General features: G+C 40.6%; 816 protein-coding genes, 39 tRNA genes, 7 rRNA genes, 1 other RNA gene, 1 pseudogene and 1 riboswitch (2 of these 865 only partly in view). Of the genes and pseudogenes, 547 read left to right on the top strand and 317 right to left on the bottom strand.

What is annotated here, in order from left to right:
• The 3 genes from QUE46_RS03045 to QUE46_RS03055 form a co-directional block, all read left to right on the top strand.
• On the top strand, positions 1–211 hold the final stretch of the coding sequence (locus QUE46_RS03045; protein ID WP_286246169.1) for a mechanosensitive ion channel family protein. 746 nt of this gene lie to the left of the window's left edge; only the last 211 of its 957 coding nucleotides appear in the window; its start codon lies off the left edge, out of view; it ends in the stop codon at positions 209–211.
• A gap of 162 nt (positions 212–373) precedes the next feature.
• A complete protein-coding gene (locus QUE46_RS03050) occupies positions 374–1,123 on the top strand; it encodes a hypothetical protein (RefSeq protein WP_286246170.1) in 750 nt (249 codons plus the stop codon).
• The gene (locus QUE46_RS03055) at positions 1,116–1,823 is read left to right on the top strand and encodes a hypothetical protein (protein ID WP_286246171.1); all 708 of its coding nucleotides are present in this window, start codon (positions 1,116–1,118) and stop codon (positions 1,821–1,823) included. Before QUE46_RS03050 ends, QUE46_RS03055 begins: the two co-directional genes overlap by 8 nt.
• A gap of 61 nt (positions 1,824–1,884) precedes the next feature.
• Here QUE46_RS03055 and QUE46_RS03060 read toward each other — a convergent pair whose 3' ends face one another.
• Both QUE46_RS03060 and srmB read right to left on the bottom strand, forming a co-directional pair.
• A complete protein-coding gene (locus tag QUE46_RS03060; RefSeq protein WP_054983750.1) occupies positions 1,885–2,205 on the bottom strand; it encodes a BON domain-containing protein in 321 nt (106 codons plus the stop codon).
• 230 nt (positions 2,206–2,435) lie between these two features.
• A complete protein-coding gene (gene srmB / locus QUE46_RS03065) occupies positions 2,436–3,665 on the bottom strand; it encodes an ATP-dependent RNA helicase SrmB (RefSeq protein WP_055016341.1) in 1,230 nt (409 codons plus the stop codon).
• 76 nt (positions 3,666–3,741) lie between these two features.
• Between srmB and QUE46_RS03070 the strand changes: the two genes are divergently transcribed.
• Positions 3,742–4,440, top strand: coding sequence for a tRNA1(Val) (adenine(37)-N6)-methyltransferase (locus tag QUE46_RS03070; RefSeq protein WP_286246172.1), 699 nt, complete (start codon positions 3,742–3,744; stop codon positions 4,438–4,440).
• 51 nt (positions 4,441–4,491) lie between these two features.
• Entirely contained in the window at positions 4,492–4,938 is a 447-nt protein-coding gene (locus QUE46_RS03075; protein WP_286246173.1) for a DUF2147 domain-containing protein, read from the top strand.
• A gap of 2 nt (positions 4,939–4,940) precedes the next feature.
• Here QUE46_RS03075 and QUE46_RS03080 read toward each other — a convergent pair whose 3' ends face one another.
• A complete protein-coding gene (locus QUE46_RS03080) occupies positions 4,941–5,855 on the bottom strand; it encodes a LysR substrate-binding domain-containing protein (RefSeq protein ID WP_286246174.1) in 915 nt (304 codons plus the stop codon).
• A gap of 188 nt (positions 5,856–6,043) precedes the next feature.
• On the opposite strand from QUE46_RS03080, the gene QUE46_RS03085 reads away from it, so the two are divergent.
• A complete protein-coding gene (locus QUE46_RS03085; protein WP_286246175.1) occupies positions 6,044–6,991 on the top strand; it encodes a DMT family transporter in 948 nt (315 codons plus the stop codon).
• A gap of 34 nt (positions 6,992–7,025) precedes the next feature.
• Here the strand turns inward: QUE46_RS03085 and fldB are convergent, their stop codons facing one another.
• Positions 7,026–7,547 carry a flavodoxin FldB gene (gene fldB, locus QUE46_RS03090; protein ID WP_004588002.1) on the bottom strand — a complete coding sequence of 174 codons (522 nt, stop codon included), beginning with the start codon at positions 7,545–7,547 and terminating at the stop codon, positions 7,026–7,028.
• A gap of 106 nt (positions 7,548–7,653) precedes the next feature.
• Here fldB and xerD point away from each other — a divergent pair, with 106 nt between their 5' ends.
• The 19 genes from xerD to drt4 all read left to right on the top strand — a co-directional run bounded on the left by xerD (position 7,654) and on the right by drt4 (position 27,344).
• Positions 7,654–8,580 (top strand): site-specific tyrosine recombinase XerD, encoded by a 927-nt coding sequence (gene xerD / locus QUE46_RS03095; RefSeq protein WP_286246176.1) that lies wholly within the window; start codon positions 7,654–7,656, stop codon positions 8,578–8,580.
• A gap of 60 nt (positions 8,581–8,640) precedes the next feature.
• A complete protein-coding gene (gene dsbC, locus QUE46_RS03100; protein WP_286246177.1) occupies positions 8,641–9,369 on the top strand; it encodes a bifunctional protein-disulfide isomerase/oxidoreductase DsbC in 729 nt (242 codons plus the stop codon).
• A gap of 77 nt (positions 9,370–9,446) precedes the next feature.
• The gene (gene recJ, locus QUE46_RS03105; protein ID WP_286246178.1) at positions 9,447–11,168 is read left to right on the top strand and encodes a single-stranded-DNA-specific exonuclease RecJ; all 1,722 of its coding nucleotides are present in this window, start codon (positions 9,447–9,449) and stop codon (positions 11,166–11,168) included.
• A gap of 144 nt (positions 11,169–11,312) precedes the next feature.
• Positions 11,313–12,411 (top strand): peptide chain release factor 2 gene (gene prfB / locus QUE46_RS03110; RefSeq protein WP_096041210.1). Its coding sequence is split into 2 segments (ribosomal slippage): positions 11,313–11,387 and positions 11,389–12,411, totalling 1,098 coding nucleotides; the frame shifts between segments, so codons are not numbered across the junction.
• 26 nt (positions 12,412–12,437) lie between these two features.
• Positions 12,438–13,973 carry a lysine--tRNA ligase gene (gene lysS / locus QUE46_RS03115; RefSeq protein ID WP_286246179.1) on the top strand — a complete coding sequence of 512 codons (1,536 nt, stop codon included), beginning with the start codon at positions 12,438–12,440 and terminating at the stop codon, positions 13,971–13,973.
• Between the two features lie 399 nt (positions 13,974–14,372).
• On the top strand, positions 14,373–14,555 hold the full coding sequence (locus QUE46_RS03120) for a hypothetical protein (RefSeq protein WP_286247666.1): 183 nt from the start codon (positions 14,373–14,375) through the stop codon (positions 14,553–14,555).
• Positions 14,556–14,683: 128 nt separating this feature from the next.
• Positions 14,684–14,776, top strand: a tRNA-Ser gene (locus tag QUE46_RS03125).
• Between the two features lie 35 nt (positions 14,777–14,811).
• A tRNA-Arg gene (locus tag QUE46_RS03130) sits at positions 14,812–14,888 on the top strand.
• A 148-nt stretch (positions 14,889–15,036) separates the two neighbouring features.
• Positions 15,037–15,113, top strand: a tRNA-Arg gene (locus QUE46_RS03135).
• Between the two features lie 147 nt (positions 15,114–15,260).
• Positions 15,261–15,337: transfer RNA gene (locus tag QUE46_RS03140), tRNA-Arg, on the top strand.
• Between the two features lie 141 nt (positions 15,338–15,478).
• A tRNA-Arg gene (locus tag QUE46_RS03145) sits at positions 15,479–15,555 on the top strand.
• 519 nt (positions 15,556–16,074) lie between these two features.
• The gene (locus QUE46_RS03150) at positions 16,075–17,250 is read left to right on the top strand and encodes a DUF1343 domain-containing protein (protein ID WP_286246180.1); all 1,176 of its coding nucleotides are present in this window, start codon (positions 16,075–16,077) and stop codon (positions 17,248–17,250) included.
• A gap of 9 nt (positions 17,251–17,259) precedes the next feature.
• Positions 17,260–18,921, top strand: coding sequence for a penicillin binding protein PBP4B (gene pbp4b / locus QUE46_RS03155; protein WP_286246181.1), 1,662 nt, complete (start codon positions 17,260–17,262; stop codon positions 18,919–18,921).
• Between the two features lie 186 nt (positions 18,922–19,107).
• Positions 19,108–20,484 carry a Na+/H+ antiporter NhaC family protein gene (locus tag QUE46_RS03160; RefSeq protein WP_286246182.1) on the top strand — a complete coding sequence of 459 codons (1,377 nt, stop codon included), beginning with the start codon at positions 19,108–19,110 and terminating at the stop codon, positions 20,482–20,484.
• Positions 20,485–20,820: 336 nt separating this feature from the next.
• The gene (locus QUE46_RS03170; protein WP_286246184.1) at positions 20,821–21,726 is read left to right on the top strand and encodes a hypothetical protein; all 906 of its coding nucleotides are present in this window, start codon (positions 20,821–20,823) and stop codon (positions 21,724–21,726) included.
• 14 nt (positions 21,727–21,740) lie between these two features.
• On the top strand, positions 21,741–22,598 hold the full coding sequence (locus tag QUE46_RS03175) for a hypothetical protein (RefSeq protein ID WP_286246185.1): 858 nt from the start codon (positions 21,741–21,743) through the stop codon (positions 22,596–22,598).
• Positions 22,599–22,799: 201 nt separating this feature from the next.
• A complete protein-coding gene (locus tag QUE46_RS03180; RefSeq protein WP_104643284.1) occupies positions 22,800–23,510 on the top strand; it encodes a hypothetical protein in 711 nt (236 codons plus the stop codon).
• 210 nt (positions 23,511–23,720) lie between these two features.
• Positions 23,721–25,463 (top strand): potassium/proton antiporter, encoded by a 1,743-nt coding sequence (locus tag QUE46_RS03185; protein WP_024031590.1) that lies wholly within the window; start codon positions 23,721–23,723, stop codon positions 25,461–25,463.
• A gap of 225 nt (positions 25,464–25,688) precedes the next feature.
• Entirely contained in the window at positions 25,689–27,344 is a 1,656-nt protein-coding gene (gene drt4 / locus QUE46_RS03190; protein ID WP_286246186.1) for an antiviral reverse transcriptase Drt4, read from the top strand.
• A 151-nt stretch (positions 27,345–27,495) separates the two neighbouring features.
• Here the strand turns inward: drt4 and QUE46_RS03195 are convergent, their stop codons facing one another.
• From QUE46_RS03195 to QUE46_RS03205, 3 genes are all read right to left on the bottom strand, one after another.
• Positions 27,496–28,119, bottom strand: coding sequence for a hypothetical protein (locus QUE46_RS03195; RefSeq protein WP_286246187.1), 624 nt, complete (start codon positions 28,117–28,119; stop codon positions 27,496–27,498).
• Positions 28,106–28,609 carry a sigma-70 family RNA polymerase sigma factor gene (locus tag QUE46_RS03200; RefSeq protein ID WP_286246188.1) on the bottom strand — a complete coding sequence of 168 codons (504 nt, stop codon included), beginning with the start codon at positions 28,607–28,609 and terminating at the stop codon, positions 28,106–28,108. The genes QUE46_RS03195 and QUE46_RS03200 overlap by 14 nt, the downstream gene beginning before the upstream one ends.
• Positions 28,610–28,674: 65 nt before the next feature.
• Positions 28,675–29,310 carry an energy transducer TonB gene (locus tag QUE46_RS03205; RefSeq protein WP_286246189.1) on the bottom strand — a complete coding sequence of 212 codons (636 nt, stop codon included), beginning with the start codon at positions 29,308–29,310 and terminating at the stop codon, positions 28,675–28,677.
• A 145-nt stretch (positions 29,311–29,455) separates the two neighbouring features.
• Here QUE46_RS03205 and QUE46_RS03210 point away from each other — a divergent pair, with 145 nt between their 5' ends.
• Positions 29,456–29,962: a DUF3087 domain-containing protein gene (locus QUE46_RS03210; protein ID WP_286246190.1), complete on the top strand. Its 507-nt coding sequence runs from the start codon at positions 29,456–29,458 to the stop codon at positions 29,960–29,962.
• A gap of 24 nt (positions 29,963–29,986) precedes the next feature.
• Positions 29,987–30,436: a low molecular weight protein-tyrosine-phosphatase gene (locus tag QUE46_RS03215; protein WP_055016557.1), complete on the top strand. Its 450-nt coding sequence runs from the start codon at positions 29,987–29,989 to the stop codon at positions 30,434–30,436.
• A 45-nt stretch (positions 30,437–30,481) separates the two neighbouring features.
• Here the strand turns inward: QUE46_RS03215 and QUE46_RS03220 are convergent, their stop codons facing one another.
• Positions 30,482–31,594, bottom strand: coding sequence for an energy transducer TonB (locus tag QUE46_RS03220; protein WP_286246191.1), 1,113 nt, complete (start codon positions 31,592–31,594; stop codon positions 30,482–30,484).
• Positions 31,595–31,923: 329 nt separating this feature from the next.
• Between QUE46_RS03220 and ribA the strand changes: the two genes are divergently transcribed.
• The 6 genes from ribA to csrA all read left to right on the top strand — a co-directional run bounded on the left by ribA (position 31,924) and on the right by csrA (position 37,993).
• Positions 31,924–32,547, top strand: a complete 624-nt coding sequence (ribA, locus tag QUE46_RS03225; RefSeq protein ID WP_286246192.1) for a GTP cyclohydrolase II — start codon at positions 31,924–31,926, stop codon at positions 32,545–32,547.
• 80 nt (positions 32,548–32,627) lie between these two features.
• Positions 32,628–33,416 (top strand): BPSS1780 family membrane protein, encoded by a 789-nt coding sequence (locus QUE46_RS03230; protein ID WP_286246193.1) that lies wholly within the window; start codon positions 32,628–32,630, stop codon positions 33,414–33,416.
• On the top strand, positions 33,416–33,868 hold the full coding sequence (locus QUE46_RS03235; RefSeq protein ID WP_055016553.1) for a regulatory protein RecX: 453 nt from the start codon (positions 33,416–33,418) through the stop codon (positions 33,866–33,868). Before QUE46_RS03230 ends, QUE46_RS03235 begins: the two co-directional genes overlap by 1 nt.
• Positions 33,869–33,887: 19 nt before the next feature.
• Positions 33,888–36,488 (top strand): alanine--tRNA ligase, encoded by a 2,601-nt coding sequence (gene alaS / locus QUE46_RS03240; RefSeq protein ID WP_286246194.1) that lies wholly within the window; start codon positions 33,888–33,890, stop codon positions 36,486–36,488.
• 6 nt (positions 36,489–36,494) lie between these two features.
• Entirely contained in the window at positions 36,495–37,712 is a 1,218-nt protein-coding gene (locus QUE46_RS03245) for an aspartate kinase (protein WP_286246195.1), read from the top strand.
• An 89-nt stretch (positions 37,713–37,801) separates the two neighbouring features.
• Positions 37,802–37,993, top strand: a complete 192-nt coding sequence (csrA, locus tag QUE46_RS03250) for a carbon storage regulator CsrA (RefSeq protein WP_004587515.1) — start codon at positions 37,802–37,804, stop codon at positions 37,991–37,993.
• 50 nt (positions 37,994–38,043) lie between these two features.
• Here csrA and QUE46_RS03255 read toward each other — a convergent pair whose 3' ends face one another.
• The 3 genes from QUE46_RS03255 to QUE46_RS03265 form a co-directional block, all read right to left on the bottom strand.
• Positions 38,044–38,511 (bottom strand): YcxB family protein, encoded by a 468-nt coding sequence (locus QUE46_RS03255; protein ID WP_286246196.1) that lies wholly within the window; start codon positions 38,509–38,511, stop codon positions 38,044–38,046.
• 156 nt (positions 38,512–38,667) lie between these two features.
• Positions 38,668–38,859: a hypothetical protein gene (locus tag QUE46_RS03260; RefSeq protein WP_286246197.1), complete on the bottom strand. Its 192-nt coding sequence runs from the start codon at positions 38,857–38,859 to the stop codon at positions 38,668–38,670.
• 52 nt (positions 38,860–38,911) lie between these two features.
• Complete coding sequence (locus QUE46_RS03265; protein WP_002961939.1) at positions 38,912–39,085, bottom strand: DUF1328 domain-containing protein; 174 nt, start codon at positions 39,083–39,085, stop codon at positions 38,912–38,914.
• 527 nt (positions 39,086–39,612) lie between these two features.
• Between QUE46_RS03265 and QUE46_RS03270 the strand changes: the two genes are divergently transcribed.
• From QUE46_RS03270 to QUE46_RS03290, 5 genes are all read left to right on the top strand, one after another.
• Complete coding sequence (locus QUE46_RS03270) at positions 39,613–39,858, top strand: OadG family protein (protein ID WP_024031602.1); 246 nt, start codon at positions 39,613–39,615, stop codon at positions 39,856–39,858.
• 9 nt (positions 39,859–39,867) lie between these two features.
• Positions 39,868–41,646 carry a sodium-extruding oxaloacetate decarboxylase subunit alpha gene (oadA, locus tag QUE46_RS03275; RefSeq protein WP_286246198.1) on the top strand — a complete coding sequence of 593 codons (1,779 nt, stop codon included), beginning with the start codon at positions 39,868–39,870 and terminating at the stop codon, positions 41,644–41,646.
• An 11-nt stretch (positions 41,647–41,657) separates the two neighbouring features.
• Positions 41,658–42,788 carry a sodium ion-translocating decarboxylase subunit beta gene (locus QUE46_RS03280; protein WP_286246199.1) on the top strand — a complete coding sequence of 377 codons (1,131 nt, stop codon included), beginning with the start codon at positions 41,658–41,660 and terminating at the stop codon, positions 42,786–42,788.
• Positions 42,789–42,926: 138 nt separating this feature from the next.
• Positions 42,927–43,898, top strand: coding sequence for an aldo/keto reductase family oxidoreductase (locus tag QUE46_RS03285; protein ID WP_286246200.1), 972 nt, complete (start codon positions 42,927–42,929; stop codon positions 43,896–43,898).
• A gap of 13 nt (positions 43,899–43,911) precedes the next feature.
• Positions 43,912–44,088: a hypothetical protein gene (locus QUE46_RS03290; RefSeq protein ID WP_286246201.1), complete on the top strand. Its 177-nt coding sequence runs from the start codon at positions 43,912–43,914 to the stop codon at positions 44,086–44,088.
• Positions 44,089–44,163: 75 nt separating this feature from the next.
• On the opposite strand, the gene QUE46_RS03295 is transcribed toward QUE46_RS03290, so the two are convergent.
• The gene (locus QUE46_RS03295) at positions 44,164–45,477 is read right to left on the bottom strand and encodes a peptidoglycan DD-metalloendopeptidase family protein (RefSeq protein WP_286246202.1); all 1,314 of its coding nucleotides are present in this window, start codon (positions 45,475–45,477) and stop codon (positions 44,164–44,166) included.
• 379 nt (positions 45,478–45,856) lie between these two features.
• On the opposite strand from QUE46_RS03295, the gene tyrS (QUE46_RS03300) reads away from it, so the two are divergent.
• Complete coding sequence (tyrS, locus tag QUE46_RS03300; RefSeq protein WP_286246203.1) at positions 45,857–47,056, top strand: tyrosine--tRNA ligase; 1,200 nt, start codon at positions 45,857–45,859, stop codon at positions 47,054–47,056.
• Between the two features lie 60 nt (positions 47,057–47,116).
• Here the strand turns inward: tyrS (QUE46_RS03300) and QUE46_RS03305 are convergent, their stop codons facing one another.
• The 4 genes from QUE46_RS03305 to folE2 all read right to left on the bottom strand — a co-directional run bounded on the left by QUE46_RS03305 (position 47,117) and on the right by folE2 (position 50,518).
• A complete protein-coding gene (locus QUE46_RS03305) occupies positions 47,117–48,061 on the bottom strand; it encodes a regulatory signaling modulator protein AmpE (protein WP_286246204.1) in 945 nt (314 codons plus the stop codon).
• Positions 48,062–48,769 carry a 5'-methylthioadenosine/S-adenosylhomocysteine nucleosidase gene (mtnN, locus tag QUE46_RS03310; RefSeq protein WP_286246205.1) on the bottom strand — a complete coding sequence of 236 codons (708 nt, stop codon included), beginning with the start codon at positions 48,767–48,769 and terminating at the stop codon, positions 48,062–48,064.
• Between the two features lie 119 nt (positions 48,770–48,888).
• Complete coding sequence (locus QUE46_RS03315) at positions 48,889–49,482, bottom strand: DUF2726 domain-containing protein (protein WP_286246206.1); 594 nt, start codon at positions 49,480–49,482, stop codon at positions 48,889–48,891.
• Positions 49,483–49,597: 115 nt separating this feature from the next.
• Positions 49,598–50,518 (bottom strand): GTP cyclohydrolase FolE2, encoded by a 921-nt coding sequence (folE2, locus tag QUE46_RS03320; protein ID WP_286246207.1) that lies wholly within the window; start codon positions 50,516–50,518, stop codon positions 49,598–49,600.
• A 226-nt stretch (positions 50,519–50,744) separates the two neighbouring features.
• Here folE2 and arcB point away from each other — a divergent pair, with 226 nt between their 5' ends.
• The gene (arcB, locus tag QUE46_RS03325) at positions 50,745–53,063 is read left to right on the top strand and encodes an aerobic respiration two-component sensor histidine kinase ArcB (RefSeq protein WP_286246208.1); all 2,319 of its coding nucleotides are present in this window, start codon (positions 50,745–50,747) and stop codon (positions 53,061–53,063) included.
• A 14-nt stretch (positions 53,064–53,077) separates the two neighbouring features.
• Here the strand turns inward: arcB and arcA are convergent, their stop codons facing one another.
• The 4 genes from arcA to trmB all read right to left on the bottom strand — a co-directional run bounded on the left by arcA (position 53,078) and on the right by trmB (position 57,838).
• Positions 53,078–53,794, bottom strand: a complete 717-nt coding sequence (arcA, locus tag QUE46_RS03330; RefSeq protein ID WP_004587530.1) for a two-component system response regulator ArcA — start codon at positions 53,792–53,794, stop codon at positions 53,078–53,080.
• Positions 53,795–54,284: 490 nt separating this feature from the next.
• Positions 54,285–55,889 (bottom strand): ATP-binding protein, encoded by a 1,605-nt coding sequence (locus tag QUE46_RS03335; RefSeq protein ID WP_286246209.1) that lies wholly within the window; start codon positions 55,887–55,889, stop codon positions 54,285–54,287.
• 153 nt (positions 55,890–56,042) lie between these two features.
• On the bottom strand, positions 56,043–57,068 hold the full coding sequence (locus tag QUE46_RS03340) for a methyltransferase (RefSeq protein WP_286246210.1): 1,026 nt from the start codon (positions 57,066–57,068) through the stop codon (positions 56,043–56,045).
• Positions 57,069–57,112: 44 nt separating this feature from the next.
• Positions 57,113–57,838, bottom strand: coding sequence for a tRNA (guanosine(46)-N7)-methyltransferase TrmB (gene trmB / locus QUE46_RS03345; protein ID WP_286246211.1), 726 nt, complete (start codon positions 57,836–57,838; stop codon positions 57,113–57,115).
• Positions 57,839–57,999: 161 nt separating this feature from the next.
• Here trmB and mutY point away from each other — a divergent pair, with 161 nt between their 5' ends.
• Both mutY and QUE46_RS03355 read left to right on the top strand, forming a co-directional pair.
• A complete protein-coding gene (gene mutY / locus QUE46_RS03350; RefSeq protein WP_286246212.1) occupies positions 58,000–59,061 on the top strand; it encodes an A/G-specific adenine glycosylase in 1,062 nt (353 codons plus the stop codon).
• Between the two features lie 33 nt (positions 59,062–59,094).
• Positions 59,095–59,367 (top strand): oxidative damage protection protein, encoded by a 273-nt coding sequence (locus tag QUE46_RS03355; RefSeq protein ID WP_004587535.1) that lies wholly within the window; start codon positions 59,095–59,097, stop codon positions 59,365–59,367.
• Positions 59,368–59,418: 51 nt separating this feature from the next.
• On the opposite strand, the gene QUE46_RS03360 is transcribed toward QUE46_RS03355, so the two are convergent.
• A complete protein-coding gene (locus QUE46_RS03360; RefSeq protein WP_286246213.1) occupies positions 59,419–62,193 on the bottom strand; it encodes a hybrid sensor histidine kinase/response regulator in 2,775 nt (924 codons plus the stop codon).
• A 338-nt stretch (positions 62,194–62,531) separates the two neighbouring features.
• Between QUE46_RS03360 and QUE46_RS03365 the strand changes: the two genes are divergently transcribed.
• The 9 genes from QUE46_RS03365 to QUE46_RS03405 all read left to right on the top strand — a co-directional run bounded on the left by QUE46_RS03365 (position 62,532) and on the right by QUE46_RS03405 (position 70,187).
• Positions 62,532–62,607 (top strand) — tRNA-Phe (locus tag QUE46_RS03365).
• Positions 62,608–62,678: 71 nt separating this feature from the next.
• Positions 62,679–62,754: transfer RNA gene (locus QUE46_RS03370), tRNA-Thr, on the top strand.
• Between the two features lie 124 nt (positions 62,755–62,878).
• A tRNA-Phe gene (locus tag QUE46_RS03375) sits at positions 62,879–62,954 on the top strand.
• Between the two features lie 57 nt (positions 62,955–63,011).
• A tRNA-Thr gene (locus tag QUE46_RS03380) sits at positions 63,012–63,087 on the top strand.
• A 53-nt stretch (positions 63,088–63,140) separates the two neighbouring features.
• A tRNA-Phe gene (locus tag QUE46_RS03385) sits at positions 63,141–63,216 on the top strand.
• 296 nt (positions 63,217–63,512) lie between these two features.
• Positions 63,513–64,145 (top strand): putative quinol monooxygenase, encoded by a 633-nt coding sequence (locus tag QUE46_RS03390; RefSeq protein ID WP_286246214.1) that lies wholly within the window; start codon positions 63,513–63,515, stop codon positions 64,143–64,145.
• Positions 64,146–64,367: 222 nt separating this feature from the next.
• On the top strand, positions 64,368–65,783 hold the full coding sequence (locus QUE46_RS03395) for a TolC family protein (RefSeq protein ID WP_286246215.1): 1,416 nt from the start codon (positions 64,368–64,370) through the stop codon (positions 65,781–65,783).
• Positions 65,773–67,089 (top strand): efflux RND transporter periplasmic adaptor subunit, encoded by a 1,317-nt coding sequence (locus QUE46_RS03400; protein WP_286246216.1) that lies wholly within the window; start codon positions 65,773–65,775, stop codon positions 67,087–67,089. The genes QUE46_RS03395 and QUE46_RS03400 overlap by 11 nt, the downstream gene beginning before the upstream one ends.
• Positions 67,086–70,187, top strand: coding sequence for an efflux RND transporter permease subunit (locus QUE46_RS03405; protein WP_286246217.1), 3,102 nt, complete (start codon positions 67,086–67,088; stop codon positions 70,185–70,187). Before QUE46_RS03400 ends, QUE46_RS03405 begins: the two co-directional genes overlap by 4 nt.
• 283 nt (positions 70,188–70,470) lie before the next feature.
• Here QUE46_RS03405 and ssrS read toward each other — a convergent pair.
• Positions 70,471–70,654: non-coding RNA, 6S RNA (gene ssrS, locus QUE46_RS03410), on the bottom strand.
• A gap of 193 nt (positions 70,655–70,847) precedes the next feature.
• Here ssrS and QUE46_RS03415 point away from each other — a divergent pair.
• The 4 genes from QUE46_RS03415 to QUE46_RS03430 are packed head-to-tail and all read left to right on the top strand — an operon-like array spanning position 70,848 to position 75,116.
• On the top strand, positions 70,848–71,402 hold the full coding sequence (locus tag QUE46_RS03415; RefSeq protein ID WP_004589599.1) for a UPF0149 family protein: 555 nt from the start codon (positions 70,848–70,850) through the stop codon (positions 71,400–71,402).
• 26 nt (positions 71,403–71,428) lie between these two features.
• Positions 71,429–72,751: a Xaa-Pro aminopeptidase gene (pepP, locus tag QUE46_RS03420; RefSeq protein ID WP_286246218.1), complete on the top strand. Its 1,323-nt coding sequence runs from the start codon at positions 71,429–71,431 to the stop codon at positions 72,749–72,751.
• Between the two features lie 14 nt (positions 72,752–72,765).
• Positions 72,766–73,953 carry a 2-octaprenyl-6-methoxyphenyl hydroxylase gene (gene ubiH, locus QUE46_RS03425; RefSeq protein ID WP_286246219.1) on the top strand — a complete coding sequence of 396 codons (1,188 nt, stop codon included), beginning with the start codon at positions 72,766–72,768 and terminating at the stop codon, positions 73,951–73,953.
• Positions 73,950–75,116 carry an FAD-dependent monooxygenase gene (locus tag QUE46_RS03430; protein WP_286246220.1) on the top strand — a complete coding sequence of 389 codons (1,167 nt, stop codon included), beginning with the start codon at positions 73,950–73,952 and terminating at the stop codon, positions 75,114–75,116. Before ubiH ends, QUE46_RS03430 begins: the two co-directional genes overlap by 4 nt.
• Before the next feature lie 285 nt (positions 75,117–75,401).
• Here the strand turns inward: QUE46_RS03430 and QUE46_RS03435 are convergent, their stop codons facing one another.
• Positions 75,402–76,601: an alpha/beta hydrolase-fold protein gene (locus tag QUE46_RS03435; RefSeq protein WP_286246221.1), complete on the bottom strand. Its 1,200-nt coding sequence runs from the start codon at positions 76,599–76,601 to the stop codon at positions 75,402–75,404.
• 481 nt (positions 76,602–77,082) lie between these two features.
• Between QUE46_RS03435 and rpsF the strand changes: the two genes are divergently transcribed.
• The 9 genes from rpsF (at position 77,083) to alr (ending at position 83,237) form a co-directional block, all read left to right on the top strand.
• On the top strand, positions 77,083–77,424 hold the full coding sequence (rpsF, locus tag QUE46_RS03440; protein ID WP_004588455.1) for a 30S ribosomal protein S6: 342 nt from the start codon (positions 77,083–77,085) through the stop codon (positions 77,422–77,424).
• Between the two features lie 43 nt (positions 77,425–77,467).
• Entirely contained in the window at positions 77,468–77,785 is a 318-nt protein-coding gene (priB, locus tag QUE46_RS03445; protein ID WP_004588456.1) for a primosomal replication protein N, read from the top strand.
• Positions 77,786–77,797: 12 nt separating this feature from the next.
• Positions 77,798–78,025 (top strand): 30S ribosomal protein S18, encoded by a 228-nt coding sequence (gene rpsR / locus QUE46_RS03450; protein WP_002962753.1) that lies wholly within the window; start codon positions 77,798–77,800, stop codon positions 78,023–78,025.
• A gap of 35 nt (positions 78,026–78,060) precedes the next feature.
• A complete protein-coding gene (rplI, locus tag QUE46_RS03455) occupies positions 78,061–78,513 on the top strand; it encodes a 50S ribosomal protein L9 (protein ID WP_089346781.1) in 453 nt (150 codons plus the stop codon).
• A 186-nt stretch (positions 78,514–78,699) separates the two neighbouring features.
• On the top strand, positions 78,700–79,248 hold the full coding sequence (locus QUE46_RS03460; RefSeq protein WP_286246222.1) for an RNA polymerase sigma factor: 549 nt from the start codon (positions 78,700–78,702) through the stop codon (positions 79,246–79,248).
• The gene (locus QUE46_RS03465; protein ID WP_286246223.1) at positions 79,241–79,717 is read left to right on the top strand and encodes a hypothetical protein; all 477 of its coding nucleotides are present in this window, start codon (positions 79,241–79,243) and stop codon (positions 79,715–79,717) included. Before QUE46_RS03460 ends, QUE46_RS03465 begins: the two co-directional genes overlap by 8 nt.
• Before the next feature lie 9 nt (positions 79,718–79,726).
• Positions 79,727–80,665 (top strand): DUF4097 family beta strand repeat-containing protein, encoded by a 939-nt coding sequence (locus tag QUE46_RS03470; RefSeq protein WP_286246224.1) that lies wholly within the window; start codon positions 79,727–79,729, stop codon positions 80,663–80,665.
• 113 nt (positions 80,666–80,778) lie between these two features.
• On the top strand, positions 80,779–82,158 hold the full coding sequence (dnaB, locus tag QUE46_RS03475) for a replicative DNA helicase (protein WP_004588461.1): 1,380 nt from the start codon (positions 80,779–80,781) through the stop codon (positions 82,156–82,158).
• Positions 82,158–83,237: an alanine racemase gene (alr, locus tag QUE46_RS03480; RefSeq protein ID WP_286246225.1), complete on the top strand. Its 1,080-nt coding sequence runs from the start codon at positions 82,158–82,160 to the stop codon at positions 83,235–83,237. Before dnaB ends, alr begins: the two co-directional genes overlap by 1 nt.
• Before the next feature lie 14 nt (positions 83,238–83,251).
• Here the strand turns inward: alr and QUE46_RS03485 are convergent, their stop codons facing one another.
• Positions 83,252–83,491 carry a DUF2960 domain-containing protein gene (locus tag QUE46_RS03485; protein WP_004588463.1) on the bottom strand — a complete coding sequence of 80 codons (240 nt, stop codon included), beginning with the start codon at positions 83,489–83,491 and terminating at the stop codon, positions 83,252–83,254.
• 98 nt (positions 83,492–83,589) lie between these two features.
• On the opposite strand from QUE46_RS03485, the gene QUE46_RS03490 reads away from it, so the two are divergent.
• The 3 genes from QUE46_RS03490 to QUE46_RS03500 are packed head-to-tail and all read left to right on the top strand — an operon-like array spanning position 83,590 to position 85,310.
• Positions 83,590–83,841: a hypothetical protein gene (locus QUE46_RS03490; RefSeq protein WP_055015263.1), complete on the top strand. Its 252-nt coding sequence runs from the start codon at positions 83,590–83,592 to the stop codon at positions 83,839–83,841.
• A 41-nt stretch (positions 83,842–83,882) separates the two neighbouring features.
• The gene (pnuC, locus tag QUE46_RS03495) at positions 83,883–84,500 is read left to right on the top strand and encodes a nicotinamide riboside transporter PnuC (RefSeq protein ID WP_286246226.1); all 618 of its coding nucleotides are present in this window, start codon (positions 83,883–83,885) and stop codon (positions 84,498–84,500) included.
• A 3-nt stretch (positions 84,501–84,503) separates the two neighbouring features.
• A complete protein-coding gene (locus tag QUE46_RS03500) occupies positions 84,504–85,310 on the top strand; it encodes a phosphotransferase (RefSeq protein WP_286246227.1) in 807 nt (268 codons plus the stop codon).
• On the opposite strand, the gene QUE46_RS03505 is transcribed toward QUE46_RS03500, so the two are convergent.
• Positions 85,307–85,489 (bottom strand): hypothetical protein, encoded by a 183-nt coding sequence (locus QUE46_RS03505; RefSeq protein WP_024031630.1) that lies wholly within the window; start codon positions 85,487–85,489, stop codon positions 85,307–85,309. The two genes, QUE46_RS03500 and QUE46_RS03505, sit on opposite strands and share 4 nt — an antisense overlap.
• Positions 85,490–85,723: 234 nt before the next feature.
• On the opposite strand from QUE46_RS03505, the gene QUE46_RS03510 reads away from it, so the two are divergent.
• Positions 85,724–85,798 (top strand) — tRNA-Arg (locus QUE46_RS03510).
• A 149-nt stretch (positions 85,799–85,947) separates the two neighbouring features.
• Positions 85,948–87,177 carry an HD-GYP domain-containing protein gene (locus QUE46_RS03515; RefSeq protein ID WP_286246228.1) on the top strand — a complete coding sequence of 410 codons (1,230 nt, stop codon included), beginning with the start codon at positions 85,948–85,950 and terminating at the stop codon, positions 87,175–87,177.
• Here the strand turns inward: QUE46_RS03515 and QUE46_RS03520 are convergent.
• Positions 87,137–87,460: a hypothetical protein gene (locus QUE46_RS03520; RefSeq protein ID WP_286246229.1), complete on the bottom strand. Its 324-nt coding sequence runs from the start codon at positions 87,458–87,460 to the stop codon at positions 87,137–87,139. The two genes, QUE46_RS03515 and QUE46_RS03520, sit on opposite strands and share 41 nt — an antisense overlap.
• 283 nt (positions 87,461–87,743) lie before the next feature.
• On the opposite strand from QUE46_RS03520, the gene QUE46_RS03525 reads away from it, so the two are divergent.
• Positions 87,744–89,012: an outer membrane protein transport protein gene (locus QUE46_RS03525; protein WP_286246230.1), complete on the top strand. Its 1,269-nt coding sequence runs from the start codon at positions 87,744–87,746 to the stop codon at positions 89,010–89,012.
• A 111-nt stretch (positions 89,013–89,123) separates the two neighbouring features.
• On the opposite strand, the gene QUE46_RS03530 is transcribed toward QUE46_RS03525, so the two are convergent.
• From QUE46_RS03530 to pepA, 3 genes are all read right to left on the bottom strand, one after another.
• Positions 89,124–91,976, bottom strand: coding sequence for a valine--tRNA ligase (locus QUE46_RS03530; protein ID WP_286246231.1), 2,853 nt, complete (start codon positions 91,974–91,976; stop codon positions 89,124–89,126).
• A 54-nt stretch (positions 91,977–92,030) separates the two neighbouring features.
• Positions 92,031–92,477, bottom strand: coding sequence for a DNA polymerase III subunit chi (locus QUE46_RS03535; protein WP_286246232.1), 447 nt, complete (start codon positions 92,475–92,477; stop codon positions 92,031–92,033).
• Between the two features lie 161 nt (positions 92,478–92,638).
• A complete protein-coding gene (gene pepA / locus QUE46_RS03540; protein ID WP_286246233.1) occupies positions 92,639–94,150 on the bottom strand; it encodes a leucyl aminopeptidase in 1,512 nt (503 codons plus the stop codon).
• 308 nt (positions 94,151–94,458) lie between these two features.
• Here pepA and lptF point away from each other — a divergent pair, with 308 nt between their 5' ends.
• Both lptF and lptG read left to right on the top strand, forming a co-directional pair.
• A complete protein-coding gene (gene lptF / locus QUE46_RS03545) occupies positions 94,459–95,571 on the top strand; it encodes an LPS export ABC transporter permease LptF (RefSeq protein ID WP_286246234.1) in 1,113 nt (370 codons plus the stop codon).
• Positions 95,568–96,635: an LPS export ABC transporter permease LptG gene (lptG, locus tag QUE46_RS03550; RefSeq protein ID WP_286246235.1), complete on the top strand. Its 1,068-nt coding sequence runs from the start codon at positions 95,568–95,570 to the stop codon at positions 96,633–96,635. The genes lptF and lptG overlap by 4 nt, the downstream gene beginning before the upstream one ends.
• Positions 96,636–96,713: 78 nt before the next feature.
• Here lptG and QUE46_RS03555 read toward each other — a convergent pair whose 3' ends face one another.
• A complete protein-coding gene (locus QUE46_RS03555) occupies positions 96,714–97,214 on the bottom strand; it encodes an RDD family protein (protein WP_286246236.1) in 501 nt (166 codons plus the stop codon).
• 291 nt (positions 97,215–97,505) lie between these two features.
• Between QUE46_RS03555 and QUE46_RS03560 the strand changes: the two genes are divergently transcribed.
• Positions 97,506–97,590: transfer RNA gene (locus QUE46_RS03560), tRNA-Leu, on the top strand.
• A gap of 209 nt (positions 97,591–97,799) precedes the next feature.
• Here the strand turns inward: QUE46_RS03560 and QUE46_RS03565 are convergent.
• The 7 genes from QUE46_RS03565 to QUE46_RS03595 form a co-directional block, all read right to left on the bottom strand.
• A complete protein-coding gene (locus tag QUE46_RS03565) occupies positions 97,800–98,573 on the bottom strand; it encodes a polysaccharide deacetylase family protein (protein ID WP_286246237.1) in 774 nt (257 codons plus the stop codon).
• Positions 98,570–99,289 (bottom strand): GDSL-type esterase/lipase family protein, encoded by a 720-nt coding sequence (locus QUE46_RS03570; RefSeq protein WP_286246238.1) that lies wholly within the window; start codon positions 99,287–99,289, stop codon positions 98,570–98,572. The genes QUE46_RS03565 and QUE46_RS03570 overlap by 4 nt, the downstream gene beginning before the upstream one ends.
• Before the next feature lie 78 nt (positions 99,290–99,367).
• Complete coding sequence (locus tag QUE46_RS03575; RefSeq protein ID WP_286246239.1) at positions 99,368–99,661, bottom strand: hypothetical protein; 294 nt, start codon at positions 99,659–99,661, stop codon at positions 99,368–99,370.
• Entirely contained in the window at positions 99,661–100,128 is a 468-nt protein-coding gene (locus QUE46_RS03580) for a DUF4405 domain-containing protein (protein ID WP_286246240.1), read from the bottom strand. The genes QUE46_RS03575 and QUE46_RS03580 overlap by 1 nt, the downstream gene beginning before the upstream one ends.
• A 118-nt stretch (positions 100,129–100,246) precedes the next feature.
• Positions 100,247–102,202: a TonB-dependent receptor domain-containing protein gene (locus QUE46_RS03585; RefSeq protein ID WP_286246241.1), complete on the bottom strand. Its 1,956-nt coding sequence runs from the start codon at positions 102,200–102,202 to the stop codon at positions 100,247–100,249.
• 108 nt (positions 102,203–102,310) lie between these two features.
• A complete protein-coding gene (locus QUE46_RS03590) occupies positions 102,311–103,225 on the bottom strand; it encodes a LysR family transcriptional regulator (RefSeq protein WP_286246242.1) in 915 nt (304 codons plus the stop codon).
• 162 nt (positions 103,226–103,387) lie between these two features.
• Complete coding sequence (locus QUE46_RS03595; protein WP_286246243.1) at positions 103,388–105,457, bottom strand: bifunctional 2',3'-cyclic-nucleotide 2'-phosphodiesterase/3'-nucleotidase; 2,070 nt, start codon at positions 105,455–105,457, stop codon at positions 103,388–103,390.
• A gap of 137 nt (positions 105,458–105,594) precedes the next feature.
• Here QUE46_RS03595 and QUE46_RS03600 point away from each other — a divergent pair, with 137 nt between their 5' ends.
• The 6 genes from QUE46_RS03600 to QUE46_RS03625 all read left to right on the top strand — a co-directional run bounded on the left by QUE46_RS03600 (position 105,595) and on the right by QUE46_RS03625 (position 110,258).
• On the top strand, positions 105,595–107,028 hold the full coding sequence (locus QUE46_RS03600) for an amidohydrolase family protein (protein ID WP_286246244.1): 1,434 nt from the start codon (positions 105,595–105,597) through the stop codon (positions 107,026–107,028).
• A gap of 19 nt (positions 107,029–107,047) precedes the next feature.
• Positions 107,048–108,337 carry a M20 family metallopeptidase gene (locus QUE46_RS03605; RefSeq protein ID WP_286246245.1) on the top strand — a complete coding sequence of 430 codons (1,290 nt, stop codon included), beginning with the start codon at positions 107,048–107,050 and terminating at the stop codon, positions 108,335–108,337.
• Positions 108,338–108,439: 102 nt separating this feature from the next.
• On the top strand, positions 108,440–109,051 hold the full coding sequence (locus tag QUE46_RS03610; RefSeq protein ID WP_286246246.1) for a TetR/AcrR family transcriptional regulator: 612 nt from the start codon (positions 108,440–108,442) through the stop codon (positions 109,049–109,051).
• Positions 109,052–109,081: 30 nt separating this feature from the next.
• Positions 109,082–109,495, top strand: a complete 414-nt coding sequence (locus tag QUE46_RS03615; protein WP_286246247.1) for a GFA family protein — start codon at positions 109,082–109,084, stop codon at positions 109,493–109,495.
• Positions 109,496–109,508: 13 nt separating this feature from the next.
• Positions 109,509–109,955 (top strand): RidA family protein, encoded by a 447-nt coding sequence (locus tag QUE46_RS03620; RefSeq protein WP_286246248.1) that lies wholly within the window; start codon positions 109,509–109,511, stop codon positions 109,953–109,955.
• Between the two features lie 78 nt (positions 109,956–110,033).
• The gene (locus QUE46_RS03625; RefSeq protein ID WP_286246249.1) at positions 110,034–110,258 is read left to right on the top strand and encodes a hypothetical protein; all 225 of its coding nucleotides are present in this window, start codon (positions 110,034–110,036) and stop codon (positions 110,256–110,258) included.
• Positions 110,259–110,275: 17 nt separating this feature from the next.
• Here the strand turns inward: QUE46_RS03625 and QUE46_RS03630 are convergent, their stop codons facing one another.
• On the bottom strand, positions 110,276–111,478 hold the full coding sequence (locus tag QUE46_RS03630) for an MFS transporter (RefSeq protein ID WP_286246250.1): 1,203 nt from the start codon (positions 111,476–111,478) through the stop codon (positions 110,276–110,278).
• 102 nt (positions 111,479–111,580) lie between these two features.
• Between QUE46_RS03630 and QUE46_RS03635 the strand changes: the two genes are divergently transcribed.
• On the top strand, positions 111,581–112,363 hold the full coding sequence (locus QUE46_RS03635) for a helix-turn-helix domain-containing protein (protein ID WP_286246251.1): 783 nt from the start codon (positions 111,581–111,583) through the stop codon (positions 112,361–112,363).
• A 21-nt stretch (positions 112,364–112,384) separates the two neighbouring features.
• Here QUE46_RS03635 and QUE46_RS03640 read toward each other — a convergent pair whose 3' ends face one another.
• From QUE46_RS03640 to QUE46_RS03650, 3 genes are all read right to left on the bottom strand, one after another.
• A complete protein-coding gene (locus QUE46_RS03640; protein ID WP_286246252.1) occupies positions 112,385–114,445 on the bottom strand; it encodes a TonB-dependent receptor in 2,061 nt (686 codons plus the stop codon).
• Positions 114,446–114,519: 74 nt separating this feature from the next.
• Positions 114,520–115,176 (bottom strand): YoaK family protein, encoded by a 657-nt coding sequence (locus QUE46_RS03645; protein ID WP_286246253.1) that lies wholly within the window; start codon positions 115,174–115,176, stop codon positions 114,520–114,522.
• An 11-nt stretch (positions 115,177–115,187) separates the two neighbouring features.
• Positions 115,188–115,883 (bottom strand): ABC transporter substrate-binding protein, encoded by a 696-nt coding sequence (locus tag QUE46_RS03650; protein ID WP_286246254.1) that lies wholly within the window; start codon positions 115,881–115,883, stop codon positions 115,188–115,190.
• A gap of 124 nt (positions 115,884–116,007) precedes the next feature.
• Between QUE46_RS03650 and QUE46_RS03655 the strand changes: the two genes are divergently transcribed.
• From QUE46_RS03655 to QUE46_RS03665, 3 genes are all read left to right on the top strand, one after another.
• Positions 116,008–116,256, top strand: coding sequence for a TIGR03643 family protein (locus QUE46_RS03655; RefSeq protein WP_286246255.1), 249 nt, complete (start codon positions 116,008–116,010; stop codon positions 116,254–116,256).
• Positions 116,257–116,332: 76 nt separating this feature from the next.
• The gene (locus tag QUE46_RS03660) at positions 116,333–116,695 is read left to right on the top strand and encodes a hypothetical protein (protein ID WP_286246256.1); all 363 of its coding nucleotides are present in this window, start codon (positions 116,333–116,335) and stop codon (positions 116,693–116,695) included.
• A 23-nt stretch (positions 116,696–116,718) separates the two neighbouring features.
• The gene (locus tag QUE46_RS03665; RefSeq protein WP_286246257.1) at positions 116,719–117,801 is read left to right on the top strand and encodes an endonuclease/exonuclease/phosphatase family protein; all 1,083 of its coding nucleotides are present in this window, start codon (positions 116,719–116,721) and stop codon (positions 117,799–117,801) included.
• 337 nt (positions 117,802–118,138) lie between these two features.
• On the opposite strand, the gene QUE46_RS03670 is transcribed toward QUE46_RS03665, so the two are convergent.
• The 8 genes from QUE46_RS03670 to QUE46_RS03705 form a co-directional block, all read right to left on the bottom strand.
• Positions 118,139–118,870: a glutaredoxin gene (locus QUE46_RS03670; RefSeq protein WP_286246258.1), complete on the bottom strand. Its 732-nt coding sequence runs from the start codon at positions 118,868–118,870 to the stop codon at positions 118,139–118,141.
• Between the two features lie 24 nt (positions 118,871–118,894).
• A complete protein-coding gene (locus tag QUE46_RS03675) occupies positions 118,895–119,407 on the bottom strand; it encodes a DUF305 domain-containing protein (protein ID WP_286246259.1) in 513 nt (170 codons plus the stop codon).
• 132 nt (positions 119,408–119,539) lie between these two features.
• Complete coding sequence (locus QUE46_RS03680; RefSeq protein WP_286246260.1) at positions 119,540–120,058, bottom strand: DUF411 domain-containing protein; 519 nt, start codon at positions 120,056–120,058, stop codon at positions 119,540–119,542.
• A 10-nt stretch (positions 120,059–120,068) separates the two neighbouring features.
• Positions 120,069–120,557 (bottom strand): nuclear transport factor 2 family protein, encoded by a 489-nt coding sequence (locus QUE46_RS03685; protein ID WP_286246261.1) that lies wholly within the window; start codon positions 120,555–120,557, stop codon positions 120,069–120,071.
• A gap of 23 nt (positions 120,558–120,580) precedes the next feature.
• Positions 120,581–121,489, bottom strand: a complete 909-nt coding sequence (locus QUE46_RS03690) for a copper resistance D family protein (protein WP_286246262.1) — start codon at positions 121,487–121,489, stop codon at positions 120,581–120,583.
• Between the two features lie 11 nt (positions 121,490–121,500).
• On the bottom strand, positions 121,501–121,908 hold the full coding sequence (locus tag QUE46_RS03695) for a copper resistance CopC family protein (protein ID WP_286246263.1): 408 nt from the start codon (positions 121,906–121,908) through the stop codon (positions 121,501–121,503).
• A gap of 22 nt (positions 121,909–121,930) precedes the next feature.
• Complete coding sequence (locus tag QUE46_RS03700) at positions 121,931–122,794, bottom strand: copper resistance protein B (protein WP_286246264.1); 864 nt, start codon at positions 122,792–122,794, stop codon at positions 121,931–121,933.
• Positions 122,791–124,614, bottom strand: coding sequence for a copper resistance system multicopper oxidase (locus tag QUE46_RS03705; protein WP_286246265.1), 1,824 nt, complete (start codon positions 124,612–124,614; stop codon positions 122,791–122,793). Before QUE46_RS03705 ends, QUE46_RS03700 begins: the two co-directional genes overlap by 4 nt.
• Positions 124,615–124,780: 166 nt before the next feature.
• On the opposite strand from QUE46_RS03705, the gene QUE46_RS03710 reads away from it, so the two are divergent.
• Positions 124,781–125,467 carry a heavy metal response regulator transcription factor gene (locus tag QUE46_RS03710; protein WP_286246266.1) on the top strand — a complete coding sequence of 229 codons (687 nt, stop codon included), beginning with the start codon at positions 124,781–124,783 and terminating at the stop codon, positions 125,465–125,467.
• Positions 125,457–126,854, top strand: a complete 1,398-nt coding sequence (locus tag QUE46_RS03715) for a heavy metal sensor histidine kinase (RefSeq protein WP_286246267.1) — start codon at positions 125,457–125,459, stop codon at positions 126,852–126,854. The genes QUE46_RS03710 and QUE46_RS03715 overlap by 11 nt, the downstream gene beginning before the upstream one ends.
• A 219-nt stretch (positions 126,855–127,073) precedes the next feature.
• Here QUE46_RS03715 and QUE46_RS03720 read toward each other — a convergent pair whose 3' ends face one another.
• Entirely contained in the window at positions 127,074–127,991 is a 918-nt protein-coding gene (locus QUE46_RS03720; RefSeq protein ID WP_286246268.1) for an AraC family transcriptional regulator, read from the bottom strand.
• A 291-nt stretch (positions 127,992–128,282) separates the two neighbouring features.
• Between QUE46_RS03720 and QUE46_RS03725 the strand changes: the two genes are divergently transcribed.
• Both QUE46_RS03725 and QUE46_RS03730 read left to right on the top strand, forming a co-directional pair.
• Positions 128,283–129,173 carry an oxidoreductase gene (locus QUE46_RS03725; RefSeq protein WP_286246269.1) on the top strand — a complete coding sequence of 297 codons (891 nt, stop codon included), beginning with the start codon at positions 128,283–128,285 and terminating at the stop codon, positions 129,171–129,173.
• A 44-nt stretch (positions 129,174–129,217) separates the two neighbouring features.
• The gene (locus QUE46_RS03730) at positions 129,218–129,583 is read left to right on the top strand and encodes a hypothetical protein (RefSeq protein WP_286246270.1); all 366 of its coding nucleotides are present in this window, start codon (positions 129,218–129,220) and stop codon (positions 129,581–129,583) included.
• Positions 129,584–129,703: 120 nt separating this feature from the next.
• Here QUE46_RS03730 and tyrS (QUE46_RS03735) read toward each other — a convergent pair whose 3' ends face one another.
• The 4 genes from tyrS (QUE46_RS03735) to QUE46_RS03750 form a co-directional block, all read right to left on the bottom strand.
• Positions 129,704–130,954 (bottom strand): tyrosine--tRNA ligase, encoded by a 1,251-nt coding sequence (gene tyrS / locus QUE46_RS03735; RefSeq protein ID WP_286246271.1) that lies wholly within the window; start codon positions 130,952–130,954, stop codon positions 129,704–129,706.
• A gap of 90 nt (positions 130,955–131,044) precedes the next feature.
• Positions 131,045–131,845 (bottom strand): LuxR C-terminal-related transcriptional regulator, encoded by an 801-nt coding sequence (locus tag QUE46_RS03740; protein WP_286246272.1) that lies wholly within the window; start codon positions 131,843–131,845, stop codon positions 131,045–131,047.
• 606 nt (positions 131,846–132,451) lie between these two features.
• Positions 132,452–133,828 carry an NAD-dependent succinate-semialdehyde dehydrogenase gene (locus tag QUE46_RS03745; RefSeq protein WP_286246273.1) on the bottom strand — a complete coding sequence of 459 codons (1,377 nt, stop codon included), beginning with the start codon at positions 133,826–133,828 and terminating at the stop codon, positions 132,452–132,454.
• Between the two features lie 182 nt (positions 133,829–134,010).
• Positions 134,011–134,529, bottom strand: coding sequence for an NUDIX hydrolase (locus QUE46_RS03750; RefSeq protein ID WP_286246274.1), 519 nt, complete (start codon positions 134,527–134,529; stop codon positions 134,011–134,013).
• A 238-nt stretch (positions 134,530–134,767) separates the two neighbouring features.
• On the opposite strand from QUE46_RS03750, the gene QUE46_RS03755 reads away from it, so the two are divergent.
• From QUE46_RS03755 to QUE46_RS03780, 6 genes are all read left to right on the top strand, one after another.
• The gene (locus QUE46_RS03755; RefSeq protein ID WP_286246275.1) at positions 134,768–136,108 is read left to right on the top strand and encodes a sigma-54 dependent transcriptional regulator; all 1,341 of its coding nucleotides are present in this window, start codon (positions 134,768–134,770) and stop codon (positions 136,106–136,108) included.
• Positions 136,109–136,122: 14 nt separating this feature from the next.
• On the top strand, positions 136,123–136,338 hold the full coding sequence (locus QUE46_RS03760) for a histidine kinase (RefSeq protein WP_286246276.1): 216 nt from the start codon (positions 136,123–136,125) through the stop codon (positions 136,336–136,338).
• 27 nt (positions 136,339–136,365) lie between these two features.
• Positions 136,366–137,850, top strand: a complete 1,485-nt coding sequence (locus tag QUE46_RS03765) for an ATP-binding protein (protein ID WP_286246277.1) — start codon at positions 136,366–136,368, stop codon at positions 137,848–137,850.
• A complete protein-coding gene (locus QUE46_RS03770) occupies positions 137,851–138,312 on the top strand; it encodes a response regulator (protein ID WP_055015307.1) in 462 nt (153 codons plus the stop codon).
• 105 nt (positions 138,313–138,417) lie between these two features.
• Positions 138,418–140,388 carry a hybrid sensor histidine kinase/response regulator gene (locus tag QUE46_RS03775; protein ID WP_286247669.1) on the top strand — a complete coding sequence of 657 codons (1,971 nt, stop codon included), beginning with the start codon at positions 138,418–138,420 and terminating at the stop codon, positions 140,386–140,388.
• Between the two features lie 15 nt (positions 140,389–140,403).
• Complete coding sequence (locus QUE46_RS03780) at positions 140,404–141,018, top strand: fumarylacetoacetate hydrolase family protein (RefSeq protein ID WP_286246278.1); 615 nt, start codon at positions 140,404–140,406, stop codon at positions 141,016–141,018.
• Here the strand turns inward: QUE46_RS03780 and QUE46_RS03785 are convergent.
• The 3 genes from QUE46_RS03785 to QUE46_RS03795 form a co-directional block, all read right to left on the bottom strand.
• On the bottom strand, positions 140,975–141,898 hold the full coding sequence (locus tag QUE46_RS03785) for an ABC transporter substrate-binding protein (protein ID WP_374761391.1): 924 nt from the start codon (positions 141,896–141,898) through the stop codon (positions 140,975–140,977). The genes QUE46_RS03780 and QUE46_RS03785 overlap by 44 nt on opposite strands.
• Before the next feature lie 107 nt (positions 141,899–142,005).
• Positions 142,006–143,058 carry an aldo/keto reductase gene (locus tag QUE46_RS03790; RefSeq protein ID WP_286246279.1) on the bottom strand — a complete coding sequence of 351 codons (1,053 nt, stop codon included), beginning with the start codon at positions 143,056–143,058 and terminating at the stop codon, positions 142,006–142,008.
• Positions 143,059–143,119: 61 nt separating this feature from the next.
• Complete coding sequence (locus QUE46_RS03795) at positions 143,120–143,542, bottom strand: thioesterase family protein (protein WP_004588512.1); 423 nt, start codon at positions 143,540–143,542, stop codon at positions 143,120–143,122.
• A 457-nt stretch (positions 143,543–143,999) separates the two neighbouring features.
• On the opposite strand from QUE46_RS03795, the gene dinB reads away from it, so the two are divergent.
• Together dinB and QUE46_RS03805 are read left to right on the top strand one after the other, a co-directional pair.
• On the top strand, positions 144,000–145,052 hold the full coding sequence (dinB, locus tag QUE46_RS03800; RefSeq protein WP_286246280.1) for a DNA polymerase IV: 1,053 nt from the start codon (positions 144,000–144,002) through the stop codon (positions 145,050–145,052).
• Positions 145,053–145,172: 120 nt separating this feature from the next.
• Positions 145,173–146,708, top strand: a complete 1,536-nt coding sequence (locus QUE46_RS03805; RefSeq protein ID WP_286246281.1) for a leucyl aminopeptidase family protein — start codon at positions 145,173–145,175, stop codon at positions 146,706–146,708.
• A gap of 187 nt (positions 146,709–146,895) precedes the next feature.
• Here the strand turns inward: QUE46_RS03805 and QUE46_RS03810 are convergent, their stop codons facing one another.
• Together QUE46_RS03810 and QUE46_RS03815 are read right to left on the bottom strand one after the other, a co-directional pair.
• Positions 146,896–148,533: a methyl-accepting chemotaxis protein gene (locus QUE46_RS03810; protein ID WP_286246282.1), complete on the bottom strand. Its 1,638-nt coding sequence runs from the start codon at positions 148,531–148,533 to the stop codon at positions 146,896–146,898.
• Between the two features lie 142 nt (positions 148,534–148,675).
• The gene (locus QUE46_RS03815; protein ID WP_286246283.1) at positions 148,676–150,901 is read right to left on the bottom strand and encodes a S9 family peptidase; all 2,226 of its coding nucleotides are present in this window, start codon (positions 150,899–150,901) and stop codon (positions 148,676–148,678) included.
• A gap of 112 nt (positions 150,902–151,013) precedes the next feature.
• On the opposite strand from QUE46_RS03815, the gene QUE46_RS03820 reads away from it, so the two are divergent.
• Positions 151,014–151,418, top strand: coding sequence for an HIT domain-containing protein (locus QUE46_RS03820; RefSeq protein WP_286246284.1), 405 nt, complete (start codon positions 151,014–151,016; stop codon positions 151,416–151,418).
• A gap of 34 nt (positions 151,419–151,452) precedes the next feature.
• Here QUE46_RS03820 and QUE46_RS03825 read toward each other — a convergent pair whose 3' ends face one another.
• On the bottom strand, positions 151,453–153,153 hold the full coding sequence (locus QUE46_RS03825) for a Zn-dependent hydrolase (RefSeq protein ID WP_286246285.1): 1,701 nt from the start codon (positions 153,151–153,153) through the stop codon (positions 151,453–151,455).
• A gap of 275 nt (positions 153,154–153,428) precedes the next feature.
• Between QUE46_RS03825 and QUE46_RS03830 the strand changes: the two genes are divergently transcribed.
• Entirely contained in the window at positions 153,429–154,268 is an 840-nt protein-coding gene (locus QUE46_RS03830) for an HDOD domain-containing protein (protein WP_286246286.1), read from the top strand.
• Positions 154,269–154,359: 91 nt separating this feature from the next.
• Here QUE46_RS03830 and rdgC read toward each other — a convergent pair whose 3' ends face one another.
• Positions 154,360–155,268, bottom strand: a complete 909-nt coding sequence (rdgC, locus tag QUE46_RS03835; RefSeq protein ID WP_004586854.1) for a recombination-associated protein RdgC — start codon at positions 155,266–155,268, stop codon at positions 154,360–154,362.
• 83 nt (positions 155,269–155,351) lie between these two features.
• Positions 155,352–157,109, bottom strand: a complete 1,758-nt coding sequence (locus QUE46_RS03840) for a sensor histidine kinase (protein WP_286246287.1) — start codon at positions 157,107–157,109, stop codon at positions 155,352–155,354.
• Positions 157,110–157,470: 361 nt separating this feature from the next.
• On the opposite strand from QUE46_RS03840, the gene QUE46_RS03845 reads away from it, so the two are divergent.
• The 14 genes from QUE46_RS03845 to QUE46_RS03910 all read left to right on the top strand — a co-directional run bounded on the left by QUE46_RS03845 (position 157,471) and on the right by QUE46_RS03910 (position 173,724).
• Positions 157,471–157,839 carry a response regulator gene (locus QUE46_RS03845; protein ID WP_286246288.1) on the top strand — a complete coding sequence of 123 codons (369 nt, stop codon included), beginning with the start codon at positions 157,471–157,473 and terminating at the stop codon, positions 157,837–157,839.
• Between the two features lie 229 nt (positions 157,840–158,068).
• Entirely contained in the window at positions 158,069–160,486 is a 2,418-nt protein-coding gene (gene thrA, locus QUE46_RS03850; protein WP_286246289.1) for a bifunctional aspartate kinase/homoserine dehydrogenase I, read from the top strand.
• A gap of 9 nt (positions 160,487–160,495) precedes the next feature.
• Positions 160,496–161,431 carry a homoserine kinase gene (gene thrB / locus QUE46_RS03855; RefSeq protein WP_286246290.1) on the top strand — a complete coding sequence of 312 codons (936 nt, stop codon included), beginning with the start codon at positions 160,496–160,498 and terminating at the stop codon, positions 161,429–161,431.
• 11 nt (positions 161,432–161,442) lie between these two features.
• A complete protein-coding gene (gene thrC, locus QUE46_RS03860) occupies positions 161,443–162,726 on the top strand; it encodes a threonine synthase (protein ID WP_286246291.1) in 1,284 nt (427 codons plus the stop codon).
• Positions 162,727–162,991: 265 nt separating this feature from the next.
• The gene (gene glyA, locus QUE46_RS03865) at positions 162,992–164,248 is read left to right on the top strand and encodes a serine hydroxymethyltransferase (protein WP_055018152.1); all 1,257 of its coding nucleotides are present in this window, start codon (positions 162,992–162,994) and stop codon (positions 164,246–164,248) included.
• Between the two features lie 411 nt (positions 164,249–164,659).
• Positions 164,660–165,109, top strand: a complete 450-nt coding sequence (nrdR, locus tag QUE46_RS03870; protein WP_004586861.1) for a transcriptional regulator NrdR — start codon at positions 164,660–164,662, stop codon at positions 165,107–165,109.
• A gap of 2 nt (positions 165,110–165,111) precedes the next feature.
• On the top strand, positions 165,112–166,245 hold the full coding sequence (gene ribD / locus QUE46_RS03875; protein WP_286246292.1) for a bifunctional diaminohydroxyphosphoribosylaminopyrimidine deaminase/5-amino-6-(5-phosphoribosylamino)uracil reductase RibD: 1,134 nt from the start codon (positions 165,112–165,114) through the stop codon (positions 166,243–166,245).
• Positions 166,246–166,261: 16 nt separating this feature from the next.
• Positions 166,262–166,915, top strand: coding sequence for a riboflavin synthase (locus QUE46_RS03880; protein ID WP_286246293.1), 654 nt, complete (start codon positions 166,262–166,264; stop codon positions 166,913–166,915).
• A gap of 29 nt (positions 166,916–166,944) precedes the next feature.
• Positions 166,945–168,057 carry a bifunctional 3,4-dihydroxy-2-butanone-4-phosphate synthase/GTP cyclohydrolase II gene (gene ribBA, locus QUE46_RS03885; RefSeq protein WP_286246294.1) on the top strand — a complete coding sequence of 371 codons (1,113 nt, stop codon included), beginning with the start codon at positions 166,945–166,947 and terminating at the stop codon, positions 168,055–168,057.
• Between the two features lie 101 nt (positions 168,058–168,158).
• Positions 168,159–168,623 carry a 6,7-dimethyl-8-ribityllumazine synthase gene (ribE, locus tag QUE46_RS03890; RefSeq protein WP_004586865.1) on the top strand — a complete coding sequence of 155 codons (465 nt, stop codon included), beginning with the start codon at positions 168,159–168,161 and terminating at the stop codon, positions 168,621–168,623.
• A gap of 15 nt (positions 168,624–168,638) precedes the next feature.
• Positions 168,639–169,049 carry a transcription antitermination factor NusB gene (gene nusB / locus QUE46_RS03895; RefSeq protein ID WP_004586866.1) on the top strand — a complete coding sequence of 137 codons (411 nt, stop codon included), beginning with the start codon at positions 168,639–168,641 and terminating at the stop codon, positions 169,047–169,049.
• A 94-nt stretch (positions 169,050–169,143) separates the two neighbouring features.
• Entirely contained in the window at positions 169,144–170,118 is a 975-nt protein-coding gene (gene thiL / locus QUE46_RS03900) for a thiamine-phosphate kinase (RefSeq protein ID WP_286246295.1), read from the top strand.
• Positions 170,115–170,600: a phosphatidylglycerophosphatase A gene (locus QUE46_RS03905; RefSeq protein ID WP_286246296.1), complete on the top strand. Its 486-nt coding sequence runs from the start codon at positions 170,115–170,117 to the stop codon at positions 170,598–170,600. Before thiL ends, QUE46_RS03905 begins: the two co-directional genes overlap by 4 nt.
• Before the next feature lie 37 nt (positions 170,601–170,637).
• A complete protein-coding gene (locus QUE46_RS03910; protein WP_286246297.1) occupies positions 170,638–173,724 on the top strand; it encodes a ligand-binding sensor domain-containing diguanylate cyclase in 3,087 nt (1,028 codons plus the stop codon).
• Between the two features lie 50 nt (positions 173,725–173,774).
• On the opposite strand, the gene QUE46_RS03915 is transcribed toward QUE46_RS03910, so the two are convergent.
• The 4 genes from QUE46_RS03915 to QUE46_RS03930 all read right to left on the bottom strand — a co-directional run bounded on the left by QUE46_RS03915 (position 173,775) and on the right by QUE46_RS03930 (position 179,176).
• A complete protein-coding gene (locus tag QUE46_RS03915) occupies positions 173,775–175,886 on the bottom strand; it encodes a hypothetical protein (protein ID WP_286247673.1) in 2,112 nt (703 codons plus the stop codon).
• Between the two features lie 192 nt (positions 175,887–176,078).
• On the bottom strand, positions 176,079–177,941 hold the full coding sequence (dxs, locus tag QUE46_RS03920) for a 1-deoxy-D-xylulose-5-phosphate synthase (protein ID WP_286246298.1): 1,863 nt from the start codon (positions 177,939–177,941) through the stop codon (positions 176,079–176,081).
• Between the two features lie 102 nt (positions 177,942–178,043).
• Positions 178,044–178,931 carry a (2E,6E)-farnesyl diphosphate synthase gene (gene ispA, locus QUE46_RS03925; protein WP_286246299.1) on the bottom strand — a complete coding sequence of 296 codons (888 nt, stop codon included), beginning with the start codon at positions 178,929–178,931 and terminating at the stop codon, positions 178,044–178,046.
• A gap of 2 nt (positions 178,932–178,933) precedes the next feature.
• A complete protein-coding gene (locus QUE46_RS03930; RefSeq protein ID WP_286246300.1) occupies positions 178,934–179,176 on the bottom strand; it encodes an exodeoxyribonuclease VII small subunit in 243 nt (80 codons plus the stop codon).
• A 315-nt stretch (positions 179,177–179,491) separates the two neighbouring features.
• On the opposite strand from QUE46_RS03930, the gene pomA reads away from it, so the two are divergent.
• The 4 genes from pomA (at position 179,492) to QUE46_RS03950 (ending at position 184,051) form a co-directional block, all read left to right on the top strand.
• Positions 179,492–180,259 carry a flagellar motor protein PomA gene (gene pomA / locus QUE46_RS03935; protein ID WP_004586874.1) on the top strand — a complete coding sequence of 256 codons (768 nt, stop codon included), beginning with the start codon at positions 179,492–179,494 and terminating at the stop codon, positions 180,257–180,259.
• A gap of 2 nt (positions 180,260–180,261) precedes the next feature.
• Positions 180,262–181,182 (top strand): flagellar motor protein MotB, encoded by a 921-nt coding sequence (locus QUE46_RS03940; protein ID WP_286246301.1) that lies wholly within the window; start codon positions 180,262–180,264, stop codon positions 181,180–181,182.
• 213 nt (positions 181,183–181,395) lie between these two features.
• The gene (locus QUE46_RS03945) at positions 181,396–181,881 is read left to right on the top strand and encodes a hypothetical protein (RefSeq protein ID WP_286246302.1); all 486 of its coding nucleotides are present in this window, start codon (positions 181,396–181,398) and stop codon (positions 181,879–181,881) included.
• Between the two features lie 229 nt (positions 181,882–182,110).
• Positions 182,111–184,051: a DNA topoisomerase III gene (locus QUE46_RS03950; RefSeq protein ID WP_286246303.1), complete on the top strand. Its 1,941-nt coding sequence runs from the start codon at positions 182,111–182,113 to the stop codon at positions 184,049–184,051.
• A gap of 22 nt (positions 184,052–184,073) precedes the next feature.
• Here QUE46_RS03950 and QUE46_RS03955 read toward each other — a convergent pair whose 3' ends face one another.
• On the bottom strand, positions 184,074–185,387 hold the full coding sequence (locus QUE46_RS03955) for a M20 family metallopeptidase (protein WP_286246304.1): 1,314 nt from the start codon (positions 185,385–185,387) through the stop codon (positions 184,074–184,076).
• Between the two features lie 94 nt (positions 185,388–185,481).
• Between QUE46_RS03955 and QUE46_RS03960 the strand changes: the two genes are divergently transcribed.
• The 6 genes from QUE46_RS03960 to glsB all read left to right on the top strand — a co-directional run bounded on the left by QUE46_RS03960 (position 185,482) and on the right by glsB (position 193,862).
• Positions 185,482–186,339 (top strand): tetratricopeptide repeat protein, encoded by an 858-nt coding sequence (locus QUE46_RS03960; RefSeq protein WP_024031324.1) that lies wholly within the window; start codon positions 185,482–185,484, stop codon positions 186,337–186,339.
• A gap of 619 nt (positions 186,340–186,958) precedes the next feature.
• A 16S ribosomal RNA gene (locus QUE46_RS03965) occupies positions 186,959–188,492 on the top strand.
• 269 nt (positions 188,493–188,761) lie between these two features.
• A 23S ribosomal RNA gene (locus QUE46_RS03970) occupies positions 188,762–191,648 on the top strand.
• Between the two features lie 145 nt (positions 191,649–191,793).
• Positions 191,794–191,908: ribosomal RNA gene (gene rrf / locus QUE46_RS03975) — 5S ribosomal RNA — on the top strand.
• A 64-nt stretch (positions 191,909–191,972) separates the two neighbouring features.
• Positions 191,973–192,087 (top strand): 5S ribosomal RNA (gene rrf / locus QUE46_RS03980).
• The 16S, 23S and 5S rRNA genes sit together here, the layout of an rRNA operon.
• An 851-nt stretch (positions 192,088–192,938) precedes the next feature.
• A complete protein-coding gene (glsB, locus tag QUE46_RS03985; RefSeq protein ID WP_286246305.1) occupies positions 192,939–193,862 on the top strand; it encodes a glutaminase B in 924 nt (307 codons plus the stop codon).
• A gap of 34 nt (positions 193,863–193,896) precedes the next feature.
• Here glsB and QUE46_RS03990 read toward each other — a convergent pair whose 3' ends face one another.
• Entirely contained in the window at positions 193,897–195,201 is a 1,305-nt protein-coding gene (locus QUE46_RS03990; protein WP_004588578.1) for an inosine/guanosine kinase, read from the bottom strand.
• Between the two features lie 178 nt (positions 195,202–195,379).
• Between QUE46_RS03990 and tadA the strand changes: the two genes are divergently transcribed.
• The gene (gene tadA, locus QUE46_RS03995) at positions 195,380–195,883 is read left to right on the top strand and encodes a tRNA adenosine(34) deaminase TadA (RefSeq protein ID WP_286246306.1); all 504 of its coding nucleotides are present in this window, start codon (positions 195,380–195,382) and stop codon (positions 195,881–195,883) included.
• Here the strand turns inward: tadA and QUE46_RS04000 are convergent.
• Both QUE46_RS04000 and mltF read right to left on the bottom strand, forming a co-directional pair.
• On the bottom strand, positions 195,880–196,044 hold the full coding sequence (locus tag QUE46_RS04000) for a hypothetical protein (protein ID WP_286246307.1): 165 nt from the start codon (positions 196,042–196,044) through the stop codon (positions 195,880–195,882). The genes tadA and QUE46_RS04000 overlap by 4 nt on opposite strands.
• Before the next feature lie 247 nt (positions 196,045–196,291).
• Entirely contained in the window at positions 196,292–197,782 is a 1,491-nt protein-coding gene (mltF, locus tag QUE46_RS04005; protein WP_286246308.1) for a membrane-bound lytic murein transglycosylase MltF, read from the bottom strand.
• A 211-nt stretch (positions 197,783–197,993) separates the two neighbouring features.
• On the opposite strand from mltF, the gene purL reads away from it, so the two are divergent.
• From purL to QUE46_RS04025, 4 genes are all read left to right on the top strand, one after another.
• On the top strand, positions 197,994–201,884 hold the full coding sequence (gene purL, locus QUE46_RS04010) for a phosphoribosylformylglycinamidine synthase (RefSeq protein ID WP_286246309.1): 3,891 nt from the start codon (positions 197,994–197,996) through the stop codon (positions 201,882–201,884).
• A 136-nt stretch (positions 201,885–202,020) separates the two neighbouring features.
• On the top strand, positions 202,021–204,477 hold the full coding sequence (locus tag QUE46_RS04015) for a YdbH domain-containing protein (RefSeq protein ID WP_286246310.1): 2,457 nt from the start codon (positions 202,021–202,023) through the stop codon (positions 204,475–204,477).
• Positions 204,478–204,479: 2 nt separating this feature from the next.
• Positions 204,480–204,677 carry a YnbE family lipoprotein gene (locus QUE46_RS04020; protein WP_286247675.1) on the top strand — a complete coding sequence of 66 codons (198 nt, stop codon included), beginning with the start codon at positions 204,480–204,482 and terminating at the stop codon, positions 204,675–204,677.
• 10 nt (positions 204,678–204,687) lie between these two features.
• Entirely contained in the window at positions 204,688–205,017 is a 330-nt protein-coding gene (locus QUE46_RS04025; RefSeq protein ID WP_286247676.1) for a YdbL family protein, read from the top strand.
• Positions 205,018–205,054: 37 nt separating this feature from the next.
• Here the strand turns inward: QUE46_RS04025 and QUE46_RS04030 are convergent, their stop codons facing one another.
• Entirely contained in the window at positions 205,055–205,603 is a 549-nt protein-coding gene (locus QUE46_RS04030) for a DUF1415 domain-containing protein (protein WP_286246311.1), read from the bottom strand.
• The gene (gene waaA / locus QUE46_RS04035; protein WP_286246312.1) at positions 205,600–206,883 is read right to left on the bottom strand and encodes a lipid IV(A) 3-deoxy-D-manno-octulosonic acid transferase; all 1,284 of its coding nucleotides are present in this window, start codon (positions 206,881–206,883) and stop codon (positions 205,600–205,602) included. Before waaA ends, QUE46_RS04030 begins: the two co-directional genes overlap by 4 nt.
• A 182-nt stretch (positions 206,884–207,065) precedes the next feature.
• On the opposite strand from waaA, the gene QUE46_RS04040 reads away from it, so the two are divergent.
• Together QUE46_RS04040 and hldE are read left to right on the top strand one after the other, a co-directional pair.
• Positions 207,066–207,656, top strand: a complete 591-nt coding sequence (locus tag QUE46_RS04040; RefSeq protein ID WP_004588568.1) for an SIS domain-containing protein — start codon at positions 207,066–207,068, stop codon at positions 207,654–207,656.
• Positions 207,656–209,095 carry a bifunctional D-glycero-beta-D-manno-heptose-7-phosphate kinase/D-glycero-beta-D-manno-heptose 1-phosphate adenylyltransferase HldE gene (gene hldE, locus QUE46_RS04045; RefSeq protein ID WP_286246314.1) on the top strand — a complete coding sequence of 480 codons (1,440 nt, stop codon included), beginning with the start codon at positions 207,656–207,658 and terminating at the stop codon, positions 209,093–209,095. Before QUE46_RS04040 ends, hldE begins: the two co-directional genes overlap by 1 nt.
• Before the next feature lie 73 nt (positions 209,096–209,168).
• Here the strand turns inward: hldE and QUE46_RS04050 are convergent, their stop codons facing one another.
• Complete coding sequence (locus QUE46_RS04050; protein ID WP_286247677.1) at positions 209,169–210,674, bottom strand: capsule assembly Wzi family protein; 1,506 nt, start codon at positions 210,672–210,674, stop codon at positions 209,169–209,171.
• A gap of 211 nt (positions 210,675–210,885) precedes the next feature.
• Between QUE46_RS04050 and QUE46_RS04055 the strand changes: the two genes are divergently transcribed.
• Positions 210,886–211,959 (top strand): glycosyltransferase family 1 protein, encoded by a 1,074-nt coding sequence (locus QUE46_RS04055; RefSeq protein WP_286246315.1) that lies wholly within the window; start codon positions 210,886–210,888, stop codon positions 211,957–211,959.
• On the top strand, positions 211,956–213,038 hold the full coding sequence (locus tag QUE46_RS04060) for a glycosyltransferase (protein WP_286246316.1): 1,083 nt from the start codon (positions 211,956–211,958) through the stop codon (positions 213,036–213,038). Before QUE46_RS04055 ends, QUE46_RS04060 begins: the two co-directional genes overlap by 4 nt.
• Here QUE46_RS04060 and QUE46_RS04065 read toward each other — a convergent pair.
• Positions 213,021–213,749: a 3-deoxy-D-manno-octulosonic acid kinase gene (locus QUE46_RS04065; protein ID WP_286246317.1), complete on the bottom strand. Its 729-nt coding sequence runs from the start codon at positions 213,747–213,749 to the stop codon at positions 213,021–213,023. The genes QUE46_RS04060 and QUE46_RS04065 overlap by 18 nt on opposite strands.
• 124 nt (positions 213,750–213,873) lie before the next feature.
• Between QUE46_RS04065 and QUE46_RS04070 the strand changes: the two genes are divergently transcribed.
• From QUE46_RS04070 to glpG, 6 genes are all read left to right on the top strand, one after another.
• Positions 213,874–214,935 (top strand): glycosyltransferase family 9 protein, encoded by a 1,062-nt coding sequence (locus QUE46_RS04070; protein WP_286246318.1) that lies wholly within the window; start codon positions 213,874–213,876, stop codon positions 214,933–214,935.
• The gene (gene gmhB / locus QUE46_RS04075) at positions 214,932–215,495 is read left to right on the top strand and encodes a D-glycero-beta-D-manno-heptose 1,7-bisphosphate 7-phosphatase (RefSeq protein WP_286246319.1); all 564 of its coding nucleotides are present in this window, start codon (positions 214,932–214,934) and stop codon (positions 215,493–215,495) included. Before QUE46_RS04070 ends, gmhB begins: the two co-directional genes overlap by 4 nt.
• Before the next feature lie 168 nt (positions 215,496–215,663).
• Entirely contained in the window at positions 215,664–216,860 is a 1,197-nt protein-coding gene (locus QUE46_RS04080; protein ID WP_286246320.1) for a glycine C-acetyltransferase, read from the top strand.
• A gap of 49 nt (positions 216,861–216,909) precedes the next feature.
• Positions 216,910–217,935, top strand: coding sequence for an L-threonine 3-dehydrogenase (gene tdh / locus QUE46_RS04085; protein WP_004588559.1), 1,026 nt, complete (start codon positions 216,910–216,912; stop codon positions 217,933–217,935).
• A 63-nt stretch (positions 217,936–217,998) separates the two neighbouring features.
• Positions 217,999–218,316: a thiosulfate sulfurtransferase GlpE gene (gene glpE, locus QUE46_RS04090; protein ID WP_286246321.1), complete on the top strand. Its 318-nt coding sequence runs from the start codon at positions 217,999–218,001 to the stop codon at positions 218,314–218,316.
• Positions 218,313–219,134: a rhomboid family intramembrane serine protease GlpG gene (gene glpG / locus QUE46_RS04095; protein ID WP_286246322.1), complete on the top strand. Its 822-nt coding sequence runs from the start codon at positions 218,313–218,315 to the stop codon at positions 219,132–219,134. The genes glpE and glpG overlap by 4 nt, the downstream gene beginning before the upstream one ends.
• Positions 219,135–219,136: 2 nt before the next feature.
• On the opposite strand, the gene QUE46_RS04100 is transcribed toward glpG, so the two are convergent.
• Positions 219,137–219,535, bottom strand: a complete 399-nt coding sequence (locus QUE46_RS04100) for a flagellar basal body-associated protein FliL (protein ID WP_286246323.1) — start codon at positions 219,533–219,535, stop codon at positions 219,137–219,139.
• 154 nt (positions 219,536–219,689) lie between these two features.
• Between QUE46_RS04100 and QUE46_RS04105 the strand changes: the two genes are divergently transcribed.
• Both QUE46_RS04105 and ubiA read left to right on the top strand, forming a co-directional pair.
• A complete protein-coding gene (locus QUE46_RS04105; RefSeq protein WP_286246324.1) occupies positions 219,690–220,229 on the top strand; it encodes a chorismate lyase in 540 nt (179 codons plus the stop codon).
• Complete coding sequence (ubiA, locus tag QUE46_RS04110) at positions 220,226–221,104, top strand: 4-hydroxybenzoate octaprenyltransferase (RefSeq protein WP_286246325.1); 879 nt, start codon at positions 220,226–220,228, stop codon at positions 221,102–221,104. The genes QUE46_RS04105 and ubiA overlap by 4 nt, the downstream gene beginning before the upstream one ends.
• 63 nt (positions 221,105–221,167) lie before the next feature.
• On the opposite strand, the gene QUE46_RS04115 is transcribed toward ubiA, so the two are convergent.
• The 3 genes from QUE46_RS04115 to QUE46_RS04125 form a co-directional block, all read right to left on the bottom strand.
• Positions 221,168–221,788, bottom strand: coding sequence for a 2OG-Fe(II) oxygenase (locus QUE46_RS04115; RefSeq protein WP_286246326.1), 621 nt, complete (start codon positions 221,786–221,788; stop codon positions 221,168–221,170).
• 245 nt (positions 221,789–222,033) lie between these two features.
• On the bottom strand, positions 222,034–222,918 hold the full coding sequence (locus QUE46_RS04120; protein ID WP_286246327.1) for a LysR family transcriptional regulator: 885 nt from the start codon (positions 222,916–222,918) through the stop codon (positions 222,034–222,036).
• 444 nt (positions 222,919–223,362) lie between these two features.
• Entirely contained in the window at positions 223,363–223,800 is a 438-nt protein-coding gene (locus QUE46_RS04125; RefSeq protein ID WP_286246328.1) for a DUF2721 domain-containing protein, read from the bottom strand.
• Positions 223,801–223,883: 83 nt separating this feature from the next.
• Here QUE46_RS04125 and QUE46_RS04130 point away from each other — a divergent pair, with 83 nt between their 5' ends.
• Genes QUE46_RS04130 through tsaD form a run of 3 tightly spaced genes read left to right on the top strand, consistent with a single transcriptional unit; the run spans position 223,884 to position 225,860 of the window.
• On the top strand, positions 223,884–224,234 hold the full coding sequence (locus QUE46_RS04130; RefSeq protein WP_286246329.1) for a DUF2007 domain-containing protein: 351 nt from the start codon (positions 223,884–223,886) through the stop codon (positions 224,232–224,234).
• Positions 224,218–224,808, top strand: coding sequence for a YjaG family protein (locus QUE46_RS04135; RefSeq protein ID WP_004588549.1), 591 nt, complete (start codon positions 224,218–224,220; stop codon positions 224,806–224,808). The genes QUE46_RS04130 and QUE46_RS04135 overlap by 17 nt, the downstream gene beginning before the upstream one ends.
• A gap of 38 nt (positions 224,809–224,846) precedes the next feature.
• Positions 224,847–225,860 carry a tRNA (adenosine(37)-N6)-threonylcarbamoyltransferase complex transferase subunit TsaD gene (gene tsaD, locus QUE46_RS04140; RefSeq protein ID WP_054983164.1) on the top strand — a complete coding sequence of 338 codons (1,014 nt, stop codon included), beginning with the start codon at positions 224,847–224,849 and terminating at the stop codon, positions 225,858–225,860.
• Between the two features lie 2 nt (positions 225,861–225,862).
• On the opposite strand, the gene plsY is transcribed toward tsaD, so the two are convergent.
• On the bottom strand, positions 225,863–226,477 hold the full coding sequence (plsY, locus tag QUE46_RS04145; protein ID WP_286246330.1) for a glycerol-3-phosphate 1-O-acyltransferase PlsY: 615 nt from the start codon (positions 226,475–226,477) through the stop codon (positions 225,863–225,865).
• A gap of 230 nt (positions 226,478–226,707) precedes the next feature.
• Here plsY and folB point away from each other — a divergent pair, with 230 nt between their 5' ends.
• From folB to QUE46_RS04185, 8 genes are all read left to right on the top strand, one after another.
• Entirely contained in the window at positions 226,708–227,067 is a 360-nt protein-coding gene (folB, locus tag QUE46_RS04150; RefSeq protein ID WP_286246331.1) for a dihydroneopterin aldolase, read from the top strand.
• Positions 227,068–227,556 carry a 2-amino-4-hydroxy-6-hydroxymethyldihydropteridine diphosphokinase gene (folK, locus tag QUE46_RS04155; RefSeq protein WP_286246332.1) on the top strand — a complete coding sequence of 163 codons (489 nt, stop codon included), beginning with the start codon at positions 227,068–227,070 and terminating at the stop codon, positions 227,554–227,556.
• Positions 227,553–228,353 carry an undecaprenyl-diphosphate phosphatase gene (locus QUE46_RS04160; RefSeq protein ID WP_286246333.1) on the top strand — a complete coding sequence of 267 codons (801 nt, stop codon included), beginning with the start codon at positions 227,553–227,555 and terminating at the stop codon, positions 228,351–228,353. Before folK ends, QUE46_RS04160 begins: the two co-directional genes overlap by 4 nt.
• 174 nt (positions 228,354–228,527) lie before the next feature.
• Positions 228,528–229,883, top strand: coding sequence for a UDP-N-acetylmuramate:L-alanyl-gamma-D-glutamyl-meso-diaminopimelate ligase (mpl, locus tag QUE46_RS04165; RefSeq protein WP_286246334.1), 1,356 nt, complete (start codon positions 228,528–228,530; stop codon positions 229,881–229,883).
• Position 229,884: 1 nt separating this feature from the next.
• Positions 229,885–230,505 (top strand): flavin prenyltransferase UbiX, encoded by a 621-nt coding sequence (locus QUE46_RS04170; RefSeq protein WP_286246335.1) that lies wholly within the window; start codon positions 229,885–229,887, stop codon positions 230,503–230,505.
• Entirely contained in the window at positions 230,505–231,434 is a 930-nt protein-coding gene (locus QUE46_RS04175; protein ID WP_286246336.1) for an ABC transporter ATP-binding protein, read from the top strand. The genes QUE46_RS04170 and QUE46_RS04175 overlap by 1 nt, the downstream gene beginning before the upstream one ends.
• Positions 231,435–232,202: an ABC transporter permease gene (locus QUE46_RS04180; protein ID WP_004588540.1), complete on the top strand. Its 768-nt coding sequence runs from the start codon at positions 231,435–231,437 to the stop codon at positions 232,200–232,202.
• A complete protein-coding gene (locus tag QUE46_RS04185; protein ID WP_286246337.1) occupies positions 232,202–232,867 on the top strand; it encodes a tRNA (guanosine(46)-N(7))-methyltransferase TrmB in 666 nt (221 codons plus the stop codon). Before QUE46_RS04180 ends, QUE46_RS04185 begins: the two co-directional genes overlap by 1 nt.
• Here the strand turns inward: QUE46_RS04185 and QUE46_RS04190 are convergent.
• Positions 232,864–234,744, bottom strand: coding sequence for an EAL domain-containing protein (locus QUE46_RS04190; protein WP_374761392.1), 1,881 nt, complete (start codon positions 234,742–234,744; stop codon positions 232,864–232,866). The two genes, QUE46_RS04185 and QUE46_RS04190, sit on opposite strands and share 4 nt — an antisense overlap.
• Positions 234,745–235,020: 276 nt before the next feature.
• On the opposite strand from QUE46_RS04190, the gene panP reads away from it, so the two are divergent.
• Positions 235,021–236,649, top strand: a complete 1,629-nt coding sequence (gene panP / locus QUE46_RS04195; RefSeq protein WP_286246338.1) for a pyridoxal-dependent aspartate 1-decarboxylase PanP — start codon at positions 235,021–235,023, stop codon at positions 236,647–236,649.
• 77 nt (positions 236,650–236,726) lie between these two features.
• Here the strand turns inward: panP and argE are convergent, their stop codons facing one another.
• Entirely contained in the window at positions 236,727–237,878 is a 1,152-nt protein-coding gene (gene argE / locus QUE46_RS04200) for an acetylornithine deacetylase (protein ID WP_286246339.1), read from the bottom strand.
• 218 nt (positions 237,879–238,096) lie between these two features.
• Here argE and argC point away from each other — a divergent pair, with 218 nt between their 5' ends.
• The 9 genes from argC to QUE46_RS04245 all read left to right on the top strand — a co-directional run bounded on the left by argC (position 238,097) and on the right by QUE46_RS04245 (position 247,076).
• Entirely contained in the window at positions 238,097–239,107 is a 1,011-nt protein-coding gene (gene argC, locus QUE46_RS04205; protein ID WP_286246340.1) for an N-acetyl-gamma-glutamyl-phosphate reductase, read from the top strand.
• Positions 239,107–239,874 (top strand): acetylglutamate kinase, encoded by a 768-nt coding sequence (argB, locus tag QUE46_RS04210; protein ID WP_286246341.1) that lies wholly within the window; start codon positions 239,107–239,109, stop codon positions 239,872–239,874. The genes argC and argB overlap by 1 nt, the downstream gene beginning before the upstream one ends.
• Positions 239,875–239,881: 7 nt before the next feature.
• The gene (locus QUE46_RS04215) at positions 239,882–240,814 is read left to right on the top strand and encodes an ornithine carbamoyltransferase (RefSeq protein ID WP_055020104.1); all 933 of its coding nucleotides are present in this window, start codon (positions 239,882–239,884) and stop codon (positions 240,812–240,814) included.
• Positions 240,811–242,013, top strand: coding sequence for an argininosuccinate synthase (locus tag QUE46_RS04220; RefSeq protein ID WP_286246342.1), 1,203 nt, complete (start codon positions 240,811–240,813; stop codon positions 242,011–242,013). Before QUE46_RS04215 ends, QUE46_RS04220 begins: the two co-directional genes overlap by 4 nt.
• Before the next feature lie 51 nt (positions 242,014–242,064).
• On the top strand, positions 242,065–243,930 hold the full coding sequence (gene argH / locus QUE46_RS04225) for an argininosuccinate lyase (protein ID WP_286246343.1): 1,866 nt from the start codon (positions 242,065–242,067) through the stop codon (positions 243,928–243,930).
• Between the two features lie 288 nt (positions 243,931–244,218).
• Positions 244,219–244,413 (top strand): hypothetical protein, encoded by a 195-nt coding sequence (locus QUE46_RS04230; RefSeq protein ID WP_286246344.1) that lies wholly within the window; start codon positions 244,219–244,221, stop codon positions 244,411–244,413.
• A gap of 16 nt (positions 244,414–244,429) precedes the next feature.
• Positions 244,430–244,963 (top strand): hypothetical protein, encoded by a 534-nt coding sequence (locus tag QUE46_RS04235; protein ID WP_286246345.1) that lies wholly within the window; start codon positions 244,430–244,432, stop codon positions 244,961–244,963.
• Between the two features lie 1,157 nt (positions 244,964–246,120).
• On the top strand, positions 246,121–246,564 hold the full coding sequence (locus QUE46_RS04240) for a hypothetical protein (protein ID WP_286246346.1): 444 nt from the start codon (positions 246,121–246,123) through the stop codon (positions 246,562–246,564).
• Entirely contained in the window at positions 246,561–247,076 is a 516-nt protein-coding gene (locus QUE46_RS04245) for a hypothetical protein (protein WP_374761396.1), read from the top strand. Before QUE46_RS04240 ends, QUE46_RS04245 begins: the two co-directional genes overlap by 4 nt.
• A 562-nt stretch (positions 247,077–247,638) precedes the next feature.
• Here QUE46_RS04245 and coaD read toward each other — a convergent pair.
• The gene (coaD, locus tag QUE46_RS04255; protein ID WP_286246349.1) at positions 247,639–248,130 is read right to left on the bottom strand and encodes a pantetheine-phosphate adenylyltransferase; all 492 of its coding nucleotides are present in this window, start codon (positions 248,128–248,130) and stop codon (positions 247,639–247,641) included.
• Between the two features lie 174 nt (positions 248,131–248,304).
• Between coaD and QUE46_RS04260 the strand changes: the two genes are divergently transcribed.
• Both QUE46_RS04260 and thiI read left to right on the top strand, forming a co-directional pair.
• Positions 248,305–248,958 carry a TetR/AcrR family transcriptional regulator gene (locus QUE46_RS04260; RefSeq protein WP_055020094.1) on the top strand — a complete coding sequence of 218 codons (654 nt, stop codon included), beginning with the start codon at positions 248,305–248,307 and terminating at the stop codon, positions 248,956–248,958.
• Positions 248,959–249,055: 97 nt separating this feature from the next.
• A complete protein-coding gene (gene thiI, locus QUE46_RS04265) occupies positions 249,056–250,513 on the top strand; it encodes a tRNA uracil 4-sulfurtransferase ThiI (protein ID WP_286246350.1) in 1,458 nt (485 codons plus the stop codon).
• 24 nt (positions 250,514–250,537) lie between these two features.
• On the opposite strand, the gene QUE46_RS04270 is transcribed toward thiI, so the two are convergent.
• Both QUE46_RS04270 and QUE46_RS04275 read right to left on the bottom strand, forming a co-directional pair.
• Positions 250,538–251,440 (bottom strand): ketopantoate reductase family protein, encoded by a 903-nt coding sequence (locus QUE46_RS04270; RefSeq protein WP_286246351.1) that lies wholly within the window; start codon positions 251,438–251,440, stop codon positions 250,538–250,540.
• Positions 251,433–251,786 (bottom strand): VanZ family protein, encoded by a 354-nt coding sequence (locus tag QUE46_RS04275; RefSeq protein ID WP_286246352.1) that lies wholly within the window; start codon positions 251,784–251,786, stop codon positions 251,433–251,435. The genes QUE46_RS04270 and QUE46_RS04275 overlap by 8 nt, the downstream gene beginning before the upstream one ends.
• A 150-nt stretch (positions 251,787–251,936) precedes the next feature.
• On the opposite strand from QUE46_RS04275, the gene QUE46_RS04280 reads away from it, so the two are divergent.
• The 3 genes from QUE46_RS04280 to QUE46_RS04290 all read left to right on the top strand — a co-directional run bounded on the left by QUE46_RS04280 (position 251,937) and on the right by QUE46_RS04290 (position 255,504).
• A complete protein-coding gene (locus QUE46_RS04280; protein WP_286246353.1) occupies positions 251,937–252,419 on the top strand; it encodes a YajQ family cyclic di-GMP-binding protein in 483 nt (160 codons plus the stop codon).
• Between the two features lie 174 nt (positions 252,420–252,593).
• Positions 252,594–253,385 carry an ABC transporter substrate-binding protein gene (locus QUE46_RS04285; protein WP_286246354.1) on the top strand — a complete coding sequence of 264 codons (792 nt, stop codon included), beginning with the start codon at positions 252,594–252,596 and terminating at the stop codon, positions 253,383–253,385.
• An 85-nt stretch (positions 253,386–253,470) separates the two neighbouring features.
• A riboswitch (cobalamin riboswitch) is annotated at positions 253,471–253,638 on the top strand.
• Positions 253,639–253,674: 36 nt separating this feature from the next.
• Positions 253,675–255,504: a TonB-dependent receptor domain-containing protein gene (locus tag QUE46_RS04290; RefSeq protein WP_286246355.1), complete on the top strand. Its 1,830-nt coding sequence runs from the start codon at positions 253,675–253,677 to the stop codon at positions 255,502–255,504.
• A gap of 82 nt (positions 255,505–255,586) precedes the next feature.
• Here QUE46_RS04290 and msrA read toward each other — a convergent pair whose 3' ends face one another.
• The 3 genes from msrA to QUE46_RS04305 all read right to left on the bottom strand — a co-directional run bounded on the left by msrA (position 255,587) and on the right by QUE46_RS04305 (position 260,374).
• Positions 255,587–256,123 (bottom strand): peptide-methionine (S)-S-oxide reductase MsrA, encoded by a 537-nt coding sequence (msrA, locus tag QUE46_RS04295; RefSeq protein WP_286246356.1) that lies wholly within the window; start codon positions 256,121–256,123, stop codon positions 255,587–255,589.
• 87 nt (positions 256,124–256,210) lie between these two features.
• Complete coding sequence (locus QUE46_RS04300) at positions 256,211–259,318, bottom strand: efflux RND transporter permease subunit (protein ID WP_286246357.1); 3,108 nt, start codon at positions 259,316–259,318, stop codon at positions 256,211–256,213.
• 3 nt (positions 259,319–259,321) lie between these two features.
• Entirely contained in the window at positions 259,322–260,374 is a 1,053-nt protein-coding gene (locus tag QUE46_RS04305) for an efflux RND transporter periplasmic adaptor subunit (protein WP_286246358.1), read from the bottom strand.
• Between the two features lie 246 nt (positions 260,375–260,620).
• Between QUE46_RS04305 and QUE46_RS04310 the strand changes: the two genes are divergently transcribed.
• From QUE46_RS04310 to QUE46_RS04335, 6 genes are all read left to right on the top strand, one after another.
• Entirely contained in the window at positions 260,621–261,325 is a 705-nt protein-coding gene (locus QUE46_RS04310) for a DUF2982 domain-containing protein (RefSeq protein ID WP_286246359.1), read from the top strand.
• Positions 261,326–261,345: 20 nt separating this feature from the next.
• Positions 261,346–261,678 (top strand): hypothetical protein, encoded by a 333-nt coding sequence (locus QUE46_RS04315; protein WP_286246360.1) that lies wholly within the window; start codon positions 261,346–261,348, stop codon positions 261,676–261,678.
• Between the two features lie 277 nt (positions 261,679–261,955).
• Complete coding sequence (locus QUE46_RS04320; protein ID WP_286246361.1) at positions 261,956–263,611, top strand: DUF1566 domain-containing protein; 1,656 nt, start codon at positions 261,956–261,958, stop codon at positions 263,609–263,611.
• A 9-nt stretch (positions 263,612–263,620) separates the two neighbouring features.
• Positions 263,621–264,139 carry a DUF1566 domain-containing protein gene (locus tag QUE46_RS04325; RefSeq protein WP_286246362.1) on the top strand — a complete coding sequence of 173 codons (519 nt, stop codon included), beginning with the start codon at positions 263,621–263,623 and terminating at the stop codon, positions 264,137–264,139.
• Positions 264,140–264,674: 535 nt separating this feature from the next.
• The gene (locus tag QUE46_RS04330; protein ID WP_286246363.1) at positions 264,675–265,592 is read left to right on the top strand and encodes an ExeA family protein; all 918 of its coding nucleotides are present in this window, start codon (positions 264,675–264,677) and stop codon (positions 265,590–265,592) included.
• Positions 265,593–265,603: 11 nt separating this feature from the next.
• Positions 265,604–266,683 carry a general secretion pathway protein GspB gene (locus QUE46_RS04335; protein ID WP_286246364.1) on the top strand — a complete coding sequence of 360 codons (1,080 nt, stop codon included), beginning with the start codon at positions 265,604–265,606 and terminating at the stop codon, positions 266,681–266,683.
• 38 nt (positions 266,684–266,721) lie between these two features.
• On the opposite strand, the gene QUE46_RS04340 is transcribed toward QUE46_RS04335, so the two are convergent.
• Together QUE46_RS04340 and putA are read right to left on the bottom strand one after the other, a co-directional pair.
• Positions 266,722–267,915: an HD-GYP domain-containing protein gene (locus QUE46_RS04340; protein WP_286246365.1), complete on the bottom strand. Its 1,194-nt coding sequence runs from the start codon at positions 267,913–267,915 to the stop codon at positions 266,722–266,724.
• A gap of 115 nt (positions 267,916–268,030) precedes the next feature.
• Positions 268,031–271,834: a bifunctional proline dehydrogenase/L-glutamate gamma-semialdehyde dehydrogenase PutA gene (gene putA, locus QUE46_RS04345; protein WP_286246366.1), complete on the bottom strand. Its 3,804-nt coding sequence runs from the start codon at positions 271,832–271,834 to the stop codon at positions 268,031–268,033.
• 206 nt (positions 271,835–272,040) lie between these two features.
• Between putA and QUE46_RS04350 the strand changes: the two genes are divergently transcribed.
• A complete protein-coding gene (locus QUE46_RS04350; RefSeq protein WP_286246367.1) occupies positions 272,041–272,523 on the top strand; it encodes a winged helix-turn-helix transcriptional regulator in 483 nt (160 codons plus the stop codon).
• Between the two features lie 113 nt (positions 272,524–272,636).
• Here QUE46_RS04350 and QUE46_RS04355 read toward each other — a convergent pair whose 3' ends face one another.
• Positions 272,637–273,242 carry a TIGR04211 family SH3 domain-containing protein gene (locus tag QUE46_RS04355; RefSeq protein WP_286246368.1) on the bottom strand — a complete coding sequence of 202 codons (606 nt, stop codon included), beginning with the start codon at positions 273,240–273,242 and terminating at the stop codon, positions 272,637–272,639.
• A gap of 215 nt (positions 273,243–273,457) precedes the next feature.
• Between QUE46_RS04355 and QUE46_RS04360 the strand changes: the two genes are divergently transcribed.
• From QUE46_RS04360 to QUE46_RS04370, 3 genes are all read left to right on the top strand, one after another.
• Complete coding sequence (locus QUE46_RS04360) at positions 273,458–274,978, top strand: CYTH and CHAD domain-containing protein (protein ID WP_286246369.1); 1,521 nt, start codon at positions 273,458–273,460, stop codon at positions 274,976–274,978.
• Positions 274,979–275,131: 153 nt separating this feature from the next.
• Complete coding sequence (locus tag QUE46_RS04365; RefSeq protein ID WP_286246370.1) at positions 275,132–275,941, top strand: phosphate/phosphite/phosphonate ABC transporter substrate-binding protein; 810 nt, start codon at positions 275,132–275,134, stop codon at positions 275,939–275,941.
• Entirely contained in the window at positions 275,928–278,174 is a 2,247-nt protein-coding gene (locus QUE46_RS04370; protein WP_286246371.1) for an ATP-binding protein, read from the top strand. Before QUE46_RS04365 ends, QUE46_RS04370 begins: the two co-directional genes overlap by 14 nt.
• 24 nt (positions 278,175–278,198) lie before the next feature.
• Here the strand turns inward: QUE46_RS04370 and QUE46_RS04375 are convergent, their stop codons facing one another.
• Positions 278,199–279,716 (bottom strand): S10 family peptidase, encoded by a 1,518-nt coding sequence (locus QUE46_RS04375; RefSeq protein ID WP_286246372.1) that lies wholly within the window; start codon positions 279,714–279,716, stop codon positions 278,199–278,201.
• 336 nt (positions 279,717–280,052) lie between these two features.
• On the opposite strand from QUE46_RS04375, the gene QUE46_RS04380 reads away from it, so the two are divergent.
• From QUE46_RS04380 to mrcB, 4 genes are all read left to right on the top strand, one after another.
• Positions 280,053–281,273: a response regulator gene (locus QUE46_RS04380; RefSeq protein ID WP_286246373.1), complete on the top strand. Its 1,221-nt coding sequence runs from the start codon at positions 280,053–280,055 to the stop codon at positions 281,271–281,273.
• Between the two features lie 221 nt (positions 281,274–281,494).
• The gene (locus QUE46_RS04385; RefSeq protein ID WP_004587162.1) at positions 281,495–281,833 is read left to right on the top strand and encodes a P-II family nitrogen regulator; all 339 of its coding nucleotides are present in this window, start codon (positions 281,495–281,497) and stop codon (positions 281,831–281,833) included.
• 12 nt (positions 281,834–281,845) lie between these two features.
• Entirely contained in the window at positions 281,846–283,075 is a 1,230-nt protein-coding gene (locus tag QUE46_RS04390; protein ID WP_286246375.1) for an ammonium transporter, read from the top strand.
• 148 nt (positions 283,076–283,223) lie between these two features.
• Positions 283,224–285,566: a penicillin-binding protein 1B gene (mrcB, locus tag QUE46_RS04395; protein WP_286246376.1), complete on the top strand. Its 2,343-nt coding sequence runs from the start codon at positions 283,224–283,226 to the stop codon at positions 285,564–285,566.
• A gap of 62 nt (positions 285,567–285,628) precedes the next feature.
• Here mrcB and QUE46_RS04400 read toward each other — a convergent pair whose 3' ends face one another.
• The 5 genes from QUE46_RS04400 to QUE46_RS04420 all read right to left on the bottom strand — a co-directional run bounded on the left by QUE46_RS04400 (position 285,629) and on the right by QUE46_RS04420 (position 292,216).
• Positions 285,629–287,470, bottom strand: coding sequence for a methyl-accepting chemotaxis protein (locus QUE46_RS04400; RefSeq protein WP_286246377.1), 1,842 nt, complete (start codon positions 287,468–287,470; stop codon positions 285,629–285,631).
• Positions 287,471–287,643: 173 nt separating this feature from the next.
• Positions 287,644–288,924 carry a glutamate-1-semialdehyde 2,1-aminomutase gene (gene hemL / locus QUE46_RS04405; RefSeq protein WP_286246378.1) on the bottom strand — a complete coding sequence of 427 codons (1,281 nt, stop codon included), beginning with the start codon at positions 288,922–288,924 and terminating at the stop codon, positions 287,644–287,646.
• 35 nt (positions 288,925–288,959) lie between these two features.
• Positions 288,960–289,976 carry an aspartate carbamoyltransferase gene (locus QUE46_RS04410; RefSeq protein ID WP_286246379.1) on the bottom strand — a complete coding sequence of 339 codons (1,017 nt, stop codon included), beginning with the start codon at positions 289,974–289,976 and terminating at the stop codon, positions 288,960–288,962.
• 115 nt (positions 289,977–290,091) lie between these two features.
• Positions 290,092–290,526 carry a CopD family protein gene (locus QUE46_RS04415; protein WP_055019818.1) on the bottom strand — a complete coding sequence of 145 codons (435 nt, stop codon included), beginning with the start codon at positions 290,524–290,526 and terminating at the stop codon, positions 290,092–290,094.
• A 7-nt stretch (positions 290,527–290,533) separates the two neighbouring features.
• On the bottom strand, positions 290,534–292,216 hold the full coding sequence (locus tag QUE46_RS04420; protein ID WP_286246380.1) for a chloride channel protein: 1,683 nt from the start codon (positions 292,214–292,216) through the stop codon (positions 290,534–290,536).
• Between the two features lie 247 nt (positions 292,217–292,463).
• Here QUE46_RS04420 and erpA point away from each other — a divergent pair, with 247 nt between their 5' ends.
• Positions 292,464–292,802: an iron-sulfur cluster insertion protein ErpA gene (gene erpA, locus QUE46_RS04425; protein WP_002958911.1), complete on the top strand. Its 339-nt coding sequence runs from the start codon at positions 292,464–292,466 to the stop codon at positions 292,800–292,802.
• A gap of 48 nt (positions 292,803–292,850) precedes the next feature.
• Here erpA and QUE46_RS04430 read toward each other — a convergent pair whose 3' ends face one another.
• Positions 292,851–293,039, bottom strand: coding sequence for a hypothetical protein (locus QUE46_RS04430; protein ID WP_286246381.1), 189 nt, complete (start codon positions 293,037–293,039; stop codon positions 292,851–292,853).
• A 499-nt stretch (positions 293,040–293,538) separates the two neighbouring features.
• On the opposite strand from QUE46_RS04430, the gene QUE46_RS04435 reads away from it, so the two are divergent.
• Positions 293,539–293,778 (top strand): helix-turn-helix domain-containing protein, encoded by a 240-nt coding sequence (locus tag QUE46_RS04435; RefSeq protein ID WP_004587151.1) that lies wholly within the window; start codon positions 293,539–293,541, stop codon positions 293,776–293,778.
• A 71-nt stretch (positions 293,779–293,849) separates the two neighbouring features.
• Here QUE46_RS04435 and QUE46_RS04440 read toward each other — a convergent pair whose 3' ends face one another.
• Genes QUE46_RS04440 through QUE46_RS04455 form a run of 4 tightly spaced genes read right to left on the bottom strand, consistent with a single transcriptional unit; the run spans position 293,850 to position 297,600 of the window.
• The gene (locus QUE46_RS04440; RefSeq protein WP_004587150.1) at positions 293,850–295,229 is read right to left on the bottom strand and encodes an MFS transporter; all 1,380 of its coding nucleotides are present in this window, start codon (positions 295,227–295,229) and stop codon (positions 293,850–293,852) included.
• A gap of 46 nt (positions 295,230–295,275) precedes the next feature.
• A complete protein-coding gene (locus QUE46_RS04445) occupies positions 295,276–295,893 on the bottom strand; it encodes a peptidylprolyl isomerase (protein WP_055014962.1) in 618 nt (205 codons plus the stop codon).
• A 2-nt stretch (positions 295,894–295,895) separates the two neighbouring features.
• The gene (locus tag QUE46_RS04450) at positions 295,896–296,456 is read right to left on the bottom strand and encodes a YajG family lipoprotein (protein WP_286246382.1); all 561 of its coding nucleotides are present in this window, start codon (positions 296,454–296,456) and stop codon (positions 295,896–295,898) included.
• A 1-nt stretch (position 296,457) separates the two neighbouring features.
• A complete protein-coding gene (locus tag QUE46_RS04455; protein WP_286246383.1) occupies positions 296,458–297,600 on the bottom strand; it encodes a methyltransferase in 1,143 nt (380 codons plus the stop codon).
• Between the two features lie 42 nt (positions 297,601–297,642).
• Here QUE46_RS04455 and QUE46_RS04460 point away from each other — a divergent pair, with 42 nt between their 5' ends.
• The 17 genes from QUE46_RS04460 to cyoE all read left to right on the top strand — a co-directional run bounded on the left by QUE46_RS04460 (position 297,643) and on the right by cyoE (position 314,228).
• Positions 297,643–298,254, top strand: a complete 612-nt coding sequence (locus QUE46_RS04460; RefSeq protein WP_286246384.1) for an alpha-ketoglutarate-dependent dioxygenase AlkB — start codon at positions 297,643–297,645, stop codon at positions 298,252–298,254.
• Between the two features lie 55 nt (positions 298,255–298,309).
• Entirely contained in the window at positions 298,310–298,621 is a 312-nt protein-coding gene (locus tag QUE46_RS04465; RefSeq protein ID WP_286246385.1) for a BolA family transcriptional regulator, read from the top strand.
• Positions 298,622–298,746: 125 nt separating this feature from the next.
• The gene (gene fabV, locus QUE46_RS04470; RefSeq protein WP_286246386.1) at positions 298,747–299,940 is read left to right on the top strand and encodes an enoyl-ACP reductase FabV; all 1,194 of its coding nucleotides are present in this window, start codon (positions 298,747–298,749) and stop codon (positions 299,938–299,940) included.
• Between the two features lie 354 nt (positions 299,941–300,294).
• Complete coding sequence (locus QUE46_RS04475) at positions 300,295–301,638, top strand: Na(+)-translocating NADH-quinone reductase subunit A (protein WP_286246387.1); 1,344 nt, start codon at positions 300,295–300,297, stop codon at positions 301,636–301,638.
• Between the two features lie 3 nt (positions 301,639–301,641).
• The gene (locus QUE46_RS04480) at positions 301,642–302,844 is read left to right on the top strand and encodes an NADH:ubiquinone reductase (Na(+)-transporting) subunit B (protein ID WP_286246388.1); all 1,203 of its coding nucleotides are present in this window, start codon (positions 301,642–301,644) and stop codon (positions 302,842–302,844) included.
• The gene (locus QUE46_RS04485) at positions 302,837–303,586 is read left to right on the top strand and encodes a Na(+)-translocating NADH-quinone reductase subunit C (RefSeq protein ID WP_286246389.1); all 750 of its coding nucleotides are present in this window, start codon (positions 302,837–302,839) and stop codon (positions 303,584–303,586) included. Before QUE46_RS04480 ends, QUE46_RS04485 begins: the two co-directional genes overlap by 8 nt.
• The gene (locus QUE46_RS04490; protein ID WP_004587140.1) at positions 303,586–304,218 is read left to right on the top strand and encodes an NADH:ubiquinone reductase (Na(+)-transporting) subunit D; all 633 of its coding nucleotides are present in this window, start codon (positions 303,586–303,588) and stop codon (positions 304,216–304,218) included. Before QUE46_RS04485 ends, QUE46_RS04490 begins: the two co-directional genes overlap by 1 nt.
• Before the next feature lie 10 nt (positions 304,219–304,228).
• Complete coding sequence (nqrE, locus tag QUE46_RS04495) at positions 304,229–304,837, top strand: NADH:ubiquinone reductase (Na(+)-transporting) subunit E (protein ID WP_004587139.1); 609 nt, start codon at positions 304,229–304,231, stop codon at positions 304,835–304,837.
• Positions 304,838–304,855: 18 nt separating this feature from the next.
• Positions 304,856–306,085: an NADH:ubiquinone reductase (Na(+)-transporting) subunit F gene (nqrF, locus tag QUE46_RS04500; protein ID WP_286246390.1), complete on the top strand. Its 1,230-nt coding sequence runs from the start codon at positions 304,856–304,858 to the stop codon at positions 306,083–306,085.
• Positions 306,086–306,183: 98 nt separating this feature from the next.
• Positions 306,184–307,215: an FAD:protein FMN transferase gene (locus tag QUE46_RS04505; RefSeq protein WP_286246391.1), complete on the top strand. Its 1,032-nt coding sequence runs from the start codon at positions 306,184–306,186 to the stop codon at positions 307,213–307,215.
• A gap of 162 nt (positions 307,216–307,377) precedes the next feature.
• Positions 307,378–307,590, top strand: a complete 213-nt coding sequence (nqrM, locus tag QUE46_RS04510) for a (Na+)-NQR maturation NqrM (protein WP_004587136.1) — start codon at positions 307,378–307,380, stop codon at positions 307,588–307,590.
• A 1,076-nt stretch (positions 307,591–308,666) separates the two neighbouring features.
• Positions 308,667–309,086: a hypothetical protein gene (locus QUE46_RS04515; protein WP_055016845.1), complete on the top strand. Its 420-nt coding sequence runs from the start codon at positions 308,667–308,669 to the stop codon at positions 309,084–309,086.
• 309 nt (positions 309,087–309,395) lie between these two features.
• A complete protein-coding gene (gene cyoA / locus QUE46_RS04520) occupies positions 309,396–310,349 on the top strand; it encodes a ubiquinol oxidase subunit II (RefSeq protein ID WP_286246392.1) in 954 nt (317 codons plus the stop codon).
• A 2-nt stretch (positions 310,350–310,351) separates the two neighbouring features.
• Entirely contained in the window at positions 310,352–312,340 is a 1,989-nt protein-coding gene (gene cyoB / locus QUE46_RS04525; RefSeq protein WP_286246393.1) for a cytochrome o ubiquinol oxidase subunit I, read from the top strand.
• Entirely contained in the window at positions 312,337–312,978 is a 642-nt protein-coding gene (gene cyoC / locus QUE46_RS04530) for a cytochrome o ubiquinol oxidase subunit III (RefSeq protein ID WP_286246394.1), read from the top strand. Before cyoB ends, cyoC begins: the two co-directional genes overlap by 4 nt.
• Complete coding sequence (gene cyoD / locus QUE46_RS04535) at positions 312,978–313,334, top strand: cytochrome o ubiquinol oxidase subunit IV (protein WP_004587444.1); 357 nt, start codon at positions 312,978–312,980, stop codon at positions 313,332–313,334. Before cyoC ends, cyoD begins: the two co-directional genes overlap by 1 nt.
• A gap of 9 nt (positions 313,335–313,343) precedes the next feature.
• The gene (gene cyoE / locus QUE46_RS04540) at positions 313,344–314,228 is read left to right on the top strand and encodes a heme o synthase (protein ID WP_273609322.1); all 885 of its coding nucleotides are present in this window, start codon (positions 313,344–313,346) and stop codon (positions 314,226–314,228) included.
• A 59-nt stretch (positions 314,229–314,287) separates the two neighbouring features.
• Here the strand turns inward: cyoE and QUE46_RS04545 are convergent, their stop codons facing one another.
• Positions 314,288–314,875 carry an FMN-binding negative transcriptional regulator gene (locus tag QUE46_RS04545; RefSeq protein ID WP_286246395.1) on the bottom strand — a complete coding sequence of 196 codons (588 nt, stop codon included), beginning with the start codon at positions 314,873–314,875 and terminating at the stop codon, positions 314,288–314,290.
• Positions 314,875–315,450 carry a GNAT family N-acetyltransferase gene (locus QUE46_RS04550; protein WP_286246396.1) on the bottom strand — a complete coding sequence of 192 codons (576 nt, stop codon included), beginning with the start codon at positions 315,448–315,450 and terminating at the stop codon, positions 314,875–314,877. The genes QUE46_RS04545 and QUE46_RS04550 overlap by 1 nt, the downstream gene beginning before the upstream one ends.
• A gap of 104 nt (positions 315,451–315,554) precedes the next feature.
• Between QUE46_RS04550 and QUE46_RS04555 the strand changes: the two genes are divergently transcribed.
• The gene (locus tag QUE46_RS04555) at positions 315,555–317,015 is read left to right on the top strand and encodes a PLP-dependent aminotransferase family protein (protein WP_286246397.1); all 1,461 of its coding nucleotides are present in this window, start codon (positions 315,555–315,557) and stop codon (positions 317,013–317,015) included.
• A 1-nt stretch (position 317,016) separates the two neighbouring features.
• Here the strand turns inward: QUE46_RS04555 and QUE46_RS04560 are convergent, their stop codons facing one another.
• The 5 genes from QUE46_RS04560 to ettA form a co-directional block, all read right to left on the bottom strand.
• On the bottom strand, positions 317,017–317,682 hold the full coding sequence (locus QUE46_RS04560) for a hypothetical protein (protein ID WP_286246398.1): 666 nt from the start codon (positions 317,680–317,682) through the stop codon (positions 317,017–317,019).
• Between the two features lie 102 nt (positions 317,683–317,784).
• Positions 317,785–318,279 carry a TlpA disulfide reductase family protein gene (locus QUE46_RS04565; RefSeq protein ID WP_273609317.1) on the bottom strand — a complete coding sequence of 165 codons (495 nt, stop codon included), beginning with the start codon at positions 318,277–318,279 and terminating at the stop codon, positions 317,785–317,787.
• 60 nt (positions 318,280–318,339) lie between these two features.
• The gene (locus QUE46_RS04570) at positions 318,340–319,248 is read right to left on the bottom strand and encodes a histone deacetylase (RefSeq protein ID WP_286246399.1); all 909 of its coding nucleotides are present in this window, start codon (positions 319,246–319,248) and stop codon (positions 318,340–318,342) included.
• A gap of 62 nt (positions 319,249–319,310) precedes the next feature.
• A complete protein-coding gene (locus QUE46_RS04575) occupies positions 319,311–319,667 on the bottom strand; it encodes a PilZ domain-containing protein (protein ID WP_286246400.1) in 357 nt (118 codons plus the stop codon).
• Between the two features lie 119 nt (positions 319,668–319,786).
• Positions 319,787–321,460 carry an energy-dependent translational throttle protein EttA gene (gene ettA, locus QUE46_RS04580; RefSeq protein WP_029773845.1) on the bottom strand — a complete coding sequence of 558 codons (1,674 nt, stop codon included), beginning with the start codon at positions 321,458–321,460 and terminating at the stop codon, positions 319,787–319,789.
• Positions 321,461–321,693: 233 nt separating this feature from the next.
• On the opposite strand from ettA, the gene metA reads away from it, so the two are divergent.
• The 8 genes from metA to QUE46_RS04620 all read left to right on the top strand — a co-directional run bounded on the left by metA (position 321,694) and on the right by QUE46_RS04620 (position 331,743).
• Positions 321,694–322,641, top strand: a complete 948-nt coding sequence (gene metA / locus QUE46_RS04585; RefSeq protein ID WP_286246401.1) for a homoserine O-succinyltransferase — start codon at positions 321,694–321,696, stop codon at positions 322,639–322,641.
• Positions 322,631–323,704 carry a homocysteine S-methyltransferase family protein gene (locus QUE46_RS04590; protein ID WP_286246402.1) on the top strand — a complete coding sequence of 358 codons (1,074 nt, stop codon included), beginning with the start codon at positions 322,631–322,633 and terminating at the stop codon, positions 323,702–323,704. Before metA ends, QUE46_RS04590 begins: the two co-directional genes overlap by 11 nt.
• 8 nt (positions 323,705–323,712) lie before the next feature.
• Positions 323,713–326,343: a methionine synthase gene (metH, locus tag QUE46_RS04595; protein ID WP_286246403.1), complete on the top strand. Its 2,631-nt coding sequence runs from the start codon at positions 323,713–323,715 to the stop codon at positions 326,341–326,343.
• A 734-nt stretch (positions 326,344–327,077) separates the two neighbouring features.
• A complete protein-coding gene (locus QUE46_RS04600; RefSeq protein ID WP_286246404.1) occupies positions 327,078–327,443 on the top strand; it encodes a hypothetical protein in 366 nt (121 codons plus the stop codon).
• Positions 327,444–327,510: 67 nt separating this feature from the next.
• On the top strand, positions 327,511–327,891 hold the full coding sequence (locus QUE46_RS04605) for a hypothetical protein (RefSeq protein ID WP_286246405.1): 381 nt from the start codon (positions 327,511–327,513) through the stop codon (positions 327,889–327,891).
• 155 nt (positions 327,892–328,046) lie between these two features.
• Positions 328,047–328,802, top strand: coding sequence for a hypothetical protein (locus QUE46_RS04610; RefSeq protein ID WP_286246406.1), 756 nt, complete (start codon positions 328,047–328,049; stop codon positions 328,800–328,802).
• A gap of 185 nt (positions 328,803–328,987) precedes the next feature.
• Positions 328,988–329,485 carry a (2Fe-2S)-binding protein gene (locus tag QUE46_RS04615; protein WP_286246407.1) on the top strand — a complete coding sequence of 166 codons (498 nt, stop codon included), beginning with the start codon at positions 328,988–328,990 and terminating at the stop codon, positions 329,483–329,485.
• Positions 329,482–331,743: a xanthine dehydrogenase family protein molybdopterin-binding subunit gene (locus QUE46_RS04620; RefSeq protein WP_286246408.1), complete on the top strand. Its 2,262-nt coding sequence runs from the start codon at positions 329,482–329,484 to the stop codon at positions 331,741–331,743. Before QUE46_RS04615 ends, QUE46_RS04620 begins: the two co-directional genes overlap by 4 nt.
• A gap of 66 nt (positions 331,744–331,809) precedes the next feature.
• On the opposite strand, the gene QUE46_RS04625 is transcribed toward QUE46_RS04620, so the two are convergent.
• Complete coding sequence (locus QUE46_RS04625) at positions 331,810–332,007, bottom strand: CsbD family protein (RefSeq protein WP_002958133.1); 198 nt, start codon at positions 332,005–332,007, stop codon at positions 331,810–331,812.
• 272 nt (positions 332,008–332,279) lie between these two features.
• On the opposite strand from QUE46_RS04625, the gene hrpB reads away from it, so the two are divergent.
• Together hrpB and QUE46_RS04635 are read left to right on the top strand one after the other, a co-directional pair.
• Complete coding sequence (hrpB, locus tag QUE46_RS04630) at positions 332,280–334,706, top strand: ATP-dependent helicase HrpB (RefSeq protein WP_286246409.1); 2,427 nt, start codon at positions 332,280–332,282, stop codon at positions 334,704–334,706.
• A gap of 87 nt (positions 334,707–334,793) precedes the next feature.
• A complete protein-coding gene (locus tag QUE46_RS04635; protein ID WP_286246410.1) occupies positions 334,794–335,258 on the top strand; it encodes a nuclear transport factor 2 family protein in 465 nt (154 codons plus the stop codon).
• 9 nt (positions 335,259–335,267) lie between these two features.
• On the opposite strand, the gene QUE46_RS04640 is transcribed toward QUE46_RS04635, so the two are convergent.
• Positions 335,268–335,483: a hypothetical protein gene (locus QUE46_RS04640; protein WP_138540644.1), complete on the bottom strand. Its 216-nt coding sequence runs from the start codon at positions 335,481–335,483 to the stop codon at positions 335,268–335,270.
• A 562-nt stretch (positions 335,484–336,045) separates the two neighbouring features.
• On the opposite strand from QUE46_RS04640, the gene QUE46_RS04645 reads away from it, so the two are divergent.
• The 8 genes from QUE46_RS04645 (at position 336,046) to QUE46_RS04680 (ending at position 347,864) form a co-directional block, all read left to right on the top strand.
• Positions 336,046–337,776, top strand: coding sequence for a DUF4856 domain-containing protein (locus QUE46_RS04645; RefSeq protein WP_286246411.1), 1,731 nt, complete (start codon positions 336,046–336,048; stop codon positions 337,774–337,776).
• A gap of 85 nt (positions 337,777–337,861) precedes the next feature.
• On the top strand, positions 337,862–339,136 hold the full coding sequence (locus tag QUE46_RS04650) for an imelysin family protein (RefSeq protein WP_286246412.1): 1,275 nt from the start codon (positions 337,862–337,864) through the stop codon (positions 339,134–339,136).
• Between the two features lie 8 nt (positions 339,137–339,144).
• Positions 339,145–341,379, top strand: coding sequence for a TonB-dependent receptor domain-containing protein (locus tag QUE46_RS04655; protein WP_286246413.1), 2,235 nt, complete (start codon positions 339,145–339,147; stop codon positions 341,377–341,379).
• Positions 341,380–341,389: 10 nt separating this feature from the next.
• Positions 341,390–342,430 (top strand): sterol desaturase family protein, encoded by a 1,041-nt coding sequence (locus tag QUE46_RS04660; RefSeq protein WP_286246414.1) that lies wholly within the window; start codon positions 341,390–341,392, stop codon positions 342,428–342,430.
• Positions 342,431–342,540: 110 nt separating this feature from the next.
• The gene (locus QUE46_RS04665) at positions 342,541–344,448 is read left to right on the top strand and encodes a DUF1800 family protein (protein WP_286246415.1); all 1,908 of its coding nucleotides are present in this window, start codon (positions 342,541–342,543) and stop codon (positions 344,446–344,448) included.
• 9 nt (positions 344,449–344,457) lie between these two features.
• The gene (locus tag QUE46_RS04670; RefSeq protein ID WP_286246416.1) at positions 344,458–345,798 is read left to right on the top strand and encodes a DUF1501 domain-containing protein; all 1,341 of its coding nucleotides are present in this window, start codon (positions 344,458–344,460) and stop codon (positions 345,796–345,798) included.
• A gap of 100 nt (positions 345,799–345,898) precedes the next feature.
• Complete coding sequence (locus QUE46_RS04675; protein ID WP_286246417.1) at positions 345,899–346,612, top strand: DUF1499 domain-containing protein; 714 nt, start codon at positions 345,899–345,901, stop codon at positions 346,610–346,612.
• A 202-nt stretch (positions 346,613–346,814) separates the two neighbouring features.
• On the top strand, positions 346,815–347,864 hold the full coding sequence (locus QUE46_RS04680) for an NAD(P)-dependent alcohol dehydrogenase (RefSeq protein ID WP_286246418.1): 1,050 nt from the start codon (positions 346,815–346,817) through the stop codon (positions 347,862–347,864).
• Positions 347,865–347,934: 70 nt separating this feature from the next.
• On the opposite strand, the gene QUE46_RS04685 is transcribed toward QUE46_RS04680, so the two are convergent.
• Positions 347,935–349,137: an MFS transporter gene (locus QUE46_RS04685; RefSeq protein ID WP_286246419.1), complete on the bottom strand. Its 1,203-nt coding sequence runs from the start codon at positions 349,135–349,137 to the stop codon at positions 347,935–347,937.
• 367 nt (positions 349,138–349,504) lie between these two features.
• On the opposite strand from QUE46_RS04685, the gene QUE46_RS04690 reads away from it, so the two are divergent.
• Both QUE46_RS04690 and QUE46_RS04695 read left to right on the top strand, forming a co-directional pair.
• Complete coding sequence (locus QUE46_RS04690; RefSeq protein WP_286246420.1) at positions 349,505–350,806, top strand: PAS domain-containing methyl-accepting chemotaxis protein; 1,302 nt, start codon at positions 349,505–349,507, stop codon at positions 350,804–350,806.
• A gap of 98 nt (positions 350,807–350,904) precedes the next feature.
• On the top strand, positions 350,905–353,040 hold the full coding sequence (locus QUE46_RS04695) for a TonB-dependent receptor (protein ID WP_286246421.1): 2,136 nt from the start codon (positions 350,905–350,907) through the stop codon (positions 353,038–353,040).
• Between the two features lie 49 nt (positions 353,041–353,089).
• Here the strand turns inward: QUE46_RS04695 and QUE46_RS04700 are convergent, their stop codons facing one another.
• On the bottom strand, positions 353,090–353,266 hold the full coding sequence (locus QUE46_RS04700) for a DUF2986 domain-containing protein (protein WP_286246422.1): 177 nt from the start codon (positions 353,264–353,266) through the stop codon (positions 353,090–353,092).
• Positions 353,267–353,435: 169 nt separating this feature from the next.
• Between QUE46_RS04700 and QUE46_RS04705 the strand changes: the two genes are divergently transcribed.
• Positions 353,436–354,923, top strand: a complete 1,488-nt coding sequence (locus QUE46_RS04705; RefSeq protein ID WP_286246423.1) for a dipeptidase — start codon at positions 353,436–353,438, stop codon at positions 354,921–354,923.
• 75 nt (positions 354,924–354,998) lie between these two features.
• Here the strand turns inward: QUE46_RS04705 and QUE46_RS04710 are convergent, their stop codons facing one another.
• Both QUE46_RS04710 and QUE46_RS04715 read right to left on the bottom strand, forming a co-directional pair.
• Positions 354,999–355,514 (bottom strand): putative porin, encoded by a 516-nt coding sequence (locus tag QUE46_RS04710; protein ID WP_374761397.1) that lies wholly within the window; start codon positions 355,512–355,514, stop codon positions 354,999–355,001.
• A 36-nt stretch (positions 355,515–355,550) separates the two neighbouring features.
• On the bottom strand, positions 355,551–355,784 hold the full coding sequence (locus QUE46_RS04715) for a hypothetical protein (protein WP_286246424.1): 234 nt from the start codon (positions 355,782–355,784) through the stop codon (positions 355,551–355,553).
• Positions 355,785–356,047: 263 nt separating this feature from the next.
• On the opposite strand from QUE46_RS04715, the gene QUE46_RS04720 reads away from it, so the two are divergent.
• Positions 356,048–356,227 carry a 2TM domain-containing protein gene (locus QUE46_RS04720; protein ID WP_286246425.1) on the top strand — a complete coding sequence of 60 codons (180 nt, stop codon included), beginning with the start codon at positions 356,048–356,050 and terminating at the stop codon, positions 356,225–356,227.
• A gap of 73 nt (positions 356,228–356,300) precedes the next feature.
• Here QUE46_RS04720 and QUE46_RS04725 read toward each other — a convergent pair whose 3' ends face one another.
• From QUE46_RS04725 to QUE46_RS04735, 3 genes are all read right to left on the bottom strand, one after another.
• Complete coding sequence (locus QUE46_RS04725) at positions 356,301–356,738, bottom strand: OsmC family protein (protein WP_286246426.1); 438 nt, start codon at positions 356,736–356,738, stop codon at positions 356,301–356,303.
• Positions 356,739–356,879: 141 nt separating this feature from the next.
• Positions 356,880–357,020 carry a DUF2256 domain-containing protein gene (locus QUE46_RS04730; protein WP_286246427.1) on the bottom strand — a complete coding sequence of 47 codons (141 nt, stop codon included), beginning with the start codon at positions 357,018–357,020 and terminating at the stop codon, positions 356,880–356,882.
• Position 357,021: 1 nt separating this feature from the next.
• Positions 357,022–358,524, bottom strand: coding sequence for a cryptochrome/deoxyribodipyrimidine photo-lyase family protein (locus tag QUE46_RS04735; protein WP_286246428.1), 1,503 nt, complete (start codon positions 358,522–358,524; stop codon positions 357,022–357,024).
• A gap of 84 nt (positions 358,525–358,608) precedes the next feature.
• Here QUE46_RS04735 and QUE46_RS04740 point away from each other — a divergent pair, with 84 nt between their 5' ends.
• From QUE46_RS04740 to QUE46_RS04750, 3 genes are all read left to right on the top strand, one after another.
• Positions 358,609–359,217: a flavin reductase family protein gene (locus QUE46_RS04740; RefSeq protein ID WP_286246429.1), complete on the top strand. Its 609-nt coding sequence runs from the start codon at positions 358,609–358,611 to the stop codon at positions 359,215–359,217.
• A gap of 182 nt (positions 359,218–359,399) precedes the next feature.
• Entirely contained in the window at positions 359,400–360,854 is a 1,455-nt protein-coding gene (locus QUE46_RS04745) for an ATP-binding protein (protein ID WP_286246430.1), read from the top strand.
• Positions 360,855–360,862: 8 nt separating this feature from the next.
• Entirely contained in the window at positions 360,863–361,537 is a 675-nt protein-coding gene (locus QUE46_RS04750; protein ID WP_286246431.1) for a response regulator, read from the top strand.
• An 18-nt stretch (positions 361,538–361,555) separates the two neighbouring features.
• Here the strand turns inward: QUE46_RS04750 and QUE46_RS04755 are convergent, their stop codons facing one another.
• Entirely contained in the window at positions 361,556–362,410 is an 855-nt protein-coding gene (locus QUE46_RS04755) for a PA4780 family RIO1-like protein kinase (RefSeq protein WP_286246432.1), read from the bottom strand.
• Positions 362,411–362,664: 254 nt separating this feature from the next.
• Between QUE46_RS04755 and QUE46_RS04760 the strand changes: the two genes are divergently transcribed.
• Both QUE46_RS04760 and QUE46_RS04765 read left to right on the top strand, forming a co-directional pair.
• Positions 362,665–362,940 carry an EF-hand domain-containing protein gene (locus tag QUE46_RS04760; RefSeq protein ID WP_004587403.1) on the top strand — a complete coding sequence of 92 codons (276 nt, stop codon included), beginning with the start codon at positions 362,665–362,667 and terminating at the stop codon, positions 362,938–362,940.
• 11 nt (positions 362,941–362,951) lie between these two features.
• Positions 362,952–363,404, top strand: coding sequence for a hypothetical protein (locus QUE46_RS04765; RefSeq protein ID WP_286246434.1), 453 nt, complete (start codon positions 362,952–362,954; stop codon positions 363,402–363,404).
• Positions 363,405–363,603: 199 nt separating this feature from the next.
• On the opposite strand, the gene QUE46_RS04770 is transcribed toward QUE46_RS04765, so the two are convergent.
• The 4 genes from QUE46_RS04770 to QUE46_RS04785 form a co-directional block, all read right to left on the bottom strand.
• Positions 363,604–365,544: a bifunctional diguanylate cyclase/phosphodiesterase gene (locus QUE46_RS04770; RefSeq protein ID WP_286246435.1), complete on the bottom strand. Its 1,941-nt coding sequence runs from the start codon at positions 365,542–365,544 to the stop codon at positions 363,604–363,606.
• A 146-nt stretch (positions 365,545–365,690) separates the two neighbouring features.
• Positions 365,691–366,530: a glutathione-dependent disulfide-bond oxidoreductase gene (gene yghU, locus QUE46_RS04775; protein WP_286246436.1), complete on the bottom strand. Its 840-nt coding sequence runs from the start codon at positions 366,528–366,530 to the stop codon at positions 365,691–365,693.
• Between the two features lie 82 nt (positions 366,531–366,612).
• Positions 366,613–367,191 carry a rhomboid family intramembrane serine protease gene (locus tag QUE46_RS04780; protein ID WP_286246437.1) on the bottom strand — a complete coding sequence of 193 codons (579 nt, stop codon included), beginning with the start codon at positions 367,189–367,191 and terminating at the stop codon, positions 366,613–366,615.
• A 103-nt stretch (positions 367,192–367,294) separates the two neighbouring features.
• Positions 367,295–367,978 carry a type 1 glutamine amidotransferase domain-containing protein gene (locus QUE46_RS04785; RefSeq protein ID WP_286246438.1) on the bottom strand — a complete coding sequence of 228 codons (684 nt, stop codon included), beginning with the start codon at positions 367,976–367,978 and terminating at the stop codon, positions 367,295–367,297.
• Between the two features lie 164 nt (positions 367,979–368,142).
• Between QUE46_RS04785 and QUE46_RS04790 the strand changes: the two genes are divergently transcribed.
• Positions 368,143–369,066: a LysR family transcriptional regulator gene (locus QUE46_RS04790; protein WP_286247679.1), complete on the top strand. Its 924-nt coding sequence runs from the start codon at positions 368,143–368,145 to the stop codon at positions 369,064–369,066.
• 12 nt (positions 369,067–369,078) lie between these two features.
• Here the strand turns inward: QUE46_RS04790 and QUE46_RS04795 are convergent, their stop codons facing one another.
• The 5 genes from QUE46_RS04795 to QUE46_RS04815 all read right to left on the bottom strand — a co-directional run bounded on the left by QUE46_RS04795 (position 369,079) and on the right by QUE46_RS04815 (position 374,800).
• Entirely contained in the window at positions 369,079–369,813 is a 735-nt protein-coding gene (locus tag QUE46_RS04795; protein ID WP_286246439.1) for a dienelactone hydrolase family protein, read from the bottom strand.
• A gap of 78 nt (positions 369,814–369,891) precedes the next feature.
• Complete coding sequence (locus tag QUE46_RS04800) at positions 369,892–371,223, bottom strand: glycerophosphodiester phosphodiesterase family protein (RefSeq protein WP_286246440.1); 1,332 nt, start codon at positions 371,221–371,223, stop codon at positions 369,892–369,894.
• A 55-nt stretch (positions 371,224–371,278) separates the two neighbouring features.
• Positions 371,279–372,142: a carboxylate/amino acid/amine transporter gene (locus QUE46_RS04805; RefSeq protein WP_286246441.1), complete on the bottom strand. Its 864-nt coding sequence runs from the start codon at positions 372,140–372,142 to the stop codon at positions 371,279–371,281.
• Between the two features lie 103 nt (positions 372,143–372,245).
• Complete coding sequence (locus QUE46_RS04810) at positions 372,246–374,381, bottom strand: M3 family metallopeptidase (protein ID WP_286246442.1); 2,136 nt, start codon at positions 374,379–374,381, stop codon at positions 372,246–372,248.
• 212 nt (positions 374,382–374,593) lie between these two features.
• Entirely contained in the window at positions 374,594–374,800 is a 207-nt protein-coding gene (locus QUE46_RS04815; protein WP_286246443.1) for a hypothetical protein, read from the bottom strand.
• 197 nt (positions 374,801–374,997) lie between these two features.
• Here QUE46_RS04815 and QUE46_RS04820 point away from each other — a divergent pair, with 197 nt between their 5' ends.
• From QUE46_RS04820 to yegD, 6 genes are all read left to right on the top strand, one after another.
• Positions 374,998–375,861: a mechanosensitive ion channel family protein gene (locus QUE46_RS04820; protein WP_286246444.1), complete on the top strand. Its 864-nt coding sequence runs from the start codon at positions 374,998–375,000 to the stop codon at positions 375,859–375,861.
• Between the two features lie 405 nt (positions 375,862–376,266).
• Complete coding sequence (locus QUE46_RS04825) at positions 376,267–378,531, top strand: TonB-dependent receptor (protein WP_286246445.1); 2,265 nt, start codon at positions 376,267–376,269, stop codon at positions 378,529–378,531.
• A gap of 104 nt (positions 378,532–378,635) precedes the next feature.
• On the top strand, positions 378,636–378,935 hold the full coding sequence (locus QUE46_RS04830; protein WP_004587389.1) for a hypothetical protein: 300 nt from the start codon (positions 378,636–378,638) through the stop codon (positions 378,933–378,935).
• Between the two features lie 53 nt (positions 378,936–378,988).
• Positions 378,989–379,645, top strand: coding sequence for an HAD family phosphatase (locus tag QUE46_RS04835; protein WP_286246446.1), 657 nt, complete (start codon positions 378,989–378,991; stop codon positions 379,643–379,645).
• 33 nt (positions 379,646–379,678) lie between these two features.
• Positions 379,679–380,521: a DNA ligase gene (locus QUE46_RS04840; protein ID WP_286246447.1), complete on the top strand. Its 843-nt coding sequence runs from the start codon at positions 379,679–379,681 to the stop codon at positions 380,519–380,521.
• Positions 380,522–380,582: 61 nt separating this feature from the next.
• Complete coding sequence (yegD, locus tag QUE46_RS04845; protein WP_286246448.1) at positions 380,583–381,947, top strand: molecular chaperone; 1,365 nt, start codon at positions 380,583–380,585, stop codon at positions 381,945–381,947.
• Positions 381,948–381,958: 11 nt separating this feature from the next.
• Here the strand turns inward: yegD and QUE46_RS04850 are convergent, their stop codons facing one another.
• From QUE46_RS04850 to QUE46_RS04860, 3 genes are read right to left on the bottom strand one after another with little or no spacing between them, the layout of a single operon-like run.
• Positions 381,959–382,423 carry a methylglyoxal synthase gene (locus QUE46_RS04850; RefSeq protein ID WP_286246449.1) on the bottom strand — a complete coding sequence of 155 codons (465 nt, stop codon included), beginning with the start codon at positions 382,421–382,423 and terminating at the stop codon, positions 381,959–381,961.
• 42 nt (positions 382,424–382,465) lie between these two features.
• A complete protein-coding gene (locus QUE46_RS04855; protein ID WP_286246450.1) occupies positions 382,466–383,110 on the bottom strand; it encodes a LysE family translocator in 645 nt (214 codons plus the stop codon).
• The gene (locus QUE46_RS04860; protein ID WP_286246451.1) at positions 383,107–384,300 is read right to left on the bottom strand and encodes a multidrug effflux MFS transporter; all 1,194 of its coding nucleotides are present in this window, start codon (positions 384,298–384,300) and stop codon (positions 383,107–383,109) included. Before QUE46_RS04860 ends, QUE46_RS04855 begins: the two co-directional genes overlap by 4 nt.
• A 183-nt stretch (positions 384,301–384,483) precedes the next feature.
• On the opposite strand from QUE46_RS04860, the gene QUE46_RS04865 reads away from it, so the two are divergent.
• A complete protein-coding gene (locus tag QUE46_RS04865; protein WP_286246452.1) occupies positions 384,484–384,957 on the top strand; it encodes a hotdog fold domain-containing protein in 474 nt (157 codons plus the stop codon).
• A gap of 7 nt (positions 384,958–384,964) precedes the next feature.
• Here QUE46_RS04865 and QUE46_RS04870 read toward each other — a convergent pair whose 3' ends face one another.
• The 3 genes from QUE46_RS04870 to QUE46_RS04880 all read right to left on the bottom strand — a co-directional run bounded on the left by QUE46_RS04870 (position 384,965) and on the right by QUE46_RS04880 (position 387,067).
• The gene (locus tag QUE46_RS04870; protein WP_286246453.1) at positions 384,965–385,456 is read right to left on the bottom strand and encodes a polymer-forming cytoskeletal protein; all 492 of its coding nucleotides are present in this window, start codon (positions 385,454–385,456) and stop codon (positions 384,965–384,967) included.
• Positions 385,446–386,609 carry a M23 family metallopeptidase gene (locus QUE46_RS04875; protein ID WP_286246454.1) on the bottom strand — a complete coding sequence of 388 codons (1,164 nt, stop codon included), beginning with the start codon at positions 386,607–386,609 and terminating at the stop codon, positions 385,446–385,448. Before QUE46_RS04875 ends, QUE46_RS04870 begins: the two co-directional genes overlap by 11 nt.
• A gap of 137 nt (positions 386,610–386,746) precedes the next feature.
• The gene (locus QUE46_RS04880) at positions 386,747–387,067 is read right to left on the bottom strand and encodes a YebG family protein (RefSeq protein WP_286246455.1); all 321 of its coding nucleotides are present in this window, start codon (positions 387,065–387,067) and stop codon (positions 386,747–386,749) included.
• Between the two features lie 345 nt (positions 387,068–387,412).
• Between QUE46_RS04880 and QUE46_RS04885 the strand changes: the two genes are divergently transcribed.
• Positions 387,413–387,709 carry a ComEA family DNA-binding protein gene (locus QUE46_RS04885; protein WP_286246456.1) on the top strand — a complete coding sequence of 99 codons (297 nt, stop codon included), beginning with the start codon at positions 387,413–387,415 and terminating at the stop codon, positions 387,707–387,709.
• Positions 387,710–387,720: 11 nt separating this feature from the next.
• On the opposite strand, the gene QUE46_RS04890 is transcribed toward QUE46_RS04885, so the two are convergent.
• The gene (locus QUE46_RS04890; protein WP_286246457.1) at positions 387,721–388,023 is read right to left on the bottom strand and encodes a DUF6170 family protein; all 303 of its coding nucleotides are present in this window, start codon (positions 388,021–388,023) and stop codon (positions 387,721–387,723) included.
• Position 388,024: 1 nt separating this feature from the next.
• Positions 388,025–388,543 (bottom strand): disulfide bond formation protein DsbB, encoded by a 519-nt coding sequence (gene dsbB / locus QUE46_RS04895; protein WP_286246458.1) that lies wholly within the window; start codon positions 388,541–388,543, stop codon positions 388,025–388,027.
• 517 nt (positions 388,544–389,060) lie between these two features.
• On the opposite strand from dsbB, the gene fadR reads away from it, so the two are divergent.
• Both fadR and QUE46_RS04905 read left to right on the top strand, forming a co-directional pair.
• Positions 389,061–389,774 (top strand): fatty acid metabolism transcriptional regulator FadR, encoded by a 714-nt coding sequence (gene fadR, locus QUE46_RS04900; protein WP_286246459.1) that lies wholly within the window; start codon positions 389,061–389,063, stop codon positions 389,772–389,774.
• 235 nt (positions 389,775–390,009) lie between these two features.
• Entirely contained in the window at positions 390,010–390,615 is a 606-nt protein-coding gene (locus QUE46_RS04905) for a peroxiredoxin (RefSeq protein WP_138540691.1), read from the top strand.
• Positions 390,616–390,686: 71 nt separating this feature from the next.
• Here QUE46_RS04905 and QUE46_RS04910 read toward each other — a convergent pair whose 3' ends face one another.
• Positions 390,687–393,278 carry a TonB-dependent receptor gene (locus QUE46_RS04910; RefSeq protein WP_286246460.1) on the bottom strand — a complete coding sequence of 864 codons (2,592 nt, stop codon included), beginning with the start codon at positions 393,276–393,278 and terminating at the stop codon, positions 390,687–390,689.
• Between the two features lie 541 nt (positions 393,279–393,819).
• Entirely contained in the window at positions 393,820–394,299 is a 480-nt protein-coding gene (smpB, locus tag QUE46_RS04915; RefSeq protein WP_089347066.1) for an SsrA-binding protein SmpB, read from the bottom strand.
• A gap of 145 nt (positions 394,300–394,444) precedes the next feature.
• Here smpB and QUE46_RS04920 point away from each other — a divergent pair, with 145 nt between their 5' ends.
• Both QUE46_RS04920 and QUE46_RS04925 read left to right on the top strand, forming a co-directional pair.
• Complete coding sequence (locus QUE46_RS04920; RefSeq protein WP_286246461.1) at positions 394,445–394,882, top strand: type II toxin-antitoxin system RatA family toxin; 438 nt, start codon at positions 394,445–394,447, stop codon at positions 394,880–394,882.
• Positions 394,882–395,199 carry an RnfH family protein gene (locus QUE46_RS04925; RefSeq protein WP_286246462.1) on the top strand — a complete coding sequence of 106 codons (318 nt, stop codon included), beginning with the start codon at positions 394,882–394,884 and terminating at the stop codon, positions 395,197–395,199. Before QUE46_RS04920 ends, QUE46_RS04925 begins: the two co-directional genes overlap by 1 nt.
• Positions 395,200–395,260: 61 nt before the next feature.
• On the opposite strand, the gene QUE46_RS04930 is transcribed toward QUE46_RS04925, so the two are convergent.
• The gene (locus tag QUE46_RS04930; protein WP_286246463.1) at positions 395,261–395,620 is read right to left on the bottom strand and encodes an outer membrane protein assembly factor BamE; all 360 of its coding nucleotides are present in this window, start codon (positions 395,618–395,620) and stop codon (positions 395,261–395,263) included.
• Positions 395,621–395,727: 107 nt separating this feature from the next.
• On the opposite strand from QUE46_RS04930, the gene QUE46_RS04935 reads away from it, so the two are divergent.
• Complete coding sequence (locus QUE46_RS04935; RefSeq protein WP_286246464.1) at positions 395,728–396,042, top strand: GIY-YIG nuclease family protein; 315 nt, start codon at positions 395,728–395,730, stop codon at positions 396,040–396,042.
• On the opposite strand, the gene QUE46_RS04940 is transcribed toward QUE46_RS04935, so the two are convergent.
• From QUE46_RS04940 to ilvC, 3 genes are all read right to left on the bottom strand, one after another.
• Positions 396,028–397,206 (bottom strand): tetratricopeptide repeat protein, encoded by a 1,179-nt coding sequence (locus QUE46_RS04940; RefSeq protein ID WP_286246465.1) that lies wholly within the window; start codon positions 397,204–397,206, stop codon positions 396,028–396,030. The two genes, QUE46_RS04935 and QUE46_RS04940, sit on opposite strands and share 15 nt — an antisense overlap.
• Positions 397,207–397,285: 79 nt before the next feature.
• On the bottom strand, positions 397,286–399,205 hold the full coding sequence (locus QUE46_RS04945) for a methyl-accepting chemotaxis protein (RefSeq protein WP_286246466.1): 1,920 nt from the start codon (positions 399,203–399,205) through the stop codon (positions 397,286–397,288).
• A 164-nt stretch (positions 399,206–399,369) separates the two neighbouring features.
• Complete coding sequence (ilvC, locus tag QUE46_RS04950) at positions 399,370–400,842, bottom strand: ketol-acid reductoisomerase (protein ID WP_286246467.1); 1,473 nt, start codon at positions 400,840–400,842, stop codon at positions 399,370–399,372.
• 139 nt (positions 400,843–400,981) lie between these two features.
• Between ilvC and ilvY the strand changes: the two genes are divergently transcribed.
• From ilvY to QUE46_RS04980, 6 genes are all read left to right on the top strand, one after another.
• Entirely contained in the window at positions 400,982–401,887 is a 906-nt protein-coding gene (gene ilvY, locus QUE46_RS04955; protein WP_286246468.1) for an HTH-type transcriptional activator IlvY, read from the top strand.
• Between the two features lie 121 nt (positions 401,888–402,008).
• A complete protein-coding gene (locus QUE46_RS04960) occupies positions 402,009–403,055 on the top strand; it encodes a GGDEF domain-containing protein (RefSeq protein WP_374761393.1) in 1,047 nt (348 codons plus the stop codon).
• A 173-nt stretch (positions 403,056–403,228) separates the two neighbouring features.
• Positions 403,229–404,032: a MipA/OmpV family protein gene (locus QUE46_RS04965; protein WP_286247681.1), complete on the top strand. Its 804-nt coding sequence runs from the start codon at positions 403,229–403,231 to the stop codon at positions 404,030–404,032.
• Positions 404,033–404,045: 13 nt separating this feature from the next.
• Positions 404,046–404,414 (top strand): DUF3019 domain-containing protein, encoded by a 369-nt coding sequence (locus QUE46_RS04970; RefSeq protein ID WP_374761394.1) that lies wholly within the window; start codon positions 404,046–404,048, stop codon positions 404,412–404,414.
• 14 nt (positions 404,415–404,428) lie between these two features.
• A complete protein-coding gene (locus tag QUE46_RS04975; RefSeq protein WP_286246471.1) occupies positions 404,429–405,121 on the top strand; it encodes a response regulator transcription factor in 693 nt (230 codons plus the stop codon).
• Between the two features lie 23 nt (positions 405,122–405,144).
• Positions 405,145–406,392 (top strand): ATP-binding protein, encoded by a 1,248-nt coding sequence (locus tag QUE46_RS04980; protein WP_286246472.1) that lies wholly within the window; start codon positions 405,145–405,147, stop codon positions 406,390–406,392.
• Between the two features lie 313 nt (positions 406,393–406,705).
• On the opposite strand, the gene QUE46_RS04985 is transcribed toward QUE46_RS04980, so the two are convergent.
• Both QUE46_RS04985 and QUE46_RS04990 read right to left on the bottom strand, forming a co-directional pair.
• Positions 406,706–406,927, bottom strand: a complete 222-nt coding sequence (locus tag QUE46_RS04985) for a DUF3820 family protein (RefSeq protein ID WP_004587357.1) — start codon at positions 406,925–406,927, stop codon at positions 406,706–406,708.
• Positions 406,928–407,330: 403 nt separating this feature from the next.
• Positions 407,331–408,905, bottom strand: a complete 1,575-nt coding sequence (locus QUE46_RS04990) for a cation:proton antiporter family protein (protein ID WP_286246473.1) — start codon at positions 408,903–408,905, stop codon at positions 407,331–407,333.
• A gap of 266 nt (positions 408,906–409,171) precedes the next feature.
• On the opposite strand from QUE46_RS04990, the gene QUE46_RS04995 reads away from it, so the two are divergent.
• Together QUE46_RS04995 and QUE46_RS05000 are read left to right on the top strand one after the other, a co-directional pair.
• A complete protein-coding gene (locus QUE46_RS04995) occupies positions 409,172–409,915 on the top strand; it encodes a sporulation protein (RefSeq protein ID WP_029773443.1) in 744 nt (247 codons plus the stop codon).
• A gap of 58 nt (positions 409,916–409,973) precedes the next feature.
• Positions 409,974–410,423: a GNAT family N-acetyltransferase gene (locus tag QUE46_RS05000; protein WP_286246474.1), complete on the top strand. Its 450-nt coding sequence runs from the start codon at positions 409,974–409,976 to the stop codon at positions 410,421–410,423.
• A 145-nt stretch (positions 410,424–410,568) separates the two neighbouring features.
• Here QUE46_RS05000 and QUE46_RS05005 read toward each other — a convergent pair whose 3' ends face one another.
• The 6 genes from QUE46_RS05005 to QUE46_RS05030 all read right to left on the bottom strand — a co-directional run bounded on the left by QUE46_RS05005 (position 410,569) and on the right by QUE46_RS05030 (position 416,281).
• Positions 410,569–411,921, bottom strand: coding sequence for a sodium-dependent transporter (locus tag QUE46_RS05005; protein ID WP_286246475.1), 1,353 nt, complete (start codon positions 411,919–411,921; stop codon positions 410,569–410,571).
• A gap of 205 nt (positions 411,922–412,126) precedes the next feature.
• Positions 412,127–413,419, bottom strand: coding sequence for a HAMP domain-containing sensor histidine kinase (locus QUE46_RS05010; protein ID WP_286246476.1), 1,293 nt, complete (start codon positions 413,417–413,419; stop codon positions 412,127–412,129).
• A gap of 14 nt (positions 413,420–413,433) precedes the next feature.
• Positions 413,434–414,144, bottom strand: a complete 711-nt coding sequence (locus QUE46_RS05015) for a response regulator transcription factor (protein ID WP_286246477.1) — start codon at positions 414,142–414,144, stop codon at positions 413,434–413,436.
• Between the two features lie 16 nt (positions 414,145–414,160).
• Entirely contained in the window at positions 414,161–414,544 is a 384-nt protein-coding gene (locus QUE46_RS05020) for a DUF3019 domain-containing protein (RefSeq protein ID WP_286246478.1), read from the bottom strand.
• Complete coding sequence (locus tag QUE46_RS05025; RefSeq protein WP_286246479.1) at positions 414,534–415,391, bottom strand: MipA/OmpV family protein; 858 nt, start codon at positions 415,389–415,391, stop codon at positions 414,534–414,536. Before QUE46_RS05025 ends, QUE46_RS05020 begins: the two co-directional genes overlap by 11 nt.
• A gap of 86 nt (positions 415,392–415,477) precedes the next feature.
• Positions 415,478–416,281, bottom strand: coding sequence for a hypothetical protein (locus QUE46_RS05030; protein ID WP_029773447.1), 804 nt, complete (start codon positions 416,279–416,281; stop codon positions 415,478–415,480).
• 115 nt (positions 416,282–416,396) lie between these two features.
• Between QUE46_RS05030 and QUE46_RS05035 the strand changes: the two genes are divergently transcribed.
• Positions 416,397–417,542, top strand: a complete 1,146-nt coding sequence (locus QUE46_RS05035) for a serine hydrolase (RefSeq protein WP_286246480.1) — start codon at positions 416,397–416,399, stop codon at positions 417,540–417,542.
• A 134-nt stretch (positions 417,543–417,676) separates the two neighbouring features.
• Here the strand turns inward: QUE46_RS05035 and yhbY are convergent, their stop codons facing one another.
• Positions 417,677–417,973 (bottom strand): ribosome assembly RNA-binding protein YhbY, encoded by a 297-nt coding sequence (gene yhbY / locus QUE46_RS05040; RefSeq protein WP_004587346.1) that lies wholly within the window; start codon positions 417,971–417,973, stop codon positions 417,677–417,679.
• Positions 417,974–418,061: 88 nt separating this feature from the next.
• On the opposite strand from yhbY, the gene rlmE reads away from it, so the two are divergent.
• The 8 genes from rlmE to QUE46_RS05080 all read left to right on the top strand — a co-directional run bounded on the left by rlmE (position 418,062) and on the right by QUE46_RS05080 (position 426,129).
• Positions 418,062–418,691 (top strand): 23S rRNA (uridine(2552)-2'-O)-methyltransferase RlmE, encoded by a 630-nt coding sequence (rlmE, locus tag QUE46_RS05045; protein WP_004587345.1) that lies wholly within the window; start codon positions 418,062–418,064, stop codon positions 418,689–418,691.
• Between the two features lie 66 nt (positions 418,692–418,757).
• Entirely contained in the window at positions 418,758–420,701 is a 1,944-nt protein-coding gene (gene ftsH, locus QUE46_RS05050; protein WP_286246481.1) for an ATP-dependent zinc metalloprotease FtsH, read from the top strand.
• Between the two features lie 70 nt (positions 420,702–420,771).
• Positions 420,772–421,617, top strand: coding sequence for a dihydropteroate synthase (gene folP / locus QUE46_RS05055; protein WP_286246482.1), 846 nt, complete (start codon positions 420,772–420,774; stop codon positions 421,615–421,617).
• Entirely contained in the window at positions 421,617–422,957 is a 1,341-nt protein-coding gene (glmM, locus tag QUE46_RS05060; RefSeq protein ID WP_286246483.1) for a phosphoglucosamine mutase, read from the top strand. Before folP ends, glmM begins: the two co-directional genes overlap by 1 nt.
• 80 nt (positions 422,958–423,037) lie before the next feature.
• Positions 423,038–423,787: a triose-phosphate isomerase gene (gene tpiA / locus QUE46_RS05065; protein WP_286246484.1), complete on the top strand. Its 750-nt coding sequence runs from the start codon at positions 423,038–423,040 to the stop codon at positions 423,785–423,787.
• Between the two features lie 2 nt (positions 423,788–423,789).
• Positions 423,790–424,137, top strand: a complete 348-nt coding sequence (gene secG, locus QUE46_RS05070) for a preprotein translocase subunit SecG (protein ID WP_004587340.1) — start codon at positions 423,790–423,792, stop codon at positions 424,135–424,137.
• Between the two features lie 82 nt (positions 424,138–424,219).
• Positions 424,220–424,304 (top strand) — tRNA-Leu (locus tag QUE46_RS05075).
• A 199-nt stretch (positions 424,305–424,503) separates the two neighbouring features.
• Positions 424,504–426,129, top strand: a complete 1,626-nt coding sequence (locus QUE46_RS05080; RefSeq protein WP_286246485.1) for a methyl-accepting chemotaxis protein — start codon at positions 424,504–424,506, stop codon at positions 426,127–426,129.
• Positions 426,130–426,344: 215 nt separating this feature from the next.
• Here QUE46_RS05080 and QUE46_RS05085 read toward each other — a convergent pair whose 3' ends face one another.
• Both QUE46_RS05085 and QUE46_RS05090 read right to left on the bottom strand, forming a co-directional pair.
• Entirely contained in the window at positions 426,345–426,752 is a 408-nt protein-coding gene (locus tag QUE46_RS05085) for a phosphate ABC transporter substrate-binding protein (protein WP_286246486.1), read from the bottom strand.
• Positions 426,753–426,764: 12 nt separating this feature from the next.
• Positions 426,765–427,913 (bottom strand): porin, encoded by a 1,149-nt coding sequence (locus tag QUE46_RS05090; RefSeq protein ID WP_286246487.1) that lies wholly within the window; start codon positions 427,911–427,913, stop codon positions 426,765–426,767.
• A gap of 514 nt (positions 427,914–428,427) precedes the next feature.
• Here QUE46_RS05090 and QUE46_RS05095 point away from each other — a divergent pair.
• From QUE46_RS05095 to QUE46_RS05120, 6 genes are all read left to right on the top strand, one after another.
• Positions 428,428–428,898, top strand: coding sequence for a hypothetical protein (locus QUE46_RS05095; protein ID WP_286246488.1), 471 nt, complete (start codon positions 428,428–428,430; stop codon positions 428,896–428,898).
• 55 nt (positions 428,899–428,953) lie between these two features.
• Positions 428,954–429,430, top strand: coding sequence for a hypothetical protein (locus QUE46_RS05100; RefSeq protein WP_286246489.1), 477 nt, complete (start codon positions 428,954–428,956; stop codon positions 429,428–429,430).
• Positions 429,431–429,493: 63 nt separating this feature from the next.
• Positions 429,494–430,192, top strand: a complete 699-nt coding sequence (locus QUE46_RS05105) for a molecular chaperone (RefSeq protein ID WP_286246490.1) — start codon at positions 429,494–429,496, stop codon at positions 430,190–430,192.
• 86 nt (positions 430,193–430,278) lie between these two features.
• Positions 430,279–430,920, top strand: coding sequence for a hypothetical protein (locus QUE46_RS05110; RefSeq protein ID WP_286246491.1), 642 nt, complete (start codon positions 430,279–430,281; stop codon positions 430,918–430,920).
• Positions 430,917–433,328: a fimbria/pilus outer membrane usher protein gene (locus QUE46_RS05115; RefSeq protein ID WP_286246492.1), complete on the top strand. Its 2,412-nt coding sequence runs from the start codon at positions 430,917–430,919 to the stop codon at positions 433,326–433,328. The genes QUE46_RS05110 and QUE46_RS05115 overlap by 4 nt, the downstream gene beginning before the upstream one ends.
• A complete protein-coding gene (locus QUE46_RS05120; protein WP_286246493.1) occupies positions 433,318–434,163 on the top strand; it encodes a hypothetical protein in 846 nt (281 codons plus the stop codon). Before QUE46_RS05115 ends, QUE46_RS05120 begins: the two co-directional genes overlap by 11 nt.
• Here QUE46_RS05120 and QUE46_RS05125 read toward each other — a convergent pair.
• Positions 434,153–434,743 carry a LuxR C-terminal-related transcriptional regulator gene (locus QUE46_RS05125; protein ID WP_286246494.1) on the bottom strand — a complete coding sequence of 197 codons (591 nt, stop codon included), beginning with the start codon at positions 434,741–434,743 and terminating at the stop codon, positions 434,153–434,155. The two genes, QUE46_RS05120 and QUE46_RS05125, sit on opposite strands and share 11 nt — an antisense overlap.
• Positions 434,744–435,156: 413 nt before the next feature.
• On the opposite strand from QUE46_RS05125, the gene QUE46_RS05130 reads away from it, so the two are divergent.
• Positions 435,157–437,379 (top strand): TonB-dependent receptor, encoded by a 2,223-nt coding sequence (locus QUE46_RS05130; protein WP_286246495.1) that lies wholly within the window; start codon positions 435,157–435,159, stop codon positions 437,377–437,379.
• Positions 437,380–437,652: 273 nt separating this feature from the next.
• On the opposite strand, the gene QUE46_RS05135 is transcribed toward QUE46_RS05130, so the two are convergent.
• Positions 437,653–438,417, bottom strand: a complete 765-nt coding sequence (locus tag QUE46_RS05135; protein ID WP_286246496.1) for an outer membrane protein assembly factor BamD — start codon at positions 438,415–438,417, stop codon at positions 437,653–437,655.
• A 141-nt stretch (positions 438,418–438,558) separates the two neighbouring features.
• Here QUE46_RS05135 and rluD point away from each other — a divergent pair, with 141 nt between their 5' ends.
• The 3 genes from rluD (at position 438,559) to clpB (ending at position 442,941) form a co-directional block, all read left to right on the top strand.
• The gene (rluD, locus tag QUE46_RS05140) at positions 438,559–439,536 is read left to right on the top strand and encodes a 23S rRNA pseudouridine(1911/1915/1917) synthase RluD (protein WP_004587336.1); all 978 of its coding nucleotides are present in this window, start codon (positions 438,559–438,561) and stop codon (positions 439,534–439,536) included.
• Positions 439,536–440,267, top strand: coding sequence for a peptidoglycan editing factor PgeF (gene pgeF, locus QUE46_RS05145; RefSeq protein WP_286246497.1), 732 nt, complete (start codon positions 439,536–439,538; stop codon positions 440,265–440,267). The genes rluD and pgeF overlap by 1 nt, the downstream gene beginning before the upstream one ends.
• Positions 440,268–440,364: 97 nt before the next feature.
• Positions 440,365–442,941, top strand: coding sequence for an ATP-dependent chaperone ClpB (gene clpB / locus QUE46_RS05150; protein ID WP_286246498.1), 2,577 nt, complete (start codon positions 440,365–440,367; stop codon positions 442,939–442,941).
• 46 nt (positions 442,942–442,987) lie between these two features.
• Here the strand turns inward: clpB and QUE46_RS05155 are convergent, their stop codons facing one another.
• Entirely contained in the window at positions 442,988–444,535 is a 1,548-nt protein-coding gene (locus QUE46_RS05155) for a methyl-accepting chemotaxis protein (RefSeq protein ID WP_286246499.1), read from the bottom strand.
• A gap of 387 nt (positions 444,536–444,922) precedes the next feature.
• Between QUE46_RS05155 and gshA the strand changes: the two genes are divergently transcribed.
• Positions 444,923–446,509: a glutamate--cysteine ligase gene (gshA, locus tag QUE46_RS05160; RefSeq protein WP_286246500.1), complete on the top strand. Its 1,587-nt coding sequence runs from the start codon at positions 444,923–444,925 to the stop codon at positions 446,507–446,509.
• Positions 446,510–446,643: 134 nt separating this feature from the next.
• Complete coding sequence (locus QUE46_RS05165; RefSeq protein WP_029773467.1) at positions 446,644–447,255, top strand: transglycosylase SLT domain-containing protein; 612 nt, start codon at positions 446,644–446,646, stop codon at positions 447,253–447,255.
• A gap of 59 nt (positions 447,256–447,314) precedes the next feature.
• Here the strand turns inward: QUE46_RS05165 and QUE46_RS05170 are convergent, their stop codons facing one another.
• Complete coding sequence (locus QUE46_RS05170; protein ID WP_286246501.1) at positions 447,315–448,583, bottom strand: HlyC/CorC family transporter; 1,269 nt, start codon at positions 448,581–448,583, stop codon at positions 447,315–447,317.
• A 61-nt stretch (positions 448,584–448,644) separates the two neighbouring features.
• Entirely contained in the window at positions 448,645–449,451 is an 807-nt protein-coding gene (locus tag QUE46_RS05175) for an inner membrane protein YpjD (protein WP_286246502.1), read from the bottom strand.
• Positions 449,452–449,703: 252 nt separating this feature from the next.
• Between QUE46_RS05175 and ffh the strand changes: the two genes are divergently transcribed.
• The 6 genes from ffh (at position 449,704) to tyrA (ending at position 454,891) form a co-directional block, all read left to right on the top strand.
• Entirely contained in the window at positions 449,704–451,083 is a 1,380-nt protein-coding gene (ffh, locus tag QUE46_RS05180) for a signal recognition particle protein (RefSeq protein WP_286246503.1), read from the top strand.
• Between the two features lie 250 nt (positions 451,084–451,333).
• The gene (gene rpsP / locus QUE46_RS05185; protein WP_055014036.1) at positions 451,334–451,582 is read left to right on the top strand and encodes a 30S ribosomal protein S16; all 249 of its coding nucleotides are present in this window, start codon (positions 451,334–451,336) and stop codon (positions 451,580–451,582) included.
• Between the two features lie 17 nt (positions 451,583–451,599).
• The gene (rimM, locus tag QUE46_RS05190; protein WP_004587326.1) at positions 451,600–452,136 is read left to right on the top strand and encodes a ribosome maturation factor RimM; all 537 of its coding nucleotides are present in this window, start codon (positions 451,600–451,602) and stop codon (positions 452,134–452,136) included.
• On the top strand, positions 452,136–452,903 hold the full coding sequence (gene trmD / locus QUE46_RS05195) for a tRNA (guanosine(37)-N1)-methyltransferase TrmD (RefSeq protein WP_004587325.1): 768 nt from the start codon (positions 452,136–452,138) through the stop codon (positions 452,901–452,903). The genes rimM and trmD overlap by 1 nt, the downstream gene beginning before the upstream one ends.
• Before the next feature lie 33 nt (positions 452,904–452,936).
• Entirely contained in the window at positions 452,937–453,296 is a 360-nt protein-coding gene (gene rplS / locus QUE46_RS05200; RefSeq protein WP_004587324.1) for a 50S ribosomal protein L19, read from the top strand.
• A 461-nt stretch (positions 453,297–453,757) separates the two neighbouring features.
• Complete coding sequence (gene tyrA, locus QUE46_RS05205; protein WP_286246504.1) at positions 453,758–454,891, top strand: bifunctional chorismate mutase/prephenate dehydrogenase; 1,134 nt, start codon at positions 453,758–453,760, stop codon at positions 454,889–454,891.
• 104 nt (positions 454,892–454,995) lie between these two features.
• On the opposite strand, the gene QUE46_RS05210 is transcribed toward tyrA, so the two are convergent.
• Positions 454,996–456,153, bottom strand: a complete 1,158-nt coding sequence (locus QUE46_RS05210) for a chorismate mutase (protein ID WP_286246505.1) — start codon at positions 456,151–456,153, stop codon at positions 454,996–454,998.
• 358 nt (positions 456,154–456,511) lie between these two features.
• Between QUE46_RS05210 and QUE46_RS05215 the strand changes: the two genes are divergently transcribed.
• A complete protein-coding gene (locus tag QUE46_RS05215) occupies positions 456,512–459,526 on the top strand; it encodes an EAL domain-containing protein (RefSeq protein ID WP_286246506.1) in 3,015 nt (1,004 codons plus the stop codon).
• 12 nt (positions 459,527–459,538) lie between these two features.
• Here the strand turns inward: QUE46_RS05215 and QUE46_RS05220 are convergent, their stop codons facing one another.
• Positions 459,539–459,868: a stress response translation initiation inhibitor YciH gene (locus tag QUE46_RS05220; protein WP_286246507.1), complete on the bottom strand. Its 330-nt coding sequence runs from the start codon at positions 459,866–459,868 to the stop codon at positions 459,539–459,541.
• A 129-nt stretch (positions 459,869–459,997) separates the two neighbouring features.
• Here QUE46_RS05220 and QUE46_RS05225 point away from each other — a divergent pair, with 129 nt between their 5' ends.
• The 4 genes from QUE46_RS05225 (at position 459,998) to QUE46_RS05240 (ending at position 463,939) form a co-directional block, all read left to right on the top strand.
• On the top strand, positions 459,998–460,303 hold the full coding sequence (locus tag QUE46_RS05225) for an STAS domain-containing protein (protein ID WP_004587319.1): 306 nt from the start codon (positions 459,998–460,000) through the stop codon (positions 460,301–460,303).
• Positions 460,303–461,952 (top strand): SpoIIE family protein phosphatase, encoded by a 1,650-nt coding sequence (locus QUE46_RS05230; RefSeq protein WP_286246508.1) that lies wholly within the window; start codon positions 460,303–460,305, stop codon positions 461,950–461,952. The genes QUE46_RS05225 and QUE46_RS05230 overlap by 1 nt, the downstream gene beginning before the upstream one ends.
• 56 nt (positions 461,953–462,008) lie before the next feature.
• Positions 462,009–462,668: a GAF domain-containing protein gene (locus QUE46_RS05235; RefSeq protein WP_286246509.1), complete on the top strand. Its 660-nt coding sequence runs from the start codon at positions 462,009–462,011 to the stop codon at positions 462,666–462,668.
• 80 nt (positions 462,669–462,748) lie between these two features.
• The gene (locus QUE46_RS05240; protein ID WP_286246510.1) at positions 462,749–463,939 is read left to right on the top strand and encodes an amino acid aminotransferase; all 1,191 of its coding nucleotides are present in this window, start codon (positions 462,749–462,751) and stop codon (positions 463,937–463,939) included.
• Positions 463,940–464,220: 281 nt separating this feature from the next.
• Here QUE46_RS05240 and QUE46_RS05245 read toward each other — a convergent pair whose 3' ends face one another.
• The 9 genes from QUE46_RS05245 to QUE46_RS05285 all read right to left on the bottom strand — a co-directional run bounded on the left by QUE46_RS05245 (position 464,221) and on the right by QUE46_RS05285 (position 473,483).
• The gene (locus tag QUE46_RS05245) at positions 464,221–465,066 is read right to left on the bottom strand and encodes a Tim44 domain-containing protein (protein WP_286246511.1); all 846 of its coding nucleotides are present in this window, start codon (positions 465,064–465,066) and stop codon (positions 464,221–464,223) included.
• 163 nt (positions 465,067–465,229) lie between these two features.
• Positions 465,230–465,982: a DUF3379 family protein gene (locus QUE46_RS05250; RefSeq protein ID WP_286246512.1), complete on the bottom strand. Its 753-nt coding sequence runs from the start codon at positions 465,980–465,982 to the stop codon at positions 465,230–465,232.
• A complete protein-coding gene (locus QUE46_RS05255; RefSeq protein ID WP_104643071.1) occupies positions 465,982–466,539 on the bottom strand; it encodes a sigma-70 family RNA polymerase sigma factor in 558 nt (185 codons plus the stop codon). Before QUE46_RS05255 ends, QUE46_RS05250 begins: the two co-directional genes overlap by 1 nt.
• 64 nt (positions 466,540–466,603) lie before the next feature.
• Positions 466,604–468,268, bottom strand: a complete 1,665-nt coding sequence (locus QUE46_RS05260) for a BatD family protein (protein ID WP_286246514.1) — start codon at positions 468,266–468,268, stop codon at positions 466,604–466,606.
• Positions 468,262–470,163 carry a VWA domain-containing protein gene (locus QUE46_RS05265; protein ID WP_286246515.1) on the bottom strand — a complete coding sequence of 634 codons (1,902 nt, stop codon included), beginning with the start codon at positions 470,161–470,163 and terminating at the stop codon, positions 468,262–468,264. The genes QUE46_RS05260 and QUE46_RS05265 overlap by 7 nt, the downstream gene beginning before the upstream one ends.
• Positions 470,163–471,149, bottom strand: a complete 987-nt coding sequence (locus QUE46_RS05270) for a VWA domain-containing protein (RefSeq protein ID WP_286246516.1) — start codon at positions 471,147–471,149, stop codon at positions 470,163–470,165. The genes QUE46_RS05265 and QUE46_RS05270 overlap by 1 nt, the downstream gene beginning before the upstream one ends.
• Positions 471,142–471,576 (bottom strand): DUF4381 domain-containing protein, encoded by a 435-nt coding sequence (locus QUE46_RS05275; protein ID WP_286246517.1) that lies wholly within the window; start codon positions 471,574–471,576, stop codon positions 471,142–471,144. Before QUE46_RS05275 ends, QUE46_RS05270 begins: the two co-directional genes overlap by 8 nt.
• A gap of 2 nt (positions 471,577–471,578) precedes the next feature.
• Positions 471,579–472,523 carry a DUF58 domain-containing protein gene (locus QUE46_RS05280; protein WP_286246518.1) on the bottom strand — a complete coding sequence of 315 codons (945 nt, stop codon included), beginning with the start codon at positions 472,521–472,523 and terminating at the stop codon, positions 471,579–471,581.
• Positions 472,524–472,526: 3 nt separating this feature from the next.
• On the bottom strand, positions 472,527–473,483 hold the full coding sequence (locus tag QUE46_RS05285; protein ID WP_286246519.1) for a MoxR family ATPase: 957 nt from the start codon (positions 473,481–473,483) through the stop codon (positions 472,527–472,529).
• A 329-nt stretch (positions 473,484–473,812) separates the two neighbouring features.
• On the opposite strand from QUE46_RS05285, the gene fadI reads away from it, so the two are divergent.
• The 3 genes from fadI (at position 473,813) to QUE46_RS05300 (ending at position 477,963) form a co-directional block, all read left to right on the top strand.
• Complete coding sequence (fadI, locus tag QUE46_RS05290) at positions 473,813–475,123, top strand: acetyl-CoA C-acyltransferase FadI (protein ID WP_286246520.1); 1,311 nt, start codon at positions 473,813–473,815, stop codon at positions 475,121–475,123.
• On the top strand, positions 475,123–477,345 hold the full coding sequence (gene fadJ / locus QUE46_RS05295; RefSeq protein ID WP_286246521.1) for a fatty acid oxidation complex subunit alpha FadJ: 2,223 nt from the start codon (positions 475,123–475,125) through the stop codon (positions 477,343–477,345). The genes fadI and fadJ overlap by 1 nt, the downstream gene beginning before the upstream one ends.
• Positions 477,346–477,453: 108 nt before the next feature.
• Positions 477,454–477,963 carry a GNAT family N-acetyltransferase gene (locus QUE46_RS05300; RefSeq protein WP_286246522.1) on the top strand — a complete coding sequence of 170 codons (510 nt, stop codon included), beginning with the start codon at positions 477,454–477,456 and terminating at the stop codon, positions 477,961–477,963.
• A gap of 37 nt (positions 477,964–478,000) precedes the next feature.
• Here the strand turns inward: QUE46_RS05300 and QUE46_RS05305 are convergent, their stop codons facing one another.
• The gene (locus tag QUE46_RS05305) at positions 478,001–478,387 is read right to left on the bottom strand and encodes an MmcQ/YjbR family DNA-binding protein (RefSeq protein WP_286246523.1); all 387 of its coding nucleotides are present in this window, start codon (positions 478,385–478,387) and stop codon (positions 478,001–478,003) included.
• A gap of 194 nt (positions 478,388–478,581) precedes the next feature.
• Between QUE46_RS05305 and yeiP the strand changes: the two genes are divergently transcribed.
• Positions 478,582–479,154: an elongation factor P-like protein YeiP gene (yeiP, locus tag QUE46_RS05310; RefSeq protein WP_286246524.1), complete on the top strand. Its 573-nt coding sequence runs from the start codon at positions 478,582–478,584 to the stop codon at positions 479,152–479,154.
• Between the two features lie 124 nt (positions 479,155–479,278).
• Here yeiP and QUE46_RS05315 read toward each other — a convergent pair whose 3' ends face one another.
• Both QUE46_RS05315 and QUE46_RS05320 read right to left on the bottom strand, forming a co-directional pair.
• Positions 479,279–481,537, bottom strand: a complete 2,259-nt coding sequence (locus QUE46_RS05315) for an EAL domain-containing protein (RefSeq protein WP_286246525.1) — start codon at positions 481,535–481,537, stop codon at positions 479,279–479,281.
• 55 nt (positions 481,538–481,592) lie between these two features.
• On the bottom strand, positions 481,593–484,316 hold the full coding sequence (locus tag QUE46_RS05320; RefSeq protein ID WP_286246526.1) for an insulinase family protein: 2,724 nt from the start codon (positions 484,314–484,316) through the stop codon (positions 481,593–481,595).
• A gap of 183 nt (positions 484,317–484,499) precedes the next feature.
• Between QUE46_RS05320 and sixA the strand changes: the two genes are divergently transcribed.
• Complete coding sequence (sixA, locus tag QUE46_RS05325; RefSeq protein ID WP_004587298.1) at positions 484,500–484,970, top strand: phosphohistidine phosphatase SixA; 471 nt, start codon at positions 484,500–484,502, stop codon at positions 484,968–484,970.
• Positions 484,971–484,985: 15 nt separating this feature from the next.
• A complete protein-coding gene (locus QUE46_RS05330; protein WP_286246527.1) occupies positions 484,986–485,336 on the top strand; it encodes a RidA family protein in 351 nt (116 codons plus the stop codon).
• Between the two features lie 6 nt (positions 485,337–485,342).
• Here QUE46_RS05330 and QUE46_RS05335 read toward each other — a convergent pair whose 3' ends face one another.
• Both QUE46_RS05335 and smrB read right to left on the bottom strand, forming a co-directional pair.
• Entirely contained in the window at positions 485,343–486,275 is a 933-nt protein-coding gene (locus QUE46_RS05335) for an AEC family transporter (protein ID WP_286246528.1), read from the bottom strand.
• Positions 486,276–486,290: 15 nt separating this feature from the next.
• A complete protein-coding gene (gene smrB, locus QUE46_RS05340; protein ID WP_286246529.1) occupies positions 486,291–486,848 on the bottom strand; it encodes an endonuclease SmrB in 558 nt (185 codons plus the stop codon).
• 151 nt (positions 486,849–486,999) lie between these two features.
• Between smrB and prmB the strand changes: the two genes are divergently transcribed.
• From prmB to QUE46_RS05380, 8 genes are all read left to right on the top strand, one after another.
• Positions 487,000–487,935: a 50S ribosomal protein L3 N(5)-glutamine methyltransferase gene (gene prmB / locus QUE46_RS05345; RefSeq protein WP_286246530.1), complete on the top strand. Its 936-nt coding sequence runs from the start codon at positions 487,000–487,002 to the stop codon at positions 487,933–487,935.
• Between the two features lie 58 nt (positions 487,936–487,993).
• On the top strand, positions 487,994–489,091 hold the full coding sequence (aroC, locus tag QUE46_RS05350; RefSeq protein WP_286246531.1) for a chorismate synthase: 1,098 nt from the start codon (positions 487,994–487,996) through the stop codon (positions 489,089–489,091).
• A 118-nt stretch (positions 489,092–489,209) separates the two neighbouring features.
• The gene (locus QUE46_RS05355) at positions 489,210–489,587 is read left to right on the top strand and encodes a DUF4112 domain-containing protein (RefSeq protein ID WP_286246532.1); all 378 of its coding nucleotides are present in this window, start codon (positions 489,210–489,212) and stop codon (positions 489,585–489,587) included.
• A 280-nt stretch (positions 489,588–489,867) separates the two neighbouring features.
• The gene (locus tag QUE46_RS05360; protein ID WP_286246533.1) at positions 489,868–490,515 is read left to right on the top strand and encodes a glutathione S-transferase family protein; all 648 of its coding nucleotides are present in this window, start codon (positions 489,868–489,870) and stop codon (positions 490,513–490,515) included.
• A gap of 100 nt (positions 490,516–490,615) precedes the next feature.
• Positions 490,616–491,170, top strand: a complete 555-nt coding sequence (locus tag QUE46_RS05365) for an elongation factor P hydroxylase (protein WP_286246534.1) — start codon at positions 490,616–490,618, stop codon at positions 491,168–491,170.
• Positions 491,160–492,290 carry an ATP-NAD kinase family protein gene (locus QUE46_RS05370; protein ID WP_286246535.1) on the top strand — a complete coding sequence of 377 codons (1,131 nt, stop codon included), beginning with the start codon at positions 491,160–491,162 and terminating at the stop codon, positions 492,288–492,290. Before QUE46_RS05365 ends, QUE46_RS05370 begins: the two co-directional genes overlap by 11 nt.
• Before the next feature lie 4 nt (positions 492,291–492,294).
• Positions 492,295–492,570: a YfcL family protein gene (locus tag QUE46_RS05375; RefSeq protein WP_004587288.1), complete on the top strand. Its 276-nt coding sequence runs from the start codon at positions 492,295–492,297 to the stop codon at positions 492,568–492,570.
• Between the two features lie 151 nt (positions 492,571–492,721).
• Positions 492,722–494,278, top strand: a complete 1,557-nt coding sequence (locus QUE46_RS05380; RefSeq protein ID WP_286246536.1) for an AbgT family transporter — start codon at positions 492,722–492,724, stop codon at positions 494,276–494,278.
• A gap of 81 nt (positions 494,279–494,359) precedes the next feature.
• Here the strand turns inward: QUE46_RS05380 and QUE46_RS05385 are convergent, their stop codons facing one another.
• The 3 genes from QUE46_RS05385 to QUE46_RS05395 all read right to left on the bottom strand — a co-directional run bounded on the left by QUE46_RS05385 (position 494,360) and on the right by QUE46_RS05395 (position 497,320).
• Complete coding sequence (locus QUE46_RS05385; protein ID WP_286246537.1) at positions 494,360–494,695, bottom strand: hypothetical protein; 336 nt, start codon at positions 494,693–494,695, stop codon at positions 494,360–494,362.
• Between the two features lie 387 nt (positions 494,696–495,082).
• Positions 495,083–496,894: a DEAD/DEAH box helicase gene (locus QUE46_RS05390; protein ID WP_286246538.1), complete on the bottom strand. Its 1,812-nt coding sequence runs from the start codon at positions 496,892–496,894 to the stop codon at positions 495,083–495,085.
• A gap of 162 nt (positions 496,895–497,056) precedes the next feature.
• Positions 497,057–497,320 (bottom strand): GrxA family glutaredoxin, encoded by a 264-nt coding sequence (locus tag QUE46_RS05395; protein ID WP_004587283.1) that lies wholly within the window; start codon positions 497,318–497,320, stop codon positions 497,057–497,059.
• A gap of 259 nt (positions 497,321–497,579) precedes the next feature.
• On the opposite strand from QUE46_RS05395, the gene QUE46_RS05400 reads away from it, so the two are divergent.
• The 9 genes from QUE46_RS05400 to QUE46_RS05440 all read left to right on the top strand — a co-directional run bounded on the left by QUE46_RS05400 (position 497,580) and on the right by QUE46_RS05440 (position 507,347).
• Positions 497,580–498,611: a response regulator gene (locus tag QUE46_RS05400; RefSeq protein WP_286246539.1), complete on the top strand. Its 1,032-nt coding sequence runs from the start codon at positions 497,580–497,582 to the stop codon at positions 498,609–498,611.
• Positions 498,612–498,632: 21 nt separating this feature from the next.
• Positions 498,633–499,229, top strand: a complete 597-nt coding sequence (locus QUE46_RS05405; RefSeq protein WP_286246540.1) for a cysteine hydrolase family protein — start codon at positions 498,633–498,635, stop codon at positions 499,227–499,229.
• On the top strand, positions 499,222–502,041 hold the full coding sequence (locus QUE46_RS05410) for a PAS domain-containing protein (protein ID WP_286246541.1): 2,820 nt from the start codon (positions 499,222–499,224) through the stop codon (positions 502,039–502,041). Before QUE46_RS05405 ends, QUE46_RS05410 begins: the two co-directional genes overlap by 8 nt.
• A 538-nt stretch (positions 502,042–502,579) precedes the next feature.
• The gene (locus QUE46_RS05415; RefSeq protein WP_286246542.1) at positions 502,580–502,870 is read left to right on the top strand and encodes a hypothetical protein; all 291 of its coding nucleotides are present in this window, start codon (positions 502,580–502,582) and stop codon (positions 502,868–502,870) included.
• Between the two features lie 299 nt (positions 502,871–503,169).
• Complete coding sequence (locus QUE46_RS05420) at positions 503,170–503,991, top strand: bifunctional diguanylate cyclase/phosphodiesterase (protein WP_286246543.1); 822 nt, start codon at positions 503,170–503,172, stop codon at positions 503,989–503,991.
• Between the two features lie 96 nt (positions 503,992–504,087).
• Positions 504,088–504,459, top strand: coding sequence for an Hpt domain-containing protein (locus QUE46_RS05425; protein ID WP_286246544.1), 372 nt, complete (start codon positions 504,088–504,090; stop codon positions 504,457–504,459).
• Positions 504,460–504,470: 11 nt separating this feature from the next.
• Positions 504,471–505,865: a sigma-54 dependent transcriptional regulator gene (locus QUE46_RS05430; protein ID WP_286246545.1), complete on the top strand. Its 1,395-nt coding sequence runs from the start codon at positions 504,471–504,473 to the stop codon at positions 505,863–505,865.
• Between the two features lie 257 nt (positions 505,866–506,122).
• Positions 506,123–506,653 (top strand): peroxiredoxin-like family protein, encoded by a 531-nt coding sequence (locus QUE46_RS05435; RefSeq protein ID WP_286246546.1) that lies wholly within the window; start codon positions 506,123–506,125, stop codon positions 506,651–506,653.
• Positions 506,654–506,900: 247 nt separating this feature from the next.
• Positions 506,901–507,347 (top strand): Hsp20 family protein, encoded by a 447-nt coding sequence (locus QUE46_RS05440; RefSeq protein ID WP_004585880.1) that lies wholly within the window; start codon positions 506,901–506,903, stop codon positions 507,345–507,347.
• 58 nt (positions 507,348–507,405) lie between these two features.
• On the opposite strand, the pseudogene QUE46_RS05445 reads toward QUE46_RS05440, so the two are convergent.
• Positions 507,406–508,962, bottom strand: a pseudogene (locus tag QUE46_RS05445) (cryptochrome/photolyase family protein).
• A gap of 90 nt (positions 508,963–509,052) precedes the next feature.
• Positions 509,053–509,514, bottom strand: coding sequence for a globin (locus tag QUE46_RS05450; RefSeq protein WP_286246547.1), 462 nt, complete (start codon positions 509,512–509,514; stop codon positions 509,053–509,055).
• A gap of 377 nt (positions 509,515–509,891) precedes the next feature.
• Here QUE46_RS05450 and QUE46_RS05455 point away from each other — a divergent pair.
• The 25 genes from QUE46_RS05455 (at position 509,892) to QUE46_RS05575 (ending at position 535,094) form a co-directional block, all read left to right on the top strand.
• A tRNA-Met gene (locus QUE46_RS05455) sits at positions 509,892–509,968 on the top strand.
• Positions 509,969–510,249: 281 nt separating this feature from the next.
• Complete coding sequence (gene rimP / locus QUE46_RS05460; RefSeq protein ID WP_004585883.1) at positions 510,250–510,705, top strand: ribosome maturation factor RimP; 456 nt, start codon at positions 510,250–510,252, stop codon at positions 510,703–510,705.
• 38 nt (positions 510,706–510,743) lie between these two features.
• Entirely contained in the window at positions 510,744–512,243 is a 1,500-nt protein-coding gene (gene nusA / locus QUE46_RS05465) for a transcription termination factor NusA (RefSeq protein ID WP_286246548.1), read from the top strand.
• Positions 512,244–512,268: 25 nt separating this feature from the next.
• Positions 512,269–514,926, top strand: a complete 2,658-nt coding sequence (infB, locus tag QUE46_RS05470; protein WP_286246549.1) for a translation initiation factor IF-2 — start codon at positions 512,269–512,271, stop codon at positions 514,924–514,926.
• Positions 514,927–515,035: 109 nt separating this feature from the next.
• Positions 515,036–515,443, top strand: coding sequence for a 30S ribosome-binding factor RbfA (rbfA, locus tag QUE46_RS05475; RefSeq protein WP_089347169.1), 408 nt, complete (start codon positions 515,036–515,038; stop codon positions 515,441–515,443).
• Positions 515,443–516,387, top strand: coding sequence for a tRNA pseudouridine(55) synthase TruB (gene truB, locus QUE46_RS05480; protein ID WP_286246550.1), 945 nt, complete (start codon positions 515,443–515,445; stop codon positions 516,385–516,387). Before rbfA ends, truB begins: the two co-directional genes overlap by 1 nt.
• A 109-nt stretch (positions 516,388–516,496) precedes the next feature.
• Positions 516,497–516,766: a 30S ribosomal protein S15 gene (gene rpsO, locus QUE46_RS05485; protein ID WP_004585888.1), complete on the top strand. Its 270-nt coding sequence runs from the start codon at positions 516,497–516,499 to the stop codon at positions 516,764–516,766.
• A gap of 664 nt (positions 516,767–517,430) precedes the next feature.
• A complete protein-coding gene (gene pnp / locus QUE46_RS05490) occupies positions 517,431–519,557 on the top strand; it encodes a polyribonucleotide nucleotidyltransferase (protein ID WP_286246551.1) in 2,127 nt (708 codons plus the stop codon).
• Between the two features lie 140 nt (positions 519,558–519,697).
• Positions 519,698–520,576, top strand: coding sequence for a lipoprotein NlpI (gene nlpI / locus QUE46_RS05495; RefSeq protein WP_286246552.1), 879 nt, complete (start codon positions 519,698–519,700; stop codon positions 520,574–520,576).
• Entirely contained in the window at positions 520,560–521,738 is a 1,179-nt protein-coding gene (locus QUE46_RS05500; RefSeq protein ID WP_286246553.1) for a hypothetical protein, read from the top strand. The genes nlpI and QUE46_RS05500 overlap by 17 nt, the downstream gene beginning before the upstream one ends.
• A 206-nt stretch (positions 521,739–521,944) precedes the next feature.
• Positions 521,945–524,737 carry a monovalent cation/H+ antiporter subunit A gene (locus tag QUE46_RS05505; protein ID WP_286246554.1) on the top strand — a complete coding sequence of 931 codons (2,793 nt, stop codon included), beginning with the start codon at positions 521,945–521,947 and terminating at the stop codon, positions 524,735–524,737.
• Positions 524,737–525,090: a Na+/H+ antiporter subunit C gene (locus QUE46_RS05510; RefSeq protein ID WP_286246555.1), complete on the top strand. Its 354-nt coding sequence runs from the start codon at positions 524,737–524,739 to the stop codon at positions 525,088–525,090. The genes QUE46_RS05505 and QUE46_RS05510 overlap by 1 nt, the downstream gene beginning before the upstream one ends.
• Entirely contained in the window at positions 525,087–526,604 is a 1,518-nt protein-coding gene (locus QUE46_RS05515) for a monovalent cation/H+ antiporter subunit D (RefSeq protein ID WP_286246556.1), read from the top strand. The genes QUE46_RS05510 and QUE46_RS05515 overlap by 4 nt, the downstream gene beginning before the upstream one ends.
• Positions 526,604–527,140 (top strand): Na+/H+ antiporter subunit E, encoded by a 537-nt coding sequence (locus QUE46_RS05520; RefSeq protein ID WP_286246557.1) that lies wholly within the window; start codon positions 526,604–526,606, stop codon positions 527,138–527,140. The genes QUE46_RS05515 and QUE46_RS05520 overlap by 1 nt, the downstream gene beginning before the upstream one ends.
• Positions 527,134–527,403, top strand: coding sequence for a K+/H+ antiporter subunit F (locus tag QUE46_RS05525; protein WP_013464545.1), 270 nt, complete (start codon positions 527,134–527,136; stop codon positions 527,401–527,403). The genes QUE46_RS05520 and QUE46_RS05525 overlap by 7 nt, the downstream gene beginning before the upstream one ends.
• 9 nt (positions 527,404–527,412) lie before the next feature.
• Positions 527,413–527,745 (top strand): Na+/H+ antiporter subunit G, encoded by a 333-nt coding sequence (locus QUE46_RS05530; protein ID WP_286246559.1) that lies wholly within the window; start codon positions 527,413–527,415, stop codon positions 527,743–527,745.
• A 99-nt stretch (positions 527,746–527,844) separates the two neighbouring features.
• Positions 527,845–528,342, top strand: coding sequence for a DUF2059 domain-containing protein (locus tag QUE46_RS05535; RefSeq protein WP_286246561.1), 498 nt, complete (start codon positions 527,845–527,847; stop codon positions 528,340–528,342).
• A 155-nt stretch (positions 528,343–528,497) separates the two neighbouring features.
• Positions 528,498–528,935, top strand: coding sequence for a MerR family transcriptional regulator (locus QUE46_RS05540; protein ID WP_286246563.1), 438 nt, complete (start codon positions 528,498–528,500; stop codon positions 528,933–528,935).
• Positions 528,932–531,175, top strand: a complete 2,244-nt coding sequence (locus QUE46_RS05545) for a heavy metal translocating P-type ATPase (RefSeq protein ID WP_286246565.1) — start codon at positions 528,932–528,934, stop codon at positions 531,173–531,175. Before QUE46_RS05540 ends, QUE46_RS05545 begins: the two co-directional genes overlap by 4 nt.
• A 10-nt stretch (positions 531,176–531,185) precedes the next feature.
• Positions 531,186–531,536: a cupredoxin domain-containing protein gene (locus QUE46_RS05550; protein ID WP_286246567.1), complete on the top strand. Its 351-nt coding sequence runs from the start codon at positions 531,186–531,188 to the stop codon at positions 531,534–531,536.
• A 97-nt stretch (positions 531,537–531,633) separates the two neighbouring features.
• On the top strand, positions 531,634–531,849 hold the full coding sequence (locus QUE46_RS05555) for a TIGR02450 family Trp-rich protein (RefSeq protein WP_286246568.1): 216 nt from the start codon (positions 531,634–531,636) through the stop codon (positions 531,847–531,849).
• Positions 531,850–532,826: 977 nt separating this feature from the next.
• The gene (locus QUE46_RS05560; protein ID WP_286246569.1) at positions 532,827–533,039 is read left to right on the top strand and encodes a calmodulin; all 213 of its coding nucleotides are present in this window, start codon (positions 532,827–532,829) and stop codon (positions 533,037–533,039) included.
• A 152-nt stretch (positions 533,040–533,191) separates the two neighbouring features.
• Positions 533,192–533,404, top strand: a complete 213-nt coding sequence (locus QUE46_RS05565; protein WP_286246570.1) for a calmodulin — start codon at positions 533,192–533,194, stop codon at positions 533,402–533,404.
• A 167-nt stretch (positions 533,405–533,571) separates the two neighbouring features.
• Positions 533,572–533,769 carry a hypothetical protein gene (locus QUE46_RS05570; protein WP_286246571.1) on the top strand — a complete coding sequence of 66 codons (198 nt, stop codon included), beginning with the start codon at positions 533,572–533,574 and terminating at the stop codon, positions 533,767–533,769.
• A 380-nt stretch (positions 533,770–534,149) separates the two neighbouring features.
• Complete coding sequence (locus tag QUE46_RS05575; RefSeq protein WP_286246573.1) at positions 534,150–535,094, top strand: EAL-associated domain-containing protein; 945 nt, start codon at positions 534,150–534,152, stop codon at positions 535,092–535,094.
• Positions 535,095–535,146: 52 nt separating this feature from the next.
• Here QUE46_RS05575 and QUE46_RS05580 read toward each other — a convergent pair whose 3' ends face one another.
• A complete protein-coding gene (locus QUE46_RS05580; RefSeq protein WP_286246576.1) occupies positions 535,147–536,769 on the bottom strand; it encodes a M28 family metallopeptidase in 1,623 nt (540 codons plus the stop codon).
• Between the two features lie 155 nt (positions 536,770–536,924).
• Here QUE46_RS05580 and QUE46_RS05585 point away from each other — a divergent pair, with 155 nt between their 5' ends.
• Complete coding sequence (locus tag QUE46_RS05585; RefSeq protein WP_286246577.1) at positions 536,925–537,074, top strand: hypothetical protein; 150 nt, start codon at positions 536,925–536,927, stop codon at positions 537,072–537,074.
• A 12-nt stretch (positions 537,075–537,086) separates the two neighbouring features.
• Here the strand turns inward: QUE46_RS05585 and QUE46_RS05590 are convergent, their stop codons facing one another.
• The gene (locus tag QUE46_RS05590; protein ID WP_286246579.1) at positions 537,087–538,121 is read right to left on the bottom strand and encodes an MBL fold metallo-hydrolase; all 1,035 of its coding nucleotides are present in this window, start codon (positions 538,119–538,121) and stop codon (positions 537,087–537,089) included.
• Between the two features lie 182 nt (positions 538,122–538,303).
• Between QUE46_RS05590 and QUE46_RS05595 the strand changes: the two genes are divergently transcribed.
• Entirely contained in the window at positions 538,304–538,897 is a 594-nt protein-coding gene (locus QUE46_RS05595; protein ID WP_286246581.1) for a TetR/AcrR family transcriptional regulator, read from the top strand.
• A 58-nt stretch (positions 538,898–538,955) separates the two neighbouring features.
• Here QUE46_RS05595 and QUE46_RS05600 read toward each other — a convergent pair whose 3' ends face one another.
• The gene (locus QUE46_RS05600) at positions 538,956–539,195 is read right to left on the bottom strand and encodes an RNA-binding protein (RefSeq protein ID WP_286246583.1); all 240 of its coding nucleotides are present in this window, start codon (positions 539,193–539,195) and stop codon (positions 538,956–538,958) included.
• 201 nt (positions 539,196–539,396) lie between these two features.
• Here QUE46_RS05600 and QUE46_RS05605 point away from each other — a divergent pair, with 201 nt between their 5' ends.
• Positions 539,397–540,674, top strand: coding sequence for a VCBS domain-containing protein (locus tag QUE46_RS05605; RefSeq protein ID WP_286246585.1), 1,278 nt, complete (start codon positions 539,397–539,399; stop codon positions 540,672–540,674).
• A 75-nt stretch (positions 540,675–540,749) separates the two neighbouring features.
• On the opposite strand, the gene lipA is transcribed toward QUE46_RS05605, so the two are convergent.
• From lipA to leuS, 13 genes are all read right to left on the bottom strand, one after another.
• Positions 540,750–541,715, bottom strand: a complete 966-nt coding sequence (lipA, locus tag QUE46_RS05610) for a lipoyl synthase (protein ID WP_286246586.1) — start codon at positions 541,713–541,715, stop codon at positions 540,750–540,752.
• Entirely contained in the window at positions 541,712–542,365 is a 654-nt protein-coding gene (lipB, locus tag QUE46_RS05615; protein ID WP_286246588.1) for a lipoyl(octanoyl) transferase LipB, read from the bottom strand. Before lipB ends, lipA begins: the two co-directional genes overlap by 4 nt.
• A gap of 17 nt (positions 542,366–542,382) precedes the next feature.
• Positions 542,383–542,661 (bottom strand): DUF493 family protein YbeD, encoded by a 279-nt coding sequence (ybeD, locus tag QUE46_RS05620; RefSeq protein WP_286246590.1) that lies wholly within the window; start codon positions 542,659–542,661, stop codon positions 542,383–542,385.
• A 178-nt stretch (positions 542,662–542,839) separates the two neighbouring features.
• Entirely contained in the window at positions 542,840–544,000 is a 1,161-nt protein-coding gene (locus QUE46_RS05625) for a serine hydrolase (protein ID WP_004585914.1), read from the bottom strand.
• A 308-nt stretch (positions 544,001–544,308) separates the two neighbouring features.
• Entirely contained in the window at positions 544,309–545,073 is a 765-nt protein-coding gene (locus tag QUE46_RS05630) for a septal ring lytic transglycosylase RlpA family protein (protein WP_054982217.1), read from the bottom strand.
• Entirely contained in the window at positions 545,073–546,179 is a 1,107-nt protein-coding gene (rodA, locus tag QUE46_RS05635; RefSeq protein WP_286246596.1) for a rod shape-determining protein RodA, read from the bottom strand. The genes QUE46_RS05630 and rodA overlap by 1 nt, the downstream gene beginning before the upstream one ends.
• On the bottom strand, positions 546,176–548,056 hold the full coding sequence (gene mrdA, locus QUE46_RS05640; RefSeq protein ID WP_286246598.1) for a penicillin-binding protein 2: 1,881 nt from the start codon (positions 548,054–548,056) through the stop codon (positions 546,176–546,178). The genes rodA and mrdA overlap by 4 nt, the downstream gene beginning before the upstream one ends.
• A 9-nt stretch (positions 548,057–548,065) precedes the next feature.
• Positions 548,066–548,536 (bottom strand): 23S rRNA (pseudouridine(1915)-N(3))-methyltransferase RlmH, encoded by a 471-nt coding sequence (gene rlmH / locus QUE46_RS05645; protein WP_004585918.1) that lies wholly within the window; start codon positions 548,534–548,536, stop codon positions 548,066–548,068.
• Between the two features lie 36 nt (positions 548,537–548,572).
• On the bottom strand, positions 548,573–548,890 hold the full coding sequence (rsfS, locus tag QUE46_RS05650; RefSeq protein ID WP_024033760.1) for a ribosome silencing factor: 318 nt from the start codon (positions 548,888–548,890) through the stop codon (positions 548,573–548,575).
• A 54-nt stretch (positions 548,891–548,944) separates the two neighbouring features.
• Positions 548,945–549,580: a nicotinate-nucleotide adenylyltransferase gene (gene nadD / locus QUE46_RS05655; protein ID WP_286246603.1), complete on the bottom strand. Its 636-nt coding sequence runs from the start codon at positions 549,578–549,580 to the stop codon at positions 548,945–548,947.
• Between the two features lie 11 nt (positions 549,581–549,591).
• A complete protein-coding gene (holA, locus tag QUE46_RS05660; RefSeq protein ID WP_286246605.1) occupies positions 549,592–550,629 on the bottom strand; it encodes a DNA polymerase III subunit delta in 1,038 nt (345 codons plus the stop codon).
• On the bottom strand, positions 550,629–551,120 hold the full coding sequence (gene lptE, locus QUE46_RS05665; RefSeq protein ID WP_286246607.1) for an LPS assembly lipoprotein LptE: 492 nt from the start codon (positions 551,118–551,120) through the stop codon (positions 550,629–550,631). Before lptE ends, holA begins: the two co-directional genes overlap by 1 nt.
• Positions 551,121–553,709: a leucine--tRNA ligase gene (leuS, locus tag QUE46_RS05670; RefSeq protein WP_286246608.1), complete on the bottom strand. Its 2,589-nt coding sequence runs from the start codon at positions 553,707–553,709 to the stop codon at positions 551,121–551,123. It abuts the gene before it with no gap.
• 174 nt (positions 553,710–553,883) lie between these two features.
• Between leuS and QUE46_RS05675 the strand changes: the two genes are divergently transcribed.
• The 3 genes from QUE46_RS05675 to QUE46_RS05685 all read left to right on the top strand — a co-directional run bounded on the left by QUE46_RS05675 (position 553,884) and on the right by QUE46_RS05685 (position 557,320).
• Positions 553,884–554,342, top strand: a complete 459-nt coding sequence (locus QUE46_RS05675; RefSeq protein WP_286246611.1) for a hypothetical protein — start codon at positions 553,884–553,886, stop codon at positions 554,340–554,342.
• Positions 554,343–554,419: 77 nt separating this feature from the next.
• The gene (locus QUE46_RS05680) at positions 554,420–556,843 is read left to right on the top strand and encodes a Lon protease family protein (RefSeq protein WP_286246613.1); all 2,424 of its coding nucleotides are present in this window, start codon (positions 554,420–554,422) and stop codon (positions 556,841–556,843) included.
• Positions 556,844–557,320, top strand: coding sequence for an FKBP-type peptidyl-prolyl cis-trans isomerase (locus QUE46_RS05685; protein ID WP_286246615.1), 477 nt, complete (start codon positions 556,844–556,846; stop codon positions 557,318–557,320). It abuts the gene before it with no gap.
• Between the two features lie 73 nt (positions 557,321–557,393).
• Here the strand turns inward: QUE46_RS05685 and QUE46_RS05690 are convergent, their stop codons facing one another.
• The gene (locus QUE46_RS05690; RefSeq protein WP_286246617.1) at positions 557,394–557,846 is read right to left on the bottom strand and encodes a DUF302 domain-containing protein; all 453 of its coding nucleotides are present in this window, start codon (positions 557,844–557,846) and stop codon (positions 557,394–557,396) included.
• 244 nt (positions 557,847–558,090) lie between these two features.
• Here QUE46_RS05690 and QUE46_RS05695 point away from each other — a divergent pair, with 244 nt between their 5' ends.
• Positions 558,091–560,226, top strand: a complete 2,136-nt coding sequence (locus tag QUE46_RS05695; protein ID WP_286246618.1) for a TonB-dependent siderophore receptor — start codon at positions 558,091–558,093, stop codon at positions 560,224–560,226.
• A gap of 252 nt (positions 560,227–560,478) precedes the next feature.
• Here the strand turns inward: QUE46_RS05695 and QUE46_RS05700 are convergent, their stop codons facing one another.
• A complete protein-coding gene (locus tag QUE46_RS05700) occupies positions 560,479–561,903 on the bottom strand; it encodes a sugar porter family MFS transporter (RefSeq protein WP_286246621.1) in 1,425 nt (474 codons plus the stop codon).
• A gap of 226 nt (positions 561,904–562,129) precedes the next feature.
• Here QUE46_RS05700 and QUE46_RS05705 point away from each other — a divergent pair, with 226 nt between their 5' ends.
• Positions 562,130–562,549 (top strand): N-acetyltransferase, encoded by a 420-nt coding sequence (locus QUE46_RS05705; protein ID WP_286246624.1) that lies wholly within the window; start codon positions 562,130–562,132, stop codon positions 562,547–562,549.
• A 551-nt stretch (positions 562,550–563,100) separates the two neighbouring features.
• Here QUE46_RS05705 and QUE46_RS05710 read toward each other — a convergent pair.
• Entirely contained in the window at positions 563,101–563,595 is a 495-nt protein-coding gene (locus QUE46_RS05710; RefSeq protein ID WP_286246626.1) for a dual specificity protein phosphatase family protein, read from the bottom strand.
• An 89-nt stretch (positions 563,596–563,684) separates the two neighbouring features.
• On the opposite strand from QUE46_RS05710, the gene QUE46_RS05715 reads away from it, so the two are divergent.
• From QUE46_RS05715 to QUE46_RS05725, 3 genes are all read left to right on the top strand, one after another.
• Positions 563,685–565,922 carry an exonuclease domain-containing protein gene (locus QUE46_RS05715; protein WP_286246628.1) on the top strand — a complete coding sequence of 746 codons (2,238 nt, stop codon included), beginning with the start codon at positions 563,685–563,687 and terminating at the stop codon, positions 565,920–565,922.
• Positions 565,923–566,057: 135 nt separating this feature from the next.
• Positions 566,058–566,939, top strand: coding sequence for a hypothetical protein (locus tag QUE46_RS05720; protein WP_286246630.1), 882 nt, complete (start codon positions 566,058–566,060; stop codon positions 566,937–566,939).
• Between the two features lie 62 nt (positions 566,940–567,001).
• Positions 567,002–567,955, top strand: coding sequence for a hypothetical protein (locus QUE46_RS05725; protein WP_286246632.1), 954 nt, complete (start codon positions 567,002–567,004; stop codon positions 567,953–567,955).
• On the opposite strand, the gene QUE46_RS05730 is transcribed toward QUE46_RS05725, so the two are convergent.
• Positions 567,939–569,285, bottom strand: coding sequence for a S8 family serine peptidase (locus QUE46_RS05730; protein WP_286246634.1), 1,347 nt, complete (start codon positions 569,283–569,285; stop codon positions 567,939–567,941). The genes QUE46_RS05725 and QUE46_RS05730 overlap by 17 nt on opposite strands.
• Positions 569,286–569,420: 135 nt before the next feature.
• Here QUE46_RS05730 and QUE46_RS05735 point away from each other — a divergent pair, with 135 nt between their 5' ends.
• The 5 genes from QUE46_RS05735 (at position 569,421) to QUE46_RS05755 (ending at position 576,798) form a co-directional block, all read left to right on the top strand.
• On the top strand, positions 569,421–569,912 hold the full coding sequence (locus QUE46_RS05735; RefSeq protein ID WP_054982238.1) for an RNA polymerase sigma factor: 492 nt from the start codon (positions 569,421–569,423) through the stop codon (positions 569,910–569,912).
• A complete protein-coding gene (locus QUE46_RS05740) occupies positions 569,909–570,649 on the top strand; it encodes an anti-sigma factor (RefSeq protein WP_286246637.1) in 741 nt (246 codons plus the stop codon). The genes QUE46_RS05735 and QUE46_RS05740 overlap by 4 nt, the downstream gene beginning before the upstream one ends.
• A 25-nt stretch (positions 570,650–570,674) precedes the next feature.
• On the top strand, positions 570,675–571,187 hold the full coding sequence (locus QUE46_RS05745; protein WP_286246639.1) for a hypothetical protein: 513 nt from the start codon (positions 570,675–570,677) through the stop codon (positions 571,185–571,187).
• A gap of 500 nt (positions 571,188–571,687) precedes the next feature.
• Positions 571,688–574,042 (top strand): TonB-dependent receptor, encoded by a 2,355-nt coding sequence (locus QUE46_RS05750; protein ID WP_286246641.1) that lies wholly within the window; start codon positions 571,688–571,690, stop codon positions 574,040–574,042.
• 353 nt (positions 574,043–574,395) lie between these two features.
• Positions 574,396–576,798, top strand: coding sequence for a TonB-dependent receptor (locus tag QUE46_RS05755; RefSeq protein WP_286246643.1), 2,403 nt, complete (start codon positions 574,396–574,398; stop codon positions 576,796–576,798).
• Between the two features lie 340 nt (positions 576,799–577,138).
• Here QUE46_RS05755 and QUE46_RS05760 read toward each other — a convergent pair whose 3' ends face one another.
• The 4 genes from QUE46_RS05760 to QUE46_RS05775 are packed head-to-tail and all read right to left on the bottom strand — an operon-like array spanning position 577,139 to position 581,689.
• Positions 577,139–577,993, bottom strand: coding sequence for a nuclear transport factor 2 family protein (locus tag QUE46_RS05760; protein ID WP_286246645.1), 855 nt, complete (start codon positions 577,991–577,993; stop codon positions 577,139–577,141).
• Positions 577,990–579,093, bottom strand: a complete 1,104-nt coding sequence (locus QUE46_RS05765; RefSeq protein WP_055013939.1) for an ester cyclase — start codon at positions 579,091–579,093, stop codon at positions 577,990–577,992. The genes QUE46_RS05760 and QUE46_RS05765 overlap by 4 nt, the downstream gene beginning before the upstream one ends.
• A gap of 9 nt (positions 579,094–579,102) precedes the next feature.
• On the bottom strand, positions 579,103–580,068 hold the full coding sequence (locus QUE46_RS05770; RefSeq protein ID WP_286246652.1) for an ester cyclase: 966 nt from the start codon (positions 580,066–580,068) through the stop codon (positions 579,103–579,105).
• Positions 580,069–580,078: 10 nt separating this feature from the next.
• Positions 580,079–581,689: a sodium/solute symporter gene (locus QUE46_RS05775; RefSeq protein WP_286246654.1), complete on the bottom strand. Its 1,611-nt coding sequence runs from the start codon at positions 581,687–581,689 to the stop codon at positions 580,079–580,081.
• A 237-nt stretch (positions 581,690–581,926) separates the two neighbouring features.
• Between QUE46_RS05775 and QUE46_RS05780 the strand changes: the two genes are divergently transcribed.
• Complete coding sequence (locus QUE46_RS05780; RefSeq protein ID WP_286246656.1) at positions 581,927–582,940, top strand: ester cyclase; 1,014 nt, start codon at positions 581,927–581,929, stop codon at positions 582,938–582,940.
• A 64-nt stretch (positions 582,941–583,004) separates the two neighbouring features.
• Here the strand turns inward: QUE46_RS05780 and QUE46_RS05785 are convergent, their stop codons facing one another.
• The 5 genes from QUE46_RS05785 to hisD are packed head-to-tail and all read right to left on the bottom strand — an operon-like array spanning position 583,005 to position 587,789.
• Positions 583,005–584,027: an ester cyclase gene (locus tag QUE46_RS05785; protein ID WP_286246658.1), complete on the bottom strand. Its 1,023-nt coding sequence runs from the start codon at positions 584,025–584,027 to the stop codon at positions 583,005–583,007.
• Positions 584,027–584,794: an HpcH/HpaI aldolase/citrate lyase family protein gene (locus QUE46_RS05790; RefSeq protein ID WP_286246659.1), complete on the bottom strand. Its 768-nt coding sequence runs from the start codon at positions 584,792–584,794 to the stop codon at positions 584,027–584,029. The genes QUE46_RS05785 and QUE46_RS05790 overlap by 1 nt, the downstream gene beginning before the upstream one ends.
• Positions 584,791–585,492, bottom strand: a complete 702-nt coding sequence (locus QUE46_RS05795) for an alpha/beta fold hydrolase (RefSeq protein WP_286246662.1) — start codon at positions 585,490–585,492, stop codon at positions 584,791–584,793. Before QUE46_RS05795 ends, QUE46_RS05790 begins: the two co-directional genes overlap by 4 nt.
• A 14-nt stretch (positions 585,493–585,506) precedes the next feature.
• Positions 585,507–586,511, bottom strand: coding sequence for a LacI family DNA-binding transcriptional regulator (locus QUE46_RS05800; protein WP_055013932.1), 1,005 nt, complete (start codon positions 586,509–586,511; stop codon positions 585,507–585,509).
• A gap of 3 nt (positions 586,512–586,514) precedes the next feature.
• Positions 586,515–587,789, bottom strand: coding sequence for a histidinol dehydrogenase (gene hisD / locus QUE46_RS05805; protein WP_055013931.1), 1,275 nt, complete (start codon positions 587,787–587,789; stop codon positions 586,515–586,517).
• A 129-nt stretch (positions 587,790–587,918) separates the two neighbouring features.
• Between hisD and QUE46_RS05810 the strand changes: the two genes are divergently transcribed.
• Together QUE46_RS05810 and QUE46_RS05815 are read left to right on the top strand one after the other, a co-directional pair.
• A complete protein-coding gene (locus QUE46_RS05810) occupies positions 587,919–588,659 on the top strand; it encodes an SDR family NAD(P)-dependent oxidoreductase (protein WP_286246667.1) in 741 nt (246 codons plus the stop codon).
• An 18-nt stretch (positions 588,660–588,677) separates the two neighbouring features.
• Positions 588,678–589,676 (top strand): cupin domain-containing protein, encoded by a 999-nt coding sequence (locus QUE46_RS05815; protein ID WP_286246668.1) that lies wholly within the window; start codon positions 588,678–588,680, stop codon positions 589,674–589,676.
• Between the two features lie 29 nt (positions 589,677–589,705).
• Here QUE46_RS05815 and QUE46_RS05820 read toward each other — a convergent pair whose 3' ends face one another.
• Positions 589,706–590,590: a DMT family transporter gene (locus QUE46_RS05820; protein WP_286246669.1), complete on the bottom strand. Its 885-nt coding sequence runs from the start codon at positions 590,588–590,590 to the stop codon at positions 589,706–589,708.
• Positions 590,591–590,695: 105 nt separating this feature from the next.
• Between QUE46_RS05820 and QUE46_RS05825 the strand changes: the two genes are divergently transcribed.
• Positions 590,696–591,220: a sel1 repeat family protein gene (locus tag QUE46_RS05825; RefSeq protein ID WP_286246670.1), complete on the top strand. Its 525-nt coding sequence runs from the start codon at positions 590,696–590,698 to the stop codon at positions 591,218–591,220.
• Positions 591,221–591,222: 2 nt separating this feature from the next.
• On the opposite strand, the gene rsmS is transcribed toward QUE46_RS05825, so the two are convergent.
• The 6 genes from rsmS to dinG are packed head-to-tail and all read right to left on the bottom strand — an operon-like array spanning position 591,223 to position 596,046.
• Positions 591,223–591,375, bottom strand: coding sequence for a pleiotropic regulatory protein RsmS (gene rsmS, locus QUE46_RS05830; protein ID WP_286246671.1), 153 nt, complete (start codon positions 591,373–591,375; stop codon positions 591,223–591,225).
• Positions 591,359–591,640: a late competence development ComFB family protein gene (locus QUE46_RS05835; RefSeq protein ID WP_286246673.1), complete on the bottom strand. Its 282-nt coding sequence runs from the start codon at positions 591,638–591,640 to the stop codon at positions 591,359–591,361. Before QUE46_RS05835 ends, rsmS begins: the two co-directional genes overlap by 17 nt.
• Before the next feature lie 49 nt (positions 591,641–591,689).
• Complete coding sequence (locus QUE46_RS05840) at positions 591,690–592,586, bottom strand: histone deacetylase (protein ID WP_286246675.1); 897 nt, start codon at positions 592,584–592,586, stop codon at positions 591,690–591,692.
• Positions 592,586–593,194, bottom strand: coding sequence for a primosomal replication protein (locus QUE46_RS05845; RefSeq protein WP_286246677.1), 609 nt, complete (start codon positions 593,192–593,194; stop codon positions 592,586–592,588). Before QUE46_RS05845 ends, QUE46_RS05840 begins: the two co-directional genes overlap by 1 nt.
• Positions 593,195–593,971 carry a TSUP family transporter gene (locus QUE46_RS05850; RefSeq protein ID WP_055019232.1) on the bottom strand — a complete coding sequence of 259 codons (777 nt, stop codon included), beginning with the start codon at positions 593,969–593,971 and terminating at the stop codon, positions 593,195–593,197.
• Positions 593,971–596,046 carry an ATP-dependent DNA helicase DinG gene (gene dinG, locus QUE46_RS05855; protein WP_286246683.1) on the bottom strand — a complete coding sequence of 692 codons (2,076 nt, stop codon included), beginning with the start codon at positions 596,044–596,046 and terminating at the stop codon, positions 593,971–593,973. Before dinG ends, QUE46_RS05850 begins: the two co-directional genes overlap by 1 nt.
• A 233-nt stretch (positions 596,047–596,279) precedes the next feature.
• Here dinG and QUE46_RS05860 point away from each other — a divergent pair, with 233 nt between their 5' ends.
• From QUE46_RS05860 to QUE46_RS05895, 8 genes are all read left to right on the top strand, one after another.
• Positions 596,280–598,622, top strand: coding sequence for a DNA polymerase II (locus tag QUE46_RS05860; RefSeq protein ID WP_286246685.1), 2,343 nt, complete (start codon positions 596,280–596,282; stop codon positions 598,620–598,622).
• Between the two features lie 245 nt (positions 598,623–598,867).
• Positions 598,868–601,489: a TonB-dependent receptor domain-containing protein gene (locus QUE46_RS05865; RefSeq protein ID WP_286246687.1), complete on the top strand. Its 2,622-nt coding sequence runs from the start codon at positions 598,868–598,870 to the stop codon at positions 601,487–601,489.
• Positions 601,490–601,556: 67 nt separating this feature from the next.
• On the top strand, positions 601,557–602,426 hold the full coding sequence (locus QUE46_RS05870) for a class I SAM-dependent methyltransferase (protein WP_286246689.1): 870 nt from the start codon (positions 601,557–601,559) through the stop codon (positions 602,424–602,426).
• A gap of 457 nt (positions 602,427–602,883) precedes the next feature.
• Positions 602,884–605,721 carry a TonB-dependent receptor gene (locus tag QUE46_RS05875; protein ID WP_286246691.1) on the top strand — a complete coding sequence of 946 codons (2,838 nt, stop codon included), beginning with the start codon at positions 602,884–602,886 and terminating at the stop codon, positions 605,719–605,721.
• A 60-nt stretch (positions 605,722–605,781) separates the two neighbouring features.
• Positions 605,782–607,605, top strand: coding sequence for a putative 2OG-Fe(II) oxygenase (locus QUE46_RS05880; protein ID WP_286246692.1), 1,824 nt, complete (start codon positions 605,782–605,784; stop codon positions 607,603–607,605).
• Between the two features lie 14 nt (positions 607,606–607,619).
• On the top strand, positions 607,620–607,850 hold the full coding sequence (locus tag QUE46_RS05885) for a hypothetical protein (RefSeq protein WP_029774020.1): 231 nt from the start codon (positions 607,620–607,622) through the stop codon (positions 607,848–607,850).
• 233 nt (positions 607,851–608,083) lie between these two features.
• Positions 608,084–608,386: an H-NS histone family protein gene (locus tag QUE46_RS05890; RefSeq protein ID WP_004585960.1), complete on the top strand. Its 303-nt coding sequence runs from the start codon at positions 608,084–608,086 to the stop codon at positions 608,384–608,386.
• Between the two features lie 178 nt (positions 608,387–608,564).
• Positions 608,565–610,316, top strand: a complete 1,752-nt coding sequence (locus QUE46_RS05895; RefSeq protein ID WP_286246700.1) for a DEAD/DEAH box helicase — start codon at positions 608,565–608,567, stop codon at positions 610,314–610,316.
• A gap of 16 nt (positions 610,317–610,332) precedes the next feature.
• Here QUE46_RS05895 and QUE46_RS05900 read toward each other — a convergent pair whose 3' ends face one another.
• A complete protein-coding gene (locus QUE46_RS05900) occupies positions 610,333–610,668 on the bottom strand; it encodes a ribonuclease E inhibitor RraB (RefSeq protein WP_286247683.1) in 336 nt (111 codons plus the stop codon).
• A 228-nt stretch (positions 610,669–610,896) separates the two neighbouring features.
• On the opposite strand from QUE46_RS05900, the gene QUE46_RS05905 reads away from it, so the two are divergent.
• The 3 genes from QUE46_RS05905 to QUE46_RS05915 are packed head-to-tail and all read left to right on the top strand — an operon-like array spanning position 610,897 to position 617,185.
• Positions 610,897–612,600 (top strand): autotransporter assembly complex family protein, encoded by a 1,704-nt coding sequence (locus tag QUE46_RS05905; protein WP_374761398.1) that lies wholly within the window; start codon positions 610,897–610,899, stop codon positions 612,598–612,600.
• Positions 612,600–616,283: a translocation/assembly module TamB domain-containing protein gene (locus QUE46_RS05910; RefSeq protein WP_286246708.1), complete on the top strand. Its 3,684-nt coding sequence runs from the start codon at positions 612,600–612,602 to the stop codon at positions 616,281–616,283. The genes QUE46_RS05905 and QUE46_RS05910 overlap by 1 nt, the downstream gene beginning before the upstream one ends.
• Before the next feature lie 20 nt (positions 616,284–616,303).
• On the top strand, positions 616,304–617,185 hold the full coding sequence (locus QUE46_RS05915; RefSeq protein ID WP_286246709.1) for a peptidylprolyl isomerase: 882 nt from the start codon (positions 616,304–616,306) through the stop codon (positions 617,183–617,185).
• Positions 617,186–617,250: 65 nt separating this feature from the next.
• Here the strand turns inward: QUE46_RS05915 and queF are convergent, their stop codons facing one another.
• On the bottom strand, positions 617,251–618,096 hold the full coding sequence (gene queF / locus QUE46_RS05920; RefSeq protein ID WP_286246711.1) for an NADPH-dependent 7-cyano-7-deazaguanine reductase QueF: 846 nt from the start codon (positions 618,094–618,096) through the stop codon (positions 617,251–617,253).
• Positions 618,097–618,155: 59 nt separating this feature from the next.
• Between queF and syd the strand changes: the two genes are divergently transcribed.
• On the top strand, positions 618,156–618,695 hold the full coding sequence (syd, locus tag QUE46_RS05925; RefSeq protein ID WP_286246713.1) for a SecY-interacting protein: 540 nt from the start codon (positions 618,156–618,158) through the stop codon (positions 618,693–618,695).
• Positions 618,696–618,739: 44 nt separating this feature from the next.
• Here syd and QUE46_RS05930 read toward each other — a convergent pair whose 3' ends face one another.
• The 3 genes from QUE46_RS05930 to QUE46_RS05940 all read right to left on the bottom strand — a co-directional run bounded on the left by QUE46_RS05930 (position 618,740) and on the right by QUE46_RS05940 (position 620,139).
• Positions 618,740–619,513: a Zn-ribbon-containing protein gene (locus QUE46_RS05930; protein WP_286246716.1), complete on the bottom strand. Its 774-nt coding sequence runs from the start codon at positions 619,511–619,513 to the stop codon at positions 618,740–618,742.
• 13 nt (positions 619,514–619,526) lie between these two features.
• Positions 619,527–619,790, bottom strand: coding sequence for a hypothetical protein (locus QUE46_RS05935; RefSeq protein ID WP_004585969.1), 264 nt, complete (start codon positions 619,788–619,790; stop codon positions 619,527–619,529).
• Between the two features lie 109 nt (positions 619,791–619,899).
• A complete protein-coding gene (locus tag QUE46_RS05940) occupies positions 619,900–620,139 on the bottom strand; it encodes a DUF2789 domain-containing protein (RefSeq protein WP_004585970.1) in 240 nt (79 codons plus the stop codon).
• 211 nt (positions 620,140–620,350) lie between these two features.
• Here QUE46_RS05940 and QUE46_RS05945 point away from each other — a divergent pair, with 211 nt between their 5' ends.
• Positions 620,351–620,995 carry a GNAT family N-acetyltransferase gene (locus QUE46_RS05945; protein WP_286246722.1) on the top strand — a complete coding sequence of 215 codons (645 nt, stop codon included), beginning with the start codon at positions 620,351–620,353 and terminating at the stop codon, positions 620,993–620,995.
• A gap of 739 nt (positions 620,996–621,734) precedes the next feature.
• On the opposite strand, the gene QUE46_RS05950 is transcribed toward QUE46_RS05945, so the two are convergent.
• Positions 621,735–622,034: a DUF3301 domain-containing protein gene (locus tag QUE46_RS05950; RefSeq protein ID WP_004585972.1), complete on the bottom strand. Its 300-nt coding sequence runs from the start codon at positions 622,032–622,034 to the stop codon at positions 621,735–621,737.
• Positions 622,034–623,062 carry a DUF3549 family protein gene (locus QUE46_RS05955; protein ID WP_286246726.1) on the bottom strand — a complete coding sequence of 343 codons (1,029 nt, stop codon included), beginning with the start codon at positions 623,060–623,062 and terminating at the stop codon, positions 622,034–622,036. The genes QUE46_RS05950 and QUE46_RS05955 overlap by 1 nt, the downstream gene beginning before the upstream one ends.
• A 105-nt stretch (positions 623,063–623,167) precedes the next feature.
• On the opposite strand from QUE46_RS05955, the gene QUE46_RS05960 reads away from it, so the two are divergent.
• Genes QUE46_RS05960 through QUE46_RS05970 form a run of 3 tightly spaced genes read left to right on the top strand, consistent with a single transcriptional unit; the run spans position 623,168 to position 624,694 of the window.
• Positions 623,168–623,488, top strand: coding sequence for a YqcC family protein (locus QUE46_RS05960; protein WP_286246728.1), 321 nt, complete (start codon positions 623,168–623,170; stop codon positions 623,486–623,488).
• Positions 623,481–624,245, top strand: a complete 765-nt coding sequence (gene truC / locus QUE46_RS05965; RefSeq protein WP_286246729.1) for a tRNA pseudouridine(65) synthase TruC — start codon at positions 623,481–623,483, stop codon at positions 624,243–624,245. Before QUE46_RS05960 ends, truC begins: the two co-directional genes overlap by 8 nt.
• The gene (locus QUE46_RS05970) at positions 624,245–624,694 is read left to right on the top strand and encodes a flavodoxin (protein ID WP_286246731.1); all 450 of its coding nucleotides are present in this window, start codon (positions 624,245–624,247) and stop codon (positions 624,692–624,694) included. Before truC ends, QUE46_RS05970 begins: the two co-directional genes overlap by 1 nt.
• Before the next feature lie 281 nt (positions 624,695–624,975).
• On the opposite strand, the gene QUE46_RS05975 is transcribed toward QUE46_RS05970, so the two are convergent.
• Together QUE46_RS05975 and gloB are read right to left on the bottom strand one after the other, a co-directional pair.
• Complete coding sequence (locus QUE46_RS05975) at positions 624,976–626,553, bottom strand: LysM peptidoglycan-binding domain-containing protein (RefSeq protein WP_286246733.1); 1,578 nt, start codon at positions 626,551–626,553, stop codon at positions 624,976–624,978.
• Positions 626,554–626,736: 183 nt separating this feature from the next.
• Positions 626,737–627,510, bottom strand: coding sequence for a hydroxyacylglutathione hydrolase (gloB, locus tag QUE46_RS05980; protein ID WP_286246735.1), 774 nt, complete (start codon positions 627,508–627,510; stop codon positions 626,737–626,739).
• 53 nt (positions 627,511–627,563) lie between these two features.
• Here gloB and QUE46_RS05985 point away from each other — a divergent pair, with 53 nt between their 5' ends.
• Complete coding sequence (locus tag QUE46_RS05985; RefSeq protein ID WP_286246738.1) at positions 627,564–628,340, top strand: class I SAM-dependent methyltransferase; 777 nt, start codon at positions 627,564–627,566, stop codon at positions 628,338–628,340.
• Between the two features lie 76 nt (positions 628,341–628,416).
• Here QUE46_RS05985 and rnhA read toward each other — a convergent pair whose 3' ends face one another.
• Positions 628,417–628,881 carry a ribonuclease HI gene (gene rnhA / locus QUE46_RS05990; RefSeq protein WP_286246741.1) on the bottom strand — a complete coding sequence of 155 codons (465 nt, stop codon included), beginning with the start codon at positions 628,879–628,881 and terminating at the stop codon, positions 628,417–628,419.
• Positions 628,882–628,949: 68 nt separating this feature from the next.
• Here rnhA and dnaQ point away from each other — a divergent pair, with 68 nt between their 5' ends.
• The 10 genes from dnaQ to QUE46_RS06040 all read left to right on the top strand — a co-directional run bounded on the left by dnaQ (position 628,950) and on the right by QUE46_RS06040 (position 632,839).
• A complete protein-coding gene (gene dnaQ, locus QUE46_RS05995; protein WP_286246743.1) occupies positions 628,950–629,663 on the top strand; it encodes a DNA polymerase III subunit epsilon in 714 nt (237 codons plus the stop codon).
• A gap of 8 nt (positions 629,664–629,671) precedes the next feature.
• Positions 629,672–631,042: a TIGR03503 family protein gene (locus QUE46_RS06000; RefSeq protein WP_286246745.1), complete on the top strand. Its 1,371-nt coding sequence runs from the start codon at positions 629,672–629,674 to the stop codon at positions 631,040–631,042.
• 98 nt (positions 631,043–631,140) lie between these two features.
• Positions 631,141–631,217: transfer RNA gene (locus tag QUE46_RS06005), tRNA-Asp, on the top strand.
• A 27-nt stretch (positions 631,218–631,244) separates the two neighbouring features.
• Positions 631,245–631,321, top strand: a tRNA-Asp gene (locus tag QUE46_RS06010).
• A gap of 41 nt (positions 631,322–631,362) precedes the next feature.
• Positions 631,363–631,439: transfer RNA gene (locus tag QUE46_RS06015), tRNA-Asp, on the top strand.
• A gap of 31 nt (positions 631,440–631,470) precedes the next feature.
• Positions 631,471–631,547: transfer RNA gene (locus QUE46_RS06020), tRNA-Asp, on the top strand.
• A gap of 37 nt (positions 631,548–631,584) precedes the next feature.
• Positions 631,585–631,661: transfer RNA gene (locus QUE46_RS06025), tRNA-Asp, on the top strand.
• Between the two features lie 37 nt (positions 631,662–631,698).
• A tRNA-Asp gene (locus tag QUE46_RS06030) sits at positions 631,699–631,775 on the top strand.
• 53 nt (positions 631,776–631,828) lie between these two features.
• Positions 631,829–631,905 (top strand) — tRNA-Asp (locus QUE46_RS06035).
• A 214-nt stretch (positions 631,906–632,119) separates the two neighbouring features.
• Complete coding sequence (locus QUE46_RS06040) at positions 632,120–632,839, top strand: helix-turn-helix domain-containing protein (protein WP_286246747.1); 720 nt, start codon at positions 632,120–632,122, stop codon at positions 632,837–632,839.
• Positions 632,840–632,907: 68 nt separating this feature from the next.
• Here the strand turns inward: QUE46_RS06040 and QUE46_RS06045 are convergent, their stop codons facing one another.
• Entirely contained in the window at positions 632,908–634,830 is a 1,923-nt protein-coding gene (locus tag QUE46_RS06045) for a S9 family peptidase (protein WP_286246749.1), read from the bottom strand.
• 167 nt (positions 634,831–634,997) lie between these two features.
• On the opposite strand from QUE46_RS06045, the gene QUE46_RS06050 reads away from it, so the two are divergent.
• Entirely contained in the window at positions 634,998–635,588 is a 591-nt protein-coding gene (locus tag QUE46_RS06050; protein WP_286246750.1) for an ATP-binding cassette domain-containing protein, read from the top strand.
• On the top strand, positions 635,585–636,697 hold the full coding sequence (locus tag QUE46_RS06055; protein ID WP_286246752.1) for a DUF6136 family protein: 1,113 nt from the start codon (positions 635,585–635,587) through the stop codon (positions 636,695–636,697). Before QUE46_RS06050 ends, QUE46_RS06055 begins: the two co-directional genes overlap by 4 nt.
• 4 nt (positions 636,698–636,701) lie before the next feature.
• Here QUE46_RS06055 and fadE read toward each other — a convergent pair whose 3' ends face one another.
• Positions 636,702–639,158: an acyl-CoA dehydrogenase FadE gene (gene fadE, locus QUE46_RS06060; protein ID WP_286246754.1), complete on the bottom strand. Its 2,457-nt coding sequence runs from the start codon at positions 639,156–639,158 to the stop codon at positions 636,702–636,704.
• A 297-nt stretch (positions 639,159–639,455) separates the two neighbouring features.
• On the opposite strand from fadE, the gene QUE46_RS06065 reads away from it, so the two are divergent.
• Positions 639,456–640,220, top strand: a complete 765-nt coding sequence (locus tag QUE46_RS06065; RefSeq protein WP_286246756.1) for a class II glutamine amidotransferase — start codon at positions 639,456–639,458, stop codon at positions 640,218–640,220.
• 73 nt (positions 640,221–640,293) lie between these two features.
• Here the strand turns inward: QUE46_RS06065 and QUE46_RS06070 are convergent, their stop codons facing one another.
• From QUE46_RS06070 to cmoA, 5 genes are all read right to left on the bottom strand, one after another.
• The gene (locus QUE46_RS06070) at positions 640,294–641,031 is read right to left on the bottom strand and encodes a DUF3108 domain-containing protein (protein WP_286247684.1); all 738 of its coding nucleotides are present in this window, start codon (positions 641,029–641,031) and stop codon (positions 640,294–640,296) included.
• Between the two features lie 16 nt (positions 641,032–641,047).
• Positions 641,048–641,695: a phosphoribosylglycinamide formyltransferase gene (purN, locus tag QUE46_RS06075; RefSeq protein WP_089347262.1), complete on the bottom strand. Its 648-nt coding sequence runs from the start codon at positions 641,693–641,695 to the stop codon at positions 641,048–641,050.
• A complete protein-coding gene (purM, locus tag QUE46_RS06080; protein ID WP_286246760.1) occupies positions 641,695–642,747 on the bottom strand; it encodes a phosphoribosylformylglycinamidine cyclo-ligase in 1,053 nt (350 codons plus the stop codon). The genes purN and purM overlap by 1 nt, the downstream gene beginning before the upstream one ends.
• 181 nt (positions 642,748–642,928) lie before the next feature.
• The gene (gene cmoB, locus QUE46_RS06085; RefSeq protein WP_286246762.1) at positions 642,929–643,897 is read right to left on the bottom strand and encodes a tRNA 5-methoxyuridine(34)/uridine 5-oxyacetic acid(34) synthase CmoB; all 969 of its coding nucleotides are present in this window, start codon (positions 643,895–643,897) and stop codon (positions 642,929–642,931) included.
• A gap of 12 nt (positions 643,898–643,909) precedes the next feature.
• Positions 643,910–644,635, bottom strand: coding sequence for a carboxy-S-adenosyl-L-methionine synthase CmoA (gene cmoA / locus QUE46_RS06090; RefSeq protein ID WP_004588942.1), 726 nt, complete (start codon positions 644,633–644,635; stop codon positions 643,910–643,912).
• Positions 644,636–644,751: 116 nt separating this feature from the next.
• Here cmoA and QUE46_RS06095 point away from each other — a divergent pair, with 116 nt between their 5' ends.
• Positions 644,752–645,435: a DUF3334 family protein gene (locus QUE46_RS06095; RefSeq protein WP_089347266.1), complete on the top strand. Its 684-nt coding sequence runs from the start codon at positions 644,752–644,754 to the stop codon at positions 645,433–645,435.
• A 110-nt stretch (positions 645,436–645,545) separates the two neighbouring features.
• Here the strand turns inward: QUE46_RS06095 and QUE46_RS06100 are convergent, their stop codons facing one another.
• From QUE46_RS06100 to QUE46_RS06110, 3 genes are read right to left on the bottom strand one after another with little or no spacing between them, the layout of a single operon-like run.
• The gene (locus QUE46_RS06100; RefSeq protein ID WP_055019255.1) at positions 645,546–646,133 is read right to left on the bottom strand and encodes a hypothetical protein; all 588 of its coding nucleotides are present in this window, start codon (positions 646,131–646,133) and stop codon (positions 645,546–645,548) included.
• Between the two features lie 60 nt (positions 646,134–646,193).
• Positions 646,194–646,691 (bottom strand): M48 family metallopeptidase, encoded by a 498-nt coding sequence (locus QUE46_RS06105; RefSeq protein ID WP_286246768.1) that lies wholly within the window; start codon positions 646,689–646,691, stop codon positions 646,194–646,196.
• Between the two features lie 13 nt (positions 646,692–646,704).
• The gene (locus QUE46_RS06110; protein WP_286246771.1) at positions 646,705–647,553 is read right to left on the bottom strand and encodes a DUF72 domain-containing protein; all 849 of its coding nucleotides are present in this window, start codon (positions 647,551–647,553) and stop codon (positions 646,705–646,707) included.
• 247 nt (positions 647,554–647,800) lie between these two features.
• Here QUE46_RS06110 and aspS point away from each other — a divergent pair, with 247 nt between their 5' ends.
• Both aspS and QUE46_RS06120 read left to right on the top strand, forming a co-directional pair.
• On the top strand, positions 647,801–649,579 hold the full coding sequence (gene aspS, locus QUE46_RS06115) for an aspartate--tRNA ligase (RefSeq protein WP_286246773.1): 1,779 nt from the start codon (positions 647,801–647,803) through the stop codon (positions 649,577–649,579).
• A gap of 957 nt (positions 649,580–650,536) precedes the next feature.
• A complete protein-coding gene (locus QUE46_RS06120) occupies positions 650,537–651,271 on the top strand; it encodes an alpha/beta hydrolase (protein WP_286246775.1) in 735 nt (244 codons plus the stop codon).
• A 50-nt stretch (positions 651,272–651,321) separates the two neighbouring features.
• Here QUE46_RS06120 and QUE46_RS06125 read toward each other — a convergent pair whose 3' ends face one another.
• Positions 651,322–651,645 carry a hypothetical protein gene (locus QUE46_RS06125; RefSeq protein WP_286246777.1) on the bottom strand — a complete coding sequence of 108 codons (324 nt, stop codon included), beginning with the start codon at positions 651,643–651,645 and terminating at the stop codon, positions 651,322–651,324.
• 124 nt (positions 651,646–651,769) lie between these two features.
• Between QUE46_RS06125 and QUE46_RS06130 the strand changes: the two genes are divergently transcribed.
• Complete coding sequence (locus QUE46_RS06130) at positions 651,770–652,513, top strand: alpha/beta hydrolase (protein ID WP_286246778.1); 744 nt, start codon at positions 651,770–651,772, stop codon at positions 652,511–652,513.
• A gap of 64 nt (positions 652,514–652,577) precedes the next feature.
• On the opposite strand, the gene QUE46_RS06135 is transcribed toward QUE46_RS06130, so the two are convergent.
• Positions 652,578–653,780, bottom strand: coding sequence for an alpha/beta fold hydrolase (locus QUE46_RS06135; protein ID WP_286246780.1), 1,203 nt, complete (start codon positions 653,778–653,780; stop codon positions 652,578–652,580).
• Positions 653,781–654,046: 266 nt separating this feature from the next.
• Between QUE46_RS06135 and QUE46_RS06140 the strand changes: the two genes are divergently transcribed.
• Positions 654,047–654,886, top strand: a complete 840-nt coding sequence (locus QUE46_RS06140) for an isopenicillin N synthase family oxygenase (RefSeq protein WP_286246781.1) — start codon at positions 654,047–654,049, stop codon at positions 654,884–654,886.
• A 181-nt stretch (positions 654,887–655,067) separates the two neighbouring features.
• On the opposite strand, the gene QUE46_RS06145 is transcribed toward QUE46_RS06140, so the two are convergent.
• Positions 655,068–655,532 (bottom strand): DUF1801 domain-containing protein, encoded by a 465-nt coding sequence (locus QUE46_RS06145; protein ID WP_286246783.1) that lies wholly within the window; start codon positions 655,530–655,532, stop codon positions 655,068–655,070.
• Positions 655,533–655,626: 94 nt separating this feature from the next.
• On the opposite strand from QUE46_RS06145, the gene QUE46_RS06150 reads away from it, so the two are divergent.
• Positions 655,627–657,021: a DEAD/DEAH box helicase gene (locus QUE46_RS06150; RefSeq protein WP_286246785.1), complete on the top strand. Its 1,395-nt coding sequence runs from the start codon at positions 655,627–655,629 to the stop codon at positions 657,019–657,021.
• A gap of 112 nt (positions 657,022–657,133) precedes the next feature.
• Here QUE46_RS06150 and QUE46_RS06155 read toward each other — a convergent pair whose 3' ends face one another.
• Positions 657,134–657,877, bottom strand: coding sequence for a DUF3307 domain-containing protein (locus QUE46_RS06155; RefSeq protein WP_286246786.1), 744 nt, complete (start codon positions 657,875–657,877; stop codon positions 657,134–657,136).
• Complete coding sequence (locus tag QUE46_RS06160) at positions 657,877–658,500, bottom strand: hypothetical protein (RefSeq protein WP_286246788.1); 624 nt, start codon at positions 658,498–658,500, stop codon at positions 657,877–657,879. The genes QUE46_RS06155 and QUE46_RS06160 overlap by 1 nt, the downstream gene beginning before the upstream one ends.
• A gap of 168 nt (positions 658,501–658,668) precedes the next feature.
• Here QUE46_RS06160 and QUE46_RS06165 point away from each other — a divergent pair, with 168 nt between their 5' ends.
• From QUE46_RS06165 to QUE46_RS06200, 8 genes are all read left to right on the top strand, one after another.
• The gene (locus QUE46_RS06165) at positions 658,669–659,172 is read left to right on the top strand and encodes an NYN domain-containing protein (RefSeq protein WP_089347278.1); all 504 of its coding nucleotides are present in this window, start codon (positions 658,669–658,671) and stop codon (positions 659,170–659,172) included.
• Positions 659,173–659,325: 153 nt separating this feature from the next.
• Complete coding sequence (gene nudC / locus QUE46_RS06170; protein WP_286246793.1) at positions 659,326–660,249, top strand: NAD(+) diphosphatase; 924 nt, start codon at positions 659,326–659,328, stop codon at positions 660,247–660,249.
• A gap of 9 nt (positions 660,250–660,258) precedes the next feature.
• Positions 660,259–661,437: a cystathionine beta-lyase gene (locus QUE46_RS06175; RefSeq protein ID WP_286246795.1), complete on the top strand. Its 1,179-nt coding sequence runs from the start codon at positions 660,259–660,261 to the stop codon at positions 661,435–661,437.
• A 160-nt stretch (positions 661,438–661,597) separates the two neighbouring features.
• Positions 661,598–662,425 (top strand): ABC transporter permease subunit, encoded by an 828-nt coding sequence (locus QUE46_RS06180; protein WP_286246797.1) that lies wholly within the window; start codon positions 661,598–661,600, stop codon positions 662,423–662,425.
• Positions 662,422–663,330, top strand: a complete 909-nt coding sequence (locus QUE46_RS06185) for an ABC transporter ATP-binding protein (RefSeq protein ID WP_286246799.1) — start codon at positions 662,422–662,424, stop codon at positions 663,328–663,330. The genes QUE46_RS06180 and QUE46_RS06185 overlap by 4 nt, the downstream gene beginning before the upstream one ends.
• On the top strand, positions 663,330–663,704 hold the full coding sequence (locus tag QUE46_RS06190) for a PH domain-containing protein (RefSeq protein ID WP_004589518.1): 375 nt from the start codon (positions 663,330–663,332) through the stop codon (positions 663,702–663,704). Before QUE46_RS06185 ends, QUE46_RS06190 begins: the two co-directional genes overlap by 1 nt.
• A gap of 198 nt (positions 663,705–663,902) precedes the next feature.
• A complete protein-coding gene (locus tag QUE46_RS06195) occupies positions 663,903–664,697 on the top strand; it encodes a putative porin (RefSeq protein WP_286246805.1) in 795 nt (264 codons plus the stop codon).
• Positions 664,698–665,174: 477 nt separating this feature from the next.
• Complete coding sequence (locus QUE46_RS06200; protein ID WP_286246806.1) at positions 665,175–665,978, top strand: putative porin; 804 nt, start codon at positions 665,175–665,177, stop codon at positions 665,976–665,978.
• A gap of 82 nt (positions 665,979–666,060) precedes the next feature.
• On the opposite strand, the gene QUE46_RS06205 is transcribed toward QUE46_RS06200, so the two are convergent.
• Positions 666,061–667,908, bottom strand: a complete 1,848-nt coding sequence (locus QUE46_RS06205; RefSeq protein ID WP_286246808.1) for a M2 family metallopeptidase — start codon at positions 667,906–667,908, stop codon at positions 666,061–666,063.
• 167 nt (positions 667,909–668,075) lie between these two features.
• Between QUE46_RS06205 and QUE46_RS06210 the strand changes: the two genes are divergently transcribed.
• Positions 668,076–670,352 (top strand): acyl-CoA dehydrogenase, encoded by a 2,277-nt coding sequence (locus QUE46_RS06210; RefSeq protein WP_286246810.1) that lies wholly within the window; start codon positions 668,076–668,078, stop codon positions 670,350–670,352.
• A gap of 63 nt (positions 670,353–670,415) precedes the next feature.
• Here QUE46_RS06210 and QUE46_RS06215 read toward each other — a convergent pair whose 3' ends face one another.
• Positions 670,416–670,850 (bottom strand): hypothetical protein, encoded by a 435-nt coding sequence (locus tag QUE46_RS06215; RefSeq protein WP_286246813.1) that lies wholly within the window; start codon positions 670,848–670,850, stop codon positions 670,416–670,418.
• A 146-nt stretch (positions 670,851–670,996) separates the two neighbouring features.
• Positions 670,997–671,965, bottom strand: a complete 969-nt coding sequence (gene cysK, locus QUE46_RS06220) for a cysteine synthase A (RefSeq protein ID WP_286246815.1) — start codon at positions 671,963–671,965, stop codon at positions 670,997–670,999.
• A gap of 366 nt (positions 671,966–672,331) precedes the next feature.
• Here cysK and QUE46_RS06225 point away from each other — a divergent pair, with 366 nt between their 5' ends.
• From QUE46_RS06225 to QUE46_RS06280, 12 genes are all read left to right on the top strand, one after another.
• Complete coding sequence (locus QUE46_RS06225) at positions 672,332–673,480, top strand: dicarboxylate/amino acid:cation symporter (RefSeq protein WP_286246817.1); 1,149 nt, start codon at positions 672,332–672,334, stop codon at positions 673,478–673,480.
• Positions 673,481–673,642: 162 nt separating this feature from the next.
• Positions 673,643–674,293, top strand: coding sequence for a UvrY/SirA/GacA family response regulator transcription factor (uvrY, locus tag QUE46_RS06230; RefSeq protein WP_004589511.1), 651 nt, complete (start codon positions 673,643–673,645; stop codon positions 674,291–674,293).
• An 11-nt stretch (positions 674,294–674,304) separates the two neighbouring features.
• Positions 674,305–676,128 carry an excinuclease ABC subunit UvrC gene (uvrC, locus tag QUE46_RS06235; RefSeq protein WP_286246823.1) on the top strand — a complete coding sequence of 608 codons (1,824 nt, stop codon included), beginning with the start codon at positions 674,305–674,307 and terminating at the stop codon, positions 676,126–676,128.
• Between the two features lie 42 nt (positions 676,129–676,170).
• A complete protein-coding gene (pgsA, locus tag QUE46_RS06240) occupies positions 676,171–676,716 on the top strand; it encodes a CDP-diacylglycerol--glycerol-3-phosphate 3-phosphatidyltransferase (RefSeq protein WP_024033647.1) in 546 nt (181 codons plus the stop codon).
• Positions 676,717–676,924: 208 nt separating this feature from the next.
• Positions 676,925–677,000, top strand: a tRNA-Gly gene (locus tag QUE46_RS06245).
• A gap of 27 nt (positions 677,001–677,027) precedes the next feature.
• Positions 677,028–677,101, top strand: a tRNA-Cys gene (locus QUE46_RS06250).
• 36 nt (positions 677,102–677,137) lie between these two features.
• Positions 677,138–677,224, top strand: a tRNA-Leu gene (locus QUE46_RS06255).
• A gap of 90 nt (positions 677,225–677,314) precedes the next feature.
• A tRNA-Gly gene (locus QUE46_RS06260) sits at positions 677,315–677,390 on the top strand.
• Positions 677,391–677,429: 39 nt separating this feature from the next.
• Positions 677,430–677,516 (top strand) — tRNA-Leu (locus tag QUE46_RS06265).
• A gap of 196 nt (positions 677,517–677,712) precedes the next feature.
• Positions 677,713–677,788 (top strand) — tRNA-Gly (locus tag QUE46_RS06270).
• A gap of 19 nt (positions 677,789–677,807) precedes the next feature.
• A tRNA-Cys gene (locus QUE46_RS06275) sits at positions 677,808–677,881 on the top strand.
• 37 nt (positions 677,882–677,918) lie between these two features.
• Positions 677,919–678,005: transfer RNA gene (locus QUE46_RS06280), tRNA-Leu, on the top strand.
• A 551-nt stretch (positions 678,006–678,556) separates the two neighbouring features.
• Here the strand turns inward: QUE46_RS06280 and QUE46_RS06285 are convergent.
• Positions 678,557–680,152 carry a BCCT family transporter gene (locus QUE46_RS06285; RefSeq protein ID WP_286246827.1) on the bottom strand — a complete coding sequence of 532 codons (1,596 nt, stop codon included), beginning with the start codon at positions 680,150–680,152 and terminating at the stop codon, positions 678,557–678,559.
• Between the two features lie 182 nt (positions 680,153–680,334).
• Positions 680,335–681,750 carry a sodium:alanine symporter family protein gene (locus QUE46_RS06290; RefSeq protein WP_286246829.1) on the bottom strand — a complete coding sequence of 472 codons (1,416 nt, stop codon included), beginning with the start codon at positions 681,748–681,750 and terminating at the stop codon, positions 680,335–680,337.
• Positions 681,751–682,364: 614 nt separating this feature from the next.
• Between QUE46_RS06290 and QUE46_RS06295 the strand changes: the two genes are divergently transcribed.
• The 8 genes from QUE46_RS06295 (at position 682,365) to ihfA (ending at position 693,883) form a co-directional block, all read left to right on the top strand.
• Positions 682,365–683,898: ribosomal RNA gene (locus tag QUE46_RS06295) — 16S ribosomal RNA — on the top strand.
• Between the two features lie 270 nt (positions 683,899–684,168).
• Positions 684,169–687,055, top strand: a 23S ribosomal RNA gene (locus QUE46_RS06300).
• Between the two features lie 145 nt (positions 687,056–687,200).
• Positions 687,201–687,315 (top strand): 5S ribosomal RNA (gene rrf, locus QUE46_RS06305).
• A gap of 1,034 nt (positions 687,316–688,349) precedes the next feature.
• Complete coding sequence (locus tag QUE46_RS06310) at positions 688,350–689,405, top strand: DUF2066 domain-containing protein (RefSeq protein ID WP_286246830.1); 1,056 nt, start codon at positions 688,350–688,352, stop codon at positions 689,403–689,405.
• The gene (gene hda, locus QUE46_RS06315) at positions 689,405–690,115 is read left to right on the top strand and encodes a DnaA regulatory inactivator Hda (RefSeq protein ID WP_198401346.1); all 711 of its coding nucleotides are present in this window, start codon (positions 689,405–689,407) and stop codon (positions 690,113–690,115) included. Before QUE46_RS06310 ends, hda begins: the two co-directional genes overlap by 1 nt.
• 82 nt (positions 690,116–690,197) lie before the next feature.
• Positions 690,198–691,178: a phenylalanine--tRNA ligase subunit alpha gene (gene pheS / locus QUE46_RS06320; protein ID WP_286246835.1), complete on the top strand. Its 981-nt coding sequence runs from the start codon at positions 690,198–690,200 to the stop codon at positions 691,176–691,178.
• A gap of 15 nt (positions 691,179–691,193) precedes the next feature.
• Complete coding sequence (gene pheT, locus QUE46_RS06325) at positions 691,194–693,581, top strand: phenylalanine--tRNA ligase subunit beta (protein WP_286246837.1); 2,388 nt, start codon at positions 691,194–691,196, stop codon at positions 693,579–693,581.
• Between the two features lie 2 nt (positions 693,582–693,583).
• Positions 693,584–693,883, top strand: coding sequence for an integration host factor subunit alpha (ihfA, locus tag QUE46_RS06330; protein ID WP_002960690.1), 300 nt, complete (start codon positions 693,584–693,586; stop codon positions 693,881–693,883).
• A gap of 113 nt (positions 693,884–693,996) precedes the next feature.
• Here ihfA and QUE46_RS06335 read toward each other — a convergent pair whose 3' ends face one another.
• Positions 693,997–694,797, bottom strand: coding sequence for a DUF2989 domain-containing protein (locus tag QUE46_RS06335; RefSeq protein ID WP_286246884.1), 801 nt, complete (start codon positions 694,795–694,797; stop codon positions 693,997–693,999).
• Between the two features lie 174 nt (positions 694,798–694,971).
• Between QUE46_RS06335 and QUE46_RS06340 the strand changes: the two genes are divergently transcribed.
• The 10 genes from QUE46_RS06340 to ccoG all read left to right on the top strand — a co-directional run bounded on the left by QUE46_RS06340 (position 694,972) and on the right by ccoG (position 707,997).
• Entirely contained in the window at positions 694,972–696,414 is a 1,443-nt protein-coding gene (locus QUE46_RS06340) for a glyceraldehyde-3-phosphate dehydrogenase (protein ID WP_286246886.1), read from the top strand.
• Positions 696,415–696,614: 200 nt separating this feature from the next.
• Positions 696,615–697,742 carry a M14-type cytosolic carboxypeptidase gene (locus QUE46_RS06345; RefSeq protein ID WP_286246888.1) on the top strand — a complete coding sequence of 376 codons (1,128 nt, stop codon included), beginning with the start codon at positions 696,615–696,617 and terminating at the stop codon, positions 697,740–697,742.
• Between the two features lie 158 nt (positions 697,743–697,900).
• Positions 697,901–699,568: a sodium:alanine symporter family protein gene (locus QUE46_RS06350; protein ID WP_286246891.1), complete on the top strand. Its 1,668-nt coding sequence runs from the start codon at positions 697,901–697,903 to the stop codon at positions 699,566–699,568.
• 59 nt (positions 699,569–699,627) lie between these two features.
• Positions 699,628–699,954, top strand: a complete 327-nt coding sequence (locus QUE46_RS06355; RefSeq protein WP_286247686.1) for a hypothetical protein — start codon at positions 699,628–699,630, stop codon at positions 699,952–699,954.
• Position 699,955: 1 nt separating this feature from the next.
• Entirely contained in the window at positions 699,956–700,237 is a 282-nt protein-coding gene (locus QUE46_RS06360; protein WP_004587239.1) for a YeaC family protein, read from the top strand.
• The gene (locus QUE46_RS06365) at positions 700,227–702,908 is read left to right on the top strand and encodes a DUF349 domain-containing protein (protein ID WP_286246894.1); all 2,682 of its coding nucleotides are present in this window, start codon (positions 700,227–700,229) and stop codon (positions 702,906–702,908) included. Before QUE46_RS06360 ends, QUE46_RS06365 begins: the two co-directional genes overlap by 11 nt.
• 93 nt (positions 702,909–703,001) lie before the next feature.
• A complete protein-coding gene (locus tag QUE46_RS06370) occupies positions 703,002–703,559 on the top strand; it encodes a DUF1439 domain-containing protein (RefSeq protein WP_286246896.1) in 558 nt (185 codons plus the stop codon).
• A 115-nt stretch (positions 703,560–703,674) separates the two neighbouring features.
• Positions 703,675–704,994, top strand: a complete 1,320-nt coding sequence (locus QUE46_RS06375; RefSeq protein ID WP_286246897.1) for an AarF/ABC1/UbiB kinase family protein — start codon at positions 703,675–703,677, stop codon at positions 704,992–704,994.
• A gap of 57 nt (positions 704,995–705,051) precedes the next feature.
• The gene (locus QUE46_RS06380) at positions 705,052–706,470 is read left to right on the top strand and encodes a sigma-54-dependent Fis family transcriptional regulator (protein WP_286246899.1); all 1,419 of its coding nucleotides are present in this window, start codon (positions 705,052–705,054) and stop codon (positions 706,468–706,470) included.
• A 144-nt stretch (positions 706,471–706,614) separates the two neighbouring features.
• Positions 706,615–707,997, top strand: coding sequence for a cytochrome c oxidase accessory protein CcoG (gene ccoG, locus QUE46_RS06385; protein WP_286246901.1), 1,383 nt, complete (start codon positions 706,615–706,617; stop codon positions 707,995–707,997).
• Between the two features lie 179 nt (positions 707,998–708,176).
• Here the strand turns inward: ccoG and QUE46_RS06390 are convergent, their stop codons facing one another.
• The 3 genes from QUE46_RS06390 to QUE46_RS06400 form a co-directional block, all read right to left on the bottom strand.
• A complete protein-coding gene (locus QUE46_RS06390) occupies positions 708,177–708,587 on the bottom strand; it encodes a hypothetical protein (protein WP_286246903.1) in 411 nt (136 codons plus the stop codon).
• A 182-nt stretch (positions 708,588–708,769) separates the two neighbouring features.
• Positions 708,770–709,684, bottom strand: a complete 915-nt coding sequence (locus QUE46_RS06395) for a M14 family metallocarboxypeptidase (protein ID WP_286246904.1) — start codon at positions 709,682–709,684, stop codon at positions 708,770–708,772.
• Positions 709,685–709,747: 63 nt separating this feature from the next.
• Positions 709,748–710,332, bottom strand: a complete 585-nt coding sequence (locus tag QUE46_RS06400) for a hypothetical protein (protein ID WP_286246906.1) — start codon at positions 710,330–710,332, stop codon at positions 709,748–709,750.
• Between the two features lie 297 nt (positions 710,333–710,629).
• Between QUE46_RS06400 and QUE46_RS06405 the strand changes: the two genes are divergently transcribed.
• From QUE46_RS06405 to QUE46_RS06415, 3 genes are all read left to right on the top strand, one after another.
• Positions 710,630–713,131: a UvrD-helicase domain-containing protein gene (locus QUE46_RS06405; RefSeq protein ID WP_286246908.1), complete on the top strand. Its 2,502-nt coding sequence runs from the start codon at positions 710,630–710,632 to the stop codon at positions 713,129–713,131.
• Between the two features lie 192 nt (positions 713,132–713,323).
• Positions 713,324–714,877 (top strand): cyanophycinase, encoded by a 1,554-nt coding sequence (locus QUE46_RS06410; RefSeq protein ID WP_374761399.1) that lies wholly within the window; start codon positions 713,324–713,326, stop codon positions 714,875–714,877.
• 153 nt (positions 714,878–715,030) lie between these two features.
• Complete coding sequence (locus QUE46_RS06415) at positions 715,031–715,279, top strand: hypothetical protein (RefSeq protein WP_286246911.1); 249 nt, start codon at positions 715,031–715,033, stop codon at positions 715,277–715,279.
• Positions 715,280–715,336: 57 nt separating this feature from the next.
• Here the strand turns inward: QUE46_RS06415 and QUE46_RS06420 are convergent, their stop codons facing one another.
• Positions 715,337–715,660, bottom strand: coding sequence for a hypothetical protein (locus QUE46_RS06420; protein ID WP_286246912.1), 324 nt, complete (start codon positions 715,658–715,660; stop codon positions 715,337–715,339).
• A gap of 340 nt (positions 715,661–716,000) precedes the next feature.
• Here QUE46_RS06420 and QUE46_RS06425 point away from each other — a divergent pair, with 340 nt between their 5' ends.
• The 4 genes from QUE46_RS06425 to QUE46_RS06440 all read left to right on the top strand — a co-directional run bounded on the left by QUE46_RS06425 (position 716,001) and on the right by QUE46_RS06440 (position 718,427).
• Positions 716,001–716,309 (top strand): Arm DNA-binding domain-containing protein, encoded by a 309-nt coding sequence (locus QUE46_RS06425; protein WP_286246914.1) that lies wholly within the window; start codon positions 716,001–716,003, stop codon positions 716,307–716,309.
• A 98-nt stretch (positions 716,310–716,407) separates the two neighbouring features.
• Positions 716,408–717,256 carry a tyrosine-type recombinase/integrase gene (locus QUE46_RS06430; RefSeq protein WP_374761400.1) on the top strand — a complete coding sequence of 283 codons (849 nt, stop codon included), beginning with the start codon at positions 716,408–716,410 and terminating at the stop codon, positions 717,254–717,256.
• A 152-nt stretch (positions 717,257–717,408) separates the two neighbouring features.
• The gene (locus tag QUE46_RS06435) at positions 717,409–717,762 is read left to right on the top strand and encodes a hypothetical protein (protein ID WP_286246919.1); all 354 of its coding nucleotides are present in this window, start codon (positions 717,409–717,411) and stop codon (positions 717,760–717,762) included.
• Positions 717,763–717,785: 23 nt separating this feature from the next.
• Positions 717,786–718,427, top strand: a complete 642-nt coding sequence (locus QUE46_RS06440; RefSeq protein WP_286246922.1) for a hypothetical protein — start codon at positions 717,786–717,788, stop codon at positions 718,425–718,427.
• Between the two features lie 343 nt (positions 718,428–718,770).
• Here the strand turns inward: QUE46_RS06440 and QUE46_RS06445 are convergent, their stop codons facing one another.
• The 4 genes from QUE46_RS06445 to QUE46_RS06460 all read right to left on the bottom strand — a co-directional run bounded on the left by QUE46_RS06445 (position 718,771) and on the right by QUE46_RS06460 (position 722,172).
• A complete protein-coding gene (locus tag QUE46_RS06445; protein WP_286246924.1) occupies positions 718,771–719,559 on the bottom strand; it encodes a site-specific integrase in 789 nt (262 codons plus the stop codon).
• Positions 719,552–719,773 (bottom strand): hypothetical protein, encoded by a 222-nt coding sequence (locus QUE46_RS06450; RefSeq protein WP_286246925.1) that lies wholly within the window; start codon positions 719,771–719,773, stop codon positions 719,552–719,554. The genes QUE46_RS06445 and QUE46_RS06450 overlap by 8 nt, the downstream gene beginning before the upstream one ends.
• A 606-nt stretch (positions 719,774–720,379) precedes the next feature.
• Positions 720,380–721,873: a hypothetical protein gene (locus tag QUE46_RS06455; protein ID WP_286246927.1), complete on the bottom strand. Its 1,494-nt coding sequence runs from the start codon at positions 721,871–721,873 to the stop codon at positions 720,380–720,382.
• Positions 721,870–722,172, bottom strand: a complete 303-nt coding sequence (locus QUE46_RS06460) for a helix-turn-helix domain-containing protein (RefSeq protein WP_286246929.1) — start codon at positions 722,170–722,172, stop codon at positions 721,870–721,872. Before QUE46_RS06460 ends, QUE46_RS06455 begins: the two co-directional genes overlap by 4 nt.
• 93 nt (positions 722,173–722,265) lie before the next feature.
• Here QUE46_RS06460 and QUE46_RS06465 point away from each other — a divergent pair, with 93 nt between their 5' ends.
• Positions 722,266–722,463: a hypothetical protein gene (locus QUE46_RS06465; protein WP_286246931.1), complete on the top strand. Its 198-nt coding sequence runs from the start codon at positions 722,266–722,268 to the stop codon at positions 722,461–722,463.
• Positions 722,464–722,582: 119 nt separating this feature from the next.
• Here QUE46_RS06465 and QUE46_RS06470 read toward each other — a convergent pair whose 3' ends face one another.
• On the bottom strand, positions 722,583–723,428 hold the full coding sequence (locus tag QUE46_RS06470) for a TIGR02391 family protein (RefSeq protein WP_286246933.1): 846 nt from the start codon (positions 723,426–723,428) through the stop codon (positions 722,583–722,585).
• A 209-nt stretch (positions 723,429–723,637) separates the two neighbouring features.
• On the opposite strand from QUE46_RS06470, the gene QUE46_RS06475 reads away from it, so the two are divergent.
• Positions 723,638–723,856, top strand: coding sequence for a helix-turn-helix domain-containing protein (locus QUE46_RS06475; RefSeq protein WP_286246934.1), 219 nt, complete (start codon positions 723,638–723,640; stop codon positions 723,854–723,856).
• A 74-nt stretch (positions 723,857–723,930) separates the two neighbouring features.
• Positions 723,931–724,995 carry a replication initiation protein gene (locus QUE46_RS06480; RefSeq protein WP_286246936.1) on the top strand — a complete coding sequence of 355 codons (1,065 nt, stop codon included), beginning with the start codon at positions 723,931–723,933 and terminating at the stop codon, positions 724,993–724,995.
• Between the two features lie 213 nt (positions 724,996–725,208).
• Here QUE46_RS06480 and QUE46_RS06485 read toward each other — a convergent pair.
• Together QUE46_RS06485 and QUE46_RS06490 are read right to left on the bottom strand one after the other, a co-directional pair.
• Positions 725,209–725,285: transfer RNA gene (locus QUE46_RS06485), tRNA-Pro, on the bottom strand.
• A 136-nt stretch (positions 725,286–725,421) separates the two neighbouring features.
• Entirely contained in the window at positions 725,422–726,045 is a 624-nt protein-coding gene (locus QUE46_RS06490) for an arylesterase (protein WP_286246938.1), read from the bottom strand.
• Here QUE46_RS06490 and QUE46_RS06495 point away from each other — a divergent pair, their 5' ends adjacent.
• From QUE46_RS06495 to QUE46_RS06595, 21 genes are all read left to right on the top strand, one after another.
• Positions 726,046–726,759, top strand: coding sequence for an ABC transporter ATP-binding protein (locus QUE46_RS06495; protein ID WP_286247688.1), 714 nt, complete (start codon positions 726,046–726,048; stop codon positions 726,757–726,759). It abuts the gene before it with no gap.
• Positions 726,749–729,250 carry an ABC transporter permease gene (locus QUE46_RS06500; RefSeq protein WP_286246940.1) on the top strand — a complete coding sequence of 834 codons (2,502 nt, stop codon included), beginning with the start codon at positions 726,749–726,751 and terminating at the stop codon, positions 729,248–729,250. The genes QUE46_RS06495 and QUE46_RS06500 overlap by 11 nt, the downstream gene beginning before the upstream one ends.
• A 128-nt stretch (positions 729,251–729,378) precedes the next feature.
• Positions 729,379–729,903 carry a crossover junction endodeoxyribonuclease RuvC gene (gene ruvC, locus QUE46_RS06505; protein ID WP_055018724.1) on the top strand — a complete coding sequence of 175 codons (525 nt, stop codon included), beginning with the start codon at positions 729,379–729,381 and terminating at the stop codon, positions 729,901–729,903.
• Between the two features lie 2 nt (positions 729,904–729,905).
• On the top strand, positions 729,906–730,523 hold the full coding sequence (gene ruvA / locus QUE46_RS06510; protein ID WP_286246942.1) for a Holliday junction branch migration protein RuvA: 618 nt from the start codon (positions 729,906–729,908) through the stop codon (positions 730,521–730,523).
• 7 nt (positions 730,524–730,530) lie between these two features.
• Entirely contained in the window at positions 730,531–731,538 is a 1,008-nt protein-coding gene (ruvB, locus tag QUE46_RS06515) for a Holliday junction branch migration DNA helicase RuvB (RefSeq protein ID WP_286246945.1), read from the top strand.
• A gap of 1,315 nt (positions 731,539–732,853) precedes the next feature.
• Complete coding sequence (gene tolQ, locus QUE46_RS06520; protein ID WP_004587273.1) at positions 732,854–733,558, top strand: protein TolQ; 705 nt, start codon at positions 732,854–732,856, stop codon at positions 733,556–733,558.
• Complete coding sequence (gene tolR, locus QUE46_RS06525; RefSeq protein WP_004587274.1) at positions 733,545–733,976, top strand: protein TolR; 432 nt, start codon at positions 733,545–733,547, stop codon at positions 733,974–733,976. Before tolQ ends, tolR begins: the two co-directional genes overlap by 14 nt.
• 4 nt (positions 733,977–733,980) lie before the next feature.
• Entirely contained in the window at positions 733,981–734,907 is a 927-nt protein-coding gene (tolA, locus tag QUE46_RS06530; protein ID WP_286246948.1) for a cell envelope integrity protein TolA, read from the top strand.
• Between the two features lie 9 nt (positions 734,908–734,916).
• A complete protein-coding gene (tolB, locus tag QUE46_RS06535) occupies positions 734,917–736,275 on the top strand; it encodes a Tol-Pal system beta propeller repeat protein TolB (RefSeq protein WP_286246951.1) in 1,359 nt (452 codons plus the stop codon).
• 36 nt (positions 736,276–736,311) lie between these two features.
• A complete protein-coding gene (gene pal / locus QUE46_RS06540; protein WP_004587277.1) occupies positions 736,312–736,854 on the top strand; it encodes a peptidoglycan-associated lipoprotein Pal in 543 nt (180 codons plus the stop codon).
• Between the two features lie 13 nt (positions 736,855–736,867).
• Positions 736,868–737,617, top strand: coding sequence for a tol-pal system protein YbgF (gene ybgF / locus QUE46_RS06545; RefSeq protein WP_004587278.1), 750 nt, complete (start codon positions 736,868–736,870; stop codon positions 737,615–737,617).
• Positions 737,618–737,836: 219 nt separating this feature from the next.
• A tRNA-Lys gene (locus QUE46_RS06550) sits at positions 737,837–737,912 on the top strand.
• A gap of 72 nt (positions 737,913–737,984) precedes the next feature.
• Positions 737,985–738,060 (top strand) — tRNA-Lys (locus QUE46_RS06555).
• A gap of 72 nt (positions 738,061–738,132) precedes the next feature.
• Positions 738,133–738,208, top strand: a tRNA-Lys gene (locus tag QUE46_RS06560).
• A 72-nt stretch (positions 738,209–738,280) separates the two neighbouring features.
• Positions 738,281–738,356: transfer RNA gene (locus QUE46_RS06565), tRNA-Lys, on the top strand.
• A gap of 71 nt (positions 738,357–738,427) precedes the next feature.
• Positions 738,428–738,503 (top strand) — tRNA-Lys (locus tag QUE46_RS06570).
• Between the two features lie 72 nt (positions 738,504–738,575).
• Positions 738,576–738,651: transfer RNA gene (locus QUE46_RS06575), tRNA-Lys, on the top strand.
• 73 nt (positions 738,652–738,724) lie between these two features.
• Positions 738,725–738,800, top strand: a tRNA-Lys gene (locus tag QUE46_RS06580).
• 73 nt (positions 738,801–738,873) lie between these two features.
• Positions 738,874–738,949 (top strand) — tRNA-Lys (locus QUE46_RS06585).
• 150 nt (positions 738,950–739,099) lie between these two features.
• Entirely contained in the window at positions 739,100–740,140 is a 1,041-nt protein-coding gene (nadA, locus tag QUE46_RS06590; RefSeq protein WP_286246954.1) for a quinolinate synthase NadA, read from the top strand.
• Between the two features lie 166 nt (positions 740,141–740,306).
• Positions 740,307–740,396: transfer RNA gene (locus QUE46_RS06595), tRNA-Ser, on the top strand.
• A gap of 158 nt (positions 740,397–740,554) precedes the next feature.
• Here QUE46_RS06595 and QUE46_RS06600 read toward each other — a convergent pair.
• The 3 genes from QUE46_RS06600 to QUE46_RS06610 are packed head-to-tail and all read right to left on the bottom strand — an operon-like array spanning position 740,555 to position 743,728.
• Positions 740,555–741,622 (bottom strand): ABC transporter substrate-binding protein, encoded by a 1,068-nt coding sequence (locus QUE46_RS06600; protein WP_055015690.1) that lies wholly within the window; start codon positions 741,620–741,622, stop codon positions 740,555–740,557.
• A complete protein-coding gene (locus tag QUE46_RS06605) occupies positions 741,619–743,064 on the bottom strand; it encodes a sensor histidine kinase (RefSeq protein WP_055015689.1) in 1,446 nt (481 codons plus the stop codon). The genes QUE46_RS06600 and QUE46_RS06605 overlap by 4 nt, the downstream gene beginning before the upstream one ends.
• Entirely contained in the window at positions 743,057–743,728 is a 672-nt protein-coding gene (locus QUE46_RS06610) for a response regulator transcription factor (protein WP_286246959.1), read from the bottom strand. The genes QUE46_RS06605 and QUE46_RS06610 overlap by 8 nt, the downstream gene beginning before the upstream one ends.
• Before the next feature lie 273 nt (positions 743,729–744,001).
• On the opposite strand from QUE46_RS06610, the gene QUE46_RS06615 reads away from it, so the two are divergent.
• The 7 genes from QUE46_RS06615 to QUE46_RS06645 all read left to right on the top strand — a co-directional run bounded on the left by QUE46_RS06615 (position 744,002) and on the right by QUE46_RS06645 (position 752,320).
• A complete protein-coding gene (locus tag QUE46_RS06615; protein WP_286246961.1) occupies positions 744,002–745,327 on the top strand; it encodes an OprD family outer membrane porin in 1,326 nt (441 codons plus the stop codon).
• Positions 745,328–745,518: 191 nt separating this feature from the next.
• A complete protein-coding gene (locus QUE46_RS06620; protein ID WP_286246963.1) occupies positions 745,519–745,701 on the top strand; it encodes a hypothetical protein in 183 nt (60 codons plus the stop codon).
• Between the two features lie 42 nt (positions 745,702–745,743).
• Positions 745,744–746,847 carry a 4-oxalomesaconate tautomerase gene (locus tag QUE46_RS06625; protein WP_286246965.1) on the top strand — a complete coding sequence of 368 codons (1,104 nt, stop codon included), beginning with the start codon at positions 745,744–745,746 and terminating at the stop codon, positions 746,845–746,847.
• Between the two features lie 332 nt (positions 746,848–747,179).
• A complete protein-coding gene (locus QUE46_RS06630; RefSeq protein WP_286246967.1) occupies positions 747,180–748,292 on the top strand; it encodes a tripartite tricarboxylate transporter substrate binding protein in 1,113 nt (370 codons plus the stop codon).
• Between the two features lie 73 nt (positions 748,293–748,365).
• A complete protein-coding gene (locus tag QUE46_RS06635; RefSeq protein ID WP_286246969.1) occupies positions 748,366–750,354 on the top strand; it encodes a tripartite tricarboxylate transporter permease in 1,989 nt (662 codons plus the stop codon).
• 78 nt (positions 750,355–750,432) lie between these two features.
• The gene (locus tag QUE46_RS06640; RefSeq protein WP_286246971.1) at positions 750,433–751,314 is read left to right on the top strand and encodes a universal stress protein; all 882 of its coding nucleotides are present in this window, start codon (positions 750,433–750,435) and stop codon (positions 751,312–751,314) included.
• A 136-nt stretch (positions 751,315–751,450) separates the two neighbouring features.
• Positions 751,451–752,320, top strand: a complete 870-nt coding sequence (locus tag QUE46_RS06645; RefSeq protein WP_286246973.1) for an alpha/beta fold hydrolase — start codon at positions 751,451–751,453, stop codon at positions 752,318–752,320.
• A 19-nt stretch (positions 752,321–752,339) separates the two neighbouring features.
• Here QUE46_RS06645 and QUE46_RS06650 read toward each other — a convergent pair whose 3' ends face one another.
• Positions 752,340–752,732: a DUF2750 domain-containing protein gene (locus tag QUE46_RS06650; RefSeq protein ID WP_286246975.1), complete on the bottom strand. Its 393-nt coding sequence runs from the start codon at positions 752,730–752,732 to the stop codon at positions 752,340–752,342.
• A gap of 220 nt (positions 752,733–752,952) precedes the next feature.
• Here QUE46_RS06650 and QUE46_RS06655 point away from each other — a divergent pair, with 220 nt between their 5' ends.
• From QUE46_RS06655 to QUE46_RS06690, 8 genes are all read left to right on the top strand, one after another.
• Positions 752,953–753,996 carry an alkene reductase gene (locus tag QUE46_RS06655; protein WP_286246977.1) on the top strand — a complete coding sequence of 348 codons (1,044 nt, stop codon included), beginning with the start codon at positions 752,953–752,955 and terminating at the stop codon, positions 753,994–753,996.
• 196 nt (positions 753,997–754,192) lie between these two features.
• Complete coding sequence (locus QUE46_RS06660; RefSeq protein WP_286246979.1) at positions 754,193–756,466, top strand: TonB-dependent receptor domain-containing protein; 2,274 nt, start codon at positions 754,193–754,195, stop codon at positions 756,464–756,466.
• A gap of 92 nt (positions 756,467–756,558) precedes the next feature.
• Positions 756,559–757,620, top strand: a complete 1,062-nt coding sequence (locus tag QUE46_RS06665; protein WP_286246982.1) for an alkaline phosphatase D family protein — start codon at positions 756,559–756,561, stop codon at positions 757,618–757,620.
• Positions 757,621–757,780: 160 nt separating this feature from the next.
• On the top strand, positions 757,781–761,083 hold the full coding sequence (gene recC / locus QUE46_RS06670; RefSeq protein WP_286246984.1) for an exodeoxyribonuclease V subunit gamma: 3,303 nt from the start codon (positions 757,781–757,783) through the stop codon (positions 761,081–761,083).
• The gene (gene recB, locus QUE46_RS06675) at positions 761,070–764,633 is read left to right on the top strand and encodes an exodeoxyribonuclease V subunit beta (protein ID WP_286246986.1); all 3,564 of its coding nucleotides are present in this window, start codon (positions 761,070–761,072) and stop codon (positions 764,631–764,633) included. The genes recC and recB overlap by 14 nt, the downstream gene beginning before the upstream one ends.
• Positions 764,630–766,591 (top strand): exodeoxyribonuclease V subunit alpha, encoded by a 1,962-nt coding sequence (gene recD / locus QUE46_RS06680; RefSeq protein WP_374761395.1) that lies wholly within the window; start codon positions 764,630–764,632, stop codon positions 766,589–766,591. Before recB ends, recD begins: the two co-directional genes overlap by 4 nt.
• Positions 766,592–766,903: 312 nt before the next feature.
• Positions 766,904–767,965, top strand: a complete 1,062-nt coding sequence (locus tag QUE46_RS06685) for a hypothetical protein (RefSeq protein ID WP_286246989.1) — start codon at positions 766,904–766,906, stop codon at positions 767,963–767,965.
• Between the two features lie 86 nt (positions 767,966–768,051).
• A complete protein-coding gene (locus QUE46_RS06690) occupies positions 768,052–769,116 on the top strand; it encodes a hypothetical protein (protein ID WP_286246991.1) in 1,065 nt (354 codons plus the stop codon).
• 48 nt (positions 769,117–769,164) lie between these two features.
• On the opposite strand, the gene ttcA is transcribed toward QUE46_RS06690, so the two are convergent.
• From ttcA to ccoN, 11 genes are all read right to left on the bottom strand, one after another.
• Positions 769,165–770,082, bottom strand: a complete 918-nt coding sequence (ttcA, locus tag QUE46_RS06695; protein ID WP_286246993.1) for a tRNA 2-thiocytidine(32) synthetase TtcA — start codon at positions 770,080–770,082, stop codon at positions 769,165–769,167.
• Positions 770,083–770,185: 103 nt separating this feature from the next.
• Complete coding sequence (gene uspE / locus QUE46_RS06700; RefSeq protein WP_286246995.1) at positions 770,186–771,112, bottom strand: universal stress protein UspE; 927 nt, start codon at positions 771,110–771,112, stop codon at positions 770,186–770,188.
• Positions 771,113–771,219: 107 nt separating this feature from the next.
• Positions 771,220–771,957, bottom strand: coding sequence for an FNR family transcription factor (locus QUE46_RS06705; protein WP_286246997.1), 738 nt, complete (start codon positions 771,955–771,957; stop codon positions 771,220–771,222).
• Between the two features lie 67 nt (positions 771,958–772,024).
• Positions 772,025–772,696, bottom strand: a complete 672-nt coding sequence (locus QUE46_RS06710; RefSeq protein WP_286246999.1) for a sulfite exporter TauE/SafE family protein — start codon at positions 772,694–772,696, stop codon at positions 772,025–772,027.
• Positions 772,689–772,856, bottom strand: coding sequence for a cbb3-type cytochrome oxidase assembly protein CcoS (ccoS, locus tag QUE46_RS06715; RefSeq protein ID WP_002963071.1), 168 nt, complete (start codon positions 772,854–772,856; stop codon positions 772,689–772,691). The genes QUE46_RS06710 and ccoS overlap by 8 nt, the downstream gene beginning before the upstream one ends.
• Positions 772,853–775,228, bottom strand: coding sequence for a heavy metal translocating P-type ATPase (locus tag QUE46_RS06720; protein ID WP_286247020.1), 2,376 nt, complete (start codon positions 775,226–775,228; stop codon positions 772,853–772,855). The genes ccoS and QUE46_RS06720 overlap by 4 nt, the downstream gene beginning before the upstream one ends.
• Before the next feature lie 8 nt (positions 775,229–775,236).
• A complete protein-coding gene (locus QUE46_RS06725) occupies positions 775,237–775,728 on the bottom strand; it encodes a FixH family protein (protein ID WP_286247021.1) in 492 nt (163 codons plus the stop codon).
• Positions 775,729–775,869: 141 nt separating this feature from the next.
• The gene (gene ccoP, locus QUE46_RS06730) at positions 775,870–776,904 is read right to left on the bottom strand and encodes a cytochrome-c oxidase, cbb3-type subunit III (RefSeq protein WP_286247023.1); all 1,035 of its coding nucleotides are present in this window, start codon (positions 776,902–776,904) and stop codon (positions 775,870–775,872) included.
• On the bottom strand, positions 776,901–777,086 hold the full coding sequence (locus QUE46_RS06735; protein WP_004588824.1) for a CcoQ/FixQ family Cbb3-type cytochrome c oxidase assembly chaperone: 186 nt from the start codon (positions 777,084–777,086) through the stop codon (positions 776,901–776,903). The genes ccoP and QUE46_RS06735 overlap by 4 nt, the downstream gene beginning before the upstream one ends.
• Positions 777,087–777,091: 5 nt before the next feature.
• Positions 777,092–777,766 carry a cytochrome-c oxidase, cbb3-type subunit II gene (ccoO, locus tag QUE46_RS06740; RefSeq protein WP_004588825.1) on the bottom strand — a complete coding sequence of 225 codons (675 nt, stop codon included), beginning with the start codon at positions 777,764–777,766 and terminating at the stop codon, positions 777,092–777,094.
• A 12-nt stretch (positions 777,767–777,778) separates the two neighbouring features.
• Positions 777,779–779,212, bottom strand: coding sequence for a cytochrome-c oxidase, cbb3-type subunit I (gene ccoN, locus QUE46_RS06745; RefSeq protein ID WP_004588826.1), 1,434 nt, complete (start codon positions 779,210–779,212; stop codon positions 777,779–777,781).
• 339 nt (positions 779,213–779,551) lie between these two features.
• Here ccoN and QUE46_RS06750 point away from each other — a divergent pair, with 339 nt between their 5' ends.
• From QUE46_RS06750 to QUE46_RS06760, 3 genes are all read left to right on the top strand, one after another.
• Complete coding sequence (locus QUE46_RS06750) at positions 779,552–779,977, top strand: hypothetical protein (RefSeq protein ID WP_286247026.1); 426 nt, start codon at positions 779,552–779,554, stop codon at positions 779,975–779,977.
• A 790-nt stretch (positions 779,978–780,767) separates the two neighbouring features.
• Positions 780,768–783,350 (top strand): TonB-dependent receptor, encoded by a 2,583-nt coding sequence (locus QUE46_RS06755; protein WP_286247028.1) that lies wholly within the window; start codon positions 780,768–780,770, stop codon positions 783,348–783,350.
• 103 nt (positions 783,351–783,453) lie between these two features.
• Positions 783,454–784,806 (top strand): hypothetical protein, encoded by a 1,353-nt coding sequence (locus QUE46_RS06760; protein WP_286247030.1) that lies wholly within the window; start codon positions 783,454–783,456, stop codon positions 784,804–784,806.
• A gap of 53 nt (positions 784,807–784,859) precedes the next feature.
• Here the strand turns inward: QUE46_RS06760 and QUE46_RS06765 are convergent, their stop codons facing one another.
• From QUE46_RS06765 to QUE46_RS06800, 8 genes are all read right to left on the bottom strand, one after another.
• Entirely contained in the window at positions 784,860–785,111 is a 252-nt protein-coding gene (locus QUE46_RS06765) for a hypothetical protein (protein WP_004588905.1), read from the bottom strand.
• 17 nt (positions 785,112–785,128) lie between these two features.
• A complete protein-coding gene (locus tag QUE46_RS06770) occupies positions 785,129–785,965 on the bottom strand; it encodes a peptidoglycan binding protein CsiV (protein WP_286247032.1) in 837 nt (278 codons plus the stop codon).
• A complete protein-coding gene (gene mfd / locus QUE46_RS06775) occupies positions 785,965–789,438 on the bottom strand; it encodes a transcription-repair coupling factor (RefSeq protein WP_286247034.1) in 3,474 nt (1,157 codons plus the stop codon). The genes QUE46_RS06770 and mfd overlap by 1 nt, the downstream gene beginning before the upstream one ends.
• Positions 789,439–789,489: 51 nt before the next feature.
• Positions 789,490–790,383, bottom strand: a complete 894-nt coding sequence (locus tag QUE46_RS06780; RefSeq protein WP_286247037.1) for a carbon-nitrogen hydrolase — start codon at positions 790,381–790,383, stop codon at positions 789,490–789,492.
• A complete protein-coding gene (locus QUE46_RS06785) occupies positions 790,380–791,435 on the bottom strand; it encodes an agmatine/peptidylarginine deiminase (RefSeq protein WP_286247040.1) in 1,056 nt (351 codons plus the stop codon). Before QUE46_RS06785 ends, QUE46_RS06780 begins: the two co-directional genes overlap by 4 nt.
• Positions 791,436–791,492: 57 nt before the next feature.
• Positions 791,493–792,101: a PilZ domain-containing protein gene (locus QUE46_RS06790; protein WP_286247042.1), complete on the bottom strand. Its 609-nt coding sequence runs from the start codon at positions 792,099–792,101 to the stop codon at positions 791,493–791,495.
• 168 nt (positions 792,102–792,269) lie between these two features.
• Positions 792,270–793,037, bottom strand: coding sequence for a haloacid dehalogenase type II (locus QUE46_RS06795; RefSeq protein WP_286247044.1), 768 nt, complete (start codon positions 793,035–793,037; stop codon positions 792,270–792,272).
• The gene (locus tag QUE46_RS06800; RefSeq protein ID WP_286247046.1) at positions 793,037–793,687 is read right to left on the bottom strand and encodes a peroxiredoxin-like family protein; all 651 of its coding nucleotides are present in this window, start codon (positions 793,685–793,687) and stop codon (positions 793,037–793,039) included. The genes QUE46_RS06795 and QUE46_RS06800 overlap by 1 nt, the downstream gene beginning before the upstream one ends.
• Before the next feature lie 120 nt (positions 793,688–793,807).
• Between QUE46_RS06800 and QUE46_RS06805 the strand changes: the two genes are divergently transcribed.
• Positions 793,808–794,695: a LysR family transcriptional regulator gene (locus QUE46_RS06805; RefSeq protein WP_286247048.1), complete on the top strand. Its 888-nt coding sequence runs from the start codon at positions 793,808–793,810 to the stop codon at positions 794,693–794,695.
• On the opposite strand, the gene QUE46_RS06810 is transcribed toward QUE46_RS06805, so the two are convergent.
• Positions 794,675–795,190 (bottom strand): DUF2937 family protein, encoded by a 516-nt coding sequence (locus QUE46_RS06810; protein ID WP_286247049.1) that lies wholly within the window; start codon positions 795,188–795,190, stop codon positions 794,675–794,677. The two genes, QUE46_RS06805 and QUE46_RS06810, sit on opposite strands and share 21 nt — an antisense overlap.
• A gap of 119 nt (positions 795,191–795,309) precedes the next feature.
• Between QUE46_RS06810 and QUE46_RS06815 the strand changes: the two genes are divergently transcribed.
• Genes QUE46_RS06815 through QUE46_RS06825 form a run of 3 tightly spaced genes read left to right on the top strand, consistent with a single transcriptional unit; the run spans position 795,310 to position 800,002 of the window.
• Positions 795,310–795,885 carry an RNA polymerase sigma factor gene (locus tag QUE46_RS06815; protein ID WP_286247051.1) on the top strand — a complete coding sequence of 192 codons (576 nt, stop codon included), beginning with the start codon at positions 795,310–795,312 and terminating at the stop codon, positions 795,883–795,885.
• Complete coding sequence (locus tag QUE46_RS06820; protein WP_286247053.1) at positions 795,882–796,958, top strand: FecR family protein; 1,077 nt, start codon at positions 795,882–795,884, stop codon at positions 796,956–796,958. Before QUE46_RS06815 ends, QUE46_RS06820 begins: the two co-directional genes overlap by 4 nt.
• A 23-nt stretch (positions 796,959–796,981) precedes the next feature.
• Positions 796,982–800,002, top strand: coding sequence for a TonB-dependent siderophore receptor (locus QUE46_RS06825; protein ID WP_286247694.1), 3,021 nt, complete (start codon positions 796,982–796,984; stop codon positions 800,000–800,002).
• A gap of 82 nt (positions 800,003–800,084) precedes the next feature.
• On the opposite strand, the gene QUE46_RS06830 is transcribed toward QUE46_RS06825, so the two are convergent.
• The 7 genes from QUE46_RS06830 to QUE46_RS06860 all read right to left on the bottom strand — a co-directional run bounded on the left by QUE46_RS06830 (position 800,085) and on the right by QUE46_RS06860 (position 806,697).
• Complete coding sequence (locus tag QUE46_RS06830; RefSeq protein WP_138614249.1) at positions 800,085–800,474, bottom strand: biopolymer transporter ExbD; 390 nt, start codon at positions 800,472–800,474, stop codon at positions 800,085–800,087.
• Positions 800,475–800,765: 291 nt separating this feature from the next.
• Positions 800,766–801,209: a PA2169 family four-helix-bundle protein gene (locus tag QUE46_RS06835; RefSeq protein WP_055015648.1), complete on the bottom strand. Its 444-nt coding sequence runs from the start codon at positions 801,207–801,209 to the stop codon at positions 800,766–800,768.
• A gap of 173 nt (positions 801,210–801,382) precedes the next feature.
• A complete protein-coding gene (locus tag QUE46_RS06840; protein ID WP_024032602.1) occupies positions 801,383–802,321 on the bottom strand; it encodes a LysR family transcriptional regulator in 939 nt (312 codons plus the stop codon).
• Positions 802,322–802,338: 17 nt separating this feature from the next.
• Positions 802,339–804,057 carry a bifunctional isocitrate dehydrogenase kinase/phosphatase gene (aceK, locus tag QUE46_RS06845; protein WP_286247059.1) on the bottom strand — a complete coding sequence of 573 codons (1,719 nt, stop codon included), beginning with the start codon at positions 804,055–804,057 and terminating at the stop codon, positions 802,339–802,341.
• Between the two features lie 363 nt (positions 804,058–804,420).
• Complete coding sequence (locus tag QUE46_RS06850; protein ID WP_286247063.1) at positions 804,421–804,900, bottom strand: DUF4124 domain-containing protein; 480 nt, start codon at positions 804,898–804,900, stop codon at positions 804,421–804,423.
• A gap of 82 nt (positions 804,901–804,982) precedes the next feature.
• Positions 804,983–806,479 carry a DUF3413 domain-containing protein gene (locus tag QUE46_RS06855; RefSeq protein ID WP_286247065.1) on the bottom strand — a complete coding sequence of 499 codons (1,497 nt, stop codon included), beginning with the start codon at positions 806,477–806,479 and terminating at the stop codon, positions 804,983–804,985.
• A gap of 5 nt (positions 806,480–806,484) precedes the next feature.
• Positions 806,485–806,697, bottom strand: coding sequence for a DUF1414 domain-containing protein (locus QUE46_RS06860; RefSeq protein WP_004588923.1), 213 nt, complete (start codon positions 806,695–806,697; stop codon positions 806,485–806,487).
• A 62-nt stretch (positions 806,698–806,759) separates the two neighbouring features.
• Here QUE46_RS06860 and yejK point away from each other — a divergent pair, with 62 nt between their 5' ends.
• Positions 806,760–807,776 (top strand): nucleoid-associated protein YejK, encoded by a 1,017-nt coding sequence (gene yejK / locus QUE46_RS06865; protein ID WP_286247068.1) that lies wholly within the window; start codon positions 806,760–806,762, stop codon positions 807,774–807,776.
• A 635-nt stretch (positions 807,777–808,411) separates the two neighbouring features.
• On the opposite strand, the gene rne is transcribed toward yejK, so the two are convergent.
• The gene (rne, locus tag QUE46_RS06870; protein WP_286247070.1) at positions 808,412–811,816 is read right to left on the bottom strand and encodes a ribonuclease E; all 3,405 of its coding nucleotides are present in this window, start codon (positions 811,814–811,816) and stop codon (positions 808,412–808,414) included.
• Positions 811,817–812,573: 757 nt separating this feature from the next.
• Between rne and rluC the strand changes: the two genes are divergently transcribed.
• Together rluC and QUE46_RS06880 are read left to right on the top strand one after the other, a co-directional pair.
• Positions 812,574–813,533, top strand: coding sequence for a 23S rRNA pseudouridine(955/2504/2580) synthase RluC (rluC, locus tag QUE46_RS06875; RefSeq protein WP_286247072.1), 960 nt, complete (start codon positions 812,574–812,576; stop codon positions 813,531–813,533).
• Entirely contained in the window at positions 813,533–814,192 is a 660-nt protein-coding gene (locus QUE46_RS06880; RefSeq protein WP_286247074.1) for an HAD-IA family hydrolase, read from the top strand. Before rluC ends, QUE46_RS06880 begins: the two co-directional genes overlap by 1 nt.
• Here QUE46_RS06880 and QUE46_RS06885 read toward each other — a convergent pair.
• Positions 814,189–814,788 carry a nucleoside triphosphate pyrophosphatase gene (locus tag QUE46_RS06885; protein ID WP_286247075.1) on the bottom strand — a complete coding sequence of 200 codons (600 nt, stop codon included), beginning with the start codon at positions 814,786–814,788 and terminating at the stop codon, positions 814,189–814,191. The two genes, QUE46_RS06880 and QUE46_RS06885, sit on opposite strands and share 4 nt — an antisense overlap.
• 131 nt (positions 814,789–814,919) lie before the next feature.
• Between QUE46_RS06885 and yceD the strand changes: the two genes are divergently transcribed.
• From yceD to QUE46_RS06955, 14 genes are all read left to right on the top strand, one after another.
• Positions 814,920–815,444 (top strand): 23S rRNA accumulation protein YceD, encoded by a 525-nt coding sequence (yceD, locus tag QUE46_RS06890; protein WP_055015064.1) that lies wholly within the window; start codon positions 814,920–814,922, stop codon positions 815,442–815,444.
• A gap of 10 nt (positions 815,445–815,454) precedes the next feature.
• Positions 815,455–815,625: a 50S ribosomal protein L32 gene (rpmF, locus tag QUE46_RS06895; RefSeq protein WP_004587686.1), complete on the top strand. Its 171-nt coding sequence runs from the start codon at positions 815,455–815,457 to the stop codon at positions 815,623–815,625.
• An 11-nt stretch (positions 815,626–815,636) separates the two neighbouring features.
• Positions 815,637–816,674 (top strand): phosphate acyltransferase PlsX, encoded by a 1,038-nt coding sequence (plsX, locus tag QUE46_RS06900; protein WP_286247089.1) that lies wholly within the window; start codon positions 815,637–815,639, stop codon positions 816,672–816,674.
• Positions 816,675–816,727: 53 nt separating this feature from the next.
• The gene (gene fabD / locus QUE46_RS06905) at positions 816,728–817,654 is read left to right on the top strand and encodes an ACP S-malonyltransferase (protein WP_286247091.1); all 927 of its coding nucleotides are present in this window, start codon (positions 816,728–816,730) and stop codon (positions 817,652–817,654) included.
• 11 nt (positions 817,655–817,665) lie between these two features.
• Entirely contained in the window at positions 817,666–818,412 is a 747-nt protein-coding gene (fabG, locus tag QUE46_RS06910) for a 3-oxoacyl-ACP reductase FabG (RefSeq protein WP_055015061.1), read from the top strand.
• Between the two features lie 250 nt (positions 818,413–818,662).
• A complete protein-coding gene (gene acpP / locus QUE46_RS06915; RefSeq protein WP_004587690.1) occupies positions 818,663–818,899 on the top strand; it encodes an acyl carrier protein in 237 nt (78 codons plus the stop codon).
• A 271-nt stretch (positions 818,900–819,170) separates the two neighbouring features.
• On the top strand, positions 819,171–820,409 hold the full coding sequence (fabF, locus tag QUE46_RS06920) for a beta-ketoacyl-ACP synthase II (protein WP_055015060.1): 1,239 nt from the start codon (positions 819,171–819,173) through the stop codon (positions 820,407–820,409).
• A 73-nt stretch (positions 820,410–820,482) separates the two neighbouring features.
• A complete protein-coding gene (pabC, locus tag QUE46_RS06925) occupies positions 820,483–821,286 on the top strand; it encodes an aminodeoxychorismate lyase (protein WP_055020422.1) in 804 nt (267 codons plus the stop codon).
• Positions 821,280–822,266, top strand: coding sequence for an endolytic transglycosylase MltG (gene mltG, locus QUE46_RS06930; protein WP_286247098.1), 987 nt, complete (start codon positions 821,280–821,282; stop codon positions 822,264–822,266). Before pabC ends, mltG begins: the two co-directional genes overlap by 7 nt.
• A gap of 7 nt (positions 822,267–822,273) precedes the next feature.
• Positions 822,274–822,900, top strand: coding sequence for a dTMP kinase (gene tmk, locus QUE46_RS06935; RefSeq protein ID WP_055015057.1), 627 nt, complete (start codon positions 822,274–822,276; stop codon positions 822,898–822,900).
• 2 nt (positions 822,901–822,902) lie between these two features.
• A complete protein-coding gene (locus tag QUE46_RS06940; RefSeq protein ID WP_286247103.1) occupies positions 822,903–823,817 on the top strand; it encodes a DNA polymerase III subunit in 915 nt (304 codons plus the stop codon).
• An 11-nt stretch (positions 823,818–823,828) separates the two neighbouring features.
• Positions 823,829–824,155 carry a PilZ domain-containing protein gene (locus tag QUE46_RS06945; protein ID WP_004587696.1) on the top strand — a complete coding sequence of 109 codons (327 nt, stop codon included), beginning with the start codon at positions 823,829–823,831 and terminating at the stop codon, positions 824,153–824,155.
• A gap of 102 nt (positions 824,156–824,257) precedes the next feature.
• Positions 824,258–825,037, top strand: coding sequence for a TatD family hydrolase (locus QUE46_RS06950; RefSeq protein WP_286247106.1), 780 nt, complete (start codon positions 824,258–824,260; stop codon positions 825,035–825,037).
• 3 nt (positions 825,038–825,040) lie between these two features.
• Entirely contained in the window at positions 825,041–826,900 is a 1,860-nt protein-coding gene (locus tag QUE46_RS06955) for an alkaline phosphatase D family protein (RefSeq protein ID WP_286247108.1), read from the top strand.
• Positions 826,901–827,801: 901 nt separating this feature from the next.
• On the opposite strand, the gene QUE46_RS06960 is transcribed toward QUE46_RS06955, so the two are convergent.
• The 4 genes from QUE46_RS06960 to QUE46_RS06975 all read right to left on the bottom strand — a co-directional run bounded on the left by QUE46_RS06960 (position 827,802) and on the right by QUE46_RS06975 (position 832,471).
• Complete coding sequence (locus tag QUE46_RS06960; protein ID WP_286247111.1) at positions 827,802–829,109, bottom strand: O-antigen ligase; 1,308 nt, start codon at positions 829,107–829,109, stop codon at positions 827,802–827,804.
• Between the two features lie 105 nt (positions 829,110–829,214).
• The gene (locus tag QUE46_RS06965; RefSeq protein ID WP_286247113.1) at positions 829,215–829,766 is read right to left on the bottom strand and encodes a hypothetical protein; all 552 of its coding nucleotides are present in this window, start codon (positions 829,764–829,766) and stop codon (positions 829,215–829,217) included.
• Between the two features lie 22 nt (positions 829,767–829,788).
• On the bottom strand, positions 829,789–831,789 hold the full coding sequence (locus QUE46_RS06970) for an EAL domain-containing protein (RefSeq protein ID WP_286247114.1): 2,001 nt from the start codon (positions 831,787–831,789) through the stop codon (positions 829,789–829,791).
• Between the two features lie 25 nt (positions 831,790–831,814).
• A complete protein-coding gene (locus tag QUE46_RS06975) occupies positions 831,815–832,471 on the bottom strand; it encodes a transglutaminase-like cysteine peptidase (RefSeq protein ID WP_055020414.1) in 657 nt (218 codons plus the stop codon).
• 296 nt (positions 832,472–832,767) lie between these two features.
• Here QUE46_RS06975 and galU point away from each other — a divergent pair, with 296 nt between their 5' ends.
• From galU to QUE46_RS07070, 19 genes are all read left to right on the top strand, one after another.
• Complete coding sequence (galU, locus tag QUE46_RS06980; RefSeq protein ID WP_055020413.1) at positions 832,768–833,667, top strand: UTP--glucose-1-phosphate uridylyltransferase GalU; 900 nt, start codon at positions 832,768–832,770, stop codon at positions 833,665–833,667.
• A 29-nt stretch (positions 833,668–833,696) separates the two neighbouring features.
• Positions 833,697–834,830 (top strand): non-hydrolyzing UDP-N-acetylglucosamine 2-epimerase, encoded by a 1,134-nt coding sequence (gene wecB / locus QUE46_RS06985; RefSeq protein WP_286247118.1) that lies wholly within the window; start codon positions 833,697–833,699, stop codon positions 834,828–834,830.
• Between the two features lie 33 nt (positions 834,831–834,863).
• The gene (wecC, locus tag QUE46_RS06990) at positions 834,864–836,114 is read left to right on the top strand and encodes a UDP-N-acetyl-D-mannosamine dehydrogenase (RefSeq protein ID WP_286247120.1); all 1,251 of its coding nucleotides are present in this window, start codon (positions 834,864–834,866) and stop codon (positions 836,112–836,114) included.
• Positions 836,115–836,166: 52 nt separating this feature from the next.
• Positions 836,167–837,321, top strand: coding sequence for a VpsD family glycosyltransferase (locus tag QUE46_RS06995; protein ID WP_055020410.1), 1,155 nt, complete (start codon positions 836,167–836,169; stop codon positions 837,319–837,321).
• Complete coding sequence (locus QUE46_RS07000; protein WP_286247123.1) at positions 837,314–838,729, top strand: lipopolysaccharide biosynthesis protein; 1,416 nt, start codon at positions 837,314–837,316, stop codon at positions 838,727–838,729. The genes QUE46_RS06995 and QUE46_RS07000 overlap by 8 nt, the downstream gene beginning before the upstream one ends.
• A complete protein-coding gene (locus QUE46_RS07005; protein ID WP_286247125.1) occupies positions 838,719–839,924 on the top strand; it encodes a VpsF family polysaccharide biosynthesis protein in 1,206 nt (401 codons plus the stop codon). Before QUE46_RS07000 ends, QUE46_RS07005 begins: the two co-directional genes overlap by 11 nt.
• An 89-nt stretch (positions 839,925–840,013) precedes the next feature.
• Positions 840,014–841,345, top strand: a complete 1,332-nt coding sequence (locus tag QUE46_RS07010; RefSeq protein WP_286247126.1) for a phenylacetate--CoA ligase family protein — start codon at positions 840,014–840,016, stop codon at positions 841,343–841,345.
• A gap of 9 nt (positions 841,346–841,354) precedes the next feature.
• On the top strand, positions 841,355–842,467 hold the full coding sequence (locus QUE46_RS07015) for a sugar-transfer associated ATP-grasp domain-containing protein (protein ID WP_286247128.1): 1,113 nt from the start codon (positions 841,355–841,357) through the stop codon (positions 842,465–842,467).
• Between the two features lie 4 nt (positions 842,468–842,471).
• Complete coding sequence (locus QUE46_RS07020; protein WP_286247696.1) at positions 842,472–843,539, top strand: glycosyltransferase family 4 protein; 1,068 nt, start codon at positions 842,472–842,474, stop codon at positions 843,537–843,539.
• Complete coding sequence (locus QUE46_RS07025) at positions 843,536–844,732, top strand: aspartate-semialdehyde dehydrogenase (protein ID WP_286247131.1); 1,197 nt, start codon at positions 843,536–843,538, stop codon at positions 844,730–844,732. Before QUE46_RS07020 ends, QUE46_RS07025 begins: the two co-directional genes overlap by 4 nt.
• Before the next feature lie 13 nt (positions 844,733–844,745).
• A complete protein-coding gene (locus QUE46_RS07030) occupies positions 844,746–845,480 on the top strand; it encodes a WecB/TagA/CpsF family glycosyltransferase (protein ID WP_286247133.1) in 735 nt (244 codons plus the stop codon).
• 518 nt (positions 845,481–845,998) lie between these two features.
• On the top strand, positions 845,999–848,212 hold the full coding sequence (locus tag QUE46_RS07035) for a choice-of-anchor A family protein (protein ID WP_286247134.1): 2,214 nt from the start codon (positions 845,999–846,001) through the stop codon (positions 848,210–848,212).
• Between the two features lie 105 nt (positions 848,213–848,317).
• Positions 848,318–848,716 (top strand): hypothetical protein, encoded by a 399-nt coding sequence (locus QUE46_RS07040; protein WP_055019403.1) that lies wholly within the window; start codon positions 848,318–848,320, stop codon positions 848,714–848,716.
• A gap of 223 nt (positions 848,717–848,939) precedes the next feature.
• Entirely contained in the window at positions 848,940–850,343 is a 1,404-nt protein-coding gene (locus QUE46_RS07045; RefSeq protein ID WP_055019402.1) for an undecaprenyl-phosphate glucose phosphotransferase, read from the top strand.
• The gene (locus tag QUE46_RS07050) at positions 850,327–851,541 is read left to right on the top strand and encodes an outer membrane beta-barrel protein (protein WP_286247140.1); all 1,215 of its coding nucleotides are present in this window, start codon (positions 850,327–850,329) and stop codon (positions 851,539–851,541) included. The genes QUE46_RS07045 and QUE46_RS07050 overlap by 17 nt, the downstream gene beginning before the upstream one ends.
• A complete protein-coding gene (locus tag QUE46_RS07055; RefSeq protein ID WP_055019400.1) occupies positions 851,541–852,059 on the top strand; it encodes a polysaccharide biosynthesis/export family protein in 519 nt (172 codons plus the stop codon). Before QUE46_RS07050 ends, QUE46_RS07055 begins: the two co-directional genes overlap by 1 nt.
• Before the next feature lie 22 nt (positions 852,060–852,081).
• A complete protein-coding gene (locus QUE46_RS07060) occupies positions 852,082–854,289 on the top strand; it encodes a polysaccharide biosynthesis tyrosine autokinase (protein WP_286247142.1) in 2,208 nt (735 codons plus the stop codon).
• A 13-nt stretch (positions 854,290–854,302) separates the two neighbouring features.
• Positions 854,303–855,031: a tyrosine-protein phosphatase gene (locus QUE46_RS07065; protein ID WP_286247144.1), complete on the top strand. Its 729-nt coding sequence runs from the start codon at positions 854,303–854,305 to the stop codon at positions 855,029–855,031.
• Positions 855,024–855,719: a VpsP family polysaccharide biosynthesis protein gene (locus tag QUE46_RS07070; protein WP_286247146.1), complete on the top strand. Its 696-nt coding sequence runs from the start codon at positions 855,024–855,026 to the stop codon at positions 855,717–855,719. The genes QUE46_RS07065 and QUE46_RS07070 overlap by 8 nt, the downstream gene beginning before the upstream one ends.
• A gap of 877 nt (positions 855,720–856,596) precedes the next feature.
• Here the strand turns inward: QUE46_RS07070 and rsmF are convergent.
• Positions 856,597–858,048: a 16S rRNA (cytosine(1407)-C(5))-methyltransferase RsmF gene (gene rsmF, locus QUE46_RS07075; protein WP_286247148.1), complete on the bottom strand. Its 1,452-nt coding sequence runs from the start codon at positions 858,046–858,048 to the stop codon at positions 856,597–856,599.
• A 263-nt stretch (positions 858,049–858,311) separates the two neighbouring features.
• Here rsmF and QUE46_RS07080 point away from each other — a divergent pair, with 263 nt between their 5' ends.
• The 8 genes from QUE46_RS07080 to QUE46_RS07115 all read left to right on the top strand — a co-directional run bounded on the left by QUE46_RS07080 (position 858,312) and on the right by QUE46_RS07115 (position 871,722).
• Positions 858,312–859,019 carry a GntR family transcriptional regulator gene (locus QUE46_RS07080; RefSeq protein WP_286247151.1) on the top strand — a complete coding sequence of 236 codons (708 nt, stop codon included), beginning with the start codon at positions 858,312–858,314 and terminating at the stop codon, positions 859,017–859,019.
• A gap of 162 nt (positions 859,020–859,181) precedes the next feature.
• The gene (gene prpB, locus QUE46_RS07085) at positions 859,182–860,060 is read left to right on the top strand and encodes a methylisocitrate lyase (protein WP_286247153.1); all 879 of its coding nucleotides are present in this window, start codon (positions 859,182–859,184) and stop codon (positions 860,058–860,060) included.
• A 38-nt stretch (positions 860,061–860,098) separates the two neighbouring features.
• On the top strand, positions 860,099–861,226 hold the full coding sequence (gene prpC, locus QUE46_RS07090) for a 2-methylcitrate synthase (RefSeq protein WP_286247154.1): 1,128 nt from the start codon (positions 860,099–860,101) through the stop codon (positions 861,224–861,226).
• Positions 861,227–861,343: 117 nt separating this feature from the next.
• Positions 861,344–863,953 carry a Fe/S-dependent 2-methylisocitrate dehydratase AcnD gene (gene acnD / locus QUE46_RS07095; RefSeq protein ID WP_286247156.1) on the top strand — a complete coding sequence of 870 codons (2,610 nt, stop codon included), beginning with the start codon at positions 861,344–861,346 and terminating at the stop codon, positions 863,951–863,953.
• A 12-nt stretch (positions 863,954–863,965) separates the two neighbouring features.
• Positions 863,966–865,132 (top strand): 2-methylaconitate cis-trans isomerase PrpF, encoded by a 1,167-nt coding sequence (gene prpF / locus QUE46_RS07100; RefSeq protein WP_286247158.1) that lies wholly within the window; start codon positions 863,966–863,968, stop codon positions 865,130–865,132.
• A gap of 523 nt (positions 865,133–865,655) precedes the next feature.
• Positions 865,656–868,679 (top strand): hypothetical protein, encoded by a 3,024-nt coding sequence (locus tag QUE46_RS07105; RefSeq protein WP_286247159.1) that lies wholly within the window; start codon positions 865,656–865,658, stop codon positions 868,677–868,679.
• Between the two features lie 64 nt (positions 868,680–868,743).
• Positions 868,744–869,835: a hypothetical protein gene (locus QUE46_RS07110; RefSeq protein ID WP_286247161.1), complete on the top strand. Its 1,092-nt coding sequence runs from the start codon at positions 868,744–868,746 to the stop codon at positions 869,833–869,835.
• Positions 869,836–869,844: 9 nt separating this feature from the next.
• Positions 869,845–871,722, top strand: coding sequence for a hypothetical protein (locus QUE46_RS07115; protein WP_286247163.1), 1,878 nt, complete (start codon positions 869,845–869,847; stop codon positions 871,720–871,722).
• A 102-nt stretch (positions 871,723–871,824) separates the two neighbouring features.
• On the opposite strand, the gene glp is transcribed toward QUE46_RS07115, so the two are convergent.
• Positions 871,825–873,039 carry a gephyrin-like molybdotransferase Glp gene (gene glp / locus QUE46_RS07120; protein ID WP_286247165.1) on the bottom strand — a complete coding sequence of 405 codons (1,215 nt, stop codon included), beginning with the start codon at positions 873,037–873,039 and terminating at the stop codon, positions 871,825–871,827.
• 47 nt (positions 873,040–873,086) lie between these two features.
• On the opposite strand from glp, the gene modA reads away from it, so the two are divergent.
• From modA to QUE46_RS07135, 3 genes are read left to right on the top strand one after another with little or no spacing between them, the layout of a single operon-like run.
• Positions 873,087–873,839, top strand: coding sequence for a molybdate ABC transporter substrate-binding protein (gene modA, locus QUE46_RS07125; protein ID WP_286247167.1), 753 nt, complete (start codon positions 873,087–873,089; stop codon positions 873,837–873,839).
• Positions 873,826–874,512, top strand: a complete 687-nt coding sequence (modB, locus tag QUE46_RS07130; protein WP_286247169.1) for a molybdate ABC transporter permease subunit — start codon at positions 873,826–873,828, stop codon at positions 874,510–874,512. The genes modA and modB overlap by 14 nt, the downstream gene beginning before the upstream one ends.
• A complete protein-coding gene (locus QUE46_RS07135; RefSeq protein ID WP_286247171.1) occupies positions 874,505–875,542 on the top strand; it encodes an ATP-binding cassette domain-containing protein in 1,038 nt (345 codons plus the stop codon). The genes modB and QUE46_RS07135 overlap by 8 nt, the downstream gene beginning before the upstream one ends.
• A 37-nt stretch (positions 875,543–875,579) precedes the next feature.
• Here the strand turns inward: QUE46_RS07135 and QUE46_RS07140 are convergent, their stop codons facing one another.
• Entirely contained in the window at positions 875,580–876,338 is a 759-nt protein-coding gene (locus tag QUE46_RS07140; RefSeq protein WP_286247173.1) for a molybdopterin-synthase adenylyltransferase MoeB, read from the bottom strand.
• A gap of 286 nt (positions 876,339–876,624) precedes the next feature.
• On the opposite strand from QUE46_RS07140, the gene QUE46_RS07145 reads away from it, so the two are divergent.
• The 13 genes from QUE46_RS07145 to QUE46_RS07205 all read left to right on the top strand — a co-directional run bounded on the left by QUE46_RS07145 (position 876,625) and on the right by QUE46_RS07205 (position 890,727).
• Positions 876,625–878,094: a NarK family nitrate/nitrite MFS transporter gene (locus tag QUE46_RS07145; RefSeq protein ID WP_286247176.1), complete on the top strand. Its 1,470-nt coding sequence runs from the start codon at positions 876,625–876,627 to the stop codon at positions 878,092–878,094.
• Positions 878,095–878,107: 13 nt separating this feature from the next.
• The gene (locus tag QUE46_RS07150; RefSeq protein WP_286247177.1) at positions 878,108–879,847 is read left to right on the top strand and encodes a bifunctional protein-serine/threonine kinase/phosphatase; all 1,740 of its coding nucleotides are present in this window, start codon (positions 878,108–878,110) and stop codon (positions 879,845–879,847) included.
• A gap of 9 nt (positions 879,848–879,856) precedes the next feature.
• Positions 879,857–881,065, top strand: a complete 1,209-nt coding sequence (locus QUE46_RS07155) for an alginate export family protein (RefSeq protein ID WP_286247179.1) — start codon at positions 879,857–879,859, stop codon at positions 881,063–881,065.
• Between the two features lie 226 nt (positions 881,066–881,291).
• Positions 881,292–882,818 carry an FAD-dependent oxidoreductase gene (locus QUE46_RS07160; RefSeq protein WP_286247181.1) on the top strand — a complete coding sequence of 509 codons (1,527 nt, stop codon included), beginning with the start codon at positions 881,292–881,294 and terminating at the stop codon, positions 882,816–882,818.
• Positions 882,819–882,839: 21 nt separating this feature from the next.
• Positions 882,840–885,530 (top strand): nitrate reductase, encoded by a 2,691-nt coding sequence (locus tag QUE46_RS07165; protein WP_286247183.1) that lies wholly within the window; start codon positions 882,840–882,842, stop codon positions 885,528–885,530.
• Between the two features lie 16 nt (positions 885,531–885,546).
• Complete coding sequence (gene moaA / locus QUE46_RS07170; RefSeq protein ID WP_286247184.1) at positions 885,547–886,518, top strand: GTP 3',8-cyclase MoaA; 972 nt, start codon at positions 885,547–885,549, stop codon at positions 886,516–886,518.
• A gap of 1 nt (position 886,519) precedes the next feature.
• A complete protein-coding gene (locus tag QUE46_RS07175; protein WP_286247185.1) occupies positions 886,520–887,146 on the top strand; it encodes a molybdenum cofactor guanylyltransferase in 627 nt (208 codons plus the stop codon).
• The gene (gene moaB / locus QUE46_RS07180) at positions 887,143–887,682 is read left to right on the top strand and encodes a molybdenum cofactor biosynthesis protein B (protein WP_004587753.1); all 540 of its coding nucleotides are present in this window, start codon (positions 887,143–887,145) and stop codon (positions 887,680–887,682) included. Before QUE46_RS07175 ends, moaB begins: the two co-directional genes overlap by 4 nt.
• A gap of 1 nt (position 887,683) precedes the next feature.
• Complete coding sequence (moaC, locus tag QUE46_RS07185; protein ID WP_286247193.1) at positions 887,684–888,154, top strand: cyclic pyranopterin monophosphate synthase MoaC; 471 nt, start codon at positions 887,684–887,686, stop codon at positions 888,152–888,154.
• Positions 888,132–888,431 (top strand): MoaD/ThiS family protein, encoded by a 300-nt coding sequence (locus QUE46_RS07190; RefSeq protein ID WP_286247195.1) that lies wholly within the window; start codon positions 888,132–888,134, stop codon positions 888,429–888,431. The genes moaC and QUE46_RS07190 overlap by 23 nt, the downstream gene beginning before the upstream one ends.
• Positions 888,431–888,889 (top strand): molybdopterin synthase catalytic subunit MoaE, encoded by a 459-nt coding sequence (moaE, locus tag QUE46_RS07195; RefSeq protein ID WP_286247197.1) that lies wholly within the window; start codon positions 888,431–888,433, stop codon positions 888,887–888,889. The genes QUE46_RS07190 and moaE overlap by 1 nt, the downstream gene beginning before the upstream one ends.
• Before the next feature lie 671 nt (positions 888,890–889,560).
• A complete protein-coding gene (locus QUE46_RS07200) occupies positions 889,561–890,007 on the top strand; it encodes a hypothetical protein (RefSeq protein ID WP_286247198.1) in 447 nt (148 codons plus the stop codon).
• 75 nt (positions 890,008–890,082) lie between these two features.
• Positions 890,083–890,727 (top strand): MOSC domain-containing protein, encoded by a 645-nt coding sequence (locus tag QUE46_RS07205; RefSeq protein WP_286247199.1) that lies wholly within the window; start codon positions 890,083–890,085, stop codon positions 890,725–890,727.
• 57 nt (positions 890,728–890,784) lie between these two features.
• Here the strand turns inward: QUE46_RS07205 and QUE46_RS07210 are convergent, their stop codons facing one another.
• A complete protein-coding gene (locus tag QUE46_RS07210; protein WP_286247201.1) occupies positions 890,785–891,441 on the bottom strand; it encodes a bifunctional 4-hydroxy-2-oxoglutarate aldolase/2-dehydro-3-deoxy-phosphogluconate aldolase in 657 nt (218 codons plus the stop codon).
• A 261-nt stretch (positions 891,442–891,702) separates the two neighbouring features.
• Entirely contained in the window at positions 891,703–893,724 is a 2,022-nt protein-coding gene (metG, locus tag QUE46_RS07215) for a methionine--tRNA ligase (RefSeq protein WP_286247205.1), read from the bottom strand.
• Between the two features lie 187 nt (positions 893,725–893,911).
• Here metG and apbC point away from each other — a divergent pair, with 187 nt between their 5' ends.
• Complete coding sequence (gene apbC / locus QUE46_RS07220) at positions 893,912–894,988, top strand: iron-sulfur cluster carrier protein ApbC (protein ID WP_286247208.1); 1,077 nt, start codon at positions 893,912–893,914, stop codon at positions 894,986–894,988.
• Between the two features lie 5 nt (positions 894,989–894,993).
• On the top strand, positions 894,994–895,581 hold the full coding sequence (gene dcd, locus QUE46_RS07225) for a dCTP deaminase (RefSeq protein WP_286247209.1): 588 nt from the start codon (positions 894,994–894,996) through the stop codon (positions 895,579–895,581).
• A gap of 81 nt (positions 895,582–895,662) precedes the next feature.
• Here dcd and QUE46_RS07230 read toward each other — a convergent pair whose 3' ends face one another.
• From QUE46_RS07230 to QUE46_RS07240, 3 genes are all read right to left on the bottom strand, one after another.
• Entirely contained in the window at positions 895,663–896,322 is a 660-nt protein-coding gene (locus QUE46_RS07230) for a type IV pili methyl-accepting chemotaxis transducer N-terminal domain-containing protein (protein WP_286247211.1), read from the bottom strand.
• A gap of 142 nt (positions 896,323–896,464) precedes the next feature.
• The gene (locus tag QUE46_RS07235; RefSeq protein WP_286247213.1) at positions 896,465–897,247 is read right to left on the bottom strand and encodes a CLCA_X family protein; all 783 of its coding nucleotides are present in this window, start codon (positions 897,245–897,247) and stop codon (positions 896,465–896,467) included.
• A 16-nt stretch (positions 897,248–897,263) separates the two neighbouring features.
• Positions 897,264–897,860 carry a tRNA-uridine aminocarboxypropyltransferase gene (locus QUE46_RS07240; protein WP_286247215.1) on the bottom strand — a complete coding sequence of 199 codons (597 nt, stop codon included), beginning with the start codon at positions 897,858–897,860 and terminating at the stop codon, positions 897,264–897,266.
• A 137-nt stretch (positions 897,861–897,997) separates the two neighbouring features.
• On the opposite strand from QUE46_RS07240, the gene QUE46_RS07245 reads away from it, so the two are divergent.
• Together QUE46_RS07245 and QUE46_RS07250 are read left to right on the top strand one after the other, a co-directional pair.
• Complete coding sequence (locus tag QUE46_RS07245; protein ID WP_286247216.1) at positions 897,998–898,342, top strand: Hpt domain-containing protein; 345 nt, start codon at positions 897,998–898,000, stop codon at positions 898,340–898,342.
• A gap of 335 nt (positions 898,343–898,677) precedes the next feature.
• Positions 898,678–899,895 (top strand): pyridoxal phosphate-dependent aminotransferase, encoded by a 1,218-nt coding sequence (locus tag QUE46_RS07250; RefSeq protein ID WP_286247218.1) that lies wholly within the window; start codon positions 898,678–898,680, stop codon positions 899,893–899,895.
• A gap of 86 nt (positions 899,896–899,981) precedes the next feature.
• On the opposite strand, the gene QUE46_RS07255 is transcribed toward QUE46_RS07250, so the two are convergent.
• Genes QUE46_RS07255 through QUE46_RS07270 form a run of 4 tightly spaced genes read right to left on the bottom strand, consistent with a single transcriptional unit; the run spans position 899,982 to position 902,934 of the window.
• Positions 899,982–900,449 (bottom strand): glycine zipper 2TM domain-containing protein, encoded by a 468-nt coding sequence (locus tag QUE46_RS07255; protein WP_004587767.1) that lies wholly within the window; start codon positions 900,447–900,449, stop codon positions 899,982–899,984.
• A gap of 57 nt (positions 900,450–900,506) precedes the next feature.
• Entirely contained in the window at positions 900,507–901,124 is a 618-nt protein-coding gene (gene lpoB / locus QUE46_RS07260; protein ID WP_286247222.1) for a penicillin-binding protein activator LpoB, read from the bottom strand.
• An 11-nt stretch (positions 901,125–901,135) separates the two neighbouring features.
• Positions 901,136–901,561, bottom strand: a complete 426-nt coding sequence (locus tag QUE46_RS07265; RefSeq protein ID WP_286247224.1) for a YcfL family protein — start codon at positions 901,559–901,561, stop codon at positions 901,136–901,138.
• An 8-nt stretch (positions 901,562–901,569) separates the two neighbouring features.
• Entirely contained in the window at positions 901,570–902,934 is a 1,365-nt protein-coding gene (locus QUE46_RS07270) for a COG3014 family protein (protein ID WP_286247225.1), read from the bottom strand.
• 372 nt (positions 902,935–903,306) lie between these two features.
• Here QUE46_RS07270 and QUE46_RS07275 point away from each other — a divergent pair, with 372 nt between their 5' ends.
• Positions 903,307–904,170 carry a DMT family transporter gene (locus QUE46_RS07275; protein ID WP_286247227.1) on the top strand — a complete coding sequence of 288 codons (864 nt, stop codon included), beginning with the start codon at positions 903,307–903,309 and terminating at the stop codon, positions 904,168–904,170.
• A gap of 6 nt (positions 904,171–904,176) precedes the next feature.
• On the opposite strand, the gene QUE46_RS07280 is transcribed toward QUE46_RS07275, so the two are convergent.
• The 7 genes from QUE46_RS07280 to QUE46_RS07310 all read right to left on the bottom strand — a co-directional run bounded on the left by QUE46_RS07280 (position 904,177) and on the right by QUE46_RS07310 (position 910,830).
• Entirely contained in the window at positions 904,177–904,863 is a 687-nt protein-coding gene (locus QUE46_RS07280; RefSeq protein WP_286247229.1) for a M15 family metallopeptidase, read from the bottom strand.
• On the bottom strand, positions 904,863–905,993 hold the full coding sequence (gene dapE / locus QUE46_RS07285) for a succinyl-diaminopimelate desuccinylase (RefSeq protein ID WP_286247230.1): 1,131 nt from the start codon (positions 905,991–905,993) through the stop codon (positions 904,863–904,865). The genes QUE46_RS07280 and dapE overlap by 1 nt, the downstream gene beginning before the upstream one ends.
• Positions 905,993–906,337 carry an ArsC family reductase gene (locus QUE46_RS07290; protein ID WP_286247232.1) on the bottom strand — a complete coding sequence of 115 codons (345 nt, stop codon included), beginning with the start codon at positions 906,335–906,337 and terminating at the stop codon, positions 905,993–905,995. Before QUE46_RS07290 ends, dapE begins: the two co-directional genes overlap by 1 nt.
• 4 nt (positions 906,338–906,341) lie before the next feature.
• On the bottom strand, positions 906,342–906,839 hold the full coding sequence (locus QUE46_RS07295; protein WP_286247234.1) for a PTS glucose transporter subunit IIA: 498 nt from the start codon (positions 906,837–906,839) through the stop codon (positions 906,342–906,344).
• Positions 906,839–907,228 carry an ACT domain-containing protein gene (locus tag QUE46_RS07300; RefSeq protein WP_286247236.1) on the bottom strand — a complete coding sequence of 130 codons (390 nt, stop codon included), beginning with the start codon at positions 907,226–907,228 and terminating at the stop codon, positions 906,839–906,841. The genes QUE46_RS07295 and QUE46_RS07300 overlap by 1 nt, the downstream gene beginning before the upstream one ends.
• 225 nt (positions 907,229–907,453) lie before the next feature.
• The gene (gene pta, locus QUE46_RS07305; RefSeq protein ID WP_286247237.1) at positions 907,454–909,613 is read right to left on the bottom strand and encodes a phosphate acetyltransferase; all 2,160 of its coding nucleotides are present in this window, start codon (positions 909,611–909,613) and stop codon (positions 907,454–907,456) included.
• A gap of 2 nt (positions 909,614–909,615) precedes the next feature.
• Positions 909,616–910,830 carry an acetate kinase gene (locus QUE46_RS07310; protein WP_286247698.1) on the bottom strand — a complete coding sequence of 405 codons (1,215 nt, stop codon included), beginning with the start codon at positions 910,828–910,830 and terminating at the stop codon, positions 909,616–909,618.
• A gap of 300 nt (positions 910,831–911,130) precedes the next feature.
• On the opposite strand from QUE46_RS07310, the gene yfbV reads away from it, so the two are divergent.
• Positions 911,131–911,577, top strand: a complete 447-nt coding sequence (gene yfbV, locus QUE46_RS07315; protein WP_286247700.1) for a terminus macrodomain insulation protein YfbV — start codon at positions 911,131–911,133, stop codon at positions 911,575–911,577.
• A gap of 338 nt (positions 911,578–911,915) precedes the next feature.
• Here yfbV and QUE46_RS07320 read toward each other — a convergent pair whose 3' ends face one another.
• Genes QUE46_RS07320 through xthA form a run of 3 tightly spaced genes read right to left on the bottom strand, consistent with a single transcriptional unit; the run spans position 911,916 to position 914,172 of the window.
• Positions 911,916–912,716: a putative RNA methyltransferase gene (locus QUE46_RS07320; protein ID WP_286247239.1), complete on the bottom strand. Its 801-nt coding sequence runs from the start codon at positions 912,714–912,716 to the stop codon at positions 911,916–911,918.
• Positions 912,713–913,360 (bottom strand): energy-coupling factor ABC transporter permease, encoded by a 648-nt coding sequence (locus QUE46_RS07325; protein WP_286247241.1) that lies wholly within the window; start codon positions 913,358–913,360, stop codon positions 912,713–912,715. Before QUE46_RS07325 ends, QUE46_RS07320 begins: the two co-directional genes overlap by 4 nt.
• A 5-nt stretch (positions 913,361–913,365) precedes the next feature.
• The gene (gene xthA / locus QUE46_RS07330) at positions 913,366–914,172 is read right to left on the bottom strand and encodes an exodeoxyribonuclease III (RefSeq protein ID WP_286247244.1); all 807 of its coding nucleotides are present in this window, start codon (positions 914,170–914,172) and stop codon (positions 913,366–913,368) included.
• 241 nt (positions 914,173–914,413) lie between these two features.
• Between xthA and QUE46_RS07335 the strand changes: the two genes are divergently transcribed.
• The 4 genes from QUE46_RS07335 to rluB all read left to right on the top strand — a co-directional run bounded on the left by QUE46_RS07335 (position 914,414) and on the right by rluB (position 917,196).
• Positions 914,414–914,845 (top strand): exonuclease III, encoded by a 432-nt coding sequence (locus tag QUE46_RS07335; protein WP_286247246.1) that lies wholly within the window; start codon positions 914,414–914,416, stop codon positions 914,843–914,845.
• Between the two features lie 221 nt (positions 914,846–915,066).
• The gene (locus QUE46_RS07340) at positions 915,067–915,588 is read left to right on the top strand and encodes an EF-hand domain-containing protein (protein WP_286247248.1); all 522 of its coding nucleotides are present in this window, start codon (positions 915,067–915,069) and stop codon (positions 915,586–915,588) included.
• Positions 915,589–915,739: 151 nt separating this feature from the next.
• Positions 915,740–916,330 carry an SMC-Scp complex subunit ScpB gene (gene scpB / locus QUE46_RS07345; protein ID WP_286247250.1) on the top strand — a complete coding sequence of 197 codons (591 nt, stop codon included), beginning with the start codon at positions 915,740–915,742 and terminating at the stop codon, positions 916,328–916,330.
• Entirely contained in the window at positions 916,327–917,196 is an 870-nt protein-coding gene (gene rluB, locus QUE46_RS07350) for a 23S rRNA pseudouridine(2605) synthase RluB (RefSeq protein WP_055015003.1), read from the top strand. The genes scpB and rluB overlap by 4 nt, the downstream gene beginning before the upstream one ends.
• Positions 917,197–917,260: 64 nt before the next feature.
• Here rluB and QUE46_RS07355 read toward each other — a convergent pair whose 3' ends face one another.
• Entirely contained in the window at positions 917,261–918,007 is a 747-nt protein-coding gene (locus QUE46_RS07355) for a YciK family oxidoreductase (protein WP_286247253.1), read from the bottom strand.
• Positions 918,008–918,234: 227 nt separating this feature from the next.
• On the opposite strand from QUE46_RS07355, the gene QUE46_RS07360 reads away from it, so the two are divergent.
• Positions 918,235–920,664 (top strand): VolA/Pla-1 family phospholipase, encoded by a 2,430-nt coding sequence (locus QUE46_RS07360; RefSeq protein ID WP_286247256.1) that lies wholly within the window; start codon positions 918,235–918,237, stop codon positions 920,662–920,664.
• Between the two features lie 100 nt (positions 920,665–920,764).
• Positions 920,765–921,781, top strand: coding sequence for a protease SohB (gene sohB / locus QUE46_RS07365; RefSeq protein ID WP_286247258.1), 1,017 nt, complete (start codon positions 920,765–920,767; stop codon positions 921,779–921,781).
• A gap of 107 nt (positions 921,782–921,888) precedes the next feature.
• Here sohB and QUE46_RS07370 read toward each other — a convergent pair whose 3' ends face one another.
• Positions 921,889–922,746, bottom strand: the 3' portion of a protein-coding gene (locus tag QUE46_RS07370; protein WP_286247259.1) for a dicarboxylate/amino acid:cation symporter. The gene runs 474 nt beyond the window's last position; 858 of the gene's 1,332 nt are visible here — the last part of the coding sequence; its start codon lies beyond the right edge, outside the window — the gene reads right to left on this strand; its stop codon occupies positions 921,889–921,891.

Genomic DNA, 922,746 nt, shown 5'->3' on the forward strand with positions numbered 1-922,746 from the left:
GCCAGACTTTATGACAGTACGTCACAAGGGCGTAGTGGCCGTTAAACAAGCACTTGATGCTGCAGATATTAGTATTCCATTCCCAATACGTACGTTAGATTTTGGCATTAAAGGCGGTGAAAAGCTCGATGCCATGATAAGCGATAAAATAAACCAGCAGTCAGCAAATAAAGAGGGTGATAATAATACTGATGCAAGCCAAGGTGAGTAAATAATTTAAAACTCACAACGCAAAAGCATTGGGAAATAGTTACCGACTATCAGCGCGTTTTTACAAAGTAAAAGCGCGGTGATATATACCATTAATTAAGTCGTTTTAAAATGTTGATTGATATTTAACCTTTCGTACTTTAAATTTAACACTTTAAAAATAATGGATTATTTTAATGAGCTCCTTTTCTTCAAGCGCAAAAAACACCTACTTAAATATTATAATCATCATCCTAAAGAAGTTGGTTCACAACTTTATATTAGGAATAAACAATATTACGACTCAAAAGGTTTTACCTCTACAGACTGCATCACTTATGCATTGAATGTAATGTCTGCTGCGTTTTCAGAGGTAGGCAATAGTGAGGCTAAAAATACGATTTGGAAAAAGGGACACAGTGGTATTATTACAGCTCAATATTTAGTGAGTAACCTCGGTTGGGAAACCGTTTATATTAATGCTGATATTAATCACCCCGCAGATGGCGAAAATAAACACCCTTTGGCATATTTGCAGCAAGTTAAAAGGGATGGTAAATACTATAATGTCCCTGTTCATCATGCTCTGACGAATTATCGCCCAACTGATAAAGAATCGGCTCAGGAGCAAGGTTTGTGGAAGATCTATAAATCAAGAGGTTTAAAAGTAGGCCCAACAACACTTAATATAGTTGACTATAACACCATGAGAAAAGTTCCTTTTGGATTCGGCGTTTCAAATGGTGGTATGCATACATGGCTTTTTTCTGAAGGATATGTTTATGAAGTTCATTGGGATGGTATTGGTGCTAGCCTTTACGAAAAAACACCTTTGAATTTATTTAACTGGTTATCTGGTGTTATTATTGTACCAAAAGATTCATCAGGATTATTAAAATCACTACCACAAGTGGCTCGGCATTTACATGAATAAAAAAAGCATAACTCATTGCTCTATCATTTTATTTATTTTAAGTTTTATTATAGGCTGCAATCCATTAAATAATACTCAGCAAGATAATACTAAAGAGCTTAATAAACGGTATGGTTTAAGTTATCAATTAACAGTTGAAAACAATAACGCAGGAATTACTTTTTTTGATCGCGATAATAATTTTATATCCAAGCTAACTTTACCCGATGAAAGTGCATACGTGAGAAGAAAAGAGTTATTAGAATTTTGCGATGAAGACAACTCTTTATGTCCGGATATGAAGCCTGAAAGTAGTTTAGTTAGTTGGTCGCCAGGTGGTGATTTTTTAGCCGTTTTTGCAGGGGACACCCAAGGTTTTTGGTTTGTACCAACTATTGAAATAACCAAGTCTGCATTTAATGAAAGGCATATACTCAAGATTGGACTTCATCAAACAACTAACCGCTTTAATATCGGTTTGTTTCATCAAACCGGAGGGTGGTTGAATAACGAACAATATGTTTTTTCTGCAGGTATAAGTGGTGACAATTTTGTTTATAAGTTCAACACAAAAACAAAGGAACTTAAGGGTTTTCCTTTTGAGCTAAATGAAGGCTCTACAGTGAGCAATTTTGAAGAAGTGTTTGTAGATAGTTATTATTCGCAAAAAAATAGTTTTAAAATAAGTGATGTGGCTAAACAACTAGAAGAATTAAAATAAAAAGCGCCGCTTGTGTTGGAGTAACAAGCAGCGCTGAGAAATAAGTTAGGAAAAAGGTATATTAAATAACACTAATTTTATTACGGATGATTTTAACGCCATCCATGTTTTCTAAAAACTTTTGCGCAAGTGCACGTTGAAAACCTGTTTGCGCTTCACCGTATAAATCTACTTCACCGTCTTCTACCTGCACGCGAATATCGTTTAATGCTAAATTTGGGTTAGTGCGTAACGTATTGGTGATTGTTTGTTGTAAGTTAGGTTGAGTAGCCACACTGCTTACTACGGCTAAGTTAGTTGCTGCACTTACTTTTGTAGCGCAAGCTAATAAAAATAAACAACAAAATGATACTAAAGCGATAGTTAACTTAAAGCGGTTCATAACTTTATCCTTACATTACGGTTAATAGTGCAGCAATTATTAGCTGAGTTACTTTCTCAGTTACAATTTCGATGCCAATTTTAATCTATTGAAATGTAAAGGTATTTTGTTAAGTGGAATTTCAGGTGGGCAATAATTACATTTTAATGGGAATGAGTTACATGCTTGGGTTACATTTGTAACAGGTACAAATAAGCCGGCAATTGCCGGCTTATTTAGGGGGTAGGGGGTTATTTCTTTTTATTTTTAGCTTTGGCTTTTTTCTTAGCTTTCATCTTTACAGGGTCTTTACGCTTTTTAGCGGGTGGCTTAGCCTCTTTATGCTGTGGCTCAAGCCCTTTAATTATACGGCGCTTAAGCTTTTGCTCTGTGTAGCGTTCAACCTTGTATAAAATACCAATGTCGTGTGCTTCAACAAGCGATATTGCAATCCCTTTTTTACCAGCACGGCCAGTACGGCCAATACGATGTACATAAACATCGGCAGTGCGTGGCATATCAAAGTTAATTACGTGGCTAATGTCAGAAACGTCAATACCACGGGCCGCAACGTCGGTTGCTATTAATATGCGCGTTTTACCACTGTGAAAGTTTTCCATGGCTTTCATGCGCTTATCTTGCGGCATTTCTCCACGTAGCCATGCTGCTTTTACACCATTATTAGTAAGCTCACCAATAAGTGTTTCTAGGCGCTCACGGGTTTTAACAAATACAATGGCTTTACTTACGTCTGGGCCATTTAAGGTATTTACTAAAAGCTCTAGTTTGTGGTGGTAGTCATCAGCAAGGTGAACCCACTGGTGAATTTTTGCTTTTTCTTTACGCGATGATTCCGCCTCAAGTAACGCTGGGTCGTTTAAAATACGCTCTGCAAATAACTCAACGCTATCGCCTTCTAAAGTCGCAGAGAATAAAAAGCACTGACGACGGTTTTTAGCTTCGTCACATATGCGCAGCATTTCTTTTCTAAAGCCCATGTCTAACATGCGGTCAGCTTCATCAAGAATAAGCATTTCTACGTTTTCAGCATGGAAATTTTCGGTTTCAAGGTATTCCATTAAACGCCCTGGTGTGGCGATTAAAATATCGTTATTGTTTTCAAAAATTTCTTTGTGGGTGCCGTAGTTTATACCACCTGTTACTACACCAATTTTAAGGTGAGTGCCTTTAGCAAGCAGTTCACATTGCTCATGAATTTGATAAGCCAGTTCACGGGTTGGGGTCATTATTAACACACGTGCAAAACCTGGGTCGCGACGCGGAAAATCCATTAAATATTGAATAGCCGGAATTAAAAATGCCGCCGTTTTACCTGTGCCAGTAGGTGCTGATGCTAAAATATCGCGACCTTGCAGCGCTTCAGGAATAGCTTGTTGTTGAATGCTGGTTGGTGTCTCGTAGCCCATTTTATCAATGGCGTTGAGTAGTTTAGTATCAAGATCAAATTCAGAAAATTGCATAGAGTGTCTAAAATAAGGGACAATTACCTGCAATTATACGCGCTATACGCCAGTTGGTGAATGAAAAGGTGAAAAAATGTCAGGGTTTACGTTTAAACAATTTAAGGTTGAGCACGATAAGTGCGCCATGAAAGTCTCAACCGATGGCATTTTACTTGGCGCTTGGGCTAATTTAAGTGATGCAAAGTCACTACTCGATATAGGCACAGGTACCGGTTTACTCGCACTTATGTGTAAACAGCGCCAACCGGCACTTAGTATAACTGCTGTTGAAATTGATGAAGCAGCTTACAAGCAAGCACAACAAAATATAGCCTCTAGTCCGTGGCCAAATATCACAGTAAAGCACACCACTATTCAAACGTTTAAACAGGCGCTGCCATTTGATATTGTGATATCTAACCCCCCTTATTTTAACCACAGCTTAAAAGGGCTAAGCGATGCCCGTAACACCGCACGCCATACCGATGGTTTAAGTTTTGACGAGTTAATAAATGCCTATATGCGTTTAAGCCATAAGCATTCGTGTTTTAACGTAATTTTACCCACCACAGAGGCGGACATATTTATTGAATTGGCAAAACAAAACGGGCTTTATTTAAACGCGCACTGCCAAGTAAAAACCACACCAAGTAAAGCATTTAGCCGCAGTTTAATGCGCTTTAGCTTAGTAAACACTTTACCTGAGCTTACCTCCCTATGCATAAAAGATGAAAACAATCGCTACAGCGATGATTATATTGCGTTATGCAAAGCGTTTTACTTGAAGATGTAATGTTAAAACTACTCTTGCTATGATAATAAAAAATTTTGTAGGAATTTAAAAATGAAAGGAATGAACAAGCTAGGGTTTCTAACTACACTCGCTGCGGCTTTATTTTTAAGCCAAGGTGCGCTTGCAAACATGACTCCTGTTGGGCTTTGGAAAACCATAGATGAAGACACCAACGAATCTAAATCGTACGTACGTATTACTCAAAACGATAAGGTGTTAAGTGGTAAAGTTGAGACTATTTTAGACCCTGCTAAACAAACCGGTATTTGTAAAGAGTGCGATGGCGCATTAAAAGATCAGCCTATTTTAGGGATGACTATTATCACTGACGTTAAGCCAGAAGGTGATGGCGTGTGGGGCGATGGTGAAATACTTGACCCTACAAATGGTAAAACCTATACCGTGCAACTAACGCCACAAAACAACGGTAAAACGTTAGAAGTACGTGGCTATATTGGCTTTTTTTACCGTAACCAATATTGGGAGCGCATAGAGTAGCGTTACTCGCTTGCTGTTTTTAAAAATTCGCGTTTAAGCCACGCTCGTAATGCGCTTACTTGTGGGTGATTAAGCATGGCGTGGCTTGTTGCAAAATAAAACTGCTGATGCGGATTTACAATGCTTTGGCCAATTTGCGTGAGCATGCCGTGCTTAATATCGTCGCATACAAATTGTTTGTGGGTGACCAAAACGCCAAGCTGGCGCATAGCGGCTTGCGTTGCTTGCACTGAAATATTAAAGGTTAAGTTATTATGCTGCTTAGGCTGCGCTAAATTATTGGCCTCGCACCATGTTTGCCAATCGTTTTGCCTACGTGGGTTGGTAACGTAGATTGCTTTAAAACGCTGCAGCAAATTTTGCGCGGTTAATTCATCTTTATTTAATCCAACTAAAAGTTGTGGGTTACACACTAAAATTAACTGATCGTCGGCTAGCTTTTCACAGTGATATTTTTGCCACTGATCGGGCTGACCATGAATAATCGCTGCATCAATCCCTTCGCGATCTAAATCAAATTCTCCCACCAAGTTAGAAATACGGATGTCACTATTTGGCGAAATGCGCTGAAAATCAGCCACCCTAGGGATCCACCAGTGCAGAGCTAGCGAGTTAACCATATTGAGTGTTAAATAGGTTGGCTCATTCGCTGTGTTATTTGCCTCTTGGCTGGCAGCTAAAATTTCAGCCATGGCTGGGGCTATGCGTTTGTAATAGCGCTCACCTACAGGGTTGAGTTCAACGCGGCGACCAATACGATTAAAAAGTGGCGTATTCAGTTGTAACTCTAAAGCTTTAATTGACTGACTTATTGCAGAGTGACTAATACTTAGCTGCTCAGCCGCGAGCACCATGCTGCCAGTTTCGGCAACAGCTATAAACGTATAGAGAGATTTTAACGGCGCTGATTTAATCATAGGATACTTATTAACAGTTTAGTTTTACTTACAGGTTAGTTTAGTATTATTCGCTTTTATATTTATAAAGTACACGTAAAATTAGCACCATAAAAGCACATAGTAATTTTAAAAAAATAATAAATAGATTAAAAAAATTAAGCTTTTAAATCAGTTTTTATTAATTTTTTATTCAAAGGATAACCGCGGTGACGTTAAATTCTCGTGCTAGTGTGTTTATGCTGCTCTCTACATTTACCTTGGCGTTAAATAGCTTTATAGCCAAGTTACTTACCGATTACTTTAGCACCAGCGAAGTGGTTTTTTTACGGGTGTTTTTACCCGCGATTATTATGCTGGCTTTGGCGGCGGGTATTAAATGGCAACTGCCTAATAAATCAGCATGGCGAACCTTTGCTATTCGCGCAATTTTTATAGTGCTGTGCCAAAACTGCTTTTTAGTGGCGCTAAATACTTTAACGCTGGTGGAGGCGGTTATTTTATTTAGCACTGGGCCGTTATTTATACCGCTAATAGAGCGAGTACTTTTTAAAACAAAACTAAATTGGTTATTGCTGCCTACAATGGCGCTGATGTTTACAGGCGTTATTATTCAAAACATTCATAGCGATGGCATACAGTGGCGCTGGAGCTTATTAATTGGTTTAGGTGCAGGTATTTTTAATGCCTGTTCGCAAATTACCTTATTTAGAGCAAGTAAAATTAATCTCCCCATGATGGTAATAAACGGTTGGAGTTTTACGCTGGCCGCCATTTTTATGGTGCCGGTATTGATGTTTTCTTCCGGTGAGGCAAGCTTTTACCAAGGCTTTGCAATCGATATAAGCAATTACAGTTTATTACTGATGGTGGCATTAATTGGGTTTTCGACCGCTGCGACGCAGTTTTTTAGAGGTAAAGCGTATCGCTTAGCAAGCTCTAACTCGCAGCTAGCACCGCTTATTTATTCTAACTTATTATTTGCGTTGTTATTTCAGCTAATTTTTTACGATACAACGTTAAGTCTATCGCAAGTAATAGGCTCAGCGCTTATTGTTCTGGCATGTATTATCAATACCTTTGCGCCTAATTGGCTATTGCAAAGGCAAGCAAAAATACGTGAAAAAAAGTGCGCTAAAAAACTGAGTTATTTGTAATGCGCTGGCCTAAACATGGTTTAGGCCAAGCTCGTTATAGTGTTTCGCTATACTCTGTCATTATTTGTTCAACCCAGCTGGCTATGCGCTCATCGCTTAGCTCGTATTGGCTGTCTTCATCAAGCGCGAGCCCTACAAAATGTTTGCCATCGGGAGTGAGCGCTTTTGACGCTTCAAACTCGTAGTTTTCATCGTTTGGCCAAAAACCAAGTTGCGTAAACGACTGAGTATTTATTTCATCGTGAAGCATACCAAGTGCGTCTTGAAACCATTGTCCGTAACCTTGTTGGTCGCCCATGCCAAATAAAGCAATGGTTTTACCATTTAGGTTTACATCTTTAATGTCGTCCCACTTAGACTCCCAGTCTTCTTGTATTTCACCAAAATCCCATGTTGAAATACCAAAGATGATAAAGTCGTACTGCTCTGCATTTTTTAGTGGTTCGTCTTTAATATTGTGTAAGGTCACTACATCGGCGCCAATAAGGTCGCGAATTTTTTCTGCTGCCATCTCTGTGTAGCATGTAGTAGAGCCAAAAAATAAACCAATCTGCATCGTATTTATCACTGTGTAATTGCCTGTTATGATAGGGCGCAGTTTACCGTAAGGTATTTTTAATTGATACCTTCTACCGTGGGTATTACCAACATGAGATCACAACGTGACAACGCTACCTGACGATTTACCTGAGCAAAATACCGAGCTAAACAGTAATAGCGACTTTTTAGAAACTTTTTTAGATAGCTTGTATTTAGAACAAGGTGTAAGCGAAAATACTTTAAGTGCGTATCGCAGCGACCTAGATAAGTTTTGCCAATTTTTTAAAGGCGATAACTTAATGACGGTAACCAGCTTAGATATAGAAAGTTACCTAGCGCACCGCGTAGATTTAGGGCTAAAACCACGTAGCACCGCACGCAGCATAAGTGCTTTAAAGCGGTTTTATCAGTATTTTGTACGTGAAAAACGTATCGCAAGCTCACCGCTTGAAAACATTGCTCAACCAAAAGCAGGTCAATCGCTACCTAAAACGCTCTCAGAGGCTGAAGTAGAAGCATTATTGAGTGCGCCAAATATTGAAGAGCCCATGGGGCTGCGCGATAAAGCCATGCTAGAGTTACTTTATGCAACAGGCTTACGTGTAACCGAACTTGTAGGGCTGCGTATGGAGCAAATTAACTTGCGCCAGTCGGTTGTGTTTGTAAAAGGTAAAGGCAACAAAGAGCGCTTAGTGCCGCTTGGCGAAGAAGCCATGTACTGGCTTGAGCAGTTTTTAAAAGGTGGGCGTGCGCAAATGATAAAACACGCCACCGATTTTGTGTTTCCGTCAAAACGTGGTGTAGGCATGACCCGACAAACCTTTTGGCATCGTATTAAACACTATGCTATTTTGGCGTGTATTGAGTCAGATTTATCGCCGCATACATTGCGTCATGCCTTTGCAACACATTTACTTAATCATGGTGCCGACTTAAGAGTAGTGCAGATGATGTTAGGGCACAGTGACTTATCGACAACACAAATTTATACCCATGTTGCCAATGAGCGATTAAAATCGGTACACTCAGAGCATCATCCGCGCGCTTAATATGAAATTTATTATCAGCTTAGCGGTCAATTTAGTATGTATTATTAGATAGAGAAAATTATGAAAAAATTAATGTTAGCAAGTGCAATGTTGTGCACAAGTATGAGTGCATTTGCAAATGGCGTAGCCACAACGCCAGATGCTAATGATCCTATTGTTACTAAATTTGCCACGTTAGGTGTAACCGTTAAGCAAATAAACCCAAGCCCAGTAGCCGGTTTAAAAGAGTTAATTACAAACAAAGGTGTACTTTACGCCAGCCCAGATGGCCAGTTCTTAATGCAAGGCACATTGATTGATTTAAACAACCGTAGCAACTTAACCGAGCAAGCGCTAAATGGTGTACGTGTTGAAGGCATTAAAGAATATGAAGACTCAATGATTGTTTATAAAGCGCCAAACGAAAAACACCAAATTACCGTGTTTACCGATATTAGCTGTGGCTATTGTCGTAAATTACACCGCGAATTAGACGACTTGCTTGATGCAGGCATTACTGTGCGCTACTTGGCGTTTCCGCGTGGTGGGCTGCAAGGTTCAGGCTATGCCGACTTAATGAATGTATGGTGTGCACGCGACCAACAAGAAGCACTAACAGAGGCTAAGTCAGGCGAAGATACAAAAGTGGTTGCCGGTTGTAGTGCGCCAGTAGCCGAGCATTACCAGCTAGGCCAAAGCTTTGGTATTAGCGGTACGCCAGCCATTATTTTAGAAGACGGTACAATGATCCCAGGCTACCAGCCTGCCGCCGCATTAAGTGCAGCGCTTGAGGCAAACAAAGCGTCTTAATAAGGCGCTTGCGTTTATTAAAAGGCCGTAATGGCCTTTTTTTGTTTTTTATTTTGAATTTATAAGTAAACCTCAGCATGAAAAAACTGATCATTGCGCGCGAAAAAGTAGACGATTCTTACCTGCCAAACGATCTGCACCCTGTTATTAAGCAAATTTATGCCACACGTAACGTGCAAAATGCACACGAGCTAAATAATAGTGCAGCCACCCTAATCGACTTTAAACTGTTTAAAGATATCGACAAAGCCACCGAGCTATTAATTGATGCGCTGAATGCACAAAGTCGCATTTTAATTGTTGGCGACTTCGATGCCGATGGCGCAACCAGTACTGCCACCTTAATGCAAGGCTTGGCCATGTTTGGCTTTAACAACTTAGACTACCTAGTACCAGATAGATTTAGTTTAGGTTATGGCTTAAGCCCAGCGCTTGCAGAGCAAATTGTAGATATAAAGCCAGAGCTGGTTATTACGGTAGATAACGGTATTTCGTGTATTGCAGGAATAGATATATTAAAAAAAGTGGGCATTAAAGTGCTGGTTACTGATCACCACTTACAAGGCGAGCAGCTCCCTAATGCCGATGCAATTGTTAACCCAAATCGCCACGATTGTAGTTTTCCATCAAAATCTATTGCCGGTGTAGGCGTTGCTTTTTACTTGCTTATAGCCCTTAGAAGCACGTTGCGTGAGCAAGGACACTTTGAAAACCACGCTATGCCAAACTTGGCCGACCTACTTGATATAGTTGCCCTTGGCACTGTAGCCGATGTCGTTGCGCTTGATGCAAATAACCGCACTTTAGTGCACCAAGGTTTAGCACGTATTCGCAGTGGTAAAACACGCCCAGGTATAACGGCACTTATTGAAGTGGCTAACCGAAACGCAGCACGATTAAGCGCCAGTGACTTTGGTTTTTCGCTTGCGCCGCGTTTAAATGCCGCAGGGCGATTAGACGATATGAGCTTAGGCATAGCGTGTTTGCTAAGTAATGATATAAACCAAGCCAGGCGCATTGCCAGTGAGCTTGATAGCTTAAACCATGCACGGCGTGAAATAGAGCAGGGCATGCAAGCCGAGGCGCAAGCTGTACTTGATAGACTCGCCTTTAACGACGACAACATTCCCGATGCTATTTGTTTATACCAAGAGGATTGGCACCAAGGTGTTATTGGTATTTTAGCGGGCCGCTTAAAAGAAAAGTACCACCGCCCAACTGTTATTTTTGCTGGTGGCGAAAACGGTGAAATAAAAGGTTCGTGCCGCTCAATTGAGGGGCTACACATGCGCGACCTACTCGAAGGGCTAAATACCACCGACCCGCACTTAATTAATAAATTTGGCGGCCACGCCATGGCGGCAGGCTTGAGTATTAATGAGCAAAATTTTAATGACTTTAAAAATGCGTTTGATGCCGCTGTAAGCGCGCAGTTAAGCGAAGAAAGTAAACGCTGTATTGTATTTACCGACGGCGAGCTGCCAAACGAGTGCTTTACAATGGACTTTGCCCAACTATTAAAGCAATCAGGCCCGTGGGGGCAGCAATTTCCTGAGCCGGTATTTGAGCACACCTTTGAAGTTATTCAACAGCGTATAGTAGGCGAAAAACACTTAAAGCTGGTGCTTAAACATCAATCTGGGCGATTAGTTGACGCTATTGCCTTTGGCATTGATGTAAAAGCATGGCCCGACACCGAAGCTCGTTTTGTTAAAGTGGCGTATCAGCTCGACATAAACGAATTTAGAGGCAAGTTTAGCCTGCAATTAATAGTAAGAGAGCTTGAAAAAGTGCATTAAAAAATATGCACAATGCATGCATAAAAGGCTAATAAAGCGCGCGGTTTTTTGTTAAAATCGGGCGTTTTTATCATTTGACGATAATTTATTGCGTTTAGTGCTAATTTTAGCGCGCAATAATCTAGCCATTTTGGAGTAATGTACATGTTTGAAGTGAATCCTGTGATTAATCAAATCAAGGAAATTCGCGAACGTACTGAACTGCTTCGGGGGTACCTTTGACTACGCTCACAAACAAGAGCGCCTAGAAGAAGTAAACGCCGAACTTGAAGATTCAGCCGTATGGAATGAACCTGAGCGCGCACAAGCACTTGGCCGTGAAAAATCAGCCTTAGAGGCCGTTGTTGAGACAATCGACAACCTAGTAGCCGGTGCTGACGACGTAGAAGGTTTATTAGAGCTTGCAGTAGAAGCAGAAGACGAAGACACGTTTGTTGAAGCGCAAACCGAACTTGAAGGCTTAAATAAACAGCTTGAGGGTCTAGAGTTTCGTCGTATGTTTTCGGGCTCTCACGATGCAAACGACGCTTACCTTGATTTACAGTCGGGGTCGGGCGGTACTGAAGCGCAAGACTGGTGTAACATGTTATTACGCATGTATTTACGCTGGGGCGAAGCTAAAGGCTTTAAAGTTGAGCTAGTAGAAGCAACTGACGGCGATGTAGCCGGCATTAAAGGTGCAACAGTACGCTTTGTGGGCGAATACGCATACGGTTGGCTGCGCACAGAAACAGGGGTACACCGTTTAGTACGTAAAAGCCCATTTGACTCAAGTGGTCGTCGTCATACTTCGTTTGCTTCTGCGTTTGTTTACCCAGAAGTAGATGACAATATTGAAATTGATATTAATCCGGCTGACTTGCGTATAGACGTTTACCGTGCATCGGGCGCGGGTGGTCAGCACGTTAATACCACCGAGTCGGCAGTACGTATTACTCACGTACCGACCAACACGGTTGTACAGTGTCAAAATGAGCGCTCGCAACACAAAAATAAAGCCCAAGCAATGAAGCAGTTAAAAGCAAAATTATTTGAGCTTGAACTTCAGCAGCAAAATGCTGAAAAGCAATCGCAAGAAGACGCAAAATCGGATATTGGCTGGGGAAGCCAAATTCGTTCTTACGTACTTGATGATGCACGTATTAAAGATTTACGAACTGGCGTTGAAAACCGTAATACGCAATCGGTACTTGACGGCAACCTAGACAAATTTATTGAAGCCAGCCTAAAATCTGGCTTATAACCACCAAGCTAAAAAAGAGCTAAAAAATGACTGATCAAATCCAAGACGAAAATAAGTTAATCGCTGAGCGTCGCGGCAAATTAGACGCTATTCGCGAAAATTGCCCAGCCAACGGTCATCCTAATCAGTTCCGTCGTGAACATTACACGGCTGATTTACAGGCTGAGTTTGGTGATAAGAGTAAAGAAGAGCTGGTAGAGCTTGCGCACGTTGTATCAATTGCTGGCCGTATTTTAGCTAAGCGTGGTCCTTTTATGGCCATTCAAGATATGAAAGGCCGCGTTCAAGCTTACGCATCTAAAGATGTGCAAAAAGATTTAAAAGCAAAATATGGTCAACTAGATATTGGCGATATTATTGGTGTTAAAGGCGCACTTAATAAATCAGGTAAAGGCGATTTATACGTAGAAATGACTGAGTACGAACTACTTACTAAGTCACTACGCCCATTACCAGAGAAGTTTCATGGCTTATCAGATCAGGAAACTAAGTACCGCCAACGTTATGTTGATTTAATTACTAACGAAGCAACGCGTGAAACATTCCGTATTCGTTCACAAGTAGTTGAAGGCATTCGTCGCTTTTTAGCAGAGCGCGACTTTATGGAAGTAGAAACGCCAATGCTACAGGTTATTCCTGGCGGTGCATCTGCGCGTCCGTTTGTGACCCACCATAACGCACTTGATATAGACATGTACTTACGTATAGCGCCTGAGCTTTACCTTAAGCGTTTAGTGGTAGGTGGTTTTGACCGCGTATTTGAAATTAACCGTAACTTCCGTAACGAAGGGTTATCAACTCGTCACAACCCAGAATTCACTATGATTGAGTTCTACCAAGCGTACGCTGATTACATCGATTTAATGAACATCACCGAAGACATGCTACGTACAGTTGCAACTAACGTTTTAGGTAGCCCAATCGTTGTTAATACAACGAAAGACGAAAACGGCGAAGTTATCGACTCAGTAGAGTACGACTTTGGCAAACCGTTTGAGCGCCTAAGCATGGCTGATGCTATCTTAAAATATAACCCTGAGTTTGATGCTGCGGTATTTAATGACCCAGAAAACCACTTTGAAGAATTAAAAGCGTACGCTAAACAAGTGCACGTTAAAATTCCTGATAATTGTGTATGGGGCCCAGGTAAGTTTTTATGTGAAATATTTGAAGAAACGGCTGAGCACATGCTTATCCAACCTACATTTATTACAGGCTACCCGTGGGAAGTATCGCCACTTGCGCGCCGTAACGACGAAAACCCATTTGTTACCGACCGCTTTGAATTTTTTGTTGGCGGACGTGAGCTTGCAAATGGCTTCTCGGAGCTTAACGATGCACAAGATCAAGCAGAGCGCTTTACTCGCCAAGTTGAAGAAAAAGACGCCGGCGATGATGAAGCAATGCACTACGATGAAGACTACATACGCGCACTAGAGTACGGCTTACCGCCTACTGCCGGTGAAGGTATTGGTATTGACCGCTTAGTAATGTTATTTACTGATTCACCAACCATTAAAGATGTTATTTTGTTCCCGCATATGCGCCCACAAGCTGACTAAGTTTAAATTAACAAAATAAACACTAAAAACGCCGCTAAATTTTAGCGGCGTTTTTGTATGAGTATAAAAATAAGCGCCAATGCAGTAAAAGTTGGCGAGTAAACTGCTTTATAAAACAGACGAAAGAGAGGATAAGATTGTTCTCTTTTTAATTAATTAGTACTAAACTAAATTTTAAAGCTAGTTATTAGTACTTATTAATAGTTAATTCAGATTAGGTTATTTAATGTAGCTTTGTTTTAAATAATCTTAATGACAGTGCTATAACGTAATTTTATGACTGTTTTTTAAACATTATGTTGTATTTATGTAAAAAACTTAGCTAGAATACGCCAAAATTTTGAGCTGGGTCAAAATAGCACGCTAAATATGAATTCTCAAATGGACTTAGAATATAATATGAAAGACAACCGAGTTGACGAATCGTCAGAAACCGATACAACAGAGCAAAAGCGACAAGCATATTACCGAGCCTGTATTGCAGAGTTTCAGCAATTAGGTTACCAAGAGCAATATTTAGCGCAGCTAAAAGATGATTTAGTGCCTTTAATGGGCGTTAACCCGCAAGACAAAAACATTTAAATCGTATACTTTTCAAACCAATTATATAATTAATGCCTACTTATGCGCGTTCTCTAACCAGATAGTCATTTTTGACATAAAAGTGTTTGACATATTTTCTGAAATCTTTATTATACGCCCCACAAGACGGAGAGGTGTCCGAGTGGCCGAAGGAGCTCCCCTGCTAAGGGAGTATAGAGTTTGTAGCTCTATCGAGGGTTCGAATCCCTCCTTCTCCACCATTTCTTTTAATGGCAAGTCTTGTAAAGTAAAGATTGGGCGCATAGCTCAGCTGGATAGAGTACCTGGCTACGAACCAGGCGGTCGGAGGTTCGAATCCTCCTGCGCCCACCACTCTTTACACACTCTGCTTAGAGTATAAATAAGTTGAAGTGTTTGGTTTGTAACCAAATCGGTCGGAGGTTCATTCTTACAAGATACGTCCTGCTTTCAACACTTTTTACAGACTCTGCTTAGAGTATAAATAAGCAACAGTAAAAGTGGGCGCATAGCTCAGCTGGATAGAGTACCTGGCTACGAACCAGGCGGTCGGAGGTTCGAATCCTCCTGCGCCCACCACTTTTACATCACTCTGCTTAGAGTATAAATAAGTATAAAGTGTTGGCTAAAGCCAAGCGGTCGGAGGTTCATTCTTAGAAGTTACGTCCTACGCACATCACTTTTACAGCACTCTGCTTAGAGTATAAATAAGTTAAAAATGAAAGTGGGCGCATAGCTCAGCTGGATAGAGTACCTGGCTACGAACCAGGCGGTCGGAGGTTCGAATCCTCCTGCGCCCACCACTTTCATAAATAAGCCGACATAAGCGTCGGTTTTTTTGTGTTTAAAATAATACATAAGTTAAGCTCACTTTTTAAAATGTGTACTTAATATTGGTTATTTTAGAAACTCAACTTAGAGTATAAATAAGAAAAAATGAAAGTGGGCGCATAGCTCAGCTGGATAGAGTACCTGGCTACGAACCAGGCGGTCGGAGGTTCGAATCCTCCTGCGCCCACCACTTTCATATATAAGCCGACATAAGCGTCGGTTTTTTTGTGCCTGAAATAAAGTAAAGCATGTATTTAGATAAAGTACCTTACTGCGAATCAAGCAGTCTGAGGTTCACTCTTAGAAGAGACGTCCTGCGCCCATCACTTTCATAGATAAGCCGACATAAGCGTCGGTTTTTTTGTGCCTGAAATTTGAGAAAGTTTTCAGTTTTCAGTTTTCAGTTAAGCCAAAGAAACACCCCTGTTAAAAATTTCAGCGTAGACGCAGAGCTTGCTCGCGTGAGAAGCGCAGCTTCTAATTACTTATTACAAATACCCAAAACCATTTACGAGTGATGCTCGTCGCGCCAGCAAGCTGAGCGCCTACGGGTGAACCTTAAACTCTGAGTTAAATTATTGTAGACGCAGAACTTGTTCGCGTGAGAAGCGCAGTTTCTAATTACTTACGTATCTACTCAAAAACCATTCACTGCTCTTTAACTTAAGCTGTGGTATTTTAAACACCTTGTTTAAAAGGATCTTGCTGTATGTTTAAAGCCGTATTTATCACCTTTGTATTTCTATTTAGCAGCTTATTTAATGTGAGCGCAAAGCAAAGCGAAGCGCAAAATACCCCCGTGGTTGGCGCTGCGCAGTTCGCACATTATTTACCGCAGTTAAAAAACAAACGTGTTGGCCTTGTGGTAAACCAAACATCACTTGTTGCAAACACGCATTTAGTCGATGCCTTACTCACTAAAAATATAAATATAACCAAAATTTTTGCACCTGAGCATGGCTTTAGAGGCGATCACGATGCCGGTGCCCATGTTAAAAATGCAGTTGATAGCAAAACCGGTATCCCGCTTATTTCTATTTATGGCAAAAACAAAAAGCCAAGTGCAGAGGCGCTTAGTAATGTAGATGTTATTATTTTTGATATACAAGATGTGGGTGTACGCTTTTATACCTACATAAGTTCTATGCATTACATGATGGAAGCTGCAGCCGAGCAAGGTACTGAGTTTATTGTGCTTGATAGGCCAAACCCCAATATTGCTTACGTTGATGGGCCAATACTTGAGCGCGAATTTAAATCGTTTGTAGGCATGCACCCAGTACCTGTGCTGCACGGTATGACGGTAGGTGAGCTTGCTAGAATGATCAAAGGCGAAAGCTGGATCAATAAAGCGGCTGATTTAAAGCTTGCTGTGATCCCGGTTGATCATTACACGCGCTCAACATCCTACAGTTTACCTGTAAAACCCAGCCCTAATTTACCGAACGATCAATCAATTGCGCTTTACCCGTCGCTGTGCTTTTTTGAGGCAACACCTATAAGTATTGGCAGAGGCACCGACTTTGCGTTTCAGGTAATTGGCTACTCGCCCGTTGCGCTTGGAGATTTTAGTTTTACACCACGATCTATTAAAGGCGCGGCAGCAAACCCTAAATTTAAAAATACCCCTGTAAAAGGGCTCGATTTACGCACGGAAAATGCGCATGGGCTTAATTTAAGTTACTTAATAACGGCTTATAATCAATTATCTAAAAATAATATTACCTTTTTTGAACGCGCTGATTTTATGGATAAACTAGCTGGCACTAATAAGTTACGTTTAGCTATTGAAGCAGGGCAATCAGAGGCACAAATAAAACAAAGTTGGCAGCAAGGGCTTAAAGCATTTAAAAAGCAACGAGCGCCATATTTACTGTACAACTAAGGGTTATAAATGGCGTTAGTAATAAATACAAAAATAAGCACTTATTTAAAAGCCGCTTTAGTCGCACTTATAGGCCTTATACTTGCAGCGTGTAGCAGCAACAAGGCTAATGACTTTACAGCGAGTGAGCTTAAGCAAAGTAAATTAGTAACGCTTCCAAACGCACAAGTCGTGGTTACTTTTCCTGAAGCTAACCCAAGTAGTCGTGAATACGTAAATAACCGGGGTACTTTTAAAGCGTACAAAGGGCGAGGGCAGTTATTAATTCAAAATAATAACGCGATAAGCGCCGATATATTTATTAATAACCAAAAGCTTAATATTACCAGCCAACTAGCCGAGAATACTTTATACGAGTATTCGCTCGCAAGGCGCACTCATAACGGGGTAAACACATTTAAAGTTGAAAATATTAAGCCTAAAGGCGCAAGCCTTACTTTACGCTTTGAGTTTCCCACGTTAAATACCGCTGCGCAAAGTAATATAGACTTTAGCCAAGTAGATGCCCTGATTGAAGAAGACGTAAAAGCAGGTTTTCCAGGGGCAGTATTAGCCGTTGTAAAAAGTGGCGAACTCATAAAGCTTAGCGCCTATGGCGATGCCAAGCAGTACCAACAAAGTGACTTAATGCTACTACGCCCAGAGCCAATGCAAACACACACTTTGTTTGATTTAGCGTCGAACACTAAAATATTCGCCACTAACTTTGCCCTTATGAAACTAGTAAGCGAAGGGCTTTTAAATATAAACAAGCCCGTGCAAAGTTATTTGCCCGAATACAAAGGCGATGGGCGAGAGCTGCGCACAGTAAAAGATTTACTCACGCATACAGCGGGTTACCCGCCGGTGTTCGACTTTCATCGTAAAAGTGCTAAAAACGGCGATGCGTATTTTTCGCAAAACAGCCAAACCACTAAGCAGTTGTTACTTACACAAGTACCGCTAAGTAATAAATACCCCGCACAAGCGCTTTACTCAGATATTGATTACATGATTTTAGGCGTACTGGTCGAGCGCATAACCAAGCAACCACTCGATGACTACCTAGAGCAACACATTTACGCCCCACTTAAACTAACCAATACGGTATTTAACCCACTTAAAAAGGGCTTTGAACGCGCTGAATTTGCAGCTACCGAGCTTAGCGGTAATACCCGCGATGGGCGTATTGAGTTTGATAATATTCGCACCAATGTTTTGCAAGGCGAAGTGCACGACGAGCGGGCATTTTACTCGTTTGATGGCGTAGCAGGGCATGCGGGTTTATTTAGTAATGCGCCCGATTTAGCGGTGCTTTGCCAAGTGCTATTAAACCAAGGTGGTTTAGGCAATACCCAGTTGTTTAGCGCATCAACCTTAGCGCAGTTTTTAACGCCACAATTAAACAACGAAACCTACGGCCTTGGTTTCAGGCTTGCCGGTAACAATCAAGCTAGGCGTTGGCACTTTGGCCCTTACGCAAGTGCACAAGCGTATGGCCACACCGGATGGACGGGCACAGTTACTGTAATAGATCCAACCTACGATTTAGCCATTATTTTATTGACCAATGCGCGCCATACACCAATAAAAGGTACCCAAAAACATTACCAATTTTTGGGCAAACAATACGAGACCGCGCAATATGGCTCGGTAGTATCGCTTATTTACGAAGCACTACTAAATCAATAAATTATCGTTTAGGTTAAAACGGCCTAAGTGCAGTGCCTTAAGTGATTTATTTGCAGGTGACTTAACTAAGCCAATCTATTAAGCTAAGCGGTTTACAAATTCAGGCCATATTTTTAAAACGGCCTGCAAAATAAGCGTTTCAACGTGAATAAGCGAACGCACTTCGCTATTAATAAAGGTTAATTTATGTCTTGGTATTCTATATTACCGCCACTCATTGCTATCGCCATCGTGTTTTGGCGCAAAGAAGTAATAATGGCACTTTTGGTGGCCGTGGCTTCATCAGAACTTTTACTCGCAATACAAGGCGAGGGTAATACCTTATTTGCTACATTTTTAAATACCATTGAGCGCATAATATCGGTAGCCAGCTCGCCTGGTAACACCCGCATTTTAATATTTAGTATCATGATTGGTGCTTTGCTGGCCTACATACGCGAATCGGGCGGCGTAGCAGCCACCGTAAATATGCTAATGAACAAAGGCATTGCAAAAAGTAAGCGCCAAGTTGGCTTTTTAACCATGTTTACTGGCATCGCAGTATTTATAGAATCAAACCTAAGTGTACTAACCTCAGGTATTGTATCGCGCGGCCTGTTCGATAAATTTAAAATGAGCCGAGCACGCCTTGCTTACATTATTGATAGCACCAGTGCACCAGTATGTATTTTAATACTGCTTAACGGCTGGGGCGCATTTGTGCTGGGGTTACTTGGCAATTATGAGCTAAGCGAATCGGCAGTTTCTATTTTATGGGGCAGCGTAGGATATAACTTTTACGCCATTATCACCTTAGTCATTGTGTTTTACACCATCGCGTTTGATAAAGTACACGGCCCAATGAAAGAAGCCGAGCAAAAGCTAGAGCTGCAAAAAACCGACCTAAAAGAAGAAGTAAAAGGCTCTAAAGCGCGCTTTATGCTAGTGCCACTGCTTACCTTAATTGTAAGCATGGTAGGCTTTATGTTTTACACTGGTAACGGAGTATTAGCAGAAGGGAGCGGCTCTAAATCTGTTTTATACGCAACGGTGCTTGCCATTATTGTTGCCTACATTTTAATGATCAGCTCACGCCAATTTACTCACCATCAATTAGTAGACACCGGCTTTAAAGGCATGGGCGAGCTATTACCATTGGTGAGCATTGTATTACTTTCACTTACACTGGGCGCAAGCTTAAAAGAGCTAGGCACCGGCGTATTTGTCGCATCGCTAGTAGGCGACTATTTACCAATTTATTTAATTGTACCTGTGCTGTTTTTAACAGGCGCGGTTATGTCGTTTACTACGGGTACATCGTGGGGCACATTTGCCATACTCATTCCTATTGGCGTACCACTTATTCAAGAGCTTGGCCTACCGCCATCATTGGTAGTCGGCGCTATTTTGGGTGGTGGCATATTTGGCGATCACTGCTCGCCTATATCCGACACCAGCGCCGTATCGGCACTCGCCTCGGGTTGTGACTTACTCACCCACGTTAAAACGCAGCTACCGTACGCGCTATTTGGCGGCGCACTCACGTTTATAGCGTACTTAGTAACAAGTATCATTGTGTTATAAACACATTTTAAAATAAGTCACTTTCAAACATTCAAAAGCCTGCTTAATCGCAGGCTTTTTAATATTATACAATGCTTAATTAAACTGAAATTATAGATGAATATCAGTTTATTAATATTATAGATGAATATCATCCAATAGAGTTAAGCTAAATTGACATGGTGGGTTTGTCCTCGTATATTTATGCCCATAATGGAATTTAAATATATTAGGAATAAAAATGGTAAAGGAATACATTGTAAAAAAGGTGATACATTATGGGATATATCTTCTAAACACTTAGGGTCTCCAATGGAATGGCCTAGGTTATGGAAGTTTAATAACTGAAAAGAAGTTGTGGCTATTACTAATAAGCCTATAACTAATCCCGACCTAATTTATCCAGGGCAAAAAATACTCATACCTTCTTTAGATATTTCTCAAATTAAAATCAAGCAAAATGCCAGAGCATTTAATACAGTTAATGAGTCTTCACAAAAACAACTCCCTAAAGTCACTTCGCCAATTTCATTAAGCTATAAGTTAGATGATATAAGACAACCTCCAATTGTACTCCCTAATGCTATAGTGGAAATTAAAATGACAGGTAATATTGTTTTATCTAGTGTAGATAAATATCCTGTTAATTACGTAGTTAACGATAAAAAATTAGAGGCGACGGTAACATCTCAAGCTAATAAAGCTTTTGGAGCATTAATTAGTGAAACAAAATTAGCTTTCGACGAAAAAACTAAAAAGTTAACGCTTGGAACTAATATTGTCTCTAAGAGTACTACTCCAAACAGCCCAACTACATCACTGGGAATTGAAGTCACATCAAATTCACCAATACAAAAATTAAAATATGAAGTGCAGCTCCCTCAATTAAAAGGAAAAATTAATCAATTTAACTATATAGCTGAAAAAGTGTCGTTTGTTTTAGAAGTAACATTTACGGGCTCAGATGGTAAAAGTGCTAGAGAACATAACCCTGACAGTAGTGTATGGGATAAGCCTTTAGCTATAGGACTATTTGCTGGAGCTACATTAATTGTTATTGGTACTTTAGTAGAAGATTACGTCACATTAGGTGCAGGAGTCGCTGATGATCCCGCTGGTTTTGCTGCAGCTGCAGGGATGACCGCGAGGGGAGTTGTATTATGGGGTTCTGCTAGAGCAGTAGTTATTCCCGCTGTATTACCCGCAGTTGTTAGATTTAGCACTTCTATAGTCCCAGTCGCAACACTTAGACACGCCCATTAAAAGAGGTTTATTTAGTGAGAATATTTTCAATTGTTTTTTTATTTTTTCTCAGTGGATGTACTTACTTAGAAAGTGCATCAGAACAAGCTAAGCGCTTAGGTAAAACATACCAACTAGATATCCGAGCTGGCGATACTCGTTTATTTTTCCCTGAACAATTTTTAGGTGTTGGAGGCAATCCGCCTACACTTGAAATGGAAAGCACTTCTTTGGAGGATTCTTCAGAGTCACTTGATGGTATTGAAACCGCGTTGGAGGTTTATCCTGAAGGCTTTGTTTCCAAATTTATTAATGCTATTTATATTTCAGGACCTATGCTTATAGAGGGGGCTGAAGCGGGGGGAACATATTCAAGAAATTTTATAATATTATCAAATATCTCAGATAAGAACGGTACTAACTTCAATTATGAAAATTCGTTACGGGGAGTTCATCACGAGCTTAGTTCTTTAATTTATTTACGCTCCCCTTTTGTTAATCTTGCATGGCAAGGTCTGTTGCCTGAAAGTTGGAGTCCTGCTTCCTCGAATTATGAGGCTTTAACGCAAGATAGAAGTATAGGGCCTGATTATGAAAATGGATTTTTATCTACCTACGGTAAAACTAATATTGAGAACGACTTTAATATTTTCGCCGAATTTGCTTTTTCTGAGCCTGAAAAGCTACGAGACCTTGCAGCTAAGTATCCAACTATAGCTAAAAAGCTGAGTGTACTTATTACTGCATATAAGCAGGTTCTTCCTGAATATCAGCAGGGCTTCGAAGAGTATTTCACTAATACGGGTTTAAGCGATGTTGCTATAAAACCTGATAATGTAGAGATTACAATCCACAGTGATTTTAGTAATATTAAGCCTCAAATAATTCACTAAGTAAATTTAGTAAAGGGCTTATGTTTTACATATAGTCATGGTTCATACTTAAGATACTCCTCTGTTAAAGAAGCATAAATCGAATACTCTGAAGCAGCTTGTTATGTACCTTAAATCATTGTAATAGTAACTGTCTGGATTTCTCTACGTAACTTTAAATGATATGATTTCACCAATTAAATAATAAATAAGGACATTTTTATGGATATTATGATTGGTCAGCAAGCTCTTAAAAAGAAAAATCAGCTAACTCAGTTATCAGAGCGAGCAATCGGTCGAGATTTCAAAGAGCAAGCAGCATTAGCTATACAAATGACTCAATGCAGTGCAGCTGTTTATAGGAGGTTACAGCGCACTTACAAATCAACTGTAACGCCACGAGATGAAAAAAGAGTTAAAGCCGGAGGCTTGAGTACACAGTCAGTAACTTTTTCCACAAGTAATAATAGCCAAAAATCTTTTAATAGCCTACTACCTGCAATGCGTGGAGGGAGAGCCGCACCAACTAATACTTCCAAAACATCCAATGATGTTGCCGTTGCTTCTAATCAACCACAAGCAGTTAATTTGTTAGCTTTATTACACCCTGTAATAAGCAGTGATATTATGAAAACAGGTAACGCAGTAGAAAAAACAGCTACTATATTAGGACTGGTCACAACTACAGTTGGTTTTGTTGTTCCTGGAGGTGGAGCCGTATCCTCTATTGTTAGTTGGGTAGGCAGTGGCGCTACTTATTCAGGTTTCACTATGTCAAGAATACGTCCTGATGCGCCGGATAGAGCCTATCATCAATTAACTAACTACATTACGTGTTTAGCGGCTTGGAATAAAAAAGCGTGTGAGTTAATCGATATAGCTGATCCAAATGGACAATGGACTTTTCGGGATATTGAAAACGGATTCTCATAGAGTTAAGGCTGAAAAGACAGTTTTAAATATTTTATGAGGGGACTCTACTAAATATACGAAAGCCTGCTTAATTGCAGGCTTTTTTGTTTTAAATATGCAGTTAAGTACCCGTATTTATATTTTTTAGGTTATTGTATGGCATGAGCTTTAAGCTTTTTAATAGCTATAAATTCTTACTTTTTAACTTATACAAGGCTGTAAACCCACACTATGTTTGTAATAGATAATATCATTCTTGTTAGTGCCATTTTAATTTTACTAGGGGTTATCTCGAGTAAGCTATCTGCGCGCGTTGGCTTACCCGTGCTGGTGCTATTTTTACTGGTGGGCATGCTTGCAGGTGAAGACGGTATTGCCGGCATATCATTCGATAACGCAGAGGCTGCGCATGCTCTGGGCACCCTAGCACTGGCTATTATTCTATTTGATGGTGGGCTACAAACGCCAACCAGTTCAATTAAACAAGTGTGGAAACCTGCTTCGGCTTTAGCAACGGTCGGGGTGCTTTTAACGGCTGTAATTACCGGCCTTGTCGCCACTTATATTTTAGACTTACCCGTATTACAAGGCGTTTTACTGGGCGCTATTGTGGGCTCTACAGATGCCGCTGCCGTATTTGCACTTTTACGAAGCGCCGGTATTCACTTAAATAAAAAACTTAAATCAACCCTTGAAATAGAAAGCGCCTCGAACGACCCAATGGCTATTTTTTTAACGGTTGGTTTGCTCGAAATGCTAGTGAACAACATGCCAATAGGGCTGGGTTTACTGCAGTTATTTGCCCAGCAAATGGGTGTAGGCGCCGTTTGTGGGTTTTTAATTGGTAAGGTGTCGGTGTGGTTTATTAATCGAATAAAATTAAATGCATCAGGTTTGTATTTAGTAATGGTAACCGCATTTGGGCTGCTTTCTTTTGGCCTTTCTGCAACGCTTGGCGGCAGTGGCTTTTTAGCTGTATTTATAACAGGCGTTATTTTAGGTAACAGTAAATTTGTATATAAACGCGGCATTTTTCTGTTTCACGATGGTTTAGCGTGGCTTGGGCAAATAACCATGTTTGTTGTGTTAGGGCTTTTAATTAACCCCTCGTCTTTGGTTGATGTATGGCTAGAAGGGTTACTGATTGCACTGGCACTTATTTTTGTTGCTCGCCCACTAGCGGTAGCGCCAATTTTAAAATTATTTGGCTTTAATAATCGCGAAACTTTATTTGTATCTTGGGTGGGGCTAAGAGGCTCTGTGCCGATTATTTTAGCTATATTCCCACTGTTGTTTGGCCTTTCAGGGGCGGAGCTTATTTTTAATGTGGTTTTTTTCGTGGTGTTAATCTCGGCCACGTTGCAAGGCTCAACTATGCCTTGGATGGCTAAAAAGTTAAGTTTAATAGAGCCGCCACCCGATTTAGCAGCTGCAACGCTCGAAATTACCGCCTTAAATGATATTGATATAGAAATTGTAGAGTACACGTTAAGTGAGGTTTCTCGGGTTTCTGGGCGCAGTTTGTCACATGCTGCGCTACCAGAAAGTGTAGTTGTAGCCATGATCACACGAGGGCCATCAATCATACCGCCACGCGGCTCAACTAAATTAAAACCAAACGATCATTTATTTGTTGTTTTAAAACCCGCTAACAGACCTTTTGTTGATTTAGTTTTTACAGCAACCGATAAAACAAACCACCAAGACAGTCACTTAGCGCGCAACGAACTTAAAGTGAAAGGGGTTACGCTAGTAGGCGATATATTTTACTCATATCACATGAAAATAGACGCCCCTGAGGGCATAAGCTTGGAAGAGGTGATCAACCAAAAGCTTTCAGGAGAAATCAGTAAAGGCTCAATTGTGGTTATTGGTAATGTTCAACTACGCGTTATAACAATGGTACATACACGTATAGTGACCATCGGCTTAAAATACTTACACAATCCAGAACAACGACTTTTAAAGCAGTAGCCATTACCAATGATTTATAAGATATTAGCGAAGTAGATTGGGTTGAGTGACACGAAACCCAACGAAAACTAGCGGTAGCCTCTAAAAACTATATCATTGGGCGTGCTGGCACAATGATAATCATGCGATTTTTCTAAGCAGCAATTGACGACTATGAAGCTAAGAAATTTCTGTCTTAGGCGGTTTCAGGTAAACTAACTATATGAAATATACAAAGGAATGTTTATGAGCCAGATTTTTGGTGATACAGATGATAAAAGGGCTTTATATGAGGCTCTCACTAGATACAACTATTTTCCAAATCAACGAGCTAATATAGGTGAGTTACCACCGAGTCTTGATACAAGGCAATTTACGCCAGAAGTAGCTGAAGAGATTGCTAAACTTGAAGAGATAAGAGGTAGGCGTAAATCTGGCTACGACTTAGTTGAATATAAAGCGACAAGATATAATAATGTGCCTAGAGTACTGGGGCTTGTCCATCCTAAAGGATATTCATTACTAGTAAAGTGTATACATGACAACTGGGAACATCTGAAATGTGTTACTGAGAACGAAAATAGTATAATTAAGCCTGAGTTTCACCAAAGTGAAAAGCGATTGGTTGTAATGAATTATGAAGAGCCATTCGTAAAAATTAGTCGATCGCATAGCTCTTCTTTTGCAAAGCGATATAGAGTGCATGCAGATATAGCTAACTGCTTTAATAGTATTTATTCTCACTCAATTGCATGGGCTGGTGTTGGTATCCAGGAGGCTAAAACTCAGCAAGATGATAAACGCACTTGGTTTAATGCTTTAGATATGTACCAATGTAAAACTAAGCGTAATGAAACTCAGGGAATACCAATAGGTTCGGCAGCTTCTAGTATTGTGAGCGAGTTAATCTTAGGAAAAATTGATGGAGCCTTAAAAAGTAAAGGTTATGTGTTCCATAGATACATTGACGATTATACTTGCTATTGCGTGACTAGCGAGGACGCTCAAAACTTCATTCAAGATTTAGCCAACTCTCTCGCTATTTATAAGTTAACACTAAACTTAAAGAAAACATCAATAATAGAATTACCAGCAGCTTTTGAAGATGAGTGGGTGCTAGATTTAAAAAGTGCATTACCAAGCCGTTTAGGTAGCGCAGGAGAAAACGAGCCAAAAATTTCTGCTGACGAAGCACTTACGTTTTTAAATAAAGCTATTGGAATTAATAAAAGTACGCCAGATGGAAGTGTATTAAAGTATGCAATATCATTAATCATTAATTACTTAGATGAAGATGCTAATGTAAGTTTATTGGAAGCTCTTTTGAACCTTGCTTGGCATTATCCAGTTTTACTTCCATTATTTGACAAATTATTAGGCAAAGTAGAGATAAATGCAGGGATTTTCGAGCAACAATTAAATGTAATAATACAAGAAAATGCTGATAAGTTCAGGTCTGATGGCATGTCTTGGCCTCTCCATACAATGTTAACTAATAACGTCATACCAAAAAAGGAAACTGCTGAAAAGGTCATTGCGAGTGGTGATTGCGTCGCAATTACTTTGCTACTAGAGATGCATGACTTCAACGCAATGATAGTTGAATTTGCGAATACTATAATTGCTGGTGATGATAACTATGAAAAAGATAGTTATTGGCTATTACTTTATCAATTATATCTAAAAGACCTGTTAATTGATGAACCTTATACTGACAAGGTATTTCGTTGTTTAAAAAAACATAAGGTTAATTTTATACCCCGAAATACGAAAACTAAAGCTGAAATAAACTGTGATAAAATTCAAAGTGAAATGACATCAAATGCGTTAAAAACCGTATTTTCAGAAGTGACTATACCTGCTGTAAACAAAAATCCAGATGAAGATTCGGCTGTCTTCTAGTTTTTATAGAGTATTATTTAAAGCTTTTGTTAATGAAGGTGAATAAAGTTAGCTATGTAGTGATTTTTCCTCTGTGCAGTGCGAAGCGCCTCTGTGTTCTCGGTGGTAATATTTATCTAAATTACCACCAACATTAACTGAGCTAAACCACCTAAGCCCCACAACTCCTAACCCCAACTCCCGCATGTTTTAGCGCTATTATCTGCCCTTTACCGTTATGTGCCATAGCGAGCATATCACCGGTATTTATATTACTTTCTACCGCGTGCCTTCCCTTTAAATCACTTAAGAGCGACTGCTTAATTTGTACCAGTACTTCGTCATTACAGCTGGCTATGTACCAGTCGTTATCGACCTTTACGAGCGTGCCGTATTCTATGTGGCGTTGTTGGTGTAAGCGCAGGTTATTAGCATGTTGCGTGTCGAGTGCATGTTTTTGCTCGGTAATGGCACTTGTATAACTGCCCGATGGGGTTATTTCGTGGGTTTTAATAATTGGGAAGTCGTGAATGTCTATAGTCTTAAATGAGCTGTTAAGCACGGTTTTTGGCGCGTGGTTAATACCATTGCTGCTATCAAACACAATAAATGCGAACACGCTCAGTGCACAGGCGAGGCTGGCAAGTTGTAGTGTAAAGCCGAACTTTTTAGGCTTTGTGCGTGTGGCTTTATTAAGTAACGCTTTTTGCTGCGAAGCAGTGAGCGCAGTGCGTGCTTTTCGCTCTTTATAGTGTTGTGTGAGCTTTTGGTCAAACTGCTCATCAGGCTTGTTCATTGTTTGCTCCTAATAAACGTTTAAGGTTTTGTTTGGCGTAGCGCAAGCGTGTTTTTACGTTCTCATGGTTGCTTTGGGTTATAAGCGCTATGTCGGCAAGGCTAAAGCCTTCTTGTTGTAAGGTAATGGCTTCGCGCTGTACAAAGCTTAGTTGTTTAAGTGCATTATCGAATGCTTGGTAACTTATATTGCTTTGCTCATTTTGCTGCGCGGGTAGATGAGTGTTTTCGTCAAGTTCTACAAAGCGCTGCTGTTTGCGGTATTCGTCTACTAATGTGTTGCGCGCAAGTTTAAATAACCAGGCTTTTGGCGTGGTTTGCGCTTGGTAAAGGTGGCGTTTTTCGATTACCTTTAGCCACGTTTGTTGGCTTACGTCGTATGCTAAATGTGTATTAGATTGCGTTACTAGGTAGTGATATAAATCGTTACTGTATAAGGCAATAAGCTGCTCTAAGTGACGATTGTCGCCACTTTTTGCGTAACTTGCCATGCAATCCTTGCTTGGCGTTTCAAATAACCATGATTTAATACTAAGTAGCATAGGCGTTTAGTCCGTTAAATAGAGTTATCTAATTTAAAATCGAGCTGTACGGTTTGACCTGTTTGTAATTGTGCCACACCTTCAATTACTTTGGGGCGATATTTCCAGCGTTTAATGGCTCTTATTGCTTCGCGGTCAAAGGTGCGTTTTGGCTCTGCGTTAATCACTACTGGGTTTATTACTTCGCCGGTGGGCGAAATGCTAAAGCTAAGTTGTACCCAACCTTCAATGCCATCGCGAGCAGCAGACGTTGGGTATTTAGGGTTTATGCGTACTATGGGCGTTGCATCTCCCGTAGGGCGGTTAATGGTGCTATTGATATCATCACCAAAATCGTCAATAGTGACCGGCATTACTTCGTTTATAGCAATTACAGGGTCGTTTGCGGTATCTATTGGTGGTGCCTTAGGCGGTGTTTTTGGTACCGGCGGTGGCGGCTGTATTTTTGGTTTTTGATTTACTTGTGAATCCTCTGGGACTTGAAAAATCTCTACAATAATATCGCCGCCGGGTTTAATAGGTGCGCGCTGCTCGCCAGATATTAAATATTGCATAAACGCAAAAGCCGCAAAGGTCATTACTGCGCCGCCAATTACGGCGGTTGATGTTTTAATAAATGCTGAGTTATTGGGTACTTCAAGTGTGTGCATAAGCCGCTCCGAGTAAACTTATTTGGGTTATTTAAAAGCTATAACGGGGGGCAAATCAAAAAGGGGTTAAATAGTTTTATAAAAATTGCGGGGTTTAGTTACAATAGCGTTTTGTATTCTTTTACTTATAAATTTTTAGGCTGTTATGCAACTCATACAAATAGATAAAGCACGTTACCGCAAGCATTTAAATCGGGTAATTGCAGGTTGTGCGGCGGGTTTGGCTGTTGGCAGCTTGGCGATATCGCAAACATTAATTGCGCTATTTCCTGATGAAAGCGGGAGCCATTTTCATTGGAATTTAACCGGTGTTGTTATAACCAGTTTAGCCATTGGCTGGCTGTTAAATAAATACCGTACCCATAGTTTTATGACCGAAGTAGTGTACGTGTGGGAGCTAAAACAAGCGCTTAATAAAATAACCCGCAAAATGCCAAAGCTAAAAGCGGCAGGGCGCGAGGGCAATGCCGATGCACTGTTAGCGATTCATTATAGTTATGCGGGCTCGCGGCTTTTATGGCAGCTTGACGATAACACCATCACCATGGACGAGTTAGCTATAAAACAAGCAGAGCTTGATAGTGTGGCAGCCAAGTATAACCTGACTTTAAATGCCGATGACTATAATGAGTCTATATTAAAACAGTTTTAAGCCTAGGGTGCTAAAGGAGCCTTTATGAAAAAAGTACTTATAGTGTGTTTAGGTAATATTTGCCGCTCGCCAACAGCAGAGGCGGTGTTAAAAGCGCGCGCTAAAAAATTAGGTGTAGAGGTAAAAGTAGACTCGGCAGGGACTATTGGTTATCACGAAGGTAAAACACCAGATAGCCGTTCAATGGCTGCGGGGGAAAAACGCGGTTATAGCTTTAAAGGAATTTTTTCGCGCCCAGTGCGCAGCAGCGATTTTACTGAGTTTGATTTAATTTTAGCAGCCGACACACAAAATTTAGCTGACTTAAAAGCAAAGTGCCCAGCGCATTTACATTACAAGCTGGCATTGTTTTTAGAATACGGCGAGCAAAGCCAAAGCGCCATACCCGACCCATACTACGGCGGCGATGACGGCTTTGAAAATGTGCTCGATTTAATAGAAGCCGCCAGCGATAAAATACTCGCAAAGCTTTGAATAAAACTACCTGAACAAAAAAGACGCGATTTAATACCTTGCGTGTTATCTGGCTATTTTAAAGTCGAGCTGTACTTGTGTACTTGCAACTACAGGTTGGCCGTTTTCAAATTTTGGTGCATAACGCCATTTTTTAAGTGCGCTAAGTGCCGACCTTTCAAACTCTTTACCCCCTTGTGAGCTAACTACCTCTGGGTTTTTAACAAAGCCTGCGGTATCTACGTCAAATTCAACAACCACTATGCCGTCTCGCATTTGGCGCGCTTTGTTTTGTGGGTACTCAGGGTTTTCACGGTATATGGGTGTTTGCTCTTGTGTTTCTTTCCACGGCACCATTTTAGCAATTGCTAAACAATGCTTGGTGGCTTGCTCACTTTGACCCGTTTTTTCGTAAAGGTTAACAAGCTTTGAGTGCGCAGTAAGCTCAGCGCTGTGATCAAAGCTTAAGTTGTTATCAAATACCGATACAACATGGTTTAGTCGTTCAATGGCTTCATTGTATTTTTTCTTACCTTGAGCAAACGACGCCATTAAAAAGTCGGCTTTAATGCGCTCTACGGTGTTGTTGTCTAGGTTATTACGGTAGTAGTCATCGGCTTGGTTAAGCAGTGTTTTAGCTTTATGGTATTTTTTATGAGCAAATTTTTTGGCTAGCAATGAGGCTGCTTCAAACTGCATGTCGGCAACAAATTTAGGGTTGTTTTGCGCTTTAGCTATTTTAATAACACGGTCGTAATCGTTATCTGCTTGATAGGCTGAGTCAGTGTTTTCTGCTTTGCCAATTAGCGCATCGATTGTTTCTATTGCATTTTCACCGTGGTTACTTGCCAGTATTGAATAGGCTTGCGAGTACAGCTCGTAACGCATTTCGGTTACATTTTTTTTGCTGCTTATTGTGCGTGGCGCTGTAATTGCTTTGGCATAATTAATAGCAAGGCTTGCGGTGTTATCACTTTTGTCACCATAAAACAAAAGCCCCGTAGTGTAGGCTAGTTTGGCAGCTTGCTCTATATTTTCTTCTTTTTTTACAGCCGTTAAATAACTTTGGTATGCATCAGAAAAGGCAGCTTTATCATCGTTTACTTGGCTTGCTTTGGTCTGGCTTGCAAAAGCCGTAAAGGTTAATCCTATTACTAAGGCGAGGTGTTGTGCTTTCATAATAATCCCTATTAGTGTTCAATCTAGAAACAAAATACCACAAGTGAGAATAGTAGTCATTATTGTTTATGCGCTTTGCTTTTACATTAATAAGCTCAAAACACAATTGTGAAGTAAATTTAAAATAGCAAAGCAGAGTGTGGTTGTCACCTTTTTAGGTAAGTGCAGTGGCTGTTCAAAGCGGTATTTTTATTACGAGTAAATATTGAAAACAGTGGCTGCCGTCGCCATATATTTGCCATAAACTATGTTGTACTACGATCTAAATTTAAACGTTTGTGATATTATCACCTCATGGTGTCGTAGTTATTTAATTATTTGGATTTGTCGTGGCGCAAGTAAGAGCAAGAGCCCAGCTAAATGTTGGCAAAAATAGTGATATTCCCGCAGAGATAGTGTCTTTTAGTGGCTTAAAAGACGGCCAAGAACACGTTGCGTTTGTATTTAATAATGCTGATGTAAATCAAAATGTGCCGCTTATTCGCATGCACTCTGAGTGTTTAACCGGTGATGTGTTTCATTCATCGCGTTGCGATTGCGGCGAGCAGCTAAACGAATGTATTGAAATGATGCACGAACAAGGCGGCGTGTTATTGTATTTACGCCAAGAAGGCCGTGGCATTGGTTTATATAATAAAATTGACGCTTACGTGCTGCAATCACAAGGTATGAACACCTACGAGGCTAACAATCACTTAGGCTTTGCTGATGACTTACGTGATTTTTCGGATGCGGTATTAATGCTTAACGCACTTAATTTAAACCACGTTAAATTAATGACCAATAACCCTAAAAAGCTTAATGCATTAAAAGATGCGGGCATTGAAGTAGACACGGTTATTGGCACCCATGCGCACATTAAAGCAGGCCTTACAGGTAACAAAGCGTACCTAGAGACCAAAATAAAACATGGCGCGCATATGTTAGATATTAAAAAAATTAAAAAACCTTAACTATTTAATCATGTAGTGTCTGTTAATCCCCCCTCACGCCAAGTTATACTTGGCGTGTTTTGTTTAATCTAAGAGCCAGTATGTCTAACGAGTTACGAATTTTTAAAGCCGATGCCGGGCTAAAGTGGTTTAAAGCCGGTTGGCATATTTTTAAAACCCAGCCATTTACCTTTGTAGTTATGCATTTATTAATAGGCATAGTGGGCTTACTGTCGTTATTTTTACCTTTACTGCAAGTTGTTGCAGCTCTTGCTACGCCTTTTTTAACCGCTGGTTTTTATCAAGCGGTACTTAGCAAGCAGCAAGGCGGTAAAATTATGCTGGCCGACATACTTAAACCTTTTAGCGCAAAAGGTAACCGTTTAGGGCTGCTACGTTTAGCGCTTTACCAAATGGGAGCGGGTATTTTAATGGCCTTGTTAGCCAATAGCTTATTTGCTGATGCCGTGGCTATTATGAGCCAAGAGGGGCTTGATCCTAACATTGCGCTTGAGCAAACCTTAAATAGTATTTCGAGCGCAAGTGTAGTGCTATTTTTAGTGGCAATGGCGGTGTATTTAATGGCGTTTGCTTACGCGGTACCGCTGATTTATTTTAGTAAAGAAAAACGCATTTTAACGGCGCTTAAAAATTCGTTACTGGTTTTTTATCATAACCTGTTCGCATTGAGTGTTTTTGGTATTATTTGTGCGTTATTTATGGCGCTTTCTATGTTCTTATCGTTCTTACCGCTGTTGATTTTAATGCCAATTTGCTACATTAGTTTCTTTGTATCTTATCAGGCTATTTTTATGCCAGTTGTACCGCCAAGTGGCGATAGTAATGTTAAACCACTTAGCAGTGAACAAAGCGGGCGCTTTGACGCTTAATGGATGATAAGTTAAAACAAAAACTCAAAAACTATGTACTGTGGTTACTTGGGCGCCAAGAGTATTCGCGCCGCGAGTTAACCTTTAAGCTTCAACAAAAAGAAGCCAGCGATGAGTTTATAGAAACCCTGCTTAATTGGTGCGAAGAGCACAATTTTATTAACGAGCAACGCTATTGCGAAGGGTTTGTCAGAAAACACATTTTTAAAGGCCATGGCTTAAAGCGCATTCAAAGCGAAGCCATAGGCAAAGGGATTGACCGTTCACTACTTGAAAGAGTGGTTGAAGAGCTTGAAATAGACTGGTTTGAGCTTGCGCAGGAAGCGTACAACAAAAAGTATTCCACTACACCGGCAAACCTCGAGTACAAAGATAAAGCCAAGCGCGTGCGCTACTTAATGTACCGAGGATTTAGCTACGATGAAATTGATTTTGCAATGCAAGCACAGTAAATACAGGTGAGATTTTCACATGCAGCACATGACTACGGCACAACTTAGGCAACAGTTTTTAGACTTTTTTGCCAGCAAACAGCACCAAATTGTCCAATCGGCTTCACTTATTCCGGGTAACGATGCCACCTTGTTATTTAACAATGCGGGTATGGTTCCTTTTAAGGATGTGTTTTTAGGCGCAGAGACTCGCCCTTACACGCGTGCTACAAGTGCACAGCGTTGTGTGCGTGCTGGTGGTAAACATAACGATTTAGAAAACGTAGGTTACACAGCGCGTCATCATACATTTTTTGAAATGCTAGGTAACTTTAGTTTTGGCGATTACTTTAAACAAGACGCTATTAAGTTTGCGTGGGAGTTTTTAACTGAGGTTGTTAAATTACCACAAGAAAAACTACTTGTTACTATTTACCACGACGATGAAGATGCATTTGGCTTTTGGCACAACGATATTGGCCTAAGCGAAGATCGTATTATTCGTATTGCTACCTCAGATAACTTTTGGTCAATGGGTGATACTGGCCCGTGTGGCCCATGTTCTGAAATATTTTACGATCACGGTGAGCACATTTGGGGTGGTCCTCCGGGCTCGCCTGAAGAAGATGGCGACCGCTTTATCGAAATTTGGAACCTAGTATTTATGCAGTACAACCGTCAAAGCGACGGTACTATGGAGCCACTGCCTAAACAATCTGTTGATACAGGTATGGGCCTTGAGCGTATTGCTGCCATTTTACAAGGTGTGCATTCAAACTACGAAATCGACTTGTTTCAAGGCTTAATTGCAGCTGCGGCAAGCGTAACTAACGCACAAGACATGAACGATAAGTCACTTCGCGTAGTGGCTGATCATATTCGTTCGTGTGCGTTTTTAATTTCTGATGGTGTTATGCCATCAAACGAAGGCCGTGGTTATGTACTTCGTCGTATTATTCGCCGTGCTGTTCGCCATGGTAACAAGCTTGGTGCACAAGGCGCGTTTTTCTACAAATTAGTAGCTGCGCTTATTGAGCAAATGGGCCAAGCCTATCCAGAGCTTGCAAAGCAGCAAGAGATTATCGAAAAAGTACTACGCATCGAAGAAGAGCAATTTGGTAAAACACTTGAGCGTGGCTTAGCTATTTTAGAAGAAAGCCTAAGCGAGCTTAAAGGCGATGTTATTCCTGGTGACTTAGTATTTAAGCTATACGACACCTATGGTTTCCCGGCTGACTTAACAGCCGATGTAGCCCGTGAGCGCCAAATGACAATAGACCATGCAGGCTTTGAAGAGTGCATGGCTGTACAGCGTAAAACAGCGCAACAAGCTGGTAAGTTTGGTGCAGATTACAACGAGCAATTAAAATCAGAAAAACACACTGAGTTTAAAGGCTACGACAGCACACATCACAGCGCTACAGTAGTAGAAGTGTTTACAAATGGTGAGTCGGTTTCTATTTTAGAAGACGGCCAACAAGGCATTGTTGTACTTAACCATACGCCATTTTACGCTGAATCGGGCGGTCAAACAGGCGATACTGGTACCATTACTGTTGCAGGTGGCGAGTTTAGTGTAACTAACACTACTAAGTTGGGTAATGCTTTTGCACACCACGGTACTGTACAAGGGCGCATTGCAGTTAACGACAAAGTAGATGCAACTATTGATGATGCACGCCGTGAACGCATTAAAAAAAATCACACAGCTACGCATATTTTACACGAAGCACTGCGCCAATTATTAGGTGAACACGTAAGCCAAAAAGGCTCGCTGGTTGAACCTGAACGCTTACGTTTTGACTTCTCGCACTTTGAAGCCGTCACTAAAGATGAGCTACGTGAAATTGAGCGTGTAGTTAACGATGAAATTCGTCGTAACTTTGCCCTGAACACTGAGCTTATGGCGATTGATGATGCTAAGGCAAAAGGGGCTATGGCGCTGTTTGGCGAAAAGTACGACGATGAAGTACGCGTAGTAACCATTGGCGATTACTCAATTGAGCTATGTGGTGGTACGCACGTAGAGCGCGCAGGCGATATTGGTTTATTCAAAATTGTATCTGAAAGCGGTATTGCTGCAGGCGTTCGCCGTATTGAAGCGGTAACCGGGGCAGATGCAGTAGCCTATGTGAGCGAGCAAGAAAAACAACTTAACGATGTAGCGGCGTTGGTAAAAGGTGATAGCGCATCGGTACTTGAAAAAGTAACAGCGCTTCTTGAAAAGTCTAAAGGCCTGGAAAAGCAAATTGCACAGCTTAACGATAAACTAGCCAGTGCAGCGGGTGCGTCTTTACTTGATTCGATTGTTGAAATTAATGGCGTTAAGCTATTAGTGGCAAACGTTGAAGGAACTGAATCTAAAGCGCTTCGTGGCATGGTTGATGACCTTAAAAACAAGATTGGCTCAGGTGTTATTGCACTTGGCGTTGCCAGTGGAGAGAAAGTGAGCTTAATTGCCGGTGTAACGAAAGATTTAACCGGTAAAGTTAAAGCCGGTGAGCTTGTGAACCACATGGCTTCTCAAGTAGGCGGTAAAGGGGGCGGTCGTCCTGATATGGCGCAAGCGGGTGGTTCACAGCCTGAAAACTTAAACGCCGCGCTTGATAGCGTAACAGCTTGGGTAACAGAGAAAGTTTAAGCTTACGTGGCACTTATTGTCCAAAAGTTTGGCGGCACTTCGGTTGGCTCTATTGAGCGAATAGAAGCGGTCGCCGACCTTGTTGTTAAAACTAAGCAGCAAGGGCATCAAGTGGTTGTGGTTCTTTCGGCCATGTCGGGAGAAACCAACCGCTTAATTAACCTCGCGAAACAAATAGATACTCGCCCGAGTAGCCGAGAATTAGACGTACTTATTAGCACAGGAGAACAGGTTTCTGTTTCGCTCCTTGCTATGGCTATTATAAAGCGTGGCCATTCAGCTGTAAGCCTACTAGCCGATCAGGTTAATATTCAAACCGATAACATGTTTGGTAAAGCCCGTATTGAAGAGGTTGCTGCGACGCGTTTAAAGCATGAGCTTGAGCATAATCGGATTGCGATTATTGCCGGTTTTCAGGGGCGCGATGTAGAGGGCAATATTACAACCCTTGGACGCGGTGGCACCGATACCTCTGCGGTAGAAATTGCCGCGGCGATAAAAGCCGACGAATGTCAGATCTATACCGACGTTGATGGCGTATACACTACAGATCCTCGTGTGGAACCAAACGCACAACGAATGCACCATGTAACGTTTTGCGAAATGCTAGAGCTGGCAAGCTTAGGCGCAAAAGTATTGCATATTCGTGCTGTTGAGTCGGCAGGCAGGCATAAAATGCCGCTAAGGGTGCTTTCGAGTTTTAAGCCCGATGAAGGAACGCTAATAAGTTTTGAGGAGAGCGATATGCCAACTAAGGTTGTGTCGGGGATTGCGTTTAATCGTGACGAATGCTTGATAAAGGTACATGGCGTACCATACTGTGTTCATTCTCTTACAAAAATTTTGAAACTTTTTGCAGAAAATGGCATCGAAATAGATATGATTAGTCAAGTTAATCATAACTTTGAAAAAATAGACTATGCTTTTACTGTGCATTCAAATGACTATTTGCAAGCACACGATTTACTCACTCAACAACAGGTAAATCTGCAGGCTGATAGCATTTCTAGTGATACAACAGTTGCAAAAGTGTCGGCTGTTGGTATAGGAATGAAGTCTCACAGCGGTGTAGCGCATCAATTTTTTGATGCATTGGCGCAAGAAGGCATACACATAGTTTTAGTATCGACGTCTGAAATCAAGGTATCGGTTTTAATAGACGAGAAGTATTTAGAACTAGCAGTAAGAGCGTTACACTCAGAATTTTTAACAGAAAATGGATAGTTTGGGAGTTTTTACTTACTTTTCAATCAATTTTTCATTAAAATGGTCAAGCGGAATCTTATAATTTATTGGAACATGGGAGCAAGAGAATGCTAATACTAACTCGTAGAGTAGGTGAAACCCTAATGATTGGTGACGAAGTAACTGTTACTGTATTAGGTGTTAAAGGAAATCAAGTTCGAATTGGTGTTAACGCACCTAAAGACGTTTCAGTGCATCGTGAAGAGATTTACATGCGTATACAAGCTGAAAAGTCTAACCCTAATCCGGGCAATGCTTAATCAACACGTATACTTAGCTGAGTAATGCACTTAGCTATACCAAAAGCCACTCACTGAGTGGCTTTTTTGTTTATAAAGTCGCGCATCTCTTCGGTTAATACACTGCTAGAAATATATTGCATACCTTTATTATGGTGCACTAAGTAGCCACGGTTGGTTTTTATAATATGGGTTATTTCTGCCCACTTAAATGTATGGCTTTTATAGTGGTTCTCGGTGCTAATAGCGTCATCGGTAAACGAAAGAGTAACCGTTGATCCCGAAGCACGGCTAAGCATTTGGCGCGTAACCCACCAAGGCCTGCGGTAATAAAAGGCAACGCATTCTAATACACCCAGCATTATTAAAAATGTACCTAGGTAATGATCGTCCATAGCGTAAATACTAATTAAACCTAAGCACACCAGTAATGCCAGCAAAAAGTATTTTGGCTTTGCTGCTTTACTGTAAGAGTGGGACTCGTCAAAGCATTCGTAGTAGTAGGGTTTATCAAGTGTGTAAGTGGTGGTGAGTGCCATAATTGCTAATAAGTAATGGTTTTCGCTATTTTAACAAGCTAGCGTAAAAATCACACCCGTTAATGTAGGCTATGCATTATAAGCGTTAGAGGCCACTTTTTTATAAGCACACAAAAAAACGGCTTATTAAAAGCCGTTTTTACGTTACCAAACAGATTAACAGTTAGTTTCTTCTGCGTTAACCCCTTCTTTTACATTTTCACATGCATCTTCAACAGAGTTTTGCACGTCAGTTACTGCTTCATCAATACGCTCACCTGCTTCTTCTCCATGGTTGTCTTCACAACCCATCATAAAGAAACCTGCAAATACGGCGATTAGTGCTGCTTTTAAAGTTGTTGAGTTCATAATGTAATTCCTTGTATATGTTGATTGTTTAGTGTTTTAAGTATGTTAGTAGCTACCTAGGCGATTTACCGCGCAGCGCACCTGAAACTAAAGAAATCACTAAAAGTACTAAAAAGATAAAGAATATAATTTTTGCTATACCAGCTGCGGCACCTGCGATACCACCAAAACCTAACACTGCAGCGATTAAAGCAATAACTAAAAATGTAATTGTCCAGCGTAACATTGTTTTCTCCTTGGTTATTAAATTCGTTCGAGAGTAATAATGCTAGTTGCGTGCCAGAGTTTAATTTTATTAATTTTCAATACGTTATGGTTTTTTGAGCGGAAGTTGTAAATTTAGAATTGGTAAGTTTTACGTTTAACGATGTAACTTATTCACACTATTGTAAAGAGAGTAAAAAATAAATATTTTTTGTGCATTTCTTTATTAGCCTTGGTAAGACCAATTTACATTTTGACCCAAACTGATTTTTTACCTGCCGTTTAACTTACTATTTTTTATGGTTTTTAAGTTTTTTTGAGTTTAACCATATAACCTTTGCCTATAACGGTTATTTTTATCATCTATATCTAAGCCAATTTAACCCTGTATTAGCTATGTTAACTATTGTGACTGTATGTTAGTTTAATTTTAATTGGTTTTACCAATTGACAGATAGTAGACAAAGTTAAAAGTTTTGTTATTATTCGGTGAATAATTATTTAAATAAAGCGGTTTTTTATACCGCTATATAGTGCAGGGGGAGAAAAATGGATATAGGAGCTGTACTCACAACCGCAGGTAGCTTGATGCTTACGGGCATGGTGGGCGTGTTTGTATTTCTTTCAATATTGATTGGTGCTGTGTCACTCATGTCTAACTTGGTTGCTCGTTTTGACGAGGCTGAAGTTGCAATACCGGTTAAATCACCATCTTTAAAATCTCAAGGTGTGCCTAACGAGCACATCGCTGCTATTAGTGCTGCCATTGCTCAGTACAAATCAAATAATAAATAAGAGGCACACATGGCTAAATTAAAATTAACAGAACTTGTTTTACGCGATGCTCATCAGTCACTACTTGCAACCCGTATGCGCTTAGATGACATGCTACCTATTGCTAGCAAACTTGATGATGCCGGTTATTGGTCTATTGAGTCGTGGGGCGGCGCTACGTTTGACTCGTGTATTCGTTATTTAGGTGAAGACCCTTGGGAGCGTATTCGTGCCCTTAAAAAAGCAATGCCCAATACTAAACAGCAAATGCTATTACGCGGGCAAAATTTATTGGGTTACCGTCACTATGCCGATGACGTGGTAGAAAAGTTTGTAGAGCGTGCCCATAAAAATGGTGTAGATGTATTTCGTATTTTTGATGCCATGAATGATGTACGTAATTTAGAAACTGCAATTAAAGCGGCTGTAAAAGTAGGTGCCCACGCGCAAGGCACTATTTCTTATACGGTAAGCCCAGTGCACACCCTTGAGATGTGGTTAACTCTTGCTAAACAGCTTGAAGATTTAGGTTGTCACTCAATTTGTATTAAAGATATGGCAGGCTTATTAAAACCATACGATGCAGAGCAACTTATTAAAGGCCTAAAAGAAACCGTCTCTATCCCTATTGCTATGCAGTGTCATGCAACCACTGGCTTAAGTACAGCGACATATCAAAAAGCCATAGATGCAGGTATTGATATGCTTGATACCGCTATCTCTTCAATGAGTATGACTTACGGTCATTCAGCTACAGAAACCATTGTAGCGATTGTTGAAGGCACGGCTCGCGATACCGAACTTGATTTAAATCAGCTAGAAGAAATAGCCGCTTATTTTAGAGATGTACGTAAAAAGTACGCTGCCTTTGAGGGGAGCCTTAAAGGTGTTGATGGCCGTATTTTACTCGCGCAGGTGCCAGGTGGCATGTTAACCAACATGGAAAACCAACTTAAAGAGCAAGGCGCAGCAGATAAGCTAAATGAAGTATTACTTGAAATTCCGCGCGTGCGTGAAGATTTAGGTTTTATCCCGCTAGTTACTCCAACATCGCAAATTGTAGGTACTCAAGCGGTATTAAATGTGCTAACGGGTGAGCGTTATAAAACAATTACCAAAGAAACCGCCGGTGTTTTAAAAGGCGAGTATGGTTTAACACCCGCACCTATGAACAAAGAGCTGCAAGAGCGAGTGCTTGATGGTCAGGATGTAATTACATGTCGCCCTGCAGATAACATAGCCCCAGAGCTTGCGTCGCTTGAAGCTGAGCTACAAAAAGAAGCGCAAGAACAAGGTTTAACACTTGCTGATGAACAAATAGATGACGTGCTTACTTATGCGCTATTCCCACAAGTTGGCCTTAAATTTATTAAAAACCGTAACAACCCCGATGCCTTTGAAGCCGTGCCAAGCGCTGATGACTCAAACGCCAAGCCAGCTGCCAAACCTGCAAGTAACAAAGGGGTTAGCGCTGAGCAATACAGCGTTAAAGTTGACGGAAAAGTTTACGATGTTGTGGTTGCGCAAGGTGGTGAGCTTAAAGAGGTTGTGCTTAAAGATTCTGAGCATTTACCGCAATCAGCATCGGTTGCCTCAGGTGAAACACTAAATGCACCACTGGCAGGTAATATTTTTAAAGTCAAAGTAAAAGCAGGCCAAGCCGTAAATGAAGGCGATGTGGTTGTGATTATGGAAGCGATGAAAATGGAGACCGAAGTTCGTGCAATGCACTCAGGCACTGTTGCCGAAGTTTTAGTATCTGAAGGTGATGCTGTGACAACGGGCGACGCAATTATAGCGATGGCGTAGGAGTAGCTTTAATGGAAGGTCTTTTAAACCTTTGGCATGCTACCGGCATTGCTAACTTTACGTTTCCTGGCTTGATAATGATTGCTGTAGGCTGTTTATTATTGTTTTTAGCAATATCTAAAAACTTTGAGCCACTGCTTTTATTGCCAATTGGCTTTGGCGCGATATTAACTAATATTCCTGTTGCAGGGCTCTCAGAGCCTGGTGGGCTTTTGTACTCAGTTTACTATGTGGGTATTGATACCGGTATTTTTCCGCTATTAATATTTATGGGGGTTGGCGCGCTGACTGACTTTAGTGCGCTAATAGCAAATCCTCGCATGTTGTTACTAGGGGCGGCAGCTCAGTTTGGTATTTTTGCGACCTTATTTGGCGCAATTTTACTTAACTTTATTCCGGGTTTTGAGTTTACGCTTCAAGATGCATCGGCTATTGCGATTATTGGTGGTGCTGATGGTCCAACGGCGATATTTTTAGCATCAAAGCTTGCCCCTGATTTGCTAGGTGCAATAGCCGTGGCTGCATATTCATATATGGCACTTGTGCCAATTATTCAGCCGCCAATTATGCGTGCTCTCACAACGCCAGAAGAGCGCCAAATTAAAATGCCAGAGCTGCGTAAAGTGTCTAAAAAGGAAAAAATTATTTTTCCACTTATGGTGCTTACTGCAACAGCAATGTTTTTACCCGCAGCAATACCGCTAGTAGGTATGTTTTGTTTGGGTAATTTAATGCGTGAGTCGGGTGTTGTAGATAGGCTGAGTAACAGTGCTCAAAACGAAATTATTAATATAACGACTATATTTTTAGGGTTGGCGGTTGGCTCTAAGCTTGCTGCAGATGACTTTTTAACAGTAGAAACTATTGGTATTTTAGTACTGGGTGCGCTGGCTTTTGCTATTGGTACAGCATCGGGTGTGTTTATGGCAAAAGGCCTTAACAAGCTTTCTAAAACACCTATTAACCCTTTAATTGGTGCTGCGGGTGTATCGGCAGTACCGATGGCGGCGCGTGTAGTTAACAAAGTTGGGCTTGAGAATAACCCACATAACTTTTTACTTATGCATGCTATGGGGCCAAACGTAGCTGGGGTACTAGGGAGTGCCGTAGCCGCGGGTATATTACTGGCGCTTGTTGGCTAGTATTTAGGATTTAATCCAACCGATTAGCGCAGTTTACTGCGCTTTTTTTATGCCTATAAAACAGTGCATATTAAAGTTTGTTTGCAACCGTGTTTTTGTTTACAGTGAGGGCTATGCACACTAATAAGGATAGTCACCATGCTTAACACCCCTTTGGCAAAATATTTACCTCATGTTAGTAGACTCGTTTTTGGCTGTATGGGCCTAGGCGGCGGTTGGAATAAAGACGCCATAACTAAAGAGCATTTAAAACAAACTCACGAGTGTATTGATGCAGCCATAGCTGGCGGTATTAATTTTTTTGATCACGCCGATATTTATACCTTTGGCAAAGCCGAGCAGGTATTTGGCCAAGCACTTGGTGAGCGACCAGAGCTGCGTGAGCACATGTATATTCAATCTAAATGCGGTATACGCTTTGAAGATGATAAAGGCCCTAAGCGTTATGACTTTTCGGCTAAATGGATTGAAGAGTCAGTTGAAGGCTCACTTAAGCGTTTAAACACCGATTACCTCGATGTGCTTATGCTTCATCGCCCTGATCCGCTAATGGAAGTAGAAGAAATAGCACAAGTGTTTAGCTGCCTACAAGAAAGCGGCAAAGTACGTAATTTTGCGGTATCAAACATGCAGCAGCATCAAATGAACTTTTTACAACATGCCCTCGATATGCCTATTGTGGCTAACCAAATTGAAGCAAGTTTACAAAAACACCAATTTGTTGATGAAGGCGTGTATGCCGGTAATGCAGACGGAAAAGACCTTAACTTTACACCGGGTAGTATTGAGTATTGCCGCCACTTTGATATTCAAATACAAAGCTGGGGAAGTTTATGCCAAGGGCTATATACAGGTGGCAATTTAACAAATGCATCGCAAGCTGATATTAACACCAGCATACTAGTCAATAAGCTTGCTGCACTTTACGATACCACACCAGAGGCAATTGTTTTAGCTTGGTTATTACGCCACCCTGCAATGATACAGCCTATTATTGGCACAACGAACGTTGAGCGTATTACAGCCTCATGCGATGCCCTAAACGTGCAGTTGAGTCGCGAGCATTGGTATGCATTGTATGTAAGTGCCAAAGGCCATGAGTTACCATAAATAAGGTTTAGGAATGAATATATTTGTTATTTTAATTAGCTTGTTTATCGCTCTAGCGGTGCTTATACCCTTGCTTGAAAAATACCAAGGTAAAATGGGGTTGGATGGCGCAACTAAATACAGCAAATATATTTGGCCGCTGGTTATGGTTTCTTTAGTCGTACAGCTTATTTATGTACTGATGTATTAATGGTTTATAGCGTATACAAAAAAGCCTTTGCAGGGTAAACCTGCAAAGGCTTTTATATTATCTATAACTTATACATTACTTAAGTGCTAGCTGTAGTTCGCGATTGCGTTCAAGCTGTGCAATAAAGTTTTCAGCTATAGGTTTAAACTTTGCAAGTTCAGAGCGTGGTAATGGCTCAGACTTAGGTAACTTAACGGTTTTAGGATTACGGTGTACACCATTTACTAAAAACTCGTAGTGTAAGTGTGCGCCTGTTACACGACCAGTAGAGCCCACGGTACCAATTTTGTCACCTTGTTTAACTTTTTGGCCTGTTTTAACCAGCTTTTTGTTAAGGTGTAAGTACTTAGTTACATACTGCGTGCCATGGCTAATAAATACGTAGTTACCATTGTACTTACTGTAACCTGCTTTAATTACTTTACCGTTACCCGAGGCTACAACAGGTGTGCCTGTGCGTGCTGCGTAATCAATACCTCGGTGCGCTTTTACTTGCCCTGTAACTGGGTGTAAGCGACGAGGGTTAAAGCTAGAACTAATATATTTAAAGTTTACCGGCGCACGTAAAAATGCTTTTTTCATGCTGCGCCCTTCAGGCGTATAAAAATTTCCGTCGGTATGGCGAATAGCTGCATAACGCTGGCCTTGGTTTATAAATTCTGCAGCAATAATTTTACCTGTGCCAATAAATTCGCCATCAACATAATGCGACTCATAAATTAGTCCAAATTGATCGCCCTTGCGAATATCATTGGCAAAATCTACATCCCAACCAAATATATCAGCAAAGTTCATTATTTGACGCTCGCTTAAACCTGCAGCAATTGCTGAGGTCCAAAAGCTGCTAGAAATTTCACCACCGGCTGTTTTGCTCAATGTTTCTATTTCTTTGCTATCTATTGAGGTGTCGTAATTCCCTTCGTCATTTAGGGTAACAAACAAAGTATCTGTTTTTGAAATAACATAACGAAGCTGCGCTAAGTCACCGTTCTCTGCTGTTGCAAAACTGAGTATTTCACCTGGGTGAATTTTAGTTAGTTTGCGTGTTTCAGCATTGGTGTTTATTAGCTTGTGAAGTGTTTGCGCTGAAAAACCAGCACGCTTGAAGATAATTGCTAAATTATCGCCGTTTTTAACTTGATGATCGACTAAGTCGTATTCTGGCAGCTTTTCTGCTGCTTCTGGTGAATTTAATTCAGTTAATTTTTCGTTGTCTTCAACTTTAACTTGTAACTCGTAACGCTTACCAATTTCTAGTGCATTTGCACTATTGTCTTTGGATGCAGTCGCTTTTTCTGAAGGAAGAAAGGCTAAGCCAACAATAGCAGAAACCAAACCAAGAATAAGCAATTTGTGTTTTTTGGGAAGCGTGTTAACCACGTGAACCATAACGTGCCTTTTCTGCTGTCGTGAAAATAAAATGGATATTAATGCAGGATATACGTAATAAGGTACGAATACTAGTAAATAAAGCTAAAAGCCCCGCAAATGTTAGTAAAATGACAATTTATAGTTGTTTAAGTTTATCGATTTAAACTGCTACTAAAGTGCGCTAAAATCGGCTTTTAAACACCATTTCTAATTGCCTAACACAGTGAGACTAAACTTATTGAGTTTAGTTGCATTATTCGCATAAAAAATTGTTTTAATTAGGTAGAAATTTGTTATGTTAGCAACATAAGTGCTTTTGGTTTAAATCTGTTTTAAACCCTTATGTAGCAAGTCATCTAGTTGCCCCTTCGTTGGCAGAATTTTGGAGTAATACACAGTGGATTTACAAACCGCTCTAGCAGAGATAAAACGCGGTGCAGAAGAGATATTAATTGAAGATGAATTAGTTGAAAAACTAAAGTCGGGCAAAAAGCTAAAAATTAAAGCGGGTTTCGATCCTACCGCGCCAGATTTACATTTAGGCCACACTGTACTAATTAACAAAATGAAAACCTTTCAAGATTTAGGTCATGAGGTAATTTTCTTAATTGGTGACTTTACCGGCATGATTGGTGACCCAACAGGCAAAAATGTAACGCGTAAACCACTGACTCGTGAAGATGTACTTGCTAATGCTGAGACTTATAAAGAGCAAGTTTTTAAGATTTTAGACCCAGCTAAAACAACGGTTGCCTTTAACTCTCAGTGGATGGAAAACCTCGGCGCCGCAGGTATGATCAAACTTGCAGCTAATCAAACTGTAGCGCGTATGCTAGAGCGTGACGACTTTAAAAAGCGTTACGGCAGTGGTCAGCCAATTGCCATTCACGAATTTTTATACCCACTAGTACAAGGTTGGGATTCGGTAGCACTTGAGTCAGACGTAGAGCTTGGTGGAACCGATCAACGTTTTAACCTGTTAATGGGTCGCGAGCTTCAAAAAGTAGAAGGCCAAAAACCGCAAACAGTACTCATGATGCCATTACTTGAAGGCACTGACGGCGTTCAAAAAATGTCTAAGTCGCTAGGTAATTACATTGGTATTACTGATGCGCCAAACGATATGTTTGGTAAAGTAATGTCGATTAGCGATGTACTTATGTGGCGCTACTACGATTTACTAAGCAGCTTATCAATCGAAGAAATTGCAGCGCAAAAGCAACGGGTAGAGCAGGGCACTAACCCGCGTGATATTAAAATTGAACTGGCGAAAGAGTTAATTGCACGTTTTCACAGTGAAGAAGATGCACAAGCTGCACATGACGATTTTATCAAACGTTTTCAGAAAAAAGCGCTGCCAGATGAAATCCCTGAGCTGACAATCACCATTGCAGATGAGGGTATTTTAATTGCTAACTTACTTAAAGAAGCTAATTTAGTAGCCAGTACCTCTGAAGCTATGCGCATGATTAAGCAAGGTGCAGTAAAACTTAACGGTGAAGATAAAATCACTGATACAAAACTTGAAGTAGCGAAAGGCACGACGGCTATTTACCAAGTAGGTAAACGTAAGTTTGCAAACATTACTGTAGCGTAAGCGCAGTTAAAACGACAAAAACCAGCTTAGGCTGGTTTTTTTGTGCCTGTATTTTGGCTGCTAAATCAGCTTTAATATCTCAATACTGATAATAACTAATAGCCAAAGTGCACGTGCTTGATTTAATCTATTTATGATCACAGGGAGGTCTTCGGGTTTGGGCAGTCTCTCGGCCCCAATACGCATTTTATTAAAACGCTTACCAAAATAAACTGCAGGGCCGCCCAGTTGTACGCCAAGAGAGGCCGAGCACGTACTTAAAACCCACCCGGTATTTGTTTGATAAAAGTGTCTGCCATAGTGCTTTATGTAATGCATGCTTTGTTTACTGGCTTTACTTGCGGCAATGGTTAATGCAAGTAAGCGTACGGGGATAAATTCGATTACAAATAAAAGTATTTTCAGCGGTTTCAAAAAGTGGCTATTAGGTGAGATATCGGCGCGCCACGCTTGCTGCATTAAAGTGAGTAGCCGATACGCTAAGGCGGCAATTGGCCCAAGTAATAAAAATATAAATATAACGGTAAAGTAATTGCGAGCAGTTCGTAAAATTAAGCTTTCAATTAAGGCTTTAATTATACCTGGCGCTGAGAGCTTGTTTACTTCTCTGGCAAGCAATGGCTTTACGAGCTCTCGCGCGGTAGATTTTTGGTTTTGTTTTACTAACTTTGCAACACGTAGTGCTTTTTTTTCAATTGCTGTGCTTTCAAGGCACAAATATAAAATAAGACCTGCGAGCAGCTCAGGATAAAAGGCAAATTCAAGCAGTAACACAATAATAATAAGAATAACGCTTAAAACTAGCGAACTGGCAAGAGTGGCGGCTAAATAAAGGTAGCTTTTAGGTTCACTTGGTTTATAAACCCGTTTTCCTATCGCACTAAAAACAGCGGTTAATACTGTATTTGGGTGATACCAGTTTTTTAACGGAAAAAAGCGCTCAGCAATGAGCGCTACAAAAAAGGCAATAAAGTCCAAATGGTTTTGAACAATATTGCTTAGCATTTACAGCGTAACTTTTGTTAGTTTTTCCAATAATGCAACAACCATTTTAGATGAGTTGATTGATGCCGTTTCTAGGTATTCTTCAAATGATTGCGGTGACTCTTTACCGGCAATATCAGACATAGAACGAATAACCACAAATGGGGTATTTAGTGCATAACACGTTTGTGCAATAGATGCGCCTTCCATCTCTACCGCAAGCATTGTAGGGAAGTCACTGCGTGCTTTATCTATACGTACTGGGTCACACATAAATGAATCACCCGTACAAATTAAACCGACTAAGGTTTTTACTTCGCTGATTTGGGCAATAGTTTGCTCGGCAGCTTCAACAAGTTTTGGGTGTGCGGCAAAGCCTGCAGGCATTTGTGGAACTTGGCCAATTTCGTAACCAAAAGCAGTTACATCTACATCGTGATGACGTACTTCTGAAGAAATAACCACATCGCCAACACTCAATGAGGGATCAAAACCACCGGCAGAGCCTGTGTTAATAACGCAATCAGGATTAAAGTTATCAATTAATAACGTAGTTGCAATAGTTGATGCCACTTTACCAATACCCGATTGTACAAGCGTTACAGTATTACCTGCTAATTCGCCGGTGTAAAAAGTAAACCCTGCTTTAGTTAGCACTTGTGGGTTTTGCATTGCTTCACGTAAAATTTTAACTTCTGGCTCCATTGCGCCAATAATACCAACATTCATAGTGTTTGATTCCTGAGTTTGAATACGTAGATTATACGTGAAGTTAGCAATAAAAAACAAAAAAGCGAGCTGTTTTACGGCTCGCTTTAAATACTTTTAGGAGAGTATTTAATTCTATTTTAAATTTCGGCTAACGCAGTGGTTTGTGCTTTAGCTTGAGAAGGTGACAATACCGCAGGTTTGCTTACGCGATTACGAGTAGGGCGAGGAGACTGCACGGCAGGCTTGCCTATTTTAAACATAATTGCATCGCGTACCTCAGAAGGGCGGTAGCCTGATTTTACTTTCATACGAATATGTGGAATGCCAGCTGACTCTAAAGCACCGTTTACAAACCAGTCGCGCTGCGCTTTGTGACCATCTTTATTTGCGTTGTTAACTAAATCGACTGCAGCCACTATCGTCATTTTTTCTTTATCAACCAGCACAAAATCGAGTTGCTTATTTTTAGCTTTAGCTAAAGCAGCACGTTTTGATTTAGCAGAGAGCCCTTGCTTACAGTCGATTACATCGATGAGTTTGACGCGGCTCACAATTTTATATTGATCGCCTACCGCACGCTCTAAAAGATTTAAAAATGCACCCTCAACCTGTGTAAATACGGTTTGTTTGCGGGTAAAAGGATAGGGATTGCCGCCATTATCACTAAATTTTGACGCAACCACAGAGGCCCCAACCACTAATACTAAAATTGATAATAAAGCGAATTCCATACGGTAACTCCATAACAACAAATTGACACTGCTCATGTAAAGCAATTTACGTGCCTAAAAGGTTTGTGTTATGCGTTAATTACCGTATATGTTTAGTATTAATGTAATGCGGCTGTTAGGCTTTGTAGCCACCCTCAATACCTTTGACGGCAATAGCAACAGCATCGTGAGCATGCAATGACTCGTAATGATTGATTTGTAGCCAGTAATCACTAAAGTTATCGTTTTCAAGAACTGCTTTAATTTTACGTGCTGCATCTTCACAAAACATCAAATTTTGACCGTTAAGGCGGGCAAATTCTTGCTCATCTTCACGTTTTACTGCCGCTTGTACAGGTGTTTTTAGCTCAGCTTCTAATGTATCAATTAAATTGACTACATCAAATTCACTAATCGTGTTATCTAGCTTTACTTTAACGTTGGCAATTGAACGCTGTGAGTGAGGCGTTGCCACAATACCCTGCGTTGTGCCTAGCCATGCTAAAACGTCTTTTTGATTAAGTGTTTCTTGGTTAAATTTTTCGCTAAACGCATTTTGAATGAGTTGGCGAGCAAGTGCTGCAGAGCACGGGCAAGTAGATGAATAAGTTACATCAACACTTAGCTCGTAGCTAATTACGCTATTTTCAATTGTGCTGGTTAGGGTAATTGGGTAGCTTTTCCAACCTGCTTTACCACTTAATAACGACTTACGACGCAGTGGTAACTCAAATTTAAATTCTATTTGGGCTTTGTCACTTAACCCTTTATGGCTGGTAATAAAAGTATCGAGTGCTTGAGCTAAAGTGTGTGGGTTAACTTGTTGCTCTGTTGAGAGTAAATCAAGCGCCAAAAATAGACGCGACATATGAATGCCTTTAGCGTCTTCTTTATGCAAATTAACAAAGGCACGCGCTTTTGCATTAACGGTAACGGGAGCTAAATCTTTCGATTCAAAAATAAATGGCAGTTCTATTTCGCCCATACCAACCCAGTCTAACTTACCTGTTTGTAAGGCGGGAGCCGTATCAGCTATATCGGGCATATTGGTTTGCATGTGCGCTACTCGTTATTGGTCATAATAAAGCGCAGCATTTTACACTAAATAATTTATTGCTGAAATGATGAGTTTAACAAGTAGGCAAAAGTAAACATGAAAATTTTCTGTTTTTGTCGCACAAGATGAATATAGCTAATAGAAAAATGCTAAGATCTGCTGCAAAATGCGTTTGACTATTAATAGGCACTTTTTATTTATGCCTAGTAACGAGATACACTGACCTATGACCGATTCTTCTTTGAGCCCTTGGGCTCGAGTACTTTCTAGTTTAATAACTCGCTTTGGTGAGTTAAAAACCGCGGCAATGTGCTACGCGCTTTTATTAGGCGTGTCGCTTATATTGTCGAGTATGTTTTATTATGTGGCACTCGGTGAGGTTAATTTAGTTGATATTTTAGCAGTGGTATTTTTTACTGCGGTTGTATCTCCGTTTATGATCAGTATTTTACTCAACTCGATTAGACAATTAGATGCCTCATATGCTTATTTAGACAGCGCAACAAAACAAGAAAAGCTTTTAAACCAAACATTAAAAGATAATATCAACCGCCTCAACATTGAAATAGATGAGCGAAAAATGGCGTTTCATGCCAAGCATCGCGCCATTGAAGAGCTGCGCCGCGAAATAGCAGAGCGTAAAAAAACACAACAAGAACTTGCTCAGCAAGGCATGCTCCTTCGCTCTATTGTCGACTCTTCCCCCGATTTATTTTATTACCGAGATAACAACGGCGTGTTTGCCGGCTGTAATAAAATGTTTGAAGAGGTTATGGGTAAAACCAGCGCTGAACTAATTGGTAAAACAGTGGAGCAGATTTTCCCAAGCTACTTTTTAGCAGAGGTACTCAGAACCGATAAACAAGTAGAGCAAACGCATCAAGCGCTGACAATTGATGTTGAATACATGGTAAATGGTGAAAACCGTTGGTTTGAGCTGCGTAAATTACCGTTTATAAACGATCAAGGTGACTACATAGGATTGCTTGCATTTGGCCGTGATATAACCAGCCGTAAAGAAGCAGCACAAGCGCTTGAAACAGCCTATAAGGATAAAGGTAAGTTTATAGCAACGCTTAGCCATGAGCTGCGCACGCCATTAAATGGCATTGTAGGCTTAACCCGAATGCTACTTGATACAGAGCTTAATAAGCAGCAACGCAGTTGGTGTAATACGGTGTTTTCGAGCGCTGAAACCTTAGGTAATATTTTTAACGATATTATAGACTTAGACAAAATAGACCGAGAGCAGTTAGATATAGCAACCGACTCTATTAACGTTTCCGACTTTATTAATGATGTAGTTAATTTTGCCGGTTTAATTGCTGAGCAAAAAGAGCTTGAGTTTTCAATTGAGCGAAATGGCATATTAGATGTTTATGCGTTACTAGACCCAACGCGTCTACGCCAAGTGGTATGGAACTTAATTAATAATGCCGTTAAGTTTACCCAGCAAGGAGAGGTAAAGCTCACCTGTAGCCGTGAAGAGCGAAGCGATGGCCCTTGGCTTGAACTTAAAATATCAGACACAGGGCAGGGGATCCCAGAGGATCAACTCTCGCGTATTTTTGATATGTATTATAAAGCTCCAGATCTAAGCGGTAAAAATGCGATTGGCTCAGGCATTGGTTTAGCCGTTACCAAAGCGTTAGTCAATGCAATGAAAGGTACTATTTCTGTAACCAGCACAGAAGGTGAAGGCAGTTGCTTTACAGTAAATATACCGCTTAGCTTATGTGTAGCGCCTACTGAACAAAGCTATGCAGGTAGAGGTTTATATATTTTACTTGTAGAGGATGTGCCATTAAATGCCGAAATTGCGACTAATTTGTTAGAGCAGCGTGGCCATGAGGTGATTTGGGCCGAAACCGGTGAAGATGCACTTTCGTTTGTAGAAACCGAAGACGAGCTTGATTTAGTACTACTTGATATGCAACTGCCCGATATAAATGGTGATGAAGTGGCAAGACAAATACGTGCCGATAGCCACTTTGATAAATTACCTATTGTTGCGCTTACAGCGAATGTACGTAGCGCCGAAGAAGACCTAGAAGGTATTTCGGTGCAAGGGGCGCTTGCTAAACCCATTAATACAATAAAGCTTGATAAGATGCTCGCTGATTTGTTTGATATTCAACAAAGTGAATCAGACAAGCCACTGCTAACGGTAAGTAAAGAAGCGCTTGAGAGCATTAATGCAAGTGTGCTTGATGTTGAAACTATTGAAGACTTTGTAAACTCTATGGGGCTTGAAGTATTTAAGCGCAGCAGTGGTTTGTTTGAAAAACTAAACCCGCAATATCAGCAAGAGCTGCAAAGCGCGTTAAACGAAAACGATAGGGAAGAGTACAAATCGGTGGCGCATAAGCTTAAAGGTGCGGCGGGATCTGTAGGATTAAACGACGTACAGTTACATGCTAAAAAGATGGAACACGGTGCGCTTGATGAATCAGATGAGGTACTAAAAGAATGGTTAGATATATTGGCAGATAAAATAAATGAAGGACAAAGTGCCCTTCATTCTTTTTTACAATTATTAGAGTAAGCGATTTACTCTAATTAAGCGTCGATTTTACCAATAAAGCGGTAACCTTCACCATGGATGGTGCTGATTAGCTCAGAAGTAGAATTATCACTTTCAAAGTGCTTACGAATACGACGAATCGTTACATCTACTGTACGGTCATTAGCACGAAGCTCACGGCCAGTCATATGCTTAATAAGTTGCTCACGGCTAAAAATACGGCCAGGAGAATCAAGCATTAAACGCAGCGCGCGGTATTCACCTTTAGGTAGGCGCTTAGCATCACCATTTGGTGACGTTAAACAACGGCTGTTTTCATCAAGTTCCCAACCGTTAAATGTAATTACGCCGTTGGTTTCTAGCACTGACTCTTCGCCACCTAGCGCTGTACGAGTAATTAAGTTGCGAGCGCGTATAGTCAATTCACGAGGATTAAAAGGTTTAGTGATGTAATCATCAGCACCAATTTCTAAACCTAAAATACGGTCAACATCGTTATCACGGCCGGTTAAAAAGATTAAACCGACTTTACGTTTTTGGCGTAATTCACGTGCTAAAATCAGCCCGTTTTTACCCGGTAGGTTGATGTCCATAACTACAAGATTGACGTCATCATTATTTGTAAGCTTGTCATGCATATCATCGCCATCAATGGCTTCAATAACTTTGTAACCTTCAGCTTCAAATAAACTAACGAGGTTTAGTCGAGTTACGTCTTCATCCTCTACGATTAGAATGACTGGCGTTTGCATTATTAATTAACCTTTTTGGAATATTTTATTTACAAAAAATCGAATATTAACTAAATAATTCGATTACTAGAGATTATAGGATTATACCCAAATGTTAACAAGAAAAAACAAGTTGGATAAAAATAAAACAGTAGGGGTGTTCCAAACTAACCAAAAGGCATTGTGCAAAAACTACTGTTTAATGATATATAACGGATGCAGCTTTTTGAATTATGAAAACGAAGCCATTTCCTTTAATAATTGATACATCCACCAATTGCTTAAAGGTACTAAAAAATAATCGCGCAAATTCAAAACAGAATTATATCATTTTATAACCTTTCATCAATGTATGTGATACTGCAAAAGCAATAAAGTTCAGAAATTGTATCGCCTAATTATTATATCAAGTTTAATAATTAAACATGAAATATCACATGCTCTCTCTATAAGGTCATTAAATGGTAATTCAAGTAAAAAGCGTAAATAAATATTCTTTTTTAAACATTTTTTATGGGATTGTAATAACAAAGCGCACACCGGGTTTAGCATCTTGGTCATACAGTATATGCCCGCCGAGCGCTTGGGTTACCAAGTTGTAGACTAAATGCATGCCTAAACCACTGGCCCCTTGGCCTCGCTTAGAGGTTACAAATGGGTCAAATATCCTATTTTTGACATTTTTATCAACGCCTTGTCCGTTATCTGTGTAGATTATTTTTATTTGTGGGCCTGTTATTTCTATATCAAACTGAATATCGTTATTTTCGCTGTTGGTAAAACCATGTATGGCTGAGTTTAAAATGAGCTGTTGGAATATTTGTTGTAGTGGCTCTGATTTACTCTCAATTGTTAAATCACTCGGGCAGTTAATCATCACGTTAGGTTTGGAAGTTATTAACTCTGATTGAATCGACATTAACACGTCAGATATTAATTTATGGATATTTACATGGGTTTTAACCCCGTCATCTTGAATTACAGCTACCTTTTTAAAGTTAGAGATCAGGTCGGCTGCTCGATTTAGGTTTCTATAAATTAAATCAAGGTTTTCGATACCTTCATCAATAAAGCGTTTTAATTGGTTAGAAGTGAGAGACTTATTATCAAAACTAAGCTGAATATCGGCAAGTTTGTCGCGCAGCAAGGTTGAGCCTGTAATACCCAGGCCAATTGGGGTGTTAACCTCATGGGCTACGCCGGCTACCATTTGTCCTAATGATGCCATTTTTTCGTTTTCTACTATTTGCTCTTGGTATTGGTGCATTCGCTCAAGAGTAGAAAGTAGCTCTTGGTTTGCTTCTCGCAGGGCTATTGTTCTTTGGTTTACCTTTTCTTCTAAGCTTTGGTTAAGTTGTTTTATTTCAAGTTTATCTTTTTCATGACGTTCTATTTGCTTACGGGTACGAGCAAGCATGATATTTAAGCTATTTGATAAGGCTGTAACCTCTTTTACACTTGTGCTTGGAGCGCGTACGTCATAGTTATGGTTTTTTGATACGTCTTGCAGTAATACACTTAAGTGCTCAATAGGGTTAGCGATACTCTTTTGGGTTTTTATCGCTATAAAGTACACAAAAAACAAAATAAATAGGGTAAGGAAAATATCTATAATTATTTTTTGTTTTATAAATTCATCTAGGCTTTCTAAGCTGCCACGCATATAAACGTAGCCAACCACTTGTTCGTTATTAAGCACAGGTGTTATTAGTTCAATGTAGTTATTGGTAACTCTTGGCTCGCTAAGCTCTTTAATACTGTCTACGCGCAAAGGAACTGGCGGGGTTTTTTTAGCATTAAAGCTAATAAAAAATACAGGTTTGCTCGATGATTTTTCTATGGCGTAAATATGAATATTTTTAACAAGAGGGATTTTATCAAATGACTTTAGGCGCTTTTCTTCTGTTTTTCTGTCGTCTTTAACCAATGAGCCTGATGCATCAAACGCAACAATATCAGAGAGGATCACGAGTTTGTTTATGATCAGTTTCTTTTGTTCATTTACACTCATATAGGTAGAAATTGAAACCGATAAAGTTAAACAAATAGCGGTGATAATCATGATGGTGTTGATCAGCGCTTTTCGAATACTTTTTTGATGTACTTTTTTTGGCATTATTGCTGCGTCGCCTAAGTATGAATATTTATATTTAGACCTTTAGTTTAGCAAAAACCATAGAAAGTGAAGGGAAATAGTGAAATTAATTCTGATATTTATTCGAAAGTTAGGCTAAGTATTAATTACACTTAGCCTAATAAGTGTAATTAGTTAGCTACTGTAAACAGCAAATTTATTATTTTTGTACACAGTATGGAAGCTACCAAACTGCGCTTCTAAAATTGGCGGGTATTTTAAAAAGCTATTAGCCACTATGCTGAGCTTACCTAACTTAGTTAAGTGTTGCTTAGCATTTGATAAAAATGCTTCTGCAATTGTGTAGTCGGTTGCTATGCCAGTATGAAAGGGCGGGTTACTAACTATTAAATCAAACTTGCCGCTAATATTTTTTAAGCCATCACTTAAAATAGTGCTGCCTTTAATATTATTAAGCTTTAATGTTTGCTCAGTAGCATAAGTTGCAAGTGCGCTCACATCGCTGCAAGTAAAAGTCAGTGCTGGGTTTTTAAGACCTAAAAAAGTGGCTATTAAGCCTGCACCACAGCCAAAATCCAGTACATTACCTTGTTTAGTCGTAGGGGCATTTTCTAATAACATTTTTGTACCAGCATCTAAAGCACCGTGGTTAAAGACTCCCGGAACACTGATAGCATCAAACTCTATCCCAGCTACACTTACGGTAAACGTTTTATGGTAACGGCTAATATCAAAGGTTGGGTTGGACTCTAGCTGCTCAAATGAGAACAAAATACAATGCTTAGCAGAGTCAATTTTATTACTGTATTGTGCTTTGCCTGCTAGCTGTTTTTCTATCGATTTAACACCACTTTTATTTTCGCCCACGACAAGTAGCTGTGCTTTTTTGTTAATAACGACGCGAATATTATCAAGTGCCATTAATACTTCAGGCTTTGATTTTGGGTAGTATAGAATAACTAAATCGTAATCGTTGGCGGCCATTTCATGGTTAACACACACGTTTATGCCATTTATTTTTTTAGCAAACTCCCCATTAGCATGGTTATAACTAAATGCGGTGATGGCACTTTGAGGATTTAGCTGCTTTAGCTCTGCTAAAAAGCCATCTTGAACAAAGTTGACCACCAAGATAGATTTTCCCACTAGTTCTTCGCTATTACGAAGTAACAGTAAACTTGGGTTGGTTAATACGCTCATAAATGGCTTTGCCTTACAAATTATTGATTAGTAAATTGGTGTAATTATTTTGTGCGCTCAAACATTAAGTCCCACACACCGTGGCCTAAACGGTGGCCGCGCTGTTCAAACTTAGTTAGCGGGCGCGAATCAGGGCGAGGTACATAGTCGTTAGTAGATGACTGATTTTTATAGCCTGGCGCTGCTTGCATAACTTCTAGCATGTGCTCGGCGTAGTTTTCCCAATCAGTGGCCATATGAAAAACACCGCCAATTTTTAATTTACTACGTAGTTTCTCAGCAAATTCTGTTTGCACTATACGGCGTTTATGATGACGCTTTTTATGCCATGGATCAGGGAAGAACAATTGCAGCGTAGTTAAGCTTTCATCAGCAAGGCAGTCAGCGAGTACTTCTACTGCATCGTGTTCAAATACACGTAAGTTAGTCACACCAGCTTCATCTGCATCCATTAAACATGCGCCAACGCCTGGGCGATGTACTTCAATACCAATAAAGTTTAGGTGCGGTGCATTTTTTGCCATTTCAACTAATGACTTGCCCATACCAAAACCAATTTCTAATACTACATCGTTGTCGTTACCAAATACTTGGGCTAAGTCGAGCAGGCCGTTTTTGTGCTCAAGCCCCATAGTTGGCCAGCATTTTTCGATAGCGGCAGCTTGGCCTTTAGTTAAGCGGCCTTCGCGTTTTACAAAACTGCGAATTGTGCGGATATACTTACCTTCTTGCTTAGCTTGCTCAAGGTTGTTGTTACTTGATTCACTCATATTATTGGCCTGACAAAAACAATGTGTTTAAAAATGGTTGCGTATTATCCCTGACCAGGCAGCTAATCACAAGTATTAGCGTGTTATAGCGCCTTCATCGCTTGATCTTTTTATTAACTGCAATAGACTGAGCCGCTATTGAGCATGAGTAAAAGTAGTATATGTTGGATTTAAATAAACCCCAGTCAGACAAATTTGCTAACCAAGTAGTTGACTGGTATCACCTTCATGGGCGTAAAACCCTTCCTTGGCAGTTAGCTAAAACACCTTATAAAGTGTGGGTGTCGGAAGTAATGTTACAACAAACGCAAGTTGTTACGGTTATTCCATACTTTGAAAAGTTTATGGCAAGTTTCCCAGATATTATTGCTTTAGCAAATGCAGATGAAGATTTAGTACTGCACCATTGGACCGGCTTAGGTTATTACGCTCGAGCACGTAACTTACATAAAACAGCTAAAATAGTGCGAGATAAGTACCAAGGCGAATTTCCCACGACACTTGAAGAAGTCATGGATTTACCGGGAATAGGGCGCTCTACAGCAGGTGCTGTATTATCACTGTCGCTTGGTCAGCACCACCCTATTTTAGATGGTAATGTTAAGCGAGTGCTTGCTCGTTATTTTATGGTTGAAGGGTGGTATGGGGTAAAAAAAGTAGAAAACCAACTTTGGCATTTATCTACCCAGTTAACCCCTAAAAACAATGTGACGGAATTTAACCAAGCCATGATGGATTTGGGAGCCAGCGTTTGCTCGCGCAGTCGGTTTGACTGCCAAGCGTGCCCACTTAATAGCGATTGCGGTGCGTTTAATGCTGGAAAGGTAAAAGAGTTTCCACATTCTAAACCTAAAAAATCGGTGCCTAAAAAAAGTTGTCATCAGTTGATTATTCAACATGACGAGAAAGTGTTAATGGAAAAACGCCCAAGTAGCGGTATTTGGGGCGGTCTGTTTGGCTTTTTTGAGTTTAACGAATACAGCGAAATGGTGTTATTTTTAAATCAGCAAGGTCTAACAGCCGAGCTGGAAGAGTTAATGCCTTTTACTCATGTGTTTTCGCATTTTGAGCTAACAATAAATCCACATGTGCTTAATATTAACGCCATACCGGATGTAGTAAATGATAAACAACTTATCTGGTACCCACTCGATCAATCTATAGAGGTGGGTTTAGCCGCACCGACTAAAAAGTTGGTTAAACAAATGAGCCCAATAGGTTAAACTGTTAGCATTTAGCGCTTAAGAGAGTCAATTATGGCACGTACAGTATTTTGTCAAAAGTTACAAAAAGAAGCCGAAGGGCTTGGATTTCAGTTATACCCTGGTGAACTAGGCGAGAAAATTTTTAATAATATTTCTAAAGAAGCATGGGGCCAGTGGCAGCATAAGCAAACTATGCTAATTAACGAAAAGCATTTAAATATGATGGACCCAGAGCACCGTACGTTTTTAGAAGAGCAGATGGTTGGCTTTTTGTTTGAAGACAAAGACGTAGAAATTGAAGGTTATCGACCTCCAGAAAAATAAAACTGCAAATATAAAAAAAGGGCTGTATAGCCCTTTTTTTATAGCTATATTTTATAGCGTTTCTTCATCAGTGCTTGCTGATCGCACTTGCTCTTTTAAAAACTGTGCGGCTTTAGAGTATTCAATTTCAAGCGCATCTCTTTGTGCGATTAACTCATCAGTATCGAGCTCTGCGTTTTTACACTTTTCCTCAAACTCTTCTGCACATTGAGCAACGGCTTCTGCACCAATTGTTTTAGAAATTGACTTAAGCTGATGGCAGGCATCACTGATCTCATCTCTGTCATTAACCATAACGCCGGAATTGATACTTTTTATAAGGCTTTGGCTTTGCTCTAAAAACATTTTGAAAAAGCGTATTTGCTTGGCTTCATCGCCGTTTACATAAGTTGATACCGCATCCATATTAATGGGCATGGCAGGCTTTTGATGAATGACAACGGCTTGGTCTTTATTGTGCTTGTTGTACCAACGCTTTAAGGTATCTTCTAATGCATTTAGTTCTATAGGCTTAGTGATAAAGTCGTTAATACCTACAGCCAAGCAACGCTCTTTTTCACCTTTGAGCGCATTGGCTGTAACCGCAATAATATAAGGTTGTGCGTCTATAGAATCTAATAATTCGGCTTCATCACGAATTTTTTCAACCATGTCGTAGCCTGACATTTTAGGCATGTGCAAGTCGGTTAATATTAGCGAGTAATTGTTTTTACGCCACATATCTAACCCTTCCTCACCATTATTGGCTACTTCAACGCCATAACCTAATATATGCAGCTGATCAGTTAAAACTTGCTGGTTGAGTAGGTTATCTTCTACTAATAAAATCAGTTTATTCGCATCGCGAGCTTGTTCAACATTTAAATAATTGTTTAATGTTTTAGTTTTTTTAATTTGCTTAGGTTGATGCAAACCTGCAGCTACCAATATCGACATCATGAAGTTAGATTTACAAAGCGGTGAGGCATTAATATAAAACACATTTTTATGGTTTATTGCGGCTTCATCAAGCTTACTTAGTACCACTACTTGTTGATTATTATCTTCAAGTGAGTAAATTAGGCGACGTAGTAAAGAGTTAACTTTTTCCATATCATCTATGCCATCGACAACCCATATAATGTCGTGCTGCTCTTGTTGTGCTTCTATTTCTTGCTGGTTGTGCACGTAGGTAATTTTAGCGCCCATAAACGATAAATAGCGGTACATTGCTTTTTCGCGCTCTAAATGATTGCTCACTACCACTACATGTTTACCATTGAGCGCATTTTTATGTGCGTATTTAATTTTTCCTGAGGTCCCAAATGGCAGCTCAACAGTAAACTCACTTCCAATGCCTGCATGGCTAGTTACATTAATCGTACCAAGCATCAGCTCTGTTAAACTTTTACAAATAGAAAGCCCTAAACCAGTACCACCGTATTCACGGGTAATTGAGTTTTCGGCTTGTACAAACGGGTTAAATATTTCTCGCAGTTGCGCTTGGGTCATACCCTTCCCGTTATCGGTTACGCAAAAACGTAAGGTAAAATGATCCGCCGTATTATGGGCTACTTCTACCGATATTTTTACGTGTCCTTGGCGTTTGTCATCAGTACTAGTGAACTTAATTGCATTACTGCAAAGGTTATACAGTACTTGGCGAACTCGTATTGTGTCACCGGTTAGATTAGTTGGAATATCGGGTGCAATAGAAAGCTCTAAGTCTAATTGGCGCTTTTTAGCAACAGATGAAAGCACGCGAGCGACCTCTTCAATCGTATCTGTGACCGAAAAAGGTGTCGGGTCAATATTTAGCTTACCCGCTTCAATTTTTGAAAAGTCTAAAATATCATCCAAAATACTCAATAATGAAAACGCTGACTCACGGATAATGGTACTTAAGCGGTGCTGAGCCCCATCAAGCTCGGTTTGTCTTAGTAAATCTATAGTGCCAATAACGCCGTTCATAGGCGTGCGGATCTCATGGCTCATGGTGGCTAAAAAGGTCGTTTTAGTTTCGCTAGCGCGCTGCGCCTTTAACGTAGCTTGCTCTAATGCAACAGTTCTTTGCTGTACTTCGCTCTCAAGGCCTGTTTGTAATTTTTGAAGTTCTTTTTGCGCAGACTCTTTTTCAGACATTACTGAGTTAACTTTATTAAGCAGCAGATTAATGTTTTTAGCCACGCCCGATAAACCTAAGTCCAGTTTTTCACTTACTTTACTCTCGTAATTACCATTTTCGGTAATCGCTTGAAGTTCTTCATTTAATAAATGGCTACTTTTACGTAAGCGAGTATTAATATAGGTATTAAATAGTAGGGCTAATGCAAACAAGGCAAATACGCTTACAATTGCAATAATATAGGCTATTACTTGTGAGTCTTGCTGCGTTAATGGCGGTGCTGGTAATTGCTGTTTTATGATTAGTTCGCCAATAGGTTGATCGTTTAATAGCAATATATGGTGTAATACGCCTTGCTCAGTTAAATGCTCATTTATTTTTTTAGACTCAATAGCGGGTTTAGTGCTGCTATATACAAGTTGGGTTTCTGAGGTAGCATTAAAGCGATAGAGCGTATATTCAAACTCATCATCTAACACTGAGGTTAACTCAAGTAGTTGGCGAACTTTACCTTGCCCATACATAGTAAGTGCATCTACCATTGGTAAATCAAGCTGTTGAGCAAGCTGTGTAATACTTACTTTTTGTTTGGCTGCTGGTGCAGGTTGTGTATTTTGCGAATAAAACGCGAAGGCAACAATAGCAAGCGCTGTTACTGCAATATTAATAATTAAAAAAAGCGGCAGTAAGCCTTTTACCGGCGAAGAGAATTTACTCTGCATTGATTGTTCCCGTTGGTATTTGTTATTACGATAAGCCCTTACCGTATTTTCATAGTAATCGTACCATTTACGTAAAATAATTCACTACGTTTTTAGTCTGGTTTAATTGATTAAACTAAGGTTTTTCGTAAATTTTTGTTGGATAAATAAACATTAATATATAAAAGTACGCTTTGTTGTTTGAAAACCGTTCAAACAGTTATAAAGAGTAAAAAAAAAGTTGACTTGTAAGGGCAAAACTCGTTTAATACGCCGCACGCCCAGATAGCTCAGTCCAAACGGATGAGTGGGAATTGCATTAAAAGTCTTTAAAGGCTTTTAATTAGCACTGTTTAAGTGCCTCGATAGCTCAGTTGGTAGAGCAGAGGATTGAAAATCCTCGTGTCCCTGGTTCGATTCCGGGTCGAGGCACCATTTATTAAAGTAGTAGTGTTTAATTAACAGTTTAAACGTTATTACGCGTGCCTTAGCACACAGTTTAGTGTGCCGACTTAGCTCAGCTGGTAGAGCAACTGACTTGTAATCAGTAGGTCAACCGTTCGACTCGGTTAGTCGGCACCATTTATTTTAGTAATTTGAAAAGGGAACTGTAATCAGTAGTCTGTTCAAGTTACCCGTCGACTCGGTTAGTCGGCACCATTTATTTAAATTAAATGTTTTAAACATTTAATCGCACAGTTTAAGTGCCTCGATAGCTCAGTTGGTAGAGCAGAGGATTGAAAATCCTCGTGTCCCTGGTTCGATTCCGGGTCGAGGCACCATTCAATTTAAGTTCTCAATCTTTAAAATTGAACGTGCCTTAGCACACGCTTTAGTGTGCCGACTTAGCTCAGCTGGTAGAGCAACTGACTTGTAATCAGTAGGTCAACCGTTCGACTCGGTTAGTCGGCACCATTTATTTTAGTTAAAGGTTTGAATATATAGCCTTTAGCTGGCACTGCTTAAGTGCCTCGATAGCTCAGTTGGTAGAGCAGAGGATTGAAAATCCTCGTGTCCCTGGTTCGATTCCGGGTCGAGGCACCATTTATATTAAAGCCCTGCATACACATGCAGGGCTTTTTTTTTGCTTAAAATTTATTATGGACAAAAAAGTCCATATTAATTGGGTATATCCTCTCTTTTTCTCCCTTCATTGCATGCGCATAATTACCTCATCAAAAGGTTGGGTGCTGTTATTACTCACTCCATTTATTTACTCATCAATATGATTGATTTTAGTAATAAAATGCAGGGCACTTTTAGCCTAAATAATACTAATCCGCAAAATAGATCACTTAATTAAGCGTATTGGTATAAGTAATTTAAAGCTGGAGCTAATTATGATCACGCAAATTGTTAAGTTTGATATTAAAGACGAGCACATCGCACAATTTAAAGCCCTTCTAGAAGTAGATAAGCAAGGCGCTAAATCTGAGTCTGGGTTGTTAGAGATGCGTTTATATCAAGATAAAAACGAGCCAGGCGTCTTTTTTGCTTATGAGCGTTTTGAAGATCAAAATGCGGTTGATTACCATGGCGCACAAGATTACACACAAACGTTATTAAATGCGCTGCCTGAAATTAGTCAATCGGCGCCAGAGGTCATGCTGCTTGAAAATACAGTGCCAGCTCCGCTGCATGAGCGTAATACAAAAGTTATTAACCCTGAAGACGATATATGTATTGTGTTTTTTATTTTTAAGATTAAGCCAAGCTTTAAAAATAAAGTAATAGAACGTTTTGCAACGCATGTAGAGCAAACGCGCAGCCAAGAGCCGGGTAACTTAGTGTTTGATTTATATAGTATTGAAAATAACGACGATACATTAGTTGTTTATGAACATTGGCGCAGTGAATCTGCGTTGTGGGATATTCACTTTAAACAGCCGTACGCAGTCGAAACAAGCGAATTACTAGCACAAGCAGTTGTTGGCGATATGCAGCAATACATGAGCTTCGTTAAAGAAATTTAAAGGCTTGTGTTTAACAGCATTACTTACCCCATTTAGCAAATAGTGTATTACACGCTATTTGCTTTTTTGTATAAATACCCTTCAAATTCCCTGCCGGTTTTTATAATAACTGACTATTATGTTAATTCATCGCAACGTATGTAATGTTATGTAAAGTAAGTTGAGCAAAATTTGCCAAAGTGCTTGAATTACATTCATAAATGGCAGTAATTTAGGTTAACTATGATTTGGCAAACTAAGCCAACTTTATTGGCTCTTAGCTTGGTATTGTTGAGCGGCTGTGCGGGTACGCTAAACCCTCAGCAGCGCGAGCAAGCACCCAGCGACATTGCAGCGACATGGCAACATGGTTTAGCACAAAATGCACTTGCAGTAGATCAGCAATGGCTGCAAACCTTAGAAAACCCTTACATTGAAAACCTTGTTAATAAGGCACTTAATAATAATCAGGCCTTGTTGCAAAGTGCCTACGATGTACAAATACAAAAGCAGCAATTAATAATTTCAGGCTCTGCGCTTTGGCCCGATCTTGATTTATCTGCGCAAACTAGGCGCAGTAAAGACAATAGACCTGTAAGTTATGATAATGCCAGCTCTGTCACTTTAGAGCTAAGCTATGAAGTAGATGTGTGGGGTAAGTTATCTGATGCTAAACGCCAAGCCAACCTAAACTACTTGGCGGAACAAGCTAGTTTTGAGCAAGCTAAGCAGCAATTGGTGGCCGATGTTGTTACCGGCTGGTTTGACTTAGTAACCGCCCAGCAGCTACTTGATTTATATAAACGCCGAGAAGAAAACGCGCAGCAAAACTTAGACATTATTGAATCGGGCTACCGCCAAGGTATTAATGAAGCACTCGATGTATATTTAGCCCGTAATGAGCTTAATAACGAGCGTACGCGTATTGCCAATCAACAAGCTACGCTTGTAAGCGCATCGCGTTCTTTAGAGCGCTTATTAGGCGGCTACCCCAAGGGCGATATATCAGCAGAGGTTGAACTGCCTGTTTTTCTTGCGCCAATTAATACTGGTATTCCCTCAGAGCTTATAACCCGCAAGCCTCAACTGCGTGCAAGCTGGTATCAGTTATTAGCGAGCGATGCAGGCCTAGCCTATGCGCATAAACAGCGTTTCCCTAGTTTAAATTTATCAGCAAGCGTGAGTGATAGCACCGATAGAGTGAGCGATTTATTTTCGCCATCAAGCTTAGCGTGGTCCTTATTAGGCAATATTTCTGCGCCAATATTTAATGGTGGCCAGCTAAAAGCAAATGAAGAAATAGCACGCTTAAATGCACAAAAACAAGAGCAAGCATATTTAGATACCTTATACGATGCATTTAGCGATGTTGAAAACGCAATTACTCAGCAGCAATCTTTGCAAGCCAGTTATAAAAGCACATTAGAGGCGCAAGAAAACGCCCTTGCAGCGGAGCAACTGTCGTTTGAGCAATACCAAAGCGGCTTAGTAACATACACTACAGTGCTGGATGCCCAGTCGCGCTCTTTTGATGCGCAAAGCTCACTCATTGAAACAAAAAACCAGCTAATTGCTAACCGAATAAACCTATACGTTGCCCTTGGCGGCGATTTTAACGCCCCAACAAGCGAACCTAAGAGCAATAACGATGAAAACTAAATCAGCAAAACTTTTAATCCCAGCCGTAGTGGTGGTGGCCACCATTTTAATTGTTATGTTTATTAAGGGTAACCCGCCTGAAGCAAAACGTTTTGGCTCACCGCCTAAAGCCACGGTGAGCGTGTCGGTAAAAAAGATTGAGCCACAAGATTACTTAATTTTTATTGATAGCTATGGCACGGTAAAGCCGCGTACTCAAAGTTTGTTAGTTGCTCAAGCATCTGGGCAAATTAATAAAGTGAGTGATGACTTTAGAGAGGGTGGTTTTTTTGAAAAAGGCGATGTACTTCTGCAACTAGATGATAGGGATCATCAAGCAGAGGTTAAATCGGCGCAGGCAGCATTACTGACTGCAGAGCAAAGCTTATTAGAAGAAAAAGCCCGTGGCCAACAAGCTATTACTGATTGGAAGCGTTTAGGTGGCTCATCGCAAGCGAGTAGCTTAGTACTTCGCGAACCCCAATTAGCGGCTGCACAAGCACAAGTACTTTCAGCACAAGCCGCACTTGAAAAAGCACAGCTTGATTTAGAGCGCACAAAAATTACCGCACCTTACGCGGGGCGTGTACTTAGCCGTAATGTAGACCTTGGCCAAGTGGTAAGCGAAAACACGGAACTTGCAACTATTTATGCCATAGACAGCGTGGAAGTGCGCTTACCAATTAAAAATAAAGACCTTTCATATATTAATTTGCCAGAGCAATACAGAGATGGCAGTAAAAACCAAGCTGGCTCACTTGTTAAGTTTAAATCTGACTTGGTTGGCGAGCAAACATGGCAGGGGCAAATAATACGCACTGAAGGCGCCATCGATGAAGGTGCACAGCAATTATACATTGTTGCGCAAATAAATGACCCTTACAAAGCCACAGCAAATAACCAGTACCCAATTAAAATTGGCCAATACATTACTGCGCAAATTAGCGGTAAAACAGTGCCAAATGCGCTAATAATCCCTAATAGTACAATTTACCAAGGCAGTTACGTGTATGTGGTTGAAGAGGGGTTATTAAAACGCAAAAACATTACACTTGCTTGGCAAAATGCCACTCAAGCTATGATCAAAACAGGCCTTAATGCAGGCGATAAGCTAGTTATTACACCGCTTGGGCAAGTAAGCTCAGGCACAGCAGTAAGTGTTTTAGGCGAAACCGATACGCAAAATATGCGAGCAAAAGGTCCAAATGGGGCAGGCAAAGGTAAGCGCCCATCGCGTGAGCAACTTGAGAAAAAAGCACAAGAAATGGGGATTAGTGTTGAAGAGCTAATACAAAAACGCCGCGCTGCAAAAGGAGATAAGTCATGATCGCTTGGTTTACAAAAAACCACGTAGCGGCAAACTTATTACTCGTCACTTTACTGTTATCGGGTTTATTTAGTTTATCGACTCAAATACCGCTTGAGGTGTTTCCATCGTTTGAAACTGACCGCATAAGTGTAAGCGTTACTTTGCGTGGCTCAACCCCAGAGGATGTAGAGCAAGGGGTAACCATTCGAATAGAGGAAGCTGTGCAAGACCTTGAGGGGATAGAGCAAATATCTAGCCGCTCATCTGAAGGCTCTGCGTCGGTGACCATAGAAGTTGAAAGTGGTTACGACCCGCGCGAATTACTAGCCGATATAAAAAGCCGTGTAGATGCTATAAACACTTTCCCAGCCGATGCTGAAAAGCCCATAGTGGCACTTGCCGAGCGAAAACGCGAAGTAATAGCCGTTACCGTATCGAGCGATTACGGTGAAAAAGAAACGTTAGAGTATGCTGAGCAAGTACGCGATGATATTTTACGCCTACCTAATGTAACGCAGGTTGAACTAAGTGGTGTACGCGATTACGAACTTGCCATAGAAGTAAGCCAAGACACCTTACGCCAATATAATTTAACCCTAGCGCAAATATCCACTGCTATTGCTAAGTCGAGCTCTGATATATCGGCCGGTAATTTAAAAACCGAAGGTGGCGATGTTCTTATCAGCTCAAAAGGCCAAGCTTACCGCAAAGATGAATTTGCCAATATTGTGGTTAAAAACCAAAGCGACGGTACAGTAATACGCTTAGGTGATATAGCAAGCATTAATGATGATTTTGAAGAGACCCCTGTTCGCACACGTTTTAACGGTAAACAAGCCGCCTTTATTGATGTATACCGTATAGGCCCACAAAGCGCGATTGACGTAGCAGACGATGTTAAAAATTACATAGAGGAGCACCAAAGCTCGCTCCCGCAAGGTTTTGCACTAAGTTACTGGGATGACGACTCACAAGTAGTAAAAAGCCGTATAGCAACCTTAACCAGTAGTGCGTTACAAGGGGGCATTTTAGTGTTAGCACTACTTACTTTATTTTTACGCCCAGCCATCGCATTTTGGGTGTTTATTGGTATTCCGGTTTCGTTTATGGGCGCATTTATTGCGATGCCTATTTTTGGTGTAACTCTAAATATAATGAGCTTATTTGGCTTTATTTTAGTGTTAGGTATTGTAGTGGACGACGCCATAGTAACGGGGGAAAACGTTTATACTCATTTAAAAACTGCTGAATCGGGCGAACAAGCTGCCATTTTAGGCACGCAAGAAGTAGCAACGCCGGTTACCTTTGGCGTACTAACAACCGTAGCCGCCTTTTTACCTTTAGCGTTTATTGAAGGCGCACGGGGTGCCTTGTTTGCACAAATTCCGGTGGTGGTTATTCCGGTATTACTGTTCTCGTTAATTGAGTCTAAGTTTGTACTACCAGCTCATTTAAAATATATAAAGTTACGAAACCAAAAAACAAAATCATCAAAGCTTGAAGTGCTCCAACAGCGTTTTGCAGACGGATTTGAAAACGCTATTTTAAAGTACTACCAACCTATTTTATCAATTGGTTTACGTTATAAATTAGCCACAGTAAGTTTGTTTGTAGGTGTATTTTTTATAATTTTAACTTTAATCACTAGTGGTTGGACTAAGTTTGTGTTTTTTCCGCGTATTCCAAGCGAAACTGTACGGGTTACTTTAACCTTGCCAACAGGTACACCATTTGAAGTGACTAACAAGTATGTCATGGACATGTCGCAAAAAGCGCAGCTATTGCAAGACAAATACCGCGATGAAGACACCGGTGAAAGCGTAATATTAAATATACTCGCCTCCACAGGTGGGCGCGGCGGCGTGTCTAATTCTGGCAGCGTTCGGTTTGAGATTACCCCTGCAGAGAGCCGCGATTCAGACATTGGTTCGCGCGAGTTGGTGAGTGAGTGGCGTGATTTAATCGGTATTATTCCAGGGACCGAAAGCTTAACTTTTAGAGCTGAAATTGGACGCAGTTCAGATCCTATAGATGTACAATTAAGTGGTACTTCATTAAGTACCTTACAAAAAGTAGCGCAGAGCGTTAAAACACGTTTAAGTACGTACCCAACTGTATTTGATATTGCCGATAGCATGTCGGATGGTAAAGAAGAGTTGCAAATAGAGCTTACCGAACAAGGCTTTACTTTAGGTTTAAACCGTGTTGATGTAGCTAACCAAGTACGTAACTCATTTTTTGGCTCGCAAGTTCAGCGTATTCAACGCGGGCGTGACGATGTACGTGTAATGGTACGCTTACCAATTGAGGAGCGTCGCTCTGTAGCCGACTTACAAAATATACTGATTACTACACCTACAGGTGGTTCGGTGCCACTTTCGCATGTAGCTACATTAATTGCAGGGCAAAGCCCCTCGACCATAAACCGCATCGACCGTTACCGCACACTTAACGTGACCGCCGATATTGAAAAAAGCAATACCAATATGACCGCGCTGCAAGCCGACCTAACTGAGTATTTAGATGAGCTAATGCAACAATACCCAGGTGTTGATTACAAGCTAGAAGGTGAAGCTAAAGAGCAAAGAGAGTCATTTGGCTCACTGGCTTGGGCATTATTATTTGTATTTTTTATTATTTATTCACTATTAGCTATACCGCTTAAATCGTACATGCAGCCATTAATTGTAATGAGCGTAATACCGTTTGGCATGATAGGCGCCGTAGTAGGGCACTGGATCATGGGGATGGATTTAACCATTATGAGCTTGCTTGGTATGTTGGCACTTATTGGTGTAGTGGTTAACGATTCACTTGTGTTGGTCGACTTTATTAATAAAAAACGCAGCGAAGGCGGCAAGATTATTGATGCTGTAAAACTTGCAGGGGCTGCACGTTTTCGCCCAGTAATGCTCACAAGTTTAACCACCTTTATTGGTTTAATGCCGTTATTATTTGAAAAAGCCACTCAGGCACAGTTTTTAATTCCAATGGCGGTAAGCCTAGGGTTTGGTATTGTGTTTGCAACGTTTATTACACTTATATTGGTGCCAGTAAACTATATGCTGATGGAGCGCTTTCAAAGTTGGTTTATACCAATCCGCAATAATACTTAATCATTTTGCGGGGCTAAACGTGTCGCTACCTGCGTTAAAAAATTCTCATTTAGAATAACTAAATAGCGAATTTTTTGCCTGGCTATCAACACGTTCTTCCAGCCTCAAAATAGATCACTTTATTAAGCGAATTGGTATTAGATAAATACCGAAATGTGTTCTAGGACTAGCTGTGGTTGATTAATATCAATTGCAGCTTTTTTTTGCTAAAAATTTATAAGGTAATAAAGGGTATTTAAAAACAGGGAGGTAGCCAAAAATGCAAAATAGAAAAATAAGAAAAGTGTTCCCCAAGCGTGCGGTGTCCGGCGTCAGTCCTGAAACCAGAAGGTTTCAGGGCGGAAAGCTGCGGTCTACCGTAGGCTTCTCGGTACATGCCGAGCTTGCACAATAGTAGACGAACAGAAATCCTGGTATAAAATTTATCGGCTCAGGGACTTAACCAAACTCCGGCACCCCAGGGAACAAGTTCAGTATATAAGACATAACCCATTCCTTAAACCCTAAACGCAAAAAATTGAACTGTTCGAGCAGTTTTTGCCCGCTGGTAACTCACTATTTACTTATCATGCTACTTTTTGAGCAGGATCATACAATTAATTGGAGTTGCTTTTTATCGAGTGGTAGCATTGCCTTAACTAGCAAAGCGAAGATATAAACATGAGCGACTTACCTGACTACCAAAAAGCCCAGCTGCTTTTAGAAAAAAACGAAATTTTTGTATCGCCGGCAGAAGCGCACGGCGTAATTAGTGGATTACTGGCGTGTGGTTTAAGTATTGATGACAAAGAATACTTAGGCCTATTAAGCGATGTATTTAATGACGGCCAAGCGTTTAGCAATGACCTAAAGCAGTTTTTTGGCACCATTTACAAGCAAGTAGTGGCAAGCTTTAACGATGAAGCTTTTGCGTTCGACTTATTTTTACCAAGCGATGATGAAACACTCATCGATCAAGCTAATGGCCTCGTATCATGGGTTGCAGGTTTTATGCTTGGTTTTGGTTTAAAACAAAAAGATTACGGTAAGTTATCGGCAGATGTAAAAGAAGTTATTAGCGATTTTAGCGAAATTACACGCCTAGATACCATGTTTGACGAAACCGAAGAAGACAGCCAAGCCCTTCATGAAGTAATTGAATATGTACGTGTGTCGGCATTGCTTTGTTTTGCCGAACTTGGCAAAGAAAAAGCACCTAAAAAAACACTACATTAATTTAAAATATAACGGGTTGTTAAAGCATGGTTGAAATACAAAAGTCAGAATTTAAAGCTCGCCGTGAGCGCTTACTTGCACAAATGGATGCAAACAGTGTGGCCATCATTCCTGCTGCCAGTGAAGTTACTCGCAGCCGCGACACCGAATATGCCTTTAGACAAGACAGCGACTTTTTTTACTTAACCGGCTTTAACGAACCCGATGCTGTTTTAGTGTTGTGTAATAACAGTGATACACCCAGTACCTTATTTTGCCTTGATAAAGATAAGCAAGCCGAAATTTGGCATGGCCGTAGAATTGGCTTCGAAAAAGCTAAAAGTGAGTACTTATTCGACGAAACTTACGCATTAAGTGAGCTAACTGAACAATTATTAGATTTGGTTAACGGTCAGCAGATTTTATTTTATGCACAAGGCGCTTACCCAAGCTTTGATAGCAAAGTATTTACCTTGTTAAGTACACTTAGAAGTGGCTCGAGAAAAGGCCTAAAAGCACCAAGTACCATAAAAGAGATACGTGGCTTGATTCATGAAATGCGTTTGTTTAAATCGCCAAGCGAAGTAAACATTATGCGTGAAGGTTGCGAGCTAAGTGCTCGCGGGCACATGCGCGCAATGCGTTATTCCCACCCCGGTGCTACTGAGTTTCAGCTAGAGGCAGAGCTGCATCATCATTATGCAATGCATGGTGCCCGCCACCCAGCATACGGTACTATTGTTGGCAGTGGCGATAACGCTAATATTTTGCATTACACGCAAAATAGCGATGTGTTAAAAGATGGCGACCTAGTATTAATTGATTCAGGTTGTGAGTTACAAGGTTACGCTGCCGATATAACTCGCACTTTTCCGGTAAATGGCAAGTTTAACGAGGCGCAAGCCGCGCTTTATAACATTGTACTTAAAGCACAAGAAGTGGCTTTTGAAGAAATTAAACCCGGCGGGTTTATGTCGCACGCCAATAAGCGTGCAATGCAAGTGATGACCCAAGGGTTACTTGATTTAGGTATTTTAACTGGCGACTTTGATGAGCTAATGGCAAAAGGTGCTTGTAAAGAATACTACATGCATGGCCTTGGCCACTGGTTAGGCCTTGATGTTCACGATGTAGGTGATTACAAACAAAATAACGTTGAGCGTGCATTTGAGCCAGGCATGGTTTTAACCATAGAGCCAGGGCTTTACATTAGTGAAGACTCAAACGCACCACAGCAATATAAAGGCATTGGTATTCGTATCGAAGATAATTTACTTATTACTGAGTCAGGGCATGAAAATCTCACTCTTAGTGTGCCTAAAACCATAAACGATATAGAAGCACTTATGCAAAGTGCAAAAAACGCATAAGCTTGGAGAGTAAAGTGGCTAAGCAGTTTGACGTTGTAGTTATTGGAGGCGGGCTTGCAGGGGCGAGTTGCGCGCTAAGCATTGCTAAAACAAATCCATCACTGACTATTGCGGTAGTAGAAGCAAACCAAGTAACAGACGATTACCACCCAAGTTTTGACGACAGAAGTATTGCCCTTGCACAGCAATCGGTTGAGTATTTACAGCAGTTACACTTATTTGAGCAAAGTGCGCCATACACAGCAGCTATAAAAAAAGTCAGCGTGTCAGATCGGGGTCACTTTGGTAAAGCGCATATTAATTGCGACGACTTTGCTAAGCCCTCATTAGGTTACGTCGTTGAGGTAAACCCATTTGGCCGAGCGCTTTACCAGCGCTTAACGCAAGTAAGCATCACACTTTATTGCCCCGATAGCGTAAGCGCTATTAAGCAAAGCCTAAACAGTAATGAGCTTACTTTACAAAGCGGCGAGCAATTAAATACTAAGCTACTTGTTATTGCCGATGGCGCACAATCTCCAACCCGTAACTTACTTGGTTTAGGTTTTAATACTCAGCCCTACGAGCAAGGCGCTATAATTGCCAATGTTGAAGTAGCAGGCGGGCATAACAATCATGCTTATGAGCGTTTTACTGAGCACGGGCCTATGGCGCTTTTACCAATGAGCAATAGTCGTTACTCATTGGTGTGGTGCATGACACAGCAGCAAGTTGAGCAGTATACCGCCCTAAATGAAAGCGATTTTTTAAACGCACTACAAAGTGCATTTGGTTACCGAGCAGGGCAATTTACAAAAGTGGGCACACGCACAAGCTACCCGCTTGTTTATGGCCAAGCAGAATCATTAACGGCGCATCGCACGGTAGTAATTGGTAACGCTGCTCATGCTATTCACCCCATTGCAGGACAGGGCTTTAATTTAGGCCTGCGTGATGTACAAGTACTTAGTAATCTAATTGCAACAAGTAAAAACGAGTTAGGCAGTTATGCGTTTACCCGTGAGTATTCACAAAAACGCAGTAGCGATATAAAGACTGTAATGACATTAACTGATGCACTGGTTAGGCTTTTTTCAAACTCGTCACGGGTTTTAGCATTTGGGCGCAGCATTGGGCTTTTCTCAATGGATTTATTTCCTGCATTAAAAGCACCGTTGGCAAAGCAGCTAATGGGGCAAGTTAAACAAGGTACACGTTTATGAAGCAAGCACAGGTTTGTATAGTGGGTGGCGGCTGCGTAGGGTTAACCCTCGCGTTAGGACTCGCTAAAGCCAATGTAAGTGTTGTGGTGTTAGATGCTGCGCCTAAGCAATTACCGCCAAGTGATGAGTACGGATTACGCGTAAGTGCGTTGAGCATAGCAAGCCAAACTTTGTTTGAGCAATTAAACGTGTGGCCACACATAATGGCAGAGCGAGCGTGTGCCTATACGCATATGGACGTACGCGATGCCGACAGCTTTGGTAAAATAGCCTTTAATAACGAGCAACTTGAGCTTGAACACTTAGGCCATATAGTAGAGAACGATATAATTCGTTTTGCACTTATAAAAGAGCTAGCGCAACAGCCAAGTGCCACACTCATGTTTGATACGCAGTATCAACAAATACACCAAAGTGAGTCCGACGTATTTGTAACCCTTAAAAGTGGTGAGCCTATTATTGCTAAACTGCTGGTGGCGGCCGATGGCGCAAATTCGGCTATTCGTAAACAATTTAATATGGCGCTCAGCTTTAAAGATTACGATCACCATGCACTCGTTGCTACAGTAAAAACCAAAGAGCCACATACAAACACTGCGCGCCAAGTGTTTTTACCAACAGGGCCACTAGCATTTTTACCACTTAGCGATGCCAATACCCATTCTATTGTGTGGTCTACCAGCCCTAACCATTGCGATGAATTGCTAGCAATGGACGACACTACTTTTAATAAAGCCGTAATGGCAGCCATAGATGGCCAATGCGGGCTGTGTGAAGTGCAAAGTAAACGCGCAGCATTTTCACTTAAAATGCGCTACGCCCAGCAATGGGTAAGCGGCAAAGTAGTATTAATGGGCGATGCAGCACACACCATTCATCCATTGGCAGGGCTCGGTATGAATCTAGGCCTAAAAGACGCCGCGTATCTAATTGAGCTTTTAACACGGGATAGTAAAGAGTTTGCGAGTACCCGTACGCTTCGCGATTACGAGCGCACCCGCAAGCTTGACGCGCAAAAGCACATAGCCATGATGCAAGGGTTAAAAGACTTATTTGAAGGTGCAAATCCGGTTAAAAAACTTATCCGTGGAGTAGGGCTGTCACTCGTTGATAATCTAGGCCCAATAAAGCACCTGTTCGCAAAAGAAGCGATAGGCAAATAACGTAGGTTGGGAAGAGCGAAGCGAAACCCAACAGATAAAGTAAAGTGGTTAGTTTTTAGCTATCAGCTTTCAGCAAAGAAAAACCGATATTTAATTTAAACATCGGTTTTTTGTTTTTAAGTGGCTTTAAACAGATTAAAAGCAACGTTTTTTCCGCAAGTAAGCTTAGCGTCTACATGCCAAGTTTAACACTGAGCTTACTTTAACTGTAGGCGTTTAGCTTGCTGACGCGACGAGCGTAGCTCGTAGTTATAGTTAGTTAAAAAGCGCTTAGCGCTAAATCAATTATAAATTTGCTTGAGCTTCTTTCACCATATCTTGTAGTGCATCAATTAACAGTGGATCTCTGGAGTTTTGTTTAGCAAGTTCTAATGCGTGTTTCATGCTAGTAACAGCCTCTTTAAACTGTTTATCGGCCGTGTAGCCTTGCGATAACCGCATGTGGGAGTAAGCAGCATTAGGGTAATCACGCGTAAAGTGTTTAAGCGTAGTTATCGCTTTTTTAGTGTTACCAAATTTTTGCTGTCGATGAGCAAATTCTACGTACACATCTTGTGGAATTTTAAGCTCAAAACCGTACTTATCACTCAGTGCTTGGTAGTAACCGGTAATAAGCGATACATCAGCAAATTTTCCGTGCTCGTCAGTCACTTTAAATATTAGGTCGCTAAATAGGTTAATTAGGCTATCGCTGAGGGCTGGTAGTATGGTGCCCATATGAGTAAATGTAGGGTAATGCTTATATTCCCATTTTAGCTGCGTAGGCATTTGTTGTTCTAAATTTACTAACGTATTTAATACACCGGTATAAAAACGTGACCCTTCACTTGCTACACTAATAAATAACTCTTGAGCGCCTTTAGGGTTTTTAGTGTATTTAATAATATTATTTTTTAACTCTTCGTCACTCCACCAACTATTTGGGCTAATAGCTATGTAGTTGTTAAATAATTCCGGCTGATTAACTAAAGTATAAAGCGCCAATGTACCCGCATTAGAGTGACCAATTAATGTAGTGTAGCCGTTAGTTGAGTAGTTAGAGTTTATGTATGGCATGAGTTCGTCAGACACAAAATTTAAAAAATTGTCGGTTTGCCCAGCGTCAGGCCACTTATTTTTTACAAAGGTTTGAAACTCAGTTTTTGGCTCACCTTGTACTTTAGGTAAATAATCACGAACACGGTTAGTTGTATCCACACCAACAAGCATGGCATTAGGTATCTGCTCGTAATCAACAAGGGATTTTATAACGCCAGATGCTGTATGAAAGTGCTCAACACCATCAAGTAAATAAATAACATAAAGCGGTTGATCGTCTTTTACAGTGTCAGGTATGAAAATTCTGATGGGCCTATCTTCATTAAGTATTTTTGATTGTAGAATGACTTTTTTACCAACGGTTATATCGGTTGTAGCGGTGTCTGCGTGGCTTAAAAAAGAGGTACTAAAAGTAAGTGCAAATACAAGCGGTAGTAGGAGCTTCATAAATATCCTTATTAAATAATGTGTTGCTCAATAATTGCACGGCTTTAGGTTTGAGTAAATGTTTATATTTTAGGCGCAAATGGAGGGGTAAGTAATTAAAAGCTGCGCTTTTTACGCAAGCAAGCTTTGCGTATCTACACGCAAACCCAATGTATTTATCGTAATTCTGCTTGTTGATATAAAGCGGACGCATACTAATATCACCCTGATAGCTGATAGCTGATAGCTGATAGCTGATAGCTGATAGCTGATAGCTGATAGCTGATAGCTGATAGCTGATAGCTGATAGCTGATAGCTGATAGCTGATAGCTGATAGCTGATAGCTGATAGCTGATTTATTAAAGCTTAAAAAAACCTGCTTGCTTAATTATCCATCTAAGCGTAAAATGCGCGCTCATTTCGGCTTTTACACTATTAATTCCTTGCCTTAAACCGACCGGCCGAAACGGTAGAAGGCTCTATTAACCGTAAGGAATATCCATGCGTCATTACGAAATCGTATTCATGGTTCACCCTGATCAGAGTGAGCAAGTATCTGGTATGATCGAACGTTATACTGGTTCTATCACTGAAGCGGGTGGTACTATCCACCGTCTTGAAGACTGGGGCCGTCGTCAACTGGCTTACCCAATCAACAAGCTTCACAAAGCTCATTATGTTCTTATGAACGTTGAAGCACCTACTGAAGTAATCAGCGAGCTAGAAACTACTTTCCGCTACAACGATGCAGTGCTTCGTAACTTAGTTATGCGTACTAAAAATGCAGTAACTGAAGCGTCTCCTCTTGCAAGAGAAGAGAAGAAAGAAGCACCAGCTGCTTAATTGTTTTGAGTCCTAGCATGGCACGTAGTCAGCAGTTAGTGTAATGGTTAGCCCATATATGAATCAGCTGGTTATATCGGGGGTTGTTTGTAAAACACCCAAGTTTAGCCAAAGCCCTGCAGGCATACCGCATTGTATTTTTGTTGTAGAACATAAATCGATGCAAACCGAAGCAGATCTTAACCGTAATAGTTACGTTAGGCTTCAGGTTGTTGCCAGTGGTAAGCAAATGCAACAACAGACTCAACATTTGCACGTTGGGCAGGCATTGCAAGTGAGTGGTTTTTTAAATCGCCACGAAGGTCGTAACGGCCTTAGCCAATTGGTTTTGCATGCTCAGCATATAGAAAGAATTATTTGAGGAATTAATCTCATGGCACGTTATTTCAGACGTCGTAAGTTCTGCCGCTTTAAAGCGGAAGGCGTACAACAAATCGATTACAAAGATCTAGCTACTCTTAGAAACTATGTTACAGAAAGTGGCAAAATCGTACCTAGCCGTATTACAGGTACTAGCGCTAAATACCAGCGCCAGCTAGCAACTGCTATTAAGCGTGCTCGCTACTTAGCCCTTCTTCCATACACTGACTTACATAAGTAAGCAGCGGATTAACAGTTTTTAAAAGGTGTAGAAACATGCAAGTTATTCTACTAGATAAGATCGCTAACCTAGGTGGCCTAGGTGACCAGGTTGTTGTTAAATCTGGCTTCGCACGTAACTTCCTTTTCCCGCAAGGTAAGGCAGTTCCTGCAACTAAAGCAAACATTGAAACGTTTGATGCTCGTCGCGCAGACTTAGAAGCGAAAATCGCTGAACAGTTAACTGCAGCACAAGCACGCGCTGACAAACTAGAAGCATTAGCAGAAGTTACTTTAGTATCTAAAGCTGGTGACGAAGGTAAGCTATTCGGTTCAATCGGTACTCGTGACATCGCTGACGCTATCTCAGCTGTTGGTGTTGAAGTTGCTAAATCAGAAGTTCGTTTACCTCTAGGTACTATCCGTGAGACTGGCGAATTTGACGTTGCAATCGCAGTACACTCAGACGTAACAGCTACTATTAAAGTAATCGTTATTGCTGAAGCTTAATTTTTAATTAAGCCCAAAAAGCCGTGCTTTTAGCGCGGCTTTTTTGTATCTAAAATTCTTCTCTAATACTTCTTTATAAAATTATTTCACTATTTTTATTCTTTGTTTAAACCTTTTTTGCCTGTCTTTGCGTCTTACTTATCAATAAACTAAAAACATAAAAATAACTAAAAGGCGACGTCACGGATGTTACACGTTAAACCCGAAAACGCACCCATGTGCGAAGCTGCATTAATTGAGCAGGTTAAGTCGGGCGACCAAAGTGCATACAAAGCGCTCTATGAGCTGCATATAAAGCGTGTATACGGTTTATGTTTGCGCTTACTGGCCGATGAAGCGCACGCTGAAGATGCCGCCCAAGAAGTGTTTGTGCAGGTGTGGCATAAAATAGCGCAGTTTGACGGCCGCTCACAATTCTCTACTTGGTTACATAGCGTAGCAAGCAACATTGCGATTAGTTATGTACGCAAGCACAAAAGCTGGTTAAACAAAGTAGTGAGCATAGAGCAAAGCGGTATGGATGAGCAAAGCGCACAAAGCTGTAAGGGCCTCAATGGGCTCGATAAACTAATAGTTCGTTTGCCAGAGCGTGCCCGTATGGTGTTTGTTTTATATGCCATTGAAGGCTACCGCCACGAAGAAATAGCCAAGCAATTAGGTATGGCTGTGGGGTCAAGTAAGTCCCAATACCATAGAGCAAGGCAGTTATTACAAGAGTGGTACGAGTATGAGTAAACAAAATTTTGATGACTACTTAAACAAGTCTTTAAATAACTTAAATAAAGACATAACACCTAATAAATCGCTATGGGCGGGGGTAGAGCACGCCATAGTTGCAGGCAAACCAACGGCAAATAAAACGCCATTATGGCCTAAGTTAAGTGCTATTGCTGCGTGTAGTGTAGCGGCGTTATTAGCAATAAATATGTTTATAAAAAATAACGAGCCAAGCCAAGTGGTGGCTATGAGCGATTACTTTAAAGCGCAAAAGCAAAGTTTATTAGTGCAGTACAAAAACCAACATGCACTAACCAATAACTGGCAAGCACAGCTAGAAGAGCTTGAAGAAGCTGAACAAGCAATTAAACAAGCACTTGAAAACGAGCCACAAAATCAGGCGTTACTGACTATGTTGGCACAGGTTTATCAGCAACAACTCGACTTAATTAACAAGGTGCATGCACCGCGTTGGCAGCAAATATAGGGGAATAACATGAAAGCAATTTTACTTGGGCTAAGCCTATTACCACTAAGCGTTTTAGCGGGTGAAAAAATAGATAAGCAAATAGAGGTGCCAAGCGGCGGCACTATTTTTATTGAAAACCAACGTGGCGATGTAAACATAACTGGCTGGGATAAAAACGAATTTAAAGTATCAGGCGAGCTTGATGATAAAGCACAAGGGTTTGAGCTAAAAACCACGGGCGATAAAACCGAGTTTATAGTAAAAATGCCACGTAATTTGGGGTGGGGCAACAATGGAGATGGCTCTAACTTAACTGTATTTATGCCAAAAAGCAGTCATTTAGAGTTTGCCGGCGTAAATGTGTCGGTGACTGCAAAAGCACTAAAAAAAGGCGCTGAGGTTGATGTAGTTAACGGTGAAATTACGGTAGATGATATTAGCGGCACTGTTAAATTGAGCACCGTAAATGGCGATGTAAATGCACAAAACTTAAGCGGTAATATTCAATTTGAAACCGTAAACGGTGAAATAAACGATAAGCAATCAAGCGGAGAGTTACGTTTTAGCGCTGTAAATGGCGATATCAAATCAAGCACAACCGCAAACGATGTGCGATTAGAAAACGTAAATGGTGATATTGGTTTTACATTATCGAGCATTAAAAGCTTGCGAATTAACACCGTAAACGGTGAAGCTGAAATACGTATTAGTGAGCTGTTGAAAGGCGCTGATGTACGCTATGAGTCGGTAAGTGGCGATGCTGATTTTTATTTTCCGCAAAACGTATCTGCCCAGTTTGAAATTAAAGCCCATGCAAATGGTAAAATTATTAATAAAATTACCAGCGATAAAGTAACTAAAGCTAAATATGGTCCCGCAAGCGATTTAGAGTTTAGTGCCAATGGTGGCAGCGCAAGTGTTGAAATGGATACCATAAGCGGGCGCATTGAGCTGCGAACTAAATAACGCTTAATACCGTTAATGATTACAAAAAGCAGGAAAAGATTTCCTGCTTTGCTATTTGCACAGCCCCGCCAAGTCGATAGAATAGAGCCATTCAATTTTAGTACTGTGAAGTTATGGCCAAACCAGATAAGCAAGTCGATACCCTTAAAGTCCCTCCCCATTCAATAGAAGCTGAACAATCTGTTTTAGGTGGCTTAATGCTTGATAACCAAGCGTTTGACCGCGTAGCAGAGCTGGTTGTTGCGCAGGACTTTTATACCCGCACCCATAAGCTTATTTTTGAAGCCATGACCGCACTTGCTGAAGTGGGCGATCCGATAGATTTAATTACAATTTCAGAAAGCCTTGAAAAAAATAACCAACTAGCAGGTATTGGTGGTTTTGCGTATTTGGCCGAGATAGCTAAAAACACCCCAAGTGCTGCGAATATTGATGCATACGCTAATATTGTGCGTGAGCGCGCGGTAGTACGCGAAATGATTGGCGTAGCTAACGAAATAGCCGAAGCCGGTTTTAACCCAGAAGGGCGCACCAGCCACGACTTATTAGATTTTGCCGAGAGTAAAGTATTTAAAATTGCTGAGCAACGTACAAAAAGTACTGAAGGCCCGCAAAGCATTCATAACATTCTTGAAAAAACCGTCGATAAAATCGAAGAGCTATACCAGTCGCCGCAAGACGGTGTAACCGGTGTAAGTACCGGCTATGCTGATTTAGATAAAATGACAGCAGGTATGCAGCCTTCTGATTTAATTATTGTTGCAGCACGTCCTTCAATGGGTAAAACCACCTTTGCGATGAACCTTGCAGAGCACGCCGCAATGACGCAAGACAAGCCTGTGCTTATTTACTCACTAGAAATGCCCTCAGAACAAATTATGATGAGGATGCTCGCGTCACTTGGTCGTATTAACCAAACTAAGGTACGTACCGGCCAGTTAGATGATGACGATTGGGCACGCCTTTCATCAACCATGGGGTTGTTGATGGAAAAAGGCAAAATGTATGTTGATGATGCATCAGGGCTAACCCCTACCGATGTACGTTCACGTGCAAGGCGAATAGCGCGCGACCACGGTGGTATTAGTATGATCATGGTCGATTACCTGCAGTTAATGCGCGTACCTAGCCTATCTGACAACCGTACCTTAGAGATTGCCGAAATATCGCGTTCATTAAAAGCGCTCGCAAAAGAATTACAGTGCCCGGTTATAGCGCTTTCGCAGCTAAACCGTACCCTAGAGCAACGTGCTGATAAGCGCCCAATAAACTCTGATTTACGTGAGTCGGGCTCGATAGAGCAAGATGCCGATTTAATCATGTTTATATACCGCGATGAGGTATACAACGAAGACAGTACTGAAAAAGGCATCGCCGAAATTATCATAGGTAAACAGCGTAATGGTCCTATTGGTAAAGTGCGCTTAACCTTCCAAGGGCAATTTTCTCGCTTTGATAATTACGCGGGGCCAGCAGTTGATGATGAATACTAATGCGCTTAGCCACAGCCGAAATTAACTTAACCGCCCTTGCGCATAACTTATCGCAAGTAAAACATTTTGCGCCAAGTAGCAAAATAATGGCGGTATTAAAAGCCAATGCATATGGGCATGGTTTAGTGAAAATTGCCCAGCACTTAAATAGTGCTGATGCTTTTGCAGTTGCCCGAATTGATGAAGCCCTCGCACTGCGCGCCGGTGGCTTAACAAAACCAATAGTGCTGCTTGAAGGGTTTTTTAATAAAGCCGACTTGCCTATTTTATTGGCTAATAATTTTCAAACTATTGTGCACGACGAAAACCAGCTTGCAGCAATAGAAAGTGCCACCTTAGATGCGCCAATTACTTGCTGGCTAAAAATAAACACCGGTATGCACCGATTAGGTATAGCACCTGAGCAGTTTGAAGAATTTTATAGCCGCTTACAGCGCACACCCAATGCTAAAAGTACCATTAATTTAATGACTCATTTTTCGTGTGCCGATGATACACATAATGCTAAAACGGCTCAGCAAATTAGCTTATTTGATTCGCTTGTAAAGGGGATAGACCAAGCGCATTGCTTATCAAATTCGGCCGGTATTATAGCTTGGCCAGCAGGGCATGGTGATTGGATACGTCCTGGGCTTATGCTTTATGGGGTGTCGCCAATGGCAAACAGTACTGGGCAGCAGCACAATTTAAAACCCGTCATGCGTTTAACCACAAAGGTGATTGCAGTGCGTGATGTTGCCGCACATGAGCGAGTAGGGTATGGAGGCCGTTGGCAAAGTGATAAACCGACCAAATTAGCCGTAGTGGCTATGGGTTATGGCGATGGCTATCCGCGTCATGCCAAAGAAGGCACACCAGTTATGATTGCTGGGCAGCGTTACGGTATTGTAGGAAGTGTATCTATGGATATGATAAGCATTGATATAGGCGCAAACGAGCACAATGTTAAAGTAGGCGACAGCGTTACCATGTGGGGGCCGGAGCTGCCGGTTGAAGAAATAGCCCACTGCGCCGATACTATCCCTTACGAATTGCTATGTAATATTACACCGCGCGTAAGTTACGAGTACCAGCGATAGTTAATAAGTGATATTTATTCTTTAATAAAGTAAATGTCACTAAAGCCCATACGGGCAAATTCTTGGTCACGAAAGTTACGGACAGCAGAAGAGCCTTTTGAGGTCATTTCTATTTGGCGTACCATGTTTAAGTAGTTAGTTAAATCAATACCTTCGGCAGCGGCAATAGCTTGATACATGTCGTGGTATTTGTCTTTTGCGAAGTTAATTTCGCGCGGTTGGTTTTTAAATGTATAGGTTATTCTGCGTGCCATAATAAGCTCAGCTAATTGAGTGTGAGTGTAATTTTACACTGTATTGAACTGGCATTGAACGATTTGTTGAAATCAAATAATTAAAAGTAGAGTTTAAAATGAAATTATCAGTAGAGATCAGTAAATACCCACTTCATCAAGATTACATCCCGTTTATAAAAGGTTTTATTGACCGCTTAAACGAATACGACAACTTAAAAGTGATCACCAATACGCTTTCTACGCAAATTTTTGGCGATTACGATTTAGTAATGCAAGTGCTAAACACCGAGATTAAACGCTCGTACGAAGAGTTTGGTAAGGCTATTTTTGTTTGTAAGTTTTTATCTGGCGATTTATCTCCAGCGTAATCGCCTTTATTTAACGTGTATTAAAAACGGTAACCGCACACATGGATTTTTTAACACAAACCTTAAGTGGTTTTACAGCAATGTCGCATTGGGAATATATTGCGGTAGGGTTGTCTATTGTTTATTTATTACTGGCAATAAAAGAGAGCCTATGGTGCTGGCCTGCCGCTTTTTTTAGCACGCTTATTTACACCATAATGTACTGGAATGGCGCGCTACTTATGGAGTCGCTACTCAATTTTTATTACATGTATATGGCTGTATTTGGCTGGATGGTATGGCGCAAAGGCAAAGCAGACAATATTAGTATTACCTCATGGTCTACACAACGCCACGCCATTCTTATAGGTGCAACGAGCTTAGCGGCCATTATTATTGGCTATGTAATGCAAAACTACACCCATGCCGATTTTGCCTACCTAGATAGCTTTACAACCTGTTTTGCGGTGGTAACTACGTATTTGGTTGCTAAAAAGGTACTCGAAAACTGGCTATATTGGATTGTTATTGATGCAGCCTCTATGTATTTATATTACGAAAAAGGCTATTACCCAACGCTCGCGCTATTTATTTTCTACACTATTATGGCCGCGTGGGGATTTAAAACCTGGTACGAAGAGTACGAGCAAAGCCAAGCTAAGCCATTAGCGCAATTATAACGTATGCACCGTAATCCACATATTGCCGCGTTATGTAGTAAGTTTGTGGCACCTGAGCAGGTGCTACAAACCACTAAATTAGTGAATGGTTTAAGTAACGACAATTACCTCATAAAAACCGCACAGCAAGACTACTTATTGAAATGCTACAAATCGCATTGGCCTAAAATAGGGCTACAGGCCCAAACTGCACTTAGCCAGCATAACGTTTGCCCTAAACCCATTTGGCTCGATAAGAACAACAGACGAGCTGCATTTCGCTATATTTGTGGTGATATTGCTACTAATACCTACAGCATCGACTTGGTTGAAAAATTGGCACGCGTTCATAGTTATCCGCTAGCTACACAGCCTATGGATATTGCAAAAGAGCTTGTGTATTACGCTAATAGCGACATATATCAACAGCACAGCCGCGTAATTAAGGATACGCAAAACGCCATCAGTGACATGCCCTACAACAGTGGCTTTTGTCATAACGATTTAGTTAAAGATAACCTAATAGTAAATACAAGTGGCATGTATTTGATTGACTTTGAATATGCGCAAACAAACGACGTATATTTTGATTTAGCAGCACTTGCGGTCAGCTTAGAGCTAAATGCGCACGCAGAGCAGACTTTGCTTGAGCAATATAGCACCCAGCAAGCAGTACCCACTGAGTTTTATTGCTCTTATGACAAGCTACGTTACTTTAAAGTGGTGTTTTTGGTGTTGTGTATAGGGTGGTATGAGCAGCGCGACATAAATAATAAGGCAAGCACATTACGCGCGCAGCTAAATAAGTTATTAAGCGAGATAAAAGCTTAAAGCCCGCCAAAACGCGCAGCAAGCTCTTTGTACTTTGCTACTTCGTCAGCATCAAATTGGGGTTCACCGTTTTCATCTTCAGACTTGGCAATAAGCAAGCTCTCACGAGCAAGGCGTTTTACCCGCTCGGCTTTTACACCTAAAAACTCAGCCACTTGCTCAGTCGACATTAAACTCATAATTACATCCTCTATATAATCCGTAAGCATTTAGAATATGTTGCCAAACGGTTACTATTTTTTTATCGAATACCAATAAATAGCTTGTTTTTGGCAAGTTGTGAAGTGTTTTATCAAAAACAGTTTGATTTATAGGCATATAACTCAATGATGCTGGTATTTATTTAAAGATCTCTTTATTATTGCCAGTGCTAAAACATTGATATCGCGAGTTAGTGTTTTAGCAACAAATGTGCTCTTGTGGTGAAATGGATATCACGTGGCCCTCCGGAGGCTAAGTTCTAGGTTCGATTCCTAGCAAGAGCGCCATTTGCTTTTATGTGTGTACCTGTCTACCGATAACCTCATTTACTCATCCTTTATAGTTATATAGTATTGCTTGCAACTCAAAAAGTAGACTTTTAGGGTTAAATAATGCTATTTAATAGGCATATTTAATTGTAGAAAACGCTTCTGCTATGCTCATCGCGTTACCCATTTCAGAGCTCACCCCAGGTATGTTTGTTGACAGTGTTACCAAACAGCATGAAGGGCTCAACAGTATAAAAATAAAAACCAGTGGCTTAGTGCGAAACCAAGCAATTATAAAACGCTTAGTAACCGAAGGCGTTTTAGAGCTGCTTATCGACTTTACCAAGGGCGATGCCGCCATACCCGATAAGTACAAACCTAAGAAGAGTACAGCATCACAAAAGCCCATAACTTCAAGTAGTAAAACAAAGCCCCCCGCGGTAAAACCTGCAATTACCCTTGAACAAGAATTTGCTAAAGCTAGCATTAGTTTTGAGCAGCACAATCGTAAACTGCAAGCTTTGTATGGCGATGTAACCACAGGGTTGTCGGTTAATTTAAAGGTGATTGATGAAATGGCTAACGATATAGTCAGTTCGGTATTTAGAAATACCAGCGCAATGACCATTTTAACTCGCGTAAAAGACAAACATAGTTACAATTGGCGCCATATGGTTAACTGCGCTATTTTCACTGCTGTGTTTGCTAAGTATTTAGGGTACAAAGAAGAAGCCGTACAGCAGCTTGCTATGGGCGCGTTACTTCACGATTTAGGTCAAGCTAAACTCCCGCAGGGGATTATTTCTAGGCCAAGTAAACTCACAGGCAGCGAAATGGATATTATTAAGCGCCATGTGGCTCAAGGTTTAGGCTTGGTTAAAGGTGAAAAAGGCATAACCCCGCTTATACTCGACATGATAGTTAACCATCATGAACGTTTAGATGGCTCAGGCTATCCGCGTGGTATTACAGCTGAAAAGCTTAGCCGCCCAGCGCGCATTATGGCGATTGTTGATGTGTACGATGCGTTAACAGCCGACAGGCCACATCAAGAAGGGGATGAACCCATAAATGCGCTGCGTTATTTGTTAGCCCATAAAGAGCTGTTTGATGCAGAGCTGGTGCAACACTTTATTAAATGTTTAGGCGTTCACCCTGTAGGCACTATTGTTAAACTAACCAATGAGCGATTAGCGCTAGTACTTGAAGGCAACAAATTAAATCCTATCAAGCCTAAAGTTAAGCTATTTTATAATGCTAAGCATGGGCACCACGTTACCCCTAAAGACTTAGATTTAAATGAGTCTGATCAAAGTATTAAAATAGTGTCGAGTATCAAGCCACTTGACTATCAAATTAATTTGGCTCGTTTGTTAAAAGAGCATTTGTTGAACTAGCATTTTTACAACGCTTAAGTTTTTTGCGCCTAGCAGAAATATAAGCACCTAAAAAGCAGCTAGCCATTAACGTAAGCCATAGCAAAGTACCCAGCTCGACATGCAGTGCAAAACAACAAAAAGTTAAAGATACCAGCGCATTGATCATAGCCCCCAGCCAATAATGATTTACAGGGTTATCACATTGCCCAGCTTGAGTGCAGGCACAATAATTTGCTTTATAAAAACAAAACACACTGGCGCCGCAAAAAGTCAGCCCCGCCATAATAAGTAAAATGATCACACTTTTTAGCTTCCTTGGTGATTTTGCAATGAGTTTAAAATGCAGCTAATTACAAGTCAATCTAAATGATAATTAATTACAATTAGAGTATAAACTCTAATAACATATTTCTCATCCGATGAGTTTTAAATAGTTGTTAAATCATCGTTAAAAAACGTGTTTTTTGCTGTTTTTTGACGCTTTGTTACAGTTTTTTATAAAAAATTAAGGTAGTGTAGCCAAGTTTAAAATCCTAATAACAACACATAGATACCCAAACAGCAGTTTGGTTAAGGACTTAACAATGAAATTTACTAAAACTCTAATCGCAGCTTCGCTTGCGTTAGTATCTGCAGATACATTTGCTGCTGCGTTTCAGTTAGCTGAGCAAAACGCATCAGGCCTTGGCCGCGCATACGCCGGTGAAGCATCTATCGCTGACGACGCGTCAGTTGTTGCTCGTAACCCAGCTTTAATGACGCTTTTTAAAGATAAGCAATTAAGTGTTGCAGCTATCGGTGTAGTACCAGATGTAAGCATTGAAGGTGAGTCTACTAACAACGGTATAGACCCAAGTGCGTTAGATGACGATAGCATTGCGCCAAGCGCTGTGGTACCAGCAGCTTACTTTACTATGCCTTACAACGATAAAGTATCGGTAGGTTTTGGTGCGTTTTCTAATTTTGGTTTATCTACAGAATTTAACGATGACTACGTAGCGGGCCAAATTGCTGGTGAAACAGAAATTTTGACCGTTAACTTTAATGCAAGCGTTGCATACAAAGTAACAGAGCAATTTAGCTTTGGTGTTGGCTTAAACTATATTTATGCTGATGCAACGGTAATTCGTAAAGTAGGCGCTAATGCAAGTGGTATTGATTTTGGTGCAGATGCAGTAAACCTTCAAGGTGATGACACCGGCCTAGGCTTAAATGTGGGCTTAATGTACCAATTAGACGAAAACAGCCGCTTTGGTTTTAACTACCGCAGCGAAACAGATATTACATTTGAAGGTGACTTCTCTAATGATTTACCAGTAGCTGCAGGCGGCACTGGCGGTGCAAAACTACCGGGCTCTGTAGAGCTGACTTTACCTGCTATTGCTGAATTTTCTGGCTCACACCAGCTAGATGAAAAACTAGGCGTTCACTACAGTGTATTATGGACAGGCTGGAGCAGTTTTGAATCGTTAGAAGCGCAAGTAACAGCGCCTACTGGCGACAAGTTTGTTGCATTTGAAAAGCAAGAACAGTTTGATGATGCATTCCGTTACTCTATCGGTGCTGATTACCAATACAACGAAGACTTACTTCTTCGTGCAGGTGTAGCGTTTGATGAGTCGCCAGTATCACAAACGCATCTTTCTATCTCTATCCCAGATACAGATCGCTTTTGGTTCTCGGTAGGTGGTAACTACGCAATCGATACGCAATCAAATGTTGATTTAGGTGTAAGTGTTGTTCGTGGTAAAACACAGAACTTTACTGAAACTGATGATTCAGGCAGCCAATGGGGCTTTGAGTCAAAAGGCCATGCTGTTGTAATTGGTGCTCAGTACAACTACAAATTTTAATGTAGTTATGCCTTGTGGTTAATCGCAAGGCACAAAAAAGCCGCTCACTTTAACAGTGAGCGGCTTTTTTAATACCTATTAAATAGTGTTAATAGGTATTCTTATGAAAGCTTATAAGCTTTCTATTTTAGTTTTTTGCTCAAGTAGCTTGGTTTTAGCATCAGTGAATTCAGCTAATTTAGCATTTTCTTTTGCAAGTACGGCTTCAGGTGCGTTATTTACAAACTTTTCGTTTGCTAGTTTATTTTGCACTTGGGCTAGGCCTTTTTCTGCTTTTTCGAGTTGCTTGTTAATACGAGCAAGCTCGGCTTCAACATCAATTAAGCCCGCCATAGGGATCATAATTTCAAGGTTGCCAACATAAGAGGTTGCACATGCGGGTGCGTCGTCTTTGTTTTCAAGCAGGGTGAAAGATTCAAGTTTAGCAAGCGAGGCAATAAATGACTCGTTCTCGTTAATACGGCGCACGTCATCACTTGATGCATTAGCCAGCAACACGTTAAGTGGCTTACTTGGGCTAATATCCATCTCACCACGAATAACACGGATTGCTAAAATGAATTGCTTAACCCACTCTAAGTCATCCATCGCTTGTGCATCAACGTTTGCTTCATTATAAACAGGGAAGCCCTGTACCATAATACTGGTGCCTGTTGTTTCAAGCCCTGCAAGTGGTGCAACGCGCTGCCAAATAGTTTCGGTAATGTATGGCATCATTGGGTGCATTAAGCGCAGTAGGCTCTCAAGTACGGTAATTAGCGTATTACGCGTACCGCGTTGCTGTGCTTCATTGCCTTTAAATAATACCGGCTTAGTGAGCTCTAAGTACCAGTCACAGAACTGGTTCCAAGTGAATTCGTAAAGTGTATTAGCCGCTAAATCAAAGCGGTAGTTATCAAGGTGTTCGGTGTACGTTTTAACTGTTGCTTCAAATTGACCTAATATCCAGCGATCAGCTAACGAGAGCTCTTTTTCAGCATCGTTGAAGCCACAATCTTGCTCTTCTGTGTTCATCAATACGTAACGGCTCGCGTTCCATAGTTTATTACAGAAGTTACGGTAACCTTCAAGACGGTTCATATCCCAGTTTATATCACGACCGGTTGATGCCATTGCTGCAAGGGTAAAGCGAAGCGCATCGGTACCGTGTGCTTCAATACCATTTGCGAAAACCTTACGTGTGTCTTTTTCAATTTTAGCGGCAAGTTTAGGCTGCATCATGTTGCCAGTACGTTTTTGTACTAAATCTTCAAGCTCAATGCCGTCAATCATGTCCAGTGGGTCAAGTACGTTACCTTTTGACTTAGACATTTTATCGCCGTTATCGTCACGTATCAGGCCCGTTACATACACGGTTTTAAATGGTACTTGTGGTTTACCGTTTTCGTCTTTTATAAAGTGCAGCGTCATCATAATCATGCGCGCAACCCAGAAGAAAATAATATCAAAACCCGTTACCAACACGTCAGACGGGTGGAAGGTTTTTAAATCATCCGTGTTTTCTGGCCAACCTTGGGTTGAAAAAGTCCAAAGCGCTGACGAGAACCAGGTATCAAGTACGTCTTCGTCTTGGCTTAGTGCTACGCTATCTGCAATATTATTGTCGCGGCGAACTTCGGCTTCATCGCGGCCAACGTATACGTTGCCTTCGCTGTCGTACCAAGCTGGAATACGGTGACCCCACCAAAGCTGGCGTGAAATACACCAATCTTGTACGTCGTTCATCCACGAGAAGTACATGTTCTCGTACTGTTTAGGTACAAATTGAATGTCGCCGTTTTTAACTGCATCTTTTGCAGGTTCAGCAAGTGGCGCAACACGTACATACCATTGGTCGGTAAGTAGTGGCTCAATGACCACACCAGAGCGGTCGCCGTAAGGAACAGTAAGGCCATGATCTTCAATTTTTTCTAAAAGCCCAAGCTCTTCAAATTCGGCCACAATAGCTTTACGTGCGTCAAAGCGGTCAAGGCCATGTAAACGCTCAGGAATTGGCGCATCAAACGCAAGCTCTTTACCGTCAAAGGTGTATGTTTCACCTTGGCTAAGAATAGCTGCGTTTTTATCGAAAATATTGATCATTGGCATTTTATGACGCTTGCCAACTTCGTTATCGTTAAAATCATGCGCAGGGGTTATTTTTACACAACCTGTGCCTTTGTCTTTATCGGCATGTTCATCGGCAACAATTGTGATACGACGGTTTACTATAGGCAGTAAAATCTCTTTACCGATTAGGTCCTGGTAGCGCTCGTCGTCTGGGTTTACTGCAACACCTGAATCACCTAGCATGGTTTCTGGACGAGTTGTTGCTACAACAATGTAGTCTTTGCCGTCTTGTGTTTTAACGCCATCAGCTAGTGGGTAACGTAGGTTCCACATGTGGCCTTGTTTTTCTTTGTTTTCAACTTCAAGGTCAGAAATAGCCGTGTGTAGTTTTGGATCCCAGTTTACTAGGCGCTTACCACGGTAAATTAGGTTTTCTTTGTGCAGACGAACAAATACTTCTTTAACCGCTTCAGATAAGCCATCGTCCATCGTAAAGCGTTCACGGTCCCAATCAACCGATGCACCAAGGCGACGAAGCTGCTTAGTAATTGTGCCGCCCGATTCGTTTTTCCATTCCCAAATTTTATTAATAAAATCTTCGCGGCCTAAATCGTGACGTGTTTTACCTTCTTCTGCATGCAGTTTACGCTCAACCAACATTTGCGTTGCAATACCTGCATGGTCAGTACCTACTTGCCATAATGTGTTGTTACCTTGCATACGCTTAAAACGCGTTAGGGTATCCATTATTGTATCTTGGAAGGCGTGGCCCATGTGTAAGCTACCGGTGACATTTGGCGGCGGGATCATAATTGAATATGGGGTGCCTTGGCCAGATGGCTTAAAGTAGCCTTTTTGTTCCCAGTCTTGGTATAGCGACTGTTCAATATCTTGCGGATTGTAGGTTTTATCCATTACACAGAACCTTAAATAAGTACTTAAATTAGTTGGTTAGCTTTGCCTATGTGGCTAGCTATTAATCTCTTGCGTGCTGATATTGGCACCAAGTTGGCGCAGCTTTTTAAAGCGCTCACGAGCGGCTTGCTTAGCTACAGACTCTACTGGTACAAAATCAAAAACTTGGCTAAAACGCCTAATAAAATCAGGCAGGTTATTAGCTAAGTTAATTAAAACGTTACGTTTGCCAACAGGAGGCGTGGTGCCTATTTCTACTGGTGCGCCGGCTTTAGGGCCTTCGCCTTGCAGGTTATGCGGCACAAAACTGTCGGGATCAAATGCCCAAATGGTTTCGTCAATGGCATAGGCGGTGTGCTCGTTATCAACAAAAATAAACACACGATTCCCTAATCGATACTGCTCTGCGGCAATTTGAGCTGCTAAAGCAAAATGATCATCAGCCTTCGCTTTAGACTCATCTGGTTGCTTTAGAACGAAAAATTGGGCATTGATGTTCATTGTATCGGGGTTTCCCATGACATTGAATGTGTACATAGTTGATACACATAAATTAAGAGGCCGATTTTGCCATATAACGGGGTTTGCTTCAATTAATACACAGATAATTACAGCAATAAAAAAGGCGCCAAACGGCGCCTTAATACAAGCTTTGTAAGTTATTAATCGTGCGCGGCTTCGCTAACGCCAGCGCGGTTTAATAAATACTGAGTAAGCATAGGAACAGGGCGGCCCGTTGCGCCTTTTTTAGCGCCACTGCGCCACGCGGTACCGGCTACATCTAAATGAGCCCAGTTATACTTTTTAGTAAACTTAGATAAAAAACACGCTGCGGTAATAGTACCTGCAGAGCGCCCACCTAAGTTTGTAAAATCGGCAAATGGGCTATCTAGTTGATCTTGATAGTCATCCCACAGCGGTAACTGCCATGCACGGTCGCCGCTTTGCTCAGACGCTTTTAATAAGTCATGCGCAAGTGGGTTATGGTTTGATAGTAAACCTGTAGCATGTGCACCAAGAGCAACAATACATGCGCCTGTAAGTGTTGCAACGTCAATCACTGTATCTGGGTCAAAGCGCTCAACATAAGTGAGTGCATCACACAATACTAAGCGGCCTTCTGCATCAGTATTAAGTACTTCAACGGTTTGCCCCGACATGGTTGTTAAAATATCACCTGGGCGATACGCGTTAGAGCTTGGCATGTTTTCACAGCCGGCTAACACACCAATCACGTTAATAGGTAGCTGCATTTGTGCTAATGCACGCATAGCGCCAATAACACCAGCAGCGCCACCCATGTCGTATTTCATTTCATCCATGGCTTCGCCAGGTTTGAGTGAAATACCGCCTGAGTCAAACGTTAAACCTTTACCTACCAGTACAATTTGGGCTTGGTCATCGGCTGCACCTTTGTAGTTAATAATCGACATTACCGACTCGTTATCACTACCACGACCAACCGCTAAGTACGAGTTCATACCTAGTTCGGCCATTTTTTCTTCGCCAATAATGTCAACGGTGATATTGTCAAAATTGTTAGCTAGCTCTTGCGCTTGTTCGCCTAAATAAGCAGGATTACAAATGTTAGGTGGCATGTTGGCTACGTCTTTACATAGCTTACTTCCTGCGGCAATGGCTAAACCATGCTCAATAGCGCTTTCACCAATGGTTAGCTCGCGACGCGTTGGTACGTTAAACACAATTTTACGAAGTGGACGACGAGGGTCTACTTTTTTGCTTTTTAGCTGGTTAAATGTGTATAGGCAATCTTGTGTTGTTTCTACCGCTTGGCGAACCTTCCAGTAGGTATCACGACCTTTAACATGTTGCTCGGTTAAAAAGCACACCGCTTCCATTGAGCCTGTTTCGTTTAAGGTATTAATTGTTTTAGAAATTATTTGCTTATATTGCTTATCATCAAGCTCGCGCTCTTTACCACAGCCAACAAGCAATACGCGCTCGCTTAAAACGTTAGGTACATGATGCAATAATAAAACTTGCCCCGGCTTACCTTCTAAATCGCCACGGCGTAGTAAATTTGAGATATAACCATCGCTGATTTTATCGAGTTGTTCACCAATGGGGGATAACCTACGTGGTTCGTAAACGCCAACGACGATACACGCGCTACGTTGTTTTTCTGGGCTACCACTTTTTACGTTAAATTCCATTGTTACTCCTGGTTGTGAGTCATATACGTTATTAATAGGGGCTAAAAAAATAAAATCTAGTCTTAGCTACGTAACTTATGTAGGGATAATCTTAATTTTAGCTGATTTTTTCTGACTCTTACTGTGTAATTGAACTTTATATGTTTAAGGGCTACTAATGCAACAATATATCGTGCACTTAGGTAGGATAATTAATTTTGTTAGCTTATAATAACGACTTATTTACCAGATAAAACTGAGTAAAATAGCTACTTTATTATCAAATTATCACTATTGTTGTGAAATTCTATGTTTAACAGGGGCGAGCATTGCTTATTTTTCGTTATTTGACCGCTGAGGTTTTAAAATCGCAGGTCGCCGTATTTTTAACTTTAATGACCATTTTTGTGTCACAAAAGTTTGTGGTTATTTTAAGTGATGCCTCAGAAGGGAGCATTCCTGCCAAATTAGTATTATCGATGATTGCGCTGAAGTTGCCGCAATTAGCGTCGCTGATCCTGCCTTTGAGTATATTTTTGGGTATTATTTTAGCCTACAGCCGCATTTACGCCGACAGCGAAATGACCGTTCTTAAAGCCTGTGGGGTGAGTGAATGGTATGTGGTACGCGTTACTTTAATTTCGAGTGTGGGGTTGGCTATATTAGCAGCCTCTCTCACCATGTATCTTGCGCCATGGGCGAGTGAGCAAGAATACCAATTAAAAGAGCAAGCCAAAGCCGATGCAGGTTTATCAGCTTTAAGGGCTGGGCGTTTTCAACAAACCGGTAATGAAAAAGCCGTGGTGTTTATTCACAACATTGAAAACGGCGGTAAAGAGCTTAACAAAGTATTTGTAGCACAACTTCCGGATACCGAAACAGACGATTTAGCGCGTTTAGTTTATGCTGAGCAAGGCGTAGTGGTAGAGGCGGTAAATGGTGAGCAACAATTAGTGCTTACCGATGGTAAACGCTACGAAACCGATGGCAAAACACCGGCCCTTAATTTAACGCAGTTTGATGGCTATAGCGTACAAATACGCGAGCAAGAAATAGAGCATCAACGCCGTAAATTAGAGGCAATCCCCACTAATCAACTATTACCTCTTAACACCTCTGAGTCTATAGCTCAGTGGCAGTGGCGTATTGCAATACCGCTTTCTATTCCGTTACTAACCTTAATAGCGGTGCCGCTGAGTGTGGTCAATCCGCGCCAAGGTAAATTTGCTAAATTAGTGCCAGCCATTAGCCTGTACTTAGGTTATTTTATTTTACTCAATGCTGCAAAATTTGCCGTAGAAGATGGCAAAATACCGCCTTCAATTGGTTTATGGTGGATTCACTTAAGCGCTTTATTTATAGGTGGTTTATTAATTATAAAAGGGCGTCCTCTGGGTGCATGGCTTAAAGCTGTTGTAACTAAACGGGAGTTAAGCGCATGATGAAAACACTCGATTGGTACTTAGGCCGCAGCATTTTACAAACCACAGGGTTTGCTTTGCTGGTGTTAGTAGGTATTAGCACATTAATTAAGTTTATTGATCAGCTAAAGTCGGTTGGTCGGGGCAGCTACGATTTAATGACCGCAATGCTTTACACCTTTTACAGCATGCCGGGGGATTTAGTTATATTCTTCCCTATGGCCGCGCTTATTGGTGGTTTAACAGGCTTAGGTGCACTGGCTTCAAATAGTGAGCTGGTGGTAATGCAAGCTGCAGGAATGTCGCGCTTGCAAATTATAGGTTCGGTAATGAAAACCGCGGTGGTTATGGCCCTATGTATGATGGCTCTTGGCGAGTGGGGCGCACCAGAGGCGCAACAACACGCCAAAGAAATGCGTAATCAAGCCATCCATGGTGGCGATGTATTTAATGCGCAAAAAGGTGTATGGGCTAAAGATGGCAACAACTTTATTAATATTGAAGATGTAGATCAAAGTGGCCGCTTAAACGGTGTACATATGTATCACTTTGACAAGTCACTCGATTTAACTCAAATTACCAAAGCTAAAGTGGCCATTGGCCGTGATGAAGGCTGGCTATTACGCGATGTAAATAAGGTTCATATTAGTGATGAGCAAATAAGCAGTGAGCACGTTGATGAAGAGTTTTATCCCTCGCAGTTAACGGGCGAAAAGCTTGGCGTTGTATCGGTAAAACCGGAGTCACTTTCTTTTACTGGGCTTTGGTCATACTTAGGGTATTTACAGCAAAATGAGCAAGATACTAGCACCTATGAACTAGCCTTGTGGCGTAAGTTAATGCAGCCAGTGTCTGTTGCCGTTATGCTGCTGGTTGCATTGTCGTTTATATTTGGCCCTTTACGTACCGTTACTATGGGAGCACGTATTATTATGGGTGTAGTAACGGGAATTGTGTTTCATTTAACAAATGAGATATTTGGTCCTGTGGTAATGGTTTATCAAATACCCGCTATTATAGGTGCGGTGCTGCCAAGTATACTATTCATAGGCTTTGCTACGTACATGATGAATAAACGGGTATAGCCGTTATAAGCGCTTATTTAATACTAAAAAAGGTGACCTATGGTCACCTTTTTTGGTTTTTAATTACTTTAATTAGTACTAATCAAGCTCGCGGTAAATACGTTTATTTTCTTCTTTAGTAAGGGTAATAACCTCAGTTTTTGAGACATAGTCTTGTAGCGCTTTTTTGTTTTTAAAATCAATTAATACCACAAGGTTACCTAAGCCAAGCAGTGCACTTAAGCTGCGAACAATAGACTGCGGCCAACTAATTAAGCTTCCTTCATTAGTTTGTACTTTTAAACGCCATGCGCGCATGCCAATAGTTTGTCCGCTTTTTGTCCAAAAATAGCCAAAAAATACTAAGGTAACAATAACAAGTAGGGCGCTTCGAATACTCGATAGCAGCAATGAGTCTTGAATAAGTGCCGATACATCTTCAGCGCCATTTAAGCTAATAACATCAAGGATAATAAACCCTTGTACGGCAAATAAATAGAGCACTACCGTTAACATAGCAAATGCAATAATGGCTAACGTATCATAAACTAACGACGCAAAACGGCGCCAAAACCCAGCACGTGGAAACTCACCCGACATAAATATACTCTCACTATTAATATGCGCGCTAGTTTAGCAAAAAAGCTTACAAATACTAAGCGCTATAGTTTAGCGCTATTATTTTGTATATTTAAGGGCTAAGCAGTTAATTATAATTATTGGGGTTGCCTAAATGTTAAGCGGTTGATCGGGCTAATGTCATAAAAGGCTTGCTGCTAACCCTATTGTTTGTATAATGCTTGGCATAGAGACGAAGGTACATAAATAATCCTTAGCTCTAAAGTGGTTTTTCTTTATCTTCTCGTGTTTAGAAGGTTAAAGAAAAATGATGCCAGCGTGATGAAATTGGTATACATGGGGGATTCAAAATCCCCTGCCGAAAGGCGTGCCGGTTCGAGCCCGGCCGCTGGTACCACTTTTTATAACCTCTGCTAGTTTTAGCAGAGGTTTTTTTATGTCTGAAATTTGTGTTGGGGCGGACTTGAGCGCTACGCAAAGTGGCACTAGTATCAGTTACTCAAAGTGAGTTCATGGATGAACGATGGACACTGCTTCGGGGATGAATTAAATACTCTTATTACATTTAAGTGTGTTTTCACGAGCCATATTTAGCGCTTTTCAAGCTTACTTACCTTCTAAAAATGCGATGAACTCTCCAGCCGATACATACCAAATATCATCTTTATTTGAGAGTGTTTGAATAAGCTGCTCGGCGTAATCCCAGTTGTTATTTACTGCGTTTTTGTCAAACTCCCATGAATGACCCCAAATCATCATTACAGTGAGTTCATTGCTTTTAAGCGCAATATATTGCTCAATTAACGGCATTGCGTTTGAGTGGTGAACGGTTGGGTTCCACGCCATGGTGTTGGTAGGGAGTTTAAAATTAAGGGTGTTGTTTACTGTTCGGGCATTAGTAAAGCCCGCTTGCTTTACTAATTTCATAGCGGCTTTATCGTAAGAGCCTAAAGGGTATGCAAATGAGTGCACAGGGCTGCCTTTAATAGCTGATAAAATTTGCTTATCGCGGGCTAATTGTAATTTTATCTCTGTTGTATCTAAGCCCGCAAAGCCTGGGTGTGAGTAACTGTGGCTTGCTATTTCATGGCCTTTATAAAGCGCTTTTACTTCACTTTGTTTTATATATTCGCCTTCTTTACCGGTAAAGGTTTTCATCCACGGTAGTTTTTTAGCAAATAAACCTGAGTTTAAATTAAACGTACCAACAACCTGGTACTTATTAAATAGTGCCACGAGTTTTCTGTCTTGTGTAACGCCATCGTCGTAACTAAAAATAACAGCTTTAGTGGCGCCGTTAGGGTAGCTTTTTACAGGCCCTTTACTGGCTGCACAGGTAAAGGTTGCCGCCATTAATATGGCAATTAATAAACTCTTCATTTTAAGCTTTTCATTATTGGTGCAAGTTGCTTAGCCCAAAGATCATAGCCTGCCTTGTTTAAATGGGTGCCATCGGTAGTTAGCGTTTCATTAAGCGTGCCTTGTGGGCTTAAAAATACGGGGTGTAAGTCTATGTAGGTAAATTTTGCGTGCTTAATTGCTTTAATTTGCTGGTTAGCTGTTTGCGCCATTTGCGTTATAAAATCACGATGATCGGGCAAAATACTTTGTACATATATTTGTGTATTAGGAAGCGAGTTATTGAGCTGAGTCACTATTTTTTCTATATTTTCACTTACCGACGATAGGTTTTTAACTTGCTTTATATAATGGTAATTAAAAATATCGTTTACGCCAATTTTTAAAAATATAGCTTTAGGTGGGGCTGCTTTTAATTCGTTCAAACGTGCTAAAACACCGTAGGTCATATCGCCACTAATACCGCGGTTTCTTACGCGTAGGTCGTTAAATCTAATAGCCCAATTTAATCCCTGCTCAGTAATGCTATCGCCAATAAATACTATGTCGTCTTTGCGTAAAGGTTGTAGCTTAAAATGAGCTATACGCTCAGCATAGTGGTTCTTTAGCCATTGGGATTGAAAAGGAATTGCGTTTTCGGCATTAGCTTTAAAGCTTATTAATACAGCACCTATAATTAGTGTGCCAAGTAGAATAGTGATGTATTGCAGTGTGTAATTACTTGGTTTATAACTCATAAAAACCTGCGCTTATAGCTATATTAATTTAATAATGTATCTATAAACGCCGGTTTTTGATACGTGTTGCATTCGTATTCAGGCTTTGTTTTTAACCACCCTTTTTATTAATCCTAATAGTTTAGCAATTCCTAATGTCAGTAACATCGGCACGCCTATTAGTACGAGCTCTTTTACAAAGGGTAAAATGTACATCAAAATAGGGGCTATTTTCGGCTTTTCACCTTCAGGTGCACCGTGGGAGTATCCTTTTTGGTTTACTTGTGCAGCCCAGTCGGTAAGCTCTAAACTAACCAGCAAAAGGCTCACTAAAATAGATACAACTAACACGATGCTGGTGCGGGTTTTCCACTGTTGTTTTAGGTGTTTCATTATTTAGCCTTCTTGGCAAACATACGTTTAGTCAGTTTTACTATCCAAGAAAAGTTAAGCGCTAAATGTACGCCTAACATGGGCATAATAAATGTGGCTGAATCGTGATGTATTTTTGACCAAAAGTCTTGAATGTTTAAACTAATATTAAGTGCAGGTAGTAGAGCCACCGACACTAAAAAGCCGCTCACAAATACTAATAACATCATTATATAAAGCAGGTAATCCCACACTATATTAAAGCGCTCGCGTGCTGTTATGTTTGCAAATAAACGGCTAAAGCTGCGTTTTATCCAATCCCAGTGCAGCAGTAAGTGAATAACAAAAGGGATAATAAAAAATAGGCTAAACCATTCGTGCAAAGGCACACCCGTGGCCTGTGGTGCACTCACTAGCATAAAGCTAATAAGCAGTAAGGTGTCCATTACATAACGGAACTTTTGTAAGTTTTGTTTCCAACCAGACATTATTGACCCTGAAAAAGTTTATTTACTATTTATGATTGCCGCTATTTAAGGTACGCCCCCTTAAAAAGCAAAAGGCTCAATAAAATATTGAGCCTTAAATCATGAGCAAATTATTAAATTAAAAAACGTATGAGGCGCTTAATTTAACATTACGGCCTGCTTCGTAATCTTGCACTGTATCGCTTGAGTAAGAAGCGTGCGAGTAATAGGTTTTATCAAAAATGTTTTCAACACCTAAGGTCATGCTTAGTGCTTCAAGCTGACTGGGTAGCCACTGCATACTAATGTTATGAACCTGATAACCTACTTTATGAATATCAGCACCGCTTGATACCGAGTCATCAGTTCTGTTAACTAGGCTGGTCCAATTAAATTTTAAGTCGTACTGTGGTACTTCGTAGCCTAAGTTTAATGAAATACTATCGCCTACCTCATAACGCAGTTGCTCGCCTGTTTCTAGCTGTTCAGAGTCTGATTTAGAGTAACTTAAACGCGCACTAAATAGCGCTTTACGCAGAGAAAGCGTTGATTCAAAACCATCAATATCGTAATCGCCCGAGTTTTCATAAGTACCAATAGGGCGACCTTTACCAATTGCCCAGTTGTCTATGTAATCTTCAATACGGGTTTTAAACAGGTTTAATGAAAAACCAAATGAGTCTAAGCCCATCATGTTTTGATCTTTAAAGGCAAAACCAATGGCGTTATTTACACCGGTTTCTGCTTTTAAGTCTTTATCAAAGTTAGTACTGTAATCAACGTAGCTTTCGCGCAGGCCAGGGCCTTGAAACAGCTCGGTAGAGCTTGCGCTAACACTCCAGTTATCGTTAATTAGGTATTTAGCCGCTAAACCAAACGTTAACTCGTTCCACGATTTATCTAACGAATCGTTAGTACCGGCAGAGTACATATCTACTTTAAAATAGTTGTAACGCACACCAGGGGTTACAAATAGCTGATCGGTTACAGCGATTTCGTCTTCAATATAAATGGCGTGAGAGTCTGCAGTGTCTTTATTGGTTTGTACGTGGTTTGCAATACGTTTAGATACTTGCTCATACCCTTCGCCGCCATAGCGTAATGTATGGTTAAATCCAGCAAGTGCAATTTTAGATGTGGCAAGGGCAGTGTAACCCGTATGCTCAGAGTTACCCTCTGTACCCAGTGCGATATAGCTTAGCTCGTTACGGTAAACGCTTGCACGTAGGGTGATTGCATCGCCTTTATCTAGCTTGTAGGCAAGTGAAGTACTGGTACGTGTGTAGTCAATATCTTCTGTTTGCGCGTCTGAATCTTCAGCGAAGCCAGCACCAAAGTTGGTTTTTACGTAGTAATCGCCTTCATCGTTGTATCTGTCGTATGAGAACACTAAACGGTTACTCTCGTTTACATCCCAGCCGAGCTTGAAGATGCCATCTACCGTGCGTCCTTCGTTACCTGTAACTTCTTTGCCATTGCCGTTTTCAAAGTTATTTCTGTCGGTGTAGGTGTAGTAGGCAAGGGCGTCTATGTTATCGGTTAGTTGGCCATATACCGCAGCAGAGCCACCGGCGTAATCATTAGTACCTAAGTTTGTGTATAAGCGTGCGCCAAAGTCTTGGCCAGGCTCTAGTAAATCTTTAGCGTCTTTAGTTTCAAAAGCAACACCACCTGAAAGGCCGCCGGTAAGCACTGAATTAGTCCCTACTTTTATATCTACTGCTTTTAAAATATCAGCATTAATAAGTAAGTTTCCTGAGTGGTGGAACATATTATTGTTTTGGCTAATACCATCAACAGTAATGTTGAGGTCTAAATCGTCAACACCACGAATATTAATACCTTGCACAATAGAGTGCGAGCCACCTACGTCAATACCCGCTTGGTCACGGAGTAAATCACTTAAATGGTTGGCTTGTTTTCTTTCAATATCGTCTTGTAATAGCGAATTGTTAGTAATTGTTGTGCCCCATACTTCGATGGTTTCTGAGGTATCGGGAGCTTGTTCCGCTAAGCTTATGAATGATATACCAGTACACAAAGTACCAATAACAACGTTAAGCGCGTGCTTATTAAATGGGAGCGTGTTTTTCATGGTGAGTATGTTTATCTAATTTTAATATTATTAAGAATGATTCGTATTAGATAGGTTGGTGGCTTAAATGGCAATTTAAACCACATACTCTGAATGAATAACAGTTATTTAGACTTCAAATACTTTGTTTTTTACAAGCTCTCTAAACCACTGACATACAGGATCATTATGATGGCGTTGGTGCCAATATAAGGCGACTTGTGCGTACGATAAGTTGAGCTCTTGCGGTGGCGTTCTGGCTACTACGTTATGCTGTTGGCACACATCGGCGGCAAAATGGTTGGGTACATAAAATATTATATCGGTGTTCTCAGCAATGCTGCCAATGCTGTAAAAGTTTTTCAAGCGTACTGGGGTCGCAATATTATCAATACCCAGTGCAGCAAAATTTTGTGCAATGGTTAACGCTTTTTCACCTTGAATTGATATTTGCCCAAAGTTACAGTCGCGCAAAAGCTCAACACTGAGCTCGCTATTAGCAAGTTTATGATTACGAGCCATAACAAGTTTAAACTCTCGGTCAAACAATGGTTGGCAATAGAGTTTTCCCTCGGAGTTGGCGGGTTTATGACCTGTTATTACAAAGTGAGCCTCGCCTTTTAGTAAGTCAGAAAACTGTGGTTTAGGTAAGGTGTCTATTTCAAGGATGATATTAGGCGCTTGCTCGCGCACTTCTTTAATTATTGTTTTTATAAACAAATGCATTTGCGGCGGTAGGCCAAACAGTTTAATAGTGGCTGTGCTTGTTTTTGGATCAAAGGTTTGCTTGTTAACCAGCGTTTCTACCATATTTAAAATAGAATTGAGATCTTGCTGAATTGATTGCGCCTTGGGTGTTAGCTCATACCCTCCAGCCATTCTTATTAATAATTGATCGTCAAACAACGTGCGTAATTTACTTAATGAGCGGCTTATAGACGGTTGGCTCATGCCTAAGGTTAACGCGGTATTGCTAATATGTTTTTCGTTTAAAAGCTGCTTTAAAATAATAAGAAGGTTTAGATCGAGCTGATTTAAATTCATAGTTTGATTTGCAAGTTATCAGTATTTCAAGCCATTATCCTAGCACTTAAACAGAGCTTGGCGTAAATGTGTTTTTAATAAAAATAAGCGAGCACATCAAAATACACCGCCGATAAAAAACAAAAACCAGCAGTTAAGCTGGTTTTTGTAGGCTATGTACAATTAGTTTTTTAAATCAATGGTGTATAGCGCAAAACCATTTTCGCCTGTTTTAAGTGGTGAGGTAGGCGCCACCGCTGGCAGTGTTTGGGCAATGCTAGCTACTTCATCAAGCGGTGATGTTCTAAACACAACGTTTAGCTCTGTGCTGGTGGTCACGGGGCTAAAGCGCCAGTTATTATCGGCAGACGGGTCAATACTGCCCGTGCTACTTTTAGCGGCTTCGCTAATAATGTAACTTCGCAGTACACCGCGGTTTTCATCTGGGCCTTCAAACGTTTCACGGCTGGTGCCGTCAATCGCTGGGAAGTTTCCGCCACCCGATGCGCGGTAGTTATTCGTTACAATTAAAAACTCTGCCTCTAAATCTATCGCTTCACCTTGGTATTGCAAGTTAGTAATGCGCGAATTGTTTTCACTTATTAATACGCCATCGTTGTCATATCGTTTTGGCTTAGTGACATCAATTTCAAAGGTAACACCGTCAATAATATCAAAGTTAAAAGTGGGAAAAGTGGTGTCGAGTAGGTTTTGCTCAGCGCTGCTGTTTACATCAATCTGATTAAACTGACCTGCAGAGCGTTCTAGCCACTCTTTAACATCGTTACCTGTTACTTTTACCATACGAATAGTGTTTGGAAACACATACAAACTAACGGTATCTAGTAGGGTAATATCACCTGCTTTTACATTGGTGTAATCTTCAATACCATTGCGGCCAGCTCTAAAAGGGGCTGCTGCCGAAAGCACAGGTAAACCATCAAGTTCAGTGCCTTGAATAAACGCTTTACCCCACGCTATTTGTGCATCTGATACTATTTGAATTGACGGATCGTCTTGCACCAAAGCAAAAAAGCTATAAATTGGGTTTGAAATTTTAGCAAAGGGTTCGCTCACCCAGTCAATTGTTGCTTGGTGTTCAAGCTCAATTGCGGCAGCTACATCGGTATCTACGGCAGCCAAATCAATAAAGTCGCCGTTTTCATCTGTACCACTAATGGCACGAGTTTCTACTTTTGAGCTGGTTACTTCCCAGCCGCCTTCATCGTTTGGCTCAACAATTAAATCAATAACCCCTAAGTTATTGCCAAAAAAGCCAGGCATAACAGCGGGTACGCCATTAAGTTTACCGTTTACGTTATCAATACCCGCCGATTCATAGCCATCGTACGACGCATCACCGGGAAACAAGCGGTGGTTATGACCAAATAGTATGGCGTCTACGTCATCTACTTTTGACAGGTATAGGGCCGTGTTTTCGGCGAGGTCTTCTTGGGCGCTGGCTGTTAACCCAGAGTGCGGAATGGCAATAATAATATCGGCGCCTTGTGCTTTCATTTGTGGAATAAATTTTTCAGCAGTAGCAACAATATCTTTTGCAATTACCTTGCCTTGTAAATGCGCGCTATCCCACTGCATAATTTGCGGAGGGGTAAGGCCTAAGTAACCAATTTTAATTGTTTGTTCGTTGCCGTTTATATCAAATACGGTTTTATCTTGAAGGTAGTACGGTGTATAACGGTTTTCATCGTTGCTGTCGTCATCATCACCATCATCAACGTATACATTGGCATTAATATACGGGAAGTCGGCACCACTTAATGTGGCATCTAAAAACTCTAAGCCAAAATTAAATTCATGGTTTCCTAAGTTAGCTACATCGTAATCAAGCAAGTTCATAGCTTTAAAAGCAACATGGGTTGCGCCATTTAAAATATCGTCTTTACGTACAATCGCTTCGTAATCGCCAAGTGGACTGTTTTGAATTAAATCACCATTATCAACAAGTACACTGTTTTGCACTTCACTGCGCGCCTCTTTTATAAGGGTTGCGGTATTAACAAAACCTAAAGTTTCTGATGGGGCTTGTGCAAAGTAATCGTAGTTAGATAAATACATGTGTATGTCGGTTGTTTCCATTACGCGCAAAGTAACAGGCGCTGGGTCTGGAGTTACCACAACGATTGGGTCGTTATCGTCGTCATCATTTATGTCACAACCCGTTAATGAAAGAGCAATGGTTAGTGCCAGTGTTGATTTTAAAAAGTATTTTTTAGCGATTCGATTTTTCATGTTCATTCCGTGTAATTTTAAAAAGGAGTACAGTAAAAAAGGTTTGTTAAAGTATGATGAATTAAAATGTGAATCTGAATTTACATTTTTACATGGTGCCTTTATAGTAATGTCTTCTACCAAGATGAGCACACACTATGAGTATACCTATGTACGCATTTAAAAAAATTAAAAAATCTTTATTATTAAGTGCTTGCGCTTTAACTAGCTTTCCAAGTTACGCAGTTGATGAGCAATTTGTAAGTTACCAGGCGGGGCGTTATGCAATTAAAAATGTTATGTTAATCGATGGCACCGGCAAACCAGCACAAACTAATCAAACGGTTGTAATAAATAAAAATAAAATTGTGAACATAGGTGCCACAGCTGAGATAGACGTTGCTGAAGGTGTGAATATTATTGACGGTACTGGAAAAACGTTAATTCCGGGTTTGGTGATGATGCACGAGCACATGTTTTATCCAACCGGCAAAGCTCATTACACCGAAATGCTTTACAGCTTTCCGCGTTTATATTTAGCAGGCGGTGCAACCACAATTCGCACTGCTGGCACAACTGCACCTTATGCTGATTTAAAATTAAGAGATGATATAAACGCAGGTAAAAGTTTAGGCCCAGATATAGATGTAACGGCGCCGTATTTAAATGGCCCCGGCTTACCTATATTAAAAATAAAGTCGCTACGCGATGCAGACGATGCTAAAAAAATGATGGACTACTGGGGCTTAGAGGGGGTTACCTCATATAAAGCGTATATGCATATTCATCAAAATGAGCTTGATGTGGTTATTAAAAAAGCGCACGAGCAAAATAACAAAGTTACGGCTCATTTGTGTTCAGTTACATACCGCGAAGCAGCCGCTTTAGGTATTGATAACCTAGAGCATGGCTTTTTTGCCGCCACCGACTTTGTTAAAAGCAAGCAAAAAGATGTATGCCCAAGTAATAAAGACGTACAGCAATCGTTTGTAGATTTAGATATAAACTCGCCAGAAGTAACGAGCCTAATAAATTACTTAGTGGATAATAATGTAGCACTTACCTCTACACTTACTGTGTTTGAAACCTTTACTAAAGGCCGCCCTAAAGCCTACCCAAAAGCACTTGATGCATTAATACCGCAAGTACGTGACCAGTACGAGTCGCGCTTTGAAAAAATAGCAAAGCAGAGCGAATCTAGCTGGCCTTTAGTATTTAAAAAAATGATGCAGCTAGAAAAAATGTTTGTAGCCGCGGGTGGTAAATTAATGGTGGGCACAGACCCAACAGGTTATGGCGGCGTTATTGCTGGCTTTTCAAATCAGCGTGCAATTGAATTACTCGTAGAGGCTGGATTTATGCAGCCACAAGCTATAAAAATAGCCACGTTAAATGCAGCGCAGTATTTAAATAAGCAAAATACAATAGGCAGTATTGAAGTAGGTAAACAAGCTGACTTAGTCATTATAAATGGCGATTTTGCAAAAAATGCGTCGGCTATCCGTAATATGGAAACTGTATTTAAAAATGGTGTAGGCTATAACTCAACAGCACTTTTCGATAACACTAAATCGGTTGTTGGGCTTCATTAAAATAACAAAGGAAAACAGGATGAAAAAATCACTACTCTCAGTGGCATTAGGTTTTGCTGCACTTGGTGCGTTTAACGCGCAGGCAAACCTTGATCAACACGTTAAAAATGTAGAGCAGCAGGTAATTGAGTGGCGACGCGACTTTCATCAAAACCCTGAGTTGGGTAATCGCGAAACGCGTACCGCAGGCATTGTGGCTAAACACTTAAAGTCGTTAGGTATGCAGGTACAAACCGATATTGCTTACACAGGGGTTGTGGGTATTTTAAAAGGCGCAAAGCCTGGCCCTACGGTAATGTTACGTGCCGATATGGATGCACTACCGGTAACAGAAAAAACAGATGTGCCATTTAAATCAACCAAAACAACAACTTACCGTGGCGTTGATGTAGGCATAATGCACGCCTGTGGCCACGACACGCATGTAGCTATGTTAATGGGCGCTGCACAAGTACTGGCAAATATGAAAGATGAGCTGCATGGCAATATTATGTTTGTGTTTCAGCCTGCTGAAGAGGGCGCACCTTTAGGCGAAGAAGGCGGTGCAGAGTTAATGCTTAAAGAAGGCATTTTTACTAAATATAAGCCAGATGTAGCCTTTGGCTTGCATATTACTTCAAGTCTACATACAGGTAAAATTGGTTATCGAAGTGGGCCATTTATGGCCAGTGCCGATCGCTTTGAAATAACTGTGCATGGTCGCCAAGCACATGGCTCAGCACCGTGGACAGGTGTAGACCCAATTGCTGCCGCTGCGCAAATTGTAACGGGCGTTAACCACATTGTAAGCCGCCAAGTAAACATAACCAAAGAGCCGGCTATTGTGTCGTTTGGTAAAATAGCGGGTGGTGTACGTAATAATATTATTCCTGAAGAAGTTGAAATGGTTGGTACTATTCGTAATTTTGATATGGATAATCGCGCGCAAATCTTTGAAAATATTAAAACAACCGCTACGCATATTGCTAAGTCGTCGGGGGCAACGGCCGATGTGCATATTCATGAAGGCTACCCTGTAACGGTTAATAATCCTGAGCTTACTGCGCAAATGTTACCTAGCCTTGAAAAAGCAGCCGGTAAACAAAATGTGCAAGAAATGGGTAAAATAACCGGCGCAGAAGACTTTTCGTTTTATGCACTAGAAATACCCAGTGTATTTGTATTTTTAGGTGGCACGCCTGCAAGCCAAGACTTAAAAACGGTAGCAAGTAACCACTCACCTTATTTTTATGCCGATGAATCGTCGTTTAAAGTGGGTACCAAAGCGCTTAGCCAATTAGCGGTAGATTATTTAAATAGCCAAAAATAACGACATAACTACCCAGCGAGTAAAGCAATTACTGGCTGGGTATTACTATTTATACTTATAAGCTGCACAGTACGTGCACGTTAAACCAACATGGTTGAATGTATGTCTGAACACCCTTTTTTGGCGCCCAAGCAACAACGCAGCCAGCAAACCCAAGAAAAATTATTAAAAGCGCTGCATCACAGTTTAAAAAGTAAGTTTTTTGAACACATAAGTATAAAAGAGCTGGCAGACTACGCCGAGGTATCGGTAGGTACGTTTTATCGTCGCTTTAAAAATAAAGAGTCGCTGCTGCCCATGTTGTATCAAGACTTTGGCATTGAATTAAATAGCTGGGTAACAGAGCTTGAGACACAGAGCTACAAAAACCTAGATGATGTAGTTAACACTTTATGCCATAAAACATATGTGTTTTTATTATCACAACAGGGGGTATTTAGAACGCTACATTTAAATTCGCGTTTGCATAGTGAGTTATTAGGCAGTGATAAACACATAAATAGGCGAGTAATTTATCAGCGGTTAGCGCAATTACTTAGCCAAACAGATAGCAAAGTGAGCAAGGCGGCGGCAGGTACTGCGGTATTTTTAATTGTCAGTTCATTGCTTGATAAAGTACTGTATCACGATTTAACCCCTGCGATTGCGTGTGATTTATCTGCGCATCAATACGCGCAAGAACTACCTAAAATTATTTTAGCTTATTTAGGTTAAACACCTTTAAACATACTCAAGGAGAGTAAAATGAAAATTACTGGAAGCTGCTATTGTGGTGAAATTAAATACCAAGCCCAATCGCAAAATAATAACGTACTTGTATGTCATTGTAGCGATTGCCAACGCATGTCGAGCGGGCCATTTAGGGCGGTAATAATGGCTGAGCCTAACTCGGTAGTATTTACCAAGGGCGAGCCAAAAGAGTATGTTAAAACAGCACAAAGCGGTAATAAACGTGCACAAGGTTTTTGTGGTACGTGCGGCACTACACTTTACGCAACGAACGAAGCAAAAGCCGATAGAGTGTACGGCTTGCGCATAGGAGCTGTAGATCAGCGTGATGAATTTACCCCAGTGGCGCAAATTTGGTCGCAATCAACCCTTAAGTGGCTAAACGATTTACACCAAGTGCCTGCCTTTGAGACTACCCCACAAAAATAACAAGGCCAATGTAATGAAAACACTGATAAAAACTGCGTTATTAGCTAGTGCACTACTTACGAGTTTTGCGCAGGCAAACCCCAGTAATGTCGACTTTTTAAATACAAGCAAAGCTAACCCTAATTTACCATTTTCGCAAATAGTAAAAGCCGGCAATACGCTTTATATGTCGGGTCAAATAGGGATTAACCCTGCAACCGGCAAGCTAGCAGCGGGTGGTTTTGAAGAGGAAACTAAGCAAACTCTTGAAAACATTAAGCGCACTTTAGAGCAGCATAACTACAGCATGAGCAATATAGTTAAATGCACCGTTATGCTTACCGATATAAACGACTTTAAAGCGTTTAACGCTATTTATACGCAATATTTTAGTGCGCCGTACCCAGCGCGTAGTGCATTTGCTGTTAAAGCGTTAGCCCTTGATTCGTTAGTAGAAGTTGAATGTATAGGCTCACTTTAAATTTAAAAAGTAAGTTTTCTGAAATTTTATAACTTAAACGGCTGTCTATTTGAGTAGTTACACAACAGAGGAAATATTATGTGTAGTTCACCTAAAAGCAGCCGAGCAGTTAAAAAATCAGCCATTAACTTTAATGACGAGTTGACTCAAGAACAGCGCCTACGTTTTGCTGCAAAAGCTAATTTAGCACAAGAGCGCCGCGCACAACGCGAAGCCACAAATAAGCGCTATGAGAAAAAACATACCCCTGTAAAAAAGCCAAGAACAGGTTTATTTTCATGGTTACAACAGTTAGTAAGTTAGTGTCAGCGGGTAGTAAGTCAACAGTTGTTAAGCGTGGTATTTTTACCGCTAAACCATCCACATGTAGCACATAACACACCTGCACCCGCACATAACCAAAGCGGCGCACTCCAACTCCCTGTTGCTGTATGCAAAGCCCCTGCAACCATAGGGCCAATAGCCGCTAACAAATAGCCAATACTTTGTGACATACCCGAAAGCGATGCCGCTTGCGTGGAGTTATCGGTACGTAAGCTAATAAACGACAGTCCTAAAATAAAGCACGCCCCCGAGCTAAAACCAAGTAGCAGCGTCCATACCAGTGCAAAGTTTGGCATATAAAGTAGCCCTAGCGCGCAGCACGCACTCAGTGATGCAAGTATAAAGCTAAGCATGCTTTGATCTTTTAACTTTGCAAGTAGCGGTATAAGCACAAGCCCAGGTATAGCGGTCGCAATTTGAAAAGCCCCATGATAGGCGCCTGCTTGCGTTGCACTTTGGCCTGCTTCGGTCAAAATACCCGGCAGCCACGTAATGATGATGTAGTTTAAAAAAGAGTTTAAACCTAACAATAGTGTAATTTGCCATGCAAGTGCATAACGCCATACGCTTTTATTAAGTGTTGAGGCCTGTGCTGTTTGTGCCGGCTTTGTGTGTTTATTTAATTGCGCCATCCACACAATTAAAGTGGTGATTGTAATGAGTGCACTAGCGCCTAAAGCAAACTGCCAACCTAACCCTTCATATTGGCTAAGCGGATAAACTAATGCTGAAAAGCCACCCGAGGCAACGCCCATAGTGAGCACATAAGCAGAGGTCATAACGGCGACTTTTGCCGCAAAGTCGCGCTTTATTAAACTCGGTAATAAAACGTTAGCGATAGCAATACCCGCACCAATAATGGCAGTGCCAACAAATAGCATTATTGACGAATTAACCACACGCCCAGCAATACCCATTAATATTAAAAATACAGCAAAAAACAATGTACGCTCAAGCCCTTGGCGTTTAGCGAGGCCTGCAGCCATAGGCGATATAACTGCAAAGGCAATTAGCGGTAACGTAGTAATAAACCCCGCTTGCGAAGCGGTTAAACCAAAGTGCGTAATTATTTGTTCAAGCACAGGGGCAACCCCTGTAAAAGGTGCACGTAAATTGGCGGCAATAAGTAAAATACCTATTACCAGTAGCACGCTCGAAAAGCGCGACGTGCCAGTGTTACTGTGAGGTGTGTGAGTCATTATTACAAAATATGTTAGCTAATTATGGGCGCTAGTATAAACAAATCAGCAGTATTATAATTTAGCTATACTGACATTAAATAACTAAAAACAGACAAAGTTATGTTTGAACCTAAAGGGTGGGGCTATCTGCAAAATTATGAGCATATGGTACAACCTATAATTGCTAAAGTAGATACCGCACAAGGCAGTAAAGAATACCCATTACATACTCACCCTAAGGGGCAGTTAATATTAGCGCTTGATGGCTATGTAACCTGCGAAGCGGCTAATAAAATGTGGATGGTGCCAACGCACAGCGCTATTTGGGTGCCTGCTAATACGTGCCACAGTAATCGTGCATCAGATAACGCCAATTTATGCTTTGTATTTATTGATGCCAACCTAAAAGGCATGCCCACACATACCTGCACTTTGGCTATTACTCCCCTCGTTAAAAGTTTAATGCTTAAGCTGGCAGGCGAAAACCAAGCCTATATTGAAGACTCTAAAACAGCACGTTTAGCTCAGGTACTGTTTGATTTATTAATAGAAATGCCAACCCAGCCGCTTGATTTTGTGCTTTCTAAGCATGTAGTTATTCAAACCATGAGCCGGGAGTTAATTGAGCATCCCAATAACCGCAAAACTCTTGCACTATGGGCACACGATTTTGCATTAACTGAGCGGACCTTGGCGCGGCTTATAAAAAAGCAAACCGGAATGACCTTTGGTAAGTGGCGAATGCAATTACATGTAATTACCGCGCTGCAGGCATTGTCAGATGGGCAAAGCGTACAGCAAGTGTCGGCGTTATTAGGGTATGAGTCGGTGAGTGCGTTTATAACTATGTTTAAAAAGGTTATGGGAAAATCGCCCACTAAATACATGGGCGATTTAAATTAGCAAAACTATTAAATTAACGTATTACCATGTGTAAGTAGCTGAAAGCATAGCGTTACGTGGCTTACCAGGAAAGTACCTGTCGCCAGTAAAACTGGTGTAATCAGCACGCTCTGCGTAAGCTTCGTCGGTAAGGTTAATTACACGGGCAAGCACTTCTAGGTTATTGGTCACTTGCCACTTAGCACGCAAGCTTAAAATGTCATGTCCGTCGTAGCTATGCAGGTTTTCTGGGTCGGTATAGTAACTACTTACGCTATGCCATTGCAGTGCAAGCGCTAGGTTATTAAAGGCTTGCCAGCTTAAATCAAGGTTAGCCACATTGCGCGGCGCGGTGTCTACGTTGTTACCGTTTATATTTAGCCCATTAATTAATTGATTATTAGTATACGTGTGCTTTGCATGTGTACCTGCAAACTGTAAGTTAAGTGTTTTACTTAATGCGTAATCCACTTCAAGCTCAATACCTCTGTGGCGAGAGCTGCCATTATTAACGTTAAAAAAGTCGCTGTCGCGATAAATAGTGTTGTGCTTACTCATGGCATACACAGCTAATGCATACCTTACATTAGAGTAGTAACCCTTTAAACCAAGCTCGGCATTATTTGCTATTTCTGGGTTTAAATTAGCGGTGGTTTGCTCGCGTTGTAATTGATAAAGCTCTGCCGCTTGGGGCGCTCTGTAACCACGCGAAAAGTTAGCATATACAGTATTGTTGTTATTAACCTTATAGCTTACCCCTAGCTTAGGCGATGTATTGCTAAAACTATTTTTACCACTGGCAGGGCGACTATAGCGGCAACCGCCAAAGCCACATTCTGCGCCGTCGTCTTTTGTGCGGCCAGTGAGCATATTATTAGTGTAATCGTACTGCATATGCTCATACCTTAGGCCTGCGCTAATAAACCACTTATTTAATTGCCACTCAACTGATGCAAACGGCGCATACAGTGTTGCGTTTACGTCGTAATCGTAGTGCTTGCCTTGCGGTACCGTGGCTACTAAAAATGCAGAGCCTTGAGTTGGCTCGTTTTGACTTTGTGTAAAATCGCTGCGGGTATATTCGCCATCAAACCCTAGGTTTACTTTTATATTACTTGGCAAGTTATGTTGATACATCGATTGCACACCAAAGCCTGTTTGGCTATTGGTTTCAAGTGGGGTGCCGGGTAAAAAGTGCTTAAAAAAGTCCATGCTTTGGTCGCGTACATAAGGCGTGATAGAAAGCACATTGCCATTTTTTAATTGCCACTGGGCATTACTCCACGCTCTAAATGAACGGGCTTTTCTAAAGGCGTCGGGGTCAAAGTTTTGCTGTGCTATGTCTTCGTTTTTATAGCTTTCAAAGCCTGTAATAAAGCCCGCTGTTTGCTGATCTAAATTTGTGTATGTAAGACCAGAGGTCAGTAACAGGTTATCGTTTTCAAAGCGGTGGCGAATATTTACCTTTTGCTGTTGTACGCTTTCGTCGTCGCGATAACCTGTGTCGTCGGTAACACTTGCGTTGATGCCAATCCCACTGTTGCCATAGTCTTGCCCAGCGCGAAGCTTATAACGAGCATAACCATACGAGCCATAATCAAGCCCGACTAGTCCACCGCCTTGTGTTGTATCAGGGGTTATTACGTTAATAACACCATGCACAGCGTTTGAGCCATAAAGGGCAGAGCCTGGGCCTTTTAATACTTCAATGCGCTTTGCCATTTCGCTATGCGCTTCAAATAGCTCGTTAATATTACAAAAGCCTGCAGCACGTAGTGGAATGCCATCTTCAAGGGTGAGTATGCCACCACATGCAGCCGCCCCCGAAAGCACTGGCGAGCGAAGTGCAGGTAAATACTCTTGCCCGTTACCCCGTTGTACATTTGCGCCAGCAATGCGCTGTAACGACTCTTCAACATGCGTTGGCGCAATACTGTTTAATTGCGCCTCAGATAAGGTGCTAATAGTAAGAGGAAGTGGTGTGGCAAGTGCTTCTGTACGCGATGCGGTGGTTGTTATGGTTTCTATTGCATCATCGGTTTGACTGTCGGCAATTGCAACATGGCTTAGTGGCAATAACAGCGGTAAAAAATAAGGTTTCATACATTCCTTTAAGGTGAGTAACGCTTTATTAACGCCATGGTAAGATGTTTTAAACCGTTTTTAAACCGATTGCGTTAAAGTGCGCGTATTCTATATACCCTATACGTTACTGATAATACAAAGCACGCCAGTGCCGGCACCACTAAAGCGAGTATTGAGGAATACTCAAATAAAATAAATCCAGTAATACCGCCTAGCAAAAAGCCAATAATAATAAGCAAAAACATTACACCTTTTCGGGTATCAAAGGTTTCGCCTTTAAGTGCTTTACCTATCATTAGGCCAAGGTCGGTAAAAATTCCGGTTAAGTGAGTAGTTCGCACTACGGCGCCACTATAATTAGTGGCTAATGCATTTTGTAAACCACACGCGGCGCTGGCAAGTGTAATGCCATAAACATAAGACTGGTCGAGCAAATAAGCACTTAAAAGTAATAAAAGGCCTTCAATAAATAATAAAGTGTCGTAATGGCGTCCAAGCTTTAACGAACCACCAGTGAGTAAAAAGCCAGAAAGCGCCGAGCCCAGCATAAAGCTTACAATTATACTAATAAGTAGTAACGCAGCAGAGGTACTGCTCATTAGTTTTATACCAAGTAAAGTAACACTGCCTGAAAGGTGAGAAATGGCCTGATGCTCAAATCCTAACAATCCTACTGCATTAACAACGCCAGCAATAAAAGCGAGCGTAAACGCGCCGTACTCAACCCATTTTGGTAATTTAGTTAACATCGCCTACCTTATTAATGCACACCGAATTGCGCTTTGTAGCGTTTTATTTGCTCATCAACCAATTTGGTGTTTATTACGCCGTGCTTAAAAGCAATATAAACAGGTAGGGTGTAGTCTTCAAGTTGCTTTGCTCGTATGTTTTTATAACCTTTTGAGTACCATAAACCGGCTTGATAATTAGTAATTGCGTAGTCAACACGCTGTTTATCCAGCAAATCAAACGTGGCTTTCGTTGAGAGTGAACGCATTAAATTACTATCATCAATATTATAATGCGCAGCAATAATATTAGGTAAAGCAACGCCTCTTAACATAGCTATACGCGCAGTTGATAAGTCATCTGTAAATTGTTTTTCCTTATTTGTTGTAAATAAACCAAATTGGGTGGTGTGCATAGGCTCACTGGTAAAGTCTAAATATTGCGCACGCTCGGTATTATTAGCCAACGCAAAGTAACAATCGTAGTAGCCTAATTTCATTTCTTTTTTAACGCGCGCCCACGGTAAGTGCACTACATCTATGTTTAAATTTAAATTACGTTCAATAAACTCTAGATACTCTATATCAAGGCCAGTAAAGGTATTTGTTTGCTCATCGTATATTGTAAAAGGAGGATAGTGCGTGGTTACGCAGCGCAGGGTTTTATTAGGCGCTGCCAACAATAATTGAGAAAAAGTTAAGGCTAAAAGCATTAATACAGCGCGCATAAACATAAATCCAAAAGTTTTTATAAGTATAGAACCACAGTGCTTATTATACAGGTTAATTACCTTTAATTGTGTTGATCTATGTATTTTTACACCACGTATAGAATAAATTTGTGAGAGCCACATGTTTAACGCAGAGCAGCAATCGCGCATTATAGAAATGGCGTGGGAAGATAGAACCCCCTATGAGGCTATAGAGCAGCTATACGGGCTTAATTATTCACAGCTGGTGTTGTTTATGCGAGAGCATATTTCAAAGGGCAGTTTTAAAGTGTGGCGCAAACGTCACGCAGGGCGTAAAACCAAGCACTTAAAACTTCGCGACCCAGCCATAATGCGCAGTTATTGCAAAACACAGTATAAGCCGAGATAAATAGCTGCTTGCAGTTTCATATGATGTTAAGGCGTGTTTGATAATCTTTAGCTATTAACATTATTAGAGATTATTTATGAAAGCGTTTTTATATACTGTTCTTTTAACGGGTGCTTTGGTTAGCGTTAATGCACAGGCAAAGCCCGATAAAAACAATCACGGCCATAAAAACGGCCACCATAAACATCAGCAGCACAACTATAAAAGCAGCAAGAAACTATCTAAAAAGCAGCAAAAAAAGTTAGTGCGTGCTGGTTGGACGCCACCCGGTTTAAGTAAGCGTTACCACAGAGGCGATTACCTAGATCGCAATGTATATAAACAAGGGCGCGTTATTGAACGCTCAAGAGGTAATGGTACAGTAAGTATAGAAATTGACCGTACTACCATTCATATGGTGCACGACACTCGAGAAATACTTTCAATATTAACTCGTTAAGTACAATTTATAAGGATATTTAAATGCTCATTGCACTAGCTATAATCATTGGCTTTTTTTTATTAGTGACCTTGTTACCTATGTCGTACAGCCAGCACTACTTAGTGCGCAGCTGCGACTTTGTTCGACTACAGGTGTTTTATATAGCCAGCGCTGTTGCAGTCGTGTCGTTTTGTTTACTGTGGCAAAGCGACAATAGCGGGTATTTGTATACTGCTTTAACCGCATTACTAACCATGGTTTTACAAGGGAAATGGATATTTCCTTACACCTGGCTTGCTAAAAAAGAAGTTAAAACTGCCTCAGTGAGCGAAGATCACAGTGTTAGAATCATGTCGGCTAATGTGCTTATGTCAAACCACAATAGTGAACAACTAATCTCACTGGTTGATAAACACCAGCCCGATTTATTAATTACCCTTGAAAGCGACAGCTGGTGGGAAAACAAGTTAGCAGTTCTTAAAAAAAACTACCCCTATTATATTGAATGCGCTAAAGACAACCGCTACGGCATGCATTTATACAGTAAATTTAAAATTCTTGATGCGCAAATATGCGAGTTAATAGAGGACGATATTCCCTCAATTCATATCTTGTTCGAAAACAATGAAGGCCTGCAAATGCAAGGGCACTTTATTCACCCCGCACCACCAAGCCCCACTGAAGAAGACTCATCGCGCCCACGCGATAGCGAACTCATAATGGTGGCAAAAGCACTTAAAAACCCAACACGCCCGACCATTGTAGCTGGTGATTTAAACGACGTAGCATGGTCGCGCAGCACCCGTTTATTTATGCAAATAAGCGGCTTTTTAGACCCACGTAAAGGCCGTGGTTTTTATAACACCTTTCACGCAAGTTACTTTTTTATGCGCTGGCCGCTCGATCATTTATTTCACAGCCAAGGCTTTAAAGTAAAACGTATTAAGCGCCTTGCTAAATATGGCTCTGACCACTTTGCACTACTCACTGAGCTAGTGTTTGAAAACGCCAAGCAGCATTCATTAGAAGATAAATCAGATGAGCTTAAGCAAGAAGAAATACAAGAGCTGGCTATGAGTAAAGCCGATAAGCGAAAGGTGCCAAGGTTTGAGAATAGCTATTAATTTTTAGCTGTTAGTGAATAAGCCTTAACTAGTCTGTTATATCGAGTGTTTAAACTCACTATGGGAAATTTAACACAATTCATTAATTAAAGTTATATGACGCTAAACAGTGGGATGATTAAATGTTTATCCCTAAAAAATCCTAGAGTCAAATTAAGATTAGCTCCGATAAGAAGGCTGGTACTTTTCAATTTCGCAATTGATAAGAGCGTTAGTGTCATTGTAACGTCAAGATCCCTAAGAAATGCCAGAGCTAATTAATGAGGTTTTAAGTTCAGGCACTACCAGAGACAACTACAAAGTCTGGTACGTGCCATAGCAAAGTATATCCTGCCTTTTACCTAACAAACATCCAAATACCGGCAGCTATCATAAATAAGTTTTCTGTGAGGGAGATAAACCCTAGTGGTACGTTACTGTCACCGCCTACACACGCACATTTCAACTCTCGTTTATCTATGTAGACTGCTTTTATCACTGAAATAGCACCAACCCCACCTATGAATAATGAAATAGGGGCAATAATATAGGCTGGTAATCCGGCTATCATTCCAATGCCAACAAATGCTTCTAAAAATGGATAAACATAAGCGTACCTGACTACTTTCATAGCGACTAAATCATAGGTTATAAATGAATTAGTAAAGCTAAATAAGTCTTGAAGCTTTTGTATTGCTAACACTGCCATTGTTAGGGCTACAAACAGTTCAGCGGTTTGCATTGATAATAAGCTATTATCTGATGCAAAACTAAATGCCACACTAAGCAAAAAACTAACCGAAAAAATCGCAATCACGGGCGTGTAAGTTGTACCTTCTTGGGCGGCTTGTGGCTTATTAAAGTAATCACGTAAATCGTCGTAGCCACCTATACGTTTATTATCAATAAATGTTTGAGGTGTAGTTTCTACACTGTGTTGTTTTTTAAATTCATCTGTTTGCTCTCGAGAAGTTAAAAGCTGATCATCAACTGTATATCCCTCTCGCTCTAGTAAGTCTTTTGATTTTAAACCAAACGGACAAATATGCTCATCTGTTACCATTCTAAAAAGTTGGGCTGATTTACTCATGCTTTACTCCTTATGTTATATGGTTTATTTATTTGAATTGAAATCTGGAACCGCTCTTAATTGTGCTTGAGCATTGGTTTGTGCAATGCCGTTTTGCTCTATATCTTTTAGGAGCCATTGCATTTCTTTTATTTCTCGCTCTTGAGCTTCAATTATATTTGTAGCTAGCTTTTGAACGCGTTTATCTTTGATTTTTGCCTTGTCACTTGTGAGTATGGCAATTGAATGATGTGGGATCATCGCCGACATCCATGAGCTATCATCAACAGTCGCTTGTGATCGAACTAAAAATAAACTTCCCGCAAATACGGTAACACTAGCAATGAGTACTGTTATATTTTTCTTTTTATCTTTATACATATTGAGCATGAAAAGTAGCATTACCACTGCCATTGTGGCTCCCATATAAAGCGCCATATAAGTACGAGTTTCACTAAAATAAACATGGCTAAGTTGGTAGGTGTTCAAATACATCAATACAAGCATGGTAATTGTGGATGTTGCTATCATTAAAAAAAATTTTGAATAGTGTGACATTGTATTGCTCCTTCAAAGTTTGTATTTTGTTTTTACATGTGAGTAACTTTTACACTATCAAGCTCACAAATCAGTGTTTCCTGTTGTGTAAAATGGATATTTAACAATTAGTTCAAGAATTATGCCGTTAGGCTAAAACTGCTCGCTGGATTTACTTATGTATTTGTAGATTTCTTCACTTGAGTTGTCAGTGAGTAGCTCAATATTATATTTGTGAAATATACCCTCCATTTCCATTCCGGGAGTGCCAATAGGCATGGCAGGTACACTTAAGCCTGTAATGTGCGGAGCATGTTGCTCAGATAAAAACAGTTTTATATGCTTAGCTGGAACATGACCTTCAAATACAAATCCATCGGCTGACACGGCTGTATGGCATGAACGCATATTCGGTTTTATTTGATACTGAGATTTAATCAACCCCATATCATTAACGTTAATTGCTTTTGTTTGAATATTATTTTCTCCCAAATGAGCAATCCACTTATTACAACACCCACAATTTTTACTTTTATAAACGGTAAGCTCTATTTTATGTTTTTTTGAATTCTCAGAAACTATTGATGTTTTGTGCTGTTTTTCGATACTCATTGTAGAAAATGACATGGTTAATGATAAAAAAAACGCTGAGGTTATGTAGTTTACTTGCATTGTTAACCCCTTAATTAGACCAATGAATATGAGTAATTTTCCACCCTGAATCGGTGTTTTTTAATGTAATTGATTCCATTCCCGTAGATTTAATATCTTTCCCTTTATACTTTCCTTGAGTTTTACTTCTTGAAATTGAGTAAGCGGTGTCTCCATCTGTGTAAACTTGGTGCTCGAGTAGTTCACTATTAACTGCACTTAAGAATTTCATATCCGCTATCATATGATGGTTCGCGTATTCATCTGCAGAACGCTCAACACTTCCGCCTTCAAAAATGATGACATCGTCGGCTAGTAATTTACGTGCAGCTTCGCCATTGCCTTGTTTTAGGGATGCATGAAATAGGCTGACAGTTTTTGCAGCTTCGCTATCAAGATTGACAAAAACCCAGCCTTTTTTTGAATGTTCTTCATCGCCATGTGCACTAACAGCAAAAGAACCAACAGCGCTAAAAATTAGCAGCAATAAAATTTTTAAGTTAGAGGATTTAATTAACATACGTTTTCCTTTTTTATTAATCGTTAAACAGGCGGACCAACAAGTGTGGTAAATATACTTGTTGTAATAAGTACAAACAGGGCAATTACTATTTCAACAGTGATCGAGCGTTTTAATATATTTATATGGTGTTGTTGAGTGATTTGCGGGACTAAAAAAAGCTTATGCCATGCACCTAGTAACAGCATCGCACTGACGAGTAACAGTTTTAATAAAATTAGTTGCCCATAATTTGATGTAAACAATACAGAAAATGACTCTAAGTACTGCAGGAGTAAAGTTAAGCCCGAAATAAGTAGTACAAATATAATAACAATAGCGAGTTGACCAAAGTAATGCATTAACCGCTTCACTTCACTGGTAGGTAGTAAAGTGCAGCTTTTGTAAAGCGGCCACAATGACCCTAACCAGCTCGCAATGGCAATAAGGTGAAAGGTTAAAATACTTTTTACTAACCCATTTTCATTTGCACTGTGCCCAGTAAAAGTGAAGCTATAAGCGATAAACCCAAGCATGATTAGTATAACGGCACCGTTTTTATAACCTGCTACGTTATCATCTGATTTCACATTCCACATACATGCGCTAATTAGAGCAATAATAAGCGCTGGTATTCTCAACGTTGCTTGCTCACCTATGACTGATTGCCAAACAATTTCAAGCATAAAGGGGTCAAACATTCCCATAAAGCCTGATTCGGCCATTGCCCCAGCTTCTATTGGTACTTGTAAAAGTGCAGTAATACTACCGATAGTTACACACGTAATTTGCCAACGTTTTAAGAACTGATAAAAGCTAATTAAGTGATGCCCTGCAACATTGCTGTTGCCACACATAAAGCGCATTAATAAAGTGCCCGCAAGCCCTGCAATTGCTATATAGCTTGCTAGTTTTAATAATAGTAAAAGTACTGACCATTCACTTAATTGCATTCTGTTGCTACTTAATGATTATGTTTGCTGTGGGTATTAGATTGTTCTTGCATCATCTTTTGCGATTCACTTTTGTGTACCATAAATCTAAACGTGTCGGTCATTTTATGTCCATCACCACCCAGTGCAATCCATTTAACCGTGTAAGTGCCTTGGGGTAGGCTCGGTAATGACCAACTAAAGTCTGTGCTTGGGGTGGAGCTGGGTTTGAAATCAAAGTTTATTGATTTATTTTTTTCATCTTTGATGATGACTTTTGCTAGCCTTACTTCACCACCAAAAGTTAACGAAAGTTGCTCTGGACTTTTCATTAACATGGCTTCTTGCGCAGGTGTTGATTGCTTGAGTGATATATGCGCTGATGCGGAAAATGTAAGCACTAAACTTATAATGGCTACTGCAGAATTAAAAAACTTCATAATTACCTCTTATTTAAAATGACTAAAACCAAAATTTAATACCCGCAACAAATGCGGTGTTGTTGCTACTTTGTCCACTTGATGTGGCATAGTCGGCGGTATTGCCAAATTTATTACTCCATTCAACGCCAATATAGGGCGCAAACTGGCGTGTAAACTCATAACGAACCCTAAAGCCAATCGCGCTGCTTGATAGGCCACTTCCAAGTTCGTTTTGTTTATCGTTTTTGCCATAAAGTGTAATTTCGGCTCGCGGTTGTATAATTAGCTTTTGCGTGAGTAGTAGTTCGTACTCTGCTTCTAATGTAAATGCGGTATTGCCTCGCTCACCCACGTACGCTGTCATATCAATTTCAAACCAGTAAGGGGCTAAACCTTGTAAGCCAAAAGCCAACCATTGCCGATTTTCACCTTCTTTATTGTAATCAAGACGAACACCTGCTTGAGTATCCCAATATGCTGATACGGCGTGACCCCATAAAATATCGGTTTGGTTTTCTTCAATACTCCCTTCGCTGAAATCACCCTCGGTTTTAATTACCAATCGATCAAAGGTAGTGCCGTACCATGCTTGTAAGTCAAACACACCTGCGTTTGCTTGCTCGTTATATTCAAGACGATCGCCTAGTAATGCGTAAAATGGATGCTCATCGGCGAGTGTTAATCGCTCATTACCCTCAAGCGCATATGGGCCTTCTGTTAAAGTTGTTCCCGCAGAATAAGCATGAGGGTCTCTTGCGTCTTTAGGTGCATCTCCCCCTTGTGGTTGCATCTTAGCGCTACTCATTTGTGCCATTTCACTTTGCGCTAATAAAGGGAAACTAATTAATGAAGCCCCAGTTAACATTAATAAGCCTAATGATTTAGATAGTTTTAATTGTTTCATGATACGACTACCTCTCTAAACATGCCGGCATCCATATGGAATAATAAATGGCAATGCCAAGCCCAGCGCCCTACATCGTGAGGGGTGGTTAAAAAGCTGATTCTTTGTGCGGGTTGAACAGGTATCGTATGACGTCGCACTTGCACATCACCTCTCTCGTTTTCTAAATCACTCCACATACCATGCAAATGCATAGGGTGCGTCATCATGGTATCGTTTTGTAAAATAACTCTTAAACGTTGGTTATGCTTCATATGCACTGGCGTGCTTTTACCAAATTCTAAGCCATCAAATGACCAGCTATAACGCTCCATGTTGCCGGTTAAATGCAGCTCAATTTCAGCTTCAGGCTCTTGCTGGTTAGTGATCCCTTCAAGTGAATGTAAATCTGCAAGTGTTAAAACACGGCGACCATTTTTACGTAAACCAATACCGGGATCATCAAGGTTTGTTCTAGGCATATCAACGCGCATATCAACAGAAGCTCCATACTCCGTTTTTGCATGACGCACTTTAGAGCTGGCAACCGCTAATGGGTTTTCAGACATACCATGTTTGCTATGATCCATCGCCATTGCACCGTGCCCCATAGCACTATGATCCACTTTTTTAGAGTTCATACTTGACATGCCTGCCATACCAGCCATTGCAGAATGCTCACCGCCGTGAGTCATATTGCCCATCATATCGGTCATCGTTAACCACTCAACAGGGTCAAGTGCAGGTACTGGCGCATCAATATTAGGCGAGCTTGATAAAGTTCCTTTTGCGTAACCAGAGCGATCCATACTTTGAGCAAAAATCGTATAGGCATCATTTTTAGGCTCAACAATTACGTCGTAGGTTTCACCAGGGCCAAATCTAAATTCATCAACTGTCACTGGTTCAACGTTTTGTCCATCTGCTTGTACAACCGTTAGTTTTAACTCGGGGATTCGTACGTCAAAAAAAGTATTGCTAGAGCCATTAATGAACCTAAGTCTAATTTTCTCCCCAGCTTTAAACATTCCACGCCAGTTTGCCATTGGCGTACTACCGTTCATTAAAAAAGTCATTGCTGATGCAGATAAATCAGCTAAGTCTGTAGGGTTCATTCGCATCTGGTTCCACATTTTTCGGCGTTGTAGAGCATTTGAAATATTGCTGCTAGAAACGTCATCAAAAAACTCTGGAACAGTAGGTTGATTGAAGTTAAATACATCACTCTGTACTTTTAATTTACGGAACAACGCCATAGGGTCATCATCAGTCCAATCAGATAATTGAATAACATGCTCGTTATCTGCACTAATAATATCGTTTTCTCGCGGCTCAATAATTAATGCACCGTACATGCCTGTCATTTCTTGAAAACCACTATGTGAGTGATACCAATATGTGCCACTTTGTTGCAGCTTAAATTTATAAACAAAGGTTTCGCCTGGCATAATGCCTTTAAAGCTGATACCTGGTACGCCATCCATTTGATACGGTAAAATAATGCCATGCCAATGAATTGAACTCGGTACTGATAACTTATTTGTTACTCTAATAGTAACGTCATCGCCTTCTTTGAGGCGCAAGGTAGGTGCGGGTATAGATCCATTGATAGTTGTTGCCATACGTACTTCGCCAGTAAAGTTAACCGGCGATTCATCTATAACCAGATCAATTACTTTGCCGCTAAGTTCGGGTACAGTGCCTGTTATTGTTCCTGCTACTAAAGATGATGCAGCATGCAATACACTCGGAAAAGCAGCAAGTACACCTCCTGCAATTAAGCCTTGAACAAATCGTCTTCGTGGTGTGCTAACCTGTTGTGATGACTTTTTAAACCCCATTTCCTTACTCCTTCATAGCAGAATATGTATTGAGTATAGAAAGTAGACCTGTCTTTAACATGACGTGAACATTACAAGGTTGTAATGTTCACGTCATGTTGCTGTAGTCACATATAATGCATACTATTTGCAGAGGTAATTGTTAGGACTTTAATGAAGGAATTATATGCGCTTATTAGTTGTTGAAGATGAAGCAAAAACGGGCGATTATTTAAAACAGGGACTAAGTGAAGCTGGTTTTCAGGTTTCTTTGGCACGTAATGGCCTTGACGGTCATCACCTAGCAATGACCGAATTATTTGATGTAATAATACTTGATGTCATGTTGCCTGACGTATCAGGTTGGAAAATTTTACAGTCGCTGCGTGAAGCAGATAACAAAACCCCAGTACTTTTTTTATCTGCTCGCGATAGCATAGACGATAGAGTTAAGGGCCTCGAGCTTGGTGCTGATGACTACTTAATAAAGCCTTTTGCTTTTGCTGAAGTTTTAGCTAGGGTACGCACTCTTATTCGCCGTGGTGCAGCGCAAACAGTTGACGATATAATGACCGTTGCTGACTTAGAAATGGATATTCCAAAGCGAAAAATACAACGTGCAGGCAAGCGTATTTTATTGAGTAATAAAGAATTTAGCTTACTTGAGCTATTGTTACGGCGCGAAGGTGAAGTACTGCCACGTTCGTTAATTGCTTCTCAAGTATGGGATATGAATTTTGATAGCGACACCAATGTGATTGATGTTGCCATTCGTAGGCTAAGAGCAAAAGTTGATGATGACTTTACTGTTAAATTAATTCATACAGTTCGTGGTATGGGCTATAAATTAGGGGTTGAAACTGATGGCTATTAAGTCACGGCCTTTATCACTTACGATGCGTGTAGTGTTGTTTGTAGCTGTTACCGTTATTGCGTGCTTAACTTTAGTTGCTTCTTTAATAAATAGTTCGATAAAACATCATTTTTTCCAGCAAGATAGTAGTGAGCTACATGTTATTAATCAATCTATTGAATTAGTTTTAACACAACAATATCAATCAAACCTAAAGCTTAAAAATGAATTATCTAACGCTGTTGCGGGTCATCATGGTGTTTACTATCAGGTAAATACCGCAAAAGGAGAACTCATTTTTCAAAGCTCTGAACGAGATTTCAGTGATTTCGTAATGAGTGCTAAGGCTTCAACTGGCTTTAACCGTAACAATATTGTCTCATGGCAAAATGATACTCATACCTACCGAGCTCTGGTGAGTAATTTAAGTACTGAGCAACAGCAATACAAAATTACTACAGCGATAGACATGAGCTTTCATTTACACTTTCTCAATCAATTTCAGCAAAGCCTTTGGGCTATTATGTTTGGTTCAGCGGTACTCATTTTATTGGTGGTTTGGTTTGCTATACATCAAGGATTAAACCCTTTACGAGGTTTAAGCCAGAAAATGCATGATATCCAAACTAATAAAATGGATGTAAGGCTTGATGAAAATAAAGTGCCTATTGAGCTTGTTAATATGGTGCAGTCGTTTAACTCAATGCTCGACAGGCTCCAAGGTGAATTTATTCGCTTATCAAATTTTTCTAGTGATATTGCTCATGAACTACGTACCCCTCTAACAAATATAATTACTCAAACACAGGTTGGATTATCTAAAAAAAGGCAGTTGGAAGAGTATCAAGAGCTCTTGTTTTCTAATTTAGAAGAGCTCGAACGATTAACTAAAATGGTTAGTGATATGCTTTGGCTCGCAAAAACTCAGAATGGGCTAATTAAACCGGTTCAGAACACTTTAAAAAGCCATGATGAAATTGAAGCGTTATTTGAATATTTTGATGCTTTGGCTGAAGACTCATTGATTGCATTTAATAAAAAAGGTCAAAACCTTTGCTTTTATTGTGACAAATTACACTTTCGACAATTACTATCAAACTTACTATCTAATGCAATTAGGTACGCACCAAAAGGTTCAACAATCACAGTAAATAGTGAAATGTTCAGCGATGAAAAAATATGCATTTCAGTAATTAATACAGGGGAGAGAATACCTTCTGAGCATTTACCTTATTTATTTGATCGCTTTTATCGACCTGATAAGTCGCGCCAACGACATAGCGACGGAGCAGGTTTAGGGCTTGCAATAGTCAAAGCGCTAGCACAAGCAAACGATGGAGAGATAGAGGTCTGTTCAAATACTCAAACTACCAGTTTTAAAGTTTATTTAAATTTAGTTAAAAGCTAATTATTAAAATCGATAACTCAATGTTTGCTTGTAGCTCTTCGGTTAAGTATAGCGAAGTGCCATCCGGCACAGTAAAATATCTTACTTTATGATCAATATTTTTTGCAGTTGAGAGGCTCAGGGCGTGGAATTGCCTTTCAGGTTTAACTCGTTTCTGCCCCAAAATGAGTTGGTAGCCAATATATCAGCGATTAGAACAAATAATGGATTCTATATTACTTAGTGACGAATATTTTCAGTTCGATACTCTGAAGGCGTCATACCAACTTTATTTTTGAACAACCTAGAAAAGTATTGCGGGTATTCAAAACCAAGCGAGTAAGCAATGGTTGCCACCGAATCCTTGCTTGAAAGTAAGCGATCTTTTGATTTCTCAATCAGCGCATAATGAATCCAATCTTTGGTTGTTTTACCTGTTTCCGCCTTTAAGGCGTCACTTAGATAGCGACTGGTCATATTCATGCCTTGCGCTAACTCTTCCACCTCAGGGATTGACGCAGACTCTTGAATTACAGCGTCTAAGCGAGCATCTAAAAGCTTTGAAAACCGATCGTATATTGAGGTGTTGGCCTCTTTACGCATCATAAATTGGCGGTGATAGTAGCGGTTGACGTACATTAGCAAGGTACTAATTTGCGATAGGATAAGATCCTTACTGAATGCATCTAAACTGTTGTTGTTTTCAGCCTCAAGCGCATCAAACATCGCGACCATATGTTGCTCTTCTTTTGGTGAAAGGTGTAAAGCTTCGTTAACCGAATAATTGAAAAGTTGATATTGCTTAAGTTCGTCTTGCAGCTTGTGACCACGGATATAATCGGGGTGAAAGCAGATGGTTCGAGCAACGGAGTCAATGATTATACCGCTGGCAGTAAGCTCTTGGCCGGGAGCAATAAACAGCATTGTTCCACTTGAACAGTCGTATTGGGTGCGACCGTACATGACCTCGCCTGATGTGATGTTTTTGAACGATATCGCGTAGAAACTAGTGGTGAGTGAGATGCTCTCACCGCTGAGTAATTGATTGTCATCACTGTTGGGATTTAGTTTCATAACATCAACTAAAGGGTGCTCGGGTGGGCGTATACCGAGAACAGCATTGAGTTGTTTAATGGTATCAAAATGGAAGTGTTTCATTGTTTAACCTTATCGTACAACCTTTAGCGATATTTACTTAGCTCATACCCATATTGTGGCCTAGTTGAATAGAAAATTCAGTGCACAAATTAACTTTAAGTGTATACAAAAATTCGAAGCGGTTCGATTTGTTATTATGTATACAACTCTTGCAGATTTGTGCACTGCTACTTTTGGTCATGTCTCTTAATATTACTCTATCGATTATGAAGCCCTTCGAATTTAACTGCATTTTGCTCAAGGCTTTGTTTCTAAGTAGCCCAACCATCTAAAAAATGAGGAATAAAGTTCATGGCAAATAAACCTTGGAGTGCTGACGATATACCTACTCAACAAGGCAGGATTTCAGTTGTGACAGGATCAACCAGCGGGGTAGGAAAGGAAACTGCTAGGGTGCTAGCAAAAAAACAATCGACGGTAGTACTTGCGGTTAGAAATGTATCAAAAGGTGAGAAGGTAGCTGCGGAAATTCGAGCAGACTACCCAGACACTGACATTTCGGTTATGCAGCTGGACCTTTCCAGTCTTCGCTCAATTCAAGCGTTTAGTTCACAGTTTTTAGCAACTTTCGACAGCCTTGATTTACTGATCAACAACGCAGGAGTAGCGTGCCCGTATGCCAAGACTGATGACGGATTTGAAATTTTGATGGGGACGAATCACCTAGGTCACTTTGCATTGGTCGGCCATTTACTTGAGACTCTCAAGAAGACACCGAACTCCCGTGTGGTGGTAGTTTCTGCTGGCGCACATAAGGCCTCGAAGATTGATTTGGATGATTTGAACTGGGAAAAGCGAAAATACAGTAATTTTATGGCGTACGCAGATAGCAAACTGGCGAATCTCTACTTTGCCTATGAGCTGAAAAGACGGCTCGAACCAGAAGGTGACAACCCTATAGTTACAGCAGCTCATCCGGGATGGACGACGTCGGAACTTCAGCGTGGCGTGGTGAAATTTTTAAATATCTTTTTCGGCCAGAGTAAAGAAATGGGAGCACTACCAACACTACGAGCTGCAACAGACGAAAGTGCATCTTCGGGTGATTTCTTCGGCCCACAGGATTTCTTTGAACTACATGGCGCACCCATCAAGGTAGAATCAAGCAAGCAGTCACATGATATCGTAGCTGCGCGAAAGCTTTGGACGCTATCTGAAGAATTAACAGGAATAAACTATTAACCCATGATACAGGAACATTGCGCTAAGTATGTTTAAGGATTTTTATGGATAGTAAAATAGTTTTACAGGTGGTGGGTTTTATCATTGTATTACTAGGGGGGATTCTCAGCTATAACCCTGAGCTAGTTAGTAATAAATCCATCCCTGAGGATGCCTTCCAAGCTGTTGAAAGAAGAGTCCGATGGGGCTTTCTAATGGGGGCGGGGATGCTGCTCATCTTTCATCATCAAATCACCCCATATTTTTTTACTGTTGCAGCACTAGGCATGACATTAACATTAGGGGCGCTAATTTCGCGCGTAATGGGAATTTTCCTTGATGGTTCCGTACCAAGGCATTGGATGTGGGTTGCTGTTGAGCTAGTAATGGTCATTGGTTTCGGAATTTGGTATGTAAAGCAACGCATATAATCAGTTGATTGTCCATAACTAAGCTAATTGATTTCTACGCAGTCAAACATTGTGATACTTAAAGTAATGCGTTCAACCCTCATGCAAAAGATTTGAACCGCATTACCTGTATTTGCAAGTTTATTTGCGTTTGACTAAGCAAAAATGCTTCTTACCGCGCTGAATTAACCAGTATTCATCAAATAGTGGAAATCCAAGTTGGGAGTTGTCAGATGTTATTTTTTCACCGTTTACACTAATAGCATTATTTTCGACTAGATCTCTGGCGGTGCGCTTTGATTTAGCTAACCCTGATTCGACCAACAGTTCTTGAATGCCTTGCTGGGAGCTTTCGATGCTTGGAATACCATCTAACTCAAGCTGTTTGAGTTCATTATAACTCAGCTTCACGACACTACCTGTGAACAATGCTTGCGTAATACGCTCTGCGCTGAGTAGCCCTGATTCACCATGAACAAAACGCGTCATATTCTGCGCTAAAATCTTTTGAGCTTCGGGTTTGCCGTTTCGGGTTTTATCCTGCAATTCTATCTTCTCGATCTCATCACAAGACAAGAATGTGTAGTATCGCAGAAGGTTATAAACATCGGTGTCCTCAGTGGATAACCAGAACTGGTAAAACATATATGGTGATGTTTTTTCTGGTGCAAGCCAAACGGCTCCACCTTCTGTTTTACCAAATTTAGTACCGTCAGATTTAGTTATTAAAGGTAAGGTTAAACCAAATACTTGCTTCCCATTTTGACGACGAGTTAGATCAATACCACTGACAATATTTCCCCATTGGTCATTACCACCAATTTGTAAACTACAACCATAGTTTCGATTAAGCACTGCAAAATCATAGGACTGGAGTAAACTGTAACTAAATTCTGTAAATGAAATGCCTTGATCAGGCCTTTGCAACCGTTGCTTTACAGACTCTCGGCTGATCATATTGTTGACTGAAAAATGCTTACCAATATCACGAAAAAAATCGATGACATTAATATCTCTCATCCAGTCTGAGTTATTGACGATAGTCATGGGCTTGCTTAAATGAGGAGCTAACAACAGCTCAATTTGAGTAGTAAGATCTTTGACCCAACCAGATACAGTTTCTTCATTATTCAAACTGCGCTCTACGGCTTTGAAAGATGGGTCGCCAATCATTCCCGTCGCACCACCAATAAGCGCTAATGTTTGATGTCCAGCATCTTGAAAACGTTTGAGCATAATGAGCGGGACTAAATGTCCAATATGAAGGCTACCTGCGGTGGGATCGAAACCGCAGTAAACTGTTTGCGGCTGGCTAAGTTTTTGCTGTATCTGATCTAAATCACTGGCTTGAGCAATTAATCCGCGCGTCTGTAGTTCCTGAGTAAATGTCATCTATAGAGTCTTATCTTATGAAAAATGTGATGTACAGATTACGAATAGAAGCTAATGCGCGATATATCCCTAAAGGGATAATAGGTTAATTTAGTGGGTAATAATATGGTTGAGGAAAACTTGGAAAAGTTCACTGAGGGATGCCACTTGCAATTGAGCATAGATACGTTTTCGGTGATTTTTTACTGTACCCTCTGTAATGCCTAACTGTTTTGCTAACTCTTTAGTATCGAGCCCCTGTACTATTAAACAGGCGATTTGTTTCTCTCTGGTTGAAAGCAAATCATTGCCAAAAGTATACAGAGCATTCTCGATGAACTCACGCCTTTTTACTGAGTAAGACTCAGGAGAAAAAACTGGTTCTGCAAGAAGGAATTCAGTTTGTTGCCAGTGTTGTCGGCATAATGATTGAATGATTGCGAAATATGATTTTAATGCTTCAACATTTAATGACGAAAATGTATTTTCTGCCTGAGTACACCCTAAATAGATAACGACCCAGCGGGTTGCTTCAACTTTAATGAGAATACTTAACTCATCTTTCCAGCCTGTTTGTAGGTAAAATTGATTACAATATGTTTGATAATCCATACCGCATTGGACTACGTCTTTTAATGAAAAAACACCTTGCTGTTCATCAATGGTGAGCATTTTGTAGAATGGATCATCTTGAAATGCAGAAGTGAGGTAACGATCGAAGAGTAATTCTCGGTTATTTTCAATGGAATCGTAAAGATAAATAGGGTGCTTGCCTTTACGCATACCGAGGATCACAGCACAGTCATACGTCAGTATCGAATCGATTAGGGACATTAATTTAGATGTAAAACTCGTTGATTTTATAGAGGAAATAGCCTCAGCGAGTAGATTATTAAATTGTGATTCAGACATATCGTATTGGCCGAATTATAAAGACCGTTAGCATAACGTAATTACCTAACTTGCTCAAAGCTAAGCCATTTTAATTTTGCACGTCAACTATCGTGATAAAAGATGTGGCATCCGAAAAGTTGCTTCCCATAAAGCCAGTATCAATCTCCCGGTGAATTTATTAGTAAATACTTATGAAATTATGACTATGCTAATAAGCAGCAATCGAGGGTAGCATTTCACTTTAAACACGTCGTAAATATGATTTGCCTTACTAGATGTAATCTGTAACTAGCTAATTTAGAAAAGTGACTGACACGTTTTTGCCCACAAACGAGTTTACCGACCGTTTGCTCATCATTCTTACCTGCCTAGCCTAGCCTAGCCTAGCCATCTGAACTCTAACTAAGTATCAGTTTTTACATATCAATTGTCAGCTTTGTTTTAATTTTCTCACTGTGTTTATGGCTTTAAATACACTTGTAGGGTGGGTCTATTAGTGCATAAAACCATGCAGATTCACCCATAAAAAAGCCTAAAAGTGATTGCTCACCCTTAGGCTTAGTAATATTTTTAAAACACGTATAAATACTCTTTTAATACGTGTATTTCACGTGTGTAGCTATTTTAGCTATTAATCATAATACATTTGATATTAACAAATTCGGGCATACCAAAGCCGCCGTGCTCTCGGCCGTAACCACTTTCTTTAACACCACCAAACGGTAGGTTTGGTTGGGCAAGGCCGTATCCGTTAATGTTGATCATACCGGTATCAAAGTGCTTTTTAGCCAGTTCTATGGCTTTTTTCTCATCTTTGGAGAAAATACCACCGCCTAAACCATAGCGAGAGTCGTTGGCGATGCGCATGGCATCGTCGTTATCTTTTGCTTTAATTAGCGAGGCTACAGGGCCAAATAATTCGTCATCGTATGCTGGCATGCCCGGCGATAAATTATCTAGAATAGTCGGTGGGTAGTAGTAACCAGTTTGCGATGGGACTTCACCGCCTGTGACTACATTTGCACCGGCTTTAACAGATTGCATTACTTGGTCGTGAATTTTATCGCGTAAATCTTCACGCGCCATTGGGCCTAAGTCTGTATCTTCGGCCATTGGGTCGCCCATTTTTAATGCTTCAAATTGCGCTTTAATTTTTTCTTTAAAGTCATCATAGAGTGACTCTACAACCACAAAGCGTTTTGCCGATACACAGGTTTCGCCGTTGTTGATCATGCGCCCTGTAACACAGGTTTCAACGGCGAGGTCTAAATCGGCATCATCAAGTACTAAGTAGGCATCGTTACTGCCAAGCTCAAGCACTGTTTTTTTAACGTATTTACCGGCTTCTTCAGCTACTTTTTTACCGGTAGCGTCACTGCCTGTAAAGGTTACGCCGCTGATTGCTTTATGTGAAATAAGCGCACTGGCAGTTTTGCCATCAATAAGTAAGTTGCTAAAGCAATATTCAGGGAAGCCCGCTTGTTTAAATAGGGTATCTATTTTCTCTGCCATGCCAAATACATTACCGGCATGTTTAAGTACGGTGGTGTTACCGGCCATAATATTAGCCGCACTGTAGCGAATTACTTGGTAAAGCGGGAAGTTCCAAGGTTGAATACCTAGTAAAACGCCCGTAGGTTGGTAGCTAACAATAGCGCGGCCGCCATCCATATCACGCTCTTCATCGCCAAGTACTTGTGGGCCGTTTTCGGCTGTGTAACGACAAATACCGGCACACAGTTCAATTTCTTGAAAGCCTTGCTCGTACACTTTACCCATTTCTTCGGTCATAAGTTTAGCAATGGCTTCTTTTTGATCTTCAAATAAAGAAGCTAGTTTATTTAAGTGCTTAGCGCGCTCGGTAAATGAAGTTTGGCGCCATTTTAAATATGTTTCGTGAGATTTTTCGACTACCTGTTCAGCTTCCTCTTGAGAAAGCAGCGTGTAGGTATCAATGGTTTGTTCAGTTGCGGGGTTGATTGTTTTAACTGTGTTACTCATTTTTATCTCCTTACAAATTAGTTATCAGTAAGGGTGCAAACACAAAGCCAGTTTGTTTTATAAAGTAAAATAGAGTTTAAGTTATTGAATATTAGTCGCTTTAAATTTAATTGTGGGGTGTAAATTAAAAGCGAGTGATGAGCAAGCAGTAAAAAATACTGCTTTATGCAAATTTTACAGCCTTAGTTAAACAGTTGTTGTACTATTTGTTTTAGTAGGTAAGTTTCACGAATGATAGACAGCCCTTGTTTTTCGCTAAGGCTCATTGTGCGCTCGTTGTGTGCAATGGCCTCGTGAATATTAACCCATTTAGGCGTCATACCATTTTGTTGCTCGTAATGTTCAAGCTGTGCTTTGCCAAGCTCTTTGTCTGTATCGCATAAATAGCAATACGACTGAATATGTATAATATCAAAGTCGTCTTTGTACCAAGGGCGGTACTCTTCGTATAATCCAAAGGGTTTAATAACCTGTATATTTTGCGCGCCAGTTTCCTCGCTAAGCTCTCTTATTAACCCTTGCTCTAGGGTTTCATCTTCATCCACACCGCCGCCGGGTAAACTGTAGTCTTCGTAGCGATTGGTATACATTAATAAAATGTGTGCATCTTTAATCACAATGGCGCGGCCTGTGCGGCGGGTAAATTGAGTGCCTTGGTTTAAATTTATGCCAGGGTGGACCATTGTTTTTAATAACTGCATTTTATCTCCTTTTTTAAAAGAAAATTATATCAGCTGTTACAATATGACTAATAGTGAAAATAATTCTAAATATTTTCAAAAGCTATGATCGGTATGGCTTAAGCATACGTACATAGTTAGTTGTTAAAATTAAACGTTAAAAGACTCAATGGTTTAATCATTTTTAAGAGATTCTAGTCGGCCCTTTTAATTGCAAAATAGGGTGCGTAGAATAACAAGAAAAGCATAGGGATTTATCATGTTAAACATACTTTTAGTCGACGATGACGTTGAATTTAGTGACGTTGTTTGCCACATAGTCGAATTCCTCGGTCACAATATAAACACCGCAACTAGTTTAAAAGAAGCGCACCAATGGTTTGAAAATAATACCTTTGATCACGTGTTGCTCGATTTTATGCTGCCAGATGGCAGCGGCCTACATTTACTTGATCATTTAAAAATGATTGGACAGTCTCCAAAAGTAACGCTTATTTCTGGCCACCCTTCAGTAAAAGGGATTTTGGCAGACATGTGTGAGCAAGATGTTGGGCATTTACTAAAGCCACTGCAGCGCGAAGACCTTGAGCTGGTATTAAACGGCCCCCAAAAACCTGCTAAAAAAACTAAAAAACCTGCAATTACACGCCATTTTAATAGCTTAATTGGTGAATCAGAACCAATGCAAAAGCTTTATACCATGATAGAGCGCGTAGCTAAGACCAATGCTAACGTAATGCTAATGGGGGAAAGCGGTGCAGGTAAAGAAGTGGTCGCCCAAGCCATTCATAATGCAAGCCAATGCGAAGGGCCTTTGGTAGCGAGCAACTGTGGTGCGCTCTCTAAAGAGTTAATAGGTAGTGAGTTATTTGGCCATGAAAAAGGGGCTTTTACAGGTGCAATTGCCCGTAAAGAAGGTGTATTTGAGCAAGCAGATGGCGGCACATTATTTTTAGATGAAGTAACCGAAATGCCTATAGATATGCAGCCAAACTTACTGCGTGTGCTTGAAACAAAAAAAGTAACTCGTGTAGGTGGAAATCGTGAGCTGCCTATAAACTGCCGCGTTATTTCTGCTACTAACCGCTCACTGACCGATCTTGCGCAAAATAATGTTATTCGTGAAGATATTTACTTTAGGCTGGCGGTTTTCCCCATTGATATACCTGCGCTGCGAGAACGAAAAGAAGATATACCACTGCTTGCCAAAGCCTTTTTAGAGCAGCTTAACGACGAAAATGGTACGTCGTTTTATTGGCACAACGAGCAGCTTAAAGAGTTACAGCAATACGAATGGCCAGGCAATGTGCGTGAACTTCGCCACGCTATTCATCGCGCTTTTATTATGAGCGACCCACAAACAAGCGAAATTACATTACCAGATAACTTAGAGTCGCCATTTTCGCGTGTAAATACACAAGCGGCCGACAACCATGTTTCGGCAGGGCAAACTATTGAAGAAGTTGAAAAAGAATTAATTCACGCCACGTTAGATAAAGTACAGGGTAATAAAACGCTAGCTGCGCAAATGCTAGGGATCAGTACAAAAACTTTATACAACCGATTAAACGCATACGGCGGGATTGGAGAATATAAGTAGCTATAGGAAGTAATATGAGTGATGAAAAAGAGGTAAATACGCTAAATAAATTGGTACACGATGCGCGAGCGCCATTGAATAGAATTTCTATGAATGCAGAGCTAATCAAATTGGTGTTAGAAAACGACATGCCAAAAGACAAAGCGTTAGCAGCACTCGATAAAATAATTTCAAACTGTCAGCAATGTAGCGAAAGCTTGCAAAACATTACTGATTTTAATAACAGGTAGTCATTTAAAATTAGGTATTTACACATAATGAGTAAGCAAAAGCAGCAGGGTAAAGCGAATATAACGTGGGCCGCTTTTATCGCAATAGTACTGTGCATTATTGTTGGTAATGCATTTTTAGCATTAAGTACTATTCAGGGATTAACGCAAACGCAAAAAAGCTTGGATAACACCAGCTTATTAGCCGATGCTATTGAGCGTCTTCACTTATCTGTTGTGCAGGCAGAGTCTGGCCAGCGCGGCTACTTACTCACCGAAGAAGAAGATTATTTAATGCCCTATTACGATGCGATAGGGCAAATAGAATCACAAATAGAGAATGTAAAGTCTCTACACTCTGAAATTGATGGCCAAGCAGAGCGAATTGCAGAGCTGCTAGTATTAACAGAGGCAAAAATTAAAGAGCTTAAACAAACGGTTAAACTGGCCACTAATGATAAAGAACGCCGAGCTTTGTTTTTAGTCAATACTCATAGAGGACGCGAGCTTTATAAAGAAATTCGCACTAAAGTTAATGATATTCAAGACCGAGAATTACTGTTTAAGGTGAGTCATTTTTCGAAATTGGCACAAATCAAAAATGAGGCCAAAATAACCTTTGCTATTACCGCTGTTACCAGTGCGATTTTAATAATTGGTATGTTTTTACTAACACGGCTTAATTTAAGAAATGCAGCAAAATACCGTGAGGAGCTTGAAAAGCAAAACGAAACACTTGCAACTAAAGTGTCTGAGCGTACGCAAGAACTTACCTTATATTCAGATGAGCTGAGCCGTTCGAACCGTGAGCTTGAAGAATTTGCTTTTGTAGCCAGCCATGACTTACAAGAACCACTAAGAAAAATTCAAGCATTTAGTGACCGCTTAGAAACCATGTTTAAAGATGAACTAGGCGAGAAAGGTATAGATTACATAGGCCGTATGAAAAACGCCGCGCAACGTATGTCTAACCTTATTAACGATTTGCTAGAGTTTTCGCGGGTAACAACGCGAGGCAAAGACTTTGATGACACTGACTTAAAAGGCGTAGTTAACGATATTTTAAGTGATTTAGAAGTCGCCATTAAAGAAAGTAATGCGCAAGTAGAGGTGGGCGAACTACCGGTTATTCAAGCCGATAAAAGCCAAATGCAGCAGTTGTTTTTAAACTTACTGTCTAACGCGGTTAAGTTTAGAAAGCCTGGTGTAGAGCCGCATATAAGTATTACGTATGAGCACAAAATAGAGTTTAGTGCCGAGCACAATGACAATATTGACTGGCAGGTAGTGACGATAAAAGATAATGGCATTGGTTTCTCACAAGAGTATGCTGATAAAATATTTGTACCTTTTCAGCGCCTACATGGGCGTTCGGAATATAAAGGCACAGGGATTGGGCTTTCAGTTTGTAGGCGTATAGTTGAGCGGCATGGCGGGATAATTACCGCTCATAGTAAAGACGGTGAAGGGGCAACCTTCATAATAAAATTACCTGTGGAAACAACGCTTTTCACACTTCAAGGAGAGGCTTAGATGCCGTATTCAAAAGTGAAACCTATTACAATATTAATGGCTGATGATGACGAGGATGATCGCCTACTCACGCAAGATGCGCTAGCCGAAAGCCGTGTATTAAACGAGCTGCATTTTGTGGAAGATGGGGTTGAATTATTAGAGTACTTAGAGCGCAAAGGTAAGTTTGAAGATAAAAGCTCATCGCCACGACCAGGGTTGATTTTGCTTGATTTAAATATGCCACGTATGGATGGCCGTGAAGCACTTGAGGCCATTAAGGCAAACCCAAACCTAAAAGGCATACCGGTTGTTATTTTAACTACTTCTAAGCAAGAAGAAGACATGGTTAAAGGCTATAACCTAGGGGCTGCCTCTTATATTACTAAACCGGTAACATTTGATGGCTTGGTTGATTTAATGAAAACCCTAGGAAAATACTGGGTAGAATTTGTAGAGCTGCCGACAACCTTTAACGACTAAATAAGACCATTAATCCGCAATAATGCTTAATCATGCGAATTGGTATAAGTAGTAACAATAAGCCCCTAAATAGGGGCTTATTAAATGCAATTAAAAGGAGATAGTATGTTAGATAAAGTGACTCGCTTACTTTTAGTAGAAGACGATGAAGATGATTACATTCTTACTTGCGACTACTTAGAACAGCTAGATTCACATACGTTTGACATAGACTGGATAAGCTCTCCAGAGCAAGCAATAAGCATTTTAAGTAAAAACGACCACGATATTTGTTTGCTTGATTACCGATTAGGCGCCTCAAATGGCCTAAGTGTATTAAAAAAGGCCATTGCCAATGGGTTTAGCGGGCCAATTATTATGCTTACGGGTCAATCTAATGATGAATTAGACTCTGCAGCACTTGATGCCGGTGCAGTAGATTACCTTATAAAAACAGAAATGAGTTCGAGCCGCTTTGCCCGCGCTATACGCTATGCCTTAGCGCGTAAAGATGTTGAAGGCGAGCGCGTAGAGCGTTTAAAAGCCGAAGCAGAAAACCGCTCAAAAGACAGATTTTTAGCCCATTTAAGCCACGAATTACGTACCCCGCTTTCATCCATATTAGGTTACACAGAGTTACTGCTGCAAAGTGACTTTAGCAAACAGGCCGAAAACGAATTAGGGGTTATTTACCGAAACGGTAAGCACTTACTGAGCTTGTTAAACGACGTGCTCGATTTATCTAAAATTGCTGCCGATAAATTAGAGCTCACTTTAAGTGAAGTAAACTTAGATAGTATGCTGGCTGATGTTTACACCTTAATGCGTGTATCTGTGCTTGATAAAGGCTTAAACCTTCGCTTTGAGTCTCTACAGCCTTTACCTTTAATTGTTAGAGTAGATGCCACCCGCGTACGCCAAATACTCATTAACCTAATCAATAATGCGGTTAAATTTACCGAAAAGGGCGAAATAGTGGTTAGTGCCTGGACCGAGTGGGTTGATGGTAAAGAAATGCTATTTTTTAGTATTAAAGACTCAGGCATGGGTATTGCCCCTGAAAAACAAGCTCTCATTTTTAAACCGTTTGAGCAAATAGCCGATGTAGAGTCGCGCTCTGTTGGCGGAGCAGGTTTAGGCCTTGCTATTTGTGCTGAGCTATTAGCGCGTATGCACGGCAGTATTGATTTAACCTCTAGAATAGGGGAAGGTTCTACCTTTACTATTTCGGTGTACCCAGGCGATATTGGTGAAGTAGAACGCCAAGTATTAAACTTTAGCAGTGGTTCGCAATTACAGGCTAAGTCTGCGCCATGTAAAGTAACTGGGCGCGTATTAGTGGTTGATGATTTACGTGATTTACGCATGTTAGTTGGCCATATGATCAGCACCTGTGGTGCACGCGTAGACTACGCCGAGCACGGCCAGCAAGCGCTTGAAAAAGTAAGAATTGCAGAGGCGTATCGCTCGCCATACGATATTATTTTTATTGATATACATATGCCGGTGATGGGTGGTAAAGAAGCCACAATAGAGCTTAGAAAAATGGGCTATACAGGGCCAATTATTGCGCTTACTGCCGCGACTATGAAAGGTATACATGAAGAACTGGCCGCCCTTGGCTTTAACGATGTAATACCAAAACCGGTTGATAGCTCTTCTTTGTATCAATGCTTACAAGATTACTTAGTATCGCCAGAGCATGCACCTCAAGCTAAAAATATTCACAGCGACAAAGCTGTAATAGAGAAAAAGCAGCGCTTTTTATTGGTTGAAGACGACCAAGATGCAGCGCAAATTACCCAGTTACTGCTAGAAAGTTTAGGGGTAGAAACCGTTATTACCTCAACGTGTGCACAATGTTTACAAACCCTCAATCATGACCAACAATTTAATAAGGTATTGCTCGATATGCACTTACCTGACGGGCGTGGTGTAGATTTAGGTAAGCAAATTAACCAGCGTTACCCTAACTTAAGCTTAGTGATTGTTAGTGGTGCAGAGCCCGATCCTAAGCAGATCAAAGATTTAAATATTAACCATGTACTTTTGAAGCCGATTAATCTGAGCTTATTAGAAACCTTGATCAGCTCGTAATTTAGAAGTTATTTTATGCAGTCGATAAAACTAGACAGTGAGTTATTAACCCCCTCTAAAATAGTATGTGTTGGGCGTAATTACACCGCACATATTGCCGAGCTTAATAATGAGCTCCCCGATCAAATGGTATTGTTTAATAAACCTAACAGTGCGCTTTCTTCTACCTTATTTGCTACGCACAATAACGACACACTGCATTATGAAACCGAGCTGTGTTTTGTTATTAAAAATAATGAGTTGGCAGGCGTCGGTTTAGGGTTGGATTTAACTAAACGTACCGTGCAAAGTAAGCTTAAAAATAAAGGGTTACCGTGGGAGCGCGCCAAGGCATTTAACGGCTCGGTATTATTAACGCCCTTTGTAACTATAGCGGATGCTGAACAGGCGTTTACGTTTGAGCTTAAAATTAACGATAAAGTTATTCAACAAGGCGATACGCAATTTATGATACATAAGCCTAAAGATATTTTAAGTGAAATTAATGAGTTTATGCACTTAGAAAATGGCGATGTAATCATGACTGGGACGCCTGCAGGCGTAGGAGAAGTACCTGCAAATAGTGTATTTACAGTAAGCTTGTATGCTAATTCGACGTGCTTGTTATCGCAAAGTTGGCAGGCACAATAGGGCTAAGTATTTGTTGTTGGTAATGCTTAGTAAACTGAGGAAAGCTCTGCTCTAACCAAAAACGCTGGCTATTTATATAAGCAGGCGATTGCAATACCTGCTTATGTAGCGCTTTATTTATTTTATTAAGCGCTTTGCTAGCAAAATCATTCGGTGCTCTTACTGCACACCCTATAGCCCCTAAAACAAACTCTCTGGGGTCTTCTTCTATTGGCAAACTGACTATATTTTTAAACTTACTGTGATTAACAAAATAATCCCTCATAAACGGGTAGTCTATTGTGTAATCTAAAAAGCCACGGCTCAAGCGAGCAATAACCGCTTGGCTTTCATTTTCGCTGCTCCAGCTTAGCGATGCTTTATGATACACCGTGGTGTTTTCGATTATTTTATTAATTTTGGTCGTAAACTTGCGCGCCGCGGCTTGGCCATACACATACTGCTCGTCTGACAATAAATGAATTAATTTAATAGGGCTGCCATGCTTAGCTTGTATTTCAGGGGCAAGCTTTTGAGTGGTTAAAACCGAAAAAGGCGGGTACACCGTAGTGGGGGTAGAAAACTGTAATACGCCATTGGCTGTTTTTTTATGAATAACACACGGAAAGCATACATTATCTCCTTCATTTAAGTGCTTATTAATCCGCTCTTGCGGCACGATTAATCGCGTATGTTTTACATCATTAATGCTGTTAATTAGCTGCTCGGTGAGGTTGTCGCAAATGCCCCCTTGCGGCGCATGCGAATCTTTATCCATATGAAATGGGGGCGTGTAACTTTGTAACCATACAATTTCATCAATTGGGTGAGTGTTGTCAGCGTACCCGTAACGCATTAAACCACCTAGTACACCAAAGAATAAAATTACATTTCTAAGCATAACTCACTAAAAACAATCCATTTAAGTTAACTTTAGTATAGTTTTACTTTGTATATGTTCAAATATAAGAGGGAAAAAGGCAGTAAAAAACTGCCAATTATTTTACTTTAATATGGCTGCGGGTAATCTTTAAAAATAGTACCAATTTCAGTTAGTGTGTCGTCGCTTAAAGTTATGCTAAAAGCGTCAATGTCTTCTTTTAATTGTGCCATGCTGGTCGCACCTATAATTGACGAGGTAACGCCATCGACCTGATTACACCAAGCAAGTGCTAATTGAGCTGGGGTTATGCCGCTTGCATGTGCAAGATCTACATAACGCTGCGTGGCTTTTTGCGCGTTAGGGGTGTCTCTAAAAATGCCATTGCGTTGCATAAATGTCCAACGCGATCCCGCTGGGCGTGCGCCGTTTAGGTATTTACCTGTTAGCAAGCCTGCAGCAAGCGGCGACCAAGGTAAATAAGCAATGTCTTCATGAATACATTGCTCAATTAAGTAGGGCCAATCTTTGGCATGCGCTAAGCTAAACTCGTTCTGAATAGACACCATACGCGGTAGGTTATGCGCTTTTGCTAAATTTAAAAATTGGCTAATACCCCAAGGGGTGTCATCTGAAAGGCCACAATATTTTATTTTTCCGGCTTTAACACACTCATTAAGGCCCTCTAAAATATCAAGCATACCAGCTTGTTGTTGCTCAGTATTAACGTCACTAAAAGTGAGTTTACCCGGCCACTGCCTGCCAAAATGTGGGGTAGAGCGATTAGGCCAATGTAATTGGTATAAATCTATATAATCGGTTTGTAAGCGTTTAAGCGAGTTATCTACAGCCTCAATAACCGCGCTGCGTGTTATATCGCCGCCATCACGTACCCACGACAAGCCGTTGCCCGCAATTTTAGTGGCCAATACAATATCACTGCGCTTTTGCGCATTACGGCTTAGCCAGTTACCTATAATTTGCTCTGTTTTACCGTAGGTTTCTGGTGAGGGAGGCACGGCATACATTTCGGCAGTATCAATAAAATTAACGCCTTGCTCGAGTGCGTAAGCTATTTGCTCATCGGCATCGCTTTGGGTATTTTGCTTACCCCATGTCATGCTGCCTAAGCATACTCTTGAAACATCAACACCGCTGCTGCCTAACGGACTGTATTGCATTTAAAATCCTTAAATTTTGTAAGTTCTTGAGAGTGGATAATTAATTCGCAATAATTTTTAATTAAGCGAATTGATGTAATGCCGATAATAATGGCTCTGAAATCGCCGCTTTTTGTCCTGTTTTAAAGTCAAACATAACAACTTGAGAATAGCCTGTGGTAGTAATAGCTTGCTGAGCGTGACTAAACACAGAGTAATTCATCATAAAGCGGTCGCTTTTAATATCAGATATAGTTATACCTACGGTTAAGGTATCTGGGAAGGTCACCGGGCGTTTATAGCGAATATTGTTTTCACTAATGACCGGGCCTATTCCACCTGGTTTTATCGTATCAAACTGATTTATTTTATTTAAAAAATCGATACGCGCAATTTCAAAATAACGCAAGTACACCACGTTGTTAACATGTTGCAGGGCGTCCATATCGGCCCATGCTACGGTGATATCGGTATGAATAGGGTGCTGATCTTTGAACCTTTGCATGTATGTGTACTCTTAGTTTTAAATGAATGAGGTTATCAATATGGTGTTTGTAGCTCAAGACAATAAATGCCATGTTTTTTTATAAGATGATTGTACCTATTTATTTTTAGAGCTACAGTTAAATAACACAAACAACACACGAGAACACACATGCAAAATATAATTAATTGGGCCTTAGCCAGTTTAGTTTTTATAGCGTCTTTTGCTTGCTACGCAATGGGTAATGCCTCAGGCGGTATAATGCTTTTAGCTGCGGGGTTTTTATTGGAGTTTGTTTTTTGGCTACATTGCTTTAAAAAATCACAGCGCTTTAAGCAGCCGTTTTAAAAAAGCTGTTTAACGCTTGTGCGGCTTAAAGCGCTACACTTTTTAATAAGCTAAACAGGTTTTAATGTACTTGCTTATTGAAAGTGAATCCTTAATAATGACTGTATAAATAAACAGTTGTTATGTGGTAATGAAAAAGTTTATTCATATCGACATGGACTGCTTTTATGCAGCGGTTGAAATGCGCGATAATCCCAAACTCGCCAGCGTGCCTTTAGCGATTGGTGGCAATAGCCGCAGAGGCGTGCTCTCTACGGCAAATTATATAGCACGCGAATATGGTGTTCGCTCTGCTATGTCTAACTACCACGCTAAGCAACTATGCCCCGATTTAGTTATTGTGCCTGGGCGCATGGCCGTTTATAAAGAAATTTCTAACCAGATTCGCGCGGTATTTAAACGCTACACTGACCAAATAGAGCCGCTGTCGCTTGATGAAGCCTACCTAGATGTAACCAACAGCAACGCATGCAAAGGCAGTGCAACGCTTATTGCTCAGCAAATTAGAGCCGATATTTATAACGATACCGGCCTTACTGCCTCTGCCGGAGTTGCCCCCATTAAGTTTATTGCCAAAATAGCCAGTGACGAAAATAAACCCAATGGCCAATTTGTGGTTTTACCGGATGAAGTTGATGCGTTTTTAAATAATTTACCGCTGGGTAAAATACCAGGAGTAGGTAAAGTAACCCTTGAAAAGCTTAATTTAAAGGGGTTATACACAGGTAAAGATGTACGCGACAAAGGCGTTAATTGGATGCAACAGCACGTAGGTAATTTTGGTGTATCGCTTTATCAAAAATGTGCTGGCGAATATATTGGTACAGTCACCACTGAGCGAGTGCGTAAATCGCTGAGCGTTGAGCACACCTATGAATACAACAAAAATAGCTTACAAGAGTGCTTAGAACAGTTACCTAGGTTACTTGAAGAGCTCACCACGCGCCTAAATAAACAGCAATTACAAAACCGTATTAATAAGTTAAGTGTAAAAGTAAAGTTTGCAAATTTTGTTGTTACCTCAGCGGATCAAGCTCATCATCAATTAAATACCGCTATTTTTACTGAATTACTCTCTAAGGCGTATCAACGCGGGATGCAGCAACCGGTGCGCTTATTAGGCATTGGCGTAGGTGTTAAAAATGAACCTAATTTAAATCTGCAATTGAGCATTCTAGATTAGAGTTTACTTTTACTGTAACACCAAGTTGCCAGATTCAAATGAGCCCATCGCAGCTGGCTGGTTTTGTGTTTTTATATCAACGATAATAGCCCCTTATGTTTTCTAACAGGAGCTTTACTTATGGCATATCCTCAAGCGATAGCTGCACAATCACTTAGTGCAAGCTTTGACTCATTTTCTCACGATGCACTTATTATAATTAGTGATGACTTTTCTCAATTAGCCAATAACTCATTAAGTGATGCTATCGAATCACAGGCTAAAGTAGATTCTCGTATTGGTAAACAAGTTACGTTTTTAGTGGTTGATAATGTACGCGTTGTTTTAGCACCTACGGGGCCCCTTAATCGCGACTACGATGATGTAAGACGCTACTTTGATGCCGCCAAACTAGCGATTAACGAAGCAAAAGCTGCGGGCAGTGTAAACCCTGCTATTTACTTACCTAAATTACATACAGATGCGCGTTACCAGCATGCTTTAGAAGTGGCGTATTTAGGTGCGTGCCAAGCATTATGGCAACCTTTAGAGGCCCGCGAATACCACGGTGAGAGCATTGAGCCTATTACGGAAATAGGTTTAATAGATGCAAATGAGCAAACAATTAAGGCAGTAAATGCAATTGCTGCAGGCCAATATGCGGCGCGTGATTTATGTGGTACAGAGCCTGAACGTATGGCGCCACCACGTTTTGCCGATTACTGTGTTGAGCTTTTTAAAGGCTCTAAAGTTGCGGTTGATGTGATTGACGATATTAACACTATAGATAAAAACTACCCTATGCTTAGCACCGTTGCTCGCGCATCTTATGCGGTTGAACGCCATCACCCACGTGTTGTAAAGCTAGAATACGTGCCAGAAGGTGAAGTAACGCGCACGCTTATGTTTGTAGGTAAAGGTTTAGTTTATGATACCGGCGGCGCTGATTTAAAAGTAGGCGGTTACATGGCGGGTATGAGCCGCGATAAAGGCGGTGCCGCGTCAGTTGCGGGCTTTATGAAAGCGGTAGCTGATTACCAGCCTAAAGGTGTTAAAGTTATTTCTTACTTAGCTGTGGTCCGTAATTCAATCGGTTCAGATTGTTTTGTACCAGATGAAATTATCACTAGCCGTGAAGGTGTACGTGTACGCATAGGTAACACCGATGCTGAAGGGCGTTTAGCAATGGGTGACCTACTTAGTGAAATGAAAGATTTGGCTAAAACAGAAGTTAACCCTACATTATTTACGGTAGCAACATTAACGGGTCACGCGGCTCGTGCTATGGGTCCTTACGGAGCGTATGTAGAAAACGGACCTGCACGCAGCGCTAATACATCTCGTCAAATAGCGGATTGCGGTGATTTATGGGCAGATGCAGCAGAGGTTTCTCGTTCTCGCCGTGAAGATTACGACTTTATAAAACCGCGTACCTTAGCTGATGATGTTTTATCAAGTAATAATGCGGCTTCTGCGGTTACCGCTCGTGGGCATCAATTCCCTATGGCGTTTTTAGCCGTTGTTGGCGGACTTGATAAGCACGGTAACGACTCTGAGCAGCCGCTTCCTTATGTACATATGGACATTGCTGGTAGTGGTGTTGAAGGCGGAGATTGGCAGCATGGCAAGCCAACTGCTGCATCAGTCACCAGCTTATTTGCACGCTACTGTTTGTAATACCAACTTGCAATAATACCTAATCATTTTTGGGGCTAAACGTGTCGCTATCTGTGGTAAAAATTTTCATTTACAACTAAATAGAAAATTTTTTGCCTAGGTATCAACACGCCCTAAGCGAATTGGTATAAGCTAAAAACGTAGATGTAGTAAAAAGCCCTGTTAATTCAGGGCTTTTGTTTTTAAATTATTTTAATTTAAAGCGATTAACCACGCTCGAAAGCCCTTGGCTACTTTGTTTAAGATTATTGCTGGCATCAGTAAGTTGCTGGGTATTACTTAGCGACTGCTCGGTTGATTGAGATAACTCGTTGATACGTAAATTAACCTCGTCAGCGGCTTGCGTTTGCTGTTCGGTTGCACGGGCTATTTGGCTGTTCATGTCGGTAATTATGGATACCAGCCTTTCTATTTCATTGAGCGATGTATCGGCAGATGAAACCTGCTCTACAGTCGTCACCGACAGTGCTTGGCTTGATTTTACCGCCTCTACTGCTGCTTTAGCGCCTTCTTGCAATTTGGTGATCATGGTTTGAATTTCATCTGTGCTTTGCCCAGTTCTGCTTGCAAGTGTACGTACTTCATCGGCAACAACTGCAAAGCCTCTGCCGTGCTCTCCTGCACGAGCCGCTTCTATAGCAGCGTTGAGTGCGAGTAAGTTTGTTTGCTCCGATATACTTCTGATCACATCAAGCACAGAGCCTATGTTATTACTTTCGTTTGCTAAATCTTCAGTTACTTGGCTCACCGTTTCTATATTACTGGAGAGTGTTTCTATGGCGGTAATGGTATTCGCTACCACATTTTTACCGGTTGAAGCATTGTGCGCTGCATCGTTGGCGGCTTGTTCAGCGGCTTCGGCATTGCGACTCACATCATGAATTTGGTGCGTCATTTGTTCCATGGCTGCAGCTACTTGTGTAGAGCTGTCGTTTTGTAGTTCAATGAAGGAGTGGCTTGTTCTACTTGATTCATCCACCGTGTGAGCGTGTCGGCTTACATCATCTGCACTGTGCGATACATGTACTAACGACTCGCGCATTTTTAAAACAAATAAATTAAAAGAGCGTGACAGCTCTGATATTTCATCATTGCCCGACTCGTTTAGCGTACGGGTTAAGTCACCTTCACCTTGCGATATGTTTTTCATCATTTCTGCGGCAAGGCGAGTCGGCGTGAGTATACTTTTACCAATAAAGTAACTTAATACAATGACAGCAATAATCATCACTAAGGCGCTAATTATGATTAGATTACGCTGCTCACTAAACGCTTCATCTATTGAATCTAGGTATACGCCTGAGCCAATAATCCATTGCCACGGGTTAAAGCCTTTTACAAATGCGACTTTACCTACTGGCTGTTCTTTTCCTGGTTTTGGCCATTTATAAGGAATAAACCCTTCTTTTTGTTGTTTTACAATGTTCACCATTTCTACAAAAAGTGCTTTGCCATCGGGGTCTTTATTATTAGTTAAGTCTTTACCGTTAAGCGCAGGCTTTATTGGGTGCATTACCATTTTGGGTTGGTAGTTGTTTACCCAAAAATAATTTGTTTTGTCATAGCGCAGCGCTTTTATGGCCTCAAGTGCTTGCGTTTGAGCTTGTGCTTGTGTGAGTGTATTATTTTGTTCAAGCTGGTGGAAATGCTCAATAACACTGTATGCAGTTTCTACTACATTTTGGGTTTTTAGATATTGCTCGTTTTTTAGTGAGCTATATTGATGAGTTAAGCTAGAGATACTTAATACAATTAAGCCAAAAATAACTATGCCAACAAGTAATGACAGCCGCTGAAAAATACTAAAACGCCTTAAATTTAGCATAAATTGATCCTTATGTGTGTACACTCAATGTGCTTGTTTTAATGGTAGTAAAAAAGCGAGTTTAAGCTAGGTGTAAGCACCATTAAGACAAAAAAAAGGCTGATTTTTCAATCAGCCTTTAGTCTATTTAGTCGTCATATGATTATTTAACATCAAAATGTCGATTAAAGAAGTTTGTGATGGTTTGGTGTAAATGTGTTTGCACCTGTTTACCGCGTAAGCTGTGTTTTGAGCCTGGGTAGGTCATCATTTCAAACTGTTTTTCGTTATCTTGTAGTTGTTTAAATAATTTAGTGGCGTGGGTAAACAACACGTTGTCATCGGCCATGCCATGGTAAATCATTAATGGGCCTTTTAAGCCGTTAGCGTATGGAAATACGGCGCTGTCTTCGTAGCCTTTGGCATTAGTTTTTGGGTGCCCAAGGTAGCGCTCAGTGTAATGGGTGTCGTAAAGCGCCCAGTCGGTCACTGGTGCACCCGATACACCGGCTTGAAAGTAATCGCCCGCTTTAAACATGGTCATTAGGGCCATGTACCCGCCGTAGCTGTGGCCATAAATACCAATGCGTTGTGGGTCTACGTAATCAAGCGTGCGTAAAAACTCAACGCCTTTAATTTGATCTGCTACTTCTACAACACCTAAGTTTTTGTAAATAGCGTCTTCAAACTTTTTACCACGGTTGTAAGAGCCTCGGTTATCGAGCTGAAAAATAACATAACCTTGTTGCGCCATGTATTGAAAGTATAAGTTTTTGCTGCGCCAGCTATTTGTTACGCGCTGTGCATGTGGGCCGCCGTATACATTAACAATGACAGGGTGCTTTTTACCGTCTGCAATATTACTTGGTTTAAACAAGCGGTAATGCATTACTTGGCCATCTTCTGCTTTAATTGTGCCGTACTCTGGAGTTGCTAAATCACTTAAATAAGGTGTTAGTGGGTGGCTATCATCAAGCTTATTTTGTTCAAGCCATGTGATAAATTCGCCATTTACTTTACGTAGCGCCGCCGAGTTAGGCTTGTTTACCGATGAGCTGTTATCAATAAATGTTTTGCTGTCTTTTGCCATTACTACTTTGTGGTATTGGCCTTGTTCAGTGATACGCTTTATATTGCCTTTTTTAAACAGTGGTGCGCTGTATAAATGGCTTTCAAGCGGGGTGTCTTTGCGTCCTGCAAAGTACACTATGCCTTTTTTCTCATCCACGCCTTTTAAGCTATCAACAACCCAGTCTCCTGAGGTGATTTGTCGAATTAGCTGGCCATTAGTGCGGTACAAATAAAGGTGTTTAAAACCATCGCGCTCAGAAGCCCAAACAAAATGCTTTTTGTCTTTTAAGAAATGCAGATCAAAGTTTAAATTGATCCACGTATCGCTGTTTTCAGTTAATGCGACTTTTTGCGTTTTAGTATCGCTATTGTAAAAGCGGAGTTCTAACTTATGCTGTGAGCGATTTTGCCATTGATACGAAAGAGTTGTGCTGTCTTTTAGCCATTTAGCACGAGCAATGTAAATGTCTTTATCGTCGCCTAAATCAATCCAGTCAACGTTTTGATTATTTAAAGATACAACGCCAAGTTGAATTTCAACGTTGTCGGTACCTGTAAATGGGTAACGTTGGTTAAATAGCTTTACTTCGTCTGCGTATATTTCGTTACGGATAGCTTCTTTTACTGGGGTTTCATCTACGCGGGTAAATGCAATTTTAGATTCATCGCCAGCCCACCAGTAGCCGGTCATACGGCTCATTTCTTCTTGCGCTACAAATTCGGCCATGCCGTTTTTAATAACGCCGCCGCCATCTTTGCTTAGTTGTATTTCTTTGCCAGTATCAAGTGCTAATGCGTAAAGGTTTTGCTCGCGAATAAACGATACATAGTTACCTTTAGGAGAAAAGCGCGCATCGGTTTCAAACGCTTCTGTATTGGTAAGTTTTTTACTTTTACCAGACGCTAGCTCGTAATAATACAGATCGCCATTAAGTGGGAATAATAGGGCTTTGCCGTCTTTAGACCATTTGTACTCTAAAATACCTTTACCAAAAATACGTTGGCGTTCGCGGCGTGCTTTTTCCTCATCAGAGAGGTTTTCAGGGCCTGAAAACAGCTTTGCAGAATCTACCAGTATTCTGTTGGTATTATCTTTTAAGTTGTATTCCCATAAATCATAACGGTTGTAGTCATCGGTTTTACCTTGCAGGTAAGTTACGCGGCTACCGTCTGGCGAAAACTTAAGTTGTACGGGAGCTTTACCCGATAAGCTCGGATCATCAAAAATACGCTCTAGCGATAATGGTTTTGCTTGTACGCTTAGTGCGCCAACAGCTAGCGGGAGTGCGAAGGTTAAGTGTTTTATTTTTTTTAGCACAAGGTTGCCTTAGCTTATTATAAATATTGTATTAAATGGTAAAGCTAAGCGTGTGCAACTGCAAATAAATGCTATAAAGTGGCCATTATTAAAGACTAACTAGGATGTGACGATGACTAACCATACTTTTGAACTCGCCCCAGAGCTTAAGCGCGATTGTATAGAACTGGCAGACTGGCCTTTATGTAAAGTGCTATTACTTAACGATAGCCAATACCCTTGGTTTGTATTAGTACCCAGAAAACCTAATTTAAAAGAAATTATAGATTTGTCTGAAGACGACCAAGTTGTATATTTAAAAGAGTCGGCCAAACTCAGCAAGCTTATTATGCAAGTGTTTAGCCCTGATAAATTAAACGTGGCCGCTTTGGGTAATATGGTGCCGCAATTACATATTCATCACATTGCACGTTTTACGACTGATGCAGCATGGCCTGCTCCGGTGTGGGGTAAGTTGCCTGCAAAACCATACACAGATGAGCAAATAATAGCGCTAAAAAAAGCGCTGCAGTTATAATCTACAGCGCTTTATTAAAGTATTACGTGTTGGGTTAGTTAAGGCCTAGCACGTCTTTACCTTGTTTAAAGGTTACATCTACAGGGATATTAGCTTGGCTTAGTTTTTCTAGGTCTTTAGCAAGCTCTTCTTTAATATCGCCATGAGTGGCAATCAGTTGATCTACTTTTTCGTAATCGCCGTCACCTTGTAATGTTAAAATTAAGCGCGACAGCTTAGCCATAGCCACACCCATTTTTTCCATATTGACACGGTATAAGCCTTCTTCATTTTTAGAAAAAGCGCCTTCTTGTGCAAAAAAGTTAAAGCGGATCATGTTGGCTTTACCATGTGCGCTTGATGCACCAAAACGCACTGAGCGGAAAATACCCGCCATAAAGGTGGTGTAGTAATCTTCTAATGTGCCTTCTGTAATTTCGCCTTTTTTAAGTAACTGCTCAACCATGTATAAACCTAAAATATCGGCTTTACCTTCTTCAAGTGCGCTTGCGTGCTCTTGTAATGATTGGCGCACAGTGCCTTTATTTGTAATGGTGTTTTTAATACCTAGGCCATGAGCCACTTCGTGAAACATGGTATTGGCAAAAAAGGCGTTAAAAGTAATATGCTTACGTTGCTCAGGTACAATTAACTGCTCAGCAATCGGCACTAAAATTTTATCAAATTTTGCACGCATTGCATTTTTAAGCTGCAGGCGACGAGTGCCTTTTTCAAGCTGTACTTGCTCATCGTTTGGCAAGTTAATGGCAATGGTTTTACTGCCCGCATTAGAGTGACCTGCGTAGTAAACCACATCGTAAGCATTCAAGTCGGCGTCTGAGCCCGGCACTTCTTGCTTATATTTAGCATCTACCGGTAAACCTTTTTGCAGCTCGGGTAAAAAGGCCGCAAATTTAGCTAGGCGCTCGCTCCATTTTAAATCTTTAATTAGTACATACGACTCATAGGCAGAGCGGTAGCCAAAGAGTTGATCTTCGTAAGTTTCAATTGGGCCAATAACCACATCAACTGGGTTATTTTTCATATCCATCCAGGCAAAGTCAGAACCCTGAAAATCATCTTTCTGCAGTGCATCAGCACGTAAGTTTAAGTAATTGGCAAATTCTTTATCATCGGCAAGCTTACTGGCTTCACGCAATAAATCTGCTGCTTTAGCTAACTCTTGCGCGTATTCTTTTGAATAAGGCACACTGTAAAGATTACCTTGCTCATCACGTTTGATTAATGAGTAAAGGCCTTTTTTATCATTTACGTCGGCGTTATTTAGCTCTTCTTTTGTTATGTCGGCAGGGTAGAATTGTGCGCCAAGGGCTTTTTCTTTGTAGCCTGATAAAAACGGTTCGTCACCATTTAAACGATCCCATGGGCCGTAGTTAATATCAGCAAATTTACGTACCTTTTCATCACTTAGCTTCGCTAAAAAAGCGTCTTTATTATCGCCAAAAGCCTGCTTCCAAAATAGATCGTCCATAATTTTAGAAGCGTCGATAAGCTTAGCTACCATGGCTTTTTGATTCTCACTTAAATGAGATAGGTCGGCTTCGAGGCTAAAGTCGGTGTAAATATCTAAACGTTGTTTATCAATGTTAATTAAATCTGGGCCAGCTTGTGCGGCACTTTTTTGAGCAAGCTCTACACTTGTGGCTTCGGTCGAAGAGGGGGCTTGCTCTGAACATGCACTAAGAAAAACGACGCCTGAGAGTAAAATTGCTTGGCTAATTTTGTTTAAGATCATTTGATTGCCTGTTAAAAAAGTAAGTTTAATTATTTGTACGCTTAAACTTAATTACTAGCGCGTACAAACGTTTCCTTATAGTGACTGCATTAAAGCAAAACTAAATAGTAAATAGCAAGTGTTTGGCGGTGTACCGCGGCTACAGGCGATAATAACAATTAATTTATATAATTTTCTTAACTTTATCGGTAAGTTAGATAATACTGGTTATATTACTCATTTTATCCGAGGTTAGCAGTTGCATTGCGGCCCAGAAACAAAAGGATGACAGTTCTATGTCTACAGAAAATGCACTATTAACGATTTTGGTTGATAGAATCAATAACGACACTTTAGTTTTACCTACGTTACCTGAAGTTGCAATTAAAGTACGCCAAGCGGCCGACAACCCTGATGTAAACCTAATGCAAATGTCAGACGTGATTGGCCAAGACCCCGCTCTTTCAGCGCGCATGATTAAAGTGGCTAACAGTGCAATTATGGGTCGAGCGGTTAAAGTATCTAACTTACAGCAAGCGGTGACTCGTATTGGTTTGCGTCAAATTAAAAACATAGCCACAGCAATGGCAATGGAGCAGCTGTTTGTTTCTAAAAATGAGCTAATAAAAGGCTACATGAGTAAAGCGTGGCAAAAAACGCTAAATGTGGCAGGGCATTCAATTACGCTTATGGCATTTTATTTACAAAATAACAAACGTACATCATTAAATAGTGACTCCATTACGCTTGCATCGTTGGTATATAACATTGGTGTATTGCCTATTTTAACCGAGGCTGAGCGCCATCCAGAGGTATTTGCTAACCCAAGCTTTTTAGCACATGCAATTCAAAAGCTCAGTGGTAAAATTGGTGGCTCAATTATGGGCGCGTGGGAGTTTCCACCCGAATTTGTAAATGTAGCTAAGCATTGGGCTGACCCTACGTATCGCCCTGAGGAGATTAGTTATGTTGACTTTATTCGCATTGGCGCCATTTTAGAGGGCACTTTACAAGTTTCTGATAAATCAGCGGCTTTACAAACTTACATAGATAAAGGTGTTATTCCTTCTATGCAGTTATTTTCAAGTGATGAATACAACGACATGCTTGAAAATGTTAAAGACACATTTAGCTAATTAGCCGTTATCAGGTAAAAGCAAAAAGCACGACTGGGTCGTGCTTTTTATGTTTTTTACAGCGCTAAGCAATCTGTACTAATTGAGCGTTTTATAAATCTTCTGCATCACCTAAACCGGCAGTCAGTTCTTCAAGCAGTAGCTTGATTTCTTCTGAGGCTAAAATAAAGTCTGCATCTAATTTAACCGCCATATCTTCTTTCGGGATATCGGCATTTTCTTCTTTTAAGGTTTCTGAGTAGCTTAAACGCTTGATCGAGCCATCGTTTTGCAGCATAAACTTCAGGCGCTCCTGCCAATCAAGTGCAAGCTTAGTCACGCGTTTACCATTTTCTAGGTGCGATTTAACTTCATCACACGATAAATCATGGCCTTTTAATTTAACTTGTGCGCCACTGTCGTCGGCTTCTTCAAGTTCTGCGTCAAACCCTATAGCAAAGTTTTCTGGTGTACTGAAGTTAGTTAACCAATCAGTTAAAAATACATCTAGGTCGTAATTTGCAAAAGCAGGAACTACCGGTAATGTGCCCAAAGATTTTCGTAGCAGTGCAAGTAGCTCTTCTGCTTTATTAAAACTGCCACTGTTTACAACAACCCAACCGTTTTCTTGGTCAATAAAGGCAAACTGCAGGCTCGATTTTTTAAACGCTTGAGGCAATAAGGTCGTTAGAATGTTTTCTTTTAACTCGTCTTTTTCTTTCTTTTTAACCGGGCGGTTTTCTTCTGCTTCTATCTGATCTACTTTTTCGGCAACCATTTCATTAACAACAGATGCAGGTAGCACTTTCTCTTCACGCTTAGCACACACTAAAATACTTTTTTGTGAAAAATGCGCTAGCGAGTCACCATGCTTACCAAATGCTTTTGTCCAACCAAATGTAGACAGGTCTTGAGAGCCACAAGGGCGAAATACATCTTGCTCTAACGCTTTTTCAAACTCTTCTTGAGTGTACGAAACATCTTGCTTGAAGCGATAACAAATCAGGTTACTAAACCACATAAGGTAACTTTTCCATCTTTTAAATTTACTCAATCATAGCAATAAAATGGGGTTCTCGAAATGGCTGATTTTAAGCAAAGCCGTTATTGATTAAATAATGGCTTTGGCATGTTTTTAGGAAACTCAATATGATAATGAAGCCCTTTGCCAGGCTCACTGCTTGCCTCTATTGAGCCGCTAAGTGTTTGCTTAACTAAGTTAAAGGTGATGTGTGTGCCTAAACCACTGCCGCCTTGGTCGCGTTTTGTAGTAAAAAATGGGTCGAATAATTTGGCTAATTGCTCTTTTGTTACGCCATTACCGTTATCGGTGTAATCAACAATAAGTAACGTATCATTAGCACTAATATTTATATCAATATTGCCCTGCGCGATATTATCAAAACCATGAATAATCGAGTTCATAATTAAGTTGGTAAAAATTTGACTAATCGCCCCTGCAGGTAAGTTAAGAACTAAGTCATCAGGACACTGTAAGTTTATGGTGTGCTTGGTTTTTTTAAGCTTAGGGTGAAGCGATAAAATCACTTCGTTTAAATAATCTTTAAGGTTAATTGTTCTTACAGCTTCACTGGCTTGGTCTACCGCTATTTGTTTAAAGCTAGCAATAAGCTCAGAGGCTCTATCAAGGTTGGTCGTTAGTAAGCTCGTACTTTGTTTGGCTTCGTTTATAAATTCTTCTAAGGCTTTAGGCGATAACTTTTTATCTTTATAGGCGTTTTCTAAAGTGTTTAAACGCTCTTGTAAAAACGATATAGCAGTTACACCAATACCAATGGGGGTGTTTATGTCGTGTGTGATCCCGGCTACTAATCCGCCTAGTGCAGCCATTTTTTCTGTGCCTACTAAGCGCTCTTGTGCAAGGCTTAGCTCGTCAAGGTAGCGCTCAAGCTCTTTTTGTTTAGTTAGTAGTTCTTCCTCGGTGTGCCGACGTAAGTCTACTTCTTCGGTTAGTACGAGCTTTTGCTTTTCTAGTTCGTACTTTTGTTGTTGCAAATCCATCATTGCCTGGCTTAAGTTTGATGTTTTCCGCGCAACATCTTGCTCTAACTGTATATTGTGCTGATCGAGCTTTTCATTACTAACAATTAACTCACGCTGGGTGTGCTCGAGCTCTTTTCTGTATTGGACTACTTTATCTATTAAGTTATTAAAAGACTGCTCCATAACGTTTAGCTCGTTATGCTCTTCGGTCTCAATGTCTATGTGTTGACCTTCTAAGTCATCAAGCTCTAAGTTTTCTATTTGATCGGTTAACTCGGTTAAAGGGTCGGTGAGCAGTTTTCTAAATGCCATTAAAAATAGAATGATCAAAAAGGTGGTTTTGATCATGGCGTTACCAATTAAAAAGTAAATAGATACCATTATTCGGCTAAATACCACATCGCGGCTAGAGAACAAGGTTACATCGCCTACTTGCGTAGCGCGGCCTGAAAATTCAAAAATTAGCGGAAAGGTATAGCCAAAAAGCCCTGATTTGGTGTCTTCAATAATAACTTCTTCTTGCACGAGTTGCTGGTTATAAAGTTTATGTATATCGAGAGAGCGGCCCAGCTGCGAAATAATTTCACCGCTGTCATCGCGCACTATAATGCCCTCCACCATAGGTATAGCTAGCAAGCCTTCTGCGGTAGTAATGGTTTGCTTTGTGTTTAGTTCCCAAATTGCGCGAGTTAAACTTCGGCTGAAGGTTTTTTGTAGCGTACTTAGCTCATCACGTATGTAGTCTTTAGTATTTACAAATTCAGCAAGCACCTGCCCACATGTCACCACAAAGGTAAGTAAAAAATACACTGATAAAACATTAGTTAACAATTTCTTAGAGAGACTTTTTTGTAACATATGGGATTTACTCATCCGGTGTAATAATAGCTAAGTTGCAATTTCTAACTTAAAAGTTAGTCAATAAAACCTTAAAAATAAATAAAAAATTTATATTTTAAAGAGATAGCTCAGAAAGTGAGTCGTTTTGTTTTAATAATAGTGCACTAAACTAATTTAAATTAATTTTAATGCTTAATAAAATTACAAAAATGACAAGTAGGTAGAGGTATTATTAATAATATTTAACACTTTATTGTAAAGTTACAGCATTACATTATGCGAATAAGCAGCGTGTTGGAATTTTAGGAACGTGTTAGAATAGAAAAACCAATGGATGGCTCGTTTTTATAATTTTTAGAAGGCTATTTTAGTAGTTAACATGATGAAATTTTCTATATTAGTGTGTGATGACTCTACTGTTGCACGCAAACAAGTTGTGCGTTGTTTAAATGAATGTGTGACTGCCGACATACAACAAGCGGTTAATGGTGCCGATGCGCTTGAGCTTTTACGCTTGCAGCAGTTTGATCTTTTATGTTTAGACTTAACCATGCCAGAAGTTGACGGCGTACAAGTACTTGAGCGCATTAAGGCAGAAAAAATAGAGTGTTTTGTACTGGTGATCTCGGCTGATATACAACAACAAATGAAGCAAAAAGTCGCGCAGCTAGGTGCTATCGACTTTATAAATAAACCTATTAATAAATCTGCTTTAAGTGAAGTTTTGCATAAATTTGGCATTCATTAGGTTTTTTCATGTTCAAAAAGGCTGTTTTATCTTTTAATTTAGGGTTGACAGCATAGCCTTTGTTAAGGCAGTCTTAAGCTTATGAAAACAATTAATCGCGTACTGACCATAATTATTACAACCACCATTCTTTCTGGATAGTGGCATAGGTCGGTGCAACAAATTTAAAGGCCTGTGTTCACTAAGAACACAGGCCTTTTTTCGTTTTATGGGATGAGGAACATAAATAATGCGCGTTTTAAAATTTGGTGGCTCTTCGCTTGCCGACTTTGCATGTTTACAACAGGTAGCTCAGTTAGTTAAAGCACAGTTAAAAGATGAAATGCTATTGGTGCTTTCTGCGCCAGGTGGTATGACCGATTCGTTAGTTGCCTTAGCAAGTGCAGCTGAGCAAGGCTTAGATTTTTCACAGCAGTGGCAAGCATTAGTGAGCCGTTGTGAAGGGCTAAAAGCTGATGTAGAAAAAAATGGCGGTGAAGTAACTAACTGGCCTGATTTAAATGAGCTTAAAAATAAGCTTGATGGTGTGGCGCTAATTAAGTGCTGCCCAGATCAAATTCGTGCATTTGTAATTAGCTTTGGTGAGCGTGTTAGTGTATCGCTTATGCAAAGTTTATTAAGCTCTCATAATGCTCAATACCTTGAAGCAACGCGCTGTGTTGCCTCTACCGGTGGTTACATCGATGCAGAGGCTGACTTAGTTGCAAGTAAAGCGCGTTTTCAAGCGGTATTAAAAGAAAACCCAGCGACTATTTACATTATGCCAGGCTTTACGGCAAGTAATGAGCAAGGCGAACTTACTACACTTGGCCGTAATGGCTCTGATTACTCAGCAGCTATTGCAGCGGCGTGTTTAGAGGCTGAAATTTGTCAAATTTGGACAGATGTTGATGGTGTATACAGCGCTGATCCGCGTTATATCAAAAAAGCGACTAAAGTAGATTTCTTATCTTATAAAGAAGCAATGGAGCTTTCTTATTTTGGCGCTAAAGTACTTCACCCTAAAACCATTTTACCGTGCGCGAAAGCAGGTGTGCCGTGTGAAATTAAAAACACCCACAACCCAGATGCGCAAGGGTCATTAATTGGTAACGACTATTCATCGGATGAGCCAGTAAAAGCGCTTTCTAGCTTGCAAGATTTAGCTATGCTTACCGTGTCAGGCCCAGGCATGAAAGGTAAAGTGGGTATGGCGTCTAAAGTATTTAATGCCCTTGCACACGATAACGTATCGATAGTATTAATTACTCAATCATCGTGTGAATTTAGCATTAGCTTTTGTGTGCACGAAAGCGATTTAGCGCTAGCGCTAGAAGCCTTACAAAGTGCGTTTGAGCTTGAATTACAAGCAGGCTTAATTGAGCCAGTACAAGTACAACGTAATCTTGCTATTGTTACATTAGTGGGCGATAACATGCGTGCACACAAAGGTTTAGCTGCACAGTTTTTTGCATCTCTTGCACAGGCCCAAGTAAACATTGTAGCCATTGCGCAGGATTCTACAGAAAGTGCTATTTCGGCGGTTATCGATGGTGAGCTTTGTAACGATGCAGTAAAAATATGCCATGAAAACTTTTTTACGCATGTCCCTTCAATTGACGTGTTTTTACTTGGCTGCGGCTTAGTAGGTCAAGAGCTTATTTCTCAGTTAGAGCGCCAGCAAGCGTGGCTTGAAAAGCGTAATATTAAGTTAAACCTATATGGCGTTGCGAATTCTCGTCAACTGCATTTAGACAGTGAAGGTATTGCATTTGATGACTGGCAGCAAAAGCTAGCAGCATCAGAGCAAGCGTTTGACTTAAATTTAGTCGAGCAGTTTGTAAAACAAAATCACTTAGTAAACCCAGTGCTTGTAGATTGTACGTCTTCCGATGCGCTAGCGGCTCAGTATGTGGATTTTCTAAATGCGGGTTTCCATGTGGTTGCCGCTAATAAAAAAGCAACAACCAGCTCATACGCTTATTACCAAGACTTAATTGCAGCAACACAAAAAAATAACCGTAAGTTTTTATACGAAACAAACGTAGGTGCAGGCTTGCCAGTAATCGATAACCTACAGTCGTTATTTGGTGCAGGTGATGAGTTACTTGAGTTTAGCGGTATTTTATCAGGTTCTCTGTCGTACATGTTTGGTGCATTAGAAGATGGTTTATCACTTTCTGAGGCAACCATAAAAGCGAAAGAAAGCGGTTTTACCGAGCCAGATCCACGCGATGATTTATCGGGTACCGATGTAGCACGTAAATTACTTATTATTGCTCGCGAAGCCGGCATGAAGTTAGAGCTTAGCGATATAGAAGTTGAATCGGTATTGCCACAAGGTTTTGCTCAAGGCGACAGCGTAGGTGAATTTATGGCTAAACTACCAAGTTTAGACGCTGAGTTTAATGACCGTATTCAAAGTGCTGCAGCAGAGGGCAAGGTACTTCGTTATGTAGGTACAATTAAAGAAGGCCACTGTAAAGTGGGTATTGAAGCGGTAGACTCATCGCACGCATTGAATGTAATTCGTGATGGTGAAAACGCGTTAGCAATTTTAAGCCAGTATTATCAACCACGTCCGTTTGTAATTCGCGGTTACGGCGCAGGCTCTGCAGTAACTGCAGCCGGCGTATTTGCCGACGTATTAAAAACGTTATCGCGCTAGGAGTTAAAAATGATAGAAGTATATGCTCCGGCGTCTATAGGTAATTTTGCAGTTGGCTTTGACGCACTTGGTGCAGCGCTTGCGCCTATTGATGGCAGTTTATTAGGTGATGTAGCCGTAGTAAGCGCCGCTCAAAGTGATGAGTTTGTTTGCTCAGGCGAATACGCGCATAAGTTACCAAGCGATGCGAGTGAAAACCTAGCATATCAATGTTTAGTACATTTTAGAGCGCACGTGGCACCAGATATGCCAAGTGTAAAATTAGAACTTAAAAAGAACTTACCAATTGGCTCAGGGCTTGGCTCTAGTGCGTGCTCTGTGGTAGCAACTTTTGCTGCGCTTGATAAATTTGCTCAAACCAATTTAAGCCAAGTTGAGCTTATTGAATTAATGGCTGATTTTGAAGCGATAGTCAGTGGTGGGCGTCATTATGACAATATCACCCCGTGTTATTTAGGTGGGCTGCAGCTTACAGGCGATTTAATTCCTGATAAGTCAATTGCTCTACCGGTAGATCAAAACTGGTACTACGTAGCGGCATTTCCTGGTTTTTCGCTTAATACCGCAAAGGCACGCTCGGTATTACCAAAAGATCTAAGCATGCATGCTGGGGTTGAATTTGCACAGCGTTTGTCGGCATTTAGCAGCTTGTTATTAACGCAGCGTTTTGATGATGCACTGAGCATTATGCAAGATGATATAGCAGAGCCGTATCGTGCACCTTTAATTACAGGGTTTAGCGAAGCGAAAGCAAGTTTGCCAGCCCTTGGTGCAGAGATTGTCAGTATTTCAGGTGCGGGCCCTACCTTATTTACAGTGTGTAAAACATTAGAAGCTGCAAAAAAATGTGCGCAGTGGTTAGCGCAAAACTATATAAATGAGCAGGGCTTTTGCCACATTTGTAAATTAGATAACGACGGCACGCGTCAATTAACAGTTTTATAGGATAGGCAGTTATGCAATTACATAATTTAAAAGAAAATACTCAAAAAGTGTCGTTTGTTGAAGCGGTAAAAACAGGGCTTGGGCGTAATCAGGGGGTATTTTTTCCTGAAAGCTTAGCGCCGCTGGCTGATGTAGATGCGTTATTAGATATGGACTTTGTTACACGTAGTAGCAAAATTTTATCGCACCTTATTGGCGATGAATTACCCGCTGATACCGTTGCTCAAATGGTTAAAAATGCGTTTAACTTCCCAGTAAAATTGGTAGAGGTTGAAGACAATAACTATTGTTTAGAGCTTTTCCATGGCCCTACGCTTGCGTTTAAAGACTTTGGCGGGCGTTTCATGGCTGAGTGTTTAGCACAGTTCAATCAAGGCGAAAAAGTCACGATTTTAACGGCAACCTCTGGCGATACAGGCGCTGCTGTAGCGCATGCGTTTTATAACAAACCAAATATAGATGTAGTTATTCTATACCCTAAAGGCAAAATTTCGCTTGCTCAGCAAAAGTTATTTACTACGCTTGGTAATAACATTCATTGTTACGCGGTAGATGGCAGTTTTGATGATTGCCAAGAGCTGGTTAAAAAGTCGTTTTTAGATGACGAAGTTAAATCTACACTTGGCCTTAATTCAGCTAACTCAATTAACATTAGCCGCCTAGTGGCACAAGTATGTTATTACTTTGAAGCCATTGCACAGCTACCAAAAGAAAAGCGTGCTACAGCGCACATTTCAGTCCCTAGTGGTAACTTTGGTAATGTATGTGCCGCGATGATTGGCGCGGTAATTGGTATGCCAGTAGGTAAACTAAGTGCTACAACTAATCAAAACGATACAGTGCCACGTTACATGCTTGATAAAAATTGGGCGCCAAATGCTACACTTGAGTCGCTTTCAAATGCGATGGATGTAAGCAAGCCAAATAACTGGCCGCGTGTGCAAACAATGCTAGATAATAACTGGTTTAGCTACGATAATTTTTACTCAACCAGTGTGAGCGAAGAAAACACGCAAGTAGTGATGAAAAATATTCAACAAACGGGTTATGTTGCAGAGCCGCATACCGCCATTGCATACCAAGGCCTTGTAGAGAATAAAGCGCCCGGTGCGGCAGGGATCTTTTTAGCAACTGCTCACCCCGCTAAGTTTAAAGAAAGCGTAGAAGAGATTCTAAATATTGAACTTGATATGCCACAGCCACTTAGCGACGCGCTTGCTAAACCTTGTTTAGCAAGCGACATTAGCCCTGATTATGAAGCGTTGCGCACTGAAATACTTGCTAAGTTAGGCTAACTTAGCGTTAAAAAGCGGCCTTGGCCGCTTTTTTTGTATTTTGTACGCGCTAAATATAGTATTTATCATTAACTAATTAAATGTAAAAAATAAAAGTCATTTAAATTATTAATGTGTTTATAAAAAAATATCATCTTAAAAACGCTGTGAAATAGATTCAATCCCTGTTTAAATATCCTCAACTTAAGAGCGTAGGCAAAGAGTCGTTTACAGCGTACAATAAAGCCTCTAAAAAACACCATACACGTTGCCCTAGGAGACCCCAATGTTAGAACGTAGCATGAATATTTCGGATTTTGATCCAGAGTTATTTGACGCGATAAACAAAGAAACAGCTCGCCAAGAAGAGCACATTGAATTAATCGCATCAGAAAACTACTGTAGCCCACGCGTACTAGAAGCACAGGGTTCACAGCTTACAAACAAATACGCTGAAGGTTACCCGGGCAAACGTTACTATGGCGGGTGTGAGCATGTTGACGTAGTTGAACAACTTGCAATTGATCGTGCTAACGAGCTATTTGGTTCTGACTATGCAAACGTTCAGCCACATGCGGGTTCTCAAGCTAATGCAGCTGTTTTTTTAGCATTATTAGAAGCGGGTGACACTGTACTTGGTATGAGCTTAGCTCATGGTGGACACTTAACGCATGGTTCACACGTAAGCTTCTCTGGTAAGCTATATAATGCTATCCAATACGGACTAGACGAAGTAACCGGCGAAATTGATTACGCACAAGTTGAAGCGCTAGCACTAGAGCATAAACCAAAAATGATTATTGGTGGTTTTTCTGCATATTCAGGTATTGTTGATTGGGCTAAATTCCGTGAAATTGCTGATAAAGTAGGTGCTTACTTATTTGTTGATATGGCTCACGTTGCTGGTTTAATTGCGGCGGGTGTTTACCCAAGCCCAGTACCTCACGCGCATGTTGTAACCACAACAACACACAAAACGTTAGCAGGCCCTCGTGGTGGTTTAATTATTTCTGCATGTGGCGACGAAGCAATTTACAAAAAGCTTAACAGCGCTGTGTTCCCAGGTGGCCAAGGTGGTCCTTTATGTCACATTATTGCTGCAAAAGCCGTGGCATTTAAAGAAGCACTACAACCAGAATTTAAAACGTACCAAGCACAGGTAGTTAAAAATGCCCAAGCTATGGTTGCTGTTATGCAAGAGCGCGGTTACAAAATCGTATCTGATAAAACAGAAAACCACTTATTCTTACTTGATTTAATCGATAAAGATATCACAGGTAAAGATGCAGATGCAGCGCTTGGTAATGCAAATATTACCGTGAACAAAAACTCAGTACCAAACGATCCTCGTTCACCGTTTGTTACTTCAGGTTTGCGTATTGGTTCACCTGCAATTACGCGTCGTGGCTTTAAAGAAGCTGAATCGAAAGAGCTTGCAGGCTGGATTTGTGACGTATTAGACAACATCAACGATGAGTCTGTACAAGCGCAAGTTAAAGAAAAAGTTAAAGCAATTTGTGCAAAATTACCTGTATACGCTTAATTGCATAAGCAGCAGTAATTTAGAGCACAACAAGGGGCCTGTTTACCTTTTGAGATTTAATTTGCAGTAGTATGTTTGGTTTTTAGGCAAGGCAGAGTCTATGTAGTGTGGTTACTCCACACAAATAGGCGATAACGCAGCATAAATGCCAAACATGCACTGCCCTTGGGTTCGTCCTAGGGGCGATTTACTCTTTGTTGCCTACATGGATGTAGGTAAGGGGCGTGAGCAGGACGCGGAAGCTTTGCTCGGTTTTTACTTAGCCCACTAGGTTACAAACCTCGCGCCGCGATCAAATCACCCCTAGATAGAACAAATTTAATCCTGAAAGGCCAACAGGCCCTATTTTTTTGCTAAGATAAAAGGCCGCTAAACAGCGGCCTTTTTTGTTTAAAACGGAAGTACCTAGTTATGCATTGCCCATTTTGCACCGCAAAAGACACCAAAGTGATAGACTCACGCCTAGTAGGTGGAGGCCATCAAGTTCGCCGTCGCCGTGAATGTAACGAGTGTCACGAGCGATTTACTACCTTTGAAGGCGCCGAGTTAGTTATGCCACGTGTGATTAAACAAGATGGCAGCCGAGAGCCCTTTAATGAAGATAAGCTACTCAATGGCCTGAATCGCGCTCTAGAAAAACGCCCTGTAAGTACAGAGCAAGTAGATGAAGTGGTTAATATTATTAAATCGCAGTTGCGTGCTACCGGCGAGCGAGAGATATCAAGTCACCTAGTGGGTGAGTGCATAATGGAGGCGCTTAAAAAACTTGATAAAGTAGCCTATGTGCGGTTTGCCTCTGTGTATCGCTCGTTTGAAGATATACGCGAATTTGGTGAAGAAATTGCCCGTTTAGGGGAGTAATAATGCAAAACCAAGCAATTTTTACTGCACAAGACGAAATATACATGGCACGCGCCATCGAGCTTGCAAAAAAAGGGCGATTTACAACCACCCCCAATCCTAATGTAGGGTGTGTTTTAGTTAAAGATAACCACATAATTGGTGAAGGGTTTCATCAATTAGCGGGGCAGGGGCATGCTGAGGTTAATGCCCTTGCAGTGGCCGGTGATAACGCAAAAGGCGCGACAGCCTATGTAACGCTTGAACCGTGTAGCCATTACGGACGCACTCCCCCGTGTGCAGAGGGTTTAAAAGCCGCAGGTGTAGTAAAAGTTATAGCGGCTATGGTCGACACCAACCCGCAAGTAGCAGGTAAAGGGCTTAAAATACTCAGCGATGCTGGTATTGAGGTTGCCTCTGGGCTTTTAGAGCAGCAAGCGCGCGCTCTTAATTTAGGTTTTTTTAAACGTATGGAGCAGGGTCTTCCTTATGTAACGTGTAAAATGGCGGCCAGTATTGATGGTAAAACCGCACTAAAAAATGGCCAGAGTAAGTGGATCACCGGCCCCGCTGCGCGACAAGATGTACAATTACACCGAGCACAAAGCTGCGCTATTTTAACCGGCGCCGATACGGTTATTACGGATGATGCTAAGCTCAATGTGAGGTTAAGCGAATTGCCACAGGCTTTGCCTACCGAATTACCCCTACGCCAACCGGTGCGGGTTATAATTGATTCACAAAATAGGCTGACACCAGAGCTGGCAGTATTTAATATTGAAAGTGAAATAATAATTTTTACTACCAAGGTTGATAAATCAACGCAGTGGCCGCACTTTGTAAGGCATATAGAAGTGCCACAGCAAAATAACAAAGTTAATTTAACGTCTGTTTTAGCACACCTTGCTAAGCTGCAATTTAATCATGTTTATTTAGAAGCCGGTGCTACACTTGCCGGTAAAATGACAGAGCTTAATTTAATAGACGAATATATATTTTATCTTGCGCCTAAACTCATGGGGTGCGATGCAAAAAGCTTGGTTAATTTTGCACCGCTGACAGATATGCAAAACACCGTTAACTTAACGTTTAAAGAGTGTGTGAAAGTGGGCGATGATTTACGTATAACCGCTACAAAACACATTCCAACCACTTAATTAAAAGAGTAGGGCTATGTTTACTGGAATAATAGAAGCCACAGGCAAAATTGCGCTATTACAAAAAAAACAAGGCGATTTAGCCATTCGCATTCAAAGCGCTAATCTTGATATGAGCGATGTAAAGCTTGGCGATAGCATTGCCACTAATGGCGTATGTTTAACGGTAGTTGATAAGCACATTGATGGCTTTAGTGCCGACTTATCAAACGAAACTATCAGCCTAACTGGGTTTGCAAATTATAATATAGGGCAAACTGTTAACCTTGAAAAAGCCATGCAACCGGTTTCACGTTTAGGCGGGCATTTAGTTTCTGGTCATGTGGATGGCATTGCAACCATTACAGCCATTACGAGTAATGCGCGCGCCACAGAATATTGGCTAAGCACCGATGAAAACTTAATGAAGTACATTCCTTACAAAGGGTCTGTATGTATAGATGGTATAAGCCTGACAGTAAACGCTGTACAAGGTAATAAATTTAAATTAACCATAGTGCCGCACACAAGCGAGCAAACCACCATTGCTGATTTTAAAGTGGGCACACGCGTTAATTTAGAAGTTGACCAAATTGCACGTTATTTAGAGCGCCTTATCAAAGGGGCTGAGCAGCCGACAGGCGCAGACATTTCAATGAGCTTACTAGCTAAAGCTGGTTTTGTTAAATAACGACACTGATAACTTACACGAGCAAATTTATGAATTTACACAGCGCACAAGAAATCATCGACGACATTAAAGCCGGTAAAATGGTTATTTTAATGGATGACGAAGACAGAGAAAATGAAGGCGATTTAATTATTGCAGCAGAGCACATTAGCGCAGAAGCAATTAACTTTATGGCCACTCATGGCCGTGGTTTAATTTGTTTAACTATGACGCAAGAGCGTTGTGAACAGCTAGATTTACCGTTAATGGTAAAAAATAATGGCGCAGCGTTTTCTACTAACTTTACTATGTCGATCGAGGCTGCTAAAGGTGTAACAACCGGTATTTCAGCAGCCGATAGAGCACGTACAGTGCAAGCGGCAATTGCAAAAGGCGCCGTACCAAGTGATATTGTACAGCCAGGGCATATTTTTCCGATTATGGCGCAACCTGGTGGCGTTTTAACGCGTGCAGGGCATACCGAAGCTGGCTGTGATTTAGCACGCTTAGCCGGCCTTGAAGCCTCATCAGTTATTGTAGAAATTCTCAATGCCGATGGCACCATGGCGCGCCGCCCGGATTTAGAAGTATTTGCTAAAGAGCACAGTATTAAAATTGGCACAATTGCCGATTTAATTGAGTACCGAAACCTTAACGAAACCACTATTGAGCAAGTTGCTAAATGTAAACTGCCAACTGAACACGGTGAGTTTGATTTAGTCACGTACAAAGACACCATTGACGGTCAATTACATTACGTATTGTTAAAAGGCGAAATTAAAGAAAACGAGCCAACACTTGTGCGCGTGCACTTACAAAGTACTTTTAACGATATTTTACTTTCAGATAGAAGTGCGGATCGTAGTTGGGGGCTTTCTGATGCAATGGCTTACATTGCAAAAAATAACGGTGCACTGGTTATTTTAGGTAAACAAGAAAGCACCGAAGAGCTAGAGGCCACAGTAAAAGCATTTGCTGCTGCCGATGCTGGCGAGAATGTTACGCCGCGTAAATTTAAAGGTACTTCACGTACTGTGGGGGTGGGCTCACAAATACTAGCTGACTTAGGTATTACCCAAATGCGCTTAATGAGTCGACCTAAAAAGTACCATGCACTTTCGGGCTTTCACTTAGAAGTGGTTGATTACGTTGAGCCACAATAAGGGCTCAGCTTTTAACTAGTCTATTTTTTTATTTTTATGGTATGATGCGCAGCAATTTTTGCGCAATCGCAACCGCTTGAACATATTTTTAGGGTTATCAGATGAAAATTATTGAAGGTAATAAGTACGCTCCAGGCAAAAAATTCGCTATTGTTATTTCTCGTTTTAACGATTTTATTGGTAGCAGCCTATTAGAAGGTGCTGTTGATGAGCTAAAGCGTACCGGTGGCGTAGCCGATGATGACATTACCGTTGTGTATGTACCCGGTGCAGTAGAGTTACCTTTAGCAGCAAAACGCATTGCGGCAAAAAAAGAGTATGATGCAATCATCGCATTAGGCGTAGTGATCAGAGGTGGTACACCACACTTTGACCTCGTTGCAGGCGAATCTAACAAAGGCCTTGCAAATGTATCGCTTGAGTATGATATCCCGGTTGCATTTGGCGTATTAACCACAGAAAGCATTGAACAAGCAATTGAACGCGCTGGTACCAAAATGGGTAACAAAGGCGGCGAAGCGGCATTAGGCGCGCTTGAAATGGTTAATGTGTTAGATAAAATTTAAGTTTAAGGAATTTTTGTGAAACCAGCAGCAAGACGTAAAGCACGTATCTTAGCACTTCAAGCCGTTTATTCTTGGCAATTGAGTGGCAATTTAATTGCCGATATCGAACAACAAATGTTGATCGAAAACGACGTGACTAAAATTGATGTTGAATACTTTAAAGATTTAGCGCGTGGCGTTGCCGTTAATTACAAGCAACTAGATGAAGCTGTATCTCCGCATTTAACACGTCCATTTGATGATTTAGATATGGTAGAGCGTGCAATTTTACGTTTAAGCGCGTATGAGCTTAAATTCCGTGAAGATGTGCCATACAAAGTAGCAATCAATGAAGGCATTGAGCTTGCTAAAATATTTGGCGCTGAAGACAGCCATAAATTTGTAAACGGTGTACTTGATAAAGCTGTTAAGCATTTACGCAAGTAATACTAACCTTGCTAAAGCGCTCCGCTAAAGAGCCTAGCTTTAACAGTTAGTACACGTTAAAAAGGAGAGCCGGCATAGGTCGGCTTTTTTGTGTATGAAGGAATTTGAATTAATAAACCGCTACTTTAAAGGTCGCGGTATTACTCGTCGTGATGTAAGCCTAGGAATAGGGGACGACTGTGCATTAGTTACCGTTCCGCAAAACTGCCAACTGGCAGTAACCACAGATACGCTTGTATCGGGTGTTCATTTTTTTGATGATATTTCTCCCCGCGCATTAGGACACCGAGCATTGGCTGTAAATCTTAGTGATTTAGCAGCCATGGGAGCAGAGCCTACCTGGGTGTCGGTGGCATTAACCCTACCAAATATTAACCAGCAGTGGATTGAAGAATTTACTGAAGGCATGCACGAAATTGCAGAGTACTTTAATGTACAAATAATTGGTGGCGATACGACGCAGGGCCCGTTAACAGTGACTATATGTGCTAAAGGCACTGTGCCTGAGGGTAAAGCTTTACGCCGCGCAGGTGCTAAAGTGGGCGACTGGGTATGTGTAACTGGCACATTAGGTGATGCAGGCTTGGCTATTGAGTCTCGCAAACAAGGCTTAAGTATTGAACCTGAGCACTTAAAGTATATTAATAATCGCTTTGATTACCCAACTCCACAAGTTGCTGCTGGGCAAGTGTTACGTGGTCTTGCTTCATCAGCCATCGATGTGTCTGATGGCCTTATGGCGGATTTAACGCACATACTTGATATGTCACAAGTCAGCGCCAGTATAAATATTGAAAACATCCCAACCTCAGACGCTATGCGTTCAAGCCTGAATTTTGAGGCACAATTGCCGTATATTTTAGGCTATGGCGATGACTACGAATTGCTTTTTACTGTCTCTGAAGATAATAAAAGCATGTTGGAGCTTAAATTACGCCAATACGGCGTAGAAGCTACGTGCATAGGGCAAATTAAAAGTGGCGAAGGCCATATTGAGCTTTTACACCACGGTGAAAAATTTAATTTTGAGCAACAGGGCTTTGAGCACTTTGCCAAGGAGCAGGTTTGACTAGCAAAAAACAGTTTAATTTAAAGCGACCACATCAGTTATTTGGCCTAGGGTTTGGCACTGGCCTTGCGCCTGTGGCGCCAGGCACCTTTGGTACATTTGCTGCTTTGCCATTTATTTTTATGACCATGTATTTTCCGCTTTGGCTACAAATAGTGTTTGCTGTGGTTATTAGTATTTTTGGTATTTGGGCGTGTGGCAAAACTGCCGATGACTTAGGTGTACACGACCATCCAGCCATAGTGTGGGATGAAGTTGCCGGTTATTACATTACCATGATTGGCGCAGCGCTTAGTTGGCAAACCTTACTGGTAGGCTTTTTATTATTTAGGTTTTTTGATATTGCCAAACCTGGCCCTATAAAAACGCTCGATAAGCGAATGCACGGCGGTGTGGGTATAATGGCCGATGATGTTCTTGCCGGTATTTTTTCGCTTATTTGTTTGCAAGCGTTAATAAAAGCAGGTTTACTACCCTTTTAATTTTTTTGTTTTATTTGTTTAACTAGGTGGCAGCGAAATGATGCGATTTTTACTGGTATGTGTACTGATGTTGTGTGCCATGCCAAGTTGGGCTTCTATTACTGATTACGTTGTTAAGCAATGGAATATTAAAGATGGTCTGCCCTCGCAATCGCTAAAAAGTGTTGTGCAAGATCAGCAAGGCTATATGTGGGTCGGAACACAATTTGGTCTTAGCCGCTTTGACGGCACAACATTCACCAATTACAACACGCAAAATAGTCCCTTCTTACCAAGTAATGGTATTAACAAACTGCTCATAGACAGTAATGGCTACCTGTGGGTGGGCACTAAAAGTGGCTTGGTGGTAATAAACCCGCAAACGCTTGCTGCACAAGAATTTAATATTAAAGGCCCTGTTAGAGACATTTTAGAAGATGCTAAAGGCAGCATTTGGATTGCAGCTAATGGGCTTTATTATGTAGACCGCAACCAAGTTGATTTACGTGATAAAGCGAACGAACTAGTGCCTATTGTAAATGCCACCGTGATCACCCAAATAGTGGGGTCGGTGAGTCAAATGGCGCTTTCTCCAGAGGGAATTTGGCTTGTCAACGACCGCCATTTACTACGCTTAACTAAAAGCGCTTCTGATTTTTCAAAACTCAGGTTGGAGTTAACAGCTAAGGTGTCATTGCCAGAGCGCTTAGCACAAACCATTGTTCATGATCTGTCTTTTTTAAATGGCAATTTATATTTAGCTTCTGAATTGGGAGCCTACTTTTTAGACTTAGACGATGAGCTAAGACCTTTCCCTTTGCCTAATGCAAGTAACTCCGCCGTGTATAAATTTATGAGCGACACCAATGGTGGCTTATGGGTTTCTACGTATGGACGCCTGCTTTTTAGAGCTAAATCAGGTGAGTGGCAATGGGTTGAACCAAGTCAGTTAGATCAAAGTATTTGGTTTGCCGATATTTACCGTGATAGCCAAAATAATATTTGGCTTGCAAGTTTTAGCGAAGGCTTATGGCTTGCCCACGAAGGGCGTATTGAGCGTCACTCTGCTTTATCACAAATGACTGAGGCCGTCATGGCAATCAGCCAAGCGCCCGATGGAAATTTATGGGTGGCGAACAAAAGTGGTATTGGTTATTTCGATTTAAATAAAAACTTTGTCAATAAAATACCCAGTGCGCAATTTGGGCGGGCAACAGTACACGACTTACAGTTTGATGGCTCGCGTTTATATATAGCAACGGGTCGAGGGCTATTTTTTTACGAGCAAGACAAATTATATAGTTTTCCTGGTAGAGCGCTGCGCGACAATCCGGTATTTGCTATTAGCCCATCAAGTAAAGGGGGCTTTTGGATAGGGACCGGGCGTGGCTTGTATAGGCTTAGTTACGGCGGGCTAACGCCTTTTGCATACAACGCATTTTTAGGCAGCAAATTTATAACCTACGTGCTTGATAAGGCAAACTTTGGTGTAATAGGAACAAGTAAAGGGGCGTACTACTTTACCGACCGTGGCATTGAAAAAATAGGTGACCAAACTTCGCTCGAAAGTGCCTATATCACCAGCGTATTACACATAGATGGTGTAGGTATTTTAATAGGCTCGCTTAATGACGGCCTATTTTACAGAAGTTTACAAGGACATTGGCGTCAGTTAGATGCAGCCAACGGCTTACCCTATGGCTCTATTTTTAGCCTAGAGTATGACGAAACCTATAAGCGTGTATGGGTAAGTACCATGAAAGGTGTTTACCGTATGCCGGTGGCGCAATTTAAAACAGAGGTGTCGAGCTTAAAAGTGGAAGAGGTTATTTCTTCTTTTGATAGGCAGCTTGATGGTAAAGCAAGCCAGTGTTGTAATGGTTTAGGACACGATGCCGTTGCCATGACCGATTATTCAATGTGGTATCCAAGCTTACAGGGCATTGTAGAAATACCTAAAAACACAGAGTTATTTGGTCTAAATGTATTAAAGCCTAAAGTAGAAACACTGACCACACCACTGCGAGCTTTAACTACCGCAGCACTAGGTGTAAAGCCTTTACTAGATACCGATGAGCGCGACATAACGTTAAAGTACACCGCCATCGATTATTATGCGCCAAACAGTATTGAGTTTAGATATAAGTTAAGTGGCTTAGATAGTGATTGGCGCTATGCTAATGCACGCCGAGAAGCCATTTATACAAACTTACCAGCCGGTTCATTTTTATTTGAGCTTGAGGCTAAACGCCAAGGCGAAGATTGGGACAGAGCGCAAACTGCCGAGTATGCATTTGTAGTACCGCAACGCTTTGACGAAACCATTTACTTTAGACTACTCATTGTTAGTGGATTTATTTTACTGTTTTACTTTATTTTTTGGGTATTTAGAGCGCAAGAGCGCCGAAAGCAAGAAATACTAGAAGCTCTGGTTACAGAGCGTACGTTAGAGCTGCGTCAAGCTAACGATAAATTAGGCCAAGTAAATTCACAGCTTAAACTAGTTAGTCACTCAGATGAGCTTACAGGGCTGCGTAGCCGTCGTTTTTTGTTTGATCAGCTTCCTAAAGATATTGAGCACTTCCAACGTAATGCACAGTCTTTACAAGCGCAAGGTAAGTCGCTTGTACTGCTTATTATTAACTTTGATAACTTTAGCCGTATAAACGATGCGTATGGCCCAATAGCAGGGGATAGCTGCTTACAGCAAATGGCAGCGTTACTTAATTCACGTACCCAAGGCTCGGACTATGTAGCGCGCTGGAGTGGGGATGAGTTTTTATTATTGCTGCGCGATTTTAAGTGCAACATGATTGACAGTTATGCCTCTGATTTATGCCAAGCAATCGCATTAAACTCGTTTCAATTACCAAACGGTAAAACAACCAATATTACTGCTTCATTGGGGTGGTCTTTTTACCCACTACCACTTTTAGGTGGGCAAGTAATAAGCTGGGAAACATCAATAAACTTAGCCGATATAGCGCTTCACCAGGTTAAAAAGCGCGGTGGTGATGGTGTTGCAAATATTACCTTTGATAAACAGTTGGATGCGTTTGAATTTGAGCAAAATTCGAATGTAGATCAGCAGTTAGGTATTTTACAAAGTAATGGTTTAGCAGATATTAAAGTGTGGATGCGATAATGCCCAACCTACAAAGGTAGGTTAGGCATGATGAAGTTTACGCTATTTTATTATTGGTTTAGCCACGCTGGTAAAATGGCCACTGACTCAGGAGCATTAAATGCCATACTTGCATCGGCACTAATATCTCCCCCAGTCGTACTTAAAATATTATTAAAGCGCATAACCACATTGTTGGACTTTTCAGCAACGTATAAATCGGTTCCGCTATACATAATATCAACAGGGTTCCCTAATAATGTATTAGGCCCGCTAATCGTCGCGCTTATATTAACTAGGCCAGAGGCATTTGCGGTGTTATTTAATACGTAAATTTTACCGTCATCTGCAACCGCTGCACTGCCTACATCAGAAAGTATTAGCGCGCCGCTCAATGAGTCGTAATCTATCCCATGGATATTGGTAGGCCCTGCTACTGCTGTGCCTGAATTTGCTGGTGTTATAAGCCTATCCTCAACTGCAATATTAGTACTACCAGCCATTAGTTTGCTTTTAACTTCGTCAAATACAGCAACGGTTCCATTTGTTAGTGCTACAAAAGCTCGATCAGTGTTTGCATCGTAATCAACATCCCAAGGGCGAGCATCGTTTGCAAACGTAAGCGTCATTAATGGGCTTGCATCCCCTGTGGTGCAAGTTGAAAATATTGAAATACTTGGTGTATCTGCATTATTTTCTGCAACTAAAATCATACCGCTATCAGAAGCCACATCAAGGCCTTTAGGAGATATAAGGCCTGTATTCAAACCAGTAATAATGCTGTCTTGGTTCGTATTATAAGTTTGCCCATCTCTGTTTATTGCCACTTTATTTGAAATAACAATACCGCCAATTGAGGTTGTACTGTTATCGAACGTTGTATAACTATTACCCGCTTTATCAAAAGTTACACTCTCGATAGTTTGACTCGCATTATAGTTGCCAATTTCTGTGTTAAGTTGTGAACTTAATCGACTAATTTGCCCAGTTGTTTCACCTGCCGTGCCCGGATTACTACTTACAGCAACACCTAGCAGCGCCATATTAGCGGTATCACTATCTGAAATGTCAGCCATCTCATTTTGTATACCCAGTTTAGTAATCGACTCTGGTTTAATGGTTGCAGTGGTTAAATCGGGCGCTATATCGCCGCTTTCACCGGCAAATATATTACTAAACACTAAAATAGCATCGTTTGATTTTTCGGCCACACGTAAATCGCTACCTTCAAGAACAATATCTACAGGGTTGCCTAGCATAGTCGCAGGGCCTGAAATACTGCGCGCCACAGAAGTATTACCTTGCGCAGTTGAAGCATTATTAATAACAAAAATCGCGCCATCGGTGGCATCTGATGCGCTGCCAACATCAGATAAAATTAGCTTATCGGTGTTACTATCATAAATAATGCCATGAATATTTACCGATATTTGCACACCATTATCATCGCTTGGTGTAATAGTACGATTTGGCATAGCGGTAAATTCACCGCTTACAAAGTTATCATAAATCGCTACATCACCGTTGGTGAGTGCTACATAAAGGCGGTCGTTTGTGTGGTCATAATCAACATCCCATGGGGCGGCTTCGGTCAGCGTGGCAGCAAGCGGCGCAACATCTCCCGCAGCAGCACTGCCAAACGTGGTAATTTGCATGGCACCAAAATCAGCTATAAATATCAGCCCACTATTTTTTGCAATTGCTATGCCTTTAGGATTAACAAGCGTAGTGGCGGGGCCTGAAATTTCACGGTCTTGATTGTTGCTAAAGCTTGCACCATCATCGCGATTTGCAAGTTGGCAAATAGTTTTAACGCTACCATTTTCGCTGTCGCTTGCTTGTATTAAATTACCGAGACTATCAAAGGCTACGCCTTCATTTGCAGTGGTATTAAAGGTTTTTAATTTAGCGGCGTTCTGGTTTATTAAATCTATGGTGCCTGTGTTTTGTTCGCCGTTATTAGCTAAAATAAACGTAGCGGCACTAAAACCAGGGTTACCGTTTGTGCCATCGCTTCCATCTTGACCATCTGCCCCAGGTGTACCGGCTAAACCGTTTTCTCCATCATCGCCGCTACACCCTGAAATACCAAGTACGATCCCAAGTGCTAGTGCTGAAAAACAAAGTGGACGTTTAAGTGAACTGTTTTGTGTATTAAGGTGAGTTAAATTAGCTTTTTTCATCATTTTTACCTTTTAATGTTCCATCAAATGAAAGTAAATAACGTGCCTGTTTATACTCCTCAGTACGTACTATTTACTGTGTTAACCTCACAGGAATAACGCATAGAAATACGCATTGGATGCAAAAATTTAAAAATAAAAAACAAAAAAGGAGCCATCAGGCTCCCTTTAAAAAACTAGCTAGCTAAATAACTAAGCGATAAACGATTTTATTGAATTTAAAATACCTTGCTCGCCTAAGCCCATTTCATCGTGCATTTGCGCTTGCGTGCCGTGTTTAATAAATTCATCAGGAATACCTAAATTAAGCACTTTGATGCTGGCTTTTTGCGCTGCTAAATACTCATTAACCGCTGAGCCTGCGCCACCACAAATAGCGTTGTCTTCAAGCGTTACTATTACATCATGAGTTTGGCTCAGCTCATCTAATAAACGTGTATCAAGTGGCTTAATAAAACGCATATTAACAAGCGTTGCACCTAGTTCATTTGCAGCAAGCTGTGCGTTTTCAAGCAATGTACCAAAGGATAAAATAGCAACTTTAGCGCCTTGCTTAATGGTATTGGCTTTACCTAGTTCTAATAGCGTCATTTCGCTTTGAATATCGGCAGTACCGGCACTACCACGAGGGTAGCGAACTGCTACAGGGCAATTAGCCTTATAACCGGTATAAAGCATATGGCGGCACTCGTTAGTATCACTTGGGGCCATAATAACCATGTTTGGAATACAGCGCATAAAGCTCAAGTCGTACGCACCTTGGTGTGTTTCGCCGTCGGCGCCCACAATACCAGCACGGTCTATAGCAAACAGCACAGGTAGGTTTTGCAGTGCAACATCGTGGATAAGTTGATCATACGCACGTTGCAAAAAGCTCGAGTAAATAGCTACAACGGGTTTTAGCCCTTCACAGGCAAAACCGGCGGCCAATGTGACAGCGTGCTGCTCTGCTATAGCAACATCGAAATACTGCTCTGGGTGTTCTTTTGAAAAACGCACCATACCTGAGCCTTCACGCATTGCCGGCGTAATAGCCATTAATTTTTTATCTTGCTCGGCCATATCACACAACCAATCACCAAACACCTTAGAGAAAGTGGCGGCGCCAGGTTTAGATTTAGGTAAGCTTGATGTATTAGGGTCGAACTTTGGCACACCGTGATAGCCAATAGGATCAGCTTCTGCCGGTTTGTAGCCTTTACCTTTTTGGGTTTTTATATGTAAAAGCTGAGGCCCTTTTAAATTACGCATATTACGCAGTGTATCTACGAGCATATTTACATCGTGGCCATCAATTGGGCCAATATAATTAAGACCTAGTTCTTCAAAAAAGGTACCTGGAATAACCATTCCTTTAAGGTGCTCTTCTACTTTACTGGCAAGTTCTTTAACAGGAGGCACGCCAGAGAGTAACTTTTTACTGCCTTCGCGAATATTTGTGTAAAAGCTGCCAGATAAAATACGCGCAAAGTGGTTGGTTAACGCACCTACGTTTTCAGAAATCGACATTTCGTTATCATTTAAAATGATTAACATGTCAGATTTTACATCGCCTAAGTGGTTCATGGCTTCAAATGCCATACCTGCTGTAATCGCGCCATCGCCTATAACGGCAACAGTTTTACGGCCTTTACCTTCTTTTTGAGCCGCAATAGACATACCAAGTGCTGCCGAAATAGAGGTACTTGAATGGCCTACGCTAAAGGTATCGTATTGGCTTTCTTCACGAAAAGGGAACGGATGTAATCCATCTTTTTGGCGAATTGTATGCATTAAATCGCGTCGACCCGTCAAAATTTTATGTGGGTACGCTTGATGGCCTACATCCCATACTAGGCGATCTTCTGGTGTGTTATACACATAATGAAGCGCAACGGTAAGCTCAACAGTTCCTAAACCAGACGCTAAATGGCCGCTACTTTGCGAAACAGAGTTGAGTAAATAGTCTCGTAACTCGTTGCTAAACGCAGGGAGTTTGTCTTGCGCTAAATCGCGTAAGTGGGCTGGTTCGTCAACCAAGTTAAGTAATGGATACTTGCTACTATCAAGTGTCATGGTATTTATTTTATCCTTCGCTAACAGCGGTGCTAACTTATTAGTTGTTACCGCTGTTGAGTAATAATGTCAGTGCTAAATGGCAATACGTATATGTAACACTCAATGGTCACGCTTAATCAGGTAGTTTGCCAGCGCCGCTAGAACAGAGGTATCAGCATCTATTTTGTTTAATGCTTGATGCGCTTGCTCTATTAAATTTTGCGCCATTTGTTTGGCACCTTGCATACCTAATAAGGCCGGATAAGTTGCTTTATTCGCCGCTAAATCAGAACCTTGTGGCTTACCTAGAGTAAATGTGTCACCTTCAACATCTAAAATGTCGTCGTGCACTTGAAATGCCAGCCCTATAGCATACCCAAAAACACTTAAATTTTCTAAGGTTTGTTTGTCTGCTTTTTCGCTACATAATGCACCGAGTGTAATGGCACAGTTGATTAAGGCACCTGTTTTTAACCTATGAATTCGCTCAAGCTGTTGTACTGTAATCATTTTATCAGTGGCTGCAATATCTAACCCTTGTCCGCCTACCATACCTTCAAGCCCTGATGCTTTAGCCAGTGCGCTGATCATTTTTACTTGGGTTGCCGCGCTGCAGGTAAATTTGTGAGCCGAGATTAGCTCAAAGGCTAATGTTTGTAGTGCATCGCCTGCTAAAATTGCATGCGCATCGCCAAACTCTATATGGCAAGTTGGGCGTCCACGACGAAGGTCGTCATCATCCATAGCGGGTAAATCATCGTGCACCAACGAGTAGCTGTGAATACACTCAATAGCAGCAGCCAGAATATCTAAATCTTGCTTATTAGCTCCGAGCATTTCACCACTTGCGTAGACTAAAAAGGGGCGTAAACGCTTGCCACCGTTAAATAAGCCGTACTGCGTGGCTTCTTTTACTGCGTGTGCGGTATCAAGGGGTTGATCAAAGTACTGTTGCAGGGTCTTTACGACATCTTGTTGAGCACATTCTATTTTTTCTTGTATGCTCACGGTTATTCCATATCGTTGTAAAAGGAAGTAAGCGCTGCTTTTTCGTCATTACCCATCAAAATAGACACTTTTTGTTCTGCTTGTTGTAACTTACCTGTTGAGGCGTTAGCTAAGGCTATACCACGCTCAAATTGCTTTAACGACTGTTCAAGCGATAAGTCACCTTGTTCCATTTCACCAACAATGCTTGAGAGTTCTTCGAGTGCTTGTTCAAAACTTAGGTTTTCAGGTTTTTTAGTCGCCATGTTTAATTTCAGCCAGCATGATAAATTTAGGAGCCAATTTTAGGGGGAATGCTAAACTAGGTCAAAGGATGATCGTTGTTTTTTGAGTTATATCAGTTTAAATCGTATTTTTACCATGTATAAGATGCGTATTAACGCTCACTGTGTACAATAAAATTAATCAGTCGCTAGGCGAGCAGGGTATCTTGATCTAAAATTAGGCCAAACACAGTGTTTTACACTTTTTTCAAAAATGGCTTAAGTATTTCAGTATCTTGCCGATAAGCAGTTAATAATAAAAGTTTGAATAACAAAGTATAATACTTTGGAGGAAATGTGGATTTAGCAACCATAATTGGGATCCTTGGCGCAATTGGTTTAATTGTCATGTCCATGTTTATGAGTAGTAGCGGCGAAATGGGTATGTTTGCCGATGCGCCTTCTAGTGTAATTGTATTTGGTGGCTCACTATTTATTGTGTTATCAAACTTTACCTTGTCGCAGTTTTTGGGCATAGGTAAGGTTGTTGGTAAAGCATTTATGTTTAAAATCGAATCGCCAGAAGAGCTTATCGAAAAAGCAGTTGAACTTGCTGACTCTGCTCGTAAAGGCGGTTTTTTAGCCCTTGAAGAAGCCGAAATACCAAACCCTTTTATGCGAAAAGGGGTAGATATGCTCGTTGATGGCCACGATGCTGATGTAGTTCGTGCCACGCTTCAAAAAGACATTTCTTTAACTACAACTCGTCACGAACTGGGCGCCGGTTTATTTAAGTCACTTGCCGATATAGCCCCTGCAATGGGTATGATAGGAACGTTAATAGGCTTAGTTGCTATGTTATCTAACATGGATGACCCTAAAGCCATCGGCCCTGCAATGGCGGTGGCATTGTTAACGACTTTATATGGTGCATTTTTAGCAAATGTAGTGGCTATTCCTATTCAGGTAAAACTGGAGCTTCGTAAAGATGAAGAAGCCATGAATCAGCGTCTAATATTGGATGCTATTTTAGGTATTCAAGATGGCCAAAACCCGAAAGTAATTGAAGGTATATTGAAAAACTACCTTGCTGAGTCTAAGCGCAAAGTAGATACCGAGGAGTAACCATGTCTGATCAAGAGTGCAAATGCCCACCGCCAGGTTTGCCTGCTTGGATGGGAACATTTGCCGACTTAATGTCGCTTTTAATGTGCTTTTTTGTACTTTTGCTCGCGTTTTCAGAAATGGATGTACTTAAATTTAAGCAAATAGCAGGCTCGATGAAGTTTGCTTTTGGTGTTCAAAACAAAATAGAAGTAAAAGACATTCCAAAAGGGACCTCAGTTATTGCTATGGAATTTACTCCAGGCAAGCCTGAGCCTACCCCGATAGAAACCATTCAACAGCAAACCGTTGAAATGACCCAGCAAATGCTTGAGTTTCAAGCGGGTGATGAAAGCTCCGCTGGTGGTAGACAAGAACAACGTGGCGATAAGCGTGGTGGCGAGTCACGTAGTACATCGCAGCAGCAATCTTCAGAGCAAGCAACTTCAGCGGCCGATCAAGAACAAACAAATGAGCTAGTGAAAAAAATAGCGCAACAGCTCGAAAAACAAATTATAGACGGGGCAATTGAGCTTGAATCCCTCGGTCAGCAAATTATTATTCGTATCCGTGAAAATGGCTCATTTCCCTCAGGGAGTGCATTTTTACAGCCTAAGTTTAAGCCCATAATTCAAGATATTGGTAAATTATTAAAAGATGTACCTGGTGAAATTACGGTTTCGGGGCATACTGATGATTTTCAGGTTTCAAACGAGTTATATATTAATAATTGGGACTTATCGTCAAAACGCGCGGTAGCAGTAGCAAGTGAATTACAAACTGTTCAAGGGTTTGATAAAAACCGCATGATGGTAGTAGGGCGCGCTGATACACGCCCGCTGGTGCCAAACGATTCAAACGAAGATAGACGCAGAAACCGCCGAGTTGAAATATCAATTTTACAAGGTAAGGCCAAAGAGTCAGACCCTATTGATGTACGCTAGGTTATTGCCTAGCGTTAAACTTTAGTAAATTAGTTTCTTTTTAAGGTACTTTATCCCTTTAAGTATCTTGGCAATCTCATTATTTTAGCTTACAGTACATTTCCTTAACATATGTAATGGAGTGCCTGTGAAAATAATCAATAAATACTGCGATATGCCGGGAAATGGTGATGGTACCGACGACGATACAAAAGAGAAATAAGGTAAAACATTTTGCCTGATTGGTTTTTGTATTTCGTTAGTATTTTAAGTAAAAGCTGGGTCTTTATGCTAAGCCCGGCTCTTTTATTATTTTTTATATTTAAAGATTACCTAGCCTTTAGGTTTGCATTACTGACCGTCGCTTTCTTCTTCTTTGGGGGGATAACAGCCTCTAGCTTGAGAGAGTTTGACGATATTTATATTTATCGTTATTTAGTATGGGCGGCTACCGATATTATATGGATGGCGTTAATAGCTTATTGGGGAATAAAAGATAAAGTTTATTTATGGCAATGCGTTATTGGTCAGTTAGTGGTTATTGGCGCACCTATATTACAATTATTCAGATTAGTTGACCGTCACCTTTGGGATTTAGCGTACAGCACCATTATTTACAAAACGTTAATGCCCTTTATCAACATTGGCACCGTCATAGTGTGTTATTTACCTTTAATCATGCTCTTAGCTAAAAAAAGTAATACCAATCCGCATAAGTAAGTGATCTATTTTGAGGATGGATAAACGTATTGATAGCAAGGCAAAAAATTCGCTATTTAGTTGTTCTAAATGAGAATTTTTTAACACAGATAGCGACACGTTTAGCCCCGCAAAATGATTAGATATTATTACGGATTGGTATAATACCCCCTAAGAAATAGAAAGCGCTCCATCTTCTAAATAGCTGTGCTAAACTACTGTTCATATAAACAGTTAATGAGCAACTCCCATGAAACTCTATATCGCAGAAAAGCCATCACTTGGCAGAGCCATTGCTGATGCATTGCCAAAACCACATAAAAAACACGAGGGTTATATAGAAGTGGCTAATGGTGACTGCGTCTCGTGGTGTATAGGGCATTTACTTGAGCAAGCTGAACCTGATGATTATGATGCACGTTTTAAAAAGTGGCAATTTGAACACCTTCCCATAGTGCCACAGCAATGGCAGCTCAAGGCAAAAACGAAAACGCGTAAGCAATTAACTATTTTAAAAAAGCTAATTAAGCAGGCATCAGTACTCGTGCATGCTGGCGATCCCGATCGTGAGGGTCAACTTTTGGTAGATGAGGTAATAGAGCAAGCAAAAATAAGCAAAACTAAAAAGCAAAGTATCCAACGTTTACTTATTAGCGACTTAAATTTAGCTGCCGTAAAAAAAGCGCTTAATACTATGCGTTCAAATCGTGAATTTATTCCACTTAGTGTATCAGCGCTTGCACGTTCTCGTGCTGATTGGTTATTTGGTATGAACCTTACACGTGCTTATACACTGGCGGGTCAAAAAGCAGGTTTTGGCAATGTGTTGTCGGTGGGTCGTGTACAAACTCCAATTTTAGGCTTAGTGGTTAATCGAGATAACGAAATAGCTAACTTTGTATCTAAACCATTTTATGAAGTGTTAGCACATTTATTAACTTCCGAGCAGCAAAGCTTTGTGGCCAAATGGGTGCCAAGCAAAGCCTGCGAGCCTTATCAAGATGAAGAAGGGCGTGTATTAAATAAAGCACTCGCTGAAAATGTTGCCTCGCGAATAGCCAATCAGCCAGGCGAGGTTACAGCGCTTGAACAAAAACAAAAAAAACAAAGCGCGCCACTGCCTTACAATTTATCGGCACTGCAAATAGATGCAGCAAAGGCATTCGGTATGGCTGCTCAGCAAGTGCTCGATATTTGCCAAACGCTCTATGAGCGCCATAAATTAATTACTTACCCTCGCTCAGATAATCGCTATTTACCTAAAGAGCACCATTTAGATGCGCCTGCAATTTTAAAGGCAATTGCAGCTAACGGCGGTCAAAATACTGAGTTTGTGAATGGGGCAGACGCTAAAAAACGCAGCAAATGTTTTAACGATGCAAAAGTGGCTGCGCACCATGCAATTGTTCCTACCGCCAAACAATTAAAAACAGCGACTTTGGCGCCTGATGAGGCAAAAGTGTATCAACTTATTTGCAGGCATTACCTAATCCAGTTTTACCCCGATTACATTTATAACGAAACCAAAGTAGAGGTAACAATTGCGGGAGGTTTATTTAAAGCCAACGCAAAGCAAGACGTAAGCTTAGGGTTTAAGGTATTAATGGGTAAAGCCGAGCTAAAAGATGAAGCAACCTTGCCTCGTTTAACAAAAGGAATGGTGCTTAACTGCACTAAAGGTGAAGTGGTAGAAAAACACACTACGCCACCGTCTCATTTTACTGATGCAACATTGCTAAGTGCCATGACCGGCATTAGTCGTTATGTAAAAGATGCGCAAATTAAAAAGATCCTCAAAGAGACCGATGGATTAGGAACAGAGGCAACCCGCGCAGGAATTATCGAATTATTATTTAGGCGTCGTTTTTTAAAACGAGAAGGTAAAGCAATTAAAGCAACGCAAACAGGTTTGGCACTTATTAGTGTTTTACCAGAGGGCTTAGCTAGCCCCGATTTGACCGCTAAATGGGAGGCGAGTTTAGGCAATATTGCTCAACAAGCAATGAGCTACCAACAATTTTTACAGCCACTGCTGGTGGAGCTTGAAGGTTTTGTAAAGCAGGCAGCTAATTGTGATAGCCATATATTTTCAAAGCTTCCTAAAGCACCGCCTAAAAAGCGCTTTGCTAAGCGTGCTAAAAAAGCATCATTTAAAAAATCAAACCATAAAAAGAGCTCAGCAACTACTTAATCGCTGAGCTTTCAAATACGGCTTATTTTTTATTAAATAACGCGACTGCAGCGTTACTCATGGCTTTTATACCGGTAGGTAATGCTACTTTATAATCTGGCGCAAACTTACTTGAGTGTAATGAAGGGAGTGTTTGGTTACTTTTTATCGCATTTGTATATTGCTGCTGGTTTACACCACCTAACCAAAATAACGTAATAGGAATGTTTTCGTCAGTTCTACCATACAGTCCAAAATCTTCACCAGCCATAACCGCCTTTGTTTCAAGTACATTAGTTGCGCCAATTGCATCAGCAATAGCACTCCTAACAATGTTAGTTTGCTCTGGGTTGTTGTAAGTAGATGGAATAGACTCATCTTCGTGTACATGAACAACAGGGTAGTGTGGCTCACTAAGGCCTGCACTTTGAGCAATACCGGCTGTAATACGTTTTATTGCAGCTATTTGCGCCTCACGTACCTCTGGATTATAGCTTCTAAGAGTAAGCTGAAGTTTTACTTCATCGGAAATGACATTATGCTTTGAGCCACCATGAATAGAACCCACAGTTACAACTGAAGGTTCAAGTGGAGAAAGCTCGCGGCTAGTGATTGTTTGTAATGCTAATACTGTCCGCGCCGCAATAACTACTGGGTCTACGGTAGTATGCGGGTAGGCGCCGTGTCCGCCTTTACCTTTTATCGTTATATCTACCGAATCAACACTTGCCATGGTGTATTCATTTTTCATTGATACCTTACCTGCAGGTACGCTGGCGCTTACATGCAGCGCAATAACATGATCAGGCTTAGCATATTTACTAAATAAGCCTTCACTTAACATGGCTTTTGCTCCACCGCCAACTTCTTCTGCAGGTTGAGCAACCATCATTAACGTTCCTTGCCACTCGTTTTTATGGGCAATAAGTTGCTCAGCAGTACCAATAAACGAACTCATATGTATATCGTGGCCACAGCCATGCATTACACCTACTTTATTCCCCTGCTCATTGGTCACTTGTACTTTAGATGCATAAGGTTTACCGGTTTGCTCTGTGATTGGGAGGCCATCGGTATCAGTACGAATCATTATTGTAGGGCCGACGCCATTTTTATAAATTCCTACCACACCAAAGCCACCCACATTATCTGTTACATCAAACCCAAGTTTTGTTAATTGCGATGCTATTTTTTGGCCAGTTTCTTGTTCATGATATGAAAGCTCTGGAGATTGATGTAAGTCGAGGTAAAACTTTTCAATAGCTGGCATACTCTTAGTTAAATCTAAGTTTAGTGACTTAGCATAAGTAAGTGGGCTTGCTATCATAAATGCAGCAACTAGATAGGTGATTTTCATGTTTTCCCTCATTATTTGAAAGTATTTAATACTTGTATTTATTATGTTCGTCTCCATATAAAAACCTAAATAAATGAATATGGCAATTAATTCAATGAGCAACATAGTTAGTATCAACGCACAAAACCTTCAGCAAGTACTCGGTGAAACATCACAACAAAAGTTGGTGCTGCTTAACTTCCACTCGCCACAAAGTCCAGAGTGTATTAGCCAAATCGGCATATTAGAAAATTTAGCTACGCAATATAAAGACCATATTGTAGTGGCTAATCTTGATTGTGACGCAGAACAAGCACTCGCCTCGCAATTAGCGCAGCAGGTTGGCTTACAAACATTACCTACACTTGTGTTGTTAAAAGATTCAGCGCCAGTAGATTTATTAGCTGGTGCTCAAACAGACGCGCAAATTCGCGAAGCCTTGAGTAAGCATTTACCAGCGCAGCAGGACCTACTTCTTGAACAAGCAAAACAAGCATTATTAAAGTCGGACCTAAATGCTGCATTTAATTACGCAAAGCAAGCGTATGAAATAGACAGTGCAAACGCACGTATAAAGCTTGTGTTAGCCGATATATGTATTCAAATACACAAGTTAGATGATGCGCAAGCACTCATTGATACCATTGACGCCCAAGAGCAAGATGCTTATTTTCATAATATAAAAGCTAAATGCGAAGCGGCTCTAGAAGCTACCGACTCGCCAGAGATAAAAGAAAAGCAATCTCAAGTAGAAAAGTACCCAAATGACTTAGACCTGAAAATAGAGCTAAGCCAATTGCTAAATGATGCAGGACGAAAAGAAGAAGCACTCGAAACACTCTTCAGCGTACTTAAAAAGGATCTTAACTTTAATGATGCTAAAGCAAGCTTCTTAGCAATTATTGCTTCTTTACCTGATGGAGATGCACTTGCAGCGAAATACAGAAGAAAGCTTTATAGTATTTTGTATTAATACGCGCAGTTAATAAATTAACTTAAAAGCACCTTATAGGTGCTTTTTGCGTTTTATACATAGGTATATTTAAAATAATCTGGGCTTTGCATATAGAGTTAGCTTGTTTTTTGTACTTATTTTGGCTGTTTAGAGTGAAAAATGCACGAAAGAGCTTTTATTTATAGTTTTTAATAAAAAACGCTTGCGTAAAAAATCGTTCTCCCTATAATGCGACCCCACTGAGACGGCAGAGCAGGCAACGCTTAGCGAGGTAAGCCAACCACTTAGTGAGTCGAGTAAAACTTAGTTTTAAAAACTTTCAAGTTTAACAAAATTAAGTGTTGACAAAAAAATAGGAAAGCGTAAGATGCGCAGCCCTAGCGAGATAAAGTTTAACGCTTTAATCGCAACGTTCTTTAACAATATAAAGCAATCATCTGTGTGGGCACTCGTACAGATTGAGTTCTAACAGCCAAGCTACTTAGGTAGTGAGGCAAACAAATTTAGAGTCTCAATTGAAACTGAGTGACCAACAGCAATAACTACTCCGGTAGGAATTGCAGCACAGTCAATTCAATATCGAAAGATATTAAATAAATTCAGAATTCATTGAGCTGTCGAAAGACAAAAAACTTTTTAATTGAAGAGTTTGATCATGGCTCAGATTGAACGCTGGCGGCAGGCCTAACACATGCAAGTCGAGCGGTAACATTTCTAGCTTGCTAGAAGATGACGAGCGGCGGACGGGTGAGTAATGCTTGGGAACATGCCTTGAGGTGGGGGACAACAGTTGGAAACGACTGCTAATACCGCATGATGTCTACGGACCAAAGGGGGCTTCGGCTCTCGCCTTTAGATTGGCCCAAGTGGGATTAGCTAGTTGGTGAGGTAATGGCTCACCAAGGCGACGATCCCTAGCTGGTTTGAGAGGATGATCAGCCACACTGGGACTGAGACACGGCCCAGACTCCTACGGGAGGCAGCAGTGGGGAATATTGCACAATGGGCGCAAGCCTGATGCAGCCATGCCGCGTGTGTGAAGAAGGCCTTCGGGTTGTAAAGCACTTTCAGTCAGGAGGAAAGGTTAGTAGTTAATACCTGCTAGCTGTGACGTTACTGACAGAAGAAGCACCGGCTAACTCCGTGCCAGCAGCCGCGGTAATACGGAGGGTGCGAGCGTTAATCGGAATTACTGGGCGTAAAGCGTACGCAGGCGGTTTGTTAAGCGAGATGTGAAAGCCCCGGGCTCAACCTGGGAACTGCATTTCGAACTGGCAAACTAGAGTGTGATAGAGGGTGGTAGAATTTCAGGTGTAGCGGTGAAATGCGTAGAGATCTGAAGGAATACCGATGGCGAAGGCAGCCACCTGGGTCAACACTGACGCTCATGTACGAAAGCGTGGGGAGCAAACAGGATTAGATACCCTGGTAGTCCACGCCGTAAACGATGTCTACTAGAAGCTCGGAACCTCGGTTCTGTTTTTCAAAGCTAACGCATTAAGTAGACCGCCTGGGGAGTACGGCCGCAAGGTTAAAACTCAAATGAATTGACGGGGGCCCGCACAAGCGGTGGAGCATGTGGTTTAATTCGATGCAACGCGAAGAACCTTACCTACACTTGACATACAGAGAACTTACCAGAGATGGTTTGGTGCCTTCGGGAACTCTGATACAGGTGCTGCATGGCTGTCGTCAGCTCGTGTTGTGAGATGTTGGGTTAAGTCCCGCAACGAGCGCAACCCCTATCCTTAGTTGCTAGCAGGTAATGCTGAGAACTCTAAGGAGACTGCCGGTGATAAACCGGAGGAAGGTGGGGACGACGTCAAGTCATCATGGCCCTTACGTGTAGGGCTACACACGTGCTACAATGGCGCATACAGAGTGCTGCGAACTCGCGAGAGTAAGCGAATCACTTAAAGTGCGTCGTAGTCCGGATTGGAGTCTGCAACTCGACTCCATGAAGTCGGAATCGCTAGTAATCGCGTATCAGAATGACGCGGTGAATACGTTCCCGGGCCTTGTACACACCGCCCGTCACACCATGGGAGTGGGTTGCTCCAGAAGTAGATAGTCTAACCCTCGGGAGGACGTTTACCACGGAGTGATTCATGACTGGGGTGAAGTCGTAACAAGGTAGCCCTAGGGGAACCTGGGGCTGGATCACCTCCTTATACGATTTAGAACTTATTTGTTCGTAGTGTCCACACAGATGATTGTTAGTTAGCTAAGCCACTGGCTTAACTAATTAATATGCTCTTTAAAAATTTGGAAAAGCTGATAATAAAATTCTGATAAATATTTATATTTATCAAGAGTTTTCAAAAGTAAAAAATGCCATTGATTATTCAATCGAATGATTAATTGGTATCTACTTTAGTATTCAATATTAACTTCTGGCGAAGTTAAACTGTCACATAACAAAGACCCGTTTGGGTTGTATGGTTAAGTGACTAAGCGTACACGGTGGATGCCTTGGCAGTTGGAGGCGATGAAGGACGTATTAACTTGCGATAAGCCTAGTCAAGCTAGTAAAAAGCGCTTGAGACTAGGATTTCCGAATGGGGAAACCCACCTGCTTGCAGGTATCGTTAACTGAATACATAGGTTAACGAGGCGAACGCGGAGAACTGAAACATCTAAGTACCCGTAGGAAAAGAAATCAACCGAGATTCCGATAGTAGCGGCGAGCGAAATCGGAACAGCCCTTAAGCTGATTATGTGTTAATGGAAGGCTCTGGAAAGTGCCACGATACAGGGTGATAGTCCCGTACATGAAAACGCATTTTGAGTGAAATCGAGTAGGTCGGAGCACGTGAAACTTTGACTGAATATAGGTGGACCATCATCTAAGGCTAAATACTCCCAACTGACCGATAGTGAACCAGTACCGTGAGGGAAAGGCGAAAAGAACCCCTGTGAGGGGAGTGAAATAGAACCTGAAACCGTGTACGTACAAGCAGTAGGAGCCTACTTGTTAGGTGACTGCGTACCTTTTGTATAATGGGTCAGCGACTTATATTTTGTAGCGAGGTTAACCGTTTAGGGTAGCCGTAGGGAAACCGAGTCTTAACTGGGCGAATAGTTGCAAGGTATAGACCCGAAACCCGGTGATCTAGCCATGGGCAGGTTGAAGGTTGAGTAACATCAACTGGAGGACCGAACCCACTAACGTTGAAAAGTTAGGGGATGACCTGTGGCTAGGAGTGAAAGGCTAATCAAACCGGGAGATAGCTGGTTCTCCCCGAAATCTATTTAGGTAGAGCCTCGGACGAATACTTACGGGGGTAGAGCACTGTTAAGGCTAGGGGGTCATCCCGACTTACCAACCCTTTGCAAACTCCGAATACCGTAAAGTACTATCCGGGAGACACACGGCGGGTGCTAACGTCCGTCGTGAAGAGGGAAACAACCCAGACCGCCAGCTAAGGTCCCAAAGTCATAGTTAAGTGGGAAACGATGTGGAAAGGCCCAGACAGCCAGGAGGTTGGCTTAGAAGCAGCCATCCTTTAAAGAAAGCGTAATAGCTCACTGGTCGAGTCGGTCTGCGCGGAAGATGTAACGGGGCTAAACTATGCACCGAAGCTGCGGATTCATCTTAGGATGAGTGGTAGGGGAGCGTTCTGTAAGCCGTTGAAGGTGACCCGGGAGGGTTGCTGGAGGTATCAGAAGTGCGAATGCTGACATGAGTAACGATAATGCGGGTGAAAAACCCGCACGCCGGAAGACCAAGGGTTCCTATCCCATGTTAATCAGGGTAGGGTAAGTCGACCCCTAAGGCGAGGCCGAAAGGCGTAGTCGATGGGAAACGGATTAATATTTCCGTACTTGGTATAATTGCGATGGGGGGACGGAGAAGGCTAAGCAAGCATGGCGATGGTTGTCCATGTGAAAGTGAGTAGGCTAGCGACTTAGGTAAATCCGGGTTGCTGTTAGGCTGAGACACGAGACGAGTCACCAAGGTGATGAAGTTGCTGATGCCATACTTCCAGGAAAAGCCTCTAAGCTTCAGATTATACCGAATCGTACCCCAAACCGACACAGGTGGTCAGGTAGAGAATACTAAGGCGCTTGAGAGAACTCGGGTGAAGGAACTAGGCAAAATCGTACCGTAACTTCGGGAGAAGGTACGCTCCTATCTGTGATGAGACTTGCTCTCTAAGCGGACGGGAGCCGCAGTGACCAGGTGGCTGGGACTGTTTATTAAAAACACAGCACTGTGCAAAATCGCAAGATGACGTATACGGTGTGACACCTGCCCGGTGCCGGAAGGTTAATTGATGGGGTTAGTTTTCGGACGAAGCTCTTGATCGAAGCCCCGGTAAACGGCGGCCGTAACTATAACGGTCCTAAGGTAGCGAAATTCCTTGTCGGGTAAGTTCCGACCTGCACGAATGGTGTAACCATGGCCACGCTGTCTCCACCCGAGACTCAGTGAAATTGAAATCGCAGTGAAGATGCTGTGTACCCGCGGCTAGACGGAAAGACCCCGTGAACCTTTACTACAGCTTGGCACTGAACATTGAACCTACATGTGTAGGATAGGTGGGAGACTTAGAAGCAGAGACGCTAGTTTTTGTGGAGTCGTCCTTGAAATACCACCCTTGTAGTTTTGATGTTCTAACGTTGGCCCCTGAATCGGGGTTACGGACAGTGCCTGGTGGGTAGTTTGACTGGGGCGGTCTCCTCCCAAAGAGTAACGGAGGAGCACGAAGGTTGGCTAAGTACGGTCGGACATCGTACGGTTAGTGTAATGGTAGAAGCCAGCTTAACTGCGAGACAGACACGTCGAGCAGGTACGAAAGTAGGTCATAGTGATCCGGTGGTTCTGAATGGAAGGGCCATCGCTCAACGGATAAAAGGTACTCCGGGGATAACAGGCTGATACCGCCCAAGAGTTCATATCGACGGCGGTGTTTGGCACCTCGATGTCGGCTCATCACATCCTGGGGCTGAAGTCGGTCCCAAGGGTATGGCTGTTCGCCATTTAAAGTGGTACGCGAGCTGGGTTTAGAACGTCGTGAGACAGTTCGGTCCCTATCTGCCGTGGGCGTTTGAGAATTGAGAGGGGTTGCTCCTAGTACGAGAGGACCGGAGTGAACGAACCGCTGGTGTTCGGGTTGTCATGCCAATGGCATTGCCCGGTAGCTACGTTCGGAACTGATAAGCGCTGAAAGCATCTAAGCGCGAAGCAGGCCTCGAGATGATTTCTCACTAGACTTTTAAAGTCTCTGAAGGGCCGTTGAAGACTACAACGTTGATAGGCAGGATGTGGAAGTGGTGTGAGCCATTAAGCTAACCTGTACTAATTACCCGTGAGGCTTAACCATACAACGCCAAACGCGTTTTATGCGACAGTTTAGACAGAAGTTAATATAACTAAAGTAGATATTACTTAGAAAGACTTAAAAAATATTATCAGATATTTTCCAGATTTAGTTAGTACGTAGAAATACGTATTAACGCCCAAATTTGCTTGGTAACCATAGCGTTTTGGACCCACCTGACCCCATGCCGAACTCAGTAGTGAAACGAAACAGCGCCGATGATAGTGTAGCATTTGCTATGTGAAAGTAGGACATTGCCAGGCTCCAAATTCAGTCGAAGGACTTAAAACTTAATAAATAAAAAATAAGAAAATTGAACAGAATTTTCTTGGTAACCATAGCGTTTTGGACCCACCTGACCCCATGCCGAACTCAGTAGTGAAACGAAACAGCGCCGATGATAGTGTAGCATTTGCTATGTGAAAGTAGGACATTGCCAGGATTCAAATTAAAGAAACCCGTTACAGCGATGTAACGGGTTTTTTGCCGTCTGTAACAAAGTGAAAATATTAGCTATCAGCCGTCAGCCGTCAGCTATCAGCTGCACAGCGTCAACCTGTACTTCGTAGCGTGGGTTGAGTATCACGAAACCCGCAGATAAGGCTCGCCTCACCAATAATACCAATCCGCATTAATACTTAATCATTTTCAGGGGCTAAACGTGTCGCTATCTGCGTTAAAAAATTCTCATTTACGACTGCATGGTTGCAGAAGGTAGAGCAATGCAGGAGCAATTGCCGAGAACAACTTAATAGCGAATTTTTTGCCTTGCTATCAACACGTTTATCCAACCTCAAAATAGAACACTTAATTATGCGGATTGGTATAAGATGAGCACGACTAATGATAGTGTAGTATTTGCTATGTGACTCTCCACCGCTGTGGGCACTATGACATTACCAGGATTCAAATTAAAGAAATCCGTTACAGCTATGTAATGGGGTTTTTGCTGTCTGGGGTTTAATAAAAAGCCAAGATCTCATGCTAACTCAGTCTCTGTAATGCCCGCTCTTGTAAATCCTTTGAGCCATAACATTCATATCCCTATATAACGCTAAGTTCCTGAGGCAAAGCCACGGCGCACATCGTGCTGAGTGTAATCAGTTTTTTATAGCCCCGCAAAATGATTAAGACTTATTGCGGATTGGTATTACTTTGGTATAGAAAATATCACTTTGAAAATAAACATTAAGTTCATGCTTATCTGCTATTTTATTCATGTAACATAGCTAGGCGTGCAGAAGTTGTGCGTGTTAAAATTAAATTTTATAAATGCCAAAATAGAGGTGTGAATTGCCCACTGCTGACTACCAAACTGTTCTAGATGAAATAGCACACGAAGTGCGTCCTTTATTATCACAAGGTAAGGTTGCAGACTATATTCCTGCTCTTGCTGAGGTTTCTAGAGAGCAGTTTTCTATTGCTATTTATACCACAGATGGCGAAACCATTTGTGCGGGGGATTGCTCAAAACGTTTTACTATTCAGTCAGTTTCTAAAGTAATGACGCTTACAATGGCGCTACAGCGCTATGGCGACGAGCTATGGCATCGGGTAGGCAAAGAGCCCTCAGGAACCGCGTTTAATTCTCTTACACAGTTAGAGTTCGAAAAAGGCGTGCCACGTAACCCATTTATTAATGCTGGCGCGATTGTAACGTGCGATGCTTTGTACAGTCGATTATCAGCACCTCGCCACTCAATGCTTGAAACGTTTAGGTTACTTGCAGGTAATAGTGCAATAGTGATTGATAAAAAAGTGGCCAATTCTGAGTACGAGTTTAGGCACCGTAATGCTGCTATGGCGCATTTAATGAAATCATTTGGTAATTTTGAAAATGATGTAGACGATGTACTTTGGTCTTACTTTAACTTTTGTGCGATTGAGCTTAACTGTATTGAGCTAGCTAGAGCGTATAACTTTTTAGCGAATAAAGGGGTTGATTACAGCTCGGGTAAGCGTGTTTTGAGTAGCCGCCAGAATAAACAGCTAAATTCGCTTTTATTCACTAGTGGCTTGTACGATGCGGCAGGAGACTTTGGCTACAGGGTGGGAATGCCGGGTAAGTCGGGTGTGTCAGGCACTATATTAGCGGTATTACCGGGTAAGTTTACGGTGGCAGTGTATTCACCAGGGTTAAATGAATTTGGTAATTCGGTGGCGGGGATAGCAGCATTAGAGCTGCTATCTAAAAAACTGGATATTTCGATTTTCTAAAATACCGCAGTAGGGAGTACGTAAAGCTCCCTATTTATTGATCCCAGTACACTTGCTCAAGGCAGTCTTCGCGCTCTGGTAGCCCGCGTGATAAGCGTGGAGAGTGCTGTACTAATACCTCGTAACTTGCGCGGTTAGCGTACTTACTAATTTGTGCAAGAGACGAGTAGGTAATGGCCTTTTGTTCGTGTTTTGCTGAGTTTGCGACATTTAACTTATGATAAACGTTTGCTGATAAATCGTGTAACACGGCAGCCAACGCACAATCGCCAGCACCATTGGTGTTTTTGATTGAATCAGGCCCACCCATGAATGGTGCCGTGTGGCTATATGCTTTTATCGGGTTTTCGCAATCTGATTTTTTCATTGCGCGAGAAAACTCATAGCGATTAAAATCGGCAATGGCACCTGGTAATAGTGGGTATTCGGTTGCACGTTTAAAGCTTTCATCAACGTAGCCGGCCATAAATAAGCCCTTTTCGCCGGCGGTACAAATAACTAAGTCTACCCAGTCAAGTGCTTTGTCTGCGGCCAATAGTGGGTCTTCAAAGCCAGTAATTGCAAGTCCCTCTTCTTCGTTCATGGCAAGTATATCAACATGCTCGTTTACAAAGTTAGCCCACCAGGTAGGATCTTGCTCGATTAAAAACTTAGTGCCGAGTGTTAAAACTACCGGTACACCTGCATCGTTAGCATATTTAACTGCTTGCATGGTTGCTTCAGTCATTGTTTCATCGCCTTGCGTACGCATTAGGTAGGCGCTGATCACAAGTGCTGATGATTGCTCAATTAAGTGTTTATCAATAGATTCAGGCTTTAAGTGATTCATCAAACCGGCACTAATTGCAAATGTACGCTCGCCAGTTTCATCAATTAAAGTAAAACAACGACCAATAGGGCCATCTACCGGCTGTAAGTAGTCTAAATCAACGCGGCTTGATGTGTTACATAAAAAGCGATAAGCGTAGCTGCCTATTTTTATGTTTTCACTCATAACACCAAGCAATACTGAACGGTCATCTGCAAGTACTGAGTAGTTATGCATTGTGTTACCAATGGTGCCACCGGCAAACTCGTAATCAACCATGTCGTTTAGCTTTAAACGGTCGTAAAGTGCATTGGTAATATCGCTATCAATAACTTGCGACATTCCTCGGCGGAGTTGAAACTCGTCTAAAAAAGCCTGATCAACTTTGGCTTCAATATCAACAACGATCTGATCGATACCCGTAATGTAGCTACGTTGTAATCGCTCAGTGGCGTTTAGCTGATTAGTAAGTGGATCTTTAGCTTCCACTGGAAAATAATGTTTATGTCTGCGGCGTCCAGGAAATTTCATTTGCTACCTGTGTTGTGAGCTAAATAAAAAAAGCGTGAGATTATAGCGTAAATCACACTCTATGAGCCACGATAAACCACATTATTTTGTTTTATTTTTGCAATAATTTAGTCAATTACGCATTTTAAACAAGCAAGTTGATATAATAGCGAGAGAAAATTTATTTAAAGTAAGTATTATGAACGATCTTAAAAGCGATGAATATTGGATGGAGCAGGCATTAGTATATGCCAATAAAGCGCAGCAATTGGGCGAAATTCCAGTAGGAGCTGTCCTTGTTAAAGATAACACGCTTATCGCAGCGGGTTATAATCGTTCAATTACTGATAATGACCCCTCTGCGCATGCTGAAATGATTGCTGTGCGTGAAGGAGGAAAAGTTTTAAATAATTACCGTTTAATTGATTGCACTTTGTACGTTACCTTAGAGCCGTGTTCGATGTGCGCGGGGCTGTTAGTGCATAGCAGAATAAAGCGCCTTGTGTATGGTGCGCCAGATGCTAAAACAGGCTCGGCAGGTTCAATAATGAATTTATTGCAAGAGCCTAGGTTAAATCATCAGGTAGAGGTAACCGGTGGGGTGCTTGGGCACACTTGTGGCAGTACCATCTCGGCGTTTTTTAAACAACGCCGAGAGCAAATTAAAGCGGCTAAAAAAGCAGCTAAACAAATAAGTGGTTAATTAGCGGTCTCTGAGTTTACTTCTATCATTTGCTGCATAGCAAACATACGACGACGCCAAATAATTTTTTTATGTAAGTTACGCAGCATAATACGGCGTCTCGTAGCTGTTGAATGAATAATATTGCGTTTAAGTTTTTGCGTGCGTCTACGTTTTAGCATGTGTTCTCCTAATGCGTGAGAGTGAGAAAGGCACAAGGTATATATTAAAAATAATGTAAATATACTATAAACACACATTAGTGATCATTTCATGACAAGTAAACAGATTTTTAATTTAGTTATCAGAGCGGTTAAGTTAGAAGGGGAATTTAGCGTTTGCTAAAGAGAAGGTAAACGTATATTACTCATATTTTTAATGTTTCACTTTACCCTAGTAGCCCTTCTAAAAAACGTTAATATAAACGCTTTATTGTGACTGTTGCGCATTATTTTCACCCTCGTGACTCTTTTCTTCAGGCGAAGGAACGGGTTCGGTTTTATTGTTGTTTACAGACTCTTTGCTTGGTTGAACTGCTTTTTCGACTTTAGGTGGTTCTGGTTCTGGCGCTAGGGCATTATTTTCATCAAGCCATACTAGCGCATCGTAATACCTGCGAATGTTATCAACATATTTTACTGCAACGTCGCCGCGAGCATAGCCGTAACGGGTTTTACGGTAATAACGTTTTTTAATTAGAAGCGGTAAGCGCTTTTTAACGTCAGCCCACTTATCAGGGCTTGCCCCTTGTTGTTCGGTGATAATGCGCGCGTCGTTAACATGCCCCCAACCTACATTATAGGCAGCTAACGCAAGCCAGGTTCGATCGGGCTGTGGGATTCTATCGGGGATGCGTTTAACTAATTTAGCTAAGTATTTTGCTCCACCACGGATATTTTGCTCTGGCTCTAACCTATTTGTTACGCCCACTTGTTTTGCGGTGCTGCGTGTCAGCATCATAATGCCCCTTACACCTGTAGGCGATTTAGCACGCGGGTTCCACATAGATTCTTGGTAGCTAAGTGCTGCCAGTAAACGCCAATCAAGGCTACCGGCATATTGCTCAAACCAAGGTCTGTAAGTGGGGAGTGTTTCTTTTATAGCCTCAATATAAGCGAGTGTATTAACGTAGTTAAACTGGCGTACGTGTCCAAAGTATTTTTCTTCGAGCACATAGAGTTGGTTGCTTTGTTTTACCTCGCCAAAAAAAGGCACTAGTAATGCATAAAGCGAATCATCCTTTGATTTATTGAGGATCCACGCGATGGGGTCATTTCGGGTAACTGAAAAACCAATGCTTAAATTTGGGTGGTAACGTCTAAACAGCGAAAGCGTGTGTGAGTCGGCGAGGGTATAATCTATTTCGCCATCAATAACGGCTTGTAATAGCTCCTCTTCATCAAGCTCTTCAGTTTCTTGCCAGGTTAAATTTGGGTTACTCTTTTTTATTTTTTGTAACGTTAAAGAGTGGCTACTTTTGGCTATAACGGTAAAGTTGCCATCAAGGTCGTCAAATTCACGAGGGCGAACTCGGCCTTGTTTATAAACCAACTTTTGGCTAATTGTTCTGTAAGTGGGGCCATAGCGGTATTGCTGGGCACGTACTTTGTTGTAGGTAAGTCCTGAGGCTATTAAGTCTAAATCGCCGCTTTCAAGGCGCTCAAACATATCGGATAAATTAAAAAACGGCACTATTTCAAGCTCAACACCTAGGTAGTCGGCAAAAGCTTGAGATAGCTCGTATTCAAAACCTTGCTCGCCTTGCACGGCTTGGTAATAGTTGCTGGCGCTGGCAAGGGTACCTACACGTATTTTGTTTTGTGCTTTAATTTGGGCAAGTTGAGTTTGTTGCTCCTGCATATTACACGCACACAACAACATAACTAAAGTGATGATAATTATTAGCTTTTCTTTCAACATTAACCGCCCCATAAAGCTCATACCCCGTTATACCAAAACTTCACTATGGCGTCACTTAGCGTTTAGCTTTTATTAGTAATTTTGCTGCTGTTTATATAAATAAAAAGTTAATTTTCTGAAAAGCGCAATTTGGAGTTAAAACTCGGTGCTACATAGACTATAATGCCCGCCTAAAATATCGTTCAATCCCTAACCCCGGATGAAATTATCTATGTTGATCCTTCGTGGTGCACCAGCACTTTCAGAGTTCAGAGTTAATAAAATTTTAGCGCGTTGCAAACTATCGCAACTTCCAGTCACCAATGTATATGCCGAGTATGCACATTTTGCCGATTTAACCTCGCCTTTGAGTGTTGATGAGCAAACTAAGCTTGAAAAACTACTTACTTACGGTCCAACTATTGCCGAGCATACCCCAGCTGGCACACTTATTTTAGTTACCCCTCGCCCTGGCACCATTTCACCATGGGCATCTAAAGCAACCGACATAGCGCATAACTGTGGCCTTAAACAGGTTCACCGTGTTGAGCGTGGTATTGCTTATTACGTAGAAGGTGAACTAAGTGCAGAGCAGCTTGCCCAAGTAACAGCGTTATTACACGACCGTATGACAGAGGCAACGCATAGCGAACTTGCTTCTGCTGCGCAGTTATTCCGCAATGACTCGCCTCGCGAAATGTCATCGGTTGACATTTTAGGTGGTGGGCGCGAAGCATTGGCTGCGGCAAACGTTGAACAAGGTTTTGCGCTTGCTGATGACGAGATAGACTACTTAGTAGAAAACTTTAAAAAGTTAGGCCGTAATCCTAACGACATAGAGTTATTTATGTTTGCGCAAGCAAACTCAGAGCATTGTCGTCATAAAATATTTAATGCTGATTGGACAATTGATGGTATTGAGCAGCCTAAATCGCTGTTTAAAATGATCAAAAATACATTTGAGCACAACCCTGAAAATGTGTTGTCGGCTTACAAAGATAACGCAGCAGTAATGAAGGGCTCAAAAGCGGGTCGTTTCTTCCCGAATGCGCAAGGTGAATATGCGTATCATCAAGAAGACATAGAAATTTTAATGAAGGTAGAAACCCATAACCACCCAACAGCTATTGCACCATTTTCTGGTGCGGCTACAGGCTCAGGTGGTGAAATTCGCGATGAAGGCGCAACAGGCCGCGGCTCTAAGCCAAAAGCGGGTTTAGTTGGTTTTACTGTTTCTAACTTACGTATTCCGGGTTACGAGCAACCGTGGGAAAGCGACTTTGGTAAACCTAACCGTATAGTCAATGCGCTTGATATTATGATGGACGGCCCTTTAGGTGGCGCGGCATTTAATAATGAGTTTGGACGTCCTAACTTATTAGGTTACTTCCGTACCTACGAAGAAAAAGTAACAAGCCACAATGGTGAAGAGGTGCGTGGTTACCACAAGCCTATTATGCTTGCCGGTGGTTTAGGCAATATTCGTGCTGAGCATGTTCAAAAAGGGGATATTCCAGTAGGTGCAAAACTTATTGCACTAGGTGGCCCAGCAATGAACATTGGCCTTGGCGGCGGTGCAGCATCAAGCATGGCATCGGGCCAATCAAACGAAGACTTAGATTTTGCTTCTGTACAGCGTGAAAACCCAGAAATGGAACGCCGTTGCCAAGAAGTGATCGATAAGTGTTGGCAACTAGGGGATGAAAACCCAATTGCGTTTATACATGATGTAGGCGCAGGTGGTTTGTCTAATGCGTTTCCTGAGCTTGTAGATGATGGTGGCCGTGGTGGTAAATTCCAGCTACGTGATATTCCAAACGATGAGCCGGGCATGGCCCCACACGAAATTTGGTGTAACGAATCGCAAGAACGTTATGTACTGGCTGTTGCTGTTGAAGACTTTGATCGTTTTGAAGCCATTTGTAAGCGCGAACGTGCGCAGTACGCAGTGATAGGTGAAGCCACAGAAGAGCGCCACTTAACTGTTGCCGACAGCCACTTTGATAACAGCCCTGTTGATTTGCCGCTTGATGTATTATTAGGTAAAGCACCTAAAATGCATCGCGATGTAACTTCAAAACAAGTTACCGGTAAAGCAATTGATGCAGAGTCGATTGATATAGCCGAGGCTGCTCAGCGTTTATTACGCTTACCTACCATTGCAGAAAAAACATTCTTAATTACCATTGGCGACCGCTCAGTTACTGGTTTAGTTGCACGGGATCAAATGGTGGGCCCTTGGCAAGTACCTGTGGCTAACTGTGCAGTTACCGCAGCAACGTACGATACTTACCACGGTGAAGCGATGTCACTGGGTGAGCGCACGCCAGCAGCACTATTAAATTATGGTGCATCGGCGCGTTTAGCTGTGGCAGAGTCACTAACCAATATTGCCTGTGCCAACATTGGCAGCCTTGAGAACATTAAGCTATCTGCTAACTGGATGGCCGCAGCGGGTCACCCAGGTGAAGACGCGGGCCTTTATGAAGCCGTAAAAGCGGTAGGCGAAGAACTTTGCCCAGCACTTGGATTAACTATACCTGTAGGTAAGGATTCTATGTCGATGAAAACGACATGGAAAAACGAAGATGATAGTGCTGAGCAATCAGTTACGTCGCCGTTATCGCTTATTATTACAGCTTTTGGCCGTGTTGACGACGTGCGTAAAACCGTTACTCCACAGTTACGAACAGATAAAGGCGATACTTCGCTTATTTTAGTTGACTTAGGCGCGGGTAAAAACCGAATGGGCGCATCAAGCCTTGCTCAGGTTTACAAGCAGCTTGGTGATGTTACACCAGATGTTGACAGCCCTGAGTTACTCAAAGGCTTTTACAATGCTATGCAAGCACTTGTCGCTGATAGCAAGCTACTTGCTTATCATGACCGTTCAGACGGTGGTTTATTTACTACTGTAACTGAAATGGCATTTGCTGGACACACCGGTGTGACTGTTGATTTAGCTGCGCTAACTGGCTCAGACCTTGAAGCACTTTATAACGAAGAGCTTGGCGCGGTAATTCAAGTTGCTAACAGCGATTTAGAGGCCGTAAATGCTGTATTTGAACAACACGGTGTAGCTGCAATTAGCCACGTGATTGGCTCACTTAATAGCGACGATAGCATTGTATTTAACCGTGGTGAGCAAACGGTGCTTAATCATACTCGTACTGAGCTTCGTACAATTTGGGCCGAAACAACGTACCAAATGCAAGCACGTCGTGATAACCCTGATTGTGCTAAGCAAGAGTTTGATGCCAAGTTTGATGCAAAAGATCCAGGCTTAAACGTAAAACTTAACTTTGATTTAAACGAAGATATAGCCGCACCGTACATTGCAACGGGCGCTAAACCACAAATGGCTATTTTACGTGAGCAAGGCGTTAACTCGCACCTAGAAATGGCTGCTGCGTTTAACCGTGCTGGTTTTGCCGCTGTTGATGTACACATGAGCGATATCCTCGAAGGGCGTTTAACTCTTGAGCAGTTTAAAGGCTTAGTGGCATGTGGTGGTTTCTCTTACGGTGACGTATTAGGTGCTGGTGAAGGTTGGGCTAAGTCTATATTGTTTAACGATATGGCACGCGATCAGTTTAAAAACTTCTTCCACCGTGAAGACACCTTTAGCTTAGGTGTGTGTAATGGTTGTCAAATGTTATCAACGCTGAAAGAGCTAATTCCAGGTACTGAGCATTGGCCACGTTTTGTAACTAATAAGTCTGAGCGTTTTGAAGCACGCTTTAGCTTAGTAGAAATACAAGAAAATCCGTCTGTGTTCTTCAGTGGTATGGCTGGCTCGCGTATGCCAATTGCTGTATCTCATGGTGAAGGCCATGCTGAGTTTGCAAATGATGCCGCCACTAAAGCTGCGCTTGAAAGCGGCACTGTAGCGGTTAAATTTGTAGATAACTACGGTAATCCTACAACGCAATACCCAGCTAACCCAAATGGCTCACCAGAGGGTATTACCGGTATTACTTCTACGGATGGCCGTGCCACTGTCATGATGCCGCACCCTGAACGTGTATTCCGCGCGGTTGCTAACTCATGGCACCCAGACGAGTGGAAAGAGGATAGCCCGTGGATGCGTATGTTCCGCAACGCACGTAAAAATGTAGGCTAGTGATCACAATTACTACCTATACAAGCTAGATTCATAATCTTGCTGTAAAATAAAAAGGCTGCCTGTGCAGCCTTTTTTGATTGCGTAGATTTAAAATTACGATAGTTTGTTAGGTATGAAGCTTATTAAGGATAGTATGTTAAAGCGCATTGGGTTAATTGTTGGTTTTGTATTGCTAAGCATAGTATTGCTTGGTTATGTATTTCGTTTGCCATTATTACAATGGGCTGTAGCGCCTGCGCTTGAAAAAGCGGGTGTTACCTTAAGCTGCTTAGATTTTTCGCTTACGAGTAAGTTAAATGTGCACGTACAAAAAGCGTGTTTAAGTTACCAAAACCAAGAGCTTGTAGTTACAGGCATTACCGCAAATACCAAGCATATTGAAATTCAACACGCAGTACTTAATCTAAACCCATTTCCACAAAGTAATAAAGAAAGCAGCCCAGCAACAATTTTAGATTTAGCCCTTCCTGATAAAAGACCAACAATTGCAGTTGAGCAACTAAGTATAAACAGTGCGTTTTTAAAGCGTCCGCTAATGCTAAATATTACCGAGCCAACGCTTAACCAGTTTGTAATTAATGGTGATTTGATCGCAAATGCAACGCTTCACAATGATAAGGTGCGAGGGCAGCTTAAAGTTAATGATGGATTATTGAAGCAACTACTTAAAACAGATAATGCGCTATTAAGTGGGCTTAGCTTTAATACATCGCAAGCATTTACCTTTAATGGAATAGAAGGGAGCGCCACTGGTAATTTACAGGCGCGGTATGACTATAAATTTAAAAACTGCGACATTAGTAATAATACTGAAGGGGTGCTAAGCGCTGCGTATAATTTAAATACCCAAAAGCTTGGGCTAGACTCAAGTAAGCTTAAAAACAATGTCCAACTTAGCAATAATTGCCAATCTCTTATTCCTGAAAGTGCCTACAAGGCCTTTGCTGTAAAGCAACTCCCACTTAATTGGCAGTGGGCTTTACCTAAACCAATAAGCCTAGTAGGTAATAATTTAACCTTACCGTTAATAACGCTAACAAGCGATGAGCAAACAGAGCAAGACATAGACATAACTTTTACAGATACGTTTGTTAATACAGTCACGCCTTTACAAAGTGCGCGTTCGCGGCTTAAAGCACAGCTACACACTGACGACATAAAGTCTGTAGTGCTAAATACGCAGTTTAATAACGCTCAACTAAGTGGCAATTACGATATTGCGCTTACCTCTTTGCCTGAATTTTTACCGGCTGAGGCTAATAATATTAAAGCCAAAGGGGATTTTACAGTTACTCAACTTATTGACTTTAAGCCCGTAGGTAACGCACGTATTGAGTTTAGCTTTGATAGCGCAGCTGCTTATGGCAGCGCTCTTAAAGGCTACACAGGTAACCTTGAAGCAAGCATGAATGAAAAGCTCGATGCAAAAGTAACGCTTAAAAGTAAGCTTAAAAGCGTGCAATACAACGAATATAAACTCACCGATATTAATAACACCCTTAGTGCAAGGGCAAACTTAGGCGTGGGAGAGTTATTTGCTCACTTAAATGCAAACACTCAAGTAAATACACTAACAAGCCCAAGTATCGATTTAAATACTATAAACGTAACCTCCACAGGGCTGCAAAGTCGTGCACTTCAAGCGTCTCATCATGTATTTGTAAATGGTGTTGAGCTGGTGGCTAATCATCATATTTCAAAGGTAGCGCATCCGTTTGAAGTGATTATACCGCAGCAAAGTGTGCTTTCGTTAAATTCACTCGTTAGCCAATTTGAACCGTTGGCTCAGCTAACCCAAGGGAAATTGGGCGGGCGTATAAGTGGTGATGTGAATTTACAAAAAGCAGATTTTACTTTAACGATGACTGATACCAGTGCACTTTATAACGACTTCTTAGCTAATGGATTTAACATGCAGTTTGGGGGGCAGTACGATTCAGGGCAGCTTAATGTTGCTCCTACTACCTTTAATCTTAATGAATTACGTGCAGGTGCTGTAGCTAAAAGTATCACGGGTAATATTAAAGTGGTTAATAATAGCGCGCAGGCCTTTGATGTTGAAGGCGGTATTTTTGGTGGTAAATTTTCTTTAGATAAATACACGCTTTTAAAGCCACAGCAAACAGCACATGTTACGTTTGAAAATGTTGATGCCGGTAAATTAATAACGCTTGACGATAAGTCGGGTATTATCCTAACAGGTAGGCTAAGAGGGTCGTTGCCATTTTATTTTGGTGAAACAGGGGTTGAGGTAAAAAATGGCAGCCTAGCCAATCAAGGCCAAGGGAAGCTTATTATTAGCAATAATGAAGCGTTTGACGCTGTTATGCGCCAGCAACAAGAGTTACAACCTGTGCTTGGGCTACTCAAAAACCTTGATATACAAAAGCTTAATAGTACAGTAGCGCTTAAAAGTGATGGCTGGTTAAACTTAGGTGTTAACTTACAAGGCTTTAATGAGCCAGAGCAGCAGCAAGTTAACTTTAACTATAACCACGAAGAAAACGTGTTTACGTTACTAAGAGCACTTAGATTAAGTGACGAAATAACGCAAAAAGTTGAGCAGCAATACTCTAAAAAAGGAAACTAATGATGAAAAATTCGTTAAGCATTAAGGCAATCATTGCCCTTGCTGCTATTAGCGCTTTGAGCGCATGTACCCACAGAGTAGAGGTGGCAGCGAAAGAGCCAATAACTATCAATCTAAATGTAAAAGTAGATCACGAAATTCGAGTAAAAGTAGATAAAGAACTCGATAACTTATTCAGTGACGACAGTGAATTATTTTAGGAGCTAAATGATGACTATAAAAAATAAATTAAGTATTGCTACTCTAATTAGTGCGGTATGTTTGTCGTTTTCAGCGTGGGCTATTAGTTTAGATGATGCTAAAAACCAAGGCTTAGTGGGTGAAGATAGCTCAGGTTATTTAGGGCTTGTTGTACAAAATAGCGAGGCAAAAGCCGTAGTTGAGGAAATTAACGCTAAACGTAAAGCACAGTATTTAAAGCTGGCTAAAAAGAACGATTTATCGCTAGCCCAAGTAGAAGCGCTTGCAGCAGCTAAAACAATCGAAAAGACCAAAAGTGGCCACTATATTGAAGTGAATGGTAACTGGGTTAAAAAGTAATACAAGCAGCTAAACATATTACTTAAAAACCGAGCGTTTAGGCGCTCGGTTTTTTTATATTTGCTAAAAGTTGCTGCCAAAAGTCGAACCCTTTGCGCCTTGCAAGTTTTATATTGTGCTCTGGAATAGATTCTGGCTCGTTATAGTTATCAAGCGCTTCGCTCATACTCAGTTCGCGAATTAAATGTAATGTAGGGTAGGGGGCTCGGTTAGTGTAATTTGCCGCATCATCTTCATCGCTGTCGGCAAACACGTAGTCAGGGTGAAAATTAGCAATTTGGTATTTACCTTCAAAACCTTGCGCTACCAGTAAGGCATTGGCTAAATCGACTAAATCTAAAAAGTCTTCAAAATCGCTAAAGCCGTTATCAAACAGTATTAATGTGGTTTCGCGCTCGGGGTTTTGATCAAGCTGCACACACTGCTCTAGCATGTCCATTACAGCGTCATCAACTTTTGTTGCTGGGCTAAGCACATAATGAATACAGTTGTTTTCTACTTCTTTGCGGGCAAATGGGCAAAAGTTATATTTTACAATAACAGATGATACCCACTCGCGGGTTTGGGCAATTGCTTGATGAGTCATGCTTTTGGCTCTAAATACTGATTTATAATGGTTAATGTTTTTTCAATGGCGCCTTGGTTTTTTACTACACATTGCTGCGCTTTAATTCCTAAGCTTTGGCACGCTTTGGTGTTTTGGCTTAAATTAATTAATTGTTTAGCAAGCTCATCGGTATTTTCAACAACGACAGCCCCTTTAAGTTTAATTAGCTCAGGGTAGATATGATCAAAATTATACGTATGTGGGCCTGTAATAACACCAACCGAAAAAGCAGCCGCTTCAAGTGGATTGTGCCCACCTCGGCGAATTAAACTGCCGCCTATGTAACTTACATTCGCTGCGCCATATAAACACTGTAACTCGCCCAGTGTATCAGCTAATAGTACTTGCTCGTTTTGATAGTTATTGTTGCTGCGACGACTAAAGCTAAGTGGGCTTTGAGCTAACGTGTCGGCTACTTTATCAAACTGCTCAGGGTGGCGCGGTGCAATAACTAAAAGTGCATTAGGGTATTTTTTTAATAGCTGCTGATGGGCGTTTAATATCATCTCGTGTTCAAGCGGGTGAGTAGAGCCTGCCACCCATACAAAACGTTCATTGGTTTTATACTCGGCTTTAAGATTTGCCACTTTAGTTAGTTGTTCGTCGCTTGGCGTAATGTCGAACTTTATTGAGCCTGTAACATGGCTTTTTGAAGAAGGTAAACCAAGTTCAATAAACCGTTTCGCATCATTTATATTATGGCTTGCGAGCACTGAAATTGAACGCATAATTATATGCGTTAACCCTGCCACCTTTTGATACCCTTGCTGCGACTTTTCGCTTAGTCGAGCATTAAGCACTAATACTGGAATATTCTTTTTATGGCTTATTGCCATTAAGTTAGGCCACAGCTCAGTTTCTAAAATACACAGTGCTTGTGGGTTTATACGCTTTAAAAATCGAGCGCTTGAACCTGCAAAGTCTATAGGTAAATAACAAGATGCCACGGTATTTTTAAATTGTTCGCTAATTTGCGCACGTCCGGTAGGGGTATTGCAGGTAATAAGTATATTAAGCTGCGGGTGTTGTTTTTGCAGTGCTTTAATAAGAGGCGCTACAGCAAGGACCTCACCTACAGAAGCGCAGTGGAATACAACCGGTTTAGCGCTATTATTAAATAAGTGTTTGCTAATAAAACCAAAGCGCTCTTTAAAGTGCGCACGGTAGCCTTTATTTTTTTTACCTCTTAGTACATATAAGTAAAATACAATCAGTGGGCTAATTAAAATTAAAGCGAGTGAGTAAAAAATACGTGCCATACTGAACTTTTCTTAAGGTAAGTGGCGCTAGTTTAACGCGAAAGTGATAATTTCTGAACATGTGAAGCACTAAATTATAATTCAGTTCAGCTATATTCCCATAAAATACACACAACTAAATAAAACTATGGAATAATGGATTTAATTTTTTCCTGCCATTTCAGTTCCTAGAGGAATTTTTCATGTCAATTATCGATTCTGTGGCAACAAGCTACGTTGAAAGTTTAAACCGTCATCAAGCCTTATTTGAAACGATGGAGGCTTATCATCAAGAGTCTATGCAATTATTAGAAGCGTGCCACAGTGCATTGCAAGCTGGTGGTAAGGTTATTTGGTTTGGTAACGGCGGAAGTGCTGCCGATGCACAGCATTTAGCGGCCGAATTTGTTGTGCGTTATAAGTTAGAGCGTGGTCCGCTTGCCTCAATGGCGCTGACCACAGATACCTCAATCCTCACTGCGCACAGTAACGACTACCACTTTGATACGGTATTTGAACGCCAAGTGCAGGCACTGTGTAAACCAGAAGATTTAGTGATTGGTTTAACAACCTCAGGCACCAGCGCCAATATTAATTTAGCGCTTGAAGCGGCTAACAAAATTGGCGCGTTTACGGTTGCTTTAACCGGGCGCGAGGGCGGTAAAGTAAAAGACATTGCTAAGTTGCCCATTATTATTAAAAACGATGAAACAGCCCGCATTCAAGAGGCACATATGTTTATTGGCCATTGGCTATGTGAAGCTATTGATATGGTTGTTGCGGAGCAGCAGTAATGGACTTATCGCTATTAAAAAATTTATCTAAAGCGCGTATTTTAGTTGTCGGTGATGTCATGCTAGACCGTTACTGGTATGGCGATACAGGGCGTATTTCGCCAGAAGCGCCAGTCCCTGTGGTTAAGGTAAGCAAGTTTGAAGACAAAGCCGGTGGTGCTGCAAATGTTGCAAAAAACATTGCGCGACTTGACGCCAAAGTGGGTTTACTCGGTTTAATTGGTGAAGATGAAAGCGGGCAAATTTTAGAAACTATTTTAAAAGGTGAAAAAATACATTCACAACTAGTTAGTGTATGCGATTTACCCACTATTTCTAAAATGCGTGTAATTAGTCGTCATCAACAACTTGTGCGCCTAGATTTAGAAGAAACCTTTAGCGAGCAGCACAGCCAGTTGTTGTTAAACCGTTTAGAGCTGGTACTTGATGAATATGACTTCGTGGTGTTTTCTGATTACAGCAAAGGCTCATTGAGCTTAATTAAAGAGATGGTGAGCGTTGCTAAAGCGGCGGGTAAAACTGTACTTATTGACCCTAAATCGCCCGATTTACACTTATACGAAGGCGCTGACTACATTACCCCTAATTTGCATGAATTTAATTTGGCGGGCGGTAAAACAGGCTCTGAAGACATTTTAGCGCAAAGTGCGCGTGAACTAATTAGCAAAAATGGTATTAAAGCCATGCTACTAACGCGCTCTGAGCAAGGTATGTCATTAATTAATGCCGATGAAAAACACGACTTTGCAGCGCAGCAGCTAGAAGTAAGCGATGTAACTGGCGCAGGCGATACTGTTATAGCCACGCTTGCAGTGATGCTCGGGGCAGGTATGAAGCCTAAAGATGCGGTAGAAATTGCCAATTTAGCCGCCGGTATTGTAGTAAGTAAACTTGGGGCGGCAACGGTTTCACCAGAAGAGCTTAGCCAAAAGCTTGGCCAATACTTACACATCAATGGCGAGCACTACCAAACTCCGTTTGACGATGTATTGCAACATATTGAGTTTGCTAAGCAAAACGGCGAAACCATTGTGTTTACCAATGGCTGTTTTGATATTTTACACGCAGGCCACGTACGTTATTTAGCTCAAGCCAAAGCACGCGGCGACAGGCTTGTGGTTGGTTTAAATAATGATGATTCAATAACTCGCTTAAAAGGCCCAGAGCGCCCTATAAACCCACTTGATGAGCGCGCAATGGTATTAAGTGCGCTTGCCTCTGTAGATTGGGTCATTCCCTTTGGCAGCGAGGACGAAAACGACACTCCGGCTAAATTAATCGAGCAAATAAGCCCTGATATTTTAGTTAAAGGGGGTGATTACACCGTAGAGCAAATAGCTGGCGCCGATCACGTGCTGCGCCATGGCGGCAAAGTAGAAGTGCTAACATTTTTAGATGGCTGTTCAACCTCTAAGGTGATTAGCAAAATAAAGCAGTAATATTTGCTGATTGAATAAAAAAGGGTTGAAAACGCAGTTTTCAACCCTTTTTTGTTATTACGCATACAACTTTTTAAAAGTTATATTCGTACTTAGCAAACGCTGACGTGTCGTTGTCTGCACCATCATTATTTGATGCAAAAGCGCCCAATGTTAAACGCCCACCCATAGCCAGTTGCCTGTAACGTAGCTCAACTTGTTTTGAGTTATAACCGGTTTTGGTAATGGTATTCCCTAAATCTGGGTTATTAGGGTAACGGTCGCGATTATCGCTGTTGTAATCCACACTACGAAGTTTTACTTGCCAGTCATCGCCATTTGAAAGCTGACCAAGCAGTGTTAACACCACTGACTGCGCGTCGTTATCATAGGTTGAGCCAATAGTGCGACCATGGTAACGATAGCCCGAATTATAATCTGAGTGTTCGTAGTAGCAGTTTTCATTGGTTGATTCAGCCGAGCATGAAACACCCGTATCTATATACTCTACATTTACTAATACATTTTGGCTGTAAATACGTTGGGTCGTTTGCACACCGAATAAGTACGCTCTGTCGGCAGGTTTAAACTGTGAGCTGGCATCTTCGCCAATTGTACTTGCGTAGATGGCATACGGGTGACTAAATAAGGTATCAGACCAACGAACGTCAATACCGGCAAGCTGGTTGCCAATTTTAGACTCTAATGAGCTATCGCAATTTTCATTACCATCAATACAATTAGTTTGCCCAGTAATTACATCGATAAAGTCACCGGCTGAGCTTGGTTGGCCTTCACCGGCCCACTGTGCAGACCAACTTAAAGCAACCTCAAGTTGCTGAATTGGACGAAAATTTAAACGGCTACTCCAAAGTAACGCATCAGGAATAACGCGGGTTGATTCTAGCTTTGCCATTTGCGCGGTAAAGCTCCATTGGCCAAGCCAACTTAACCAAGGTGTTTCAAACGCTGTGCTTTGCTCACGGGTTACACTAAGTGCCGGCAGTGGTTTTGCATTACCAGACATAATTAAGCTGTTATCAACACCTGGGCCCCAAAATTGCTCTACGGCACCGGCCCTAAAAATCCAATTGCCTAAGCGGTAGGCTAAGTAGCTATCGTCAAATGAGGTATCGTTACAATCTTCAAGCGCTTGTTCGTTAGTGGCTATATCATCGGTTGTTTTGCCATCAACTAAGCATTGTTTACCATCGTTTCGGTAATTAATGGCTACTTTCGCCGCAAAGTTATCGCCAAGGTAGGCGTAGGCCGCAGAAAGCTCAGACTCTTGAGTATTGGTTGCCCCAAAGCTGGTGGCTATAATTGGGTCTGATGCGGCAAATGCTGAGAGTTGTACACTGTGCGAGCTACTGTTTTCTGACTTATAACGATGTTTTACACGAAGCATTGCATCTTGCAGGCTGGGAGATAAAAGCTCAAGCTTGCTTGCTTCTAGTTCGCCAATAAAGCTTTTCCACATTAGTGGGTAGGTGGTTACAGGCGCTAAAATAACACCAGCATCAGCCAGTTGTTGAATGTCGGCTCGTAAACCGTAATCGTCTGGCTTTACCCAGGGCTCTGCTGTTACTGATGCGCTCATAGCGCAAAAAAGAGAAGAAAGTAGAAAGATTCTGTTTCGCAAAGTTCAGATCCTTGTGATTAAGATTGCGGCTAAGTTTACCAATCTAGCATGGCTATTGCAGTAAATAATCTATTTTATGGCGTTAAATTTGTGTATAAAAATGTAACCTAGCTATCGTAAAAACAATGGGATTGATATACTGCTGCGCAAATAGGAAATAGAGAATGCAATGAGCAACAAACGACTTTTATTTATACCCGTATCATCGCCACAAGGAATAGGTGAATACATGCGCTCGTTGTTGCTAGCCCAAAGTCTTGAAAGTGAATGTCTAGGTTCACTTACTATCCATTTCATTTTAAATAAACACACAAGCTACGCTAAAAACTGCCCATATGACACTACCTTGCTTGAGCACTCTGCAACTAAAGAGCGCGATAAAGTGTGTGAAGTTATAGCTAATTTTAAGCCCGATATTGTTATATTCGATTGTGCAGGGCGCGCTGCTCATATGAAAGCGGCTAAAAAAGTGGGGGCCAAAGTGGTGTTTATTTCTCAGCATGCGAAAAAGCGAGCGAAAGGCTTAAAACTTAACCGTATCAACTTAATTGATAGCCATTGGGTGGTACAGCCTGATTACTGCATTGAACCTTTAAGCTGGGCTGAAAAAGCTAAAATAGATATGTTTTCTTTGGCTATGCCTAAAAATGTGGGCCCTTACATAGCATTTTCATCAGCGTGCGATACCAAGCAGGTGTTAAAAAAATATCAGCTTGATGAACAAGACTACTTTATTGTCAGCGCAGGCTCTGGCGGCCATATGCTAGATAACCAAAATTGTGCTGATGTATTTTTTGCCGCCGCAGAGCAAATTTCATTGCAAACAGGTTTAAAGGCGGTGGTGGTATTTGGCCCTAATTATAATAAAGCGTTGCCAGTATCAAATACGGTTATAAATTTGGATACGTTAGAAAATAGTGAGTTTTTGTCGCTTATGGAGCAAGCTAAATTTGCATTATTAAGTGCCGGCGATACTTTATTGCAAGCCATTGCGGTTAAAACACCTGCTGTGGCGTGCGCTATTTCAAAAGATCAAACACAGCGCTTAGTTAGTTGTGCCACGACAGGTGTGGTAATTAAGGTGAATTTTGAGGTTGAAGATATAGTAAAAAAAGCCAACGCTTTATTAATGCAGCCGCATTTTAATCAATTACTAGAAAAATACGCTTTGCTTGAAAGCGCGCATAGCTATGAAGTAATAACGCAAGGAGTTAAAAACATGCTAATGGCTGCTGATAGATGAATATAGTGATTGTAATAGACTCGTTAGCGGGTGGTGGCGCCGAAAAAGTGATGTTAACCCTTGCACAGCAACTCGTAAAAACGCATAGCGTTACTATTTTATCGCTGGCTAATAAATATGAATACACTATTCCTGCGAACATTAAAGTTGAAAGTTTATTCACGGATAAAGCCACTAAAGTGGATCGTTTTTGGAAAATAAACAAAAGCGTAGCAAAGTTAGAGGCGTGGTTTAACAACAAACAAAAACAAATTGGCCCCATAGATTTAGTGCTTAGCAATTTAGACAGAAGCAATAATTTATTGGCTAAAAGCCAGATTAAAAATGTTCACTTTGTTATGCATAACTCTGTTAATGCAGAGCTAGCTAGGCAAAAAAAGTTAGGCCCGTTTTCTTATCATTATCTTAAAAAGTCAAAACAAAACTTAAATGGAAAATCCTTGGTGTGCGTGTCTAAAGGGGTAGAGCAAGAAATTACCCAAGGGCGCATAATTAGCCCAAGCGCCATCACCACTATTTATAATCCCTTTAATTTAGCGGATATAAAGCGGCTCTCAACTGAGGTTAATACGCAAATTCCGCAATCGCCGTATATTATTCATGTAGGGCGGTTAGCTAAACAAAAGCGCCACGATATTTTATTTGCGGCATTTGCAAAGCTTGATAAAAAATACAAATTAGTCCTTTTATGCAATAAGCCTAGCAAAGCATTTAAGCTTGCAAAAGCGTATGGTATTGATGAACAGTTAGTTGTGCCAGGGTTTGAACAAAATCCGTATAACTGGATTAAGCAGGCTGAAGCATTAGTGTTAAGCTCTGACTTTGAAGGGCTACCTACAGTGTTAATTGAAGCATTAGCAGTTGGTACGCCGGTGGTAAGTACTAACTGCACCTTTGGGCCAAGCGAAATTTTAACAAATGAGTTAGCTAAATATTTAGCGCCTGTAGGGCATAGCGATGAGCTAGCGGCTAAAATTGAGCTGGTTTTAAACACTAAGCCTAATGTTGATAATGCCGATATTTTACAAAAGGTAACGGCCGAACAGGCTGCTAAGCAATACTTAGCTTTGTGTGGATAATTGCCCTTTATAAAGAGTTAATAACGTTTGCCAGTCATTGCTTTGCCAATAAAAAGCGTTGTTACGTCCTTGTTCTTTTAAAAAAGAGCGCTCTAAACGTGCCATGTTATTTTGTTGCCATTGCTTGCTTGGTGTTTTTATTTCGCCGCGATCAAAGTCGATAATATAAACCTCGCCCGTTTCACTAAATAAAATATTATTTATATTTAAATCAGCGTGGTACACACCTTTTGAGTGAAATAGCGCAACAGTATTGGCAATGCGCTTGAGCTCATCGTCTGTTAGTGGGCGTTCAATTAAAATATCGAGCAGGCTTTTAGCCCCTTTTACAGCCTCTGTAATTATATCGCCACGGTAAATTAAGCCTGTGGTTGTTACCTTAGCGGCAATGGGTTTTGGCACATTTAAGCCAAGCTCAATAAGCCTTATCATTAAGCTGAACTCTTTATACACACGGGTGTTTTTAAGCCCAGCGTAGAGGTACTGATCGCTTAATAATTTGCCAACTAAACCGCCGCGCCAATAGTGCCTAAGTACAGCGGTTAAATTATCGTGTTTAAAAAACCAGGCTGTGGCGCGGCCTTTTTTAGCACCGACTATTTTATTTTGCAGTTGCCAATAATCTGCATTAAACCAGTTTAAATCAACCTCGTTAAAATAATCAGGGTGGCTTAAAATAGTGTGCTTACCTTGCGTTAGTGTTTTAAACATAGCTCGTTAAAATAATTCAATAATGCGTGTATATTAACGTGTTTTATAGCGCAGCATAAGTGCTTGCATTAGTGTGAGTATAATTTAAGATCGCAGTCTATTATTTAAAGCCAAAGTGGAACGCGTGACTCAAGTGCCTAATTACTCCTCAATTTGTATTTTAAGACTCTCTGCCATTGGTGATGTGTGTCATGCTGTTAGTGCTGTACAAGCTATTCAAAAAGCGCATCCTAATGCAAAAATAACGTGGGTAATGGGTAAAATAGAAGCCATGTTGCTTGCCGATTTACCTGGGGTTGAGCTGGTAGTTTTTGATAAAAAACAAGGTAAGGGTGCACTTAAAAAGTTAAAACATTCTTTTAAAGGGCAGCAGTTTGATGTGCTACTTAATATGCAAGTCGCATTAAGAGCTGGCTTTGTTGCACGCTGTATTCCGGCTAAAGTAAAAATAGGCTTTGATTGGGCTCGTTCAAAAGAATTACATAGCTTGTTTATAAATAAACGAATAGCCTCACAAAAAGAAGCGCATGTGCTAGAGGGATTTAAAGGCTTTGCGGGTGCCATTGGAGTTAAAGATTATTCACCTACCTGGGATATGCCTTATACCTTAGCGGATGAGAGAAAAGCAGAGGAGCTATTAGGGCCAGCGTATTTGGCAAATAAGTTATTAGTAATATCGCCAGCGGCCAGTAAAGCCCAAAGGAACTGGTTGCCTGAGCGCTACGCTGCCCTTGCTGATTACGCGAAAGAGCAAGGCTTTAACGTGGTACTAACGGGCGGCCCAACTGAGCTTGAGATTAATTTAGCAAATCAAATTATAAAACACAGTCACTGCACAGTTTTAAACTTAGTAGGTAAAACAAAACTTAAAGAGCTGCTATGTGTGCTTAAGCGCGCTGATATAGTATTAGCCCCCGATACTGGCCCTGCGCATATGGCGGTTACAGTAGGTACGCCGGTTATTGGTTTATATGCGCATTCTAATCCTGCACGTACCGGCCCGTATTTATATCAAGACTACGTAGTTGAGGTATATCATCAAAACTTACTAAAGCAAACGGGTAAAACAGCGCAACAATTGCCTTGGGGTACGCGCGTTAAGGGCGATGATTTAATGAGCCAAATAACCGTAGACAGTGTTAAAGCTATGTTTGACCATGTGGTACAAAAAGAGTCTATTAAATGAGTGTACTAGAAAAAAATAAAGCGCTTTTTTTAGACCGAGATGGCGTGGTAAATATTGACCATGGTTATGTGTATCAAAGTGAAAAATTTGAATTTATTGACGGTGTGTTTAGAACCTGTAAAGCATTTTATGATGCAGGTTATAAAATTATCATAGTGACCAATCAATCGGGAATAGGCCGTGGTTACTACACTGAAGATGACTTTTTAGCTTTAACGCAGTGGATGAAAACACAGTTTAGTGAGCACAGTATTAAAATTACTGATGTGTACTTTTGCCCGCACCATCCCAAAAAAGCGCTAGCGCAATATTTAAAACAGTGCCAGTGCAGAAAACCAGCTCCAGGCATGCTGTTACAAGCTATGCTAGAGCATAATATTGACCCTTCTAGTAGTATTATGGTGGGTGATAAACTCAGCGATATGCAAGCTGCACAAAAGGGGGCTATTAGCACACGGGTATTAGTTCGCTCTGGCCAACAATTTGACGAATCCGCTAAACAATACGCCGATTTAGTGATTGACTCTATTAACGATTTACCAGCACATTACCTTGCCTAAAGTGCGTTTATATTTGCGCAAGTTAAGTGTTAAGAATTGCTGCCATTATGAGTATTTGCGATGAACTACAATCCGTGCATTTTCTTAGCTAAACTTTTACAATACATCCCATCATAAACAGTGGCTTTAATGTTGTTGTTTACCCGTTCATTTAATTGGAGACTACAGATGAGAGCATCTGCTTTTTTTAGCCAACTACAAGAGCAAATTGAAGACGTTAAAGCGCAAGGTTTGTATAAAAGTGAGCGTATAATTACCTCGCAACAACAAGCGCAAATAGAAGTTGCATCTGGTGATAAAGTTATTAATTTTTGCGCTAATAATTACTTAGGTTTAGCAAATAGTCCTGAGCTAATTAAAGCAGCGCAAGGTGGCTTAGATGACCATGGCTTTGGTGTTGCATCAGTGCGTTTTATTTGTGGCACGCAAGATATTCATAAAACATTAGAGCAAAAAATTAGCGCGTTTTTAGAAACCGAAGATACGATTTTATATTCGTCTTGTTTTGACGCTAACACGGGCCTATTTGAAACTATTTTAGGCGCTGAAGATGCTATTATTTCTGACTCTCTAAATCACGCATCAATTATTGATGGTGTGCGCTTATGTAAAGCTAAGCGTTTTCGTTATGCTAATAACGATATGGCAGATCTTGAAAAGCAACTTATTGCCGCAGACGAAGCGGGCGCTAAAACAAAATTAATCGCCACCGACGGTGTGTTTTCAATGGATGGCGTAATTTGTAACTTAGAAGCAGTGTGTGACCTTGCTGATAAGTACGATGCTCTTGTGATGGTTGATGACTCACATGCGGTGGGCTTTGTTGGCGAAAATGGTAAAGGCACCCCTGAGTACTGTAATGTGCTTGACCGTGTAGATATTATTACCGGTACGCTAGGTAAGGCGCTGGGCGGTGCATCAGGCGGTTATACTTCAGGTAAAAAAGAAATTGTTGAATGGCTGCGTCAGCGTTCGCGTCCATATTTATTTTCAAATTCATTAGCACCTTCAATTGTAACAGCGTCAATTAAAGTGCTCGAAATGCTTGAAAATGGTGGTCAGTTACGCGCTAAACTTTGGTCAAATGCTAAATATTTCCGAGAGCAAATGGAAGCTGCTGGCTTTACCTGTGCGGGTAAAGATCATGCCATTATTCCTGTCATGCTTGGCGATGCTAAAGTTGCTTCATTAATGGCAGACAAATTACTCGCTGAAGGCATTTATGTAACCGGCTTTTCGTTCCCTGTTGTGCCAAAAGGCCAAGCGCGTATTCGTACACAAATTTCTGCTGCGCACAGTATCGAACAACTAGACACCGCAATTGCTGCCTTTACCCGTATTGGTAAAGAAATGGGCGTTATTTAATTTTTTATAAACCGAAGTATTGCTTCGGTTTTTTAGTTGAGTATTAACTATGAAAGCGTTATCAAAATTAAAAGCCGAAACCGGCATCTGGATGACCGATGTGCCAAAGCCAGAAGTGGGGCATAACGATCTACTCATTAAAATTCGTAAAACCGCGATTTGTGGCACCGACGTTCATATTTATAAATGGGATGAGTGGTCACAAAAAACCATTCCGACCCCGATGGTTGTAGGCCATGAGTATGTGGGTGAAGTGGTTGATATGGGTCAAGAAGTACGCGGCTTTGCAGTAGGTGACCGCGTATCGGGTGAGGGACATATTACCTGTGGGCATTGTCGTAACTGTCGTGCTGGTCGTGTGCATTTATGCCGTAATACCACAGGTGTAGGCGTTAACCGCGAAGGCGCATTTGCTGAATATTTAGTTATTCCAGCCTTTAATGCATTTAAAATTCCAGATAATATTTCTGATGAGCTAGCCTCTATTTTTGACCCGTTTGGTAATGCAGTGCACACCGCTTTATCGTTTGATTTAGTCGGCGAAGATGTATTAATTACAGGCGCAGGGCCAATTGGTATTATGGCAGCCGCTGTTGCAAAGCATGTAGGTGCTCGCCATGTTGTGATTACCGATGTTAACGAATACCGCCTTGAGCTTGCGCGTAAAATGGGCGCAACACGTGCCGTAAACGTTGCAAATGATAAGCTTGAAGATGTAATGAATGAGCTAGGTATGACTGAGGGCTTTGATATTGGCCTTGAAATGTCAGGTGTACCAAGCGCCTTTAATTCTATGTTAAATAACATGAACCATGGTGGCAAAATTGCCATGCTGGGTATTCCGCCATCAGATATGGCCGTAGATTGGAATAAAGTTATATTTAAAGGCTTAGTTATTAAGGGGATATACGGACGTGAAATGTTCGAAACCTGGTACAAAATGGCAAGCTTAATTCAATCGGGCCTGAATTTAGACCCTATTATTACGCATCAATATTCGGTAGATGACTTCCAAGCTGGCTTTGATATGATGATTTCAGGGCAATCTGGTAAAGTAATTTTAAACTGGGAATAGTTTAAAGTTTGCATACAGAGGCGGCTTAAGCCGCCTTTTTATTATATTTTAAAAGAGATTTCAATGGCATTTAAACATATATCTATAGCACAAACGCACGAACTGCTTGATAAAGACGATGTAGTGATCGCAGATATACGCGATCCTAACTCGTACCAAGCAGGACATATTCCTGGCTCTGAAGCGCTTTCCAATGCCAATATAGCTCAGTTTATGATGGAAAAAGAGTTCGATCAGCCCATTATTATTGTTTGCTACCATGGTATGAGCTCACAAGGTGCAGCTAGTTATTTGGTTGAACAGGGCTTTGAAGATGTGTACAGCATGGATGGTGGCTTTACGGCTTGGGAAGCGGCTTATAGCGAGAAAGTAGAGCGATGATTGAATTAGGTAGCTTAAACAACCCACGCGCTGCGCAAGGGTTTATTGACTACTTAAAGAGCCAAGATTTAGAAGGGCAGTTGCATTCACCTGATGGCAGCAATGTTGTTATAAGTGTTAAGCCTGAGCATTTTCATCAAGTGCAACCTTTGTGGGCTGAATTTGTACAAAACCCCAATCATGAAAAATATCAGCAAGCCTCATGGGATGTTGGCAGTACGCAATCAGGGCTTACATATCAAGGGCAGTCATTAAATTTAATGGCCCGATTTAAAGCCCTTAGTTGGTTAAATCAAGCTGTAAGTATTGTAAGCGTTGCTATTTACTTTGCTTTTTTATTGGGTGGCTTTGAGCAAATATATACTGCTTTGCAGTTTAACCCGACCCAGCCACTGAACTGGTTAACGCCGGCACTTGTTCACTTTAGCGCAATGCACATTGTATTTAACCTAATTTGGTGGATGTCGTTAGGTGATAATATTGAAAAGCAATGCGGCAAGCTGAGTTTAGTTGGATTATTTGTGGTTACTGCTCTTATTAGTAACTGGGCTCAGTTTTTAATTGTGGGCCCTAACTTTGGCGGTTTAAGTGGCGTTGTGTATGGTTTATTGGGTTTTTGTTGGATTCACAGCTATTTAAATCCTAAGCAACCTGCGCTAGTAAGCACTGCCATTATTGGCTTTATGCTTGTTTGGTTAGTACTTGGTTTTGCAGATGTATTATTTGTAGGTATGGCAAATTGGGCACATTTAGGTGGGCTTTTAAGCGGCATGGCTTATGCCGTAACCGCTAATTTATTTAATGCTAAAAAAGCGTAAGCTTAGTGGTATAAATACTTAGTAAATAATACTTCTCGAATAATTTCTTGGCCTGTTTCTTCTTTAAGCAGGCTTTTTAATTTATCGGCACATTTAGCTCTAATTTCTTCACGCCCTGTAAGCGATTTTATTTTTTCTTCAGGCTCTTTTGATAGTATTTCTACTAACGCATCGCGCAAAAGCGGGGTGTGATGCTCTACAATAGCAATATCTGCATTATTGCTAAGCATTAAATCTATAGTCACGCGTACATAGCCCATTTTTTTACTAGAGGCGCCGATGTAATTGGTAATAATGTCTGGCTCAAAACCAAAATAGCCCACTGTCGACTGTGCTTTTGCCGAGAAGCTAAAACAGTTTAGGATCAGTGCTAAAAAACCTGCGTATACTATTTTTTTCATCTTTAGTGTGTTTCCATCTTCTTAATATAAATAGTTTATACTTAATAGCGCCTAATAAACAGCTCCTGCAATTATTTATCGGCAGTAAAACATCACTTTTTCAAATGCTTTGGCAATGTTATCATCGTCTCGGTTTTTATTTTATTGAGCTATTGTGATTACATTTCCGCTTTCTATATCTGCCAATTGGCAATGTGCTTCTTCGGTATATAACTTATCTGCGTTAGAGCAAGAGTGGCTGTTTGAACCGCATTCATTAACCGCTAAATTAAAAAGTAATGCACAAAGTTTTAGTGTAAAAGTGCTTAATGAACAAACTTTTACCCTAAGCGATGCGCAGCAACAACTACTTGGCTCAAATACAAATAAAGCACTTAATCGTGAGGTGCTTTTATTGTGTGACAATACGCCCATGGTGTATGCCCAAAGTTGGCTGCCTAGTACGCAAACACAAACAACATTGCATAATATGGGCGCGCGCCCTTTAGGCGATGTTATTTTTCAACACCCTGAACTTACTCGTAGTAATATTGAGGTAGGGCGTTTTGATTCAGAGCATGCACTGCAATCTCTTGTTAAAGAGTTGAACTTAACTATACACCCTTTGTTAGGTCGTCGTAGTGTGTTTTCTATTAATGATTATCACTTTTTAGTGTGCGAAGTATTCTTACCCGGAGCCTATTTGTACTCATGAAGTTAGCCCCTTTGCAATTACAGCATAGCCCTTATTATATTCAGCTTATGCGCGTTGATAAGCCTATTGGTACATTACTATTACTATGGCCGACTTATTGGGCGTTATGGCTTGCAAATAGTGGTATGCCTAGTTTGCTTAACTTTATTGTATTTACTCTTGGCGTGGTTGTTATGCGCAGCGCAGGCTGTGTAATTAATGACTTTGCAGATAGAAAAATAGATGGCTCAGTTAAGCGTACAGCAGGGCGGCCTTTAGCCACCGGGCAAGTAAGCGCGGGGGAAGCGCTGAGTTTATTTGTATTACTGATAGCCATTGCCTTTGTATTGGTATTGCTCCTTAGCATTAACACTATTTTATTGTCATTCGGGGCCCTTGCTTTAGCGTTTTGTTATCCGTTTATGAAGCGCTATACTCAATTACCGCAAGTGGTATTGGGCGCTGCTTTTGGCTGGGCAATACCTATGGCGTATATGGCTTCGATTGACTCTTTACCCATACAAGCTTGGTTGTTATTTATAGCAAATATTTGCTGGACCGTAGCTTACGACACTATGTATGCAATGGTTGATAGAGATGACGATTTAAAAATAGGTGTTAAATCTACCGCTATTTTATTTGGTAAATACGACCGCCATATAATATTTCTATTAAATGCTAATTTTGTTGCGTTGTTGGCGCTTATTGGTTTAATTAATCAGCTAGGCTTGGCGTTTATTGTAGGCTTAAGTGTTGCCGCAGGATTACTTACTTATCAACAAGTACTTATTCATAGGCGTGCTCGTGAGGCGTGCTTTAAAGCGTTTTTAAATAACCATTATGTAGGGTTAGTTATTTTTATTGGGCTATTGTTCTCTTTTCCCATAGCACTTTAAAGTATTGTTTACCCTGAACTCTATAAAGTTAACCTACTTTGAGTAGAGTTCAGGTATCTGTATTTATCTTGGCGGGTCAATAATACCGCTAATTGATGCATTTTTTCTAAACCAGCCAGCAATTGAGTATCGCTCATCTACTGCCGGTAGCACTTCATGGGCAAAACGCTCGCTTTCAAACATAACCAACGTGCCGGCAGTTGGTTTTATTACTACCTCTACCTCTTTACTTTTAGGTTTGTAAATCACCAGCTCACCACCTTGAACGGGCGTATTTAAATAAAGTACTGTTGTAAATACTCGATTAGAACGTCCTTTAAACGCATCTAAGTGCTTTTTATAAAAATCCCCATTTGTATATTTTGCATAATGGCACTCGTAGTCAAATAACCCCATAAAAAACTGACGATTAAGTGTTGTTTTTATACTTTCCATTATAGCTTGATAAGTTAGTTGGGCCTGCGAGCTGCCATCAAACCAATAGGTTTTATCTTTTCGGATAGTTTTATCTATTTGTAAATCGTTTAACCGGCCAATACCTGCAAGGCTAAAATGCGGGTTTATACGGTGGCAATCGGCCATTAAACTCTTTACTAGCTCGCAAATAAGTGCGTTAGGGATAACAACATAACCGTGGGTTTCTATTGCATCTAAATAAACATCAGGACTAAAAAGTGTGTTCATTCATGTCTGTTGATTAAAAAGGGTGCGACAGTGTAGCCTAAAAAAATTTAATAGCTAGAGGTTTGTGCTCCACTGCTTAAGCAAATAAAAAACCTAACGCGTAAGTATATAAACTAAAGGGCTTTTAAGGTTAGGCTGCTGTGCTGTAGGACTTAGTAACAAGAGGTGTAAATCAGTAAGGGCTATCTACATTAGTTGCCCCTAAAAGGTTTAAGGGCAACGCGGTATGCTATTTTTACCTTGGCTTAATTAATAGCCGTAGATGCTTTTTTGATAAGAGATAATAAATGGTCAATGTGTTCGCCAACCACGGCTTGTTGGCTTGTTTGAACAACAAGTTGTTCGTGACTTAAGTCCTTATTTGTTTTTAGTTGTACAAGCTCTGTGTGCTCTGCAAGCGTGCTCGCGTGTTCAATACTCGCAATAGCAAAGTGATCTGATTTAATAAGCCCAGCCATTACTTGCTCAATACTACCTACCTTAATGCTGGCCGATTTATTGAGCATATCGATGGCTTCATTAAGCATGCTTTGTACTTGTTTAGATTGAGAAAAACAGCCATACATAGGGTAGCTATCTAAGTCGTGTTTGCTGATATCGCTTTTATTCGCCAGCGGGTGGTGTTTAGAAACAAACAATACCAATTGGTCTGGCAGGTGGATGTCGCTGCCGATGCTGTTAATCGCCTGCGAATAAACACTAATATCTATTTCGCCTTCTTGCAGTTTACGTGCAAGTTCATGCTGCTCTTGCAATTGCATTTCTATTTTAACATGGGGATATTGTGCTAAAAATTGCCCGCATGAGATAGGCACAACACTGCTGGCTTTGTTGGTATAGCCAATGACTAACTTTTCATCGGTATTGCCGTTTACTGATTGAGAAATGCGTTTTTTTGTATGCTCAAGTTCGGCAAGGGTGTTTTTGGCGTAATCAAGAAATAGCTCGCCTTCGGGTGTTAACTTTACTGAACGTGTTGAGCGTTTCACCAGTTCGTACCCCATTTCGTCTTCTAGGGTTTGAATGCTGCGCGTAAGCGCTGATGTGCTAATTTGAGTTTGTTCGGCTGCTTGTCTGAAGTGGCGTAACACACCAAGCGCTACAAATTGTTCTAACTGTTCAAATCTCACTTTATAGTCCCTTTTTATAAGTAAGTCGCGTGTGCCGCGAACATCAATAATATTAGATTCGAGCTTTCAAAAAGCGAAGTCTAATATGTAACTGTGTTTGCAAATTTATGACATATTTGCCTCAGCATATCCCTCTTTTAGTATTATTTAAAGAGAAGATGCATTTAAAAGTATTACCAATTAGGCTTATTTATAGTGATTTATTCCTCTATTTAAAACTAAGCTATGTAAGCAAGTAAGACTAAATACAATGACTTAGCCGCCTTGATGCGTTTAAAAGTAATACTTTAGGCATAATTTAGCATTAATTAATAAAAAAGTATGCCATAAAAAAGGCTAGAGGAAAATTCTACGCGGTGAATTGGAATGAAGTGAGACATAGCTACTTATAGTTTCAGGTTATGCCTGCACTTTTATTGTTTATGACTATTAAAAAATAACTCCCTAATGCTTACTATCTTTGTTTACAAAGTTTTTAGTAATGCGGCTGCTTAGGGGTTTGTCTTCAATACTTTGTAGTTCTATTTCTATGGCATCGCACGAAATATGAATTTCAAATAACGACGTTAATAACGAAAGGCTTAAGCACGTTAAGCTCACCCCAAACAAAATAATGCCCGTGGTATTAAACTCTATAAATAAGGCAAACATTGATAGCGTACACAATAAAAAAGATGCCACACCATACACTTGCATGGTACGTATTAGCTTAATGCGCTTTCTTAAGTTTGTTATTTGCGCCACAACAACGGGGCGAATAGACTCACCTTCTCGTGAATTTAATTCTCGTATTAATTGCGCTAGTACTAAAAAGCGGTTTGTGTAAGCAAGCAGCAACAGTGAGATTGCTGGGAAAAGTAAACCTGGGGTCGTAAGTGTCATTGTTTTATCCTAAATAGTTACCTGCTATACACTGTAGTAGAGTATCGTAGGATATTGTAAACACAAAATAATTGAGGTGATAATTGCAAAATATTAATACTCACCAAGCTTTTCAGTGGGTAACACTCTACAAAGCAGATAACACATTAGAGGCAAATATAATCAAAGGGCTGTTATTAAACGCGGGGATTGAGTGCCAAATTCAAGGTGAAATGCTTCAAGGGGCCTTAGGCGAAATCCCGTTTGAACAAACCCAAGTAAGTGTGCAGGTTTATTCGATAAAAGAGCGCCACGCGCGCGAAATATTGGTAAACTACCAACAAGTAAAACAATCCGCTCCAGATTGGGTATGCCCTAATTGTAATGAGCATAATGGATCAACATTTGATTTTTGTTGGTCATGTGAGACGTTAAGAAATGACAAAAGCGAATAACTTTCAACGTATTAGAGAGCTAAACTACTTACAAAAAGCGGTGTTAGCAAGTGCTTTAATTGAGCGTATGTTACCAAATTATGGTTTATTTAGTGAAGCCACTGGTTTTGGTGATGAAGCCTTATTACGCAGTGCGTTAAATGTTTGCTGGGAAAAAATATTACTACCAAAAAGTAAAATAGATCTCGAAAAACAAGTAGAAAAAATTGAGCCAAATGTACCAGAGCTTGCCGACTTTGATATGTTTGGTACTTACCCCGCAATAGACGCTGCAACGTCGCTTTTAAGCCTAATGCACGGTTTGATGGGGCAAGATGAGCAAGAGTTTATAAGTGTTAGTAAAATATCGCAAGCTACAGTGGCACGTTTTATTGAATACCAAATGACGGTTGAAGGCGAGGTAGCCGACAATAAAGCCGTGCGAGAACACCCATTAATGCAATACGAAATTGAAGTTTTAAGTGAGTTAATCGACTTTGTAGAAAATATGGGTCGCGTCACTTCAGAAAACGTAAAGGCACTTAAAAAGCAGGCCGTTGCGGATGGACAAACCAATATTGGTTTGGCGTTATAAACACATTAAGTAAAGATTAAAAAGGCAGGAGAAGTACAGTGCGAATTTTAGGCATTGAATCATCGTGTGATGAAACCGGTATTGCAATTTACGATGATGAAAAAGGCTTATTGGCTCACCAGTTATACAGCCAAGTAAAAGTACATGCAGATTATGGTGGTGTTGTACCTGAGCTTGCATCGCGCGATCACGTTCGTAAAACACTGCCGCTTATTGATGCTGCGTTTGCGCAAGCCGGTTGCGGCCCTGAAGATTTAGATGGCATTGCATACACCGCGGGTCCTGGTTTAGTTGGGGCGTTATTGGTAGGTACTTCTATTGGCCGCTCTTTAGCGTATGGTTGGGATATTCCAGCTGTTGCTGTTCACCATATGGAAGGGCATTTACTTGCTCCTATGCTTGAAGAAAATGTGCCAGAATTTCCTTTTATTGCTTTGCTCGTATCGGGCGGCCATACCATGATGGTAAAAGTAGCCGGCATAGGCCAGTACGAAGTATTGGGTGAGTCTGTTGATGATGCTGCCGGTGAAGCATTTGATAAAACAGCTAAACTGTTAGGGCTTGATTACCCTGGCGGCCCTCGATTAGCTAAAATGGCAGAGCAAGGTGTTGCAAAACGGTTTGTTTTTCCACGCCCTATGACGGATAAGCCAGGCTTAGATTTTAGTTTTAGTGGCTTAAAAACAGCCGCTTCTATAGCGATTCGCGAAAATGATGATGACGCACAAACCAAAGCAGATATCGCCCATGCGTTTCAAACCGCAGTGATTGATACATTAGTTATTAAGTGCAAGCGTGCTCTTAAGCAAACCGGGATAAAACGTTTAGTGATTGCTGGTGGAGTAAGTGCTAATACACAGCTGCGTTTACAGCTTGAGCGTGTTATGCAAGGCATGAAAGGGCAAGTATATTATCCACGTACTGAGTTTTGTACTGATAATGGCGCAATGATTGCCTACGCCGGTATGCAGCGCTTAAAAGCAGGTCAATTTGCCACACTCGACATGAAAACCAAACCGCGTTGGCCAATAGACAGCTTAGAGGCGATTTAGCATCAATTATTATTGATTTTTTCATTAGTGGGTGCTTTTTTAGCGCCCACTTTTGGTTCTTCACCTTTAAAAAGACGAATAATATTAGTGCGGTGACGAAAAATAATTAGTACGGTTATAAACGTTACCGGTAAAGTGTAAAGCGGTTTAATTAACCACGTATACAGTGGAGCAAGTGACACGGCAACCAAAGCGCCTAATGAAGAAAAGCGAGTAACAGCAACCACTATAATCCAGGTACTTATTAAAAGCCCCGCTAACGATAAACCTATCGGCAACAAAGAGCCAAATGCAGTGGCTACCGCCTTTCCGCCTTTAAAGCTAAAAAATAGTGGGTACATATGCCCTAAACATGCGGCAACGGCAATTAAACCAAGCGCTAAAGGGGCTAAGTCTAAAAAATAAGCTCCCCACACAGGGATGGTGCCTTTTAAAATATCAAACGCTAATACTAAGCACGCAGGAAAGGCTCCACCTAAACGATACACATTGGTGGCACCAGGGTTATTTGAACCACTGCTGCGAGGGTCTGGCAGTTTGAAAAGCCGAGATACTAATATAGCCGAGGAAATCGACCCTAATAAGTAGGCTAAAACAAACAATAAAATGGCTAACACAAAGTCCCTTATTTTTTAATTGCTATACCCATAGATAGCACTTTTAAGCTATTATTGGCGGCACAATTTATCGAGAAAATTATTAACTGCTGTATTTTGCAGTTAATCTAGCTATTTGGCTATTGTAGAAGTAATTTTTACATATTTAAACACTGGTTAAAGCATATACAGTATTAATTTAATCAATGCATTGTATGTTTTGAAGGTGTTTATAGTGATTTGGAGTATCAATGGATAAGGTTTTTATATCTCAACTACACGTCGACACCATTATTGGCGTTTACGACTTTGAAAAAGAAAGTAAACAAAGCCTTTATTTTGATATTGAAATGCTCAGCGATATAAAGCCTGCCGCAGCAAATGATGACATAAATTTAGCACTGGATTATGCAAAGGTAAGCGAGCGAGTGATTGAGCACACTACGGCTAAGCCGGTTGAGTTACTTGAAACCTTAGTAGAGCAATTAGCGACTATTATATTAAGCGAATTTAATACACCACAAGTAACAATTAGAGTGAGCAAACCGGCCGCTGTGGCGCAAGCAAACACCGTAGGTGTAGAAATAACACGCACAAAGGCAATAAGCTAAATGGCGCAAATTTATATCAGCTTAGGCTCAAATATAAATAAAGCGCATTATATTCGCTGTGCGCTTGATGCACTTGAGCAACACTTCACAGATATTGTGCATTCATCTGTGTTTGAAAGCGAAGCAGTAGGGTTTAAAGGTAATAACTTTTATAACTCGGTGGTCGCTGCTACTACATCAATGCCGCTTGAACGTGTATGTAAATTATTAAAACAAATAGAGCGTGATAACGGGCGTAAAGCTGATGATAAAAAATTTAGCCCCCGTACATTAGATTTAGATCTGCTCTTTTACGATGACGTTATTTGCGACTCGCCTGCACAGTTGCCTCGCGATGAAATTACTAAAAACGCCTTTGTACTTCAGCCTCTTTGCGAAGTTGCCCCTAATTTTTATCATCCCGTTGCAAAGCAAACCATTGCTGCGCTATGGAGTGAGTATAACAACCCTCAACAAAAACTATGGAAGGTGGAGTTTTCTAACCCATGAGTATTTTAGAAATAATTATTTTAGCCCTAATACAAGGATTTACTGAGTTTTTACCTATTTCGAGCTCAGCTCACTTAATTTTACCCTCGCAAATTTTGGGATGGGAAGACCAAGGCCTTGCCTTTGATGTGGCTGTACATGTTGGTACGTTAATAGCGGTTGTTATTTATTTTCGCAAAGAAGTGGCTGATATTCTTAGCGCATGGTTTAAATCGTTCGGCGCTCAAGGCACCACCGACGACAGTAAACTTGGCTGGTGGATCATACTGGGCACTGTACCTGCAGCGTTATTAGGCTTATTGCTAAAAGACGTTGTTGAGCTGTACCTGCGCAGTGCCTGGGTTATAGCTGCCACGACTATTATTTTTGGTTTATTACTTTGGTACGCCGATGCCAAAGGTAAGCAAATGAAAACAATTTACCAGCTTAACTGGAAAACAGCGCTGCTTATTGGCTTTGCTCAAGCGGTGGCTATGATCCCAGGTACCTCTCGCTCAGGCATTACCATGACAGCGGGTTTAATGCTGGGCATGAATAAGCAAAGCGCTGCGCGCTTTTCGTTTTTACTCGCAATTCCTATTATTTCTATGATGGGCCTTTACTACACAATAGAGCTCGCTTTAGGCGATCATGTAGTTGATTGGAGTACATTAATTTTAGGTGTAGTCCTTTCATTTTTATCAGCGTACGCTTGTATATTCATGTTCTTAAAAGTGATTGAACGAATGGGTATGCTGCCGTTTGTAATTTACAGACTTTTACTTGGCGTTGGCTTAATAGTATTTTTAACGCTGTAATATAGCTTATTACCAGCAAGCCCTCTTACTTAGGTAGGAGGGCTTTTTTATTTTATTAACGCTGTTTTAGCATCAGTGAATTGACGAGACGCGCATAGTCATCAAGCCTAAAATTTGGCATTATAGCGCCATTAAACTTCACAGACGTGCGAAGTACGAAAGGATTTAAAAGTTATGCATATTCATATATTAGGCATTTGCGGTACCTTTATGGGCGGTATTGCGGCCATTGCTAAATCGCTTGGTCATAAAGTGACAGGCTCTGATCAAAATGTTTACCCACCGATGAGCACTCAACTTGAACAGTTAGGTATTGAGCTAACTCAAGGTTACGACATAAAACAGTTAGAGCCTGCGCCTGATATGGTGGTTATTGGTAATGCTATGAGCCGAGGGAATCCTTGCGTGGAGTATGTATTAGATAAAGGCTTGCCGTATACATCGGGGCCAGAGTGGCTTAAACATAACCTATTACAAAATGCTTGGGTGCTTGCGGTGGCAGGCACGCATGGCAAAACCACTACCGCAAGTATGCTGGCGTGGATATTAGAGTACGCAGGCTTAAAACCAGGGTTTTTAATTGGTGGCATAGTACAAAACTTTGGCGTGTCAGCCAAAGTGGGTGAAACGCCTTTTTTTGTAATAGAAGCAGATGAATACGATACCGCGTTTTTTGATAAGCGCAGTAAATTTGTGCATTACTTACCCCGTACGCTCATTTTAAATAACCTTGAGTTTGACCACGCCGATATTTTTGACGATTTAAATGCAATAAAAAAACAATTTCATCACTTAATGCGTACATTACCTCATACAGGCAAAGTGATTTGGCCAAAAGATGATGTTGCACTTGATGATGTTATTAAACAAGGTCTGTGGAGCGAAAGCGAAACCTTAAAGGGTGATTGGCATTATGACTTATTAAGCGTTGATGGCAGCCAATTTACTGTGCTTTTAAATAATGAACCTCAAGGTACGGTTAATTGGCAGGCAATAGGTGAGCATAATGTTAAAAATGCAATAATGGCTATAGCGGCCGCGCGCCACGTAGGCATAGCAGTTGAGCATAGCATTGCCGCGCTTGAAAAGTTTATTAGCCCTAAGCGGCGCATGGAGCTCAAAGCCGATATAAATAACATTAAAGTGTACGACGATTTTGCGCACCACCCAACAGCTATAAAAACCACGCTTGCGGGGTTACGTGCAAAAGTGGGTGCTGAAAAAATTATTGCTATTTTAGAGCCTCGCTCAAACACCATGAAGATGGGAGTGCACCAACATACGCTACTTGATTCATTAAGTGATGCCGATGATGTGCTGTTATTTGAGCCAGATAACCTAAATTGGTCTCTAAAAGAGCAAGCCGATAATGCCGGTATGCAGTGTTTTAATAGTACGCAAATGATTATTGACACTGTGCTTGAAAATATAATGCCAAATCAGCACATATTAATTATGAGCAATGGCGGCTTTAATGGCTTACATCAACACTTAGTTGATGGTTTAGCTAAAAAATACAGCGGAGAATAATGTGCAGTACAAAGATAAAATTACACTGGCGTTTAGTGGTGCTTCAGGCGCGCCTTATGGTTTAAGGCTGCTTGAAGTATTACTCGCGCAGCAATTTCAAGTGTATGTACTTATATCAAGTGCTGCGCGCGTGGTACTTGATACAGAGTCAAACATTAAACTCTCAGCAAATGAAGATAAAGCAACCGAGCAGTTAAGCGCTTTATTTAAGGCTAAGCCAGAGCAGTTAAAAGTATTTGGTAAAGATAACTGGTTTAGCCCAGTAGCTTCAGGCTCTGCGGCCCCTAAAAAAATGATAGTATGCCCATGCAGTGCTGGGTCTGTGTCTGCTATTGCTATCGGCGCATCAGATAACTTACTTGAGCGCGCAGCAGATGTGGTTATTAAAGAGCGTGGGCAATTAATTTTAGTACCGCGAGAAACCCCTTTTAGCGAAATTCACCTTGAGAACATGTTAAAGCTTGCGCGTTTAGGGGTCACTATTATGCCAGCAGCGCCGGGGTTTTATCACAAGCCACAAGGTATTGAAGACTTAGTTGATTTTATGGTGGCGCGAATTTTAGATCATTTAAACATTGAACATAACCTAACTAAACGTTGGGGTTATGGTGAGGGTAAGTAATGAATAAGCAAAATGTTGCTTTAAATATAGAAGGCCTGACCAAGGTTTATAAAAACGGTGTAGAGGCCGTCAAAGGCGTTGATTTACAAGTTTTTGAAGGCGACTTTTTTGCCTTACTTGGCCCAAATGGCGCTGGTAAGTCGACCACTATTGGTGTTATTTCGTCCTTGGTAAATAAAACACAAGGTAAGGTGGAAGTGTTTGGTCACAACATCGATACCGATCTTGAAGCTGCTAAAGCGCATTTAGGGCTTGTGCCACAAGAGTTTAACTTTAGTCAGTTTGAAACGCTTGGACAAATATTGGTAAATCAAGCTGGTTACTACGGTGTTACCCGCAGCGAGGCGCACAAGCGTGCCGATAAGTATTTAAAGCAACTAGGTTTATTAGAGAAAAAAGACAAGCAAGCACGCACACTTTCAGGCGGCATGAAACGCCGTTTAATGATTGCTCGCGCATTAATGCATGAGCCAAAGCTACTAATATTAGATGAACCCACTGCGGGGGTTGATATAGAGCTGCGCCGCTCAATGTGGGACTTTTTACGCCAAATTAACGAGCAAGGCGTAACGATTATTTTAACCACGCATTACCTTGAAGAAGCCGAGCTGTTATGTAAAAACATCGCCATTATTGATACTGGTCGCATTGTTGAAAACACCACGATAAAAGCGTTACTAGCTAAGCTTGATAAAGAAACCTTTGTGCTTGATTTAAAACAACCAGCACAGCCAGTCACCCTAGAAGGGTACTCGTTTAGTATGCCTGATGAGCACACCATAGAGGTAGAAGTGGCTAAATCTCAAGGCTTAAATGCAGTTTTCAGTGCGCTAACCGAGCAAGGTAACACTGTTTTGAGTATGCGTAATAAAGCAAACAGATTAGAAGAGTTATTTGTAGGATTACTAGAGCAAGGGCGGGGCGAATAAATGTTTAAATATGGCGTAGCCTTAAAGAGTTTATGGATTAAAGAGTGTATTCGTTTTTTACGTATTTGGGTGCAAACCTTAGTACCGCCAGCAATTACAATGAGCTTATACTTTGTTATTTTTGGTAATCTAATTGGCTCACGTATTGGTGAAATGGGTGGTTTTAGCTACATGGAATTTATTGTACCTGGGCTAATAATGATGTCGGTTATTACCAACTCATATTCTAATGTTGCTTCTAGTTTTTATTCAACCAAGTTTCAAAAAAGTATTGAAGAGCTGCTGGTTGCGCCTGTGCCTAATTACATCATTGTACTGGGCTATATGGGTGGTGGTATGACCCGCGGCATGATGGTGGGCTTTATTGTTACCTGTGTATCGCTGTTGTTTGTTGATATTCAAATACACAATATATTTGTAATTATGGCAACGGTAATTTTAACCTCAGCGGTGTTTGCACTCGGTGGTTTAATTAACGCTATTTACGCCAATAGTTTTGACGATATTAGTATTATCCCAACCTTTATTTTAACGCCACTAACATACTTAGGCGGCGTATTTTATTCAATTACGCTACTGCCAGAGTTTTGGCAAAATGTATCGCAAATAAACCCAATTATTTACATGGTTAATGCGTTCCGTTATGGCTTTTTAGGTGTGTCGGATGTTGATTTAAGCGTCGCACTTGGCGTTATATTGGTATTTATTACGGTGTTATTTACTTTAGCGCTTACGTTAATTAAAAAAGGTGTGGGGCTTAGACATTAATGAGTGATGCAAATTCACGTAGTATTGTATCTAATCAGGCGGGTATACACGAAAAGCTTGATGAAATCGTTAACAAGCATTTAAACGCCGAGTTTAAAAAGCCTATTGCTGAGCACACTCAACAAGCGTTTGATGAAGTCAATGAGCAGGTTCATGCGTTTAATGGCCCACTTATTATAGACTCGTGTTGTGGAGTAGGAGAGAGCTCGGCTAATTTAGCTAAGCGTCACCCAGATGCATTAATTATTGGTATTGATAAATCGTCACACCGCTTAGATAAGCACGATGTTGAATATAAACAAACAGACACCGGCCAGTACATCTTGGTACAAGCTGACTTAAACGACTTTTGGCGTTTGGCTGTGGCTGCTAATTGGCAGCCTACTCATCATTATTTGCTTTATCCTAACCCATGGCCTAAATCTAAGCATATTCAGCGTAGGTGGCACGGCGCGGCTATTTTTCCGTTTATTGTTAAACTTGGTGGTCGCCTAGAGGTGCGAAGTAACTGGGATATTTATGTTAAAGAGTTTGCCAGAGCACTTGAGCTAACGGGTAACCCTTGTGAGGTAACACTGTATGAGTCAAACGAAGCGATTACTCCGTTTGAGCGTAAATACTGGGCCAGCGGCCAACAGAGCCATCGTTTAGTGATTGACCTCTAAACGGCCACTTCTTCTTGGTTAGATGAGTTAACGTGTGGCGCTGGGTAAGCAAAGTAATTGCCTTGCATCAGTGCCACATCTACATTTTTAAGCGCATTTTCAATACTTACATTTTCTACCGACTCTGCCATGAGCGTTAAACCAAGTTGCTTTGCAGCATGAACTGTATGCTCAATAAATAATGCTATATTTTCATCACTTACTGCTTGTTTTACTAATGCACCGTCGAGTTTTATACCGTTGACTTCAAGCTTTAGCGCATTTGAAATATTTGAATAACCGCTACCAAAACCAGTAATAATGACATTCACCCCTTTGGTTTTTACCATAGCAATAAACGTTTTAACCTCTAAAAAATGAGCAATAGCGTGTGACTCTAAAAGGCCAAGTGTGATGTTTTCTGGGTGAGGGTAGCGCTTAAGCTCGCTAGCAATGTATTCACTCAAACTCGGGTCGAGTATATCTTTATCGCTTATGTTTAAGCTCCAGCGTATATTTGTTTTTCTAAAGCGCTCTATACATTGGCTAAATAGCGTGCGGGTTAATAGTCCGCCCATTCTTGAGCGGCTCACTACATTAAAAAATGAGTCGGGCTTTAAAATTTCACCACTTTTAGTTACCATCCTGGCTAAGCATTCGTAATGTGCTATTTCACTATTAGTGGTGTTAAACATAGCTTGAAAATAAGGCACTATGCGGTTGTTATCAAACGCTTCTTGAACCTCTTTGGCAAGGCTTACATTGTATTGGTATTGGTTTTTTACATCACTCATTACTTTTGAGTAGCTAACAACCTTACCGCGGCCATGTTTAGCCTGAAGCGTTGCAATGTGCGCGTTTTCAATCAGTAGTGATTTATTACCACTGGCGATACCTGCGCAGTAAGTTATATAAATAAATGGGTTTGTTAATACAGGGCTGTTTGCGTTATAAGACTCAACTAAATCGCTCAATTCGCTGCTTTTAAAGCTTTTAGGGGTAAGAACGGCAATTTTATTGGTAGCAAGGCGATACACCTTACAGCTCTGCGGGCTGCGGCTTTGATAATGACTAAGCAAGTTTTTCATTACGTTGTCGCCAATTTGAGTGCCATAAAAGCTATTAATATCTTCAATTTCGTTCACCCAAATAATGGCAAGTTGCATGTGGTGTGAATTACTCTTTTTTATAAAGTACTCAAGCGCAATATGATTAGCAAAGCCCGTACTGGCATCGGTTGCTAGGGTACGCTTTAGCAAATATATATAAATAGCGGCAACAAGTACCGCAATAAAAAAGAAAAAACACGCCGTTATTATGGCTTTAGTGACGCTGTATTGAAGCTTTTTATTTAAATCGTCTAAGGTTATGTCGGCACCTGTAATGTAGGTAGTACCATATTTATCTACAAAGGGAATAAAAATAGTTTTAAAATCGCCCCATTGGTCGCTTGATTGCTCAAAAACAGGCTCGGTAGAATAAAACGCGCCTCTGTTAATGTCGGTGGCCTCTGGGTATAAATCAAGAAATTGTGTAACACGTGCGTTTTCTTGATCGTCTTTGGTGTAGCTAGATGAGGTAAAGTAAACTTTGTTATCGCGCATAACCATTGAATAGACGTAAGCTATATCAAGCGCTTGTGCAAGCTCTGAGAGTTGCTTGCTTTTAGTTTGGTAAACCGAAAAGCCAATATCGTAGCCTTGGCTAATTCTATCGTGGTAACTTTGCCCTAAAATATGTTTTGCGCTGGTGGCGGCATTTAGAAGGCGCTCATCGACAGCGTGCATTATTTCGCTACGCGCTGAGCTATAGGTGTAATAAACATAGATTAATAAACTGATTAAAAACAATGTAAAGCCAGCTAAAAACCACTTCCCTTTTAATTTCCCTGTGAGCATGCTTGTCCCTTATTGTTACACATGTTAAGTATACGCATAAATGTAATTTGCCCAAAACTAAAATGTGACTTTTTAATAAAATCCTTTTATTGAAATTTTTTTACAATATTTGTCATCCGTTTTGCCGCTTTTATGGCTTAAAGGGAGACATTTTACTTATATTGCAGTAAAGTTAGCGCAATTTTTAAAAGAAGCACGCTGCTTATAATAGCGCCATAGTTTGGCATTTTTAACTGTTAAACGCGTGTTTTAGCTACACACACACTAGGTATAAAGATGGATCAAAAGCGTTGTGCCGTCGCCTCTAAAGAAAGCCTTAAGCGTATATTTACTGTACCTGAAGCGCCAGACTCAACTTTAAGCAAAATTGAGCTTGAAATTTCGAGTAATTTAGCAGGGTTTTTAAACGAAAATATAGCGGCAATTGAAAAACCATTACACGAAATTGAAAAAGATTTTCAGGCTGCGGTGATCCCAGAAAACCCAACGTTTGTATCTGCTTACGCCCAAGATATTATGGAGCAGCTAGTTGCTCATTCGGTGCACACGGCTGCGCCTAGCTTTATTGGCCATATGACATCGGCGCTTCCGCATTTTTTACTACCGCTTTCAAAATTGATGGTCGGGCTTAATCAAAACTTAGTAAAAATAGAAACCTCAAAAGCATTTACGCCCTTAGAGCGCCAAGTACTTGGCATGATGCATCATTTAGCTTACTCGCAAGATGAGTCGTTTTATTCTAAATGGATGCACAGCGCTAAAACATCACTCGGTGCTTTTTGTTCTGGTGGTACAGTTGCAAACATAACAGCACTGTGGATTGCGCGTAACCGCTTATTAAAATCCGACGGTAGCTTTAAAGGCATTGCCGCTCAAGGGCTCGTTGCCGGTATGCTGCATTATGGCTACAAAGGGCTGGCAGTTTTAGTGTCGGAGCGAGGGCATTATTCTTTAGGTAAATCAATTGATTTACTAGGCATCGGCCGTGAAAATTTAATTGGGGTAAAAACCTGCGAAAATAACAAGGTTGATGTGAATGCCATGCGCGAAAAAGCTTTAGAGCTTGAATCGCAAGGCATAAAAGTGATGGCGATTGTTGGGGTTGCAGGAACTACCGAAACTGGCAATATCGACCCTCTTGATGATATGGCCGATTTAGCGCAAGAAATAAACTGCCACTTTCATGTAGATGCCGCGTGGGGTGGGGCAACGCTTTTATCACAAACGCATCGCCCATTATTAAAAGGAATTGAGCGCGCAGATTCAATTACTATTGATGCACACAAACAAATGTATGTGCCAATGGGCGCAGGCTTGGTGTTATTTAAAGACCCAACTGCTACGGATGCAATAGAGCACCATGCAGAGTACATATTACGTAAAGGCTCAAAAGATTTAGGAAGCCATACACTCGAAGGCAGCCGCCCAGGTATGGCTATGTTAGTACATGCTTGCTTACGTGTTATTGGTCGCAAAGGTTACGAAATGCTTATTGATCGTAGTATCAAAAAAGCACATTACTTTGCTGATTTAATTAAAGCCGATGAAGACTTTGAGCTGATTTCAGAGCCTGAGCTGTGCTTGCTTACATACCGCTATGTGCCTAAACAAATTAAACAAGCCATAGCCCAAGCCGATGCCGCAACACGATTAGAAATTTTCGCGTCGCTCAATCGCTTTACTGCCAGTATGCAAAAACGCCAACGTGAATCAGGCCGCTCGTTTGTATCGCGTACTCGTTTAACACCTTCAAAGTATGACAATCAACCGACAGTGGTATTTAGAGTTGTATTGGCTAACCCGCTAACATCGGGTGTTATATTAAAAGAGATTTTAGCTGAGCAAAAAGAGCTTGCAAAAACAGACCCTGTATTTAAAAAGTACTTAAGTAAGTATATGCAGTAACGCTTCGGTATTACTAAAGTAAAGGCGCCATTGGGCGCCTTTGTTATTTATGCTGTTATTTTTAATACAGTCTTTTTTTAAGCGTTAAAGCAATTTGCTTTAATAATGTCAGTTATAATTTTTTGCGATGGGTTTATTTTCTCCATTGCTAAAAATTCATCGGGTTGGTGAGCTTGATTAATTGAGCCAGGCCCCATGACTATTGTTTCACAGCCAAGTTGCTGGATAAACGGGGCCTCTGTGCAATAGTTAACTGCAACAGCTTTCTCTCCTGCAATTTTTTCTGCCATTTTAACGAGTGCGCTGTCGGTGCTACCACTAAAAGCAGGAATGGGGTCGTGTAAATCAATCACGCTCACTGCGTTTGGGTATTGCGCGTTTATATCGCTGGTGGCATCAATAAGTAAAGCTTGTAGGTCTTTAATGCTTAACCCAGGGAGTGGGCGCATATCTATGTGCATTTCACAACACCCACAAATGCGGTTTGCGTTATCACCACCATGAATATTGCCTAAGTTTAAAGTAGGGTAAGGTATTTCAAAATGTTCAACTGAATATTTATTCTTTAACTGCTCTTTTAAGATCAGCAATTTTGTAATCACTTTATGCATTACTTCGATGGCGTTAAGACCACGTTCGGGATCGGAGCTATGACCAGAACGGCCAACCACTCTTATAGCGGTACTCATATGCCCCTTGTGAGTAAATACAGGAGTCATATCAGTAGGTTCGCCAATTATACAGCGAGCAGGTTTTAAATTAGGGTGCTTACAAATTTGCTGCGCACCCGCCATGGTGGTTTCTTCATCGGCAGTGGCAAGTATTAAAATAGGCTGTGATTGTTGCTTTTCATCAAGTTCACTAATTGCTTGCAGCACAAAAGCAAAAAAGCCTTTCATATCAATGCTGCCTAATCCATACAATTTATTATTGTGCTCTGTTAGCTTAAACGGGTTGTGGTTCCAGCGGCTATCATCAAACGGTACAGTATCGGTGTGCCCTGCAAGCATTAAACCGCCATCACCTTGGCCGCGTTTAGCTAATAAATTGTATCGGCCTTTACCGCCTTCTAACTCTATAATTTCGCAAGTAAAACCAAGGCTTTCACACCACTGTGCAAGCAACTCTATTACCCCTTTATTACTCATACAAAGCTCATCCTCTATTGCACTAATAGAAGGGGCTGCAATGAGTTGTTGGTACATTGAGATAAATGACGGCAAAGACATAAAAAAATCCAAAATAATTATTCAATTTAATTGCATAACAATATAAAAGTATTTATGATGAATATCAATTCACTTTTTAAGCATAAATATATTAAGTATAGCCATGAAGATAATGCGACGATAATCAACAATTCATTAAGAAAAGTATTAGCTAGCATCTAAGCTAGTGTAAGCGAACACCACCCCTATTTAGTAGTAAATTTATAATCGAGTAACAAATGAATGTAGTGATTATTGGCGCAAGCGGTTATAGCGGCGCAGAATTAGCAAGTTTAGTTGCTAAGCACCCTAATTTAACTTTATCAGGCTGTTATGTATCTGAGGGGAGTTTAGATAAACATAAATTGCTTAGCGATTTATACCCAGAGCATAGCGGATTACTTGACCTGCCATTATTACCTTTAAGTGATGCTGCATTTGATGATATTAGCGCTAGCGCTGATTACATCTGTTTATGTACTGATCATAAAGTAAGTGTTGATTTAGCCCCGCAATTTTTAGCCATGGGTAAAAAAGTATTTGATTTATCTGGCGGCTACCGCCTTGCTAGCAACGACGATTACGTCACTTACTATGGCTTTGAGCACCAACACCCTGCGCTATTAAGTGAAGCGGCTTACGGGCTAGCTGAGTGGAATAGTGATGCTATAGCAAGTGCACAACTCGTTGCTGTGGCAGGTTGTTATCCAACAGCCGCACTTAATGCGTTAAAGCCGCTGCAGCAGGCCGGATTGTTAAGTGATGAAAAAGTAATTATTAATGCGGTTTCTGGTGTAACTGGTGCTGGGCGCAAAGCCAGCGTAGGTACTCACTTTTGTGAAGTATCGCTTGCCCCGTATGGTTTATTTAACCATCGCCATGGTCCAGAAATTGAACAGCACTTGGGTCATAAGGTGTTATTTACACCGCACTTAGGTAATTTTCCGCGTGGGATTTTAGAAACTATCTATGTACAGCTTAAGCCAAACGTTACCAAGGAAAACGTTACTGATGCTTATAAAGTAATTGAAAACGAGCCATTGATTCGTTTGTTAGGCGATAAAATACCCTCTATTAAAGGTGTAGCTAAACAGCCGTACGTTGATATTGGTTGGCAGCAACAAGGCTCGCAGTTAATTGTTATGGCAGCCATAGATAATTTATTAAAAGGTGCGGCTGGACAGGCGTTGCAGTGTATTAATTTATCGATGAATTTAGAACACACCACTGGCTTAAAAGGAGCCTTTTAATGAGCACTAAAACGTGGGTAATTAAATTAGGTGGTGCTGTACTTAATACTGATAACGCAGCAAAAGCGTTGTTTGATGTATTAAGCACAGATCAAAATAATCAGTTTGTAATAGTGCATGGTGGTGGCTCGTTAGTGGATACATGGCTACAACAAGCTGGATTTGCTAGTGCAAAACATCAAGGGTTGCGTATTAGCCCAAGTGAGCAAATGCCTTACATAGTGGGGGCGTTGGCTGGCTGTGCAAATAAGCAGCTGGTAAGCCAAGCTATTAATGCAGGGCATAAACCTGTTGGTTTAAGCCTTTATGAAGCCGGTGTTAGTGCTTCGCAAAAACTAAAAGCACTTGGTCAGGTAGGTAAATGCACAAGTCATGATGATTCAATAGTTAATGATTTACTTAAGCTTGGTCGCTTACCTATTGTGAGTTCAATCGGCTTTGATGAGCAAGGCAATTGGTACAACGTGAATGCCGATGAGGCTGCGGCAGCGATTGCGAGCAACTTAAACGCAGAACTTGTATTTATGACAGATGTTGAAGCGGTACTTGATGCAAATAAACTACCGCTACATCAACTTGACACAAAACACATTGATACTTTAATTGATGAAGGAGTAATTTTGGGCGGGATGGAGGTCAAAGTTAAGACCAGCCTACACGCTGCCCAACATTTACGACGAGGTGTGTATATTTCCAGTTGGCAAAAGCCAGAAAACTTAACTGCTTTGCTACAAGGCGAGCATGTCGGAACAAAGATTACACCATAGGGTTACCATGTTAGAGAATTTTTTAACGGGTCTAGAATTAGACCAACAAGGCGCACTTAATTTATTAAAGCTTGCGCGTGATTTAAAAGCAAATCCAGAGAAATACAGCCAAGTACTAGCAGGCAAGTCTGTTGTTACCTTATTTGAAAAGCAAAGCTTACGTACGCGTTTATCGTTTGATATTGGTATTAATCGTTTAGGTGGTCACGCTGTATATTTAGACCAGCAAAATGGCGCTATGGGCGCACGTGAATCGGTAAAAGACTTCGCGCTTAATATTTCTACATGGGCTGATGGTATTGTAGCGCGTGTAAACCAGCACAGTACGCTAACCACCTTAGGTGAGTACTCGAGTGTACCTGTAGTTAATAGCTTGTGTGATTTATATCACCCATGCCAAGCGTTGGCAGACTTTTTAACGCTTCAAGAAGTACATGGCGATGTAAGCGAGCTTAAAGTCGCTTATTTAGGTGAAGGTAATAACGTTACCCATTCATTAATGCTATTAGCGGCAACACTAGGTACTGATTTTGTAGCTGTTACGCCAAAAGGCAGCTCGCCTGATTCGCAAATTCTTAAAAAGGCCGAGCAAATAGCGGCAATGAACGGTGCATCAGTTATGGTAAGTGATCGCGTAGAAGCGGCCGTAGGCGCAAACGTTGTATATGCAGATACGTGGGTGTCTATGGGCGATGATACGCCGCTTGAGCAAGTTAAAGAAAAATATATGCCATATCAGCTAAACCAAGCATTGCTAGAACAAACAGGTGCGACTACGGTATTACATTGCCAACCGGCACACCGTGAGTTTGAAATTACCTCAGAGGTAATGGATGGCCCAGCATCAAAAATTATTCAACAAGCAGAAAATCGCATGCATGCGCAAAATGCTCTGCTAGTTACATTACTAAATCCAAATTTTGTTAAGGAACACCTATGAGTTCAATTAAAAAAGTCGTTTTAGCCTATTCAGGTGGTCTTGATACTTCAGCTATCGTGCCATGGTTAAAAGAAAACTACGGTTGTGAGGTTATTGCCTTTGTTGCCGATGTAGGCCAAGGCGCTGAAGAGCTTGAAGGCGTTGAAGAAAAAGCCATCGCATCAGGCGCATCAGAGTGTTACGTAGTTGACTTAAAAGATGAAATGGTAAGTGACTACATTTACCCAACGCTTAAAACGGGTTCTATTTACGAAGGTACGTATTTATTAGGCACGTCAATGGCGCGTCCTATTATTGCTAAAGCGCAAGTTGAAATTGCACGTAAAGTAGGTGCTGATGCACTTTCGCATGGTTGTACTGGTAAAGGTAACGACCAAGTTCGTTTTGAGTCGTGCTTTGCAGCGCTTGCACCTGATTTAAAAGTAATTGCACCGTGGCGTGAGTGGGACTTATCAAGCCGTGAATCATTATTAGATTACTTAGCTGAGCGTGATATTCCGTGTTCTGCTTCTGCAACAAAAATTTACAGCCGTGATGCTAACGCATGGCATATTTCGCACGAAGGTGGCGAGCTTGAAGATCCATGGTGTGAGCCTAGCGACCAAGTGTGGACGTGGACTAACTCACCAGAGCAGGCACCTGATAAATCAGAGCTAGTAACTCTAAAAGTTGTTGAAGGCGAAGTGGTTGCGGTAAATGGTGAAGAGCTTAAACCTTACGACTGTTTAGTTAAATTAAACGACATTGCTGCGCCACATGGTGTTGGCCGTGTAGATATTGTAGAAAACCGTTTAGTCGGCATGAAATCGCGCGGCTGTTACGAAACACCAGGCGGTACCGTGATTATGGCGGCACTGCAAGCTATTGATGAGCTAGTACTTGATAAGTCAAGCCGTAAATGGAAAGAAGTACTGGGCGGTGAGTTTTCGCACTTAGTTTATGATGGTCGTTGGTTTACACCTCTTAAAGATTCTATTTTAGCCGGTGCAGAAGCGCTTTCTACACTAGCAACGGGTGAAGTTGTACTTAAGCTTTACAAAGGTCAAGTAACAGCCGTTCAGAAAAAATCACCTAATAGCTTATACAGCGAAGACTTTGCTACCTTTGGTGAAGACGACGTATATGACCAGTCACATGCTGAAGGCTTTATTCGTTTATTCTCGCTTTCGAGCAGAATTTCAGCAATGGCTAAAAAGTAAATTATTTATAGCCCCTTGCAAAAGGGGCATTACAGGGTTTGGAGAGATTTCATGGCATTATGGGGCGGACGTTTTTCTACGGGTCCAGATGAGGCGTTTAAACAATTTAACGACTCACTTCCGTTCGATTATCAGTTAGCAGAGCAAGACATTATTGGCTCTGTGGCATGGGCAGGTGCGCTTGAGCAAGTAAATGTACTTACAAGCGATGAGCACACAAAGTTAGTTGCAGCACTTAATGAACTGCTTGAAGAAGTAAAAGCAGATCCACAGGCTGTGGCAACCTCAGGTGCAGAAGACATTCACTCGCACGTAGAAGCTGCACTAATCGAAAAAGTAGGCGATTTAGCTAAAAAGCTACACACAGGCCGAAGCCGTAATGACCAAGTAGCCACCGACTTTAGATTATGGTGCCGCGATACTGCCGATCATCTACTGGGTGCTATTGCTGCACTAAAAGCTGAGTTTGTGGCGTTAGCTGAGCGCGAACTGGGCACTATTTTGCCGGGTTACACTCACTTGCAACGTGCTCAACCGGTGTTATTTAGTCATTGGTGTATGGCCTACGTAGAAATGCTTGAACGTGATGAGAGCCGCCTACAAGATGCCAAAGCGCGTTTTAATTTTTGCCCTCTAGGCAGTGGTGCACTCGCTGGTACTGCATACCCAATTGATCGCCAATCGTTGGCGCAAGGCCTAGGCTTTACTGGCGCAACTAAAAACAGCCTTGATGGCGTATCTGACCGTGATTTTGTAGTAGAGCTTTTAAGCTGTGCCTCTATTTCGATGATTCACTTATCACGTATGGCTGAAGATTTAATATTTTATAACTCTGGTGAAGCCGGATTTATAGAACTTGCTGATAATGTTACCTCTGGCTCATCGTTAATGCCGCAGAAAAAGAACCCTGATGCGCTAGAGCTTATTCGTGGTAAAACTGGCCGTGTATTTGGCGCATTTAGTGCCATGATGATGACCTTAAAAGCACTTCCTCTTGCGTACAATAAAGATATGCAAGAAGACAAAGAAGGCCTTTTTGACGCTATGCCAACATGGCTTGCTTGTATTCACATGGCGCAAGCGTGTATTAAAGGCGTAAAAGTAAACGGCGATAAAACGCTTGCAGCGGCAAAAGGTGGCCATGCTAATGCAACTGAGCTTGCAGACTACTTAGTAGCTAAAGGTGTACCATTTAGGGAAGGTCACCACATTGTGGGTGTACTTGTGCAGCTTGCTATAAGCGAAGGTAAAACCCTTGAAGAGCTTTCGCTTGAGCAGTACAAGTCAGTTAATGACGTATTTGAAGATGACGTATATCCAGTACTTGAAATAGATGCCTGTATTAAAGCGCGTCAAGCGCTTGGCGGTACCTCTATTGAGCAAGTGACTAAAGCAGTAAAAGAAGCCAAAAAAAAACAGCAAATAACGGTTCGTGATGCAAATTTAGATGATGTTGAAGATATTGCTCGGCTTATACAGCACTGGGCAACAGTAGGTGAAAACTTGCCGCGTGCAAAAAGTGACATGGTGCATTCAATTAACGAATTTGCAGTAACAGAAATAGACGGCAAAGTGTCGGGCTGTGCATCGCTGTACATTTACGATACGGGGCTTGCTGAAATACGCTCTTTAGGCATAGATCCACAAAGTGCAGTAACGGGGCAAGGTAGGCAGCTTGTAGAGCACTTATTAGCAAAAGCCAAAAAATTGGCACTTAATCGCGTTATTGTATTAACCCGCGTGCCAGATTTTTTTGAACAGCAACGTTTTACTTTTTGTAGCAAAGAATCGTTGCCAGAAAAAGTAATGAAAGATTGCGAGCTTTGTCTTCGTAAAGAAAACTGCGACGAAGTAGCAATGGAATATATTTTAAAGCCAAGTACACGTGCGGAGATCCCGTGTAAATACGTGGCTTAAATTCCCTGGATATAAAAAACGTACGGTTACCCCTGTACGTTTTTTTATGTGTATAATGCACTGGTCAGATGAGTTTGGCGTTAGTTAATATTAGGTTTTGTTTTAATAAATAGTAGTTGCTAGCATATATTTTTAATGTGTCAAAAAATATTGGCACACTGTTTGCTTTGTATAAGTCAGATAGCAAAATAGCTATCACTGCTTAAAACAGGTAATGCAATTACCTACATGATGGTGTGATTAAAAGTTGCGCCAAATAATATTAAAACTTTTAAAAGGAACAATCACATGCAAGTTTCAGCTAATAGCCAATTACAAATGCAAGCATACAATAAAACACAACAATTACAGCCTGCAACGGAACAAACTGCTAGCCCTAAAACCCTACAATCTGATACAGTAAGTTTCTCTCAAGAGGGTATAGCTGCAGCTGGTGCAGAATTACAGCGCGGTGGTGGTATGATACCTATAAGACCTAAGTGATTAATTAAGGTTATAAATGTTTTTAACTGAGTTTTTTGGCTTTTTTTCGCTTTCAGCATTTACAATGTGGGGGTTTTTAATGGCATTTTTTTTCAATGTCTTTGTTTACTCCCTAAACCTGAAAAGAGATACAAACCTATTGCTCAGTTCGTTTGTAATGATGGTTTCTTATACTCTATCTGATTACTTCTTTACATGGCTGTCGATAAAAACTACTGTATATTTAGATTGGGCAATATACGATGTTCTAACTATATTAATTCTTTATGTGAGCCTAGCTTGTAAGAAAAAAGCTTCCTTTTCATTCATATACTTGATCGTAGGGCTATCAATAAATTTAACTTTTTTTCTTTTGATGTATTTTGATTTATATGTACATCAAAACAAAGAAGAGTGGTTATTATGGGACATTTACGCAGTTTCAGTTAATATTATAGACGTAATAATGATCGTTGCACTTATTGTTGATAGAGATATTCTCGGTCTTAATAAGGTAAAGAACAAAATCCTCAGCTACTCCAAGTTAAATGATACCCACAAAGTAACTTAGCTTAAATGTACTTATCTGAAGCCCTAATGGATTATGTAGCGGCTTTCTCCCAATGGGGCTTTTTAATGGCCTTCCTCTATTGTTTAGTTTCTAGCATAAACAAAGAAAATAAATCTCCTGTTTATTTGTCTACGTTAATGCTTTGCTCATATATTTTCAGTAGCTATCTAAAACTGTTAGATAACCTATATCTTAATTGGGCTTTATACGATTTTATTACGATTTTGGCGCTGTTCACATTACAATTTTTTAATGCTTTTAACCGTACTAAAGTTTTTCTGTTTCTCGTTCTGGCGTTAACAAGTAACGCTGTACTTACGATGATTCTATATTATGACATATACATTTTGTATACCTATGAACCATGGTGGTATTGGAGTGTTTACTCCATCGGAGTAAACGTAATTGATGTTTTAATGATGCTTTCATTAGTGATTAACCACCGAATGGTAAATCCCTCTCAACCCGTTATTTTAAATAGGGGGGAAAATGACAGTAAGTTATAATTACGCAATTTATCTTGGAGCAATTGTACAATGGGGTTTTTTGTTTGCATTTTTGCATGCATTAGCAAACTCGATTAACAAGCCAGATAAAGAGCTTGTGTATATCTCACTTGTTATGTGCATTTGCTATTCGGGAAGCTTGTTCACTGATTATGGGCAAACTACTTATTTAGATTTTATTTTATTAGATGGATGTACATTACTTGCACTTCTCTTTTTAAAGCGCTTCAAGTTTAAATCATGCCCTGTAGCGTATTGCTATGTAACGACTGGATTATGCATTAATATTATTTTTAGTTTCTTAATGCACTTAGATATGACCTTATCAAAATATTATGAATATTGGTGGTTTTGGTCAGTATTTACGGTTGTGGTAGGGTGTGCAAATATTTGCATGATCATAGCGTGCTTTATAAATCGAGATTTTTTAGGTCTTGTTAATTTAAAAAGTCGGATCTTCAATAGAGTTTTGTAATTAATTAGAATTGTTAAAAAGTTTAATGTTAAGTCAGGTTGTGCAGTAAATGGTTGTTTTAATGAATTTCGAGAGCTTTATTCACCGAGCTTGCTTGTAAGATGGGGTTTATTTCTTTTATCTCAGATATAAGCTTTGCACATACTTTAAGTATTATCATGCAATGGGGTTTTCTCATGGCATTTTTATACTCGTTAGTTTCGTCTATTAACTCACGCTTTAAGGCATTAGTTGTTCTTTCGCTTATAATGGCTGTTTCATATTTTCCAGGAATGTTCTTCAACTTTCAAACAGTTACTTATTTTGATATTGCTTCATTAGATGCTATAACCCTTGTTATTTTGCTACTTGTGCAGAACCTATATATTAAAGAAAAAACAATTGCTTATGACTACCTTATATTTGGGCTTAGTATAAATATGTGTTTAGCTCTGGGTATGTATTTAGATCGTCATATTTTACAGAACTACACTCATTGGTGGTTTTATGATTTTTATGTGACGGTAGTATTAGTATTAGATCTAAGCATGATTTTAGTGTTGTTTATCAATAGAGATTTCTTAAAAATTATTTTTTTCAAAAACCTTATTTGCTCGCTATGTGCTAAGAAACCGCAATAGTGAATAATGTTCTAATCCCTCCAGAAGTCTCAGTTTATATCGGTGTGTTAGTACAGTGGGGCTTTTTAATGGCCTTTTTATATTCACTAACAACTAGCATTAACAATCCATCGAAAAAGGCTGTATGGCTATCTTTAGTTATGGCCATATCTTATTGCTTTAGTTTCTTTATAGATATTTATGATATTACCTACATAGAGTTATTTTGCTATGACGTAGTCACGTTATTTTTTATTTTATGCCTACGATATTACCTACCTGAAAAGCGCATATCTGCTTACTTATTATTTGGCTTGAGCATTAATTCGTTATTATTTTTAGCTATGCATATAGATGTGTTTGTACGTGGTAATTACGAACCGTGGTGGTTTTGGTCTTTTTATACGGTTGTTATTAATATGATGGATATCATTATGATTAGTATTTTTTTCGTAAAAAAGGATTTTTTAAGGTTTGTGTATGTTATGGATAAATTAACAGGCTTTATTATGAGGGCGAAGCAAGGTGGCTGATATCCTTTGGGAGCTTGTTGATTTAGGGTACAACGTAGCTGTTTTGTTTACGTGGTTTTTTCTTATTGCCTTTTTGTACAATTTATCGGCAAGTATTAATAAGGCAGATAAAAGCAGGGCACAGCTTTCATTTATTATGATGGCATCCTACACAGCTAGTTTGCTCATGGACCCACTTGTTGCAACGCCACACTTAAATTATTTTTATTATGATGCTGTAACTCTCCTCGTTTTACTTTTGTGGCGTAATTTCACCAAGCAAACCATACCTACGTCCTTTTATTATTTAATTATAGGACTAAGCTGTAATGCCTGCTTATTTTTAGGTATGCATTACGACATTGTTATACAGGGTACACTTTACTATTGGTGGTTTTGGACCGTATATACTTTTGGTATGTATTTTAGCGATTTCACAATGGCACTTGTGTTAATTATAAATAAAGATATTTTAGGCTTGATAAAGCTTAAACGCGCTTTGTTTAACCGCGGTGAATCACAAGCTATGGTTAGAAAGTAGTTTGGTAAATCAGCGCACCTAAAGTGCGCTTATTACGTTTAGCTAGCAGGCGTCACAACCTAATTTTTCTTTTAAGGCATCAACAATTATTGGGTGAACAAATTCGCTTACATCGCCATTATGGCGGGCAACTTCTTTTACCAAGGTTGATGATATAAACGAATTGCGCTCTGAAGGTGTTAAAAACACACTTTCTAAATCTGGATTAAGGCGGCGGTTCATGTTCGCAAGCTGAAATTCGTAATCAAAGTCAGACACTGCTCTAATACCGCGAATAAGTACATCGGCTTTATGCTCAAAAGCTAAATCGGCAAGTAAACCTGAAAAACCAATCACTTTTACATTACTCAAATGCCCTAAAATGCTGTTGGCTAAGCTAACTCGCTCTTCTAGGCTAAAACACGGCTTTTTAGTGGGGTTATGTGCAATAGCAACAATAACCGTGCTAAACATTTTAGCTGCACGCTGAATGAGGTCAGTATGACCATTAGTTAAGGGGTCGAATGTACCAGGGTAGATTGCCGTAACGTTCATAGATTTCACTAACTATTATTTTTTAAGTAGTCTATCAGTGTTTGTGGCACAAATCAGCTAAGCGTGTTTTTAAAATAGTAAATTATGATGGTATTTAAACCAACCTGATTTGTTTATACTGCAAGGCCGAGATTTTGTGTAATGTAGTTTATAAGTTAATTTGAGTCGTCGCATATGAATACCAAGGATAAAATAATACACACCAGTATTTCGTTATTTAATGAACATGGTGAACGTGCAATATCAACCAATCACATTGCATCACATTTAGGGATGAGCCCGGGTAACCTTTACTATCATTTTAAAAATAAAGAAGACATTATTCGGCATATTTTTGCGCTTTATAGTGAACACTTACATACTCACTTTAAACCTATTGAAGTAAACGATGATGCGTTTGATCATTTAACTGCTTATTTAGATTCTTTATTTGAGCTAATGTGGCGCTATCACTTTTTTTACGACAACTTAGGCGATATTCTCTCAAGAGACGAAAGTTTAAAAAAGGCCTATATAGATTTTCAGGCAACGTTATTAGAGCAGGTTCGCCAAGTTATTTTAGGCCTGCGTGACAACGAAATGATTGCCATAGAAGAGCAAGATGCGCTTGAACTTGCCCATACGCTTAAACTAACCGTTAGTTTTTGGACTCCATATATTAAAGCGCGTAGGCTCAGTGGTAATTTAGCCGAGCAAGATATTTATCATGGTATTTTAAAAGTATTAGCGTTATTTAGGGCTTACAGCACCGAAAAAAGCATGCTTAAAATGAATCAGTTACGCGAAAAATACACCCAACTTGCAGAGCAAGCCCCAGCGCTTGCCTAACTGCTGTTAGTTGGTTAGTTCCTAGACGCAAAAATTTTTGCTATAATCGCGCGCCCAATGCCTGGGAGCGCGAATTCCCGCAGTCTAAGAGTGAACTATGCTTAAATTTATCGTCAAACTACATCCTGAAATTGCCATTAAAAGCCGTTCGGTACGTAAACGCTTTACTAAAGTGTTAGAAAATAACATTAAAATTATGTTGCGCCGTGTTGACGAAAAAGTACAAGTAAGAAACAACTGGGATAATATTTCTGTTGTAACTAAGCTTGATGATGTACAAACACGCCTAAACTTTATTGATAGCCTGCAGCGCATTCCTGGCATTGTGCAATTTATTGAAGTGACCGAAACTGACTTCACTACGCTTGACGATATCTATAAAAAAGCCATAGACCTAGTAGGGCACACCATTGTTGGTAAAACGTTTTGTGTGCGCGCTAAGCGTATTGGTCAACATGACTTTACTTCTACCGATTTAGAGCGCTACGTTGGCGGTGGTTTAAACCAGCATGTTGAAGGCGCGCGCGTTAAATTAAGTCGCCCAGAAGTCACTATTCGCTTAGAAGTAAAAGACGATAAAGCGTACATAGTCACGAAAACTCACCTTGGAATGGCGGGCTTTCCTCTGCCTACACAAGAAGACGTGCTTTCGCTAATGTCGGGTGGTTTTGACTCGGGTGTAGCAAGTTATCAGATGATCCGTAAAGGTGCTCGCACGCACTTTTTATTCTTTAACTTAGGGGGTGCAGCACACGAGATTGGTGTTAAACAAGCTAGCTACTATTTATGGAAAAAATTTAGCTCTACCCATAAAGTTAAATTTATCACGGTTGATTTTGAACCCGTTGTTGCTGAGATTTTAGAAAACGTAGAAAACAGCCAAATGGGTGTTGTACTAAAACGTATGATGATGCGAGCTGGTAGCCAAGTTGCTGAAAAATTAAATATTCAAGCACTTGTAACCGGTGAGAGTATTGGCCAAGTTTCAAGCCAAACCTTAGCTAATTTAAGTGTGATTGACCGCGTAACAGAAACCCTTATTTTGCGCCCGCTTATTCAGCACGATAAGCAAGAAATTATTAATATTGCCCGTAAAATCGGCACCGCAGAAATGGCCGAAACCATGCCTGAATACTGCGGCGTAATATCTAAAAAGCCAACGGTAAAAGCTAAAATTGACGTTATTAAAGCCGAAGAAGAAAAATTTGACTTTGATGTGCTCAATACCGTTGTTGAAAACGCGCGTATTATGGATGTGCGAGATATAGACGTAGAAGCAAAGCAAGAACTTAAAGAAGCTGAGTCGGTTGTTGATTTACCAGCGGGTGCAGTGGTTGTAGATATTCGCTCACCAGAGGAAGAAGATGCAGCGCCGCTTGAGATTGACGGCATAGATGTAGTGCACTTACCGTTTTTCCGCTTAGCGACTAAGTTTGGTGACTTACCAAAAGATAAAGACTATTACCTGTATTGTGAAAGAGGGGTTATGAGCCAGTTACAGGCACTTATTCTTCACGAAGCAGGCTTTACGGGTGTAAAAGTTTACCGCCCGTAATAAAGATTTATGATAAAGCGTGGTTTATACCACGCTTTTTTTTGCCTGAATTTTAGCAAGTAGGGCATCGTTTAGCGGTGTATTAATATTTAATCGCTTCCCTTGTTGGCTAATATAGCCACAAATGGCGTCTATTTCGGTTTGTCGGTTATGGGCAACGTCTTGATGCATTGAAGAGTAGTTTTCAGCGGTTAGCATCATTACGTTGTAGGCGTTGTTAAGCGCATCGGCCAGTTTAATATTAAGCTTTAAAGCATGGGCTACTTGGCATGCCTCAGTCAATAAGTTAAAAATAATGCTATTAAAATAAGGGGCACGTAACTGACCATTTTTAATATCATACAGTGCGCTTAATGGGTTAATGGCAATATTTACTAATAGTTTTTCAAACCGTAACTGCTCAATATTAGTACAGTAGCTTAGCTGCGGCACGTTTTGCAATTGCTCACACATTGCTTGGCGATAACTGTGCGCGCATGGGTTGCAGGCACCTAATACGCTTTTACCTTCACCGGTGTGCTGTACTATAAAGTCGTTTGTTTTAAAGCCAGCCATGCTGGTTGTTAAAAAGTACAACGCTTGTTGTTTATCGAGTTGCTCATTGAGCGTTTCAACATTACCCATTCCGTTGTGCGATACAACAAGTACGCTACTTGGCGATAAAAAGGGTTTTACTTGAGTAAAGGCCGACTGCACCTGAAAAGCCTTTACGGCAAAAATAACAATATCAAACGCGGACTGTTCATTAATTTGCTTAAGCGTAATAAATCGCGCATTTATTTTTTGCGAAGGCTGTTTTGCTTTGCAATAAAAACGTGTATTTGCAGTGGCTTTGCGTGTTAACACATGAACAGTGTGAGCTTTAGATAAAAAATGGCTTAGCAATAAACCAATAGCGCCGTCGCCAATAATAAGAATATTAGCCATAAGGGTTCTTTTTTCGAGGAGTAAAAATGCTTCTTAGTAAAAAGTACATGGCCGCACCGGCAAAATCAGCAATAAAATCACCTAACGAGGCCTGCCTGTAGGGAAGCGCATCTTGCATTATTTCTATTGCTGCACCGTAGCCCGCAAGCAAGAGTACTTGCGTGTATAGCGGTAACTTAAAGGCCTTATCCATAATGATGGCGAGTATAAAAAAAATCCCAAAATGGGCAACTTTATCAACATGTGGAAATAAGTTCGTAACACCGCCTTTTATTTCTTTGGCAAATAAGAGGGTAAACACCACAATACTAATCAAAAAAACTGCTTGGTAAACACGCCTTGTCACGATAAATCCTAAAACCGCTTAAAAAAGAGGCTGCAGTATATCAAACTAAAATAGTATCGCACCTGAACAACGGGCAGAAAAATGTAAAGATTTATAATTTTAGCGTTATAATCGGCGCATATATTTAGATTTAATAGTTAGGAGAACCCAATGCCTTCATTTGATATCGTATCAGAAGTAGAAATGAACGAAGCTAAAAATGCAGTAGATAACGCAAACCGCGAGCTAGAAACGCGCTTTGACTTTAGAGGGGTTGACGCATCAATTGAGCTAAACGACAAAACAATTAAACTAAAAGCAGAAGCTGACTCACAAGTTATGCAATTGTTTGATATTTTAGCCGCTAAAATCTCTAAGCGTGGTATGGATGTAGCAAGCTTGGAGCTGCAAGACATTACTCGTGCTGGCAAAAATGTATTTCGTAATGTTGCACTTAAACAAGGCATTGAGAAAGATGTGGCTAAAAAAGTAGTTAAAGCCATTAAAGACTCAAAAGTAAAAGTACAAGCCGCTATTCAAGGTGAAGAAGTACGTGTAACCGGTAAAAAGCGCGATGACTTACAAGCCGCTATGCAAGTGGTTCGCAACGCAGATTTGGGTCAGCCTTTTCAGTTTAAAAACTTTCGCGATTAATTATTTATAGAACGGCTAGTTATAAATAATACCTCTTCAACCTGCGCTTAATAATTTAAGCTCAGGTTGAGTTATTTTTAAGCGCTGTTAGCACTCTTAATAAAACAAATTATGTTTAATAATTAAGCTACTATACTTATACTCTTATTAAATATTTTTGCTTTAGGTGTATTAATGAATCGCTACCAACTTTTAGTTTTTATTACTTTTGTATTTTTTAGTAGCTCAAGCACAAGTAAAGCAATAGATATAAATGTATTAGTAGAAGATGGTTACTTTCCTATAGTCATTAATGCTGAAAAACAGCAGGGCTTAGCCCCTGAATTTATTAAAATATTAAACAATACCCAAAGTGAATATAACTTTATACTCAATTCATTACCTGTAAAAAGGTTGACCAAGTCAGTAGAGCAAAGCAGATTTGATGTTTTATTTTTAATGGCGCAGCAATGGATCCCTTTATCAGCGCGAGAAAATATTACCCAAAGCAAATTTTATGTTATTACTAAAAATGAATTATATGCACTTAAAGAAAACGCCAAAGATCAAACCTACTTTGATGACTTAAAACCATTAACTAAAGCTGGTGTACTTGGTTATTCTTATCACTTTGCAGGGTTTAATACCGACGCGTATTACTTAAGCGAAGAGCATAATGTTAGCCTCACAGTTGATGAGTTTAATGTAGTAAAAATGCTGTTATTGCAGCGCTCAGATATCGGTGTTTTAAATAATATTGCTTATCAATATTTTAAAAATAAAAAAATATTCGATATGAGCCTGTTATATAAAAGCGAAAAACCAGACGCCGTGTTTGACACTCACTTTTTAGTAAGCCCTAAGCAAAGCAAAATATCTGCATCTAAAATAGATTCAATTCTAAACTCAGCAGCTACAAAGCCCTATATTATAAAGTTACTAAATAAATACTCAGCACCATCTAGCTTTGATAATACACCAGAGTAATTAGGTTTTAGCTGTATAGACGTCCATTGACATTTGTAAACAAACTGCTCACAATAACAGCCTATTTTCAAGGTGCTTGCTGGTTGCTAAATACAGGGTTTAAAGTATTAAAACTGACAGCAAGATAATCGGGAAGTTGGTGCGCATTTATGATAAAAGCAATCCCAACACTGCCCCCGCAACGGTAAAGTATTAACACTTTTTTGAAGGTGCTTACTGAGTCCGGAGACCGGCCTTGAAGTAATCTTACTTACTTAAATCTTTGCGGTGGGCAAAGGTAGGGACCATCATGCTACATAAAACAACTCTTGGCGTTGCAATTTCTGCTGCGCTGTCATTTTCTGTGTCTGCTACAGATAATTCAATCGAAAAAATTACCGTTACTGCTAATAAATTTGAGCAATCAATTAACGATGTTTTAGCCAGCGTTAATGTTATTGAGCGCGCTGAAATAGACGCAAGCAACGTACGTGACCTACCAACGCTGTTAAGCAAGCAAGTTGGTTTTCAAATTAATCCTAATGGTGGTTTTGGGCAAACAGCGGGTGTGTCATTACGTGGTACGGGGTCTGGCGATACATTAATTTTAATTGATGGTGTCCGTACGGGCTCGGCAACGCTAGGCCAAAAAGCACTTAATAATGTACCTTTAAACAGCATTGAGCGTATCGAAATTATTAAAGGCTCACGTGCAGCAGTTTATGGCTCAGACGCACTTGCTGGTGTAATCAATATAATAACGCGTAATGCGAATAACTTGTCGCTTGATGCTACATTTGGATCAGATAATTATCAAAACTATCAAGTAGCGGGCTCTGTTAACTCAAAGGATGTGACAACATCGTTTAATGCAGGATATGAAAAAACAGATGGTTTTGACGCATTACAAGGTGTGGCACCTGATGACGACGGTTATGAAAATAAAAACGTAGGCTTTAAAGTAAATTACAGTGATGAGCACTACGGCGACTTTAAACTACTCGGTCAGTACAGCGAAGGTTACGCAGATTACGATAGTAGCTTTAGCCCTGCAACGAGCACGGTTGAAAGAGGGGACTTTAAAAACTATCAGTTATCTGCAGGCTGGAATAAACACTACACTAACCAATCTCATGCTATAAATGTTGCTTTTGCAACTGATGATTCACACGATACTTCAGCATTTGGCGAAAATGATTTTATAACTAAACGTGTGCAATTGGATTATAACGGTCAGTATAATTTATCAGAGGTACTTAATATTAGTGGCGGTGTTAACTGGTACAATGATGATGTAAGCCACAGCTCAACACAGTATGATGTACAAGAGCGTGATGTGTTAGCTGTATTTATTGGTGCATATTACAACTCTGAGAAAGTGTTAGCTAATTTAACTGTTCGCCAAGATGATGATGAGCAATTTGGTGACGAAACTACTTACACTGCGGCAGCCGGCTATCACTTATCTGAAGATGCAACCTTTAGAATAAGTCAAAGTACGGGTTTTAAAGCACCTACCTTTAACGATTTATATTTTCCAGCCTTTCCAGGTTTTCCACCTTCATCTAACCCTGATTTAGAGCCTGAAAAATCATTAAACCGAGAGATTGGATTAAATGTAGATTTTGATGTAGCAAGTGTTGATGTTGCTATTTTTAGAAACGATATTGAGGATAAAATTTCTTTAGATACTAACTTTTTTCCAGTTAACGTAAGTGAAGCACGTTATGAGGGGATTGAGTTTAGCCTTTCACAGCAGTTTTTTGGTTTTGATAGCCACTTTAATTTTGCATATTTAAGTGCCGAAAACCAAGAAACCGGCGATGAGCTACGCAATGTTGCTAAGCGCACTGTTAATTGGGAAATCGCAAAGCAGTTTGGTGATTTTGATGCTCGCATTGATATGCAATACCGTAGTGATCGCGAGGGGGCAGTAACACGCTTAGGGTCGTATACACTTTGGAACCTAGCGGGTAACTATCATGTAAACGATAATATTGAGCTGTCGCTTCGTGTAGAGAACCTATTTGACAGAGATTACAATGTGGTTGACTCAAGAGCTGATTTTACAAGCGGTGAAGTGTATTACTACAACACCCCAGAGCGCCGCTTTTTTGCTGGTGCAAGCTATCAGTTTTAATCGCGTTTTTTAATGCACAAAAGCCCGATTTATATCGGGCTTTTTAGTGTGTACTTAGAATTACTTTAATAACTAAAATGAGCTAATTAGATAAAAATTCTTTAAATACAGTTTCAAACTTGTGCAATTTAGGCGCAATTAAAATACTGCAGTAACCCTGCTGTGGGTTTTCGTTGTAGTAATCTTGATGATAATGCTCCGCTGGGTAATAGGTGGTAGCAGGGCTAACTTCTGTCACTATTGGCTCGCTAACATGGTTTTGTAGCTGGGCTATCAACTCATTGGTTTGCTTTAATTGTGCATCGTTGTGGTAATAAACAACACTTCTATATTGCGTGCCAATATCGTTACCTTGGCGATTTAATTGCGTGGCATCGTGTAACGTAAAAAACATCCTAAGCAGTGTTTCAAAGCTTACTACAGTGTTGTCAAACTCCAGCTGAACAACCTCAGCATGGCCTGTTGTACCTGAGCAGACTGATTTATACGTAGGGTTATCGGTATTGCCGCCGGTGTAACCTGAGCTTACGTTTACTACACCATTTACACGTCTAAATGCGGCGTCTATACACCAAAAACAGCCACCACCAAATGTTGCTAGTTGTGTTGATGTGCTCATTACTTATTCCTAAATGTTTATGGGATATAAAAGCGAGCATAAATTGAATACGCCGTAACAGCAAGTTACGGCGCAATATAAGCTCAGTTAAACTTCTTCGCTGTTTTTTAGCGGGTGGGAGTCGGCTTGTTTATTAAGCTTTTGCTGTAAAAACTCTGGTGATTGCGTGTTGCGTGCGAGGGCAAAATACGCAGCAGGCACAACATAGAGCGTTAGCAATGTTGATACAATAACGCCTGTAAATACCACCACACCAATCACCATACGGCTCTCTGCGCCTGGGCCTGATGCTAATACTAAAGGCACTGCGCTCATTACCGTAGTTAATGAGGTCATTATTATTGGGCGCAGGCGCTGAGTGGCAGCTTGCAAAATAGCCTCGCTAAATTCTACGCCTTTATCGCGCAGTTGGTTGGTAAATTCAACGATTAAAATACCATTTTTAGCGCTTAAGCCTATCAGCATTACAATACCTATTTGGCTATAAATATTAAGCGTTAAGCCTGTTGCCCATAGACCAAACATAGCACCCATTAGGCCAAGCGGTACTGTTAGCATAATGACAAACGGGTGCATAAAGCTTTCAAATTGCGCTGCTAATACTAAAAAGGTCACGGTAAGGGCAAGCACAAATACATAGGTCATGGCCGATGCACCTTCGTAAAATAATTGCGATTCACCTTTGTAGTCTACGGCGCCGTCTATGTCGTTTTCCTCAACGGCGACTTTGTTTAAAAAGTTAAGCGCTTGTTCAAGTGTATACCCATCTGCAAGATTAGCGCTTAGTGTGATGGCGCGCATCCGGTTATAACGGTTTAAGCGCGATGCTGTGGCTTCTTCTTTTAAGCTGATAAGGCTATCTAGTGGGACCAGCTCACCGCTGCGCGACTTAAGGTAAATATTTGAAATATCAGTAGGGTTTGTAAAGTCTTGTTTAGTACCTTTTAAAATAACATCGTATTCTTCGCCGCGGTCAATAAAAGTGGTTACACGGCGCTGGCCTAACATGGTTTCAAGCGTGGTGCCGACATCGGATACCGATACACCTAAATCGGCCGCTTTGTTTTTATCTATGCTGACTAAAAATTGTGGAAAGGTTTCTTTGTAGTCGTGATCGATTCTTACCAAGCCAGGGTTCTTTTCTGCACGCTCTATAATTCGGTCGCGCCAATCGGCAAGCTGTTCGTAATCGTTACCTTGCAGTACAAACTCAATAGGGCGAGAAGAGCCGCCACCGCCAATACCACGGCGCATAATAGCAAAAGCACGTACGTCTGTTACCTCGGTCATTTTAGCGCTTATTTCGTCCATTACTTCCCAAGTAGAACGCTTGCGTTTATCCCAATCGGCCATGCCAACAATGGCAACACCGCCACTGCCGCCCCAACCAGGAACACGCACTAAAACTCGGCTTAATTCGCCTGCTTCTGAGTAAGGGAGGAGGCGCTCTTCTATTTTTGCCATGTTAGCCGCGTTATTTTCATAACTTGCGCCTTCAGGGCCGCTCATCATAATAAAAAAGGTACCGCGGTCTTCTTTTGGCGTAAGCTCAGAGGGCACTTGTAAAAACAACGAGTAGCTAACAAAACCAGCAAGCACTAGGCTTATCATTAGGCCCCATTTTTTAGTCATATTTGAGGTAAGCGATTGGCGGTAACTATTTTCAATTTTGCTAAAAACGCGGTCCATCCATTGGCTAAACTTACTTTCTTTTTCTGACGCTTTTAAAACTTTAGAACATAGCGCCGGCGAGAGCGTAAGGGCTGTAATACTAGAGAAAAACACCGCGGCACTTACAGCCATTGCAAACTCTGTAAATAAGGCACCAATGCGCCCATCCATAAATACTAAAGGCACAAACACCGAAATAAGCACAAGCGTTGTGGCTATTATTGCAAATCCCACTTCGCGGGCACCTCTAAAGGCGGCTAATAAAGGCGGCTCACCAAGCTCTATACGGCGGTGAATATTCTCAAGCATTACAATAGCGTCATCAACTACCAAACCGATTGCTAGTACTAGTGCAAGTAGAGTTAATAAGTTTATTGAATATCCCATGGCAAGTAAAAACATAAAGCTGCCTACAAGTGCTACGGGCACCGTAACGGCAGGGATAAGCGTAGCGCGAATATTGCCTAAAAAGATAAAAATGATTAACACCACTAATCCCATAGAAATGGCAAGTGTGCTGTATACCTCGCTGATTGACTCTTTTATAAAAACAGAGGAGTCGTAGCTGTCTTGAATCGTGGTGCCTTCTGGCAAGTTACGTTTTATTTTTTCAAGCTCACTGCGGGCGTTGTCTACCACTGTTAAGGTGTTAGCTTTAGCTTGCTTTACTATGCCAAGGCCAATCATGTTACGGCCGTTACCACGGAATAGGCTTTCATCGTCGGCGGCTTCTAAATGTACATCGGCAACTTCACCTAAGCGCACAAGGTAGCCGTCTTCACCGCGTTTAATAACCAAGTTTTGAAAATCACGTTGGTCTTTATAACTACGTGCTGTACGTACAGTAAAGTCGCGGTCGATGGATTCAATTTCACCTGCTGGTAGCTCTACGTTTTCGCTGCGTAGGGTGTTTTCTATATCGCTTGAAGTGATCCCACGAGCAGCCATGGCTTGGCGATTTAGCCAAATTTTCATGGCGTATTGGCGCTCACCACCAATACGTACATTTGAGACGCCATCTACAACGGCTAATCGGTCAACAATAAAGCGTTGTGCATAATCGCTCAATTGCAACGAGTTCATAGTTTCACTGTTTAGTACAAACCAAGCAATAGGGCTCTCGTCGCTGTTTGACTTAGATACCTCTGGCGGGCGAACTTGCTCTGGTAAGTTATCTAGTGCGCGAGCAACTCGCTCTCGTACATCGTTTGAGGCTGCGTCAATATCACGGCTAATATCAAACTCAATAACAATATTAGAGCGTCCATTTCTACTTGAAGAATTAATACTTTTAATGCCTTCAATGCCCGATATCCGGTTTTCTAATATTTGCGTTATTTTTGTCTCGACTATTTCTGCCGAAGCACCGGTGTAGTCAGTACTAATACTGACAATAGGCGTTTCAATATCTGGGTATTCTCTAAGTGGCAGCATTGAAAACGCTACCAAGCCAAATGTTAGCAGTAGTAAGTTTATTACTATGGCAAAAACAGGGCGTTTAACACTCGTATCTGTAATTTTCACCGATTAACCCTCAACACTTACTTTGCTACCGGGGCGAATTTTAATAATGCCTTCGGTAATCACTTGCACACCATCGCTAAGGCCTTCATCAATCGCTACCCAGCCGTTATTTCTGCCAGCAACATGCACTTCTACCTTATTGGCAATGCCCTCTTTTACTTGGTATACGAAATGTTTATCTTGCAGTGGGATCACGGCTTTTTCTGGCACCATAAGCGCCTGATTACTACTGAGCTCAAGGGCGGTATTTAAAAGCATTCCTGGGCGCAATAACCCCGATTTATTAGCAAAGCTTGCGGTTACTTCAACACTGCGAGTAATCGAGTCGATACGCGAACTAATATGGGTCACTTTGCCGGTAAATGTCCGCTCTGGGTAAGCATCGTTTTGGGTATGAACTTTCATACCTAACCTAAGTTGAGATAAATATTTTTCAGGGACTTTAAAGTCAACTTTTATAATACTAATATCATCAAGCGTTGTAATAATTGTATCGCTACTTACATAAGCACCAACCGATATTTCTCGTTTGCCTAGCAAGCCAGAAAACGGCGCAGTAATTAGCATTTCATCAAGTTTGGTTTTAGCGCTTTCTAGTTGGGCTTGCGTGGCATCTACGCGAGAAAGTTGTTCTTCTAATAATGATTTAGCGGTAGATTGCGTGCGTGAAAGCTCAGTAAGCCGGCTTAATTGACGCTTTTCTTCTTTTATGTTGATGTTTAGCTCTTTTACAGCGTATTGCTCTTGTTGATTTTGCAGTTGCACAAGGCGTTGGCCTTTACTGACTAAGTCGCCATCTTTAAAATAAATATGGGTAACATAATCGCTTTGTGCGCTTTTTATATAAATGGCTTGGTTTGCGCGTGCACTGCCTATGGCTTCAATCATAACGGTGTTTTCTTGAGACGATACCGTATGAGCGATAACCTGTGTGGCTGTATCATTTGAATTAGATTGTTCACCATGGCTAGATGGCAAATATAAGTACACACTTAAAATAACAAGAAGTGTAATTAAAAATGGAAAAAGGGCTTTACCTGACTGTTTTAGATACATCGTTTTCATACCTGAAAATAAATTGTAAGTATTGTACGAAATAAGACCGTGAAAAGGCGGTTATGTGTCTCATAAATTTGTGCGTTAGGCGTAAAAATAAATGAGACTAATTACTTGTTCCCATTTAACACTAAAATTATGATAAAACGATGAAGCAACCACCGCAGTGTAAAACCTGTTTAACAATGAGAAAAATAATACTTTGGGGTATTGTTATGTTTTTATTTTATATGGTTTTTTACCAATATGGGTAAGCCGAGTTCAATAATAAAATATAGAGCGCAAGGCTCGCGCAATGGCATTGAAGTGCTTACTGTAGGCAGCATAGGTTTAGCTTTTATTATGCTGTTTAATTTACTGCGCCCAGGTGAAATTAGCTTAATAGAAATTTTTTTAGTAAGTATGTGCATAGCGGCTATTTTTATTGGTTTTTTAAAAACACAAGAACCGTATTACAGTTTACTGCTTAGTGAGTCCTTACTTGTGTATCAGCATAAATATGGTCAGTGGCAGTTAGATGTTAGTAACCTACACCACAGCGGTATACCTAAGGTGGCTGACGGCCTTGAACACCTTGAATTAAACGCAGTGGGTTTAAAACTCAATGATATGGACGAATTTTTAAGCGCAATGCACCCACGCATTGCCGGGAAATTACTGATAGAGCAGCGTAATTTATTTATGCAAGCTGTTCAAAAACATTGCAAAAATGGCAATTGCCCATCAGAATGGTTAATAGAAGATACACATTACATCTCCCCTGAAGGATTTAGCTATACTGGACTTATAGCTATGTTTGCTAACAGAGCCAAACACCTAGAGTTGTTAACGGGATATAACTTACTGTTACCCGCAAGTGTATTAGAGACAGACATTTGGTCGTTTAGTGCCGATTTAAACAAATGGAAACGCGCACCTGAACGGTTTATAGCATCGCAAGTTGGACACTAAATGCGATAGTAGGAAAAATAATGAGCCAAGAAAGATCTTTTATAAAGAGTGGTCGTAATACCATTATCCATAAAGATAAAAAGCTTGATCTAGTCATTGTAAATGCAGAGCAGCACCCACGCATAAAGGTAACTCAAAATGGTTTAGAGCCGTTTAAAGAAGAGTTACCTAAAAACCGGCGCGATGCTAAAGAGCGCTACCTTGAAATAATTAATGTAAGTAGTGCTGATATTTTTGGTGAAGAAAAACAGCTGTTATTTATCCAAGCGCTGGATGGGCGTGAATACAAAGTAGATTACTCTAAAGTAGGCACTAAGCTGTTTGTGCGTATTCATCAAGATACGTATATGTAAGACCAATCTGCAATAATACTTAATCATTTTGCGAGGCTAAACGTGTCGCTACCTGCGTTAAAAAGTTCTTAGTTACGACTGCATGGATGCAGAAGGTAGAGCAATGCAGGAGCAATTGCCAAGAACAACTAAATAGCGAATTTTTTACCAAGTTCTCAACACGTTTTTCCAGCCTCAAAATAGATCACTTAATTATGCGGATTGGTATAACTCTAAATGGCATCTTTATTGCTAGTAATTACACTATAGTAATTATTTGACATTATAGGTGCGTTTTATGAAGGCGTTTGCTTTTACTCCCCTTATATCTTGCTTTTTATTGGCTGCCTGTGGCGGTGGAGGCGGTGGTAGTGATGACTCTGCGGTTGAAACCACGGTTAATGCCGGAATCGACCTACAAGTTGTAGAGAAAACAGAGTTTACAATCACCGCGCAAGGCTCACCAGCCGATGGCACTTTTACTTGGCAGCGCGTTAGTGGCCCATCTGTGGACGGCTTTCCGCTTGAAGGTGCAGAGCAAACAATTACTGCGCCCGATGTAAAAGCCGATAGTGAACTTGTACTATCAGTAAGCTATCAAACAGATAGCGGTAGCTTAGTTAGTGACACCGTGAGCATATTCATTACCTCAAGCAATCAGTTACCGCTTGCTGTTGTTAGTCAAACAGCTCCAGAAACACTGCCTTCAACCTATAATGACACCGTAACGTTAAGCGCTGAAGAGTCGAGCGATCCTGACGAAAATGGCCAAATTAATAGCTATCAGTGGCAATTAATTTCAGGCCCTGATCTAGATATAACCGACTTTGACAATTCAACGGTAAGTTTTAGCCACCCGCTGTTGGAATCAAATACTAATTTAATATGGCAATTAAGCGTTACTGACGACGAGGGCGGCGAGGCAAGTACTGAATACAGTATGACACTCAATAAAACCGATGAGCTAGTTGTAGCCAATGCAGGGGATGACCAAAACGTAGAAGAATTTGAGGAAGTGACCTTAGATGCAAGTGAAAGTGACACCCTAACAGATACGTTTTCGTGTAGCTGGCAACAATTAACAGGCAATGCCGAAACGCTGGCAAATGCTAGCCAATGTACCACGACATTTTTTGCCTCCGACGTTGATTTAGATACGACTTTGAGCTTTGAGGTCACAGTTACCGATTCTAAAGGACGCACTGACATCGATACCGTATTTATTGACGTATCGCCAAAAGCTCTTGGATTAATTAACGATAGTGGATTAGGTGAGTGTTTTAACAATACGCAGCGTATCAATTGCCAAAGTAGTGATTTTCCGGGGCAAGATGCAGAGCTTGGTCGAGACAGCTTTGCTAACCAGCTAGATAAAGCAGGTCAAGGTAACCTTGCGTTTGACTACACTAAGCTAAACCAGTTTGCCGATGAAGTCGCTGATGATAGTGACAATTTTACTTGTATACGCGACAACGTAACAGGGCTTGTATGGGAGGTTAAAAGTGTAGAATCAGGCACGCTCCCTAATACCACCTTACGCGATGGCCAAAATCATTACTTTTGGGATTTAGGTACGACCACCTTTACCGATACAAGCACCGCTAATACCACCTGCCCAGATGATACAAGCTGTGGTGTGCAAACTTATATAAATGAAGTGAACGACTTAGATTTCTGCGGCGGTACCAATTGGCGCTTACCAACTTACACTGAGCTGTTGAGCTTAATTGATTATGGCAAGCAGGGCGAAAACGTATTAATTGATGAAGCGTTTTTTCCTAATATGCCAGAAGCAGGCGCTATAGATGATGTGAATTTACCTTACTGGACATCGCAAACTGCAGCCGATGGTACCAGCTTATCGCAAGCGTACATTATAGATATGAGCAACGGGAATGACTTAGCCTACCCGAAAGAAAAATACGCGTATGTACGTTTAGTCAGAAGCCGATAGGAGAGAACCATGAAAACACGCTTACTATTTTCAATGGCTGTATTTAGCGCCAGCTTTCAGCTAGCCGCGGCGCAAACGTGTTACGACGGAGCGGATACTACAACGCCAACCACTCGCTTTACCCTTAATGACGATGGCACCGTGTTAGATACTGAAACTGGCCTAATGTGGCAACGTTGTAGCTACGGACAAGTTTACGATAGCGACACTGAAACTTGTACAGGTTCTACGCCATCACTTAATTGGCAAGAAGCGCTGAGAGGCGCAGAAAACGACACTACCGCTGACTACGATGATTGGCAAGTGCCTAATATTAAAGAACTTGCCAGTATTTTAGAACACAGCTGCACCGAGCCAAGCATTAACGAAGAAGTGTTTTTAGGTACAAGATTGCAAAACTACTGGAGTAACACCTCTGGCGTAAGCACGATGAGCTCAGCATGGGTTTACCAATTTGATAGCGGACTCAATAGTTTACATGCTAAAACTAGTGACGTGTATTTACGTTTAGTGCGTTACGAAAACTAGGGCCTGTTGACCTTTCAGGGTTATAATTTGTTCAATCTAAGGGCTATTTAATCGCGGCGTGAGGTTTGTAACCTAGTGGGCTCGATAACTGCTCCTGCGTTATTCTAATGACTTACATCCATGTAAGAATAAGTAAAAACCGAGTAAAACTTCCGCGTCCTGCTCACGCCCCTTACCTACATCCATGTAGGCAACAAAGAGGAAATTGCCCTTAGGCAGAACCCTTTGGGCAGCGCCTGTTTGGCATTTATACGTCGTTATCGCCTATTTATGGGGAACAACCACACTACATAGGCTCTGCCTTGCCTAAATACCAAATAGGCTGCTGCAAATTCAACCTCGAAAGGTCAACAAGCCCTAAGTAAATAAAATAGCCAAGCATTTAGCTTTAATACAAAAGCGCCGCTAAATTTAGCGGCGCTTTTTTGTTTTACATAAATTTACGTTATTTCAATAATAAAGCGTATACAACGTTGTTACTTTGTCGTTTTTTTTGCCATTATAGGCCGAGTTTTAATGACGAAGGAACATTGCGGTGTATTTAAGCTACTTTGGCTTGAGCGAAAAGCCATTTTCGATCTCGCCCAACCCCCATTATTTATTTTTAAGCGAACGCCATAAAGAGGCACTTGCCCACTTAACCTATGGTTTAGGCGAAGATGGCGGGTTTGTATTGCTCACTGGCGAAGTGGGAACAGGCAAAACCACGATTACCCGTAGCATGTTAGAGCAATTGCCACAAAACACACAAGTTGCGATGATCCATAACCCAGCTTTGTCGGAACTTGAGCTTTTGGCCAGTATTTGCGATGAGCTAAATATTACTTACGATGCCACAAACGCCACCCTTAAAAGTTTAACCGACATAATTAAGCAGCACCTAGAGGCTAATAATAAAGCGGGCGGGCACACTATTTTAATTATTGATGAAGCGCAGCTCCTTGCCCCCGATGTGCTTGAGCAATTGCGACTGCTAACCAACATAGAAACTGATCATAAAAAGCTATTACAAATTGTATTAGTGGGTCAACCAGAGCTTCAGGCATTATTAAAACGTACTGAGCTTAGGCAGTTAGCACAGCGAATTACAGCACGGTATCATTTATTACCGCTCACCCAAGGGCAAACGGTTGCGTATATAAAGCATCGTTTACATATTGCGGGGTGTGATAAAGGCGTGTTTTCGCTCGATGCTATGCAAGCTGTGCATCAGTTAACTGGCGGCATTCCACGTTTAATGAATTTAGTGTGTGAGCGCGCGTTAGTTGGGGCTTTTTCTAAGCAGCAGCTTATTGTAGATAGTGATATTATAAAACAATCTGCGCAAGAATCCTTGCCCATGGACTTTGTGGCTACGCAGACTAATGCGCCTAAATCCACAGGCCGTATTTATTATTACTTAGCATTTGCTGCTTTATTTGCAGTGGGTGTGGGTATGTCGTTTATTATATAGTTAGGTAATTTATGTCTTATTTATTAGATGCATTAAAGCAATCTCAACAAGCAGATATGAGCGCCGAGCAATATGATTTGCAGTCAGCGCAGTTAAAACAGCAACAAGCACTTACGCGCTATAAAAAAATAGTATGGTTACTAGGAGGCTCCATTGCTGCATTCATTACTATAGCTGGTGGCTTTACGGCGGGTAAGTGGTTGCAAAGCAGTACATTATTAAAAGCAAACCAACCGGTTGGCATTGTTAGCACTGATAGTAAAAAACAAAAACAAGCAGTAACAGATGAGCCAATAACAGCAAAAAATAATGCTGAAAAGCCTGTAACCTCCAGCGCTACAGAGACTGAAAAAAATAGTAATAAAGCTACAATTGAAGGGCAATGGGTATATGTGCAAACACCAACAGGTGTACAAAAAATGTTGCTTACTCCACAAGGGCAGTATATTCCTATTAATGATAACCCGACGCAGCAACAAGGTTACAATGTGCAAACCCCAATAAATGCTAATGGGTACAATCAAAATACGCTTAATCAGCCAGTTTATAATGCACAATTACCTAACACGCAAAGTTATAATCCACTTGCTTATAACGCACATGGCCAAAACGCACAATTTATGCAGCCGCAAATGCAAAATACAAGCTCAGCAGGCTTAGATATGAGCAAGTATAAAGTGCTCGGAAAACCCCTTGGTGCTGAAAGCTCAACAAGTCCTCAATCGACTCAAAGCGACCCTGAGCTTGACGCTGTACCGAGCAAGTTAAAAGATGCCTTTGCGCAGGCGATAAAAGACTCGGAGCAAGAGCAAGATTACGAAGTAACGCAGGCATCACGCAGCTCCTCCCGAGTCGAACCGGTTGAATTATTACCGGATGGTTTACAAGCCATGCTGCCAAGCATTAAATACCAAGCACACATATACTCTTCAAGTGCGGATAAGCGCTGGATAAAGCTCAATGGTAGAGAGTTGCATGAAGGAGAAAGTATAGGAGCACTAAAAGTTCGCGAAATTACCCCAGAGCAAAGTGTACTTGATTTTGATGGTTATGAGTTTAGTCTAAAAGCACTTCAAGACTGGCCACAGTAATATCGTTATATTAAAAAGCCGCAGTGAAGCGGCTTTTATTAAGGTAAAATCGAATTTTTATAAAATCTTTCTAAATCAATATTATAATCCTTCGGCTTTACAGTTGACTCGAGTACATCGGCTGTTTTTTTATTGGCCAAGTCAATATCTTGTACTTCGGTATAACGGCTATGCTTTGCACTGTAAAATGTTTTTACCACAGGTTTTAAAGGAGTGGTTGGGTTGCTTTGGGTTACTAGGCCAACTTTTTGACTTGAAAGCTTAACAAGAGTACCTACAGGATGAATGCCAATACATTGAATAAACTTAGTGAGTAGCTCACCATCAAAGCTATCAGGGCAGCCATCTTTTAAAATTTTAAACGCTTTAATAGGCTCCATGCCTGCTTTGTAAACGCGTTCTGCCGTAAGTGCATCATATACATCAACAATTGACGCCATGCGCACGTATTGGCTTATCTCATCGCCTTTTTTGGCAAATGGGTAGCCTTTGCCATCTAAGCGCTCATGGTGAAGGCCAGCAATATCTACAGCAATACCTGTTAACCCAGCTTCTTCCAAAATTTGCTTAGAATAAAGAGCATGGTTTTGCATAATTTTGAATTCCTCATCACTAAAGCGGCCCGGTTTATTGAGCACTTCGTCAGGAATTTTAATTTTTCCTATGTCATGTAACAAAGCACCCGTAGTGAGCTCTACAATAATGTCGCGCTCTATGCCTAAGTGTTTTGCAAAAATACCCATTAAAATAGAGACATTTATAGAGTGCTCAAGTAAGTAAGCATCTTTTTGGCGCATTTGCGTTAAGCAGGCTAGGGCATCTTGGTTTCTAAAAATAGAGTCCATAAAGCCACTAGCAAGCTCTTTAAAAGGTGCTATGTCTATATCTCTACCCGCTTTAATATCGCCAAAAGCTTTTTGCTGAAGTGTTTTAGCTTCATCGTAGAGCTTTTTAGCTTTGCCCATTTCTTGTTCGCTACTATGAACTTTAAGCCAAGGGTCGCGCTTTTTAACCTCAGCCTTAGGGGCCGGTGCCTGAGTGTCGGGCTCGGGGGTCGTTAAGGTTTTATCTGGATCTATTTCTATTTCTAAAATGCCCGCTTTTATGAGCTTATCAATACCCGCCTGAGTTTTAACCCAGCCTTGGTTTTTAATTTTAATACGGCCCGTTTGCTTTGTAACATTTTGTACAAACATGCCAGGCTGTAACTGTGAAATAGAGATAACTTTCAATTTTTCGCTTCTGTAATGGGCCTTTCATCAATTAGTATTATTATACGCGGGAGCATAAAAAAAAAGGCACTTTTAAGTGCCTTTTTTCATTTTTAGTTAATTAGTATTAGATGGTCTATTCGTCATCTTCTACTAAGGTCATCAGTGAGGTATTACCGCCAGATGCGGTTGTATCTATACTGATCGTTTTTTCAGTAATTAAGCGCTTAATTAACGTATCGTAATACTCTGAACTAATTACTGGCAAAATAGCGCCTTTACGCTGTGCAAGTTGTTGGCTGAAGTAACCTAAACGAGACGAACGTGCAGCAACCACAGCACCCGCTAAGTGAGGGTGAGCCAAAATAGCTTGTAGCTGATTAGGCTTTGCAACCTGGAACACGCCCTCTGCAACGCCTGTAGCAATAAACTTATCTTTAAAAGCTACTGCTTCATCATAAAATAGCTCTGATGCTACTGTGATTACTGTATTACCTGCAGCAAGCGCGGTAATAATTGAAAGCGCCCAAAAGTTGAATGATGTGCTTTTATCTGCATAACACACTACACAACCACGCGCTTCAAGGTGCAAGGTATTCGATTCACCAGTAGGCCCAGGCAAAGTAGTAAACTTACGCATGTGTTTTTCTAAGCGGTTAAGTTGTGCACGCGCCTCTGAAAGCGTTAATGCTAAATCATCTGCTAGGTCATCAATAATTTCGACCGTTGCCACTTTAGCAAGTAACTGACGAACAGCCGACACACGGTCATTTAACGGTGTGGCACGCCAAATTTTCTCATCACGCATTGAGTTAGCCATTAGCTTTTTAACTTGCTCGTTTGCACCGCTGTAATGGTGTAAATCAAGCTCATCAGGCGTTAAGTTAGTCATTTGCACGTTATCAGGAGATGCTTTTTCTTTTACTAAACGCTGCAGGTAGTTAGGTCCACCGGCTTTAGGGCCAGTACCCGATAAACCACGGCCACCAAATGGTTGCACACCTACAATGGCACCAATCATGTTACGGTTTACGTATACATTGCCCGCACGCGACATTTTAGCTAGGTACTCACAACGCTCTTCAATACGTGAATGAATACCCATTGTTAAGCCGTAACCTGTGTTGTTTATTTGGTCAATTACATTGTCTATATCATTCGCTTTAAAACGAACAATGTGTACACATGGGCCAAATACTTCACGTTTGAGTACTGATAAATCTTTTATTTCGTATAAACGAGGCGCAAAGAAGTAGGCTCCGTTTTGCGTGTTATCAGGGATCTTACACTCGTAATGAAGTGTTGCATTACCTTTTAAGTATTCAACATGATCATTTAGCGTTTTAAGGGCTTTTTCGTCAATTACAGGGCCAACGTCGGTAGAAAGTAATGACGGGTCGCCAATATGCAGCTCTGCCAGTGCACCTTTAAGCATGTCAATAATGCCATCGGCTACGTCTTCTTGAATAAACAACACGCGTAGTGCAGAACAGCGCTGACCGGCACTTTGGAAACCAGAACTTATTACATCATCAACAACTTGCTCTGGTAGCGCTGTTGAATCAACAATCATACAGTTTTGGCCACCAGTTTCTGCAATTAACGGTACTTGAATATCGTTACGCGCAGCGAGAGTTTGTGAAATAAGTGTGCCAGTCTCTGTTGAGCCTGTGAACATTACAGCTTGAATGCGCTCATCTGGTACAATTGTTTTACCGACCTCAGAACCACGGGCAATAACTGGCTGTACCACGTGTTCAGGTAAGCCAACCGAAAGCATTAACTCAATAGCACGAAGTGCAATTAAGCTTGTTTGTTCTGCAGGTTTTGCAATAACCGTATTACCAGTCACAATGGCAGCTGCAACTTGGCCTAAGAAAATAGCAAGTGGGAAGTTCCACGGACTAATACATAAAATTACACCGCGTGCTTCAAAACGCTCATCGCTTGCAAGTTCTTCTGCGCGTGCAGCGTAGTAACGACAAAAATCAACGGCTTCACGTACTTCGTCAATACCGTCTTGGGCAATTTTACCGGCTTCTTTAATACATATAGCTACGAGCTCGTCGTGGTGACGTTCTAAAATATCTGCCACACGGCGTAACAAATTAGCACGCTCTTTTACAGATGTTTGCGACCATGACTCAAATGCCGCTTCTGCATTGGCCAAAATATCTTTCATCTCATCGCTAGATTGTAATTTAACGTGGCCAATAATTTCGTTGTGATTAGCTGGATTTTTAACAGCTAATGCGCCTTGTGGTACTTGGCTTTGGTCAATTAAATGCTCATTAAACCAGCTTTCAAGATTCGTTTTGAATGGCGTAATTGCATTAATATCAGTTAAGTCCATGCCTTTAGAGTTAGCACGTTCGTCGCCGTATAAGTCAATTGGCATTTTTATTTGCGTATTGTACTTATTACGTAAACCTTGCAGTGTTTCTACAGGGTCTGGAAGAAGTGACTCAACAGGTTTAGTGGTATCTACAATGGCGTTTACAAACGATGAGTTTGCGCCATTTTCAAGTAAACGACGAACTAGGTAGGCAAGTAGGTCTTCGTGCTGGCCAACAGGTGCATAAACACGGCATTGAATTTTTTCTTCAGTTACGATTTGATCAAATAAAGATTCGCCCATACCGTGTAAACGCTGAAATTCAAATCCAGTGTTATCGCCTTTAGCAACTTCTAAAATAGTGGCCGCAGTGTAAGCGTTATGTGTTGCAAATTGCGGATACAGTACATCGCGCGCTTCTAACATTCTTATTGCACAGGCTTTGTAAGATACATCGGTCGTTGCTTTACGGGTAAACACTGGGTAGTGCTCTAAACCATCTTGTTGTGTGGTTTTGATTTCTGTATCCCAGTAGGCACCTTTTACAAGGCGAACCATCATTTTACGGCCTACGCGAGTAGCAAGTTCAGTTACCCATTCAATAACAAAAATAGCGCGCTTTTGGTATGCTTGTACGGCTAAACCAAAACCTTGCCAGTTACCTAAATCTTCATCGCTAAATACCGCTTCAATTACATCTAACGAAATATCTAAGCGGTCAGCTTCTTCGGCATCAACCGTAAAGCCAATGTCGTACTTTTTAGCAGCCAGTGCGAGTTCTTTTAATTTAGGTACAATTTCGGCCATTACACGGTCTTTATGTGTAAACTCATAACGTGGATGAATAGCTGAAAGTTTAACTGAAATACCTGGGCTTTTAACTGGGCCACGGCCATTTGCCGCTTTACCAATAGCATGGATTGCGTTCATGTAGCTATCGAAGTAACGCTTAGCATCTTTCATGGTGCGCGCGCCTTCGCCTAGCATGTCGTATGAGTAAACGTAGCCTTTTTGCTCTTTTTCAGCTGCGCGTTCAATGGCTTCGTCAATGGTGCGACCCATAACGAACTGCTTACCCATAATTTTCATGGCAAAGTTTACAGATTTGCGAATAACAGGTTCGCCTAAACGACCAATGGTCTTTTTAAGCATACCAAATTGCTGTTCTTTAGTTTTATCTGTGTAGTTAACCATTTTACCGGTTACTAATAAGCCCCATGAAGAAGCATTTACGAATAAAGAATCACTGCTTCCTAAATGAGAACTCCAATCACCTTTAGCAAGTTTGTCTCGAATTAACGTATCTTGCGTGGCTTTGTCTGGTACACGAAGTAAGGCTTCGGCCAAACACATTAACACTACACCTTCTTCACTTGAGAGTGAAAATTCATTTAAAAGTGCGTCTACACCGCTTTGACCGTCTTGATCTTTTCGAATGTTTAAAACAATCTGGCGAGCTCTTTCCCATGCACGGCTTCGTGCTTTAACACCCACTTCTGCAAGTGGTAAAATATGATCAATAACAGCATTTTCATCAATGCGGTAAAAATCACGAATTTTCTGTCTTGTAGGACAGGTTGTTGTCAAATCGCCATTGAATAACATAAGCAACCCTTAGGAATGTTAATATGTAAATAGTAGAGCAAATATTTGCGCTTGTGCTTAAGAGCTAAAGCAACTTTGCTACCAATAAATTACCAGTGATGTAATGCGTGCATTCTAATTAAATTTCAGCAGAATATGCTGGTTAAATTTCGCGAATTACGATAATTTACAGGGCATAATTTCAACTTATCCGTATAAAATTCTGTATGACAAGTCCAAATAGATTACGCCTGCTTGATCGTATTGATTTAGCAATTTTAGACGTTCTTCAAAAGAACGGCAGAATTTCCAATGTTAACCTAGCAAAACAGGTTAATTTAAGTCCTAGCCCATGCCTTGACCGTGTAAAACGTTTAGAGCAAGAAGGCTATATAGAAGGGTACTTTGCAAAGCTTAGCGAACAAAAGCTGAATCAGAGCTTAGTAGCACATGTGCAAGTGTCTTTAGTAACTTCTAACACGGCCGTTTTTAAAGTATTTAAAGAGCATATACTTAAAATTGAGCAAGTTGTAGAGTGCGATATGGTAGCAGGAGGGTACGATTACCTGCTAAAAATTAGGGTCTCGAATATGGATGAGTACCGACAGGTGCTAGGTGATTTGGTCGACATTCCGGGAGTAGGTACTCACCACACTTACATGGTAATAGAAAAAATTAAGCAGGACCCTGGTTTACGCTTAGATGTTTAAAAACCAAACACTGATGACAATGCATTACACACACATTAAAAAAGCACCTAAGGGTGCTTTTTTAATGTTTAGCCGGCGGCTAGTAAACTTATGTTAACCAAAGTTTAGGTTAATTATGCCCATCCTTCGTAGCGCTTACGGCGCGAAAGTACCACGGTAAGTATAATACCTAAAAATAAGCCTATAAAAGCAATAGCGCCACCATATGTAAGTAGTTGGCGTTTTTCTTTTGCAGTGGCTGCTTGTTTTTGAGCACGTTCTTGCTCAAGTGTTGTTTGCAGCTCAGTAATTTGCTGATTAAGCAATTTGTTTTGATTAGTTAAGCTTTGATTTTGCTCTTGTAGCTGTGGCATCTCAACTTGTGCTTGGCGCAGTTTATTTTGCACTGTGCTCATTTCGTTACTAAGCGTTTGATATTGCTGATGAAGCCCTGGTGTTTGCGATATAAATTTAGACTCAACCCAACCTTCACGGTCTTTATCGTCTTTTATTTTTATAAAGCCGTTTTCTTCAGTTGATAGCACGGTCAATTTAGTGCCCGCATCTACAGAGCCAAGTAAGCGGTAGTTTTTACCTGCGCCTGAGCGCATAAAGGTATATAGATTGTCGATTATATAAGCTGAATTTGCATCTGATGAATTGGTTGTTTGAGCTTCTTGTGCTTGGCTTATAAACGAGGTGGCTGTTAAAAGTAGCCCTAGTAAACAGTGTTTTAGCATTTATCTACCTTGTTAGTCTATCCGTGTCCGTTGTGGTTGTGATTGAGATTTTCACATAAGTAGTCAGATAGTATGGATTAAACGCATTAATAGCAAGGTTGATATTGTAACCCGATGCAGGCATTGCTCAGCCAAAAAGGTTAAAAAATTTGCAAAATGAGGTGGCTTTGTTTATTTTGAGCACTTATTTATTTTAAAGGTAATCCTCAACCCTAATGGATACTGAGATAGAACTGAAGTTTTTGGTATCAGATGCCGTTGTTCCACTGATCCCCTCGCTAATCACACAATTTGCTAAAACGGTTATTAATAAACCTTCACTTAGTTTGCAAAATGCCTATTACGATACCCCAAGTAGAGAGCTAAGAGCCCTTGATATAGGTTTCAGAACCCGCTGTGCCGACAGCAAATGCGAACAAACAATAAAGCTAGCTGGCGAAGTTGTTGGCGGGCTTCACCAACGCCCCGAATACAACTTACCGATTGAATCAAATCGCCCTGATTTATTAGCATTTAATAGGGCTATTTGGCCTCATTGTATGCAAGTAAATGCTATTAGCGACAATTTATATCCTATTTTTAGCACTAACTTTATTCGTCGTACTTGGTTAATTGAAACACCAAATGGCGCAAAAATTGAAGTAGTGTTAGATAAAGGCGAAATAGCAGCATCAGGTAAGGTTGATATTATAAGCGAGCTCGAAATAGAGCTTGTTGAGGGCAACAGAGACGAGCTATTTGCTTTGGCAGATAAACTTGTTAGCCAAAACTGTATTCGCTTAGGGCTTTATTCAAAAGCAGCTAGAGGCTACCGACTAGCCGATGAAACACCGCTAAAACCAAGTAAGTCTATTGGGTTTGTAAAATTAAAAAAACAAGCAACTCAAGAGCAAGCTCTGATTGAGGCCATGAATTTTGGTATTCGTTTTGTGCAAAAGCATGAGCAGTGCTACTTTGACAAACCGAGTTTAAAAACGCTCAAACGCGTGACTGACGGCATTAGTTTAATTAGACATAATTTTTGGTTGTTTGACGATATTGTAAGTAAAGATAGCACTGAACAATTAAGAACTGAATTAAAGTGGCTTTTAAGTGAATTAGCTTGGGTTGAAAATGCCATTCAGTTAAAAACTTATACATCTAAACGCCATGCTTTTTATAAAAAAATAAATGCAGCGCCTGCATTAGCGCAAGTTATTAACGATTTAAAAGAGCTTCAGCCCAGCATTGATGATATTAATGCGCTATTTCAAAGTGCACGCTACAACCGCTTATTGCTTTCGCTAACTACTTGGTTGGTAGATAAACAATGGCGTAAGTTTTGGGGGCAAACTCAACTACAAGCCGCAGAGCAGCCAGTGGCTAAAATTGCTAAACGTTTATTTAATAAAGATTGGCAAAATTTAGATAAGTTACTTCCGAAGGAACAAACGCTTACAGCAAAAGACTATTTAGGCTTACGCACACAGCTAGAAAACAGCTTGTTAAGTGGTAATTGTTTAGGGTCATTGTTTGACAAAGAAGAGCGCTTAGAATTTAGACTACCCTGGTTGGATATTTCACATGGTATGTACGAGCTCAGCACGCTGGAATATTTAAAGCAGCTTTGCTGTGGGCAAGAAGACGAGCAATTGGCTAAAATTCAACAGTGGCTAGATCAAAAGTCAGATTACCTAGTTAGTGCAATGGAGCAAAGTCGTTTAGCGTCTTTTGATATAGAGCCTTACTGGCAGTAATATATTTAAGCAGGTGTTGGAGTATTGGCACCTGCTTTAACCTTTCTAAATCTTCTTGATTTAATAACCTCTTAATTTTTACGTAATAAAAATGGTGCGTTAGTCACTCGTTAACTATGCTTATAGTCATAAATCTACAATGGTAAGACTAGAATGAAGTGTAGTGTTGTTTTGCTTTTTTTATTCAATAGTTTGGGTGTATATGCCCAAACCTTTACTTTTGGTGTAGTTCCGCAATATGAGCCTCAAAAGCTCACTGCAATATGGCAGCCCTTTCTAAATAAAGTAACCGAAAAAACAGGCGTGCAACTAAAGCTTGTGACAGTGGAATCAATTCCGGTTTTTGAGCAAGGTTTTGCGCATGGCGACTACGATTTTGCTTATATGAACCCATGGCATAGTGTTATTGCTTACGAGAAGCAAGGCTATTTACCTATAGTGAAAGATGCTGCGCGTCATTTACAAGGTGTATTAGTGGTTAATAAAAGCAGTAGTATTGAGTCAGTTAAGCAGCTTGAAGGCGCCGAAATTGCTTTTCCTGCGCCTAATGCATTAGGGGCTTCTTTATTGATGCGGGCCGAACTTGCCCTGTTGTATGGCTTAACAATAAAGCCTGTGTATGTACAAACACACTCATCTGTTTATTTGAACGTGGCACTTAACGCAACGTCTGCCGGTGGCGGGGTGATGGGCACATTAAAGCAACAGCCTCAAAATTTGCAGCAAAAGCTGAAAGTTATTTACAAAACACGTAAGGTTAGCCGCCACCCTATTGTGGTTCACCCGAGGGTAAATAATCATCTACAAGCACAAGTTCAACAAGCAATTATAGAAATAGGGAGCGACCCTAAGCAAAAACATCTATTAGCGGGAATTCCTATAATTACCCCAAGCAAAGCAAGCATTGACGATTATAAACAATTAACGCAATGGGGCTTACGCTCGTTTTATGTTGAAAATTAACTGGTGGCACAGCCTAAGGGGTCAAAGCTTTATTGCAGTAATGGCATTTGGCTTTTTATTAATATGCTTATTTATTTTTTACGCTTTGCCAGAGCAAGCTAAGTGGGTAAGCAATGACCTTTCAAGCGCAGCGCAGCGCTCTTTAAAGCAACTATCTACATCAATAAAAACCCCGTTGTTAACTCGCCAATATGCACAGCTGTATGAGCAAATAGATGCGCAACTTAATACAAACCCTAATTGGAAAGCAATTAGGGTAGTTGATCCAACGACAAGTAATCAATTATATCCTTTAGATGAGTGGCAGCTGTTAGCTCAGCAGGGTAATGTTACGTTGAGCGAGCGCATTATTTTTTTAGATAAGCCTTTGGCTGAAATAACGCTAGTCGTTAATTTTAAGGACGAAATAAGCGAAGCAGCAAAGCTACATTACACGTTAATTTATATTCAGTTTTTTATACTTGTGGTGTTTTTTATTGGCTTAGCTTGGTTGGTCGATTACAGAGTTACTAGCCCTTTAAGGGCGCTCGAAATGGCCTTTTCTAAACTGGCTAAAGGGAACTTTGATTGCCATGTTAGCGTACAGCAAAAAAATGAGATTGGCAGTGTTATAAATGCATTTAATAAAATGGCCAGCGAAGTTGCAGCTAACCATCAAAAAGTGAACGCACTGAGAATTCAAGCCGAGTCGGCCAGTAAGGCTAAGTCTGACTTTATGGCGAGTATGAGCCATGAGCTTAGAACGCCGTTAAATGCCATTTTAGGTTTAGCACAGCTTTATCAATATGATAGTAAAGCAACCGAGGTACACAAAGATAATGCCCAGAGTATTTACCAAGCTGGGGAGCATTTACTTTTATTAATAAACGACGTGTTAGATTTAACTGCGATTGAGTCGGGGAATATGCAGTTTAATTTTGAATATGCACCCGTCAAAGACATGCTGCAGCATAGTATTGAAATGGTAAGCGAACTTGCCAGAGTTGAGCTTGTTACTATTAATACTCATAATATTGACTCGCTTGAGGGTGTTTACTTATATGTTGATAAGCGTCGTTTTAAACAGGTACTGCTTAATTTACTTTCCAACGCAATAAAATATAACAAAGTGAGAGGGAAAATAGATATACGCTGCGAAATTGCTGATTCCAGCCGTTGTAATATTAATATTGAAGATACAGGGTGCGGTTTTTCAGAGGATGACATTTTAAGGCTTTTTAAACCCTTTGATAGGCTAGGTGCAGAGACCAGCAAAACACATGGTACGGGCATAGGGTTAGTTATTACTAAAGAGCTTGTAGAGAGAATGCAAGGGCAGCTGCAAGTAAATAGTCAAATAAATAGAGGCGCGTGTTTTACTATTAGTTTTAATAGCTTTGAACAAAGCGCTTTAACAACAATACAAAATGATAAGCCGTTAAGCCACCCCAACAATGATCCTAGAGACCTCGCCACAGGCAAACTGCCGGTATTAAATGTGCTGGTGGCAGAAGATCAACTTACCAATCAGCAGGTTTTAAAGCAGCAACTGACTATGCTTGGCATTAACTCAACATTTGCAAATAATGGCGAGCAGGCGTGGCAAATGCTCCAAGATAAGAGCTTTGATATGCTACTTACCGATATTCAAATGCCGTTGTTAAATGGCCTTGAATTAGCAAAAAAAATACGAAAAAGTACACAGTTTAATGAGCTAATAATTATTGCCGTAACAGCCAATATAATGGAAAAAAACATAAAAGATTGTTATAGCGCAGGGATGAATGGTTTTTTAACTAAACCAATAGAGCTTGAGAGCTTAAAAGCACTGTTGATGAAGCACTCGCAAGGCATTGTTACTTCGTATACACAGCCGCTACCAACCACCGAGCAAGTAAGCTCTAAGTACAGCCAATTAGATATGCCTTTATTATACTCTATGTTAGGAAAAGATGAACATGTTCATTGTTTAGTCTTTCAAGCGTTTTTACAGAGCGCTTATGAGCAAGTTAAGCTAATTGAAGCGTATACACATAGTTTAAATTACGCCGATTTATCTTTTCAGGCTCATGGTTTAAAGTCATCGGCTAAGTCGGTTGCAGCGTTAAAGTTAAGTGACATTTGCCAACAAATAGAAAGCTTAGCAGCACAAAATAAGGTAGATGACAGCTTATTATTTGCTCTACAAACGGGGTTTAATGAGGTGGTTACACAGTTAAAAGTTTACTGTAATAAACATGAGGCATCTTCTTAATGCCTCATGTAATCGGGCTTTTAATTAGTATTTAGCGGCCTGTCCTTTAGCGGGTAAAGAACTTAAAATAAAGTCGCGTAAGTCGTTATTAGAAAGTTTAAGATCTTCATGTCGCAGGTACATCATATGGCCGCTGCGATACCCTTTAAAGCTTAACCTATCTTTCATTTTTCCACTTGGGTCAAGCTGCCATAACGTGTATTTAGCATCAAAGTAATTGGTTGCGCCATCGTAGTAGCCAGCTTGAATCATCACGTTTAAATACGGGTTTTGTGCCATCGCTAAACGTAAGTTTTCGCCGGTATTATTTTTACTGCGATCCCACGGGTGAACATTGCCAAATAAGTTATATTTAACATCTGTTTTATAGTTGAGCTCTTCACGCAGGTAATAGTTAATCGCGGGTGTAAACGAATGCAGCCAAGAGGTAAGCTCAGCCCAGTAATCAGGGGATTCGCCAGCATCGCGTTTATCAATACCTAAATAGCGCGAATCTAGTCGTCCGACAGTTTGTCCGCGCTCACGTAAAAGTTCTTTCCAAAAAAATCGAGTGGGAATGTCTAAGTTGTTTTGAGCTACAAACTGCTCTGAAAGGCCGGCATATTCTGCCATTTTCTTTATTATTTGGCGTTTTTTATCTGCATCGATAAAACCACCTTTAGCGAGGGCAGGAATAAGCTCATTAATGGTAAATTGCTCTACTTCGGGTAAAAGTTCATTGAGATCTTTTTCTTGTAAGCTTTTACTCAGTGCTTTGTGATACCACGCAGTTGCAGCAAAATAAGGCAAGCGGTTAGCCGCTTTTATAGGGCCGTCCCGTTTTATGCCAATATCCGTGGGCGATACTAAAACCACTCCATTAATGTACATCCACTGACTGTTTTGTAGTTCATGGGCAAGGCCAGATACACGAGTAGTACCGTAGCTTTCTCCAATTAAAAACTTAGGTGAGCGCCAGCGCTCGTTTCTATTAACAAAGGTATTTAGCCATTCAGCTAAGTATTTTATATCGGCATTTACACCAAAAAAGTGCTTTTTTTGTTGCTCTTTCGAAAGCATCTCACCTTTGGCGTTTTCTATTACGCGCGAATAACCTGTATTCACGGGGTTAACATAAACAATATCAGCTACATCTAATACTGAGTAGGGGTTGTTTTTTACGCCATAAGGCTGAATGGGGTAGCCTTCGTCATCAATTTTTAATACGCGTGGACCAGTATAGGCTAAGTGCATCCAAACAGAAGCCGAACCTGGACCGCCATTAAACGATATCAACAGCGGGCGAGCTGCACTGTTATCAACTTTATCTCGTGTGTAATAGGTATATTGTAATGTGGCAATGGCATCGCCATTATCATTCCACACCGGCTGAGTGCCTGTTTTAACTGTGTAACTAAAGCGTTCACCATTAATTTTTGCTTTATGCTTAGTGACTACGTGGCTATCAATGTCTATTTTTCGTTGGTTTTCTGCTGTTGCAGCACTGCTAAGCAATACGATGGCAAGCGCTAAGGTGTAACGAGTTAATTGGGCAATCTTCATTGTCGTTCCTTATTTTTGTTTAGATGCTATTTAAAATAAAAAATACAAAAATAACAAAAGTATTGAGATTAATGGTCGATAATACTGGTTAAGTCTAAACTTATAACAGCATGTTTGTTTATTTAGAGTTAATTTATCCTAGCGTGTTTAGCTTAGTTAAAAAATCAAGTATATTTAGCTGGCTTTGTATTTGAATTAAATACAAGACTTGCGCCTACATTAATGGACCTAGCCAGCTCAATGGCTACATAAACAGTGCTTTATTGGATGTTTTTCATAACTTGTCGCTTAAGTGCAAGTTTTAGTACGTAAAATAACAAGATTAAAGAGAAGTTTATGCAAAGAGTTTTAGTGGTTGAAGACAGCAAAGTAGTGCAGCAGGTGCTACGCCACTTATCGGCTCAGTATTTAGATGTTGCTGTCGATTTCGCATGGTCATTAAATGAATGCCAAGACTATATTGAAAAACATAAATACTCGTTGGCGTTAGTTGATTTAACCCTGCCTGATGCGCCTAATGGTGAGGTTGCAAAATTCACGCTTTCACATGCCATTCCTACGGTGGTGCTTACCTCTAAAATTGATGAGTATAAGCGCCAGCAAATGCTAGAACTCGGAGTTATTGACTACGTAATAAAAGACAACCGCGACTCATACCATTACGCTATAAAGTTAGTGGCTCAACTGCTGCGAAATCAAGGCTGTAAGGCGTTGGTTGCAGATGATTCGGTGTTAAGCCGCTCTTTAATGAAACAAATGCTAGAAAAGCAATTATTTGATGTAACTGATGCTCAAGATGGTCAGCAAGCTCTCGAAATAATAAAAAATAATCCTAATATTAAATTGCTGATGACCGATTATGCGATGCCATTAATGGATGGCTTTGAATTGGTTAAAGCGGTGCGTAATTTTAGAGGGCGCGATGATTTGGCCATCATTGGGCTTTCGGGGGCGGGTAAACACGGATTATCGGCTCGTTTTATTAAGTACGGTGCCAACGACTTTTTAACAAAGCCATTTATGAATGAAGAGTTTCATTGTCGTGTTATGCAAACAATGGAGCAGTTGTCATTGATTGCGGATATTAAAGAAAGTGCTTACAGAGATTATTTAACGGGAATGTATAACCGCCGTTATTTTTACCAATATGCAGAGCAACTATTAAAAAAACAACAGCAAAACACGCTTGCATTACTCGATATAGACTTTTTTAAAAACATTAATGACACCCTAGGCCACGAAGCGGGCGATCAGGCACTAAAGCAGGTGGCCACGTTAATTAAAACGACGTTTTCTAAGTTTACTGTTGCGCGGGTGGGCGGCGAAGAATTTGCCATTATATTAGATGATATAGACACGGCGCGTGGGCGAGAGTACTTAGAAGGCTTTAGAAAAAAACTCGCTAAACATGAATTTTTAATCGATGAAAAACCGTTTTCTATTACCATTAGTATTGGTGTTGCTGATTTTCAAAACACTGATTTAACACAGGCTATGCGCATCGCTGATGCTGCTCTTTATGAAGCCAAAAATAATGGCCGAAACTGTGTTGTGTAAATATGAAAAATAACACTAATTACAAGCTAGTAGGGCGTCACTTTTGGTGATGCACCAATGTAGCTAAGTTGTTAAAAAAGCGCACCTTGATGGTGCGTTTTTTTTGTTTTAAATTTACTATTCATGCTTATCTTATTGATATTAAGTGTTTTTTAATAGTGGCACAAAGGTTGGATTATGTAAGCCAACAGGATAACAATAAAGCGTCCGAGGGGGCCACTATGAAAATGATTAGTGCAATCATAAAACCATTTAAATTAGATGATGTGCGTGAAGCGCTCGCTGATTTAGGTATTGAAGGGATGACCGTAGTTGATGTGAAAGGTTTTGGACGTCAACGAGGCCATACAGAGCTGTATCGTGGAGCAGAGTATCAGGTAGATTTTATTCCTAAGATCAAACTTGAAATTGCTACTCGTACCGAAAACTGCCAACGCGTAGTTGAAGCAATTACCAAAATTGCATCAACAGGCAAAATTGGTGACGGTAAAATTTTCGTGTACGACTTAGATCAAATTGTGCGTATCCGTACGGGCGAACTTGATGAAGAAGCAATTTAAGGGGGCTGATTAATGGAAAATACAATTGTAGAACTCAAATTTTCACTCGATACCTTTTATTTTTTGGTGTCGGGTATATTAGTAATGTGGATGGCAGCCGGTTTTGCCATGTTAGAAGCGGGTTTAGTTCGCTCTAAAAACACCACTGAAATTTTAACTAAAAACGTGGCGCTGTACTCTATCGCATGTACCATGTTTTTATTAGTTGGCTACAACATCATGTACGTAGACAACGCTGAAGGCGGCATTATCCCTTCAATTGGCGCATTAATCGGCACACAAGCGGCCGATGCTGACCACTCTTTAGAATCAGACTTTTTCTTCCAAGTAGTATTTGTTGCAACGGCGATGTCGATTGTATCGGGTGCGGTTGCTGAACGTATGAAGTTATTTGCTTTCTTAGCATTTGCAGTTGTTTTAACTGGCTTTATTTACCCAATGGAAGGTTACTGGACTTGGGGCGGCGGTTTCTTATCAGAAATGGGCTTTGTAGATTTTGCAGGCTCTGCCATTGTTCACGGTGCGGGTGCCGCAGCTGCTTTAGCAGGTGTAATTTTACTTGGCGCTCGTAAAGGTAAATACGGTAAAAACGGTGAAATTTACCCAATTCCAGGTTCTAACTTACCACTTGCTACACTAGGTACGTTTATTTTATGGATGGGTTGGTTTGGTTTTAACGGTGGTTCGCAATTACTGCTTTCAGACAAAGAAAATGCAACAGCTGTAGGTCAAATTTTACTTAATACCAATGCCGCTGCGGCAATGGGTGCAATTGCTGCACTGTTTGTATGTAAAGTGTTATGGGGTAAAGCTGATTTAACTATGGTACTAAACGGCGCATTAGCAGGTTTAGTGGTTATTACTGCAGACCCACTTTCACCATCTCCATTAATGGCGTGTTTACTAGGTATTTTAGGTGGCTCACTGGTTGTATTTAGCATTGTTGCTCTTGATAAAGCGAAGATTGATGACCCCGTTGGTGCTATCTCAGTTCACGGTGTATGTGGCGCGCTAGGTATTATGTTAGTGCCTGTATCTAACGGCGATGCAAACTTTGTAACACAGTTTATTGGTTTAGTGACTATTTTAGCCTTTGTTTTTGTAGTTTCATTCATCGTATGGGCTATTTTGAAACAAACTATGGGTATTCGCGTAACCGAAGAAGAAGAGTTAAGCGGTATGGATCAACACGATTGTGGTGTTGATGCTTATCCTGAGTTTGTATCTGTTCGCAGTAACTAATATTAAATAGATTGATCATTGTGTTCACAAAGCCCTACCTAGGTAGGGTTTTTTTCGTTTCAGGGGGGGTTAACTTTTCAGGTGTTAGGCTATAACCAATATGCTAAGCTCACACTCGTGAATAAACCTTGGAATAAATTACACTTAAATGGCTGATAACAAAAAAACACCCAGTAGTAAAACCACTTCTAAGCGTGCATCTAAAGCAACTAGCTCGCCACGCAAAGCCAAATCAAAAGCGACTAAAAAAGCGTCAAGCACTGTTGTTAAACGCTCATTTATGAGAAAAACATGGTCTATATTTTGGAAATTGAGCTTAGCTGTTTTTATTGCGATGGCCATGTATCTTATTTATTTAGATTCAAAAACAACACGTATATTTGAAGGCAATAAATGGCAGTTGCCAGCTCAAGTATACGCACGCTCAATGGAATTTTACCCAGGGCAGTTTTTATCAAGCCAAGAGGTAGTATGGGAGCTTGAACGTTTAAATTACTCATCGGTAAATCGTTTGAGCCGCACTGGTCAATATGTTAAAACCGCAAACAGTATTAAAATTTACCGCCGCGATTTTGAATTTTACGATGGCTTAGAGCAAGCACATGTTATTGAGCTTCGCTTTGCAGGGCAAAAAGTAGCCACAATTAAAGATAAATTTGGCAGACGTTTAAATAGTGCGCGTTTAGAGCCTGTGCAAATAGCCCGTATCGGGAATGATTCAAAGCAGGATAGAGAATTTGTTCCGCTTGATAAGTTTCCGCCTATGTTAAAAGACACGTTATTAGTGGTTGAGGACAGGGATTTTTATCAGCATCATGGTGTGTCGGTTTTTTCTATTTTGCGTGCGCTTTATTCAAATATTAAAGCTGGGCGTACCGTACAAGGTGGCAGCACCTTAACGCAGCAGCTTGCAAAAAATATATACCTAACGCGTGAGCGTTCTTTAGTGCGCAAAATAAATGAGGCATTTATTGCGCTTATTTTAGATTACCGTTATTCAAAAGATCAGATTTTAGAAGCCTATTTGAATGAGGTTTATTTAGGTCAATCTTATAACCAAGGCGTGCATGGCATGGGCTTGGCCTCAGAGTTTTATTTTTCAAAGCCTGTTGATGAGCTGGAATATGACCAAATAGCGCTGCTGGTGGCAATGGTTAAGGGGCCTTCGTATTACAATCCTCGTCGTTATAAAGAACGCACTATGGAGCGTCGCGATTTAGTACTGCGCTTAATGGTTGAAAACAAGCTACTGACTACAAAAGAATACCGTGCATCACTTAAACGGCCAATTGATATAGCGCCCATGAAAGCAAGTTTACAAAAGTCATACCCTGGCTTTTTAGAACTGGTAAATCGTGAGCTTAAGCAGTTATTACCTGATCAAAAAACACTAGATGCCGGCGTGCGTGTATTTACTTACTTTGATTTGCAAAAACAGGCTGCGATGGAAGAGTCCATTCAAAAAAGTTTACCGTATCTAGAAAAACGCCCTAACACCGATAAACTCGAAGCAGCCATGATCTCAGTTAATATAGAAAAAGGCGGAGTTTCGGCTTTAGTGTCTGGGCGCGATGTTCGCTACTCAGGTTTTAACCGAGTGCTCGATACTAAACGAAATATTGGCTCTTTAGTTAAACCCGCGGTGTACTTAACAGCTCTGCAGTTACCACATTATAACTTAGCCACATTACTTGATGACTCTCCTGTGCAAGTAACAAACGAGCAAGGTAAAGTGTGGCAGCCTGAGAACTTTGATCACCAATACCGAGGCGCATTGCCACTTTATAAAGCCTTTAGTAATAGTATTAATATTCCTGCGGTAAATTTAGGCCTAGATGTCGGTGTTGATAAAGTAGCAAATACGCTCAAAGGATTAGGAGCAAAAGGTAATATAGATGAATACCCCTCGCTGCTACTTGGTGCTGTAGAAATGTCGAGCTTTGAGGTTGCCCAACTTTATACCACTATTGCAGCAGATGGCGAGTATAGAGAGCTTACCTCTGTATCTGCGCTAACAGACTCGGTAGGTAATGTATTGTATAAGCATAAAGTTAAGTCTGAGCCGCGCTTTGCAAAAGACGCTGTATATATGACTAAATACGCCATGAAGCGAGTTACAAAAGACGGCACCGCTAAGCGTCTAAATTTGCACTTTCCATCAATTCAGCTTGCCGGTAAAACAGGCACTAGTAATGATTTACGTGATAGCTGGTTTGCAGGGTTTGATCAAAACACAGTGACCGTTGCATGGCTTGGTAGAGACGATAATAGAAGCACTGGTTTAACAGGGAGTGTGGGCGCGTTAGAAGCTTATATTCGTTACTTAAAACCGCTCAACCCAGAAGCAATAGCAGATACACGCCCACCATCAATAAGATGGGCATTTGTAAATGAGCAAACAGGCTTACAAGCACCGCCTGGATGCGGCAAAGTCATTCAGTTACCACTAAGAGCCAGTGAGTTTGAACCTAGGCCGCAGTGTATACGCTAGTTTTTTAAAGCTACAAAAATAACAAAGCCGCTCTACGGCGGCTCTGTTTTATGAAGCTTAATCTAAGCTTTAAAAAACTGCATCGATTTTGTTAGGTCATCGGACAAACGACTAAGTTGCTGTGCATCTTGCAAAGTTGACTGTGCCGATTGCAGGGTATGATCTCCTAAATTATTCACTTCTTGTGAATCACTTAATGCTTGAGTAGTAGCACTGGATTGCTCCTTTACCCGCAGCGCTATCTCTTCTCCTTGATGTTTTATATCACCCATACTGTATTGTGCACTTTGTAAAATTTCATTTGTTTGAGTGGCGGCTTTTACCGACTGCTCCATTTTTTCAACGCTAGAGCGCATTTTTTGTTGTGTATCGTCAGAGGCTTGTTGAAGCGAATGGATGATTTGATGGATTTCTTGGGTTTGTGTTTGCGTACGTTGAGCTAGGGTCCTTACCTCATCGGCAACTACGGCAAAACCGCGACCATGTTCGCCCGCGCGCGCTGCTTCAATGGCGGCATTAAGTGCAAGTAAATTAGTTTGATCGGCTATTTCGCTAATACCTTTACTTACCTTGCTAATTTCTTGGCTGTCTAGGGCTAAGCGATTTAGTGCTTGTTGGCTTTCGGTAAATTCAACTTGAAGGTCTTGCATATATTTGGCAAGCTCCATGGTGTTGTTAGAGCCTTGTTTTACATGCTGCGCTGCATCTTGCGCGGTTAACATAGCTTGATTAGCTGACTCTTCTACACTTAGCGCACTTTGCTCCATATTACTTAGTGCATCATGAATAGCGTTTACGCGAGTTTGTTGCTTTTCAACATCTTGGCTAGTTTGGCTACTCGCCTGAGAAAGTGACTTGGTAGCATCACATAGCTCTAATGTGCTTGCTTTTACATTAAGTAATAAATGTGAAATAGCGCGCAGTAAAGCGTTGTAGCGAGTGGCAATAATACCCATTTCATCATTCGTGATTGAATTAATCGAGGCATTTAAATCGCCGTTTGCTGCTCTATCGGCTGCATTAGCAAAGCGCGTAATGCTATCAACTACTGCAAAGTAAAAACCAACCATTAAGTAAAATGCAAATAGTAAACTAAGCACTGATGCAACTAATACTAGGTTTCTGGTCCACTGTTGCGTATTTAATTTACTTTCAATTAGCGTTTCAAGTGTTGGAATACTTTTGTTCACAAGCTGGCTGATACTGTCGTGCACTTGATTTGTAAGCTTAGTGAATTCATCTTGAGAAAGTTCAATATCATCAGGCTCAAGTAGCTTTTTATCAATTGCTGATTTAAAAGCCTCTACAGCGGTATGTAAATTTGTAAGAGGAGGGGTGAGTGTTTTATTAACAGAGGCATCAGCATTAGTTGCTATGCTGAGTATTTTATCCAGTTGTAGCAGGTATAAAGGCAACGACTTACTTAAATTAGATAACGCTATAAATGTATCAGGGGTAAAACGATTGTTTGTTAATACCGTGTCAGCGCTTTGCGCTGTCGCATTTATTTGCATTATTAATGCGGGGATTGGGGTGACTAAAGAGCGGTTAACATAAGCACTAGCAAGCTCACTATCTAACGCTAAATTAGATTGTATTGAAACAAGCTCAAGCACTTCATTTGCTTGTCCATCTTTTACCTCAAACCCAAGTGAACGAGCAATTTTGATATTTTTATTAGGCTCACCTTGCATCTGATTTGTGAGTATAGCTCTGTAGCCTTTTAGCCCTTGTTGCTGCATTTGTGAGACATTAATGCTGTTGCTCAAAAGTGAGACCAAAAAAAACAAACTTAATGCGAGTGGTAATAATAAAATACCAAAAACCAAGCTTATTTTTGTTTTATATTTTAAGTTTGCCATAAGTTTTATAGCTGGGGCAGCAAGGTGTCTCAGTCCTGACATAGGGATCCCTTATAGTTAAATGATTGGGTAAGGTCATATAGACCGCTATAAGTTTAATTATCATTCAATTATAAGCGTTTACAAATAAAAAAAGCCCTTTTGGGCTTTTTTCAATCTTTAGTCTTGATAACACACGTTATAAACAAACTATTAACGTGGGTTATTTGAACCATTTATAGCTTTGCAAAAGCGCGTTCAGCAGCTTCTATTGTAGCTTTAACTTCTTGCTCTGTGTGCGCAGCACACACAAAGCCCGCTTCAAATGCAGAAGGTGCTAGATATACGCCTTCTTCAAGCATTAAGTGGAAAAAGCGTTTAAAGCGTTCTAAATCACATTCAGTGGCTTGCTGGTAAGTTGTCACTTTTTCAGCATCAGTGAAGAAAAAACCATACATACCGCCAGCGTAGTTAGTGGTTAAAGGAATGCCTGCTTTTTTAGCGCCTGCTTCAAAACCTTCACAAATTGCTTTAGAAATTGCTTCTAACTTATCGTGCAAGCCTGGCTCGCTCAATAGCTCAAGCGATTTTAAACCCGCAGCCATTGCAATAGGGTTCCCAGAAAGCGTACCCGCTTGATAAACCGGGCCTACCGGCGCAATGTAATCCATTATTTCGGTTTTGCCGCCAAAGGCACCAACAGGCATGCCGCCACCAATAACTTTACCTAAACAGGTTAAGTCAGGTTTTATGTTGTAATATGCTTGTGCGCCACCTAATGCAACACGAAAGCCGGTCATTACTTCGTCAAAAATAAGCACCGATTTGTACTCATCACATACTGCACGCAAGCCTTCTAAAAAGCCTTCGACAGGTGGAATACAGTTCATGTTACCCGCGACTGGCTCTACGATAATACAAGCAATATCGTCTGCGTATTTTTCAAAAACAGCTTTTACTTCATCAAGGTTATTAAACGATACGGTAAGCGTGTGCTTTGCAAAATCTTCAGGAATACCTGGTGAATTTGGCACACCCATGGTTAATGCCCCAGAGCCCGCTTTTACTAATAACGAGTCGGCATGGCCGTGGTAACAACCTTCAAACTTAAGGATTTTATCACGTCCTGTATAGCCTCGAGCTAGACGAATAGCACTCATAGTGGCTTCTGTACCCGAGCTTACCATACGTACTTTTTCGATTGATGGAACAAGCTCTTTTACTTTTTCAGCCATTAAAATTTCAGCTTCGGTAGGGGCGCCATAGCTTAAACCGTTTTCTACTGCTTCGTGAACGGCTTGTTTTATAGCTGGGTGGTTATGGCCCATGATCATTGGACCCCACGAACCTACATAATCGATATAACGGTTACCATCAGCATCAAAAGTAAATGCACCTTCGGCTTTAGTGATAAATAGTGGCGTACCACCTACACCGTTAAATGCACGTACAGGTGAATTTACACCACCTGGAATTGAAGTTTGTGCACGATTAAATAAGTCTTGGCTAATTGTCATGAAAAATCCTATAAGTTGTCGCTTGGTAAAAGTGTTTAGCTGTCGCGTTTGCGGCTAAACCAAGGTACGTCTACTTCATATTGCTCGACTTTGTTTTCTACGCCGAGGGTTAAAGCAAACAGTGCCATACGAATTAATACGCCGTTTTGTACTTGGCGGAATATAGCTAAATTGTCGTTACTGTTTAAGTCGTTATCAAGCTCATTAGCTTCCAAACGGCTATCACGTGGCAACGGGTGCATAAGCACTGAATTTGGCTTACAGTGCGCGTTATAAATTGATTGGCTAATTCTAAAGCCGCCACGGTATTTATTAGCTTCTTCTTGTGAAGGGAAGCGCTCTTCTTGGATACGTGTTTGATACACAATATCCGCTGCTAAGTTCCCTTCCATTTTGTTCACTAATTCTATTTTATGACCTGCATTTTCTACCGCATCTAAAATACTGGTTGGCATTTGCAGGCCATCGGGCGCTACCATCGAAAATTTTACGTTTTTGTAATGGCACAATAATTTAGAGAGTGAATGTACTGTGCGGCCATATTTTAAATCGCCAACTAGGGCTATATGCATGCCATCAATATTTTGATCAAATCGGTTTAGTTCACGCTCAATGGTTAGTAAGTCAAGTAATGCTTGAGTCGGGTGCTCGTTTGGGCCATCGCCACCGTTAATTACAGGGACTGAACACCCTTCAGAAAATTCGCTTACTGAGCCTGCATCTGGGTGGCGCATAGCAACGGCATCTGCGTATGCTGAAATAACACGGGCTGTATCGTAAAGCGACTCCCCTTTAGCAAGGGCTGAGCTTTGCATGCCGGTTGTTTCGCGCACGCCACCGCCCAGCAAATTAAAGGCAGTACCAAAGCTTACACGCGTACGCGTGCTCGGTTCAAAAAACAAATTAGCTAAAATAGCGCCTTCTAGCACGGTTGTTTGCTTTTGTTTTTTAGCATAAGGCTCCATTTTTTTTGCCACTGCAAAAATACGCTCAATGCAGTCTCTGTCGAGTTGATTTACCGACAATATATGTTCACCTTGGAAACTTAACATGGGGTTATTCCTAATCAATCAAAGGGGCGCGATAATCCATAAAATGGGGCACGCAATCGCGCGTGTTATAGCAAGTATTGTAAATTGCAGCGCAGTTTAACATGCGCTGCAAAGCTTATAAATTAGGTTTTATTACCGCAAGCGCAACAATAATTAGCAGAGCAATAACCGGGAGCTCATTAAAAATGCGATAAAAGCGGTCCGTTTTGGTATTTCTGTCGTGTTTAAAATCGCTTAGTAATTTAAAGCAGTAGCCGTGGTACAGATATAAAATAATAACCAGTACCAGTTTGTAGTGCAGCCACATGCTGTATCTAAACCAATCACGGCCATACTCTACAATAGTGAGTACACCAAAAACGGCGGTTAAAATAGCAAACGGCGTTACAAAAAAGAGTAGTCGGCGCTCCATTACTTTAAGCATGGAGTTACAGGCTTTTTCTTCGCTCATCGCGTGGTATACAAATAACCGAGGTAAATAAAAAATACCGGCAAACCATGCAATCATAAAAAAAATGTGCAGTGTTTTATAAATTAGTAAAGCGCTCATAAGAATCCTAAAGTAGGCTGTTACGAATAGTTAAAATATTATTTATTTGATCCCAGCGTAACAACCCCATTATTTGCTGGTCATCGAGTAAATTGTATACATACAGGGCACCGCTGCGTTTATCTTTTAAAATATCAAAGGCATCGGCTAAGGTCGATTGGCTGCTAATACCCTGCAAACTAATGTAGTTTATATTAATGGTTTCGCCCGACATCAGGGTAAGGTCATACTCTGCTAGGCGATAGCCGTTTTCTTCATCAAAAACGATTAAAGGGGTTTGGCTGTCCATGGCATCTAGGGTGTTTTTTATTTGCTCTTTATCGTCGGAATAAAGCAGCTTAAAGTCTTCATCCATATCATCCATTATGCCCACTTTTTGTAGCGCCTCTGTTGCGGGCGATACATGATAGGGTAGCCCTTGAAAATCGAGTTGTTGCAAAAATATAGAGCGATTACCAAATACTTGCAGCGCCGTTACATAAGCAGTTGTGATCACTAACATGGCCGGTACTATTATCTCTGGTGAGGATGTAAGTTCCATAACGGTTGTTAATGCTGCTAACGGTGCATGTAATGTAGCAGCGAGTAAACCGGCCATTCCCAATACACCGTATGTGCCTGCAATGTCAGCACCTGGGCTTATAAACTGGGCAAAAAAGGCCATTAAAGTACCTGTTAATACACCAAGCCCAATAACGGGGCCTATTAAGCCGCCCGGTATTCCTAGGCCAATGGCAAACAGGGTTGCCAACAGTTTGGCTATTAAAATAGTAGTAAGTAGCTGCGCATTTTCAGGCGATTCAACCGCAATAGTAATCGCACTCATACCTGAGCCCATAGCTTGGGGCACTGCATAGGCAATAATACTCGCAATACAACCTGCAATGAGTAAACGAGGAAACATGCTTAGAGGTTTAAATGTTTTTATGATCAGCATTAAGTTTTGATTAAAGCTATAGGCAATTGCGCCTAAAGCCATGCCGCATAAAATTAAATATGGGTAATGCCAACCACTTAATGGTGTAATGCTAATAAGTGCAAGCTCTGAGCCTTCACCAAACACGAATTGGGTCGCTAATGCACCAGTTAATGCGGCAAGCATAATTGGTACAAAAATATGCACTTTGTACTCACGTAGCACCACTTCCATTACAAAAATAACCGCAGCAAGTGGGGTATTAAACGAGGCCGCAATACCTGCAGCCACACCACAGCCACTTAATGTGCGCATGGCGTTGTGCGGTAAATGGAGTTTATCGGCTAATATACTTGCGCCGGTTGCTCCCATATGAACAGACGGCCCTTCTCGCCCAACTGAAAAACCACTAATTAATGCCAGTGCGCCACCCACAAATTGATTTACTGTGTTGTAAAGCGGCATTTGCCCGTAGTGGCGTTTAATGCGGTGAATAACAAAAGGAATACCTAGACGATAGTGCTTAAAGCCAGTAAATGCAGCAAATGTAGCAATCAGTAGCGCAGCAATTAACGGCATTAAAACCCGTTCAAGGGTGGGAAGAGTAGTAAAATTATCGGGAGTGTCTAAAAATAAGCTTTGAAAAAACAGAATCGTTAAGCGAAATAAAATAATAAAAAATGCAGCAATTAAACCAGCACTTACGCCTAATAAGCATAATTGCACAGAGGTTTTTGGTTTTGCTAATCGACGCCTGAGTTGCTCAAGCCACATGCTGTATTCTCCGCCACATTTTTTCAGCGAGCAGTTTAACAAAAGTGTGCAGGTAAGTCCTTGTGATTTTGCAATTTTAAATAAGTATATTAACAAATATTACAGCAATCGCTAAAAACACATTTTGCTATCGTATCGGCTAAAGTAATGGTTAAAGTCAAAGATGGCTTAAGAGATGTTTGACTATACTTGATTAAAACACTCGGGTATTAGATAATCACGCCATTGCGATATTGAGGGTTTTAAAATGTCTGAAGAATTACCAATAAAGTTCAGCGATGCTGCTGCTGTTCGTGTTAAACAGTTAATCGACGAAGAAGAAAATCCAGATTTAAAACTGCGTGTTTACGTAACAGGTGGTGGTTGTTCTGGTTTTCAATATGGTTTTACTTTTGATGAAAAAGCAAATCCTGGCGATTTAGAAATAGTTAAAAATGGTGTAACGCTGGTTATTGATCCAATGAGTATTCAGTACTTAGTTGATGGCGAAGTGGATTACACAGAAGGGTTAGAAGGCGCACGCTTTTTTGTATCTAATCCTAATGCAACGACTACCTGTGGGTGTGGTGCAAGTTTTAGCGTTTAAGCAATTTACGCTTAGCTATTAAAGCCGCGTTAGCGGCTTTTTTAATGCCTAAAATTCAGTTGGGCTATACTCGGTGAGTTGCATTATAAGTACAAAAAAACCGAGTACAAAAGCAGAGAAGGCAAGTATATATAAAAAGCCTTTTTTACCTTGTTTAATCGGTACTCCGTAGTGGCGTAAAAACAAAAACCATAAAAAGCATAGTAAAATAGGCAACAAAAATAAGACTCTAAACATACTTCCTCTTTAGTCCCTTAGTTAGGGAAAAACGTTATTTATGGGAACTTTTTTACCCTTACTGTTGTTTAAACATCAACACAGCAAGGTTATTCGCACGTTAATTTGTAACAAAGTGCTTTTATCTTACAATTAATTTTTTAGGAAAAAACTTAATATTTCTGGTACGTTAACTTAAATATTCAGCATAAGTAAAGGTTAGTGGTTGGGTAAATTTATGCAAACTATGTAATTAATTATTTAACCGAACTGTTAATAGTATATAATGTATCCAAGAGTGAGACGGGCAAAATTTCACTCTTAATAAAAATAAACCTATATCCTATTTTTGCGGGTTAGCACTGAATAGATTGGTAGGTTGGATAAGTAGCAATACCTTTGCTTATTTAAGCAATAGCTTGCTATTGAATATTGTAGTGGGTATCTGCTTATATGCCTCCAATCATTGTGTGACTACTGCTTTGACGGGTATGTCATATCATCTAGTAGGAGATGTAAAATGATGGGCAAAACTGTTTCTTCAGAAGAAAACGAAAAGCTAACTAAATGGCTTAAAACAAAACGCCATGAAAAGGGTCATACAATGCGTAGCCTGGCACAAGTGCTAGGAACACCTCATTCATTTATCGGTAAGATTGAAAATCAAGAACGCCGCTTAGATGTTATTGAGTTTGTACGTTACTGTAATGCACTTGAAGTTGATCCGCATGAAGCGCTAGGCTTAATTAAAGCGGATTAATATTGTTTTGCTTAGGGTGTTATAAGGGGCACTTGAACGGCCTAAGCAAATCACGTTAATGCAGGGATGCATTACATATTTTTATGGTAATTTTGCTCAAGCTGATACAGCTTATGCCTAATCAAATATAAAAACACCAGCGAAGGTATTACCATTAATGCCGTTAACACAAAAAATAATGCCCAATTCCCCATTAGCCAATCATCAATAACCACACCACTGTAGCTCGAAAGCAAGGTTCGTCCTAAATTGCCAAGCGAAGCCAGTAATGCATAATGTGTTGCACTAAATGCCCGGTCGCATAACATCGATATAAACGCCACCATAGCCACTAACGACCAAGCCTGAGTAAAGCCATCAATTACAATAGCAAAAGCGTACAAGCCTAAATTAGGGCCAACCAGCGCAATAGCCGAAAAGGCTAAATTAGACCCCGCCATTGCCACACCACTTATAAATAACCCTTTTACAATGCCGTACTTTTGATTAAACAAGCTGCCCACAAAGGTAAAAGCAATGGTGAGTACTGCCGTGCCTACTTTTGAAAAAGTGGCTATATCGCTATTGCTAAAGCCTATTTCTTTATAAAAAACAATCGACATGCGCCCCAAAAAAGCTTCGCCTATTTTAAATAAGAAAATAAATGCTAATAAGGCAAGGGCTGTTTTAACCCCATTTTTAGCAAAAAAGGTTTTAAAGGGATCAACCACTGTAACGCCAAGCCAAGCAATCACTTTAGTAAAGGGCGTTTGTTTAATGCTGGCCAGTTTTTCAAGGTATACGCGCTCGAGCTCTGCGTGAACAGCTTCTCGGTTTGATTTAGGCTCTTTGGCAAATAACACGCCGCTCATTAGTATCAACATAACAGCGGCTAAAAAGTAATACACTTGTGGCCAATCTAATGAGGGTATATCGGCCATGTAAAAAGGAATGGCACCCAGTAATGCATAACCTGTCCACCAACCCGATGTGGCCATAGCAGCAGCTGCAGTGGCTTTGTGAGATTCGTTTTCGCTTAACGTGTCTATTCTAAAAGCATCAATGGCTATGTCTTGAGTGGCAGACGCCACTGCGATCAGTAAACACAGGCCCGCGGCAATCGCTAAGTTTGCTTTTAAATCAAGGCCCGCTAAAAGCAAGGTGCCAATAAACATAAAGCTTTGGCAAAATAAAATCCAGCTACGGCGTTGCCCAAACCACTTATACAATAAGGGCAGTTTGGTTCTATCAATAAGTGGCGACCACATAAAGTTAATGCTGTATGCGCCAAATACAATACCAAATAAGCCAATCATACTGCGGCTTAGGCCTTCATCTTTAAGCCAAGCCGACATCACTGAGCCAATCAGTACCCATGGAAAACCACTGCTCATACCAAATATAAAAATATTGATTAAACGTTTATCTTTAAAATACGAAAAATATTCGCTTACAGAGAGGGTTTTGCTCATAGGGCCTTCATTGGCGTTGGGTGCAACTTAGTTGCACCTCAGTGATTTATAATGGTGTTTGCTCAAGTACTTTAATATTTAAAATAACAACGGGCGTTTTTGGTACAAAGTCGTAACCAATTTTTTCATTAAAGCCGGTTTCTACGGCCATAATTTTATCTAGCGTATCGTAACCATCCATTACATTACCAAATACGGCAAAGCCCCAATCTCTACCTGGGTTTAAATGATCGTTATCATCCATATTGAAAAAGAACTGACGAGTGCCCGAATGCGGTTCGCGGTCTTGATATGCCATAGCAATGCTGTACATATCATTTTTTAAACCGTTGCCACTTTCGTTAAATATAGGGTCGTTTTCGTGAAGCCCGTCAAGGTCTTTATCGTATCCACCACCTTGTATTACAAAATCTCGGTCGTTTTCAACATCACGTTCAACACGGTGGAATATACTGCCTTGGTAACTTTTATCCATTACGTAAGTTAAAAAGTTATTTACCGTAATGGGGGCTTTAGAGCGGTCTAGCTCAACCACAATACTACCCAATGACGTGACTATTTCTACACGTGGAAAAATATTGTCTTTTTGTACAAAACGGCCTTCTTGCGCCGCAAAGGTGCTTACACTAAATAGGAGGCTTAAGCAGATTAAAAATTGTTTCATTGTTAACCTTCTAAAAATTCAATTAATTCTGGGTCCGATACAATGCGGGTAATAATTTGTTCCGTCAACTTATTGAGTTGACCTTCAATTTTTGCGCGATCATGGCTTAGCGGCCCTTCTAAATTAGCGCTGCCACGGTACACTTTACTAAAATTGCTGGTAGAGCGAATAACTCGTACGCCTAGCTCGATGTTTGCCTCGCTGGTGTGGCTCATTAGCTTTTCAGTCACTTGTGCTTGCAAGGCATGAATGTCTAGTTCAAAGCGGGTTGTCGCAAGGTTAGAAATACTGGCGCCGTTACGGTTAAGCGCGCTATCTAAAACACTTTTAACTGAGGTCACAATATCACGGCTTGCAAAGGTTTTGGTTTTGTCCGACTCAACAAGCTTTAGAGTTGCGCTATCACCGCGTAAGTCAATCACGCTGGTACTCAAGCTGGCTGAAATAACACTAATTTGGCCGTTTTTATAAACTGGGTTTAATATTACCTGATTTGGCTGATTGCTACAGGCGCTAAACACCAACATTGAGCAACAGGCTAAGATAAATTTAGTTAATTTCATTTTATAGCATCCCACTATTTTTAGTTGCACTGAGCACTACAAACTTTTTGTTTGAACCTAATAGCTTACAGTTACCAAACATACGATTTAATTTATCGTGATAATCTAAATGCCGATTACCAATAATTCGCAGCTCGCCACCTTCTTTTAATGTATCTTTAGCTTGTTTAAACATTTGCCACGCAATGTGGTCGGTAACGGCTTGGGCTTGGTGAAATGGAGGGTTACATAACACCATATCTACACTGTCTCTTGCAAAGCCGGTTAAGCAATCATTTTCTATAAATTGGCAATCATCAAACTTATTTGCTTGGTTAAGCTCAACATTTAAACGTGCAGATTCGACCGCCATGTACGACTCATCAACAAAGGTTACCGATGCATTTGGACATCGTGATAGCGCCATTAAACCCACTACGCCATTACCACAACCTAAGTCAATAATGCTTTTTGCTTTAGGCGTTTGCGGCAAGTAATTAAAAAAGAACCGTGCACCTATATCTAACGAATCGCGCGAAAAAACATTGGCATGGTTCGTTATATTAAAGTCAGTGCCTTCAAGCTGCCAAGTTACCGGGAAATTCGCCGCCTTATATCCGCCTTTTGCTGTACTTAATATTAAACGCGACTTTTTAACAGCTAAACTGGTTTTGGTTTCGCCAATAAATTGCTCAAACGCTTTTATAGTTGAGTTATGAATTTCTTTGGTTTTACCTGCGGCAATCACCGGTGTGCCAGGGGCAAGTACTTCACTCAACTCGCTTAATTGAAACTGTAAAAAGCCTACGTTACGCGGTATTTTTATGAGTACTAAATCAACCTCTTCAGGCAGCGCAGATAAGCTATCTAATTGTGTAAATTGGGCTGTTGGTAGTTTATTTTCTTTTAAATTATAGGCTGCAGCTTGGTGGCTAATATAAGAATCGTTAACTGAACAAACCGTTAATTCACTAAAATAACAGGCAAGGGCACCAAAGGCGTCGTTTAAAATGAGTAATGAGCGACAATCAGGATGATGTTCGTTAACATAATTGATAAGGTACTCATCGGCCGAATCCCACGCTTGTAAACTGCGGTTTTTTTGATCCAAAGGGAAACGTTCAAGAGTAAATGTTTTATCGCCTAGCAGGGCTTGCGTCGTCATAATGGTTTGTTGATCAGTAATCTAATGTAGGTAAATTCTAACATGCAACGGCAAAACGCCAACCCCCAACAGTTACCAAACGGCTTTTCTTATCAAAGTAAGGCACTTAGTGCGCAAAAAAGCCTCGATTTGTTTTATTATTTGCAAAAAAACCTTAACTGGCAGCAGCCTAATGTCACCGTGTATGGCAGAACTGGACCCATACCACGTTTGCAATGTTTTATGAGCGACCTAAATATTGAATATGGCTACTCACACAGTAAACAAGTAGTTGAGCCGTGGGATGATGTACTTTTAGCGATGCGAAAACGTTTAGAGCGACATTTAAACAAGCCGCTTAATTCGTTATTAGTTAATTATTACCGTGATGGTAACGATACGATGGGTTGGCACAGTGATGATGAAATAGAACTCGGCTCAGAGCCTACTATTGTGTGCATATCGCTTGGCGCTGAGCGCGTACTCAAATTAAAGCAAAAAGCTACAAACAAAGTCACCGACTTAAAATTACAAAGCGGCAGTTGCTTAGTAATGAGTGGCTATAGTCAGCGCGACTACCAGCACGCAATTCCCAAACAAACAACGCTTGCGCACCCGCGAATAAGTTTAACGTACCGCTTTATTGAGCACATTAAACAAAAGCAATTTAGTTAGTGAAATTAACTTGTTATAGTAGCTGCACAAATCAGTGATTAAATATGGTGTTTTAATGTCAATGCAACAACAAATTCAAGACAAGCTTAGTAGCGCGATTGCCTGTAAGCATTTAAACGTAATTAACGAAAGCCATATGCACAGCGCCGGTACTGAGTCGCATTTTAAAGTAGTTGTGGTAAGCGAAGAATTTGCTGGTAAACGATTACTACAGCGCCATCGCCAAATTAACGAAGTATTAAAAGATGAGCTAGCAAATCATATACATGCATTAGCTATTCATACTTACACGCCTGATGAATTTACAGAACAAAACGGCGAAGCGCCTGACTCTCCAAATTGTATGGGCGGCTCAAAGCTAAATTAACCATTAATGTAGGTTAATCAATATAAATAGGGGGATTTGGTCAGGTTTAACTGATCAGATCAGTGTTTTTAGTATTAGCCTTTAAACTAGCGCTAATTTTTATTGTAAAAGATATAGGATGATCAATGGTCATTAAGCCTAAAATTCGTGGATTTATTTGTACTAACGCACACCCAGTAGGCTGTGCTGCACATGTTCAAGAGCAAATTAACTATGTAAAACAACAAGGCGAGCTAAAAGATGCGCCTAAAAATGTATTAGTAATTGGTGCTTCAACAGGCTACGGCTTGGCTTCTCGTATTACGGCGGCATTTGGCGGTGGGGCTAAAACGCTAGGTATTTTCTTTGAAAAAGAAGGTACAGAGCGTAAAACAGGTTCTGCTGGTTGGTACAATACAGCAGCATTTCAAGACGCTGCAGATGAAGCAGGGCTTTGGTCAAAAAATATTAATGGCGATGCGTTTTCTAACGAAATTAAGCAAAAAGCAATCGAGACAATTAAAGCAGATTTAGGCAAAGTAGACTGTATTATTTACAGCTTAGCATCGCCTCGTCGTACTGATCCAAATACAGGTGAGGTGTATTCATCTACACTTAAACCTATTGGCAATGCTGTAACCACAAAAAATTTAAATACGTCAAAGCGTGAAATTGACGAAGTAACCGTAGAAGCTGCAAGCCAAGATGATATCGACAACACCATTAAAGTGATGGGTGGTGAAGATTGGGAAATGTGGATTGATGCTTTAAAAGAAGCCGATGTACTAGCCGATAACTTTAAAACCACGGCTTATACTTATATTGGTAAAGAGTTAACGTGGCCAATCTACGGGCACGCAACAATAGGTAAAGCAAAAGAAGATTTAGACCGCGCAACGGCTGCAATTAAAGAATCGACAAAAGATTTAAATGGCCAAGCTTATGTTTCGTCACTTAACGCTGTAGTTACGCAAGCAAGTTCTGCTATTCCTATTATGCCATTATATATCTCTGCTTTATTTAAAGTAATGAAAGCCGATGGCACATACGAAGGCACCATTGAGCAAATTCATGCTTTATTTAGCGAAAACCTTTACGGCGAAACACCGCGTTTTGACGAAGGCGGCCACTTATTCCAAAACTACAAAGAACTAGAAGACGATGTACAAGCGCGTGTTCAAGCAGTATGGGATAAGGTCGATACGAGCTCAATTGATGAGCTAACCGATTATGCAGGCTACCATAACGAATTTTTACGTTTATTTGGTTTTGGCATTGACGCTGTTGACTATGAGCAAGATGTAGATGCAGTGAAGCCAATTGCAAACATGATTGACTAAATCATACTGTGTAATTATAAAAAGTCGCTTATTGCGGCTTTTTTGCTTTTAGTGTTTTAAATATTTTGTGGCAGTTAGGTGCTTAGGCTACCACTTTGGTCTACCTTGATTTTTATTTAAAACACTTAACAAAACTAAATAAGCGTTTCTGTCGTATAATTTTCATAAATACACTCGCATAGTCGTACATAATGATGTTAAAATCGAAGCAATATGTGAGGAGTTTTACTGCGTTGCTTGTTTGATATTCCTAGCAAGTTGTTCTTTTGTACCTTGATATATCTTGGATAACTCAAATGGCGACGTGGTTGATACGATTTTTCAGTTTCTTTCCGTTAATTAATGCAAGTGCGTATGATCAACATAAAAAAAGGTCTGGATTTACCCATAGAGGGCGCGCCTCAGCAAGTTATTCATGATGGTTCTGCCATCAAACGTGTAGCTGTGCTAGGTGAAGAGTTTATTGGTATGCGTCCAACCATGCATGTTCGTGTGGATGACCAAGTCAAAAAAGGCCAGGTACTTTTTGAAGACAAAAAGAACCCAGGCGTCCTATTTACTGCACCAGCTTCTGGTACAGTAAAAGAAATTAATCGTGGTGCTAAACGTGTGCTGCAATCTGTTGTTATTGAAGTAAACGGCAGTGAGCAAATCACCTTTGACTCTTTCAATGCAGATGAGCTTGCTAGCTTATCGCGTGATAAAGCCAAAGAAGTACTTGTTCAGTCAGGTCAATGGACAGCACTTCGTGCTCGCCCATTTAGCAAAGTAGCTGCGTTGGATGCAAATCCTAGCTCTATATTTGTAACCGCTATCGACACAAACCCTCTTGCTGCAGATCCTGCAGTAATTATCGCCGAAAATGCAGCTGCATTTGAAGCGGGTCTTGCTGTTGTTTCGCGTTTGACCGATGGCAAAGTATTTGTATGTAAGCAAGCTGGCAGTCAAGTTCCTAGCTCGTCTATCGCTCAAGTAGAAGTACATGAGTTCGGTGGCGTGCATCCAGCAGGCTTAGTTGGTACTCATATTCATCACCTTGATGCAGTATCTGTTAATAAACAAGTTTGGCATATTGGTTACCAAGACGTTATTGCGTATGGTCACTTATTCCTTACTGGTGAAATCAACACAGACCGTGTTATTTCGCTTGCAGGTCCTCGCGTTAAAAACCCTCGTTTAGTGAAAACACAACTAGGTGCTTCATTAGATGATTTAGTGGCAGGCGAATTAGAAGACGGTGATAACCGTGTTATTTCTGGTTCTGTTTTATCTGGCGCTATTTCATCAGGTCCTCATGCATTCTTAGGTCGCTACCACGTTCAAGTATCTGTTTTACTTGAAGGTCGCGAAAAAGAGCTGTTTGGTTGGATTGCACCAGGTAGTGATAAATTCTCTGTAACGCGTACATTCCTTTCTCACCTTGCACCGAGTCGTTTATTTAAAATGACAACGTCTACAGGTGGTTCAAAACGTGCCATGGTACCAATTGGTAGCTACGAGCGCGTAATGCCGCTAGATATTTTGCCAACCCTATTATTACGTGACTTAATTTCACGTGACTTAGACAGTGCAATTTCATTAGGCGCGCTTGAACTTGATGAAGAAGATTTAGCGTTATGTACCTTCGTTTGTCCGGGCAAATACGAGTATGGTTCTATCTTACGCGATTGCTTAACAACGATCGAGAAGGAAGGCTAAGAGATGGGTTTAAAGAAATTTTTAGAAGACATTGAGCCGCATTTTGAACCAGGTGGTAAACACGAAAAATGGTACGCCCTGTATGAAGCAGCCGCGACTATTTTTTACACGCCAGGTTATGTAAATAAAGGCGCAACTCACGTTCGCGATAATATCGACCTAAAACGCATGATGATTTTAGTGTGGATGGCGACGTTCCCAGCTATGTTTTTTGGTATGTTCAACATCGGTCATCAGGCCGCAGGTGCTTTAGCGCAAGGTTTTGAACTAGCAAACTCTTGGCAGGTTGGCTTGTTCCAGTTATTTGGTGGTGAATTAACCGCTGAGTCGGGCTGGGGCGCTAAAATGTTCTACGGGGCATGTTTCTTCTTACCAATATACGCCGTTACTTTTGCAGTAGGTGGTTTTTGGGAAGTACTATTTGCTTCTGTGCGTAAGCATGAAGTTAACGAAGGTTTCTTCGTAACCTCTGTATTATTTGCACTTATTTTGCCTGCGACTATTCCTTTATGGCAAGTGGCGTTAGGTATTACGTTTGGTGTTGTTATTGCTAAAGAAATCTTTGGTGGTACAGGCCGTAACTTCTTAAACCCTGCATTAGCGGGCCGTGCGTTTTTATTTTTCGCATACCCTGCACAAATTTCAGGTGACACAGTATGGACTGCAGTAGACTCGTTCTCTGGTGCAACTATGCTAGGTCAAGCGTTTGTAGGCACTCTTGATTACAGCAACATGGCACTATGGTGGGATGCGTTTTACGGTTTCATTCAAGGTTCTGTAGGTGAAACATCTACTCTTGCTGTGCTTATTGGTGGCTTATTCTTAATTTACGTTCGCATCGCTTCTTGGCGCATTGTTCTAGGTGTATTCCTAGGTATGGTGGCAACTGCATTCTTATTAAATGCAATTGGCTCTGAGAGTAACCCTGTATTTGCTATGCCTTGGCATTGGCATTTAGTACTAGGTGGCTTTGCGTTTGGTATGTTCTTTATGGCTACTGACCCTGTATCAGCTGCATTTACCGATAAAGGTAAGTTCGCATACGGCGCGCTTATTGGCTTTATGGTAGTTATGATCCGTGTAGTAAACCCTGCTTTCCCAGAAGGCATGATGCTAGCAATCTTATTTGCTAACTTATTTGCTCCACTGTTCGATCACTTTGTAGTGCAAGCTAATATCAAGCGGAGGTTGGCACGTAATGTCTAGTAATAACGAATCAATCGGCAAAACGTTAACGGTTGTTGTCGCACTATGTTTAGTGTGTGCAATTATTGTATCGTTTGCTTCTGTACAGCTTCGTCCTTTACAGCAAGCTAACAAAACTCAAGATATTCAACGTAATATCCTAGCGGCAGCTGACATTGAAGTTGAAGGCTCTGTGTCAGAGACTTTCAATGGCAAAATTGAAGCTCGAGTTGTAGAGATGAAATCTGGTGAGTTTGTTGATGTAGATCCTAACTCATTTGATTTTGAGAAAAGCAAGTTCGACCAGAGCATCAGTAAGTCTTTAAAAGAGAAGGGTGTTAAAGATATTGCTGGTATTCAGCGTATGACTGATAACTCACCTGTTTACATCTCTAAAAAAGAAGATGGCTCTACAGATGCAATCATTTTACCTATCCAAGGTTACGGCCTTTGGGGTGTAATGTACGGTTTCTTAGCGCTTGAAAGCGATGGCGAAACAGTTAAAAACATCAACTTTTACAAGCATAGCGAAACACCAGGCCTGGGTGGCGAAATTCAAAACCCACAATGGACAGCTAAATGGCAAGGTAAAGAGTTACCTATTAACATTATGAAAAGCGGTGCTAGCAACGAACATCAAATTGATGGTTTATCAGGTGCTACACTAACTTCTAATGGTGTTGATCACACAGTTGACTTTTGGACTGGTGAAAACGGCTTTGGTCCTTTCCTTGCGAAGGTACGTGAAGGAGCGTTGAAATAATGGCTGATACTAAAGAAATGAAGTCGGTCCTATTTGGTCCGGTTTTAGCTAACAACCCAATCGCATTACAAGTACTTGGTATTTGTTCTGCACTAGCGGTAACGTCTAGCTTAAAAAATGCCTTAATCATGTCAATTGCTTTGACATTAGTAACGGCGTTTTCTAGCTTGTTCATTTCAAGCATTCGTAACCACATACCTTCATCAGTACGTATTATCGTACAGATGACGATAATTGCTTCACTAGTAATTGTTGTAGACCAAGTATTACAAGCATTCTCTTACGCTACAGCAAAAGAGCTTTCTGTATTCGTTGGCCTAATCATTACTAACTGTATTGTAATGGGTCGTGCTGAAGCGTACGCAATGAAGTCGCCACCACTTATGTCATTTTTAGATGGTATTGGTAATGGCTTAGGCTACTCAGTGGTATTACTTACTGTTGGTTTCATTCGTGAGCTATTTGGTAAGGGAACACTATTCGGTGTTGATATTATCCCATTAGTACAAGATGGTGGTTGGTATCAACCTATGGGTCTATTGATTTTACCACCGAGTGCATTCTTCATCATTGGTTTATTCATATGGGTACTTCGTACTTATAAGAAAGACCAAGTAGAAGCTAAAGCGTAAGGGGCAAGCAGTGGAACATTATATTAGTTTATTTGTAAAAGCGGTTTTTATTGAAAACTTAGCTTTAGCTTTCTTCCTAGGTATGTGTACTTTCTTAGCAGTATCTAAAAAAGTAACTACGTCGATTGGCCTAGGTGTAGCCGTTATTGTGGTACTGGGCATTTCTGTACCAGTAAATAACTTGGTTTACCATGCCGTACTTGCACCAGGTGCATTAGAGTGGCTTGGTTACCCTGAAGCAGACCTTAGCTTTTTACGTTTCTTAACGTTCATTGGTGTTATTGCAGCACTAGTGCAAATTTTGGAAATGGCATTAGATAAGTTTTTCCCTGCACTTTACAACGCATTAGGTATCTTCTTACCACTAATCACAGTTAACTGTGCAATTTTTGGTGCGGTATCATTCATGGTTGAGCGTAACTATAACTTCGGCGAGTCTGTTGTTTATGGTGTTGGCGCTGGTGTTGGTTGGGCGCTTGCAATTACATTACTTGCAGGTATCCGTGAGAAAATGAAATATTCAGACGTGCCAGATGGCCTACGTGGTTTAGGTATTACCTTCATCACTGTTGGTTTAATGGGTCTTGGCTTTATGTCATTCTCTGGTATTTCACTGTAAAGGTAGCGAGGATAAATCATGAGTTATGAGATTTTCTTAGGCGTTGGTGTTTTCATCGCTATCGTTGTACTACTAGTTTTAGTCATCATTGGTGCTAAATCTAAGTTAGTTGCAAGCGGTGACATCATCATCGGTATTAATGGCGATCCAGACAAAGCCATTAAAACATCAGCAGGTAGCAAGCTTTTAGGTGCGCTATCTGAATCAGGTATTTTCGTATCTTCTGCTTGTGGTGGCGGTGGCTCTTGTGGTCAGTGTCGTGTACACATTAAAGAAGGTGGTGGCGATATCTTACCAACAGAACTTGATCACATTTCTAAAGGTGAAGCCCGTGAAGGCTGTCGTTTAGCATGTCAGGTAAATGTTAAAAATGACATGGAAATTGAACTTGAAGAGTCAATTTTCGGTGTTAAAAAATGGGATTGTGAAGTTATCTCTAACGATAACAAAGCAACGTTCATTAAAGAGCTTAAGCTACAAATTCCAGATGGCGAATCAGTGCCTTTCCGTGCGGGTGGTTACATCCAAATCGAAGCGCCTGCTCACCATGTTAAATACGCAGATTTCGATATTCCTGAAGAGTATCGTGGCGACTGGAATCACTTTGGTTTCTTCGACCTGGAGTCAAAAGTAGACGATGAAACAATTCGTGCATACTCAATGGCTAACTACCCGGAAGAAGAAGGCATTATCATGCTTAACGTGCGTATTGCTACACCGCCGCCAAGAAACCTAAGCCTACCATGTGGTAAAATGTCATCGTACATTTGGTCACTTAAAGAAGGCGACAAGGTAACTATTTCAGGTCCATTTGGTGAGTTCTTCGCTAAAGACACAGACGCTGAAATGGTATTCGTAGGTGGTGGTGCAGGTATGGCACCAATGCGTTCACATATCTTTGACCAACTTAAGCGTTTAAACTCTAAGCGTAAGATTAGTTTCTGGTATGGTGCGCGTTCTGAGCGTGAAATGTTCTATGTTGAAGATTTCGACGGCTTAGCAGCTGAAAATGATAACTTTGTATGGCATACCGCATTGTCTGACCCACAACCAGAAGATAACTGGGAAGGTTACACAGGCTTTATCCATAACGTACTTTATGAAAACTACTTGAAAGATCATGAAGCGCCAGAGGATTGTGAGTTCTACATGTGTGGTCCTCCAATGATGAACGCGGCTGTTATCGGCATGCTTAAAGACCTAGGTGTAGAAGACGAAAACATCTTACTAGATGACTTCGGTGGTTAACACCCATATCAAAACAGCTTAGTTTTGGTTAAAATACGGGCCTCGTCGCACTTTGTGCTACGGGGCTTTTTTTATTTTATTTTACATGGGCTAATTTAATGAACAGAGTAAGCAGTTCTCAAGGCGCTATCAGTATTTTTTTATTAACTATAATGCTATTTATTTCTGGCTGTGGGGCTGATAAAACACCTCAGGAGGTATTCTTAGAAGGCAAAACGATGGGCACCACCTATCATATTAAATACTTTGCCGACGATAAAAGCGTTGATGCCACAAAGTTACAGCAGCAAATAGATGATGAGCTAAAAGCAGTTAATCAGTCTATGTCTACGTATATTCCAGATTCTGAAATTAACACATTTAATAAATTACCCGCCAATCAGGTTATGTCAATTAGCGAAGACTTTAGGGCTGTGGTGAGTGAATCTATTCGCTTAGGTAAGTCGACCAAAACGCTCGATGTAACCATGGGCCCGTTAATAGATTTATGGGGCTTTGGACCTGATAAAAAACCAACTAAGCGTCCAGATGATGAAGCACTTGCTGCAATGATTGAAAAAATAGGTGTAGATAAACTTAGCCTTACTGAGCAGGGCCTTGCTAAAACAGTTGATGGTTTAGAGCTATCGTTTTCGGCCACAGCGAAAGGGTATGGCATTGATAAAGTAGCGCAATTACTTGAAAGCCAAAACATTAGTAACTATATGGTAGAAATAGGTGGGGAGCTGCGCATTGGCGGTGAAAAGCCAAATAACCAAGATTGGAAAATTGCGATAGAGCAGCCAGATGCGCCACCAGGTGAGCGAAAAGTTCACCGTGTATTAGCGCCTGGTACGAATGGCATTGCAACATCAGGTGACTACCGTATTTTTTATAAAATGGATGGCGAAACCTACACCCATTTAATAGACCCAGTAACAGGCATGCCAATAAAACATGACTTAGTGTCGGTTACTGTATTACATCCTAGTGCAATGACCGCAGATGGCTTAGCAACTGCATTAACGGTTATGGGAATGGACGATGCTAAAGCATACGCTGAAAAGCACGATTTACCAGTGTACTTAATGGCTAAATCAGACAAAGGCATTGTGACTTACGCGAGCACTGCATTTAAACCTTATTTGTAATATAATAACGTTTAGTTAAAGCTTTATTAGTGCTAAACGCATATTACAACCGATTTTTTGAAATAGACTTTTCTCGCATCTATGTGGGTTTTGGGTGTATAATTTAGCGGTCGCTCAACAATGTTTGAGCATAATTTGTTGCTGATCAATAGGGGCTAAGCAATGTCACTTTTTCTTCTTACATTTGGTTTATTAATTTTAATCGTGATAGCTATGGCTGTTGGTATGATCGTGCAAAGAAAGTCTATGGCAAGTAGTTGCGGTGGATTAGGCTCGGTAGGTATTGATAAAGCCTGTGATTGTGACGATCCATGTGATAAGCGTAAAAAGCGTATGGCTAAAGAGCAAGCCTGGAAAGAAAACCAAATTATTTAAGCTGTAGCTTAATGACAAAAAGCGCCTTTTGGCGCTTTTTTTGTACCTGCAAAACGCCTTCGCATCATAGTTTCCAAAGCAATCCAATCTAAATGTATTAGACCAAGGTCTATAGTTTAGTTTTTTTCACCTATTAGGTTTATTTTTCTCGTTTGTCAAATTGGAGCTAACACTCTAAAGTTTAACCATAGACACAGAGCAAGGCTCTAGTGACAAGCTTGAGGCAAGTTAGCCTCGCTGAAAAGAATCTTTATAAATGTGTGTGTAAAGATGTTGTCAGTGTAAAAGCAGCTCGACTTTGGTGGTGACCAACTGAGAGCTGTTTTATTTTCTTACAACGCACATGTTTATGGCTTAGACCTAAATTGGTTAGCGTAGCTAACAAACTGAATCTTTATATTGTGTGTGAAGATGTTGTCAGTGTGAAAGGCAACTCAAGGTCGGTGGTGACTGGTTTTGAGTTGTTTTTATTCCCTGCAATTGCCACGTAGTGTAAACCAAAAATCTTTATATTGTGTGTGAAGATGTTGTCAGTGTGAAAGGCAACTCAAGTTCGGTGGTGACTTAGCTTAAGTTGTTTTTATTCCCTACAATTGCCACGCAGTGTAAACCAAAAATCTTTATATTGTGTGTGAAGATGTTGTCAGTGTGAAAGGCGGCTCAATTTCGGTGGTGACTGAATTTGGGCTGTTTTTATTTGTGCTCCTTTATTTTCAACCTCATTAATATCCTTATCTCTACTCCTCAAGCCTCTTAAATATCAAATATCTATAAGCTAAACCTTTATTTTTTATTGTGTTATTTTTTATTAACAAAATAGCTGCGAAAGCTTAACGCAAAACTTTATATTTTTTGTTGAACCGAAAACTGTCTTTGTTATACTCAGCATCGAACTTTCAGTAAGTTTTGAAAGTTTGTTTGATACGGATCAATTCTCACTAGGTAAATGTGTGCTAGCCGGGTTTGATTGTATTTAGCACCTCGTTTTAGGGCTTACAGCAGCAATGTTTTTTAATTTTTCCATTGCGCGCTTAATTACTCTAATTTTGTTATTAGTCATTTAGTAGGTTATGTCTTTGAACACACTTTCTTTGCATCATACAAATACGGCTTTTGCTTCTAGCAAACCGCAAACGTGTGAGCGCTTGAATAAAGCGGGCAAGGGCGTGTGTGTCGCTATAACATTATTAGTGTTTAATACGGTAATGCTGCTAAGTGGTGCATTAGAGGATGCCTTTCAGCTTGAAGCGCTGTTTAGCAATGGCTCTATTGTTGAGCCTGTTTTGCTGCACATCACGCAATTTTTAGCTCATCCGATCATATCTAGTCAGCTACTCATTGGCCTTTGCTGGTTATTGTTCCATATTTTTCCGGCGCGTCGTGCTGGAATAATCCTTCGTAAAGCCGCTTTCGCTTTTCGCGAGGCAAAAGTACACCAACCTGTGTCCGCTGCACATGGTTGTCGTGCTCCACCTAGCTTTACAGGTTGTCTGTAAGGCTTCATTTGTTGCTGGTTTTAATTATTTTTTCTTGCTGTAAATAATTAAAGTTTGCATTAGCAATGTAGCCGCGTGTTTTAAACACGTCAGCCAACCAACACTCACCCAAGTTAACTTTTATTACGTTATATAAATGCGTTTAGAAGCTGGGTTTGTTGCTAGGTATTTTTTGCATCCACTTGCAGCGGGTTCAGTCCCTTTATTTTTATAATTTAGTTCTAGTTAACTTGGGTTTTTATTGAAAAATCGTTGCTTGATTTTTATTCAAAGCAGCAAATTAAAACTCTAGGTTTGTAGGATACTCCCTTGTTAATTCGTAACCTTTGTAATATTGCTTTAGCTAGTACGGTGCTGGCGTTGTCAGGCTGTAAAGGCGGGATACTCGATCCAAAAGGCCAAATAGGTATTGATGAGAAAAACTTAATCATCATTGCTACTGTCCTTATGCTGCTTGTAGTAATCCCCGTTATTGTGATGACTTTGTATTTCGCATGGAAATACCGAGACACACAAGATCATGAAATTTATGCACCAAAATGGGCTCATTCAAATAAGATTGAAGCCGTTGTTTGGGCTGTTCCTATTGTTATCGTTATTATTTTAGGTGTTATTACTTGGCAGTCTACCCAAGACTTAGACCCCTATAAACCTATTGAAGGTAAAGGCGAGCACCTCACTGTAGAGGTGGTTTCATTAAACTGGAAGTGGCTATTTATTTACCCAGAGCAAGGTATTGCAACGGTAAATGAATTGGTATTTCCGGCTAATGTACCTGTTGAATACAAAATCACTTCACAAAGCACAATGAACTCGTTTTTTATTCCTCAGCTAGGTAGTCAAATTTATTCTATGGCTGGCATGGAAACCAAGCTTCACTTAATTGCTAATGAGCCGGGCACATTTAAAGGCTTTTCAGCTAATTACAGTGGCGCAGGTTTTACCGGTATGAAATTCAATGCCATTGCCACTCCAACACAAGCCGACTTTGAAAAGTGGGTAACAAGCGTTAAAGCCAATGCTAATAACCTCACCCATGCCAATTATGTTGAGCTTGCAAAAGCCAGTGAAAATAATCCTGTTGCCTATTATGGCAAGGTCGACGACGGCCTATTTCATACCATTGTTATGAAGTATATGCAGGCACATGGCGATATGAATAAAAAACATCAAGCGATGAGCGAGCATGGGCAAATGAGCAAAAAGCACCATGAAATGAATGAACACGCAATGCCTTCATCTCACAGCCAGGGCGAGGAATAATAATGTCGTTTTTAGGTAAACTTTCACTCGACGCAATTCCGTTTCATGAGCCAATTATAATGGTTACCATGACGGTGATAGCGATTGCCGGGCTTATTATTGCCGGGCTTATTACTAAATATAAAAAGTGGGGCGTGCTTTGGCACGACTGGATCACCTCTGTTGATCATAAACGCTTAGGCGTAATGTACATTTTTTTAGCACTAATAATGCTGTTTCGTGGTTTTTCTGATGCAATAATGATGCGTGCGCAGTTGGCACTTGCTACCAGTGGTGCGCCAGGTTATTTACCTCCTGAGCATTACGACCAAATATTTACAGCGCACGGCGTTATCATGATCATATTTATGGCTATGCCATTTATGATTGGCCTAATGAACATTGTATTGCCACTGCAAATTGGCGCACGCGATGTCGCTTTTCCATTTTTAAATAACCTAAGTTTTTGGTTTACTGCCAGCGGGGCCATTTTAATTAACTTGTCGCTTGTATTTGGTGAGTTTGCAAAAACAGGTTGGGTGGCGTATCCGCCGCTTTCGGAGCTGACCTTTAGCCCTGGGGTGGGGGTCGATTATTATATATGGGCCTTGCAGATTTCCGGGCTCGGTACACTTTTAACTGCAGTAAACTTTTTAGCGACTGTGTTTAAAATGCGTGCCCCAGGTATGACCCTAATGAAAATGCCAATTTTTACATGGGCATGTACATGGGCAAACATCTTAATTGCAGCATCATTCCCAATTTTAACTGCTGTACTTGCAATGCTAACGCTTGACCGGTACCTCGACTTCCACTTTTTTACCAATGAATTGGGCGGTAACGCCATGATGTACATCAACCTGTTTTGGGCATGGGGTCATCCTGAGGTATATATTTTAGTACTGCCTGCGTTTGGTATTTTTTCTGAAATTATCTCAACCTTTGCCGGTAAACGTTTGTTTGGTTACAAATCGATGGTTTACGCCAGCGGTGCAATCTCAATTTTAGGTTTTATTGTTTGGCTACACCACTTTTTCACCATGGGGTCGAGTGCAAACGTTAATGCGTTCTTTGGGGTAATGACCATGGTTATTGCAGTCCCTACTGGCGTTAAGCTATTCAACTGGTTGTTTACTATTTACCGCGGCCGTTTACGTATCAGCGTTCCTGTACTTTGGACATTAGGCTTTATGGTTACCTTTACAGTAGGCGGTATGACCGGCGTACTACTGGCTATTCCGGGTGCCGATTACGTGTTGCATAACAGTTTATTCTTAATTGCGCATTTCCATAACACAATTATTGGTGGCGCTGTATTTGGCTACCTTGCAGGTTTTGTGTTTTGGTTCCCTAAAGCAATGGGCTTTAAGCTTAGCGAAAAATGGGGTAAAGCGTCTTTTTGGTGTTGGATAGTTGGTTTCTTCGTGGCATTTATGCCGTTGTATGTACTTGGTTTCTTAGGTATGACACGTCGCTTAAACCACACTAACAACCCAGATTGGAACATGTGGTTATACATTGCCGCAGGCGGTGCTGTGATTATTATGTTTGGTATTATTTTCCAAGCCGTACAGCTATTTGTTAGCTTTAGAGACCGTGAAGCACTTGACGATGCAACTGGCGATCCGTGGAACGGCCATACACTAGAATGGGCAACTAGCTCACCTCCACAAGTGTATAACTTTGCCACTATTCCACACATTGACGATATTGATGCCTGGACCGACATGAAAGAAAAAGGCCAAGCTTATCAAACAAAAGCAAGTTACAGCCCAATTCATATGCCTAAAAATACCTCTGCAGGTGTGTTGATGGCAGCTAGCCTAACAGCATTTTGTTTTGCCATGATCTGGCATATTTGGTGGTTAGCTGTAGTAGGGCTAGTGGGTGGAATTGCCATATTTATTAAGCGTTGTTACACCAATGATGTTGATTACTACATACAGCCAGATGAAATTGCACGCACTGAAGCTGCGTATAATTCAAGTGGAAATAAGGAGCTAAACGCGTGAGTACACTTTCTGCAAATCTAGAATCTGCAAATTTAGACTCTGTATCGCACGATGCTCATGCCCACGCGCATGAGCATCACGACACATCGGGCGATACGATATTTGGCTTTTGGTTATACCTAATGACCGATTGCCTATTATTTGCCTCGTTTTTTGCCACTTACGCCGTGCTGTTTATGAACACAGCCGGCGGTGTATCAGGTAAAGACATTTTTGAACTCGACTTTGTTGCAGTAGAAACTGCTGCGCTACTTATTAGTAGTATTACCTTTGGCTTTGCCATGATTGCCGCACAAGGGCAAAAAAAGGCACTAACACTCATCTGGTTGTTTATCACCTTTTGTTTAGGTGCTGTGTTTATAGGCATGGAAATTTACGAATTTCACCACCTAATTGTGCATGGTAACGGCCCGCAACAAAGTGCTTTTTTAACCTCATTCTTCTCGTTAGTAGGCTTACATGGCTTACACGTAACTGCGGGTCTAATTTGGATGAGTATTATGATGATAGAAGTGGCTAAACGTGGTTTAGGTAAACAAACAGTGACACGCTTAAGCTGCCTAAGCCTGTTTTGGCACTTCTTAGACATTGTTTGGATTTGTGTATTTACCGTTGTTTATTTAATGGGAGCAATGTAATGAGCCACAGCGAAGCGCACGCGTTAAAGCAAATGCAAAACGAGCACCATGATGAATCTCATGGCAGTGTTAAAACTTACTTAATAGGCTTTGTGCTATCAATAATTTTAACCGCCATACCGTTTTACATGGTTATGGAAGGCGACTTTTCAAAAGTAACTACGCTTTGGAGCATTGTTACTTTAGCTATTGTACAAATTTGGGTGCACTTAAAATACTTTTTACACCTTAATTTTACGACAGAAGATGGCCGTGCAAGTACCTTCTCATTTTTATTCAGCGCCCTAATTATCGTCATGGTTGTTGGGTTATCGGTTTGGATAATTTACGAATCTAACGCAATGATGATGTACTAGGAGTTGAAGATGTTTCGTCGTTATTTATCAGTGACTAAGCCGGGCATTATTATGGGCAACCTTATTAGCGTTGCAGGCGGTTTTTTGCTTGCCTCTCGCGGAGATATAGACCCATGGCTAATGGTTGTTACGCTTATTGGCTTGTCACTTGTGGTTGCATCGGGCTGTGCTATCAACAATGTTATTGATAGAGATATAGATGTAGCCATGGCACGTACGCGTACGCGGGTTACAGTAACAGGCGAAATGTCGGCCTTTGCTGCACTGAGTCACGGGGTTTTGTTGGGGGTTGTAGGTTTTGGTTTACTCATTGCTTACACCACACAAGCCGCGGTATTTTTTGCAGTGTTTGGTTATGTCATTTATGTTGGGGTTTATAGCCTTTACATGAAACGCAACTCTGTTTATGGCACGTTTGTAGGCAGCCTTTCAGGCGCTGTGCCCCCTGTTGTAGGTTACTGCGCCGTAACAGGGCAGTTCGATATGGGCGCATTAATACTGCTAGTTATGTTTAGTTTGTGGCAAATGCCGCACTCATATGCCATTGCTATTTTTCGCTTTAAAGATTACCAAGCCGCAGGTATTCCTGTATTACCTGTAGCGCAAGGGATTGATAAAGCGAAACGTCATATCGTACTTTATATTGCTGTATATGCTTTAGTCGTCATGCTGTTACCAATAAGTGGCTACACGGGCGCCGCCTTTATGGCTGTGGCGTGTATTACCAGTTTTTGGTGGTTACTTATGGCACTGCGTGGCTATCGCCGTAATGTTAATTTAACAAGCTGGGCACGCCAAGTATTTGCTTTTTCTATTATAAATATTACAGCACTCAGTATAGCCATGGCCGTTGACTACCACAGCGCAGCGCCACAACTGCTTACACTAATATAATTTTAAAACTTTACATTTCCAAAGTTAATCCAAAGGCTCGAAAGGGCCTTTTTTTATGCCTAAAATAGCTGGGCAATAGAGTGCTTGTTGGCAAGTTCTAGGCTTTGTTTTATACGGGCTCTTACATCAGGTGATTTATTTTGGCTTAGTTTAAAGTTTCCACTCCAATGAGTGGGAGTAAACTCTATAAAGCTTAATTGTTGATACATTACTTGGCGACTGCGTATGGGCACGTGATTAATATTCCACATGGGCTTAAAGGGTTGCTCAAAATGGGTTGTTAGTTGATTCATTATTTTTTCTTTCTCAATATCACTTTTAATAATCACTACCTTTGCGGTTATTTGCACAGATGAGTAAAGCCAGCTCGGCAGTGTTTTATTATTGCTATAAGAGGGAGATAGGTAACAATTGTCACCATTGAAAAGTAATTTTACAGAGTGTTCATCACATTGTGTTAACGGATTGTTTTTTGCTACGTGAGCCATAAATACATTACGTGAGTGCTCATATAATACAGGTACATGGCATATAGTATTTAAGCCACTTTGCGAGCTGGGCATTAAAATACTCGCTAGCGGAAATTGCTCAACCAATGCCTTTAAGCGTTTAATATCATGTTCTTGAAAATGCATCGGTGGGTACATTAAAACCTCTCCTCTAGTTGTAATTTTATACTCGGCCACTGCTCATCAACTATGCTAAATTTTGCTGTGTTTCTATAGCTACCATCATTAAGCTTTCTATCTTTATAAGCGAGTCCTTCAAAATGGGCGCCTAAACGAGTAATTGCGTTACGTGATTTTTGATTTTTTTCATGAGTATTAAATGTAATTCTCACTAAATTAAGCTCATCAAACGCGTATTTAAGCAGTAAATATTTAGCGTGTGTATTTATGTAAGTTCGCTGCCAGTCATTACTAATAAATGTATGACCAATCTCAGCGCTTAAATTATGTGTATCTAACTTAAATAACCGTGTTGTGCCCACTACTTGCTGTGTGTTTTTATCAATAATGGCAAAAACAACTTGTTCGTTTTTATTAAATTGCGCCTGAGTTAAAAACCATTCGTGTAGTATTGCAGGGCTTTTAGTGTAATTGCTTAATACCCACTGCCATACATTAGGGTGCTGGCCCGCCTTATATAATCCATTTAGGTGCTTATGGTTTAATGGCTCTAAAATGACCTTGTTTGTTTTATGTGTTTGCAGATTAAACATTAATGGCTCCATTTTTGCTATTTGTGAGCAACAAATGTACGCTTATTTGGGTTGGTAAAAACAACCAGAATGTAACTTTTACCTATACCAGATTAAGGAAGCGTATGCAGCCGATTAATATTGAGTTTAATGAGCAACGCAAAGCAAAGTATTTGCAGCTAGCGCAAGCACTTCGTAGCGCAATTATTAAAGGCGATATTGCGGTAGGCGCTAAGTTAAGCTCAGCCAGAGAAATGGCGCAAACTTACCAGTTAAACCGTCATACAATAATGAATGCTTTACAACTATTAGTGGCTGAGGGATGGTTAGAGTCTCATGAGCGTAGCGGTTATAAGGTAACGCAAACTTTACCTATCCAAGGCAGCGCTAATACTAAGCAAGTGCCAGCCTTAACACCTAAAGCCTATAAATTTGCTAAAGAGCTAGCAGTTCCAGCTCCTGCAATGAATTTAAATAATTATAAGTATAATTTTGCAGGTGGCCTCCCAGATCTTAATTGCTTCCCATATAAAGAATTTAAACGCTCCTTAAGCCATGTTTTTAACCATGTAGATACCAGTAAATTTCATTATGGTGATATAAGCGGTGTGAGTGAGTTAAAAGTGCAAATAAGCAATTACTTATATAAAGCGCGTAACTTAAAAACAAACGACTTACTTGTGTGTAATGGCTCACAAGAAGCACTATTTTTAATCTCGAAAGCATTTATTAGCACTAACGATTTTGTTGCTGTAGAAACGTTAGGGTATCCACCAGCCCGTAAAGCTTTTGCGGCATGTGGCGCACAAATAGTAGATATAAAACAAGATGAATACGGTTTATGTATTGATGATTTGAAAGCGCAACTTAGCCGCTTCTCAATTAAAATGTTGTACTTAACACCGCTGCATCAGTACCCGACAACTGTTACTTTATCGCCTACACGGCGTATGCAAATTTATCAGTTATGTTACCAACATGGCGTAATGATTATAGAGGATGACTATGACCATGAGTTTCATTACCAATGTCACCCGTTACAACCAATGGCGGCGGATGACCCTGCGGGTATAGTTATTTACCTTTCTACATTCTCTAAAATTATGTTTTCCGCAGCCAGAATCGGTTACATTTGCGCTGCCCCTGATGTTATCGCACAGCTTAATGCGTGGAAGCAGTTAATGAATCATAAAAATGATGTGGTTATGCAATTAGCTTTAGCGCACTTTATGAAAGAAGGCGCATTTGAACGTCATTTAAAACGCATGACAAAGCTTTATAAACAGCGATATGAAGCAATGGATAACTCATTAAGAGCACTGCAGGCTAAAGGATTACCTCTTGAGTTTAAAAAGCCCGATGGTGGGATGGCAATGTGGATTAACTTAAACATAGATACGGCTAATATTAAAAAGCACCTGCACATGCACAGTATTTATTTACAAACAGAAGCAGAGTTTTATTTTTGCGACTCTTATAGAAGCTTAAAACCTAAACACTTTAGCTACTTGCGTCTAGGCTTTGCTGGCCAGTCAGAGGAAGTCATGCAAGAAGGTATAAACATAATTGCTGAGTATGCTTATTAAGCTATTTTTTTAAACTTGCTGCTTCGTAAAACAAGGGCTTTAATGTACCGCAATTTATAAATTTATATGTTAACTCATTCTGGCTAGGAAGGAGAGTTGAGGTTCTAAACTTTTGCATGCAGGCATTTACCAAATCTACAAAAATTAGGTGGTTAAAACTAGGTGCTTGGCTAATTTTATGAATATAAATACGTTCAGTGCTGCCTAAATCAATCATATCGTATTCTTGCCATTGAGTTGGCTGTGCTAAGTCTTTTAATTGGCGGGCATACAGCTGTTTACTCATTTCTATTGTTCGGTTTGTGTAAATTAGGCTACCTGCTTTTTTGTAATTGCCTTCGTACACATCGGCGGTAATAGTTATTGCTTCACCGCGCATTAAACGTTGAATATTAAACGGTTTGGGCTTTAGCGTTATAAGTTCTGCGTTGCGTACAACATCTAAAAAAGCTACATCGGGGTTTTTAATCCTATACACCACTTGTACATCGTGTGGTAATTTATAGCCAGGTAAGTTAAATGCATAAATTCCCGAACCTTTATTCACCAGTGCTATTGCATGCTCAGCATTGTATTTGGGGTTGAGCGGGGGCAATTCTGCTGCCTCTTGCTCAGCAAAAGCGCATCCGCTTATAGTAATGATCAACAAAGTAAGTAATAAACGCATAATAATCTCATTAATTTATGAGCTTAAATTGTAGTATATAGTGCGCTAAGCTGGTGATTTATTGTTGGGCCAAGTAAGCCTATTTAAGATGTATTTATGCACTTAGTTTCTCACTTCGTGTAATAAAGTTCTGGCATATACGTGTAGGTTTTCGTCTTCAGGGTTTGAAGTGTTGGTTAAATAAATTATACGCCCAGCTTTATTAATAAATAAGGTAGTGGGTGTGCCTCTTATTCCTAATTGTTTTGCTATGGCATCGGCTTTAATAGCTGTTTTAAATGTATAGCCTCTATCAATTATTGCTTTGGCGGGGGTGGCATCGTCGTCTTCTTGAAAGCTTACCGCAATGACCTTTAAGCCTTTGTGTTTTATTTTTTCAAGTGCTGGTTGCAGCTTTTTACAATATGGGCACCACGTAGCCCAAAAATGTAAAACGTAGGGTTGGCCTAATAAATCTTGTGTGTGAACGGACGAACCATCAGCCATGTTTAACGTTATTGCAGGCAATAGTGGTAATGAGTCATCATCAGCGAGTTGCTGTGCAGAGCTTATAAAGCTTAATAAAATCAGTGTAATTGCAGTAATTAGTTTTCTCATGGTTCGTTCTTATTATTTTTTTAATATTAATAAGAACGTGAATTAAGTTATTTCATTTCATTAAAAACCAGCGGCCTGCTCAATCACTATTGCATGGCGCTTTGCTAAACGCGTATGGTTTCTGTCGTAACCGCCGCCAATAACACTGGCAATAGCGGTGTTATGTTCAAGGCAGCGCTTAAACACTAAATGGTCACGCTGTTTAATGCCGTCCCAGCTTATATCTAGTTTACCTAAGCCATCGTCTTGCCAAATATCTACACCGGCATCGTATAGGACTAAATCGGGGTTGAGTTCTTTTAATAAAAACTGCAGGGTGTCATCCACAATGCCTAAGTATTCTGCGTCTTGCATATTATTAGCAAGGCCGATGTCTAAATCGCTGGGGGATTTTCTAAACGGGAAGTTTTTTTCGCAGTGTATAGAGCAGGTATACGCATACGGCTGATGCGCGAGCATTTCAGCGGTGCCATCGCCTTGGTGTACGTCTAAATCAAAAATGAGCACGTTGGTCACTTCATTGCTTTGTATTAATGTTTGCGCGGTAAAGGCTAAGTCGTTCACCATGCAAAAACCTGAGCCAAAATCAGTGTGTGCATGGTGCGTACCGCCCGCTAAATGACAGGCTAAGCCATGTTTTAATGCTAAGCGTGCAGTTTGTAACGTGCCTTGTGGGGCGGTGAATGTACGGTTCATTAGCGGTTGCGACCAAGGTAAGCCAATACGGCGCATGGCTTTTTCGTCTAGGCGGTTATGCCATAAGTCGTGAATGTAGTTTTCGCAGTGTACAAGTTCAAGTGGCTCGGGGGAGCCCAAAATAGGCTCAACTAAATTATTACCTGCAATGCCTAAACCTTTAACCTGCTCGTATAAATGAGCAAATTTACTCATTACAAATCGGTGCTTAGGATCAAAGCTAAACGAATAATTACTGTGATAGACCAAAGGTAAGTGAGGGTTTAGGCGCATAACCGTATCAATAATAAAGTTTGCGCTATGGTAATAAACTTAACTAAGGGAGTCTATTGCTGCTATTCAATCAATGAGGCAAGCTCGCGATGAAGTAATTGTTCATCGGCTAAATTAAGTTCAACTAATCGTTTTAAATAGGTAATACTGTTTATATCAATATGGTGGCAATTAAGACCGATGTGTTGATCTTCTATGTGGCAAATAAGCACCTCCATTTTTATTTCTATATCGCTTTGTGGCAAGGTAAAGCGCAAGGTGGCTTCGCTATTTTTGGTGCCACTAAACGCCGCGCATTTAGTAATGAGTGCACCATGTAAAGATACATCGAGTAATTTGCATGAGTAGCTCTCTCCTGCAAATTCTAACTGGGCCGCGGTTGAAAAAAGAATACGCGAGAACTGACGTCGATTTTCCATAAAACGAATTGCCTTTATTGTAATATTTAAATCAAGCATAGCGGGAAATAGCGCATAGCGATAAAAAATGGCATAAAAAAACCCCGCATAAATGCAGGGTTTGTTATATCAGTTAACAATTAACCAATTTTTTTGTATTTAATACGCTTAGGTTGTGCAGCTTCTGCGCCTAAGGTCTTTTTAAGCCATTCTTCGTATTCAGTGTAGTTACCATCGAAGAAGTTAATTTGGCCTTCGTCGCGGTAATCTAAAATATGCGTTGCAATACGGTCGAGGAACCAACGGTCATGCGATATACACATTACACAGCCAGGGAACTCTAAAATAGCGTTCTCAAGGGCGCGAAGTGTTTCAACATCAAGGTCATTGGTTGGCTCATCCAGTAGTACTACGTTACCACCGGCTTTTAAAAGCTTAGCAAGGTGTAAACGGTTACGCTCACCACCGGATAAGTCTTTTACAAACTTTTGCTGATCGTTACCTTTAAAGTTAAAGCGGCTAACGTATGCACGGCTTGGGAACTCAAAGTTACCAATTTTTAGCACGTCTTGTCCGTCAGATATTTCTTGGAATACAGTTTTGCTTTCGTCCATATTGCCACGGAACTGATCAACCGTTGCAAGCTCTACAGTTTCACCTACGCTAATGCTGCCGCTATCTGGTTGTTCTTCGCCACTTAGCATTTTAAATAGGGTTGATTTACCCGCGCCATTGGCACCAATAATGCCCACAATGGCACCTTTTGGCATACTAAAGCTTAAATCGTCGATTAAAACACGATCGCCAAAACTCTTACGTAAGTTATTAACTTCAAGCACTTGGTCGCCTAAACGCGGACCAGGTGGAATAAATAGTTCGTTAGTTTCGTTACGCTTTTGGTAATCAGACTGCTGTAGTTCGCTAAACTGCGCCATACGCGCTTTAGACTTAGCTTGACGACCTTTAGGGTTTGAACGTACCCACTCAAGCTCTTGAGCAATTGATTTTTGACGTGCTTTTTCAGACTTTTGCTCTTGTTGTAAGCGTGCATCTTTTTGTTCAAGCCAAGAAGAGTAGTTACCTTCCCATGGAATACCTTCACCACGGTCAAGCTCTAGTATCCAGCCAGCTACATTATCAAGGAAGTAACGGTCATGCGTTACTGCCACAACAGTGCCTTCGTAATCGTGTAAGAAGCGCTCAAGCCAAGCAACCGACTCAGCATCTAAGTGGTTAGTAGGCTCATCGAGAATAAGCATATCTGGCTTTTCGAGTAATAAACGACAAATAGCAACACGGCGGCGCTCACCACCTGAAAGGTGCTCAATTTTAGCATCCCACTCAGGTAAGCGAAGTGCATCGGCAGCGCGCTCTAAAACGTTATCGATGTTGTGACCATCGTGCGCTTGAATAATCGCTTCAAGCTCGCCTTGCTCTTTTGCTAGGGCGTCAAAGTCAGCGTCTTCCATTGCGTACTCGTTGTACACTTCGTCAAGGCGGTTAAGGGCATGTTTTACTTCACCAACAGCTTCTTCAACTATTTCGCGTACTGTTTTGCTTTCATCCAGTACTGGCTCTTGCGGTAAGTAACCAATTTTAGTGCCCGGTTGAGGGCGAGCTTCACCTTCAAAGTCTTGGTCAACACCGGCCATAATGCGAAGTAATGTAGATTTACCAGCACCATTTAAACCTAGCACGCCAATTTTAGCGCCAGGGAAAAAGTGCAACGAAATATCTTTTAAAATTGTGCGCTTAGGTGGCACAACTTTAGATACTCGACTCATCGAGAATATAAACTTATCAGGTAAAACCATGGAGGAAAGCCTTCAAATAATAATAAAAATTTCAATGTTGTATTGTAGTGGCTCACGGGTGAAACAGTCAACGAATGGCGGGTTTTAAAGCGCTAAAGCACACTTGTTAGCAAAGTATAAAACCATGAATAAATTTCATTTAGACATCTATACATCTAGAGGTTGATATTTTTAGCATTCTGTTCATAATGAGAGCGTATAAATTCTCGGTTTTTATGAGTAGGAGTAAAAATATGCCAATTACAGTGAAAGACGAGCTACCGGCTATTGCCCGTTTACGTGAAGAAAACGTGTTTGTAATGCCAAAAAGCCGTGCAAAAACGCAAGAAATTCGCCCAATGCGTTTGGCTATTTTAAATTTAATGCCTAATAAAGTAGAAACCGAAGTACAGTTTATTCGCTTGCTTGCTAATTCGCCTTTGCAAGTAAATGTAGAACTATTACGCCTAGATACACACCGCAGCAGTAGCAACTCAGAAGAGCACTTAGATACCTTTTACCGTTATTTCTCCGAGGTAAAAGATAATAACTACGATGCCTTATTAGTAACTGGCGCGCCACTAGCACACCTTGAATACGACGATGTAGCCTACTGGGATGAGCTAAAAGTGATTATTGACTGGGCAGAGCAGCACGTTACCTCTACGCTGTTTTCGTGCTGGGCGGCGCATGCGGCGTTGTATCATCGTTACAATTTAAAGCGTGATTTAAAAAAAGATAAACTCTGTGGCGTGTTTACCCACCAGTGTTATTTTGATCACGGAGCACTTACTCGTGGCTTCGACGACACCTTTTTAGTGCCGCACTCACGTTATGGCCACATTGATATAAATAAAATAAACGCCTGCGACGATATAGTGGTATTGGCAGGCTCTGAAAAAGTAGGTGCTTACTTAATGAAAAATAAGTCGGGCAGCCAAGTGTTTATAACCGGCCACCCAGAATACGATGCCGACACATTAAAAGCAGAGTACGAACGCGATTTACAAAAAAGCCCAGACGCGCCAAAACCCGAAAACTATTTTCCAGATAACGATGCAAGTAAAAAGCCGTCTAAAACGTGGCAAAGCCATGCCTTTTTGCTTTTTTCGAACTGGTTAAATTACTACGTGTACCAAACTACACCTTATGATATTAATTTAGTTAGCCAAGATGTGAGGACTAACAACTATGCCGAATAACGTGCCAAACAAAAATAAGCAAAGCGAATTAAGCGCTGCGCTAAAACAGCGTATTTTAATTTTAGATGGTGCAATGGGCACTATGATCCAAACTCACAAGCTTGAAGAAGAAGACTACCGCGGTGAGCGCTTTAAAGACTGGCACGTGCTAATAAAAGGCAATAACGATTTATTAAGCCTTACCAAGCCCGAGCTAATAACCGATATACACCGCAGCTTTTTAGCCGCCGGTGCAGATATTATTGAAACCAATACCTTTAATTCAACCACCATTTCGATGGAAGATTACGACATGGCAAGCATAAGCCGTGAGGTAAACCTAGAGTCGGCAAAACTCGCGCGTGCGATATGTGACGAGTTCACCGCTAAAAATCCAGAAAAACCTCGCTATGTAGCCGGTGTTTTAGGGCCAACATCTAAAACCTGTTCTATCTCGCCAGATGTAAACGACCCAGGTTACCGTAACGTAACGTTTGATAAGCTGGTTACTGCCTATGTTGAGTCTACTCTTGCATTAATGGAAGGCGGCGCTGATTTAATACTTATCGAAACCATATTCGACACTCTTAATGCAAAAGCTGCCTCATTTGCAGTAGAAGAAGCATTTGAACAAGCAGGGCGCACATTACCCGTTATGATCTCAGGTACCATTACCGATGCGTCAGGCCGTACGCTTTCGGGGCAAACAACCGAAGCATTTTATAACTCTATTCGCCATATAAAACCTATTTCGATTGGCCTTAACTGCGCCCTTGGCCCCGATTTACTGCGCCAATACGTAGAAGAGCTTTCGCGCGTATGCGAAACATTTACCTCAGTACACCCTAATGCGGGTTTACCTAACGAATTTGGTGAGTACGACCTAGAAGCAGAGGACATGGCTGCCGAGATTATAGATTGGGGTAAATCGGGCTTTATAAATATTGTTGGTGGTTGCTGCGGCACCACGCCTGCGCATATTCGTGCGTTTGCCAAAGGGCTTGAAGGGGTTAAACCTCGCCCATTACCAGAGCTTGATGTACGCATGCGTTTATCAGGCCTTGAAGCCTGTAACTTAAACTAGGAGCCAACATGACACAGCAAATTGCAGTATTTACCAATGTTGGTGAGCGTACCAACGTAACCGGCTCTGCCATGTTTAAACGCTTAATCATGGAAGAAGATTATGAAACAGCTCTTAATGTTGCTCGCGAACAAGTAGAAAATGGCGCCCAAGTTATTGATATAAACATGGACGAAGCCATGTTGGACTCAAAGGCGGCCATGATTAAGTTTTTAAACTTAATTGCATCAGAGCCCGATATATCTAAAGTGCCTATTATGGTCGACTCCTCTAAATGGGATGTAATAGAGGCAGGGCTTAAATGTATTCAAGGCAAGGCGATTGTTAACTCAATATCGCTTAAAGAAGGCGAAGAGCCATTTAAGCGCCAAGCTAAAATTATTAAACGCTTTGGTGCAGCCGCCGTTGTAATGGCGTTTGACACCGAAGGCCAAGCCGACACCGCAGACCGTAAATACGAAATCTGTGAACGCAGCTACAAAATATTAGTAGAAGAGATTGGCTTTCCGCCGGAAGACATTATATTCGACCCTAATATATTTGCCGTAGCCACCGGTATAGAAGAGCACGACAACTACGCCGTAGAATTTATTGAAGGCACACGCCGCATTAAACAAAACTTACCGCACTGTAAAGTGTCGGGTGGGGTGTCTAATGTATCGTTTTCATTTAGGGGTAATAACCCCGTGCGTGAAGCTATTCACTCAGTGTTTTTATACCACGCGATAAAAGCGGGCATGGACATGGGTATTGTAAACGCAGGCCAGCTTGCGGTTTACGACGATATCCCAGAAGAACTTCGCAAAGCCGTAGAAGACGTAATCCTTAATACCGACCCAGGAGCCGGTGAGCGCCTTGTAGAAATAGCCCCTAAGTTTTCGGGCATGGCACAAGCCGAACGCGTAGAAGATTTAGAATGGCGCACATGGTCTGTTGAAAAACGTCTAGAACACGCGCTTGTTAAAGGTATAACCACCTTTATAGATGAAGACACGGAAGAGTGCCGCGCAGCCGCCGATAAACCTATTCACGTGATTGAAGGGCCACTTATGGATGGCATGAACGTGGTAGGGGATTTATTTGGTGCAGGTAAAATGTTTTTACCGCAAGTTGTTAAATCTGCCCGTGTAATGAAGCGAGCAGTGGCCTACCTAGACCCATTTATTGAAGCCGAAAAAGAAGAAGGCGCCACTAACGGTAAAGTAGTTATGGCAACCGTAAAAGGCGACGTGCACGACATAGGTAAAAATATTGTAGGCGTAGTACTGCAATGTAATAACTACGAAGTAATCGACTTAGGCGTAATGGTACCTGCCGAAAAAATACTGCAAACAGCTATCGACGAAAAAGCTGACATAATCGGCCTTTCGGGTTTAATTACCCCATCGCTAGACGAAATGGTACACGTAGCTAAAGAAATGACCCGCCGAGGCTTTGAGTTACCCCTTATGATTGGCGGCGCAACGACCTCTAAAGCGCATACTGCCGTTAAAATTGAGCCACAGTACGACAAAGGCGTAGTGTACGTAAATAACGCCAGCCGTGCAGTAGGCGTGGTATCGAGCTTATTATCTAAAGAGCTAAAACCCGCCTTTTTAGAAAAAACTAAAGCCGAATACGAAAAAGTACGCGAGCAACAAGCGCGCAAAAAGCCACGTTCAAAACCAGTTACAATTCAGCGTGCCCGCGATAACGCCGCCAAGCTTGATTGGGATAACTACACGCCACCAGTGCCTAAAAAGCTGGGCGTAACCGAATTTAAAAATGTATCAATTGCCACGTTGCGTAAATATATAGATTGGACCCCGTACTTTATGACGTGGTCAATCGCTGGTAAATACCCGCGCATAATGGATGACGAAGTAGTGGGCGAGCAAGCACGTAGCCTATTTAAAGACGCTAACGACATGCTCGACGACCTTGAAAAATCAGGTGCTTTGCAACCTTTAGGTGTAATTGGTTTATTCCCTGCAAACCGTGTGGGTGATGACATAGAAATTTACACCGACGAAACCCGCAAAGAGTTGTTAACCACCTCGTGCCATTTACGCCAGCAAACCGAAAAAACCGACTTTGCTAACTATTGTTTAGCCGACTACATTGCGCCAAAAGGCACACCAGATTACTTTGGCGCGTTTGCAGTAACGGGCGGTTTAGAAGAAGACGACCTAGCCGACGCGTTTGACGCACAGCAAGACGACTACAATAAAATAATGGTAAAAGCGGTTGCCGACAGGCTCGCAGAAGCCTTTGCAGAATACCTGCACGAGCAAGTACGCAAAGAGTATTGGGGCTACGCAGCAGATGAAAACTTAACTAACGACGAGCTAATTCGCGAAAACTACCAAGGTATTCGCCCAGCGCCAGGTTACCCAGCGTGCCCAGAGCACACCGAGAAAAAGAAAATTTGGCAGTTACTCGATACCGAAAAACGCATTGGCATGCAGCTAACTAGCTCCTACGCCATGTGGCCAGGGGCTGCGGTTTCGGGATGGTATTTCTCACACCCAGAGGCAAAATACTACGCCGTAGCTGCTGTGCAAAAGGATCAGGTAGAAGACTACGCCAAGCGAACCAATATGACGCTCGCAGAGGCAGAAAGATGGCTGTCGCCTAATTTGGGGTATGAGCCGGAATAAAAGCGAAAAGGTTAAATAGCGAAGCGGTCAGTTTTTAGCTGTCAGCTATCAGTAAAACAAAACGAGCCAAATTAGGCTCGTTTTTGTTTTAAAGTTTATCAGTGAGCAACTCATTTATTTTGTTCGTAACATCTTTTGGAGTTGGTTTAGTCGTTTGGTGTTTTAACCAATCGATTAGCTCCACTCTGACTTTAAAGCCTTCTTTAATGCAATAGGGAGCTTACCCAAATATCAGGCGCACCAATTGAGCCTCGGCCATACCAATTACAAATACTATAACCTTCACTCTCAATTTTATTTTCAATAATGTTAGTGTAAACGGGTATGGTAACAACCATAACTAATAAAGTTATTCCACACAGTTTGAACCACTTATTCAGTAGGCTTGGGCTAATTTCAGTGTTCTTAATTTTTAGCCATAGTAAGCCTGTTAGCGTCGCAAACATTGGAACGCACAAAATTAAACTTGGGCTAAAGCTGCGTTCTTTAAAAATGAGGGCGTTGTTGTTTAAAGCTTCAATTACTGAGGATACTTCAACCTATGCCGTAAAAGGAGAGGCTAAGGTTAAAGCAAAAAATAAAATAAAGAGTACGCTTTGTTTTATTTGAAATAATGTTATCTGACTTTGCATTATCGCTTTTATTATTTTTATACTAATGAAACTATTTTTGCACTTTGATGCAAAACAAGTCAAATTAGCCCTTCTAATCATTTTTAGGAACAGGAAGCTAAAATGCACAGCTCACGTAATATTAAAACTCGTGACATTAGCTTGTTAAAAAGAGCGCTAAATTTAGCTTTATTATTTACTCATATAATTTTTTTATTTGGCGTAGCTACCATAGCATTAGATCGTGAGAGTTTTGAAGCGATAAGTAACGCAAAATATGGCAATAGCGCTCCCTTAATGCAATCTAAATTAGCAGATATATTTGTATCCTCTTGGTTTGCTTATTTGTGCTTAGTTTTGATCCCAATAACTTTAATGAAAGAGCGCTTTTTGAAAAGCTATAACGTTCGAATTTATTCAAATGTACTGGCTTCGTTTATATGCGGATTAATAATCTATATATTTATTAATAAACTGTATGGTTTATAAGGTTTATTTAATGTGATTTTCAGCTTCTTTAAGAGGAAAATTTATAACTAAAAGGAAAAAATATCTAATGGAAAATATTTTTTGTGGGTATTATGATGAGGAAGCGGAGCAGGATGTTCCATTACAACCAAATATTAGTGAAGCTATAACCTTTTTCAAAGGTTTTATTTGGGAGAATGAGAATTCAGAATCCGCCATGAAAATTTTATTTTTTCAAGCTCTAGGAGATAATAAGGCTTCATTGCAAGTAAGTTGCCTAGAAAAAAAATTATGGTGCATTTCTACCAGTGTTTCCATCCGAAGGCGCTTTCTAGGACCCTTTTTTAAGCGTAACACCTTTAAAATCTTTATAGATAAAAATGAAGATGAAACAGAAAGTATTATACGTCTATTTTATGATAGCTCACCTCACGAGTTCGCTGCCTTTTTAAAAAATAGTAAAGGCTAAACTTTAAGAGGAGTTGAAGTTTAATTTTTTGATTATTGAAATAATAAGTTAATTAGTGTTTCTTCCTTTAGGTTATTAGATATGCTTTACCTAAAATCCTAGTACATTTAATCTCTTTATAAATCTATTCTATTACTTTGGATAAAGGACTATAAATGAAGTATCTAAATTACATATTCCTTTGCCTATCTCTACTTTTTACATCGAACACATTTGCGCTTGAGCAAAAGTATCACGAGAGTGTTTTACCTATTATTGCTGCTTTTAAAACGCAGGATAAAGCTGCGATTGCTGCGCATATTCGCTACCCTCTAAAAAGACAATACCCATTGCCTGACATTAAAAATGAAGCTGAGTTTATTAACCGCTTTGATGAAGTGTTTGACGACGAGCTAGTGGCAGTTATTGGCAGCTCTAATATTAATACCGATTGGGATAAAGTTGGTTGGCGTGGCATTATGCTAAATAACGGCGTGATGTGGGTAGATACTGACGGTAAAATTATTGGTATAAATACCCAAAATGCTGAAGAGCAGGCATTTGCTAAACGCTTAATTGAACAAGACAAGCAATCACTTCATTCAAGTATTAATACGTTTGAAGAGCCAATGCTTGATTGGAAAACGGCTAGCTACCATATTCGCGTTGATGATTTAGGTGATAGAAATTACCGTTATGTAGCGTGGGGTATTGATAAAAGCCCAAAGGATAAGCCAGATATGGTTTTATTAAACGGTGATATTACCTTTGAGGGTAGTGGCGGGAATCATCATTATACGTTTAAAAACGGACGTTACAGTTACATATTACACGTTACTGTAATTGGCTGCGATACATCACCACCCGGTTGGCTTGAGGTATATAAAGGTGATGAGCAGTTATTAAAAGAGCGAGTTATAAGTGCTGAGTAAAATTAACAACTTCTTCTTATGTATACCCAATAAAGCTGTCGCTTAATAACAACTATAAATTAGCGGTTCGCCGATAAAAATTTCAATAAAATTGATCTAAGTGGTAGGCTAAAAAAGTAGCAAGTATTCAAACCGTTCTCGCGCAACAAGGAATTCCTTTAAAGCGCTTTGCCAAGGAGTTAAATATGATCACGCTTACCGTTAATGGTAATAAACATGAGTTTACAGGCGATCCGTCAACGCCGGTGCTTTGGTATCTTCGAGATGAATTAAATTTAACCGGGCCTAAATTTGGCTGTGGTATGGCGCAATGTGGTGCCTGCACCATACATATTGATGGCGTAGCGCAGCGCTCGTGCATATTACCGGTATCGGCTGTAGTAGGGCGTAATATTACCTCTATTGAAGGGCTAAGCGAGCAGGGCGATCATCCTGTGCAAAAAGCCTGGGTTGAGCATAAAGTGCCGCAGTGTGGGTTTTGTCAGTGTGGGCAAATAATGCAAGCGGCAAGCTTATTAGCCGCTAACCCCAATCCAACTGATGATGAAATAGTGAGTAATATGTCGGGCAATATTTGCCGTTGTGGCACTTATCCGCGTATTCATAAAGCAATTAAGTCAGCAGCTAAAACTATTGCGGGCGTTGAATATTTTGACCCAAATGAACAAGGGGAAGAAGTATGAAAAACAACAATACGTACTTTGACCTAAACCGCCGCCAATTTTTAAAAACCAGCGCAATAGGCGCATTAGTATTAGGTACTTATTTTGTAGGCAGTGCACCAAAAGCATTTGCTGGCGTGTTAGAACAACCCTCTGAGCAAGCAAAACGTGCCAACTTATTTATAGCACTGCGCCCCGATGGCATGGTTGAAATAACCTGTCATCGCTCTGAAATGGGCCAACAAATTCGTACCGCCATAGCACAAATTGTGGCAGACGAAATGGAAGCTGCTTGGGATAAAGTAGTTGTTATTCAAGGTAAGGGCGACCCTAAATACGGGGATCAAAATACAGATGGATCGCGCAGTATTCGCTACAACATGCAGCGCCTACGCGAAATGGGTGCAAGCGTACGCTACATGATGCAGCACGCAGCTGCTAAATATTGGAACGTTGAGCCTCAAACCTGTACAGCTAATCAGCACGTGGTTACCCACAGCTCGGGTAAAACGCTTGCCTATAAAGATTTAATTGACCTAGCGCTTGGCATTACCCCGCCAGAATCAGACAAGTTAGCACTTAAAACACGTAAAGAATGGCGTTATATAAATACCGGTATGGCGCACATAGATTTAACCGATTTAGTAACCGGTAAAGCCACATTTGCTGCCGATGTACGTGAACCAAAAGCGCTGGTGGCTATGATTGAGCGCCCGCCGGTAGTAGGTGGTGTGGTTAAATCGTTTGATGTTAGCGCCGCTAAAGCAATTAATGGCGTAGTTGATGTTATTGAAATGCCTGTACCAAAAGGTGCGCCGCAATTTCAGCCAAAAGGCGGCATTGCTATTGTTGCTAAAAATACCTGGGCTGCATGGCAGGCGCGTAAAGCACTAAAAGTAGTGTGGGATGATGGTAAAAACGGCGATTATAATTCAGAAAACTTTAAAAAGTCGTTATTACAAACAGTGAGTGAGCCGCAGGCGCATGTGCGTGAAAAAGGCGATACCACCAGCGTACTGGCTAAATCGAGCAATAAGTTAGTAGCCGATTATTACGCGCCACATTTGGCTCAAGCACCCATGGAGCCACCTTGCGCCACGGCAATGTACAATAAAGACCGCGTTGATATTTGGGCTGCAACGCAAAACCCGCAAGCCGATATGAAAACCGTAGCCGCACTACTGGGTATGGACGAGAGTAAAATTAACGTACATGTCACCATGTTAGGTGGCGGGTTTGGGCGTAAATCAAAACCTGATTTTTCAGCAGAGGCCGCCTACATTTCAATGAAAGTAGGACAACCTATACGCGTACAATGGACGCGAGAGGATGATATTCAACACAGTTTTTATCATGCAGTATCGGCCCAACATATTGAAGCTTCACTCAATGAAAAAGGCAATATTGAGGCTTACTTACATCGCACGGCGTTTTCGCCAATTGTATCTACGTTTCAAGAAGGGGCAACATCGCCTGCAGGCTTTGAGCTGCGCTTAGGCTTTACTGATAACCCTATAAACTCACCTAACTTAAAGCTAGAAAATGGCGAAGCACCCGCTAAAACTAGGGTAGGTTGGATGCGCTCGGTATCAAATATATTTCATGCTTTTGCTATTCAGTCATTTATTGCTGAAGCTGCGCATAAAGCAGGGCGCGACCAAAAAGACTATTTACTCGAAACCATAGGCCCTGATCGCATTTTAGATGTAACCGAGCAAAATGCCTCGTACGATAACTATGGCGCCGATAAAGACGTTTACCCATTAGATATTGGTAAATTACGCCATGTTATTGAAAAGGTGGCTGAGATAAGTAAATGGGGCAGAAAGCTGCCAAAAGGTCGCGGATTAGGTATTGCAGCACACCGCAGCTTTTTAACCTATGTGGCTACTGTGGTAGAGGTAGAAGTTTCAGATGCTGGTGATTTAAACGTGATTAAATCGTGGGTAGCTATTGATGCAGGTACGGTTGTAAACACCGATACCGTTAAAAACCAAACGCAAGGTGGCTCTATTTACGGTATTACCACTGCAATTAGCGATGGTATTACCTTTGATAAAGGCCGCGTGCAACAAAGTAACTTTCATGATTACCGCGTACCGCGTATGAGCGATTCACCACTCGAGGTAGAAGTAGAAATAATACAAAGCGATGCGCCACCAGCAGGCGTAGGCGAGCCCGCAACACCGGTTTACGCCCCTGCATTATGTAACGCTATTTTTGCCGCTTGTGGTAAGCGTATTAGGCAGCTGCCTATAGGTAACCAATTAAAAGCGTAAATAACGTCCTTTTTTAACCGTAAAACAAAAAAACCGCCAAATGGCGGTTTTTTTAGAAGTTAACGATTAGTGCGTTTTTTCAAACTCATCTACTTCACGCTCTGCTTCTTCTTTAGATTTACCGTACTGCTGCTGGATTTTACCCACTAGCTCTGTACGGCTACCTTCAATTTTGTCTAAATCGTCGTCAGTAAGATCACCCCATTTTTGTTGCGCCTTACCTTTAAGTTCGTTCCAATTACCTTTCATACGATCGCTGTTCATAAGTTTCTCCTTACTTAGATTTAATTAACGTTCACTATAAAAGGAGCAAGGCGTGTACCAATCAGTTAAATTTAAATTTTGTATTTATAATCATAGTGTTATTTTTTATTGGCGCAGTAGTGATTAATATAGCGCGCATGTTCTTAAAAAATGTACAGAGTGGTTTGTAATTATTTCTGATTATGATGCCCTTTATAACCACACAGCTTTAGCGGCGCGTTTATTTTTGGTTTTTGTTACAATGCGTGCAAAGCAATTTTTGGTAAATAGCAGTGCTGCCGGTTCAAAACATATATCAACAACTCGTAACTACATTACAAAGTAACCCTATAACGTTATTACAAGCACCGCCTGGTGCAGGTAAATCAACATGGTTGCCGCTACAGCTTATGCGCGACGGCCATTTTAAGCGTATTGTAATGCTGGAGCCGCGCCGCTTAGCGGCACGTAATATTGCCAATTACCTAGCGCAGTGCCAAAACGAAAATGTGGGGCAAAGCGTTGGCCTTCGTGTACGCGGTGAGAGCAAAGTAAGTAGCAATACGCGCCTTGAAATAGTTACAGAGGGCATGCTTACTCGCATGCTACAAAACGATCCAGAACTTAGCGACATTGATTTACTGATATTTGATGAGTTTCATGAACGCTCAATTGCAGCCGATACCTCACTGGCCTTTGCTTTAGAGACCCAAAGTGCACTGCGTGACGATTTAACCATACTACTTATGTCGGCGACCCTTGATACCGAGCGCTATACGCAATTTTTTGATTGCCCCGTTATTCAATCAAGTGGGAGAAGCTACCCCATAGACGAAATTTATATACCCATAAAAGATGAAAGCCGCTGGCTTGATGCTATTTCCGCTTTAATAAAACAAGCACTAAACGAGCAAAGCGGCAGTGCGTTGGTGTTTTTACCTGGGCAATTTGAAATATTACGTGTGCAGCAAGCGCTTAATGATTTGCCAGGTAACTGCCTAGTTGCCACGTTATTTGGCGAGCAAGATAAAGCCAATCAGCAAGCGGCGATTGCTCCTGCGCCTAAGGGAATGCGCAAAATAGTGCTTACCACCAATATAGCCGAAACCAGCTTAACCATTGAAGGCATTCGCATTGTTATTGATAGTGGTAAACGCCGCGCTGCAACGTTTAACTTAAAAACAGGCGTAACGGAGCTTACAACACAAAGTATATCGCGTTCCTCTGCCGTGCAGCGAGCAGGGCGAGCCGGAAGAATAGAACCCGGTGTGGTTTACAGGCTTGGCTCAAAGCAAACCTTTGAGCGACGCAATAGCCACGATAACCCCGAAATACTCACCTCAGACATAAGCCAACTTATGCTTGAAGCAAAACAGTGGGGCGCAAATATTAGCGAACTCACCTTGCTTGATACGCCAACAGCGCAGCAATGCACACAAGCAATGAGCTTACTAACTATGCTTGAAGCTATCGACGCCAAAGGCAAGCTAACCAAGCTGGGCAGCAACATGCTGGGTTTTGGGGCGGATATTCGCTTAGCACATATGCTGTTAAAAGCGCAGGCGCTTGAGACTGAACTCCCTGGTATTTATCGCTTAGCACTTTATTTAGTGGCGCTGCTTGAGAGCAGAATAAACAGCGCCAACGAGCTAAGTCTGGCGCTTCATAGCCAACAGCAAAGGCCACACCCAGTATTTAAACAGCAGTTAAAATATTGGCAAAGCCGCTTAAAAGTAACCGACAGTAACAGCGAGCTAAACACCGAGTATTTAGGTTTGCTGGTGGCATTAGCTTACCCCGACCGCATTGCAAAAAAACGCGGCAATGGCTACTTACTTGCCAATGGTGCGGGCGCTGATTTAAACCCCGATTACTGGCATAACGATGACTACCTTGCTATTACTACCATGGGCGGCCATAAAGGCACACGTATATTTGCAGCGACAGCGCTTAGCCCATTTGAGCTACAAGAGTACTTACCGCATTTATTTACTACGCTCACCCGCTGTGAGTTTGATGAAAAAACCGCGCGCTTTATCCACCAAGACGAAGTAAAGCTCGGTGCTATTACCCTTACAAGCCAACCAAGCAAACAAAAGCTTGATAAAACCGAGCGCGCTAAAGCGTGGCTTAATTTATTTACTAAACACGGCTTTGCATTATTTAATGAACAACCCGACGCGCAGCAATTATTAATACGCATGAGTTTAGCCAGTCAATTTATGCCCGATACCTTTCCGGCAATAAGCGAGCAGCAACTTATCGAAACAGCTGATAATTGGTTGGGCGTATATTTACAAGATATAAAAACACTCGACCAGCTTAAAAAGTTTAACTACTTTGAAGCACTGCAAAATTGTTTTGACTGGCCACAGCAAACAGCCCTAAAAACACTGTTACCGCTTAGGTTAACGGTACCGAGTGGCTCAAATATAAAAATTAATTACCAGCTAGATGGCCCCGCAAAGTTAAGCGTGCGCATGCAAGAAGTGTATGGTTTAACCAGTACGCCTATGCTTGCTAATGGAAAGCTGCCACTGCTTATGGAATTACTATCGCCAGGTAAGCGCTCATTACAGCTTACGCAAGATCTTGCGCACTTTTGGGCGAGCAGTTATCGCGATGTACAAAAAGAAATGAAGGGGCGTTACCCTAAACATTTTTGGCCGGACGACCCAGCCAACAGCGTGGCAACGAACAGAGTAAAAAGCAAAATGTAGGTGTTAGCTACGTAACGTTATTTGTTTGATTATTGAACTTACTCAGGTAATGTACCTATAAAATACTTTTAGCTACAGGGATAGTCAATGAGGTTACTTTTAACATTAAGTTTGGTATTGGTTGCTAGCTTTTCAGTCCGAGCCGAAGAGCCATTTGATTTAAAAGCATTTGCACAGCACTACTATAAAGCCATGACCGCCACGCAAGCCCCAAACGCCGATACCAAAGAGCTTGAAGCTTACCTTAGCTTATTAACAGACGACGTTGGCAGTCAGCACATACCGTATCAAATAGATGACTCTCGCACAGCTAATGGCAAAGAGCTAATGCGCAAGGGCATGAGTTTTTATTTAGGCGCGCATACCCACTATGAAAGTGAGCTACTTAACACCTTTATATTTAACGATAGCGGTTTTGCGATTCGTTATAAAAATCATGCTAAAGGCATTCATCCACAAAGCAAACAACCACTAGAGTATACCTCAGTAATGATGGAAGTAATTGAGGTTGAAAATGGTAAAGTGGCGATGATCCGCAAATACCACGAATAACTTTATTGGTTAAACCTCTTTGCCACCGTGTTGCTCGGCTAAGTCATCAAGCTCGGCAGAGGTGTAATCAAACCCGCTTTCATCATACTCGTAAGTGACTTTTACACTGTCGCCACCATTAAATAGGCGAGTTTTAACTTGGTTTACGGGCCAATCTTTAAGTACATGCACAAAACGGTTGGCAACTTGCGAGGATTCAAAACGGTAGCGAATTTCTGTTTTCATAAAAAGGCTCTGTCATTGTATGGCTTAGCTAAAAGTGAGTAGTAAAATTACACTATTCAATGCATTACCACCTCTCATAGTCGTTATTATACCTTTAATCTACACCCTGATATAAGCCTCTAAAACAGTAAGTGAAGCAAAAAACTACACCTGCAAGCTATAAATGATGCGTTTTTAAAATAAATAATAATTATTACAAATAACCTTATTATCTAAAAAATTGATTTGATACTTTTTCACAAAATGTGCGTATTTAGTATTAAATTGAAGTAACCCGCCTTGAAAATATTTATCTTCCGCCCTTTTCTCTGTTGTTTAAGTTATTGTAATTAAGTTGTTTTATAGATTTTTAAATTTAAATGTTTAATTTTTCACCAGCCAATTTAAATGCTGTTTATTCATGTTAAGAATTATTTTTGTTAGAGGTTTTTTATTCTAAAAATTGAAATTCTTTTAAAAATAAAACAATAAATATACATTTTGTGTTGATTGTTAGTTATTTGTAATTAGAATAGTCGATATTACAAATAAGAATGATTCACATACAATATTAGGATTCAATATGAATTTGCGTAAATCTCTCCTTGCTAGTGCAGTAATTACTGCAACTTTGGGTTTAACTGCATGTGGCGGCTCTAGCTCCAACGATAGCGATGAAACACCGACCACTCCAACAGTGACTAATTCGGCACCTACCGCAATTAGCTTATCAACAGCAGCTGTAACAGAAGATGTAGTTGGTGCAGTAGTAGGTACTTTAAGTGCCACCGATGACGATGCTACGGGTATGGTATTTACGCTATCAGATGATGAGCAGTATTTTGAAATTAACGACAGCAACGAATTAACGCTTAAAAGCACATTAGCGCTTAATGCTGAGCAAGTAGAAACCGTAGACGTAACAGTCACCGCAACCGATGCGGGTGAGTTAAGCTTTACGCAAACATTAAGCGTATCTGTAACAGATATTGAAGCGCAAGATGGCGTAAATGTTTACGAATTTGCTTCAACAGTAGATGCGAGTAATTCGGCTGTAAGTTACACAGGACAAGTGGCTCGCCATGCGCTTTCGGCGCAAATTAAAGCCTACATAGGTTTATTAGATGTAGATTACATCGAAAGTGAAGGCTTGACAGGCGATGCTGTAAAAGCGCAGCTAATGGCGTATTGGAGTGATTACGAAGCCGTAAAAGATAATAGCTTTTTGTTTGTTGATGGCAGCACAACGCTACAGCAATCATTTGCTGAAATTTCAAGTTCAGGTAAATCGTTAACGGGTAAAGTTGCCGGTAACGACGCATCAAAAATGGAAGAAGACTGGCTAACAGAAGGCACATTTGAAGGGTGGAGTGACTTTGGTACTCAAGCTAAAACACCTGAAGGCCTTATTTTTCATTACTTTGATTTATTAGCAGCTAATGTAGATGCAATAGCAAGCGGCACACAATCTGAAGATGTAAACGGTAACGACATTACAGCGGCTTATATTACAACAAGTGGCCTAGATTTAAATCAGCTTATTCAAAAACACACATTAGGTGCGTTAATGTTCTCGCAAGGTACAGATGACTACCTAGACGACGGGCTTGAAGAAGATAACACCGATGCAGCAGCCGCTGGCAACAATTACAGCACTTTAGAGCATCAATATGATGAAGGTTTTGGTTACTTTGGTGCTGCTCGTCATTACTTAGAGTATAGCGACGACGCTATTTCGGATGGTAGTGCAAACGCAGATGTTGATGGCGATGGAAAAATAGATTTAGCCAGTGAGTACAACTGGGGTAATTCAGTAAATGCCGCTAAACGTGATAACGGTGCAACAGTTGCGACTGACTTTAGCAGCGCAGCAATGACGGCGTTTATCGCTGGTCGTAAAATTATTAACGATGCAGCACCAAGCGCATTAACTAATGAGCAAAAAACGCAGTTATTAGCACAACGCGATATTGCTGTTGCTAATTGGGAAAATGCAATTGCAGCGACTGTTGTTCATTACATTAACGATACATTAGCTGACGTCGATACAGTGCAAGGTACAGAGGCAAGCGCTGAAGATTTTGCTAACTTAGCTAAGCACTTTAGTGAAATGAAAGGTTTTGCACTGAACTTTCAATTTAACCCATTTTCACCTTTTTACAGCGACGATAACGCAGGTAAATTTGCCGAGCTACATACGTTACTAGGTGAGGCGCCACAGTTAACAGATGCCTACAAAGCACAGTTAGTTGAAGCGCGTGATTTGATGCAGCAAGTATACGGCTTTGATGCTCAAAACGTTGAAAACTGGTAATTACCACCTGTTTTAGCACCAAGGAAGGTCAGCCCACGGGCTGGCCTTTTGCCGTTTAATTTTCGAAGTTTTTAGGGTTGAAATAATGATCAATTATGCAAAAAAAGGGGTCGTAGTTGCAGCTGCTGTTTTAACACTTAGTGGTTGTGGTGAAAGTAGCTCAAGTAGCACAGGCAGTGATTTTCAAGGTAGTGATAGCGGGCAAACTACTACGCCTGTGGTGACAGAGTTTGATGAAGCACAACTGGTTGCTAACTTAGTGGACAATGTAATAACACCTACGTTTGTTTTGTTTAATCAACAAGCACAACTACAAACGCAAGCAGTAGCCAATTACTGTCAAGCCGAATTGCAAAGCGTCCAAGAAAGCTCTGATGAGGCCATAGCGCTGCGTACTCAGGCACAACAAGCATGGCTTGATACCATGGCTGGTTGGCAACAAGCCGAGATGATGCAAATGGGGCCATTACTCGATAACTCTAGCCAATTGCGTAATCAAATATATTCTTGGCCTACGTTTAGCCGTTGTGGAATAGACCAAGATGTAGTGTATAACCAAGATGGCGTTATAAACCAAGATCAAAATCGCCCGTATGACATTAATGAAAGAACAGCAACTCGCCGTGGCTTATTTGCACTTCAGCATGTGTTGTTTAACGAGCAATTAGATCATCACTGTAGTGTTGCTAACGAGGCATTGGCAGATTGGAATAACCGCACAGATTTAGCGCGTCGCCAGGCCCGTTGTGAGTTTGCGGTGGTGGCAAGTGAAGATGTTTTAAATTCGTCAGCGCAATTATTACAAGCTTGGCAAGGTGATAATGGTTTTGCGAATGAATTAAAAAATACAGGGACGAGTGGGGCGCGTTTTAGCACAACTCATGAAGCGCTTAATCATATTAGCGATGCGTTGTTTTATATCGACACACTAGTAAAAGATAAAAAATTAGCAGAGCCAATTGGTATTTTTTCAAACTCATGTGGCACATCGGCGTGTCCGGAAGATGTAGAAAGTGTTGATGCTAAAAGCTCTTTAGACAATATACGTAACAATTTAACCGCATTTGAAGCATTAATAATAGGTAACTTAGCGGGCGAAAGCGCTGGTACTGGTTTTGATGACTTTTTAGATGCAGAGCAGGCAGAAGCCACCAAAGCACGCTTAGTTGATGGGATTGCAGCTCTTAAGGCTACCTTAAATAGTATCGACAGCTCGCTTAGCGAGCTGTTAATTGATAACGAGCAACAAGTGCGCGATATACATGGCGAGGTAAAAGTGCTTACTGATGAACTAAAAAATGATTTCATCAATGAGTTAGCACTTGAACTACCCACCACTTCTGCAGGCGACAACGACTAAGGGCAACAATGAAATACAATAAACTTACAATTGCACTGCTTATGGCCGTGAGTTGCCAAGCAGTGGCTGAGCAGCAAAGCGATTTAGAGCATATTCAAATTATTAGTCACAATGACAAGTTACGCACTGAGGCTGGATCTGCCACTTTAATTGGTGAAGCACAGCTTGAGCAATTTGAATTTGATGATATCCATCGTATTTTATCGCAGGTTCCTGGTGTAAATATACGTGAAGAAGACGGCTTTGGGCTAAGGCCAAATATAGGTTTTAGGGGCGTAACCCCAGAGCGTAGTAAAAAAATTACCATATTAGAGGATGGTGTTTTAATTGGCCCAGCGCCGTATTCGGCTCCCGCGGCTTATTATTTTCCGCTAACTACACGCATGACTGCGGTTGAGGTATTTAAAGGCCCTGCGGCTATACATTATGGCCCGCAAACGGTGGCAGGTACGCTTAATTTAGTGTCGCGTCAAGTGCCAGATGATGCCAGTGGTATGCTTGATATATCAGCAGGGTCTGATGGTTATAAAAAAGCGCACGCGTATTATGGTGACCGCCAAGGGCAATTTGGCTTTTTGGTTGAAGGGGTACACCTAGAAAGCGACGGCTTTAAAGAGCTTGATGGTGGCCAAGATACTGGTTTTGAAAAAGATGACCTATTAGTTAAATTAGATTACAAGCTTGACGGTGAGCAATATAAGCAACGTTTTGAGTTAAAACTAGCGTACTCAGATGAGCTTTCAAATGAGACTTATCTTGGTTTAACAGAGGATGATTATAATCAAAACCCATACCGTCGTTATGCTGCCAGTGGCCCTGCAAATATGGACACTAAGCATACACAGGTTATGTTTACTCACCAGTTAAGCACTGATAATTTTGCACTTACTACCCGAGCGTATCGTAATGACTTTGAACGGGCTTGGTTAAAGCTTAACTCGGTCACTAATAGCAGTGGCAGTTTGTCGGATATTTTAGCTGACCCAGCTCGCTTTGAGCGTGAATACATGGTTATTAGTGGCCAAGCTGATTCGGTTAAAAGTGGTGAAAGCAATTTGTTTTTAACTATGGGAACTAACGATAGGGCTTTTTTCTCGCAAGGTATTCAGTTTGATGGTGATTGGCAAGTGGCCGCGTTTGGGCTTGATCATTCTCTCTCATTTGGGGTTCGTTTTCATCAAGATGAAATAGAGCGTGACCACTTTGAAGACACCTACGCTATGGTTAACGCGGTTAACACCCGTACAGATACTGACAGTGTATTTACTACGCAAAATACCGAGTCTACCGATGCATGGTCTGTTTATATTGAAGACAAAGTGACGTTCGATAAGTTAACACTCGGTGTCGGCGTGCGCGGTGAGTTAATGGATATGTCGTATCAAAACGACTCGCCAGGCAAAGAGAACGATTGGCAAAATAAATCAAGCCGAATTTGGCTACCTGGCCTAAGCGGTTTTTATCAGTTATCTGAAAACGCAGGGTTATTATTTGGTGTACACCAAGGGTTTGTGCCATCAAGTCCATCGAGCCCAGTACGTGAAGGAGATGATGAATTTGAAAAAAGCGTTAACTATGAATTTGGTGGCCGTTATAACGATGGCAATCGCCAAATTGAGGTGGTTAGCTTTTTTAACGATTACTCAAACTTAGTTGAAAGCTGCGGACAATCAAATTGTGGTATTGAAAATGAATTTGATCGTGAGTTTAGCGGTGGAGAAGTGGATGTATGGGGTGTTGAGTCTCAATTTGCACAAACCTTCTCATTAAATGAAAGTATCGATATTCCTTTACGTTTAACTTATACCTACACGCAAAGCGAATTTAAAGAAGAGCTATTTAGTGAGTTTACGCAGTGGGGGCATATTCGCCCAGGCGATCACCTACCGTATTTACCTAATCATCAAGCTGCACTTAGTGTAGGGCTTGCGCATAACGATTGGTCTGTAGATGTATTAATAAAATACACTTCAGATATGCCAGAGGCTGCAGGCGTTGCCTATTCAGCGGGTGAAATCGGTAATACAACAGGTAACGACTTTGCATTACCTTTAGCAGGTGTTGATGTGCCATCAACCACGGTTGTTGATATTGCTGCACGTTATGAGCTTGATCAATATGGGCATATTTACGCTAAAGTAGATAACTTGTTTGACCAAGATAATATTGTTAGTCGTCGCCCGTATGGTGCGCGTCCGGGTAAGCCGCGTAGCGTAGCCGTGGGTTACAAATATCAATTTTAAGAGGTAAGTAATGCTCGAGACTTTATGGCAAACATTGTTGCAAACGCCTGATTATTTGTTTGATGCCAATAAACGCATTTTTATTGGCTATAGCATTGCGGCGTTAGTAATTGCTATGTTGCTGTATTTCTCGGGCCGGTCGCAACAAAAAAAGCGTACCTGGCGTGGGCTAGGGCGTTATTTATTTAGTAAGCGTATTTGGTTCAGTAAAAGCGCTAAGCTCGACTATCAATTATTAATTATGAATCGCTTACTCAAAGCCGCGTTGTGGGTGCCTATAGTGCTAACTATGGTACCTGTAGCAATTGGCGTAAGTGATGCGCTGCAATGGCTTTTTGGTGAGCGAGCTGTATGGCAGCTTCCTAGCTCTGTAGTGTTAGTTATTTTTACTGTTTTACTATTTATATTTGATGACTTAACTCGTTTTTTATTACATTTAGCCCTGCATAAAGTGCCGTTTTTATGGCATTTTCATAAAGTGCATCATAGTGCGTTAGTACTCACCCCAATGACTATTTATCGCAGTCACCCGTTTGAAAGCTATTTGTATGCATGCCGAATGGCATTAGCGCAAGGTTTTGTGGTGGGTGTATGTGTGTATTGTTTTGGCCGAAATTTAACAATGCTAGATATTTTTGGTGCTAATGTGTTTGTATTTGCTTTTAATGCGTTAGGCGCTAATTTACGCCACTCTCATGTGTGGTGGAGCTTTGGTAAAAAAATAGAAAATTGGTTTATTAGCCCAGCTCAACACCAAATACATCACAGTGATAACCCTAAGCACTTTGACCGTAACTTAGGCTCTGCTTTAGCCATTTGGGATAGAGCCTGTGGTACGCTAATAAAAGCACATCAAGTCGGTAAAATTACGGTGGGGGTTGGTAATAACGACCGTGGACACCGCAGTGTGTTAGATGCCTATTGGCGACCTATTTATGAGAGTTTACAAAATCCTTGGCAACGTGTGGTAAAAGCGACTAACAAGGTAAATGTTTTTAACAAAAAAAAGCCCATTATTGAGGTGAATATTAACGACAAAACAGTTAAATAGTACTCGATTACAAAAAATAAAGGGTTAAATTGTAAATTTTGTGTTTCAATAATCGTATCAAACTCGGTACATACTAACGTACCTTATTTTATTTACGATGACGATTTAACATGCATTACAAACCAGTTTTATTAGCAAGTTGTGCTTTATTGCTAAGCGCCTGTGGTGGTTCAGGCGGCGATGATACGCCCACCGTCAATTCAAATAAAGTGCCTACCTTGTCCGTATCCGATATTCCTAGCGAATTAACTAAAGGACAAACCATTGAGCTAATTGCAACAGCTAGCGATGAAGACGGCACTATAAGCAGCGTGGTTTGGCAGCAAACTGCTGGCTCAACCTTATTGAGTGAGCCATTAGAAGCGATAAGTACCCGCCTTACCATACCCGCAGCGCAAAGTTATAAGCCTATAACGTATTCATTTAACGTAACTGCCACTGACAATGAAGGGGCAACAAACACTCAAACTGTAACATTTGTAGCGAAAAACAGTATGGATATACACAGCGCTGCTAGGTTATTACACCAAGGAAGCATGGGCCCAACGCTTACTGAAATAAACAGTGCCCAAGGCTTAAGTGAGCAACAATGGCTCGATAACCAAATAGCACTGCCGATTAGCTACCACCGCAACTACCTTGTAAAGCTTGAAGATGACGAAGACTTTAAATATATAAGTCGTATAGATGCATGGTGGAAAGCGGTGCTACAAAGTGACGATCAGCTACGTCAACGCGTTGCATTTGCGCTAAGTGAAATATTGGTTGTGTCGGATGAAAATAGTGATTTACGTGCCCAACCAGAGGGTATGATCACCTACTACGATTTATTACTCAAACATGCGTTTGGCAATTTTAGAGAGTTATTGGAAGATGTAACGCTTTCGCCTGTTATGGGCACTTACCTAAGCCATTTAGGTAACGAAAAAGAAGACGAAGAACTCAATATTCGCCCGGATGAAAACTACGCCCGCGAGGTTATGCAATTATTTACTATAGGGCTTGATGAGTTAAACCTTGATGGCAGTGCTAAGTTAGATGCCAACGGCAATAGCATAGCAACTTACGGGCAGGCCCAAATACAGGGATTTGCGCGTGTATTTACAGGCTGGACATTTGCCGGCAGCGAAACCTTTAAACGCAAAAGTCGTGACTATATTAACCCGATGGAGCCGTTTGATGAATACCATTCGAGTAAAGAAAAAGTACTATTAAATAATGACGTTATTCCGCCTGGTTATGGGCCAGAGGAATCGCTAAAAATAGCGCTCGATAATTTATTTAATCACGATAACGTAGCGCCATTTATTTCCAAGCAGCTTATTCAGCGGTTAATTACCTCAAACCCTACAGCGCAGTATGTAGAGCGCGTTGCGCGTGTATTTAATGACAATGGAAGCGGTGTGCGAGGCGATTTAGCTGCGGTTGTTAAAGCGATTTATTTAGATGATGAAGCGCGTCATTTTGGTAGCGTATTAAGCTATCAAGGTAAAATTAAAGAACCGCTTTTAAAAACAGTGCAGTTTTGGCGAAACCTTAATACAAGGTCATTACAAGGTTATTATAAAACGTGGAACTTAGTCGATAACTACGGGCAAGGCCCAATGCAGTCTGCTTCAGTGTTTAACTTTTTTAGACCCGATTTTCAAAGTGCGGCTTTGCGCTCGCAAGGTTTGGTAGCGCCTGAGTTACAAATAGCCAACGACGCGACTTTAATAGGCACAATGAATGCTTTATTTGCAAGTTTGGTTTGGAGTACCGCCGAAGCTCATACCGATTTAAACCCCGCTGGAATTTATGTTTATGTACAAGGCGATATGGATTTTTTGGCGCAAAAAGGCATAAGCGCATTGATAGAGCAATATAATACCCTGTATTTTGCCGGCAACATGAGCGCTGACACTACACAAGCCTTGCTTGATTTAGATGCCTATTTTAACGAGGAGCAATACCGCGTAAGGGTATCGTATTTGTTATATATGATTGCTATTTCACCTGAATTTAACGTGCAGTATTAGGAGCGCATAATGAGCATTAATAGAAGGCAATTTTTATCATTATGTTTAAAAGGCGGGGTTTCGGCAGCGGCTTTAACCAGTTTGCAGCTACAAGCGCTAACGGGGGCAACTAATGCAATAGAACTCGGTGATTACAAAGCCCTAGTGTGTGTGTTTTTATACGGTGGAAACGACTCACTTAATATGCTGTTACCTCTTGAGGGAGAGCAGCGCAGTTTATACCAGCAAAGCAGGCAAAACCTCGCAGTCGAAAACCCGCTAGCGCTAAGTGTTAGCTCGCAATTTGCAGGAGGGGTGGGCATTCACCCTTCACTTGCGCCTTTACAAAGTGTGTTTGAGTCGGATGATTTAGCCTTTATTGGCGGTGTAGGCACTTTACTTACCCCCACCACATTAACAGACTACAAAAATAACGCGGTGCCTTTACCTAAGCATTTATTTTCGCACAACGATCAACAGGCATCGTGGATGTATGGGCGGGAAAAAGCGTCCTTAAACAGTGGGTGGGGCGCACGTATGCTAGAGCGATTAGCTGTGCATGACGAGTTTGCGGCCAATATTTCGCTCGATGGTACAAACTTGTGGCAAACAGGAATAAATACCAGTGCTTTTGCGCTTAACAAAAGTGGTATAAGTACTATTAACGCCTTTGGTGGTTACCAGCCGCGTACAGAGCACGTTACTAACATAATGAATCGTGTGTTAGGCAATGCAAACCATGTGCTAGGGCGTGAATATGCAAATGGTTTAAATAATGCAATTGCCAATACGCAAACTATGAACAGTGCGCTCGAACAAGCCCCCGAACTAACTACTTCTTTTAGTGATACCAGCTTGAGTGAGCAATTAGCTGCGGTAGCCAAAACAATTAGTGTGCAGTCGTCTTTGAGTACTCAGCGCCAAGTGTTTTTTGTCTCTATGGGTGGGTTTGACACTCACGATGATCAGCTTACGGCGCATCCTGTGTTGTTAAATATGTTGGCTCAAGGGCTCAGCGAGTTTAACAGTGCCATGAAAGAGCTAAACATGAATGATAAAGTAACCACATTTACTATGTCGGACTTTGGCCGCACGCTAACCTCAAACGGCGATGGCACCGATCACGGCTGGGCGGGAAACCAAATAGTAATGGGTGGCGCGGTAAAGGGACGTAATATTTATGGTGAGCTACTTACTCAGCAATTAGACGGGGCAAACGATACCGGAGGTGGGCGGCTAATTCCGCAAGTGGCTAACGAGCAGTACTTTGCAACGTTAGCGCAATGGTTTGGCGTACCTGTTTCAGAGTTGGTTGATATTTTTCCTAATTTAAGTAACTTTAACAGTGCAACATTAGATTTTTTTGTGTAATTAGTCACTAATAGTAATCTAAACAAAGTGATTAGCAGTATAGTGTACTCGTTTTACCCATTTAAAATTAAAGACCACACATAATAAGGGAATCATAATAATGAAAATTTTAGTGAGCTTAGTCAGCTTTATTGCTTTTTTACTCGTTTTACTGCCAGGGCCTTTATATAAGTATGGGGTTGTTGAACTAAGTACTGCGTTTGCAGGGTTTAGATTTGGTGTTTATGTGGGTGGCGCTGCATTGGTGCTGCTTGTTATACAGGTTATTTTTATGCGTAAAACGCTTAGCATGGGCAGCACTTTAATGGTACTTGTGTTTGCAGCTATTGCGATTGCAATGCCACTGAATATGATGAGCAAAGCTAAAAGCGTACCGGCGATTCATGATATTTCGACCGACTTAGTTAACCCGCCAAAATTTGTGGCCATTGTACCTTTGCGAGCGGATGCTAAAAACCCAGTCGATTACGCTGGAGAAGAGACTGCTACTGAGCAACGTAAAGCCTACCCAGAACTTAAAACGTTAAGTTACGCGCAGTCAAAAACAGATCTGCTAGCAGCCACTGAACAAGCCATTGCTAACTTAGGGTTTGAGCTTGTTAATGCAAATGCAGCAACCGGCATAGTCGAAGCGACCGATACAACAACCTGGTTTGGATTTAAAGATGATGTAGTGGTGCGTATAAATGACGAAGGCAGTCAGCGTTTTGTAGACATTCGTAGTAAATCTCGCGTAGGACGAAGCGATTTAGGAAAAAATGCTGAACGTATACATTCACTCATTGATGAGATAAATACGTTACTGGATAAGTAACCAACATTTAAGTTAAAAAAGCCCAACCTTGTTGGGCTTTTTTGGTCAGGGTGCATTCACAGCGCCAGCGTTAGTGTAAACCACATCAAAGTGCATACAGGTATTTTTAGAGGCAGCCTCCTTATTGGATTGGTTTTAAAATAAAGCACTTAAATAAGCTAAAAGGTATACGACTTAAATTTTTACAGACTATGGAGTTGTTATGAAAACAGTAGGATATGCAGCAAAAAGCGAAGGTGCGCAACTAGGTGAATATACTTTTGAGCGCCGCGATTTACGCGATAACGATGTAGAAATTGAAATATTATACTGTGGTGTATGCCACTCTGATTTACACGCCGTACGCAATGACTGGGGTGGCAGCCGTTACCCGTTAGTCCCTGGACACGAAATTGTAGGTAAAGTAAAAGCTATTGGTAGCGCTGTTAAAAACTATGCAAAAGGTGACACGGTAGCGGTGGGCTGCATGGTTGATTCATGCCAAAGCTGCAAACAGTGTGGTAACGGCGAAGAGCAATTTTGCCAAGAAGGCATGGTAGGCACATACGCAGGTAAAGATAGAGTAACCGGCGAGATGACCCAAGGTGGTTATTCTAAACATATTGTTGTTCGTGAAGAATTTGTACTATCAGTCCCTGAAAACTTAGAGCTTTCGCGCGTTGCCCCTTTATTATGTGCAGGTATCACTACTTACTCTCCATTACATAAGTGGGGGGTGACAAAAGGCAGCCGTGTTGCCGTTGTAGGGCTTGGTGGCTTAGGTCATATGGCTGTTAAAAATGCCGTAGCCATGGGCGCGAGTGTAACGGTGGTTGGGCGAAGTGAGTCTAAAAAAGATGACGCAGTAAAACTTGGCGCGCAGCATTATTTAGTGTCGACCGACGAAGAAGCAATGAAAGCGTCGCAGTCGGCTTTTGATATTATTATTGACACCGTACCTGTTAAGCACGATTTGTCTATTTACACACCCTTATTAGATATAGATGGCACATTGGTTATTGTTGGGCAGGTTGGCCCCGTAGAAGAGCTAAACACTGTGCCTCTTTTAATGGGTCGTCGGCGCATCACAGGCTCACTCATTGGTGGGATAGAAGAAACACAGCAAATGCTAGATTTTTGTGGCAAAAATAACGTACTGCCAGAGTGCGAAATGATTAATATTGACCAAATAAACACCGCGTATGAGCGAATGGAAAAATCAGACGTGCGCTATCGCTTTGTTATTGATATGGCGTCGTTAGAGGCCCAGTAAGGTGGGTGATTAAATACCCTTGTTAAAGTAAAAAGAGCGGCTAATTGTATTAGCCGCTCTTTTTATATGCTTAACACGTTTGTGCGGTGGGCTGTTGTTTATTAAGTTGTAAGTAGCTTAAAAACCACATTACTAAGCCGCCTAAAAACAACGCAGCTGCGACATAACCTGTTTGGTTAGGCGCTGCGCCTTGTGCAATAACAGCTCCGCCAACCCAAGGGCCGATAGCATTTGCGGTGTTAAATGCGCATTGTACTAATGCGCCAATCATTGCATGGCCCTCTGGGGCTACATCCATTAATAATGATTGAATAAGCGTTGCCAAACCAACACTGCAGCCAATAAAAAATATAACCACATATAGCATCCATATATTGTAACTTGCGCTAACGTAGGCAATTGCAAATACGATGGTGCACACCAGTGCAAGGCCAGTGGTTTTAATAGCCGATTTATCGGCCGCTTTACCTAATATGTAATTACCTAACGTACAACCAATACCAAACATCACCATGGCGATAGAAATAGTGTATGGGGCTGTTTTAGTTACATCTAAAATTGTATCGGCAATGTAAGTATAAATACAAAACACGCCGCCAAAGCCAATAATTACAATACCTAAAATAGACCACACCAGTTTATTTTTAAGTACGCCAAACTCGTTAAGTAAGTTAGATGGCTTAGCGTTATCAATATTTGGCACTACTTTGTATACAAATATAAACGCAATAAACGCTAAAATAGCTGCGCCCCCTAAGCAATAACGCCAGCTTAGATTTTGCCCCACCAAGGTAACAATAGGCACGCCAACAATGGTTGCAATGGTTAAGCCCATAAATACTTTTGACATAAAGCTTGCGCGCCTACCCGAAGGGGCAATATCGGAGGCAAGCAAAATAGCGGCGCCAAAGTAAGCACCGTGAGGTAAGCCACTTAAAAAGCGAAAAATAACAAGTTGCTCTAATGAGGTTGCTAATGCACTTAAACCATTAGAAATACACATTAAGCTTAAAAAAATCAGCAAAGCTTTACGTTTTCGCATATTAGCCGTTGTGAGCATTAATACCGGTGCGCCTACCACAACGCCAATCGCATAGGCGCTAATTGCATAGCCACTTTGCGAAGGAGTTGAGCCAAACGTTTCACTGATCAGCGGCAGCATAGGCATCATTGAAAATTCTGATAATCCTAAAATAAACGTACCTAGTGCTAACACTAATAAAATAGCTGCTTTATTTAACTGATTAGATGCCGACGCAACATCTGCACTCATAGAAGATCCTTTAACTTTGATTTTAAAAATAGTGAATAGCCACACATTAACCGTGTGGAGAGTAAACATATATTAGGTGTGGAGTGTGTCAGTGAGATGGCTATTTTAAGCTAAAAAGTGTACTGCGTCATGTATAAAAATAGCATTTTTGTCTTGTTTTACTTTTGTTAATCATTTAAAAATGCTACCTATTAGGTTAATTTATAAAAATTTTTTATAAAGCAGCAGACTAGCGAATTTTATTGCTCGCAGAAAAACTAAAAAGCACCTATATTTACAAAGCTATTACATTTCTAGCGAACTTACATATTATTTTTATATTTGTTTGTTATTGTCATCCTATTATTGTTTCCTGAAGGTTTAATGCATGTTTGGTTTACGAAAAGATAACGCTAAAGTTGAAGAATTGGAACGTCAACTCAATGAAAATAAATCAGTGCTATCAGCTATTTATAAGCATGTAGCGTATATTGAATTTACACCCGAGGGAAAAATTTTAGACGCTAATCAGCTTTTTTTAGATACAGTAGGGTATAAAAAAGAGCAGGTAATCGGTAAGCACCACAGAATGTTTTGTGATTCTGATTACGCTGAATCAAACGAATACACTCAGTTTTGGCAATCATTACAAGCTGCTAAATCCACTAATGGGACTTTTATGCGGTTTAAAGCAAATGGGGATAAACTGTGGTTAGAAGCGACTTACTTTCCTGTTGAAGTAAATGGGGTAGTTACTAAGGTTATTAAAATAGCGTCGGATATTACAAAAAGTTACGTACAGCGAAAATCGCAAGAAGCCCTCACTGAAGCGCTTGATAAAGCACTGGCAACCATAGAATTTAACCCTGATGGCACCATAATTAAAGCGAATAAAAACTTTTTATCTACAGTAGGTTACTCACTTGCACAAATAGTTGGGCAGCATCACAAAATGTTTTGTACTGACTCTTTTTATAAAAATAACCCTCGGTTTTGGGAGGAGTTAAGCGAAGGGCAGTTTAAATCGGGTAAGTTTCAACGCATAACCTCTGAAGGAGCTGAAATCTGGTTAGAAGCAACTTACAACCCAATTTTAGATGACAAAGGTAATGTGATAAAAATAGTGAAGTTCGCTTCTAATATTACCGAGCGCATAAAAGATAACGAAGCCGTTAGTGAGGCCGCACAAATTGCATATGAATCGGCGGTATCGAGTGCACAAACGGCTAAAAAGGGCTCATATATATTACATGATGCAATTGCAAACTCGGATGCAATTGTAAGCCAAGTACTTAAATCGGTTGATTTAATTAAAAACCTGAATGAACAGTCAGCAGTTATCGGATCTATTGTGTCGACCATAAGCAGTATTGCCGATCAAACCAATCTATTAGCGTTAAATGCAGCCATTGAAGCAGCACGAGCAGGCGAATATGGACGAGGCTTTGCCGTGGTAGCCGATGAAGTTAGGCAGCTTGCAGCAAGCACCAGCAGTTCAACCAACGAAATTGCAACCGTCGTTAAAAATAACCAAGAGCTGACTAACGATATTTCAAAACAAATTACCTCCGTGTCAGACTCCTCAGAGCAAGGCCGAGAGCTAATAGCGAAAGTGTCAGAAGTAATTCAAGAAATTGAACGTGGCGCAGATGCTGTCTCTGCAACAGTGTCTAAGCTTAACGTAGGTTAGGTTGCAGTAAATTCTCAAACTGCGACATTTTGTCGCGCTATAAACTTGTAACTACATTATATAATTTATGCCATATATAACAGTGGCATAAATTATAAATGGCTCATATTCAACATACTTATTTACTCTCTCCTTTAGCGCTATTAATTAGCGGCTTTTTATCGCCTATGGTGCTCGCTGATGATAACGACTTAGAAGTTATTGAAGTGCACGGGCATGCACAAAATAAACATTTATCACTTGGTACTTCAGAATCATTACTTAGTAGTTTAGGTGTTGATTTTTCGGCTGCAGGCGGGGCCTCCAACTTGCCTATTTTAAATGGCATGATGGGCGATAGGGTAAAAGTACTTGTTGATGGTGCGGATGTAACAGCAGCGTGCGCTAATCAGATGAACCCACCTCTTTCTTACGTATCAGCTAATCAAGTAACGGCTTATAGTGTCGTTGCTGGTGTCTCGCCAGTGAGTGCTGGTGGCGATAACATTGCCGGTGTAATAAACGTTAATTCAATTTCACCACAGTATAGTGAAAGTAGTGATTTAGCATGGCACTCAGGTTATATATCGGCTAAGTACAGCAGTGTTGATAACGGCCGAAAGCTAGGAGTGGGATCTCGTTTAGCAAGCGATACTTTGAGCCTTAATTACCAAGGCTCGTTTAGTGATGCAGATAGTTATGAAGATGGTAACGGCGATGTAGTACTAGATACGCTATATCGGGCGCAAAACCACAGCTTAACCGCAGCTATGCGCGACGATAAACAGCAATTAGTGATAAAGCTGACACATCAAAAAATACCGTATCAGGGGTTTGCAAATCAATACATGGATATGACTGATAACACCAGCTACGGTGCTATTGCCCAATATAAGCGCAGTTTTGAAAATAGCGAGTTTGAAGGGCAGGTTAACTGGCACAGCGTTAAACACAAAATGGGCTTTTTTAGTAAAGAAAAAACCGGCATGATGCCCATGAAAACAGATGCAAAAGACATAAGCACGCAGCTTAAATGGCGTCTTACACTTGATAAAAATAGCTCATTACTGCTTGGGCAGGAATATTATAACTACCGCATTGATGATTGGTGGCCGGCTATTGAAGGCTCAACCATGATGGGGCCAAATGACTATATAAATATTAATAATGGTAAGCGTGAACGCATTGCCCTATTTGCAGAATATGAAAGCCAAATTACTAAAAAGCTCTGGTTAAACACGGGAATTAGGGTTGAGCGTGTTAATACGCAAGTTGATGAAGTACAGGCCTATAACAACGGCATGAATATGATGGATATGGGCAGTATGAGCGCAATGACCACTGCCAATAATGCTGTAGCTGCAAATGACTTTAATAATGCCGATAGAGACAAAACCGACACCTTAGTTGATGTAAATATATTAGCTAATTACCAAATTACACTTTATGACGAGCTGCAAATAGGCCTTGCTCGCAAAAATCGCGCACCCAACTTATATGAGCGCTACAGCTGGGGTGTAAGTAATATGGCCACCACTATGATTGGCTGGTATGGCGATGTTAATGGTTATATTGGTAACACAGAGCTTGATGTAGAAACCGCCCATACTATTAGTGCAACGTATTCAAAAACAGCTAAAGATGATAATTGGCGAGTAAGTGCTAATGTGTGGTACACCGATGTAAGCGACTTCATTGACGCAAATAGTGTACGTAGTTTTAATAGTTATGGGTTAGCAAACACATCACGTAATATTTTGCAGTTTAGTAATGTTGACGCCACATTATATGGCGCAAAGCTTGATATAAGTAAGTCGCTTTACCAATCTAAGCCGTTTGGCGAGTGGGTATTAACAGCAAACGTTACAAGTACCCGTGGTAAGCGCGACGACACTAACCAACCGCTATATCAAATTAAGCCATTGCATACTGCGCTCTCATTAAGCCAGCAAATAGGATTATTTGAAAATGCGCTGTCGTGGGAGTGGGTAGATACAAAATCACGCGTTGACTTTAACCGCCTTGAAAACCAAACGCACAGCTATAATTTAGTGAATTTAAGCTCTAAAGCCACCTTTAATGCATTAACGCTAAGTGCTGAAGTAACTAACTTATTTGATGAGTTTTACGAGTTACCATTAGGGGGAGTAAACATTGCTGCACTAAAACAAAACAACAGCGTGGGCTTTACCCAATTAGCTGGGCAGGGGCGCTCATTTAATATCAGTGCAAGTTATGTTTTTAGGCACATATAATAATTATTGAGCAGTTAAGCCACCATGTGTTGTGGCTTAACGCTAAATATTAATCAGCAGTCGTATTTTGCTCATCGGCGGCACAAAGAGATTGCTCTGCTTCTAAAGCTCGTTTTTCGCGCTCGGCTTTAGATACATACGCTGGTTTATTACTTTTATGTAATTTAGCATTAGCACGTTTATCTTTTTTCTGAAATTTAGTGACGATTTTTTTACGGCGATTCATTAGTACTAATACTCTGATAAATTTAAGCCGCGCATTATACAACCAATGCGATTAAAGCCGCCATATAAATTTAAAGCACGATCATTGTAATCCTGTCGCAAAGTGCTATTGAATATTATGCTGCAGCGCTATAATTTGGCCTTTATTTAGTCATACAATGGGATACGTTTTGAAAAAGTTAGTTTTGCTTTGCAGTGCTTTATTTGCCTTTAATACTCACGCGCAATTACATGAAAATATTGATAGTGTTGCCGATTACGCAGTAAACACCTACCAGAAAGCTCAAGTACATACGCTAACTAACTTAGTGGCTTTTCCCACGGTAAATAAAGACTCAATACCCGCACCACAAAACCCAGACTTTATTAATTTTAAATCGGTATTAAAAATGAAAGCCGCAGAGCTTGGGTTTGATTACCAAGACCTAGGTTATACCGTGCTTATTGGCATGGGTAAACAAGCAGATAAAGTAACAGTAGTAACGCATGGCGATGTACAGCCAGCTAACGCGAGTAAGTGGAAGCAAAGCCCATTTATTATTGATACCTCAGAGCCTGGCAAATTAGTAGGGCGCGGCACAGAAGACGACAAAGGCGCTATAGCTACTGCGCTTTACGCCATGAAAGCCATAAAGGATAAAGGCATAGAGCTTGATAACCGCATAGAGTTGATGATTTACCTAGCTGAGGAATCTGACTGGGGCCCACTTACTGAATTTATGAAAACTTACGAGCAGCCAAAATACGCCGTAACCATTGATGCATCATACCCAGTTGTCGTGGCCGAAAAAGGCTGGAGCTTAATTGCCCCTACGTTTAATGCTACCTCAAAACAAACCGGTGTGTATGTAAGTGATGTTGCAGGTGGCGCGTTTAAAAGCCAAATACCAGAAGATGCAAGCTTAGTACTGCACAATGCAAGCGAGAGCTTAGTTGATTCATTAAAAGCTAAAGCTAAAACGCTTAGCGACGTTGAGTTTAGTTTTAAAGAGCAAGATGAAGGCTTAAAAATAACTGTAAAAGGCATGTCTGCGCATTCATCAGAGCCAGAGTCGGGCGTAAATGCTATTGCACACCTGAGTGAGTTATTTAAAGACATTGCACTTGAAAACAATAGCGATGGCCAGCTTATAAAATTTGTAAACCAGTTAATTGGCTTAGATATTCATGGTAAGCAATTTGGTGATATTGCCTACGAGCACGAATTTATGGGCCCAATGAGCGTAGCCCCTACTGTAATTGAACGCGATGGTAACGCACTAACATTAGCCATTAATGCCCGCCGCCCAGTAGGTAAAGATGAAAGCGTACTTAAACAACAAATTAATAGCGCTATCAATGAATGGGAAACTGCAAATAAGGTAACGCTTACTGAAGTTGAAACCATTATTGGTACACCTATGCTGTTAGATAACGCACCGCACGCACAAAAGCTGCTCGATATTTTTAAACATTTTACAGGTGACCAAAAAGCTGACTTTGTATCCATTGGCGGCGGCACTAACGCAAAACTATTTGATAATGCCGTATCGTTTGGCCCTTCAATGCCGGGTAAACGTTATACAGGCCACTCAGAGCATGAATTTATCACGCTTGAGCAATTGGAGCTTAATTTACGTATGTATACCGCAATGATGATAGAGCTAGGTAATATGTAAGCTATAACTGTTTTAATATAAAAGCCGCCTTGTTTAACTGAAGTGACTTCAGCAAGGCGGCTTTTTTTGTGTTTATTAAAACTGAGCTACAAAACTAAGGTTGTATATGTCATAGTTATTTTTATCAGTGTAATTAGCGCTAAAATAGTAGCTATCGTTAATAAAGTATTTACCCTCAACAACTAAATCTGAGTCGTATAAACCAACGCCGACTGCGACATGTTTATTAAAGTAATAATTTGCCAGCACATTAAAAAAAGGGTCATCACCAGTATTTAGGTAGTCAATATTTATAGTAACGTAGCTTTCATCGTAAAGGTGAGCAAAGTAACGTGATGATAAGTCCCACGACTCTATTTCATCATGAGTCTCAACAGTAAAACCAATGTAGTCGGTGTCATTAATTTGGTGATTATATTGCGCTTTAAATAAATAAACTGTATCACCATATTCGTAATCTAGCATACCTGCAGATACTTTTAACGAATCAGCAAATAAGTAACCTATGCCAAGTGAATAGGTATCGGTATCGCCAATATTAGGCAGCTCTAAGGTTGCAAAAGCGTTACCGTAAAAGCCTTCTCCAAAAATCCCTTTTTTGCTATAACCATCTGAATTAAAGTAATTTTAGCCTATATTACTATCTGTATCTAGGTAGCCATAATCATCCCACACTCCCGAGCTTTGTTGCTCTTCAAAATAATAATGAGTAGATAATCCGTACACATTATCGCTGTAATAGCGTGAATCAATTTTTGCGTAGTTGATTGTATTAAACCATTGCTTTGATGCTGATTGTTCAGCGTTTACTGACGCTGCACAGCTAAGTGCAAGCAAAGAAAGTGGTATTAAATAGCGCATAAGTATCCTTTCTTATAAAGTTAATTGGTTGTATCCGTAAAGGGTATTATATTTAAAATAAGTGAAAACACATCCTATTAATTGTAAGTAACTGTATGTTTATATAAGTAAATGTAAGAATAAACGAAACTTAAGAGCTCTCATTAAGTAGTTCAGTAAAATGTAATAACCTGACTAACGTCATATCAACTGATGACAAGTAGCACCTTTCAGGCTTAAAAATTAGGGCAATAATAACCCTACATTTTAAGAGGAGAGCAAACATGAATACATCAACATTTTTTGATAACTTAAAACAATACCTTGTAGTTTTAATCTTTTTTACTGTGGTTAATTTAATCACATCGCCCAATTATTTATGGGTAGTGTGGCCTGCTTTAGGGATGGGTATAGCACTGCTAAATGATTTATTGGACTTAAATAACGCTAAAAGAAGTAGTTAATGAATGTTAATTAAGCCAAGTAATAATTTACTTGGCTTAAACTTCATCATTTTATAGTTTGTGTATCAGCCATTTATGAGGCGCGCTCGAGCGTTGCGTCTAGTGAGATTTTGGTATTAAGCAGCTTTGAAATAGGACAGCTTTTTTTCGTTTGCTCACACAAAGCCTGAAATTGCTCGTTAGCAATATCTTTAATACGTGCATTTACTTCAAGCGCTATATGCGTGACTGCAAAGCCGTCATCAACCTCATCAAGGCTTACGGTGGCTTTGGTATCAATTTTATCGGCTGTGAAACCGGCGTCACCTAATGCAAGCGACAGCGCCATGCTAAAACAGGCACTGTGCGCCGCACCTACTAGCTCCTCAGGGTTTGACCCTGGCTCATCTTCAAAGCGGGTATTAAAGCCATACGGTTGTTTATCAAGTGCGCCACTTTGCGTAGAAATACTGCCTTTACCTGTTTTAATATCGCCTGACCAGGTTGAGTTTGCCGTTTTTTTAATCGTCATCGTCTTCTCCTTGCGTTGTATGTAAGCTTTTCAGGATGAGTAAGTGCTATTTACATAAAACACCTAAATACAGCCTTAAAAGCTGAGTTATTCATATCATTGCAAAATAGACGCCAGCTAATTCACGCATAGCATAAAGGGTTAATTCCTTTTATTTCGCTTGCAGCGCTCTGAGCAGTAAATAACGTTATCCCAATCACGTTGCCATTTTTTACGCCACGCAAATGGCTTGTTGCAAACAGGGCATATTTTTTGTGGCAGGTTTAACTTTTTATGCGCCATGTTAATGCCTCTTTGCTTTTTGTTTTACTGTGCGAGTAAGCCCCACATGCCTTTTTAATATGCTAGGGATCGCGCGCTTAACATCATCGCGCTCGCGATATTGCCATAAACGTTCGCGCGCTTGCTTAGAGGCATCGGTTAAATCAAGCATGGGCTCGGGGTAATCTTCTCCTAATTTAAAGTCGTTAAACAGCGCTTCCATGGGTGTTTGTTGCCACGGTTCGTGTAAATATTCTATTGGTAGCTTTTCAAGTTCGGGACACCACTTTTTAATAAAAATGCCGGTTGGATCTTGCTCTTCAGATTGCTTAATTGGGTTGTAATGTCTAATGGTGTTAATACCCGTAACTGAGGCCTGCATTTGTATTTGCGGGTAATGAATACCCGGTTCAAAGTCTAAAAAGTAATTTGCCAGAGGTAAGCTTGCCTGCTGCCAACTTATATTTAAATGGTGCGTTACAAAGCTAACCAACATAGCGCGCATTCTAAAATTAATATAACCCGTGGCTTTTAAACAGCGCATGCAGGCATCAATAATAGGGATACCCGTTTGGCCTTGCGCCCAACGCGCAATATCGCGTTCTACATGCTCATCGGTACGATACGGAAATACATGATAACCTGGGTTTAATGCTTTAAATTCCATAGTGCATTCACTTTCAAACTTTTGCATAAAGTGGCAATGCCAGTGCAGGCGCGATACAAAAGCAGCGAGCGGACGCTTCCAGCCTTTTTTATCAGGGTGTTTAGAATGGTATTCATCAATTGCCATTTGGTATACCTGTTTAAGGCTAATATTACCCCACGCTAAATAAGGTGAAAGCCTAGAGCAATGAATACGGCTTAAACTGGGGCTAGATATGCCTTTTTGATATCCCTTGCCGCGCTCAGTAAAAAAATTGTGCAATATACTATGGGCGTGTAATGGCCCACCTAATTGAAAGTTGTCATCATTTTGCGTATAGCTAGCGGGCAATTTTGGGGGTTGGTAGTTATTAAGTGTAATGGTTTTTATGTTTTTCCAATTAGGTATAGCGATAGGGGCCTGCATTGTTTGTTGCCAGCGTGCGTTCCAGTCTTTTCGGTTTTTTTTACCACGAATAACAGCGCCAGTCTGTGACTCAAGCCAATTAATTTTACTAGTTTTACACCATGTAGCTACGGCTTTATCGCGGTCAAAGGTATTGTTTAAGCCAATTTCTTGATGGCTAAATATGTTTTCTATTTGGTATGTTTGGCTAAGCGTGTTTAACAGTGTCAGCATGTCTTGGTTAAAAATATACAGCGTGGCCTTGTAGCGAGCTAGCTGCTGATTTATTTCACATATTGATTGATAAACAAATCGCCAATGTCGCTCGTTATAGTGCGGGTCTTCAAGCATAAGTGGCTCAAAATTATAGAGCAGTAATGTGGGTAAACCATTATTAAATGCATTTTTAAGTGGTTGATGGTCGCTAAGGCGTAAATCGCGTTTAAACCACACTATGTTTATTTTTTCGCGCATATTTAAAAAAGTGGCTGCAGTTATGAAATACTGTACGCTATAAAGCGCTTTTACGATTTGCAGTACGACGTATAAAGGAAAATTATGTTTTTAGATTTAACGCAAAACACGCAGCACAATGTTTACTCGTATTTAGTCGGGGGTATTAGCCCGCGGCCTATTGCTTGGGTAAGCACACTTAGTAAGGAGGGGATTGCTAACATTGCCCCTTACTCTTTTTTTACAGTGGCCAGTTGTAACCCGCCAGTGCTGAGCGTGACTCAAGTAAACCCACGCGACAAAGCCAATAAAGACACACTTTTAAACCTTCAAGCCACTAACAGCTGCGTGGTTAATATTGTTAGTGAAGAGCTAGTAGAAAAAATGAATCAAAGCTGCGCTAACTATCCACATAATGTGAGTGAATTTGAGGCAGCGAATATTGAATCAGTTGCTAGTACACAGGTTGCATCCCCAGGCGCCGCAGCGGCTAAAGTAAGATACGAGTGTACTTTAAGAGAAATTATTCACATAAGCGACGAACCCGGTGGCGGCAAAGTTATGCTACTCAACGTGGTCGGAATTTATATTGACGATAACGTGTTAGTGAATGGCTATATAGATCCCACGCGTTTAAACAGCGTAGGCAAAATGGGCGGAGACTACTTTAGCTCTACCAAAGATAAATTTGTACTAAAAAGACCTAGTGTTTAAATTAATGTTCACTTTTTCTGATTTTATGCACATTGTTTACACTTTTATTTGTTAACTTTATACGATGTTATTGAGGGACACTTTTTAAAGTGTGCAAACCTTTTTTTATAATACGTTTTAGCACTAAAAAAACGCAATAAATAATAGCTCAAATGCTTTAGAGTCAGATTTATAAAAAATAAATGAAAATTCATAATAAACTTTTTTTAATATTATTTAGCTTCACCTTTAGCATTATTGCGGGGCTAGTTGTGCTTATTCAGTACAGCATTGGTCAAGGTGTTATTGATTTTGTAAACGCTAAAGAAGTAAAAGCATTAGAGCCATTAGCGGTGCAGCTGGCTAATAAATACGCGCAAACTCCCTCGTGGGATAAAATTATAGGTAACGATCAGCGCTTTTTAAGGTTGGTTGAATCGCAATTGCAATCAAGCCAGTTTTTACCTAGTTTACGCGATATGCCACAGCGCCCGGAAATTCGCGGCGAACGCAGACCCAGACCTCCACAGCATATGGCGCAACGCGAACGTCGCCCACCGCCTGAGCATGTCGCGCACTATGCACTACTTGATGAAAACCAGCAGCGTATTTTTGGTAAATTATTTGAGGATTTAAAGTACATTAAAACGCCCATAGAGCTTGAAGGTAAAACAATTGCTTACCTTGCTGTTTCAAAAAGAAAAAGCCTAGCAGATGGGTACGAGCTGGATTTTTTAAAGCAACAAACTAACTATTTATGGCTTATTGCGTTAACCGCAGGGCTACTTACCTTAATGTTGTCTTTTTTACTGGCAAGGCATTTAGTTGGCCCTGTAAAGCAAATTGCCAGTGGTATGCATAAGCTAACCAAAGGGCAGTACAGCACCAAACTTTTATTAGATAGAAAAGACGAGCTGGGCCAGCTTAGTGAAGATTTTAATACCTTGGCCTTTACGCTCGCTAAAGATGAGCAAGTACGTAAACGTTGGCTTGCAAATATTTCTCATGAACTAAGAACGCCCATGAGCATTTTACTCGGTGAGCTCGAAGCTATGTTGCTTGGGATACGTGAACCAAATAATAAAAATATAAGTTCTGCTAACGATGAAGCGCTGCATTTAAAGCGCTTGATTGACGACCTACACATGTTAAACAGCGCAGAGCTAGGCGGCATGCATTACACCATGCAACCTACCGACGTAGGTTATTTACTTAACTCCATAGAGCAAAAGTATCACGTTATTTTTAAGCAGCACGCTATTAATTTTTACTTTCTTAATAGCGCTAATAACACCACAGTAAACGCAGATAAAACGCGTATACTGCAGTTGCTAGATAATATATTAATGAATGCGGTGCATTACGCCCAGTGCTCAACTATTTCTTTAAGTGCCAATAACGTAAATATTAAAGGCCAAGCCTATTTAGAGCTTATTATAGAGGACAACGGGATAGGCGTTGAGCAAACGCATTTATCGCACTTGTTTGAATATTTATACCGTGTAGACAGCTCTCGCAATCGCCAAGAGGGAGGTTCTGGTTTGGGCTTGTCAATTTGCCAACATATCGTTAAAGGCCATCAAGGTGAAATAGCCGCTGAAAAAGCAAGTTTAGGTGGTTTAGCGATTATTATTCGCCTGCCTTTAGTAAAGGTTTAGAGGACAGTATGGAAGATCAAATACTTATTGTTGAAGATGAAATAAAACTTGCCAATTTAATGAGCGACTTTTTAACAACTCACCATTATCAAACGCACCTTATTCATCATGGTGATGAAGTACTTAGCTGGCTTGAAAGTAACAAGCCTAGCGTTATTTTATTAGATATTATGTTGCCAGGGCAAAGCGGTATAGAGCTGTGCAAAGCGATAAGAAAGTTCTCTAATGTGCCCATTATTATGGTTTCGGCAAAGGTGGAGGAGATTGACCGGTTACTCGGACTTGAACTGGGCGCCGATGACTATATTTGCAAACCGTTTAGTTATGCTGAGCTGGTGGCGCGTGTAAAAGCAATTTTAAGGCGTGTTAATAGCACAAAAGAGCCGGTAAATAATGCCATGACACTGGATGAAAGTACTTACAGTGTAAACTATAAAAATAGCAGTATAGAACTTACTAATTTTGAATTTCAGTTATTTAAGCCCTTGTATTCAAACCCTAACAGAATCTATTCACGCGATAGCTTAATGGACACCATGTATGCAGACCAACGTATAGTTAGCCACCGCACTATAGACAGCCACATAAAAAAGTTACGCAAAAAGCTTGATGAAGTAACGCAAACCGACAGTGTTATTCAGTCGGTTTACGGTGTGGGCTATCGGTTTGTTCACCCTCAATAGCTAAACGTGAGCGCAGTTTTACTCATCGTCAGCGTTTTTAATACGCTCTAAACGGTCGAACTCTTCGTATTCGGCCGCTTGTATTTCATCGAGTACTGCATCTACGTCAGCAACTTCGGTGCTGTCTTCAAATTCTCCGCTGAGCACAGTGTTTGGCGTTAAGCTAGCCTCTTCAAACAGTGCCCACATTTCTTTAGCGTAATGAGTGTTTAATAAGCTAGGTGCAAACTGCGCATAATAACGGCGCATGTTGTTTACATCGCGCGTAAACATTGCTTGCGCACTGTTATTGGCCGCTGCATTTACAGCTTGCGGAAGGTCAATAATGACAGGCCCTTTACTATCAACAAGTACGTTAAATTCTGATAAGTCACCGTGAATAATACCCGCGCACAGCATTAATTTAATATAATGAACCATCATACTGTACTGCTCAATAGCCTCTTGCTGCGTAAGGGTCACATGCCCTAACTGTGGAGCAACATCACCGTCTTCATCGCACACAAGCTCCATTAACAGCACGCCATCAATGCAGTAATAAGTATCAGGAACTCTGACGCCAGCGCGTGATAAACGGCTAAGCGCGTCTACCTCTGCATTTTGCCAAATTTCCTCTTCTAGTTGCCGTCCATAACTAGAGCGTTTACCCATGGCACGGGCTTGGCGTCCGCCTCGCACTTTTCGACCTTCTTGATACTGAGCCGCCTTTTTAAAGCTGCGCTTAACGGCATCTTTGTAGACTTTAGCACAACGAATTTCGCCACCGCTGCGTACCACAAATACATCCGCTTCTTTACCGCTCATTAAGCGGCTTATCACTTCATCAATTAGGCCATCATCAACGAGTGGCTGGAGGCGTTTAGGTATTTTCACTGCGATACAACTAGAAAAATTGGAAGATTAAACATGTATGTTAATAAGTCCTTAGTATGTTAGCTCTCAAAACAGGTGTTGAAAGTGGTTTTAATTAATTAGTTATCACAATAACCGAAATACCGAATAAGGTAAAAATAACATGATAAAAATCGGATTTATTTTTATTTCCTAATTGTTTGCACAATGTTTGCGTTTTTTAAGCGTACTTTATATTCATACCCTTTATTAATATTTAACCCAAGGTGACCACGATGAAGCACTTTTCTACTTTTGCCGTTGCTGCATTATTATCAATGGCTTTTTCAGCCAATGTTGCAGCCAGAGGCGGTGATAACCCTCCACCTAAACCTGACTTTTCAAGCATAGATGCAGATGGTGACGGTGTGATTAGCCTTGCAGAATTTAGCGAAAGTGCACCACCGCAAGGCGATGCGCAAACTATTTTTGACGAAATAGATGCCGATGGGAATGGCGAAATTAGCGAACAAGAGTTAAGTGAACACAAGCCACCACGCCGCGCACGTTAAGGGAGATAAATATGATCAATAGTATTGGTAGCTCAGCGAGTTTTATGACTCAACAATCTAGCCAAGTAAGCGCTTTAACGTCAGAGCAAACTGAGTTTGTTAAAGAAACACTTGCAGAGTTTGATGCACAAAACTTAAGCACGGAAGATGCGCAAACTATTCAAGCCGCATTTGAAGAGCAGGGGATCTCGCCGACAAAAGAGTTGGCTGATCTAATGAGCGAACTTGATTTTGACGCTAAAAGTATCGGCGATGCAGGGCGCCCTGAAGGGCAGCGCCCGCCACCACCGCCGCAAAACTCTCTAGAATCTGTTGATACTGACGAAGTGGTTAGCTACTTAGATGAGTTATTAACTGAGTATTCAAGCCAGCTATCTGATGAAGATAAAGAATCAATTCTTTCATCGGTACAAGAAAAATTTGGCTTAAGTGAAGGTGATTCACTGCTAAATGTAACTGCTTAGGTGTTATAACTTGAGGTCAAGCTGACTGTTTATCCTTAGGTCTTAAGTCCAAAGCCCGGCAATTATTTTGTTGGGCTTTTTTATTATACCAAGCCACTAAGTGATCTATTTTGAGGATGGATAAACGTGTTGATAGCTAGGCAAAAAATTCGTTATTAAGGCGTTTATAAACTTGCTCTTTAGTGAGTTTATCATACAGCTAACTACACAATTTGTTTTGCTCATTAAGGTATGAATCTACAAAGTGTTGCTCCATAGGTTTAGAAAAATAGTAACCTTGTAGGTGAGACACGCCAATTTCTTTTAGCATGTTGGCTTGCTCTGTGGTTTCTACACCTTCGGCAACGACCATAAAATCAAGTGTTGATGCCATTTGCACAATCGCATGAATAATGCTTAAGCCTCGTTTGTCCATGTTTTGAATGAAGCTTTTATCTATTTTTACTATGTCTACACCAATATCTAACATGCTCGACAAGGATGAATACCCTGTACCAAAGTCATCAATAGAAATACAAAATCCTTGTTTTTGTAGCTCTTTTACTGCTGCTAAAAAGGTCAGCTTATCCTCAGCAAACACAGACTCAGTAATTTCAAGGTGTAGGTTTTCTGGCTTTACGTCGTATTGATTAACGATGTTTATAACCTTAGTGACAAAATCAGGGTCTTGGAGTTGTATTACAGATACATTTACACTCACAGCAATGGCTGGCTGAAGGCTTTTAAACGTTTTAGCTTGCATACAGGCTTGTTCAATCACCCATAGTCCAAGTTCAGTTATGAGGTTGTATTGCTCGGCAATGGCAATAAACTCATCAGGAAATATCGCTTCGTCATTTAACTGCCAACGTAAAAGTGATTCAAACGATGTTACCTTTGTTGTTTTACTATCAACTATAGGCTGAAACACTAACCGCAAGCCATTGTCTTTTATTGCACTTGCCAAGCGCTTACTAAGCAGCAGCTCTCGCTCTTGCTGGTGTTTTAAGTCGTTGTTATAAATATTCACGCAGCCTTTGGCAATACGCTTTTGATGGTACATGGCTAAATCTGCAGAGCGAATTAACGCGCTTAAATCACCCTCATGCTCAGGAAACAACGCTATACCAATAGTGGCAGATACCCAGCTTTGGTATTTATATCGTTCATGCTCAGCACTAATGCTTTTAATAACCTTTTTGGCAAAATTAAATAGGTCTTGTTCATCTTCATAGGTTGTTAAAATTAAAAATTCATCTCCGCCCCAGCGGCATTTGTATAAGTGACGGGTGCAAACGTTTGTGAGTCGCTCTGCTATTTCTTTAAGTACTTGGTCGCCTACTTTATGGCCCATAGAGTCATTTATTTGTTTAAAGCCATCTAGGTCTACAAAAAGCAGGGCTAGTTTTTCGTTGGGGTGGTCTGCAAGTTGCTTATTAGCCACTTTTAAAAAAGCGGTGCGGTTTAATAAGTTTGTTAGTGGGTCAGTATTTGATAAGCGGTAAATTTCTTCTGTACGCGTTTCTACTTTGCTTTCCATCTCGTTAAGTAGTTTACGGTTTTGGTTTCGTAATTTTATGGCCGTTTGGGTAAACGTGGCCGACTTATAAGAAGAGGCGACCATAATGGCCGAAAAAGTCATACCTAAAAAGCCCAGCACGTAGTGATAATAATCATCAGATAGGGTAAGTACTATGGAATAAGGAATTAATAAAATAATGCTGTAACACACTGAGGTAAAGCGACTACCAGAGAGTAAATTGGCAGAGCCTCCAGCAAATGCCGACAAAATAGCTATTGTGGTGGTGATTTCAACGGTGGATGAGCTTTTATGAAACCACAGTGCGTAACACGACCACGAAATAGCGGTAGCAAGACACCCCACCGAAAAACGTTTTAAAAAGCTATTTGCGTTAAATGGATGATTAAGCCTTTTGGTGTAGTTAAAGTAAATAACATCCATTAGCCTTGCTGCTAAAATAACCAGCATGAAAAAAAGCCAAATTATTTTGTCTTGATTGGTTTTTTCATCCGTTAGGTCAAATGCAAACACAAGTACAAAGCTAACCAATGCCGAAACACCAATGCCAGATAAAGCATTAGAATATAAAAGTTTAACGGCTTCTCTGCGTTCATCAGTATTTAAATTTTTATATTGCACTCATTAAAGCCTTATGAAAAGTAATGCGGGTAAAGCAGGTTACATTTTATAAAAACACAAAAATAAATATAGTTTAATGACAGGGAAAATGCAGATATTAAATAAAAAAATGCCCATAACACAATATCTTGTTATGGGCTGATAGATTAAAAGTCGCTGGCGTTATGTCGTTCGCTAAGTTGCTCTTCTTCAGGGCCCCAGGTGCGATTAACACGTCGTCCGCGCTTAACTGCTGGGCGCTGCGATAATTGCTTAGCCCAGCGAGTAACATGTTTATACGAAGCCACATCTAAAAATTCGGCTGCATCGTAAAGATCACCCAGCACAAGTGAGCCATACCAGGGCCAAATGGCAATGTCAGCAATAGAGTATTCATCACCTGCCATGTATTCGTTTTCACTTAAGTGACGATTTAATACATCGAGCTGACGTTTAGTTTCCATAGTAAAACGGTCTATCGGGTATTGCATTTTTGTTGGAGCGTAGCTATAAAAGTGACCAAATCCACCACCTAAATAGGGCGCAGAGCCCATTTGCCAAAATAGCCAGTTACGGCATTGCGTCTTGGCTTTAAAATCTTTTGGGATTAGTACATCAAATTTTTCAGCTAAATATTGGAGTATTGAGCCCGACTCAAAAATGCGTGTTGGTGGAGTGGTAGAGTGATCCATTAGCGCAGGAATTTTAGAGTTTGGATTAATATCAACAAAGTCTGAGCCAAATTGATCGCCTTCGCCAATGTTAATTAAATAAGCATCGTAGTCTGCATCGGTTAAGCCAAGCTCTAATAGCTCTTCAAACATAATAGTTGCTTTTTGACCATTAGGTGTGGCTAATGAATAAAGTTGAAATGCGTGCTTGCCAGTTTCTAAGGTTTTGTTATGAGTGGCACCAGCAATAGGGCGGTTAATATTAGCAAATTTACCACCACTTTCATTGTCCCACGTCCAAACTTTAGGCGGCGTGTATTCGTGTTCATTACTCATAAATAACCTCAATTTAAATAATTTATAGACTCATAGATAACAAGCTGGGGGCGTAAAAAATTAATTAAAGACAATGAAAAAATTATCGTGCTTTTAATTTATCTGCTTTGGCAAGTTTATACCCTAAAAAGAACCCACTTAACGCACCAAAAAGGTGACTTTCGAACGAGACATGAAAGCGCTGTGGTAGCACCCCCCAAATAAAGCCGCTGTAAAGTACAGCAACCACAACAGCAATAACAATCGATTTGAACGAGCGCCTAACCACGCCATAGCACAGTATAAACCCCCATAAACCATAAATAACGCCGCTTAACCCAACATGAAAACTGCTTCGGCCAAAGGCCCACACTAATAGCCCGCCAAGTAACGCGGTAAATATAAACACGGTATAAAATCGTTTTACACTGTATTGGCAAATTAGCCAGCTAAGTACAGCAAAAGGCAACATATTGCTAGCAAAGTGCCACCAACTGCCATGTAAAAATGGGGCGCATAAAATGCCGATTAACCCTTGAACGCTGCGAGGGTAAATACCTAAACCATTAAGCGTAATGCCAGGTAAACTATTGATCACTTGAAGTATTAGGCATATAAAAGCAACGCTAAATATTGCAAATCGCGTACTGGTTATCAGTGAAGGTGATGGGGTAGTTGGCATATAAACGCCTTAGTAGGATTATTTTGTACCAGTATATGAGTATGTTTTCGTTATTAAAAGCGATTTAATAAGCGCGGCGTTATGCGCCGCGCACAGGGGCTATTTAACCAAGTTTAGTTAATAGCTTTTTAGCCGCAAGCTCTGAACTTGCAGGATTTTGGCCTGTAATCACTAAACCATCTTCGAGCGCTAATACGCCCCAGTCATCGGTTTTTTGATAATCGCCGCCTTTTTTAATGAGTTCATCTTCAACTAAAAATGGCACTACGTCTGTTAATTGCACTGCAGCTTCTTCTGAGTTAGTAAAGCCTGTTACTTTTTTACCTGCAACTAAGGCATTGCCGTCTGCATCTTTAACATTTAAAAAAGCGGCACTTGCGTGGCAAACAGCCGCTACTGGCTTTTGCTCTTTTACAAACTTTTCAATAAGTGAGATTGAATCTGTGTTATCTACTAAATCCCATAGTGGGCCGTGGCCGCCTGGGTAAAATACTGCGTCAAAGTCGCTGGCGTTTACTTCACTTAACTTTTTGGTGTTTGCCATAAGTGTTTGTGCTGCGCTGTCGTTGTCATAGCGCTTTGTTGCATCGGTTTCAAAGTCAGCAAGTGTGCTGGTTGGGTCAATAGGTGGTTGACCGCCTGCAGGGGAAGCAAGTGTTACCTCTGCACCAGCATCAACAAATGCGTAGTAAGGTGCTGCAAATTCTTCTACCCAAAAACCTGTTTTTTCGCCTGTGTTGCCAAGCTCTGAATGTGAGGTAAGTACCATAAGTATTTTTTTAGCCATAACAATATTCCTTCGATTAGTGAGTAAATTAAAGCTTGGTGTTAACCAAGGTGCTGTAATAACTATATGCACTTAAAAGGGTTTAAACAACGATGATAAATTTAACTTTATTGGATTAATTATTGATACAATTGTTGGGTTGAATAATCATTGGTGGGTTTGTGATGAAAGTGTCGTTTGAGCAACTTAAAAGCATGGTGGTATTTGCGCAAATTGTCGAGCAGGGCAGTTTAACCGCGGCTGCAAAGCAGTTGGGGTTAACGCGTGCGGTGGTAAGTTATCACCTTAAAAAATTAGAAACGCAATTAGAAGTTACGCTGCTAAATCGCTCAACCCGCACTATGGCGCTAACTGAGGCGGGCATCGCGTATTATGAGCGCTGTAGAGTGATCACAGAACAAGCAAACGCAGCTAATCAGCAAATAGAAAACATTAAAAGTGAGCCACAAGGAGTATTAAAAATTAGCTGCCCCGTTAATGTGGGCATGCAACTAATTGTGCCTGCAATTAATACGTTTAAACGCCAATACCCCAAAATTGAAATAGACCTGCAACTAACCGATGATGTGGTTGATATTATAAAAAACGGCTTTGATATTGCTATTCGCGGGGTCGCTTTAAGTGACTCAAACTTACAAGCCACTAAACTAACAACCATGAGTACCTGTATTTGTGGCTCAGCTGAGTATTTTGAACACTTTGGCAAACCTAAAACGCCAGCTGAATTAGCCTTACATAAATGGGTGGTGTACCAACTTAGCAGTAAAACATTAACCCTTAGCAAAGAAGGCAAAAAATACGATGTAATACTACAAGGCGGCATAAGCACCAATAATGCCGCGGCGCGTACCGCGTTTGTAGAGGCCGGGCACGGGCTTGGGCGCATTCCGTTGTATGATGCATGGCCTAAAGTACAAGCTGGGTTGCTTGAAATAGTACTCGATGATTATAAAACAAAAGATATAGAGCTTTATGGTGTGTTTCCGCCTGGGGCGGCAGGCTCCAAAAAGCTCAGGTTGTTTATTGATTATTTAAAAGCGTATTTTGTTAAACAGCATACTGCACTGGGCATGCTAAAAATCACGTAAAACCGCACTTAATTACAAAGTTCGATTAAATAAAGCAACCGCTTGCTGGTACATAGTAATTGCAAGCGCTGCATCGTAGCGGTCGCCCTCATCACGCATAAAGGCATGCTGCGCGTTTACTTCTTGCCAGTGGTAGTTAATACCCGTAGCTACACATTGCTGGTAAATTTTACTTCGGCCTTGTTGCGGTACATGTGGGTCTTGCTTACCCCAAATAAAGTGTATTTCACCTTGAATATCAGCCATGCGTTCAAACGAATTGTTACCTGCGTTTGCCGGCAAGGTATCACTATGTATGTCGGTGGCGTATAAACAAAATGCGGCTTTTATATGTGGGTTTAATGCGGCTCTGTAAGCTAAATGCCCACCAATGCACACACCCATGGCGCCCACTGTGCCAGTGCAGTAATCTTGGCTTTGTACAAAGTCAATGAGTGCTTGTGTGTCGCTGTCGTGGTGCTCAAGTGGCTTTTGCCATTTATCGGCATTGCCTTTATCTTTACCCGCGTCATCGTACGCAAGTACAGTACCAATCGGGTTTAGCTCATGAAATACCTCAGGCACTAACACAACAAAACCGTGGCTTGCTAAAATAGCAGCGCTGCGCGCAATAGGTGCGGTTTGCTGAAAAATCTCAGAGTAAAAAATAATACTTGGATATTGACCAGCTGCTTGTGGGCGGTAAACGGTCGTACGCATTAGGCCTGTTGGGGTGGGTAGGTCGGTATTATGGTGTTGGATTATCATAAAAGCGCTCAGTTAAATTATTTAATAAGGTAATGGTAACTGAGCGCAGCAGAATAAACGACCGCTGTGATGCGTTTTTTAAATGCTTGCAGGCATTTTATTGCAACTTGCGTAGTAACTTACGGTCGCAGGCCAATCCGAAAATATACCCATAACACCCACATCTTGCGCGAGTACATCAACCACCGTCATCATGTCGCCATCGTTATCGATAACATCGGCGATTGATTGATAGTAGTAGCCACCGCCCTCGTTAAGAGGCCCCGAGCGCTCAAGGCTCCATGCAATCAGTTCAAGCCCTGCAGCTTTTGCGTCAATAGCGTATTGTGAGGGGACAATATTACTTTCGTTGTCTATGGTGAGCATCATCCAAATAGGGGGCGCTAATATTTTAACGCCATCAGCTACTAGCTCTTCCATACTTGGTTGCCACGTTGCAGGGGTACTTGGATCAAAGCCCGCTTCGCTGTCACGGCCATCTAAATATACGCTTTGATTTGCAAAGTCGGGGTTGTTATTTATCCAATATTTCACATCAGCAAGATTAAACGATTGCGGGTACACATCACTGCTTGGTACGTCCAATTGCGTGTACTCATCAAGCATTTTTTGCGCGTATTGCTGTTGTGTCATTCCCTCATAAGGCATGCTAACTTGCGGCGATTTTAGCTCTGGGGTCATTTTTACACCCAGGCTTTTAAATAACTCAATACTTTGTTTATGGGTTACTAATGTTCCATTTGTGGCGTATAAATCGGTGCGCCAGCTGGGCGTGCCTTGCATATATTCACCAATAGTAGTGGCTTGGGTGTTGGCGCCATCCATTTTACCTTCAAGCGTTAAAAATTCGCTCAGGCTGATATCGCTTGTGCAGCATTTAGCGCTGGCAGGCGTGCCACTAGCCGCGTTAGCTGGAGTAAAAGGCACACTGCATTTAGCGGCCAGTTCAGGGATGGCTAGTATATTGGTGGTGGTGTGCAAATCGCACTGAGAGTGGCGACACACTAACTCTTTGTCGCTGGTAAAGGTTACATCGCACTCAACAATACCTGCGCCCATTCGCGCCGCAGCTATATAAGACTCCTTTGTATGCTCAGGGTACTGCATTGGCGCACCACGATGACCAATAGAAAAGTCTGTACGATAAAATGGCCCATCTGCACACGATTCTAATTTTGTTTTTAAATCGCTCTTTGCCATATCGTTAATTAGGTAGTCGGCACGAGTACCTAATTGAATATCAGGCGCCTCTCCTTTTGCAACTTCAACAATTACAGGCGTCGGCACTTCAACAACCTCAACTGTGGTATTGGTAACTACTACGTCTTTTTCGACTACTTTTACATCGTCGTCGCAGCCGCTCAGCAGTGCAAATAATATTGAGCTTGTTATTAGGGTGAGATGTTTCATGTTTGTTCCTTAACGTTATTTTCCTCAACCCTAATCGCATTCAATGACAAATTAGCTACAAGGATGTGACGTTCTGTTTATTTGTCCCTATTTGATTAATTACTAATGCTGCTAGCATAATTGCACCACCCATACTTAAGCGTATTATGTCGGCATTTTTATTCCATATAAGCACGTTAACAATAATACCGGCAGGAATAAGCACGTTGTTCATTACGGCTAATGCTCCCACATTTACTTTAGTGGCCCCTTTGTTCCATAAAAAGTAACCAAGGCCCGAGGCAACAATACCTAAATAGATTAAAATACCCCACTGGGTGGGTGTACTAGGTAATTTGCTTGTATTGCCAAATAAAGTGTAGCAAACAGTTGCCACCACTAAGGCGCCAATAAAAAACCAACCAAATACGGCTTTGTCATCCAGCTGATTAGTGACCATTAAACGTTTATAAGTTACTTGTCCGGTGGCAAAACTAATATTGGCACCCTGCACCAGTAATAAGCCGATGATAAAATGACTATTGAGGTTTTCCCAGCGAATAGCTACCGCGCCCAGTACGGCTATAAGCGCAACCGCAAAAAAGCGAGGGTTAAAATGCTTATTAAGTGCATCGTTTAAAAGCGTTATATAAAGCGGTGTCATAACGGTAAAGAGCAACACTTCGGGTACGCTTAAAAATAAAAAGGAGTGATAGTAAAAACTGTACATAACACCCAGCTGCACAGCGCCTATCAGCATTAGCTTAAGTGCGAGTGGTTTGGAGGTGAGTTTAGGTTTTAAAAAGGGTAAAAAAACCAATGTGGCTAATGCAACTCGTATTAATACGCTAAACCACGCATCAACTTGGCCTGCTAGGTACACACCAATTAAACTAAATGAAAAAGCCCAAAGTAGGGTAACTGCAAATAAATAGCCCATAATTGTCGTTTTTTATAATTTATAGTGTGGCTAGTTTATCTGTTATAAACAATAAAAGCCCGCAAGCGGGCTTTTATAAGGTTAAAATTAATAAACGAGGTTATTAATCAACTAAACCACGGCGCTTAAGAAGTGCGTCTGTCGTTGGTTTTTGGCCTCTAAACTCAATGTAACTTTGCATTAAGTCGCGGCTGTTACCTTTTGATAGGATTTCTTTACGGAACTTGTCACCGTTTTCACGGGTTAGGCCACCGTTGTTTTCCATATGTGCAAACGCATCGGCTGCAAATACTTCAGTCCATAGGTAGGCGTAGTAACCTGCTGAGTAACCCCCGGCAAAGGTGTGGCTAAAGTAGTTTGATTTATAACGCGGTGGCACTGGGTAGTAATCAATACCATGTGCTTTTAGCGCATCGCTTTCAAACTTTTGAACATCACTGATTTTTTTATCAGAACCAAATGAGTGCCATTCCATATCAAGTAAAGCAGCTGCTAAGTATTCAGTAGTACCAAAGCCTTGGTTGAATTTTTGCGATGCTAATACTTTATCAAGTAAAGCTTGTGGAATAGGCTCACCTGTTTTGTAATGCTTAGCGTAGTTAGCAAGTACCGTAGGTTCAATCATCCAATCTTCGTGTGCTTGTGATGGGAATTCAACAAAGTCACGAGCTGTAGCAGTACCCGCTAGGCTTGGGTATTTAACATTTGAGAATAAACCGTGAGCAGCATGACCAAATTCATGGAACATAGTCGATACTTCGTCGAAGGTCATTAGCGTTGGCTCACCCTCAGCTGGTTTTGGAATGTTTTGTGCGTTGTAAATAACCGGTTTAGTGCCTTTTAAGCCGCTTTGGCTTACGTATGCACTCATCCATGCGCCGCCACGCTTACCTTCGCGTGCATATGGGTCCATGTAAAATAAACCAATAGCGCTGCCATCTGCGTTAAATACTTCGTACGCTGTTACATCTTCGTGGTAAACAGGTAAGTCCTTACGCTCTTTAAAGGTGATACCGTAAAGTTTGTTCATTGCGAAGAATAAACCATCATGGATCACAGAGTTCATTTCAAAGTATGGCTTAACTAGCGCTGGGTCTAGGTCGTACTTCTCAGCACGTACTTTTTCTGCGTAAAACGCCCAGTCCCATGGTTTTAGCTCAAAGCTCTCGCCTGAATCGTTAATTACTTTTTGGATAGCGGCCGCTTCTGCTTTGGCTTTTTCAACTGCTTTTGGTGCAAGGTCATCTAAAATACCGTACACGTTGTCGGTTGTTTGTGCCATACGCGAAGTCATTACATACGATGCCCAATCTTTAAAGCCTAACAGCTCTGCTTTTTGTGCACGTAGGTTAGTTTCTTCAATAATGATAGGGCCGTTAGTTTTTGCGGCGCGGTTTGTAGAGGCTTTAAAAATTTGCTCGCGAAGTTCACGGTTTTCAAGGCTTGATAAGATAGGCTGCTGGGTGGTGTTAACCAAGGTTATCATGTAGCCTTCTTTGCCTGCTTTTTTAGCTGCAGCTGCAAGGCCTGCAATTTCACCTTCAGAAAGGCCAGCAAGTTTAGATTTATCAGTTACTACAATAACGTCTTCTTTAAACGATTTTAAAATATTTTGAGAAAACGCAGTAGATAGCTCTGCAAGTTGCGCATTAATACCACGCATTTTTGCTTTTTCAGCGTCGCTTAATTTAGCGCCAGCTTTAACAAATTGCTTGTAGTAAAAATCAACTAAGCGTTGATCTTCAGCGTTAAGCGCATCTTTATTGTCGTAAATTGTTTGTACGCGCTTAAATAACGCACCATTTAAGTAAATGTCATCAGAGTGAGCAGATAATACCGGCGCCATTTTTTTGCTTATACGTTGGTATTCGTCATCTGAAATTAAACCCGATAGGTTGTAAAAAGCAGCAGATACGCGGTTCAACAACTCACCTGATTTTTCCATCTCAACAAGTGTGTTTTCAAATGTTGCTGGTTCTGGGTTGTTTGCAATTGCTTGAACTTGTGCAGTGTGCTGAGCAATACCTGCATCAAAGCCTGCTTCATAGTCTTTTGTACCAAACTTATCAAACTCTGGTGCCATGTATTGTAATGGGCTTGGCTTGAATAATACATTGTTTGCGTTCATATCTTGCACTTGTGTTGCGCTCTCTTTAGCTGTGTTCTGAGTTTCGTTAGATGAACAAGCAGATAAGATTAGGGCACTAGCAATAGTAGTAGCGATCAGTGTTTTACGCATAATAACTCCATAAAAAGATGAGCCGAAATAGGCTTTTCGAGTCGAAAACCCAGTTAACTTATCAAATTTTGGCGTTTATACAATAAAGTTTATCGGTATTAAGCGGGATTTAAACGCAAATTAGCTACAAAAAATGCAATTTAGAGGTAAAAGTAGCCTTAAAAATAAACGTAAGGCTACTTAAATATTGTATTGTGTGTGATTTTTAAAGGCTAGTTATAGCCAAGAACAAAGCGTTTTTCAGTTCCAAAGCTATTAGATTGCTGACCAAATTCTTTATTTATAGTAGCAAGCGTTTGCTCTTGCTCAGCAAGAAGGCACAAAATTTTATTGCGGTAATCTAGGCTGCTTTCAAACAAATTTAGATCTACCTGCGGCTGCAAAGTAGCGAGTCTTTGATTTAGAGTTAGTTGTGACATGTGTAATCTCCAGTGCGTGTACACTATTTATATAGCACTCGGTGCAATAAAGAGTTAATAAATTGTTTAAATAAAAACGTTAAATCTATTAACTTAGCGTTTTAACACTATTATGCCGTGCTAAGCTTAGCGAAGACTGAATCACACTCATTTTTACTGAACAAATAACAAACAACAAATGATATTTTGGAAAACACATGACGCTCGAACACATTGAACATTATCTAAGCTTTGTCATTTTTACCTATAACGACGTGCACATCACAGTGGCTAAGGTTATACAAGTTCCTTTGATTTTATTTGCTATGTGGTTTGTAGTAACGCGCATTGGCAAACTTATTAAAAAAACACTGTTGGCTAAAAAAATCAGCCAAGATGCGGTTCATTTATTTACGCGCATTTACTTTATTTTAAGTATCGCGATATTAATTTTCACTTCGTTAGAGGTATTAAGTATTCCACTTACGGCCTTTGCATTTGTTTCAGGGGCCATAGCCATAGGGGTAGGTTTTGGTGCGCAAAACATTATTAATAACTTTATCAGTGGCTGGATTTTAATGTGGGAGCGGCCAATTCGTATTGGTGACTTTTTAGAAGTGGGTAATGCAAAGGGGGTGGTAGAGACAATTAATACGCGCTCTACCCGTATTCGCCGTAATGATGGGGTACACATGTTGATCCCTAACTCGCAATTATTAGAAAACACAGTAACCAACTGGACCTTAATAGATGGTAATGCCCGCTCCTCGGTTAGCGTAGGCGTTGCTTATGGCAGCGATGTATTATTAGTTAAAAAGTTAATTCAGCAAGTGCTTGACGAGCACGACGCAATATTAGCAAATCCAAAAGCCTCTGTTCTATTTGACGATTTTGCTGATAGTTCACTGGTGTTTAATGCGATTTTTTGGGTTTGTGCAGAGTCAGAAACCATGCTCAGGAAAGTACGTAGCGATATCCGTTTTAGTATTTATGCTGTTTTTGAAAAACACGATGTTGTGATTGCATTCCCACAGCGCGATATTCACATTGATGGAGAAATTGCGCTAAAGCGTACTCAATAAATTTAGCTCTTAAAATTTAGCAGCATTAAGGGCTTTTAATTGCATGTTTCTGTAATGGGTTTATTTGTAAAGTTACCTATTTCGCTACTTTAAAGTGGGTTTTAATGGTAAGGACATATGTCCGCATTATTAGCCTTTTGCATCTAAAAAAGGGTAAAAAAGCAAGAAAATGTAGTTAAATGTTGCAAAAAAGTTTACTTTTTTGTACATATTTATGCAGTAAATTTGTAATACAATGGTATAATCTTCACCGTTCGTTCAGCCTCATTACTCCGTTTTTGTACTCTCGGTGATGAGGTCCGCGCAACTTTTTAGTCGCGAAAAATTGGCCGAACCCGCAATGAATACATTGCGCAACACAAAAAACCGTTGAACAAGAGTGCATACAAAAGGTTAATACCCGACATGAAAGCAATCAAAAAAACTGCAATAGCGACCATTATTAATGCTGCTTTATTATCTGCAGCTGGTACCTCTGTTTCTACTCTTGCTGCTGAAGAAGAAACTGCAAAAAAAAATAACCAATTAGAAGTTATTCAAGTCACTGCTCGTAAACGTGTAGAAAATGCACAAGAAGTGCCTGTTGCTGTATCTGCATTACAAGGTGATAACCTTGATGCTTATAGTTCTGCTGGTATGGATATTCGCTTTATGAGTGCGAAAATCCCAAGTCTTTCAATCGAATCATCGTTTGGACGTTCTTTCCCTCGTTTTTATGTTCGTGGTCTGGGAAATACCGATTTCGATCTTAATGCTTCACAACCTGTTTCATTAGTTGTAGATGAAGTAGTTCAAGAAAATGCCATTTTAAAAGGCTTTCCAGTATTCGATGTAGAGCGTGTAGAAGTGCTACGTGGCCCACAAGGTACTTTATTTGGCCGTAATACGCCGGCTGGCCTAGTTAAATTTGATACTGTTAAACCAAGCCAAGAGTTTGAAGGTTACGGTGCTGTTTCTTACGGTAGTCGTGGTGCTGTAGATACTGAGGGCGCTGTAGGTGGTGCACTAACTGACCGTTTATCTGCGCGTGTTTCTTTGCTATGGCAAGATAAAGATGATTACATCGATAACCAAGCACCTGGTTTTGAAGCAAAAGACGAGCAGGGCGGCTACACAGAAAAAGCAGCACGTATTCAGTTTTTATACGAAGGCGATGACTTTACTGCTTTACTAAACTACCACACGCGTGACCTAGACGGCTCACCAATTGCGTTTCGTGCAAACGTTATTGAAGCTGGTTCAAACGATTTAGTAGACAACTACGAGCATGATGTTGTTTATCAAGATGCCGCTGTACGCAATACACAACAAGTTGAATCAGAAGGCGCAAGCTTAAAGCTTGAGTGGGATATTAGCGATGAATACACGCTAACCTCTATTTCAGGTTGGGAAAGTGCAGAAATATACTCACGTGCTGATATTGATGGCGGTTACGGTGCTTCTTATATCCCTGATTACATGGGTCCTGGTTTTATTCCGTTTTCTTCAGAAAGTGCGGATGGCATTCCAGAGCAAGATCAGTTAACGCAAGAGCTTCGCCTTGCTAGTAACTTTAGCGGTGACTTAAACTACCAAGTTGGTCTTTTTTACTTTGACGAAGAGCTTACAATCGAAAACTTTAGTTACGATACGTTCTCTTCACCTGCTGGCGCTTTAAACGGTTATGTTCAGCAGCAACAGGATACAACTGCATGGGCTATCTTCGGCTCTGTAGATTATATCTTCTCAGATAAGTTAAAAGTAACTGCGGGTCTTCGTTACTCTGATGACGAAAAAGATTTTGTTGCAGACCGCACTATTAGCCCAATTGGTGGTGGTGCTTTATATGTAGAGCGCAGTGTAAGCGACAGCCACGTAAGCTGGGATTTATCTGCAAACTACAAAGTTAATGACGATGTAAACTGGTACAGCCGTGTAGCAAATACGTTCCGCGCACCTAGCTTACAGGGTCGTATATTATTTGGTGATGAGGTAACAACGGCTGAATCAGAAACCGTTACTTCATTCGAAACCGGTATTAAATCAGACGTTCTTGACGGCCAAGGCCGTGTAAATGCAACGGTATTTTACTACACAATGGACGACCAACAGCTTACTGCTGTAGGTGGTGGTGCTAACTTTAACCGCCTAGTTAACGCTGATAAAACAACAGGCTACGGTTTTGAGCTAGATACAGAGTGGGTATTAAGCGATGAGTTTAATGCAACATTTAACTTAAGCTACAACAAAACTGAAATTAAAGATAACGATTTAGCTGTAGCGGTGTGTGCTCAATGTATCGTAAATGACCCTATTAACGATGCAGGCTTAGCGGTACTTGATGGCAACAGCTTACCGCATGCGCCGGAGTGGATCTCTAACTTTACCCTTCGTTATAACAAAGAGCTTGAAGATGGCAACTTCTTCGCATTAGGTGATATTTCTTACCGTAGCGAAATTAACATGTTTCTTTATGATTCAGTAGAGTTTGAAGGTAAAGCATTAACAGAAGTAGGTTTACGTGCAGGCTACGAGTGGGCTGAAGGTGACTACGAGTACCAAGTATCTGCATTTGTTCGTAACTTATTTGATGAGCAACAAGCAATTGGTGCGGTAGACTTCAATAACAATACAGGTATTGTTAATGAAGAGCGCTACATTGGCGCTGAATTTAAAGTTAACTTTTTCTAAAGCTAACTTAAATTAGATTAATTTTAAAAGCCTGCCTTGTGCAGGCTTTTATGTTTTTATAAAGCTGGTAAAGTAGCGTTAATTAAATTGAATGAGATAAACAAATGGCTGGATTTTGGAACTACCGTGTAATTTTTTGTGAAGCAACGAAAGACGAAGCAGCGCAATACCAAATACACGAAGTAGAATATAACTTAAATGGCAAAGTAACTAATTGGTCAGAAACAGGCGCAGCACCTTTTGGTACAACATTAGATGAGTTAGCAGCTGATGCCGATCGTTTAAAAACGGCGCTAGAAAAACCTGTACTTAAGGTTGTTCGCAAAGCCCGAGGCTACGAATTGGTTGACGTTGAAACCGGTGAAGAAGCATTTGCGGAGCCACCAGCAGGCTTAACAGCATAATATTATAAAGGCGCTTAGGCGCCTTTTTTAACGTTAAAATTTAAGGAATGAGGATGAGTTTAAACGCAGTATTGTTTGATATGGACGGCACGTTAGTTGATTCTGAAAGTATGCACTTTGAATGTTGGAGCCAGCTGCTTGCACCCTACAATGTCCGTTATAACGAAGTGGAGTTTTGTCAGCGCTTTTCAGGGCGCCCAACGTTAGAAGCAGCAATTGATATTAAAAATGAGCATAATCTAGCCGTCAGCGCACAGTTTTTAGCAGATGAAAAATATCGATTATTTGGTGAATACGTAAAAACTAATTTACCGCCTGTTATGCCTTTTACTGAGCAAACCTTACATGCTGTTAAAAACAGTGGCTTAAAAATGGCGTTAGTTACCGGCAGTGCTCGCAGCGAGGCCATGCCTATTTTAAAAGGGCTAGGTTTTTATGAGTTATTTGATACTGTAGTGACAAAAGACGATGTAATAAATCCAAAGCCAGCAGGCGATCCTTACCTTTTAGCGCTTGAACACATACATGTAGCGCCAGAGCATGCAATTGCTGTAGAAGACACCTTTACGGGCGTTTGTGCTGCAAATAATGCACAGGTTAGAGTTGTTGCGATTGCAAATCATCATACAGTTGATCATGATTTTAGTAAGGCGACCTACAAAATGACTGACTTAGGTGAGTTTTGGCAGTGGGTAGAATCTCAACTATAGTTAAAGCCTTATTTTATTTGCAGGGATGCAGTAATGGCTCAACTAAAGTACTTACTTTTAATTGTTATTTTAATAAGCTCATCGCTTACGTTCGCGGTGCAGCCTCAGGTGTTATTGGCGAAAGTATATGATGAATCTAAACATGGCAATATTAGTGAATACCTCGTCAGTGAAAAATATGATGGTGTAAGAGCAATATGGACGGGCGAAAAATTTATTACCCGCAAAGGAAATGCGATTAACGCGCCAAGTTGGTTTACGGCGCCATTACCAAATGTGTGGTTAGATGGGGAGTTGTGGATAGCGCGCGCTCAATTTTCTTTGGTCAGTGGAATTGTAAGAACTAAACGCCCCAGCAATTCAGATTGGCACGCAATACGCTATCAAATATTTGATATGCCAGATTCAAGTCTCCCTTTTAGTGTGCGCTATAAAAACTACCAAGCTTTAGTCAAACAAATCAATAAGCAGCATATAGTTGCAGTTAAGCAACACCGCTTTACTAGCACAGCACAATTAACAGAGTACTTTGAGGGTTTAACTAAGCAAGGGGCTGAGGGGGTTATGCTGCATTTAGCCAATGCTAAATATAAAAGCGGGCGCAGCAATACATTATTAAAGTTAAAGCCCTATCTTGATGCTGAAGCGATTGTTATTGCACATTTACCAGGTAAAGGAAAATACACTGGTATGTTAGGTGCATTAAAAGTAAAAACGCCCCATGGGCAAATATTTAAAATAGGCACGGGCTTTAGTAACAAACAGCGCCAAACACCTCCGGCTATAGGTAGCACGGTAACGTATCGGTACCATGGGTTAACAAAGCATGGCTTACCACGTTTTGCGAGCTTTTTAAGGGTGAGGGAGGGTCATTAGCGTTTATAACTTTGGCAAAGTATGCTAAATTGCGCGGCCTTTTTCTAATGTATGGTGAAGTATGTTTGTAGGTTTTGATTACGGTAGTTCTAATTGTGCCATGGGTGTTATGGAGCAAGAGGAAGTACAGTTAGTGCCACTTGAGCAAGGAAAACATTATTTACCTTCTACCCTTTATACGCACCATAGCGCATTAGTTGTCGACTTTGTGGCAAAGCATGTAAAAGGCACAGCCCACGAGCATGGCTTTTTAACACAGCGCCAAGCTTTATTAAATACACTCGGGCGTATTAAGTCAGATCTTGATTTACAACCTACAGATGAAACGCTTTTTATTGGCCGTGAAGCAATTAGTGAATATGTGCAGTTTCCTGAAGAAGGGTACTTTGTAAAATCACCTAAATCGTTTTTTGGTGCCACAGGCTTAAAGCAAGGGCAAATTAATTTTTTTGAAGACATTGCTACGGCAATGATTTTAAAAATAAAGCAACGCGCAGAGCTTTCACTTAAAACCCCACTTACGCAAACGGTTATTGGTCGTCCAGTTAACTTTCAGGCCGTTGGCGGTGAGCAATCGAACCAGCAAGCTGTAGGTATTTTAGAACGCGCAGCTAAGCGTGCGGGCTTTAAAGACGTTGAGTTTTTATACGAACCGCTTGCAGCAGGGATTGATTACGAAAGTAGTTTAGTGGAAGACCAAAAAGTGCTGGTTATTGATATTGGCGGTGGTACCAGCGATTGCTCGTTTGTTCAAATGGGGCCAAGTTTTAGAGGAAACAGTGAACGCGATAATGACTTTTTAGCCCATAGCGGTAAGCGTGTTGGCGGAAATGACTTAGATATAGCGCTTAGCTTTCATGGTTTAATGCCATTGCTTGGTTTAGGCAGTACCTTTAAATCGGGCCTACCTTTACCAAATCAACCCTTTTGGCAAGCCTGTAAAATTAACGATGTAAATTTACAGAGTCAGTTTTATAGTGAAAGCCATTACCGAGAACTCACCGCACAATTACGCGATGTAAGTGCACCTGCGCTTTTTAAGCGCTTAATCCATTTACAGCAAAATAAACAGGGCCATCAGTTAGTACAGCAAGGTGAGGCGGCTAAAATAGCGCTTTCATCAGCAAATGCTTTTGATTGCGATCTTCGCTTTTTAGATAACGATCTAAGTAAAAACCTATCGGTTAGTGATTTAGCTGTTGCAGTAGAAAGTAGTATTAGCCAAATAGTCACGTTAGCAAAACAAGCAATTACCGATGCAGCAACTACCCCAGACGTTATTTATTTAACGGGGGGAAGTGCGCAGTCACCTCTTATTAAAGCCGCGTTAAGTGAGCATTTAGGTGATATAAAAATGCTCAACGGCGATCACTTTGGTAGTGTAACGGCTGGCCTAACAAAATGGGCCAGCATGCTTTATAAGTAGCTTAAAAGGCTTTAAAGACTAATTTGTCGGGTTGCGAGGTATTTTTCGTAATCTGGCAAAGTACGTTCAAGCTCAGTGTTCATTAAGGGCGAGCTTAATAACATGTCGGCGCTGACTTCATTACAGGCCACAGGAATATTCCAAACAGCAGCTAAACGCAGTAAGGCTTTTACATCTGGGTCGTGTGGCTGCGATGCTAACGGATCCCAAAAAAACACCAAAACATGGATTTCGTGCTCAGCAATTTTAGCTCCTAGCTGTTGATCGCCTCCCATAGGACCACTTAATAGCTGAATAACCTTTAGCCCGGTGGTTTTTTCGATTAAATGGCCTGTGGTGCCAGTACCGTATAAGGTGTGCTTGCTTAAGGCTTCTTTGTGTTTTTCGCACCATAATTTAAGCGCGGCTTTTTTACCATCATGGGCAACTAAAGCAATATTTTTATTTGCTGGTAATGACTGTGTTTTTTGTTCCATGCTGCATCTTATTATTAGTTAAGTAATACTAATTATTTGTAATTAATATAATAAATTTATGGCAAGCGTAATAAACACTATACCGGTGACTCTATCAATCCACAGCTGACTGTTTGGATTATTTCTGAAAAACTGAGCAATTTTATCGCCAAAATAAATATACGTGCAGTCAATCGGAAAAGCAAAAATAGGATAGAGCAAACCAAAAAAAGCTAATTGAAACGTCGCTGATGATAATGTTGGATCTACGAATTGCGGTATAAACGCTATAAAAAACAATGCCACTTTAGGGTTTAGCACTTCTGTCATCATAGCTTGAAACATAACATTAGATTTTTTACTGGTACTAATGTGTGGTTTTTCTTCGCTAGTGCAGTTCCCTTCAGAAGTGGGGGGCTTTAATGTGCCCTTAATCATCATAAGTCCTAAATAACATAAATAAGCGGCCCCTGTATATTGCACTGCACTGTAAGCGGTAGGGGAGGCTTTTAGTACCGCGCTTAGGCCAATTACGGCAAAAAAGGTATGTATTACCCCACCTAAAGCAAAGCCAAATGCGCTTTGCATGCCTGCTGTTCTGCCATTGGCAAATGTTTGCGCCATTAAAAATGCGTTTGATGGCCCAGGGGCCACCGCCATTAAAAAGCTCGCCAATAAAAATGATGCTAAAAAATCAGGGTTGATCATGTATTAACCGGGTGCAATGTATGGGCTTTTTTACTCATTAAAATTAGCCAAAGTGGTGCCAGTAACAATAAATGAAAAGCAATTAGCCAAGGTGTGCTAAGGCCTAAATATTGCGTTAAAAACACAAGCACACTAGCGCCACTCATTTGCATAGCACCAATTAAGGCAGAGGCTGTACCGGCTTGCTTTGGAAAGCGCGATAACGCCATGCCAGCCGCAGAGCCTAAGCTCAAAGCAAAGCCTAGTGCTGCAATTAAAATGGGAAGCATGAGTGCAATGGCCGATTCTATATGGCTAAGCGAAATCATTAATATACCTGAGCCTACTAACACAGTTACTCCTACACGCAGGGCTTTTTGACTATTGCGCTTAATGTAAATAGGCGTAATAAAGCTGGCTATAATGCTTAATACAGCATTGAGTGTAAACCAAAAAGTAAAGTCGGCCACAGTGCCACCTAAGTGAGTAATAATCCACCCCGGTGCTAAGGTAACAAACACAAGTATTGCCGACATGGCAACCATACACAGTAGGCTGTTAAATAAAAATATCGGAGTTTTTATTATTGGTACAAACCGGCGCAGGTCCAATATATGCCCTTGGTAGTGGCTATCGGCTGGGCGAGTTTCCCTAAATAAGGTGAGCGTAATTACCAGCCCTGCTAATGCAAATAAGGTTAAAAACATAAAGTTCATGCGCCAGCCAAATTGCACGGTAAGCCAAGCACCTAAAATAGGTGCAAGCGCGGGAATAAAGCACACAATCCCATTTAAATACGTAATCATTTGTCCACTGCGCTCGCTGCCGTATTTATCACGTACAATAGCAAACGCAACAACAAACGTAGCACACGCCCCTAACCCTTGCAGAGCGCGTGCAAACATTAATACAGCAAAAGAGGGAGCCATATAGGCAAGCAAAGCTGAGCCTGCATATAAGCTAACACCTACAACAGCTACCGGTTTTCGGCCAAACTTATCGGCAAGCGGCCCCGCAATTAATTGCCCTAAACCCACAGTAAGCATAAAAACAGCCACCGTTTGCTGAACCTGTTGTTCGGTTACGTTAAATTGCGTGGCAATAGTAGGAAAAGCGGGCAGATAAATATCAATAGCCATAGGGCAAAATATTACGAGTAACGCTAAGATGAGTAATAAAATTAAGTTAGGTTTAGCGGGCTGAGTTTGCATTAGGTCTCCTTTTGCTGGCTATTTTAGGTGCCCGCTTATAAAAAAGAAAGGGCTTATGAGTGAGCCACGCTTTATTGTGATAAATATTTCATGACATGAGGATTAACAGCGCGGTGAATTGCGCTTTTTTTAACTGGTCTGATGTGTTAATTTGAATTTATAAACACAAAATGGGAAATAACAATGAGTAATAAATCAGCCCTTTTAAAAACGTGGCTAAAATTTAAACGCTTACCTTTTGGCAATTGGTTGTTTAGCAAAGCAGTATGCATGAAAGCCCCTTATTTTGGCTCAATGAAACCTTATATACTCGATTTAAGAGAAGGGCACTGTAGCGCTGTTGTAAAAAACCGCCGTAGTGTACATAACCATATTGGGACTATTCATGCTATTGCACAATGTAACTTAGCAGAGCTGTGTGCTGGTGTAATGGTAGATGCCACCGTGCCTTATAAAACGCATCGCTGGATCCCTAAAGGAATGACGGTCCAGTATTTAGCAAAAGTTGATACCGATGTAACTGCTATTGCAGAAATCGACTTGCCTCGCCAATGGATAGATAAAGAGGATTTAGTGGTGCCAGTTAAGCTTTATAATACCCGCAATGAACTGGTGTTCACTGCAGATATTACGATGTACATAACTGAGAAAAAGTAATGAGCGCTTAATTAGGTTTGGCTTTATCAGCGGCTTGCTTATTAACAAACGACAAGTCGCTGTCAGCATCATCCAGCAAGGTTTTTACTTCTTTTGCCGGCTTTAAATCTTCGCTAATAAGTTCTGGTTCTTCTTTTTCAAAGCGTTGTTTTAAGCTGCCTTCAATAATGGCTCCTGCCTCAATACTTAGCGTGTCGTGAAAAACATCGCCATGCACGTGAGCACTGCTTTGAATATTCACTTCACTGGCGTTAAGAGAGCCAATAATTTTGCCTTTTACAATGACGCTTTTAGCTTCAACTACACCTTCAACAATACCGCTAGAGCCAATTACCAGATGCTCTGCCTTTATATCGCCATCAATGCGGCCATCTAGCTGCACTTCGCCTTGGCTGGTAAGTGTGCCAGTTAAGCGCACATCTTCAGAAATAATAGAAGGGGTATGATTTACTCTTTTTAACGTAGTTTGACTACTTGATTGCTTTTTTTTACCGAACACGAGAAAGCGCCTTTGTTATTTTTAGAGGATTGACATGTTTGCCATCGAGTAACACTTCATAGTGTAAGTGGGTACTGGTACTTCTGCCTGTGCTGCCCATTAATCCAATTACCTCATTTTTAGCGATTGTTTGGCCTTTTTTCACTTTAATCTTATTTAAGTGGCCAAAACGGGTGATCAAGCCATTTTTGTGCTCTAGCTCTATAAAGTTACCATAGCCGCCGTTTCTGCCAGCGCGAAGTACAACAGCATCGGCAGGGGCAAAAATTTCGGTTTTGTGCCAGCCGGCTAAATCAACACCTTTGTGAAAAGCTCGGCGGTTGTTCATTGGATCTTTACGAAGGCCAAAGTTGCTCGAAATATAGTATTTAGCCGCAGGTAAGGGCAGTGAGTTAGGCAGCTCTGTTAAAAAGTTTTCAAGATTGTTGAGTAGTAATAGCTTATCAACAATGGCTAAAAACTGCCCTGGTATTTTAGTTTCATCAAATACATCTAACGGGCCACCTTGCGCACTGGTTTGTGCACCCAGAGCTAAATGTTGTTCAAGAGCTGATTCTAGGCCAGCCCCTTTTAACATCGCTAAAATTGCATCATGGCGTTTATTAATTTGCGCATCAATAAGCGCAAAGTTATGCTCGTAGTGTTTATTTAAGCGCTCATAGCGTGCGGCAAAAGTGATTGGCGTTAGTAGGCTTGCGTGTTTGTTTTTTGGCTCTTCATCGACAAGTGGTTCATGAAACTCGCCGTTGTCTTCATTAACAGGCGAGTCAAGTTGATCTTCTAGTTTTATTGTTTCTTTACTAATAGATGCGGGGAGGGATTCAATCATACCTTGCAAAAGTGCTTGCTTTTGCTCAAGGACTGCAAGTTGCTCTAATTGCTTAGCGTGCAATGCTTTTTGTTCACTGACCTGTTTTTGCCACACTTGTTGTTTGTCTATTTGGCTTTGTTCTATGTCGGTAATTTTATTTGTTTGACTATAAACACGAAAACTTGAAATAGCGACCCAAGTAATAGTGCCTAAAATAAGCAGTACTGTAAAAAGCTGAAACCAAGGCGCCAAAACAACATGCTTTACTTCGCCATTTTGACGAATAAGCAACTGACGGGCTGGGAAAATTTTTTGGTAAAAAGACTTAATAAATACTGACATGGCACATAAACACTCGCTATTAACCGGATTAATGTATCAATTTCAGTCTAAAAAGCCAGAAAAAATTTGTAACTGTTCAAAAATTAATAAAAAAGGGCTGCTATTAGTATCAGCCCTCTATTGAAAATAGTCGGATACTAGCTAGCTTGTTGCTCATCGCTATCTTTTATTGATGCTACGTTGTCGGCTTTTTTAGCTTTAGCTTTAGCTGTACTTTTTGTTGTGGGCTCTTTCGCGCCTTTTAGTACCGCCATAAAGTCATCTTTACTCTTTGCAATTTCAAGCGCAAGCGATTCTACTTGTTGCTCACTCAGTGGTACATCTACTTTTTCCAGCATTACTTCAAGCGACTCTGCTATATCGAGCATTTTGTCATAGGCATCCGCTTCTTTTTTAGTAGTAAACGTCATTCGCTCAACTCCGTTTCGTTCTACAACATATTTAACAACAACAGCCATGATCTCTCCTGCTTGATTGCGTGGTAATGTGGTTATTGACCTGTAGGTCACTGTTTTTATATACAGTAAATGTTTGCGAAATAAATTGCAAGCATTCACGACATTTTAGATTGTCATAAATTTGACAAAAAAGCGTAACTTTACTTTATTTAGGTAATCACTTTGTTGTACCAGCTGCATTTTAGGTTTTCGGATTTAGGTGATTATGCACTGGAAATAATATAAGTGATGCGCGTTGCTCCTTATTTAATATTATTTCCTCTAATAAAAATTAAGCACATGCTTAAAGCCAAATTCGCCGTTTAACTATAACGCTTTGGTATGAAAAAAAATAAGGAATAACAAATGAAAAATCTATTAACGCTACTTATTATCAGCTTTTTAAGCTTTAGCGCGATTACCCACGCTAACCCTGTTAAAGATAAGCCTATGGTTGAAATGCCGCAAACCTCGGTTATTAACATTAATAGTGCAGACTCAGAAATGCTGGCCAAACTGCCTGGTATTGGTAAGAAAAAGGCGCAGGCTATTGTTGATTATAGGGTAGAAAATGGTGATTTTACTGAGCTGAGCGATTTAGCCAATGTAAAAGGAATAGGTAAAAAGTTGGTAGCTAAATTAGAAGGAAAAGTGTCTTTATAATAGGCAGGGCGCTAAGCGCCCTGTGAATACTGCTCAAGTGCTTTGGTTAAATATTTTTTAGCGAAGTTTATTTCAATCGGCGTTGTTAAAAGCGGGTAACACAGTCCACCTAAAATTAAAAAAGGAATGAGTTCCCACCCTTTAAAAACAGTAAATAATAAAAACAATGGGCTGAGCAATATCAGCTTTACTATTCTTAATAACACTCTATCAGTGGCGGGTAGCATACTTAGCGCAATAGCAACAACGGCTTGTCGCTGTCTCACTTTAAGGTGCTTTAATTCAGGCAGTTGACTGGTAAAAAACGTAAACATATTAAATAGTCTTTTTAGTAAGTAAGCGAGTGGTAACAAGTACAAAAAGCGTAATAGTAAATAACGCAAATAGTATTTCCATCCATGCTGGCATACTTAATCCTGCAAATTGCCAATCGATATTACCACAATCCCCTGTGGCTTGAAAAAAGCTTGGGATCCATTCATGCAAGGGCATAAATGCAGGGAAATTTGGTTCAAACTCACAGCTAAACGCAAAGGGATCGGTGGTTGTTTGCATTTCTATGTGTTCACGTGCAATAAAGTAGCCCCACACACTGGATACACCCCACACTAAATAAGCGGTTGCACGTACAAATTTATTCTGTGGTTTAGTTGCGCCAATAATACCCGCCCCTAATAAGCCTAATACCGCAGTTCGCTGGTAAATACACATAATGCAGGGTGCAAGGCCCATTTGGTATTGAAAAAATAGTGCGGTGACTTCTAATAAAAATACAATGCCTGTAAATAGTAGCCATGGAGTGCGTTGAGTAGGGAGTTGAGCTAGCCAGTTCATAAAAAATCCGCATTGAAATAAGACGTTGAATTATGTACTAGGATAAAGTAACGAGCAACAAAAAGGGTAAAAAAGCTATCGAAGTGGCATTTTTTAAGATGAAATTAATAAGTGGTTATGGCCAGTCCTATTTAGGTAAAGGTTAAGCTTACTTTGCTAAATAAACATGTAGGCAAGTAAAAAGGCTTGTTTGAACAAAATGGTTAACATGCTCTGCTGTATGCGTGTTTTAAATGTACTTGTATGGAAGGTGCCGCGCACAGGAACTTTTACAGCAATGTAGTGGTGAAGAAAAACAGCAATAGTATTGATGTACCTACTATGAATAGGGCTAATTTAGGTAGCAAATTAAGTTAAATTTAAGCATGTCGAATTTTATTATTTGTTATTACAAAATTTTCAGCTGATGGTTGGCACTTATATCAACGAGTTTACTTGTTAGTTATATTTCATCTGGTACAATCTGTCAGTTATTCGTATAAAACGATGAGTTGTGATTAATTCGAGTGGGAATTGAATGAGAATTTTTAAAGCTAAAAGCCCAGCAGGATTTGCTGAAGAGTATATAGTTGAATCTATCTGGAACGGCGATTTCCCTCCAGGTTCAATTCTGCCTGCAGAGCGTGAGCTTTCTGAGTTAATTGGTGTAACCAGAACAACATTACGTGAAGTACTGCAACGCTTAGCACGTGACGGTTGGTTAACGATTCAGCACGGTAAGCCAACAAGAGTAAATAACTTTTGGGAAACTTCGGGTTTAAATATACTCGAAACGCTGGCGCGCTTAGATGAAGATAAAATGCCCGAGCTGACCGACCAGCTATTATCTGCACGTACAAATATTAGTGCAATCTACACCCGTGCCGCTATTAAATATAATCCAGAACGCGTTATTGAAATATTATCTAAAAGCGATGAGCTGGAAGATACAGCACAAGCATTTGCAGATTACGATTACAAAGTACACCACGAATTAGCTGTCGCTGGTAATAACCGCATTTACGTACTTATACTTAACGGTTTTAGAGGATTTTACTTTAAAATTGGTTGTCATTATTTTTCAGACGCAGGCACTCGTCAGTTAGCACGTCAATTTTATAAAGATTTAACAGTATTGGCTGAAAACCGTGAGCACGATGGTGCGATTTCAATGATGCGTAAGTTTGGCCATCAGACGGGTGAAATTTGGCAAAATATTAAAGGCGATATGCCTTCCGATATCATGGATTAAATACTTTTTAAAACCTGCAAATGCAGGTTTTTTTATACGTGTAATCAATTTTTAATATCTGTTCGATATTTTCGATTGTATACATCGCTAAATACGATTGTTCTTTTTTCCGCATTAAATTTAAAATGCCATTTAATTATGTGCTGGCGCTATTGTTTTTTAATTTTTAGCGCCCATATAAGTATCAGTATTGCGTAAGCAATCGACAACAAACTCAAAATATTTGGAGAATAAAATGGGTGTATTAGTAGGCCGCCAGGCACCAGACTTTACCGCTGCAGCTGTACTAGGTAATGGTGAAATTGTAGATAGCTATAACCTTCATGAAACAATTAAAGGTAAAAAAGCAGTAATCTTCTTTTACCCACTAGATTTCACGTTTGTATGTCCTTCAGAACTTATCGCATTTGATAAGCGTTACGAAGAATTTCAAAAGCGTGGCGTAGAAGTAATTGGTGTTTCTATCGATTCACAATTCTCACACAACGCATGGCGTAACACTGCTGTAGCAGACGGCGGTATTGGTAAAGTTAAATACGCACTAGTTGCAGACGTTAAGCACGAAATTTGTAAAGCATACGACGTTGAGCACCCAGAAGCAGGCGTTGCATTTCGTGGCTCTTTCCTAATCGATGAAGAAGGTAATGTACGTCACCAAGTAGTGAACGACTTACCACTTGGTCGTAATATCGACGAAATGATCCGTATGGTTGACGCACTAGCATTCCACAGCGAAAACGGCGAAGTATGCCCTGCTGGTTGGGAAGAAGGTAAAAAAGGTATGGACGCAAGCCCTGAAGGTGTTGCTAAGTTCCTATCTGAAAACGAAGGCGAGCTATAATTTAGCCCCTGCGTTTTAATAAAAAAACCGCCATTTGGCGGTTTTTTTGTTTTAGCATAGCCTATTTTAAATTAAAACGAGAAGGTTACTTTGGTGTAGAAGTAACGACCACGCGGGTTGTGTACACCCGATGCATAACCGTAAAGATCCGCATCGCCATCACCGATGGCAAATGGTGGCTCTTCGTCAAATACGTTATTAACACCTAGCGACACTTTAGTTGCATCACTTACACGGTAAGATGTTTGTAGATCCACCAGTGCTTGCGAATCAACCATACGCGATGTATTACTATCAAAGTCTAAGTTACCGTCGAAGTCTATATCTGGTGTATCTTCAAATTCACCTACATAGCTAATATTTACGTTGGTATTAAATTGGCCAATTTCCCAGTTAGTTGAGAAAATCCAACGATGCTCTGGGTAATAGTATTCACCAGTATAATCACGGCCATCTTTTTCAAACTTGTTTTGGTATGCCCACTCTAAGTTAAATTTAAGTAACCCTAAATCATCTAGCGAGTGGTTGTAATTTGCTGATAAATCAACACCCGATACTTCTTGCGATGAGACATTTTCGAAGGTGCTGTATATTTTTTGAATAGTCCCTAAGCTATTACCGCCACTAGGTGCTAAGCGTACACATACAGTGCTATTTTGGTTATTACATTCAGAGTTATAAATTGGGCCAAATTCTTGCTCATCAATTTTATTATCTTGGGTAATACTCCACACATCTACGCTTAAACCAAATTCAGCAGAAGGTGCCCAAATAAAGCCAACATTCCATGATTCTGACTCTTCAGCTTCTAAATCAGGGTTACCAGCAAATTCTATGTTGTAATCTAGCGCGTCACAATCAAGGCCGGTTGCTTCACAGCGATAGGTATCGACAAAAAACTGACTTTCTTGTGATGGTCCTAAACCCACTTGTGCAAGCGATGGCGCTCTAAAACCTTGTGCCCATGAACCACGAATGGTTATCTCGTCGGTCGGTGCCCAGCGTAAAGCTACTTTAGGGTTTGTTGTATTACCAAAGTCGCTGTAATCATCGTAACGGCCAGCTAGTTGTAGCTCTAGGTTTTCAGCAAGTGGGATTGAGAATTCCACATAGGCTGCGTATTGGTCGCGCTCTGCTGCAGCAGATACAGACTCAGTACCAAAAATTAAACCGCGCTGAAATTGATCATCCGGTGTATCGGTTACATCTTCTTCACGGTATTCAATACCCGCGGCCATCATAACCACATCATCACCAAAGCTAAATGCTTCACCAGAGATGTTAGCATCGAATGAGGTCATGTGTGACTCACCACGGCGTACTAAGCTTGTAGTAATTCTGTCAATGACTTCTGGGCTGTTATAGGTACCACCAAACGGGTTGTAGTTACCTGCATCAATTTCTTGTTGTAAAAAGTCGGTGCGAACCCAGCCTTGCGAACGATCGCCCGTTTGCATTGATTTACTACGGCCTTTTTGAACCGCAGCTTCCCAGCTCCATTCGTTAATTTCGCCTCTTAGGCCAGCTACAAAGCGAAGCGTATCTGACTCAATATCCCATTGGCGAGCGCCAGCATCAACGGTACGATAACGGCCAATTTGAATATCTTCGCCAAACGGGTTGTTAGGGTGGCTAGCGGGTACTGTTAAACCTGCATCTTCATCAAGTGGAGTAGGGGCACCTGCAGCAACCGATGTATTATGCTGTACTGCCATTTCTAAAAAGCCGGTAATACCATTGTCAAAATTGTATTCAAATTGTGAAATAGCACCTACGCGCTCGGACTCAGGAGCAATGTAACCAAATGGGCCGTAATCAAATAAACAACTGCCGCTTGCTGTGGCATTTTCTGCTGGGCAATCTGGGTCAATTGTTTTTACACCATCAACATAAAAGTAGCCAGGAAAGCCACGAGAAGAGCGAAAGTCTTCACCGCCATATGGTGATTGGTTGGCGGTGCCTAAGCTGCCCATTTCATCTGACGAAAGAGAGGTGTTTTTAAAGTAATCAATGATAATTGAGGCACTGCTTTTTTCGCTAGTTGTACCCCATACTAAACTTGCTGTTGTTTCTTCGTAGTTAGGGCCGTCAGTGCCACCGTAGCCTAAGTTTAGCTCAACACCATCTATGTCTTTTTTCAAAATAACGTTGACTACGCCCGCTACTGCATCAGAGCCATAAATTGCTGATGCGCCATCTTTTAAAATATCAATGCGTTCAATTGCCGATACCGGAATACTATTAATATCGACAAATGAGTTTGTAATACCTTCGGCAAAAGCACTAATAGCCACACGGCGGCCATTGATTAGTACTAATGTAGCATCTGCACCTAAACCACGTAGGCTGACCGCGGCAGATCCATTTGCAGTTGAATCCTGGTTGTTACCACGTGTTGAGAAAGTACCGCTGCCTGCCACAGGCATTCTTTCGAGGAGTTGTTGAAGGTTATCGTAACCCATGTTTTCGATATCCGCTTTACCAATAGATTGTACTGGCGAAGGCCCTTCGATATCTGTGCGTTTAATACGCGAACCTGTTACTTCAATGCGTTCTACTTTTTTTGCTTCTTCAGCAGCATATGCTGTTGTTGTAAAACCTGCTGAAAGTGCGATTGTAGCACCTGCAATAATGCTAGGTGTAAATGCAATTGATTGCTTCATCCTTAAGTCCTTGTTGATATGTTATAAATTTAGTTGCTTAATACCAATTCGCGATAATACTTAATCATTTTGCGGGGCTAAACGTGTCGCTATCTGTGTTAAAAAATTCTCTTTTAGAACAACTAAATAACGAACTTTTTGCCTAGCTATCAACACGTTTTTCCAACCTCAAAATAGATCAATTAATTAAGCGAATTGGTATTACAAGCGCTGATATTAATATCATGTAACTTAAGTGTTATCAATCTACACCCTTTGCGATTTTAGTATGAGTTTTTGTAGGGTGTTGAGGGAAAAATATTCAATAATAGAAACAACGAAAAGGGATAGACAAGGCTAAATTACTCGCTTTGTACCATAAAATTTGCGCACTAAAATGGGCAGGCATCTAAAGAAATTAAAAAAATAAATAAAGTGTAATAATTTATTTATATTATGCACATGGGAGAGTTAAATAAAGTTGTGGTTAATTCGATCAGGTTGTTTTAAATTTAACCAGTGAAAATTTAAAAAAAACGCCTAAATAAATTAGGCGTTGTGTTTATACTTTGTGTTTCATGAGGCGTTCTTTCTCACGCGACCAATCTTTATTTTTTCCGTCTTCACGCTTGTCATGCATTTTTTTACCTTTTGCTAAGTGAAATTCAAGTTTCACCCAACATTTTTTCCAATACATGGCGGTGGCAACAAGTGAAAAGCCATCTCGTTCAGTAGCACCGACTAACCTATCAAGCTCTCTTCGGCTTAATAGTAGCTTACGATAGCGCATAGGATCGCAGATAACGTGGGTCGAAGCGCTATTTAAAGGCTGAATTTGACTGCCTAATAAAAAAGCTTCGCCATTTTTAAGATGAATATAAGTTTCTGAGATGTTTACCTTACCTGCTCGGATACTTTTTACTTCCCAGCCCTGTAGTTCAACACCTGCTTCAAACTTGTCGTGTAAAAAATACTCATGACGCGCTTTTTTGTTAAGCGCGATGGTATTACTGTTCGATTTTGATGATTTGTTCTTAGCCATAGTGCCCTATAATATACGTATTAAGAGATGTTTTACATCGATTTTTTATATGTGCCTTTAAAATAATCAGGTGAACTTAAGACCATGAAAATTTGGGGAAACGCGCAAAGCTTGCTAAAATTCGCCCACACAGTTGGGAGTGAGTATGCCACAAATAGAAAAAAGTGCGCTGGTTATGTACAGCACTAAAGAGATGTTTGACCTAGTTAATGATGTAGAAGCTTATCCGCAGTTTTTACCTAATTGCTCAGACTCTAAAATCGTTTCGCAGCACAATAATAACATGACCGCGAGTTTAGAAATATCCAAGGCGGGTATAAAAAAGTGGTTTACCACTGAAAACACCTTTATTGACGAGCAAACGGTGCAATTAAAGCTTGTTGATGGCCCATTTAAAACCCTTACAGGGCGCTGGCATTTTCAAGCATTAGATAAAACAGCCTGTAAAGTTGAGCTAAAGCTTGAATTTGAATTCTCTAGTAAGCTTATCGAATTGGCGTTTGGTAAAATATTTAACGATGTAGCTAAAAATATGGTTAGTGCATTTACACAACGTGCAAAAGATGTATACGGAGCAAGATAATGATTAGCGTTGAGATAGTATTTGCATTACCGACTAAAGCAACCACTTTAACTGTTGAAGTTGTACAAGGAACCACAGCCGAGCAAGCTGTTATTCAATCAGGGATCATTGAAAAGTGCCCTGAAATAGACCCAACTGCGCTTACTTTAGGTGTGTGGAACAGAACAGTAAAAGCACATTACGAATTAAAAAATGGCGACAGAATAGAAATTTATCGCCCGCTTATCGCAGATCCTAAAGATGCTAGAAGAAAGCGTGCTGAAAAAGCAAAAGAGGAAGGCCGAGCAAATAAAATTACTGGCGGTCGTCCTTTATAAGTGTCACCAATATAGTAATTAATAAGGTGAGTCATGCTCACCTTTTTAATGACTCAAGCGTTTATTGCTCTAGTGGAGTATCAAAGTTCTCTGGTTGGTCATAATCACCTGAAACGGTAGCAAGTAACTCGTTTTCAAATTTAATCACCAACTCTTTTTGCTGCTCATTGTCGCGGCCTTTATTAAAGCTGTACATATAACGCCAAGTACTATTATCAAACGCATCTTCTGCTATTGGGCGGCCTAAAACATAAATAACTTGCTCTCGTGTCATGTTTACACGAAGCTTATCTACATCTGATTGCTCTAAAAAGTTACCCTGTGGGATATTGATTCTATATACCCAGCTAGAACAACCTGCTAAAGAGCTGAATGTGAGAGCAATGATAAGCCAAAGAGAAAAAGTTTTTAACGACTGCATTGTTAGTTGTGATCCTTATTTTTTATAATCTGCATGATACCGATTAGTCACTGAAGGTAAAACCCTTTTAAGAAATTGTTTTTAGTTACTTGAGTTAGGGCAAGGTTTTGACCACAAACACACAAAAAAGTTTAAGTATAAATATAAGCAAAGCAAACAAAGTCCCCTCGACCTGGTATTTGTATATAGTGCAAACGCGTTTAGGCCACTGGTATACAGGTATAACAACGAATGTTGATAAGCGCTTAGCCACACATCAAGCGGGTAAGGGAGCAAAAAACTTAAAAGGCAAAGGCCCCTTAGTGTTAATTCATCAACAAAAGGTGGGCTCAAAAAGCGAAGCCAGCAAGTTAGAGTGGCAAATTAAAAAATTAAGTAGGGCCCAAAAGGAGCACTACGTTCAACAGCTAATGACTAAGTGAAGCTGTGGCATTTTTTAATGCTTTTAATTTATTACGATAGCGGGCTTTGTCATAGTTAAATTCTGCGTTTATACCCGCTAAACGCATGTAATGTGTTGCCTGCTTTATATTGCCGGTAAAATAATATGCTCGCGCAAGGCCAAAGTGGCTTTCGTGTAACTTGGCGTCAATTTTATAAGCGCTTTTAAAATGCTTAATCGCTTGAGAATAATTTTTAAGTACCATTTCACTATTACCCAATGATATATGGTAATACGGGTTAGCTTGGCGCTTTTTATTGAGCTGTTTTAGCATTTGCTGACCTTGTTTAGCGCGGCCACTTAAGGTGTACAGCACAGCGAGATTACCCATGGCAGTATGGTTATTTTTATCAAGCGATAAAGCATAGTTATATGCCTGTTCAGCTTCTTTTAAATAATTAAGCTGCCTAAATACAATACCTAAATTTCCCCAGCCACCACTGTATAATGGGGCGGCTTCAACTGCGGCACTAAAGTAGCTATAAGCTAAATTATAATTTTTATTTACTAACGCTAGAGCGCCCTTATTGTTATAAAACATAGCCGTAACAAATTCTTTGCTTATTGGGCTGGTTTTAAAGCGTTGTTTTCTTATATTCGGGTCGAAGTCTATGGTTAACTGTTTATCACGTTGATAAACCATTGTGGCTGGTATTGTTTGCATAAGCGCATTGTCAATTGATAAATTAATATGCCCTGTCAGTAAATTAACCCCCTTATTCATTGCCCAATATTCAGGAATATGGACTTTTTGAAAACGCGCTTTTACACCTAAATAATCGGCTAAGCTATACGCTAATATCGATAACGACAAGCAGTTTGCATTTAAATTAGCGTAGGTTTGCGATGCACTCAGTGTGGCGCCACTTAGATAGGTTAGCGAGTTATCGCCGTTTTTTAATAAAAAACTTAAAATACTGTTCGCTAAGTAATGCGCGCTGCGTTTACTGGTTAAGTGGGCATCAAGTTGTGAAGTGATTGTTTTATCGAGTTTAAATATGTCTTGCTCGGTTTCAACCATAATGCGGTTAAAGGTAGGGTGGTTTGCAAGGGCAAGCGGTGGTGGCTCACGCACTGTGGTGTTACATGCGCTTAAATATAAGCAACTACTGAGTAATAATGCGTTAAAACAAGATATGTTCATAAACCACCTCCAACATATTACATCTATAAGTGTAGATGCAATATGCGCAGTTGGTTTATTAAAGTGTTACAAAACGTGTTTAGTGGTGTTTTTCAAAGGTGGCCACGAGTGCATCGAGCGCTTGAGCGCTATTTGCTAAATCGCGAATTGCTTTCTCGGTGTTTATTTGCTCATTCATAGCAAGGTCGCTAATTTCACTTATTTGCTCAATATTACGTCCTACATCAGCAACCACGTTACTTTGCTGCTCAGTTGCAGTGGCAATTAAGGTAGCCATATCGTTTATTTGATTTGCTGTTTCGCTTATTGCATCAAGCAATTCAACAGAGCTTTGCATTGCGCCTACGCTTTGTTGGGCTTTTTGCTTAGATTGACTAATATCATTTACTACATCTTCAGAAATAGTGGTTAGCTCTTCAATCATTGATTGAATTTCAGTGGTTGATTGTGAAGTACGATTAGCAAGCGCGCGTACTTCATCGGCCACTACAGCAAAGCCTCTTCCGTGCTCGCCCGCGCGAGCCGATTCAATCGCTGCGTTTAAGGCCAGTAAATTAGTTTGCTCTGAAATGCCGCGAATAGAATCAACAATACTCGCTATATCAATTGTTTTTTTAGAAAGCAGTGTTACTTGCTCGGTAATACCGTCAATGTCAGTGGCAAGCGCTGAAATTGTGGCTTGGCTTTGTAATACTTGCTGGTGGCTTTGACTGGTGTTTTCTTGACTGCTTTGCGTAAGCTTCGCTGCATTAGCCGCACTTTGTGCTATTTCTTGTACTGTTGCGCCCATTTCGTTAATGGCAGCAGCTACCGAAATGGTTTGCTCTTTTTGATTATCAATAGACTGCGAGTTGTTTTTTGCTTGTTCAAATACATGATTAGAACTTTGGCGTATTTCGGTACTCTCGTTTGCTACTTGTTTTATAGCAGTTTCAATTTTATGAATAAATTGATTAAAGCCATGACTTAAATTATTTAGCTCTGGCTGATTGGACTCTGGTAAGCGGTAAGCTAAATTAGCATCGCCTGATCCTAAACGTGAAAACAGCTCAGCCATATCCGAAAGCGGTGACGCTAAAGAACGGGCTAATAAGTAGCTCAGCATACTAGCAACTAAGGCAGTAACGAGTGTAAAGGTAAATATTTGCCATTGTAGTGTCCCCACGCTTGCAAATACCTCACTTTTAGGTACTTGGGCTAATACGTATAAGTCGGTATTGGCTATTGGCATGGCTGCTAAAAAAGTGGCTTCGTTATTAAGTGATAATTCTGTAATTGCAAAACCAGAGGGGTTATATAAAGTACTATGAACGTTACTGCCATAAAGTGTGTCTATGTTTACTTTAGCCACTTTATTTGCATCTTTATGTAACTGAATTAAGCCGCTTTTATCTGCAATAAATACAAAGCCTGTTTGCTCAATTTTAAATTGTTGTAGTAGCTTTTGCATGTCGGTAATACTTTTTGCAAGCCCCGCTAAGCCAAGGCCATTTGTTTGCTGATGATTCACAAACATTTTTACATCCGTCGGGGATTCTTGATAAATACTGATTGAGTAAGGGTTAGTTGAGTTGGTAAAACCAAAAAACCAACCATCAGCTGCATCGTTTTTAAGCACACGTAAAAATCCGTGTTGGTTCCAATATTGTGCTGTATCACGGTTAGCCCACGAGGCTGTTGCTAAATCAAACTGCTTAGCAACGCGGTTTAACTCTTTAAGCAGTAGCGTGTCGTCTTGGTTATTTGAGCGTGCCCACTCTAAGATAAATTCGTTTGATGATAGTTGCTGTGCAGCACCTAAAAGCTCGTTTATTTCGCCGCCAATTTGATTACTAATACTGTGTAATTTGCTGGGTAGCTCAGATTCAATCATACGTCGTTCTATAATCTCTTCAGAGCTATATAAAGACGTTAAACCAATTAATGCAGCGACACAAATTGCAATGGTACTGCCTAAAATGGTGATTTTTTGAGTGATAGTTAGGTTTTTTATCGTCATATTATTTAACTTTACAACTAGGTAGATAGCCATGTTAGCACATTATTAATTAAGCGCTAATTATTGCAATATATCTAAAAGGGTATACTCGCTTTTTATTATTACTAGCACGAAAAAGCCCACAGCATATGCATGTGGGCTTGGTTTCTAACAAGCGAAACTAGTTATACAATTTTCTTCATTGCTGACATGTAGCCGCGTAGTCTAGCGCCAACAATTTCAACAGGGTGCTCACGTAACGCAGAGTTTATTTGAATCAGCGTTTGGTTATCTACTTGGTTACTTTGCTCATTTAGGCCTTTACCAATAACATCAGTGTCGATGTTTTTCATAAAATCGGCAAGTAATGGCAAACATGCATGGTTGTAAAGGTAACAGCCGTATTCTGCAGTATCAGAAATAGTACGGTTCATTTCGAATAACTTTTTACGTGCTATGGTGTTGGCAATTAACGGTGTTTCGTGTAAAGACTCATAATAAGCCGACTCGTCAATAATGCCTGCTGCAGTCATGGTTTCAAATGCAAGCTCAACGCCGGCTTTAACCATAGCAACCATTAAAATACCGTTATCGAAAAACTCTTGCTCAGAGATTTCTACATCACCCGCAGGGGTTTTTTCAAAGTTAGTTTCGGCAGTTTCAGCGCGCCATTTTAGTAAGTTTGCATCGTCGTTTGCCCAATCTTCCATCATTACGCGTGAGAAAGTACCGTCGATAATATCATCTTGGTGCTTGTTATAAAGCGGGCGCATAATAACTTTAAGTTCTTCGCTTAGTTCAAACGCTTTTACTTTTGCAGGGTTTGATAAACGGTCAAGCATATTCGTTACGCCACCGTATTTAAGGGCTTCGGTAATTACTTCCCAACCGTATTGAATTAGTTTTGACGCGTAACCCGCATCAATTCCCTTTTCAACCATTTTATCAAAACATAAAATTGAACCAGTTTGTAACATGCCACAAAGAATTGTTTGCTCACCCATTAAGTCAGATTTAACTTCAGCAATGAATGATGATTTAAGTACGCCTGCACGGTGACCACCGGTACCCGCAGCGTAGGCTTTAGCTTGTGCTAAGCCGTGACCTTGTGGGTCGTTTTCTGGGTGAACAGCAATAAGTGTAGGTACACCAAAGCCGCGTTTATATTCTTCGCGAACTTCAGAACCAGGACACTTAGGAGCAACCATGATTACGGTAATGTCTTCACGAACTTGCATACCTTCTTCAACAATATTAAAACCGTGCGAGTAAGCAAGTGTAGAGCCTTGCTTCATTAAAGGCATAATGGCAGTTACAACAGCTGTATGTTGTTTATCTGGAGTTAGGTTTAATACTACGTCAGCGGTAGGAATTAGCTCTTCGTACGTGCCTACTGTGAAGCCGTTTTCAGATGCATTTAGGTATGACTGACGACGCTCATCAATTGCTGATTGACGTAACGTGTATGATACATCTAGGCCTGAGTCACGTAAGTTTAAACCTTGGTTAAGACCTTGTGCGCCACAGCCAACAATTACCAGCTTTTTACCTTTAAGTGCTTCAACACCGTCGGTAAATTCACTTGGGTCCATAAATTCACATTGCGCTAATTGAGCTAACTGCTCGCGTAAAGGTAAGGTATTAAAATAATTCGCCATGTTAGTGTCCTATAATTCGTGTTTGTTAGATGCAAAGCGTTTTTGCTTTGCTTAAACACACCATAAAAAAAAACTTTACTTGCGTAAAATGATATATTTGCACTAAAGTATTTCAAAAAATGAAACGTAGAGGCGTGTAATGGATCATAAGCATTTAAATTACTTTTTAGCGTTAGCTAAAACGCTCCATTTTGCCCGTGCGAGCGAGCTGTGCCATATAAGCGCGCCTACATTAAGCCGCAATATTAAACAACTTGAAGATGAGGTAGGCGTTGCTTTATTTTTACGCGATAACCGCAGTGTAAAATTAACTAAAGAAGGGGAGTCGTTTATTGATTACGCCACCTCTACACTGGCTAATTGGCAGCGTTTTAAAGCGAATGTAAAAGACCCAACTCAGCATATTTATGGCAATGTGAGTATTTATTGTTCAGTCACCGCTTCATATAGCTTTTTGCACCAAATATTAGAGCAGCTTCGTGCGCAGCATCAATATATAGAAATAACGCTTAATACCGGCGATCCGGCGTTAGCAATAAATCGAGTTCTGGATGCCCATGAGTCAATGGCCATTGCTGCACGGCCAAGTAAGTTACCTGCCCAAATCGCTTTTGTTAATATAGGGCACTCTCCACTGGTTCTTATTGGCCCTAAAATTCAATGCCCGATCAGCGAAAAAATAGCTAAAAATGCCCAATATATTGATTGGTCAGAACTGGAGTTTATTGTACCTGAGCAAGGTTTCTCTAGGCAGCGATTAGAGCAGTGGTGGCAAAAAAATAATGTGCATGGGAAAATTTACGCGCAAGTTGCTGGGCACGAAGCAATGGTGTCTATGGTGAGCCTAGGATTAGGTGTCGCTATGGTTCCTAAAATAGTGCTAGATAATAGCCCGCTGCAAGACAAGGTACATGTTCTGCCCAGTGAAAACTACCAGCCAGAAGGGTTTGATATTGGTTTGGCGGTGCTAAAAAAAGAGCTTAACGACCCCGCAATCAGTGCATTATGGAATATTGCGCAAACTTTAGGCGCAAATGTTATTTAAACTTTCAGCGATTAATATAATTCAGTAAATAGTATGATTAACAGTTGCGTATGGGTTTACTATTACTTAACATGAAAGCTCAATAATAAAAAATAATGACGCACGAGAGTTTATAATAATTATGGATCATGCTGTATCGCTCGCTCATTCTGCTCAATGTTTAAAAAAAGCAATTCCCTTGATGGTAAAGTACCGAATGCCGGTAACGCCTATCAACTACGCTATTTGGTATTGCTATGTGCAAGGCAGCAAGCCGGCATTAAATGCTGAGCTTGATCATGTCATTGCTGAGCAACAAACATGCACACAAAATAAAGCGAAAGAAATTTTTGATAAGCATTTAAGTGAAGATGACTTAGTGTTTTTTCAAGAAATGGCAGATCGCTTTCATGGCACTATGGAGCAAGTACAGAACGATATAAGCATTACCCTCAACCATTCTAAAAGCTTTACCACGTCGTTGGTCGATTCTCAAAATGAGTTGGCAAGTTTAGCGAATGTAAATTCGTTTAACGAGATACTCGGTTGTGTTGAACGCTTAACTGACGAGTCGGTGGCTATGCAAGATTATGCACGAGAATTCCAAACTAAACTTGCAGTAGCCTATAACGAAATTAAAGATTTAAAAGAGGCGCTTAACCTCTCTAAAGAAGCAGCAGATACAGATCCCCTAACAGGCTTTTTTAATAGAAGAAAGTTTGATGATGATATTCAGCAGTTTTGTCAAACCTATTCAGAGCAAGCTGACGATAGCGTATTAGCAGTACTCATCATGTTTGATATTGATCACTTTAAACGTTTCAACGACGATTTTGGTCATCAAAAAGGCGATGAAGTACTTAAACTAGTAGCCAAGAAAGTGTCACAAAATATCTCCGATAACCTGAACGTTTACCGCTACGGCGGCGAGGAGTTTTGTATTACTGGGTATTTTGACAGCATCAACGACATTATGGTGTTTGCCGATAAAATTCGTTTAGATATTGCCTCACTAACGATCCGCAAAAAAGACGATGCAAATTCTAAGCGTGCAATTTCTGCAAGTTTTGGACTTGCTATTTTACGCCCATTTACAAAAGGTTCGGTGCTTATTGAGCGCGCCGACCGTGCTTTATATATAGCTAAAACACATGGTCGTAACCGTATTGAAATAGCCCCTGACATTTAAATGTGATGAACATGTATAAAAATTGTGAATGATTGTAACCAGGTGGCGCACATTTGTGCTTACCTTGCTAGTATAAGTCACTTACTAATTTTTACTCATTTTTGATTAGGTTAATGCGGCTCAATACGTTTATTTACATTTTTTGCTTTGTGGTGTGCTTGGTTTGCGTGCCTATCGCAGCTTCACAGGCCCATAACGAACAAGAGTATGCGCAGCAACATATTACTGTTAAGAAATGGCATGTAAATCTGAGTGCCGGTGCAGGTGTTATTACTAATCCACTGCATGGCGGAAAAAATGTCCCGCTCCCTGTGATCCCGCGAATTGCTTTTTATGGTGAGCGTTGGTTTTTTGATAATGGTCGCCTAGGCTACACGCTAAAAGAAAGTCAAAAGCATCATTTTAATATCGTTTCAGAACTTAACGCGGAGTCACGCTTTTTTATTGATTGGCACCCAAACAACCTCTTTGTTTTGCCCGCAACCGCAGGTGTTTCTTCATTCGCGCAAAATAATGCCCAACCTAAAAAAGTAAATATCGATAATATTGATAAACGCCATTTAGCCCTAGATGCCGGTGCGAGCTACCATTATGTGCAGCAAAGCCATGTACTATCAATACAGTTCTTGCACGATGTAAGTAATGTTTATAACGGGACTCGTGGTGCTATACAATGGCAGTACCACAGTGAAGTAGGGCGTTTAAAATTAAAACCTACGCTTGGGGTTAACTATAAATCAGCTGAATTAAACAACTACTATTATGGATTAAAAGCACATGAAACCTCATTAGGCAAAATTGACGTTGGTAGTAGTTGGCAACCTTATGCTAAAATCGACGCCAGTTGGCCATTGAGTGAGGCCAACAGTCTTCGTTTTCATGTAGCATATTACGACTATTCAGCTATGGATGGCAGTCCGCTTTTTGAACGTAACTATTCAATGACTGCTTTTATAGGATTCGATCATACTTTTTAATATGAAGTATTTAATGTTGATTGTGCTTACAGTTTTTCTGTTTAGCCCTCCCGTTGTAGCGCAAAATGCGTCTTTAAAGGTCTCCCCCAAAGTGTGTGTTGTGTCTGAGCAGCAAGCGTTTTGCGATCTCGATTTAACGTTTAATTGGCAGCAACCATCGCCAAGCGATGCATGCTTATACCAACAAAATAAACTTATTAAATGCTGGCAACAACAGGCTGTAGGTGAGTTTAAGTATAAAGCGCGTGTTCAGGTAGAGACCATATACTCCTTAATCAATCCTCATACCGGTGTGTTAATTGCTAAAACACACATTGAAGTGCAAAGTACTGATGCTAAAAAAAATAGGCGCAGGCTTCGCTCTCCATGGAGCTATTTTTAATTTAGGAGCAACTCATGCCAAAAATTTTACTTGTTGAAGATGACTTAGGTTTACAACAACTAACAAAAGATTATCTTGAACATAATGGCTTAGAAGTAGATGTATTAAGCCGTGGTGATGAAGTATTTAGTTATCTTGAGAATAACGCTGCTGATTTAATGATTTTAGATATTATGTTGCCAGGTAAAGATGGTTTTAGCGTATGTCGTCAAGTGCGTGATAAGTTTTCGTTGCCAATTTTAATGCTGACCGCAAAGGGTGAAGATTTTGATCAGGTGATTGGCTTAGAACTGGGCGCAGATGACTATGTGGTAAAACCTGCAGAACCGCGTGTATTATTGGCGCGTGTAAATGCATTACTGCGACGGGGGCAAGGCGTGGTTAAGGCCGCTGAAGAGATTCAGTTTGGTGATTTAGTGATTGATAAAACCAGCCGAATTGTTAAATTAAACGAAAACGAAATAGTACTTACATCCCATGAGTTTGAGCTATTATGGCTACTTGCCTCTAATGCTGGCGAAGTACTGAGCCGTGAACATGTTCATCAACATATGATTGGCCGTCAATATGATGGGCTTGACCGCACCGTTGATGTACGCGTGTCACGTATTCGTAAAAAGTTAGGTGATAACAGCGATAAACCCTACCGTATAAAAACCGTGTGGGGACAAGGTTACTTGTTTGTATCAGACGCCTGGGAAAAATAATATATGAAGGTAAATAAGGAAAAATGGGCAAACTATTTATAAGTTTATATGTTTATATCATTGTTTCTTTATTTATTGTTAGTGGTGTTATAGAACAAATTTGGCCTTACGAAGAAACGCAGCAGCAAGTGCTGTTAGATGATGAGTTTGGCCAAGCGCTTTGGTTATTATCGCAAACCAATGATGGACTAGATAAGCTAAAACACAGTTTTGAAAGCCAAGTTATTGCCCGCCGTGATCTTATTTTACCCCTCAAGCAACAAGCTATGCTTGATAAAAACCATTACTTATATCTGTATGATAAAAAACAACGCATAGTGTGGTATGTTGAACTAGGCGATAACAAGCTACTCCAAATTGGCCCTGTCGGTGTTTTAAAAGCAGCCGAGAGCTCCGTTATCCCGTATTTAATGCTACTGGCTATTGTAGGGCTACCAGTGGGGCTTTGGAGCTTTTTATTGTGGCGCGATTTTTCAAAGTTACGCCATGCGTGCGAAGCGGTTGACGGCTCGCAAGACTTTAGTATAAGTAACCCTTCTAAATCGTTTTTTTTACCCGTAACTGATACTTTAAAAGTAATGCAACAGCGCATAGAGCATCTTCTTAGTGCGCAACAAGAACTGACCTCCTCTGTATCTCATGAATTTAGAACGCCACTTGCACGGTTAAAATTTGGCATAGCCATGTTAGAAGAAACGCTGCAATCGGAAAAAGGACAACATTACCTAACTAATATGCAGGCAGATATTAGTGAACTTGAGGCGCTTGTATGTGAAATGCTTGAATACGCAAGGCTTGATACCCAGCAGCCAAGCTTAGTGACAAGTGACGTTGACTTAGCAGCCTTAACACAATCGGTCATCAACAAGCTAAATTTTGCAAGCGGTATAGAGCTTAATGCGATATTACCACCGGCTTTAGTATACAAGTGTGATGCGCATTTTATTGCACGTGTTATGCAAAACCTGGTAGGCAATGCGTTAAAGTACGCTGTTAGTCGTGTTGATGTCACACTCAAAGCGCAAGGTGATGCAATTTACTTTATTGTAGAAGATGACGGTGAAGGTATTTTAAAAAGCGACAGAGAAAGTGTATTTAAACCTTTTACTCGTTTAGATAAAAGCCGTGATAAAAGCACAGGCGGTTTTGGTTTAGGCTTAGCAATAGTGGCAAAAATTGTATCGTGGCATAAAGGACACTATTCAATCACTGACTCATCGCTTGGTGGGGCTAAGTTTATAGTTATCTTACCTAATACCTATCCACAATAATACTTAATCATTTTGTGGGGCCAAGTGTGTCGCTACCTACGTTAAAAAATTCCCATTTACGACTGTATGGATGCAGAAGGTAGAGCAATGCAGGAGTAATTGCAAAGAGCAACTAAATAGCGAGCTTTTTGCCTAGCTATCAACACGATTTTCCATCCTCAAAATAGATCACTTAATTATGCGAATTGGTATAAAAGCCACTCACCTAAAAATACCAGGTATAAAAAAAGCGCCTAAGGCGCTTTTTGTGGTTAAAAACCAAAATCAACAAGTAGCAAAATAATAGACCCGCCTACGTAGAAAAAGTTCTCAATTATTTTTCATTTTTTTTAAGTAAGGGCATCAGCATTTGTTCAAGCCCATTTAATTTAACCTCGTACATCATTGCAAGCTGCGCCCCGAGTTTACTTTCTGGAAACCCTTGCTGTTTAAACCACACTAGGTAGGGCTCTGGTAAAAGCAACAGGGGTCTGCCTGCGTATTTTCCAAAGGGCATAATTGTATTAATGGCGAGCTTGAGTTCGGCTGTGTCCATAATAAGTCAGTAATTGATAAAACGTATAATGGTGATATTACTGCTTATTAATAATAAACGCATTAAGTAGATGGCTGAATACACGAAATGAAAGAGATAAAATAGGCTGTGACGGGCAAGAAACAGCCTATTGAACGAGGGAGTAGGCCCTCTGATTGAATAAATTTTGTGTTGATAAATAAAAGCTTACCTAGCATTAATTAGCTGGAGTCTAATTAGGTCGCAAAGGTACAAAGGCGTTTATTTAAACAACACAGGTAGTTTATCTGTTTTTCTTATAGATAGAGAGTAGTAATGTAAAGGAATGTAAATAAAATGAGTTTTTAAACTAAAGATAATAAAAAAGCCTTACTAAAAGTAAGGCGTTATTATTTGGTTTTTTCTATTTTTTAATCTAAAAGTACTATTTTTCGAATAGCTCTTGCTTTACGTGTTCGGCAAAACCACTACCTGCTTCTAAATAAAAGTTATAGGTAGAGTTTACGCCCATTTGTTCAAGCTCTTTTTGTTGATCAGGGTAGTTGGCGATAGCCGTTACTTGGCCGTTATAGCCTGAGGCTTGTAATTGCTCTAATGCAAAAATATTTTGCATATGCTTTGGCATAGCTAACATTACCATTTCTACATGAGAGTGGTTAACGCGCTGCCAAAAGTCAGGATCGGTGGCATCGGCAAGGAGTACCTTTCGGTCGCGTTTAATATGCTTTTCGACCACCTCGGGTTTTATATCAATACCCGCCACTACATTAGGGTGAGTGGCATTTATAGTTTCGTAGGCACCTGTTCCTATGCGTCCCATACCGAATATAACGATTTTAGTGTCGTTTAAATTAACGGGTAGCTCTTCAGCTAAGCGGGTTTTGCTTTCAAATTTTAATAACCAACGCTCAATTTTTACATATAACTCGTTTGAGCGTTTATTCAGAGGTGATGCAATAACAAACGTAATAGATACCGCAATAGCCATTACCGCCAGCCACTCTGAGGTGATCATGCCTGTAGAGGCTGCAACAGCACACACAATAAGGCCAAATTCACTAAAATTAGCAAGGCTAAATGCTGTGAGTAACGAGGTGCGTGCTCTAAGCTTAAAGGTATTAGTAAATACATAATAAAGTAAGATTTTTACGGGCAGCACAAGTATAAGGATTAACGCGACAATTAATGAATTAGCTGTAAGCTCTGCGTTCAAACCAATACTTAAGAAAAAACCGACGAGTAAAATATCTTTTAGATTAAGCAGAGATTTTGAAAGCTCTCCCGCCTTTTTATGTGGCGCAAACATCATCCCCATAATGAGTGCGCCTAAATCGCCTTTTAAACCTGCAAAATCAAATGCGTTATAACCGGCTACCAATGCAAAGAAAAAACCGAATAAAGGCAGAAGTTCACCATGTTTAGAGCGGTTAAGCACTGCATACATAAGCGGGCGTACTAAAGGAAGTGCAATAATTAAAGCAAGTGCCCACATATTTGGTACTTTGCCGGTGCTAATGGCTAAAAATATAACAGCAAAAATATCCTGCATAACTAAAATGCCGATGGCAATTTTCCCGTGTAGGCTTGCCATTTCACCCCGCTCTTCAAGTACTTTTACGGCAAATACAGTGCTTGAAAAGCTTAGTGCAAAACCAACTAATAAGGCACTTTGCCAGCTTAAATCAACAAACATAGGTACAGCAAAAATACCTAGCAATAACATAAAACCACTAAATAATGCACTGCTAAAAATAATGTGTAGGGTAGCGGGTGCCCATACTTGAGGCTTTATTAAGCTGTTTACTTTAAGTTTTAAGCCGATACTAAATAAAAGAAGTGTTACACCCAGTGCCGCAATGGTATCGAGTAGTTCGGTGCTTTTATAGCCAGATAAATTTAATGCAAAACCGGCGAGCAAAAAGCCAATAAGGGGAGGAAGTTTTAATTGATAAACACCAAAGCCACAAACAAATGCGGCGGCAAAATAGATTAGTTCCATAATTCTTAATATCACTTCATTTGGGATTGCAGTGTAGCGAAAATTTTATACCATTGAAAATATAAATAGCCCTAAAAATGAGCGCGTTTAATCAATTACTTGCCCAGCTGCGTATAAAAAATGCACATTAAACACGTATTTAATCGTAAATAGCATGTAAATAACATTTTTTCACTGACATTGGCTTTTAAATATGGTTAAGATGCTTTAACGAAGGAGTTTAAGCTTGAGCAACAAACTGAGCCGCTCAGCTTAAGGAGATAGATATGTTTAAAAAGATTTTAGCGTCGGTAGGCATTGGCGCTGCAAAAGTAGATACAATTTTAGAAACTGAGCATCTTCAGCCAGGGCAACTTTTTAACGCTAATATCGTTATAACTGCAGGCGATGTGGCTCAAGAAATTGCTGGCCTTGATTTGTTTTTAATGACTCGCGTGAAAGTTGATGGGGAAGAAGGGGAATACTTTACTAATCATGTCATTGATCAGTGGCGTATAACCGACATAGGCACCATTGAGCCAGGCGAAGTTAAAAGCATTCCATTTGAAGCACGGCTGCACCCAGAAACGCCAATTACTGAAATTAATGCCGGATACAATCAATCTCATGTGTGGATTGAAACAGGCCTTGATATTGATTTAGCACTCGACCCAACAGATAAAGACCACTTGCATATTTACCCTAACGAAGCTGTTAAAACCTGTATGCAAGCGATGGATAAATTAGGGTTTAGCTTATTAAAAGCAGATGTTGAAAAAGGCCATTTACGTGCGCCTACTTTTCAGTCGGTATCGGGGTGTTATCAAGAGTTAGAATATAAACCTAATAGCCGCAGCTTATTTGGTATTCAAGAAATTGAACTATCGTTTGTACCCGAAGCACACAAAACGCATGTTTTAATTGAGCTTGATAGAGCCTTTAGAGGCGACGGTTATGTTGATTTAACCATTGAGCACGACCATGTGAATTTATCGCAGTTGTGTGACCAATTAGAGCGTTTATTTGCCTAAGTAATACGTAGTTTAACTAAACCCAGCTTAGGCTGGGTTTTTTATTTTAGGATTTTATATGTCGTTTAAATGTGCGCATTTTGATGCGCTTGATACGCGTACTTTATTTACGATAATGCGCGGCCGTGTTGATGTATTCGTAGTTGAGCAAGCATGCCCTTACCCTGAGCTCGATGAAGTAGACATTAACGCAAGTACTCAGCATTTATATTCAGTTACCGATGATAGTTTATTAGCTTACGCCCGCTGCTATGAAAAAAACGAGCAGTACAGTGCAGTAGGCCGTGTACTGGTAAGTAAAAGTGAGCGAGGAAAAGGATTAGCTACTGAGCTTGTAAATACAGCCATAGCGTGTTGTAAAAAACAATGGCCAGAGCGCCAAATTTATATAGGCGCACAAACCTATTTATTAGCATTCTATCGCTCTTTTGGCTTTACAGAAGTAGGGGAGCAATACCTAGAAGATGGCATCCCTCATCAAGATATGGTGTTAAATATACAAAGCTAATACCAGCTTGCAAAATGATTAAGTATTATTGCGGATTGGGATAATTTATTACGAGTCAATTTAAGTTATCAAAAAGCCCACTTAACGCGTGGGCTTTGCTTAATTTAGTACGTAACCTGAGCTCAGGCTAGTTAAAAATAACCTATTAACTTAACACCGAATGTAAAAACACAGCACCAATAGCTACAGGGCACACAAACTTAGTGTATACAGGCCATACTTTCCAAAATAGCGAGTTGTGAACCTCTGGATTACCTTGCTGAATTGCTTTTAGTAGTGAGCCGCGGTACCAAATCCAGCCAACAAAAATACAACACATTAAGCCAAGTAATGGCTGAGCAACTTTAGTTGTCAATGTGATCACTAAACCAAATAAACTTCCTAAATTGCATACTATGGTAATGCTCACAGCGCTTATGAGCGCACCAATTAGCCATGTTGCTTGCAGGCGGCTCATTGCAAATCGCTCCACAGTATATGATACCGGTGCCTCTAACATTGAAATAGAAGAGGTAAGTGCAGCTATGCTCATTAGGGCAAAAAATGCAAAGCCAATAAACAAACCTACAAAGCCCATACCGTCAAACAGTGCTGGCAGCACCTGAAAAACCAGTGTGTCTTCAGAGAGAAGTTTGCCTGTAGAAGAAAATATTTCTACGCCTTGTGCTTGTGCAACATACATGGCAGGTATAATTAAAAGGCCCGCTACAAACGCGATAAACACATCTATTAATGTTACGTAAGCCCCTAGTGTAACTAGGTTTTCTTTTTGACTAATGTACGAGCCATAAATAATCATCACACTGGTGCCTAAAGATAGAGAGAAAAAAGCTTGGCCGAGTGCACTTACTAGTAAATTTGCATCAAAAATAGACGAGAAATCAGGTACTAAATAGGCTTTAAGCCCTTGCATAGCACCATCTTGAGTCATGACGTAGGCAATTAGGGCAAACAAAATACCTAAAAGAGCAGGCATCAGGCGCTTAGACCATTTTTCTATACCGTTTTCTACGCCACGACTAATAATGGCCACGGTGAGTATGATAAATATTACTGTAAAAGCAATGTTCCGTGAAAGTGACTGCTCACTTAACCACGTTGAGGCCTGGTTTGCCCCCGCTATTGTAGTGATAGGTTCAATGGTTGCGCTTAGCATCCAGCCTGCCACAATGGCATAAAAGCTTAATATAAAGCCCGCACATAAAATTCCGCCAAACCCAACAATAAAAGCAAAGCGTTTTTGCCACGGCTGCGTTGTTATTTTAGTTAAAGAAGACACCGCATTAGCTTGTCCATGGCGGCCAATTATAAGCTCAGCCATAAGTGCTGGGTAAGCCAAAAAGAACGCTAATACCAAATAAGCGACTAAAAAAGCGGCACCACCATTGCTTGCTGTTTGGGTAGGAAAACCCCAAATATTACCTAAACCTACTGCAGAGCCTGCGGCGGCCATTATAAATCCAAAGCGAGAGCTAAACTCGCCTCTAACTGCGCTCATATTATTGTACTTCTCTATTTTTTGACGGCGCTGACAATCTACTGGAATTGCAAATAAATAAAAAGTAATTATTTGTCCAATTGTGACATTAATTATCGTCTGGTGTGTCTATTACGCTATGCATTTAATTAATGTTATCAACAGGTTTAGAATAAGGAGTTGATTTTGTGTAATAAATGTTAACTACAGTTGTGTAAATAATAGTTTACGAATCATGATGCTGACCAATTTTAAGGGTAAAACAGGCCCCTTTAAGCTGCGCACTTTTACTAACGCTTACACTGCCATGATGCCAATCTGCCACTTTAGCCACAATTGCTAGGCCTAAGCCATAACTTTTATCAGCACGGTTACGATGGCTTTCCTCTCTAAAGAATGGGCTAAAAACGTTATTAAAATTCTCTGGTGCGATGCCTGGGCCATCATCTTCAACTGTAATATATAAATACTGTTCATCTCGCTTTGCACTGACATAAATAGTGTCTTTTGCAAAGTCGCAGGCATTGCCAATTAAGTTGCTAATAGCCCTGGCAAGCCAATGTAAATCCGCAAAAATCACCTCGTCACTACTGTTTAGTTGTATTTTAAGGTGGCTGGTTTCAATCTTAGGCGAAAGCTGGGTGAGTAAATCCTCAAGATAGTGCGATAAATTAGTTTGCGAATACGTGAGCTGATTGGCGTTTTGCTCAAGCGTTGCAAAGGCTAAATAGCTTTTAAGCATCGACTCCATATGATCGAGGTCGTTTTCCATACGCACAAGGTATTGCTTAATTCGGGGAATGTCTTGGCTGTCGAGCGCAGCATCTAAACCAAAGCGTAAACAGGCAATAGGGGTTCTAATATCATGAGATAAGCTCGATGCCATTAACTTGTTTTCCGCGACGAGCTTTTCTATTTGGCTGGCCATGCGGTTAAATGTAAGCTCAACGTCTTTTATATAAGTAAAGTGAGAGACTTTTATTCTCGCTTGTATATCACCTGCGGCAAATTTTTTGGCCGCATCGTTTAATACTGTTAAGCGTTTGGCAAGTGGGGCAATAATAAAGCCCATAAAAATGCAGAGCCCTGCATAAAACAACAAGGTTAAAATAATATCGTTGCGCTGATCTGTCTCAAACCCTTTATCTAGGCGCATGGATAGGTGATAAGGCGATAGTACTTCGCTACTGTAGAGCATATAAAAACCTTGCTGATCTTCTAAAATAAGGCCGCTTTGGGTATGCATTTGTAGTATTAAAGACGGCGGCAGGGCAAGGGATTCATTGTTTTTGTAATCAAGCTTTATATTAAAGTCGTTTGCTAATTGCTTTACATAAGCGCCGCGCTCAGAGGTCGCTACATTACTCAAATGTTTACTAAAGCCGTTGATCATTTGACTTTGTAGGCTAAATTCATCATGCGGTGTTTGAGTTTGTTGGCTAAATGCATCGATTAGCCAGCCCAATACAACAATAGAAAGCAGTGCACTACCGAGTAGTGAAATATAAAATTTCTTCATTTAAACCGCCACGGTTACTGTTCCCACGCGGTGGCAACAAGTAAATAACCGCGCCCCCATATTGTTTTTATTTTTTCTGGGCTTTGGGGATCATCATGAAATTTTTTGCGAAGCGCAGATATTAGTACATCAACACTCCTATCAAGGCCATCGTATTCACGCCCTTTTGTTGCTTTAAACACAGCATCACGCGAGATTACTTGGCCTGCATTACTCGCTAAGTAGTGCAATAGCAGGTACTCAGCACTAGAAATAGCAATATCTTGATTATTAAGCGTAACACTGCGGGATTGAGTATCAATACTGAGTGCCCCTACAGTAATTACACTCTCGTTGGTGGCTACTTTAGTTGGTTCGCTAGTAAGACGCAGCGCTGCTTTTATCCGGGCAAGTAATGCGCGAGGACGCACTGGTTTCATGATGTAGTCACTCGCACCTACCTCTAAACCAATTACTTCATCCATTTCATCATCGCGGGCGGTCAGCATAATAATGGGCGCGGTGTAAAAGCTACGTAGCTCTCTGCACACACTTATACCGTCTTGGCCTGGCAGCATAATATCGAGCAGCACAATGTTAGGGTTTAAGTTTTTTACCTGGCTTATTACTTCATCGCCACGGTGGCAAACATGGGTGGTATAGCCTTGCTCAGTTAAGTACTCGCCAACCCATTGGGCTAAAGAGGTGTCATCTTCAACTAATAAAATAGTGCCGTAATTATCCATATAACTTCCTTAGTGATCAGAACAAGCGCCAGCGGCGTTTTTTTTGTCTATTTTGATAAACCCACTGTAGTTTTATCTCTGTAGTTGCAATAACTTGGGCTGTATTACTATCAAACAGTTCAAAAGAAATACTTTGCTGAGAGTCGAAAGTGTATTCGAATACACCTTGTTGCTGTTTTAACCAACATTGCATTATATATTTCGATGTTGCATCTCTTAGGCAGTAGTTACCAATAATGGGTTGCTTCCAGCTAAGCGTAACATCAGCGTAGCAATTGCGGCCTTCACGCAGTGCAACACACGTGTCGGGAAGCGCAATTAAAGGGGCTGTTTTATCTGTTGCTTTAGCAGATGAAATAGCAGGGAAGATCAATAATAAACAGATCCATCTAAAATACATAACGTAGGCCTACCTTGGCTTTATGTTGATACCCTTGAGAAATAATGGGGCTGTCGTCTATTTCTTTTGAAAACCACGTTGTTAACCAGCCAGACAAAAACACCCAATCTTGAGAAATAGGGTACTCAGCATGAAACTCAAACATAATACTGGTACTGCCATTAGGGGTGTAAATAGGGCGATTAGCGGTGGCTTCGTCTGCATCTATACCAAAGTAATAGTCAGTAAAACTGCCCGAATAAGCGCTAATACCCACCCCAGATCTAAACTCCCAATTACGCCATGGCAAAATATGGCTAAAAAAGGTGTTAAACACCCAGCCATTATGTGTACCTGTAATATCATGTAAAAATTCAAACGAAATTTGCGAGTTTTCAAAGCGGCGCGTTAATCTAAGCCCAGCGTCAAAATCGTAATTGCGTGATTTTATACCTGCAAGTTCTTCTATTACACCGTGGTTGTAAAAGCCTAAGCCTTTTTCATCAAAGCCAGCTTGTATATTGGTGCCTAATATATCCAATCCCCAATCAAATTTATCTATAAGGCTGTAACCCACAACTAAGCCGCCGCTTAATTGGTTATGATCAAAGTCGAGATAAAAGTTTTCGTAGGAAATGGCTAAGCTTAAATCGAGTTCAACGCCATCGTCGTATGAATCAAGGCCAATTAGGTAAGAGTCTTCTATATAATAACCAGCCCCAGCGCTCCAGTCCCAAGCAAAGCCTTGGGTAGGCTCTAGCGTATTATCAGCATAGTATCGATTGCTTGCCAGGCTTTGAAAGCTCAAAAAACTGGCGCAAAGCAATACGCTATTAATAAAAGTATGCTGTAAGAAAGCGTTTTTCATCCCTGGGGACCTAATTATTATGTGTTATTAAGCGTAGTATATTGGTAAGTGAATCCTTGAAACTGTAAAAAAATGTAGTTTTTAAGTTATTGCACTTTTATTTTGTCAATTAAAATACTGCTTAAGTAATATTGCATCATAGGCGTTAAGGCGCTTACCTCAGTACGTGTGCATGGTCCTTGTAGTTTAGTTAAGCTGCTTAATTTAGTAATGGTTTTAAAGGGCGGTACGGTTACTTCTTTGCCTGCACGCGCTATACGGGCTTGCTCAGTATTTTGTTGGTGTACAAATGTTGCCACTTCTAGCTCGTTCGTAATTTTTTGCTCTTGGGCAAAGCTAAACAATAAAGGCTCACGGTGGAAGCTTGCGCTGTCTATTGATGATTTAGCAAACCATACTACATCGCCTGAGGCACGGTGCGTAATGCGCATGCTCACTTGTGCTAGTATGGTGGCGCATTGCTGAGTAGGGTATTGCTGCGCTACTTTGGCAAATAAAGGATAAGGGTTTTCAGGTTGAGTTAACGCATATTTTGTATCGTCAGTAAATGCTAAATCTAACTGATGAATAGCTAACGTGTAGTCACTGTTTTTACTATCAGTCACTTCTAAGCCTTTATCGTTCAAGGCTTGTGTGATTTGCTTTAATAGCGTGTCTGTTACGCTTGCTTTATCAGTTGTAATACGCACAGTTTGGCCGCGTGTTACCTTGTGCGCCGGTAACTGTACAGACTTAACTTTTGGCGATGCGTGCTCTGTTTTATACTCAAGCTGGTAAGTTTCGCTCTTTAATGTTGGCTTTAATGGTAAAGCCAAGGGCTCGGCCGGTTGTTTGGTAATTGCACAACCTGCTGATAATAATATAAAAAGTGATACAACTATAAAACGCATAAATACTTAACATCCACTTAAAAAGCCAATAATCGCAACATTGTACGTTAGTCCTATCAAAACTTCATGATATTATGCACATAGATGTAGTTAAAAAAGAATAAATTTGTAACGAATGAAGTATCTCACTAATTTTATGTATGTTTGGGTCGCTATTTGTCTATCTCTACCGCTTAAGGCAATAGCTAAAGCAGACTCAAACTGGGATGGATTCGTAAAACAGTATGGACGCTACGCAGAAAAAAAACTCAACAGTAAAGGTATTCCTGGCGCTGCGCTTTCTATAGTGAGTATTGGTAACGCTGATTATATTCACACCATGGGCCGCACTAAGGCAAGAAGTGGCACACAGATTAACCGCCACACCCGTTTTAGGTTGGCTTCGGTGTCAAAAACATTTGCAGGGTCGCTAACTGCAAAGCTTGCAAGTGAAAGGTTAATAGATTTATTTAAACCGGTAAGTGAGTATATACCTGCCTTTAAAGGTACCGTTTATAAAGACAATTTAAAAGTGTTTCACTTATTAAGCCACTCCAGCGGTTTGGTTCCTAATGCGTATGACAATTTAATCGAATCAAGAATGAGTTACCCCGATATTGTCAAAAAGCTATTAACAGTAAAGCCCATTTGCGAACCAGGCCAATGCTATGGCTATCAAAATGTGATGTTTAGTTTAATTGACGATGTAATTTACAGCGCTACCAATAAAAAATATGATCAGTGGCTGCAAGAGGGCATTTTTACACCATTAAAAATGAGCGATACCAGCTTAGGCTTTGATGCAATGGTGCAGGATAAAAACTATGCACTGCCGCACGTTAGAGGCAAAAAACGTTGGTACACAGCCGAGCTGAAAAAAAACTATTATAAAGTTGGCCCGGCTGCGGGCGTAAATGCAAGTGCCACCGATATGGCAAAATGGTTAAATGCGCAATTAGGGCAAAACCTAGATGTACTCTCTTTAGATGCACTTGCTACACAAACACGTCCTTATACACTTACAAAAAAAGAGCGTTATAGACGGGTATGGAAAAAGGAATTAGAACACGCTTATTATGGATTAGGCTGGCGTGTTTATAATTATAACGACGAAACGCTTTATTATCATAGTGGCTGGGTGCAAGGCTATCGCAGTGACTTAGTGGTTATACCGCATTTAAATGTGGGGTTTAGTTTGATTGTTAACGCGGAAACAGGCGTGATAAATGAATTAACTACTGAATTTTTAGACCGTTTATTAAAATACAAACGCACTAAATAAAACAGGCCAAGGTTAGCTTAGAAAGGGCCGTGCTTTTAAATTTATTTTTAAAGGTTAAAAGTATAAATAAGCACCTATAATAAAAAAACCAGCTTAAAGCTGGTTTTTTATAAAAAGCTCACTGCACAATTAACTTATGCGCGTGGTAATTGAATCTTTTTTTCTGCACTTTGACGATAAAGTACAACGGTATGACCTATTGTTTGTAGCTTAGTTGCGCCGGTTTCACGAACGATTGCATCAAAAATAAGTGCTTTTGTTTCACGATCGTCAGTAGGTACTTTTACTTTAATCAATTCGTGAATTTCTAATGCACTTTGAATTTCGACTACTACGCCCTCGGTTAAACCGTTAGAACCTAGTAAAACTACAGGCTTGAGGCTATGTGCCTGGCCTTTTAAAAACTGCTTTTGTTTGTTTGATAATGTCATGTTTATACAAATTTTGCTGAATATGGCTTGAATTAAGGGTATTCTAACGCCATCTAAAGAATATTACTAATTAGTTGCGTGTTAATTTATGACAAATAAAAAACATTCAGCCAGTTCAAAGCGATGGCTGAAAGAACATTTTGATGATCAATATGTTCAGCAAGCGCAAAAAAAAGGCTGGCGTTCTCGAGCTGTTTTCAAATTAGATGAGATCCAAAATAAAGATAAACTGCTTCGCCCTGGTATGACTGTTGTTGATTTAGGTGCTGCACCAGGCAGCTGGTCACAATACCTAGCCGAAAAAGTATCTGACAAAGGTCAGGTTGTAGCGTGTGACATATTACCAATGGACTCACTTGCGGGGGTTGACTTTTTACAAGGCGATTTTCGTGAAGAAGCCGTGCTTGATGCATTGTTAAAACGCATTGATGGTAAAAATGTTGATGTGGTACTCTCTGACATGGCACCAAATATGAGCGGTAATAACTCGGTAGATCAAGCGGGTAGCATGTATTTGGTAGAATTAGCACTTGATATGTGTCATCAAGTATTAAAGAAAAATGGTGCATTTGTTGTTAAAGTGTTTCAAGGTGAAGGCTTTGATCAATACTTGCAAGATGTTCGTAATAGTTTTAAAGCAGTGAAAATACGCAAACCTGATGCCTCACGTGCCCGTTCTCGGGAAGTATATATAGTAGCGACCGGCTACAAACTGTAGTACAGTTGCTTGGCGTTTAGTTGAATTTAAATTAATTGGATACAAGAGGTTAACCCCTTGAGCGATATGGCGAAAAATCTAATACTCTGGCTGGTTATTGCAGTTGTGCTAATGTCAGTATTTCAGAGCTTTAATGGCGGCGATCAAGTTGATCGTCAAACAAGTTACACTCAATTTGTAAAAGACGTGCGTAGCGGCTCTTTACAAGAAGTTATTATTGACCGTGGAACGGGTAATATTACAGGTACTAAAAGTAGTGGTGAGCGTTTTCAAACCACAATGCCAATGTACGATGAAGATTTAATTAATGATTTACTTAAAAACGATGTAAATGTGAAAGGCGTTCAGCCTGAAGAACAATCGTTTTTAGCAAGTATTTTTATCTCTTGGTTCCCAATGTTGCTGCTTATAGGGGTATGGATATTCTTCATGCGTCAAATGCAAGGCGGTGGCGGTAAAGGCGCAATGTCGTTTGGTAAAAGCAAAGCGCGTCTGATGAGCGAAGACCAAGTTAAAACAACCTTTGCTGATGTAGCAGGTTGTGATGAAGCAAAAGACGATGTAACAGAGTTAGTAGACTTTTTACGTGACCCTTCTAAGTTCCAAAAACTTGGTGGTAGTATCCCTAAGGGCGTACTAATGGTGGGCCCTCCTGGTACGGGTAAAACATTACTTGCCAAAGCCGTAGCCGGTGAAGCAAAAGTACCGTTTTTCACCATTTCAGGTTCTGACTTTGTTGAAATGTTTGTTGGTGTCGGTGCATCGCGTGTACGTGACATGTTTGAACAAGCTAAAAAGGCTGCACCATGTATTATCTTTATAGATGAGATTGATGCCGTAGGCCGTAAGCGTGGCGCTGGCATGGGCGGTGGACACGACGAACGCGAACAAACATTAAACCAAATGCTAGTCGAAATGGATGGTTTTGAAGGTAACGAAGGTATTATCGTTATAGCGGCAACTAACCGCCCTGACGTACTAGACCCTGCATTACTTCGTCCTGGTCGTTTTGACCGTCAAGTAGTGGTTGGCTTGCCTGATATTCGTGGCCGTGAGCAAATCCTTAAAGTACATATGCGTAAAGTGCCATTAGGCGATAACGTAGAAGCGGCAGTTATTGCGCGTGGTACGCCTGGTTTCTCTGGTGCTGATTTAGCAAACCTTGTAAACGAAGCTGCACTTTATGCCGCACGTGGTAATAAACGTGTTGTAAGTATGGCTGAATTTGATGCTGCTAAAGATAAAATCATGATGGGTGCTGAGCGCAAGACCATGGTGATGAGTGAGCAAGAGAAAGAAATGACGGCGTATCATGAAGCGGGCCATGCTATTGTTGGCCGTATGGTGCCAGAGCACGACCCAGTTTATAAAGTGTCGATTATTCCACGTGGCCGTGCCCTTGGTGTAACTATGTACCTACCTGAACAGGACCGTGTTAGCCATTCTAAAGAGCTTTTAGAGTCAATGATTTCAAGCCTTTACGGTGGCCGAATTGCTGAAGCACTTATTTATGGTGAAGACAAAGTAACAACGGGTGCGAGTAACGACATTGAACGTGCTACAGATATTGCGCGTAAAATGGTAACGCAGTGGGGCTTGAGTGAAAAACTAGGTCCGTTACTTTACGCTGAAGATCAAAACGAGATGTACATGGGTGGCGGCGGTGGTCGCGCAATGAGCATGTCTGATGAAACAGCTAAAGTAATTGATGCCGAAGTACGCTTATTCTCAGACCGTAACTATCAAAGAGCAGAAGATATATTAAAAGAAAATATTGATATTCTTCATGCTATGAAAGATGCATTAATGAAATACGAAACAATTGATGCGAAGCAAATTGATGATTTAATGGCGCGTCAGCCTGTGCGTGAACCACGTGATGCACATGACCGTTTAGACGATAAGGCAACTAAAACAGTTGCACCTCAAGAAAAGCCGGTTGATGAAAGCCAAAAACCGGATGATTCATCGAAAAAAGATGAAACAAACCTTGATGATAAAGCTGAATAATCGTTAAAATAATGCTTTAAAAGCCCCGTACTTCGGGGCTTTTTTGTATCAAATAACTAAAAGGTTGGCGATGACTAACATAATAAAGCTTCCCCGTGGGCGTAAACTTAATTTAGAAAAACCATGTGTGATGGGGATTTTAAATGTGACCCCAGATTCATTTACTGATGGTGGAAAGTTTTTAGATACAGGGCTCGCGGAGCAACAGGCAATGCAGTTGTTAGACGAGGGTGCAACTATCATTGATATTGGCGGGGAGTCTACACGTCCAGGCGCGCCAGATGTTAGTTTAGACGATGAACTAAATCGTGTGATACCTGCAATAAAAGCCATTAGAGCTAAAAGTGACTGTGTTATATCGGTAGATACCAGTAAAGCGCAGGTCATGGAACAGGCGATTTTAGCTGGTGCTGATATAGTTAACGATGTAAGAGCTTTACAAGAACCCGGTGCACTAAGTACAGTGGCTAAATACCCTGATGTTGCAGTGTGCTTGATGCACATGCAAGGGCAGCCCCGCACAATGCAAAGTGCACCCACTTATACTGATTTGTTAGCGCAAATTAACCTCTTTTTTGAGCAGCGCATAAGCGCATGCGAAACAGCGGGTATTAAGGTAGAGCAACTTATCCTCGACCCGGGTTTTGGCTTTGGCAAAACCCTTGAGCATAATTTTGAAATACTTGCTAAATTTAATGCATTTAATAAATTCGGATTACCGCTTTTAGCAGGTCTTTCACGCAAGTCGATGATAGGTAATTTACTAAACAGAAAAACAGATGAGCGATTAGCGGGCAGCTTAGCCGGTGCGCTAATTGCTGCGCAAAATGGCGCAAAAATTATTCGTGTACACGATGTAAAAGAAACAGCAGATGTGCTTGGTGTACTCCAAGCTTGCGAAAAAGGAGCTTTATAATGAGTGAAAGAAAATATTTTGGTACCGATGGGGTACGTGGTTTAGTGGGCACAGCGCCAATCAATCCTGAGTTTGCAATGAAATTAGGCTGGGCCGCTGGTCGAGTTCTATCTCTAAGTGGAACAAAAAAAGTAATTATAGGTAAAGATACCCGTATTTCAGGTTACATGTTAGAAACCGCGCTTGAAGCAGGTTTAATTGCCGCAGGAATAGATGTAGTACTACTTGGGCCAATGCCAACGCCCGCTGTTGCATATTTAGCGCAAACGTTTAGAGCTGAAGCGGGTATTGTAATTAGTGCATCGCATAACCCTTATTACGATAACGGGATTAAGTTTTTTAATGGCCAAGGCTTAAAGTTGGATGATGACGTTGAGCTACAAATTGAAGCGATGCTTGATGAACCAATGACCTGTGTTGCCTCAGATAAGCTTGGTAAAGCCTCGCGCTTAGTAAGTGCTGATGGGCGCTATATTGAATTTTGTAAAAGCCAATTTCCACAAGGCTTGTCACTTGAAGGTTTAAAAGTTGTACTAGATTGTGCCAATGGCGCAACCTATCATATTGCACCGTCGGTAATGCGTGAGCTAGGCGCACAAGTGATTACTCATGCATGTGAGCCTAATGGTGTGAATATAAACCATGAATGTGGTGCTACACACGTTGATACGTTAAAGCGCAAAGTGCTAGAGCATAAAGCCGATGTGGGTATTGCTTACGATGGTGATGGCGACCGTGTAATGATGGTTGATCACAACGGTCGTGTATTTGACGGTGATGACTTAGTTTACATTATTGCCTGCCAAGCGGCTGAAGATCATATGCTAGGTGGTGGTGTTGTTGGCACGGTTATGTCGAACATGGGGCTTGAAAATGCATTAAAAGCAAAAGGAATTGAATTTGCACGCAGTAAAGTTGGCGACCGTTATGTAATGGAAATGCTGCAGCAAAAAGGGTGGAGAATTGGCGGCGAAAGCTCAGGGCATGTATTAAACCTTGATTTAATCACCACGGGTGATGGCATTATTTCAAGCCTTCAGGTATTGGCTGCAATGGTGGCTCAAAATCGCACATTACAAGATTTAGGGGCTGGTTTTACAAAGTACCCAATGAAAATGATTAATGTACGTTACACACCTGGTACAGACCCTACACAAGCACCGGAAGTACAAGATGCAGTTGCACAAGTAGAGCAAGCTTTAGGTGAAAAAGGCCGTGTCTTACTTCGTAAATCAGGCACTGAACCGGTAGTACGTGTTATGGTTGAGGCCGAACAAGAAAAAATAGTTTTAGATAGTGCGCAAAAAATTGCAGCAGTTGTCGAATCTATGAGCAAATAAACTGATTGAGAACAATAACCTCTTGTAACTTAGGGCGAGAAAAGTTAATATCTCGCCCGCTTTCTAATTTGGAGTGGAAAATGGCAATACGTAAGACAATGGTCGCAGGCAACTGGAAAATGAATGGCTCTTTAGAGCTTGTAACTCAACTGTCTAATGCCGTTAACAGTGTTAAATCAAATGAGATAGACATTGTTTTATTTCCTCCATTTCCATTAGTACCAGCACTTGTTGATAGTGGTGTTACCACAGGTACACAAACGCTAAGTGAAAATACTCCTGGTGCATTTACCGGTGAAGTTGATGCTCAGCTTATAAAAGATTTGGGTGCTGAGTACGTACTTGTAGGTCACTCAGAGCGACGCAGTATCTATAAAGAAAGCAATGCAACCGTAGCCGCAAAGTTTGCTCGCGCGCAGCAAGTGGGACTAACGCCTATTTTGTGTATTGGTGAAAGCGAGAGCGAACAAGAAAACGGTCAAACCGAACACGTGGTTGCTGCACAAATTGATGCAGTAATTGAGAAATTAGGTGTAGCAGCTCTGAAACATTCTGTGATAGCATACGAGCCCGTTTGGGCCATAGGCACAGGTAAGACTGCATCGCCAGAACAGGCACAAGCTGTTCATAAATTTATCCGTGACAAAATTGCTTCATTAGACAGCGATTTAGCACAAGGGCTTACCATCTTGTATGGTGGTAGCGTTAACGAAAAAAATAGCGAATTATTATTTGCACAGCCAGATATAGACGGCGGCCTTATTGGCGGTGCTAGTCTAAAAGCAGATTCGTTCACTGCAATCTGTAACAGTGCAAAAGGGACCGTATAAAGATGTACGAAATTTTATTAGTAGTTTATTTAGTTGTAGCTTTAGCTTTAGTTGGTATGGTTTTAATCCAGCAAGGTAAAGGCGCAGACATGGGTTCTTCATTTGGCGCCGGTGCTTCGGGCACAGTTTTTGGCTCATCAGGTGCAGGTAACTTCATGACTAAAACAACAACTAGCTTAGCAACAGTATTTTTTGTTCTAAGTATTGTGTTAGGTAACTTAACTGCCGGTCAAATCAAAAAGACCGATGAGTGGGAAAATCTTGAAGCAGCACCTGCAGTAGAAACTGTAGCGCCAGCAGAAGAGGATGTACCTGTTACTCAACAGCAGAGCTCTGACGTACCAAACTAATTTAGCGTAAAGCTAACGTTAAACGATTTATATTCCTCAAGTAAGTCAATAAGTTTAACACCTAAGCGAAAGCTTAAAAAATGCGGATGTGGTGGAATTGGTAGACACGCTACCTTGAGGGGGTAGTGCTTTCGGGCGTGGGGGTTCAAGTCCCCCCATCCGCACCAAATTATAAAACCAGTAGCAGCAATGCTAGTGGTTTTTTTTTGTGCCAAATTTTTATTTTGAACGCTTTCTTCTTTTAGGGTTTTTAGGTGGTTAGAGGCCACTGTATTTGTAAAAAAAACTAGAAATATTACAAATTTAGTTAACACTTATAGGTAATAAGCCGATAATAGATATAGACAACAAAATAAGGTATACACAATGGCTTCAGGCTTCTCTTTTCAAAATCTCAGCATAAGTAAAAAAATTCATGCTATTACCAGTATTGCGGTAATAGCATTTTTAGTAATTGTTTTGATTAATTACTTTGCAATGAATGATAATAGGGTCGCACTTGATGAAATGGAAAAGTCTTCCTATCAAGTTGTTAAATTAACATCAGCAAATGTAAGCCTTTTAGAAAAGCTTGATGAGCTATATACGCAAGCTGTTACATTTGGTGAGCAGGAGTTAGTAGAGAAAGCTGCAGACACATACAATACGCTGAGCGAAAACATTTATGCGGTTGAGCGAATTAATGCCTCGTATATTCATAGTGACACGAAAGTTCAGTTAGCTAATTACGAAAAAATATCAGCCAGTATTGCCAATGGAATGGTAAATGGAACAGCTGACTTCAGTAAAATTCAGCAACAAGCACAAAGAAAAACAGCCCTATATAATGATGTGCTTGAAAAGTTTAAAGCCGCTCAAGCAAAAGCGGACGATCGCTTTTTTGAGTTAGTTGCAAGTACTAAAGAGCGTTCTGATCACGCACTAACACTAATGTTAGCGGTATCTATTGTTTCATTAATTTTACTGCTATTTATGGCTATTTGGATTGCTAAACGCATTGCTGCCTCTGCAAGTGATGCCGCTAATAACCTGAGCTTACTTGCAAATGGTAAAGGGTCACTGAGCACTAATCTGAGCGTAAATTCAGAAGATGAAATTGGTCAAGTATCAATTAACTTCAACTCCTTCATCGCTTTGCTGAAAAAAACAGTACTTGAAGTAATCGCGGTATGTGAGCCATTAATGGAAAACTCAACTCGCTTAGTTCAAGGTATGGAGCAGGCTGAACGCGCAACCACAAAGCAAACAACCGAAGCTGAGGTGGTTAAACAGTCTATGGAAGAGATGAAGCAAAGCGTGGGTGATATTTCCCAATCGGCGGCAAGTGCATCAAATGCAGCGCAAACCGCGGAAAAAGAGGTAGAACAAAGCAGAGCTCAAGTTCAAATGTCAGTTACCGCTTCACGTACGTTAAGTGATGAAATAAATCAAGCCGCTACAACTATCAATAAGTTAGCTGATGATACAAAGAATGTGTCTCAAATTCTTAATGTGATTACATCTATAGCTGAACAAACTAATTTATTAGCTTTAAACGCAGCTATAGAAGCGGCCCGTGCAGGTGAGCATGGTAGAGGCTTTGCGGTAGTTGCGGATGAAGTAAGGGAGCTTGCGTCACGTACTGCACATTCAACAAATGAAATTCGTGAGTTATTAAGCACCTTGACTGAAGCTGCAAATGAGTCCGTAACAGCTATGACATCAGCGCGAGACATGGCCACAGATAACGCAACAGCCGCAGAGAAAACCGGTGTGTCGATAGAAAAAATTGCAGAGCAAATGCTAGAAATAAATGGTATGAACTCGCAAATCGCCGCAGCAACAGAGGAGCAAACATCGGTTGCTGCCATGGTTGTAGAAAATGTGACGAATATGCATGAATCGTTTGAAGACACTATGGACTCACTCGCAGCGGTAAGGGATGTAGCGAAAAACCTACACTACCTTTCGGATAACCTTTTAGATGCCACTGCAAAGTTTAAAATTGAGTAATAGCAATCCTTAATAATACTTGTCGCTAAGCTAGCTGCATAAAGAATCGTTATTTAGATCAACTGAATAATGATCTTTTTGCCTAGCTACCAACACGTTTTTCCATCCAAAAAATAGATCACTTAATTAAGCGAATTGATATTAATATAAAGCCGTAAAATTTAGATATAAAAAAACCACCAAGTAGGTGGTTTTTTCATATCTAGCTGCCGTGCTTAAAACGTAGCAACTACCTTTACTTTATCTGTTGCCTTACTGCTATCTATGTAACCAATTGAGTCGCCATTACTAGCAACAAAATCAATAACAGCTTGATCAGAATCAAATTTCTCTGGTGGTGTGCCTTTACCGGTAAAAACAAGTTTTGACCAGTACGCATTTAATTGGCTACTTGATTTACCAACTACTTTAGAATTGAATTCATCAGCAACAGTAGTACCATTTTGAGTGGCCGGGTTTACTTTATTACCGTTAGCAAATGACTTTGCTTTTCCTAAGTAAATCTTTTTAATAGTATCGGCATCAAGTGCACTTGCATTGCTAGGGTTTACTATTACAGCAACTTCAGCATAGGTGCTAAATGTGCATAGCGACACTACACTTGCTAGGATTAATTTTTTCATACTTCGCTCCAATTAGAATACTAAGTCAACACCAACAGCTACTACATCTGTTTCAGTGTTTGTTACGTCATCGTCAAATCGACTAAAGTCAATTTTAAATGCAGCTGAAGGGTGGAAGTCATAGCGTGCTCCAATGGTGTAAACGTTACTCTCTGCACGCATGCTATCAAGGGCAAGGTTTAAAGTTGTATTTAATAATGGAATTGATTCAAGTGTATTAAAGCGTGATGAATCATGTTCATCATCATTTTTTTCATAGGTGAAGTGAACAATAACATCATCTATACGATAGCCTGCAGAGGCATAGTATTGTGATTGTTCAGCCAAAATACTTCCTTCGACTTCAAACTGAGTATATTCAGCATCAAATAAGAAGTTATCATAGTCAACAGAAAAGCCAATTCCAAAAAAAGTTGTTTCATCTTCGTCAGTGATAAGATCATTTGCTGTACTGGTTAAGCCGCTTGTATTGAGTACATCAATAATTCCATTTAAGGCACTTAAGTTACTTGAGTCACTGTTATCAATAGAAATGCTCGTGTCGGCAACAATATATGCAGCTCGCGCACTGAACCAGTCGTATGATAGACTCCAGTTTATACCGCCTAAATTATTTAATTCTGCAGGTAGCTCATTTCCAAATACATCAATATCGCCATCAAAGGCGCCATAAAACCCTTGTAAAGTAGAGTCCCAATCTCCTAATTGATTGTTGTAAACAATACTTAACCCTTCATAGGTAGAAAAAGGTATACCGTATACAGAACGAGGTGGACGAACCCAGCGGTAAGCATAACCAACGTCTAAAAAGTCTGAGTATTTGTAGAAAGGAACACGCATTTTACCAGCGCTAAATTGCAGTTCATCGCTGTATTCATAAGTGACATATGCCCATTCAAATGTTGCGTCAAAGTCATCCTCTCCACGTGCAATAATTTGTGCTGTAGCTGTTAGCTTTTCTTGAAGGTCAGCAGAGAGTTGTAAAGCGAACTTACTCTCGTTTTTGAATGAGATATCATCGTCATACCCGTATAAAGTCTGATCACTGTCTAGACTTTTGCCACCCACTATAGATGCAAAGCCATTTATACGAACTTCAGCACTTGCTGTACTCGTTGCAAGTGCGGCACATATTGCTACTGCTACAGATAGCTTTTTCATATGTATTTCCTATTTGTTATTTAGATGTTGATTTCATGGGGATTATAGAAGTAAATCTAGCTTTTTTCTAATAATTTTAGATGGTTAGTGAAAAAAGAAATGGGTATTTAGTTTATGTTGGAGTTTACAATTGTTAACTCCGAGCCTTTTGGGATTCAAAGTAACTGATTTCATTAAAGTAAAAAAATATCTATATTTACTTAAATTGTTTAGTTAATTATTTATAGCACTGCATTTACAATTTAATTAGTTGTTTATGCTTTACTTAATTTATGTTTCGTTTGTTTATAAACATTAAACATAGTGCCATGGCGTATTTTAAGAGGGTTGTAATAACAAATAGAATAGCTTCTCAGATCTAGAACTACATAAATGTTTATATCTAATGGTGTGCAATCTTGCAGCTTATTTAGTCTTACCCCTTGTTTTGTAATCAAATAACAACTTTCTAAACCTGAATTTTAGCTTAATATTAGCTCTGTATTAGCAAGGCAGTTCAAAGGAAGTGACAGAGATGAAGAGGCTAACATGGTTAGTATTATGTTGCTTTGCATCCAATGCATATAGTAACGATGAAGTAAGTATCACACTGGTGGGTTATATATATCCAGTATGTGAGTTTACCTCACAAAATAATAACTTAGAGTTTTCTTCTAGTGGCGTTGCTAATACAACATTAGAGATTAACTGTAATTCGCCAATGAGAATATCAATGCAGTCTCTTAATGGTGGTTTAAGCCATGAGCAAAGCAGTAGAGTAAGTGCATATAATATTAACTGGTCGTTAGAAGGTGCCAAAAATGTTGTGTCTGTATCGGCACAGGCAATCAAATCGACATATAGCTTTAATATTGATGATATCTTATTTGATAGCATTGCTGAAATTCAGTTAACTCTAGATGACCCCTTGATATATGCAGGAAGCTACCAGGATGTGATCCGCATAGAAATGACACCATCAGTAGTATCGGGTGGCGTGCTTTAAACGCACATTTATTAAACATAACAAACTATATATCACATGGATAAGGAATATAACAATGAATAAATTAATCGTAATTTCAGCAATCGCAGCGCTATCATCAGGCTCAGCATTGGCAGAAAACTTAAATGTAGGTGGTGCTGTCGCGTCTGTATGTGAAGTAAGTAATATTGCAACAACGCACTATTTTCCAGCTCTTGCAATGGGGGACAGCACAAGCGTTAACTTTGATTTGAAATGTAATGATGTGGATGGTGCAACACTTACTTTAACAACTTCTGAGGGTCATCTTCAAAACGCTGACCATGAAGATAGAGGAGTGGGATACACTGCTCACTTAACAGCAGGTCCGTATGACTTTACTTTGTCAGCTGAAAATGGCATCAATGATCAAAGCGCTTCTCAAAGTAATGGCGGCAGCAATACATTAGCAACGTCTGGCGTTGCAGGAATGATTGACTTAGAAGTTACTCAGACACCGGTATACGCAGGTACTTATGCTGATACTCTAATGCTAACTGTTACAGCAAACTAAAGTTAAATAAATTAAATAAAAAAGGCAGTGACTATGCACTGCCTTTATTTAGGAGGGAATTCTATGCATGTTTTATTTATCTTTATATTTTGTTTGCTTTCTTTTTCAGTCAGTGCCTTTCAGGTGATACCCATGGTAGCCGATCTCAGCTCGCAGGGGAGTCAGTCACAGCAAACACTTCGAATTACAAACCCATCTGATAAACCATTAACTATTGATGTTTCAGCATTTAATATGAATATAAGTGATACTGGTGTTGAGTCTTTAGAGATAAATGAAGAAGATTTTTTGATTATTCCTATGACAACAATTATCCCACCAGGAAATAGCCAGTCGGTTATTGTTAGATATATTGGCGAACCTATTATTGAACACTCCAAATCTTATCGAATTACAGTAGAGCAAGTGTCGGTTGATTTGAACGATAATGCGCAGTCTGGGGTTGGTATGTCACTCAGTTTTCGAACGCTATTTAATGTTGTGCCAGATAACGCTGAAGCAAAACTAATAATCAAAGACAAAAAGCAGTTAGCAGAAAATCAATGGGGTGTGTTGCTAGAAAACCATGGAAATAAATATCTACGCCTTTCTAAAGCTCAGTGGAATATTAAATCTAAGGGTAAAGTGTTAACTTTAGAAGGAATGGATCTAAGTAGAGCCCTATCAGGTAAGATTTTACTTCCAAATTCAAAAAGCAATATTTCAATTTCAATACCAAAAGAGTTTCAAGCTGCTGATAGTGAGTTAGAGGTTATATTCTAATGTTTTGTGTTCAGTGGTTCTCCCGATGTTTAATGATACTAATATGTAGTATTTCTATTTCGGTAGAGGCTCTGGAAGTAACACCTATGGTGATCACATTATCACCGGATAAACCCTCAAAAATACCTTCTAGTTTTATTTACAATCAATTACCTAGAGAGATTGCATTTGATATTGAAGTGTTTGAAATTAATTTTTCTGAATCGAGCCCATCGTTAAAAAAGCTGGAAGATTCTCCATTATGGGTCTTTCCTCCCTCTTTATTTTTACAAGAGGGGCAAGGTCAGAAAATTCAATTTAGGTGGGTTGCTGAGAGTTTTCCGAAATATGATAAAAGTTATCAAGTAAGTTTAGTTGAGCAGCCTTTGGCTTCTAATATTGGTAGTGATACCTCGCAACTTAAAATATTAATGAATGTAAATTTAGTTGTTCATGTAGACAGGGATATATATTCACCTAACTTAAAAATACTGACTTCTAAAATAGAAAAAGGGGAGCTTTTAGCCCAAATCAAAAATGAAGGAGAAGGGGCTGCGCGGCTCAGTGACTATAAAATTAAAGTAACTACAAATAAATCTGTTGTAACTACTTTTGAAAAACACGCTTTATTGGAGAAGGGGTACGATGTTTTTTTTGCGCCTTATGCCACACAGACCATAAAAGTTAAGCTACCTGAAAATATTGAGAGCCGTGAGGTAGGGCATTTAAGTTTAGATCTGGTGCAATGAAAGCTTCAGCAGTGTTCCTCTTCGCTATATTTTTTCTACCACTTAGCGTGTTAGCAAAAATAAACCCTTCTAGTAGGACAATTGAACTTAATGTGTCAGTTCAATTAAATAAAAGTCCAATAGGTCAAGTCTCACTTAAAGTCGATAAAGATGATTCACTTTTTTTACAGTGGAATGAGTTAGAGCCACACCTTCGCGAAATTTTACTTGAAGAAAAAGAGAGAGAACTATTTAAGGTATTAAAAGACAATACTTTAGCGGTAACTTCATTAAGGGAACTGGGTTTTAGCGTTGAGTTTGATATGAGCGATTTTAGTTTGGACGTTGTTGTTCCCGTAGAGTTAACTCGCCCACAAAAATTAAGTGCACAAAAACGAAGGAAAAAGTTAAAGGCTATCGAGCCAGCTAACACTAGTGGTTTTGTTAACGCTTATGCAAGCTACGTACATCAAGATGATAAGGAACAGCAGCAAGTTCAAGAGCAATATGCATTACGCTCAGAAATTGTAGCTAGTTGGCAAGGGTGGGTGTTAGAAAATGAATTTGAATATAATAAAATATCGCAGCCTGCTTCATCAAACTTTAAGCGGCAAGGAACTAGGCTAATTCATGATCTACCTAGCTTAGGCATGCGCCTTTCTCTAGGGGATAACTTTAGTTCAGGCGGTTATTTCCAAAACTCCTCTCGCTTGTTAGGTTTTTCAATAGCACATGACTTTTCTCTATTATCAGATAGGCCTATAAGGCCAACCGCTTCGCGTAGTTTTACTCTTCAAAGCCCTTCAAGTGTAGAGGTATATGTAGATGAGCGTATTATTCAGCGCCTTAATTTGGTGGCGGGTATTTATTCTTTAGATGACATACCTTTGAGCGAAGGCAGCAATAATATCTCTCTAAAAATTACTGATATAGCTGGCGTTGTGCGCTATGTAAACTTTGATGTTGCAACTGGCTTAGACCTATTCGCACAAGGGCAGCTTGAATATGAAATTCACTTAGGCGTGCCTGCTAACGCTGGCGATAAACTCGATTATGAACCAGAAGATCCTTTTCTTAGTGCCTATCTGGACTATGGTCTGACACCTAGTTGGACTGCTGGGATTACAGTACAAGGTGATAAATACGCTCAGCAAATAGGCATTAAACAAATCTATGCGGCTAAGCTAGGCCAACTGGCTTTTGAGGGCGCGTTTAGCTTTGCGGAACGCCAAGGATACGCCTATCGCACTGTTTATAGCAGTTATAATGCGAGTGATTTTGGAAGTGAGCTTACGCTGGGTTATGAATATAGTTCAAAATATTTTACAGCGCTCGGATTTAGGAACCAAGAAATGTTTAATAACCGCTATAAAGAGCACTATGTGCAGGCGAGTTATAGCTATTATGTTAACGATAAAACATTAGCCTCTTTTTTTACTAATATTTCCCGTGATCATGAGAGCGTTCAGTTTGATAAATCTCTAGGTATTAATTTTTCGGGTGACTTAGCTAATAGCCAGTGGAGGTATACTGCCGGAGCACAATGGGATGACTTTAGAGGCGAGAGAGAGTGGGGGGTAAGTTTATCATTTACTTATAAATTTAATAATCAGCATAGGGTTAAACTATCGCACCGATCTAGACGTGATAAAACGAGACTTGAGTTTACGCAAGATCGTAACCAGCGGTTTGTTGGTGCTTTGAACATGCGGGCTGGTTTAGAAAGCAATGATTTAAATAAAACTATCTTTGATTTAAACATGCAATATAACGCAAACCGTTTTGCAGCTAACCTTGAGCATGCAAGTTTTTATAAAGATTTAAATGCTCGCTCTGCTTATCATCAAAGTCGTGTAAGCCTCTCATCTAGCATAGCTTTTGCAGATGATACATGGGCATTTGGAAAGCCTATATACGATAGCTTTGCTTTGGTTAACGCTCATAAAAGCCTAGAAAACAAAGTAATTACGTTAGGCCGGGTTGAAAATGAATATAGAGCTGATAATAGAGACTTCAAAACCATATTACTTAATGATTTGAGCTCATATGACAATATCAACATTCCTGTAGATATTGATGATCTAGCTCCAGGTTATGATATCGGCTCTGGAATGCTTAGCTTTTACCCAAAATACAAAACTGGGCACAAAGCAATAATTGGCACTGCAGCAAATATTTCTGTTATTGCGACTCTTCGTAGTCGTGACGAGTCACCCTTAGCTTTAATGGTTGGAAAGGCTATTTGCCCAAATAAAGTAACGAGCAAAGAGTATACCTTTTTTACGAACAAGCGAGGTCGTTTTGCAATAACAGGGCTTGCTCCATGTCATTATAAGGTAACTTTACAAAATAAAGATAAAACTACATTTTCAATAGAAGTTCGTGATGCAGAGCAACTTCAAAGAAAAGGGGTTATTTATGTACATTAAAATTGTGTATTTAGCAATAAGCATAGTCTTACTATCTATAGCAAATAGAGTTAATGCTCAGTGCGATGCGAGTATTGGTGAAATAGCGTATTTGTTTGATGACTTATCTTTTTATCACGTAAAATCACAAAACGATGCAGAGAAAACAATTCGAGTAGATACAATAAATACGACGGATTGTACCTTGTATTTTAGTCTTTCTTCGCAAAACCAAGGGGCTCTTAAAGGTAATTCTCAATTTATTAATTACCAAATTCGTTTAGAAAATCAGTTGTTAAGCAAAAACAACAACCAAGTTAAACTTAACAATAATTCAGTAGATATCAGGTTAGTGATCCCTGCAGGGACCCCTGTAAAATCTGGATACTATACAGATAGACTTCAGTTGAAACTTTATGATGAGAACAAGCAAAGTCTTGATGAAGTAGAAATTGAAATAGAAACAAATATTCAACCCCGCACAAGCTTATCTTTATTAGGCTATAACACTTTTTCTAACACTGTTTTTTTAGGGGAGTTGAGGCCTGCAGAAAAATACACTATGTTACCCAGCTTACAAATTGTGACAAATACGGATATCCAGCTGAATGTAACCTCAGAGAATAAAAGCCGTTTAATACACACAGTTTTTAGTACTAAATATGGTATTAACTATACATTACAGCTAGGTTCAGAAGAAATTAACTTAGCAAAGGCTTCAAATTTAAACTTTTCTTATTCCGGGCAGTCTGAGTTTTTCATTCCGCTTAGCATTCAGTTGGAAGATTTCACTCGCCAAGCAGCCGGTGAGTATTCAGATGTTATTCGTTTTCAAATAAGCCCACTTAACTATTAACTTTACTTAAGTTTTTTTGGCACCAGAGCAATGCTTGTTGTTTGTTTTTTACAGATATTTTTTGGTAAATTTTGTGTAGATGTACTCTTACAGTGGCTTCACTGATAAATAAGCTATCAGCAATAGCGCTGGAGTGTAAGCCAGAAAAAAGTAAGTTTAATACTTTAATCTCTTTGCAAGTGAGATTACTTGATTGCAGGGTGGTTTGTTGTTCAGAAGCTAACATTTGTCTCATCCAGCTGTCAGTGACATCACGTGGAAACCAAAGTTTGCCTTGCTCAATCGCTTCAAGTCCTTGCTGCAAAAGTGAGTCATCAGAATTCTCGTAAAAAAGCCCTTTTAAATTAGGCCATTCTTTTAAGGCTAATACGTCACTCTTTTTGGGTACATCAAATATAACTAAGCTTGTGTAGCCGTTATCTTGCATAAACTGATTGATAAGTTCGTAGGTTGTTATTACGTTAAGTGCTTGGTAATTAACTAATAGAATGTTGTAGTTAGCTGCCACACAGAAGAGTGAGGTATAGTCTGGACTATTAAAGCACTTTATATTGCGTATTGGAGTATTTTTAATATCCATAATTTCTGTCCGTAGATGCATTATTAATACTATATTGCTATTTTTGGTTAATATCAATCATAGTGTATAGTCCAATAAGCTATACCGAACGTTAATTGATGCTATTTATAGAATAATGATGGGCTTGTATGTAAATATTTAAGGTACACACAGACGCAGTACGGATAACGCGATCACTTTTTAGCGAAGCGGTTTTATTTAGCGCAGGTTATTCAAAAATAATCAAAAATTATAATTAATTTGTACCTATATGTTTATTAAATGAAAAACTTTATACATTTCTTCACAAATATGTAATATAATGCCCTTCCAGAGGAAAGATGCTATTAGGCGTCTTTTTTTATGCCCAAAACTTATTGCCTAAGCCAATAAGTTTGCATAACTAAATTATACGGTATCCTTTGGAGAATATTTTGAAACTACGCAAACTCTCACAGTTAAGCCTAGCAATTGTTGCTGCACTCACTACCACAGTAAATGCTGAAGAAGCTAAAACAACAGCAAAACAAGATGCGTTTGAAAAAATCGAAGTTACAGCTCGTAAACGTACAGAGAGCCTGTTTGAATCTCCAACCGCTATCACATCAATTGGTGCTAACCTAATTGATAAAGCCAATATGAGTAACCTAGAAGATATTGGTAAATATGTTCCAAACTTAAATATCACTCGCTACGGTGTAGGTAATGCGGCGCATGCTTCTGTATTTATTCGTGGTATTGGTCTACAAGATCACATTATTACAACCGATCCGGGTGTAGGCGTTTATTTAGATGGTGTTTATCTAGGCCGTCAAATGGGGTCAAACTTATCGTTACCAAATGTAGAGCGTGTTGAAGTTCTTCGTGGTCCACAGGGTACATTATATGGTCGTAATACCCTAGGTGGCGCAGTAAATGTAATTACTAAGCAACCAGGTGACGAAGGGATTGTAACAACCACAGCTAAAATTGGTAGCCGTGGACGTATTGCTGGTGATGTATACTTTAATAACTCGCTAACCGATGAAGTGAGTATGTCAGCGAGTGCATCATACAAAACGCGCGATGGTGTAGGTGAAGCGGTTAATTTAGCTAACCCAGAAAAAGAAATTGGTGAAGAAGAAGAGTTTAGCGGTCGCGTAGCCCTTAAATGGCAGGCTAATAGCGATTTAGCGTTTACTTTTTCACTGGATGGTGTTGATAACGAGTCGGGCCAATCACCTTACACTATTGAGCTAACTGAACCACTTGATGCAAATGATGTATTTAATGGCGACTTTCCTCTATTAACGCAGGATATGATCCCATCAGACCCCGATGATTTAGGCACAACTGTTGCTGGTATTGAATCTACGTCTTATTCAGGTTGGGGTACATCATTTACTGCTGATTGGGCAATTGATAATACTTATACAGCTAAATTTATTTCAAGTTACCGTACTTCTGAGTACGAAGGTGGACTTGATGATGATGCGTCACCTCTTAACCTATCTGAGTTCCCAGAAGAGGGTGGTGCAGACCAATACTCGTTTGAAATTCAACTAAATGCTACTTACGACAATATGGACTTTGTATCAGGCCTTTACTTCTTTAATGAAGATGGTTTTACACGTTCAGGTCCATTTGTATTTAGTCCATTTAATACACCTAATGGCTTATTAAACGATGGTGTTACACCTTCATTTGGTGGCTATGGCGATTTTGAAATTAACCAAGAAACAAACTCATACGCTGTATATTTTAATACAAGTTACGATTTAACCGATGATTTAAGTATTGGTGGCGGCCTTCGTTACTCAAAAGATGAGAAAGATGCCGATGCGATTTTCCCAACATTTGCTGAACGTAAATACGTAAGTGCAGAGTTTGACGCTGTAACATGGGATGTAAATGCATCGTATCAAATCAGCAATAACATGAATGTATATGGTCAAATTCAAAAAGGTTACCAAACAGGCGGTTTCCCTCCACGTCCATTTGGCGGACCCGATCAGTTTGTATCGTTTGATGAAACCAAAGCAATTAACTACGAAATGGGCTTAAAAGGTCAAGTACATGAAAATGTATCTATGATGTTAGCTGTATTTGTAACAGATTACACCGACCTTGCTTTACCATTTTCTGACCCTACTGCAGGCGGTGGTTTTGTAACGATTGTTGAAAATGCAGGTGAGTCTAAAGCGCAAGGTATTGAGCTTGAAACTACCGTTGCCATTACAGACGACTTTACAATTCGCAGCTCTGTAGGTTACTTAGATTCTGAAATTACAGAAGTAGATGCAGGCGTACAAGGTATTGGTAAAGGTGATTCACCGGCATTAACACCACGTTGGACTGTAATGATTGCTCCTTCTTACTTTATGGATTTAGATAGCGGTGCAACCGTTGCATTTAACGCTAACTACTCTTACAGAAGCGAAATGCAAGGCCAGTCGGTTTATAATCAAAGCGAGACAATAGATTCGCGTGAGTTAGTTGGTTTTAATATTTCTTACACTAACCCTTATGGCGATATGGAAGTAACCTTATATGGTGAAAACGTATTAAATGAGGTTTATGATGTAGGTCGTTTACAGCAGTCAGGTTTTGTTGGGGTAATGCGCAGTAATGATCGTAGCGAGTTTGGTTTAAAATTCAAAAAAGACTTTGAGCTTTAATAACCCGCAATGATTTAAACAAAAGGTAAGCTTAGGCTTACCTTTTTTGTTTTTACGCCTGTAAAAAGTCAAGCTTAGGGCCACACGGGGAACCCTTTTGCAACAAGCGTGTAGTGCTGTGCTATTGATATAATCGGTGTGGTGCGAAGGCTAACCACTAAGTATTATAAAGTGCTATGAGCATCAGCTAACCTTGTTTTTAGGCAATAAAAAAGCCCTCAGTGAGGGCTTTTAAACAATCAGCATAGGTTTAATTAAAAACCGCTATCGTAGTTACTTGTTAGATTCATTGTATTCACGGGTTAGCCTTGCGTGCTCACTTAAATCTTTCAGGCCAAGCTTTTCGTAACTTTTTTCCATCATCTCTAGTGCTGGATCTAAGTAGCTGCTTTGCGAGTAATGCTCAACAACGTACTTACCACGATTAGCGGCTGCTAGGTAGGCTTCACGTTCGTAGTAGTAGTTTGCTACTTTTAGCTCGTAGCGCGCCATACGGTTTAAAAGCCACACTAAGCGGCGTTTAGCCTCTGGTGCGTAATCACTTTTTGGAAAGCGTTTTACAAGCGTTGATAAATCGGTAAATGCAACACGTGTACGGTTGGCATCGCGGTCAGCTCTGTCTATGCCAAAATATTCTTGGAAGGCATTTTTATCTGCTTTAATGTTAACCAAGCCGCGCATGTAGTACATGTAATCTAAGTCTTTGTGGTTTGGGTTTAAACGAATAAAGCGGTCGATAGTCGCTAATGCTTGCTCTGTATTACCTGATTGGTAATGGGCATACACTAAATCCATTTGTACTTGCTTTGAGAAAGGGCCAAATGGGTAGCGTGAATCAATAGCGGTTAATAACTCAATTGCTCGGGCGTATAAACCTGAGTCGAGCGTTTGTTTTGCATCTTCATACAAAGCATGTGCAGATTTGTTAGGAACCCGCTGGATATCTTCTTGGTCAGGCGCAGAAGAACAGGCCCCTAAAGTAAGTACAGAAGCTGAAAAAACAATGGCGAATGCACGTTTCCCTATTTTATTTATCATTTTATTTGTTACCTTCGATGTCTTCGGCTAGGCCACGGCGGTAAAACCGAGTAAACTATGCGTATTATATTATGCTTTTATTAAAAGCGATTCTAACCCAGTCAGGCACAGCTTGCACTGGTAAATTGGGTAAAGTTACTAATGTCAGAACAAATTTCACTTCAAGCCGAGGTTCCTACCGAGTTAGGTGGTAAACGTCTAGACCAAGTATTAGCGCAATTGTTCCCTGATTATTCACGTTCACGTATAAAAACATGGATATTGGATGATAAAATCACCGTTGACGGTGAAATCTATAACACACCACGAGAAAAACTACTCGGTGGTGAGGTGGTGAATGTTGAAACCAGCATTGAAGCACCACGCGAATACGAAGCACAAGATATCAAATTAAACATTGTTTATGAAGATGATGATATTTTAGTTATCAACAAACCTATGGGGTTAGTCGTTCACCCAGGTGCAGGTAACCCAGATGGCACAGTGCTCAATGCATTGCTGCATCATTTTCCGGATATTATTAACGTACCGCGTGCTGGTATTGTGCACCGTTTAGATAAAGACACCACAGGCTTAATGGTGGTGGCTAAAACTATTCAGGCGCAAACACATTTAGTTAAAGCACTGCAAAAACGCGAAAACTTCACCCGCGAATACGAAGCTTTATGTAATGGTACTATGACCGCTGGTGGCATGGTTGAAAAGCCGATTGGCCGTCATCCTACTCAGCGTACACACATGGCTGTTCACGAAATGGGTAAGCCTGCCATTACGCACTACCGTGTTGCTGAAAAGTTCCGTGCTCATACGCGTTTACGCCTTCGCCTAGAAACCGGACGTACACACCAAATTCGTGTTCATATGGCGTATATAAACCACCCGTTAATTGGTGATAGAGCCTACGGCGGTCGTCCGCGCCCACCTAAAGGTGCTACGCCAGAGCTGTTTGAAATGTTACGTACATTTAATCGCCAAGCCTTACACGCAGTAAAGTTAAGTATTGCACACCCTATTACGGGTGAAATGATGACTTGGCAAGCGCCTATTCCAGATGACATGGTAGCAATGACTCAGGTGCTTAGAGAAGATACCAAAGCCAACCCTAACATAGAGTATTAATGGCTTTTTTGTCAGCACCTTGGCCTAATTTAACCTCGGTAGGTACGCTCAGTACCACCCGAGAAGGCGGTGTGTCAAAGCCGCCTTTTAATAGCTTAAATTTAGGCTTACATGTTGATGATAACCCAGAGGACGTGCTAAAAAACCGTGCTTTGGTTGAGCAATCCCTGCCAAAACAGGCTCTGTGGCTTAATCAAGTGCACAGCGCCGATGTGCTCTGTGTTGATGCAGATTTTAATTTTCAAACATTACACAATGCTGATGCGTTGTATACCCAAGTTAAAAATCAGCCGCTTGCTATTATGAGTGCAGATTGCCTGCCTATTTTGCTTGCAAGTTATGATGGTCATGAAGTTGCAGCAGTGCACGGTGGCTGGCGCGGCCTTGAAAAAGGGATCATAAAAAATACGCTTGCCTGTTTTAGCGCACCTAGTAAGCAAGTATATGCGTGGCTTGGTCCTGCTATTGGTGCTGAGCAATTTGAAGTTGGCGCAGAGGTTGCTGCGTTATTTATTGCAAAATCCCCTTTGTTTAAAAGGGCATTTAAATTACAAAGCAATAATAAATACTTGTGTGATATTTACCAAATCGCACGCATTGAGCTTGAGCAATTAGGCGTTATTAATATTAGCGGAGGCAATTATTGTACTGTTTCTCAGCCATCATTGTTTTTCTCTTATCGGCGAGAAGGCAAAACAGGGCGCATGGCAAGTTTGATCTGGCGCAAATAAAACACTATTTCCCCACAATATTGTTCTTAACACCTTGAACAATTCTATTAACATACCCATTTATTAAGCAATTAGTTTATTAAATAGGTAAACCCTCATGCGTTTAGATAGATTCACAAGTAAATTTCAATCTGCGCTTTCAGATGCTCAGTCGCTAGCATTAGGGCGCGATCATCAATTTATTGAACCCGTACATTTAATGTATGCGCTTTTACAGCAAAACGGCTCTAGCGTGCGCGCCTTGCTTGCCCAAGCAGGCGTGAGTGCGGATGAACTTAACACTAAGCTTTCTCAAGAAATAGAAAAGCTGTTTAAAGTCGAAGGAGTAGGGGGCGATGTACAGCTTTCTAATAACATGGCTTCGCTTATTAACTTATGTGATAAGTACGCGCAAAAACGCAAAGATAAATATATTTCGAGCGAATTATTTGTATTAGCGGCCTGTGACGACAAAGGCCCTTTAGGTGATATTTTTAGAGCGCTTAATATCACCGCAACTAAAATAGACAGTGCCATAAAAGCAATTCGTGGTGGCCAAAAGGTCGATGACCCTAACGCCGAAGAAACCCGACAAGCACTTGAAAAATACACCATTGATTTAACCGAGCGCGCAGAGCAAGGTAAGCTTGACCCCGTTATTGGGCGAGATGACGAAATTCGTCGCACGATTCAAGTTTTGCAGCGCCGTACTAAAAATAACCCCGTGCTTATTGGTGAGCCAGGGGTAGGTAAAACGGCCATTGCTGAAGGCTTAGCGCAGCGCATTATAAATGGCGAAGTGCCAGAGGGCCTAAAAAGTAAGCGTGTTTTATCGCTGGATTTAGGCGCGCTGGTGGCGGGGGCTAAATACCGCGGTGAGTTTGAAGAGCGTTTAAAATCAGTGCTCAACGAGTTGGCTAAAGAAGAAGGCCAAGTGATTTTATTTATAGATGAAATTCATACCATGGTGGGCGCAGGTAAAACCGACGGCGCTATGGATGCTGGCAATATGTTAAAGCCAGCGTTAGCTCGAGGCGAGCTACACTGTGTGGGCGCCACTACGCTTGATGAATACCGCCAATACATAGAAAAAGATGCCGCACTTGAGCGTCGTTTTCAAAAGGTATTGGTTGAAGAGCCTTCAGTTGAAGACACCATTGCCATTTTACGTGGCTTAAAAGAGCGTTACGAGTTACATCACTCGGTGGATATTACCGACCCGGCAATTGTTGCTGCTGCGCATTTATCGCACCGTTATATTAGTGACCGACAATTACCAGATAAAGCCATTGATTTAATTGACGAGGCTGGCTCGTCAATTCGTTTGCAAATAGATTCTAAACCTGAGTCTTTAGATAAGCTTGAGCGCCGTATTATTCAATTAAAACTTGAAGATAACGCTTTAGCTAAAGAAAAAGACGATGCAAGCCAAAAGCGGCGCAGCGAAATGCAGCAGCTCATCACCGATTTAGAAGCGCAATACCGAGAGCTTGATGAAGTATGGAATGCAGAAAAAGCTTCGTTACAAGGCACGCAAGTAATTAAAGCTGAGCTTGAACAAGCGCGCCTTGATTTAGAGGTTGCCCGTCGAGCAAGCGATTTACAGCGTATGTCGGAGCTGCAATACGGAAGAATTCCAGAGCTTGAGCGAAAACTTGATTTAGCCTCGCAAGCTGAAATGCAAGAAATGAGCTTACTAAAAAACCAAGTAGGCGAAGACGAAATTGCAGAAATTCTTTCTCGTTGGACGGGGATTCCGGTATCGCGCATGCTGCAAGGTGAGCGAGAAAAACTGTTAAAAATGGAAGAGCAACTACACAGCAAAGTGATAGGGCAGGACGAAGCCGTTGTTGCAGTCGCGAATGCGATACGCCGCTCTCGGGCGGGGCTTGCCGACCCTAATCGCCCAATAGGGTCATTTTTATTTTTAGGACCAACTGGGGTGGGTAAAACAGAGCTGACTAAAGCGCTTGCAGGTTTTATGTTTGATACAGAAGATGCCATGGTGCGTATTGACATGTCAGAGTTTATGGAAAAACACGCTGTAGCACGTTTAGTGGGTGCGCCTCCCGGTTATGTTGGTTACGAAGAAGGCGGCTATTTAACCGAAGCCGTTCGCCGTAAGCCTTACTCTGTCATTTTGCTTGATGAAATAGAAAAAGCGCATCCGGATGTGTTTAATATTTTATTGCAAGTACTCGATGATGGCCGCCTTACAGATGGACAAGGGCGCACGGTTGATTTTAAAAATACGGTCATTATTATGACCTCAAATTTAGGCTCAGATATTATTCAAGAGCAAGCGGGTACAAATGACTACGCAACGCTTAAGAGCAAAGTTATGAATGTGCTCGTTAACGAATTTAGGCCAGAATTTATAAACCGTATTGATGAAACCGTTGTATTTCATCCGCTTGCTAATGAGCATATTAAAGAAATTGCCGATATTCAGCTTGTTAAATTGCGCGAGCGTTTAACTGAGATGGGCTATTTACTAGAGATCAGTGATGCGGCGCTTGAAAAAATTGCCTCTAGCGGGTTTGACCCTGTTTACGGTGCACGGCCATTAAAACGAGCTATTCAGCAAACAATTGAAAACCCACTGGCGCAGCAACTATTAGGGGGCGATTATAACCCTGGCGATATTGTCGTGATAGATGCAAGCGAGCAAGGCCTGATTTTTTCAAAACGCTAATATAGGTTTACAATAAGCCGCCAAGCAGGCGGCTTATTGTATTGCCTTATACTTTAAATGTATAAAGTAAGTTATTCACTTTTTGTGAGCCGGCAACTAACTCAGCGGCATCTTTAGCAACGTCAAAACTTAACGCTAAGTTGTCGCTACTTACTTCTTTTATATTATCAACATTATTTGCAATATCATGGCTCACCATCTGCTGCTGCTCTGCAGCCGTTGATATACTGTTTGTAAGTAACGCTATTTCACTAATTTGATTAAATATACTATCGAGCTCTTGATGGGTTTGCTCGGTTGTTTGTACGCACCCTTCAGCTTGAAGTTTTGTACTTTGCATTACCTTTGACCAATTAACTAATGTATCTTGTATATCTTTAATCGAACTGTGGATTTGCCCCGTAGCACTTTGCGTACGAGAAGAAAGGGCACGTACTTCATCAGCAACCACGGCGAAACCACGGCCATGCTCTGCAGCTCTTGCCGCCTCTATTGCTGCATTAAGCGCTAATAAATTAGTTTGCTCAGCAATACCTTCTATCTCATTCATCACTTGGCCTATTTTATCCGCTTCTTGAGCGAGGTTATTAGCGGTATTGGCAGCATGATCTACGTGGGTTGCTAGCTCAGATACCATTTTTTTGTTATCAGCAATATGTTGTTTTATATCCGCGCAGCTATGTTGAGTAGAGTTAACTTTGTCGGCGGTCGTTGTTGTACTATTAGAAATCTCACCAATAGTGGCGGTCATTTGCGCTATAGCAGTCGCGATTTGCGTAAGTTGTGTACTTTGCGCCTCAATGCCTTTTTCGGTAAGCGCCGATTTATTATCCAAGTTTTTAGCTATGTTATTAAAGGTATAGGTGGCATCTTTTACGCGGCCCAATACGGTTCTGAGTTTAGCAAGTAACATTTGTTCTTTATAATCACTTACACTTAATGGCGAGTTATCGCAAAAAACATAGCGAGAAAGGGAGTCAGAATACTGTTTGTAGGCGTTTAATTTAGCAGGGGTTGCCACAAGCTCTTGATAATTTAACGCTAAAATAAGCACGCAGATCAATATGTTTATAGCAGCTGCCAGGGCTGAAAAGAGCAACCCGCTCATTATTATCCAGCTAAATACAACGCCTAACGTAAGCACTTGGCGCAAGTGCGTGCGCTCTTTAAAATTAAAAGCAGTTTTACCACTATTTAATTTTTCGTACAGTTTATGGGCTGTTAAAACATGTTTTGCATCTGGTTTTGTCCGTACAGATTGATAACCAACTAACTGATTACGCTCAAAAATGGGTGTAACAAACGCATCAACCCAGTAATAGCGACCGTCCTTACAACGATTTTTGACTATACCTCTCCATGAGTGGCTGCTTTTAAGCGTATTCCACATTTCTTTAAATGCTGCTTTGGGCATATCGGGGTGGCGTACAATATTATGATTTTTACCCACGAGCTCCTGTGCAGTAAACCCTGCTACATCGCAAAATGCTTTATTGGCATAGGTAATGACTCCGCGTAAATCGGTAGTGGAGACCAATTGTTGAGAATCACTAAAGCGAACCTCTTCATTTACTAAGCTTTGATTATGACGCATGTTAGTTTTAACCATCCTTTTTAATTAACTTGTCATTGTATTAGTTAAACAAAAGGAGGTGAAGCAAAGGCAATGCGCTAAACAAAATTGTCACTAAAATTGCAACTTTTAATGATCTATATCAAATACTGCGCATAAAATGTTAAAGCAAATGAAGTGTAACCGCTTAATCTTCGGTCTTTAGGCTTGAGTAAAGCGATTGTATAATAGCCTGAGCAGTGGCAAGATTAGCTTGCTGATTGATGCTTATGGTATCAAACACATGCTCAACAGGGTAAATAGCTAAAAATTTTAAAAAATTATATTGTTCTTAACAATTTAATCTTGAGTATGGGCAATTAGCCCCCATAACCCTAAGATTAAGCCACGTGGCCGAGGAAGCATTTTTTGACTATACATGATTTATCTAGCGCGCTTAACGCGTTATCAGCAACACCGCATCAGCACGCAATTAAAGGGATCAAACGTGGTATTGAGCGAGAGTCGTTGCGTATTAAAGGCACTGGTGCCATTTCCACTTTAGGTCACCCAAAGGGCGTAGGTAGTGCGTTAACAAACGGACACATTACGACCGACTTTTCAGAGTCATTACTTGAATTTATTACCCCTGTTAGTGAATCAGCAACAGAAACCTTAGCGCAATTAAAAGACCTGCAAAAGTTTACACTTGAGCACATGGGTGATGAGCTTTTATGGCCCATTAGTATGCCGTGCTTTATTGAAGATCAAGATGACATCGTGCTGGCTCAATTTGGTAACTCAAATACTGCACGAATGAAAACCCTATACCGTGAAGGATTAAAAAATCGTTACGGCAGTATGATGCAAGCGATTGCAGGTGTACATTTTAATATTTCTTTCCCAGAGTCTCTTTGGCAATCTTTACACACATTAAAGCAAAGTGAGCAAAGCCTAGAGGCATTTATTTCGGATGGTTATTTAGCGCTTATTCGCAATTTTAAACGCGAGCTTTGGTTAATTAGCTACTTGTTTGGTGCCTCTCCTGCCTTGTGTAACTCTTTTTTACAAGGGCGAAAAACTGACCTGCCGTTTAAAAAGTTAGGTAAAGGTACCCTTTATTTAGAAGTAGGCACTGCGCTACGCTTGGGTGATTTAGGTTACACCAACAGTGCACAATCTTCATTACGCGTAATGTATAACTCGCTTGATGAGTATGTAGCTGGACTTAAAAAAGCAATCAACACGCCATCCGACTTATACGGTGATATTGATGACTACACCACAGCAACGCCTAAGCAGCTTAATAAAAATATTCTGCAAATAGAAAATGAGTTTTACTCGCCAATTCGCCCTAAACGTAATGCTAAAAGTGGTGAAAAACCAACAGATGCTCTATTAAGAGCAGGTATTGAATATGTTGAAATTAGAGCCCTTGATGTAAACCCGTTTAGTGAAACCGGTATTGATATAGAGCAAATTCATTTTTTAGATGTGTTTTTAACGTATTGTTTATTAAAAGACTCGCCAGAAATGCAGTGGAAGGAGCAAGCCCGCAGCACTGAGAATTTAGATACAGTCGTTAATCAGGGTCGTCAGGTAGGTGTTATGCTTAATGACAACAACCAACAACGTACGTTACAAAGTTGGGGAAGAGAGATTTTTGACCAACTAAGCGAAGTTGCTGAGTATATGGATAAGGCATACGGTGTAACTTATTACAGCGAAACCATCGCACAAATGGCTACTTGGGTTGATAACCCAGCGCTGACTTTTTCAGGGCGTTATGTACATGAGCTTGAAAGTACGGGTATAGATAATGGTTTATTTGCTATTCAATTGGCTAATAAATATAAGCAAAGCCATGCACAAGCTAACTACAATGTGTTTTCTAAACAATGGTTAGAGCAACAAGTTGTTCTCTCAGATAAAGCGCGAGAAGAAATAGAGCGCGCCGATACACTAAGCTTTACTGAATTTTTAGATGAATATTTTAATGCTAAAGCACCCGCTTAATTTTTATTAAGCAAAAAAAAACGCAGCCCAAGGTGGCTGCGTAAATATTCTTCAGGGATGAAACAATGCTATACTGCTGCATTCATATACTCAGACCCACGCTTTTTTTAAAAGTTCAGTGAGATCGTATAAAAATGAAAAAAAATGCAATTATTTTATCTTTTGCCCTCTCTTTAGCAGGGTGTGCCACTGCACCACCAAAGCAACCTAATGATCTTTGTAAAATTTTTGAGGAAAAGTCGGATTGGTACTTTGATGCAAAAGATGCACAAGAAAAATGGGGCTCACCAAAACATGTTCTTATGAGCATGATGTACCAAGAAAGTTCGTTTCGGCATGATGCTGCACCGCCGATGGAATATTTTTTATGGATAATTCCAACTGGGCGTGCCAGTGATGCTTACGGGTACTCACAAGCAAAAACTCCAACTTGGTCTGACTATATTCGTGAAACGGGTAACAGTGGTGCAGATAGAGATGATTTTGACGATGCAATCGACTTTATGGCGTGGTTTGTTTATAAAACTCATAAAGTAAACGGTATCTCTAAATGGGATGCTTATGCCCAATATCTAAACTATCACGAAGGGTGGGGCGGTTATAAGCGCGGTACCTATAAAAAGAAAAAATGGCTAATGAGTGTTGCTAATAAAGTAAAACATCGCGCAAGCCGTTATGGTGCACAGCTTAAACGTTGTGAAGACGAGCTAGATAAAGGCTGGTTTGAGCGGCTACTTTTTGGTTAAACGCTTCACCTAAAAGCATAAAAGGAGCCAAGGCTCCTTTTTTAATGCGTTATTTAAACTTACAACTTACGTTGATTTGGCTTAATTTTTACCTGTTTAATCATATTCTCTTTTACCTCTAGGACTTCAACAGGGTAGCCAGCTATTTTAAGGCTTAAATTAGCATCTGGAATATCTTCTAAGTATTCTACAATTAAACCGCTTAGTGTTTTAGGGCCATCAAGAGGAAACTCCCAGCCCATCTCTTTGTTAAGGTCGCGCACATTAGCACCGCCATCAACAAGGTAAGAGCCATCACTTTGCGTGGTTACCTCTTCACTTGGTGTACGTGTTTGTGTGGTGGTGAAATCGCCAACCACTTCTTCAAGAATATCTTCAAGCGTTACTAAGCCTTGTATATCGCCATACTCATCAACCACTATACCGATACGTTCCTTTGATTGTTGGAACTTTAATAGTTGGGTATTTAGAGATGTCCCCTCAGGAATAAAGTAAATCTCACGTACCGCACGCAATAATGATGGTTTATCAAATTGCTCTTTGGTTAACAGGCGAAGCGCATCACGTGAATGAATAAAGCCTACGGCATCATCAATATTGTCACGATAAAGTAATACGCGGGTGTGTTGAGCATGAGTTAATTGGCGACTAATGAGTTTCCAATCATCGTTAATATCAATCGCCACTATTTCGTTACGTGGGATCATAATATCTTCAACGGTTACTTGTTCTAAATCTAAAATAGATGTCAGCATGCTTTGGTGACGAGCGGGTATCAATGCACCTGATTCATTTAATACCGACTTTAGCTCTTCTTTACTCATACTGTGTTCGTCTATTTGCTCAGCGCTAATCCCAAATAAACGCAACATTCCGTTGGTCATCCAATTAACAACAACTACAAATGGGAACAAAATTTTAAGTAAGCCTTTTAGTACTACCGAGCTTGGAAAAGCAACTTTTTCTGGGTAGAGAGCAGCTAGGGTTTTAGGTGTTACTTCAGCAAAGATAAGTACGACAAGTGTGAGTACACCTGTTGCAATTGCAATACCTAAATCACCGTATAAACGAATACCTATAATAGTGGCTACTTGAGCGGCAGCAATATTTACAAGATTATTACCTATGAGGATCAAGCCGATGAGTCTATCTGGACGACTCAGAAGCTTATTAACACGCTTGGCAGCGCGATGGTTTTCTTTAGCAAGGTGGCGCAAACGGATTCTGTTTATTGACATTATGCCCGTTTCAGAGCCAGAAAAGTATGCAGAACATAAAATTAGTATACCGAGTATTATAAATAAAACACTCGTAGATATGCTGTCCAAAGAAGGATCCTTTTTTTATAAACCAATGCGTATTAAGCTAGAGTGAGCTTACAGAGTCAAGTTAAAACTTATTTAACACCACTTCTTGTACAAAACGGCTGCCAAAATAAGCAAGTGTGAGGATAAATGCTGCGACCATGATGGTAATAACCACAGGCTTGCCACGCCAGCCTTTTTTAATGTGTCCTAGCGCAACCGTGATAAAAATAACCCATGCAACAAGCGATAAAATTGTTTTATGTATAAATTCTTTTGCAAACATCCCATCTAAAAAAACAAAGCCAGTTAAAAGTGCAAAGGTAAGGATAACTGTGCCTAAATTTAATAGCTGATAGAGCTGACGTTCAACCACCATTAATGGTGGTAAGTGGCTATGCACAATGGCTAAATCTTTACGTTTTAAGCGTTTATCAATAAAGTAAAACTGTACGCCATATAAAGTGGCAATAATTAACACGCAGTAGGCTAACAATGATAGCGATATATGCGTAATAAGGCCTATGTCAATATTAAAGCTTTGTAATAAAATATGATGCGGTATAAATAGACTTGCAATAGTGAGTAAGGCTGCAAAGCCATAGACTACAGGTAACAGCAATGTAGCAGGGAACTTTAACGACACCGCAGTAACTGATACCACAATAACCCAGCAGGTCAGCAGCGCTACATTAACAATACTTAAATCTTGCCCATCGGATCTAAACACCGAATTAACTAACAACAGCATGTGCGCAAGAATAGCAACGGTGCTTAAAATAACCGTTACCTTTTGGCTAGGGCCTTGTTGATGAAACAGGCGTGTTAACACGTGAGACGTTGCTAACACATAAAATAAACTGGCAATAATAGTTAAACTAATAATCAGCATTGTGCTTGGGCCACTTATAATTAGAGTCAAATAATTCTTGTTGTTATAAACACATTGTATTTTATAGCAAAGCAATTGCATAGACCTAAAAAAAGAAACTCAATAAGCTGTGCTTCAATACTGTATTGTGCGCCCTTATTTACGGTATACTGTTTTTAATTGAAATTTAATACTATTGCTCCCATCTAATAAGTAAACTGCAAATAAGCGTGGCTTATTGGGTCAATATAAACGTCTTATCGGAACCGTTACATGTTTGAGAACCTCCAAGAACGATTAGGTAAAACCTTAAAAAATATTAGTGGCCGCGGCCGTTTAACAGAAGACAACATTAAAGATACGCTACGTGAAGTACGTATGGCATTTTTAGAAGCTGACGTTGCATTGCCTGTTGTTCGCGAGTTTGTAAAGCAAGTTAAAGAGCGTGCCGTAGGTGTTGAAGTAACTAAAAGCTTAAGCCCTGGCCAAGTATTTATAAAAATAGTACGCGAAGAGCTTGAAAAAGCGATGGGTGAAGCCAACGAAGAGCTTAGCCTAAATGCACAGCCGCCAGCTGTTGTTATGATGGCGGGTTTACAAGGTGCGGGTAAAACAACCAGTGTTGGTAAGCTTGCTAAATTTTTAAAAGAGCGTAAGAAAAAGTCAGTGCTAGTTGTTAGTGCCGATGTATACCGTCCGGCGGCTATTAAACAGCTAGAAACACTAGCAACTGAAGTAAATGTTGATTTTTTTCCAAGTGATATTTCGCAAAAGCCAGTAGATATCGCCACCGCTGCTATTTCTCATGCTAAAAAGAAATTTATAGACGTTGTTTTAGTCGATACCGCCGGCCGTTTGCACGTAGATAACGAAATGATGGGCGAAATTAAAGACCTTCATAAAGCTATCAACCCAATCGAAACATTATTTGTGGTTGATGCAATGACGGGTCAAGATGCGGCGAACACCGCTAAAGCATTTGATGAAGCGCTACCTCTAACCGGTGTTATTTTAACTAAAACAGATGGTGATGCGCGTGGTGGTGCTGCTTTATCTATTCGTCATATTACCGGCAAGCCGATTAAATTTATGGGTGTGGGCGAGCGTACGGATGCATTAGAGCCATTTCATCCAGATCGTATCGCATCGCGTATTTTAGGCATGGGGGATGTACTTTCATTAATCGAAGAAGTCGAAATGAAAGTCGATAAGGAAAAAGCAGCTAAGGTCGCTGAAAAAGTATTTAAAGGCAACGGCTTTACCCTTGATGATTTTGCAGAGCAATTAAAGCAAATGAAAAATATGGGTGGCATGATGTCGATGCTAGATAAGCTACCTGGTATGCAAAACTTACCTGATGCTGTAAAAGGCCAAATGGGTGATAAAACCTTCATTCAAATGGAAGCAATCATCAGCTCTATGACCAAGCAAGAGCGTGCGCGCCCTGAGATTATTAAAGGCTCTCGTAAAAAGCGTATAGCTGCAGGCTCTGGTACACAGGTACAAGAGATAAATAAACTACTAAAACAGTTTACGCAAATGCAAAAAATGATGAAAAAAATGAAAGGTAAAGGTGGCATGCAAAAAATGATGCGCGGCATGAAGGGCATGTTACCACCTGGAATGATGGGTGGCGGTGGCCCTAAATTTTAATGTAGCGCTTAAATAGCCACTATAAAATGTATAACAAAAGGGCCAATCGGCCCTTTTTTGTTGAATAAATTATGCGTGTGGTGCATGATAATCTATTAATTGTGGCTCAGATCATAGTTTAACCTACTAAAGTGGCTTTTTGCTGCACTTCTTACTTGCATTGTTGCTAAAAACTCGTACAATTCCCCAGCTCCCCATACTGGGGAGTAAATCTTATTAATGAAAACAGTCAATCTATTTAGAGGACGGTATGGTAACTATTCGTTTGCAACGTGGTGGCGCTAAAAAACGCCCTTTCTATCAAATTGTGGTTGCGGATAGCCGTTTCTCGCGTGACGGTCGCTTCATCGAGAAAGTTGGTTTCTTTAACCCAATTGCTTCAGGTCAAGAAGAAAAACTTCGTCTAGATTTACCACGTGTTGATCACTGGGTAGGTCAGGGCGCAGGTCTTTCTGATCGTGTAGCTAAGTTAGTTAAAGACGCTCGTAAAGCGGCTTAATAGGCGTAAGTGTAACCATGAGTCAAGAGAACACCTCATCAATTATTGTCGTAGGAAAGCTCGGTGCCCCATATGGTATAAAGGGCTGGCTTAAGGTACATTCATTTACTGATGATCCCCAAGGGATCTTCGATTTCAGCCCGTGGTTGATAGGGCAACAAGGTAAATGGCAGACCTTAGAAGTGGTCGACTGGCGTCGCCACAACAAAGGCTTTATCGCTAAAATTGCGCAAGTAAACGACAGAGACGAAGCAATGGCTTATACCCATGCAGAAATATCTGTTGATTCAGCGCAATTACCAGAACTCCCGCAAGGCGAGTTTTATTGGCGAGATCTCATTGGCATGTCGGTTGTAACTGATAAAGGTTACAATTTAGGCACTGTTGATGACCTGATGGAGACAGGATCGAATGACGTACTGGTTGTTAAGGCAAACAGTAAAGATGCATTTGGTCAAGCTGAGCGTTTGATTCCTTTTTTAACTGATTCAGTAATTAAAGAAGTTAAATACGAAGCGAGAGAAATTACCGTAGACTGGGATCCTGGGTTTTAATGACTCAAACTAGTTCATTATGGGTAGGGGTGATAAGCCTTTTCCCAGACATGTTTGATGCTATTACACACCAAGGTGTCACTGGTCGCGCAGTGAAAAATGGCTTAATTGACTTTAACTGCTGGAATCCTCGTGACTATGCTTTAGATAAGCACAGAACCGTAGATGACCGTCCTTACGGGGGCGGCCCAGGTATGTTAATGATGGTTGAACCATTAAAACAAGCCATTCTTGACGCTAAAAAAGCGGCAGGTGATGGCGCAAAAGTAATTTATATGTCCCCGCAAGGGCGCAAATTAGATCAGCAAGGGGCTAGCGAACTCGCAAACTCTGAAAAGCTGATTTTGATTGCCGGTCGCTATGAAGGTATAGACGAGAGAATAATAGAGTCATACGTTGACGAAGAATGGTCAATTGGTGATTTTATTTTGAGTGGTGGTGAATTACCTGCCATGACATTAATTGATGCAGTAGCGCGATTAGTGCCAGGCGTGTTAGGTCATAACCAGTCAGCAGAGCAAGACTCATTTTCGGATGGCTTGCTAGATTGTCCTCACTATACACGGCCAGAAACATTGGACGACAAACAGGTGCCTGCTGTACTACTCAGTGGAAACCATCAAGAGATAGCAAAATGGCGGCTTAAGCAGTCATTAGGCAGAACTTGGCTACGACGTCCTGACTTGTTGCATAACCTAGCTCTGACTGAGGAGCAAGCGGTATTACTCGCGCAATTTCAGCAAGAGTACCAAAAAGCTTGTGGCTAGAAGACAGTTACACCTAGGAAAGTGAGAAACATAATGGCAAAAGTAAACCAAAATATTATTAAAGCGCTTGAAGAAGAGCAGCTTAAAACAGACGTACCAGCATTCGGCGCTGGTGATACAGTAGTTGTACAGGTACGTGTAAAAGAAGGTAACAAAGAGCGTCTACAGGCCTTTGAAGGTGTTGTAATCGCTAAGCGTAATCGTGGTCTTCACTCAGCATTTACAGTTCGTAAAATTTCGAGCGGTGAAGGTGTTGAGCGTGTATTCCAAACGCACAGCCCTCTTATTGATAGCGTAACAGTTAAGCGTCGCGGTGCGGTTCGTCGTGCTAAGCTTTACTACCTACGTGAGCGTTCTGGTAAATCTGCACGTATTAGAGAAAAACTTAACTAATACGCGCTGTTTATCAACGCAAAGAAAACGGGTTGCAATCTTAGGATTGCAACCCGTTTTGGTTTTTAAGCATTGAATAACATACTACCTCTTCACAAAAGCATCCCTCTGTATTAATACAAATCCGCAATAATACACAATCATTTCTAGAGGCTAAAAGTGTCGCTATCTGCGTTAAACAATTCTCATTTACGACTGCATGGATGCAGAAGGTAGAGCAATGCAGGAGCAATTGCCGAGAACAACTAAATAGCGAATTTTTTGCCTAGGTATCAACAGTTTTTTCCAGTCTCAAAATTGATCAATTAATTAAGCGGATTGATATAAGTAATTTTCACCCGCATTGTTACATTAGCCTTTTCACCCATACTTGATCCTGTTAGTATTTAACGTATTGATTAGTTTACTTAAATGTAAATATATATTTACGAACTGAGTTGTTTATAGGTGGAATGAGAAACGTGGCTGAATTAAGTGATTTATCACAATTACGAGATGGCATAGATGAATGCGATGCACAGTTAGTTGCTTTACTTGCAAAGCGAAATGCAATAACCCAAAAAATTGGTGCTATTAAGCAGCAAAATGGTGCTCCCCTGCATGCCCCTGAAAGAGAAGCTGCTTTGCTAGCTGCTCGTCGTGATGAAGCGATTAAACAAGGAGTCAGCCCTGAACTTGTTGAAGACATATTAAGGCGCATGATGCGCGAAGCCTATCAAAACCAACAAGCCAAGCTTGCCTGTGCCGCCCCAGATTTATCACCTATTGTAATTGTAGGTGGGCAAGGGGCAATGGGCCAGCTATTTTCTCAGCAGTTTATGCGTTCAGGTTATGAAGTTAAGATTTTAGATAAAGATCAGCAAAACGACGCTAAAGCCATTTTAGCTGGTGCAAAATTAGTGATGATCAGTGTGCCTATCAATGCACTTGAGGCCGTTGTTGCTAAGCTACCTAAACTTGATGATGACTGTTTGCTTGTTGATATTACCTCAGTTAAGCAATCACCCATTAAAGCATTAAAGGCAGCGCACTCAGGGCCCGTTGTTGGTTTACACCCTATGTTTGGTCCTGATATTTCTCACTGGGTTAAACAAACCGTTGTTGTGTGTGAAGGCCGAGCGCATGATGCGGCAAAAGGCTTACTACAGCAGTTGCAAGTATGGGGCTGCCAACTTGTTGAGCTAGATGCTAAAAAGCATGATGAAGCAATGCAAATAATACAAGTAATGCGTCACTTAACTACCTTCGTTTATGGACAGTTTTTAGCAAAGCAAAGCCATACTTTAGAGGAGCTAAGAAGCTGCTCGTCTCCTATTTATCAGTTAGAGCTGATGATGGTAGGGCGCTTATTTGCGCAATCTCCTGAGTTATACTCAGATATAATGTTGGCCCAGTTTGATAATGTTGAGAGCTTATTAGCTCAGTATCAAGATACTTTCGCTGAAACGCTTGAAAAGTTAAAAGCGGGAGATAAAGGCGCACTCATCGATGCATTTGCTGATGCTAAAGCGTATTTTTCAGACTCTACCGCGCACTTTTTAACGCAAAGTCGTAGCCTGCTAAATAAAGCAAATGATGCCAAAGTATTAGATTAAAAGGGTTAAAAATGTGTAGTTACTTAGGCTATACGTTGAAAGTATTTTTAATGAGCGATTAAAAAAGGGCCTACTTAGGCCCTTTTTAATATTTGCATTTTAGCTTAGGTATTAACACTCACAGCTTGTAAAGACTCACTTTGATAGCAGCCTAAAACGCGCACATATTGAGTATGCGCTTTTAACTCCTCTAAGGCATGTTGTACTTGGCTATCGGCAAGGTTTGCTTCTAAATCTACATAAAACACTTCTTCCCACGGATTACCCGGTACAGGACGAGACTCTAGCTTAACTAAGTTTATTTGATGTTGTTTAAACACCATTAACGCATCAGCCAATGAACCTGCTTGTTGTTTAGTGGCCATAATAAGGCTGGTTTTAGTCGGTATTTGTTTAGATACCTGAAGTGGTTTACGTGCAACGACGATAAAGCGGCTGTGGTTTTCACTTTGATTCGCAAGGTTTGATTTAATCACTTCAAGGCCAACGTTTTTACCTGCCTGTGCTGAGCCAATGGCCGCGCTATTGGGTGTATTTAAAGCTGATTGTAGAGCACTTGAGGTTGAATCACAGGTTTCATGTTGTAAATCACCGAGGCCTTGTAAAAAGCGACTACATTGAGCAAATGGCTGAGGATGGGCATAAATTTTAGTTAATTGGCTTAATTCAGTATCTGGGGTGGCAAGTAAGCAGTGCTCTACACTGTGTGTAACTTCACCTACAATTGATACTTGAGCATGTTGTAATAAATCAAATACTTCGTTAATACTACCCGAGCTGGTGTTTTCTATAGGCAGTAAACCGAAATCGGCCTGGCCATTTTCTACTTTGCCTGTTATTTCATCAAACGAGGTACAGCCAATTTCGACTAACTTGCCAGGGCGGCGGCTAAAGTATTTATGACATGCTAGCTGACTGTACGAGCCTTGCCCGCCTAAGTAAGTAACGCGATGTGTTTCGCTTAATGCATCGGGATTTAAGTTTTTCTGCAACATGGCTTGTTGATGCAGCACAGAGTCTTCCAAAATGGTTTGAAAAACGTTATTCACATAATACGCATCAAGACCAAGCGACTTGCCATAACCAATCAGCTTTTCGAGTAAGGCTAGTTCGCGCGCCTCATCACGAATCGGTTTGTTATTCGCAATTTTATACTCTACAACACCATGGCTAATACGGCGGCGCTTAGCTAATAACACCAATAGATCAGAGTCTATTTCGTTAATATCGTGTCTGAGCGCGTTTAAAACATCGTTGGTCATTTTGGTTTCCTCATTCCAAAAATAAGCTGCTTAGTGCAACTAAAACAAAAAAGCCTCCCAAGTGGGAGGCTTTACTATTCGATTGATTTTATCTCACAAACAGGTCAGCCTCTTTTATATAAAGAAGCTAAAAAAAGCAAAAAAAGTACAAGATAAGATAATTTTCATGCTGTTAATGTATGAGGTGTTACTGGCAAAGTCAACAAGCAAGCCAGTTTAAATAGGCATAATGAATAATTATCAGCTCTTGGCTGACTTTTAGATAAAATTTACAAATAGTTTATAAATATGAATAGGGATCTGGTATATTTCAGGTATTAGCTAAAAATAACAACAACTAATATAGTAAGGTTGGCCTGTGGTGTATAGACGCCCTCCATCGCGTTTTGGACTAAATTCGTTAAGTGTAAAGCTGTCGTTGCTTATATCTGCAATATGTTTAATTGCCGGTGTATGTGCTGCCGCACTGATGCTTAAATCAGAAGAAAAACAATTAGTTTTCGAAGAGCATGAAGTACTTAAAAGCTCTACTGAATTACTTACCAGGCAATTTGATACACTAATCAAAACAAAATCAGCTGTTGCCAAACAAGCTAATAATGTAGTGTCGGAGCAGCTATTTAGTGATAGCTCGGCAATCAACTTATCTAACAAAACTCAACTACAATTTAATAGCGACGGCACTATACGCAGTGCATCAAGTGATGGGCTTTCAGCGGCGTTTCTTCCTCAGCAGTATTATTCTCCTTTTTATAAGCGCTTATTTAATAACTCAGAGTCGTTATGGAAAATCATTTCGCCAACCTTAATTCACGACTTTTTTAATTTTTATATGATCACCAAAGACGACTTCATCCGTGTCTCGCCGCCAAACTGGGCGTTAAATGCACCGGCTGAACTTAGAGGCTCTAATGGTGCCACATTTAAATATGTTCAAAGTGATTTAAATCCTAGCAGAGAACCCGTTTGGTCTAAGGTTTATTACGATAAAGTGTGGCATAAATGGGTTATTAGTCTGCTCGTTCCTTTGTATGTTGATAATGAGTTTTTAGGGGTAACCGGCAGTGACATAGATTTAAATACGCTGATCTCATTTCTCCCTGTGGGTGATAAAGAAAAACATTTATTGGTATTTGATAAAAAAGGGCAACTGCTTGCACACCCGAGTCTTAACCCTGCGCTACAAGCAAGCTATGGCAGTAAAGATAAAACAATAACAACAAACGAGTTTGTTAATCCGCAATTGCAAGCCATTATTAATGAAGCAATTACCATGAAATTACCAGAGTATGCTAATTCGTTTGTACAAAACGATGAAGCACACATTATTAATATTCGTAAAATCGATAAATTAGACTGGTATATTGGGGTTTATAAAAAGCGCTCGTCTACGCTCTCTGCTCTGCAAGATTTAAAATTGAAATTTTTTGGCTTATTTGTGCTTTATGCAGTATTGGTTGCCTTGTTGTTACATCAAGCACTTTATCAGTTAGTTCTTCGCAGAATTCATACCTTAGTGCATGCAGTTACCGGCTTTGGTAAAGGGCAGTTATTAACAGAGTTTCCCCCAGAGAATAAAGACGAAATAGGCACCCTAAACGGCTCATTTAGAGATATGACTGTAGAAATTCGTAAGCTCATAGATGGGCTAAATCAGCGAATTACAGAAAAAGAAATTGCCGAGAAAGCTGCAAATAAGCTCTCTAAAGCAGTTGCTTTCTCAGGCACTGGTGTGGTGATCACCGATGAGAGCTTTGTCATAGAATATGTAAATCCCAAAATGCTTGAAATGACAGGCTACCCAGAGAGCCACTTTAACCGTGCGCCGCTGTTAAATATTATCGCATCAGAGATGGCTATTTTGGTTGAAGATATCAATATCGACCTTCGCAGTAGAAACTATTGGCGTGGTGACACCCTAATTCAGGGTAATAATAAGCAGCCAATTTGGGTATCACTAAGTGTTTCTCCTATTCGTGAAGAAGGTGGGGAGATCACCAGTTATGTGGCGTCCGCACAAGACATTTCGTTTGTAAAAGAAAGTCAGCGTAAAATGGAGCAGCTTGCGTACTTTGACACACTAACAGGTTTAGCCAACCGTACCTTTTTTAGAATGCAGTTGCGTAAATCAATGGCTTTGGCTGAGCGCGGCCATTATGCGTTTGCACTTTTTTACTTTGATTTAGATGAATTTAAGCGCATTAACGATACGTTAGGCCATGATGCTGGCGATCAGCTATTAATTGAGGTTGCTAACCGCCTTAAAGCACGCTTACGCGCCGAAGATACTATTGCGCGCCTTGGAGGCGACGAATTTGCGGTATTACTCAGTGGTATTGAAAGCCAAGAGCATGCTAGCGATGTCGCCAATACCATTCAAAAAACGCTCAACGTACCAATAAAACTTGGCAATAATGAGGTTATTGTTAGTGCCAGTATTGGTATTACAATGGCGCCATACGATAGCCTAGAAGAAGACCAGCTTTTAAAACATGCTGATTTAGCAATGTACGAGGCAAAAGCAAAAGGGCGTAATACTTACCATTTTTATAGCCAAGAGCTAAACGCTGCTGCCAATGAAAGGCTCTTTATTGAAAACGAGCTACGCCATGCGATAAAAGAAAAACAGTTTGAAGTTTATTATCAGCCGCAAATAAACTCATTAACACAACACGTGGTTGGTTATGAAGCGTTATTACGTTGGTTCCATCCTATAGAAGGGCTTATATCACCCACCAAGTTTATTCCTATTGCTGAGGCAACAGGGCTCATTGTAGAGCTCGGTGAATGGGTACTACAGCAATCGTGCGAGTTTGCAGTACGTTTAGCTAAAGATGGGCGCGATAACAACGTATCTATTAATTTATCTGCACGTCAGTTTAAAGATGCTAATTTAGTGCCTATGTTGAGCAATATTATTAAGCAAACAGGTGTTAGCGCTAAGCGACTACATTTAGAGCTGACTGAAAGTATGCTAATGGGGAATGTTGAAGCGGCTATTACCCAGTTACATGAACTAAAAGCTCTGGGCATTTCAATTTCTATTGATGATTTTGGTACAGGTTATTCGTCGCTAAGTTACTTAAAACGATTCCCGGTCGACATATTAAAAATTGACCGCTCATTTGTAAAAGATATTCCGACAGACCCTAATGATATGGAAATAACCGCCGCTATTATAGCCATGGCGCAAAAACTTAAATTAGACGTAGTTGCAGAAGGGGTCGAAACCAAAGAGCAAATAGAGTTTTTGCAAAATAATAATTGTTATATTGTGCAGGGATTTTATTACAGTAAACCGGTTGCTGAGCAAGAGCTATCTGCGCTGTACAAAAAACTAAACGATGCGCCGCATAGTGTTAGTAGCAAATAAAAGAGTGCGGGTTTAACCACCCGCAATTTTTACTTTAAATTTAAGGGTTTCTAAAATCCCTTTTAATTTTTCGCGATCATCGCCTTGAACTTCAATAACGCCCTCTTTTACAGCGCCACCTTGGCCCATTTTACTTTTTATAGTTTTAGCTAGCTTTTTTAGATCGTGCGCTTTTGGATCGATCCCCACAACCAACATGACCCCTTTACCTTTTCGCCCCTTAGTTTGGCGCTCTATGCGGATAAAGCCATCTTTAAATAGTTTTGCGGAGGGTTCTTGCTCATCCTTTGGCTGGCTAATTCGGCCCATATCGGTTGAATATACTAAGCGGTTATCACTCATAATTTACCTAAATAAACGTTTTTATTGATGCAGTAAATAATAACAAATTTGCTGGCGAGTGTTTTTATTTTTGCTAAATACTTTTAACAGGTTATATTTAGGTCAAAGGAAATATTATTGGAGTTTATAATGAGTTTAACAAAGAGTTTATCGGTTGATGAAAGTACTTTAACGATACAAATTAAAGGCAAATTCGACTTTAATTTAGTGCAATCATTTCGCCAAGCCTATGCGCAAATTGAGCCTAAAACAAATAAAGTGATTATCGATTTAAGAGAGACCGACTACATGGATAGCTCTGCACTTGGTATGTTGCTTAACATGAAAAAAACCATTGAAAGCCAGGTACAAACAATAGAGATCAGTAATTGTCAGCCTCAGCTTAAAAAAATACTGCAAATATCACGTTTTGATAAGAAGTTTGATATTAACTAATGACCCACGTACTTATTGTTGACGATCAGGCGCTTAATCGCATCCTACTCGAAAAAATGCTGCTTGAAGAAAACTATAAAATATCAATTGCCTTTAACGGCCTAGAAGCACTCGAGGTGTTAGAAAAAGAAGCGATTGATATTGTTTTACTTGATGTACTTATGCCGGTAATGGATGGCTTTGAAGCTGCACAGCTGATTAAGCAGCGGTACAATGACGTTTATTTACCCATTATTTTTATTACCTCGCTTGAAGATCAAAGCAGTTTTGAGCGTTGTTTAGAAGTAGGCGGGGATGACTTTATTCAAAAGCCGTTTGAAAAAGTAATTTTAAACGCAAAAATAAAAGCACATAGCCGGACGCGCGAATTAAGTAAAAAAGCCCATCAGCAAAACACTTTACTTGAGTATCATCGCAATCAAATAGAGCGCGAGCACGAAATAATTGAGCACATTTTCAATAACTCGCTCGAAAACCAAGATAAATTCAAAGATCATTTAGACTTTAGCCTGTCTCCTGCCTCTATGTTTAACGGCGACATGTTTTTAGTCGCGCAAAGCCCAATAGGCAATTTATATTGCATGTTGGGTGATTTTACCGGGCATGGATTAGCGGCCGCTATAGGTGCATTACCAGCATCACGGGTATTTTACACTATGGTGCAAAAAGGGATGGCTGTTAACGATATTGCCTCAGAAATTAATATATTGCTGCATAATTTACTGCCAGAGCACATGTTTTGCGCGGCGACTATTATTGAGCTCAGTGCCTCGGGTAAAAGTATTTCAGCCTGGCTTGGTGGCTTACCCGATGCGTACTTAATAAATACCGATGGTGAAGTAAAGCAAACGCTTGAATCGCAACATATGGCGCTGGGGATTTTAGACAGTGATGAATTTGAATATGAGCTAATTAATTTAGAAGTTGATAAAAACACCCGCTTAGTGCTTTCAACTGACGGCATAATAGAAACTAACAACGACGCCGATATTTTTTATGGGGAGCAACGCTTTTTAGCAGCACTTAAAAGCAAGCCGATGATCAGCAGTCAGCGTGTTATAGATAATGTAAATACCTTTGCCAATGGTAGCGAGCAATTAGACGACTTAAGCTTAGTGCTGCTTAATTGTTTGCCGCTAATCCCAGAGCCTGAGGCCAAAGAGGCGTATTCTAATTTAGCGTTTAACTTTTCACTTAGCTTGAACGCGCAGCAAATTAAATGTACAGACCCTGTTTATGATGTTGTTAATGTATTAAGCAGTGTTGAGGGGCTTAGGTCGCATCGCTCAAATATATTTTTATTGCTATCAGAGGCGTATAACAATGCACTTGACCACGGTGTGTTAGGTCTTGATTCAGACATAAAAAAACAAGACGATGGCTTTTTTAAATACTATGAATTAAGAGAGCAAGCACTGAGCAAAATGAAAGAGGCGATGATTATTATTGATATGCGTTATTGCCCAGATACCTTGTGCTTGTACTTTATTATTTGTGACTCGGGTAGGGGGTTTTCAAGTGACTCTTCGAAACGTACCGAACTCAACGCAGAGTTTGGACGCGGCTTATCGTTACTCGAAGAAGTAGCAGAAAAAGTCACGTATAACGCAAGTGGTAACCAAGTTGAACTGTGTTATAAGTTGCTATAGCTCAAAAAAAATTTCCATGTTATTATCTAAAAAATTTTAGATGTATGGATGGCCAAATGATTTCTTCTTACCTTGATATTGCGCAATTAAATATAGACCCACAATTAATTGCCAAAGAGCTAGAGCAGCTAGAACAGTATATTGCTCAGAGCGCGTTGCCGTCTGTACGTTGGGAGTATCAAATTCCTGAACTCGGTGAAGGCGGTGCATGTAGTTTGTTTGGTTATTTACAAGATGAGCCATTTAAACTTACTGATCACGTGAGCGCGACTTCACAAAACGAGCAAAAACTAGCAAACCTGCAAAATATAGTTAATTACATACAGCAGCAAACACAAGTCGATTGGTATGGTATTTATCAAGCTGTTGACACAGCTCAAGGCCCGCAATTATTAAAGCTGGCGTATCAAGGTGCGCCAAGCCGGCCACTTTTTCCCCTTACTGAAGCATTTGCAGCAGGCAGTAATAATGTTCAAGTTGCGTTGTCTAAGCGCGGACGTGTAATTAACAACGTAGAAAACTATTTAGCACAAGGTGGCGAGTATTATACGTGCGATCCTAAAGTGAAAGCTGAAACCTGTTTACCCTTATTTAATGAGCAACATGAATGCGTCGGTATTATAGATGCAGAGGCATTTAGTAACGACTTTTTTGATAGCCGTACACTGGCTGTATTAGTTGCGTGCTGCATTAAAATTCCTCACTTTCTAGTGTAAATATCACTAGCCAAGAAGGTAAGCTTTTATGTTAAGCTTACTACAACAGCCAACCCCTAATTAATGATAAGAGATAGCTAATGTTCTCAGAATTAAAACCATTACCAACAGATCCTATTCTTGGCCTTATGGCAGCCTATAAACAAGATACAAACCCTAACAAAATTGATTTAGGTGTAGGTGTCTATAAAGATGAGCAAGGCAACACACCGGTATTAAAAGCGGTTAAAAAAGCTGAAGCATTTCGTTTAGAAAACGAAACAAGCAAATCTTACATTGGTTTAGCGGGTAACTTAGACTACTGTCAAAAAATGGAAAACCTATTACTAGGTGAGCACCAAGCACTTTTAGCTAACCGCGTACGTACTGCACAAGCACCAGGTGGTACAGGTGCACTTCGCGTTGCGGCTGAATTTGTTAAGCGCTGCAATAAAGATGCAACGGTGTGGGTAACTACGCCAACATGGGCAAACCACATAAGTTTGTTTGAAGCTGCGGGCTTAAACGTTAAAGAATACCCGTACTACGACTACGAAAACAAAGATTTATTGTTTGACGACATGATCAATACCCTTAAGAAAGTACCAAAAGGGGACATTGTGCTACTTCATGCGTGTTGTCATAACCCAAGTGGTATGGACTTAAACGAGACACAATGGAACACAGTTGCTCAGCTTGCAAAAGAAGTTGGCTTTACACCACTTATTGATATTGCATACCAAGGTTTTGGCTCATCACTTGAAGAAGATGCGCGCGGTTTACGTATTTTGGCTGATGCAGTAGAAGAGCTAATTATTTGTTCATCATGTTCTAAAAACTTTGGCTTATACCGTGAGCGTATTGGTGCGTGTTCAATTATTGCAAAAGACGCTACTACAGCCGATATTTCTAACTCAGTATTATTAAGTGTTGTACGCAGCATTTACTCTATGCCGCCAGCGCACGGCGCCGACATTGTAAACACTATTTTAAGCAGCACAGAGCTTACACAAATGTGGCACAGTGAGCTTGATGAAATGCGTAACCGTATTAATGGACTGCGTAGCCTAATTAAAGAAAGCTTAGCTGCAAAAGATATTGCACAAGACTTCTCATTTATCGAGCGCCAACATGGTATGTTTTCTTTCTTAGGCATTAATAAAGAGCAAATTGCTCGCCTTCAAAAAGAGTACGGTATTTATATTGTTGGTTCTAGTCGTGTTAACGTAGCCGGTATTAGTGATACAAATATTGAATACTTTGCAAACGCTGTAGCTGACGTTTGTAAATAAATCATCTGCTAAATAGCAAAAAACCGCACTAACCTAAAGGTTGTGCGGTTTTTTTGTAATTTATACCAATTCGCAATAATACTTAATCATTTTTAGGGGTTAAGTGTGTCGCTATTTGCGTTAAAAAATTCTTATTTACGACTGCATGGATGCAGAAAGTAGAGCAATGCAGGCGCAATTGCCGAGAACAACTAAATAGCGAATTTTTTGCCTTGCTATCAACACGCTTTTCCATCCTCAAAATAGATCACTTAATGATGCGGATTGGTATTAAAATGAGTTTAGCTTTCAATTAAATCTTCAACACCAACAATCAGCCATGGCGCATCATTTGATGTTGAGCGCTCAAGGTGCCAAATTTCTAAAATTGGCTCTTCTTTTTTGTCACCTAAATCACGGTACTTACCTTTAAAGCGAACACTTACTTGCCAAGCACTCGCTGTTATATCGGCGCGTACTAGCTCGGCATCTATAAACATCACTTCAGTGTCTACACTTTCAATCGCTTCGCGTTCTGCTTTAAATTCTTGTGCTAACTCTGGGCTTAGGTATTCAGCCATCGTTGTATAATCAGCATTGTTCCATGCAACTTGTAGCGTATGGTAATGGCTACGCGCACCTTGTAAAAAGCCATTTACGTCAAAATTGGGTGGTAAGTTATAAGGCACCTGTTCTGCGTTTGCGCTTTGCTGAGCAAAACCATTATTAAGCGGCTGCTCAGGTGGAGCGTGTTTAAACGCATTTTGCCCCATAGTATTACCAGCAAGTTGCGGGGGTTGTTTAGCGCGTATAAAGCCCATAACAAGCTTAAATATAATAAACGCAACTCCAGCTAATAAAATCATTTCCAATAGCTGAAACCCTTCAAAATTATCACCTAACATTGCTGCAATTAATCCACCGGCTAAAAGTCCACCTAGTACACCCGCCATTATGCCTTTTTTGTTCGACTTAGCTTTTGTAGCCGGGGCTTGTGTTGTCGTGTCAGCTTTTTGCTTTTGTGCGGTTTGTTGAGTTGTTGGGGTTTTACCGCGTTTGCTACTACCAAATTTTTTACGTGCATGTACATCAAAACTGGCAGTACAAAGTAGTGCTAGTAATGAAAATATAACGATGAAGTTCTTCATGAAATTCCTTAATTTAAATCGAGCAGGAATTATAATTTACTTTGCTGTAGAACTTAATAAATTACTTTTAAAATCAACGTGAGCGAGTGATAAGTAAGCAGCGATAGTTATTTATAGGCACAAAAAAAGCGCTTATATCAGCGCTTTTATAATCACATCGAGGTTATAGCCAACGAATAGCATTGGTAACACGCTCGTTGTATACATTAATCGGCGCGCCGGTATTAGCCACTAAAATAGTATCGGCTTTTTCGCCTCGATTAATATGACCTGCAAAGCGAGAATCATGAAAATCATCTTCGCCAAACCCAAATGACTTATTCTCAGAAGGAACAATAAAGACCGTCATTGGGCCAAAGTCCGACTCAAAAATTAAGTGCAGACCTTTTTCACCTTTAAAGTCGCAAAACATTGCATAAGTAATCTTACCTGGTAGCTCTTCTATGTGAGCGCCTAGCAATGCAAGCTTATCGTTAACGCTTTGTAGGCTAATAGCACTGGTTTTTTCAAGGGCGTTAATTTCATGGTAAACATGGGTTAAGGCATGTTCGCCGGCTTCATGGGCAATGTGCTGCTCTGTACTAAAAAAGAATGCACCAATAGCTACAAAAAAAGACGCGGCTAATGCCAAGTGAACACGGTCCAATTTAAAGCGTGAGCGTGCATCTACAACGTTACCCCCAGTTGCTTGCTCTTCTTGCATCGCTTTTTCTTTTAACGAGGTGTTTAAAAGAATACGCTCAGCAAGGTTTTCAGGCACAGGCACATCTAACGCCTCTTGAATTTGTTTATCAAAGTCTTTCATATCATTTATAAAGTTTTGTCTCTCAGAGCTCTGTTGTGCAAACTCTAAAAGCTCCTTTTCTAAATCGTTTGGCTGCGCAATAGTGCGTCGACGAAACTCAAGTTCATCCATTATTTTGATGCCCCTTTAAGTTGTTCATCATCACGGCTTAAAGCCTCTTTAAGTTGGTTTCTGGCACGGTATAAACGGGTCATAACCGTGTTTTTATTTAAATCGAGAATTTCAGCTATTTCTTCCCCAGAGCACCCCATAACAACTTGTAGAAGTAAAGGTTCTCTGTATTCGTCAGATAACAGCGCAATTTGGCGCTGGATAACTGTCTGCTCCATTTCATCATCTAACGAATGACTGGTTTCATCGACAAGTGTATCGTTTTCTACATCGCTGTAGTCAAATTGCTTCCGCTCAAAGCGACGAGCATTTTCTCTACGCAAAATAGTGAGAAGCCAAGGCTTGGCTGCTTTTTGATCCAATAAAGAGTCGAGCGAGCGCCAAGCACGTAAAAACGTTTCTTGTACTAAATCATCAGCTATGTGTGGGTCACGGCATAACCAATAAGCAAAGCGATAAAGCTCCTTATTATATACATGGACCAAGGCTTCATAGCGCTTTTGTTTCTCTGCCATATCAACTAAGACCTGATTATTTAATTTTTTCTTTCCAAGCATAATTACTTTTTTTAGTTAAAATTTATCATTTAATGCATGTAAAGACCTGAACTTATCAAGTTTATTAATAAAGGTCTTTTAATACAGCTTGTTGCGACTTTGTACGTTGAGCTTGGTGCTGCTCAATCATGTTAATAATAGCATTAAGATCGATACTTGCACTGCTATTAGCATAAAGAGCTGATTGTAAACGGTTAACCTGTGCCGCCAGTTCATCATTATTGATGTTGTGTATTAACGTGTTTATTGCTGCCACTTTTTTGCCCGTAAGCTTAATCGCCACCTCATTTAGTTCGTTATAAAATGCATTGAGATTATTTGTTTTAGCTGCATTTTTAAGCGCGCTTAATGAAAGCGGTTGGGCTTTATTTACCGATACACTGGTATTTTTTGGCTCATTTTTAGTAGAACGGCTTAACCAATAAAAAATTGCAGTAATAATCCATAAAATATAACCAAGTACTGCAACAATAACTAACCACAGCGGTGTTTTATCTTGTGCAGGTTGAAAGGGGGGAGTTGATGCAGCTAAATTATCAGCTGTAGCAGGTTGTAAATTAGGTTCATTAGGCGCAGCCGAATTAGTATTTGCTAAAGGCTGGGTATTTGCCTGCGCACCGCCTGTTACGGTTATTGTACGTTTAGGCAAAGTTGCATAGCTGATGCGCTGCATTTTGGTGTTATACCAAGGTACGGTTATTTCAGGCAATGTATAGGTGCCCGCTTTTTGCGGTAATAAAGCAAACGACGCAGTTTGCTGAGATACTACGCGGCCATTTCTAACGGCGTTATTAGTTTCAACATCATCTGGGTAACTACGAATACCCTCAATGGTATTCATGTTGATTTCTGGCAGCTGCTCTTTAGTTACACCTAGGGCGGTTAGTGTAATTGTACGGGTGATAGGGGTACCAACTTCTACAGTGTTTTCTTCAGGTTGCCATTGCTCATCAATATTAACTAACTCACTTGGTAGCCATGCGCCTTTATAATTTGCCGGAATAGGTTTTATTTCAAGTTGCTGATCATCCCCTAAAGCCGACACTTCTAATTGGCGATAGTTTTGCTGTACTCGTCCTTGAAAAGTAGGGCCAACAATGGTGTATACACCACTTTTTTGCGGTTGTAGTAAATACTCTCGGGTGATGACTAAATAGCGCTTACCATCAACCAGTTCATAACTTTCTGTTTGCTTACCAAGTTGTGTAAGCTGTGCATCCTCCATACTTGGCGTGCTTAAGCTGCCATCAAGTAACTCTTTAGCAAGGTAAAGCTTTATAGTGTAAACACCGGCTTCTTGAACAAATAACGAGTTGTTAGATAGCTCAGTTTTTAAAAATATATCGTTATTTTTGTCTGCATCGGCTGCACGCTTAGCTACTTTTAACTTAATTGGTTGTGAGCTTAAACCGGCCACGGTAAAGGCTGGAATGGTGTATTCGCCCTCATTACGGGTCATTAACTTAACAGACCAGGTTGTTTGCTTATTAATACTGCCATTTATAATATTGGTGCGCGTACTTAAACTTGTTGGGCCAACGACAAAGTCTTTGAGTAACACCGAGGTGTCGGGTTGCTCACTTTTTATTGTGTCGTCAACTGAAATGTTAAGCATAAAAAATTCGCCAGCAAGTACTGGGTTTTTATCTACACTTGCTTCTAATTTGGTGGCGGCCCATGATGGCATCGCACTTAATAGCAATAAACAGCAAAATAATCGCATTACCATGATTTTTCTACTCCTGTAGGGCGACGTTGATATTGTCTTTTTTGGGCTTCTAATTGCATTTTATTCCGTAATAAAATTGCCGGGTCGTCCGGTACTTTTCTTAATAACTGGTTAAGCTGCTGCGCTTTTTCTTTCTCTTCGTTGGTGAGCTCACGGGTTTGTGCTTGCGCGGCTTGTTGCTCGGCGTTTTGCTTCTGCTCATCTGTTAACGTTTGCTGCTGCGCTGCTTGTGGCTGAGCATTTTGAGCCTGTTCTTCGTTTGTTTGCTCAGGCTGTTTTTGCTCTTGATTAGCCTCTGGCTGAGTTTGTAGTTCTGGCTCGTTTTGTTTATCTGATTGTGAACCTGAGTCAGCACTTTGTTGGTCTTGCTCAGTGTTAGACTCATCACTTGGTTCACCTTGCTGATCTTGCGATTGCTCGCCTTTACTTTGCTCTGATTGAGAATCGCTATTTTCACCTTGTTGGCTTTGGTCAGGTTGCTGATTGTTTTGCTGCTCATTTTGATCAGATTGCTGCTGGTTGTCTTGCGAATCCCCTTCTTGCTGTTGCTGTTGTTGCTCGAGCAATTGCTCAACCAAAGCTTGGTTATCAGCGGCTTCACTAAAGTTAGGTTGTAGCGTTTGTGCTTGTTTATAAGCATCTATGGCTTGTTCAAGCTGTCCTGATTTGGCAAGCGCGTTGGCATAGTTATAAAAACCAGCGGCTGATTTATCTTTACTAAAGGCTTCTCGTGCGGCATCAAAATTACCTTGTTGGTACAACGCGGCCCCTTTTAAACTGCTTGAGTCGGCATTGGCGGCCTGCTCAAAGTCTTTATTTTTATAAGCATCAAGCGCTTGCTGATCAGTATTTTTAAAAAAGGAGGGGAGCTCTAATGCACTTGCCTGCTGGGTTGGCAAAACGCTGAGTACTAAAAAGGCTCCTACAAATGCTGCACTTCTAAATAAATAAAGGCCTAGGGGCAGCAAAATAAGTAACCCATAAATACCTGCGTCTATACGCCACAGGACATGGCTTTGTTTTTCATCTTTTAATAACTCAGTATTGGCACTTGGTGCAAAAGTGGCTATGTCACTGCTGCTTGGTTGGTAAAGGGCAAATTTTCCTCCACTGCGGGTCGCTAGGCTTTTTAAGCGGCTTATGTTAATGGTGGGAATGACTATTTGACCGTAGCTGTCTTTTAAAAAACCGCCTTCAGGTAATTTAATTGGCGCGCCTTGCTCTGTGCCTACGCCATAAATATTTAGCCGATAAGGGGCGTTACTGGTAAAGCTAGTAATATCGCTTTGCTCTTCTTGGTCTATGCCATCGGTAACTAATATGATATCGCCATCAATATAGCCTGCTTGCGTTAAAAGTTCCTTTGCCATATCAAGGCCAGCTAAAACATTCGAGCCTTTATCAGGCATAATGTCGGGGCTTAAACTCGGAATTAAGTTGCTAAGTGTAGTGGCATCGTTTGTGAGTGGCGAAATGATATAGGCACTTCCAGCATAGGCAACTAAAGCCGTGTCGCCTTCTTTAAACAGCTCAATCATATCGAGAGCTTTAAAGCGCGATTGCATTAAACGGTTTGGTACTATATCGGTACTGTACATTGAGTACGACATATCCATTACAATCACCCGAGCACTTTTACTTTGAAATACAGGGACCTGTTTTTCTTCAAAGCTAGGGCCCGCACTAAAAATAATCGCTAAACAGCAAAATACAGCGACCAGCCAAAGTGGTTGGCTGGCTTTAGTGTTTGACTCGCTCATAATAAATTGCGCCAAATGAGGGGCTATTAGATTATCTGCACTTTGTTTTTTATGCTTAATAAAGGCTATAAAAAACAATGCAAGTGCTGGTATTAAAAGCCACAAAACAGCAGGGCGAATAAATTCGAAATCCATTAGTTAGGCTCCTTTAATGCACGTAAGGTGCTTAACATTATTTTTAAACTAATGAGTAAAATAGCAATAAGCAGTGGGTAATAAAACAATGAGCTTTGCGGGCGAAATGTTTGCTCATCTGCGCTAATTGGCTCTAACTTATCAAGCTCAGCGTAAATTTGCTGAAGGCCCGCTACATCTTTGGCTCTAAAATATAACCCACCAGTTTGATTAGCAATGTCTTTTAACAAGCTTTCATCTAAGCTGCCCCCACTCATACCACCCATATTAAATAGGCTAAAGCCGCGGGGGTTATCTGAGCCAACACCTATGGTATATACTTTTATGCCTTCTTCACGGGCAAGGAGTAGGGCATCTTCAGGTTTTAAATTACCTGCGGTGTTTTGGCCATCGGTTAATAGCACTACAATACGGTTACTTTTATCTTTATTAGCAAAACGTTTTACCGATAAGCCTAGCGCATCGCCAATAGCCGTGGCACGCCCAACTAAGCCTATTTGAGACTCGCTGAGCATTTTACTTACGGTTTTAACATCGCGAGTCAGTGGCGTTTGTAAAAATGCGGTGTCGCCAAATAATATCAGGCCTAACCTGTCGCCTTGGCGCTGCTCTATAAAGTCACTCAATACGGCTTTTACCATAGTGAGACGGTCAACATATTGGCCGTTGTAGGCCATGTCTTGTTCGGTCATTGAGCCAGATAAATCAACCGCAAGCATGATATCGCGCCCTTCATTAGGTAATGAAATAGGCTCATCTAACCATGTTGGATTTGCAGCCGCTGTCACCAGTAATAACCATAAAACCCATTCAAAAGCACTTAACTTGCGTGCGCCTTGTTCAAGGTTGTGCATGGTTAAGTTGTGTTTGGCAAAGCTAGGGATACGAAGGCGTGTTTGTGCGCTAGTTGCAGCCGGTTTTAATAATAAAAGTAATAAAGGCAGAGGTAGTAATAAAAACAACCATGGCCAGCTAAATTCAAACATGCACTGGCTCCTTTAGCTTAAATTGCTTTATGCCTAGGCGTAATTTTTCGTTAAGCGCGTCATTGGTGTGTTCGGCATTATAAAGGCTGAGTATTTCTTGTTCGCTAAAGCTTAAGCCGGTTAACGCATTAAGCGTATTGCACCAATTAGTTGTAGATTGTGCAGCTAGGCGTTTATCGTAATACTCTATTACTAAGCGCTTTAAAATAATATGAAGCGTTTGCGCGCTTTGCTCTTTGTGGCTTAAATCGATTGCGTAGCGCTTGGGCTTTTTAAAATTATAATTTTTGTAAAACCAAAAAGCAGCTGCGCAGATTGCTATAAATAGGACCGTAATAATAACCCACCAAGCAGGGGCGAGTGGCCACCAACTTACTTGGCTTGGTGCTATTATGTCGTGCAGGCCGTCGAGTGGATTGGGTTGCATGGTTATTTTCTCACTAATTGCAGTTCAAGTGGGCTGGCTGCATTGAATGATATTAAATTAAGGCCTGATTTAGTTAAGCGATTTAGACGCGTGCTAAATGAGAGTTCGGCATTTTTTGCAAAGCGTTCTCTAAAACTGTTATCCATAAGCGGCAACGCAAAATCTTGGCCGTTGGCATTAACAGTGACAGTGTTTTTAAACGCAGGGAGCTGATGCTCAAACGGATCACTTATATGACAGCCTATTAATTCGCAGTGGCGGCTTAAAATTTCTAATTGCTTAAAGCTTGCATCATCTAAGGCATTAAAGTCAGAGACTAAATACACTAAGCTGCCAGGTTTAGCTAAGTGGTTAAGGCGTTTTAAATTATCGCTAAAGTTGTTAGAGGCTTGTTTGTCTATATTGTTAAGTGCTTGCTGGTGGTTGTCGCATAGGTTATGGCAAAGTTTAAGAACGGCTTTTTCGCGTGCGCTGGGTTTTAGCTCTAAATGCGAGTGCTGGTTAAACACAATGCCACCAATTCTATCCCCGCGTTGACACGCTGACCACGCAACTAGCGCACTAATGTGCGCAGCCTGTACCGACTTAAGCAGCAACTTTGAACCAAATAGCATAGAGTTTGAAAAATCAGTAAATACAAAAACAGGGCGCTCTTTTTCTTCTTGAAAAAGCTTTGTATGGGTTTCACCGGTACGCGCTGTTACTCGCCAGTCAATAGAGCGAATATCATCGCCTTGCTGGTAATGGCGTACTTCGGCAAACTCCATGCCTCGGCCTTTGTGTGGCGCAAGGTATTGCCCTGTTAAACTGTTTTTAATTTTAACTTTTGGTGCAAGCTCGAGTAACTGCGCTTTGGCTTTGTAATACATCAGCTCTTTTAGCGCTAAATTTACACCGTGGCTGTGGCTTTCTTTAAGCCACGCCTGAGGGTCTAATTGTTTTTGCATAACTTAAGGTACGGCTACAAGTTCAACAATTCGGCTTATTACCAGATCTTTAGTAATGCCATCGGCCTGTGCTTCGTAGCTTAAAATAATACGGTGGCGCAGTACATTGTGTACAACGGCTTGAATGTCATCAGGAGCGACAAAATCGCGACCATGTAACCAAGCGTGAGCACGGGCACATTTATCCAGTGCAATGGTGGCACGTGGGCTTGCGCCAAACTCAATCCAACGACCAAGTTGTTCATCAAATTTAGCGCCTTCACGAGTGGCAATAATAAGCTGTACTAAATATTGCTCAAGCGGCTCGGCTAAATACAACCCTAAAATAGCTTGGCGAGCGGCAAATAAGTCGCTTTGGGGGATTTGCTGCATTACCGCTTGGTGTTCATTAAGCGCTTCACCACGGGTTAACCGCAGTATATCTAGCTCGTGCTCTGCACCTGGGTAATCAATGCTTAAATGTAATAAAAAGCGGTCAAGCTGTGCCTCTGGTAGTGGGTAAGTCCCTTCTTGCTCAAGCGGGTTTTGAGTTGCCATTACCATAAATAAATCGCTCAGCGGGTAGGTGTTTTTACCAACCGTTACCTGGCGCTCCGCCATGGCTTCTAGTAGCGCTGATTGTACCTTTGCTGGGGCACGGTTAATTTCGTCGGCTAAAATAAGGTTATGAAAAAGTGGGCCTTTTTCAAACACAAATTCGCTAGTTTGTTGGCGGTAAATATCGGTACCGGTTACATCGGCAGGTAATAAATCAGGCGTAAATTGTACGCGCTGAAACGAGCCTTCAATCCCTTTAGCGAGCGCATTTACAGCACGCGTTTTTGCAAGCCCAGGCGGGCCTTCTACCAATAAATGGCCATCAGCTAAAATGGCAATAAGGAGTGCTTGAGTAAGCTCTGGCTGGCCAATAATTTGTGTATCTAAGTACGTTTTTAATTGTTTGAATGCGTTAGCTGCCATAATAAATAGACTTCCTCGTCAGCTTGGTTTGTACCTAATTTATTTTAGGTGATTAATACTGACCTAGTTATAAGGTTTATAAGTGAGTAACTCAAGAGTTAGACTGTATTTTTAAAAATAGTTCGTTATTTTTTAACGGTTTTTAGCGTACCACAAAACTTTGTAAAAACGCGCAAAAAAGCCTATTGTGGTAGTCGATATTAAGCACTATGTGTATATATACCTTTAGTGCTTTTGTATAAATTTGTGTTTATCTATTGGCTTTAGCACACGGGTTGTTTAGAATCGAGGAAAACAAACAGGTCAGACCTGTCAGCGGGAGAGCATAAATGTCTGAGCAAAACATACTAAAAACACCAAAGGGCGACCGTATTGCCATCGTTAGCGGCTTGCGTACACCTTTTGCAAAACAAGCAACAGCGTTTCACCATGTACCAGCCCTTGATATGGGTAAGCTGGTGGTTAACGAAATGCTTGAACGATTAAATTTCGACAAGTCAGAAATCGATCAACTTGTATTTGGTCAAGTAGTGCAAATGCCAGAAGCGCCAAATATTGCACGTGAAATTGTATTGGGTACGGGTATGCCAGTTGGTGTAGACGCGTATTCTGTATCGCGCGCTTGTGCTACCAGCTTTCAGGCCATTGCTAATGTAGCTGAGTCTATTATGGCAGGCTCTGTAAATGTAGGTATTGCCGGTGGCGCCGACTCATCTTCAGTGTTACCTATTGGTGTAAGTAAAAAATTGGCAGGCAGCTTAGTTGATTTAAACAAAGCACGTACATTAGGCCAGCGTTTACAAATTTTTTCAAAACTGCGTTTAAAAGATCTATTACCAGTACCGCCTGCGGTTGCTGAATACTCAACAGGCCTTTCAATGGGGCAAACTGCTGAGCAAATGGCTAAAACACATAACATAAGCCGTGAAGATCAAGATGCACTTGCCCATCGCTCGCATTCACTTGCAACCCAAGCATGGGCCGATGGCAAGTTAAAAGACGAAGTAATGACAGCGCACTTACCGCCATACAAAAGCTTTATTGAAGAAGATAATAACATTCGTAAAAACTCTACCGTTGAAGGCTACGCTAAGCTTAAACCGGTATTTGATCGCCAACATGGCTCAGTTACCGCGGCAAATGCGACACCATTGACCGATGGTGCAGCAGCGGTACTGATGATGAGCGAAAGCAAAGCAAAAGCACTAGGCTACGAAATTTTAGGTTATGTACGCAGCTTTGCGTTTTCGGCAATTGGTGTAGAACAAGATATGCTAATGGGCCCTGCACATTCAACGCCTATCGCACTTGATAGGGCAGGTATTACGCTTGCTGATTTAGATTTAATTGAAATGCACGAAGCATTTGCAGCACAAGCGCTGGCTAACATGAAAATGTTTGCATCAGATAAGTTTGCGCAAGAAAAACTTGGTCGTAGCAAAGCAATTGGCGAAATTAACATGGATAAGTTTAACGTTAACGGCGGCTCTTTAGCATATGGTCACCCATTTGCTGCAACAGGTGCTCGCTTAATTACGCAAAGCTTACACGAGCTTAAACGTCGTGGTGGCGGTTTAGCATTAACAACAGCGTGTGCTGCTGGTGGTTTAGGTGCAGCCTTTGTATTGGAGAGCGCGTAATGACAGATTCAGTATTTAATTTAACGGTAGATGAAAACAAAATTGCCGTCGTAACCATTGATGTGCCGGGTGAAAAAATGAACACCCTGCGCGACTCATTCGCTGATGACTTAAAAGCTTTACTTGAAGAAGCAAAACAAGAGTCAGTAAAGGGTATGGTATTTATAAGTGGTAAAAGCGATAACTTTATCGCGGGCGCTGATGTAAAAATGCTTGATAGCGTGCAAAAGCGTGAAGATGCTTTAGCAATCAGTGAGCTTTGTCATCAAGCCTTTTTTGATATGAAAAAACTACCTTATACAACTGTAAGTGCAATACATGGTGCGGCGCTTGGTGGTGGTTTAGAGTTTGCTTTAGCCTGTGATTACCGCGTAGGCACAGATAGCGATATTACTAAAGTAGGCCTTCCTGAAGTACAACTTGGTTTATTGCCAGGTGGCGGCGGTACGCAACGTTTAACTAAAATTGTAGGCATTCAAAAAGCACTCGAATGGATGCTAACAGGTAAGCAAATTCGTCCTAAGCAAGCTAAAAAAGCGGGCGTATTAGACGACGTTGTGCCACAAAGTGTATTGTTAAAAGTCGCTAAAGAATTTGCAGCTAAGAAAAAGCCACAAGATAAAGAGCCCAAGCTAGATAAAGTAAGCAAGTTATTAGAGTCAAACCCGTTTGGCCGTAACTTTATCTTTAAAAAGGCGAAAGAAAACGTACTTAAAAAAACAGGCGGACATTACCCTGCACCGCTTGCAATTATCAAGGCTGTGCGTGCAAGCGTAGAGCTTGATAAATTAAAAGCATACAAAACAGAGGCTGAAGGTTTTGCAACACTTGTAATGAGTGATGAATCTAAAGCGCTTCGTAGTATTTTCTTTGCAACCACTGAAATGAAAAAAGAGTGGCGCAACGACGATGCGCCGGCTATTAGTAAAACAGCCGTTTTAGGTGGTGGCTTAATGGGTGCTGGTATTGCGCATGTAAGCGCAGTAAAAGCTAAAGTACCTGTGCGTATTAAAGATGTAGCAGAGCAGGGCATTAGTAATGCCATGAACTACACCTACAAAATTTTAGATAAGCGCCTTAAGCGCCGTATTATGTCTAAAGCTGAGATGCAGTTAACCATGAACCGTATTACCGGTACAACTGACTACAGTGGCTTTAAACACATTGATTTAGTAGTAGAAGCTGTATTTGAAGACCTAGCCTTAAAGCAAGGTATGGTTGCTGATATAGAGCAGCAATGTCAAAGCAATACTATTTTTGCTAGTAACACGTCATCACTGCCTATTTCACAAATAGCAGCACAGGCGCAACGTCCAGAAAACGTGATTGGCTTACACTACTTCTCGCCAGTTGAAAAAATGCCACTAGTGGAAATTATTCCACACGAAGGGACTTCACAAGAGACTATTGCGCGCGTAGTTAACTTTGCTCGCAAGCAAGGTAAAACGCCAATAGTGGTAAAAGACATGGCTGGTTTTTACGTAAACCGTATTTTAGCACCTTATGTAAATGAAGCGGCTAATTTAATGCTTGCCGGTGAGCCAATTGAAAAAATAGATGCAGCGCTTGTAGAATTTGGTTTCCCTGTGGGGCCACTTGCTTTACTTGACGAAGTAGGGATTGATATAGGCTCTAAAATTGCCCCAATTCTTGAAAAAGAACTAGGTGAGCGATTTAAAGCGCCAGATGCATTTTCTCGTATGATTGATTCAAAACGCCTAGGCCGTAAAACGGGTCGTGGTTTTTATGAGTACGATAAAAAGAGCAAAAAAGTTGACGAGTCAGTGTATGAGCTATTAGGTGTGACACCTGCTCCGCGTTTAAATAAAAGCGAAATTGCTAAGCGTTGTGTATCTCAAATGCTTAATGAAGCCGTACGTTGTTTAGACGATGGCATTATTGCAAGCCCACGTGATGGCGACATTGGCGCTATATTTGGCATTGGCTTCCCACCATTTTTAGGTGGACCGTTTAGCTACATGGATAAACTTGGCGCAAGTAAAGTAAGCTCTGACATGTCTACCTTAGCAAACAGCAATGCGAACTTTGCTCCGTGCGATACGTTAGTCGCAATGGCAAACTCAGGCGCTACATTTTACAATGTGCAAACAGCCATTGATGAGCCAAGCACTGCGATAATCGAAGAGCAAGTAATACAGGCTGAATCTTCTGATAAGCAAAATGAAGAAAGCGTAGCAGAGTCGCCAAAACAAGACTCTTAATAGCTTCTTTTGTAAAAACCGCATTTATATGCGGTTTTTTCATGCCTGCTAGCTGCGTATATACAAAGTATGTTAGCGTAACTATAAGCAGGTAAGAGGTAAATCATTATGCAGTTGTTTACAGCACGATTGGCAATGCGCCCACTTCAAAGCAGTGATTGGCCATTATTTTTGCAGTTACATCAAAATTCAACCGTGATCCGTTATTGCTACGATATGCCAAGTGAAGCGTTTGTACGCAGCCGCTTTGAACAACGTTTAAAAAACTGGGATAGCACTTCAACTCACCCACTTTGCCTTGTGGTATTTAATAAGCATTCAAATGAGCCCATGGGTGTTACGGGGTTTACGTACGAATTAGAGCAAGCTGAGCTGGGCTATTTGTTTTTACCCGCCTATTTTAATCAAGGCTTTGCCAGTGAATCATTGCGTGCCGTGATTGAGTGGGCGTGGCAACAATGCGGTATTACACAGTTTAAAGCCGTGGTTACAAAGGGGAATATAGGGTCTGAAAAGGTTCTACAAAAGTGTGGATTAACGTTAACTGGTATTAATACGCAAGCGCATACTATTAACAATACACGTTATGATGATTTGATATACACATTAAAATTGTAGCAAATAGGGCTAGCAAGCTAGCCCATGAAGGTGGGTTTTATAGATGTGCTTCAATAGCTTTACGGTCTTTTTCTGGCATATTTTCAACCACTAATTTGAAAGAATTATCGATCATTCTTTCAATCTCGCCTTGTGGAATAGAGCCATCTAAAATAACCGTATTCCAAAGCCGCTTGTTCATATGATAGCCAGGGATCACCGCGGGGAAAGTATCTCTTAATTCAAGTGCCTCATCAGGATCACACTTTAAATTAAGCCACCAAATAGGATCTCCATCATCATTAACGTCTCCATCATTACCTAAGGCAAGGGTGGCAAACATTTTATGATTTACTTTATAAACATCAACCTCTTGAGCAAATGGCTTAGTCACTTGCACCAAGGGCTTCTTTACTAAATACTCATGTACTGTGTTTTGGTCCATGATCCAATCCTTGAAGTCATACTCGGTAGAAATACAATAGCAGTTTTTTTATGTTTTGATTATAGCTTTTTAAATTTAAATTAAAAATTTGCAAGTTAATACAAGGTGTAGGCGCAAAAGTAGCGTATTTTTAGTTGAACAATACCCAGTTCGTGGTATGTTTCTGGCAATCAAAAAAATAATAGGAAAACCCCATGCCAAAGGCGAGTGACGTTAAAAAAGGAACCGCGATTGAGTTTAATAACCGTGTGTTGGTAGTTAAAGATATTGTACGTTCAGTACCACAAGGCCGTGCAGGCGGCAGTTTGTACCGTATGCGTTTATACGATGTAGTAACAGGCGCAAAGGTAGACGAAACATTCAAAGACAGCGACATGCTAACCCTAGCTGATTTAACCCGCCGTGAAGCAATGCTTTCGTACATTGATGGCGATGAATACGTGTTTATGGATAATGAAGACTACACGCCTTACAACTTAAACAAAGAGGTGATTGCAGAAGAAATTCAATTCGTTAACGAAGAAACGCAAGGCGTACACGTTATTGTGATTGATGGAGCACCTGTAGGTTTAGATTTGCCATCAAGCGTAGAGCTGGTTGTTGAAGAAACAGACCCATCAATCAAAGGCGCTTCTGCAAGTGCACGCTCTAAGCCTGCACGTTTAACAACGGGTTTAACTATTTCTGTACCTGAGCATATTTCTACGGGTGACCGTATCCGTATTAATACAGTTGAGCACAAATTTATGGGCCGCGCCGAGAAGTAAACTTTAAGGTATTATAAGGTTGGCGTTATACCAGCCTTATAATACGCAACCCCCAACAGCATAGTGCATGCCTAGCTCCCATAAAGTCTAAGGGGGTAATTACAGCGACATTATGTAATTTAGACTAGCTTATTTTTGCAAAGTGCTTGTTAGCGCTAATAAGGCTTGGTGTAGAGTTGCTTTGTTGCTGTTTCAAAAACGCAGTAAATTCATCTTTAGAAAGTGGTTTTGAATAGAAGTAGCCTTGCACAGTTTCACAATTTAGCGTTTTAAGTATGTCAATTTGGCTTGCTTGCTCCACACCCTCAGCAACCACATGTAAATCGAGGTTTTGCGCAATCGTTACGATAGAGTCAACCATGTTGCGGCCACGTTCGGTTTTCATGTCATCAATAAATGCTTTGTCTACTTTTAAGGTATTCAGCGGAAATTGTTTTAAGTACGCTAAAGATGAATAACCTGTACCAAAATCGTCCATGGCTAAATGAATACCACGGGCACTTAGCGAGCGCATAATTGCAATGGCTTCTTGTGGGTCGTCCATTACCGTGCCTTCGGTAATTTCCAGCTCTAAAAAGTAAGAAGGTAGCTCGTTTTTTTGCAATATCACGTCAATACGGGTCGTTAAATCTGGCAAGCTAAACTGCTTAGCCGACAAGTTAACGGCTACGCGGCCGCTGAATAGACCATCGTCTAGCCATTGTTTTACATCGCGACACGCTTTGTTTAAAACCACTTCACCAATTTCTATTATTTGCCCGGTTTCCTCTGCAATAGGAATAAATACACCGGGGCTAATAACGCCCTTTTTAGGGGTTATAAAGCGCACTAATGCTTCCATTCCGGTAAGTTTACCGGTACGAATATTCATTTTAGGCTGATAATACACTTCAAAGTGGTTTTCTTTTAGACCAAAGCGCATTAAGTTTTCTATTTGTAAGCGTTTAACCGCTTGGCGGTTCATAGTGTCGTTAAAAAACAGGTAACTATTACCTTTCTTTTTAGCATGATACATTGCGGTATCAGCGTTTTTTAATAACAGCTCTGGCGTACTGCCATCTTCAGGGAATAACACTATGCCTACGCTTGAGGTAATCGCAAGCTCGTGGCCTGCCATTTTAAATGGGGTCGCAATTGCAGCTAAAAATTGCTTTGCCATGCGAGTAATAACATGAATATCATTAGTATCTGCCATAACTAAGGCAAATTCATCACCGCCTAAGCGGTAAAAAACATCATTCTCACGGGTTAATTTATTTAATCGCATAGCCAATTTTGCTAATAGGCTGTCGCCTAGCTGGTGGCCTAATGAATCATTAATCTTTTTAAAGTTATCTAAATCAAATACCAAAAGGGCATGGTGGGTATTTTGTTTTACCAGCTTTTGTAGGTCGGTAAAAAATAAATTTCTGTTAGGTAAGCTGGTAGTACGGTCTCTATTTGATAAATTATGCAGTTGCGATTGTGCATTTTTACGTTCGGTTAAATCTGAATAAACAACTACATAGTTTGTTATTTGGTGCTGATCGTTTTTTATTTCATCAATCGAAATTTCTATTGGCAGTAACACTCGCTCACTATTGCGCAGTTTTACCTCTTGTTGAATTCGCTCGCGCTCTCGCACTATATTTTTAATGTTTTCAATATAGCTTTTATCATAACCAGGTAAGTTAAAAGGCTTTTTGAGATATTGCTCTCTAACGCCACCAAAAAGGATTAAAAAGCTGGGATTTATATCAACTAAGTTGAAGTTTTTATCGTATATAGCAAGTGCATCAGTGAGTGATTCTACGCACTTAGCAAATAAATTGAGGCGCTCTTCTGTTGACTTTAACACTGAGATATCGCGTACTGTGCCGGTCATTCTCAGTGGTGCTAAGTTTGCATCTTTTTCTATTATTTTTCCGCGGTCTAACACCCAATGCCAGTGGCCAAAGGTGTCTTTAATGCGGTAAGTGGCTTCAAAAAAAGCTGACTTTTGAGCGAAGTGTTTTTTTAGCAAATGCTCTACTGAAGCAATATCGTGTGGGTGAATTAAGCTTTTATTTGGCGGAAACCCCATTAACGTTGTTGAATCCATCATGTATTTATCGTTAATGCGAATAACTTCGCCTGTTTTTATATTCCAATCCCAAAGCGTATCGCCACTGCCTTCAACCGTGCTTTTTAAGCGCTTTTCTGAGAGGCTGTGCTGTAGTCGAGAGCGCTTTAATTTATAAATTACGAATAATAGGTATGGCAAAGCCAGCGCAAGTAGGGCACTGGCAAAAATTAAAACGGTGTTGGTATTTATATTAAAGGCGTGTTCAAAGGCAACTGCTGCGGGTGCTAGGCTTAGCAACAACCAGTACAAACCACATTTTATTGTTGTTATTTTTATCATTTATTTTATTACTACTAATTAACAAATGATAATTTAAATCATGCCACTTACAGAGTCAAAGAGATTGCGAGCAAAGCGGCAATTTTTGCGATTTATTTACTTTTGCGCTACTTAATAACTCATACCTTGGCCTATCTTTTGAAAAAGTAGCTATGGCGTAGCTTTTCATTTCTTTAAGGCTGAGGGCGCGCAGTGCCTCTAGGAGGCGCTTTTGCATATGAAAGTCATGATCTTTGTTACCTATCGCTAGCCAAAAACGCTGTGAACGTAACCGTAAGTTTTTATCTTTTTCAGCTATGTGAGTTGCCAAACCTTGTTTATGCTGCTGCCATGTTGTTTCGTCTAGGGCGTCTAGGTTAACAATAAACTGGCTTACAAAATGATTATGCCTGTGCAGCAGGGTGTGAGCTTCAAATTTTGGCGATTGAATATAAAAAGCAATGCCGGCTCGGGTATTAAATGGCGCATAGCCCGTGCCAACCAAGTAACCTAGCTGTTGTGTGGTTCTTAGTTCGTTAAAATAGTCTTGGTTGATTATATGATTAAGGGCCATTAATTTAACTTTTTCATCCACTTCTGCACTTTGTGCTTGGTAGTAAATTACCATGGCGTTATCACTGCATGGCAGTTCAAGTTCGCAGCGAGTCACTTGGTCTATCTCGTGCAATGGGCGTGTTAAATCCTCAATAGCCGTGGCATTTTTTAAATGCTCAGCCACTTTTTTATGAAACACTTTTGCGTCTGTTTGTTGCCAATTACCGTGTAAAAACGACTCAACATGTAAGGCTTTAAAAAAATCGGCTCTAAATTCGTTAAACTGCTGAAAACAGGTGTTTTTAAGTGCAGTGGCTAATTCGTTGGGTTGTGGATTCCATGGCATTATTTTGGCACCCAATACGCTAAACAATTTACTCACGGGTTTATTTTGGTTGCTGTTGCGCCAGTGCCTTACCAGTTGCTTTTTGTACTCGGCAAAGCGGCGTGCACAAATATCAACATTAAACAATGCATCAAGTAATTGCTCCACCAACTCTAGCTGACTAGTCGATAGCCCCGCTGTGTGCAACGTAAGCCCGCCTTGGTGTGAGGTTAAATGATAACTCAAACCTGCCAATTCTGCGGGGTAAAACTGCTCGCCAACACTGTCCATAAATAAGTCACTAAAAAGGCGAGTTAACGCCATGTGCTTTACATCTTTTACCGCAAAGTGCGAGTCCATTGCTAAATAAAAGTGCCCTTTGGCTACCCTAAAGGTGTTGTCTTGTTTAAACCAAAAGTCAAACCCAGGCTCTTTAACTAACAGTAAGGGCTTGGTTTGTGGTTTTTCGACTTCGTATAACACCACTTCTTTTGTTAAATAGGGGTTTGCTGTAGGAAGCAGCATAGTACTCAGCGGTTTATTTATATGCGCAAGCGACTCCAGCCAATGCGGCGAAATTGCCTCAACTTTGTAGGGGGTGTTGTACCACGCAGTGCTGTGCTCTGCCTCTACACCTGGATGAATAAGTACCAAGCGCATATTATGTGGGGTAAGCCATTGCATCGCCATTTCATGAGTGGCTTTATTAAAGCCTTCCATTAAGTAATCGCCTTGCACATAGTTAGCTTCGTCGTAGTGCTGCATATTAATGCTTAGGTTACTTACCCAATCAATTAAGCGCGATTTTTCTTGGTTATCAAACGCAATTTGTAACAGGTTTTTTTTATCTTGGTATAGGCGTGGCAATTTATCGGTGTTGTTATTGATTAGGCAAATATACTCAAACACAATTTCTATTATATCTTCAAAGTATTCAATGCCTTCATCGGTAAGCGCCATGCTAATGTTGAAATCTTTAAAGTTGCTGCCATTTATTCCGCCGCCGGCAGAAAGTGCGTTAATCCACCCTTGCTCTTTTAAAATAGAGTACAACGAGCCTGCGCCTTCGTAGCCGAGTAGGTGGGCTATAAAGCTGACGGTTTTGTGGCGATAAAAGTCATCGATATTTGGCATAGCAAAACTAATAATAAGTTTTTGCATGTGCTTGTGCGGTTCAATGTGCAGTACTTTGCCAATATCTTGCGCGCGATACAATGGCTCCTCAATAGGGGCTTTAAGTGCGCCTTTATGGCCATTAATGCCGCTAAAATAACGATGCGTCCACTGGGCGAGCGTATCAAGCGGTTCGTTGGCACAAATTACGAGGGTCATCCACTGTGCTTGATAGTACTTATTAAAAAAATCTCTTAACTCGTCACTTATGCAGCGCTCTCTATCGGCGAGGGTATGTAAATTACCCACCGAAAATTTAGCAAAAGGGTGAGCTGGGTTAACGGTTTCTTTATGAGCCTGATAAATACGACGCCCATCATCTTTTATTTTTAATTTAAACTCAGCCTCTATGGCATTGCGCTCTTTTTCGGTCTCCGCTGGGTTTAATAATGGGGCAATAAAAAAGCGGCTAAATTGCGCAAGGGCTTTTTCAATGGCTTGATTATTAATATCAAAGTAATAACACGTGTGCTCAGTACCGGTCCACGCGTTGGTATTGCCGCCCGATTGAGATACAAAATTATTAAAGCTTCCAGAATCAGGGTATTGGTCGGTCCCTAAAAAAAGCATATGCTCTAAAAAGTGTGCAAGGCCTTGCCTGTCAAGGGGGTCATCAAAATGGCCAGCGTTAACCGCCATCGAAGCAGCGGCTTTAGTTGAATCTTTATCTTGCACTAATAATACTTTTAGCCCATTGTCGAGTGTAATGGCGCGGTATGCTCTGTTATCATTGCGGCTGATATTCAAATGATGCTCCTGAAACGAGACGTTTACTTGTTAACAACAGATGATAGCTTCAGGACAGCGAAAAAATAGCGAAAAGATTTACCTGAATATCATGAGAGAATTATTCTTTGGAATAATAGTTAATATAGCGGACAAATGGGCAAACTGGCTACTGTTTTATATTCATTAATCGGTTGATTTTTTATGAAAACAATCTTAATTATGCGCCACGGCGAAGCGACACCGATGCAAGCTAATGACGCAGCAAGAAACCTAACACCGAAAGGCCATGCAGAAGCAGAAAAAATGGGCTTATGGCTACACAAACACTTTTCTGTAGATGCGTTATTGGTAAGTCCTTACTCGCGCGCACAGCAAACAGCTAAAGAAGTTGAAAAAAACAATGTATTTAAATTTAGTGAAACCTGTAGCGACATAATCCCCGAGGGGAAGCCACAAATAGCAGCTGATTATTTAGAAACACTTATTGCCATGCATCCTCAGTGCAATACGTGGTTGGTGGTCGCTCATATGCCCATAGTGAGTTATATAGTAGATCAGCTCAGCCCAGGTAATATGCCTATTTTTAATACCGCAGCGGTTGCTGTCATTCAGTATGATGAAACCTCGCAGCGCAGTGAATATGTAAATATTAACGCGCCTGCCAACATATAGAGAAAAGAGATAAAAATGAGTATAGAACGCCTTGAAACGGGTGCGCGTATGAGCCGTATAGTTAAACATAATGGAACCGTTTATTTATGCGGACAAGTATGCAGCGATGCAGAACAAAACATTACAGAGCAAACGCAAACGATGCTCGACAAAGTAGAGACACTACTTGAGCAGGCAGGGAGTTCTAAAAAGCATATGTTAAGCGCAACTATTTATGTTAAAAGCATGGAGTATTTTGCCGATATGAATGCGGTATGGGATGCATGGGTGCCAGAAGGTTATGCGCCGGCACGCGCCTGTGTTGAAGCTAAAATGGCGCGCGATGCGCTTTTGGTTGAAATTTCGGTAGTGGCCGCACTTAAATAAGCGCCTTTATAAAAGCACAGCCAGCCAAAACGAAAAGCTTACTACACTAAGTACCGTTGAAAGCACGACTGTACCAGCTAATGTAACTTGATGCGTATTTAACTGGCTTGCAATTAAATACGCATTAACGCCAACAGGCGAGGCGCTCAGTAATACCAGTACGTTACGAATTTGCGTATCTAGCTCAAACACCCACGTAGCTGCTACACACACAACCGCAGGCAAAATCAGTATTTTTAACAAGGAAGCGATAAGCGCTGGCTGCCAAGTTGCAGCCACCTTATAAAATACCAAATTAGCGCCTAACACAAATAAAGCACATGCAATAGCAGGGCTGGCGAGTAGCGCTAAGGCGTTGGCTAAATTTGTATATAATGTAATTCCCGACACATTTAAAAGCAATCCACAGCCAATACTCAATACAATAGGGTTAAAAATCATGTTTTTAGCAAATTTTGCCCACGAAAAATCATCCGCATTTCCTTTTGCACCTATTAAATAGGTTAATGCAAAAAGCAACGTGCTATGAAATGTGATGATCATAAAAGCGATAGCAATCATGTCTTTGCCAAGTGAAGCAATAACAATAGGTATACCCACTAACACCATATTTGAATAACTACCAGCAAGGCCAAACACACTATGCTGTTGATAATTTCCAGCACTTTCTTGTTTAGTTAAATAGTACCTATCGATAAGTATGCCCAAAGCAAATACTACTAATACGGGAATATAAAAGCTTAAAAATGCTTCGATACTAATACTTTGATGCAAATTTATTTGCGACATATTGAGCATTAAAAAAGCGGGTAAACTTACATAAAAAGTAAATTTACTTAAGCCGGCAATATGCTGCTGATTAAAAAATTTAAAATAACAACAGGTGTAGCCCAGTGCGACAATAAAAATTAAGGGAAAAATAATCGAAAAAATTTGCACGTATTCTTCCTTTAATTAGCGTCTAAACTCATCACTTTGTGGTAAATCAATTAAAATTAGCACGGCACCGCGTCCGCCGTATTCTAGCGGTGCTTGATGCATGGCTATTACATCGGGGTGTTGCACCAAATACTGCGGTACTTTGTGTTTTAAAACACGCTCGCCAATGCCGTGCACTATGCACGCGCAGTAATAATGCTGTCTTTTGCACTCGTGAATAAGCCCCGCGAGTTCATCTTTTGCACGTTCTTTATTTAGCCCGTGCAGGTCGAGAGTTAAATCGGGCGCAAAGTCGCCGCGTCGTAACTGTTTTGCTAAAAAAGAGTCGTGGCCATTTTGCACATAGTTAATGGTGCTATTTGTGTCTATATCGGGGATATATTCGTCAGAAAAGAAAAATTCAGACTCAACCTGTTTTTTTTGCTGGGCAAATTGCTTCGCTTGTGACACCTTAGGTTTTGTATCAAACCTATGGGTATCTTGTTTAAACACCTTAGCGCCTGTAATTGTTTGGCGAAAAAGGTCAATGTCGTCATTGCTTAGGGACGATTGTGATGAGATGTCTTTTTTCATAAATTTTACCTAAACAAAAAAACGTAAAAACGCAGCGCAAAAGGCGGTACAATATAAAAGTGAGGGGCAATTGTAATTTGCTCAGCACAGTTAGGCAATGCAATCGTCGCAAAGACTCAAAACAGTCAGTTAGCTAAAACAGGTAAAAAATATGAGTGATTTACAAATAGAAGAAGCAACACTTGATGAAGCTGTTGCAGAACTGTCAACGTTACATGACTGGTTACGCTGGACTACAAGCCAATTTGCAAGTAGTGGAATATTTTTTGGACATGGCACAGATAACGCGTGGGATGAAGCCGTTAGCTTATTACTTCCTGCACTAAGTTTACCTATTGATGCCCCTAAAGAGTTAATGCATGCGCGGTTAACAAGTACAGAAAAAAACCGCTTAGCAGGGTTAATCGCAGAACGTATAAACGACTGCACGCCGGTTCCTTATTTAACAAGCATTGCTTGGTTTGCCGGCATGCCATTTTATGTTGATGAGCGTGTGCTTATTCCGCGTTCGCCGTTTGCAGAACTTATTACTAATAAGTTTTCACCGTGGCTTGAGCAGCCGCAAAGCGTTAACCGTATTTTAGATTTATGCACAGGCTCTGCGTGTATTGCTATTGCACTTGCTCAGGCATTTGAAACTGCGCAAGTTGATGCGGTTGATATATCGTATGAAGCGCTTGAAGTAGCAGATATAAATATAAACGACTATATGCTAAGTGACCGCGTACTACCTATTCAGTCAGATGTATTTAGTGGAGTGCCAGGGCAAAAGTATGACCTAATAGTAGCCAACCCACCGTATGTTGATGCTGAGGACATGGCTGATTTACCACGAGAATTTCATCATGAGCCTGAGCTTGGTTTAGCGTCTGGGCATGATGGCTTAGACGTTACACGTACTATTTTAGAGCATGCGAGCAATCATCTAACTGATAACGGTTTGTTATTTGTAGAAGTTGGTAACTCTATGGTACATATGGATGCTTTGTATCCGGGCGCACCATTTGAGTGGGTTGAGTTTGAGCAAGGCGGCTTAGGTGTATTTGTAATAAGCAAAGCGCAGCTTGATACGTATTTTGCAAAATAAATTTTAGGCCGAGCGTATGCTCGGCAACTTTTGTAGTCATTAGGAATGAGGAAAGTTAATGGCAGGTAATAGCATAGGGCAGTTGTTTAAAGTGTCCACCTTTGGTGAGAGCCACGGCGTTGCCCTAGGCGGTGTTGTAGATGGTACTCCCGCAGGCCTTGAGATCACAGAGGCTGACTTACAAATTGATTTAGACCGTCGTAAACCTGGGCAAAGCCGCTATACAACGCAGCGCCGAGAAGACGATCAAATAAAAATTCTTTCAGGCGTTTTTGAAGGCAAAACCACAGGCACCAGCATTGGTTTACTTATCGAAAATACCGATCAACGCTCAAAAGACTACGGTAAAATTAAAGATGTGTTTCGCCCAGGTCATGGCGATTACACTTACTGGCACAAATACGGTCTGCGCGATTATCGCGGCGGTGGTCGCTCTTCTGCGCGTGAAACTGCAATTCGTGTAGCGGCAGGCGCAATTGCTAAAAAATACTTAAAGCAGTTTCATGGTATAGAAGTAAAAGCATGCCTAAGCCAACTTGGGCCAATAAAAGCCGAAAGTTACGATTGGGATGAAGTTGAAAACAACTTATTCTTTTTTCCTGATGCAACTAAGCTAGAAGCGCTTGATGAGTACATGAGAGACCTTAAAAAACAAGGCGACTCAGTGGGCGCAAAAGTAAAAGTGGTGGCTAGCAACGTACCGGTAGGATTAGGCGAGCCTGTATTTGATAGGCTAGATGCTGAGATTGCGCATTCACTAATGAGCATTAACGCCGTTAAAGGTGTAGAAATTGGCGATGGCTTTGATGTAGTAGAGCAAAAAGGCTCAGAGCATCGTGATGAGTTAACTCCAGATGGCTTTACTTCAAACCACGCGGGTGGCGTACTTGCTGGTATTTCTACAGGGCAAGATATTATTGCCTCTATTGCGCTTAAACCAACATCAAGTATTACTATTCCAGGTAAAAGCATTAATACTGAAAACGAAGCGGTAGAGATGATCACCAAAGGTCGTCACGATCCGTGCGTTGGTATTCGTGCAATCCCAATTGCTGAGGCAATGATGGCCATTACCTTAATGGATCACTTACTGCGCCAGCGCGGACAAAACCCACATGTTAACCACAAACATGGGCCAATTAAAGGCTCTGTTTAGCCATTAATACTTTAAAAAACGCGGACTACCGCGTTTTTTTATGCTTGTAATTCGCTTTTAAGCCTTTCAGGGGTTGTTCAAGTTTGCGCTCTATACTGTTTTAAGGAGGATAGTAATCATGAACGATAATAAGCACAATAACACACACCTTAAAACCCAAGCTGCTATAGCACGATTAGATCGTTTTAGTCAGTTAACAGACAGCAGTATTGGCATTCCTTTTACTAAATTTAACATAGGGCTAGAGGCGGTGATTGGTTTAATTCCCGTTATAGGTGATGCGGCAGGGCTCATTTTATCAAGCTATGTACTAGTAGAGGCGCAGCGTTTAGGTGTAAGTAAACGTATAAAAACGAAGATGATCATCAATATGCTGATTGACTTTGTAGGCGGCTTAGTTCCATTTTTTGGCGATATATTTGATGCATTTTTTAAAGCTAACACCCGCAATACCCGTTTATTAAAAAAACATTTAAATGCGCAGTTAGCTAATTGAGAGTAATAATACCACTCCTCAATAATACTTAATCATTTTTAGGGGCTAAACGTGTCACTATCTGCGTTAAAAATTTTCATTTAGAACAATTAAATAGCGAACTTTTTCTTTGCTATCAACACGCTTTTCCATCCTTAAAATAGATCACTTAATTATGCGGATTGGTATAATATTTTTTTGAGAGGCTTTAAATTTAGCATTAAGAATAAAAAACAAAGTGTTGTTGGTTGTTTAATCACCTAGTAAGGTAGAGAAGCCTATTCACTTTGGAATACACAAAATGCAATTATTTATCGGTAATAAAAATTATTCTAGCTGGTCATTACGCGCATGGTATTTAATGAGTAAATTTGATGTCCCGTTTGACGAAACCCAGCTTGTGCTCGACACCAGTGACTTTTACGACGAACTAAAACAACACTTTCACGTTCAAAAAGTGCCGGCGTTAATTGATGGTGATCTGCAAGTGTGGGACTCGCTCGCAATCTGCGAATATATTAACGATGCTTATTTATCTGGTGCAGCATGGCCAAAATACATTACCCAAAGAGCTAAAGCACGCGCGTTAAGCGCTGAAATGCATTCAGGCTTTATGGCACTTCGTAATGAAATGCCAATGAACATACGAGCAACCCGTAAAGTAACGCTCTCAAACGAAGTACTAAAAGACATCGCTCGCATAGACGAGATATTTGCACAGCAACAAGATGTGTTTCCCAATACATGGTTTTTTGGCGACTTTAGTATTGCCGATGCGATGTACGCTCCTATTGTACTGCGCTTAAAAACCTATCAAATTGCGCTATCAGAACAGGCGCAGCAATATTGTGATTTTGTAATGCGCTGCCCCGTATTGCAAACATGGATTACGCAAGCACTAACTGAAACAGATATAGTTGAGTGTGATGAGGCGGGGGTAGAGGTATAACTCACTCATCACTTTTACTTTAAAGGTAAAAGCCCGTACAATTCGTCTCGTTTTTAGTGCGCTAATTTTGCGCTGTAACCGAGACGAATTAATCAGTTTTATGCATCATATTGCCGATCTTATATCTATTTTCGATAGTGTTTTTTATCAAAGCCATAACACTCGCTTAGTAAAAGGCGATGATGAGCCTGTTTATCTACCTGCCAATAATACCCATGGGTTTAATCAAATTGTATTTGCTCACGGCTTTTATGCCAGTGCCCTACATGAAATAGCGCATTGGTTAGTGGCTGGAAACAAACGCAGAGAGCTTGAAGATTATGGATACTGGTACTGCCCAGATGGGCGAGATAAACACCAACAAGCTGAATTTGAAAGCGTAGAAATAAAGCCACAAGCAATAGAGTGGCTGCTCAGCACTGCTGCTGGCTTTGATTTTAATGTGTCGGTAGATAATTTGAACGGCGAGCAAACTTGTCGGTTTGACTTTCAAGCGCGAGTACACCAGCAGGTATTAATATTATTAGAGCAGGGAGTTAACGCACGTACCCAAGCATTATTAAAAGCGTTAAGTGATTTTTATAAAACACCGTGGCCGTTAACTGCTCAGCAATTTAATTGGCATCACCCTCAGGAGTTACAAAATGCAGTTTAAGTTAGGCTTAATTATTAACCCTGTTGCAGGACTTGGTGGCAGTGTTGCTTTAAAAGGCAGTGATGGCGAAAACACGGCTGCAAAGGCAATTGAGCTGGGTGCGCAAGCCAAAGCTAACAGCCGCACACAGGCAGCCCTAGAAGTGCTTGTACCCTATAAAGAGCAGTTAACAATTTATACTGTAAATGGCGATATGGGCGAAAAAACAGCACGCGCATTAGGCTTTAATGTTGAAGTAATTTATACCGCTAGTGAAGTTACAAGTAGCGATGATACAGAAGCAAGCGCTAAATTACTTAAAAATTTAGGCGTCGATTTAGTGCTGTTTGCTGGTGGCGATGGTACAGCGCGCAATATTTGTCATGCCATAGAAGATACTATACCAGTGCTGGGTATACCTGCTGGCTGTAAAATTCACTCTGGCGTGTATGCAATTACACCTAGAGCAGCTGGCCGCGTAGTCGAAATGCTAGTAAAAGGCGAGCTAGTGACGCTTGCAGATGCCGATGTCATGGATATTGACGAAGAGGCGTTTAGACAAGGCACCGTAAAAGCTAAGCGCTACGGCGAAATGCAAATACCAAGCGAAGTACGTTATGTACAAGCCGTTAAAAATGGCGGCAAAGAAACAGATGAACTTGTGCTTGCCGATATTGCAGCGCATGTGGTGAGTGAAATGGATGAAGACACTTATTACATTATGGGTAGTGGCTCAACTGTTGAAGCCATAATGCAAGAAATGGGGCTGGATAATACTTTATTGGGCGTAGATTTAATTAAAGATCAAATCTTAGTTGCGCAAGATTTAACTGCCAAGCAGTTGCTTGATAGTACGCATGGGCATGTGACTAAATTAGTTATTACATTAATAGGCGGGCAAGGCCATATTTTTGGTCGAGGGAATCAGCAGCTAAGCCCTGAGCTTATTCGTGCTATTGGTAAAGACAATATTATCGTAGTGGCAACTAAAACCAAATTACACGCGTTGAACGGGCGTCCGCTTATTTGTGACACTGGCGACAGCGCTTTAGATGATGAATTAACAGGTTACATTAAAGTAACCACCGGCTATAACGACCATATTATGTATGCTGTCGGTTATGAAAACCAGGAGAAGTAACACAATGAGTTTAGTGAATTATATTGATGCTGCGCAGCAATACTTTGATGATTTAGTAATTAAAGCAACAGATGATGAGCTGTTCGCTGGTGGTTATTTGCGCGGACATTACGACCTTGCAGTAGGCTATGCAGAAGTAGAAGAGCTAACAATCTCTATTGACGAACTCAACGAAACCGTGGAGCAAAGCTTAGTAAAAGCATACCGCAATGGCGAGCTAAACGAAGAAGATAAAACCTTGGTTGTTAGGCTTTGGGAAGAAGTGAAAGCCCTCGCTTAACGGATGCTTAGTTCACAATTACAAAAAACGCGGCAACGATAATGAAGCCGCGTTTTTTTATGCTTTATTTGTGCCCATAATAGATTAATTGGTTAATTTACTGTTACTCATTAATGGTATATTGTTACTAAAACCTATTTGGGAGCTATAAATGAACAATAATAATCAAGCAGCGGTACCTACAGGGTTAATCGCACGCTTTTTAAATTTTGTGGAGCGGGTTGGTAACAAACTACCCGATCCGGCGATTATTTTCTTATTCGCTATGTTACTTATTTGGTTGTGCTCGTGGTTATTATCTGGCGTAAGTTTTGATGCGTTAGACCCACGTACAGGTCAAGCCATTGTTGTGAATAACCTGCTAGAGGGCGATTCACTCGCCTCGTTTTTATCTTCCATGGTAAAAACCTTTACGGGCTTTGCACCGCTGGGCGTGGTACTGGTTGCCATGTTAGGTGTGGGGGTGGCTGAACACTCGGGTTATATCAATACGGGCCTTAAGTTAATGCTTAAAGTGACCCCCAAGCAACTGTTAACCCCTTCAGTGATTTTAGTGGCTATTGTAAGCCATACTGCAACCGATGCAGGCTACGTATTGGTGATCCCACTAGCAGGTGTTATTTTCTTTGCCGCAGGGCGACACCCATTAGCAGGCATTGCAGCAGCGTTTGCAGGTGTGAGCGGTGGATTTGGCGCTAACTTTATTCCATCAGGGATAGACCCATTACTACAAAGCTTTACCCAAAGTGCAGCGCAAATTATTAACCCCGATATGTCGATTAACCCACTTAATAACTGGGCATTCACTTCTGCTTCGAGTTTATTTATTGTTTTATTAGGCTGGTATATTACTGACAAAATAATTGAGCCACGGTTAAAAAACACACCGCTTAATGAAGATACCCACAATTTACCAGCCTTCGATGAAGCTAAAAGTGATGAAAAACGCGCCTTTTTTATAGCCAGTAGCGTAATGGTCGTAGGGCTTGCTTTACTTGCATTTGTATCCGCTCCTGCCGATTCAGCAATGCGCAGTGCCGATGGCTCACTGACTAATTTTAGATCGCCCCTTATGCAATCTATTGTGCCTTTAATCTTTTTATTATTTTGGATACCCGGTGCCGTGTATGGTTTTACCGTTGGAACCTTTAAAACCTCAAAAGATATGATAGATGCGATGAGCACCGCAATGAGTGGCATGGCTTATTACATTGTAATGGCGTTCTTTTGTGCGTTATTTATTGCGGCGTTTTCTAAGTCTAACTTAGGGGCGTTAATGGCCATTGAAGGAGCGCAGCTTTTAAAAGCAATGGAGTTGCCAAGCGCTGTAACTGTTGTGGGTATTATATTTTTGACCGGCTTTGTAAACTTGTTCGTTGGCTCAAGTTCAGCAAAATGGGCATTACTGGGGCCCATTTTTGTGCCCATGTTAATGCAACTAGGTATATCACCCGATTTAACCCAAGCGGCTTATAGAATCGGAGACTCTAGCTCAAATATAATTACCCCACTCATGCCGTATTTCCCATTGGTTGTGGTTTACTGCCAAAAGTACGTAAAAGATACCGGTATAGGCACGCTTATCGCACTTATGATCCCCTACTCAATCGCGTTCATGATTGGCTGGAGTATTTTCTTGCTAGGGTATTGGGCACTCGGTATTCCGTTAGGGTTAGATGCGAGTTACGTTTATCCAACGTTACCTTAATTTAAAACTTAATTTATGAACCTCACTCACTTGAGTGAGGTTTTTAATATAAAAATGCAGCAATGTAAAAAGTAGTGTTAATTACCTTTCTAATTCTCTCGCTATATAGCCGAATAAACTTTCCTCACCAACAATATACACGTAATCGTTTTTGTTATTCATTATTGTAGGCTTATCGTCGTACCATCTAAAGTCGTGCGTTTTGTTAGTAGTAGGGTCTTTAAAGTATAAGCGAGTACAACTATCTTCATACTCAGTGCCACACTCTTGTACATCAGTGAGGATATATTCCTTATACCAATAGTCACCTTGCGTGTAGTAAGCCCATAACTCAATGGGGGCAGAGAGTAAAAAATAGAAAGTTGCATAGATTAACAAAGGGAGTATTGGGTAGGTGAAGATTAATGATAACTTCATTTTTGTATCTGAAAAGCTACCTTTAAGATGCTCCCTGTATTTACTGCAACGTCTATATTTTTTGATTACAAGTACATGGAGATAGATAAATAATGCCCCGCAAAAAAATAGGAAGCGCTATATAAAAAATAGCCTCATAAATTTTATTTTCAATAAATGGTGGATCGGTAAAATCCATTAGTATAAGCGTGGCAATATTCAGAATTGGGAAGCCAATTATTGCTGCAAAGAGCAAGTTGTCATAATATTTTTTCAATGTAAATTCGTCCGTGAATTATAGTTTTTTCTTAGTTTACAGAATTTTTATTTTTTACTAAAGCAGTGGCTTTAAAACAAAAAACCTTGGCACTTTCGTGGCAAGGTTTTTTACAACGTAAGCTATAAAGCTTAGTTAGATGTGAAGCTCACAGGGCGACGTTCTTTACGAGGACCGCCACGCTTATCACCGCGTTGGTTGTCTTTGTTAAAGTTGCGCTTTCTGTCGCCACTTGGACGCTCAGCGCGCTCACCACGTGGCTCAGCTGGGCCTTGATCTTTTGTTAGTGTCATACCCATTGGGCGTTTACAAATAAACACTTTTTGGAAGTGATCAAGTACATCTTTAGGCATGTTTTGCGGCAATTGTACCGTACTGTGACTGTCGTGTAGACGAATGTCACCAATAAACTTGCTTGAGATATCAGCTTCGTTAGCAATCGCGCCAACAATGTTCTTAACCTGTACACCGTGCTCACGACCTACTTCGATACGGTAAGTATCCATAGGGCCTGCATCGCGGCTATTACGCTCGCGAGGTTTACGCTCAGGGCGGTCACCACGGCGACCACGATCATTACGATCGCCACGCTCGTTACGTGAATTGCGCTCGTTACGAGGTTGAACCTTAACTTCTTCAACTTTAATTGGTGATTGTTGCTGTGCTAAACACAGTAATGCACCTGCTAAGTCTTCTAAAGATAAGTCTAGTTTTTGCGCCATGCTAGCAGCCACTTCATTGAAGAACGTAATGTCTTTGTTTTCAAGAGCAAGCGTAAGCTTTTCTTTTAACGCATTAATACGCTTTTCTTCAACTACTTTAGCTGTAGGTAGCTCAACTTGTGCAATTTCAGACTTAGTATGGCGAATAATATTTTTAAGCAAGTAACGTTCGTTATGCTTAACAAATAAAATTGCTTTACCAGTACGCCCAGCACGACCTGTACGGCCAATACGGTGAACGTAGGCTTCTGAGTCTTGCGGAATGTCGTAGTTGATAACTAAGCTTAAACGGTCTACATCAAGACCACGCGCTGCTACGTCTGTAGCGATCACGATATTGATCATCCCGCTTTTCAAACGGTCAACCGTGCGCTCACGTGCTTGCTGGTTCATGTCGCCATTAAGTGGCGCAGCAGAGAAACCTTCACGCTCTAATAACTCAGCAAGTTGCACTGTGTCGTTACGTGTACGTACGAAAACAATAGCACCTTCGTATTGCTCTGCTTCTAAAAAGCGAACAATAGCTTTGTTTTTGTGTACGTGTGCGTTCCAAAACACTTGCTCAACAGATGATACGGTTGAGTTACGCGCAGAAATATGAACCTGTTCAGGGTTATTCATATATTTGCTGCTAATGTTTTGAATTTGCTTAGGCATGGTCGCAGAGAAAAGACATGTTTGCTTTTCGCGCGGTGTTTTTTCCATGATGTTTTCAACATCATCGATAAAGCCCATACGTAACATTTCATCGGCTTCATCAAGTACAAGTGCTTGTAAAGCATCAAACTTGATAGTGCCACGGTTAATGTGATCGATTAGTCGACCCGGAGTAGCAACAATAATTTGTGCGCCACGACGAAGTGCGCTTAATTGAATGCTGTAGCTTTGGCCACCGTAAAGTGCTAATACTTCAACACCACGAGTACCTTTTGCATATTGTTCAAATGCCTCAGCAACTTGGATCGCAAGCTCACGTGTAGGTGTGAGTACAAGGATCTGTGGCTGTTTCACAGACGGGTCAATATTGTTTAGTAACGGCAGTGCAAATGCTGCAGTTTTACCTGTACCCGTTTGTGCTAGTCCCAGTACGTCCTTTCTTTCTAGCAATAACGGTATACATTGAGCTTGGATTTCAGATGGTGTCTTGTAACCCAACTCTTCAACTGCCTTTAAAATTGCAGGAGAAAGATTTAGAGATTCAAACGTGACTGGTTCTGACATTAATACGCCTCAACGAATTTAAAGAGGCGCGCATTGTATAGGAAATACGAGTCAATTGCTTGTATAAATTACAACTAATTTGTATGTGATTGATGTTGGTCGAAATTTAACCAGTTTAAGTTTTTGATTTTTTAAACTGGTTAACAAGCTATATACAATGCGTTATTTATATAGGCCTAGGTTTTCTTTTGCGTAGGCTTCAAATTCAGTAAATCCACCAATGTGAGTTTGATCTACAAAAATTTGTGGCACAGTTGGGCATGGTTTTCCTGCAGACTTTTCTAAATCCGCTTTGCTAATGCCTTCTTTGATAATATCAATGTAACGAAATTTAAAATCATCACGCTCATTTGATAGTTGCTCGGCAACGTCTTTAGCACGTACACAAAATGGACAGCCTTCGCGGCCAAAAATTACTGTAAGCATAATACTCTCCTCAATTTAGTTGGGTTCATATTAAACGATTAATTAATAATTTAAAGCGCAAAAAATCGATTGGTGAATTCTGTTTTTATGTAATGTAGTTAATTATTCATTTGCCATGCATTTTGAATTGCAATTTGCAAAAGCTTAGTTATCCACACGAATTATAATTCTTAAATCTAATGAATTCATCGTATTAGTAAGGCCGCTGCAAGTGGCATGTAAATTGATATTTAATGACAGAGCCATTTTACTAGGAACGATGATGAATAATAACAGCCATGTTTTAGAAATTATTCAAGGGGTAATAGCACGCTTTTGCAAAGCAGACAACACAGAAGCGGCAATTACACTCATCAACAAATTACAGTGTAATTATATTTGCTTACAAGTGTCTCCTGAGCAAATGATTACTCAATGTGAAGCGTTTATCCTACCTTCGCTGAAAGCCGCTAAAAGCCATTTTGTGCTAACAGTAGAGGCCAACTTACAGGGTATTAATTTAAATTACTGGGTAGATTCGAATCCTGAAATGCACACCATTGATATACACGGATTACTAGCAACCCGTGAGCCAATTTCATCGGTAGATACAAGTAAAGAGTTTATTTGCGCAGCAAATAGTAAAGACGACTTAGAGCAAAGCATTCATTATCTAGTTAATTTAAGTGCACAAAACTATGGGTTAAAACTCGCCGATAGCAACAACACAAACGCTTTAAAAATTGAAGATGCGCGTCACCTATCTGCTGATCAACTAGCAAGTAACTTTTTAAATAATGGGGCGTCTGGGAGTATAAAAGTTTGCGCATTTGATGCGCTCAGTGAGCTACAAAGCCAACAGACTATTGCTCAGCCTGTATTGGCGTGGCCGTTCTTTGATACCGATTTAGTGAATGCAGTTAATAATTTAAATACCCACAGCAAATTATCTGTATTGGTTGCTGATGACAGCTTGCCAAGCCAAGTTGCGACCAAAGTCATGCTTGAAATGCTTGGCTGCGCAGTAACCTGTGCAGAAAATGGCTCAAGTGCCTTACTTATTGCCCAGCAAGAGCCTTTCGATTTACTGCTGTTAGATGAGCGTATGCCGGGTATGTTTGGTAGCGATGTGGCTCAGCAGCTCATTAAACAAAACACCCCAAACGATAACACGCCAAAAGTTATTTTAACGGGCATTACTGAGGAGCAGCAAATTGCTCAGCTGTTTGAAAAAGGGGTGACACACTATCTTCAAAAACCGGTAACAAAAGCTGTGTTAGAAGAATTTATTAAACCTTGGCAAGCTGCCTAAAGGCTCGTTTAGGAGGACGTTATGAACGATTTATCAAAAACAGCCTTGCTGCTCATTGGTTTTCAAAATGATTATTTTTCGCCAGATGGCATTTTATACCAAGTGGTTGAAGAGTCATCAAGAGTAACCGGTGTGGTAAATAATACGTTAGCGCTGCTCGACAAATACATAGATAAATTTGCATTAGTGCTAAGTACGCCTATTCACTTTACCCAAGATTATAGTGAGCTTAAAAATCCTATTGGTATTTTAAAAGTGATTGCTGAAGTAGGGGCTTTTAAAGCCGGCTCTTATGGTGCTCAAGGCATTAAAGAGTTTGATAAATATGGCAAACGTATTATGCAAATACCTGGTAAGCGAGGGCTAAATGCGTTTACTCATACAGAGCTTGCAAATGTGCTTAATGAAAATGGTATAACCGACATTGTTTTAGCAGGTACGGTGACCTCTATTTGTATCGACTCTACTGCGCGCTCTGCTGTAGAGCTTGGCTTTAATGTGACGGTACTTAATGACTGTACATCAAGCAGAACGCCATTTGAGCAATCATTTTATTGTGAAGAGGTTTTTCCGCTTTATGCCAAGGTGTGCAGCCATACAGAATTAGTAAATGAATGAGGCGCATATGGAAGAAAAAGACGAGCTACAAGTACAAGTTCATTATGCCCTAATAGAGCAGCTTTCAGCGAATACGCGCAGACAAACTAAATTACTTGCGCTACTGGATGAGTGTGTATTTGAATGTGATAAGCACTTAGTCATTAGTTACGTGAACGAAGCATGGCTGAATAAGTTGGGTTTTTCGCCGGCTATGCTTATAGGAAAAAAAATTACATCACTGCTAGAGACCAAAGACACGTTAAATCTGCTGGCATATATTGAGTCTATTTTTGAAGGGGTATTTAGCGCCAGTATAGAGCTACAAGTTAAAAATAATGATGGGTTCACGAACTGGTTTGAAATGCGTTTAGCCTGTGACGATAACGGCGGATTTATTGGCTCGTTACACGACATTCAACGACATAAAGACTACCAATACTTACTCACTCAGCAGCAAGAGTACGCAAAGCGACTTTCTTTGGTGGCAAGTCACACGAATAATTTAGTTATAATTACCGATCGATTTGGCAAAATAGAATGGGTTAATAAAAGCTTTGAGGCACTTACCAACTACACATGCGATGAAGTTATCGGGCTTACTCCAGGTAAGCTATTACAAGGGCCTAAAACCAGCCTAGAGTCGCGCCAGCTAATGGCTAAAGCGATTACAAATGGCGAACCTTTTCAAATAGAAACCGTTAATTATGATAAAAATAAAAACGAATATTGGGTTGCTATTGATGCCACTCCCGTAAAAGATGATGACGGTAACGTTCAGCATTTTATAGCCATAGAAACTAACATTACTCAGCGTGTAAAAGCTGAGCAAGCCATGGCTGAAATAGAATATAATTACCACTCTGTGGTCGATAATATCCCTGATATTGTATTAAGGTTGGATGCGCAGGGTGGGTTATTATTTATGAATAGAGCCTGGCAAGATTTTTTCCAAACAGATATAAATAAACACCTTGGCTTACCCATTACTAATTTTGTAATGGGCAAAGATGTAGAAAAGCTAAACACAGCACTTGATGGTTACAGTAAAGGCAACCGAGAAGTTAAACGTTTAGATATTAGGTTAACCAATGCACTTAACGAGCCAAATTGGGTTGAAATGACCCTCACACCCATTACCTCATTTAATGGCACGCACCTTACATCTATAGCGGCGACCGTGGTTGATATTCAAGAGCGTGTGGTAGCTGAGCAAATACTCTTAGATGCTAAGCACCAGGCTGAATCTTTGGCAGAGTCTAAAAGTCGTTTTATGGCCAATATAAGCCATGAAATACGCACACCTTTGAATGCGGTGATTGGCTGTGCAGATATCTTGCATGACACAGGGCTCACAACAGAGCAAAAACGTTACACTCAAATGATTAAAACAAGTTCAGATGCATTACTGAGTATTTTAGATGATGTGCTGACCTACTCACGCTTTGAAGCACAAGCAATCACAATAGATAATCAACCATTTAGCCTCGATATTTGCTTAGAAGAGGCGATAGATATTGTAAGTGAAAGCGCCGTGCAAAAAGGTCTCGAACTGATTTTTGACCTGCACCCTGATGTGCCAGTGCAGGTGATGGGCGATCATGGTCGTATAAGGCAAATTGCAATAAATTTACTCTCAAATGCCATTAAGTTTACTCAAAAGGGATTACTCATAGTGACAGCACAGTGTGTTGAGTTTGAAAATAACAAATTTACGTTGCAGCTTAGCTTTAAAGATACAGGAATAGGGATTGCGCAAAACAAGCTCGAGAGTATGTTTAAGCCGTTTATTCAATCAGATAACTCTATTACTCGGGAATATGGCGGCAGTGGCTTAGGCTTAGCCATATGTAAGCAAATATGTGATGCTGCAGGAGGCAGTATTACTGTTAACTCGCAATTTGGTAAAGGAAGTGAGTTTATTGTTAATTACCCTTTATTAATAGATACAAGCGAGCAGGTGCAAAGAGAAGGCTTTTCTGCCAGAACCAAAAAGCCCTATGTGTGTGTGATAAGTAAAAACTTGCCGTTAAACACGGCAATAGAGCATATGCTCACTCGCCATTCGATAGATTTTATACGCCTTGATAACATAGCAAAGCTAGATAGTATCGATACGCCCGACGCTATTGTTACCACTAACGAAGCCGATTTAGATGCAGCGCAACAATTTTTAAAAAGTTACAAGAGTCTAAATAAACCGTGTTTATTACTCATAGACTTACTGGGTAAAAACCAAAAAACAGAGGCGTCGAGCTCTGGCATGCTGAGGTTTAATGGGCCTTTTAAACCTTCTCATTTACCCAGAGCGATTGCGGCGCTTGAGGAAGCGCTTTTTCATCTTGATATTATTTTTACTAATAAAAAAGAAACCACACTAAACACAGCCACAATTAATGCTCAGCCATTTAAAGGTACGCATGTGCTTGTGGTTGAAGACAATAAAAATAACCAAATTGTAATTCAGCAATTTTTAGAGCAGCAAGGGTGCTTAGTTAAAATAGCTAGTAATGGGCAAGAGGCGATTGAAAAAGTTAAAACGCAAACAATAGATTTAATATTTATGGATATTCAAATGCCAATTTTAGACGGTATTTCTGCCACTAAAAAAATCAGAGAGTTAGCTATTGTCACCCCTATTATAGCGCTAACAGCGAATGCGATTCATGGCGATAAAGAGCGTTTTATTAAAGCAGGAATGAATGATTATTTAGCTAAACCAATTATTAGCGAAAAACTCAATTTGCTCTTAAATCAATACCTACCAAAACTTAATGACGCTAAACACTCTAAGTTAGAGCGCATTAACGAAATTTGGTCGTTGTTAAAGTAACAAGCAATGCAACCGTACTTTTAGGTTAATAGTTACAGATGGCTTTGAAGTATTTACGATTAAAGTTTTAGTTGTTAAGTAAATAAACATAAATAGTGGGTTTAGCAAAATTTTAACCTAAAAAGGTTAAAATTGACTGTTTTCTCAAAAAAGCGGTGGCGATTGAGTAATGCGAAGTAAATTACTTTTACAGCCCTAAAAAGCCTTAACGCATTAACCCAAATATTAAATAACGCTTAAATACTAATCCTTTTTAATTGATTGGGTTGAGCAGGTTGGTTCTTAATGGTTATTTTTAAATTGGTTTGCATTTTGCAAATCAAAATGAAATTGAATCTCATAATGCAAATATCCGCTCAGTTATTTTTTATTCTCCCTATCAAAATAATTTTTTACTATTTGATTTATAAGAACTTAAATATTTTATCATTATTAAATTTATTTTGGCATGGCTTTCGCAATATAAATACCAAGTAAAGCGAAGTTATCGTTGATATAAATTTGCTAAGTAGTTAAATAAATTTAAAGGGTGTCCATTATGCAAACTAATACTAAAGTTAAACAGCAACCAAAAAAAATGTCTTTTGTTCTTACTCCAGAGTTAATGGTGCTGTCTATTATTATTGTTGCAGCTGTTATTGTTGGTGCAACAGCACTGCGAGGCACCGTTACTATAGAGCCTGTTAATAAAGGCAATACCGAGATGTTCAGCAACAAATTTAGCAATAGTGATTTAGATAATGCCACTATTGAAAGCAACACATTAAACTACGCTCAAAACATAGATGAGCAATCTGGCCAATCAGGCTCACAAGGTTTAAACAACTAAACAATACTTCTCCTTAGTATTTATTTCGGCTGACTCTAAGCAATTAGGTCAGCCTTTTTTATTTTTAAAGCCACTTTATACCTAAACCATAGCTTACTCATGATCCCACTTTAGATCAGCTTGCGTGTCAGTGTGATTTGCAAAATGCAAATATACCTATCAATAATTTTAGGCTAACAGTTTGTTTTTAATTTGTTGAATTCAAAAGGTTTTATTTTTGTTTTTGACTGCTGGTTTTGGTCTGTAATTTGCAATTTATGACACAAGCTTACGGTGAGCCCTTATTTGTGGAGAGATTTATGAATGCGTTTAAAAGTTTAGAGCCTATCAATACGGTCAACATTGCACGCTGGCACGAACTTGAGCAGATTATGGCTCATGCAATGAGAAACCATTGTTTTAATATGGTGTACCAGCCGCTTGTGTCTTTAACAAGTGGGCAATTAGTTGGCTTTGAATCTTTAGTGCGGTGCGAATCTTCACGCTATGGTGTTGTTGGCCCAGATGAATTTATTCCGCATGTAGAACAGTCAGGTATGATTTTAGATTTAGGTGATTGGATTTTTAAGCAAACCCTAAGTGATTTAAGCGAAATGAGAAGTTTAGGTATGACCGATATAACGATTTCATTGAACATTTCGCCAGTACAAATTATTGAAGGGAATGTGTTTTCTAAAGTAATGACTTTGCTTGATAAGTACCAAATAGACCCCGCAGCCATAAAAGTAGAACTAACAGAAACAGCATTAATAAAAAGTCCGCAGCGTATTGCTAAAACATTCGAGCAATTTCATAAGGAAGGGGTGAAAATTTGGCTAGACGATTTTGGTACGGGTTATGCTTCACTGGGCCTTTTAAGGCAGTTTAATATTGATGGGCTAAAAATAGACCGCAGCTTTATAAGTGGAATTACAACTAACAATGAAGACTTCACCCTATGTAGCGCAATTATTGCTATGGCGCAAAGATTAGGGCTAGAAACCATTGCTGAGGGGATTGAGCAGCGAGAACAATTGCAAATATTAGAGCAGTTAGGGTGTGATGTAGCGCAAGGTTACTTACTCGGAAGGCCAAGCAGTTTAGCCAACAATACGCAAACATGGGTAAAAAAAAACTCTTAACATAATGTTTCAATTTGCAAAATGCGAAAAACGACTTACTCTAAAAGTATAAAATATAAAATAGCTTCGTATCACAATAATAAATAAAGGCCAGATATGCCAATACCAGAAGAATATATTGATAACACCATTACTCAAGCGAATGTGTTAGCGCAACTAGAGCAAGATGTAGGCTCACTTACCTTGGTTAGGCTAGTAAACTTATTTATTAATGAATTAGAAGAAATGCGAGTTCGTCTTAAAAATGCTATTGATGAGCAAGATGAAGATAATATTAAAGATATAATGCACGTACTTAAAAATTCAGCGGCACTGTACGGTGCTTTAACTTTAGCAGCTCTTGCCAGTCAGCTGCATGATTACCCACCCGCTACCATCGAAGAAAATATTCACGCTGCTCAGAACGTTCTACATAATCTAGAAAAAACGCATGCTGCATATCAAGTTATTGCAAATAATATTACTTAGAAGGCTCTGCCATGAACGATTCTCAAAAAAAAGCACTGGTTTATATTGTAGAAGATAGCATTGCAAGTGGGGCTCTTTATGCGAGTCAATTAGAGCAAGCAGGGCACGAATGTAAACACTTTACCGATGGCTACTCTGCCTTGGTTGGTATAAAAGAGATGATGCCGGATGTTATTGTTCAAGATGTTTGCTTACCCGATATTAGCGGCTTAGAAGTGCTACAGTTTGTTAAAAAGCAAGAAAAGCCTGCTAACGTAGTAATGATCACTTCAAATAGCTCTATTGATGTTGCAGTAGAGGCGATGCGTTTAGGTGGCTTTGATTTTTTAGAAAAACCGTTTTCAGGCCAGCGCTTAGTGAACGCCGTTGATAGCGCACTTTCACAAAAAGCACCTCCTGCAGTTAAAATTCAAGAACAAAAAGCGCAAAACACCTCTGGCTTTATTGGTGAATCGTTAGCAATGCAAACGGTGTTTAGGCTTTTAGATAGTGCGGCACGAAGCAAAGCATGTGTTTTTATTACCGGAGAGAGTGGCACAGGTAAAGAAGTGTGCGCGCAAACTTTGCACGACACCAGCCCAAGAAGTGAAGGGCCATTTATTGCAATTAACTGTGCTGCTATTCCAGGAGAGCTATTTGAGTCAGAGTTTTTTGGTCATGTAAAAGGGGCCTTTAGCGGAGCGTTAAGTGATAGAAAAGGGGCTGTAGAAGTTGCAAACGGCGGCACTTTATTTTTAGATGAACTGTGTGAGATGGAGCTCAACCTACAAGCTAAGTTATTGCGTTTTTTACAAACGGGTGCGTTTAATCGGGTAGGCAGTAGCGAGGTTTTACACAGTAATGTAAGGCTAGTGTGTGCAACAAATAGAAGCCCTGTAGTTGAAGTTGCCGAAGGGCGTTTTAGAGAAGATTTATACTATAGGCTTAATGTTATTCCTGTAAAGTTACCTCCGCTACGCGAGCGAGCTGGCGATATAATGTTGCTTGCAAAGCATATTTTAAAGCAAAAAAGTGAAAGTAACGCTAAGTTATTCCATCGCTTTTCAAAAGAAGTTGAAAACCTTTTTTGCAACTACGATTGGCCCGGTAATATCCGTGAGCTGCAAAATGTTATCGAAAATATCGTTGTTATCAACGAGGGTGACGTAGTTGAGCTAGATATGTTACCTAGCTCATTTGGTGTTAATTCTGCTATTCCAATCAAAAATACCAGCTCGTCTCAATCTGCAGAGCAAATACAAACTAACTCGCTTATGGGCGTACACGACATAGAGCCCCTGTGGCAGGTTGAAAAAAGGGCAATAGAGTCGGCAATAGCAGTATGTGATGATAACATTCCACTTGCTGCAGCCTATTTAGGAGTAAGCGCCTCGACTATTTACAGAAAAATAAAAGGTTGGGGTTAGCTTTACGCTTCATACTTACACCTGCTTGGTGTTTATACTGTGCTAATGCTACTTAATAAGAGTAGGGTGCCTGTTTAATCATAATTTTATTATTCTGCTCATAGCTTATAATTCTCCTAAACACATTAAACAAGGCTACTTGATAAGAGCTAGTCGCAAGTCATTTCGTTCTTAGTTACATTTTCATGGTTGAAATAATTAAAGATACCCTAAGCTCTATTACTACACCCTAAGTTTAATAGTAAAAGGAGATCACAATGAGTAACGTTAATTTACAGCCAGCGAGTGTAATGCAGCCTTTAGTGGTAAGCGATTTAGATAACAATGACGTGAATTTAGTTGACCGCGTAAGCGACAAACCTTGGAAAATGATAGTGGTGTACAGAGGCCAGCATTGCCCTAAATGTACCGAGCAACTAAACGAGCTTGCAACAATGCATGACGATTTTGCCAGCGTAGGTGTAGAAGTTGTAGCAGTAAGTGGCGATAGCGAAGAGCAGCTTAAAAAGCATCTTGAAAAAATAGACGTAAATTTCCCTCTTTATTACAATTTAACCATTGAGCAAATGACTGATTTAGGCTTATACATTAGTGAACCGCGTAGTGATGCTGAAACAGATCACCCATTTGCTGAGCCTTGTATTATTGTTTTAAACGAAGATAACCAAGTACAGATGCTTGATAAATCAAATAGTCCATTTGTTCGTCCAAGCCTTAAGCAGTTGTTAGGCGGTATTAAATTTTCACGCGAAAACGACTACCCAATTCGCGGTACTTTTATTAAGTAACGTGTATTGAGTAATTTGATGAATATACGAAGAGGGCACATTTTTGTGCCCTTTTTTATTTTTTTCACTTTTTTTAATTTAATTACTTGAAAACTATTTTATTGCCCATAAATAGTTTAATGAGGACGCCTGATGGGTCCCAAAAAAATACAGAAGTTATTGAAATTTATATTATTAATTTAATTATGTTGTGCTTGTTCAAACGAAAAGTAACAACATTATATCGCTTAAATATGAGGATATTATTATGCGTACAGTAGACTTATCACCACTTTATCGTTCATTCATCGGCTTTGATCATTTAGCATCTTTAATGGATGCGGCAGCTCGTACAGACAAGCAGCCTAGCTTTCCTCCTTACAATATCGAAGCACTAGATAAAGACAAATACAGAATCACTATGGCCGTTGCTGGCTTTAGTGAAAATGAGCTGACCATTGAGTCAGAGAACAACACGTTAAAAGTTGCAGGCACTAAACCAAATAAAGATGAAAATGAAGAGCGTAAGTTCATTCATCAAGGTATTGCTGAACGTAACTTTGAGCGTAAGTTTCAACTAGGGGATCATGTAAAGGTGCTCGGTGCCGATTTAGCCAACGGTCTGCTTAGCATTGACCTAGAGCGCGAAATCCCAGAAGCACTTAAACCTCGTAAAATTGAAATTGGCGGTGGTAACCTAATCGAAGGTAAATAATCGCTAATAAACATTTTCCCTGATTGTAGCCGCCTTAACTGAGGCGGCTTTTTCGTTTTTATAATTCGTTTATATGCGTTAAATAATAATTTGCTTGGGCTAAGGTCTGCTGTTGAAGTTGAGGTGCTTGTTTATCCCAATTTTTATAAACCATGCCAATGCGTGGGTTTTTTTCAAGTAATGCGCGGTGTTTATCCATAAATTGCCAATATAAGCTGTTGTAAGGACATGCCTTCTCACCTACTTTTTACTTAACATCATAATGACAGTTTTTGCAGTAATCGCTCATTTTATTGATGTAATTACCACTGGCTGCGTAGGGTTTAGTGGCAATAATGGCATCATCTGCAAATTGGCTCATGCCACGGGTGTTAGGCATTTCAACCCATTCAATGGCATCAATATAAACCCCTAAATACCACTGGTCGACTTCATTAGGGTCAATGCCTGTTAATAAGCAAAAATTACCAATGATCATTAATCTTTGAATATGATGAGCGTAAGCAGTATTTAAGCTCTGCGTTAATGCATGGCTTAAACAGTTCATTTTTACATTACCCTGCCAAAAGTAGCCCGGTAACGACTGTTTGGCCTGTAATTGGTTTTTTTGTGCATAGTCGGGCATGTTTACCCAATATATACAGCGCACATATTCACGCCAACCTAGAATTTGCCTAACAAAGCCCTCTACTTGAGAAATCGAAATTGTGTCTGGGTGAGCATTATATTCGTCAACTACACGCCTAATAACGTACAGCGGGTGGATTAACTTGGCGTTTAAAGCAAATGATAAACGGCTATGGTACAAGCTGGCGTTATTTGTAATTTGGTCGGTCATTGCATCTTGAAACTGGCCGAAATTTTTTAGCAGGTGAGTGCAAAAATACTCTAAACACGTTTTGGCTTGTATGCGAGTGAGCGGCCATGGCAGCTGCTGAGGGTTTATTTCACCAAAGTAATTTACGTTATGTTTTTTAAGTCTACCGATGATGGTGCTAACATCGTTATTAAATAATTTTGGTGGTGGAATGGCGTTTAAATCTGCTTTTTTAAATTTGTTTCTGTTATTACTATCAAAGTTCCACCGTCCTCCTTGTGGGCTATTTCCATCCATAAGGATTGTGTATTGCTTGCGCATAGCGCGATAAAAGTGCTCCATAGTCACATGTTTGTTTTTTTCAAACCGTTCGTTAATACGCTCAAATGGCAGCATAAAATGTTCAGTGTCATAGGCTTTAACAAGAAGATCAGACTCTTTTTTAAATTTACTTAGCTGTGCTTTGAGGCGAAATTCATCAGGGTATTGGTAATGTATTTCACTGCAACAAAACTGTTTGGCTATGCGCGTGAGTAAATCAGGTAAGGTTTTGTCCTGGTGGGTATCATCAAGGGTAAGATGAAGTGTGCTGTAATTCGCGCTTTGTAAAGCCGTTGCAAAACGTTCCATCGCATAAAAAAAAGCACATAACTTTTGCACATGGTGCTTAACGTAATTGGTTTCTTGTTTTAACTCGGCAATTAAATAAAGTGTATCGGGCTCTTTTTCTTTAAACCACGAATGCGAAGCATTTAGTTGATCACCTAAAATTAGGCGTAACACTTTATAATGAGCCATAGACTACCTAAATTCAGTTGTACGTAAAAAACAACGACGTAGATCTAGGTAGTTTGCTCATAGGTGAATAAAAGCTGAGGCCTGTGATACTTATAGCTTGTTTGCACGAAGTTGAGTGATTTTTTGCTCAAGCGAAATAACATTTGTTTTGTTAAACAAGGTTGTATTAGCAAAGCTTTCAAAATAACGAAGCGCTTTTTGCCAAGCAAATTGTGTTTGTGTGGTAAATAAACGCCCTAAGTGCTCGTTTAAGGTATCGTAAAAGGCATCGCAAAGTAGCGATATTTCTTTTGGCGTAACCCCCATCTTTTTTAAGTATTGCAAGTGAAAGGTTAAAAATGGGGCAACAGAAGATGGGTTATCTAAATGCCTAACGATGCGTTCTAACACACAATATAAAATATAACTTTTTTCGTTAAAATAAGTTGCACTTGGGTACTGCATTGTTATATTTGACGCTTCAAGTTTTGCATGAAAGCGCGCTGTAAACGCATGAAAATTTGGCTTAACTATATGCAAGCTTTTAATTAACTGTGGCTGATAAGTATTCATTTGCAATCTCATTAAATTTTGTAATTTTTATTTTTATCCACATCGGTGAGCTTTTAGTATAGTGCGTTGCTCAAATATCGCACGTAAACTAATCGTAAAAAAACACAAAATTGTATCAGTTTTATGAATTTTAGATATTTTATTTATGAATATACGGCTTTTTACGTAAATATTAATGATGCTACGATTATCATTTTACCGTTAGCAACACCATAATACATACTGCTAAAGCTTAAAATGGTGGGTCACTGATTTTATCAAACTTATTCGTTATTATGGTTGCTAATTACCCCGTACATCCTTATAATAGCCGCCATTGTTTAGCGGTTAATTACTCGCTAACAGCGATATTGAATTTTAAGTTTAATATCTATTGGCGCGGGATGGAGCAGCCTGGTAGCTCGTCGGGCTCATAACCCGAAGGTCGTCGGTTCAAATCCGGCTCCCGCAACCAATTTTTATAGTTAGGTATATCCTTACTAATTCTGTATCGCGCATTCTAAGTAATGCGCGTTTTGCGTTTAAGCTAATGTAGTTTAATTTGGTCAGTGTTATGACCCGCAGCCAAGCTTGGCCTGAGGCCACACAGTTTTATGCTTTATTGGTGTGACGCCCCGCTTGGTTCGGGGCGTTGTTGTATCTGCACCATTGATTTATGGCCTTGTCATTAAATCAAAACTTAAACTCAGTATTTTAGGGCTATAAGCCCTTTTTTTGTTTGTATGGAGGATTTTCGTGACAAAACTTGAGCAAGATTTATTAACCATGCTTACGCCTGCAGTAGAAATGTTAGGCTTTGAATTACATGGTCTTGAGTTTGTACAAGCAGGCCGCCATTCTACCTTAAGGGTTTATATTGACCATGAGGATGGGATATCTGTTGATAATTGTGCGGATGCAAGTCGCCAAATTAGTGCGATTTTAGACGTCGAAGACCCAATTACAAATGAATATGATTTGGAAGTATCGTCTCCTGGTGTTGATCGTCCATTATTCAAACAAGATCATTACGAGAAGGCGCAAGGAGAGGAAGTACGCGTTCGTACTAAGCTTCCACAAGATGGTCGCCGTAATTTTAAAGGCGATTTAGTAGCAGTTAGCAGTGATATGATCACACTTAAAAGCGATGGCGAAGAGCACTTAATCATGCTTAGCAATATCGAACGTGCGAACATCATCGCAAAGTTTTAATTTGAGTGCGAAGGAATAGGGCAAGCGAGGCATTACCCATGGCAAAAGAGATATTATTGGTTGCTGAAGCCGTTTCCAATGAGAAAGCGGTTCCAAAAGAAAAGATTTTTGAAGCGCTAGAGTTCGCTCTAGCAACAGCGACAAAGAAAAAACACGATGGCGAAATTGAAGTACGTGTATCAATCGACCGTAAAACCGGTGATTACGACACGTTCCGTCGTTGGCAGATTGCAGAAGTTCAAGAAGATGGTTCTTTAGAAAACCCTTACAGCGAAATCACATTAGAAGCAGCTCAAGTTGAAGAACCAGACCTGCAACTAGGTGATTATGTTGAAGAACAGATTGAATCTATCAAATTCGACCGCATAACTACACAAATGGCAAAGCAAGTTATCGTACAAAAAGTACGTGAAGCTGAGCGCGCTTTAGTTGTAGAAGCTTATAAAGATCAAGAAGGCGAGCTAGTAACAGGTGTTGTTAAAAAAGCGACACGTGATGCGATCGTACTTGATTTAGGTAACAACGCAGAAGCGGTTATTTACCGTGACGATATGCTACCACGTGAAAACTTCCGCCCAGGCGATCGTATCCGTGGTCTTCTTTACGAAGTTAAACCTGAAGCACGCGGCGCACAGTTATTTGTAACGCGTTCAAAACCAGAAATGCTGATGGAATTATTCCGCATTGAGGTGCCAGAAATTGGCGAAGAAATGATTGAGCTTCGTGCTGCAGCACGCGATCCTGGTTCACGCGCTAAAATCGCCGTTAAATCTAACGACAAGCGCATTGACCCAGTAGGTGCGTGTGTTGGTATGCGTGGTGCACGTGTTCAAGCTGTATCATCAGAACTTGGTGGCGAGCGTGTTGATATTGTACTTTACGATGACAACCCTGCACAGTTTGTAATTAATGCAATGGCACCGGCTGAAGTAGCTTCAATCGTAATGGATGAAGACACTCATTCAATGGATATCGCTGTTGAAGCAGATAACCTAGCACAAGCAATTGGTCGTAATGGTCAAAACGTTCGTTTAGCAAGCCAATTAACTGGCTGGGAACTAAACGTAATGACAGTTGATGACATGCGCGCTAAAAACGAGGCTGAGTCAGATAAGTTAATTAACTTATTTACTGAAAACTTAGATATTGATGATGAATTTGCATCATTACTTATCAACGAAGGTTTCTCAACACTTGAAGAAGTAGCCTATGTGCCGGCTTCTGAGTTTTTAGAAATTGATGGCTTAGATGAAGAAACGGTTGATGTACTGCGCTCACGCGCTAAAGACGCGTTAACGACTAAAGCACTTAAAACGGAAGAAAGCTTAGAGGGCGTAGAGCCTGCTGAAGACTTACTTGCGCTTGAAGGTTTAGAACGCCATCTAGCATTTGTTATGGCAAGTAAGGGTGTAGTTACACTTGAAGACTTAGCTGAGCAAGGTATTGATGAATTAGTAGATATTACAGAGCTTTCACCTGAAAAAGCAGGTGAGTTAATTATGGCTGCACGTAATATTTGTTGGTTCGCAGACGAGTAATTTATTAACGGAGGTATTACACACTATGGCAGAAGTAAATGTTGAAAAACTAGCCGGCGATATAGGTACAACTGTTGATAAATTGCTACAGCAATTTTCACAAGCGGGTATCACTAAAAAAGCAGGTGACAATGTAACAGAAGCTGAAAAAGCACAGTTACTTGATCACTTAAGCAAATCGCACGGTGGTACTGGTTCAGATGGCCCAGCACGTATGACTTTACAGCGTAAGAGCAAAAGCACATTAAATGTAACGGGCTCTACGGGTAAAGCGAAAGCTGTTCAAGTTGAAGTTCGCAAAACACGTACTTACGTGAAAAAGAGCGCAATGGAGCAAGAGCAAGAACAGCAACGTCTAGCCGCTGAAGAAAAAGCGCGTATCGAAGAGCAGCAAAAAGCTGCACAAGAAGCCGCTGAGTTAAAAGCGAAACAAGAGGCAGAACGTAAAGCAAAAGAAGACGCTGATCGTAAAGCCAAAGAAGAAGCTAAACGCAAAGCAGATGCAGAGCGTAAAGCTAAACAACAGCAGATGACCCCAGAGCAAAGTGCTAAGTCTGAGAAAGATCGCATCGAAGCTGAGCGTCTGCAGAAAGAAGCAGAAGAGGCCGCATTGAAGAAAGCTGAAGAAGAAGCGAAACGTCAAGCAGAAGAGGCAAGAAAGCTAGCTGAAGAAAATGAAGCTCGCTGGAAGAAAGAAGAAGAAGAACGTAAGAAACGCGAAGAAACAGCGGATCACCATCTTACGACTTCTACATACGCACGTGAGGCAGAAGATGTAGCCGATGCACGTGATGAGCAAGGCGCACGCCGTGCTAAGAAAAAGAAAAAAGCCCCAGCAAAAGATAAATTTGCAGGTGGTAAAGGCCGTAAAGGCAAGCTAAAAGCACCTACATCACTACAGCATGGTTTCCAAAAGCCAACTGCAGATGTTAAAAACGAAGTGCGTATTAGCGAAACAATTACAGTTGCTGAGCTTGCTTCACGCATGGCAGTTAAAGGCGCTGAAGTTGTTAAAACAATGATGAAAATGGGTGACATGGTTACCATTAACCAAGTGATTGACCAAGAAACAGCACAACTTGTTGCTGAAGAAATGGGCCACAAAGTTATCATTGTTAAAGAAAACGAATTAGAGCAAACAGTTTTAAATGACCGTCATGAAGATGGTAAGTCTGAGCCTCGTGCGCCAGTAGTAACTGTAATGGGTCACGTTGACCACGGTAAAACATCAACACTTGATTACATTCGTTCAGCTAAAGTTGCATCAGGCGAAGCCGGTGGTATTACACAGCACATTGGTGCATATCACGTTGAAACAAACGGCAACATGATCACTTTCTTAGATACACCAGGCCATGCCGCGTTTACATCAATGCGTGCACGTGGTGCTAAAGCGACAGATATTGTAATCCTAGTGGTTGCAGCAGATGATGGTGTAATGCCACAAACTAAAGAAGCGGTACAGCATGCTCGTGCAGCTGGCGTTCCTTTAATCATCGCTGTAAACAAAATGGATAAAGAAGGCGCAGATCCAGATCGCGTTAAAAACGAACTAGCTCAGCTAGACGTTATCCCTGAAGATTGGGGCGGCGATACGCAATACGTTCATATCTCAGCTAAAACTGGCTTAGGTATTGATGACTTACTAGAAGCTGTACTTATGCAGTCAGAATTATTGGAGCTAAGTGCCCCTTCTGAAGGTATGGCTGCAGGTGTTGTTATTGAATCTCGCCTTGATAAAGGACGTGGTCCGGTAGCGTCTATATTGGTTCAATCAGGTACCCTTAACCAAGGCGATATCGTACTGTGTGGTCTTGAATACGGCCGTGTTCGTGCAATGAAAGACGAAAATGGTAAAGACATTAAATCAGCTGGCCCTTCTATTCCAGTTGAGATTTTAGGTCTTTCTGGTATACCGGCGGCAGGTGATGAAGCAACCGTTGTTAAAGATGAGCGTAAAGCGCGTGAAGTGGCTTTATACCGTCAAGGTAAGTTCCGCGACGTTAAGTTGGCTCGTCAGCAAAAAGCGAAGCTTGAAAACATGTTTTCTAACATGGCTGAAGGCGATGTATCTGAAGTTAACATTGTACTTAAAGCAGACGTTCAAGGTTCAATTGAAGCAATTTCAGATTCACTAACTAAGCTTTCTACTGATGAAGTTAAAGTGAAGATTGTAGGCTCAGGCGTAGGTGGTATCACTGAAACTGATGCAACACTTGCGGCTGCATCTAATGCAATCGTAGTTGGCTTTAACGTTCGTGCTGATGCATCTGCACGTAAAGTAATTGACACTGAAAACTTAGACCTTCGTTACTACAGCGTAATCTACAGCCTAATTGAGGAAGTTAAGCAAGCCATGTCTGGTATGCTTGCACCTGAATTTAAGCAAGAGATTATCGGTCTTGCTGAAGTGCGTGACGTATTTAAGTCTCCAAAAATTGGCGCAATTGCTGGTTGTATGGTTACTGAAGGTACAATTAAACGCAGCGCACCAATTCGTGTACTACGTGACAACGTGGTTATTTACGAAGGTGAGCTTGAGTCACTACGTCGCTTTAAAGATGACGTTCAAGAAGTACGTAACGGCATGGAATGTGGTATCGGTGTTAAGAACTACAATGACGTTCGCGTTGGTGACCAAATCGAAGTATTTGAGACAGTTGAAGTACAACGTACACTTTAATTGCTCGTAAGCTAAGATTTTAAATGGGGGCTTTGCCCCCATTTCTGTATCCATTATTTAATTAACTTATTATTTTAATTCAGTAAGTTATGATTTTAGGAAAACAATCATGAGAGAATTTTCTCGCACTGATCGTGTTGCTCAACAAATTCAAAAAGAAATTGCTGTTATTTTACAACGCGAAATTAAAGATCCGCGCTTAGGCATGGTGACAGTGTCTGCGGTAGAAGTATCGCGCGATTTATCTTACGCAAAAGTTTTTATTACGGTGTTTAATACCGAAGATGAAAACAAAGCAAAAGAAAGCGCAAAAATACTTAACGAAGCTACGGGCTATATTCGCTCGTTACTGGGTAAGCGTATTCGTGCTCGTATAATGCCTGAGCTTAAGTTTGTAGTAGATAACTCACTAATGGAAGGGATGCGTATCTCTAACTTAGTGGACTCGGTTATTCGCGAAGATAACGCTAAACATGTAAATGATGAAACTGATAGCGAAGAAGGCACTAAAGACTAATGGCTAGACGCAGTAAAGGCCGTCCGATTGATGGTATTTTGTTGTTAAACAAACCTCAAGGCATTTCGTCGAACAAAGCCCTACAGCAAGCTAAAGGTATTTATTTTGCCCAAAAAGCTGGCCATACCGGTGCGCTAGACCCACTGGCCACAGGTATGCTACCTATTTGTTTTGGTGAAGCGACTAAGTTTACTCAGTTTTTGCTCGATACAGATAAAACCTATGTGGTAAGAGCAAAACTAGGTGAGCGCACCACTACCTCTGATTCAGATGGCGAAGTGGTTGAAACCCGTGATGTAAACATTACTACTGAGCAACTTGCTGCAGAAATAGAAAAGTTTTTAGGCGAGTCAGATCAGTATCCATCAATGTACTCAGCGCTTAAATATGAAGGCAAGCCTTTATATAAGTACGCGCGTGAAGGTATTGAAGTACCGCGTAAATGCCGAAAAATAAATGTATTTAGTTTAACGCTTGATGAGTTTGATGAAGCGAATAACGAAGTGCAAATGACCGCCCATGTATCTAAAGGCACGTACATTCGTACCATTGTTGATGATTTAGGGGAAAACCTAGGCTGTGGTGCACATGTTATTATGTTGCATCGCTCAGCAGTTGGTCATTACCCTAAAGATAAAATGGTCTCGCTTGAGCACCTTGAAACCTTATTAGCCAAGGCTAAAGAGGAAGAGGTTGCCCCATCTACATACCTTGATGAATTACTATTACCAATGGATAGTGCATTGGTTGATTTACCTGTTGTAGAAATTAGCAAAGAGCAGGGCGTTTCGTTTAGCCATGGCCAAGCCGTGGTGCTAGGCACTGAATTACCCGAAGGGGCAATTAAAGTCCTGGCTGATGGTGCGTTTATCGGCACTGGTGAGCGCAACCCTGATGGACATTTAAAATCAAAGCGTGGCCTGTCTAATCAGCAACCAGAGTAAACTTTAACTTGTAGTTATTCTCATAGTTGGTAGAATACGCCCGCTTAATCGTTTTGGCTGAATTAGTGATCGGCTAAAGCACCTATTAAATTTAACTTTTGGAGTTATTATGTCACTAAGCAATCAAGAAAAAATCGATATCATTGCTAAATTTGCACGTGCTGAAGGCGACACTGGTTCACCTGAAGTACAAGTAGCTTTACTTACTTTTGATATCAACAAGCTTCAAGGTCACTTTGCTGACCACAAGCATGACTTCCACTCACGTCGTGGTCTGCTTCGTAAAGTAAGTACTCGCCGTAAATTGCTTGATTACCTAAAAGGTAAAGACATCTCGCGTTATACTGCGTTAATCCAAGAGCTTGGCCTACGTCGCTAAGAACTTGATTACGAGAAAAGGAGCTTTATAGCTCCTTTTTTTGTGCCTAAATTTTGTAATTTAAAATCATCCATAATAGCTTTACTAACTGGCTTTATGATGTTTTAAAATACTCATGCGCCTAATACCAACCCGTATTAATACTTAATCATTTTCAGGGGTTAAACGTGTCGCTATCTGCGTTAAAAAATTCTCATTTACGACTGCATGGATGCAGAAGGTAGAGCAATGCAGGAGCAATTGCCGAGAACAACTAAATAGCGAGTTTTTTGCCTTGTTATCAACACGTTTATCCATCCTCAAAATAGATCACTTAATTATGAGGATTGGTATAATAAAACAACGAGCTTTAGCGTTTTACCAGCACGAATATCTCCCCTTATAAAACCTGCCTTAATTAAGCGAATTGGTACAAACCGTTTTATATAAAGTAATTGATAAATAATGAGATAAAAGCGATTACTTTTATCTTTGGGTAGACTCGCAATTTTACGTCGCTTTGGTATATACTATGCGCGTAGATAAATAGGTTATCTGCAGTCATTAAAAATTTTGCCAATTGTAGTACTTAATTGATTTCCAACTGAATACAATTATGTACTGTAATTGGCCCTTTTAATGACACTTATTAATGAAATATAAAAACATTTAAGGAATATTTTAAGTGCAAGCAATTATTAAAGAATTTCAACTAGGTCAACACACAGTTACCCTAGAAACAGGTGCAATCGCTCGTCAAGCTGACGGCGCTGTACTAGCAAGCATTGGTGACACGTCAGTATTAGTTACTGTCGTTGGTAAGCGTGAAGCTCAACCTGGTCAAGACTTTTTCCCACTTACTGTTAACTACCAAGAGCGTATGTACGCTGCTGGTCGTATCCCAGGTGGTTTCCTAAAGCGTGAAGGTCGTCCTAACGATGGCGAAACACTTATTGCACGTCTTATTGACCGTCCAATTCGTCCACTTTTCCCAAATGGTTTCGTAAATGAAGTACAAGTTATTGCAACCGTTGTATCTGTAAACCCTGAAATCCAACCAGATATGGTTGCGATGATTGGTACATCAGCAGCACTTGCTATCTCTGGTATCCCATTTAGCGGCCCAATTGGTGCTTCTCGCGTTGGTTACATCAACGGTGAATACGTGCTTAACCCAACACTAAAAGAGCTTGAAGAAAGCCAACTTGATTTAGTTGTTGCAGGTACTGATAACGCAGTACTAATGGTTGAATCAGAAGCTGACGTACTAGCTGAAGACGTAATGCTAGGTGCGGTTGTATACGGCCATGAGCAATCTCAAGCTATCATTAACGCAATTAACGAATTTAAAGCAGAAGCAGGTAAGCCTACTTGGGATTGGACTGCACCTGAGAAAAACGTATCTCTTGAAGAAAAAGTAGCATCACTTGCATCAGATAAAGTAGGTGAAGCTTACCGTATTACTGATAAAGTAGCACGTAAAGAAGCATTAACTGCAGCCAAAGACGCTGTAATTGAAGCACTTACAAGTGAACTTGCTGAAGATGAAACACTTGATAAGCAAGAAGTAGGCAAAGTATTTGGTTCTTTAGAGAAGAAAATTGTACGTGGCCGCATCACTGCCGGTGAAAAACGTATTGATGGTCGTGAACCAGATATGATCCGTGCACTAGATGTAATGACGGGTGTATTACCACGTACTCACGGTTCTGCAATCTTTACTCGTGGCGAAACACAAGCACTTGTGACAGCGACACTTGGTACAGAACGTGACTCACAGTTAATCGATGATTTAACGGGTACTCACAAAAACCACTTTATGCTTAACTACAACTTTCCTCCATTCTGTGTAGGTGAAACTGGTTTTGTAGGTTCTCCAAAGCGTCGTGAAATCGGCCACGGTAACTTAGCTAAGCGTGGTATCCAAGCTGTTATGCCTACACTTACTGAGTTCCCTTACTCAATTCGTGTTGTATCTGAAATTACTGAATCAAATGGTTCGTCTTCAATGGCATCTGTTTGTGGTACGTCACTTGCACTTATGAACGCCGGTGTACCAATTAAAGCATCTGTTGCGGGTATCGCGATGGGCCTTGTGAAAGAAGATGAAAAGTTTGTTGTTCTTTCAGATATCTTAGGTGATGAAGATCACTTAGGTGACATGGACTTTAAAGTAGCAGGTACTACTAACGGTATCACTGCACTACAAATGGATATCAAGATTGAAGGTATCACACAAGAAATCATGCAAATTGCGCTTAAACAAGCAAAAGCGGCGCGTTTACACATTTTAGGTGTGATGGACGAAGCGATTTCTGCTCCTTCAGAAGAGTTATCAATGTTTGCTCCTCGTATCTACACTATGCAAATTCCTGCTAAGAAGATTGCTGAAGTAATTGGTAAAGGTGGCGCTACTATTCGTCAACTTACTGAAGAGACAGGCACAACAATTGAAATTGAAGATGACGGTACAATTAAAATTGCTGCAACAGACGGTGAAAGCGCACAAAACGCAATTACACGTATTGAGCAATTAACAGCAGAGCTTGAAGTAGGTACTATCTACACTGGTAAAGTTGTACGTATTGTTGACTTTGGTGCGTTTGTAAACATTCTTCCTGGTAAAGATGGCCTAGTGCATATTTCTCAAATCAGTACAGAGCGTGTTAACAACGTAACTGACCACTTAAGTGAAGGTCAAGAAGTTAAAGTTAAAGTACTAGAAGTAGACCGCCAAGGCCGTGTACGTCTAAGCATTAAAGAAGCAATGGAGTCAGCAGCACCAGCAGCTGATGAGTCAAAAGACGCATAATTGCTAAACTTTAACCCGTTAATATACGCGGGATAATAAAAAAGGGGCTGTTTAGCCCCTTTTTTTATGCTTTAATGAAACCTTATTAGACAAGGTCTGTCTTATTTTTATTGCGATATATCTTGGTATTAAGGATTTTAATGATACTCAAACATTTAGCTTTGGCATCTTTTGCTATTTTGTCTTTAAGCGCTTGCCAAACTACGACTGAATCAACACCTACGCCGATTGTTAATGTGCCATTTACAGCACCCCTTGCATCCGATTTTAGAAGTGAAATTGCGATTGCGCGTTACTCTGAATTATTAAATAGAGCCGATTTAAGTACCGAGCAACAAGCTAAGCTTTATTATGACCGTGGGGTGTTATTTGATAGTTTAGGAATGACTACGTTATCTCGCATTGATTTTAACCGTGCTATAAAATTAAAGCCTGATTTAGCTGAGGTGTATAACTTTTTAGGTATTCAGCACACTTTAATGCAGCAATACGAAAAAGCGTATGAGTTTTTTGATTCAGCCCTTGAGCTTAATGAAGAGCATGAATACGCTTATTTAAACCGTGGTATTGCACTGTATTATGGTGAAAGAGCAAACTTGGCGCAAAGCGATTTTGATGAGTTTTTAGCGCGTTCACCAAACGATCCTTACCGAGTATTATGGCTTTACCTTGCACAATCGCAAGAAGATAAACAACAAGCACTAACAGACCTTAAAGCCAATGCTGCTGCCTTAGATGAATCGCAATGGGCGTATCAATTAATTTCGCTTTATAGCGGTGAAATGAGTGAGCATACGTTTTTATCGGGTATTAGCGAAGGTGTTAAATCTGAGCAAGAATACGCACAACGTTTGTGTGAGGCGTATTTTTATTTAGCCAAAATGCACCAAGCAGCGGGTGAGCAGTATTTAGCTGCGGACTACTTTAGGTTAGCGCTATCCACAAATGTGCATGAGTTTATTGAGTACAAATATGCCCGTTTAGAGCTTGAGCTGATGGCTGGTGCTGACGCTAGCTAAGTATGTTAAGTTTCTAAGTGTATTACTAGGGTGCTTAATTCTATCAGGCTCTAGTAATCGTTTTGGCGCAATTGGCTTTTGGCATGTATTAAATTCAAAAGCCAATGTATTACAAAGCTACTGGCAAACCCCTTCCTATTTTCGTTCGCATGTTAGCCAGCTCCCGGATACGCAATTAGCTAAGTTGGCACGTCTCTCAATTCCTTTAGCACAATATCGATATTCACTTAGGCTTATAAATAGTGGGCATGCAAATACGGCAAAGGTTTTTTGGCGTGCCGGGGCGAGTAACTTATCAGTTGAACATCGAAAAACATTAGCTGAGCAGTTATTGGTTCATTCGCGGTGGCAAGATTTAGCCTTACTCGCTAATGAAAAACTATTGCCAGAGGGAAATGAAAAAAATCACCTTAAGCTAGAGCTAAGTACCCATTACAGCCAAGTATCAAATGAATTCATTAATCAACTTGGGTTTGCTTCTATAAGTGATGATATTGAACCACAAACGCAATGTCTTTTTAATGTGCTTACTATGAGTAACCATCGCTCAGGTTTATATAAATTAAATGAGCTAATTTCACGTTATGATCAAGCACCAGAACCGCGCAAACATGTTTTTTGCTTTTCTATGCCTGTGTATGTTGCGGGCGCAGTGAAATGCTCAATAGATAAAAACCAAGCTGCGCAGTGTAGTGTGCAAACACCCAAGCTCATAAAATCGGTTACTGAAAATTTTGATTTTATTATTATGATGCCCAAGTATGGCACTGCTAATGTAACGAATAACACCATGCTTATAAATTCAGATGCACAGTACCATGTGTTTTTACATGAATTGATGCACTTTAACGGATTTGAGGATGAATACGCGTTACCGCTAACTAAACAGGCTTGGTTATGCACACAACGTGGGCTTGTTGCACCTAATTTGTATATTTCTGATGGGAAACAGAAACCTCAAGGGTGGCATAAAGCTAATAGTTGTCAAAAAGGGGGGATTGCTTATAAGCCAAGCGAAAATTGGTCTATTATGGAGTATCAGCAATTAGGGCTTTCGGACCAATACAGGGCGCTTTGGCTAAACCAACTAGATATAGTTAATGACCATTTAAAACGTCTTCCTAGTGCCCCTACGTCGACAAATAAGGGGGTAAAAAATTAGCTGTTAGCATAATTAAATAAGGCTTAATGATATGTTAAATAGTGCTTAAAAAACCCCCATACAGATCCGCTTTTCGTAGACAAAAACTGTGTTTTTCAGTATAACTATACGTATTAATGTCGTTTAAAAACAGGTAGTAAAAGCATCTTTAAGTCACCAAAAAAGGGATGCCCTGATAAACTTATGATAATAAAAGGCCCTACATTATGACTTTGCTCTGGATACCCTTGTTATCCTTAATTGGCAGTGTTATTTCTGCATGCACAGGTAAACTAACGCGAAACCAAAGCGCGGGTTTAACAGCCCTTGCTCCTTTGGCTGCGTTAGGAATTACACTTTACCATGCACCTGCGGTTTTAGCGGGCGAAACAATTCGTTATACATTGTCGTGGATCCCCACACTTGGACTTGATTTATCTCTTCGCTTAGATGGTCTTAGTTTACTGTTTATGTTCATGATTTTGGGCATAGGTTTACTTGTTATTTTGTATACGCGTTACTACTTAAGTGCCAATGATTCAATGCCAAAGCTTTATAGCTACTTAATGTTATTTATGACGGCCATGTTGGGCATTGTTATGTCGAATAACGTTATACAGCTATGGTTATTTTGGGAATTAACCAGTATAAGCTCATTTTTACTGATTAGTTTTTGGTGGCAAAAATCTGAAGCCCGAAAAGGTGCGCGTATGGCACTTGCAGTTACCGGAGCCGGAGGGTTAGCGTTACTTGCAGGGTTAATTTTACTTGGTGATATTGTAGGAAGTTATAACCTTGATACTATTTTAGCGAGCAAAGCTATTATCCAGTCTCACGATTTATACGAGGTTGCGTTAGTACTTGTGTTGCTAGGGGCATTCACAAAGTCTGCACAATTTCCATTTCATTTTTGGTTGCCGCATGCAATGGCTGCCCCTACGCCTGTTAGTGCCTATTTACACTCGGCCACTATGGTTAAAGCAGGTATCTTTTTACTTGCGCGTTTTTACCCTGCGTTATCGGGCACCGATACGTGGTTTATTTTAGTCGGTTTAACGGGGTTAACTACGTTATTAACGGGTGCTTATATCGCGTTATTTAAACACGATTTAAAAGGGTTGCTAGCTTATTCTACCATCAGCCATTTGGGCTTAATTACCTTGTTGTTAGGCCTTGATACAGAACTTGCGACCGTGGCCGCTATTTTTCATATTATTAACCACGCTACCTTTAAAGCGTCTTTATTTATGGCAACCGGTATCATTGATCATGAAACCGGTACGCGTGATATGCGAAAACTAAATGGCATGTGGCGATTTTTACCCTATACCGCGACCCTTGCAATGGTCGCGGCAGCCTCGATGGCAGGCGTGCCCTTGCTTAATGGCTTTTTGTCTAAAGAAATGTTTTTTGCCGAAACTTTACATCAGCAAGTGCTTGGCTCTATGTCGTGGCTCATTCCTGTGCTGGCAACAATTGCAGGCGCATTTTCAGTCGCTTATTCGGCACGCTTTATACACGATGTATTTTTTAACGGTGACCCAATCGATTTACCAAAAACTCCACATGAGCCGCCGCGCTATATGCGCGTTCCAATAGAGATATTAGTTGTCATTTGTTTACTTGTTGGTATTTTCCCGCACTTTATTGTTGGGGGCATTTTATCGGCTGCTTCTTCGGCTGTGCTTGGTAAAGCTATGCCGGAGTATGTAGTGGCTTTATGGCATGGGTTTAACCTGCCATTACTCATGAGTGCAATGGCAGTAGCAGGCGGGTTATTTATTTACATCAACCGCAAATACTTATTTCAATTTCAGGCATCTTTACCGCCTTTTAATGCTAAAAAAACATTTGAGCGAGCGGTGTTATCCGTTATTTCTTGGTGCCAATCAAAAATTAATCATATCGAAAATGGTTCCTTGCAGCGCTACTTGGTGATTATGCTAGGTGTTGTATTGTTATGTGCGGGCTGGCCTTTATTTGAAATGCAAGCATTAGCTGGCACGATGGCGAGCACACCTGTTGATGTTCACAACGCAATTGGCGCTGGCTTATTAATTATTGGTGCATTAGCCACCGTAATTTGGCATCGCTCTCGTGTAGTTGCGTTACTAATGATTTCTATTGTAGGGCTCATGGTGTCGGTGGCATTTACTCGTTTTTCTGCGCCCGACTTAGCGCTTACGCAATTAACGGTAGAAGTAGCAACCGTTATTTTATTAATGTTGGCGTTGTTTTTCTTACCACAGCATACGCCCAAAGAGTCTAGCTCGTTAAGAGTACTGAGAGATTTAGGAATCGCCTCAACACTCGGTATTGTAGTGGCAAGTATATGTTATGCATTACTTACACGCCCACTCGAGTCGATATCAGATTTTTTCATAGCCAATGCCAAAACAGGTGGTGGCGGTACCAATGTAGTAAACGTTATTTTGGTTGATTTTAGGGGCTTTGACACGCTAGGCGAAATTACCGTATTGGGTATTGCAGCGTTGGGTATATTTAAAGTGCTTTCTCGTATTCCATTGTTTATGCCTGCAAGTGATGGCGAAGGGCGCCCATGGGCACGCGAACGCCATCCTATACTACTTGCCAGTATTTCGCATAGCTTATTACCGCTTGCCTTATTAGTGTCGGCTTATATTTTCTTACGTGGACATAACTTACCTGGCGGTGGTTTTATTGCAGGTTTAGTAACATCAATTGCTTTTATATTGCAGTACATGGCTCATGGCTCAGCTTGGATAAGCGAGCGCTTTGCAGTCAACTATCGGAAAATTATTGCATCAGGTATCGGTATTGCCTTGTTTACAGGGGTCGGTAGTTGGTTCTTTGATAGACCGTTTTTAACTACGTGGTTTGATTATTTCGATATCCCATTTATCGGCAAAACAGAACTTGCAAGTGCAATTGTGTTTGATTTGGGCGTTTATTTAACCGTGGTTGGAGCCACGTTAATGATATTAGCAAGCCTTGGCAACATGACAGCAGATACCCAGAAAAAAGAGGTAAATATTTAATGGAGCTATTGTACGCATCTTGCGTTGGTGTATTAATTAGTTGCGGTGTGTTTCTGCTGCTAAGAGCCCGTACGTTTCCGGTAGTGCTTGGGCTTACTATGATCTCCTATGCCGTTAACTTATTTTTGTTTTCTGCGGGTCGCTTAACCATAAACAAAGCAGTTGTGCTTGGTACAGGGGCTGAATATGCCGATCCTTTACCGCAAGCACTAGTACTTACTGCAATAGTAATAGGGTTTGCTATGACTGCGTTTGTGGTTATTTTAGCTATACGTGGTAGAGCTGATTTAGGTAGCGACCATGTTGATGGGCAAATCATCAAAAGCGCAGCCGATAGCAAGGAGCAAAGATGATTCAACATTTAACCTCTTTGCCTATTTTATTACCTATGCTGGCAGCGGTAATACTGCTTTTGCCACCCTGTGGTAAAAGTTTACGTATTCGCCGTATTGCCTCATCAATTATGGCGGTCATCACATTTATTGTCAGTGCATTGCTATTAATCCAAGTATATAACAGTGGTATTAATGTATACGCTATTGGTAATTGGTCTGCTCCTTTTGGCATAGTGCTGGTTGCCGATATGCTTTCTACTTTATTGGTTGCACTTACATCCTTTTTAGGAATGGGAGTCGTTTTATATGGTTGTGCGGGCGATGATGCAAAAGGAAACTTTTTTCATCCATTAGTTCATTTTTTAATATTAGGTGTTAATGGGGCATTTTTAACCGGTGACTTATTTAATGTATTTGTATTTTTTGAGGTGCTGTTGATTGCCTCATATTCACTACTTATGCATGCCGGAGATAAACAAAATACCCGTGCAGCCCTCCAATACGTAATATTAAATTTGGTTGGCTCGAGCGTATTTTTAATTGGTTTAGGTATTTTATACGGCGTGCTGGGTACATTAAACATTGCTGATATGACGCAAAAAGTTGCCTTGTTAACAGGCGATGACGTCTATTTGGCAAAGGCTGGCGGCTTACTGCTGTTAGTTGTATTTGCTTTAAAAGCCGCATTGCTCCCTTTGCACTTGTGGCTACCAAATACTTATGCCAGTGCAAAGCCTGTGGTTGCCGCTTTATTTGCTATTATGACCAAAGTGGGGGTATACGCCATGCTGCGCGTTTATACCGTTATTTTTGGTGAGCAAGCCGGTGAGCTTGAACATATGGCGCAATCGTGGTTATGGGGCTTAGCCATTGCTACTATAGTGGTTGGTGCAATTGGCGTAATGGCTGCGCAAGATTTACGTAAGTTAACGGCAAATTTAGTTGTTGTATCAGTAGGGACGTTAGTCGCTCTAATTGCACTGCAAAACGTAACGGCAACAGCTGCACTGCTTTATTATTTAGTACACTCCACATTAGTCAGTGCTGCACTATTTTTATTAGCTGATTTAATTGCCACACAAAGGGGCAAGGTAGGGGATAGACTTGTTGCCGGGCGAGCCGTAAACCAACCTTATTTACTAGGGGCATGTTTTGTCATTGCGGCATTAACCGTGGTAGGTATGCCGCCGCTATCGGGGTTTGTTGGAAAAGTTTGGATCCTCAAAACAACCTTAAATAGCGAGCAAGCCTTACTTTTTTGGCCTGTCTATTTAATTGCTAGCTTTGTTTTATTAGTTGCACTTTCTCGTGCTGGCACAAGTATGTTTTGGGAAAGAAAAGGTAATAAAGTAGAAAGCGCCGAGGGCGAAAATGCCCACCCATTACAGGTGATGATAATTGTAGGGCTACTTGCGTGCTCACCTTTGTTAGTTGTTTTTGGCGGGCCAATAAGCGAATACATGGTCAGCGCTGCTACGCAATTGCATGATATAAGTGGTGGCATTAACGCAGTCATGCAGGGAGGTAAGTAATGAGGTTACAAGCCCGTTATCGTTGGTTGCCAACGCCGTTTCGTAGTTTGTTTTTATTTTTAATTTGGTTGTTGCTCAATAATAGTGTATCAGCAGGGCATATAGTATTAGCTACGTTTTTTGCGATATTTATACCGTTATTAAGTGTTTCATTACGCGACCCGCAACCCTTAATACTAAAGCCAGGTTTAGCATTAAAACAACTACTCATTGTACTTTACGATATAGTCATTGCTAATTTACAGGTCGCCTTATTAATAGTTGGTCCAGCTAAAAAGTTACGTCCTGCTTTTGTTAAAGTGCCAATAGATTTAATACACGATATGCCCATTACAATTCTTGCCAGTTGTGTATCTCTTACACCTGGTACAGTAAGTGCCGAGGTATATCCTATTCCTGAGTCACTGGGCGAAGGCGAAAAGCCTAAACAGCGTTATTTACTTATACATGTGCTTGATTTAAAAGATGAAGAGGCACTTATTAAACAAATTAAACAACGCTACGAAGCTCCCCTAAAGGAGATTTTTCAATGCTAGATACTGTATTACTCATTGTTTTTTCTATGATTGGCTTATCGCTATTACTAAATTTATGGCGACTTATTATTGGTCCGTCGGTGCCGGACCGTATTTTGGCACTCGATACGATGTATATTAATGTTATAGCATTAATTATTTTGTACAGTATTAGTATGGGTACTGGTTTGTACTTTGAAGCTGCATTACTAATAGCTATGCTCGGTTTTATTAGTACTGTTGCTGTATGTAAGTATTTGCTACGTGGCGATATAATTGAATAGGATTTTTTAATGATAAGCGAATGGGTTGTATCTATATTATTATTGTTTGGCGGGCTGTTTATTTTAATTGGTTCATTAGGGTTAATTAAATTGCCTGACTTTTACATGCGTTTGCATGGACCAACTAAGGCAACAACTTTAGGCATGGCCAGCATACTTATTGCGGCAATGGTGTTTTTTGCTAATTCTGGGCAAGGTTTTAGTGTTAAAGAAATATTGATCACCGTGTTTTTATTAATTACTGCCCCTATTAGTGGCTATATGTTAATAAAGTCAGCAATTCATCATAAGCTTAAAGCTAAAGAAGGCACTAAAGGGCTTGATAACGTAGAAGACGATTAGCCATAGGATATTTATACCATTTCGCTTAATTAAGTATTATTGCAGATTAGTATTAATCATGTGAATATGGTCTTACTTTTTATATTTAAGGACATAACAATGGCTAAGGCACTATTACTTTCGTTACTTATATTTTCTGGCAGCGTATTGGCTGACGAAGCAACTAAGCAGCAAAAAATAGATGAGCTAATTAACGTAATGAACATGGATGCTATGGTTGACTCTATGTACGGGCAAGTTGAGGGCATGATGAAAAACATGTCTGCGCAAATGGGTGTTAAGCCCTCTGAGCAAGCTATTTTTGATAAATACTACGCAGATATGACCAACGTACTTAAAACCGAAATGAGCTGGAAAAAAATGCAGCCGATGATGGTTAACGTATACGACAAACATTTTAACGAGCAAGAAATTGCCGACATGCTGGCGTTTTATAAAACTGAAACAGGGCAAAAAATTCTCGAAAAAATGCCTGTAGTAATGCAAGAGTCTATGCAAATGTCACAAAGCTTAGTGCAAGATGCAATGCCAAAAATTCAAGAAATAGCGGGTGAACTAAGTGAAGAGTTAAAAGCCTCTCGCCAACAAGAAAATTAACCTCTCTACTCTGCCTCTTTTTAAGCGCGCTCATTAGCGCGCTTTTATTTTATCAGCTCCAGTAAATTTAAGTTATGCTTTAATGCTCCCCTCTCTTGACCTGTGTGTCACACATAGGTTTACAATTGAGCTCTAAACATTAAAGGGGCTAAATTATGTACGTTAAGCAATTAGCTGAATTAATGGGTGTAACGCCTGATACAGTTCGTCACTACACACGAATAGGCCTTTTAACGCCCATACGTAGCCAAAGTAACGGCTATCAAGAATATACAAAAGCAGACCGCCAACGTTTACAGTTTATTATAAGCGCCCGAAAGCTCGGGTTTTCCCTCAAAGATATACAACATATCATTGGTGAGTCAGAGCAAGGGCACTGCCCATGCCCACTTACGCGGCAAATTATTGCAAAACGTTTAGAAGAAACCGAAGCCTTGTTTCAAGAAACCCTTAAATTACGAGTGCGTATGCAAGCGGCGTTAAAACAGTGGGAAACATCAGCTGATGGCGCTGTTGCAAGTGATGTGTGTAGCTTAATAGAGACGTTTGTTGACCCACTTGTTGAGCCAAATAAAAGCGGAGGTATGCAATGAGTAGCAGTAAAACAACAGAGCAAAACTTTATTATTGAAGGTGCAAATTGTGGCAGTTGTGTTGCCAAAATAGAAAAAGCCCTCAATAGTGTGCAAGGCGCAAACAATGTAGAAATGAACTTTGCTGATCGCACCGTACGCGTAGAGGGCAGTGCGCAGCAAAGTACATTAATTAGCGCCGTTGAAAATATAGGTTACGGCGCAAAACCTATGGATAACACATCAGAGCAAGATGCGCTTGATGAAAAAGCCAAGTCAGACGAGGCACATTATAAAAAGCTAATGCGTAACATGCTGCTAGCTTTAGGTGTTGGCGTGCCGCTTATGATTTATGGGCTTATTTTTGATATGAGCGTGACAACCACTAACCAGCGTATAGCTTGGGGTGTGGTTGGTATTATCACGTTTATGGTTATGGCTGTAGCAGGTAAGCAATTTTATAAAGGCGCATGGCAATCATTTAAAAATCATGGTGCTAACATGGATACGCTTATTGCTTTGGGAACGGGCACTGCGTGGTTATATTCAATGTGTGTTGTACTTGCGCCTAGCTTACTACCTGAGGTTGCAAGGCACGTTTATTTTGAAGCTTCTTCAATGATAATCGGGTTAATTAGTTTAGGCCTGGCTTTTGAAGTGAAAGCGCGTGGGCGTACTTCGCAGGCCATTAAGCGTTTAATTGGGCTACAAGCAAAAACAGCCCGTGTAATACGCGACGGCAAAGAGCAAGATATAGACATAAGTGATGTTGAAAAGGGCGACCATGTACGGGTACGGCCAGGCGAAAAAATCCCGGTAGATGGTGATGTGCTCGAAGGTAGCAGCAGACTAGATGAGTCTATGCTCACGGGAGAGCCTATGCCAGTGAGTAAGCAAGCTGGCGATAAAGTAGTTGCAGGCAGCATTAATAAAAGCGGCACATTATTATTTGAAGCCACACATATAGGCCAAGAAACAACCCTTGCCAACATTATTAATATGGTAAAACGCGCGCAAAACTCTAAGCCTTCAATAGGGCGGTTAGCCGATGTTATATCGGGCATATTTGTGCCCACAGTAATGATAATTGCGATTCTAGCAGCCCTTGCATGGCTAAATTTTGGCCCAGCGCCTTCCATTGCTTATGCGGTGGTAGCATTAACCACCGTGCTGATTATTGCATGCCCATGTGCGCTGGGTTTGGCAACGCCTATGTCGGTAATGGTGGGGATTGGTAAAGCCGCCGAGTTTGGCATATTAATTCGCAATGGCGAGTCACTGCAAACTACCTCTAAAATTACCACCATGATTTTAGATAAAACCGGCACTATCACCCAAGGTGCACCACAGGTAACAGATGTTGTCACGTTTAATAACGCAGATGAAAATAACTTAATGCAATTAGTTGCAAGCCTAGAGAATAGCTCTGAGCATCCTCTTGCAGAGGCGATTACACAGTACGCTAAAAAACAAAACGTAACCTTGAGTAAAGTTACCGACTTTGATGCGATTACCGGTAAAGGTGTAAGTGGAGTGGTGAATGGGCAAACAGTGTTATTTGGCAATAAAGCGCTTATGGATAAATACAAGATTGCAGTTGATGACGCCACTGAGCAAGCACATACCTTTGCAAATGATGCAAAAACCCCGATGTACTTTGCCTGTAATAATCAACTAATGGCCTTAATCGCGGTGGCGGATCCGCTAAAAGAAGACTCAGTACAGGCAATTAAGCGCCTGCAAAATAAAGGTATTCATCTTGTAATGCTAACTGGCGATAACAAGGCGACTGCACACGCTGTGGCTAAAAAAGTCGGTATTGATGATTTTATTGCAGAGGTGTTGCCAGAGGATAAGGTAAACGAAGTTACTAAACGCCAGCAGCAAGGCGAAATTGTAGGTATGACGGGAGATGGGATCAATGATGCCCCCGCGCTTGCTAAAGCAGATGTCGGTTTTGCAATTGGCACAGGTACAGATGTAGCCATAGAAAGCGCCGATATTACCTTAATGCGTGGCTCACTGCATGGTCTTGCCGATGCTATTGCCATTAGCAGCGCAACAATTAAAAACATTAAACAAAACTTGTTTGGTGCCTTTATTTATAACGTTGCGGGTATTCCTATTGCAGCCGGTGTGCTGTATCCGTTTATTGGTGTGCTACTAAACCCAGTAGTGGCGGGCGCAGCTATGGCGCTTTCATCACTGACAGTAGTCACCAATGCCAATCGCTTACGTTTTTATAAACCGAACAAGCGCTAAGGAGTTAATAATGTTGATGATAAATTTACTTGGTGCAGTATTAATAGTGGCTATTATTTACTGGTTTTGGCTTTATAAGCCAAAGCAAATACACAGTAATGATAATAAGCAAACCATAGTGGTAGATAATGGCGTTTATCAACCAAGTCATATAAAGGTGGCGGCCAATAAAAAAGTCACACTTACATTTGATAGAAAAGACAGCGCACCGTGCGCAGAAACGGTGGTGTTCCCGCAGCTTGATGTAAGTGAAAGCCTTGCAATGGGGAGTAATAAAATCACTTTGCCTGAGCTTAAAACAGGTGAATACGACTTTCATTGCCAAATGAAAATGTATAAAGGTAAGTTAATCGCGGAGTAACCAGTACGCTGGTGAAATAATATTAATACGACCTAATTTTATGTTGAGCTAAACAGTGGGTTAGGCCGTATTATTAAAAAAACGATTATTTAAAGTTATGAATAAATTAAACCCTAAAAAATTACTCAATAGTAAATGGACCGCTACACCAGCAATTAATAAAGAAAAACACTTTATTGTTGTCGAAGTTGAATACGATGAAGAGGGTAATGTAATTGAATGTATTACCGAGTCGGTATTTTCTAAAAACCAATACCCAATTAGCTGGCGCGATTTAAAAGACACTCAAAAATGGCAACAAGGCTGGAAATAGCCTCTATCGATTCAACTTTTTATTTTTTGTATAACTAGGGCGTGTTGACCTTTGGCGTTTGAATTTGCAGCAGTATGTTTGGTTTTTAGGCAAGGCAGAGCCTATGAAGTGTGGTTATTCCCCATAAATAGGCGATAACGTAGCATAAATGCCAAACATGCGCTGCCCTTTGGGTTCCGCCTAGGGGCGATAAACTCTTTGTTGCCTACATGGATGTAGGTAAGGGGCGTGAGCAGGACGCGGAAGCTTTGCTCGGTTTTTACTTATTCTTACATGGATGTAAGTCATTAGAATAACGCAGGAGCAGTTATCGAGCCCACTAGGTTACAAACCTCGCGCCGCGATTTGATCGCCCCTAGATTGAACAAATTTCAATCCGCAAAGTTCAACACGCCCTAGGGCCACTGAGTAAAGGCATTTATCGGTGGCCTTAGCATTTATAAAGGCGCACAGCTCAAAACTTCCATAGTGTTAATAGCGAACACGGTTTTAAATCCCTCCTTTAAAGCGCTACACCTTAAAGTTAATTCGCCATTTGGCAACAAAATCCTATTTTTTTAATTTGCTATTAAAATTATTTATAAATATTTTTAAAATAATTTAAAAGTGTATTATTTTCAGTGTTTTAGGTTTTTAAAGTTCGCCCTTGTAACCTCATTTATTTTTCTGTTCAGATTCAGTTTATTCTCAAAACCATCAAATTTGTACTTTTAGATAGCTGCTCCCCTAAATGTGTCTTTTTAATTATTTATAAGTAACTGATTTACTGTGTATATTTCAATTGGTGTAACGCGCTGTTGCTAAAGAGCAACAAAATTAGTTGGCCAAAAGGGCATGATTATTAATTTTAATGTTTAAGCTGTTGATTTTAAATGTTTAATTCAAGCTGGCATTGAAGTTGTAATACTAGGTTGTATTAAGCAAAACGTGATCAAGGCCATATGGCTAAATCACCTAACCCTATGAAGGATTTCATTATGAAAAAGGCACAATCAACATTGGTATTAATGGCTTTAGCCTCTTCATCAGCGGCTTTTGCAGTAACAGATTTTGACACACTCGATAAAGATGGCAGTGGCGCATTAAGCCCATTAGAAGCATCTGCTGATGCTGAACTAATGAGTCAGTTTACAAAACTTGATACTGACAAAAACGGTGAACTATCTAAGAGTGAGTTCGACAAAGCATAAGTGAGTGCTTTGAGAAGTTAACGCCCAGTGACACGTTAATTCTGAGTTGCCAAAGACAACCTAAGTAGGCAAGGGAGCTTACTATAAAGAATAACAAGGACAGTGTAATACACAGGGCACCCTATATATAACGTAGAGTGAAGGAGTATTTTATGAAAACGTTAAATTCAATCCTGGCCGTAATGGCATTTGCATCATCTAGCACTGCTTTTGCAGGTACCGACTTTGACACTTTAGATGTTGATGGCAATGGCGCAATTAGCCAAGCAGAAGCATCGGTAGATGCCGATTTAATGAAACAATTTACGCAGTTGGATACTGATGGAAACAATGAGCTGTCGAAGGCTGAGTTTTCACAAGCGTAAACAATTAATGCTCTGTGGTTTAGCTAAATTCTGAGTTGCCCAAGACAACCTAAATAGGCAAGGGAGCCTATTAAAAAGAATAACAAGGATGTGACTAGCAAGCACCACAGAGCAAATTTATACCAGCTAGGTTATTAGTTAGCTGCATTACGCTGAAGGATTACATTATGAAAAAGCTAAAAACACTCTTAGTTGCTGCCACTGTGGTTTCATCGTCAATGGTATTAGCAAATGCTGAATTAGAGCCATCTAAAAATAATAGTGCTGAGGTTAATCAACCTAGTGACGTACAAGCCGCTAAGCAGCATCTACCAGTAAGCGCGCAAAATGGCCTAACTGAAAACGATTTTTTTGAATATAAATAACCAGTTTCCCCTTATGGATCTCAGAAAAGGACTTCTTATTTCTTAACTACAAAGTTTGTATAAGTCGTAGTAAGTATACTGACTCGGTATTGCTTTTTACCTAAATTTACAGCACGTTTTAAAGTTATCGTTAATCGTTTAGGTAGCAGTGGTGATAGCCTAATATCAGTTATAAAGTTTACCAAATCATACTCACAAAGCAGTTAAGTAACATTTACTTAGCTGCTTTTTTTGTGCGTGGCGCAGACATAACTGCTTTTTCACCAAGTAGGTGCAAATGAGCGTAAGTTAAAATTTTAAGCTTATGAATAGAAACACTTTTTATACTTGGTTTTAAACTTGCTTAGTTAATGCTATAGCAACTGAGTGAGTACACAATTATGGCGCGAATGAGTTATATAAGTAGCGTTGAGCGCTACCATGAGTATGAGCATGTAATACACAGCTTGCTTGACTCTATTTTAATGAGTATGGAAGATGGGCTGAACAAAAATCGAGATACGCGTTTTTTAGTAAAGCAATATCCCTTTTTAGAGTTGCAATATTGTTTAAATGAATCTGGGCTTCAGCAAGGCAATAATGTGTGCTTTAAGCGTGCCTATAAAAAATTAGCAGAGCAAGGTAATCAGCAAGATTTAAGTGAGCGCCCTTACTTTTTACAATCTATACAAACCGATACGGTGTGTTTTACCGATCCGTATATTTCTATCGCAACTAATCATTTATGTATTTCGGCTATTAAAGAGCTAAAAAAGCCAATTAACCAGCAGCATTATTTAGTGTTAGACGTATGTTTAACCCAGTTAATTGAGTTTGTAATGGGAGACAGCGCGCGTGCCGGTATTTCGCCTTATTTTAAGGCGGGTTATGGGGTGATTGTGGCGTGTTTATTTACTTTGGTACTTTTTTTACTGAGCATAGTATTTAACGATATATATGCATTATTAACCCATTTTGACTCAGCGTCTGATCCCCTCGAGCCTTTTAGCATTATTATATATATTACTTTAGCGCTAGCCGTATTTGATTTAGGAAAAACCATTCTCGAAGAAGAGATTTTAATGCACAAAGATATATTTAGGCACTCTTCTACACGGCGCACAATTACCCGATTTATATCTACCGTGCTCATTGCAATATCTATTGAGGCGCTATTAACCATGTTTAAAGCGGCGCTCGGGCAAGCTGAATACTTATTACCGGCTATTGCGATGATGCTTGCGGTGGTAGGGCTTTTAATAGCCTTGGCTATTTATGTGTATTTAGGCGCCAAAGCCGAAACCTTACTAATGCGGGCGCGCTCAAAATTAAAATCCTCCAAGTAGGAGGATTTTAATGCAATTGGTATAATTGCTATTTAGCTTTAAACATTGCTTACTAATGCGCCTTATCTTGCTCGCGCTTTGCTTTAAAGTCTGAGTCACTCGTCCATGTAGGCCAATCGCCATTGTTAGCAAGCTGTGTGGCTATATCAACAATAAGCTCTATGTCTTGCTTTACGCCACCTAATGACCACTGCGGGGAGTAATCGTCGGCTTCTTTATGGTATTTATGCGCAATGTAATCAGGGTCGGTATCGCCAAGGCTCATAAATAATAAACTAGGCACACCTTGCTTAGCTAAAGAAAAATGATCTGATCTAAAAAACAAACCGTTTTGCGGGCGAGGGTCTATTTTAACAACACGACCTTGTGCTTTTGCCGCGTTTGCTAGGTAGTTTTCTAGGGTGGATAAATCTTTACCGTATTGCAAAATGTAATCAGTGCCATCTAGCACGTTCATTCCGTCAATATTTAACAGAGCGACCATTTGTTTAGTGGGCACAACGCCACCGGTTGCAAACTCTTGCGAGCCAATGAGGCCAGTCTCTTCAGCGGTAAAATTAGCAAATAAAATAGAGCGCTTAAACGGTGTTTGCTCATGGATTTGATTCATAATGCGGGCAATTTCAAGTGTGGCCGCTGTGCCAGAAGCATTATCTACTGCGCCGTTATAAATTTTAGGGCCACTGTCGGTTTGCTTGGTACCAAAATGATCCCAATGAGCGCCTATTACCACGTACTCATTTGGGGCGTCGCTTCCTGTAATTTGCGCAACTACGTTATGTGATTTGGCATGCGATACTTCGTTTTTAAATGAAAGGTTGGCTGTTAAATTAAGCGCTGTGGCTTTAAAGTCATCCCTTAAAGCCTTTTGTTTTAAATTTTGATAGTTGAGCTGGGCTGCATTAAAAATTTTCTCAGTAGTATTAAGTGTTAGCCAGCCCATAACTGGGAGCTTAGAAGCGTTTAGGTTATTGTCCATTAGGGTGTATTTAGTCCCTGTGTTTGAACTTTCAACCACGCCCCAAGGGTAAGCTGCAGGGGCAGTTTCGTGCACAATAAATACCGCTTTGGCACCCTGGCGTGCGGCTTCTTCGTATTTGTAAGTCCAACGACCGTAGTAGGTCATAGCGTTACCTGTAAATAACGCATCGTTTTGTGTAGCAAAGCCAGGGTCGTTTACCAATACAATAACGGTTTTACCTTTAACATTAATGTTTTCATAATCGTTCCAATTGTATTCGGGGGCATTAATACCGTAACCCACAAATACAATGTCAGAGTTTCGCACATCAATTAGTGGCTGTAATTGCTCTGTACGGGCGGTAAAATCTTTACCTGCTTTAAACTTTAAGTCGCCCACCTGTAATTGCATATTTTGATTAGCTGTGACCATGGCCATTTTTACTGGCTGTAAATACTTGCCATTATACGCCCCAGCTAAACCCATAGCTTCGTATTGCTCGCTCAAGTAACCCACGGTTTTTACTTCACCATGGGTAAGTGGGCCGCGCCCTTGAAAGTCATCAGAGGCAAGCGTTTTTATATGCTGTTTTACGTTATTTAGGCTAACGCCCGGGGTATTTTCTAAAGAAGAATGCTCGCTTGCAGGTTCAGAGCAACCAAAGAGAGCAACTAGCAAGCTTAAGCTAGCGCTTTTTAAAAGAGATGATGCCATAGTTTTCTGAATAGTTTTTAAAATTGGCTTTTAATATAAAGGATGCACTAATTTGAGTCGAATATTTATCACTTTGCCTGTTCTATTTTTGAAAAATTGAAAATATTTGGTGTGGGGTGTATAAATAATCAACAACAATAAATGGAGCACACACAATGAACCAAACTAAAAAAAGCGGACTCTTATTCTTAGGCAGCGGCGGTGTATTTTTTGTAGCAGCTTTATTTGCTCAACAAGCTATGTTTTTTACCCTAGCGGCAGCCTTTGTTGTATTAGGAACGCTCACTATAAAAAAAGCGGCTTAATAGCCGCTTTACTTATTTAGTAGGTTGTAACCACCACTGGGTGTTTATGGGGTTATCGCTTACGTTAAATATTTGCCCAAACTGTGGCGTACTTAATGCCACATTTTTAGCTGCGCTCGATGTTGTTACACGCTCAAGTGGATCTATCCAGCTATGAAATGCTAAATCAAATGTACCGTTATGAATAGGCACCATAATTTTACCTTTCAGATCTAGGTGTGCTTGTACCGACTGCTCGGGTGTCATGTGAATATCGGCCCAATCTTTGTCGTAGGCACCGGTTTCAATAAGTGTTAAATCAAAAGGACCATACTTATTGCCAATTTCTTTAAAGCCTGCAAAGTAACCCGAGTCACCACTAAAATAAACACTTTGTTGCGCGGTTTTAATTACCCACGAACCCCAAAGTGTGTTGTTTGCATCACTTAATCCACGTCCCGAAAAATGTTGAGTCGGGGTAAAGGCGACTAATGCATGCTCGGTTTGTAGCTCTTGCCACCAGTTAAATGTGCTAATTTTACTTTCATTCACTCCCCACTTAACTAAATCACTATCTACACCAAGGGGTACATAAAACTCTTTAGTTTTTGCAGCCAGCTTTTTAATAGCTGATTTATCAAGGTGATCGTAATGGTTGTGCGAAATAAGCACTTTATCAATAGGTGGGAGTTCGCTAATACTTATAGGCAATTTAGAAAAGCGTTTTGGTCCTAAAAAAGAAAAAGGTGATGCGCGTTCACTAAATACCGGATCGAGTAACCAGTATTCACCATGTACTTTTAAAAGCACGCTAGAGTGGCCAAGTTTAACTACATGTACAGTATCATTGTTCAAGTTATTAAGTACTTTTGCTGTTACGCTTTTAATTTCTATGGGCTCTTTAGGTGTAATATTGGTGCGTTTTTCTGTTATGTAACGCCCTAAAATCCCAAGTGTTTTTTTTAAGCTATTGGGTTCAACCTGTTTATGGTTATGAAATTTACCATTTTCGTAGTTATCTACATTAGGTGTTTCATTAACACCTTGCGCAACTATTTGTTTATTCACGCTACAACCCCCAAAAACAATGATGGCTATGATCACAACGAACCATTTTATAAATGTCATCGTAAAACCTTAAAGTAAACTAATGAGTGTAGTTTTTCATTATTTTGATAAAAAGTAAACTATGCAGTGCATTTTTTTATTGTTTAGTTAGAATGTAGCTATTAATAATTGCAGATCTCATTATGAAATTATCAGAAAAAAAACGCATAGATATACTTCAAGCGACAGAGCAGTTGTTTTTTGAAAATGGTGTAGAGCACACTAGTATGGATCAAATTGCAGCTAAAGCAGGCGCCTCAAAACGTACTGTATATAATCATTTTGCAACTAAGGATGAGTTATTTGAAGCGATCCTGAACGATATGTTAGCTAAAATTAATTATGGAGAGATTATTCACTATAATGCCGATGAGTCGATTGAGCAGCAGCTTGTTACTATTGCTGAGCAAGAAGTAGCAATGCTTACCGAGCCTGATTTTTTACGACTAGCCAAAATTGCTTTTATGCAGATGCTACAACGCCCCGAATTAGCAAAGTCTTTAAGTAACAATAATATAGGGTGTATGACTTATTTAGAAGACTTTTTAAAGCAAGCAAAAACAGCAGGTGCTTTAAAGGGGGATGAGCTAGATACAGCTGCTAAGCAGTTTGTTTATCAATTAAAGGCCTTTGTATTTTATCCACTACTTTATGGGTTTGAAACAGTAACAGAGCAGCAAAATAATAAAGTTATTGAGCAAACAGTCAGCTTATTTTTGGCTAAGTATAAAGCTTAATCTTAAGAGTAAAAAACCAGCAAAGAGCTGGTTTTAATCATCTATAGCAAGTAGCTAATTACTCATCTGCGTATTTTACGCGAATTTTGCTTTTATCAACGCTTAATTGGTTAAGTGCTTTAATAGCACTTCTACTTTCTATGTCGTTTGGCATTTCTACAAAGGCAAAACCTTTTGATAAACCAGTGTCTTTATCAAGCACTAGGTTACAGGTTGTTACTTTACCATGTGCTGCAAATAATGTGCGAAGGCCTTGCTCTGTGGTAGCGCGAGACAAATTACGAACTAATAATTTCATATATAACCTAAATAAGGGGTTCGCTGAAGATTATCTCAAGTAACCTGGCTTTAACCTAATTTTATTTAAAGTTGTTTTTCACAAATAGCTCAGCTAACAAATATAAAACCATACTGGTAATAAAGATCTAGTTATTATAACAAATAATTGGTAAGTTATATTTTACTTTATTTACTTACCATTAACTTGAGTTGGTTGTTTATGTCGAAATTTGACTTGCGTGTTTTAACTATTTCTTCTGTTTGTTTTTTGAGTATTTCAGTTGTTGGTTGCGGTAGCTCAGGGTCAAAAAGTGAGCCTGTTAATGCATTGGTAGTAGCACAGAGCGCGGCAGTAATTAGTGGTGAAATGGCTGTAAGTATTGAAAACACTCGTGATATTGCAATAACAGGAGAGTTATCTATAACCGACGCACAAGCCAGCGAAGCAGTCTTTAACATACAAACCAATACCACGACAGCTTATGGTTTATTTAGCTTAACTGAGGAAGGAAATTGGTCATATATGCTTAATAGCGACCATGCTGCTGTGAGTGCGCTAAACGAAAATGAAACCTTACTTGATGAAATAACCGTCGCATCGGCAGATGGCACCGAAGCGAAAGTGTCTATCAGCATTATAGGCACTGCACGGGGTGATGATTTTACAGCAACAGAAGAAACAACCCTCAATGCCGATGGCGAAAACATAGGACTAAGCGCCTATAACTTAATTGAAAATGTGTTTGGAGAAGGGTCAATAGAATCACCTGATATGTACAGCGGAAATCATCAAGATGTTGTGCATATTATTGAAGATACTGACTCAATAGTAGGTAACCACTTTGTATTTTTAGCGCATCGCGATGAAGACCAAGATAAAGACAAAGGCGCAACCGACCGCCAGCGCAACGAAATTAAATCATATGACAAATCACCCGCAGCAACACTTGCGTTTAAAGACGAAACAGTACAGTACTATTGGAAGTTTAAAGTCTCTAGCGAACTTGAGCTAAGTAGTAAATTCAGTCATTTTTTTCAAATAAAAGCTCGCAATGACAGCAACGATAATACCAATGGCAACGACGACCAGCCTATTATTACGCTCTCTGGGGCACAAAAAAACAGTACAGGTGATCAGTTGCAAGTACGTTATAGCGCAGGCTTTGACGAAAACGGTAACAGCACGGGGCTTGATAAAAACTTGATCGAAACTGACTGGTCACTTATTACTGATGAATGGGTAGCAGTATTCGTACAAGCCACTTTTAGTGAAGCGGGGCAATTTGAAATGACCCTAAGGCGCTTAAGTGACAACGAAGAGCTATTTAGCATTAGCGAGCAAAACATAGATATGTGGCGTGGCTTTAGCGATGATGACTTTGCCCGTCCTAAATGGGGTATCTATCGTTCAATAGTCGAAACCGATAGCCTTCGCGCTGAAGAAGAGCAGGTACGGTTTGCTGATTTTGTGATTAAAAAAGGCGTTTTAGCGCAGTGATTTATAATTCAGTATGAAAAAAAGCCCTTAGCAATTTAATTGCTAAGGGCTTTTTAAATGCGTTTTAAAAAGTAATTATTTTACTTCTTTACCTGCAGCCTGTTGGTCAGCGTGATAGCTCGAACGAACAAATGGGCCAGAGGCAGCATGCGTAAAGCCAATCTCATCAGCGTAGGCTTTTAGTGCATCAAACTCCGCTGGTGGCACGTAACGTTTAACTGGCAAGTGATGCTTAGAAGGCTGTAAGTATTGGCCAACAGTAAGCATATCAACGTTATGGGCACGTAAGTCGCGAAGTACTTCTTCTATTTCGCTAATTTCTTCACCTAGGCCAACCATTAAGCCAGATTTAGTTTTTACCTCTGGGTGCGCTTCTTTAAAGCGACGAAGTAACTCTAATGACCATTTGTAGTCGGCACCCGGGCGCGCAAGCTTGTACAAACGCGGCGCTGTTTCTAAGTTGTGGTTAAACACATCAGGTGGTGTCTCAATTAAAATTTCAAGAGCACGGTCCATACGACCACGAAAATCTGGCACTAAAATTTCGATGGTAATGGTTGGGTTGTGCTTACGGATTTCGCGAATACAATCGGCAAAATGCTGTGCGCCGCCATCACGTAAATCATCACGGTCAACCGAGGTAATCACCACGTAGCTAAGCTTCATGTCTTTAATTGTTAGTGCAAGCTTCTCAGGCTCTGCTGCATCAGGTTTTAATGGGCGACCATGGGCAACATCACAAAATGGGCAACGACGAGTACAAATAGCACCTAAAATCATAAAGGTAGCAGTACCGTGGTTAAAACACTCAGAAAGGTTAGGGCACGAGGCCTCTTCACATACTGAGTGTAAGCCGTGCTTACGCATAGCTTGTTTTATACCATCAATACGCTCAGTAGATTTTGGTAAGCGAATTTTAAGCCACTCGGGCTTGCGCAACATTTCAGTTTTTTCTGTAGGTAAAACTTTAACGGGGATCAACGCCATTTTTTCTGCGTCGCGTAGTTTTACACCTGGTTCCATTTTGACTGGTTTATTCATTCGTTTTCAAACCCTTCAGTATGCTTAACCTGTGTTGCATTAAGCTTCTTTATCATGTGTTTTACCAGCCCTTCACCTGCTTGCGCTAAGTTTTGAGGGCCGTTTAATTCTTTCGTTTGCACCATGTTCATGCCAGCATAACCACACGGGTTGATGCGTAAAAACGGGCTTAAGTCCATGTTAACATTTAATGCTAATCCATGAAACGAGCAACCACGACGAACACGTAATCCTAATGATGCAATTTTACTGTCGTTAACGTAAACACCGGGTGCATCAGCTTTTGCGTAAGCATCAATGTCGTATTCAGCAAGCGATTCAATGATGCACTCTTCAAGCCAAGTAACAAGTTCACGTACACCAATTTTTAAGCGGCGCAAGTTAAATAATACATACATCATTTGTTGGCCGGGGCCGTGGTAAGTAACTTGCCCACCACGGTCTACTTTAATGACTTCTATGTCACCAGGGGCGAGTAAATGCTCATCTTTACCAGCTTGGCCTTGGGTAAAAACGCTGTCGTGTTCAACGAGCCAAATTTCGTCTGGCGAATTTTCATCACGGGTATCGGTATAAGCCTGCATTTTTTGCCAAATTGGCATATAACGCTGACGCCCAAGTTGGCGAACTATTAAGGTGTTTTCTATCAAAACAGAGTTACCCGCATTTAAAGCATGTGGCGTACGTCATCAATGCTGCTGATCACGTTGTAAATTTCTTCAATGTGTTTGCCGCTAGTAACAGTTGCTACAAGGGTTACAGACTCATAATTACCTTTACTGCTAGGCTTAACTTTTGGTGCGTAGTCACCCGGTGCAATAGGTTGTAATTTAGCTAAAATTTGCTCCGTTAAGTTTACGTTTGCTAAACCCATAACTTTAAACGTGAACGGACATGGGTACTCTAAGTACTCATCAAATTTAGTATCTTTAACAGGTTGAACCACGACGGTGACTCCTCAAACAAAAGTGTTGGCTGTATGCGAAAACGCTAAGCGTGAACTGACAGGTTTTGGTAATCCTGCATATATGGGGCGCATTCTAGCATTTTTCAAGCAAAAAAAAACGCCTCATAACAGAGGCGCTTTGTTAAACAACCCAACGACTGTGGGGTTATTTTTACGTTTACATAATTTGTAAACGTAAGTAGTCGTAAATTTTGCTAAAGAAGCTGCCTTCTTCCACTTCTTCGAGTGTAACTAGTGGGTATTGTGCAATGTCTTCGCCCTCTAGTTGTAAAAATAAAGTACCTACTTTAGTGCCTTTCGCTAATGGTGCTTCAAGTGTGTTGTCTAGCTCAAAGTTAGCTTTAAGGTTTTTATGTTGGCCACGTGGAATAGTAATTGGCGTATCTTCTAAAATACCTAACGATACGTTTTCTTTGTTACCCATCCAAATGCGTTGCTCTGCAAAGCTATCGCCAGCTTTGTAAGGTGTTATTGTTTCAAAAAAGCGAAAGCCGTAGTTAAGTAGTTTTTTGCTTTCTACTTTACGTGCGCGTTCGCTTGATGTGCCCATAACAACGGCAATTAAACGCATGTCGTTTTTAGTTGCAGACGTTACTAAGCTGTATCCTGCTTCTGATGTATGACCCGTTTTAATGCCATCAACATCTAGGCTTTCATCCCATAACAAAGAGTTACGGTTATATTGCTTAATACCGTTGTAAGTAAATGACTTTTGTTTATAAAGTGCGTACTCATCTGGTACATCACGAATAAGAGCAGCGCCGAGCGTTGCCATATCACGTGGGGTAGTGTAATGCTCGTCTGTATCTAGGCCGTGGCTGTTAATAAAGTGGCTGTTACTCATGCCTAATTTAGCAGCATGGGCATTCATTAAATCAGCAAAGGCGCTTTCGCTACCTGCAATGTGCTCAGCCATGGCTACGCACGCATCATTACCTGATTGAATAATAATACCGTGGTTAAGCTCATCAACACTTATTTGCTTACCTACTTCAATAAACATTTTTGACGACTCAGGGAAGTTTTTAGCCCAGGCTTTTTCGCTTACTGTAACCATATCGGTTGGTGCAATATTACCGGCGTTAATTTCGGTACCAATTACATAACTGGTCATCATTTTAGTTAAGCTTGCTGGGGCTAGCTTTGTATCAGCTTCGCCTTCGGCAATTACTTTACCCGTTGTAAAGTCTACTAAAAAATAACCTTTTGCATTAATTTGAGGTGGTGCCGGAATGATTTGGGCGCTGGCTGAAAATACGGCGGCTGTGCAAACTAAGCCGCATACACCTTTGAGGATTTTATGTTTAATTGATTTCATCATACTCATTAATGGTTAAAGTTAAAAATTCGCGTTATGTTCATCTTATACCCAAACTAACCCAAGATGCGAGCATCGTTGGTATTAAAAACAACTTAGGCAAGGCATTGATTGTCTATAATAGTCACTCTATTGTTCAAATCAATAACGCAGTCTTCATCGTTTTTAAACCGACGCTAGCACGTTTTACTAGCACTTACTCTCTGTGATGCTCTTTTTAAAAGGGCCAACCATTTAAAAAGTAACACCTAGATTTAAGCCCCTGCGCAACGCTTAACTTGCACCTTGGGATGGTTTAGTTATTAGTCTTACTGAGTGTAAAGCAAGAACGCATTTTGAAATTGGTTTTGTTTTAATTTTTTTAATACATCTTGCGCATGTTGGGCATCTTTAATTGGGCCCAAATGCAAACGGTATATGTTGTCTGCTTTTACTATATTAGTAGGCACTTGATATTGCAGGCGTAATGTAGAAGCTAATGCCTCAATATTGCTAAGCGTACTACCTGCGGCTACCTGTATATATGTTTTACGTGCAGGAATGCTGTCGAGCGTAATCGCCTCTAGCTTAACCTTAGCTGTACCGTGAGTGTAATAGCCTAATTTATAAGCAGCAGCATACGAAAGATCTATTATTCTGTCATCGTGAAACGGCCCTCGGTCGTTTACACGCACAATCACCGATTTATTGTTGGCAGTATTAGTAACACGAACAAAGCTTGGTAGAGGTAAGGTTTTATGCGCAGCGCTCATGGCAAACATATCGTAAATTTCACCGTTTGAGGTATGGTAGCCATGAAACTTACGGCCGTACCATGAAGCGATCCCTTCTTCTGTGTAGCCTTTTTCATCAAGCATTGGCGTATAACGCTTACCTAATACTTCGTAAGGGCGACTTGCACTGGCACTTTTTTTAACATCCACCACAACGGCATCTTGCATTTCAAGTGCGGTAGGTGCACGCAGTGGTGCGGCATCGTGCTCCATATGATAACGGCTATTAGAGCCGCTACTACATGCGCTTAACATAAATATTAAGGCTGAAATAAATAACAGCTGGGTAGGCTTATTCATTATTTTAAAAGCATCCTTTTATCTGTCGCAATTGACATAATAATGCCAAAGCCGGCCATTAACGTCACCATAGAGGTGCCGCCATAACTAATAAGGGGTAAAGGTACACCCACAACAGGCAACAAGCCCGATACCATGCCTATGTTTACAAAAATATAAACAAAAAAGGTGAGCGTTAAGGCGCCGGCTAGTAATTTACCAAATGCATCTTGCGCGTTGACCGCAATGTATAAACCGCGGCCAATAATAAACAAGTACAGGCTTAATAAAACACATACACCAAATAAGCCAAACTCTTCACTTAATACCGAAAATATAAAGTCGGTATGGCGCTCTGGTAAAAATTCAAGTTGTGATTGCGTACCTTGAAGCCAACCTTTACCTTCAATACCGCCTGAGCCAATAGCTATTTTAGATTGAATAATATGATACCCCGAGCCAAGCGGGTCACTTTCTGGGTCTAAAAACGTTAGCACGCGTTGCTTTTGGTAGTCATGCATACCGTAGTGCCAAAATGGCCATGCGGCAAGGGCTACAATTGAGCTTAAAAAGCCAATTAAGCGCCAACTTAAACCGGATAAAAACAACACAAATATTCCTGAGCTGGCAATCAAAATTGAGGTGCCTAAATCGGGCTGCTCTTTAATTAATAAGGTAGGCAGCATCACTATAATAAAGCCAATAATCAGGTGCAATGGGCGAGGGGGAAGTTGATTGCGGCCAATATACCAAGCTACCATCATAGGGACTGCCAGTTTCATTAGCTCTGAGGGTTGAAACCGCGTAATACCTAGATTTAACCAGCGCTGCGCACCTTTTGAGCTAACCCCAAACAGCAATACGCCCACTAACATTAATAAGCCCACGCAATAAAGGGGGATCACTAAGCGTTTAAGTGTCGCAGGGGAGAATTGTGCCAGCACTATCATGCCTATAATAGCGCCGCCCATACGAGTAATATGACGCAGCATCATGGCTGAGTCTTGGCCGCTAGCGCTATATACTATGGTGATACTGCCTGCCATCATAAGTAATAAGGCAATCAGTAACGGTAAGTCTAAATGCATGCGCATCCATATCGAGCGCTTGTTATGAAGTACGGTCATTGCGCGGTATTCCTAGCAAGTTCTATTGGGTTTGCAGCAAAATAATAATCCATCAGCTCGCGCGCAATGGGGGCACCTACAGAGCTGCCGCCACCGGTGTTTTCAACTACAATAGAAACTACAATTTTAGGGTCGTCATACGGAGCAAAACCAATATAAATCGCGTTATCGCGTTGGCGCTCTTTTAGTGATTTTGCATCGTAACGCTCACCTTGGGCAATACTCACCACTTGCGCAGTACCTGTTTTACCAGCAGGATCATAATTAGCGCCTTTAAATGCACGGTGTGCAGTTCCTGTTACTTTTTTTACGGTATTGTGCATGGCATCGAGAGCGATACGCCAGTTATCTGGGTTGTTAAGTACTACCGGCGGTTTTTCTTCGTTATTAATTTGCGACACTTGATCTTCTTTTTTGGCCACTTGCGCTAAATGCGGCGGGTGGTTTATGCCTTTATTAACTAATATATTAGTCGCGTTAGCAATTTGAATCGGGGTAGCTGTCCAGTAGCCTTGGCCAATCCCCACAGAAATTGTGTCGCCACGCCACCACGACTCTTTAAAGCGACCTTCTTTCCACTCTTTTGAGGGCAATATGGCCGTGGTTTCTTCGTGTATGTCTATTCCGGATAAGTCACCAAAGCCAAAGCGTGCCATAAAATTACTAATTTTTGTAATGCCTAAGCGGTAAGCTGCATCATAAAAGTAAGTATCGCACGACTCTTCAATCGCTTTGTAAACATCTACGTGGCCGTGACCCCAGCGTTTCCAATCGCGCCATTTATGTTCAACATTCGGTATTTGAAAAAAACCAGGGTCCCACACCGAAGTACTTTCACTGACAATGTTTTCTTCAAGTGCCAGTATGGCCATATGCGGTTTTACTGTGGAAGCCGGTGCATAGCGCCCTTGAGTGGCACGGTTAATAAGGGGGCGGTCGGGGTTTAGCAGCGCTTTATAATCTTTGCTGCTAATACCGTGTACAAATAAATTAGGGTCGTAACTTGGGTTTGAATAAAGTGCTAATACGCCACCGTCTTTGGCATCCATTACTACAACCGCGCCACGCATATCTTTAAGCGCATGTTGGGCTATTTGCTGTAAACCTATATCTAAAGTAAGTACTAAATCACTGCCCGGCTGCGGGGGAGTCATACTTAACGTACGAATAACACGGCCGCGGTTATTTACTTCAACGCGCTGCGAACCCACTTGGCCATGCAAAAGTTGCTCGTAATATTTCTCTATACCAAGCTTACCAATATCGTGCGTAGCGCGGTAATTTGTAGCTTGGTCTTCTTGCTCTAGCTTATTAAGCTCTTTGCGGTTTAATTTTGCAACGTAGCCTAGCGCATGGGTGAGCGTGTCGCCATACGGGTAAAAGCGTGCAAGGCGGGCTTCAATACTAAAACCAGGAAATTTATGCTGATTAACCGCAAATTTGGCTACTTCGGTTTCATCTAAGCGGGCTTTTAACACTTGTGATTTAAAGCGCCGTGTATGCTTTATGTTATCGATAAAGTCTTTTTTTTGCGGCTCGGTAATTGTAATTATTTTACTAACTTGCTCGAGTGACTCAGCTAAATCGTCAACCTCTTCAGGAATAACCTCAAGGTTATAAACGGGTTTGTTTTCAGCAAGCAGCACACCGTTGCGGTCGTAAATGAGGCCACGGTTTGGTGCAATAGGAATTACTTTAATGCGGTTATCGTTAGAGCGGGTTTGGTAGTCGGCGTGCTCTTCTACCTGAATGGTATAGAGGTTAGAGAGCAAAATTGCCACTAAGCCTAAAACAAAAATAAAACCCACAAATGCGCGCCGTGCAAATAAGTTTGCCTCAGCGGAGTGGTCGCGTATTGTGGGTCTTTGCTTAATCATAACAAGGCGTTACTCGCGATGATAAGGATGGTTGTTATTTAAGCTCCAGCCACGGTATAGGCTTTCGGCAACAATAATACGCACTAAAGGGTGCGGTAACGTTAAGTTAGATAACGACCATTTTTGCTCAGAGGCGGCAATGCACTCAGGGGCTAACCCTTCTGGGCCGCCAATAAGTAAACTTACGTCGCGGCCATCGAGCTGCCACTTTTCCATATTTTTAGCAAGCTGGTGAGTATCAAGTGGTTTACCTGTTACCTCTAGGGTAACAATGCGATTGCCTTTTGGAATAGCGGCTAAGGTTTTTTCACCTTCGGTGTGCAAAATGCGTTTAATATCGGCATTTTTACCGCGTTTACCGGCCGGAATTTCTATTAACTCAAGCGCCATATCTTTAGGAAAACGGCGTTGGTACTCTGCAAATCCGGTTTCTACCCACGCTGGCATTTTTGTGCCAACGGCAATCATTTGTATTTTCACGTATTACTTCCAAGCTCAATTAAAAAATAGTGGCGCTTAGCCCCACAGTTTTTCTAGATCGTAATAGCTACGTGCGTGATCTTGCATCACGTGTACAACTACATCACCTAAATCTACCAGTACCCATTCGCCTTCGTCTTGACCTTCGTAACCTAAAGGTTCTTCACCAGCGTGGCGAGCTTCTTTTGCTACGTTATCAGCAATTGATTGCACATGGCGCTTAGAAGTACCCGAACACACAACCATGTAATCGGTAATGTCTGAGCTGTCGCGTACGTCTAGTTGTACCACGTCGCGTGCTTTCATATCGTCAATTTTGTCTAGTGCAAAGGCAAGTAGTTGTTTCGAATCCAAGGTATTGTCTCAATTTTAAATTTAATAGCGTGCATTTTAACATGCTAGGGGGTTTTAATCACCACTTTGATAGAGCTGGTGTTGCTCAATGTAGTGACTCACAGAATCAGGTAATAGTTCATTATTTTTATTGGTTTTTTTTAATTGCTCTCGAATAGAACTTGAAGCCGCATCGAGGGTTTCACCCGGTAAAAAATACAACTTACCAAATGGTGTGTATTCAAGGTGCTGTGCATCGTTAGTTTGGGCATTTAACATATACGTTTTTAGTGCAGGGCGCGGGCTACATAATTGCCCCGGGCGTTGGTATACAACAATATGGCAAAGCTGTGTAATGGTCTGCCATTCGTACCATTTGTCGAGGTTATTAAACGAGTCCATGCCCATTAAAAAAAGAACTGGCGTATTTGGGTGCTCAGCTCTGAGTTCTTGCAAGCTTAATAACGAGTACGAGGGGCCGGTACGATTAAGCTCTCTTAAATCAAGTGCAAAATGAGGATAAGGAGCTATAGCGGCATTAAGCATATTAATACGGTGCGCTGTACTTATACCCGGCGCAGCTTTGTGCGCGGGCAGTGCACAGGGCATAAAGTACAACGTAGTTAAGTTAAATGTATTTACACACTGCGTAGCCATATTTAAGTGGCCTAAATGCACGGGGTCGAAGGTGCCGCCAAAAATTGCAATCATGTTAAAAATCTTTAGTTAAGTGCGTGGCACGGCATTGGAATATCGAGCGGTTGGCAAAACTTAATACAAATATGCGCAAGCGCTTGGTAAGGCGCAATTAAGTTACCTTGTTTGTAGCTTGAATCAAACAGTGCAAGCTCACTGCTTATTTGCTCAAGGGTATTAATATTTAAGCGGTTAATCGCATTTTGCACCGGGCCTTGCTGGTTTTTCCAAATACCATTTTTTTTAAATAACTGTGCGATAGGCTCGCCATTTAAAAGCCCTTGCTGAATAGTTAGCAAACTGGTGAGCTCTTTATTTATAGCCCATAAAATACTGACCACTTCAGTGTTATCGCTGGCCAGTTTATTAAGGACCTTAATAGCTTGCTTGGCGTGGCCATTTAATAGGGCATCACTTAAGTCAAAAATATCAAACTTGGCTTGATTTAATAGCCCTTGCATCACAAGTTGCTGGGTTATTAAGGCATTACCATGCAGCAGCGAGAGCTTTTCGAGCTCTTGAAAGCATGCTAATAAGTTGCCTTCGGTCGCGTTAATTAAACTCAGTTTTGCTTCGTTTTGCATATTCAGAGAAAGGCGTGCTGCTTGTTCATCTAACCAGCGTTTTAAATGATTCCCTACAAGCGGGTAGCACGGTACAAATACACCCTGTTTATCGAGCGCTTTAAACCAGGCACCACGTTGTACGTCTTGGCTGGCTTTAGCCCCTTTTACAATTAAAATGGTATCGGGGTTGATTAACTCGACTATTTTTTTAAAGGTATTACTACCTGGTGTGCCAGGTTTTTGGTGGTTTAAATCAAGCTCAATTATAGTGCGCGCACTAAACAAAGACATACTTTGATATTGAGCTATAATTTCTTGCCAATCAAACCCCTGCATTAGGGTAAATTTAATTACCTCAGCAAAGCCTTGGGCTTTTGCCGCCTCGCGTATTTGCTGCACACATTGCGCTTCTTGAAACGGCTCTTCACCAAACACTAAATAAAAGGGTTTTAAACCTTTACTTAATTCATTCGGTAACTGATTAGCATAACAGCGCATTATAGTTGCGACAGCTCTCTAACGATACGACGACTGGCTTGCTTACGGATTTCGCTAATAAGCATCTCAAGCTCTTTTGCTTTTGCAAGTGCGTGATCGGGGTCGTCTTGGTAGTTACGATAAAGCTCAAAGCGTTTTTCAATGGCTTTTTCGCCTGGGCGTTTAACCACATAGCTTACCCCGTAGGCAAGCTCGTATTCAGCCACCTGACCATTTTGAAACAACGACAAAGTTTGGCGTTCAATGCTTTCTTTGCGTAAGTAAAGTTGGGCAACATTTTTAGCCGAAGGCGTTAGTTCTACGTTACTGGCTTTAAGCTCTTTTTTAAGGTTTAAAAATAACGATGATTTTTCGTCATCACCTTTAAGTGTAAGCATTTTAAGGTTATCAGGCAGGCTAGAAGCTTTTTTTAAATGAAAGCCACAGCTAGATAAGACAAAACACATTAGCACTAAGGCTAATGTGTTTTTAAAGGTGTTAAAGCTAACCATTTAGTTAGCTACCACGTTAAGTAGTTTACCTGGTACGTAAATAATCTTACGAATGGTTGCGCCATCAGTAAATTTAGTTACGTTAGACTCAGCAAACGCAAGTGCTTCTACCTGCTCTTGTGTTGCATCGGCGGCTACAGTTAGCTTAGCGCGTAGTTTGCCGTTTACTTGTACGATGATTAATTTTTCATCTTCAACAAGGGCAGACTCGTCAACTTTAGGCCATGCTGCATCTAAAATGTCGCCATCTTTACCAAGCTCTTGCCATAACTGGTGCGATAAATGCGGCGTAATTGGCGCAAGCATAATAAGTAGGGCTTCTAATGCTTCGTTAGCAATAGCAACATCTTGCGTATCGTTTAACGGCGCTTTTAATAACTTATTAGAGAGCTCCATAATAGCGGCAATTGCAGTGTTAAATGTTTGACGACGTTCAATATCATCGCTCACTTTTGCAATGGCTTTATGTAGTTCACGACGCAGCACTTTTTGTGGGTTACTAAGCGCCGATTTATCAAGAGCTTGGAAGCCAACAGTTTTCACATCTACTGCGTATTTCCAAATACGTTTTAAGAAGCGGTGCGCGCCTTCAACCCCTGAGTCTGACCATTCAAGTGTTTGCTCTGGTGGTGCGGTAAACATCATAAATAAACGCACAGTATCTGCACCGTATTGGGCAATTACTTCCTGTGGGTCTATACCGTTGTTTTTAGACTTAGACATTTTGCTCATGCCCGATGAGAACACAGGCTCACCATCTTCTTTATGCCATGCTTTAGTTACGCGGCCTTTTTCGTCAGTTTCGGTATTTACATCGCTTGGCGAAATCCATACATCGCCGCCTTTTTCATCTTTACGATAAAACGTTTCGGCAAGTACCATGCCCTGACAAAGTAAGCGATCGAATGGCTCGTCTGAATTTACTAAACCAAAGTCACGTAATAACTTATGGAAAAAACGTGAATACAATAAGTGTAAAATAGCGTGCTCAATACCACCTATGTATTGGTTTACTGGTAACCAGTAGTTAGCTGCTGCTGGGTCTAGCATGCCTTCGTCGTGACGCGGACTACAGTAACGTGCGTAGTACCAAGACGACTCCATAAAGGTGTCAAAGGTATCTGTTTCGTGTGTTGCTGGTACGCCGTTTACCGTTGCTTTTGCCCATTCTGGGTCAGCTTTTATTGGCGAAGTAACGCCATTCATTACTACATCTTCAGGTAAACGTACTGGCAGCATTTCTTCGGTGGCGGCTAATTCGTTACCGTTTTCATCGCTCAGCATTGGGATTGGTGAACCCCAGTAACGCTGGCGGCTAACACCCCAGTCACGTAAACGGAAGTTAACTTTACGCTCACCCACACCGAGTGCTTCTAGTTTGTCAGCAACAGCGTTAAATGCGCCTTCAAAATCAAGGCCATCAAACTCACCAGAATTAACTAACACGCCTTTTTCAGTGAATGCTTCTTCTTTTAAATTTACTTCAAGCTCTGAGCCTTCAACAGGTGCAATTACTTGTTTTATATCTAGGCCGTATGCTGTAGCAAATTCATAGTCGCGTTGGTCGTGTGCAGGTACTGCCATAACCGCACCTGAGCCGTAATGCATTAATACAAAGTTAGCAACCCAAATTGGTACTTGCTCGCCCGTTAATGGGTGAGTCGCGTAAAAGCCAGTTGCAATGCCTTTTTTCTCCATAGTGGCCATGTCTGCTTCGGCAACTTTGGTGTTTTTGCATTCTTCAACAAACATTGCAATTGCATCGCTATTTTTAGCGGCTTCTTGCGCAATAGGGTGGCCACCTGCAACAGCTAGGTAAGTTACACCCATAAATGTATCTGGACGTGTAGTGTATACGCTAAATTTTTCGTTGTTGTCGGTACGCGTAAACTCAATGTCTAACCCTTCAGAGCGGCCAATCCAGTTGCGCTGCATGGTTTTAACTTGCTCAGGCCAGTCTTCTAACTTGTCTAAGTCGTCTAAAAGCTCTTGTGCGTAGTCAGTAATTTTAATAAACCACTGTGGAATTTCTTTTTGCTCAACTACTGCACCAGAGCGCCATCCTCGGCCATCTATAACTTGCTCGTTTGCTAGTACAGTTTGATCAACTGGATCCCAGTTAACCGTTGACATTTTTTTATACACTAAGCCTTTTTCGTAAAGCTTAGTGAAAAACCATTGTTCCCACTTGTAGTACTCTGGGTGACAGGTGGCTATTTCACGATCCCAGTCGTAACCAAAGCCTAATTGCTTAAGTTGGTTACGCATGTAATCAATGTTTTCGTATGTCCACTTAGCTGGCGCTGTTTTGTTTTTGATAGCGGCGTTTTCTGCAGGTAAACCAAACGCATCCCAACCCATTGGCTGCATAACGTTTTTGCCTTGCAGACGCTGGAAACGAGAAACAACATCACCAATGGTGTAATTACGCACATGACCCATATGCAGTCGGCCACTAGGGTATGGGAACATAGAAAGACAGTAATACTTTTCTTTGCTCTCATCTTCGGTGACTTTAAATACCTGGTTTTCTTCCCAGTAACTTTGGACTTTTGACTCTATGTCTTGCGGGTTATATTGCTCTTGCATCTATGATTCCAGACTTCTTGCAAACTAATAAAAAATTGCCGATAGGATACCCCAAATAAAAGCCTAATCACAGCGTATAAGCACGGTTTTGTTAAAATCTCACTTTCAGTGCAGGTTAACCTATACTTATCTATGTTAAAGGCCAACACGCCCTTGATTTTGATGGAGTATAAAATGGCAGATTATAAAACATGGCTTAACGAGCTCACCACGTGGTTAAAAGATGTAAAAGATCACGAAGTAAAAGATGCAATGACCCGATTTGTTGAATCTGAGCAAGCACTTAAAGACCTAGGCAAAGAAAAATACGGACTCTATAAAAGTTATTTGCAGCGCGACTTAGAGCACGTTCAAGAAAACGAATCACACTATAATTCGCTTGCATGGCAAGAGCTTAAAGAGTCGTTATGGTATGAGCTTTCGCACATAGAAGACAAAACCCAGCTTGAATGGCAGTCTCTTAGCCAAGATTTTAAGCACAACGGGGTATATCACGCAGGCGAATGGATAGCCATGGGCACATTAGTATGTAAGAATTGCACCCATAGTTTTGATATTTATCACGCTACACAAATTACACCGTGCATTGAATGTGATGGTATTTATTTTAGCCGTAAGGCATTACAACCCTAAATATATGTATTAAGTGGCTTGTAGGCCACTTAATACGCCCAAAGCCAGCGAGTATGTTGGTACAAAAAGAAGTTAGAATGACGAAAAAACTGCTGCCATTATCTGTTTCACAGCTCGCACCGAGCATTTCTACTAATCACGTTAGCACGTGTATGAGCAATCCATACCCAGAGCAACTTACCTTTATAGGGCAACAACGTGCTCAAAGCGCCCTCGACTTTTCATTAGGAATGGATTTACCCGGTTACAATGTGTATGTAATGGGTGAGGCCGCGCATGGCCGATTTACACTCGTAAAAGACAAACTTAAACAACACGCAAAAGATCGCCCCACACCTAACGAGTGGTTGTATGTTAATAATTACGACGACCACCGCGAGCCAATTGCGCTATTTATGCAAGCAGGGCAAAGTAAGCAATTAAGTGACGACATAGACTCATTTTTAGATGAAGTACTCGACACCTTTCCGGCAGCTTTTGATAACCCAGCTTATCAACGCAAAAAAAAGTCAATCGAGAGCGAATTTAACGACGCTTACGACAGCGCTATTACCGCAGTAGAAGAAATGGCGCTTGAGCAAAGCGTGGCGCTAATAGAAGAGAAAAACGCCGTAGGATTTGCGCCTTTAGTTGAAGGCAGGCAGTTAAGCGATAACGAATTTGCCGCCCTAGATGAAGCGCTCCGCGATGAGTTTTTTGAAAAAATAGAAAAACTAGAAGATGCCCTAATAGAGGCGCTTATTGAGTTGCCACGCTGGAAACGCGAATCAAAAGAAAAACAGCGTAATCTAAAAAAAGCCACAGCCGAGCAAGCTACAAAGCCATTATTAAAAGATTTAGAGCATAAATACGCTGCACATATCGGTGTGCTGCGCTACTTAAAAGACATTCGCGTAGAAATAATTGATGCAGTACTTGAGTGGCTTGACGACGAAGATGAAAGCGAAGAAAGCAAAGAAGACTTTGACCGTAAAGGCATGCTTACCGACTTTTTTGCGCCTAATATTTTAGTTGAGTTTAAAGAAGACGATGCTGCGCCTGTGGTGTATGAGCCAAACCCAACGTTTGGCAATATATTTGGTAAAATTGAGTATTCAACATCGCAAGGCTCACTTATAACCAGTTACCGCTCTATACAGCCAGGTGCATTGCACCGCGCAAATGGCGGTTACTTAATTATGGATGCTGAAAAAGTAATGGCTAACCCACAAGTGTGGGATGGTTTAAAGCTTTCGCTTAAAACGCACCAAATTAAAAACGACCTACCATATCAAGACAGCTCAGTAGGCAGCAGCTTTACATTGCGCCCACAATTAATCCCTCTTGATGTAAAAATTATTTTATTAGGTTCGCGCGATTTGTATTACACCATAGGTGAGTACGATGAAGAATTTGCAGAGCTGTTTAGAGTCCTTGCCGACTTTGACTATTACTTGCCAAGCAGCGATAAATTACAGTACCAATTTATTACTAAAGTGAGTGAGTACTGCCAACAAACCTTAAAGTGCACAACCACAGAGGCCGCCATGGTGCGGTTACTTAAATTTAGCTACCGCCAAGCAGAGCACCATAATAAATTATCGGCCCGTTTTGCAGATGTACTTGAATTGGTGGCTGAGGCCAGCTTTTACGCCAAGCAAGATAAGCAAACACTAATTGATGCGCACCATATTGATGAAGCCATTGAAGGTAAGCAGTACCGCACCGGCCAAATAAGCGAAAACATGCTAAGCGATATAAAAGAAGGCCACACGCTTATTGCCACACAAGGCCAAGCAATTGGTAAAGTTAACGGCTTAACAGTATTGCACATTGGCGATACGTCGTTTGGTACTCCCGCACGTATTACCGCCACCGTATACGCAGGCGCCGATGGTGTAATAGATGTAGAGCGTGAAGCCGAGCTAGGTAAAGCAATTCACTCAAAAGGTGTCATGCTACTTACCGGTTATTTAGGTAACAAATACGCCCAGCACTTTAGCTTAACCCTAAGTGCCAACATAGCTATAGAGCAAAGCTACGGTTATATAGATGGCGACAGCGCTTCATTGGCTGAGTTATGTGCGCTTATTTCGGCTATTACCAGTTTGCCTATTAGCCAGTCTATTGCCCTTACAGGCTCTATTAACCAACATGGTGATGTGCAAGCTATTGGTGGTGTAAACGAAAAAATAGAAGGCTTTTTTAAGCTGTGTAAAATGCGCGGCTTAACAGGCGGTCAGGGCGTTATTATTCCTAAATCGAACCAAGTTAACTTAGTACTTGATGATGAAATACTTGAAGCTGTTGAGCGCGGTAAATTTAATATTTACGCCGTAGAAACGGTAGACCAAGCACTTAACTTATTAATGGATATTGATGCAGGCGATGTTATTGACGGGCAATACCCAGAGGATTCTGTTAACGGTATTGCTTTAGCACGCTTAAAAGACATAGCCGACATAGTTAATGGCGATAGCGAAGAAGATAAAGAAGCCGATGAAGATGAGGAAAAACACTAAATGATCAATATAATTTTAGCGGTGATCATCGCTATATTTTGTTTTTTAATTTTTCAAAATAGTAAAAAAGTAAAGCAACAAGCTGGCATTAATGCGCAAATTGAAGCCGACTACCTTGTCGCGAACGCAAAAGTAGAGGATGTAATAGAAACCGCCTCAGGCTTACAGTACAAAGTGCTGCACAAAGGTGAAAGCGAAAATACACCTAACCCTACTAGTAAAGTAAACGTGCACTACCACGGCACGTTAATTGATGGCACCGTATTTGACAGCTCAGTAGAGCGTAAAACGCCAATCAGTTTTGGTTTAAATCAGGTTATTAAAGGCTGGACCGAAGGCTTACAACTTATGAGCCCAGGCGATAAATACATATTTTATGTACCGCACCAATTAGCCTATGGCGAAAAGCGAGTGGGCAGTATTCCACCTGCATCACTGCTTATTTTTGAAGTAGAGCTTTTGGCTATTGAGTCTTAATTCAGGCACTCAGAGTTATTAACTTTATAAAACCCGCAAGCGTATCAGCGGGTTTTTTATTCTTAAATTTTGGTCATTTGCTCACCGTTGCTATAGAAAGCTTATTAAGCACCATAGATATTTTGTTAAGTACTTCTTCGCAGCCTTTTATATTATGGCGCTCTTGCAAATAAGTTGGGTTGTTATAGGCAAGCCATACTTGGCCGTTGTTGTCTTGAGATATATGTACTTTTTGCGGTAAATCTATCGCCACACTTTGCTGGCATTGCATTAATGGTGTGCCTACCTTTGGGTTACCAAAAATAATCACTTCACTTGGCGCTAATTTCATATCCACATTTTGAGCGTTTTTTTGATGGTCTACCCGTGCAAATATGGTTATCCCTTTGTTACTGGCTATTTTTTCAAAACGGTTTGCCGTTTCCTTTACAGAATAATTACTTTGAAAATGCACTAAGCTGTCATTGGCACTCACCACGCATGTGGCTAATAGTAAAATAACACCTAAAAATAGTCGGTTTAACATGGTTTGCTCCTCATGAAAACGGCTTACTAAAAGTATGAAAAATACACACTATCTGAGTTCTTTATTTGGTTCAACACTGCGCAAAGGGAATATGTATAAAACGTGAGCGAAAAAGTTTTTAAGTACCTATTTTAGTTGCGATTAGTTCTAAAAATAAGGATGAATATGAAATTATTTGCATTGCACATGGTAATGATAGTCGTTATCATTCGTGGCGATTTATACACCTCTTTTCAGGATCAACATGTTTAACCAAAAATATTTGGCGCTCAGTATTGCTGCGTCTTTTTCTGCTTTTTCTAATGTGGCATTTGCCGAGCAAAATAACGAAATTGAAACAATAGAAGTAACAGGCCGCGCTCAGCAGTTTTACCTCGAAACCGAAAGCAAAATTGGGACTAAAACAGATTTAGATCTTATTAAATTACCGCAATCTGCGCAGGTATTAACCGAGCAACTTATTATTGACCAAGCCGCGCGCGACATTACCGATTTATACCGCTCAATAGCAGGGGTAAGTGAGTACAGTTATTCGGGTGTTACTTTTCGTGGTTTTAGAGATGACGCTAACGTATTTTACGATGGCGTACGCGGCGACCCGTACTCGGGCTTTGGTGTGCCACAATTATTTAATGTAGCGCGTGTAGAAGTATTAAAAGGCCCAGCCTCTGCGTTATATGGTGGCGGTGAGCCGGGCGGTATGATCAACTACGTAACTAAAAAGCCAAGTTATACGCAAAGTAAAGAGCTAAAATTAACGCTTGGCAATTACAACACACGTGGTGCATCACTCGATATGACCGGCGGTTTAACCGACACAATGGCATACAGAGTAGGTGGTTATTACGAAGAGAAAGACAGTTTTCGTAATAATGCAGATTCAAAAAATACTGAGTTTACCGGTGGTTTATTATTTGATTTAACCGATTCAACCACACTAACCACAAGTGTTGACTACATCAAGCAAGACTTAGGCGGTAATCGTTTACGTGGTGTACCGGTCGATGACAACGGCAACTTTTTAGTTGACCCAAGTTATAACGCGAATGAAGCATTTGACTACCAAGACATGGAAGCGTTAGTACTGCAAGCCGAGTTAAAACATTACTTTAGTGATGATTTTTCTGTAAGTAGCACACTGCGTTACATGGATAACGAACGAGACCAAGCTTACCATGAGTCGCAAAGCTGGGTGGATGTAAACGGCGATGGTGAAGCAAATATTGACGATGAAACAATTGGGCGAGAGTACCGTAAGCAATACCGCGCCAACGAGGAAATTAGCTTAACGACTGACTTTGTTTACAGCTTTGAACAAGGCCAATTAACACACCAAGTACTATTTGGTGGCGACTATCATACAGTTGATACCGAGTATGATTATTCTCGTGCCCGCTTTGAGGCCGATGGCGTTGCTAATTTAAACATATTTAATTTAAATTACGGCGAAACAGATCCAAGCACTTACAACCTAACTGATTTGAACCGTGATGGCGTTGATACAGACCGATTTGGGCTCTATGTACAGGACGTAATAAGTATAAGCGAGCAATGGACAGTTATTGCTGGTTTGCGTTACGACCACTTTAAAGAATTTAACCAAGAAACGGGCTTTAGTTACTCAGATAGCGATGTAACACCGCGCGTGGCTCTAACATACCAACCTGTTGAAAACACATCGGTATACATAAATTACTCAGAAAGCTTTAACCCAGCATCATCGGATGATCAAGAAGACGTAGAAGGCGAGGGTAGTTTAACCCCAGAAACCGGTAAACAAACCGAAATTGGCATGAAAAACCAATGGCTTAATGGCAAAATTATGAGCACCTTTGCTATTTACCAAATTAATAAAGAAAACGTAGTAATGAGTAACCCAGACGACACTGGCGCGGGTGATGGCATTGCAGCGCTTTTAAATATTGGTGAGGTAGAAAGCCGCGGCTTTGAAACAACCTTAGTTGGTGATTTATCAGCGCATTGGACGATAACTGCAAACTACGCTTACAACGATACAGAAGTTATTAAAGGAGTCACGGGCGATACAGTTTCGAATACATTTGGCGACGGCTCGCGTTTTTCTAATGCACCACGCCATCAGGCTGGCTTATGGACGCGTTACGCTATTGACTCTATAGACTCTTCAATCGCATTTGGTGCTAATTACGTAAGCGAGCAGTTGAGCAGAGTAGGGCAAAAAGTTAAACCCTTTACTGTGTTTGACATGAGCTGGACTACGCACTTTGACGATGTGTTATTAAGTGTAAATATTAATAATATATTTGATAAAGAATATGCAGTAAGTGGCTTTACTGAGCGTAATGGCCACTTCCCGGGCAGCCCACGTGAAATAGTAGGCCAAGTAACCTATAAATTTTAAAGTAATTTAAGCGCGAGCTTATCTCGCGCTTATTTTTTATCGCTATTAAAATTAGCCACTTCTTGCACTGTGTTAATGGCTGTAATAAGAAAGGGGGTCACAATACCTTCTTGGTCGAAAGATCTGATCACCGCAAGGGCATTTAGTTCCATTTCTTATGTGCAGCTCAGGTTAATTAAATTTTGAATGATACCTATTGTGTTAAGTTATTAGACTATTTAGCACGCCAGAATGATTAAATATTTAAGTCGACTACATAGACTCAAGAGTTTCACCACGGGTTTCTGTAATGTATTTAGCCACAAAAAATATGCTAATAAGTGCCGATAAAGCATAAAAGCCGTATGCACCTGCAAGGCCAATATTAGCCAGCATAATAGGGAAGGTCATGGTAATGGCAAAGTTAGCAATCCACTGTGCGCTTGCAGCAACAGCAAGCGCTGCGCCGCGAATTCGGTTATTAAACATTTCGCCTAATAACACCCACACAACCGGGCCCCAACTTAAACCAAAAAATACCACAAATAAGTTAGCCATTATAAGCGCAAACGTACCCATGTTATCGCTAAGTGCAAGCTTGCCTGCTTCATCAAGGCCTGCGCTGCCAAATATATAAGTAAGCGCGCTTAAGCTGATAAACATACCAATACTGCCTACTAAGAGCAGTGGTTTACGGCCAATTTTGTCAACTAGGGCAATGGCAATAAAGGTCGATACAATATTAGTAGTACCTGCGAGTACATTTATAAATAGCGATTGCGACTCGTCAAACCCAGCGGCTTGCCACAGCTCAGAGCCGTAATAAAACACCACGTTAATACCTACAAATTGCTGAAATACGCTCAGCGCAACACCCACCCAAACAATTGGGTGTACTTTTTTACTGTTATCAATAAATAAATCACGAATACTTGGCTTTGTGTCGCTACGCAAAGAGCGTTTAACATCGCTTATTTGCGCATCAAGGTTGTCGTTCGAAATTTTACTAAATACCGATTTTGCATCGTCTACTTTACCTTGCGCCACTAAATAACGAGGCGACTCAGGAATAAACAACACACCCACTAAAAACAGTATTGCAGGCACAAGCTCTGCCCAAAACATCCAGCGCCAAGCGGCTATATCAAGCATTAAAATATTTTGCGCGCTGCCAGCTGCATCAGCAATTAAATAGTTACTTAAAAACGCAGCAAATAAACCTAATACAATAGCGAGTTGCTGTAGTGTAGCTAAACGGCCACGAAGGGCAGGTGGCGCAACCTCTGCAATATAAGCTGGCGCCAATACCGATGCAGCACCTATACCTAACCCTCCGAATAAGCGGTAAAAAATAAATTCAGCCGAGCTTTCGCTAATGCCCGACCCAAACGCGCTAATAGCAAAAATAATCGCGGTGATGATCATAATTGCACGGCGACCAAATTTATCAGCCAGCGGCCCTGCTGCAAGTGCCCCCACGGCGCAACCTAATAATACCGACGCTACATTAAAGCCCGTAGCTACACTGCTTGAATTAAAAGCATTACCGAGTGCCGACACCGTGCCGTTAATAACACCCGAGTCAAAACCAAATAAAAAGCCACCAATGGCAGCTACGGCCGATATAAATATTACGTAAAAAAGAGAAGTGTTTTCAGCTGTGTTGGCTGAGTGGGAAGGCGGTGTGTGCGTTGTCATTATGTGCCCTGAAAGTTAAATTGAATATAAAGGAGCATAATATCGTAAAGCGCTATGGCTGAATACATTTGTGCAGGTATAAAGGGTTTAGGGATATATATAACTTGTTTCTAAGGGTTTTGATGTAAAGTGCTTTTTGCAAGTACAGGAACTGACAACGTGAACATATTAAATTAAAGTGTCTACTTAGTTTATTGAGTACTAATTCTTTTTTGAGGCTAGATGGATGCTAGATATTGTTGCTACTAAGAACTTAAAGGCTGCCGCACACTTTACATTTAACAATATGAAACCCTATTACGAAATGTATGCGGTAGATTGGGATGTTGAAAACATTTATCAAGCAACCAAAAGCCTCAAAAATTTTGATATTTTGTGTAAGGGTGAACACATAGGTGTTGTGCGTTTATCGTATGAAGAAGGGCGTTGCCAACTTCGCGATATTCAGATTGCAGCTGCTTATCAAAACAAAGGCTATGGTGCTCACATTATTGCTAAAGTAGTTGATATAGCTCGTCAACAAAGTGTCAAATTAATAGACCTCAAAGTATTTCAGCGTAGCCCTGCATTTAAGTTATATAGCCGCATCGGATTTGCAGTCGATAGAGAAGATGATCGTTTTTACTACATGAGCTTGCAAGTCTAATAGCAACAGTATTATACCAATCCTCAAAATAGATCACTTAATTAAGCGGATTGGTATCAAAGAGACGCAAAGCACTTGGCTTTTGCGATTCTTTAGCTAACTTTAGTCAGTGCGACTGTATTGCATTATGCAGACATTAGTTTTTAGGAGAGTTAGGTGTACTTAATTGCCGTGTTTGGATTACTGATGATGTGTCTAAGCATTGTCATGATAGTTAACCCTAATTATTGGTCAAATGGGATCGTGACTTTCAGTAAAAAAAACTATTTTCATTGGTTTGAAATTATTAGTCGGTTAGTAACAGGGTGTGTATTTGTATTTTATAGCCAGGTTACTGTGTACCCTCAATTAATAGTAAGTATTGGGTACTTACTGATTGCGGTGGGTTTAGGGCTTGCAATAATAGGTTCAGTAAAACATCGACAATTTGCTGTGTGGTCTGCCCAAAAATTTAAAAGCACATTTAGGCCTGCAGGTTTTGGCTCTTTTCTATTTGGTGGCTTTTTGATTTACATAATTACGGTTAGTTAACATATTCCCCAGTTCCTGCTTCACACTTCAAAGTTCTCAAAGTACTCTTTTTGCAGATCTATAGTAAGCGCTTTAGGGCGAATGCCTTTTACTAAGTTATATGCCTCTTCTTTTGTATAACCTGCCGAATTTAAAATAAGTGCAGCGACCAACCCTGTGCGGCCAGTGCCACCTTTGCAATGTATGGCAATGGTTTGTTTTTGCTGTATGGCTTGTAGTATATCTGTTTTGTGGGTGTTCCAGCTTGATGTAAAAGGCTGTTTGGGTGCTTCGTCGTCATTTATAGGTAAATGAAACCAGGTTATATCGTGCTTTTTGCACTCACTATTAATTGTTTCTACGTTGTTTTTTTCAAGCTCCTTTTGCGGCATAAGCGAAAGCAACATATTAGTGCCGGCAGCTTTTAATGTAGCAATTGAATCCGCTAGGTTTTGTGTTTTTGTACCAGGGCAAGGCGTAAAAATAATATTTGCGCCGTTATTAAGTGATAAAACATCGTATGGGTGCGCGCTCATGGTAAGTCCTTTATTTTTAATAAATTTACTTTTATACGCTCACTATAGCGTGTTTTAGTTACAAGTTTAAGATTGAATAATAAGCACAAATGCTAGATACTGTTTTTATATACAGTTGTGGCGATGTTATGAAAAAAGAATTACCAGCAAAATACTATTTAGCACATTTTAGAGAGCTTATTGAGTTTGTAACAAGTAAATGTATGCATTTACTTGAGCCCAAGCACAGCCAATTTATTAGTAAAATTAACCAGCTAGATGAGCAAAGCCAATGCATGTTGGCACGTGTTTATTCGCGCAAGCCTTATTTAGTACAGGCGCAATCGCTTAATTATGAAGAAATAACCTCGCCGCATCAGGCTATTTATACGCTAAAAACAGCGGGTATTTTATATGAGCCAAACGCGCAGCATTACAAGCTTCTTATAGCGCATTTAACTAAGCCCATGCTGGTGGAGTTACTCAGTAATTACAGTGAGCAAGTAAGCTTTAAAAAAAGCGCAGCCAAAGGAGAGTTGGTCACTATTGCGTGCCAATTTTTTAGTGAGCGCGCAGATGATCTCGCCCCTTTATATAGCCAGTATGTCATTAATAATCGTGAAGATTATTACGAGTATTTTGAGTTTTTATTTGCAGGGCGCTTAAGTAGTGGCGATGTAAACCATCAAAACCGCTTTGTTATGCGAGATTTAGGATTAACCGCTACCCGCGAAGGGCACAGCGAGAGCTTGTCGCGCTTTAATACATTAGCTGAGGCGCAATCTAATTATGTTTTAAATCGTTACCGTTTAGCGTTTAAAAACATTGGCAAAACGGGCGGTAATGCAAAAGCTGAAACCTTGGATGACAAAACACCTTACATCGAGCTTGCGCATTTAGTTTTAGCGCAACCGGCGCACGGTGCACAAGCGCACGATATTAAAAACAAACTGCTGGTTAGGCTGTATAAACAACTTAAAAATACCGATAGCGAACTTGCCTTTAGCTTACTTGAAGGCTGCACCGATTACGCCGAAGCCCAAGAAATTCAAATAAGAGAGCAATACCGCTTAGGTAATAAAGAGTGGGTAAAAGCGCAGCTAGAACAAATAATAGAAAACCCGCTCACCGACGACCTACTGTACTTTGCTGACGACTTTTTAATGCGTAAGTTTAATAAACAAACGCGTTCGCGCTTAAGCACTATGCTAGCCGACACCCAATGTGTACTTGAAATTGACGAAATTTACCGAGGCGATGTAGAGCAAGGCGTAAATGAGCATTACACCGCAAAAGGGTTAACGGTTTTTAATACCGAAAACACCTTATGGCAAAGCTTATTTGGTTTAGTATTTTGGCACGAGCTGTTTATAGAGTCGCCTTACCCGCCGTGTAATGAATTTGATATTTACCCGCAAGTTTTACAACTTGGCAATTTTTATGAAGCACAAAGCACGCAAATTGACGCTCGTTTAAAAAGCTGCAGCACTAACCAGGCGTTGCTTAATTTGGTATGTAAACATGCCGCGCAATACTTTGAGCAGCCCAATGGTTTATTTAGATGGCGCAGCAATTTATTAGAGCCACTAGAGGCGCTTATTTTAAATAGCCCGCTTGAAGTGTTAATTGCGCACTTAACGGCTATGAGCAAACACTATTTACAACTAAAAGACGGCTACCCCGACTTAATGGTTATTAATAATGGCCAAGTACACTTTGAAGAGGTAAAAGCCCCTGGCGATAAGCTTAGGCGCAACCAACTTACTACTATTGATAATTTAAAAAATGTAGGCTTTACGGTACACATTGCCGCAGTTAAATGGTTTGTAGACCCTAACCGTGTTTACAGCATCGTTGATATAGAAACCACCGGCGGCTTAAAAGGCGGTAACCGTATTACCGAAATTGGCATAGTTAAAGTACAGCACGGTAAAGTAATAGATACCTGGACGACACTTGTTAATCCGCAGCGCCATATCCCTGGCTTTATTACTAAGCTAACCGGCATAAGCGATGGCATGGTTTACAACGCGCCTGTGTTTGCCGAAATAGCAAAGCCACTACTAGATAAGCTCGCAGGCAGTATTTTTGTAGCCCATAACGTAAACTTTGATTACGGATTTATTAAAAAAGAGTGCGAGGTTGCAGGGCACTTTTTTAAAATGCCAAAAATGTGCACCGTGGTTGAATCGCGCAGAGCGTTTAAAGGCTTAAAGTCGTATTCGCTTGGTAACCTTAGTGCGCATTTTAATTTAAATTTAACCAGCCATCACCGCGCATTGGCCGATGCAACTGCCACTGCTGAGCTATTATTGCTGATACAAAATAGTGAAACGCTCACGCAGTAGCGTATCATCTTGTTTATAAGTGATTGAAATTTAAATAATAAATGGTTTTATTGTAAATTTTTAATTTATTTTGGAATAAAGTGTTTTTGTAAATCGTCTTCTTTATGTCAATCCGACAAACTAGAGGACAAAACAATGACTAAATTAAATAAAATTGTAAGCGTAATGATGTTAAGCGGTGTGTGTACTTTTACAGGTGCAGTGCACGCCGCTGATATTGAACTATCTCAGTCAACGTCGGCGCAGCAACAAACATCTACATCTATTACGCTTTCACAAAACGGTTTAACAGCCAGTGGTAGCAATGACACAGACGTATCTAACGATACACAAGTAACGGCTGATGACTCGCAAAATACAGATTCAACGGCTAATAATACACAAACTCCAGCGCAAGAAAGCAGCGAGACCGCAGAGCCTGCAAGTTCATTAGTTACATCTGCCGACTCATCTTTAAATAATGCATTAAACACATCGGCTTCGTCTTTAAATGCCACAGGCAATACCGCAGTCGATACAGCGCTTGATACAACAGCGCAGTTAACCTCATCGGCGGGTAACTTAACAACCGCTGTGAGCCAGTCGTCATTACTTTCTGTTAGCTCTGAGCAAGCCGCTCAGCCTGATACTACTGATACACCAACAAGTGCCTCTTTACTTTCAAATGTGAGTAGCGCTACCGATTCAGTAACATCAGCTGATGCAACAAATGCGCTTAATGCGGGTGAGCTTACAAACCAACTAGCAATGACTAATACGGCTGCAAACTCAGTGAGTTCTGCACTGCAAGTAGGTGATGTAATTAATACCAGTAATGAAGTAGTAAGCAGTGTTCAGCAATCTTTAATTGCCAGTGTGCAAGATAGTACGGTTAGCAGTTTACAAAGCACGGTACAGCAAAGTGTTAGCGGGCAGGTGAGTGCGGCGGTCACTGATCAAATTAGTAACGATGTAGCACTTAGCACCGCAAGTGAAGTAGTAACCAACATTACTAACGATTTAGACCTAGGCCTTTAATACGCCACGTGTTTGCAAAAATGCCGAATAGGGAAACCTATTCGGCCTGTTGGAGAATAAATATGAAAGCAGTTATTACCGCCACATTGTGTGTTTTTAGTGCCCAAGCGGTGCTTGCACAAACCAACCACGTTAAAACACCTGAGCAAACTAAACCCTTTAAAAGTAGCTTTGAGCTAAACGCAGATGCTGAAGTTGGGGTATTAAGTAACTCGGCGCTCTCTGTTCAGGAGCTTGACGATATTTCGTCGCAAAGTGACAGCGGCATAAAAACCGCAGCCGGTGTTAATGCAAAATGGCAATTAACCAAAGGCGCTAAATTAACTTCAAGCTATAAGTTTGAACAACAAGACTACGATGAGTTTGATCAATACGATTTAGGCCTGCATCAATATGGTTTAGATGGCAGCTATAGCTTTAATAGCCATGAGGTAGGAGTTCGTTACGATGGCGCAAAAGCAAATGTAGATGGCGAACCATTTTTACACTTCAACCAAGCCAGTGCTTATTATGGTCATTTTTTAAACCCGCATACGTATTTGCGTATGAGCATAAAAACCAAAGCTAAACGTTTTACTACTGCAAAAGCACGTAATGCCGACGGTGTAGGCGGCGATGTAGCGCTTTATCATTTTATAAATAATGGCCAAACCATGCTAATGGCAGCGCTAAGTGCCGATAAAGAAAACGCCGACGACAACCAATACGACTTTAACGGCTACGGTTTTACTACTAAAGTTACGCACAAATTTACGGCCTTTAATATGGCTAACAAAGTGGGGGCTGGCTGGCGTTATCAAAATAAAGATTACGATGAGCAAACAACGGATGATTTTTTTGAGCAAATACCGTCGCGAGATGAGCACCGAAATGTAGTCAATGCGTTTTATAACATAGCTGTATTTGAGCACGTAACACTCATAGCCGAGGCTGAATATGGCGATTATCAATCTAAGCTTAGTAGCAATACCTATACGCAATCGGTTTTATCGGCGTCAGTTAAAGTGCACTTTTAGGTGGGTAAATGGCGCCATAACCAAAGGTGGTGTCTTTGCCTTGCTCGCCTAAGTCGATGGCAAGCGATGTAAGTTCTTTAAGTGCTTTGGTTTTATTATTACCATGCTTTAACAATAAACAGCTCAATGCCGCGCTTACATGCGGCGCCGCCATTGACGTACCCGACTCCCTCCCAAATTTTCCATTGCCTTGGCTTGTAACAACATTTACACCAAGGGCTGTAAAGTCTATGTAATCGCCTTTATTTGACCATCTATAAATGTGGTTATTTGCATCAATAGCACTTACCGCTATCACGCTTTTATACGCGCCTGGGTATAGCGGCTGCGACGCCGGCCCTTGGTTACCTGCAGCAGCTACAATTAACACGTTTTGTTTTATTGCAGCAGTAATACTTGCTTCTAAAACTGCGTTATTTGGCCCTGTTAGGCTCATATTTATTACGGGTATTTTTTTACTAACTAACCAGTTAAGTGCCTCTACTATGGCAAATAATGTAGCCCCTTGTGCATATTCAGATTGCCTATAAAACACCTCGGCACTGTAAAGCTTGGCACTGCCTAAAAGCGGGCTAAGTTTTGCGCCTTTACCCGTAATTAACCCCGCTATGGCGGTGCCGTGTAAATTTGGCGAGCTTAACCCTTGTGGTAAAAAGCTTTGTGTGGTGATATTTGCGCCTTTAAATGCACCGTGTTTAGTATTAATGGCGCTGTCGATCATGCCAATTTTTACACTTTGTGTGCAGTAAGGCGCAACAGGCTTATTTTGCGTTACTTTTAAGGTAGGCTCGCCTGTTTGCGCTTGGTAAATGTGGTTTCGGTCAAGTATTGCAGACTCATCTAAGTTAAGCGCTTTTAATAACTCACTTTTAGAATTAACACCTTGGGGCACGTTAAAGCGCACTAAGCTCATGTTAAGTGCGTTGTAATTTTTTACCGATAAAATGGTTACATTTTGCTGCTTTAGGGTATTAAGTTGTTGGCTATTTGCCATTAATAACCATTGGCGCTCTATTGCTCTAAAGCCGTTTTCTAGCTCTACTTCAACAAATGCGGTGTTTTGGCTATTTATATTAATGTTAAGCACATTGGGTAAGCTGCTAATTGGCTCACTAATTTGCGCTTTTAGTTCATCAATCGATATTTGTGGAACAGGCACCGGAAGCGGCAGGCGTTGTGCCCGCTCTATAGTTTGCTCAATACGCTGCTCTATTGGGTTTAGCTGCCCAAGTACCTGATCGACTCTCACTATATTGGCTGAGCTCGTTGCGCTAAATATGCAAAGCGAGGCGGCTATTATGTGTTTAACGCGGACTTTTTTCATGTTCATAGTGGGTTACTTATTTTTTATTACACTGTTAGTTAACGTTTAACACATAGAAATATTTCATTATTCAAATTATTTTGATTATTTGGGAATAAATGTTTTTTTGAATCGTCTTCTTTATAAAAGGGGTAAAAATCAATGAACGAAACATTAAAAACCTTATTGCCCATGCTTAGGCGTTTTGCCTATTCGCTAACGGGTAGTAAAGCAGATGCAGACGATGTAGTGCAAATAACAATTGAAAAACTATTAGTAAAAGGCATTCCGGATGACGTTGAGCCTGCTAAATGGGCGTTTAAAATTTGCCGCAATGTGTGGATAGACGAATACCGCTCACGCAAAGTAAGGCAAAATACGGCCCAGGCCGATGTTTTACCAGAGCCAATTACAAGTAATGAGCACCAAACACTCGAAAACAAACAAATGCTTAAAAATGTAAATACAGCACTTGGGCAATTACCCGAAGAGCAACGCGCCATTGTATCGCTGGTGGCAGTGCAGGGCATGGCCTATAAAGAAGTAGCACATACACTCGATATACCTATAGGCAGTGTAATGAGTAAATTATCGCGAGCACGCAGTACACTTTATAACTTAATAAAACCCGACTTTAAAAAGGAGCAAGTATGAACATTAACGACGAAACACTTAGCGCCTTTTTAGACTCAGAACTCAGCGAGCACGAAATGGAGCAAGTGCGTAAAGCCCTCGAAACCAATGATGAACTAGTAATGCGACTTGCAGAGCTAAGCGAAGTAGACATGCTAGTGAAAGAGCACGCTTCAAGTATTGATGACGCCCCCCTTAGTGACTCATTAGCTAAAACGGTTGCCAAATTTGATACAGCAACGATTAAAAACACGTCAAATAGCAATGTAGTTACGTTAACCCCTTGGCAAAGGGTTAAGCAGTCGGCTAATAAAGGTTTAGCAATAGCTGCAAGCGTTGCCGTGGTATTTGGTATTGCAATGACGAGCTATTTACAACCCAATGAGTCGCAAAATTTAGTAGCCAGTAACATAGCCTCAGCGCTTAACACACAGCTAAGTAGTGGTGTGTTTGAGCAAAGTGATGGCTCACTATTTAGCGCGCAGCTTAGCTTTAAAAATCAGCAAGGTGAGCTTTGTAGGCAGTATGCACTAAGCTCAAACAATACCACGCAAACAAGCATTGCTTGTAAAACGCAAAACGGTTGGCAAATTAAAGCGCAAACAGCCGCGCAGCAAAGTAATAACGGCGAGCAATATCAAACGGCGTCTAATAACAGTGAGTTAGATGCTGTTATAGATAGCATGATCAGCGGCGTACCACTAGATAGAGCGCAAGAGCAGCAAGCAATTAGCGCAAAGTGGCAGTTAAACAAATAATAATGTGTATAAAATGAGGTGAATTATGAAAACATCTATCTTAATTATCAGTATTTTACTCATGGCGGGCTGCGCTTCTAAACCTGATTACCGCGCCGCGAATAATGGCTCACAAGGTTACAGCGAGCAAAAAATTAGCGACGACCAATACCGAGTAGAGTTTAAAAGTGTGTCAAATAATGTAGCCGATGCCGGTGATTATGCATTATTACGCGCAGCTGAGCTTACCCAAGCGCAAGGCTACGACTGGTTTGTTGTAACAAATAAAGAAACCTTTGTTGAGTCTAAATCGCAAGGCCCAGCATCATCTATTAGTGCATCACACAGCCAGCAATATGAGCGAAGCTGTGGTTTATTAACCTGCGAAACACGCGCACGCCCAACAAGCAGCGTAGGCGTACAGTTAAGCAACAATGATAAACGCAAAGAAGTGCACACCTTAATTGATATTAAAATGGGCAAAGGTATAAAACCCAGCGACAACAGCTTTAGCGCCCAAGATTTAATTGAAAACTTAAGCAAAAAAGCACAAAAGTAATTAAAAGAATAGTTATTAGCTGTCGCTATTTTATATGTGATTATATTTCAGCTACACATTTACGCTCTAACTTTTAGTTACAGTGGGCACTTAATTATAAGTCGGTTAGGTGCCTACTTTAAATGTGATTACCTCCCTTTAGACTTCGGAGTCTTTTAACTAGTGTTTTCCCCACCATACTTCCTTCTTTGGTTGTTTTTGTTAAATTAGACAGATCAAACCAGTGCTTTAAAGAATAAATACTAAAAATAAACTACTGATTTTTAAGGGTTTGTTGTTATTTAAATACTCTACTTCGTTTTTAGTGTTATAAACATGTAAAACTTTTCTTTAATCTTTATTGCATTCGAATGCAAAAAGCGATAGTTTTTATAAGTCGAAAAAATAGGCATTTAAATCGTGCTTTTAATAATTATAAATACTAAAAATACGATAGCGGGTTATTTAGCCCTTAAATGCTTAATAAAATAACTTATATCAACAGGTGGAGAATTAATCTCATGGCCGCACATATTTTACGTAAAACACTTATTTTTGCTGCTGTAAATACGGCGTTATTGAGCTCAGCCTCGGTACATTCGCAAGAGGCAAAGTTAAACCCTAACAAAGAGTTAGAGGTTATTTCGGTTACCTCTACTAAGCGTGTTAAAAGTATTCAATCAGTACCGTTAGCTGTGACAGCTGTATCGGCTAAAGATTTACTGGAAAATGGCGTTACTGATATCTTAAACCTTGACAGCTTAGCGCCAGGTTTAAAGTCTGGCGTGTCGGGTAGTGATGCTCGCCCAGCTATGCGCGGTGCCAGAACAGAGCAAGTAGAAGCTAACGATGTTGCTATCGCGTTTTATTCTAACGGTGTTTATCGTCCTCGCCACGGGCAGGCGCTTGCTGGTTTTGTAGATTTAGAACGTGTTGAAGTATTACGTGGGCCACAAGGTACATTGTTTGGACGAAACTCATTTGGTGGGGCAATTGATGTAATAGCTAAAAAACCAGAGCTCGATATTACTGAAGGTGGTATGGCTGTTACATTTGGTAATTATGGTCATTTACGTGGTGAAGGCTTTTTTAATACAGCGCTTACTGATGACACTGCAGTACGTTTTACTGGGGTTCGAGAAATAAGGGATCCCTACGTTGAAAATACATTCAACGAAGATGCAGGCTTAAAAGATGCTGATATGTATTTTTTACGCGGCCAAATTTTTACCGAAATTAACGACGATATAAATTTAAATGTAAAAGTGGAAACGTGGCAAGACGACTCTAATGGAGGTGGTGCATTTGGTTATCATATTTTAGGTGTGCCTATAAATCCAGCCACAGGTAAAACAAGCTTGTCGGCCCCATTAACTGAGCGAATAGGTCGCGATGATGTATGTGGCAGTAATTGTGGCCGCTTTGGTGCAGGTTTAGATAACGTAGCAACACCAGGGCTTGATACAGCACAGGCGGTATCGTCAGACCCATTCACTCAGCAGTTTGACTATAATCCATCGCGGGATGTAAGTGATGTAAGCATTAGTGCAGAGCTTAACTGGTCATTAGAGTCGGTGGATTTAAAAGTGATTGCAGCCTCAATGGATTACGAAGAAACGCGTCTTACTGATGGTGATTTTTCGACGTATGCAACCACAGTTGATGGTAATGCGATTGAATCAAAAACAAACTCGCTAGAAGTGCAGGTTAGCTCAACGTATGAAAGCGACTTTGAATGGGTAGCCGGTATTTATTTGTTTTCAGAAGATTTAGATAATGCATTTTTAAATGGCAGCTATGGTGCCGTGGTTGACAATGTGCCAGATACAACCCAACCACAAGAATTTCAGTACGCGTCTTGGTTAAATCAAATTCAATTAGAAACGCGATCCGCAGCGGCTTACTTCCAAGGTAACTATGCTTTTAGTGATGATACTCGTGGTATAGCTGGTATTAGATACACAAATGACAGCCGTGAGTGGGATATTTACGGGCAAAATCCAGATAATTTAAGTACGCTTGATTTTTCTGTGCTTGAGGTTGATAACGCAGATGACGACTGGAGCAAAGTAACATGGAAATTAGGGCTTGAGCACGATTTAACAAATTCTCAACTGCTTTATGCAACGGTATCTACAGGCTTTTTAGCGGGTAATGCTCAGGGTGCTTTTAATGGCGAAAATAGCTATGACGAGCAAACAGTAACGGCTTACGAGGTTGGCTTTAAAAGCATGTTGCTTGATAATTCATTAAGACTTAATGCTTCTTTATATTATAACCAGTACGAAGATCTCCTCTCTACCCGTTTTCAAAACGTGGGTGGTACGGCAGTCTCGTTTTTTGGTAATGCAGGCGAAATTGATGCGACAGGCTTAGAGCTTGAAATTGATTGGCAGGTAAGTGATGCACTTCGCTTAGGGGCACGCGCCGCGTTTACAGACTCAACTTATGGCGATTTTGTAACACCAAACGTATTTGAAGAAGGTGGAGAGACCATTAACGGTGTAGATAACTTACTGCAACTTGATGGTAATGACGTGCAACTAAGCCCTAAATACAATATTACTCTATTGGCCAGTTATGAGTTTGACTTAGGTGATAATGGGCGAGTGGTGCCTGCTACCAGTATTCAATTATCGGATTCGTATACGACCAACGATTTGCCTTTTTCATTTGGTACTCAAGAAAGTTACCAAAAGTACGATGCTAGCCTTGCATGGTATTCGGCAAATAATGAGTGGTCTGTGCGTGCGTATGTTCAAAACGCTGGAGATGAGCTTATATTACTTAGGACAGTCCGCTTTGGTGGTAATGTAGCTGCGGCCGATTATGCTAATCCGCGCACTTATGGTGTAAGGGTAGGCTATAACTTTTAGGCATTATTTAATGATGTACTTTAAGATTTTAGCATAAGTGTAAGTTTGTGCATTTTGCTAAAATATAGCGTTTAAATTTTAAATTAAACAATCGCTTACATAGAGCCAGTAATAAATTATTACTGGCTTTTTTTTGTGTTTCGAAATCACTTTATTTTAATTTTAACTTGTTGTTTTATATTGGTTAATGTTGGCAAGGTTATTATTCGTACAAAAAGTTGTTGATCTTTTTGACTCCGAAGTCTATTTTAGATCCATGCATTTTCAATTGATACAACTTGTTTACTGTAATAATTGAAAATGTAGGTTTTGGGGAGAACTAAATACGTTTTATACTCGGGAGAATAATTATAATGAAAGCTAAATTTACACGGACTCTCGTTCATTTTGCTGTCACTGGCGCTATTGCAGCAACCACAATGAATGCCCACGCCGCGCAAGAGCCTGAATCGGCACAAGTGCAAGAACACGTTAAAGAACCTGCCATTGAGCGTATAGCGGTAACCGCTAACAGACGCTCGCAAGACCTACAGGAAGTATCATCATCAATAACAGCATTAGGAGAAGGGGACATTGCCCGCGCTGGTATTATTGATGTTACTGGTCTTGAACAAGTAGTACCAGGCTTACGTATGGGGTCGTCGGGTGGTGAGGTTCGCCCTGCCATGCGTGGTGCTCGCACCAACGAAGTCGGTGTAGCAGGCACCGGTATTGCTGAGCAAATTGTAGGTATATTTCAAGATGGTATTTATGTACCTACCACTTCATCAGGCTTAGGGGCACTGGTGGATGTACAACGTATTGAGGTATTACGTGGGCCGCAAGGCACGTTATATGGGCGTAATACGTTTGCAGGCAGTATTAATATTATTACTAACCAACCTGTTTTTGATGATTTACTGGGGAGTATAAAAGTTGAAACAGGCAGTTATAACCGCAGTGCTTACGAAGGAATTATAAATATTCCGGTGAGTGACACCGTGGCAACTCGTTTTGTAGTGGCCTCTGATCGCCATGATGGTTATATCAATAATTTAGTCATTCCAGGGCCTTCAGATGATTTACGCGAAAAAAATCAGTTTTATATGCGTAACGTTACTAAGTGGGAACCCAACGAAAAGTTTAATGCCACAGTACGCTTTGATTACTCGCGTAAAGACTCAAACTCAGAAGCTATTTGGGGTTATCAGCAAATAGCGGGCTACCAAATTGAAGAAACCTCGCCGGGGTCGGGTGTATTTAACACCACGCCTACAATAACCGAGGGGCATATTTATCAGCCTAGTGATGCACAGCACGAAGACCTTGGCCCATATGATGTTTACCGCAATGGTTTTTCACTTGATAAGCAAGAAAGTTTTTCGACCACATTAGCACTTGAGTGGTATACCGACTTTGCAGATATTAAATGGACCACTAATTATTCAACACTTAGTGGTAAGCAATATTACGATAACGACTACAGCGACGGAGGTATAGATTTTGTAGGTGGCTTTGGCCGTGAGGATGACCAAAAAACACTTTCATCTGAACTGCAATTTTCATCAAACGATGACGGTGACTTTTCGTGGATTGGTGGCCTTTATTACTTTGATCAAGAAGCCGACTGGAGCTGGTTATCGCATGCAGATACCACAGGCGACGGTGTATCAGACTCTGTTGTAGTGCCTTCGTGGGGAAACCCTGATTACGACCCACATACAGCTAAATCAATTGCGGCATATGGACAACTACGTTACCAAATAACAGAAGATTTGCGTGTCATTGGTGGCCTACGTGTAAACCAAGACGATAAAACATTTACCGGCGATACAATTCCTGATTGGGATGACTCAGCACTGCTTTATAAAGCGGCTGCCGAGTACGACATTAATAACGATATTATGGTGTATGCAAGTGTAGCAACTGGCTACAGAACCGGTGGCGCAAACGATTCGCGCGTAGTGGCTCGCGGTGCTGACCCACTTTATGATAACGAAGATGTTATCTCTTACGAAATGGGTATGAAAAGCTATTTGCTTGATGGTGCAATGCGTTTAAACCTTTCGGTATTTATGAACGAATACGAAGATGTAAAAGCACAGTTATTTGCAACCTCATGTAACGATACGACCGCTGGCGATACTGTTTTAGAGTGCGTTGCAGCAGGTACAGCTACCACATTTGAATACTACGAAAATGGCGGCGATGTAGAAACCATTGGCCTAGAAGCCGATATTCAATGGGTGCCTATCGAGAACCTCACACTTACCGGTACAGTATCACTGCTTGATAGTGAATTTGCTGATGGTTACGCGGTAGGTAATGAGCAACTTCGCCCATTATTGGCTTTAGGTAACTTAGAAGGCCGCCAAGACATAAACGACAGCGCTAGCCAGTTTAGTTTTGAAGGCTGGAGCCCAGCTATGGCGCCTGAATACAGTGTTGGTTTTTCAGCTCGTTATGAGTTTAGCTTAGGGGGAGACTCGTACTTAGTACCGTATATTCAACTAAATTACTTAGACGATTACTACGCGTTTGATACGAATATTCCAGAGGTGCAAGTAGATGCGCATTTAATGGCTGATGCACGTTTAACGTGGTACATAAACGACAGTGTGCAAGTAGAGGCATACGTTAAAAATATTGGTGATAAAGCCATTTTAACCCGTGGTGTAGTGCACTCACAAATTGTTGATGGCTTACCTGCAAACTCAGTACAAGCTAACTGGAACAACCCACGTACGTGGGGCGCAAGCTTAAAATATCAGTTTTAGAATTTCCTAAAATGGCCGCTACGGTCATTACTTTCAGCCAGCTATTTACTAGCTGGCTTTTTTTGTTTCCTGCTCCTCTCATCCTCAAAATTAATTAATGCCAATCCATTTAATTAAGCGATCAATTTTAAGGCTAGAAAACGTGTTGATAGCTAGGAGAAAAATCGCTACTTAGTTGTGCTAGGCAATTGCTTCTGCATTGCTCTCCCTTCTGTATCCATGCAGTCGTAAATGAGGGTATTTAAACGCAGGTAGCGACATATTTAGCCCCGCAAAGTGATAGAGTATTGGTAAAAAAAAAGCGCTCAGTGAGCGCTTGAAGGGAAGTGAAAAGGTTAACCTATAGTGCAAATTGCTGGTTTAGTGCCAGCGTGTCGTATTGCATTACTTCGTGGGTTATTTGGTTATCTGTAATGCTAATAACACTGAGTATTTGCTGACGTACGCGTACGTTTTTAGCATTAAAGCTGCCATCAAGGGTCCAGCATACGGTGGCTTTGTTTTGCGTGCTGTCATACTCAACTGTTTCTAGCTGGGCATAACGCCTACTTAGCGATTGCGTAAAATCTAAATGGCAATCCAGCAGTGCACAGATTGGTTGTGGCTCTGTATTACCTGCAAGAATGGCTGTAGCGCTTGGAGTATATAGGGTATTAAAGTGAGCCAGGTTGTTGGTTTGCCAAATTTGCCACCAGTTATCTAAAGTACGAGCAATGTGAGAGGGTAGCTCGCAGATAGCACTGGGTGTTGCATGAAAGGTAGTAGGGTGTAGCTGATTATCTAAATCGCTAACAATAATAGGGTCACTTTTTGGTAATTTAGGAATAACCGAGCTGTTATTTATTGTTGTATTTACATACTCATTATTAGCCAGTGACAGCGTATCCACCACGCACTTTATTGTTTTTATAAAGGTGTTGTTATGTTTAATTATAAACGTTAAGCGCACCGGGTTTTTAAGCTTTTTAGGCTGTAAAACCAGCTGTAAGGTTTCACGTTCTGCGCCTACACTATGTGTGTGCGATACACACTCAGACACCCCATATTGAGCTAAAAAGCTAAGCCATAAAGGCTGTGCCTGCAAAGCCCCCATGGCTGTAAAGTGGTGCTGTTGCCAGCGGCTGCTGCGAAGCAATTTGCTGCTTAGTGTTTCAATGTCGGCTTTAGTGTATAAATCTATAATCGCGTTGATCATGCATTTTCCTCCAGCTGTGCTTTGTTGACTAATGCATGTGCTTTAAATAAGTTTGCATAAAGTGCTACTTCATCAAAAACGGTGATTTCTTCGATGATTTTTTTGTTTTTAATGCGTAAATGCGATGCGCCTAAAATAAAGTAAGGCTGCTGTTTAAGCTCACTTAGCTCGCTATTTTGCGGATTAAAATGCCCAGCAAGTGACCAGCGTATCGCTACATCTGTTGTGGTTTCGTCAAATGGAGTAATGGCTATATGATCGATTGTTAATTTGGCATCGGGGCAGGTGGCAAAAAATTGTATAAATACCCCGTTTATTTGTGCAAGTCCGGTGGCCATTCTGCCACTAGGCCATTGCTGCGATGCCGTTAAGCTGTAAAACTCGTGCACTTTAGCAAACTGCTTTTGGTTAAATAATGTATCTAGCCAATGGTGAGCAAATGCAGCCAATTCGCCTTCTAAAATGGGCGTACTTGCTACGCGGTGATCTATTGCTACTACACGGTTAAATTCATCATTTAGCCACTGTGTGTGCTTATCTTTACTGGGAATGTTTGCCATGTGTTTGGCTACATTAATAATGTTTAAGCCAAGCTGTTTAACTAAAAAGCCGTTGTCGCGCACAAGCCACTCTTTAACTATTTTATTTTCAAAGCATACGCAGTCGGCTATGGTTGTAACGCGGCCGGTTTTATTCGTTGCAGGGCCAAACTCTGAGTTACCTGTGTTGGTCATTACACTACTAATTAAGTGTGACGAATAATAATGCTCGTTCGCTTCTTCTGAAAACACCACGTTTTCGCCAATTAGGCTTCTGTCGGGGAAGGCCGCAATGGTTTTAAGGGTGCCTTGAATAACATCTTCTATGTTTTCGCCATAGGCACCAAGGGTAAAAACAGGGCATATATCGGCGTAATAGCGATAGCATAAGCCAATGTTTTTTTGCTCCCATATACGGTGTGTTATACGCAAAATATAATCAACGATATCAACAAATTCGTCATCAAAACCGATTAAAGGCTGTTGTTTGTTACCTTGCGGGTTTAACACGCTTGATAACGGCAGCCAGTAAGGTTGGGTCATATTATTGTGTTTGTTCATGCTCACCTCTTAATTAGTTGCGGCTATTTTGCGTTGCATTTGCTCAAAAATATCAATGCCCATTCCATCTAATAAATGAGGGATATCAATAGCGACCCAGTTTTCTTTTAATATGCCGTTTTCGCAGCGCCAAAAGTCCATGACGCGTGGGAACAGCTTATTACCAGAAGGCGGTAAACCTAACCAGTCTTCACCGGTGTGGGTACCATACATATGCGGCCAGCCACCGGTGGCTACAAAGTTATCGTGACTGACTAAACACAGCGTTTTATTAATACCGCGATCAGGAAAGCCTTTTAAAAATGGCCCTTGATGGTGCTCTCTAAAACCGCTAATTCCGCGAGTTGTACCAATGCCTGCTGGGCCATACCAAATAAAATCTGGGTGCCAGTATTTTTCTAAATTAATGCTGTATAAGTCTTTGCCGTCATAGCGGCCAAGCTCTGCGAGCATATCAACCACAAGTTTCTCGTTGGTTTTGCTAAGCGTTTCGTTTTTATTGCTTGTGGGTACGCCATCAAGTGTAGTGGGGGGCATAACTAAGCCTGAGTAACCTAAGCTTGGGCGTAATGGGTTTACGCCTACTTGGTTCATTACATCAATTAAATCTAAAAAGGTGTAAACATTAACTACTTGGTTGTTTTCTATTTGCGCCATTTCGCTGTAGCGAATAAACACACTTTTGCCACTGGCAGGAATACCCAATAAAGGCTGTGTAAATGTGCCGGTAAAATAACCTGTGGCACACACCCACTGCTCGCCTTTATAGTCTCCCTCAATAGAGATAAACGGCTTGCGCTCTATATCAGGTAACGAATGTTTAAGCACGCCAAAGTAGTCGTCAATCACATTTTGTTTTGTACTAATAGGCTCAAAAGGGTGGCTTACCTGCCATTGAACGGTGTCTGCAAGTAATGCTTGGTTTGGTAATTCTGCAGCGCTGAAGTTCTCAAAAAGTTGTTCTAAAATATTCATTTATTTCACCTTACACAAAATATTCAAATAACATGAGAGAGGCAAAGCTCAGTACAAAAAAGCCAAGTAGCCAATAGTTTATTGAGTCAAACTTACCCGGAATTAAGTACCAGCCGTTTTCTTTTTCTGGACGATTTTGATCTTTAAATGCTTTTAACTGACCTTTGATGGTGTATTCGTTGTAATCTTTTTGAAAGCCATCAAATGTAATACTTAACGAAATACTAAATACAAGGCAGGTTATTGCGCCTATTGCACAGTACCAAGGCCACGCTATATCGGTATAAAGGGCACAAATAGCAACAGTAATAAACGACACCAAAGTACCTATTAGTAAGCCTTTTTCGGTGGTGTGCTTTGAGAAAAACCCAAGCGCAAACATGCCAAGTTGTGCACCGACAAAGTACGAGCCTACTTTAGTAAGTATTTCTAAAATTGAGCCTTGGCTGTACAGGTGGTACATAATGGCCGGAATAATAATGATCACCGCCCAACCAAGCGTAAATAAGCGAGTTACATTTAAATAGTGAGCGTCGTTTTTTTCAGGGGCAAAGTACTTTTTATAAAAATCGATAGTACTTATGGTCGAAAGTGAATTAAGCGCAGAATCGAGGCTCGACATAGAAGCGGCCATTACCGCAGCAGCAATAATCCCCATTAATCCTGGTAGGCCATAGTCGGCTGCAAATTGTAAAATAATTAAGTTGTCGTTTTCAAAAGTGCGCCCGCCGTAGTAGCTATAAAACAGCACACCCATAAATATAAAGAACAAGTAAATAAAGAACGCGATAAAGCCCATTAATAAGTACGACTTTTTAGCATCGCCAATATTTTTAGCTGCGAGCGTGCGTTGCACCATCATTTGGTTAGTGCCATAGACAGTAATGTGGTACAGCGACATAGCCAACACGCCAGACCACACGGTAGTCACTTGGGTAAAGTCGAGCGAAAAATTGAGCGGATCTAACTTACCTTGGGTTTTTAGCTCGCTAAGTGTTGCGCTAAATGAGCCATCCATTGAAGTAATAAGCGCATACATAATAATACCTGCCCCTATAAACAAGATGCCTGACTGAATGACATCGGTCCATATAACGGCGGTTATGCCACCTAACATAGTATAAATAAGGGCAATTATAGTGACCAAAAATATGGCGGTTATAACGTTTATATCAACAATAAAAGCCAGTACGAGTGAGGTGGCGTAAAGCACCGCGGCTGAGCCCATTGTTTGTGATATTAACCAAATGGTAGAGATAAGTAAGCGGGCTTTTTTACCAAATCGACGCTCTTGGTATTCGTAAATAGAGGCCACTCCAGCGTTGTAAAAAAACGGAAAAAACAAACACACTACCGCCACTATAACCAGCGGGTAGTTTAGGTGTATGGCAATAACCGAAAGTCCTTCTTTGTAAGACCACGCAGGAGCACCTAAAAAAGTGAGCGCACTGACATAAGTAGCAACAACCGATATACCAATAGCCCACCAAGGTGTCGTTTTTCGACCTATATAAAAGTCGTTTGCGCTACTGATTTTTTTACTAATTACAAACCCAAGAATTAGGTTGGCAATTATGTACCCGATGAGAATGCTCCAATTCAACAATCCAAAATCATTCATAATTAATCCTGTTAGATTAGGTTTACGGGCTTGAGAGCCTATTTGTATTTTTTATTTTGAATCATCATGAATCACTTTGACTTCGAAGTCAATTCTCATTAGTATTATTTTAAAGCAATTTATAACTTACCATTCACAGGCTTTTAATTACTCTTTAAATGCAATACATTTTGTTAAAGTGTGCTTAACGGCGGTTTGAAGATACTAATTTGACTGCGAAAACAATGAGGAATAATCATGGCAGATATACTTAAAGATAAACAACTAGTTCGTCAATTTCATACTGCACTAGAAAAAGCACAGGGCAATAACTTACAAGCCGTATTTAAAGAGTTTATGGCTAATGAATATAGCTTTAAAGGGGTGCACCCTTTTAATGAACTTGAGTGTACTAATGATGTAATTGCACAAGTTTGGCAGCCATTATTTAGCTCGTTTAGTGCGCTGCAACGCCGTGAGGATATTTTTATTGCAGGGCAAAGCGAAGCCGACGGCGGCCAGTGGGTGATGAGTATGGGCCATTTTATGGGCTTATTTGATAAAGACTGGCTAGGTATTGCGCCAACCCATAAGCTTGCCACTTTGCGCTATGCCGAGTTTAACTGCGTTAAAGACGGAAAAATAATTCAGACCGGCTTTTTTGTCGATATTATTGGCCTTATGATGCAAGTGGGGCTAAACCCGTTGCCGCTTTCTACAGGGCAATATTTTACTTATCCTGGCCCGCGTACGCACGATGGTATTCGTTTAGGTAAAAGTAGCGATGAGCAAAGCGAAAAAACAATGGCGCTGGTAAATCAAATGATTGATAACCTTACAGCGCTAAATAAAAGTGGGGTTGATACGTGCCCACCTGAAGTACTTGCTAAAACGTGGGACGAGAACATGGTTTGGTATGGCCCAGCAGGGATTGGCGCTACTTACACAATTGAGCGTTACCAGCAACAACACATGTATCCGTTTAGAGAAGGCCTAACGGGTAAAGTGTTTAACGGCCATATTTGCCGTTTTGCTGAGGACGAATTTGCCTGCTTTTTTGGTTGGCCTAACTTAACTAACACGGCCATAGGTGGGTTTTTAGGCCTACCAGGTGCCAATACCCCAGCAGATATGCGCGTGGTTGATGTGTATCACCGCGAGGGCGATAAATTAGTAGAAAACTGGGTCATTATTGATATTCCTTATTGGTTAAAACAGCAAGGCCTAGATATTTTAAAGCGTACCCAAAGTATTGCTAACCCAGGCGCTTAGCCTAATTTAGCTACAAAAAAAGCTCTGTTTAACAGAGCTTTTTTTGTTTATACGGCTTTAATTGCTAGGGCGCAAAGTTTAAATAGCGGGCTTTGCTAAGCTCTTTCATGCGGGCGAGTACATCTACCCCAATTTGATGGTACACATCAAGCATATCTATCAGTACCCAGTTTTCGCGAATTAAGTTATTCTCGGCTCGCCAAAAGTCGAGACTACGCATTGTTATTTGCTGATTTGCGGGCGCAATACCTAACCAACCATCATTACTAATAGTCATGCTCATCCCTGGCCACGCGGTAAAGCCAACATAGTTTTCATCGGCAAATAAGTATCCTTTACTTGCATCACCTACTCGGTTTGGCAGTGCATTTAAAAATGGGATTTGATGCCAGTTTCTAAACCCTTTTATACCTCGTGCAGTGCCTATGCTACTTGGCCCATACCAGCTACAGTGCGGGTGCCAAAATTGTTCTAGTTTCATGGCTGCTATACCGCCTTTGGCATAAAAACCTAAATGCTCGCACATGTCGCCCACCAATTTTAAGCTTTGTGCGGCGTGCTCTGCATTGTATGCGTTTGTAATTAGTCCATCTTGCGTTGCAGGGCCTGGTACATGCCACTCTTTACCTAAACTCACCGAAAGTGGCCATACATTAGCTTGCATCATTACTTCAGGAATATCCCAAATAGCTTGTACTTCTACCACTTTGTTATTTTTAATGCGGTAAAATTCATGAAAACGCATGCTTACTTGGTGCCCTGTTGGGGGGATATCAAGCCATGGTTTTTCAAACGAACCGGTATAATAACCACAACAACCTACCCAGTCTGAGTCGTTTATTGAGCTACCGGCCATAACAATTGTATCGCGGCGCTCTAGGCCAATAAATGCCTTGCTAAGTGGTAAATAGGCTTGCTCAATAAGTGCATTAGGGTTGGCAAGTGTTTCAAACGGGTAACATAGCTGCACGAGTGCATCATCGGCAAATACGCTATTAATTTGTGCTTGTAGGGCTTTTTGATCAAAGTTATAAAGTGCTTCTCTAAACCCTTGTAGTAAGTTTTTGTTTTTATTATGTAAGTTCATTATTTTAACGCTCCCATTGCACTATCGAACTCGTTACGCAATTGCTTTGCGCCACTTAATAAAAAGCTATGATCAGAGCCTAATAAGTAAAAACTTACCCCTAATGATTGCCAGTGGTTTAGCTCACTTAAGTTACCCACAAACATGCCACAGCATTTATTATATTTTGCTGCTGCCTTAGCTATTTTAGTGACTGCCTCTATGACAATTGGAGCGCTTGGGTTGGTTTCGCCAAGGGAAATAGTTAAATCCATACGGCCTATAAAAATGCAGTCTATTTCATCTATTTGGCACAGTTGCTCTATGTGCTCTAGTGCATCGGCGTCTTCTATTTGCGCAATAATACAGGTTGATGACTTATTGGTTGCTAGGTTATCGGTTAAGGCATGGGTTGTGTAACCTGCAAAACGGCTTGAACCGGCATAGCCTCGGCCGTTATTGCCATAAAAGCAGTTTTTAATAATTGCTTTTGCTTGTTCAGGTGTTTTTATATGTGGGAGTACAAGGCCATCTGCGCCTATATCTAAGCTGCTTAGTAACGTGGCGTGGTCGGTATTACTAACACGTATAAGTGTGGGCATATTTTTAGTACGCGCTGCCATTATGCAGCTATCTAAATCGCCTCTATCAAACGGCGCATGCTCTGCATCAAGGCAAAGAACGTCAAGATTAGTGTGGGCTAATACTTCCGTATTGTGATAATGCGTGCTTTTAATAAAGGTACCTAGCAGTAGCTGTTTTGCATTTAACTTTTGCTTTAAATTCATGATAAAGACTCCAACCAGTCTAATAAAATTGCGTTTACCGTATTACTTCGTTCAAGTGGGGCAAAATGGGCGCAATGACCAAGTAATACAAGGTCACTATTAGGCGCTGCTTCATGCATGGTTTGCTGAATATTTACTGGGCATAGTGGGTCATGCTCGCCCCCAATAATGAGTAGCTTTTTAGTACTTTGTTTTATTACATTTAATGTATCATCGCGGGTGCCAAGGGCGCTCAATTGGGCGCTAAAGACATTAATACCAAGATCATATGCCATGCTAAGTATTGTGTCTTCATAGGCTTTATGTGTTTGGTAAAAGTAGTGAGGTAAAAAGTCGCGTTTAAGCAGGGCTTCTAAACTGGTGCTTTTGGCATGTTCAATTTGTTTGAGCCTAATTGCAGGGCGCTCAGGTTTATCGGCTAAATAATTGCTCGATATCAAACACAAGGAGGTAACAAGCTCAGGGTGTGATTTTAACAGTGCTAGCGCAACAATTCCGCCCATTGAAAAACCAATAAATGGGCCGGGCTCTTGCGCTATTTTTTTGCAAAGCTCTACCATTTGCAAAATGCTAGATTGCTCTGTAAAAGGAATAACACATGGTGTAAATCCTGCATTTTGCAGTGCGTTAATTTGCGCTGCAAACATGCGGTGATTACATAGCGTACCAGGTAAAATATAAACAGGATTTTTGGCCACAAAAATTCCTTAATTTAACGTTTTTTAATAGAGTTCCCTTCAATTAATGAACCAGTAAACACTCGCACCTCTGCAGCCGCTTGTGGGTTTTCAATGCGCTCCATTAAAATATCAACAGCGGCTTTGGTAAGCTGTTTCATAGGCTGTTGTACTGTGGTTATTTGATAGTTGTACCATGAAGAGGCATTAATACCATCAAATCCTACAACTGATATGTCGTCGGGCACTTTAATGCAAAAGTTTTCTTTTAGTTCATCAATTACGCCAATAGCCATTGCGTCATTACTGCATATTATGGCATCGGGCTTAGGGTGTTTTTTTAACCATTTTTTAAGTGCATCACGTGCTGATTTATACCCATAATCACCATAAATAACAGGGGTATTTTGTACGCCCAGAGTGTGTAAATAATTCTCGGCTATTTCTCTGCGCTCGTTTGCAACATCCGAGTCGGTAGGGCCTGAAAGAATTAAATACGATTTATGATTAGCTTGGTGTAATAAATCGATTAACTGTTTAATGCCTTTGTCGTGATTACAGCAAACGGTGTTTGCATTTGACTCCGGCACATGGCGGTTATAAAGCACTATAGGTGTACTGTGTTTAGCAAATAAGTTTAAGCTTTTACTATCAAAGTGAGCGGCTAGGGCTATTACACCATCAACTTGGAATGTCCAAATGTTTTCGAGTAACTCGTCTAGCTCGTCTGCGTTATCAAGCGTAAAGAGCAGCACACGTTTATTGTTCAGTGCCAGCTCTCTATTTAGCTCAGAAAGCACCTCTGGGTAATTCAGGTTTGCTTGCGATGACAAAATAACCGCAACCATCCCCGACTGTTTGGTGATCAACATACGGGCAATAGCATTAGGGCGATAGCCCATTTCATTGGCCGTTGCGATTACTTTTTCACGGGTTTTTTTAGAGACACTAAAACCAGGTCTAAAAACACGTGATACCGCTGACTGCGATACGCCCGCCTCACGGGCAACATCGTATGAGGTGACTCTTTTTTGCTTCAAGGTTTATTTCCTATATCGTCTTACACGAATGTCTGCTTGTTCTTTGTGGCCTGCGAACCCTTCAGCAGCACATAATCGTGAACAATACTCACCAACAACAACCGAGGCTTGCTCTGTTACTTGCTGAAAAGTACATGTTTTTATGAATTTACCTACCCATAGTCCACCAGTATAACGCGCAGCTTTACCTGTGGGTAGTGTATGGTTTGTACCAATACACTTGTCACCATAAGATACGTTAGTTTGTGGGCCTAAAAATAAAGCGCCAAAGTTTTGCATGTTTTCTTTAAAGTAATCGGTATTGCTGGTCATTACTTGTACGTGTTCAAACGCTAAGTCGTTGGCTACCTGTAACATTTCTTCGTAAGTGTCACACACTATCACCTCGCCGTGATCTTGCCACGCTACGCCTGCAATATCAGCTGTCGGTAAAATAGTAAGTTGCCTTTGCACCTCAGCCATAGTGTCTTTTGCTAATTGCTCTGAGTTGGTAAGTAAAATAGCAGGAGAGGTAGGGCCATGCTCTGCTTGACCAAGTAAATCAGCTGCACATAGTTCCCCATCTACGCTGTCATCAGCAATAACAAGCGTTTCGGTAGGCCCTGCAAATAAATCTATACCAACGCGACCAAATAGCTGGCGTTTTGCTTCGGCAACAAACGCATTACCTGGGCCAACGATCATATCTACTGGCGCAATAGTTTGTGTACCAATTGCCATTGCCGCTACCGCTTGCACGCCGCCTAAACAATAAATTTCATCGGCGCCTGCCATATCCATAGCGACTACAATCTCAGGTGATGGCTTGCCATTAAACGGCGGAGCCATGGCTATTACGCGTTTAACACCCGCTACTTTAGCGGTTAATACGCTCATGTGCGCAGAGGCTAATAGCGGGTATTTACCACCTGGCACATAACAGCCTACGCTATCCATAGCGATATGTTTATGGCCAAGGGTTACGCCAGGTAGAGTTTCTACCTCTACGTCTTTCATTGAGTCACGTTGTATTTGTGCAAAATTACGTACTTGGCTTTGTGCCCATTTAATATCGTTGATTAATTGATCATCAAGTTGTGTATAGCAGGCTTTAATTTCGTCTTCTGAAAGTTTGAAAGACTCCGGAGTCCAGTTGTCGAACTTTTCAGAGTACTCTCGAATGGCTGCGTCACCTTCGGTTTCAACATGCGCTAAAATATTTTCTACAATATCTCTTACTGATTGATTTTGTTTTTGTTTTGAGTCAATTGGTTGACCCTTTTTTAAATGCTTTATCATTGCTAATGTCCTTAGTGAATCGTTGTTATATACACATTTGATGAGACGTATTGGTTAAATAATGTCTTGCATCTAACTGCACTCTAATTAATAATGACTTCGAATGCAATATAGAATTTAGGTGAGCAAATGGGATTTGATAAAACGCTTTTAGTGGGTAAAACCATTTTGGTGACTGGTGCAGGTAAAGGTATTGGTAAAGCATGCGTAGAAAAATGCGTGGATGCAGGGGCTCAGGTTATTGCAGTAGCACGTACCCTCAGTGATTTACAAACACTACAGCAATACGCGCCTTCGCAAATAGAAATTTGGCCGCTAGATATTAATAGCGATGCTTTTTTTGAGCGTTTAAAGGCGCTAAAAACACTCGATGGGCTGTTAAATAACGCCGGTATTAATCGGGTTGCGCCAATGCTTGAGCAAACAGATGAGAATATTGACGATGTTATTGCGATGAATATTCGCAGCGTTTATAAAATTAGCCAAGCGGCACTGCCTGCGCTAATAAATTCTGGCGCTGGTGCAGTAGTTAATATGTCGTCGCAAATGGGGTTTGTTGGTTCACCTAAACGTACTTTGTATTGCATGAGCAAACATGCAGTTGAGGGATTGAGCAAAGCAATGGCGGTTGAACTTGCCGATAAAAATGTGCGCGTGAACACTGTAGCCCCTACCTTTGTAGAAACCCCAATGACCAAACCTATGCTAGAAGATGCGACATTTAAGCAGTTTGTTTACGACATGATCCCACTGAAAAAAATTGCTCAAACCGATGATGTTGCCAATGCTTGTGTGTTTTTACTAAGCGGCCTTTCGGCAATGATCACCGGTACAAGTATTAAAATTGATGGCGGTTGGACCGCTCAGTAATTAGTTTAGGAGAGAGTAATGAGTTTATTTAAAGAGCGCTTAGTAAGATACGATGATTTAATTGCGTGTAAAAACGCCTTTATAGACACGCGCTCGCCGGGGAGCGATCAAAAAGAAAACTTTACAATTATTGGTCCAGGTGTTGCCGAAAACCCAAATCAACATGTGCATATTTCTATTCCTCATGGGTTTAACATTGGTGGTGCGCGCCAACCTGCAGGGTGTTTAAATTCGCAGCATAGCCATTTAACTGAAGAAATTTTTGTAGTTCACAGTGGTACGTGGGCTTTTTATACTGGTGTTGACGCTAAAGATGCCAAAGTGATTTTAAATGAAGGCGATATTATTTCGATCCCGATGGATATATTTAGAGGGTTTGAAAATGTTGGCAACGGCGTAGGCTATTTATATGCGGTACTTGGAAGTGATAACCCTGGTAGGGTACTTTGGGCTCCGCAAGTATTCGACATGGCAAAAGAATACGGACTAATTTTGCTAGAAAATGGCAGCTTAGTAGATACCACGTTAAATGAAACAATTCCCGATGGCGTTAAGCCCATGGCAGTTACCAGTCAAGAGCAAATAGCGCAGCACCGAGTAATAACCGATGAAGAGCTGGCACAAACTGTGGTTAAAGCCAGCAACTTTAACTGGAATAAACGCTCGTACCTTAGCCAGTTTGACGGCGTATATGAAGCGCCATTAGTCGGTAATTTAAATGCCAAAACATGTATTCAAACACAGTTAAATTGGCCTCATGGTTTTAATATTTCTGCGTTAAAGTTACAACCTGATGCACAAGTTGCGCCCCATATTCGTTTTGAAGAAGAGGTTATATTTGTTCATCAAGGAAGCGTAACAATAGACTTAGGTGATGAAGTATTAACGCTTAACCAAGGTGATACTTTTTCAGTGCCCATTGAGCAAGTAAGAGCCTATAGCAATAATAGCCAAACCGACTGTGTGCTTTATATAACGCGCCGCCACGATATGCCAAAAGACCCGCACTTTATTTAAATTTTAATGCCATAAATTATTTAAGGCACTTAGCTTGTTTTAGCTAAGTGCTTTTTTCGTGGTAAAAAACCAGTCACTAGCATAGTACCCATAATAACAAATAATGCGCCGAGTAATGTATTTGGCCCAATTTGCTCATCTAAAATTACATGCCCCCAAAAAATGCCAAATAGTGGAATTAAAAACGTGACCGTTAAAGCTGAGGTTGGGCCTATATCGTCAATAAGTTTAAAAAACAAAATATAAGCAAGTGCGGTACACACCACGCCAAGGGCTAACACGCCAAGCATAACGTCGGTACTAGGTACTTCGCGAATAGGCATAAAAAGTATAAGGGGCAGTACTATAAAACTGGCTGCCCACATAGAGCCGTGTGCGTTATCGAACGGGGCAAGCTTAGGGGCATTTTTTGTATAATGTGATGCAATGGCATAACACAGTGAAGCGCTTAGCGCTGCTGCGATAGCAATAAGTGACTGAGTATTTAATACAAGATGATTTTGCCCAACTAAAATTGCCACGCCTATTAAACCCAGCAGCAAACCTAAAACCATACTTTTTGTGGGTTTGGTTTTGCTCCAAATAATACCCACTACAGCGCCCCAAATGGGGGTTGTAGAATTTAAAATAGATAGGGTGGATGCGCTAATAGTTTGTGCAGCATACGCAAAAAATAAAAAGGGAAGGGCAGAATTAAGTGCACCAATGATGAAAAAGTGCTTGGTGTGATGGGTAAACGCCAAGCGGCGTTTTAAATACAGTGCAACTATAAATAGTGTGAGTGCCGCAAAGCCGACTCTAAACTCTATTAACACCGCTGGACCTAGGCTGTTTGCCGCCATTCGCATAAATAAAAATGACGCGCCCCAAATAGCAGCCAGAAAAAATAATCGAAGTAAACTTGCTAAGCTCATGATAGTATTTTAATTATACAAATTGATTTACAGAGTAACAGGCTTTGCAATAACTGTAAGCCAGATTCGGTACTCGCATATAAAAATAATAAAAAAGGAATAGTCATGAGCCGATATTTACTGATCACAGCAATAATAGGACTAGGTTTATTAAGTGGTTGTGGGTCTACGCCTATTAATTTATACGATGACACAACCATGAAAAAACATGAGTATAACGGGATAAAAGCGTATAAAAAAGGAGATTTTAAACAAGCCTTTATGTACCTAAAAGACCCTGCAGCGCTTGGTTATAAAAGTGCGCAGTACACATTATCGTTTATGTTTTTAAAAGGGCAGTACTTAACACAATCTACTAACATGGGCATGGGCTGGCTAGGCGTTGCAAAAGAGGCTGGAGTTGAAAGTTGGCAGGCGCAATACAATACCTTTTATAACGCGGCTACTTCAGCGCAACAGCAACAAATAGACGAAACCGTTGCGTTGTACATTAGCCAGTATGGTAGTAAAGCACAAAAAATGACGTGCCGTCGCTCAACTACCCCAAGACGCACGTTTGGCGAAATTAAAATTGACTGTAACAAACACGAGGGCACTGTGACTAAATACGAGGTGCAAACAAAAGAGTAATGCTAAGAGGTAGCTTGCTTTTGTTCAAAGTCACTTTTTACAATTTCGAGCGCTTTTAATACATCCTCTGGAGCAATCTCGTGCTGCTCCAAAAGCATAATTAAATCTACCGCAAGTTTTACATGTGTAGGGGCGTTATCAAGTGGGCTGGTCATTTAAATCTTTCTTTTTTGAAATTTGGCTAATAGCAACATCAATAGCGGTTTGCACGCGCTCTTCCATGTGTATACGTTCACTTTGCGGTAAATAAAAGGCCATATCTACATCGTAGCGAATATAGCGAGGGGGAAGTTGATTGAGCACCGTACAACAAAAATCGGCCATTACATCTTCACTGTAAACTTTATCTAGTTTACGTTTAATGATTTCTTCAACCACAATTTTTTCGTAAAAGTTATGTATGTCGTCGTGCAGTCGCATCGTGCTAGCGCCTTTTATGGAGTCCGTTTATTTGAGTGTATACTAAGCACTAAAATAAATCGATAGCCGCTTTAAATAGTTGTTTATGCACATTTATTAACGACTCTACGTTGCGCTGATAACCGCCACCTAAAGCGCACATGAGTGGGATGTTATTATTTTTACAATAATTGAGTATGTAAAAGTCGCGATTGTAAACTCCCTCAAGTGAGACGTTAAATAACCCTAGCTCGTCTTTTTCGTATATATCGGCCCCTGCGTTATATAAAATAATGTCGGGGTTATGAATTCGCACGCAAAATTCAAGGGCTTGTTTTAGCGTTGTTAAGTACTCGCTATCTGATGTGTTGGCAGGCAGGGCAAAGTCGTAATCGGATTGCTGCTTTAAGCGCGGAAAGTTTTGCTCGCAATGAATAGAGCAAGTAATAATAGCGTTATTATGTTGCGTAATTTGAGCCGTGCCATCGCCTTGGTGTACATCACAATCAAATATTAATACGGTATCGACTTGGTTTGTGTTGATTAAATGCGCGCCAGCCACAGCTAAATCGTTAAAAATACAAAAGCCACTGCCGTAATCGCTATATGCATGATGATAACCACCACTTAAATTAGCGCAAAAGCCATGTTTTAGTGCGTATTCGCTGCCTTGAATACTTGCCCCAACTGAAAGCAGCGTACGCTCTACTAATTCGCGTGAATACGGGAAACCCATTTTTTTAATTGCTTTATTACTGAGCGTGGCGTTTAAAAAATCATTTATGTATTCTTGGCTATGGCACAGTGCGAGCTGCTCGGGCGTTGCTTTGGTTGGTGTATTAAACTGTGTAGTACCAAAGCCTAAGCGTTCTATTTCTGCTTTTAGCATTTGGTATTTTTGAATAGGAAAACGGTGGCGCTCAGGAAGCGTTAAAGCACTGTAGAGCGGGTGGTAAAAAAGCGGCATTAGCGTAATTGTTGTTTTTCGACTTGTTGAATTTTATCTTCGGTGGCCGAAATTGCTTTACGGCAACGCCCTAAACGCGCATGCGTGGTTAAAATTTCCATATTAAGCTTTTGTGCTTGCGCTGGGCTGGCTTTTTCCATTTGAAGCTTACGCTCTTCAATCATTAACACTAAGCGTCGTTCAAACTCATGGTTTTGTTTAAGCTCGTCGTATAGCTCATGCGATGATTGCATAATTTTTTTTACGGCTTGCTTATAAACCGTATTTTTTGGCCTTGGTTTATACTGGCTTTTGTTTTCTTTTGCCCAAATAGGAGTCGATTTAATAACATTAAATACTGCTTGTACTTGATTACCTATACGCTCAAGTGCATAAGCATAAGCATGGCGGTGGTCACTGGGTGGTAAGCTGGTAATTTCGTCTTCAATTTCTGTTACGTAGTCAGTTAGGTTCATGCTTTTAGTACTAAATACGCCGCGGTCAAATAAACTAGGCTGCGCCTGCATATAGCGGTTTTTAGAAAACAACTTTGCGCTATCAAATTGCTCAGCTTGTTGTTTAAGCGTAGCAACTTGTTGGCGTAATTTATCTAACGCGTGTGTTTGCATTTACAAATAAGCCTCGTAAATCAGTTTTAATGCTAGCAGTATAACCATAGTGTTAAAAACAGGGCGAATAAACTTACCGCCAAAGCGAATGGCTGAGTGAGCGCCAATCCAAGCACCTAACATTATAAAAAAGCCCATGATTAGGCCTAATAAAAAGTTTACATGACCAAGTGCTACAAAGGTAATAAGCGATATAAAATTAGATACAAAGTTCATTGAACGGGCTAATCCACAGTTAAGCAGCAAGCTCATTTTATAAAATAAACTATTAGATGCGGTCCAAAAAGTACCAGCGCCTGGGCCTGCTACGCCATCAAAAAAACCTAACGCTAAACCCTGCAACCACTGCTTTAGTTTAAGTATTGGGGTTACTTTTGGTAAATCATCCCCTTGTGTGGTGCTTAAGCTACCAAACAAGCTATAACAGGCCACCATAATAATAATGATAGGCAAAAGCTTATTTAAAAATTCAATACTTAAATGATCAACTATTAACGTACCAATCACAGCGCCTATGGCGGTAGCAAAAATGGAGTTTGCCCAAAATGTAGGACTAAATAGATTTTTTTTATAATACGTGTAGCTGGCCGTTAATGAACCAAAGCTAGCCGCAAGTTTATTGGTGCCAAGCGTTACATGCGGTGGCAAGCCTGCGGTGAGTAGTGCAGGGACTGTTAATAAGCCGCCGCCGCCGGCAATTGCATCAATAAAGCCTGCAGCAAGGGCCGCGGCGCATAAAACAGCCAGAGTTGTGGGATCTAAAGCAAGTTCAAACATTAATAATCTATTTGTCTTTTAAAAGGTGGTAAGGTGTCGAGCATGGCTTTGCCGTAGCGCTTAGTAACTAAGCGTCTATCGAGAATGGTTATACGGCCTTCATCGCTCTCTTTTCGCAGCAGTCTACCACAGCTTTGTACCAATTTCTTTGCTGCATCGGGCACCGTAATAGACAAAAACGGATTACCGCCTTTACTTTGTACAAATTCGGCTTGGGCTTCTTCTATTGGTGATGTAGGTACTGCAAACGGTATTTTTGTAATGATTAAGTTTTCTAAATATTTACCAGGTAAATCAAGCCCTTCAGAGAGGCTTTGCGTACCAAATAAAATACTACCTTTGCCAGCATCGATATTTTGGGTGTGCTTTTTTAATAATGCCTCGCGCGACATTTCGCCCTGCACTAATAAGTTAAAACCTTTTGTTCTAAGAAACTTAGCCACATGGTCCATTTGCCAATACGATGCGAACAACACTAAATTGGCTTTGTTTGTGTTTAAGTACTCAGGCAAGGTTTGCGCTATATGATCACTAAAGGCCTTGTCGGTTGGCTCAATTTTACTTACCGGAATTCTAAGTGTTGCTTGTTTAGGGTAATCAAAAGGAGAGGGGACCTTAATAAACTTAACACCTTCTTCCTTTGCTAAGCCACTTTCGTATGCAAAGTGGTCAAACGAGCCGAGGGCACTTAAAGTAGCCGAGCATAATACCGCCCCTGCGCATTCATTCCATAGTTTGTCTTTTAAGTAGTAGCCAACTTCGATAGGACAATCACTTAATAGGTGATCGTGATGGTTTTTATATTCTAAACGCTTTATCCACCTAGCGTGGGGTGTGCCTTCGCCTTTATTTGCATAGCTATACCACAGCTTATTTAATTGCTCTAAGCGGTTTATGTAGTGTCCGCTTTCGGCCAAAACAGGGTCGGCAACGTAGGGTTTTATATCGCCATCGCTTACATCTTGCGTGAGGGTATCGTGCATTTTATTTAAACAACGCAGTGCATCTAGTGTAGCGTCACTTATATCTTTAGCTTTGTTGTGCAATGATTTTGGTATTTCGCCATGCTCAAAACGGTATGTGTCGTCTTTTGAATATTCAAAGTCGGCATTATCAAGAATATCACGCACTACTTTTAAGTCTTTATTAGCATCGTTAATGCTATCGCATAGCTTAAAGTTTTGCCCAATGGCTTTTTGCCCCACTAGTACCTTAGACATTTTGCCGCTAAATTTGGTGAGCTTATCGAGCCAATCAATAGTGCCTTTAATAGTGGCCGCTGCCGATGAAAAGTCGCGGGTAATATGCGCAAGGTGGTGCGCTTCATCTATTACATAAATAGTATTATCGGGCTCGGGTAAAATTTTACCACCCCCTAAATCCAAATCAGCGAGTAATAACGAATGATTAATTACTAGTACATCCATTTGCATAAGCTGATTACGAGCAAGCTGAAATGGACAAGTTTGGTGGGCTTTCATTTGGCGTTGGCAAGCGTGTTTATCGCAGGCGATTAAGTTCCATACCCTGTCGGGTATGGTGTCGGCCCAGCTATCTCTGTCACCTTGCCATTGTTTATTTACATATGCATCGTAAAGACCTTTTAAGCACTTTGTTTCCATATCACTTAGTGGCGAGGTAAGTGTGGGCATAAACTCCATTTGCGTTTGGCTATCGCCATTAACTGCGTTATGTAATTTATGGGCACATATATAGCGTTGCCTACCTTTTACTAGGTCAAACTTAAAGTCGAGCCCAGAATGTTTTTTAAAAAAAGGCAGCTCTTTTGCTATTAATTGCTCTTGCAGGGCCACGGTAGCCGTAGAAATAACCAGCTTCTTTTTTTGAGCAAGGGCAAGCGGTAACGCGCCTAAACAATAAGCAAGCGACTTACCAGTACCAGTGCCTGCCTCAATAACACATATACGCTGTTTTTTATGGTATTCGCCGGCAAGTGTTTTTGCTATTTCGGCAACTAGGTAGTTTTGACTACTACGCGGACGATAATCAGTAAGGTTACTAGCCACATGCTGGTGTACTTGCCTAATTGTTTTTTTTAGTTGGTCAGAAAGCATGAGGAGATAAACCTAAAATATGTATATAATTACAGTGTATGGATTTTAGAGTTATAAGAGTGTAACTACAAGCAACGATGAAATTAATTTAACAAATTAATACGGCGATTTTTTAAGTTTATAAATTACTCCCTATTATGGCCGGTTTATATTTTGGGGTTGAACAATTTTCAACTCTTAACGTTTATAGGCCTTAAAGTAGAAAAACAAAATATAAGTAAGGTTTATTGATAGTGTATTTAACATCTGGTTTTGTACTTTCTGCACAAGCGCACGATAGCGCTCAGGGTTTACAATATGAAATTTGGTTTGCTACCGATAATGGACCAATAAAAGCAATTTCTAAGAACGAAACCGCACTATTTTTTATAAAAAATTCGGATGCTGAAGCTGCCCGTACCATTTTAGCTGCCGAATCACTGAACTTTTTAATTAAACCTCTTTCGCTTAAAAATTTTCAGCAGCAAAAAATGTGTGGTTGTTATTTTTACTCCCTTAAACACTTTTATAGCGCGAGCAAAGCGTTAAAAAGCCACGGTATTACACTTTATGAGGATGATATTAGGCCCATTGAGCGCTATTTAATGGAGCGCTTTATTAAAGGCGGGGCATGGGTTACGGGTAAACGAGTGGATCATGCACATTACACTGAAATTTTAGATGCTGAATTAAAAACCAACGCCGACTATACGCCTGCGCTTTCTAAGTTGTCACTTGATATAGAGTGCAATGAAAGTGGGGTGTTGTTTTCTATTGGTTTGGTAGGCTGCGGTTTAGATTGCGTTATTATGATTGGCGAGCCTGAACATTACGACCCATCGATTGGTTATACTATTATATGGTGCGACGATGAGGCTGCACTATTACAGCAACTTGTAACGCTTATTAAGCAGTGCGACCCTGACATTATCATTGGGTGGAATGTTATTGAATTTGATTTTTCGGTTATTTATGAGCGCTCAGAGGCGCTTGGGGTAAAACTATTATTAGGAAGAGGAAACCTTCCTTTATATGTTCGAAAAGGGCATTTTACACGGGTGTCTATTCCTGGGCGCTGCGTAATAGATGGCATTGATACCTTAAAAAATGCCACTTATAGCTTCGAGACCTTCTCACTTGCCAATGTTTCAAAAGAGATTTTAGGTGAATCTAAATTAATTGAATCTAGTAACAGTTTACAAGAAATAATCCGCCAATTTAATGAAGATAAGCGCTCGCTTGCTAACTACAACCGCCAAGACTGCATACTAGTAAATAAAATTTTCGAAAAACTAAAGCTACTTGATTTTGCTGTTATTCGCACGCAACTCACAGGCCTTGAGCTCGAAAAGCGCGGTGGCTCTGTGGCTGCTTTTATAAACATGTATTTGCCTTTATTGCACCGCAGCGGTTATGTAGCCCCTAATATGGGCGACCATGGGCTGACTTTTGAAAGCCCCGGTGGCTATGTTATGGAGTCGATTCCGGGGCTGTATAAAAATGTCATAGTGCTTGATTTTAAAAGCCTGTACCCCAGTATTATGCAAACTTTTTACATTGATCCACTAGGCCTGATAGAAGGGATTGAAAACCCTGAAAACAGTATTGAAGGTTTTAATAACGCATTGTTTTCAAGAGAGCAGCACCATTTACCAGCGCTTATAAAAAGCCTAGCGCTGCAGCGCCAACGGGCAAAAGATAATCACGACTTAATGCTATCCCAAGCGATTAAAATAATCATGAACAGTTTATACGGGGTACTAGGCTCACAAGGCTGTCGTTTTTATGACCCTCGACTCTCAAGCTCTATTACTTTGCGTGGCCATGAGATAATGCTGCAAACTAAAAAGTGGATTGAAGAGCAAGGTTATAGTGTTATTTACGGTGATACCGATTCGACCTTTGTAAAATTAACGGATGATTTAAGTGTTGAGGCGTGTAATAACATTGGTAAACAGTTAGCTAAACACATAAACACATTGTGGCGGCAACACATACACGCTAAACATAACTTAACAAGTCATTTAGAAATAGAGTTTGAAGCGCTGTATAGCCCGTTCTTTTTACCCACCATAAGAGGTAAAAATGTGGGGTCTAAAAAACGTTATGTTGGGCTATTAATAAAGCCAGATGAAACTAAATTGGTTTTTAAAGGCTTAGAAACCGTAAGAAGTGACTGGTCTAAACTGGCTCAACAGTTTCAATCTGATTTATTTACCCTCCTTTTTGAGCAACCTGAGCAAATAAATAACCTTGTAAACGATTACATTAGTAAACTTTTACGCGGCGAATTTGATCATATGCTGGTTTTTAAAAAACGTTTAGGTCAAAACTTAACCGATTATCAAAAAAATATCCCTCCTCATGTACAAGCAGTAAAAAAGTTTCAGAAACAAAATAGTGAATTTACGCTAAAAAGAGGTGAATTTGTTACATTCGTTTACACAACCCACGGCGTTGAGCTGTATCAAGGGCTGCATAGCTATGACTACCCATTGTATATAGACAAACAAATTGTACCTTTATTAGAAATGGTTACGCAATTTGTTAACGTTAACGTAAACAGTTTCGAGCTAAAACAGTTCGAATTATTCTAATTTGTACCTATTAATGTAACTTTTGATTACATAATCCACATTTTAGCTTTATTTTTGTTCAGTAATTCCTCATTTAAGCTAAAAAACAATAAAAAACCCTTTTTTAATTAATATTTGGTTAACAGTAGTTGGCTTTTAGATGTTTTTTGTTTAGTATTTGGTTTAGTCGCTGTTAACAAACTGTGACAACAAAAAATAATTAAATAATAGTCGCTTCTAACAAGTGGTGACCCAGGGAGAATCAAATGTTAAATAATAAAGTTTCAAAGGCAGTTCGCTTAGCGATTGCTTTTGGTGCAGTATCAACAGCTGCATTTTCGTCAAGTTCATTTGCTGCAGAAGAAGAGTCTGCAGAAAAAGTAGAACGTATCCAAGTAACTGGTTCACGTATCAAACGTACAGATTTAGAGGGTGCTTCTCCGGTTGTATCTATTACTTCTGCTGATATTAAGCTAGAAGGTGACTACACAGTTGCAGATGCACTACGCTCTAGTTCATTAAACTCATTCGGTTCGTTCTCAGAGCGCTCTGGTAGTTCAGCGCAATCTCAAGCGACTATCAATTTACGTGGTGCTGGATCACGTCGTACTTTAGTACTTTTAAATGGTCGTCGTTTCCCAGGTTCACCAACATTAGGTGGCGCTTCTGCTAACCTTAATGCAATTCCAATGGCTGCTGTTGAACGTATCGATATCATGACTGAAGGTGCATCTTCTATTTATGGTTCTGATGCAATGGCGGGTGTTGTAAACGTAATTATGAAAGAGAACTTTGAAGGTTTAACTTTCAACATTGGCGCGGGTCACCGTGACCAAGATGAAGGCACTACTTCTACTGAATTTTCTGTAGTTGGTGGTGTTTCAAACGATAAAGGTAACATTACATTCTCTTTCGACCACCAATCTCGTAAAGGTATTTCAGATGCAGACCGTGACTACACTAAAGCTCAGCTTGGTGATTTAGACGGTGATGGCGACATTGAAGCTTACACTGCAGATACTGTAGGTTGGTCATACTTTGGTGCTACTGTACTTTCACCTGATTTTGCTACAGCGTCAGCTTCACTTTTATGTGATGATTTAATCTCTGAGTACGGTGAGGATACTTTCCGCCGCGTTGACGCAAATGAAGATTGGGGCCCAGGTTCTGAGTACTGTATGTATGCATTTGCTAATGTATCTTACAACACAGCATCAATTGACCGTAACACGCTATATGTAAGTGCCAACTATGAGTTAACAGATGATATTGAGTTTTTTGCTCAAACAATGTTTGTACAAAACTCTTCATTTGGTCGTTACGCACCACCTGCAGCAGCATGGGAAAACATGTCAGCAGATAATCCGCATAACCCATATGGCGTAGACGGTGCATATGGTTTATTCCGTTGGGTAGGTATTGGTACACGTGATGGTAACGTAGACGATTACAACCAAGATTTAACAGCTGGTTTACGTGGTGATTTAGATTGGAACAACGCTTCTTGGGAAGTCTACTACCACCACAATAAAGCAGATAACAAATCTGTAGGTGAATACTACCTTTCTTACAGTGGTTTAGCATACAACGAAGCTAACGATATCGATTTAGGCTCTGATGAAGGCATTGCCAACATGAAGTCGACTACGTTACAAAACTCAGGTTCTACTTTTGACCAATATTTTGCTGGTTTAGGTTTTGACTTATTTGAACTACCAGGTGGTGCTGTTGCTCACTATGTAGGTGTTGAATACTTTGAACAAACTTACGAAGATATTTACGATGGTCAATCTGAAGCTGGCTTAATCGGTGGCTCTGCAGGTAACTCTTCAATGGGTGACCGTGATGTGACAGCTATTTTCTTCGAATCAGTACTACCAGTTTCTGATACGGTAGAAGTAAACTTAAAAGCTCGTTACGATGATTACTCTGACTTTGGTGACAATGTTGCTCCAGCTGTATCTGCTCGCTGGCAGGTTGCTGATAACGTAGTTATTCGTGGTTCTTACTCAGAATCTTTCCGTGCACCAGGTCTAGATTTACTTAATGCAGCACGTACATTCTCTGCTGAATCTGCAATCGATTATAACAATGGTTCTACTACTTCACGTCAGTACAACACATACTATACTCAGAACTCAGAACTTGAGGCAGAGACTTCAGATTACATCAACTTAGGTGTGGCATGGGATGTAAACGATAACTTAAGCTTTAAGTTAGATTACTTCCAGCTTTCAATTGATAATGTTATTCAGTCAAAATCTCTACAGGGCTTATTGTCTGATGAGGCAGCTGGCCTAATCACTGCAGTAGGTGTTGATACAGATACGTCTGATGAAACTTTCTACCTTAAGCGTTCTGCTTCAGGTACGCTAATCGAAGCGGGTACTTCTTACTTTAACGGTGCTGGTTTTGAAATTGAAGGTTTTGACTTCACTATTAATGCAAACCTAGAGACTGATTTTGGTGACTTCCGCTTTAACAATGTTAACAGTGTAACACTTTCATACGATTCTGAAGTGGGTGGTGTAGTACAAGACACTGCTGGTTGGTCTGGCCAACCTGATCTTAAGTCAGTAGCAACAATTTCTTGGTCACTTGATGATCACACAGTATCTTGGAACTCTACTTACACAGCAAGCACGTCTGAGACTGAAGTTGATGAAGATGGCGATGGTTTCTACGAGCAATCAGGTGATTTAGACAGCTGGTTAATCCATAACTTAACTTACAGCTACAATGCAGGTCCTTACGGCGCTGTAACATTTACTGTAAGTAACCTAACTGACGAAGACCCAGTTCTTTCTTCAGCTGGTACATGGGATAACCAAGACCTTTACAATAACTTTGGTCGTGATTACCGTGTAAACTACTCAATTAGCTTCTAATATTAATTAGAAACAGGTTGATATATAGGGCTGAATTTATTCAGCCCTTTTTTATGGGAATTTTTTTATGGAAAATTATTGGAGTGAGTATTGGTCTCAAGGGTATTTAACTTCATTTGGGCAGGATATTAAGAAAAACTATACAGGCAAGCTCAAGCAGAGCTGGACAGGTTTTGCTAGTGAGCTTAGTCCTCAGTGTAAGATACTAGACATAGGCACAGGCAATGGCGCACTGGTACAGCTTATACACGATAGTAGTAAAGATCAGCTGAGCTTTATTGGTATTGATAAAGCAACAGTGGCAAAGAGCGTTACAGGCGTGCCCGACTCTAGTATTTTATCAAATGTAAGTGCAGAGTCCTTACCTTTTGAAAATAATGAATTTGATGCGATAGTGGCTCAATTTGCAATTGAATACAGTGAGCTTTCGAAGAGCATTCCTGAATTATTTAGGGTATTAAAACCGGGTGGGTTATATCAAATTGTTTGCCACGAAATAGATTCAGATATAGTTAAACCAAATGTGCTTATACTGGAGTCTGCTGTACGTGTACGTAGTGACTTGTTAGCACCTTTAAAGCAGCTAATTGATGAGCTGAAAAAAGATGATAATGCTCAGGTTAATAGCTTGATAAAAACAATAAATAACCTTATCAAGCTTGAAAGGCAAGTACACCCTCACGCAGTTAATGGGACACGGTATCCTGACTTTTTTCAGTTTATTTTGAATAATAGAAAAATTGATTTAGAACGCGCTTATCAATTATTTACTCAAGAGCTCGAAGGGCTGATCTTTAGGTTAAGTGACTTAAAGCAAGCGGCGTTAAACTCTCAGGATATTAGCCAGTTGTTATTGTTAGGCGATAAAACATTTAAAGAGGCTTTAGTTGACTCTAATAATGAATATATCGGAACGCTTTACAAAGGACGCAAATAGCTAGCCTCATAACTCAATTTTGTTTTGTTCAGTGCATTAATAATCTAGCAGCTTTGATGGTATTCCAAAGGCCATACGGGCTGCAGCTCCCGCTTACTCTAACCTTTTCAGCGACTTGTTAAACATTGTTCTTGGTCACCTTGTCATTTATAAATTTTAAATTACCTTGTTAACACCTTTAAAAATGTAAATAAGTAGAAGTATTTTTACGCTTTATTTTCAAAAATGCATTGTTCCGATTATTGGTATATTCACATTTTATTTTTGTCCCTTTTATTGAAATAAACTAATATTAATTATATTCAAATTGATGTGAATTATTGGTTTTTAATATGTTGACTATGTTTATATATTGATACTAACATTCACAAAAGAAGCGATACTTTCACTTCTTAAGCTATTTATTTAATGGCTAAAATAATAAATATATAAATAAAATTATTTCAGGGAGAATCCAATGTTAAATAACCAAGTTTCAAAAGCGGTGCGCTTAGCGATTGCTTTTGGTACGGCATCTACAGCTGTATTTTCAGCAAGTTCAATTGCTGCTGAAGAGGGAGTTGAAAAGGTAGAGCGTATAGAGGTTACCGGTTCACGAATTAAACGTGCAGATCTTGAAAGCGCTTCACCAGTGAGCATTATTACTACTGAAGATATGAAAGTTCAGGGTATTTCAAATATTTCCGATGCGTTACAGAACCTTACCGCTCAGTCGGGCGGATTAACTGCTGCTGTAAATAATGGCGGTAATGGTAATGCAACTGTTAACTTAAGAGGTATGGGTTCATCACGTACATTGGTACTTGTTAATGGACGCCGTATGATTGCCTCAGGTACTGGTGCATCTTCTACCGTGGATCTTAATGCCATTCCTTTTAGCGCTGTAAAACGCATAGAAGTTTTAAAAGACGGTGCATCAGCTGTTTACGGCTCTGATGCTCTTGCTGGTGTGGTTAATATTATCATGCGCGATGACTTTGAAGGCTTTGAGCTAGATGCCAGCTATGCAGAGACAGGTGAAGGTGACGGTGAAGAAGCTAGCTTAAGTAGCACCTTTGGTGTGAGCAGTGATAAAGGTAATGTTGTTGTAAACGTTGGTTTTTACGACCGAGGTACTGTACGTGCTAGCGACCGAGATTATTCAGCATGTCCATACGCTGAAAGTGGCGGTGAGCGTTTTTGTGCCGGTTCTGGTAACTCTTTAGGTATGAATGCAATCTTAGATGATGGTAGAAGAGTTCAGTTTGAGCCTGGCGGTAACGGTTCATCAACTGATACTGGCTATCACACATATGTGGGTAGTGGCGAAGGCAACGATACCTATAACTACTCTTCTGCTTCATACTTATCTACGCCTGCAACTCGTTATAATGTGAGCGTGTTAGGTAATTATGAATTAGCAGATAACTTAAACTTTTTTGCAGAAGCGTACTACACAAACCGTACCTCAACGCAACAAATGGCACCAGCACCTATCAACTACACATACAGTGTTGATGGTCGTAGTTGGGTATTAAGTCAAAATCCAGAAGTTTACCCATTCTCAGGCTTGTATGATTTTGCAACTCCTGGCGACAATGTAGACATGTTACCACTGCGTCGTATGTCAGAAATGGGTGGCCGTGTATTTGAGCAAGAAGTAAATACAGCACAATTTACAACTGGCTTAGAGGGCTTTATCGCTGATCAATACGCTTGGAATGTGTTCTATACATATGGTCGAAATAGCGCTATTGACCGTTCTAAAAACTACATCAACGTAGACAAAATGATAGCGTCAGTAAATGAAAACTGTGAGGGTGTCTCGGTTACAGGTTCGCCTAGTGACTACACGGTTACAGGCAACGATGCATCTGCTCCATGTATTAACTACTTCGGTGAAGGCGCGCTTTCACCGTCAGATGCCGATTACTTGCGTTACACCGATCAGGGTACTTCAGGTACAGAAATGCACCACTTAGGCGCTTCAATTTCGGGTGATTTATTTGAAATGCCTTCTGGTGTTGTTGGCTTTGCATTTGGTCTAGAGCACCGTGAAGAATCAGCATTTAATCAACCAGATGCATTCTCTTCATCAGGTATCGGTTCAGGTAATGCCGTACAGCCAACTTCTGGTGGCTATAAAGTTGACGAAGCATATGTAGAGCTTGTTGTTCCACTATTGAATGATTTGCCACTGGTTCAGTCTTTAGATTTAGAAGCTGCGCTTCGCTACTTTGACTACGATACGTTTGGATCAGATACTACTTATAAGTTAGGTCTAACTTGGCGTATGACAGACGAAGTTATGCTTCGCTCTGTATTATCAACAGCATTTCGCGCACCAAGTGTAAGTGAGCTTTACGGTGGTCAGTCAGATAGCTTCACCAATTATACAGACCCTTGTACTGGTTTTGGTGGTGCTGGCTTTGATTCGAGATACCAAACAGCCTGTGCTTCTGATGCAGCAGCCGGCCTAATTCCTTCAGATGGTACGTTTGCACAAAACAGCGGTCAACTTCGTGCGGTTGTGGGCGGTAACCCAGACCTAGGTCCTGAAACTGCTGATACATTTACAGTTGGTCTTGTTGTTGAGCCAATTGAAGGGCTAAGCTTTACTGTTGATTACTACGATATTGAAGTAGATAACGTAATAAGCTCTGTTGGTATTACGACTAAGCTAGATAAGTGTTATAGCGCGGGTGAAGAAGGTGGACAAGGTGGTTCTTTTGCACTTTGTGAAGGTGTTGTACGTGATGCAACGGGTAACTTTGATGGTACTCCATCACTTGATCAAAACCTTTCTACTTGGAACCTATCGGGCGTAGATTTCAACGCTCAATATAGCTTTGACGCTGCTGGCTTAGCGTGGAGAGCTGATTGGGAAGCTTCTTATATCTCTAAATGGGAAGTACAAGAGTTTGCTGGTGAGCCTATTCAAGATTACGTAGGTGTTGCATCAAGTGGTTCTGGCTCAATTCCTGAGTGGAAACATAATGTAAGCTTACGTGCAGCCGGTGATGATTGGACTGTTTCATACAAAGTGATGTATGTAGATTCGCTTGTTACGGAATCAGTTGCATTATTTGATGGAGACCCTGCGGATTACTATTCACCAGAAGCTGACTCGTTTGTATCACATACACTAAGTGGTACTTACCAACTTAACGAGCATGTTTCGTTACGTGGTGGCATAGATAACCTAACAGATGAAGAGCCTCCATATTACAGCGATTATGATGATGCCAATACAGATACTACGTTGTATAAGTACATCGGTCGTAACTTCTTTGTAGGTACAACTATTTCATTCTAAGCATAAGCTTTAATGCTAAGGCCGGTATATTATCGGCCTTTTTATTATTTAAGAGAACATATGCAAAGCCAAGGCATGTCATTTCAAGATGTAAGCAACTTAATCCTTAAGGAAATTAATAATAATAATTTCCTTAAGGCATTAAAAATTGCTAATTCGATTAAAAGTAATGAATCGAGTATTGTAGTGCACCTTCATCACTTAAAATCTATAGCATACCAAAAGAAAAAAGATTATATATTATGTTTAGCCGAGATTGAAAAAGGTATTAAACTAAGTCCACGTCATTTTCATTTAAATGTAAATAAAGCAAAATTATATAACTTGTTGGGTGAACCTGATAAGTCAATAAAACAATATTTAAATGTATTGGCTATATATAGTGACGATATAGAAACACTTTATAATATCTCTGTTTTATACTTTAAAAAGAATGAATTTACTAAAGCAAAAGAATACATTGATAAAGCATTTGCACTATCCCCTCAAAATGCAGTTATTCTCAGCGCAAAAATAAAAACAGACTTAAAGCTTGAGAAGTTTACTGAGGTCGATAGGCTCACAGATGATTATATTCGCAATTTTGGTGCTGATGCTAGTATTCTCAATAGTAAAGGGTTGGCTTTAAAAGCTTTATGCTTTTGGGATAAAGCAATTATAACTTTTGAGCAAAGCTTAAAATTAAGCCCAGGTTTAGTTGAAGCTAAAAAAAATATGGCCAGCTGCTATCACTTAGCCGGTAAGTTTAAAAAAGCCAAAGCAATATATACAGAACTAACAACTATCAACCCGTTAGATTTAGACAGTCATCATTGGCTAAACCAAATGCTATGGGAAACTGCAGACTCTGGTTTTTTATCCTCATATAACCATGCTTTAAAAATAACTGGAAAAAATACTGCACTGGAGGCTGAGCTTGCACAGAAGCTTTATACATCGGGTAAGCAAACTGAGGCTTACAAAATAGCAAAGCAAATACTCTCTCAAAGCAATTGCCCACAAAAAGCGTTTTCTATAGTGGGTGATTACGAACGTGAAAACAGCTTATTTGATGAATCTTTAAAGACCCATTTAGCTGCCACTAATAGGTTTAAGAATAATCACGCATACATAGAGTTAGCCAAAAGCTACATTGCGATAGATAAACCAGATCACGCATTGAATATTATAAATAAGTTATTAAATCAAGACGAATATAACCAAGAGTGCTTGTGTATTAAAAATACAGCACTGAGATTATTAAAAAGCGAGCTGTACTCATATTACTGCAATTATGATTTATTTGTTATGCAGGAGAAAATAGCAACACCTTCTGGCTTTGCTTCTATAGATGATTTTTTAACTGAGCTTAAAGGTACGTTAAAACAGTATCATTATTATCAAAACCATCCTTTAGAGCAATCTTTAGTGAATGGCTCTCAAACCGCAGAAAAGTTATTTGATTATCAACTGCCGATACTAAAAATGCTTAAGCAGGAGCTATACGAGTTAACGTCATGCTTTTTATCAAGGCTTCCAAAAGATAATCAACACCCTTTTTTAAAAAGAAATGTTGGTGATTTTAAAGTGACTGATTCATGGTCGGTAATTCTGAAAGGTAAAGGTTTTCATAAAAATCATTATCACAGCCAAGGTTGGATGAGTTCACCATTTTATGTATCTATACCCACACTGATATCTGAATCAACCAACCAAGAAGGGTGGTTAAAGCTAGGTGAGCCAGGATTTAATATGCACACTAAGCTTTTACCTGAGACAACATTAAAACCAGAGGAAGGCAAAATTATTCAATTTCCATCCTATTTTTGGCATGGGACTAATACCCTAAATAGTGAAATGGAACGAGTAACAATTGCTTATGACATACTCCCTCAACACACTTAAATTAAGGATAAACAATGAAACATCTTTGTACCGTATTATTAGTAATTTTAGCTTCAGGTTGCACTAGTGCAGCAGCGCTTAAGGCCAGTGAAAGCGATGGCAAAATATGTAAACTCGAAAAAACCACAGGTAGCAACATTGCAACAAGAGTGTGTAGAACACCTGAACAAATTGCTTACCAAGAAAAATTAAGCCAAGAGGCAATGAGAGAGATGACCCGTGGTAGTGTAAAAATTGATAAATAGACTTTAACTTTATAAGTTTATTAACCTCTATTAAAAAATTAATAGAGGTTAAATATTTTTTATTTGATATTAAAGTCCATTACTATACTTATTTTATGCTGATTTCTCATGCTAAAGTATTTGCTTTTATACCTTTTACTATGGAGTAAAATTGCTCATGGTAAAAATATATTGTTGGGTTTATACTTGCTTTGAAACTAAAAAGTTAACTCCAACAAGCAAGAGAGATATAAATGAAAGAAGTTCGATCTTTTATTAAAACAGCATCATTAACTGAGCTAGAAAAAGCACAACAATTAATCACTGATGCGATTGCAAAATATACTGAGCAGCTACAAGCTAAACAGGAAGTGTTGGATCTTTTAAAAGAAAAAGGACTTACGTTAGAAGATTTACAAGACGGTACTGCAGATAAACGTACTAAAGTAAAAGCTAAGTATCGTATTGAAGTAGATGGCGAAGTGATTGAATGGACCGGTCGAGGTCGTCGTCCTAAAGCGTTTGAAGGTGTTGATTTACAAAAGCACCTAGCTTAATAAAGTAACAGAGAAGCCACGGCTTCTCTTTTTAATGGCGTATAAGTTAATAACTAAACCTCAGGCTAAGGCTTATGCTTTGTACGCTAGATTTAATTGGCCAAAACTTACCTTAAACTCCCCGCAGTCCCTTAGTATTTGTTAAACTGCATTTCTGGTTATTCTATTTACTATTTCCATGAGCTATAAATTAAGGCCGTATCAACAAGAGGCCGTAGAGCGCACCGTTTTACATTTTCGAAAAACAAATGATCCTGCCGTGATTGTACTGCCTACCGGTGCGGGTAAAAGCCTTGTTATTGCAGAGCTTGCGCGTATTGCTAAGCAAAAAATTTTGGTGCTTGCACATGTTAAAGAGCTGGTAGAACAAAACGCACAAAAATATAAAAGTTTTGGTTTAGAAGCGAGTATATTTTCAGCAGGGTTAAAAGAAAAATCACTCAGCCACCAAGTTACTTTTGCCAGTGTTCAGTCTTTATCGCGTAATTTAAATAAATTAAATGAGCATTATTCTTTGCTTATTATTGATGAGTGCCACAGAGTAAATGGGGATAAAAAAAGCCAATATGGCAAGGTTATAAATACGCTCAAAGAGTATAATCCTCAATTAAAAGTATTGGGTTTAACGGCTACACCCTATAGATTAGGAATGGGGTGGATATACCATCACCATTACCATGGTTTTGTAAAAGGCAATAAAGAAAGTCCATTTAAAAACTGTATATTTGAATTACCGCTTAGGTATATGATCAAACATAATTACTTAACGCCGCCAAATCAAGTGGACGCGGCAATTAGTCATTATGATTTTTCGTCCTTGGCTACTAATGCGTTTGGGCAATATACAACTGATGATATGAATGCGCTTTTAAAAAATAGCGAGCGCGCAACGCAAGCTATACTAAAGCAGGTAATACAATACAGTGAAACCCGCCAAGGCGTGATGATATTTGCGGCAACGGTTATGCACGCGCAAGAAATTTTAACTTATTTACCCGCAGAGCAAAGTGCCCTTATAACTGGCGATACCCCAAATGCAGAGCGCGATAAATTAATAAATCAATTTAAACAAAAAAACATAAAATACCTCGTTAATATTTCTGTTTTAACTACCGGATTTGATGCGCCGCATGTCGATTTTATCGCTATTTTACGCCCCACCGAATCGGTTAGCTTATACCAGCAAATTGTTGGCCGTGGGCTTAGGCTAAATGAAGGAAAAACAGACTGCTTAGTTATAGATTACGCAGGCAACGGCTTTGATTTATTTCACCCTGAGGTGGGCGATAAAAAAGGGGATAGCGATAATGAGCCCGTTCAAGTGCTTTGCCCCGGGTGTGGGTTTGCAAATATTTTTTGGGGAAAAACCGATGCTGATGGCAAAGTCGTTGAGCATTTTGGCAGGCGCTGCCAAGGTTTATTAGAAGATGATACAGGCCAAAAAGAGCAATGCTATTATCGGTTTAGGTTTAAAGAGTGCGAACAATGTGGCGCTCAAAACGATATAGCAGCTCGTAAATGCCATGATTGCGGCGCAGTAATGGCCGACCCCGACGACAAGCTACGTAACGCCCTTAATTTAAAAGATGCGTTAGTACTGCGCTGTAGTGGGTTATCAGTGGTAAAACTTAAAGATGATTTAATTAAAATAACCTACTTTGATGAAGATGGTGCAAGTTGCGATGAGGTTTATAACCTTGCTAGTAAAGGCGGGCAGTATATTTTTAATAAACAGTTTGGTAAACGCCTAGGGCAGGGGCAAGAGCCTGTCGAATTTAAAAGTGCTGAGCAGGTTATTAAGGCACAGTTTGATTTAGTGCATCCCGATTTTGTTATCGCGCGTAAAAGTAAAAAGTATGGCTGGAAGGTATCTGATAAATTATTTGATTACACTGGTAACTTTAGAAAAGCTAATCAGTTAAGCGGTTAAGCTTAACTGATTTTTGTTAAGCGGCGTCTTCGTCCATTAAACCCCAGCCATCGCCATAGCCATTGTAACTATTAGCTATACTTTCAATGTATTGCTCTGCTTGGCCAAGCAATGTGTGCTCTGGCACCATTTGTACATGAGTAATCACTTCCCACACGCCCGTGTCTTTACATTTTTCAACGTTAGCGCTTTGTACTAATGCATCAGAGATTATTTCTTTGGCAAATTTTTCAGCATCAGCTTGTTGTTCAAATAAAATGAAAAAATCGATTTGGTGCATTTTGCTTAAATCAACGCCAGCAGCGGCTATTTCGGCTAAAAGTTGGCCGTTATCATCATCAGGGAATTGCATTAAAAACTCATTTAAAATTAATTTTGTATTCGTAGCCACTATTGTAACCAAAATATTGCTTTAAAGCGTATTAATTTTAACTTTAAAGACGGGCAAAATTTGGTGCAAGATTACCATTAAGTTAATGTGTTGCTCATTATGGCTATGGTAGTATGCAACTCATTGGTGGTTAAATTTTAAAGAATAAAAAGTAAGGATATTTACTTGTTCAAACAGTTATTACGTTTTGTGTTTTTTTTAGCTTTTTTTATAAGCACTCAAGCCAGCGCTGAGCAAAGGGTAATTGAAGATTACGAAATTAAAGGGATTAGTGGCGAGTTAGAAAGTAACGTTGAGCTATATTTAAAACAGCTGGTTGGTGAAAGATCCACCAGAACCTTGCGCCGCTATGCCAAAAAGCAAGTACAAAGTAGTATTAAAGCGTTAGGGTATTACAAGCCAACGATAGACATCGAGTTTGATAAAGACGATAAAGAGCTTATCGTTAAAGTAGATCGCGGCCCTGCAACTCGCATAGAAGCTATCAATATAACCCTTAATGGCGAGGGTAAAAACGACTCGCAATTACAAAACGTTATTAAAAATTTAAATTTAACCCAGGGCGATGTGCTTAATCATGGTAAGTACGACTCAGCTCATAAAAAAATAGAGTCAATGCTATTAGAGCTAGGCTATTTTGATGCTAAATGGCCAGCCCGAAAGCTTGCAGTATCAGTGCAAAAAAACAGTGCCGTTATTACATTTAACATAGATACCGGCGTGCGCTACACGTATGGCAATATAATCATTGCTAGCGAAACCCCCGCAGAAAAATACATTCGTTCACTTGCACCTTTTACCCAAGGGCAAGCTTATAAAGCCACACAAATTGCCGATTATAACCTTGAGCTTTCAAGCACACCGTATTTTGCAAGCGTGCGTATTTATGCCGATATACCAGCAAGAGCCAACGGACAAGTGCCTATAAATATTGATGTGCTACACAAACCTGCTAATAGCTACGAAGTAGGCGGTGGCTTTAATACCGAGCTGGGCCCGAAAGTGCGTTTTAAATGGAGTAAACCCTGGATCACAGAAGACGGGCATTACCTCGAAAGCAATTTAAATGTAGCTGAAAAACAGCAAGATATTTCTATGGCGTACACCATTCCGGTAGATGACCCTAACGACGATTTATGGCGTTTATCAGTGGGTTACAAGTTAGAAGATGAACTTGCCGATGACATATACAGTGAAATACTGACTGGCCAACTGCAGCGCCAATGGTTAACTGAAGATAAATGGGTACGCACGGCCTTTTTACGTCGAGACCAAGAAACATACCGCATTGGTGATGAACCAGAAGAAAGCACCGAAATGCTTATGCCCGGTATTAGCTATGCCCGTAAAAAGTCAAAAGGAGGCACAACGCCTTATTGGGGTGAGCAGTGGCTAGTTTCGGCTGAGTTTGGTTTAGATGATGTACTTTCAACCACCAACTTAGTACGGGTGCAGCTGCAGCATGCGTGGCTGCGAACCTATTTAGATAAACATTTAGTTTTTTTAAAAGCAAACGTGGGCGCCATGCTGGTCGATAATATTGAAAACGTCCCTTACTCGCTGCGCTTTTATGCGGGTGGTGACCAAAGTGTACGTGGTTTTGCTTATCAGTCTATCTCACCTGAAGATGAAGACGGTGATTTAATCGGTGGTAAATACTTACTAACCAGTACTATTGAATACAATTACCAATTTGCACAAAATTGGCGCGCAGCCATATTTGTAGATGGTGGTACCGCCACAAATGATTTTTCGGACGACTTTGAAGTGGGCGCAGGCTTTGGCTTTCGTTATTTAACGCCCATAGGGCCCGTAAAAGTAGATCATGCATGGGGGCTGACTAAAGAAAGTAAAAGTACACGTTTAAGCATTACCATAGGGCCAGAAATTTAATGTCAGTATTTAAAAAAATATCCGCCGCTGTCATCGGCATTTTAATCACGCTTGCCGTTATTATATTTTGTTTGTTATTTACTGCGCCCGGTAATCAATTTATTGCTTATAGTGCAAATAAAATGGTTGACGGCTTACATATTGAGATTAAAAAAGGGCGCTTTTTATATAACAACCCGTTTAATGTGAGCTTTAAAAACCAAAGTACAGATTTTAAAGCCCAGCAGCTTAAAATAGATTTATTTTGGTGGCAGTGCGATGGCTTATGTATTGAAAATGTAAGTGCGCGGTCAGTCAAGCTTGCTCTTGCCAATGCGCCCGAAGCTACACAAGAGAGCGCCTCAGAGCCATTAGCTAAAATTACGTTTCCCTTTAATATTGCAGTAAAAAATATAGCAATAAACGAATTTGTATTAAATCATTCCAGTGCTGATGTAACCGTAAATAACTTTACCCTTGCAGCGAAAGCCGAAGATGAAACCTTAGCGGTAAAAAGCCTGACTATTAGCGATGTACTGGTAAAGCTTAAAGAGCAACCCACCTCATCCAAACAGTCAACGGTTCAGCAAAGCCAGGCGCTAACAGCGCTACCCGCGTTACCAGATATAGAATTTACATCGCCCCTTAATTTACGGGTAGAGCAGTTTGACGTAAAAAAAGTAGATATTGAACAAGGTGAGCAAACACATACAATTGAGAACATAGCGCTTGCACTAAATGTAGAAGATGAAAAAGTTAACTTACAAACCCTTAGTGCGCAGTATCAACAATGGCAATTAAATACGCAGTTGAGCAGTGAACTTACTGGGAACTTGCCGATAAAGGGTGAAATAGCCTTAAATAGCGACTTACATCAAGCTAATCTAGCATTAAGTGGTGATCTATCTGATTTAAATATAAAGTTAAATACATCCGGCCAATACCCATTGAATTTAACGGCAACGGCTAATTTAAAACAAAAAAATTATCCATTTGAACTTACCGGTAAAGTTGAGCAGTGGCTGATTGACGCACAAAGTAATGAGCTAAAAGTAAGTAATGTTGACTTATCAGCCTCGGGTAATGCGGATGATTACACGCTAAGCTTAAAAGCGCATAGCCAGCTAGGTGCCTATCCAGCTGTTGTATTAAATACGCAATTAAACGGCTCGCTTAGCCAAGCGCAGCTAAGTAGCTTAAGCCTAAAAGCAAACGACAGTAGTGCAAAATTTAACGGCAACGTTAATTGGCAAAAGGGCATACAGGCCGACTTTTCTGGTTCGTTAAATAGTTTAAAAGCACAATATTTAACAGATGCGCTTACAAGTGATATTTCTGGCCAGCTAGAAGGGCGTTTTAACAGCGAAGGACAAAACTGGCAGTTGCAAATGGATAATACACAACTTGCAGGTACACTTAACCAAACACCACTTGAATTTGCCTCAAACTTTACACTTAATAATACGCTAAAAGCCAACATAGACAGCCTATATTTAAGTAGCGGTGCCAATAAATTAACCTTGAGCGGGCAAGTTGACGACACCTGGCAAGTTGATGGAAAAGTAACACTTACAGGAAATGAGCAAACTAACCTGCCATTTGTTGCAAACGGCAAGGCCGATTTAAAGATTAGAGGCCAGCGTTTAACCCCTGCCGTTGATTTATCGTTATTACTCGACAACTTTATCTATAACGACATAAACGTTAACAAACTCGCCCTTAAAGGCCAGCTCGATACAGCCGCAGACTGGCAAACCGATGTGAGCTTAAACGTAGGCTCAGCAAAGGTTGCTGATGAGATCATTAATCGCGTTGAGCTAACAGCCTCTGGCGATAAAACCGATCACCAATTGGTTGTCGCTATAGATGCAGAGCAAGGGGCTGCTGAGCTTGAAGTAGCCGGTAAGCTAAATAATGACGTGTGGAATGGCTCGCTCAGTAACATAACGCTAAGTGATAAAAAGCTTAGTTTTAGTAATAGTAAAAAAATTGCAGTGATGTTTAATACTCAAACCAGCGACTTTGATGTGAGTGCGCATTGTTGGCGATCAAACAAAAGTGAGCTATGTATTAACACCCTTGCGCAAACTAAAAACTTGGGCCAATTTAATGCCACCTTGAGCAATTTAGCGCTTGAAGAACTTAAACACTTTTTACCAGATAACATGCGTACGCGGGGCGATATAAGCGGCGACTTTGCTGCAAATTGGAAGGAGGGCGCATTAAAAACTCTTCGCGCTAATTTAAATTCGCACGACCTTGTTGCTGTTCTTACCTCGGAAGAAGACCGTTTTAGATTACCCATCGAAACCCTAAAAATCAGTGCCTATACTGATTCTCAAACGGGTAAACTAGAAGCTGACTTAGACTCAAGTGTGCTGGGGAAAATAGCCAGCCAAATTAATATTGATGATATTCAAAATCAGCAAACACTAAACGGTAACATCAATATAGACAAAATTTTGTTATCTGACTTGCACCCATTTTTAGAGACCCTTGAGCAATTAAAAGGGGATATAACCGGTAATGTGGCACTTGCCGGCACGTTGCAAGACCCACTATTAAATGGGGAGCTAAATGTCAGTGATATCAATTTAGAAGGTGAGCAGTTGCCGGTGGTGTTGCAAAAATCTAATGTAAACATTTTATTTGATAAAACCACCGCCACAATTAAAGGTAATTTAAACGACACCCAAGGCGGTAAAATCAACCTAACCGGCGACGTTGACTGGCAAGGTGCACAGCCAGAGGTAAATGTAAGCGTTAACGGCGAGCAGTTTTTTGTACGTGCGCAGCAAGGCGTGACGTTTAAAGTATCGCCTGATTTAACCATTGGACTTGCAAATAATGCATTAAAGTTGTCTGGTGAAGTGATTGTGCCATATGGCAGGGTAATGATTGAAGAGCTGCCAGAGGGTGCAGTTCTAGTCAGTGACGATGAAATTATTGTTGATCAACAAACAGAAGCTACAGAAGAAGTACCGTTTGACTACGATGTAAATTTAAAAGTGATTGTTAAAAACGATGTGAAAATAGAATCGTTTGGCCTAGAGTCGAAAATAGCGGGAGATCTAGCCATCAAAATGAGTCAGGGCGCCCCTATAATTGCCACCGGCGAGCTAAATTTAATCGATGGTACGTATTTAGCTTTTGGCCAAGATTTAATTATTAGTACTGGGCAAATAGGGTTTAGTGGCTCAATTGAGCAACCATTTTTAAATATCAAAGCCATACGTAATCCAGACACCACAGCAAACGATGTTGTGGCTGGTGTTACGCTTACTGGTAACGTTGAACAACCTACCTTAAAAGTGTTTTCTGAGCCGGCAATGGATCAAGCACAGGCACTGGCCTATTTACTCAATGGGCAGCCGCTAGGCGAGGGCGACAGTTCAAGCGATGCTATGCTTACACAGTTACTGCTTTCACAAGGAGTGAGCCGCAGTGAAGGAGTTGTATCTAAAGTTGGCGAAACCATTGGTTTATCTGATGTAAGCTTAAGTTCAACGGGCTCTGGCGATAACACTAAGCTTGAAATATCGGGCTATGTAGCGCCTAGCTTACAAGTTAAATACAGCGTAGGGGTATTTGACTCGCTCAGCGAGGTCGCTATTCGCTATCAGCTGTTGTCGCAATTTTATGTAGAGATCACCAGTGGTTTAAATCAAAATGTTGATTTACTCTATAAGTTTGATTGGGACTAAAAAGTCAGTATAAGGATGATATGAAAGGATTATATTTAGCAGTACTAATTGCAGGATTAACTGGCTGCGCCCAACACTCAGAGCAACATGCGGGCACTCAACAAACTCCAACACGTAGCGCAAGCGAGGTAATAAAGCACGCTAAAGCGCACGAATGGCGAAATGTAGACAGGCAAAATGTTTTAAAAATTACGCTACCTACAGGGGCAGCTTATGTTGAGCTTAACCCGCAGCTTGCTGCTAAACATACTGCGCACATAAAACAACTTGCACGAGAAGGCTTTTACAAAAATACCCGTGTTTATCGTTTTGTTGAAGGGTTTGTAGCACAAGGTGGCGACAGCTCAGGCAATAAAGCAATTAAAACGGCTAATAAAACGGTGCCTGCAGAGTTTTACCATAGCACCGCACAGCCGCTTAAAATTACAGAGCTGCAAGGCGATGGTTACGCGCCTGTCACGGGCTTTTTAAACGGTTTTGCTGTCGCACAAAACGCCTCTAATACGCAAACTTGGCAGGTACATTGCCACGGCGTGTTTGCCATGGCGCGTGGCAATGAGATTAACAGTGCAAGCACGGAGTTTTATGTCACCATTGGCCAAGGGCCACGCTACCTTGATAAAAATATTACCGTGTTTGGAAGAGTGCTTGAAGGTATGGAGCACTTTAATCGTTTACAGCGTAAGCCTGTTCCTAATACGCCATTTAACCCAATTACAAACATTGAGGTGTTAGCCGATATTAAGCGTGATAAGAGCACCTTTAATGTTATGAAAACAGACTCGCAATCATTTAGAGAATTGATCGGGGCGCGAAAAAATCGTACCGAACCTTGGTTTGTATACGCCCATAATTATGTTGATGTGTGCGCAATGCCTATTCCGACTAAGCGCATTGATTAGCTTATAACGTGTATAAAAAAGGAGCTTAAGCTCCTTTTTTATGGTGATATTTAAGTCGATTGCTATTACTGGCGATTAATTTTTACCGCAAACGGCGTATCATTATCGTGCGTTGAACGATACGGATTTATATCCAGCCCACCGCGGCGTGTATAACGCGCATAGACTTCAAGCTCTTTAATATTTAGCTGCGTGGTTAAATCACTATAAATACGCTCTACACACTGCTCATGAAATTCATTATGCGTTCTAAATGAAATTAAATAACGCAAGAGTGCCTCATGGCATATTTGCTCACCAGTGTAACGAATGATTATACTGGCCCAATCTGGCTGCGAGGTAATTAAGCAGTTAGATTTAAGCAAATGGCTATGCAGGGTCTCAGTAACCAGGGTGTCACTTTTTGATTTAAGTGAGTAGGCGTCAATATCGTAGTTATCTATTTCAATATCTAAATCGTCAATGCATAGTCCAGGTAATGGCGTGCAAGGTAAACAGTTATAGTCATCAGGTGCGTATAAAGTCACCGCTACATCGCTATTTACCGCATTTGATAAGTCTTCAATTAAATGCTGTCTTACCACCTCAATACTTTCGAAGCGGGTTTGATTAAAGCTATTTAAGTAAAGTTTAAACGACTTAGACTCAATAATATGGCTGCTTTGGCACGCAAAAGTAAACAGCGCCACGGCAACCTGTGGTTTGCCTTTAGCGTTTAACCACGAAAGCTCATAACCTGTCCAAATATCTTGGCCTTTAAAAGGCAACTGCGCTTCGTCAATATTTAAAGCATCACGATTTAACTTGCGGGCAATAGGAAAAAGCAAGCTAGGCGAATATACATCTACGTATTCAGTAGATTGTCCTAACACACTACCTTTAAGGTCTGGAGAATTGCTGTAATCTGTCATGTTTGCTCTTAAATAGTTACAATAGGGACATTATATCTAATTTAAATGAGTTTCGCAGTATGTCTGTTGCAATGCAAATGGCCCAACTTCACACGCAATTTTGTGAAAAAACCGTTAAAAATACCACTAAATACCCGCTTATGGCACACGATGAGCAGTGGCCTAGCCCTTGTGAATTTGGCGAGGTAGACGCACAAGGTAATATTCAATGGAAAAGTGCTTTGCAATCTCCCGCAGGTTCATTATCAGATTTAGCTAACGCGCTTGAGCTTAGTTTCCCTGCAGGGTTTGATGAGTTTTATGGGCACATGTATGGCGGTAGTATTTTAGCCAGCATCGATGGCCACAGTGTGGAGTTATTACAAGCTTGGAATAAAGATGATTTTAACCTGCTGCAACAAAATATTACCGGTCATGTATTAATGAAACGAAAATTAAAGCAGCCAGAAACCCTATTCATTGGTTTAACTGAGCAAGATGACTTGTTGGTTACCGTGCAGGTAAAAACCGGTGAGGTATGTTTAGAATACGTGGGTAAAAAGCCGCATCATGTACTTGCACCCAATATAGAATCTTTTTTAAAAGCGTTAACAGTTTAAAAAGTAGGTGCCAGTTTAATTTACTACTGGCACCTATTAGTTTGTTACTGAAAATCCCACGAAACATTAGAGACCAACCCACATGGCTCACATCTAAAGTCAAATAACCCAAACCAGGGCTCTGGCAATTTCCACTCACTATTGCAGCTAGGGCATTTACGCTCAAGTTCTGAGGCTTTATCTACACCACCTACACGGTATAAATAGTAATAAACTGGTTTTTGGGTTAAAAAGCGGATACGTTTGGCAATGTCTTTACCGCGGCGATATAAGTCACTTTGCGTGCTTGATATTTCTTCAAGCGCTGGAAATTCACACCGCGTAGCGCCGTTAATTTGTATTTGATCGCAGGCCTGCCAATCTTCTTGCCATTTAATGAGTGTTTTATAGTCCCCATTTGCAATGGCGGGAATAGTAAACAACGGCACAGGTAAAAAGTCATCACCACAATACAGCGGGCTACAGGTATGCACATAGGTTGTGTATAAAATATAGCTTGAAGGAGATTTACAGGTATCGGCACCGTTTGAGTGAATGTCTTGGCCAATAACTTTTACTTTAGGTGCAAGTAAGCCTGCACTGTGCAGCTTCTCAATGCTGTGTTTTACAAAAGGGCTATTATTTAATGGGTGCATGGCATCTTCGGTGGGGCACATTACCCGGGTAATAAAATAGCCATCTTTTAATACAGTTGGGAATTCTTCCCCCATAATTTGGCCATTAAAACGCAGTGCATTAACTAATCTGTTAATGGCTTGCTCAGCGTGCTCTAGGGTGGTGTCTTGGTAGCAGTCAAACGTTAAATCAACAACGAACATTTATAGTCTCAAATTATTTTTGCTCTAACAGGGCCAGTAACCTATCGAGTTTTTTCTCAATGCGATCGAGTTGAGATGTTTTAGGCTCAACGATGCTCTGCTCAGGGTTTTTCATTAAATTATGAATTGAATCAGGATTATTCTTATATTGGCTTACTGCGGCAATAATAACCGGCATAGGCACAGGTTGTGCAAGGCGGCTTTTAGTAAGGGCAACAGTAGGGGTTTTGCCTTCATCAAGAAGGACTTTAATTGCATCAAATACAACTGCATTCATTAGATTTGTAACTCTTTAATAAATAAGCGCAGCAAGTGTTTGCTGCGCGGGTGCTATAGTAGCAACAATACCAAGGCGCATAAAGCCTTGGTATAAGCAGAGGGGGGGATTACTTACCTTCTTGGCGAAGCCTCACATCAAGTTCATCAATTACTTCGCTCCACGCGCCATCTTCTGCTAGCGATTCTGCTAAAAAATGCTGCTGTGATTCATCCCAAAAAGGAGCCTGTTGTAAAAGCGTTGTATCTTCTAGTGAGTGAGAAGCAATAAAATCGTCAATCTGTTGCTCTGAGCTAGGTAAACCCAATTGTGCAAACAACGTTTTCATATCGTGTTTTGTCGTATCCATATTATTACTCCATCTGATTAAATTAAACCAAGCTTAGAGCCAGACTATAGGCTTTGCTAGTTAAACTCTCGCTGAATTGACGGTATTTTTGCTTTAGGTATATAGTTAACTTGCAGTATAGATAAACATTTTCGCCATACAATTACCAATTACTTTTTATGCGGTAAATACGTTGGCAACGTTGAGGGTAGTAAAGCAAAAAGGATACACAATGACAGTCACCACTAATGAGCACACATTAAGCGTACAATACCTTGCTCCTGAAGATATAAGCACTGCAGGAAGTTTAATTTATCAGGCCTATCATGATGACCCACTACTGCAAAATTTATTAGGTTATGATCAACATAATATGGCTGCCTATGAGAAAAAATTACGCTCAGTAATACGCGAAGAGCTCAGTGCTTTTTGGCAAGAAAAACTCCCTTTAATAGGCTTGTACCGCGATGATAAATTAAAAGCAGTGGCGTGTGTATTTGAGTCGAGCAGCCAATTACAGCCAGAGCGTTATTGGCATTGGCGCTTAAAGCTAATGCTGAGCGCAGGGTATTTGCAAACTAACCAACTAATAGAAAAAGAGCAAACAATACGCACTGCGCTTAATGCGATTGGTGATTACTACTATTTAGCGTTTATTGCGGTAGACCCGCACGTGCAAGGCCACGGGCTTGGGCGCTACCTATTAAGAGGCTTAGATGATTTAGCAACTAAAAACACAGGAGCTAAAGGGCTCGCCGTTTTTGTTACACGCCAAGAGCATAATACGTTTTTTAAATCAGAGGGATTTAGCACTTATAAAGCACTTGCCTTTAATAAAGTATCTGGAGAGCTTCTTTTTAAACCATATGCAAAGTAAGTCTGTAAGCGATAAGCGCCATTACGGACATATGCCCGTGAGATATATCTTACATTGGCGTGCGCATTATCAGTTATGGTCGTTCACAAATACAGCTTTAAAAGGGTAAGGTTTTGTTTGATATAGAGTTTTATATTTTTTCATATATATTACGAAAAATTAATTTTGTTTACCTAGTAGGATGAAACCCAAACTCGCGTAGTATTTAACTTGTCAAGACGACATAGCTTAACGACTAAGCTACCGCCAAGGATACGGAATAGGCAACATAGCAGATGCTAGCAGGAAGCATAAAGGACAAGTTAAAAAGGATGCAAGGACGAACTAGGAAGTGCATGAGGCGCTTAGTAGTTGGAACTACTTAAGGATATTTACGGATGAGGCTACAGGAAGTAGCAGGAGCGTTAGTTTACGCAGGATGGCCAAGGTGGCAAGTGGAAAATGCAGGATGTATTTAAAGTGGCAGGAGCTACTTAAAAGGATGACCAAGGATGATGCTACAGTAAGTAGCCAAGCGTTAGTTTACGTGGTTTAGCCAGGGTGGTTATGGATTTTGCAGGATGCAATGTTGAGGGTAAATAGGGTTGTTTACTCGTTCAGGGGATGATAATACGGATTTTGGGTCAAGGATAACGGGCAGGATGCTGTAAGAGTGGGGCGTAACTTTTGTTACGCCTTAGTTTTATGTATTAATCTATTTATTAATTTCGCTTTAACCCCACTTTTTTAACATTTATTGTTAAATTTTGTGTGGCGGCACAACAACGCTTTTTAGCATTTCATTTTCCATAATTAAAATACCTTGATAGGCATTTTCGCCATCACTTGAAAACTCAAACATGAATTCGCTTTTGATCCCAGGTTTGCCATTTTTTAAAATGCCAAAGCGGCGTTTTGTGCACGCTACACTCATTAACTGAACCTGTAATTGCTCAGCTTGGCGCGCAGCATGACTGTTAGCAGCTTCTGCTACTTTCCGGTTTAGCCAAAATAAGTATATTACAGCGCCAATAGCAATAAACGTCCACAAAGTAGCCATTAAGAGAACAACCTTCCAATTGCGCGAGCGAGCGTTTCGCTGCGATTTTCTTTACGTAATAAGCCTAATAAGTGTGGGCGTATAGTGGGTATTGCAACTAAATCAGCAAATATACTCGGAAATAGCTCGGCAATTTGCTGGTGGTGCGCACAATTATCCATAAAAATATGTAAGCGCTCTGGCTCTTCTAGTTGAGTAAAGCATCGCCCTGCAATCGTTAAAAGTACGTCAGAATCCGTGCCAACAGATGAGTTTAATGCAGTATCTATTAGTTGCGTACACAGCCCTTGCGCTTGGCCTTTAGAAAGCGAGCGCAGTGCGGCGGTTAGTGCAATAGTATCGTTATTTTCAATGGCTGTTTGGCCATAGGCGACTAAAAGCTCACTGAGTGATGGCGGTATTTCAACATGTTCAAGCATGGCGCTCAAAGGCTGTAATACTTCAAGTGGTAAATGCGGCCAGGCTTTTTGCAAGTTTGCTAAGTTGTTGTCGTTATTTAGGCGCAGTGCAAAATCGGCAATTCCTTGTAGCGCTACGCTTTGCCAATCATCAAAACCTAAAGCGCCACTAAAGTACAGTTGCGTGTGTTCGTAATATTTAGAGGCTGGCTGTTTTAACAATACTTTAAGTTGGGCGTTAAAAGCCGCTAATTTATTTGCATTTGGGGTAAACACATACGGGTTATTATCTAGCTTACCATCGGCTTGCTCGCCAGTGATTTCGCTACCTAGGGCTTCAATAACCATATTAGCGAAATGATCGCGGCTCGCGCTCACTAATTTACTTTGCTCATCAAGTGGAAACTTTAAAAACCATACATAAGGTTCTTTACTTGCTTTGCTATCCCAAAATTGAATAGCGAGCCATGCATGCCCCGCAAGCGGATAAGGATAAGGAACTTGCGCTTGCTCAATAGCTAAAAATTGTTTTTTATCAAGCTTAGTAATATGCCTACCAATATCAAAAGCACGCCATTGTGTACCGGCGCCATCTAAAAGTTGGCCAAGTGTCGCTATGTGTTCGCTCATCGTTATCTCAATTGTTTTTACTGCAAAATTGCCTCAATTATACGCCATAGCAGGCATTGAGGGAACAGGGTATAATTGCCCTATAACGTAAAAAGAAGAGTGGTTATGTATCAGCAAACACAGGCTTATTTAAACCAATTAAGCACCCTTTTAAAAAAACATAAGCTGTGGCAAAGCACGCCAATAGAGGCGCACAAATTACAATCTCAAGTGCCTTTTTGTCACGATACCATGGCATTTGAGCAATGGTTACAGTTTGTATTTATTGAAAAAATGCAGCAATTAATAACGCTTAATCAACCATTGCCGCAAAATTTTGCCATTGCGCCTATGGCAGAAATGGCGTTAGTAGGTAAAACCGGCAGCGGTGAAATTATAACGCTACTTAGTGAGCTTGATGCATTTTTAGGTAAACGTCATGACTGAAAAGGGAGAACCTGTAGAGTACGGCGAACTTAATATTCTCTACCAAGACGAACACTTTGTTGCCATAGATAAGCCCGCAGGCTTATTGGTCCATCGCTCTTTTTTAGATAAACACGAAACTCAGTTTGCAATGCAGATGCTGCGCGACCAATTAGGGCAACATGTATTTCCGGTGCACAGGCTAGATAGACCAACATCGGGCGTGTTGTTATTTGCGCTAAGCTCAGAAGCGGCTCGTGATATGAATCAGTTATTTATTGAAGGCACGATTGCAAAACGTTATTTAGCCCTTGTACGTGGTTTTGCGCCTGAATCGGTGTTTCTAGATAAACCATTAAAAGAAGAGCTTGATAAAATAGCTGACAAATTTGCTACGCAAAATAAAGCGCCACAAGCGGCGCAAACACAATTTAATTGCCTGCATCAAGCTTCGCTACCCATTCCTATTGGTAAATACCCCACGGTGCGTTACTCGCTCGTAGAGTGTTTTCCAAAAACGGGGCGAAAGCATCAAATTAGGCGCCACCTTAATCATTTATCAATACCTATTATTGGTGATGTAAACCATGGTGATAACCAGCATAATCAATTTTTTAGGGAGCATTTTGCACTGAGGCGGTTAATGCTATTTGCAACGCAGCTTAGTTTTGTGCACCCTTATACGCATAAACCCATCGTAATTAAAGCGCCACTAGGTGAAGACATGCTTAGTATATGTAAGCAACTAGGTTGGCCACAGCAAGAAAAGGATTATTAATGGCACATATTAGTATTTTTGTAGGCAGCGTTAACGGCGGTGCAGAACGTTTAAGTTATGACGTTGCAAATACAATTGAAAAAGCGGGGCACACTGCGAGCGTTATTAATGAGGCCTCACTTGATGATATTAAAAACGCCTCACATATATTAGTTGTTACCTCTACCACAGGGCAAGGCGATGTACCAAGCAACTTAGCAGGGCTCTACTTTGCTATGAACAGCACATTTCCGATGCTAACTGATAAGCCATTTGGTGTTATAGCCATGGGCGATAGATGCTACGGCGATACGTTTTGCGGTGCAGGGCGCAGCTTTGATGAGCTACTACGTGACTTGCAAGCTAAGCCGGTAGGAAACCGTTTGGAAATAGATGCCTGCGAAGATTTCGAGCCTTGGCCTGTAGCAGAGCCGTGGTTAAAAATATGGCTTGAAAAATTACCTGCTTAGTAAACTGCTTTATACCAATGCGCATAATTAAGTGATCTATTTTGAGGATGGATAAACGTGTTGATAGCAAGGCAAAAAGTTCGCGATTTAGTTGTTCTCGGCAATTGCTCCTGCATTGCTCTACCTTCTGCATCCATGCAGTCGTAAATGAGATTTTTTTAACGCAGATAGTGACACGTTTAGTCCCTGAAAATGATTAAGTATTATTGCGGATTGGTATTATATTTACAAAACAAAAAAGGAGCGCATGCGCTCCTTTTAAGTATTTATTAAACAGTGGGTTAACTACTTCTTACATCAACTTTAAGCTTTAACTTTTGACCCGGTTGTAAATACTTTTGGCCGGCTAAGTTATTCCACTTAATTATTTCGCTTACGGTTAAATTAAATTTAGAGGCAATACGTGCAAGCGAGTCACCACGGCGTACTTTGTAGGTAATAGTACGATTGGTACTTGCAGTTGCTTGTGGTTTACTCGCTGATTTATAAACAGTAAGCTTTTGATTTAATTTAAGTACTGCATTTTTCTTCAACTTGTTCCACGAAGCCAGTTCATCCATAGTGACATCGTATTCGCGGCTAATGTCCCACAGGGTGTCGCCACTTTTAACTGTATGCGACAACTTAGTACGGGTGGCTTTATTAGCAGCTAAACGCATTTGCTTAGGTAAATGTTCGCTATTAATTGCCCCATCGGTTAAGGGGACTAATAACTGTTGGCCAATACGTATGGTGTTTGACTTTAATTTATTAAGCGAACGAATAGCACTGGTGCTGGTGGTAAACTTTTTAGCAATAACCGATAGGCTATCACCGCGCGCCACTGTGTATTGTTGCCAGCGTAGGCGGTCTTTAACATCGGTTTGCGCCAGCTTTTGGCTAAATTGTTCAGCTTTATCGGTGGGTAATAGTAAAAAGTGCGGGCCGTTAGGGTCGGTCGCCCAGCGGTTAAAGCCTGGGTTTAACCTGTATAACTCAGTAAGGGTCATATCGGCCATATCTGCGGCAAGTGCTAAGTCAATCTGCGTGCCTACATCAACCACCTCTACAACTTGCGCGTTAATAACTGGTTTCCACTTTACATTAAACTCATCAGCACGTTTTAATAAATCGGCAAGAGCTAAAAGCTTTGGTACATACGCGGTGGTTTCGCTTGGTAAATCTAAAGACCAAAAATCGGTAGGTAAATGCTTTTTACGATTTTTCTTAATCGCACGCATTAAGCGCCCTTCGCCCGAGTTATAAGCCGCTATGGCGTTTAACCAATCGCCTTCAAGGGTTTTATGTAAATACGATAAGTAATCAAGGGCAGCACGCGTAGATTGCACTATGTCGCGTCGGCCGTCATACCACCAGTTTTGTTTTAAATCAAAACGCTCGCCCGTTGCTGGCATAAATTGCCAAATACCCGAAGCACTGCGATTAGAGTAACCAAATGGGTCAAACGCACTTTCTACAATAGGTAAAAGGGCGATTTCGATAGGCATTTCGCGCTTTTCTACTTCTTCAACAATAAAGTGTAAGTAAGGTTCTGCGCGTTTTGAAATGCGGTCTAAATAAGCTTGATGACGCGCATAGTAATTACGCTCGGTAACAACAGGGCGGTTTTGCGGTACATCAATAGACAGTTGGTAGCGAATGCGTTCCCACACATCATCAAAAACGGGGGCGTCTTCGCTCTGCTCAACGTGTTGATATTGCTCGTTTACCATCAATGCATTGTTAATATCGTTAGGGCTTGCGCCTTCTAAGCGCTTATTTGCTTGGGTAGCAGCTTGTGCGTCTGAATCTACGGTTGTTAATGTTTGACAACCACTTAGCGCAAGCGCCAAGGCAATTAATAGAGGAGATTTATTCATATATACCAATACATCAGGTAAAAAACTCGGCGAATACTACCCGTTATGAGTCAACATTGCCACTTAACGACCAACTTTAACATGCTGATAAAACCATGCGCTTTTTTTAAACCCATGGTTTTACTTAGCTCAAAGCTAAGCATGATGCTGCAAAATTAATTACAACAGGTCAACATATCTTAACTAAAAGTTGTCTTTGAAACGTCTCAGACTAGCAAAGTTTTCCCATGGTTCATTGTTTTTTGTAACCAGTATAAATTCTCTTGGGATTAACTCTGTAATAGTAGGTAGGTCACTGCGCATAAATGGGTTAATTTTAAGCTCTTGGCCTATTGTACTTGGCAGTGTTATTTCGCTCTTATTGCGCTGCGCATCTACTTTATCGCTGTATTGGAGTAGCTCAGGGTTACGCGGCTCAACGGCTTTTGCAAATGCTAAATTGGCTTGTGTGTATTCATGCGTACAGTACACTTTGCAGGTTTTAGGTAGCTCACGCAGCTTATTAAACGACTCCCACATTTGCTCAGGCGTGCCTTCAAATAATCGCCCACAGCCCCCACTAAAAAGCGTATCGCCTGTAAAAGCCAACTCTTCGTGAATATAACAAATGTGATCAAGGGTATGGCCAGGGGTGGTAATAATGTTAAAACGCGTACCCAATACCTCAATGCTATCGCCATCAACCAGTGTATTGGTGATCCCCGCAAACGGACTGTTTATAGGGCCGTACACTGCAATGTTTGAAAACTGTTTTACAAGCTCGGCTACGCCACCGGTGTGATCGCTATGATGGTGGGTAATTAAAATGCCACCAAGTTGTATGTTATGCTCTGCTAAATGCGCCATAACGGGCTGGGCGTCGCCTGGGTCAACCACCCATGCTAGGTCGCTATTATGGGTAGTTACACACCAAATATAATTGTCAGAAAATGCTTTAATTGCTTTAACTTGCACCATATTAATTTGCTCTATAAAGTGACGGGTAACACCTAGTATAACGAGCTATAAAAATGAAACCAGCCCTTAGTTTTCAAGAAGGACCCAAACCGCTGTCATGGCAGCAGTTCCCTCATGGGGATTATTTACGTGCTGACATTGAACAAAAAATGGATCAATGGCTGGGGCGTATGTTTGGTTACCATATGCTTAAATTAGGTAATTTAAGTGGCGAACTTAATACCAGCGTAAGCACTATAAAACACCAAGTATGTGTTGCCGAAAAGGGGCCTTACACAGGTGTAATAGCCGATATAGACGAACTGCCTTTTTATGAGCACAGTGTTGATGCGTGTATTTTAAGTCACTGCTTAGAGTATCACTCAGATCCACACCACATATTACGCGAGGCACACCGCACGCTGATACCCGGTGGATACATTGTTATTACCGGGTTTAATCCGTTTAGTTTATGTGGATTGGCGCAAATGTTGCCCTTTAGCGGTCAAAAACTGCCGTGGACAGGGCGCTTTTTTACGCCTGCACGGGTAAAAGATTGGCTAAACTTATTAGGGTTTGAAATTATTAGTGATGATCGCTTTATTTACTCATCCCTTGCACGGGGTAACAGGCTTTCGCGGTTTGCGTTTTGGCGCAGTTTTGCCAAACAGTATTTAAAACCTATGGGGAGTGTGTATATGTTGGTAGCGCGAAAACGTGTGGCTCCGCTTACGCCTATAAAACCTAAGTGGCATGCAAGGCCACAGTTTTCACCCGTAAAAGGGGCTGGGCTTAGGCAAACCTCAAAGCAGCACTTTAAGCAGTGTGAGCAAAAAAATAATAATAGTTAATGGGTGCGTATGCACTTTTTAACTAACCCCTTAGCTTTTTGTTCACGCCACTAAAAAGTACCAAAGCTTTAACGGGTTAAGGCTGGTACCCTACATCGTCAAGCAGGTTGCTACTGCTTGCGGCGTCACGGGCTAAATCGTCAACTATTTCGTTATATTTATGCCCACTATGTCCCTTTACCCATTTCCATGTAACCGTATGCTCACTGCAAGCGCTATCAAGGCGTTTCCACAAATCAACATTTTTAACAGGCTTCTTCGCCGATGTTTGCCAGCCTCGTTTTTTCCAATTTGCAATCCACGACTCAATGCCTTGCTTAACATATTGGCTATCTGTAGTGAGGTTAACGATGCAAGGGCGGGTAAGTGATTCAAGGGCAACAATGGCCGCTAGCATTTCCATACGGTTGTTTGTGGTGAGCTTATAGCCTTGGCTTAATTTTTTTTCGTGGCCGTTATAAATCATAAAAATACCATAACCACCTGGGCCCGGATTACCTAAACATGAGCCATCGGTGTAAATCTCTACGGTTTTTTGCACTGTTTTACCTTGATATTATGTACAATAAAGTGATTATAGAAAGATACCAGAGTCAGGCTAAATTCGATATGGCACGTAGACAAATAGTTTTAGATACAGAAACCACCGGCATCGACCCCAAACAGGGGCACCGCATTATAGAAATTGGGTGTGTAGAATTAGTAAACCGACGTTTAACCGGTAATAATTTTCATGTTTACATTAACCCACAACGCAGCATAGAAGAAGAAGCGATAGATGTTCATGGTATTACCAACGAATTTTTACGTGACAAACCACTTTACCGCGATATAGCGCAAGAGTTTTTTGACTACATTAAAGGTGCAGAGCTTGTAATACATAACGCCCCGTTCGATGTGGGCCACATGGATAACGAATTTGCATTGCTTAACCAAGGCTACCCAAATACCCACGATTACTGCCAAGTTCTCGACACCCTTAAAATGGCGCGTGACTTGCATCCTGGTCAAAAGAACAACCTAGATGCTTTGTGCCGCCGTTACGATATAGATAACGCAAAACGAACATTGCACGGCGCATTACTGGATTCTGAAATTTTAGCCGATGTTTACCTAGCCATGACTGGCGGGCAAACCAAGCTAAACTTAAACCAAAATAAAGATGACGGCAGCGAGCAACAGACTGGCGGCATAAGACGCTTAAGTAGTGACAGAGCACCTTTGGTTGTATTGCGCGCAAACGATGCAGAGCAAAGCGCACACGAAGCACGACTAGATCTTGTAAACAAAGAAGGCGGCCACTGTTTATGGCGCGCTGAATAAGGCTAACTATGAAAACGATGTATTTTATAACTGTACTGTGCGCTACCTCGCTGTTTAGCGCCAGTGCGTTTGCGGTTAAGCAAGTAGAGCTGCTTAAACGCGATGGCCAACAAAATGAAATACCGCTGCTAGATAACCGTTTTCGTATAGACAGCCAATTAGACGAAATAACCTTACTATTTTTTAGAAAGCCAGGTTCGCCTGCCGTTATTTTAGTCAGACCTGATGGTAGCAAGTATTTTGCTACTAACGCAGTTAAAGATCCTAACCTCGATTGGTTTGATGAACTTAGTTACGATTTAATCACCATAAAAAAGCCCATGGCTGGCCCATGGCAAGTTATAGGCCGCATTTTGCCCGACAGCCGCATTGTAGTGCTTGGTGAAGTGTCTTTAAAAGCGCAGCCGTTACCCCCTATGTTGTTTAGAGGTGAGACAATAAAAATAACGGGCGAAATTTTAAATGATGATGAGCCTATTGATGCTAACTTATTCACAGAGGTAGTAAGCCTTAACGTTGACTTTGTGAGTACCAACGATGAAAGCTATGCAAACTTTGGTGCAGGCATTCAAGAGGTTGCAGAATTTAAAGACGATGGCCGCGGCTTTGACGAGCGCCCTAGAGATGGCGTATTCACAGGTGAGTTTAATTTAGACTTTCCTGCAGGGCAGTGGACGCCAGAACTCTATATAGCGACTCCTTTATTACAGCGACGGATAGTGCAAGACCCTATTATTGTGCATGAACCGCCATTTAAATCTGAAATAGCACTGGCAGAGCAAGATATCGACGATCACCTGCTAACTATTAATATAGATAGCAGTATAGTCAAACCCAACACCGTCATTGTGCAGGGGAAAATTTATTACCCTAATAATGAAGAGCAAATGTTTACCATTGATGCGCAAGCGGGTGATACACGCCAACTGGCAATTAAAAACTATGATTGGGGAAGATACAGCGTTGAACTGTCTGTTTTTGGCACTAATATAAACGGGCGTGAGTTTATGGCCACAATACCAACGTACAAATTCGAGATAGAAAGACCCATAGAAGCAGTGCCTGAAATAGACCCTGCTACGCTTATTGATCAAAACCTCCCCCTAGAGACTGAGCCTGTAGAAGAAAAAATGGCCACTTCTACATTAGTGATTTTAATCTTAGGCTGTAATTTACTCATTTTATTGATAGGGTGGTTAGCAATTCGTATTTTTGTACAGAATAAACCGATTAAATTTAAAGTTAAGCTTCCTTTTTTAAAGAAAAAGAAAGCAGCTGATGACGAAGTTGCCAGCGCGGATAAAAATCAAGTCGGCCAAAATGGCTCAAAAAGTGATAAATCAGGTGAAATTTTAAACCTTTCGATGTCAGATGACTAAAAAACCTGTAAAAAAACAAAAAAGCCCTTGACGAAGTAGGGGCTGATTCGTATTATTCACGCCGCTGCAAAGGGAGACCTAAGCAGAAACGAAAATGCGGAGTGGTAGTTCAGTTGGTTAGAATACCGGCCTGTCACGCCGGGGGTCGCGGGTTCGAGTCCCGTCCACTCCGCCAATTTTCGACAATTTGTAAGTAGACGCTGGAGTGGTAGTTCAGTTGGTTAGAATACCGGCCTGTCACGCCGGGGGTCGCGGGTTCGAGTCCCGTCCACTCCGCCAACACTTACACAACATATGGTTGTAAAACATATTCTTATTATGGAGTGGTAGTTCAGTTGGTTAGAATACCGGCCTGTCACGCCGGGGGTCGCGGGTTCGAGTCCCGTCCACTCCGCCAATAAGAAAAAATAACAGTTTAAATATGCGCTGGAGTGGTAGTTCAGTTGGTTAGAATACCGGCCTGTCACGCCGGGGGTCGCGGGTTCGAGTCCCGTCCACTCCGCCACTATTTAAACAACGTTATGTTACAAAATTTGTATGCTGGAGTGGTAGTTCAGTTGGTTAGAATACCGGCCTGTCACGCCGGGGGTCGCGGGTTCGAGTCCCGTCCACTCCGCCAACAAATTTAGTAATGACAAGTAAAATGATATCTCTGCGGAGTGGTAGTTCAGTTGGTTAGAATACCGGCCTGTCACGCCGGGGGTCGCGGGTTCGAGTCCCGTCCACTCCGCCATTTGATATCGTAATAAAATTAGTAAGTGCATTACCCCATGCACATACCACTGCGGAGTGGTAGTTCAGTTGGTTAGAATACCGGCCTGTCACGCCGGGGGTCGCGGGTTCGAGTCCCGTCCACTCCGCCACTTGTTATTTCCTCAATAACAAGCAATAAATAATTTCCTTATTAACTAATCTAAATATAATTTTTTATCTGCTATCTGCTATCTGCTATCTGCTAAAAAATCGACTACTTAATGCTAACCTGCTAATATTCCTGCCTATTCTTTAATATTCAGCTTCTTATATCTGCATGAATAGCCAAGAATCTAGTCTCACTTTAAAAAAGGAAGCACTAAAATGAGCACACTAGGTCAACAATTAAAGCAGCTTAGAAATAATAAAAAATTGAGCCAACCTGAATTTGCAGAACAAGTGGGGATAGAACAGAGTTATTTATCAAAACTTGAAAATGATAAATCAATTCCCTCGAATGAAATATTTAGATCTTTATTGATTGCATTAGATCTTTCAATTGATGAGTTTATGAAGCCGCTAGTATCGAGTCACGATAAAGCTAGGCTGATGCAAATACCCGATGTAGAAGTGTGGTTTAAAAGTAAAGCTGTAAAGAGTTCTGCTGCACAGCGAAAAATTATATACCTCGCTATGTTTTTGATTGCTTTTGGCTGTGCACTATTTTATGCAGGCCATAAAAATTATGTGTTTAATGAACGTTTTTATGAGTATCGCTCAATTGGAATTATTAAAAATGATGAACCACTCAATGTTTTCAATCATTGGAAAGATTATATAATAGATCCCAGTGTTGAAAAGCGTACAGCAAAACTTAAAGAGATGCTTGCTAGGCGTGTTGAACTTTTTAAACTAATGGATGAATATATCGGTGAATCATTTATCGAAGAAGTGACAGATGGTAAACGTGTTTATACAACAAATGCTGTCCCACGCTACATATCACATGCAGGTAATACCTGGCTTGAGTTTATTGGATTATTTGCAGCTGTTTTTGGTTTAGTTCTGGCGGTATTAGAACCAAAATTAACGCGTCACCCATAAAAAGCTGTATGCGACCAAGCACACAGCTCTTATATTAATTTTAGCCCATAGTTGTATGGGCTTAAGCGCTATTTTAGATAGGTATCTAAAAAGTTTAAATAGGCATTAGATGCACTAATACGATTTTCTTTTTTAGTAAAACCATGGCCTTCATCTTCAAACAATACATACTCTACTGGTACGCCATTGGCTTTGACTGCGGCAACGAGTTCATCGCTTTCAACTTGTAAAACGCGCGGATCGTTAGCGCCTTGTATTACCATTAAAGGTTTTGTAATATTTTTAGCATGAAATAGTGGCGATATAGCCCGGTGACGCTCACCATCTGTTACAGGGTCGCCCATTTCATCGTATAAGGCCTTTTTAAAACTCTCCCACCATGGTGGAATTGAGTTAAGTGTTCTTACCCAGTTAGTCACCCCAAAAATATTAATACCTACTTTGAATTCTTCTGGTTCAAAGGCAAGTGCAGCTGCGGTCATAAACCCGCCGTAACTACCTCCCATAATGCCAATTTTTTCGCTATCGACCCAATCTAAACTTTGAAGATGCTTTTTACCGTACACTATATCTTGTAAGTCATCTGTGCCGTGCTTTTTATCATCCAAATGAAAAAATGTTTTACCGTACCCTGAACTACCCCGGTTATTTACGGCAAAAATAGCATAACCATGATTAACTAAATGTTGTAGCATTGCTCTATAACCAGTACGGCTTTGCCCACCAGGGCCGCCATGCACCCACACCAGCGCAGGTACTTTATTGTTTCTATTGGCTTGTTTTGGTTTATACAACACGCCTGGAACTTCTAAGCCATCAAAGCTTTTAAAGCGAACGATAGTGCTCTCTACTAAGTCGCTTTGATCTATATCTTTACTTAGTGTGTTGGTAAGCTGCTTAGCGTTATTATTACCCACTTGCCAAACAAATAAATTACTTGGGGATGTGTCAGAGTTCAAATAAAACGCCATGGTTTTCTCGTCACTTGAGAAATTTACACTGCGTAAATTACCATTGGGTAGGGTGGGCATAGCGACTTGTTTACCTGTACGAGTATCTAAAATAGTTACTTTAGTACTGGCATCGGCATTTACTCCACTTACTTGGTAGCGTCCAGACTTAGAAAAATAAATAAAGTTTACGTCCCATTCATCTTCTAAAGCCGGTGTATGTTTGCCTGTGGCTAATTCATAGCGCCACACTTGTGAAAACTCACCTTTTGCGTCCGTAGAGTAGTATAAATATTTACCGTCAGTAGAGAAGGTTTCAGGTGTATATTGTGCGGGACCATCATGCTTAGATATAAGTTGTGGTTTAAGGGATTTTTTATAAGTGTCGAGAATGTATGTATCACTGTCTTTATTGGTATTATTTTTAGATAAAGCAATAAAGCGTCCATCAGGGCTAATGGCGCCAACATCTAATCCGAGTTCATTTTGATAAACAGGAGACATTTCATAGGTTTCACTATCTACGCGATATAAATCCATAAATTTAGCATCACGCTGATTGCTGGTGATAAAAAATTGGCTGCCATCTTTTGTAAAACCTGCAAAGCCAGCTCGTGTTTCATCGCCAGGGGTTAAATCTTTGATTGAACCGTCAACTTCACGCACGTAAATATGGTAGCGCTCGTTACCGCCTGAGTCTTTGGTAAATAATACGCGCTCATCATTAGGGAAGTAGCGTACAGGGTAGGTACTGTCTTTAAAATTGGTTAAGCGTTCTTTACTGCCTGTTTTAACATCGACCTCATATAAACTATAAATACCGCTTTCATCGCTACTAACTAAAACTTTATCACCACTTGGTGAAAAACTACTGCCCATAATAGAGGTGGTGTCAAAAAAAGTTTTTGCGTCGTAGGCTTTTACTTGTTGTGCTTGCTCAGTTTTCACAGTGCTAGAGACTAAAATAGTAGATTGATTGCAACCCGCTAATGCAAGAGATACAGCACAGGTAATACAGGCAAGTTGGAGGGCTTTTTTCATAGGTACATTCCTTGGTTTATAGTTATGTTTTCATTTAGAAGTGTTAACCGAACGTTTTTCAAACGCAAGTATTTATGATATGCAAATAGTAATAAAGTGTTACAAACCATAAATCGTTTTTATATAAGTATTCGCTATAATGATAACTCGTTGAAAAGTGAGTATTTATGATAGAAGTCATTGGGTTACATAAACAGTTTGCTGAAAACATATTGTACAATGGTTATAACGTGCGATTCTGTGCACCTAAAATATGCATCGAGGCACCTAATGGCCAAGGGAAAACCACGCTATTGATGATGTTAGCGGGGCTTGAGACTTACGAAAGTGGTGAGCTTTTGTTTTCTGGAAACGCATTAACCGAACCACATAAGCAAGTTGCTATAGCCTCCGACAGTATTGCTTTACCCCCCTTCTTAACAGCAAAGCAAATAATTAACTTATCTTCAAATACATTTGGCTGTTGTTGGCCAACAGCTATAGTTGATGGATTTAGTTTTAATGAATTTCTAAATACACGCTTTGACGCCCTATCATCAGGTAATCAAAAGAAATGTCAGTTAATTTTAGCGCTTATGCGCGATGCACCGTATTTACTGTTAGATGAACCCAGTGCAGCGCTTGATCAAGCGAGTATTGAGTATTTATTAATTTTACTTGATAAGTATTTAATCGATAAGCCAAGCGGACAGATAATTATAACCTGTCACGAACCTGCACCATTTATTAAACATAGCTTTGAGTGTATGCCTTTATGATTGCAAATTTAAAACAATCGATTGGCCAATATCGCTCTTTTATGGATTATCGTTTTCAGGCATACAAGACTGAACTTACACAATTATTATTACAACTGAAAAGCTTTGGGCTGTTATTTTTAGTGGTGTTAGGCTCGTCAATACTAGGTTTAATATTACTACTATTTTTAGGGCTTGGAAAAATTATTGATAGTAGTGATGCACCTCAATATGGTGCGCAGATGGCTTGGCTGTATTTGTTGCTACAAAGTGTAATGTTAAGCGCGATGAAGTCCGCAATAAAAAACTCTGCCCAACGAGCGTTTCAACAAACATTAGTAAAGCCGTATTGGCTTGGTTTGATGGATATAAAGCTTTTGCTGTTAAGTCATGGCTGGTTGATTGCAAGCCTTGTTATCGCGGTTGATCTGAGCATAAACCAGTGGCTCAAAGTGCCGCATTTTTTGGTGTTTATACTATTACAATTTATCCTCGGCATTTTATGTTTATACAAACCATTAGCGCTTGTTTATGGATTTTTGTTATCCGCAATATGGCTAATGCTACCGTTTGATGTAACTCCACTGATTTATCAGTGTGGCTTTGTGCTGTTATTTGCCTTAAGTACCTCAATGGCACCTTTTAATTTTGCAGCTAAGTTAGATCTGAGCTCACTTACAGGCTTTTGGCTAATGTTTTTTATACATAACAGTTGGACTTTGATTTGGCGAGGAGCTTTATTGTTGTGCGTATTTATGGCATCTGAGGTATTACTACAAGAGCGCGCTAATTTAGCTGTTATATTCAGTATTTTGTCACTTGCTTTTGTGGTGTTGTTTAGTAGCTCATTACAATTTGATTGTAGTCGTCTACATCAGCAATATAGTGTATTTTTTAAAATGCAGAATAAGCAAACGGCATTTTTTATTGGCCAATTTTTTCCTAGTATAATTGTGCTCTTACTATCGCTTATTGTTTTTTTTGCTTTATACAACCAAGCAAGTGGTTTGTTGCTATTAAGTGGTATTGTTTGGTGCTTATTGCAACAAGTTATAGCACAAAAAAAACCAGCGCATTATGCGCTGGTTTGGATGATCACAACAGGCGGGCTGTTGGCTACGTTAACCTAACAGGCTAAGCGGCATCTGCTTTTGTTTCTTCGCTTTTACGTGCGGCTTTACCTGCTAATAAATCAGCGGGGTCAAAGTCATCTACGTTAATCACATCTAAACGAGCTTTTTCTACAGCAGTTAACTTGTCAGCTTCTGCTTGGCTTAATATGCCAGCTTCAAGGCCCATTTGCGCTACTTTATCAAGTTGGAAGAATGGCAGTTTAATGCCTTTTTCTTTACATACTCTTTCAAATAACGGCTCTACAGCAAGTACATCTTTAAGTGTTTGCTCTTGACGGCCCACAAGATTAAGTGGCTCGTCTTTTAAGTAAACATAGCTTGCTAAACGATTACGCGTTTCGCTTGGTACTTGTAATAGTTGTGCTAGTTTATGCTCAAGTTTGTCGGTCGGTTTACGAACCGGGCGACCAAACGGGAATAACAATACTTTTAATACACCACGTAGTGGGGCAGATGGCATGTTATTAATTAAATCAGCAAGGGCACGTTGGCAGTGGTAAAGGTGATCCTGACAGCTCCATTTTACTAAAGCTAAATCTTCTTGTTTACGGCCTTCGTCGTTATAACGTTTAAGCGTTGCAGACACTAAGTATAAGTAGCTTAGTAAGTCACCTAAACGTGCAGAAATACGTTCTTTACGTTTAAGCGAGCCACCAAATACCGCCATGCTAATGTCAGACATAAGCGCAAGTGATGCACTAAAGCGTGACGCTATACGGTAAAACTCTGCGGTGTCGTCTTTATACGGTACGCTAGTAAAACGAGCACCGGTAAGCGCAAGCCACTTAGTACGTACAAGGTTAGACATAGTAAAGCCAATGTGGCCCATTAGCGCTTTATCAAATACGTTAAGCGCTTCTTCGCGGTCTTCAATTTCACACGCACCAAGCTCTGTTAGTACAAATGGATGACAGCGAATTGCACCTTGACCATAAATAATCATATTACGGGTCAAGATGTTGGCACCTTCTACTGTTATAGCAATAGGGGCACCTTGATAGCCACGACCTAAATAGTTATTTGGCCCAAGCATAATCCCTTTACCGCCAAGTACGTCCATTGCATGAATGGTCGACTCGCGCATTTGCTCAGTAAGGTGATATTTAATAATAGCTGAAACAACCGATGGCTTTTCACCTAAATCAACTGCACCGGTAGACATGCTAACAGCTGCATCTGAGCTGTAAGCGTAACCTGCAAGTTTAGCCAGTGACTCTTCAACACCTTCCATTTTACCAATAGGTAAGCGGAACTGACGACGAATACGGCTGTATGCACCTGTCGCTACGGCAATTGTTTTAATGCCACCGGCAGAGTTTGACGGCAATGTAATTGCACGGCCCACCGATAAACATTCAACTAGCATGCGCCAGCCTTGGCCGGCCATTTCTGGTCCGCCAATAATGTAATCAAGTGGTACAAATATATCTTTACCGCGAGTCGGGCCATTTTGAAATGGTACGTTAAGTGGAAAGTGACGACGTCCAATTTCAACACCAGGCGTGTTAGTTGGAATAAGTGCACAGGTAATGCCTGGCTCTTTGTTGTCGCTTAGTAAACCATCTGGATCTTGTAGTTTAAAGGCAAGACCAAGTACAGTAGCCACAGGAGCAAGGGTAATGTAACGTTTGTTCCAGGTAAGGCTAATACCTACTACCTCTTCACCGTTCCATTGTCCTTTACACACAACACCATAGTCTGGAATTGAGCTTGCATCAGAACCTGCTTCTGGCGAGGTTAATGCAAAACATGGAATTTCTTGGCCTTGGGCTAAGCGCGGTAGATAATGGTTTTTTTGATCTTCAGTACCGTAGTGTTGTAATAATTCACCCGGACCTAATGAGTTTGGTACACCTACAATTGAAGAAAGCAGTGTTGATTTACTGGTTAACTTTTGCAAAACACAAGATTGTGCAAACGCAGAAAACTCTAAACCGCCGTATTCTTTTTTGATGATCATGGCAAAGAATTTATTATCTTTTAGGTATTGCCATACATCTTGTGGAAGGTCGGTAAGCTCGTGTGTTGCTTCCCAATCATCTAGCATGCTACATACTACTTCTACTGGGCCATCAATAAAGGCTTGCTCTTCAATAGTGAGCTTTGGTACTGGGTATTGGTGTAGCTTTTTCCAATCTGGGTTACCACAAAATAAATCAGCTTCCCACCACGTAGTACCGGCATCGATTGCTGACTTTTCAGTGTCAGACATGCTTGGCGTTACTTTTTTAAAGGTAGTAAAAATCGGCTTGATTATATATTGCTGACGAATGCCAGTAACAGAAAGAGGCACTGCGATGATCAAAAAGATCAACCAGCTAATTAAACCAAAAGCACCTGCAAAGGTACCAATTAATAATGTTGCGGCAGAAACACCAAGTGCTGTGTTCCAACTCGCTCTGTGGTAAACCGCGATGCTGAGCAGTGCGATTAAACCGAGTGTAAATATGAGTGTCATTGCTTATTCCTTAATAGAGGTCAGACCACCTCAGTTAGAGTAGCGCTAGTGAGCGTAAGTTTCAAGTACATTACAGCGTTAAATTAACGACAAACTCGCTATTTTGCATATCATTATTCCCTTTATAAGGAACGAGCATACACCACTGCTGTGTTTAATTCAGTCATAGCGATTATTTTAGCGCTAAAAATCAGTAAATCAGCTAGCCAAAAAAGTTTTTTTAAGTAAGTATATCTGTTGTAGCGAACAGCAAAGTACAGCGCTATTTATACGTATTTTTTAAGGGTTAGTTTATTAATGTGTGAATTACTTGGCATGTCGGCCAACGTACCAACGGATATTTGTTTTAGTTTTTCAGGTTTATTAGAACGCGGTGGTAATACCGGCCCGCATAAAGATGGCTGGGGTATTACGTTTTACGAAGGCAAAGGCTGTAGAACCTTTAAAGATCCTGAACCGAGCTACCAATCAGAAATTGCCAAATTGGTAAAAGCCTATCCCATTAAAAGTGTGTCGGTCATTAGTCATATTCGCCAAGGAAACCGTGGTCGAGTGTGCCTTGAAAATACCCACCCGTTTACCCGCGAGCTTTGGGGGAGGGAGATCACATATGCACATAATGGCCAGTTATCTAACTATCACGATTTAAAACCAGAGTATTATCGCCCAGTGGGCAACACCGACAGTGAACTGGCGTTTTGTTGGCTGCTTGATAAAATTCGTGAAAAATACCCTAAACGTCCCTCCAATATGGCCTCTGTTTTTAGATACGCTGCAAAGCTTTCGCATACGCTGCGTGAAAAAGGCGTATTTAATATGTTATTGACCGATGGCGTATTTGTATTGGCGTATTGCACTAATAACTTACATTACATAACGCGCCGTGCGCCATTTGGTAAAGCTACATTAATTGATGCTGATATGGTGGTTGATTTTAACGAAGAAACCACACCAAACGATATAGTTACAGTAATAGCTACACGGCCATTAACTAACGATGAGCGGTGGCAAAAAATGCAGCCAGGGGAGTTTGCGCTATTTAAAATGGGTGAGCTTATTTAGTTAAATAGCTCAAAAGCAATCACAAAAAAACGCGATATAAAATCGCGTTTTTTTGTGATTGCTATCACCGTGTTTACGGCGCTTCTGATCTTACTTCGCTGGTTTCGTTTACTGGAATAGAAACAGGTTGGGTAACAGTAAATGAATTCATTTGAACTTCAAACTGCTCCATGCCTTTTTCACCTTTCCACATACGTACTAGCATGTAATCCATTTCTGGCGCAAACCAAGCAAGAGCTTGTCGTTTATCGTTATCGTATAAACGTTTTACTTTTATCGCTTCTACGTTACCAATTGGCAGCGAAATCATTTCCTTGCCAACCACTTCAAAATTGTAGTCGCGGCGATTGCCCTTTTTATCAATAAGCGGAAACGAAAAATAAGTTTCGCCTTTTTTTAAGCCTTCGCGTACTTGTACTTGATATGAAATAGCATCTTGAAATTCGTCAGTCCATTCGCATTTTAGCGGGTATTCGCTAGTGCTGCTGGTTACCACCTTGTTTTGTGTATCAAAGTCTATTTTATAATCTTTATCTGGGCCGGTGCCGGTACGCACCATATTGTAATGATGAGGGGTAACTTTGTTATTTAAAAAAGTAAATACAGAGGTTTCTTCTCGCTTATCAGAGAAAATCATCCACTCAATATTGCTGTGATAAGTAAGTTGATACGTTTGCTCGCCAACTTTTTTAAGCTCACGTACTGCCTCGCCATGATTTTTACCTTTGCGTAAAATATCATAGCTTGCTTGATACTGGGTTAATTCGCCTGCAATTAGGCTAGTAGGAAGTAAAGCGCCCACACATAACAGCAGGGCACTTATTTTTTTATTGTGGGTAGTGCGCGCCGTGTGCAGGAAGTTGTTTTTCGTCAAGAACTGCATAATCTGCTTCCATAGTAAGTCGTTGTTCACTGAACCATTTGACCACCAAAGGATAAATTATATGCTCTTGCTCGTGCACGCGTTTAGCTAATGTTTCTGCTGTATCATCCTTGAGTACAGGTATTTGCGCCTGAAGAATAACCGGACCGCCGTCTAACTCTTCAGTTACAAAGTGAACACTTACGCCATGAACATCGTCTTTTGCATCAATTGCTCTTTGGTGGGTATTCAGCCCCTGATACTTAGGCAACAAAGATGGATGAATGTTCAACATTTTTCCAACATATTTTTGCACTAAGCTAGGAGTAAGAATACGCATAAACCCAGCTAATACAACTAGATTCGGCATAAAAGAGTCAATAACGTTCATTAATTGCGCATCATAGGCCTCGCGCGAGTCAAAATCTTTGTGACTGAGCACTTTTGTAGCAATACCTGCTTGTTTTGCTCGCTCAAGGCCGTAAGCGTCTGCTTTATTACTTATTACAGCCGCTATGTGTCCGTTTATTTCGCCGCGCTCACAGGCATCAATAATGGCTTGTAAATTAGAACCACTACCCGATATTAATACCACTAAGCGAATGGGTGCCATTACTTAGCACCACCTACAATTTCAACTTGCTCTTCGCCAGGCGCCGCATCGTGAATTTCACCAAGGTGCCATGCGTTTTCGCCAAGCTCTTTTAAAATACTTAAGCTTTGTTCAAGCGCATCGCCTGGTACTACTAATACCATGCCTACACCACAGTTAAATGTACGGTACATTTCGTGCGTAGTAATATTGCCGTTTTCTTGCAACCAGTTAAAAACGGTTGGCCACTGCCAGCTATCACCTTTAACTACTGCTTTTGCAGAATCGGGTAATACGCGCGGAATGTTTTCCCAAAAGCCACCGCCAGTAATATGCGATAGGGCATGCACGTCTACTTGCTTAAATAACTCAAGTAAAGGTTTAACGTAAATACGGGTTGGCTCAAGTAAGTGCTCGCCTAGTGTTTTGCCGTCAATAACTTGGTTCGTATCGGCGTTTGATACTTCAAGCACTTTACGAATTAAAGAAAAGCCGTTTGAGTGCGGACCGCTAGAGGCAAGGGCAATAAGTTGATCGCCGGCTGCTACTTTTGTGCCATCAATAATTTTAGATTTTTCTACTACACCGGTACAAAAACCGGCCATGTCGTAGTCTTCACCATCGTACATACCTGGCATTTCAGCGGTTTCGCCACCAATTAGCGCACAGCCCGAAATTTCACAGCCTTTACCAATACCGGTTACTACATCGGCTGCTGTGTCTACATCTAGTTTACCTGTTGCGTAGTAATCTAGAAAAAACAGGGGTTCAGCGCCTTGTACTATTAAATCGTTTACACACATTGCAACTAAATCAATACCAACAGTGTCGTGTTTTTTTAGGTCGATAGCTAAACGTAGTTTAGTACCTACACCGTCAGTACCTGCTACTAGTACTGGCTGTTTGTAACCTTCTGGAATTTCGCAAAGAGCGCCAAAACCACCAATTCCGCCCATTACTTCTGGACGACGCGTTTTTTTAACTACGCCTTTAATACGCTCAACAAGTGCATTACCAGCGTCGATATCTACGCCCGCATCTTTATAGCTTAATGACTGTTTTTGTTCGCTCACAGGTTTTCCTCAAATAATTGCTTGGGGTTGCTTTTCGATAGCTTAGAAACGCGCGTATTTTACAACAATTGCAACTGCGCGGCTAGCTCAAATATAGTTTTGAAATAATTAACAAGGACACTTGTCCGCTATTCGTTTGTTAATTACACAAAAAAAGCACCCGTGGGTGCTTTTTAGTTATTTATGCTTTGGCGGTTAGTATTGCTCGAAGTGGAGCAGGGTAACCTTCAATGGTTTTACTGGTGTCGTTTGGATCTAAAAAATCAACTAACGATTCGTTTTCCATCCAGTCGGTCTTGCGTTGCTCGTCAAGCGTAGTAATTGCACAATCTTTTATTTGCACATCTTTAAAACCAACGCGCTCCATCCACAGCTTGAGTGCAGCAGTACTTGGAATAAACCACACATTACGCATTTTTGCGTAGCGGTCGGTCGGTACTAGTACGGTGTTTTCATCGCCTTCAATCACTAACGTTTCAAGCACTAACTCGCCACCAGGGCGAAGCTGCGCTTTTAACTGCGCTAAAAAATCAATTGGCGAGCGGCGGTGATACAGCACCCCCATTGAAAAAACCGTATCAAACGCTTTAAGCTCGGGTAGGGCTTCTACACCAAGCGGTAATAAGTGTACGTTTTCGTCTGGGTTGTAGTGTTTTATAGCCTGAAACTGACATAAAAATAAATCAGACGGGTCAATACCCACCACAAATTCAGCGCCTTCACCGCGCATACGCCATAAGTGGTAGCCAGAGCCACAACCTATATCTAATACTGTACGGCCTTTTAGTGGCTCAATATGAGGAAGCAGGCGGTCCCATTTCCAATCACTTCGCCATTCGGTGTTTATTTCAATACCATGTACAGTAAAGGGGCCTTTGCGCCAAGGCATCATGCGTTTTAATAAGTGCGTGGCCTGCTTTTGCTCGCCTTCGCTCATCTCACCCGGTGCGCCAATTTCTACTTTAGTGGCAATATCAACATGGGTTGTTTTTACTTCTGGCAAGTTTTTAAGCACTTTTTGCCATTTTGGTAAATCGCCATGGCTTGCCTCGTTTTGCCAATGCTTTAATTGAGCGGGCAGGGTTTCTAGCCAGTGGCTAAGCGGGCTTTGTGCAATTGCTGCGTAAAATTGGTTAAACCATTGAGACATAAGTCACTCTCTTTATTTAATTGCTACCATCGAGCAAAAATTAAAACATTGATACCACACCTGCGTTTGGCTAAAACCAATGTCGCTTAAACGATTAAAGTGAGTGCTTAGGGTATCGGGGCGCATTACGTTTTCAATGGCTGTACGTTTTTGGCTTATTTCAAGCTCTGAGTAGCCATTGTGGCGTTTAAAGTCGTGGTGCAAATCAATTAATAGGTTATCGCACTGCTCGTTTTCGGCTTTAATTTTTTCGCTAAGTAGCAGTACGCCACCGGGTTTTAAGTTAGCGTAAATTTTTTCAAGCACGGCTTGGCGCTGCAAAGGCGGAATAAATTGCAAGGTAAAATTCATGGCCACAACCGACGCGTTTTGAATCTCAAGTTCGTTAATATCGCCCAAAGTTACTGTAACCGGCACGTCAGACTTAAAGCCTTGTAAATGAACCTTGCAGCGCTCAACCATAGCTTGTGAGTTATCTACAGCAATAATATGGCAGTTGTCGGTACGAATATTACGGCGCATACTTAGAGTAACCGCACCAAGCGAGCAACCTAAGTCGTAAAGGTTTGAATTACTTTGCGCATATTCTCCCGCCAATTTACCCATAGTGCTGACAATGGTGGCGTATCCAGGCACAGAGCGCTGGATCATATCCGGAAAAACCTCAACCACATTTTGGTCAAAGCTAAAATCTTTTACTTGTTGCTCAGAGGCGTAAATACTGTCTTTTATACTCACTAAGGCAGTCTCTTTAAAAATAATGGCACTATTTTAACATTTTATACTGGATAGTCAGTGATAAATTCAGTAGCTTGGCTAGAATTATGAATAATAAGTATAAAAGAGAACGTTAAATGAGCAAAAGTAAGGTAATTAGCACAGACGATATATTAGCAACCCTATGTCATTCAGTGACTGGGGTCCTGTCATCAGCCAGTGGTAACGAAATTAGCTACTCGGCTATGGTGCAAAAAATAACGCGCACTTGTATGCGCCCAGATATTGGCTGTTTTGTATTATTTGATGGAGGCTTTACAGGGCTGGTGGTAACCAACTTTACTGCGCAAGCCGCAATGGAGATTTATGGCGATTACATGCGTAACATGGGCATGCCTGAAGAAGAAATTGCCCACAGTCATTTATCAGATGATGTTTCAAATGTAATGGGCGAGCTGATGAACCAAATTGTAGGCGACTTTACCTCTAAAGTGCGCGAGCAATTACATACCTCTATTACTCAAAACCAACCAAAAATGATGGCCATCAACAAGCAAGTGCAAATATCGGTTGATACCACTATGGATCGCCCACAAGCACGCCGCGTAACCTTTACCACGCGTAACCAAAACATCTTTTATCTAGAGCTGGCAATGGATAAAACAGAGTTTATTAAACTACACGACTTTGACATTGTAGAAGCGATAGACCCTGATGATATTATTGAAAATGAAGCTAAACAAAAGGCTCAAAAAGAAAAGGCAAGCGAGACAAAGCAAGACGATGCCGATGACGACTTTATGGCTGAGCTAGGGCTGTAATGTAGGTTGGGTAGAGCGAAGCGAAACCCAACGAGCTTTTGAGTTGTCAGTTTTAAGCTATCAGCGGTCAGTAAAAAAGTTACTGAAAAACGCGATTTATATCGCGTTTTTTATTTTATATACCCTTTATTCTTACTCATTTTATTTATTTCTTCCTTCCAATTTACTACAGAGGTTAGGACTGTATTTAACTCTTTCTTAAGCTCAAGTTTCCAATCATTCTTTTGGAATTGTACAAGACTCTCTAGGAAGGCATAAAATTTAGAGTCCGCCTTGATAAAGTCATCAGAGACTTGAGTTAACTCATTAAAATTAAGTTTTGAAATAATAGCTGCTTCTGAAACGTTATTGTTGCTACTGTTTAAATTAATGGCATTTCTGATAATGATAATTTTTATATCTTTATCTGTCTTTTCATTAAAATATCTAGTATCGATATTTGAACCTAAAAGTGACATTAAACTACGAGAATCATTTATATAAGTTTCAACAGATTTAAAAATAGCTTCAATTTTTTCTCTTTCAACGGCTTTTAGCTTTTCGGCTTTTTCGTACTCATGACTATTACGTTGCCTTTTATCCATTCTATATTGAACATAGAATGCGATTAAAAAAGCAAAAAATATAGCTAAAAAGCTAGATAATGGTTGAATAATTAGTGGGTATTTTTCGGCTAATTCTTGCAATAATTGAAGCATATTAATCCCATTTTGTTTTTAATTAAACGTTGTTTATTTTGAAGTAAAGTCTACATAGCATTAAGTATAAGGATTCTCTCCCATCGCTACCACCACACAAAATATCCGTAAATCCAGCTCCAACTGATGATACTGCGGCTCCATGTGGCAGCACAGTTTATAAAAGCTTTTGTTGTGATCTTTTTCTTTAAAGTGGGCGAGCTCGTGTACGACTAGCGCTTTTAACAGTGGCTCGGGGGCGCGCAGTAAATCGCTGTTTATGGCTAAATCGTGCTTACGGGTTTTACCTTGCATGCGGTAGGTGTGTGTACCGAGTGCATTGGTGACCATATCACCTTGTTTTTTAAATGCAGCGCGGCCAAACGGTGGGGCATTTTTTAAATACTGTTTTTTAAGTTCGGTGGCGTAGCTGTAAAGTAGTTTGTCGGTGGTTATGGTGTGCGCGTGTGGGTACTTTTTAAGTAAGTAGTCACATACCTTGTTGTTATTTATAAGGCTTAATACTTGCTCAACAATATTAGCGGGATAGCCGGTAAAGTAACGTGCGTATTCACTCATTTTTATTCTCTATTTAAAAAAGCGTTGGCTGGTGGGCTTCTTTTTCGCCGCTGAATGGATTTAATACTGGGTGATTATACCCTAGGTCTTCACAAAACTGCCTAGCGAGTAGTGGAGATTCACGGTTATCGGCGGTATGAAAAAACACATACGGGGTTTTACCCTCATCAAGCCATTGCTTTACTTTACTCAGCCACGGCTTATAAAAGGTTTGGTAGTCGTTTTGTAAATCGGCTATTACAAAGCGCGCCATAGGTTGTGAACCGGTAGCTATTGCATGTACAGGTAAGTGCGGCTTTTTTTGTTGTGCATCTATTAACGCTTCGGTGGTGGGCTTTACTGCAAACAGCGCACGGGTATCCATAGCAATACGGTTTATATTATTTGCCATTAATAGCTGATTAAGGGCTATTTCGGCCTCACCTTTTTTAAAAAAATCGCTGTGGCGTACTTCCACCCCGTAATTTAGCTCTTTAGGTAATAAATCAATAAATTGTGTAAGTTTAGGTAAGTCGTTTGGACCAAATGCTTTGGGTAATTGCAGCATTATTTGCCCCGTTTTTTCAAGTAAAGGTGCAAATAACGTCAGCCAATCGGTAAGCTCTGTTTGTACATTACTAAGCGCAAGCTCGTGGCTAAAACGACGATGAAATTTAAACGTAAATTTAAAGTCATCGGGTACGCTCTGTGCCCAGCGTAAAACTGTGCTTGGTGCTGGGTCTGCATAAAAGCTGGTGTTGCCCTCTACTGAGTTAAAATGCTGGGCATATTGGCTTAGCATATCGGCGTTTTTACATTGGCGGGTAAATAGGTTGCCTTTCCAGGCGCTGCTCGACCACTGAGGGCATCCAATATATAACATAAAAAGGGTGGCTTAATGACTTCGTGGCGCTAGTGTAACAAATACATGCGATGCTTGCTTTAAATTAACATTGCAAAGGTAAACACGCCCTAGCATCTTAATACTACTTGGGTATAATGCAGGGCTTAATTTGATTATTTTTAGATTGCTAGCGGCTTTATTTGTATTGTGGTGACCAGTTTTTTAAATCACACGCCTTAAAACAAATAACTTTAACCGTTTAAGCCTTTTATCTGACAGGAAAACTATGCGCTCTATATATTGCGGACAGCTAAATAAAACTCACGTAGATCAAGAAGTTGAACTATGTGGCTGGATCAACAAACGACGTGACCTTGGTGGACTTATCTTTGTCGATTTACGCGATAGAGAAGGTTTAGTACAAGTTGTATTTGACCCAGAAGTTGAAGGACTAATGGATACCGCTAACAAACTTCGCCAAGAGTTTTGTGTGCAGTTAAAAGGGGTTGTACGTGCACGTCCAGAAAGCCAAGTAAATAAAGACATGGCAACCGGCGAAGTAGAAATTTTAGGTACTGAGCTAACTATTATTAACCGCTCTGAGCCGCTTCCGCTTGATTTTAATCAAACAAACTCTGAAGAGCGCCGCTTAAAGTACCGCTACTTAGATTTACGTCGCCTTGAAATGAGCGACCGTATTAAATTGCGCGCTAAAGCAAGCAGCTTTGTTCGTCGCTTTTTAGATGACAATGGCTTTTTAGACATTGAAACACCGGTACTTACAAAAGCAACACCAGAAGGTGCACGCGATTACTTAGTACCAAGCCGTGTTCATAAAGGTAGCTTTTACGCATTACCACAGTCGCCACAGTTGTTTAAGCAATTGTTGATGATGTCGGGTTTTGACCGTTACTACCAAATTGTTAAATGTTTCCGTGATGAAGATTTACGTGCCGATCGCCAACCTGAATTTACCCAAATAGATTTAGAAACCTCGTTCATGAGCTCTGATCAAGTACGTGGTATGACTGAAAAAATGATCCGTGAAATGTGGCAATCATTATTAGACGTTGATTTAGGCGATTTCCCAATCATGCCTTACTCTGAGGCAATGAGCCTATACGGTTCTGATAAGCCAGACTTACGTAACCCTATGAAGCTTGTTGATGTAGCTGATTTAGTAAAAGATGTAGAGTTTAACGTTTTTTCTGGCCCTGCTAATGACGAAAAAGGCCGCGTTGCTGTATTAACAGTACCAGGTGGCGCTAAGCTTTCGCGTAAGCAACTTGACGATTACACTAAGTTTATTGGTATTTACGGCGCTAAAGGCATGGCGTGGATGAAAGTGAACGACCGCGATGCAGGCGCTGAAGGCGTTCAATCTCCAGTGGCTAAGTTTTTAAACGAAGAGGTAATTACCCAGTTACTTGAGCGTACTAACGCACAAACGGGCGACATTATTTTATTCGGTGCCGATAAACGCAACGTTGTAAACGAAGCAATGGGCGCGCTTCGCTTGAAGATTGGTGTTGATTTAGAAATCACTAACCTTGATAGCTGGGCGCCACTTTGGGTTGTTGATTTCCCAATGTTTGAAGAAGATGACGAAGGCACGCTACATGCTGTGCATCATCCATTTACAGCGCCAAAAGATATTAGCGCAGCAGAGCTTGAAGCAAACCCAGCAGCGGCTATTTCTGATGCCTACGACATGGTATTAAACGGCTACGAAGTAGGTGGCGGTTCGGTACGTATTCATAATGCTGATATGCAAGAAGCCGCATTTAGAATTTTAGGTATTGATGCACAAGAGCAACAGGACAAGTTTGGCTTTTTACTTGATGCCCTTAAATACGGCACACCACCACATGCTGGTTTAGCTTTTGGCCTTGACCGCTTAGTTATGCTTTTATGTGGTACCGATAATATTCGTGACGTTATTGCGTTCCCTAAAACCACTCAAGCATCGTGCTTATTAACTGATGCGCCTAGCAAAGCGAATAGCGACTCGTTAACTGAGCTTGCAATCAGTGTGGTAGAAAAAGCAATTCCTAGCGAAGAGTAATACCGCGCGTAACAAATGCGCTTAGCTAGATTTAAAAACCCTTAGGAGTATGCCTAGGGGTTTTTTATAGTTAAATTTAAAGCAGTTCATACCAATCATGTTAAGTTACTAGTTTATTTAGCACGCTAGTATAGTTATACCAATGCGCAATAATACTTAATCATTTTTAGGGGCTAAACGTGTCGCTATCAGCGTTAAAAAATTCTAATTTAGAACAACTAAATAGCGAATTTTTTGCCTTGCTATCAACACGCTTTTCACCCTCAAAATAGAACGCTTAATTATGCTGATAGGTATTAAATATTTAAGTACATTGATATCAAATATTGTTCAATAGAGAAGGCGCTCTTATGTCGTTTAATCTCACATTATTTGGTGAACTTTTAGCATTTGTTGGCGGATCCTTAGCGGTATTTCCGCTGTTTGGCCTAACTTTTATCGCTTAAGTAACGCTTAACTATTACCCACCATTTACTTGCTTATCAGCCTAAAAGTAGGATTGATTTGAAACACTCATCAAAATTCAAAGTGTTATACTTATCTGCAATAATGAAGATCGAGTTTGACACTTGCTGCGTAAAAAGTTTGCAAACTTGTAAAGCTAAAACTAAAAAACTGCCATACTATTAAGCAAGGAAAGTGACTTATATCATTGCGCAATAATACTTAATTATTTTGTGTGACTAAACGTGTCGCTACCGGTGTTAAAAAATACTTGTTTATAACAACTAAATAGCGATTTTTGCCTAGCTATCAACACGTTTTTCCAGCCTCAAAATAGATCACTTAATTAAGCGAATTGGTTTAACATGGTTGATAACGTAACTTTTGTAAGCTGCTCTTCTTTCGTATGATATAAATATTATTGCAAAATATGGAATTTATGCCCAATTGATAAGGTCATATTGTTTTAAAGGCATTGTTGTAATTCACAATAATTAAGCAGGTTAAAGAATAATGCGAGATAAATTAGCTGTTTTAAGTATATTTTTGCTGATCATACTAAGCTTTTCAGGTTATGCAAAAAGTAGCAGTAATAACAGCTCTACTGCACTGAACATGCCTTTAAAAATAACGCAACCAACTAATGGTGCGTTATGTAACAGTCAGGCTAAATGTCCGGTTGTTATTGTCATTTCTAATTTTGGGGTAAGTAACAGTGATTATACATTTGTGAGTAAAGCATTTAATCAGCGTGGTTATTTGAGTGTTGTTATGGCAAATGAGTTTAATGGTGCACTTTGGAATTATCGCGATAAAATGGGTTTATCAGTACGGTATGAAAACTGGCAACGTGCTGTTAATACGGTTAAAACAGTTATCGAGCAACTTACTATTTTATACCCTAAATATGATTTTTCTGAGCTGACACTATTAGGGCATTCTAACGGAGGAGATATTTCTGTTTTGTTTGCGACAATTCACCCAGATAAAGTACATACCGTTGTTACATTAGCTAATCGGCGTATGCTTTTGCCACGTAATAAAAAAATACGAACTTTAACACTAAGAACTGATGATGCTGAATTAGATAACCGTTTACTTTTGAGCAATGTTGAATTGAAACATTACCCAGTTAAACAAATAACAATAGCAAATGCGAGTAAAGATGACATGCATGATGGTGGCCCTAAATGGTTGGTAGAGCGAATAAGTAAAGAAGTAGAATTATTTTTAGATTACCCCTTTTGATTTATAACTATTCTTTAAGAAGCTATTTTAAAAATAGCTTCTTATCTTTTTTAACAGCTAGGGCCGTTTTTGTTACGTGCGCTTGCCAATGTGCGGGCAATTTCAAGCAGTGCAGGGGTGATGTCATCAGCGCCGTCTTTAATTAATTTGGTTACATCGCCTGATGAATATAAGCTATCGCGCGGCGACTTAATGCCAAGTTCGCGCACAAAGTCTTTTGTTTTGCCTGTGCTGCCTGTTTCAATAAATTTAAAAATAATACGCTCGTTATTACTTTTTGGCTCGGCCTGTAACACGGCAATTTCTTCTTTATAGGCCTCTATTCGACTTTGTAAAATGTCGATACGTTGTTCAATAGTGTTGTATGATTTCATGGGTACTTTTCTAAATTAACTAAAAATAATACCTGTATTATCGCATACATTAGCAATGGCGCGCGCTAACCTTTATAGTAAAAGTTATTTTTATTTAAAAACAATAATTTATATAAGTTAAAACATGCATAAAACAATAAAAAAGCTACTAACATTAAGTGCATTTAGTCTAAGCGCGAGTTTAATATCACCATTAAGCTTTGCTCAAATTGATGTAATAGTGGATCAAAGCCGCAATCGAACCATCCCTATCAATATCACACTTCCAAATAACAGTAGTAAATGCAGCGTACACGCAAAGTGCCCTGTAGCATTTGTTAATGCGGGCTACGGCATTAGCCACAATGACTACACGTTTGCGAGTAAGCTATTTAATGCACAGGGTTATTTAAGCATTGCAGTCGCGCATGAGCTTAAAACCGACCCTGCGCTTAATCGTATGCAGCCTTACTTAACTACCCGCATGGAAAACTGGCATCGCGGTGTGGTAACACTTAAGTTTTTAGTTAATCAGCTCAGTGCGCAATACCCTGAGTATGACTTTTCTCAGCTGACGTTATTTGGGCACTCAAACGGCGGTGATATATCCGCTTTATACGCTGCAATCTACCCAAATGAAGTAAGCCAAATAATTACCCTCGACCACCGCCGCATGTTGATCTCACGTAATAAAAACATACGCGTGCTTACACTGCGTGGTAGTGATTATCCAGCCGATGCGAATGTTTTATTAAATGAAACAGAGCTTAAAAACTTCCCTGTTAGCCAAGTAATGATTGAAAAATCGCGCCATAACGATATGTATGATGGCGGGCCAATATGGCTGGTACAGAGAATGAGTAAAGAAATGCAGGCTTTTTTAAATTAATAATAATTTGTAGAACTTTATTCTATTAAATAGCGCAGCCACAGCTGCGCTATTTATGTTTTAGTTACTCAACTAACTCACTGACTACAATTGGGCTGTTATGCAGGGTTTTATGCACTGGGCATTTATCGGCTATTTCTAGCAGGCGTTGGCGTTGTGCTTCGGTTAAATCGCCGCGTAGGGTAATTTTACGGGTGATGGCTTCAAGGTTTTGCGTGCACTCGCCATTATTGCAATCTTGGTAGTAGTCGCGGGTGTGTTCAAGTTCCACTTTTACATGATCAAGCGGCAGCTTTTTTAAACTTGCGTACATACGCAGTGTCATTGAGGTACAGGCGCCTAGGCCTGCGAGTATATGGTCGTAAGGATCGGGGCCTAAATTACTGCCACCTACCTTTAATGGCTCATCGGCAAGCCACGTATGATCTTTTGTACTGACGTGCTGAGTAAATATATGGTCTTTTTCTTCAACCAGTACTTTGCCGTTTTCTAATTTTGCGCTGTAGCTATTTTGCTCATATTTAACGTAGCGGGTAGCCCAGTTTGCAATCATGGTAGCGGCGTAATCAGCATCGTTTTTATTACTTAGTAGGTGATCAGCGTTATCTAGGCTAATAAAACTTTTAGGGTGCTTAGCACTGCTGTAAATTTTTTCGGCTTCAGAAATATTTACTGTGGCGTCAATTGGCGAGTGCATAACTAACAGGGCGCGTTTTAGTTTACTAATATGGCTTTTATCGTATTTTGCTATGTCGTCTATAAATTGCTTTTTAATAGTAAATTCACGACCAGCTAAGCTCACTTTAGCCTCGCCTGCAGCGTTTATTTCCTCTAAATGGGCTTCAAAGTTATGTGTAACGTGTTGTGCATCTGATGGTGCGCCAATGGTAGTAATAGCCGATACCTCAGGAATATGCTCTGCAGCAGCCAGTACGGCAGCGCCGCCTAAGCTGTGGCCAATTAATAATTGTGGTGCATCAAAGTGCGTACGCAGGTGATCAGCTGCGGCCACTAAATCTTGAATGTTGGATGAAAAGTTACTGTTGGCAAAGTCGCCGTCGCTATTGCCAAGGCCGGTAAAGTCAAAGCGCAGTACGGCAATACCTTGTTGGGTAAGGGCGCGGCTTATGCGCGTAGCGGCAGCAATATCTTTACCACAGGTAAAGCAATGTGCAAATAAAGCATAAAACTTTACATCGCCCGCTGGACGTTCAAGCTGGCCTGCAAGTTCTAAATCGCCGCTTTTAAAAGATACTTTTTGTCGCATAGATGAGCCTTAGTGTTTCATTAAAATACGTTAAAATAATAGATAAGATATAAGCACTAATGAGTGCAATTTCAATGTTTTTTATATTTTGATCTCGATCAAGTAAGTTGTTTACTAATTCACCTTGCGGACATTTGTCCTTATGTTTTTAGGGTGGTTTGTCTATCCTCGCACAGCGCTATAATTAAGGCTTTGCTACTTTATCTTGGCATATTAGCTATATTTAAAGCGGCACTGTTCTTACAACCTATTCACTGGAACGTACAATGCAATTACCTACTGTTGATTATAAAGCTCCCGATGCGGCTGCTCAATTTGTTGAATCGTTAAGAAACACCGGTTTTGGTGTATTAAAAAATCACCCAATCCCGCAATCTTTAGTTGAGTCTATTTACGAAAAGTGGCAAGACTTTTTTAACTCAGAGCAAAAGCACGACTTTTTATTTTCTAAAGAAACACAAGACGGCTATTTTCCGCCTTCTGTATCTGAGGTAGCTAAAGGCTTTACAGTAAAAGACATTAAAGAGTACTTTCATGTTTACCCTAAAGGCCGTGTTCCAGCGCAGCTTGAAGCTGACGTACGTGAGTACTACCGCTTAGCTAACGAATTTGCAGCAACGCTTTTAAGCTGGGTTCAAGCAGAGGCACCAGCCGATGTACGTGCTAAGTTTTCTATTGATTTAAAAGACATGATTGCTGATTCTGAGCAAACATTGCTACGTATTTTGCATTACCCACCAATGACGGGTGACGAAGAGCCAGGTGCTATTCGCGCTGCAGCACATGGTGACATTAACTTATTAACTGTATTACCGGCGTCGAACGAGCCTGGTTTACAAGTTCAAAAAACCGATGGTGGTTGGTTAGACGTACCGTGTGATTTTGGCAGTTTAATTATTAATATTGGTGACATGCTACAAGAAGCGTCGGGTGGATATTTCCCATCGACTATTCACCGTGTAATTAACCCAACGGGTAAAGCGTCGACTAAGTCGCGTATTTCTTTACCGCTGTTTTTACACCCACGTCCTGATGTTGTGCTTTCTGAGCGCTACACTGCAGACAGCTACCTACAAGAGCGTTTACGCGAACTAGGTGTTAAATAACATTATATTTATTAAGTTAAATATAAACCAAAAGCGGCTTTTAGCCGCTTTTGTTGTTTTTAAGCAAGGTTATACCAATGAGCAATAATGTTTAATCATTTTAGAGGCCAAACGTGTAGCTACCTGCGTTAATAAATGCTCATTTACGACTTCATGAATACAGAGCAATTGTTGAGAACAACTAATTTTTTGGGTAAGTTTGCTTCATAATTAAAACCGACTCAGCAATTATTTGCTCAAGTATAGCTAAATCGATATTTTCCAATCTTGTCACGTACAAACAGCTTTTACCTAGGCTATGTTTACCAAGCTTATTTAATAATGCCGCTATTTTGGGGTGACCAAAGCCAGGCATAATATAAATAGAAAGCTTAGTTTTGCGCGGTGAAAACCCCGTAATTGGCCATTCACCTGTGCGGCCGCAGTCGTACTTATAGTTGTATTGGTCAAACCCTATAATATCTTTACCCCATATAACAGGCTTTGCCCCTGTGACTTTTTCAAACAGGGTTAGTAAGGTTTGTGTGTCTTCAATACGCTTTGAATCTATACTTTCTAGGCATTGCTTAAGCGTTATTTGGTTTGCTTTAGTTTTTAATGTCATCGCGTTGGTTTGTATTGTTATTAGCTGCTTTAAGGTTAGCACTTAATTTGCTAAGTGAATATTTTCATGCATTTCTAAGTTAGTTGCGTATAATGCGCCCTTGGCCGGTTTGGCCTTTATTTTATTGAGAGATTTTATGAGTTTTGATGGTTTAGGTTTATCACAGTCTTTAGTTAACGCGGTTTTAGAAAAGGGCTATGAAACGCCAACGCCTATTCAGGCTCAAGCAATTCCTGCAATTATTGAACGTCGCGATGTGATGGCGGCTGCACAAACGGGCACAGGTAAAACCGCTGGCTTTACGTTACCGCTAATTGAGCTGTTATCTAAAGGCAGTAAAGCAAAAAGTAACCATGTACGCGCGCTTATTTTAGCACCTACGCGCGAGCTGGCTTTGCAGGTAAGCGAAAACGTTGAAGAATACGCTAAGCATTCAGATGTAAGTTCGTTTGTAGTGTACGGCGGCGTAAAAATAAACCCACAAATGCAGCGCCTTCGTAAAGGGGTTGATATTTTAGTGGCAACGCCTGGGCGTTTAATTGATTTACATAATCAAAACGCAGTTAAATTTGATAGCGTTGAAGTGCTGGTTCTTGATGAAGCTGACCGCATGCTTGATATGGGCTTTATTCACGACATTAAACGCCTTATTGCTAAAATGCCTACTAAACGTCAAAACTTAATGTTTTCGGCTACGTTTTCTGATGATATTCGCGCTTTAGCAAAAGGGTTAATTAACGACCCTGTTGAAATATCAGTAGCGGCAAAAAACACCACAGCTAAAAGCGTTACACAAAGTGTGTATGCGGTTGATAAATCACGTAAAACTGCTTTATTAAGCCACTTGATTCGCAGTAACGATTGGCAACAAGTTTTAGTATTTAGCCGCACTAAACACGGTGCTAACCGTTTAGTTAAACAACTTGAACGTGACGACATTGCAGGCGCCGCTATTCATGGTAATAAATCACAAGGTGCCCGTGTTAAAGCATTAGATGGCTTTAAAAGTGGTGAAGTACGAGTGTTAGTTGCCACCGATATTGTGGCACGTGGTCTTGATATTGTTGAGCTTCCGCATGTTGTAAACTACGACTTACCAAATGTATATGAAGATTACGTACACCGTATTGGCCGTACAGGTCGTGCTGGTGCATCGGGCCATGCTATTTCGTTTGTAACAGTCGATGATGCTGCCGACTTGTACGGCATTGAACGCTTTATAGGTGAGCTTATTCCACGAGCTGAGGAAGAGGGGTTTGAACCAACTAACCCAGTACCAGAGCGTGCATTAGATGCTCGTCCAATTAAACCTAAAAAACCTAAAAAGGCAAAGCAGCCGTTTAACAAACCAAAGTCTGATAAGCCTAATAGCAAAAAGCCTAACAATGGTGGTAACGGTACTGGCCCTCGTCGTGGTGGGTCTAAAAAGCCTGCGGCTAAAACAGATGATAATGCACAAAACCCGTGGGCAAAACGTCAATCGGCTGGTGGTAATGGCCAGCGCCGTCGTCGTCCAAATAATAACGATTAATCATTATTAATGATTGTATTGGCCTTTAATTAAACGCCAATAAAAAACGCGCTACCTTTTTAATAAAAGTAGCGCGTTTTTTATTATCTGTTATTTATACTTAATGTATGCTCTACCTAATTAAATAATTAACGGCTAAACCTACAAATAAAGTAACACTTACGCTTAGTAAAGTGCCTAGCATTACGTACTCGGTGAGCTTTTTATCTTTACTGGCACTTAAATCGCCAAACCTAAATACCGACTTTGCAGCGAGCAAAAAACCAACTCCAGCAAACTGATCGAGCAAAATAAAGCTCAGCATTAATACACGCTCTAACATTCCAATGCTTTGCCCTGCTAATGGCAAGCTGCCCTCGCTTGAAAAGTTAGCGGTGAGCCTCTCTAGCATCATTCTTATAAATACCGCAGTGGGGCTTAATATAATTAAATAACCACACACAACCCAAAGTACTTTAGGATTTGTGGCAAGTGCGTATACATGTGCCATTAAACTTTGGTTATCAGTTATATAAATACACAGCGTTATTATTACGGCTATATGTGCTATTTGGTCGAGTAAAAAGGGCACAACGCCTTTATTAGAATACGACTTTGCAATATCAATAAAGTAATGACTAAGCATAATTACAGCTGTGGCAAGTAACACAGTACTTAGTTGCTGCCAGCCGATTGTGTATTCCCAAGCGGTAAGTATTATAGCGCTCGTAATGCCATGAACAAGCACATGCAAGTAGAGCTTTTTAGCTTTAAAATGGCGGGTGTTTCGATTGTTTACCCAGCTCATAGGTTGCCAGTAAAAATCAGCGAGTAGGTGGCCAATAATAAGTGCCACGAGCAATAATGAAAACCCCATTATACCACTCCTTTTAATATCGTTTTTATAACTTGCTCGCTGTGCACTATAAAGCGCTCTATGAGCTGATAATTGGCTAAATTAAGCAGCTTAGTGACGTTTTCGCGGCTCGTATTTAGCTCTTTAGCAAGGGCTGCGTGGTTGTTATCTGTGTGTGTTAAATACACATACAAAGCGTTGGCCTGCTTTTGCGTTATTTTGCTCAGTAAGGTATCAACAAAGGCAAGATTAAGATCAAAGCTTTCATCTACTGTTTGTTGTGCAATAGTAAAAACAAAGCGTTGATTCGCTATATTATCAAGGCCTTGCCCTGAAAGTACAAACGCAGACCCCGTTGCTGTTTTAATGTCACTGCGTGGGTTATCAATGCTGCCAAGAGCCATGCTTTGTCTGAGTTCATATCCGGCTGACTTTAACTGCAGGTAAATTAAAATCGCGGTTTTAATCAACGCTTCGCTTTGGTTTACTTGCAGCTGAAATGCATCACCCCGGTAAATGTTCCAAAGTGTTGTTTTGCTACAAACTGCACGCAAACTTTGCGCTAGCTGATAAAGCATGGCATCGTACTGCTGTTTAGGTATTTTTTGCGATTTAATGATATCGCCGCTGATCACACCAATCATAAAAATCCAATAAGTAACCAATTTAGGTTACATAGGCTTAAGTAACCAAATTTGGTTACATTTAATTAAGTAACCAATTTAGGTTACTTAAAGCATAATTGCAAGGAACACTCGTTTATGGCCCCGACGTTAATTGGGCCATTTGCCTTTATCCACTTAGGAAAATAAATGACTTCACATAACGAGCCGCAAAACAATAAACCCCGTGTTGGTATTTTTGTTGATGTACAAAATATTTATTACACATGCCGTGAGAGCTACCGCAAAAATTTTGATTACAATGCCTTTTGGGCGCAAATGAAACAGCAATACACAATTGATTGTGCTTTTGCGTATGCAATTCATCGTGGTGATGAAAAACAAAACCAGTTTCAAAACATTTTGCGCGCTATTGGCTTTGAGGTAAAACTTAAGCCGTTTATTCAACGTCGAGATGGCAGTGCAAAAGGCGATTGGGACGTAGGCATAACGATAGACATGCTAGAGCAAGGTAAAAATCTCGATAAAGTTATTTTACTCTCTGGCGATGGTGACTTTGCTTTATTATTAGGGCATTTAAAACACCAATATAATGTACCATGCGATGTGTATGGCGCGGATAAGTTAACTGCCGAGGTACTTAAACAAAGTGCTGAGCAGTTTCATTTAATTGATGATAGTTTACTACTGTAAAGCGTAAAAAAAAAGAGCCTAAGTGCCTGCAACATGAGAGTTTTTAATACAGAGCCTATATCGTTAATATAGGCTTTATTTATTACTGTAATAAATTGGGTTTACTAAGAGGTTATGGTAATTTTAAAGCATAACGAGTTACCAAGGACTTACATGCTTCATTACAGCAACATGCCACTAGATAGAGGCTCTAATTTTCGTAAAGACGCTGCGTGGTTAAGCGCAAAAATGTCGGCGCAAAGTAAGTGGCTTTTGGTTAATAATAACCATACATTATTTTATAAAAATTCCCCACAGGTGTGCTACCTAACACACCAACAAATTGCCCATTTAGATTTATCAGATGCGCTGTTTTTAGGTTCAAATGACGAACAACACGGTGTATTTGCACTTGATGTGTCGGCCATACACGATGACGAGCTAGCCCCAATTATTGGCGATGCGCAATTTTTTGATATTCGCCAGTATGGCCCACAAGTGGCTATGCAAGACGGCTCAATTGCGGCACTAGCGCGTGGTTTATGCTACTGGCACGCAACACATCGCTTTTGCGGGCGTTGTGGCAGTAAAAATAAGTTAGTTGAAGCTGGGCACTCACGCTTATGTGAAAACGAGCAATGTAAACACCCTACATTCCCACGCACCGATCCGGCAGTAATTATGGTGGTTACAAAAGTATTTGCCGATGGGGTAGAGCGCTGTTTATTGGGTCGCCAAGCAATATGGCAGCAAGGTATGTATTCATCGCTTGCTGGGTTTGTTGACCCAGGTGAAACACTAGAGCAAGCAGTGGCCCGTGAAGTAAAAGAAGAGGCGGGCGTTGACGTTGAAAACGTACGTTACATTGCTTCTCAGCCTTGGCCGTTTCCTTCCTCTATTATGCTTGGCTTTATTGCACAGGCTAAAACGGAGCAAATTAACGTAGATAAAAACGAATTAGATGATGCTAAATGGTTTACCCGCGAAGAGGTAGCTGAGTTTGGCAATATGGGCGACGAGGGCGAACATTATAAGCTCCCACGTGTTGACTCTATTTCACGCTTTTTAATTGAACAATGGCTTACAAATAAGGTTTAAGGATTGATAATGTCGAGCAAAAATAAAAACACGCAGTTAGTGTCATCTGGGCGCAAAAAAGCCTATACCCATGGCGTAGTAAATCCAGTCGTACAACGCGCTTCTACCATTGTATTTGATAGTGTGGCCGATTTAAAACAAGCCGCTAAAACGCGTGGTGATAAAACTTTATTTTATGGCCGCCGTGGCACAAGTACGCATTTTGCCCTACAAGAAGCCATTACTGAGCTTGAAGGCGGCGAAGGCTGCGCGTTATACCCATGCGGTGCAGCGGCGATTAGCCAAGCGTTGCTGTCGTTTGTAAAAGCGGGCGATCATATTTTAATGGTTGATAACGTGTATGAGCCAACGCGCGACTTTTGCGATAAAATTTTAGCAGGCCTTGGGGTAACAACCACTTACTACCCTCCAACGATTGGCGCGGGTATTAAAGAGTATATACAGCCAAATACGAAGGTATTGTTTTTAGAATCTCCGGGCTCTATAACCATGGAAATACAAGATGTACCAGCCATGGTTAAGGTAGCAAACGAGCATAATATTATGACCATGCTTGATAACACCTACGGTAATGGACTGCATTACCGTCCGCTTGAGCACGGCGTTGATATAAGTATTCAAGCAGCCACTAAGTACATTGTTGGCCACTCTGATGTAATGATGGGTGTGGCGGTTGCCAATAAAAAGTACTGGCCAATACTGCGTGAGCAGTCGTATTTATTAGGGCAGTGCACGAGTGCCGATGATGCGTATTTAGCGCTTAGAGGTTTACGTACGATGGCGGTGCGTTTAAATCAGCACGAAAAGGCGGCTATAGAGGTGGCAAAATGGCTTGAGCAACATGAGTTAGTTGATCATATTCGCCATCCTGCATTTGAAAGCTGTCCTGGGCATGAATTTTTTAAGCGTGACTTTGATGGCAGCAATGGGTTGTTTTCAATTGTAATGAAAACCGGTAACCAAAAAGCCATTGATGCATTTTTAGATAGCCTTGAGCATATTAAAATGGGCTTTTCGTGGGGCGGTTTTGAAAGCCTAGTGACGGCTAATTTAACCATGAAAGGGCTTCGCTCAGATACAGGTTGGGATTTAGGCCCGGTGATCCGCTTACATATTGGCCTTGAAGACATTGATGATTTAATTAACGATTTAAGCCAAGCGCTTGAAGTATACCAACAGCATTTATAAAATTTGGCTTAAATAAAGTTTAGCCAGTTACATTTAAATGGTTTGTTACAAAGCTCACTTAAGGTGAGCTTTTTTTTGCTGGTAATTCAAGGTGTTTACACTTACTGTGGTTACATTACGCTTTAATTTAAAGCATGAGCAACGTCATTAAGGAAAGCCAATGGCAACATTATCATTAGTAAGCATGGGGCGATTAACCCAAATAGCGGGCTTTGAGCTAGTACGTATGTTTTTAACAAAACGCGGCTTAATTGCAATGGCAGCCTTTGCCCTTGTTTGGCTGCTTATTTTACGCTACCCGATAGGTCAAGCGGTCAGTATTATCAGCGCCCCCAATTTTGAACAAATGGCACGCGATATTTCAGGCAGTATTGGCTTAAGTAAGTTGCTTGATTGGCCAGAAGCCGAATTTGCCATGTATTGGCTGGTGGCCCTGTATAGTTTTCCGCTATTTGCTATTTTTATATCGAGCGACCAAACCGTTGGTGATAGAGAGCGTGGCACATTGCGGTTTTTATCATTGCGCTCAACACGCTTTGAAATACTTTTTGGACGTTTTTTAGGTCAATTAGCCGTATTAGCCTGCTTAGTCGCTATTACGCTTATAGCCACTTTAGCGGTTTTAGGGTTTAGAGATCCAAGCTTACTTGTTAGTGGTTTTTTTCGTGCGTTATCAATATTTTTAATACTTGTGGTAGTACTTAGTCCGTTTGTGGCCTTAATGAGTTTGATAAACACATTTGCACGCTCGTCGCGATTAGCTATTGTGTTAGCTATTTTATACTTTGCGGGTGGCGGTATTGTTGTGGGTATATTGGCGTGGCAGATACCAGCTTTAAATGCGCTCGATTATATATTCCCTGGGGTTAATTCTGAGCTTTTAGCTGGGCAAAACTTACCTTTATTGAGCGCCTTAGGTGTGCCGCTTATACAAAGCGCGGTATTTATTGCTATTGCACATAGAATATTTACAAGGAGTTCGCTATGAGCGTATTAATAAAAGCCAGCGGCTTAAGTAAATCGTATGGTGCAAAGCAAGCACTTAATAACGTAAGCTTTGAAATTAATAAAGGCGCACCTGTGGCGTTAGTAGGCCCCAATGGCGCCGGTAAAACCACACTATTTAGTTTGCTATGCGGGTATATAAACCCAAGCCAAGGTGAGCTTAGTATTTTAGGACATAAGCCTGGAAGCGCTGCATTGTTTAACCAGGTGAGTGCATTGCCACAAGATGCGCAGTTAGATCCGCGTTTTAATATAGATAAGCAACTGGCGTTTTATGGCAAGCTTCAAGGCATGGGCGCTAAACAAAGCCACAATGAAGCGCTGCGCGTACTTGATTTAGTTGGCTTAAAAGAAGTCGCTAAGCAGCGTGCGGGCGATTTATCTCATGGTATGCGAAAGCGCGTAACCATAGCGCAAGCGTTGATTGGCGCACCAAAAATTGTAATGCTAGATGAAGCCACAGCAGGGCTTGATCCAATTCATGCCAGAGAGGTGCGCGAGCTGGTATCGAGCTTAAGCGAAGAAGCCACCTTTATTTTAAGCTCGCACGATTTAACCGAACTTGAGCGCCTATGCTCGCAAGTTTTGCATTTAGATCAAGGCATTTTGAGCGAGCATCAAACTAAAGAGAATAATACCGATACACACTTTTATACCTTAATGCTCAGCAAGGCGTATCAAAATGTTGAGCAGCAACTACAAGCGTTAGCAGGTGTAAGCCGTGTGTATATGAGCCAACATAAAGAATTTGTGATTGAGTACCAACCAACCGGTGAGCCACTTGATATTGCTTTATTAAACTTTTGCCATCAGCAAAATTGGCAATATAGGCAGTTAGTAAATGGCCACACATTAGAAAATCAAATATTTACACAGGAGAAAGTATAATGGGATTACTAAGCGGTTTAATGGGTAATGCAAGTGAAGTAGACGATTCAGATCTTGAAAAAGTGCTTGCCAATACACTTATAGATGGCGAACAAGTAGAAAAAGCCTATAAGGTGATTCGCGATATGTTTATTTTTACTAATAAGCGTTTAATTTTAATTGATAAGCAAGGTATGACCGGCTCAAAAATGGAAATGGTAAGTATTGCTTACTCTAAAATTACTAAGTTTAGTAAAGAAAGTGCAGGGCACTTTGACTTAGACGCTGAGCTTAAAATTTGGATTGGGTCAGATCCAACGCCTATTAGTAAAGAATTTAAATCGGGTGATAATATTAACGAAGTGTACCGAGTAATTAGCCAGCACGCGCTTTAAATAATGCACATGTTTTAAGTAGTTGTTGACTATATGTTGCAACTACTTTAAATTTACAGTTTCTTACACCTCCTTACAATTAACTTAATAAATACAACTAGTTAATTAAGTTTTCATTCAGTTTCCCAGCGTTAGCATGTCCCCACTTTAGTCAATGAGCTAAAGCATAAAAAGCAATGTACAAAGGGAAGTCTTACAATGAAAAAATTAGCAGTTATTATTTCAAGCATTTTATTATCTAGCACTGCGGCTGCTGCAGACAGCTATAACTCAATCAGTAACTTAAGCTACAAAGATAGCGATAACAACGACACCGTTGCTGTAGATTCTATTTACTATCTTTCTCCTAAAAAAACATTAGGGCCGTACGATCAGTTTGAGTACATCAATAAGCAAACTAACGTTTACGGTAGCTACGCTGATGACGACTTTGGCGATTTAACGAATGTTGGTGGCGAATACTTTATTAATGAATTTTTAATTGGCGCATCATACGAAAACTACGATCCAGATTCAGGCTCTAATGGTGAACTTTACAAACTAACCGGCGGTTACTTTTTCAACCCAGACTTACTAGCAAAAGTAACACTTGTTGAAAACAAAGACGGCGATGACTATGCTTTATTTGATTTAGCATACAACCACATGCTAAACAGCACAGATTACGTAGGTGTAACACTCACCGCAGATGACGATTTTGATTACCGCGCCGTTGCAGCTAAGTACTTTATTGATTTACAGCAAGGTAACTTCTTAACGTTTGAAGGTAAATACGAAAGCATTGATGATGCAGAGAACCAATGGGTAGCAGAAACTAACTACTACTTCTCAAAAGCAACGTCTGTGTTTGCTAACTACAACAAGCAAGATACTTACAGCTTTGGTGCTCAGCACTTCATCAATAAAAACATTGGTTTTAAAGTAGGTTACGAGAACAATGCAGATGACTCTGATAACGATGCATACTTTGCAAACATGCGTTTTCAGTTTTAATTAAGCCCTGTACTTAATTAAAAGCATAAAAAGCCCGCTACTGTAGCGGGCTTTGTAGTTTTTGACTTAAATTAACCGTGGTAAAAGTTTTACCAGCCGCAATTACGGCCTTTGTTTTGCTCATCTAAGTAGCTTTCTTAAAATTAAAAAGTAAAAAATTTTTGAAAAATGAGAAAAATATAATTGAAGGAAGCTACATTGGTGAGGTTTATCGAATAGTTTAGTTGTATCAATTTAGCGACAGTTTGTACCTTATTTGTTACTTTTTGAGTTTATATAATGGCATATTATTATCCTGTAGATTTAAGGATGTTTTTAATATTTACATTTGAGTATAATTATTAACAAGTTAAGTGGTTGTTTTTGTAGTTAATTTGTTCGCCCATTCATTTTTTGTTCATTTTTTGTTGTTAGGATGCGCCCCGACTTTGGCTAGACAGCTGAGGCATAAAAAGTAATATTTATAGGGAATTTAAAATGAAAAAATTAGCCGTTATCATTTCGAGCATTTTATTATCAAGCGCTGCAACCACTGCAATTGCCGCAGATACTTACCAATCAATCAGCCATGTAGGATACGTGGATGTAGATGGTGATGACACTGTAAGTGTTGACTCAACTTATTATTTTTCTCCAAAAGCGACATTAGGTCCTTATGATCAATTTGAGTACATCAATAAGCAAACAAATGTTTATGGTGCATACAGTGATAATGATTTTGGAGATGTTACTAGCATTGGCGGTGAGTATTTTGTAGAAGATTTTGTACTAGGTGCACAGTACAATAATTTCGATAGTGATTTTGGCTCAAGCACGGATGTAATTGAACTTTCTGCTGGTTACTTCTTTAACCCAAACCTTGTATTAAAAGCAACGTTTGTAGATGTTGAAGATGCTGACAATCAGTTTGTGTTTGACCTAGAATATAACCACGAACTAAACAGCACTGATTATATTGGCTTTACAGTAACAGCAGATGATGAGTTTGACTACCGTGCAGTAGCAGCTAAGTACTTTGTTGATTTACAGCAAGGTAACTACTTAACTGTTGAAGGTAAGTTTGAAGATGTTGATGGCGGTTCAAGTAACTGGGAATTAGCATCTAACTACTATTTCAGTAAAGCAACATCAGTGTTTGTTACAGTTAACAAGAACGATGATTACGCTTTTGGTGCTCAACACTTTTTCAATAATAATGTTGGTTTAGAAGCAGGTTACGGCAATAACTGGGATGATTCTGATTACGATGCTTATTTCGCAAATCTAAGCTTACAGTTCTAATTTAACTAAAAATTAGAATATGAATACAAAGCCCGCTCATTTGAGCGGGCTTTGTTGTTTTTAATGTTTGAGCTTAATTATATTACCAGCCGCAATTACGGCCTTTGTTTTGCTCATCTAAATAGCGTTGTAGTGGGGCAAAGTAATCGAGCATGGCGGTTGCATCCATTTGCGGTTTGCCTGTAATGCTTTCAAGTGCTTCTTGCCATGGGCGAGATGAACCCATCTCAAGCATTGCGTTTAGTTTTTCGCCTGCTTCTTTTGAGTTATAAATAGAGCAGCGATGAATCGCTTTATCGTTACCGGCAATTTCACATAAGCTACGGTGGAACTCAAACTGTAAAATATGCGCTAAAAAGTAACGTGTATAAGGGGTATTGCCTGGTACGTGGTATTTAGCACCTGGATCAAAGTCGTCTTCGCTACGTGCGATAGGCGCTTGCACACCTTGGTATTTTTCACGTAGCTCCCACCACGCTTTATTATAATCTTGCGGCTTTACTTGGCCTGAAAATACCTGCCAACGCCATTGATCAACCATTAAGCTAAATGGCACAAACGCCACTTTATCTAGCGCCATTTTCATTAGTAGGCCAATGTCTTTTGACTCATCAGGCACTTGCTCTAGTAAGCCAATTTCCTTTAAGTAGCCTGGTGTAACTGAAAGGGCAATAGTGTCGCCAATCGCTTCATGAAAACCATCGTTGGCACTTTCTTGATAAAATAAAGGCTGTTTATTATAAGCGCGCTGATAAAAATTGTGGCCTAGCTCATGATGAATAACAGAAAACTCTTCGCCCGTGCGCTGAATACACATTTTAATACGTAAATCGTCTTTGCTATCTATATTCCATGCAGATGCATGACATTGCACGTCTCTGTCTTTTGGTTTTACAAATAACGAGCGCTCGTAAAAGGTCTCTGGCAGTGGCTCAAATCCCATTGAGGTAAAAAAGGTTTCAGCCCCTTTTACCATCTTAAGCTCGTCGTAATTATTTTTAGCTAATAGCTCGGTAACATCGTAACCCGGATCGGCGTTTTCTGGTGCGACTACATCGTAAATGTTACCCCACGCTTGTGCCCACATGTTTCCTAATAAATGCGCAGGAATAGGTTCATCTTGGACTACTTTGTCGGTGCCGTATTTTTCCCCTAATTTAGCGCGTACATGGCAATGCAGTGAGTTATAAAGTGGCTTTACTTGCCCCCAAATGCGGTCAAGCTCGGTTGTAAAGTCATCGGCGGGCATATCGTACTTGCTGCGCCACATTGCGCCGGTATCAGCATAGCCTAGCTCTTGTGCCCCTTCGTTGGTAAGAGTTACTTGCTGCTCGTAAAGTGGGCGCATGGGTTTTGAAATTTGACGCCACCCTTGCCATAAATCAAGTAGCTCGTTGTAATCGCGGCTGGTGGCCATTTTTGCGGTCATATCGCCAAGGCTTAAACAGCTGCCATCGTCTTTACAATATTTGCCTTTACCGTATAAACCACCTAGCTCTGCCACAATAGTTGAAAGCTGAGCTGTTTTTTCAGCATTTTGGGGAGCGGGTAAGGTAAGCGCGAGTTTAAGTTTATTAAGCTTACGGCGTGTATCGTAATCGAGTTCTAAGTCATCAAATTGAGCTGCTTGATTGGCTAAACGTACAACCGACTCGGTCATTTTACGATTAATTTCTGCAGATAACGCCGAGGTATCATGAGTAATAAAGTTTGCGTAAATCCACTCAGCGCGGCTCGACTCTAGGTAAAGCTCACTTAGCTCTTTCTCTGTTTTTGCTATAAATGCGTTCGCATCTTTTACGGTTACTGTTTTGGTAGCGTGTGATGAATCGCTGGTGTCTAGTGTTACCTGTGCATCGCAAGCCAATAAAGCAAGTGTGCTGGCAACCACAAGCGCGCTCATGCTGAGTTTAAAGCGTGGTGTGTTCATGGTATTCCTTTGGTTTATTGTTATTAAGAGAGTGATAATAGCAGCGATGTTTAAAACAATAAAATGAATACGTTAAGGTGTGTAGTGTATCGCGCAATGATTGTATTTAAACTAAGATGGGTCATAATTAAGTTACTATTTTCATTCAATGTAAAAGGAATGTGCTCATGTCAGTATTTATAATATTGCTGGTCGTGGTGGTGGTTATTTTTGCAGTCAAAGATATTCGCCTTAACCTGATCAGCCGTCCTACGTTTAAAATGTTTAAAAAGGTACTTCCGCCGCTCTCGCAAACTGAGCGAGAGGCAATGGAGGCCGGTGATGTATGGTGGGATGGTGAGCTATTTAGTGGTAACCCAGATTGGCAAAAACTACATCGTTTTCCAAGGCCTGAGCTTAGCGATAAAGAAAATGATTTCATGGAAAATCAGGTTAACGCGCTACTGGCCATGCTAGATGATTATCAAATTGTGCAAAAAGACAAAGATCTGCCAAAAGAAGTGTGGGATTACTTAAAAACAGAGGGCTTTTTTGCGCTGATCATTCCTGAAAAATTTGGCGGACGAGAGTTCTCAGCGATTGCAAACTCTACCATAGTGTCAAAAATTGCCACAAAAAGCTTAACTGCGGCGGTTACTGTTATGGTTCCTAATAGCTTAGGCCCAGGCGAGCTGTTACTGCATTATGGTACAAAAGAGCAACAAGACCGTTGGTTACCAACGCTTGCCAATGGTGAAGATGTGCCATGTTTTGCCCTTACCGGACCCGAAGCGGGCTCTGATGCAGGTAGTATTCCTGACTCTGGCATAGTATGTAAAGGCCAGCATAATGGTGAAGAGGTAATAGGCCTGCGTTTAAATTGGTCTAAGCGCTATATTACGCTTGCGCCGGTTGCAACAGTACTTGGTCTTGCTTTTAAAATGTATGACCCCGATGGGCTACTTGGTGATGAAAAAGAGCTTGGCATTACCTGTGCGTTAATCCCTACAGATCACGAAGGGGTAGAAACGGGTGAGCGCCATTACCCATTAAATATGGCATTTATGAACGGGACTACGTACGGTAAAGACGTATTTATTCCGCTAGATTGGATTATTGGTGGTCAGCAAGGCGCAGGGCGAGGCTGGCGTATGCTGGTTGAATGCTTAAGTGCCGGGCGTGGGATTTCTTTACCTGCCCTAAGTACCGCAACAGGGCATTTAGCCTCTAAAATGACCTCTGCTTACGCTATGGTACGCCAACAGTTTGGTGTATCAATTGGCCAATTTGAAGGTGTACAAGAAGCACTAGCCCGTATTGGCGGGTTAACATATACGCTTGAGTCGGCACGATTAATGACCGCAGGCGCAATAGATTTAAAACTAAGCCCATCAGTTGTTACCGCCATTGCAAAATATCATATGACTGAAATGGGGCGTACGGTAATGAACGATGCAATGGATATTCATTCGGGCAAAGGTATTCAAGTAGGTCCTAATAACTATTTAGCCCATGGCTATATGGGGATCCCGGTATCAATTACGGTTGAAGGGGCAAACATTTTAACGCGTAATTTAATGATTTTTGGCCAAGGTGCCACGCGTTGTCATCCGTTTGTGTTAAAAGAAATGGAAGCTGCGGCAATGGACGATGACGACGCAGCACTTGATCAATTCGACGGCTTGCTCATGAAGCACATTTTATTTGCTGCAAGTAACGCGGGTATGGCTTTTGTGCATGGTCTAACTCGTAGCTGTTTTGCTAAAGCGCCTGTATGTGGTGCAACCGCTGTTTACTACAAACAATTGAGCAGAATGAGCCGTGGCCTTGCTTTTACAACCGATGTAGCCATGCTGGTATTGGGTGGTGAGCTTAAACGAAAAGAAATGATTTCGGCCCGCTTAGGTGATGTGCTTAGTCATTTATATTTAGCGTCTACAGTGTTAAAGCGCTTTGAAGATGAAGGGCGCCAACAAGCTGATTTACCGTTTGTTAAATACGCTATTGAAAACTCATTGTATGAAATTGGTCAAGCGTTTGATGGTTTTTTCAAAAACTTTTCAAATCCGGTAGTTAACTTTTTACTTAAACGCATTGTGTTTCCGCTGGGGAATCACTATCACAAACCAAGTGATGAAACAGCACAAAGTATTTGTGAGCATATGACGCAACCTGGGGTGTTTAGAAATCGCTTAACGCATTTATGTTATGTTGATGAAAATGCAGGCACTGGCGTGATGGAAAATGCGTTTTTAGCTATGCATGATATGCAAGCACAGTTTAAAGACTTAAAACAATGGCAGCGCAGTGGTAAGGTACCTGCCACGCTTGATATAGAAGGCGCAATTAATTATTCGTTGGAGCAAGGCTTTTTAGAGCAAGCAGATGCCGATGCAATGCACCATACTAACAAGCTTAGAAAACAAGCCATTGCGGTTGATAACTTTCAACCCGGTGAATTATAACGCTTAAGACAAGCGCTAAACACAAAAAAGGCCTTACGCATGTAAGGCCTTTTTTGTTAGTAGTTATCGAGCATAAGGGTCTGCAACTATTTTATCTATATACCATTTCCCTTTTTTGCGAAGCATTTTAACGCTGCGCATATCATCGACTTTATCGCCATTAAAGTAGCCTGTAAAAATGAGGTTTATTTTAGCGTTATCACCATATTGTTCGCGTACGCTCATGTTGGTCATATCGACTTCAATGACAACCTCATCGTATTGCAGGTTAACTAAGTTTCGGGCAAATTGCTTAGCAGTACCATAGGATTTCATAATCCGGCTGAGGTTGGGGGTGGCCATGGTGCTGGCTTTTTGTAAATCTTTTTGGTTATACAGTGCATCAAAGTAAGCGGTGGCTGTATCGCCTGGTGAGTCGCCCAGTGTTTGTACGTTATCGCCACAGGCGGCTAAAAAAAAGCATACAATAAAACTTAAATAAGCTGTTATTTTTTTCATGTTGAATGTTTTTAATTAATTTTTTTAAAGTGTGTGGTTAATTAAACAAGATGTAAAGCAGCGCTGGGGAATAAATAGAAAATTGAACAATAAATAATAAAAAAGGATGCCATAAGCATCCTTTTAAGTATCTCAAGGAGAGAAGTTTACTGTACTAATTCTTGCTCGCTAAATTCTTCTGCGAACATTGGGCTAGACAGGTAACGCTCTGTGGCACTTGGTAAAATAACCACAATATTTTTATCAGCGTTTTCTGGCTTTTCAGCAAGACGTTTAGCGGCTACAACCGCTGCGCCTGATGAAATACCCACTAAAATACCTTCTTTTTTCATTAGCTCATGGGCCATAGCAATCGCATCTTCGTTTGACACTTGCTCTGCACCATCAATCACACTTAAATCAAGGTTGCCAGGAATAAAGCCTGCGCCAATACCTTGAATTTTATGTGGACCTGGTTTTACTTCTTCGCCTGCAAGTGTTTGGCTAATAACAGGCGAGCTAGTAGGTTCAACAGCAATTGACTTAACGTCTATGCCTTTTTCGTTTTTAAGGTAACGGCTAACACCTGTAATAGTACCACCAGTGCCTACACCTGCTACAAAAAAGTCGATGTTGCCATCAAGCGCGTCAAAAATTTCTGGGCCGGTTGTTTCAAAGTGAATCTTAGGGTTAGCTGGGTTTTCGAACTGTTGTAATAAAATGTATTTTTCTGGGTCTGTTGCTTGAATTTCTTTTGCTTTTTCAATTGCGCCATTCATACCTTTAGCACCATCGGTAAGCACTAAGTTAGCGCCTAATGCTTTTAATAGTTTGCGGCGCTCTAGGCTCATTGTATTTGGCATGGTGAGTGTTAATTTGTAGCCACGTGCTGCTGCAACAAATGCAAGGGCAATACCTGTATTACCCGATGTAGGTTCAATTAGTTCTTTACCTTTGACAAGCTGACCTGATTTTTCAGCTTCCCAAATCATTGATGCACCAATACGACATTTAATACTAAAGCTAGGATTACGCGATTCTACTTTAGCGTAAACGTTTCCGCCTGTTACGCGATTAAGTCTTACCAATGGTGTATTACCAATGCTTAGTGAGTTATCTTCAAAAATAGTAGACATAATGTTCCTTTGGATACAATCTGATCAATGTGTTAATAGCCTTTGCTATTAACTATATAAATACACTTTACTGCGAGTTTAAAAAAACTAAAGTAAAGTTTGGCTATAACATATATCTATTGGGCTTATAACCAGCCGAAATAAAAATTAGTTATTATTGTTGCTTTAGTTATTAAAGATGCGGGCTTATTTTTAAATTTAAAGAGTAAACTTTGCCACGTAGTTAAAAAATGCACAGGATAGGCTAATTATTGCGATGTTTTTGTGTGTTATTTGTGCACATGAATATAACTTGAATACTTTTATCACACAATGCGCCTAAAACATGTTAAAAACACTCTATCTATATTCAACTAAGCAATCACAATGAAGTTAATCTTAAAATTAATTGCCGGTATTGTGGCCGGTATTTTGGTCGGGCTTTATGTACCTCTTACAGGTGTTGAGCTTTTGTTTACTGTTAAAGAGCTTATTGGCCAACTCATTTCTTTTACCATTCCATTAATTATTTTATTTTTTATTGCTTCGGGCATTGCTGGCTTACCTAAAGGGTCAGGCCATTTATTAGGTAAAACCGTTGGCTTTGCTTACAGCTCTACGGTAATTGCGGGCACGCTTGCCTTTTTATTAGTGAGTGCGGTTATTCCACTGTTAAGTGGCAATATTACGTTTGAAGCCGAAGTTGCCACTGAAATTGGTAGTTTTATTGATTTAGAAATTCCACCACTGATGGGTGTAATGACAGCGCTTGTAACAGCATTTGTGTTTGGTATAGGCATGAGCCAACTGGAACTAGAAACACTTAAAAAAGTCTCTGATCAGGGTCGCGACGTAATTGATGCTTTATTATCTAAAGTAATTATTCCGGCTTTACCATTTTACATTGCGGGTGTATTTGCAGAAATGACCGTAGCAGGTACTGTGGTAGATACACTGCAAACCTTTGGTGTAGTGCTTATTGCAGCACTTGTGATGCATTGGCTATGGTTAAGCGTATTATATGTTTCTACGGGAGTATTACTTAAACGTAACCCGTTGGAGCTAGTTAAAAATATGCTTCCTGCTTATTTTACAGCGCTGGGGACAATGTCGAGCGCGGCAACCATTCCGGTGTCTTTGCAATCAAGTAAAGCAAATAATGTTAAAGAAGATGTAGCAAACTTTACTGTTCCTTTGTGTGCAACTATTCATTTATCGGGTTCTACAATCACTATTGTAACCTGCGCTATGGCCGTTATGTTTTTATCGCCAAGTATGGAAGTGCCTTCTTTAATAGGCATGCTGCCATTTATTATGATGCTAGGAGTAGTAATGATTGCAGCGCCTGGTGCACCAGGTGGTGCAGTAATGTCGGCACTGGGCTTATTGACCAGTATGCTTGGCTTTAACGAGGGCGCTGTTGCATTAATGATTGCACTTTACCTTGCGCAAGATAGCTTTGGTACAGCGTGTAATGTAACAGGCGATGGTATTATTGCCCTATGGGTAGACCGTTTTAGCGAAAAAGCAGCGTAATAAAAAACTAAAGTACTGGTTTTTAGCTGTAGTAAAATAATGCTAAAAGATGAGTAAACCTAAAGCGAAGCAATAATATTAGTTATTGTTTCGCTTTAACTGTGGTAATGTGGCAAATTGAATTGTTTAGTCGTGTATTGTTAGGTTAATGAGGGTATTACATTGATTAATGTGCTTTTAGTTGATGACCATGAGCTGGTACGAACTGGTATAAAACGTATATTAGATGACGTACGTGGTTTTAAAGTGGTAGGCGAAGCTAAAGATGGTGAGGCTGCGGTACAATTTTGTCGCCAGCACGCACCTAATATTGTATTAATGGATATGAATATGCCTGGCATGGGTGGCTTAGAGGCCACAAAAAAGATTTGCCGCTATTGCCCAGATGTAAAAATTATTGTGCTTACAGTTAACTGCGAAGACCCATTTCCTTCTAAAGTAATGCAAATTGGTGCGCATGGGTTTTTAACCAAAGGTGCAGGCTCTGATGAAATGGTTCGTGCTATACGTTCTGTTCATGCAGGCCAGCGTTATATCGCCCCAGAAATTGCACAGCAAATTGCCCTTGCGCAAGTAACAGGGCGTACCGATGAAAACCCGTTTCAAAGCTTATCTGAGCGCGAGCTACAAATTATGCTAATGATCACCAAAGGTGAAAAAGCACAAGATATTGCCGAGCGCTTAAATTTAAGTTCAAAAACAGTGAACAGCTACCGTTACCGTATGTTTGAAAAATTAAATGTAGGGGGCGACGTAGAGCTTACTCATTTGGCTATTCGCCATAAAATGATTGATATAGACGTATCTCATTAATTTTTTAATTTATGTCTGAATTCGATCACGGCCAATTTTTAAAAACGCTATCAAGTGAACCGGGTGTATACCGTATGCTTGATAGTGAACAACAAGTTATTTATGTCGGTAAAGCTAAAAACTTAAAAAAGCGGGTAAGTAGTTACTTTAGATCTAATCTAACCGACAGTAAAACCCGAGTGTTAGTGAGTAATATTTGCGATATTGAAGTTACCCTCACAAACACCGAAACTGAAGCCCTGCTGCTTGAAAACAACCTTATAAAAAAATATCAGCCGCGTTATAACATTTTATTACGTGATGATAAGTCATACCCTTATATATTACTTACAAATCATAAACATCCGCGTTTAGCCTTTCATAGAGGTAGCCGCAAGGTAAAAGGCGAGTACTTTGGGCCTTTCCCAAGTGCTGGCGCCGTGTCGGAAAGTTTGCGTTTAATGCAAAAAATATTTCCTGTACGTCAGTGCGAAGATGCCTACTACCGTGCCAGAAGCCGCCCGTGTTTACAGTATCAGCTAAAGCGCTGCTCAGCACCGTGTGTTAATAAAGTGACAGAGCAAGAGTACGGCGAACAAGTTGATTATGTACGTAAGTTTTTAACGGGTAAGTCGCACGAAGTGATAGCCGATTTAATAAAAAAAATGGAAGCGGCGAGTAAAGACCTCAATTTTGAGCTCGCAGCTAAAGTGCGTGACCAAATCATGCTACTGCGCAAAATGCAGGAACAGCAGTCTATTTCAGGTAATTTTGCTGAAATGGATGTAGTAGGTTTTGCGCACTTAAATGGATTAAACGGAATTCATTTATTAATGATCCGCGATCATAAAGTGCTAGGCAGTAAAACCTATTTTCCAAAAGTACCTAAAGATTCGGGGCAAGAGGAAATACTTACTTCGTTTTTAGGGCAATATTATTTAGCGCCTGGCGCGACAGGGCGCATAGCAAAAGAAATTATTTTACCGTTCGAGATTGAAGAAAGTAGCGTATTGAGTGAAGCCCTTACGCAAATTAGTGAGCGCAAAGTATCGCTTAAAGTGGTTACCCGCGGAGAGCGAGCACAATACCTTCAGCTTGCTAATAAAAATGCATTAAACAGCATTACCGTTAAACAAAGCACACAAGACTCTATAAACAAACGTTATGCCCAATTAAAAGCAACCCTGCGCCTTGATGATATTAATAGAATGGAATGTTTTGATATTAGCCATACTATGGGGGAGAACACTGTAGCCAGTTGTGTCGTATTCGATTCTCAAGGGCCTAACAATAAAGAGTATAGGCGCTACAACGTAACGGGTATAACCGGCGGTGATGATTACGCGGCAATGGAGTTTGCACTAAACAAACGCTACAACAAAGTGGTTGATGAAGACAAAATCCCTGACGTTATATTTATTGACGGTGGTAAAGGGCAGTTAGGCCGTGCAGAGCAGTATTTTGCTACGTGGCCCCATGCAAAAATGCCGCTGTTAGTAGGTGTTGCAAAAGGCACGAGTAGGAAACCAGGCCTAGAAACCTTACTAATCGATGGCGGGCGTAAAACAATCCCTATGGATTCGGATGCGCCAGCACTTCATTTAATTCAACATATTCGCGATGAATCTCACCGATTTGCTATAGCAGGGCACCGTAATAAGCGCCAAAAACAACGTACGCAATCATTATTAGAAGAGATCAACGGAGTGGGTTCTAAGCGCCGCCAAACATTATTAAAATATTTAGGGGGCATGCAAGGGGTAAAAGCTGCTAATATAGAACAGTTAAAAAAAGTTCCTGGGATCAGTCCTGACATGGCTGAGAAGATATTTAACCATTTGCATGACAAGGGCTAGCCCTTCATGCGAATATAGAAAAAAAGACATATCCAAGTAGTTATGTGGAATATTCCAAACACACTCACAACCTTTAGACTTTTTCTTATCCCCATATTTTTGGTGATATTTTACTTGCCTTATAGCTGGGCGTTTTTTGCTGCCGCTTTTATTTTTTGGCTTGCATCAATCACCGATATACTTGACGGTTATTTAGCACGAAAGCTAGAGCAATCTACGCCTTTTGGAGCGTTTTTAGACCCTGTAGCCGATAAGGTTATGGTGTGTGCTGCACTTGTTGCGCTCTCTGATCATTATCAGTCTATGTATATGACGATTCCGGCACTTATTATTATCAGCCGTGAAATAGTGATATCTGCATTACGTGAGTGGATGGCCGAACAAGGCAAACGTGGAAACGTTGCAGTATCAAATATGGGCAAAATAAAAACCGCGGCGCAAATGCTGGCAATTATTGGCCTAATTTGGCAATACGATACGTGGATGATCTATTTAAGTTTTGCTTTATTGTATATAGCCACCTATTTAACACTAAGCTCTATGGTGCAATATTTAATGGCTGCATGGAGTGAATTGACCAAAAATTGATTGTAAACGTCTAATAACGCACCGTTTTAGATAAAAAATAATCAAACAGTTCAAAAGTGGCATTTTTTGTGTTGACGCGTTTAATAATCTCTGTAGAATGCGTCCGTGTTGAGAGGGCATAGCCCCTAAGATAAAGAAAACCAAAGTTACTTAATTAACAGCGCAAACATCGCAAGATGTTGAATAACGCAGATAATTAAATAATAATGCGGCACTAGCTCAGTTGGTAGAGCGCGACCTTGCCAAGGTCGAGGTCACGAGTTCGAGCCTCGTGTGCCGCTCCAAGTTTTCATTAGGTTGTCCAACGGTTTGGCGGAATGGCAGAGTGGCCATGCAGCGGATTGCAAATCCGTCCACCTCGGTTCGACTCCGGGTTCCGCCTCCATTCAACACTCCACATGCTTTAAATAGCAAACTCGATGCCCGAGTGGTGGAATTGGTAGACACAAGGGATTTAAAATCCCTCGACTAACAAGTCGTGCCGGTTCAAGTCCGGCCTCGGGCACCACTTTGTGGTTTAATTACATCGCCAAGTGTAATTTATAAAAACAACGTTACATAAATTAGTTTATGTAATTGAATTTAGAATTAATATGATGCGGCACTAGCTCAGTTGGTAGAGCGCGACCTTGCCAAGGTCGAGGTCACGAGTTCGAGCCTCGTGTGCCGCTCCATATTAGTTTTATCCACTTGCTTTAAATAGCAAACTCGATGCCCGAGTGGTGGAATTGGTAGACACAAGGGATTTAAAATCCCTCGACTAACAAGTCGTGCCGGTTCAAGTCCGGCCTCGGGCACCACTTTTTAATTATTCAACCAAGATAATTAAAAGTTTAACGCGGCACTAGCTCAGTTGCCAGAACGTTTTACCGCGACATGGTCGCGCACCAACGGACAAATTACTGACAAAGTTTAACGCGGCACTAGCTCAGTTGCCAGAACGTTTTACCGCGACATGGTCGCGCACCAACGGACAAATTACTGACAAAGTTTAACGCGGCACTAGCTCAGTTGGTAGAGCGCGACCTTGCCAAGGTCGAGGTCACGAGTTCGAGCCTCGTGTGCCGCTCCAAATTATTTGGAAGCGTTAAGGCGGAATGGCAGAGTGGCCATGCAGCGGATTGCAAATCCGTCCACCTCGGTTCGACTCCGGGTTCCGCCTCCATTTAATTACTCCACATGCTTTAAATAGCAAACTCGATGCCCGAGTGGTGGAATTGGTAGACACAAGGGATTTAAAATCCCTCGACTAACAAGTCGTGCCGGTTCAAGTCCGGCCTCGGGCACCAATCTTACTAAAGTTCTTTTAGTAACTTAAATACATCCTAATTTTAAACAATTACTTCGTTTCTTTTTTGCCTATCTTTTAAAAGTTAATAGCAATTGGCCTTAATTAGGTGAATGATTTGAAGCAAGACAATCGTGCTTAAAGCAGAGTATACGTTTTGTTGTACGTTAGCATTAGCTGATTAAACCTACATTACTTTTACTATATTCCTTTGCTGCTAATAGGCTACTTTTAACGCCGTTTACATTCAGTTCAGTTCATCAAAGCAATCTTATACCAATCCGCAATAATACTTAATTATTCTGCGGGGCTGAACGTGTCGCTACCTGATGATATTAGCTTGATAGCTAAAGGTGTAAATAATAGCGCTGGGCTTTATGTATTTATATAAGCGCTACTTATTTAAAAATGTGCTTATAAAGATGATTGCTATAGCTAACTAGTTTGGCGCTTTAGTACGTTCGTTAACGTATTAGCTGGAGCTTAGGTAAGAGAGGAAATAAAATAGTGAGCAAAGCGACACACAAGGCCGCTTTACTAAAGTATATAATGCTATAACTTTGTTTGTGCCTTATAAATAGGGAACTCGCTCATTAAACCTTGAATAAGCGCCACGCACATTAAAATAAGCACAATTGAGAAAGGTAACGCAGTTGTTACTACTCCCGATTGCAAAGCTTGTAAGGCTTGAGAGCCTCCTACCCACAGTAATACGGCAGCTATAGCCCCTTCAATCGATGCCCAAAATATACGTTGTGGTACCGGCGCATCAATTTTTCCGCCAGCGGTTATACCATCTATTACAAGCGAGCCAGAATCAGAAGAGGTAATAAAAAACACTAAAATAAGTACAATCGAAATAACACTAATGAAACCACTAAGCGGAAGCTGCTCATAAACCTGAAATAGCGTCACAGAGATATCGGTTAAACCGTTTTGTCCTAGTGGGCCTACTTTATCAATAATTTGTGAAATCGCTAAATTACCAAATACCCCCATCCAAACCAAGCTTAATAGTGTTGGCAGCCCAATGACGACTAATAAAAATTCTCGCACGGTACGACCTCTAGAAACGCGGGCAATAAACATTCCTACAAATGGCGACCACGATATCCACCATGCCCAGTAAAATACTGTCCAAGCATGCATCCAGTCTTCATCTTCACGGCCAAACGGATTACTAAGCGGAATTATATGCTCCACATATGCACCGAAGGTAAACCATATTGCTGTAATTGAATCACCAAAAGTAAGCCATATTATGGCTACAAGTAAAATAAATGCACAGATAAGGTTGATGTTACTAAGTACTTTCACACCCCCTTCAATCCCTTTAATAACAGAAACAATAGCAATACAGGTAACGAGCGCTATAACCGTAATTTGAAAAGCAGCCCCGTAATCTGTGCCTATTAAATAATTTATACCACTTGTTGCTTGTTGCGCCCCTAAACCAAGAGACGTTGCTAAACCAAAAAGCGTAGAGAGTACAGCAAGAATATCAATAACATGACCCAGCCAACCCCAAGCACGATCGCCAAATAAAGGGTAAAACACGGATCGTATAGATAATGGAAGGCCTTTATTGTAAGCAAAAAACGCTAAGCTAAGTGCAACAATGGCGTAAATAGCCCAACCATGTAAGCCCCAGTGATACATGGTGGCACCCATGGCTAAAGAATGAGCTTCTGGGGTGTTTGGCTCAGCATTCATTGGCATTAAGTACCAATCTGTGTAATAGGCTGCAGGCTCTGCAACACCCCAAAATAGTAAACCTATTCCCATTCCTGCGGCAAATAGCATTGCCAGCCATGAGAGATAACCATGTTCAGGTTTTGCATCAACACCCCCTAAGCGAATTTTACCAAGAGGGGAGAGCGCAAGTGCAAAGCAAAATAATACGAAACCATTAGCAATCAACATGAAGTAGCTATCAAATTTATTGATAATGGCATCTTTAGTTGAGGTAAGTGCTTCCCTGACGACTTCAGGGTCAAGCAATAAAGTAAGGGCAACAAATAGTATGACTAAAAATGCGCTTATTCCAAACACTGGGTTATGAACATCAAACCCCCATTTTTGCACGTTATCTTGACCTACCTGGTAATCCGTAGTGTCAATACTGTATTTGTTCAATTGGTCATCCATCATGACTCCTTTATATTATAGATAACAAACTTCAATTTTATTGTACGTAAGTAAATCAAAAAGCGCCTATTACTGATATTTAACTATGGTATATATCTTTGAAATACATTGATAAATTTTTATATAGTTTGTAAGGCAAAAAAAAGCGAGCTAATGCTCGCTTGATAATTTTTAATTTAGCGTTACTTCCATGCGTTAGGATCAACCTCTTTTGCAAGCTTAGGGTGTTTGTCTTTGTCAAACGTCGGTAATACACCTTGCTTATTTTGCGCGTTGTAATCTTTTGATAACCACACAACAACACCAGATAGCATAAAGAGTGCAACCACGTTTACAATAGCCATTAGGCCCATAGAAATGTCAGCAAGTGTCCAAATAATACCTAGTTCACCAATGGCACCAAACATAACCATACCTAATACAAGTAATCTAAATATAAACATTCCTTTATTAGAGTTATGCTCTAAAAACATTAAGTTTGTTTCGGCATATGAGTAATTCGCGACAATAGAAGTAAATGCAAAAAACAAAATGGCAATGGCGATAAAGTACGTTCCCCAATCACCCACGTGCTCTTGCAGTGCAGCTTGCGTTAACTCTATTCCTAGTACACCCGATTCAGGCACAAGTTGATTAGACAGTAAGATTAATGAGGCAGTGGCTGTACAGATCACAATAGTATCTATAAATACACCTAGCATTTGCACGTACCCTTGTGACGCTGGGTGCGGTGGGTAAGGTGTTGCCGTTGCAGCAGCATTGGCTGCGCTACCCATACCGGCTTCGTTTGAAAACAAACCGCGCTTAATACCTTGGATCATAGCTTGCGTTACACCATAGCCAATTGCCCCAGCGCCTGCTTGCTCTAAACCAAATGCACTTTTAATTATAAGTACAATAACATCAGGCAGGGCAGTAAAGTTAACCGCACATACATATATAGCAACTAGCAAATAGGCAAGCGCCATAAATGGAACAACCATTTCGGCAAAACGTGATATTGTTTTTAATCCACCAAAAATAATGATGCCAGAGCCAATTACAAGTGCAATGCCTACTATATACTTAGGTACATCAAACGCTACTTCAAATGCGGCAGCAATAGAGTTTGACTGTACAGCATTAAATACCAGGCCAAAGGCTAAAATCAAGCACAATGAAAACAACACACCCATCCAGCGTTTGCCTAAACCGCGTTCCATATAATAAGCAGGACCGCCTCTAAAGTTGCCATCAGCGTCTTTAGTTTTATAAGCTTGTGCTAACGTACTTTCTGCAAAGCTAGTTGCCATACCTATTAAAGCAATCAACCACATCCAAAATATAGCGCCAGGGCCACCTAAATAAAGTGCCACAGCAACACCGGCCATATTACCTGTTCCAACACGCGCCGCTAAAGAAGTACAAAAAGCTTGAAAAGAAGAAATCTCATCTCCACCACATTTACGTGAGCCAAACATAACTTTAAACATATGTGGGAATTGTACAAATTGAATAAAGCCTAAGCGAATGGTAAAAAATACACCTGCTGCTATTAATAAGTAGACGAGAACTTGGCCCCAAAGTAAGGCACTTATACTATTTATTATATCTGTCATGAATACTACCTAAGTACATGAGTTGAAAAAGTGCTGGCAACTTACCATAACAAGTCAAAAGAGTTTAGTTTTAAAAGCAAAAAAGCATTGTTACCCACAGGTTTCTGTGGATAACGTGTGTCTTCAGTGTGGAGTGCTTATGAGTAAAAATTAAATGCAATTTTATCAAATAAAACGCTTGCGTATAAATTCGTTCTCCCTATAATGCGACCCCACTGAGACGGCAGACAGCAACGCTTAGCGAGGCAAGAGTCAATCAGTGAGTCGAGTAAAACTTAGTTTTAAAAACTTTTAAGTTTAACAAAATTAAGTGTTGACAAAAAAATAGGAAAGCGTAAAATGCGCAGCCCTAGCGAGATAAAGTTTAACGTTTTAATCGCAACGTTCTTTAACAATATAAAGCAATCATCTGTGTGGGCACTCGTACAGATTGAGTTCTAACAGCCAAGCTTAGTTTACTAAGTGAGGAAAACAAACTTAGAGTCTCAATTGAAACTGAGTGACCAACAGCAATAACTACTCCGGTAGGAATTGCAGCACAGTCAATTCAATATCGAAAGATATTAAATAAATTCAGAATTCATTGAGCTGTTCTTAGGAACATAAAAACTTTTTAATTGAAGAGTTTGATCATGGCTCAGATTGAACGCTGGCGGCAGGCCTAACACATGCAAGTCGAGCGGTAACATTTCTAGCTTGCTAGAAGATGACGAGCGGCGGACGGGTGAGTAATGCTTGGGAACATGCCTTGAGGTGGGGGACAACAGTTGGAAACGACTGCTAATACCGCATAATGTCTACGGACCAAAGGGGGCTTCGGCTCTCGCCTTTAGATTGGCCCAAGTGGGATTAGCTAGTTGGTGAGGTAATGGCTCACCAAGGCGACGATCCCTAGCTGGTTTGAGAGGATGATCAGCCACACTGGGACTGAGACACGGCCCAGACTCCTACGGGAGGCAGCAGTGGGGAATATTGCACAATGGGCGCAAGCCTGATGCAGCCATGCCGCGTGTGTGAAGAAGGCCTTCGGGTTGTAAAGCACTTTCAGTCAGGAGGAAAGGTTAGTAGTTAATACCTGCTAGCTGTGACGTTACTGACAGAAGAAGCACCGGCTAACTCCGTGCCAGCAGCCGCGGTAATACGGAGGGTGCGAGCGTTAATCGGAATTACTGGGCGTAAAGCGTACGCAGGCGGTTTGTTAAGCGAGATGTGAAAGCCCCGGGCTCAACCTGGGAACTGCATTTCGAACTGGCAAACTAGAGTGTGATAGAGGGTGGTAGAATTTCAGGTGTAGCGGTGAAATGCGTAGAGATCTGAAGGAATACCGATGGCGAAGGCAGCCACCTGGGTCAACACTGACGCTCATGTACGAAAGCGTGGGGAGCAAACAGGATTAGATACCCTGGTAGTCCACGCCGTAAACGATGTCTACTAGAAGCTCGGAACCTCGGTTCTGTTTTTCAAAGCTAACGCATTAAGTAGACCGCCTGGGGAGTACGGCCGCAAGGTTAAAACTCAAATGAATTGACGGGGGCCCGCACAAGCGGTGGAGCATGTGGTTTAATTCGATGCAACGCGAAGAACCTTACCTACACTTGACATACAGAGAACTTACCAGAGATGGTTTGGTGCCTTCGGGAACTCTGATACAGGTGCTGCATGGCTGTCGTCAGCTCGTGTTGTGAGATGTTGGGTTAAGTCCCGCAACGAGCGCAACCCCTATCCTTAGTTGCTAGCAGGTAATGCTGAGAACTCTAAGGAGACTGCCGGTGATAAACCGGAGGAAGGTGGGGACGACGTCAAGTCATCATGGCCCTTACGTGTAGGGCTACACACGTGCTACAATGGCGCATACAGAGTGCTGCGAACTCGCGAGAGTAAGCGAATCACTTAAAGTGCGTCGTAGTCCGGATTGGAGTCTGCAACTCGACTCCATGAAGTCGGAATCGCTAGTAATCGCGTATCAGAATGACGCGGTGAATACGTTCCCGGGCCTTGTACACACCGCCCGTCACACCATGGGAGTGGGTTGCTCCAGAAGTAGATAGTCTAACCCTCGGGAGGACGTTTACCACGGAGTGATTCATGACTGGGGTGAAGTCGTAACAAGGTAGCCCTAGGGGAACCTGGGGCTGGATCACCTCCTTATACGATTTAGAACTTGTTTGTTCGTAGTGTCCACACAGATGATTGTTAGTTAGCTAAGCCACTGGCTTAACTAATTAATATGCTCTTTAAAAATTTGGAAAAGCTGATAATAAAATTCTGATAAATACATTGTATTTATCAAGAGTTTTCAAAAGTAAAAAATGCCATTGATTATTCAATAGAATGATTAATTGGTATCTACTTTAGTATTCAATATTAACTTCTGGCGAAGTTAAACTGTCACATAACAAAGACCCGTTTGGGTTGTATGGTTAAGTGACTAAGCGTACACGGTGGATGCCTTGGCAGTTGGAGGCGATGAAGGACGTATTAACTTGCGATAAGCCTAGTCAAGCTAGTAAAAAGCGCTTGAGACTAGGATTTCCGAATGGGGAAACCCACCTGCTTGCAGGTATCGTTAACTGAATACATAGGTTAACGAGGCGAACGCGGAGAACTGAAACATCTAAGTACCCGTAGGAAAAGAAATCAACCGAGATTCCGATAGTAGCGGCGAGCGAAATCGGAACAGCCCTTAAGCTGATTATGTGTTAATGGAAGGCTCTGGAAAGTGCCACGATACAGGGTGATAGTCCCGTACATGAAAACGCATTTTGAGTGAAATCGAGTAGGTCGGAGCACGTGAAACTTTGACTGAATATAGGTGGACCATCATCTAAGGCTAAATACTCCCAACTGACCGATAGTGAACCAGTACCGTGAGGGAAAGGCGAAAAGAACCCCTGTGAGGGGAGTGAAATAGAACCTGAAACCGTGTACGTACAAGCAGTAGGAGCAGACTTGTTCTGTGACTGCGTACCTTTTGTATAATGGGTCAGCGACTTATATTTTGTAGCGAGGTTAACCGATTAGGGTAGCCGTAGGGAAACCGAGTCTTAACTGGGCGAATAGTTGCAAGGTATAGACCCGAAACCCGGTGATCTAGCCATGGGCAGGTTGAAGGTTGAGTAACATCAACTGGAGGACCGAACCCACTAACGTTGAAAAGTTAGGGGATGACCTGTGGCTAGGAGTGAAAGGCTAATCAAACCGGGAGATAGCTGGTTCTCCCCGAAATCTATTTAGGTAGAGCCTCGGACGAATACTTACGGGGGTAGAGCACTGTTAAGGCTAGGGGGTCATCCCGACTTACCAACCCTTTGCAAACTCCGAATACCGTAAAGTACTATCCGGGAGACACACGGCGGGTGCTAACGTCCGTCGTGAAGAGGGAAACAACCCAGACCGCCAGCTAAGGTCCCAAAGTCATAGTTAAGTGGGAAACGATGTGGAAAGGCCCAGACAGCCAGGAGGTTGGCTTAGAAGCAGCCATCCTTTAAAGAAAGCGTAATAGCTCACTGGTCGAGTCGGTCTGCGCGGAAGATGTAACGGGGCTAAACTATGCACCGAAGCTGCGGATTCATCTTAGGATGAGTGGTAGGGGAGCGTTCTGTAAGCCGTTGAAGGTGACTCGGGAGGGTTGCTGGAGGTATCAGAAGTGCGAATGCTGACATGAGTAACGATAATGCGGGTGAAAAACCCGCACGCCGGAAGACCAAGGGTTCCTATCCCATGTTAATCAGGGTAGGGTAAGTCGACCCCTAAGGCGAGGCCGAAAGGCGTAGTCGATGGGAAACGGATTAATATTTCCGTACTTGGTATAATTGCGATGGGGGGACGGAGAAGGCTAAGCAAGCATGGCGATGGTTGTCCATGTGAAAGTGAGTAGGCTAGTGACTTAGGTAAATCCGGGTTGCTGTTAGGCTGAGACACGAGACGAGCACCCAAGGGTGTGAAGTTGCTGATGCCATACTTCCAGGAAAAGCCTCTAAGCTTCAGATTATACCGAATCGTACCCCAAACCGACACAGGTGGTCAGGTAGAGAATACTAAGGCGCTTGAGAGAACTCGGGTGAAGGAACTAGGCAAAATCGTACCGTAACTTCGGGAGAAGGTACGCTCCTATCTGTGATGAGACTTGCTCTCTAAGCGGACGGGAGCCGCAGTGACCAGGTGGCTGGGACTGTTTATTAAAAACACAGCACTGTGCAAAATCGCAAGATGACGTATACGGTGTGACACCTGCCCGGTGCCGGAAGGTTAATTGATGGGGTTAGTTTTCGGACGAAGCTCTTGATCGAAGCCCCGGTAAACGGCGGCCGTAACTATAACGGTCCTAAGGTAGCGAAATTCCTTGTCGGGTAAGTTCCGACCTGCACGAATGGTGTAACCATGGCCACGCTGTCTCCACCCGAGACTCAGTGAAATTGAAATCGCAGTGAAGATGCTGTGTACCCGCGGCTAGACGGAAAGACCCCGTGAACCTTTACTACAGCTTGGCACTGAACATTGAACCTACATGTGTAGGATAGGTGGGAGACTTAGAAGCAGAGACGCTAGTTTTTGTGGAGTCGTCCTTGAAATACCACCCTTGTAGTTTTGATGTTCTAACGTTGGCCCCTGAATCGGGGTTACGGACAGTGCCTGGTGGGTAGTTTGACTGGGGCGGTCTCCTCCCAAAGAGTAACGGAGGAGCACGAAGGTTGGCTAAGTACGGTCGGACATCGTACGGTTAGTGTAATGGTAGAAGCCAGCTTAACTGCGAGACAGACACGTCGAGCAGGTACGAAAGTAGGTCATAGTGATCCGGTGGTTCTGAATGGAAGGGCCATCGCTCAACGGATAAAAGGTACTCCGGGGATAACAGGCTGATACCGCCCAAGAGTTCATATCGACGGCGGTGTTTGGCACCTCGATGTCGGCTCATCACATCCTGGGGCTGAAGTCGGTCCCAAGGGTATGGCTGTTCGCCATTTAAAGTGGTACGCGAGCTGGGTTTAGAACGTCGTGAGACAGTTCGGTCCCTATCTGCCGTGGGCGTTTGAGAATTGAGAGGGGTTGCTCCTAGTACGAGAGGACCGGAGTGAACGAACCGCTGGTGTTCGGGTTGTCATGCCAATGGCATTGCCCGGTAGCTACGTTCGGAACTGATAAGCGCTGAAAGCATCTAAGCGCGAAGCAGGCCTCGAGATGATTTCTCACTAGACTTTTAAAGTCTCTGAAGGGCCGTTGAAGACTACAACGTTGATAGGCAGGATGTGGAAGTGGTGTGAGCCATTAAGCTAACCTGTACTAATTACCCGTGAGGCTTAACCATACAACGCCAAACGCGTTTTATGTGACAGAAACAAGCGACAGAAGTTAATAGCTAAAGTAGATAGCAACGAAGAAACTTAAAAAATATTATCAGATATTTTCCAGATTTAGTTAGTACGTAGAAATACGGACTAACACCTAATTTGCTTGGTAACCATAGCGTTTTGGACCCACCTGACCCCATGCCGAACTCAGTAGTGAAACGAAACAGCGCCGATGATAGTGTAGCATTTGCTATGTGAAAGTAGGACATTGCCAGGCTCCAAATAAGAGAAACCCGTTACAGCGATGTGACGGGTTTTTTGCTGTCTGTAAGAAAGTGAAAATATTAGTTGTCAGCCATCAGTTATCAGCTGCACAGCGTCAACCTGTACTTCGTAGCGTGGGTTGAGTATCACGAAACCCGCGGGTAAAAGAACGCGACGACCACCTCAGTGCCCAGTGAATCCCATTAAAAAACATTAAGAGTACTTTGCTATGTGGCTCACTACCGCTGTGGGCACCACGATATTCTACTGCGTAGCGCACCGACTCCAAATACGGGAAACCCGCTTCAGAAATGAAGCGGCTTTTTTACGTCTTAAGGAAAGTAAAAATATTAGCTATTAGCTATTAGCTATCAGCCATCAGTTATCAGCTGCACAGCGTCAAGCTGTACTTCGTAGCGTGGGTTGAGTATCACGAAACCCACGGGTAAAAGAACGCGACGACCACCTCAGTGCCCAGTGAATCCCATTAAAAAACATTAAGAGTACTTTGCTATGTGGCTCACTACCGCTGTGGGCACCAGGACATTCTACTGCGTAGCGCACCGACTCTAAATACACGAAAGCCGTTTCATTTCGAAGCGGCTTTTTTACGTCTTCAGACAAGCGAAATTCGCACACATAATACATTCACTTCTAAACCTATCATGTAGGTCGGGCGAGCAAAGCGACATCCGGCGCTAAAAATCATCGATAATAATTATAGTGTTCTTATTTCACGAGTTGGGTTATTAGATTTTATTCACACAGTCTCCCCCACTTTCGTAGCGTGGGCTGAGTATCACTAAACTCTCGGATAAAGCACACTACATAATCATAATATTGCTTTTAAAGTTTATTGTGTGCGTTCTGTATATTCGCCTAGCCAATGAATATCCCTTTGTATATTACTAAGAGGCAGTTTGTTTCTGTATTTAAGCTTTAAAATAAACGTATTTATTCAAAATAACTAGATTACAAATATAATTTTGCTTTGTTACTAGCTTTGATTTAGGATCAAAACAGTTTAAAACCAAGAACTAATAACCAGTGTATAGATTATTAATTAGTGCCATATCATTTATATTTTGTTTCTCTGTGTCGGCAGTTGAAGTAACTGATCTGTATCAAGATATATTAAAAGTCTATGATAAAAGTCGAGACACGCGTTTAGCCGCTAGCCGCAAAGCATTACTCAATGTGTTAGTAAAGGTAAGCGGGGATGAATCCGCAGATCAAAATAAGCTTGCTCAGCAGCGCACCAAAAACATTTCTGATTACATGCTCAAGTTTGAATACGATGAAAAAGCAAACGGACAGCTTCATCTCGTTGTTAAGTTTGAAGCGCGTAAAATCAATGAATTAATTAAAGAATTAAATTTACCTCTTTGGGGTGTTCAACGCCCATTAGTTGCTATTTGGTTAGGTATTGAGGATAACTGGCGCAGAGAGCTTGTTACACAAGAGAGTTATCCTCAGTTAGAGCAGCTTATATACGATAAAGCCGGACGACGTGGTTTACCTGTTGTAGTGCCACTATTAGATTTACAAGACCGACGTTTGGTTGGCATTCCTGAGGTATGGGGTAATTTTTCGGAGCCTGTTGAAGAGGCGTCGCGCCGTTATAGTGCCGAGCGCAGCATTACAGCACGCATGTATCAAGCTCCCGACAGCGAAACTTGGATTTTAGACTGGCGTTTTACTAATGATGATTTATTTGATTCAAACCGTCTTGAAGGTGATAAACAACAAATAGTAGGTCAGATGATAGACAGCTTAGCGTTGGGTTTAGCCAATGAATACGCAATCGACCCTAACGCGTATTATGAGCAGGCTGCGGCTACGCTTACCTTAAAGGGTACTCAAAGCTTTGTCGACATTGAACTTGCCAAACGTCGCCTACAAAGTTTGAGTGTAGTGACGCAAGCAACCATAATGCGCAAAACCCCAGAATTTGTCGAATTTAAGCTTAACCACACCGGTAGTGTAGGAGATCTTAAAAAGGGCCTTGGGCTTGATAGTGCATTTAGAGATTATGTAGACCCTCGCGCATTTTACCATGTTGTAGACAAAAACAGTCTTGAGTATCAATGGGTCGGTGAGTAATGCTAAGCGCTGAGCCTATGCAAATGGCACTACCTGTTACATTGCCTGACGATGAAACATTTGCATCTTACTTTGGTGGGGAAGACTCTTTAGAGGTAAATCACCTTAAAGCGAGTTTTTCAAAGCTTGCCAACAAATTTCAATACACCTATTTGTGTGGCTTAGGCGATTCTGGTAAATCTCATTTATTGTACGCTACTTGTATACAAGCCCAAGAACGGGGCTTGTCAAACATGCTTTTGTCTATGCGTGAAGTTATCGATTTTGGACCTATGGTGTTAGATGGCTTAGAAGCACTTGACGTATTATGCATTGATGATGTGCACTTAGTCGCTGGCAATGATGCCTGGGAAAAAGCCCTTTTTAACTTTTTTAATCGCTTTAATGAGCCCGGAAAAATGTTAGTGGTTACGGCGGATTTGCTCCCTGATATGCTTAATATCAGTTTGCCCGACTTAGAGTCTCGGCTAAAGTGGGGAACCACCTTTCAAATTCGATCAATGAGTGATGATGATAAAGCACAAGCGCTTGTTAAGCGAGCTCATATGCGTGGGCTTGAACTAAGTGATGAATGCGCACGCTTTTTATTGACTCGCTTGAGTCGTGATATGCGTGCTTTATTAGACGTATTAGACAAATTAGATCACGCATCAATGGCCGCACAACGAAAATTAACAATTCCCTTCATAAAATCAACGTTAAAGCTGTAGTAGGTCTAGAATCTAGACCCTGCTTTCAGTTATCATTAGTCAACAAAATTGTAATCACCTTCTGTGAAAGATCAGGTATCGAATGAACTTAGAAAATATTTTAGCGCAAGCACTTGAGGCAGTTGCCAGTGCCAGTGAAATCGCGCAACTAGAAGAGATCAGGGTTAATTACCTTGGTAAAAAAGGCGAAATCACAAGCTTACTTAAAACACTGGGTAAAATTGCTCCTGAAGAACGCAAAGAAGCAGGCCAAGTAATTAACCAAGCTAAGCAAGATGTACAAGTAGCAATTAATGAAAAGCGTGAACTTTTAGCAAGTAAAGCGCTTGAAGAAAAGCTAGCTGCTGAAACAATTGATGTAACTTTACCAGGGCGCGTAATGCCTACAGGTGGCCTTCATCCGGTAACACGCACAATTGAGCGTATTGAAAGCTTTTTTGGCGAGCTAGGCTTTGCTGTTAAATCAGGCCCAGAAGTAGAAGATGATTTTCATAACTTTGATGCGTTAAATATTCCTGAGCATCACCCAGCGCGTGCTGATCACGATACCTTTTATTTTAATCCTAAGTTAGTACTGCGTACCCAAACAAGTGGTGTGCAAATTCGTACTATGGAAACAGAGCAACCGCCACTGCGAATTATTTCGCCAGGTCGAGTATATCGTAACGACTACGACCAAACGCATACTCCGATGTTTCATCAGGTAGAAGGTTTAATGGTTGATACTGATGTAAGCTTCACAGAGCTTAAGGGTATTTTACACGACTTCTTACGTAACTTTTTTGAAGAAGATATGGAAATTCGTTTCCGTCCTTCATTCTTCCCATTTACAGAGCCTTCAGCTGAAGTAGATGTTATGGGTAAAGACGGTAAATGGCTCGAAGTATTAGGTTGTGGCATGGTTCACCCTAACGTACTTAAGTCAGTAGGTATTGACCCAGAAAAATACACCGGTTTTGCTTTTGGTATGGGCGTAGAGCGCTTAACCATGCTGCGCTATGGCGTAAACGACTTACGTGCATTTTTTGAAAATGACTTAAAATTCCTAAACCAGTTCCGTTAAGAGTGAAAATATAAAATGAAATTTAGTGAAAAGTGGTTAAGAGAGTGGGTAAATCCTGCTATTGATACGCAAGCTCTTTCGGAACAGCTTTCTATGGCTGGCCTTGAGGTTGACGCAGTTGAGAGCGCGGCAGCGGATTTCAATGGCGTAGTAGTTGGTGAAGTTGTTGAGTGCGCACAGCACCCAGATGCATATAAACTTCGCGTTACTAAAATCAATGTAGGTGGCGATGAGCTACTTGATATTGTGTGTGGTGCGCCAAACTGCCGCCAAGGCATTAAAGTAGCTGTTGCAACTGTTGGTGCTGTTTTACCGGGCGACTTTAAAATCAAAAAAGCCAAATTGCGCGGTCAGCCATCACACGGCATGCTGTGTGCTTTTGTTGAGCTAGGTATTAGTGAAGAAGGCGACGGTATCATGGAGCTACCAAGTGATGCGCCAATTGGTGCAGATCTTCGTGAATACTTAGGCCTTGATGACAGCATTATTGATGTTGACTTAACGCCAAACCGTGGTGACTGTTTAGGTATAAAAGGCCTTGCTCGTGAAGTAGGTGTTTTAAACAGCATTGATGTAAATGTATTAGCTATTCCAGCAGTTACTCCAGCAATTGACGATAAAGTATCCATTGAGCTGGTGAACGAAGAAGCATGTCCTCGCTACCTTGGTCGAGTGATAAAGGGTATTAGCCTTGATGCAGAAACACCGCTTTGGATGGTTGAAAAGCTTCGCCGTAGTGGTATTCGCTCAATTGATCCTGTTGTTGATGTTACTAACTATGTATTACTAGAGCTTGGCCATCCAATGCATGCATTCGATTTAAGTGCAATTGAAGGTGGTATTAAAGTTCGTAATGCCCATGCAGGCGAAGAGCTAGTATTACTTGATGGTAATACTGCAAAACTGAACGAATCAACACTTGTGATAGCCGATCATAATAAAGCACTTGCGATTGCAGGTATTTTTGGTGGCGAGCAATCAGGTGTAACAGAAAAAACGTCTGATATTTTATTAGAAAGCGCGTTTTTTAACCCGGTCGCGATTGCAGGTCAAGCCCGTAGTTACGGTCTACATACCGATGCATCACACCGCTATGAGCGTGGGGTAGATTTTGCTCTTCAACATGATGCAATGGAGCGTGCAACTGCTTTATTACTTGATATTGTTGGCGGCGAAGCAGGACCTGTTGTAGAAGCGGTGGCTGCTGATAAACTGCCAAAAGTGACAGAAGTACGCCTCCGTCGTGCGCGTTTAGACCGTGTAATTGGTCATCATATTGATGATGCTAAAGTGACTGATATTCTAACTCGTTTAGGGTTAGACGTTAAGTTTGAAAACAACAGCTGGAGTGCTGATATTCCAAGCTACCGTTTTGATATTTCTATTGAAGAAGACTTAATTGAAGAAGTTGCGCGTGTTTATGGTTACAACAGTATCCCAAATGTTGCCCCTACTGCAAAGTTAAAAATGACTACGCATGATGAGTCTACAATTGCACTTAGCAAGTTTCGCAATATATTAGTGACACGTGGCTACCAAGAAGCAATTACGTACAGCTTTGTAGACCCTAAAGCACAAGCAATTATACACCCGCAAAGTACACCGCTTATACTGCCGCACCCAATTTCAATTGAAATGTCGGCTATGCGTGTAAGCTTAATGCCAGGGCTTTTAGCATCGGTTGCGTATAATCAAAATCGTCAACAACCACGTATTCGTTTATTTGAGCATGGTCTTAAATTTATCAGCGATGACAGCGCAGAAAATGGCCTGCAGCAAGTGCCTGTTATTGGCGGTGTGATCACCGGCCTTGCACACGGCGAGCATTGGGTTGAGCAAAAACGTAACGTTGATTTTTACGACTTAAAAGGTGATGTTGAAGCCTTATTAGCAATCACCAACGATACAAGCCGTTTTGAAATTAAAGCAGAGCAGTCAGACGGTTTCCACCCGGGCCAATCAGCGGTAATTTATGTTGATGGTAAAAAGGTAGGATTTTTTGGTGCTCTTCATCCTCAGGTGCAAAAATCGTTAGATATCAATAACGCAACTTTTGTATTTGAAATTGAAATGTCTGCAATAGAAAAAAGAAATTTACCGCAAGCTGTAGGGGTTTCAAAATTCCCTTCAAATCGCCGCGACATCGCGATTTTAGTGGCTGACAGCGTTAATTCAGGTGATATTTTAAGCACAATAGAAAAAGTTGGCGGAAATCAATTGGTTGACCTAAACTTATTCGATGTGTATAAGGGCAAAGGTATTGAGCCAAATTATAAGAGTTTGGCGATTGCTCTAACACTGCAGGCGGTTGATAGAACACTCGAAGAGAAAGATATCAATCTGGTAGTTGATAACGTGGTGGCCACATTGGCCGAAAAGTTTAATGCATCGTTGAGGGACTAGATATGGCGCTTACTAAAGCCGACATAGCTGAACACCTATTTGAAAAGCTCGGGATCAATAAAAAAGATGCCAAAGATTTAGTTGAAGCGTTTTTTGAAGAAATCCGCTCAGCGCTTGAAAAAGGCGAGCAGGTTAAGCTCTCTGGATTTGGTAACTTTGATCTTCGTGATAAAAAAGAAAGACCAGGCCGAAACCCGAAAACAGGAGAAGACATTCCTATTTCGGCGCGCCGCGTGGTGACCTTTAGACCAGGTCAAAAGCTTAAAACCCGTGTAGAAGTGGGTACAAGCAAAGCAAAATAAAAAAGGGCAGCGTAAGCTGCCTTTTTTATTTAAAAACCATTTGGCGACACGTTTAACCCCGCAAAATGATTAAGAATTATTGCGGGCTGAGATAATGCCAGGGTTTTGCTTACCTAAAATTCTCGTGGCGATACAAACTCACCGTTTTGTATTTGCTCATACGTTTGTTGAGCAAGGGAATCGAGTGCGTCTAAATTTTTACCATCGCTCATAAGTTGATGCTCAATTGGTAATAAATCTATATTCTCAATACCAGCGCTTTGCGCCACTTTCGAAAAAATATAAGCGTGTTTATATTTATCGTGCTTATAAAACAAGCTGATTAACGAGGCATACACTTCAGGGTTTGGCTGTTGGCCTGGTTTATTTAGCTCAAGCGTTTTGTAAAGCAAATCAATCGTTTTTTCATCATCAAATTTAATGTAATAAGAAGCGAGGTAAAACTGCATCTCTGCACTACTTGTTACGCTTTCATCATTTTCTAATGCAAGTAACCGTGTTAGTGCACTTTGTTCATTATTACGTGACCAATGATAGTAAAGCAAACCAGGGTGGTTTGTGTTTTTTGTGTCTTGATAAAGTCGTGTCATTTCTTTAAGGCTTGTAAGTTGGCCTTCTATGCGCGAGGTCGTTTTAGACTTTAGCTTAATATGTTCTATTTTTGCGGCTAAAGTAATACATTGATTATACGACTCAAACCCTTTAAGTAATTGGTATTTATTTTCATCTGTGGGTTTTTTATATTCAATATAGCGTTTTAAAATAACCTCAGAGCGTTCATTCTTACAATGACTATCTTTATTTAAATCACTGCAAAAGCCAGGTGTTTCTTTACATACCTGAGCGAGAGTCAGTGGTTCTTCGCATCCTGTTAACGCTAGCATTGTTAGTATTACGCTTGCTCTTAAAACCATCCCTTAACCTCAAATGAATATATACATTACTATTCTAGCGCAATCATTTGTGCGCTAACAGTAGAGAATAACTTTAGATTAACTTAGAATAGCCCTGCCTGGAGTGCATTACTCTCAAAATCTAATGCATTTTTAAAGGCTATCCGTTCAAAATGATTAAATTAGGTAAATAAAATGACCTCATCTCACGAATTAGAATATACAAATAGTTGGCAAGAGCGCCAAGATTACGCCGAAAGCATGCAACCTATTATTGGTAAGCTTTATCGTAACCGTGGCATAGAAATCGCTGTATATGGCCGTCCTCTCGTTAATGCCAGTACTATCGATATTATCAAATCACATAAAACTGTAGCGCAATTCGAAGGCACTAAATTACGCCTACGTGAAAGCTTTCCGTTTTTAGAAGCGATTAGCAAAATGGAGCTAAATTCAGCTCGTATTGATATTGGTAAACTTGCTTATAGCTACTTGTACGGTGAGGCTGCTAATGGCCGCACAGTTGATGAATTTGTAAAAGACGAATTAGCCGAAATTGCAGACTCACCAGCCAAAGAGCCGCGTGATGTTGTATTGTATGGCTTTGGTCGTATAGGGCGTTTATTGGCGCGCTTATTAATCGAAAAATCAGGTCCTTATGCCGACTTACGCCTACGCGCAATTGTGGTACGTGGTGGTAAAGAAGGCGACCTTGAAAAACGTGCAAGCTTGCTACGTCGCGATTCAATTCATGGCCCATTTAATGGCTCAATTACTATTGATAAAGAGCGTAATGCAATTAAAGCGAATGGTAGCTACATCCAAGTGATTTATGCTAACTCGCCAAGCGAGGTTGATTACACCGCTTACGGTATCGAAAATGCACTAGTAGTCGATAACACCGGTATTTGGAAAGACGAAGCAGGCCTTGGCCAGCACTTAGAGTCTAAAGGGGCTGCAAAAGTACTATTAACAGCACCGGCTAAAGGCAATATTAAAAACATTGTTTATGGTGTAAATAACCAAGACATCAAGCCTGAAGATAAAATCGTATGTGCAGCAAGCTGTACCACCAATGCGATTACGCCAACCCTTAAAGCATTAAACGATAAGTTTGGTATTAATAACGGCCACGTAGAAACCGTACACTCTTACACAAACGATCAAAACCTTATTGATAACTACCACAAAGCAGAGCGTCGTGGACGTGCTGCTGCACTTAATATGGTAATTACCGAAACAGGTGCAGCTAAAGCGGTATCTAAAGCGCTTCCTGAGCTTGAAGGTAAGCTAACAGGTAATGCGATTCGTGTGCCTACACCTAATGTATCGCTTGCCATATTAAACTTAAACCTCAATAGCAGCACGTCTGTTGAAGAGCTAAATGCGTTTTTACGTGAAACCGCACTACATTCAGAATTGCGCGACCAAATTGACTACACCGCCTCGACCGAAATCGTATCTACCGATTTAGTTGGTAGCCGCTACGCGGGTGTTGTTGATTCGCAAGCTACAATTGTTGAAGGTAACCGCGTTGTTTTATACGTATGGTACGACAATGAATTTGGCTACAGCTGCCAAGTAGTCCGTTGTATGCGTGATATGGCTGAAGTGGCTTTCCCAAGTTTACCTCGCTAATATAAACGCAATTATACTAAGCCAGCTTTTTTGCTGGCTTTTTTAGTCGCGTTATATTTTTAAAGTGTACCCTGTGTGGTAGGCTTTAATTATTGAGATGTGTACTGCGGTTATCCCGTAATTATGCATTTTACTATTTATAAAATAGTGTCAGTTCTGCAAGTTAAGCAGATAAACTTATTCTACCTTAAGGTTTTTTCATGAAAATCAGCAGCAATTTTGATAGTGGTAACATAAAGGTTATCGAAGCCACCGATCCGCTAAATATTCAATTAGAAATTAACAACGATCACCAGTCTGAATTTTATCAATGGTTTCACTTTCGCTTAGAAACAACACCTTATCAATTGCATAAGTTAAATATTAATAATTTAGACAAATCAGCCTACCCAGATGGATGGGAAGGTTACCAAACGGTTGCATCGTACGATCGTCAAACCTGGTTCCGTGTGCCGTCAAATTACGAAAATGGTACGCTAACGTTTGAGCTAGAGCCCGAGTGCGGTAGCGTTTATTTTGCTTACTTTGCGCCTTACAGCTACGAGCGTCATTTAGATTTATTAGCGTGGGCACAAAGCGAAGAGCTTTGCCAACTACAAACATTAGGCGAAACACTTGATGGCCGTGACATGAGCGTGCTTAAAATTGGTCAGCCTAGCGAAGATAAAAAAACAATCTGGATCACAGCGCGCCAACACCCAGGCGAAACAATGGCAGAATGGTTTGTAGAAGGACTATTACACAAACTGCTTGATGATGAAGACCCTCATGCAGCAGCGCTTTTATCAAAAGCCGTATTTTATGTAGTCCCAAACATGAACCCAGATGGCAGTGTACGGGGTCACCTTCGTACTAATGCAAATGGCGTTAACTTAAACCGTGAGTGGCAAACACCGAGCATGGAAAATAGCCCAGAAGTGTATTTAGTGCTTAATAAAATGCGCGAAACCGGCCTAGATATGCACTTAGATATTCACGGCGATGAAGCTATTCCTTATAACTTTGTAGCAGGTAGTGAGGGGATTCCAAGCTACGATGACCGCTTAAAAGACTTAGAAGATAGCTTTAAAGCAGCGCTGCTTACTATTACCCCTGAGTTTCAAGATGAACACGGCTACGATAAAGACGAGCCGGGTAAAGCTAATTTAACGGTTGGCTCATCTGCAACCGCAGAAGAATTTAAAGCACTTACTTACACAATTGAGATGCCTTTCAAAGACAATAACGACTTACCAGATCCTGATTACGGCTGGTCAGACCGCCGCTCGTATCAATTTGGCCAAGATACTTTAGCCGCAATCGTAAATGTCGTTGATAAATTAAGATAAATTAGTATAAGGTAAGGGCAACATTAAAATGTTGCCCTTTTTTATTACAAAATTAACAAATAATAAAAGTGCGCAATAGCTTAGTTATCGTATTACCTAGCTCTCAATAAGTAATAAACAATCAACAGTCTCAAATAAAATAATAAGAGGTATTTAGCGTGGATGCATTCGGACAACTTTTAGATAGCCTAGATGGCATGTTAGGGGGGGCTGTTTGGTTTCCCTACGTGCTGTTAGGAGTTGGTCTATTTTTTACTATTTATTTAAAATTCCCACAAATTCGTTATTTCAAACATGCGTGTAAAGTGGTTACCGGTAAGTTTGACAAAAAAGGCACCGAGGGTGACACCACCCACTTTCAAGCGCTTGCTACTGCGCTTTCTGGCACCGTAGGTACGGGTAACATTGGCGGGGTGGCCTTGGCTATTTCTATTGGTGGCCCAGCAGCACTATTTTGGATGTGGATGACGGCATTTTTTGGTATGACCACCAAATTTGTAGAAGTAACGCTTTCGCACAAATACCGCGAAAAAACACAAGACGGCACCATGGCGGGTGGCCCTATGTATTACATGGATAAACGCCTTAACATGAAGTGGCTAGCTATTTTATTTGCCGTTGCCACTGTAATTAGTTCATTTGGTACAGGCAGCTTGCCTCAAATTAATAATATTGCGCAGGGTATGGAAGCCACATTTGGTTTTGCCCCTATGGCAACCGGTGCTGTGTTATCTATTTTACTCGCGTTGGTTATTTTAGGCGGTATCAAGCGTATTGCTGCAATTACATCACGTGTAGTGCCAATTATGGCTGTTATTTACATAGTGGGGGCGTTAGGTGTTATTTTTTACAATGTAGAAAACATCGGACCTTCGTTTGCCTCAATTTTTGTTGATGCTTTCACTGGCTCAGCAGCAGCGGGTGGCTTTTTAGGTGCATCTTTTGCGTATGCATTTAACAGAGGCGTAAATCGTGGTTTGTTCTCAAATGAAGCCGGTCAAGGTTCAGCACCCATTGCTCACGCATCAGCAAAAGCAGATGAACCAGTTTCAGAAGGTATGGTATCTATTTTAGAGCCGTTTATCGATACAATCATCATTTGTACATTAACAGGCTTAGTTATTTTATCGTCAGGTGTGTGGAACGAAAAATTCGAAACGCATTTTGAGCGTTCATCAATGAGTATTATTAAAGGTGACTACTCAGAAACTAACGAAGCGCAGCGCCAAGAGCTATACAACTACCTAAATGGTAACGATAGCAAGGTAGAGCTATTTAACGGTAATATTGATGTGGTTAACGGCGAGCCAACAAGTAATGGTTTTACCGTATTACATTCTCGCTCAATTGGTGAAGACATACGTTTTGGCATTACCGAAAAACATAAATACACAGGTATTGTTGAGGTGAAAAACGGCATGCCAACCGACGACAGCATAAGTTTAATTGGTAAATCGTTGGTGCATTCAGCAGAGCTAACAACCAAAGCGTTTACACGAGGCTTTTTTGGCGATAGTGGCCAATACATCGTATCGATAGGCTTATTGTTATTCGCATTTTCTACTGCCATTGCATGGTCGTACTACGGTGACCGTGCCATGATTTACTTACTTGGTAATCGCTCGGTTATGCCGTATCGCGTATTTTACGTTGCGGCGTTCTTTTGGGCGTCGTTTGCCGATACCACTTTAGTATGGAAATTAGCAGCCGTTGCAATTGTCGTTATGACCTTGCCTAACTTATTTGGCATTATGTTATTGCGTAAGGAGATGAAGCAATCTGTAGATGACTACTGGGTTAAATTCAAAAAAGACAACGAGCAATAAAACAAGTACAATAAAAGGCGCCGCAAGGCGCTTTTTTTATGCGTAGTATGGAGAGTAGTATGGCGATTATTCATTGCCCCAAGTGTGCAAAATCAATTTCAGATAAACATCAGCAGTGCCCGCATTGCAATAGTAACATTGGCGCACTTAATTCTGAGCAGGTACAACAGCTTCAGCGCGAACAGCGAATTAAAAAACAGCAAATGTTTATGAACCATTCTTTCTTGGCGCTCATACTATTTTTAGGTGGCTTTTTTTGCTTGTACTTTTTGCAGCCCGCAAAAGAAACCCTTGAGTGGTACGCTTATACAGTCGCAATTGGTGTTGGCTGTATTTGGTACTTAGTAAACCGCGTTATTTTAGTGACTCTAAAAAAGAAAAGATGACATGAATATTGACAACCTTGTACAAAATATCACCCCAGAATTATTTGAGCGTTTACAGTACGGAGCTTCAACGGGTAAATGGCCCGATGGTACGCCGCTCTCTGATGAACAAAAGCAACAAACGGTGCAACTTGTTATGCTTTACCAAGCTAAAATAGCGCAATCGAACGAGCAATTTACCATTGGCGCTAATGGCGAAATGATCCAAAAGACAAAAGCACAACTACAAAAAGAATTTAAATCAGAAAACGAAATAGCTAGGTTTAGTGAACATGATCTTTAAACACCTTTTTACACCTAAGTGGAAACACCCAAAGCAACAAGTTCGTCTAGACGCAATTGAAAAGCTTGATGTAGAGCGCGACGCATCCATTTTAAGCACATTAGCACTGGAAGATAATTCAGCCGAAATACGCCGCAAAGCACTGCAAAAAGTAAATAATTTAGCACTGTGGTGGAAAGCCTATAAACAAGATCAGGCACTTAAAGAAGTAGCCGAAATACAAATTTCGAACGCGGTGCTAAACAACGAAAGTGCATTAAGCACACAAATTAAAAGTGAGTATATAGACCGTTTTGCACCGGTTAAAACGCTAGAAAAGCTCGCCTTTGCAGAAAAAGAACTACAAGTGCGCGTTAAACTTTTAAAACGTTTAGCGAACCCTAAATTAATTGAAAAAGCGTTTAAAGAAGGCAGCGAAGAGCTTCAAAGTCAACTTGTAGAACTAGCTATAACGCACCAACTTATTAAGTCGTTAGTAAAGCATGCTAAAGGCGATGCAAAGCTTAAGCTTGAGCAACATATTGAAAACGAACGTTTAGTAATTGAAATGCCAGCTAAGGTAGAGAGTGCCACCCGTGTAATTTTAGCCAAATTAAACGCCCTACGTGATAAAAACGATTACGCCATAGTTAATCCACAAGCAGGCGATTTAATGGCGCAGTGGCAAGCGCTTGAGCTTAAATGGTTAAGCGAAGATCACGTTAAAGAACTAGATAAAAAATATATCAGTATTACAGATAAACTCGATACGCATATTGCGACACTTAAAGCTCAACACGAGCAAGAGCAGCTGCGCTTAGCAGAGCAACAGCGCCAATTATTAGCCTTAGCAACACTTGAAGCGTTGAGCGAAGAAATAGAAAACGCATTGGAACTAGGTTTAGAAACGCCAGAACAAATTCAGCAAGATTGGTTAGAAGCTAAAGTAGCGCAAGCTAAGCAAACGTTAACCGACGCACAACACGGCGATAACGCACAAACTAAGCACGTTATTACAAAGCTAGAAAAGCTATTCAATCAGGTGGCAAAACTACCAGAGCTTAGTAGCGCAATTGCGAAATTTAAAATTGCGTTTGATGAGCTCAAAGCCATTGAGCCTGCGCAACAGCTAGCCGATTACGACGATGTTTTAACACGTTTTAATAATACATTTAAACAAACTCGCAGCCATTTAAATGTGCTTGATGGGGCATTGCAGGAAAACTCTAAATCGCAATTAAACGCATATAAAAAACAGTTTTTAGCGCAAATGAGTGAGCTGACAAAGCCACTTGAAAAAAATCAAAGCACAGCTAAGCGTAAAGCACGTGATGTAAAACGCCTTATAGAGCAAGGCCGCTTTAATGTTGCCTTTGGTGTATTTAAAGGCTTTGAAGAGTTGTTTGATAAATTAACACCGCAATTTCAGCAGCCACTGGTAAACTTAAAAGCCGATTTAGAAGCACAACTTGCAGAAGCTAAAGATTGGCAAAAATATGCAGCAGCACCAAAACGCGAAGCTTTACTTGAAGAGGTGGCAGCATTAGTTGACCAACCGTGTGACGACCCTCAACAGCGTGCTGAGCAAGTTAAAGCGTTTCGTAAGCGTTGGAACGAGCTAGGTCGCTTAGATACAGATCAAGAAAAACAACAAGGTGAGCAGTTTGATAGCAACATAGAGCTATTATTTGCACCGTGTCGTAGTTATTTTGCCGAGCAAGAAGTGGCGCGCGAAGCCGCCAAAGCTCAGCGTGAAGTACTGATAAACGACATGCAAGCATTAAGTGAGCAAGACACCACCATTGACCACTTTGATTGGAAGCAGTTTGAAAGCCAATACAATCGTTTAAATAAAGCGTGGCGTAACGTAGGGAAAGTTGACCCTAAAACATACCGCGTATTAAACGAACGCTTTAAAGCACAGCAACAAAGTGTACTTGCTACATTAAATGCGTACCATAAAGGTAATGCAGCACAAAAAAATGCCTTAGTAGAGCGCGCCTCTGCGCTGTCGCAAAGTGAAGATTTAGCGGCGGCATGCCAAGAGTTAAAGCAATTACAACAGCAATGGCAAAGTATAGGTTTTGCTGGCTTAAAAGCCGAAAATGCGCTGTGGCAAAAATTTCGTCAATATAACGACGAAACCTTTAATAAACGTAGCAGCGAGTTTGAGCAGCAAAAACTCGCTCAAAACGAAACAGATAAACAAGCTACAATAGAACTGGTAGAGCTAGAAAGTGCTCTTGAGCAAGTAAATCAAAAAGCTCAATTGCATGATCTTGAAACCAAAGTCAAAGGCTACGCGCAATATAAATCGCTTGCGCCAAAAGTTGCAGCATTATTAAGCGCTATTGATGAAAAGCTCGCTTTACTTACTAGCCAAGCACAGCATGCGCAATTTGAAGCACTGATCACTACTCTTGAAAACAACGATGTAGTGCCGAGCCAGTTTCAAGCACCGTTAACGACGTCGCTTAGTAGTGAGCAGCTGATTACAAGAATGGAAATTCTTGCTAATGTAAGCTCGCAAAACGCAGCGCTGAGAATGGCTGAGCAAGTTGCCATGCTTGATGATAAACACCGCGGTGAGCATGCTGATTTAAACTATTATTTAAAGCAGTTATTAGCGCTCAGTAAGGGTTCAGTTGAGCCTGACACACTAGCTAAAATTAAAACGATTTTTACAGCATAATATGTAATTAACTTGAACTAAATACAGGTGTTACATGATAAAAGCCGCTGTTTTAGCGGCTTTTTTATAATACCAACGAGGATAAAGGTTAGCATGAGAATTTTAATACTGTTTTTAACCACACTACTTTTAAGCGCATGTAATTCTACACAAGGCGTGTCAGTTTACTCATTTACCAGCTCAGAAGTAGAAAGTGTGCTGGGTAAACAGTTGCCTAAATTAAGTGAAAAAGTGAGCTTAATGGGGCTGCCGGTGCAGTTTGATGTGAACGATTTAAGTGTAAATATAGGCCCTGATAACCGCGACGTCGTAGTACTTGGCGCAGACTCAACTGCAGAAGTAAACGCATTCGCACTAAAATACCCAGTACGCTTAACGCTACAAATTGAGGGTAGCCCGTTTTACGACAGTGAAAAAAAAGCCGTGTTTTTACGTAATGTTAAACTTCTAGATTCGAGCGTGGATGCAGGTGGCTTTAAAGGTAATTTAGCGGCGCTTGATAATGAAGCGATGGATGTTATAAACGCATTTTTAGCAGTAAATCCTGTTTATACATTAAATATGGACGACCCTAAAATGATGCTGCTAAGTAAGTTACCGCTTGATATGAAAGTGGTTGAAGGGGCAATTAAACTGGTACCACGCCTTTAATGACCAGCACACTGCTTACGTTAGTTTTATTATCCAAACATATGGTTAAATAGATCGAGCCCAGTAAAATGTACGTATTAATTAGCCTGTTTCTCAGGCTAATTAGGTGTTTATAATGGCAGCTTCGCGCAGTGTACCTACCTCAAGACTCTCTCGATTTGCAAAGCTTGGCTCCTTAGCCGGTGGTGTTGCAACCAACATGCTTATAGATGGCACTAAAAGTGCGCTTTCGGGTAATGGTTGGAATAATAAAGCTTTACTCTTACAACCTAAAAACATAGAAAAACTAGCTGTTCAGCTTGCACACCTTCGTGGTGCTGCCATGAAACTAGGGCAATTATTGTCTATGGATGCTGGCGAGCTATTAAGTCCTGAACTTACTCAATTACTTGCATTGCTTCGCGCTGATGCAAACCCAATGCCGCACAATCAATTAGTTAAGGTACTTAAAAGTGAATGGGGGGATGACTGGCTTAATCGTTTTTCGCATATTGAACTTAGGCCATTTGCAGCGGCTTCTATTGGCCAAGTGCACTTAGCTTATCAAGAAAATGGTGAAAAGCTGGCGGTGAAAATTCAATACCCAGGTATTGCGCAAAGTGTGCATAGCGATGTAGACAATGTTATTGCACTATTAAACATTGCGCGGTTAATCCCTAAAGAGCTTGATATACAGCCACTAATAAATGAGGCTAAAGCGCAGCTACTTGCCGAGGCTGATTATGAACGCGAAGCACACTACCTTAAAAGAGTCGGTGAGTTGCTAAGCCAGCACGTTAATTTTAAAGTGCCTAAAGTATTTGGTGTTCATAACACACAACTTATATTGGCAATGGAGTATGTGCAAGCAACACCTATAGAAATGCTCAGCAATTTACCCCAAGGAGAGCAAAATAATATTGCAGCGAGTCTCATAGATTTATTTTTTAAAGAGATGTTTGAGTTTAAGCTAATTCAAACCGATCCTAACTTTGCTAATTTTCATTATCAGATCCAGAGTAAGCAAATTGTGTTATTTGATTTTGGGGCAACCCGAGAGATCTCGAGTAAGTTGAGCAAGGCTTACCAGTCACTATTTATTGCAGGCACTGAAAACAATAGGGCGGGCGTGTTAGCCGCCGCAACTCAGATAGGTTACTTTAAAGATGATATTGTAGATCGTTATAAAAATCATGTTATTGACTTATTTTTAATGGCGTGTGAGCCGCTAAGAACCACTGGCGAGTTTGATTTTAAAAACAGCCCTTTAGCAACGAATATTAAAAATGCGGGGCTTGAATTGAGTGCACAGTCGCAGCAATGGCATACACCGCCGGTTGATGCGTTGTTTATTCACCGTAAGCTAACTGGGCTTTATTTAATTGCGGCAAAGTTAAACGCAAAAATAGATATTAACGCTTTATTTAAGCCTTATATTACAGGCCGCTTTATTTAACTGTTTGGCGCGTCACTTTGTGGCATAATAATCGTGATATTTCGCGAGGATGATGCAATGATAAAACAGTTTTTAAATGACCCCAAACTTTTACTTAATGCGGTAGGAGAGGGTATTTACGGCTTTGATTTATCGGGCAATGCGGTGTTTGTAAACCCAGCAGCTGAACGCATGACCGGCTGGAAAGCCGATGAGTTATTGGGTAAAAAAATACATCAGTATCATCATCACAGTCACGCCGATGGCTCTCCTTATCCAGCCGATGAATGCCAAATATATTGCACCATGTTTGATGGTAAACGCCGCGAGGTTAAAAACGAAGTATTCTGGCGTAAAGACGGCACCTCGTTTGCAGTAGAATACACATCAACCCCCGTTTACAGGCAAGGTGAGTTAATTGGTGCAGTCGCGGTATTTCGCGATATATCGGCGCAGCAGCAAACCCAAAACGAGCTTAAGCAAGCGCTTGAGCAAGTTAAGCATTTGAGTGAGCAGCTGCAAGATGAAAATAACTACCTAATTGCAGAGCTTAACGAAGACTGGCAAGACTCAGGCTTAGTTGGCCAAAGCCATGTTTTTCAAGCTATGTTGGCGCAAATTAAACTTGTTAGCGAAACCGACAGCACAGTATTAATTTTAGGTGAAAATGGAACGGGCAAAGAGCTGGTGGCGCGTAACTTACATAGATTAAGTAAACGCAGTAATCAAGCTTTTATAAAAGTGAACTGTGCAGCGTTTACGCCAAGCTTGTTGGAGTCTGAATTATTTGGCCACGAGCGTGGTGCGTTTACCGGCGCAAACGAGCGGCGTAAAGGTCGTTTTGAACTGGCCGACAAAGGCACGCTGTTTTTAGACGAAGTTGCTGAGCTGCCATTAGAAGCGCAAAGTAAATTGCTACGGGTATTACAAGAGCAAGAGTTTGAACGGGTTGGCGGCAGTACAACGCTTAAGGTAAATATTAGGGTATTGGCAGCAACCAATCGCGATTTATGGCAAATGGTGCAAAAAGGCACCTTTCGAATTGATTTATATTACCGCCTTAATGTGTTTCCTATTAAAGTGCCAGCGCTTAAAGAGCGCAAAGAAGACATTCCTTATTTATGCACCAATTTAATTACTCAACTAAATAAACGCTTAGCAAAGCAAATAAAAGGGGTGAGTAAAAAAGCGATTAGCCAACTACAAGCTTATGATTGGCCTGGTAATATTCGCGAGTTACAAAACGTATTAGAGCGCGAAGCTATTTTAACTAAACATACAGTCCTTAAACTGAGCCAGCCATTGCATGGCGATGAAAGCACAGCTGTAAATACATCACTTACGCTTGCAGAGGCGCAAAAACAGCACATTATTGCGGTGCTTGAATTATCACAGTGGCAAATATCGGGCGATAAAGGCGCCGCTTGTAAATTAGGCCTGCCCGAGAGCACTTTGCGCTCAAAAATGCGCAAACTAGGAATAAGCAAAAATACGTGATATATCGCGCCATTCGTTAAATATCGCGAATTTATTTTGTCTTATTTTTATAAATTCATTTAATATCAATGATTTAAATAAAGTTTCAGCTTGGTCTGAAAGTTGCAAAAGTAGCATTAATACCGTCACTATTAAGTAGCTACTATGAAGTTTGATATTAAAGAAGAAGATATGATCATCAAGCCCTATAACACACCAGGGCCTATTTATATTCGTGAGCAAAAGGGCTTTTACCAACAAATACGCCGTAGCCTTGGCTGGTTACTTATGCTTATGTTTATTGCCATTCCGTGGATTCAATACAAAGGTGAACAAGCTGTACTACTTGATGTAGCCACGCAAAAGTTTACTATTTTTGGTTTAACCTTACTGCCACAAGACTTTATGATTTTAGCACTGCTATTTATGGTAGGCGCGTTTGCTTTGTTTTTTGTCACGAATTGGCTTGGCCGCGTGTGGTGTGGGTATACCTGCCCGCAAACAATCTGGATGTTAATGTTTAGTTGGGTTGAGCAACGTATAGAAGGTACGCGTAATCAGCGTATAAAGTTAGATAAATCGCCATGGAGTGCACTAAAGTGGCGTAAAAAAATAACCAAACATGCTGCGTGGCTTGTTATATCGCTGCTTACTGCAACGTCGTTTATGGCGTATTTTATTCCCGCTAAAAGTTTATACCTTGAAATGTTTACCTTACAGTGGTCGGGCATTACCAGCTTTTGGGTGTTTATATTTGCATTTTGTACTTATGGAAATGCCGGCTTTTTACGCGAAAAAATGTGTAACGTGGCATGCCCGTATTCTCGCTTCCAATCAGTGATGTTTGATAAAGATACATTAATCGTGAGCTACGATGCTAAGCGCGGCGAAAACCGTGGCCCGCGTAAACGTAAAGCAGACCCTAAAGCACTTAATTTAGGCGACTGTGTTGATTGTAACTTGTGTGTAGAGGTATGCCCCGCGGGCATAGATATTCGTAACGGTTTGCAATACGAGTGTATAAATTGTGGCTTATGTATTGATGCCTGTGACGACACTATGGATAAATTTGGCTATCAAAAAGGCTTAATTAAATACGCCAGCGAAAAACAGCTAGAAGGTAAAAAAACCAACCCATTTAGGCTTAAATTAGTGGGGTATGGGGTATTAACAGGAGTATTAATTATTTCTATGGTTGCGTGGGTATTGCAGCGAACGCCAATAGAGGCATCGGTACTGCGCGATAGAAATGCCTTATACCGTGTAAATTATGAAGGCTTGGTAGAAAACCCATACACACTCACTATTATTAATAAAACTCAGCAGCCGTTGCACTATGGCGTAGTCATTGAAGGCTTAACTGTAGCTACGCTTAGCGCGCCAAGCTCTATTTTGGTGCAGCCAGGAATGATGAAAAAAATTCCGGTTACAGTCACCGCCGATGGCTACGATATTGCCAAAAAAGTAACGCCAGTGAGTTTTGTTATTACCGCCATAGAAAACCCTGATATAGCAATTACTAAAGCAAGTCAGTTTTATAAAAACTAGGGCGTGTTGATAGCACGGCAAAAAACTCGCTATTTAGTTGGTCTCGGCAATTGCTCCTGCATTGCTCTACCTTTACCATCCACATAGTTGTAAGTGAGAGTTTTTAACGCAGACAGTGACACGTTTAGCCCCTAAAATGATTAAGTACTATTGCGGATTGGTACAAGGCTTGAGCTAATTTAGCTCAAGCCATTGTTTAAATGCGATGAAATAAAGCGTTTTGCTTCATCAAGGTTATTAAACAAACATTCTTCAAAGTTAACCTCGCGTTTGGCGTTTTGCAATATTCGCTGCATTTGGCTTATAGCAATAGGGGATGTGAGGACAAATGCACTTATTAAGCAGTTAGTGTGTTGCATATGTGTGCTTATGGCGACCATTTCTTGCTCTGCATCGGGTGTAGCTGCAAGTACACACGATGAGTCGCTTATGTAACCCCACTGCTTACCTTCAAATTCAGCCACGGTATCAAAAAGGGCGGGTTTAAAGTTGGCCAATAGCTCTAGGTCTAAATTTCCGCTAAATTGGGCAATCACTATATTGCCTTCAACGGATAAAGTGACCTCTGCATGCTTATTTTTAAACTTCATTGCAGACTCCTAATTTAAATTAGTTAATAACTTATACCAATTCACTTAATTAAGTGCTCTAATTTGAAGCTAAAAAAACGTGTTGATAGATACAGTCGTAAATGAAATTTTTTTAACGTTTGTAGCGACACGTTGACCCCCTAAAATGATTAACTAGTATTGCAAATTGGTATTAAAAGCCACTAAAGTGACTTTAAATAATTTAACGCACCAGTAATAACAGCTACTTGTGCTTGAGTACATTGCTCATCTGAAGCACTTGGGCTATCAGGGTATACTTCGGTTGTAGTGACATAAGGAGCATTAGTAAAGCCCATGCACAAGCCCAATTCCCGTGCTGCGTAATTTATAACGCCAAATTGCTCCTGCGGTACACCAATTAATTGATTGTTCTCGTCACTTGGTGCAATGTGCGTCACCTTCTCAACACTATTTAAAATGGCTTTTTGAAAATCAGGTGCTGGTTTTTCGCTATCTGCCACTAAATAAAATCCGTCAGGTATATTCCAGTTGGTGTTAATTTTACCATCGCGGGCTGCTAATGCCGGTCTGAACTCGCTGTTGTCTGTATCGGTGGTTTCGTGCAAATCTATATGTGCAACTATTTGAGTATTAAGTGAGGCTACATATTTCATAATAGCTGCAGACTCTTGGGCTGGGCTGTTATCGTAAAAAGAGCGATTTGGGTCTATAGCGTCTGGATTCCAGCGGTTTATGGTTTCAAAACCCCAGGGGCTAATACATGGGGCAATAATAAAGTTAAAATTATTTATATATTCTTGAGCGTCAGTTTGAGCAAATGCCAGCGCACCCATAACGCCGCTTGTTTCGTAACCGTGCACACCTCCAGTAATTAACACGGTAGGGCGATCACTTTGCCAATTTTTACTTTTGAATAAATAAAGTGCAAAGCTAAGCGGCGAATAGCTTAGCTCACCATACTGCTCTACATCTAAACACTCATTAGGCTGGTTAATTTTACTTACTACAAGTTGGTTATAGTCGCGCTTTTTTTGCTGAAGTTGTAACCATGCTGCTTTATCACAGTCGTCCCATGGTTTATTAGGAGTACCGATAGGGTATAAAGTGTCGCTCATTGTATGCCTTAAACTTGTCGCTTATAAAGGCGCTAGCTTATCGCTGCAATTACAAGGCTGCAACTAAAAATGCTCGGTTACATCTGCTGTGTTTTCGTACAAGGTGGCGTTTTCGCGTTTATGTTTTTCGAATAAATATTCACGTAATGCTTCTTTGCCACTTTTAATACTGACAATTTTGGCCGCATAACCTAAATTAGTTTTACGTACTAAATCTACAAGTAGGGTGACTTTTTTCTTATTAGGTAGTTTAAACGTTATGTGTTGAGCATGGGTAAGGCTGTAACGGTGATCGCGTGGTTTTAATAGTACGCCACTACTAGAGAGCGAAAGCACATAAAAGCGCTCGCTTTGTAAATGCAGATCAGAATAACGCCAGCTTCTGTCTACACCTTCGGTATCAATTACCTCAGGCGCACTCAGTACAGGGTTTAAGTAGCCGTCATCATTGAGCTTAAACTCAAGCGGAAACCACAACTGATAATGGCCTACCTCTGCTAACATGGTTAACTTAGCGTGAGACAATAAACCTTTAAGTGTATCAGGTAAGGTAGTTCTTAAGCTAAGCTGCGAGTTATCGTTTGTATTGTCCTTGCTACTGCCTACAACAGACGAAATAAAACTTAACTCTTCCTTAGTTAAATCCATATTATTTCTCGTTTAATAAAAGCTTCACATTAAACCAATAGTGCAATTTGTTCAATATTCAAACGTAAAGTTTAAGCAAATTTAAACACCTGTTTAGAGTAAATACTTAAGGCCTGTTTATTATTTTAGGAGGAATTTACCGCAGTATAAACACCCAATTCACCCAGTAATATGGCTTTTTATAAGGCTTATTTGTACTTGCTTTGGCTAACCAGGCTGCCACTTTTAAAGCGCGACGCGCCTTGGAGTTTAAACTGTGATAAAATTTGTTTTTAATTTTAGTTTATTCAAGGTTTTATGGCGCAGTTTATTGCCACTCCAAGTTGGTTAGGACGTTTTTTTACGCGTATTAGCACCGTTACTATTAAGCAAAATTCACTCGTTATACATTGTAAAAATAATACCTCACGCGCCTATTTAATTAGCGACTTTACTAATTTTACCCAATTTAAAAAAGGCCTATTTAGCGGGAAAATAACCCTCAACCATAGTACAAAAACGGTAATTAGCCTTTTAAATAAACAGCAGGCTCAAACGCTTAGTGAGCAGCTAAACAGCGAGTTTGCCAATCACCTAGAAGAAAAAGTGAATACAGCAAAAACGCTTGTAAAACGTTATGCAACAAATGAGTATCTTCGTGACTCAAATGTGCCGTTACTTAAATCGGCGGTGTTTTCATTGGCACACCGGTACAACGCTTTGCCAGCACTGTGGCAGCAGCATTTATCGGCCATTAATATTAAATTTTTAACGATTTTAAGTAGCTCACCAACAGTAGCGCACGCCACAGAGCAGTTGCGTAAAAGTTATGAGCAAAAAACACTTACGGCAAGAGCCGATTTTTATAATGTGGTTGAATCAAATCCGCTCACACGCGAGCAGCGCCTTGGCGTTATACGCAATAACGATAAAAATTTGGTGTTAGCGGCCGCAGGCACAGGTAAAACATCGGTAATGGTTGCAAAGGCTCTAGATTTAATAGTTCATGAAGGTGTAAAGCCCGAGCAAATACTGATACTCGCTTATAATAAAAATGCGGCAAACGAGTTAACTGAGCGCTTTAATTTAAGGGCGCAGCACGCAAATTTAAAGGTTACGCCGCCTACTATTTTAACCTTTCATGCGCTGGGGCTTAAGCTACTTAAAAGCGACAATAAAGCACTTAGCTTATCGCCTTTTGCAAACGATGCAATGGAGCTTAATAAATGGTTTACACAGTGGCTTAGTAATACCCTAAAAACAGACTCATGTTTTTGTAAAACCTTTGTTGAGACCCTGTATGAACCTACTGATAGCCTCAATACCGAAACTAAAACCGCAACTAAAACCGCAATAAAAGCACAAACCTATTACACCCTATCGGGGTTAAAAGTAAGCAGTTATCATCACTTATTAATTGCTAATTGGCTTTATATGTATGGTATTGAACACACTTACCAAAATGATGACACCGCCGATTTTTTCTTGCCTCAGTACAACATTTATTTGGTACATTTTGTGACAGATAGGCAAGGAAATTCAGCTCAGCACATTATTAAATCGCACAATAGTGGGCATATTAAATCAGTACGGACGCACCATAAAAAACATGGTCAAACCTTGGTGCAAACATTTCATTATAACTGGCAAAATGGTCAGCTTGAGCAGCGCTTAAAAGCACAACTACAAAAACATAAAGTGAACATTAACCCTTTAGACAACCACGCAGTGTACGAGCGTTTATCTGCAACAGGGCTGTTAAAGCAAAATGTAAATAAGTACTTAAACTGCCTAAGCGCAATAAGGGGGGAGCAACTATCTGACTCTCAAATAGCAGCGCGAATAGCTAAAAGTGGCATTATAAATCATAAACGTTATACAACATTGCTGGTGGCAATGCAGCGTGCATACAATGAAAAATTAAAAGAGCAAGATGCTATAGATTTTGACGGCATGATTGCAAGCGCAGCTCAGGCGATTAAATTGGGGGAGGTAAGTGTACCTTGGCGCCATATTTTAGTTGATGAATTTCAAGATATTTCATGCGCACGCATGGCGTTTTTAAATACGTTAATACATTATGGCCCGCAACCTTGTTTTACTGCGGTTGGCGATGATTGGCAGGCTATTTATCGGTTTTCAGGCGGTAATTTGGCGCTCACCACGCAGTTTAACGATTTAATAGGCAGTCACACACTCACGGTATTACAAAAAACGTTTAGATATAACAACAGTATTAGTGAGGTAGCGGGGCGCTTTGTGATGCAAAACCCTGAACAATATAAAAAGCACATCACTACGCATACGCAAGTAAGTACCCCTCAAGTTGTGCTTATGGACGATTTACACCAAGGTAAAAAGTCAGTAGCGCTAAAAGTGCAGCAAACCATAGCCACAATTAATAAAAATAATAGCACGGCCAGTATTGCCGTATTGAGCCGTTATCGGTTTATGCTTAATGAGGTAGAGCAGCACTTAGCAGATAATAACTACGCTAACCCACTACATTTTTGGACACTGCATGGTTCAAAAGGTCTCGAAGCCGATTACTGTATTATAATAGGTTTTGAGCAAGGAAAGTTAGGTTTTCCAAGCAATAACCCTGGTAATTTACTTGTTGAAGCATTGTTGCCCGCACAAGATACCTTTATCCATTCAGAGGAGCGACGTTTATTATACGTAGGGATCACGCGCGCAAAGCATAAAAGCTATTTAATTGCTCCGCCATCTGGGTGTTCTGAATTCATTAGCGAGCTAATAAATGACAATTACCCTATTCATGTAGCCTCTAGTTCGTTTGCAAAACAGAGTAAACAGTAAAATAAATAAGGTTAATGGTTAAATGTAAGAGTATTAACTGCGAAAAGTGCACATCACCTTTTTTACTACCGGGTAATCTTGCTTAATACACTAATGCCATGTGTCGCAATCATTGACCACCCACATTTACTATTTAGCCCGCCATTACATGCTGTTAAACTTAACGCCTATTTAGATTACTTCGAGAGCGTTATGCGTACTTGTGCTTTTTTGACTAAGCGAATGAGCTTTGTATTTATTTTATTTACTTTATTTTCATTTAAGGGAGCTGCACAGCAAGATCAAACCCTTATTTTAGCCGGAAGTACACTTAATGGTTGTAGTAAAAAAACGACGCTAGGTTGCAGTACTCAAAATAAATCTGTGTTTAGTGTAACCAACGATAACATTGCGCAAATAAAACTAAATTGGCCTACTAACAATACGACTAACCAAACAAACGTATTAAGTATCTTACGTACGCTTAGTAGCAAAAAAGAAAAGGCAATGTCTAAAAGTGAGTTACTTTGGCAATGGCGAGATATAAACAATGAGCAACTCAACGACCTTACAAAGCAAGAATTTAATTTTGTATTTGATATGCTCGAACAACCCCACTCACAAGCGAATTTAAAAGCTGAGCCACAAAGCAACGATTTATTGCAATTTATAACGGGTAGCTTAAAAGTCGCTAACCCAACGCCCACATTATTAATAATCAGCGCAGCACAACGAGATCCATACGCTCAAGTAGAGGCGCTTAAAACGCTTTTACCTAAAGGTGTAACCAGTCAATGGTTGCCGCTAACACCTGCACTTGCTAAAGCAATTACTAACAATACCTGTAGTGATTTACCGGCGCTACGCCATTCACAAATGAACCTGTATAATCGCAGTAATGTACACCCAGAGCTTACAAAGGCTGAGCAAACTCTTTGTAATAATGGGATTGAGGCGTTAGTTAATTTAATAAACACAAGCACCGGTGTTTTATTTAGCGACGGTACGGCTAAAAATGCATTAAAAGCACTATATGATGAAAATAGTACTGCTTACCCTTGGACGAACGCGCTTAAAACTCGCCCTGTTATTGTAGGGCTAGGTGCAGGAAGCAAAATACAAAGTGAAAAAGTCTATCTCTCACAGCACCAAAGCGAAGCGGTATTAAAAGCAAAGCTTGCCCCACAGCCTAATGCACTTAACGGGTTAAATACGTTTACCTATGGACCCATATTCACCCGTTTTAGTGAGCAAAATCAAACGCTAAACCTAGCCAATACATTAAATACCGCAAAGCAAAAAAACGGTGATATTAAGCACGGTTTTGGTATTGATGAAAACACAGCCCTTGTTGTTATTAAATCCAACAAAGGAAATTTAATGACCGTAATAGGGCAAAGTGGCGTTGCGCATTTAAGTACCCAGCAAAAAGCAAGCAGCTATAACTACTCGTATTGGCCTGCTCGCAGTGTAATAGATATTACTAATGCTGGGTTTGAACTTAGCGAGCGCACCATTAGCCAAGCATTAGCACCTGTTAAAATACCCCCTTTACCGGTGCAGCGTTTTGCCAATATTTTAACCGATTCAAAACTACGCTCGCTTACGCAAGCTATGTGTTTAAGCCAAGAGCAAAGTGCGGTAGGGCAACAAGATGACCTTTTAATAAACTTAACTGCAACAAACAATACGCATTATTACCGCGTTAATAGCCAACCGTATGGTTGTGCGTTAAGTAACTTGTTATTTAATGTAGAGCGTTTTTAGCTTTAAGCGCTAGAGATATAATTTTTATACAAAGGTTTAAGTTTAATGTGATGGACTTTAAAATAACACCAACTAAATTTATTCCCTGTAGTTTAGGTAAATAATTAGCTTTACAATTAAGTACTACCTAGCAGATTTTACAAAGAGCAATTTATGAATAACGAGCACGACATAATCGACAACCTAGCAGAGTTAGAGAACTTTTTAGTTATGGTAGAAAACGGCGGCCTAGGTTTAAAAGGGGTGGCTGGTGTAGGTATGGCCACAAGTAATAAAGACGGCAGCCATTTTGTTGCGGTATTTGACGACAAACAGCAGCTATTACTGGCGCGTGGCATAACAGCCGAGGTATTTGAAAACGGCAAAGACATGGTGCGTAACGGCGTAGGGCGTACACATTAATAAAACTAAAAAGCGCCGTATGGCGCTTTTAACCGCTTAAAGCTAACTCTAAAACATTTAAAGCCTATCGACTTGTTTTGAACTAATACTGGTCACAATATTATTTTCAAAACGGATCAATACAATGTACATCCCACCAATCGAGCCTTTTAGCTTATAAGTAAACTCTTCTGTTTTAACTAATTTGTCGCCATTACCAATATCAACAGCTTCATTAAGCACATCTTTATAAAGCGGTGCACCCACTACAGCTACAATGTCAGATTTAGTTTTACCCACACTTAATAGATTTCCGTTTTTAAGTCGAAAACTACCTTGGGCAAACGCAAAGCTTGAAATAAAAAGAGATAAAACCAGAGGAAACACAATACGTTTTTTCATAAGTCATCCTTAAACACATAGTATTTAATGCTAGGTATACAAGGTAATACAGAAAAATGACAGTGAAAAAGAAATAAAGAGGAGGTTAAATGGTCGGTATGGCAGGATTTGAACCTGCGACCCCTGACACCCCATAAAAATTACCTGTGTTCTTTAGTGTACAAAAGTGGCTTAACGTGTCCTATCGTGAAGTATTCAAAGTTATTGTAACTCATTGCTATTGAAAGGATTGTGCTTTTAAATTATACCTAGTGAATGAACGTGAAGTTTAGTGAACTAAAATCAGCTCGTGCGATAAATGTGCGACAAAAATTTAGGGTTAACTCTAGGTGTGCGAAAAATGGCGTCAATTAAAGTAAAATTAACTGAATCTATACTCAAAAATATTCCTTTGGAAATTACCAAAATTAATGACACTGAGATCTCCGGTTTTTATCTCAATGTTGGAAAACCAAATAAAGAGGGTAAACGCTCACAAGTATATTATCTGTATTACCGCCTTGGAGGCCGAGGTTCAAGAGAAAGAAGATTAGCCTTAGGCAGCTCATCGGTAATAACAGTGAGTGAGGCCAGGCAGCTTGCTAAGCAATATATTGGTGATGTTTCGCGTGGTATTGATGTTTTTTACAAAAGAAAAAAGCTGCGCTGATTGAAAAGCAAGAAAGCGCCTCGCCGACAATCGCTGTACTTGCAAATGAGTTTATTGAAAGAGACATTAAAGCCAACCGAAAAGGTGTAGACCCAGTAATTAGAATGTTTGAAAAAGACATTCTGCCATTTATTGGCAACTATAAACTTAAAGAAATAACCCGCCGTGAAATTTTTAAAAAAGTGCTTGATCCAATAACTGATAGAGGCGCTAAAACGCAGTCTAATAAAACGTTATCCATCCTTAAACAGATGTTTAACTTTGGTGTTGAGCGAGATTTAATACAAGGCAACCCGATAAGTACAGTGAAAAAGAAAAGTGTAGGTGGCCTCGAAAAATCTCGAACCAGAGCACTGGAGTTTGACGAAGTGATTCAAGTTTTTGAACGCTTACCAAAGCTAGGTATAAGCCAGCAAGTTATTTACGCATTGAAGTGTATTACTTTAACAGGTTGTCGGCCAATAGAGGTTACAGGTGCACAGTGGCAAGAATTTGATTTTGATAAAATGATATGGACAATACCCGCTGAGCGCGTGAAGCAAAATAAAAATGGCGAGAGAACCCATAAAGTACAGATTAGTCAAAATATGGTTATTTTGCTTGATGAGTTGCGTGCAGCATTTGGCTATCTTAATTCTAAATATGTGTTTCCGAGCACAACAACTAATAAATCAGGCCCAGGTGTGCAGCCTATTGATAGGCATTCATTATCACGATCTATAAGTCGGAAGTTAGAGCAACTTGAAGTGCCAAAGTTTGTACCGCATGATTTACGTAGGACAGTCGCTACCCGTTTGGGGGATGCAGACGTCGGGACAGACCCTATAGTAATTGAAAAAATACTTAATCATCAATTGCAGGGTGTACAGGGTGTTTATAATATGCAGGAATATATGGAAAAGCGTCGAACAGCTCTGGAAGAGTGGGGAAGAAAAGTTATTGGTTAGATGTGAATATAGGTGATTTAATCATATAGTTCCCATAAGTTACAAATTAAGTTGTTATATTTTTAGCTTAGTTTTTATATAGTGTATATGCCCACATTGCCTGTTTGTACTAGTTTTGTTATTATATGGCTATAAATGTTTGGAGGTAAGTTATGTCTTCAGTTATGTTGTCAAAATATAGACTTAAGTCAAAATCTGTGCGGCTTGACAAACCCCTTGAGGTGTCAAAAGGTCGCCAATTTGATGTATATCGTTCAATAGATAATAAAAATATTACTCAATACTATATCCTTGATAAAAACTGGGATATTAGCGAGAACTACACATCAAAAATAAAACCTTTAGCTCATGTTTTCGTGGATAATCTAACAGGCAAAGTTAAGTTTAGCTCCTGTCAGCCTGAAGATTTTTCTTTGAATACTAAAGTTGATGATTTGAAAAAAAGAATAGCTAGCTTTCTTCCAAATATACAAAGATTTCAAAATAATCAAAACAGTACTTACTAACATTAAATAAGGTAATCCTCAAATTGCCACCTCAGTTACTTGCTAGTGAACACGATAAAGAAAACCTAAGAAGTTTAGAAGATCTAGAGTTGAACGATTCAATGGTTCTCGTCGATTGTTGCTTTGAATATGGGGTTGGCCCTAATGATGAGACTATAAAGATATCACTGATGAGATCATCATCTGAAGGTACGGTGTGCATGGAGGTGGTTATTGATAACTCAACTTCATCCATAATAGGAAATATCGATTTTGATATCTGGGATGATGATGGAAGTATTTTAGCTAATGGAGCAGCTGTTTATAGCGCATTCGTAGACCCTGATTACAGAGCGATGGGCTTGGCATTAAGTTCTTATAAGCTGCTACATAATAATTTTAGTTTGATAAGTGACTGTGAACAAACTTATGACGGAGCTGCCTTTTGGAAACTAAAATTGTCGCAAGAATCGGACATTGCAGTATCAGTTGTAATCACACCAGAAGATACACTACCTTATAAAGCTTCGAACTGCCATGGCTTTATAATTTATGACGGTACTCAGACAAGCGATGAACCTATTATCTGGGGCAAAGAGTACTTCTCTGACCCAGACCCATCATTTTTGAATGTACATCAAATAGAGAATAGAAAAGATGTAAGATTGCTAGCAGTTAAAAAATAACTTCTAACAAAGTGGAGAGCTTGTTTGTTGCTCAACCATACCTCTTAACAAAGCAAAGTTGTATCTTCTTGACTCAGTGAAAGCAAATGTTTGTCAATAATCCGCCCAAAAAATTTGCTTGCCCGACACTCGTAGGTGAGGGATCTCCTCTTAATTGAAAGGATAATGATTATGGCTTTAAAACCTGGTCCAAAACCAATAGCTGATTCAACAGGCAAACCTGATAAACGTAGACGTGATAACAAGAATACTCCAGGGAAGACCCCAGGGTTAAAACCTAGTAAATCTTCAAAGAAATAGGTAATGATTGAGATTAAAGCTATCTTCACGGTAGCTTTTACATTTAACGCAAATAAACTTCAGTAATTTCTGGCCTAAAATGCCCCATCTCTTGTGAAACGGTCCCTAAGGCCATTTTATATTTAAAACCTAGTGCATGAAGCTCAACCATTCTTTCTTGAGCATAGCTGTGCCTCAGGCCGTGTGCGCCAGTTGAAAAGAGTAGGGTGCGGTTAGAGGCCTTAGAAAAAGAATCAGACCATTTTTTTCCACCACCAACATCATAATGCTGTAAATAGTTAATTTCTCTATCGGTGACTGTGATAGGTTGCTTGAGCTTTTTAGCTTCTAATTGCTCAACAAGGTAGTTTGGTATTAACACGTGCCGAATCAAGCCGCCTTTACCTGCTACAGTGTATAGTTCACCACTTCGGCCCTGCCATTTCGAATCTAGGGCTGGGCGGTTATTTGGTGGTCTTTCACTGGCTTTAGAAAGTGTTAATAGTTCATGGGCTCTCAAGCCTGCGGCGTAAGCAAGTTGTGTTGCTAGTTCGTGTTTAAAAGTTTGTCGTTGAGAGATGGCCTGAGCTTGTTCAGGTGTGTATGCACGCGAACGTTTGATTTCTTCTAATAACGACTTTACTCGGTAAAGAGTCTGTTTTGGTTGTAATTTGCCATTAAATTGCATCATCGCCTGAATGCCATTAATACCGATGTCTTTTGACCAGCTGGCAACCGTTTTAAGTGACTGCATATAGTTTCTGGCAGTGCCTAAAGACTTTATATGCTTAGTTTTAGTTAATCCTTTAATAACGTTTTTAGCTTGCGTTTCAGCTTTGGCAAATTTAGGCATTCTTATCAATCCACCTTTTTACAGTTGTCCAATGCACTTTCACCCCTCGTTTAGCAAGCCAAAGTTGAAGGTCTGCTTTCGTATTACCATTTTCATAAAGCTTCCTAAGCTGATATTGGTATTTGTCGAGCTTTGAAGGTTTATGTCGTTTTTTAGTACGTAGCTTTTTTAGCTCATTTAATTGTTCGATTTCTTTATTCAGATCAAAAGTCATGTCTATCTCCAAGGTTGTAAGATTAACTGGCAACGTTGTTGCTCAGCGACACTGAAGCCTATTCGGCCCTGTTTTTCGCACATGCGAAAGGCTCGGACCGATCTCGCCTTAATGAATTTCCTCTTTACGTGAAAACGGCAGCAGAAAGCGCCGACTTAACGCCTTAAATGTGGCGTGAGACATGACTATTAAATTGAAATGAGTGAGGGTTCTCACTACGTGTTGTCGGCAGCTGAACAGCGCCGTTTTTGGTAAATGCCTAATAGGCTATTTCAGTATTAGGTTAGTGTTAAAATCGATTCTGTGCAATCTGCAAATAAAAACCTGCGTATAAGATATGAAAAACCAAGCCCCCCGCTATGAAGCGAGCGATTTATCGCTTCGACATAGCGGGGGGCGTAGCCCCTTTTAAAAGAGGAGGCATTTGCTCATGATGCCTCAGTTAAAAAGGGCTTGGTACTTGGAAGTTTGCAGAAGTAAATTATGTGGAAAATGCTTAAATAGCATCGACGCAAGTTTTTATGTTACCGCTAATTGTAAGTAATTTATTGATATTAGGTTTGGTTGCTTTTTGAACACTACATATTTATACCAATAGTGTTACTGTCAGTTTGATTGGACGGGTTTAACTTGTTCTTCACTTTTATCTCCTTTCATTAGCTCCGATACACTAAGACCCTGATCAACTCTAATTTCTTGTTCTTTTAAAATTTTCTTCGATCCCTCACTGAGCCTTGAAGCTAATTTGTTAAATCCGGGTATTTTTGCTAACCGTTCGATAGAGTCAGTCAATTGTGAGCTTCTATCTAGTGCTTCCATAAGAGGGTGATCACTCTTGTCATAGTTAGAAATCAACTTCCCTGGGTTTTCAGCATTGATCTCCAAAATGTTGAACAGAAGTTTTGTCTTCAACTCAGAGGAAGCTTCTTGATCTTTGATGCTCTGGATTTGTGTCGAAAGACCTTCATATGTTTTACTTAGAACTTCTTTGTGTGTGTATTCCTCAATTAACCGCTTAGATAAATTTACTTTTTTATTGTTTGAAAATGCAAGCCAAAGAAAAGGTAAGTAAATGGGGAGTACACTCATGAACATTTTTGGGGCATCTAAAATAACTTCCTTAAGCTCTTTACCTTGTCCGAGCAATACCCCTGATAATGCGACTGGCACCAAAGATACCACCACCATCGCAATGATGCTGTAGTAAAAGTATTTATTCATTTGCTTATGATTCTCAACTTCATCCAACTTCTTAGCTTCATAAGCATGGCTAAGGCCAGCTGTAAGCGCATTTGGGAGCAAAGATTTTATCTTATCTTCAATACTTCGAATGCTATCTTCTTTTTTGGATAAGAATTCATCAAATTGGGCTTTATGCGAATCTAGTTGCTCAGTGAAGCGAGCATTACTAGACTCTGATAGCTCTATAAGTTCATCTTTAGTTTCTTCTAGATTTGATTTTATTTGCGAGTGCTCTGAATCTAGCTGGTCTAGCTTGCCTTTCTCTTTATGTATATTTCCATCTTCATCTTCTTCTTCATATCCATAAAACTCTTCATAAATTTCGCTTAGCTTATTTTTATGGCTTATTGACTGGCTTAATAGACTTTTAATTTTTTGGGTATTAGATTCAGCTGTACCAATGTTTTCTTCAAGCTCGCTGAGCTCATCTTGGAGAGATATGTATTTCTCTGGCAGTGCTGATAACTGACTATACTGTTCACACATTTCGTCATAGATGGTGGTCGTTTTATCTAATAATACAGTGAGCTGTTCTTTTTCGTTTTTTACGCCACTTAAAAACTTTTCAATTTCTTTACTATTATTTGAAGTTTCTGAGTAAATATTTTCTATTTTTGATAAAAAATTTTTACTGTCTGCGGCCGCAGCTTCAGCCTCTTGCTTTGCTGCGTTGGATTTATTTTTGTATTCAGTGACTTTCCGTGATGAATAATTAGCATTTTTTTGTAAATCAGTACCAGACTGCAAAAATTCATCACGAATACGAGCTTCTAGGTTTCTAATATTCTCTTCGATCTCTGAAGTTTTTTCCCACAGATAAGTTTTTTCCTTGTTTAATAAATCTTCAAATTTACTCATGAACATACCTGTCTCTTATTTTTTATTTTATTATCTCTATTTACGTATTTTATTATTAAATTTGCAAGCTCTTCTTCTTCACAGAATAAAAAAGCTGTTGGCACCTCTAAAACACTTGCAAGAGCTTTAGCTGTTTTAAAGTCTGGTGCATGAACTCCTTTTTCATACTGATTCATTCTGGCAGAGGCTGAGAACTCATCCATACCAGTTAAAACACCTAACTGTTTTTGGGTTAGTCCTTTTTGTTTTCTAGCTTCTTTCAATCTTTTTGGAAAAGGTGATTCATTGTTAGTTTTCATATAAATTTAAATTAAACTTTAAAACTAAGATTTTCTTAGCTTTAATAAGCTATTGATACTCAGGAATACTTAGTTTAAGTTGGAGGTTTGGATATGTTTTTAAAAGCATTAAAAGCTACAGCGTTGATTGCATTAGAAGTGATGTTTGAAGATGATAACCGGAAGAAATCAGATAAAGATGAATTTATTGAAAAGCATGATGACGGGGCGGGGAATGTAAACTTTTATGGTGATGAGTACACAGAGCAAGAAGCCAGAGAAGCGCATGATCGTGGTGAGTTTTATTATTGATTTCTAGGCGGATCACTGCCAATGTTAGTTGGGGTTTTTACAATAGCATTGGGATACGCCGCTTTAGGCTGCGTAGCTTTTATTAGAAAAAATTAGGCGCTAAAAGCTGAAAGATTTTTTTAAGCGTTCTGGCTTTTTATTTCTCGTATTTCAGTTGAACGCTCTAATATAAATAACTGGTTCAATAGCATAAACTCACGAAGTTCATCGTGTGGATTGAGGTCAAGCTGTTGATGGGCTCGTCGATTACGAAATGCCATGAAAATACTAGAAAACATATTTGCGCGACCTGTGCTTTCACTACCATCTAGCCCTTCCCAGTAGAGGGGGGAATTTTCGCCCGAGAATGCTTTTGAAAAAAGCTTTGCGCCTGTTTCTTTAATTAAACCTGACTTTTCTTTAATTACTTTCTCTAGTAACCGATATCCGTCCATTAAAGCGTTGTCGGGGTTTTGTTTCATTAAAATTGCGATATTTAGCAGTCTTTCATCGATTAAAGAGAGTGGAATCTCTACAGGGAAGTCTTGTTGCAAATGAGATTTGGCATGGCGACTTTCATATATATAGTCATACCATTGTTGAGGTCTCACTGGTAGCTGTTCAGAGAGCCAATCTAAGTCTTTTACAGTTAGTGCAGAATTGTTTATTCTTTCTAAAAACTTTCGTGGTACATTATACTCCTCAATTTCATTACAAAATTTCCTAAGCACTGATAAAGTATAAGAAAATGATCTTGGTCCTTCGCCAGAATAACCAGATGTGAAGCCTGACTTTATTGCAACATCAATACCCTCATCGGTATTGATTAATAATGCATGATTATAGTTATATTCACTTCCGGTGGTTAGAATTTTTACTGTATTAAATACCCTTCCAAAGTGAATCATTTCTATTACAGCATTAATACAGTGTTTTGAAATACCAGCTGTACCTCGATATTCTATTCCTGCCAACTTTGTCATCATAATCCTTTATCCATATTTTACAGCTGCCTAATTAACAACCCACTTTACTTTTACCTAATCATAGCTTAACCTAAATTTACTGGATTAATCCAGTGTCAAAAAAGGCGCTTCTAGTGAGCTGCCTGTTACACGTAAAGAGGACATAAACGGCTTTTATAAAAAAGCACGGTCGATACGTATTTAACAGGTTTGGTTAGTTAGGAGGGCTCATGTCCACATTTTTTTCCACAAGAGAAGCTGCGAAGTTTTTAAACTGTTCAGAACAGCATTTATATAATATCCGAAATAGACGAAAGGCTGCTCTCATACAAGGTGATCATTATCTTGCGAGAAAAATTGCACCTGAGGCTATAAAAATTGGCGGAAAATTGCTTTTTGAAGAGTCAACATTAGAAGCTTGGCTTAGAAAGTACGGCGAAGTTGCTTAACTTGCGAAAACGGCAGGCGTAAGCGACCAAACTATCCGCCTGCCGTGTCGAATTTACTTCAACACGGATATTTTATGACAAATACTGCTAAACAGCTAGTTTCAGCTGCGCCAAGGTGTGTGCGGGAGCAGCTTATTGAACGACTTTATAAAACAACTCCACCAAGAACATTATGCACAAATGAAGACATTACAATGGGGCGCTACCGTTATGGTGAGATAGCTTTGGATGAGTACCTCCATGTTCAAGTTAACCCAAGAGTCATTCAATATTGGTTGATTTTTGATATCGATGACGAATCAGCATTTTATTGGGAAGACAACCTACTTCCAGTTCCAAATATAATTATTAGTGGTCCATCTATAAGCAAATTAGCTAAAACAAAAGAAGGAGGGGCACATCTGCTTTACGCCATTCAGGGCGTTACAACGAGTCTTAGAGGTAGGCGAAAACCTATCGCGTTCCTGAAGTATGTAGACCAAGGTATGCGAGTCAAACTTGGTGCTGATGAGGATTACACAGGGCCTTTATGTAAAAATCCGCTTCATCCACATTGGAAAACGACTTATTTACATGCGCATGAATACAGCCTAAATGAACTTAATGACTTTTTATACAAGCCTAAGAGAGAGTATGGTCATGGGTTCGATTGGAATAGTGTCGCTAATTCTCGTAATTGCTACTTGTTTCACCAATTACGCTTTATAGCGTATAAAAGAATTAACTATGCCAGAGAAAATTGGCGATTTGAGGACTGGCAAAAACATCTATTTGAGGTTTCTGAAAGCATAAATAATTTTGATGGATTTGGTTTAAAAAAAGAATATCCATTGAAGTATAAAGAATTGCAGTCGATCGCTAAAAGTGTAGCGTCTTGGACTTGGCAAAAATACTATCCAAACCACAATCGAGGGGTAGCAGGAACGTGGTTGTATCAAATACCTATTCAAACAATAGCACTTGCTCAACGTGAAGGTGCACGATATACCCATCAAAAAAGACGTAAGACATCTGAAGAGTTAATAAAGCAAGCAATTAGGAAGTTAAAGGACACAGGCCTAAAACTCACTCAAAAGAATATAGCAAACGAAACAGGGCTTACTCGACAAACGGTAGCGAAGTATAAGCAACTAATTTAGGATGTTAATTATGCTTCCCCTCAGGGTATTAGGGGCTAAGGTAAATAACTTAAAGGGAGTGATGGTTATTGTATCTTTAGCTCTTAAATGTATAAGTAAGGTAAGCTACATATATGCTACACATAAATAAAATTGACTAATATTTAGTGCTACATTCAAAAGTGTGTTTTTAGCTAAGTTTTTGAATTAAATAGTAATTAAATAGTAATTAAATGGTCGGTATGGAGAGATTCGAACTCTCGACCCCTGCCACCCCATGACAGTGCGCTACCAAGCTGCGCTACATACCGACGTTGTTTGCAATAGTACGTATATTTTATTAAAAATCAATAAGTGATTGTTTGTTTGCGTGTTTATTGTGCAAATGAGCTAAAAAACTTTTTAGTTAAGGGCGTATAGCCCTCAACCACCAAAGAACAACACGGTTTAATCTTTATTTAGCCATTGATTGATCGAGTCGTACATTTCATCGCGTATCAGCGGTTGAGCTTCTTTATTTGGATGTAATTGATCTCTTTGCATTAAGTTTGGCTTATCTGCCACATTAAGCATAAAAAAGTTAAGTAAATGAGCATTTGTTTTTTCACTTACTTGTGTAAAACTGTCGGTGAACATTTTGCTGTAACGGGGACCGTAGTTTGGTGGAATGTATATTTCCATTAACGATACCATAGCATTTGCTGCTTGGCTTTTTTCGATTAAATCCGTTAAGTTGGCCTGCATTTTTGTTACCGGAAAACCACGCAAACCATCATTAGCACCAAGCTCAATAAGTACATGGCTTGGTTGGTATTGCTCGAGTAAGGCATCTAGCCTACGTAAAGCGCCACCGGTAGTTTCGCCACTAATACTGGCATTAATTAGCTCTATATTACGCTGCTCTGCATCGTATTTATCTTGTAACAATTTAACCCAGCCTTGCTCTTGTTTAAGGCCATAGGCTGCACTTAAACTGTCTCCAAGTATTAAAATCGTGTTGTCGGCTGCCGCACTAAGTGGTTTGATAACTAAAAATAAAACGAATACAAAACGTAGGATTGAATGAGTCATATGTCAGCGCTTTCTCAATTAAATATTATTCAAGTAAATGGTTTGTCTAAAGTAGTTTCTACCTTCGAAGGTGAGTTGCCCATCCTCAGCGACATCAGCTTTAATGTCAAGCATGGCGAGTCAGTTGCTATTGTTGGCACATCGGGCTCAGGAAAATCCACGTTATTAAGTTTATTAGCGGGGCTTGATACAGCCAGCAGTGGTGAAATTACCCTTGATGGCGAGCCGCTACATAAATTAGATGAAGAGCAGCGTGCGGCACTGCGTGCTGAAAAAGTTGGTTTTGTATTTCAATCTTTTATGTTGGTACAAAGCTTAACCGCGCTTGAAAACGTAATGCTGCCGGCAGAGCTTGCAGGTGAAAGAGATGCGAAAGAGCAAGCCCTCGCATTATTAGAGAAAGTGGGGCTGAGCCATCGTATTGATCATTACCCATCGCAACTTTCGGGTGGTGAGCAGCAGCGTGTTGCCATTGCTCGCGCTTTTATTGGCACCCCTAAAATTTTATTTGCCGATGAGCCTTCTGCAAATTTAGACAGTAAAAATGGCAAAATGGTGGAGTCGTTATTGTTTGAATTAAACCAGCAGCACGGCACCACACTCATTTTAGTAACCCACGATGAAGCACTTGCGCAAAAATGCCAACACATTGTGCAAATTGAAGCAGGGCGATTAGTTAAAAACTCAAAAGAGGACATAGCGAATGTGGGCTAAGTTAGCACTTAAATTATTTGCCCGTGAATTTCGCCGGGGTGAGCTCACGGTTATTAGTGCCGCTATTGCGCTTGCGGTACTGACAGTGCTTACACTGTCTATGGTGACTGAGCGTATTGGGCAGAGCATTGCGCAAAAAAGTAGTGCGTTTATTGCCGCTGACAGAGTGTTGGCCAGCGCCCACAAGTTAGATACGGCGTTTATTAGTAAAGCAAAACAAGAAAACTTACAAACTGCGCAAATGGTCTACTTTGATACCATGTTATTTGCCAACGACGAGATGCAGTTTACCTCGGTAAAAGCAGCGTCTAACGAATACCCGTTAAAAGGCGAATTAAAAGTTAAATCATCGTTGCTTGGCGAAACGCAAGTAGCACAGGGCGGGCCAAAGCCGGGTAATGTGTGGCTCAGTGAATCGGTTTTTTATAGCTTAAATATTGATATTGGTAGCCAAGTAGAGCTAGGTGCTGCCGTATTTAATGTAGAAAAAGTGGTAGTTGAAGAGCCAGATGCCCCTTTTAATGTATTTTCGAGTAGTCGCAGAGTACTCATAAATATTGCTGATGTTGCAAAAACAGAGGTTATTCAACCTGGCAGCCGAGTGAACTACCGCCAACTTTACGCAGGTGATGAAGCCGACATAACGCGGTTTTATGAATGGTTAAAGCCGCAAATGGCTGAAAACCAACGTTGGTATGGCGTAAAAGATAGGCAATCGCCTATATCAAATAGCTTAAACCGTGCAGAAAGCTTTTTATTACTAGCCGGTTTGCTGGGCATTATTTTGGCTACGGTCGCTATTGCTGTGTCGGCAAAGCGTTATTGTGAGCGCCAATACGACCCCGTAGCAATGATGAAAACACTCGGCGGAAGTCGTGCCTTAATTCGTAAAATATATTTTATGCACTTACTCATGGTGTGTGCTTTAGCGGTTATTGTGGGCTTAGCTATAGGCTACGGCTTGCAAGAAATTGCCACTGGTTATTTAGCAAAAAGCATGGATATGAGCTTACCAGCAGCGGGTTTTAAACCTTGGCTGGTGGCCATTAGCACAGGCGTTATATGTGCAGTTATGTTCTCTATTAAGCCACTGCTTGATTTATTTGATATTCCACCCCTTAGAGTTTTGCGCCGTAACTTAGGCGATAGACTAGCTGTAAGCCGTGTGCACTTAGGTTTAAGTGCGCTTACGGTGTTTTTATTAATGTGGTTATTTAGTAATAACATTAAAATAACACTGATTTTGTTTGTCTCTACACTTGCTTTGATTGCGGTTTTGTTTGTTATTTCAAAATTAATATTTGGTGGTGGCCGTAAATTAGGCTTAAAGCCAGGCAACAGCTGGTCATTAGCTATTGCCTCTATTCAAAAGCGGGCAAACGTAAATGCGGTGCAGCTTATTAGCTTTTCGTTGGCGATAAAATTGCTGTTGTTTTTGATTGTACTTAAAAACGACATGATCTCAGATTGGCAGTCTCAATTACCCGCCGATGCCCCTAATGCATTTTTAGTTAATATTACGCAAAACGAGCTTGAGCCTGTAAATAATTACCTCGCAGAAAACGATATTTTAGTATCTGATTTTTACCCAACCATTCGCGGGCGCGTAAATGCGGTAAATGGTGAGCTTGTTGCGCGTAAAGTGTCGTTGCAAGATAACGAGAAAAAAGATGAAGAAGCACGTTCTGGCATTGGCAGAGAGCTTAACCTAACGTGGCTTGATGATGTGCCAGCTCAAAACGAAATTGTGCAAGGGCAGTGGTTTGGCGAAGGCGCAGTGGGTGAGGCTTCGGTTGAGGAATCAATGCTTGAGCGCCTAGATGTAGAAATTGGCGACACGTTAACATTTTTAATTGGTGCGCAATCTTTTGACGCTAAAATAACTAGCGTACGTAAAGTAAACTGGGCTACGCTAAAACCTAACTTTTTTATTATTTTAAGCCCCGACGTGCTAAAAGATTTTCCGGCAACCTATATTTCATCAGTACGTATAGAGCCTGAGCAAAAGAAAGCGTTTAGCCAGTTACTGCGCACGTATCCAACCATTACCGCCATCGATGTAGATAACTTTGTAAAGCAAATTCAATCAACCATTGAGCAGGTGTCGCTAGCTATTGGATTTGTGCTTGCTATTGTGGTGTTGTGTGGTGCATTAGTGCTTATATCGCAGGTGCAAGCTAGCCTTGGTGAGCGAATGCAAGAAATAGTAATACTACGCACTTTAGGCGCTAAAGGGCGGTTAATAAAAAATGCGACCCTTTATGAGTTTTTGCTATTAGGTGGTTTAGCTGGGTTTGTAGCTGCTTTATTTAGTGATGTGACTTTGCTAATAGTTCAGCAGCAAATGTTTGACTTAGCCGGTAAATTGCACCCTGAAATATGGCTAATAGGGCCAGTTTCAGGCGGGGTGTTTGTTGCTACGCTTGGCTACTTTATGATTGCTCGTAAACTTAAACAAAATACCCAAGGCTTAGTACGTGCTTTAGCATAAGCTTTACTTTTAACACTAAACGCCCGTACTAAGTTACGGGCGTTTTTGTTTTTAAGTGCCACTGGTAATTTATACAGTGCTCTGGCATTATTACCGTTATTGAAAAATAACAATAATGAGTGTGCTGTTTGGCCATTATTTTAGGGATAGACCCAGGTTCACGTTTAACGGGTTATGGAGTAGTTGCTCACCAAGGTGCTAAATTTACCTATTTAGGCAGCGGGTGCATTAAATTAGCCGAGCACGAGTTCCCCATACGTTTAAAAATGATCTACCAAGGGATCACACAAATAATAGAGCAGTTCTCACCCGAAACCTTTGCCATAGAAAAAGTATTTATGGCGCACAACCCGGATGCCGCGCTAAAGCTAGGTCAAGCCCGAGGAGCCGCTATCGTGGGAGCCTCTATGGCCGAACTACCCGTATTTGAATACTCAGCACGGCAAATTAAGCAAGCCGTGGTTGGTAATGGCGGCGCCGATAAGTCGCAAGTGCAACACATGGTAAAAAATATTTTAAAATTACCTGGCACACCGCAAGCCGATGCGGCCGATGCGCTTGCCATTGCAATTTGCCATGCTCACTCAGAACAAAATTTAATTAAACTAGCGGGTAGCGCAAGTAAAACCGTTAGAGGACGTTTAAGGAAATAAATATGATTGGCCGTTTAAATGGCACTTTAGTTGAAAAGCAGCCGCCCGAAATTTTATTAGAAGTAAGCGGCGTTGGCTACGAAGTACAAATGCCCATGACCTGTTTTTACGACTTACCCAATATTGGCGAAAACACTATAGTGTATACACACTTTGTAGTACGCGAAGACGCACAATTACTATTTGGCTTTAATAATAAAACCGAGCGAGCGCTGTTTAGAGAGTTGTTAAAAGCAAATGGCGTGGGGCCTAAACTCGGCTTAGCTATTTTGTCGGGCATGTCGGCGCAACAATTTGTAAGTTGCGTAAACAACGAAGACGCCACAACACTGGTTAAATTGCCGGGTGTGGGTAAAAAAACTGCTGAACGTTTAGTGCTCGAAATGAAAGATCGCTTAAAAGATTGGGGTAATGATTTATTTACGCCATTTAGCGATAACGCCGTGATAGAGCCTGCCACTGATGCAATAATTGCCAATAATGCCGCAGACGATGCCGTATCGGCACTTGTCGCGCTTGGTTATAAATTGCCACAGGCGCAAAAAGCAGTAAAATCGGTAAGTAAACCCGATATGTCTACTGAGGTTCTTATTAAAGAATCTTTAAAATCAATGTTGTGAGTAACCCATGATTGAAGCTGATCGTTTAATTGACGCGAGCGAAAAAACCAACGAAGACACCATAGACCGCGCAATAAGGCCCAAGCTTTTAGCCGACTACAAAGGTCAGCCGCATGTTAAGCAGCAAATGGAAATATTTATAGAGGCTGCCCGTAGCCGTGGTGAAGCGCTCGATCATCTATTAATATTTGGCCCGCCGGGCTTAGGTAAAACCACGCTTGCTAATATTGTTGCCAATGAGCTTAATGTAAGTATTAAAACCACTTCAGGCCCTGTACTTGAAAAAGCCGGCGACCTTGCTGCACTGCTTACCAACCTTGAAGAAGGCGATGTGCTGTTTATCGATGAAATACACAGACTCAGCCCGCAAGTTGAAGAAATACTTTACCCCGCAATGGAAGATTATCAACTTGATATTATGATTGGGGAAGGCCCCGCAGCACGCTCTATTAAATTAGACTTACCGCCATTTACACTTATTGGCGCAACAACACGTGCAGGGTCACTTACCTCACCGCTTAGAGACCGTTTTGGCATAGTGCAGCGCTTAGAGTTTTATTCTATTGCTGATTTATCATATATAGTAGGGCGCTCCGCGCATTATTTAGATTTACAAATGTGCGATGATGGTGCCACCGAAATTGCAAAGCGCTCGCGAGGCACACCGCGTATAGCTAACCGCCTATTGCGCCGCGTGCGCGATTACACACAAGTAAAATCTGATGGCACCGTCAATGCCTCGGTTGCCGAGCAGGCGTTAGATATGATTGACGTAGATAAAAGTGGGTTTGATTACATGGACCGTAAATACTTACTTGCCATAATCGAAAAATTCATGGGTGGGCCTGTAGGACTTGATAACTTAGCCGCAGCAATAGGCGAAGAAAAAGAAACCATTGAAGATGTTATTGAACCGTTTTTAATCCAACAAGGTTTTATACAACGTACACCGCGCGGGCGAATTGTGTCAGACAATGCATACCACCACTTTGGTTTGCTCCCTAAACAAAACTAACCTATTTACCCAGCCTATAGCTGCAAAGCTATAGGCGATCCTCCTATTTAATCAGGGCGTGTTGAGCTGTGATGGTTGAATTTGCAGCAGTGTGTTTGGTTTTTAGGCAAGGCAGAGCCTATGAAGTGTGGTTATTCCCCATAAATAGGCGATAACGCAGCATAAATGGCAAACATGCGCTGCCCTTCGGGTTCTGCCTAGGGGCGATAAACTCTTTGTTGCCTACATGGATTTAGGTAAGGGGCGTGAGCAGGACGCGGAAGCTTTGCTCTGTTTTTACTTATTCTTACATGGATGTAAGTCATTAGAATAACGCAGGAGCAGTTATCGAGCCCACTAGGTTACAAACCTCGCGCCGCGATTTAATCGCCCCTAGATTGAGCAAATTTCAACCCGCAAAGGTCAACACGCCCTAGTAACAAATATATTAGTTAGTTAACTTTCATTCAGCTTGTTGCAAATGTAATCAAAAAATTAAAATCATTTTGTAATTCACTTAACGTTAAGACTGGCGTGGCTATGCTGCGTACCAATAAAGATATTACGGCAGATGTTTGCTATTTTTTACAACCTTAAAATCCGGTTATTTACATTAAACCTCAGTTAGCATGGTAGTAAAATTTAGGCAAAAAAAAGCCCGCATATAATGCGGGCAAACAACAAGTTGAAGGAAGTAATCCAGGGAACTACGTTTTACTTAATCAGGTTTTATCCAAAAAGAGTAAAACAATGTAATACGATTAAAAATCCTATTACTAAGAACTTGGCTTAATGAAACATGTTTCATTCAATGCGTCAGCTCGGTATGGAAGAATGATACGGAATAAGCATTTTTTGTTCAAACTAGAAAATTTAAAATTTCAGATAAGAAAAACTAATCTGATGAATTTTTTTGTTGTTCATAACTTGCGCGTTAATTATTCGTTAATATTATAAGTGGCTGAAAATTAATAAATAACTGGTCTGAGCTGTATTGTTGCAGTATTAGTTATATTAGTACATACAGAATGGTATGAATTACTTTTGCGTGCTTATGCAATTTTTATGAATAAACGGTGCATTTTATTAAGTTTACTGCGTATATTTAAGCACTTTTGTAGTATTTAGTTGTGTTTTACTAAACGCGATAGTCGCGTTTTAGAAACAAACAAGCGATTAAGCGTATGTTTAACGTTTTTTGTTGCCAATTCATAGCAATATCGTTGTCAGTAAACCCTTGACTCGATACACTAGATGCAACTTATGGCCGTTACAATGGTCTTATTTACACAAAATAACCAAATTGACGTTTTTTGAAATTATTTAGGAGTTTAACGTGGGATCAGGGCTTAATTTTTTAGATCTAATTCTAGAAGCCAGTTTGCTTGTGCAGTTAGTAATGCTAGCGCTAGTAGCAATGTCTGTTATGTCATGGGCAATTATTTTTCAACGTAAAAAAGCAATAAGCGACGCCTTGTCTGATGCAAAAAAATTCGAACAAAAATTTTGGTCAGGTATCGACTTAAGTAAACTATACAACGAAATTTCGTCACGTAGCGGCCAATCTCATGGTATTGAAGCGTTGTTTACATCAGGCTTTAAAGAGTTTGCACGCCATAAAAAGAACACCTTTCAAAGTGCTGGCATAGTAATGGAAGGTACGCATCGCTCAATGCGTGTGGCGCTGTCGCGTGAAATCGAAAAACTAGAATCGAGCTTATCGTTTTTAGCGACAGTGGGTTCAATTAGCCCATATATCGGCTTATTCGGTACGGTGTGGGGTATTATGAATGCCTTTATTGCGCTGGGTGAAGTGAAGCAAGCCACATTACAAATGGTAGCACCGGGTATTGCTGAGGCCCTTATTGCAACGGCAATGGGTTTATTTGCGGCAATTCCAGCTGTTATTGCGTACAACCGCTTTGCCAATAAAGTTGAAAAGCTAGAATCACACTACATCAACTTTATGGAAGAGTTTGCCAATATTTTACACCGTCAAGCAGCTACCCAAATAGAGGCTAAAGCGAATGTATCAGCGTAAAAAGCGCCGTCCGGTCGCAGAAATTAATGTAGTACCTTACATTGATGTAATGTTGGTATTACTAATAATATTTATGGCAACAGCACCGCTTATTACTCACGGTGTAAAAGTTGATTTACCAAAAATGGAAGAGTCGGACTTAGTTGATACTAAAGACACGCCACCCATTATTGCCTCTATCGACTCTGCGGGTAAGTACTATGTAAGCATAGGTACCGACCCTGAAGAGCCAATGGAAGCACTTGATGTGGCCGCGGTTATTAAGTTGCAGCTAATGAAAAACCCTGATGTACCAGTCATGATTAAAGGCTCTGGTAAGGTATCGTACCAAGAAGTATTGTTATTAATGGACTTTTTAAAGAATGCTGGCGTACCATCTGTGGGTTTAATGACAGAATCCTTTGAGGGGACACAGTAGTAACATGAATAGTTCTATAATCAAGTCAGTACTTTTACATTTAGGTTTAGGAGGCTTTTTGTGGGCAACGGCAAACATACATGCTCCAGCGCCTAAAGTGATGGAAGTGACGCTGAATTCGGCTATTCCTGAGCCTGATAATGCGGTTTCGGCGGTCACCGTTGATCAAAAACAAGTTGAGCAAAAAATTGCTGAATTGCAAAAAAAAGAAGACGACAAAAAGCGCGCTGAAGATAAACGCATTCGAGACCTAGAGCGCAGAGCGGCTAATGCGCGTAAACAGCGAGAAGCCGAAGCCCGTAATATTAAAAAACTAGAGCAACAGCGCAAAGCAAAAGAGAAAGAAAAAGCACAAGCTGAGGCTGAAGCTAAAAAAGCGCGTGAAATTGAACAAAAAGAGCGTGCTAAAGCAAAACAAGCCGAAAAACAAAAGCAAGAGGCTGAAAACGCCGCTAAAGCTGCTGCAGATAAACGTAAAGCAGAAGAAGAGGCACTTAAAAAGGCCGAAGCTGAGCGTAAACAGCGTGAAGCAGAAGCAAAAGAGCGTGCAAAGGAAGCCGAGCGTAAACGTCAGCAAGCGCTGCAAGAGCAAATGTTACAAGAACAACTTGCTAAAGAGCAGGCTGCACGTAGTAAAATACGCCAACAGCAAGTAGTAAGCGAAGTTGATAAGTACCGTGCTTTAATTATGGCGCGCATTCAGCAAAACTTACTGATTGATGAAAAAATGAAAAACCAACAGTGTCGAGTAAATATTCGTCTTGGATTTAATGGTTTAGTAACGCAAGTTAAATCGTTAGGGGGTGATAAGCTAGTGTGTGAAGCTGCACTTAGAGCTGTGCGCATGGCCGATACATTACCTGTATCTAAAGACAAAGACGTATTCGAGCAACTTAAGAATATTAATTTAACAATCAAGCCAGAATTTTAAAGGAATGATATGTTCAGCAAAATTAAAATAGCCTTTGTAGTTATATTATTAGGATTTCAAGGTGTAGCGAATGCGGCACTTGAAATTGTAATAACAGAAGGTGTAGACGGCGCACGTCCTATTGCCATAGTGCCTTTTAAATACAATGGTGTTGGCCCAATTCCACAAAAATTGAGCGATGTTATTGCTGCCGACTTAATGCGCAGTGGTAAGTTTAAACCGATAGATGTAGCACAAATGCCACAGCTTCCTAATAAAGATGGCGACATTGACTATGCAGCATGGGTAAACCAAGGTGTAGAAGCAGTTGTGGTAGGCGAAGTAGAGCAACAAACTGATGGGCGCTACTTGGTACGCTACGAATTAGTAGATGTAATTCGTGGGCAAATTACCGGTGGCCAAACTCAGATGATGAGCAGCGGTAAACTTGTAAAAAGCCAAGACCATATTTTAGAAGCGCGCGAAAGTGTGATTAGTGAAAGTGGCTTTCGCCGTTACTCACATCGCATAAGCGATGTTGTATATGAAAAGCTAACCGGAGAAAGAGGCGCGTTTTTAACTAAAATTGCCTATGTAATTGTTCGTGAAGATCAACCAAAACCTTATCAGCTAGTAGTTGCTGACTACGATGGTTTTAACGAGCAGGTATTATTGCGCTCAAAAGAGCCGTTAATGTCGCCAGCATGGTCGCCAGATGGTACTAAGCTTGCGTATGTAACGTTTGAAAACCGTCAAAGCCAAATTTACATTCAAGACCTATACTCAGGAAAGCGTGAGCTGATCACAAGTTACCGTGGTATTAATGGTGCACCGCAGTTTTCTCCTGATGGTAAAAAAATGTTATTGGTGCTTTCTAAAGACAAAACAGGTGCAACCGAAGTTTACGTTTTAGATTTAGCAACACGTAAAGAAACACGCCTTACACGCCACCGTAGTATAGATACTGAACCATCTTGGTATCCAAATGGCCAGGATATTGTGTTTACATCTGAAAGGGGTGGTAATGCCCAGATTTATAAGTTAAATTTAAGAACTGGTAGGTCACAACGATTGACCTTCGACGGCGATATGAACCTAGCGGGTTCTATAACGCCAGACAGTAAAGAATTAGTGATGGTTAACCGTACCAACGGGCAGTACCATCTTGCTAAGAAAGAGCTGGCTACGGGCGCGTTTCAAGTATTAACGCGAACTCGCCTTGATGAATCACCGAGCATAGCGCCAAACGGCTCGATGATCATATATAGCACGCTTCATAATAATAAACAGGTACTCGCGCTGGTATCGATGGACGGTCGCTTTAAAGCACGTTTACCCGTGCTAGACGGACAAGTAAAGGCACCAGCTTGGTCGCCATATTTACAGTAATATTTGCTGGTTTACTCAAAAATAGGAATCTACTCAATGCAACTTAACAAAGTACTTAAAGGCCTGCTAATCGCTGTGCCAGTAATGACATTAGCCGCTTGTAGCTCATCTTCAGATATTGATGAAGGCGCAGCTAACCAATCAAACCAAAGTGCAGTTGAGCAATCAACAAACACGGATACAGTTGAAGTAGCAACAATTTCACCTGAACAACAAGCAGAAGAGCAACTTCGTCAAAAGTATGAAGCGCTTCGTCAAGAGCAAATTATTTACTTTGACTTCGACAAAGCAACTGTTGAGAACAAGTACGCAGAATTACTTCGTGCACATGCTGAGTTTTTAGTTCAAAACCCTTCAGTAAAAGTATTAATTGAAGGTCACGCTGATGAGCGCGGTACGCCAGAGTACAACATTGCACTAGGTGAGCACCGTGGCCAAGCAGTAGAAAAATACCTACAAAGCTTAGGTGTTTCTGCTAGCCAAATGTCAGTAGTTAGCTACGGTGAAGAGAAACCAATGGTTAAATCTCGCACTGAGTCAGCTTTCGCTAAAAACCGCCGTGCGGTACTAGTTTACTAAGATAAGAGATATTATGAAGCCGAAAATTATTTTGGCAGCCATGATATTGAGCGGGAGCACCCAAGTTTTGGCTGCTCCCGCTCCTGTTTCAGAAGCTGCAAGTTCACAGTCGAGCATAGAGAAGCGTTTAGCGTCACTAGAAAACATGATGCAGTCGCGAAACTTATTACAAGTTGAATTACAGCAACAACTTAATCTACTTCAAGATGAAGTAAGTCAAATTCGCGGTGTTACTGAAGAGCAAAGTTATAAACTTGAAAAAGTACTTCAGCGCCAGCGTGAGCTTTATCAAGAAATAGAAAACCGCGTAAGCCAAGCGTATACACAACCCGCTGCTGCGCCTGCAACCGATTACACGCAATCGAGTGATGCACAAACCTATAGCAGTGACTTATCTGAAAACGAAGCGTATGAGCGTGCAGTGGCGCTAATAATGAAAGATAAACGCTACGACCAAGCTATTCCTGAGTTTCAAACATTTTTAACAACCTATCCCAATTCTGTGTATGCCTCTAATGCACATTATTGGCTTGGGCAGTTGCTGACCATCAAAAATGATGGTGTAAAAGCAAGTGAGCATTTTAAAGTGGTGGTTAATGAGTTTCCTAACTCAAATAAACGACCAGATGCCATGTTAAAATTAGGCACGCTTTTACAAGAGCAAGGCCTAAACCAAGAGGCACAAAAAATATTGGGTGATCTAATTAACCAATATCCAAGTACAACTGCTGCAAAACTTGCAACCGAGCGTTTAGCTAATTAGGACGCATTTAAGCGGTGTATTTAAAGCTCAAACTACATAGAAATACTCGGCGAATCTTGTATTTGCATGTAGTTTGAGCACAAACGCTTTAATTTTGCTCACCTAGGCATAAAAACTGAAAAAAAGAGACATTTTCGGTTGCACTCATTTTATAAATAAGTATTATAAGCGCCCGCAGCAAACGAATGGTTACCCCACTCAAAATGCGGCAAAAAGAGCGGGTCATTAGCTCAGTTGGTAGAGCAGTGGACTTTTAATCCATTGGTCGATGGTTCAAGTCCATCATGACCCACCATTCTTTATTAAGATAAAGTTTGGCTTAATCGGCGGATTTACGCAGCTCACTTAAATAGTAAGCACACAGAGCGGGTCATTAGCTCAGTTGGTAGAGCAGTGGACTTTTAATCCATTGGTCGATGGTTCAAGTCCATCATGACCCACCATTCTTTATTAAGATAAAGATTGGTTCAATCGGCGGATTTACGCAGCTCACTTAAATAGTAAGCAAACAGAGCGGGTCATTAGCTCAGTTGGTAGAGCAGTGGACTTTTAATCCATTGGTCGATGGTTCAAGTCCATCATGACCCACCATTCTTTATTAAGATAAAGTTTGGTTCAATCGGCGGATTTACGCAGCTCACTTAAATAGTAAGCAAACAGAGCGGGTCATTAGCTCAGTTGGTAGAGCAGTGGACTTTTAATCCATTGGTCGATGGTTCAAGTCCATCATGACCCACCATTCTTTATTTAGGTAAAGATTGGTTCAATCGGCGGATTTACGCAGCTCACTTAATAGTAAGCACACAGAGCGGGTCATTAGCTCAGTTGGTAGAGCAGTGGACTTTTAATCCATTGGTCGATGGTTCAAGTCCATCATGACCCACCATTCTTTATTTAGGTAAAGATTGGTTCAATCGGCGGATTTACGCAGCTCACTTAAATAGTAAGCACACAGAGCGGGTCATTAGCTCAGTTGGTAGAGCAGTGGACTTTTAATCCATTGGTCGATGGTTCAAGTCCATCATGACCCACCATTCTTTATTAAGATAAAGATTGGTTTAATCGGCGGATTTACGCAGCATATCAATTCTACAAAGAATTCAGAGCGGGTCATTAGCTCAGTTGGTAGAGCAGTGGACTTTTAATCCATTGGTCGATGGTTCAAGTCCATCATGACCCACCATTCTTTATTAAGATAAAGAATGGTTTAATCGGCGGATTTACGCAGCATATCAATTCTACACAGAATTTAGAGCGGGTCATTAGCTCAGTTGGTAGAGCAGTGGACTTTTAATCCATTGGTCGATGGTTCAAGTCCATCATGACCCACCACTTCTTAAAAATCTCAACATTCCCCTTATTTTATTTAAATCAGTTTGTTATTTTTATTTATAAACAGCATGCCCACATAGCTGTTATTTGCCCGTGTATTCTCGTATAATTTGCTGTAACTAATGCACTGTAGATGAAGTGGTCGAGAACATGAGTCTAGCTCAAACTATTATGCCTGAAGGTTATATCTTTCCTCCTAAGCCAGCTCCGTTAACTAAAGACGAGCAAGGCGAATATAAAGCACGTATTAAACAACTACTGCAAGATAAAAATGCAGTGCTGGTAGCCCATTACTACACAGATCCTGAGATTCAAGCTCTTGCCGAAGAAACAGGGGGCTGTGTTGCCGACTCATTAGAAATGGCACGTTTTGGTGCTCGCCACGATGCAGATATGATCATCGTTGCAGGCGTACGTTTTATGGGTGAAACCGCTAAAATTTTAACGCCAAACAAAACCGTTGTTATGCCAACGCTAGAAGCAACCTGTTCGTTAGATATTGGTTGCCCGATTGATGAGTTTTCAGCGTTTTGCGATCAGCACCCTGATCGTAAAGTGGTGGTGTATGCAAACACCTCTACAGCGGTTAAAGCCCGTGCAGATTGGATTGTAACCTCATCGTGCGCACTTGAAATAGTAGAGCACTTAGATGAACAAGGTGAAAAAATTATTTGGGGCCCAGATAAACACCTTGGTAGCTACATTCAAAAAAATACCGGCGCCGATATGATCATGTGGAACGGTGCATGTATCGTACACGATGAATTTAAAACAAAAGCGCTTAAAGATATGAAAGCCCTGCACCCAGACGCAGGTGTATTGGTTCACCCAGAGTCGCCTGCTGAAATAGTGGCACTGGCAGATGCGGTTGGCTCAACAAGCCAGCTAATTAAAGCTGCGCAAACAATGGATAACGATAAGTTTATTGTAGCGACAGACCGCGGTATTTTTTACAAAATGCAGCAGCTATGCCCAGAAAAGGAGTTTTTTGCAGCCCCAACTGCTGGTGAAGGCGCGTCTTGTAAAAGTTGTGCACACTGCCCGTGGATGGCAATGAATGGCTTAAAAGCGATTGAAGAGGCGCTAGTAGACCCACAGGGTAAAGAAGTATTTGTAGATATGGACTTACGCGAAGGCGCGCTCAAGTCACTTAATCGCATGTTAGACTTTACAGCCAACATGGCAAAGTAAACATCACTCTGTATAAAAACGGCTAATCCTACTGGGTTAGCCGTTTTTTTATGTCTAAAGTAAATTGCTGATTGATTATTAGGCACTTAACAGCACAAATTTAAAAATGCCTTGCACCTATGTAACCTATTTCATACTATAACGCGCTGTTGCAATGCAACACCGTGGAGGAATGGCTGAGTGGCTGAAGGCGCACGCCTGGAAAGTGTGTTTAGGTTAATCCCTAACGAGGGTTCGAATCCCTCTTCCTCCACCATTATTCTTAAACCCAGTTATTGAATATCAATAACTGGGTTTTTTAATGCCCGTTGTCCAAACCTTTATTATTGGCAAGTAGGCATGAATTTAGTGCGTAATCTCAATCAGCCCTTAACGTCGCTCCCTCAAATGAGTGACATGGTTTAAGCCCTTAATTTATTGATACTCAAATAACGCGTTTTCCCATTCTTGAATGATTATTTGGCGCTTCATCTGATCATCTATCACTAATATTTCTATGCCAAGGGGGACGGGGCGAAGCTGACCTTCTGATATATCAAGTAAATGTTTTTGTTTTACACGTACTTCATTGTTAATTGGTTCAAAGTTAGTAAAATTAGCCATGTCTGTTTGTCCTTGTACAGACACTAAATAATCAATAAACAGCTGTGCGCCAATAACATTTTTTGCGTGTTTAGGAATTATGGCGCTGCGCATAATAACCGAGGTGTAGTCTTTAGGTTGCACTACAATAATATTAGGGTGCTGCGCCGCCCAGGTGCGCGCATAAGAGCTTAATATGTTATAGCCAACAGTGAGCTCACCCGTTGAAAGGGCCTTGAGTATGTCGGCGCTGCGTCTAAATACACGCGTACTGTGATAGCCAAACGATTCAAGCATTCGGCCATAGCTGGAGCTTTGCTCGCGGTCATGAGCCCACAGCAAATAGCCTATACCCACTTGAGTAATATCGTAAATGCCAATTCGGCCTTTAATTTTGTCACTGCGCCTACGTATGAGTTCAAGTAATTCGTTGCGGCTACTTGGTGCGACCTCTTCACCTAAAAATTCTTTATTAAATGCAATTACCGCGGTTTCATAAGTAAAGCCAAACACTTCATTGCGCCATTTAGCCCATGCGGGGAGTTTATTTGTTTGCTCAGAGCTGTAAGGCTGTGCGTAGCCATCGTTAACTAGCTTTACTTGTAAATTCATTGCTGAACTTAATAAAACGTCGGGCGGGTTATTAACGTCGGCTAAAAATTCGCTATACACTTCGAAGGTACTCAGCTCATAATAATCAACTTGTACAAATGGGTACTTTTTTTGAAAGGCCGATAAAAAAGGGGCAATTTCCATTTTATCGGCGCCGCCATATATTTTTAGTACTGACTTGTTTTCGCTTTGTGCAGGAAATACTAAAGGAGTTTTTGCAGCAACGAATGGCGAGCCTACAAAGCACGTAAAAACAACGGCAATATAAATCAGCGATAAAAATTTCAATGTTCGTCCTCTGTTAGCATGAGCGGAAAGTTTATTTCAAAAATAAGCCCTGACGGGGTGTTATCAAGCAGTTTAATCTCTGCTTTATGATGTTCTGCCACCTCCTTTGCAATACTTAATCCCAAACCACTGCCAGCACGTGGGTCGCCTTTACTTTTGTAAAAGCGTTCAAACACATGTTGTTTTTGCGCATCGGGTACACCTACACCTTGATCAGCCACACATAAACGGGCTATGTAACCACTGTCTGTACTGTGAAGCTCGGTAGAGACATTAACTTCTTTATTTTGCGGGCTAAACTTAATCGCGTTTTCTAAAATGTTACGTAGCATTTGGCTAAGTGCAAACGAATCGCCACTAATCATTAAGTTATCATCACCCTGGTAGGTAATGATCACGCCACGTTGAATCGCCGATACCGCAACATCTCTACACACAGACTTTACCAGCTCCGGCAACGAAAGCGTTATTAATGGCTGGCTATGAAAACGATGCGCAAGGGTTGCTTGGTTTAACAGTTGGGTCACGGTGCTGTCGAGTAAATCTGTTGAGTATAAAACACGATTTAACTGCTCTGTTCTTATTTTTTCATCGCTTTCTTCAATGGCATTTTGCGCTTGGCTTTTAAGGCCTGCAAGGGGCGTTCTTATTTGATGGGCCACTTCGCCGGTAAAGCGTTTTAAATGATTAAGCGAGACTTCTAATTGTGATATAAAATGGTTAATGGTTGACACTAAATCGGCCATTTCTTTAGGAACTGACATGTCAATCGGGCGCAAGTCAGTAGGCGAACGTTTGCGTATTTTTTTATTTATACTGTAAATAGGGCGCAAAATTTGATTCACTCCCAGCAATATAAGCACTATTGCGATTGCGAAAGTCAAAATAACCATTTGTATAACATTTAAATTCATTTCATAGGCGAGCTGATCGCGCGCTTGGGTTGTTTGGCCTATTAAAATATTTACATCGAACGATTCACCCACTTCATAAAGCTTATCTGAGAGTAAAATAAAGCGATAGTTTTCACCTTTGTAATCACCTTCCCAAAATTGTATCAGTAGGTTATCTCGCGGGTCATACTCTGTACGTTGCCACTGAGTGTTGGCTTTTTGCAAAATGTGTTGGTATAAGCCTTTGTAGCCGGTTAAGTGCTCCCCTTGATTTTGCGTTATTTGATACACCAATCTGTCATTTGAGGCCATCGAAAGAGTTTCGAATGTAGCGCTGGGTAAATCAACAATAATTTCGTGGTAATCAATGTGGGTATTTTCAAATATTTGTAAAGCAGCACTGGCAAGTAGCCTATCGTATGAAATTTGGGCGGCGTTTTTACTGTAATTATTAGCCATAAAATAGGTAATAAGTGTGATTATAACCATTAGAGTAATGGTTATTGTAAGTAGCTGTCGGCGAATAGAGGGGAGGGTTTTGCTATTCATTACACTGTGCTAAAAGGTAGCCTAAACCGCGCAGTGTTTTTATATCGACACTGCTATTTACCAGCTTTTTACGAAGCCTTGCTACGTAGGTTTCTATGGCGTTAGGGCTAGGTGAGTCGTCAAACGAATATAAGTGATCGAGTAACTCATCTTTATTAAGCACTTTACCTTGATGAGTTAAAAATATTTCGAGTAATCTAAATTCGCGTTGCTTTAAATCAATAAGCTCTTTAGCAATAGTGACCGTGCATGATTTTCGGTCAAAATCGAGATTGCCATAACTAATAATGTCTTTACCTAAGCCTTGGTTACGCCTAAGTAGAGCGCGGCAACGGGCTTCTAATTCGCCAAAATCAAAGGGTTTTGTCAGGTAGTCGTCGGCGCCTAAGTCGAGTAATTCTATACGGTGCTCAACTTGGGCACGCGCCGTTAAAATTAATACAGGCGTATTTGATGAGCGAGCCCTGAGCTTTTTTAAAATTTGTTCACCGTTTAAATTGGGTAAGTTTAAATCAAGCAAAATAAGGTCGTACTTATGGCGTTTTAACAGCGAATTAGCCACATCACCACTGGTTACAAGATCTATACCTTGGCCCATTTTAGTGAAACGTTGGCAAATTGCTTCTCCTAATACTTCGTCATCTTCAACGGCTAAAATTCTCATTAAGCACACCTGCAAAGTCGCAATTAAAAAAATATCATTTTAAGTTGTGCAAGACACTAAACAATTACTGCTAAGTTTACAATACGCAAATACCTTCCTTTATAACAAGATAAGCTATAGTTTTAGCTTAATAGCTAAAAAATACAATTGCCTAAAATGTAATTATCTTGTGACAGGTTTGTGACAGGTTTGCCCTGTAGATTGCAACATGAATACGCTGATACGCACTACACACAACTATAAATTTAATTAAACAAGGTAGCGGAGATAACTATGGCTCAACGGTTCTCTAAAATATTTGCAGTAACAGGCGCAATGTTAACTTGTGTTTCACTTCCTTCGTATGCTTCTTTTAATGGGCTTACAGAGCAAGACGAATTTAATATTAAGCTAAGGTCAATTTACTTTGACCGCGATTACGACAACGACGCCAGTGACGACTCAACCTTTGCACAAGGTATAGAGCTCAATTATCAATCGGGCTATTTTAATGACTTAATTAGCGTGGGTGTCTCTAATTATACTGTACTTAATTACAACTCAACCGGCAGTGCACAAAATAATATTTTACCTGCAGGAGATGAAAAAGGCGGCGTTGACGATAGCTTTTCTAAATTTGGTCAATATTTTATCGACGTTAAACTTGGCAATAATGGCCATGTAAAAATAGGCGGGCAAAAAACCAAAAGCATGCTGTTAAAAAGCTCGGGTAGCCGCGCAATTCCTAATACGTTTAGAGGGGTATTTGGTGACTACAAGTTTGGTAATACCAAAGTATATGGTTACGCCTACGATAAATGGAGCCGCCGCCACGATGACAAATGGGAAGATTTTTCTACCGATCAGTCAGACAAAGGCGCGATTAGTGTAATTTGGGGGGTGGGCGCAAGCTACAAAAAAGAGGCGCTAAAAATAGACGCGGAGTATTTAAATTCTCACGATTACTTATCAAAGTTTGGGCTTAAAGGCAGCTACGCTATTAAGCTCGATCAAAGTAAGTTAACCCTTTCAAGCGGCGTATTTACCTCACAAGACGATGGTGATTTATTTGTAACCGGCGCAGAGGGGGGCGATTTAGATGATGAAGATGCACTCGGTGCGGTTTCAGGCGTTACTAAAAGTGAAAACGATGGCTTTGCCTACTACCTAGATGCGAATTGGAAAAAAGATATTTGGACACTAGGCGCCGCATTTACCAAGGTGAACGATGCCTGGATTGAAGATAATTTTAGTGGCGATCACGGGACTAACCCGTTTCCCACTCGTTCATTAATTGGCGCAGATTTAACAAACCAAAATGAGTCAACCTGGCAGGCTCGCTTAGGCGTTGACCTAAAAGCAGTGGCACCAGGTTTAACCACAAAATTTTATTACACCAGCGGTAGTGATGCAGAAAATTCGGCCCTTGGTAAGGCTGGTGGTACAGCCGATGAAAAGTACTGGGCAATTGATACACGCTATAAAGTAGCCACAATTAAGGGCTTAAGCCTACGCTGGTTATTTTTAGATTACACCACAGATGAAACTGGCAGTGTTGATGGTGTAAAAGGCGATAGAGCCGATCACCGTGTTTATGTAGATTACACCATTAAGTTTTAAATAACCCTTCGACAGGTTTTAGCGCGCACCATGCAAATGGTGCGCGCTTTTTAGTTTTTATAATAGTTACTTTTTTAATCAATTTTCAATTCGTGACAGGTTAGTGACAGTTTGGCTCCTTATTCTTAAAAAAAGGGCAACGTTTTTATAACGGCGTTACGTGTTTTTTATTGCATTGATAGGGCGAAATTATGAATTCATCACTTACTACATCTCAGTTAAAACCGATGCCGAGAGCGGTTCACTTTCGTGCTAATAGCAATCAAGTGACAGCAGCTACAGGGACTGCAAGTAATACTAATTTTGCCCCTCAATCTTTGCAAAGCAAACAAGAGCAAGTGCAAGAGTGCGTGGTTATTTTAAGTAATAACTAACCCATTTCTGCTCATTTAAATTGAATTAGAAGCTGGATTATTATGACTATTCAAAAAAAAATACCTTGTGTCATTATGCGTGGCGGAACATCTCGCGGGACTTATTTTTTAGCCAACGATTTACCTAGAGAGTGGGAAAAACGCAAAGAAATTTTAACGGCAGCAATGGGCTCAGGCGACCCGCTACAAGTAAATGGTGTAGGTGGTGGTAATTCGCTTACCAGTAAGGCGGCTATTATTTCGCGCTCAACCGACCCTGATGCCGATATTGACTACTTATTTGCGCAAGTCTCAATTGAGCAAAATGAAGTAGATATAACGCCTTCGTGCGGTAATATTTTATCCGGTGCTGCGCCTTTAGCTATTGAGTACGGTCTAGTAACAGCAAATGATGGCGAAACAAGAGTAAGAGTAAAAAACGTAAATACAAACACGCTTATTGAGGTTGTAGTACAAACGCCTAACGGTTTTGTTGAGTACGAAGGCGATGCCACCATTGATGGCGTGCCAGGCTCGGGTGCCCCTATTTTGCTGAAGTTTTTTGATGTGTGTGGCACAAAAACAGGCGAGCTTTTGCCTACAGGCTCTGCCCGCGATACCTTTGATGGCGTAGAGGTTAGTTGTGTAGATGCTGCCATGCCAATGGTACTAATACCGGCGCAATCACTGGGTGTAAAAGGCTCTGAAACTAAACAAGAGCTTGATGCAAACAGCGAGTTACTGCAAAAAATTGAAAGCATTCGTTTGCAAGCTTCATTAAAAATGGGCCTAGGGGATGCCACCGGAAAAGTGATTCCAAAAGTCGGTTTGCTGTCGGTTCCACAATTTGGCGGTACAATTACCTCGCGCTATTTTGTGCCGCAAAATTGCCATACCAGCCATTCGGTAACCGGTGCAATTTGTGTGAGTGTAAGTTGTATGTTGCCAGGTAGTGTGGCGTACGATTTGATCACCCCACAAACCTCAAATCAGCAAAGTATTGTGGTTGAACACCCCAGCGGTAAAATTGATTTACTCCTAGAGGGTAGCTTTGAGAACAATACACTCGATATAAAATCGGCAGGGTTAATGCGCACTGCCAGAATGTTATTTAAAGGCGAAGTACACATACCTGCAAAAGTATGGGATGAAAGTAAAATTGCTTAACTTATACCAACCTAAAAATAGCTCATTTAACTAAGCTAAATTGGTATAGAGCCTTAGTGCACCAACCTTAAATGCGATAACAGATTGTCTGTTATCGCATTTTTTATACCCTTAATAAAAATAATTAAAAGTAAATACATTTAAAAACAGAAGCCTATAAATAATTTTAAATTAATGGATAGTTTGGCATCGATGACAGGTAGATGACAGTTTCGGCTATTAGTCTAGCTGTTGTTAACTTCTTTTAACGAAATACTTTCATCTACGTAATAGATGCAATGACGTTATTAGGACCTATTTAAATAATTGCAGCGAATAACAGAGGTCAAATTATGAAGATTACATTAAGTACTTTTGCACCTAATCGACTAAAAGCAATGCTTGTTGTGTTAGCAGCAAGCACTTGTATCAGCTCAGCTTATGCAAACAATAACGACGAAGTAAGCTTTGATGGTGAGCGAGTAGAGTGGGTTGTGCCTTTTAAAGAAGGTGGCGGCTCTGACACATGGGCTCGTTTTTTTGGCCCGCGTTTTTCTCAGCACTTAAATGGCAAGCCTGTGGTTGTGGTTAAAAATATTCCAGGTGGTGGCTCAACTAAAGGCGCTAACCGGTTTGAGCGCCGAGGTAAGGCTAATGGTTTAAATGTATTTAGTACTTCTGCCTCTACGCAAATTCCTTACTTACTAGGTGACTCGCGCGTTAGATACGATGTAAAACGCTGGAATGTCATTATGGCCACACCGACGGGGGCGGTAGTATATGTGCGCCCAGAGCTTGGTATTAAAAACGCATCAGAGCTTGCAAAATTACAAGGTCAAAAACTTAAATTTGGTAGCCAACGTGCAGCATCAATGGACTTAGTGGGTTTATTAGCCTTCGACATGCTTGATTTAGACATACACGCCATTTTTGGTATGAAAGGCCGTGGCAGCGCCCGTTTATCGTTTGAACGTGGCGAGGTGGATATCGACTTTCAAACTACCTCTGCCTACTTAAAAAAAGTACAACCACTCGTTGATGAAGGCAAAGCCATTCCACTTATGTCGTTTGGTGTACTTAATAAAGAAGGCAAAATTGTTCGCGACCCAACATTTCCTGACTTACCACACGTAGGCGAAGTATACGAAATGATCCACGGCAAAAAGCCAACGGGCGTGGAATACAACGTATGGAAAACCTTTTTTGTAGCGGGCTTTGCAGCGCAAAAAGGCCTGTTTTTACCAAAAGGCACACCTGATGACGTTATTGCATCTTGGCGCAGTGCAGCTCAACGCGTAATTGATCAAGACAACTTTCAAGAAGAGTCTGAGCTAGTACTTGGCCAATACCCGCAACTTGTACACGAAGATGCGGTAAACACACTTAATTCAGCACTTACAATTTCTGAAACTGACAAACAATGGGTAAGAAATTACCTTACAGAAAACTACAACGCGCGCTTTTAATAAGCCTTGTTGATTTGTTGTACACAAAGTGGCTCGCATTCGTGAGCCACTTTTTTAACCTAAGGAGAGCAGTATGTTAGATGCATTTTTAATTGCGCTACAAACTATTCTTACCCCAACACACTTAATGTATTTATGCGGCGGCGTTTTTTTAGGCTTGCTGATTGGTATTTTTCCGGGTTTAGGCGGCATAGCGGGTTTATCGTTATTACTGCCATTTTTATATGGTATGGACCCCATTTCAGCACTTGCGATGCTTATTGGTTTAGTCGCTGTTATTCCCACCTCTGACACCTTCACCTCGGTATTAATGGGCATCCCAGGCTCAAGTGGCTCTCAGGCAACCGTGCTTGACGGCTTTCCTCTTTCTAAAAAGGGCCAAGCAGCACGCGCGCTTTCAGCGGCGTTTGCCTCATCGTTATTTGGTGGCCTTTTTGGCGCAATTATTTTAACGCTGTTTGTACTGATTGCCCGCCCCGTTATTTTAGCGTTTGGCTCGGCCGAATTATTTATGCTGACTTTGCTAGGTTTAAGCATGGTAGGCGTACTTGCGGGTAATAGCCTGGTAAAAGGCTTAAGCGCCTGTGGTTTAGGGTTATGTTTAGGGTCTCTTGGCGGCGCACCTGCAACAGGTGAATACCGTATGGTATTTGATAACGGTTATTTAATGGATGGAATTCCGTTAGTGGTTGTAGGTTTAGGTATTTTTGCATTACCAGAAATTATTGATTTACTGCGTCAAAATCGCTCTATTTCAGAAGCCTCTGAGCTAGGTAGAGGCTGGTTTGAAGGCGTAAAAGATGTTGTTAAAAATAAATGGTTAGCAACACGTTGTGCTGCTATTGGCTGTGTTGTTGGCGCATTACCAGGCCTTGGCGGCAGTGTAGTAGATTGGATCTCTTATGGTCATGCAGTACAAACCTCTAAAGACACCGAAAACTTTGGTAAAGGCGATATTCGCGGTGTTATTGCGCCTGAGTCATCTAATAATGCTAAAGAAGGCGGTGGCTTAATTCCTACCTTACTATTTGGTATTCCCGGCTCTGGCAGCATGGCTGTATTTTTAGGTGGCATGGTGCTTATTGGTCTAGAGCCTGGCCCTGCGATGATCACCACCGACCTTGATGTTACCTACACAATTGTGTGGTCACTTGCACTTGCTAATGTAATTGGCGCGGGCGCGTGCTTACTTATCTCTAAATGGGTTGCAAAAGTAACGACTATTCCTTATACGCTAATGGCCCCTTTTATGGTGATGGTGATCTTTTTTGCAGCGTTTCAGGCAACGCGCGATTTAGGCGATTTAGTAGCACTTATAGGCATTGGTATTTTAGGTGTTTTAATGAAACGTTTTGGCTGGCCACGACCTGCATTTTTAATTGGTTTTGTACTAGCAAGCGGCATGGAAACTTACCTTTATCAAGCTATTCAGTTTGACGGCATAGAGTTTTTATTAAAACCGGGCGTTATTATTATTGGTGCTTTAACTGTGCTTTCTATTTTCTTTGCAGCGCGTCACTCAATCAAGGCCGCTAAAAAAGAAAAAGCCAATAAAAATACGGCTAGTGCCGAGGTAAAACCAACTAACCTAAAACCACAAATTGCGTTTTCTGGCTTTATTTGTTTGGTGTTTGCATACGGTTTGTATGACTCGTTCCAACGCTCATTTTTAGGTGGCATCTTCCCCGCGGTGGTGTGCTCGTTCATGTTAATACTCTCAGGCGTTGTGCTTATAAAGCTTTTGCTAAATAAAGTAGATGACGCGGTAAATTACGATAACGAAGTATCCGCAGGGTATGTAAACGACTCAAGCGTAACCGGCCTTTGGCATTATGTATTTTGGCTCTGTGGTTTACTTGCTGGGTGTTTTTTAGTTGGTTATGTGATTTCTATAGCGCTGTTTTTTATTATCTTTTTACTGGTAAAAGCACGTATTTCGATTGTTAGAACATTAACGCTTACCACCTGCGCGTTAGCATTTTTACTGACCCTATCGCACTTTATGGTTTTAGACTTACCCACGGGCTACTTGCAAGAAGTGGCAAGCTTTACAGCGCTTTGAAGGTTGACGTGTTGGGCATTAATGCTCAACACGGTTTTTAACTTGGCACCCTAAAAGCCGCTTAAGAAGGACATAGTTATGATTTCACCTAAGCTTATTTTAATGCCGCTTTCTACAAGTGGACACGTTACAGAGCGTTTAAAAGGAGGCTTAGCTGTTGCTAAGTATTTTAATGCGCACCTTGATGTTTTTCACACGCACCTAGACCCAAAACGTTTTTTACCAACAGGGCAGCTTGGTTTACCCTCTAAATTAGTACAAGAGCTAGACTCTGTAGCCGGGCGCTTCGCGACAACCGAATCGGCGAATTTAAAAGCTGAATTTGTTGATTTATGCACACAGCTACACGTTAAATACAGCAATGACGGCAATGACGGCAATGACAGCACCGAGCACCCCATGCACCCAAGCGCAACATGGCATATTAACTTAGGCTTGCGTAGCGAGGTAATTGCAGAGCAAGGTAAGGTTGCTGATCTAATTATTATTCCGCAGTCTAAAAGTGGTAAATCAACCTCGACCTTTGAAGCATCGGTTATGCGAAGTGGTAAACCTATATTGCTGGTACCTAGGCAAATGACCCACTTTGATATAAAAACAGTGGTGATTGGTTGGAACGCAAGTACAGAGGCGTCGCGTGCGCTTAACTACAGCCTACCATTGTTGAAACAAGCAGAAAAAGTGGTTATTTGTACCAGTGCCAGCAGTGCCGATAAAATGCCAAACGGCCATGAAGTGGTTAAATATTTAGCCCAGCACAATATTAAAAGTGAGTTTGTAACTTTTAATAATGGCAGGCAATCAACCGCTAAAGCGTTTATGTCAGTAGCGCAAATGCATAATGCTGATTTAGTGGTAATGGGGGCATTTACGCATAGGCGTATTCACGAACAAATTTTTGGTGGTATGACTAATTACATGCTTGCAAACTCCACACTTCCAATATTTATGGCGCGTTAGTACTTTAAATTGATGAATTAAATTTTACCCAAAAGCCGATATTTATGTTCAATATCGGCTTTTTATTTTTAGTGACACTTAAGCTCACTGTGATAAAACTAACCATTACAATAATAAAAGTAATGGGGTGCAGCCTATGTATACGCTTTCGCAGTGGCAAACAAACGGGCAGTTTATTGATATAAATGCCAATAAAATTTTTACTAAAACAGCGGGGGATGCAAATAACCCCGCGCTACTTTTAATTCACGGCTTTCCAAGTGCAAGCTGGGACTGGGAAGGCATGTGGGATGAGCTAATAAAACACTACTTTTTAGTAACACTTGATATGCTGGGTTTTGGGCTTTCGGATAAACCAATAAACGCGACTTATAAAATTACAGAGCAGGCTGATTTATACACGCAATTTTTAAAGCGTTTAAATATTACCGATGTACACATACTAGCCCACGATTATGGTGATACCGTGGCGCAAGAGCTATTAGCAAGGCAAGTTGCTGCTCAAAGTGAAATACGTATACACAGTGTATGCTATTTAAATGGTGGGCTATTTCCACAAGTACACAAACCCTTATTTATACAAAAGCTGCTACTTTCAAAACTTGGTTGGCTAGTACCTAAGCTAATGAGCAAACAAAAGTTTGCTAAAAATTTAATCACTATTTTTGGCAAAAATACACCACCAGCCACTATGGTAATTAATACCTTCTGGGCGTTGTTAATTTATAACAATGGTTTACGAGTGATGCCCAAGCTAATTAAATATATTACACAGCGACAACAAAACGAACAGCGCTGGGTTGGGGCAATGATTAATAGCGATATACCGATTACGTTTATTGCAGGTGAGCAAGACCCTATATCGGGTAAACACATGCTTGAGCACTATAAAAAAACAATACCTAATGCGCGCGTACAAGGGTTTGTTGAGCTTGGGCACTACCCACAAATAGAAGATGCCAAGGCTATAACCGAGGCTTATTTAAATTTTAGAAAGCAGATATAAAAAACGTGATGCTGGCTACTTAGTACTTTCTTTTTTTAGGGATTTTTAACTGGCTTTCAAATTCATCAGGAAAAAGCACTGTACCGTCGTCATCTTCGGTAGGGAACACCGCAATCAGTAAGTCGTCTTCTTCAAGGCCGGGTGTCCAGCGGCTAAACCAATCTTTAGTCGTAATGGCCTTTGGTGTACAGCCTTCCCATTCGCCCGTGGCCCAAGCTTGTGCAAAATCGCGGGTTGGCCACACGGGTACACAGTCGTCATCTTCGTTGGCAAGCATAACGCAGCCATCATCGTCGTTTAAAATCCATACTTGTTTGTATTGCTGTACGGTTTCAAACATAAAAGCGAGTCGTTTTTTTGCCCCTAGCCCTAAAATTAGGGTTTGTTCTTCAGTCGCATTTGCAGTTGTCATACTTGGCTCACTCTTTATTACTTTAGTTTTACTGTTACCAGTATATCGAGTTATATGACAGAGTGTTGAAAAGTTATTATTTAATTTCACCCTTGCAGATCTAATTTTAAGATTGAACAGTATAAGCTCTCATAAATTTGAGCGATCATTCAAAATAACTCTTGAATGTTATTGAAAAGGCCGCATCTCATACACATACTTTAAAGAAGGATTGAAAAGAATGACCACAGATTTACTTTCACCGTTTAAACTAAACGACACACTCGAGCTTCAAAACCGTGTACTTATGGCGCCCTTAACCCGTTGTATGGCTGACGACAATTTAGTACCCACACAAGACATGGTTGAATATTATGCGCGCCGTGCCGATGCCGGTTTAATTATTAGTGAAGCCACGATTATTCGCCCAGATGCACAAGGCTATCCAAATACACCGGGGCTATTTACCAGTGAGCAGATTCAAGGTTGGAAAAAAGTAACCGACGCTGTGCATGCAAACGGCGGAAAAATGTTTGCCCAGCTTTGGCATGTTGGCCGTGTTGCTCACCCTCACTTTTTTGACGGCGACGTATTAGCGCCATCGGCAATTGGTGTTGAAGGCTCTGTACCACGTATGCGTGAGCTAACCTACATTACCCCAAAAGCGGCCACAAAGGATGATATTAATTCACTGATAGCCGACTTTGCTAAAGCGGCCGAAAACGCCATTGAAGCGGGCTTTGATGGGGTAGAAATTCATGGTGCTAATGGCTATTTAATTGATCAGTTTTTACATTACGCTGCGAATGAACGTACAGATGAATACGGGCAAACACCTGAAAATATGGCGCGTTTTGCAATAGAAGTGACCGATGCGGTTATTAATGCAGTAGGTAATGAGCGTACTGCAATTAGGTTATCGCCAGGTGCTTATTTTAATATGGAAGAAGATAAGCGTGATAAAGCGGTATTTGATTATTTATTACCACAGCTAGATGAGAAAAAACTAGCCTATATTCATGGTGGTATTTTTGATGACAGCACCCAGTTTGATTCTTTAGAAGGTAAAACAACCTCGCAGTATTTGCGCGCAAACACTAAAACCAATTTAGTGGGTGTAGGCAGCTACAGTTTTGATGATGCAAAACAAGCAATAAACAACGATAAGTTTGATTTAATTGCGATTGGTCGCCCATTTATTGCCAACCCTGATTACATTAGCAAAGTGGCCAATAATGAAGAGCTTGTTGCTTATAGTGATGAAATGTTAGCTAAACTTTTCTAATAATTTAATATTTATATATAAATCAGCCTAGGTATTTATACTTAGGCTGACTTACAAATGACATAACAAAGCCATAAAAGTCCCACAATTTTTTAACACCTCTGTCAATAAACTTCATTTTTGTTGTAATAATACGAAACCATACTGTGCCCGCTTTCATAATTACTTTAGATAATTAAAACCAAACGGGACAACAATGTACGCTTTAACAAATAAATCGATTTTGAGCATAGCAATTGCTATGGCTGTATCAACGTCAGCTTATGCAAATGACAACGAAATAGAAGAAATAACCGTTACTGCTAAACCAACCAGTTACGCAAATAATGTGATTGAGCCTGCAATGCTTGATCAACAAACAACGGTGTCGAGTGTGTTATCGGTTATTGATAACTTACCTGGCATTAGCATAAATGAAGGCGATGCATTTGGTGGCGATGACTGGTCTACCACTATTACTATGCGTGGTTTTAGTATTGACTCAAACCAACAGCAATTAGGGATGACCGTTGATGGTATTCCTAACGGTGGCTCAAACTATGGCGGGGGCGCTAAAGCAAACCGTTACCTAGATACCGAAAACCTAGCCACAGTAGAAGTAGGCCAAGGCACCTCAGATATTAAATCGGCCTCACTTGAAGCGCTAGGCGGTACATTTAATTTTGTAAGTAAAGCGCCAAGCCTTGATAGCAGCACCACTTTTGCTTACACCTCAGGTAGCCACGATGCGACCCGTTATTACGTTAAGCATGAAACCGGTACTATTTTTGATAATACACAAGCGTATGTAAGTTATTCACAAACCGATACTAGCCGTTGGATTGGCTCGGGTAGCAACGGCGGAAAAGATAACCAACACGCAGAGCTTAAATTTGTGACAACGCTTACAGATTTAACCATTACAGGGCGTTTATCTTACGATGATGTAAGCGAGACAAATTATAATAGTGTAAGCCTTGCGCAATTTGAGCAAACGCCAGAGTGGGATCAGCTAACGTGGGACTGGACCGGCATTCCACATTACGACCAAATGTTTGCCGAGGGCTGGGGTACACTGCGTGAAAATACGTTAGCGTATTTAAAGTTTGAATATGCACTTTCGCCAACATCACTTATTACAGTGAGCCCGTATTATCATAAAAACTCGGGCCGTGGCGATTGGATCCCACCGTATTTAACAACCCCAGTAGATGAAAACGGCAACCCAACTACAGAGGGCGGCACTAATGCGCTCTCTTACGGCTTTGTTGATAGCGATGGAAATGCACTGGCACCAAACGAAGGCTGTACAGCAAGCTTAAGCTGGCCGTGGGAGTCGGGCCCGGGTTTAAACCCGGCGTGTTACGACGACACCGCAATACCTGTTATGTCGTATCGTCATACGCATTACAAAAAAGACCGCTTAGGGGTTACTGCCAACTACCAAGCTACGTTTGGTATGCACGACATAGAAGTCGGTTTTTGGTATGAGCAAAGCGACCGTGATGAGTCTCGTGATTGGCACAAAGTCATTAATGCCAGTATTTATCATCACTTTGATAGCACACCATACTGGACGCAGTATAAAAACACCTTTGAAACCGACACCCTAAAATGGTACGCGCAAGATTCAATGGCACTTGGCGATTTTACGCTTAACTTAGGTGTTAAAAAGTACCTTGTTGATATTGAAAAGTACGACCACTACCAAAATGCGACAACCGCTAAAGTAAATAGTGATTCTGATGTGTTGTTCAGTGGCGGTATTTTGTATCAGCTAAACAATTCAACTGAGTTATTTACTAGCTACAGCGAAAATTTTGCAGCTATTAAAGACGGTGTACTTGAGCGCGATAGTTCTGATTTATCAGCCATAGAGCCAGAAACTGCTGAAAACATTGATTTAGGTGTACGTTATCAAAATAACGCTTTAAAACTTACCGCAACAGCATACTCAATAGAGTTTGATAACCGTATAACCTTTATTGCCCCTGGCAGTGATACTGGCGGTATTGATTACACTATTGGTACAAATGGCTCTTACTTAAATGTAGGAGGCATTGAATCACAAGGTTTAGAGCTTTCGGCAAGTTATATGCTAAGCCCACAATGGAGCATATACAGCTCGTACACAAATAATGACTCACAGTACAAAGGCGATGCTCCCGGGTTTGAAGCCGGTGAAAAAGTAATAGACTCAGTAGATGACTTATTTGTGTTATCGACCGATTACTTTAGCGGCGATTTCCGCTTTGGTTTATCGGCTAAATATACCGGTGAGCGCGGCGAAGTTGATGGCTATACTGTGGTTGATTTAAACGCAGGTTACGCAACCGATATAAACGCAGGGCCATTTAAAGCGATTGATGTTGCCTTTGTTGTTTATAACGTTACCGATAAAAGTTATTTAGCCGGTGGTACGGGTAATGGCAGCACTTACTTTATTGGTGCGCCACGTACAGCAGCACTGACATTATCGGCTACGTTTTAAGCCAATAAACCCGTTTTAAGCCCATCAATGATGGGCTTTTTTATTAATAGCCATAGGTTAAAACTAATGTATGGCTGAAACGAGATTTTAAAATGAAGCAGTTAGTAAAACCTATTACACACGCCGTATTAGCATTAGGGTTAGCGTTTAGCGCAAACACTATGGCAGCCCCTTCAAAAATTTTATTTGGCTCGTGTGGGCATCAAGATAAAGACATTCCAATATTTGACACCATTAATAAAGAGCAAGGCGATTTATTTATATTTTTAGGTGACAATATTTACGGCGACACCAACGATATGACGGTACTTGCCAATAAGTACCAAAAATTAGGTGCAAAACCAGGCTTTAAAACACTAAAAGCGAATACCCCAATCATTGCGATGTGGGACGATCACGACTTTGGTCAAAACGATATTGGTAAAGACTATCCACATAAAGAGCAATCTCGCCAAATTATGCTCGATTTTTGGGGCGAGCCTAAACGCTCACCCAGGCGCACTCGCACGGACGGCATTTACACTTCGTATATGTATGGTGAAGATGAGCAAACCGTACATGTAATAATGCCCGATTTACGCTGGAACCGTGATGCGCTTAACCACGTAAGCGAGCTTGAATATTACACTAAGCGCAAGCTTAATAACCAAGGCCCGTATAGCCCAACAGAGGTGAAAGGTGCCTCAATGTTAGGAGAGGCGCAGTGGCAATGGCTTGAGCAAGAGCTTAAAAAGCCTGCGGCTATAAAGCTAATTGCCTCAAGCTTGCAGTTATTACCCGATTTCACAGGGTGGGAATCGTGGGCTAACTTCCCAGAGGATCGTAACCGTTTATTTGCGTTAATTAAAAAACACCAAGTGAATGGGGTTATTATCATCAGTGGCGATACTCACTGGGGCGAAATATCAAAGTATCAGCAAAACCTTGATTACCCTTTAATAGAAATGACCAGCTCAGGTCTTACTGAAAAGTGGAAAGACGTCAGCCCAAATAAACACCGTGTTGGTGATTATACCCACAATGTGAATTACGGCGATTTAAGCATAGATTGGCAGCAAGCCGACCCCGCTATTTCACTTAAGCTTAAAGGGATAGATGGTAAAGTGATTATGCAAAGCGCATTTAGCTTATCAAGCATTAGCCCTTATAAATAAAATGGCCTGATAAATAAAACACACAGTGATTAAAATTAACGCTGTGTGTTTAATCCACCTGCTAACTCGCTGATTTATTAGTGCCAATTGACTGATTGCGCTACCCCTATAAATGAAAATATCTTAAACTGGTTTTACTTCAAGTAAGGACTCCAGTTGTATGCTCAATATTATTCAATCAAACCGTATGGAAGCGCTGCAGGCTCAATTTAATCAGCTGTTAAAAGTAAACCCGCTGCAAAGCCCATTCGATAAAGAAGTGGTATTAGTGCAATCGCCGGGTATGTCGCAGTGGCTAAAAATTGGCTTAAGCGAAAACCTAGGCATAGCCGCGCAGGTTGATTTTCCGCTGCCATCGAGCTTTATATGGCAGTTGTATCAGCAGTTATTGCCCAATGTGCCTAAAGAGTCGGCATTTAATAAGCCAAACCTTGCTTGGAAATTATTTGCAATACTGTCCAGCTGTATAAATGAGCCGCTTTATTTGCCGTTAAAAACCTATTTAGAAGGCGACCTAGACGGGCAAAAAACCTTTGCGTTGTGCGAAAAAATTGCCGATGTGTACGACCAATACCTAATGTACCGCCCGCATTGGATTGCCACCTGGGATAGCGGCAAAGATGAACTTGACGATGTTGATGTAAGCATTGCCCCGTGGCAAAGCGATTTATGGCGAAAGCTGGTGGCGCACAGTAAAGCACTTGGTCAAAGCCAATTTCATCGTGCCAACATGCAAGGGCAGTTACTTGCAGCCCTTGAGAATATGGATAATAGCTTACTACCTAAGCGCATTAGTTTATTTGGCATATCGGCCATTGCCAGCTCACAACTTGAGGTGTTTGAAGCGCTGAGCAAAAAAACAGAGGTATTTTTGTTCTTTTTTAACCCAAGTGAGCACTATTGGGGTGATGTGGTTGATGAAAAAACAGCAGCCAAAATTAAGGCTAAATACGCCAAAATGCCGCTTTTAGAAGCGCAGCAAAAAAAACAAACTAACCCTGACGAAGAATACTACTTTATAGGTAACCCACTGTTATCGTCGTGGGGAAAACTAGGGCGCGATTACTTTGAGCAACTCGTACAACTTGATGCGCGCTGGATTGATGGCTTTATAGATGCGTTTGACGATAGTTTACTAGGGCAAATTCAAAGTGAGATTTACCAACTGGCATTTAAAGGCGAATCACTTACCGATAATAAAGAGTGGTTTATAAATAATGAGGGTAAACTGCCTATTAGCGACACCGACACCAGTATTACGCTAAGTGATTGCCATACACCGCTTAGAGAAGTTGAGCGCTTACACGATTATTTACTTACTTTGTTTAATCAAAACCCATCGCTCACCCCTAAAGATATTATTGTAATGATGCCCGATGTGGGGACGTACAGCCCGTATATTGAAGCGGTATTTGGCGGCGCGCAAAACACCAGCCGCTTTATTCCTTATGCTTTGGCCGATTTAGCCATAGAGCAAGAAAAACCTGTGCTTAGCTCGTTTGCCAGCTTGGCCAATTTGCCGTTTTCGCGTTTTGGTGTATCGGATATTCTCGACTTACTGCAAGTAACACAAATTGCCGAAAAATTTGGCCTTGAAGCGCACGAGTACGAGCAAATTCAATATTGGCTTGAGCGTGTAGGGGTTAAATGGGGTATAAATGCTGAGCACAAAAGTAGCTTTGATTTACCCGCAATCGATTTAAATACCTGGCAGCATGGTTTAAACCGTTTATTGCTAGGCATAGCCCAGCGCGATGAGCAATGCCCGTTTAACGGCATTTACAGTGCCGATGAAGTAGAGGGCATGGCGCTTGATACCCTTAATAAGTTAGTGCATTTTATTGATGTACTGCAGCGCTTTAAGGATGAGCTAACCCCTGATGATACGCTTAGTAATAAAGCGGATATTTTATCTGAGCTCATAAATGCTATTTATTACAACGAAGGCGACGACAGTTGGGACTTACTGGTACTGCAAACTGTTTTAGAGGAGCTTAAAAAACACCATGATAATGGCGATTACGATAAAGCTGTTTCGCAGCGTGTTGTAAGCTACCTTATAAAACAAGGCATTCAAGAAAAAGGCGTAGGGCAGCGCTTTTTAGTGGGGCAAGTTAACTTTTGTACACTAATGCCTATGCGCGCCGTGCCGTTTAAAGTGGTGTGTATGCTTGGCCTAAATGATGCCGACTACCCACGTACAGTACAGCCAATAGGTTTTGACTTAGTGCCGTATTCTAAAAAACAAAAAGGTGACCGTTCACGTAAATTAGATGACCGTTACTTGTTTTTAGAAGCTTTATTGAGTGCCCGTGACAATTTATACATAAGTTACATTGGCCGTTCGTGTTTTGACAACCAACCGCGTATGCCCTCGACCTTAGTAAGCGAGCTTTTAGAGTACATAGGTCGCAGCTTTGTGCTTACAAAAGACAGCGAAAAAACGTTGCCTGAGTGTTTAATTAATCAACAGCACTTACAGCCTTTTAATCGTGCGTATTACACAGCAGACACTGAAGCCGATACAAAGCTGAGTAACCACAGTTTTAATCCTATTTGGCTGCCAAGCGAGCGCATTGACGCGCAGCCACTAACAGCCATTGATGTAACAGCGCCTGCGCAATTAGAACTTGATGTATTTATTCGCAGTGTGTGCAACGCACAAGAGAGCTTTTACCAGCAAACATTAGGTTTACGCCTACCCGAATTTAGCGAAGTAGCAAAAGATGAAGAGCCTTTTAGCCTAGATGCGCTGCGCCGTTATTTTTACCTTGATGAAATACTTGAGGCCAACATTAATGAGCAACCTTTAAGTACAGAGCAAATATTGCAACGAGGGGAGCTGCCTCAAGCCAATGTGGGCAATTTAGTGTATGAGAGCATGGCGCACCGAGTAGATGCATTAGCCGGGCAAGTAAAAGAGCATATTAAAAGCGGCAAAACCGACCCCCTTGAGGTGTCTTTACGCATAGAAAATACTACTATTGAGGGCTGGCTTAATCATATTTACCTTCAAAAACAAGTGTTTTACCGAAGTGCCAGTATAAAGGCCAAAGATTTAATTAAAGGCTTTATATATCACCTTGTTGCACAAAGTATGGATCAAAATGTAGAAACCTTATTACTGGGGCTCGATAAGCAAATTAGCTTTGCACCGTTGAGTAAAAATGAGGCCGATGCCTTACTCAGTGATTGGTTTGAACTATACAAAGCGTTGCGCAAAGAGCCAGTGGCATTTTATCCGGTAAGTGGCTATGAATATGTTAAAAGTGGTGGCGATATTGGTAAAGCCATTAGCAAGTTTAATCCACAATACATAGGGCGCGGCGAGGGCGAAAATCCGTATATTCGTTTAACGGTACAATCGCTCAATGACTGCCAAGAAGAATTTATTAAGTGGAGCGAAAAATTACTCTCCCCATTACATGCACATGCAAAGGAGAGTGACCATGCAAGCGCTTAATCCGCTAACAATGCCGTTAAAAGGGCAAAGTTTAATAGAAGCCAGTGCGGGTACAGGTAAAACCTACACCATTACCGGGCTTTATTTACGTTATTTATTAGGCTTGCAAATACCAGGGCAGATAAACACCCCGTTAAGTGTTGAGCAAATACTTGTAGTTACCTTTACCGATGCTGCAACACAAGAAATTAAAGACCGCGTGCGCAGCCGTATTATTGCTGCGCGCGATGCATTACTTGGTCAAAGCCCAAACGATGAATTAATAGAAGGTGTAATAGCCGCAGTAGATGATAAACACCGTGCCTTTGATTTACTCGATGCCGCGGCTAAATCTATGGACGAAGCCGCTATATTTACCATTCATGGCTTTTGCCAACGCATGTTAAAGCAACATGCGTTTGAATCAGGCGTTGCCTTTAACCTTGAGTTTATTTTAGATGAGCGCGATATCCTACTCGACACAATTAAGGATTTTTGGCGCGCCTTTGTATACCCCCTCAGTAAAGAACGCACCGATGCTATTTTAGAGGTGTTTGCAGCCCCAGAATCGCTATTTAGCCAAGTCAGTAGTGTGCTAAATAAAGCCAATGCGAACATAGTGCCGCAAATAAACTTAGATGATGTATTTAAAGCTCGCGATGAGTACATTGCTAAAGTGCCGGCATTTAAAAAAGCGGTGCTAGAGCAAGAGTTTATAGCTGCAATAAAGGGCTCGGGCTTAAGTGGTTCTAAAACACCTGGGCGAAAAGGCAGTTTAGCGGCACTGGAAGCGTTTTGTTTAGGCGATGAGTTATTTTTTGAATTTGGCACCAATAAATACTCGTTTGAGGTATGGAGCAGCGAAAACTTAAGTGATGCCAGTAATTATAAAAAAAATCAGCCGTTATTTAGCCACCCTCTGCTTAGCCTGTTTGATGAGCTTGGCGCACTTAATACTAAAATTAATCAGGGCCTTAAAATTGCCGTTGTACAAACAGCAGCTCGATGGGTTAAACAGGCAATTGTAAAACGCAAGCAAGAGCAAAGTGTGATCACCCCAGATGATTTACTGACGAATTTACACAGTGCTTTAAATGCAGAGCAGGGCGAGGCTTTATCGCAAAAAATAGCGCAGTTATTTCCTGTTGCCATGATTGATGAGTTTCAAGATACCGATCCGATTCAGTATGGCATTTTTAGTAAAATATACGGCCAAGAAAACACCACACTGGCCATGATAGGTGACCCAAAACAGGCTATTTATGGCTTTAGGGGGGCAGATATTTTTACCTATATTGGCGCAAAAGAGTCGGTAGAGCCTGAGCAGCAATTTACTTTAGGTACTAATTTTCGCTCAAGCACCGATATAGTAAGCAGTGTAAACAGTTTGTTTTCTAAACATGCCAATAGCTTTATTTATAACGATGCCATACCGTTTAACGCAGTAGCAGCAAAAGGCAAAAAAGCCGATGAAACATTTACAATAGATGGCAAACCTGCCACCGCGTTTGAATTTAATGTATTTGTAGATGAAGCCGCAGATGAAAAAAGCAAACCCACCAGCAAAGGCGTTGGGCAAGGGCATTTGGCCAGCTATTTTGCCAATAAAATAGTGACACTGCTTGAACAAGCCGCGCAAGGGCGAGCGTGCATTGGTGAGCATAAAGTGACAGCTGCCGATATTTGTATATTGGTGCGCGACCGTGTAGAAGCGCAAATAATGAAAAAAGCACTGAGCAATGCCAATATTGCTAGCGTGTATTTATCACGCGATAGTGTGTTTAGCCAAGAGCTTAGCCATCATTTACTTAACTTTTTAACGGCACTGCATGGCCAATATAACGAGTCGTTATTGCGCGGCGTGTTAGCAGGGCCATTATTTTGTTTAAGCTATAACGAAATTTACGCCCTTGCTGATGATGAAAATAAATGGCAAGAGCACTTAAACTTTTTTGCGCAACTTAGCCATATTTGGAACAAGCAAGGCGCAATGGCCATGCTTGAGCGCTTGTTAAGTCATAATCAGCTGAGCGCTAAGTGGCAAGGCCTTGGCTATAACGTTGAGCGTTGGTTAACCGACTTTAGACACTTAGGTGAAATACTGCAGCAAAAGCAAATAGAGCTAGAGGGCACGTTACGTTTACTGCGTTGGTTTGCACAAAAGGTTAGCCAGCAAGACGGCGAAGCTGTGCAAGTACGCCTAGAGAGTGACGCCAACTTAGTTAAGATTGTGACTATGCATGCCTCAAAAGGGCTTGAATATCCGCTGGTATTTATGCCTTTCGCCAGTGGTTATCGCGAAACTAAAGACGCGCTTTATCATCAAAACGGCCAGTTAGTTTACGATTTAAGTAACAACGAAGACGCCTTAGCACAAGCCGAGCAAGAACGCCTAGCTGAAGACTTACGCTTACTTTATGTTGCGCTTACCCGCGCGGTACATTTTTGCTCGCTAGGCGTTTATAACATAGGGCAAGGGCAAAGCAGCCGCTTGGCTATACAAAGTAGTGCATTAGGGCATGTGCTATTTGCAGGGCTTGAGCTTACAAGTAGCCAAACGTGGCGCACCCACTTAAATGAATTTTGCGACGCTCACACCGAAATGCATTACCAGCAATTTACGGCTGAGCAATTGGCCGAGCAAGGCCAGTTAACACTTAATAGCGCAGTGCAGCAAAGCCAAGCGTTAAAAGTTAATACGGTTACAGCTAACATAGAGCGAGATTGGCGAGCAACCAGCTTTAGCGCGCTGAGCTTTAAAAAGCACACCGATCATATTGAGCCTGGGCGCAGCGATGAAGATCATGAAAAGGATGAATTTGCTAACAGCCAAGATGAAATACCCTCACCTTATAGTTTTCCAAAGGGGGCAAAGTCTGGTAGTTGCTTACATGAAATTTTTGAACAAATAGACTTTACCAGTGCGCAAGTACACCCTACAAATCCAGAGCAAAATTTAGCAGAGGTAGTTAAACAGGCGCTTGATAAATATCATATTAGCGAAAGCTGGCAACACGTGACCGAGCAATGGGTGCTTGATTCGTTAACCTGCCCCTTGAACAATGAGGGATTAAGCTTAAGCCAATTAGCCCCAGCAGATTGCCTAGTCGAAATGGAATTTAATTTACCTTTAGATAGTTTAAGCGCGCCAAAGCTTAATGAGATACTGGTTAAACATTTTGGTTTTACCCAGAGCAAACTCGAGTTTTCTCATGTAAAAGGCCTGCTAAAGGGATTTATAGATTTAATTTTTTGCTATCAAGGTAAGTATTATATTTTAGATTATAAGTCTAACTACTTAGGTAATACGCCCGCGGACTATGAAAGCGACCTACTAGAGCAAGCCATGAATAGCCATCAGTATCATTTACAGTATTTAATTTATACCGTTGCGCTGCACCGTTTACTCAAACAACGCATTAGTGATTATGCAATAGAAACCCATTTAGGCGGGGTTTATTATACTTTTTTACGCGGCATGCCGGCGGGCAAAGGGGTGTATTTTAATAAGCTCAGCGCAGAGCAAATCACACTATTAGATGGCTTATTTAGCCAAGGAGCCATGTTATGAGCGACTACCCTATGCAGCAAAGCCTGTTTGATGAGCCGCCAACACCGGTACAGCCGTTAAATACGGTGGAGTTGCTTGACTACTTAGTAGATGAAAAACGCATAAGAATGGTAGATGTAAAGCTTGCCTTAATGCTGTGTGACAATCAGCAAAACGACGTGTTTTATATAGTGTTATTGCTGTGTTTAGCACAGCAAAGCCAGCATAGCTGTTTAACATTAAAAGAAGTCGACTGGCAAAACCCGTTTAATTTACGCCAAAGCGACTTCACTAAAACTGAGGGCAATATACCAAATATTACATCGCCTTTTAACGAAGCCTTTGGCTACCTCGATGCGCTTAGCTGTTTAAGCGCCCATAACAGTGTGGGCGAGGGCAAGCCCTTACAGTTATTTAACGAACGGCTCTATTTTGCGCGCCTTGCTGAGTACGAACATACTTTAGCTACGCGTTTACTCGCGATGAGTGAGCGCCATTTAAATATAAATACACAGTTACTCAGCCAACTATTAAGTGACTACTTTAAAGATAACTCAGCGCTTGCCGTAGATTGGCAAAAAGTGGCCTGTGCAATTGCCGCAACAAAAGGCTTTAGCGTTATAACAGGCGGGCCAGGGACCGGTAAAACCACCACAGTAACAAAGCTGTTGGCAATTTTGCAGTCGCTTTATAAAAGCGCGCCTTTAAGTATTAAGCTGGTGGCGCCTACAGGTAAAGCCGCAGCACGTTTAAGTGAATCAATTTTAGGGGCTAAACAAAAGCTTGAAATTATTCCTGAGGATATAAAGGCCTTAATACCCGATAGTGCGCAAACTATTCACCGGCTTTTAGGGGTTAAACCCTTTACCAATAAATTTAAGCATAACCGCACTAACCCACTGCATTTAGATGTACTGATTATTGATGAAGCCAGCATGGTTGATTTATCACTCATGGCTAAATTAATAGAAGCACTGCCTGAGCATGCGCGTTTAATATTACTTGGCGATAAAGACCAACTTGCCTCGGTAGATACCGGCAGTGTAATGAGTGATTTATGCCAAGGGTTAGCACTAGGTGAAACGCCTAACTACTCGCAAGCGCGATGTGATGAGCTCAATGCATTATGTTTTAAAGGAGAGGCCAAATTAGCGGCACACGGGCATAGCGAATTTAAGCTGGCCGATTGCATTGCGTTTTTACAACATAGTTACCGGTTTGATGCACAAAGTGGTATTGGTCAACTTGCCCTTGCAGTTAATACTAACCACAACGGTATTTTAAACTATGTTGAGCAAGAAAGCGTACAAGGGCGCTTTAACGATGTGATTTTAGATTACGACTTTATAGCAAAACCCATAGAAAAATTAATAAACAGAGCCGCTAAACATTACGCTCATTATTTAAATTTAGTTGCTCAAGGGGCCGGTGTTGCTGATGTGCATGCCGCATTTTCTCAATATCAATTATTGGCGGCGGTGCGAGAGGGCGATTACGGCGTAAATAGTTTAAATAACCGCATTGAGCGCGCGCTTGTGCAGCAAGGGTTAATATCGGTGAGCCCAAATCAACGCCATTACAGCGGCATGCCCATTATGGTGACCCAAAACGATTATCAACTTAAGTTATTTAATGGAGACATTGGTATTTTAATGCCCGATGACAATGGGCAATTAAAAGCAGTGTTTATTGATGAGCAAAACAATGTACGGGCATTTTCGCCTGCACGCCTACCTGCTCACGATAAAGTGTATGTAATGACGATACATAAATCGCAGGGCTCGGAGTTTAGTTATACCGCTATGGTTTTACCGCCACTTAAACACGCAAGTATGGGCGTAAATAGGCAGCTGGTATATACAGGCATAACACGCGCAAAAAATACCTTTGAGCTGGTGGCCGATAAAAAAGTACTGCAATTAGCCATGAGCAAAAGCGTATCAAGAGCCTCAGGATTGTATGAGCGTTTAAAATACTAATACCTGCTTATATTTAAAGGTTGAACTAATTACTAAAAACCTAACGTATTTCTATGCGTTAGGTTTTTTAGCTTCAGAACTGCCTAGTCTTTACTTAGCATGTGTAATAATACTAAATATTGCAATTATTCAGATTTAAGTAGTTGAATATACAAATAATATAGTTTTAGATGAATTTAAATGATAATAAATTGTTGCATTTTTAAGCGTTGTTCCTAATACTGGTCAATGCATGTGCGCCTGCACATGAGTAAATGAATACCTTAAGTACATAGGCATAAAAATAAAACACTGAACACATTAAGGATTTATATGAACAACAATAAACGCACACACACGCTTAAATACTTACTTTGCGCCAGTTTAGCCGCATTAATGAGTTTTTCGGCAGCAAGTAAAGATCACAAAATTATACTTATTCACGGCTTGCAGGTATCGCAAATAACCAATAAGTCGGGCAGCGATGTAATAAACGACGGTGAAACCTATTGGCAAAGTTATTGGAATAATCGTGCCGATGAACGTATTGATTGGCCTGCCTATGAGCGCATTGAAGGTAAAATTGCAACTGATTGGGTATGGCCTAAATTAAAGCAAATATCGCGTGCTAACTTATGTGCAGATGGCTGTGTGCTAGTAACGCACTCTACAGGCGATTTAGTTGCCCGCCATATTATAGATAACCAAGCCAATTGGCTTGAAAATGCGGGCCTTACACCACTTAATATTGTGGCAACCTTTGATTTGGCGGGAGCAGGGGGCGGCAGTGAGCTTGCCGATATTGCTGTAAGTGCTTTAACTGGTGCCGCATGGAACTTTGCAGTAGATGCTGCACTCAAATGGTGGTTAGGCAGTGATGTAACAGAAGCGGTGGGCGTATTACACGATTTAAAAGTAAATAACGCACGTAAAATTTCGCCGTTTCCAGATGCCCGTACGCCGCGATTACGCTTTGTAGCCGATGGTAATGCTTATCTAGGGTTAACAGGTGGGTTTTTAAAAGGCAATGATGATTCGGTAGTGGCTTCGCATTCATCGTGTGGGGCAAGCGCGGCTAAGTCATTTGGCAGTTGTAGCAGCAGTATTGATACAAATGGTCAGTTAAAATCGCAAGGTGATGCCGTTAATAGCTTTATGCCGCACCATTACCCAATGATGATGAGCGACAGCTATAGCCACAACGAAATTCATAACGCGCAGCGCAAAGGCAATGTCACGATTGCGATGAACAATATAAATGTAGATGGTCAAAATGTGGGCTTTAATACATTTGATAAAACAACGGGTACTTGGTTTTGGAAAAAACACTACCGCTATATTAAGGATTCAAACACGCAAAGTGCCTCGGCACTTATTTATAACGTGATCCCTTGATAAGTACCTAAATTTATAAGCGCGTTAGGTATTAAACGCTAGAGCGTGTAGTTATTTACTGCACGCTTTTAAAGGATTGATGCAACATGAAAAAGTTTTACATTGGTGCCGCTGTAGTCAGTATTGGGGTATTTTTACTCTGGTATACAAATAAAAATGCCGTTAAAACACTTGAGCCTCCCGCTGCACTGGCAATAAAAAAGAAGTCAGAGCCAGCAAGCCCAGATAAAAGCACCGTAATAACCATTGATGTGCCAAAACAAAAACTGGCTAAAAGCCCTCCCAAAATACATTATGATCAGAACTTAGCCAGTGCCGCTGAGCATGTGGCAATGCAATACCAAAATGCACTAAAATACCCGCCTTATTCGCAGCCCTTGAGCGCACTTGATGAAGACCGCTTAAAGCCTAATCAGTTTTACCCAGTTACAAGTCCCATTGACGATGCGGGTAATGCCCTCGTAGTTAGTTTAGATAAATACCGGTTTGTATATCCGCAAGAAATAACCGTTAATATTGCTGCGCAAAACCTAGCAGAGGTAAATGTAGCGCTTAGCAATACCGATACCAAAGCGTCAATTAGTGCAAAAACGACTACAGCTGAACAAGGCGAAGCGACGGTGAGCTTTAAAGCCAGTGAAGACTACCCGCGTAATTTGCAGCTATTTGTAGAGGCGAATGTTGCTGGTAAAAAGGTGCCTGCTGTAGCGCAAATACAATATATGCCCCCAAGTGCCACGCTGATTGATTTTGATAACGCTTATGCACAAAACGAAAACATGATAGCCACAGCGCATTTAAAGGTGATCAAAAATGGCTTATATAGAATTAGAGCTAATTTATACAGTGATACGAGCCCACTTGCACATTTGGTGACTAAAAAGAAACTTTCACAAGGCAGTCAAACGGTGGATTTAAAGGCGCATTGGTCGGTATTACCACAAGGGGTAGTGAATATGCGTTTAAGTGACTTTGTGATAGAGCGAATGTCGCCAAGCCCAGGTGAACGTAATAGTTTTGGTAGCAGTGATATTGCTGAGTTTGAAATTACTGATTTTGCCTACGATAGTTTGCAACAACTGCCTTATCAAGCAAATGAACAAGAACGAATGAGTCTAGAGTTTTTAAAAGGATTAGCTGATAAAGGTTAATGGTAATAAATAAGGGGCATAAAGCCCCTTAACTGTATTTTTTAACCGTTAGCTTAGGTTAATAGTAACCACATCAGCTTGCTGATCTTGGGTTTCATCCTCATCGCTTACAGGCGCTTTTGGAATGTCTGGTTTATCCAGTGCTATATCGCCGCCATCAATAACATCGCCGGTTTTTAGGTTTTCAAAGTCAAATAGTTCTGTATCGGCTAGATGCGAAGGCACCACATTTTGCATTGCTGTAAAAATACTTTCGATACGTCCTGGGTGCTCTTTATTCCACTGCGCTAACATATTTTTAGTGTGTTTACGTTGCAGGTTTTCTTGCGAGCCACATAGATTACACGGAATAATAGGGTAACCTTGGCTAAATGCATATTTACTTATATCGGCTTCTTTACAATAAGCGAGGGGGCGAATAACCATGTGCTCGCCGTTATCGCTCATTAATTTAGCCGGCATGCTTTTAAGTTTACCGCCGTAAAACATGTTTAAGAAGAGTGTTTCGATCATGTCGTCGCGGTGATGGCCAAGGGCAATTTTAGTTGCGCCCATTTCTTTGGCTGTACGGTACAAAATACCACGGCGTAGGCGTGAACACAGCGAACATGTTGTTTTACCTTCAGGGATGATATCGGTAACAATGCTGTAGGTGTCTTCTTCTACAATTTTGTATTCAATATCTTGTTTATCAAGGTACTCAGGTAAAACGTGTTCAGGAAACCCTGGTTGTTTTTGATCAAGGTTAACAACAAATAAATCAAATTTAATGGGTGCCACACGCTTTAAATGCTTAAGCATATCAAGCATGGTGTAACTGTCTTTACCACCCGATAGGCATACCATTATACGGTCGCCTTCTTCTATCATGTTAAAGTCCATGACGGCTTGGCCAGTAAGACGGCGTAAACGCTTTTGTAGCTTATTTAAGTTGTATTGAGCTTTGGCTTGAGCTGAGTGAGACACTACGCCCCCTTATAAAACAATGCGGCAAATTATTTGCTGAAAATAAAGGGGCGTATTATATACCCAAGTACTAGGGGTATTAAAGCGCTAGTTAAGGCTTTGTTTAACTTTTGGCAAGTGGGCTTACGTAGCCATCGGGTTTTAAAGCAAGTACATCACAGTCTAGGCTATCAATTACGTGCTCGGCAGTGTTACCTACTAACGCAGCGCTTAACCCTGTACGACCCACAGTGCCAATCACCACTAACTCGCTATTTAAGCGATTCGCTACATCGGGGATGACATCTTCCGGTAAGCCTTCTTCTATAAAACATTGCTCGCTAGTTAAATTAAACTCCTTAGCCAGTTCGTTAGTGGATTCTATGTGGTGTTTTTTTACGGATTCGTTATAAAGCCCTGGATTAAATTCAGGTATCTCTATGGCAATATTAATGGGTGTAGCGGGATAGGCATTGACTAAGTTAAGCTTGGCGTTGGCAAGTTCACATAAAAATTGTGCATCTTTAATAATGCGTTTATTAAGGGCTACATGCTCATCGTTTTCACTAACCGCATTCACTGCGGCTAAAATATTTCCTTGCTCAGGCCAGGCCATTTCTTTTACAAATAACACCGGTGTTGGGCATTTACGTACTAAGTGCCAATCTGTAGGGGTAAAAATAACCGATTTGAGCGCACCATGCTGATGGGTACTTTTAACCACTAAATCGTATTCTTGTTCAATAACGGTATTAATAATGGCTTCAAACGGCCGGTTATGCCAAACCACTTGGGTGGTGATGTTTATATCTGGGTAGGTGGAAATTATATCTTTAAGCCATAACTCTCTATCAGTTATAACGGCTTTTCGCATTGCTTCACGCTCTTCAAACGACAGCATAGTGGTCATTTCGTAAGAAAAGTCGTAAACAGTCATAAAGGCGGTAATACTGGCGCCTGACTTTTTGGCTAAATCAATCGAGCGAGCTAAACCGTGGTGATCATCCTTAGTGGGGTCAATAACGGCTAAAATACGTTTTATAGTGTTCATATGCTACTCCCTTTTTTAACTTACTTTCAGTGTAACGTAAATACACAGCAGTTAAAGGGGTAGCACACAAATTGTTGTTCTAAATCAAAGTAACAGCGGGTGTAAGCTTAGCAAGGCTTAACTATTGCAGCGGTTTTAGCGAGTGCATTGCTGTCTAAAATAGTAATAAATTTGCCTTCTACTTTTATTAAATCCGCTTTTTGAAAGCGGCTTAATAAGCGGCTGATAGTTTCAACGGTTAGGCCTAAATAATTACCTATTTCACCACGTGTCATGGTAAATCTAAACTCTTTGCGCGAAAACCCGCGCTCACCAAAGCGCTCTGAAAGGTTATAAATAAAGCTAGCTAGGCGTTCTTCTGCTGATTTTTTATTAAGTAATAACAGCATTTCCTGATCGTAGGTAATTTCACTACTCATCAAACGCATTATTTGCTGGCGAAGCTTAGGTAATTTGCCCGCTAGTTCGTCAAGGGTGTCAAACGGGATTTCGCATACCATTGATGTTTCTAGTGCTTGCGAAAAGCTCTGATGAGCCATTTTGCTAATAGCATCAAAGCCCACTAAATCGCCGGCTAAGTGAAAACCGGTAATTTGTTCATCCCCTTGCTCTGAGAGCGTATAAGATTTAAATGAGCCAGAACGTACCGCATAAATAGCATTAAGAGGAGCGCCGGATTCAAACAAGTAGTCACCTTTGTGAAGAGGTTTTTTACGTTCAATGATTTCGTCAAGTTTATCCATTTCTTGGCCATTTAACGAAAACGGCAAACACAATTGGCTGATGCTGCAGTTGTTACAGCTAATTGCACAATTATTTTTAGCGCGACTTTGAGAGAAATCCATAATTTAATCCGTTTTAATTTTTATACACAGTACTGAAAATAAACCGAGTGGCTTAATACCGCGGCGATTAATGTACTAGTTTATCGGTGGCAATGATCAATAGGTACATACCATACCAAATTATAATACTGCCTAACACAATACGCGTCCATGGGTGGTTAATAACACTATTAAGTTTTTGGGCGGCTAGGCCTAGGGTGATCATGGCCGGAAAGGTGCCAAGTGCAAAGCAAAGCATCACTATGGCCCCGTCAAACGCACTAGGGCTGGTCATTGCCCATGTAAGGGCTGAGTAAACCAAACCACAGGGTAGCCACCCCCACAAAGCGCCGTAACCCAATGCTTTAGCCGTTGAGTCTACTGGCATTAGATATTTATTAAGCTTAACTATATGCTGCCAAATAAGTGTTTTGCCTATTTTTTCAAGCCATTGCAAAGTGGGGCCTAAGCGCATTATATACACGCCTACCAGCAGCATAAAAATAGCCGCAATGAATGAAAGGGTTACAGAAAAAAACGTATTTTGCTTTGCAAATTGGCTACTTATACCCGCAACAAGTGCGCCAGCCAGCATGTAACTACACGCTCGGCCAAGGTTATAAGCAAATGAATAAATAACAGATTGGCGCTTGTTACTGGCCAATTGTAAGGAGCTGGCAATACCGCCGCACATGGCAAGGCAATGCCCGCTACCAATTAAGCCCATTAAAAATGCGCTGGTGTAAAGTGGGTCAATCATTACTTTTGTTGTGTTGTTCTTTATCATCTTCAAACAAAATGCTATGCCCTTGTTTGTTCAAATCAGAGAATTGCTCGCTTTTTACGGCCCAAAAAAACACGCCAATGGCAATAATCACAAATAATATGGCTATGGGGATTAAAATATAAATTATGCTCATAACTTTAAAAGCCTTAGTGAATTACTAATCACAATAATTGAGCTGGCAGACATACCAATAACGGCCATCCACGGGGCAACAAGCCCAAGCGCTGCAAGTGGTAAAATAGAGGCATTATACACCAAAGACAACGTAAGATTTTGCTTAATGATTCTTCTCGTTTGCTTAGCAACATTGAGTAGATGTGCAATAGAGGCTAAATCACTATTTAACAGCACTACATCGGCACTGTTTTTAGAAATGTCGGCACCGGTTTCCATAGCAATGGATAAATGGGCACTTGCAAATACTGGGCTGTCGTTAATACCATCACCAACCATGGCAACTACTTCGTTTTGTGATGACCATTGCTCCACGGCGGTTTGTTTATCTTTAGGTGACAAAGCGCTTTGAGCACTGTTGAGCTTTAATTGCTTTGCTATTTTTTGTCCTGCATCTGATGCATCCCCAGTCAGCATATGACAGCTTAAGTTTTGTGCTTGTAAAGCACTGATAAGCTCATTAGCACCGGGTTTTACTTTATCTATAAAGTAAAAACGAGCAACCACGCGTTTATTAATGAATAGACTTGCTTGAGCATTTGTTTTTTTAGTGTCAAACCAGCCGCTTTTACCAATAGCGTAATGATCAGCACCGCTTTGCGCACTAATGCCCATTCCTGGATGTACGGTTATGTTTGTAAGGGCAAGCTCGGTGGTGGCGTACTTATTAAAAGCGCTGGCTATGGGGTGCTCTGAATAACGCTCTAGCTGAGCGGCAATATTAAGTGCTTGCTCTTTAGAAATACTGTCATCGAGTATATCAATGGCGTCTAAGCTAAATTTGCCTTGCGTAAGCGTGCCTGTTTTATCAAAGGCAAACAGTGTTAATTGTGAGAGTGTTTCGAGCACATGCGCTTGTTTAATTAACACCCCTTTACGGGTGAGGGTGGCTACCGCGCACGTTAATGCGGTTGGAATTGCAAGGCTAAGTGCGCAGGGGCAAGTGGCAACCAATACAGAAATCGTGATCCAAAAAGCGTGTTCTGGGTCAATTTGATACCAGCCAATTGCGGTAATAGAGGCAAAAACGAGCAAGCAGGCTATAAACCACTGGGCTACTTTATCGGTTATTTCTACTAGTTTAGGGCGCTTAGTGAGCGCAGTGTGTTGTAAATGTATAATTTGGTTTAGTAAGGTATTTTGGCCAATTTTATTTATTTTTATTTCTATTACACCATCATGATTAACGCAACCGGCATACACATTGTGACCAATAAACTTATTAACGGGTTGGTGCTCTCCGGTCATCATGGACTCATCAACGCTCGTTTGCCCCTTGATAAGCTCTCCGTCGGCAGGAATAGTTTCACCCGCTTTTATCAATACCACATCGTTAAGCTTAAGTTTTTTAGCGGCAATAATGTGCTCTTGGCCGTTATCATCAATGGTGCGGGCAGTTAAAGGCAGTAACTTTTGTAAGTTGGCGGTAAACTCACTGGCTTTTAGTCGGGCTCTAAATTCGAGGTACTTACCTAATAATAATAAAAAGGTAAACATACATACTGATTCAAAATATACCTCGCCTACGTGCATAAACGTGGCATAACAGCTGGCGCTATAAGCCCCAAAAATAGCCAGCGAAACAGGTAAGTCCATATTTAACTGTTTTGCTTTTAAGCCATTAATAGCATTAGTTAAAAAGGGTAATGCGCTGTACAAAATAACGGGGGAGGCAAGCACTAGGCTTATCCACCTAAAGTATTGCTCAAAGTTATTATCCATACCCGAGAACATGCCAAAGTACATGGCAAAGGCAAACATCATCACTTGCATGGTCATCAGCCCTGCAACACCTAAGCGGCGTATATAGGCTTTTGCTGTTTGTTGCTTTTGTTGGGCTTCGTCATCGGCTTGAAACGGGTAAGCTTTATAGCCAATTTTGGCTAAGGAAGTAATAATTTCGCTCAGCGGGGTTTGGGTTTTATCCCATTGGATCATGGCACGGTTAGTTGAGGTATTAACATCAACGCGCTTTACCGTTTTTAAGCTAAGTAATTGCTTTTCTATAAGCCATGCACACGCTGCGCAGGTAATGCCTTCAACACTTAAAAGTACTTGGGATAAGTTATCGGTTGTGGCTATAAACTCATCTTGTATGTCTTCGTTGTCGTAGCTTTTAATAAACGCGAGTTGCTCAGGGACTAACTGCTCTACTTTACCAGCGCGTACGGTGCGGTATTTGTAATAGTCGGTCATACCTTGGTTTACAATATTTTGCGCAACAGCTTGGCAGCCAATACAGCACATAGGCTGTGGTGTATTATCTATTGTTACGGTTGCGCTAAATCCATTTGGCACACTTTCAAGGCAATGAAAGCAAGAAACGCTCATAGTGATGACTACTTATAATTTGGGGTAACTAATAAAGGTTGCTCGGTAGGAAGAGTAATATTTTCTTTTAACTTCCAACTACCATCCACCGGCTCTATAAATACAGAGTAAGCACCTGGTGTGTAGTTATCTAAAAGGGCAGTAAATTCTTTATTTGCATTAGGAGTAAGCGTAGCTTCAAAGTCATGCGCCTTAATGGTGCGATGATAAAAAGACAGTTTTAAAGCGTGTACGTTACTGTAATCGCCTTTGGTAAAGGCAAAGCTTGCGCGTTCATTGGTAACATTTAGCTTGCCATGTAAAAACAGTGCTTTGGCTTTTTCAAACTTAGTAAGTTCTAAGTTTATTGCTTTGCCTTTTTTATAGTAATCATCAACTACCATATCTGGGCCGTTGCCCACAGCAGTAATAATTAAGGTTATGCACCCAATAATGGCCGCTAGCGGAAAAAACATTAAAAACCAAGGCCAAAAATTTTTATACCACGGAGTAGGTTGCATAGTTGCTCTAAAATTAGTTTAGGTAACGCTATTTTATAGCAAATATTTGTAAAAGACTAAAAAAAAGCCTCCGACTGGAGGCTTTTTTGATCTGGATTAATCTGTTGAAATAAAAAGATTAATTAATAGTTAACTCCGTGTTTATTTATCTTGCGATAAACTGTAAACATAAGCAGTTAACAGGTGAATTTTATCTTCACCTAAAATGTCTTTCCATGCTGGCATTACACCGGCGCGGCCATGGTTAAGTGTTTCTTCTACAGCGCGTTGAGAGCCACCGTATAACCAAATGTTATCTGTTAAGTTAGGTGCACCAAACGGTAAGTTATGTGCAACAGAGCCTTTACCATCTGCACCGTGACACGCGGCACACATAGCAAACTTAGCGGCACCCGCAGCGGCATCTTTTTGGTTAACAGTACGACCAGATAAGCTAAGAACATGAGCCGTCATTTCTTTAACGCCTTGCTCACCAAGTGCTGCACTCCAAGAAGGCATAGCGGCTACTCGACCATAAAGAAGCGTTTCTTTAATTTTGTCTGGTGAGCCACCGTATAACCAATCTTTATCAGTTAGGTTAGGGAAGCCAGTTGCACCACGTGCATCAGAGCCATGACATTGCGCACAGTTTTGCGAGAATAAACGCTGACCAATTTCAAGTGCTAACTGGCCGTCTGTTTGTTCATGCTTTTCGCCATTTTCAAGGGCTACTTGCTGCGCTGCATCACCTTCAAATTTAGAGTTAACCAACTCTAATACCGGTATTTGTGCAAGCTTGTTAAAGATAGGACCAAAACGCTCTTGTGCTGCTTCGTATTCTTTATCAAGTTTTACATAGCGGCCTTCTTCTTTCGCTTTAGCCGTGGCTTCTTTAGATTCAGCTAAAGAGGTAATACCTTGGTTAGAACTTGTCCATTTACCTAAGCCTTCCCAGTTACCTAAACCTGGATAAGCTGCTAGGTAATATACCGACCAAATAAATGTTGCAAAGAACATGTACGTCCACCATTTTGGTAGTGGATTATTTAGTTCGGTAATGCCGTCATATTCATGTCCGCAGTCTTCACCTTCTTTTACGCCAGCATAGTTTTTAAGGTTCCAAACTAATAAGCTAAAAATGATGATTAAGCAGGCTAGGGTTAATACAATAACCCAAATACTCCAAAAGCTAGTCATTTTTCAGACTCCTTTTCCTCGTTAGAGAGTGTGTTGTTATGTTTTTTTTCATCTTCAAAAATGGCATTAGCAGCGTCATCAAAACGATTTTTGCTACGTTTGCTGTATGCCCATACAACAATCACAATAAACAATACTAAAATTACCAGAGTCAAAATGCCTCTGTATGTTCCGTAATCCATAATAATTACTTCAAGTGGGTGCCAAGTTGCTGTAAATACGCGATTAGGGCTTGCATTTCTGTTGCGCCTTCGCCGTTATTCATAGCGTTAACTTTATCAACATCTGCTTGTAGCTCTTCGTCGCTGCCATAACCTAAACCCGGGTGTTTAGGGTTTTCTGGGTTAATGGCAAAAGTATCACGGAAAATTTGTAGTTTTTTCAGAGTTAGGCTGGTATCAACCTTTGTCTCTGCTAACCAAGGAAAACCTGGCATGTTCGACTCAGGAACCACGGCACGTGGATCAACTAAGTGCGCATAATGCCAATCGTCCGAGTAACGGTTACCTACACGAGCTAAGTCAGGACCAGTACGTTTAGAACCCCATTGGAAAGGGTGATCCCATACTGACTCGCCCGCTACAGAGTAGTGACCGTAACGCTCAACTTCATCACGAAAAGGACGAATCATTTGTGAGTGACAGTTATAACAACCTTCACGTACATAAATGTCACGGCCTTCCATTTCTAGCGCGTTAAGTGGGCGCAAACCTTCTACAGGTTTTGTTGTATCGTCTTGGAACATTAGCGGAGTAATTTCAACTAATGCACCAAAACTAATAGCAAAAACAGTCAGAATAGCCATTAGGCCAACGTTCTTTTCTACTATTTCATGTTTGTTTTGTGAATTTTTATTGCTCATCATTTCACTCCGTTATGCTAATTGTGCTTGCGCGTCTAACTTCAGTGATTCTTTCTCAGCTGAAATTGTACGCAGAACGTTATAAGCCATAACTAACATACCTGTTACGATGAATACACCGCCTACAAAGCGCATAATATAGAATGGGTGTGATGCCTCTAATGACTGTACAAAGCTGTACATTAATGTGCCGTCAGAGTTAACTGCACGCCACATTAGGCCTTGCATAACACCTGAGATCCACATTGCAACAATGTAAAGTACAACACCTACCGTATGTAACCAGAAGTGGGTGTTAACCAATTTAACGCTGTACATACGACCTTGTGCGAATAACGCAGGGATAAGGTGATAAATAGCACCAATCGAAATCATCGCAACCCAACCTAATGCACCTGAGTGTACGTGGCCGATAGTCCAGTCTGTGTAGTGAGATAATGCATTTACAGATTTAATTGCCATCATTGGGCCTTCAAACGTAGACATACCGTAGAAAGACAATGAAACAACTAAGAAACGAAGTACTGGGTCAGTACGTAACTTATGCCAAGCGCCAGAAAGCGTCATAATACCGTTAATCATACCACCCCAAGATGGTACAAATAGGATAATAGACATAACCATACCTAAACTTTGCGTCCAATCAGGTAGCGCAGTGTAGTGAAGGTGGTGAGGACCAGCCCAAATGTAAAGTGAAATAAGTGCCCAAAAGTGAACTACCGATAAACGGTAAGAGTAAACTGGGCGACCTGCTTGTTTAGGTACAAAGTAGTACATCATACCTAAGAAACCAGCCGTTAATAGGAAACCTACAGCGTTATGACCGTACCACCACTGAACCATTGCATCTACCGCACCTGCGTAGATTGAGTATGATTTAGTTAACGACACAGGCACTGCCATGCTGTTTACAATGTGTAGCACTGCAACAGTAATAATAAAGCCAGCGTAAAACCAGTTAGCAACGTATATATGAGATACTTTGCGTTTAATCAGCGTACCAAAAAATACCACTGCGTAAACTATCCATACTACCGCGATTAAAATATCAATTGGCCACTCAAGCTCTGCATATTCTTTAGAGCTAGTAATACCTAGCGGTAATGTAATTACGGCTAATACAATAACAAGCTGCCAACCCCAAAAAGAGAAAGCGGCGAGTTTGTCTGAGAAAAGGCGCGTTTGACAAGTACGTTGAACGACGTAATAAGACGTCGCAAAAAGTGCACTGGTACCAAATGCGAAAATTACTGCGTTCGTGTGTAACGGACGTAGTCGAGAGTATGTTAACCATGGTGTATCAAAGTTAAGTGCTGGCCAAGCTAATTGGGCAGCAATCAGAACCCCAATACTCATGCCAACGATGCCCCAAATCACTGTCATAATAGCGAATTGGCGTACAACTTTATAGTTATACTCAGTTTGTGATGCTACTGTTTGGCTCATTTTCTGGCTTCCGCTGCAATAAATGCGTTTAGAAATGAATTACCCACCGTTTAAAGTGGGGCCTACTATTTTCCCCAAGCGTATTACCTAAAACGTTCAAAGCCTGAATGCTTCAGAAAACAAACTCGAGAAACCCTTATTTTTTGCGGGTGAAATGATAAATTTTTTGGCCTAAAAAAGATAGGTCAATTACATAAAATTATGACATCAATCAAAGTTTGTGAGTTTGTTGTTTATTTTTTGATACAGATTGTACCTATATTAACCAAACATCACACTAACTATTGTTATTTCAAAGCATGCTAATTAAGATTTGTTTTTATTTAGCGCGGATTTGTTATGCATATATATAGATTTACTTTGTTTTTAATGCTTATTTTTGTATTAACAGGCTGTGACAATACCAATCAAAAAGATCAAAAAGCACTGCTAAAAACAAATTGCGACGCTAATCAGCACTGTATTTATAATACCGGTGTTAAAGTATGGTTAAGTGATAAAAATATCACTCCCGAAACCCCCTTTAGTATTTACCTTGATTTACCCGGCCACCTAAAAATAGATAACGCTAAGCTTGAAAGTATCACCATGTATATGGGTTTTATTCCGCAAAAGTTCACTAAAGGAGCAACTATTTATAAAAGTGACACTATGGTGGGCATATGCTCTGAGAAAAATATGCTGTGGCAATTAGTGCTTAATTTAAGCAACCTTCAAACTGGCGAGCCAATCACACATTTTTATAATTTTTACGTTACGTATTAAACTAGCATTATTTTTACACTTTTATTTCCAAAGCGGAGCAAGTAATAAAATACCGTATTAAATAATATGCTTTTAGAGCTAACTTAGTTTCATAACCTGTTTTATGTTGTGTAATTGTGCCTGAAAAGCTAAAAGCTAAAAGCTAAAAGCTAAAAGCTAAAAGCTAAAAGCTAAAAGCTAAAAGCTAAAAGCTAAAAGCTAAAAGCTAAAAGCTAAAAGCTAAAAGCTAAAAGCTAAAAGCTAAAAGCTAAAAGCTAAAAGCTAAAAGCTAAAAGCTAAAAGCTAAAAGCCTTACTTCGTTAAAAATACCCCCCCGATCTGAGCAGACGTTGAAGTCTCGCTGAACAAAAAATATTACCCAAAAAGCTAAATAAATAGCTTAATAAGACTATTTAAGCGGTAAATCTGCATATTTATGGTTATTAATTTTATTACAGCTTTACGGTTTTACTAATGCGCTGTGATCAATATGTTAATTTTTCCAAAAAGGGTATTTTTATCCATTAATTACATTTGATTACAATCTGCATAACTTTGATTTCAGATGTGTTTTAATTGCTTTGAATTTATTTTATATCATTGATTTAAATTTGTTTTTTTTAGTTAACACTGCAACAAGTTATAACCTTTGTACCTTTTTTAGTTATTCTTTTTTGATGTTGTATATATAACAATCCTCCATTAAGTTTTTGTTCAGTTAACTCGGCCTAAGTTGCCCCCCTGACTCACAATTCTTATAAAAAGTGAGCATTACCAATCAAGGTAAATTTCCAACAAGTAGGGTTTATTCATGAAAAAATCAACTCTTGGTTTAGCTGTAATCGCAGCAATCCCAATGTTCTCAAGTATGCAAGTAGTAGCGGCCGAAGATGGCGCAAACGCTATTGAAAAAATTCAAGTAACGGGTTCTCGCATTAAGCGCGCAGATATGGAAACCGCTAGCCCAGTTACTTTAATCGGTGCAGATGACATTGCTGCAACCGGCGCAGTTTCGGTTGATGCCGTATTACAAAAAATGACTGCTACTGGTGGTGCAATGACCAACCCAGGTATTAACAATGGTTCTGGTGGTAATGCTTCTATCGATTTACGTGGTTTAGGTTCACAACGTACATTAGTACTTGTAAATGGCCGTCGTATGATCAACTCAGGTACAGGTGCTGCCTCTACTGTTGATTTAAACACGATTCCTGTTTCAATGATCAAGCACATTGAAGTACTTAAAGATGGTGCATCTGCAGTATACGGTACTGATGCGGTTGCAGGTGTTGTAAACATCATCTTAAAAGACGACTTTGAAGGTTTAGACTTAAATGTTAAATCTGCAATCACTACAGAAGGTGATGCTGATGAAACGTCATTCGATATCACTATGGGTGGTAGCTTTGGTCGTGGTAACGTTGTAATTGGTCTTCAATACACTGACCGTGGTGACGCATCTCAAGCAGATCGTAGCTTCTCTGATTGTCCATTAACTGAAGATGGCGACGGCAGTGCACCTTACTGTTCTGGTTCTTCATACACGCCAAATGGCCACGTATGGTCAGGTGATGAATCACTACAAGGTCAAGCAGACAACGGCTGGCATGACTTTGGTTCTGATGATGCGTACAACTACTCATCAGACAGCTACCTATACACGCCTATGCGCCGTTTAAACCTTACAGGTATTGGTAGCTTCGATTTAACAGATGACACGCGTTTATACTCAGAATTCACATACTCTAAGCGTTGGTCAGAGCAACAAATGGCGCCACAGCCTGTATGGTTTGACTTTGATTACACTGAAGATATGGGCGACTCACTAACAAGCCACAATATTAACTACGGTGATGAAGTTTCTTACGGTCGTCGTATGACAGACACAGGTACTCGTGATTTTTCACAAGTTGTTGACACTGTGCGTACGGTAGTAGGTGCTGCAGGTTACCTTGACAGCGGTTACGATTGGGATGTGTCTGTAATTTTTGGTCGTAACGATTCAGTTGACCGTTTAAGCAACCTTCACAATATGGGCTCTATCCAAGATGCAATCGAAGCGGGCGATTTTAACCCACTTATGCAATCTTCTTGGTCTGCTGAGAACTTAAGTGATTACGTTTACACTGAGCAAAACTCAGGTGGTAGCCAATTACTAATGTTCACTGCATCATTAGCGGGCGAAGTAATGGAGCTTCCTGCCGGTTACGTAGGTTTTGCTGCTGGTGTTGAGCGCCGTGAAGAAAAAGCATGGTACATTCCAGATTCAATCACGTCTCAAGGTCTTGCAAACGACCCACGTGTTGAGCCTACAAGCGGTCGTTTTGACGTAAACGAAGCGTACTTAGAGCTTGCAATTCCTTTAGTTAGCGATGCGTTCTTAGCGCAAAACGTTGAACTAAGTACTGCAATCCGCGCTTTTGATTACAGCACGTTTGGTTCTGACGAAACATGGAAATTGGGTTTAACTTGGCGTGTAAACGATGAAATAATGCTACGTGGTGTTCGCTCTACAGCATTCCGCGCGCCTACAGTAGCTGAGCTATACTCAGGTAATTCACCTTCGTTTGAACAAGTTAGCTTCCCTGGTGCACAAGACCAAGCAGAAGTAACTGTTGGTGGTAATGACCAATTAACGCCAGAAGAAGCTGATACGCTAACAGCGGGTATTGTGTATGAGCCAGAGTGGTTTGAAGGTTTTTCAATGACGCTAGATTACTACGACATTGAAATTGAAAACGCAATTGCTACTGTTAACAACCAATACATTGTTGACTCTTGTTTAGCATCAGATGGCTCATTAGCTAACCAAGGTACTGCGCTATGTAGCTCAGCTGCGGTATCGTTTAACCAAAGCACTGGCCGTATTGCTTTTAATAACCAACTACAAAACGTAGGTTATGAGCAAACTAAAGGCTACGACTTAAACTTAAACTACACATTTGATGCAGCTGGTCTGGCGTGGAATACATCACTAGATGTTACTTACCTAGACGAGTACCTAGTAGATGTTGTTGAATCAAGCATTGATTACGCTGGTTTAATTACTTCTGGTATTGGTGGTTATGCCGATGTTAAAGCTAACTTTGAGCTAACTGTGAAAGGCGACGCTTGGAACGCAAACTACAAAGCACGCTACATTGCAGGAATGGATAGCTACAGCTGTCAAGGTGATGAGTCATCATGTTATGCGCCTACAACGCCATCTGTTGTATATCATGACATAAGCGGTGCATACATCTTTAACGAGACTGTGTCAGTAACTGCAGGTGTTAACAACTTATTTGATAAGCAACCTCCTTACTACACAGGTAACAACGATTCTAACACTGACCCGTACACATACGATGTACTAGGTCGCCGTGTATTTGCTGGTGTAAACGTTAAGTTTTAATTAGCACATTAATCGTATTAAGGCTCAGTGTTTACTGGGCCTTTTTTATTGAACAAAATTAAGGAGACCAGTACACTTATACACTCAATAAAAGGAGAGTTGTTTGATAAAACAAGACGAAAATTTATCTTTTGTCATAGAACCAGAGCTTACCCCTCGCTCTGAGCAGCGTATCGACCTGTATTTTTCTATCCCCAATGAAATGGGTATAAACGTACAAACCCTCAGTGAAGAGTCTTATTTTAATAACCACTTTAAATCGCACTTAGCTTATAACGCTAACAACATACACTTACCCTTAGTGCGTAGCCGCTTTGTTAGTAAAAACAAAGGTGAGCAACAAGATTACCGCCAAAACCTTAATTTGTACTGTTATCAGGTGCGCTTAGCGCTTGATGCTGATATTAAAGATGCGTTAAAAATTCAAGAGGTAGAGGCTTTTTACGCCCGCGCACAAGAGCTATTTGAGCAAAGTGAAGGGCTGTTAAAAAAGCTGCGTAGATATACCCCCGATGATGAAAAGCTGGTGCCGTTTTACACCAATGCCGATAACTATTTAAGTTGGCATGTTGAGCAGTCGTTTTTAAAACTACTAGATGAAGGCCCACGCAGTAGTGACTTTGCTAAAGAGCGCAACGACTTACTGCAATTTTGTAAAAACGAAAATACATACCGGTTTGAGCAAAATTACAACTCAGAAACCACGTTGCAAGATGGTAACCGCATTACAAATAAAATGCGTTTACTGCAGCGCCTTATAGAGCACGGCGTTATTTTGCATCGTAATACACGTTACTTAAATAGTTACCTAAAACGTTTAGTTAAAGGCACGGTAACAGCGGTAATTATGGCATTTGTGATGGTGGTTATACTAAATGCGCGCTCAACCTTTACCGAAGTTACCGCCACGCTTATTTTAATATTAGGGGTAATTTACGGGCTACGTGAAATATTTAAAGAAGACATTACACGGGTAATTTGGCGCGCTATTGTGCGGGGGCGCCCTAAATGGCGGTTTGTATTTAAAAACAGCATTTCTAAAGACCGCGTTGCAAGTCAGTTTGTGTGGCTTGAATACATGCGTTTTAAAAAAATTCCTAGCGAAGTAAAAACAATATTTTCAAAAAGGCGTCAGCAAAATAAGCTAGCCGCGCAGTGGCTTCACTTTGCTAGTGAAACGCGTGTGTCTGCTAAAGAATTTTTACCTGGCTACGACACGCTTCAACAAAGTATGCGTTTTAATTTGGCGCCCTTTGCACGGTATTTAAAACGTGGTGAAGGTAAGTTGTATCATTTAGATGGCAATAAAATATCTAAGCAAGCGGTCGAAAGGCGCTATCAGCTTAATTTGGTGATGGTATTAAAAGACGAAGAGAGAACCTTATACCAGCGTTACAAAATAACCCTTAATCGCAGTAAAATAGTTAATATTGAACTCATTTACTCTAAAAAATAAAAAGGGATGGCAACGGCTATCCCTTTTTAAAAACGTAAATATAGGCGTTAGCGTTATTGTGTAATACCGTGCTTAGAATAAATAGTTACCTTGTCTGAAACGAGTGTAATTTCAATGTTTTTAGACTCATCGCCCCATACACAATTAGTATGCAGCGTTTTTTCTACACAGTTATCAGCCGAGCCTAAAATAGCTTCAACTTCAGCTTTATCCATGCCAACTTCAATTTTTTCGTAGTTTTCTAGGCTTACTTTAGAACAAGCTGCCAGGCTTAACGTTGCTGCGATGATCAGGAGTTTTTTCATTGTTATGTCCTATTGATTTAGTGTTTATACTTTCGTATTTGTACAATCATGCCCATACGAGGATGATCAAAGTAATGGATTTCACCACTAATTACACGTTTAAATTGTGAAAAGCGGGCTGATTCAATATCCCCATTGGGTAGTTTTTCGTTTACGTCAAAGTCCGCGGTGATGTATAGGTAGTGGCGTAAATGTATTTTAAATAAACCATCTAGTTCCCAATAGCTTAGGGGTTGTTCAGAGGTCTCAAACAGTTGTGGTTTACTTTGAACAAGGCTAATAAAGTCGGGGTTTGCATAATTTGGCGTGGTGTTAACATCGCGCTTTATATGCTCCCCAGAAATTAAGTGTACGCTTGGCGCGCGCGATTTACTTGCCCCTTCAAAACGCCAGCCTGTGTGCAGCAGGGGTGATAAACCTTTGCGGTCAAGCTCTCGGCGTTGAGCGTTAAATTGTAATTGTTCGGGAGCCAGTAGGTAAGGCTCATCCATTGTATCTTGCGGCGGTGCTAATGGCGTTACAGGTAGCTCGTCGTAACTTTGCATAAAGTCGATACTGTTATCACACACACCCGATTGCGGGTTGGCATTAACTAAAGAATCGGTAAAGGTGCGTTTTTGAAAACGACTATCGCCATCTATGCACGCTTGCATTGCTTGCTCTGTGTATAAAGGAGTAAGTAACTCTAAGGTATTTTTAGCCTTAATGGGTTCGTGTTTTAAGCTAAAGTCTTCTTGTAAATAGGGTGCAGGGCGCTGTTTAAATATCAGCACTTCTACTTCAAACCAACGTTCTGCAAGTGCGGTGCTGCTAAATAAGCAACATAGCACGATAAGCGATTTTTTTAGCAACATTAATGGCTAACCTTTTTTTCGAAATCTGCAATCATTGCAGTGACCATTTTTAAGCGTTCACGAGGGTTTACCTCATTAATTGCAAAGCGCAATTTGTTTGCGCCATCCATTTTGTACACATGGGGTGCACTTTGTATCAAGCCTATGATGAAGCTAGGATTAACCTTGGTATTTTGACTAAACTCAAAGTAGCCTCCTTTAGGGTTTGCCTCTATTTTTGTAATGCCTAAATCGCTGGCACGCATTTTTAGTTGCTGCAAACTGAATAGGTTTTTAGTGGCATCAGGTAATAAACCAAATCGGTCTATTAGCTCTACTTGTAATTCGTCCATATCGGCAAGGTTAGCACAACTTGCTATGCGCTTGTACATACCTAAACGCGCATTAACATCATGTATGTAATCATCAGGTAATAAAGCAGGGAGTTTTAAATCAACGTCTGTTTGTTGCTGCAGCAAGTTCTCAAGCGTTGGCTCTTTGCCATTTTTTAGGGCATTAACTGCCTGCTCTAGCATTTCCATATACAAACTAAAGCCAATGGTTTGCATTTGCCCTGATTGATCATCGCCTAATAGCTCACCCGCACCACGTATTTCTAAATCATGTGTTGCAAGAGCAAAACCTGCGCCTAAATCTTCAAGTGACTCAATGGCTTGTAAGCGTTTAGTGGCATCTTTAGAAAGTGCCTTAGCATCACCAGTTAATAGATACGCATACGCTTGATGGTGGCTTCGTCCAACACGGCCGCGTAATTGGTGTAATTGCGCAAGACCAAGTTTATCGGCCCTGTCCATAATAATTGTATTAGCGGTAGGCACATCAATACCAGTTTCAATAATGGTGGTACATACCAATACATTGTATTTTTGATGATAAAAATCAGTCATTATTTGCTCAAGCTCTTGCTCGCGCATTTGCCCATGAGCAGAGGTGACACTCGCCTCAGGCACCCATTCGCTGATCTCTTGTGATACTCGCTCAATTGTCTCAACATTGTTATGCAAAAAGTACACTTGGCCGCCGCGTTTAATTTCACGCAGTATCGCTTCACGTATTAAGTCGCTGTCGCGCTGGCGTACAAAGGTTTTAACTGCCAAACGCTTAGCCGGTGGGGTGGCAATAATAGATAAATCACGCATACCGCTCATCGCCATGTTTAATGTACGCGGAATAGGCGTTGCAGTCAGTGTTAAAATATCTACATCAGCGCGCAATGATTTTATTTTTTCTTTTTGGCGCACGCCAAAGCGATGTTCTTCATCAACAATCAGTAAACCTAAGTCGTTAAACTTAATATCTTGCTGAATTAATTTATGCGTGCCAATAACGATATCTAGCTTACCGTCGGCCATTTTTTCGAGCGTGTCTTTTTGCTCTTTAGTTGAATTAAAACGCGACAACACACCCACTTCAATTGGGAAGTCGGCAAAACGGTCTTTAAAGTTTTCATAGTGTTGCTGAGCAAGTAATGTGGTTGGTACCAGCACAGCGACTTGTTTGTTGTCGTTAACCGCTACAAATGCGGCGCGCATAGCTACTTCTGTTTTACCAAAGCCTACATCGCCACACACTAAACGGTCCATAGCAAGTTTTGATTGCATATCGCCAAGAACGGCTTCAATAGCATTACGCTGATCGTCCGTTTCTTCAAATGGGAAGCTGTCGCTAAATTGGCGATAACTTTGCCCATCGAGTGCAAATTTATTACCTGGTTTTGCTTGGCGCTGTGCGTAAATATCTAATAGCTCTGCGGCCACGTCGCGTACTTTTTCGGCGGCGCGTTTTTTGGCTTTTTCCCAGGCATCTGAGCCAAGTTTGTGAAGCGGGGCGCTTGCTTCTTCACCGCCAGAATAACGGCTTAGCATATGCAGTGCCGATACCGGCACATACAGCTTTGCCTCACCAGCATAGGTGATGGTAACAAACTCAGTGATTACACCTGCTGCGTCAATTGTTTGCAGGCCTTGATAGCGGCCAACACCGTGATCAAGGTGAACAATTGGCTGGCCTTCTTTAAGCTCGGCTAAGTTGCGAATTAGCGCATCTTGGCTTGCTTCGTATTTATGTTTACGGCGCCTACGTTGCGACACCTTAATACCTAACAGCTCTTGCTCGGTAATAATAGAAAGGCTAGGTTTTGTACCCAGTACAACACTTTGCTCAAGCGGGCTTACAATTAAGCCTACATCGCTTTGGCTTTGTGTAAATTGCTGTAAGCTTTCAAATTCTTTAAACTTTAACCCACTTGGCTTAAGTACGCTTAATAAAGACTCGCGGCGACCATCAGACTCAACACTTAATAAAATGCGGCTTTTTTTCTTTTTTTGCTCTGCCACATAGTTAATAAATGCCCCGTAGGGTTCGTGTTGTTTATGATCGATTCTTACTGCGGGAAGCTCGCTCACATTTAAGTTTTTATTACCCGCTTTAGTGGGTAATTTAGCTTGCGATAAACGTATTCGTGCAAACTTACCTAAATTAGAAAACAACTCATTAATAGGTTGATACAACTCGCTCGGCGCCAGCAGTGGGCGCAGCGGATCTACTCTACGGTTTTCGTAGCGTACGTTTACATCGTGCCAAAAGGTATCTGCGGCGTGTTCTAAATCACCTAATTGCATAACCGTAGTGGTGTTTGGCAAGTAATCAAAAATGGTGGCCAGCTTTTCAAAAAACAGCGGCATGTAGTATTCAATACCGGCAGGCCACGTACCTTTGCTTACTTGCATATAAACAGAGTCTTGCTCTGAGCTGGCACCAAATTTATCGCGATAATTTATTCTAAAACGCTCAACGTCTGCTTCGTTGGTTGGAAATTCATGCGCGGGAAGTAACTCAATTTTATCAACTTTTTCATCTGATCGCTGGGTTTCAACGTCAAATAAGCGAATAGAGTCGAGTTCATCATCAAAAAAGTCGAGCCTAAAGGGGTGTACACTGCCCATTGGGTATAAATCAACAATAGAGCCACGTATCGCATATTCGCCGTGTTCCATTACCTGCTGTACGTTTAAATACCCAGCTTGTTCTAAATTACTACGCAAGTTATGGGTGTCGAGCTTATCGCCTACTTCAAAATTAAGGGTAGAGCCATAAATAAACGATGCGGGCGCAGTACGTAACATTAAGGTAGATACAGGCACTATAAGCACGCTTTGTTGCTCGTTTTTTAACGTATTAAGTGTGGCTAAACGGGCTGATATAATATCTTGGTGCGGAGAAAAATGGTCATACGGTAAGGTTTCCCAATCAGGAAATACCATTACCGGGTTATCGGTGAGTAAGTATTCGAGTTCGGTTTCAAGTCGTAATGCGCTTGGCGTATCTGGTGTTACTATAAGCACTAAATCGTTTTGCTGTTTTACACCTTCTGCAATGGCTATACTTAATGCACTGCCAGTTAGCTGCCCCCATTGAATTTTATCTTTTTGAGATTTTACCCAAGGCAAGGCTGCCCATTGCTCAAACGCCATTTAGTGCTCCATTTTTTAGTTGGCGTTTGCTCACAAACGCCATGCAGTTATTTAGTCTCGGTAAATTTTTGTTAAGTCTTGATAGTGATCAACTCTGCGGTCGCGTAAGTACGGCCATATACGTCTTACGTTTTCTGAGGCTTTTTGATCAAGCTCTACTACTAAAATTTGCTCATCGGAATTGTTTGCCTCTGAGAGCATTTCGCCTTGTGGGCCGGCAATAAATGAGTTACCCCAAAATTGTATGCCTTTACTTTGTCCGCTAGGGTCATTTTCGTGGCCTACACGGTTACAGCTAATAACGGGTACGCCGTTGGCAACCGCATGCGCACGTTGGCTTATTACCCACGCGTCTTTTTGGCGTGTTTGCTCTGCGTTATCATCACGTGGATCCCAGCCAATTGCGGTTGGGTAAATTAATATCTCAGCGCCGGCCATAGCCATTAAACGCGCCGCCTCTGGGAACCATTGATCCCAGCATACTAATACACCCAATTTACCTACTGAGGTTTGAATTGGCTCAAAGCCTAAATCGCCTGGGGTAAAGTAAAATTTTTCGTAAAAACCTGGGTCATCAGGAATGTGCATTTTACGGTACTTACCCGCAATGGTGCCGTCTTTTTCAAGTACCACCGCAGTATTGTGATAAAGCCCAGTGGCACGTTTTTCAAATAGTGAAGCCACAATAACGATGCCTAGCTCTTTAGCAAGCTCGCCCAATGTATTTGAGCTTGGGCCGGGAATTGTTTCGGCTAGGTCAAATACATCCACATCTTCTGTTTGGCAAAAATACAGACTACGATGCAGCTCTTGTAAAACCACAAGTTGTGCGCCTTGCTTAGCAGCATCACGAATGCCAGCAATCGACTTAGCCATATTTTGCTCGGCATTATCACTGTTAGTTTGTTGCACTAGGGCAACGGTTAATTTTGCAGGGCTTGTCATTGTGCTGCTCCAGCTAAAAATCCACGAGGTAATTGCATAGTAATGCAATGCAAACTACCAAATTGTTCAATAATAGGTAGGCAATTAACGCCAATAATAGTGTGCGTTGGGTACGCTTTTTGAACTTGCGCTAGTGCTAGTGCGTCATTGTCATCGTTATACGTAGGAACTAAAACCGTATTATTGATAATCAAGTAATTTGCGTACGTTGCCGGTAATCGGGTGTTATCATCATCAAACACCGGTTTTGGCCACGGCAAATCAATTAATGTATATGGGGTATTATTTTGCGTTTTAAAGCTTTGCAGCTGTTTTTCCATCGCATCTAATGCGTTAAAGTGCTCATCTTCTTTCGTATCGCACTTAACATATACAAGTGTATTATTTGGCGCAAAGCGTACCAGTGTGTCAATGTGGCTGTCGGTATCATCACCAGCTAGATAGCCATGATCTACCCATAAAAAGTCAGTTGCGCCTAAATGCGTTTTTAAAATTGACTCAATATCGCCTGATGATAAATCTGGGTTACGATTTTTATTCAGTAAACATTCGCTGGTTGTAAGCAATACACCGTGTTCGTTAATTTCAATACCGCCGCCTTCAAGTACTATATCAAGGGCTTGGTACTCAGTGTTTGAATTACTCAGCTTGTTTACCAGTACTGCGTTAATTTTATTATCGAGGGTACTTTCGAACTTATTACCCCAGCCATTAAAGGTAAAATCGTAAATTTTAAGTTGCCGAGAGTCGTTAATATTTGCACAGGTAATAGGGCCGTGATCGCGCGCCCACGTATCGTTTGTTGGCGTAACAACAAAGTGCACTTTGCTTAAGTTTATATTCGCTTTTGTTAGCAAGGCAGTAATGTGGCTTTTAAGTGCCGTGTTATGAGCAACAATAACAAGTTGTTGCACGGCTGTGATATGCGTTGCAAGCTCAACATAAACAGGCTCTACGCGTTCAAGCGTATCAGCCCAGTCAGTTTGTGCATGGGGCCAGGTTAGCATAACGGCGTCTTGCTCAGCCCATTCAGGTAAAAGTCTAAAGTTCATGAAGTTTTGATACAAATTACGGTGGCGCTAGTTTAGCATTTTACATGCATATGTCAGCTATTTATCGCTGCTTGTATCATCGCCAATTTGTTCAAGTTCTTGGCGTTTTTTTAGCTGGCGTGTTTGTGCGTGCAAGCTGGCTCTTACAACTAATTCTTGGTCTGTGGTTCTTATTGCAGTAAACAGTAATGTGTATTGGTAATGTTCGTTGTCTTGTTTTTCAATGGCAACAACTTCTGTATAGCAGTAAACGGCTGAGGCTTCGTGGTGCAAAAATAGCTTTGTTCTAAATGATTGGCCTATTGTGTATACATCGGGCGAAGTAAAGCGTATGCCGCCTCCACCGTAGCTATCACACTGGATGGCGTTATCTTGAGCTTGCTCTGAGGCTAAAATGTGGCTCATTATTAAATCAATTTTACGAGACTGTGCTTGTAAAAAAGCCGCCAGCTCTTGTGCTAAATCGCCTAAGTTTCTCAGGGGCCTTAAAGATGCCTGTTCAAGCTCACTGACTTCGTTAGCTAGCTTAAATAGAGGAGGTATGTCGTCTTCAAGCGCGAGTTGAGATTGCGGCACTAACTGATTTTCTACAGCAAATAAGTTTACTCGAATACTTTCATTTATTTGAAAGTATTCTTCAAATTCGCTTAATCTTTGACTGTTCATAATTATCTCCACTGCGTATTCATTAAATAGTAGCGTTGTGGGGAGTAAATTGCTAGCAGATAAAAATGCTAAATACTTTGTTTATACGTGGTTTTTAGTAATAAAAAAGCGGCCAACGTCATCCTGACATTGGCCGCTTGGGTATTGATTAATTAGCGCTGGGCGTGCTTATTTAAGTAGAGCGGCTAATTCATGTAAATCTTTCACAACATGGTCTGGTTTTTTAGCCAGTGGGTAAAGTGTTTTACCTGGGCGGGCTATAAAGGTTGTTTGTAAGCCGGCTTCTTTTGCACCTGCTACATCCCAACCGTGCGCCGCGACCATCATTGCTTCATTTGCTTTTACATTTAATTTAGTTAACACCCACTCGTAGGCACGTAAGTCTGGTTTATAAATTTTAATATCTTCAATGCTGTAGCGCTCATCAAAGAACGACATTAATCCAGCGCTCTCAAACTGGGCTTTAACGCCTTTGTTTGAAGAATTTGTCAGACTTACTAACTTATAGCCCTGTGCTTTGAGTTTTGCCAGTCCTTCTTTCACATCTTTATGAGGTGGCAGGGTTAAAAGCGGGGTAACAATGGCTGTTTTTGCTTGTTCGCTGGTTATATCAATATTGTTATTCTTAGCGACCATAAGTAACGAAGCAACCCCTATTTGACCAAAATCATGGTAATTGCCACTTACAGTATCAACGAGTGAATGATGCAACATGGTCGAGAACCACAGTGGTAATAAATCTTCACGCCCACCCAGCGCTTTACCAATAGAAGTGCGCATTGAGGTTAAATCAAGGAGTGTTTCGTTTACATCAAAAATAAGTACTTTAGGTTTTACCTGTGTAGGTTTTTCATCAGCTTGTGCTAAACCAGAAACTACACTGCTACCTATAAGTAGTGATAGGGTAAGTGTTTTTAACGATTTTAAAATAGACATTATTTGTGCTCCGATTCAAGGGCGGCCATTACATCTGCAGGCTCTGCGCGTAGGGTGTAGTCTTCGTTTAAAAAGGCATAAGTAATTATGCCCTGTTGATTTATTACATACGTAGCTGGTAAAGGTAATTTATAGCTTTTATCGCCGTAATATTTTTCAAAATCAATACCAAATTGCGTATAAAGTGCTTGAATACGCTCATCTAGTGTAAACAGTAAGCCAAATTGATCAGCCACTTTATTACTTACATCCGAGAGTACATCAAATTCAAGAGCATTTTTTTGCGCAGTAGAAAGTGTTTCGTCAGGTAGTTGTGGCGATATAGCAATGAGCTGAGCACTTTGTGTTTTAAATTGTGGCAAGTAGTTATTTAGTGCTTTTAGCTCTAAGTTACAATATGGGCACCACCCGCCGCGGTAAAAACTAATAATTACTGGGCCTTTATTTAGTAAGTCAGTAAGCTCAATAGTTTCGCCGTTATGGTTACTTAAATTAAAGTTATTTACTTTAGCGCCTACTTGTAAGGCGTTATTTTTAATGTGCTGAGCAATAAGCTCTTCATTCGTTTTGTCCATTAAGGCTAAAACATCAGCCGGTAATTTGGCTTCTTTTTGCACATTATATGCATCAATCTGCGCTTTTAAACTCATTGATAAATCCCGAATATAACTTTACGACGATTATGAGTGTTCTAGTTATTTAAATATATATTGCAAAAGTGAAAGCTTCATTCGAAAATATTAAACATTAAAAATTATTTAACCTACTGTATGTATAATTTAAGTGATCTAGAAACATTTATTGCCGTGGTAGAAAATAAAGGGGTACTTGCTGCTGCGCGTGAGCAACGATTATCGCCTGCTACAGTTAGCCACAGATTAAGCAAGTTAGAGCGCGAGCTCTCCACCGTATTAGTGTTTAGAGATAGCCGGCGAGTAAGGTTATCGCCTGCCGGAGAGCTATTTTATCAACGCGTAGGGGCAATTATAGAAGCGCTGCACGATGCAGAGCATAGCATTGGCGCACGAAGCTCATCGGTCAGCGGGTTATTACGTGTGACAATGCCACCGTGGGTTTTTTCAAAGTATGTTATGCCAAAACTGACCGAGTTTGAAAGCCAATACCCAGAACTAAAACTCGACTTTTTAATTACCGATCATTTTGTCAATGTGGTTGATGATGCACAAGATGTGGCAATTAGAGTAGGGCAATTAACCGACTCTGGCCTACTTTCTCGTAAGATTGTAAATAACTCTCGTATTTTATGTGCTGCGCCAAGTTATATAAAAAAGCATGGTATGCCTAGTACACTAAGCGAACTGAGCGCGCACTACTGGGTGTGTTTGCCCTGGCAAAGGCAGTTAAAGCTGTATGATGAAAATAAAAAAATACACACGTTTAACGCTAAAACGCGCTTTACTATTTCCAATTCCGATAACATGACGCAAGCTGCGATTGCAGGGCATGGCATAGCCATTAAATCCAAAATAGCCATAAACGATGAACTAAATGCGGGTAATTTAGTAGAGGTTATGCCCAATGTAATGGCACAAAGCGACGCACCCGTGTGGTTTTTACGCCCTCAAAATAGCTTAACAACCCGTAAAACCGAGGTGTTTTATGAGTTTATGAAGTCTTTATTTGCCAGTTATGAATAAGCGGGTATACCCGCGCTTAATAATGAACAAGGTTACAAAGCCAATAAACTCAGCAAAAATTGCAATAATAATGGCGCAAACAAGCGCTGCTATTATGGAGTCCTTTTTTAACACTATTTGCCCTTCAAAGCGTTGCCATACTTGCTTTTTAATGGTGAGAAAATCACTGGTTAAAGTAAATATATAGGGTGATTGGTTAAACTTATTAACTGCCGCTTGTAAGGATTGCTGCCGATTTTTTAGGGTGCTAATGTGATCAGCGCCTTTACCAATAATAGCATCGCCACTGTTTTCATAGTGTGTAATTAGCTTGTTTAAATCGTTATTAAAGTAGTTTTGAGCATCTTTTTGAAACGGGGCTAATGCGGTATTCGCTTCAATTAAATGTGCCTGCAAAGCGTGGCCGTAATCGCTGACTAATGCGGGTATTTGTACCCCTAATAGTAAACCAGCTGCAAAAAAGCTGAGCCTTATATAATCTAATAATTTACTCATTTGAACTCCTGTTTACTCAAAACCTACCTAAACAACGGCAAATTAACATTTGCGCTTGTTTTTATGCCAAAAACTCGTAATCTATCGGTAATAAAAACAACAATAGGCCTATGTTAAGGATGACTACCAAAGTAAATATGACATCAACGTTTGTTGATATCACTAAGCAGTTAAAACGCTTTGTGTCGCGTATTGTACAGCCCGATGACGTAGAAGACATTGTGCAAGAAACCTTTATTAAAAGCTACGAAGCTGATTTAAAACAAGATATTCAGTTTAGGCGCAGCTACATGCTTAAAACAGCAAAACACTTAGCGCTTAATCATATAGCCAAGTGGGATAACAAGTTTAGTGACTCGTTAGAGCACGATGCAGAATTACCCCCGCTGCTTAAATCCTCACAGCTTGAGGATGAATACACTTCAAAAGAGCGTTTTTTACTTTTTTGTAGAGCAACGGATCAACTAAATTCTTCTACCCGTAAATGTTTTATATTTAAAAAAGTTTACGGTATGAGCCAAAAAGAAATCGCCCAACACATGCAATTAAGCGAAAGCACAGTAGAAAAACACATTGCCAAAGGTTTATTACAAACCATGTTATACATGAAAGAACATGAACAAAATCATAATCAATCTTCGGCAAAAAATTCTGCCTGTAATCCGGCTCTATCCATTGAGAGGGCGGCAAAATGAGTAATGTTCATCAATTTACCTCAAAAGATTTAATTTTAGAAAAAGCCTGCCAGTGGATCAGCGCAATTGACAGAGGCTTAAGCGAAAATGAAAAAGAGCAATTTAAGCTGTGGATGATGCAAAGTACCGCCCATCAAGATGCCATATACGAACTTGCGCAACTGTGGGATGAATTGGCCGTACTGAACGAATTAAGCAGTTTGTTTCCACATAAAAATACTAAACCGCAGAAAAAACATTGGGCGTTTTCAAGTGCTATTGCCGCAAGCTTATTTGCAGCATTAATGGTGTGTAGTTACTTATTAATTAACCTAGAAAACGGCTACAACGAAGAGCTGGCTAAAATAAATTACACCAAAATTTATACTACCAAGGTGGGCGAGCAAGCCACGTATGTGCTACCAGACGGCACTATTGTGCAATTAAACACCAATAGCCTGTTAGAGGTAGCTTACAGTAAAGGTCGCCGACAGCTGTTGCTTAGCAAAGGTGAAGGGCGTTTTAATGTAGCAAAAGATCCATCGCGTCCATTTAGTGTAATGGCTGGCGATAAAAGCTTTACCGCCTTGGGCACTGTATTTAATGTGCAGCGTAATACTTCCTCTGATTTAGAGCTGGTAGTAACTGAAGGCAAAGTGATGATCACCGACCCAAGTGTTGCAGTCAGTGCTAACGATTTTAAAGACTACCAATTGGCTGACAATAACGCTAAAAAAATACGAAATATTAATGCTAATATTGTTATCTCAGGCGAAAAAGCAATTATAGAACAAAGTATTACCAAGCCTATTACGCAGCTTTCAGTGGATGACGTACAGCGTGATTTAGCATGGCAAAATGGCATGTTAATTTTTAATGGTGAGCATTTAAGTGATGCGTTAAATGAAGTGAGCCGCTACACCTCTACACGTTTTGAGCTTTCAAGTGCTGGGCTTGCCAACATAAAAGTGGCAGGTGTGTTTAAAGCAGGTGACGTTGAAGGGCTGCTTGAGAGTCTACAAACTAATTTTGCAATTGAGCATAAGCGTTTAGGTGAACATATTGTAAGCCTAACACAGCAAACTAAATCATAAGAAATGTTATGCATATCAAACAAATGTTAGGTGAAGTTGCATCTTTAAATGTTATAGGTAAAAAAAACTTTAAAAAAAAGATAAAAAACTATAGAGGAATTTTGTTTGTCAGCTGTTTATATAAATTGCGCAGTAACCAAACGCACTTATTTAGTGGTTTAAGTTTACTTGCTCCGGCTATTTTTAGCATGAGTGTGCAAGGGGCAACACAGACCACTGGGCAAATGGTGCAATTTGATATTCAAGCGCAGCGAGCAGACAAAGCCTTAATAGAATTTGCTAAACAAACAGAGCAAACCGTGATGTTTTCTTATGAGTTGGCAAAAAATTACCAAGCAAATTCGGTTTATGGTTTTTATACCCAACTAGATGCACTGCAAGCATTATTAACTGGGACCGAGCTCGATGCGGTTGTTGATCAAAATGGTTTACTGAGTATAAAACTCAAACAAATCAATAGGAAAGATAACAACATGATGAAGCTTTCAGGGGTTAGTGCAGCTGTATTACCAGCATTACTTGCAGCAAATTCACACGGTGTGAATGCAGCAGAGGATGTTGCACAAGAGAAAATAGAAAAAATTGCTATTGTAGGTAGCCGCGTAGCAGGGCGCTCAGTAGAAGACTTACCCGTACCCGTTGATATTTTAAGTGCTGAAGCACTTGAAAACACAGGCCAGACTGAAGTTGGCCGTATGTTGCAATCTATTGCGCCTTCATTTAACTTTTCAAGCTCGTCAATCAGTGATGGCACTGATGCCTTACGACCTGCAACACTGCGTGGCTTAGGGCCTGACCAAACATTGGTGCTAATTAATGGTAAGCGCCGCCATCAGGCAAGTATTATTCATATTAATACCTCAGTAGGGCGTGGTACCGCAGGTACCGATATGAACGCTATTCCAGCCTCTGCTATTAAACGTATAGAAGTATTACGAGACGGTGCAGCAGCGCAATACGGCTCAGATGCAATTGCCGGTGTTATTAATATTGTACTAAAAGATGGCAGCGAAGGCGGCAAGGCTGCAATTAATTACGGCGAGTACTCAGAGGGCGATGGCGAAACCGTAAATGTAGATTTTAATAAAGGATTTGCCCTAGGCGATAGCGGCTACTTAAATGCCACACTTAACTACCGCGACCGCTCGCCTACTAACCGCGCAGGTTTGCACGGCTCGTGTCAGTTTTATGGCTGTACGGAGCTTAGCGACGGTACTTTATTGGCAGGCGATCCACGTGAACTGACCGCAGATAGAGATACCTTTAGAATTGGTGATGCTGACTCGCAGCAGTTTGGCTTAACTGTTAATACCGGTTATGAATTGGGTGATGGCGAGCTTTACGGCTTTATTACGTATTCAACGCGCGATAACGAATCAGCAGCGTTTTTCCGCCATAATGCAAATGCAGGTGGTAACCCGGTTTTACAAGATAACGATGCAACTATCCCGCTGGGCTTTTTACCTAAAATTAATACTACCATTGATGATATTTCTTACAACTTTGGCTACAAAACCGATTTTGATAACGACGCGAGCTTAGATGTATCGTACACCTACGGTGAAAACAGCATTGATTACACAACAAGCGATACTATTAACGCCTCGTACGCTAACTTTTTACGTTACGAGCAAGGTTTAAGTGCCGCTGATATTCGCAGCACTATCCCGCGTGAAGCTTATGCCTATGGCATGGAGCTATCACTGCAAACCATAAATATAGATTTTACACAAAACTTTGATGACTACTCACTGGCTATGGGCGCCGAAATTCGTACCGATGAATACCGCATTTTAGAGGGCAGCGAATATGCTTATCGTGATTACGACACCCTTGATGGGGTAAGTATTTATAGTGGTTTAAGTGGCGGTGTAGGCTCTGAAGATGCTTCCGGCGGCACACAAGGTTTTGGTGGTTCTTCACCGGCGTCATCGGTTGATGAGTCGCGCGATGTAATTTCGTTTTACCTTGATGCAGAAACCTACCTAATTGAAGATGTCATTTTATCAGGCGCACTGCGTTACGATAATTACAAAGGCTTTGGCGACACGGTAAACTTTAAGCTTGCGGGTAACTGGGCAATAACTGATGATGTGTCACTGCGTGGTGCATTAAGCTCAGGCTTTAGAGCACCTTCTATGCAGCAACTATACTTTAACAACATTAGTACGCAGTTCGTTGTAGCTGAAGACGGCTCGCTTGTTGCCGAAGAGGTAGGCACATTCAGAAACGATTCAACCCTTGCGCAAAGTTTAGGTATTCCAAAACTTAAAGAAGAAAAATCTCAAAACCGCAGCTTAGGTATTGTCTACAACGTAACAGACAACATTAATGTTACTGTAGATTACTACTCAATTGATATTGACGACCGCATAGTAATTAGTAACCGTTTAGGCAAAGGGCTTTCTTCAAGCCTAGATGCGGCATTAATCAGCTCAGGCGCTGGTGCTGGTCAGTTTTTCTTAAATGGTGCTGACACCGAAACTTCAGGTATTGATTTTGTAGCGACTTGGAATACCGAGGGCTTAGGCGGCACGCTTGATTTTACTTTAGCGGCTAACTTTACAGAAACTGAGGTGGTGTCGTTATTTACGCCATCGGGCTCAGGGCTTGAAACCGTGCCGGTAGAAGATGTTTTTTCTGATCAAGAAATTTCAATTATTGAAGAGTGGCAACCAGAAGATCGTATTAATTTAAGTGCCCTTTACCAGCGTGGTGACTGGACTGTAAACCTTTCACTTAACCGCTTTGGTGAATACACAGTAGAAGATGGTGGCCGCCAAACTTACGGAGCAGAAATTTTAACTGACGTTAAGGTTAACTATTTTGTGACCGAAGATTTATCTGTAAACATTGGTGCAAACAACTTATTTGACGTATACCCAGATAAAAACACCATTGGTAACTCACGTTCGGGCACTATTGTAGATGCTAACGGTAATACAATTGTAAGCAGCGATGGTGTATTTGAATACTCTCGCCGCTCTGCACCATTTGGTTTTAACGGTGCATACTACTACGTAGGTGCAGAATATCGCTTTTAATAAATAACACTCCCTTATGTTATTTAAGTTCAAAGGGCCGTGAGGCCCTTTTTTTGGTCTACCATCAATGTATATAACTACGTTATTCAGATATTAAGCTAATAGTGTAATCTTCATACTCTTTAATATTATCCATTACTCTCATTAATGTATTATGTTTACTGTTTTCGTGAGCCTTAATAAGTACAGCGCTTACTTTGTATTTAGCAGCAAACATAGCAAGATTGTTGGTAATTTGTTCTAAATCTATTAACCTGCCAGAAAAATACACCGCATTATGTTCATCAATACTAAAAGTAGCACTTTTAGTTTGTTTATTGATGGTGGGTTTATCAAGAGGTCGTTGTATTTCAATGGCTATAGGTTTAATAAATGATGTAGTTACAATAAAAAATATCAATAAAATGAATACGATATCTAACATTGGTGTCATATCTACATCTGCATTATTTTGAGCTGTTTTATTTTTCATATTGGACCTTATGTTAATTAAATGCTGCGGCGCCACAGCAAGGAATTAGGTACCTATTACTAAAACTAGCACAGTAAAAATAGTGTGTGGTTAAATAAATATTCTATTAAAGTTAATTATTTGTATTGTTAATGTGTTTTTTAGGGGGTGAATGGGCTAATAGTTGCTTCAACATGATCAGAATAAGTAGAAGCCGAGTAAGGGGGCGTGTTTTGCTCACTACATGACTTATATTTGAATAGTCAAAAAAAACCCAGCTAAAAAGCTGGGTTGTAGTTTAAGCTGTTACTTTTAATGCTTTTGCATGCGGCTCATTTCTGTATGGCAACTTTGCATTGTTAATAATGTTTTAGCTAATGCAGCTTCACAATCAGCGGGCTGTGGTTTGTCCATAGCTGCTTTAATTTCTTCAAGAGTTTTATCTTCTACTTCTTCAAGCTCTTTAACGTATGTTTTATCGTTATCAGAGCTAAAGGTAGTGAGCAGGGCGGTGTATGCTCTGCGCGCTTCTACAGCAAAAGAAGAGCCGTCTTCACGCTCACCTTTTTCGTTAACTGCATAAGGTTGTAAGCGCTCAACACTTACTTTTCGTGCGTCAATCATGCGTTGAAATAATGCGCCAATGGCTGGGTCTTCAACTTTCTCTTGCGCTTTTTGATAAAAATCAATGCCACTGTTCATTACTTGGATGATGTCAGTAATATGAGTTGCTTCGGTTCCTTGATGGGTATTCATAATGACCTCTCTATACATGAATTTAAATTTCATAGTAAATAGAGCAAAGGCCATTCCAGTTTTATTTTTAATATTAAGCTATTGAAATTATTTAGTTTTGTATTATTTCTCAAGCTGCAAGGCTATTTAAAGTAAAATAACCTCGCAAATTTTACATGGCTTTTGTAATAAGGTTATTTAAGCTCATCCGCCACCTCGGCTACTTTTTGACGCAACCAAATATGACTTGCATCGCGGTGTAGTAAAGGGCTCCAAATCATATCAAGCTCAAAAGGCGGTATAGGAAATGGCGGCTCTAAAATTTTAAGGCCTGCATCATCTAAGTAAATATTGGCAGCCTTTGAGGGTAAGGTTGCCACTAAATTTTGCTCTTTGGCTAAATGAATGGCTACGTGGTAATTACGGGTAAACGTGGCAATATTTCGGTGTTTACCAAAGTGGGCAAGTGCTTCATCAACCCAACCTAGCTTTTGTACATCTTTAGGGTCCATACCTACGCCAACCCCAAAGCCGGTTTTACTTACCCATATATGGCGGGCTTTTAAATAGCTATCTAGGCTAAAGTTTTCAATAATTGGGTTGTCGGCTTTTACTAAGCAACAAAAGCTGTCTTTCCAAATTCGTTTATGATGAAAAGATTGCGGTAAATTTTCAAAGCGGTTAATGGCCATATCCACTTTACCATTTTCAACATCATGAAACGTTACATCACTTGGCGTGAGTATATCTAAGGTTGTATCGGGCGCTTCTTCATGAAGTTTACTCAAAAGCTTTGGCGCTAAGGTGCTGGCTGCGTAGTCACTGGCCATTATTCTAAATACACGTTTACTTTGGCTTGCCTCAAATTCGCGATTTGGCGCAAGGGTTTCTTCTAGGGTCATTAAAATACCGCGAATAACAGGTTGTAGCTCTATAGCGCGCTCGGTAGGCACCATACCTTCACTGGTGCGTACCAAAATTGGATCGTTAAACAAGTTTCTTAAACGCTTAAGGCCGTTACTCATAGCTGGTTGAGTAATACTTAACTGGTTAGCGGCGCGGGTTACGTTACACTCCCGTAATAGGGTGTCGAGGTAAACCAGCAAATTTAAATCTATTTTACTTATGTTCATTGTGTGTCCTTTAACGCTTACCAGTGGTGAATAAAGCGTTGTGCTGTCGGGTATGGGTATATGTGACTAACATGACCCTTTTTTATATTTTGCTGAGCTTGCTTCCAATAGTTAACATCAACAAGCTCGGGATGTGTACTGAGCAAAAACTGTTTGTATTTTGGGTTTGGCATAACAAAGGTACACAGTTGCTCAGGAAAAACATCTTGCGGTGCAACCGAGTAGCTTTGTTCATCAGTTAAGTAATCGTCATAGCTTTTGGCCTTAGGTAAGGCCCTAAAGTTCATATCTGTTAGGTATTGAACTTCATCGTAATCATAAAAAATAATGCGTTTGTGTTTGCTTACCCCAAAGTTTTTAAGCAGCATATCGCCTGGGAATATATTTACCGCAATCATTTCTTTAAGTGCTTGGCCGTACTCTTCTATTGCATCGGCTGCACTTTCTTCACTGGCGTTTTCTAAAAATAAATTTAGCGGTGTCATGCGCCTTTCAATGTATAAGTGCTTAATAATAAGCCAGTCGCCTTCAATCACCATCGATGAGCCAATGGTTTTATGTAGCTGCGCCAGTAAATTACTATCAAAGCGTGCCAAAGGAAACACAACGTTAGAGTACTCTATGGTGTCGGCCATGCGGCCAACCCGATCATGGCTTTTTACTAGTTGATAACGTTTCAGAACGGTATCGCGGCCAAACGGTTTACTTTCGCCAAATTTATCTTTAATGATTTTAAATACATAGCCAAAAGAGGGCAGCGTAAATACCATCATCACCATACCTGGTGTGCCTGGCGCTATGATAAAGTCATCGTCTGAGTGAGACAAGTGATGCAAAAATTCACGGTAAAACTCAGTCTTACCTTGTTTATGAAACCCGATGGCATTGTATAGCTCTGCGAGTGTTTTATTTGGCATAAGTTGATTTAAAAATCGAACCATAGCTGAAGGGGCGTGGGTTTCAACCATAAAATAAGCGCGTGCAAAGCCAAAAATAACCCGCATTTGCGAAGACTTTGTTAATAGTGCATCGAGGTATAAGCCTTTATCTTCATGGTGTAATACGGCAATAATAAAGGGCTGCACACCGCTTTGAGAGACCACTCGGCCGACTATGTAAGCTGCTTTATTACGATAAAAAGGCGCGTGCAAAATATCAAAGCGCATTTGCCAAGGCTGGTGATGAGTATCGGGCGCTTGCTTGTAAAATGCTTTCACGAGCAAACGTATATCGCGCTCTAAATTTACAAACGGGGCTTTAAAATCAAAATGCTCAATAATGCGCTTTATAGTGGGCTTTAAACCATCAACAACAGGAAAGTAGCTACGGTACTCTGCCTCAACAGGAATAGCAGGGGCATCTTTTAATGTGGCTTGTACAAATATAAAGTCATTATGAAAATAGCGCCTGTGGTACAAACGGCAAAATACTGAGTTATAAAACGTTTCGGCAAGTTCAGCTTGAGGATGAAAGCATAAAAAACGTTGGTACAGTTTTTTCACTTCAAGCCAAAGCTGCTCATTTAGTTGTTCGGTTAGCTGTGCGTGTTTTAATGCTTTAGTGGTTTCGTTTACTCTGTCATCGTAATAACTAATACGCAGTTTACTAATTTCATTAATATGCTGCCAATCGCGGTTTGCAAAAGCAAGCGGTGCTTTTGCTGTGGTTTTTTGAAACAGCTGATAATGCTTTTTAAAACCCGTTAAAATTAATTCAGCTATATGGCGCGGTTGCATAAACACTCCTTAAAAAAGTGCATATAACGTTTTAGTACCAATCCGCATAATTAAGTGATCTATTTTTATGATGGAAAAGCGTGTTGATAGCAAGGCAAAAAATTCGCTATTTAGTTGTTCTAAATGAGAATTTTTTAACACAGATAGCGACACGTTTAGCCCCTAAAAATGATTAAGTATTATTGCGGATTGGTATAATACAGCGGTTTTATATTTGTTGTGGTGCTGATACGTTATACACGTTAGAGCTCAAACTCTATAGTTGTTAAGGTTATGTTATTTTTAGATTAAAACCAAGATAAATATTCTCAGTTTTTATACTTTGAGCTTAACGCATAATTACGTGTGATGGCAAAAGCCACGTTATTGGTAAGAGGCTATTTTTTTCTCTAACTTTTTAATGCGCTTTTCAATTTCGGTGGTTTGCTTTTTATGATCTTTATTTATTATTTTTAATTGCTTGGTAATATCTTTGCTAATTAACTTTTTGTCCTCGTCATCTAAAATGCGATTAAGGCGCTGTTGTTGGTTGTATTCTGCGCGGTCTTTTTTACGTTTTATAATCGCTAATTTATTAGTATTACTTCTCAGCTCAGCTTGCAGATCAAGCACAATCCGTTCGCGCTCTAATGCGTTTAGCTCTTTGGTGTAATCTTGCGCCGGTGCAGTATTAATTCCAGATACTGTATTAATTGTGTAGGCGGTAGCGTTATCGTTACAAGGGAATTGCGAAAAGGTAGTGCCGTTTTGTGTAACGCATTTATAGTAAGTTGTGGCATTTTGCGCATGCAAAGAAAGCGAACATACCATTAAAGCGCATAAAAAAAGTGTGTGTTTTTGCATTGTGTTCATCCCTGAGCGTTTACTGTGGTTTAGTAAATATAACCTAGCTTGGTGTTATAGCAAGCTAGGTTAAGGGATAGAGCTATTGTGTGTAGGTTTTTAGCTTTTTAATACTTTGTACTAAAAACGGGATATCGAGACTTTGCTCAATAGAAAAACCTTCAGCGGCAGATATGTTTTTATAGTTACCGTCTGAATCTATTAGTGTAATTCTATCTTTTTTGTAAGCAATAACTACGCCTTGAGAGTAATTCACGCCAGTGTCTGTTTTTTTCTTATACAGGTTTTCACCTAGCATGGTTTGTTTAACCACAGACTTACAGTTTAAGTATTGGCCTACACTGGTTGCAATAATGTCACTGGGTTGAATAAGTCCATCTACCTTGGCTATTCGCTTATCAGAGCTGTATAACACCGATGATGTAACTACTTCCGAACTATTATTAGCTAAGCTAAACGCAAAAATATGGGTGTCGTCACTGCGAGGAGACGGGTTATCTTCACCTTTAAAGATTTTGATTGCACTGTTTGAATGCGCTTGATCGTTTATAAAGTTTAGCTTTTCAATGCCAGCAAGTTCTATACTTCTGCGCTGACTTTGCCACGCAGGTAAGGTTTGCTCTGATAAAATAGCCATTTTATAAAAAGAAGGTAAGCCATACACTAAACTAAATAAGCTATCGCCATGGTGTGTTGGCTGTAAAAACTGATCTGTTTTATGTAAGTTTTTATGCTTAGCAACAAAACGACTTAACTGCTCGTTGGTATCAAATACAAAAATGTCTACTTGCTGCTCAGTGTAATCTTCACATTTTTGTAGCGGCGCAGGTATTTGATAATTAACGTTTTGGTTATTAATTCTAACATTGTGAGCTTGCTTATAGCTTTCAATATCGAGCAAATCATTTTTTGCTAATAAGCTTTTAGCGGTCGTAGGGTACGACAATGGTAAAACGTTATCTTGCTTTGTTATATCAAATTTTAAATTTGCATCTGCCCAAATGTGAATACTGTGGCTAAGTGCAAAACAAAGCACTAAAAACGAGCTGGCAAAACGGGCAAATTTAAGTTGTTTTAAACGTGCTAAGTGCTGCCAAGTATAGTTACTTACAACTAGCTGAAAGCCTAAAATGAGTAAAACAATCCCCCCAGCTAACAATGTAGTGAGGGCCGGCGAGCTAGTAAGGCGATGCCACAATAAGGAAATAATTTCCGGTAGCGCAGAAGAGCTTAAGTGATAGCCCAAATTAACGTATACATATGCATCAAGCGTTAAAATAGACGCCCCAAGTGTTGCAATAACAGCAGCCATACCGCGGATATGACGAGGATAAGGAAATACTAAGCTTAAAGGAAATACCGTCAGCACAAATGCTAAAAAAGCGATAAAGCTCGTATGGCTTAACCATGTCACTAACATATAGGTAATGCCCATAAAGCTAGTAGGCGGTGAATCTGCAAATAAAAAGCTTAGGCTAATAAAAAGCGCTAAACCAATATTTGCAAAAGTGAACCAGTGGCCCCAACTTAATAACTGACTCGCTTTAGACGAAAACTGATTGTGCTGCGATAAATTCATATAATTTATTTAACCGACTGAGCAAGTGCTTTAGCAAAGTTCTCAGTTACGGCTTGTCTTTTCCCTGCAGGTACATGCTCTTTTAGGATATGCGTGATAGAATTTCCTAAACACATAAGGCTTAAATCAACCGGCGCATTATGTTGCGTTAGCACATCAATGAGCTGATCGACGATTTGTTCTACTTCTTCATTAGAGTATTTTGATAAGATTGGCATCAGTTGGTTCAATAAAAGAGTTATATTCTCGTATTTTAACACCAGAGGCGTGAAAAACAAAGATGACAACAGACGTTAAAAAATTAGTCGTTCATTATGTAGACAAAAAAGACGACGATACGCAAATTCACCTACGAAACGATGAAATGGTGATAAACGATAAAGTCGCTGTTTTTATCGAACAACTGCATCATGCATACAATGGTAAGCCAGGCAAAGGCTACTGTGCATTCAGTGGTGATAAAAACAGTGTTGTCGCATCGGCAATGCAAAGCTATCGCAATGACGAGCTAGGCTTTTGGCACATGACCGAGCAAGCATCCACTGTTTTAAAAGAAGAGTTAGACAAATACGCCTTTAGCGAAACGGGTTACTTAGTATTTTGTCATTATCAGTATGTGGCTACTGATTACATGCTAATTGCCATGATCAACATAAAAGAGCACTACAGCATGACCTCTGAGCTTGATTTAGCAGCATCGCGCCACTTAGATATATCGCGCATGCAATTAGCAGCTCGTATTGATTTAACCGCATGGGACACACAAGCTGACGATAACCGCTATATCTCGTTTATTAAAGGGCGAGCAGGGCGAAAAGTAGCAGACTTTTTCTTAGACTTTCTAGGGTGTGAAGAGGGCATAGACCCTAAACAACAAAGCCAAGTGATGCTTAGCGCTGTTGAAGATTATTTATCTGAGCAGGAATTTGATAAAACAGAAAAAGACGAACTACGTAAGCAAGTATTTGATTACTGTAACGACTGCGTAACCACGGGTGAAGATGCAAGCGTAAGTGAGCTTTCGGCAACACTCACTAAGGGCGATGACAGTCCGTTCGATAGTTTTTGTAAAGAGCAAAGCTATGACTTAGAAGAGTCCTTCCCGGTCGATAAAAAAACGGTGACCAGTATGGTTAAGTTCTCGGGCTTAGGAGGCGGTGTAAGTGTCAGTTTTGAACGTAAACATTTAGGTGAGCGTGTAACTTACAATGAAGCGACCGATACACTGGTTATTAAAGGCGTTCCGCCTAACTTAAAAGATCAATTACAACGCTTTATGGAAGATAAAAGCGAGTAAACTTATTTGATCTAAAGCAGATTTAAGAGCGCGATATTTATATCGCGCTTTTTTATTGCCTGTAATTTAGTTTTATTAATGCTCGAAAGCACAGTGCCTCTAATCCTCTTTGTGAATATGCGTTTATTACGGGCTTTGCCCGGCACGCTAACAAGCTATGCGTCCACACGATAGAGTTTATACTGGTGCTAATGTAGCTGTAGGCGTGAAGCTTGCTCACGCGAGAAGCAACGTAGTTGTTTATTTTTGCTAATAAAGATCTACTGCACAAAGAGAAGTGAATGAGAATAAAATGAGAAAACAACACCAATTTAAACAATTATTTTTTCATTTCTTCTCTAAAAGCGCAGCGCCTCTTATCCTCTTTGTGAATATGCGTTTATTACGGGCTTTGCCCGGCACGCTAACAAGTTGTGCGCCTACAAGTTAATATTATTCACGGTGTTGAAGTTCGGCTGGAGTCATAAAGTTTGCTTAGGCGAGAAGCAACGCTTCGGTTTACTTTTGGACGGATTACCGCACAAAGAGAAGCGAAAGAGGAGCAATTGAGAAAATACATTTCAGGACAAGCCAGGTATTAAAACAAAAAAGCCGCGCTATTTTTACATAGCGCGGCTTTTTAATAAGGCTAAGGGTTACTCAGCGCTCATTGTTTTAGTCATTGCAGAACTCGCACGACCAGCTGGTTTAATTGAACCCGCACGTAAGCCACTATCAGGCACTAGCTCACGCTTATCGTGTGCCATAGCAACTGATGTATGCTTTACGTCGCTATCAGCAACTGGAGTCGGTTGTGCCATTGGTGCACTTGCCGCGCCTTTGGTGATAACCGTTTTTGCATTGGCATCTTTTGCAGGTGCACTTTCAGTCTCAACTTGCTCAGCTACTTCAGGTTCTGCTTTTACAGGCTCTTGAGCTACTGGTTGCTCAGTTACTTCAGCTTCTGCTTTTACAGGCTCTTGAGCTACTGGTTGCTCAGTTACTTCAGCTTCTGCTTTTACAGGCTCTTGAGCTACTGGTTGCTCAGTTACTTCAGCTTCTGCTTTTACAGGCTCTGGAGTTGCTGGTTGCTCAGCTACTTCAGGTTCTGCTTCCACAGGCTCTGGAGCTACTGGTTGCTCAGCTACTTCAGGTTCTGCTTTTACAGGCTCTGGAATTGCTGGTTGCTCAGCTACTTCCGGTTCTGCTTTTACAGACTCAGGAGCTACTGGTTGCTCGGCTACTTCAGGTTCTGCTTTTACAGGCTCTGGAGTTGCTGGTTGCTCAGCTACTGCTGCTTCTGATTTAACAGGTTCAGGCGCTGAAATAGGTTGTTCAGTAACAACAACTGGCTCTTCCGCTGTTTCTGGGTCAACAGTTTGCACTGCATCGTCATTTGCTGTTGTTTGCTCTGCTTTAGGAGCAGCTTCAACTTTAGCTAAGTCTTCTACAGCTAACGCTTGCTCAACATTTTCTGAAGCATCGTTTGAGGTTGGCTGTTCAGCTTTTGCTTTTAGCTCGGCCTCGTACTCTGCCGCAGCTTGGTCAGCTACTGGTACAAATACAGGTGCTTCATCTGACTTTTCTTCTGTAGCTTCACCTTGCTCAGGGCGACGACGACGCTGACCCGAAGCGCGAAGGTGGCGAGGAGAACGGCGCGAACGCGTGCGTGTTTGTCCTTGCTCATCTTCAGAGTTTGCTTGGTCGGTTGACGCTGCAGCTGCCGGCTTTTCTTCTTGCTCAGCTTGTGTCTTTGGTGCTTGCTCTTTTACCGGTTCAGGTTTTGTTTGCTCTGACTTTTGCTCATTTGTAACTTGCTTTGCCGTAGGCGCTTGTTCTTGCGCTTTAGGTTGCTCTACTTTTGCTGTTTCAGTGCTTTGCTGCGCTTGCTCAGGCGTATCAGATGCTTTTACTTGCTCAGTATTTTCATCTTGAATACGTACTTTTTTACGAACATTACGACGTTGACGGCGAACCTTTGGTTTTTGCTCTTTAGGCTCAGTACTTTGTTTTGCCTCAGTTTCATTCGCTTTAGCGTCTGTTTTAACTTGCTCTTTGTCTGCATTACGATTGTCGTTATTACGGTTATCGTTGCGCTTACGCGAGTTAGGATTACGACGACGCTTGTTGCGGTTCTCGTTTTTCTCTTGGCTTTCGTTCGCGGTAGAATCAGTTTTCACTTCTTCTTCACTAGGGCGTTCACCACGAGGTTTTGAGCGTGAGTTATTACGGCGACGTTGGTTGTTATTACGGCGGCGATTGTCACTGTTACCACGGCGATTGTTATTACGCGTTTGTTGTTGCTTTTCTTGCTCAGCTTTTTCTTTTGCTTGCTTTTCTTCTTCGCTTTCACCAGCAAATAAAGACTTAAACCAATTACCAATAGCAGCCAATAGGCCACCTTCAACCTTAGGTACAGCTACTGGCGCTGCTGGTTTGTCTACTTTAGCTTGTGGCGCTGGCGTTGAAGGCATAACAACACCTTTAAGCATCGGCTCTTCACGTACAGGCGCAGCTGCTGGTTTAGCCATTTCGAACGACTCTGGCTCAGGTGCAACTACTTGATCGTAACTTACTGTTTCCAGTGTTTCGTCTTTACGTAAACGCATTACTTCGTAGTGAGGTGTTTCCATGTGCTGATTAGGAATAATCACAACATCACATTTGTGATGCTTTTCAATACGATGAACACTTCTGCGCTGCTCGTTTAACAAATAAGCAGCAACAGCAACTGGCACTTGGGCATTGACTTGTGCAGTGTTGTCTTTAATTGCTTCTTCTTCAATTAAACGCAGAATAGAAAGGGCGATTGATTCGTTAGAACGAATAGTTCCCTGACCGCTACAACGTGGGCATGGGCCTTGACTTGCTTCACCTAGTGATGGGCGCAAACGTTGGCGCGACATTTCAAGTAAACCAAAGCGTGAAATTTTACCAATTTGTACGCGCGCACGATCTGGGCGAGCCGCATCTTTTAAGCGGTTTTCTACTTCACGTTGATGGCGCGGCGGTGTCATATCGATAAAGTCGATAACTATTAAGCCACCTAAGTCACGAAGACGTAATTGACGGGCAATTTCATCAGCCGCTTCTAAGTTAGTATTTAGTGCTGTTTCTTCAATATCACCGCCTTTAGTTGCTTTAGACGAGTTGATATCAATAGAGGTAAGCGCTTCTGTTGGGTCAATTACAATTGAACCACCTGAAGGCAAACGCACTTCACGTTGGAACGCAGACTCAATTTGGCTTTCAATTTGGTAATGCGTAAACAATGGCGTGTCGCCTTGATACAACTTTACACGGCTCATAAAGTCAGGGCGAAAACGCTCAATGTGCGCTTTAGCTTCTTCAAATACACGGGGTTTATCAATTAAGATTTCGCCAATGTCACGACGTAAATAATCGCGAATTGCGCGGAAAATTACGTTGCTTTCTTGGTGAATCAAAAACGGTGCTTTAGCACTGTCGGCTGCTTGTTGAATTGCATCCCAATGAACTAAAAGCGCTTTTAAATCGTAATTTAATTCTTCAAATGATTTGCCAACACCTGCGGTACGTACAATTAGCCCCATGCCTTTAGGTAACTCTAAGCGGCTTAACGCCTCTTTAAGGTCGGTACGCTCATCACCCTCAATACGACGAGAAATGCCGCCTGCACGAGGGTTATTTGGCATAAGCACTAAGTAACTACCCGCTACGCTGATAAAAGTAGTAAGGGCTGCGCCTTTTTGGCCGCGCTCTTCTTTATCTACTTGTACAATTACTTCTTGACCTTCTTTAATCACGTCGCGAATGTTAGGGCGACCATGAAAAGTGTAACCTTGTGGGAAGTAAGTACGGGCAATTTCTTTTAAAGGAAGGAAACCATGGCGATCGGCGCCGTAATCTACAAATGCCGCTTCTAAAGAGGGTTCAATGCGTGTGATTTTGCCTTTGTAAATATTGGCTTTTTTCTGTTCGTGACCTGGGCTTTCTATATCTAAATCATATAGGCGCTGGCCGTCAACCAGTGCTACGCGCATTTCTTCTTGCTGCGTCGCATTGATTAGCATACGTTTCATATTGTTACTCTACTTATTTATGTCGCTGACATGACGAAACGTGTTCGCCTGTTCAGTTGTTCCTTTTTTAGAATGTGCAGCCTCACGACTGGGTCTGTAACGGAACGCTCTGTAATGTGTACGCAGTATTTTTTAAATGCTGGCTAACAATAACGTACGCTTACGTTATTAAATTCTTTGTGGTGCTAAAACTGTCGGCTATTAAGCTCGTTTACAAGTTTTACCCAGAAGTTGGCCTGTCATATCAATCTTTTTAGTACGTTTATGTTAGGCGCGTAGGGCTCGTTAAGCTGCTTAAATACGATGAGTATTTTTTTATACACTTACGAGCAAAGTTCGCTGCCGAATGTTAATAAACGCTTATTTGCTAGATTTTTAGTTCTAAATAAGCTGCTGTACGGTACTACATGTGAGCAAATGCTGAACAACGTATTTACGTCGTCACTATCAAACAAATTATTTGTTCATTGCTTTTATTTTTACATTAAATGTTAATTCATGTTCAAACTTAACCAGTAATATATTACGCGCATTACTGTTAGTTGAGCGCACGTGTTAACTGAGTAGGCATAAAAGCTTTGGAAAACTTAACTCGGATCTGTATGATCGGCTACCCAGAATGTGCATCACGAATGTTTTAATGTGTTAAAAAGCACCGTTGTTATTTTGCAAATACTAAATATTTGCGCTGCTGATTATCCCACTATTATAACCGTGTTAGCAACTAAATTATTTTACTTAAATCAGTGATTAGGCAATGTCAGAAAAAACCGGCTTACAAGTAACTTTTGTCACAATCAACGAAGACCATTTGGGTCAGCGTATTGATAACTTTCTTATTACCCATTTAAAAGGGGTGCCTAAAAGCGCTGTTTATAAAATTTTACGCAAAGGCGAGGTCCGCGTTAATAAAAAGCGTATTAAGCCAGTTTACAAATTACAGCTTGATGATGTCGTGCGTATTCCGCCCATAAAAGTAGCAGAGCGCGAAGAGTTTGTGCCTAAAAAGCTAGATAAAGTAAAACAGTTAGAAGACGCAATTCTATTTGAAGATAAGTACCTTATTGTTATTAATAAACCCTCTGGTATGGCTGTACACGGCGGCAGCGGCTTAAGCTATGGCTTAATAGAGGCATTGCGCGTATTACGCCCAGAAGAGCGTAATTTAGAACTAGTACATAGGCTTGATAGAGATACATCAGGTTGTTTATTAATTTCAAAGCGTCGCTCAGTGCTCACTGCGCTGCATGAACAACTACGCGAAAAAACCATGGAAAAAAACTACTGGGCATTGGTAACAGGGCAGTGGGATTCATCGGTTAAAAATGTGACCGAAGGGCTGCGTAAAAACACGCTCAAGTCGGGCGAGCGCGTGGTGCGTGTAGACAATAACGAAGGTAAACCTTCACATACTCGCTTTAGAGTACTGGAACGTTTTAACGCGTGTTCATTAGTGCAAGCTTCTCCTGTAACAGGACGCACTCACCAAATTCGTGTTCATACGCAGTGTAAAGGTCATCCTATTGCGTGCGATGATAAATACGGCGACCAAGGTTTTGATGAATCAATGCGTAAAATTGGTTTAAATCGCTTATTTTTACACGCTCACGATTTAAGCTTTTATCACCCTAAAAACGAAACCACCATGCGTGTAGAAGCACCGCTTGATAACGCACTCAAAAATTGTATTTTAAAATTAAGAGATGCTAAAGCGTAATGACCACCGCTGAATTAAAAAAGTATAAACTGGTTATTTTTGATTGGGATGGCACTGTTATGGACTCAATTAGCAAAATTGTTAATTGCATTCGTCACAGTGCGCTGGCGCTTAATATTGAGCCGCCTAGCGACACAGCAATTAAAAATATTATTGGTATGTCGCTTGAACTTGCTATTGAGGTACTATTTCCTGACGACGTAGCGCAGCATCCCGCATTAATTAACGGCTATAAACAACAATACCGTATTGATACTACCCCAACACCTGTATTTGATAATGTAGAAAATGTACTAAGTACATTAAAAGCACAAGGTGTGATTTTAGCGATTGCCACCGGTAAAGGGCGCGCGGGGTTAGAGCGTTTGCTTGATAAAAGCCAGTTGCGCGAATTTTTTAGTGCAAGCCGTACCAGCTGTGAAGCGCAGTCTAAGCCATCTCCCGACATGCTCTACCAACTTTTAGATGAGTTGAGAATTAATGTAGATGATGCGCTTATGATTGGCGATACAAAAATAGACATGGCAATGGCAAAAGCTGCGGGTATGGATAGGTTAGGTGTTACCATGGGGGTCCATAATGCGCAGCAGTTAAACGAATTTACCCCTGTTGCAACCGTTAATAATTACCAACAGTTGCAACGTATTTTAGTTGGTTAAGCTGTTGGTTGCTCGCTAAGTATATCAAGATTAAACTCAGCTAATAGCTGGCTGAGTTTAATCAGCGGCAAGCCTATTAAACTATTTGGATCGTCCCCGTTTAACTTTTCAAATAAACAAATTCCTAACCCCTCACTTTTAAAGCTCCCAGCACAGTTATAGGGCTGCTCCGCATCGCAATAGGCTTCAATTTGCTCTAGAGTAAGCGTTCTAAATACCACTTCAAATGGTTCGATTAATGTTTTTGCTTTATCGCTAACAATATCGTAAACACATAGGCCGGTTAAAAACGTAACTGTTTGACCACTAAATAGGGAAAGCTGTTTTATGGCGTTTTCTTTATTATGAGGTTTACCAAGTATTTGCCCGTTAAACACAGCAACTTGATCAGAGCCAATAGCTAAACCTAGGTCAAAATGTTTACGTGCGGCGCGTGCTTTGTTCTCGCTTAAGCGCTTTACTAGTTGCTCAGGGGTTTCGTTTAATAAGGCGGTTTCGTCAATATCTGGCGAAAAAGTACTAAAGGGCAGATTAAATTTTTGCAATAAAGACTGCCTAAATGGTGAGCTTGAGGCTAATATAAGCGGGTGCTTCATAAATTATTATCCTAATTAAAATTAGTTTGAGTTAGGATAAATCAGATCCGTAATGAAAACACGTGAAAAACCATGTAAAAATGCTTTTTTGCTTTGACTAACCAATTAACTATCTATATGATGCAGCCCCTATGCAAAAGGTAAAAATTCCCATCACTCTTCATCCTGGGAAAGCAGCGCAACACCGTTTATCTTACGATGGTATTGTACCGCTTGAAAAACTTGCTCGTTTACGAGGTGTTGTACAGGAAGAAGTAGGTGAAATAGCGGTAAAAATTCAGTGCAAAACTGATGAGCAAGGTTTAGTTGTGATTAGCGGCAATTTGTCCACACACGTAACTGTAACTTGTCAACGTTGTAATGATGATTTAGGGTTGGATTTGGATCAAGACTTTATGTATTCGCCAGTTGGTTTGGATGCTGAGTCAGATGATCTTCCTGAAGTTTACGATGAAGTAGAACTTGATGAAAACGGCGAAATTAACGTATTTGAGTTAATCGAAGACGAGCTAATTTTAGCAGTGCCATTAGTGCCTACCCACAACGAAGCTTCGTGCAATTACTCATCAAAGCCTGCTAGCTTTGGAGTGTTAAAAGCGGAAGATGATAAACCAAATCCATTTGATATTTTGAAACAACTTAAGAAAGATTCTTAGGAGAAGACTAATGGCTGTACAAAAAAGCAAAAAGTCTCGTGCAAGACGCGGCATGCGCCGTTCACACGATGCGATCAACGGTCCAACTTTAACAGTTGACCAAACTTCAGGTGAGACTCATCGTCGTCACCACGTAACTGCTGACGGTTACTACAAAGGCGTTCAAGTAATTTCTAACTAAGAGATTGCTTTATGCTGACTAATCTAACCATAGCGTTAGATATGATGGGGGGCGATTATGGCCCCCGTTCATCTATCCCCGCTGCCGTTTGCGCAGTAAATGCTCATGCCAATTTAACGCTCATTTTATGCGGCAACGAGCAAGTAATTGCAAATCAATTAGAATCCCTCGATTCACTTTCACACCCACGATTAATTATTCGCCATTGCAGTGAAGTTGTTACTAATGCTTGCGAACCCGCGTTAGCCGTGCGCTCTAAAAAAGATTCTTCAATGCGCGTTGCCCTTGATTTAGTTAAATCGGGTGAGGCACAGGCTTGTGTAAGTTCGGGTAACACAGGCGCCTTATTTTTTATGGCTCACTATGTATTAAAAATGTTACCCGGCGTTAAACGCCCTGCATTAATATCAGCTGTGCCAACAGAGCGAAAAACGCCAGTATACCTGCTTGATTTAGGCGCTAATGTACATTGCGATTGTGAAATACTTTATCAATTTGGCATTATGGGCTCGGTAGTTGCGGGGCAAGCGCTCGGCTGTGATAACCCTAAAGTGAGTTTACTTAATATTGGCTCAGAAGATATAAAAGGCCACGAAGGCATAAAGCAAGCAGCGCAACTTATGCAGCAAAGCCCTTATATTAATTACACTGGTTACAGTGAGGGCAGTGATATATTTTCGGGTAAGGCTGATGTTATTGTGTGTGAAGGGTTTGTTGGCAACGTTGCATTAAAAACCTGCGAAGGCATTGCTAAACTGATCATAAAAAAATTTACGAGTGCACTTGAAAAGCACTTAATTTACAAATGCATGGCGTTTATATTAAGTCCTATCATAAAAAAACTCTATAATCGGGTGAACCCCGACCAGTATAACGGTGCTTCTCTGGTAGGATTGCGCGGTATTGTCGTTAAAAGCCATGGAAATGCATCAGCAAAAGCATTTCAAGCAGCAATCGATGAAGCGGTAAAAGAAGTTGAACGTCAACTTCCAGATAAAATAGCCGCTATTTTCGAAAAAACACATTCTAAAAACTCGGCGGCCGAATAAATTTTAGGTGCCGTAGTTACATTAAATTTTTGTTTAATTAAAAAGAGCAAAGTATGGCACAAAAAATTGCACTTCTATTTCCAGGTCAGGGCTCACAAAGCGTTGGCATGTTAAGCGAGCTATTAGAGAGCTCTGACATTGTAAAATCAACCTTTAGTGAAGCGTCAAGCGCACTTGGCTACGATTTAGCAGCGCTGGTACTAAATGGCCCAGAAGAAGAACTCAATCAAACTCATCGCACTCAACCTGCATTATTAACAGCCAGTGTGGCAATTTACCGCCATTGGTTAGCTCAAAACCCTGATGCCGAAGTTGTTATGGCTGGTCACAGTTTAGGTGAATACTCTGCACTTGTGTGTAGTGATGTTATTAGCTTAAGTGAAGCGGTAAAACTGGTTGAAAACCGTGGCTTATACATGCAAGAAGCTGTGCCAGCAGGCGTAGGGTCTATGGCCGCTATTATTGGTTTAGGTGATGAAGAAATAAAAGCTGCGTGTGAAGAGTCTGCACAAGGTGAGGTCGTTTCACCTGTAAACTATAACTCACCAGGCCAAGTGGTTATTGCAGGGCACAAAGCTGCGGTAGATAGAGCTTCACAAGCGTGTAAAGACGCCGGTGCAAAACGTGCCTTACCACTGAGTGTAAGCGTGCCTTCACATTGTGAATTAATGAAGCCAGCGGCTGAAAAACTAGCTAACGATTTAGCGGCTTTAACATTTAATACACCTAAGTGTGATGTAATTAATAATGTTGATGTAAAAGCTGAAAATTCAGCCGATGCCATTAAAGATGCATTGGTGCGCCAACTATACAGCCCAGTACGTTGGACAGAAACAGTGCAAGCTTTAGTTGCCCAAGGCATAACACAAAGCTACGAATTTGGCCCAGGTAAAGTTTTAACTGGCCTTGCAAAACGAATTGATAAAGCAATGGTATGTGGTGCAGTAAACGATGCTGCCTCTATCGACGCTGCAAAATAAGAGTATATAAAATGACTAATTTATTTTCATTAGAGGGCAAAGTTGTCCTAATTACTGGCGCAAGCCGTGGCATTGGTAAAGCAATTGCAAACACCTTAGTAGCACAAGGCGCAAAAGTAGCAGGTACTGCAACAAGTGACTCAGGCGCAGCTAAAATTAGCGAATATTTAGGTGATAATGGTAAGGGTTATGCTTTAAACGTAACCGATCCTGCATCGATTGAGGCAACTTTGGCTGCAATAAAAGCGGATTTGGGTGATGTTGATGTGCTTGTAAATAACGCGGGTATCACCCGTGATAATTTATTAATGCGCATGAAAGACGGCGAGTGGGACGATATTATCGACACTAACCTAAGCTCTATTTTCCGTTTATCTAAAGCGGTATTACGCCCAATGATGAAGAAAAAGAACGGTCGTATTATTAATATTGGCTCAGTTGTGGGCACTATGGGTAATGCAGGTCAAGCTAACTATGCGGCGGCAAAAGCAGGTGTGATTGGTTTTTCTAAATCGCTTGCTCGTGAAGTTGCATCACGCGGTATTACTGTAAATGTAGTAGCCCCTGGTTTTATTCAAACCGATATGACCGATGAGCTAACAGAAGATCAAAAAGCGGCCACCCTTGCAAATGTACCAGCAGGTCGATTAGGCCAGCCTGATGAAATAGCAGCGGCAGTGTGTTATTTAGCATCTGACGCGGCTGCGTATGTATCGGGCGAAACTTTGCATGTAAATGGCGCGATGTACATGGTTTAAAAACCATTGCCAGTACTTTGAAAGCAAAATAACTTAAGTAAGTGGCCTCAAAAACATTGAATTTTTTGTGATCTTGCTTTAAACATACTTGAAATCGCTGTGAAAATAAGCGATAAAAGACCTAACAAACACTCAGAGGTTTGACCAGACAATTATTTATGGTCAAATCATTGAATCAGAGAATTATGCGGCGTAAACTACGCCGCAATCTGAAAATAACGCATTGGCGTTTTTAATAAAGGAAAGAAGAATGAGCGATATCCAAGAACGCGTAAAAAAAATTATCATCGAACAACTAGGTGTTAAAGAAGAAGAAGTTAAAAACGAAGCTTCTTTCGTAGATGACCTAGGTGCAGATTCTCTTGATACTGTTGAACTAGTTATGGCTCTAGAAGAAGAGTTTGATACTGAGATCCCAGATGAAGAAGCTGAAAAGATCACTACAGTACAATCTGCAATCGATTACGTATCAGCTCACGCTGAGTAATTAATCGCATATTAAAGGCAGCATTCGCTGCCTTTAATCTATATATCCAAACCACCTCAAAGTTCATGATTCAAATTCACCCGCTTTTACTCTCTACTACATTTATGTGTAATAGCATATCCTTACTTGAATTTGAGACTCGCACTTTGAGGTCGCTTGGGTATGAATTCCCTTTGTAATGCCAATAGATTTAAACTTAGTAAGACAAACTGCTTACTAAATAACAATACATTAATCGATTGGTTTAAATATCCCTTATTGGAGGCAAACCGTGGCTAAACGTCGAGTCGTCGTAACTGGCTTAGGAATGTTGACGCCGCTAGGTAATGATGTGCAATCAACCTGGCAAGGCTTATTAGATGGTAAAAGTGGTATACAAAACATAACCCACTTTGACACATCAAAATTTGGTACTAAATTCGCTGGACTCATCAATGACTTTGATGCAACTGCATACATGTCGGCGAAAGATACTAAAAAAATGGACTTATTTATTCAGTATGGCATTGCAGCGGGTGTTCAAGCCTTACAAGATTCAGGTCTTGAAGTAACTGAGCAAAACGCAACACGTATTGGTGTAGCAGTAGGTTCGGGTATTGGTGGACTTACCCTCATTGAAGAAAACCACATAAAACTGCTTAACAGTGGCCCACGTAAGCTTTCGCCATTTTATGTGCCATCAACCATTATTAATATGATCTCAGGCCATTTATCAATGATGCATGGTTTACGCGGTCCTAATATTTCTATTGTAACGGCATGTACTACAGGCTTGCATAATATTGGCCATGCAGCGCGTATGATTGCCTACGGCGATGCAGATGCCATGGTTGCCGGCGGTGCAGAAAAAGCCTGTACGCCAATTGGTATGGGTGGCTTTAATGCTGCACGCGCACTTTCTACACGCAATGATGACCCACAAGCGGCATCTCGCCCGTGGGATAAAGACCGCGATGGTTTTGTATTATCTGATGGTGCAGGCGTGGTAGTAGTTGAAGAATACGAACACGCTAAAGCCCGTGGCGCTAAAATATACGCTGAACTTGTTGGTTTTGGTATGAGTGGTGATGCATACCACATGACCTCGCCACCGGAAGACGGTGCAGGTGCTGCACTTGCAATGCAAAATGCACTAAACGATGCACAAGTAAATGCAGAGCAAGTAGGCTACATTAACGCACACGGTACATCGACTAACGCAGGCGACAAAGCCGAAACGCAAGCTGTTAAAACTATTTTTGGCAGTGCAGCTAAAGATGTAATGGTTGGCTCGTCTAAGTCGATGATGGGTCACCTATTAGGTGCAGCGGGTTCAGTAGAGTCTATTATTTCTATTTTATCGCTGGCCGATCAAAAAGTATCGCCAACCATTAACCTTGATAACCCAGATGAAGGCTGTGACCTAGATTACATAGCCCACACTGCACGTGATGCAAAACTCGACTTTGCATTGTGTAACTCATTTGGTTTTGGTGGGACTAATGGCTCGTTGCTATTTAAAAAGGTATAATCTTTTTTAACAACGAACCACATTATAAGAGCTCAGTTGTTTAACTGGGCTTTTTTTATGCAAGCCATTTAATATGCAAACAATAATAACAACCGATGATACAAGTGCGATAAATACGCGCGATAGAGGCCTTAACTACGGGGATGGCTTTTTTACCACTGCCAAAGTAAGTGCAGGGCAAGTAGAGCATTGGCAATACCATAAAGCACGTTTGATAGAATGCGCCGAGCGCTTAGCGTTTCCGGCAATTAATTTTACTGAGCTTGAGCAGCATATTAAAACAGCCATTACTGGCTGCAAATTAAATGTCCTTAAAGTAGTTGTTACCCGCGGAGAAGGTGGGCGAGGTTATGGATTACCACAACATACCCATTTAACCATTTTAATTACAGTATCAGCGTTTCCACAAAACTACTCAGCATTAGTTAAAAGCGGGGTAAGTTTAGCTTTAAGCCCAATTAAATTAGCATCTCAGCCATTACTTGCAGGCTTAAAAACGCTTAACCGTTTAGAGCAAGTGCTTATTAAAAATGCCATGGCATCTCAACAGTGCGACGATGTTTTAGTACTCGATCATCAAAACAATGTCATTGAAGCGTCAGCCGCTAATGTGTTTGCAATTGGCAATAATACACTTTACACACCAAGCCTTGAGCAATGCGGTATAAAGGGGGTTTATCTGCAATCGTTATGTGATAAATTAGCGGTTGAATTTAAGCACGTTAGCCTAAATGAGCTAACCCAAGCACGCGCTGTATTTATATGTAATAGTTTAATGGGTGCAGTGCCCGTTAACCGTATTGAGCAACACCCCTTTAATGTTGAGCAAAGCATGCGTTTATTAAATGAATTACTAGCCAAGGAGGCTAAGTGTTAAAAGTTATTTTATCGGTATTATTGTTAGCTTTAGTGACAACGCTAGTAGGGTATCAACAATTACAAGCAACAATAACAAGCCCGCTAAATATAGCTACCCCTGTGCAATTTGAAGTAAAAAAAGGTATGGGCTTTAACCAACTTTGTAAGCAATGGGAGGCTAATAATTGGTTAAAAAGTTGCTGGCGTTACCAAGTGATTGCAAAGCTTGACCCAACGCTAACTGATTTAAAAGCGGGTTTATACCAACTAACCAATACAAGTGTTATAAATAACATAAAAAAAATAAACAACGGTGAACAAATTAGCTTTAGCTTTACCATTATTGAAGGGCAAAACTTACGCGAAGTAATAGCAGCCATTAGTAGTGCGCCGCATTTAACTAATAATTTAAATGTAGAGCAACTAGCCCAACAAATAGTGGGCGAAAAAGGCCATTTAGAGGGATGGCTATTTCCAGATACATACCATTACCACAGCGGTGATACTGCCAGTAGTTTATTAAAACGTGCGGCCGTTAAAATGCAGCAAACACTTGAACAAGCATGGCCAAAGCGTGCACAAAACCTACCGTATAAAAACGCATATGATGCACTGATCATGGCCTCTATTATTGAAAAAGAAACCGGCCTAGCCAGTGAGCGCCCGCTAATAGCCGCTGTATTTATAAATAGATTAAACGCCAATATGCGCCTACAAACAGACCCAACCGTAATATACGGCCTAGGAGCGGATTTTGACGGCGACATTAAGCGAAAAGATTTACGCGATTACACACCCTATAACACATATCGCATTAACGGGCTGCCGCCTACACCCATTGCCATGCCCTCAAAAGCCGCTATTTTAGCAGCGCTTAACCCACCGCAATCAGAGTATGTTTACTTTGTGGCTAAGGGCGATGGCAGTCATCAATTTTCAACCACGTTAAAGCAACACAACGCGGCAGTTAAAACGTATATATTAAATAAAACGAATTAAACCTTATATGAAACCAAAATTTATTGTTATTGAAGGCCTTGAAGGTGCGGGCAAATCAACGGCTATTTCGTTATGCCAAGACTTTTTAAACAAAAAACAAATAGACTTTATTAACGTGCGCGAGCCTGGAGGCACGCCGCTTGCGGAGTCTTTACGAACGCTTGTAAAAGCAGAGCACAAAGAAGACATAGCCTTTGAAACCGAGTTACTTATTATGTACGCAGCGCGCTCGCAACTTATGCATAATGTAATTAACCCAGCACTTAATAACGGGCAGTGGGTATTGGCCGATCGCCACGATTTGTCATCTCAGGCCTACCAAGGAGGCGGGCGCGGCATTAGCGCTAATACCTTATCGTCTTTGTCGTCTATGGTGTTAAAAGGATTAAAACCTGATTTAACCATTTACCTAGATATAGACCCAGTAATCGGTCTTGAGCGTGCTAAAGGCCGTGGTGAGCTTGATAGGATAGAGCAAGAAGCCATTGAGTTTTTTCAGCGTACCCGTATGCGTTATGTTGAGCTGGCAAATGACGATAGCTCAATAAAAACGGTTGATGCCAATCAAAGTATTGATAAAGTACATCGCGATATAACCAACGTACTACGCACCTTTTTTGAAGGGTTAAAATAGTAATGGCATTGCCGTGGCTTAATAGCGTAGAGCAACAGCTTGCGCAAAGTTACAAAGCACAGCGTTTTCATCATGCGCAGCTATTATGCGGGCCTATTGGTGTGGGTAAGTTTGAGCTAAGCGAACAATTAGCAAATAGTTTGTTATGCCAAAATATTAATACCCACATGCAAAGCGAAAACAGTAAGCTAGCCCCGTGTGGAAAGTGTAAAAGTTGTGCTTTAACGCATGCGGGTAACCACCCCGACAAACGCTTAACGCAAGTTGAGGGGCAAAGCATTGGTGTAGACGATATTCGCGCGATAAGCGATTTTATGAACCACTCTGCTGCACAAAATGGGAATAAAGTAGCCATTATAGAAAACTGCGAAAAAATGACCACGGCTGCGGCAAACGCATTACTAAAAACGCTAGAAGAGCCCAGCAATAGTCGCTTTTTAATTTTAACAACAAGCAATACCGCGCAGTTACCCGCCACTATTTTAAGCCGCTGTGCCAAAACAGATATAAAAGTTGCTAACTCAGAAGCAGCCAAAACCTGGTTAGCCGATTTAAATATTGGTGACTATGTGTGGTTGCCTTTGTTTTATACACAACCACTGTTAATTAAACAGTGGCAAGCGCAAGAGCAGCTGCAACACATTGATACTTTATATAAATTTGCAACTGAGTTTAAACAAAGCCATAATTTTAGTCCGCTTGTTAATATTATAAATAAACAACCTGAGCTAATACGCATTTTTACATTATTTTTAAGCGAGCAATTAAAACAGCAGCTTATAAAGGGTTTAAGTTTTGACGCGTACCAAAGTGCGCAGCAAGCGGTGAATGAATTTTTACAAAATAGCACAGAGGTACTTGGGCTTAATTTACCTCTAGCAGTGTCGCGTTTAGCGCATGCCCTGCGTCACATTTAATAGGAATACATATGCAAGAACTTTTAGTTGATGTAGACAACCTTGACGAGCTTTATCGCTGCTACATGCCATATTTAAAAAAAGGTGGCCTATTTGTGCGTACCAACATGCGCTACGAAATTGGCTACTCTTTAGCACTAAGAGTGACGTTACCAGATGCGCTAGAAGATGACGTTGTAACGGGCAAAGTTGCCTGGATCACACCACAAGGCGCACAAAGCTCAAACCCGCCAGGTATTGGCATAAGTTTTTTAGATGATAAAACAAACCTAAATGCTAAAATCGAAAAGCTATTAGGCACTATGTTAAACTCTGGTAACCCTACATATACCATGTAGCTCAATGAGCTATTTTGCTCGTTAATTTGTAATACATACTTTGTGATCAAGTATTATTGCAAATTGGTATAACTTAATTTTTAAAACAATACAGGCCGTATAGTGATTGTAGATTCTCATTGCCATTTAGATCGTCTTGATTTTGACAAACTAGATTTAAACTTAGATCAAGTACTCAACAACGCTCGTGCAAAGCAAGTAGAGCATTTTTTATGTGTAAGTGTCACGCTTGATCAATTCCCAAGCATGCTTGAAAAAATTAAACATTACGACGATGTATCGGCATCGTGTGGCGTGCATCCGCTTGATCAAAAAGATGCTCTTAATAAACAGCAGCTTATTGATTTAGCATCGCATAAAAAAGTGGTCGCAATAGGCGAAACAGGCCTCGATTACTATTATTCAAAAGACACGCACGCAGTGCAGCAAGCCAGTTTTGTAGGGCATATAGAAGTAGCAAACGAATTACAAAAACCACTTATTATTCATACCCGCGATGCCCGAGCCGACACCATAAATTTAATGCGTGAGCACAAAGCAGAAAATTGCGGTGGCGTATTGCATTGCTTTACCGAAGATTGGGATATGGCCAAAAAAGCGATTGATATGGGATATTATATCTCTATTTCAGGCATTGTTACCTTTAAGAATGCCGTAGAGCTTAAAGAAGTAGTAAAACAAATCCCACTCGATAGGCTACTTATTGAGACTGATTCGCCGTATTTGGCACCTGTACCGTACCGTGGTAAAACAAACCAGCCGGCGTATGTAGAAGATGTTGCCTACTACATTAGCGAACTTAAAGGCATTAGCTTTAACGAGCTTGCAAAAGCCACCACAGATAATTTTTACTCACTTTTTAAATTAGCAGCAAAAGGCTAACACATGACCACTCAATCGGCGCAACTCCCGCTTTTATTAATGGGGCCTATGGTGCGCCGAGCTGAGCAACGTAGTATATGTATTCAATTTGCTACATCGCGGCCTGGCAATTGCCAAATTACACTTGAAAACCAACAAAGCTACAGCGAGCAGCAAAGCATTGCACTAGGTAAACACCTTTACCTGCATTTTATAATTATAAAACCCGTTGATAACCAGTTTCCGCTCGATACCTTATTAGCGTATACACTTCACATAAACGAGCAGCAAATTGATTTATCGCCTTGGTGTTTTAAAGGGCAAACAGCGCCTTCGTTTGTAATTGCAAATAAGCTAACGCATATTTTACATGGCTCGTGCCGCAACGCACATCACCCTGCAAAAGACAGCTTAGTATCGGCCAGTGATTGGCAAAATACACAACGCAGCAATAAGTTGCAGGGCGCACAACTTTTACTCCTTAGCGGGGATCAAGTTTACGCCGATGATGTAGCCGGCCCCATGTTACTGGCTATTCATCAGTTAATAGATGAATTAGGACTTTATAAAGAGCAACCGCTTGCGCTTAATTTACCAGCAGATATAAATGACCAGCTTTTTAATCGCCATCATTACTTACCTAAAACGCCATGGCAAAAACGTTCTAAATTAGGTGTAGGGTATTGGCTAAAAAAAGACGAGCCTCATTTTTCTAGCGTAAAAGCGCATAATCATTTAATTCACTTTGAAGAATTTATTGCGCTTTACCTACTTAACTTTAGTGCCGCCGCGTGGCAAAGCGTTGATATACAAAATATGCATTACACGCAAGGTAATGAAAAAAACAACGCTATTTTTAACGCCGAAAAAAAAGCGTTAATAGACTACGCTAAAGGCTTAAATAGCGTAGAACGTTTATTTGCTAATGTATCTACCTTGATGATGTTTGACGATCACGATGTTACCGATGATTGGAACCTAACGGCAGGGTGGGAGCAAGCAATAAATCAAAACCCAAGCAGTAAACGTATTATTAATAACGGGCTGATAAGTTATTGGTTATTCCAAGGGTTGGGTAACGACGCTCTACACAAAACAGGTGCACTAATAAACGACTTTAAACAAAGCCGCAGCGCTAATAATAGTTGGCAGTTTAAAGGCTTTGATAAACCCTTAAACGAATTTAACTATTGGCATTATGAGCTTACCACCACGCCTAAAGTGGTCGTGCTTGATACCCGCACGCACCGCTGGCGTAACGAAAGTAACTTTAATGAACCTTCAGGCTTACTTGACTGGGAGCGCTTAACAGAGCTTGAAGAAAGCCTGCTGAGTCACAGCAAAGTAATTATTGTATCGCCAGCCCCCGTATTTGGCGTTAAATCAATAGAGGCAATACAAGCGGCGTTTAATATGTGCGGCCAGCCACTTATGGTTGATGTAGAAAACTGGATGGCACACGAAGGCTCCGCCAAAAAGCTGCTTGATACATTTAGGCGCACAGACACACCTAACGAAACGCTTATTTTATCGGGCGATGTGCATTATTCATTTTGTTTTTCGGTGCAAAAGCGTTTTGGCGACCACCCTAATAGAATATGGCAACTCACCGCCAGCGGAATTAAAAACGAATTTCCGCGTAAGCTCATTAATGTACTCGATAAGCTCGACTCAATATTATACGGCCCCAAAAGCCCGCTTAACTTTTTTACCAAACGCTGGCACATGGAAGTAGATAAACACCAAACCAAAGGTGAAGGCCAAAAATACCTAGTAAGCGACTCCGCCATTAGTTTAATTACATTAGAACAGGGCGACTTAGCCCGCTATCAACTAATCCACGGCGACGGCCATTTAACTGAGTTTGATTTAGAGCATAAATAAAGCACATTATTGGTTTTTGTAGACGTAGAGCTTGCTCAAGTTAGAAGCGCAGCTTCTTGTAAAAGATCAATTGCACAAAGAGAAGAAAATTAGGAATAAATGAGAAGACATAACCAATCCTGGCATTTTATTTATCACGACTCTAAAGCGTAGCGTCTCTTAAACTCTTTGTGAGTATTTGTTTTTAAACATTAAAGTTTAGCTTTCAAAGCCAGCAAATTAGTCATCTACGGGGTGAAATTATGTATTTATTCGTAGACGTAGAGCTTGCTCACGTTAGAAGCGCAGCTTCTTGTAAAAGATCAATTGCACAAAGAGAAGAAAATGAGGAGTAAATGAGAAGACAAAGTTAATACAGCGTTTTATAAATTTAGTGTTTTAATTACTTCTCTAAAGCCGAGCGTCTCTTAAACTCTTTGTGAGTATTTATTTTTAAAGATTAAAGTTTAGCTTTCAAAGCCAGCAAATTAGCCATCTACGGGGTGAAATTATGTATTTATTCGTAGACGTTGAGCTTGCTCACGTTAGAAGCGCAGCTTCTTGTAAAAGATCAATTGCACAAAGAGAAGAAAATGAGAAGACATAATCAATCCTGGCATTTTATTTATCACGACTCTAAAGCGCAGCGTCTCTAAACCTCTTTGTGAGTATTTGTTTTTAAGGATTAAAGTTTAGCTTTCAAAGCCAGCAAATTAGTCATCTACGGGGTGAAATTATGTATTTATTCGTAGACGTTGAGCTTGCTCACGTTAGAAGCGCAGCTTCTTGTAAAAGATCAATTGCACAAAGAGAAGAAAATGAGGAATAAATGAGAAGACATAACCAATCCTGGCATTTTATTTATCACGACTCTAAAGCGCAGCGTCTCTAAACCTCTTTGTGCAAATATTTTTAAAAATAGCTATTTAAAATCACGCCCTCGCTTAACAACTATTTTATTACTTAAAATAGCCAAACATAAAATAACCATAAACAGCATTGAGTTGGCACCCGCTTGCAGTGAATAATCTACCGACGAATGCAGCAGCATATCTACAATAGCGATAGCACACCCAAAAGCAACACCCTGAAACAACGCTGTTTTACGTTTACGCATGGTTTGTACACACAACCATAAGCAATACAAAATAAGTGCCCCTAAAGCTGACGTTACAGGAATGCCTAGCTCTACAGCAAATTGAATGTAATCGTTATGAGCATTATCGTAATAGCCAGAATACGGCTCAGACTGATACGCAGGGAAAGCAGTATAAAACGTACCACCACCAGAACCCAATAAAGGCTTATCGAGTATTAACGGGATTGAATCACGAACAACTTCATCACGTGTTTCTGACTGAATACTGGTTTCGCTAATGCGTTGCTTTACTTTTTCAACGTCAAATATTGCACCAATAATGATCAAATCAATTATAAAAAAACTAACAATAAGTAACTTGAACGCTTTAGGCTTTTTGTTATAAACAAACAAAGCCAACAAGCTAACAGCCATCAGTGCTATAAAAAAGGCAGAGTTACCCATGCGGCTGCGCGTTAAAATTAGCGCAATAATTATAATAATTAACGATATACGCAAAATTATTTTTGAGCTTAATAGTATTTCTGTCCAGGCGCGTAAAGTTTGTTTAAATGTAAGAGCACTTGCATGGCTGCCTCGCTTAAGCTCACTAACTAATACACCTATACCTAAACATAAGCATAGTGCTAAATAGTTAGCTAAAAAATTAGAGTAAGTAAATGTGCCTATAGCACGTTGTGTATGCTTATACCCAAAAATAGGGCTGAGCATATCAGGCGAGAGGTTTAGATAAGTTGCATACAAAGCTTGAAAAACCCCTGCTGCAATAATGGTATAAATAAGCTTTTTTATACGTTCACTATTGTTGCAATAAATAAAAATAAGCCAGCAAAAAAGTAGCATAAAGCTTGTTTTTAACAGCATTTGCTTTGTTTGAAAGGGGTCTAAACTTACGGTGTAAAATTGTAAAACACACACAGCACACACTAGCAACAAAGCTAAAAAAACAGGGAGTGAATAACGCTCGGGGTAAAGTTTTTGGTTATTAATAACACTATTAATTAAATGCATTAAAAAAGTGATACAAATTAAAATGCCCATAGCCATAATGGCCCAGGGTCGGTAGCTACCTAAAGGAAGGGGCAGCAAAAAAACAATTGCACATAGCAAAAAGAATATAAAACGGTTCACAGCTTTCTCAAAATCGAGCTAAAAATTAAACAACGTATTTAAACAAAGTGTTTAAAGTAAAAACGCAGCCATTAGGCTGCGTTTGTATTTAAAATTAATGATTGTTTAGTTGCCAACTTCAGAAATACCAGCATCACCACCGGTACCGCCAGCACCTTGTGGTACAGTTGTAGTAGGCAGAGTTACAATTACAGGTCCAGCAGGGGCTGTAGGCTCAGTAGGGCCGGCAGCGGTTGCTTCTGATGCTACAGTTGCATCAACCCCAGCAGTAATTGCAGCAAGCGTTACAGCATCGCTATCAACACCTGCAGATACCAAGGCAGCTAAAAAGTCAGAGATTAATGTGCTATCTACACCTATCGCAGCTATAACCGCATTCATAATTGCATCTAATTGTTCAGGAGAACACGTACCGTTAGCAATAGGTGAGTCTAAGTCAATAGGGCCGGTATTCTGGCAAAGCTGCTCAATTGCAGTAACAAGCTCTTGCTGTAACTCATCCGGTGGGGTATCAGTAGTGGCGTTGCTTAAAATAGTAATTAATGAATCTAAGCCTTCAGTTTGAACTACCGCATCTGTGTCCGTTTGTGCATAAGCAGGTAAAACTGTAAGTGCTGATGCGCTAGCAACTAAACTAGCTAAAATAAGTGATTTCATCTCTGATCCCTTGGTTGAATATCTAATTACAAAATTTTAGCGTATCGGCACAAAAAGTAAACTCTTTATTTGCGCCACTATTATTGGCTTTAATAACTTTAGAAGGCGGCATAATTAAATTACCTTGTACGCCATCACATCCTAAGTTTTCAAGTACTTTTAATGTCTCAGGTTTTTCTATTAAACAAGCCAAAACTTTAATGCCAAAACCATGGCAAATATTATTAACTGTTTGAATAAAAAATTTGCTTTGGTTGTTATCTAGTAAGTCTTGTATGTAGCTTCCGTCTATTTTTACATACTCAATATCTAGCCCTTGTAAGTATCTAAACGAGGTAAGGCTAGTACCAAAATGCTCAATACATACGTTAATGCCTATATCTTTAATTATATCTATATGTTGCGAGGCAATGTGAACATTATAAAGTAAACTAATTTCGTGTAATTCAAATAACAAGTTAGTTTTTATAACAGGTTTGGTATGCGAATAAAGCGTTAACCATTCAATAAAATCAGTAGAATATAAAGAGGCCTTACTTAAGTTAAGCGCAAATACGTCGTTTGGGTGTTGCTCTTTAACATTTACAAAATTACGTATTATTTTTTTATCTAGCTCTTCGGTTAAGTTAAGTTTTTCGGCCATAGCAAATAAATGCCCGTTATTAACTTTTTCACCTTCAAAAATAAAATGAGCAAACACCTCAAAATAACATTGTTTGTTTTGCGAGCTAGCACGTTTTACAGGTTGCACCGAAAAACTCACCTCGCCAGAGGCTAAAATAGACTGAATAAGCGAGCGCCACTGGTTAACACTAAATAAAGTGTTTTTATCTACCTTGGTGTTTGTATCGCCAATTGTACAGCCCGTATCTAAAGCCGATAGCACGTTACCAACAGGCATGCCCTTATCAACACTTACTAATGCAAAGTTAGCAAAGCCATTTACATGTAAGCTATTTTTTTGTTGGCTAAATGCATCGGTAATTTCTAGGCGTGTTCTATTTAAAAATTCACTATCGTAAGGAGCAAGGGCAATAAAAGTACTACCATTTAATCTAAATACTTTTGCGTTTGTCAGCTCACCAAAAATAGTTTTAAGTATATTTGCCACTTCGTTTACATGTTCATCGCCATCTTGGTAGCTTACTGTTTTATTAATGTTTGCAAGCGAGGGTAGGGTAATCATCATGGCCGTAATGGGCGCCTCATCACTAATAGAGTCGACTACCGAATTAAAATGGTTATCAAACGACTTACGGTTACCCAAACCGGTTAAAGGGTCTATGTAAACTTCCTCCGTAAGGGCTTGTGTTTGCTTAGTGAGCGAATCAAACGTACTTTGCAGGTTCATAACCATATTGTTAATGGCTTTAGTAACAGTGCGCAGTTCGCGGGAAACCGGTATTTCGTTGTTTAAGGTAAACCGTTTACGGGTCACTAAATGTGCTTGGTTTTCTACTGCTTTTAATGGTTTAAACACTGCTCGCAGTATTAAAAACGCCACTGCCAGCGACGCTACTAATAATAAAAACGATCCATATAAGCTACGCTTGGTATGCTCCCACAACGTTAAATACGATTGCCCAACGTGGCTTGTTACTTCAAGCGTGCCGGCCATTATCCAGCCATTATTTAACTCAGATTGCATAGTTGGGGCATTAAGTTTAACGGTGCTTATAAACCAATTAGGTACCGACTCAACACGTTTAGGGTTTATAAGGTCAAAAACCACCTGGTTTTCAGCGTTAGTAAATTTTATTTGCTTATAATAACCCGAGTCAAAAATAGCCGTTGCCATTGTTTGCGCAATCATTATGCTGTCGTCTTCAAGGTAGGGCGAAATAGAAAGCCCTAAACTCGTGGCGGTGTCTTGGGCGTGGCTAGCCATTTGCGTTTGTAAATACTGGCGTGTGGTGTCTACATCGGTAATTATTCGTACAAAAAACGAAATAACCGAAATAACAATAATCAGTCCATAAACTTGGGTTTTTAAGCTCAAGCCATTTTTAAAAAAAGACGACATAACTAATAGTTCCTTTAACGTTATTCTATATGGGAGCAAGCTCACCTTGTTCGATTCGCTCTAGCATTGTGTTCCAAGCAGACACACCACGGCTATTTTTTACTTTATTACCTAGGCCTTTCGATTTAGCTAACCACAAACCTTGGCCGTTAAAACTATAAATAGGGGTTAAATCGCGGCGTTTATTAGCAGGCAGTAGCTTAGTATTAAAATTACCTAAAACATAAGGAACTTGGTTTGGGTTTTCAATGTATATAAGCACCATATGTGGCTGGTTAACCGTTTTTTGCCTAACATACATTAACCGTATTTTATCCTCAGGAACGCCCAAGGCCATTAAAGTAAAATACTTGGCAATTACGTAGTCTTCGCAGTCACCCATGCCAATGCCTAAACTCTCGAGCGGGGTAGCCCAATAATCTTTTTGCTGCCATAGGTCTTCGTCGGTTTTATATTTAATTTGCTTATTAAAAAAATTATTAACTAAATGAATTTTTTGCCATTCACTTTTATCAGCAGATTCATCTATAAAATTTAACCAGTTTTTTATACGTGCATGGCCTTCGCTACCATATTGTTTTTGCGCACGGGCAATTATATCGCTGTTGCGTAAATACATAAGCATGTCTTGCGCGCATACAAAAAACGAAACCACTAATACTATACAAAGCCCTAAACGCACACACGTTCCTTTAAGTAAGTATTCCCTAATAATAAAACAAGCCTAGTATAGTATTGTTAGCATTAAAAAGGTAGATCATATAAAAGCATGAGAAGCACTAAAACAGTGCGCTAAATGCTAATTCTATTAATAAAAAATTAACAAAAAAACAATCTAAAAGGATGCTTTATTTATTGAGTACACAATTGTGTTGTGTATAATAATAACCTCACACGGCATGTGATACACGTAAAAAGGAATTTAGCTTTTAAACTAGCCTTTTTCGTTGTTTACAAAAAATAATGAAAGGAATTAAAGTGAAAGTTTTAAAAGCAGTATTACCCGTTGCTGGCTTAGGTACGCGCATGTTGCCAGCCACAAAAGCCATTCCTAAAGAAATGCTACCTTTAGTAGACAAACCGCTTATTCAATACGTAGTTAACGAAGCCGTAGCCGCGGGTATTAAAGAAATAGTACTCGTTACTCATGCCTCTAAAAACTCAATAGAAAACCATTTTGATACCAGCTTTGAGCTAGAAGCCACCCTAGAGGCACGCGTTAAGCGCAGCCTGTTAGAAGAAGTGCGCTCTATAGTACCAAAAGACGTTACCGTAATTTCTGTTCGCCAATCAGCACCACTGGGTTTAGGCCATGCAGTTCTTGCTGCGCGCCCTATAGTGGGTAACAACCCGTTTGCCGTAATGCTCCCCGACGTAATAATCGATAAATACAAATCAAACTTAAAAACCGATAACTTAAGTGAAATGATCAGCCGTTTTGATCAAACAGGCTATAACCAAGTAATGGTAGAACCCGTACCACAAGAATTAGTACATCAATACGGTGTGGCCGATTTAGCGGGTAAACAAATTAACGCTGGCGAAAACGCGACCATTAAAAACATGGTCGAAAAACCAAATAACGATGAAGCACCAAGTAACTTAGCAATTACAGGCCGCTATGTTGTATCGCCCACTATTTGGGACTTATTAGAATACACTCCACCAGGTACGGGCGGTGAAATACAGCTTACCGATGCCTTACTACAACTACGCCACCTTGAAACGCTCGAGGCTTATCACCTTAAAGGTAAATCTCACGACTGTGGCTCTAAACTAGGTTATATGCTCGCAAATGTAGAATACGCAATGCAATCAAGCCATATGGGCAAAGAGTTTACCGAGCAGGTTAAAAAGTTACTTACTTCAAGTAATTAAAATTATATTATTTTAAATTAAGGACAGTCATGGCTATTAAAATATTAAGTATATTTGGTACGCGCCCTGAAGCTATTAAAATGGCACCGCTAGTTAAAGCGCTAAATGAAGCAGAAGGCATTGACGCAAAAGTATGTGTTACTGCCCAGCATCGTGAAATGCTAGATCAGGTTTTAGATTTATTCGAAATTGTACCAGACTACGACTTAAACATAATGAAGCCAGGCCAAAGTTTATACGATGTAACTACAAATATTCTTTTGGGCTTAAAACCTATTTTAGAGGAATTTAAACCCGATTTAATACTTGTTCATGGCGATACAAGTACAACCCTTTCCGCAAGTCTTGCAGCTTTTTATCAACAAATCCCAGTAGGGCATGTAGAGGCTGGCTTAAGAACAGGCAATTTAGCATCACCCTGGCCAGAGGAAGGTAATCGCAAGTTAACAGGTGCAATTACAAAGCTTCACTTTGCTCCAACCGATACGTCGCAACAAAACTTACTCAATGAAGGTGTTGATCTAAACGACATAGTTGTAACGGGCAACACGGTAATTGACGCACTCTTACAAGTGGTTGATAAAGTAAAAAAAGACGACGCATTAATCACTACATTAAAAGCACAGTTTCCAGAGTTAGACGAAACTAAAAAGCTAATCCTAGTAACAGGGCACAGAAGGGAAAGTTTTGGTGGCGGCTTTGAACGTATTTGCGAAGCACTAGCAGAAATAGCTACAGCTCATCCAGAGGCTCAAGTGCTTTACCCAATGCACTTAAATCCAAATGTACGCGAACCAGTAAATCGTATATTAAAAAATGTTGATAATGTGCATCTAATTGAACCACAAGACTACTTACCATTTGTGTATTTAATGAATCAAGCACACATAATAGTAACCGACTCCGGTGGTGTACAAGAAGAAGCACCAAGCCTAGGCAAGCCAGTGCTCGTAATGCGCGACACAACAGAGCGCCCAGAGGCGGTAGAAGCCGGAACGGTAAAATTAGTCGGTACAAATAAAGAACGCATTATTAGCGAAGTTAAAAACTTACTAACAAACGCGCAAGAATATCAAACAATGAGCCGAGCACATAACCCTTATGGCGATGGTAAAGCGTGTGAGCGCATTGTTGCAAAAATTAAGCAACACTTTAAAGATTAAAATAAAGTTTAAAATTTTTTCAAGGATTTAGTAATGACAATAAAAACAGTGTCGGTTGTTGGTTTAGGTTATATCGGTTTACCTACAGCGGCCGTTATTGCATCGCGCGGTATGCAGGTAATAGGTTTAGATGTAAATCAAAAAGCGGTAGATACAATAAATGCAGGTGAAATCCATATAGTAGAGCCTGATCTAGATATCGTAGTACGTGGTGTTGTTTCTACAGGTAATTTACGAGCGACAACAGTACCAGAAAAAGCAGATGTATTTATGGTGGCAGTACCAACACCATTTGTACATAGCGAAAGCGGTGACCATAAAGCCGATTTAAGCTACATAGAATCTGCAGCTAAAACAATTGCCCCAGTACTTGAAAAAGGCAATTTAGTTATTCTAGAAAGTACGTCACCAGTAGGGGCAACAGAGCAACTAGCCGCTTGGCTAAGTGAAGCGCGCCCTGATTTAACATTCCCACAGGATAAAGGTGATGCCGCCGACATCAATGTTGCTCATTGCCCTGAGCGTGTATTACCTGGCTATGTATTACAAGAGCTAGTGTCGAACGACCGTGTAATAGGCGGTATGAGCAAAGCATGTAGCGAAAAAGCCGTTAAGTTATACGAAACTTTCGTGCGCGGCGAGTGTATTATTACCAATGCTCGCACTGCTGAAATGGCTAAGTTAACCGAAAACTCATTTCGCGATGTAAACATTGCCTTTGCCAATGAATTGTCAGTAATTTGTGACAAATTAAAAATTAATGTGTGGGAGCTTATTAAGCTTGCTAATCGTCACCCGCGTGTAAATATTTTAAACCCAGGCCCAGGTGTTGGCGGCCACTGTATTGCGGTTGATCCTTGGTTTATTGTTGCAAGTTGCCCAGACGAAGCAAAAATAATTAAACAAGCACGCTTAACTAACGACGCAAAACCATTTTACGTAATTGAAAAAGTAGCAAAAGCCGCTGATGAATTTAAACGTCCAGTTATTGCATGCCTAGGCCTTTCATTTAAAGCCGATATTGACGACCTTCGTGAAAGCCCGGCATTAAATATTGTTGAAGAATTAGCAGCAAAAAATATTGGTGAAATACTTGCGGTAGAGCCAAACATTTCAGAGCTACCAGCCAACCTAGCAGATAAAAATGTCAGCTTAGTGTCGTTAGAAAGCGCACTGGAGCAAGCAAATGTCGTTGTAGTATTAGTTGATCATAAACAATTTAAAGCTGCAGATAAAACAGAGTTTGCATCAAAAGTTGTTATTGATACTCGCGGTATTCTTTAATTTTGTATTATTTATAAAGAGTTTTTAATGTGTATTAATAAGAATATCAATAATGCCTAAAAAACATATCGCTTTAATTATGCCCCTTTCTACCTATGACTGGGGCAGTAATAACTGTGGCGGCGTAGATAGCGTATGCCAGATGCTTGCAGAATATATGGTTAACCATGATGACGCTAACCATAGGTTTACTATTATCGGGCTCGACCCGCAAAGTAAAACTCCTTTCACTGGTGATGTTATTCGTCTATCAGATAATGTTGATTTTATTTGGCTGCCTACATCAAGTAAGCAATCAAAATTTAAAATCCCCGGCATTATTTGGCAAAATTGGCATGTTCGCAAGTTGTTAAAAACTTTGAATCCTGACTTAGTGCATACCCACTTTTGGAGTTTATTAATTGGCAGTGGGTTTAAGGGTAAAACATTAGTAACTATTCACAGCTATAAAAAAATAGCGCGTCGTAATGTTGGAGTGTTTAATAACTTTTTATATGAGAAAATAATTCCTTTAATTACAACAAGGCGCAGCGACAATGTAGTTGTTGTAGGTAAACAGTTACAAACAGCATTATCTAATGATGGCGTTAAATCGCAAATTGTGTATAACCCCATAGATCAAGAATACTTTAAAGCAAGTTATACTAGACATGAACACAAAAAAATTAAGCTCGTTACGTGTGCGTTATTAACACCAAGAAAGAAGGTTGAAGACTCTATTGCTTTATTAGCTAGGTTAGTTGGTAATGGTTTTAATTCTTCCTTAACTATTATTGGGCCTGCGGCCGATAAAGTATATACAGAGCAGCTAAAAAAACAGGTAGCTTCCTTAGGGTTAGAAAACAATGTAACCTTTTTAGGTAAATTAAATAAAACCCAAATTGTTCAACAATATCTTAATGCTGACTTAGGTGTATTTACTTCTAGTGAGGAGACCTTCGGCTTAGTACCTCTAGAAATGTTAGCAGTTGGATTGCCTCTAATAACAACTGAGGTTGGAATACTTGAAGATGAGAAAACTTTCTTTGAGAAAATGGGCGTTTTATACTTCTCTGACACGATAACCCCTAACCGTATCAAAAATTTGATTGATAATCATAATGTTAATGAGTCTAAAAGCGAACTTGAAGTAAAATTTAATATTGCATCTGTTTTCACGCAATATATTGATTTATATAAAAAGTGTAGTGAAAAAAATAATGATTAGTTCGTTACTTAAATATGCACCAGTGCAAATTTTTGCTGCAATTAGTGTGTTTGCATTAATTAGTATTCATACCAAGTTATTAACTACAACAGAATACGGAATGTTGGCATTAATGCTATTAACGGTTGAAGTTGTAAGGGCGGTAGCTGCGCAGTGGATTAACTCTAGCATGCTGCGTTTACTTCCTAGTAAAAAAACAGAGGAACATGATAATTTTGCAGCGATTGCCTGCTCAATTATTTTTTGCTGCACATTGCCAGCATTAGCACTAGTTAGTTTAGGGTTATATTTAACAGGCTTATTAACCTTATCTACGTTTTTAGCTACCTTTTTAGTTTTTTTAACTAAAGCTCTCTATCAGTTCTATCTTGAATTAGCCCGTATAATGGAGCGTTTAAACCAATATAGAATTGCCGTACTTACTCAATCTATTATGTCTATAGTAATTACAGGTAGCTTGCTAGCTTACTCTCCTAATATCCTTTCTGCGTTATCAGCCCTTGCTTTGAGCTACATAGCTGCAGGCTTAGTTGTTTTTAAACCGCTTAAAATCAGTATTAATAAACTTAAAACTCCAGATGCACAGGCTATTTTCTCTTATGGCTTACCTCTTATGGCCAGTGGCTTAGTTGCAGCAATATCAAGCCGGTTAGACCGCTACTTCATTGCAGATAAATTAGATTTAGCGCAAACAGGTATTTATGCTGCTATATCAAATATTTTATTAGGAATTGGCGCACTTATTTTTATGGTCGTAGCCTTACCAAGTTATCCTGAATTAACAAAAAAAATTAACGATAAAGCCGCTTTGTACAAAGCCCATGGTGAATATTTAACTTTATTATGTTTAATTTCAGCTCCTGCTTTAGTTGGGTTTTGTATTTTAGCCGAGCCTATAACGCACCTATTACTTAGTGAAGTATATTTATCACAAGGTTCTACTGTTATTTATATTTTATGTGCGGGAGTGTTTGTTGTAAACTTGAAGGCTCATTATATAGATCATGGATTACAGTTCTCTTTAAACACTAAATACCTGCCTAAAATTAGTGTTTTTTCTTTAGTAGTTAATCTTTCTTTATTAGTCACTTTGATCCCACTTTATGGTTTAGTAGGTGCGGCCAGTGCTTTTTTGATCACAAGTCTTACCTCATTTAGCGTGGCATTATGGTTGTCTATTAAAAAAGGATATAAGTATTTTATACCACTGCAGGTATATAAAATTATATTTTCAACTTTGTGTATGGCTATATTTCTACCTGAATTACGAGTTTATCACTTCGTTATGATTAATATTCCCATAGTCAACCTTGTTATTGATGTACTTATTGGCGTGAGCATTTTCTCATGTGTGCTTGCCTTACTAAATTATAAAAAATGTAAAGCATGGATAATAAATGAAAAGTGAAAGTATTTATAGAGTAATGGTGTTCACTTTTTTGACGGCATTTATTTTTGGCGGCTATTTACTAGAAAACGTAGGTATAAAATACGTATCAGAAGGCGGAAATCCGTTAGTTAAAATACATATTTCAACGTATATATTAATGCTAACCGTTGCAATTTTTACGCTTAGAAGAGGTATTAATGTGCCTTTAACTAGCCTAAAAGAGCTTAGGGCATCATGGCTAATAAGTTTTTTATGTATTTTACTTGTTATATTTTATGGCTTAATTAGATTTGGTACGTCGGGCATGGCTTACTTGGTCGATACTATGGTAGCCCCACTTTTAGGTCTATATTTATTGAGTCAGTTGAGTATCACACATAAAAACAAATTATTAACCTTACTTGCATACTTACTATTCATAAATTCTGCTATAGCTATTTTAGAGTTTATATTAGGTAGTACACTAATATCCGTCGAGTTTTCAAGTTTTAGTCACTTTAGATCAACGGCTCTGTTAACTCATCCACTTAATAACGCGTTGATTACCGCTGCATTGGCACCTTTACTAATGAGCTATACGCGAATTCCTTATTTAATCTATTTTACTGTAGTTACGTTAGCACTGTTTGCTTTTGGTGGGCGAGCTGCAACAGGCATATTCATGCTAGGTGTATTTATTTTAATAGCACCTAAGGTGCCTGCATTTATGGCTGCAGGGGTTCGCGTGTCAAAAATGCGCTTTGCGGTAATACAAGCGCTGGCTTTTTTTGCGTCTATCTTCACAATATTAGTTATTACTTTGACCCCCATCGGTGCCCGCATACTAAGTAAGTTGCATATTGATGGTAGTGCTCAAGCGCGATTTGATGTTTTTATAATTCTTGAACAATTAAGCCTACGTGAGTGGTTTTTAGGAGCCTCACAAACTTTACTAGAAAATATCGCTTTTTATATTCAAATAGATGTTATAGAGAATTACATAATAGGCTGGATTGTTAGTTTTGGTATCATATGTACAGTTTTTTTGTTTTTAAGTTGCTATAAATTACCACTTAAAATTGCATTGGGAAAAAATAGAAATTCAGCCAAAATCGCTTTGATTGTTTTTATTTTAGTTTCATTAACAAATAATGCTTTGACGACTAAAACTCCAGCCTTACTCTTTTTAATTAGTGCAATGTACTTAGTTGTATCTAGAAGGAACGGAAAATGATTTCAGTAAGTTTTAGGCTTAGTGCTCATTTAAGTTGGCCTTGTGAATTAGTGTGTTTTTCAATATTTGTCGGTTAAAGGATTACTATAATGTTTACAAGTAAAATTTATAAAAAAAGCCCAGTTTCAATTCAAAATATTTTATTGAGTACGCGTGCATTAGTAAGAAAAAAGCTTAGAGAAAACAATAAATGTGAACAATATACTCAAGAACTAATTGCCCATGAGTATGACTCTGAGATTTTAGGTAAATACCATGATAAAACGCTACATAAAACTATTAAGCAAGCACGAAATACCGTTGAATATTATAAAAGTTATGACCTTAATTTAAAAACGTTTCCTTTTATTGATAAATTGGAAGTGAATAGCAATAAGGATAAGTTTTTATCGTCCAAAAAGTCAGGCACGGTTATTAAAGGTGCAACAAGTGGCACAACAGGCGCGCCTCTAGTTATTCCACAAGATATGGAATCGGTCATAACTGAGCAAGCTTTTATTAATAGAGGGTTAGCTTGGGCTGGATTTAAAGAAGGTGATAAACGAGCGTGGATCAGGGGTGATATGATTGTACCACTCGAACAAAAAAAGGCGCCATTTTGGCGTTACTCTTACTTTGAAAATATGATTATGCTCTCATCCTTTCATATGGTGCCTAATAACTTACAGTCATATATAAATGCAATGGCTGAGTTTGGTGTACAAGTTATACAGGCATATCCCTCATCGATTGTCACGCTAGCTAAGTATTTAGAAGTTAATAATGAATATTATCCAGGTGAAATAAAGTCAATTGTTACATCATCTGAATCACTAACAAAGGAAGATAAACATCTAATTGAAACGCGCTTTAAATGCACTGTTTTTGATTGGTATGGGTTATTTGAACGTGTAGCTGCTATTGCAAGCTGCGAGCACGGTCGTTATCACATATTAACAGACTATGCTCATGTAGAATTACTGCCGGCAGGAAAAGCAGAGGATGGCCGTGACCGAGCTGAAATTGTCGGTACTAACTTTAATAACTCTTTTTACCCATTAATTCGTTATAAAACCGGCGACCATGTTATTTTGTCTGATGAGCCAAACTGCCCATGTGGTCGTGTATTTCCAATTGTGGATTCTATAGAAGGAAGAACAGGTGATTACCTTATTGCAGAAGATGGTCAAAAAGTTCATATATTAAATCACATTCCTAAAGGAGTAAGTGGTTTGTTAGGGGCGCAGTTTGTACAAAAAGAACATATGAAAATTGAAGTACTAGTTACTTGTAATAATGACTTTACAACTGAACAAAAGCTTAAGCTTATAGATAATACAAAAGAGCGCTTAGGTAATAAAATGGATGTCACTATTACAATAGTAGATAATTTAATACGAACAAAAAATGGCAAAATGAAACAAGCTATTTGCGATTTGTAAGGTGTTACAATGCATTACTTTACGGTGTTAAAGCATAAGCTCATAGAAAAAGTTAGGACTTTATATTTAATTAATTTTAACTATAGATATAAAGATAATATACAGCGATATAAGTTGTCGAAAAATAAAAAAAATAAAAGTTTAATTAAAGCTGAAATTAAACAGTTAAAAGATTATTGGGGGTGCTATCCTCTGCAGTATTTTAATCACGACTTTTATTCAAAAGATTGCACGCTTTCTATGGATGAAATGAAACAATTTATACCTAGCTATTATTTTTATCGAATAATATTTCCCCAGTATGATGATTCAAAATACTTATTGAATATCGTTGAAGATAAAATGGTTATGGATACTTTATTTAAAGGAATGGGTTACCCAAGTGCTAATGTAATAATTAAAAAGAAAGCTAATTATGTTTTTAATTCAGATGGCACAACTTTAAACTATCAAACATTTCAAGAGCTATTAGAAATGCGTACCTGCAATAAATTGTTTATTAAACCGGTGCATGGACGGGGTGGTTGTGGAATTTTAGTTGCAAAAAGACAAGGTAAGGCCTTTTACATAAAAGATAATGAATTTGATTATCACTTTCTAATAAATCTGAAAGATAATTACGTTATAGAGGAAGCAATAGTTCAACATGATGCAATAACAGCGGTGTATCCACATAGTGTAAATACACTTAGAGCTATAACAAAGAGGAATACAGCTGGTTTAATTGAAATTGTTGCAGTAACCCTTCGAATGGGCTCAAACGGTAGCGAGATTGATAATACCTCTGCCGGTGGATTAGTTGTTGGAATTAATAGTGAAAGTGGTTGTGCTTTAAAGAATTATGCAACTCACGAATATGGTTTAAAGCAGTTTTTTGAACACCCTGATACAGGTTATCAATTTGAACAGCTAAAAATTCCAAACTGGCTTGGCATTAAAAACAAGCTTATTGAACTAGCGAAAAAAAATATAATTATGAATTTAGTAGGATGGGATATAGCAATAACAAATGATGGTATTTTGGTTGTCGAGATCAATACCCTATTTGGTATTGACGGCTTGCAGTCTGCTCATGGCGGGTTAGAAAGTAAATTTATTGAAAATAAAAAATTTGATATATAAGGGAATGACATTGAAGAGCAATGTACTAGTAATTAGTGTGTCTAATAATGCAAAGGGCGGGGTCGCTAGTGTTGTAACTACATTTATGAAGAATGACTTTTTGAATGATTTATATAATATACATTATTTCCATTCTAATGATCCCAGCGGAAAGTTTAAAAAACATTGGTCTTTTTTATTGGCTATTATTTATTTTCCTTTTTTATTATTACTTAACCGTTTTGATGTTGCTCATATACATGGCTCTTTAAAAGGGAGCTTTACACGTAAAAGTTATTTTTTATTTTGGCTGAGAGTGTTTTCTATTCCGACCATATATCAGTGCCATGCGGCCGAGGTAGAACAATTTTTCAACGGTTTAAGTCATGCAAAGAGAAATATTGTTGTTAAAATATTCAAAAAATATCAGCTTTGTTTATGTTTAGGCACAAGCTGGGTAAAAAAGTTTGAAACATTGACTTATAGAGATTGGGAAGTTTTATTTAACCCCGTACCTGAATTGACACTCAACAAAGAAAAACATAGCACTTGTAACTTTAGCTTTATGGGAGAACTTAGTGATCGGAAAGGCATAAAAGATTTAATACATGCTTTTGCAAAAGCTGAAAACGATAATGCACGTTTACTTGTAGCAGGGAATGGTGATGTTAATAGTTTAGTAACGCTATGCAGTGAACTGGGTATTTCAGAAAAAGTAGAATTTTTAGGTTGGATTAACAAAGAACAAAAACTTGATTTGCTGGCTCGCACTGATGTTGTTGTGCTGCCAAGTTATGCTGAGGGATTACCTATGAGTATTCTTGAAGCTATGTCTGTTGGTATACCTGTTATTACAACTCCCGTAGGTGCAGTAGAAGATGCCATTACACATAATGAACATGGCTTGTTAGTGCAGCCAGGCAATATTGCTCAAATTGCTGATGCTTTAAGTGAGCTTGACCATGACTCAAATAAGCGAACTCAATTAGGAGAGGCTGCAAAAATAAAATTTTTAAAGTGTTTTCAAGATGATGTAGTGGCTGAAGCGTTATCTGATTACTATCAGCAATTAATTGATGGGGTTAAAAAGTGAATAGTCAAATTGGCTTAATAACAAAACAGATGTTTTCTGCTGCAAAACAGGATAAATATGCAGGCCAAGACCCGTTTGATGGCCTTAATAGTAAGCTATTCGACATTTTTCCCTCGTTTAAAAAAGGTTTAGTTGGTTTAGCGTGGATACAACTTCATAAACGTTTAGCAATTAACTTGCGGCCATTATGTGCTGTTCCCAAAAAGCGCAACCCAAAAGGTATTGGCTTATTTATTTTAGGTTTATTAGAAGACTATAAAGCAACCAATGATCAAATTTATTTAGGTGAAGCAATAAAGCTAGCGGATTGGTTACTAACACAGCAAAGTGATAAAACTATTTGGCAGCATAGCTGCTGGGGCTACCACTTTGACTGGAATGCACGCGCCTTTTTTGTACCTAAAGGTAAGCCAAACGTAATTACTACTATTTATGTTGCTCAGGCTTTATATGCATTAAGTGAAATCACCAAAGACAAAAAATACAGCGAACCTGCAATTGATAGTGCGCATTTTATTGTAAAAACATTATATAAAGAATGTGATGGCAGGCAGTTTTTTGGTTACATACCGGGTGAAACGGCCTTTGTACATAATGCTAGCCTTTGGGGCGCTGCTTGGGTTGCAAAAGTTGCTGTACTAACTAACAACCAACATTACAAACAGCTTGCTTTAAATGCTGCAAAGCAGTCGGTAAGCGAACAGGGAACTGATGGCTCATGGGTATATGGTGCGCGCCACCATCATCAATTTATTGATGGTTTTCATACCGGTTATAACCTTGAGGCATTACGCTTACTAAGCGATGAGTTACAAACGGATGAGTTTGAGGATGCAATTGCAAAAGGTCTTACTTATTATAAAACGCATTTGTTTGAGCAAGACGGCACTGCAAAATATTACAATAATAGTCGTTACCCACTCGATATGCACAGTGTATCGCAAGCTGTTTTTACATTATTAAAAGTAGGTAAAGCGCCAGATGACTTTACTATGGCCGAAAAAGTAATAAACCGTGCAATTCAAACCTTATATATGCCAAAAAAGCAGCGTTTTATTTATCAAAAAAATAAGTATTTTACCAATAAGGTTGATTATGTGCGTTGGACACAAGCATGGGTATATTATTCGTTTGCTTATTTTAATCGACAAAAAATGAATAGCACCAAAAATGCAGTTATTGAACAACTTTAAAACGGACTCAACAATGAAACGTATTGAATTTTTAAAAGCACCCATGGACATAGCCACCATGCAAGAAACGGTGTCTTTTATCGAAAATAGAATTGAGCAAAAGCAATTTTTACAGCATGTTGTGGTTAATGTAGCCAAAATAGTTAATATGCAAAAAGACCCCGTTTTAGCTGAGTCGGTTAAAGCCTGTGAGGTAATTAATATTGACGGTATGGGAGTTGTTTTTGGTGCACGCTTTTTAGGGCACGATGTACCAGAGCGCGTAGCTGGGGTTGACTTATTTCATGAGCTGTTAGCTATGAGTGCCAAACGAGATTTTCCCGTGTTTTTGCTCGGTGCTACTGAAGAGGTGGTAAGTAAAACAGTGGAAGTAGCTAAAACACAAAACCCTAACTTAAATATTGCAGGGTTTAACAATGGCTACTTTTGGGATGATGAAGAAGCCGTGGTAACTAAAATACGCGAGTCGGGCGCAAAATTACTATTTGTAGCGATTACTTCGCCTAAAAAAGAAAATTTCATTAATAAATGGCAAGATAAGCTAGGTGTCGACTTTGTAATGGGTGTTGGCGGTACATTCGATGTAGCAGCTGGCAAAGTAAAGCGCGCACCTCAATGGATGCAAAAAGCTGGTTTAGAGTGGCTTTACAGAGTAATACAAGAGCCTAGTAGAATGTGGAGACGTTACTTAGTCACAAATTCAAAGTTTGCATGGTTACTCATAAAGGCTAAATTGAGAAGTTTTTAAAGCCAGTATCAACCTTGGCAGCTTGAATCGTCTGCTATTTTCAATGCAAACTAAAACCAGTACTTTTTATAAATTAATCATTTAGTGCATTTACAAAGGCTCATTTTTTAAATTTTAAGTATGAGTGGGTGGTTTTTTATCTCATAAAAACCACCTTCACAATCATATCGCCCTAATCATTTAAAGACTAATTCAAAGCAATAACTCAATTCTATAATAAAATTAACCACCACTGATTACGCAAATATTAAAAATACAAGTAATTAACATTTACCCACCCATTGTTGCTGTTTTTTTTGGATCTGTTTTGTTTTATGCACTTAATTAAAGTGTAACATATTGATTTAATGGGCTTGCTAGAGCCAGGTGAGTGGCTTTTAATCCTTTAGTTGTATTTTTTGTTTTAATTTTTGTTTTTGTATATATAATGAACTTTCAACTTTGTTGTGTAATAAATTTTGTTAATTAAATAGTTTATATGTCCATCCAGGATGGAATTTTTACTTTAGAGGGATTAAATGAAAAAAATAATTAATTTAAAAAAATTAAGTGGAGTAATTGCACTTACTTTAACAAGTTCTGTTGCTAATGCGACAGATTTAGGTGTTGCTAATAGTTTTTCTGCTTTTGTTTTTGACGAGTTTAAATCGCATGTTGGCCGTGCAGATGGTGCAATTGCTGCTGGAGAAATTAATTTAAAAGGCGTTTACAGTGTTGGCTATAATCGCCCGTCAAACCCTCATGAGTATTACTTAATTAGTGAAACCGGTATTGAATTTAAGCGTGGCCGCCAATTTGTAGGCAGTATGTTAGCTGGCGGTGGAATAGATGCACATTGGAGTGTTCGTTGGGGCATGGAGCGGGGCGCTACCATTAGTAGTCATCAAGACGAATCGGCCTTTCCGTTTAACTTTGATGAACAAGAAGAACATTACAAACATTTAAGCGCTGAGTTAAATAACTTAAACGAAACAGGCGCTGTAAAGTGGAAGTGGGGCGGGCTTTACCTAAAAGGTGACAAAACCTCTGAAACACAAGTATTTAATATAGATGCTGCGCACTTTGCTGCTGCCCATACCTTTAAAGTTAAAGGTATTCCTAAAGGCGCAACTGTTATTTTTAATATTTCTGGCGATCAAAAAGTTAATGTAAGAAGTAAAAACTTTGCCAGGTTAAGAAAGCATGCTTCTCAAACGGTTTTTAATTTTGTAGATGCACACAACCTAAATATTGAAGGAAGCCGATGGGAGGGAGTGATTTTAGCCCCTTATGCTGATATTAAAGGACTGTTTGGTATTGCAAAAATGCCTGTAATTGGTCAAAGCTTTAAAGGTTCGATGGCATTATTAGGTGGTGAATTTAAGGGTAACCTTCCATCAATCGTTGAACCTATAGCACCGTTTGAAATTACGCAAAAATGGAGTTGGAATTCGAGTGACTTTATGCCGGAGTACAATCAAGTAATGAGTACGCCAGTAGTTGCCCAGCTTAGTGATGACAATAACGATGGTATTATTAATAATAGTGATGTAGCAGATGTAGTAGTAGTTACTTTTAAAGGAAGCGATTATTCGAAGGGGGTTGTTAGAGCTCTGAGTGGTATAGATGGTTCTGAACTTTGGGACTACGCCCAAGGAGCCATTATAGCAGATGCAGCATTCTCCGTGGGTGCTGCTGATTTTGATAACGATGGTGATGTTGAAATTGTAGCGACAAATCGATTTGATAGTTTTATATCTGTGGTTGATAACAATGGAGTAACAAAAAAGCAAATAGCTAAAGTCAATTCTGGTTGGAGAACCACAAGTGACATTACCATAGCAGACATTAATAATGACGGTTCTTTAGAGTTTATTCTTGGTGATGCTCTTTATAATTATGATATTGGCTCATTATTTAACTTTAATAGGGCACCTACCTCTACTATTTTTGATTCAAATGGCGATGGGGCCCAAGAGATTTTCACCTCAGGTAAATTGTTAGATGAAAATGGTGCAGAACTTTGGTCCTATAGCGGTGAAAACGACATATGGTTCTCATCTATTGCTGATATTGATAATGATGAAAAACCAGAAGTTATTCTATCAATTCCTTCAGGGGTTACTTCGCAAGATAAAAGCCGTATTGTAGCACTTGAAGCTAACGGTAACGTAAAGTGGGAAGTTAATACACAAGCCAACCCTGGCGGAGGAGCACATGCCATATCAAACTTTTTGGGCTCAACTAAATTGGGTATTGTAAGTGCTGGTTACAATGATGTTACTATGTACAATAACAATGGTGAACTAGTTTGGTCTATACCTAATGATGATGAGTGGAGCGGTAAAATAGGCGTAAGTGCTTATGACTTTAATGGCGATGGTATTGATGAAGTTATAGTTCAAGAACACCTTACTGTTAGAGTACTAAATGGTGTAAATGGTGAGGTTTTATCTTCTGTTGACAATTCGACTGCATCGCTTTGGGAATACCCAATTGTGGTTGACCTAGAAGGCGATGATAACGCAGAGCTTGTTGTTGTTTCTAACAACTATGATTCTCGCTGGTCAATTAACAATGGGGTGACCGTATATGGTGCTGCTGATGAAAGCAAACCTTGGAAAAATGCAACACGTATTTGGAACCAGCACTCTTACCATCAAACAAATATTTCTCAAGATGGTAAAGTACCTGAGGTAGAAAAACCTAGTTGGTTAAACAATAATACTTATCGCTCAAGTACAATTAAATAATTATTTATTTTTTATTTATAAAGCCAATTAAGTTTTTAATTGGCTTTTTTTGTTGCGAAAATAATCTAAGAGTTCTTACATTCTTCGAATAAATAAGGTTAACTTTTGTCTAAATTAAAATCAGATCCAGCTGTGCGCAGTCTACTTAACCGAATGCCACACGATGTGCAGGATAGTTTTACCGAAGAGCAACTGGCCCATTTAAAAGTGGCGATAGGTGCAAGACAATGGGGTAAGCATACAGTTGATTGCCGTGGCGTAATTAAATTTTTTAAATATAGGTATTACTTTGTTGTACTAGCGGGGCGAAACAGGCGAGAGCTGAGCGAGAAAGAAAAAAAGATAGCTGCTGTATCTCATGCAATAACTGTATCACTATTTAGTTTTATTGTTATTAGCATATTACTATTGGTGGTTTATTTAGTTAAATCGGCTTTAGGGATTGATATATTTAGCGGCTACTCATTTGGCGTGTGGTCGTGGTTTAAGGAACTGTTTAAATAAAAACTAGGTTACAATGTTGTTTATAAATGTTTACCCAAGTATTTATAAGTTTATATTTGTTTTGTTTTATGTAACATCCTCGCTACTTAAAAATATTTTGCATAATATTGTTATACATTAAAACACCCTTAATATTGAATACGTAAGTATGATGCTGTAACATTTGCCGCACAGTTTTGTGGAGCTTAGTTCACTTATTAAGATATCTATAGGGATACATAGTATGACATCTTCAAGGACGTTTAAGCCTAATGGTTCGTCTGATGCAAATTTTTATCGTTTGTTCGATATTTTTGCATTGTTTTTGGCCTTTCAATGTTCTGCTGTTTTTTATAGCTTTGAACTCTCACCTACTTACATGGTTGCTGCATTAACCGTTGCGTTAAGCTTTTTGTATTGCGCTGAAATATTTTCGGCTTATCGTTCTTGGCGAGCTGGTAAATTTAGAACCATGGTTTTATGTGCTTGGGGCTCTTTGTTTGTAGCCTTTGCAGTTTTATTTTGTGTGTCGTTTGTATTTAAGTTTACAGAAGAGCTCTCGCGCATTGGTTTGGGGTTATGGTTTTTATTGAGTTTTGCATTTATGTATGGCTGGCGATTAGGCGCGCATATGTTTAAGCGTAATAAGCGCAAGCTTGGTATGAACTTACGTAATGTTGCCATTGTAGGTGCAACCGAGTCGGCCGTACATTTGTATAACGAAATTACTAAAAATGATGAACTAGGCTTTAAGTTTTTAGGCTTTTATGACGACCGACAACCAGAACGCTTGTTTGAAAATGCTACAAAGCATGATGTAGCAGGTAAAATTCAAGATGCAGTTGATGCTGCACGCAATGGCCAAATAAGTGTTTTATACATTGCCCTACCTATGAAAGCAGATAAACGCATAGCAGATATACTACTGCAGTTAGGTGACACCACTGTTGATGTACATATTATTCCTGACTTTTTAGTATCTAATTTAATACATGCGCGAATAGAGCATGTTGGCGAGCTTGATACATTAAGCGTGTTTGAATCGCCATTTATAGGCGCGCGTGAGTTTATAAAGCGAACTGAGGACATAATTGTTGCTAGTATCATTTTACTGTTGATCTCGCCTATTTTAATTGCCATTGCATTTGCTGTTAAATTTACATCTAAAGGGCCTGTTATTTTTAAACAAGATAGGTACGGCCTTGATGGGCGTAAAATTAAGGTATGGAAGTTTCGCTCAATGACGGTTACTGAAAATAGTAATGTAGTAACACAAGCTAAAAAGAATGATGCGCGTATTACTCCGCTTGGTGGCTTTTTACGCCGCACTAGCCTTGATGAATTACCGCAATTTATAAATGTGTTAAAAGGCGATATGTCGATTGTTGGGCCAAGGCCGCACGCTGTTGCCCATAACGAGGAATACCGTAAAAAGGTAGAATTTTATATGCTACGCCACAAAGCTAAACCCGGTATTACTGGTTGGGCGCAAATTAATGGCTGGCGCGGCGAAACCGACACCTTAGACAAAATGGAAAAACGTGTTGAATTTGACTTACATTATATTAAGCACTGGTCGCTGTGGTTTGATATAAAAATTATTTTTATGACAATTTTTAAGGGATTTAAAAATGCAAATGCATACTAAAAAACTTGTACCACTTAGCGCTTTATTGAGCGCTATGATAGCTGCACCTGCTGCTGCTAATTTGCAACCGGGTAGCGTTATGACTAAAGATGGGGCCGAAATTACCCCTACGTTACAAACTGGTATTAGTAGTAACAGTAACTTTTTTAGCACCCCGAACGATGAAGAGTCGCGCTTAATTTGGACCATAACCCCGAATGTTAAAGCGGTTATTGAAGATGGCCCAGATAGCTATAGCCTAGACTTAGGCACTAGCAGCTCGTTACATAATGAAGATACTGCCGACAACTTTACCCAAGTAAATATAGGTGCAGGTGTACATAAAGAATTTACTAGCCAGCATAGGTTAGATATTAACGGCGATGCCGATTGGTTATATGAACCTCGTGGCAGTGGTTTAACCGAAGGCTTAGGCGATGCAGTTAACGAGCTTGTAAAGTACCAACAACACAATGTGTTAGCACGTTATGAGTACGGTGCGCAAAGCTCAAAAGCGCAAGTGGCGTTAAGTGCTGGTTTTTTTAGTAAAAAATACCAAAATTTTAGAGAAGTATCGCAGTACCGTGACTACGATAAATCGTTATTAGGCGTTACCGGTTATTATAATACCCAAGCCGCAACACGCACCTTTTTAGAAATTAAACAAGAAAACTACCGATACGATGTGTTAGCCAGTAGTGGTATATCGCGTGACAGCGACGATATAAAAGTACTTGCAGGTATGGAGTGGGAGGCTACAGCGGTTACTTCTGGCTCGTTTAAAGTGGGTTATCAGAATAAAGACTTTGACTCGAGTGAGCGTGAAAACTTTAGTGGTTTAAGTTGGGAGGCGGCCATTAACTGGCAACCACTTACATACTCTACTGTACGGTTTATGACTAGTCGCGCTGCAAAAGACCCACTAGTACAAGGCGATTACATTAAAGAGAGCGTTTATGGTGTTAATTGGACCCATAGTTGGAGCGATTACTTAAGCTCACTTGCAAGCGTTAATTATATTGACGAGCAGTATACTGGCGACGTTGGCCGTAAAGATAAAACTAAAAACCTCCGTTTAGGTTTAAATTATGTAGCGAGCAATTTTGGCATGGTTTCTACCTATGTAGATTTTATGGATAAAAATTCTACAGTAAATGCTATTGAGTTTGACCGTGTAATTGTAGGTGTTAACTTTACTTTTGCGTTAAAGGCTAATTAATGAAGTATTGTTTTAGTTTAATGCTGCTTGTATTTAGCAGCATTTGTTTTGCTCAATCTGCGCAAAATTATGTATTAGGTGCAGGTGATAAGGTTGAAATTAAAGTATTTGGTCAACCAGATTTAGAGGTTACTGCACTATTAGGTAACAGTGGTGAGGTTAACTACCCATTTTTAGGAAAAGTTAAACTTGCAGGTTTAAATACCTCAGAGGTTGAGCAGGTAATAACACAAGGTTTAAAACCAGACTATTTAGTAAACCCTAATGTTTATGTGCAAGTTATAGAATATCGGCCTTTTTATATCCACGGTGAAGTAAAAGATCCTGGTGCTTATCCTTATCAGCCCGCAATGACCGTTAACCAAGCAATAGCTCTTGCGGGCGGGTTAACCGAGCGTGCATCTACCGATAAAATTTATATTTTTAAAGAACAAACTAAACAGCAGCAACAAAAAGGTAGTTTAAATAGCCAAATTGCAGCGGGCGATACTATAAAAATTGAACAACGCTTGTTTTAAGCAGTTTACAAGGCAGTAATTAATGAACCAAACATCCGAAAACTTAAACAGTAATGAAGAAATTATTGATTTAAGTGCATATATTAATGTTATTAAGCGCGCCAAGTGGCGAATTTTAGGTTTTGCGACTGTAGTTACATTATTAACTATTATGGTGGCCCTTACCTTAGTGCCTAAGTATGTTGCAACGGCTACATTACTTATTGAGGCAGAACAAACCAAAGCAGTTAGCTTTGAAGAAATATACGGGTTAGATTCTACTAAAAAAGAATATTACCTAACTCAGTTTGAGGTTATTAAGTCTGACAGTATTGCTCGCGAAGTGATTACAAAACTTGATTTAAAAAACCATAAAGATTTTACTGCTAAACCCTCGGCTATTAGTGAAGTTAAAGAGGCTATAAAATCTTACTTGCCTTTTTTAAACAAAAAAGAAGCCACTGTGTATTCTGCGGAAGAAGAAGCTGAGCGTGAAATGTTAGGTTTACTAGCTGCGTTTAAGTCTCGCCTTTCTGTTTCGCCTATCCGCAAAACTCAATTAGTACGTGTAAGTTTTGAGTCGAGCGACCCGAAGTTAGCGGCACTTGTTGCAAATACAGTGGGTGAAGTCTATATAGAAAGCCAAATGCGTGCAAAAATGGGCATTACGCAACAAGCATCTAGCTGGCTAAACACGCGTTTGTCTCAACTTCGTGTTCAGTTAGATGACTCTGAGGTACGTTTGCAGGCTTACCGAGAGCAGCAAAAACTAGTTGATATTGAAGGGATAGCGGGCCTTGCAACGCAAGAGCTTGAGCAGATATCGGAACAATTAGTAAAAGCGCGAAACGAAAAAAACAACCTAGAAAGCATTAACCGTGTAATTAGTGAATATGGCAACAATAACTTAGAATTGTTAGGCAGCATGCCTGAAATCACTTCTCATAGAGTAATACAAGATGTAAAGCGAGAGGTTATATTAGTCGAACGTAAGCTAAGTGACTTAAGCGAAGTATATGGCCCTAAACACCCTAAAATAATTTCTGCTAAGGCTGAACTTGCCACTGTAAAAAACAACCTAAATAAACAAATTAAAGGCCTTATTACCGGCATTGAAAAAGAGCTAAACCGAGTAACGCGAACTGTTAGTGCGCTTGAACGCGACTTAGTTAAAATACGCGCTGAATACCAAGACATTACCCGCAAAGAAACCAAATATAACCAACTAAAACGTGAAGTTGAAACTAACCGTAATATATTTAATACGTTTTTATCTCGCTCTAAAGAAACCGAGGTAACAAGTGACTTTAGCTCAGCTGCTGCACGATTTACCGACCGTGCCTATGCACCAAAAGACCCTGCTAAACCAAATAAAAAACTTATTGTTATTTTGGCATTTGTTGCAAGTTTTGGTTTTGCTGTTGTAATGAGCTTTGTATTTGATGCCTTAAACGATACCGTTAAAACTAAAAACGATGTTGAGAGTAAACTCGCTCAGCGTATGTTAGGTTTATTACCTAATGTACCTATGCCTAAAAAGAGCGTATTCCCCATACATGCTTACCTTGATGATAACTACAGGCGTTTTGCAGAGTCTGTGCGTACATTTCGTACTAGTTTATTGTTAACTCAGTTAGAGCGCGACCATAAGGTTATTGCTGTTACATCGAGCTCGCCGGGTGAGGGTAAAACAACTACCTCAGCTAATTTAGCAATGTCGCTTGCGCAAATGGGTAAAGTATTACTTATTGATGCAGATTTGCGTAAACCAAGTATAGCAAAGCGCTTTGATATACCGGTATTTCACCCTGGGCTGAGTAATTTAATTATAGGCACCGAGCAGTTTAGTGAATGTGTGCATGTTGATGGGCAATCGGGTGTGGCTATTATGCCTAGTGGGCAAATTCCTGGTAACCCGTTGGAGCTTTTATCTAGCTCGCGCTTTAACGAAGTGCTCGATGTGCTAAAATCTAAGTACGATCATATTATTATTGATACACCGCCTACTCAGGCAGTGAGTGATGCACTTGTTATTTCACAAAGTGCTGATTCGGTAATTTATGTGGTTAAATCGGACGTTACTCGTATTAAACCAATAAAAGCAGGTATAGAGCGTTTATTTGAGTCTAAAGCGCATGTTGCGGGTATTGTGTTGAATAAAGTTGATATGAGTAAAAGTAAAGATGAGCATAGCCATGGCTATTACGATTATTACGACTACTCGCAAAAGCCTGAGCAACCAACCTCTTAATTGCTAAAAATTTATGTTTGATATTCATTCGCATATTTTGCCAGGCATTGACGATGGCGCTAAAGATTTAAACGAATCTTTAGCGCTATTAAAAATAGCGCAAGATGATGGAATAACACACATGGTGGCAACCCCGCATATTCATATAGGCCGATTTAATAACTCAGCAAAAGCACTTAATAATGACATTGATGTTTTAAAGCAAGAGGCTTTTAATGCAGGTATTGATTTAAAGCTTGCGGTAGCTGCAGAGGTTAGGCTCGACATTGAATTAATGGCGATGGTTATGGCGGGGCAGTTACCTTTTATTGGTGCGTTAGATTCGGTTAATTATTTGTTGTTAGAGTTACCGCATTCCCACGTACCGCAAGGCTACGATAAGTTTATAAATTGGCTATCTAAGCAAAATATAAAAGCGATAATTCCTCACCCCGAACGCAACAGAGATATTCAAGCAAACCCATTTTATATTGAGCGTTTAAAGCAGTTAGGTTGTGATTTTCAGTTAACAGCCTCAAGCATAGAAGGGGCGTGGGGCGATACTGCTAAAGCAATTAGTATTGATATGCTACAAAAAGGCTTGGTTAGTTATGTTGCAAGCGATGCCCACTCAGTCAAACGCAGGCCTCCATTATTAAGTAATGCAAAAAGGCTCGTTACCGATTTAATAGGTGAGTTAGAAGCACAACACTTGTTTGTTAACAATCCACAGCGTTTAACAGAGTCTTTGTTTGATGAGTAATTTAAAAAAGCTAACTCAAATTACATTGCTTGCAATTATTACTTTGTTTATTAGTTTTGAAAGCATACAAAGTATGCGCGCTAATGCATGGTATTTTAATGCATTAAATACGCTAAAACAGCCAAGTGATTTACTAACACCTCAAGAACTTAATCTTGCAAACGAGGCAATAACACTCGCCACACAACTTGAGCCTCTCCAAGCGCATTATTGGCAGCTAAGTGCGTATATAAAAATGCTTAGTTTAACAAAAAATAATCTAAACGTTAAAAGCGCTCCTAAAGTATATAAGCAAGTAGAGTCTTCTCTTTTAAATTCGTTAAAGCACAGAACGTCGTGGGCCGAAACATGGATAGACTTAGCTAAAGTAACAAGTTATCAAGAGGGGGCAAGTGATCGTGTGTTTGGTTATATTCAGCAGGCTAAAAAAGCAGGCCCTTATAAAATAGATGTTCACTTAGGTATTATTGAAATAGCGCTTGTTAACTGGCAGCAACTCCCTCCAAAATATAAAGCTTTGTATGTTAGCGAGCTTAGCCTTGCAGCCAAGCATGGTTATAAATTTTCACGTGCGTTTGAGATAGCTAAGCAAACAGATACACTCCCTACTTTATGTTTGTCTCTTCAGTTTGGTGCACAATTTGAATCTGCCAGAAATAACTGGATGTTTAAAAAACATTGTAAATAGGTCCTTGTTTAGGAAACGATTTCAGCTATTAGCTATTTAATCTCACTACCGAGAAAAAGTAAAATTACGTGCATTTACTTGTAGACGTTGCTTCTCACGTTAAAAGCATAGCTTCTTTTAAAAAAAATCATTCGCGCAAAAAGAAGCAAATGAGGAGTAAATATGAAGACATTAGCCAAGCTGCTTAATAACATTGTTCGTCAACCTTCTAAAGCGAAGCGTCTCTTAACCTCTTTGTGAAAATTACTAAAAACAAATTGCACAAAGAGAAGGAAATGAGGAGTAAATGAGAAGACATTAGCCAAGCTGCTTAATAGCTTTGTTCGTCAACCCTCTAAACCGAAGCGTCTCTTAACCTCTTTGTGAATAATTTTACTGTAGGCGCCTTGCTTGCTGGCGCTTTAATTTTTGAAAGCAGTTTGCTTTAAACAATTTTTGCGTGAGCAAGCTTCACGCCTACGAGGAATATGTTTAAGCTGATTATGTAGACGTTGAGCTTGCTCACGTTAGAAGCGCAGCTTCTTGTTAAAAGTGTATTTGCATTGAGAGAAGTAAATGAGAATATATAAAAATTGATATATTTGAATTTTTGGCCAATCCTCTAAAGCGCAGCGTCTCTAAGCTTCTTTTGAAAAATCACAAAATCTAACCACATAAAAAACCCAGAGCCATTGTTATTAGCTCTGGGCTACAAATGGCTCTTAGTTGAGCCTTGCGCTAACTAAATACACTTTCGTAATTCTTAGGGAGAAGAAGAAAGTACTTTCAAGTGTAGTCAACTAATTTGCAAAACTCTAAATTTTGTTCATTAATTAATCGCAAATAATAACAAAGGCTTAATAAAATTATGCACAGGTTAACCTTTGTGTTGAGTGGTTTATGCCCAGTTTATTAACTGGGTATTTTGCACAAGATCGCGTGGTAGAGAATTTTTGATCTTATTTTTTTGCCATTTACCCAGTCCAATAGGGCAGCCACATAAGGTTAATACTACTTCGCCGCTGGCTTTTGTAATGCCTTCTAGGCGTATGTCTTTACCATTAAAGTAGTCGTTTGCTTGCTCGTTTGTTAAAGCATACGTATTGCTTTTGCATTCATTACCAAACACGGTTGCAAACTCGTGGGTAAGCCTTACGCCATTTTTATGAATAATACCTAGTTGAATACCTAAACGTGCGTATTTAATTTTATTTTGCACGGCTTCAAATCCGTCAGGAAATAACCACAGTTCTTTATCGCGCTGCATTAATTTACCTGGCAGCGTCTTTAAACCAAACTGCTTTTTAAGCTCGCTCATAAATAACGTGGTTTGTTTTTTATCAAACTCGTTAAATGGAAACGCGCCTTTTTTTAGCGTTTGATTTGGGTTATTGCAGCTCGCTAGTTTTTTAAATTTAGCAATAAAAAAACCTTCACTGTCGTACGTTTGCGGCCATACATGTAAGTAACCCTCAGTGGTTGTTGCTTTTTCTGCGCCTTCAAATAAATCGCTTAGTGGTTGCGGCTCAATGTAGTCGCCAAATTCACTCAGTAGGTAGTCGCACACGTTTTGATTTTCGAGCGGGGTGAGCGTACAGGTTGAATACACCAGTGTACCGCCTGGTTTTAATGCGTAAAATGCACTTTTAATTAAGTCTTTTTGTACTTGGGCAATCTCAATATTTGATTCTATTGACCAGTTTTTGAGTGCGTCGGCATCTTTTCGTACTGTCCCTTCGCCAGAGCAAGGCGCGTCGAGTAATATGCTATCAAAGCATTCAAACATGTAGTTACCAAATATGATGCCATCAAAGTGCGAAAGCGCACAGTTACCCACGCCCATACGTTTTAGTGTAGCGCTCAGTACTTTTAATCGTGATGACGAAAGCTCGTTGGCAATCAACACGCCTTGGTTATTCATTAGTGCGGCAAGTTGCGAGGTTTTAGAGCCAGGGGCTGATGCCATATCAAGCACATAGGTATTATTTTCATCTGAGTTTTTAATACTGTGTTTTAGTGCCATAGGCGGTAGCATTGAGCTTGCTTCTTGCACATACATTGCACCGCTTAGGTGTAGGTCGGTATTGCCCAGCGCTAAGTTTTGCTCTTCTTCGCTTGGGCGCTCTAGCCAAAAACCCTCGCTACACCAAGGTATAGGGGTAAGCTGCCAGTTTTTTTGTTCTGCGCGCTTTAAAAACTCTTCAACCGAAATTTTTAACGTATTAACACGAATAGACTTTCTGAGCGGGCGACGACACGCGTTTATAAAATCGTCTAAATTGAGGTGCGCTGGTAAATAGGTTTTTACGTCGTCAATAAAGTGCTCAGGAATATAAGTGTTGGCGTTCACGCGTTGGCTCGTATTAAAAAAATAAAGCGTGATATTAGCACTTTTAAGGCACTATTTCAGCGCTAAATAGCGGTTTTATAATTTACTAGCGTGTCGACATATTGTGTTTTTAGTTTAATTTTAAAGCAACTTTATACGACTTTAGATTAACTGTGTCGACAATGGATGTGTTTTTTGCTCATTTAGGTAGGGTTAAGGGTTGACATGTTTTTTTATTAAGCACATAGTTAGCACATTAATTGTCGACAATTTACTTATAAGCCATGACACAACCTTTTTTAATCGATACACCTATTACTACAGCTTCTGATCAAGTGTTTGTAGATATGCGCCGTGAAATAGTAGAGGGCAGTATAGAGCAAGGTAGTAAAATATCTGAGCCTGAGCTTGCAAAGCGTTACGGTGTAAGCCGTGCCACCCTCAGAGAAGCATTAAATCGTTTAGAAAGCTGTTATTTAGTTGAGCGTAAAGCCAATGTAGGTTGCCGTGTAGTGGCACTCACTGCAGAGCGCTTAATTGAAGTATACCAAGTGCGAAGCTCTCTTGAAGGGTTGGCATGTAGGCTAGCTGCCGACAATATGGCCGCCGACGAGGTTAAAAGCCTAAAGCAATTACTCAATCAGCATTTACAAACGCAGCGCGTTAAAGAAGGCGAGTCGTACTATCAAGAAGCAGGCGATTTAGACTTTCATTATCGCATTATTAAAGGCAGTAAAAACGCGCACCTTATACATTTGTTGTGTAATGGGCTTTATCAGTTAATTCGTATGTACCGTGTGCAAATGGGTATGGTGGGGCCGCGCGTATCTAAAGCGTTTGACGAGCATTTAGCCATTATTAACGCAATAGAAAACCACGATGGTGAACTTGCAGAAATGCTGATGAAACGACATATAAGTGCATCGCAAGCCAATATTCAAACCAAATTTGATTTGCTGAATAAGCAAACAAAACACTTTGCTAAAAGCTAAAAGCTAAAAGCTAAAAGCTAAAAGCTAAAAGCTAAAAGCTAAAAGCTAAAAGCTAAAAGCTAAAAGCTAACAGCTAACAGCTAAAAGTTAAAAACAGTCACAATTTAAGATTAAAAATATAAGTTACTCCAAGTAGCAACCGTTCAAAGTGAGGAGAAAGTAATGTCAGCAGGATTAAAATTTAAACAGGCTATTGCTAATAACCGTCCATTGCAGGTGGTAGGTACTATAAATGCCTACACAGCCATGATGGCGGAAAAAATGGGCCACCAAGCTATTTATCTCTCTGGTGCCGGTGTTGCGAACGCGTCTTACGGTATGCCCGATTTAGGTATGACTAGCCTTGATAACGTGCTTGAAGATATTCGCCGTATTACTGGTGCAAGCGATTTGCCACTACTAGTAGATGCCGATACAGGCTGGGGCGGTGCGTTTAATATTGCCCGTACCGTTAAAGAAATGACCAAAGCAGGCGCAGCGGGTTTTCATATTGAAGATCAAGTAGCGCAAAAGCGTTGCGGCCATCGCCCTAATAAAGAAATTGTAAGCCAAGGTGAAATGGTTGACCGTATTAAAGCGGCGGTTGATGCGAAAACCGATAGCGACTTTTACATTATGGCCCGCACCGATGCGTTTCAAAAAGAAGGCTTAAATGCCGCAATTGATCGCGCAGCTGCCTGTGTTGAGGCTGGTGCAGACGCAATTTTTGCTGAAGCCGTGCACGACCTTGCCGATTATCAAGCGTTTTCTGACGCGTTAAACGTGCCTATTTTGGCTAACATTACTGAGTTTGGCCAAACACCTATTTACACCAAAGAACAGTTAAGTGAGGTCGGTGTTGAAATGGTGCTTTACCCACTTAGTGCGTTTAGAGCTATGAATAAAGCAGCGCTTAATGTGTACTCTGCGATTTTAAATGAAGGCTCTCAGCAAAGCGAAATTGAGAACATGCAAACACGCGCCGAGCTTTACGACTTTTTAGATTACCACACATACGAAAATACACTCGATAACCTTTTTTCATCAAAATCTGACAAATAATAATTAAAACACACACAAATTTAAGATAGGAGAAGATCATGGTAGATAAAGCATTAGGCGGTGCAGGCTTACGCGGCCAAGTAGCAGGGCAAACAGCATTATGTACAGTAGGGCAAACAGGCTCTGGTTTAACGTATTGTGGTTACGATATTAGCGAACTTGCCGAAAAAGCACAGTTTGAAGAAGTGTCATTTTTACTTTCGCGCGGCGAGTTACCAACAGCCAGTGAACTAGCTGAATATAAAGCTAAACTAAAAAGCTTACGTGGTCTGCCAGATGCGCTAAAAACCGTGCTTGAAAATATTCCTAAAGACGCGCACCCAATGGATGTTATGCGTACCGGTTGCTCTATGTTAGGTAACCTAGAAATGGAACTTGATTTTAGCCAAGCAAACGATGCCATAGACCGCATGGTTGCGCTCTTCCCAAGTATTATTTGTTACTGGTACCGCTTTACACACGATGGCGTTCGTATTGAAACGCAAACCGATGACGACTCAGTAGGCGCACACTTTTTAAATTTATTACACGACAAAGCACCGAGTGAGCTTTTTGCACAAGTAATGAATGTGTCGCTAATTTTGTACGCAGAGCATGAATTTAATGCCTCTACTTTTACGGGGCGCGTGTGTGCATCAACGCTTTCTGATATTCATTCTTGTGTAACCGGCGCTATTGGCACGCTACGCGGGCCACTACATGGTGGTGCAAACGAAGCCGCTATGGATATGATTCAAAACTTTACAAGTGCGGATCACGCAGAGCAAGAAATTATGGGTATGCTTGAGCGTAAAGATAAAATTATGGGCTTTGGCCACGCTATTTACCGTGAGTCAGACCCACGTAACGTTATTATTAAAAAGTTCTCTGAAAAGCTAGCGGCTGAGGTGGGTGATGATGTGCTTTACCCAGTGTCGGTTAGGTGTGAAGAGGTTATGTGGCGCGAGAAAAAACTATTTTGTAATGCCGATTTTTTCCATGCATCGGCATATCACTTTATGGATATTCCGACCAAATTGTTTACGCCAATATTTGTGATGAGCCGTGTTACAGGCTGGACTGCACATGTTAAAGAGCAGCGTGCTAATAACCGTATTATTCGCCCAAGTGCAGATTATACAGGGCCAGAGGCGCGCAGCTATACGCCAATTGAATCAAGAGGCTGATTAGTTACACATAATACCAATCCGTAATAATACTTAATTAAGCGCATTGGTATAGGGTGAGCAACACGCTCACCTTTTTGCCTTTTATTTCCCGTCACCTATTAGCGAACAGATATTATGACCATAATTAACAACACCCAATACCGAAAACCCTTACCCGGCTCAAATGTAGACTACTACGACACGCAAGCTGCGGTAGATGCAATAAAACCAGGTGCCTACGCTACATTGCCTTACACATCACGTGTACTTGCCGAAAACTTAGTACGCCGCTGTGAGCCCGATATGCTAACCGATGCGCTTAATCAACTTATTGAGCGTAAACAAGATTTAGATTTTCCGTGGTATCCGGCGCGCGTGGTGTGCCACGATATTTTAGGCCAAACCGCTTTAGTTGATTTAGCTGGCCTGCGCGATGCCATTGCTGCCAAAGGCGGGGATCCGGCTAAAGTGAATCCGGTAGTGCCAACACAGCTTATTGTTGATCACTCATTAGCGGTTGAGCATGCCGGTTTTGAGGCCGACGCATTTGAAAAAAACCGCGCCATAGAAGATAGACGCAACGATGACCGTTTTCACTTTATAAACTGGACTAAAACCGCCTTTAAAAATATTGATGTTATTCCGCCTGGTAACGGCATTATGCATCAAATTAACCTTGAAAAAATGTCGCCTGTTATTCAAAACCGCGATGGCATTGCATTCCCCGATACCTTAGTAGGCACCGATAGCCACACCCCGCATGTTGATGCACTTGGCGTAATTGCTGTAGGTGTAGGTGGGCTTGAAGCCGAAAGCGTAATGCTTGGCCGTGCCTCGTACATGCGCTTGCCTGACATTGTAGGTGTTGAGCTTACAGGTACTCGCCAGCCAGGTATTACTGCAACCGATATAGTATTAGCTATTACTGAATTTTTACGCGCTAAGCGTGTGGTTTCGACCTATTTAGAATTTTACGGCGAAGGTGCTGATGCACTCACCCTTGGTGACAGAGCAACCATTTCAAACATGACGCCAGAATTTGGCGCAACTGCGGCCATGTTTTATATAGACGATAAAACAATAGACTATTTACGTTTAACAGGTCGCGATGAAGAGCAAATAGCGCTTGTAGAAAACTACGCTAAAACGGCAGGCCTTTGGAGCGATAGTTTAAAAACAGCAAAATACGAGCGGGTGCTTAAGTTTGATTTATCGAGTGTTGGGCGCAATATTGCTGGGCCTTCGAACCCACACCGCCGTGTATCAACGAGCGATTTAGCAAAAGAAGGTATATCAGGCAAGGTTGAAAACAATGAAGGCTTAATGCCAGATGGCGCATGTATTATTGCCGCTATTACCAGCTGTACTAACACCAGTAATCCGCGCAACGTAATTGCTGCAGGCCTTATTGCGCGCAATGCAAATGCCAAAGGCTTGATGCGTAAACCATGGGTTAAAACCTCACTCGCGCCCGGTTCTAAAGCGGTGCAATCATACCTTGAAGAGGCAAACTTACTTCCAGAACTTGAAAAGCTTGGTTTTGGTATTGTGGGTTTTGCCTGTACTACTTGTAACGGCATGAGCGGCGCGCTTGACCCCGTAATTCAACAAGAAGTAATCGATCGCGATTTATACGCAACAGCGGTGCTTTCGGGCAATCGTAACTTTGATGGGCGTATTCATCCCTATGCTAAGCAAGCGTTTTTAGCGTCACCGCCATTAGTTGTAGCTTATGCTATTGCCGGCACTATTCGTTTTGATATTGAAAAAGATAGTTTAGGGCAAGATCAACACGGCAACAATATAACGCTAAAAGATTTATGGCCAAGCGATGAAGAAATAGATGAAGTAATAAAACAAAGCGTTAAGCCAGAGCAATTTAAAAAAGTGTACGAGCCTATGTTTGATTTAACCGTAGATTACGGTGAAGACAACGACCCACTTTATGACTGGCGCGAGCAAAGTACGTATATTCGCCGACCGCCATATTGGGAAGGCGCCCTTGCAGGTGAGCGCACCATGACCGGCATGCGCGCTCTTGCTGTACTTGGCGATAACATTACAACAGATCATTTATCGCCATCAAACGCAATTATGGCAAGCAGTGCTGCGGGTGAATACTTAACTAAAATGAATGTCCCTGAAGAGGATTTTAACTCGTATGCAACCCACCGCGGGGATCACTTAACCGCGCAGCGCGCCACGTTTGCAAACCCTAAATTGTTAAACGAAATGGTACGTGATGAAAACGGGGAAGTTAAACAAGGTTCATACGCGCGTTTAGAGCCTCAAGGCACTAATACCCGCATGTGGGAAGCAATTGAAGCTTATATGCAGCGTAAACAGCCGCTAATAATTGTAGCGGGTGCCGATTATGGCCAAGGCTCGTCTCGCGATTGGGCTGCAAAAGGCGTAAGGCTTGCAGGCGTTGAAGTGATAGCCGCAGAAGGCTTTGAGCGCATACACCGTACTAACTTAATTGGTATGGGGGTATTACCCCTTGAATTTAAACCAGGCACTACCCGCAAAACCCTTAACATTGATGGCAGCGAAAGCTTTGATGTAAAAGGCGAGCCAACGCCTGGTGCTACCATTGATTTAGTGATTACGCGTAAAAATGGTGAGGTGCTAACTGTACCTATGAAGTGCCGACTTGATACCCAAGAGGAGCTTTCTATTTATGCTGCTGGTGGTGTATTACAGCGTTTTGCACAAGACTTTTTAGAAGCAACGCAATCAGCATAAGGGGCGTGCATTATGTTTAAACCACAAATTAAAGTACCAGCAACTTACATGCGTGGCGGCACCAGTAAAGGCGTGTTTTTTAAATTAACCGATTTACCAAAATCGGCGCAAGAGGCCGGTGAGGCGCGCGATAACTTACTGTTACGCATAATTGGCAGCCCCGATCCTTACGGTAAACAAACCGATGGCATGGGCGGTGCTACATCAAGTACCAGTAAAACGGTTATTTTAAGTAAAAGCGAGCAACCTAATCACGATGTAGACTATTTATTTGGCCAAGTGGCAATAGATAAACCTTTCATAGATTGGAGCGGTAACTGCGGTAACTTAACCTCAGCCGTAGGTGCATTTGCAATAACGAATGGCTTAGTCGACAAAAGTAAAGTGCCCGACAACGGCGTTGCTATTGTGCGTGTGTGGCAAGCTAATATTAAAAAAAGTATTTTAGTTCATGTGCCTATTACCCATGGTGAAGTACAAGAAACCGGTGATTTTGAACTCGACGGTGTTACCTTTGCTGCCGCTGAGGTAAAACTTGAGTTTTTGAACCCAGCAGACGGCGAAGGCGCATTATTTCCTACAGGCAATGTAGTGGATGACTTAGAAGTACCAGGAGTTGGTACTTTAAAAGCTACTATGATAAACGCGGGTATTCCTACTGTGTTTATTAATGCAAGCGATATTGGCTACACCGGCGCTGAGCTACAAAATGACATAAATAATGATACTGCCGCACTTAAAAAACTTGAAACAATACGTGCTTACGGCGCAGTAAAAATGGGGTTAATAGCTAATATTAACGAAGCGCAAACACGCCAACATACGCCTAAAGTGGCCTTTGTGGCAGCGCCATTAGATTATAACGCGTCAAGTGGTAAGTTTATTGAAGCTACAACAATTGATTTATTAGTACGCGCTATGTCTATGGGCAAGCTTCATCACGCCATGATGGGCACAGCCGCAGTGGCTATTGGCGCAGCCGCGGCTATTGAAGGGACGCTTGTTAATATGGCCGCAGGTGGCGGGGCATTGAACGAAATTAACTTTGGTCACCCCTCTGGCACGCTAAAAGTAGGCGCAGAAGCTAAAAAAATAGATGGTGATTGGCAAGTAACCAAAGCAAGTATGAGCCGCAGCGCCCGCGTACTTATGGAGGGCGTAGTGAGGGCTTTGCAGTAAGCTGATTTTAACGTTTTATATTGAGTCATTAACGGTACCTCCAGTCGTTATTGACTCTTAACATGTTTAGTTTAAACCTAAACAACGTAAACAATGTGTTTAAAAATCTCCCTTTCAAAAAACCTACAAAACCCATCCTTTTTCATTATATAAGCGTTTAGATAGTTTTTTTTTACCGTATCTGTCGCATTTACTTGAAGAATATTATTAACAAACTAAATTAAATGTAATATTCACTTAATATAGTGGATATAAGGTATGCACGAGCGATGCTCCTTAATGGTTTTAACATATGTTATTGAAAAATAGTAAAGCCTATGAAGAAGCGTCGTTTAAATTTTGGTAAAAACTTGTACTTAAAACGTATAAAAATGTAGCAAAAACTCATTGCTTAATGTTACTTTAATCAATAAGTAACAAAGGTTGTTATTGTGTGTCTGTTTATGTTTTTTTGTAAACATTCACACGTGTATTTAATAAGATAATTTTCTGATACTCATTGCAGGCTATCAAGGAGAAATAAATGGCACAGCGTATGACTAAAATTACCCCAATTGCAGCATCTGTTGCACTCACACTAGGTTTAGCGGGTTGTGGTTCAGACAACGACAGAAACACTTATGTTCCTCCAGTTGAATCTGTTACTTCATCTGATGACGCGCAATTTAACGTAGAAATAACAGGTAAAGCTGTTAAAGGCGCGATGAAAGGTGCCGTTGTTAGCGTGATGACACTTGATGAAACTGGGCAAAGTGTTCCAGTTGCATTTAGATTAGAAGCATCAGCAGAAGCAGAAACATTCACTGGAGAAGCAACGTCGCAAGATGCGGCAGATGCGGCAGTGGAAGCAAGTAAAATTGCAGGTAACCCTGATGCGCTAGTAACTGGCGATAATGGCAGCTACAGCATTTACCTTGAAGATGACTTTACAGGCCCTGTATATATTACAGTTGCTACAGCTGAAGAAGGTGATGAGAGTTATTTACGTTGTGATGCTTACGTTGGTTGTGGAACTTACGATGAAGCGCCAGAAGCAGACGATGTAAACGATGGTGATACTAACATTGAGTTTGGTGAATGGTATAAAGCAGACCTAGAGCTTTCGGTTGTTAAATATATTGCAGCAGCAGAAGCCGATGCGTCTGGTGCAAGTGGTGCAGCAGGTGATGCAAACGTTGCACGTTCGTTTAAAGCAAATGTTACCTTTTTAACGACACTAGTTGCTCAAGCACTACTTGAAGCTGGTGACGATGTTGATGCCGATGCAATTGCATCAACAAGCTTAAATACGGTTATTCAAGTAATGGGCCCAGATGCAGCTGTATTATTGTCGGCGCTTATTGGTGATTTATCTAACGGTGGTGCAGTTGATTTAAGTGATGTAGACGGTGAAGAAGCACTTTCACAAGGTGTATTAGCAATTGCTCAGCTGTCGTCATCTATTCAAGGCTTATCTTCAATTAGCGAAGTAATGACTAGCATTAAAGAGGGTATTAAAGCAGGTACTTTAAGCACAACCGACGTTGCAGCTACACTGCAAGCTGCGGTTAGAAGTACCGCAAGTGTGTTTGTTGCAATTGCAACAGGTGATGAAGCAGCAATTAAAACAGCCCTTGAAGCGGCTTATGCGGCTAAGATCCCAGCTCCTACGGCAGCACAGATAGCTGCATTTGCACAAAATTCTGCAGGCATTGCAACTAAAGCAAAAGCTGCAAAAGACAACGCAGTTAAAAATGGCGCAGCAACTGATGCAGAACTAGCAGAGCTTGCAGGTACTGTGCAAGAAGCCTTAGAAGAGCTTGGTTGTACGGGCGATGAATGTGCTGCAGGTGATGACTTTTTTGCAGATTTAGCGGTTGCTTTATCAGCACAAATTGATGCATCTTCTACTGAGCTTACAGAACTTCAAGCATCGGTAGATGCTGCTGAAGCAATGCTTGCTGATGTTCAAGCTCTAGGCGGTGATGCAATTACCGATGCCGATACTGCAATTGCATTTGTTGCAGCTGTGGCAGCGCTTGAAAACGAAGCAGAAGCTGCTGACTTATCAAATATGGCTGATATTTTATATGTTAAATCACAGGGCTATGTTAGCACGGCTTCTTTACTTGTAGCTCAAAGCTCTGACTACCAAGGTGTACTTGATACTGCAACTGATTTGCAAGACGCAGCCTTAGAAGAAGTAGAAAACCTAAGTGATTACGATGCAGCAATTGCGCAGTTAGTAATTGATGCGCAAGACGCTATTACTGATTACGAGGTTGAAGTAGCAGCCGCTAAAGAAGTTGCTATGAACACTGCCGATGTTGCAGGTGAAAAGAAAACAGCTGCTAATACTGCAGAAGCTGCTTCAACAAGTGCGCTTGATGCTGCACAAGCTGCTGTTGACTCGGGTGACGATGCTCAAGCAACGGTTGCTTTAGTTGATGCTGCGGTTACTGCTGCTTCTGATTTTTCTGCTGCTGTAGATGCGCTTGAACTTGCGATTGAACAAGCTTTAGAAGCAGCAACTGAATATAAAGCTGTAGCAGTGACTGAAGCTGATACGGCTGAAGCTGATGACTTAATTGCAAGCGCAAATACGATGGCTGAAGCAGCACAAATACAAGCTGATCTTGCAAACGAGCAACTTGTAACAGCGCTCAGCTTACAAGCAGAAGCAGACCTTGCAGTAGCTACAGCATCTGTTAAAGAAACGTCAATGTCACTTTCTACAATGACGGTATTAACAAGCACGGGTGGCGATGCACTTTACGATACAGCTGAAGTGTTATTTGATGTGTTTGAAGAGCTTGCCGACATGGGGAATTCTGGTGAAGGTACGTCAACAACTCACCCTGAGTGGGACTACGATTACAGCCTAGACGACTTAACGCTAATGCTTACAAACTCAACAACTGGTAGCGAGATCACTGCATCAGCAGCGTATCAAGATGACCAGCTTGTTGTTGCTTGGGGTGGCATGCTAGAGACCGACAGCGATGCAACAGTAGAGCTTGTAACAGGTGAGGCTGCAGCTGCACTTGAAGAGTGTCAAGCATTTGCTGATGGTACTATTACCGATTCAACACAAATTGATTCGTGTTTAGTATTTACCTTTGACGGTGCTGTAACCGCAGATACGATTGACGATGCTGAGCTGACTATGGCGCAAGCATGGAACCGTGTTGAGATTATGGACGGTGACTCAGGCTTTATGGGTACGCTAAACCTTAGCGGTATGGAAGAAACCGATTCTGCAATGTTAGAACTAGCAGGTATGTCTGGCGACTTAGACTTTAGCGTAATGTCTGAAGTGGATAGCAGTGGTGATGAAGATATGACCATGCTTGAAATAAAAGTTAATGGTGACGCTGCAATGGGTTACACGCTATCTATGTCGGGTACTGAGTCAGCTGGCTACATGGGCGACGTTAAAGCAATGTACGACGGCATGATGATGACCTTTGGTACAGCAACTAAAGTTACAAATGGTGTTTCGATTACTTACATTGATGATGAAGTAATTGAGTACACAGATGTGACTTTAATTGACTCATCTAACTAATACTTAAACTATAAAAGGGAAAAGCGCTGCGCTTTTCCCTTTTTTTATAGAAAGCGATTAAATTATGAAAAAAAAAATTCTCTTGTTAGGATTTTCAACTGCTCTACTTTCACCTCTAGCTTCTGCAAATAATCAATTTCAAATATTTACTCACTTTGACGCCGAAATTTACACTGAGGCACAGCCAGTACAAGCATTTGTAGATGATTTTGACGAGCCTATTAAGTCTGGCGATAGTGCATTTACTTATAATATTTTTGAAATTGGGGTAGGTTACAACAACTTTAAAGTTGGTCTGCAAAGCCGCTATGACTATGTACTTAACTTTGATCCAGACACTGCACTTTATACATATTTAGAAAAAAACGATTTACCCTTTGAAGAGCGATTTTACACGTACCAATTAGATGCAAAACAAGTTACCTCTAATGGGGTATTTGTTTCATACGATTTTAAGTTTTTAGATAAAAACGCGTTAACTATCACACCTAAAGTGTCTGTGTTTGCTAGTACACATTTTCAAGATGCCTCTGTAGATGGGCGAATATTTAGTGACGATGTTGAAGGTAGCATTACAGCTGATTATAATTTTTCGAAAGATATTTTATTTAAAAAATTTACCCCCTCTGAAAACCCAGAAGGCTTAGGTTATAGCTTAGATATTTTTGCTGATTGGCAAGTAAATGACGATTTAAAAGTAGGCCTAAGTGTAAAAGATCTACTTTATAAAACTGATTTTGATGATACCGGCTCGGTAAAAGGGCAAACAACAGAAATTCCTTTTAGTGAAGATGAGAATGGGAGTGTTGTATCAACACCTACTGTGTCACTACAAACATCTGCTTTTGGTAATACCCAGTCGCACACACTTGATATGGAAATGCGTATTACCGCTTTTGCTGATTACAGAATTAACTCTCGATATTCAACTGCGCTAACAATAAAACAATATGACGAAGATACGTTTAGCCAGCTAAAAGGACGTATTCATTTTTGGGATCATTGGAAAGTACAAGCTGGCTATGAAACAAAAAGTGAAGCGTTTTTAGTCGGAATTGAAAACGAGTACTTTGGCCTTAATTTACAAACCGACAGCTTAGATTTAGATAAAGCTTATTATGCGAATGTAAATTGGTACATGAACATTAAGTTTTAAGGAATGAAGATGTTAAAAAAACTTTTACCTTTGTCAGTTGCTGTAGCGCTTAGTGGCTGTGGCGGCTCTTCAAATGATAGTAATGACGAAGTGGTTGAAATAAGCGTTGCATCTACTTCTACCGTAAACTTTTATGTGCCTCAGTGGCAATCAGCTAAAGGTACGCTTAATCAATTAGACAGCCAAGGCAATGTCGTTGAATCTGTTGCAGTTGAAAATATAAATACCGCTAGCGTGAGCGTATCGCCTCTTAATTTTTATACATTTGAATTTATACCTGACGATAGTGCTTTGCCATGCCCACGCTTTACAGGCTGCGGCAGAACGTTGCGCGGCGATGTAAACGATATAAACGAGAACCGTTTAATTGATTTTGAAGAGATAACCGGTGTTAATTTAAATTATGCCGCCCGTGCTTATGTTGCGCCTGGCGTTAATGAGGTGTTTTTCTCGCCTTTAAGTACTGTAATTAATGAAGCTAATATTGATGCTACTCTTGCTAGTTTATCGGCAAGCCCGTTTTATCAACTCACACACAGTAACTTAAGTAATACCTTAGAGGCTGAAATTGTTGCTAATGCATTTACCTATGGTGCAATTGTAGCTGGCGTGGCTGTTGATGACTTTGATTTAGCTACTGCATTTAATGATTTTATTACCGAGCAGGATGACACCAGTGCTTGGCAAACCTACAGTAATTTAGCTGATCAATACATTGCAGATAACCTTTACAGTGAACAAGGCAATGGTTTAATTCAAAGTGTAGCTGGTCAAGTTAAGCAAACTATTGCCAGTGTGACTAGTTACACTAATTGGCAACAAAAAGTCGAATCTGAGCAACTACTAGAGTCACGCGAATTACTTGAAAATGTAAGAGATGTACTTGGTGTTGTTCGTTTACAAGACACAACCTACGCTGACGATTTAGACGTAAAACTTGAGCAATTAGAAAGCGCACTTGATGATGATACTCAAAAAGCAATTACTGTACTTGCTGAAGTAATTAATGAAGTACTCATTAATTACTCGCCGCTTGCGGAAGTTTCAGCAAGCGAAGGGCAGTACACGTTACGCAATCTTGATATTAGTTACTCTACATCACCCTACGAATGGCTAATTACAGGTACTTATGACGGTTTGCCTGTAAATATAGAGATGTCTATTCCTACCTTTAGAGTCAGTGGCGTACTCGGTGATAAAGTGGAAGGGGTAATGAGTGCTTTTGTTGTTAACGGCGATACGCGTTTAGATGTTGATGTAAGTGAGTTGCTGGTTGAATTTGATGGGACAAGTGAGCAAAGTGAATTATTACCCGATGCGCAAACAGGTATCGCTAATATTACAACTGATGTTGTTATTGCTAAGCAATCTGGTGAGCTTACAGGTGAGTTATCATTAGATCTAAATCGATTTGTTACTGCTTTTGCACAGGAAGTGACCTCTTTATCTGCATTTGATTTTGAAGGGCAGTTTCAAAGTGATATTCAAACGACACCTTTTCATATTACGGCATTAGAAGCATCGCCACTCACTGGTGAGGAAAACGATGATTTAATGTTTGGCTTAGGGCTAGCTTTGCCGTTGGGTGGTGCGAGTGATTTTAGCTTAGCGTATGTAGGAGATGTTATTGATTTATCGCAGCTTACCAGTAGTGATGTTTTTATTAGCGTAAAACAAAAAGCCTTAGATTTGCGTATTAGAGAAGTAAATAGCAACATTAGTTTAACTGCAAAAGGTGAAAACGGTCGCTGGCTAGATGTTAAACAGGCGGGCAGCAATTACAGCGGTGGCTTGTATTTAGGCGATACAAAAATTGCAGATGTAACCGCAGTACGTGGTATTCCAGGGGTATTATTTCCTAATGGTGACTTTGAGTCGTTATTTTAATAGCGGTTTAAACCTAAACTTAAGCCCAGCAAGTTGCACATACTTGCTGGGTTTTTTTATTACTCGTGCTTATATACTGCTAACTAAGCAAATTTGCATAAGCTATAATAGCTCTATTTCTACGGTTTCGTCTTTCGCAATATTGCCACTTTCGGCTGGTACCACAATAAGGCAATTTGCTTGACTAAGCGATGAAAGCACCCCCGAACCTTGTTTGTTTATAGGCGTTACCAGCAGATTATTGTTTTCGTCGGTGCTGGCTATACCGCGTTGAAAGTCGGTACGGCCAGGGCGCTTTTTGATCAGCGCTGTGGTAGTTGCTTTTAAACGTAATTTAGCAGTATGTTCATTACCTGAAAGTTTTGTAAGAGCGGGTTTTACAAGTCGCTCAAGCGTAACGGCTGCCGATACGGGGTTACCTGGTAAACCAAAAAAGTAGCTGTTAGGTAATTTACCAAACGCAAAGGGTTTGCCCGGTTTCATGGCAATTTTCCAAAAGTGTATATCGCCAATTTCATTTAATACTTCTTTGGTAAAATCGGCTTCACCAACTGATACACCACCAGAGCTAATTACAGCATCTGCCTGCTCATTTGCTTTTAAAAATGTATTTTTAATCAAGCTTTTATCATCAGCGATAATGCCAAAATCAATTACTTCTATATTGCTATCTTGCAGCTCGCTTAAAATAACTGCTCGATTACTTTCATAAATAGCGCCAGCGGGAAGCGCATTGCCGGGCTCTATAAGTTCATCCCCTGTAGAAAACACCGCAACTTTAAGTGTTTCATATACGCTTACTTGGCTAATGCCAATAGAGGCAAGTAAGCCTATATCGACTGCTTTTAGTTTTCTGCCTGCTTTAAAAACAATGCTGTCTATTGCAATGTCTTCGCCGGCAAAGCGCACATTATTATTGAGCTCAATATTACCCGTAAATGTTATTTTATCGTTATCTGCAGTGGCGTTTTCTTGCATCACGACTGCATTAGCGCCAGGTGGCAGTGCCGCGCCGGTCATTATTCTAACGCATTGCCCGGCAGATAAAGTGCCTTCAAAGGTTTGCCCTGCAAACACGCTGCCTACTTGTTGATAGGTGGTTAGCCCTTCACTTAGGCATAGTGCATACCCATCCATTGCCGAATTATCGTGAGCAGGCACATTAATACTAGATTTAATATCACTTGCTAAAACACGGCCAGCGCTGCGCATAATAGAAATGGTTTCTGCTGCTTTATTGAAGCTAATAGCGCTTAGCATGTTACTTATTGCGGTTTCTACTGGTAATAAACCAGGTGCATTGCATACATCGTTCATATATATTGTTTTTTATAATGTGACTGATTTTTAAAACAATACTTATAATGTTAAAGCTTTACAATACATGGTGTGGTTATTTGTTATTACTGTTAGTGGTATTTAGCAAGCCACTTAACGCAAAAGAAACACTGCATATCGCAGTGGCGAGCAATTTTAAACCTGTGCTGCAAACGCTGGTAACTAACCCAGCCCTGAAAAATATTAATATTAAAATATCAGCTGCTTCTAGCGGCGTATTACACTCACAAATTATGCATGGAGCGCCTTACGATATTTTTTTATCAGCCGATGCGATGCGTCCACAAGCACTTATCAAAGATGGTTTTGCCATCAAAGATAGCTTAACCACCTATGCAATAGGTTTATTAGCGCTTTGGCAGCCAAGCAACTCAATTATTAATAATAAATTGGCTATTGCTAACCCTCGGTTTTCGCCTTATGGGCAATCATCAGCACACTATGCTAAAAACTATATAAAAACACCTTATGAGTTTGTGTATGCAAATAATATTACCCATGCGTTTCAGTTTGTAGAAACAGGTAATGCTGCTAAGGGTTTGGTCGCGTTATCTACGTTAAAGTCTGCGTATCGTAAAACTAAAAATAAAAAATACTTAAATTACTCGCTTATCGACACTGCAAAATATCCTCAAATAACACAGCAAGGCGTAATTATTAGCGCTTCTAAGCATTTAACAACAGCGAAAAAGTTTATGGCTTTTTTAAATGCTCCCTCAACCGAAAAAACATTATTAGAACTAGGCTACAAAGCAAAGGGAAGTGATGTTAGCAAGTGATATTACGGCGCTGTGGCTTACAATTAAACTCGCCTTTATAACGGCCGCTATTTTGTTGATTATATGCATTCCGCTTGCATGGCAGTTGGCCAGTTATAAAGGTAAGTTAAAACCTATATTAGAAGCGCTTATAGCAATGCCTTTGGTGCTACCGCCTACGCTAATGGGGTTTTATTTATTGGTGTTGTTTTCACCTACTCATGCATTTGGTCAGTTTTGGTTTTGGTTAACGGGGACGCAACTTGCGTTTAGTTTTCAGGGGGTGGTTATTGGCTCACTCTTTTATTCACTTCCTTTTGTGATGCAGCCGTTACTGGCTGGTTTTAAACAAATAAATACCACCTACAATCAAGCTGCAATTGCTTTGGGTATTAGCCCATTTAAACGATTTATGTATTTAACTTTACCGCTATTAAAGCCAAGTATCGGCAGTGCCTTTGCGTTAGGTTTTGCCCATACATTAGGGGAATTTGGTCTAGTGCTTATGATTGGTGGCAATATACAAGGCGAAACCCAAGTGGTGTCTATTGCGTTGTACGACCATGTAGAGTCACTTAATTATGGGGCAGCTCATCAATTGTCATTGGTATTACTGGCCATTTCGTTTGCGTGTTTAGTGTTGTTGTTTAAATTTAATAAAACCGTGATAAACGGAGCTGCTAATCGTGCTTAAAATAAAATGTCATCAACGTTTGGATGATTTTGAACTAAATATTGATTTAACTATAAATCAATTTGATATTTTAGGGGTGTTTGGCCCTTCGGGCTCAGGTAAGTCGAGTTTATTGCAAGCTATAGCGGGTTTATCTCACTCGCAAAATGTGTGTATAAATGATCACAACATTACTCATTTAAACCCTGATAAACGCCTTCTTACTTTGCAGTTGCAGTCGTGTCCGTTATTTCCACATTTAAATGTGATGGGCAATTTATTGTTTACTCACAAGCATTGTAAAAATAAAAGCAACAACCTAACCCCTGAGTTGGTGATTGATTTATTAGCGCTTAAGCCATTACTAAATCGTGATGTGTCGGGGCTTTCGGGCGGAGAACGTCAGCGCGTAACTTTTGCAAGAACACTGCTAAGTGGGCAATCTGTAATTTTACTTGATGAGGCCTTTAGTGCCTTAGATTGGTCAACGCGTTTTACTATGTTGGGGGTAGTGCAACAACTCAATAAATCCCATGGTATTAAATTTATTATTGTTAGCCACTCTTTAAAAGAGCTGCTTTATTGTAGCGATACATTAATACATATAGCGAAAGGCAACGTGCTCAAGTTTGGGGCAACACAACAAGTGGTGCAAAGTATTTATACAAATAAGAGCCAAACGCCACTGAGTATACTTAGCTACAGCAAGGCTGAGTTTAATGATGCTTTTGGCCTATACCAGCTTACTCTTAGCAATAGCTTACAGCACTTATATGTATTGCCTTCGCTTGTAAAACAAAGTCATAAATTAATTATAGAAAGCAGCCAAATTATCTACAGTAAGGCAAAGCCGGCCAACGAGAGTAGTGCAAACGTACTAACAGGGCTTCTCGAAAATGCTCAGCAGCTCGATGAGCAGTGGTTACTTACTGTAAATGTAGATACGCAATTACTGTATTGCGCGGTGTCTAAAAGGCAATGGCAGCAAAGTGCTGTAAGCCTAGGCGAGCAGATTTATTTGACAATAAATAATTTAGAAACGCTAAATTAGGCTTTTAAAAGCAGTCATGTATTTACAATGTACTAAATTAAGCGCTGCAAACAGGGCAGTGCTTATTTTTAACAATATTAAAACGGTTAAATTCCATACTTAAACCATCTACAAGTAATAGCTGCTCGGTGAGTTTACTAGGCAGTCCTGCAATAATTTTAAGGGCTTCAGTTGCTTGAATACTGCCAATAAGGCCTACAATAGGGGAGAGCACGCCTGACTCTGAGCAGCTTTGAGTTTGTTCGCCAAAGAGCTGTGACACGCACCCGTAACAATGGCTATTGGGGGCCATTGTAAAACAAGCAACTTGCCCCTCAAACCTAATAGCAGAGCCAGAAACCAAAGGCGTACTAGTATTATAGCAAGCACTGTTGAGTAAATTACGTGTTGCTAAGTTATCAGAGCAGTCAATAACAACATCTACTTTGCTAAATAAGTGCTCAAGGTGCGAGCTTTCATCTAAAAACTCATCAATTGTGTGTATTTCTATTTCATTATTTAAAAGAGTTAATTGCTTTTTTGCACTGTGGGTTTTCAAGAACCCTACATCGCTTGGCTTATAAAGCACTTGCCTTTGCAAGTTAGTTGCTTCAACCACATCGTTATCTACAAGCGTTAAACGCCCTACGCCCGATGCCGCTAAATACTGCGCAACTGGACAGCCTAATCCACCTAATCCCACTATAAGAACATGACTTTGCCATATTTTTTCTTGTCCATCGATATCCAGCTGAGGAAGCATAATATGGCGTGAATAGCGTAATTGCTGCTGATAGGTTAAAGGCGGTTTTTGCATTTATTTTTTCTCATAATTTTTTTAAACAATACCAATTAGTTAAAAGCTAGAGCAAGTAAAGCTTAAAAATTCTTTGCACTGTTTACGCTCATTGCGACTGCTTAAATAGTGCAAAGCAAAATAAATAATATTTCCAAAAAATCTAAGCCCTTGAAAAACATAACTAATAATTATTGGCTTAGTAATTGCTGAAAGCGGTTAACGTTAATTTAACAATAGTCGCAGTGTTATTACTACTAAAGTTGTACCCGCTGCTTAAAACAATAATCGTTACAAGGAAAAAATTATGCAACCGAATACTGGGTTTAATCTCATATCGTTTAGCGGAAAAATGAAAATACTACATTTAAGCTGGATGGTGTTTTTTATCTCTTTTTTTGTATGGTTTAACCATGCGCCATTACTAGGTGCCATAGCGGGCTCGTTAGGCATAACTATGGCACAGGTAAAAACGCTATTAATTTTAAATGTAGCTTTAACTATTCCCGCGCGTGTTGTTGTAGGCATGCTAACAGATAAATTTGGCCCCCGTATTGTTTATGCCGCCTTACTGATTTTATGTAGCATTCCGTGTTTTATGTTTGCAATGGCCAGCACATTTGAACAAGCCGCTATCGCGCGTTTTGCAATGGGCTTTATTGGTGCGGGCTTTGTAGTGGGCATTCGTATGGTGAGCGAATGGTTTCCGGCTAATGAACTTGGCACAGCTGAGGGTATTTATGGTGGCTGGGGTAATTTTGGCTCGGCAGCAGCGGCAATGTTACTGCCAGTGTTAGCACTTATGTTTGGTGGTGATGATGGCTGGCGCTACGCGATTGGATTAACAGGTGTATTAAGTGTAATTTTTGGTGTTATTTGGTATTTAAATGTATCGGACACACCTAAAGGTGGCACGTACTTTAAGCCTAAAAAAGTCGGCGCAATGGAAGTTACAAGTAAAGGTGACTTTGTATTATTACTAATTATGAAACTGCCTATGTACGGCGCATTAGCGTTACTTACATGGAAATTATCACCATCGGGTGCAAGTTTACTCTCTGAAAACTTTGTCATTGGCACATATGCATTTTTAGTACTGCTTTACCTTTATGAAGTTTATAAAACTTATGACATTAATGGCCATATTTTTAAACAACCCGTGCCAGAATCGCACCGTTACGAGTTTAAGCAAGTTGCTGTGTTAAATATTCTCTACTTTACTACTTTTGGTTCAGAGCTGGCTGTAGTCTCAATGTTACCGTTATTTTTTAGTGAAGTATTTGGCCTTGATATGGTGTACGCGGGTTTACTTGCATCTGCTTATGCATTTATGAACCTAGCCTCGCGCCCTGGTGGTGGTTGGATCTCAGATAGAATGGGCCGCCGTAAAACACTTATTGTACTTACTTCAGGTTTAGCTGTTGGTTACTTTGTAATGGGTTTAGTTGATGCTAGCTGGCCACTTTGGCTTGCGGTAGCGGCTGCTATGGCATGTTCGTTCTTTGTACAAGCGGGCGAAGGCGCTGTTTTTGCTGCTGTGCCACTAATTAAACGCCGTTTAACAGGGCAAATTGCTGGTATGACCGGTGCATACGGTAACGTAGGGGCGGTTGTGTATTTAACGGCGCTATCATTAGTTGATTATCAAACCTTCTTTATGATTATCGCTGCAAGTGCATTGTTAGGTTTAGCTGCATTATTTTTTATGAAAGAACCAGATGGCCACATGACAGAAGTAAACGAAGATGGCTCTGTTGAACTAATCTCAGTTACTTAAGGTAGCGTTTACAATGTTTGATGAAACCCAACATGCTAAAGTGCGCAAAAATACGCTGGATGTTTCTTTTGGTGGTCATAGTGCCGCGGGTATAAAAGATGAAAATCAAGATGCGTTTGCTGCTTTAAATACTGAGCACGAACAAAAAGAAACAAAAGGAGCTGTTGCTTGCCTAGCAGATGGGTGTTCATCGGCAAAAAATGCCAAACAGGCATCGCAGCTTAGTGTTACTCATTTCATAAATGAGTATTTAAATACACCCGACAGCTGGGCTGTTAAAAAATCAGTGTCTAAGGTATTGGCGAGTTTAAATCAGTGGTTATATTCGCAATCAAGAAACTATAACTATTTAGGGCAACGTCAAGCTGATTGGATGACCACCTTTACAGCGCTTATTTTAAAATCGGCTACGGGGTATATATTTCATTTAGGGGATACACGTATTACGCGTTTACGTGATAATCAAATAGAGGCGATAACGCGCGACCATAAAGTAAATGATACGCTTACTCGTGCTTTAGGCGCTCAGCCACATCAAGAAATTGATGTTTACGAAGTTGAGTTAAAAGCCGATGATATTTACGTACTTACTTGCGATGGTGTACACGATGTATTGCCTTACAGTGAAATAGTTAACGAAATAAACGCCCACAGCAATTTAGAGCTTGCTGCTAAAGCTATAACCTCACGTGCCATAGCACAAGGAAGCGATGATAACGTGAGCTGTTTACTCGTAAAAGTAAACAGTATTGCGCAGCAGAATCTAGATGAGCTTTATCAAACGTTAACGCAGCGAAAAATTCCACCCGCGTTAAACGTTGGACAAGTAATTGATGGATACACGGTAATTCGTAAAATCAACGAAAGTAGCCGATCTCACATTTACTTAGTGCAACAAGCGCCGAATACGCCACCGGTTGTATTAAAGGCACCGTCGGTAAATTTTGAAGACGATGTACACTATCTTCAAGGTTTTATACGCGAAGGGTGGGTAGGGCAACGTATTGATCATCCAAATGTTATGAAGGTTTTAAATACGCAGTCGCAAAGCCGATTTTTATATCATATTTGCGAGTACATGGACGGGCAAACCCTCAGTGATTATAAACACGATGTACCGTATTTAGAAATAGCTAAAGTACGCAGTATTGTTGAACAAATAGTGCATGCGCTAAGGGCTTTTCAGCGATTAGATATGGTGCACCGTGATTTAAAACTCGATAACATTATGATAGATACACACGGTAAAGTAACGTTAATCGATTACGGTACCGCAAGTGTTGCTGCTATGGATGAATCGGTTAAGCAAATAGCCGATGAGTGCCCGCAAGGTACGGTAGATTACACGGCTCCTGAAACACTTATTTCGCTGCATGCTGATTTTAAAAGCGATATGTTTTCGCTTGGGGTGATTGCTTACGAGCTATTGTGCTCAAAGCTGCCTTACAAAACATTGCCAATAAATCATACCCCCATTGATTACAGCCATTGGCAATACACAAGTATTCGCAAGTACCGAGCAGATATACCTTTTTGGTTAGATCAGGCTTTAATGAAAGCACTTGCGCCAAAGCCAGAGCTCAGATACCACGCATTTTCTGAGTTTTTAACAGATATTACTAAACCTAATCCACAATTACAGAGTTCAGCCAACAAAATTTCAATAATGAAACGCGATCCAGTATTAGTCTGGAAGAGCATTTCGATGTGTTTATTTATCATTTTATTGTGCGTGCTCATAATTAAAAACTAAGAGACCAACATGTTAAATTATAAAAATAACTTACCTATTATTTTAATGATAGGGTGCATTGCTGCGCCTTCAATTAGTGTTGCAGCGCAAACCGACCTTAATTTTAGACTGCGTTTTGAGAGTGCTGAGCAAGATAACGCATTAAAAGATGCAAGTAGCCTAACGCTGCGCACCCGACTTACGCATAAAACTGACGAGGTAAATGGTTTTTCTGCATTATTAGAGGTAGAAGATAGCCGAAGCCTGTTAGGTGTAGACGATTACAACAATACCTTGGGCAAAAATACTAATTATTCAGTCATAGCCGACCCAGAAACCACAGAGGTCGATCAGGCTTTTGTTAAGTACGCTAAAGATGCGTTATCAGTTAAAGTTGGTAGGCAAGTAATAGCGCTTGATGGACAACGATTTGTGGGACACGTTGGCTTTAGGCAAGACAGGCAGACCTTTGATGCGGCAACAGTCAATTACACATTTAATGATATTAACTTGCACTATAGCTACATAAGCAAGCGCAACCGTATATTTGCCGATAGCAAAGATATTGATTCATCCGATCACCTTATTAATGCAAGCTTTAAAACAAGCGTAGGTAAAGTGGTTTTATACAGTTACTTACTGAGTAACGACGCAGTAGATGATGACAGCTTAGATACCTATGGTGTTTCATTTAAGGGGAATAAAACACTCAGCGATACTAAGGTTTATTATAAAGCAGAATATGCAACGCAATCTGCCTCAACTAACGTGAGTGATTTTGACACCGATTACTATGCGCTTGAAGGCGGTATTGATTTAGCCGGTTTAGGCATTGAAACTGTTACATTAAAAGCTGGTATTGAGTCACTGGGTTCTGATAATGGCGATTATGGTTTTGCTACGCCGCTTGCCACAATGCATAAATTTAATGGTTGGGCAGATACATTTTTAGCAACACCTGCACAAGGACTTGATGATATTTATGTAAGTTTAAGTGGTAAAGCCTTTGACGGTAAATGGTTAGTGGCGTATCACAACTTTGATGCAAACGACAGCGTCAATGGAGTTGATGATTTAGGCTCAGAGCTAAACGTGCAATACGTTAAGCCTATTAATAAAACCTATGCCGTTGGCGCTAAATTTGCCGATTATTCTGCAGGCGATAGCGCTGCAGGCGATAGCGCTGCAGGCAAAGTTGACACCCAAAAACTGTGGGTTTGGGTAAGCGCTAAGTTTTAAGTCTTTAACCTAAACTCTGGTTATGTAATCTAACGCGTTACAAGTTGGTGCAATAGCGCCAGCTTGTGGTGCTTTCACCTCATCTTCACCGCACTAATTTTGTTAAGTCACTGAAAGTTAAGGTTTATATATCTGGCTTGCATATTGCTATAACAAATACATAACAAATTATACGTTTGAAGTATTAATTTATGCATTGATACTTTAAACAAAACAGGTGAATTTAATGCCAAGCAAGCAGCGTGTTGTCGTCGTCGGAAATGGAATGGTGGGGCATCATTTTGTGCAACAGCTAGTATCACAACAAGGTGATAGCAAAAATGTTGATATTACCGTGCTCAGCGGTGAAGACCGCCTCGCTTATGACCGTGTTCAGCTTTCATCATTTTTTAAAGGTAAAACCGAAGACGATTTAGCTCTTACTTGCAGTAAAACCTATCAAGATTGGCAAGTGTGTTTTCATACCCATTCAAAAGTGGTTGATATAAACCGTGAAGCAAAAACGGTTACTACCTCTAAAGGCAAAACATTTGCGTACGATAAGTTAATACTGGCAACGGGGTCATTTGCATTTGTGCCACCGATTCCAGGTAAAGATCGTGAGCATTGCCTAGTTTACAGAACCATTAACGATTTACACGCCATAAAAAAATCAGCACATGCCAGCAAAGTGGGTGTGGTAATTGGTGGCGGTTTATTAGGGCTAGAAGCAGCAAATGCACTAAAGCAGCTTGGCTTGCAAACCCATGTAATAGAATTTGCGCCACAACTTATGGGGGTTCAAATAGACGCTGCTGGTGGGCGGTTACTGAAAAATAAAATTACTGAGCTCGGCGTTACCGTTCATACCTCGGTGGCGACAGAGCAAATTATTGAGGGTGAAAGCAGCCGCTATAAAATGTGCTTTAAGGGGGGGCAAAGCCTAGAAACCGATATGATTGTTTTTTCGGCCGGTATTCGCCCCTATGATAATTTAGCCCGCGAGTTTAATTTAGAAATAGGTGAGCGCGGCGGCATTGTTATTAATAACCATTGCCAAACGAGTGATAAAAACATATACGCCATAGGCGAGTGCGCCCTTTGGAATAACTTTATTTTTGGCCTTGTAGCACCGGGCTACGCTATGGCAAAAGTAGCGGCGGGGCATGTTTTAAAACAGCTTTCTTCGAGTGCAGCTTCAAACACACCTTTAAGCAACTATTCAAACAGCACGGATGAATTTAGCGGCGCGGATATGAGCACCAAGCTTAAATTAATGGGTGTTGAAGTGGGCTCAATTGGTGATGCCCACGCACGCACTGAAGGCGCAGTTAGCTATTATTTTGAAGATCAGCCAAACGGTATTTACAAAAAAGTAGTCACTAATGAGCAAGGCAACAAACTTATAGGTGCTGTGCTGGTTGGCGATACCAGCGAATACGATAACTTATTGCAGTACCACTTAAATAGTATAGAGCTTAGTGTGCCTGCAGAGTCGTTAATAATGCCGCTTGCAGGTGAAACGGGTGAACTAAGCGCTGATGATTTACCAAGCGATGCCATTATTTGTGCATGCCACAAAGTTACAAAACACACCATTGAGCAAGCTGTAATACAAGGCTGTAGCGATTTAAACAAGGTGCAACAAGCTACTAAAGCAAGTACAGGCTGTGGAGGCTGTGAAAAATTAGTGCAAAGCGTTATTAGTCGTGCACTTAATAATAAAATTGCCACCCTTATCCCTGTTGATGAACCTGTATCACAGAGCGCTTAACGCCAACAATAAGAGAGTAGTATGGAATCTTTAAACACATGTTCAAATAAGCCTTTGCTTAAACAAACTACCTGCGCTTATTGTGGTGTAGGCTGTGGGGTTGATATTTCATTATTAAATAATACGCCAACAAAACTTGAAGGCACGCGCGAGCACCCCGCTAATTTTGGCCGCTTGTGTGTTAAAGGCACGCATTTGCTTGACACCACCGGCACTGATAACCGCTTAACATTGCCCCTTATTGATAACAAACCTGCTAGCTGGGATGCAGCAACACAACACGTTGCTAATAAATTTAGCGCTATTATTAAAGAGCATGGGCCGGATTCGGTTGCGTTTTATGTATCGGGGCAGTTACTCACCGAAGATTACTACGTTGCTAATAAACTAATGAAAGGCTACATAGGTTCAGGCAATATAGATACAAACTCAAGGCTGTGTATGTCATCGGCAGTGGCCGGTTATAAACGAGCGTTTGGTGAGGACGTAGTGCCATGTAGCTACGAAGATTTAGAGCAAACTGAGTTACTTATTTTAATTGGCTCAAATGCAGCATGGACACACCCGGTGCTATACCAGCGTATGGAGCGCGCAAAAAAACTTAATCCAAACATGAAAGTAGTGGTTATCGACCCGCGAAAAACCGATACAGCCGAACTTGCCGATACCTTTTTAAATATAAAACCAGGCAGTGACGCAGCACTTTATAACGGCTTACTTAATTATTTAAGTGAACAAAACTATTTAGATACGCAATTTATTAATGAGCATACAAACGGCTTTGATAGTGCGCTTGCAGAGGCGAAAAAGTGGAGTGTAAAAGCGGTAAGTGACTATTGTGATATTGACGCGCAGCTAGTCAGTGACTTTTACGCCTTATTTGCAAAAAGCCCAACCGCCATTAGTTTTTATTCAATGGGTATTAACCAATCAAGCTCAGGGGTTGATAAGTGTAATGCCATTATAAATGCGCACTTAGCGTCGGGCAAATTGTTAAAACCTGGCTGTGGGCCGTTTTCAATAACTGGGCAACCTAACGCAATGGGTGGGCGTGAAGTAGGGGGCTTGGCAAATCAATTAGCAGCACATTTAGACATTGAAAACGACGCGCACCAACAGTTAGTGCAGCGTTTTTGGCAATCACCAACAATAGCTAAAAAAGCAGGGTGTAATGCTATTGATATGTTTGATGAAATAGCCAAAGGGAAAATAAAAGCTATTTGGGTAATGGCAACCAACCCTATGGTGAGCCTACCTAATAACGCAGCAATACAAAAAGCACTTGAGCAATGTGAGCTGGTGGTTGTGTCTGACTGTATTGCCAAAAGTGATACGCTAAAATTTGCTAATGTGGCGTTTCCATCGACCGGATGGGGCGAAAAAAACGGCACAGTTACTAACTCAGAACGCAGAATATCAAGGCAACGCCCGCTAGTTGAGCCTTTCTCTGGGGCTAAAAACGATTGGCAAATAATGTGCTTAGTGGCACAAAAAATGGGTTTTGAAGGTTTTGATTTTACAGACCCAAGCGGCATTTTTGAAGAATGGGCACAACTGACTGATTTTGAAAATAACGGCAGTCGATTATTAAACCTTTCTGGCTTAGTTGGGCTTACAAAAGCCCAGTACGATAACTTAAAACCCGTTATGTGGCCGGTACTAAAAAAGGAGCCATATAAAAACGGGCGGGTTTTTACTAATAATCAATTTAGCACTGCAGATAAAAAAGCCCGCTTTATACCTATAACGCCCAAACTTCCTGTGCAGCAAACATCAAGCGATTACCCTTTTGTAATGAACTCAGGGCGAATACGCGACCAATGGCATACAATGAGCCGCACCGGAAAAAGTACAGCGCTTTCTACTCATATAACCCGCCCATACATTGAAATAAACCCCATTGATGCCGGCAGATTAAATATAAAAGCAAACGATTTAATAATTGCCAATGCTAAAACTGGGCAGGTTACAGCGCATGCAAAAGTAACGGATGCCGTACGTAAAGGTGAGTGTTTTATGCCTATCCACTGGAACAAACAATTTGCCTCATCCGCTACAGTAAGTGGGGTTTATCAATCGGTTGTAGACCCTATTTCGGGCCAAGCTGAATGTAAACATGGTGCCGTTGATTTAGTTAAAGCGCAGTTTGCTCAGTACATGCAACTTTTTAGTAAAACAGAGCTTAAAATAACCAGTGACTTTTGGCTTAAAGTTAACGCAAGTAATTGTGTAAATTACCAATTAGCACTTAATGAGGCACAAAATGACTTACTTTATTTTTGCCAAACCCTTACAGGGTTACAAGGGCAGTGGTCGGCAATGGGCAGTGAAAAAGCAATGCATGTTCAATGTATTCAAAACGAGCAGCTAGTGTTTGTTGCGGTTATTTCACCTGCTCAAAAAGACATATCACTTGAGTGGATAAATCATTTATTTGCAGAGCCTTTAATAACCTTTAGCCAATTACAGTCATTGCTGTACGCCACGCCCGATGAAGAGTTTACCCAAGGCGCGCAAGTATGTAGTTGCTTTAAAGTACGTGAGCAGCCCATTATAAACGCCATTAAAAGTGGTGAAAATACAGTAGATAAATTGGGGGCTAAACTAAAATGCGGTACAAATTGTGGTTCGTGTAAAACCCAGTTAAGCCAATTAATAAAGCAACATGGTACACAAAACGCTAACAGTATTGATGTTGCAGTTGAAATGTAAATAAACAAGGAAGCATATGCTTAATGATCAATTTGGTCGGCAGTTTAACTATTTGCGCCTCTCAATTACCGATGTGTGTAACTTTAGTTGCACCTATTGTTTACCGAATGGGTATCAGTGCGATACCCCGCGTAACTTTTTAAATAAAAGCGAAATAAACACCTTAGTAAATGCGTTTGCGCAACTTGGCACAAAAAAAGTGCGTATTACCGGCGGTGAGCCGTGTTTACGCAGTGATTTAACCGACATTATAAAGCAATGTAAACACACCCCAGGCATAGAAAAAGTCGCCATAACAACCAATGGTTTTAACTTATTTAATAAAATTGATGAGTTTTACAGTGCTGGCTTAGATGCGCTAAATATTAGTATTGATAGCTTAAACCCGAGCATGTTTAAATTAATTACAGGACACGACAAGCTAACCCATATTTTAAAAGGGATAGACCGGGCAATTGAGCTGGGCATAAAAGACATAAAAATAAATGCCGTGCTGGCTAAGCAGTTTAATAAAAACCAATTGAATGATTTTTTAGACTGGGTAAAACATAAAAAAGTAACGGTACGCTTTATCGAATTAATGGAAACAGGTAATGGTGCCACCTTTTTTGAACAAAACCATTTAAGCGGGCAAAGTGTTAAAACGCAGCTTTTAGCAAAAGGTTGGTTACAGGTAGTGAGGGGTAAATTAAACGGCCCTGCAGAGGAGTTTTGTCATCCCGATTTTGAGGGGCGCATAGGCTTAATTATGCCCTACAGTAAAGATTTCTGTAAAAGCTGTAACCGATTAAGAGTATCGTCATTAGGCAAATTACATTTGTGCTTATTTGCCGAGCAAGGTATAGATTTACGAGCGCATTTAAGTGCGCAAGATACGCCAGCCACTGTAAAAGCAATACAAGCAGCAATGGGCAATAAAACCATTAGCCATGAGCTTGATAAACGCTTAACGGGCGCCACAACCCATTTAGCTATGTTGGGCGGCTAAAATGAGTAATAAAGCCGTGTTTATGGGAGTTGTACTCGCCGGAGGGCAATCTTCAAGAATGGGCAGCGATAAAGCCAATCTCATTTTAAAAAATAAAACATTACTGCAAAATGCATGTGAGTTATTAACAGCAGCAGGAGCTAGTAATGTACTTATAAGTCGTAATGTACAAAGTGCTAATGGGCAATATATACCTGACATATACCCAGATTCTGGCCCGCTTGGGGGGATTTATTCAACCTTAATGGCAACAGAGCAAGATATACTTGTAACTGCTGTTGATATGCCGTTGCTTACTTGCACGTTATTATCGCAAATTGCATCTGCAGCAAGCGATAATTCCTACTTTCAAACAAATCAGCCACAAATACATGCGTGGCACTTTGAAAATGAACCGTTACCCCTGTATATTCGTAACAACCAAAGCGTTAAACGTCATTTAAAACAATTACTCATAAACGCAAATAGTCATAAATCAATTAAACAGTTTACCCTTAGTATTGGTGTGAAAACGCTAAAATGTAATACAGCGCACGCACTTGTTAATACCAATACACCGGCGCAATTTAGAGCTGTTAATGAACAATTTGACCAACATAAACCTAATTTACTGAGAAGAACCCTATGAGCCATACCACTGAGTCACAAATCGCACTAAACATTGCCGTAATGACAGTAAGCGATACACGCGATGAAATTACGGATACCTCAGGCCATTATTTAATTAAAGCGCTAACTGAGGCGGGTCATCACTTAGCGGATAAAGACATAGTTAAAGATGATGTTTATCAAATGCGTGCCGTTGCCTCGCAGTGGATTGCCGATGACACCATTCACGCTATTTTAGTCACCGGTGGTACGGGCTTTACTGAGCGCGACTCAACACCAGAGGCATTTGCACCGCTGTTTGATAAAAGCGTAGATGGATTTGGTGAACTATTTAGACATATTTCGTACGGCGAAATTGGTAACTCAACTATTCAATCGCGTGCGTTGGCAGGCCTTGCCAATAACACCGTTATTTTTTGTATGCCTGGCTCTACAGGCGCATGTAAAACAGCCTGGACAGGTATTATAAAAGATCAGTTAGACTCAATGCACAAGCCATGTAACTTTGCCCCGCATATTACGATTGGTAAAAAATGCGAATCGCGAGAGCAATAATATGCTGAGCCACGTAGACGAAAACGGCCAAGCAAATATGGTTGATGTATCGCTAAAAGAGGTCACTCTGCGCGATGCATCTGCCGAGGCCTACATTAAAATGAGCAAACAGGCTTTTGAGCAAGTGTTGCTTAATCAAAATAAAAAAGGTGATGTGCTAGGCGTTGCCCGAATTGCGGGTATTCAGGGCGCTAAAAAGTGTGCCGATTTAATTCCGCTTTGTCACCCGCTTGCACTGAGTAAAGTGGCTGTTGATTTTGAACTTGATGAAGCAAATAGCCAAATTAAAGTTACCAGCTACTGTAAACTAGCAGGTAAAACGGGCGTTGAAATGGAAGCGCTCACCGCCGTATCTGTGGCTAGCCTTACACTATTTGATATGTGTAAAGCCGCCGATCCGCTTATGGAAATACACGGTATGCGTGTAACGCAAAAAGCAGGAGGCAAGCATGGCAGCTGGCAGCGAGATTAATTTAAATAATACTAATGTAGCTGCAGGGCATGTAAACGTACTGTTTTTTGGCCAACTTAAAGAACGCCTAAAGTGCGATAAGTTAACCGTTGATATAGCGCACACCCTTAGCATTACAGCGTTTAAACACATGCTGGTTGAGCAAAACCCGCATTGGCAGGCATGGCTTGAAGAGCGTGATGTATTGTGTGCGCTTAATCAAACTATGTCATCAAGCGATGAGCTTGTAAAAGCAGGGGATGAACTTGCTTTTTTTCCACCCGTGACAGGTGGCTAATGAGTATAAGCATTAACGTACAAACGCAGGACTTTTCAGTAGGCGAGCAACATGGCGCACTTTGCAGTGATAACAAAAGTGATGGTGCCGTAGTGACGTTTACAGGGCTTGTGCGAGAATTTAGTAGCGGCGATAACGTAATCGCGCTTGAGCTTGAGCACTACCCAGGTATGACTGAGCAACTACTGCAATCGATAGCCGAGCAAGCGCAAACACGCTGGCAACTTGCTCGCATAAGCATTATTCACCGAGTCGGTTATTTAGCCCTTGGTGAGCAAATTGTATTTGTTGGCGTAACCAGTCGCCACCGCCAAGCGGCGTTTGAAGGCGCACAATTTATAATGGATTACTTAAAAAACCAGGCTACGTTTTGGAAAAAAGAGCATTTTAAAGACTCATCAAACTGGGTTGAGTTTAAACAAAGCGACAAGCAAGCGTTAAACAAGTGGGAAAAGTAGGTCTGTGTAAGCTTAAATAAATGCGTTTATAAAACATTAATGAAAAAATTCATCTCAAAAAGAGAATCAATAGAGTCAGCTTACCTTTGGATAGCGGCTCTACTTATTTTTATAATTATGTTAGAACTATTAACTGGCTGGTCAATAGGGTCCAAAAGCTCGCCGAGTCAATCGTTAAACATTAATCCGGAACAGTTTTGGTTTGAAATAAAACTTCACTGCAGTTTAGTTTCATGGGCAATTTTTAGAGCTTTTATTACATTTCCACTTTTTAGATCGACTTACAATGGCATGCTTCGCTTTAGAGAGAAACACAAAGCCATAGCAAATATCCTTTTCTATGTGCTTACCCCTGTATTTGTAGTGTTTCTTATTTTAACGTTGTTATATATTTTTGACTTATAATCTTACTTTGTTGATCATCAAGGATGAATGATGAAAATTTACACTCTGTTACTATTGGCTATTTTTTTACAACCGTTCTGTATTTACTTTGCGTTGTACGCAAAAGCCAAATATTCATCAGAAAATAAGTCAATTAACCAACTTGTATTGGGGGTTACGCCGAGTCTTGCATATCTATCGGCAGACGATTTTTGGGGTTCATTCGTTTTACTATTTATAATTACGATAGTGTCACTTTTTTATCGTTATCACTAAACTTTAAATATGTGATGACAAGAAAAATAAATACGAGCACTATCCTAACTTCAATTGTTTCATTTCTTTTAGCATTTGGGTTCTTTTATTGGTTAATTGGTCATTTTATAGTTGAAAACTGGTATGAAACATTTTGGCCCTCATTTTATTTTTTTGGACTACTTGTTAGTGTTTTTATTATAAAAATCATCGAAAAGAAGCGACAAATTAAAGACGGACTGAGCAATATGCTCGTGCTAGCTTTATGCATTGCTGCGTCAGTTATTTCAGCATTTGGGGATGCATTTATTTTATGCACATTTATTAATATATTATTACTTATTCCAATAGGCGGAGCTATTGTGAGTAGTGGTGTTGATAAAACTTCTGCTGGGGGTATCGCCTTTTTTTATGGTTATGTTTTTATTTTGAGCTTGCCTCTTTCTGGCCTACTGTATATTGCACTTAGCTCTAGTTAATGCCTGTTAATATAGGTTATTGATAATAATATAATTTAGTTGGCGTCTATTTAAAGTTTTAATCACAGGTTTTATATGAAAATAATTTCTACCAATATATCTAAAATAAAAACGGTTATTCATAACGGCAAAGAGGTTAAAACTGGTATTTTTAAAACACCAATCAATGAACCTGTGGTTATTGAAAAGCTTACAATAGCGGGTGATGAGCAAGCTGATTTAGTTAACCATGGCGGGGTAGATAAGGCGGTTTATGCGTTTTCTCATAATCATTACGATTACTGGAGACAAACTCTAAACAATAATGATTTATCTGCTGGTGCCTTTGGTGAGAACTTTACTATTTCAGATCTAGATGAAGCTAATATTCATATAGGCGATCGTATTCGCGTTGGCAGCGCACTGCTTGAAGTAAGCCAACCGCGTGTGCCGTGCTTTAAATTGGCTATTGCACTGAACAATAAACAAAGCCTAAAATTGTTTACTCAGTATTACCATACCGGTGTTTATTTTAAAGTGCTGGAGCAAGGTGTTGCTAAAACGGGTGATGCAGTTACTATTGAGCAAAAGGCCACCCATAATATTACTGTTAAAGCGTTGTTTCAGGCTTTTTACGATAAAAAATACCCAGATTATGAAAGCGTATTACTAGCCGCACTTGAACTACCCGAACTTGCGCTTGAGTGGCAAACTAAAATCAAAAAGAAATTGGGGCATTAAAAGAGCGTTTTTAAAGCCGTACTACCCTTAATAAAAGCTCACTTTTAGCTGTATTATTTAGTTTGTTAAGTGAGCGAGCGCTGATATGTATTTGCACACCAATTGGTTTATTGTGTCGTATTGCTGTTTGTTACTTACCGGCTTACTAAAATCGCTACTTACCGCCACAGCGCATGCCCCCGCTGCAAACCAATGTGTTAGGTTCTCTAAATTAATGCCGCCTACGGGCATTAATGGCACATCAGAAAAAGGCCCCGTTAGCGCTTTAAAGTAATTAACTCCCATACTGCCAGCAGGAAAAACCTTAATAATATCGGCGTTATACTCTATGGCATTGGCAACATCGGTAGGAGTGAGTGCACCCATTAATACAGGTAAACCATGGCGATGGGCAAGCTCTACAACGGCTTGATTAGTATTTGGTGTAACTATAAATTGTGCACCTGCATCAATCGCTTGTTGCGCAAGGGCAGTGTTAATTATTGTGCCAGCGCCAATGAGTGTATTTTTATAAGCTGCGCGTGCTTTTGCTATTTCTTGCTCAAAGCCAGGTGTATTTGATGTGATTTCTAGCGTGCTAATGCCTGCATTAACTAAGCAATTAATTAAAGGGGCTACATCGCTTTGTTGCTTTAAGCGAAGTATAGCAACTAACTTATGTTGCTTTATTTGGTTGCTTATTTTTATTCTGTTGGCATTTAAAATTTTATTCATAATGTTACTGCACTTTATTTAATCCAGAGCCGCACGTATAACAGCAATCCATAATAATACTTAATCATTTAGGGGTAAAACGTGTTGCTACCTGCGTAACAAAGTTCTCATTTTGAAAAACTAAATAGCGAATTTTTTACCCAACTATTAACACGTTTTTCCATCATCAAAATAGATAATTTAATTAAGCGAATTGGTATAAACGTTTCTTTTCTCATAAAAAAACCGCTGAAATATCAGCGGTTTTTTATAAGTAATAAATTACATTACACGCATACCTGGCTCTGAGCCATCGTCTGGGTTAAGAATGTAAATTTCTTTACCGCCAGGGCCTGCAGCTAATACCATACCCTCTGACATACCAAAGCGCATTTTACGTGGTTTAAGGTTTGCAACCATTACAGTAAGTTTGCCCTCAATGTCTTCTGGTGCGTAGGCCGATTTAATCCCCGCAAACACTTGGCGTGTTTCGCCACCTAAATCAAGTGTAAGTTTAAGTAGTTTATCGGCACCTTCAACGTGTTCTGCTTTAGCAATTTTAGCTACGCGTAAGTCTACTTTTGCAAAGTCATCAAACTCAATTTCGTCGCTAATTGGCTCTTTTGCAAGAGGGCTATTTGGGTCAATTGTTACTTTTGATTCTAGACTTTCTTTTGATTCTTCAACCATTTTGTTCACTTTATCCATTTCTACACGTTGCATTAACGGCTTAAACTTATTAATAGGGTGGTTTATTAGTGCATTTTGAACACCATCCCACGCTAAGTCGTCATTTAAAAAGGCTTCTACGTTTGCAGCCATACCAGGCAATACAGGTTTTAAATAGGTAATTAAAACGCGGAACAAGTTAAGACCAAGCGAGCATACGTCGTGCGCTTCTTGCTGTTTTGTCTCGTCTTTAATAAGTACCCAAGGTGCTGCGGCATCAATAAATTGGTTTGCTTTGTCGGCAAGCGCCATAATTTCACGAATCGCGCGGCTGTATTCACGGTTTTCATAATGAGCAGTAATGCTTGGAGCAGCAGCTTGAAATTCAGCTAAAAGCTCAGGCTGCATAATGGTGCTACTTAGCTTGCCATCAAACTTTTTAGTAATAAAGCCTGCACAGCGGCTCGCTATGTTTACTACTTTACCTACTAGGTCTGAATTTACACGCTGTGCAAAGTCTTCTAGGTTTAAATCAAGGTCAATAATGCCGCTGTTTAATTTAGCTGCGTAGTAATAACGTAAATATTCTGGGTCTAAGTTATCAAGGTAAGTACGTGCTTTTATAAACGTACCCTTAGATTTAGACATTTTCTCGCCATTTACAGTTACAAAGCCATGTGCAAACACGTTAGTTGGCTTTCTAAAATTAGCGCCCTCTAGCATGGCTGGCCAAAATAAGCTGTGGAAGTAAATAATGTCTTTACCAATAAAGTGGTATAGCTCAGCATCAGAGCCTTCAGCCCAAAATGCATCAAAGTCTAGGCCTTTTTCGTCACATAGGTTTTTAAAGCTTGCCATGTAGCCAATCGGCGCATCAAGCCATACGTAGAAGTATTTACCTGGTGCATTTGGAATTTCAAAGCCAAAGTATGGGGCATCACGGCTAATATCCCACTGCTGCAAGCCATCGGTAAACCATTCATCTAACTTGTTAGCCATTTCTTGTTGAATAGAGCCTGAGTGTAACCACTCTTTTAGCATGCCTTCAAATGCTGGAAGGTCAAAAAAGTAATGCTCAGAATCTTTAAGTACAGGCTCAGCACCTGACATTACAGAGCGCGGATTAATAAGTTCGGTTGGGCTGTAAGTTGCGCCACACGAATCACAGCTATCGCCATTTTGGTTTTCAGATTTACACGTAGGGCAAGTGCCTGTTACAAAGCGGTCGGGTAAAAATATGCCTTTTTCAGGGTCGAATAACTGTGAAATGGTGTGCTTTTTAATATGGCCTGCATCATTAAGGCGATTATAAATAAGCTCACTCAGCTCTTTATTTTCTGCGCTATGGGTGCTGTGATATTTATCAAACTTAATGTTAAAGTCGGCAAAGTCGCGTTGGCGTTCAATGCTTACATTTTTAACCATTTCTTCAGGCGTGATCCCTTGCTTTTGCGCATTAAGCATAATTGGCGTGCCGTGAGCATCGTCGGCGCAAACATAATACGCTTCGTGGCCTTGTAGTTTTTGAAAACGTGACCAAATATCAGTTTGAATATATTCCAATAAATGGCCTAAGTGAGTAGGGCCATTTGCATAAGGTAATGCGCTGGTAATGAGGATCTTTCGCTGCGTCATAATCATTCCGAATTGAGGATAAATCACCATTTTTACTACAAAAAAGGCGGTTATCATTAATTTATCCATAAGCTTTGGACTAACGGTACGCGCAGCTTATGGATTTTTGTTAATTGACTGGTGTTAATGCCCTGAATGTTACATAATTCTGGGGCACTTTTCATCAAAGAAACGCTATTTAATTGCTATGTTTGGACTGTCAAAACTATTCTCCTCTAAATCGGTGCAAAAACAACCGATTATTACTGCCTTAGCGGCGTATCGAAGTGCGGCATTTGCCGTAGGTATTGATGAAAGTTTTATTGAGACCATTTCACAAAATGACGATAAATCAATACACATTAAAATAACGCTACCATTTGCGGCTCAATCAGAAATGCCGTTAGTTGAGCAGCACGTTAGTGAAAGTATAAATACACCGGTTACCATAGACTCTGTGGTGGCTATAAAAGAGCCTGCAAAATTTAAAGCCATTAAACATATTGTGCTTATTGCCTCGGGTAAAGGCGGTGTGGGTAAATCAACCACCGCGGTTAATTTAGCAGGCGCGCTTAAAAATGAAGGCGCAAAAGTAGGCATTTTAGATGCTGATATTTATGGGCCGTCTATCCCAATGCTTTTAGGGCTTGTAGGTGCAGAGCCACAAACCAAAGATAACAAACTACTACAGCCGTTTAACGCTAATGGGATCCAAGCGCAATCAATCGGTTTTTTAGTACCAAGTGATGATGCAACAGTATGGCGGGGCCCAATGGCATCGGGTGCGCTCAATCAGTTATTAAACGAAACTGATTGGGGCGAACTTGATTATTTAATTGTTGATATGCCACCGGGTACGGGCGATATACAACTTACAATGAGCCAAAAAGTGCCTGCCAGCGGTACGGTTATTGTGACTACGCCACAAGACTTAGCTTTAGCCGATGCACAAAAGGGTATTGCTATGTTTAATAAAGTAAACGTACCTGTGCTTGGTTTAATTGAAAATATGAGCCATTACATTTGTACTCACTGCGGTGAAGCAAACCATGTATTTGGTAAAGACGGCGCTGAAAAACTTGCCCATAAACACGGCGTACCGGTGCTAAGCCATATTCCACTTGCTATAGATATTCGTGAATATTCAGAGCAGGGTAAACTTATTGCCAGCGATAACACCACGGCTATTAGCAATACATACAGTGCAGCGGCAAGACTGATTGCCAGCACGCTTTTTTATCAGCAGCACCAAAACAGTGTTGAAATTGTGATTACAGAAGATTAATTAAAATGAGACTTTCAGACACACATATTAAAGAATACTTAAATGATGGCCGCATTGTGATTGAGCCTGCGCCAACGAGCGAAATGATTTCAGGCGTGACTGCCGATTTGCGCTTAGGCAACAAATTTAGAACCTTTAACGCGCATAATGCAGCGTATGTAGATTTAAGTGGCCCTAAAGATCAGTTAAATAAAGCCATGGAATCAATAATGAGTGAAGAGATTGAGCTTGCCGACGGGGAAGCTTTCTTTTTGCACCCAGGTGAACTTGCACTGGCAATTACCCATGAAAAAGTGACATTACCTGCTGATATAGTAGGCTGGTTAGATGGGCGTTCATCACTTGCCCGCTTAGGTTTAATGGTGCATGTAACAGCACACAGAATCGACCCAGGTTGGAGCGGTAATATTGTTTTAGAATTTTATAACTCAGGTAAGTTACCACTGGCACTGCGTCCATTAATGAAAATTGGTGCAATGAGCTTTGAAATGCTTTCAGGCCCGTGCGAAAACCCATACAACATTCGTAAAGATGCAAAATATAAAGATCAAAGCAGTGCGGTAGCAAGCCGTATTAGTGACGATAACTTATAACAATATATAACTATTAAGCGTTTAAATGCCCGCTGTGTTGGCTAGCTTAAACGCTTAATTATTTAACTGGGCGAACTGATATTAAATACTTTTTTTATTTCTGGCTTTATAAACAAGTAAAAGCTCTACTACAATAGATAGTAAAATTACAATAATTACAATACCTTGAATAGTATGTAGCCTTTTAACTCGATCAACACTTTCTTTTTCGTACTGCATAACCACCGTATTAAATGCTTTTAAAAGTGGCTCTTTTGCTAAAGAAAAAAAGCTTTCTTGCACTGTATCTAAATTAAGTGTTTGTGTTTTTATCTTCAGTACCTCTTCAACTCTATCTGAAAACATCCTTAATTTTTTATCAACATTAATTGGCTCTTTAAAATACATTGCTAACAACTCGTCTGATAACGGGCTTTCATCGCCTAATACCTGTGCTCCATAGTGCTCACTTAATAAGTATTTATGATTGTTTTTTAAAGAGTTTAAAGCATTAATGGCCAGTAATTTAGAATCCTGCGAGCCATACATTAAGTACTCTAAAGTAAACATGCTGACTCGCTGTGAAAGCATTCTTTGTTGACCACTTACATTGACTATTTTTCCTGTATCAGATTGTGCTTCAATTACTTCATCAAGCATAAAGTGAATACAGATCGATAAAATAGCTATAACAGTTAAGGGCGCAATATAAATAAAAGAGAAAGCGCTGCGCTTTTTATATGTAGAATCAGTATTTACCATTTAAATGCTACTTATTTAAAATTATTAATGCTTTAGGATAGGATAGATTAAATATAAGATTTTTCACGTAAATAAAGATTTATATCAATGCGCAAAATGATTGAGTACTATTGCGAATTGGTATTACAAGGTAGTTTATGAGTTATTTTGAGTTATGAAGCGCATAGCCCAGTAGTTCAAAATACTTATTAAGCGCTTTATTTGCTTTATCAATATGCTCTTTATCTGGGTAAATTAAATTACTGTTTTTTAAGCCACTAACTAAAAAGCTATTTTGAATCGTGCTGTTAGCTTCTATACAGGCTTCAAAGCAGCGGGCTGCTAGTTCCTCAGGCATGCTCATGTAATTCATATTATGTGCTTGGTCGTGCTTTATACACGCTTGTACAAATTCATTTGCGTCATGCCCGCCTTCATCTAAAAACACCTCTTTGTAAAAATTATTAAGCGCATTATTAAGCGGGTGAACTAAGTTAGGTATGTTTGAAAGCCACAGTTTTGAAGCAAACCCAAAGCGAGGTTTTGCGTTAAATAAATGCTCGCTTATGTGATGATCAAATGCGTGAAACCATTCGTGGGCTAGTGCGCCACCGCCGGCATTTTTAGCAAGGGCAAGCGTTTGTGAGGCTGCGTTATAATGCGCTTGTACGCCTTTTTGACCGCCATGCCCAAAGGCAAAATTTAGTTTGCCGCGCAGGCCAATGGCTTTGGGCGGTAAATGTAATATTTGAGCAAGGTCGGCGAGAGCATCGTAAATTAAGTTTGCACTAATGAAATGCTCTTCTTTGGTTACCCATTTACCTACAACCATAGATCTAAAGCCAAAGGTATCTCTAATATCGCTAAAGTCAACTTGGTCGTCAAAGCGGTAGTCAGGTCCTTTTCGATTGAATCCGCGTTTTAATCTGTTTGGGTAATTACGCATTTAAGTTTAATTATGGCTAATTTAAGTAACGTGCTTTTACGTGCTTTGGCATGTGTTGGGTTTGTTTTTGTATTAATTCATCTAATAAATTGTAAAGTGGCGCAGGGTTTAGCTGCTCTATTAACCACAAACTATGTGCAACAGCTTCAAGTGTAGAGAGGCTATCGGCTCTGGGGGCTTTTCGAATAGCGTAACGGCTTTGCGGTAAGTGCTTAAAGCTCACTGTGTTAAATTTAGTGAGTAGTGGGGTGAGCTGTAAAATTTTATAAGCTTTTTTCCAAGTGCCATCAATAACGATTAAGTGCGTAATGTTACTTAATGCCGGCTTTGAGTTTGCATCATCTAAGTTGGTGGCGTGCTCATTAGGGTAGAGCAGTACAGTGGAGTCTACAGGTAAAGAGTTGAGCTGGGCAAAGTCGGTGTTATTTTCCCCTTTGATTATTTTGCAGTCAGTTAGGCTCAAGTTAAGCAATTTTGCCGTGTTTTTCGCTATTTTTTCTTCACTGGGGTGTTGTAAAATAACCACACTAACTTTATTTGTTAAATGTTTAATGGCCCCGCATATACAGGTAGAGGGCGTAAACAAACAGCGTTCACAAACTTGGCGAGTCATTAATTAAACTTTTTATTGTGAGTATATTTTGATAATTATACATTTATAAACTAATTAAGTTGGATTTTTTTACGCATAGATATACAGTAATACTATTAATTATAAAATGACACGGAATGTTTAGAAGGGCTTAAAATATGACAGAAGTACAAATAGATAAGGCTGCTTTAGAAAGCATGCAGTCGTTACTTGGTGAGCAGTTTAAAGATACACTTGAATTTTGCTGCAGTGAATTTGAGCGCCTTGGTAATGAAGTTATTGCAACCATTGGTAACGATAAAGAAGCGGCGATTCGTCATGCTCATAGTTTAAAATCGAACGCGGCTCAGTTTGGTGCTACGAGTTTATCTGATGTAGCCCGTGATGTTGAACTTAACCTAAATCAAGATAACTTAGCGCAAGCCGTAACGGCATCTAATGATTTATTAGCGCAAGTAAGTGGTTCACAGGCCGAATTAAGAGCGTGGGTAGAATCTAATTAATTTGATTTGTTAACGTGAATTTATTTCAGTATTAAGCAATTAATTAGGCTAGTATTTTGCGCCTTTAATAGGTTAATCTATGCCTTAACTAGGGCGTGTTTGGCCTTTCGGGAATAATTTTTTCAAAGTGTTTAATTTTTAAATTACCTAAAGCACATGTGTTGTTAATGTATAAAACAATAACAACACATAAAACTATATTTAAGGGCTGTTTAAGCCACTTTCTCCCTCGAATTACCAAACCAAATCAGGTTATATCTCACGCGCTGCGAAAACCCCTCCCTAGATTTAACAAATTTTGATTTAATAAAGCCACTACGCCCAAAGAGGTAGCAATGTCAGATATAAAAAAGAGTCACAAATTAGAAGGTGTATGTTATGACATTCGTGGGCCGGTTTTAGCGCAAGCTAAAAAAATGGAAGACGAAGGTCAAAAGGTTCTTAAATTAAATATTGGTAATCCGGCTGCATTTGGCTTTGATATGCCAGAAGATATGCACCGTGATATTATTCGAAATTTGTATTCGGCCCAAGGTTATTGCGACTCTAAAGGGTTATATTCAGCCCGTGTAGCGGTTTATCAGCATTATCAGCAGCGCGGTTTACATAATCTAGATGTAGATAATATTTATATTGGTAATGGGGTGAGTGAGCTTATTCAAATGATCACTCAAGCGTTATTAAATAACGATGATGAAGTACTAATACCTGCCCCAGATTACCCACTGTGGACTGCATCAGTTAAATTAGCAGGGGGTAACCCTGTTCATTATTTATGTGATGAAGAGCAAGATTGGTTTCCGGATATTGCTGATATAAAAAGTAAAATTACTTCAAAAACAAAAGCACTCGTACTAATTAACCCTAATAACCCAACCGGCGCGGTTTATAGTGACGATTTACTGTTAGAGTTAATTAATCTGGCGCGCGAGCACAAGTTGTTATTACTTAGCGATGAAATCTACGAAAAGATTTTATACGATGGCATAACCCATACCTCGATTGGCGCACTATGCGACGATGTGCCCATTATTACCTTTAATGGCTTAGCTAAAACCTACCGTGCGGCGGGTATGCGAATGGGCTGGATGGTGCTAAGCGGGCGCACCTCGGCAATGGAAGATTTACGTAAAGGGCTGGATATTTTATCGTCCATGCGCTTGTGTGCGAATGTACCCGCGCAATATGCAATTCAACAAGCATTAGGTGGCGTGCAATCAATAGATAGCTTAATAGATCCAGGCGGGCGATTATATGTTCAGCGCGATATTGCTTGGCGTGGGCTTAATGCCATTGAAGGGATAAGCTGTAAAAAACCAAAAGGGGCGCTTTACGCGTTTGCTAAAGTAGACACGGCTCATTTTAATGTCACTGATGATGAAAAAATGATGTTTGATTTGCTAAAAGCAGAAAAAATATTATTAGTGCATGGGCGTGCCTTTAACTGGCCAGAGCCTGATCACTTTAGGTTAGTGTTTTTACCTAACAAAGACGATTTATCGAGTGCGATGCTTAAAATGCAGCGCTTTTTTAAAGACTATCGCCAAGTTTAGTCAATACCAATTGACGTGTTATGAAATATAAAAAACGAGCTCAATTAGCTCGTTTTTTATTAAAGCGTTAGTGCTTATATAGCTCGTTAATACGCGCGGTCAACTCTTACGGTATTATCACTTAAATACACTAACCGTACGTTATCACCTTTACTAAAGCGCATTGACTGGTCTTGATCTTGTACCACCATGTATTGATCGCCATTTTCTACCTGGATCAATAACTCGACTAGGTGGGTTTGCTTATAATAGCTTTTTTGCTGATTATTATGAGCAACGCTTCCGCCAATGACTGAGCCCAAAATAGTAGCAACGGTACGACCGCTCCCACCACCAAATTGATTACCTACAACACCGCCAAGCAGAGCGCCGCCAAAGGTTTTCCAGCCATTGTTTTTGTCTTGAACAAGCTCTTGTTCGGTAATTTTGCGTACCGATTTTACATCACCAAATAAAACCTGTTGCACAGGCACGGCTTTGTTTCGCTCATAGTTTGCAAAACTGGGTGCACTGAGCGTAAGCAAAGCGCACATTGCTATGGTTAAGGCTTTCATAGATGTCTCCTGTTGGTGCTACGCAAAGGCAATTTTTTGCCTTCGCGTGATAATTAATTACCAACCAAATGTCGATTTTTCTTTCGTTTTACGAATTTCAGTTTCATCTGCCCACTCTACTAGGCCACTTTCCATATCCATTAAGCGCATTGTAAATTTGTAATACACATCAGATTTATCAGCATTTGACTTAACAATGCTCGAAAGGTTGCCATATAACATGTATTGCGCACCAATTTGTTTACCAAAGGCAACGGCAGTTGCAGGGTTTACAAGGGCATCTTCGTTTTGAAAGTTAAGCTGCTCACGCACTGATTCAACACGGGTCATATCAACAAAACGAAACTTACCGCTGCGCAGAAGTTGAGTAGAGATTGAGTCGGTAATAGATTCAGTGTCTATGTGCTCGCTGGTTTTATTTTTAATGCGCTCAACAAATACCACAGGGCGTTTGTTTTGCGTCATTGTGCCTACAACTGGCGAGCTAAGTAATGAGTCGGTCATTTGGCTGGCTACTTTTTGTAAATCGGTAGAGCCGAAGTTTATATCGGTTGTTTCTACTGCTTGCGCGTCTCCATAACTAACTACGGCTTTATTAGCACAACCGCTTAAAATGAGCGCGCTAAGGCCAATAACTGCATAGCTTGATAATGTTTTAAATTGCGTAGTGATCATCTTTATAACCCTTATTCTTTAAATTCTTGTGCGTCGGTAGACACTTCTCTTACAGCGAGAGAAAAGGTAACCGCATCTGGTGTTGGCGCTAAGCCGGGTAATTGTGTTTTAGAAAAACCAAACAGTGTTAAGGCTTGCCAAGGTGAATGGTTTCCTTTAATTACAAACCCGTCTTTGTCGTACCAGTTAAACTGATACTGCAAATATTGCGACTTTTTATATTGGCTGCTTAGTGTTACTACCACGTCGGTTAACTGGTTTGTTTGGCGTGTTTTAACATCGGTAATGGCAAGCTTTTTACCTAGAGCAGGATTATCAACATGTAACTGCTCGTTAAATGTATTTTTGCTTTGCTCAACCGAAATGCCTGAAGTGTCCGGTTGGCTTGCACATGCACCAAGCATTAATGCGGCCATTAATGGCAAAGTATATTTCATGATGACTCCTAAAGTTGAACCACATGGTAGTTAAAATAGTTATTAATAGAGGTTAGGTAAATTAAGGTTAACCCTTGCTTACTAACGGTAAAATTAATAGGCGTATGGTTACCTATTAAAAGAGTATGCGATCCTGCATTTAAACTGCTTCGTGCCACGCTTATTTGATTAGGTAAAGTAAGCCAGCTACGTGTATCTGCTTGCTCAGACGCCAAGTTATAAATATTAGCAATAATATTACCTACATCGCCTGTACTGCGAGCAAGCTCTGCGCGAACTTTTTCTTTGGCTACTAAGCGTAATACTTGTCTAGATACGCGAGCCGGTATTTGTTGCTCTAATGTTTTAGCGGCGAGTGCCTCTATGTGTACCAATGGGTTTAGCTGTAAATTTTGCGAACCTACCTGTACACCAGTAAGAGGAGATATAAACGCATTATCTTTATAAACCGGCATCGCTAAACTGTAAAAACGCGCATCGCCACCTGAGGTATAAATAGGCAAACGTAATTTAAACTCATCTTGCTTGGGCACTAAGCCTTGTTCAACCAATATAACTACTTCACCGTGTTTGGCGGATAAAGGTTGTAATGGACTAAAGCGGCGCTCAAACTCTTCTAAATCTTGGTTAAAGCCTTGCTTTTTAGCTAAACGCATAACATCTTGCTGTAAGTAGTGATTGTCAGGTTGAATCTCTAGTGCTTTTTTATAATCAATGTAAGCATCATCATATTGTTTATCACTTTGGTACAACAGCGCAGATAAATAAAACGTAAAGGCATTCTGAAAGCCATTTTTAATACCGCGCGTTACATTACTCATACTTGGGTAATGCTGTTGTGCTTGCTCTATTGTGTCGTTTATTTGTGCTTGATTATCAGCAAGTGCATCTACTTGCACTTTGTTAGCGCGGCGTATTTCAACTAAGGCACTTTCTAAATCACTGCTGTATACATAATTAAGTGCTTTGTAGCTATGTAGCATGCTCATTTCATATGCTGGTGGTACATAAGTAATGGCAGAGTCGTTAGTAAATAAGGCATTACTTTGTTCAAGCCCTGCACTTAATTGAATTTTTGCAGCTTCTCGTTTTGTTTGTACCTGGGTATATACGTTTTCAAATTGTTGTTGTGAAACACTTTGCTCGTTAGCAAGGTCTTTTAAACGGGCTTGCTCTAATTGGTTAAGTAAATAGCTACTGTGTAATTTACTGTTATTTGCAATAAGTGATTTGGCCTGTTCAATATTGTTATTTTGAATTGCGTTTCTTACAGGCGTCATTTGGCTTGCATAGTCGTTAAATAAATCATTAAAGCCTATGGTGCTGCATCCACTTAATATAAAACAAACACTTAAAATTATACTTTGGCGCACTGAGCACTCCTATATAGTTAGGTTTTAAAGATTAACATACTCTGGTTTTAGATTTGTGTGAAATAGTGTAAAAAAGCGTAGCCTACTTAAGGGCATATAAAACTGTGAGGATTGAAATCATTCTCCCTAAGGTCAGCCCTAGTTACGTGTATTGAAGGTAGGCAAATCATCATGAATAGCCTGTGAATAGCAGAGAATAGCTGCGTAATTACAGCAATTGAGCAGTATAGAAAGTTATAAAGCATCGATTAAAAGTATAGTAAATATAATAATGCGGCTTTACAGCTAAATGGCTCAGCTGCTTAAATACACTGCTGGCTAAGCAAGCCAATTTAAAGCATTTCATTATAAGGTTTTAGCTAAGGAGCGATTTTGAAAGCCACTTTATACACCCTAGTTGCATTAATAGCCTTTGCGGCAAACTCTTTACTTTGCCGTATGGCGCTCGCGCAAGGGTATATTGATGCGTGGAATTTTACAATAATTAGGCTACTGAGCGGAGCCGTTTGTTTAGGCTTAATTATGGCTGTATATACGTATAACCTAAAACGTAAGGGCGTGCTTAATAACGCTATTTTAAGCGACACGGGAAGTTGGCGTAGCAGCATTAGTTTATTGATATATGCACTTTGTTTTTCTATTGCTTATATAGAGCTAGATACAGGCACCGGTGCGCTCATTTTATTTTCGGCGGTGCAACTGACCATGATTGGTTGGGGCATATATAAAAAAGAGCAGCTGAGTAAGTTGCAGTGGGGAGCTTTTTTTGTCGCGTTAGCTGGATTTGTTTATTTAATGTTGCCCTCTGCGGCAGTGCCTTCTTTGTTAGGGGCATCACTTATGGCGTTAAGTGGCGTTGCTTGGGGCGTTTACAGTATACGTGGTAAAGCGTGTGTATCGCCGCTGCGTACCACCGCCTTTAATTTTATAAGAAGTTTAGTGGCTATTCCTGTTTTATTACTTGTAGCAATAGGATATTTAAAAACAGTGAGTATAGAAGGAGTGCTACTGGCGTGTGCTTCGGGCGCTATTGCATCAGGCATTGGCTACAGCATTTGGTATGTGGCCATGCCACTACTGAAAAGTACACAAGCGGCGGTTGTACAGTTATGTGTGCCTGTACTTGCAGCATTTGCTGGGGTTATATTTTTATCTGAGCAGCTTACTTTTGAGTTTTTAATAGCAAGCTCACTGATTTTAGGTGCTGTTTTGGTCTTTATTTTAAATAAAAAATAAGCCCTATTATGGCGGGCTTACATTTGTTATGAAGCGTTTATAGAGCGTGGGCAAATTATTTAAAATAGCTGACTTACCCTCTAAATCGCTGTTGCTTATACATTCGTAAAGCATCGCTTCGCTCAATGTATTTACTAACTTTTGAGATTGCTTAATATGGCTAATGTGCCAAAGCTCAGGTGCTACACCGCCTAAATCCTGTTTGTAGGGGCGATAAAAACCATATTTTGCTAAGTTATTATCAAGCCACTGGCTAAGTGGCGCAAATGGCCCTCCTTGTTGATATTCATCAGGGGTCAGTTGCAGTTTATAATCATCGCTAATTGCGGCGCTATCATACACATCAAGGTCAGTGCCTAAATGATGCCGACTAGCACCTGGCAAGGCAGAATAGAGCATAATAGCCGTGCATTTTTCCAGCTCATTTAGCTGGCTTAAATCAATTTCCTGCTGCTGTTTATTAAAAACAGGGCGTAGGCCTAAAAACTTATTATTCCAAATCATAGCTTGGCGATCAAAATCGCGAAAACTAGAGGCAATAGTTAGCTCAAACCCAGCTTTTTTAGCGCCATTTTGCAATGCTAAAAAGTCATCAATAATATCAGTATGTAACCGATGCGATTGAATCGTGGTGAGATGTGTATCACTTTGCCCAGTGATACACATTGCTAGTGTATTAGTAACGAGTGCCATTAGGTTAACAATTGCTCTAAAATTTGCTCGTAAATATCAGCCAAAGCTATTAAATCATCGGTGCTTACACATTCATCAACTTTATGTATAGTGGCGTTGCGCGGGCCTAGTTCAATCACTTTTGCGCCTGTTTGCGCTATAAAGCGCCCATCTGACGTACCTCCGGTCGTTTCGAGGTTAGTGGTTAACCCCGTGACAGATTTAATCGCATTTACGGTGGCATCAACTAACGGGCCGTGCTCGGTTATAAACGGCAAGCCATTTACTATCCAGCTTAATTCGTAGTTTAAGTCATGCGTTTTTAAAATAGCATTAACACGCTCTTGCAGCTGTTGATGAGTTACTTCGGTACTAAATCTAAAATTAAATTGCACCTCAAGCTCGCCTGGTATGACATTACCGGCACCTGTACCACCGTTTATATTTGATACCTGAAAGCTGGTTGCAGGAAAAAATTCATTGCCGTTGTCCCACACTGTTTGGCTAAGTTCAGTGATGGCGGGTGCAGCCAAATGAATTGGGTTTTGTGCTAAATGCGGGTAGGCTACATGGCCTTGAACACCTTTGACTTTTAAAAAGCCAGTAAGTGATCCACGGCGCCCATTTTTTACTACATCGCCAAGTATATCTCGCGATGAAGGCTCACCTACTAAGCACATGTCAATTTTTTCACCGCGTGCTTCAAGTGTGTCTATTACTTTGGTTGTACCGTTGATAAATGGGCCTTCTTCATCGGAGGTAATTAAAAATGAAATAGAGCCTTTATGATCAGGGTTTTTAGCAACAAAGCGCTCAGTAGCAACAAGCATTGCGGCAAGAGAGCCCTTCATATCAGCTGCGCCTCGGCCATGTAGTAAACCATCTTCAATTAAGCCTGAAAATGGCGGATGTTGCCAGTTTTGTGCAGGGCCTGTGGGGACCACATCGGTATGGCCTGCAAAACAAAAGTGCGGCGACTCGTTACCTTTTCGGGCCCATGTGTTGAGCGTATCGGTAAAAAATAACGACTCAATATTAAAGCCTAGGGCTTCTAAACGTTCGTTCATCATTTGTTGGCAACCCGCATCTTCAGGGGTAACCGACTCGCGCTGAATAAGCGCTTGTGCAAGTGCAATTACGTCATTTCTCATTATTTAAATATCTCATCGTATTGCGCAGCTTTAAAGCCCAAGTGGTAGCTGTTGTCATTAACAAGCACAGGGCGCTTGATCATAGCTGGTTGCTCTACAAGTAATGTAATAGCAGTGTCTTTGTTTAGGCTTTGCTTTTGTTCGTCAGAGAGTGCGCGATAGGTTGTGCCACGCTTATTAACCAATTGCTCCCAATCAATATGCTCAGCAAATTCGCTTACAAGTTGTTCGTTTACACCGTCTTTTCGGTAATCGTGAAAGGTAAAGTCTATGTTGTTATCGGCGAGGTATTTTTTGGCTTTTTTAATGGTGTCGCAATTACTAATGCCGTAAAGAGTGATCATAGGTTTAATTCTTCTTAATAATAGTTAAAAGGGGGTCTACACCCGCATTTACTTGCGTGTGTGAATAATGAAATGTGCCTAAATTATGGCCATTCAAAAGCACCAAGCTGGCCAGTAAGGGCGATTTAAGTTCGCGTAAATCAAAATAAGCTAAGCGCTGGCCTTTGCTTATTTTGCTGCCATTGAGCTGTGCAATATGTGTGTGTGTAATAGGCTGCTGCGCCGGTAGTGACAAGTTAATAAGAACCTTTAACCCGTTATTTGCTTGAAGAATAAATTCACATCCTGCATTTTTAACCTGCACTAAAGTGCCATCAAAGGGCGCTAAAATTTTATGATTACTTAATGCAACCAACACGGTTGGTCCGAGGGTAGAAAATTTAAAAAAGGGCTCAGGGTGCTGGTTTAATTCAATAACTTTGCCGCTAAAGGGGCTAGTAATTTTTAATGCGCTGGTGGGTAGCTTATTTTGCGCTAAAAACTCGATAGAGGCCGCTCTCATTATTGATCTACTACTAAATTGTAGCCATCGTTTTTAAGTGCAGTGATGGCTTGTTGCGCGGTGTGTTTTTTTACCAAAATATAATCTGTGTCGTAGGTTGAAATAGAAAAAATAGAAATATTAGCCTTTGCAAGTACGCCAGATATATTGGCCATAATCCCCGTTAAAGAAAACCCCAACGGACCTACGACTTCAAGTGCTTGCCAATCAGGCTCAGTATCTAAACAGTTAATAGTAAAATCACTAGGGCAAACAATAGAAAGCTCATCGTGAGTTTTAGAAATAAAAAATAGGGGTAACTTTAATAGCGCTACAGGAATGTCTGCATCCACTTCTAAACTATGAATTGACAACAGCGTGCTGTGTAATTGTAATGTTTGTTTTGACATTAATAACCTGCAAACAGCGTATATAGTCAGTTAATAGTATAGATTATTGGCTTTAAATTAAAGGTGCAACAGACACTAAAATAAGAGTTGGTTAGCTTTTGTGATAGAGATTTAAAACTTACCCACAATTTCTGTGGATAAGTGTGGGAATTGGTAGGTATAAATAGCCTAACCAACTAATTAATAAGTAAATATTAGTTAGGCTATAAAAAGCACTAGTTTAATTTACGCTTTTTCGAGCGCTTCAACTTGAGCTGCTTGAATAGCAGTAAGTGCGATGGTATACACTATGTCATCGACTAATGCGCCACGGCTTAAATCGTTAACAGGCTTTCGCATACCTTGTAGCATGGGCCCTATGCTGATTAAATCGGCACTACGCTGTACGGCTTTGTAGGTTGTGTTACCGGTATTTAGATCAGGAAAAATAAATACCGTAGCCTTACCTGCGACTGGACTATTTGGTGCTTTTTTAAGAGCAACATTTTCCATAATCGCAGCGTCGTATTGCAATGGCCCATCAATAATTAAATCTGGACGTTTTTGTTGAGCAATTTGCGTGGCTTCACGTACTTTTTCTACATCAGCGCCAGAGCCTGAAGTACCTGTACTGTAGCTGATCATGGCAACACGTGGCTCTATGCCAAACGCGGCTGCAGAGTCGGCTGACTGAATAGCGATATCTGCTAACTGTTCTGCATTAGGGTCGGGGTTAATTGCACAGTCGCCGTATACCAGTACTTGGTCAGGCAGCAGCATAAAAAACACAGACGATACAAGTGATGACCCTGGAGCGGTTTTAATTAGCTGTAGCGGTGGGCGAATTGTATTAGCTGTTGTGTTTACAGCGCCAGATACTAAGCCATCAACTTTACCTTGCTCAAGCATCATAGTGCCAAGGACAACATTATCTTGTAATTGCTCTTGTGCAACAACTTCTGTTAAGCCTTTACTTTTACGAATTTCGACCATAGGTGCAACATAGTCGTTAATTATCGATTTTGGCTCAACAATACTTACGTGCTCGTTAAGTTCAATACCTTGTTGCTCGGCAATACGCATAATCTCATCACGGTCGCCAAGTAATACTGTTTTTGCAATACCACGTTGTCCACAAATAGCCGCGGCTTTAATAGTACGCGGCTCATTTCCTTCAGGAAGTACCACTGTTTTAGCCGCCTTACGGGCTTTATCAGTAAGTAAATAACGAAACGCAGGAGGAGAAAGCTTACGTGTTTTGCCAACATTTTTTGCAAGCGTGTCGAGCCAATCAGAATCGATATACTCTGCGTTGTGATCTTTTACTTTCTCAATACGTTGGTCATCATCGCTTGGGACTTCCATATTAAAATTATGTAGCAGTAATGAGGTACGCCAGGTATCGGCCTCTGTGGCTAATATAGGCAAGCCTGTTTGCATTGCTTGTTCACATAGCGCCATTATACGCGGCTCTGGCTCAAAACCACCGGTAAGTAAAATGGCGCCAATTTTAGTGCCGTTCATCGCAGATAAACACGCAGCGACCAAAATATCTGAACGATCGCCTGGGGTGACTAATAACGCACCTGGAGTAAAGTGGTTCAAAATGTTTGATACGGTACGCGCACAAAACGTAATACGGCGTAAGCGACGGTGTAGCATGTCGCCTTCGTTTATAATGGTGGCTTTTAAATACGCGCTTAAATCTTTAACGCGCGGCGCAACTAAATCAAAGTCCCATGGGATAGCGCCTAACAGCATAAATGGATTTTTTCTAAAAATAGGTAAAGACGCTAAACGATTTAATTCGTTATCGAGCTCTTCAGGCTTGTAAGAATCCACCAAATCTGCGCGAGCACGGCCTTCTTCATCAAGGGGAGCATTTACTTTGTTAAAAATACAGCCTAAAACGCGCGGGTGATCAATTCCACCATAATACCCAGCAGCAATTTCTAAACGGTCTTCAATTTGTGTAATAGTGTAATTACCAGGGGTTAATACAAATACAATATCGGCACCGAGTGTTTGGGCTATTTCGCGGTTTACACGACCTGCATAAGGTTGGCGGCGCGTAGGCACCATACCTTCAATAATAGCAACTTCATCATCGTTAATTTTACTTTCAAAACGCTCGACTATTTCTTCAAGTAAATCATCGCCTTTACCATCACCAATCATTTGTTCTGCATAGTTTAATGCAAAAGGAATAGGAGGCGTAATTGATGAGCCTTGCATAATAATTTGAGTCGACTTTTCAGGCCCTGTTTCACCCGTACGTGGCTGGGCAATTGGCTTGAAAAAGTTTACTTTCACGGTTTTTTGCTCAAGCGCACGTACTAACCCGACAGAAACAGATGTTAAACCAACACCAGTAGAAACCGGGATTAACATAATACGACGTGCCATAATTAAAGCTCCTTGACAATGTTAGCAGCATCAAGGGCGATTACCCATTCTTCATTAGTTGGCATGACAACCGCTTTAGTTGCAGCGCTAGCCGAGCTAATAACGCCTTCATTACCAAATCGCGCATCTAGATTAGCTTGTTTATCGCAATCTAAGCCTAAAAACGCCAGTTGTGTAATTACTTTTTCACGGATAATGTCTGAGTTTTCCCCTATACCGCCGGTAAAAATAAGTGCATCTAATTGCTGTAATGGCACCATGTAGGCGGCAATCTGTTTCGCAAGGCGGTAGCAAAAAATATCAAGCGCAAGGGCGGCTTGTTCATGGCCTGCTAAAGCGGCTTCTTCAATGGTTCTACAGTCGTTAGACAGTTCACTAATACCTAATAATCCGCTTTCTTTATTAAGTAAGTTGTCGATTTGTTTTGCATCGTAACTAAGTTGTGTCGTTAAAAAGTTAAACAAACCAGGGTCGATATCACCACTGCGGGTGCCCATTACTAACCCAGCAAGAGGAGTTAAACCCATGCTAGTATCTACACTTTTACCGCCTTTAATTGCACATACAGAGCAACCATTACCTAAATGCGCACTAATAAAATTACTTTGCTCAACAGGCTTATTAATTAATTTAGCGGTTTGCCCAGCTACATAATAGTGGCTTGTGCCATGCATACCGTAACGGCGAACACCATGCTCTGTGTATAGCTTGTAAGGAAGTGCATATAAGTAGGCTACTTTATCCATGGTTTGATGAAATGCCGTGTCAAACACAGCAACCTGTGGTAAACCAGCAAACGAAGCCTGCGCTGATGAAATACCGAGTAAGTTTGCATGACCATGTAAAGGGGCAAGGCTTGAAGCATCTGAAATACCCGCAATGACTTTTTCATCCACTAATGCAGATTGAGTAAAGTGCTCACCACCGTGTACAACACGATGGCCTACGGCAATTAAATGCTCATCTAAGTGGTGATCTTTAATTAGATTCACAAGCGTATTAATTGCTTCACCATGCGCTTGATTAGCAGCTAAGGTAATAACGGTTTTATCACCTTGGTATTTATATTTAATAGATGGATTTTCTGAACCTAGGCGTTCAGCTAAGCCCGAAATAATTTCATGCCCGTTATCAGCATCAATAATGGCAAATTTTAAACTCGAACTACCACAGTTTAATACTAAAACGTGTTGTGATTTAGAGGGCGTAGTTGGCATAGATACAGTTTCCATAAACAATAAATTTAGTAAGTGTACGTTAAGACATGAGCAATACACTTAAGGTGCAAATTAAAGGTAAACTTAGCCACCATATAGATGATAAAAAAGCGACTAAAGTCTAATTTTTAAAGTAACTATTTTAACCCAGTTAATATATTTAGTTTAGTGTTTAGTTGCTTATATATACAAAAACAATAACTTTTATTGCTAAAGTGCGAAGCTAATTATTTGTGTTACACTTACAGGCAGTGGCAAGCAGGCGCTACGGGTTTAAAAGTTTAGATGTGAGGAGTCATGATGCAAAAAAGTGTGATGTCACAATTACAAACGGGTAGAGTATATGCAAAAAAATGGCCTATGCGTAAAGAGTTAGCACCGTTGTTTAATGAATTTAAAGTCATTAAGGCAACCGAGCTGGCCATTACTGTTATGCCAATATTAGCCATGCTTACGTTATTTTTTCAGCTTAACTATTTAGGTCCCGATTTTTTACCGCAAGCGATTGCCAGCGCATTGTTTTTTTTGTCATTACCGTTGCAAGGGCTGTTTTGGTTAGGTAAGCGTGCCGAAACACAATTAGAGCCGAGCATGCAAAAATGGTATAACGAGTTATATACCAAAATGGTGGCAAATGGCTATCAAGCCCAATTAAGTGAAAACAAGCCCCGTTATATGGAGCTTGCACACTTATTAAATGACATGTTTGATAAAATGGATAAAGCGTTTACGAAAGAGCAGTTTTAGAGCGCATCTATTGAAAATTGTATGAGCAGAGCGCACGCTTTGCTCAATTTATTTATAACGTTCCCTCTGGATATGAGCTAACTCAATATAGCCAGTCAGTAATTTCCTCTTATACCAATGCGCATAATTAAATGATCTATTTTGAGGATGGAAAAGCGTGTTGATAGCAAGGCAAAAATTCGCTATTTAGTTGTTCTTGGCAATTGCTCCTGCATTGCTCTACCTTCTGCATTCATACAGTCGTAAATGAGATTTTTTTAACGCATATAGCGACACGTTTAGCCCCTAAAAATGATTAAATATTATTGCAAATTGGTATTACACTCGTTATTAAAACATCAATCGGCTTTACTAAACTCGGTAATGTAAAACGATAGGGTAACGCTTTGGGCGCCTTTTTCTTCAAGAGCTTGCCAATGTTCAGGTCTAAATTTCCATGCAAACGGTGTCATCATTATTAAATTTTTAATATCTGAAAAATTAAGCGTAACCTGCTCTGTAATAAGCTTTTGAGCTGCTTTTATAAAGCCGCTTGGCGTATCAATTTCAGTGTGTTTTGCTACATCTGCATATATATATTCTTTAAGCTCTTTTAAATGCCATGGCCCTGGGCTTGCAACTACTAATGTGCCATTAGGCGCTGCTAAACGCGCCAGCTCTTGTTCAAATAAAGGCGCAAAAACACTAAGTAACACATCTGACGTGCCTGATTTAAAAGGCGCTTGGCTAATTGATGCAACGCTAAATTGACATTGTGGATAACGCTTTGCTGCATATTTTACGGCTGATTTAGAAATATCGACGCCGTATACCTGAGCCTCTATTTTGTCGGCAATGGCATGAGTGTAAAACCCTTCACCGCAGCCTAAATCTATTAGCACTTTGGGTTTGCGCTCACTAATTATATTACTTAATGCGCGCTGTAAAAATGCATAAAAGCCTTGTTCTAAAAAAGCACGCCTTGCTTGTACCATTTCGAGCGAATCCCCCGGTTGCTTTGAGTTTTTGTGTTGCACCGGTAATAAATTTACATAGCCTTCTTTAGCAAAATCGAAGGTGTGATTATTGTCACATCGAAGTGATGAATTGTGTTTTGAAAGTGCGTGGTTACATAAAGGGCATTGGTATTGCAGACTCATGAGTCTAGGTAGTCCTTATCATAAAAAGTTTTGACCCAGTGTGGCCGATAAGTGATCAAAAGCGTAATGGCCATACCGTTGAGCATTGCCTCAGGAAACCAAATGATAGCACTTAGGTATACGTAATTATCCGCCAATTCTTGCCAATTATATTGCCCTATGAGCAAATAAAACAAAGCCCCTAAGCTTATTTTTAAACATGCAATAAAGCCTGCCAATATAAAAGAGCAGACAAAAATATAAACAAAAAAATGGCGCGGTAAATACTGATAACTCATTATAAAGCCAAGGTAGCTTAATAATGTAGGAATAAATGCACCAAACAGTATTTGCATGGGCAGAAGATTGATATCAATGTTTGCAAAAGCCGCTAATAGGGCAATGGCTAGCAGGCTACTTAAAATAGTAAGGCGCCACCCTAAAATAAGCGTTGCGGCAGTGACACCTAAAATGTGTAAATCAAGACCGCTTAAAATACCCGCTTTAATTTGCCATAACATTGCAAATACTAACGCACACGCAAGTACCCCTATTTGTCGTGCAGGCGTATTATAAAGTGCTTTATAGGTAGTTTTTTCTACGCTAATAAAAGTAATAATGATAACAAGGGCCCAAAGTGGCCCTTGTATTTCAAGCGTTAACATGGCAATTATTTAAAAGTTGACCAAATTGGTGCATGGTCAGAGGGCTTTTCTATGCCGCGTAATTCGTAATCTATACCGGTATCAATACAGCGCTCAGCTAGGGCATGAGTAGCAAGTACAACATCAATGCGTAAACCACGATTATCCACAAACCCTTTAGAGCGATAATCAAACCATGAGTATTTGTCGCTTGTTTCAGGGTTTTGCTCCCTGAAAGTATCTTTAAAGCCCCAATTCAATAATTTAGCAAGCCATTCACGCTCTTCTGGTTGAAACGAGCACTTACCTGTTTTAAGCCAGCGTTTAGCGTTTACATCACCAATACCAATATCTAAGTCGGTAGGTGAAATATTGATATCGCCCATAACAATGACGTCTCCATCTGGCGTATGGTTTGTTTCTAAATGGGTCATTAAATCTTTGTAAAACTGGCGCTTATAAGGGAATTTTGTTTCGTGATTTATATTATCGCCTTGCGGAAAATAACCATTCATTACCGTTAGGTCGCGGCCATTTTCTTGCTCAACTGTCACACTTATCATGCGTTTTTGTGCTTCTTCAGTGTCGCTGGCAAAACCTTTTAAGACCGATTTAGGCTCATTTTTGCATAACATTGCCACACCGTAGTGTGCCTTTTGACCATGAAAATAAACGTGGTAACCCATTTTTTGTACGTCCTCGAGAGGGAACGCCTCATCATGAACTTTAATTTCTTGCAAACCAATAATGTCTGGCTGGTGTTTATCTATAATTGCTTGTAACTGGTGTAAGCGTGCTCGCAGACCATTGATATTGAAAGAAATAACCTTCATAAAATATACCTTTAATTAGACTCTGTTTTTATAACTAAATTGTATCAGTAAATAAGCCTACATAACACGCTCGAAATGAGAAAATAGCTGCGCAAATGTTGATCAATTGGTGCGTAAGGTTTAAACATTGTAAATGCTTTATTAATTATTTAAATAAATAAAAAATTCAATTGATCTCGTAATTATTGAATATATAATGCGCAAAAATTACTTGTTTAGTCGTTCAAATAGGATCTCTCTCATGAAAACACAATTACTTTTAGCTACTGCTTTATTAGCCTCTGCGTCTGTATCAGCAAAAAGCAACACTTACTTCAGTCAAGATAACAAACTTGAATCTAAATTATGTGTATTAAGTGCAAATGAAGGCTTTAGTGCAGCACGCAAAGAAGCAGCACAGCACGGTGTATACTTATCGCGTTTTTCTAAAAGTGTTTTATGTAATGGTCAGGATATTCGCGACATTGCTAAAAAGGTAACGTCTAACCAAGCTGCTGAATCAAAAGTTGAAGTGTTTGCAAAAGATGCACAACAAGAAACACAGTTATGTATCACTGCGTTAAAGAAAGGTCTTGCGCCTGTTCGCCAAAAAATTGGTAACTTAAACTCATTAAAGTGTAACGGCCAAAATGTCACTGAATTTGTAAAGCGTTATCAAAACGCAGCAATCTAATTGCGCAGTAACATATAGATTAAAATAATACCCAGTTTGTACTGGGTATTTTTTTGCAAAAATTACAAGGTAGGCAGCAATCATTGCAAAGCTAAGTAATTGATTAGTGTATATAAAATAAACTAAACCTACATAACTTATTGATTATTGGTGGCTTGCGTACTTTGGCACTGGACTTGTATTAGTTAAAGTGACATTTACTAACTACAAGGATACGTCTTATGAAAAAGTTAACACTCGCAACAACTATTTTAGCTTCGTTAAGTTTAGCCGCTTGTGCCTCAAACCAAGGCCTTGAAAAAATCGATAGCGATTTTGCAAGTTTAGATAACGACAGCGATGGTTATATTTCAAAAGTAGAAGCAGATGACGATAGCATCTGGGGTCACTTTTCAAATATTGATACCAATATGGATAATGAGATCAGTCGTAAAGAATTTAACACTTACATGCAGTTAAATACCGGTAAGGTAGCGACTGACAGCGAAGTAAGTGAGTCGGCATTTAAAGCTAAAATAGCTAAGTTTGATAAAATTGAAAATGATTTTAGAAGTTTAGATAACGACAAAAATGGTTACATCTCAGTAGAAGAAGCTGATGATGATGATATTTCTAACCATTTTGGTTATATGGATGGCAACAATGATAAACGCATCAGTAAAGGTGAGTTTAAAGGCTACATTAACAAATACGGTAAAGCCGTTGCTGAAGATGATGCACTAAAGCATTATAAAAACAGCTAATGTTAGTTAAATACGCTACATACAATAGCCAGCATTAATTGCTGGCTTTTTTGTGCATTTAATTTGTTTTAAAAGCAGATATATTTTCCCCCTTTTGCGATGTTCTGTCATAATAGATGGCTAAGTATTTTAAAGGGCAAAGCAAAATATTATGGCGGGTCGTCGAATTAGTGATGAACAATTAATTGAGATCATTGAAGCGGCTATATTTGTCTCAGACAAACCTGTTAGCAAACGCCACTTAAAAGATACAGTACTGGCTGATTTAGCTATTTCTATGTCACGAATTAACACTGCAATTGACGCTATTTATACTCACTATCAAACACGTGGCATTAAGCTCGTTGAAGTAGGCAGTGGTTATCGTTTTCAAGCGTGTAGTAGTTTAAGTCCTTGGCTTAGTAATTTATGGCAAGAACGGGCACCTAAATATTCTCGCGCACTATTAGAAACATTGTCGTTAATTGCTTACAGGCAACCAATAACGCGTGGTGAAATAGAGCAAGTAAGAGGTGTAACAACCGGATCGGCAATTATTAAAACCCTCCTTGAGCGAGAGTGGGTTAAAGTAGTAGGGCACAAAGAGGTACCTGGTAAACCAGCACTTTATGCAACTACAAAATTATTTTTAGATTATTTTTCGTTAACCGGTTTAGAGCAACTCCCTGCATTGCCAGCAAAGCAAGAAAGCAAAATAAACCAGTTATTAAGTGATCCTTCTGTGAGAGAACCATCCGAATGAGTATTCAAGGTGAAAAGTTACAAAAAGTCCTAGCCCGTGCCGGGGTAGGCTCACGACGTGAAATGGAAAAATACATTGATGCAAACCGCGTTAGTGTTAATGGTAAAGTGGCTAAATTAGGTGACCGTGTTGAGGAAACCGACTTAATACGAGTTGATGGCCACACAGTTAAAATTGAAGAAAAAGCAGACCGCATTTGTCGTGTAATTATGTACAACAAGCCAGAAGGTGAGTTAAGTACACGTAAAGACCCGGAAGGTCGCCGTACTGTTTTTGACCGTTTACCTCGCATAGACGGTGAACGTTGGATTGCGGTTGGTCGATTAGATATTAATACGGCGGGTTTAATGTTATTTACTAACGATGGTGAGTTAGCTAATCGATTAATGCATCCAAGTTATGAAGTTGAGCGTGAATATTCAGCCCGTGTATTTGGTGAAGTAACCAATGAAACCATTAAAAACTTAACACGTGGCGTAGAGCTTGAAGATGGACCTGCTAAATTTTTAACAGTTAAATCACTGGGCGGCGAAGGTATTAACCGCTGGTACAATGTAACGCTAAACGAAGGACGTAACCGCGAAGTTCGCCGTTTATGGCAATCGCAGGATGTAGAAGTGTCTCGTCTTATTCGTATTCGTTACGGAAAATTAGAGTTAGATAAACGCCTACCTCAAGGTGGCTGGGCTGAACTTGATTTAGAAACCGTTAACTATTTACGTAAAACGGTTAAATTAGGCCGTGAAACACAAACTAAATTGTCGGTAATGCCTGAAAAACGCAAAGATAAGCGTGCTAAAATCAACCAAATTCGCAAAGCAGTTAAAAAGCATAACCAACGTGTTAAGCAAACAAAGCGTAAATAGCTTTTACAATTAGTAACTAAAAAGCCGCAATTTATTGCGGCTTTTTAATGAGAAAAATAAAATGTTACTTTTTAGTTTGTGCGTCGAGTGACTCGCCATTCACCTTACTTGAATCATCACTCATAAGGTATAAATACGTTGGCATTATATCTTCAGGGGTTGCCAGCTTATCACGATCTTCTCCCGGGTAGGCCGCTGCACGCATAGAGGTACGCGTTGCACCAGGGTTTATACAATTTACACGGATATTGGTTTTCCCCACTTCACAAGCCCAAGTTTGCATCATACCTTCAACGGCAAACTTAGATATTGCATATGGTCCCCAAAATTCGCGCCCTTTACGCCCCACACTTGATGAAGTGAAAACAATAGAGGCATTATCTGACTTACGCAATACAGGAAATAGTGCTTTGGTGATCATTGCTTGTGCGGTCACATTCACTTTCATGATGTTTTCAAACGTAGAAGAGCAAAAGTGCTCAAGAGGGCCGAGCGACCCTAAAATACCCGCATTATTCAATAAGCCGTCTAATCGGCCAAATTGACTTTCGATTGTGGCTGCTAAATCGCGGTAGTTTTGCTTTGTCGCGCCTTTTAAATCCATTGGCACAATAGCCGGCTGTGGGTAACCAGCATTAACAATCTCATCGTAAACGCATTCTAACTTATTTGTAGTTTTACCCAGTAAAATAACTGTTGCGCCATGCTTTGCATAGGTAATAGCAGCTACGCGGCCAATACCATCGCCGGCACCTGTAATTAATATTACTTTATTTTGAAGTGCATTTTGAGTTGCTAGATAAGTTTGCATATAAATACCAATTTATAAATTTTTTTTGATTTTAACATAGCAAATCGTCAAGTAATCGAATTTATTGAAAATTTAGGTGGCGGAATTATAAACTTTACGTTAAGTTTAACTGGTCTAATGTCTCATTAATAAACTGATTACATTGTTTTAACTTTACTACACTGATTAAACACACTTACTTTGAATGAACACACTATAAAAATAAAGATATGTGCGGAGCTAAAAATATGAAAAAAATGCTACTCTCACTCTCAGTTACAGCTGCATTAGCAGGTTGTGGCGGCGGAGAAACATTAGAAGATGTCAAAAACGATACTGCAACCATAATACCTAATGCTACGGTGACCTTTGACCCTGCTAATGGGGTTTTATCTGTCCCTAACGATTTATTAATGAGTGGCACTCAAGATGGCACAATTAATATTCCAGGTGAATTAGACGACGATAACGTTTCTGTGCCCCGCACTGCTTATGCAGATCCGCAGTTAGCGTTAGGTGCTTTAGATGGCTGGTCATCACAAGTACCTTACAAAATTGATTTAACTTTCCCGACTGGTGTATCGCTTGATGAAGCTTCTGCAGCGTCGCCTGGTACGGTAAGAATTTTTGAAGTTGTGATGGGCGCAAGCCTTACGGATACAGAATGTTCTGTAGTTACCGCTGGTACAGCCTGTAAATTGGTTGGCGAATTAACCTACGGCGTAGATTTTATTTCCCAAGCCTCTGGCGATGCTGTGGCTATTATTCCATTAAAGCCATTCACACCGGGTAGTTCATATATAAATGTATTAACTACAGGTTTAAAGGATTCTCAAGGTCGCTCTATTCAGCCTTCTTCTACTTACGCATTAGTGAGCGAAGAAGCGCCACTAATAACAGATGCTCAGCTGGGCCTTCAAGCGGCTGTAAATAGTTATGAAAATGTCGTGGTAAGTTCAGGAGATATCACTAAAGATGACATTATATTTTCTGCGGCAATGACCATTCAATCAGCAGGGCCTGTGCTCGGTACAATTAAAAACTTACTGGCTGCTAGCTTACAAAACGACGCATTACCAACCCCAATGGTCAGTGTACCTGAACAAGCTATGGTTAATGTACAGCAAGTATTTGCAGCTGCGGGTGTGAGCGTTTCGGATGCATTTTCAGGTGTGCAATACTTAAAAGGTAGCGTCATGCTGCCCATGTATTTAGGGACGCCAACCGGCACTGAAATAAGTGATTTAAATGATACATATTGGCAAGGTATGTGCGACAACGCGGTGGCTATTTTAGGTTACAAAGCGGCCGCAGGCGAAGCGTTTCCGGCAGATCCAATTAGTGAAAATGATGCACTTTGTGCTGCGCTAAGTAACGGGCAGTTACGTGATTTAGGGCTAGACTCTACGCGCCATTTAACTAAGTATAACTCTATCCCTAAAGTACAAAGCATGGCGAATGTGCCAGTGCAAATAACTAAACCGATTTTACCGGTTATTAATTTTATACGAGATTCACAAGGCCTTGACCCCATTGAAATGCCTGAAGCTGGCTGGCCAGTTGTTATTATGCAACACGGTATAACAACAGACAAAGAAAGCATGTTGGCGCTAACAGCACAACTTTCAATTCAAGGTTTTGCTACCGCTGCAATTGATCACCCTCGCCATGGCGAACGGGGTGTAGATGTTGATGCAGATGGTACAGATGACTTTAATGCTACAACAGGCTCAGTGCTTAGTTACATGAATTTAAACTCGCTATTAGTTGCGCGTGATAGCTTACGCCAATCATCAGCAGATTTATTAGGCTTACGTTTAGGTTTAAACTTTATTAATGATGCGACTATTAACGCGCAAGATGTAACCTACGTTGGTCACTCGTTAGGTTCTATTGTTGCACCTGCATTTATAGCACAGGCTAATAGCCCGCTTGCAGACACAGTTGACCCGTTATTTAAGGTCAACACTGTAGCACTTGCCAGTGGCGGTGGTGGTATAGCAAGCTTTTTACTTGAGTCGGCTGCGTTTGGGCCATTTATACAAGGTTCTGTATTATCTCAAGCAGGTACTGCTGAGTCACAAGAGTTTAACGAGTTTCTTCAAGCAGATGCTATTTCAAACTGTGGTACATTCCTACCAGATATGGAAGCGTTTTTAACCTGTGGCTATCAGGCGTATGTAACATCACTTACTACGGCAGGCGAAACTACAAAACTTGCAAACATTCAAGGGGTAATGACCGAGTTTGCTTTTGCTGCGCAAACAGCACTTGATAGTGGTGACCCAACAAATTACGCGGCAGCGGTAAACGCATTAGGTACACCTGTATACACCAATGTAGTTGTAGGCGATGACGTAGATAACAAACCTGACCAAGTTATTCCACCTGCAGCAGCGAATAACCCAATTTCAGGAACGATTCCATTAGCAAACTTTATGGGGCTTGAAACAGTAAGCACTTCACAGCCATTAAGTGAAACAGCGGGAAGCTACTTAGTTAAATTTACTAAAGGACATCATGGCTCTATTTTAACACCAGCCCAAGATGAAGCCCAAGCGGCTACAGTTGAAGGCAGTGCTGCCGCAAATGCTGAAATGCAGCTGCAAGTAGCAACATATTTAGCTGCACGCGGACGCATGTTACTAGTTAGCAACCCAGAGGTGGTGACTGATTAATCAGCAAATACCTTATTAACCTTGAAAAGCCACTGTTTAGTGGCTTTTTTTTGTTATAAAGCATGATAAATTAGCTTAAATTTATAAATGGAGAAACCAGTTGGAATTTTTATACGAATACGGTTTGTTTTTTGCTAAAACGGTTACCTTTGTTATTGCCATTGCAATTATTTTAACGCTTATTGTTGGCTCAGCGGTCAAGCCAAAAACTAAAAAAGGGGCGATAGAAATAGACGATTTATCTGAGCAATTAGATGATTTAAAAGATAGTTTTTTAGAAAATACGTTAACTAAAAAAGAGTTAAAAGCGCACCTTAAAGCGCAAAAAGTCGAGTCTAAAAAAACAGCAAATGATGAGCCAAAGCCACGCCTATATGTTATTGACTTTATAGGTAGTATGGATGCACACGAAGTTGAAAGCCTACGCGAAGAAGTGACTGCAATTATTGCCATTGCTAACCCTGAAAAAGATAAAGTATTAGTTCGCTTAGAAAGTGGGGGCGGAGTGGTGCATGGCTATGGTTTAGCTGCATCGCAATTACAGCGTTTTAAAACAGCAGGGATTAAACTATCTATATCAATAGATAAAGTTGCAGCTAGTGGCGGTTACATGATGGCCTGTGTGGCCGATGAAATATTAGCCGCTCCTTTTGCTATTGTTGGCTCTATTGGTGTAATTGCACAAATACCTAATTTTAATAAAATTTTAAAGAAAAACGATGTGGAGTTTGAGCAAATTACCGCAGGCGAATTTAAACGTACGTTAACCTTGTTCGGCGAAAACACAGATAAAGCCCGCGAAAAGTTTCGTGACGAAATAGAGCAAACACATGGTTTGTTTAAAGAGTTTGTAAGCAGCCAACGGCCAACACTTAATATTGATAATGTGGCAACTGGCGAGCACTGGTTTGCAACACAAGCAATTGAAAAGGGCTTAGTTGATATCATTAAAACCAGTGATGATGCATTATTAGAGCAACAAGCTGAGCGTCAAATATACAAAGTTAAATATAAAATTAAGAAAGGATTAAGTGATAAGTTAGCAATTGGGCTTAGTAATTCTATCAATAAAGCAGGCGTTAATTTAATGTCGCGCTTTAAAGTAATGAACCCATAAAGCGTTATTATATCCATCCTCAAAATAGATCACTTAATTATGCGGATTGGTATTTAAAGTAATAAAAAACCCTTGCATAGCAAGGGTTTTTTTATGGGCTTGAATAATTACTCAGTAGATTTGTGGTAATCTTCTAAATCTTTAGCGGCGTTCGGGTCGTTAAATATTTTTTCATCTAATTGACCTTCTGATTTAGCAACCACACAAGTTACCATACAGTCACCTGTTATATTAACTGCTGTGCGCGTCATATCGAGCAGCCTGTCAACACCAATGATAATGGCAATACCTTCTACTGGTAAACCTACTTGGTTAAGTACCATCGCAAGCATAATTAAACCCACACCAGGCACACCCGCGGTGCCTACCGAGGCAAGCGTAGCGGTTAAAATAACCATTAAGTAATCAGATATTGTTAAATCAACAGCAAACACTTGTGCAATAAATACCGTTGCAACACCTTGCATAATGGCCGTGCCGTCCATGTTAATGGTGGCACCAAGCGGAATAGTAAAAGAGGCAACTGAGTTGTTTGCACCCAGTTTTTTGGTCGCAGTTTCAAGTGTAATAGGCATTGTCGCGCTTGAACTTGAAGTACTAAAGCCAAATAAACATGCGTGCTTCATTTTAGCTAAGAAAATTAGTGGGTTAAGGCCTGTAAGAGCTTTCAAAATAATACTGTAGTTAATGAAAGCATGAATCAATAATGCCGCCACTACCACTAAAAAGTATTTAGCAAGGCTGACTATTAATCCCATTTCGATAGTAGTAAAAAGTTTGGCCATTAAAAAGAACACGCCGTAAGGTGCAATGTTCATTAGCAGTGTAACAAGTTTTAAAATAACCGTGTTTAAATCTTCAAATACGGCAGCTACACGTTTACCTGCTTTACCACTTAGTGCCATTGCAACACCAAATAAAAGTGCAAACACAATAACTTGCAGCATGTTGCCTTTAGCCATTGC

This window comes from Pseudoalteromonas sp. MM1 (assembly GCF_030296835.1).
Lineage (GTDB): Bacteria > Pseudomonadota > Gammaproteobacteria > Enterobacterales > Alteromonadaceae > Pseudoalteromonas.

Bases quoted from the DNA above. Each gene is read 5' to 3' on its own strand.
- QUE46_RS03050 (WP_286246170.1), top strand. From the start codon at position 374: ATGGATTATTTTAATGAGCTCCTTTTCTTCAAGCGCAAAAAACACCTA.
- QUE46_RS03055 (WP_286246171.1), top strand. From the start codon at position 1,116: ATGAATAAAAAAAGCATAACTCATTGCTCTATCATTTTATTTATTTTA.
- QUE46_RS03060 (WP_054983750.1), bottom strand. From the start codon at position 2,205: ATGAACCGCTTTAAGTTAACTATCGCTTTAGTATCATTTTGTTGTTTA.
- srmB (WP_055016341.1), bottom strand. From the start codon at position 3,665: ATGCAATTTTCTGAATTTGATCTTGATACTAAACTACTCAACGCCATT.
- QUE46_RS03070 (WP_286246172.1), top strand. From the start codon at position 3,742: ATGTCAGGGTTTACGTTTAAACAATTTAAGGTTGAGCACGATAAGTGC.
- QUE46_RS03075 (WP_286246173.1), top strand. From the start codon at position 4,492: ATGAAAGGAATGAACAAGCTAGGGTTTCTAACTACACTCGCTGCGGCT.
- QUE46_RS03080 (WP_286246174.1), bottom strand. From the start codon at position 5,855: ATGATTAAATCAGCGCCGTTAAAATCTCTCTATACGTTTATAGCTGTT.
- fldB (WP_004588002.1), bottom strand. From the start codon at position 7,547: ATGCAGATTGGTTTATTTTTTGGCTCTACTACATGCTACACAGAGATG.
- dsbC (WP_286246177.1), top strand. From the start codon at position 8,641: ATGAAAAAATTAATGTTAGCAAGTGCAATGTTGTGCACAAGTATGAGT.
- recJ (WP_286246178.1), top strand. From the start codon at position 9,447: ATGAAAAAACTGATCATTGCGCGCGAAAAAGTAGACGATTCTTACCTG.
- lysS (WP_286246179.1), top strand. From the start codon at position 12,438: ATGACTGATCAAATCCAAGACGAAAATAAGTTAATCGCTGAGCGTCGC.
- QUE46_RS03120 (WP_286247666.1), top strand. From the start codon at position 14,373: ATGAAAGACAACCGAGTTGACGAATCGTCAGAAACCGATACAACAGAG.
- QUE46_RS03150 (WP_286246180.1), top strand. From the start codon at position 16,075: ATGTTTAAAGCCGTATTTATCACCTTTGTATTTCTATTTAGCAGCTTA.
- pbp4b (WP_286246181.1), top strand. From the start codon at position 17,260: ATGGCGTTAGTAATAAATACAAAAATAAGCACTTATTTAAAAGCCGCT.
- QUE46_RS03160 (WP_286246182.1), top strand. From the start codon at position 19,108: ATGTCTTGGTATTCTATATTACCGCCACTCATTGCTATCGCCATCGTG.
- QUE46_RS03180 (WP_104643284.1), top strand. From the start codon at position 22,800: ATGGATATTATGATTGGTCAGCAAGCTCTTAAAAAGAAAAATCAGCTA.
- QUE46_RS03185 (WP_024031590.1), top strand. From the start codon at position 23,721: ATGTTTGTAATAGATAATATCATTCTTGTTAGTGCCATTTTAATTTTA.
- drt4 (WP_286246186.1), top strand. From the start codon at position 25,689: ATGAGCCAGATTTTTGGTGATACAGATGATAAAAGGGCTTTATATGAG.
- QUE46_RS03195 (WP_286246187.1), bottom strand. From the start codon at position 28,119: ATGAACAAGCCTGATGAGCAGTTTGACCAAAAGCTCACACAACACTAT.
- QUE46_RS03200 (WP_286246188.1), bottom strand. From the start codon at position 28,609: ATGGCAAGTTACGCAAAAAGTGGCGACAATCGTCACTTAGAGCAGCTT.
- QUE46_RS03205 (WP_286246189.1), bottom strand. From the start codon at position 29,310: ATGCACACACTTGAAGTACCCAATAACTCAGCATTTATTAAAACATCA.
- QUE46_RS03210 (WP_286246190.1), top strand. From the start codon at position 29,456: ATGCAACTCATACAAATAGATAAAGCACGTTACCGCAAGCATTTAAAT.
- QUE46_RS03215 (WP_055016557.1), top strand. From the start codon at position 29,987: ATGAAAAAAGTACTTATAGTGTGTTTAGGTAATATTTGCCGCTCGCCA.
- QUE46_RS03220 (WP_286246191.1), bottom strand. From the start codon at position 31,594: ATGAAAGCACAACACCTCGCCTTAGTAATAGGATTAACCTTTACGGCT.
- QUE46_RS03230 (WP_286246193.1), top strand. From the start codon at position 32,628: ATGTCTAACGAGTTACGAATTTTTAAAGCCGATGCCGGGCTAAAGTGG.
- QUE46_RS03235 (WP_055016553.1), top strand. From the start codon at position 33,416: ATGGATGATAAGTTAAAACAAAAACTCAAAAACTATGTACTGTGGTTA.
- alaS (WP_286246194.1), top strand. From the start codon at position 33,888: ATGCAGCACATGACTACGGCACAACTTAGGCAACAGTTTTTAGACTTT.
- csrA (WP_004587515.1), top strand. From the start codon at position 37,802: ATGCTAATACTAACTCGTAGAGTAGGTGAAACCCTAATGATTGGTGAC.
- QUE46_RS03255 (WP_286246196.1), bottom strand. From the start codon at position 38,511: ATGGCACTCACCACCACTTACACACTTGATAAACCCTACTACTACGAA.
- QUE46_RS03260 (WP_286246197.1), bottom strand. From the start codon at position 38,859: ATGAACTCAACAACTTTAAAAGCAGCACTAATCGCCGTATTTGCAGGT.
- QUE46_RS03265 (WP_002961939.1), bottom strand. From the start codon at position 39,085: ATGTTACGCTGGACAATTACATTTTTAGTTATTGCTTTAATCGCTGCA.
- QUE46_RS03270 (WP_024031602.1), top strand. From the start codon at position 39,613: ATGGATATAGGAGCTGTACTCACAACCGCAGGTAGCTTGATGCTTACG.
- oadA (WP_286246198.1), top strand. From the start codon at position 39,868: ATGGCTAAATTAAAATTAACAGAACTTGTTTTACGCGATGCTCATCAG.
- QUE46_RS03280 (WP_286246199.1), top strand. From the start codon at position 41,658: ATGGAAGGTCTTTTAAACCTTTGGCATGCTACCGGCATTGCTAACTTT.
- QUE46_RS03285 (WP_286246200.1), top strand. From the start codon at position 42,927: ATGCTTAACACCCCTTTGGCAAAATATTTACCTCATGTTAGTAGACTC.
- QUE46_RS03290 (WP_286246201.1), top strand. From the start codon at position 43,912: ATGAATATATTTGTTATTTTAATTAGCTTGTTTATCGCTCTAGCGGTG.
- QUE46_RS03295 (WP_286246202.1), bottom strand. From the start codon at position 45,477: ATGGTTCACGTGGTTAACACGCTTCCCAAAAAACACAAATTGCTTATT.
- QUE46_RS03305 (WP_286246204.1), bottom strand. From the start codon at position 48,061: ATGCTAAGCAATATTGTTCAAAACCATTTGGACTTTATTGCCTTTTTT.
- mtnN (WP_286246205.1), bottom strand. From the start codon at position 48,769: ATGAATGTTGGTATTATTGGCGCAATGGAGCCAGAAGTTAAAATTTTA.
- QUE46_RS03315 (WP_286246206.1), bottom strand. From the start codon at position 49,482: ATGGAATTCGCTTTATTATCAATTTTAGTATTAGTGGTTGGGGCCTCT.
- folE2 (WP_286246207.1), bottom strand. From the start codon at position 50,518: ATGCAAACCAATATGCCCGATATAGCTGATACGGCTCCCGCCTTACAA.
- arcB (WP_286246208.1), top strand. From the start codon at position 50,745: ATGACCGATTCTTCTTTGAGCCCTTGGGCTCGAGTACTTTCTAGTTTA.
- arcA (WP_004587530.1), bottom strand. From the start codon at position 53,794: ATGCAAACGCCAGTCATTCTAATCGTAGAGGATGAAGACGTAACTCGA.
- QUE46_RS03335 (WP_286246209.1), bottom strand. From the start codon at position 55,889: ATGCCAAAAAAAGTACATCAAAAAAGTATTCGAAAAGCGCTGATCAAC.
- QUE46_RS03340 (WP_286246210.1), bottom strand. From the start codon at position 57,068: ATGAGCGTATTAACCAACCCAAGTTTACTGTTACTTCGTAATAGCGAA.
- trmB (WP_286246211.1), bottom strand. From the start codon at position 57,838: ATGAGTGAATCAAGTAACAACAACCTTGAGCAAGCTAAGCAAGAAGGT.
- mutY (WP_286246212.1), top strand. From the start codon at position 58,000: ATGTTGGATTTAAATAAACCCCAGTCAGACAAATTTGCTAACCAAGTA.
- QUE46_RS03355 (WP_004587535.1), top strand. From the start codon at position 59,095: ATGGCACGTACAGTATTTTGTCAAAAGTTACAAAAAGAAGCCGAAGGG.
- QUE46_RS03360 (WP_286246213.1), bottom strand. From the start codon at position 62,193: ATGCAGAGTAAATTCTCTTCGCCGGTAAAAGGCTTACTGCCGCTTTTT.
- QUE46_RS03390 (WP_286246214.1), top strand. From the start codon at position 63,513: ATGATCACGCAAATTGTTAAGTTTGATATTAAAGACGAGCACATCGCA.
- QUE46_RS03395 (WP_286246215.1), top strand. From the start codon at position 64,368: ATGATTTGGCAAACTAAGCCAACTTTATTGGCTCTTAGCTTGGTATTG.
- QUE46_RS03400 (WP_286246216.1), top strand. From the start codon at position 65,773: ATGAAAACTAAATCAGCAAAACTTTTAATCCCAGCCGTAGTGGTGGTG.
- QUE46_RS03405 (WP_286246217.1), top strand. From the start codon at position 67,086: ATGATCGCTTGGTTTACAAAAAACCACGTAGCGGCAAACTTATTACTC.
- QUE46_RS03415 (WP_004589599.1), top strand. From the start codon at position 70,848: ATGAGCGACTTACCTGACTACCAAAAAGCCCAGCTGCTTTTAGAAAAA.
- pepP (WP_286246218.1), top strand. From the start codon at position 71,429: ATGGTTGAAATACAAAAGTCAGAATTTAAAGCTCGCCGTGAGCGCTTA.
- QUE46_RS03430 (WP_286246220.1), top strand. From the start codon at position 73,950: ATGAAGCAAGCACAGGTTTGTATAGTGGGTGGCGGCTGCGTAGGGTTA.
- QUE46_RS03435 (WP_286246221.1), bottom strand. From the start codon at position 76,601: ATGAAGCTCCTACTACCGCTTGTATTTGCACTTACTTTTAGTACCTCT.
- rpsF (WP_004588455.1), top strand. From the start codon at position 77,083: ATGCGTCATTACGAAATCGTATTCATGGTTCACCCTGATCAGAGTGAG.
- priB (WP_004588456.1), top strand. From the start codon at position 77,468: ATGGTTAGCCCATATATGAATCAGCTGGTTATATCGGGGGTTGTTTGT.
- rpsR (WP_002962753.1), top strand. From the start codon at position 77,798: ATGGCACGTTATTTCAGACGTCGTAAGTTCTGCCGCTTTAAAGCGGAA.
- rplI (WP_089346781.1), top strand. From the start codon at position 78,061: ATGCAAGTTATTCTACTAGATAAGATCGCTAACCTAGGTGGCCTAGGT.
- QUE46_RS03460 (WP_286246222.1), top strand. From the start codon at position 78,700: ATGTTACACGTTAAACCCGAAAACGCACCCATGTGCGAAGCTGCATTA.
- QUE46_RS03465 (WP_286246223.1), top strand. From the start codon at position 79,241: ATGAGTAAACAAAATTTTGATGACTACTTAAACAAGTCTTTAAATAAC.
- QUE46_RS03470 (WP_286246224.1), top strand. From the start codon at position 79,727: ATGAAAGCAATTTTACTTGGGCTAAGCCTATTACCACTAAGCGTTTTA.
- dnaB (WP_004588461.1), top strand. From the start codon at position 80,779: ATGGCCAAACCAGATAAGCAAGTCGATACCCTTAAAGTCCCTCCCCAT.
- alr (WP_286246225.1), top strand. From the start codon at position 82,158: ATGCGCTTAGCCACAGCCGAAATTAACTTAACCGCCCTTGCGCATAAC.
- QUE46_RS03485 (WP_004588463.1), bottom strand. From the start codon at position 83,491: ATGGCACGCAGAATAACCTATACATTTAAAAACCAACCGCGCGAAATT.
- QUE46_RS03490 (WP_055015263.1), top strand. From the start codon at position 83,590: ATGAAATTATCAGTAGAGATCAGTAAATACCCACTTCATCAAGATTAC.
- pnuC (WP_286246226.1), top strand. From the start codon at position 83,883: ATGGATTTTTTAACACAAACCTTAAGTGGTTTTACAGCAATGTCGCAT.
- QUE46_RS03500 (WP_286246227.1), top strand. From the start codon at position 84,504: ATGCACCGTAATCCACATATTGCCGCGTTATGTAGTAAGTTTGTGGCA.
- QUE46_RS03505 (WP_024031630.1), bottom strand. From the start codon at position 85,489: ATGAGTTTAATGTCGACTGAGCAAGTGGCTGAGTTTTTAGGTGTAAAA.
- QUE46_RS03515 (WP_286246228.1), top strand. From the start codon at position 85,948: ATGCTCATCGCGTTACCCATTTCAGAGCTCACCCCAGGTATGTTTGTT.
- QUE46_RS03525 (WP_286246230.1), top strand. From the start codon at position 87,744: ATGAAATTTACTAAAACTCTAATCGCAGCTTCGCTTGCGTTAGTATCT.
- QUE46_RS03530 (WP_286246231.1), bottom strand. From the start codon at position 91,976: ATGGATAAAACCTACAATCCGCAAGATATTGAACAGTCGCTATACCAA.
- QUE46_RS03535 (WP_286246232.1), bottom strand. From the start codon at position 92,477: ATGAACATCAATGCCCAATTTTTCGTTCTAAAGCAACCAGATGAGTCT.
- pepA (WP_286246233.1), bottom strand. From the start codon at position 94,150: ATGGAATTTAACGTAAAAAGTGGTAGCCCAGAAAAACAACGTAGCGCG.
- lptG (WP_286246235.1), top strand. From the start codon at position 95,568: ATGATGAAAACACTCGATTGGTACTTAGGCCGCAGCATTTTACAAACC.
- QUE46_RS03555 (WP_286246236.1), bottom strand. From the start codon at position 97,214: ATGTCGGGTGAGTTTCCACGTGCTGGGTTTTGGCGCCGTTTTGCGTCG.
- QUE46_RS03565 (WP_286246237.1), bottom strand. From the start codon at position 98,573: ATGAAGAGTTTATTAATTGCCATATTAATGGCGGCAACCTTTACCTGT.
- QUE46_RS03570 (WP_286246238.1), bottom strand. From the start codon at position 99,289: ATGAGTTATAAACCAAGTAATTACACACTGCAATACATCACTATTCTA.
- QUE46_RS03575 (WP_286246239.1), bottom strand. From the start codon at position 99,661: ATGAAACACCTAAAACAACAGTGGAAAACCCGCACCAGCATCGTGTTA.
- QUE46_RS03580 (WP_286246240.1), bottom strand. From the start codon at position 100,128: ATGTCTGGTTGGAAACAAAACTTACAAAAGTTCCGTTATGTAATGGAC.
- QUE46_RS03585 (WP_286246241.1), bottom strand. From the start codon at position 102,202: ATGAAAAACACGCTCCCATTTAATAAGCACGCGCTTAACGTTGTTATT.
- QUE46_RS03590 (WP_286246242.1), bottom strand. From the start codon at position 103,225: ATGAATTTAAATCAGCTCGATCTAAACCTTCTTATTATTTTAAAGCAG.
- QUE46_RS03595 (WP_286246243.1), bottom strand. From the start codon at position 105,457: ATGAAAAATCGAATCGCTAAAAAATACTTTTTAAAATCAACACTGGCA.
- QUE46_RS03600 (WP_286246244.1), top strand. From the start codon at position 105,595: ATGAGTATACCTATGTACGCATTTAAAAAAATTAAAAAATCTTTATTA.
- QUE46_RS03605 (WP_286246245.1), top strand. From the start codon at position 107,048: ATGAAAAAATCACTACTCTCAGTGGCATTAGGTTTTGCTGCACTTGGT.
- QUE46_RS03610 (WP_286246246.1), top strand. From the start codon at position 108,440: ATGTCTGAACACCCTTTTTTGGCGCCCAAGCAACAACGCAGCCAGCAA.
- QUE46_RS03615 (WP_286246247.1), top strand. From the start codon at position 109,082: ATGAAAATTACTGGAAGCTGCTATTGTGGTGAAATTAAATACCAAGCC.
- QUE46_RS03620 (WP_286246248.1), top strand. From the start codon at position 109,509: ATGAAAACACTGATAAAAACTGCGTTATTAGCTAGTGCACTACTTACG.
- QUE46_RS03625 (WP_286246249.1), top strand. From the start codon at position 110,034: ATGTGTAGTTCACCTAAAAGCAGCCGAGCAGTTAAAAAATCAGCCATT.
- QUE46_RS03630 (WP_286246250.1), bottom strand. From the start codon at position 111,478: ATGACTCACACACCTCACAGTAACACTGGCACGTCGCGCTTTTCGAGC.
- QUE46_RS03635 (WP_286246251.1), top strand. From the start codon at position 111,581: ATGTTTGAACCTAAAGGGTGGGGCTATCTGCAAAATTATGAGCATATG.
- QUE46_RS03640 (WP_286246252.1), bottom strand. From the start codon at position 114,445: ATGAAACCTTATTTTTTACCGCTGTTATTGCCACTAAGCCATGTTGCA.
- QUE46_RS03645 (WP_286246253.1), bottom strand. From the start codon at position 115,176: ATGTTAACTAAATTACCAAAATGGGTTGAGTACGGCGCGTTTACGCTC.
- QUE46_RS03650 (WP_286246254.1), bottom strand. From the start codon at position 115,883: ATGCGCGCTGTATTAATGCTTTTAGCCTTAACTTTTTCTCAATTATTG.
- QUE46_RS03655 (WP_286246255.1), top strand. From the start codon at position 116,008: ATGTTTAACGCAGAGCAGCAATCGCGCATTATAGAAATGGCGTGGGAA.
- QUE46_RS03660 (WP_286246256.1), top strand. From the start codon at position 116,333: ATGAAAGCGTTTTTATATACTGTTCTTTTAACGGGTGCTTTGGTTAGC.
- QUE46_RS03665 (WP_286246257.1), top strand. From the start codon at position 116,719: ATGCTCATTGCACTAGCTATAATCATTGGCTTTTTTTTATTAGTGACC.
- QUE46_RS03670 (WP_286246258.1), bottom strand. From the start codon at position 118,870: ATGAGTAAATCAGCCCAACTTTTTAGAATGGTAACAGATGAGCATATT.
- QUE46_RS03675 (WP_286246259.1), bottom strand. From the start codon at position 119,407: ATGTCACACTATTCAAAATTTTTTTTAATGATAGCAACATCCACAATT.
- QUE46_RS03680 (WP_286246260.1), bottom strand. From the start codon at position 120,058: ATGCAAGTAAACTACATAACCTCAGCGTTTTTTTTATCATTAACCATG.
- QUE46_RS03685 (WP_286246261.1), bottom strand. From the start codon at position 120,557: ATGTTAATTAAATCCTCTAACTTAAAAATTTTATTGCTGCTAATTTTT.
- QUE46_RS03690 (WP_286246262.1), bottom strand. From the start codon at position 121,489: ATGCAATTAAGTGAATGGTCAGTACTTTTACTATTATTAAAACTAGCA.
- QUE46_RS03695 (WP_286246263.1), bottom strand. From the start codon at position 121,908: ATGAAGTTTTTTAATTCTGCAGTAGCCATTATAAGTTTAGTGCTTACA.
- QUE46_RS03700 (WP_286246264.1), bottom strand. From the start codon at position 122,794: ATGAAACAATTAAAACTATCTAAATCATTAGGCTTATTAATGTTAACT.
- QUE46_RS03705 (WP_286246265.1), bottom strand. From the start codon at position 124,614: ATGGGGTTTAAAAAGTCATCACAACAGGTTAGCACACCACGAAGACGA.
- QUE46_RS03710 (WP_286246266.1), top strand. From the start codon at position 124,781: ATGCGCTTATTAGTTGTTGAAGATGAAGCAAAAACGGGCGATTATTTA.
- QUE46_RS03715 (WP_286246267.1), top strand. From the start codon at position 125,457: ATGGCTATTAAGTCACGGCCTTTATCACTTACGATGCGTGTAGTGTTG.
- QUE46_RS03720 (WP_286246268.1), bottom strand. From the start codon at position 127,991: ATGAAACACTTCCATTTTGATACCATTAAACAACTCAATGCTGTTCTC.
- QUE46_RS03725 (WP_286246269.1), top strand. From the start codon at position 128,283: ATGGCAAATAAACCTTGGAGTGCTGACGATATACCTACTCAACAAGGC.
- QUE46_RS03730 (WP_286246270.1), top strand. From the start codon at position 129,218: ATGGATAGTAAAATAGTTTTACAGGTGGTGGGTTTTATCATTGTATTA.
- tyrS (WP_286246271.1), bottom strand. From the start codon at position 130,954: ATGACATTTACTCAGGAACTACAGACGCGCGGATTAATTGCTCAAGCC.
- QUE46_RS03740 (WP_286246272.1), bottom strand. From the start codon at position 131,845: ATGTCTGAATCACAATTTAATAATCTACTCGCTGAGGCTATTTCCTCT.
- QUE46_RS03745 (WP_286246273.1), bottom strand. From the start codon at position 133,828: ATGAGTAACACAGTTAAAACAATCAACCCCGCAACTGAACAAACCATT.
- QUE46_RS03750 (WP_286246274.1), bottom strand. From the start codon at position 134,529: ATGCAGTTATTAAAAACAATGGTCCACCCTGGCATAAATTTAAACCAA.
- QUE46_RS03755 (WP_286246275.1), top strand. From the start codon at position 134,768: ATGTTAAACATACTTTTAGTCGACGATGACGTTGAATTTAGTGACGTT.
- QUE46_RS03760 (WP_286246276.1), top strand. From the start codon at position 136,123: ATGAGTGATGAAAAAGAGGTAAATACGCTAAATAAATTGGTACACGAT.
- QUE46_RS03765 (WP_286246277.1), top strand. From the start codon at position 136,366: ATGAGTAAGCAAAAGCAGCAGGGTAAAGCGAATATAACGTGGGCCGCT.
- QUE46_RS03770 (WP_055015307.1), top strand. From the start codon at position 137,851: ATGCCGTATTCAAAAGTGAAACCTATTACAATATTAATGGCTGATGAT.
- QUE46_RS03775 (WP_286247669.1), top strand. From the start codon at position 138,418: ATGTTAGATAAAGTGACTCGCTTACTTTTAGTAGAAGACGATGAAGAT.
- QUE46_RS03780 (WP_286246278.1), top strand. From the start codon at position 140,404: ATGCAGTCGATAAAACTAGACAGTGAGTTATTAACCCCCTCTAAAATA.
- QUE46_RS03785 (WP_374761391.1), bottom strand. From the start codon at position 141,898: ATGCTTAGAAATGTAATTTTATTCTTTGGTGTACTAGGTGGTTTAATG.
- QUE46_RS03790 (WP_286246279.1), bottom strand. From the start codon at position 143,058: ATGCAATACAGTCCGTTAGGCAGCAGCGGTGTTGATGTTTCAAGAGTA.
- QUE46_RS03795 (WP_004588512.1), bottom strand. From the start codon at position 143,542: ATGCAAAGGTTCAAAGATCAGCACCCTATTCATACCGATATCACCGTA.
- dinB (WP_286246280.1), top strand. From the start codon at position 144,000: ATGAAAAAGTTTATTCATATCGACATGGACTGCTTTTATGCAGCGGTT.
- QUE46_RS03805 (WP_286246281.1), top strand. From the start codon at position 145,173: ATGGCATATCCTCAAGCGATAGCTGCACAATCACTTAGTGCAAGCTTT.
- QUE46_RS03810 (WP_286246282.1), bottom strand. From the start codon at position 148,533: ATGCTAAATTTAAGGCGTTTTAGTATTTTTCAGCGGCTGTCATTACTT.
- QUE46_RS03820 (WP_286246284.1), top strand. From the start codon at position 151,014: ATGACTAACCATACTTTTGAACTCGCCCCAGAGCTTAAGCGCGATTGT.
- QUE46_RS03825 (WP_286246285.1), bottom strand. From the start codon at position 153,153: ATGATCTTAAACAAAATTAGCCAAGCAATTTTACTCTCAGGCGTCGTT.
- QUE46_RS03830 (WP_286246286.1), top strand. From the start codon at position 153,429: ATGTCTACAGAAAATGCACTATTAACGATTTTGGTTGATAGAATCAAT.
- rdgC (WP_004586854.1), bottom strand. From the start codon at position 155,268: ATGTGGTTTAGTAACCTGATTTGTTATCGCTTCAAGCAAGATGTTTCG.
- QUE46_RS03840 (WP_286246287.1), bottom strand. From the start codon at position 157,109: ATGTTACAAAAAAGTCTCTCTAAGAAATTGTTAACTAATGTTTTATCA.
- QUE46_RS03845 (WP_286246288.1), top strand. From the start codon at position 157,471: ATGATGAAATTTTCTATATTAGTGTGTGATGACTCTACTGTTGCACGC.
- thrA (WP_286246289.1), top strand. From the start codon at position 158,069: ATGCGCGTTTTAAAATTTGGTGGCTCTTCGCTTGCCGACTTTGCATGT.
- thrB (WP_286246290.1), top strand. From the start codon at position 160,496: ATGATAGAAGTATATGCTCCGGCGTCTATAGGTAATTTTGCAGTTGGC.
- thrC (WP_286246291.1), top strand. From the start codon at position 161,443: ATGCAATTACATAATTTAAAAGAAAATACTCAAAAAGTGTCGTTTGTT.
- glyA (WP_055018152.1), top strand. From the start codon at position 162,992: ATGTTAGAACGTAGCATGAATATTTCGGATTTTGATCCAGAGTTATTT.
- nrdR (WP_004586861.1), top strand. From the start codon at position 164,660: ATGCATTGCCCATTTTGCACCGCAAAAGACACCAAAGTGATAGACTCA.
- ribD (WP_286246292.1), top strand. From the start codon at position 165,112: ATGCAAAACCAAGCAATTTTTACTGCACAAGACGAAATATACATGGCA.
- QUE46_RS03880 (WP_286246293.1), top strand. From the start codon at position 166,262: ATGTTTACTGGAATAATAGAAGCCACAGGCAAAATTGCGCTATTACAA.
- ribBA (WP_286246294.1), top strand. From the start codon at position 166,945: ATGAATTTACACAGCGCACAAGAAATCATCGACGACATTAAAGCCGGT.
- ribE (WP_004586865.1), top strand. From the start codon at position 168,159: ATGAAAATTATTGAAGGTAATAAGTACGCTCCAGGCAAAAAATTCGCT.
- thiL (WP_286246295.1), top strand. From the start codon at position 169,144: ATGAAGGAATTTGAATTAATAAACCGCTACTTTAAAGGTCGCGGTATT.
- QUE46_RS03910 (WP_286246297.1), top strand. From the start codon at position 170,638: ATGATGCGATTTTTACTGGTATGTGTACTGATGTTGTGTGCCATGCCA.
- QUE46_RS03915 (WP_286247673.1), bottom strand. From the start codon at position 175,886: ATGAAAAAAGCTAATTTAACTCACCTTAATACACAAAACAGTTCACTT.
- dxs (WP_286246298.1), bottom strand. From the start codon at position 177,941: ATGACACTTGATAGTAGCAAGTATCCATTACTTAACTTGGTTGACGAA.
- QUE46_RS03930 (WP_286246300.1), bottom strand. From the start codon at position 179,176: ATGGCGACTAAAAAACCTGAAAACCTAAGTTTTGAACAAGCACTCGAA.
- QUE46_RS03940 (WP_286246301.1), top strand. From the start codon at position 180,262: ATGTCTGATCAAGAGTGCAAATGCCCACCGCCAGGTTTGCCTGCTTGG.
- QUE46_RS03950 (WP_286246303.1), top strand. From the start codon at position 182,111: ATGAAACTCTATATCGCAGAAAAGCCATCACTTGGCAGAGCCATTGCT.
- QUE46_RS03955 (WP_286246304.1), bottom strand. From the start codon at position 185,387: ATGAAAATCACCTATCTAGTTGCTGCATTTATGATAGCAAGCCCACTT.
- QUE46_RS03960 (WP_024031324.1), top strand. From the start codon at position 185,482: ATGAGCAACATAGTTAGTATCAACGCACAAAACCTTCAGCAAGTACTC.
- QUE46_RS03990 (WP_004588578.1), bottom strand. From the start codon at position 195,201: ATGAAATTTCCTGGACGCCGCAGACATAAACATTATTTTCCAGTGGAA.
- tadA (WP_286246306.1), top strand. From the start codon at position 195,380: ATGAACGATCTTAAAAGCGATGAATATTGGATGGAGCAGGCATTAGTA.
- QUE46_RS04000 (WP_286246307.1), bottom strand. From the start codon at position 196,044: ATGCTAAAACGTAGACGCACGCAAAAACTTAAACGCAATATTATTCAT.
- mltF (WP_286246308.1), bottom strand. From the start codon at position 197,782: ATGTTGAAAGAAAAGCTAATAATTATCATCACTTTAGTTATGTTGTTG.
- purL (WP_286246309.1), top strand. From the start codon at position 197,994: ATGTTGATCCTTCGTGGTGCACCAGCACTTTCAGAGTTCAGAGTTAAT.
- QUE46_RS04015 (WP_286246310.1), top strand. From the start codon at position 202,021: ATGTTAAAGCGCATTGGGTTAATTGTTGGTTTTGTATTGCTAAGCATA.
- QUE46_RS04020 (WP_286247675.1), top strand. From the start codon at position 204,480: ATGAAAAATTCGTTAAGCATTAAGGCAATCATTGCCCTTGCTGCTATT.
- QUE46_RS04025 (WP_286247676.1), top strand. From the start codon at position 204,688: ATGACTATAAAAAATAAATTAAGTATTGCTACTCTAATTAGTGCGGTA.
- QUE46_RS04030 (WP_286246311.1), bottom strand. From the start codon at position 205,603: ATGACTCATCAAGCAATTGCCCAAACCCGCGAGTGGGTATCATCTGTT.
- waaA (WP_286246312.1), bottom strand. From the start codon at position 206,883: ATGGCACGTATTTTTTACTCACTCGCTTTAATTTTAATTAGCCCACTG.
- QUE46_RS04040 (WP_004588568.1), top strand. From the start codon at position 207,066: ATGTCAATTATCGATTCTGTGGCAACAAGCTACGTTGAAAGTTTAAAC.
- hldE (WP_286246314.1), top strand. From the start codon at position 207,656: ATGGACTTATCGCTATTAAAAAATTTATCTAAAGCGCGTATTTTAGTT.
- QUE46_RS04050 (WP_286247677.1), bottom strand. From the start codon at position 210,674: ATGAGCGCATCAGTAACAGCAGAGCCCTGGGTAAAGCCAGACGATTAC.
- QUE46_RS04055 (WP_286246315.1), top strand. From the start codon at position 210,886: ATGAGCAACAAACGACTTTTATTTATACCCGTATCATCGCCACAAGGA.
- QUE46_RS04060 (WP_286246316.1), top strand. From the start codon at position 211,956: ATGAATATAGTGATTGTAATAGACTCGTTAGCGGGTGGTGGCGCCGAA.
- QUE46_RS04065 (WP_286246317.1), bottom strand. From the start codon at position 213,749: ATGTTTAAAACACTAACGCAAGGTAAGCACACTATTTTAAGCCACCCT.
- gmhB (WP_286246319.1), top strand. From the start codon at position 214,932: ATGAGTGTACTAGAAAAAAATAAAGCGCTTTTTTTAGACCGAGATGGC.
- QUE46_RS04080 (WP_286246320.1), top strand. From the start codon at position 215,664: ATGAGAGCATCTGCTTTTTTTAGCCAACTACAAGAGCAAATTGAAGAC.
- tdh (WP_004588559.1), top strand. From the start codon at position 216,910: ATGAAAGCGTTATCAAAATTAAAAGCCGAAACCGGCATCTGGATGACC.
- glpE (WP_286246321.1), top strand. From the start codon at position 217,999: ATGGCATTTAAACATATATCTATAGCACAAACGCACGAACTGCTTGAT.
- glpG (WP_286246322.1), top strand. From the start codon at position 218,313: ATGATTGAATTAGGTAGCTTAAACAACCCACGCGCTGCGCAAGGGTTT.
- QUE46_RS04100 (WP_286246323.1), bottom strand. From the start codon at position 219,535: ATGAAAAAAATAGTATACGCAGGTTTTTTAGCACTGATCCTAAACTGT.
- ubiA (WP_286246325.1), top strand. From the start codon at position 220,226: ATGAAGTTAGCCCCTTTGCAATTACAGCATAGCCCTTATTATATTCAG.
- QUE46_RS04115 (WP_286246326.1), bottom strand. From the start codon at position 221,788: ATGAACACACTTTTTAGTCCTGATGTTTATTTAGATGCAATAGAAACC.
- QUE46_RS04125 (WP_286246328.1), bottom strand. From the start codon at position 223,800: ATGACACTTACGACCCCAGGTTTACTTTTCCCAGCAATCTCACTGTTG.
- QUE46_RS04135 (WP_004588549.1), top strand. From the start codon at position 224,218: ATGACAAAAGCGAATAACTTTCAACGTATTAGAGAGCTAAACTACTTA.
- folB (WP_286246331.1), top strand. From the start codon at position 226,708: ATGGATAAGGTTTTTATATCTCAACTACACGTCGACACCATTATTGGC.
- folK (WP_286246332.1), top strand. From the start codon at position 227,068: ATGGCGCAAATTTATATCAGCTTAGGCTCAAATATAAATAAAGCGCAT.
- QUE46_RS04160 (WP_286246333.1), top strand. From the start codon at position 227,553: ATGAGTATTTTAGAAATAATTATTTTAGCCCTAATACAAGGATTTACT.
- mpl (WP_286246334.1), top strand. From the start codon at position 228,528: ATGCATATTCATATATTAGGCATTTGCGGTACCTTTATGGGCGGTATT.
- QUE46_RS04175 (WP_286246336.1), top strand. From the start codon at position 230,505: ATGAATAAGCAAAATGTTGCTTTAAATATAGAAGGCCTGACCAAGGTT.
- QUE46_RS04180 (WP_004588540.1), top strand. From the start codon at position 231,435: ATGTTTAAATATGGCGTAGCCTTAAAGAGTTTATGGATTAAAGAGTGT.
- QUE46_RS04185 (WP_286246337.1), top strand. From the start codon at position 232,202: ATGAGTGATGCAAATTCACGTAGTATTGTATCTAATCAGGCGGGTATA.
- QUE46_RS04190 (WP_374761392.1), bottom strand. From the start codon at position 234,744: ATGCTCACAGGGAAATTAAAAGGGAAGTGGTTTTTAGCTGGCTTTACA.
- panP (WP_286246338.1), top strand. From the start codon at position 235,021: ATGGATCAAAAGCGTTGTGCCGTCGCCTCTAAAGAAAGCCTTAAGCGT.
- argE (WP_286246339.1), bottom strand. From the start codon at position 237,878: ATGTCTTTGCCGTCATTTATCTCAATGTACCAACAACTCATTGCAGCC.
- argC (WP_286246340.1), top strand. From the start codon at position 238,097: ATGAATGTAGTGATTATTGGCGCAAGCGGTTATAGCGGCGCAGAATTA.
- argB (WP_286246341.1), top strand. From the start codon at position 239,107: ATGAGCACTAAAACGTGGGTAATTAAATTAGGTGGTGCTGTACTTAAT.
- QUE46_RS04215 (WP_055020104.1), top strand. From the start codon at position 239,882: ATGTTAGAGAATTTTTTAACGGGTCTAGAATTAGACCAACAAGGCGCA.
- QUE46_RS04220 (WP_286246342.1), top strand. From the start codon at position 240,811: ATGAGTTCAATTAAAAAAGTCGTTTTAGCCTATTCAGGTGGTCTTGAT.
- argH (WP_286246343.1), top strand. From the start codon at position 242,065: ATGGCATTATGGGGCGGACGTTTTTCTACGGGTCCAGATGAGGCGTTT.
- QUE46_RS04230 (WP_286246344.1), top strand. From the start codon at position 244,219: ATGCAAGTTTCAGCTAATAGCCAATTACAAATGCAAGCATACAATAAA.
- QUE46_RS04235 (WP_286246345.1), top strand. From the start codon at position 244,430: ATGTTTTTAACTGAGTTTTTTGGCTTTTTTTCGCTTTCAGCATTTACA.
- QUE46_RS04240 (WP_286246346.1), top strand. From the start codon at position 246,121: ATGGCATTTTTATACTCGTTAGTTTCGTCTATTAACTCACGCTTTAAG.
- coaD (WP_286246349.1), bottom strand. From the start codon at position 248,130: ATGAACGTTACGGCAATCTACCCTGGTACATTCGACCCCTTAACTAAT.
- QUE46_RS04260 (WP_055020094.1), top strand. From the start codon at position 248,305: ATGAATACCAAGGATAAAATAATACACACCAGTATTTCGTTATTTAAT.
- thiI (WP_286246350.1), top strand. From the start codon at position 249,056: ATGCTTAAATTTATCGTCAAACTACATCCTGAAATTGCCATTAAAAGC.
- QUE46_RS04270 (WP_286246351.1), bottom strand. From the start codon at position 251,440: ATGGCTAATATTCTTATTATTGGCGACGGCGCTATTGGTTTATTGCTA.
- QUE46_RS04280 (WP_286246353.1), top strand. From the start codon at position 251,937: ATGCCTTCATTTGATATCGTATCAGAAGTAGAAATGAACGAAGCTAAA.
- QUE46_RS04285 (WP_286246354.1), top strand. From the start codon at position 252,594: ATGAATCGCTACCAACTTTTAGTTTTTATTACTTTTGTATTTTTTAGT.
- QUE46_RS04290 (WP_286246355.1), top strand. From the start codon at position 253,675: ATGCTACATAAAACAACTCTTGGCGTTGCAATTTCTGCTGCGCTGTCA.
- msrA (WP_286246356.1), bottom strand. From the start codon at position 256,123: ATGAGCACATCAACACAACTAGCAACATTTGGTGGTGGCTGTTTTTGG.
- QUE46_RS04305 (WP_286246358.1), bottom strand. From the start codon at position 260,374: ATGTATCTAAAACAGTCAGGTAAAGCCCTTTTTCCATTTTTAATTACA.
- QUE46_RS04310 (WP_286246359.1), top strand. From the start codon at position 260,621: ATGGGTAAGCCGAGTTCAATAATAAAATATAGAGCGCAAGGCTCGCGC.
- QUE46_RS04315 (WP_286246360.1), top strand. From the start codon at position 261,346: ATGAGCCAAGAAAGATCTTTTATAAAGAGTGGTCGTAATACCATTATC.
- QUE46_RS04320 (WP_286246361.1), top strand. From the start codon at position 261,956: ATGAAGGCGTTTGCTTTTACTCCCCTTATATCTTGCTTTTTATTGGCT.
- QUE46_RS04325 (WP_286246362.1), top strand. From the start codon at position 263,621: ATGAAAACACGCTTACTATTTTCAATGGCTGTATTTAGCGCCAGCTTT.
- QUE46_RS04335 (WP_286246364.1), top strand. From the start codon at position 265,604: ATGTCTTATTTATTAGATGCATTAAAGCAATCTCAACAAGCAGATATG.
- putA (WP_286246366.1), bottom strand. From the start codon at position 271,834: ATGTTATTCAATGGCGATTTGACAACAACCTGTCCTACAAGACAGAAA.
- QUE46_RS04350 (WP_286246367.1), top strand. From the start codon at position 272,041: ATGACAAGTCCAAATAGATTACGCCTGCTTGATCGTATTGATTTAGCA.
- QUE46_RS04355 (WP_286246368.1), bottom strand. From the start codon at position 273,242: ATGCTAAAACACTGTTTACTAGGGCTACTTTTAACAGCCACCTCGTTT.
- QUE46_RS04360 (WP_286246369.1), top strand. From the start codon at position 273,458: ATGGATACTGAGATAGAACTGAAGTTTTTGGTATCAGATGCCGTTGTT.
- QUE46_RS04365 (WP_286246370.1), top strand. From the start codon at position 275,132: ATGAAGTGTAGTGTTGTTTTGCTTTTTTTATTCAATAGTTTGGGTGTA.
- QUE46_RS04370 (WP_286246371.1), top strand. From the start codon at position 275,928: ATGTTGAAAATTAACTGGTGGCACAGCCTAAGGGGTCAAAGCTTTATT.
- QUE46_RS04375 (WP_286246372.1), bottom strand. From the start codon at position 279,716: ATGAAGATTGCCCAATTAACTCGTTACACCTTAGCGCTTGCCATCGTA.
- QUE46_RS04380 (WP_286246373.1), top strand. From the start codon at position 280,053: ATGCAAAGAGTTTTAGTGGTTGAAGACAGCAAAGTAGTGCAGCAGGTG.
- QUE46_RS04385 (WP_004587162.1), top strand. From the start codon at position 281,495: ATGAAAATGATTAGTGCAATCATAAAACCATTTAAATTAGATGATGTG.
- QUE46_RS04390 (WP_286246375.1), top strand. From the start codon at position 281,846: ATGGAAAATACAATTGTAGAACTCAAATTTTCACTCGATACCTTTTAT.
- mrcB (WP_286246376.1), top strand. From the start codon at position 283,224: ATGGCTGATAACAAAAAAACACCCAGTAGTAAAACCACTTCTAAGCGT.
- QUE46_RS04400 (WP_286246377.1), bottom strand. From the start codon at position 287,470: ATGTCAGGACTGAGACACCTTGCTGCCCCAGCTATAAAACTTATGGCA.
- hemL (WP_286246378.1), bottom strand. From the start codon at position 288,924: ATGACAATTAGCCAAGACTTATTTAATCGTGCACAAACTTCAATTCCA.
- QUE46_RS04410 (WP_286246379.1), bottom strand. From the start codon at position 289,976: ATGTTAAGTTTCCAAGGTGAACATATATTGTCGGTAAATCAACTCGAC.
- QUE46_RS04415 (WP_055019818.1), bottom strand. From the start codon at position 290,526: ATGAGCGCTTTACTAATTTATAAAACACTGCACATTTTTTTTATGATT.
- QUE46_RS04420 (WP_286246380.1), bottom strand. From the start codon at position 292,216: ATGTGGCTTGAGCAACTCAGGCGTCGATTAGCAAAACCAAAAACCTCT.
- erpA (WP_002958911.1), top strand. From the start codon at position 292,464: ATGTCTGAAGAATTACCAATAAAGTTCAGCGATGCTGCTGCTGTTCGT.
- QUE46_RS04430 (WP_286246381.1), bottom strand. From the start codon at position 293,039: ATGTTTAGAGTCTTATTTTTGTTGCCTATTTTACTATGCTTTTTATGG.
- QUE46_RS04435 (WP_004587151.1), top strand. From the start codon at position 293,539: ATGATGGGCAAAACTGTTTCTTCAGAAGAAAACGAAAAGCTAACTAAA.
- QUE46_RS04440 (WP_004587150.1), bottom strand. From the start codon at position 295,229: ATGAGCAAAACCCTCTCTGTAAGCGAATATTTTTCGTATTTTAAAGAT.
- QUE46_RS04445 (WP_055014962.1), bottom strand. From the start codon at position 295,893: ATGAAACAATTTTTAATCTGCTTAAGCCTCCTATTTAGTGTAAGCACC.
- QUE46_RS04450 (WP_286246382.1), bottom strand. From the start codon at position 296,456: ATGAAATTAACTAAATTTATCTTAGCCTGTTGCTCAATGTTGGTGTTT.
- QUE46_RS04455 (WP_286246383.1), bottom strand. From the start codon at position 297,600: ATGACGACGCAAGCCCTGCTAGGCGATAAAACATTTACTCTTGAACGT.
- QUE46_RS04460 (WP_286246384.1), top strand. From the start codon at position 297,643: ATGCAACGGCAAAACGCCAACCCCCAACAGTTACCAAACGGCTTTTCT.
- QUE46_RS04465 (WP_286246385.1), top strand. From the start codon at position 298,310: ATGTCAATGCAACAACAAATTCAAGACAAGCTTAGTAGCGCGATTGCC.
- fabV (WP_286246386.1), top strand. From the start codon at position 298,747: ATGGTCATTAAGCCTAAAATTCGTGGATTTATTTGTACTAACGCACAC.
- QUE46_RS04475 (WP_286246387.1), top strand. From the start codon at position 300,295: ATGATCAACATAAAAAAAGGTCTGGATTTACCCATAGAGGGCGCGCCT.
- QUE46_RS04480 (WP_286246388.1), top strand. From the start codon at position 301,642: ATGGGTTTAAAGAAATTTTTAGAAGACATTGAGCCGCATTTTGAACCA.
- QUE46_RS04485 (WP_286246389.1), top strand. From the start codon at position 302,837: ATGTCTAGTAATAACGAATCAATCGGCAAAACGTTAACGGTTGTTGTC.
- QUE46_RS04490 (WP_004587140.1), top strand. From the start codon at position 303,586: ATGGCTGATACTAAAGAAATGAAGTCGGTCCTATTTGGTCCGGTTTTA.
- nqrF (WP_286246390.1), top strand. From the start codon at position 304,856: ATGAGTTATGAGATTTTCTTAGGCGTTGGTGTTTTCATCGCTATCGTT.
- QUE46_RS04505 (WP_286246391.1), top strand. From the start codon at position 306,184: ATGAACAGAGTAAGCAGTTCTCAAGGCGCTATCAGTATTTTTTTATTA.
- nqrM (WP_004587136.1), top strand. From the start codon at position 307,378: ATGTCACTTTTTCTTCTTACATTTGGTTTATTAATTTTAATCGTGATA.
- cyoB (WP_286246393.1), top strand. From the start codon at position 310,352: ATGTCGTTTTTAGGTAAACTTTCACTCGACGCAATTCCGTTTCATGAG.
- cyoD (WP_004587444.1), top strand. From the start codon at position 312,978: ATGAGCCACAGCGAAGCGCACGCGTTAAAGCAAATGCAAAACGAGCAC.
- cyoE (WP_273609322.1), top strand. From the start codon at position 313,344: ATGTTTCGTCGTTATTTATCAGTGACTAAGCCGGGCATTATTATGGGC.
- QUE46_RS04545 (WP_286246395.1), bottom strand. From the start codon at position 314,875: ATGTACCCACCGATGCATTTTCAAGAACATGATATTAAACGCTTAAAG.
- QUE46_RS04550 (WP_286246396.1), bottom strand. From the start codon at position 315,450: ATGTTTAATCTGCAAACACATAAAACAAACAAGGTCATTTTAGAGCCA.
- QUE46_RS04555 (WP_286246397.1), top strand. From the start codon at position 315,555: ATGCAGCCGATTAATATTGAGTTTAATGAGCAACGCAAAGCAAAGTAT.
- QUE46_RS04560 (WP_286246398.1), bottom strand. From the start codon at position 317,682: ATGCGTTTATTACTTACTTTGTTGATCATTACTATAAGCGGATGCGCT.
- QUE46_RS04565 (WP_273609317.1), bottom strand. From the start codon at position 318,279: ATGAGAAAACTAATTACTGCAATTACACTGATTTTATTAAGCTTTATA.
- QUE46_RS04570 (WP_286246399.1), bottom strand. From the start codon at position 319,248: ATGCGCCTAAACCCTCACTTACCTTTGGTCTATCACAGTAATTATTCG.
- QUE46_RS04575 (WP_286246400.1), bottom strand. From the start codon at position 319,667: ATGGAAAATCGACGTCAGTTCTCGCGTATTCTTTTTTCAACCGCGGCC.
- ettA (WP_029773845.1), bottom strand. From the start codon at position 321,460: ATGGTTTTACCTGATAAGTTTATATTCTCGATGAGTCGAGTATCTAAA.
- metA (WP_286246401.1), top strand. From the start codon at position 321,694: ATGCCAATTACAGTGAAAGACGAGCTACCGGCTATTGCCCGTTTACGT.
- QUE46_RS04590 (WP_286246402.1), top strand. From the start codon at position 322,631: ATGCCGAATAACGTGCCAAACAAAAATAAGCAAAGCGAATTAAGCGCT.
- metH (WP_286246403.1), top strand. From the start codon at position 323,713: ATGACACAGCAAATTGCAGTATTTACCAATGTTGGTGAGCGTACCAAC.
- QUE46_RS04600 (WP_286246404.1), top strand. From the start codon at position 327,078: ATGCACAGCTCACGTAATATTAAAACTCGTGACATTAGCTTGTTAAAA.
- QUE46_RS04605 (WP_286246405.1), top strand. From the start codon at position 327,511: ATGGAAAATATTTTTTGTGGGTATTATGATGAGGAAGCGGAGCAGGAT.
- QUE46_RS04610 (WP_286246406.1), top strand. From the start codon at position 328,047: ATGAAGTATCTAAATTACATATTCCTTTGCCTATCTCTACTTTTTACA.
- QUE46_RS04615 (WP_286246407.1), top strand. From the start codon at position 328,988: ATGATCACGCTTACCGTTAATGGTAATAAACATGAGTTTACAGGCGAT.
- QUE46_RS04620 (WP_286246408.1), top strand. From the start codon at position 329,482: ATGAAAAACAACAATACGTACTTTGACCTAAACCGCCGCCAATTTTTA.
- QUE46_RS04625 (WP_002958133.1), bottom strand. From the start codon at position 332,007: ATGAACAGCGATCGTATGAAAGGTAATTGGAACGAACTTAAAGGTAAG.
- QUE46_RS04635 (WP_286246410.1), top strand. From the start codon at position 334,794: ATGAGGTTACTTTTAACATTAAGTTTGGTATTGGTTGCTAGCTTTTCA.
- QUE46_RS04640 (WP_138540644.1), bottom strand. From the start codon at position 335,483: ATGAAAACAGAAATTCGCTACCGTTTTGAATCCTCGCAAGTTGCCAAC.
- QUE46_RS04645 (WP_286246411.1), top strand. From the start codon at position 336,046: ATGAATTTGCGTAAATCTCTCCTTGCTAGTGCAGTAATTACTGCAACT.
- QUE46_RS04650 (WP_286246412.1), top strand. From the start codon at position 337,862: ATGATCAATTATGCAAAAAAAGGGGTCGTAGTTGCAGCTGCTGTTTTA.
- QUE46_RS04655 (WP_286246413.1), top strand. From the start codon at position 339,145: ATGAAATACAATAAACTTACAATTGCACTGCTTATGGCCGTGAGTTGC.
- QUE46_RS04660 (WP_286246414.1), top strand. From the start codon at position 341,390: ATGCTCGAGACTTTATGGCAAACATTGTTGCAAACGCCTGATTATTTG.
- QUE46_RS04665 (WP_286246415.1), top strand. From the start codon at position 342,541: ATGCATTACAAACCAGTTTTATTAGCAAGTTGTGCTTTATTGCTAAGC.
- QUE46_RS04670 (WP_286246416.1), top strand. From the start codon at position 344,458: ATGAGCATTAATAGAAGGCAATTTTTATCATTATGTTTAAAAGGCGGG.
- QUE46_RS04675 (WP_286246417.1), top strand. From the start codon at position 345,899: ATGAAAATTTTAGTGAGCTTAGTCAGCTTTATTGCTTTTTTACTCGTT.
- QUE46_RS04680 (WP_286246418.1), top strand. From the start codon at position 346,815: ATGAAAACAGTAGGATATGCAGCAAAAAGCGAAGGTGCGCAACTAGGT.
- QUE46_RS04685 (WP_286246419.1), bottom strand. From the start codon at position 349,137: ATGAGTGCAGATGTTGCGTCGGCATCTAATCAGTTAAATAAAGCAGCT.
- QUE46_RS04690 (WP_286246420.1), top strand. From the start codon at position 349,505: ATGTTTGGTTTACGAAAAGATAACGCTAAAGTTGAAGAATTGGAACGT.
- QUE46_RS04695 (WP_286246421.1), top strand. From the start codon at position 350,905: ATGGCTCATATTCAACATACTTATTTACTCTCTCCTTTAGCGCTATTA.
- QUE46_RS04700 (WP_286246422.1), bottom strand. From the start codon at position 353,266: ATGAATCGCCGTAAAAAAATCGTCACTAAATTTCAGAAAAAAGATAAA.
- QUE46_RS04715 (WP_286246424.1), bottom strand. From the start codon at position 355,784: ATGCGCTATTTAATACCACTTTCTTTGCTTGCACTTAGCTGTGCAGCG.
- QUE46_RS04720 (WP_286246425.1), top strand. From the start codon at position 356,048: ATGAATACATCAACATTTTTTGATAACTTAAAACAATACCTTGTAGTT.
- QUE46_RS04725 (WP_286246426.1), bottom strand. From the start codon at position 356,738: ATGACGATTAAAAAAACGGCAAACTCAACCTGGTCAGGCGATATTAAA.
- QUE46_RS04730 (WP_286246427.1), bottom strand. From the start codon at position 357,020: ATGGCGCATAAAAAGTTAAACCTGCCACAAAAAATATGCCCTGTTTGC.
- QUE46_RS04735 (WP_286246428.1), bottom strand. From the start codon at position 358,524: ATGCGCGAAAAAATAAACATAGTGTGGTTTAAACGCGATTTACGCCTT.
- QUE46_RS04740 (WP_286246429.1), top strand. From the start codon at position 358,609: ATGTTTTTAGATTTAACGCAAAACACGCAGCACAATGTTTACTCGTAT.
- QUE46_RS04745 (WP_286246430.1), top strand. From the start codon at position 359,400: ATGAAAATTCATAATAAACTTTTTTTAATATTATTTAGCTTCACCTTT.
- QUE46_RS04750 (WP_286246431.1), top strand. From the start codon at position 360,863: ATGGAAGATCAAATACTTATTGTTGAAGATGAAATAAAACTTGCCAAT.
- QUE46_RS04760 (WP_004587403.1), top strand. From the start codon at position 362,665: ATGAAGCACTTTTCTACTTTTGCCGTTGCTGCATTATTATCAATGGCT.
- QUE46_RS04765 (WP_286246434.1), top strand. From the start codon at position 362,952: ATGATCAATAGTATTGGTAGCTCAGCGAGTTTTATGACTCAACAATCT.
- yghU (WP_286246436.1), bottom strand. From the start codon at position 366,530: ATGAGTAATGAACACGAATACACGCCGCCTAAAGTTTGGACGTGGGAC.
- QUE46_RS04780 (WP_286246437.1), bottom strand. From the start codon at position 367,191: ATGCCAACTACCCCATCACCTTCACTGATAACCAGTACGCGATTTGCA.
- QUE46_RS04785 (WP_286246438.1), bottom strand. From the start codon at position 367,978: ATGGCTAAAAAAATACTTATGGTACTTACCTCACATTCAGAGCTTGGC.
- QUE46_RS04790 (WP_286247679.1), top strand. From the start codon at position 368,143: ATGAAAGTGTCGTTTGAGCAACTTAAAAGCATGGTGGTATTTGCGCAA.
- QUE46_RS04795 (WP_286246439.1), bottom strand. From the start codon at position 369,813: ATGATAATCCAACACCATAATACCGACCTACCCACCCCAACAGGCCTA.
- QUE46_RS04800 (WP_286246440.1), bottom strand. From the start codon at position 371,223: ATGAAACATCTCACCCTAATAACAAGCTCAATATTATTTGCACTGCTG.
- QUE46_RS04805 (WP_286246441.1), bottom strand. From the start codon at position 372,142: ATGGGCTATTTATTTGCAGTTACCCTACTTTGGGCTTTTTCATTTAGT.
- QUE46_RS04810 (WP_286246442.1), bottom strand. From the start codon at position 374,381: ATGCGTAAAACACTGATCGCTACTACTATTGCTAGTGCCCTAATCTTA.
- QUE46_RS04815 (WP_286246443.1), bottom strand. From the start codon at position 374,800: ATGTCACAACTAACTCTAAATCAAAGACTCGCTACTTTGCAGCCGCAG.
- QUE46_RS04820 (WP_286246444.1), top strand. From the start codon at position 374,998: ATGACGCTCGAACACATTGAACATTATCTAAGCTTTGTCATTTTTACC.
- QUE46_RS04825 (WP_286246445.1), top strand. From the start codon at position 376,267: ATGAAAGCAATCAAAAAAACTGCAATAGCGACCATTATTAATGCTGCT.
- QUE46_RS04830 (WP_004587389.1), top strand. From the start codon at position 378,636: ATGGCTGGATTTTGGAACTACCGTGTAATTTTTTGTGAAGCAACGAAA.
- QUE46_RS04835 (WP_286246446.1), top strand. From the start codon at position 378,989: ATGAGTTTAAACGCAGTATTGTTTGATATGGACGGCACGTTAGTTGAT.
- QUE46_RS04840 (WP_286246447.1), top strand. From the start codon at position 379,679: ATGGCTCAACTAAAGTACTTACTTTTAATTGTTATTTTAATAAGCTCA.
- yegD (WP_286246448.1), top strand. From the start codon at position 380,583: ATGTTTGTAGGTTTTGATTACGGTAGTTCTAATTGTGCCATGGGTGTT.
- QUE46_RS04850 (WP_286246449.1), bottom strand. From the start codon at position 382,423: ATGGAACAAAAAACACAGTCATTACCAGCAAATAAAAATATTGCTTTA.
- QUE46_RS04855 (WP_286246450.1), bottom strand. From the start codon at position 383,110: ATGATCAACCCTGATTTTTTAGCATCATTTTTATTGGCGAGCTTTTTA.
- QUE46_RS04860 (WP_286246451.1), bottom strand. From the start codon at position 384,300: ATGCAAACTCAGCCCGCTAAACCTAACTTAATTTTATTACTCATCTTA.
- QUE46_RS04865 (WP_286246452.1), top strand. From the start codon at position 384,484: ATGAGTAATAAATCAGCCCTTTTAAAAACGTGGCTAAAATTTAAACGC.
- QUE46_RS04875 (WP_286246454.1), bottom strand. From the start codon at position 386,609: ATGTCAGTATTTATTAAGTCTTTTTACCAAAAAATTTTCCCAGCCCGT.
- QUE46_RS04880 (WP_286246455.1), bottom strand. From the start codon at position 387,067: ATGGCTGTTGTTGTTAAATATGTTGTAGAACGAAACGGAGTTGAGCGA.
- QUE46_RS04885 (WP_286246456.1), top strand. From the start codon at position 387,413: ATGAAAAATCTATTAACGCTACTTATTATCAGCTTTTTAAGCTTTAGC.
- QUE46_RS04890 (WP_286246457.1), bottom strand. From the start codon at position 388,023: ATGTTTACGTTTTTTACCAGTCAACTGCCTGAATTAAAGCACCTTAAA.
- dsbB (WP_286246458.1), bottom strand. From the start codon at position 388,543: ATGAACTGGCTAGCTCAACTCCCTACTCAACGCACTCCATGGCTACTA.
- fadR (WP_286246459.1), top strand. From the start codon at position 389,061: ATGAGAATTTTTAAAGCTAAAAGCCCAGCAGGATTTGCTGAAGAGTAT.
- QUE46_RS04905 (WP_138540691.1), top strand. From the start codon at position 390,010: ATGGGTGTATTAGTAGGCCGCCAGGCACCAGACTTTACCGCTGCAGCT.
- QUE46_RS04910 (WP_286246460.1), bottom strand. From the start codon at position 393,278: ATGAAGCAATCAATTGCATTTACACCTAGCATTATTGCAGGTGCTACA.
- smpB (WP_089347066.1), bottom strand. From the start codon at position 394,299: ATGGCTAAGAACAAATCATCAAAATCGAACAGTAATACCATCGCGCTT.
- QUE46_RS04920 (WP_286246461.1), top strand. From the start codon at position 394,445: ATGCCACAAATAGAAAAAAGTGCGCTGGTTATGTACAGCACTAAAGAG.
- QUE46_RS04925 (WP_286246462.1), top strand. From the start codon at position 394,882: ATGATTAGCGTTGAGATAGTATTTGCATTACCGACTAAAGCAACCACT.
- QUE46_RS04930 (WP_286246463.1), bottom strand. From the start codon at position 395,620: ATGCAGTCGTTAAAAACTTTTTCTCTTTGGCTTATCATTGCTCTCACA.
- QUE46_RS04940 (WP_286246465.1), bottom strand. From the start codon at position 397,206: ATGAACATATCTTGTTTTAACGCATTATTACTCAGTAGTTGCTTATAT.
- QUE46_RS04945 (WP_286246466.1), bottom strand. From the start codon at position 399,205: ATGACGATAAAAAACCTAACTATCACTCAAAAAATCACCATTTTAGGC.
- ilvC (WP_286246467.1), bottom strand. From the start codon at position 400,842: ATGGCGAATTATTTTAATACCTTACCTTTACGCGAGCAGTTAGCTCAA.
- ilvY (WP_286246468.1), top strand. From the start codon at position 400,982: ATGGATCATAAGCATTTAAATTACTTTTTAGCGTTAGCTAAAACGCTC.
- QUE46_RS04960 (WP_374761393.1), top strand. From the start codon at position 402,009: ATGGATCATGCTGTATCGCTCGCTCATTCTGCTCAATGTTTAAAAAAA.
- QUE46_RS04970 (WP_374761394.1), top strand. From the start codon at position 404,046: ATGTTGATTGTGCTTACAGTTTTTCTGTTTAGCCCTCCCGTTGTAGCG.
- QUE46_RS04975 (WP_286246471.1), top strand. From the start codon at position 404,429: ATGCCAAAAATTTTACTTGTTGAAGATGACTTAGGTTTACAACAACTA.
- QUE46_RS04980 (WP_286246472.1), top strand. From the start codon at position 405,145: ATGGGCAAACTATTTATAAGTTTATATGTTTATATCATTGTTTCTTTA.
- QUE46_RS04985 (WP_004587357.1), bottom strand. From the start codon at position 406,927: ATGGACACAGCCGAACTCAAGCTCGCCATTAATACAATTATGCCCTTT.
- QUE46_RS04990 (WP_286246473.1), bottom strand. From the start codon at position 408,905: ATGGAACTAATCTATTTTGCCGCCGCATTTGTTTGTGGCTTTGGTGTT.
- QUE46_RS04995 (WP_029773443.1), top strand. From the start codon at position 409,172: ATGTTTAAAAAGATTTTAGCGTCGGTAGGCATTGGCGCTGCAAAAGTA.
- QUE46_RS05000 (WP_286246474.1), top strand. From the start codon at position 409,974: ATGTCGTTTAAATGTGCGCATTTTGATGCGCTTGATACGCGTACTTTA.
- QUE46_RS05005 (WP_286246475.1), bottom strand. From the start codon at position 411,921: ATGAGCGCAGTTAGAGGCGAGTTTAGCTCTCGCTTTGGATTTATAATG.
- QUE46_RS05010 (WP_286246476.1), bottom strand. From the start codon at position 413,419: ATGAAGAAATTTTATATTTCACTACTCGGTAGTGCACTGCTTTCTATT.
- QUE46_RS05015 (WP_286246477.1), bottom strand. From the start codon at position 414,144: ATGGATAATTACGGCACTATTTTATTAGTTGAAGATGACACCTCTTTA.
- QUE46_RS05020 (WP_286246478.1), bottom strand. From the start codon at position 414,544: ATGTATTTTAGATGGATCTGTTTATTATTGATCTTCCCTGCTATTTCA.
- QUE46_RS05025 (WP_286246479.1), bottom strand. From the start codon at position 415,391: ATGAAAAACGCTTTCTTACAGCATACTTTTATTAATAGCGTATTGCTT.
- QUE46_RS05030 (WP_029773447.1), bottom strand. From the start codon at position 416,281: ATGCGTTTTATAGTTGTATCACTTTTTATATTATTATCAGCAGGTTGT.
- QUE46_RS05035 (WP_286246480.1), top strand. From the start codon at position 416,397: ATGAAGTATCTCACTAATTTTATGTATGTTTGGGTCGCTATTTGTCTA.
- yhbY (WP_004587346.1), bottom strand. From the start codon at position 417,973: ATGACATTATCAAACAAACAAAAGCAGTTTTTAAAAGGCCAGGCACAT.
- rlmE (WP_004587345.1), top strand. From the start codon at position 418,062: ATGACAAATAAAAAACATTCAGCCAGTTCAAAGCGATGGCTGAAAGAA.
- ftsH (WP_286246481.1), top strand. From the start codon at position 418,758: ATGGCGAAAAATCTAATACTCTGGCTGGTTATTGCAGTTGTGCTAATG.
- folP (WP_286246482.1), top strand. From the start codon at position 420,772: ATGACTAACATAATAAAGCTTCCCCGTGGGCGTAAACTTAATTTAGAA.
- glmM (WP_286246483.1), top strand. From the start codon at position 421,617: ATGAGTGAAAGAAAATATTTTGGTACCGATGGGGTACGTGGTTTAGTG.
- tpiA (WP_286246484.1), top strand. From the start codon at position 423,038: ATGGCAATACGTAAGACAATGGTCGCAGGCAACTGGAAAATGAATGGC.
- secG (WP_004587340.1), top strand. From the start codon at position 423,790: ATGTACGAAATTTTATTAGTAGTTTATTTAGTTGTAGCTTTAGCTTTA.
- QUE46_RS05080 (WP_286246485.1), top strand. From the start codon at position 424,504: ATGGCTTCAGGCTTCTCTTTTCAAAATCTCAGCATAAGTAAAAAAATT.
- QUE46_RS05085 (WP_286246486.1), bottom strand. From the start codon at position 426,752: ATGAAAAAATTAATCCTAGCAAGTGTAGTGTCGCTATGCACATTTAGC.
- QUE46_RS05090 (WP_286246487.1), bottom strand. From the start codon at position 427,913: ATGAAAAAGCTATCTGTAGCAGTAGCAATATGTGCCGCACTTGCAACG.
- QUE46_RS05095 (WP_286246488.1), top strand. From the start codon at position 428,428: ATGAAGAGGCTAACATGGTTAGTATTATGTTGCTTTGCATCCAATGCA.
- QUE46_RS05100 (WP_286246489.1), top strand. From the start codon at position 428,954: ATGAATAAATTAATCGTAATTTCAGCAATCGCAGCGCTATCATCAGGC.
- QUE46_RS05105 (WP_286246490.1), top strand. From the start codon at position 429,494: ATGCATGTTTTATTTATCTTTATATTTTGTTTGCTTTCTTTTTCAGTC.
- QUE46_RS05110 (WP_286246491.1), top strand. From the start codon at position 430,279: ATGGTGATCACATTATCACCGGATAAACCCTCAAAAATACCTTCTAGT.
- QUE46_RS05115 (WP_286246492.1), top strand. From the start codon at position 430,917: ATGAAAGCTTCAGCAGTGTTCCTCTTCGCTATATTTTTTCTACCACTT.
- QUE46_RS05120 (WP_286246493.1), top strand. From the start codon at position 433,318: ATGTACATTAAAATTGTGTATTTAGCAATAAGCATAGTCTTACTATCT.
- QUE46_RS05125 (WP_286246494.1), bottom strand. From the start codon at position 434,743: ATGGATATTAAAAATACTCCAATACGCAATATAAAGTGCTTTAATAGT.
- QUE46_RS05135 (WP_286246496.1), bottom strand. From the start codon at position 438,417: ATGATAAATAAAATAGGGAAACGTGCATTCGCCATTGTTTTTTCAGCT.
- rluD (WP_004587336.1), top strand. From the start codon at position 438,559: ATGTCAGAACAAATTTCACTTCAAGCCGAGGTTCCTACCGAGTTAGGT.
- pgeF (WP_286246497.1), top strand. From the start codon at position 439,536: ATGGCTTTTTTGTCAGCACCTTGGCCTAATTTAACCTCGGTAGGTACG.
- clpB (WP_286246498.1), top strand. From the start codon at position 440,365: ATGCGTTTAGATAGATTCACAAGTAAATTTCAATCTGCGCTTTCAGAT.
- QUE46_RS05155 (WP_286246499.1), bottom strand. From the start codon at position 444,535: ATGCGTCATAATCAAAGCTTAGTAAATGAAGAGGTTCGCTTTAGTGAT.
- QUE46_RS05165 (WP_029773467.1), top strand. From the start codon at position 446,644: ATGAAAAAAAATGCAATTATTTTATCTTTTGCCCTCTCTTTAGCAGGG.
- QUE46_RS05175 (WP_286246502.1), bottom strand. From the start codon at position 449,451: ATGCTGATTATTAGTTTAACTATTATTGCCAGTTTATTTTATGTGTTA.
- ffh (WP_286246503.1), top strand. From the start codon at position 449,704: ATGTTTGAGAACCTCCAAGAACGATTAGGTAAAACCTTAAAAAATATT.
- rpsP (WP_055014036.1), top strand. From the start codon at position 451,334: ATGGTAACTATTCGTTTGCAACGTGGTGGCGCTAAAAAACGCCCTTTC.
- rimM (WP_004587326.1), top strand. From the start codon at position 451,600: ATGAGTCAAGAGAACACCTCATCAATTATTGTCGTAGGAAAGCTCGGT.
- trmD (WP_004587325.1), top strand. From the start codon at position 452,136: ATGACTCAAACTAGTTCATTATGGGTAGGGGTGATAAGCCTTTTCCCA.
- rplS (WP_004587324.1), top strand. From the start codon at position 452,937: ATGGCAAAAGTAAACCAAAATATTATTAAAGCGCTTGAAGAAGAGCAG.
- QUE46_RS05210 (WP_286246505.1), bottom strand. From the start codon at position 456,153: ATGACCAACGATGTTTTAAACGCGCTCAGACACGATATTAACGAAATA.
- QUE46_RS05220 (WP_286246507.1), bottom strand. From the start codon at position 459,868: ATGAGTGATAACCGCTTAGTATATTCAACCGATATGGGCCGAATTAGC.
- QUE46_RS05225 (WP_004587319.1), top strand. From the start codon at position 459,998: ATGAGTTTAACAAAGAGTTTATCGGTTGATGAAAGTACTTTAACGATA.
- QUE46_RS05230 (WP_286246508.1), top strand. From the start codon at position 460,303: ATGACCCACGTACTTATTGTTGACGATCAGGCGCTTAATCGCATCCTA.
- QUE46_RS05235 (WP_286246509.1), top strand. From the start codon at position 462,009: ATGATTTCTTCTTACCTTGATATTGCGCAATTAAATATAGACCCACAA.
- QUE46_RS05240 (WP_286246510.1), top strand. From the start codon at position 462,749: ATGTTCTCAGAATTAAAACCATTACCAACAGATCCTATTCTTGGCCTT.
- QUE46_RS05245 (WP_286246511.1), bottom strand. From the start codon at position 465,066: ATGAAGAACTTCATCGTTATATTTTCATTACTAGCACTACTTTGTACT.
- QUE46_RS05250 (WP_286246512.1), bottom strand. From the start codon at position 465,982: ATGGATGAACTTGAGTTTCGTCGACGCACTATTGCGCAGCCAAACGAT.
- QUE46_RS05255 (WP_104643071.1), bottom strand. From the start codon at position 466,539: ATGCTTGGAAAGAAAAAATTAAATAATCAGGTCTTAGTTGATATGGCA.
- QUE46_RS05260 (WP_286246514.1), bottom strand. From the start codon at position 468,268: ATGGTAATGCGATTATTTTGCTGTTTATTGCTATTAAGTGCGATGCCA.
- QUE46_RS05265 (WP_286246515.1), bottom strand. From the start codon at position 470,163: ATGGATTTCGAATTTATTCGCCCTGCTGTTTTGTGGCTTTTAATACCA.
- QUE46_RS05270 (WP_286246516.1), bottom strand. From the start codon at position 471,149: ATGTTTGAATTTAGCTGGCCATGGTTGTTTTTATTACTACCTCTGCCT.
- QUE46_RS05275 (WP_286246517.1), bottom strand. From the start codon at position 471,576: ATGCAACCCAATCCACTCGACGGCCTGCACGACATAATAGCACCAAGC.
- QUE46_RS05280 (WP_286246518.1), bottom strand. From the start codon at position 472,523: ATGCAAAAACAATTAGACCCTCAGGCGTGGCTTAAAGAAAGCCACAGC.
- QUE46_RS05285 (WP_286246519.1), bottom strand. From the start codon at position 473,483: ATGGCAGCTAACGCATTCAAACAATTAAAAACGTACTTAGATACACAA.
- fadI (WP_286246520.1), top strand. From the start codon at position 473,813: ATGTCTGAGCAAAACATACTAAAAACACCAAAGGGCGACCGTATTGCC.
- fadJ (WP_286246521.1), top strand. From the start codon at position 475,123: ATGACAGATTCAGTATTTAATTTAACGGTAGATGAAAACAAAATTGCC.
- QUE46_RS05300 (WP_286246522.1), top strand. From the start codon at position 477,454: ATGCAGTTGTTTACAGCACGATTGGCAATGCGCCCACTTCAAAGCAGT.
- QUE46_RS05305 (WP_286246523.1), bottom strand. From the start codon at position 478,387: ATGGACCAAAACACAGTACATGAGTATTTAGTAAAGAAGCCCTTGGTG.
- yeiP (WP_286246524.1), top strand. From the start codon at position 478,582: ATGCCAAAGGCGAGTGACGTTAAAAAAGGAACCGCGATTGAGTTTAAT.
- QUE46_RS05315 (WP_286246525.1), bottom strand. From the start codon at position 481,537: ATGATAAAAATAACAACAATAAAATGTGGTTTGTACTGGTTGTTGCTA.
- sixA (WP_004587298.1), top strand. From the start codon at position 484,500: ATGAAAACAATCTTAATTATGCGCCACGGCGAAGCGACACCGATGCAA.
- QUE46_RS05330 (WP_286246527.1), top strand. From the start codon at position 484,986: ATGAGTATAGAACGCCTTGAAACGGGTGCGCGTATGAGCCGTATAGTT.
- smrB (WP_286246529.1), bottom strand. From the start codon at position 486,848: ATGAAAAAAGACATCTCATCACAATCGTCCCTAAGCAATGACGACATT.
- prmB (WP_286246530.1), top strand. From the start codon at position 487,000: ATGAGTGATTTACAAATAGAAGAAGCAACACTTGATGAAGCTGTTGCA.
- aroC (WP_286246531.1), top strand. From the start codon at position 487,994: ATGGCAGGTAATAGCATAGGGCAGTTGTTTAAAGTGTCCACCTTTGGT.
- QUE46_RS05355 (WP_286246532.1), top strand. From the start codon at position 489,210: ATGAACGATAATAAGCACAATAACACACACCTTAAAACCCAAGCTGCT.
- QUE46_RS05360 (WP_286246533.1), top strand. From the start codon at position 489,868: ATGCAATTATTTATCGGTAATAAAAATTATTCTAGCTGGTCATTACGC.
- QUE46_RS05365 (WP_286246534.1), top strand. From the start codon at position 490,616: ATGCATCATATTGCCGATCTTATATCTATTTTCGATAGTGTTTTTTAT.
- QUE46_RS05370 (WP_286246535.1), top strand. From the start codon at position 491,160: ATGCAGTTTAAGTTAGGCTTAATTATTAACCCTGTTGCAGGACTTGGT.
- QUE46_RS05375 (WP_004587288.1), top strand. From the start codon at position 492,295: ATGAGTTTAGTGAATTATATTGATGCTGCGCAGCAATACTTTGATGAT.
- QUE46_RS05380 (WP_286246536.1), top strand. From the start codon at position 492,722: ATGAACAATAATAATCAAGCAGCGGTACCTACAGGGTTAATCGCACGC.
- QUE46_RS05385 (WP_286246537.1), bottom strand. From the start codon at position 494,695: ATGAAGTTATCATTAATCTTCACCTACCCAATACTCCCTTTGTTAATC.
- QUE46_RS05390 (WP_286246538.1), bottom strand. From the start codon at position 496,894: ATGTCAGAACCAGTCACGTTTGAATCTCTAAATCTTTCTCCTGCAATT.
- QUE46_RS05395 (WP_004587283.1), bottom strand. From the start codon at position 497,320: ATGCTTACAGTAATTTTTGGCCGCGAAGGCTGTCCATTTTGTGTACGT.
- QUE46_RS05400 (WP_286246539.1), top strand. From the start codon at position 497,580: ATGATGAATAATAACAGCCATGTTTTAGAAATTATTCAAGGGGTAATA.
- QUE46_RS05405 (WP_286246540.1), top strand. From the start codon at position 498,633: ATGAACGATTTATCAAAAACAGCCTTGCTGCTCATTGGTTTTCAAAAT.
- QUE46_RS05410 (WP_286246541.1), top strand. From the start codon at position 499,222: ATGAATGAGGCGCATATGGAAGAAAAAGACGAGCTACAAGTACAAGTT.
- QUE46_RS05415 (WP_286246542.1), top strand. From the start codon at position 502,580: ATGCAAACTAATACTAAAGTTAAACAGCAACCAAAAAAAATGTCTTTT.
- QUE46_RS05420 (WP_286246543.1), top strand. From the start codon at position 503,170: ATGAATGCGTTTAAAAGTTTAGAGCCTATCAATACGGTCAACATTGCA.
- QUE46_RS05425 (WP_286246544.1), top strand. From the start codon at position 504,088: ATGCCAATACCAGAAGAATATATTGATAACACCATTACTCAAGCGAAT.
- QUE46_RS05430 (WP_286246545.1), top strand. From the start codon at position 504,471: ATGAACGATTCTCAAAAAAAAGCACTGGTTTATATTGTAGAAGATAGC.
- QUE46_RS05435 (WP_286246546.1), top strand. From the start codon at position 506,123: ATGAGTAACGTTAATTTACAGCCAGCGAGTGTAATGCAGCCTTTAGTG.
- QUE46_RS05440 (WP_004585880.1), top strand. From the start codon at position 506,901: ATGCGTACAGTAGACTTATCACCACTTTATCGTTCATTCATCGGCTTT.
- QUE46_RS05450 (WP_286246547.1), bottom strand. From the start codon at position 509,514: ATGAATACTTATCAGCCACAGTTAATTAAAAGCTTGCATATAGTTAAG.
- nusA (WP_286246548.1), top strand. From the start codon at position 510,744: ATGGCAAAAGAGATATTATTGGTTGCTGAAGCCGTTTCCAATGAGAAA.
- infB (WP_286246549.1), top strand. From the start codon at position 512,269: ATGGCAGAAGTAAATGTTGAAAAACTAGCCGGCGATATAGGTACAACT.
- rbfA (WP_089347169.1), top strand. From the start codon at position 515,036: ATGAGAGAATTTTCTCGCACTGATCGTGTTGCTCAACAAATTCAAAAA.
- truB (WP_286246550.1), top strand. From the start codon at position 515,443: ATGGCTAGACGCAGTAAAGGCCGTCCGATTGATGGTATTTTGTTGTTA.
- rpsO (WP_004585888.1), top strand. From the start codon at position 516,497: ATGTCACTAAGCAATCAAGAAAAAATCGATATCATTGCTAAATTTGCA.
- nlpI (WP_286246552.1), top strand. From the start codon at position 519,698: ATGATACTCAAACATTTAGCTTTGGCATCTTTTGCTATTTTGTCTTTA.
- QUE46_RS05505 (WP_286246554.1), top strand. From the start codon at position 521,945: ATGACTTTGCTCTGGATACCCTTGTTATCCTTAATTGGCAGTGTTATT.
- QUE46_RS05510 (WP_286246555.1), top strand. From the start codon at position 524,737: ATGGAGCTATTGTACGCATCTTGCGTTGGTGTATTAATTAGTTGCGGT.
- QUE46_RS05515 (WP_286246556.1), top strand. From the start codon at position 525,087: ATGATTCAACATTTAACCTCTTTGCCTATTTTATTACCTATGCTGGCA.
- QUE46_RS05520 (WP_286246557.1), top strand. From the start codon at position 526,604: ATGAGGTTACAAGCCCGTTATCGTTGGTTGCCAACGCCGTTTCGTAGT.
- QUE46_RS05525 (WP_013464545.1), top strand. From the start codon at position 527,134: ATGCTAGATACTGTATTACTCATTGTTTTTTCTATGATTGGCTTATCG.
- QUE46_RS05530 (WP_286246559.1), top strand. From the start codon at position 527,413: ATGATAAGCGAATGGGTTGTATCTATATTATTATTGTTTGGCGGGCTG.
- QUE46_RS05535 (WP_286246561.1), top strand. From the start codon at position 527,845: ATGGCTAAGGCACTATTACTTTCGTTACTTATATTTTCTGGCAGCGTA.
- QUE46_RS05540 (WP_286246563.1), top strand. From the start codon at position 528,498: ATGTACGTTAAGCAATTAGCTGAATTAATGGGTGTAACGCCTGATACA.
- QUE46_RS05545 (WP_286246565.1), top strand. From the start codon at position 528,932: ATGAGTAGCAGTAAAACAACAGAGCAAAACTTTATTATTGAAGGTGCA.
- QUE46_RS05550 (WP_286246567.1), top strand. From the start codon at position 531,186: ATGTTGATGATAAATTTACTTGGTGCAGTATTAATAGTGGCTATTATT.
- QUE46_RS05555 (WP_286246568.1), top strand. From the start codon at position 531,634: ATGAATAAATTAAACCCTAAAAAATTACTCAATAGTAAATGGACCGCT.
- QUE46_RS05560 (WP_286246569.1), top strand. From the start codon at position 532,827: ATGAAAAAGGCACAATCAACATTGGTATTAATGGCTTTAGCCTCTTCA.
- QUE46_RS05565 (WP_286246570.1), top strand. From the start codon at position 533,192: ATGAAAACGTTAAATTCAATCCTGGCCGTAATGGCATTTGCATCATCT.
- QUE46_RS05570 (WP_286246571.1), top strand. From the start codon at position 533,572: ATGAAAAAGCTAAAAACACTCTTAGTTGCTGCCACTGTGGTTTCATCG.
- QUE46_RS05575 (WP_286246573.1), top strand. From the start codon at position 534,150: ATGGCGCGAATGAGTTATATAAGTAGCGTTGAGCGCTACCATGAGTAT.
- QUE46_RS05580 (WP_286246576.1), bottom strand. From the start codon at position 536,769: ATGGCATCATCTCTTTTAAAAAGCGCTAGCTTAAGCTTGCTAGTTGCT.
- QUE46_RS05585 (WP_286246577.1), top strand. From the start codon at position 536,925: ATGAACCAAACTAAAAAAAGCGGACTCTTATTCTTAGGCAGCGGCGGT.
- QUE46_RS05595 (WP_286246581.1), top strand. From the start codon at position 538,304: ATGAAATTATCAGAAAAAAAACGCATAGATATACTTCAAGCGACAGAG.
- QUE46_RS05600 (WP_286246583.1), bottom strand. From the start codon at position 539,195: ATGAAATTATTAGTTCGTAATTTGTCTCGCGCTACCACAGAGCAAGGC.
- QUE46_RS05605 (WP_286246585.1), top strand. From the start codon at position 539,397: ATGTCGAAATTTGACTTGCGTGTTTTAACTATTTCTTCTGTTTGTTTT.
- lipA (WP_286246586.1), bottom strand. From the start codon at position 541,715: ATGAATAAACCAGTCAAAATGGAACCAGGTGTAAAACTACGCGACGCA.
- QUE46_RS05625 (WP_004585914.1), bottom strand. From the start codon at position 544,000: ATGAAATCAATTAAACATAAAATCCTCAAAGGTGTATGCGGCTTAGTT.
- QUE46_RS05630 (WP_054982217.1), bottom strand. From the start codon at position 545,073: ATGAATAAGCCTACCCAGCTGTTATTTATTTCAGCCTTAATATTTATG.
- rodA (WP_286246596.1), bottom strand. From the start codon at position 546,179: ATGACCGTACTTCATAACAAGCGCTCGATATGGATGCGCATGCATTTA.
- mrdA (WP_286246598.1), bottom strand. From the start codon at position 548,056: ATGATTAAGCAAAGACCCACAATACGCGACCACTCCGCTGAGGCAAAC.
- nadD (WP_286246603.1), bottom strand. From the start codon at position 549,580: ATGATTGCAATTTTTGGCGGCACCTTCGACCCCGTGCATTTAGGCCAC.
- holA (WP_286246605.1), bottom strand. From the start codon at position 550,629: ATGCGCTGTTATGCTAATCAGTTACCGAATGAATTAAGTAAAGGTTTA.
- lptE (WP_286246607.1), bottom strand. From the start codon at position 551,120: ATGGTTAGCTTTAACACCTTTAAAAACACATTAGCCTTAGTGCTAATG.
- leuS (WP_286246608.1), bottom strand. From the start codon at position 553,709: ATGCAAGAGCAATATAACCCGCAAGACATAGAGTCAAAAGTCCAAAGT.
- QUE46_RS05675 (WP_286246611.1), top strand. From the start codon at position 553,884: ATGGCAGATTATAAAACATGGCTTAACGAGCTCACCACGTGGTTAAAA.
- QUE46_RS05680 (WP_286246613.1), top strand. From the start codon at position 554,420: ATGACGAAAAAACTGCTGCCATTATCTGTTTCACAGCTCGCACCGAGC.
- QUE46_RS05685 (WP_286246615.1), top strand. From the start codon at position 556,844: ATGATCAATATAATTTTAGCGGTGATCATCGCTATATTTTGTTTTTTA.
- QUE46_RS05690 (WP_286246617.1), bottom strand. From the start codon at position 557,846: ATGTTAAACCGACTATTTTTAGGTGTTATTTTACTATTAGCCACATGC.
- QUE46_RS05695 (WP_286246618.1), top strand. From the start codon at position 558,091: ATGTTTAACCAAAAATATTTGGCGCTCAGTATTGCTGCGTCTTTTTCT.
- QUE46_RS05700 (WP_286246621.1), bottom strand. From the start codon at position 561,903: ATGACAACGCACACACCGCCTTCCCACTCAGCCAACACAGCTGAAAAC.
- QUE46_RS05705 (WP_286246624.1), top strand. From the start codon at position 562,130: ATGCTAGATATTGTTGCTACTAAGAACTTAAAGGCTGCCGCACACTTT.
- QUE46_RS05710 (WP_286246626.1), bottom strand. From the start codon at position 563,595: ATGAGCGCGCACCCATACGATGTTTTATCACTTAATAACGGCGCAAAT.
- QUE46_RS05715 (WP_286246628.1), top strand. From the start codon at position 563,685: ATGCTAGATACTGTTTTTATATACAGTTGTGGCGATGTTATGAAAAAA.
- QUE46_RS05720 (WP_286246630.1), top strand. From the start codon at position 566,058: ATGACTAAATTAAATAAAATTGTAAGCGTAATGATGTTAAGCGGTGTG.
- QUE46_RS05725 (WP_286246632.1), top strand. From the start codon at position 567,002: ATGAAAGCAGTTATTACCGCCACATTGTGTGTTTTTAGTGCCCAAGCG.
- QUE46_RS05730 (WP_286246634.1), bottom strand. From the start codon at position 569,285: ATGAACATGAAAAAAGTCCGCGTTAAACACATAATAGCCGCCTCGCTT.
- QUE46_RS05735 (WP_054982238.1), top strand. From the start codon at position 569,421: ATGAACGAAACATTAAAAACCTTATTGCCCATGCTTAGGCGTTTTGCC.
- QUE46_RS05740 (WP_286246637.1), top strand. From the start codon at position 569,909: ATGAACATTAACGACGAAACACTTAGCGCCTTTTTAGACTCAGAACTC.
- QUE46_RS05745 (WP_286246639.1), top strand. From the start codon at position 570,675: ATGAAAACATCTATCTTAATTATCAGTATTTTACTCATGGCGGGCTGC.
- QUE46_RS05750 (WP_286246641.1), top strand. From the start codon at position 571,688: ATGGCCGCACATATTTTACGTAAAACACTTATTTTTGCTGCTGTAAAT.
- QUE46_RS05755 (WP_286246643.1), top strand. From the start codon at position 574,396: ATGAAAGCTAAATTTACACGGACTCTCGTTCATTTTGCTGTCACTGGC.
- QUE46_RS05760 (WP_286246645.1), bottom strand. From the start codon at position 577,993: ATGATCAACGCGATTATAGATTTATACACTAAAGCCGACATTGAAACA.
- QUE46_RS05765 (WP_055013939.1), bottom strand. From the start codon at position 579,093: ATGAACAAACACAATAATATGACCCAACCTTACTGGCTGCCGTTATCA.
- QUE46_RS05770 (WP_286246652.1), bottom strand. From the start codon at position 580,068: ATGAATATTTTAGAACAACTTTTTGAGAACTTCAGCGCTGCAGAATTA.
- QUE46_RS05775 (WP_286246654.1), bottom strand. From the start codon at position 581,689: ATGAATGATTTTGGATTGTTGAATTGGAGCATTCTCATCGGGTACATA.
- QUE46_RS05780 (WP_286246656.1), top strand. From the start codon at position 581,927: ATGGCAGATATACTTAAAGATAAACAACTAGTTCGTCAATTTCATACT.
- QUE46_RS05785 (WP_286246658.1), bottom strand. From the start codon at position 584,027: ATGAACTTACATAATAAAAACAAAAACTTACTACAAGGGTTTAGAGAA.
- QUE46_RS05790 (WP_286246659.1), bottom strand. From the start codon at position 584,794: ATGAATTTAAAGCAAAAGTTAAATGCAAAACAGCTACTGCTAGGTACC.
- hisD (WP_055013931.1), bottom strand. From the start codon at position 587,789: ATGATAAAGCATTTAAAAAAGGGTCAACCAATTGACTCAAAACAAAAA.
- QUE46_RS05810 (WP_286246667.1), top strand. From the start codon at position 587,919: ATGGGATTTGATAAAACGCTTTTAGTGGGTAAAACCATTTTGGTGACT.
- QUE46_RS05815 (WP_286246668.1), top strand. From the start codon at position 588,678: ATGAGTTTATTTAAAGAGCGCTTAGTAAGATACGATGATTTAATTGCG.
- QUE46_RS05820 (WP_286246669.1), bottom strand. From the start codon at position 590,590: ATGAGCTTAGCAAGTTTACTTCGATTATTTTTTCTGGCTGCTATTTGG.
- QUE46_RS05825 (WP_286246670.1), top strand. From the start codon at position 590,696: ATGAGCCGATATTTACTGATCACAGCAATAATAGGACTAGGTTTATTA.
- rsmS (WP_286246671.1), bottom strand. From the start codon at position 591,375: ATGACCAGCCCACTTGATAACGCCCCTACACATGTAAAACTTGCGGTA.
- QUE46_RS05835 (WP_286246673.1), bottom strand. From the start codon at position 591,640: ATGCGACTGCACGACGACATACATAACTTTTACGAAAAAATTGTGGTT.
- QUE46_RS05840 (WP_286246675.1), bottom strand. From the start codon at position 592,586: ATGCCGCTTTTTTACCACCCGCTCTACAGTGCTTTAACGCTTCCTGAG.
- QUE46_RS05845 (WP_286246677.1), bottom strand. From the start codon at position 593,194: ATGCAAACACACGCGTTAGATAAATTACGCCAACAAGTTGCTACGCTT.
- QUE46_RS05850 (WP_055019232.1), bottom strand. From the start codon at position 593,971: ATGTTTGAACTTGCTTTAGATCCCACAACTCTGGCTGTTTTATGCGCC.
- dinG (WP_286246683.1), bottom strand. From the start codon at position 596,046: ATGCTTTCTGACCAACTAAAAAAAACAATTAGGCAAGTACACCAGCAT.
- QUE46_RS05865 (WP_286246687.1), top strand. From the start codon at position 598,868: ATGTTAAATAATAAAGTTTCAAAGGCAGTTCGCTTAGCGATTGCTTTT.
- QUE46_RS05870 (WP_286246689.1), top strand. From the start codon at position 601,557: ATGGAAAATTATTGGAGTGAGTATTGGTCTCAAGGGTATTTAACTTCA.
- QUE46_RS05875 (WP_286246691.1), top strand. From the start codon at position 602,884: ATGTTAAATAACCAAGTTTCAAAAGCGGTGCGCTTAGCGATTGCTTTT.
- QUE46_RS05880 (WP_286246692.1), top strand. From the start codon at position 605,782: ATGCAAAGCCAAGGCATGTCATTTCAAGATGTAAGCAACTTAATCCTT.
- QUE46_RS05885 (WP_029774020.1), top strand. From the start codon at position 607,620: ATGAAACATCTTTGTACCGTATTATTAGTAATTTTAGCTTCAGGTTGC.
- QUE46_RS05890 (WP_004585960.1), top strand. From the start codon at position 608,084: ATGAAAGAAGTTCGATCTTTTATTAAAACAGCATCATTAACTGAGCTA.
- QUE46_RS05895 (WP_286246700.1), top strand. From the start codon at position 608,565: ATGAGCTATAAATTAAGGCCGTATCAACAAGAGGCCGTAGAGCGCACC.
- QUE46_RS05900 (WP_286247683.1), bottom strand. From the start codon at position 610,668: ATGCAATTCCCTGATGATGATAACGGCCAACTTTTAGCCGAAATAGCC.
- QUE46_RS05910 (WP_286246708.1), top strand. From the start codon at position 612,600: ATGTCAGTATTTAAAAAAATATCCGCCGCTGTCATCGGCATTTTAATC.
- QUE46_RS05915 (WP_286246709.1), top strand. From the start codon at position 616,304: ATGAAAGGATTATATTTAGCAGTACTAATTGCAGGATTAACTGGCTGC.
- queF (WP_286246711.1), bottom strand. From the start codon at position 618,096: ATGACAGATTACAGCAATTCTCCAGACCTTAAAGGTAGTGTGTTAGGA.
- syd (WP_286246713.1), top strand. From the start codon at position 618,156: ATGTCTGTTGCAATGCAAATGGCCCAACTTCACACGCAATTTTGTGAA.
- QUE46_RS05930 (WP_286246716.1), bottom strand. From the start codon at position 619,513: ATGTTCGTTGTTGATTTAACGTTTGACTGCTACCAAGACACCACCCTA.
- QUE46_RS05935 (WP_004585969.1), bottom strand. From the start codon at position 619,790: ATGAATGCAGTTGTATTTGATGCAATTAAAGTCCTTCTTGATGAAGGC.
- QUE46_RS05940 (WP_004585970.1), bottom strand. From the start codon at position 620,139: ATGGATACGACAAAACACGATATGAAAACGTTGTTTGCACAATTGGGT.
- QUE46_RS05945 (WP_286246722.1), top strand. From the start codon at position 620,351: ATGACAGTCACCACTAATGAGCACACATTAAGCGTACAATACCTTGCT.
- QUE46_RS05950 (WP_004585972.1), bottom strand. From the start codon at position 622,034: ATGGCTACTTTGTGGACGTTTATTGCTATTGGCGCTGTAATATACTTA.
- QUE46_RS05955 (WP_286246726.1), bottom strand. From the start codon at position 623,062: ATGAGCGAACACATAGCGACACTTGGCCAACTTTTAGATGGCGCCGGT.
- QUE46_RS05960 (WP_286246728.1), top strand. From the start codon at position 623,168: ATGTATCAGCAAACACAGGCTTATTTAAACCAATTAAGCACCCTTTTA.
- truC (WP_286246729.1), top strand. From the start codon at position 623,481: ATGACTGAAAAGGGAGAACCTGTAGAGTACGGCGAACTTAATATTCTC.
- QUE46_RS05970 (WP_286246731.1), top strand. From the start codon at position 624,245: ATGGCACATATTAGTATTTTTGTAGGCAGCGTTAACGGCGGTGCAGAA.
- QUE46_RS05975 (WP_286246733.1), bottom strand. From the start codon at position 626,553: ATGAATAAATCTCCTCTATTAATTGCCTTGGCGCTTGCGCTAAGTGGT.
- gloB (WP_286246735.1), bottom strand. From the start codon at position 627,510: ATGGTGCAAGTTAAAGCAATTAAAGCATTTTCTGACAATTATATTTGG.
- QUE46_RS05985 (WP_286246738.1), top strand. From the start codon at position 627,564: ATGAAACCAGCCCTTAGTTTTCAAGAAGGACCCAAACCGCTGTCATGG.
- dnaQ (WP_286246743.1), top strand. From the start codon at position 628,950: ATGGCACGTAGACAAATAGTTTTAGATACAGAAACCACCGGCATCGAC.
- QUE46_RS06000 (WP_286246745.1), top strand. From the start codon at position 629,672: ATGAAAACGATGTATTTTATAACTGTACTGTGCGCTACCTCGCTGTTT.
- QUE46_RS06040 (WP_286246747.1), top strand. From the start codon at position 632,120: ATGAGCACACTAGGTCAACAATTAAAGCAGCTTAGAAATAATAAAAAA.
- QUE46_RS06045 (WP_286246749.1), bottom strand. From the start codon at position 634,830: ATGAAAAAAGCCCTCCAACTTGCCTGTATTACCTGTGCTGTATCTCTT.
- QUE46_RS06050 (WP_286246750.1), top strand. From the start codon at position 634,998: ATGATAGAAGTCATTGGGTTACATAAACAGTTTGCTGAAAACATATTG.
- QUE46_RS06055 (WP_286246752.1), top strand. From the start codon at position 635,585: ATGATTGCAAATTTAAAACAATCGATTGGCCAATATCGCTCTTTTATG.
- fadE (WP_286246754.1), bottom strand. From the start codon at position 639,158: ATGACACTCATATTTACACTCGGTTTAATCGCACTGCTCAGCATCGCG.
- QUE46_RS06065 (WP_286246756.1), top strand. From the start codon at position 639,456: ATGTGTGAATTACTTGGCATGTCGGCCAACGTACCAACGGATATTTGT.
- purN (WP_089347262.1), bottom strand. From the start codon at position 641,695: ATGGCACCCATTCGCTTAGTGGTATTAATATCGGGTAGTGGTTCTAAT.
- cmoB (WP_286246762.1), bottom strand. From the start codon at position 643,897: ATGTCTCAATGGTTTAACCAATTTTACGCAGCAATTGCACAAAGCCCG.
- QUE46_RS06095 (WP_089347266.1), top strand. From the start codon at position 644,752: ATGAGCAAAAGTAAGGTAATTAGCACAGACGATATATTAGCAACCCTA.
- QUE46_RS06100 (WP_055019255.1), bottom strand. From the start codon at position 646,133: ATGCTTCAATTATTGCAAGAATTAGCCGAAAAATACCCACTAATTATT.
- QUE46_RS06105 (WP_286246768.1), bottom strand. From the start codon at position 646,691: ATGAGTGAATACGCACGTTACTTTACCGGCTATCCCGCTAATATTGTT.
- QUE46_RS06110 (WP_286246771.1), bottom strand. From the start codon at position 647,553: ATGTTATATATTGGATGCCCTCAGTGGTCGAGCAGCGCCTGGAAAGGC.
- aspS (WP_286246773.1), top strand. From the start codon at position 647,801: ATGCGCTCTATATATTGCGGACAGCTAAATAAAACTCACGTAGATCAA.
- QUE46_RS06120 (WP_286246775.1), top strand. From the start codon at position 650,537: ATGCGAGATAAATTAGCTGTTTTAAGTATATTTTTGCTGATCATACTA.
- QUE46_RS06125 (WP_286246777.1), bottom strand. From the start codon at position 651,645: ATGAAATCATACAACACTATTGAACAACGTATCGACATTTTACAAAGT.
- QUE46_RS06130 (WP_286246778.1), top strand. From the start codon at position 651,770: ATGCATAAAACAATAAAAAAGCTACTAACATTAAGTGCATTTAGTCTA.
- QUE46_RS06135 (WP_286246780.1), bottom strand. From the start codon at position 653,780: ATGCGACAAAAAGTATCTTTTAAAAGCGGCGATTTAGAACTTGCAGGC.
- QUE46_RS06140 (WP_286246781.1), top strand. From the start codon at position 654,047: ATGCAATTACCTACTGTTGATTATAAAGCTCCCGATGCGGCTGCTCAA.
- QUE46_RS06150 (WP_286246785.1), top strand. From the start codon at position 655,627: ATGAGTTTTGATGGTTTAGGTTTATCACAGTCTTTAGTTAACGCGGTT.
- QUE46_RS06155 (WP_286246786.1), bottom strand. From the start codon at position 657,877: ATGGGGTTTTCATTATTGCTCGTGGCACTTATTATTGGCCACCTACTC.
- QUE46_RS06160 (WP_286246788.1), bottom strand. From the start codon at position 658,500: ATGATTGGTGTGATCAGCGGCGATATCATTAAATCGCAAAAAATACCT.
- QUE46_RS06165 (WP_089347278.1), top strand. From the start codon at position 658,669: ATGACTTCACATAACGAGCCGCAAAACAATAAACCCCGTGTTGGTATT.
- nudC (WP_286246793.1), top strand. From the start codon at position 659,326: ATGCTTCATTACAGCAACATGCCACTAGATAGAGGCTCTAATTTTCGT.
- QUE46_RS06175 (WP_286246795.1), top strand. From the start codon at position 660,259: ATGTCGAGCAAAAATAAAAACACGCAGTTAGTGTCATCTGGGCGCAAA.
- QUE46_RS06180 (WP_286246797.1), top strand. From the start codon at position 661,598: ATGGCAACATTATCATTAGTAAGCATGGGGCGATTAACCCAAATAGCG.
- QUE46_RS06185 (WP_286246799.1), top strand. From the start codon at position 662,422: ATGAGCGTATTAATAAAAGCCAGCGGCTTAAGTAAATCGTATGGTGCA.
- QUE46_RS06190 (WP_004589518.1), top strand. From the start codon at position 663,330: ATGGGATTACTAAGCGGTTTAATGGGTAATGCAAGTGAAGTAGACGAT.
- QUE46_RS06195 (WP_286246805.1), top strand. From the start codon at position 663,903: ATGAAAAAATTAGCAGTTATTATTTCAAGCATTTTATTATCTAGCACT.
- QUE46_RS06200 (WP_286246806.1), top strand. From the start codon at position 665,175: ATGAAAAAATTAGCCGTTATCATTTCGAGCATTTTATTATCAAGCGCT.
- QUE46_RS06205 (WP_286246808.1), bottom strand. From the start codon at position 667,908: ATGAACACACCACGCTTTAAACTCAGCATGAGCGCGCTTGTGGTTGCC.
- QUE46_RS06210 (WP_286246810.1), top strand. From the start codon at position 668,076: ATGTCAGTATTTATAATATTGCTGGTCGTGGTGGTGGTTATTTTTGCA.
- QUE46_RS06215 (WP_286246813.1), bottom strand. From the start codon at position 670,850: ATGAAAAAAATAACAGCTTATTTAAGTTTTATTGTATGCTTTTTTTTA.
- cysK (WP_286246815.1), bottom strand. From the start codon at position 671,965: ATGTCTACTATTTTTGAAGATAACTCACTAAGCATTGGTAATACACCA.
- QUE46_RS06225 (WP_286246817.1), top strand. From the start codon at position 672,332: ATGAAGTTAATCTTAAAATTAATTGCCGGTATTGTGGCCGGTATTTTG.
- uvrC (WP_286246823.1), top strand. From the start codon at position 674,305: ATGTCTGAATTCGATCACGGCCAATTTTTAAAAACGCTATCAAGTGAA.
- pgsA (WP_024033647.1), top strand. From the start codon at position 676,171: ATGTGGAATATTCCAAACACACTCACAACCTTTAGACTTTTTCTTATC.
- QUE46_RS06285 (WP_286246827.1), bottom strand. From the start codon at position 680,152: ATGGATGACCAATTGAACAAATACAGTATTGACACTACGGATTACCAG.
- QUE46_RS06290 (WP_286246829.1), bottom strand. From the start codon at position 681,750: ATGACAGATATAATAAATAGTATAAGTGCCTTACTTTGGGGCCAAGTT.
- hda (WP_198401346.1), top strand. From the start codon at position 689,405: ATGCTAAGCGCTGAGCCTATGCAAATGGCACTACCTGTTACATTGCCT.
- pheS (WP_286246835.1), top strand. From the start codon at position 690,198: ATGAACTTAGAAAATATTTTAGCGCAAGCACTTGAGGCAGTTGCCAGT.
- pheT (WP_286246837.1), top strand. From the start codon at position 691,194: ATGAAATTTAGTGAAAAGTGGTTAAGAGAGTGGGTAAATCCTGCTATT.
- ihfA (WP_002960690.1), top strand. From the start codon at position 693,584: ATGGCGCTTACTAAAGCCGACATAGCTGAACACCTATTTGAAAAGCTC.
- QUE46_RS06335 (WP_286246884.1), bottom strand. From the start codon at position 694,797: ATGGTTTTAAGAGCAAGCGTAATACTAACAATGCTAGCGTTAACAGGA.
- QUE46_RS06340 (WP_286246886.1), top strand. From the start codon at position 694,972: ATGACCTCATCTCACGAATTAGAATATACAAATAGTTGGCAAGAGCGC.
- QUE46_RS06345 (WP_286246888.1), top strand. From the start codon at position 696,615: ATGAAAATCAGCAGCAATTTTGATAGTGGTAACATAAAGGTTATCGAA.
- QUE46_RS06355 (WP_286247686.1), top strand. From the start codon at position 699,628: ATGGCGATTATTCATTGCCCCAAGTGTGCAAAATCAATTTCAGATAAA.
- QUE46_RS06360 (WP_004587239.1), top strand. From the start codon at position 699,956: ATGAATATTGACAACCTTGTACAAAATATCACCCCAGAATTATTTGAG.
- QUE46_RS06365 (WP_286246894.1), top strand. From the start codon at position 700,227: ATGATCTTTAAACACCTTTTTACACCTAAGTGGAAACACCCAAAGCAA.
- QUE46_RS06370 (WP_286246896.1), top strand. From the start codon at position 703,002: ATGAGAATTTTAATACTGTTTTTAACCACACTACTTTTAAGCGCATGT.
- QUE46_RS06375 (WP_286246897.1), top strand. From the start codon at position 703,675: ATGGCAGCTTCGCGCAGTGTACCTACCTCAAGACTCTCTCGATTTGCA.
- QUE46_RS06380 (WP_286246899.1), top strand. From the start codon at position 705,052: ATGATAAAACAGTTTTTAAATGACCCCAAACTTTTACTTAATGCGGTA.
- ccoG (WP_286246901.1), top strand. From the start codon at position 706,615: ATGAAGTTTGATATTAAAGAAGAAGATATGATCATCAAGCCCTATAAC.
- QUE46_RS06390 (WP_286246903.1), bottom strand. From the start codon at position 708,587: ATGAAGTTTAAAAATAAGCATGCAGAGGTCACTTTATCCGTTGAAGGC.
- QUE46_RS06395 (WP_286246904.1), bottom strand. From the start codon at position 709,684: ATGAGCGACACTTTATACCCTATCGGTACTCCTAATAAACCATGGGAC.
- QUE46_RS06400 (WP_286246906.1), bottom strand. From the start codon at position 710,332: ATGGATTTAACTAAGGAAGAGTTAAGTTTTATTTCGTCTGTTGTAGGC.
- QUE46_RS06405 (WP_286246908.1), top strand. From the start codon at position 710,630: ATGGCGCAGTTTATTGCCACTCCAAGTTGGTTAGGACGTTTTTTTACG.
- QUE46_RS06410 (WP_374761399.1), top strand. From the start codon at position 713,324: ATGCGTACTTGTGCTTTTTTGACTAAGCGAATGAGCTTTGTATTTATT.
- QUE46_RS06415 (WP_286246911.1), top strand. From the start codon at position 715,031: ATGAATAACGAGCACGACATAATCGACAACCTAGCAGAGTTAGAGAAC.
- QUE46_RS06420 (WP_286246912.1), bottom strand. From the start codon at position 715,660: ATGAAAAAACGTATTGTGTTTCCTCTGGTTTTATCTCTTTTTATTTCA.
- QUE46_RS06425 (WP_286246914.1), top strand. From the start codon at position 716,001: ATGGCGTCAATTAAAGTAAAATTAACTGAATCTATACTCAAAAATATT.
- QUE46_RS06435 (WP_286246919.1), top strand. From the start codon at position 717,409: ATGTCTTCAGTTATGTTGTCAAAATATAGACTTAAGTCAAAATCTGTG.
- QUE46_RS06445 (WP_286246924.1), bottom strand. From the start codon at position 719,559: ATGCCTAAATTTGCCAAAGCTGAAACGCAAGCTAAAAACGTTATTAAA.
- QUE46_RS06450 (WP_286246925.1), bottom strand. From the start codon at position 719,773: ATGACTTTTGATCTGAATAAAGAAATCGAACAATTAAATGAGCTAAAA.
- QUE46_RS06455 (WP_286246927.1), bottom strand. From the start codon at position 721,873: ATGAGTAAATTTGAAGATTTATTAAACAAGGAAAAAACTTATCTGTGG.
- QUE46_RS06460 (WP_286246929.1), bottom strand. From the start codon at position 722,172: ATGAAAACTAACAATGAATCACCTTTTCCAAAAAGATTGAAAGAAGCT.
- QUE46_RS06465 (WP_286246931.1), top strand. From the start codon at position 722,266: ATGTTTTTAAAAGCATTAAAAGCTACAGCGTTGATTGCATTAGAAGTG.
- QUE46_RS06470 (WP_286246933.1), bottom strand. From the start codon at position 723,428: ATGATGACAAAGTTGGCAGGAATAGAATATCGAGGTACAGCTGGTATT.
- QUE46_RS06475 (WP_286246934.1), top strand. From the start codon at position 723,638: ATGTCCACATTTTTTTCCACAAGAGAAGCTGCGAAGTTTTTAAACTGT.
- QUE46_RS06480 (WP_286246936.1), top strand. From the start codon at position 723,931: ATGACAAATACTGCTAAACAGCTAGTTTCAGCTGCGCCAAGGTGTGTG.
- QUE46_RS06490 (WP_286246938.1), bottom strand. From the start codon at position 726,045: ATGACTCATTCAATCCTACGTTTTGTATTCGTTTTATTTTTAGTTATC.
- QUE46_RS06495 (WP_286247688.1), top strand. From the start codon at position 726,046: ATGTCAGCGCTTTCTCAATTAAATATTATTCAAGTAAATGGTTTGTCT.
- QUE46_RS06500 (WP_286246940.1), top strand. From the start codon at position 726,749: ATGTGGGCTAAGTTAGCACTTAAATTATTTGCCCGTGAATTTCGCCGG.
- ruvA (WP_286246942.1), top strand. From the start codon at position 729,906: ATGATTGGCCGTTTAAATGGCACTTTAGTTGAAAAGCAGCCGCCCGAA.
- ruvB (WP_286246945.1), top strand. From the start codon at position 730,531: ATGATTGAAGCTGATCGTTTAATTGACGCGAGCGAAAAAACCAACGAA.
- tolR (WP_004587274.1), top strand. From the start codon at position 733,545: ATGTATCAGCGTAAAAAGCGCCGTCCGGTCGCAGAAATTAATGTAGTA.
- tolA (WP_286246948.1), top strand. From the start codon at position 733,981: ATGAATAGTTCTATAATCAAGTCAGTACTTTTACATTTAGGTTTAGGA.
- tolB (WP_286246951.1), top strand. From the start codon at position 734,917: ATGTTCAGCAAAATTAAAATAGCCTTTGTAGTTATATTATTAGGATTT.
- pal (WP_004587277.1), top strand. From the start codon at position 736,312: ATGCAACTTAACAAAGTACTTAAAGGCCTGCTAATCGCTGTGCCAGTA.
- ybgF (WP_004587278.1), top strand. From the start codon at position 736,868: ATGAAGCCGAAAATTATTTTGGCAGCCATGATATTGAGCGGGAGCACC.
- nadA (WP_286246954.1), top strand. From the start codon at position 739,100: ATGAGTCTAGCTCAAACTATTATGCCTGAAGGTTATATCTTTCCTCCT.
- QUE46_RS06605 (WP_055015689.1), bottom strand. From the start codon at position 743,064: ATGAATAGCAAAACCCTCCCCTCTATTCGCCGACAGCTACTTACAATA.
- QUE46_RS06610 (WP_286246959.1), bottom strand. From the start codon at position 743,728: ATGAGAATTTTAGCCGTTGAAGATGACGAAGTATTAGGAGAAGCAATT.
- QUE46_RS06615 (WP_286246961.1), top strand. From the start codon at position 744,002: ATGGCTCAACGGTTCTCTAAAATATTTGCAGTAACAGGCGCAATGTTA.
- QUE46_RS06620 (WP_286246963.1), top strand. From the start codon at position 745,519: ATGAATTCATCACTTACTACATCTCAGTTAAAACCGATGCCGAGAGCG.
- QUE46_RS06625 (WP_286246965.1), top strand. From the start codon at position 745,744: ATGACTATTCAAAAAAAAATACCTTGTGTCATTATGCGTGGCGGAACA.
- QUE46_RS06630 (WP_286246967.1), top strand. From the start codon at position 747,180: ATGAAGATTACATTAAGTACTTTTGCACCTAATCGACTAAAAGCAATG.
- QUE46_RS06635 (WP_286246969.1), top strand. From the start codon at position 748,366: ATGTTAGATGCATTTTTAATTGCGCTACAAACTATTCTTACCCCAACA.
- QUE46_RS06640 (WP_286246971.1), top strand. From the start codon at position 750,433: ATGATTTCACCTAAGCTTATTTTAATGCCGCTTTCTACAAGTGGACAC.
- QUE46_RS06645 (WP_286246973.1), top strand. From the start codon at position 751,451: ATGTATACGCTTTCGCAGTGGCAAACAAACGGGCAGTTTATTGATATA.
- QUE46_RS06650 (WP_286246975.1), bottom strand. From the start codon at position 752,732: ATGACAACTGCAAATGCGACTGAAGAACAAACCCTAATTTTAGGGCTA.
- QUE46_RS06655 (WP_286246977.1), top strand. From the start codon at position 752,953: ATGACCACAGATTTACTTTCACCGTTTAAACTAAACGACACACTCGAG.
- QUE46_RS06660 (WP_286246979.1), top strand. From the start codon at position 754,193: ATGTACGCTTTAACAAATAAATCGATTTTGAGCATAGCAATTGCTATG.
- QUE46_RS06665 (WP_286246982.1), top strand. From the start codon at position 756,559: ATGAAGCAGTTAGTAAAACCTATTACACACGCCGTATTAGCATTAGGG.
- recC (WP_286246984.1), top strand. From the start codon at position 757,781: ATGCTCAATATTATTCAATCAAACCGTATGGAAGCGCTGCAGGCTCAA.
- recB (WP_286246986.1), top strand. From the start codon at position 761,070: ATGCAAGCGCTTAATCCGCTAACAATGCCGTTAAAAGGGCAAAGTTTA.
- recD (WP_374761395.1), top strand. From the start codon at position 764,630: ATGAGCGACTACCCTATGCAGCAAAGCCTGTTTGATGAGCCGCCAACA.
- QUE46_RS06685 (WP_286246989.1), top strand. From the start codon at position 766,904: ATGAACAACAATAAACGCACACACACGCTTAAATACTTACTTTGCGCC.
- QUE46_RS06690 (WP_286246991.1), top strand. From the start codon at position 768,052: ATGAAAAAGTTTTACATTGGTGCCGCTGTAGTCAGTATTGGGGTATTT.
- uspE (WP_286246995.1), bottom strand. From the start codon at position 771,112: ATGAACACTATAAAACGTATTTTAGCCGTTATTGACCCCACTAAGGAT.
- QUE46_RS06705 (WP_286246997.1), bottom strand. From the start codon at position 771,957: ATGGATTTCTCTCAAAGTCGCGCTAAAAATAATTGTGCAATTAGCTGT.
- QUE46_RS06710 (WP_286246999.1), bottom strand. From the start codon at position 772,696: ATGATTGACCCACTTTACACCAGCGCATTTTTAATGGGCTTAATTGGT.
- ccoS (WP_002963071.1), bottom strand. From the start codon at position 772,856: ATGAGCATAATTTATATTTTAATCCCCATAGCCATATTATTTGTGATT.
- QUE46_RS06720 (WP_286247020.1), bottom strand. From the start codon at position 775,228: ATGAGCGTTTCTTGCTTTCATTGCCTTGAAAGTGTGCCAAATGGATTT.
- QUE46_RS06725 (WP_286247021.1), bottom strand. From the start codon at position 775,728: ATGCAACCTACTCCGTGGTATAAAAATTTTTGGCCTTGGTTTTTAATG.
- ccoP (WP_286247023.1), bottom strand. From the start codon at position 776,904: ATGACTAGCTTTTGGAGTATTTGGGTTATTGTATTAACCCTAGCCTGC.
- QUE46_RS06735 (WP_004588824.1), bottom strand. From the start codon at position 777,086: ATGGATTACGGAACATACAGAGGCATTTTGACTCTGGTAATTTTAGTA.
- ccoO (WP_004588825.1), bottom strand. From the start codon at position 777,766: ATGAGCAATAAAAATTCACAAAACAAACATGAAATAGTAGAAAAGAAC.
- ccoN (WP_004588826.1), bottom strand. From the start codon at position 779,212: ATGAGCCAAACAGTAGCATCACAAACTGAGTATAACTATAAAGTTGTA.
- QUE46_RS06750 (WP_286247026.1), top strand. From the start codon at position 779,552: ATGCATATATATAGATTTACTTTGTTTTTAATGCTTATTTTTGTATTA.
- QUE46_RS06755 (WP_286247028.1), top strand. From the start codon at position 780,768: ATGAAAAAATCAACTCTTGGTTTAGCTGTAATCGCAGCAATCCCAATG.
- QUE46_RS06765 (WP_004588905.1), bottom strand. From the start codon at position 785,111: ATGAAAAAACTCCTGATCATCGCAGCAACGTTAAGCCTGGCAGCTTGT.
- QUE46_RS06770 (WP_286247032.1), bottom strand. From the start codon at position 785,965: ATGTTGCTAAAAAAATCGCTTATCGTGCTATGTTGCTTATTTAGCAGC.
- mfd (WP_286247034.1), bottom strand. From the start codon at position 789,438: ATGGCGTTTGAGCAATGGGCAGCCTTGCCTTGGGTAAAATCTCAAAAA.
- QUE46_RS06780 (WP_286247037.1), bottom strand. From the start codon at position 790,383: ATGACAAGCCCTGCAAAATTAACCGTTGCCCTAGTGCAACAAACTAAC.
- QUE46_RS06785 (WP_286247040.1), bottom strand. From the start codon at position 791,435: ATGAACTTTAGACTTTTACCTGAATGGGCTGAGCAAGACGCCGTTATG.
- QUE46_RS06790 (WP_286247042.1), bottom strand. From the start codon at position 792,101: ATGAACAGTCAAAGATTAAGCGAATTTGAAGAATACTTTCAAATAAAT.
- QUE46_RS06795 (WP_286247044.1), bottom strand. From the start codon at position 793,037: ATGTCTATTTTAAAATCGTTAAAAACACTTACCCTATCACTACTTATA.
- QUE46_RS06800 (WP_286247046.1), bottom strand. From the start codon at position 793,687: ATGAGTTTAAAAGCGCAGATTGATGCATATAATGTGCAAAAAGAAGCC.
- QUE46_RS06805 (WP_286247048.1), top strand. From the start codon at position 793,808: ATGTATAATTTAAGTGATCTAGAAACATTTATTGCCGTGGTAGAAAAT.
- QUE46_RS06810 (WP_286247049.1), bottom strand. From the start codon at position 795,190: ATGAGTAAATTATTAGATTATATAAGGCTCAGCTTTTTTGCAGCTGGT.
- QUE46_RS06815 (WP_286247051.1), top strand. From the start codon at position 795,310: ATGACTACCAAAGTAAATATGACATCAACGTTTGTTGATATCACTAAG.
- QUE46_RS06820 (WP_286247053.1), top strand. From the start codon at position 795,882: ATGAGTAATGTTCATCAATTTACCTCAAAAGATTTAATTTTAGAAAAA.
- QUE46_RS06825 (WP_286247694.1), top strand. From the start codon at position 796,982: ATGTTAGGTGAAGTTGCATCTTTAAATGTTATAGGTAAAAAAAACTTT.
- QUE46_RS06830 (WP_138614249.1), bottom strand. From the start codon at position 800,474: ATGAAAAATAAAACAGCTCAAAATAATGCAGATGTAGATATGACACCA.
- QUE46_RS06835 (WP_055015648.1), bottom strand. From the start codon at position 801,209: ATGAATACCCATCAAGGAACCGAAGCAACTCATATTACTGACATCATC.
- QUE46_RS06840 (WP_024032602.1), bottom strand. From the start codon at position 802,321: ATGAACATAAGTAAAATAGATTTAAATTTGCTGGTTTACCTCGACACC.
- aceK (WP_286247059.1), bottom strand. From the start codon at position 804,057: ATGCAACCGCGCCATATAGCTGAATTAATTTTAACGGGTTTTAAAAAG.
- QUE46_RS06850 (WP_286247063.1), bottom strand. From the start codon at position 804,900: ATGCAAAAACACACACTTTTTTTATGCGCTTTAATGGTATGTTCGCTT.
- QUE46_RS06855 (WP_286247065.1), bottom strand. From the start codon at position 806,479: ATGAATTTATCGCAGCACAATCAGTTTTCGTCTAAAGCGAGTCAGTTA.
- QUE46_RS06860 (WP_004588923.1), bottom strand. From the start codon at position 806,697: ATGCCAATCTTATCAAAATACTCTAATGAAGAAGTAGAACAAATCGTC.
- yejK (WP_286247068.1), top strand. From the start codon at position 806,760: ATGACAACAGACGTTAAAAAATTAGTCGTTCATTATGTAGACAAAAAA.
- rne (WP_286247070.1), bottom strand. From the start codon at position 811,816: ATGAAACGTATGCTAATCAATGCGACGCAGCAAGAAGAAATGCGCGTA.
- rluC (WP_286247072.1), top strand. From the start codon at position 812,574: ATGTCAGAAAAAACCGGCTTACAAGTAACTTTTGTCACAATCAACGAA.
- QUE46_RS06880 (WP_286247074.1), top strand. From the start codon at position 813,533: ATGACCACCGCTGAATTAAAAAAGTATAAACTGGTTATTTTTGATTGG.
- QUE46_RS06885 (WP_286247075.1), bottom strand. From the start codon at position 814,788: ATGAAGCACCCGCTTATATTAGCCTCAAGCTCACCATTTAGGCAGTCT.
- yceD (WP_055015064.1), top strand. From the start codon at position 814,920: ATGCAAAAGGTAAAAATTCCCATCACTCTTCATCCTGGGAAAGCAGCG.
- rpmF (WP_004587686.1), top strand. From the start codon at position 815,455: ATGGCTGTACAAAAAAGCAAAAAGTCTCGTGCAAGACGCGGCATGCGC.
- plsX (WP_286247089.1), top strand. From the start codon at position 815,637: ATGCTGACTAATCTAACCATAGCGTTAGATATGATGGGGGGCGATTAT.
- fabD (WP_286247091.1), top strand. From the start codon at position 816,728: ATGGCACAAAAAATTGCACTTCTATTTCCAGGTCAGGGCTCACAAAGC.
- fabG (WP_055015061.1), top strand. From the start codon at position 817,666: ATGACTAATTTATTTTCATTAGAGGGCAAAGTTGTCCTAATTACTGGC.
- acpP (WP_004587690.1), top strand. From the start codon at position 818,663: ATGAGCGATATCCAAGAACGCGTAAAAAAAATTATCATCGAACAACTA.
- pabC (WP_055020422.1), top strand. From the start codon at position 820,483: ATGCAAACAATAATAACAACCGATGATACAAGTGCGATAAATACGCGC.
- tmk (WP_055015057.1), top strand. From the start codon at position 822,274: ATGAAACCAAAATTTATTGTTATTGAAGGCCTTGAAGGTGCGGGCAAA.
- QUE46_RS06940 (WP_286247103.1), top strand. From the start codon at position 822,903: ATGGCATTGCCGTGGCTTAATAGCGTAGAGCAACAGCTTGCGCAAAGT.
- QUE46_RS06945 (WP_004587696.1), top strand. From the start codon at position 823,829: ATGCAAGAACTTTTAGTTGATGTAGACAACCTTGACGAGCTTTATCGC.
- QUE46_RS06955 (WP_286247108.1), top strand. From the start codon at position 825,041: ATGACCACTCAATCGGCGCAACTCCCGCTTTTATTAATGGGGCCTATG.
- QUE46_RS06965 (WP_286247113.1), bottom strand. From the start codon at position 829,766: ATGAAATCACTTATTTTAGCTAGTTTAGTTGCTAGCGCATCAGCACTT.
- QUE46_RS06970 (WP_286247114.1), bottom strand. From the start codon at position 831,789: ATGTCGTCTTTTTTTAAAAATGGCTTGAGCTTAAAAACCCAAGTTTAT.
- wecB (WP_286247118.1), top strand. From the start codon at position 833,697: ATGGCTATTAAAATATTAAGTATATTTGGTACGCGCCCTGAAGCTATT.
- wecC (WP_286247120.1), top strand. From the start codon at position 834,864: ATGACAATAAAAACAGTGTCGGTTGTTGGTTTAGGTTATATCGGTTTA.
- QUE46_RS06995 (WP_055020410.1), top strand. From the start codon at position 836,167: ATGCCTAAAAAACATATCGCTTTAATTATGCCCCTTTCTACCTATGAC.
- QUE46_RS07000 (WP_286247123.1), top strand. From the start codon at position 837,314: ATGATTAGTTCGTTACTTAAATATGCACCAGTGCAAATTTTTGCTGCA.
- QUE46_RS07005 (WP_286247125.1), top strand. From the start codon at position 838,719: ATGAAAAGTGAAAGTATTTATAGAGTAATGGTGTTCACTTTTTTGACG.
- QUE46_RS07010 (WP_286247126.1), top strand. From the start codon at position 840,014: ATGTTTACAAGTAAAATTTATAAAAAAAGCCCAGTTTCAATTCAAAAT.
- QUE46_RS07015 (WP_286247128.1), top strand. From the start codon at position 841,355: ATGCATTACTTTACGGTGTTAAAGCATAAGCTCATAGAAAAAGTTAGG.
- QUE46_RS07020 (WP_286247696.1), top strand. From the start codon at position 842,472: ATGACATTGAAGAGCAATGTACTAGTAATTAGTGTGTCTAATAATGCA.
- QUE46_RS07030 (WP_286247133.1), top strand. From the start codon at position 844,746: ATGAAACGTATTGAATTTTTAAAAGCACCCATGGACATAGCCACCATG.
- QUE46_RS07035 (WP_286247134.1), top strand. From the start codon at position 845,999: ATGAAAAAAATAATTAATTTAAAAAAATTAAGTGGAGTAATTGCACTT.
- QUE46_RS07045 (WP_055019402.1), top strand. From the start codon at position 848,940: ATGACATCTTCAAGGACGTTTAAGCCTAATGGTTCGTCTGATGCAAAT.
- QUE46_RS07050 (WP_286247140.1), top strand. From the start codon at position 850,327: ATGCAAATGCATACTAAAAAACTTGTACCACTTAGCGCTTTATTGAGC.
- QUE46_RS07055 (WP_055019400.1), top strand. From the start codon at position 851,541: ATGAAGTATTGTTTTAGTTTAATGCTGCTTGTATTTAGCAGCATTTGT.
- QUE46_RS07060 (WP_286247142.1), top strand. From the start codon at position 852,082: ATGAACCAAACATCCGAAAACTTAAACAGTAATGAAGAAATTATTGAT.
- QUE46_RS07065 (WP_286247144.1), top strand. From the start codon at position 854,303: ATGTTTGATATTCATTCGCATATTTTGCCAGGCATTGACGATGGCGCT.
- QUE46_RS07070 (WP_286247146.1), top strand. From the start codon at position 855,024: ATGAGTAATTTAAAAAAGCTAACTCAAATTACATTGCTTGCAATTATT.
- QUE46_RS07080 (WP_286247151.1), top strand. From the start codon at position 858,312: ATGACACAACCTTTTTTAATCGATACACCTATTACTACAGCTTCTGAT.
- prpB (WP_286247153.1), top strand. From the start codon at position 859,182: ATGTCAGCAGGATTAAAATTTAAACAGGCTATTGCTAATAACCGTCCA.
- prpC (WP_286247154.1), top strand. From the start codon at position 860,099: ATGGTAGATAAAGCATTAGGCGGTGCAGGCTTACGCGGCCAAGTAGCA.
- acnD (WP_286247156.1), top strand. From the start codon at position 861,344: ATGACCATAATTAACAACACCCAATACCGAAAACCCTTACCCGGCTCA.
- prpF (WP_286247158.1), top strand. From the start codon at position 863,966: ATGTTTAAACCACAAATTAAAGTACCAGCAACTTACATGCGTGGCGGC.
- QUE46_RS07105 (WP_286247159.1), top strand. From the start codon at position 865,656: ATGGCACAGCGTATGACTAAAATTACCCCAATTGCAGCATCTGTTGCA.
- QUE46_RS07110 (WP_286247161.1), top strand. From the start codon at position 868,744: ATGAAAAAAAAAATTCTCTTGTTAGGATTTTCAACTGCTCTACTTTCA.
- QUE46_RS07115 (WP_286247163.1), top strand. From the start codon at position 869,845: ATGTTAAAAAAACTTTTACCTTTGTCAGTTGCTGTAGCGCTTAGTGGC.
- glp (WP_286247165.1), bottom strand. From the start codon at position 873,039: ATGAACGATGTATGCAATGCACCTGGTTTATTACCAGTAGAAACCGCA.
- modA (WP_286247167.1), top strand. From the start codon at position 873,087: ATGTTAAAGCTTTACAATACATGGTGTGGTTATTTGTTATTACTGTTA.
- modB (WP_286247169.1), top strand. From the start codon at position 873,826: ATGTTAGCAAGTGATATTACGGCGCTGTGGCTTACAATTAAACTCGCC.
- QUE46_RS07140 (WP_286247173.1), bottom strand. From the start codon at position 876,338: ATGCAAAAACCGCCTTTAACCTATCAGCAGCAATTACGCTATTCACGC.
- QUE46_RS07145 (WP_286247176.1), top strand. From the start codon at position 876,625: ATGCAACCGAATACTGGGTTTAATCTCATATCGTTTAGCGGAAAAATG.
- QUE46_RS07150 (WP_286247177.1), top strand. From the start codon at position 878,108: ATGTTTGATGAAACCCAACATGCTAAAGTGCGCAAAAATACGCTGGAT.
- QUE46_RS07155 (WP_286247179.1), top strand. From the start codon at position 879,857: ATGTTAAATTATAAAAATAACTTACCTATTATTTTAATGATAGGGTGC.
- QUE46_RS07160 (WP_286247181.1), top strand. From the start codon at position 881,292: ATGCCAAGCAAGCAGCGTGTTGTCGTCGTCGGAAATGGAATGGTGGGG.
- QUE46_RS07165 (WP_286247183.1), top strand. From the start codon at position 882,840: ATGGAATCTTTAAACACATGTTCAAATAAGCCTTTGCTTAAACAAACT.
- moaA (WP_286247184.1), top strand. From the start codon at position 885,547: ATGCTTAATGATCAATTTGGTCGGCAGTTTAACTATTTGCGCCTCTCA.
- QUE46_RS07175 (WP_286247185.1), top strand. From the start codon at position 886,520: ATGAGTAATAAAGCCGTGTTTATGGGAGTTGTACTCGCCGGAGGGCAA.
- moaB (WP_004587753.1), top strand. From the start codon at position 887,143: ATGAGCCATACCACTGAGTCACAAATCGCACTAAACATTGCCGTAATG.
- moaC (WP_286247193.1), top strand. From the start codon at position 887,684: ATGCTGAGCCACGTAGACGAAAACGGCCAAGCAAATATGGTTGATGTA.
- QUE46_RS07190 (WP_286247195.1), top strand. From the start codon at position 888,132: ATGGCAGCTGGCAGCGAGATTAATTTAAATAATACTAATGTAGCTGCA.
- moaE (WP_286247197.1), top strand. From the start codon at position 888,431: ATGAGTATAAGCATTAACGTACAAACGCAGGACTTTTCAGTAGGCGAG.
- QUE46_RS07205 (WP_286247199.1), top strand. From the start codon at position 890,083: ATGAAAATAATTTCTACCAATATATCTAAAATAAAAACGGTTATTCAT.
- QUE46_RS07210 (WP_286247201.1), bottom strand. From the start codon at position 891,441: ATGAATAAAATTTTAAATGCCAACAGAATAAAAATAAGCAACCAAATA.
- metG (WP_286247205.1), bottom strand. From the start codon at position 893,724: ATGACGCAGCGAAAGATCCTCATTACCAGCGCATTACCTTATGCAAAT.
- apbC (WP_286247208.1), top strand. From the start codon at position 893,912: ATGTTTGGACTGTCAAAACTATTCTCCTCTAAATCGGTGCAAAAACAA.
- dcd (WP_286247209.1), top strand. From the start codon at position 894,994: ATGAGACTTTCAGACACACATATTAAAGAATACTTAAATGATGGCCGC.
- QUE46_RS07230 (WP_286247211.1), bottom strand. From the start codon at position 896,322: ATGGTAAATACTGATTCTACATATAAAAAGCGCAGCGCTTTCTCTTTT.
- QUE46_RS07235 (WP_286247213.1), bottom strand. From the start codon at position 897,247: ATGCGTAATTACCCAAACAGATTAAAACGCGGATTCAATCGAAAAGGA.
- QUE46_RS07240 (WP_286247215.1), bottom strand. From the start codon at position 897,860: ATGACTCGCCAAGTTTGTGAACGCTGTTTGTTTACGCCCTCTACCTGT.
- QUE46_RS07245 (WP_286247216.1), top strand. From the start codon at position 897,998: ATGACAGAAGTACAAATAGATAAGGCTGCTTTAGAAAGCATGCAGTCG.
- QUE46_RS07250 (WP_286247218.1), top strand. From the start codon at position 898,678: ATGTCAGATATAAAAAAGAGTCACAAATTAGAAGGTGTATGTTATGAC.
- QUE46_RS07255 (WP_004587767.1), bottom strand. From the start codon at position 900,449: ATGAAAGCCTTAACCATAGCAATGTGCGCTTTGCTTACGCTCAGTGCA.
- lpoB (WP_286247222.1), bottom strand. From the start codon at position 901,124: ATGATCACTACGCAATTTAAAACATTATCAAGCTATGCAGTTATTGGC.
- QUE46_RS07265 (WP_286247224.1), bottom strand. From the start codon at position 901,561: ATGAAATATACTTTGCCATTAATGGCCGCATTAATGCTTGGTGCATGT.
- QUE46_RS07280 (WP_286247229.1), bottom strand. From the start codon at position 904,863: ATGGCACTCGTTACTAATACACTAGCAATGTGTATCACTGGGCAAAGT.
- dapE (WP_286247230.1), bottom strand. From the start codon at position 905,993: ATGAGAAATGACGTAATTGCACTTGCACAAGCGCTTATTCAGCGCGAG.
- QUE46_RS07290 (WP_286247232.1), bottom strand. From the start codon at position 906,337: ATGATCACTCTTTACGGCATTAGTAATTGCGACACCATTAAAAAAGCC.
- QUE46_RS07295 (WP_286247234.1), bottom strand. From the start codon at position 906,839: ATGAGAGCGGCCTCTATCGAGTTTTTAGCGCAAAATAAGCTACCCACC.
- QUE46_RS07300 (WP_286247236.1), bottom strand. From the start codon at position 907,228: ATGTCAAAACAAACATTACAATTACACAGCACGCTGTTGTCAATTCAT.
- pta (WP_286247237.1), bottom strand. From the start codon at position 909,613: ATGGCACGTCGTATTATGTTAATCCCGGTTTCTACTGGTGTTGGTTTA.
- QUE46_RS07310 (WP_286247698.1), bottom strand. From the start codon at position 910,830: ATGCCAACTACGCCCTCTAAATCACAACACGTTTTAGTATTAAACTGT.
- yfbV (WP_286247700.1), top strand. From the start codon at position 911,131: ATGCAAAAAAGTGTGATGTCACAATTACAAACGGGTAGAGTATATGCA.
- QUE46_RS07320 (WP_286247239.1), bottom strand. From the start codon at position 912,716: ATGAGTCTGCAATACCAATGCCCTTTATGTAACCACGCACTTTCAAAA.
- QUE46_RS07325 (WP_286247241.1), bottom strand. From the start codon at position 913,360: ATGTTAACGCTTGAAATACAAGGGCCACTTTGGGCCCTTGTTATCATT.
- xthA (WP_286247244.1), bottom strand. From the start codon at position 914,172: ATGAAGGTTATTTCTTTCAATATCAATGGTCTGCGAGCACGCTTACAC.
- QUE46_RS07335 (WP_286247246.1), top strand. From the start codon at position 914,414: ATGAAAACACAATTACTTTTAGCTACTGCTTTATTAGCCTCTGCGTCT.
- QUE46_RS07340 (WP_286247248.1), top strand. From the start codon at position 915,067: ATGAAAAAGTTAACACTCGCAACAACTATTTTAGCTTCGTTAAGTTTA.
- scpB (WP_286247250.1), top strand. From the start codon at position 915,740: ATGGCGGGTCGTCGAATTAGTGATGAACAATTAATTGAGATCATTGAA.
- rluB (WP_055015003.1), top strand. From the start codon at position 916,327: ATGAGTATTCAAGGTGAAAAGTTACAAAAAGTCCTAGCCCGTGCCGGG.
- QUE46_RS07355 (WP_286247253.1), bottom strand. From the start codon at position 918,007: ATGCAAACTTATCTAGCAACTCAAAATGCACTTCAAAATAAAGTAATA.
- QUE46_RS07360 (WP_286247256.1), top strand. From the start codon at position 918,235: ATGAAAAAAATGCTACTCTCACTCTCAGTTACAGCTGCATTAGCAGGT.